This window comes from Salinarimonas sp., assembly GCF_040111675.1.
Taxonomy (GTDB): domain Bacteria; phylum Pseudomonadota; class Alphaproteobacteria; order Rhizobiales; family Beijerinckiaceae; genus Salinarimonas.
Genome location: NZ_CP157794.1, coordinates 3017397 through 3911843, shown reverse-complemented (window position 1 = coordinate 3911843; position 894447 = coordinate 3017397). Strand labels below are relative to the sequence as shown.

The following is an 894447-nucleotide window of genomic DNA, read 5'->3' as shown; positions in this document are numbered from 1 at the left end:
TTCCCACGGAGAGCGTGGCGACGCCCGAGACGCCCTGGCCGATGGTGCAGCCGAGCGCCGTGACGCCGCCGGTGCCCATCAGGAAGCCGCCGAGCACGTGCCGCTTGAGCTCGCGGGCGTCGTCGGGCGCCTCCCAGAAGAACTCGCCGTGGACGCGCGCGGCGAGGAAGGCGCCGGCGAGCACGCCGAGCGTCGCGCCGACGGGGAAGTCGACGGCGATGCCCGTGGAGAGCGCCGCCCAGAGCAGCGTCTCGCCCAGCGGCGCGACGAAGGTGAAGCTCTCGACGCGGCCCTCCTCGAACGGATCGAACCCGACGACGCCCGTGATGGCGAAGCCGAGCACCACCATCGCGCCGATGCCGAGCCCGGTGGCGATCAGCTTCGGCGCGGCGCGCAGCCCGTCATGGGCGAGAGCCAGGGCCCCGAAGGCGCCGGCGACCGCGAGCGCGAAGGCGGTGGCGCCCGCGCCGGTGAGGCCGAAGAGCGTCGGCAGGGTCTGCGCGTCGCGCGGCGCGAGATCGAGGGCGAGCGGGTCGAGGAGCGCGATGCGCGGAACGCCGGTCAGCCCGCGCATGGCCATCAGCGCGGAGAAGCCGAGCACCAGGAAGCCGAGGAGCGCCTTCAGGTCGCCGCCGCCGAGGCGCAGCAGCATGCCGAAGCCGCAGGTCCCCACCAGCGCCATGCCGAGCCCGAAGACGAGCCCGCCGAGAAGCGCGCCCGCCCATTCGAGCCGCGGCCCGACATAGATCGTGCGCGAGAGGTCGAACTCCGAGGCGAGCGTCAGCGCCAGCACGCCGGCGATCGCCACGGCGATGGCGAGCGCCCAGGCCCGCAGGCGGCGGGTGTCCCTGGCGTAGACCGCGTCCTCGATGGCGCCCAGCGTGCAGAAGCGCCCGCGCCGCGCGATGAAGCCGAGCGCCGCCCCGGCGAGGAAGCCGAGAGCGGTGCGCACGAGGTTGGCTTCCAGGAGTTCCGTCATCGACGCGTCCGCCTCCGCCCGCGCGACATGCACGATGGTGAATATTTCACCATCTGCGTGGCGTGAATCAAGCGCCGCGGTTCGGTCGGCGCGCCGATCACGCGCGAGGGGGCGCGATTCCCCTCTCCCTCGCGGCTCCTCGGTGCACACATCTCCTGCAGTCGAGCGTCGGCGACCGCGTGCTCGGGGAGCGGACGAGCGGCGCTCGTCTTTCCTTCCCCTACAGGGAAGGAGAAGGCTCGGCGCCCGTCGCGCAGCTCCGCGACGTCGCTCGTCCTCGGCTGCCGGCGGCGCGGAACGATGCGTGAAGCGACCAGCCGCAGGGGAGAGGGGAGTCCGTCGGCGCTCTACGCCTGGAGGTCGCGCCAATCCAGCAAGGCGCCTGCGCCGCGGGCGACGTGCCGATCGACTCTCCACGAACGGAATTCCCCAAGCCCGGCTCACTCCGTCGCCGGCTTGCCGCGCAGGGTCTTGGTGCGGGCGTGCTTCGTCTTCGAGTCGAGCCGGCGGCGCTTGGAGGCCAGCGTCGGCTTGGTCGGGCGGCGCGGGGGCGGGCGGTAGGCGGCGCGGCGGATCAGGTCGACGAGGCGGGCGATCGCGTCCTCGCGATTGCGCTCCTGCGTGCGGTGGACCTGCGCGGTGATGACGATGACCCCCTCCTTGGTCATGCGGCTTCCCGCCACGGCGGGGAGCCGCGCCTTCACCGGCCCGGGCAGCGAGGGGGAGCCCAGCGCGTCGAAGCGCAGCTGGACGGCGCTCGCGACCTTGTTGACGTTCTGCCCGCCGGGCCCCGAGGCGCGAAGCGCCGTCATCTCGATCTCGTCCTCGTCGAGGGCGATGGTGGGGGTCACCGCGATCATTTGAAATGCGCCGCCTGCGTTCCGATATGAGGGCTGTCGAAAGAGAGGTGTGAGCGCATGATCCGTTTCATCAAGTACGACGGCCGTCAACAGCGCGTCGTGACGGTGCCGCGCTGGGCGATCGGGCTCGGCCTGGTGGCGGCGTTCCTGGTGGGGCTGCTCGCGCTCACGCTCGCCGCCGGCATCGCGCTCGTGGCGATCCCGACCGTGCTGATCGTCGGCGCCGTCGCCGCCTGGATCGGGCGGGGCAAGGCCATCGGCGGGCGCCGCTCCGTCGTGCCGCGGGACGCCGCGCGGGCGCAGGCGGATCCCGTCCGCCGCCGGCCCGGCGAGCGCGAGGAGATCATCGACGTCGAGTACCGCATCGTCGACGAGGACGAGGACGGCCCCCGAGGACCTCGAGAGCCGCGCCGATGAGCGTCGCGCGCGTGCGCCGCGACGCCGACGGCTTCGACGTCGACGCGGAGCTGATCGGGGAGGGGCTGCGGCTCGAGCCCGCCGAGGTCGTCGCCCTCCTGCGGGAGGGCGCGATCACGAGCCGCGTCGAGCGCGGCGAGGGCGAGGACGCGGGCCGCTGGCGGCTGACCTTCTACCACGCGAGCGCCCGCTTCCGGATCGTCGTCGACGAGGAGGGCGTCGTGCTCTCGCGCTCGCGCGTCGCCTTCGAGGACGGGCCGCTGCCCCCGGCCATGCGCCGCCCGGGCTGACCGTCCCGCGAGGGCCGTCATACGCTGTCATCCCGGGCGCCGAACGGCGACCCGGGACCTAGAGACACCGACGCCGATCTCGCAGCCTTCAGGCTGCGTTACGCAAACATCGATGCATTCATCTGTCGCGCGACGCGCGCGCCATGCGCGCTCGACCCGACGTCGCGCGTATGGCTCCCGGGTCCGCTTCGCGGCCCGGGATGACATCGGATCAGCCCTCCTCGCCGCCGGCCCAGGCGAGCGCGCGTTCCAGGCGGTCGTCGCCCCAGAACATCTCGCCGTCTTCCGTCAGGAAGGTCGGCGCGCCGAAGATTCCCTTGGTGCGCGCCTCCTCGGTGATCGCGCGAAGCCGGGTCTTGTTGGGCTCGGCGGTGGCGGCCTTCATCGTCTGATCCGGGTCGAGCCCGACGGAACCGGCCAGCGCCGCGACGGCGGAGGGCTCCTCGATGGAACGGCCCTCGCCGAACTCGGCGTGGAAGACCGCGCGCACGAAGGCGCCGCACCAGTCCTTGTCGGCGCCGTGGAGGGCGACCCGCGTCGCGGCGAGGCCGTTCTGGGGGAACGGGTCCGGCTTGCGGAAGGGCAGGCCGCGGCGCTCGGCCTCCCGGGCGACGTCGCGCCACATGTAGCGGCCCTTGGACGGGTAGAGGTTGAAGGGCGAGGTGTTCCACCCCTGCGCCTGGAAGATCGGCCCGAGCAGGAAGGGACGATAGCGCACGTCGACGCCGGCCGCCTCGGCGAGCGGCTCGATGCGCATGGCCGAGAGGTAGGAATAGGTCGAGGCGAAATCGAACCAGAACTCGAGGACGGGGCGACGGGCCATGGGGAGCGAATCCTCCGCGCGGGATCGAGAGCGAGGGTGAGGTCTGCGCGGCGGAGACGCGAGCGGTTGCGCGCGCCGTCCACCGGATTATAAACGCGCCGTCCCAACCGTCGGCACGATGGCGGCGAAAAAAAGTCCGCCCGCGCTCCGACATCGCTCAGGCCCCGTCCGAAAGCCCCAGCCATGACCGACAAGCGCGTCAACAAGGTCGTCCTCGCCTATTCCGGCGGGCTCGACACCTCCATCATCCTGAAGTGGCTGCAGACGACCTACGGCTGCGAGGTGGTGACCTTCACCGCCGACCTCGGCCAGGGCGAGGAGCTGGAGCCGGCGCGCAAGAAGGCGCAGCTGCTCGGGATCAAGGACGAGAACATCTACATCGAGGACCTGCGCGAGGAATTCGTGCGGGACTACGTGTTCCCGATGTTCCGGGCGAACGCGCTCTACGAGGGCGTCTATCTGCTCGGCACCTCGATCGCCCGGCCGCTGATCGCCAAGCGCCAGATCGAGATCGCCGAGGCCACCGGCGCGGACGCGGTCTGCCACGGCGCCACCGGCAAGGGCAACGACCAGGTCCGCTTCGAGCTCGGCTATTACGCCTTGAAGCCCGACGTCACCGTGATCGCGCCCTGGCGCGAGTGGGACCTGCGCTCGCGCGAGCAGCTGATCGCCTTCGCCGAGGCCCACCAGATCCCCATCGCCAAGGACAAGCGCGGCGAGGCGCCGTTCTCGGTGGACGCCAACCTCCTGCACACCTCCTCCGAGGGCAAGGTGCTGGAGGACCCCGCGCAGGACGTGCCGGACTACGTCTTCTCGCGCACGCTCTCCCCGGAGGAGGCGCCCGACCAGCCGACCGTGATCGCGATCGGCTTCGAGGCGGGCGACGCGGTCTCCATCGACGGCGAGAGGCTGTCGCCGGCGAGCCTGCTCGCGCGCCTCAACGATCTGGGCCGCGACAACGGCATCGGCCGGCTCGACCTCGTCGAGAACCGCTTCGTGGGCATGAAGAGCCGCGGCATGTACGAGACGCCCGGCGGCACGATCCTGCTCACCGCCCACCGCGCCATGGAATCGATCACCCTCGACCGCGGCGCGGCGCATCTCAAGGACGAGCTCGCGCCGAAATACGCCGAATTGATCTACAACGGCTTCTGGTTCTCGCCCGAGCGCGAGATGCTCCAGGCGCTGATCGACAAGAGCCAGGAAAACGTCACCGGCACCGTGCGGCTGAAGCTCTACAAGGGCGGCGTCCACGTGATCGGCCGCGAGAGCCCGTTCTCGCTCTACGACCAGGACCTCGTCACCTTCGAGGAAGGCGCCGTCGCCTACGACCACCGCGACGCGGCCGGCTTCATCAAGCTCAACGCGCTGCGGCTGAGGACGCTGGCGCAGCGGCGCAAGAAGCTGGGGATGTGAGGGGAGAAGCGCGCCGCTCCGGGAGGGGCGGCGCGGGTTCGCAACGAGGCTGGCGCACGTGCGCCGGGCGTGATACGAGGTCGCAATGAGACCGAAGCGCAACCCATCTGCCCGCCCTTCGCACCCCGGCGCGCTCCTGCGGGAGATCGTCCTTCCGGCGCTGGGGCGACCGAAGGCGGAGATCGCGCGTCTCCTCGGCGTCTCGCGGGAGAGCCTCTACCGCATCCTCGACGAGAAGCAGCCCGTGACGCCGACCATGGCGGTGAAGCTCGGCAAGCTCTGCGGCAACGGCCCCCGCCTGTGGATGCGCATGCAGGCGAACGTCGATCTCTGGACGGCGGAGCGCGAGGTCGACGTCAGCGGCATTCCCACGCTGGATCAGGCCTGACCTCACATCCCCTGAAGCCGCCCCTCCGCCAGAGCCATCGCCTGGCCGCGCTCCTCGGGCGTCAACGCGTCGAGGCGCTCGTCGAGCCAGGCGTCCGTCAGTCCCTGCGAGGCGGCCATCAGGTGCCAGGACGCGGCCTCGATCGGGTCCTGCGGGACGCCGCGTCCCTCGGCGTGGAGGCGGGCGAGGCGGTTCTGGGCGATGGCGTTGCCGCGGAACGCGGCTTCGCGGAACCATCGGGCGGCTTCCTCCGGGTTCGGGGCGATGCCCTCGCCGTTGAACAGCGCGATGGCGAACTCGACCATGCCGGAAACGTCGCCGTTGCGGGCGGCGCGGGAGAACCAGGCCGTCGCCGCGATCCGGTCTTCCTCCACCCCGCGGCCCTCCGCCAGCAGCACGCCGTAGCCGTGCTGGGCCGCGGGGAGGTCCGCCTCCGCCGCCTGCCGCATCAGGTCGGCGGCGCGGGCGAGGTCGGCCTCGTCCTCCGAGGCCAGGAGGAGGAGCGCGAGATTGTAGGCGGCGCGCGGATGGCCAGCCTCGGCGGCCTCGTCCAGCAGCCGGCGGCCCTCCGTGACGTCGCGGTCGCGGCCGACGCCCTCGATGGCGTTCATCGCGAGCGCGAACAGCGCGTTCGGGTCGCCCTCGCGGGCCGCGAGCCGATACCAGTCGTTGGCCCGGGCGAGATCCTGCGCGACGCCGTAGCCCTGCGCGTAGAGCTCGCCGAGCAACGTCATCGCGGCGGCGTCCTCGGGATCGCGCTCGAGGCGCTGCGTCGCGCGGTGGAAGGCGGTGAGATAATAGCCGCGCTGGAACGCGCCGTAGGCGAGATCGGCGTCGGGATCGGCGGCTTCGCCGAGGGGCGGGGGCGCGCCGAACGGCGCCGCCTCGAGCCGCTCGGTCTCGACGGGCGCCGTCTCCGCCGGCGCGGCGAGCGCGGGCGCGGAGGTCGCGGGGGTCTCCGTCGCCGTCGCAGGCTCCTGCGCCGCGGCGGCGCTCGCCAGGGCGAGGCCGAGGGTCGCGACCAGCGCGGGCAGCGAGGGCCGGAGCGCGAGGCGGATCACCGGCGCTCCTCCTCCGCGCGCCGGGCGCGCTCGGCGTCGACGCGGTCGAGAACGGCGCGCGCCGCCGCGATCGCTGCGGCGGGGCCCTCCGGGTGGTCGAAGACGGCCGCGCCCAGGCCGACGAACTCGGCGCCGGTCTCGGCCAGGATCTCGACGTCCTCCAGCCGCGGCGCGACGGCGACGCAGGGCGTCTCGAAGATCTCAGCCCACCAGCCGGCGCGCTCCTGCGTGAGCTCGAGCGCCGGCAGCGACCCGTCCGGCCGCGGCTCGCCGAAGACGAGGTAGTCGACGCCGATCTCGCCGGCGGTCATGGCGTCGTGGCGCGTGCGCAGGCCGCCGACGCCGACGACGCGGTCGCTCTCCAGCCGCTCGCGCAGGCTGCGGGCCGTCGCGAGATCGGGGACATGCACGCCGTCGGCGCCGCCGCGGGCTGCGATGCGGGCGATGTCGAGCGCGCCCGCGCCTTCGCCCTCGAGCGCGAGGACGACGGCCGCGCCGTGCTCCTGGGCGACGGGGGCCAGCGCCTTGACGTGGTTGATCAGGCTGCGCTCGTCGCGGGCGGGCAGGCGCAGCTGCACCGCGGCGACGGCGCCCGTCTCCGCCGCCTCGCGCAGGCGCGGCGCGAAGGCGGACGGATCCTCGACGAGCGGCGTGATCAGGTAGAGGAGGGTCGGCGTCACGGGGGCCTCATGCGCTGGACGCGGATCATGCGTGCGGCGGGCGCGGCGCCGGGCGCGGGTGGCGCGGCTTGGCGACCGAGCGCGAGGACGACGGCCGCGCCGTGCTCCTGGGCGACGGGGGCCAGCGCCTTGACGTGGTTGATCAGGCTGCGCTCGTCGCGGGCGGGCAGGCGCAGCTGCACCGCGGCGACGGCGCCCGTCTCCGCCGCCTCGCGCAGGCGCGGCGCGAAGGCGGACGGATCCTCGACGAGCGGCGTGATCAGGTAGAGGAGGGTCGGCGTCACGGGGGCCTCATGCGCTGGACGCGGATCATGCGTGCGGCGGGCGCGGCGCCGGGCGCGGGTGGCGCGGCTTGGCGACGCGCGCCGTGCGCGCTAGGAACGCGTCGGCCTTCGGCCGGCCGGCGCCCTTGCGCTTCTCATGCCGCTCATTTCCGGCATGCGCAAGCTCGGTCCGCCATCGAGGAGAACGGACGACATCGTGACGCGTAAGCTCCCGCCCCGTTTCGCCCCCGTGCTGTTCGCGCTGATCCTGTCGGGCCTGATGTCGTTCATGGTGTCGGGCATCGCCACCGTCGCGGCGGTCGGGCTCGCGCACGGGTTCTTCGCCAAGTGGATCACGTCCTGGCTTCTGGCCTGGGCCGTCGCGTTCCCCGGCGTGTTCGTCCTGGCGCCTCTCGTGCGACGCCTCGTGGAGCGGCTGGTGGACGCGCCCGGCGGTCGCTGACGTCGGCTCATGGCGGCGGCAGGGCGCGCAGCTTCGGCAGGATGTCCGCGCGCCACGCTTCCGCGGCGGCCTCGGCGAGCGGGAACCAGCGCACGTCCGAGGCCTCGTCCACGGCGGCGCGAGCCGTCTCCTGCGCATCGGCCAGGAAGGCGAAGCGCAGGTCGTGGTGCACGTGCGGGCCCTCGCCCTTGCGCGGGTTGGGCGGGATCGGGTGGGTGTCGATGTCGACGAGCGCCCCCTCGCGTCCCGGCCAGGGGCGGATCGAGGAGAGCCCGGTCTCCTCGCGCGCCTCGCGCAGCGCCGTGTCGGCCGGGCGCTCGCCGGGATCGACGTGCCCGCCGGGCTGGAGCCAGCGCCCGAGGAAGCGATGGCGCACGAGCAGCGCGCGCCGCCCGCTCGCATCGAGCACGATCGCGCTCCCGGTGAAATGGCCCGGCCGGGTCGTGCGGGCGAAGGGATCGGCGACCGATCCCGCGAAGGCGATCATCGCCCGTGCGCGCCCCGCCTCGGCGGGATGGGTGTCGGCATAGGCCTCGAGCGCGGCGATGGTGTCGAGGGCGAGGAGGCTCGCGTGCACGGGCGCCTCAGGTCGCGGCCATGACGGAGCGCTCGATCTCCGCGGCGAGGCCCGGATCGAGGTTCAGCCGCGCGGCGAGCATGTCGAGATAGGCGCGCTCCGCCGGCCGGTCGGGGACCATGGCGAGCAGCGAGGCGGCGTAGAGCTCGGCCGCCATCTCCGGCGTCCTGGCGGCGCGCACCACCTTGTCGATGTCGAGCGGCGCGGCGAGCTCGTCCATGACGAAGGCCTTGGCCTCGGCGTCGAGATCGAGGCTCTCGACATGGCCGAAGATCGCCTTCTGCTCGTCGGCATCGATGTGGCCGTCGGCCTTGGCGCCCTGGATCATGGCGACCAGGATGGCGTGGGCGAGCGCCTCCTCGCCGCCCGGTGCGTTCCGCGGCGCGAAGGCGCTGTCGGCGGGCGGGGGCAGGAGCGCCTGCTCGGGCGCGGGCATCATGTGCGTCGGGCCGGGCACGCTCGGCGCCGCGGGCGCGGCGTCGCCGCCCTGCTGGCGGTTCTTCCAGGCGGCGTAGGCGAGGCCCGCCACCGCCGCGACGCCGCCGAGCTTGAGCGCCGTGCCCGCCGTGCGGCCGGCGAACTTGCGGGCCTTCTTGTTGCCGAGAAGCAGCCCCAGCACGCCGCCGGCGAGCGCGCCCTTCATCAGGTCGCCGTTCCCGCCGCCGGTCTTCTGCTGCGCGCCGCCGCCGAGCATCTGCTGCGCCTGCGCCTGCAGCCCGGAAAAGTCGCCCGCCTTGGCGGAGCCGAGGACCTGGTCGAGGAGCTTCTTGGCGTCGAGCATCGGGGAGGGGACCTTCGCGGGAGGGACGTTCCGTGCTGATGTGGGCGCGGGGAAGCGGGGCCGCAAGGCTTCCCGCGGCGTCACGATCTCACCGCAGCCCGTCCTTGTGCTCGATCGGGCCGTTCTCCGTCAGCGCCGCGACGGCCTCGTCGCGGCGGGCCTCCATGGCGGCGCGGTCGCGCGGCTCCTGGATGGCGCGCCGCCCCGACTCCGTCACGAGATCGATGTGCTCGGCGATCACCGCCTTGTGGCCCTCGTCCACGGCGAGCTCGGCGAGCTGCCCCAGCGTCTCCAGCAGGTGCATGATCACCGCCGGCGAATCCGCCGCCGAGCGGCGGATCTGGTGGAAGGCGATGTCGACCAGCCCCTCGAAGGTGGAGATGGGGGAGATCACCCGCACCACGCCGTCCTCGTCCGGGAAGCCGCGCTCGGCCGAGGGCCGGCGCATGATGGTGGCGATGGAGAGGCCCAGCCGGTTGATCGCGGCGATGGCGGTGAAGGCGTCGTTCATGCTGGGCGAGAGGGCGCGCAGCGCGATCTCCACCAGCTGGCGGATGGCGAACTCGAGATCCTGCACCGGCGTGCGCTCCGGCCCGATCACCACCGCCTCGGCGAAGGTCTTCGCGAGCCGTTTCGAGCGCGCGTCCGGCGGCGTCACCCAGGCGTGGACCCCGCCGGGCAGGACGTGGTGGCCCGGCCGGTAGGCGAGCTCGACGACGCAATCCGCCTCCCGGGCGGCGCACACCAGGAGATCGTAGTCGATGGCCTGGATGTAGCCGCCCTCGTCGCCGCGGATCGGGCCGGTGCGGGCATGCTCCTCGATGGAGCGCGGGTGCTGGCGCTCGTGCGGGCCGAGATCCGGCAGGAACTGGTCGACCACCGCATCGAGCCGGTCGCCGACCCGATGGATCAGCGTGTCGGCCACGATGGAGCGGGCGAGGTGGTGGACATAGAACAGGAGCATCGCCACGGAGGCCAGCACCAGCAGGGAGCCGACGGTGATGGCGACCGCCGGCTGATGCGCGTGCGCCTCCTCGCCCACCGGCAGGCCGCGCAGGACGAGGAGCAGGTAGACGATGGTGGCCAGGAACAGGCCGAGCCCGATCTGCGTGCGCCGGTCGCCGATGAAGTTGCGGATCAGCCGGAAGCCGAGCTGGTTCGCGGCGAGCGTCAGCACCACCATGGTGATGGAGATGGCGAGCGTCGCCATCGTGATCATGGACGACAGCAGCGTCGCCAGGAAGGAGGGCGCGTCCCGGGCCGGCGCCTCGAGGCTCGACCAGAACCCGTCGTCGGGCAGGTCGACCCGCAGGAGCACGAGCGCCAGCGCCGCCCCGGCGAGCGCCATCGCGCCGGGGACGAACCACAGGCTGTTCTGCACGGCGTCCCAGACGGTCGCGAGACGCGAGCCGACGGGGCGCAGGAGGGTCTTGCGGCGCATGCCGGGAGAACGGCGGCGCAGGCTTGGGCGTTCCGCCAGGGCGGGCTCATGCGTCGGCGACGACCCTCGACGAGGCCCTCACCCCTCCGCCAGCTCGGCGAGAATCCGCGCCCAGGAGCGGATGCCCTTGTGGAAGCTCGTCAGGTCGTACTTCTCGTTGGGCGAATGCACCCGGTCGTCGTCGAGCCCGAAGCCCACGAGCAGCGAATCGAGCCCGAGCGTGCGCTTGAAGTCGCCGACGATGGGGATCGAGCCGCCCGAGCCGATGATCACCGGCGCGTTCGGCCACTCCGCCGCGAGCGCCGCCTCGGCCTTGGCCAGCGCCGGCATGTCGTAGGACAGGCTGATCGCGCGCGAGCCCTTGTGGCGGACGATCTCGTAGGAGCAATCCGCCGGCACCCGGGCCGCGACATGGCGCTCGAGCGCCGCCGAGACCGCCTCCGGATCCTGGTCGCCGACCAGCCGGAAGGAGATCTTGGCGGAGGCCTCGGCCGGGATCACGGTCTTGGTGCCCTCGCCGGTATAGCCGCCGACGATGCCGTTGACGTCGCAGGTGGGGCGCGACTGGATCATCTCGATGATCATCCGGTCGCGCTCGCCGACGGGCTGCGAGAGACCGATCGGCCCGAGCAGCGTCTCCGGCGTGAGACCGAGCGCCTCCCAGCGGGCGCGCACCTCCGGCGGCGGCTCGGACACGCCGTCGTAGAAGCCCTCCAGCGTCACGCGCCCGGTCGCGTCGTGCAGATCGCCGACGATCCGCGCGAGGATGTGGATCGGGTTCGCGGCCGCCCCGCCGAACAGGCCCGAGTGCAGGTCGCGGTCGGCGGCGCGCACGATCACCTCGTCGTAGGCGAGGCCGCGCAGCGAGGCGGTGACGGCGGGGGTCTGCGGGTCCCATTGCGTGGTGTCGCACACGAGCGCGAGATCGGCGGCGAGCTCGTCCCGGATCGCCTCGACGAAGGCGGGCAGGCCCTTCGAGCCGTTCTCCTCCTCGCCCTCGATCAGGAAGGTGAGCCCGATCGGCAGCGAGCCGGTGACGGCCTTCCAGGCTCGGCAGGCCTCGACGAAGGTCATCACCTGGCCCTTGTCGTCGCAGGCGCCGCGGGCGACGATCACCTCGCGCCCGTCGGGAAGCCGCTTGCGCACGGGCGTGAAGGGCGGGCTCTCCCACAGTTCCACCGGGTCGACCGGCTGGACGTCGTAATGCCCGTAGAACAGGGCGTGCGGCGCGCCCGCCGGCCCCTCGACGCGGCCGACGACGGCGGGATGCGCCCCCGGCACGTCCCGCACCTGCGCCGCGACACCGAGGCTCGCCAGATCCTCCCGGATGAACCGCGCCGCGGCGACGCAATGCTCGGCATAGGCCGGATCGGTGGAGATCGAGGGGATCGCGAGCCAGGTGAAGAGGCGCTCGAGCGAGGCGTCGAGGTTGGAATCGATGTGGGCGAGGATCTCGAGGAGGTGCGGGGAGGGCATGGGGGGCAGGCTTTCCTAGTGTGTCGTCTGGGGAAGACTCGTTCTTTTGGGTATCCGCGGCATTGCACCGTGCTAAACTAACACAATTGGTGTTGCGGGCATGCCACGAATCAGCATCTGGATCAGAGCGCGCCCGGCAGAGCAGGACGCGACTTTTGCAAGCACGTCGAACGAACCTGAGCTCGCGTCCTCCAGGACAACGAAGAGTCCGCAATCGCTTTCAAGCTCGTCCAGAGCTTGTTCATCGAAGGTCTTCCGGCTTATCTCTGTAAGCCAGAGCGTTCTGTGTTCATCTAGAGGAGCAGAGAAGGCGGTGTCCATGGCTAAACCTATTCCGCTGCACCCTCGCATCCGCGAGAGGCAAAAGCCGCAGATCTCGGCGTCGGCGTTGGCGGAGTTCATCATTACGCCGCCGGACCGACAAGACGAAGTTCTGCACGACGCGAGGTTCATGAGGCCGCCGGCTGTGGCCCCATATGGAGATGCGCTTCGAGCGATGCGGGCGTATTGCAATGACCCGCGCCGAGCCCCTTTCCATCTCGATAATGCAATCGGTGCGCTGACAAACCGGAGCCAGTCTCAGGAACTGAAGCCGTCTCTCCGTGACGAAGCCGCCCGCTGTGTCGAAGCCATCACCCTCTTTCAGAACAGTGCAAATCAATTTGGACTGTCAAAGTTACCGATGTTTGAATGTGGACGGCTAGCGCCGCTCTCAATTTCCCGGGTCGCCGTTTCGGTCCAGCCTGACATCCTCGTGGGTGCCTCTCAGCCGGGAAATAATGATCTCGTTGGAGCCGCAGGATTCCGGCCACAGAAGCGCCCCAACCCCAACGAGTGCAAGTTGGAGGCGACGCGAACAGCAAGGCTTGAGTTTAGGCGGGAGGTAGCTCGCTATATGACGGTCCTGCTCAGAATGGCACTGCTCGAAATGGGATTTCGCGCGGACCAGATCGAACCAAAATGGCTATTTGTCTTGGATCTTCGGACCGGTGAAAGAATAGAGCTGCCAAGCGATCGGATCTCTCGCGAGAGGCGGATTAAGGCCGCGTGCGGGCAGATTGAGAGGCTTTGGTCAAGCATTGAGCCGAAACCAGGAGACTTTCAAGGATGATCTACCCTTCAGAAGAGGGATCTGGAGAGGCTGATGCGCTGGGCTTTCGTTTTACAAGATAGCTTGCGCAAAATTGAGACGGGAGGCGTTCATGGACTTCTTCGATCGTGACGGGCGCGCATTGGTCTACTCGCCCGACGGCACACATCTCCATACTTGGGACGGGGATCCCGTCGGCTACTTACATGAAGGCAAGATTTTCGACTTCAGCGGAAAGCACCGCGGGTGGTTCGAGAGTGGTTGGCTTCTGAACAAGTACGGCGAGCGTATTGCCTTCACCAGGGATGCCACTGGCGGGCCTATAATGCCCTTGACCTCGCTGCCGCCGCTGAAGGGGCTTCGGGGACTTCTGCCGCTGAAAGGCTTGCGCGAGCTGCCGCAGCTCAAACCGTTGCCATCGTCCCAATGGGGGCGCGCTTGGTTTTGAGCTACACCGGGCCGAGCACAGTGGCAGGCCGCCGAGCACGACGCTGGGGCGCCCGCCATCGCGGAGGCTGGGTGTACGCGTTCAGCTCTCCGCCCCGCGCAACCGAACCCCCGGCCCACCCCCGTTCGCCGGGATGAACTCCACCCCTGCCTCCTCCAGCGCCCGCCGCAGCGCCACCGCGGTCAGCTCCGTCCCGCTCAGCGGGCCGTCCTGGAGCTCCAGCCGGGCGATGGTGGGGACCGAGACGTTCGAGGCCTCGGCCAGCGTCTTCTGGCTCCAGCGCAGCAGCGCGCGGGCGGCGCGGACCTGGGCCGAGGTGAGGCGGGCGGGCTTGTCGGACGTCATGATTGATTTTTGCTCGTTCGATATTTTTAATATTGACGCACGCCCGGCGTGCGGGTGATATTAAATCCATCATCGGATACCAGCAACGGAGAACCCCAATGGGGGAGAGCATTCCGGGCGACGCGGGCGCGTGCCCGCTCGCGGCCTTGTGCGCGGAAGCGGGCGATCTCATCCGGCGGCGGCGGGTCGCGGAGGAGCGGGAACTGCACGGGGAGAGCCCGCGCGAGCGGATCGCGGCGGAGAGCACCGTCTCCGAGATCACGGCGACGCTGGGCCACATCGCCCGGCGCGCCAGCGACTTCCGCCCCGCCTCGCGCGACGGCGCATTCCTCGCCATCGCGCTGGCGCTGGCCGAGGCGGAGGTCGTCGCCTTCGGGGAGGAGGGACGGCAGGGCCCGGCGCTGCGGCGGCTGACCCGGCTCCTTTTCGCGCTGCGCGCCTATGTCGAGCGCGAGGGGGGCGCGCGGTCGGAGGCGGCCGAGGCGGTGGCGACGTACTGGATGCCGGATGCGATGGACCCGCACCGGGCTCTGGCGGGGTGAACCGTGTCGCCCCCGGCCGGAGCGCCGTCAGGCGCGCAGGGGAAGGGGGCCCAGCGCAGGATGTGCGCCGAAGAGTTACGTCCAGTGTTTTCTGCAAAAGCGTGGCGGTTTGGCGCGCCGGTGGGGTTCGGGGGCGGGGCGAGCGCTGGCTCCTCAATAGCAGGGCGCTCGCCCCGCCCCAGCCGCCGTTAGGCGGCTTCTGCGCGGTCCAGCTGCCGCATCTGTTCCTTCTTGTGCTCGGCCAGGTGGCTCATGTTGAGGTAGCGCGTGCCCTCCAGCCAGTTTTCGTGGATCTCGACCGCCAGCGCGCGGACGAGGCGCAGGCAGGCCGCGTCGTCGGGGAAGATGCGCACCACCGTCGTGCGGCGCTTGATCTCCTGGTTGAAGCGCTCGAGCATGTTCGTGGACTTCAGATGCTTATGGTGCTGGCGCGGCAGCCGGTAGAAGGTCAGCGTCTCCTCGACGTTGTCCTCGACCCACTGCGTCAGCTTCGGGTACTTGTCCTGCCACTTGTTCAGCCAGCGGGCGAGATCCTGGCGGACCTCGGCGAGGTCGCGCCGGTCGTAGAACCAGCGCAGCTCCTGCAGGCAGTCGTCGTCGTGCTTGCGCGGCACGTGGTCGAGAGCGTTACGCAGGAAGTGCACGTAGCAGCGTTGCCAGGCCGCGTCGGTGAGCGTCTCCGTCACCGCGCGCTTGAGCCCCTCGTGATCGTCCGAGACCACGAACTCCACGCCCGACAGCCCCCGCGCCTTCAGCCCGAGCAGGAAGTCCCGCCAGCTCGAGCGGCTCTCCCGGTTGGCGAGCTCGACGCCCAGCACGTTGCGCCGCCCCTCCCCGTCGATCCCGATCGCGACCAGCACGGCCCGGCTCTGGATCCCGATCTCGCGGACCTTCTCGTAGCGCGCGTCCAGGATCAGGTAGGGATAGGCCTCCGTCAGCGGCCGGCGCGCGAACGCCTCCAGCTCCGCGTCCATACGCTTGTTGATCGCGCTGATCGCCGAGGCCGAGAAGGAGTGTCCGCACAGCTCCTCGGTGATCGCCTTGACCTTGCGCGTCGAGACCCCCTGCACGTACATCTGCGCCAGCGCGCCCACCAGCGCCTTCTCCGAGCGCTGGTAGCGCTCGAACAGCTGCGTCGAGAACAGCCCGTGCCGATCCTGCGGCACCCGCAGCTCCAGCGTCCCGACCCGCGTCACCAGCGAGCGCGTGTAGTAGCCCGCACGGTAGCCCCGGCGCCCCTCCGTCCGCTCGCTCTTCTCCGCGTTCAGCACCGCCGTCATCTCCGCCTCCAGCGTCGCCTCCACGATCGCTTGAACCATCCGCGGCAGATAATCCTCGTCCCGCGACAGCAGCGCCTGGACATCCAACGTGACGGACTTACCCTTCTCTCCGGTCATGGCATGCACCCTCCAGGGGTCGGTGACTTCAGACATCACCAGCGTGCCATGACCGCCGATCTTAGCATCGGATTTTTGCAGAAGACACAGTACGCGACCCGCCGAAGGCGCGCTGCATGCCGCCGACCAGGCGGCTGGTCGCGGCCGCGATGAGCGGCTTCCGGCGCGGCGAGTCGCGCTGGGTCCCCTTCCCCTGCGCCGGCTTCGCCGGCTCCGGCCGGGGATGACACGGGTGGCGACGCCGTCATCGCCCCCCCGCACGCCCCCCTTGCGCCAGATCAACGACACCCCCCGCCCGCCGCGCTTCACTTCCCTCATGCGCACGATCTCCCCCTCCCGGGCACCCGCCCTCACCCCCGCCGCCATACCCGCCGCCTATGCGCTGGAGACGGTGCCGCGCTACACGAGCTATCCGACGGCGGCGCAGTTCGGGCCGTTCGTCGACGAGGCGCTCTACCGGCGCTGGCTGGCCGAGCTCGACGGGGAGACGCCGCTGTCGCTCTATGTGCACGTGCCCTATTGCCGGGTGCTGTGCTGGTATTGCGGCTGCCACACCTCGGTGCTGAACGACGACGCCCGCATCGCGCGCTACGCGCGCCGGCTGGAGCAGGAGGCGGAGCGGGTCGCCGCGGCGATGCCGCGCAAGGGGCCGGTGGCGCACCTGCATTTCGGCGGCGGCACGCCCACCATCCTCGCCCCGGCGGATTTCGTGTCGGTGATCGAGCGGCTCGAGGCGAGCTTCCCCTTCGCGCCGGACGCGGAGATCGCGGTGGAGATCGATCCGCGCACGCTCACCGAGGAGATGGCCTCCGCGCTCGCCGGGGCGGGCGTGAACCGCGTCTCGCTCGGCGTGCAGGACGTCGACCCCGAGGTGCAGCGCCTCGTCCACCGGGTGCAGCCCACCGAGCAGGTCGCCGCCGCGGTGGCGCTCCTGCGCGCGAACGGCATCCACCGCATCAACGTCGACCTGATGTACGGCCTGCCGAAGCAGACCGTGGCCCATGTGCGCGCCAGCGTCGCCGCGGTGCTCGCCATGGCGCCCGATCGCGCGGCCGTGTTCGGCTACGCGCACGTGCCGTGGTTCGCCAAGCACCAGGCGGCGATCGACGCGGCGCTCCTCCCCGGCGCCGCCGAGCGTCTGGCACAGGCCGCGGCCGCGGCCGAGGCGTTCGCCGAGGCGGGCTTCGTCGAGGTCGGCTTCGACCATTACGCGCGGCCCGACGACCCGCTCGCGATCGCCGCGCGCGAGGGCACGCTCAAGCGCAATTTCCAGGGCTATACGACCGACACGGCCGAGACGCTGATCGGCTTCGGCGCCTCCGCCATCGGCGCGCTGCCCATGGGCTACGCCCAGAACGAGCCGCATCTCGGCAAGTGGGCCCAGGCCGTCGACGACGGCCGCATCCCCGTCGTGCGCGGCGTGCCCGTCACGCCCGAGGACGCGCTGCGCCGGGCGGCGATCTACGCCCTGATGAGCCGCTTCGACGTCGATTGCGGCGCGCTCGCCGCGGCGCACGGCGTCGACGAGGCGTTCTTCGACGCGGAGCTGGAGCGGCTCGACCCGCTCGTCGCCGACGGGCTGTGCGCCCGCGCGGGCCGGCGCGTCACGGTGCCGCCCCACGCCCGCTTCCACGTCCGCAACGTCGCGGCGCGCCTCGACGCCCATTGGGCGCCGCAGGCGAGCCGGCATTCGCGGGCCGTGTGAGGGAGGGGGCCGGCGTCGTTGGGTTCCCCCCCGTTCGGGTCTGCAACGGCTTGTAACCTGCGGGACAGCGGCTGAGCGCTTTCCTTCCCTGTAGGGGAAGGTGGCTCGGCGAAGCCGAGACGGATGGGGCGCGGCGCGTAGCGACGCGTTCCGCGAAGCGGAACCCCGAACCGTAGCGACCTGCTCGCCGGTCCACTTCGGCTTCGCCGAACGCGCGTGCCGCGCGCCCCATCCGTCACCGCGCTTCGCGCGGCGACACCTTCCCCTACAGGGAAGGAGCGAATATGTCGCCCCGACGTCTGCTCACTGCCCGGGCGCGATCGGGTTCCAGCTCGTCACGCCGCGGAAGAGCTGGCGCACGAAGCTCTGCTCGGCGCCGCCCGTCGGCGTCTCGCGGGAGATGAAGTCGAAGATCACGCCGTCCTCGAGGCCGTAGAGCGCCTTGCGCTCCACCCGCAGCTGGGGCGTGAAGTAGATGGCCGCCACCGTCTGGTCGACGACGTCCTGACGGTTGAAGGCGCCGCGGCGGCGGGTCGTCTGGCTGATGTAGTACCAGGACTGGTTCCCCACCGTGGAGACGGTGGAGGGCGTGCCCATCAGCTCCAGCACCTCCTGCGCGCCCATGCCGGGCGTCACCTGGTCGAGCGCCGCCTGGTCGAGGATGTAGCCGCGCTGGAACTCCTCGGTGATCGGCGCGAGCGACGTGGTGCAGCCGGCCGCGAGGGCCGCGACGCCCGCGAGCGCGGCGAGCCGCAGGACGCCGCGGCGGGTGGGCTGCGAGATCGGGGAGGCTTTCGCGAGACGCATGGGGACGTGTCCGGATGGGCTGCGGCAGGAGGGAGCTTGCGCCGCGCCGGCTGAATGGCTTAACCCCGACCTAGACCCTTTGACAAGGCGGGACAACCCGGGCGAGGCCGATGATCCTACGTTTCTTCAGGCGCGACCCGCGCCGCGAGCTGATCGAGAGCCTCTACACGCGCGTCGCCCAGGCCGCGCGCCAGCCGGGGCTCTATCTCGACGCCGGCGTCCCCGACACCGTCGAGGGACGCTTCGAGTGCCTCGCGCTGCACGTGGTGCTCGTCTTCCGGCGCCTGCGCACGCTGCCGGCGCCGGCCTCCGACGTGAGCCAGGATCTCGCCGACGCCTTCTTCCGCTCGCTCGACCAGTCTCTCCGCGAGATGGGCGTGGGCGACCTCTCGGTGCCCAAGAAGATGAAGACGCTGGCGGAGGCCTTCTACGGCCGCGCCCACGCCTACGACGCGGCCCTCGACGCGCGCGATGCGGACGCGCTCGCCGCCGTGCTCGCCCGCAACGTCACCGGCGGCGAGGAACCCGCGCACCGCCTCGCCGCTTACGCGCTCGAGGCCGAGGACGCGCTGAAGGGGCAGGATCTCGACGGCATCCTCGCCTCCGGCCCGGTCTTCCCGGCGCTCGACGCCGAGCCCGGCGAGGCCCCCTCGGGCGAGACCGCGCCCGATCCGTCGCGTTGAGAGAGGAGAGCCCGACCATGCACGACGACGACACGCTTCCCCTCTCGCGCCTCGTTCCGGTCGACAAGCTTCCGGGCCGGGGCGAGAATGTCCGCGTCGAAGCCACGGAGGAGGAGCGCCGCGCGCTCGCGCAGGCCTTCAAGCTGCCCGCCATCCACACGCTCGTCGGCGAGTATCGCGTCACCGGCGATACGCGGGGCGCGAGCGTGGTCGGCAGGGTGAAGGGCCGCGTGACGCAGACCTGCGTCGTGACGCTCGAGCCCTTCGAGGCCGAGGTGGAGGAGGAGGTCGACGTGGACTACGCGCCCGCGACCGAGCCCGCGGACGAGGAGGAGGCGGAGCTGCGCAAGCTCGATCCGCCCGACGAGATCGTCAACAACCGCATCGATCTCGGCGCGCTCACCGCCGAGTTCCTGGCGCTCGGCCTCGACCCCTATCCGAAGAAGCCCGGCGCCGAGTTCACGCCCGTCGTCGAGGACGGCGAGGAGGGCTCGCCCTTCGACAAGCTCAAGGCGTTGAAAGGTCCCAAGGGCGGAGGCTGAGGCTGAGGGCGGGGGGCGACCCCCGCCCTCCCGCGCCTCACAGGAAGCCGACCAGCGACAGGATCGCGATGACGATCACGACGAGGCCGACGATATAGATGATCGAGTTCATGGGAACGCTCCGTTACGACTGACGCCCCAACCGCCAGCCGAACCCGAGCGTTCCCGAGAGGATCAGGAGAGCTTTCCGCGCTCGCGGATATAGTCCTCGCTCGTGCGCGGCTTCGGCCGCGGCGCCTCGTGCGGATCGAAGCTCTCGTTCACCACCGCCTGGACGCGGCAATCCTCGCACATCTGCAGGACGCGCAGGCGCTCCTCGCCGGCCTCGCCCGAGAACATCCAGTGGCGGCCGCCGAGCTTGTCCATCACCCGCTCGATCGTGGCCTTGGTGCCGAAGGCCTTGCCGCACTCGATGCAGCAGAACGGCTCCTCCTCCTTGATCACGCGCCTGGGCGCGTCCCAAGCGGCGAAGTCGAGGCGGGGCTCCAGCGTGATGACGCCCTCCGGGCAGGTCGCGGCGCACAGGCCGCATTGCACGCACAGGCTCTCGGTGAAGCGCAGCATCGGCCGTTCGGGATTGTCCGAGAGCGCGTCCGCCGGGCAGGCGGAGACACAGGAGAGGCACAGGGTGCAGCCCTCGACGTCGACGACGATGCCGCCGAAGGGCGCGCCCGCCGCGAGCGGCACGACCGGGACGGGGGCGGGGGCGACGCGGTGGAGCTCGCGGAAGGCGATCTCGAGCAGCTGGCGCTTCTTCGGCTGGGCGAGGAACGTCGCCGGGACCGCCGCGCCCGATCCCGCGCGGGCGCGCGCCGCGGCGCGCGCGGCCGCCCCGAGCGCGTCCGGATCGTCGGTCTCGACGACGCCGACGGGCGCCTCGCCGAAGCCGAGCGCGGTCAGGATCGTGTTCACGGTCTCGACGGTTCGGGCGAGGCCGTCGAGCGGGTGCTTCGGCTTCGCGCGGGCGAGGAAGAGCGCGCCCGCCGCGCCGTAGGCGAAGAGCGCGGCGAGGGTCTCCGGCCCGACCTGGGTGATCTCGTTGACCGCGACGGGAATCACCGTCGCCGGCAGCCCGTCGCCGAAGCGCGCGAGCGCGTCGATCAGAGGCTCGCCGTGCTCGACGTCGTGGAACAGGATCACCGCGTCCGCGCCGCCTGCCGCGCGATAGGCGCGCGTCGCGACGCGCAGGCGCGCCACGAGATCGCCGGCGGCGGGCAGCGCGTAGGACGCCGCGCCGGTGGGGCAGGCGGCGGCGCACTGGCCGCAGCCGGCGCAGATCGCGGGGTCGATGGCGACGTGGTCGCCCGCCGGCGCGATGGCGCCCGTCGGGCACAGGTCGAGGCAGCGCGTGCAGCCGACGATCTTCGAGCGCGAATGGGCGCACAGCCCGGCGTCGAAGTTCACGAAGCGCGGCTTGTCGAAGGTGCCGACGAGGTTCGCCGCATCGAAGAGCGCGCGCTCGACGGCGACGGGGTCGCGCGGGTCGGCGCGAAGGTAACCCGGGCGCAGGTCGTGCGCGGGAAACAGCGGCTGGTCGCCCCTGAGGTCGACGATGACGTCGCAGGCGGAGGTCGCGCCGTCGCGGGCGGGGCCGAAGAGAAGCCTCGCCCGCGAGGCGGGGGAGGGGGCGGCGTAGTCGTCGATGGAGAGCTCGAAGGCGCCGAGATGCCCCGTGGCGGTGCGCACCCGTCCCTTCAGCACGGGGAACTCCGCCTTGCGCGGCGGGGCGATGTCGCCCGGCCGCTCCAAGAGCACGGTGACGTCGAGATGGTCGGCGAGGCGCCGCGCCGCCTCGATCGCCGCCTCGTCGCGGCCGAGCACCAGGGCGACGCCCTCGCTCTCCAGCGTGACGATGGCGGCGTCGGTCACGGGCGTGCCCGCCATGGCGAGGAGCGCCGCCATCTTCGGGCCGGCGGCCGCGCCCTCGCTCGACCAGCCGCCGGTCTCGCGCACGTTGGCGAGCGCGTAGGGCGCGCTCGCGCCGGCGGCCTCGGCGGCATCGGCGAAGGCGTCCTCTTCCTGGGTGCAGCCGATCGTCACGGCCGCGCCGGCGGCGAAGGCCGCTTCGAGCCGGCCGATCTCGGCCCGGCAGAGCTGGTTCGCCGTCTCCAGCCGCCCGCCGCAGCCTTTGGCGAGGGCATCGGGGTCGAGCGTCATGGTGCGCTCGCAGGAGCAGGCGAAGACGATGCGGTCGGACGCGGACATGACCCGGGAAACCTCGAAGCGGAGACGCTCTTGCCGTAAATCGGTTTATATTGGAATAGACCCAAAGAAGGGCGTTGAACAGCCGCCCCCCTGAGAGGAAACGCCGCGTGCCGACACTCGCCGCAGCCGCCGCCCCGCTGGACCTGCCGCCTCTCTTCACCGCCGTGCGCCTGCGCGAATCGGGCGACGCCTTCGCCCATGCCTGCCGCATCGCGCCGGAGGCGGGGGCGGGGACCTTCGTCCATGTCGGGCGCTACGATCTCGTGGAATTCGCCGTCGTGCTCGAGCCCGAGGAGCCGCTCGTCTCGGCGCGGCGCGCCTTCTTCGCCGGCATGGCGGCGCTCGCCGACGCGATCGCGGCGCATTGCCCGCCGGAGAAGGCGGTGGTCTTCCGCTGGCCGGACACGATCCTCTACGACGGCGCGCTGATCGGCGGCGGGCGGCTCGGCTGGCCGGAGGATTGCCCGGAGGATTCCGAGCCGGGCTGGCTCGTCTTCGGCGCGCAGCTCATCGCCGCGCGGCTGATGGTCGACGAGGGCGGCCTGAAGCCCGACTCCACCTCGCTCGAGGAGGAGGGCTTCGCCGAGCCGCAGGCGCTGATGGAGAGCTTCGCGCGCCATCTCATGCTCCACGTCGACGCCTGGGCGAATCGCGGCTTCCGAAAGGTCGCCGATCCCTATCTCGCGCGGCTCGAGCGCGGGAAGGCGGGCGAGCGGCGCGGCATCGACGGCAACGGCGATCTCCTCGTCCACCGCCACGGCGTCACCGGCGCGGAGCGCACGCCGCTCCTGCCCGGCCTCGCCGCGCGCGCCTGGTACGACCCGACGCGAAAGGGCCCGCGCCTGTGAAGCTGCCGCGCACCATCCGGCTCGACCCGTCCGATACCTTCGTCTTCGCCAATCCCGCGGAGCCGGGGCGCTGGGCCGTGACGGGCTCGTTCCTGTTCCTCGACGCCGACCCCGACGCCATGACCGGCAAGGAGCGCGCCGCCTTCCGCGCCGGCTTCGCCGACGTCGAGGCGCTCGGCTTCTCGACGCTCGTCGTGGTCACGCCCGCGACGCCGGAGGAGCGCGACGCGGCCGTCGAGGCGCTCGCCCGGCAGATCGCCGTGCGCTTCTCGGCGCCGACGATGGACCACGCCCGCGCCGCGGCGGCGGAGGAGGTGGCCTACGCCGCCTCGCTCTGCGAGGAGCACGCGGAGGGCACGCTGATCGCGCTCCACCGCACGATCCGCGAGGGCCGGCTGGTCGAGCAGTTCCGCACGCTCCGCCACCGCGAGGCCGGCGCGCCGGGCGCCGACCGGCTGCACAGCCACGCCAAGGCGTTCCTCGTCGTCGAGAGCGAGGGTGAGGACGAGCTGGAGGAGCGGGTGGATCTCGTCGACATGATGAAGGGTGAGGGGACATGAGGGAGTTCTGGGTCTCGAGCGGCCACCACCTCACCCGCCGCACGCCGGAGGGCGCGCTCGCGGTGACGGACGAGTTGCTGCTGGCCTATCTCGCCCGCCCCGAGATCCTTCCCCCGGAGGAGGCCTGCGACGCCGAGCGGCGGCTCTACGCCGCCTTGATGCGCGCACCGCGCCGCACGGTCTCGGAGCGCGAAATCGCCGCCTTGGCGGATCCGGACGCGCGGGAGAACTGGGCGTTCTTCGTCTCCTTCCGCGACCGGCTCCTCGCCGCGGGTACGGTGGAGGCCGCCTATGCCGGCATCGTGCGCGACGGCGCCGTCGTGCCGCCGCTCTTCCTCTCGCAGATGGTGCACCTGATCCTGCGCAACGCGCTGGACGGCTGCGAGGACCCCTACACCCTGCGCGCCGCCGAGCTGTTCTTCCGCCCTCAGAAGGTCTCGACCTACGAGGGATCGACGCTGCTCGCCGATCTCGAGCTGATCGAGGAGTTCGAAGGCAAGGGACCGGTCTCGCCCCTCGTCTCCATGCTGGGCAAGTCGATCACGGACGAGCTCGACGTCCTCGACGACGGCAATTCCTGGACCTACTGGAGCCGCTCGGACGCCCACACGATGGCGCTGCCGCTCGGCTCCGCGCCGAAGGCGCGCGAGGGCCTCGCCCGGGCGATCGAGGCCTTCGTCGCCCACATGCACGGCGTCTCTTGCACGGTGACGCCGCTCGAGCGCATCGAGGACCCGTCCTGGCGCTGGTTCGTCGGCCTCGACGCCGAGGCGACCGCGATCGGCAACCGCCTCTGGCGTGGCGAGCCGGTGGGCTACGACGACCAGGCCCGCGTGCTCTGCCTGCTGCGCCTCGACTTCGGCAAGGACGCGCCGGTGGAGCCCCGCGTCAAGGGCGCACCGGTCTACCTGATCCTCGCCATGAACCCGGACAAGGTGGTGCGGACGAAGCCGCAGAACCTGGTGACCGGGCTGCCGCTGGTGGGGAGGGGGTGATGCGGGTCGCGGTCGTCGATCAGGAGGGGGCGAACGCACCCGCGACAGGCTCGCTCGTCGGTTGCGCCAACGGCGGTGACGGCCGCGACCGAACTGCCCTCTCCCTCGCGGCTAGCCGACTCATACGTCTTCCGAGACCGCGGGGCTCCTTCGGATGGTCGCGAGCCACGATGTCCTTCCCTGTAGGGGAAGGTGGATCGCCGCGCAGCGGCGAGACGGATGGGGCACGCCGAAGGCGTGTTCGGCGCAGCCGAAGCGGGCGGCGGTGGGCGTGCCGGAGAGGATGCGCCCGTCCCCGTCCCCGTTTCCGCTTCGCGGAACGCGTCGCTTCGCTCCGCGCCCCATCCGTCTCGGCTTCGCCGAGCCACCTTCCCCTACAGGGAAGGAGAGCCGCGGCTATACGCTTGCGCATTGTCCGGAGGATCGCCCCATGACCCACGTCACCCTCGGCATCGTCGCGCGCCGGCGCGAGACGCAGAACCGCTGGGCGCCGGTCTCGTGGGCGCCCTCCGCCGTGCTGCCGTCGGCGCCGGAGACGCCGGCCTGGACGCGCATCGCCGCGGAGGGGCCGGAGGAGACCTGGTACGTCGGTCCCGCGACGCTCGACCTGCATCCGGGCGAAACGGCGCATTACCGCGACAATCTCGGCTCCGGCCGGCCCTCCGTGTGGGTGGCGCTGCGCAAGCGTGACGAGCGGGTCGAGGTCGCCTCGGTGAGCGTCGACCCCTACGAGGGCGAGGCGCTCGCCGGCGACGAGGCGCTCCTGCTCGAGGCGCTGCCGATGCCCCCGGAGGTGGAGGCGCTCCTCGCCGCCTTCGTCGCCGAGTTCCACGTCGAGCGGGAATTCTTCAAGCGCAAGCGCAAGCCGGCGGACCCGAACGCGCTCGCGCGCCGCCCGCCGCGGGTGCTCGGCCTCGACGAGGACGGGCGCGGGGACCCGGACCGGGAGAACGAGCCGTGAGCGGCGAGGGGTTCCTGTCGCGCTGGTCGCGGCGCAAGCGCGAGGAGGTCCGGGAGGAGGTCCGTGCGGCCGAGGAGCCGGACGAGAACGCCGTCCCCCAGCCGACGCCCGAGGCCGAGCCGGCCGCCGAGCCCGCGCCCGTCGCCGAATCGGCGCAGACCCTCAGCGAGGAGGAGCTCGCCGCCCTGCCGCCGATCGAGACGATCGACGAGACCACCGACATCAGCGGCTACCTGCGCGAGGGCGTGCCGGCCGCGCTGAAGAACGCCGCGCTCCGCCGGGTCTGGGCGACGAGCCCGGCGATCCGCGACTATCTCGATCCCGCCCGCGAATACGCCTACGACTGGAACGTCCCCGGCGGCGTGCCGGGCGACGGGCCCCTCGGCCCGAACTTCGACGCCAAGGCCCTGGCGGACCGGATCTTCGCCCGGCATCAGACCAAAGTCGAAGACCCCGATGAGCGCACCGCGGATGCGCAAGAGGCCCGCGGCGATCCGCCGCAGGGAGGGGAGGGGAACCCCGCCGTAGCGGCCGCCGACCCGGCCGAGGACGAGGGTCCTATGCAACGGACTGTCGGCAGCGCTCGATATGACGTGAGGGAAAGCTCGGCGGCGCATGGTTTTGCCGGCGAAGCGGAGGCCTCCGAGGCGGCGCCCTCGCCGCAGCCGACGCCCGAAAACACCGCTGAACCACGTGTTTTCCGCCCACGACCCCGCCGTCACGGCGGCGCGACTCCCGTCTAAAACGGTTCGCATCTGGCTTGTCGTGTGGCCATAGTCGGGTACTATGGAACCGTTCGAAAGAGGTCGCCCCGACAGAAGGCGGCTGCAACGAGGAAGCGCATGCGGGACGAAGGGCTCGATCTGGCGATCCGCGCCGCGGGTGGCGTCGGCGCGTTGGCGCGCACGCTGGGCATCTCCCAGCCGTCCGTGTCCAACTGGAGCCGGATTCCGGCCGAGCGCGTCCTCGCGGTGGAGACCGCCACCGGCGTTCCGCGGACCCGGCTGCGGCCCGATCTCTACCCCGACGGCGAAGGCGGCGATCAGGTGCAGGACATCGACGAGATCGACCTCCTGCGCGCCCGCGAATACGACCTCCTCGCCCATCTCCTCGGCCGGGCGCCCACCGCCGAGACGCTGGACGCCCTGCGCGGCCTCAAGGGCGATTCGACCCCGCTCGGCATGGCGCATCTCCAGCTCGCCGATGCGGCGGCGCGGATCACGCCCGAGGCGGCGAGCCGCGAGTTCTTCGACCTCTTCATCGGGCTGGGGCGCGGCGAGCTTTTGCCCTACGCCTCGTTCTATCTCACGGGCTTCCTGCACGAGCGCCCGCTCGCGTCGGTGCGCGCCGACCTGAAGTCGCTCGGCCTCGAGCGCGAGGACGGCCTCAAGGACCCGGAGGATCACGTCGCGATCCTGTGCGACGTCATGGCGGGCCTCGCCGGCCGCCGCTTCGACGCGGAGCCGAGCGCCGAGCGCGGCTTCTTCGAGCGGCACCTGAGGCCTTGGGCGCCGCGCTTCTTCGCGGATCTGGAGATCGCTCCCTCGTCGCGGCTCTACAAGGCCGTCGGCGCAGTGGGCCGCACCTTCCTGGAGATCGAGGCGGAAGCCTTCGAGATCGGGGAGTGAGCTGAACGGGCGCGTGCGCGGGCGCGCCGGCTGTAGCGAGGGGCGGTCCGCGCCGCCCGAGGGAACGGGTCCGCCCCCCGACGGGCCCGACGTGGAGGACCGGGAATGCGCAAGACGCAACATGACGAGAGCGCCCGCGAGGCGCTCGATCGGCGTGGCTTCCTGCGGGCCGTCGGCGGAGCCGGCAGCCTCGCGGCGGCCGTCGTCGTCACGCCGCTCGCCGCCGGCGAGGCGCAGGCGGCGGAGAGCGCCGACGAGAAGGTGAAGGCGCGCTACCAGGAAACGGCGCACGTCCAGGCCTTCTATCGCACCAACCGTTACTGAGGAGGCGGGTTCCATGCTCGTCAAGCGCAAGACCGGCGAGGCGCGCCGCGCCCGTCATCCCGCGGTGGTCGCCGGCCTCGTCAACGAGGCCATCGACCGCCGCACCTTCCTGCGCCGCTCCGGCCTCGCCGTCGGCGGCCTCGCCGCCGCGGGCTCGCTGTCGCTCGGCGCCGTGCGCAAGGCCGAGGCCGGCCCGATGCAGGAGGGCGTCGCCGTCGAGACCCGCAAGAACATCTGCACCCACTGCTCGGTTGGCTGCACGGTGATCGCGGAAGTCCAGAACGGCGTGTGGGTCGGCCAGGAGCCGGCCTGGGAGAGCCCGATCAACCGCGGCACCCACTGCGCCAAGGGCGCGTCGGTGCGAGAGCTGGTCCACGGCGACCGCCGCCTGAAGTACCCGATGAAGCTCGTCGGCGGCGAATGGCAGCGCACCACCTGGGAAGAGGCGCTCACCGAGATCTCGGCGAAGCTCGGGACCATCCGCGAGCAGTCTGGCGCGGATTCGGTGTTCTGGCTCGGCTCGGCGAAGTTCTCCAACGAGGGCGCCTATCTCTACCGCAAGCTCGCCGCCTTCTGGGGCACGAACTCGGTCGACCACCAGGCGCGCATCTGCCACTCGACCACGGTGGCCGGCGTCGCCAACACCTGGGGCTACGGCGCCCAGACCAATTCCTACAACGACATCCGCAATTCCAAGACCATGATCATCATGGGCGGGAATCCCGCGGAGGCGCACCCGGTCTCGCTCCAGCACGTGCTTTCGGGCAAGGAGCTGAACCAGGCGAACATGATCGTCATCGATCCGCGCTTCACCCGCACCGCCGCCCACGCCACCGAATACGTCCGCATCCGTCCCGGCACCGACATCCCGGTGATCTGGGGCATGATGTGGCACATCTTCGAGAACGGCTGGGAGGACAAGGACTTCATCGCGCAGCGCGTCTACGGCATGGACGAGGTGCGCAAGGAAGTCGCGAAGTGGACCCCCGAGGAGGTCGAGCGCGTCTCCGGCGTCCCGGGCGAGCAGCTCGAGCGCGTCGCCGAGATGTTCGCGACCCAGAAGCCGTCGACCCTGATCTGGTGCATGGGCGCGACGCAGAAGACGGTGGGCACCGCCAACGTGCGCGCCTACTGCAACCTGCTGCTCGCCACCGGCAACGTCGGCTCCACGGGCACCGGCGCCAACATCTTCCGCGGCCATTGCAACGTGCAGGGCGCGACGGATCTCGGCCTCGACGTCACCTCGCTGCCGCTCTACTACGGCCTCGGCGAGGGCGGCTGGAAGCACTGGGCCCGCGTCTGGGAGGTCGAGTACGACTGGCTGCAGGGCCGCTTCGACGAGGTCCCGGCCAAGGCCGGCCGCGACGGACGCGACCGCAAGACCAACATGGAGACCCCCGGGATCACCACCACCCGCTGGTTCGACGCGGTGATGATGAACCCCGACGACGTCGACCAGCGCGACAACGTCAAGGCGATGATGGTGTTCGGCCACGGCGGCAACACCGTCACCCGCATGCCGGAGGTGGCCGAGGGCTTGAAGCGCCTCGACCTCCTCGTCGTCGCCGACCCGCATCCGACCACCTTCGCGGTGCTGGGCGAGCGGACCGACAACACCTACCTCCTGCCGATCTGCACGCAGTTCGAGTGCTCCGGCTCGCGCACGGCGTCTAACCGCTCGATCCAGTGGGGCGAGAAGGTCGTCGAGCCGATCTTCGAATCGGCGACCGACTACTGGGTGATCCACCAGCTCGCCGAGAAGCTCGGCTTCGCCGACCGGATGTTCAAGAACATCGCCATGGTGGACGGCAAGTTCGGGCCGGAGCCGGAGCCGGAATCGGTGCTCTCGGAGATCAACCGCGGCGGCTGGTCCACCGGCTATTGCGGCCAGAGCCCCGAGCGCCTCAAGGCGCACATGGCCAACCAGGGCGCGTTCGATCTCGTCACCCTGCGTGCGCCCAAGGACGTCGCGGACGTCGGCGGCGACTATTACGGCCTGCCCTGGCCGTGCTGGGGCACGCCGGAGATCCGCCATCCCGGCACGCACATCCTCTACAACACGAACCTTCACGTGAAGGACGGCGGCGGCACCTTCCGCGCCCGCTTCGGCGTGGAGCGCGAGGGCGTCACCCTCCTCTCCGAGGGCTCGTACTCGGTGGGCTCGGAGCTGACGGACGGCTATCCGCAATTCACCTACGGCGTCCTCAAGACGCTGGGGTGGGACGCGGACCTGACGGAGGCCGAGCGCGCCCGGATCGAGGCCCAGGGCGGCGAGAACGCCGACGCGGTCTCCTGGTCGCTCGACCTGTCGGGCGGCATCCAGCGCGTGTGCATGGAGCACGGCGTGATCCCGTTCGGCAACGGCAAGGCCCGGGCCATGGCCTGGAACCTGCCCGATCCGGTGCCGGTCCATCGCGAGCCGATCTACTCGCCGCGCACGGAGCTGGTCGCGCAGTACCCCACCCGCGAGGACTTCCGCCAGCAGCGCGTGCCGAACATCGGCCACACGGTGCAGATGGCGGCGATCGAGAAGAACGTCGCGCGCGACTTCCCGATCATCCTCACCTCCGGGCGCCTCGTGGAATACGAGGGCGGCGGCGAGGAGACGCGCTCGAACAAGTGGCTCGCGGAGCTGCAGCAGGACATGTTCGTCGAGATCAACCCGGCGGACGCGGCCGAGCGCGGCATCGCGGAAGGGCAGTTCGTCTGGGTCTCCGGCCCGGAGAACGGCTCGAAGGCGCGGGTGAAGGCCCTCGTCACCGAACGTGTGGGGCGCGGCGTGGCGTTCATGCCGTTCCACTTCGCCGGCTGGTTCCAGGGCGTCGACCAGCGCGGGAAGTACCCGCAGGGCACGGACCCGATCGTGCTCGGCGAGAGCGTCAACACCGTCACCACCTACGGCTACGACCCCGTGACCGGCATGCAGGAGACCAAGGTCACGCTCTGCCAGATCGCAGCCGCGTGATCGGAGGATATCGACAATGGCTCGGATGAAGTTCCTCTGCGACGCGGACCGGTGCATCGAGTGCAACGCCTGCGTCACCGCCTGCAAGAACGAGCACGAGGTGCCGTGGGGCATCAACCGCCGTCGCGTCGTCACCATCAACGACGGCGCGCCCGGCGAGCGCTCGATCTCCATGGCCTGCATGCATTGCACGGACGCGCCCTGCGCCGCCGTGTGCCCGGTCGACTGCTTCTACACGACGGTGGACGCCGTCGTGCTGCACTCGAAGGACCTGTGCATCGGCTGCGGCTACTGCTTCTACGCCTGCCCGTTCGGCGCGCCGCAATACCCGCGCGTCGGCAATTTCGGCTCGCGCGGCAAGATGGACAAGTGCACCTATTGCGCGGGCGGCCCCGAGGCGGACATCACGATGGCGGAGTACGAGAAGTACGGCGCCAATCGTCTCGCCGAGGGCAAGCTGCCGATCTGCGCGGAGATGTGCTCGACCAAGGCGCTGCTCGCCGGCGACGGCGAGATCATCGCCGAGATCTACCGCGAGCGCGTGGTCACGCGCGGCTACGGCTCGGGCGCCTGGGGCTGGCAGACGGCCTACAAGGAGACGGTCGCGATCTGAGGCGCGGCTCGACGAAGGCGGCGGGGCGAGGCCTCGCCGCCGGACCGCCTCGTATTCACAGGTTCAGGGAAGGACGACCCCATGCTCCGCGCGAGCCTCACCTCAGCCGTTAAGACCGGGCGCGCCGCCCTCGCGGCGATCGCGCTTCTCGGCCTCGCCGCCCTCGCGGCCCCCGAGACGGTCTCGGCGCAAACCGTCAATCCGACCGCCGACGCGGTCACGGAGGAGCAGCTCCTCCAGGCGCTCCAGCCGGGCGGCGAGATCGCCGGGCGCGTCTCGATTCCGGATCAGGCGGCGACGGGCCTGATCAAGCCCGGCGGCCAGGACTGGCGCGCCTTCCACCAGGGCACGATGCTTTGGATCACGGCGATCGCGCTCCTCGGCATGCTCGCCGTCGTCGTCGCCTTCTACGCCGTGCGCGGCAAGATCACGATCGATTCCGGCCTGTCGGGAATCAAGATCCTGCGCTTCAACGGCTTCGAGCGCTTCGTGCACTGGCTCACCGCCGGCTCGTTCCTGGTGCTCGCGCTGACGGGGCTCAACCTCGTCTTCGGTCGTCACGTGCTCCTGCCGCTGTTCGGGCCGGAGACCTTCGCCGCGGCGACGCAGTGGGGCAAGTACGCCCACAATTATCTCGCCTGGCCGTTCATGGCCGGCCTCGTCTTCATGCTCGTCGTCTGGATCAAGGACAACATCCCCAACGGCACGGACGTCGCGTGGCTGAAGGCGGGCGGCGGCCTGTTCTCGAAGGGCGTCCATCCGCCGGCGAAGAAGTTCAACGCCGGCCAGAAGGGGATCTTCTGGTCCGTGATCATCGGCGGCGCGGCGCTCTCCGTCACCGGCGTGTTCCTGCTCTTCCCCTGGCTCGCCGGCGGCTATGCCGACTGGCAGCTGATGCAGATCATCCACGGCATCGTCGCCGCGGTGCTGGTCGCCATCATGGTCGGCCACATCTACATCGGCTCGGTGGGCATGCAGGGCGCCTTCGACGCCATGGGCTCCGGCGAGGTCGACTACAATTGGGCGAAGGAGCACCACTCGCTCTGGGCCGAGGAGGCCCGCCGCAAGCAGGCCGCAGCCGGCGGGCGCGCGACGCCGGCGCCGCAGCCGGCCGAGTGATCGGCTCGTCCACTTGGTTCACGAGGGCGCGGGGGAGACCCCGCGCCCTTTCCTTTTGCGCGCCGAGACCTCCCCGCAGGGGAGAGGGAATTATCGGCGCTCCATGGCCGACGCTCGCGACCGTTCCACAGAGCGCCTTCGCACGCCGAATGCGAATGCCCATCGCCTTCACCCCCGCAGCCGACGAGCGGCGATGCGTTTCTCTCCGGCCCGGACGATGATCTCCCAGTGGTCCGCCTGGACGACGTCCCGGATCCTGCTCGGGCGATACGCCGCGACGTTCTCGCCGCCTGCGTGGCGCAGGCTGTCGTAGAGGATGCCGTCCTCGCCAGCCGCGCGCAGTCCCTCGCCGAAGGACTGCGCCGCGGCGGTGCTCGTGCCGGCGTAGAGATCGGGCCGCTCCGCCGCCTGCCCGCGGATGTCGACGTAAGCGCCCTGGAGCGTCGCCTCGTAGGCGCGGAAGACCCGCGTGAGCGAGGGCTCGCCGCGCGCCGCCGCCTCGCGGCGCAGGTGATGGCCCACCTCCGCCACCGCCGTGCGGATCGCGGCCGCCGCGTACCAGGCCCCGAGGTCGGGGCCGTTGAAGCGGCTGCCGCCCGGCGCGACGTGGAGGAAGGAGGCCATGACGATACTGGCGTTCGGCCGGCCGTAGACCCATTCGTCCCGCGGCAGGCGGGCCACGCGATGTGCGACGAGGCGGTCGTTGGTCCAGCCGACGAGCTCCATCACCGCTTCGAGATCCGCCGCCGTCGCGACACGCTCGAACAGGGCGATCGGCGGAAAGCGCGAAGGGATCAGGCGATGGCTCGGCCTCGGCGCCGGGGCGCGGACATGCGTCATGAGAGGTCGATGTCGCCATCCTCGTAGGGCGTGAAGCCCTCGTCCACGGCGTTGGGCGGCATGTAGATCCCGCCGCGCGCGGCGTCGAGGAAGCGGCGCACGGTCAGGAGCGCGTCCTGCGAGCCGTCGGTGACGAGCGCCATCGGAGGGCGTCCCGCGAAGACCGGCGCGCCGTGCGGCGAACGCAGCCATTGCAGGCCCGCCGCCTCGTCGCCCTCGAGGATCGAGAGCGCCTGGTAGATGCCGAGAAAGGCCGAGATCCGGGTCAGCGTGTCGAGGTCGAGGGTGACGTCCCGGTGCTCGCGCACGGCCTTGGCCCAGCCGTGATAGGTCGAGCGGGACGGCGAGCCCAGCACGCGCAGCCGCTCTTCCTCAGTCATCCGCCAGAGATCCGCCACCGCGAGGAAGGTGCGCAGGCCCGGCCCACTCAGCCGGCGGCGCTCGGCGCTGCTGAACAAAGCCGGGTTCACGAGCTGCGGTCCCGCGGCGGCGGCGGGGCGGCGCTCCGGGCTGGCGTTCGGCATGAAACGCTCCTCTTGTCCTGATCCGAATATGGTCCGAATTCGGACATCCGACAAGACGCCGCCGCGCAAACCCCGTTACATCCGCCCCGCGCCGCGCTAGAACCGTCCTCCCCGACGTCAACGAGGTTCCCCCATGCGCGTGATCGGGCTCGCCGGCTGGAGCGGCGCGGGCAAGACGACGCTTCTCGCCAGGCTCATCCCCGCCCTGGTGGCGCGCGGGGTCGAGGTCTCGACCCTCAAGCACGCGCACCACGCCTTCGATGTCGACCGGCCCGGCAAGGACAGCCACACCCACCGCGAGGCCGGCGCGCGGGAGGTGCTGGTCGCGTCCGCGCGGCGCTTCGCGCTGATGCGCGAATACGGCCCGGGCGAGGAGGAGCCGCCGCTCGGCGCGCTCCTCGCGCGGCTCTCGCCGGTCGACCTCGTGATCGTCGAGGGGTTCAAGGCCTGGCCGCATCCGAAGATCGAGGTGTTCCGCGAAGCGAACGGCAAGCCGCATCTGTACGACACGGCGCCGAACGTGCGCCTCCTCGCGAGCGACGTCCCCGTTCCCGCCGCGCCGGTTCCGGTGATCGCTCTCGACGACGTCGAGGCCATCGCGGACGCCGCCTTGCGCGAGGCGGTCGCGCGCGACACGCTCCTCGCGGAGCTCGCGCGCACGCCTTCGCCGGCGCGGCTCAGGCCGGCGCGCGGCTGAAGGAGACCGGACGATGGCCCAGCTCTCGAACGATTGCTTCGCCTTCGGCGGCGCCCTGATGCGGGTCGACGAGGCGCTCGCGCTCATCGCCGAGCGGATCGCGCCGGTGACGGCGGTGGAGCACGCGCCGCTCGCCGAGGCGGACGGACGCGTGCTCGCGGACGACGTCACGGCGCCGATCCCGCTGCCACCCTTCTTCAACTCGGCCGTCGACGGCTACGCGGTCCGCCACGCCGACCTCACGCCGGGCGGCGAGACGCGCCTTCCCGTCTCCGGGCGGCTGGCGGCGGGCGCGGCTCCGGCCGCCGACGCTGCGGAGCGCGTGGCGCTGCGCATCTTCACCGGCGCGGCCATGCCCGAGGGTTTCGACACGGTCTACATGCAGGAGGACGCCGTGCGCGAGGAGGGCGACGTCGTCCTCCCCGCCGGCCTGAAGCCCGGCGCCAACGCCCGTCCCGCCGGCGAGGATCTCGAGGCCGGCGCGCTCGCCCTGCCGGCGGGCCACCGGCTCACCCCGCGCGACCTCGCGCTCCTCGCCGCGCTGGGCCTTCCCGAGATCCCCGTGCGCGCGCCGTTGACGGTGGGCGTGTTCTCCACGGGCGACGAGCTCGTCGGGCCGGGCCGGGCGCTCGGGCCGGCCAAGCTCTATGACGCCAACCGCTTCATGCTGATTTCGCTCGCGCGCCGCGCCGGCTGCGTCGTGCGCGATCTCGGCATCCTGCCGGACCGGCGCGAGGCGGTCGCGGCCGCGCTGGCCGATGCGGCCGAGCGCGTCGACATGCTGATCACGTCCGGCGGCGTCTCGACCGGGGAGGAGGATCACGTCAAGGCGGCGGTGGAGGCGGCCGGCGCGCTCACCTTCTGGCGGGTGGGCATCAAGCCCGGCCGGCCGGTGGCGCTCGGCGTGGTGAAGGGCAAGGCCTTCATCGGCCTGCCGGGGAACCCGGCGGCGGTGTTCGTGACCTTCGCCATGCTGGCCCGGCCGCTGATCGCGCGGCTTGCGGGGGAGACCTGGCGGCGGCCGGTGTCGTTCCCGGTGCGCGCCGGCTTCGCGTACAAGAAGAAGGAAGGCCGGCGCGAATACGTGCGCTGCGCGCTCGCGCCGGACGGGGCGGGCGGCCTCCTCGCCCGCAAGCACCCCCGCGAGGGCGCGGGGGTGATCACGTCGCTGACGCAGACGGCGGGTCTCGTCGAGCTGCCGGAGGAGGTCACGCGCGTCGCCGAGGGCGACACGGTGGCGTTCCTGCCCTACGCGGCGCTCGTGTGAGACGTCCTGCACCCTGTCTGTCATCCCGGGCCGCGGAGCGGACCCGGGACCCATACCCGCCGACCTGATTTCGCAGCCTTCAGGCTGCGTCACACCGACACGTCGAACCGGTGTGCGACGAGCGCGACATGCGCGCTCGAGGCCGACGTCGAGGATATGGGTCCCGGATCGCCTTCGGCGTCCGGGATGACAGCTCCACGCGAGCCGCGGACCGCTTCAAGTCGTTCAGCTGCGCGAGGAATACCAGTCCGAGCCGACGAGGTTGTGGCCGGGGTCGCCCACGCGGGCGCCGGTCGTCGCATAGGCGTCGGCGGCGGTGGACTGATAGGTGCTCTCGAGCAGGTAGGCCGCGCCGACGGCGACGGCGAGCGCCACGACGAGCGAGGCGACGAAGGCTTTCATCGGGGTTTTCCTCCCAGGATTCCGGTTCTCTATCAATGCCGCGAAACGCGAGCGCTTTCAAGCGTTTGCCACGTCGTCGCCGACGTTCGCGCCAGCGGTCGCGGGAACTCGAACAACAAAAGCGAATTGCCTCGCGAAACGGGCGTTTCACGCCCTCGGAGAGCATTCATGAGTTCCCACGATCCTCGCGATCGCGCCGGCGCTCCGCCGCGCGCGCTCGGCGTCGCACGCCTGTTCGGCGCCCTCGTCCTCGGCGGCTTCGTCGCCGCGCTCGCCGTGCCCCCCGCCGTGGAGGCGACGGGCGCCATCGAGTTCTTCCGCGCCGACAGCCGGGCGACGCAGCCGGGCCGCGCCGAGCCGCCGGGCCTGCTCGGGCGGATCTTCGGCGGCGAGCGTCGCGCCGCGCCTCGCGTCCGGCCTGCGCCGCAGCCGCGCCAGGCGACGCCGCGCCCGGCGGCCGAGCCCCGCCAGGCGCGCCGAATCGTCCCCTCGTCCCGCGGGCGGACCTACTGCGTGCGCATGTGCGACGGCTACTACTTCCCCGTCGGCGATCTCGCCGCGCGGCGCGACCTGCCGCTGCACGACCTCGCCTGCAACGCGGGCTGCCCCGGGGCGCCGACGAAGCTGTTCGTGCTCCCGCCCGGCGCCGAGGAGATCGAGGAGGCCAAGGCCGCAGACGGCATGCGCTACGCCGATCTGCCGATGGCGCAGGCCTACACGACGGCGATCGACGGCACCTGTTCCTGCCAGGGCCCGAACCGCCGCGTCGCCGACCGGCTCGACATCCGCCACGACATGACGCTGCGCCGCGGCGACATCGTCGTCACCAGGGAAGGCCCGCTCGTCTATCGCGGCCGCGACGGACAGCCGGAGGAGCTCGCCGAGTTCCGCCCCTTCGGCGAGGCCGAGATCGCCGGGAGCCTGCGCGCGAAGGCGGACGCGCGGCTCGGCGTGAGCTTCCGCAAGGAGATCGCGCGGGAGTTCCTGGCCGAGACCCGGGCGACGGTGGACATGGCCTCGCGGTGACGTCGCGCCGCGCCGATCCGCCTCACGCCTCGCCATGCTCCGCGAGGAGGCGCTCGGCCTCGGCCACGTCCTCGGGCGTGTTGGCGTTGAAGAACGGATCGAGCGGGGTGGCCGGCCAGGCGGCCAGCGCGACGCCGTGGCGGGCGGTCCAGCGGTCGATCTTGCGCATGTCCTTTACGACGAGCGCGTGGCGCAGGTCCTCGCGCAGATCCACCCGCCAGAGCGCGTTCGTGGGATGGGTGCGCCCGTCGCTCTCGGCGCAGGCGAGCGGCGTCCCCGCCGCCGCGCGGGCGGCGTGCAGGCGCGAGACGAAATCGCGCGGGACGAAGGGCGTGTCCGCCGCGAGCGTCGTGACGTAGGCGATGTCGGGCCGGTTCCGCGCCGCCCAGTCGAGCCCGGCGAGCACGCCCGCGAGCGGGCCCGCGAAGCCCTCGACCGTATCCGCCACGACCGGCAGCCCGGTCTGCGCGAACCGCGCCGGGTCGCCGTTGGCGTTGAGGACGAGCGCGTCGCATTGCGGCGCCAGCCGCTCGATGGCGCGGGCGAGGATGGTCTTGCCGCCGATCGTGCGCAGCGGCTTGTCGCCGCCGCCCATGCGCCGCGCGAGCCCGCCGGCGAGGAGTACGCCGAGCGTGGGGGGATGCGCCTCACTCATCGCCGCCCGCTCCCTCCTTCGATCCCTTGCGCCGGTGCTTCGCGCTCTCGTCGGCCACGTAGGAGAGGTCCTGGTCGTAGACGATCCGCTCCTCGCCCGAGAGCGCGACGAAGCGCTTGCCGCGCGCGCGGCCGATGAGCGTGAGCCCCGTGCGCCGGGCGAGCTCGACGCCCCAGGCGGTGAAGCCGGAGCGCGAGACGAGGATCGGGATGCCCATGCGCACGGTCTTGATCACCATCTCCGAGGTGAGGCGCCCCGTCGTGTAGAAGATCTTGTCGGCGCCGGTCTCGCCGTGGCGGAACATCCAGCCGGCGATCTTGTCGACCGCGTTGTGGCGCCCGACGTCCTCCATGTAGACCAGCGGCTCGTCGCCGCGCGCGAGCACGCAGCCGTGGATCGCCCCCGCTTCCAGGTAGAGCGAGGGCGTCGTGTTGATGGCGTGGGTGAGGCGGTAGAGCCAGGAGGTGCGCAGGCTCGCCTTCGGCAGCACGATGTCGTCGAGCGCCTCCATCAGGTCGCCGAAGGTGGTGCCCTGGGCGCAGCCGGAGGTCTGCGTGCGCTTCTTCAGCTTGTCCTCGAAATTGGTCTCGCGCTCGGTGCGCACCACGACGACCTCGAGATCGTCGTCGTAGTCGACCGCGGTGACGACGTCGTCGGGCTTGAGCATGTTCTGGTTGAGCAGATAGCCGAGCGCCAGGTATTCCGGATAGTCGCCGATCGTCATCATCGTGACGATCTCCTGGGAATTCAGGTAGAGCGTCAGCGCCCGCTCGACGACGACGGCGGTGTCCACGGGCCGGCCGGTCTCGTCGACGCCGGAGACGGTTCGGGTGAGCCGCGGGTCGGCGGGATCCGGGGTGATCCGGGTGGTGGACGTCACATCAGCACTCATGCGCGACCTCACGAAGCCTGGGCGCCGGCGCGGCTGGCCGAGCAGGGCGGTCTCACGATGAGCCTCTCTATCACGGCCGGCGGGCCCTCGAAACGCCGAGGAGCGGCTCGGCCTCACTCTGCGTCGTCGCCATCCGCCGAGCGGTCCTCCTCCACCACGGGCACGGCGTAGGTCCCCGTGAACCAGCGCTGCAGGTCGACGTCGGCGCAGCGCTTCGAGCAGAACGGGCGATACTTCACCACGGCGGTCTTGCCGCAGATCGGGCAGGCGCGACCCGCCATCTCGGCGAGGTCGTCGTTGGCGGGGGCCTCGGTCGTCTTGCGGGGCATCGGGTCTCCTTCTCCGCGCGGCGCTCTCACACCGCGTTCAGCCAGGACAGCCGCACGGGGTAGCCTTCGCCCTCGAGCAGCGCCGCGGTCTCGTAGATGGGAAGCCCGACCACCGCCGGGTAGGACCCGACGAGCTTGATGACGAAGGCGCCGGCCAGCCCCTGGATGGCGTAGCCGCCGGCCTTGCCGCGCCATTCGCCGGAAGCGAGGTAGGAATCGATCTCGTCCCGCGACAGCCTCTTGAAGCGCACGCGGGTCTCGACCACGCGCTCGCGAAAGCCGTCCTTGGGCGTCACCACGCACACGCTGGTATAGACCCGGTGCTGGCGGCCCGAGAGCAGCCGCAGGCAGCCCGCCGCCTCGTCGACGATCTCGGCCTTGGGCAGGATGCGCCGGCCGACCGCCACCACCGTGTCGGCGGAGACGAGATAGGCGCCTTTCAGGCTCTCGTCAGCCCGCGCCGCCCTGAGCGCGCCGCGCGCCTTCTCTTGGGCGAGGCGGCGGGCGAGGTCGCGCGGCTTCTCGAGCTTCAGCGGCGTCTCGTCGACGTCGGCCGGCAGCAATGCGTCCGGCTCGAGCCCGATCTGCTGGAGGAGCTGCAGGCGCCGCGGCGACGCCGAGGCGAGGACGAGCTTCGGCCGCCATTCAGGCTCGCGCGATCCGAACAACGACACGGGTGGTGATCCTCCAGGCATGAGCCCGCGCGAGAGGCGCGGCGGCCGGACGTTAGAGCATCATCCCACCGAGTGGAATCCGGTTGATGGGCGAGATGATGCTCCAAGCAACAGGCCGCGGCGCGGCTTGTGAGCGGCCGCTCGCGTCAGATGTCCGGATCGCCGTCCGGCGCGCGGGCGGCCGCGCGCTCCGCCGCCGCGTGGTGGGCGTGCTCCTTGGCGAGCCGCCGGTAGCGCTGCACGCCGACGGGGATCGCGGCGAGGTAGACGACGACGGCGATCGACAGCATGGCGAAGGGGAAGGACACGACGAGCGCCACCAGCGCCACCGCCCCCACGAAGAGCGGCAGCACCCGCTCGCGCGGGATCCGCTGGCCCAGCGTCTTGCCCGCATAGGTCGGCACGGTGGAGACCATCATGAAGGCGATGGCGACGAGGTAGGCGAGCGCGAAGGGCGCCGCGACCTCCTCGTTCGTCGGCACGCCGAGAAAGTAGAGGTAGATCGGGAGCAGCGCCGAGAGCGCGCCCGCGGGTGCGGGCATGCCCACGAAGAAGTTCTTGCGCCATTCCGGCCGGTGCGGATCGTCGAGGGCGACGTTGAAGCGCGCGAGGCGCAGGCAGGAGGCGATGGCGAAGACGAGCGCCGCCGCCCAGCCGACGCCGCCGGCGTTGTCGAGCGTGAAGGCGAACAGGATCAGCGCCGGCGCGACGCCGAAATTGAGGAAGTCCGAGAGCGAATCGAGCTCGGCCCCGAAGCGCGAGGTGCCCTTCAGGAGCCGCGCCACGCGCCCGTCGAGCGCATCGAGCACGGCGGCGACCAGGATCGCGTAGACGGCGAGCTCGAGCCGGCCCTCGTAGCCGAGGCGAATGGCGGTGAGCCCCAGGCACAAGGCGAGCAGCGTGATCAGGTTCGGCGCGATGACGCGGAACGGCACCGGCTTGAAGCGGCGCCGGCGCGGCTCGTTCGGATCGGGGGCGAAGGGGGCGAAGAAGTCGCTCATGGTCTGGCAACGAGCCGGGCGGGGCGACGGTTCAGCCCGCGCGGAACTGGCGCGGGGGCTCCGACGACTTCAGGTCGGCGAGCACGGTCTCGCCGGCGATGGCGTTCTGGCCGAAGCCGACCAGCGGGCGGGCCGAGAGCGGCAGGTAGACGTCGAGCCGCGAGCCGAAGCGAATGAGCCCGAAGCGCTCGCCCGCCTCGATCTCCTCGCCTTCGCGCACGAAGGAGACGATGCGCCGCGCCACCAGGCCCGCGATCTGCACCACCGCGATCTCGGTCCCGCTCGTCTCGATGACGAGGGAGTTGCGCTCGTTGTCCTCGCTCGCCTTGTCGAGCTCGGCGTTCAGGAACAGGCCCTTGGAATAGACCTGCTGGGTGATGGTGCCCGACACCGGCGCGCGGTTCACGTGGCAGTTGAACACGTTCATGAAGATCGAGATGCGCGTCATCGGCTCGCGCGGCAGGTCGAGATCGTGCGGCGGCACGGCGGTGGTGATCATGCTCACCCGCCCGTCGGCGGGGGAGACGACGAGCCCGTCGCGCAGGGGCGTCGTGCGCGGCGGGTCGCGGAAGAAGTAGGCGACCCACAGCGTGATCACGAGCCCGATCCAGAACAGCGGCTCCCACAGGAAGCCGAGCCCGATCGAGGCCGCGCCCGCGATGGCGATGAAGGGATAGCCCTCGCGGTGGATCGGCACGAAGACCTTGCGGACGGATTCGACGAGGGACATGGGACAGGCTTCCAAAACGATACGGTACGGCTTCAAGCGCATGCGGGATCGCGCGCCCCGGGTCAACTGTCGCGAGGGCGCGCGCGTTCGCAGACGGCGTGGCGCAGAGGCGTTCAGTCGCTCCTCGGCGAGGCAGGATCCCCCGCGACGGGAGCGGGCGCCGGGGCGGGCGCCTCCAGCGGAAGGCCCCGCGCCGCCAGCCGGGGGAAGAGGAGCTGCTGCCCGAGCCCCCGCGCCACCAGGAAGACGAGGAAGGACAGCCACAGCGCCGTATTGCCGAGATCCTGCAGGAGGTAGAGCAGCGCGATGTAGACCGCGAGCGCGGCGAGCATCGTGTTGCGGAGCGCCGCCGTCCAGGTCGCGCCGATGAAGACGCCGTCATGGGCGAAGGCGAGGGCCCCGGCGAGCGGGGTCAGCGCCGCGAAGACGAGATAGAGCCGGGCCGCCTCGCGCACCTCCGGATCCGTGGAGACGAAGTCGATGAAGGCGGCGCCGCCGACATAGAACCCGGCGGAGAGCAGCGCGCCGAAGACGTGCGCCCACAGGACCGCGATTCCCGCCGCCCGGCGGAAGGCGCGCGGGCGCTTCGCCCCGTAGGCCTGGCCACCGATGGCCTCCGCCGCCGTGGCGAAGCCGTCGAGGAAGTAGCCGCCGATCAGGAAGACGTTGAGGAGCACCGCGTTCGCCGCGAGCGTCACGTCGCCCGAGCGCGCGCTCAGCGACTGGAAGCCGATGAAGGCCACCATCAGGGCGATCGTGCGGATCATGATGTCGCCGTTGACGGCGAGCATGCGCTTCAACGCGACGGGATCGAAGAGCGCCGCGCGCCGCGCCCGCAGCGGGTTGTCGCCGAGCCGGACGACGATCGCGAGCCCGAGCGCGAAGCCGATCGTCTCGCCGATCACGGTGCCGAGCGCCGCGCCGGCGACGCCCCATTCGAGGCCCACCACGAGCCAGATCGTCAGCGCCACGTTGGCGAGATTCTGCACGACCTGCGTGAGGAAGCCGAGATCCGTGCGCCCGCGCCCGGTGAGCGTGCCCAGCAGCGCGTAGTTCATCAGGGTGACGGGCGCGGCCCAGATGCGGATGGCGAAATACTCGGCGAAGGCCGCGTCCACGGCGTCCGACGCGCCGATGATCGCGAAGGCGCCCCAGGCGATCGGCACCTGCAGCGCGAGGAGGAGAAGGCCGATGGCGCCGCCCACCGCGAAGGCGCGCGCCAGCGTCTCGGAGACGCCCTGCCGGTCGCGCGCGCCCACCGCCTGCGCGGTGAGGCCGGCCGTGCCCATGCGCAGCGCGCCGAAGGTCCAGAACAGGTAGTCGAACACCGCCGCGCCGAGCGCCACGGCGCCGAGCAGCGCCGCGTCCCCCAGCCGGCCGATCACGGTGGCGTCGACGAGGCCGAGCAGCGGCACCGTGATGTGCGAGAGCATCATCGGCACGGCGATGCGGAACATCCGCCCGTGCGTCACCTCGACCGGCGCGGTCTCCGCATGGGCCATGACGGGCGCGCTCAGCGCAGCGCCGAGAGGAGGCGCGCGACGACGTAGATCGGCACCACCACGACGGCGCCGTAGGCGAGCCAGCGCCCGAGCGTGCCGAAGGCCTCGAAGCCGGTCTCCCAGAGATCGCGCAGAACCTCGATCGCGCCGCTCACGAGCCCCTGCGGCGTGATGCCGACGAGCGACATGAACGCGCCGACGAGCAGCGACAGGAAGATCAGCTTGGTGATCACGGCGGCGGGCGAGCCGCCCAGGATCCGCTGCATCGGCAGCCTCCGGTACCCACGCGCCGAGGCGGGCGCATGCGCGCTTCACATGGCAGGGGAGGGCGGGCTTGGCAAGACGGGGTTCGGCGAGACGGGGCTCGGCGAGACGGGCTCGGCGAGACGACCCCTCCCCGCAGGGGAGGGAGGAGGCCCGAAGGGCCGACGGGTGGGGAGGGCCCGCATCGAGCGCGCCGTCCCCTCCGGGCCGCTGACGCGGCCCACCTCCCCTGCGGGGAGATGGCGGCCGTCGCGTCACTCGATCGGCGCGGAGGCCTTGGCGGTGGCGCCGATCTTCGAGGCGGCGATCACCGCCTGGGTGCGGCTCTCGACGCCGAGCTTCTGGAGGATGGCCGAGACGTGGGCCTTCACGGTGGCTTCCGAGACGCCGAGCTCGTAGGCGATCTGCTTGTTGAGCAGCCCCTCGGACAGCATCATCAGCACGCGCACCTGCTGGGGCGTGAGCGTCGCCATGCGCCGGGCGATCTCGGCGGCCTCGTCGTCGTCGTCGGCCGCGAGGTCGACGTCCGGCGGCGTCCAGCTGTCGCCGGCGAGCACCGCCTGCACGGCGGCGCCGATCTCGGCGGTGTCGAGGCTCTTGGGGATGAAGCCGGAGGCGCCGAAGCCCACCGCGCGGCGGATCACCACCGGATCCTCGTTGGCCGAGACGATGACGACCGGGATGTCCGGATATTGCGCGCGCAGGTAGATGAGGCCCGAATAGCCCTGCACGCCCGGCATGGTGAGGTCGAGCAGGACGATATCGACGTTGGCGTCCTTGGCGAGGGCGGCGGTCAGCTCCTCGAGCCCGCCGGCCTCGACCACCGAGACGTCCGCCAGCACCCCGGTGACGGCCTGGCGCAGGGCGCCGCGGAAGAGCGGGTGATCGTCCGCGATCACGATGGTCGTCTGGCTCGCCTTGTCCACGCTTCCGCCTCCCCAACGCTCGACCGCGCGCGGGACCGTGTGGTCCTGCTACCGTACCGCGAGGGGAAGCCGAATTCGTGCGCCGGCGCAAGAGGGTATGAACACGAAGGACCCGATCGAGGTTCAGATCAGAGCCGCGCCGCCGCGGGCGGGGTCGAGCTCCGGCTCGCGCCGCCCCGTGCCCCGCGCCGCGGGCCCGCCCGCGCGCAGCATCAGCCGCCCCGATCCGGCCTCGGCCCTCATGCGCCCGCCCTCGACGATCACCGCCCCGCGGCGGATCACGGTGGTGGGCCAGCCGCGCACGGTGCGGCCGGCATAGGGCGTGTAGCCCGTGCCGTCGCGGACCGTCTCGTCGGAGAAGGTCACCTGCGCCGCCGGGTCCCAGATCGCGACGTCGGCGTCGTAGCCCGGCAGCAGCGCGCCCTTGTTCGGCAGGTTGTAGATCCGCGCCGGGTTGGTCGCGGTGAGCGCGACGAAGGCGTCGAGGTCGGCGCGGCCGTGCGAGATCATGGCGTCGAACAGGAGCGGCAGGCGCGCCTCGAGCCCCGGCAGCCCGTTCGCCATCTGCTTGAAGGTGCTCTGCGGGCCGTGGGCGAGCTTGCCGGTTTCATCGAAGCGATAGGGCGCGTGGTCGGAGGAGACGGTCTGCAGGTCGCCGAGCGCGAGCGCGCGCCAGAGCGCCTCCTGGTCGGCCTCGGCGCGCGGCGGGGGCGAGCACATCCATTTCGCGCCCTCGAGCCCGGGCCGGTCGAGGTCGGCGGCGGTGAGAAAGAGGTATTGCGGGCAGGTCTCGGCGAAGACCTTCGCCCCCTCGCCGCGCCAGCGCCGGATCACCGCCGCGCCCTCGGCGGTCGAGACGTGGAAGATCATCACCGGCTGGTCGAGGAGCAGCGAGAACCGGATCAGCCGCTCGAAGGCCTCCGTCTCCGACAGGCGCGGATGCGAGAGCGCATGGTGCTTGGGCGCCGTGTGTCCGGCGGCGAGGAGGCGCTTCACCGTCCAGGAGATGATGCCGTGGTTCTCGGCGTGGACGCACACCATCGCGCCCTTGTCCTTGGCCACCGCCATCACGTCGAGGAGCTGCTCGTCCGAGAGGCGGATGCGGTCGTAGGTCATGAAGGCCTTGATCGAGGAATGGCCCTTCTCGATCAGCGCCGGCAGCTGGGCGAGCGCGGCCTCGGTCGGGTCCGCCACGATCATGTGGAAGGCATGGTCGATCACCGCGCCGCGGGCGGCCAGCGCCTCGTAGTCGGCGACGACCTCGGCGAGGTCGAGCCCCACGTGCTGGGCGGCGAAGGCGATGACGCTGGTCGTGCCGCCGAAGGCGGCGGCGCGCGTCGCGCTCTCCCAGGTGTCGGCGTTCATCAGCCCGCCGGCGGAGACCTGCTCGATATGGGTATGGCTGTCGATGCCGCCGGGAACGACGATCTTGCCGGTCGCGTCGATCTCGGCTCTGCCCGGCGGCAGGCCGCGCCCCACCGCCACGATCGTCTCCCCCGCGATGGCGACGTCGGCGACGACGGAGCCCGCGGCCGAGCCGACGAGGCCGTTGCGGATGACGAGATCGGGCGTGTCCGAGCCGGGCGTGATCATGCGAAACCTCCTGTGCGCGCGGCCGCCACTGGACACCGCCCCGGCCGCGGTTTCAATGGGAGGCGAAAGGAAACCGCATGAGCGCCGACGCCCGCATCCTCGTGATCAACCCCAACAGCAACGCGGGCGTGACCGCCGCCATGGCGGAGGCGCTCGCGCCCTTCGCCCGGCCCGACGGCCCGCGCATCGACTGCACGACGCTGGAGGAGGGGCCCTTCGGCATCGAATCGCAGGCCGACATCGAGAGCGTGGTGCTCCCTCTCGCCCGGCTGGTGGCGCGGGAGAAGGCGGCGGCCTACGTCATCGCCTGCTTCTCGGATCCGGGCCTTCAGGTCTGCCGCGAGGCGACCCGCGCGCCGGTCCTCGGCGTGCGCGAGGCCGGCGTGCTCACCGCGCTCGCCCGCGCCGACCGCTTCGGCATCATCGCCATCCAGAACCGCTCGATCCGCCGCCATCTGCGGGCGCTGCGCGAGATCGGCGCCATCGGCAGGCTGGCGGGCGACCGCTCCCTCGACATGTCGGTGGCGGAGACGGCGTCGGGCGAGGCGACCTTCGGGCGGATGCTCGAGATCGGCCGGACCCTGCGCGATACGGACGGCGCCGAGGCGATCGTGCTCGGCTGCACCGGCATGACCCGCCACCGCGCCGCGCTCGAGGCCGAGCTCGGGATCCCCGTCGTCGACCCGACCCAGGCCGCGGTGGCGATGGCGCTGGGGGCCGTGCTGGCGGGGTGAGGACGCCCCGAGCCCTCCCCGCAGGGAAGGGAGGAGGCTCGTAGAGCCGACGGGTGGGGAGGGCCTGCGTCGACCGCACCCGCCCCTCCGGGCCGCATGCGCGGCCCACCTCCCCTGCGGGGAGATGGCGGCGTCGCGCCTTTCGTCTCCCGCTCAGCCCGCCTTCTTCTCGAGCCGGCGCCGGTGCAGCACCGGCTCGGTGTAGCCGGAAGGCTGCACGCGGCCCTCGAAGACGAGGTCGCAGGCGGCCTGGAAGGCCGGGCCGTCGAAGGCGGGGGCCATCGGCTGGTAGAGCGGGTCGCCGTCGTTCTGGCGGTCGACCACCTCGGCCATGCGCTTCATCGTCTCCATCACCTGGTCGCGCGAGACGACCCCGTGATGCAGCCAGTTCGCCAGGTGCTGCGAGGAGATGCGACAGGTGGCGCGGTCCTCCATCAGGCCGACGTCGTGGATGTCGGGCACCTTGGAGCAGCCCACCCCCTGGTCGATCCAGCGCACCACGTAGCCGAGAATCCCTTGAGCGTTGTTCTCGATCTCCGAGCGGACCTCGTCCTCCGACCAGTTCGGCCGGTCGGCGAGCGGGATCGTCAGGATGTCGGCGAGCGTCGCCCGCTCGCGGGAGGCGAGCTCCTTCTGGCGGGCCTTCACGTCGACCTTGTGGTAGTGCGTCGCGTGCAGCGTCGCCGCGGTGGGGGAGGGGACCCAGGCGCAGTTGGCGCCGGCCATCGGGTGGCCGATCTTCTGCTCGAGCATGGCCTGCATGCGGTCGGGCATGGCCCACATGCCCTTGCCGATCTGCGCCTTGCCCGGCAGCCCGCAGGCGAGGCCGACGTCGACGTTGTTGTTCTCGTAGGCCTGGATCCAGGCCGTGCCCTTCATGTCGTTCTTGCGCACGACGGGGCCCGCCTCCATCGAGGTGTGGATCTCGTCGCCGGTGCGGTCGAGGAAGCCCGTGTTGATGAACACCACGCGGTTCTTGGCGGCGCGGATGCACTCCTTGAGGTTCACCGTGGTGCGGCGCTCCTCGTCCATGATGCCGACCTTGAGCGTGTGGCGCTCGAGCCCCAGCGCGTCCTCGACGCGGCCGAAGATCTCGTTCGTGAAGGCGACCTCGTCGGGCCCGTGCATCTTCGGCTTGACGATGTAGACCGAGCCCGCGCGCGAGTTCCCCGGCCCCGTCCCCTTCAGGTCGTGGATCGCGATCGTCGAGGTGATCATCGCGTCGAGCAGGCCCTCGAAGACCTCGTTCCCCTCGCGGTCGAGCACGGCGGGGTTGGTCATCAGGTGGCCGACGTTGCGGATCAGCATCAGCGAGCGGCCGTGGAGCGCGAGCTCGCGGCCCTCCGGATCGGTGTAGACGCGGTCCGGGTCGAGCTTGCGGGTGAAGGACTTTCCGCCCTTGGCCACCTCGGCGGCGAGGTCGCCCTTCATCAGGCCGAGCCAGTTGCGGTAGGCGATCACCTTGTCGGCGGCGTCGACGCAGGCGACCGAATCCTCGCAGTCCATGATGGTCGAGACCGCGGCCTCGAGGATCACGTCGGAGACGCCGGCCTTGTCGGTCTTGCCGATCGGGTGGGCGCGGTCGATCGCGATCTCGGCGTGGAGCGCGTTGTGGCGGATCAGCACGCCGTCCGGCGCGTCCGCCCCGCCGCGATAGCCGGCGAAGCGGCTCGTGTCGTTCAGCCCCGTCTCGGCGCCGCCCTCCAGCGTCACGACGAGCCGGCCGCCCTCGACGCGGTAGCCGGTCGCGGCCGCGTGCGAGCCGTGGGCGAGGGGGGCGATCGTGTCGAGGAAGCCCTTGGCGAAGGCGATGACCCGCGCCCCGCGCTCGGGATCGTAGCCGCCGCCCGCGGGGAGGTCGCCGAGCGCATCGGTGCCGTAGAGCGCGTCGTAGAGCGAGCCGAAGCGGGCGTTGGCGGCATTGAGCGCGTAGCGCGCGTTGGTGATCGGGACGACGAGCTGCGGCCCGGCGATGTCGGCGATCTCGGGGTCGACCTTGGTGGTCTCGACCGCGAAATCCGGACCTTCGGGAAGCAGGTATCCGATCTCGCGCAGGAAGCTCTCGTAGGCGGCGGCGTCGTGCGGCTTGCCCCGGCGCTCGAGATGCCAGGCGTCGATGGCGCTCTGCAGCTCGTCGCGGCGGGCGAGAAGGGCGCGGTTCTTCGGCGTCAGGTCGTGGACGAGGCCGGAGAGGCCTTTCCAGAAGGTTTCCGCAGCGACCCCGGTCCCGGGAAGCGCTTCCTCTTCCACGAAGGCGTGGAGCTCCTTCGCCACCTGAAGCCCGAAGGCGTCGATACGCTGCGTCATGATGCACTCCTCCCGCGCCGTTGATCTCGCGTGCAGTCTAGCAGCTAGCAACGGCGGCGGCGGCGTTCAATCGATGGACGGGCGTTTCACTGTTTCTCAAACGGAAAGAATTGGGGCGTTTCTTGCCGCAGCGTCATCCCGCGAGCGCGCTCGGGCGCATCACCTCGGCGGAGGGGCGCGCCAGGCAGACGCGGTTGCGGCCGGAGCGCTTGGCGGCGTAGAGCGCCGCGTCGGCGGCGCGCAGCACGTCGTCCTCGCAGGCGCCGCGCTCGCCCTCCGCCACGCCGAACGACCCCGTGATGGAGATCGTCTCGCCGCAGATCTCGAAGCTCTCGCGGGCGAGGCGCTCGCGCACGCGCTCGGCGAGCGCCATCGCGCCCTCCTTCCGGGTCGCGGGCAGGAGCAGCACGAATTCCTCGCCGCCGACGCGCCCGAGCACGTCGGCGTCGGCGCGCATGGCGCCGCGCAGGAGGTCGGACACGGCCCGCAGCACGCGATCGCCGGCGGCGTGTCCGTAGACGTCGTTGATGCGCTTGAAGTGGTCGATGTCGACGGCGACCAGCGAGAACGGCCGCTCGTAGCGCTCGGACAGGGCGAGTTCCCGCTTGAGGGCCGCATCGAAGCCGCGGCGGTTGAGCGCCTGGGTCAGCTCGTCGGTATGCGAGAGCCGCCGCAGCTCCTCCTCCAGCGCGCGCCGCTGCTCCATCTCGGCGGCGAGCTCCTCGCGCGAGCATTCCGCCTCGATCAGCGCGTATTTGAGGTCCGTCACGTCGCAGAAGGAGATGACGAAGCCGTCCTCGAGCGGCACGATCGTCACCCGCAGCCAGGTGTCGAGGCGCCGGTGCGAGATGTTGATCTCGAAGCGCTCGGTGGCGCGCTCCTCGATCACGCGCACGCAGCGATCCCAGACCCGGCGCGCCACGAGGCCGGGGAAGAGCGCCTTGAAGGAGCCGTGCACCAGCCGCCAGACCGGATGGCCGGAATATTCGGAGGCCTGCTGGTTCGCCGTCACGATCACCGCGTCGACGATGCGCCCCTGCGGGTCGCGCACGGCGCGCACGCTCATGATGCCGTCCTGCGAGGCCTCGAGCACGGCGGTGAGCAGGTCCTCGCGCGAGCAGCGGGGGGCGACGTAGGTGGCGATACGGTCGCCGCCGCAGGGCGCGCGGCAGGGCAGGATCAGGCGCTCCCAGGTCTTCACCCGCTGGACGGCGAGCGATTCGTGCACCGCGAGCATCGGTCGGCGCTCCTGGCGAACGCGGTCGAGCAGCGTGCGGTAGACCTGCGCCGCCGGATCCGGCATCTCCGAGACGAGCCGCCCGGCCATGTCGAGGCCGTAGGTCGCCGTCACCGCCGGGCCGAATCGCAGGTAGAACCAGTCGTTCTCGCCCCACGGCTCGAGCAGCTCGACGGCGTCGGCGGTCGCGTCGTCGAGACGGTCGAACAGGACGTCGACCGGCGCGCGTCCGTCAGGGGTCGCGAGCTCCTCGAAGGCGGCGAGGACGACGCCGGCTTGCGGCGCCGTCGCATGGTCGCGAATATCGCTCGTGTGGACGGTCGCAGTCATCGAAGGGAATCGGTTCCTCGTGTCTGCCCAAGCCTTAGCCGCAGGACCGATGAGGTCGCGTGAATTGGACCGTTCGAATTGTCTGTAAACGGTCGCTGAGCCGACGATCGCCGCGGCACGCCGCTTGCCGCACCCCTCCGCGAGCCCCCGGCCGCCCCGGCCGCCCGTGCCAGAACGAGACGTCGCCATGCTCCGCCCGTTCACCATCGCAGTCCTCCTCGCCGTCGCCGCGACGCCCGTAGGGCAAGCCTCCGACGCCGGCGCCTTCGCCGTCGCGCCCCGCGCCTGCGGCGGCGACGCCTGGAGCTACGCCATCGCCCGCGACCGCTCGGCGCCGGACGGCCGCTACGCGGTGGGTCCGCAGACCTATTGCGCCGAGGTCGCGCGCGAGGAGGGCTATCCGGTGGGCCCGATCGGCATTGTCGTCGACCCGTTCTCGGACCGGGCGCCGCCGGCCCGGCCCGTGCCGCCGCTCTCGCCCTTCGCGCGATGAACGAGGCGGCTCTCCCCTCTCCCTCGTGGCTAGATGCACACGTCTCGCTAGGCGAAGGCGTTCCGCCAGGCGGTCGCGACCTGAAGCGTAGAGCGCGGACGGTCTCCCCTCGCCCTCGTGGCTGTTCAGACGCTGGAGAAGGTGGACGGGTGTGCCTAGACATAGTGGACGCTTTTGGCATGCGGTCGAGGAGGGCCCCATGCCGCGCGAGCCAGCCCTGTCGAGCACATCCGGACACGGCTCGCGCTGCATCCCGACCCACATCCGCTCCCTTTGGGGGCACCTTCTCCACGGGGAGAAGGACGAGCGGCTGGCGCCGCTCGCTGATCGCGACCAACGGCGCGGGACGATATGTGAATCGAGTAGCCCTCGTGGAGAGGGGAGTCGGTCGGCGCATACCTCGCCCATGCGCCGACGCCCATGCGCCGACGCCCACGCGCCGACGCCCACATCCGCAGCCTCCGAACGCCGGTGCGAATCTCCGGAAAAGCGCCTATCTCCGAGAGGTGACGGCGCGGCGCGCGCGTGCGACGAAAGTTGACCGGGTCGCGGAATTATGTCAGCATTACTGACGTAAACTGCTGGACAAGATCGGGGAAACCGGCGTCGGCGGCTGCGAGGAGGAGTGAGCCATGGACGAGGTACGGATCGACCGCCAGGCCGAGCTGGCCGCCGCCGAGACGGCTGCGGCGCAGGTCGGGACGGCCCTGCGCGACGTGTCGCTCGACGACAAGTACGACCTCTCCAAGGAGCGGGTCTTCCTCACCGGAACGCAGGCCGTCATCCGCATGCTGCTGATGCAGCGCGAGCGCGATCGTCTGGCCGGGCTCGACACCGCGGGCTTCGTCTCGGGCTATCGCGGCTCCCCCATCGGCGGGCTCGACCTCAACCTGTTCCGCGCCAAGAAGCAGCTCCAGGCCGCGAACATCGTCTTCCAGCCGGGGCTCAACGAGGAGCTCGCCGCCACCGCCGTGTGGGGCGCCCAGCAGGCGCAGATGCGCGGCGAGGGCAAGCACGACGGCGTCTTCGGCGTCTGGTACGGCAAGGGCCCGGGCGTCGATCGCTCCGGCGACGTCTTCCGTCATGCCAACATGGCCGGCACCGCGCCCCATGGCGGCGTGCTCGCGCTCATGGGCGACGACCACACGGCCGAGAGCTCGACCGTGGCGCACCAGTCGGAGTTCCATTTCGTCGACGTGATGATGCCGATCCTGAACCCCGCGGGCGTTCAGGAGATCCTCGATTACGGCCTCTACGGCTACGCCATGAGCCGCTTCACCGGCGCGTGGGTGGCCTTCAAGTGCGTGAAGGACAACATCGAGTCGACCGCCTCCGTCGACGCCTCGCTCGGCCGGGTGAAGATCGAGATCCCCGACGATTTCGTCATGCCGCCGGGCGGGCTCTCCATCCGCCCCGGCGACGGCATCCTCGAGCAGGAGGCGCGCCTCCACGACTTCAAGCGCGACGCGATGATGGCCTTCGTGCGCGCCAACAACCTCAACCGGATCGTCCTCTCCGGCGGTCGCACGCCGAAGATCGGCGTGATCACGGTGGGCAAGTCCTATCTCGACGTGCGCCAGGCCATGGATGAGCTCGGCCTCGACGAGGTCAAGGCCAACGACATGGGCCTGCGCCTCTACAAGGTCGCCTGCCCCTGGCCGCTCTCGCAGCGCGAGCTCGTCGCGTTCGCCCGCGGGCTCGACCTGATCATGGTGGTCGAGGAGAAGCGCTCGCTCATCGAGGTCCAGGTCCGCGAGGAGCTCTACGGCACCGCCGACCAGCCGACCTGCATCGGCAAGAAGGACGAGGAGGGCCGCTGGCTCTTCCCCGTGAAGGGCGCGCTCGATTCGAACGAGATCGCCATCGCGCTGGGCGAGCGGCTGCTGCGCTACCATCGCAACGACGATCTCGCCGGGCGCGTCGCGCGGCTGAAGACGGCGCAGGAGGTGCTGGCGCAGACGACCGACGTCGGCTCGCGCACGCCGCATTTCTGCGCCGGCTGCCCGCACAACACCTCGACCGTGGTGCCCGACGGCATGCGCGCCTATGCCGGCATCGGCTGCCATTACATGGTCCAGTGGATGGAGCGCGGCACGCAAGGCTTCACCCAGATGGGCGGCGAGGGCGCGAACTGGATCGGCGAGGCGCCGTTCTCCGAGCGCGGCCACGTCTTCCAGAACCTCGGCGACGGCACCTACAACCATTCGGGCGTTCTCGCCCTGCGCTGGGCCGCCCACACCAAGACCAACATCACCTACAAGATCCTCTACAACGACGCCGTCGCCATGACCGGCGGGCAGCCGCACGAGGGCGCGATCACCGTCGACATGATCGCCCGCCAGGTCCGCGCCGAGGGCGTCGAGCGGATCGCGCTCGTGACGGACGAGCCGGACAAGTATCCCAAGACGGTGAAGTGGCCCGAGGGGATCACCATCCACCACCGCGACGATCTCGACGACGTCCAGCGCCAGCTGGCCGAGGTGGGCGGCGTCTCGGTCCTGATCTACGACCAGACCTGCGCCTCCGAGAAGCGCCGGCGCCGCAAGCGCGGCACCTATCCCGATCCCGACAAGCGCGTGATCATCAACGAGCTCGTCTGCGAGGGCTGCGGGGACTGCTCCGTGCAGTCGAACTGCGTCGCCGTGCAGCCGCTCGAGACCGAGTTCGGCCGCAAGCGGCAGATCGACCAGTCGAACTGCAACAAGGACTTCTCCTGCGTGAAGGGCTTCTGCCCCTCCTTCGTCACGGTGGAGGGCGCCAAGCCCAGGAAGGCGAAGGTCACGGGCTCCGCCGAGGCGCTGCCGGAGGCGGTGCCGGAGCCCGCGATCCCCGCGATCGACCGCACCTGGAACTGCATCGTCACGGGCGTGGGCGGCACCGGCGTCGTGACGATCGGCGCGATCCTCGGCATGGCCGCCCATCTCGAGGGCAAGGGCTGCGGCATGATCGACATGGCCGGCCTCGCCCAGAAGGGCGGCATGGTCTATTCGCACGTGCGCCTCGCCAACACGCCGGAGGAGATCCACGCCATCCGCGTCGCGGCGGGCTCGGCCGATCTCGTGCTCGGCTGCGACCTCGTCGTCACCGGCACGAAGAAGGTGCTCGCCGGCGTCACCGCCGGGCGCACGGCGCTCGTCGTCAACACGGCGGAGGTCTATCCCGGCGACTTCACCCGCAACCCGGATTTCTCGCTCCCGGCCGTGCGCCTGCGCCGCGAGATCGACCGGCACGCGGGCGGCGAGAAGCTCGACTTCCTCGACGCCACCGCCATCGCCACCGCGGTGCTCGGCAACGCCATCGCGGCGAACATGATGATGCTGGGCTACGCCTTCCAGAAGGGCGCGATCCCGCTCGCGGCCGCGGCCATCGAGCGCGCCATCGCGCTCAACGGCGAGGCCGTCCCGATGAACCTCGAGGCCTTCCGCCTCGGCCGGCGCGCGGCGGCGCATCCGGAGGGACTCGCCGAGCTCGTCGCCTCGCTCAAGGCGCCGACCAGGGCGCGCACGCTCTCCGAGACGCTCGACGAGGCCGTGGCCCGGCGCGTGGAGTTCCTCACCGCCTACCAGTCGAAGCGCTACGCCAAGACCTACGAGCGCCTCGTCGCCCGCGTGCGCGAGGCCGAGGCGGACCGCGTCCCGAACTCGGACGCGCTCTCCTGGGCGGTGGCGCGCAACCTGTTCAAGCTCATGGCCTACAAGGACGAGTACGAGGTCGCCCGGCTCTATTCCGACGGCGCGTTCCAGGAGCAGGTGAACCAGACCTTCGAGGGCGAGAACCTGCGCTACACCTTCCACCTCGCCCCGCCGCTCATCGCGCCCAAGGACAAGAAGACCGGCCTGCCGAAGAAGATCACCTTCGGCCCCTGGATGATGAAGGCCTTCGGCCGGCTCGCGAAGCTCAAGGGCCTGCGCGGCACCCCGTTCGACCCGTTCGGCTACACCGCCGAGCGCAAGACGGAGCGCCAGCTGATCCGCGACTACAAGGCCCTGATCGAGGAGATCGTGGCCCGCCTCTCCCCGCAGACGCACGTCACGGCGGTAGGCCTCGCCTCCATCCCGGCCAAGATCCGCGGCTTCGGGCACGTGAAGGAGCGCAACCTGAAGGCCGCGAAGGCGGAGGAGGGGGTTCTGCTCGAGCGGCTGCGGAACCCGCAGGCGGTGGAGATGGCGAAGGCGGCGGAGTAGTAGAACTCCGATCTTTACAGCGCGGGCATGAGAGCCAAGCTCTACAACTTACGGCTTAAAGAGGCTCTCATGCGCGTATGGTGTTCATGGCTTACCGCTCTCGGGGCCGCCTTATCCATTTCGACCATGGCTGAGGCGCGGCCATCGGACTGGCAAGACATCACGTCGGATTTCTGCACGGCGCTGCAGGCATCTGGTTCCTGCTCAACCCTCAAGATGCGTCTCGATACTGAGGACGCGCTTGAGGCGGAGTTTGGGTACGCTGTAAGAGGAAACTCAGGAGACGAGGTTGGTCGCGTTTGCTTGGATGCTCTGATCGCGTTCGAGGGGGCTCCAGCTGACTGCGATCGCGCGTGGGTTCTTTACGGATGTGCAGGAACGGACAGACGTGCGTTGCTGCAAGAGAACCCCTTCACGAATCCGGACGCCGTGCTGTGTAAGTACGAATGACTTGAGGTAGACCGATCGGATCTACCGCCGCGCCGACACGTCCGCCGTCTCCACGCTCACCTCGCGCGGCTCGCCGCCGCGCAGGACCAGCAGCCGCACGGTCTCGCCGACGCCCACCTCGGCGAGCGCGCTGGTGAGGTCCGAGAAGCTCTCCACCGGCTCGCCGTTCACGGCGACGATGATGTCGCCGACCGTGCCGGTCTGCATGTCGACCCCCTGGAGGCCGGCGTCCTCGGCGGGGGAGCCGCGCACGACGCGCAGCACGACGACGCCCTCGATGCCGAGGCGGCGCGCGATGGCGTCCTCGCCGACGATGACGCCGATGCCCGGCGTCGGCACCGTGCCCTCGGTGATCAGCTGCGGCACCACGTCGTTCACCACCGCGATCGGCACGGCGAAGCCGATGCCGGCGGACGCGCCCGACGGCGAGAAGATCGCGGTGTTCACCCCGATCATCCGCCCCGCGGAATCGAGCAGCGGCCCGCCGGAATTGCCGGGATTGATGGCGGCGTCGGTCTGGATCACGTCGGCGATCTCGCGCCCGCGGCCCGTGGGCAGCGTGCGCTGGAGGGCGGAGATGACGCCCGTGGTCAGGGTCTGGTCGAGGCCGAACGGGTTGCCGATGGCGTAGGTCCATTGGCCCACCACGAGATCGTCGGACGAGCCGATGGGCAGCGGCGGCGGGATGCGCGTCGGGCGGGCGAGCTGGAGCACGGCGATGTCGACGTTGGGCGCGCGCCCGACGATGCTGGCGGGCACGATCTCCCCGTCGGCGAGGCGCACCGAGACCTCGTCCGCGCCCGCGACCACGTGGTTGTTGGTGACGACGTGCCCGGCCTGGTCCCAGACGAAGCCCGAGCCGGACTGCACGCCCCCGCCCCGCGGCCCGAGCAGGCTCCGCCCGCCGCCCGAGCGGCCGAACACGTGCACCACGGACGGCGCGGCCTGCTCGAACACGGAGACGGCGTTGATCTCGGTCTCGCCGAGATCCCCCCGCACCGCGATCGCCCGCGGCTCGTCGGCGGCGAAGAAGATCCGCACGAGATAGGGCTCGGCCACGGAGAGCGCGAACAGCACGACGAGCGCGCCGATGGTGAAGCGGAGAAAGCCGGAGGTCACGTCGTCTCCTCGGGGGTGGGATCGCGGGAGACGAACGCGCGGCGCGCGGCTACGGTTCGGGGGGAGGGGGGTGGCGCGGTCGGGTCGACTTGTAATCAGGGCGACGATGCCCCACTATACGCCCTGAATACGAGGCATATGGAGGGGCGTCATGGGGATGCCGGCTGAAGTCGTCAGCGATCTCATCACGAGAGAAGGCATGGTCGAGCCGAGCCGCCTTTCAGCTCGGCTTCACGTGACCAAGCTCGAACTGGCGCGCGCTGCTGGTCTATCCCGCGATGCCGTCTCGAAGACCGCGCGTCTGGAGTCCGCCACGACACAGGCGCGTCTGCGCGACGTGGTGGAGATCATCGCTCGTGTCCAGCCCTGGGCCGGATCGCTGCCGCAGGCGTTCGCGTGGTATCGCGCGCAGCCGTTACCCTCCTTCGGTGACCAGACTGCCGAGGATCTCGTCAAGGCGGGGCGAGCCGAGCATGTGAAGGCATACCTCTCTCGGATCGCCGTCGGCGGCTTCGCGTGATCCGGACGTGAGACTAAGGGGGCTTCTTTCTCGCGCGCACGACCCCGGTTGGGCGTTCGTGCCGACCTCGGGCGAAGGCGCGCGTCGACAAGGGGGGCGTTTCAATAGACGGGGAGTACCGGCCCTCTACCTGGCGCGGGCGCTCGAGACCGCGTGGCTCGAGGCCCAGCAGGGTTTCGCTTTCAAGCCGCAGCCGAAAACGATCTGCGCTTATGAAATCGACTGCGAGGACATCGTGGATCTGACAGACCCCGCCGAGCGTCTCGCCCACGGGGTATCGCCCGCGGATCTCTCCTGCGCTTGGGAAGATGTGGCGTCACGCGGAGGCATCCCGCCCAGTTGGGTCGTCGCCGACCGCCTCCAACGCGCCGGTGCCGCCGGGGCTATCGTACCGAGCTTCGCACCGGGCGTCGCGGACGATGAGTCGAACGTCGTTCTCTGGCGTTGGGGACCCGATTTACCGCACAGAATAAAGGTGGTCGACGACCGTGGTCGGCTTCCCCGGGACGATTCGTCCTGGCGCTGACCCCCCGCCCGGAACCCCCGCCGGCCCCTTCGCGTCCTCCCCCCATGGACGCGCCCGCCTCGCTTCTGCCCGCCCCCGGTCCGCTGCTGCGCCCCGGCGACACCTGCTGGCGCGCGCCGCGCGCGCGGCGGGCGGCGGTGATCCTCGACAACGCCCGCTATTTCGCGCTGGCCAAGCAGGCGATCGCGCAGGCCGAACGTCAGGTGATCGTGCTCGGCTGGGCCTTCGATCCGCGCACCCGGCTCGACCCGCGCCGGGCCGCGCCGGGGGAGCCCGACACGATCGGCGCGGTGCTGAACGCGGCGATCGCCCGCAACCCGGATCTCGACGTGCGCCTCCACATCTGGGACATGGTCTGGCCGATCTCGGTGACGCGCGACCTCTTCCCCCAGCGCGCCGCCCTCTGGCTCGACCCGCGCATCCGCCTCAAGCTCGCCGACGACCTGCCTTTCGGCGCCTGCCACCACCAGAAGCTCCTCGTCGTCGACGACGCGCTCGCCTTCGTCTCGGGCGACGATTTCGCGCCGGACCGCTGGGACACGCGCGCCCATCGCGGGGTGAACCGGCTGCGGGCCGCCTCGACGGGCGAGGCGCATCCCCCGCATCACGGCGTCACGCTGATGCTCGACGCCGACGCCGCTGCGTCCCTGGGCGATCTCGCCCGGCGGCGCTGGGCCGAGGCGACGGGCGAGACCGCCCCCGCGCCCCCGCCGCCGCGGCGCGACCCCTGGCCGGCCTCGGTCGCGCCGGATCTCACCGAGATCCGCGCCGGGATCAGTCGCGCCGCGCCGGGCCATCGCGACCGGCCGGCGGTGCGCGAGGGCGAGCGCCTCGCCCTCGCGGCGATTCGTTCGGCGCGGCGGCTGATCTATCTCGAGAACCAGTATCTCGCCGCGCCCGCCATCGGCGAGGCCCTCGCCGCGCGGCTGGCGGAGCCCGACGGGCCGGAGATCGTCGCGGTGCTCTCGCCGCATTCGCCGAGCTATTTCGACCGCATGGTGATGGATTCCGCCCGCGACGCGCTCGTGGCGCACCTGACCGCCGTCGATCGGCACGGCCGCTTCCGCGCCTACGCGCCCCACGCGCCGGACGGGCGGGCCACCATCGTCCACGCCAAGGTGATGCTGGTCGACGATCGCCTCGTGCGCATCGGCTCGGCCAACCTCAACAATCGCTCGCTCGGCTTCGATACCGAGCTCGACGTCGCGATCGAGGCCGAGCCGGGACTGTCCGCGGAGGCGACCCGCGCGGCGATCGACGCCCTCGCCGACCGGCTGCCGGCGCATTTCCTAGGTGTCGACCCCGCGGCGCTGCGGGCGGCGCGGCTCGCCCATGGCGGCTTGATCCCGGCCATCGAGGCGCTCGACCGCGGGAGACGGCTGTGCCGGCTCGCGCCGCGCGGCGCCGGACCGCTCGGCGCCCTCACCGCGGCCCACCATCTCGGCGACCCGCCCGCGCCGGACGACGCCTGGCGTCCGTGGAAGCGCCGCGCCGGCCCGGCGCGGCTCTCGGCCGGACATTGGCTGGCTCTGGGTGCGCTCGGGGCGCTCGCGGGATGGGGATTGGCGCGGGCGCTCCGCTCGGAGCCGCGGCGCCGTTCGGATCGGCCGATATCGGAGATCGCAGATCGATGTCATCCCGGGCGCCGAACGGCGACCCGGGACCCATAGACACCGACGCTCGTGCCGCGGCCTTCAGGCCGCGTCGCACGCCGTCGACGTTCCGACCCGCGGCGCACCGAGCGCGCGATGCGCGCTCGAGGCCGACGTCGCGGTTCCGGGTCCCGGATCGCCTTCGGCGTCCGGGATGACATCTCTTTTCAACGAGCTCAGAGCGCCGCCACCTGCGAGACCCCGATCAGCAGCGCCAGGCCCACCACCAGCACGAAGGCCCCGGCTAGGAGCTCCAGCGCGCCCATAGCGAGCGCGCCGGCCGTGCCGCGGCCGCCGGCGAGGCCGAGCGCCACGCGCTTCGCCAGGACGGCGATCGTGGCGATGAGCCCCGTCGTCAGCGCGGTGCCGAGCGCCATGGCGAGCGTCGCCGCGATGCCGGCCCAGGCGAGGCCCTGCGACAGGGCGAAGACCAGGACGACGACCGCCCCGGCGCAGGGCCGCAGGCCCGCCGCGACGACGACGCCCGCCTGCTCGCGCAGGCTCGTCATGCGCGAGAGCGTCTGCGGGTCGGGCAGGTGCGCGCAGCCGTCGTCGCAGCCGGGCGGCGCAGCCATCCCGGGCGCGAAGGCCGCGAGCCGCGCCAGCGCTCCGGCCTTGCGCCAGACCACGACGGCGCCCATCAGCGCCACCGCGGCGAAGCTCGCGGTCTCGATCGCGCGCGTCGCGGCGTCCATCTGCCGGGCGGTGGCGGAGAGGAGGAGGCTCGCGCCGAGCACGAGGGTGATGGCGACCACCGCCTGCAGCAGCGCCGCCGCGAGCGAGAGCCCGAAGCCCTTCCAGGCCGCGCGCCCGTCGGCGACGAGGTAGGCCGCGATCACCGCCTTGCCGTGCCCCGGCCCGGCGGCGTGGAAGACGCCGTAGGCGAAGCCGAGGCCCACCAGGGTCGGCAGCGCCGCCCCGCTCTCCTTCAGCGAGGCGACCGCCCCGCGCAGCCCGTCGTAGAACGCGCTCTGGAACGCCGCGAGCGCCGCGCCGAAGCCTCCGGTCGCCGGCGCGGCCTCGGGCACGCCGACGCCGAAGGGCACGGGCCGCGGCGGCGGGGGAGGGGGGAGGAACAGCCAGATCATGAGCGCGCCGAGCCCCGCGACGAGCGCCACAGCCCCGATCGCGAGCGCGATCCGCAGCCACGGGCGGGATGCGGGCGCGGCGAGGGAGGCGGCGCGGAAGGCGGCGGGGGAGCGCGCGTCCATCGTGTCCCTCACGGGCAGGCGACGAGCGCCCGGTTGACGATGTCGACGCCGAGCTCTTCCGGCGCGGTCATCGCCTCGAAAAAGGCCTCGGACAGGTTCTGGAACTGGTCGAGCCGCACCTCGCTCGCCCGGGCGATGTCGAGCGCACAGCCTTCCGGCCCGCCGGCGAGGGTGACGGCGTCCTCGCCGTCCACCATGCGGAAGGAGACGAAGAAGGTCGGGTCGTAGACCTCGAGCACCAAAGCCGTCTCGGCCTCGGCCGGCTCCTCGAGCGGCAGGGTGAAGTGCAGCGTCGCGTTCGCGCCGTCGTGGACGAGGCGGTAGTCCGTCGGCGTCGCGAAGAGCCGCTCGTCGCCGTCGGTCTTGAGGAAGGTGAAATAATCGAAATCGACGAGGGAGGTGGCGTTCAGCTCCGCGAGCTCGGCCAGCTCCTCGGACGAGTAGGCGCCGTCGCCGTTCTCGTCGAGGCCCTGGACGAGGAAGGCGGTGTAGCCCTCGTCGAAGGTCCAGACGTGGTTCACCGCCGTGACGCGCCCCGCCGCGTCGTGGACGATCGCGCTCTTCGTCTCGACCCAGACATGGGGATGCGCCGCCGCGGGACCCGCCGCGAGAAGCGCGGCGGCGAAGGCGGCGGCGAGCAGGGCGGGAAGACGCGTCATCGGCTGGGATCGTCCTCGGGGCGCAGGGGGTAGGCTGCGCCCGCATGGTTGACGAAGGCTTAAGACGAGCCCTGGACCACGAAGGTGGCGAAACGTCGACGGCCCGCCTCAGCGCGGCAGCGTCGACGACCCCATCAGGAACTCGTCGATCGCCTTCGCCGCCTGCCGGCCCTCGCGGATCGCCCACACGACCAGCGACTGGCCGCGGCGCATGTCGCCGGCGACGAAGAGCTTCTCGCTGGAGGTGCGGTAGTCCTTGTCGTCGGCCATGACGTTGCCGCGCCGGTCGAGCGCGACCTGCGTCTCGGCGAGGAGCCCCTCCTTCACCGGCCCGGCGAAGCCGATGGCGAGGAAGACGAGATCCGCCTTGATGGTGAACTCGGTGCCCGGGATCGGCTGGCGCTTCTCGTCGACGCGGGCGCAGCGCACGCCCACGACCTTGCCCTTCTTGCCCTCGATCGAGAGCGTCGCCGCCTGGAACTCGCGCTCGGCGCCCTCGGCCTGCGAGGAGGAGGTGCGATACTTCGTCGGCCAATAGGGCCACACGGTCAGCTTGTCCTCGATCATCGGGGGCTTGGGCCGGATGTCGAGCTGCGTCACCGCGAGCGCGCCCTGGCGGAAGGAGGTGCCGATGCAGTCCGACGCCGTGTCGCCGCCGCCGATGACGACGACGTGCTTGCCGGCGGCCGTCACCTGCTCGACCTCCTCGGGGATGCCCTCGTCGTTCACCCGCTGGTTCGACTGGGTGAGGAAGGGCATGGCGTAGTGCACCCCGTCGAGGTCCTGGCCCGGCAGCTGCGGGTCGCGCGGGTTCTCGGCGCCGCCGGCCATCAGCACGGCGTCGAACTCGTTGTGCAGCGAGGCGAAGGAGCGCGTCTTGCCGATCTCGACGTTGCAGTGGAAGACGACGCCCTCGGCCTCCATCTGCTTCACGCGCCGCTCGATGTGGTGCTTCTCCATCTTGAAGTCGGGGATGCCGTAGCGCAGCAGGCCGCCGGGCTTGGCCTGGCGCTCGAAGACGTGCACCTCGTGCCCGACGCGGGCGAGCTGCTGGGCGGCGGCGAGGCCGGCGGGGCCGGAGCCGATCACCGCGACGCGGCGCCCGGTCAGCGTCTTCGGCGGCTCGGGCTTCACCCAGCCCATGTCCCAGGCCTTGTCCGCGATCGCCTGCTCGATCGTCTTGATGGCGACCGGCTGGTTCTCGAGGTTGAGCGTGCAGGCCTCCTCGCAGGGCGCGGGGCAGATGCGGCCGGTGAATTCCGGGAAGTTGTTGGTGGAATGCAGGTCCTTGGCCGCCGCCTCCCAGTCGCCCTGGTAGACGAGGTCGTTCCAGTCCGGGATCTGGTTGTGGACCGGGCAGCCGTTCGGCCCGTGGCAGAACGGGATGCCGCAATCCATGCAGCGCGCCGCCTGCTTCTTCAGGTCGCCCTCGTCGAGGGGGAGCGTGAACTCCTTGAAGTGGCGCACGCGATCGCCGGCGAGCTCGTACTTCTGCTCGGCGCGATCGTACTCGAGAAAGCCCGTGACCTTACCCATCGTCCCTCGTCCTCGTCACCCGCGCGATCGGCGCCCCGGCCACGCTGTCCTCGTCGATCGGGCCCGCGCGCGGACCGCTTCGTCTCTCGTCATCCTCACACCCGCTCGGGATGCGTCTCGCTCTCGTCCGGCCGGCGACCGCGCCGGATGAGGCGGTCGCCTTCGTAGAGATCGGCGCGCTGGAAGAACGCGTCGTCCAGCTCGGGAATCTCGGCGTATTCCTCCGCCGTGATCTCGTGCGCGTCGATCCTGGCGAGGTCGCTGCGGATCGGGCGCTCATCACCGCTCATCGTGCGCTCCCGCCGCCCGACGCGGGAACGCGCCCGGCGCCACCGTCTCGTGCGCGTTCAACACCTCGAAGCCGATGATCTTGCCGCTCGCATCGAAGTCGATGACGAGACCGGGTCGAACCTCCTCGGAATCGACGATCGCCCCGTCGGCCACGCGCACGAACAGCGCATCCGTCTCCTCGTCGTACTTGGCCTCGAGCCCGGCATCGCGGACGTTTCCGTGCTCGCCGCTGTCCGGCATGTGCTCGCGCAGCACGCCGTCGATCCTGGTCTGCCAGCCGGGCCCGCTCGCCTTGAAGCGCTCCAGAACGTCGGGGCTCAGCCTCAGGCTGACGAGCCGCTTCGTCGGCGCCTTCTGCGGTCCACGGCCTCTCTTGAAGAGCGCGAGCGCTTCCGGCGGCAGGAACTCCTCGGGCGGACGGGCCTTGGCGAAGTCCTCCTCGGTCCACTCGGGATTGTCGTCGTCGAAGACCGGCTCACGGGGCTCACGGGGATCCGACATATCTCCGGTACTCCTTCATATGTGCCCGTCGCAGGCTGATCGCTCGGATCGCTGTCGGGGACATCGTGAAGACGAGGAAGTGCGGCACGCCATCAACCCGTCCTACCGCCCTATACCGCACCTCGCCGTAGTCCCGACGATCATCCAGAAACATGACGTCCAGAATGAAGTCGGACGTCCGCGCCAGCGAGATGCCGTGCTTGGCGACGTTCGCCGCATCTTTCGCCGGATCGAAGACGAACTCCATAACTATATTGTAGCTACAGAGATCGCCGTCAAGACCCTCACTCCGCCGCGGCCGGCATCCGCGCCTTCTCCATCTCCCGCAGCGCCCGGCGGTACTCCACCGGCATCACCTTCACGAACTTCGTCCGGTACGTCGCCCAGTCGTCGAGGATGGCCTTCGCCCGGGTCGAGCCCGTGTACTGGAAGTGATTGGTGATGAGCTGCATCAGGCGCTCCTCGTCCTTGCCGGACATGTTCGCCATCACGTCGATGCGGCCCTTGGTCTCGAGGTCGCCGCCGTGGTGGTGGAGGCGGCGCATCAGGTCCTCCTCCTCCTCGACGGGCTCGAGATCGACCATGGACAGGTTGCAGCGCTTGCCGAAATCGCCGGCCTCGTCGAGCACGTAGGCGATGCCGCCGGACATGCCGGCCGCGAAGTTGCGCCCGGTCTGGCCGATCACCACCACCACGCCGCCGGTCATGTACTCGCAGCCGTGGTCGCCCACGCCCTCGACCACCGCGACCGCGCCCGAGTTGCGCACGGCGAAGCGCTCGCCGGCGACGCCGCGGAAATAGCATTCGCCCGAGATCGCGCCGTAGAGCACCGTGTTGCCGACGATCATCGAGCGCTCGGCCACGGCCTTGGTCTCGGCCGCGGGCTTGATGATCAGCTTGCCGCCCGACAGCCCCTTGCCGACGTAGTCGTTGGCCTCGCCCTCGAGCTCGAGGGTGACGCCGCAGGCGACCCAGGCGCCGAAGCTCTGGCCGGCGGTGCCCTTGAGGCGCACCGTGATCGTGTCGTCCGGCAGGCCCTCGTGGCCGTAGCGCTTGGCCACCTCGCCGGAGAGCATGGCGCCGACCGTGCGGTCGACGTTCTTGACGCCGGCCTCGATCGTCACCGCCTCGCCGCGGGCGAGCGCCGGCTCGGCCTCGGCGATCAGCCGGCGGTCGAGCACCTCGGCGATCGGGTGGACCTGGCGCTCGACGTGGCGGATCGCGACGTCGGAGCCGACGTCGGGCCGTGTCAGCATGCGCGAGAAGTCGATCCCGCGCGCCTTCCAATGGTTCACGCCCTCGCGCTTCGTCAGGAGGTCGGTCTGGCCGACCACCTCCTCGAGCGAGCGGTAGCCCATCTCGGCGAGGAGCTCGCGCACCTCCTCCGCGACGAAGAAGAAGTAGTTCACCACGTGCTCGGGCAGGCCCTTGAAGCGCTTGCGCAGCACCGGGTCCTGCGTCGCGACGCCGACCGGGCAGGTGTTGAGGTGGCACTTGCGCATCATGATGCAGCCCGCCGCGATCAGCGGCGCCGTCGAGAAGCCGAACTCGTCGGCCCCGAGCAGCGCGCCGATCACCACGTCGCGGCCGGTGCGCAGGCCGCCGTCGACCTGCAGCGCCACGCGCCCGCGCAGACGGTTGACGACGAGCGTCTGGTGCGTCTCGGCGAGCCCCATCTCCCAGGGCGAGCCGGCGTGCTTGATCGAGGTCAGCGGCGAGGCGCCGGTGCCGCCCTCGTAGCCCGAGATGGTGATGTGATCGGCGCGCGCCTTGGCGACGCCCGCCGCGACCGTGCCGACGCCGACCTCCGAGACGAGCTTAACCGACACGTCCGCCGCCGGGTTGACGTTCTTCAAGTCGAAGATCAGCTGCGCCAGATCCTCGATGGAGTAGATGTCGTGGTGCGGCGGCGGGGAGATCAGGCCGACGCCCGGCGTCGAGTGCCTCACCTTGGCGATCTTGGCGTCGACCTTGTGGCCGGGCAGCTGGCCGCCTTCGCCGGGCTTGGCGCCCTGCGCGACCTTGATCTGCATCATGTCGGAGTTGACGAGGTATTCCGCCGTCACGCCGAAGCGGCCGGACGCGACCTGCTTGATCGACGAGCGCTTGGAGCGCCCGTCGGCCATCGGCCGGTAGCGCTCGGGCTCCTCGCCGCCCTCGCCGGTGTTGGACTTGCCGCCGAGCTCGTTCATGGCGAGCGCGAGCGTCTCGTGCGCCTCCTTCGAGATCGAGCCGTAGGACATGGCGCCCGTGGAGAAGCGCCTGACGATCTCCACCGCCGGTTCGACCTCCGCGAGCGGAACCGGCGCGCGGCCGGCCTCCTCCGCGGTGCGGATCCGCAGGAGCCCGCGCACGGTCTTGAAGGCGTTCTCCTGCTCGTTCACCAGCCGGGAATATTCGCGATAGCGCTCGTCCGCCTTCATGCGCACGGCGTGCTGGAGCGTCGCCACCGTGTCCGGGTTCCAGGCGTGCGTCTCGCCGCGCAGGCGGAAGGCGTACTCGCCGCCGACGTCGAGCGCGTCGCGGTAGACCGGCGCGTCGCCGAAGGCGTCCTTGTGGCGGATCACCGCCTCCTCGGCGACCTCCGGCAGGCCGACGCCCTCGATCGTGGTGGCCGTGCCGAAGAAGTAGCGCGTCACGAATTCCGAGGAGAGGCCGACCGCGTCGAAGATCTGCGCGCCGCAATAGGACTGATAGGTCGAGATGCCCATCTTCGACATGACCTTGAGCAGGCCCTTGTCGATCGCCTTGATGTAGCGCTGCACGACCTCGGTGGAATCCACCTCCGCCGGCATCTCGTCCATCATCGCCGCCAGCGTGTCGAAGGCGAGATAGGGGTTGATCGCCTCCGCGCCGTAGCCGGCGAGGCAGGCGAAATGGTGCACCTCGCGCGCTTCGCCCGTCTCGACCACGAGGCCGACCGAGGTGCGCAGGCCCTTGCGGATCAGGTAGACGTGCACCGCCGCCGTGGCGAGCAGCGCCGGGATCGGGATGCGGTCGGGCCCCACCTGCCGGTCGGACAGGATGATGATGTTGTAGCCGCCGCGCACGGCCGCCTCGGCGCGGTCGCACAGCCGCTCGAGCGCGCCCTCCATGCCGGCGGAGCCCTGCTCGGCCGGGTAGGTGATGTCGAGGGTCTTCGTGTCGAAGCGGTCCTCGAAATGGCCGATGCAGCGGATCTTCTCGAGATCCTGGTTGGTCAGGATCGGCTGGCGCACCTCGAGGCGCTTGCGCCGCGCGGTGCCCTCGAGGTCGAGGATGTTCGGCCGCGGCCCGATGAAGGACACGAGGCTCATGACGAGCTCCTCGCGGATCGGGTCGATCGGCGGGTTCGTCACCTGGGCGAAGTTCTGCTTGAAATAGGTGTAGAGCAGCTTGGCCTTGTCCGAGAGCGCCGAGATCGGCGTGTCGGCGCCCATCGAGCCCACCGCCTCCTGGCCGGTGACGGCCATGGGCTGCATCAGGAGCTTGAGGTCCTCCTGCGTGTAGCCGAAGGCCTGCTGGCGATCGAGCAGCGACACGTCCGTGCGCGACTGGCGCGGCTGGACGGGATTGAGGTCCTCCAGCACGATCTGCGTGTTCTTCAGCCAGTCGCGATAGGGGTTCGCGGCGGCGAGCTCCTTCTTGATCTCCTCGTCGGCGACGATGCGGCCCTGCTCGAGGTCGATCAGCAGCATGCGCCCGGGCTGCAGGCGCCACTTCTCGACGATCTTCTCCTCCGGGATCGGCAGCACGCCCATCTCGGAGGCGAGCACGACGAGGTCGTCCTCGGTGACGAGGTAGCGCGCCGGGCGAAGGCCGTTGCGGTCGAGCGTCGCGCCGATCTGGCGGCCGTCGGTGAAGGCGATGGCGGCGGGGCCGTCCCACGGCTCCATCAGCGCGGCGTGGTACTCGTAGAAGACGCGCCGATCCTCGTCCATGAGCGGGTTGCCCGCCCAGGCCTCGGGGATGAGCATCATCATGGCGTGGGCGAGCGAGTAGCCGCCGCGCACCAGGAACTCGAGCGCGTTGTCGAAGCAGGCGGTGTCGGACTGGCCCTCGTAGGAGATCGGCCACAGCTTCGAGATGTCGTTGCCGAACAGCTCCGAATCGACGCTCGCCTGCCGGGCCGCCATCCAGTTGACGTTGCCGCGCAGCGTGTTGATCTCGCCGTTGTGCGCGACCATCCGGTAGGGGTGGGCGAGCTGCCAGGTCGGGAAGGTGTTCGTCGCGAAGCGCTGGTGGACGAGGGCGAGCGCGCTCTCGAAGCGCGGGTCGGCCAGATCCTTGAAATACTCGCCCAGCTGCGTGACCAGCACCATGCCCTTGTAGACGATGGTGCGCGCCGACATGCTCACCGGGTAGTAGCCGGCGCAGCGCGCGTCCTCGAGCTGGTAGACGGCGTTCGAGATCACCTTGCGCGCGACGAACAGGCGGCGCTCGAAGGTGGCCTCGTCCTCGTCCTTGGTCTTGCCGACGAAGATCTGGCGGTGCAGCGGCTCGCTCGCCTTGACGTTCTCCGACAAGTCCGAATTGTCGACCGGCACGTCGCGCCAGCCGAGCAGCGCCAGGCCCTCGTCGTGGATCGCCTTCTCGACGATCTCGCAGACGATGCGGTAGCCTTCCGCGTCGCGCGGCATGAACAGCATGCCCACGCCGTACTCGCCCGGCTCGGGGAGCCAGATGCCGAGCTTGGCGCATTCGCCGGCGAAGAAGCGATGCGGGATCTGGGTCAGCATGCCGCAGCCGTCGCCCATCTTCGGGTCGGCGCCGACCGCCCCGCGATGATCGAGGTTGCGCAGGATGTCGAGGCCCATCTCGACGATCCCGTGCGTGCGGCGGTTCTTCATGTCGGCGACGAAGCCGACGCCGCACGAATCCTTCTCGTGCGCGGGGTCGTAGAGGCCGGTGGCCTTGGGCAGGGCGGGATCGCGCACCACGAGGGGCGTGGTCGCGACGGCCTTGGCCGTGTTCGCGGAAAGCCCCTCGCGCTCGCTCGCGCCGAACCCGTGCATCACCGTCTCGCTCATCGTTCGATCCTCGCGCTCGGATCGGGACGCGTCCTCGCGCCCCGTCGCCGACAACCGCCATACGGCGGAACCTCGCCGCCCGGATCGCGACATCGACCGGGCGGACCGCTTTTCAAGGGAGGCGTGGACGCTCGGGGGAGGGGGCGCCCGCACCTCAGGCGGGCGTCCGGCGGCTGGAGATCAGCCGTGGCGCACCCGCATCGCCCGCGTCGTCGCGCGGGCGGTGGGTTTCGTATCTCGATCGCGCGGGGCGCGAGCGTTCATCGTCGTCAGCCTTCGAGGTCGGGAGCGGCGTCGCCGCGGAGACGCGCCGCCCGGATGGGACAGCCCTGCTGTCCTAGTTGGCGCGGAACCTGCCAGATTTCACCGGCGCGCACAAGTGCCTTTTCGGCGCAGCCGAGCACGATCGTTGCCGTGCACGTGCGGAACGGCGCAACAAAAAAAGCGGTACGGGCATCGAATTGCAGCTTCGTGCCGCGGGTACCTCTAAGCGGCGTGGGCGCCCTGCGCCGCGGCGCGGTCGAGCATATTTCGCAGCCGCCGCTGTAGCGGCTCGTCTGCGAAGAGCTTCGTGGTGAAGAAGCGTGGGCGCTTCCCGGCGATCGCGATCGTGCCGGTGGCAAGCGACTTGGAGCCGACCTCCATCGAGCGACCGGCCTCAAGCGGGACGCTCCAACGAACGCGTGGAGCTTCCTCGTCCTTCTTGTCGATCACCAGGAACAGGCGGCGGCTGTTCGCAACAAACCAGCTCTGCTGCTTGTCGGTAGCGAAGAACAGCATCGCCTCGAGCGCTCCACCAGCGGCGCCGTCCTTGTCGGCGACGATCCTCTTGACTTCGGATGCAGTCGCAAAGCGGCGATCGATCACGAAGAAGTCCGTCAGACGAAGATTCAGCATCAATCTTCCTCCCTCGCGTCGTCGGCATCGGCCTTCCCCGACATCGAGGCAACCGCGCGACGGATGGAAAAGGTCCACACGGTCGCAGCCGCCACCGCGCCCAGGATGGTAGGTTGAATGATCCCCATTGCCAACCCAAACCACGCGAACACGGCCGCGCCGATCGGCCAAAAGAGGAGATGTGGCACCGACCTCAGAAGGCCATGTTTGAGCCCGAGGAAGCTCTCCCCTCGCACTACAGCGTAGCAAATGTCGAGCACCACTGCAAAAAAAGCGACGACGAACGTGAGCGCCATGAACGTGAGGGCAAAGCCGTCGGTCGACGTGTCGATCTCCTCGAAGGAGGTAATGTGCCGCCAGAGTGCGTTAACGAGTTCGTTCATGCGTGTGATCCAGACGGCAAGGCAAGCACGGGTGCTTAGCGACGCTGTCGCGGCGGTGCAAGACCGACGTGCGAAGCTGCTCCCTTGACGCCGCTCGTGCGAGCCTGTCCGGTGGCGGCCAGGAGGACGTCCGACCCATGAACTTCGCCAGCGACAACATCGTCGGCGCGAGCCGGCCCGTGCTCGACGCGCTGATCGCCGCGAACGGCGGCGCCGAGCCCGCCTACGGGGCCGACGGCCCGACCCGCGCCGTGGAGCGCCGCCTCGCCGAGATCTTCGAGCGCGACTGCGCCGTCTTCCTCGTGGCCACGGGCACCGGCGCGAACGCGCTCGCCCTCTCCGCGCTCGTCCCGCCCTACGGCTGCGCCGTCTGCCACCGCGAGGCGCACGTCATCGACGACGAATGCGGCGCGCCGGAATTCTTCACCGGCGGCGCGAAGCTCGCGGGGCTGCCCGGCGTCGGCGCCAAGCTCGCGCCGCGCACGCTCGCGGAATGGCTCGCCTCGCTCTCGCCGAGCGTGAAGCAGATGCCGCCGCGCGCGCTCTCGATCTCCCAGGCGACCGAGTGCGGCCTCGTCTACACGCCGGGCGAGGTCGCCGCGCTCGCCGAGATCGCCCACGGCGCGGGGCTGAAGGTCCACATGGACGGGGCGCGCTTCGCCAACGCGCTGGTCTCGCTCGGCGTCTCGCCGGCGGAGATCACCTGGAAGGCGGGCGTCGACGTGCTCACCTTCGGCGCCACCAAGAACGGCTGCCTCGCCGCCGAGGCGCTGATCGTCTTCGATCCGGCGCTGGCCGAGGCGATGCCCTGGCTGCGCAAGCGCTCCGGGCACACGCTCTCCAAGGGGCGGCTGCTCGGCGCGCAGCTCCAGGGCTATCTCGCGAACGACCACTGGCTCGACAACGCGCGCCACGCCAACGCCATGGCCGCGCGGCTCGCCGAGGGCGTGACGGCGCTGCCGGGGGCGCGCCTCGCCTTCGAGCGGCAGGCGAACGAGCTTCTCCCCGTCCTCCCGCGGGAGACGGCGGAGCGGCTGCGGGCGGCGGGGGCGATGTTCCATCCCTGGTCGGAGGCGAGCCTGCCGGAGGGCGAGCGCGTCGCCCCCCACGAGACGTTGGTGCGGCTCGTCACTTCCTTCGCCACGACGGAAGGGGAGATCGACGCCTTCCTCGCCGCCGCGCGGGGGTGATAGTGCGTCGCGCGGAGGGCCGTCATCCCGGACGCCGAGGGCGATCCGGGACCCATACGCTCGACGTCTTCTCGAGCGCGCATGCCGCGCTCGTCGCACCACGGGTCGAAGCATCGAAGCCGCGCGACGCGGCCTGAAGGCCGCGAGACAGGCCGCGGCGGTGATGGGTCCCGGGTCGCCGTTCGGCGCCCGGGATGACGGTGAAGGGCGTGATCGAAAGGCTCCCTTAACCGGGCGTTCACCACACTGTCCCCTGGTGGGGGCACGCACAGGCCCGAAGGGAATCGCAGGCATGGTCTCGCGCGCGGAACGCTCGCTCCTCGGCGATTGGTGGTGGACGATCGACAAGGCGCTGCTCGTCGGCCTCGGCGTGCTGATGACGTCGGGCATGGTCTTCCTGATGGCGGGCGGGCCGCCCGTCGCGCAGCGGCTCGGCCTCGACACGTTCCACTTCGTCAACCGCCAGGCGCTGTTCCTGATCCCGGCGCTGATCGTGATGGCGGGCGTCTCGATGCTCACTCCGCGCCTCGTGCGAAGGCTCGCGCTCGTCACCTATCTCGGCTCGCTGGCGCTGGTGCTCGCCGCGCTCGAGTTCGGGCCGGAGATCAAGGGCGCGCATCGCTGGATCTTCCTCGGGCCGATCGGCCTCCAGCCGTCCGAGTTCCTCAAGCCCGCCTTCGTCGTCCTCGCCGCCTGGGCCTTCTCCGAGCGCGCGCGCTCGGACATGCCGGGCCCGGCGATCGGCATGCTGCTGCTCCCGCTCACCATCGTGCCGCTGATCCTGCAGCCGGATTTCGGGCAGACCATGCTGGTGACGGTGGTCTGGGCGGGCCTGTTCTTCCTCGCCGGCCTGCACTGGATCTGGGTGATCGGGCTCGGCGGCGCGGGCCTCGCCGGCATCGCCGCCGCCTACGAGTTCCTGCCGCACGTGCGCGCGCGCATCGAGCGCTTCCTGTCGGGCGACTCGTCCGAGAGCTTCCAGGTCGAGCAGGCGCTCGCCTCCTTCGAGAGCGGCGGCTGGCTCGGCCGCGGCCCGGGCGAGGGGGTGGTCAAGCGCATCCTGCCCGACGCCCATACGGACTTCATCTTCGCCGCCACCGCCGAGGAGTTCGGCATCGCGGTCTGCCTGCTCGTCGTGTGCGTCTACGCCTTCATCGTGCTGCGCGGTCTGCTGCTGGCCCAGCGCTCGGAGGACGCCTTCTGCCGCATGGCGGTGGCCGGTCTCCTCTTGATGTTCGGGCTCCAGGCCTGCATCAACATGATGGTGAACCTGCATCTTCTCCCGGCCAAGGGCATGACCCTGCCGTTCATCTCCTATGGCGGCTCGTCGCTGATCTCGCTCGCGCTCGCCACCGGCTTCCTGATCGCGCTCACGCGCCGGCGACCCTCGGCCGCGGCGCGGGCGGGCGGCTACGGCCGCGCCTACGAGCCCGGGCTCGCGGAGCGCCCGGCATGAGCGCGGGCGCGCCGCTCGTCCTGATCTCGGCCGGCGGGACGGGCGGGCATCTGTTCCCGGCGGAGGCGCTGGCTCACGTCCTGCGGCGGCTGGGGCTGCGCGTCGTCCTCGTCACCGACGAGCGGGTGGGCGCGCTCGCCGAGAAGTTTCCCGCCGACGAGGTCGTCTCGGTTCCCTCCGCCACGCCTTCGCGGCGCTCGCTCGTCGGGATGATCGAGGCCGCCGGCACGCTCTGGCGCGGGGTGAGCGCCTCGCGCGCGCTGATCCGGCGGCTCCAGCCCGCCGCCGTCGTCGGCTTCGGCGGCTATCCCACCGTGCCGCCCCTCGTCGCCGCCTGGATGCTCGGCGTGCCGCGGGTCGTCCATGAGCAGAACGGCGTCGTCGGCCGCGCCAACAAGTTCCTGGCGCGCCGGGTCTCGATGATCGCCACCGGCTTCCCCGAGGTGCGCGGCCTCCCGCGCGGCGTGCGCGCGCAGATCGTCCACACCGGCAACCCGGTGCGCCAGTCGGTGATCGAGGCGGCGAAGACGCTCTACCCCGCCGCCCTCAAGGGCGCGAAGCTGCGCCTCCTCGTCTTCGGCGGCAGCCAGGGCGCGCGGGTGATGTCCGACGTCGTGCCCGACGCCGTGGCCAAGCTGCCGCCGGAATACCTGCGCCGGCTGGTGATCACGCAGCAGGCCCGCGACGAGGACCAGACGCGCGTCGCCTCCACCTACCGGGCGCTCGAGGCGCAGGCGGAGGTGCGCCCCTTCTTCACCGACCTGCCGCAGCGCATCGCCGACAGCCACCTCGTGGTGGCGCGCTCCGGCGCCTCCACGGTCGCCGAGCTCGCCGCCATCGGCCGGCCCGCGATCCTGGTGCCGCTGCCCGGCGCCCTCGACCAGGACCAGGCGGCCAACGCCCGCACGCTCGCCGATATCGGCGCGGCCCTCATGCTGCCGCAAACCGACTTCACCCCCGAGCGCCTCGCCGAGGAGCTCGTGATGCGTTTCGAGAACCCCGATCTCCTCACCAAGGCCGCGCTCGCGGCCAAAGGCGCGGGGCGCACCGACGCGGCCGAGCGCCTCGCCGCCGCCGTTCTCGGCCTCGCCGGGATCGACCCGGCCCGCCTCGCCGCCCGCAAGCAAGCCTGACCTACGAGACGATACCCCATGAAGCTGCCTCCGAAGCTCGGCCCCATCCATTTCATCGGCATCGGCGGCATCGGCATGTCCGGCATCGCCGAGGTGATGGCCAATCTCGGCTACACGGTCCAGGGCTCGGACGCGGGCGAGAACGCCAACGTCCAGCGCCTGCGGGCGAAGGGCGTCACCGTCCATGTCGGGCACGACGCCGCCAATCTCGGCGAGGCCGAGGTGGTGGTCGTCTCCACCGCCATCCGGCGCGACAATCCCGAGCTGAAGGCGGCCCGCGAGGCGCGGCTCCCCGTCGTGCGCCGCGCCGAGATGCTGGCCGAGCTGATGCGGCTGAAGACCTGCGTCGCGGTGGCCGGCACCCACGGCAAGACCACGACGACCTCCGTCGTCGCCGCGCTCCTCGACGGCGGCGGCTTCGACCCCACCGTGATCAACGGCGGCATCATCAACGCCTACGGGACCAACGCGCGGCTCGGCAAGGGCGACTGGATGGTGGTCGAGGCGGACGAATCGGACGGCACCTTCCTGAAGCTGCCGGCGGACTACGCCATCGTCACCAACATCGACCCGGAGCATCTCGACCATTTCGGCAGCTTCGACGCCATCAAGGCCGCCTTCCGCTCCTTCATCGAGAACATCCCCTTCTACGGCTTCGCCGTGATGTGCATCGACCACCCGACGGTGCAGGATCTGGTGGGGCAGATCGAGGACCGGCGCATCGTCACCTACGGCCAGAACCCGCAGGCCGACGTGCGCCTGCTCGACCTCGATCTCACGGGCGGCAGGAGCCGCTTCAACGTGCTGATCCGCGACCGCAAGACCAACGCGGCCTGCGTCATCGACGACGTGGTGATGCCCATGCCCGGCCTGCACAACGCGCTCAACGCCACCGCGGCTTTGGCGGTGGCGCACGAGCTCGGCGTCTCCGGCGATGCGATCCGCGCGGCGCTCGCCAAGTTCGGCGGCGTGAAGCGGCGCTTCACGCGGGTCGGCGAGTGGAAAGGCGCTGCGATCTTCGACGATTACGGCCACCACCCCGTGGAGATCGCCGCCGTGCTGCAGGCCGCCCGCGCCTCGACCAGGGGCAAGGTGATCGCCGTGGTGCAGCCCCACCGCTACACCCGCCTCCATGCCCTGTTCGACGCCTTCTGCACCTGCTTCAACGATGCCGACGCCGTGCTCGTCGCCCCGGTCTACGCCGCGGGCGAGCAGCCGATCGAGGGCGCGGACCGCGACGCGCTGGTCTCGGGGCTGAAGTCGCGCGGCCACCGCCAGGCGATGGCGCTCGACGGGCCGGAGGATCTCGCCCCGGCCGTCGCGAGGCTCGCCGGGCCCGACGACTTCGTCGTGTGCCTCGGCGCGGGCACGATCACGCAATGGGCGCAGGCGCTGCCGGCCGAGCTCGCGGCGCTGGACGAGAGGGCCGCGTGAGCTTTCCCGACATCACGGCCGACATCCGCGCCGCCGCGCCGGAGCTGCGCGGCAAGCTCCAGGCGAACGCCGACACCGCCCCGCTGACCTGGTTCCGCACCGGCGGTCCGGCGCAGGCGCTGTTCACGCCCGCCGACGAGGCCGATCTCGCCCATCTGCTCGCGGGCCTGCCCGACGAGATCCCGGTCACGGTCGTCGGCCTCGGCTCGAACCTGCTCGTGCGCGACGGCGGTCTGCCGGGCGTCCTGGTGCGCCTCGCCAAGGGCTTTTCCGACATCGCGGTCGACGGCCACCGTGTGAGCGCGGGCGCGGGCGCGGCGGACGTGAAGGTCGCGCGCGCGGCGGCGGAGGCCGGTATCGACGGCCTCGTCTTCCTGCGCGGCGTGCCCGGGGCGATCGGCGGGGCGCTGCGCATGAACGCCGGCGCCTATGGCGGCGAGGTGAAGGACGTGCTCGTCGAGGCGCAAGGCCTCGACCGGCGCGGACGGGCGGTGCGCTACACCAACGCCGAGATGGGCTTCTCCTACCGCCATTGCGGCGCGCCCGACGACGTGATCTTCACCCGCGCCGTGTTCGAGGGCCGCCCGGGCGATCCCGAGACGATCCTCGCGGCGATGAGCGAGGTCACCGACAAGCGCTCGGCGACGCAGCCGGTCAACACCCGCACCGGCGGCTCCACCTTCGCCAATCCCGGCGGCCCCGGCGGCTCGCCCAAGGCATGGGAGCTGATCGACGCCGCCGGCTGCCGCGGCCTCGCCCGCGGCGCGGCGCAGGTCTCGGAGCTGCACTGCAACTTCCTCGTCAACCACGGCGGCGCGACCGCATCCGACATCGAGGGGCTGGGCGAGGAGGTCCGCCGGCGGGTGCGCGAAACGTCCGGCGTCGAGCTGCGCTGGGAGATCCGGCGGATCGGGGTGGCCTGAGCGCGTCCCGGGCGCGCGAGGCTTCTCGTCGCTACAGCACGTCCCGTCCGCCGGCGCCGACGGGGCCCTCGCGGTAGAGCGGCGGGCGGTCCGCGGGCGCGGCCGGCGCCGGGTCGGCCGCGACGGCGCCGGGCGCATCCTCCTCCGCCTCTTCCTCGTCGATCGCCGCGGCTGGCGCCTCCGGCTCGACCGCCGGCGTCGGCGGGGGTGACCGGTCCGGCGCGCGCGGCGGCAAGGGGACGATGACGGCGAGCCGGCCGGGCTCCTCCACATCGTCGAGCGGGGGTGGCGCCTGCGGACGCGCCCGCCGCCCGGGCGCCGCCGGCATCTCCGGGATCTCGACGATCCCCGGAGCCTCTCGGAACGGCTCGACGAACGGCTCGACGAACGGCTCGACATCGGGGTCGTCGAACGGCGCGACGTAGGGATCCTCGAACGGCGCGGCGTATGGCCTCTCGAACGGCTCGACATAGGGCCCCTCGAACGGCTCGACGTAAGGCTCGTCGAACGGCCAGGGCTCCCGGCCGCGGCCGGCGCCCTCCCACGGGAAGGGCCGGTCCGGGAGCCGCGCCAGATGCCGCCCGCTCGCCCAGCCCGGGTAGCCGCGATAGAACACGCGGCACCAGCCGCGGACGCAAACGTCCATGTGCACGATCTCGCCCGCCGGCATGGTGGCGAGGGCGGGGTAGGCGACGCCCGGCCCGGCGCGCAGGTTCAGGTCGGTCGTCGTCTCGACGGGCAGGGCCCGAGCGGCGCCCGCGAGGAGCACGACGAAACCGACGATGGCCGCTCTCGCTGCGAGCACGGCGATCCTCCGTCTCTCCCCACCCGGCCGCATCATACACGAGCGGTCGTCACCGCTCCACCAGGAGCCGCAGCAGCATCTTCAGCGCCGCGCGCTCGCGCGGGGAGAAGCGCCGGAGCACCTCCTCCTCGTGCCGCTCCGCCGCCGCGAGCAGAGGCGCGACGGTGTCCCTCCCGCGCTCGGTCATCCGGATCACGACCCTGCGGCGGTCCGCGGGATCGTCGTTGCGGGTGACGAGGCCGTCGCGCTCCATCTGGTTCAGCATCTTGGTGAGGCGCGGCTGCTCGTAGAGCGTCATCCGCGCGAGCTCGGAGACGATGAGCTCGTCGCGGGAGGCGAGGCAGGCGAGCACGCGCCATTCCGGCACGCGCAGGCCGTGGCCACGCACCACCGCGTGGAACTCGGCGCTGGTGCGGTGGCTCGCCGCCGCCAGCAGGTAGGCGAGGTAGTCGTTGACGAAGCCGGGAGCGAGCGGCGCGCCGTCGTCTTCGTCGGGGGCGGGCCCGGAGGCGAGGGCGTTCGAGGTCGGCATACGCGGTCCTTCGTGGTGGGCGTCCCCTACATGGAGCGCGGCAGGAACAGGGCCATGGCCGGCAGCGCGACCAGCAGCACGACCCGCACGAGGTCCATCGCCACGAACGGCACGAGCCCCTTGAAGATGGCGCCGAGCCGCACCGTCCGCGCCACCGAGCGCACGACGAAGGCGTTCATGCCCACCGGCGGCGTGATGTAGCTGATCTCGGTGACGAGCACCACGAAGATGCCGAACCAGATCAGGTCGAACCCGGCGGCCGCGACCACGGGATAGAAGATCGGCACCGTGAGCACGATCATCGACAGGCTCTCGAGCACGCAGCCCAGCACGACGTAGATCAGCGCGATGGCGACGATGAGGAGGAGCGGGTGCGCGCCGAGGGCGGCGAGGAAGGCCTGCAGGTCGGCCGTCATGCCCGAGAGGTTGACGTAGTTCGAGAACACCAGCGCGCCGAACAGGATGAAGAACATCATCGCGGTCATCTTGGCGGTGTCGAACAGCGTCTGGAACGTCGCCCGCAGGCCGAGCCGCCCGCGCAGCAGCGTCAGCAGGAAGGCGCCCGCCGCGCCGATGCCGGCGGCCTCCGTCACGGTGAAGACGCCGAAATAGATCCCGCCCATCACGAAGGCGAAGAGCAGGAGCGCGCCCGCGACGCCCTTGAGCGCCCGGATGCGATCGCCCAGCGGCAGCTTCTCCTCGACCGGCAGCGTCACGCCGCCGAACACCAGCGTGAGCCGCACCGCCGCCATGTAGCCGACGACGCCGAGGAGGCCCGGGATCACGCCCGCCAGGAAGAGCTTGCCGATGTCCTGCTGGGTGATGATGCCGTAGAAGACCAGGATCACCGAGGGCGGGATCAGGATGCCGAGCGTTCCCCCGGCGGCCACCGAGGCGGTGGCGAGCCCGTCCGGGTAGCCGTATTTCCGCATCGAGGGCAGCGAGATCTTCGTCATCGTCGCGGCGGTGGCGAGCGAGGAGCCGCAGACCGAGGAGAACCCGCCGCAGGCGACGACCGTCGCCATGGCGAGCCCGCCGCGCCAGTGCCTGAGCCAGGCGTTGGCCGCCTTGTAGAGGTCCTCCGCGATGCCCGACTGGACGACGAAATTGCCCATGATCAGGAACAGCGGCAGCACCGAGAGCGAATAGTTGCGCGCGTTGTCGAAATAGGTCTGGCCCAAGAGCGACAGCGAGGGCTCGATGCCGATGATCGAGGCGACGCCGACGAGCCCGACCAGCATCATGGCGAATCCGATCGGGATGCCGACGAGCATCATGCCGAGCAGGAGGAGGATGCCGAACGGCCAGTCCATCGGCGCGGGGTCCTTGTGAAAGCCGGTTCAGCGGCGGCGCACCCGCCCGCCCTCGTCGGCGCGCAGCACGACGAGCGCGAGGACGAGGAGCGCCGAGACGAGGCAGAGCGCGGCTGCGAAATACGCGACCGGCGCCACCGGCCAGCGCAGGTAGACGCTGACCTCGCCGTAGCTCGAGAGCCGCGCCCCCTGGATCCACAGCCGCCAGCCGATCACGGCCAGCGCCCCGATCGTGACGATCCGCACCACGAAGAGCCGGATCGGCTTCGTCCAGGGCGCGAGGCGCTCGGTCAGGAGATCCACGGTCACGTGGCCGTCGTCGAGGCACACGGCGGGGAGACCCGTGAAGATCACCCCGACGAGGAGGAGCTCGGTGAGCTCGCTCGCGCCCGGCAGCGGCGCGTCGAGGAAGTAGCGCCCCACCACGTCGACCACGGTGACGCCCATCATCGCGAAGAGCATCGCCGCCGAGATCACGGCCAGCGCGAGGCGCACGGGGCGCAGCGCCTCGCGCGGGGTCGCGTCCTCCACCGGGTGATCGGCGGCGGGGCGCTCGGCGCTCATCGGCCGGCGGCCGCCTTCTCGATCTCGGCCCGCAGCAGCGCGAGGCCGGCCTCGGCGTCGATGCCGGCGCCGGCGGCCTCGGCGAGCTTCGCCTCGACCACGGGGGCGAGCTTCCGCGAGATCTCCTCGAGCTGCGCGTCGGTGGCGGTGGCGAGCGCGATCTCGCCCTGCATGGCCTCGCGGCCCTCGGCGTCCGCCGCGTCCCAGGCCTGGCCCGCGAGCCGCGCCAGCGCCTCGCCGGAGACGGAGTCGATCGCCGCCTTGTCCTCGTCGGACAGCGCCTCCCACTTGCCCTTGTTCATCACCACGAAGAAGGAGGTGTTGTAGAGGCCGCCGGGGACCTCGAGGCCCTGGTCGAGGATGCCCTGCAGGTTGAAGAACGTCACCGACTCGAAGGGGAAGAGGATGCCGTCGGCGACGCCGCCGGAGAGCAGCTCGTAGGCCTTCGAGGACGGGCTCTGCACCGGCACCGCGCCGAGCGCCGTGGCGACGTCGGAGGCGATGCCGCCGCCGACGCGCATCTTCGCGCCCTCGACGCCCGCGAGCGAGGAGAGGTCGCGCCCGCGGGTGAAGATCTGGCCCGGGCCGTGGGTGAAGACGGCGAGCACCTTCACGTCGTCCTGCTCGCCGGCCTCGGCCAGCATCTGCTCGTAGGCGTTCCAATAGCCGACCGAGATCGCCTCGGCGCTGTCGCCGAGGAACGGCACCTCGGCGAGCACCGTCGTCTTGAAGCGGCCCGGCGTGTAGCCGTGGACGCCGTAGGTGATGTCGGCCACGCCGTTGACGGCGAAGTCGTAATGGGCGGGCGGCGGCCCGAGCGGCGCGTCCAGGATCTGGATGGTGACGCGCCCGTCCGTCGCCTCGGCGACGCGCTCAGCGTAAGGCTTCATCACGTCGGCGACGAGCGGATGGCTCGGCGGCAGCCAGTTCGCCATGCGCAGGGTGGTCTGCGCCGCGGCCGGGCCGGCGAGGACCGCGAGGCCGATCAGGCCGGCGAGAAGGCCGGCGGCGCCGCGGCGCGCGCGCGCCTCGACAGGGACGTCGTGCATGGTCCGTCACTCCCTATGAGCCGGCGGCGGCGTTCTCGCGCCGTCTCGCCGGACGTGTTCCCGACGGGAACTCTAGCATGTCCGCAATGCATGAAAAGGCATTATTTTAATCCTCAAACATTCTTGCGCGGCGGCGTCGTTCATGCCTATCCTGGGCCTCACGAGGGGCGGATCAGAGATTTGACCGTCCGGAAAAGCATGAAACGGCATGCTTCCGAAGCGGAAGCGACAAGCCGTGGGGAACCGGGAGAAGGCGGCTCGATGACCGAGCTCACGCTGATCGTCCGCGAGGCGATCGCCGAGACGCCGCTCGTCAAGGCGATCGTGCTAGGCAGCGCCGACGGCGCGCCGCTGCCGCCGGCGGCGCCCGGCGCGCATGTCCGCGTCGCGCTGCCCGAGGGCGGCGACCGTCCCTATTCGCTCGTCGACCATCCCGATCACCGCGACGGCGGGACCTGGGTGCTCGGCGTGCGGCTCGAGGACCCGAGCGCCGGCGGCTCGCGCTTCATGCACGGCCTCGCCCCCGGCGACCGGGTGACGACGTCGGCGCCCCAGAACAATTTCCCGCTCCACGAGGACGCCCGCCCGGCGCTGCTGATCGCCGGCGGGATCGGCATCACGCCGATCCTCTCCATGGCCGCAGCGCTGGCCCGCGCGGGCCGGGACTTCCGCCTGCACTATGCCGGGCGCGCGCGCGGCCAGCTCGCCTTCCTCGCCCCGCTCGCGCGCATCTGCGGGGACCGCCTCGCCTGCCATTACGACGACGAGCCGGAGACGCGGCTCGACGTCGGGAAGGCCCTCGCCGAGGCGCCGGCGGACGCGGTCGTCTACGTCTGCGGCCCGGAGGGCATGATCGAGGCGGTGAAGGCCGCCGCCGCCGGCATGGGGATCGCGCCCGAGCGGGTGCGCTCCGAGCTGTTCACCAAGGCGCCCGCCGCCGGCGCGGACGATACGGCCTTCGAGGTCGAGCTGAGGTCCACGGGCCAGGTGGTGACGGTCGCGCCCGGCGAGTCGATCATCGACGCGCTGGAGGCCGCGGGGGTCGACGTGCTGTACGATTGCCGCCGCGGCGATTGCGGCATCTGCCAGTGCGACGTGATCGAGGGCGTGCCGGACCACCGGGACGTCATTCTCTCCGACGCCGAGAAGGCGTCGGGCAAGGTGATGCAGATCTGCGTCTCGCGCGCGAAGTCGAGCCGGCTGGTGCTCGACCTCTGACGCGCCGACGAGCGAAGGGAGGGAGCCGATGACGCGATATCGCGGCAATCCGCAGGCGATCCGGGACCTGATCCGGCCGACCGAGGTCCATCGCGACGTCTATATCGACCCGGAGGTGTTCCAGCTCGAGATGGAGCACCTCTTCGCCAACACCTGGGTCTATGTCGGCCACGCGAGCCAGATCCCCAACCCGGGCGATTACGTCACCACCGAGATCGGCCGCCAGCCGGTGCTGATGAGCCGGCATTCGGACGGGACGATCCACGTCCTCTACAATCGCTGCCCGCACAAGGGCGTGAAGGTCGCCTCCGAGGCCTGCGGCAACACCGGCAAGTTCTTCCGCTGCCCCTATCACGCCTGGTCGTTCAAGACCGACGGCTCGCTCCTCGCGATCCCGCTGAAGAAGGGCTACGAGGGCACGCATCTCCAGGAGAAGGAGGCGGTCAAGGGCCTCGCGCCGGTGGGCGGCGTGCACGTCTACCGCGATTTCGTCTTCGCCAGGCTGAACCCGGTCGGGCAGAGCTTCGAGGAATTCTTCGGCGATGCGCTCTCCTCCATCGACAACATGGTCGACCGCTCGCCGGAGGGGAAGCTCGTGCTCGAGGGCGCGCCCTCGCGCTACATGCATCCCTGCAATTGGAAGATGCTGGTTGAGAACCAGACCGACACCTGCCACCCCATGGTCGCGCACGAGAGCTCGGCCGGCACGGCGGTCAGCGTCTGGGAACGCGAGGCCGCCAAGGGCGGCCGGAAGCCGATGGCGGTGGAGGTCTACGCCCCCTTCATGGCGCCCTACGAGTTCTTCGAGAAGATGGGCATCCGGGTCTGGCCGAACGGCCACGGCCATACCGGCGTCACCACCTCGATCCACGCCGACTACTCGGCCGTGCCCGGCTACATGGACCAGATGGTCGCCGCCTACGGCGAGGAGCGGGCCAAGCGCATCCTCGGCGAAAACCGGCACAACACGGTCTACTTCCCCAACATCATGGTGAAGGGGCCGATCCAGACGCTGCGGCTGTTCAAGCCCATCGCCGCCGACAAGACCCTGGTGGAGAGCTACACCTTCCGCCTCGTCGGCGCGCCGGACATGCTGTTCGAGCGCACGCTGATGTACAATCGCCTGATCAACGCGCCGACCTCCATCGTCGGCCACGACGATCTCGAGATGTACGAGCGCGCCCAGCTCGGCCTCCATTCCGACGGGCTCGAATGGGTCAACGTCGAGCGGCTCTACGAGGACGGCGAGGAGCCGGACGCGACCGCCGTCATCAACGGGACGAGCGAGCGCCAGATGCGCAACCAGTTCCAGGCCTGGGCGAAGTTCATGACGATGTCCATGGACGACGCGACGGCCCCGGCGAAGAGCGGAGCGGCGGCATGAGCGCGGTCACGCAAGACGATCTCGTCCGCTTCGTCTATCGCGAGGCGCGGCTCCTCGACGAGATGGAATTCGACCAGTGGCTGGCGCTCTTCACCGAGGACGGCCATTACTGGATGCCCGGCGAATGGCGCCAGACCGATCCGCGGCTGCAGGCCTCGCTGATGTACGAGGACATGCTGCTCCTGCGCATCCGCGTCGAGCGGCTCTCGAACGCGCGCACCTTCAGCCAGAAGCCGCGTTCCCGCTGCCAGCACGTGCTCCAGGTCCCGCAGGTCGACGAGATGGACGAGGCGGCGAACCGCTACCGCACCTACACGCCGTTCCACTACGTGGAGACGCGCGGCGACGAGAAGGAATGGTACGCCGGCTGGGCGCGCCACGAGCTCGCGGTGGTCGACGGGGCGCTGAAGATCAGGCTCAAGCGCGTCGACCTCGTCAATTTCGACGCGCCCTTCGGCAACATCCAGCTGTTCATGTGAGGCCCTCGTGCAGCCCCGCACCGTCCACGCCCGCTTCCTCGACGCCGCCGCGCGCTTTCCCGAGCGCCCGTTCCTGAACGTGCTCCCGGAGACCGCCGCGGCCTACGGCATCGAGGCCGGCGAGATCGCCTATGCCGACGCCCGCGCGCGGGTCGAGGCCTTGCGCGCGGCCTACGCGGCGGCCGGCTGGGGCGCGGGGCATCGGGTGGGGCTGCTCCTGCTCAACCGGCCGGACTTCCTGCTCCACTGGCTCGCGCTCAACGCACTCGGCGCCTCCGTCGTGCCAATCAACCCGGATCTGCGCGCGGCCGAGCAGGAGTACATGATCGGCCATTCCGAGATGGACCTCGCCGTCGCGGTCCCGGCGCGGGCGGGCGAGCTCGTCGCGGCGGCGGAGGCGATCGGGCGCTCGCTGCCGGTGATCGGCCCCGAGGACGCGCCGCCCCGCGCCCCCCGCCCGGCGCTGGCCGATCCCGGCCCCGACGGGAGCCGCGAATGCGCGCTCCTCTACACGTCGGGCACCACGGGCCGGCCGAAGGGCTGCATGCTCTCGAACGACTACTACCTGCTGTGCGGGGACTGGTACGCCGGCATCGGCGGCCTGTGCCGGCTGGAGGCGGGCGTCGAGCGCATGCTCACCCCGCTGCCGCTCTTCCACATGAACGCCATGGCCTGCTCGGTCGTGGTGACGCTCACCATCGGCGGCTGCCTCTCGATCCTCGACCGCTTCCACCCGAAGACCTGGTGGGCGTCGGTGAAGGCGTCCCAGGCGACCGTGATCCACTATCTCGGCGTCATGCCCGCCATGCTGATGGGCGCGCCCGAGAGCCCGGCGGACCGGGAGCACGCGGTGCGCTTCGGCTTCGGCGCCGGCGTCGACAAGCGCCTGCACGCGCCCTTCGAGGCCCGCTTCGGCTTCCCGCTGGTGGAGGCCTGGGCCATGACCGAGACCGGCTGCGCCGCCGCGATCATCGCGAGCGAGGAGCCGCGCAAGATCGGCACGAGCTGCTTCGGCCGGCCGGGGCCGGGGACCGAGGTCAAGATCGTGCGCGAGGACGGGAGCGAGGCCGCGCCGGACGAGCCGGGCGAATTGCTCGTGCGCAGCGCCGGGCCGGACCCGCGGGCGGAATTCTTCTCGGCCTACCTGAAGGACGAGGCCGCGACCTCCGCCGCCTGGGAGGGCGGCTGGTTCCATACCGGCGACGTCGTGATGGCGGACGACGACGGCGACCTGCATTTCGTCGACCGCAAGAAGAACGTCATCCGCCGCTCGGGCGAGAACATCTCCGCCGTCGAGGTGGAGAGCGTGCTCATGCAGCACCCCGCGATCGCCGGCGTCGCGGTGGCGCCGACCCCGGATCCCGTGCGCGGCGACGAGGTCGTCGCCTGCGTCGTCGCCCGCGAGAAGCCCGCCGACGACGCCGCCCGCACGGCGCTCGCCGAGGCGCTCGTCGCCCATTGCCTCTCGCGGCTCGCCTACTACAAGGCGCCGGGCTTCGTCGCCTTCGTCGAGGCCCTGCCGCTGACCTCGACGGAGAAGATCCAGCGCGGGGCCTTGCGCGACCTCGTCGCGGCGGTGGTGGGCTCCGAGACCTGCGTCGACACCCGCGGCCTCAAGAAGCGGCAGGCGGCGTGATGGCCCGCTTCGCGCACCGGAAGCGGCAGGGATACGACGGCGTCGCCGTCGCCGCGCCGGTGAGCGTGCCCTACGAGCGCTATTCCATCGAGAGCGCGCATTGGTGGATCGCCCGGGCGCTGCGGGAGCTGTGCCGCACGGCGGGCATCGAGAAGGGGGAGATCGACGGGCTCTCGGTCTCGAGCTTCACGCTGTTCCCCGACAGCGCGGTGGCGCTGACGCAGCATCTCGGGCTCACCCCGCGCTGGCTCGACCACATCCCGATGGGCGGCGCGAGCGGCGTCGTCGCGCTGCGCCGGGCCGCCCGCGCCGTCCAGGCCGGCGACGCGAGCCTGGTGGCCTGCGTCGCCGGGGACACGAACCACGTCGATTCCTTCCGCCGGCTGCTCTCGAGCTTCTCCCGCTTCGCGCAGGACGCGGCCTACCCTTACGGCTTCGGCGGGCCGAACGCCTCCTTCGCGCTCCTGATGGACGCCTACATGCGCGAATACGGCGCGAGGCGGGAGGATTTCGGCGAGATCGCCGTCTCGCAGCGGGAGAACGCCCTGCGCTACCCGCACGCGCTGATGAAGAGCCCGCTGACGCTGGACGCCTATCTCGCCGCACGGCCGATCGCGGACCCGATCGCGCTCTTCGACTGCGTCATGCCCTGCGCCGGCGCGGAGGCCTTCCTGGTCACGACGCCGGAGATCGCGGAGGCGCTCGGGCTGAAGACCGCGCGCGTGCGCGCCACGATCGAGCGCCACAACGCCTATCCCGACGATCCGATCCAGCTGCGCGGCGGCTGGGCCATGGACGCGGACGAGCTCTACGCGTGCGCGGGAATCGGCCCCGCCGATCTCGACTGCGTCCAGACCTACGACGACTACCCGGTCATCGTGATGATGCAATTCGAGGACCTGAAGCTCTGCGCCAAGGGCGAGGGGCCGGCTTTCGTGCGCGCCAACACCTTCACCTGGGACGGGAGCGTGCCGCACAACACCTCCGGCGGGCAGCTCTCGGTGGGCCAGGCCGGGGCGGCCGGCGGCTATCTCGGGCTCGTCGAGGGGCTGCGGCAGGTCACCGGGCAGGCGCTCGGGGCGCAGGTGGCCGACGCGCGGCGCGCCCTCGTCTCGGGCTTCGGCATGATCAATTTCGACCGCGGCCTGTGCTCCGCGGCGGCGATCCTGGAGGGGGAGGGCGCATGACCGAGCCGCTGCCGCCTCCCCGCAAGAAGAACCCGCAGGTCCCGACCCGCGCGGCGCTCGCGCCCCCGCTCCCCCGCAGCCGCGCGGCCCTCGCTCTCGCAGCGGAAGCCGCGACCGGCCGCTTCCGGCTCCAGACCTGCGCCGAGTGCGGGACGGTCGCCTATCCCCCGCGCGACGCCTGCCCGGCCTGCCTGTCCGTCGATCTCCCCTTCGCCGACATCCCGGACGGTGGGACCGTCCTCGCCGAGACGACGGTGCGGGTCTCGCCGGAGCTCTATTTCCGCCAGCGCCTGCCCTGGCGCGTCGGCACGGTGAGGCTCGACGCCGGCCCGGTCGTCGTCGCGCATCTGCACGGCGACGTCGCCGCGCCGGGCCGCGTGCGCATGGCGCTCAAGCTCGACCGCGTCGGCAACGCCGCCCTCATCGCCCTGCCCGAGAGCGAGACCCCGCACATGCGCGACGATCCCCTCTACCGCGAGCTCGCCGCCAGCCCGCGCCACCGCCGGGTCCTCGTCACCGACGGCCGCGCGCCCTCCGGGCTCGCGCTGGCGCAGTCGCTCCTGAAGGCCGGCGCGGCGCGGGTCTTCGTCGGCATCGCCGAGCGCTGGCGCGGCGTGCCGGAGGAGGCGGCCTACGCGGCGCTGGGCGAGAGGGTCGAGCTCGTCGAGTGCGACGTCACCGACGCGCAGGGCCTGGCGCGTCTTTCGGGCGCGATCGGCGGCAAGGTCGACATCCTGGTCAACAACGCCGAATACGTCCGCCCCGGCTCGATCCTCGCCCGCGGCGACGTCGCGACGCTCGCGCGCGAGATGGACGTCAACGCGCTGGGCCTCGCGCGCCTCGCCCAGGCCTTCGGGCCGGGCATGCGCGCCCGCGGCGCGGACGGGACCAGCAACGCGGTGGCGCTCGTCGACGTGCTTCCGGTCCACGCGCTCGCGAGCTGGCCCGCCTTCGGCGCCTTCTCGGCGACCGCCGCGGCGCGTCTCTCGATCCTGCAGGATCTCCGCGCGGAGCTGCGCGAGGGCGGCGTGCGCGTCCTCTCCGTCTTCGTCGGGCCCACCGAGGATGCCTGGCGCGAGGCCGTCCCGCCGCCGAAGGTGACGCCCGCGCAGATCGCCCGCGCCGTGGTGCAGGCGCTGGAGGAGGGGATCGAGGACACCTTCGTCGGCGACGTCGCCCGGGACGTGGCGGAGCGCTTCCGCAAGAATCCGAAGCTCGCCGAGCGGGAGACGGGCCGATGAGCGATACGCCACTCGTCCCCTTCCTCGCCGCCCTCGCCGCGGGCGAGGTCGAGATCGTCGACCTGACGCATCCGCTCTCGGCGGACTTTCCCGTCATCGTGCTGCCGCCGGAATTCGGCCAGTGCCAGCCGTTCCGCCGCGAGGTCGTCTCCCGCTACGACCATCGCGGGCCGGCCTGGTACTGGAACACGATCACCATGAGCGAGCATGCCGGCACGCATTTCGATGCGCCGGTCCACTGGATCACCGGCCGCGACCTGCCGGGCAACACCGTCGACGCCGTGCCGGCGCGGGACATGATCGCCGAGGCCGCGGTGATCGACGTCTCCGCCGAGAGCGCCGCCGATCCGGATTTCGTCCTCACCCGCGCCCATGTCGAGGCCTGGGAGGCCGAGCACGGGCCGATCCCCGCGCGCGCCTGGGTGCTCCTGCGCACCGACTGGTCGAAGAAGGTCGGCACGCCCGCCTATGTCGGCCTCGCCGCCGACGGCGCGCATTCGCCGGGGCCGGACGCGGGCGCGATCTCCTTCCTCGTCGCGGAGCGCGGCATTCTCGGCTTCGGCACGGAGACGGTGGGCACCGACGCCGGCCAGGCGGCGCATTTCGCGCCGCCCTATCCGGCTCATTCCATCCTCCACGGGGCGGGGCGCTACGGCCTGCAATGCCTCGCCAATCTCGACCGGCTGCCCGCCCGCGGCGCCGTCGTGATCGCCGCGCCGCTCAAGATCGAGGGCGGCTCGGGCAGCCCGCTGCGCGTCCTCGCCCTCGTTCCCCGCAAGAGCGCCGGAGAGGCCCCATGAGCGCGTACACGGCCCTCGTCACCGGCGCGAGCTCCGGCATCGGCGAGGAGATCGCCAAGCGCATGCTCGCCAAGGGCTGGCGGGTGGTGGGCCTCTCGCGCCGCCGTCCGGACTGGACGCACGCGCGCTTCGAGGCGATCCCCGTCGATCTCCTCGACGAGACGCAGGTGCGCGCCGTCGCGACCGAGTTGTCGACCCGCGAGGCCTTCAGCCACGTCGTCCACAATGCCGGGCTCGTCTGGCCGAACCTCGTCGAGGACGTGAAGCCGGAGGAGGTGGCCGGCCTCACCATGCTCCACATCACGGCGCCCCTGATGCTGACGCAGGCGCTGCTCCCGAGGATGCGCGAGGCCGGCTTCGGGCGGATCGTCTTCGTCACCTCCCGCGCCGCCATGGGCGTGCCGACGCGCTCGGCCTATGCCGCGACGAAGGCGGGCGTGCACGGCATGGCGCGGACCTGGGCGCTCGAGCTCGGGCCGGAGGGCATCACCGTCAACGTCGTCGCGCCGGGGCCCGTCCTCACCGACAATTTCTGGGGCATCGTCCCGCAGGGATCGGAGCGCGAGGCGAAGATCGCGGCGCAGCTGCCGGTGCGCCGTCTCGGCACGGTGGAGGACGTCGCTCACGCGGTCGAGTTCTTCGCCGCGCCGGAGGCGGGCTTCGTCACGGGCCAGGTGCTGTTCGTCTGCGGCGGGGGGAGCCTCGGCGGGCTCTCGCTCTGAGCGCACGACAACGAAACAAGACGAGGGGAGCGGACCCATGAAGATCGCAGTCCTGGGCGGCGGCAACGGCTGCTTCGCCGCGGCGGCGGATTTCACGCTGGCGGGCCACGAGGTGGCGCTCTGGAGGCGAGACGCGGCGGCGGTGGCCGCCCATCGCGAGGCGGGGAGCGTGATCGCGGTGAAGGATCACCGCGGCCGTCACGAGGCGCGGATCGCCCTCGTCACCACCGACATGGCGGAGGCGCTTGCGGATGCGAGCCTCGTGCTCTGCCCCGCGCCGGCCTTCGCCCAGGCGGACATCGCCGCGCTCGCCGCGCCTCACCTGAAGAGCGGGCAGGTCGTCTTCTTGCCGCCGGGCACCTTCGGCTCCTACGTCTTCGCCGCCGCCGTCCGCAAGGCCGGCAACCGCGCCGACGTCGCCTATGCCGAGACCGGCACGCTCCCCTGGCTCGCGCGCAAGCACGGCCCGTTCGAGGTCGCGATCACGGTGCGCGCCAAGCGCCTGCCGACGGGCGTGATGCCCCTCGACATGGCGGACGAGGCCCTCGCCGTCCTGGCCGAGGCGTTTCCCGGCGCGATCGAGCCCTGCGGCGACGTCCTCTCCGGCGCGCTGATGAACGCCGGCCCCATCATCCACCCGCCGCTCATCGTGATGAATGCCGGGCCGATCGAGCATTTCGAGCGCTGGGACATCCACAAGGAGGGCACCCAGCCCGCGATCCGCCGCGTCACCGACGCGCTCGACGCCGAGCGTGTCGCGGTGCGCGAGGCGCTGGGCTACGGCGCGCCGCACTTTCCGCTCGCGAACCACTACGCGAAAGACGGCGAGGAGTGGATGTACGGGCGCGGCTCGCACGATCGCCTGACCGATTCCGGCGACTGGCGCGAGACCCTTGTCCTCACGCAGCACCGCTACATGCTGGAGGACACCCGGATGGGCCTGTCCTTCCTGACCTCCGTCGCCCGCCTCGTCGGCGTCGCGACGCCGCTCGCGGACGCCTTTCTCGCGATCGGCGGGGCGATCTGCGGGGAGGATTTCCGCGAGACCGGCCGCACGCTCGGGAGTCTCGGGCTCGGCGACGCCTCGCTGGACGAGATCCGCGCGATCCTGAAGGAGGGCCCGCGATGAGCGAGCGGATCGCCTGCCTCGGCGCGGGGCGGATGGGGCGCGGCATCGCCGTCGTCTTCGCCTATGCCGGCCACGAGGTCGCCCTCGTCGACCTGAAGCCCCGCGAGAGCGCCGACTTCGCGCGCCTCGCCGCGGAGGCCACGGTCGACGTGAGCGGCATCTTCGAGATGCTCGCCCGCATCGGGCTGATGGACGCCGCCCATGTCGAGACCCTCGCCTCGCGGGTCCGCGTCGTCCCGGAGGGCGAGGCCGCGGAGGCGCTCGGCGCGGCGGACGTGGTGTTCGAGGGCGTGCCGGAGGTGGTCGACCTCAAGCGCGAGGCGCTGGCCCGCGCCTCCGCCCTGACGCGGCCCGACGCGATCATCGCGTCGACCACCTCGACCATCCTCGTCGACGACATCTCCGGCGCGGTCGAGCGGCCCGAGCGCTTCCTCAACGCGCATTGGCTCAACCCGGCCTATCTCGTGCCGCTCGTCGAGCTCTCGCCGGGCGAGGCGACCGATCCCGCCGTCACCGAGCGCCTGAAGGCCCTGCTCGAGGGGGTGGGCAAGGTGCCGGTCGTGTGCGCGCCACGGCCGGGCTACATCGTCCCGCGCATCCAGGCGCTGGCCATGAACGAGGCGGCGCGCATGGTCGAGGAGGGCGTCGCCAGCCCCGAGGATCTCGACCGCGCCATCAAGTACGGCTTCGGCTTCCGCTTCGCGGTGCTGGGGCTGATCGAGTTCATCGACTGGGGCGGCGGCGACATCCTCTACTACGCGAGCCGCTACCTGACGCAGGCGCTCGGCGACGAGCGCTACAGGGCCCCCGAGATCGTCGAGCGCAACATGCGCGAGGGCAAGATCGGCATGAAGACCGGCCAGGGCTTTCGCGACTACGCCGGCATGGACGTCAAGGCCTACCAGGCCGAGCGCCTCGCCGAGTTCGCCGCCATGCTCCGCCAGCTCGGCCTCGGCAAGCCGCCGGTCGTGTGACGAAAGAGGACGAGGGGACCACGCCCATGCAGCCCATCCGCATCTGGTACCAGAGCTACGTCGACTACGAGAACGGCGCCGGCTATTGGGACGCGCTGCGCGCGCACCTCGCCGCCATCGTCGATCCCGGCACGACGGTCGAGGTGCACGGCATCACGCCGCACGACAGCTACGCCCATGCGCTGGTCGAGCATCGCTGCGCCCGCGAGGTGATCTGCAACGCCGTGCGGGCCGAGCGGGAGGGCTACGACGCCTTCGTCATCGGCCATTTCCAGGACGCCGGCCTCTACGAGGCGCGCTCGGTGGTGGACATTCCGGTCGTGGCCCTGGGCGAGGCCTCCATGCTGCACGCCTGCACGCTGAGCCAGCGCAGCGGCGTCGTCACCATCAACCGCCGCTACATTCCCTGGTTTCACCATCAGATCGGCAAGTACGGCCTCGAGAAGCGCGTCACCGGCGTGCACGCCATGCAGTTCGAGCCCGGCGAGATCCTGAAGGCGTACGATTCGCGAGAAGGCTTCGAGCGCGTGGTCGATCTCTTCGCCGAGCAGGCGCGCCCGCTCGTCGCCGACGGCGTCGAGGTGCTGATCCCCGGCGGCGGCATCCCGATGCTGCTGTTCTCCCGGATCCGCCGCCACGTGGTCGACGGCGCGCCGGTGATCAACGGCATCCCCATCGTGGTCAAGGCCGCGGAGAACGCCGTCAAGCTGCGCCGCCTCACCGGCCTCGAGGCGAGCCGCGCCGGCGAGTTCGTCAAGCCGCCGGCGGAGATCGTGGAGGAATACATGACGCATCCGAAGGGGTTGTGAGGGGGCGCTCATCTCGCGGGGATGAGATGTCGCGCGGTTCTCGCCACGGACGGAGCGATCGGTACGTAGCTGACGGCCGCGAGGTCGGCCGCCAGGTCGCCCAGGTGAACGTCCAAGGCATCGAGAATGCGCTCGCAGGCTTCGATGACGCGGGCGCGGTTCTTGATCGGATTGCTATGGAACAGCTCGTTCCTGGCATCCTTGATCAGCCGCATCGTATTGTTGAACATCGTTTGGTCCAGCTTGTATCCAAGCTGTTGATCCGAAGAGAACATGCCTCGCGTCAGGCTCCAGTCGGCCCGGGTCATTTCCCAGATATCGCCGAGCGTCGTGCAGTAAAAGAACTCGTCCGTTTTGTCCGGACCGTCGATCAGCTGAATTTTCTCTGCAGCAACGATGTTCTCCAAGGCGCGCCAAACGCTCTTGAGGAACCTAGCGTTGACGGTCTTGCCTCGAATGTGACCGAGAGACGACGGGTCTTTGCCCGCTCGCTGGAAGTCACGTACGATGACCCACCAATCCAGTCGATCGAAGTGGCTGCCGAGATGCTCCGCAAGCGCTGATCTCAGGCTGTTCTCGACGGTGAAAACAAATGGATACATCGAGGACATTTCGTTGATTTTGCGTGCATAGATCCGATGGATGAGGCGCCTCTGTTGCGGCGACGGTACGCCCTGCAGCTTTCTCGTCTCGGCGGCCTCTTTCAACGAATCACGTAGCATGGTGGGATTGAGAATCTTCATGTCTGCCTCGAACTGGTCCAGCTGGGCAGCCGAGGGGATGAATGTGAGGCATTCGCCGTACAGCTCGCGTGTCGAGATATGGCGCTTCAGTATCGACATGATCACCCTTGCGCTTCGAGGGCCATGTCGCTATCTTACACGTACTCGGTCGGTGGCGACACGTTGGTGTTGCGAGCCCATGGGGTCAGCCATGGCACCGGAAGAGTCTAAACAGCTTTCTTCAGGGCGCGGTGATGAGCCGCGCCCGTTTTTCTTTCCAGCGACAGTGACTCGCGCCTGATCCGCAATCGCTCACCGCATCGCGTCCGGCAGCCACAGCGCGATCTGCGGGAAGGCCGTGAGCAGCAGGATCAAGAGGAGCGTGCAGGCGATGTAGGGCGCGGCCGCGCGGGCGACCTGGCCGAGCGTGGTGCCTTTGGGCCCCACCCCCACCATGATGAAGAGCAGGAGCCCGAAGGGCGGGGTCGCGAGGCTCAATTCCAGCGCGAGCAGCATCACGACCCCGAACCAGATCGGGTCGAAGCCCATGATCTGGATCAGCGGCATGAAGACCGGCAGGGTCAGCATCATCATGGAGAGCTGGTCCATGAACATGCCCATCACGACGAGCAGAAGCAGCATCGCGAGCAGCACGAGATAGGGGTTCAGCTCGAAGCCGGTCGCCCAGGAGATGACGCCGGAGGACGCGCCCGAGAAGGCGAGGATCTGCGAGAAGGTGGTCGAGCCGACGATGATCATCAGCATCATCACCGTCACCGCGAGCGAGCCGCGCAGGGACTTGACCAGCGCCTCCCAGCTCAGCCGGCGATAGGCGGCGGCGAGGATCAGCACGGACAGCGCCCCGAAGGCGGCGCTCTCGGTGGGCGTCGCCCAGCCGAGCAGGATCAGCCCGATCACGCAGAAGATCACGAAGCCCATGGGCAGGACGTCGACCGCGAGCGCCCGCAGGATCGTCGCGAGGCCCGCCGGCTCGGCGTCGTAGCCGGGCGCGGCCTTCGGGTCGATGGCGACCTGCAGGCGGATCAGCGCGACGTACATCAGCGCGAGCAGCAGCCCCGGCAAGAGCCCGGCGATCAGCAGCGCGCCGACGTCGATGCGCGCGAGCGAGCCGAGCAGCACCGCGAGCGTCGAGGGCGGGATGATCATCGCGAGCCCCCCCGTCGAGATGATCGGGCCCGTGATCATGTGGGGCTTGTAGCCCCGCTTCGTCATCTCCGGCACCATCAGCGAGCCGAGCATGGCGGTGTTCGCCATGGACGAGCCGGAGAGGGCCGCGAACAGGGTGCCGCCGCCCACCGTCAGGTAGGACAGGCGCGCGCGGATGCCGCCCATGCACTTGTCGAGGGCGTCGAAGACCCGCATCGCGAGGCCGGTGTGGAAGAACAGCTCCCCCATCAGGAGGAAGAGCGGCAGCGGCACCAGCGTGAAGCTCGTCACCGCGTCGGTGGCGTTGGCGATGAACTGGTCGATGCCGACGATCCCGCCCATGAAGACCAGGGCGCCGACGATGTTGACGGTGAAGAAGGCGATGGCCACCGGCATGCCGGTCATCATCAGGGCGAGGATGCCGCCGAGCATCAGCATGCCGGCTTCGTACCAGGTCATGGCGCGCGTCCCCTCAATGCGCCTCGCGCCCGCCGGCGCGGAAGGCGCCGACCGCGAGCAGCCGGACGAACTCGATCGCCATCAAGGCGAAGCCGCCCGACAGCATGGCGTAGGCGATCCAGCCCGGGATGTTGACGGAGCGCATGTCCACGGCCCCGACCCGGTCGAGGGCGATGAGCCCGGCGCGCCAGGCGAGCAGCGCCAGCACCGCGGCGCAGACCGCGAGCACCGCCCGGCCGAGCGGGACGCGCGCCGCGTCCGGCAGCGCGTCGGCGAAGGAATTGATGGCGACGTGGCCGCCGGTGCGCACGAGCCAGGGCCCGCCGGCCATGGTGCAGAACAGCAGCAGGTATTCCACCACCGCGCTCGTCCATTGGAACGGCCGCAGGCCGGCGTTTCGAAGGATGACGTCGGCGGCGACCGACACGGTCATGAAGCCGATCGACGCGCCGGCCAGGATGGCGAGCGCGCGGATCAGGCCGTCGTAGAGGCGGGCGAGGGAGCGCATCGGAGGTCCTGCGGGCGGGGGAGGGGGGCGCGCGCCCGCCGCCGTGGCGGGCGCGCGCGATCCGTCTCAGCGCGTGTAGTACTTCTCGCGCAGGACGTCGTAGCGCTCCGTGCCCGCGGCGCGCATGCGCTCCCAGGCGGAATCGTAGGCCGCGTCCAGATAGCGATCGGCGGCCTCGCCCTCGAGCGCGATCACCGTCTGGCCGGCCTCCTGGACGCTCGCATTGGTCTCGGCGATCTGCTTCTGGAAGGCGTCGTAGGAGATCTGCTCGTAGTCGATCGCCGCCTGACGGACGATCTCCTTGGCCTCGTCGCCGAGCTCGGCCCAGCTGTCGGGGTTCATCACCACGACGAGGTCGGTGTTGTAGAAGCCCGGATCGACGCGATACTTCAGGAAGCGGTCCCAGGACAGATCCTGGATGCCGATGATCGGCCAGCCCGCGCCGTCGAACGTGTTGCGCTCGAGACCGGTATAGACGTCCGGCACCGGCACGGAGACGGGCACGGCGCCGAGCGATTCGAAGAAGGCGTTGTAGATCGGCTGCGAGCGCAGGGTGCGCCCGGAGAGGTCGAGATCGCCGTCGGGCGTGAGCGTCGGCTCCTCGATCGTGTAGACGTAGAACTGCACGCCGCTGTCGATATGGGCGAGGAGCTCGACGCCGAGCTTCTCGGCGAAGGCCTCCTTCATGATGTCGAAGCCGCCGTTCTCGCGGGCCTCCATCGCCGTCACGGTGGAGCCGACGAAGGCGTCCGCCTCCGGCATCCGGCCGAGGTGGAAGCTCGCCGGCCCGTAATGCATGTCGATCACGCCCCGCGCGGTGGCGTCCATCTGCTGGTTCTGCGGGATCGCCTCCGGGCCGCCGCGATAATCGATGCGCACGACGCCGGCGCCGCGCTCGTTCACGAGCTCGACGAAGCCGAGGAAGCTCTGGGTGAAGGCGAGCTGCCGCGGAAAGGCGGTCGCCGCCGTGATCACCTCCTCGGCCTTGGCCGCGACGCTGCCGACCGTCAGCGCGAGGCCGCCCGCAATGGCCCCGAGGAGGGCCCGCCGGGACGTGTCGATGTGGAAGTTCATGCCGTTCCCCTTCGTTGTCGTTACCGCGCGAGGCGCGGGGAGACGCGACGCGCGCCGGCCGTGGCGGAGCCTTCTGGCGGGCGTCCGTCCACGGCGCTCGGGGGCGCGAGCGCGTCCCGTGGGGACCATGAAATGTTTGAACTCTAAAATAATCAAGTCGAATCTCGTGATCCGACGCCCACCCGGGCTGGCGTCGCGCTCGCGAGGCGCGGGTCCGATTTCGGCACGCGACGCGATGCCATCGCCGCGTGCCGCGCCCCGCTCGCCGGTCGACGACAGGCCCCGTCGCGACGGCTGAGGTGCGGCGCGGGTCGTCCTCCCGCCGCGAACGGGCCCGACGATCGAGGCACGCATCGCCGGAGCCGCGATCTCGGCTCGCTCCGGTAGGCCTTCGATGGGCGCAGGGACTTGACGATCTGGGAGCTGGCGATCCCGGGAGGACTCGAACCTCCGACCAACGGTTTAGGAAACCGCTGCTCTGTCCTGCTGAGCTACGGGACCGTCGCCGGGCATGTCTACCACGCGGCGCGGCGCGATTCCACCCGGGCGAAGAGGCCGCTTGACCTTCCCACGGTGGGAAGCTCCATGGACGTGGGGACACGCGCATCACGAGGAGGTTTCCGTGCGGACCTACAGCGTTCCCGACATGAGCTGCGGCGGCTGCGCCAAGGCCATCGCCCGCATCGTCACGAAGCTCGACCCGGCCGCGGAGGTCTCCGCCGACGTCGCCGCAAAGCGGGTCTCCATCGGCTCCCAGGCGTCCGACGCGGACCTGCGCGCCGCGCTCGCCCGCGGCGGGTACCCGGCGACGCCCGTCGCAGCCGACGCGACGGCGTGAGGCGCGCCGCATCGCCTTCGTAAAGCCGCGATCGCAGCGCCGGATCCCGGCTCTTTCCCTTCAGGAGCAACGACGACGATGAAGTCCCTTGTCATCGCCGCGGCGGCCCTCGCCTTCGCGGCGAGCGGCGCGGCGGCCACCCAGGACGCAGCCCACGGCGGTCATGCCGGCCACGGCGCCCACGCGACCCATGCCGCGCCCGCGGCGGTCGCCCTCGACGGGCCGGCGAACGCCCTCTTCCGCGCGGCCAACGAGCGCATGCACCGCGACATGAACGTCCCGCTCACCGGCGACGCCGACGTCGACTTCGTGCGCGGCATGATCCCGCATCACCGCGGCGCCATCGACATGGCCCGCGTGGTCCTCGAGCACGGCGCCGATCCGGAGATCCGCGCCCTCGCCGAGGCGGTGATCCGCGAGCAGGAGCGCGAGATCGCGGAGATGGAAGCCTGGCTGAAGGCTCGCGGTCACTGAGCCGCCGTCACGCGGCGGCGGCGCGCCGTTCCACCTCGACCCACACCCCGTCCTTCGGGCGCAGCGTGATCGAGGGGAACGGCGTCGTGTCGCGGCCCGGCGTCGGCGCGAACCGATAGCGCCGGGCCATGGTGACGAGGAGCAGGATCGCCTCCATCATCGAGAAGCGGTTGCCGATGCACACGCGCGGGCCTCCGCCGAAGGGCATGTAGGCGAAGCGCGGCAGCCGCTCCTCGAGCCCGTCCTCCCAGCGCTCCGGCCGGAACGCCTCCGGCTCGTCGAAGAAGCGCGGGTCGCGGTGGAGCACCCAGGGCGCCATGATCACCGTCGTGCCCTTCGCGATCGTGTAGCCGCCGATCTCCACCTCCTCGGTCGTCTCGCGGCCGATGGCCCAGCCCGGCGGGTAGAGCCGCATCGACTCCTTCACCACGCATTCCGCGAAGGGCAGGCGGCGCAGGTCCTCGACGCCGGCAGGGCGATCGCCGAGCACCGCCTCGATCTCGGCCGCGAGCCGCTCCTGCGCCTGCGGGTGGCGGGCGAGCTCGTACCAGGCCCAGGACAGCACGAGCGCCGTCGTCTCGTGGCCGGCGAGGAGCAGCGTCACCATCTCGTCGCGCAGCTGCCGGTCCGACATGCCGCGCCCCTCCTCGTCGCGGGCCTGCATGTAGAGCGCGAGCAGGTCGCCCGAATCGGCCGGTCGCGCGCGCCGCTCCGCGACGATCCGGTCGATCACCTCCTCCACCACCTTCAGGCCCTTGCGATAGCGGATGTGGCCGGGCAGCGGGACGGCGTCCGGGATCAGCACCGGGCGGGCGTAGCGGGCGGCGATCTCGTTCATCAGGAGCGTGACGGCGTGGTCGATGCGCTCGACCTCCTCCTCGAGCTCCGAATCGAAGAGCGTCTTGGCGGCGATCCGGAGGGTCACGCCCATCATGTCGACATGGACGTCCCGCGCCTCGCCCGGCGTCCAGCGATCGAGCATCTCCTCCGTCATGCGCACCATCACGGCGCCGTAGCCGTCGAGCTTGCGGCCCGCGAAGGCGGGCGCGGCGAGCCGGCGCTGGCGCTGCCAGAGCGCGCCGTTGCTGGTGAGCAGGCCCTCGCCGAAGATGGCGCGGACGTGCCGCCAGAAGAAGTTGTGCTTGATGTAGGAGGCGTGGCTGCGCACCAGGATCGGCTCGATCGCCGCCGGATCGCTCACCAGCACCGTCGGCCAGCCGCCGAGCGCGAGCGAGACGACCCCGCCGTGCTCGCGCGCGCACGTCGTGAAGAAGCCCGGCGCGTCCTTGGCCATGAACGGCAGGTGGCCGACGAGCGGATAGCCGCGCGGGCTCGGCGGCGCGAGCGCCCGATCGGCGGCTGTGACGGCGTCCTGACGCATCGATTCGACCCCCATAAGCGAAACCCAGGGTCAAAATAGATGGACCACCCTCGCGCGTCACGCAACGTCAGCGATGCGCGACGTCCGGCCGATAGCCGCCCGCGAACGCGGCGAGGAACGGCGCGGGCGTGAGCGCGTGCACGGTCTCGCCGGGGTCGGCGGGTCGCGCGGCGCCGTAGCCCGCGTGCGACCAGGGCAGGAGCCGGCCCGCCCACCACAGCAGGGCCGCGCCGTCCCGCGCCACCATCGCCCCGTCGGGAAGGTCGCCGAGCCGCGCGGGCGTGCGCCGCTGCGCTCCCGTCGCGGGATCGATCCGCGCGGCGTGGAGCGCAGCGTCGATATCGGGCGCGCGCAGGGGCGCGTCGGGCGCGAGGCCGTGGCCCGCGCGCCAGGCGGCGGCGAAGCGGGAAAACGCCTCGCGGCGGCATTCCGCGCAGGGGCGGTGCCCGGCCGCGAAGGCGGTGGCCTCGTCGAGAAAGAACAGCTCGGTGTAGGATCCCGGCGCCATCAGCGTCCGGCGGCGTCCGCGAAACGCCGTCAGGCACGCGATCCAGGCCTTGCCGCGCCAGCGCGCGCGCCCGATCCGGCCGTGCGCGTCGTGCAGGCGGCCACGATTGCCCATCAGCGCCCCGCGCTCCGGCGCGGCGACGATCTCGCCGAACGGCGTCACCCGGTTCTGCCGCGGCATTCCCGCTCTCCTCCGGTCCGTCCGGAGGAGAGCGCGGCCGCGCCGGGGATGCAAGCCGACTTTCGGGCGTCGTCCCGGGTCCGCTTCGCGGCCCGGGCCGACGGTCTTCAAAACCCCATCGGCGGCGCGTAGAAGCAGCGCTGCCGGCCGTTGAGGACGCAGCGATAATAGTTCCCGTCCTGGCTGGTGCGGGCCTCGTCGAACGGAACGACGGTGCCGTCGTCGAGCCGGTAGCCGACGTCGGTGACGCTGACCTTGGCGCTCGGATAGGGATTGCAGTCCCGATCGTTGCAGCACCAGGCGTCGTACCAGGAATGCGCGGTCGCCGTGCCGGCGCCCAGCGCGGCGCCGGCGGAAAGGGCCATGGCGGCGAGTATCGTCTTCGTGCGGGTCATTGCGAACGCGAGCCTCTCTCGAGCCCCCGTGCCCCGGATTCGCGGGGTCCGTTCGTTGCGTCGCGCGCCGTCGGCCGCGAGGTCGCCCGTCAACACCACGAGCGGGGCGACGGTTTCGGTGCGGCGGGGCGTGTGCGCCGGGCGCAGATTGCGTTTATGATGGTGCACCGCCTTCCGGTCTGGAGACGCCGTCGATGCCGCTGCGCCGCGCCCTCGCCGCTTTCGCGCTCATGAGCGCGTTTTCCGCCCCTGCGGGGGCGCTCGACTGCGCCGCGCCGGCGATCGCGGATCGGATCGCGGCGATTCCGGCGCGCGGCGAGGTCCTGCTCGAGAGCGGCGTTCTGGCGCGCCTCGCCGGGGTGCGGCTCGCGGACGCAGGACCCGTGGGCGCCGACGCCCGCGCCGAGATGGACGGTCTCGTCGGCGCGCGGATCGCCGTCGCGCTCCTCGACGCCGAGCCCGACCGCTGGGGCCGTCGCGCCGCCGCGATCGCGCTCCCCGCGGACGAGGGCGCGGCGCCGACCCGCGACCTCGCGGCGGATCTCGTGACGCGCGGCCTCGCGCTCGTCGATGCGGGCGCGGCCGACGGGCTCTGCCGCCCGGGGCTGCTCGATCTCGAGGAGGGCGCCCGGCGCGCCGGCCGCGGGCTCTGGGCCGATTCGGCCGAGCGGCCGGTCTCCGCGGGCGACGTCGCGGCGCTGACGGCGCGCGCCGGGCGCTTCACGCTGGTGGAAGGCGTGGTCGCGCGGGTGGGCGAACGCGAGAGGCGCACCTATCTCGACTTCAGCCGGTCGTGGTCGAACGGGTTCACGGCGGTGGTCCCGGACGACGTCTGGACGCGGCTCGTCGCGTCCGGCCTCGACGCCGGCGCGCTGGAGGGTCGACGAATGCGCGTGCGCGGTATAATCGAGGTCTGGCGCGGGCCGGCGTTGACGATCACGGCCGTGGAGATGATCGAGATCCTGTCGAGCAACAGCGCGGAGCCGCGGCGTTCCCTTCCATGACCACCCCGTCGACCCTGAAGCGGCTCGCCGCCGCAGCCCTCGCGGCCTCCCTGCTCGGCGGCTGCTCGATCCTGTTCGGATCGCCGCCCGTCCCGCCGCAGGCGCCGGCGGTGACCGGCGTCGACAGCGAGCACGAGCAGCTCGTGGCGAGCTTCGGCGGCGAGTACGAGGCGCCGCAGGCGCGACGGCTCATCGAGGAGATGACGACGACGCTCGTCGCCGCCACCGAGCGCCCGGACGAGCGCTATCGCGTCACCATTCTCGATACGCCCGCCGTCAACGCCTTCGCCCTGCCCTCGGGGCGGCTCTACGTCACCCGCGGTCTGCTCGCGCTCGCCAACGACAAGTCCGAGCTCGCCGCCGTGATGGCGCACGAGATCGCCCACGTCACCCTGCGCCACGCCGCGGGCCGCGCCGAGCTGGAGGCGCGCTCCGCCCTCGTCAGCCGCGTCGTCTCCGACGTGCTGCGCGACCAGCGCGCCAGCGCCGATATCCGCGAGACGTCGCGCTACGACTTCGCGCGCTTCTCCCGCACGCAGGAGCTCGAGGCGGACGCGGTGAGCGTGCGCACCCTCGCCGGCGCCGGGTTCGACCCGTTCGGCGCCGCGCGCTTCCTCACCGCGCTCGACCGCTACGTGGCGCTCCAGTCCGGCCTCTCCGAGTCGGGCGATCCGACCTCCGCGCGGCTCGCGACCCACCCCTCGACGCCCGAGCGCATCGCCGAGGCCCGCGCCGCCGCCCGCCGCATCGGCGCGCCGGGGCTCGGCGCCGGCGATCGCGCCGCCTACCTCGCGGCGATCGAGGGCGTGGCCTACGGCGACGACCCGCGCGACGGGCTGGTGCGCGGCGCGCGCTACCTCAACGCCCGCCTCGCCATCGGCTTCTCCGCGCCGGACGGCTTCACGCTGGACAATTCCACCCGCGCCGTCCTCGGCTCCTCGCCCGACGGCGAGCGCCGGCTGATGTTCGACGCCGTCGAGGTCGAGGACGGCCAGAGCCTTCCCGACGTCTTGCGCGCCACCTGGACCGACGCCGTCGAGACCGGGGACGTGGAGGAGACCGTCGTCAACGGCCTGCCCGCGGCGGTCGCGACCTCGCAGGGCGACGCCTGGCGCTTCCGCGTCGCCGCCGTGCGCGCGGGCGCGGACGTCTACCGCCTGATCTTCGCGTTTCGCGCCAACGACCCGGGCGCCGAGGCGGCCTTCCAGCGCACCCTCTCCAGCATCCGCCGCATCACGGAGGCCGAGATCGCGGCTCTCTCGCGCCTGCGCGTGCGTATCGTCACGGCCGCCCCCGGCGACACGCTGGAGACGCTCGCCGCGCGCATGCAGACGGACAAGCCGGTGGAGACCTTCCGCACGCTCAACGGTCTGTTCGAGCACACGCGGATCGTGCCGGGGGAGCGCTACAAGGTGATCGCCGGGTAGGAGGGCAGGGCGCCGCCCGCCGCCTCTCACACCCAGCGCCAATGCCCGTCCTGGACCACGAGCACGCGACCCTGCCAGATGTCGAGGTGGGGCGCGCGGGCCCGCGGCGCGTCCGCGAGCAGGGTGAGGAGCGCGCGCGCGACGCCGCCATGGGCCACCATCACCGTGTCGCGGGCGACCTCGGCGGCGACCGGCGCGAGGCGTTCGGCCAGCATCGCGTAGCTCTCGCCGCCCGGCGGCACGTAGCCCCACTTGTCCGCCTCGCGCGCGGCGGCGCCCTCCGGGTCGCGGGCGCGGATCTCGGGCCAGGTGAAGCTCTCCCAGTCTCCGAACGAGATCTCCACGAGGCGCGGGTCGAGGCGGTAGGCGGCGCGGTCGAGGCCGAGCGTCCCGCGCAGGATCTCCATCGTGTCGCGGGTGCGGCGCATGGGGGAGGCGACGAAGTCGAGCTTGCCCGGGTCGCCGCGCACCAGCCCGCGCAGGGTGCGCGCGGCGGCCTCGGCCTGGACGCGGCCGAGCGCGTTCAGCTGCGTGTCGCGCCCGCCCTGCAGGCGGCCTTGCGCGTTCCAGTCCGTCTCGCCGTGGCGGACGAAGTAGAGGACGGGTCCCGCCACGGCTGGCCTCTCGGCTGTCTCAGTCCCGATCGAGCGAGATGTCCGGCGCGTCCGGGTTCTTCATGCCGACGACGTGGTAGCCCGAATCGACGTGGACCGTCTCGCCGGTGATGCCGCGCGCCATGTCGGACAGCAGGAAAGCGGCGGTCTCGCCCACTTCCTCGATCGTCGTGTTCCGGCGCAGCGGTGAGTTGTAAGCGTTCCACTTCAGTATGTAGCGGAAGTCGCCGATCGCGGAGCCCGCGAGCGTCTTGATCGGGCCGGCCGAGAGGGCGTTGACGCGGATGGCGTTGGGTCCGAGATCGGCCGCCATGTAGCGCACCGACGCCTCCAGCGCGGCCTTCGCCACGCCCATGACGTTGTAGTGCGGCATCCACTTCTCGGCGCCGTAATAGGTTAGCGTCAGCAGCGCGCCGCCGTTCGGCATCAGCTTCTCGGCGCGCTGCGCGACCGCCGTGAACGAGTAGCAGGAGATCGCGAGCGAGCGCGTGAAGTTCTCCTCCGACGTGTCGACGTAGCGGCCGATGAGCTCGTCCTTGTCGGAAAAGGCGATGGCGTGAACGACGAAGTCGATGGTCCCGAAGACCTTTTCCGTCTCGGCGAAGACCGCGTCGATGGTGGCGGGATCGGTGACGTCGCAATGCCCGACGAGGGCCGCGTCGAGCTCCTTGGCGAGCGGCTCGACCCGCTTCTTCAAGGCGTCGCCCTGGTAGGTGAAGGCGAGCGAGGCCCCCTGCTGGCGCGCGGCCTTGGCGATTCCCCAGGCGATGGAGCGATTGTTCGCCACGCCCATGATCAATCCGCGCTTACCGGCGAGGATGCCGGAACTGGTCTCGTCCGCCATGAACCACCTGACCTGTCGAACCCGAGTTGGCCGTTGTGCGCCGCCTCTTTAGCCGACCCGGACGCCACAGGAAAGCGCGAATGCGCGATCACGCGCGGGCGTTGCGGGGGTAGGGTGGGTTTTCCCCGGCGGAATCGGGAGATCAGGCCGTCTTCACCCCCCGCACCCGCCGCGCATAGTCCAGAAGCCCCTCGTCCGCCTCCTCCGGCAGGCGGATCTCGAGGACGGCGAGGAGGTCGCCGGTGCCGGTCTTCGTCGGCAGGCCCTTGCCGCGCAGGCGGAAGGCGCGGCCGCCGGAGGACATGGGGGGGACCTTCATGTCGACGGCGCCCGTGAGGGTGGGCACGCGCACGCTCGCGCCGAGCACGGCGTCGGCGAGGTCGACGGGCACGCGCACGCGCAGGTCCGCGCCCTCCTTCGCGAAGCGCTCGTGGGGCGCGATCTCCACCGTGAGGAGCACGTCCCCCGGCTCGCCGAGCGCGCTCGGATGGCCGAGACCGCGCAGGCGGATCGTCTGGCCGTCGGAGACGCCCTTGGGCACCATCACCTCGACCTCGCGGCCGGTGGGCAGGCTCACCCGCTTCGTCGCGCCAGCCGCCATCTCCTCGAGCGTCACCGTCATCGTGGCCGAGACGTCCTCGCCCTTGGCGCTCGCGCGGCGGCCCGCGCCGCCTCCCGGGCCGCGCGCGCCGGAAAAGCCGCCGAAGCCGCCGGGCCCGGCCCCGCCGCCCGCGCCGCGGGCTTCGGCCTGCCGGAAGGCCTCGCCGAAGATCTGCGAGAACAGGTCGTCGGCCGAGCCGCCGCCGGCCCCGCGCGCGCCGCGGGCGAACCCCTCGAAGCCTTCGAACCCGCCGAAGCCGCCCCCTCCCGCGCCGCGCCCGGCGCCGCCGCCGCCGAAGCCCTCGAAGCCGCGAAAGCGCGGCTTGCCCTCGGCGTCGATCTCGCCGCGGTCGAACTGCTTGCGCTTGCCCGCATCGCCCAGGATCTCGTAGGCGGAATTCACCTCGGCGAACTTGGCCCCGGCCTTCGGGTCCTTGTTCTGGTCGGGGTGGTATTCCTTGGCGAGCTTGCGGAAGGCCTTCTTGATATCGGCCTCGCTCGCCTGGCGGGAGACGCCCAGGACGTCGTAGGGGTCGCGCATCGCTCGTTCTCGGTCAGCCGGTTCGTGTGGACGGCGGCGCAGGGGAGGCGCGCGCCGCCGATCGCATTGGATATGGGTGGAGTGTTGCGCCCGCGCAACTGCGCTGCGGCATCACCCGGAGAGGTCCGGCATCAGATCGGCGGGAAGCCCCGCGTCGGCCGCCGGCGCCCCCTCCGCCTCCGCGCCGGTCGTCTCCGAGGCGGGCTCGGCCGCCTCGATCCGCCAGGCGGTCGCGGAGAGGCGGCAGGCTTCGCCCACGAAGCGGGATGGAGGCCGGCCGTCGGGCAGGGTCTCGGCGCGGAAGCGGCGGCAGACGAGATCGTCCCGCACCGTCGGCCCGGCGATGGCCGCCACCGCGCCCGCGGCGCCGCTCTCCGGATCGCGCCAGGCGATCGGCGCACCGGGACCGAGCGGGTCGAGCGCCTCGGCGAGGGCCCCATCGCGGGCGGCGCGCGCCGTGGCGAGGCCGGGCCCGTGCAGCCCGAGCGCCAGATGCTCCGAAGCGGGGAGGGCGCCCGTGGTCAGCGGGTCGCTCGCGGCGAGGAGATCGAGCGGGCTCGCCGTCCCGCAGCCGGCGACGGCGAGCGCGGCCGCGACGCACAGCGCGGCGGCCGCCCCTTCGCCGCGCGGCCGTTTCGCCCTATAACCCGACGCGACACATCCTTGCGGGAGCGGCATCCTCGTCCTCTCGCGACCACCACGAGCGGAGAGTGAATCGTGGACGCGTTAACGGGCGGTGACTTCACCGAGGCGCAGGAGCCCTATGCGCTGTTCGAAGCCTGGTTCGAGGAGGCGAAGGCCTCCGAGCCGAACGACCCGAACGCCATCGCGCTGGCGACGGCGGACGCATCGGGCCTGCCGAACGTGCGCATGGTGCTGCTCAAGGGCTTCGACCCGCGCGGCTTCGTGTTCTACACCAACACCGAATCGAACAAGGGCCGCGAGCTCGAAGCCAATCCTCAGGCGGCGCTCTGCCTGCATTGGAAGAGCCTGCGCCGGCAGGTGCGCGTGCGCGGCGCGGTGGAGCGCGTGAGCGACGAGGAGGCGGACGCCTACTACGCCTCGCGCCCGCGCCAGAGCCGGATCGGCGCCTGGGCGAGCCAGCAGTCGCGCCCGCTCGAGAGCCGGTTCGCGCTGGAGAAGGCGGTGGCCGTCAACGCCGCGAAATACGCGGTCGGCGAGATTCCGCGTCCGCCCCACTGGACGGGCTTCCGCATCCTGCCGCAGACGATCGAGTTCTGGGCCGACCGGCCCTTCCGCCTGCACGACCGCGTGGTCTTCGCCCGCGCGGGGGAGGGCTGGGAGCGCACGCGGCTCTATCCGTGAACGAGAACGGGCGGCGTCCCGCGACGCCGCCCGGCGATGTCGATCGTCTCGCTTCGCCCGAGATCAGCCGCGGCGCACCACCACGGTGGCGCCGACGGGGACGCGCTCGAAGAGGTCGACGATGTCCTCGTTGAGGAGGCGCACGCAGCCCGAGGAGACGGCCTCGCCGATGGACCAGGGCTCGTTGGTGCCGTGGATGCGGAACAGCGTGTCGCGATTGCCTTGGTAGAGGTAGAGCGCGCGGGCGCCGAGCGGGTTGCCGATGCCGCCTTCCATGTAGGCCGGCAGATCCGGCGTGATGCGGCGCATGTTGTCGGTGGGGCTCCAGGCCGGCCACACGCCCTTGCGGCCGACGCGGGCCGCGCCGCGCCAGGAGAAGCCGTTGCGGCCCACCCCGATGCCGTAACGCATCGCCTTGCCGCCCTCCTCGACGAGGTAGAGGAAGCGGGCGTCGATATCGACGACGATGGTGCCGGGCGCCTCGCCGCCCGTGTAGCTCACGCGCTGGCGCATCAGCTCGGGCTTCATCAGGGCGCGGTTGACGAGCGGGATGTCGAAGGGCTCGTCGTCCTTGTAGCCGGTGTACCAGGCGGCCGTGCCGTCCGCGGCCTGGGCCAGGACGGCGGGGGAAATCCATTCGCCGCGGGCGGCGGGCCCCTCGGCGGTCGTGGCGGCGTTGCAGGCGGCGAGGGCGCCGATCAGCAGAACGAGAACGAGACGCGCGAGCATGGGCGATCAAATCCGGCGAACGAGCACGACGCCGCGGGAATCGCGGCTCCGTCATGGTTAACGACTGCTCTTAAGGAACGCTTACCGCACCGCAAGACCGTCCGCGCTCGCGCGCCCTTCGCGGACGGTTTTCCTCGGGCGCTGTGGCCTTATTGCCGCATATAGAGGATGCGGGCCCGGATCGTGCCTTCCAGGCCCCGCAGGTCGGCGAGGAGCTCGCGGCTGTCGTCCGGGACGCCGTCGACCTCGACCACGACGTAGCCGATGGCGCCGTCGGTCTGCAGGTACTGCCCGGCGATGTTGATGCCCCGGTCGGCGAAGCAGCCGATCAGGCGCTGGAGCATGCCCGGCACGTTCTCGTGCACGTGGATGAAGCGCGTGCCGTGGGCGCGGCCCGGGAGCTGCGCCTGCGGGAAGTTCACGGCGCCCACCGTCGCGCCGACATCGGAATACTCGACGAGCTTGCGCGCCACCTCGACGCCGATGCGCTCCTGCGCCTCCACGGTCGAGCCGCCGACATGCGGGGTGAGGATGACGTTGTCGATGCCCTGGAGCGGGCTCTCGAAGCGCTCCTCGTTGGAGCCGGGCTCCTTCGGGAAGACGTCGATCGCCGCCCCGCGCAGGTGGCCGTCCTTCAGGGCCGCGGCGAGCGCCCCGAGATCGACCACGGTGCCGCGGGAATTGTTGATGAGGTAGGCGCCCGCCTTCATGGCGCGGATCTCGCGCTCGCCGATCATGCCGGCGGTCTCCGGCGTCTCGGGGACGTGGAGCGTCACCACGTCGGCGCATTCGAGGAGCTCCTGGAGCGTGTCGACGGGCTCGGTGTTGCCGTGGCGCAGCTTGTCGGTGCGGTCGTAGTAGATCACGCGCATCCCGTAGCTCTCGGCCAGCGTCGAGAGCTGCGAGCCGATATTGCCGTAGCCGACGATGCCGAGGCACTTGCCGCGCACCTCGTGGCTGTCCGCCGCCGACTTGTCCCAGCCGCCGCGATGGGCGGCGTCGGAGCGCGGCACGATCCGGCGCATCAGCATGACGATCTCGGCGAGCGTCAGCTCCGCCACCGAGCGCGTGTTCGAGAAGGGCGCGTTGAAGACCGGCACGCCCCGCCGGCGCGCCGCGTCGAGGTCGACCTGGTTGGTGCCCACCGAGAAGCAGCCGACCGCGACGAGACGGTCGGCGGCGGCGAAGACCTCCTCGGTCAGCTGCGTGCGCGAGCGGATGCCCAGGATGTGGACGCCCTGGAGCGCCTGCTTCAGCGCCTCGCCGTCGAGCGCGGTCTTGAGCCGGGTGATCGAGACGTAGCCCGCCGCCTCCATCAGCGCCACCGCGCTGTCGTTGACGTTCTCGAGGAGCAGGATCTTGATCTTGTCCTTGGACAGGGAGAGCGGGGCGGTCATCGGTCGGTCTCGGAGCGCGAGGGTCGGGGGGAATGCCCGACCGATGTCGCAGTCCTTCGACCTCGAATCAAGCCGCCCCCGCGCATGCGAGACCCCCGCGCATGGCTGGGCCGCGGCGAGCGGGACCGTCAGGCGTCGGCCTTGACGCTCTCGAAGAAGCCGTCGTTGGCGCAGAAGGAGGGCGCGTGCTCCGCGTGATCGTGCTCGGCGAGCCAGGAGCGGCAGGCGCCCTCGTGCTCGCAGCCGGCGCAGCGCCGCGCGGCGTGGGCGAGCGCGAGGCCGTGGCCTTCCGCTGCCAGCGCGTCGGGATCGACGTCGAGGCGCCGCATCATCTCCCCCATCAGCCGGGGACGGTTGGCGGCCTCGCGCAGACCCTCGATCATGCTCTTCATGGCGTCGTCTCCTGTGTGACGAGGCCGAGCATGGGGGGACGGGAGCGGGCGCGCCTTGATCGAGCGCAAGGTCGGGCGGATGGAGGACGGCGATGCGCACGGCTCGGGTGGCGACGCGGACGGCCGACGCTTTCCTTCCCTGTAGGGGAAGGTGTCGCGCCGCGAAGCGGCGTGACGGATGGGCGCGGCGCGCGAGCGACGCGTTCCGCGAAGCGGAAGCCGCCGGCGGCGTCCGGCTCGACCGTCGATTTCGGCTTCGCCGAACGCGCGTGCCGCGCGCCCCATCCGTCTCGGCTTCGCCGAGCCACCTTCCCCTACAGGGAAGGAGAAGGCTCGGCGCCCGCCGAGCAGCTCCGCGACGTCGCTCGTCCTCGGCTGCCGGCGGCGCGGAACGGTGTGTGAATCGGCTACGTCACGTCGTCACTGCGTCTCGATCTCCTTCACCGCGCGGGCGAGGAGGTCGAGCATCTGCTTGCGGATCTCGGCGTCGGGGACGTCCGCGGGCAGGTCGGCGCGGAGCTTGTCGTAGACGTCCTCGTCGCCGGGCTTCTTGAGGTCGGTGGAGACGACGTCGCGGGCGTAGGCGTCGGCGTCGGCGCCGGTCTTCCCGAGCTTCTCCGCCGCCCACAGGCCGATGAGCCGGTCGCGGCGGGACACCGCCTTGAAGCGGAGCTCCTCGTCGTGCGCGAACTTGTTCTCGAAGGCGGATTCGCGGTCGTCGAAGGTGGTCATGGTCCGATCCGGTGCGCGTGATGAGACTTGCGGGCGCGGGGCCCTCTCCCGGTCGGTATATCGCCCCCCGGCGGGGCGCGCCACCCGGCATCCTGCGTAGGAGCGCGCCCCGCGCGCGGACCCTGGCCGGGACGTGCGCGCCTCGCGTTCACCTCGGGATGAAAGGCGCGTTGTGCATCCCCATCTCTTCGGATAGGTTGCCCGCGAACGGGCGGCCCTCATCGCCGCTCGACCGATCCGTCACGCGTATTCTCCCCCCGGCGGATCGTTCGAGAGCCAGGAGCCTCAGGCCTACCCATGGACTTCAACAAACCACGGTACACGCCCATGAATCGCCGCCGTCGGATCTACGAGGGCAAGGCGAAGGTCCTGTTCGAAGGACCCGAGCCCGGGACGCTCATTCAGCACTTCAAGGACGACGCGACCGCCTTCAACGCCAAGAAGCACGAGGTGATCGACGGCAAGGGCGTGCTGAACAACCGCATCAGCGAGTTCGTCTTCAGCCACCTCAACGACATCGGCGTGCCGACGCATTTCATCCGTCGGCTGAACATGCGCGAGCAGCTGATCCGCGAGGTCGAGATCATCCCGCTCGAGGTCGTGGTGCGCAACGTCGCCGCCGGCTCGCTGGCCAAGCGCCTCGGGCTCGAGGAAGGCACGCAGCTGCCGCGCTCGATCATCGAGTTCTACTACAAGAACGACAAGCTCGACGACCCGATGGTGTCGGAGGAGCACATCACCGCCTTCGGCTGGGCGACGCCGCAGGAGATCGACGACATCATGGCGCTCGCCATCCGGGTGAACGACTTCCTGTCGGGGCTCTTCCTCGGCGTCGGCATCCGGCTCGTCGACTTCAAGATCGAGTGCGGGCGCCTTTGGGAGGGCGACCTGATGCGCATCGTCGTCGCCGACGAGATCTCCCCCGATTCGTGCCGGCTGTGGGACATGAAGTCCGCCGAGAAGCTCGACAAGGACCGCTTCCGCAAGGATCTCGGCGGCCTGATCGAGGCCTACACGGAAGTGGCGCGGCGGCTCGGCATCCTGTCGGAGACCGACGGCGTGCCGATGGGCGGCCCGCGGCTGGTGCAGTAGGGCTTCCCTGTCATCCCGGGCGCCGAACGGCGACCCGGGATCCATACCCGCCGCGGCCGGTGTCGCGGCCTTCAGGCCGCGTCGCTCGGCATCGACGCGCCGACCCTCGGAGCGCCGAGCGCGCGATGCGCGCTCGTGGCCGACGTCGCGGGTATGGGTCCCGGATCGGCTTCGCCGTCCGGGATGACAGCGCTTCCCCCCCCCGCAGCTCACGCTCCCGGCGCCTCCGCCTTGATCGCGAGCGCGTGCAGGCCGCGGGCGAACGCCTCGGCGAGCGCGGCGTTCACCAGACGGTGACGCTCGACCCGGCTCTTGCCGGCGAAGGCGTCGGAGACCACCTCTATCCTGAAATGGGTCTCGCCCCCCTCGCGCCAGCCGGCATGGCCGGCGTGGAGGTGGGATTCGTCGACGACGGAGAGGCGGCTCGGGGCGAAGGCCTCAGCGAGCCGCGTCTCGATCAGCGCCTTCATGCCGGGTTCTTCGCCGGTTGCGGGGTCGGTGCTCACGGTTCGTCGTCCTCGTCGTTCGGGAAACCGGTTCTCTGCGTCGCCGCGACGCGTCGTCTCGTCAAGGGCTCGATGGCCCCCTCACGCGGTTCTTTGCCCTTGCCCGCGCGCGGTCATGGCTCATAATCACGGGATCATGGACTTGAACTCGCCCCTGTTCGACCGAATCCGCATCAAGCCGAAGGCCGCCGAGGACGCCAAGCCCACGGACGCGCCGGGCTGCGAGCATCCGGGCTGCACGGGCCAGGGCCTCTACCGCGCGCCCAAGGGCCGGGGGCAGGAGGGCAAGTACTGGCGCTTCTGCATGGACCACGTGCGCGCGTACAACGCGTCGTACAACTATTTCAAGGACATGCCGGAGGAGGCCGTCGCCGCCTACCAGAAGGACTCGATCATCGGCCATCGGCCGACCTGGTCGATGGGCGCCAACGGCGACGCCCGCCAGCGGGCGGCCAAGGGGGCCCGGGCCGGCTTCGCGCGGGACTGGGCCTATCACGACCCGTTCGACGTCCTGCGCGACAACGGCGTCGGCCAGACGCAGCGCGCGCCGGAGCCGCCGAAGAAGCGCTATTCCGGCCCGGTGCGCCAGGCCTTCGACGTGCTCGGCCTCGAGGAGGGCGCGGACGCCGCCACGATCAAGGCGGCCTACAAGGCGCTGGTGAAGCGTTTCCACCCCGACGCGCATGGCGGCGACCGCTCCTACGAGGAGCGCCTGCGCGACATCATCCGCGCCCACGACACGCTCAAGGCCGCCGGCCTGTGCTAGGAGGCGCATCGAGACCCTTTCGGCGCACACGCGTCACACATGGCCCCGGCGTTGCAAGGCGCGACGGCGGGGCGTAACCAGGGCCGCGAGCGCGCGGGGGGTGCGGAAGGCCGCGCCGGCGCGAGACGGGTCCGCGAGGAAGAGGCGTTCATGCAGGCGAAGACCGACAAAGCAGCCGAGACGATGACCGGCACCCCGGACCTGAAGCTGTCCGTGCGCCAGACCTTCGGCATCGACAGCGACCTGGAGGTTCCGGCCTTCTCGCAGGGCGAGGAGCACGTGCCGGAGCTGGATCCGGACTACATCTTCGACCGCGAGACCACGCTCGCCATCATCGCGGGCTTCGCCTTCAACCGCCGCGTGATGGTGACGGGCTATCACGGCACCGGCAAGTCGACCCATATCGAGCAGGTCGCGGCCCGGCTGAACTGGCCCTGCGTGCGCGTCAACCTCGACAGCCACGTCTCCCGCATCGATCTCGTCGGCAAGGACGCGATCGTGCTCAAGGAGGGCAAGCAGATCACGGAGTTCCGGGACGGCATCCTGCCCTGGGCCTACCAGCACAACGTCGCCCTCGTCTTCGACGAGTACGACGCCGGGCGCCCGGACGTGATGTTCGTGATCCAGCGCGTGCTCGAGAGCTCGGGCCGCCTGACGCTGCTCGACCAGAGCCGCGTCATCCGGCCGCATCCGTCGTTCCGCCTGTTCGCGACCGCCAACACGATCGGGCTCGGCGACACGTCGGGGCTCTATCACGGCACCCAGCAGATCAACCAGGCGCAGATGGACCGCTGGTCCATCGTCACCACGCTGAACTATCTCGAGCACGACCGCGAGGTCGAGATCGTGCTCTCGAAGGTGAAGTCCTGGCAGGGCACGGACCAGGGCCGCGACACCGTCAACAAGATGGTGCGCGTCGCCGACCTCACCCGCAACGCTTTCGTCAACGGCGATCTCTCGACCGTGATGAGCCCGCGCACGGTGATCACCTGGGCGGAGAACGCCTCGATCTTCGGCGATGTCGGCTTCGCCTTCCGGCTCACCTTCCTCAACAAGTGCGACGAGCTCGAGCGCAACCTGGTCGCCGAGTTCTACCAGCGCTCGTTCGGCAAGGAGCTGCCGGAGAGCGCGGCCAACGTCGTGCTCACCTGAGGCGATCGCGAGACCAGAGATTCCAGGGACCGGAATGGCCATCTCCAACCGCAAGCCCGGCGAGAAGAAGGAAGCGCCCAACGAGGGCATCAAGCGCTCGGTGGCCGCCTGCCTGCGCGCCATCGCCCGCCAGCCCGAGCTCGAGGTGACCTACGCCTCGGACCGGCCGCTGCTGACCTCCGACCGGGCGCGCCTGCCCGAGCCGCCGCGCAAGGCGTCCTCGCAGGACGTCGCCGTGATGCGCGGGCACGCGGATTCGATGGCGCTGCGCCTCGCCTGCCACGACGCCGCCATGCACCGGCGCCTCACGCCCGAGGGCGCGGCGGCGCGCGCCGTGTTCGACGCGGTGGAGCAGGCGCGGGTGGAATCCATCGGCTCGCGGCGGATGGAGGGCGTCGCCGACAATCTCGACGCCATGCTGGAGGACCGCTACCACCGCGGCGGCAAGTACGAGGAGATCACCGACCGCGCCGACGCGCCCATCGAGGACGCGATCGCGCTGATGGTCCGCGAGCGCCTCACCGGCCGCAAGCCGCCGCACGCCGCCGAGAAGATCGTCGACCTCTGGCGCGACCACATCGAGGGCAAGGCGGGCCAGGATCTCGACCAGCTCCTCTCCACCATCGAGAACCAGCGCGGCTTCGCCCGCGCGGTGCGCGACCTCCTCGTCTCCCTCGACATGGTCGAGCAGAGCGAGATGGAGCCCGAGGAGAGCGAGGAGGAAGAGGAGCAGGAGGGCGAGGACCAGTCCGACGAGAGCCAGGAGGGCGAGACCGAGGAGGACGCGCAGGGCGAGCGCGCCGAGATCGAGATCACCGACGAATCGGCCGAGGACATGGAGGACGGCTCCCAGGAGGCCTCCGACGGCCCCTCCGGCGAGATGCCCGAGGACGCGGAGGAGGCCGACAGCGAGGAGGCGAACGAGAGCTGGCGCCCGCCGCCGCCGCGCGCCAACGAGCCGCGCATGCCGGACTACAAGGCCTACACGACGAAGTTCGACGAGATCGTGCACGCCGAGGACCTGTGCGAGGCGGAGGAGCTCACGCGCCTGCGGGCCTATCTCGACAAGCAGCTGTCGAACCTCCAGGGCGTCGTCGGGCGCCTCGCCAACCGCCTGCAGCGCCGGCTCCTCGCTCAGCAGAACCGCTCCTGGCTGTTCGACATCGAGGAGGGCATCCTCGATCCGGCGCGCCTGCCGCGGGTGATCATGGACCCGATGACGCCGCTCTCCTTCAAGCAGGAGAAGGACACGGAATTCCGCGACACGGTGGTGACGCTGCTCCTCGACAATTCGGGCTCGATGCGCGGGCGGCCGATCACGGTCGCCGCCACCTGCGCGGACATCCTGGCGCGCACGCTGGAGCGCTGCGGGGTGAAGGTCGAGATCCTCGGCTTCACCACGCGCGCCTGGAAGGGCGGGCAGTCCCGCGAGCAATGGCTCGGGGCCGGCAAGCCGCAGAATCCGGGCCGGCTCAACGATCTGCGCCACATCGTCTACAAGTCCGCCGACGAGCCCTGGCGGCGCGCCCGGCGCAATCTCGGCCTGATGATGCGCGAGGGCCTGCTCAAGGAGAACATCGACGGCGAGGCGCTCGACTGGGCGCACAAGCGCCTGCTCGGCCGTCCCGAGCAGCGGCGCATCCTGATGGTGATCTCCGACGGCGCGCCGGTGGACGATTCGACGCTCTCGGTGAACCCCGGCAACTATCTCGAGAAGCACCTGCGCTCCGTGATCGAGGAGATCGAGACGCGCTCGCCGGTCGAGATCATCGCCATCGGCATCGGCCACGACGTGACGCGCTACTATCGCCGCGCCGTGACCATCGTCGACGCCGAGGAGCTCGGCGGCGTGATGACGGAGAAGCTCGCCGAGCTGTTCGAGGACACCGGCGCCGCGCCCGCCGCGCCGGCGCCGCGCCGGGCCGCCGGCGGTCGCCGGGGCCTGCATTGAGGCTCACCCGGCGCGCGCTCCTCGGGGGCGCCGTCACGGCCGCCGTCGGGGCGCTCGCCCCGGCGCCGCGGGCGCGAGCCGATCTGCCCGGCCCGCTGCCGCTCTCGATCCGCACCTACGAGATCGCGCATCTGGGGCCCCGGGGCCTCGTCGATGGTCTCTACGGCCGGCTGCGCTACCGCGCCGGGCTCGAGCTGCAGGCGGGGGCGGAGGAATTCGGCGGCTTGTCGGGTCTCGCGATGGTCGAGAACGGGGCGAGGCTGCTCGCGGTCTCCGACCACGGTTACTGGCTCGCGGCGGACCTGCGGCGCGGCCTCGCGGGCGAGATCGTCGGGATCGGCGACGCCGTGCTCGCGCCGCTGCTGGGCGCCGACGGCGAGCTGCTCTGGCGCACCGGCTTCTACGACGCCGAGGCGCTGACGATCGACGGCGGCATGGCCTATGTCGGATTCGAGCAGCGTCAGGCGGTCCATGCCTACGATCTCGCCGCCGGGATCGCGAGCCCCGGGACGCGTCTCGCCGTGCCGGCCGCGGCGCGCGACGCTCTCGACGCGTGGCCCGGCAACAAGGGGATGGAGACGCTTTTCGTCGCCCGCGCCCCGTCCCCGCTCGCGGGCGCCCTCGTCGCCATCGCCGAGCGGGCGCGCCGCGGCGAGGCGACGCCGACGACAGGTGTCGCGCTCACCGGCCCCGCCGCCGGCGCGACCGTCACGATCGCCCGCTCCGACGCCTTCGAGATCACCGACTGCGCCGTCCTGCCCGGCGGCGACCTGCTGCTGCTCGAGCGTCGCTACGCGCTCACGAGCGGCGTCGCCGCCCGTATCCGCCGGATCGCCGGCGCCGACCTCGCGCCGGGCGCGATCCTCGACGGTCCCACGATCTTCGAGGCGGACTGGACCAACGCCATCGACAACATGGAGGGCCTCGCGGTCCATGCGGGCCCCGGCGGCGAGACGCTGCTGACGATGGTGGCGGACGACAATTACTCGATGCTGCAGCGGACGCTGCTCTTGGAGTTCGCGCTGGTCGAGGGGTGAAGGCTCCCGATGCCTCCGGGGCGACACCTTCATGTCATCCCGGATTGCGAAGCAAGTCCGGGACCCAGATCCTCCAGCGTGTGTTCAGCGTGCGCGGGAGCGCGCGCGTCCCGCGGCCCTCGATGCCGACATCACTTGCGGAGGGACGCGGCGTTGCACGCCGCTCGGGGCAGGGTGGCGGGTCTAGGTCCCGGATCGCCTTCGGCGTCCGGGATGACTCCGGGGCGATACCTCCATGTCATCTTGGATTGCGAAGCAAGTCCGGGACCCAGATCCTCCAGCGTGTGTTCAGCGTGCGCGGGAGCGCGCGCGTCCCGCGGCCCTCGATGCCGACATCGCCTGCGGAGGGACGCGGCGTTGCACGCCGCTCGGGACAGGGTGGCGTGTCTGGGTCCCGGATCGCCTTCGGCGTCCGGGATGACTCCGGGGCGACACCTTCATGTCATCCCGGATTGCGAAGCAAGTCCGGGACCCAGATCCTCCAGCGTGTGTTCAGCGTGCGCGGGAGCGCGCGCGTCCCGCGTCCCTCGATGCGGACATCGCCTGCGGAGGGACGCGGCGTTGCACGCCGTTCGGGACAGGGTGGCGTGTCTGGGTCCCGGATCGCCTTCGGCGTCCGGGATGACTCCGGGGCGATACCTTCATGTCATCCCGGATTGCGAAGCAAGTCCGGGACCCAGATCCTCCAGCGTGTGTTCAGCGTGCGCGGGAGCGCGCGCGTCCCGCGTCCCTCGATGCCGACATCGCCTGCGGAGGGACGCGCGTTGCACGCCGCTCGGGGCAGGGTGGCGGGTATAGGTCCCGGATCGCCTTCGGCGTCCGGGATGACTCCGGGGCGACACCTCCATGTCATCCCGGATTGCGAAGCAAGTCCGGGACCCAGATCCTCCAGCGTGTGTTCAGCGTGCGCGGGAGCGCGCGCGTCCCGCGGCCCTCGATGCCGACATCACTTGCGGAGGGACGCGGCGTTGCACGCCGCTCGGGGCAGGGTGGCGGGTCTAGGTCCCGGATCGCCTTCGGCGTCCGGGATGACTCCGGGGCGACACCTTCATGTCATCCCGGATTGCGAAGCAAGTCCGGGACCCAGATCCTCCAGCGTGTGTTCAGCGTGCGCGGGAGCGCGCGCGTCCCGCGTCCCTCGATGCCGACATCGCCTGCGGAGGGACGCGGCGTTGCACGCCGTTCGGGACAGGGTGGCGGGTATAGGTCCCGGATCGCCTTCGGCGTCCGGGATGACTCCGGGGCGATACCTCCATGTCATCCCGGATTGCGAAGCAAGTCCGGGACCCAGATCCTCCAGCGTGTGTTCAGCGTGCGCGGGAGCGCGCGCGTCCCGCGTCCCTCGATGCCGACATCGCCTGCGGAGGGACGCGGCGTTGCACGCCGCTCGGGGCAGGGTGGCGTGTCTGGGTCCCGGATCGCCTTCGGCGTCCGGGACGACTCCGGGGCGATACCTCCATGTCATCCCGGATTGCGAAGCAAGTCCGGGACCCAGATCCTCCAGCGTGTGTTCAGCGTGCGCGGGAGCGCGCGCGTCCCGCGTCCCTCGATGCCGACATCACTTGCAGAGGGACGCGGCGTTGCACGCCGCTCGGGGCAGGGTGGCGTGTCTGGGTCCCGGATCGCCTTCGGCGTCCGGGATGACTCCGGGGCGATACCTCCATGTCATCCCGGATTGCGAAGCAAGTCCGGGACCCAGATCCTCCAGCGTGTGTTCAGCGTGCGCGGGAGCGCGCGCGTCCCGCGGCCCTCGATGCCGACATCACTTGCAGAGGGACGCGGCGTTGCACGCCGCTCGGGGCAGGGTGGCGGGTCTAGGTCCCGGATCGCCTTCGGCGTCCGGGATGACTCCGGGGCGACACCTTCATGTCATCCCGGATTGCGAAGCAAGTCCGGGACCCAGATCCTCCAGCGTGTGTTCAGCGTGCGCGGGAGCGCGCGCGTCCCGCGGCCCTCGATGCCGACATCACTTGCAGAGGGACGCGGCGTTGCACGCCGCTCGGGGCAGGGTGGCGGGTATAGGTCCCGGATCGCCTTCGGCGTCCGGGATGACTCCGGGGCGACACCTTCATGTCATCCCGGATTGCGAAGCAAGTCCGGGACCCAGATCCTCCAGCGTGTGTTCAGCGTGCGCGGGAGCGCGCGCGTCCCGCGTCCCTCGATGCCGACATCGCCTGCGGAGGGACGCGGCGTTGCACGCCGTTCGGGACAGGGTGGCGTGTCTGGGTCCCGGATCGCCTTCGGCGTCCGGGATGACGGAGAGGATGGCGTTCCGCCGGGGCTTGCGGCGGCCGACGGCCACGCTAGGCTCTGGCCCCATAAACGGCAAAGCGGATTTGATCGCTCGAGCGTAGGATGATTCAACCTTCCTGATCGAGGGAGGATTCGATGCGCCGCCATGAGCTGACCGACGAGGAATGGGCGATCATCCAGCCGCTTCTGCCGAACAAGGTGCGCGGCGTGCCCCGGGTGGACGACAGGCGGGTGATCAACGGGATCGTCTGGCGCTTCCGGACGGGTGCGCCCTGGCGCGACGTGCCCGAGCGCTACGGCCCGCGCACGACGCTCTACAACCGCTTCGTCCGATGGCGGAAAGCAGGCGTCTGGGACCGAATTCTGGACGCCGTCTCAGAGGCTTACGACGGCGACATCGTGATGATCGACAGCTCCTGCGTCCGCGTCCACCAGCACGGGGCCGCGGGAAAAAGGGGGATTCGGAGGCCGCCGGAGATGGTCGCATGGGACGTTCCCGCGGCGGCCTGACGACCAAGATCCACGCCCTCGTCGATGCGGAAGGGCGGCCGGTTCGCCTCCTGCTCACCGCAGGGCAGGCAAACGACGCACCGGCCTGCGAGCAGCTCCTTCCGCTCGTCGCGAAAGACGCCATCCTGATCGCCGACCGCGCCTACGACACGAACGCGATCCGCGCGACGGTGACCGAACGCGGCGCCTGGGCGAACATCCCGCCCCGCGCGATCCGAAAGGGCAGCTTCCCGTTCAGCTCCTGGCTCTACCGCCAGCGAAACCTCGTTGAGCGCTTCTTCAATCGCATCAAGCACTTCCGCGGCCTCGCCACGCGCTACGACCGCTCGCCCGACAACTTCCTCGCCGCGCTCAAGCTCGCCGCGATCCGGATTTGGCTTGCCGCGAAATGAGTCCGCATCCTAGCCTGGGCGCGACGCCACCCCTCCGGATCTCCCGCCATGACCGGTCTCCGTCCCGCCCGCCGCGCGCTCCTGCGCGCCGCGCTTTTCGCCTGCCTCGCCGTCGCGACGCCGGCCCTCGCCGAGCGCCTGCCGGAGGTGGACGCCCTCGTCGCGCCCCTCGTCGGCGTCGATGCGCCCGGCATCGCGGTCCTCGTCGCGCAGGACGGGGAGGTGCTGCACGCGGCGGGATACGGCCTCGCGGACATCGAGGCGGGGACGCCGGTGACCCTCGATACGCTGTTCGACCTCGCCTCGGTGTCGAAGCAGATGACGGCGCTCGCCGCGGCGCTCCTCGTCGCGGAGGGCGCGCTCGATCCGAAGGCGCCGGTGGCGGAGGTGCTGGACGTGCCGCCCGTCGTCCACCAGGGCGCGCGCCGGCCGATCGTGCTCGACGATCTCGTGCGCCATACGAGCGGCCTGCCGGACTACCTCGACGATGCGCCGGGGCTCGATTTCGACGAGGCGACGAGCGATGCGGACGTGCTCGCCTGGCTCGCGGACATGCCCCTCGACGCGGAGCCCGGCGCGACCTTCGCCTATTCGAACACCGGCTATCTCGTCCTCGGCGCGGTGGTCGCGGCGGCGGAGGGCGTCGACAGCCTCGATGCGGCGCTCCAGGCGCGCGTTTTCGGGCCGCTGACGATGATTTCGACGGCCTCGGGCGCCCCCGCCGATCCGGCGCGGCGCGCGGCGGGCTACGCCGGAACGGACGGCGATTTCGAGCCGAGCGCATGGGACACGTCGGTTGAGGGCGACGGCTCGATCTGGACGAGCCTCGCCGATCTCGCCCGCTACGAGGCCGCGCTGGCCGGCGGCGCCCTGATCCCGGACGGGCTCCACGACGCGCTCTTCGCCAACGGCCGCTTCGCCGACGGGGGGCCGCTCGCGGACGAGGACGAGGACGGGGCCGGCTACGGCTGGGGCTGGTCGCTGTACGGCGATCCCGGCCGGGCCGTGGCGGCCCACGGCGGATCCTGGTACGGGACGGCGACCTACTACTATCGCGGCCTCGACACGGGCCTGTCCGTGATCGTGCTGGCCAACGGCGAGGATCTCGACGCGGAGAGCCTCGCGTGGGAGATCGCGGACGCGCTCGAGCGAGCGCGGGGCGCGAGGGGAGAGCGCGGATGAGCGAGAGGATCGGGACGGCCGCGGCGCGCGAGGCCGGCGGGCCGGCGGGCGGCTCGCTGGTGCAGCCGCTCTCCGCCGGCACGCTGGCCGCGATCGTCGGCTTCGCCTCGACTTTCGCGCTCCTGCTGCAGGGCTTCGTCGCCGTCGGCGCGACGCCGGCCCAGGCGGCCTCGGGGCTGCTCGCCGTGTGCGTGGCGAAGGGGCTCCTCGCGATGGGCCTCGCCTGGCGCACGCGGCTGCCGATCTCGATCGCCTGGTCGACGCCGGGCGCGGCGCTGCTCGTCGCGACGGGGGCGTATGCGGGCGGGTTTCCGGTGGCGGTGGGCGCGTTCCTCGCGGCGTCGGGGCTGGTGATTCTCGCAGGCCTGGTGCGGCCCTTCGGGCAGGCGGTGGCGCGCATCCCGATGCCGCTCGCGGCCGCCATGCTGGCGGGCATCCTGCTCGATCTGTGCCTCGCCCCGGCCCGGGCGGTTGCTCTGGAGCCGGCGCTGGCGCTACCGATCGTGATCGTCTGGGCGCTGGCGCTTCGCTTCGCGCGTCCCTACGCCGTGCCGCTCGCGGTCGTCGTGACGGCGACGCTGGTCTTCGCCGCGACGCCGCTGCCGGAGGCCTCCTGGGCGGCGCTCGCCTCGCGGCCGATCCTGGTCGCGCCGTCCTTCTCGCTCGACGCGATGATCGGCCTCGCGCTGCCCTTGTTCCTCGTCACCATGGCCTCGCAGAACGTGCCCGGCCTCGCCGTGCTGCGCGCCAACGGCTACGCGCCGCCGGTCGCGCCGATCTTCGTCGGCACCGGGATCGCGAGCGCGCTCGCCTCCGCCTTCGGCGGGCAGCTCGTCAACCTCGCCGCCATCACGGCGGCGCTCTGCGCCGGCCCGGAGGCGCATCCCGACCCCGCCAGGCGCTGGCTCGCCGCGGCGGCCGCGGGCGCGACCTACGTCGCGTTGGGCCTCTCGGCGGGGATCGCCGCGGCCTTCATCGCCGCCTCGCCCCCGGTCCTGATCCAGGCGGTGGCCGGCCTCGCGCTGCTGACGAGCTTCGCCGGCGCGGTCCAGGCCGCGCTCGCCGACGAGAAGGCGCGGATGGCGGCGCTCGTGTGCTTCGTCACCACCGCCTCGGGGGTCGCCTTCTTCGGCATCGGCGCGCCGTTCTGGGGGCTCCTGGCGGGGGGAGCGATGTGGGGGCTGGCGCGGCGATGAGCGCTCGGGGACGCCTCTCGGGGTGCGAAGAGCTGTCATCCCGGACGGCGAAGCCGATCCGGGACCCATGGCCTCGACGTCGGCTCGAGCGCGCATGCCGCGCTCGTCGCGGGACCTGTCAACGTATGGAGGGCGCGCGACGCGGCCTAAAGGCCGCGAAACCGGCGTCGGCGGGTATGGGTCCCGGGTCGCCGTTCGGCGCCCGGGATGACAATGGAGCGGGGACGCACACAGGTAGACCCGAGACAGCCGATCATTTGACCCCTCAAGCCGTCCCGCGCGCCCCTTCCCCGTCCTCCGCCCGGCGCATCCGCGCGACGAGCGCCCCGTAGGGCACGAGCGCCACGGCGGAGACGGCGAGCTTCACCAGATAGTCCGCCACCGCCAGCGTCTGCCAGGGCAGCGCGATGCAGGCGTCGGGGATGCCGACGGCGCCGAGCATCTGCGTGATGGTCAGCCCCCCGATCACCGGCCCGCAGGCGAAGGCGAGCGAGAAGAAGAGCGCCGTGTCGAGCGCCGAGGCGAGCACCGAGGAGGTCAGCGGCGCGATCCACCAGGCCTTGGCCCGCAGGGCGTTGAAGATCGCCACGTCGAGGAGCTGAGCCGTGAGGAAGGCGACGCCGGAGGCGATGGCGATGCGGGGCGTGGCGAAATAGATCGACAGCGCGACCGCGAGCGCGAAGCCGGCATAGACCACCTTGCGCGCCGCGGCGGGGCCGAAGCGGCGGTTCGCCAAATCCGTCACCAGGAAGGCGAAGGGATAGGTGAAGGCGCCGAAGGTCAGCCAGTCCTGCAGGCCGAAGGCCTGGATCGGGTGCTGGACGAGGATGTTCGAGGCGAGCACCACCAGCGCCATGGCGCCCACGGCGAGAAGGAGCTTCGAGCGGTCGTCGGCTGAGAACGCGGTCATGGTCGAGCTTGATCCTTCAACGGCGAAAGGCGGCCCGATGGGCCGCCCGCCGATGCGTGTCGATGCGATGTGCGAGAGCCCGCGCGCCTCACTCGGCGCCGGCGGCCTCGGCCATCTGCTTCTTCTCGATCTCGCGCTTGACGGTGCGCGCGGTCTGCGAGAGCTCGACGTCCTTCGCCTTGGCGAGGAAGGCGTCGAGCCCGCCGCGATGCTCGACCGTGCGCAGCGCGTTGGCCGAGATGCGCATGCGGACCGAGCGGCCGAGCGCGTCCGACTGCAGCGTCACGTTGACGAGGTTCGGCAGGAAGCGGCGCTTGGTCTTGCGGTTCGAGTGGCTCACGAGGTGACCGGTCAGAACGGCCTTGCCGGTCAGTTCGCAACGGCGCGACATGATCTCATACGTCCTATCGATGGAGGTGCGGCCGCTTGATCTCCCCCACGCTCCCGGGCGCGAGACGCGCACGGATGCGGGGCGACCGGACACCGGTGTCCCTGGAAGGTGCGAGCGTATAGGCCAAAGCCCGGGGGCGCGTCAAGGATAGGAGAGCGTTAACCAGGACGTCGGATGGTCGGGATCGCCTCGTTAACGCCCGATTCGCCATGAAGCTGGACGCCGCACCACGCGGCCGGCTTCGGGGGGCCGGGACAGGGACACGTCATGCGCGCATCGCTCGCCTTTCTCGCGGCCTTCGCCGCGTCCGTCCTCGCCGCCGCCGCGCCCGCGTCGGCCTCCTCCTCGTTCGACGCGACCTACGGCATCTGGCTCGCGGGCTTTCCCGTGGGCGAGGCCGACGTGAACTCGACCTACGACGGGCGGCGCTACCGCATCGACGTCCAGGCCCGCCTCGTCGGGCTGGCCGGCCTGATCACCGACGGCCGCGGCGCCGCCAGCGCCACGGGCCGCGTCAGCGGGGAGCGGGTGGCGCCCGCGTCCTTCGCCGTGAACTCCGCCTCGAGCAAGGCGAGCCGCACCGTGCGCATGGGGCTCTCCGGCGGCAGCGTCTCCGCCGTCGAGATCCTGCCGCCGCTTCCCGAGCATCCCGATCGCGTGCCGGTGCGCGCGAGCCATCGCCGCGGCGTGGTCGACCCCGTGAGCGCCTTCCTCTTCCCCGGGCGCGGGCGCCTCGCCATGGACGATCCCGGCCAGTGCGAGCGCACGATCCCGGTCTTCGACGGGGCCTCGCGCTTCGACATCGTGCTCAGCTACGCGGGCACGCGCCAGCTCGACAAGCCGGGCTATTCCGGCCCCGTCCTGATGTGCGCCGCCCGCTTCCGGGCCATCGCCGGCCATCGCGAGGGCAAGGAGGCGGTGCGCTTCATGGAGGAGAACCGCGACATGGCGGTCTGGCTCGCCCCGGTGGAGGGAAGCCGCACGCTGCTGCCGCTGCGCATCGAGGTGCGCACGCAGATCGGCACCAGCGTGATCGAGGCCCAGCGCGTCTCCATCGACGGCGGCGGCGTGGCGCGGGCCGCTGCGCGCTGAGGGGGGCGGGAGCGGCTCAGGGGCGTTTCTCGACGAAAGGGTTGACGATCCGCAGCACGTCCTCGACGAGAAGCCCGTCGTGCATGTCCTCGGTGTGGAGTTCGGTGCAGCCGCTGACCAAGGCCGCAGACACGATCATCGCGTCGTACACAGAGAAGCCATAGCGCTGGCCGAGCGCTCGCCCGACGTCGTGGATCTCCTCGGTCAGGTCGACGACCGTGCACAGGCGGCGGATCCCGCTCAGGAACAGGCCGGCTTCTTCCCAGGACATGCCCGCCTTCCGGCGAGAGTTCGCCAGGACTTCGTTCAAGACCTGAACACTGACGACTCCTCCGGCCTGCAGCACGCGCTCGGCGATGTCCGCCTTCGGGCCCTCGTCGAGCAGATAGAGGATGAGGTTCGTGTCGAAGAAGACCTCAGCGCGCATTCGCGTCGTTGCGAGTCAGGCGCTCGCTGGCGGGCAAACGACCCCGGAACTTCCGCAGGGAAGCCAGAATCTCCTCGGGACGGGGCTGGCGATCGACGACGAGGCCGTCACCGTCCGCGCGGAGCTCGATCTCGTCGCCTTCCTTGAGCCCGAGCCGCCGAACCACGTCGGCGGGAAGACGGACGGCCAGGGAATTTCCCCATTTCGCGACCTGCATGGCTTCATCCTCGAAGAGCACGGATATACATCCCCATTTGTATATCATACACTCTCGTCCGAAAAGCCTTCGCATCGGCAGATCTGACGCAGCACGGCGAACCGCCGGCCTCCCCCGCTTTCCCCGCTAGGAAAACCCCGCGCCGATCCCATATACAGGGCGTCCGAGAACGGAACGAATCCGGATTCTCCACGGATCAGCGATTCGCCCCCCTTTCGTTCGGCCCCTGTTCCGGAGCGAGCCCGCTCCCGGGGCCGCCCGCGAGCCCGTGTGTCAAGGTCCAGCCCGCGCCCGATGCCCCGCCTCTCCCTTCCGCCGCAGGCCCGCTCGCGCGGGGTGACCGCGGTTCTCGGCCCGACCAACACGGGCAAGACGCATCTCGCCATCGAGCGGATGCTCGGCCATTCCTCGGGCATGATCGGCCTGCCGCTGCGGCTGCTCGCGCGGGAGGTCTACGGCCGCGTGGTGGAGCGCGCCGGCGCGGACGCGGTCGCCCTCGTCACCGGCGAGGAGAAGATCAAGCCGAAGCACCCGCGCTACTGGGTCTGCACCGCGGAGGCGATGCCGCGCGACCTCGACCTCGCCTTCGTGGCGATCGACGAGATCCAGCTCGCCTCCGACCTCGATCGCGGCCACGTCTTCACCGATCGCCTGCTCAACCAGCGCGGCCGGGACGAGACGCTGCTGATCGGCTCGGCGACGATGGAGCCGCTGGTGCGCGCGCTGATCCCGGGCGTCCACGTCACCACGCGCCCGCGGCTGTCGCAGCTCACCTTCGCCGGCTCGAAGAAGCTCTCGCGCCTGCCCGCGCGCTCGGCCATCGTCGCGTTCTCGGCGGAGGAGGTCTACGCCATCGCCGAGCTGATTCGCCGCCAGCGCGGCGGCGCGGCGGTGGTGCTCGGCGCCCTCTCCCCGCGCACGCGCAACGCGCAGGTGGCGCTCTACCAGTCCGGCGACGTCGACTATCTCGTCGCCACCGACGCCATCGGCATGGGGCTCAATCTCGACGTCGACCACGTCGCCTTCGCCGCCGACCGCAAGTTCGACGGCTTCCGCTTCCGCAAGCTCAACCCCGCCGAGATCGGCCAGATCGCCGGGCGCGCCGGGCGCCACCTCAACGACGGCACCTTCGGCACGTCCGGGCGCTGCGACCCGTTCGACCCGGAGCTGGTGGAGGCGGTGGAGGGGCACAAGTTCGAGCCCGCGCGGATCCTGCAATGGCGCAACCCGGATCTCGACTTCCGCTCGCTCGAGGCGCTCCAGCGGGCGCTGGCGGAGGTGCCGCAGGAGCACGGCCTCACCCGCGCGCCCATGGCGGAGGACGTCGCGGCCCTCGAGATCCTGGCGCGGGACGATTCGGTGCGCCACCACGCGACGGGCCGCGCCAACGTCGAGCGGCTCTGGGAGGTCTGCCAGGTCCCGGATTACCGCAAGGTGTCGCCGGCGAGCCACGCCGACCTCGTCTCGGCCATCTATCTGTTCCTGATGCGCGACGGGGCGGTGCCGGACGACTGGTTCCGCCGGCACGTGTCGCTGCTGGATCGGGTCGACGGGGACATCGACACGCTCTCGGCGCGGATCGCGCAAGTACGCACCTGGACCTTCGTCGCCAACCGACCCGACTGGTTGCGCGATCCGGAGCATTGGCAGAGCGTGGCGCGTGGGGTAGAGGACAAGCTGTCGGATGCGCTGCACGAGCGGCTGGCGAGCCGGTTCGTGGACCGGCGGACCAGCGTGCTGATGCGGCGCTTGAGAGAGAACGCGATGCTTGAAGCGGAAATTTCGGCGAGCGGCGACGTGAGCGTCGAGGGCCAGCACGTCGGGCGCCTGTCCGGGTTCGTCTTCGTCCCCGATCCGGACGCCTCCAGCGACGAGGCCAAGACCCTGCGCAACGCGGCGGTCAAGGGCCTCGCCGGCGAGATCGAGGCGCGGGCCGATCGGTTCTCGACGGCGGCGGACACGTCCTTCGTCCTGTCGAACGACGGCACGATCCGCTGGCAGGGCGAGCCGGTGGCGAAGCTCGAGCCGGGTGAGAAGATCTTCGAGCCTCGGGTGCGGCTGATCGCCGACGAGCACCTCACCGGCGGCGCGCTCGAGAAGGTCGAGGGCCGGCTCAAGGCCTGGCTCAAGGCGCACGTGGTGCGCACGCTGGGGCCGTTGCTCGAGCTCGAGGAGCCCGCCGACCTGCAGGGCATCGCGCGGGGCGTCGCCTTCCAGATCGCCGAGTCGCTCGGCGTGCTCGAGCGCTCGCGCGTGCTCCAGGAGGTGCGCTCGCTCGACCAGCAGGCCCGCTCGGCCCTGCGCCAGAAGGGCGTGCGCTTCGGCGCCTACCACCTCTATCTGCCGGCTTTGATGAAGCCCGCCCCGCGCACGCTGGCGGCTCAGCTCTGGGCGCTCAAGAACGGCGGGCTCGACCAGAAGGGCATCGACGAGATCGCGGCGCTGGCCTCCTCCGGGCGCACCTCGATCCCCGTCGACACCGAGGTCGCGAAGGGGCTCTACCGCTCCGCCGGCTTCCGCGTCTGCGGCGGGCGGGCGGTGCGCGTCGACATCCTCGAGCGCCTCGCCGACCTGATCCGCCCCGCCATGGCCTACGTGCCGGGCCAGACCGTCGGCGAGCCGCCGGCGGGCGCGGCCGAGGGCGACGCCTTCGTGGGCACCGTGGCGATGACCTCGCTCGTCGGCTGCGCCGGCGAGGATTTCGCGCAGATCCTGAAGTCGCTCGGCTACGTCTCCGAGGAGCGCGCCGGCCCGGCGATCACCTCGGAAATTCTCAAGCCGATGCCGACGCAGCCGGTCGTTCCGGCCGCACCGGCGGCGCCCGCCGGCGAGGCGCAGGCCGAGGCCGGCGCGACGATCGCCGCGGAGGCCGTCGCCGAGGGCGAGAGCGCCGAGGCCGCGCCGAACGAGCCCGGCGAGACGCCGTCGGACGCGCCGGAGGCGGCGCAGGCGCCGCTCCAGGCGGATGCGGCCGAGCCGGAGGCGCCGGCGGAGGCCGCGGTCGAGGCCGCCGCCGAGGCGGTCGCGCAGCCCGAGACGGCTGCGGAGGAGGCTCCGGCTTCGGAAGAGACGGCTTCGGAGGAGGCTCCGGCTTCGGAGGAGGCTCCGGCGCCGGAGGCGGAGGTCTCTCCCGCCGCCGTCGAGACCGCCTCCGAGCCGGTGGTCGCTGAGCCGCCTGCGGAGGAGGCCGCCGCCGAGCCGTCCGAGACGGCGCCGGCCGAGCCCGAGACGATCGTGGTCTGGCGCCAGGGCCGGCGCGAGGGCCGCAACCGGCAGGCCCGCCACGGCGGACGCCCCGGCCGCGAGGGGCGCGAACGCGGCCCGCGCCGCGAAGGCGGCCCGCGCGGCGAGCGCCCCAAGGCCGCCCAGGGCGAAGGCGCCCCGGCCGAGGCGCGCGAGGAGCGCCGCGGCAGAGGCGGTGGCGAGAAGGGTGGCGGCGAGAAGGGCGGCGGCCGTCCCAAGGGCGGCTTCAAGGGCGGCCAGATGGGCGGCTACCGCTCCGGCGGCGAGCGTCGCGACGGCGGACGCCCGCCCCCGGGCGCCGATCGCCCCCGCCGCGAGAAGCAGCCGGATCCGGATTCGCCCTTCGCCAAGCTCGCCGCCCTGAAGGCGCAGCTCGAGGACAAGAAATGACGCGACAGGTCGCCTGAGCCCGTGCGGGAGGATCGCCAGAGGCTCGACAAGTGGCTCTGGTACGCGCGCTTCGCGCGCACCCGCACGCTCGCGGCGAAGCTGGTCGAATCGGGCCACGTGCGCGTCAACGGCCAGCGGCAGACCAACCCCGCCAAGGGGATCGCGGTGGGCGACGTCCTCACCGTCGCCGCCCCGCACGCCACCAAGGCGGTGCGCGTCCTCGATCTCGGCGAGCGCCGCGGGCCGGCCTCGGAGGCCGAGGCGCTCTACGAGGAGGCGGGCTGAGCGCCGCTCACGCCCGCTCGACCCGCCCCGCATAGCAGCCGCGCTTGGCGTTGTGGACGTGGAGATACGCCGCCGCGGGGCTCGCCAGGAGCCGTGCGATCAGCCCCTCCAGATCCGCGCCTTCGACCACGTCGGCGTCGACGATCATGCCGTCGGCGTCGAAGGCGCGCACGGAGAGGAGGCGCGGCCGCATCACCTCCGGCACCGCGTTCACCCGGTCGTAGGTGTCGCTCGCGCCCTCGCGCACGTAGATGGCGTGGCTCGCGCGGTAGGGCGAGGCCGCCGGCTGGGAGACGTGGTTGAGGAGCAGCACGCTCTCGCCCGGCCGGGCGTGGCGCATCTCGATGCGGTCGGGATAGCTCGTCGGATCGTTCGCCCGCCTGCGGATCACGCCGCGCTCGGCGAGCGCCGCCTCCGAGAGGCCGTAGAGGGGAAGGAAGGGTTCGGGCGAGAGCCCGAGAACGCGGAAGTCCATGGCGGAAGCCTCTCGTGCGGGAAATGGGGCACGGCGCGAGAGCACCACCGCCCCCAGCTCTCCGCCACCCGCTTCCTGCTCACCCCGTCGCGAACAGGTCCCCGCCGCCCTCCTGGGGCTCCTCCCAGGCGTTGGGGTCGCCGGGCCTGGTCTCCACGCCGAGGTCGGGCAATGCGACGATGCGCTGGCCGCGCAGGTCGGCGCGGGTGACGACGTGGCCGCGGCTCTCCATGTACTGCACCAGCCGCCGGGCGCGGCCCGGTGAGCGCGAGCCGCAGGCGCGGGCGATGGCGCCGTCGGGCGGGCAGGGCGCGCCCTCGAAGGCGGCGCGGGCGAGCAGCAGGTAGACGCCCTGGATCTCCTCCGGCAGGTCCGCCGCAGCCGCTTCCGCGCGCGCCCACGTGTCCTCCGGGATCGCCCCGGCCTCGACGCCGGCGCGGGCGACCGAGAGGCGCTTCTTGAAGGCGGCGAGCGTCGGCGCCTCGCCCGGCACGCGCTTGATCCGCAGGCGCACCAGGAAATCCTGGTAGAGCACGGCGATGGAGCGGAAGGCCGCATCCGGGTCGGAGAGGAGGTCGCGCACGATCTCCTCCATGACGGCCTCGCGCTCCTCGGCCGCCAGCGCGACCTCCTCCGCGCTCGGGGGGGCGGCGGCGGCGGGGCGCGAGCGCACGAGCTCGGCGAGAAGGTCGTTGGTGGAGGGCGGCGGCGGGGGAGGGGGGCGCCGCTCCGGCCGGGCCCGCGCCGGCTCGGGCTCGAGCGGCGCGAGAATCAGGTCGCGCGCGTCCTCCGCCGGGGTCTCCGGCAGCGGCATCAGCTTGGGGCTCGTCGAGCGCGCGGCGGTCTCGACCGTCCCGATGCGCACGGCCACCGGCCGGCGCGAGAGCGCGGGGCCCAGCGCCACGAAATGCCCGCGCTGAAGGTCGCGGAAGCTCTCCGCCTGGCGCCGATCCATGCCGAGCAGATCGGCGGCGCGGGCCATGTCGATGTCGAGGAAGGTGCGGCCCATCAGGAAGTTCGAGGCCTCGGCCGCCACGTTCTTGGCGAGCTTGGCGAGGCGTTGCGTGGCGATGACGCCGGCGAGCCCGCGCTTGCGGCCGCGGCACATCAGGTTCGTCATCGCGCCGAGCGAGACCTTGCGCGCCTCGTCCGAGACCTCCCCCGCCGCCATAGGCGCGAAGAGCTGCGCCTCGTCGACGACGACGAGCATCGGGTACCAATGGTCCCGCTCGGCGTCGAACAGGCCGCCCAGGAAGGCGGCGGCGGCGCGCATCTGCTGCTCGGCGTCGAGACCCTCGAGGCTGACCACGACGGAGACCCGGTGCTGGCGCACCCGCGCGGCGACGCGCTGGAGGTCCGCTTCGGAGCGGTCCGCCTCGACCACCACGTGGCCGTACCTGTCGGCGAGGGTGACGAAGTCGCCCTCGGGGTCGATGACGCATTGCTGCACCCAGGGCGCGCTCTGCTCCAGCAGCCGGCGCAGCAGGTGCGACTTGCCGGAGCCGGAATTCCCCTGGACCAGCAGGCGGGTGGCGAGGAGCTCCTCGAGGTCGAGGAGCATGCGCCCGCCGCCGGGAGCCGCGTTCTCGCCCATATCGATGCCGACCGTCATCGCTCCGCCTCTCGCGCCTCCCCCGCTCGTTCGGATGAGCCGGGGCCCTGGTTAGCATGCCGGGCGCGCCGCGCGAGCCCCCGCATCCGGACCCTCCACAGCTTGCGACGCCCTGCCGCCGGACCCATTGTCACGGCTGTGGCGTTCCGAACGTCGGACGAACTCGATCGAGCGAGGAGACGACCATGAGCGATGTCGCATCCGAAAGCCGCCCCTGGAGCTACGAGCAGGTCCAGGAGCTGATCGCGCTGGCGCGCGAGGGCGTGCCGGCCTCCGTGATCAGCATGAAGATGAAGCGCTCCCAGTCCGAGGTGCACGCCAAGCTCTCGGAGCTCGGCCTCTCGGTGCCGCCGGAAGCCTGAGCGCGGGCGCCGGTGCGAAAGGCCGAGGTTTCGGCTATCCTCACGTCCCGACGAGCGGGCGGGAAAGCCCGGGCGAGGTCCGCTCGGGGCCGTGCGCCGCGCTGCGGCCGAGTCCCGTGCGGGCGCCGTCGCCCTCCGGACCGATCGTCGCACGCGCCGCGGGCCGCGCGCGATACGGCTCCGCTCGGGCCTTGCGCGGGGCTTTGCGTCGGGTTACAGCGTCCGGTGTCAACGTCGACCGGACCGGGATTGCGGAATGACCTACGTCGTCACGGAAAACTGCATCAAGTGCAAGTACATGGACTGCGTCGAGGTCTGCCCCGTGGATTGCTTCTACGAGGGCGACAACATGCTCGTCATCCATCCCGACGAGTGTATCGATTGCGGCGTGTGCGAGCCGGAATGCCCGGCCGAGGCGATCAAGCCGGACACGGAGCCGGGTCTCGAGCAGTGGCTCAAGATCAACGCCGATCTCTCCAAGTCCTGGCCCAACATCACCCAGAAGAAGGATGCGCCTGCCGACGCCAAGGAGTACGACGGCATGGCGGGCAAGTACGAGAAGTTCTTCTCGCCCGAGCCCGGCGAGGGTGACTGACGCTGCGGCACGCGCCGCGAGCGGTGATTCGAGACCGGAATCGCGCCCCTCGGCGGGCGCGAGCGGCCGACCGTGGCCGTTCATTGCGATTTTCTTTGATTTATCAGCCGGCTTGTGGTAAGCAAAGGGCCTGCCGTAGACCGCGCCCTGCGCGCTGCCAACTCGCACGTGAAGCCTTAAGCAGAACATGAGAGCAGCACCCGCACCCCTCGCACGGGGACCTTTCCATCGTGTCCCGGCGAGGGCGAGGGGGCGCCTTTCGTCACCGGCCGAAAAATCTTGAAGGGGACGCCGCCGGAACCCATCAGGGTGGGCGGAGTCAAGTCTTTTCGACCGTCGGACCCCTTTCCGACGGCGCTGTCTGTGTCGCGGCCCGCGCCGCGGCGCGCAACAGGGAGCCTTCACCGCATGACGACCCCCAAGAAGACTGGCAAGGCTTTGGCTTTCAAGGCTGGCGAAGCCATCGTCTATCCGGCCCACGGCGTCGGCCAGATCACGGCGATCGAGGAGCAGGAAATCGCCGGCTTCAAGCTCGAGCTCTACGTCGTCAGCTTCGAGAAGGACAAGATGGTCCTGCGCGTTCCGACCGCGAAGGCGGCGACCGTGGGCATGCGCAAGCTCGCCGAGCCGGATCTCGTCAAGAAGGCGCTCGACACCATGTCCGGCCGCGCCCGCGTGAAGCGCACCATGTGGTCGCGCCGCGCGCAGGAATACGAGGCGAAGATCAACTCGGGCGACATCATCGCCATCGCCGAGGTGGTCCGCGACCTCTATCGCTCCGACGCGCAGCCCGAGCAGTCCTATTCCGAGCGCCAGCTCTACGAGGCCGCTCTCGACCGCGTCGTGCGCGAGATCTCGACGGTCAACCGGATCACCGAGACCGAGGCGCTCAAGCTCATCGAGGCGAGCCTCGCCAAGTCCCCCCGCCGCGGCAAGAACGCCGAGGCCGATGCGGCGGAAGCCGCCGAGGGCGACGATCTCCAGGAGGAGGCGGCCTGACCGGCCGTTCCTTCGATCCCCTGAAGAGCCCGGCCTCGCGGCCGGGCTTTTTTCGTCGCGCCGCCCCGAGCCGCCGACCGAGGCCCGCGCATCAGCCGGGCGGCGTCCAGCCCTCGAATCGCTCGCGCAGAGCGACCTTCTGGATCTTGCCGGTCGCGGTGTGGGGGATCTCCTCCACGAACACCACCTCGTCCGGCAGCTGCCATTTGGCGAGGCGGGTGGCGAGATGCGCGAGGATGGCGTCCTTGTCCGGCTCCACCCCCGCCTTCGGCACGACGACCAGGAGCGGGCGCTCTCCCCATTTCGGATGGGGCACGCCGATCGCCGCCGCCTCCGCGACGTGGGGGTGACCCACCGCGTGGTTCTCGAGATCGATGGACGAGATCCACTCGCCGCCGGACTTGATCACGTCCTTCGAGCGGTCGACGACCTGCATGTTGCCGAAGCGGTCGATGGTCGCGACGTCGCCCGTGTCGAAGAAGCCGTCGTGGTCTAGGATCGGCTCCTCGCGGTGGAAATAGGCCTTGGCGATGGCGGGCCCGCGCACCTTCAGACGCCCGAAGGCCTCGCCGTCCCAGGGCAGGGCGCGCCCGTCGTCGTCCTCGATGCGCATCTCGATGCCGAAGAAGGGGTGGCCCGCGCGCTCCTTGACGTCGAGCCAGGCCTCCACGTCGAGGTCGCCGTAATCCGGCTTGAGCGAGCAGACCGTGCCGAGCGGGCTCATCTCGGTCATGCCCCAGGCGTGCAGCACCTCGACCCCGTAGCGCTCGCGGAAGGTGCGCGTCACCGCCCGCGGGCAGGCGGAGCCGCCGATGACGACGCGCTCGAGGTCGGGCAGCTCGAGACCCGTCGCTTCCAGATGCTGGAGGAGCGTGAACCAGACGGTCGGCACGGCGGCGGAGACCGTCACCTTCTCCTCGATCAGGAGCTCGGCCAGCGAGCCGCCGTCGAGCTTCGGGCCTGGGAGGACGAGCGTCGCCCCCGCCATCGGCGCCGAGAAGCCGAACGACCAGCCGTTGGCGTGGAACAGGGGCACGACCGGCATGGCCACGTCCCGCGACGACAGGCCGAGCGCGTCGCGCTGGTTCGCCATCATGGCGTGGAGCACGTTGGAGCGATGCGAATAGAGCACGCCCTTGGGCTCGCCCGTGGTGCCCGACGTGTAGCACAAGCCCGCCGCGGCGGTCTCCTCGAGCGCCGCCCAGGCGAAGTCCTCGTCCACCTCGGCGATCCAGTCCTCGTAGGCGACGGCGTTGCGCAGCCGGGTCCGCGGCATGTGCGCGGCGTCGGTGAGGACGACGTAGCGCTCGATCGAGGGCAGCCGGTCCTGGAGCCGCTCCATCATCGCGACGAAGGTGAGGTCGAGGAACAGCAGCCGATCCTCGGCGTGGCTCGCGATGTAGACGATCTGGTCCTCGAACAGGCGCGGATTGAGCGTGTGGTAGACGGCGCCGATGCCGGTGATGCCGTACCAGGTCTCGAGATGCCGCGCCGTGTTCCAGGCGAGCGTCCCGACGCGGTCTCCCTCACGAATCCCGTCGCGGGCGAGGCGCTTGGCGACCTTGAGCGCGCGCCCGCGCAGCGCGGCATAGCTGGTGCGCACGATCGGCCCCTCGACCGAGCGCGAGACCACCGGCCGGCCGGCGTGCTGGACGGCGGCATGGTCGATGATCTTGTGGATCAGCAGGGGCCAGTCCTGCATCAGGCCGTGCATCGGCGTTCTCCCTCGGGCGCGCCCTGTGGCCGGGCGTTTCGACGAGAGAGAATAGGGCGCAACGCGGCCGGGACGAAAGCCTCGCGTGCGCCGGCCCTCACATCGTCATCGCCTTGGCCTCGTAGCCGCCCTTGTCGAGGGCGGCCGCGATCTCCAGCGTCTCGGCGGTGGTGAGGATGCGGGCGCGGCCGTGGGCGAGATCGACAGCGACGTCGGCCTGCGGGTCGACCTTGCGCACGATCCGCGTCACGGCCGCGACGCAGCCCTCGCACGTCATGCCGTCCACCTGCATCAGGAGCTCGTGGCGTTCGCTCATGTCGGTCCTCCCGGTCTCGTCGGCGCTCGCGTGCGGGGCCAACGCGCGGGATCGCGGGGGCGTTCGCGCCGCGGCTCCGCGGGTGGGCGCGTCGAAATCGATTGAAAGACCGGGGCGTTTTCGGTTTTCTTCGGGGGAAGAAAGTCCGACGGCCTTGCCGGGCGGGCGCGGGCGCGCGACAACGCGAGCGAAACCGGGGCGCAGGCGAGGGGACGAGACGCAGGTGGAACGTCGACGCGCACGCCCGAACGAGCGCCGCCGGTCGCCCGGTTTCGTGGTCGCCGCCGCGATCGCGGCAGCGGGCGGCGGGCTCGTCGCGCTCGCCGGCGCCATCGCCGCCGGGACCGCGCTCGCGAGCGCGCTGGCGCTCACCCTCGGCGCCGTCGGCTGCGTGCTCGCCGGCGCGGGGCTCTGGCTCGCGCGGCGCGGGCAGACGGTGGCGGAGAAGGCCTCCTCCGATCTCGATTTCCTCGCCCGCCGGCTGCTGCGGGTCGAGTCCCGCCTCGCCGAGGCCGAGCGCCGCAAGGGCGGCGACGGCGACCTGCGCGGGGCCGTGGCCGAGGTCTCGGGCGAGATCGCCTTGATCAGCGGCCTCCTGCGCGACCTCGCCGGCACCGTCGCGGCGCACGACCGCGCCCTCTCGGAGCAGGCGGAGCACGAGGAGGCGCGCGAGCCGGCGGCGCTCGGCGCCGCGCCGGGCCCCGGGCCCTCCCGTCGGGAGCCGCCCGCCGAGCCCGAGACCTATCCGGAGCCGGCCTATTCCGGGCCGGCCTATTCCGAGCCGCCGCCTCCCGCGCGGCGGCCGCAGCCGGAACCGCCGCTCGTCGCGATGCCGCGCGCCGCGCCGCCGCGCTTCAGCCCGATCGTCGAGGCGGAGCCGGAGCCTGCGCCCGCCCCCGCGCGCCCGGCATCGCGCTCCCCCGCACCGTTCACGCCCGAGCCCTTCCCGGCCGAGCCCTTCCCGCCCGAGCAGCCGCCCGAGCCGCCGCCGGAGCCCGCGCCCGAGCCCCTGTTCGCCGACGAGCCGGATGCCGCCCCCGCGCCGGATCCGGCGCTCGAGCGCCGCATCCGGGCGATCGCCGGCGCGCTGCGGGACGATCGCATCGAGATCCACCTCCAGCCCGTCGTCTCGCTGCCCCAGCGCAAGACGCGCTTCTACGAGGCTCTGGCGCGGCTGCGGCTCGAGGACGACGAGATCGTGCTGCCGGAGGAGTTCCAGCCGGCGCTGGAGGCGGTCGGCCTCGGCGCCGAGCTCGACGGCAAGGTCGCCGCGCGCGCGGCCGCCATCGCGCGCCATCTGGTGGCGCGCGGCTCGGACGCCTTCGTCACCGTCAACCTCGCGCACGAGTCGCTCGCGGCGCCGGGCTTCCTGCGCGCGCTGGGGCGCATCCTCGACACCTATCCGGACGTGGTGGGGCGGCTCGCCTTCGAGATCGCCCAGCGCTCCTGGCGCATGCTCGACGGCGAGCTCGCGGGCGCGCTCGAGGCGCTGCGGGCGAAGGGCGCGCTCTTCGTGCTCGATCGCGCCAACGACCTGCGGGTCGACCCGTTCGGCCTCGCCGATCGCGGCGTGCGCTACGTCAAGCTGCCGGCCGGCATGCTGCTCGCGCATCTCGACGCGCGCGGGGCGGGGCTCGACGTCGCGGTGGGCGACCTTTCGGCGGTGATGGCGCGGGCGGGCATCAAGCTCGTCGCCGAGGCGGTGGATCGCGAGGAGGACGTGCCGGACCTGATCGACCTCGACATCCCGCTGGCGCAGGGCCTCGTCTTCGGCGCGCCGCGCGCGGTGCGCTCCGACCTGATCGGCGGACCGCCGGGCCGCGGCGGCGGCGGGGCCGAGCCGCCCGCCCGCAGCGCGCCGCCCTCCGGCGAGACCAGCGCCGTCGCCGCCCAGCCGCGCACGCCCGAGCGTCCCGCCGGCGGTCCAGCCGCCCGCAAGCCGACGTCCGAGCGCGAGCCCGAGCCGCCGTTCCCGCCGGTTCCCCCGCGCCCGGAGCCGCGCGTGCCCTACAGGGCGACGCTGCGCCGGGCGGGGTGATCGAAAGCATGTCATCCCGGACGCCGAAGGCGATCCGGGACCCAGAGCCGCCGCCTTGTCCCGAGCGGCGTTCACGCCGCGTCCCTCCCGCGGGATGACTTCATCACCGCGGAGGCGGGACGCGCGCGCTGTCGCGCGCGCCGAACATACGCTGGAGGATCTAGGTCCCGGACTTGCTTGGCAATCCGGGATGACAGACAAATTGTGCTCAGCCGATCGGCCTGCCCGCCCGCGGGTCGTGACGGGCGAGGCGCTCGAGCAGGTAGTCCACCTCCGCCCTGGCCTTGGCCGAGACCGAGCCGCCGGGCTTGCGCAGGGCGCTCGACGCGATGATGCCGCGGCGCTGGAGCACGTACTTGCGCACGGCGAGCCCCGCGCCCGGCTGCTGCTCGTAGCGCATGTAGGGCAGGTGGGCGTCGAACAGGTCGTGCGCCTCGTCGCGCTCGCCCGCCCGGGCCAGCCGCACCACGTCGACCAGCATGTCCGGGAAGGCGTAGCCCGTCATGGCCCCGTCGGCGCCGCGCTCGGTCTCGAAGTCGAGGAACATGCCGCCGTTGCCGCACAGGATAGAGATGTGGCGCATGGAGCCGTCCGCCTCGAAGCCGCGCAGCGTCGTGATCTTCTCGAGCCCCGGCCAGTCCTCGTGCTTGAGCATCACCGCGCTCGGATTGTCCTGCACGATGCGGCGGATGACGCCGGGCGTCATCACCACGCCGATGGAGAGCGGGTAGTCCTGAACGACGAAGGGCACGTCCGCGCCGATCGCCTCCACCGCGTTGGCGTAGTAGGTGACGATCTGGTCGTCGGTCTTCAGCGAGGAGGGCGGCGCGATCATCACGCCGGCGGCGCCCCGGTCCATCACCCCGCGGGCGAGGGAGCGCATGGCGGCGAATCCCGGCGCCGAGACGCCGACCACCACCGGCACGGTGGCCCGGCGGATCACCTGCGAGGCCACCGACAGCGCCTCCTCGGCGTCGAGCTTGGGCGCCTCGCCCATCATGCCGAGCACGGTGATGCCGGTGCAGCCGGCGGACAGGAAGAAATCCGTCATGCGGTCGATCGAGCGCTCGTCGACGCGCCCGTCGTCGTGGAAGGGGGTGGGGGCGATGACGTAGACGCCGCTGGCGGACGCGTCGAGCATGGGCCGGCTCCTGGTTGGCCTGTCGGATGTGCGGAAGCGCGCACGCTAGGCGGGGGGCCGGCCGCGCGCAAGCGCGCGAGCGCGCATGTGCGTCTCGGACATGCGCGACTCGGCCCGCTTGCAGGAAGGCGCCCCGCCGTGGTGTCCTTGCCCGGTTCGTTTTCCTCCGAAAGGCCGAGAAAAAATGTCCCGCATCGTCTTCGTCAACGGCGCGTTCGTTCCCTACGAGGAGGCCAGCATCCCCATCATGGATCGCGGCTTCCTGTTCGGCGACGGCATCTACGAGGTCGCGGCGGTGATCGGCGGTCGGCTCGTCGACGAGGCGGCGCACCTCGCGCGGCTCGACCGCTCGCTGAAGGCGATCGAGATCGCCAACCCCTATTCCACGGCGCAGTGGACCGAGCTGATGAGCGAGCTCGCCCGGCGCAACGACCTCGACCAGGGCCTCGTCTATGTCGAGGTCACCCGCGGCGTCGCCGAGCGCGACTTCCCCTTCCCGCCGGCCGGCACGCCCCCGACGGTGGTGATGTTCACGCAGGCCAAGCAGATCGTCGGCGCCAAGGCGGCGGAGACCGGCGTGGCGGTGATCACCACGCCGGACCTGCGCTGGAAGCGCCGCGACATCAAGTCGGTGGCGCTCCTCGCCCAGGTGCTCGCCAAGCAGGAGGCCGCCCGCGCCGGCGTCGCCGAGGCCTGGATGGTGGAGGACGGATACGTCACCGAGGGCAGCTCGTCGACGGCGTTCATCATCACCAGGGACGATCGCCTGGTGACGCGACCTCTGTCCAACGCCGTCCTGCCCGGCATCACGCGCCTCGCAGTGATGAAGCTCGCCGACGAGATGCAGCTCACCGTGGAGGAGCGGCTGTTCACGGTGGAGGAGGCGCTCGCCGCACGGGAAGCGTTCTACGCGTCCGCCTCGGCCATCGTCATGCCGGTCGTCGCCATCGACGGCACGGCGATCGGGGAGGGGGCGCCCGGCCCGCTGACGAGGCGCCTGCGCGCGCTCTATCTCGACCTCGCCGGGGACGGCGCGCTCGCGAGCCGGTTCGCTTGAGAGCTCGTGCGGGAGGACGCGAGTCCTGCCACCCCTGTCATCCCGGGCCGCGAAGCGGACCCGGGACCTATACCCGCGACGCCGGCTCGAGCGCGCATCGCGCGCTCGCGGCACGAAGCTTGGCATTCGAGGGCGGCGCGACGCGGCCTGCAGGCCGCGACACCGGCGTCGGAGCGTATAGGTCCCGGATCGCCTTCGGCGTCCGGGATGACGGATGATCGGCGCCGGAACCGCGAGCGCGCCCGCGCCGTTCCGCTCGCATCCGCGAGAGGAGGCGAGCATGGCCGACACCACCGCGACCCCGGGCGTTCCGAAAGGCGACCCGCCGAAGAACGAGACCGAGCGGCTGATCGCCTCCGACAAGGTCGAGGGCACGGCGGTCTACAACAAGGCCGGAGAGCATCTCGGCTCGGTCTACAATTTCATGGTGGACAAGTACTCGGGCAAGGTCGCCTACGCCGTGATGTCCTTCGGCGGCTTCCTCGGCATCGGCGAGCGCTACCACCCGCTGCCCTGGTCGAAGCTCGACTTCGACGCCAGATTGGGCGGCTACGTCGTCGACCTCAACCGCAAGGACCTCGAGACGGCGCCCAGCTACGGCCGCGACGAGACGCCCTGGGCCGATCCGGAATACGGGCGCAACGTCTACGGCTATTACGGCGTGCCGTATTATTTCTGACGGGCAGCGGCGGCCGAGACGAAAACGACAGTCCCCGCCCGAGGGCGGGGACACGCGGCAGGGACCTTGGGATGCCGAGCCCGCGCGAGGGGTCCGTTTGCTTGCGGCAAGCGACCGCCTCTCGATCTGCTACGTTAATGAAGCTAGCATCCTCCAGTCTGAATTGCAAGACTGGAGGGCGGATACATGCCGACTGCGCTGGGGTTGGATCTCGGAACGACGTCGATCGGCTTCGCGCTGATCGAGGAGGGGGCGGCGCCGATGATCCGCGCGCTGGGCGTGCGGCTCTACCCCGAAGCGCGCGACGCCGACGGCGCGCCGCTGAACCAGGCGCGGCGCCTCGCGCGCGCGATGCGCAGGCGGCTGCGGCGACGACGGGAGCGCAAGCGCGCGCTCGGAGAGCTGCTCGCCTCGGTCGGTCTCATTCCGTCCTACGGCTCGCCGGAGCGTGCGCGCGTCATGGCGCGGGACCCCTACGACCTGCGCCTGCGCGGGCTCACGGAGCCGCTCGCGCCGCACGACGTGGGTCGCGCGCTCCACCACCTGGCGCAGCGCCGGCATTTCGCCGGCCGCGACGCCGCCGAGCGGGAGGGCGCTTCCGCCGCGCCGCCGGCCGACGAGGTCGCGGCCGCGAGCGCGCGCGAGGAGACGCTCGCCCGCCTCGCCGCGAGCGGGACGACGCTCGGCGCCTTCCTCGCGCGGACTCCGCCGTCCGAACGCCGCCGGGGCGTGCATGCGACACGCGCCGTGGTCGCCGAGGAGCTGGCTCGGCTGCTCGATGCCCAGGTCGCGCACCACGCCTGCCTGCGCGATCCCGCGATCCGCGCAGCGATCGAGGAGACGATCCTCGCGCAGAAGCCGGTTTTCTGGCGCACGGCGACGCTGGGGCGATGCCCGCTCGTGCCCGACGCGCCGCTCTGCCCGCGCGGCTCCTGGATCTCGCAGCAGCGCCGCATGCTGGAGAAGCTCGCCAACCTCGAGGTCGCCGGCGGCAACGCCCGCCCGCTCGACGCCGAGGAGCGCGCGGCCATCCACGCGGCGCTCGCGAGAGCCCCCTCGCTCAGCTGGGCGAAGGTGCGCGCGGCGTTGAAGCCGCTCTATGCGGCGCGCGGCGAGGCGGGGGCCGAGCGGTCGCTGCGGTTCAACCTCGAGATCGGCGGCGAGAAGGCGCTTCTCGGCAACCGGCTCGAGGCGGACCTCGTGCTCGTTCTCGGCGAGGGCTTCGCCGACCGGCCGGACGCCGAGCGCCTGCGCGCGGAGGTGCCGGAGCGGCTGCGTGCCGCCGACACCCGCGCGATCGGGACGCAGCGCATCGTCGTCCTCCCCGACCGTGCGCGAAGGGAGAATCGTGCGGAGGTCGCGCAAGGGGTGGTCGCCGATTTCGGCCTCTCGGAGGACGAGGCGCAGGCGCTCGCCGGGCTCGTCCTGCCGGCCGGCTGGGAGCCGTACTCGACGGCGGCGCTGGAGGCGATCCTGCCGCGTCTCGAGGCGGGCGTGCGGATGGGCGCGCTCCTGATGGGACCCGAGCACGAGCCCTGGCGAGACGCCGCCTTTCCCGATCGCGCCCGTCCGACCGGTGAAGCGCTCGAGCGACTGCCGAGCCCCGCGGATCCGGCCGAGGCCCGACGGCTGGCGGAGCTGCGCAACCCGACCGTGACGCGCACGCTCAACGAGCTGCGCAAGGTGGTCAACAATCTCATCGCCGTCCACGGCAAGCCCGACCGCATCCGCATCGAGGTCGCGCGGGAGGTGGGGCTCTCGAAGCGCGAGCGCGACGAGCGGGCGGACGGCATGCGCCGGCAGGAACGCCGCCGCAGGGAGGCGCACGCCGCGCTGACGGCTGCCGGCATCCCCGACCCGTCGCGAGACGACGTGGAGAAGTGGCTGCTCTGGCAGGAATGCGGCGAGCAATGCCCCTACACCGGCGACCGCATCGGCTTCGACGCCCTGTTCCGCGACGGGCTGTTCCATGTGGAGCATATCGTGCCGCGCTCGCGCTCCTTCGACGATGGCTTGCGCAACAAGACGCTCTGCCGGCGCGACGTCAACGCCGAGAAGGGGCCGCGTACGCCCTTCGAGGCCTTCGGCCACGATCCCGAGCGCTGGGAGGCCATGCGCCGGAGGATCGCCGGAATGGAGGCGGCGAAGGGCAAGCCCGGCATGCCGCGCGGCAAGGTGAAGCGCTTTCTCGCCGAAAACCTGCCCGACGACTTCACGACGCGCCAGCTGAACGACACCGGCTGGGCGGCGCGCGCCGCGCTCGCCCAGCTGAAGCGGCTGTGGCCCGACGAGGGGCCGACGGCGCCCGTGCACGTCGAGGCCGTGACCGGGCGGGTGACGGCGCAGCTGCGGCATCTGTGGGGGCTCGACGCAATTCTCGGGGAGGACGGCAAGAAGACCCGCGCCGACCATCGCCACCACGCGATCGACGCGCTCGTGGTCGCCTGCGCCTCGCCCGGCGCGACGCAGCGCCTCGCGGGCTACTGGACGCAGAAGGAGGACCCGCGCGCCGCGCGCCCGCACCTGCCGCCGCCATGGCCGGAAATCCGCGCCGACGCCGCTTGCGCCGTCGCCGAGATCGTCTGCTCGCACCGGGTGCGCAAGAAGGTCTCCGGGCCGCTGCACGAGCAGACGGTGCTCGGGCGCACGAAGGAGCCGGAGGAGACCCGCGGCGGCGCGACCTATCGGCGCTACGTCACCCGCAAGCGCATCGAGGACCTCTCCCCCGCCCGCCTCGGCGACATCCGCGACGCGGCGGTGCGGGAGGCCGTGCGCGCACACGTGGAGGCGCGCGGCGGCGTGCCTAAGAAGGCGGTCCCGCCCTACCCGCAGCTCGGGGAGGCGGGGCCGGAGATCCGGCGGGTGCGCATCGTCGTCACAGCGCAGCAGCGGATAATGGCGCCTGTGGCGACGGGCTTCGCGAAGAAGGGCTTGAACCATCACGTCGCGGTGTTCCGACGCCCGGATGGCCGCGCCGAGTTCGACGTCGTGAGCCTGTTCGACGCCGCCGGCCGGCTGGCTCGCCGCGAGCCGATCGTGAGGCGGACGCGCGAGGACGGGGCGGCGTTCGTCATGAGCCTCTCCGCAGGCGACACGCTGATGCGTGAAGGGGCGAATGGACCCGAGTACTTCGTCGTCGAGAGCATAGCCGAGAAGGGACAGGTCGAGCTGCGACAGCACAACGACGCGACGAATGCTCGTCCCTTCGCGCCGCGCGTCAACACGATCTTGCGGGAATTCACCAAGGTCTCCGTCGACCCGATCGGTCGCGTGCGCAAGGCGCGGGACTGAGGAGGCGGCGATGACCCTGTCCCGCATTCTAGAGATCGCCACGCCGGGCACGCGGCTGTCGACGGCGCTCGACCAGCTCGTGATCGCCCGCCCTGGCGAGCCGGACGCCCGCGTTCCCATCGAGGACATCGGCGTACTCGTCGTCGACGACGCCCGGGCGAGCTACACCCATGCGGCGCTCGTCGCCTTGCTGGAGGCTGGGGCGACCGTGGTCGCGAGCGGGAGGGACCACCTTCCGCTCGGGCTCCTGCTGCCGCTGGACGCGCACCATGTCCAGACCGAGCGCCACCGCGCCCAGGCGGCGGCGGGCGAGCCCGCCCGCAAGCGCGTCTGGCAGGCGCTGGTTCGCGCCAAGATCGCCCAGCAGGGCGTCGTGCTCGCCCATTTCACCGGGCGGGACGCCGGCCTCGGCGAGATGGCGCGGCGCGTCCGCTCCGGCGATCCGGACAATCTCGAAGCGCAGGCGGCCCAGCGCTACTGGCCGCGCCTCCTGGGTGGCGGCTTTCGCCGCGACCGCGACGCGGAGGGCGCGAACGCGCTCCTGAACTACGGCTATGCGGTCGTGCGCGCGGCCACGGCGCGGGCCGTCGTGGCGACCGGGCTGATTCCCTCGCTCGGCGTATTCCACAAGCGCCGGTCGAACCCGTTCTGCCTCGCCGACGACCTCGTCGAGCCCTGCCGCCCCTACGTCGACTGGCGCGTGCGGCGCATGCTCGACGAGAGCGCGGGCGCGCCGCCGCCGACGCTCGACGACCGGGCGACGCGGGCCGCGCTGCTCTCGGTGCTGAAGGAAACAGTGCAGGTGGGCGCGCGGCGCCTGCCGCTCCTCCTCGCGCTGCACGCGAGCGCCGGCTCCTTGCGCCGCGCCCTCACCGAGGGCGCGCGCACGCTCGACCTGCCCTCGGGGCTTCCGTTCGCCCCGGATGATGCCGAGGAGGAGGCGCCATGAGCGGACGCGGAGACCGGGATCGAGCCTGGCCCTGGGGGTGGCGGACCATGTGGGTGATCGCGATGTTCGACCTGCCGACCGACACGGCGGCGCAGCGCAAGGCCTATGCGCGCTTTCGCAAGGCGCTCCTGAAGGACGGCTTCAGCATGATGCAGTACTCGGTCTACATCCGGCACTGCGCGTCCATCGAGAACGCGGCGACCCACGTCGCCCGCATGGGCGCGCTCACGCCGCCGGAGGGGGAGGTGCGGTTCCTCACCATCACCGACAAGCAGTTCAGCCGAATCCAGACGTTCTTCGGGAAAAAACGCGAGCCCGCCCCGCCTCCGCCGGCCCAGATCGAGCTTTTCTGACGATCGGGACGGCGGAAAACGGAGCAAATTCAGGCGCTTGCCGGCGAGGCAAAGGTAGCAGATCGAGAGACGGCCGCAAACCGCAGCCGGTCATGTGCCGCGCCGCCTACAGCGAGGAAGGTAGCAGATCGAGAGACGGCCGCAAACCGCAGCGTCCGCCGTGACGGCGAGGCTCGGCGCGTTAAGGTAGCAGATCGAGAGACGGCCGCAAACCGCAGCGTCGCCACGGCGATATTCGCCGAGATCGAAAAGGTAGCAGATCGAGAGACGGCCGCAAACCGCAGCACGTGAACTATTTCGTCGACACGCTGGGCCAAGGTAGCAGATCGAGAGACGGCCGCAAACCGCAGCGATCGGCGGCGCGCATCCCCTTCGAGAGCCAAGGTAGCAGATCGAGAGACGGCCGCAAACCGCAGCGGAGGGAGCGAGGTGGGTCGCTTCATAGGAAGGTAGCAGATCGAGAGACGGCCGCAAACCGCAGCGCCCAATGGATCTGGACGCCGAGCGTCGTCAAGGTAGCAGATCGAGAGACGGCCGCAAACCGCAGCGGCCGCCAGCGGGTGATCTCCGGATCGCGGAAGGTAGCAGATCGAGAGACGGCCGCAAACCGCAGCAGGTCGTCATCACGCAGACGCGGCCCGGCCAAGGTAGCAGATCGAGAGACGGCCGCAAACCGCAGCGCTTCCGACAACGCGGCATCATATTGCCTCAAGGTAGCAGATCGAGAGACGGCCGCAAACCGCAGCGACGATGGGGGCGTGAGCGTTCATGCCGAGAAAGGTAGCAGATCGAGAGACGGCCGCAAACCGCAGCGGAACGAACGGCAAGGCCATGTAAGGTAGCAGATCGAGAGACGGCCGCAAACCGCAGCAGCATGGTCGAAGGCGAGCTGGTGGCGAGGAAGGTAGCAGATCGAGAGACGGCCGCAAACCGCAGCAGGTGCGGAACGAGGTCGTCGATTTCGTTCAAGGTAGCAGATCGAGAGACGGCCGCAAACCGCAGCACCGCGCCCGCATCGATCGCGAGGTGAAGGTAGCAGATCGAGAGACGGCCGCAAACCGCAGCCTATCCGGGCAAGGGTCGTCGCGTCCTTGTAAGGTAGCAGATCGAGAGACGGCCGCAAACCGCAGCGCGCTTTCCGTCGCAGCCGCGCCGGCCATAAAGGTAGCAGATCGAGAGACGGCCGCAAACCGCAGCAAGGGCGTGCTCTTCCCCGCCGAATTCGGTAAGGTAGCAGATCGAGAGACGGCCGCAAACCGCAGCGCGAACATCGCCGAAGGCGTCGGCGCCGCGAAGGTAGCAGATCGAGAGACGGCCGCAAACCGCAGCGTGGGGCGCCGAGCTTGAGCGCGCGTTCGAAGGTAGCAGATCGAGAGACGGCCGCAAACCGCAGCAGATCCTCGCCGGCGAAGATCGGGAAATCGAAGGTAGCAGATCGAGAGACGGCCGCAAACCGCAGCGGATCGAGCGCGTCCAGCGGCTTACCGGCGAAGGTAGCAGATCGAGAGACGGCCGCAAACCGCAGCCGGCCGAGCGCGGTGAGGCGCTGCGCCGCAAAGGTAGCAGATCGAGAGACGGCCGCAAACCGCAGCCAGATCCAGGAACAGGCGCTTCTCCAGCTTAAGGTAGCAGATCGAGAGACGGCCGCAAACCGCAGCAGAAGCGCGCGCGGACCGAGGCGTGGTTCCAAGGTAGCAGATCGAGAGACGGCCGCAAACCGCAGCCGAGCCATCGTCTGGAGCATCCTCGCGTCGAAGGTAGCAGATCGAGAGACGGCCGCAAACCGCAGCAGCACGGTCGTCTTCAGGTCCGCGACGTCATTGAAGGTAACCGCGCCCGCCCCGCATTGCCCGCCGCTCCGGCCTCCCCTAATCTCCCGCCCCATTCCACACGGAGGCCCCGCTCATGCGCTTCGCGCTCACCGAGGAAGAGGAGATGATCCGCGACGCCGCGCGGCGGATCGCGGCGGAGCGGCTGGCGCCGAACGCGGAGGCGCTCGATCGCGGGGCGGGGCGCGAGACGCTGCTCGCGAACCTGAAGCTGCTCGCCGAGAACGGCTTCTCGGCGCTGAACGTGACGGCGGAGCACGGCGGCTCGGAGGCCGGCACGGTGGCCTTCGCCCTGGCGATCGAGGAGCTCGGCTACGCCTGCGCCTCCACCGCGGTCTCGACCTCGGTGACCAACATGGTCGGCGAGGTGATCCAGTCCGTCGGCTCGCCCGAGCAGAAGGCGCGCCACCTGCCGCGCCTCGCGGACGGGACCTATCTCGCCGGCGCCTTCTGCCTCACCGAGGCGCAGGCGGGCTCCGACCCCTCCGCCATGCGCACACGGGCGCGCCGCGACGGGGACGGCTGGCGGCTCGACGGGCAGAAGATCTACATCTCCTCGGCCGAATACGCCGGGATCTTCGTCGTCTGGGCGGTGACCGATCCCGACGCGAAGCCCGGCAAGGGCATCTCCTGCTTCCTGGTGGAGGCCGGAACGCCCGGCCTCGTGATCGGGCGCGCCGAGGAGAAGATGGGCCAGCACGGCTCGCCGACCAACGTCGTGCATCTCGAGGAGTGCCGCGTGCCCGCGGACGCGCTGATGGGGCGCGAGAACGACGGCTTCCGCGTCGCGGTCGGCGAGCTCGCCGGGGGGCGGATCGGCGTCGCGGCGCTCTCGCTCGGCATCGCGCGCGCCGCCATGGACGCGGCCAAGGCCTACGCGGTGGAGCGCAGCCAGTTCGGCCAGCGCCTCGCCGACATGCAGGGCCCGCAATGGATGATCGCCGACCGCGAGGTCGACCTCTCCGCCGCCCGGCTCCTGATCCTGGAGGCGGCGCATCTGAAGGACGAGGGCCGGCCCTTCGCCAAGGCGGCCTCGATGGCCAAGCTCTTCGCCTCGGAAGCGGCGCACCGCTGCACCGACACGGCGATCCAGCTCCACGGCGGCGCCGGCTATTGCCGAGACTACCCCGTCGAGCGCCACGCGCGCGACGCGCGCATCACCCGCATCTACGAGGGCACGAGCGAGATCCAGCGCCTGATCATCGCCCGCGAGACCCTGAGGCAGCTCGGATGAGGCCGATCTTCAGCCACGTCATGGTCGGTGCGAACGACCTCGCGCGGATGATCGCCTTCTACGACGCCGCCCTCGCGCCCCTCGGCCTCGTGCGCAGCGTCACCGATCTCGAGCCCGCCGCCTACCCGCCCGGCGCCACCTGGACGCGGCCCGGCGCGAAATGGCCGGAATTCATCGTGCAGCAGCCCTTCGATCGGCGCCCCGCCAGCGTCGGCAACGGCGTGCAGGTCTCCTTCCTCGCGCCCTCCCGCGCGGCGGTCGACGCCGCCTACGCCGCGGCGATCGCCGCCGGCGCCGCGGACGAAGGTCCCCCGGGCGAGCGCCCGCAATATTCGGCCGGCTATTACGGCGCCTATTGCCGGGATCCGGAGGGCAACAAGATCCACTTCGTCCACAGGCCCGGCTTCGAGGCGGCGTTCGACGCCGCGCCGTGAACCTCCTCGGTCACGCTCGCGTCAAACTCTCGTGAGGTCGTCGACGGATCGGCTCCGACGCTGTTAGAGCCATGCGGGGGCGGCGCAGAGGATTTCACGCGAGGATGACCGGTTCGATGAGCACCACCTTCACCCGACGCAGTTTCGTTCTGGGGAGCGCCCTGGCGCTCGGCGGCTGCGTCTCGCAGGCGCGGGTCCCCGTCGAGCCGCTGGCGCCGGCCGTCCCCGGCGACATCTATGCCATGTACGCGGCGCTCCCGGCGGAGGAGTTTCCCATTCCCGCCGTCGACCCGACCATCGTCGAGCCGCAATTCTGGCGACGCGCGGTGCGCGACCCGACGGGCGAGCCCGCGGGGACGATCACCGTCGACACGACGCAGCGCTTCCTGTTCCTCTCGCTCGGGGGCGGCGAGGCGATGCGCTACGGCATCGGCGTCGGCAAGGAGGGCCTCGCCTTCTCCGGCACGGCGACGATCGCCCGCAAGGCCGCCTGGCCGCGCTGGACGCCGACGCGGAACATGATCCGCCGCGAGCCGGAGCGCTACGGCCCCTATGCCGACGGCCTGCCGGGCGGCCTCGAAAACCCGCTCGGGGCGCGCGCGCTCTACCTCTACCAGGGCGGCCGCGACACGCTCTACCGCATCCACGGCACCAACGAGCCCTGGTCCATCGGCAAGGCCGTGTCGTCCGGCTGCATCCGTCTCCTCAACCAGGACATCGTCGACCTGCATCGCCGGGTGCCGACGGGCACGCGCGTCGTCGTGCGCGAGCACCGCGCCGCGGATCTGATCGGCTGATCCGCGCTTCGCCCGTCGCGCCTCTTCCGCTCGCTCTCCGCCCTCGCTAAACCGGGGCGGAGAACGGGAGAACCAGCATGCAGCTCAACCAGCTATCCGCCGCCATCGTCACCGGCGGCGCTTCGGGCCTCGGCGAGGCGACGGCGCGCCGCCTGGCGCAGGCCGGCGTGAAGGTCGCGATCTTCGACCGCGACGCGGAGCGCGGCGAGGCCGTCGCCGGCGAGATCGGCGGCGTCTTCTGCGCCGTCGACGTGACCGACGAGGCCTCGATCGACGCCGGCCTCGAGACGGCCCGCGCGGCGCACGGCGTCGAGCGGCTCCTCGTCAATTGCGCGGGCGTCGCGCCGGGCAAGCGCACGGTCTCGAAGAAGCGCGACACCGGCGAACTCGTCGCCCACGACGTCGCGAGCTTCCGCAAGGCCGTCGAGATCAACCTGATCGGCACCTTCGCCATGATCGCGAAATGCGCGGCCGGCATGGCCGGGCTCGACCCCGTCACGCCCGACGGCGGGCGCGGCGTCGTGGTCAACACGGCCTCCGTGGCGGCGCAGGACGGGCAGATCGGCCAGGCGGCCTACGCCGCCTCCAAGGGCGGCGTCGTCGGGCTGACGCTGCCGGTCGCCCGCGACCTCTCGGGCTACGGCATCCGCGTCGTGACGATCCTGCCGGGCCTGTTCGAGACGCCGATGTTCGCCTCCGTCCCGGAGGAGTACCGCAAGGCGCTCGAGGCCGGCGTGCCGTTCCCCTCGCGCCTCGGCAAGCCCGGCGAATACGCCGCCCTCGTCGCCGCCATCGTCGAGAACGACATGCTCAACGGCGAGACCATCCGCCTCGACGGCGCGCTGCGCATGCAGCCTAAGTAAGGTGGGGAGGGTTGACCAAATCATTGGTCAACCCTATCTTCGACTCCTGAAGGCCGGAGGGCGTCGATGAAGCAGCTGAACCTGTACGAGGCGAAGACGAAGCTCTCTCAGCTCGTCGATGCAGCGGCTCGGGGCGAGCCCGTGATCATCGCCAAGGCGGGGCGGCCTCTGGCCAAGCTCGTTCCCTACGAGGCACCGCGGCAGATCACGTTCGGCACGATGCCGGACATCGAGATCGCCGATGACTTCGACGCGCCGCTTCCGGACGACATTCTCGACGCGTTCGAAGGGCGCGATGCGTGAGAGTTCTGCTCGACACGCATCTGCTGATTTGGGCACTGCGAGACGATGCGGCTCTCCCGAGAAGCGGGAGAAGCGCAATTCTCTCGTCGACCGCCGTGTTCGTCAGCATGGCGTCGTTCTGGGAAATCGCCATCAAGGCGTCGATCGGAAAGCTGAAGCTGGATCTGGACGGCCTGCCAGGGGCGGTGCGGAGAGCCGGCTTCGACGTGCTGCCGATCGACCTCCCTCACGTCCAGCGTGTTCGATCGCTACCCCATTACCACCGTGACCCGTTCGACCGCATGCTCGTCGCGCAAGCCGGGGCCGAGGAACTGCTGCTGCTCACGTCGGACGGGACGCTGCAGGCGTACGGCGGCGATGTCGTGCGGGTCGTCCGATAGACGCTCACCCCGCCGCCAGCCGGTCCATCTCCTGGGCCAGCGTCACGTCGAGCCTCGTGAGGCCGCCGGAATCGTGGGTGGAGAGGGTGACCTCCACCGTCTTGTAGACGTTGAACCATTCGGGATGATGGTCGTGCTTCTCGGCGACGAGCGCCACCTTCGCCATCCAGCCGAAGGCGGAGACAAAGTCGGCGAAGACGAAGCGCTTGTGGATGGCGTCGCGGCCCTCCACCAGGCTCCAGCCGGTGAGGCCGGCGAGCATCTCGTGGCGTTCGGTCTCGGTCAGTCTTTCGGCGGCCATGACGTCCTCCTGCGCGGGCTGCGTGCCTCGCCTGCGAGGTAGGGCGGCGGGGCGCCGCGGGCCAGGGCAGGGGCGCCCGCGAAAAACCGCGCGCGCGCCTCGGATTGGGGGTAGGCAAGCCGCCTGCGAGCGTGTATGACCCGCGCCTCTGTTGACTTCGTGCCGACAGGCCGCGCACCCCGCGGGCCGACGTCGGCGCTCGCCGTGACCGGAGACGAACCATGGCCGTTCCGAAGAGAAAGACGTCGCCGTCCAAGCGCGGCATGCGCCGTTCGGCCGACGCGCTGAAGGCCCCGACCTATGTCGAGGACAAGGACTCGGGCGAGCTGCGCCGCCCGCACCACATCGACCTGAAGACCGGCATGTATCGCGGTCGCCAGGTGCTGACGCCGAAGTCCGAGGACTGAGGCGATCGGCTCATCGCCGCGCGCCTTCGGGCCGCGGACGACGTGAGGAGGCCCGCCTGCGCGGGCCTTTTTTCGTATCGGGGTCAGACGCTGCGGGCGAGGCCGGGCCGGCCCGGGGCGCGCGGCGCCGCGCCGTAGCGCGCCACGCCCTCCGCCGGCTCGGCGCGGCGGCGGTCTCGGTAGTCGGGCATCCGGCGTTCGCAGGCGATCAGCTGGGTGAGGAAGCCCGCATCCGGCCGCCCGGCCGCGCGCGGGGCGGGCGCGCGCGGCTCCAGCGGCACGAGCGCGCGGCATTCGCTTCGATCCGTTAGTGTCTCGTTATGCAACGCCGCAGCCTCCGCGGTGGACAGAGCCCCTTTCTTAGCAAGTCGCGGGCCGGCTTTCACCCTTCGTTAACCCTCCGCCCGCATCGTCGATAGACACGTGCATGACGCAAGCGTTTCACGGCGATGCGGCGCGGCGTCGCCGGTAGGGGGCGGGGTTTCCATGGGATCGCAAGGCGCGCGCGCCGGGATGTCGACGGGGCAGACGGCCGATCGCCGCTCGGGGCGCCGTGAGCGTGGCCCTCTCGATCCGCGCGCCGTCCTCACGTCCATCGGCGAGGTCGTCTACGACTGGGACGTCGCCAGCGACGCCATCGCCTGGAGCGGCAACGCCGCCGACGTCTTCGGCCTGCCCGACATGAGGGCCTTCGCCACCGGCGCCGCCTTCGGCCTCGCCTGCGAGGACAGCGCCGGGCGTACCCGCCACGACGTCGTACTCGATTCGCGGGACACCGACACGGGCGCGGGCGTGCCCTATCGCGCCGCCTACCTGCTGCGGCTTCCCGCGACGTCGCGCGCGACCTGCGCCGTCGACGGCCGCGGGCTGGTGGCGGTGGAGGATACCGGGCGCTGGTATGCCGGCGCCGACGGCCGCCCGGCCTTCGCGCACGGCGCCCTGCGCCTCGGCGCCGCCGGGCGCGACGTCGCCGCTCCGACACGCGCCCGCTCCGACTTCCTCGAGACGCTCGGCGCCGACGTCGCCGCCGCCGTGAAGGCGAAGCGGCCGATGACCATGATGGTCATGGCGGTGGAGGGGCTCGACCGGCTCAACGACGAGCACGGCTTCGCGGTCGCCGACCAGGCGATCGAGGAGGTGATGCGCCGCGCCGTCGTGGTGATGCGCCGGCGCGACGTCTTCGCCCGCTACGCCTCGAACCGCTTCGGCGTCGCGCTCCTGTCCTGCCCGCTGGACCAGGCCGAGATCGCGGCCGAGCGCCTGCGCGCCGGCGTCGAGGGCGCGCCCATCGCGACCCCGCGCGGGCCGGTGACGCTGCGCGTGGCGCTCGGCGCCGCGAGCGCGCCGCAGCACGCGACCGACGCGCCGGGCCTGCTGCGCCGCGCCGAGGACGCGCTCGCGGCGAGCCGCCGCTCGGCCGCCGCCTTCACGATCTATCGCCCGGCTCTGGCGCGCTCGCGCGGCGTGTGCCCCGACGGGCGCGGCGTCGACGTGGTCGCCGCGCTCAACGAGCGGCGCGTCGTCATGGCCCGCCAGCCGATCGTCGAGGCGCAAGGGCGCGCGCCCGCCTTCGCCGAGGCGCTGGCCCGCATCCGCGGCCCGGACGGGCGCATCGTCGGTGCGGGCGAGATCATCCCGCTCGTCGAACGCGCGGGTCTGGTGCCGCTTCTCGACGCGCGCATGCTCGAGCTCGCCGCCGAGCGTCTCGCGACCCACCCGTCCGAGCGGCTGTCGATCAACGTCTCGCCGATGACGCTGGAGACGCCCGACTGGCTGAACGTGCTCGCCGCGACGCTCGGCGCCTATCGCGGCGTCGCCGAACGGCTGATCGTCGAGGTCACCGAGACGGTGGCGGTGCGCGATCCGGAGGCGACCCGCTCCCGGCTCGACGCCATGAAAGCCCTCGGCGTCGCCGTGGCGCTCGACGATTTCGGCGCCGGCCACACCTCCTTCCGCCATCTGCGCGACTTCCCCGTCGACCTCCTCAAGATCGACGGCGCCTTCGTCCAGAACCTCGCCCGTTCCCCCGACGACCGCTTCTTCGTGCGCACCCTCGTCGACCTCGCCCACCATCTCGGCATCCCCACCGTGGCCGAATGGGTCGAGGACGAGGAGACCGCCGCCATGCTCCGCGACTGGGGGGTGGACTACCTGCAGGGGAACCTGACGGGCGCCCCGGCGCTCGCGGCGGGCGAGGCGGGAGAGGGGACGGCGAAGCGGGCGGTGGCGTGAGAAGACAGGCTGGACAAGGCGCTCGCTCGGAGGCATAAAGCGAAGATTGTATAATTCGGTATCTTCGTGCGAGAGCGTCCATGCCCGCTAACAATCGGCCCGTAGCTCTGGGGCGCGTCCTCGATCGGACGGAGCGCATTGATCTTGGAACGGTTAGCGACATCTACAGTGGGGATGTGCAACTCGAAGACAATCAAATTGCTGCGGCGTTTATCAAGAACGTGTCTGGGCCCGAGATCGTCAGCGAGCTGATCGCCGGCGTGCTCGGTTTGGGTTGCGGGCTTCCAATTCCGCAGCCGGTCCTCGGCATAGCGCGCAACGAGCAGATTCGGGACCCCAAGCTGCCGTACGATGCGGATCACTGTCTCGTATTTTGCAGCTTGCAGGTCCCGGGGGCATCTGTCGCCCAGTTGCTTGACGAAAGGGCGAAGGATGCGGTCCTTCCGCTTATCAGGCAATGGTCTGGGCTCGGGGATATGTATGGCTTCGACGCCTGGACTGCGAATATGGATCGGAACGTTGGAAACCTTCTCCTCAGTGGCGATGGGTTCTGGCTGATCGATCATGCCTACAGCTTCACTGGTCCGAACTGGCAGACCGACGAGCTCGACCCGGCCCGGGCGTACGGTCGCTCTCACGAGCGATGGCTGACGGTCGAGCTGCCATTCGACGAGCGAGGGAAGCTTGTCGAGCCAGCGAGACTCGTGCCGTCGCGTTTGAAGGCGTCGGTGAGTGATGTCGTGCAAAGGAGCCGAGCCGACGCTATAGTGGACGCTAGCGAATTGGCGAAGCTCGAGGGTTTCTTGTCCGCTCGAGTGCCGTACATGGGGGACCTGTCGGCAAAAATCCTGGGGCTCCTGGCATGAACGCGATGCTTCAGAAACTGCACTTCCCATCGGATCAGGATCTGATCAAGGGGCGATGCACGCCGGTCCTCTTCACGCCGCGGCCGGGATCTCCGGAACGCTTTGTCGTCGCGGTCGCTGCGTCCGACGGACGCACCTTCGACGTCTGCGCGCCGGAACGCCTCGACGCACTGGAGTGCCTATTCGGGTCCGAGGCCGAGATCGCGCGCATCGCAATCATCGCCGCGGTCGACGGGCTCACACAACATTTGGCGAAGGGTGAGCCTGCGTCTTCGTACGTGCCTTCCGTTTCCGGCATCAGCATGGGAGAGACCCGCGAATTGACCGGCACCTCGATCCCGCAGATGGCGCGTCACCTTTTGAGGAAGACGTCTACCTTTGCCGCGCGCGAAATCGTTCATGAGGTCTCGGCTCCGCCGTCGCCTGAAGAGGCCGTCGCGATCGAGCGCGCCACGGGTCCGGATCGTCTGCCCCGCCTCGTGTTCGAGTATGTTTACGAAAGAAGACCCGGTCTCGCCGAGGCGTTCAGCGACGAGGTCCGCGAACCGAAGCTGAAGCAAAAAGCGAGAAATAGCATCGTCATAGCGTATCGAAGCTCAAATTTAGTGGCAAATTTTGCCTCACTTCAGGCTAGGCGTACTGCGAACTCGCGTAATTTTGTCAAGCGCTTAATGTGGGATCTAAGTCAAGCAAAAAAGGAGCGCGATCGGTTTGAATGTGTTACGGGAGCGGCATTCGATATGCTAATACAATATCAAGATTTAGATGATCCAAATATCACCGAGAGACAATACGAGGAGCTAATTGGGGAAATCGACAGCCTTCGCGAGGAAGCCTTGCGTCAGGATATAGGGCTGGTCTCGAAGACGTCCGTCCGTGCCATCGGCGAGCACATCCTGTCTTTGGAGGCTGCCTAGGAGGCTGTCCAGCTAATTCGTTCTGCGACGCGAGTGCGTTTCGTTCGCGGGACGCGTTCGCCCCGTCTCATCCGGCCGGCCTCGGTCGGTTGTGAGCGGCGACGAGCTTCGCGATGTTGTGAGCGGTGCAGACGAGCGCCCATTCGGCCCTGACGGCGCCGAGGCCGCGCAAGAGGAGCTGGCGCATCCCGCGATCCTGCTTGATCTGCCCGAAGACGGGCTCGACGACCTGCTTGCGCAGCCTGTAGCGGCTGCGCCGCCCGGCGCGGGCGAGCGTCTCGGCCATGGCCCGGGTCAGGGGTGATTTCGAGAGGCGCCGCTCGGTCGCCGGGACCCCGGTGGCGTGCTTGGCGCGGCCGACGGCGACGTAGGCGCGGATGCGGCGCGCCTTCAGGGCGCCGAGGTTCGCCTCCGAGCAGAAGCCGGCGTCCGCCGAGATCTCGCGGGGCTTGGCTCCGAGATTGCGGCGCACGGCGTCCACCAGGGGGACGAGGGCGTCGACGTCGCCCGGATTGCTCTGGAGGCGGTGGGCGACGATCACCTGGTGGGCGGCGTCGACGGCGATCTGGGCGTTGTAGCCCTGGATGAAGCCGTCGCGGGTCGGCTGGATGCGGCTGTCGGGGTCGGTGAAGTTGCGCTGCGCCTTGTCCGGCGGGCCGCCGTCGGGCGCGCGCTTGGGCCGCCCGCGATCCTGCATGCCGCTGGAGGGACCGGGGCCGTCCTCGTCCTCGCCGCCCGCCGGCGCCGCCGCCTCGGCCTCCAGCGCGGCCTTGGCCGCCCGGATCCGCTCCAGCCGGCGCAGCTTGTCCGCCGCCCAGTCCGGCATCTCGTCCCCGCGCCGCTCGCCGTGCGCGGCATCCTCCTCGCGGTCCGCCGTCTCGGCCCGGTCGAGCCAGCCCGCCACCGCATCGGCCAGCGCCGGCTCCGCGCTCTTCATGCGGCCATAGCTCATCGCCTTGTGCCGCGAGGCGTTCGCCTTGATCTTCGTGCCGTCCAGAGCGACGTGCCCGAGCTGCACCAGTCCCGCCGCCCGGCACAGGCGCAGCACCTGCTCGAACAGGCGCCCCAGCGCCTTGAGATGGCGCTTGCGGAAGTCCGCGATCGTGCGGAAGTCCGGCCGCTGCAGGCCCGTCACCGCCATGAAGTCGACCCGCTCCTCGCAGGCTCGCGCCAGCTGGCGCGAGGAGTAGACCCCGCGGCTGTAGCCGTACAGCAGAAGCGCCACCATCATCGCCGGATGATACGGCGGATAGCCTCGCAGCTCGATGTAGGCGCTCAGGATATCCCGCAGATCCAGCCCCTCACGCACCGTCTCGCGCACGAAGTGCGCCGCGTGCCCAGGCGGGACGAAGTCGTGAATGGACGGCGGCAGAAGCCAGCTCTGCTCGACATCCCAGGGGCGAAACGTCTTGCTCGTGCTCATGAAACAAGAGAATCACGACCGGATTCCCACGTCCAGAAAATTACTCGGACAGCCTCCTAGGAGGCTGTCCAGCTAATTCGTTCTGCGACGCGAGTGCGTTTCGTTCGCGGGACGCGTTCGCCCCGTCTCATCCGGCCGGCCTCGGTCGGTTGTGAGCGGCGACGAGCTTCGCGATGTTGTGAGCGGTGCAGACGAGCGCCCATTCGGCCCTGACGGCGCCGAGGCCGCGCAAGAGGAGCTGGCGCATCCCGCGATCCTGCTTGATCTGCCCGAAGACGGGCTCGACGACCTGCTTGCGCAGCCTGTAGCGGCTGCGCCGCCCGGCGCGGGCGAGCGTCTCGGCCATGGCCCGGGTCAGGGGTGATTTCGAGAGGCGCCGCTCGGTCGCCGGGACCCCGGTGGCGTGCTTGGCGCGGCCGACGGCGACGTAGGCGCGGATGCGGCGCGCCTTCAGGGCGCCGAGGTTCGCCTCCGAGCAGAAGCCGGCGTCCGCCGAGATCTCGCGGGGCTTGGCTCCGAGATTGCGGCGCACGGCGTCCACCAGGGGGACGAGGGCGTCGACGTCGCCCGGATTGCTCTGGAGGCGGTGGGCGACGATCACCTGGTGGGCGGCGTCGACGGCGATCTGGGCGTTGTAGCCCTGGATGAAGCCGTCGCGGGTCGGCTGGATGCGGCTGTCGGGGTCGGTGAAGTTGCGCTGCGCCTTGTCCGGCGGGCCGCCGTCGGGCGCGCGCTTGGGCCGCCCGCGATCCTGCATGCCGCTGGAGGGACCGGGGCCGTCCTCGTCCTCGCCGCCCGCCGGCGCCGCCGCCTCGGCCTCCAGCGCGGCCTTGGCCGCCCGGATCCGCTCCAGCCGGCGCAGCTTGTCCGCCGCCCAGTCCGGCATCTCGTCCCCGCGCCGCTCGCCGTGCGCGGCATCCTCCTCGCGGTCCGCCGTCTCGGCCCGGTCGAGCCAGCCCGCCACCGCATCGGCCAGCGCCGGCTCCGCGCTCTTCATGCGGCCATAGCTCATCGCCTTGTGCCGCGAGGCGTTCGCCTTGATCTTCGTGCCGTCCAGAGCGACGTGCCCGAGCTGCACCAGTCCCGCCGCCCGGCACAGGCGCAGCACCTGCTCGAACAGGCGCCCCAGCGCCTTGAGATGGCGCTTGCGGAAGTCCGCGATCGTGCGGAAGTCCGGCCGCTGCAGGCCCGTCACCGCCATGAAGTCGACCCGCTCCTCGCAGGCTCGCGCCAGCTGGCGCGAGGAGTAGACCCCGCGGCTGTAGCCGTACAGCAGAAGCGCCACCATCATCGCCGGATGATACGGCGGATAGCCTCGCAGCTCGATGTAGGCGCTCAGGATATCCCGCAGATCCAGCCCCTCACGCACCGTCTCGCGCACGAAGTGCGCCGCGTGCCCAGGCGGGACGAAGTCGTGAATGGACGGCGGCAGAAGCCAGCTCTGCTCGACATCCCAGGGGCGAAACGTCTTGCTCGTGCTCATGAAACAAGAGAATCACGACCGGATTCCCACGTCCAGAAAATTACTCGGACAGCCTCCTAGGCGCCGCCCCCTTCCCCTCCTCCCGCTTCTCCCCTAGAACCCGGGCAGGAGCGCGCGTCCATGTCCCACAACACCTTCGGCCATCTCTTCCGCGTCACCACCTTCGGCGAGAGCCACGGGCCGGCGCTCGGCTGCGTCGTCGACGGCTGCCCGCCGGGCGTTCCGCTGACGCAGGCCGACATCCAGGCCGAGCTCGACCGGCGCCGGCCGGGGCAGTCGCGCTACACGACGCAGCGCCGCGAGCCGGACGCGGTGAAGATCCTCTCCGGCGTCTTCCAGGACGAGCGGATGGAGGCCCAGGTCACCACCGGCACGCCGATCGCGCTCGTCATCGAGAACGTCGACCAGCGCTCCAAGGATTACGGCGAGATCCGCGACAGCTACCGCCCCGGCCACGCCGATTTCGCCTACGACGTGAAGTACGGCGTGCGCGACTATCGCGGCGGCGGGCGCTCCTCGGCGCGCGAGACGGCGGCGCGGGTCGCGGCCGGTGCCATCGCGCGCAAGGTCGTGCCGGGGATGGTCGTGCGCGGCGCGCTGGTCCGGATCGGCCCGCACGCGATCGACCGCGAGGCCTGGGACTGGGAGGAGGTCTCCCGCAACCCGTTCTTCTGCCCGGACGCGAAGGCCGCCGCGCGCTGGGCGGACTATCTCGACGGCGTGCGCAAGGCGGGCTCCTCGGTGGGCGCCGTGATCGAGATCGTGGCCGAGGGCGTGCCGCCGGGCCTCGGCGCGCCGATCTACGGCAAGCTCGACGCCGAGCTCGCCGGCGCGCTGATGTCCATCAACGCGGTCAAGGGCGTCGAGATCGGCGAGGGCTTCGCCGCCGCCGCCCTCACCGGCGAGGAGAACGCCGACGAGATGCGCCCGGGCAACGACGGCGCGCCGGTGTTCCGCTCCAACAAGGCCGGCGGCGTGCTCGGCGGCATCTCGACGGGCCAGCCGGTGGTCGCCCGCTTCGCGGTGAAGCCCACCTCCTCGATCCTCGCGCCGCGCGCCTCGGTGACGCGGCAGAACCAGGAGACGGAGGTCGTCACCAAGGGCCGGCACGACCCCTGCGTCGGAATTCGCGCAGTCCCGGTCGGCGAGGCCATGGTGGCGTGCGTGATCGCGGACCATTATCTGCGCCATAGAGGGCAGGTCGGCGTCGTCCGCAGCTGGCCTCTCGAGCGTCCTTTCGGCTAAGACGGGCGCGGCCCCCCGCGCGAACAGAGCAGCGACACATGCCCCAATCGGTCACCGACGCCATCGAAGCCTTCGCCCGCGGCGAGATCGTCATCGTCACGGACGACGACGACCGCGAGAACGAGGGCGACCTCATCGTCGCCGCCTCGCTCTGCACGCCGGAGAAGATGGCCTTCATCATCCGCAACACCTGCGGCATCGTCTGCGCGCCGCTCACCCCGGCGGAGGCGAAGCGCCTGCGGCTCGACCCGATGGTGGCCTCGAACGACGCGCCGCTCGGCACGGCCTTCACCGTGTCGGTGGACGTCCGCCACGGGCTCACCACCGGCATCTCGGCCGAGCAGCGCTGCAACACGGTGCGGGCGCTCGCCAACGGCAACATGGGCGCGGAGGACTTCGTGCGCCCGGGCCACGTCTTCCCGCTCGTCGCCAAGGACGGCGGCGTGCTGATGCGCTCGGGCCATACCGAGGCGGCGGTGGACCTGTGCCGCCTCGCCGGCCTGCCCGAGGTCGGCGTGATCTGCGAGCTCGCCAACGACGACGGCACGGTGATGAAGGGCGACCAGATCGTCGCCTTCGCCGAGCAGCACGGCCTCAGGCGCGTTTCCGTCGCCGACATGATCGCCTACCGCCAGAAGCGCGACCGTCTGGTCGAGCGCATCGGCACCTTCCCGGTGACGACCCGCTTCGGCGAGATGACCGGCTACGCCTACACGACGCCCTTCGATTCCGTGCACCATTTCGCCCTCGTCCACGGCCGGATCGGCGACGGCCGCGACGTGCTCGCCCGGCTCCACCGCGCCAACGTCATCTCCGACGTGTTCGAATCGACCGGCGCCGTCGACCGCGCGCTGGAGCGTTTCGCGGCGGAGGGGCGCGGCGTGCTCGTCTACCTGCGCGAGGGCACGGCCGGCGTGCCGCTGACCTCCTATTCCGACGAGGCGAGCCATTCCGAGATCGAGCGCAACAAGGCCTGGCGCGAGGTCGGGCTCGGCGCCCAGATCCTGCGCGACCTCGGCGTCTCCTCGATCCGCAACCTCGCGAGCTCCTCGCGCGCCTATGTCGGGCTCGCGGGCTTCGGCATCGAGCTCACGGAGACGGTGCCGCTGGAGGGTTGAGGGAGAGCCGAGGCGCGGCGCTGATCGCGTGCGGGACCGAGGCCGATATTCTCCTTCCCTGTAGGGGAAGGTGGATCGCCGCGCAGCGGCGAGACGGATGGGGCGCGGCGCGAAGCGACGCGTTCCGCGAAGCGGAAGCCCCGGCATCCGGCGGTCGCGTCCGTCGATTTCGGCTTCGCCGAACGCGCGTGCCGCGCGCCCCATCCGTCACCGCGCTTCGCGCGGCGACACCTTCCCCTACCTACAGGGAAGGAAAAGGCCCGCCCACCGAGCACCCTCCAAACCCGCTGCTTCCGGATCACCCCCGCGCGGCCTGCGCCGTGACGATCCGCTCCGGCGTGATCGGCATGGTGCGGATGCGCAGGCCCGTGGCGTCGAAGACCGCGTTGGCGATGGCCGCGGAGACGCCGCACAGCGCCACCTCGGCGAGGCCCTTCACCCCGAGCGGGTTGAAGATCCGGTCGTCGCTCTCGACGAAGAACGCCTCGAGCTCGCCGACGTCGGCGCAGACCGGGACGAGATAGTCCGACAGGTTGGCGTTCATCACCCGCCCCAGCCGCTCGTCCCAGATCGCCTCCTCGGTCAGCGCCATGCCGATGCCCTGGACCATCCCGCCGATACATTGCGAGCGGGCGAGCTTCGGGTTGACCACGCGCCCGACGTCGTAGCCGCCGACGATCCGGTGGACGCGCACGCTCCCGAGCTCGGGATCGACCCGCACCTCCGCGAAGACCGCGCCGAAGGCCGCGCTCTCGTAGTCCTGCGCCTCCCGCCCGGGCTGCGAGCCGCCCTCCGCGAGGACCGATTCGCGGCCGTGGGCGCGCAGGAGCTCCGTCACCGGCACGCGCCGCTCGCCCGCGACGAGGGCGCCGTCCGCGAGGGCGACGTCCGCGCGCGCGACCCCGCGCAGGGGCGCGTCGGGCCCCTCCGAGGCCAGCGCATGGAGCGCGTCGAGCAGCGAGGCGCACGCGTCGGCGACGGAGTTGCCGAGCGTCGCCATGGTGATCGAGCCGCCATGGGCCGGCGCGCGGGGCATGGCGCTGTCGCCGATCTCGACGCGCACCTGCTCGAGCGGCAGGCCGAGCGCGTCCGCCGCGACCTGGGAGAGCGCGGTGTAGGTGCCCGGCCCCATGTCCGAGGTCGCCGCCTGCACCATCGCCCCGCCATTGGCGTAGAGCGCGACCGAGGCGGACGCCTTCGAGCGGTGGGCCGGGTAGAAGGCGGTGGCCATCCCCGAGCCCGCGACGGTGCGTCCGTCGCGCTTCGCCTCCGGCGTGCGCGGCCGCTCCGCCCAGCCGAACCGCGCGGCGGCCTGCTCGTAGCAGGCGCGCAGGGCCTTGGAGGACCACGGCTTGCCGCTGTCGGGGTCGGCCTCGGCGAAGTTCGCGAGCCGCAGGTCGAGCGGGTCCATGCCGAGGGCGTGGGCGAGCTCGTCCATCGCCGTCTCGAGGAAGAGCTCGCCCGTCACCGCGCCCGGCCCGCGCATGGGCGAGGGCGTGTTCACCGCCATGTCGATGAGCCGGTAGCGCGTCGCCACGTTCTCGCAGGCATAGACCTGCCGCGCCGGGGTGAGCGTCGTCTCGGCGTATTCCTCGTAGGACGAGGTCTGGCCCGTCGCCTCGTGCAGGATCGCGGTGAGCCTGCCCTCGCGCGTGGCGGAGAGCCGCACCCGGCTTTCGGTGTGCGGCCGAAAACCCGTATTGGTGAACAGCGCCCGCCGGGTCAGCGCCAGCCGCACGGGCCGGCCGACCGTCTCGGCGGCGAGCGCGGCGAGGGTGACGTGCGGCCAGGTGCGCAGGCCCGAGCCGAAGGCGCCGCCGACGAAGGGCGAGATCACCCGGATGTCGCCCTCCTCCATGCCGAAGACGTGGGCGATCTCGGCGCGGACGTTGTCGACCCATTGCGACTTGTCATAGAGCGTCAGCCGCCCGTCCTCCCAGGAGGCGATGGTCGCATGCGGCTCGATTGCCGCATGATGCTCGCGGGGCTGCGCATAGGACACGTCGACCGAGACCTCCGCCGCGGCGAAGGCGCCCTCCGGGTCTCCCCGGGAGGTCTCGCCGGGACGCCCGGCCTTCGCCGTCGCCTCGCTCGGCGCGCGGGCGTAGGCAGGGTCGAAGCGCAGATGCGCGGCGGTGGGCGCGTAGTCGACCCGCACCATGTCGGCCGCGGCGCGGGCCTCCTCCTCGCTCTCGGCGACCACCAGCGCGACCGGCTGGCCGTCGAACAGGATCTCGTCGCCCTGGAGCACGTGCAGGCGCTCGCCCGCCTTCGGGTCGACGCCGGGGCGCGGATCGCGCGGGCGCCAGGGCAGGCGGCGCGTGGTCTCGTGCGTCATCACGGCGAGCACGCCCGGCGCGGCCTCGGCGGCGGCCGTGTGGATCGCCGCGATGCGGCCGCTCGGCACGCGGGCCTGGACGATGGCGGCGTGGGCGAGATCGGGCAGGTCGAACTCGGCCGCGTAGATCGCCGCGCCGGTGACCTTGGCGGGACCGTCGACGCGGGAGACGGGGGAGCCGACGACGGTCATGGCAGGCCTCCTGCGTCCGAAAGGGCGCGGGAGACGACCCGCGCGAGAAGGGGGATCTTGGCGGCGTTCTCGGCGATGGGGCGCGCGCCCTCCGTCGCGGCCTCGCCGGCCTCGCGGGCGAGGGCGGCGTCGAGGGTGCGGCCGATGAGGAGGCGCTCGACATGCTCCGCCCGCCAGGGCTTGTGGGCGACGCCGCCGAGCGCGACGCGGGCGTCCTCGATCATGCCGTCGACGTTGGCGAGCGACACGGCGGCCGAGACCAGCGGCCACTCGAACGAGGCGCGGTGGCGCAGCTTCGCGTAGGCCTGGGCGCGCCCGGCGGCGTCGCGCGGCACGAAGATCGCCGAGATCACCTCGCCGGGCTCGAGATCGCTGTCGATCCAGGGCGTCTCGCCGGGCAGCCGGTGCAGGCGCTCGATCGGGATCGAGCGCTCGCCGCCCGGGCCCACCACCAGCGCCTCGGCGTCGAGCGCGAGGAGCGCCACCGCGAGATCGGAGGGGTGCGTCGCCACGCAGGCCTCGCTCGCGCCGAACAGGGCGGCCTGCGCGTCGCGGCCCATCCTGGCGCCGCAGCCGGTCCCCGGCTCGCGCTTGTTGCAGGGCGAGACGCCGTCGCGAAAATAGAGGCAGCGGGTGCGCTGGAGCACGTTGCCGCCGATCGTCGCCATGTTGCGCACCATCGGCGAGGCGGTCTCGTCGAGCGCCGTGGCGACGGCCGGCAGGCGCTCGCGCACATGCGGATGGCCGGCCACCTCGGAGAGCTTGGCGAGCGCGCCGATGCGCAAGCCGTCCAGCGTCGTCGCGATGGTCGAGAAGGGCAGGTCGGTGATGTCGACGACGCCGTCCGGCCGGGCGATGCCGTCCTGCAGGAGCTGGACGAGATCGGTGCCCCCGGCGAGGAAGACCGTGTTCGGCTCGCGCGCGCCGTGGTCGATGGCGGCGGCGACGTCGTGGATCTTGAGGTAGCTGAACGGCTGCATCAGGCGCCTCCCCGGATGGCTCCGCCTGTCGCTCCGGCGGCCGCGCGCACGCGGGAATCGCCTCGCACCTCCGACTCCGGCGGGGCGACGCCAGCGGCCTGGCGCACGGCGGCGACGATGTTCGGATAGGCCCCGCAGCGGCACAGGTTCCCCGAGAGATCGTCGTGGATCGCCGCGTCGTCGCGGGCGCGGCCCTCCGCGATCAGCCCGACGGCGGACATGATCTGCCCGGGCGTGCAATAGCCGCACTGGAAGGCGTCCTGGTCGAGGAAGGCCTGCTGCACCGGGTGGAGCCGCCCGCCCGTCGCGAGGCCCTCGATCGTCGTGACCTCCCGCCCGTCGCAGGCGGCGGCGAGGACGAGGCAGGAGACGACCCGCTGGCCGTCCAGGAGCACCGTGCAGGCCCCGCAGGAGCCGTGGGTGCAGCCCTTCTTCGCGCCGGTGAGGCGCAGCCGGTCGCGCAGGGTGTCGAGCAGGGTCGCGCGCGGGTCGAGGGCGAGGTCGTGCGCCTCGCCGTTGACGGTGAGGCGCAGGGAATAGGCGGGGATCGTCGTCTCGGGCACGCGGGACCTCCGAGGCTGGAGCATGCGGGCTCGTGGCATGCGTCCGGCCAACGCGCGGCGAGGCCGCGTCGTTTCAGGGGCGCGGCGGGCTCGTTTTTATCCGTCTTTCGCCGCCCCAGAATCGACGCATCGGAGAAGAACCCCGCGGCGTCCGGGGCGTAGGCTCCCCGGCGAAGCAGAAGGAGAAGGCCGATGCTGCGCGAGGGCAAGCCGATCGTCTCGTCCACGGCGCCCATCGAGGGGCGCTCCGCCAGGGGGCTGGCGCGACGCATGGCGCCGGACGGCGTCGAGGGCGGGCGCAGCGAACGGGACGGGGCGCCGCCGCGCTCCGGCGGCCTCGCCGCCCTGGGGCGCGCCGTGAAGGCGCTGCTCGCGCCGGCGCGGCCGCCCTGACGGGGCGGCGAGCGGGCTCGCGAAGGCGCTCGGAAGGGGCTCGGCGGTGACAAGCGGGGCTGCGAACCGGAACGCGCCGAGCACGTTGCGCGAGGTATTCGATCCTCTGAATAGGAGCGGAACCATGGCCCAACGCGACAACGCCGCCATCGCCACCAACGTCAACATCGGCACGGGCGTCTGGCTCGTGATCGCTCCGTTCGTCCTCGGCTACGCCGCGCTCGCGGCGCCTCTGTGGAACGACATCGTCTGCGGCGCGCTGATCATCGTGCTCGGCGGCATCCGCCGCTCGAACATCCTGCGCTACGAGGGGCTCAGCTACACGAATGCCGGGATCGGGGCCTGGCTGATCATCGCGCCCTTCGTGCTCGACTACGGCGGGCTCGTGGCCCCGACCTGGAACGACGTCGCCGTCGGCATCCTCGTCCTGATCATGGGCATCTGGAGCGCGTCGGCGTCGCGCAACGCGGCGCATACGCCGGGCGCCGGCGGGCCGCGGACCTGATCGGCCTCTTTCGCAGATGCGAAAAGGGCCCGCCGAAGCGGGCCCTTCCCTGCGAGACGCGCCTTTCGGGCGATCGCATGGCGCGTTCACATGGCGCGTTCACATGGCGCGTTCACATGGCGCCGATCGACCAGAAGAAGGTCTCGCCCGAGGAATCGTCCACGCCGTCGTTGTCGGTGACGACGTAGCCGGTGCCCGCCGCGTCGATGGCGAAGCCCTCGACCTTGTCGACGGTGAAGCCGTTCCACTGCTGGAGATCGGGCACGAAGTCGCGCACGAGCTCCTTCTCCACCATCGGCAGCTCGCCGCCGAGCGGGGCGGGCGTCATCTGGGAGAGCGGCACCCGGTAGAGGCGCTTGACCACGGCGTTCGCGCCGATCTGGTTGTCGCGCTCGACGATGTAGACGAAATCGCCGTGGACGGTGATCTCGGACAGGCCCATCCAGCCCTGCGCCGGGGTCTCGAGCGGGTAGCGCACCGCGCCCCATTCCTCGCTCTCGGTGTCGTAGGAGACGAGCTTCACCGCGCCCTTCGGGTCGTCGGCCCATTCGCGCTGGATCGCGATCCAGAGCGTCGAGCCGACCTTGGTGATCCCCTCCGAGCCGAAGCGCCGCTCGACCTGCGCGAGCTCGGCCGGGAAGGCGATCTCGTCCTGGATCGCGCCCTCGCCGTCGACGTGGTAGAGCGCGTGCGGGATCAGCCGGTCGGAGCGGCCCTCGGAGGCGAGCCAGAACCCGCCCTCGGCGTCGGCGACGATGCCCTCGAGGTCGAGCTTCTGGGCGGCCTGCCCTTCGCGGGTGACGCGGATGACGTCCGTGATCGCGGCCGGCGTCCGCGTCGCGTCGATCACGAAGATCGAGGGCTGCATGCCGAAGAAGCTGTCGTTCACCGCGTAGAGGCGGCCGGCCACCTCCGGGTCGGCGGCGAGGCCCGACAGCGCCGAGAAGCCGATCGGGCGGCCCTCGGCGTCGAGCTCGGAGCGCAGGGTCGGGTAGGACGCCTCGCCCTCCTGGAGGCCGAACAGCATCACGTGCGAGCGCGGACCGCCGTCCTCGCCGAGATCCGCCTCGTTCGCCACAACGAGCAGGTCGCGCTCGGGGATCGCGACCGCGCCCTCGGGCGCGATGCCCGACGGCAGCAGCTGAACCAGCTCCGGCGCGCCGCCGGTGTCGCGGTAGACGCCGACGATCGAGCCGCGCTCGGAGAGCAGGAAGACGTAGGTCTCGTCCCCGAAGGTCGCGATCTCCATGCCCTCGGGCTCGACGCCCTTGTTGCCGGAGCGGTCTTCCGGGTAATGGCCGATGCGCGCGAGGGCGTACTCGAAGTCGAGGCCGGACTCGTGGAGCACCGCGCCGTCCTTGGCGAAGATGGTGAAGCCGCGCGAGCCGCCCTCGTAGTCGCCCTCGTTGGCGGTGACGATGCGGTCCGTGCCGAGCCACTTCACGGCGTCGGGCTCGCGCGGGACGCCGTCCAGCGTGTCGGTGAAGGTCAGCGCGCCCTCCTCCTCGGTGTCGACGCCCGCGAGGTCGACGGCGCCGGCGGAGAAGTGGGAGACCACCGAGCCGTCGGAAGCCAGCACGACGACGTGATTGTTCTCCTGCAGCGAGACCACGATCTCGCCGGCCTCGTTGACGTCGACGAACTCGGGCTCGGGATCGGACGGCGCCACCTCGGCGAGGCCGGTGACGTCGGCCATGATCATGCCCTCGCAGTTCGGGGCGCCGTTCTCGAGGGGGACGATCGCGACGTACCCGGCGGGGAGCTGCGGAATCTCACCGTCGTTCAGGTCCTCGTCGCGCTCGTTCTCGATGGCGATCGCGAGGAAGGAGCCGTCGGGCGCGACCGCGGTCGCGTCGGGCTGGCCGCCGAGATCGCACGAGCGGGTCAGCTCCTGCGTGGCGACGTCGAGGACCGCGAGATGGCCCGAGGGCTCGACGTAGCTCTCCGACGTGTTCACCGCGACGAACGCCGTCTGGCCGAGCGCCGCCACCGAGGTCGGCTCGCCCTCGGTCGGGATCGAGCCGAGCGGCTTCGGGCTCGCGGGATCGGTGATGTCGATCAGGCCCACGGCCTCGAGCGGGCTGTCCGAATAGACGAGCGTCATGCCGTCGCCGGTCGCCGTGATGATCTCGGCCGATGTCTCGGTCAGCGGATCGGCGTCCGCCGGCAGGTTCCCCGGCACCGGGAAGGACGCGATGCGGTCGAAGGTCTGCGCGGCGGCGGGCATCGCCGTCGAGGCGAGCAAAGCCGCGACGAGCGCGCCGGTGAGCGTGCGAGGTGTCATCGTGGTGGTCCCTCCCTGTCCCTGGGGCAAGCTGCGCCATGGGTAGGAGGAGCGTGCGACGGCTGGATGACAGGGGCGAGGGGAGAGCGCCTGCGCCTCTTTCACCCCTTCAAGAGCGCCGCCAGCTCCCGGAACGGGTCCTCGCTCTTGGGCGAATTCGGGTCCTGCCGCAGCGCGTCGTAGAGCTTGGGCACGAGCGCCACCGCCTGGTCGAGGTCCGGGTCGGCGCCGGCCTGGTAGCCGCCCATCAGGCGCAGGTCGCGGGTCTCCTCGAAGCGGGCGATCAGGGCGCAGAACTTGCGCACCAGCGTCTGCTCGTCGGCCCGCCAGACCTGCCGGGCGAGGCGGGAGATCGAGGAGAGCGGGTTCATCGCCGGGTAGCGGCCGCGGTCCGCGATCCAGCGCTCGAGCACGATGTGGCCGTCGAGCGTGCCGCGGATGTTGTCGGCCACCGGGTCGTTGTGGTCGTCGCCGTCGACGAGGACGGAGAACACCCCCGTGATCAGCCCCGAGCCCTCGACGCCCGGCCCGGCGCGCTCGAGCAGGCGCGGCAGGTCGGAGAACACGCTCGGCGGATAGCCGCGCGAGACCGCGGGCTCGCCGGCGGCCAGCGCCACGTCGCGGGCGGCGTGGGCGTAGCGCGTGACGGAATCGCAGATCAGGAGCACGTGCTCGCCGCGGTCCCGGAAATATTCCGCGATCGCCATGGCGGTGTTGGGCGCGAGGCGACGCATCATCGGGCTCTCGTCGCCGGTGGAGACCACCATCACCGCCTTGTCGCGGTTGGCCCCCAGCGTCTCCTCCAGGAACTCGCGCACCTCGCGCCCGCGCTCGCCGACGAGCGCGATCACCACCGTGTCGACCGACTGCGCGGCGGCGAGCATGGAGATCAGCGTCGACTTGCCCACCCCCGAGCCGGCGAAGACGCCGATGCGCTGGCCGGCGCAGAGCGGCGTGAACAGGTCGATCGCCCGTACTCCCGTGCGGAAATGCCGGCCCACGCGCGCCCGGCGCATGGCCGGGGGCGGCTCGCGGAACGGATGGACGACGTCCGCGCCGAGCCGGAGCGCGCCGCGCCCGTCGATCGGACGCGCCAGCGCGTCGACGACGCGGCCCCTCCAGGACGGGTCCGGCTGCAGCGAGACCGGCTCCAGCCGCCAGGCCCGGTCGCCGAGACGCGCGTCGATGGCGCCCTCGAAGGGTTTCACGGTCGCGCCCTGCGCGTCGATGCGCACCACCTCGCCGATCTGCGGCTCGGCCCGGCCGGGGATCAGCACCCGCTCGCCGAGCTTCAGGAAGGGCGAGAGGCCGCCGACCCGGTAGTGCCCCGGCGCGACGGCGGAGACGACCCCGCCCTCGGCGACGAGCGGCGTCTCCCGCGCGGCGCGGGTCACGGCGTCGGCGAGGCGGTCGAGGGCGCCGGCGGGACTCACGGGCCGTCACCCGCCGCGGGCGCCTCGGCCCGGATCGGCACGTCGCCGAGATGGCGCGCGCGCAGGGCTTCGATCGTATCGGCCGAGAACAGGCTGCGCGGATCGGCGGCGAGCCGCTCGGGATCGACGACGACCGGCTCGGCCGCGGGCTCGTCCGCGGCGGGACGCCATTCCTCGCGGGGATCGATCGCCGCCGGCGGCGTGGCGGCCGCATCCATGCGCGGGGCGAGGACCGCCGGCTCGCGCTCGTCCGCCCACAGGCGCACGGAGGCGTCCGCCGGCGTCGTCGGCGGCGCGACCGGCATCGGCGGGGGCGGCGCGTGCGCCGCGGCGTAGGCGGCCCGCGCGATCAATGCGTCCTCGAAGGGCGGCGGCAGCGGCGCGTTCGCGAGGCGGGGCGGGGAGGGCGGCGTGCGGGCGATGCGCAGCGCGTCGCGCACCGCCTCCAGCCGGTCGATCCGCGCCTGGGCGTCCGGCGCCATGGCGAGCGGCGGCAACGGCGAGGTCATCAGGACGACCCGCCCAGCGTGCGGATCGCGCTCGACTGCGCCCGCTCGGCTTCCTCGATGGTGGAGGCGACGCCCTCGAAGGCGCGCGAGACCATGATCAGCCGCGTCATCTCCAGCACCGGATTGACGTTGGCGCCCTCCGTGTAGCCCTGCGCCACGCCGTTGCCGGTGAAGTCGAGCACGGGCTCGGCCGGAATGTCGGGCACGAGGCCGGCATTCTCGAAGCGGGCGAGGCGCGCGGCCTCCGGGATCGCGAACAGCCCCAGCGCCCCGACCTGCACGCCGTTCTGCTCCAGCATGCCGTCGCGCGCCGCGACCGGCGGGCCGCCGTCGGGGTCGAGCTGGATCGGCGCGAGGCCGGCATCGAGCACGCGGTAGCCGGCGACCGTCACGAGCTCGCCGTTCTCGTTCATCGAGAAGCGCCCGTCGCGGGTATAGACCGGCCCGTTCGGCCCCTCGAAGGCGAAGTACGCGTTCCCGTCGACGGCGAAGTCGAGGAGGTTGCCGGTCTGCTGCAGGCCCCCCGCCTGGCGCGAGACGAAGGTCTCGCCGGCCGAGGCGAAGGAGACCGGGTCCTTGCCGGCGCTCGACAGGAGCTGCTCGAAGGTCACCTCGTCGGCGCGGTAGCCGACCGTGTTCATGTTGGCGACGTTGCGGGCGATCGTCTCCATGCGGCGCTCGAGCGCCACCTGGCCGGACAGGGCGACGTAGATGGACGGCTGCATCGGGCTCCCCTCAGCGTCCGATTCGGATGGATTGCAGGCTCATCAAGAGGTCCGAGCCGATCTGGGCGGTGACCGGCTGGCCGATGAGGATCGTGGGCGCGGCGGCGGGCGCCGGCGGGTTCGCGACGTCCCACAGGCTCGCGAAGCGCTCGAGGAACTTGGCCAGCTTCGCCGGATCCTCGAAGTCCGCGAGCTTCAGCCGGTCCTCGATCATCCGCGCCTGCTTGTCGACGTCGGCGCCCTGGATCGCGTCGGGGAGGCCCAACGCCGTGCGCACCACCTGGGCGAGGGCGGGCTCGGCCAGGATCTCGTAGACGTTCTTCAGGTTCGGCGCCTTGCGCTCGAAATAGAGCGCCAGGCGAACGCCCTCGTTCTTGGCGCCCTCGGTCTCCTCCAGCGTCATGCGCACGTACTTGTCGATCGTGCCTTCCTTCACGCGCGAGAACACGGTCGCGGTCTCGCCGTAGCGCTTGAAGTTGAAGGTCTCGACGAAGTCGCGGTAGCGCTTGTCGACGAGCTTCACGGCGAAGGCGTCGCGGGAATCGATCCCCTCCTCCAGCGCCTTCCTCATGAAGCCCTTGGCGTAGGTCATGTCGGAGAGGCCGTGCGCCTTCATGGCGAAGGCGAACAGGCGGTCGTCGCCCAGCAGATCCTCGATCGACGTCACCGTCTCGATGTTCTCCCGGTAATACGCGATCTCGCGCGCCGCCTGCGGCGTCTGCGCCGTGCGCGCGAGCGTGCGCGTCATGTCGCTCGCCACGAGCTTGTAGGACAGAGCCGTCGCCAGCATGCACGCCTCCTCGCCGGGTGCGGGGTCTCGAAGGCGACGATGGCGGGGGAGGCTTGCGCGGGGCTGGAGGGGCGAAGAGACCGGAAAGTGGGTGCGCGATACCACCCTGTCTTTCCGGGACGCGAAGCGGGCCCGGAACCCAGAACCACAGCCGGTCGTCTTGCAGCCCTTGGGCTGCACTGGGAGGCGGGAATGCGCTTGGCGGTGGAGCGAAGAGCGCGCGATGCGCGCTCGAGGACCCGTCTGTGGATCTGGGTCCCGGACTTGCTTCGCAATCCGGGATGACATCCGCGAGTGCGTATTTCCAACGTCGGAGCGAGGGCGGTCAACGTGGCCGAGGCTCTCGCCCCTCACCCTCACCCTCACCCGAACAGCGCGTCGATGTCGTCCTGGCTCACCGCGACGTCGGCGGTCTGGGGGCCGTTGAGGAGGAGGGCTTCCTTGCGGGCCTGCTTGGCCGCGTCCTCGGGGTCGACCTGGCCGGACTGGTCGCGGGCGTTCACCGCCTCGGCGAAGCGCGAGAGGCGCTTCTCCACCTGGCTGAGCTCGTCCACCACCTTGGTGATGCGCTGGCCGGTGATGTCCTGGAAGGAGCAGGCCTCGAAGATCGCCAGCACCTTCTCCTGCACGAAATCGCGGTAGGTCTCGAAATCGTCGTGGGTCGCGCCGAGGATCTCCTCGGCGGCCGCCATGATCGTGTTCGTCGCCGATTGCGTGGCGTTGACCACGTTGCCGAGCTCGTCGTGCGCCACCGGCAGGCGGGCGCGGTAGATCTCGTTGGCGCGCAGCGCGCCGATCTCGCGCTTGATGTTGGTGACGTAGTCCGCCACCGCCTGAAGCTCCCGAACGATGAGGCCGAGATCGATGCCTTCGGGATCGATGTTGTGCCCCCGCGCCTGAGCGCGGGTCTGCCGTGCCGCCGTCGCCGCCATGCTCGCCACCTATTCTGCCGTTCTCGCGTGGCCGGGGCGCCCCGCGCGCGCCTGTCGTTCGCGCGCCGGGCGCTCCTCGTGGATCGGCGGCGTCAGGAGCCGCAGACGGCCTCGATCTTGGACTTGAGGGTCTGCGCGTTGAAGGGCTTGACGATGTAATTGTTCACGCCGGCCTTCTTCGCCGCGATGACGTTTTCCGTCTTCGATTCGGCGGTCACCATGATGAAGGGCGTCACGCGCAGCGTCTCGTCCGAGCGCACGTGGCGCAGCAGCTCGTAGCCCGTCATCGGCTCCATGTTCCAGTCGGAGATCACGAGGCCGTATTTCTTCTGCTTGAGCTTGGCGAGCGCCGCGGTTCCGTCGCTCGCATCGTCGACGTCCTCGAAGCCCAGCTGCTTGAGGAGGTTGCGGATGATGCGGACCATCGTCTGATAATCGTCGACGACGAGAATCGGCATCTTAAGGTCGAGGGCCATGTCCCAAGCTCCGAGTTACGCGACCCGCCGCCTCTCGCGGGCGGCGCTGAAACGGTGATCGAGGCGGCCTCCGCGGAGGGACGCCGATGCTCGCCTTCTACCGCGGCCGGTCTTGAAAAGCGGTTAACCGCGCGCGGCCTCGTGGAGCCGCGTACGACTTAAGTTTTGCGGAACCAAAGTCTCATGGAAGATCGTTGCCCGAGCGCTTTATTGTTGTGGTCCATGGAGAAGGAACCCCCGTCATGGCCGCGAACGCTCTCGCGCAGCGCGAACGGACGTTTCCCGTTCTTTATTTCGAGGACCTGGCGCTCGGCCAGCAGGCCAGCCTGATGCGCACGGTCATGGAGGCCGATCTCGAGCGCTTCGCCGAGATCTCGGGAGACACCAACCCGCTGCACCTGTCCGAGCGCTACGCCCAGGCGACGCGCTTCGGCCAGCGCATCGCCCACGGCATGTTCACGGCGAGCCTGATCTCGGCGATCCTCGGCACGCGCCTGCCGGGGCCGGGCGCCGTCTACCTGTCGCAATCGCTGCAATTCCTCGGGCCCGTGCGCATCGGCGACGTCGTCTCCGCCGTGGTGGAGATCGTCGAGCTCGTGCCCGAGCGCCGGCGCGCCCGCCTTTTCTGCGAGGCGAGCGTCGACAGCCGCCCCGTGCTCGAGGGCGAGGCCTGGGTCGCGGTGCCCTCGCGCAACCGCGCCTGACCGGGGGGAGGCTCCACCTGTCATCCCCTGCGCCGGCGTCGCCGGCTCCGGCCGGGGACGGCACGGAGCGCGAGACGCCTTCGTCCGCCCGGCGCTTGACGCGGCCGCGCGGCTGACGCACTTCCGTGACCATGACCGCCCCGTCCTCGCAGCCCTCCGCCGTCTCGGCCTCCGCCACGCACGTCGCGCCCGCGCCCGACCGGCGTGGCCCCGTCGTCGCCATCGGCAATTTCGACGGCGTCCATCGCGGCCACCAGACGCTGCTGGCCAACGCCCGCGAGCGCGCGACCGCCCGTGGCGTCGCCAGCGCCGTGCTCACCTTCGAGCCGCACCCGCGCGCGTTCTTCCAGCCGGACAGGCCCTTCTTCCGCATCACGCCGCAGGCCGAGAAGACCCGCGTGCTCGAGCGGGTCGGCGTCGAGGCCGTGCACGTGCGCGCCTTCGACGCCGCGCTCGCCGGCATGAGCCCCGACGCCTTCGTCGACGAGCTTCTCGTCGGCGCCCTCGACGCGTCGGGCGTCGTCGTCGGCTACGATTTCCACTTCGGCGCGAAGCGCGCCGGCACGCCCGCCGTGCTGACCGAGCTGTGCGCCGCGCGCGGCATCAGGTGCGACGTGGTGCCGGTCGTCGAGGAGGCGGGCGCGCCGGTTTCCTCCTCGGCCATCCGCACGGCGTTGAGCGACGGCGACATCGCCCGCGCCAACGCGCTTCTCGGCTACCGCTGGTTCGTTCTCGGCGAGGTGCGTCACGGCGACAAGCGCGGGCGCACCCTGGGCTACCCGACGGCGAACATGCGCCTGCCCGAGGGCTGCGGCCTCGCCCACGGAATCTACGCCGTGCGACTGGCGGTCGACGGCATCGTGCGCGACGGAGTCGCGAGCTTCGGGCGCCGGCCGACCTTCGACAACGGCGCGCCCCTGCTCGAGACCTTCGTGTTCGATTTCTCCGGCGACCTCTACGGCAGGACGGTCGGGGTCGAGCTCGCCGGCTTCATCCGCGGCGAGGCGCGATTCGACAGCGCCGAGGCGCTGATCGCGCAGATGGACCGCGACAGCGAGGCCGCCCGGGCGATCCTGGCCGCGCCGGACGCGCTCGCCTCCATGCTCTGAGAAGCCCATCTGCGCTTGCGCCTTCTCGACGCCGCCGATTTCGGCGCGCGTGCATGGTCGCGCGCCGACGGGCGGCGCTGCACGGCCGGCAAAACTTGCCGTCCCCAAAGCCGCGGTTAACCCACCGTTAACCCTAAGGCTCCCAAATCGAGGCGACAGGGAATCTCTCCACCGGCCCCGCGCCCAAACGCCTCGAGCCATGAACGCACACGCACCCATGACCGCCCAGAACGCGATCCGCTTCCGCGGCCGCTCCTTCGTCGCGCTCGTGCTCGCGCCGGAGCTGCCCTTCGACGATTGGCTCTCCCGGCTCGACGCGCTGGCCGAGAAGTCCGCCGGCTTCTTTCTCGGGCGCCCCATCGTGCTCGACCTGAAGGGGCTCTCGGTGAACCGCGACGGGCTGGGCGAGCTCGTCGAGAAGCTCGCCGAGCGCGGCGTGAGCATCATGGGCGTGGAGAACGCCAAGCCCTCGCAGCTCGGCCCCGGCCTGCCGCCGGAGATGCGCGGCGGGCGTCCGGCGAACGACATCGATCCGGTGGCGGAGGCCGAGCGCGCCGCCGCCGCGGCCGCCGCCGCCAGGGAGGCCGCCGAGAAGGCCGCGGCCGAGGCGGCCGAGCGCGGCGCCGAGCGCGACGCGGCGAGCGAAGCCGCCGCCAAGGAGGCGGCCGAGGCGGCCGTCACCGCCGCGAGCGCCGCCGCCGCGGCCGAGGCCGCGCCCGGCCAGGCAGCGCACGGCCTGCCCTCGCTGATCATCGACCAGCCGGTGCGCTCTGGCCAGTCCATCGTCTTCACGGAAGGCGACGTGACCGTGCTCGGCTCGGTGGCCTCGGGCTCCGAGATCGTCGCCGGCGGCTCGATCCACGTCTACGGCGCCTTGCGCGGCCGGGCGCTGGCGGGCGCGACGGGCAATCCCGACGCGCGGATCTTCTGCCGCAAGCTCGAGGCCGAGCTCGTGGCGATCGACGGCCTCTACAAGACGGCCGAGGACATGCAGGCGCAGCTGCGCGGCCAGCCGGCTCAGGTCTGGCTCGAGGGCGACGCCATGAAGATTGCGACGATCGGCTGACGCACGGCCGACGGCGCGGGGGCAATGGACGGAGGTGACGGCGATGGCCAAGGTTCTGGTCGTGACATCGGGTAAGGGAGGCGTCGGCAAGACGACCTCGACCGCAGCGCTCGGGGCGGCTCTCGCCTCGACGGGGAAGAACGTGGTGGTGGTCGACTTCGACGTCGGCCTGCGCAATCTCGATCTGGTGATGGGCGCCGAGCGGCGCGTGGTCTACGACCTGATCAACGTCGTGCAGGGCGACGCGAAGCTCGCCCAGGCGCTGATCCGCGACAAGCGCTGCGAGACGCTGCATCTGCTGCCGGCGTCGCAGACCCGCGACAAGGACAACCTCACCGCCGAGGGCGTCTCCAAGGTCATGGACGACTTGCGCGAGAAGTTCGACTGGGTGATCTGCGACAGCCCCGCCGGCATCGAGCGCGGCGCGACGCTGGCCATGCGCCACGCCGACGAGGCGATCGTGGTGACCAATCCCGAGGTGTCCTCGGTGCGCGATTCGGACCGCATCATCGGCCTCCTCGATTCGAAGACGATCAAGGCGGAGGCCGGCGAGCGGGTGTCGAAGCACCTGCTGCTCACCCGCTACGACCCGCTGCGCGCGGAGCGCGGCGACATGCTGAAGGTGGACGACGTCCTCGAGATCCTCTCGATCCCGCTCCTCGGCATCATCCCCGAGAGCCAGGACGTGCTCCGCGCCTCGAACCTCGGCAGCCCCGTCACCCTCTGCGAGCCGCATTCGGCGCCTGCGCGCGCCTATTTCGACGCGGCCCGCCGATTGGAGGGGGCGCAGCTGCCGGTGGTGGTACCCAGCGAGAAGAAGAGCTTCCTGGGCAAGCTCTTCGGAAGGAGGGCCGCATGAGTCTCTTCAGCCTGTTCTCCCGGCGGTCGTCCGCGCCCGTCGCGCGCGAGCGGCTCCAGGTCCTGCTCGCTCACGAGCGCGCCGTGATCGGCAATTCCGATCTCGTCGCGGTCCTGCGCGAGGAGATCCTGTCCGTCATCGCCAAGCACGTGCCGGTCGAGCGCGACAAGGTGCGGGTGAAGATGGATCGGGGCGAGTCCGTGTCGCTGCTCGAGGTCGACATCGAGCTGCCGGAGATTCCCGCCGGCTTCGGCGAGAGGACGCCCCAGAGCAAGGTCGCCTGACGGCGCGGTCGCCCGCGTCGCGCTCAGTGCTCCTCGAGGTCGCGCGCGAGGCGGGCGACCTCGTCGGCCGTTGCGTGCAGCTCCTCGGCGAGGGCGCGCAGCGCCCGGGCGCGCGCGGGATGGAGCGCCTCGTCGCTCGCCGCGCTCGCGGCGAAGGCGTGCGCTTGCTCGCGCAGGCTCTCCGCCCGGCGGGCCAGACGGCCCGCCTGCGATCGCACGCGCCCCGGCGGGCGATGTGCATCCCCGTTCGCCGGCTCGTCCATTCCCGCGCTTTCGTTTGCACATCTTCGAGATGTGCTTTTTTTTTACTTTTGGTAAGCCTCTTCCGGACGCGATAGATCCGCGTCGCTGCGTCGCAGTCACTTACAAATGTTAGACTTGGAGCGCCGAGACGGTGTGAGCGGGTGTGCGCGCCGCCGAATTCGACCAAAGACGGTCTTTTCGCACGCCGCGCCGGAGGCGACAACGAACGCCCTCGGAAGACCGACCGAAAAAAAGGGCCGCTCCGAGGAGCGGCCCAAGTCTAGGGAGGAAACGCCCAAGGAGGGCATGCGGGAGGACAACGCCAATGCCCTACCGCACTGCACAATATACATTGCGCCGCACAAAAGGCAAGAGCGCGAAGCGCCGGCCCTCCCGCGGTCAACGCAGGACGCCATGCGCACGGCGCATGCGTCGCGGCGTCGCGCAGCCGGGCGTCGCGATCGGGAACGGCAAGTCGATCCGCCATGGCCCGCGCGACCGGGCTTGCCGTCCGCGCTGCGCTTGCTAGAACGAAGCTTCGCGTGCGCTCGGGAGATGACGGCGGCATGGCTCTGATCGATTTCGCTGGCTTCGTGGACGACCTGGCCACCGCCTCGGGGAAGGCCATCCTGCCCTTCTTCCGCACCAGCCTCTCGGCCAGCGACAAGGGCGGCCGCGACGGCCGCTTCGACCCGGTCACCGAAGCCGACAAGGCGGGCGAGTCGGCCATGCGCCACCTGATCAAGCGCGCCTTCCCCGGCCACGGCATCGTCGGCGAGGAATTCGGGGCCGAGAAGGCGGACGCCGAGTACGTCTGGGTGCTCGATCCGATCGACGGCACCCGCGCCTTCATCTCCGGCCTGCCCACCTGGGGTACGCTCATCGGGCTCACCCGCAACGGCAGACCCTGCTACGGGCTGATGCACCAGCCCTTCACGGGCGAGCGCTTCTTCGGCGATTGCGGCAAGGCCTCCTACAAGGGGCCCGGCGGCGAGCGGCGCCTGCGCACGCGCCGCTGCGCGAGCCTCGCCGAGGCCACCCTGTCCTCCACGAGCCCGCGGCTCTTCGCCCAGGGCGCCGAGCGCGCCGCTTTCGAGCGGGTCGAGGGCGCGGCGCGCAACGTGCGATTCGGGTTCGACTGCTACGCCTATTGCATGGTCGCCGCCGGCCACATCGACGTCGTCGTCGAAGCCGGGCTGCAGCCCTACGACATCGTGGCGCTCGTCCCGATCATCGAGGGCGCAGGCGGCGTCGTCACGAGCTGGGACGGCGGCGATCCGGCCCAGGGCGGCGCCATCGTCGCCGCCGGAGACCGGCGCGTGCACGAGGAAACGCTGAAGCTGCTGGCGGGGTGAGACGCCCCGCCGATCCGTCGGCGCGCCGCCCGTTCCATCGTCCCGCACAGAAACGGCGAGGGGCGCGGCCGTTCCCGGCCGCGCCCCCTGTCGTCGTCCCGATCCGTACGCGCTCAGGCGAGGTCGAAGCGGTCGAGGTTCATCACCTTGGTCCAGGCCGCGACGAAGTCGTGCACGAACTTCGACCGGGCGTCGTCGCAGGCGTAGACCTCGGACAGCGCCCGCAGCTGCGAGTTCGAGCCGAAGACGAGGTCCACGCGCGTGCCGGTCCACTTCACCGCGCCGGTGGCGCGATCACGGCCCTCGAAGGCGTTCGCCTCGCCGGCGACGGGCATCCACAGCGTGCCGAAGTCGAGGAGGTTGACGAAGAAGTCGTTCGTCAGCGCTCCCGGGCGGTCCGTGAGGACGCCGTGCCGCGAGCCGTCCCAGTTGGCCCCGAGCGCCCGCAGGCCGCCGACGAGGACGGTCATCTCGGGAGCGGTGAGGGTGAGGAGCTGCGCCTTGTCGACGAGGAGCTCCTCCGGGGAGGCCGTGTAGGTCGCCTTCAGGTAGTTGCGGAAGCCGTCGGCCTCGGGCTCCATCACCGCGAAGGACTCGACGTCCGTCTGCTCCTGCGACGCGTCGGTGCGGCCCGGCGCGAAGGGCACCTCGACCGTGTGACCGGCCGCGCGGGCGGCCTCCTCGACGGCGGCCGAGCCGGCGAGGACGATCAGGTCGGCGAGCGAGACCTTCTTGCCGTCGGTGCGGCCGGCCTCGAAGGACGCCTTGATCCCCTCGAGCGCCGCGAGCACGCCGGCGAGCGCGTCGGGCCGGTTGACCTCCCAGTCCTTCTGCGGCGCGAGGCGGATGCGCGCGCCGTTGGCGCCGCCGCGCTTGTCCGAGCCGCGGAAGCTCGAGGCCGAGGCCCAGGCGGCGAGCACGAGATCGCGCGCCGGCACGCCGGAGGCGAGGATCTGCGCCTTGAGGGCCGCCACGTCGTCGGCGTCGACGAGGGCGTGGTCGACGGCCGGCACCGGGTCCTGCCAGACGAGCACCTCCTCCGGAACTTCCGGGCCGACATAGAGGGCGCGCGGGCCCATGTCGCGGTGGGTCAGCTTGAACCAGGCGCGGGCGAAGGCGTCGGCGAACTCGTCCGGGTTCTGGTGGAAGCGCCGGGAGATCTTCTCGTAGATCGGGTCCATGCGCATGGCCATGTCGGCCGTGGTCATCATCAGCGGGACGGTCTTGCCCGAGCCGTCGACCTCCGGCGCGTGGTCCTTCTCGGCGAGGCCCTTCGCCGCCCACTGCCAGGCGCCGGCGGGGCTCTTCACGAGCTCCCACTCGTAGCCGAACAGGACGTCGAAATACCCCATGTCCCACTTCACCGGGTTCGGGGTCCAGGGACCCTCGATGCCGCTGGTGATCGTATGGACGCCGTGGCCGCTCTCGTAGGAGCTCTTCCAGCCGAGCCCCATCAGCTCGATGTCGGCGGCCTCCGGCTCGCGGGCGAGATGCGCCGCCGGGCCGGCGCCGTGGGACTTGCCGAAGGTGTGGCCGCCGGCGACGAGGGCGACGGTCTCCTCGTCGTTCATCGCCATGCGCGCGAAGGTCTCGCGGATGTCGCGGCCGGACGCGACCGGGTCCGGATTGCCGTTCGGGCCCTCCGGGTTGACGTAGATGAGGCCCATCTGCACGGCGGCGAGCGGCCGCTCGAGCTCACGGTCGCCGGCATAGCGCTTGTCGCCGAGCCACTCGGCCTCGGAGCCCCAGTAGATGTCCTCCTCGGGCTCCCAGATGTCGGCGCGCCCGCCGCCGAAGCCGAAGGTCTTCAGCCCCATGTCCTCCAGCGCGCAATTGCCGGCGAGGATCATCAGGTCGGCCCAGGAGAGCCGGCGGCCGTACTTCTGCTTGATCGGCCACAGCAGCATGCGGGCCTTGTCGAGATTGGTGTTGTCCGGCCAGGAATTGAGCGGCGCGAAGCGCTGCGTGCCCGAGCCGGCGCCGCCGCGGCCGTCGGCGGTGCGGTAGGTGCCGGCCGAGTGCCAGGCCATGCGGATGAACAGCGGGCCGTAATGGCCGTAATCCGCCGGCCACCAGTTTTGCGAGGTCTTCATCAGGGCGTAGATGTCGTTCTTGACCGCCTTGAGGTCGAGCTTCGCGAATTCCGCCGCGTAGTCGAAGGCGCCACCCATCGGGCCGCCCGCCGGCGGGTTCTGGTGGAGCATCTTCAGGTTCAGCTGGTTGGGCCACCAGTCGCGGTTCGTCACCCGCCGCGGCCCGTGCGCCACGGGGCAGCCCCCCGTGGTGAGAGCGCTGATCTCGTCCATGCCTTCCTCCGGTCGTGTCTGCTCGAAGCGGCGCCGTGCCTTGTCGCTCGGGTTCCGCCGATGCGTGAATTCTACCCAGGATCGTAACATGCCCCAGGGCGAACGCGCTAGTCCCTACAGGTTGACTTTGGACCAATTCTATCATCAGGTAAATTCGATTTTTCTGATCGGAGCGATAAGCAGAGATGATGCCGAACGTCACGCTGCGCCAGCTCGCCTATTTCGACGCGCTGGCCAGGCACGGTCATTTCGGACGCGCCGCGGAGGCCTGCGCCGTCTCGCAGCCGGCGCTCTCCATGCAGATCAAGGAGCTGGAGCAGACGCTCGGCGCGGCCCTGTTCGAACGCAGCGGCCGCGCGGTCGGTCTCACCGCCTTCGGGGAGGTCTTCGCCGAGCGCGTGCGGGAGATCCTGCGCTCGGTCGACGAGCTCGGCGCGCTGGCGCGGACGTCGCGGGACGAGCTCGCGGGGCCGCTGCGGATCGGCGTCATCCCCACCGTCGCGCCCTACCTGCTGCCCCGCATCGTCGGGAACCTCACGCAGCTCCATCCGGATCTCGACATCCGCCTGCGCGAATCGATCACCCCGACGCTGATACGCGAGCTGGGGGAGGGGCGTCTCGACGCCGCCCTGGTCGCGCTTCCGGTCTCGGAGCCGAGCTTCGAGGAGGTGGCGCTGTTCACCGAGGCCTTCGTGCTCGTCCGCCCCCTCGCCGATGCCGGCAAGCCCGCGCCCGCGCCGGAGACGCTCGCGAGCATGAAGCTCCTCCTCCTCGAGGAGGGGCATTGCTTCCGCCAGCAGGCCTTGTCCTTCTGCGCCCTCAGCTCCGTGCGCCCGCGCGAGCTGATGGACGCCAGCTCGCTCTCGACGCTCGTGCAGCTCGTCGGCGCGGGGATCGGCGTGACGCTCATCCCGGAGATGGCCGTTTCGGTGGAGACCCGGTCCGCGCCCGTCAGCGTCGTGCGCTTCGAGGAGCCTCAGCCTTCGCGCACCATCGGCATGATCTGGCGCAAGTCGAGCCCCATCGCGCCTCAGCTCGTCCGGGTGTCGCAGGCCGTCGGCCGGCTCGCGCCGGCGCCCGCGTGAGCGCCGCCGAGACGGGTTGGCGCGCCCTCGCGCCCTTACTCCACCCGGAACAGCTCGCTGACCGAATCGCCGTTGTGGATGCGCCGGATCGCCTCGGCCAGCGCCGGCGCCACCGAGATCACGGTGAGCTTCTCGATCCGGTCCTCGTCGCGAATGGGAACGGTGTCCGTGCAGACGATCTCCACCACGCCCTCGATGGCGGCCAGGCGGTGGACCGCGCCCGGAGCGAAGACGCCGTGCGTGCAGGCCAGGCGTACGCTGCGCACGTTCTGCTGCCGCAGGTGGCCGACCACCTCCACCATGGTCGAGCCCTTGGCGATCTCGTCGTCGAGGATGATGACGTCGCGATCCTGCACGTCGCCGACGACGGCGCTGACCCGAACGTCCGTGTCGCTGATTCGCTTCTTCGCCGCGACGGCGAAGCTCGTCCCGAGCACCTTCGCGAGCGCCGCCGCCTCCTTGGCGTTGCCGAGGTCGGGCGAGACGACCACGGTGCGCGACAGGTCCCCGCGCTTGAAATGCTCGCCGAGCTCGTGGAGGGCGTGGAGATGGTCGACCGGGACGCTGAAGAAGCCGTGCACCTGCGGCGAATGCAGCGTCATCGTCAGCACGCGGCTCGCCCCGGCGGTGGCGAGCAGGTCCGCGACGAGGCGCCCGCCCAGCGAGATGCGCGGCGCGTCCTTCTTGTCCGAGCGCGCGTAGGAATAATGCGGGATGACGACGGTGCGCCGCGCCGCCGACGCGCCGCGCGCGGCGTCGAGCATCAGGAGCAGCTCGAGCAGGTTCTCCTGCACCGGCGGGCAGAGCGGCTGGATGAGGAACACGTCCCGCTCGCGGCAGTTCGCCTGCAGCTGCACCTCGAGGCAGTCGTTGGCGAAGCGACGCAGCTCCGAGGGAAGAAGCGGCACGCGCAGCGCGTCGCAAATCGCGCGCGCGAGCCTGCGATGCGCGCTTCCGCTGAAGACCGCGATCTCGCCCACGGCCGGCCCTCCTGCTTCGGACGACCGAACCCTAGCCTTGCGAGGGGCGCCGCGACAAGGGGCTGTTTCGGTCTCGCGCGCACATTCAGCACGCGTGAGGTCTCGCGCATCGTCGCATCGCGCGGCTCTAGACGGTGGAGCCGTCCGCCCCGTCCGTGACCACGACCTCGGCGACGATGCCGAGGCGAGCGAGCTCGCGCAGCACGGTGCGCCGCGCCTCCTCGGGATCGATCCCGTCGCCCGGGGCGATGCGGATCTCGAGTGATCCGGTCCGCGCCGCCTCGGCCCCGTTGGTGCGGAACGAGGCGATCTCGCCCGCGCGCACGCGCTCGTTCAAGGTCTTGTTGACGTCGCCCCAGGATCTCATCCGCACCTCCGCTCTTTCGGCCCCGCTCAGGCAACGGCGAAACCCGGCCGTCGGGTCCCTCGGCGGCTCTCTTCCCTGTGGACGAGGGTGGCGGCGGCGGTCAGCGCTGGCCGGGGCGCAGCTGGTAGAAGATGTGGCGGCCGATCGTGTCGGCGTGGCGCAGGCGGCTCGCCCAGCGCGGGCGGACGTAGTCGGCGTGGTAGTGCGTGGCGTTGCCGACCGCGAAGAGGTAGGTCTCGCCCTCCAGCACCGCCGCCGCGATCCGCTTCGCCCGCTCCCAGGCCGCCGGCTCGGTGACCCGCAGCGACTTGCCCTCGCAGGTGAAGGTGAACTGGCAGGCGAGGTGGCGGTGGCTGTTCTGGAACACCACGCCGCAGATCGTGTCCGGGTAGAGGTCCGACTTCACCCGGTTCAGCACCACCTGCGCGACGGCGGCCTGCCCCTGCTCGGGCTCCGAGCGCGCCTCGAAATAGACCGCCTGCTCGAGGCAGCGGCGCTCGCGCGCGAGATGGGCGGGATCGACGAGGTCGAGGAAGCGCGGCGCGCCGGCCATGATCGCGGCCGGCAGCGACACGGGAGCGGCCGCGACGGAGACCGGCGCCCAGGTACGGGCGGTCGGCGTGGTCGAGGCGAAGGTCGCGGCGCGCGCGACGCCGGGCGTCGCGCCCTCGCGGGCGTCGGCGAGGCCGCGGGCGAGGCCGCGGCCGGTGGAGCCCTGCTCGGACGCGACAGGCGAGAGGGCGGCGGTCGCGATCTCGGTGCGGGTCTCCTCCCGGCGCTCGAACACGCCGGCGGTGGTGACGAGGACCGGCATCGCCTCGCCGTGGGCGAGCCGCTCGGCCGGCAGGCGCGCCGGATCGACGGAGACGAGCGAGAGCGCCGGCGCGGCGAGATCGCCGCCGAGGCGGCTGAGCGAGGGGCGCACGTCGCCCGCGGGATCGGCCTTGGCCGCGCGGTTGACGCGGGCGGGGGCGGTGTCGGGGGCGGGGTCCGGCGCCGGCGCCTTCGCGCCGAGGCGCGGGGCGGCGCCCGCCGGCGCGGCCTCGGACAGGGGGAGGGCGAAGCGCGCCGCGCTCGATTCGAGCGACAGCGCGAGGCGCCCGGCGAGATCGGGCGCCACGGGCGCGATGAGCAGGCCCTCGGCGGTGAGGCGCGCGGCGGGGGAGGGGGTCTCGATGGAGCGCCCGGTCTCGATGTTCACGCCCGCGGTGGCGGTGAAGGAGACGAGCATGCCCGCGCCGAGCGCCCAGGGGGCGACGGTCGCGCAGATCCAGCGCATCCGGACGAACTTGCGGGGGCGGCGGCGCATGCGCACGGCTTCTCACTCCACTTGGGCCGACGCGCCGTGTCGTCGGCATGGGGCAGAGTCGCGCGATCGGGTTGAGGATGGGTTAACCGCGTTTTCGCGAAGCGGGCGGGTGTGGCGCGCCCGTCACGACCCGTGCAGCGGCACGACGGTGCCCGAGGGCGCGCCCGAGGCCCGCACGACGCGCGCCAGCGTCGCGTCCAGCTCGTCGGTCCCGAAGGGCTTGGAGAGCCGCGCGTCGACGAGGCCGCTCGTGTCCTGTGGAAGCTCGGAATAGCCGCTCGCGAGCACGATCGGCAGGCGAGGGCGGCGCGCGCGGATCGCCTCGGCGAGCTGGAGGCCGGTCATGCCGGGCATCGCCTGGTCGGTGAGGACGAGGTCGATCGCGGTGGCGTCCTCGAGGCGCCCGAGCGCCTCGGCGCCCGAGCCCGCCTCGATCACGTCGTGGCCGAGATCCTCGAGCATGGTCGCCGTTCCCATCAGCACCAGCGCGTCGTCGTCGACGACGAGGATGCGCAGCCGCCGCCGGTCCCCCGCCGGCGCGGCGCCGCGGTCCGGCGCGCGCGCCGGCGCAGGGGCGTGCCGCGCGGCGTCCGCGACGGGCAGGAGGATCTCCGCCGTGGTGCCGGCGCCCCTTTCGCTCGACAGCCGGAAACGCCCGCCGGACTGCTCGGCGAGCCCGTGCACCATGGCGAGGCCCAGCCCCGTCCCCTTGCCGACGCCCTTCGTCGTGAAGAACGGCTCCATCGCCCGCTCGAGGGTGCGCTGGTCCATGCCTTCGCCGGTATCGCTGAGGCGCACGCGCACGAACCCGCCGGCGTGTCGACCGTCCTCCGCGGGGAGACGGACCGAATCGACGGCGATGGTGAGCGCGCCCCCCTCCGGCATGGCGTCGCGTGCGTTGACGGCGAGGTTGACGAGGGCGAGCTCCAGCTGGTTCGCGTCGACGAGCGCCTTCGGGACGCCGGCCTCGAAGCGGTTCTCGATGGCGATCTGCGGTCCGATCGAGCGGCGCAGCAGGTCGGTCATGCCGATGACGAGCTCGGGCACGTCCACCGCGTGGGGCTCCAGCACCTGCTTGCGGGCGAAGGCGAGCATGCGCTGCGTCAGCGCGACGCCGCGCTCCGCGCCCTGCACCGCGTTGGCGATGAGGCGCTGCGCGCGCGCGTCGTCCGGAACGCGCTTCTTCAGCAGCGTCAGCGCGCTCAGCACCGCCATCAGCAGGTTGTTGAAGTCGTGCGCGATGCCGCCGGTGAGCTGGCCGAGGCTCTCCATCTTCTGCAGCTGGACGAGCTTCGCCGCGCCCTCGGCGACGCGGGCCTCGAGGTCGGCGTTGAGCCGCGCCAGCGCATCGCGCGCCTCGCGGCGCTCGGTCACGTCGTAGTTGACGCCGCGCATGCGCACGGGCTCGCCGGAGGCGTCGCGCAGCACCTCGCCGCGACCCGCGAGCCAGCGGATCTCCCCGTCGGGGCGTACGATCCGGAACTCCATGTCGAAGGGCGCGCGACCGGCGAGCGCACCGTCGAGACGCTGCTGCACGAGGGCGCGATCGTCGGGATGGAGCGCCTGGATGAAGGCGCTGTAGGACGGCGAGCGGTGTCCCGGCGCGAGCCCGAGCAGCGCGTGCATCGGACCGGTCCAGACCACGTCCCCCGTCGGGATGTGCCATTCCCAGGTGACGATGCCGCCGGCGACCTGCGCCAGGCGCAGGCGCTCCTCGCTCGCGAGCAGCGCCTCCTCGGCGCGCTTGCGCTCGGAGACGTCCTCGAAGGTCGAGACCGCCAGCACGATGGCGCCCTGCGCGTCGCGGATCGGCGCCGCGGAGACCTCGAGATCGGTGAGCGTGCCGTCCCCGCGGCGATAGGCCATGGGCTCGCGGTCGACGACCTCCCCGCTGAGGAGCGCGCGCGCGATCGGGTAGTCCTCCGGCGCGTAGGGCGTGCCGTCCTCGTGCAGCGCGCCGTAGGCCTCGTAGCCGCCGTAATCCCGCGAGGGAATCAGCCGGTGCCCGATGATCTCCTCGCCCCTCGTGTTGTGGAACAGGAGCTCCCCCGAGGGCGCCCGGGCCACAGAGACGCCGATCGTCATCTGCTCCACGACGGCGCGCAGGCGCGCCTCGCTCTCGGCGAGCGAGGCCGCCGCCCGGCGCTCGGCGGTGACGTCGCGGAAGAAGATCGTCAGCCCCTCGGGCGAAGGATAGGCGTTGGCCTCGAAGCGCGTGTCCAGAGGGGCGTAGTACTGCTCGGCGCGGGTGGGCCGTCCGGTCTCCATGGCCTCGCTGTAGGCGCGGAACAGGTCGCCGCCGACCGCCCCGGGAAAGACCTCCCAGATGTTGCGTCCGATGAGGTCGCGTCCCTCGGCGATCTGCGCCTGCGCGCGGGCGTTGAGGTAGACGAAGCGCCAGGCGCGGTCGAGCACCATGACGCTGTCCGTGGTGCTCTCGAGCACGGCCCTGAGCCGCGCCTCCGAGCGGGCGAGCGCCGCCTTGCCCCGGCGCTCGTCGGCGACCGCGGCGAGGACGAGGGTCACCAGGATCGTCGCCGCGGCGAATTGCTGGGCGAAGACGACCCGGCCCTGCGTGGTCGCGGCGATGTCGGCGAACGGCCCGTGGCCGAGCGTCGCCCCGAGCGTGGCGCTGGCCGCGACGATGACGAGCGCGAGCGCCGTGCCGCGGACCTGGAAGGCGAGCGCGGCCCAGATCAGCACCGGATAGATCGCCCAGGTGCGCAGCTGCGGGGCCGGCTCGAGCAGGAACAGCAGATAGGAGACGAGCGCCGTCGCCGCGACGATCGTCGCGAGATGCAGCCAGTCGCGCAGCTCGAGCCGCCGGCTGTCGCCGTCGCTCCAGGCGAGGATCAGGGGGGCGAGCGTCATCGTCCCGACGAAGGCGCCGAACCACCAGAAGGCGAAGGTGGTGAAGGCGAAACCGGCCCCGAGCCCGGTCGACAGCGCCAGCGCGCCGGTCCCGACCCCGGCGGAGATCAGCGCGCCGGCCGCGGCCGCGAAGGCCAGCGCGAGCACGTCCGGCATCGCGGCGAGCTTGCGGTCCAAGGCGACGAAGCGGGTGAGGACGAGCGCCGGCACGGCGGCGGAGGCGGCGTTGCCGAGCGCGATCAGGATCTCGATCGGCAGGGCGTGCGTGGTGCCGACCGTGAGCCCCGCCGCGAGTCGCGCCAGCGCGATCGCCGGCCACAGCCGCACGCCGCCGAGGATCAGTCCCGCCAGCGCCACGCCGGCGGCGGGCCAGACCGGCGAGCCGGCGCCGCCGACCGCGGCCCATTGCAGGCCGAGCACCGCCGTCGCCCAATAGGCGAGCGCGAGCGCCGCCCCCGCGAGGAGGGGGCGGTCGCCCAAGGGCGCCGGTGCCGCCGTCTCGGTCTCGCGTACGTTCACGGCGCGGACCTTATCCGATCCGCGCGGACCGCGCGACCCGTCAGCCGTCGACATAGCCCCGTGCCCGCAAATGCGCCTCGAGCGCCTCCGGAAAGCTCGCCTGGCGCTCGGCGCCGGGCGGGCAGCCTCCGTCCGGCGCCGGATCGGCGGCGCAGACGGTCAGCGGCCAGTCGGCGCCGCGATCGTAGCGCGCGAGCATGCGCGCCCACGCCTCGTCGACGTCGCCGAGCCGCGCCTTGGCGGCGACCCAGGCGGCGAGAAAGCCGTTCTCGCGCCACAGGCTCGGGGTCTCCTCGGCCGCCTCCTCCAGACGGGCGAGATCCTCCTCGAGCGCCGGGCGGAAGCGCGGGTCGTCCGTGACCTCGACGATCTTCTTGCCCGCGAAGCGCTCGATCACGAGGGGCGCGAAGGAGAAGGCGTAGGGTGCGTAGGCGTAGAGGAAGCTCTGGTCGACGCTGGCGAGCTCGTGGATTCCGTCGCCGTCGAGATCCTCGACCGCGTAACCCCGGTCGCCGTCGAGCATCGCGCCGGGGACCACCGCCCAGCCGCCGCCGAGCGGCGTCGCGATCCGGGTCAGCGCGCAGCAATGCGCCCCGCCGGTGAAGGCCGCGACGACGACCTGGCGGTTCTCCGGCGCGCGCGGATCGAGGGGCGCGATCGTCACGAAGGCGCCGCGGGAGAAGGAGGCGGCGTCGCTCAGGTCCATCGAGAACAGCGTCTCCCCGTCGGCCCGGCCTTCGATCACCGGGTAGTAGAGGTCGTAGGCGTCCCGCCGGCTCGAAAGGACCAGCGTCGCGCCGTCGAAAGGCAGGCTCAGCGGCGCCTCGCCGCCGTAGTGCAGCGTCTCGTGGCGGGGGGCGTCGAGGCTGTAGAAGGGCGGGGAGAAGCGCGAGCCGTCGGAGAGGAAGAGGTCGTCCGGCAGCGCCGGCTCGGCGCGGAGCGCGGCCTCGGTCCGGTCCGCGTCCCCGACGGCGACCGGGCCGCCGTAGACCGCGTGCCAGCCGTTGGAGGAGGTCGCGACGTGGATCGCCTCGAATCGCGGGGCGAAGCCGCGGGCGAGGGCGATCGCCTCGGCCGGATCGCGGCGGCTCGCGAGCACGACCCAGAGTTCGTCCTGCCCGAGCGTGCGCTCCGAAAGCAAGGCGCGAGCGGGCGCCAGGGGCGCGACGAGCACGGCGGCGAGAGCCGCCGATCCGGCGAGAGCGAGCGGCAGGCGCATGCGATCCTCCCCCGGTCCGGTCGAGCGCGGGGCCAGGATGGGGCGTCGCGGGCCGCGGAGCAAGCGTGTCAGAGTGCGTCGTCGCCGCTGCCGCGCCCGGGCACGTGCCCGCTCGTCGCCGCCTCCTCGAGACAGGCGACCGCGGTGCGCACGTCGCCATGCGCGTCCGCGAGCAGCAGGAAGGCCTTGAGCAGGAAGACCTCGCGCATGTCGGTCGCGATCGTGTCGAGCCGGTCGGCGAGCGTCGGGAACAGCGTCTCCAGGCCGTCCCGGTCGAGCCCGCCGCGTGCGGCATTGACGTCAGGCGTGTTGGACATGACTTTCTCCCTCCCCGGCGAGCGTCGTGCATGCTCGCCAAAGCCGCCGCGGCGGTCTTGTCGTCGACCGCTTTGCGGACGGCAGCCACGTCGCCGTCCGGCGAAAATGAAGCACAACCGGGGTTGTGCGTCCAGTGCAACCGCGGCTGCATTGTTCGTCAACGAACGATCGAGCCGCGTCTCGGGCTCTCGGCCGAGCCCGGGAGGACACCTATAGCCACCCGATCGGGGCGGCGTCAGGGCGCGGGGATGGTCGCCGTCGGGCAGACGGGATCGGCGTCGGCGCACGCGCGCTGCCGCCGATCATTGCGCCTTGCGTCTGCGCCGCTTCTTCAGGCGGTAGACGAGAACCTGCAGCCCGACCGACAGGGCGAGCCAGCCTGCGACGGCGACGCCGAGCAGCAGGAGCTCGCCCGGCTCAGGCGAGGTCAGCACCTCGGCGAGCTGGGTGCCGAGCAGGGTCAGCATCACGAGCCCCGGCGCCATGCCGAGCGCCGTGCCGACGAGGTAGTCCACGAGCCCGATCCGGCTCGCGCCGACGACGAGGTTGACGAGCGTGAACGGCGCCACGGGGAGCATGCGCAAGGCCGCCACCGCGATCACGCCGCGGTCGGCGAGCGCCTTCGAGATGTCGCGGGCGCGCCGGCCCATGCGCTTCTCCAGCGCCTTCCGCCCCAGTGCGCGGCCGACGAAATACGTCGCCCCGGCGCTGAGGAGGACGCCGGTAGTGGCGATGGCGAGGGCGGGGCCGGGGGCGAACATCATGCCGGTCACCGCGATGAGCACGGTGACCGGAAACACGACGAGCCCGCCCAGGACGAAGGCGGCGATGACGACGAGCGGCGCGAGCGGGCCCGCGCCCAGCGCCTCCAGGCGCCCGACCAGCGCGGACGGATCGGTGTAGTCCGACACGGGCGTGAAGCGCCACAAGGCCACGAGCGCGACGATCGCCGCGCCGAGCAGCACGAGCTTCATCGTCCGCGTCAGCGCCCGCTGCGCCGGCTGGCCGGCGAACATCTCGGCGCCGAAGGCGGGCGTCGCGATGGGCCGCTCGGGATCGGCGAGCTCGCCGATGCGTCGGGCGAGCTCGCCGTCTTCGGTCGGTCCGAGATCGATCGGCGCGAGCCGCCGGCCCTCGCTCGGCAGGGTGTCGAGCGCGGAAAACAGCGAGCCCTCCCGCGCGATCGCCTCGGCGACCTCCTCCGGCGAGACGCCGGCATGCTCGGCGATCAGCCCGTCGCGGATCCGGCGGATCGCGGCGCGCTCGGCCTCCGTTCCGGCCTCGATGGCGAGATCGCACTCGGTGTCGAGGCCCATGGAGCGGTTGTTGAGGTTGGCGGAGCCGATGCGCAGCAGGCGATCGTCGACGATCATCAGCTTGGCGTGGACCATCACGCCCTCTCCCGTCGGATCGTCGGGGAGGGCGGGGAAGGCGAGCCGCACCCGGTCCGCGAAGCCGCTGTCGCGAATGAGCGCCATGAAGCGGCGGCGCCCGGCGTTCATGGCGTGCTCCTCGAGCCAGCTCTGGTGCACGTTGGGCGCGACGATCAGCACCTCCAGCGCGGGAACCTCGGCCAGGCGGCGGATGAGCGCCCGCACCACGCTGTCGCGGGTGAGGAACTGGTTCTCGACGTAGATCGTCCGCTCGGCGGCCGCGACGGAGGCGACGTACAAGGCCTCGACCTCCCGGATCGCCGGCGCGCCGGCGAAGGCGGGGCGGGTGCGGGCGATGCCGACGGCCACGCCCCGGAAGTCCGGCTCCAGGCCCTCCGGCCAGAGGTCGGGCTCGTTCGGCGGCGCACGGCGGCGACGCTCGGGCGCCACCGCCTTGGGCAGCTTCGGCGCCGCCGCGTAGCCGCCCTCCGCCTGGCGCCAGCGCGCCTCGGCGAGCGCGGCGAGAGCGCCGGCCGCCTCGCCGTCGACCATCATCTGCGCGTCGTGGAAGGGCCTGTAGGGCGCGCCGTCGGGGTCGCGCCGGCGGTCGTCGTCGAGAGCGTGCGCGCGCGTGTCCCAGCGGCGGATGGCGAGGTCGAGCCCGCCGCAGAAGGCGAGCGCGCCGTCGACGACGACGAGCTTCTGGTGATGGCTCGCCCCGATCGGCAGCACGTCGTCGAGCCGGGCGCGGATCTGGCGCGGCGTCGACCAGTCGAGCCTCACCTCCGGCAGGAGCTCGCGCTCGAAGCCGTAGAGCAGGGCGTAGTCCCAGAGCAGCAGGTCGATCTTCAGCTTCGGGCGGCGCTCGACCAGCGCCGTGAGGAAGGGCCCGAGCGCCCGCGGCAGCCCGTCGGCGGGCTCGTACGCCTCGCCGACGAGGGGCGTGCGGCTGTCGATGTCCCAGCCGACGACGAGGATGCGCCGGCGCGCCTTCAGCATCGCGGCGCGCATGGCGCCGAAGGCGGCTGCCGCGTCGATCAGCGCCACGGCCCTCTCGGCCCGCGCGATCGTCCACGCCGTCTCGCCCGGCCTGAGAATGCCCCCGCTCATGCACGCCTCGCCGTTTCCGAGCCGTCTCGATAACGCACGGCGCGCTCGGATGCACCAGGGGCGGCGCGGATGGCGACCCCGCCTGGGGAGTTTCCCGACTAGCGCGGGCCCGCTGGCTTGTCGCAACCTTCGGGTCGCGCCGGGAGGCGGCGCGCGGGGAGATTCCAGACATGATCTCGACCATCGTCGTCGCTGTCGACGGATCGGAACACCAGGACGCCGTGCTCGCGCTCGCGGGGGAGATCGCGGCGAAGCAGGGGGCGCGAATCGTCCTCGCGCACGCGCTCCTGCGCGCGGTGCCCTACGGCGAGCTCTACGCGCTCGCCGAGCGGCTCGGCTTCCTCGACCGGGTCAAGGACGAGCTCGATCAGGCCGCCGCGACGCCGGTGATGCCGGCGGCCGCCATGGGCGGGGCCATCCCCGTGATCATGGTCTCGCCCGAGACGCTGGAGCACATGGCGAACGAGGTGGTCGCCTCGGCCCGGGCGAAGCTCGACGGGCTCGGCGTGCCGATCGAGACCCGCATCTCGGACAAGGCGCCGGCGGAGGCGCTCGTCGAGATCGCCACGCAGGAGAAGGCGGACGTGCTGGTGCTCGGCAGCCGCGGCCTCGGGCGCGTCCAGGGCTTCCTCCTCGGCAGCGTCTCGCAGCGCGTGCTGCACGAGGCGCCCTGCGCCTGCCTCGTGGTGAAGTGAGGCGCGCGGTTCAGTCGGTGCCGAGGCTCTCGTCGATGCCGAGCGGACCCTGCACCTCGATCCGGGGGTAGTCCTCCCAGCGCTGCACGACGCCGGGCAGGTTGCGGACGTCCTCCTCGGTGACGCCCTGGACGTAGAGATCGTCGTCGCGGCGCACGAAGCGGGCGAGCGGGAGGGCGAGCTTGCGCTCGCCGAAGCCGAGCACGCCGCCGTGGTCGAACACGACCCAGCGCTCGTGGTCGGGGCCCAGCACGACCTTGTCGATCTCGCCGACGACGTCGCCGGAGGGGGCGCGGATCGCCTCGCCGTCGTCGAAGTCGACGATGGTGAGCGGGCCGCGGCTCTCGTTGGCGGGGGGCGGGAGGCGGTAGTCGTCCCCGAGGATGCCGAGGGCATCCGCGTAGCCGCCGTACTCGACGAAGCCCTCCTCGCGCGGGGGCGGGCGGTCGGGCGGGGAGCCGGCGGCGCCCTGCGAGAGGGCGGGGGCGGCGAGGAGCGCGACGAGGCCGCCGGCGAGGGCGGCTGCGGCGAGCGTGTCGCTGAGGGAATGCGTGCGTTTCATGAATGTTAGACGCGAACGGCCGCCCGGGAGTTCCGGGCGGCCGCCGCGACGCGATGCGCGCGGGGGCGCGTCACATCATCTCGCGGATCACGATCTCGTCCTCGGCGCCGAGGACGCGCATGCCGGACATCTCGTCCGCCATCTCCTCGCCGGCCTCGGCCAGCGCCTCGAGCTCCTCCTCGGTCATGCCGACGAGGACGAGGCTCTCCTCGCCGCGGGCCGCGAAGCGGTCCATCGGGATGGCGACCGTCTCGTCGCCGATGTCGAGGAATCCGCCGACGTCGACGACGATGTAATGCGTGCCTTCGGCGTCGACGACGACGTTCTCGATCTCGCCGATCTCCTCGTCGTTGATGCCGTAGATCTCGATGTCGTCGAGATCGCCGGCCATGCGGAAGACCTGCGAGACCTCGCCGAGGGCGCCGGTCGCCTCGGTCTCCATCGTCTCCGTCTCGGTCATGGTCGCCGTCTGGGCGGTCGCCGGAAGGGTGGCGGCGCCGAGCGCGGTGGCGGCGGCGAGGGCGAGCATGGTGCGGAAAGCCGTCATGAAATGTCTCCTGTCGCAAGGAGGCCGCGCTTCGGGGCGCGGCCGGTTGCGAGGGCAACGTGCGGGGGGCGAATGGGTTTCGTGTCCGCCGCGCCCCGGTCTCGTGCGGCTCACGCGCGATCACGACGCGATCACGTCGGCGTGAGCGCGTAACGCCGCCGCGCTCGATCGCGAAGGGGTAGCGACGCCCGCGGCCAGACACGGGCGTCGAGACCCGTTTCGAGACCAGAGGGACGACAACGCCATGAACTCGAAGACCAAGCTCGCGCTCGCCGGTTCCGTCGCCGCCGCGCTCTCGCTCGCCGCCGCCCCCTCCTTCGCGCAGTCCGCGACGATGGAGAAGTGCTACGGCGTGGCGCTCGCCGGCGAGAACGACTGCGCCGCGGGCCCCGGCACGACCTGTTCCGGCACCTCCACCGTCGACTACCAGGGCAACGCCTGGAAGCTCGTCCCGGCCGGCACCTGCACCGACATCGACACGCCCTTCGGCCCGGGGTCGCTCGAGGAGATCGAGCGCCCGGCGTAAGGCCGCACGACCTGTCGTCCCCGGCCGGGGCAATGCCCGGCCGGGGACGACGAGCCCCCTCGCGAGACGGAGCCCGCCATGACCCGCCTGCCCCGCGACGCCGGAATCGGCTTCAAGGCCCTGCACTACGAGGCGATCCTGGAGGAGCGCCCCGCGCTCGGCTTTCTCGAGGTGCACGCCGAGAACTACATGGGCGCCGGCGGCCCGTCGCACGCCCGCCTCGCGCGGCTGCGCGCGGACTACGCGCTTTCGGTCCACGGCGTCGGGCTCTCGATCGGCGGCGCGGGCCCCCTCGACGAGGCGCATCTCGCCCGGGTGAAGGCCGTGTGCGACCGCTACGAGCCGGAGAGCTTCTCCGAGCACCTCGCCTGGTCGACCCACGAGGGCGCCTATCTCAACGACCTCCTGCCCTTGCCCTATACCGAGGAGACGCTCGCGCGGGTGTGCGCGCATATCGACCAGGTGCAGGAGCGGCTTGGGCGACGCCTGCTGCTGGAGAACCCCTCGACCTATCTCACCTTCGAGGCGTCGACCTGGGAGGAGACCGCCTTCCTCGCCGAGATCGCGCGGCGCACCGGCTGCGGGCTGCTGCTCGACGTCAACAACGTCTTCGTCTCGGCGACGAACCACGGGACGTCGCCGCAGGCCTATCTCGACGCCTTCCCCATTGGCGCCGTCGGCGAGATCCATCTCGGCGGCCACGCCGCGGAGGAGATCGAGGGCGCGCCCTTCCTGATCGACGCGCACGGGACGCCCGTCGCCGACCCGGTCTGGGCCCTGTTCGAGGCGGTGATCGCCCGCACGGGCCCGCTGCCGACGCTGGTCGAATGGGACAACGACGTCCCAGCTTTCCCCGTCCTCCACGCCGAGGCGACGCGGGCGCGCAGCGTCCTGCGCCGGCATGCGGAGCGCCCTCATGCCCGCGCGTCCTGACCTCTTCGAGGCCGAGATCCGCGCGGCGGTGCTCGCGGGCGCGGACGTTCCCGCGGGGCTGACGGCGCGCCATCCTTCGCAGGTGGCGCGGCGTTTCGCCGTCTACCGCAACAACGTCGCGGTCGGCCTCGTCGACGCGCTCGCGACGCGCTTTCCCGTCGTGCTGAGGCTCGTCGGCGAGGCGTTCTTCCGCGCCACGGCCCGCGCCTTCGTGGCGGAGCATCCGCCGCGCTCGCCGGTGCTGACGTTCTACGGCGACGCCTTCCCCGATTTCCTCGCCGCCTTCCCGCCCGCGGCGCGCCTGCCCTACCTCGCCGACGTCGCGCGGCTGGAGGCGGCCCGCACCCATTCCTACCACGCCGCCGACGCCGAGCCGCTCGTGGCGGACGCCCTCGCGGCGATCGCCGAGCGGGATCCGACGACCTGGGGCCTCGCGCTGCACCCGGCCGTGCGCCTCGTCGCCTCGCCGCGTCCGATCGTGAGCCTGTGGGCGATGAACCAGCCCGGGGCCACGCCCGGCCCGCTCGCTTCGCGCGCGCCGGAGACCGCCCTCGTCGCGCGCCCGCGCCTCGAGGTGCGCGTCGCCGCCGCCGAGCCGGGGGAGGGCGCCTTCCTCGCCGCCTGCGCCGCGGGGGCGAGCTATTCCGACGCCGTGGGCGCGGCCCTCGACACCGGGGAGGCCTTCGATCCCGGCCGGGCGCTCGCCCGCGTCCTGGCGCTCGGACTCGCCGCGGGAATCGCCACGGAACCGACCGAACTGACGACTGGAGAGACCGCATGAGAGACGTCACGACCGCCCCCGCCGCTCCGGCCCGATCCGGCGCCGAGTCGGGCCTCGCCGGCCTCGTCCACCGGGCGATCGCGCTGATGGACCGCCTGCCCTGGTCCGTGACGGCTTTGGCGCTGCGGATCTTCCCGGCGGCCGTGTTCTGGCAGTCCGGCCGCACCAAGGTCGAGGGCCTCGCGCTCAAGGATTCGACCTTCTTCCTGTTCGAGCACGAATACGCGCTGCCCGTGATCGACCCGGCGCACGCGGCCTATCTCGCGACCATCGCCGAGCACGTCTTCCCCGTGCTTCTCGTGATCGGGCTCGCCACGCGCTTCTCGGCGCTGGCGCTCCTGATCATGACGGCGGTGATCCAGGTCTTCGTCTATCCCGGCGCGTGGGTGACCCACGGCCTCTGGGCGGCGACCTTCCTCGCGCTGATCGCAAAGGGACCGGGCGTCGCGTCCCTCGACCATCTCCTGCGCAGGCGCTACGGCGCCTGAGGGCGGGCGGCGCCCGGCCTTGCGAAGCGTCAAGGACGGACGGAGAGAACGGACCTAGGCTTCGGGCGTTGCCGGTGTGCTCGCCGGTCCCGCCCGGAGGTCGCCATGTCCGCTGCCGCATCCTTGTACGAGGAGGCGCTCGCCGCCCAGCGCGCGCCGCTCGCCGAGACGCCAGAGCCGCGCGAGCTCGTGCGCTACGCCACGCTGGCCGCGAGCGGGCACAACACCCAGCCCTGGCGCTTCCGCTTGCGGGCCGATCGCATCGACGTCGAGCCGGACCTCTCGCGGCGCACGCCCGTGGTCGATCCCGACGACCATCACCTCTACGCCAGCATCGGCGCGGTGACGGAGGCGCTCGTCCTGTCCGCTCGTGCGCGCGGCATCGCGGCGGAGGCGGCGTACGACGATGCGGGGGAGGGGCGCGTCGTCGTCGACCTGCGACCCGGCGCGACGCCGCCGCGGGACGAGGCGCGGCTCTTCGCGGCCATTCCCGAGCGGCAATGCACCCGCAGCCTCTACGACGGCCGGCCTGCCGCGGTGAACGCCATCGATCGCATGGTCGCGGCGGCGGCGACGCACGGGGTCGAGCTGATCTACGTCTCGCATCCGACGCGGCTCGAGCAGCTCACCGAGCTGATCGTCGCGGGCAACGCCATGCAGATGGACGATTCCGGCTTCGTCGGCGAGCTGAAGTCCTGGCTGCGCTACGCCCCGCGCGACGCGGTCGCGCGCGGGGACGGGCTCTACGGGCCCTGCGCCGGAAACCCGACGCTGCCCGCCTGGCTCGGGCCGCTCGTCCTGCCGCTGGTCTTCCGCAAGAGCCCCGAGACGAAGAAGCTCCTGCGCCAGATCCGCTCCTCCTCCGGCCTCCTCGTCTTCGTCGCCTCCGAGGACACCCGCGCGGGCCACGTCGCCGCGGGCCGCGCCTACCAGCGCGCCGCGCTCCAGGCCACCGCCGACGGCCTGAAGCTCGCCTTCGTCAACCAGACGGTCGAGGTGCCGGCGCAGCGGGCGAAGCTGTGCGAGCTGCTCGGGCTCGGCGACCGCCGGCCGAACCTGGTTCTTCGGGTCGGCCATGCGCCGGCCATGCCGAAATCGCTGCGCCGGCCGGTGGAGGAGGTGGTGCTGGCGGAATGAAGGGCTCACGATTCCGGAAACAGGATCGCCGCGTAGTCCGTTGCTCCGTGCAGCACATGCACGATTTCCACTGCATCCTCGCGAGCACGATAGAAGACGAGATAGTCGCCGACGACGCGCCTTCGAACGCCGCTCCGCTCGTATCGAGGGACGAGCGAAAAGCGGTACGGTAAAGTCCGCGAGGCCGAGGCGCGCCCCCTCGATCTCATCGATCGAAGCAATTGCACGGCTAGGACTGAAAAGCGCCACGTGCCGTGCGATGGCGTCGAGATCTGCGCGGGACGCAGGGGTGAAGACGACGCGTATCACGTGTCGGAGGAGCCGTACTTGGCACGCAGCTCCGCAAAGACGTCTGCAGCGGGAAGCGTATTTCCCGAATCGGCCTCGGCAAGTCCGCGGGCGATGGCGGCGTCCAAGGTCGCTAGCTTGGCCTCCTGCTCCTGGACGAGCCGTATCCCTTCGCGAAGGACGTCGCTCTTCGTCTGGTAGCGGCCCGATCGCACGAGCTGCGCGACGATCTCTTCGAGCCTCGGCTCGAGTTCCATCTCGGTCGGCATCTGCGTCTCCCCGATCAGGGGCCGAATCTACGCTTTCGGACGCTTCGATCAAGCGCCATCACACGCTCCCCACCGTCTTCAACCGCGCCCGCGTGTGGATCTCCGCCTGGCTGATCACCGGCGTCTCGCGGCGGAAGCGCTCGATGATGGAGCGCACGTAGGGCCGGGCCTGGGCGGAGGTGACGAGAACGGGCATCTCGCCCTGGCGGGCGGCGTCCTCGAAGCGGTCGCGCACGGCGTTGACGAACTCGCCGAGCCTGGAGGGCTGCATGGCGAGCTGGCGCTCCTCGCCCTGGCCGACGAGACTCTCCATAAAGGCGCTCTCCCAGGCGGGCGAGAGCGTGACGATGGGCAGGACGCCGTTCGGGCCGGTGTACTGCGCGCAGATCTGGCGCGCGAGGCGCTGGCGCACGTGCTCGACGATCTCGCGCGGCGAGCGCGTGCCGCCCACCACCTCGGAGACGCCCTCGAGGATGGTGCCGAGGTCGCGGATCGAGACGCGCTCGGCGAGCAGCAGCTGGAGCACCCGCTGGATGCCGGTCGCGGTGATCTGCGAGGGCACCATCTCCTTGACGAGGTCGGCGTGCTCCTTGGGCAGGTCGCGCAAGAGCTTCTGCACCTCGGGGTGGGAGAGGAGCTCGGCCATGTTGGCCTTGATCACCTCGGTGAGATGGGTCGAGAGCACGGTGGCGGCGTCCACCACCGTGTAGCCCTTGAGCTGCGCCTGGTCGCGCAGGCCCGCGTCGATCCAGGTGGCGGGCAGGCCGAAGGTCGGCTCCAGCATGTGCTGGCCCGGCAGCTGCACCTGGCCGCCCATCGGGTCGATGGCCATGAACTGGTCGGGATAGACCACGCCGCGGCCCGCCTCGATCTCCTTGACGCGGATGACGTAGGCGTTGGCCTCGAGCTGCACGTTATCGAGGATGCGCACGCTCGGCATCACGAAGCCGAGCTCGGCGGCGAGCTGGCGACGCAGGGCCTTGATCTGCTCGGTCAGCCGGTCGACGCCGTCGCCGGCGCGCCCGTTGACCAGCGGCAGGAGCGCGTAGCCGATCTCGATCTTGACGTCGTCGATCTTCAAGGTCTCGGAAATCGGCGGCTCGCCCGGCGCGACGTCGCCGTCGGCGGCGGCCTCCTTCTGCTTCGCGGCCTCGGCCGCCGCCTCCTCGGCGGCGCGCTCCTTGGCCTTCTTGCCGAAATGCCAGGCCATCGCGCCGGCCGCGACGGCGAGCGACATGAAGGGAATGAAGGGGATGCCCGGCAGAAGGGCGATGGCGCCCATCACGGCCGCGGACATGCCCAGCGCCTTCGGATAATGCGCGAGCTGCTTGCCGAGCGCCTTGTCGGCCGCGCCCTTGACGCCGGCCTTGGAGACGAGGAGGCCCGCCGCGGTCGAGACGATCAGCGCCGGGATCTGCGAGACGAGGCCGTCGCCCACCGTCAGCATCGTGTAGGAATGGGCGGCGTCGCCGAAGGTCATCTGCATCTGCGCGACGCCGATGACGATGCCGCCGATGACGTTGATCAGCGTGATCAGGAGGCCCGCGATGGCGTCGCCGCGCACGAACTTCGAGGCGCCGTCCATGGCGCCGAAGAAGGTCGATTCGTCCTCGAGCTTCTGGCGGCGCGCCTTGGCCTGCGCGTCGTCGATGATGCCGGCCGAGAGATCGGCGTCGATCGCCATCTGCTTGCCGGGCATGGCGTCGAGGGTGAAGCGCGCCGCGACCTCGGCGATGCGGCCCGAGCCCTTGGTGATGACGACGAAGTTGACGAGCACCAGGATGGCGAAGACGACGACGCCGATGACGAAGTTGCCGCCCATCACGAAGCCGCCGAAGGCCTCGATGACGTGGCCCGCCGCGTCCGTGCCCTCGTGGCCGTAGGAGAGGATCAAGCGCGTCGAGGCGAGGTTCAGCGCGAGCCGCAGCATGGTCGCGATGAGCAGCACCGTCGGGAAGGACGAGAATTCCAGCGGCTCCTCGATGAACAGCGCCGTCATCAGGATCAGCACGGAGAAGATGATCGAGACCGCGAGCAGCAGGTCGAGCACGATCGCCGGCAGCGGGAAGACGAGCACCACGAGGATGCCCATGACGCCGAGCGCCAGGAACAGGTCCGTGCGCCGCGTGAGCGCGCCCAGCCCGGACAATCCGCCCGCCCGCGCGCCCGTCGCCTCGCCCGCCGTGGAAGCCCCCGCCTCGCTCATCCGCGCCCTCGCTCCAGATAGGCAAGTCTTGCCGGGCGGATGGTGAACGAAGCGTTAAGACAGCCACGCGAGGCCGCCGGCGAGGAGCGCCACCGCGGCGAGGAGCAGCGTGCCGATCGCGAGCGGCAGGCGCGAGAACGGTCCGACATGGTTCGCGCCGATGCGCCGCGTCGTCACGCTGTAGCGCCGCCAGCCGACGCCGAGCATCAGCAGCGCGACGAAGGCGAGCACGGTCGCGCCGGCGCGGATCAGCCAGTCGGGCTCGATCTCGGAGAACAGGCGCGGGAAGACGACCGCCGCCGCGATCGCCGCCATGGCGGTGCGCCACCAGGCGGCGAGCGTGCGCTCGTTGGCCAGCCGCGTGCGGTCCTCGGCCAGATCGTCGCGGTGGCGGCGCGACGCGTCGGCGTCGTCGCGTGGCGGGGTGGCGTGGTCGGACACCCCGGGGCAACGCGCGAGGCGCGGGGAGGCTCCCTCAGGCCTGCGCGTCGGCCTCGGCGGCGGCGCGCCGGCGGGACGCCTGGTGCTCGGGCGTCTCGTCCTCGCCGAGCGCGTACGCGATCAGGTTCGCCTCGGTCTCGGCCATGGCGGCCTGCGCCTCGAGCTTGCGGCGCATCTGGGCGGATGTCCCGCGGTAGCGCTCCGCCTTGTCGCGGGCGTGGCGGGCGCGCCGGCGGGCGGCGGCGAGATCGGCCTTGGTGTAGGCGCCGTCGATGGGGATCATGGCGCGGCCCTCACTGCGCGGCGATCGCGGGCGCGGCCGCGGTCTCGAGCAGCCGCGCGACGGCGCGGGCGGTGCGGGCGAGGCGGCTCTCCGGCAGCGCGTCGCCGGCGCGCGCCCGAGCCAGGAGCGCGACGAGCCCCGCCTCGTCGGCCGTGGCGCGGCAGCAGGAGGCGGGCAGCGTCGCCGGCTCGCGGCCCGTCTCCGCCGCGAAGGCGCGCACGAGCCCGCCCAGCGCGCCGACGAGGAGGCCCGCCTCCTCCGGCGGCAGCGAGGCTTCCGCCTCGGCGAAGGCGGCGTCGACGCAATCGGCCTCGCGCGTCTCGCGCGCGGCGGCGAGATAGCGGAACACCGCGAGCGCCAGGCGCTCGGGCGCCTCCGGGCACAGATCCGCGACGAGGCGCGCGCCGGCCCCGGCGACGGGGCAGGGCGCCTCGCAGGCGGTCTCGAGCGCGTCCTGCACGAGGATGGGGGCGGTCGGCAGGGCGGCGAGCCCCGTCACGGGACAGGCGCGCCCGGCGGGCGCCTGGATCGGTGGCGTCGTCATGGCGTCGTCTCCAGACCGTCGGGGTCAAGGCCCGCGCTCGAAGCTGATCCGTAGGTTGCCGGATCGGATGATGCAGTCAAGAAAAAAGACGAGTTGGATCAATAGGTTATAATTAGACCAAGTCTAGGCTGGAGCATTCCCCGGCGGTCGCGGCTTGACATGCACGGTCGCGCGCGCGCGTCATCGCGCGGACGGAGAGACACGGGAGGAGACGCGTCGTGACGATCGAGATGGTGCTCAGCGTGATCGCGCGCGACCGGCCGGGCCTGGTGAACCGCCTCGCGGCGGAGATCGTCGCGCAGAGGGGCAACTGGATCGATTCGTCCATGGCCCGCCTCGGCGGCGACTTCGCCGGCATCGTGCGCGTGGCGCTGCCGGAGGAGAACGCCGGCGCGCTCGAGGCGGGGCTCACGCGCCTGGCGGAGGAGGGCGTCACGGTCCTGGCCCGGCGCTCGGAGGGGCCGGCCGTGCCCGCGGGCCAGCGCGCCGTGCTGGAGCTCACCTGCTCGGATCATCCCGGCATCGTGCGCGACATCTCGGACCGCCTCGCCGCGCGCCGCGTGAGCATCGACGAGCTCGAGACGCAGGTCTTCACCGGCTCGATGTCCGGCGAGGCGCTGTTCTCGGCCAAGGCGCGGATCGTCATCCCCGACGGCGTCTCGGCCACCGCCGTGCGCGAGGACCTCGAGCGGATCGGCCTCGACATGATGGCGGAGATCGTGCTGCGCGAGGCGGAGTGAGCGCGGCTTTCCCAAGGTGAATGATCCGTTAACCGATCCGGGCTAGCCTCCGCGCCGGAGGAGACATGCGGGTCGACAGGGAAGGTCTGCGCGAGGGGGATCCGACGCTCGACGCCGAGGCCGTCGAGACGGCGGCCTTCGTCCTCGCGCTGCGCGCCAAGGGCTTCCGCGACAAGACCGTGCTCGGCGCCATGGAGCGCGTGCCGCGCAACCTCTTCGCCCCGCGCCGCTTCGCCGACCTCTCGCGCTCCGACGTCGCCCTGCCGCTGCCCTACGGCCAGACCATGTCGGCCCCCACCACCGTCGCCGCCATGCTGGTGCAGCTGCGGCTCGAGGAGGGGGAGAGCGTCTACGAGGTCGGCACGGGCTCGGGCTACGTCGCGGCGCTTCTCGCGCGCCTCGGCGGGCGGGTGGAGAGCGTCGAGCGCATCGAGGCGCTCGCCGACGCGGCGGCCCTGCGTCTCGGCCAGCTCGACCTCGCCGAGGAGATCGCGCTCGGCGTCGGCGACGGGCTCACCCCCCGGCGCAACCGCGAGCGCTTCGCCAAGATCCTCGTCAACGGCGCCGTCCCCGACTTCCCCGACACGCTCGTCGAGCGCCTCGCCCCCGGCGGACGCCTCGTCGGCGCGCTGACCGTCGACGGCTTCCCCCGCCTCGCCGTGCTGGCCAAGGACGCGGACGGTGCGCCCCACACGCAGGTCGGCGCGGCCGTGCGCATCGCGCCGCTGGTGGTGGGGTAGCAGGCGCGAGGCGCTGGTCAGCCGTCGTCGTAGCGGGGAAACCGGGTCTTCAAGACGTCCACGGTACTGCGCCAGCCAGGAGTCTTCGGCTTGCAGACTGTATTCTGGTTGCCGAAGAAGCCGAGTTCGCGCACCGCCTCGTCCTTCGGCACCGTTTGCAGCCAGCGCACGGGTACGAAGTATTCGCAGAGGTCCGGATCATCGGCGACGTCGCTATGATATTCCGCCTCCTGGAGAACGTCGAGGGCCGGCTTCCCGGCTATCGTGTGGTCACGCGCCGCTTTCTTCGGGCCCGTGACGCGTCCGACCCCGACGTAGCCATGCCCGGGAATGTTGACCCAGATCCGGTCTCCTTCGGAGAGCAAAGAGAGCGTATTGCTGTACCAGGCGCGACCGCCGGCGCAGACGAAGCCGTAGCGAACGGCCTCTTCCCAGTTCCGCGACTCCGCATCGCCGAAATTGACATAGAACTCGCCGTTCCATGGCGCGGAGCCGCCGGTTTCGATGTTCGTCGCGGCGGTGAGCTGCACCTCGCGCGGATCGAGCAGCCACGTGCGGCTCAGCAGCTTCTCAGACCCGTGGCCAAAAACCTCGAAGAAGAGGACGTTCACAGGAACGCCGCGTTCGTTCAGGTAGCCTACGATTCGCTCAGTGCTGGCATCGAGGCTCGAAGCGACGATGATGATCTCATGGGTCGCATTGAGCGAGTCTTCGTCCAGCCGTCTTCCGAAGAATGCCTGGAACTCGGCGGCCAGGCTCAGCCCCGGCTTGAAGCGGCTGAAGATTTCGACGATCTGATCGGGCGTGAGCCGTTCCAGCCAGGATGCGTAATCGAGCGCCTGTGCTACGACCTCTCGAGGCGTGCGGTCACGCTTGATCTCGACGAGAACCAGTGCCCCGTCGGGTGCGATGCACAGAAGGTCTATCCGCCCTCCCAAGCCGGTCTGCTCCTGCCGGCCGATCGGCATCCACTCGTCGGAAAGGATGCGCGGAGCAGCGACGATCATCTGCTCGAGCTCCGCTTCCGACGCCATGCTCGCGCGCGGCACTTCCGATGGCTTGGGTGAGATTGTCCAAAGGGCGTGACGGATCGGCATGTCGAGACTGCTGTTCGATGAAGGCTTCCTCTTGTAGCGCAGGCCTCGGAACCATGAAAGGTCATGACGAACCCTTACCCCCCGCGGTTCGCTCCACCGACGGACGCGAGATCGAGTGTGCTCCATGGCGCCGCGCGGCTTCGAACCGTCGCTCGAACGACGGCGCCACGTTGCCGCTATCCCGATGCCTGGAGCGCGAATTCGCAAGAAGGGTCCGGTCACTACCGGCCGCGCAACGCTTGCTTAACCTGAATGCCTTTTTAATCGGCTGACACACTAGTTCGCGTAAGGTCAGGTGCGTCGATGCGCTTCCCCCAGGCACTCCCTCGCTTTCCCGTTGTGACGAAGGTGGCCGTCGTCGCGCTGGCGGCGGGCGCGCTCGGCGCGTGCAGCGCCGACACGATGCGGTTCGCCGATCCCTTCGGCAACCCGTTCTCCCGGAGCGGGCCGGAGCCCGTCATGACCGCGGCCGCGCCGGGCGGCGCCGCCCCGACCATGGCGGTGGCGAGCGCCCCGCTGCCGGAGCCGACGGTCACCGGCGCCACCAACGCCTCTCTTCCGGCGCAGCCCGCGACCGGCGCGCCGCGCGCCACCGGCCCGGCCGGCTGGAGCGCGCTCGGCGGCACGCCCATCGTGGTGCGCCAGGGCGAGACGCTCGACACGATCGCGGGGCGCTACAACGTGCCCGCCGACGCGCTCTTGCGGGTGAACGGCCTCTCCTCGGCGTCCGAGGTGCAGCCCGGGCGCGCGCTGGTGATCCCGGTCTACAACGCCGTGGGCGCGCAGACCGCCTCCGCCGCCGGCGCGACGCCGCTGCCGGTCCAGTCCGCCGCCGCGCCGATCCCGCCGCGTGCGCCGGGCGCACGGTCGGCGGCGCCGACGCAGACCGCCTCCATCTCCTCGGCCGCTCCGATTCCGCCCGCCGCGCCCGCGCGCCAGGCGGCGATCGCGACGCCCGCCGCGCCGCCGCCGGCCGCTGTCCAGCAAGCCCCCGTCCAGCAGGCCGCGCCGGCGCAGCCTTCGCCCGCGCCATCCGCTCCGACGCAGGTGGCGCGCCTGCCCGACCCGGCCTCGAATCTCGATTTCCGCTGGCCCGCCCGCGGCCGCGTCATCGCCGGCTTCGGCACGGCCGGCAACGAGGGCATCAACATCGCGCTGCCGGAAGGCACGCCGGTGCGCGCCGCCGAGGGCGGCACGGTGGCCTATGCCGGCGAGGAGCTGCGCGGCTACGGCAAGCTCGTCCTCGTGCGCCACGCCGACGGCTACGTCTCCGCCTACGCGCACAATTCGCAGCTCCTGGTGGGCCGCGGCGACGAGGTCCGCCGCGGGCAGGTGATCGCCCATTCCGGGCGCACCGGCAACGTCACCTCGCCCCAGCTTCACTTCGAGATCCGCAAGGGCGCCGACCCCGTCGACCCCATGCCCTACCTGACCAACTGAGGTCCCGACCTGACCGGGCGACGTCGCCTCGAGACCCGTCGACCGCGATCAGCGCCGGCGGAGGGGAGACCCTCCGCCGGTTCTTCGTCTGCGGGGCCCGGCGTGCTCACGCCCGCTCGATCCCGCTCGTCTCCGCGAGGTCAGGCTCGTCCCAGTCCCGGAACGGGCGCATCGCTCCCTCGCTCTCGACATAGGCGAGGTGCGAGACGAGCCGGCGGCCGTCGTAGTGCAGCAGGCGGAAGGCGGCGGGCTCGGCCGCGTAGCCGCCCTCGCCGCCGGGGCGCAGGTCGAGGCCGACCGCGTAGGAGAGGGCGGGGGCGACGTAGCAGGGCCGCCCGCCGAACAGGGTCTCCATGGCGCGGTGATGGTGGCCGCAGAGCAGCGCCAGCACCTGGGGATGGGCGGCGACGATGCATTCGAGCTGCGCCGCGCCCTCCACCAGCCGGATCCGGTCCATGAAGCCGACGCCGCAGCGGAAGGGCGGATGGTGGACCACGATCAGCGTCGGGCGGCCGGGCGCGTCGGTCAGCGTCGCGTCGAGCCAGGCGAGGGTCGCGTCGGAGAGGGCGCCGGCGCTGGTGAGCCGCTGCTGCGAGGCGAGGCCGATCACGCGCAGGGCCGCGAAGTCGCGCACGCTGCACAAGGGTGGCGCCGGGAGGCGCGATTGTCCGTTCAAGGCCTGGAGAAAGCTGGCGAATTCCGCATCGTCGTCGTGGTTTCCAGGAACCGCAACCACAGGGCGCTTGAGCGCGCGCAGCCGCTCCGCGACTCGGGCGTAGGCCTGCGCCTCGCCGTCCTCGGCGACATCGCCGCTGACGACGATCAGATCCGGCCGCGGATCGAGGGCATGCAGCGCCCGGAAAGCCTTGTGCAGCGCAGCATCGGCGTCGAAGCCGGCGCGCGTGGCGCCGCCCGGCGGCGCCGCGTGGAGATCGCTGAGATGGGCAATGAGCATGGACCGGACCGCCGCAGGATACGGCCTCCCCGTCGCAAGAAGCTTGCCACGCTCAATTGTCGCGCCAGCCGTAGAGCCAAGAGTAGCGCTCGGCCAGCCCGCGCGCGCCGAGCCGCTTCATCGTCAGGTCTCGACCGAGCGCCACGACGCCGCCCGCATGATAGATCCGGCCGTTGGCGCGCGCCGTCTTCTGCACGCGCCTCGCCCGCGGCAGCCGCTCCGCGGCGTAGGCGGCGAGCGCGCCGGGGAGGTCGCCGCCCGTCTCGCAGGCATGCGACAGCCTCTGCGCGAGGCAGGCGGCGTCCTCGACGGCGAGGGCCGCGCCCTGGGCGAGGAAGGGCAGCACCGGATGCGCGGCGTCGCCGAGCAGCGCCACGCGCCCGCGCGCCATCCGCTCCGCGGGCCGGTCGAACAGAGACCAGAGCAGCCAGCGCTCGGCCTGGCCGAGCAGCGCGGCGAGGGGAGGGGCCGCCTTGCCGAAGGCGGCGGCGAGCTCGCCCGCATCGCCCGGCGTCGCCCAGCCCTCGACGGGTTCCTCGCGGCGCAGCACGGCGACGATGTTGATCTCGCGTCCCCCCGCGATCGGGTAATGCACCACGTGCGCCCGCCGGCCGAGCCACAGCCCGGTCTCGTCGCCGGCGAGCGCCTTCGGCGCGGCGGCGCGCGGGATGGTGGCGCGCCAGGCGACGTAGCCCTGGTAGTCCGGCGGGATCGCGCCGCGCGGCCCCTCGACGGCGCGCCGCGCCTTCGACCAGACGCCGTCGGCGCCCACCGCGAGGTCCGCGCGCAGGCTCTCGCGCGCGCCGCTCTCGCGGGCGAGGCGCAGGGTCACGCCGGTCTCGTCCGGCTCGAGCGCGCCGACCGCGCGGCCCATCACGAGCCGCACGCCGGGGCGCGCGCGCACGGCGTCGAGCAGGATCGTCTGCAGGTCGGCGCGGTGGATCACGAGGTAGGGCGCGCCGTGGCGCTCGCGCATGTGCGCGCCGAGCGCGATCTCGGCGATCGTCCGCCCCGAGCCGACGGCGCGCACGATCACGCGCCCCGGTTCGGTCGCGCGCTTGGCCAGGGCGGGCCCGAGCCCGAGATCGATGAGGATGCGGCTCGCGTTCGGCGAGAGCTGCAGCCCCGCGCCGACCTCCGAGAAACCCGTGCGCCGCTCGACGAGCGTCACCGGCAGCCCCGCGCGCGAGAGCGCGAGGGCCGCGGTCAGCCCGCCGATGCCGGCGCCGACGACGGCGACCGACGGGGGCGTCATCTCAGCGCGAGGGGCCGGTATGCGCCGAGGCGATGTCGAGCGCGCCGCCGGTCCAGAGGCATTCCGGCGGGTCGGACTGCTCGGTCGTCAGGTCCGCGCGGTAGCGGAACAGCGTCGAGCAATAGGGGCAGATGATCTCGTCCTCCGCCCCCATGTCGAGGAATTCGTGGGGGTGGTCGAAGGGCGGCTTCGCCCCGATGCACATGAATTCCTTCGCGCCGATATGGATGATCGGCACGCCCGCGTCGTTGGCGAAATGGGGGGTCGTCTTCTCGGCCATCTGATGTCCGTCGGTCCCGGGTCCTCGAATGGCGCGGACCATAGTGCGGGGAGAGCGCGAGGGCTAGGAGGCTGTCCGAGTAATTTTCTGGACGTGGGAATCCGGTCGTGATTCTCTTGTTTCATGAGCACGAGCAAGACGTTTCGCCCCTGGGATGTCGAGCAGAGCTGGCTTCTGCCGCCGTCCATTCACGACTTCGTCCCGCCTGGGCACGCGGCGCACTTCGTGCGCGAGACGGTGCGTGAGGGGCTGGATCTGCGGGATATCCTGAGCGCCTACATCGAGCTGCGAGGCTATCCGCCGTATCATCCGGCGATGATGGTGGCGCTTCTGCTGTACGGCTACAGCCGCGGGGTCTACTCCTCGCGCCAGCTGGCGCGAGCCTGCGAGGAGCGGGTCGACTTCATGGCGGTGACGGGCCTGCAGCGGCCGGACTTCCGCACGATCGCGGACTTCCGCAAGCGCCATCTCAAGGCGCTGGGGCGCCTGTTCGAGCAGGTGCTGCGCCTGTGCCGGGCGGCGGGACTGGTGCAGCTCGGGCACGTCGCTCTGGACGGCACGAAGATCAAGGCGAACGCCTCGCGGCACAAGGCGATGAGCTATGGCCGCATGAAGAGCGCGGAGCCGGCGCTGGCCGATGCGGTGGCGGGCTGGCTCGACCGGGCCGAGACGGCGGACCGCGAGGAGGATGCCGCGCACGGCGAGCGGCGCGGGGACGAGATGCCGGACTGGGCGGCGGACAAGCTGCGCCGGCTGGAGCGGATCCGGGCGGCCAAGGCCGCGCTGGAGGCCGAGGCGGCGGCGCCGGCGGGCGGCGAGGACGAGGACGGCCCCGGTCCCTCCAGCGGCATGCAGGATCGCGGGCGGCCCAAGCGCGCGCCCGACGGCGGCCCGCCGGACAAGGCGCAGCGCAACTTCACCGACCCCGACAGCCGCATCCAGCCGACCCGCGACGGCTTCATCCAGGGCTACAACGCCCAGATCGCCGTCGACGCCGCCCACCAGGTGATCGTCGCCCACCGCCTCCAGAGCAATCCGGGCGACGTCGACGCCCTCGTCCCCCTGGTGGACGCCGTGCGCCGCAATCTCGGAGCCAAGCCCCGCGAGATCTCGGCGGACGCCGGCTTCTGCTCGGAGGCGAACCTCGGCGCCCTGAAGGCGCGCCGCATCCGCGCCTACGTCGCCGTCGGCCGCGCCAAGCACGCCACCGGGGTCCCGGCGACCGAGCGGCGCCTCTCGAAATCACCCCTGACCCGGGCCATGGCCGAGACGCTCGCCCGCGCCGGGCGGCGCAGCCGCTACAGGCTGCGCAAGCAGGTCGTCGAGCCCGTCTTCGGGCAGATCAAGCAGGATCGCGGGATGCGCCAGCTCCTCTTGCGCGGCCTCGGCGCCGTCAGGGCCGAATGGGCGCTCGTCTGCACCGCTCACAACATCGCGAAGCTCGTCGCCGCTCACAACCGACCGAGGCCGGCCGGATGAGACGGGGCGAACGCGTCCCGCGAACGAAACGCACTCGCGTCGCAGAACGAATTAGCTGGACAGCCTCCTAGACGTTATGACCGTGGTGCGAGGGGCGGCCCGCCCTTAGCCTTTGCGAGCTTGAGCTTAACGGGGGTTGCTCGGGATCGCCGAGCCGAGCCCCAAGCAAAGGAGGGCGGACCATGGGAGAGGATAGCACCGTCTTCGTCGGTGTCGACGTCGCGAAGGAGAAGCACGCGGTCGCCGTGGCCGAAGGCGGCCGGACCGGCGAGGTGCGCTACCTCGGCGAGATCGAGGCGACGCCGGCGGCGGTCGAGCGCCTGGTGCGCAAGCTTGAGAAGAAATACGGGCGCCTGCACGTCTGCTACGAGGCCGGCCCGACCGGCTACGGGCTGCACCGGCAGATCACCGCGATGGGGCACGTCTGCGAGGTCGTGGCGCCCTCGCTGATCCCCAAGCGTCCCGGCGAGCGGGTGAAGACGAACCGGCGCGATGCGGTCACCTTGGCGCGTCTGCTGCGCGCCGGCGAGTTGACGGGCATCTGGGTGCCCGACGACGTGCACGAGGCGATGCGCGATCTGGTCCGCGCCCGCGAAGCGGCGAGCGAGGACCTGCGCAAGAAGCGCCAGCAGCTGCAATCCTTCCTGCTGCGCCACGGCCGGATCTTCACGGGCCGGAAGCGCTGGAGCGCCGCCCACAGGCGCTGGCTCGCCGCCCAGAAGTTCGAGCATTCCGCCCAGCAGATCGTCTTCCAGGATCACGTCGACGCCGAGCGCGATGCCGGTGAGCGGCTCGAGCGCTTCGATGCCCATATCGAGGAGCTGGTGCCGTCCTGGTCGATGGCGCCGCTGGTCGCCGCCTACCAGGCGATGCGCGGCGTCTCGCTCCTCGTCGCCGCCACCTTCGCCGTCGAGGTCGGGGACGTGCGCCGCTTCGACGACCCGCGCCAGCTCATGGCCTTCCTCGGGCTGGTGCCCTCCGAGCGCTCGACGGGCGAGAGCGTGAAGCGCGGCGCGCTCACGCTCGCCGGCAATCGTCGGGCCAGGCGTGTCCTGGTCGAGGGCGCCTGGAGCTATCGCCACCCGGCGCGCGTCACCGAGACGATCCGAAGGCGTCTGGAGAACCTGCCCAAGGCCGTGCGCGACATCGCCTGGAAGGCGCAGGTCCGCCTGAGCAAGCGCTACCGCCGGATGACGACGGGCGGCAAGAAGGCGCCCGTCGTGACCGCGGCGATCGCCCGCGAGATGGCCGCCTTCCTCTGGGCGATCGGCCGCGAGGTCGAGCCGCGCCAGGCCGCGTGACGGAGGTCGACGATGATGATGACACCGCTCGCTCGGCCGACGACATCGATGTCTCGAGCCCCACCGAGATCGTGACCGCTGACGACAATCGCGGCAGCGAGGCGACGGGACGGCTACGGTGGGGAACTCCCGTATGCTCTATGTGGCCGAGCACCAGCTCGACGCCCGACGCTAGACAGGGATGGCCCGAGACGGATTACGGAAGTGCGGTAACCAACCCGCGGATAAGAGCTTGATCGACCGTCGTCTTCAGGACCGTCCCGTCACCTCGCTGCCGACCGGCAATCTCACCCTGCGCAAAGGCGCGGGCCCGAGCCGCTCGACTACCACCCTTGACCACGGTCATAAGAGAGCATGATCCCACCAAGTGGAATCCGGTTGGTGGAGGAGATCATGCTCCAAACGTGACTCTAGAGCTGTTCCGACCTGATCGCATCAGGTCGGGAACCGCTCCAGGGGCCGTTTCTCCTCGCCGGCGCCGACGGCGAGCCGTGCGCCGGCGGGGCGCCCCTCGCCCTCTTCCGCGTCAGCCTTCCATCACCACCCGCCCGTCCCTCAGGCCGAGCATCAGCCGGCCCGCCTTGAGCGCGAGCGCCTTCTCGCCGAACAGCTCGCGCCGCCAGCCGTGCAGCGCCGGGACGTCGGCGTCGTCGCTCTCGGCGATGGCCTCGAGGTCGTCGACGGTGGCGACGATCTTGGGCGCGACGCCCTCCTCCTCGCACACGGCCTTGAGCAGCACCTTGAGCAAATCGACGGTCGAGCCCGTCTGCCCGCGGCCGCCCCGGCGCTCGGGCATGACGATGGTGGAGGGGTCGCGGTCGAGGCCGTGCTTCACGGCGGCGAGCACGCCTTCGGCCTGACGGGAGCGCTCGAAGCCGTTCGGCAGCGCCCGCAGGCGGCCCATCGCCGTGGCGTCGCGCGGCTGGGAGATCGCGAGCTCGACGACGGCGTCGTCCTTCATCACCCGCTGGCGCGGCACGTCGCGCGTCTGCGCCTCGCGCTCGCGCCAGGCGGCGACCTCGATCAGCACCCCCATCTCGCGCGCCTTGCGCACCCGCCCCGCGAGGCGGCGATAGGCGCTCTCGGGGTCGGAGGCGTAGGTCTCGGGCGATGTGAGGATCGCCATCTCCTCCTCGAGCCAGGAGCGCCGCCCGGTCTCGGCGAGCTTGTCCTCCAGCGCCTCGTAGACCGGGATGAGATGCGTCACGTCCGAGAGCGCGTAAGCGAGCTGCGCCTCCGACAGGGGCCGTCGCGACCAGTCGGTGAAGCGCGAGGACTTGTCGATGCGCGCCTTGGCGAGATCGTTGGCGAGCTGCTCGTAGGACACCGAGTCGCCGTAGCCGCACACCATCGCCGCCACCTGCGTGTCGAACAGAGGCGCGGGGATCAGCCGGCCGAGGATCCAGACGATCTCGAGGTCCTGCCTCGCCGAGTGGAAGACCTTCACGACGTCGGTATTCGCCATCAGGTCGAGGAAGGGCTGAAGGTCGAGGCCCGGCGCCAGCGGATCGACGAGCACGGCCTCCTCCGGGCTCGCCATCTGGATCAGGCAGAGCTTCGGATAGTAGGTGGTCTCGCGCATGAATTCCGTGTCGACGGTGACGAACGGATGCGCGGCGAGACGGGCGCAGGCGGCTGCGAGGTCGGGCGTTTGCGTGATCGGGGTCATGATCCGCTCATAGCGGAGTTTGCGGCGCGACGCCAATGCGGCGCGGCGGCCGATCCGCCCAGGCGCATAGTCCTGCGCCCACGCTCATGGCGACGGCCCACGCCCACGCCCGCCCCCTCCGCACGCCCCTCCGCGCGATTCGCGAGGCCCGCCGCGGGCCGGGGTTGCGGCTAGGAATATACCGGCGATCCGACGGAAATTGCTGCGCTGCCACACATTTCAGCATCCGTATCGTGATTTGCGCACCCCATGTTCTGAGCGAGCGTAATTCTTCGACGTTTCATGGCGAATCCAAGAAGACGCAAGCAATTTCGAGAGATCAGAAACGGCCACGCTGACGCGTCAATCATCCGTCATGGACAGGCGGATTTGCCTTTCGCGACGCAATGCTCTAACTAGTCCGCCATCATCAGGCCGAACGCGTCGCCACCGGCGCGCCTCTTCTACGAGGCGCCTCGGGCCGGAGGCGCGCGTCCGAAATCCGGAGGTGCCATTTGACGGCGAGCCGAGCGCCCGCGACATCCTGCGCGGACACGAGACCGAACGTATTCGACACCATCGCCGTGATCGGCGGCGGTTCCTGGGGCACGGCGCTGGCGCTCACCGCCTGGCGCGCCGGACGGCGCGTCAGGCTGTGGGCGCGCGAGGAGCACGTGGTCGACGCCGTACGCGCGACCCGGCGCAATCCGTTCCTGCCCTCCGCGGACATCCCCGACGACGTCCTCGTCACCAACGACATGGAGGAGGCGCTCGCCGGCGCCGACCTCGCCATCCTGGTCTCGCCCTCGCAGCATCTGCGGGCGGTTGCGCGCCAGGCCGAGCCGGCGCTCGCGCCGGACGCGCCGGTGGTGATCTGCTCCAAGGGCATCGAGCGCGAGACCGGCCTCCTGATGGGCGAGGTGGTCGCCCAGGTGATGCCGAACCGCGAGATGGCGGTGCTCTCCGGCCCCACCTTCGCGGCCGAGGTCGCCGCCGACATGGCGACCGGCGTCACCGTCGCCGCCGCCGAGGACGGCTTCCACGACGGGCATCTCGCCGCGCGCGTCGCGGTCTCGCTCGCGAGCGAATCCTTCCGGCCCTACCTGTCGGACGACGTGCGCGGCGTCGAGATCGGCGGCGCGGCGAAGAACGTCATCGCCATCGCCTGCGGCATCGCCGCGGGGCTCGGCCTCGGCTCCAACGCCCGGGCGATGGTCATCACCCGCGGCCTCGCCGAGATCACCGCCCTCGGCCTCGCCATCGGCGCGCGGCTCGAGACCATGGCCGGCCTCGCCGGCGCGGGCGACCTGATGCTCACCTGCTCCTCGACGCAGTCGCGCAACTTCAGCTACGGCCAGGCGCTCGGCGCCGGCGAGGAGGCGGTGCGCCGCGCCGACGGCCCCGTGGTCGAGGGGGCGGAGAACGCGGCCTCCGTCGTCGCGCTCGCCCGAAAGCTCCGCGTGCCGATGCCGGTCTGCGAGACCGTGCTCGCGATCCTCGACGGCGCGCCGGTCTCGGCCTCGATGAAGGCGCTCATGCTCGCCGACCTCCACCCCGAGGCGGTGGGCGCCGAGCACGACTGGACGACGCCCCATCCCGCCCGGATCGAAGAAGAAGAGGAGCGCCTCTCCGCATGAACGCCCCCGTCAATCCCTCGCCTTCCCTCGTCCTCGCCACCGATCTCGACGGCACCTTCCTCGGCGGCTCGGACGAGCAGCGCGCGGACCTCTACGCCAGCCTCGCGGCGCGCGAGGACGCGATGCTGATCTTCGTCACCGGGCGCGACATCGACTTCATCGCCGAGCTGATCGAGACCCCGGGCATGCCGCGCCCGCACTACGTCATCGGCGACATCGGCACCTCGATCTTCGACGGCGTCTCGCTGACGCCGTGGGAGGAGTTCGAGGTCCCGATCAAGCAGGCCTGGGGCGATGCCGGCGCGCGGGTGCGGGCCATGCTCGCGGAAGAGCCCGGGCTCGCGATCCAGAACACGCCCTTCCGCTACCGGGTCAGCTACGACTACGATCCGGCCCGTCTGAGCCCCGAGAGCGCCGCCAAGGTCGAGGCCGCCGGCTTCGACTGCATCGTCTCCGCGGGGCGCTTCTTCGACGTCCTGCCCAAGGGCGTCAACAAGGGCACGACGCTGGCCCGGCTGGTGCAGACGCTGGGCCTCGACCCGGCCGCCGTGCTCGCCGCCGGCGACACGATGAACGACCTCGCCATGCTGGCCTCCGGCTTCAACGCGGTGGCGGTCGGCAATTCCGAGGAGCCGCTGATGCGGGCCCTGGACGGCGTGCCCACGGTCTACCACTCGCCTCATCCCGGCGCGGCGGGCATCGCCGACGCCATCCGCCATTTCGAGCTGACGGGAGAACACGCATGAGCGGATCGCCCCTCGTCATCGTCTATCACAGGCAGCCTCTCGAGGAGGTCGTGATCGACGGCAAGATCCACTACCGCACGAACAAGAGCCCCAACGGCATCGTGCCCACGCTGAAGAGCTTCTTCAACACGCTGGGCGACGACGCCGGCGCCTGGGTGGCCTGGAAGACCTACGATCCCGAGACCGGCGTCGACTTCGAGCGCCGGGTCACGGTGGAGGACCCCTACGGCGACTACACCGTCTCGCGGCTGCCGCTGACGGCGGAGCAGGTGGAGAGCTTCTACCACGTCACCTCCAAGGAGGCGCTGTGGCCGATCCTGCACTCCTTCCCGGATCGCTACCGCTACGACAACGTGGACTGGGAGACGTTCCGCGAGGTGAACCGCGCCTTCGCCGAGGCCGCGGCCGAGGAGGTCGCGGACGACGGGCTCGTGTGGATCCACGACTACAATCTCTGGCTCGTCCCGCTCTACCTGCGGCGGATCAAGCCGGACGTGAAGATCGCCTTCTTCCACCACACGCCCTTCCCCGGCCCGGACGTGTTCAACGTCCTGCCTTGGCGCAAGGAGATCGTGTCGAGCCTGCTCGCCTGCGACCTCGTCGGCTTCCACCTGCCGCGCTACGCCCGCAACTTCGCCGAGGTGGCGCGCACGCTGGTCGGCGCGGCGATGGGACCGGCGGTGCCGGTCGACCCGGCGCTCGCGACCCCCGGCATGGCGCTCTCCGAGCCGGACGTGCCGGCCCACGTCGTGCACGAGGGCCGCGAGGTCGTGCTCGGCGTCGCGCCGGTGGGCTGCAACGCCCCGCTCGTCGACACGATCCTCGCGACCGACGAGAACGAGGCGCTGCAGCGGCAGCTGCTCGCCGAGCTCGACGGCCGCCGGCTGATCATGACGGTCGGGCGCACCGACTACACCAAGGGCATGATCGAGAGCCTGTGCGCCTACGAGCGCCTGCTCGAGCGCCGGCCCGAGCTGCGCGGGCAGGTGAAGATGCTCGCGACCTCGGTGCGCGCGGCGGCGCAGATGACGGTCTACGAGGAGACCCAGCGCGACATCGAGGCGCTGGTCGGGCGCATCAACGGGCGCTTCTCGACGCTCGACTGGACGCCCGTCGTGCTGTTCGGCGCGGCGATCCCGTTCGACAAGCTCGTCGCGTACTACGCCATCGCGGACGTGTGCCTCACCGCGCCGCTGCGCGACGGGCTCAACCTCGTGGCCAAGGAGTTCGTGGCCTCGAAGGCCGGGCGGCCGGGCGTGCTGATCCTGTCCGAGTTCGCCGGCTGCGCCGTCGAGCTGCCGCAGGCCATGCTGACGAACCCCTATTCCAACCGCTCGCTCGACCACGCCCTCGACACGGCGCTGGCGACGCCCGCCGACGAGGCGGCGGCGGCGATGGCGGCCATGGCCAGGGAGGTCGCGACCTACGACCTCGCCCACTGGGCCGAGGTGGTGCGCGCCCAGTTCGCCACGATCGATCGCGCCGGCGGCGAGACCGTGGTGGAGACCGCGGCGGCCTGACCGCCGGCGGAAGTCACCAATCGGAAAGGACGCGCGCAAAACCTGCGCGCGTCTTCGTTGCGCCCTCGGATTGCGTCGGCATACTGCGAGCCGGGGGGCGAATCACGACGGCGGACCATGCGCGCCCCCGATACGAGGGGGACCACGTCATGCGCGAATGGAGCCTGTCCCGGCGTCGCTTCCTGCAAGGCCTCGGCGGCGCCGGCCTTCTGGCGGCCGCCTATCATCCGCTCGTCTCGAGCGGCCTCTTCCGCATCCCGCGCGCGGTGGCGCAGGAGCTGCCGACCCTGCCGCCCGGCGACGGCCGGCGGGTGGGCATCGTCGGGGCCGGCGTCGCCGGGCTCACCGCGGCCTACGAGCTCGCCAGGGCGGGCTACGACGTCACCATCTACGAGGGCGACGACCGCTATGGCGGGCGCAGCCTCACGGTGCGGCCCTCCGACGAGGGCTACAAGTCCTGGTTCCTGGACACCAACCCCTTCGTCACCGAGGCGTCCTATGTCGACACCGTGCCGGGCGAGGTGAAGGGCGCGGGCGTCGGGCCGCAGCCGGTCGATATCCAGGTCGTGCGCCAAGGCAACGGCTACTTCCCGCTCTGGCTCAATCTCGGGCCCGGGCGCATCCCGACGCACCATACCGGGATCCTGCATTACTGCCGGCTCCTCGGCGTGGAGATGGAGCCCTACATCTTCGTCTCCGAGGCGAACCGCATGCAGGCGGAGGGCTTCAACGGCGGCGCGCCGATCCAGATCCGCCAGTTCCAGTACAACATGCAGGGCTATCTCGGCGAGATGCTCGCCGCGCTCTCCGAGCAGGCGCTGCCGATCGCCGACCCGAACGCGTCGGCGCGGAGCTTGGAGCTGTTCCGCCGCTTCCTCGCCGAATACGGCGATCTCGACGCCTCGGGCGCCTTCACCGTCACCGACCGCGCGGGCTACGTCGTCAATCCGGGCGCGGGCACGAACAGCGGCGAATTGCGCCCGCCCATCGCCATGGAGGACCTGCTCCAGGCCGAGGGCCTGTGGCCCGGCATGCTCAACCAGGACGCCTACGAGTGGCAGACCTCGCTGCTCCAGCCGGTGGGCGGCATGGACATGATCTGGCAGGCCTTCCTCGCCCAGACGATCGACGGCGCGCCGCTGCGCGACCTGGTGCGCCTGTCGAACGAGGTCACCGGCATGAGCTACGACCCCGACGGGCGCGTCGTCCTGAGCGTCGACACGCCCGACGGCCCGATCACGACCGAGCCCTTCGACTACGTGATCTGCACCGCCCAGCCGGCGATCACCGCGGCCATGGCGATCGAGGGCGTGGTCGAGGACGACGCGGTCGCGGCGCTGAAATCGGTGCTCTACATGAACGGCGGCAAGTACGGCTGGCAGGGCCGCACCCGCTTCTGGGAGGCCCAGGACGTCCAGATCTTCGGCGGCATCAGCTGGACCACGCATCTGATCGAGCAGATCTGGTACCCGAGCGAGGGCTACAACGGCCCGACCGGGATGCTCACCGGCGGCTACATCCACGACGTCAACGCGGTGGACGCCGAGGGCTTCGTCTACACGGCGGCGACGGACTACGAGACGCCCTTCCCGCCCTCCGACATTCCCGAGGACCAGAAGAACGCCACCGTCTGGGCCGGGCTCTCCCAGGAGGAGCGCACGAGCCAGGCGCTGATGGGCGGCGAGGCCCTGCACCCGGGCTTCACCGAGAACGTCTATTCGCAGAACGGCCTTTCCATCGCCTGGCAGAACCAGCCCTACCAGATGGGCATCGGGACCTACGACATGCCGGGCTCGCGCCCCGACGCCTACGCCCGGCTGATCCGGCCGATCGACCGCATGGAGCGCGTCTATCTCGCCGGCGACTACGTCAGCTACTGGACCGGCTGGCAGGAGGGCTCGGTGCGCTCCGTCTGGTGGACGCTCGGGCTGATGGCGAAGCACATGGCGGGCGCGCGCTGACGCCGGGCGCCGGGGCGGCTCGCGGCCGTGGAGCCGCCCCCGATCGCGCCGCGCGAGCGCTCTCGACAGGCAAAACCGTTTCTGCTATGCGCACGAAATCACGGTCGAGCCGCGCCGCCGCGCGACGCTGGCGTTCGCCGTACAGGTAACCGTACCCCGATTCGCCAGAGCACACCTCAGCTGAAGGAACACGACGCGTGCAGGTTCTCGTTCGTGACAACAACGTCGATCAGGCTCTCCGCGCCCTCAAGAAGAAGATGCAGCGCGAGGGCATCTTCCGCGAGATGAAGCTGCGCGGCCATTACGAGAAGCCCTCCGAGAAGAAGGCGCGCGAGAAGGCCGAGGCCGTCCGCCGCGCCCGCAAGCTCATCCGCAAGCGGATGCAGCGCGAGGGCCTGCTGCCCTCGAAGGGCAAGGCGCGCTGAGCGAGAGCCGCTGAGACGAACGCCGATCTCGGGCTCGCGCCGCCGCGGGCCTGAAATCGCCGAATTCGGCCGTCACGAGATCGGCGCCCCACGGCCACCGGCGGGGCGCTGATTTGTTTTTCGCGCGACCGCGCGGGGGGAGAGAACGAGGATGAGAGGCATGAACTCGATCGCGACGTCCAGCCGGACGATCTCCGTCGACCCGCGCGGCGCCCGCCTCGGCGTGCTTCTCCTCGCCGGCCTCGCCCTCGCCGGATGCGAGACCGTCGCGAGCCGCGGCCCGGCCCAGCAGGTCGCGGTGCTCGAGCGCCAGGACAGCGCGGTGACGGGAACCAACATCGCCTCCCTCACCGAGGTGATCCGCAACAATCCGGACGACCCGAACGCCTACAACACCCGCGGCGCCGCCTATGCGCGCGCCGGCGACTTCCGCGAGGCGCTCGCGGATTTCGGCCGCGCCATCGAGCTCGATCCGCAGAACGCGCCGGCCTACACCAACCGCGCGCTCGCCCTGCGCCAGACCGGCCGCGACGACGAGGCGCTGTCCGATTTCACCCGGGCGCTGGCCGCGAATCCGAACTACGCGCCGGCCCGGATCGGCCGCGCCAATCTGCTGCGTGCCCGCGGCAACACCACCGCCGCCCTCGCGGACTTGGACGAGGCGCTGCGGGTGAACCCGGAATCGGCCGAGGCGCATCACGCCCGCGGCCTGGTCTACCAGCGGCTCGGCCAGCATCGCGAGGCGGTGCTCGACTTCGACGCCGCGATCGACCGCAACCCCTACGTCGCCGCGCCCTATCACGGCCGCGGCCAGAGCCTCGTCGCGCTCGGCGATTACGAGAAGGCGATCGAGGACCTGAACGCCTCGCTCAACGTCAATTCCCAGAACGCCGACGCCTGGGCCTGGCGCGGCGTGGCGCTGGAGCGCTCCGGGCAGCTGGACGAGGCGCGCGAGAGCTACCGCCGCGCCCTGTCGATCGATTCGTCCAACGCCATCGCCCGCGAAGGCGCCGGGCGCGTGCGCGCGTGACCGCGCTTCCCGAGCCGATCCACGCCGCCTTCCATCGGCAGGCCGAGTCCTGCCGGGGGCTCGGCTCGCCCTTCACCGCCGCGCTCTGCGCGCTTCTCGCCGCGCGTCTCGCGCCGACGGAGAGCGCCTTCGCCCGCCGCATCGCCGGCTGGCCGACGGATCGCGCCGGGGACGACGCGCTTGCGCTGCGGGCCTGCGGCGCGCTGCACGCGCTCGCCCGCTCCGGCGACGCGCCCGGCCTGCGCGCGGCCTATCCGCCGGTCGAGGCCGACGTCGAGACGCTTTGGGCGGCGATCGAGGCCGCGCTCGCCGATCACGACGCGCGCCTGACGGACTGGCTCTCCTCCCCGCCGCAGACCAACGAGCCGAAGCGTTCGGGCGCGCTGCTGGGCGCGCTGGCGATCCTCTCCACCGAGACGGGGCTGCCGATCGACCTCCTCGAGATCGGGGCGAGCGCGGGCCTCAATCTCTCCCTCGACCGCTTCGCCTACGCGCTGGGCGTCGCCGAGCGGCCGGGCGCCCCGGACGTCGCGGTGACGATCCGCTGCGACTGGCGCGGTGCGCCGCCCGATCCGCAGACCCCGCTCGTCGTCGCCCATCGCGCCGGCTGCGACCGCAACCCCCTCGACCCCGGCCGCGCGGAGGATCGCGCGCGGCTCCTCGCCTATGTCTGGGCCGACCAGCAGGACCGGCTCGCCACCACCGCCGCCGCGCTCGAGGCGGCGGCGATCGCGCCCTGGCGCGTCGAGAAGGCGGATGCGGCCGACTGGGTCGAGGCGGCGCTGGCCCGGCGTCCCGTGGCGGGCCGCGTCACCGTGCTGGCCCACACCATCGTCTGGCAATATCTCCCCGACGCGACCAAGGCGCGGATCGAGGCCGCCCTCGCCGCCGCCGGCGCCCGCGCCACGCCCGAGGTCCCGCTCGCCCGCGTCTCGATGGAAGCCGACGACCGCACGGGCAGCGCCGCGCTGACGCTCACGACCTGGCCCGGCGGCGGGACGCGCGCCCTCGGCCGCGCCGATTTCCACGGGCGGTGGGTGGAGTGGGGCTGAGGCTCGGATGTTTCGACGGTGACGCATGGGCGTCATCCCGGGCGCCGAACGGCGACCCGGGACCCAGAACCGCCGTCGTGTCCCGAGCGGCGTATACGCCGCGTCCCTCCACCCTCGATGCGGCGACTTTCGCGGCCGCTTTCGCACGGAGCTCGCGATGCGACCTGAAGGTCGCGACATCGGCGTCGGCGGTCATGGTCCCGGATCGGCTTCGCCGTCCGGGATGACGGGGTTCATGCGCTGATGTCGGATCTTCACCCGACCTCCTTCACCAGGATCTGCAGGTAGTCGCCGAACCCCGCCTGGCGATAGGCCGCCCGCGCGCCCGCATTCGCCGACAGCGCTCCCACCGCGAGGCGCTTGAGCCCCGCCTCCCGGACGCAATCCTCCGCCGCCGCGATCAGCGCCCGCCCGACGCCGCGCCCGCGGGCCTCCTCGACGACGATCAGGTCGGCGATCTGGCCGTAGCGGCGCACGTCTTCGCGAACATAGGGATGCTCCTCGTCGAAGACGAAGACGAGGAGGCCGACGACGATCCCGTCCTCCTCCGCGAGGAGGATGCGGCCCTTGGTGCGCACCACCCGATCCACCGCCGCCGCATAGGCCGCCTCCGCGGCGGCGCGCGTCGTCAACCGGTCGTCGACGAGGGTCGCCTCGTAGGCGTTGAGCGCGTCGATGAGCCCGATGCAGGTCTCGCGGTCGGCGGGGCCCGCGGTGCGGATGGCGAGGGTCATGGCGCCGCCTCGACGGCAGGCGCGCGGGCGTTCTCCTCCCCGTTGCGGGCAGTCGATGCACACCTCTCCGAATCCGAACGAGCGTGAGCGATGCGGCGTTCTTCCTTCCCTGTAGGGGAAGGTGTCGCGCCGCGAAGCGGCGTGACGGATGGGGCGCGGCGCGGAAGCGACGCGTTCCGCGAAGCGGAAGCTCCCGGTAGCGTCAGTCTCGACCGTCCATTTCGGCTTCGCCGAACGCGCGTGCCGCGCGCCCCATCCGTCTCGGCTTCGCCGAGCCACCTTCCCCTACAGGGAAGGAGAAGGTTCGGCGCGCTCGTCGACCCCATCCCGACGGCCCCTCTTCCCATCCGCGAACGGCGGGGGACGATTGGTGAATCGACGAGTCCCGAGGGAGAGGTGAGAACCTCTGCGCGGCGCAGCTCGCACGCAAAGAACCGGGATGCGCTCATCGCCCGTCGCTCGTCAGGTGCTCCGCCGCCCGGCCTTCCTCGACCGCGTCGATCAGCGCCTGCACCTCGGCGAGGCCGCCGTTCTCGAGGAGGCGGGTGTGGCCCTCGCCGTCGAAGGCGACGAAGCGCTTGGGCTCGGAGGCCACCTCGTAGAGCGCCCGGCCCTGGTCGAACGGGGTGATCGGATCGGCGGTCCCGTGCATCAGAAGCACCGGCTCCTCCACCGCGCGGATGCGGGCGGCGGAATCGAACTGGTCGTGCATGAGGAAGCCGACCGGCACGAAGGGATAGCGCACGCGCGCGACGTCGGCCGCCGAGCTGAAGGGCGCGTCGAGCACCGCCGCGCCGACCTCCGCCTCCGCCGCGAGCGCCACGGCGACGCCGGTGCCGAGCGATTCGCCGTAGAGCACGACGCGCTCCGCCGGCGCGTGCCCCCGCGCGAAGGCGTAGGCCGCGCGGGCGTCGGCGATCAGGCCCTCCTCGGTCGGGGAGCCGGTCGAGCCGGAATAGCCGCGATAGGAGGTGATGAGCACGCCGCGCCCGCCCTCGGCCAGCGCCGCCGCGCGGGGCGCCCGCTGGCTGATCGAGCCCGCATTGCCGTGGAAGTAGACGACGAGCGCCCGGCCGGGCTCCGGCGCGCGGAAATAGGCGGTGAGCCGCTCGCCATCCTCCGTCTCGAGGGTGACGTCCGTGAAGCCGGCGAGCCCCGCCTCGGCGGCGGTGGCGACGCCTTGCGGCGCGGGGTATTGCAGCCCGCGCTGCGTCACGTAGAGCACGCCCACGAAGGCGACGTAGACGCCGCCGGCGAGGACGAGGGCGCGCACGAGCCGCTGGAGCATGATCCGCTCTCCGCCCCCGCCCGCCCCGGGTCACATCGACTTGACGATCTCGTCGACCATCTTCTTGGCGTCGCCGAAGAGCATCATCGTGTTGTCGCGGAAGAACAGCTCGTTCTCGACGCCGGCATAGCCCGAGCCCATGCCGCGCTTGAGGAACAGAACCGTGCCCGCCTTCTCCACGTCGAGGATCGGCATGCCGTAGATCGGCGAGGTCTTGTCGGTCTTCGCCGAGGGGTTGGTGACGTCGTTGGCGCCGATGACGAAGGCGACGTCCGCCTGCGCGAACTCGCCGTTGATGTCCTCGAGCTCGAAGACCTCGTCGTAGGGCACCTGCGCCTCGGCGAGCAGCACGTTCATGTGGCCCGGCATGCGGCCCGCGACCGGGTGGATCGCGTACTTCACCTCGACGCCCTCGGCCTTCAGGAGGTCCGCCATCTCGCGCAGCGTGTGCTGCGCCTGGGCCACCGCCATGCCGTAGCCCGGCACGATGATGACCTTGGAGGCGTTCTTCATGATGAAGGCCGCGTCCTCGGCCGAGCCCTGCTTCACCGGCCGCGTCTCCGCCTCGCCCGCGGCGCCGCCGGCGGTCTCGCCGCCGAAGCCGCCGAGGATGACGGAGATGAAGGACCGGTTCATGCCCTTGCACATGATGTAGGACAGGATCGCGCCGGACGAGCCGACGAGCGCGCCGGTGATGATCAGCGCGAGGTTGCCCAGCGTGAAGCCGATGCCCGCGGCCGCCCAGCCCGAATAGGAGTTGAGCATCGAGACGACGACCGGCATGTCCGCGCCGCCGATCGGGATGATCAGCAGCACGCCGAGCGCCAGCGCGATCGCGACCAGCAGCCAGAAGGCCAGCGCCGATTCGGTGCCCATGAAGAGCCCGATCAGGATCACGGCGCCGGCGCCGAGCGCGATGTTGATCACGTGCCGCGAGGGCAGCATGATCGGCTTGCCGGACATGCGCCCGTCGAGCTTGAGGAAGGCGATGATCGAGCCGGTGAAGGTGATCGCGCCGATGGCGGCGCCGAGCGCCATCTCGAACAGGCTCGCGGCCTTGATGGCGCCGGGCGCGCCGATGGCGAAGGCCTGCGGCGCGAAGAGCGCCGCGGCGGCGACGAGCACCGCCGCGAGGCCGACGAGCGAGTGGAAGCCCGCGACGAGCTGCGGCATCGCCGTCATCGGCACGCGCCGCGCGATCAGCGCGCCGATGCCGCCGCCGATGGCGATGCCGACGATGACGAGCAGCCAGCCGCCGATCGCCGGCGGGGCGTAGACCAGCGTCGTGACCACGGCGATGGCCATGCCGACCATGCCGTACATGTTGCCCTGGCGCGACGTCGTCGGGTGCGAGAGCCCCCGCAGCGCCAGGATGAAGAGCACGCCCGAGACGAGGTAGAGCAGGTTCGCGAGATTGTCGCCCATCGCCTCAGCCCTTCTTCTTGTACATGGCGAGCATCCGCGCCGTGACGAGGAAGCCGCCGAAGATGTTCACCGAGGCGAGCACGAGGGCGATGAAGCCGAGCACCGTCGCCCCCCAGGCCGCGCCGGAGGTCGCGACGTCCGCCACCTGGACGCCCACCGCGAGGAGCGCGCCCACCACGATCACCGAGGAGATCGCGTTCGTCACCGACATCAGCGGCGTATGCAGCGCCGGCGTCACCGACCAGACGACGTAGTAGCCGACGAAGATGGCCAGCACGAAGATCGCGAAGCGGAACACGGTGGGGTCCACCGCCCCGCCGGTCGCGGCGGCGACGCCCGTCGCCACCGCGTCGGAGGCGATCATGTCCGCGTAGGACTGCGCCGCCTCGGCGGCCTCGCGGGCGGCCTCGGCCGCGGCCTGCGCGCGCTCGAGAGCCTGCTCGGGTGTGAGAGTAGCCATCAGCCTTCCCCGTTCGTTGTCGTGCGCGCGCCGTCAGGCGGCCTTCGGCTGGAAGTTCGGATGGACGACGGCGCCGTCCTTCGTCAGCAGCGTGGCCTTGACGAGCTCGTCGTCCCAGTTCACGGCGAGCGCCTTCTTCTCCTTGTCCACCATCGTCGTCTCGACGAAGGCGAGGAGGTTCTTGGCGTAGAGGCTCGACGCGGTGGCCGCGAGGCGGCCCGGGACGTTGAGGTGCCCCACGATCTTCACGCCGTCGTGGTCGACGACCTCGCCGGGCTTGGCGAGCTCGCAATTGCCGCCGCGCTCCACCGCGAGATCGACGACGACGGAGCCCGGCTTCATCGATTCGACCATCGCCGCCGTGACGAGGGTCGGCGCGGGCCGGCCCGGGATCAGCGCCGTGGTGATGACGATGTCCTGCTTGGCGATGTGCGAGGCGACGAGCTCGGCCTGCTTGGCCTTGTACCCCGCCGACATCTCCTTGGCGTAGCCGCCGGACGTCTCGGCCTGCTTGAACTCCTCGTCCTCCACCGCGATGAACTTCGCCCCGAGCGATTCGACCTGCTCCTTGGCGGCCGGGCGCACGTCGGTCGCGGTGACGACCGCGCCGAGGCGGCGGGCCGTGGCGATGGCCTGGAGGCCCGCGACGCCCGCGCCCATCACGAAGACGCGCGCCGCCGGCACGGTGCCGGCCGCGGTCATCATCATCGGGAAGGCGCGGCCGTACTCGGCGGAGGCGTCGATCACCGCGCGGTAGCCGGCGAGGTTCGCCTGGGAGGAGAGCACGTCCATCACCTGCGCGCGGGTGATGCGGGGCATCAGCTCCATGGCGAAGGCGGAGAGCTTGCGCTCGGCCATGGCCTGGAGGGCGGCCTCGTTGCCGTAGGGGTCCATCGTCGCGACGACGACGGCGCCCTCCTTGATGGCGGCGAGGCGCTCGCCCTCGGGGCGGCGCACGAGCAGCACCACGTCGGCGTCGCCGGCGGCGCCGGGGGCGTCCGGCGCGATCGTCGCGCCGGCGGCCTCGTAATCCGCGTCGGTGACGCCGGAGCCGGCGCCCGCGCCGGACTGGACGACGACCGTCGCGCCGAGCCCCACGAGCTTCTTCACCGTGTCCGGCGTCGCCGCGACGCGGGCTTCGTTGGCGTCCGTTTCCGTGAGGACGGCGATGCGCATGCCCCTCTCCCCCAATCTCGTTGGTGAGGGCGCGCGCGGACCGGCCCGGTCACGGCCGTCGCGACGCGCCCGCGCGGCCCGTTCAGGACAGGATGAAGACGAGAACCATCAGGACGAAGACGGCGCCCGGCGCGCGCCAGCCGACGCTCGGGAAAATCGCCCCGACGCCGCCCGCGATCATCGACGCGACGACGCCGAGAATGCCCGACAGCCAGGCGTCCTTGATCCCGCCGAGCGCGAGCGCCATGACCCAGCACAGCACGACCGCGGAGGAGATCGCCGTGAAGACGATGAAGCCGTCGTAGGTCTTCTCGTGGGTCTGCCCGTCCATCTCGGGGCTGTAGCCTTCGTTGGGGTGACGCTCGCTCTGCACCATGGTCGCCATCGTCCTGGTCATCCTTCCACGCAAACGACCTCGGCTTTAGCCGATGCCGACGAGACCCGCAATCCATACATCGGGGGAGATCCGCAGGCGGGCGGGTGGCGAGAGCCCGGACATGACTTCGCCGCAGCGCGGCCGTATGCATGGTGCGGCGCGGCGCGAACCGCGCGCCAGCCGTCCTTCGGGAGCCGAGACGAGATGCCGAGCCAGACGCAGACACCGGGTCGCAGCGGGCCGCAGGGCGGCTACAGGGTCTCGACCCGCGTCGCCCCGCGCGCCGACGGGCCGGCGCTGGAGATCGTGGAGACCGTGCCCGACGGCCCGCGCGTCGGCGCGCCGCTGCTGCTTCTGCACGGCGCCTTCGGCGGCGCCTGGATGTGGGCCGAGCACCTGGGGCCCTATCTCGCCCGGCGCGGGCGCGCCTCGCTCGCCGTGTCGCTGCGCGGGCACGGCGGGTCCGAGGGGCGCGAGCGCCTGCGCGAGATCACGCTGGACGACTATCTCGCCGACGCGCGATTCGCCTTCGACCTCCTGCCCCAGGCGCCGGTCGTGGTCGGCCATTCGCTGGGCGGGCTCCTGGCGCAACGGCTCGTCGGGCGGTCGCGGATGCGCGGGCTCGCCCTCGTCTGCTCGCTCCCGCCCGAGGGGCTCGCGCTCGTCAACGCCCGCGCGGCGCTCACCGAGCCCGTCGTGTGGCTCGACGCCTTCGTCGGCGCGACCGCCCCGGAGGCCTCGGCGATGACCGCCGGGGCCCGGCACCTCTTGTTCTCGGAGGGGCTGCCGGCGGCGCGCGTGCGGCGCTACGCCGCGCTGATGACGCCGGAGGCGCCCCGCGCCCTCTCGCAGGCGCACATGCCGGGCCCGGTCCTCTCCGCCTTCCTCACGCGGCTGCCGACCCTCGTTCTCGGCGCGGCGCAGGACCGGCTCGTCTGGCGCTCCTGCACCCTGCGCACCGCGTTCTACCACGCCGCCCGGCACGAGACCCTCGATCAGGCCGGCCACTTCCCCATGCTCGACGTCGGCGCCGAGGCGCTCGGCCGCAAGCTCGTCGCCTGGCTCGAATCGGAAGGGCTCTGACCGGCCGCGCCCGGTTTCGCTTTGCCCGGCGGCGGACTTCCTCTAGGTCGGGTCGAGACCGTTCACCGCGAGACGCCCGAGCGACCCGCCGCCCCGATGAAGAAAGCGCTCGACTACATCTGGCCGGTCGTCGGCCTCCTGGCGGTCGCCTTCTCGTTCTGGCTGCTCGCCCGGGAGCTGCGCGCCATCTCGGCCGAGGACGTGCTGGAGTCGATGGCGCGAATCGGGCCCTGGCAGCTCGTGCTGGCGGCGCTCTCCACGGTCGCGGGCTACGGCATGCTCGCCTGGTACGACCGGATCGCGCTCCTGCACCTGGGCGTGAAGCACATCTCCTGGACCTTCATCACGCTGGCGTCCTTCACCACCTACGCGCTCTCGCACAATATCGGCGCGTCCGTGCTCTCGGGCGCCATGGTGCGCTACCGCGCCTACACCTCGCAGGGGCTCTCCCCGAGCCAGATCGCGGTGCTGGTCGGGATCTGCTCGTTCACCTTCGTGCTGGGCGTCGTCGTGCTGACGGGGCTCGTCCTCGTCTTCGAGCCCTACGTCCTCGCGCGGCTCGCCGATCTCCTGCCGGCGGGGCTGCAGATCGAGCCCGTGGCGCAGGGGATCGGATCGGCGCTGCTGCTGCTCGTGGCGCTCTATCTCCTCGGCTCGCTGCTCGGCCTGCCGCCCCTGCGGATCCGCGCCTTCCGGCTCGACTATCCGCGCCCGGCGGTCACCGCCCGCCAGCTCGCGGCCTCGACGCTCGACCTGCTCTTCACGGCGGCGATCGTCTACTTCCTGCTGCCCTGGGACGCGAACCCCGGCTATTTCGTCGTGCTGGCGGTCTTCCTCGCCTCCTTCTCGGCGGCGCTGATCTCGCACGCGCCGGGCGGGCTCGGCGTGTTCGAGCTCGTCTTCATCACGGCGATGCCAGACATCCCGGACGCCGAGCTGATCGCGGCCCTCGTGCTCTTCCGCGTCTACTACCTCCTCGTCCCCTTCGCCTTCTCGCTCGTGGTCGTCGCCGTGTTCGAGCGCCGCAAGCTGGCCGAGGCGCTGCGCACGCGCGCGAAGCGCCTCGGGCGGAAGGGGCAGGGTCGGGAGAGCGGGTGAGGGGTGGCGTGCGTGGCGCTTCCTACGGTGTCATCCCGGATGCCGAAGGCAGTCCGGGACCCAGACCCTCCGCCGCGTCCCGAGCGGCGCTTGCGCGGCGTCCCTCGGCCTCGACGCTGGCATGACGGGCCCGGGACGCGCGCGCTTTCGCGCACGCTGACCATGCGATGGAGGTTCTGGGTCCCGGACTTGCTTCGCAATCCGGGATGACAGGAGATGACGGAGATTTGCTACTCTTTTCACCGGGCGGCTTTCACGCGGGCGACGCGAAGGATCAATCCTTCCCCGTCGCCGCGCGCAATTCGTCAATGCGCTTCGACGCCTCCGCCTTGTCGAGCTCGGGGTCGTAGAGCTCGGGCTTGTGGGCCTGCTCGGAGAGGGTCTTCAGGTAGGAGGCCTGGGCGCCCGTCATCGGCTCGTGGCCGGTCACCCATTCCTCCGGGTCCTTCTGCTGGTTGCCCGTGGCCGGGGTCTGCTTGGGATTCTCGGGGTTCTCGACCTCGGGCGGGTCCTCGTGCGCGCCGCGGGCGCGATCGTCTGCGGACATGCTCGTCCTCCGTTCCGATATTGTTCTCTCTGCGGGAAATGATCGCCGCGCGCCGAAGTTCCGCCGAGAGGCCGCGCATCGCGGTCGCGCTTTGCGCGCGGGGCCCGCGCCTGCTAGACCGGAGGCCGCACCGCAGGGCCGCCGGACATGACCCGCCTTCTCGTCGTCGACAATTACGACAGCTTCACCTGGAACCTCGTGCACCTGGTGAGCCGCTTCACGCACGACATCGAGGTCGTGCGCAACGACGCGCGCACGGCGGACGACGTGCTCGAGGCCGGCTACGACGCCATCGTGCTCTCGCCCGGGCCCTGCACGCCGAACGAGGCGGGGATCTGCCTCGAGCTGATCGAGAAGGGCGCCGGCCGCACGCCGATCTTCGGCGTCTGCCTCGGCCTGCAGGCGATCGGCCAGGCCTTCGGCGGCGCCGTCGTGCGCGCGCCGCTGCCCATGCACGGCAAGACGAGCCGCGTGCGCCATTCCGGCGAGGGGCTGTTTGCCGGCTGCGTGCAGGATTTCGTCGCGACGCGCTATCATTCCCTCGTGATCGCGCGCGACACCTGCCCGGAGGACCTCGCCGTCACCGCCGAGACCGACGACGGCCAGATCATGGCCGCCTCGCACAGGACGCTCCCGGTGCACGGCGTGCAGTTCCACCCCGAGAGCATCCTCTCGGAGCACGGCGAGACCATCCTCGGGAACTTCCTCGCGATGGCGAAAGCCTGGCGCAACGCCTGAGGCGGAGGGGCGGCGGGACCCGGCGTCCGGGGCGGCGGCGCATCCCGGGATGGAACCCGGACCGTTCCACGGCTTTGTCAGCCCAACCCGTTCCACTCCCCCGCCTGATGAGAAGCGAGGTCTGCATGATCACGCGCCGAACGCTCCTCGGAGCGGCGGCGGCGCTCGCCGTCGCGTCCCCCGCCCGCACGTCCGCCCAGTCCTATTCCCAGGCCTCCTCCTGGTATTCCGGCTACATCCCGGACGAGCCCTACGACATCCCCTTCGTCGATCCGCGCCGGATGCCGGCGCATCTGCGCCTGACGGAGGTCGCCTACGACGGGCCCGAGCGGCCCGGCACCATCATCGTCGACACCGCCGACAAGCACCTCTACCTGATCCGCGAGGGCGGTCGCGCCTATCGCTACGGCATCGGGGTCGGCCGCCAGGGCTTCTCCTGGTCGGGCTCGGCGCGGGTCGGCCGCAAGGCCCGCTGGCCCGGCTGGACGCCCCCCGCCGCCATGCGCCGCCGCCAGCCCGAGCTGCCGCGCCACATGGAAGGCGGCCTCGACAACCCGCTCGGCGCCCGCGCGCTCTACCTCTACCAGGGCGGCCGCGACACGCTCTACCGCATCCACGGCACCAACGAGCCCTGGTCCATCGGCAAGGCCGTGTCCTCGGGCTGCATCCGCATGCTGAACCAGGACGCACTGCACCTCTACGAGCGCGCCCGGACCGGCGCGCGGGTGAAGGTCCGTCAGAACGCCGCCGGCTTCTATGCCGCCGCCCCCGCCGAGGCCCCCCGCCGCGAGGCGATGTCCCGCCGCGGCCTGTTCGGCGCGCTGTTCTGAGCACGTCCGGCTCGCGCGTCGCCGACGAGCGGCGCGCGGGCCGTCAGCCGGCGTGCGACGCCTCCGCCTCCGTCGGCAGGTCGAAGCCGAGGCGGAACATCGTGCGGGCGGCGCGCTCCAGGCTGTCGGGCGCCTCGGCCGAGGCCTCGCGAACGTAGAGGGCGATGGCGCGGCCGCGCCCCACCCGTCGGCCCTCCGGGCCGTCGACCTCCCCTGCGGGGAGGTTTCACTCCCCCGCCCGCGCGAACAGATCCCCCTCCCGCCCGTCCTCGAAGTCCAGCGCCTCGATCCGCCGACCCCGGCGCGCGATCTTCTCCGTCGAGGTGCGGATCCCGGCGACGTCGTCCTGGGCCTGGCGGAAATGCTGGTCGAGGCGGGCGACGCGCTCGTCGAGGCGGCCGATGTCGGCGAGGAGGCGGGCGACCTCGGTCTGGATGATTCGGGCCTCCTCGCGCACGCGGGCGTCGCGGGCGAGCGCCTGGACGACCTGGATGGCGAGCGCCAGCAGGGCAGGGGAGACGATCACCACCCGCGCCCGCTGGGCGCGCTCCACCACCTCGGGGAAATGCTCCTGGAGGTCGGCGTAGAGGCTCTCGGCCGGGACGAACATCAGCGCGACGTCCTGGGTCTCGCCGGGGATCAGGTACTTGCCCGCGATGTCCTGCACGTGCCGGGAGACGTCGGCGCGCACGAGCTTGCCCGCGCGGGCCTTCGCCTCGGGGGTCTGCGCGTCGCGGTAGGCGGCGAAGCTCTCCAGCGGGAACTTGGCGTCGACGACCAGCGCCCGCGGATCGCCGGGGAGCCGCACCAGGCAGTCCGGCCGCGCGCCCGAGGTGAGCGTCGCCTGGAAGGCGAAGGCGCCCGCCGGCAGGCCGTCGCGGACGATGGCCTCCATCCGCCCCTGGCCCCAGGCGCCGCGGGCCTGCTTGTTGGAGAGCACCTTCTCCAGGCCCGAGACCTGGGTCGCGAGCGCGCCGATGGATTTCTGCGCGGCGTCGATCACGGCGAGGCGGGCGGTGAGCTTGGTGAGGCTCTCGGCCTGGGCATGGGCGCCCCGCTCGATGCGCTCGGCCAGCATGCGGGCGAAATCGCCCTGGCGTGCGCCGAACACCTCGGTGAAGGACGTCATTCGCCCGGTCATCTCCGCCTGGCGCCGGGCCATCTCGGCCATGGCTTCGGCGACCTCCGCGCGCTCGCGGCGCAGCCGGCGCACGGAGACGGCGAGATGGAGGAGCAGCCCGAGCGCCGCCGCCCCGGCGGCGAGCGCCAAGGCGGCGGGATCGAGCGCGGCGAGGCGGGCCGTAAAATCGGCGAGGAGCGCGTCCATGACGCGCGAAGCCTCGCACGGAAAGTGCGAACGAAGGCTGAACGCGGTTTCCTGTCATTCCGGGGCGCGAAGGGAGCCCGGAACCCAGAACCACGAACGTCGGCTTGCAGCTGCGGGACCTGAACGCTCCGCGAGCGCGTGCGACGAGCGCGCTGCGCGCGCTCGGGGACATGTCGGCGGATCTGGATCCCGGACTTGGCTGCGCCAATCCGGGAAGACAGGCCCTCGCGCGCGCGACGCATCCCGCGGCCTTCGGAACCGTCGTGGGCGCTTCCTGTTGGCGTCTCGAGGAGAGCCGAACCCCGAGAGCGAGCGAGAGCCCGATGACCGACCCGACGCCGGACGCCACGACCTCCGTCTTCGCCGACGCGAGCGAGCGCCTGCGCGCGCTGGCGCGGATGAAGACGATGGTCTGGCTCGTCGGCATCATCGCGGCGCTGGCCATCGCCTGGACGCTGCGGGAGACCCGGGCGGTGACGATGCCGCTCGCCTTCGCCTTCTTCATCGCCATCGCGGTGTTCCCGGTGAGCGCGGCGGTGAGCGCCCACGTTCCCCATCGGCTGCGCTGGCTCGGCCCGACGGCGGCCATGGCGGTGATCCTGATCGTGCTCGGCGTGTTCCTGGCCGGCCTGTGGGCGGCGGCCGAGCAGGTCGCCGAGCGCCTGCCGGGCTACGCCGACGATGTGAGCGAATGGTGGGGCGCGGCGCAGGACGGGACGGTACCGGGCGACGGCGGCGAGCAGGGCCGGGCCGACGGCGGGGCGCAGGCCGAGGGCGAGGAGCCGCAGAACGGCGGCGGGCTCGCCGGGACGGTGCAGAGCCTCCCCGGTCCCTTCGGCGTCGGCGACGTGCTCGACCGCGTCGCCTCCTACGCCGACACGATCCTCTCCTCCGCAGCCTCGGTGGCGGCGGGCATCGTGCTGATCTTCTTCTTCACCCTCCTGATGCTGATCGAGGCGCCGCGCTGGGGGGAGAAGCTGAAGACTGTCGCGCACGACCACGACGAGGCGGGCTGGGCGCGCTCGGTCACGGCCATCGCCCAGCGCTTCCGCTGGTATCTCGTGGTGCGCACCATCCTCGGCGTCGTCACCGGAACGCTCTACGGGCTGTGGACCTGGGCCTTCGGGCTCGAGTTCGCCCTCGTCTGGGGGCTGCTCGGCTTCCTGCTGAACTACGTGCCGACGCTCGGCTCCCTCGTCGCCGGCACGCTGCCGGTGCTCTTCGCGCTCTTCACCGTGGACATCGGCACGGCGCTGATCATCGCGGCCGGCCTTCTCGTCATCGAGCAGATCATGGGCAACTTCGTCGACCCCCGGCTGCAGGGCAAGCAGCTCTCCCTCTCCCCCCTCGTCGTCCTGTTCTCGCTCCTCGTCTGGGGCTGGATCTGGGGCATCCCCGGCGCGCTGCTGGCCGTCCCGCTGACGGTGCTGATCACCATCGTGTTCGCCCACGTCGCGGGCCTGCGCAAGATCGCCCTCGTCCTCTCCGACGAGACCGACATGGCGGGTCTCGACGAGCACACCAAGCCGCGGTGACCCGGAGCGGGGAGGGCGAAGGAGGGCGAGGGAGGGCGCCGCCCCCGCCTCACCGCGCCCCCACGTCGTTCGCAGGCGCTCTACGCCCGCGCGTCGAGCGCGCCCGACAGGGCGTCATCGCCGCGGGAGACGTGTGCGTCGGCCGGCGCCCGCACGCTCGGCGGGCCGCGACGGCCGCTCGATTCGTCCTTTGAGCATGATCTCGTCCACCAACCGGATTCCACTCGGTGGGATCATGCTCTAGCCCGCCCCCGCCATCTCCGCGAGGATCGCCTCCGCCGCCTTCCGCGGGTCCTCGGCCTGCGTGATCGGACGGCCCACCACCAGATGGTCGGCGCCGGCGGCGAGGGCGTCGGCGGGGCCCATCACCCGCTTCTGGTCGCCCGCGGCGGCGCCGGCGGGGCGGATGCCCGGGGTGACGATCAGGAGGTCCGGCCCGACGATGGCGCGGATGCGGGCCGCCTCCGCCGCCGCGGCGACGAGGCCGTCGACGCCGATCGCCCGCGCCTGCTCGGCGCGGCGCGCGACGACGCTGCCGACGTCGCCCGAGACGCCCGCCTCGGCGAGGTCCGCGTCGTCCCAGGAGGTGAGCACGGTGACCGCGAGGATCTTCAGCCCGCCCTCGCCGCGCCCGGCGACCGCCGCGCGCATGGTCTGCGGATAGGCGTGCACCGTGAGGAGATCGACGCCCATGGCGGCGACCGCGGCGACGCCTTCCTCCACGGTGTTGGCAATGTCGTGGAGCTTGAAGTCGAGGAAGACCTTCTTGCCCGCATCCACCAGCTCGCGGGCGAAGCCCAGGCCGCCGGAGAAGCCGAGCCGGTAGCCGATCTTGTAGAAGCGCCCCGGCTCGCCGATGCGCGCCACCAGCGCGCGGGCCTCCTCCACGGAGGGGAGATCGAGGGCGACGATCAGGCGCTCCTCGAGCGGGATGGCGGGGCGCGTCACGGCAGGCTCTCCTCGTCGGGCTCGATGGTGGGCTGCGCCGCGGCCTTGCCCTTGGCCGGCTTCGGCTCCGGCGTCTTGTCCGCAAAGCGGCACAGGTCGGCGATCACGCAGCGCCAGCATTCGGGCTTGCGCGCCTTGCAGACGTAGCGCCCGTGCAGGATCAGCCAGTGATGGGCGTTGCGCCGGAACTCCTCCGGCACGATCGGGGTCAGCGCCGCCTCGATCGCGTCGGTGGTGCGGCCGTAGGCCAGCGGGATGCGGTGGGAGACGCGGAAGATGTGGGTGTCCACCGCGATGGTCGCCTCGCCGAAGGCGACGTTGACGACGACGGCGGCGGTCTTCTTGCCCACCCCCGGCAGGTTCTCCAGAACCGCGCGGGAGGGCGGCACCGCGCCGCCGTGCTCCTCGACCAGGATCCTCGAGAGCGCGACGACGTTCTTGGCCTTGGCGTTGAACAGCCCGATCGTCTTGATGTGCTCCTTCACGCCCTCCTCGCCGAGCGCCAGCATCGCCGCCGGCGTGTCGGCCACGGCGAAGAGCCGGCGCGTCGCCTTGTTGACGCCGGCGTCCGTCGCCTGGGCCGACAGCACCACGGCGACGAGGAGCGTGAAGGGGTTGGTGTATTCGAGATCCGAACGCGGATCGGGATTGGCGGCGGCCAGCCGGCGGAAGATCTCGTGACGCGTCGCGGCGTCCACCGGCTTCGGCGGTTTCTTCGGCAGCGTGCCGGCGAACTTCGCCGCCGGCTTCGCGGATTTGGCCTTGGCTTTCGCCTTCACCGTTTCCGCGCCGACCTTCTTCGAGGCGGGCTTCGCGGGTGCGGCGTCTTCGCGCGTCTTCGGTGAGTTTTTCGCGGGCACGGGCGCTTCCGAGTTCGACCTCGCGCGTTATACTCTCCGACACGACGACGGCAAGGCGTTCCCCCGATGCCCCATCCGAACGAGACCGACGATCCCGCGCCGCTCTTCTCGGCGGTGATCACGCCCCATCGCTCGCTCGCGCCCTCCGGCGCGCGGCTGGTGGTGGTCTTGTGCTGCCTCGCGGCGGTGGGATCGAGCATCCCCTTCATCGTGCTCGGCGCCTGGCCGGTGGCCGGCTTCCTCGGGCTCGACATCCTGGCGCTCGCCATCGCCTTCAAGGCGAGCTTCCGCTCGGCGAAGAGCGTCGAGGAGGTGATCCTCTCCCCCGTCGACCTGCTCCTGCGCCGCATCTCCCATCGCGGCGAGCGCTCCGAGCGGCGCTTCAACCCGCTCTGGACCAAGCTCGACCGCGAGCACGACGAGGATTACGGCCTGATGGCGCTCGCGCTCGTCTCCCGCGGCGAGCGCGTCGTCATCGCGCGCGAGCTGTCCCCGCCCGAGCGGGAGAGCTTCGCGGAGGCCTTCGGCGAGGCGCTGGCGCGGGTGAAGCGGGGGGTGTGAGGGCGTTGCGCGGCGAGCCTCATCGGACCTCTCAGGTGAGCGCCACGCGTCGGCGCCGGCGGGCGAGGCGCCGGGCCATGCCGAACGTCCAGGCCAGGACGAGGAGCGCGAGCCCGCGCTCGTAGGCGCCGTCGAGGCGCGTCGGAACGAAGAAGAAGATCGGCGCCAGCACGATCCAGAGCCCGGCGATGGCGCCGTCGAACGCGCCCCGGGCGCGGCTCTCCCGCCAGAGACCCGGCGCGAGGCACAGCGTCGTCGCCGCGAACAGCCCGCCGAGCAGGTAGACCAGCTCGAGGTGGAACACCAGGCCCCCCGGCTCACGGTCGCCGTACTCGTCGTGGACGGCGATCACGGCGACGTCCGCCGCGACGAGGGCGAGGAAGACCACGCCCGCCGTCCACAGCCGCCCCTCGCCGGTGCGCGCGAGACCGATCGCGAGAGCGGCGAGGCCGATGGCGAAGGCGACGAGGCCGACATCCTGGATCCAGGACAGCCGCCCCGCCGCGAGGTCCGAGATCGAATCGGCGATCGGGTCGTAGTTCGGCGCCAGCGCCGAGCCGACGAGGTCGGTCACGATCAGGATCGCCGCCCCCGCCGCGGCGACCGCGCCGGTCCAGGCCACCCTCGGCTGGTCGCCGCGTCGCGCTGTCATGCACCCCCCTCGGCTTCGTGTCCCGCCGCCAACGCGCGAGCCGAGCGGAGCGTTTCGCGCGCCGGGGCGCCTGCGCCGTCGTTTTCGGGTGTCGCCCCGCCTCGCGCCCGCCTAGTCTCCGGCGAGACGACACGACGAGGCCGCCATGCTCGAGATCGCCCGCACCATCGCCGCAGAGGACGCCCGGGAAGCTCCCGGGGAGGTCTCCCCCGCGACGCTCTGCGCCGATTACGACGTCGTGCGCCGGATCATCGCCTACATCTCGCAGAACTGGCGCGACCAGCCCACGCTCGACGACATCGCCGATCACGTCGGCCTGTCGACGAGCCACGTGCACCACCTCTTCCGGCGCTGGGCCGGGCTCTCGCCCAAGGCCTTCCTTCAGGCGATCACGCTCGACAACGCCAAGCGGCTGCTCGCCTCCTCGGCGAGCGTGCTCGACGCGACCTACGAGGTCGGGCTCTCGGGGCCCGGGCGGCTGCACGACCTCTTCGTCACGCACGAGGCGATGACGCCGGGGGACTACAAGGCCAAGGGCGCGGGGCTGACCTTGTCCTACGGCTACCACCCGTCCCCCTTCGGCGAGGCGATCGTCGTCGCGACGCCCCGCGGCCTCGCGGGACTGGGCTGGGTCGACGGAGGCGACCGCGACGGCGCGCTCGCGGACATGAGGCGCCGCTGGCCGGCGGCGACCTACGTCGCGGACCAGGAGGCGACCGCGCCCTACGTCGCGCGCGTCTTCGATCCGGAGAGCTGGCGTCCCGACCGGCCCCTCGACGTCGTGCTGATCGGCACGGATTTCGAGGTGCGGGTCTGGCGCACGCTGCTCGGCGTGCCGTTCGGGCGGGCGACGACCTATTCCGCCATCGCCGAGCGGATCGGAAGCCCGAAGGCCGCGCGCGCCGTCGGGGCGGCGGTGGGGCGCAACCCGCTCTCCTTCGTCGTGCCCTGCCACCGCGTGCTCGGCCGCTCGGGCGCGCTCACCGGCTATCACTGGGGCCTCACCCGCAAGCAGGCGATCCTCGGCTGGGAGGCGTGCAGGGGAGCGCAGGAGGGAGCGGGCGAAGGCGCCGAATGACGATCCTCACGCTCCCCCCGCCATCCCCTCCAGCGTGCGCGTGAAGATCTCCCGCACCCGCGCGCGGGTCTCGTCCAGTGTCGCGGCGAGGCGCTTGGCGTCGGGGAGGCCGGCTTCCGCGGCGAGGCGGCGCAGGATCGCGGGGGGCGCCGTCTTCGGGTCGAAGCGGCCCTCGATGGTCAGGCGCTGCCAGTGGAAGACGCGGGAGAACAGCGCCTGGGCGGAGACCAGAGTATCCGCTTCCTCGTCGGCGAAGAAGCCGTCGTCGCCCGCATGCGCCAGGGCGAGGCCGGGGGAGAGGCCGACGAGGCCGGGCTTCTCGTGGGCGCGGGTGAGGACGTAGGTCTGGGCCAGGAAGTCGAGATCGGTCAGCGCGCCGGCGGCGAGCTTCATGTCCCACGGGTCGCCCTCGCCCTTCTCCCGGGCGATGAGCCCGCGCATGGCGAGCACCTCGCGCGCGACGAAGGCGGGGTCGCGCGGCAGCGAGACGACGTCCGTGATGGCGCGGGTCGCGTCCCCCGCGAGCGCGCCGTCGCCGGCCACCACGCGGGCGCGGGTCAGCGCCATGTGCTCCCAGAGTTCCGCGTCCCCGCGCTGGTAGGAGAGGAAGCCGCGGAACTGCGTCGCCACGGGGCCGGAGCGGCCCGAGGGGCGCAGCCTCAAATCCACCTCGTAGAGCGCCCCGCGCCGCGTGGGGGCGGTGAGCGCCGAGACGAGGCGCTGGGTCAGGCGGGTGTAGTAGACGGTGGCGTCGACGGATTTCCGGCCGTCGCTCTCGCGGTTCTCGTGGTCGAAATCGTAGAGGACGACGAGGTCGAGGTCCGAGGTCGCCGTCATCTCCCGCGTGCCGAGCCGCCCGAGCCCCAGCACGGCGAAGCGCCCGCCGGGCACGCGGCCGTAATCGGCGACGAACTCGCGCTCCACCGCCTCGTAGGAGGTCTGCACGATCGCCTGCGCCACGGCCGCATAGGCCTGACCGGCGCGCTCGGGCGAGAACACGCCCGACAGCATCCGCGCGCCGGTGACGAAGGTGGACTGCCGCGTGACGTCGCGGGTGCGGTCGAGGAAGTCCTCGAAGGAGACGGGGCTGCCCAGCGCCTCGCGGACCTGGAGCAGCACCGCGCCCTCGTCGACGACGGGGTCGCCGAAGGCGGGGTCGATGATCGCGTCGAGCACGTGCGGGCTCTTCGCCACCGTCTCGGCGAGGCGCGGGGCGGTGCCGAGGAGATCGGCGAAGAGCGTGAGCAGGCGCTCGTGGTTGGTGAGGATCGTCATCAGCTCGACGGCGGCCTTCATCCGGCCGAACACGGCGTCGAGCCGCTCGAGCGCCCCGTCGGGATCCGCCGTGCCGCCGAGGGCGGCGAGGAGCGCGGGGGTGAGCTCGGTGAGCACCTCGCGGGCGCGGGCCGAGGTGATGGCCGGGCGGCGGCCGAAATGCCAGCCGCGCACGGTCTCCGCCGCCTTCTCGGGGTCGCGAAAGCCCATCTTGCGCAGGGTGCCGAGCGTCTCCGGGTCGATGTCGGCGCCGGTGAAGACGAGGCTGCCCGCATCCGAGGCGAGCTCCGGCCCCTCCTCGAACAGGAGGGCGTAGTGCTTCTGCACCGTGCGCGCGACGTCGGTCAGCGCCGTGCCGAAGGCCTTGGCGCTCTTGTAGCCGCAGAAGCGCGCGAAGCCCTTCAGCGTCGCCTCGTCCGCGGGCAGGCGCTGGGTCTGCTCGTCGGCGACCATCTGGAGCCGATGCTCGATGCCGCGCAGGAAGCGGTAGGCGGCGGCGAGCTCGTCGCGCGCCTCCGCCGTGATCCAGCCCTCGGCCTCGAGCTCGGCGAGCATCTCGAGCGTGCGCCGCCCGCGCAGGCCGGGACGCCTCCCGCCGAAGACGAGCTGCTGCGTCTGGACGAAGAACTCGATCTCGCGGATGCCCCCGCGCCCGAGCTTGATGTCGTGCCCCGCCACCGCGATCTCGGCATGGCCGCGCACGGCGTGGATCTGGCGCTTCATCGCGTGCACGTCGGCGATGGCGGCGAAGTCGAAATACTTGCGCCAGATGAAGGGGGCGAGGTCCTTCAGGAAGCTCTCGCCGAGCGGGACGTCGCCCGCGATCGGGCGCGCCTTGATGAGCGCCGCGCGCTCCCAGTTCTGGCCCACCGTCTCGTAATAGGAATAGGCGGAGGGGAGGGCGACGGCGACGGGGGTTGAGCCCGGGTCCGGCCGCAGGCGGTAGTCGACCCGATGGACATAGCCCTCGCCGGTGCGCTCCTGGAGCATCTTCGCGAGGTTCTGGGCGAAGCGGGCGTAGAAGGGCGGGGCCTCCATCGGATCCGGGAAGGCGGGGCATTCCGGGTCGAAGAAGACGACGAGATCGATGTCGCTCGAATAGTTCAGCTCGCGCCCGCCGTGCTTGCCGAGCGCCAGGATCACGGCGCCGGTGCCCGCCCCGGGATCGTCCGGGTCGGGGATCTCGAGCTTCCGCGCCTGCGCCGCCTCGACGAGGAGCGTGTTCGCCGCCCCGCGCACGGAGGCGTCGGCGAAGTCGGAGAGCGCGGCGACGACCTCGTCGACGCCCCAGACGCCGCCGATATCGGCGAGCGCGACGAGGAGCGCCTGCTCGGCCCGCGCCTTGCGCAAGGCCCGCGCCACGTCGGCCCGCGTCGCCTCGCCGGCGGCGACGGCGCGGAACCGGTTCGCCTGCTCGGAGACGATGCGGGCGAGGCTCTCCTCGGGGGCGGTCAGCACGAGGCGGGCGAGGCGCTCCGGCCGCTCGGCGAGACGCGTCAGGAAGGGCGAGTGCTCGAACAGGAGGCCGACGAGATTGCGCAGCGGCCCGTGTTCCAGATGCGGCACGAGCGCCGCCGCGTCCTCCCGCTCCCGCGCCGCCGCGATCAGGTCGGCGAGACGGGCCTTGGCGATCTTGGCCGAGCAGGTGGGGCAGGCGTCGGAGAGGCGGTCGAGGAGGGGGGCGTGCGTCATGAGGGGCAGATTACAGGGCGCGGCGCGCCGGGGCGAGGGGCGATCCCGCCCATCGGCGCGCCGCCCTCACCGCGTCTCCCCGAACACCTCCTCGAAGGTCGCGCGCATGACGGCGTCGACCTCCGGCATGGTCACCGGCAGGCCGAGATCGACGAGGCTGGTGACGCCGTGCTCGCGCACGCCGCAGGGCACGATGCCCTCGAAATGGGAGAGGTCCGGCTCGACGTTGAGCGAGACGCCGTGGAAGGTCGCCCAGCGCCGCACCCGGATGCCGATGGCGGCGATCTTGTCCTCGACGCCCTCGCCCTTCTCGGGGCGGCGCACCCAGACGCCGACACGGTCCTCGCGGCGCTCGCCGCGCACGTTGAAGGCGCCGAGCGTGCGGATCAGCCAGTCCTCCAGCGCGGCGACGTAGGCGCGCAGGTCCTGCCGGCGCCGCGTGAGGTCGAGCATGACGTAGGCCACCCGCTGGCCGGGGCCATGATAGGTGTACTGCCCGCCGCGCCCGGCGACGTGGACCGGAAAGCGCCCCGGCGCGACGAGGTCGGCCTCCTTCGCCGAGGTGCCGGCCGTGTAGAGCGGCGGATGCTCGACGAGCCAGACCCGCTCGGGCGCGCGCCCCTCCGCGATCGCCGCCGCGCGCGCCTCCATCTCGGCGAGCGCCGCCTCGTAGGCGACGAGCTCCTCGGCGATCACCCATTCCACCGGCGGGGAGCCGGCGGAGGGGAAGAAGCCGCCCGTGGGGGCGGCGCGCGCGTTAACCGCCCGTTCACCATGATCGGCAAGCATCGCGTCGGTCTCTCTCGTGCGGTCGCGGTCGTTCGGGGTCATTCGCTTCATGTCGGGGAGTTCGCGGCGCGTGTCCAGCCTGGAAGGCCTTCATGTCGATCTCACCATCGTGCTCGGGCGCACGCGCATGCCCGTGCACATGCTGCTGCGCATGGGCCGCGGCGCGGTGATCGAGCTCGAATCGTCCGACACGGACATGGTCGAGATCCTCGCCAACGACCACCCCATCGCCCGTGGGCAGGTGATCGTCACCGGCACGCGCATCCAGGTGGAGATCACCGAGATCATCCCCAAGCCCGACAGCATCCGCGACGCCGGCGTGACCATCGGCGACGCGCTCTCCGTCAGCGACGCGCTCGAGGAGGCCGCCGCGCTGACGGCGCGCGAGGCGGGCGCGGAACCGGCCGAATAGGCGGCCATGATTTTTCGCGACGCTCCGGAAAAGCCGCTTGTCCCCCCCGATTCGATCTGATAGATGCTCCGCACCCCGGGGGCAGCGCCCCTGAGATGGCTCCGCGGCCGTGGCGGAATTGGTAGACGCGCTAGCTTGAGGTGCTAGTTCCCGAAAGGGAGTGGAGGTTCAAATCCTCTCGGCCGCACCACACGAGGTGCATGCCACGGAGCCAGACGAGAGACGACCCGCGAGCCGCCCGCAAGGGCGGCTTTCGCGTTTCTCGGCCTCCTCTCGCGCCCTACTCGATCTCTGCCCCGCGCGGCCGCTCGATGCTGCGCCGCAGCTGCAGGCGCAGCATCACGAGCGAGGCGAGGAGCGCCCAGACCGCGCCGACCGTCCAGCCGGCGAGGACGTCGGTGGGCCAGTGCACGCCGAGATACACCCGGCTGAAGCCGACGAGCAGCGTCAGGACCACGGCGAGCCCGACGAGATAGACCCGCAGCCGCCGCCGACGCAGCACGCGCGAGACCAGCGCCGCGAGCGTGAGGTAGACGGTCGCCGACATCATCGAATGGCCGGAGGGGAAGCTCGCCGTGTAGACGATGCTGCCGTGCGGGACGAGCTCCGGGCGCGGGCGGTCGAAGCCGCTCTTGAGCAGCGTCGAGAGCAGGATCCCGCCGCCGATGGCCAGCGCCACGGCGAGCGCGACGCGCGGGGCCTTGGCGACGAGGAGGAAGCCGACCGCGGCGATCGTCAGCAGCGTCAGGACGCCGGTGCCGCCGAGCGCCGTGAAGTCGCGCATCATCTCCTCGAGCCAGCCGGGCCCGAGCGGATCGGAGAGGTCGCCGGGGGTGCGCAGGGCGACGAGGATCGCCTCGTCGACGGCGTGGGTCTCGCCCTCGAGCACCTCGTCGGCGAGCTCGATGAAGGCCCACAGCCCTCCTGCGAGGAGGGCGAGGACGAGGAGGGCGGCGCGGTTCTCGAGCGCCGCCTGGATGAGAAGGCGGGGGCGTTTCATGAGGCGTTGAACGCGCAAGCGCGGCGGATCGATCCCCGCGAGCATCATCCCACCGAGTGGATGCCGGTCGGTGGACGAGATGATGCTCCATAGTGGGCTCACGGCACGACCTCGCGGCTCGCGCTCGGCAGGCGCCAGGCGATCACGACAGCGACGGCGGCGAAGGCGGCGGCGAGGAGGAGGGCGGCGGAGAAGCCGGTCTGGAAGGCGGCCTCGAGCGTGGCGCGGGCGGGATCGCCGGGCGGCGGCAGCGTGCCGAAGCGCGCCTGCGGCCCCGCCGCCGCGCCGGCCTCGGCGAAATAGACCCCGCTCGCGAGCGAGCCGGCGATCGCGACCCCGAACAGCCCGGCGAGCCGGCTCGCGGCGTTGTTGACGCCCGACGCCGCCCCGACGCGGGCCTCGTCGACGGCGTTCATCACGGTGGCGGTGAGCGGCGCCACCGCGAGCGCCATGCCGCAGGACATGACGACGATCGGCGCGACGATCCCCGCCCAGTAGCCGGCGAGGCTCAGCGCCAGCCAGCCCGCGCCGGCGGCCACGAAAGCCGAGCCCAGCGCCAGCGGGATCTTCGGCCCGATCCGGTCGGCGAGCGCGCCCGAGAAACGCGAGCCCACCCCGATGACGAGGCCGATCGGCAGCATGGTGAGCCCGACCATCGTCGCGCTGAGCCCGCGCCGGCTCTGCAGCTCGAACGGGATCAGGAACAAGGCCGTGACGAAGGCCGCGTAGAGGAAGAGCGTGAGCAGGTTCGCGCCCGAGAAGCAGCGGCTCGCGAACAGCGAGAGCGGCATCAGCGGGCTCTTCGCCCGCGCCTCCGCCGCGACGAAGGCGGCGAGCGCGGCGAGGCCGGCGAGGAAGAGGCCCGCCAGCAGCCCGGCCGCGACGTCCGCCTCGGAGGCGAGGGTGAGCGCCAGCGTGACGAGGCCGAAGCCGAGGACGGCCAGCAGCGCGCCCGGCCAGTCGAGCGGGCCCGCCGTCTCGCCCGCGCCGCGATCTCGCGCGCCGCGGTCTTGCGGCATGTGCGCCAGCGCGATCCAGATCGCCAGCGCCGAGAGCGGCAGGTTGATCCAGAACACCGCCCGCCAGGACAGGGCGTCGACGAGGAAGCCGCCGAGCGGCGGCCCGAGCGCCGTGGTGATGGCGGAGGCCCCGGCCCAGATCCCGATCGCCCGCCCGCGGACCTCCTTGGGAAACGAGGCCGCGATGATCGCGAGCGATTGCGGCACGAGCAGCGCCGCCCCCACCCCCTGCGCCAGCCGCGCCGCGATCAGCGCCCCGGACGTCGGCGCGAGCGCGCAGGCGAGTGAGGCGAGGGCGAAGACCGCGATCCCCCAGACGAACACGCGCCGGCGGCCCACCCGATCCCCCAGCGCCCCGCCCACCAGGATCAGCCCGCCGAGCGTCAGCGCATAGCCGTTCACCACCCATTGCAGCGCCGTGAACGACGCCCCGAGATCCGCCTGCAGCGCCGGCAGCGCGACATGCACCACGGTGCCGTCGATGAAGGCCATGGCGGAGGCGATGATGGTGCCGGCGAGGATCCAGGGCCGGGCGCCGGGGCCGATCCCCGCGGGCTCGGTCATGTCACTCAGCCGCCTCCCGCCCCTCCTCGAAGGCCGGCACCAGCGTCATCTGCGGGACCAGCACCAGCCCCTTGTCGGTGATGCGGATCTCGGGGATGACCGAGAGCGGGATCAGGTTGAAGCCCATATAGGGGATGGCGCAGCCGGCCTGCGCCCACGCCTCCTTCAGCCTGCGGGTCTCCTCGGCCACCTCGGTCACGCGCTTGTCGGAGAGGAGGCCCGCCACGGGCAGCGCCACGAAGGCCTTCACGGCGCCGCCTTCGACGACGCACACGCCGCCCTGGGCCTCGCGGATCGTGTCGAGGGCGAGGCGCATGTCGGCCTCGCTCTTGCCCGCGACGATGACGTTGTGGCTGTCGTGGCCCACCGAGGAGGCGACGGCGCCGCTCTTCAGGCCGAAATCCTTCAGGAGCCCGTGCGCCACCCGGCTCTGCGGCCCGGAGAGGCCGTGGCGCTCGATCACCGCGACGAAGCAGAGGTCCTCCCCGCTCGCCGCGACGATCTCCTCCCAGGTCTCGCCGCGGGGAAGCGCCACGCGGGCGTGCTCGACGACGATGCCGGGGAGCGCGGTGCGCAGGGCGTTGGCGATGGCGGGCGTGCGCGGCGGCTTCGGCACGAGGGGCGGGTCGCCGGCGATCTTCACGGTGGAATAGGCCGCCTTCGGGTAGACCCAGCGGTCCGACAGGGCCTCGTCGAGGAGCGGCGTGATCTTGCGGTCCTCGACGACCAGCCGGCCGCCGTACCACGTGTTGCGCACCTCCAGCGCGTCGTTCAGCAGCACCACGTCGGCGCGCCGCCCGCCGCCGAGCGCGCCGATCTCGCCGTCCTGGTGGAAGCGCGTCGCCGGGTGGAGCGAGCCCATGGCCCAGGCCTGCTCGCGGGTCATGCCGGCCTTCCACGCCTGGCGGGTCACCCAGTCGAGGCCGAAATGCATCAGGTCGTCGGCGTCCCGGTCGTCGGTGCACACGCACACGCGCTTGTGGGAGGCGCCGAGCTCGGTGATCGTCCGGATCGCCGCGGGCAGCGAGTGCCACGGCGTCGTCGGTGGGCCGCCGCGCAGGAAGATCCACACGCCGGCGTCGAGCAGGTCGTCGGCGATGTCGCGGTCGATCGCCTCGTGCGTGTCGGTGACGCCGGACGCCGCATAGGCCGCGACGAACTCCCGCCCGTAGATGTGGCCCGAGACCGGGCGCCCGCGCGAGAGCGCCGCGGCGAGGATGGCGTGGGAGCGCGGGTCGCCTTCCGTCACCTGGACGAAGTCCATCTTCTCGCCCAGCGCCACCGCCTCCGGCCAGCGGTCGAACAGCGCGCCGATCTTCTCCGCCGTGAGGTCGCCCCCGGCGGTCTCGAGCTCGGGCGAGGTGGCGGGGACGGTCGAGGGCACGGTCAGGAAGATCGAGAGCGGCGCGGCGCGCGCGTCCTCCAGCATGGCCTCGACGCCGGCCACGTCCATGACGTTGCCGATCTCGTGGCTGTCGCAGAAGATCGTGGTCGTGCCGTTCAAGAGCGCCGCCTCGGCGTAGGCGCAGGCGGTGACCATGGACGATTCGACGTGGATGTGCGGGTCGACGAGCCCCGGCGCCAGGATGCCGCCGTTGGCGTCGTAGACCTCCGAGGGCGCATGCGCGAGCGCCTTGTGCGTGCCGTTGGGCTTGACGGCGGCGACGCGGCCCGCGGCGATCCACAGCTCGCGCTCGGGCAGGATGCGGTCGGTATAGGTGGAGAGCACCCGCGCGCCGGTGACGACCAGATCGGGCGACGCGCGCCCCGAGGCGACGTCGGCGAGCCGGCGGGTGGTTTCGGCGAGAGGCGGGACGCAGAAGCGGGTGAGGCGCGGCGTGGGGGAAGGCATCGGCGAGGGCTCCGGGCGGTGTCGTTGGCCGGAGGGTAGCGCGCGGGGGGAGGGGTGCAAGCGTGGGCGCGATCGCTGTCTTCCCGGGCGCCGAACGGCGACCCGGGACCCATGGACGCCGTCGCCGGCTTCGCGGCCTTCAGGCCGCGTTTCGCGATCCGGGGGCGCCGAGCCGTCGTGCGACGAGCGCGCTGCGCGCACTCGAGCCGACGTCGCGGGTATGGGTCCCGGATCGGCTTCGTCGTCCGGGATGACGGCCTCGCGCGCGGGCGCTTCCTCACGCCTCCAACCCACCCCCTTGACCCCACCCCCGCAATCCCCCACAAGACCCCGCAAGGTATTTCACCCGCCCCGGCCTTGCGCCGGGGCTTTTCGTTTGCGGCCCGGAAAGCGTGGCCGCGAGCGTCGAAGGGGGCCCCTCAGCAGGGGAGCGAGAAGCGATGTCGAACGTGGTCGTCGTGGGCGCCCAGTGGGGCGACGAGGGCAAGGGGAAGATCGTCGACTGGCTGTCGAGCCAGGCGGACGTGGTGGTGCGCTTCCAGGGCGGGCACAATGCCGGCCACACGCTCGTCGTCGGCGAGACGGTCTACAAGCTCTCGCTGCTGCCCTCGGGCGTGGTGCGCAAGGGCACGCTGTCCGTCGTCGGCAACGGCGTCGTGATCGATCCGCACGCGCTCGCGGCCGAGATCGAGCGGCTGCAGGGCCAGGGCGTCGCGATCTCCCGCGACAACCTGCGCATCGCCGACAACGCGACGCTGATCCTCTCCATCCACCGCGAGCTCGACGCTTTGCGCGAATCCGGCGGGCCGGGCACCAAGATCGGCACGACCAAGCGCGGCATCGGCCCCGCCTACGAGGACAAGGCGGGGCGGCGCGCCATCCGCGTCAACGACCTCGCCGATCTCGACGCGCTGCGCCCGAAGATCGAGCGGCTGCTCACGCACCACAACGCGCTGCGCCGCGGCTTCGGGCTCGAGGAATACAAGCTGGAGGCGATCTACGAGGAGCTCGCCAGCGTCGCGCCGAAGGTGCTGCCCTATATCGACACCGTCTGGCGGCTCCTCGACGAGCAGCGCCGGGCGGGCAAGCGCATCCTGTTCGAGGGCGCGCAGGGCGCGCTGCTCGACGTCGACCACGGCACCTATCCGTTCGTCACCTCCTCGAACACGGTGGCGGGTCAGGCGGCGACGGGCTCGGGGCTCGGCCCGAGCGCGGTCGGCTACGTGCTCGGCATCGCCAAGGCCTACACCACCCGCGTCGGCGAGGGCCCGTTCCCGTCGGAGCTGTTCGACGAGGTGGGCGAGCGAATCGGCGAGCGCGGGCGCGAGTTCGGCACGGTGACCGGCCGCAAGCGCCGCTGCGGCTGGTTCGACGCCATGCTGGTGCGCCAGACCGTGCGCACGTCGGGCATCGACGGCATCGCGCTCACCAAGCTCGACGTGCTCGACGGCTTCGAGACGATCAAGGTCTGCGTCGGCTATCGCCTTGATGGCGACACGATCGACCATTTTCCTGCGGCGCAGGACGCGCAGGCGCGAATCGAGCCGATCTACAAGGAATTCGAGGGCTGGTCGGGCTCGACCGCGGGCGCCCGCTCGTGGGCGGACCTGCCGGCCCAGGCCGTGAAATACGTCCGCTTCATCGAGGAGCTGATCGGCGCGCCGGTCGCGCTCCTCTCGACGAGTCCCGAGCGCGACGACACCATCCTGGTGACGAATCCGTTCGAGGCTTGACGGCGCGCTCCGCTTCAGGACAGTCCTTACCTCGATGGCCGATTACTACCCGCTCATCGCACGCGCCGTGCAAGGTCTCGCCGATCCGTCGCCCGCGACGCGGAGCGCGGTCTACGAGCGCGCCCGCGCGGCCCTGATGGACCAGCTGCGCGCGCTCGACCCGCCCCTCTCGCACGAGGACATCGATCGCGAGGGCGCGGCGCTCGACGACGCCATCGCGCGGGTGGAGGCGGACTATGCGCCGCCGCCGGAGCCCGAGGCGTATGCGCAGCCGCAGCCGCAGCCGCAGCCGGCCCAAGAGTCGTCGGTCTACGAGTCGCCGGTCTACGAGACGCCGGTCAACGAGACGCCGACCTATCCCGAGCCGGAGCCGTATCCCGAGCCGGAGCCTTACCCCGAGGCGGAGCCGGTTCACGCTGCGCCCGCGCCGCAGCCCGCCGCGCCCGCGCCGGTGCGTCTCGCCAAGAACGGCTCCGAGACAGCCGCCGGTCGGTCGCCGTTCGGCCTCCCCGAGGGGCGCCGCCGCCCGGCCTACGACGAGCTCGTCGGACCCGAGGCGGATGCCGAGGCCGAGGCCGACATGGCGTCCACGGCCGGGGGCGCCGAGGAGGACGCCTCCGCGGCCGCTCCGGTCGAGGGTCGCAAGCGTCCGCGGATCGACCCGAAGGCGGCCCGGTCCGGATCGTCCGGCGGGCGGGTGCGCATCGCCATCATCGCGGGCGCGCTGGCGCTCGTCATCGGCGCCATCGCGCTCACCGCGCTGTCGCTCGGCGACGAGCCCGCCGAGATCGCCGTCGCCACCGGCGAGCCCGAGACCCCGGCGCCCGCCCCGGTCGAGGCCGGCAAGATCGTCGAGCGGCTCGGGGGCGAGCCCGCGCCCGACGAGAGCGCGGCCGCGCCGGCCGGCGGCTTCACGGCCCCCGAGGCGCCCGCGGCGCTTCCCGACGAGCAGGGCATCGCGGTCGCCCAGCGCGCGGTGCTCTACGAGGAGGACCCGCTCAACCCGCAGGGCCAGCCGCGCGCCGCGGCCGGCCGCGCCGTCTGGCAGCTCGAGCCCGGCGGGCAGGGCGAGCCGGTGGTGCGCGCGACGGTCGAGATCTCCGATCCGCAGCTGCGGCTCGTCATGCTCATCCGCCGCAATCTCGACCCGACGCTGCCCGCCTCGCACACGATCGACATCAGCTTCGAGACCGGCGACCTCGATTCGCGGCGCGTGCGCGACATCGGCCTCCTGCAGATGAAGGACGAGGAGACGATCCGGGGCGCGCCGGTGGCGGGCCTGCCGGTGCCGGTGCGCGACAACCTGTTCCTGATCGGCCTCTCGAACCTGCCGCGCGACATCGAGCGCAACACGACGCTGCTCACCGAGCGCAATTGGATCGACCTGCCGATCCGTTTCGCGTCGGGCCAACGCGCCATCCTCTCCTTCGAGAAGGGCACGTCCGGCGACCGCATCCTCGACGAGGCCTTCGCCACCTGGAGCGAGAGCGCGGTCCGCACCAGCGGGAATTGACGGGGCGCCGCCGTCTTCCCGCATGGGAGGTGGCCGCGACAGCGGCCCGGAGGGGCGGGGCCTGGACCCGCGCAGGCCTCACCCCCCGCGAAGGCCTCACCCCCCCGTGAGCGCTCGCCCCACGAGCAGCCCGCCGACGAGGGCGGCGATCGACAGCGTCACCGAACCGCCGACATAGACCCCCGCGAGCCCGATTGCGCCGCGCTCCCACAGGGCCACCACGTCGAGGGAGAAGGCGGAGAAGGTGGTGAAGCCGCCGAGAACGCCCGTCATCAGGAAGAGCCGCGCGCCCTCCCCCGGCAGCCGCGCCGCGACGTAGGCGGCGAGCACGCCCATGGCGAACGAGCCCGCGACGTTGACGGCGAGCGTGCCCCACGGAAAGGCCGGGCCGAGCATCCGGGTGGCGGCGAGGCCCACGAGCCAGCGCAGGACGCCGCCGAGGCCGGCGCCGAGGAACACGGTGAGGGCGGACACGAAGAGACGCCTCGCGGGTCGGGACAGGTGCCTCTCTCTCGCCTCGCGAAAACCCGCCGTCAACCCGAGCGTGGCAGCGTGCGGCGAGGAGACCCGCGCATGACACCCCATCCGCTTCCCCCGCGCCCGGACCGGCGCGCCGTGCTGGGCGCCGCGCTCGGCGGCGCGACGCTCGCCGCCGCGAGCCCGACCCTCGCCGCCGCGATCACGGCCGAGACCTTCGGCGTGCGCCCCGACGGCTCGGACCAGACGCCGCGCCTGCAGCAGGCGCTCGACGCCGCCGCGGCGGCGGGGCGCCCGCTGGCGCTCGCGCCGGGGGACTACCCGGTCGCCGGCCTGCGCCTCGCCGCGGGGACGAGCCTCGTCGGGCCGCGCTCCGCCCGGCTCGTGCAGATCTCCGGGGCGCCGATGCTGCGGGGGGAAGGGATCGCGGCGGCGCGGATCGTCGGGCTGACGCTGAAGGGGCTCGGCGCCGGGCTCGGCGAGGCGGCGCTCGTGGAGGCCGAGGCGGTCCCGGATCTCGTCGTCGAGGACGTCGCGCTCGAGGACGCGCCGCGCTTCGGCCTGCGGCTCGCGCGCTGCGGCGGCCGGGTCGCGTCCTGCGCCATCCGGCGCGCCGACGTCGCCCTGTTCTCGTCCGACGCGACGGGGCTTCTCGTCACGGGCAACGATATCGCCGACTGCCTCAACAACGGCGTGCTGATCTGGCGCGGGCAGAAGGGTCACGACGGCGCGCAGGTGATCGGCAACCGCATCGCGCGCATCGCCGCCCGCGGCGGCGGCACGGGGGAGCGCGGCAACGGCGTCAACGTCTTCCGGGCCGGCGGCGTCCTCGTCGCCGACAACGTGATCACCGAGTGCGCCTATTCCGCCGTGCGCAACAATGCCGGCGACGGCGTGCAGATCGTCTCGAACCAGGTCCGCGCCGCCGGCGAGACCGCCTTGTTCACCGAGTTCGGCTTCGAGGGCGCGGTGATCGCCTCGAACCTCGTCGACGGCGCGAGCGTCGGCATCGTCGCTGCGAACCTGAACGACGGCGGGCGCATGAGCGTGATCTCCGGCAACATCGTGCGCAACATCGTGCGCGTCACCCCGCCGGAGCCCGGCGATTCCGGGCTCACCTACGCGATCGGCGTCGAGGGCGACGCGGCGGTGACCGGCAACGTGATCGAGAACGCGCCCGACCAGGGCATTCGCGTCGGCTGGGGGCCCTACCTGCGCGACGTCGCGGTGACCGGCAACGTCGTCCGCGAGTGCGGCATCGGCATCGGGGTGAGCGTGGCGGAGGGCGCGGGGCCGGCGCTCGTCGCCTCGAACCTGATCACCGGCGCGCGCCGCGGCGGGATCGTCGGCATGCGCTGGCGCGACGTCGTCGCCGACCTCTCCCGCGAGGCGGCCCGCTTCCCGCACCTGACGGTGACGGGAAACGCGGTGGCGTGAACGCAACCCCTGTCATCCCGGGTCGCGAAGCAAGTCCGGGACCCAGAACCTTCGGCGTTTCTCTCAGCGTGCGCGAAGCGCGCGCGTCCCGCCGCCCGGACGCCGGCATGCACGCCGCGGGACGCGGCGTTGCACGCCGCTCGGGACACCGCGGAGGTTCTGGGTCCCGGGCCCGCTTCGCGACCCGGGATGACACCACCCCTGGTTCAGATCGCCTCGATCGCGGCGAGCGCCGCATCCGCCACCTGCAGCCCCTCGGCGCGGGCCTTCTCGCGGAGCGCGAGGCGGCGCATGCCGGGGAGGCGGGCGCCGTCCTGGCCCTCGATCATCGCGGCGAGCGCCGAGACGCGGGCGAGGGACGCCTCGCCGCCGAGGGCGACCGGGTCGAGGGCGAGGATCAGCTGGCCGGTGCCGGGGGGAGGGCCGTCCGCGTCGAGGAAGGAGGACGCCTCCGCGGCGTAGTTCGCCCCCGTGATACCGGCGGCGAGGAGCTCGACCATGAGCGCCAGCGCCGTGCCCTTGGCGTCGCCGAGCGGCAGCATCGTGCCCGCCAAGGCGGCGGCGGCGTCGGTGGTGGGATTGCCGTCGGCGTCCAGCGCCCAGCCCTCGGGAATGGGCTCGCCCTTCTGCTTCGCCGCGAGGATGTTGCCGCGAGCGACCTTCGAGAGGGAGAGGTCGACCACGATCGGCGCGCGGCCCGGCAGCGGGCAGGCGAAGGCGATCGGGTTCGTGCCGTAGACCGGCAGCTTGCCGCCCCAGGGCGCGATGGCGGCGGGCGTGTTGGCGAAGAGCAGCGCCACGAGCCCCGCCTCGGCCAGAGCCTCGACCGGATGCCCGGCCGCGCCGCAATGGTGCGAGCGGCGAATGGCGGCCGCCGCGACGCCCTGGGCGTGGGCGATCTCGGGCAGCTCGTCCTCGACCAGCGCCAGGGCCGGATAGGCGAAGCCGTGGGCGGCGTCGACGGCGAGCACGCCGGGCTTGGGCCGGGCGGCCGTCGGCGTCGCGTGGCCGTCGACCTTGCCGGCCTTGGCCTGCGCCGCGTAGGTCGGCACGCGCGAGAGGCCGTGGCCTTTCAGCCCGTCGGCCTCCGCCGCCACGAGGGCGCGGGCGACGTGGGCGGCGTTCTCGGGGGAGGTGTTCGCGCGCCGGAGCGCGGCGGCGACCTTGGCTTCCGCTTCGGCGATGGTCAGGACCGGCATGGGATCAGCCCTCCGTCAGCGCGCGGCGGACGGTCTCGGCGGTGACGGCCGAGACGCGCACGTTCGATTCGACGCTGACGCCCGCGATGTGCGGGGTGAGCACCAGGTTCGGGCAGCCGGCGAAAACCGCGCCCTTCTCGGCCGACAGGGGCTCCGTCTCGAACACGTCGAGCGCCGCGCCGCCGAGGCGGCCCTCCTTCAGCGCGGCGGCCAGCGCCGGCTCGTCGACGACGCCGCCGCGGGCGGCGTTGATCAGGATGGCGTCGGGCTTCATCGCGGCGAGGGCGGCGGCGTCGATCAGGTTGCGGGTCGCGTCGGTGAGCGGCACGTGCAGCGAGACGACGTCCGCCTCCGCGAGCAGCGCGTCGAGCGCGCGCTGGGCGACGCTCCCCCAGGGCTGCGACCAGGCGGGATCGCCGGCCGCGACGAACGGGTCGGTGGCGACGACCTTCATCCCGAGGGCCGCGGCGCGCTTGCCGGTCTCCCTGGCGATCGACCCGAAGCCGACGAGGCCCATGGTCTTGCCGTAGACCTCGCGGCCCATCAGCCGGTTGCGCGGCCATTCGCCCGCGATCACCGCGTCGGTCGCGGTGTAGGCGCCGCGCATCAGCATCATGGCCGTGCCGATGACGTATTCCGCGACGCCGATGTCGTTGGCGCCGGTGGCGGGAAAGACCTTCACGCCGCGCGCCTCGCAGGCCGCGACGTCGATGTTGTCGAGCCCGACCCCGAGACGCCCGACGCAGACGAGGCTCTGCGCAGCCTCGAGCACCGCCCCGCGGACCTGGGTGCGGTTGCGCACGACGAGCGCGCGGGCCTGCGCCACGGCGGCGGCGAGGTCGTCCGGCCGGTCGACGAGGCCCGGATCGTAGAGGACGTCGAAACCGGAGAGGGAGGCGGCGATGGCGGCCTCGTCCATGAACTCGCTGATGACGATGTCGGGCATGGTCGTTCTTGTCTCTACGGGGTCAGATGACGAGGAGCGCGGCGGCCGCGATCGCCAGGATGACGAGGGTCGTGCCCGTCACCGTCGCGATGTGCCGCCAGCCGAGGCTGGCGATCGCGGCGAGCGAGGTGCCGAGCCCGAGCGCGCCGATGGCGATGAGCAGCCCCCAGGTCGAGGCGACGATCGCGGCCTCGCGCAGCGGAGCATAGACCGGTTGCAGGGCCGGAAGATAGGCCATCGCCGTGTTGAGAAGGCACAGGCCGAGGAAGACGAAGGCGAAGACCGGGGCGGGGACCTTGGCGTTCTCGGCGTGCCCGCCGGCGCGGGCGAACCACCAGCCGATGATCAGCACGACCGGGAGCAGCAGGAACACCCGAAACAGCTTCACCACGACGGCGGTGTTGCCGGCGGTCTCGGAGACCGCGTAGCCCGCGCCCACCACCTGCGCGACGTCGTGGATGGTCGCGCCGAGCAGCACGCCGGTCGTCAGGTGGTCGAAGCCGAGCACGACCGCGAGCGGCGGGTAGGCGATCATGGCGAGCGTCGAGAGCGCGTTCACCGCCACCACGACGAAGGCGACGTCCGCCTCCTTGCCCTTGTAGTTCGGGAGCACGGTGGTGGTGGCGAGCGCCGCGGAGGCGCCGCAGACCGCGGTCGCGGCGCCGGCGAGCGCGCCGTACTCGCTGCGCTGGCCGAAGGTGCGGGCGAGCGCGAAGCCGGCGAGGATCGTCGCCGCCATGGCGAGGATCACCATCAGCGCGGTGGCGAGGCCGAGCGCGACGATGTCGCCGAGCGCGATGCGCAAGCCCAGCAGCGCCACGGCCCAGCGCAGCAGCTTCTTGACGCAGAAGGTCAGCCCCGGCTGGAAGATCGGCGCGGCGGCTACGCGGTTGAGCGCGATGCCGACGAGGAGCGCCAGCACCATCGCGGGAATGGGGAAGACGAGCGCCACCGCCGGCGCGGCGAGCGTCGCCGCCACCGCGACCGCGGCCGCGAACGCGAAACCGGGCCCGAGCTTGCGCACGGTCCCGGTGATCGAGACGCTCGGCAGGAAGGAGGGGGCGTTCATGCGCGCTCTTCTGGTTCCGGGGCGCCAGCCTGTCGTCCCCGGCCGGAGCGTGCGGAGCACGCGGAGGGGAAGGGGACCCAGCACGGCTTGTTCGCCGCGCAGCGGCGGCCTTCAGCGGCGACCAGCCGCCTGGCCGGCGGCGACGGAGCGCCTTCGGCGCAGGTTTCTTGCGCTGGGTTCCCTTCCCCTCCGGTCGCTGCGCGACCTTCGGCCGGGAACGACAAGGGAGCGGCCGTCGCCGGCCGCCCCTGTGACCCGATCACGCCGAGCGGTACAGCTTCGTCATCACGAACTCGCGGTGGCCGAGCGCCTCCGCGGCCGTGAGGCGGCCGTTGGACGTGCGCACGATCATGTCGATCAGCGCATCGCCCGCCTGCGGGATCGTCATCTCGCGCCGCAGCACGCCCGAGACGTCGACGTCGACGTGCTCCGACATCGTGCGCACGGTGCGCGGGTTCCCCGTGATCTTGATCACCGGGACGATCGGGTTGCCGATGACGTTGCCCTGGCCGGTCGGGAAGGTGTGCACCACGTAGCCCGCCGCCGCCATCAGGGTGACGCACTCGGCCGCGGCCGAGGACGTGTCCATGAAGTAGAGGCCGGGGCCCTTGGCGGGCGCTTCCGCCGGCTCGAGCACGTCGATATAGGTGCACTCGCGGCCGATCTTCTCGAGATTGCCGAGCGCCTTCTCCTCGATCGTGGTCAGGCCGCCGGCGATGTTGCCCTTGGTCGGCTGGCTCTCGGAGAGGTCCGACGTCTTGAAGGGCTCGATCACCTCGTCCATGTAGGCCTGCCAGGTCGCCATGAACTTCTCGGCCACCTCCGGCGTCGCCGCGCGCGCCTTGCACAGATGCTCGGCGCCGGTGATCTCGGAGGTCTCGCCGAACACGCCGGTGAGGCCGAGCGGGATCAGCTTGTCGTACATGTTGCCGACCGTCGGGCAGGAGGCGAGGCCCGTCGTCGTGTCGCTCTCGCCGCACTTGGTCGAGACCCACAGGTCCTTGATCGGGCAGACCTCGCGCTGCAGCTCGGAGGCCCACTGCAGGTAGTCCTTGGCGACCCGCGAGGCCTTGGCGATCGTCATGATGTCGCCGGTGCCCTCGATGCCGAAGCCGGTGACCGGCTTGCCGGTCTTGGCGATGCCGTCGACGACGCGCTGGGTCCAGCCGTCCTCGATGCCGATCACCACCACGGCGGCCACGTTCGGGTTCGAGCCGATGCCGATCAGCGTGCGGAAATGCAGGTCGAGATCCTCGCCGAACTGCAGGCGCCCGTAGGCGTGCGGCAGCGCGAGCGTGCCCTTGATGTTGTTCGCCACCGCCTCGCAGGCGGCGTTGGACAGGTCGTCGAGGGGGAGCAGGACGACGTGGTTGCGCACGCCGACGCGGCCGTTCTCGCGCCGCCAGCCCATGAACTCGAGGTTGGAGTATTGCATGGTCATGGGGTCGTCCTCACCAGCGCTTGGTCTTGACGTTGTGAACGTGGACGTGCTCGCCCTGGCCGACGGGCGCGACGGCCTTGCCGATGTCCTGGCCGTACTTCCACACCGTGTCGCCCTCGGCGATGTCCTTGAGCGCGATCTTGTGGCCGATGGGGACGTCCATCTCGGCGGTCAGGTGGAAGGAGGAATTGTCCTCCGTGACGACGCACAGCATCTCGGTGCCGGCCTTGAGATCCTCCACGACGACGACACCGACGGTGTCCTTCTTGTCGTGAACGAGGAGATGCGGGATCCCCATGGCTTCCTCTTCTCGGATGTGGGATGGGTCCCAGTCTTGTATAAGACATAAGACGCAGGGTCAAGGCGCGTCGCGGCCTCTGCAAGCCGTTGGCGGGGCGCGACTTCCCATCCAGTCTTGCATAAGACAACAGACAGGAAATGGTTTGACAGCCGACCGTCCGCGCGCTCTCCTGACGGTCAACCGTCCCGCCAGCGGACGGATCGACACCGACATCATCGGAGAGGAAACAGCCGCAATGACCCGCACGACCACCACCCTCGCGCTGACGCTCGCGGCCGGCCTCGCCGCAGCCGCGGCCGGCCCGGCCTTCGCCTTCCCCGAGAAGGACGTCGACTACATCATCCCGTTCTCGCCGGGCGGCGAGTCGGACATCGCCGCGCGCCTGCAGCAGCCGGTCTTCGCCGACACGTTCGACCACCAGCTCATCGTCAAGTACCAGGCGGGCGCCGGCGGCGCGCAGGCCTGGTCGCAGCTCAATTCCATGCCGGCCGACGGCCACACGATCATGGGCATCAACCTGCCCCACGTGATCCTGCAGCCGCTGATGAGCTCGCCCGGCTACGAGACGGCGGACCTCACGCCCGTCTACTGGTTCCACTACACGCCGGACGCGATCATCGTGAAGGCGGACAGCCAGTTCCAGACGCTCGAGGACCTGGTGAACTTCGCCAAGGAGAACCCGGGCCTCGTCACCTTCTCGGGCTCGGGCTCGAACTCGGCCAACAGCCTGGCGCAGAGCCGCTTCGACGGTCTCGCCGGCGTCACCACCACCTACGTGCCCTTCTCCGGCACCGGCCCGTCGGTGACGGCGCTGCTCGGCGACCAGGTCTCGGCGCAGTGGGGCTACTCGACGGTGGCGGCCGCCCAGGGCGAGGCGGTGCGCATGCTGGCGGTGGCCGCAGAGGAGCGCCTGCCGCTCTTCCCCGACGTGCCGACCTTCCAGGAGCTCGGCTACGACATGGTGGGCGGCGCCTATCGCGGCGTCGCGGTGCCGAAGGACACGCCGGAGGACGTGCGCCAGCAGGTCTCCGACGCGTTCCAGGCCATGAACAACGAGCCGGCCATGCGCCAGGCCATGGACGACGGCGCCTTCGTCGTGATCGACGTGCCCTACCAGGACGTCGACGCCTTCATGGCCGAGCGCCGCACGGAGATCGAGGCGGCCGCCCAGGCCGCGAACTGACCGCGTCCTCACTCCCGACGGCCCGTCCATGCGGCGGGCGGCGCCACTCCTCGCCGCCCGCCGTTTCCCTTCATCCCGCCGACGCCGCGCGCCCGCGGGCGCGCCGTCGCACGAAAGACGTCCACCCATGGACCTCCTGCCGTACCTCGCGCAGGCGCTGACGCCGTTCAACCTGCTGCTCGCGCTGGGCGGCGTTCTCCTCGGCACGGTGATCGGCGCGCTGCCGGGCCTGTCCGCGACCATGGCTGTCGCGGTGCTCGTGCCCTTCACCTTCGCCATGGCCCCGGCCTCGGGGCTGATCGCGCTCGGCGCGATCTATACCGGCGCGATCTACGGCGGCGCCTTCGCGGCGATCCTGGTCAACACGCCCGGCACGCCGTCCGCCATCGCCACCACCTTCGACGGCTTCCCCATGGCGAAGCGCGGCGACGGCAATCTCGCCGTGACGCTGGCGACGCTCGCCTCGGTGGTCGGCGGCATCGTCGGCGCCCTGGCGCTGCTCTTCCTGTCGCCGCCGCTCTCCAAGGTGGCGCTGGCCTTCGGGCCGCCGGAATATTTCTGGCTCGCCATCTTCGGGCTCACCCTGATCTCGGCGCTCTCGCAGGGCGACACGCTCAAGGGCATCCTCGGCGCGGCCTTCGGGCTCTTCCTCGCCACCGTCGGCGTCGCGGTGGTGGGCGGCGACGTGCGCTACACGCTCGACCAGCCGATGCTGGTCGGCGGTTTCGACGTGATCGCCGCGCTCATCGGCCTCTACTGCATCCCGGTCGTGATCGACCTCGTGGCGCGGCCCGATCCGCATCTCAAGGTCTCGGTGCAGGCCGGCGGCTTTCGTCTCGCCGAGGCCCTGCGCCATTGCGGGCAGAACTGGTTCAACCTGATCCGCTCCTCCGTCGTCGGCACGGTGGTGGGCATCCTGCCCGGCGCCGGCGGTTCCATCGCCTCGCTCGTCTCCTATTCGGAAGCGCGGCGCACGGCGAAGCACCCCGAGCGCTTCGGCAAGGGCGAGCCCGGCGGCATCCTCGCGACGGAGAGCGCCAACAACGCCACCGTCGGGGGCGGCTTCATCCCGACGCTGGTGCTCGGCATCCCCGGCACGCCGCCGGACGCCGTCATCCTCGGCGCGCTCCTCGTCCAGGGCATCCGCACCGGGCCGGGCCTGTTCACCGGCCAGGGCGACATCGTCTTCACCTTCATCTTCGGCTTGCTGATCGCCACGATCCTGATGCTGCCGACGGGCCTCCTCGTCGGGCGCTACGCCTACCAGGCCATCGTCTCGATCCCGAAGGCGGTGCTGGTGCCGACCGTGGCGTTCCTGACCATCATCGGCTCGTTCGCCATCCACAACTCGATGCACGACGTCTACACGATGCTCGGGCTCGGCTTCCTCGGCTGGATCCTGGCGCGGTTCGGCTTCCAGCCCTCGCCGATCGTGCTGGGCGTCATCCTGGGGCCCATCGCCGAGCAGGGCTTCGTCCAGGCCTGGCTCATCGGCAACGCGCAGGGGAACGTCTGGGGGATGTTCTTCGGCCGGCCGATCAGCCTCGCCATCGCGGCGCTGGCGGTGATCACGCTGCTCTACCCCATCGTCATGGACACCCTGAAGGCGCGCCGCGCGCGCCGGGCGGGCGTCGCCCCCACGCCCCGGGAGAGCGTCAATGCCGACTGAAGACACCGCCTCGCGCCCCCGCGGCGACGTCGGCACGATCGTGCTGTGCGTGCTCTTCGTCGCGCTCGGCGTCTGGATGATCGCCGGCAGCCTGGAGATGAGCCCGCTCGGCGCCGTGTTCCCGCGGGTGATCGCCGGGATCATGATCGCGAGCGCGCTCGGCATCCTCGGCCTGCGGGCGCTCGGTCGCACCGGCCCGCCGCCGGTCGTCGAGACCGGCTCGACGCCGCGCCGGCTGCTGCTGGCTCTCGCGCTCGTCGCCTGGGCCGTGCTGATGCCGCGGCTGGGGTTCTTCACCACCTCGATCGCGGGCTTCCTCGCCGTCCTCGCCATCGCGGAGTACGATCGCTGGACGGCGAAGCGCACGGCGGCCTACGTCGCGGCGGCGCTTGCGCTGGTGGGCGGGTTCTACCTGCTGTTCGTCGAGGTTCTGCTCGTCCCCGTGCCGCGGGGGGCGCTGTTCTGAGGGGGGAGGGTGGCCACCCACTGTCGTCCCCGGCTGGAGCGCCGTAGGCGCGGAAGGGAAGGGGATCCAGCGCAAGAATGTTGCGCCGTAGGCGCTCTTCCGCCGCCGTCCAGGCGGCTGGTCGCCGCCTATGGAGCGCCTTCGGCGCGAAGAGTCCTCGCGCTGGGTCCCCTTCCCCTGCGCTCGCTCCGCTCGCTCCGGCTGGGGATGACACGGGCAGGCTGCAACTGCTTGTGTCGTGTCGATTCCTCTATAAGTTAGAGGACCAAGGACCAGGAGAGACGAGGATGGGGCAGCGATGATCGAGCGCGAGGCGGCGCAGGACGCGCTGGGCTATCGCCCGCTCTACCGCCGGGTCCGCGACGTCCTGGTCAAGCGCATCTCCGACGGCGTCTGGCAGGCCGGGGCCGTGATCCCGAGCGAGCCCGAGCTCGCCGCCGACCTCGGCGTCTCGCAGGGCACGGTGCGCAAGGCGCTGGACGCCATGGCCGCCGAGCGGCTGGTGGTGCGCCGGCAGGGGAGGGGGACCTACGTCGCCCGCCACGACGACGCGCGCATCCTGTTCCAGTTCTTCAAGCTCGTGCCCGACGACGGGCCGGCCAAGTTCCCGACGAGCCGGTTTCTCTCGATCGGATCCGGCCGCGCCGATGCGGCCGAGGCGGCGCGGCTCGGGCTCGCGCGCGGCGCGCGCGTGGTGCGGCTCGAGCGGCTGCGCGCGCTGGACGGCGAGGTCTGCGTGCACGAGCGCATCGTGGTGGAGAAGGCCCGCTTTCCGGACCTCGACAAGCGCGATCTGCCGAACAACCTCTACGAGATGTACGCCAACGTCTACGGCATCCCCGTCGCCCGCGCGGTGGAGCGGCTGAAGGCCATCGCCGCCCCGCCGGAGGTCGCCGCCGCGCTCGGCGTCGCGGAGGGCGCGCCGCTGCTCCAGGTCGACCGCGTGGCCGTCGGGCTCGACGGCGCGCCGGTGGAATGGCGGCTGTCGCTGTGCCGGACGGAGAAGGCGCATTACGTGTCGGATCTGCGGTGAGCCCAGCCGCCGGCCGGGAGATCAGTCCGGCTCGAAGGATCCCGTCCGCAGCGGCCCGCGCGGCTCGTACGTGCTCACGATCACGCCCGAGGGCGCGGCCTGCGTGCTCACGAGCGCGAGCTCGCAGGGATCGGCGTCGGCGGCGAACAGGCGTTTTCCCCGGCCCAGCAGGACGGGATACACGAGCAGCACGAGCAGGTCCGCGAGGCCCCGGCCGAGCAGGATCGGCGTCAGCGTCGAGCTTCCCCAGACGACGAGATCGGGCCCCGGCTTCGCCTTGGCCGCGCGGATCCCCGCGAGGACGTCCGCGCCCAGCGCCTCGACGGGCCCCCATGCCAGGCTCTCCGGCCTGTGCGTCGCGACGTATTTCGTCGCGGCGTTGAGGCTGTCCGCCATCGGGTTGCGCGCGACCTGCGGCCAGTACGCGCTCCAGATGTCGTAGGTGCGCCGCCCGAGCAGCAGGTCGAAGGGCGCGGCATGGACGTCGTCGATCGCCTGCCCGACGATCGGGTCGAAATGCGGGACGACCCAGCCGCCATGCACGAAGCCGCCGTCCACATCCTCGTCCGGCCGGCCGGGCGCCTGGATCACGCCGTCGAGCGAGACGTGCTCGATGATCTTGATCTTCCTCACCGAAGGTCCTCCCGCACGCGTCGCGGCGCGATCCGCCGCCGAGACGATAACGCGTCCATCGACGAACCGCATCGCATCGAGCCGTGCATGAAAACGCACACGGGCGGCGAGAGCCTCCCGGCCCCGCCGCCCGCGCGTTCCGTCGGGCCCCCCGGCCCCCGGTGTTCCTGTCCAGGTTTTCTCGTCCCCGTGACCCCTCAGAGCCGGTAGCGGATCTGGTCCGTCCAGAAGCGCTCGAGGCGCGTCAGCGCCGTGTTGAGGCGCGTGAAGTCCTCGTCCGAGATGCCGCCGATCGGGGCGATCGTGCGCGAGTGCTTCTCGTAGAGGGCCTGCACGATGTCGTGCACCTCCTTGCCGCGCTCGGTGAGCGAGATGCGCACCGCGCGGCGGTCGACGCGCGAGCGGGCGTGGTGGAGGTAGCCCATCTCGACGAGCTTCTTGACGTTGTAGGAGACGTTCGAGCCGAGATAGTAGCCGCGGGTGCGCAGCTCGCTCGCGGTCAGCTCCTTGTCGCCGATATTGTAGAGAAGCAGCGCCTGCACCGAGTTGACGTCGTCGCGGCCGCGGCGCTCGAACTCGTCCTTGATCACGTCGAGCAGCCGGCGGTGCAGACGCTCCACGAGGTGCAGGGCCTCGAGATAGGCGGGCTTCACGGCGCCGGCCGTCTCCTCCTGGGACACGGGCTCGACGAGGGTCTTCGCCAGAGTGTTCATCATGCGCCTCACTGTTTTTGTGTAGTGGCCGGCTTCCCGGCTCGTTCATGAGGCGAAACTAGGTTGCTCCGATAAAAACGAGTTTAAACGACAGGATGAACGACAAGTTTCCGCTTTTCGGCCAATCCCAGAAAGATACGCCGATATTCATCCTCAAAGGCTCCAGGCCTTGTGAGATCTAGGCGAGATCTCGTTAACCCTTACTCCTCTTCACCAGATGCGAGGTACGAGATCAGGAGATAGGTAACCATCAGCGCACAATAGACCGCCGCCAGCGTCAGGCTCACCGGCACGACGCCGGGGAAGAACACCGCCAGGATGAGGTGGCTCATCACGGCGAGCAGCCACAGCACGCCGCCCCAGGTGGCGGTGAGCCACAGCCCGACCGCCGCGATCAGGTCGACGATCCCGAAATAGATCACGGTGGCCTGGAAGCCGAGGGAGCGGTCCTGGAACGGCGGGACCACGTCGCCCGCACCGACGATCACGCCCCAGAACGAGAGCCCCTTGGCGATCCACAGGAGCGCCATCAGCCGCATGAACCAGGTGAGCGCGCGGTCCCAGGAGAAGCTGCGCGCGGGCGCGGGCTCGTCGAGCCGCAAAGCCGCGTCGGCGGCGAATTCCGGGGGCGGTTCGGGCGCGCGCGTGACGCGGCGGCGGAAGGGCCACATCAGACGGTGAGCTCCCGGTCGCCGAGCGGGGCGAAATAGGCCTCGACCATCTCCGGCGCGACGTCCTCCAGCCGCGCGGGCTGCCAGTGCGGGGCGTGGTCCTTGTCGATCAGCACCGCGCGCACGCCCTCGTAGAAGTCGTGCCCGTCGAGGATGCGCGAGACGATGCGGAACTCCATGCGCATCGCCTCCTCGAACGACAGGGTCGCGCCGCGGCGCATCTGCTCGAAGGCGAGCTTCTGCGAGGTCGGCGACTTGCCGCGCATCATGCCGAGGATCTCGCCCGCCGGCGCGTCGCCCTCGGTCGCCATGCGCTCGAGCGCGGCGACGATCCCCTCGACCGAGCCCTCGCCGAAGCAGGCGTCGACGGTCGCGGCCCGGGTCTCGATGGGCGCGGGGCCGGGATCGTGGCGGAAGCGGTCGAGCAGCGCGTCGACGTCCTCCCCGGCGAGGAGCCCGGCGCGGATCTCCGGCATGGCGGTGGCGCCCACCGCGTGCGTCGCGAGCCCCATGGCGAGCGCGTCCGCCTGCTTCAGGCGCGCGCCGGTGAGCGCGAGATAGAGACCGGTCTTGCCGGGCAGCCGCGGCAGCGCGTGGCTCGCGCCGACATCGGGGAAGAAGCCGATCCCGACCTCCGGCATGGCGAAGAGGTAGCGCTCGCCCGCCACCCGGTGCGAGCCGTGCAGCGACACGCCGACGCCGCCGCCCATGCAGATGCCGTCGATCAGCGCGACGTAGGGCTTCGGATAGCGCGCGATCAGCGCATTCAGCTCGTATTCCTCGCGCCAGAACGCCTCCGCCTCCGCGCGCCGCCCGGCCTTGCCGGCCTCCACCAGCTTGCGGATGTCGCCCCCCGCGCAGAACGCCTTCTCGCCCGCGCCCTCGACCACGACGCGGGTCACGGCGGGATCGTGGGCCCAGGCGTCGAGGGCGGCGCGCATGGCGCGCACGGCGTCCAGGGTGAGCGCGTTCAAGGCCTCGGGGCGGTTCAGCGTGATCAGCCCGGCGGCGCCGTCGATGCGGCAGAGGGCGTCCGGCGTGTCGGTGGGCGTGTCGGGCGACGTCTGGGTCATGGCGCTCTCCTGTGGCAGACGGGTTTAGGCGGGCGGGGGAGGGGGCGTCAATGCGGGGCGGGGCGGGCACGGCTTTCGCCTACCTGCGACCCGAAATCGCATCTTGTTTCACGGCTAACTTTTCCGTTGACTCGTGCGAAAGCTGTGGCTACGCAATCTCAAATCGCGTTGGGAGATGGCCATGGCTTCTGTCGATATCGCCAGCTTCATTCGGCGCACCGCGCTCGCGGTGGCGCATCGTGCCGATCTCGGTCATCCCGGTGGTGATCTCTCTTGCGCGGATATTCTCGCGGTCTTGTTCGCCGAAAAGTTGCGCTACGACAGCGAGGATCCCTCCTGGCCGGGCAGGGATCGCTTCATCTTGAGCAAAGGGCACGCGGCGATCGCATATTACGCGGCGCTGGCCGCCGTGGGGCTGCTCGATCCGAGTGAGCTCGACTCCTTCGGAGCCTTCCAGTCTCAGCTCAGCGGTCATCCCGCCGTCACGAAGCTGCCCCTGGTCGAGGCGAGTACCGGCCCACTCGGTCATGGCCTTTGCGTAGGCGGGGGCATCGCGCTCGCCGCATCGCTCGGCTCGACCCGCTTCGACTGCTACGTTCTCGCGGGCGACGGCGAGTTGCAGGAGGGCAGCAACTGGGAGGCCCTCATGTTCGCCGCACACCGACGCCTGGATAATCTCGTCCTGATCGTCGACCGCAACCGACTTCAGCACGGCGGACATACGGAGGACATCTGCAGCCTGGGAGACCTGCGCGCGAAGCTGGAGAGTTTTGGCTGGCTCGTCTCCGAGATCGACGGCCACGATCATCTGCAACTCCGTTCAGCACTTTCACGAGACGACCAGCGCGGGCGGCCGTATTGCATTCTCGCCAATACGGTCAAGGGGAAAGGCGTCTCCTTCATGGAGGGGCGAGCCGATTGGCATCATCGTATACCCAACAGCAGCGAACTGTCGCTCGCGATCGCCGAGATTGAGGCCGCTCAGGATGTCTAATCTCTTTGATTGTCGCGTCGCCTTCGCCGAGAAGCTTTGCGAGCGCGCGGAGCTGGACGAGCGCATAGTCGTCGTCGTGAACGACTCGGTGTCGTCCGGCAAGCTGACGGAATTCGGGAGGCGCTTCCCCGAGCGGCTCATCAATGTAGGCATCGCGGAGCAGAATATGGTTGGCGTCGCGGCGGGGCTCGCTCGTACCGGCCTGACGCCGATCGTGTCGGCCGCGTCGTGCTTCCTGACGGGGCGCGCGACCGAGCAGATCAAGGTCGACGTGGCCTACTCCCGAGCCGGGGTAAAGCTCGTCGGGATGAGCCCCGGCGTTTCCTATGGGGCGCTTGGAGCCACGCACCACTCGATCGAGGACGTGTCGTGGATGCGGGCGATCCCCGACCTGCCCATCGCCGTTCCGTCGGACGACGTGGACACGGCTGCCGCCCTGGACGCGGCGCTGTCGCTGGACGGGCCGGTCTTCATTCGGGTGCCGAGAACGCCGCTGCCACGTTTGGTCGAGCTCCGCACGCCGTTCCGCTTCGGCGCCCACCGCGTTTTGCGTGATGGCGCCGATCTCCTCCTGTGCTGCAACGGCGTGCTGACGCACATCGCTTTGATCGCCGCCGAGCGTCTCGCCTTATCTGGCATCGAGACGCGTGTGCTTGAGGTGGGCAGCGTCAGGCCGCTCGATCCGGTCGCGATCTCCCGGAATGCGCATGGCGTTCAGGGAGTCGTCACCATCGAAGAGGGCGTAACCGCTGGCGGCATGGGAAGCGCCGTCGTCTCCGCGCTCGCGCGGCAGACCGCCTGCCGGGCGCTGAGCCTGGGCATCGACGAATTCGCACCCACGGGCAGTCCCGAGCAGATCCTGCGCGCCTGCCGGCTCGACGTCGATGGCCTTCACGCCACGATCCTCGACTGGCTGTCCGCGAGGCATGCGGCGTGACGCCCGAAAACCCAGCCGCCGGGCCCATCCGAAACGTGCTCTGAAATGGATCCCCTCGTCCTCGCCGCGATCCTGTTCGCGGCCTTCCTGCACGCGGCCTGGAACGCGCTCGTCAAGGCGAACGTCGATCGCTTCACGATGATGCTGATGATCGCCGTGGTGCAGACGGCGATCGCCTGCGCGATCGTGCCGTTCGTCCCGCTGCCCGCCGCGGCGGCGTGGCCGTGGCTCCTGCTCACCGCGATCCCGCACACGACCTACAAGGTCTTCCTCGCGCGCGCCTACGACACGGGCGAGCTCGCGCGGGTCTATCCGGTCATGCGCGGGCTCACCCTCGCACTCGTCACCGGCGCGTCGGTGGGGCTGCTCGGCGAGAGCGTGCCGCCGCTGGGGCTCGTGGGCGTCGGCGTGATCGGGGCCGGCGTCGTGATCCTGTCCGGCTCGGGCGCGGGCGCTCTCGCCGGCGCCCGGGCCGCGACGCTCGCGATCACACTCGGCGCGGCGGCGAGCGCGGCGGCCTACACCGTGATCGACGGGATCGGCGTGCGCCTCGCCGGCGAGGTCGCCGCCTTCGCGGCCTGGATGTTCGTGCTCGACGGGCTCGGCATGATCCTTTTCGCCGGCGCGACCCGCGGGCGCCCGGCCTTCGCCGCGATGACGCCGCACTGGCGCGTGGGCCTGCTCGCCGGGTCGATCGCCTTCACCTGCTACTGGATCGCGCTCTGGGCGCTCGCGAACGCGCCGATCGCGCTCGTCGCGGCGCTGCGCGAGACGAGCATCCTCTTCGCCTTGGCCTTGGCGCGCCTGCGTCTCGCCGAGCGGCTCGACCGGGCGAAGCTGTCCGGCGCCGGCGCGGTGCTGGCGGGCATCGTGCTGATCCGGATCGCATGAGGGGTGGGTGGCGACCGAGTGTCGACAGAACGGAAAGAATGCACGTATAAGGCTTTCAAGGCCGACTATTCCAAGGGCAAGGGGTCTCACGCACGCGTGCGGTTCGGCGACCGGGTCACGACCGTCCAGAAGAACCTGACGCCGCTTTCGATCAAGCGCATCTTGAAGCAGCTCGATCTCGACCCTGACGCGCTCGGCGAGCAATGAACGGAGTTTACGATGCTCTTCCGCTATCCCGTGCGCATCATCCAGGAAGACGGCGAGTTCGCCGTCCATATTCGGGACCTCCCGGAGGTCGTCACGGCCGGATACACCCACGCCGAAGCCCTGGAGATGGCGGCCGACGCCATCGAGGTCGCCGTCGCCGGGCGGATCGAGGACGAGATGGATCTGCCGGCGCCCAGTGCGCCGGAGCCCGGCGAGGTTCAGGTCGCCGTTCCGCCTCAGATCGCCGCGAAGGCGGTGGTCTATTTGGCTTGGAGACGGGCGGGCATCTCGAAGTCGGAGCTCGCGCGCCTCGGGCGCAGCGAGACCGAGGCGCGCCGCATCCTCGAGCCGCGCCACGCGACCCGGCTGGACCACTTGGATGAGGCGGCCCGCGCGCTCGGCACGCAGCTCGTCGTAGGGGCGGAGCAGGCCTGACGGGCGGGCTCTCGGCCGCCCGCCCCCGCCATACGCCCCGCCTCGCATCCGTGTCCTTGCGCATGGCGCGGGAACCGGCTCATGCTAGACCTGTTCCAATCGTGTCGTCGGCCGTCATCGTCTTCCCCCGGGCCGGCGTGGAGACGTGTCGCATGTCGAGCCTCACCCCGTTCCAGCGTCCCGGGTTCAGTCCCTCTTCCCGCGCCGAGGAGGCCGGGGCTTCCGCCGCCCACGAGGTGCAAAGCCGCCTGGACCTGCGCCATCGCCCGCGGCGCAACCGCAAGGCCGACTGGTCGCGCCGGCTGGTGCGCGAGAACACGCTGACGGTGGACGACCTGATCTGGCCGCTCTTCCTCATGGAGGGGGAGGGCGTGCGCCAGGACGTGCCCTCGATGCCCGGCGTGGTGCGGCTCTCGGTCGACCAGGCCGTGGGCGAGGCGGAGCGCGCGGCCGCGCTCGGCATCCCGGCGCTGGCCTTGTTCCCCTACACCGACCCGGCGAAGCGCGACGAGCACGGATCGGAGGCGCTCAACCCGGAGAACCTCGTCTGCCGCGCGAGCCGGGCGATCAAGGCGGCCGTGCCCGATCTCGGCCTCGTCACCGACGTCGCGCTCGACCCCTACACCTCCCACGGCCACGACGGGCTTCTCGAAGGCGAGATCATCCTCAACGACGAGACGGTCGAGACGCTGGCGCGCCAGGCGGTGCTGCAGGCGCAGGCGGGCTCGGACGTGATCGCCCCCTCCGACATGATGGATGGGCGCGTCGGCGCCATCCGCGAGGCGCTCGACGCCGCGGGCTTCGCCGAGGTGCAGATCATGGCCTACGCGGCCAAGTACGCCTCCGCCTTCTACGGCCCGTTCCGCGACGCGGTGGGCACGTCGAAGACGCTGCGCGGCGACAAGCGCACCTATCAGATGGACCCGGCCAATTCCCGCGAGGCCCTGCGCGAGGTCGCCCTCGACCTCGAGGAGGGGGCGGACATGGTCATGGTCAAGCCCGGCATGCCCTATCTCGACATCTGCGCCAAGGTGAAGGACGCCTTCGGCGTGCCGACCTTCGCCTACCAGGTGTCGGGCGAGTTCGCGATGATCGAGGCGGCCGCCCGCAACGGCTGGCTCGACGGGGAGCGGGCGATGCTCGAGAGCCTGATGGCGTTCAAGCGCGCGGGCTGCGACGGGGTGCTGACCTATTTCGCGCCGCGCGTCGCCGAGATCCTGCGGAAGGACCGGGGCTGAGCCGACCTTGATCCGCACCCTCGCGATCGCCGCGCTGGCGGCGTTCTTCGTGGCGCTCGCCTCCTGCGGCGGCGCGCCGACGCGCGAACAGGCGCGACTGTGCCGCCTGACCATTCCCCCGCTCAACCCCGAAGGCGCGCGGATCGCGGTCCTGCGCGCGGTCGCGACCGACGAGAACGAGGTGCGGGTCGACTACACGGTGGAGACCGACGGGCGCTCGCGCCAGCGCTGGGTTCTGTGCCGCTTCGCCGCGATCCCGCGCTCGGCGACGACGCCGGATCTGGAGGCGCTTTTCACCGACGAGGGCGAGGTGCCCGGCGCCTCGGTCTACCTGATGGAGCGCTTCTGGCTGGATACGCCGGACGCGCTCGCCGCCGATCCCGGCGGGGCGAGCTGACGGCTCAGCCGGCCTCGAGGCCGAAACGCTCGACCACGCTCGGCTGGATGACGCCGGAGGTGATGGCGAGCAGGATCAGCTTGGTGTCGAGCGTGCCGTCCTCCTCCAGCGCCCGCTCGACGCGGCCCTCGACCCGCGCGAGCGCCGCCTCGCCGTTCGCGTGCGCGAACGGGTCCGGCCCCATGACGCAATAGGCGAGGAGCTCCGCCGCCGGCGGATAGGCGAAGGGCGGCGGCTCGCCCCCGCCCTCCTCGTCCTTCATCAGCGAGACGGCGGCGAGCTTCACCGCTTCCTTGAGCGTCATCGGATGCACGTCGCAGCGCCGCAGCGCCTCGTCGAGCCGCTTGAGGTCCTCGGAGCGCCCGAAGCGGCCGAACAGGCCGATGGAGGAGCCGCGTTTCATGGGGCGTCTCACGGAGCGAGGTCGCGCCCAGGAATCAGCACCTGGGGCGCGCGGTTGCGCAGCTGCCACTCTACGACCATTGGCGATACCTCGTAGCGGTCGGCGACGACCTGCAAGAAATCATCGTTCGCCGTTTTCCCCTCGATCATGTCGAGGATGCCCTCGATCGGGCAAAGGGCCTCCGCGGCGAATGCTCGCTGGAGCTTCTGCTGCGCCGTGGATGCGGAGGTAACGGCAATGATACCGTCCGCCGTTCGGCGGGCGAGGTGGCCGCCGACGAGGCACATGAGTTCGAAGCGCCGCGAACGGGGATGGCGCTTGGCGAGCGAGACCCGGATCTCGTCCGCCATCGGGTCGGCGCGGAATGCGAGTCCCACGGGCGTGCCAGTCGAGTCCTGGGGCTGCGCCGCCGTCTCGGCGACGAGGGGATCGAGGCCGAGCCCTGCCTCCGATCGGAAAGCCTCCGCGATGGCGTAGCCGCGCTCCCACGGCCGATTGGCATGGTTGCCGCGGACCCGCAATGAGCGCGGGCTCGGGGTCGGCATTGAGAACGCGCTCGTCGCCGCGCGCTCGAGGGCGTCGCCGATGCCGGCGCTGGCGTGCTTCAACCCGGCTGCGAACTCGTCAGCCACATGGCGGCCCCAGGCATTTCCAACGGCGATCAGCTCCTTCAGCAGCGCCGGTGGGATGTCGTCCGGATCGTACCCGGCGAGCGCCTCCAGGCGGCGGTGCTGCGTGGCGTCGGAGTCCGTGCGCTCCTCGCGAATCTCCTCCCAGAGCGCCGCGAGCCCGTCCTGCCCATGCCCGATGTCGCGCAGGCGGGCCACCGTCATGTCCACGATGTCGTCGACTGCGCGCTCGAAGGTTTCTGCGGCGACCGCCGCGTCCACCCCATGAAGATAGGCGATCGGCTCGAACGCGCCCCCGAAGGTTGGGCGCGCGTGGACGCCGACGATTTCACCGTCGCTGGCGAAGGCGATGTGCGGCCATACGTAGCCCCCTCCGATCGCCGAGATCTCGTGGCTCATCCGCCAGCCGAGATCGTCGGTCGGCGGCTCCCACCGCAGCCGCCACCAGTTGGAGGCGAGCCAGCTCGCCAGCCGGTAGGCGGAGAGCCTCGTCGTCGGGCGAACCGTCTGAGAAAAGGTGTCGTGCGCCATCAGAAGATCGAGGTCGTCCAGCGCGATGCCGATCTCTGCGACGCAATCACGCTCGCTCGCTTCCTCCGGGCCCGACGGAAGCCAAGCGAGATCGAAGCGCAACGATGCGAGCCGGCCGGAAAAATCGAACGCCATCGGCTCACGTCTCGGACGTGCGCGGAGCCGCGGGTTTGCGCTCACGCCAAAGTCTCAGGATCTCCAGCCGGAACGGATCATGCTCCGGCATCGGATAGCCGTGGTAGGTGCCGGCGTCCGGATTCTCCAGTTGCGCTTCCATCGGGAGCCCCGCCTCCGTCACGGCCCAGATCATCGCCGGAAACGTCCCGCCTGCGCCGGGTGTCGCGCTGATCATGCCACGAAGTGCGCCCGACCTCAAAAGTGCGAGGGCTTCGGCACGCCTCACTATGTTTGCGCCGTCGCACAGGGTCTTTCCCCGGCGCGGCTGCGCGGGCGGATCGAGGCCGAAATCGCCAGGATTTCGCTTGTGCTGAGGATTACCGCCATAAGCGATCCGATCCGCCAGGAGCCGCAGCTCTTCAGCTTCTGGCGGCGTTTCGATGACCTTTCGGTTCGGCGAAAATTTGTTTCTTCGCTGCCTCATCGTTCGACGTCGTCGCGATGGTTGCCAATCGCCGCGAGCTTAGCCCGGAATTGCGGATTGACGCCAGCACCACCGATGTCCTCACACCCGCGCCAGCGCCCGCGCCATGTCCGCCTCGAGCCGCGACCAGGGCGCCATGCGCGCCTGCGCCGCGCGGTAGCTCTCGACGATGCGCGCGGCGAGGTCGGAGGTCTCGGCGAGGGCGTCGATCTCGGCGCGGGCGGCCTCTTCCGCCGCGGCGATCACCTCGGCCGGGAAGCCCTCGAGCCGCACGTCCGCCTCGGACAGCATCGCCCGCAGCGCGACCGCGTTGCGGGAATGCGCGTCGGCGAGCGCGAGCGCGTGCTCGGCCTCGGCCGCCTCCGCCACAACCCGGCGCAGGTCCTCCGGCAGGGCAGCGAGGGCCTCGGAATTGACCAGGAGCTCGCTCGCGCCGTTGGGCTTGTTGAAGCCCGGCGCGTAGTAGAGCGGCGCGACCTGGTGGAGGCCAAGCTCGTAGTCCGTGGCAGGGGCCAGGAACTCCACCGCGTCGACCGTGCCGCGCTCGAGTGCCGTGTAGGTCTCGCCCGCCGGGATCGTCACCGGCGTCGCGCCGAGGCGCTCGTAGACCTTGGCGCCGAGCCCGGCGACCCGCACCCGCAGGCCGGCGATGTCGGAGAGGCTCTCGATCGGCGTGCGGAAGAAGCCGCCCATGCACGGGCCGGTATTGCCGGCGAGGAACGGCTTGACGCCGACCTCGCCGTAGAGTTCGTCCCACAGCGCCTGGCCGCCGTCGAGGGAGAGCCAGGCCTGGTGCTCGATGGGGCCGAGCCCGAAGGGTACGGTGGTGAAGAAGGCGGCGGCCGGGATGCGGCCCTGCCAGTAGAGCGCCGCGGTGTGGCCGGCCTCCACCGTGCCGTTCGAGACGGCGTCGAGGACGGAGAAGGCGGGGACGATCTCGCCGGCCGCGAAGAGCTGCACGACGAGCCGGCCGCCGGCCATGGCGTTGATGCGGTCGACGATGCGCTGGGCGGTGACGCCGGGGCCCGCCTGGCCGCGCGGCCAGGAGGTGACGAGCCGCCAGCGGATCGGCGCGTCCTGCGCGCGGACGATCGCCGGCGCGGCCAGCGCGCCGCCGGCGACGCCGAGGAGGGCGCGGCGGCTGAGGGCGTTACCAGAAGGCATGGAAATGATGCACGGGCCCGTGCCCGCTCCCGATCTCGAGGGTGTCGGCCGCGGCGAGGGCGGCGGAGAGGTAGGCCTTGGCTTCGCGGACGGCGTCGGCGAGCGAGGCGCCTTTCGCCAGCTCCGCGGCGATGGCGGAGGACAGCGTGCAGCCGGTGCCGTGGGTGTTGCGGGTCGCGACCCGCGCGGCGGAGAGGCGGGTGACGCCGTGCTCCTCGACCAGGAGATCGACGCTCTCCGGCCCCGACGCGTGCCCGCCCTTGATCAGCACCGCCTTCGGCCCGAGGGCGAGGATGCGCTCGCCCTGGGCGCGCATGGCGTCCTCGTTCTCCGCGACGCCCTCGTCGAGAAGCGCCGCGGCCTCGGGGAGGTTGGGCGTGACGACGACGGCCCGGGGCAGGAGCACGGTCCGCAGCGTGTCGATGGCGTCGTCGGAGAGGAGCTTGTCGCCCGAGGCGGCGACCATCACCGGGTCGAGCACGACCTTGGTCATCCCGTGCCGGGCGACGCCGGCGGCGACGGCCTCGATCACGGCGGGCTTGGACAGCATGCCGATCTTCACCGCGCCGACCTTCAGGTCGGAGAGGACGCTGTCGATCTGCGCGGCGACGAAATCCGGCGGGACGTCGTGGATGCCCTGGACGCCCTTGGTGTTCTGGGCGGTGAGCGCGGTGATCACGCTCGCGCCGTAGACGCCGCGGGCGGAGAAGGTCTTGAGATCGGCCTGGATGCCGGCCCCGCCGCCCGAATCCGAGCCGGCGATGGTGAGCGCGATGGCGGTCATGCGGTCTCCTCGCGTGGTTGTCAGGCGCCGCGGGCGGCCAGCGCCTCGTCGACGAGGCGGCGCAGGCGTCCGGCGGCGGCGGTGGGGTCGTCGGCGCCGAAGATCGCGGAGATCACCGCGATCCCGTCCGCGCCCGCGCCGATCGTCGAGCGGGCGTTCGCCTCGTCGATGCCGGCGATGGCGCCGAGCGGCATGCCCGGTGCGGCGGCGCGGCCCGCGGCGGCGACCTCGGCGAGGCCGGAAAGCCCGATCGGCGGGTCGGGATTGTCCTTCGAGGTCGTGGCGAAGACGCCGCCGATGCAGCCGTAGTCGACGGGCACGTCGGCGAGCGCGCGGGCATGGGCGGGGGTCTTCAGGGTCCAGCCGATGATGGCATCGGGACCGAGCAGGCGGCGCGCGTCGCGCGGGTCCATGTCGGACTGGCCGAGATGGACGCCGTCGGCCTGCGCCGCCAGCGCGACGTCGACGCGGTCGTTGACGAGGAGCGGCACGCCGGTGCCGGCGAGCGTCGTCCTCAGCGCGCGGGCGAGGTCGACGAGCGTGCGGGTGTCGGCCTGCTTCTCGCGCAGCTGGACCAGCGTCGCCCCGCCGGCGACCGCACGGCCGATGAGATCGACGAGGTCGCGCCCGCGGGCGTCGGGAAGGCCGATGATGGCGTAGAGTCGCAGATCGACCTGGTTCACGAGACCCTCGCATGGCTGACGAGATCCGCCTCGCAGAGCGCGTCGAGCGCGTCGAGATAGGCGGCGGGGAAGGAGCCGGGCCCGACGGCGCGGGCGCCGGCGATTTCGCCGGCGACGCCGAGCACGAGGAGCGCGGCGGCGGCGGCGGTGACGCGGTCGGGCTCGAGCGCGGCGAAGGCGGCGACGAGGGCCGATCCGGCACAGCCCATGGCGGTGACGCGCGCCATCAGCGGATGGCCGTTGCCGATGCGCAGGGACCGAACGCCGTCGGTGACGACGTCGGTCGCGCCGGTCAGCGCCACGACGAGGCCGTCGGCGCGGGCGAGGGCGGCGGCGGTCTCGGGCGTCGGCGCGCGGCCGCCGAGCGCTTCGAGCTCGCCCGGGTTGAGGCGCACGATGGCGGGCCCCTGCGCCAGCAGCTCGCGGGCGACGGCGAGGCGCGGCGGGGACGCCTCGACGAAGACCGGGTCGAGCACCAGAGGGCGCCCCGCCTCCCGCGCGGCGGCGACCGCGACGGGTATGCCGGCGCGCCGCTCGGCGTCGAGCGTGCCGAGATTGACGAGGACGGCGTCGGCGCGCCGCGCGAAGTGCCCCGCTTCCTCGGCGGCGATCGTCAGGGAGGGGATCGCGCCGGCGGCGAGCAGCAGGTTCGCCGTGAAGGCCTGCGCGGCCGCGTTGGTGAGCGCGTGCACGCGCGGGCGGCGGGCGCGGGTCTCGGCGAGGAGACGCGCGGCGTCGGCCGCGAGCGCGGCGGTGCGATGATCGAGGATACGCGAGGAAAGCGCGCCAGTGGGCGCCGTGTCGTCCATGTCTCGTTCCCTCCGCCGGCACGACCCGGATCAGGTTCGATGGGTTGGCGCGGATCGCCTCTCAGCCCGTGCGGGCACCCCGTGAGACCAGTGACCGGCTACGTAACGCGCGCCTCGGGCTTCCGCAAGGGGGCGCGCGGCGTCCGTGCGAGGACGAGGGCGGCGGCGAGCGCCGTCGCGAGGAGGGGCCAGGGCAGGAGATAGGGGCGGGCGGTGACCGCGAAGGCGCCGGCGGCGTCGATGGTCAGCCCGAGGAGGCCGTGGACCAGGAAGCCGACGAGCCCCTCCTGCTCCAGCGTCCCGCGCAGGAGGTCGAGATTGCGGTAGAGAGCGAAGACGCCGAAGGTCGCGGCGAGGACGAGCGCGGTCCCGCCGACGGCCGCGAGCGCGGTGCGCGGCAGGGGGCGCGTCACGCGCAGCCGGCGCAGGAGGAGCGCGCCCGCCGCGCCGCCGAGAAGGCCGCCCGCGGCGAACAGCGCGATCACGAGCGTGGTGCGCGGGGAGAAGGCCTCCCCGCGCTCGAGGATGCGCAGGGCGGCGATCGAGCCGCAGGCGAGGGCGAGGAGGAGGCCCCGCGCGAGCGCCGCGGCGAGCGCGCTCACCCGCGCGCCGCCTCCGCGGCGGCGCGGATCGCCGAGATGTTGGCGGCGTAGGCGCCCGGACCGCCCTTGAACGCGGCGGAGCCGGCGACGAGCACGTTCGCGCCCGCCTGCGCCACGAGGGGCGCGGTCTGCGGCGTCACGCCGCCATCGACCTCGATCTCGATCGGCCGGTCGCCGACCATCTGCTTGATCCGCCGCACCTTCTCGACGACGGGGGCGATGAAGGCCTGCCCGCCGAAGCCGGGGTTCACGGTCATGGCGAGGATGAGGTCGACGTCGTCGAGGAGGGGCGCCACCGCTTCCGCCGGCGTGCCGGGATTGAGCGCGACGCCCGCCTTCCTGCCGAGCCCGCGGATCGCCTGCAGCGAGCGATGCACGTGCGGCCCCGCCTCGACATGGACCGTGATCACGTCCGCGCCGGCCTCGGCGAAGGCGGCGAGATAGGGGTCGGCGGGGGCGATCATCAGGTGGACGTCGAACACCTTCGCGGTGGCCGGCCGGATCGCCTTCACCACGACGGGGCCGAAGGTGAGGTTCGGCACGAAGTGCCCGTCCATCACGTCGATGTGGATCCAGTCGCCCCCAGCCTCGGCGACGGCCGACACCTCGGCGCGCAGGGCGCCGAAATCGGCGGAGAGGATGGAGGGGGCGATGCGGAGGGGGAGCGTGCTCATGCGCGCGGCGCTAGCACGCGGGCGGGGCGGGCGCAACGGCGTAACCGCTCCGAGGCGCCGCGACGCTGCACAGCGCGTTCCAGTTCACTCGCCGGCAAGAAGGCTGGCGAGTTCTGCTCGATCCGAGATGCGGCGGATCGTGCCGCGAAACCGGTCCGCCACTCGCAAGCCATCCGACAGCCTGGCGACGGCCAACACGTGCCCCCGAGCGTCCGTGTCGCGCCACCCGCTCACGGTCCTGCGCTTGCGGCAGCCGCATTCGAGCAGCTCGACAGGTTCGGCAGGTCTGCACCAGTAGAGGCGGCCGCGCGCGATCGTGACGAACGTCGTACTCTCGTCGCTCTCGTAGAAGATCCTGATCTGGTTGGCGTAGCGGGTCCCCGTCGCCTTGTTGCGCCGCTGTGTCCAGAAGGCGGCGACCTCGCTCCACGCGCCGGATACGCAGAGTTCGTGCGGCGTGCATTGATAGCCAAGGAGAAGAGAGCCGTCGCGCAGGCATTTCCTTTCCCAGATGCGTCGCTCTCCTAGCCGGATGTAGTAGGCGCCTTCCATACGATGCGCTCGCAAACTCAAATCGCTGCGTTCTGGCTGCTTCGATCGAGGTACACGCGGCTAAGCGGCACTTCGACGCCACTCGTCGGCGTGGACGGCTCGGTTGCGGGCTTCGGCGGCGATGTCGCGCTGGGTGATTCCAATCTCTCGGACCCCCGGCTCATAGCGCGCCGCCCATGCTCCCTTGTCCCAGTGCGAGACCTCGATCAGCTCACCCGGCTCCACGGACCCGAACTGCTCCCAGGTCGCGCGCAGGCTGATCTCGGACGGCGAGCCCGCGCGGATCCGGCGCGCGTCGCGGAAGACGTCGCGGACCGGGTTCGCGCCGAACATCCTCAGCCGGCGGTAGAGGGCCGGGACGACGGGACCGTAATCCCAGGCCTGGAACGCGGTCTCGACGAGCGGTGCGCCATCGTTGCGGAAGGCGTGCTCGACCTGGGCGAGGTAGAGCAGCTTCTGGAGCTCCAGGTTCGACAGGCTCCAGCCGCTCTTCTCGCACAGGTATTTCGCAGCCGAATCCAGCCGGACGCCCATGACGATGTTCCCCGATGATCAGGCGAGGCGCGCGTACGTCGTCTCGTGAACGCTTCTACACCGGACGCGCGCGCCAGGCAATCCTCATTCCGTACGCTCGGAGAAAAACACCTCTCGGTAGGAGCTGCGCCTACCCCCCCACCCCCACCAACCGCCGCGCGATCGGCTTCACGATCTGCGGCATCATGTAGATCGGGAACTGGGCCAGCGCGAAGAACAGGAAGGTCACGTCCGGGGTCTGGGCGCCCAGCGCGGCGACGAGGAGGCCGATGTTGCGCTGGCCGGTGGCGTAGCCGAGCACGAAGCGGTCGCCGGCGGGGACGGCGCGCAGCGCCAGCATCGTCAGGCCGAAGCCGATGGCGGAGAGGGCGAAGACGCCCGCCAGAATGCCGGCGACGAGGCCCGGCGTCGCGATCATGGCGGCGAGCACGCCGTCCATCGCGGCGATGGCGAAGAGGGCGTAGAACACCACCGCCAGCCCGTCGAAGCTCGCCTTGTTGCGCTGGATGCGCGCCCGCCCGAGCGTCGCGCGCAGCGCGATCGCGGCGAGGATCGCCCCGCCGATCAGCCAGGCGAGGCGCTCGACGAGGATGCCGACGTCGAGCGGCACGGCGGCGCCGGCGACGAACTCGACGAGGGGCGGGGCGATCAGCGGCGCGAGCGTGGTCGTCGTGAGCACGACCGCGATCAGCAGGGTGGGGGGCAGGTTCAGCATCATCGCCACCGCCGGCGAGGACAGGATCGGCGGCGAGGCGGCGTAGAGCGCGAGGCCCAGCGCGAGGCCGGGCCCCAGCGCGTCGCGCCCGACGATCGCGAAGATCGCCAGCACGACGAGCGGCGGCGCGATCAGCAGCCAGCCGCCGGCGAACAGGATCGGCGCCGGCCGGCGCACGAGGGCGCGCAGCGCGTCCAGGTCCACCCGCGCGAAGGTCATCGCCAGGAAGGCGAAGATCGTGACCGCCAGCAGCGGGCGCGCCGCGGCGGCGAATTGCGGCAGCGCGAGCCCGACGAAGATCGAGATGGCGAAGCCCTGCGTGCCGTGACGCCCGATGAAGGCCAGGAGGTCGAGGACGGGACGCACGGGGGCTCCTTCGCGAGGCGGTTTCGCGCGTCCGGGCATGGCGGCGCGCGCGCTTTTGCCTTAACCCGGTCCGGCGGACAAGAACACTGGCGAGGTTGCGACGCCATGCGTGCGGATGTGGTGGTGCTGGGTGCGGGTATCGTCGGCGTCTCGATCGCGCTGCACCTGCAGGCGCGCGGCCGGTCGGTCGCGCTCGTCGACCGCCGCGACGCCGGCGAGGAGACGAGCTACGGCAACGCCGGGCTGATCGAGCGCGCCTCGATCGTGCCCTACGCCTTCCCGCGCGACCCGGCGAAGCTGATCCGCTACGGGCTCAACCGCTCCACCGAGGCGCATTACCACCTCGCCTACCTGCCGCAGATCGCCCCCTGGCTCGCCCGCTACTGGCGCAGCTCCTCGAAGCGCGGCCTCGCCGAGGCGACCCGCGCGATGCTACCCTTGATCGAGCTGTGCGTCACAGAGCACGAGATGCTGATCAAGGAGGCGGGCCTCGCGCCGCTGCTCCGCAAGACCGGCTGGATCAAGGGCTTCCGCTCGCAGCGCACCTTCGACAAGGCCATCGTCGAGGCGCGCGCGACGCAGCCCTTCGGCATCCGCTACGACGTGCTCGACCAGGCCGAGGTGCACGCCCGCGAGCCGCATCTCTCCGACGTGATCATCGGCGGCATCCACTGGCTCGACCCGGCGACGGTGCCCGATCCCGGGGCGGTGGCGAAGGGCTACGCGCGGCTCTTCGTCCAGCGCGGCGGGCGCTTCGTCCACGGCGACGCGCGGACGTTCGCCGTGGAGCGCGGCGGCTTCTCGGTCGCGACCGAGGGCGGGCGGCTCGAGGCGGCGGAGGCGGTGGTGGCGCTCGGGCCGTGGTCGGACGACGTCTACGAGCCGCTGGGCTATGCCATCCCCATGGCGGTGAAGCGCGGCTACCACATGCACTACAAGCCCTCGGGCAACGCCGTGCTCAACCACCCGGTCTTCGACACCGACGCCGGCTTCGTGCTCGCGCCGATGACCCAGGGCGTGCGGATGACGACCGGGGCCGAGTTCGCCGCCCGCGACGCGCCGCCCACACCGGTCCAGGTGGACCGCGCCGAGCCGCTGGCGCGGGCGATCTTCCCGCTCGGCGAGCGGGCGGAGGAGCGCCCCTGGCTCGGCGCGCGGCCCTGCCTGCCGGACATGCGCCCGGTCATCGGCCCGGCGCCGAAGCATCCCGGCCTCTGGTTCGCCTTCGGCCACAACCACCACGGCTTCACGCTGGGCCCCGTCACCGGCCGGCTGCTCGCCGAGCTGATGACGGGGGAAGTGCCGTGCGCGGATCCCTACTGGTTCCGGGCGGACCGGTTCTGAGCCGGCGAAGCCGCGCCCTTTCGCCGCGCCGCCGCTTCGCTTAAGGTCGACGGTCTTGGTCCGCGCGTCCCGGAGCCTTTTCGCGCATGGTCGACATCGCCACCCGCGTCTACAACCACACCTGGAAGATCGACCCGATCGTCCGGTCGGTGCTCGACACCGACTTCTACAAGCTCCTGATGGCGCAGACGATCTGGCGTCGGCACCGCGACGTGCGCGTGACCTTCGGCATCCAGAACCGCACCACCTCCGTGCGCATCGCCGACCTCGTCGACGAGGGCGAGCTGCGCGAGCAGCTGGACCACGTGCGCTCGCTCTCGCTCACCCGCGGCGAGTCCACCTGGCTGCGCGGCAACACCTTCTACGGCGTCAGGCAGATGTTCTCGCCGGACTTCATCGCCTGGCTCGAGAGCTTCCGCTTTCCCGACTACCACCTCGAGAAGCAGGACGGGCAATACGTCCTCACCTTCGAGGGGCCGTGGGTCGAGACCACGATGTGGGAGATCCCGGCGCTCGCGATCCTCAACGAGCTGCGCTCGAAGGGGGTGACGCGCTCCATGGGCAAGTTCGAGCTGCAGGTGCTCTACGCCCGGGCGATGACGCGGGTCTGGGAGAAGATCCAGGCCCTGAAGCAGCTGCCGAACCTCTCGGTGGCCGATTTCGGCACGCGGCGGCGCCACGGCTTCCTCTGGCAGGACTGGTGCGTCCAGGCGATGACCGAGGGGCTCGGGCCCTCCTTCTCCGGCACGTCCAACTGCCTGATCGCGCTGCGCCGCGAGGTCGAGGCGGTGGGCACGAACGCGCACGAATTGCCGATGGTCTACACCGCGCTCGCCGGCGACGACGAGGCGGCGATGGCGCGTGCGCCCTACGAGGTGCTCTCCGACTGGATGCAGGATTACGGCGGCAACCTGCGCATCATCCTGCCCGACACCTACGGCACGACCCAGTTCCTCGCGAACGCGCCGGACTGGGTGGCGTCCTGGACCGGCATCCGCATCGATTCGAAGGAGCCGATCGAGGGCGGCGAGGAGGCGATCCGCTGGTGGGAGGCGCGGGGCCAGAACCCGAAGGAGAAGCTCGCCATCTTCTCCGACGGGCTCGACGTCGAGCCGATCATCCGCATCCACCGGCGCTTCAACGGGCGCATGCGGCTCGGCTTCGGCTGGGGAACGCTGCTCACGAACGACTTCCGCGGACTCGTCGCGGGCGACGCCCTCGACCCGATCTCCATCGTCTGCAAGGTCGTCTCGGTGGACGGCCGCCCGGCGGTGAAGCTCTCCGACAATCCGACCAAGGCGATCGGCCCCTACGAGGAGGTGGAGCGCTACCGCCGGGTGTTCCACACGGAGACGCAGACGGCGCAGCCGGTGCTCGTCTGAGGTTTGCGCTCGGCGACGACGGGCCGCTTCCGGGAGAGCCGCCGCGCAGCGGCGCGCCGCGCGGCGGAGCGCCGCAGTTTCGCCTTGAACCAGGCGCGACATCGATGCGTAGACGCCTCATGATGCGTCGCTCCAGGGAGCCCCGATACGTGACGAGCGTCCTGACCAGGCCGGACCGCGACGTGCGCGCCACCGAGCCGGAGCCGTCTTCCGCGACCGGGCACGCGACGCCGCGCACCGCCCCCGCCTTGGCGCTCGGGGCCGCCTTCCTGATCGCGCTCGCCGTGGCCTGCGCGGCGATCGCGGACCTGTCCCCCCTCACCGTCGCGGTGGCGGGCGTGCTCTACGCCGCCATCGCCGCCGTGATCCTCTCCCGGATCGGCGCCTACCACCCCCACGAGCGCTTCGGGCCGGCGAACGGCATCACGCTGGCGCGCGCCGCGATCAATTGCGTGCTCGCCGGCGCCCTGGTCGATCTCGAGCGCATCGCCTCGCCCGATGCGCCGATCGGCCTCGTCTTCGTGGCGCTCGCCCTGCTCTCGCTCGCGCTCGACGGGTTCGACGGCTATTTCGCGCGCCGGTACCGGGTCGTGTCGCGCTTCGGCGCGCGCTTCGACATGGAGGTGGACGGGCTTCTCCTGGCGCTCCTCGCGCTCGCGGCCTATCGGCTCGACAAGGCCGGCGCCTGGGTGCTGCTGATCGGGGGCACCTACTACCTCTTCCTCGTCGCGCGCCGCGCGCTGCCCTGGCTCGACCGCCCGCTCGCCCCCTCGTTTCGCCGCAAGGCGGTCTGCGTCGTCCAGGGCGCGAGCCTGATCGTCCTGATGCTGCCGAGCGTCGTCCCGCCGCTGAGCCAGGCGGTCGCCGCCGGTGCGCTCGCGGCGCTCGTCTATTCCTTCGGAGTCGACATTGCGGCTTTGTGGCGCGCGCGGCTCAGCGGCGACGCCGCAACCCCAGCAGAACGAGGCCCGGCAGGCTCCCGGCCAGGCTCGTCAGGCCGTACAGGATCGCAATGGCGAGGCCGAGGGACGCGTCGACGCCGGCCAGCGGAAACAGAGCCGCCGCCGCGCCCTCGCGAACGCCCCAGCCGCCGATCGAGACGGGGATGAGCATCGCCGCAAGTACGAGCGGCGCGATGGTGAGCCACGCGAGCGGCGACAGGCCGACGCCGAGGGCGGCGCCGGCGAGCATGAAGACCGCGATGTAGCTCGCCACGATCGCGAGCGAGAGGGCCAGCTGCGGCGCCCAGACACCGCGCTCCCAGAAGACGCGCGCGATGTCGGGCCCGAGATCCGCGAGCGCGGCGCGCAGCGCCTTCGGGCCGAGACGCGCCGCCGCCGCGATGCCTGCGCCGAAGAGCCCGATCGCCACCACCGGCGCGGCGACGACGGTCTCGACCTCCTCCGGCAGGGTGCGCGCGAACAGGACGGGCGCGAGCACGACCCCGAACGCCGCGACAGCGAAGAACACGATCTGACCTGCGGCCCGCTCCAGGATCACGGAGCGCAGAACCGGCCGCCAGCGCGGGGCGCCGGCCTCGTCGCGGTCGCGGTTGCGCGCGGCGCGCAGCGCATCGCCCGCGACGCCCCCGGGCAGGACCTGGTTCAGGAAGGTCGCGACGTAGTACTCGCGCACCGCCGTGCCGAGCGTCAGCGGGACGGACAGCCGCTTCGCGGCGATGCGCCAGCGCACGCCCGACAACGCGATCTGCACCTGCACGAGGAGGACCCCGAGCACGAGCGGGCCCGCCTCCGCGCGCCCGAGCGCGGCGAGGGTCTCGCGCCCGTCGACGACGCGGAACACGAGCGCCAGCAGCAGCGTCAACACGACGAGGCGCAGGGCGATGCGGACCCGGACGTCGGCGATGAGGCGCCGCAGGCGTCCGCCGTCCCGCGCTTTCGCCGCGAGGGCGGGGTCGCTCATTCCGGGATCTTCCGCGATTGAATGAAATGTTTCACTGTGGTACTCGCTTGAACCAATCCGATCGACGGCGCCCCCGCCGTCCGACGGCGACGGACAGACCGCGATGACCCACGTCCTCCACCGCTCCCTCGCTCATACCTATCCCGTCGCGGCCTCCGGCCAAGGGGTCACGATCCGCGACGAGGCGGGGCGCGACTACATCGACGCGAGCGGCGGCGCGGCCGTCTCCTGCCTCGGCCACGGCCATCCCGAGGTCGGGGCGGCGATGAAGGAGCAGATCGACAGGCTCTCCTACGCCCATACCAGCTTCTTCACGACCCAGGTGGCCGAGGAGCTCGCCGATCACCTGATCGCGCACGCGCCGGCGGGGCTGTCGCACGCCTACTTCGTCTCCGGCGGATCGGAGGCGGTCGAGGCCGCGTTGAAGATGGCGCGGCAGTACTTCGTCGAGATCGGCCAGCCGGAACGCCGTCACTTCATCGCGCGCCGGCAGTCCTACCACGGCAACACGCTGGGCGCGCTGGCGGTCGGCGGCAACGAATGGCGCCGGGCGCAGTTCGCGCCGCTGCTGGTCGAGACGCATCACGTCTCGCCGGCCTACGCCTATCGCGGGCTGTGGGCAGGCGAGACGCTCGAGGCCTACGGCGCGCGCCTCGCGGACGAGCTCGAGGAGACGATCCGGCGGCTGGGCCCCGAGACCGTGATCGGCTTCGTCGCCGAGACGGTGGGCGGGGCGACCTCCGGGGCGATCACTCCGCCGCCGGGCTATTTCGAGCGCGTGCGGGCCGTCTGCGACCGCTACGGCGTGCTGCTCGTCCTCGACGAGGTGATGTGCGGCATGGGCCGCACCGGCACGCTCCACGCCGTCGAGCAGGAGGGGATCGTCCCCGACCTGATGACCATCGCCAAGGGCATGGGCGGCGGCTACGCGCCGATCGGCGCGACGCTCGTCTCCGAGAAGATCGTGCGCGCCTTCTCCGCGGGCTCGGGCCTGTTCCAGCACGGGCACACCTATCTCGGCCACGCGGTGGCCTGCGCGGCGGCGCTGACGGTGCAGCGGATCATCCAGCGCGACGGGCTCCTGGCGAACGTACGCGACATGGGCGGCCACTTGATGCGGCGTCTGGAGGAGCGCTTCGGGCAGCACGCCCATGTCGGCGACATCCGCGGGCGCGGGCTATTCCAGGCGATCGAGCTCGTCCAGGACCGCGCCACCAAGGAGCCCTTCGATCCGGCGCTGAAGCTCCACGCCCGCATCAAGCGCGAGGCCATGGCGCGCGGGCTGATGGTCTACCCGATGGGCGGCACCATCGACGGCCGCCGCGGCGACCACGTCCTGCTCGCCCCGCCCTACATCGTCACGCCGCGGGACGTCGACGCCATCGTCGAGCGGCTGGGCGATGCGGTCGAGGCTGCGTTGTCTGGACGACCTTGACACGCGTTCTCGGATAGGTTTTCCTCCTCCGGTGTTGCCGGGGAAGGTGGATGCAACTGGATCGGCGCAGCTGGGTGGAGAAGGCGCAGGAGCACCTCGCCTGCGCCGAGGCGCTGCTCGAGGCGCGGCAGTTCGCCAACGCCTTTTATCTCGCCGGCCTCGCCGTCGAGTGCGGGCTGAAGGCCTGCATCGCCCGGCGCTTCGCCAGCGAGACGTGGCCGGATCGGGACTTCGTGAACCGGATCCACACGCATTCGTTTCCGGCGCTCGTGGCGCTCGCGGACCTCGAGGCGGATCTGCGAGCCGAGTGCGTCCGAAGTACCGATTTCAACGACGCTTGGACGGACGTGTCGGTCTGGAGCGTCTCCTCACGCTACGCGTTGGTCATCCCGGAGGCGCGTGCGCGTGCTATGGTCGATGCCGTCGGGGCGTCCGATTACGGAGTTCTGCCATGGTTGAGCCGCCGGTGATGAAGGAGGCGATCGTAGAGGGGCGCCGCTTGGTCGAGCGCGCCCGTGCGAAGGGACTGCCGATCGCCGTCGCAGGCTGGTTCCGCGTCGGCGAGAACGGGCCGCCCGAGCTCTACGTCGCAACGCCGGACGAGTGGATCTACGGGCCTCGCCCCATCATCCGGCTTCTGCGCGAGACGCTGCAGGAGACGGGGGCGACCTCCTTCGACCTCGCGGATGTGCGCGTCGTCGATGCGTCGACGCATTTCGTCAACGGCGCGATGAACGCCGGCGGCGACCCGACGCGCGAGCGCGTCATCGGCCCGCAGCTCGTGGGCGGGCGCTTCGTCGAGCGCGCCTTCGTCTATGCCTGCGATCCGTCCGCCACGCCGTCTCCGATGCCGCCCGGATCGCGACGCCCCCACGAAGCCGATGCCGCCTGACGCAGGGCCCGTCCCCCGCTCACTCCGTGCACACCGCCCGCGCCACGACGCAGCCTTTCGCCGCGTGCGTGCGGCAGCGGCCGAGCGCCTTGCGCCCCGCCTCGTCCTCGCTGGCGCCCCAATCGGCGCCCCAGCTCCGGTCCGGCGCGACGGCGAGCGCGCCGCAGGCGTTGCGGAACCAGGTGGTGACGACGCAACCCGGGCCGTGGATGCCGCATTCCTTCAGCGCCCGCTTCTCGGCCTCGCCCTGGGTGGAGAAGTCGAGCGACCAGCCATGCGCGTCCGTCTCCTGCGAATAGGCGATGGCGCCGTAGCGCTCCTGCGCGAGCGCCCCGCTCGCCATGGCGATTCCCATCGCGCACGCCGCGCCAGCGATCACGATACGACGCATGCCAGCCCCCCTCGGCTCGTTTCCTGTCGGCCCGTGGCCGCGAGATTAAGCGCGGCCGTCTCACGCGGCAATCGGCTTTCGCGCCTCACGCCTCGTTCTTCTCCGTCGTCTCGATCCGCGAGGCATGCTCCAGCGTCCGATGCACCGGGCACATGTCGGCGATCTCGACGAGGCGCGCGCGCTGGTCCTGCGTGAGGTCGCCGGTCATGGCGATCGCGCGGCGGAAGACGTCGACGCGGCGGTGCGCGCCGGCCTCGGCGTCGTCGCTGTCCGCGGCGTGGACCTTGTCGTGGGTGACGTCGACGACGACGCTCTCCAGCGGCAGCTTCTTGCGCCGCGCGTACATGCGCAGCGTCATCGCCGTGCAGGCGCCGAGCGCCACCGACAGGTACTGGTAGGGCGTCGGGCCGAGGTCGCTGCCGCCGAGGGCGAAGGGCTCGTCCGCGATCAGGTGGAAGCGCCCGTCCACCGAGACGTGCTGCAGCAGCCCGCCGGCGGAATCCTCCGCGACCCGCACCATGCCCTCGTGCTCGCCGACCGGATGCTCGACCACCGGCGGCGGCAGGTAGCGCGAGGCCCAGGCGGCGATGACGGAAGCGGCGTATTCCGCGTCCTCCGGACGCGACAGCAGATGGTCGGCGTCGTCGAGCGAGACGTAGCTCTTGGGGTGCTTGGCGGCGACGAAGATCCGCGTCGCGTTCTCGACGCCGACGATCTGGTCTCGCGGCCCGTGCAGGACGAGGAGCGCCTTGCGCAGGCCGCCCAGCGCCTCCATCAGGGTTTGCTCGCGCACGTCCTCGACGAACTGGCGCGAGATGCGGAAGCTGCGCCCCGCGAGCGACACGGTCGCCGAGCCCTCCCGCTCGATCTCCTCGAGCGAGGAGCCGAGATTGTGGGTGACGTGCGCGGGCTCCGCCGGCGCGCCGATCGTCACCACCGCCTTCGCCTCCGGGATCTTGGCCGCGGCTGCGATCACGGCGGCGCCGCCGAGCGAGTGCCCGATCAGGATCGCGGGCGCGCCGAGGGTCTCGCGCATGTGGTCGGCGGCGCCGACCAGATCTCCGACATTCGTCGAGAAGTTCGTGTTGCCGAACTCGCCCTGCGAGTGCCCGAGCCCGGTGAAGTCGAAGCGCAGCACCGCGATGCCGCAATCCGCCAGGGCCGCCGCGATCCGCCGCGCGGCGGCGAGGTCCTTCGAGCAGGTGAAGCAATGCGCGAACAAGGCGTAGGCGCGCGGGCGGCCGATCGGCCGGTCGAGCCGCGCGGCGAGCGTCTGGCCGTCATGGCCGGGAAACGTGATCTTCTCGATGGGCATGGGGGCTCCAGGATCTCGAAAGCTCGGTCGGGGGAAACTTTTCTGCGGGCGGGGCATTCCAAATCCCATTCGTCCCTTGCGCAATCCGCGTTACCCCGCCATCTGAGCGTCGCGACAGCGCCGGGCCCCTCTGGCGGTGCGGGCGGACACGCCCCGCCGCGATGTCGGAGCTGTTCCCTCGTTCGGGATCAGCGCGACGGGCTCCTCGCGTGCAATCGCGGGTCGGCGGCGGCGGTTCCGGGCGGGGTCACGCCCTCTCGCCAACGGTCCTCTCCCCATGAGCACCACCATCCTTCTTCTGATCGCAGGCCTCGTCCTGCTCGTTCTCGGCGGCGACCTGCTCGTGCGCGGCGCCGTCAAGGTGGCGACGCGGCTCGGCGTCTCGCCCCTCGTCATCGGCCTGACGCTCGTCGGCTTCGGCACCTCGACGCCCGAGCTCGTCACCTCCGTGCAGGCCTCGCTCGCCGGCGCGCCGGGCATCGCCATCGGCAACATCGTCGGCTCGAACATCGCCAACATCCTGCTCATCCTCGGCATATCGGCCGTGATCGCGCCGATCGCGGTCGATGCGCGGGCGCTGCGGCGCGACGGCGTCGTGGCGCTCGGCGTCGCCGTGCTGTTCGCCGCGCTCGCCTTCGTCTGGCCGCTCGACCGCCTCGTCGGCGCGGTCTTCGTGGCCGGCCTCGCGGTCTACATCTGGACCGCGTTCCGCCAGGAGAAGAGCGCCGCGCCCGCCGAGATCGGCCACGGCGCCCTCTACGACAAGGCGGTCGCTACCGAGGGCGTCGACGAGGCGCTCGCGCCGGATCCGGCCGAGCGGGGCGGCAGCCTCGTGTGGCCGCTCCTCCTGGCGATCGCCGGCCTCGCGCTCGTCGTGGGCGGCGGCAAGCTCCTCGTGGACGCGGCGGTGGAGCTGGCGCGCTCCATCGGCGTGTCGGAGACGGTGATCGGGCTGACCATCGTGGCGGTGGGGACCTCGATGCCCGAGCTCGTCACCTCCGTCGTCGCCGCGATCCGGCGCCAGGCGGACGTCGCCTTCGGCAACGTCATCGGCTCGAACATCTACAACATCCTCGGCATCGGCGGCGTCACCGGCCTCGTCGCGCCGGTGACGATCCCCGACGAGATCGCCCGTTTCGACCTGCCGGTGATGGTCGGCGTGACGGTGCTCATGCTGCTCTTCGCCTACACGGCGCGGCGGATCGTGCGCTGGGAAGGCGCGGCGCTGATCGCGGGCTACGGGGCGTATCTCTACCTGATCTGGCCCGCCTGACGACGCTGCGGACGGAGACTCCAGGTAAGCGTTCTAAGTTGACTCTCGGTTGCGTCGCGTCACACGATCCGTGAGGGTGCCGCATCGGGTCGGGGGCGACGATGGACGCGTCGGTGGAGCTGACGAAACCGGGGGCGACGCTGGAGCCCTCCTTCGAGCGCGTCCTCGCGGAGGAGGGCGCCAGCATCGGAAGCGCATCGGCCCCGGCGGCGGCCGCCGGCCCGCACATCGGCGTCGCGATGTCGGGCGGCGGCATCCGCGCGGCCGCGTTCGGCCTGGGCTTCCTGCAGGCGCTGCATGCGCGCGACGTTCTCGCCCGCGTCGACTATCTCTCCGCGGTATCGGGCGGCAGCTATACGGCCGCCGCCTACGTCGCGGGGAAGAAGCGCCTCGGGCGGTTCCCCTTCGAGGCGGGCGGGGAAGGAGAGTTCGCCCCGCAGGACATCGCCGACAGCCCCGCCGTCGAGCGCCTGCGGGACCGATGCCGCTACTTGATGCCGAACGGCCCCTTCGACCTGGTCGTCAGCAGCGCCGTGCTGCTGCGCGGAATCGCCGTCAACCTGGTTCTGGTCGCCACGGCGCTGTTCTTCCTCGCCTCGGTCACCATGCTGGCCTATCCCGACCTGAAGAGCTTGGAGGCGTCCTGGCTCGTTCGCGTCATACCCGACCCGCAGCACCCGGTCCGGGGGCTGGGCGACGGTTTTCTCGCGACCAAGGTCGCGGCGCTCTCGCTCTTCGCCGTCCTGCTCGCCTGGGCTCTGGCGCGAACCGTGGTGGGCTCCGTGCCCCGCGCGCGCGACGGATCCGACGACGAGCCGTCGACGATCTGGGCCCGGATCAGCGGCGTCGCGCTCCTCGCCTTCGCCGTCGCCGTCCTCTCCGACGTCCTCCCCCTCCTCCTCCAGGCGACGCACGCCTGGCTGATCGCTCGCAAGACCGAGGTCGGGGCGGGGGAGGCGCCCTCGCTCAGGGAGCTGGTGGCCTTCCTGAGCGCAGCCACGACCCTGCTCGGCCTGATCGGAAGGTGGCTTCTGGGGGTCGTCCGGGAACGCCAGGGAGAGGAGGCCTGGCGGGCGCGCCTCGCGGCCCTCGGGTCGGGGCTCGTCCTGCTGGCGCTCGCGCTGGCGCTCCCTCTTCTGCTCTTCACGATCTATCTCTGGCTGGTGACGACCGGCCTGGACGGCGCGGCGGCGAAGTGGACCTGGCTGTTCGGCGTCATGACGCGGCTCGACGTCGCCGAGGCGGCGCGCGCTCTGGTCGTCGGCGTCGTTCTCCTCGTGATCGTGCTGACCTGGAGCGCGTGGTTCGGCCGGCCCTCGCAGACGGTGCTGAACAGGGCGTGGTGGAGCGCAGGCGCCGACGAGCGCGACGTGAATTTCTGGCTGCGGCTGCCCGCCGTCCTGCTGGGCGTGTTCCTCCTGGTGGAGGCGGTGTGGCCGGAGCCGATCCTCCCTCCGACGGCGGCGCTGCTGGAGGGGCTGATCGCGCGGTGCGTCAGGGAAGCGGCCGCGATCGAGGGCGACATGGCGCTCCGCTACGGCGCCATCGCCGTCTGGCTGCTGCTGATCGCCGGCGCCTTCGCCGAGAACGCCAACTCCCTGCACGAGCTCTACCGCGCCCGGCTCAAGGACGCCTTCGCCCTGCATTTCGGCGCGGCCGGCCGGCTTTCCGAGCTCGCCGGCACGACGCCGTTCCTGATGGTGAACGCGGCCGTCAACATGCAAGGCTCGAAGCGCAATCATCGCAAGCGCAACGCCGACTTCTTCGTCTTCACGCCCGAGCGGTGCGGCAGCGACGCGACGGGCTATGCGGCGACGACCGAGATGGAGAAGCGCGAGCCGCGCCTCGACCTCGCGAGCATCGTCGCGATTTCGGGTGCGTCGATCTCCTCCGCGATGGGCCGCGCCGGGGACGCGCTCCTGGCGCCGACCCGCGCACTGCTCAACCTGAGGCTCGGCTACTGGCTGCTCAATCCGGCTTGCGTGGGAAGCTGGCGGACGATGCGGGCGGGCCTGCGGGACTGGCAGCTTTCCTTCATTCTCGCGGAGATCTTCGGCTGGCTCGACGAGCGTCGCTCGAAGGTCCACCTCAGCGACGGCGGGCATATCGACAACCTCGGTCTCTACGCCCTGCTGAAGAGGCGGTGCGATCTCATCGTCGTCTGCGACGCCGAGCACGACCCCGGCATGACCTTCGCCTCCCTGGTGGACGTCGAGCGCTTCGCACGCATCGACCTGGGCGTTCGCCTCGAGCTCTCGTGGGCGCGGCTGCGCGAGTCCGCGCGGGCGCGCAAGGCCGCGCGCGGCGGCGGCGATCTCACGGCGCAGGCGCCGCCCGACGGGCACGGCGTCTCCGGCGCCGTGCTGTACCCGGCCGTCACGGGCCGAGGGGGGCGCCCGATCCTGCCGCCGAAGATCGGCCGCATCCTCTACGTGAAGGCGACGGTCACCGGCGACGAGCGGTCCTACATCCTCGACTACGAACGCCGCCACAGGAGCTTTCCGCAGGAATCGACCGGCGACCAGTTCTTCTCCGAGGAGCAGTTCGAGGCCTATCGGGCGCTCGGGTTCCACGCGACGATCCGCGCTCTCGAGAACGCTCCTTCGGAGAAGGCGGAGGAGGAGAGCTTCGAGGCCGTGCGCGCGATGCTGCGCTGAGCGGCGGCGCGCGCGTCACGGCAGGGCGTCGCCGATCATCCGGCACCATTCCGCCGTCTCCTCCTTCGAGGGCTGGTTCAGGTTCCAGAGCATCACGCCCGCCTTGGTGGTTCCCTCGGGGTTCCAGGCCGCGATCTGCGGGACGGCGTCGATCGGCGTGTTCTGGCCCGGATTGGCCGAGTTCGCCACGCCGATCGCCATCTTCTCCGGGCCGACCAGCGCGGCGTACTGGTCGAACAGGCGCTTGGCGCTCTCGAGATCGTTCCAGTAGGCCATGGTCATGACCATCGACAGGTCGTCCTTGACCTTCGGGAGGTAGGCGTCGCGCCAGGGTCCGATGAAGACCGGCGTCGTGATCAGCGCGTCCGGCCCCAGCGCCGCGCGCAGCGCCTTGATCACGGCGACGAAGTCGTCGCCGGGCGGCGCGGCGCCCTCCTGGTCGAGGTCGACGCCGTCGAGGCCCCAATCGTCCATGACGATGCGCTTGACGTTGGCGGCGAACTCCTCCGGCTTCAGGTTGCCCCAGCCGTCGGGGTGGCCCTCCCAGGAATCGGTGCCGTTGATCGACATCAGCACCTTCACGCCACGGGCCTGCAGCGCCTTGGCGCCGGCGCGCATCTCGGCTTCCGAATGCTTGCTCGTCAGGAAGTCGAGGGTGATCGAATCGCCCTGCGGGCTCGGCGCCGTCACCGCGAAGGCGAGGGCGACGACGGTCACCTGCTCCGGAGTCTCCTCCAGCGGCGGGCCTCCCTCCGCATATCCGAGCCAATAGGCGAGAAAAGCCTGCGTCGACATGGTCGCCCCCGTGATCCGCGCCACGCTATACAATCACGAGATCTGCTACCTCACAACTGGCGCTGCGGGTTCCCTTTGGTCGGACGGGCGGCTTCCGTCGCATTCGCGTTCACGCATGCGACAACTCGTCCAAGCTGGCCACCTCGGCCTTTGATCCCGATCAACGCGCCGCCGGCCCCGTCTTGCCATGGTGCCGGGCACGAAAACCAACCCGACGAGCATCCCCCGTCATGGCCGATACGGCGACCCCGAACTCAGCGCAGGACACGGCGCAGCACGCCGACGAGATCGACGAGACCCTCATCGAGGGCCCGCTCTACGCCAAGCGCGAGCAGCTCTACGTCCAGAAGGTCGACGGCACCTTCCGCCGGATCAAGTGGGCGGTGCTGGTGCTGACGCTGGGCGTCTACTACCTCCTGCCCTTCGTGCGCTGGGACCGTGGGCCGAACGCGCCCGACCAGGCGGTGCTGATCGACTTTCCGGCCCGGCGCTTCTACTTCTTCTTCATCGAGATCTGGCCGCAGGAGATCTATTACCTCACCGGCCTCCTGATCCTCGCGGCCTTCGTGCTCTTCCTGATGAACGCGGTGGCGGGGCGCGTCTGGTGCGGCTATCTCTGCCCGCAGACCGTCTGGACCGACCTGTTTCTCGCGGTCGAGCGCTTCTTCGAGGGCGATCGGCGCGAGCGCATCAAGCTCTACAACGGCGGCTGGACCGGGAACCGGGTCGCCCGCACGAGCGGCAAGCATTTCGTCTGGCTGATGATCGCCTGGTGGACCGGCGGCGCCTGGGTGCTCTACTTCGCCGACGCGCCGAAGCTGGTATGGGAGCTCGCGACCCTGCAGGCCCCCGCGGTCGCCTATATCTGGATCGGCATCCTCACCTTCACGACCTACACGCTGGCCGGCTTCATGCGCGAGCAGGTCTGCACCTACATGTGCCCCTGGCCGCGCATCCAGGCGGCGCTGACGGACGAGCACGCGCTCAACGTCACCTACAAGGTCGATCGCGGCGAGCCGCGCGGCTCGCTGAAGAAGGCCAAGGCCCTGCGCGAGCACGGCGTCACCGCCGGCGACTGCATCGACTGCAATCAGTGCGTCGCCGTCTGCCCGACGGGCGTCGACATCCGCGACGGCATGCAGCTCGGCTGCGTCCAGTGCGGCCTGTGCATCGACGCCTGCGACGGCGTCATGGACAAGATCGGCCGTCCGCGGGGGCTGATCGCCTACGATTCCGAGTACAATCTCGAGCGCCGCGAGGCGGGCCTGCCCGAGGAGAAGCCGAAGATCGTGCGCGCCCGCACCATCCTCTACGTGGTGCTCATCGCCGGCATCTCGCTGTTCATGGTCTGGCATCTCGCCGTGCGCTCGAGCCTCGACGTCTCGGCCCTGCACGACCGCAACCCGGTCTACGTGCTGCTCTCCGACGGCTCGATCCGCAACGCCTACACGGTCCGCGTCGCCAACAAGGAGCTCGAGGAGCGCACCTTCACGCTCTCGGTCGAGGGGCTCGAGGGTGTCGCCATGGAGGCGGTGGGCGCGGAGAACCTCGATCCGGACACGCTGTCCGTCACCGTCGGCCCGACCCGCACCCGCGAGCTGCGCGTGCTTCTCACCCGCACTCCCGCGCCGGACGCGCCCGAGAGCCGCGAGATCGCCTTCGTCTTCGAGACGGCGGACGGCTCGGAGGCGGCGGTCGCCCGCGATCACTTCATCCAGCCGGCGCGCTGACGCGCCGGCCTCACACAGGAGCGAAAGAGCCATGTCCTCCCCCGATCGGCTCGTCAGCGATTACGTCCCCGGCGGCCGGCCTCTCACCGGCCGCAAGGTGCTTCTGATCATGGTGGCGTTCTTCGGCGTCATCTTCGTCATGAACGTCTTCCTGCTGAAGGTCGCCTCCACCACCTTCCGCGGCCTCGAGACCGAAAGCGCGTATCGCGCCAGCCAGGGCTTCAACGACACGCTCGCCGCGAGCGCCGCCCAGCGCGAGCGGGCCTGGGCCGTCGACGTGCGCGTCGCGCGCCGGGCGGACGGCGTCGTCGCCGCTTCCTACACGGTCGCGGACAAGGACGGCGCGCCGCTGACGGGGCTTGCAGGCACGGCCCGCCTCGCGGCTCCCGCCGACACGAGCCGCGACGCCGAGGGCGTCGTGGTCGAGACGGGGCCCGGGACCTACGAGGTCCTGTTCGGCGCGGAGCCGACCCCCGGGCGCTGGACGCTCGTCACCGAGCTCTCGCAGGGCGGCGACGTGCTGTTCCGCTCGCGCAATCGCATGCTGGTGGACTGATCCCGTGAGCGTCTCCCCCGCGCTCGCGGCGGGCGTCCCGCCCGCCGGCCGCGTCGACTATTCCGCCTTCGTCGTCAGGGCCGAGGACGGCGCCTGCCGGCTCGACCTCGCGGTGGACGGCGTCACCTGCGCCGCCTGCATCCGCGAGATCGAGGACGGCGTCGCCGGCGCGCCCGGCCTCGAGGCCGCGCGGCTCAACTACACCACCCGCCGCCTCACGCTGCGCCTCGCCGAGGACGCCGATCCGGCCGAGGCGGTGGCGCGGCTGGAGCGGCTCGGCTACCGGGCCTACCCGTTCACCCCCTCGCGCGAGGAGGCGATCGAGAGCGCCGAGACCAAGGATCTGCTCACCCGCCTCGGCGTCGCCGCCTTCGCGACGATGAACATCATGCTCCTGTCGGTCTCGGTCTGGTCCGGCAACGCGAGCGACATCGACCCCGCGACGCGCGACCTCTTCCACTGGATCTCGGCCCTGATCGCGATCCCCGCGGTGGCCTATTCCGGCCAGCCCTTCTTCAGGGCCGCGATCCGCTCGATCCGGTCGGGCGCGCTCGGCATGGACGTGCCGATCTCGCTCGGCGTGCTCTTGGCGGTGGGCGTCTCGCTCTACGAGACCGCGCATTCGGCGACGCACGCCTATTTCGATTCCGCCGTGATGCTGCTCGCCTTCCTGCTCGCCGGACGCGTGCTCGACCAGGCGATGCGCAAGCGCACCCGGGCCGTCGCCGGCAATCTCATCGCGCTGCGCGGCGACACGGCCCGCCGGATCGGCTCCGACGGCGCGATCGTCGAGGTCCCGGTGCTGGCGATCAAGGCCGGCGAGCGCATCGCCGTGCGCCCGGGCGACCGCATCGCCGTCGACGGCGTGGTGGAGGAGGGGGCCTCCGAGGTCGACGCGAGCCTCGTCACCGGCGAGACCGCGCACGATCCCGTGGCGCCCGGCGCCATCGTCCATTCCGGCACGCTGAACGTCTCGGGCGCGCTCGTCGTGCGCGCCACCGCCGCCGCCGAGAGCTCGCTCGTCGCCGAGGTCAACAAGCTCCTCGACGCGGCGCTGCTCGCCAAGTCGAAATACGTGCGCATCGCCGACAAGGCCGCGCGGCTCTACTCGCCCGTGGTGCACGCGACCGCGCTCCTCACCGCCATCGGCTGGATCGCCTGGGGCGCCGACCCGCATTTCGCCATCCTCACCGCGGTCGCGGTGCTGATCATCACCTGCCCCTGCGCGCTCGGCCTCGCCGTGCCGGCGGTGCAGGTCGTCGTCTCGGGCGCCCTGTTCAAGGCCGGCGTGCTGCTCGGGTCCGGCGACGGCGTCGAGCGGATCGCCACCTGCGACACGGTCGTCCTCGACAAGACCGGCACGCTGACGAGCCCCGAGGCGCGCCTCGCCAACCGCGCGGAGGCGCCCGCCGACCTCGTCGCCCTCGCGGCGCGGCTCGCCCAGACCTCCTCGCATCCGCTGGCCAAGGCGCTGGGCCTCGCCCTCTCGCGCGAGGGACTCGACACGCGCCCCCTCGCCGGCGCGCGCGAGGAGCCGGGCCGCGGCGTCGTCGCGATCTTCGACGGCGTCGAGGCGCGGCTCGGGTCCGCCGCCTTCTGCGACGCCGAAGCCGAGGCCGCGCAGGCGCTCGCGGACGACCCGGACGCCACCGCCATCGCCGTCTCGCTGGGCGCGCGCCGCGCCGTGCTCACCCTGCGCCAGACCCTGCGCGAGGACGCCGCCGAGACCGTGGCGCGGCTCGAGCGCATGGGGCTGTCCGTCATGATCGTCTCCGGCGACCGCGAGGGGCCCGTCGCCCGCGCCGCCGCGGCGGTCGGCGTCGCGGACTGGCGCGCCGGCGCGAAGCCCGGCGACAAGACGGCGCTCATCGAGGCGCTGAAAGGGGAGGGGCGGCGGGTGCTGATGGTCGGCGACGGCCTCAACGACGCTCCCGCGCTCGCCGCCGCCCACGCCTCGCTCTCGCCGATCTCGGCCTCGCACCTCACCCAGACCTGCGCCGACGCGCTCGTGCTGGGAGACCGGCTCGGGCCGGTGGCCGACGCCGTGGCGCTCACCCGCCGGGCGCTCGCGGTGATGCGCCAGAACCTCTGGCTCGCGACGCTCTACAACCTGATCGCCGTACCCATCGCGGTCGCCGGCTACGTCACCCCGCTCGTCGCCGCGATCGCCATGTCGGGCTCGTCCATCGTCGTCACCGTGAACGCGCTCCGGGCGCAGGCGCGTCCGCGCAAGGCGGCGACCGGGGCCTCGCCTTCGGCGTCGCCGGCGCGATCCGCCGCCGCCGCCGCGCCCCGCCCCGCTTTCGAGGAGGCCGCCCCGTGAACGTGATCCTCTATCTGCTCCCGATCGCGCTCGCTCTCGGCCTTCTCGGGCTCGCGGCCTTCCTCTGGTCCCTGAAGAAGGGCCAGTACGACGATCTCGAAGGCGCGGCGGTGCGCATCCTCGACGACGACGACCTGCCCGAGGACCAGCGCCCCCGACGCGAGAGGCCGGAGCGCCGGGACGGCTCAGGCGGGGGGCAGGGCTAGGGTGAAGCGCGCGCCCGGCGCGGCGTCGGCGACATCGAGCGTGGCGCCGAGCTGCCTGGCCAGCGCGGCGACGATGCGCATGCCGATGCCGGTCGATTCCGCCGGATCGTAGCCCTCCGGCAGGCCGACGCCGTCGTCCGCCACCGTGATCCGCAACGCGCCCCCGCCGTCGTCGGCGAGGACGAGCCGCACGGTCCCCGTCCGGGGAGGCGGGTAGGCGTATTTCAGCGCGTTGATGAGCATCTCGTTGACGATGAGCGCGGTCGGCACCGCGCGATCGATGGCGAGCGTCGCCGGCCGCGGGGGCCCGTCGAAGGAGAAGCCGATCCGCTCGGGGTCGCCGAGCGCTCGCACCGTGTCCGTCGCGAGGCCTCCGAGCAGGTCCGCGGCGTCGACGCGGTCGTGCCGCCGCGAGGCGTAGAGCCGCTCGTGCACGGCGGCTATCACGCCGATGCGGCGGCTCGCCTCGGCGAGAATCCGCTTCACGCCCGCGTCGACGGCATGGCCCGCCTGGAGCGAGCAGAGCGAGGTGACGAGCTGCAGCGAGTTCTTGACGCGGTGGTTGACCTCCTCGAGCAGCGCCTCCTTGACGGCGAGCGCCTCGGTGAGCTCCTCCTGGAAGCGCTTGCGCTCGGTGATATCGACCACCGCCCCGAGGAAGCGCAGAGGCCGTCGCGCGCCCTCCACCTCGCCGTAGACGACCCGCCCGCGCGACTCGACCCAGCGCGTCTCGCCGTCGGGCCGGACGATCCGGAACTCGAGCGCGTAGGCGCCCGGCTCCTCCGGTCCGCGCACACGCCGCACCGCCTCCGCCACTCGTTCCGCGTCGTCGGGATGGACGAGGGCCTCGAAATCCGCGCGCGTGATCACGACATCCGCGCCGACGCCGAAGATCGCCCGGCAGCGCGGAGACCAGTCGAGCGCGCCGGTGAGGAGATCGCCCGCGAACGTGCCGACCTGCGCCGCCTCCGCGGCGAGGCGCAGGCGCTCGACCGTCCAGCCGTCGTCGACGGCGGTCCGTGCTTCGGAACCCGGCGGGGGATCGGTCGCGGTCATGATCTTTGATTATAGCGCGGCGGATGCGACGGGCAAACGACATTGCGGCGTCAGAGCGGATCGCGGCCGGTCGGATCGGCTTCGAGAGCGGCGATCCCCGCGACAAGGGCGGGCAGCGCCTCGCGAAGGCGGGACGGCTCGACGAGATCATGCTCGAATTCCTTCAGCCGCTCGGGCGTGAGGTCGCAGGCACAGACGATGTCCGCCGGAATGCCGGAGCCGCGCATGGCGGCGGCGACCGTCTGCTCGACGCGCACCCGCGTCGCGGTGTCGACGGGGCCGCGCACGAGAAGGTCGACGTCGGAGTGCGGTCCGAACCCTCCGCGGGCGAGCGAGCCGATGACGGCGATCTCCGCCGTATCGTCCGCGCGAGCGTCGACGCGCGCGAGCACACGCTGCCGGGCGCTGCGCGCGTGCGGCCGCCCGCGCCGCGATCATGCCGTCGAGCGGGGTATCGCCGGTCAGACTGCGTCCGATGCCGTCCATGGCTCGATTCGATGCCGTTCGGGTCCGGCGAACAGGACAGGCCGGGGCCGGTCCTCCCTCGATCGTCCCGCATCACCACAGGAGGAGGCGTCGACCGGTCGCGCCTCAGGGGGAACCCCGACGGGGCGACACGTATTGCCAGGGCGCGGCGAGGCGTGCTAAGTACTTGATAACAAACACAGTTTTGAACCGCTCTAAACTGGAAGCCCGATGATCGTCTGCTCCTGCAACGTGCTTTCGGACGCGCAAGTCAAGGCCTGCATGGCGTCGAACGCCGCCTGCCCGCGCACCCCGGCCCAGGTCTATCGCTGCCTGGGCTGCGCGCCGCGCTGCGGGCGCTGCGCCACGACGATCCGCAAGATCATGAACGCGAGCTTCGCCGAGGCCTCCGCGGCGGCGGTCGAGGGCTGCACCGAGACCTGCGGCGCGGCCTGCATGCACCAGGCGAAGGTCGCGTGAACGCCCGCGCGAGCGGCGAACCCGAGCCCTCTCCCACGCCCGCCTTCCATACGGACTAACCCGAAGGCGCGCCCTCCCGGCATTGCCAAGGGCGGTCAAGTCCGCTAGGTCTCTTTTTGGAATCGTTCTAAACCATTACAGAGACAGAGGCGGTCGAGCCATGAAAGGCGATACCAAGGTCATCGAGTATCTGAACAAGGGGCTGCGCAGCGAGCTGACGGCGGTGAACCAGTACTGGCTCCACTACCGCCTGCTCGACGATTGGGGCTACAAGGACCTCGCCGCCTATTGGCGCAAGGAGTCGATCGAGGAGATGGTGCATGCGGACAAGTTCGTCACGCGCATCATCTTCCTGGAGGGCTTCCCGAACCTCCAGGAGCTCGACCCGCTCCGCATCGGGCAGAACGTGCTCGAGGTGATCGAGGCCGACCTCGCCGCCGAGCTCGAGGCGCGCGCGCTCTATCTCGAGGCCGCCAAGTACTGCGACAGCGTCAACGACCGCGTGTCGAAGAACCTGTTCGAGGAGCTGGCGACCGACGAGGAGGGGCATGTCGACTTCCTCGAGACGCAGCTCGAGCTGATCAAGCAGGTCGGCCTGCAGCTCTACGCGCAGAAGCACATCGGCGGGCTCGAAGGCGACCACTGACCCCGCCGCGCGGGCCCATCGGCCCGCGCCGCCCCCGCGACGAACGCGATCCCGCGAGCCCCGCGCCCGCGGGATTTTTCATGCCCGCGCCTTCCCCATGCCGGCCGGCCGCTCTGCCCGTTCCTTGCGCAAGGGGCACGGATAACGGGCTTGAACAAAAATCTCGCAAGCGGCTATGGACGCCGTGCACGCGAGCGGCTTAAGTGCTGGAACGTGAGAAGAAGAGGCCGGAACCGGCCGGGGAGAGCGGCCGCCGGCGCCCGGAGGCGCCGCGGCGCATGGGACGAGGGTCGTTTCGTCTATGGATTATTTTCTTCAGCAGCTCATCAACGGGCTGACGCTCGGCTCGATCTACGGGCTCATCGCCATCGGCTACACGATGGTCTACGGCATCATCGGCATGATCAACTTCGCCCATGGCGACGTGTTCATGGTCAGCGCCTTCTCGGCGCTGATCGCGTTCCTCGTCATCCTGGCGGTCGGCGTCACGGCGGTGCCGCTGGCGCTGGTCATGGTGCTGATCTTCGCCATGCTGATCTCCTCGCTCTACGGCTGGACCGTGGAGCGGGTGGCCTACAGGCCGTTGCGCGGCTCGTTCCGCCTGGCGCCGCTGATCTCGGCGATCGGCATGTCGATCGTGCTGCAGAACTACATCCAGATCGTCCAGGGCGCGCGCGTGAAGGCGATCCAGCCGGTCTTCACCGGCGGCTTCACGCTGCACGAGGGCGAGCTGTTCGACGTGCGGATCTCGACCATCCAGATCCTGATCATCGTCACCACCATCGTGCTGATGACGATCTTCTCGCTGATCGTGGCCAAGACCTCGCTCGGACGCGCTCAGCGCTCCTGCGAGCAGGACCAGAAGATGGCCGCCCTGCTCGGCATCGACGTCGACCGGACGATCTCGCTGACCTTCGTCATGGGCGCCGCCCTCGCCGCCGTCGCCGGGACGATGTACCTGATGTACTACGGCGTGATCGACTTCTTCATCGGCTTCATCGCCGGCGTGAAGGCCTTCACCGCGGCGGTGCTCGGCGGCATCGGCTCGCTGCCGGGCGCCATGCTCGGCGGGCTCCTGATCGGGCTGATCGAGGCCTTCTGGGCCGGCTATTTCTCGAGCGAGTACAAGGACGTCGCGGTGTTCGGCATTCTCGCGATCGTGCTGATCTTCATGCCGACGGGCCTCCTCGGCAAGCCTGAGGTGGAGAAGGTGTGATGACGGCTCTGTCCAGCAAGGCGGGCCAAGCCGCCACCGCGCCCAAGCCGGGCTTCGACCTCGGCCGCGCCTTCCGGGACGCGCTGTTCTCGGCCCTCATCGCGCTCGGCCTGTTCGGCGTGATCATGGGCCTGAAGACGGAGCAGGAGCCGACGGGCCTGATCCTGACCCAGCACTGGGAGCGCGTCTTCTGGGCGGTCGGCGTCGTCTTCGTCGGCCGCCTCGTCCTGAACCTCACGATCTGGCGCGGGCCCGGCGCGGCCAAGATCGACGACCTCGTGCCGACGGGCCTGAAGCGCTATTCCGGCTTCATCGGCACGGCCATCGGCGCGGCCCTGATCCTCGTCGCGGTGACGCTGCCGTTCCTGCCCGGGGCCGGTCGCTACCACGTCGATCTGGGCACGCTCGTCCTGATGTACGTCATGCTCGGCTGGGGGCTGAACATCGTGGTGGGCCTCGCGGGCCTGCTCGACCTCGGCTACGTGGCCTTCTACGCGGTGGGCGCCTATTCGTACGCGCTGCTGGCCACCTATTTCGATCTCGGCTTCTGGGTCTGCCTGCCGCTCGCCTTCATCCTGGCCTGCTTCTGGGGCGTCATCCTCGGATTTCCGGTCCTGCGGCTGCGCGGCGACTACCTCGCCATCGTGACGCTCGCCTTCGGCGAGATCATCCGCGTGGTGCTGCTGAACTGGTCGGAGTTCACCGGGGGGCCGGACGGCATCGGCCGCATCCCGCGCCCGAGCTTCTTCGGGCTCGAGTTCTCCCGCGGGGAGGGCGGTTTCGCCGACTTCTTCGGGCTCGAGTTCTCGTCGATGCACCGGATCGTCTTCCTCTATTACGTGATCCTGGTGCTCGCCTTCCTGACGCACTTCGTCAGCGTGCGCCTGCGGCGCCTGCCGATCGGGCGCGCCTGGGAGGCCATGCGCGAGGACGAGATCGCCTGCCGTTCGCTCGGGCTGTCGATCGTGCGCACGAAGCTCACGGCCTTCGCCATCGGCGCGGGCTTCGGCGGGCTCGCGGGCGCCTTCTTCGCCACGCGCCAGGGCTTCATCTCGCCGGAGAGCTTCACCTTCATCGAGTCCGCGCTCATCCTCGCGATCGTGGTGCTCGGCGGCATGGGCTCGCAGCTCGGCGTCGCCATCGCGGCGGTGGTGATGATCGGCGGGTTCGAGTATTTCCGCGAGTTCGAGCAGTACCGCATGCTGGTGTTCGGGGCGATGATGGTGCTCATCATGGTCTGGCGTCCGCGCGGTCTGGTCTCGTCGCGCGCCCCCTCGGTGTTCCTGAAGGAACGCAAGAAGGTCGGCGCCGACATGGTATCGCAGGGGCAGGGCTGATGGCTGCGCACGACACGATCCTGCGCATCGATCATCTGACGATGCGCTTCGGCGGCCTGGTGGCCGTCGACGACCTCTCCTTCGAGGCGAGGCGCGGGGAGATCACCGCCTTGATCGGCCCGAACGGGGCCGGCAAGACGACGGTGTTTAACTGCATCACCGGCTTCTACAAGCCCACCGAAGGCCGCATGGCGCTCGCCCACGGCTCGAGCGAGGCTTTCGCTCACGTCGACCCGCTCACCGATTCGCCCCATCAGTCCTGGCACGGCGGCGGACAGGCGCTCTACCTGCTCGAGCGCATGGCCGACCACGACGTGAACGCCAAGGCCAAGGTGGCGCGCACGTTCCAGAACATCCGCCTGTTCGGCGGCATGACGGTGCTCGAGAACCTGATGGTCGCCCAGCATCACTACCTGATGCGGGCCTCCGGCTTCACCTTCCTCGGCCTCGTCGGCGCGCCGCGCTACCGGCACGCGGAGCGCGCGGCGATCGAGCGGGCGAAGGGCTGGCTCGAGCGGATCAACCTGATCCACCGCGCCGACGAGCCGGCGGCGAGCCTGCCCTACGGCGACCAGCGGCGCCTGGAGATCGCACGCGCCATGTGCTCGGATCCCGTGCTGCTGTGCCTCGACGAGCCGGCGGCGGGCCTCAACCCGCGCGAATCGTCCGAGCTGAACGAGCTTCTCCTCGGCATCAAGCGGGAGGGCGAGACCTCGCTCCTCCTGATCGAGCACGACATGAGCGTCGTCATGGAGATTTCCGACCACGTGGTCGTGCTCGACTACGGCAAGAAGATCTCCGACGGCACTCCGGATTTCGTCAAGAACGATCCCAAGGTGATCGCCGCCTATCTCGGCGTCGACGACGAGGAAGTGGAAGCCGTCGAGGCGGAGGTGGGGCAATGAGCGAGGCGATGCTCGACGTCTCCGGCGTCAAGACCTACTACGGCAACATCGTCGCCCTGCGCGGGGTGGACGTGCACGTGAACAAGGGCGAGATCGTCACCCTGATCGGCGCCAACGGCGCCGGCAAGTCGACCCTGATGATGACCATCTTCGGCAAGCCGCAGGCGCGCGAGGGCCGGATCGTCTACATGGGGGAGGACATCACCCGGATGCCCACCCACAAGATCGCGCGGCTCTCCATCGCGCAGTCTCCGGAGGGGCGGCGCATCTTCCCGCGCATGACGGTCTACGAGAACCTGCAGATGGGAGCGTCGATCACCGACGGGACCCACTTCAAGTCCGACCTCGAGAAGGTGTTCGCCTTCTTTCCGCGGCTGAAGGAGCGCATGCACCAGCGCGGCGGCACGCTGTCGGGCGGCGAGCAGCAGATGCTCGCCATCGCCCGCGCCCTGATGAGCCGCCCGAAGCTGCTGCTTCTGGACGAGCCCTCCCTCGGCCTCGCGCCGCTGATCGTGAAGCAGATCTTCTCGAGCCTCGAGGCGCTCAACAGGGACGACGGGCTCACGGTCTTCCTGGTCGAGCAGAACGCCTACCACGCGCTCAAGCTCGCGCATCGCGGCTACGTGATGGTCAACGGGCTGATCACGATGACCGGCGGCGGCCGGGAGCTGCTGGCCAAGGAGGAGGTCCGGGCGGCCTACCTCGAAGGCGGACGGCACTGAGGGAGGGCGCGATGGGCATTCTGTGGGAAAACTCCTTCTGGGTCTTCTTCTTCGTCACGGTCGTGCTCGCGGGCGGCGCGGCCTGGATGTCGGGCCGGGCCATCGCCCGCAGCTGGGAGCCCTACTGGCAGGCGGCGGCGTGGATGCTGCTGCTCGGCGCGGCGGCGCGCTTCATCCACTTCTCGCTGTTCGGGGGCACGCTCCTGTCGCTGCATTACTACGCGGTCGACACCGTCATCCTGATGGGGATCGCGTGGCTCGGTCACCGCGCCACCCTCGCCGGCCTGATGACCCGGCAATACCGGTTCGCCTACGAGACCTCGACGCCGCTGACCTGGCGGCCTCGGGCCCCCGCCGGCGGAAAAATCGACTGACAACGGCAAAGCCAGTCGACAAGCTGCGCAAAATGCGCAGAAATTGCGGCCGCGGCGCGCGCGGCCCCGCCTCCCGGCGATGCGCTCGCCAAGCGTCATCCGCTCCGGGGATGTCTAATCCGAAAGAAGGGAACGTTCCGATGACCAAAAGAATGCTGACAGGTGTGGCGTTCGGCGCGCTCATGGCGGCCTCCGCGCCCGCTTCGGCCGAGATCGTGATCGCTGTCGCCGGCCCGATGACGGGCCAGTACGCCTCCTTCGGCGAGCAGATGAAGAACGGCGCCGAGCTCGCGGTCGAGCAGATCAACGCCGACGGGGGCATCAACGGCGAGATGCTGCGTCTCGTCGTCGGCGACGACGCCTGCGATCCGCGCCAGGCCGTGAACGTCGCCAACCAGTTCGCCGGCGAGGGCGTGGTCTTCGTGGCCGGCCACTTCTGCTCCGGCTCGTCGATCCCGGCCTCCGCGGTCTATTCCGAGGAAGGCATCATCCAGATCTCCCCGGCCTCGACCAACCCGGCGCTGACCGACGATCGTCCGGGCCCGGGCATCTACCGCGTCTGCGGCCGCGACGACAAGCAGGGCGTGGTCGCCGGCGAGTTCCTCGCCACGAACTATCCCGAGGGCGACGTCGCGATCCTCCACGACCGCACCGCCTACGGCCAGGGCCTCGCCGAGGAGACCCGCAAGGCCATGGAGGCCGCGGGCGTCGAGGCGAAGATGTTCGAGGCCTACACGCCCGGCGAGCGCGACTACTCCGCTCTCGTGTCGCGCCTCAACGCCGAGGGCATCAAGGCGGTCTACATCGGCGGCTACCACACCGAGGCCGGCCTGATCCTGCGCCAGATGCGCGAGCAGGGCCTCGAGGCGCAGCTCGTCTCCGGCGACGCGCTCGTCACCGACGAGTTCTGGTCGATCACGGGCGACCTCGGCAACGGCGTGATGATGACCTTCTCGCCCGACCCGCGGAAGTACGAGTCCGCCCAGGAGGCGGTCGCCGCCTTCGAGGCGCGCGGCATCAACCCCGAGGGCTACACGCTCTACACCTACGCCGCGATCGAGGCGTGGCGCGACGCGGTGCTCGAGGCCGGCTCGACGGACTTCGAGGGCGTGGTCGACGCGCTCGACGCCACCACCTTCGACACCGTGCTGGGCGAGATCGACTTCAACGATGTCGGCGACCCCGTCGAGGCGAACTACGTCTGGTACGTCTGGGAAGACGGCACGTATCGCGAGATGTGATCCCGCCGCGGGCCGCGCGCCCGCGACGCGAGACGTTTCGGTCCCCGCGCGGCGCACCCGCGCGGGGGTTTTCGTTTGCGGCCCTCTCGCGGCGACGCGAACCGGCGCGGCTCCCGGCTGTTGTTCCCGCGCCGTCGAGACCGAGCTGCTCGCGAGCGTCGGTTTCGCGCACTGAACGATTGGAGAAAGACGATGATCCGCCCGACTCTCGCCGTTCTCGCGCTCCTCGCCGCCATGGCGGCGGCGCAGGCGCAGGACGACACCGAGCCCTTCATCTGGAGCGACCCCGACACGGGCTGCGCCTATCTCGTCGCGCCCGGCACCGGCATCACCCCGCGCCTGCGCCCTGAGGGCGTGCCCGACTGCCCGGACGCCGACGTGCGGCTCTCCGAGAGCTTCGAGCGCACCCTGCGCGAGAGCGGCGAGGCCTTCGGCCGCGCGCTGCAGGAGCTGGGCCGGGATCTGGAAGGCGCTCGCTGAGGGCGGGGAGGGGGCGCGCCATGGAGCAGAGGCTGAGCATCGTCACGCTCGGGGTCGCGGACGTGGCGCGCTCGCGCGCCTTCTACGAGGGCGGCCTCGGCTGGCGCGTCTCGCCGGCGAGCAACGCGCGCATCGTCTTCATCCAGCTCGGCGGGATGGCGCTGGCGCTCTATCCCTCGGCCGCCCTCTCGGAGGACGCGCACGTCGAGGGCGGCGACGCGCCGGCGTTCCGCGGCTTCACGCTCGCCTACAACGCGCGCGGCGAGGCGGAGGTCGACGCCGTCCTTGCGCAGGCCGTCGCGGCCGGCGCCCGGCTGGCGAAGCCGGCCGCGCGCGCGTTCTGGGGCGGCTATTCCGGCTATTTCGCCGACCCGGACGGCATCCTCTGGGAGGTCGCCCACAACCCCTTCGTCACGATCGAGCCCGACGGGCGGCTGACGCTGCCGTGAGCTGCGCGCCTCACTCCGGCAGGTTGAGCCGGATGTGCAGTTCGCGCAGCTGCTTCGCCGTCACGTCGGAGGGCGCGCCCATGAGCAGGTCCTCCGCCTTCTGGTTCATCGGGAAGAGAACGACCTCGCGCAGGTTCTGCTCGCCGCACAGCAGCATGACGATGCGATCGATGCCCGGCGCGATGCCGCCGTGGGGCGGGGCGCCGAGCGCGAGCGCGCGCAGCATGCCGCCGAACTTGGCCTCCAGCACGTCCTCGCTGTAGCCGGCCAGCCCGAAGGCCTTCTTCATGATCTCGGGGCGGTGGTTACGGATGGCGCCCGAGGAGAGCTCGATGCCGTTGCAGACGATGTCGTACTGCCAGGCGGTGATACCCAGGATCTCGTCGTAGTCCGCCGGGTTGAGCGCGAGGAACTTCTCCATGTCGTAGTTCGGCATGGAGAAGGGGTTGTGCGAGAAGTCGATCTTCTTCTCGTCCTCGTCCCACTCGTACATCGGGAAGTCGGTGATCCAGCAGAAGGCGAACTGGTCGGCGTCGATCAGCCCCAGCTCCTCGCCGATGCGCGTGCGCGCCTTGCCGGCGAGCGCCACGGCCTTGCCCTTGTCGCCGGCGGAGAAGAACACCGCGTCCCCCGCCTTGACGTTCGCCGCCACGGCGATGAGCCCCTGCACCTCGTCGGGGATGAACTTCGCGATCGGCCCCTTGCCGACGAGCGCGCCGTTCTCCTCCTCGAAGATCACGTAGCCGAGCCCGGCCGCGCCCTCGGAGCGGGCCCAGTCGTTGAGCTTGTCGAAGAACGAGCGCGGCTGCGCGCCGGCGCCCGGGGCCGGGATCGCGCGCACCACGCCGCCGTGCTTCACGATGTTCTTGAAGGCGTTGAAGGTCACGTCCTCGCGGGCGAAGAGCTCGGTGACATCGGCGAGGATCAGCGGGTTGCGCAGGTCCGGCTTGTCGATGCCGTATTTCAGCATCGCCTCGGCGTAGGGAATGCGCGGGAAGACCGGCGTGACGCGCCGGCCCTCGGCGAACTCCTCGAAGACGCCGCGCAGCACCGGCTCCACCGCCTGGAACACGTCCTCCTGGGTGACGAAGCTCATCTCGACGTCGAGCTGGTAGAACTCGCCCGGCGAGCGGTCGGCGCGGGCGTCCTCGTCGCGGAAGCAGGGCGCGATCTGGAAGTAGCGGTCGAAGCCCGACATCATGACGAGCTGCTTGAACTGCTGGGGCGCCTGCGGCAGCGCGTAGAACTTGCCGGGATGCAGCCGCGAGGGCACCAGGAAGTCGCGCGCGCCCTCGGGCGAGGAGGCGGTGAGGATCGGCGTCTGGAACTCGAAGAAGCCCTGGTCCTTCATGCGGCGGCGGATGGAGTCGATGATCCGCCCGCGCTTCATGATGTTCTCGTGCAGCTTCTCCCGGCGCAGGTCGAGGAAGCGGTAGCGCAGCCGGATCTCCTCCGGGTAGTCGTGCTCGCCGAAGACGGGCATGGGCAGCTCGGCCGCGGGGCCGAGCACCTCGAGCGCGCCGATGTAGACCTCGACCTGGCCCGTGGGCAGGTCCGCGTTCTCGGTGCCGGCGGGGCGCTTCTTCACCTTGCCGTCGACGCGGATGACCCATTCCGAGCGCACGGTCTCGGCCGTCTTGAAGGCCTCGCTGTCCGGGTCCACCACGATCTGGGTGATGCCGTAATGGTCGCGCAGGTCGATGAACAGGACGCCGCCATGGTCGCGGATGCGGTGGCACCAGCCGGACAGCCGCACGGTCTCGCCCACGTCGCTCTCGCGGAGGCCGGCGCAGGTGTGGGTGCGGTAGCGATGCATCGCAGCGGAGCTGGGGGCGGACATGAGGCGACCTTGGTTGTCTGGAATGACGTCGCGCGCACCATTCATGCGCCGGGGGTGATGTCAAGCGCCGCTCTTCGACCCTCGCGGCGCGCCGCGGTCCCCGTCGGCGACGGGCCCGCCCTCCTCCTTCCAGGCCTTGAAGCCGCCGCCGACATGGGCGACGGGGGAGAGCCCCATCTCGGCCGCGGTCTTCGCCGCGAGCGCCGAGCGCCAGCCGCCGGCGCAGAAGAAGACGAAGCGCTTGTCCTGCGCGAAAACCGGCTTGTGGTAGGGGCTGTCCGGGTCGATCCAGAACTCGAGCATGCCCCGCGGGCAGTGCACGGCGCCGGGCATGCGGCCCTCGCGCTCGAGCTCGCGCGGATCGCGCAGATCGACGAAGACCACGTCCTCGCGCCCGACGAGCGCCATCGCCTCCGTCGGCGGGAGCGTCTCGATCGCGGCGTTCGCCTCCTCGAGCAGCGCCTTGTAGCCCTTCGTGATGGTCTGGGGCATGGTCTCGCGTGAGCCTCCGGTCCGGGTTCGGGGGCGCGAGGGTGGCGCAGGGCGCGCCGGGGCGCAAGGCGGGGAGGCGAGGGCATGGAGGCGGTCGAGGGGTTCACGCGGCTCGATCTCGTCGCGCTCCTGTTCTTCCTCGCGGCCTGGGGCGGCTACCATCTCGCCGTCGAGCGCCTCGGGCCGTCGCGCCGCTCGCTGAACACCCGCATGGCGGAGCATCGCCGCGCGTGGATGCGCCAGCTGCTCGCGCGCGAGAACCGGATCGTCGATTCCACCATCATGGCCTCGCTGCAATCGGGCGCGGCCTTCTTCGCCTCGACCGCGCTGTTCGCCGTCGGCGGCGTGCTGGCGCTGATCCAGGCGACGGAGACCGCGCTCGCCCTGTTCGCGGACCTGCCCTTCGGCGTCGCCACGACCCGACTCGCCTTCGAGGCGAAGGTGTTCGGGCTCGGCGTGATCTTCGTCTACGCCTTCTTCAAGTTCGCCTGGTCCTACCGGCTGTTCAACTACGCCGCGATCCTGCTCGGCGCCGTGCCCCAGGACGCGGCGGCGCCCGAGGCGGAGATCGGCGCGGAGCGCGCGGCCGAGATGACCATCGTCGCCGGTCGCCACTTCAACCGCGGCCAGCGGGCCTTCTTCTTCGCGCTGGGCTATCTCGGCTGGTTCGTCGGCCCGTGGGTCCTGATCGTCGCCACGGCCGCGGTGCTCGTCGTGATGGCCCTGCGCCAGTTCGCCTCCGACGCGCTGCACGCGCTGGACGGGGGATGACGACCCGGACAGATGTCCCCGCCGCGCCCTCTCACCCCCGGCGCATCGCCTCGCTCTCCTCCAGCGCCGCGGCGTCGCGGCCGGCGGTGGCGACGGCGCGGGTCTCGCCGTCGACGATGAAGCGGGCGAGGGCGTCGCGGGCCGACGGGTCGCCCTCGATCTCGACGCGGTCGAACCCCTTCGCGTGGCCGACATAGCGGACGGAGAGGTCGTACTGCTTCGTCCAGAAGAAGGGCGGGTCGTCGTAGGCGGCGACGCGGCCCATCATGGCGAGCGCCGCGGTCTGGCCGAGGCGCTGGGCGACGACCCAGTGCTCGACCCGGATGCGCTCCCCGCCGACCGGGTCGGGGAAGGCGGCGATGTCGCCGGCGGCGTAGACGTCCTCGGCGCTGGTGCGCATCGTCGCATCGACCACGACCCCGTTCTCCACTTCGAGCCCCGCCGCCTCGGCCAAGGCCGTGCGCGGCCGCACGCCGATGCCGACGAGGACGAGATCCGCCGGCAGCCGGGCGCCGTCGTCGAGCACGGCCTCGCCGTTCTCGTAGCCCTCGATCGTGCGCCCGAGCCGGAAGGTCACGCCGTTCTCCTCGTGGAGCGCGCGCAGCATGTCGGAGAAGGCCTCGCCGAACACGCCCGCCATCGGCTTGTCCTGCGGCGCGACGACCGTCACGGCCAAGCCGCGCTTCGTCAGCGCCGCCGCGGCCTCCATGCCGATGAAGCTCGCGCCCATGATCACGACGCGCGCGCCGTCGGAGAGCCGCGAGACGATCCCCTCGGCGTCGCGCAAGGAGCGCAGGAGGCGCACCGCCTCGTGGTCGGCGCCGGGAAATTCGGGCGCGTTCGGCTCGCCGCCGGTGGCGAGGAGGAGCTTCGCGTAGGACAGCGCGCCGCCGTCGGCGAGGGTCACGGTCTTCGCCGCGGTGTCGATCGCGCTCACCCGCGTGGCCAGACGGACGTCGACCCCCTCGAGCCCGCCCTCCGTGGCGATGTCGAGCGCGTCCGCGCTCTTGCCGCCCTGCAGGAAGGCCTTCGACAGCATGGTGCGGTCGTAGGGCGGGTCGGCGTCCTCCGAGAGGATCACCACCGCGCCCGCATAGCCCTCCCGCCGCAGCTGGTCCGCCGCCGCGAAGCCGGCCGCGCCGCCGCCGACGATGACGATGCGGTCCTCCCCGTGCGCGAGCCCCTTGCCCGGATCGGGCGCGATCTCGTCGACGAGGAAGACGCGGTCGTCGCGGATCTCGACCGCGTAGCGCGGAAGGGAATCGAAGGCGGGCGCCTCGAGCGCGCGGCCGGTGCGCAGCGAGAAGCAGGCGTGGTGCCAGGGGCAGCGCACGGTGTCCTCGACCACGAGCCCCTTCGCCAGCGGCCCGCCGAGATGCGTGCACGACGCGCCCACCGCGAGCACCTCCTCGCCGCGCCGGGCGACGAGGACCTTCTCGCCCCGCCATTCGCCGGCGACGGTGGCGCCGTCGGGGAGATCGGCGAGCGGCACGCCGGCCTCGATGTCCATCGTCTGCGGGAAGGCGCCGTGTCGTTCGGTCATCTGTCTCGTCCTCTCGTCGTGTCGCCTCGGCTGGGGACACAACGCGAGAGGAGGCCGAATGGGGCCGCGCCCGATCGCATGCCGCGGACGCTTGCCGGCCCGCCCGCCGCGGCGTAGCGTGCGCCGCGCGGCGAAACGTCGCCGATCGAAGGGGGGAGGGCGCCATGGCGCGTCATGGTCGGATCGCGGCTTTCGCCGCGGCGATGGTTCTGGGGGCGAGCGGCGTGTCCGCGCAGTCCGCGATCGACGGCTCGGATCCGCAGGCGATCCTCGATCTCGCCCGCGGCTTCGGTTCCGCCGCGCTGGAGACGGACCCGGTGGGCGATCCGCTGCTTCAGGGGCGCATCGACGGGAACGTCTACAGCGTCTACTTCTACGGCTGCGAGAAGAACGCCGGCTGCGACACGATCCTGTTCAGCGCCATCTGGGACGTCGAGTCGTCCTCGCTCGACGCCGTGAACGACTTCAACAAGAACGCGATCTTCGGCCGCGCCTATGTCGACGATGAGGGCGACTACGTCGTCGAGATCACCGTCAACCTTGCTCACGGCGTCTCGCGCGCTAACCTCGACGACACGTTCGTGGTCTGGTCGGACCTGATGCGCGAGTTCGCGGACTTCGCCGCCAACAATTGACCGCCGGCGCTCCCGCGCCGGCTCGAGGAGAGACATGCGGCTGACCATCATCGGCGCGACGCGGGGCATCGGGAAGGCGCTTTCCGAGCAGGCCCGGGCCGCGGGACACCACGTCGTCGCGGTGGGCCGGAGCCTCGGCCCGGCCGCGGCCGACAATCTCACTCACGTGCGCGGCTCGATCCTGGAGGAAGGCGTCGCCGAGGAGGCGCTGGAGCGCGCCAACGCCGTCGCCTATTGCCTCGGCGCGGGATCGTACGGCCCCGACGTCGGCAAGCCGGTGACGATCTTCTCGCAGAGCACCGAGCGGCTCCTCGACGCCATGCGCGCGAGGGGCGTCATGCGCATCGGCGTGATCACCGGCGTCGGCTCGGGCGACAGCCGCGGGCACGGCGGCTTTCTCTACGACGCCGTCGCCATGCCCTTCGCGCTCGGCGCGATCTACGCCGACAAGACCCGGCAGGAGGAGCTCCTGCGCGCCTCCGACCGGGACTGGACCGTCATCCGCCCGGTCGTTTTGACCCATGGCCCCTATACCGGGACCTATCGCGTGCTCGAGGATCTCACCGGCTTCAACGGCGGCACGATCAGCCGCGCGGACTGCGCCGATTGCCTCCTGCGGGCGCTCGCCGAGCATCGCTGGTCGCGTCGCGCCGTGGCGATCACGGGCGGGGACGGACGATGAGCCTTTCGATCCGCCCCGCGCGGCCCGGCGACGCGCCGCTGGTCTTCGGCTTCGTGCGCGAGCTCGCCGACTACGAGCGCCTCTCGCACGAGGTCGACGCCACCGAGGCGATGCTGGACGCGTCGCTCTTCGGCGAGCGCCCGCTCGTCTTCTGCGACATCGCCGAATGGGACGGCGAGCCCGTCGGCTTCGCGCTGTGGTTCTACAACTTCTCCACCTTTCGCGGCCGGCACGGCCTCTATCTCGAGGATCTCTACGTCCGGGAGAGCGCGCGCGGCCGCGGCATCGGCAAGGCGCTGCTCGTGCGCCTCGCCGCGCGCTGCCGCGAGGAGGGGCTGGCCCGGCTCGAATGGTGGGTGCTCGACTGGAACGCGCCGTCCATCGCCTTCTACAGGTCGCTCGGCGCGATCCCGATGGACGAATGGACGGTGATGCGGGTGACCGGGGAGGCGCTGGAGCGGCTGGCGGACGCGGCGCCGCGGGAGGGTGCGGCATGAAGCCCGTCGTCCTCGTCGCCGCCGTGGCGCGCAACGGCGTGATCGGCCGCGAGAACCAGCTGGTCTGGCGCCTCAGGAGCGATCTGCGGCGATTTCGCGCGCTCACCATGGGCAAGCCGCTGATCATGGGCCGCAAGACCTTCGAGTCGATCGGCAAGCCCCTGCCGGGGCGCGAGACCGTGGTGCTCACCCGCGACCCGGATTTCGAGGCGCCGGGCGTCCACACCGCCCAGAGCCTCGACACGGCGATGGCGGTCGCCGACACCATCGCCGCGCGCATGGGAGCCGCCGAGATCGTGGTGGCCGGGGGCGGGGAGATCTACGCCCTGGCGCTGCCCTACGCCTCCAAATTGTATCTGACCCGGGTCGAGGCCGAGCCCGAGGGCGACGCCGTGTTTCCGGACTTTGACCGGAACGCGTTTCGTGAGACCTTCCACGAGCCGCATCCGGCCGGTCCGGAGGACGAACACGCCTTCGCCTTCATCGACTTGGAACGGAAAGCGGCGCGCTCGTCCGATTGACTTCGCGCCCGCGAAGCCCCACCTCAGGCTTGGCGGTCGCGGCGTCCGGGAGACTCGGGTCGCGCGGCCGGATACACACGCCAGACAAGTATTTTTCGGTTCTGACGAGAGGGAAAGGCGCACGATGCCTTGGAGCAACCAGAGCGGCGGCCCCTGGGGCCAGCGCGGCGGCGGGTCGGGAGGACCCTGGGGCGGCGGCGGAGGCGGCGGCCCGACGGGCGGCGGCGGCGGCGGCAACCAGCCCGATCTCGAGGAGATCCTGCGCCGCAGCCAGGACCGGCTGCGCAACATCGTTCCCGGCGGCGGCGGCCTCGGCGGCAAGGGGATCGCGCTGATCCTCGTCGCGGTCGTGGCGGTATGGCTGCTCACGGGCTTCTACACGGTCCGCCCGAACGAGGTCGGCCTCAACCTGATCTTCGGCCGCTTCGTCGGCCAGACGGCGCCGGGCCTGAACTACAACCTGCCCTTCCCGATCGGCGAGGTCGTCAAGCCGAACGTCACGCAGGTCAACCGCACCGAGATCGGCTACCGCTCCGTCAGTCCGGGCCAGCAGCGCGACGTCCTCGAGGAATCGCTGATGCTGACCGGCGACGAGAACATCGTCGACATCGACTTCGACGTGCAGTGGCAGATCGACCCGGCCAACGCCGACAATTTCGTCTTCAACATCGCCAACCCCGAGGCGACCATCGACTCGATCGCCCAGTCGTCGATGCGCGAGGTTATCGGCCGCCGCGACATCCAGGCGATCCTCACCACCGAGCAGGGCGAGATCACCGCCGAGGTCCAGGACCTGATGCAGCAGTCGCTGGATCAGTACGGCGCCGGCGTGATCATCCGCGTCGTGCAGCTGCAGGCGGCCGTGCCGCCGGCGCAGGTGCGCGAAGCGTTCCTCGACGTCAACGCCGCCCAGCAGGACCTGGTGCGCCTCCAGAACGAGGCCGAGACCTACGCGAGCCGCGTCGTTCCCGAGGCCCGAGGCGAGGCCGCGCGCATCGTCCAGCAGGCCGAAGGCTATCGCGAGCAGGTCGTGAACCAGGCCGAGGGTCAGGCCGCCCGCTTCAACCAGATCTACGCCGAATACGCCAACGCGCCGCAGATCACGCGCGATCGTCTCTTCCTCGAGACGATGGAGCGGGTGTTCGGCAACACCGACAAGGTGCTGATCGACCAGAACGGCCAGGGCGAAGGCGTCGTGCCCTACCTGCCGCTGCCGGAGGTCCAGCGTCGTCTCGAGTCCCAGGGAGCCACGCGATGAGAAACCCGATCCTGCGCCTCGGCGCGATCATCGTCCTGGTCGTCGCGATCGTCGTCGCCTGGGCAGCCCTGTTCACCGTCCGCGAGACCGAGCAGGCCGTCGTGCTGCGCTTCGGCGCCGTGCGCAACGTCATCACCGAGCCCGGCCTCTACGTGAAGGCGCCCTTCATCGACGTGGTGCTGCCGATCGAGAAGCGGGTCCTGGCGCTCGACCTGCAGCCGCAGACGGTGCTCTCCGCCGACCGGCAGAACCTCGAGGTCGACGCCTTCTCGCGCTACCGCATCACCGACCCGCTGCGGTTCTACCAGGCGGTGAACAACCTCACCAACGCGAACGCCCGCCTGCAGTCGTTCATCAACTCCGCGATGCGTAACGTGCTCGCCAACGCCTCGTTCCCGGAAATCATCCGCACGAACCGCGTCGAGCTGATGGAGCGCATCCAGGACATCGTCGACCGGCAGGCGGCCCAGCTCGGCATCGAGGTCATCGACGTGCGCCTCACCCGCGTCGACCTGCCGACGGCCAACGCCGAGGCGGTGTTCCGCCGCATGCAGACGGAGCGTGAGCGCGAGGCCGCGGACCTGCGCGCCCAGGGCGCACAGCGCGCCGCCTCGATCCGCGCCCGCGCGGACCGCGACGTGACGGTCATCCTCGCCGAGGCGAACCGCACGGCCGAGGAGCTGCGCGGCGCGGGCGACGCCGAGCGCAACCGCGTGCTCGCGGGCTCCTACAGCGTCGATCCGGAGTTCTTCGCCTTCTACCGCTCGATGCTCGCCTACGAGAACGCGCTGACCCGCACCGACATCGCCGATTCGCGCATCGTGCTCTCGCCCGATTCGGAGTTCTTCCGCTTCTTCACCGACCCGTCGGGCCGGCGCCAGGGCGGGCAGAGCACCCTGCCGCCGCCGGCCGGGGCGCAGGAGCCGGCTCCGGGCCCGGTGAGCGCGGCGCCCGCGCCCGCCGCTCCGGGCGAGGACGCCGGCGCCGCGGAGGCCACGGCCTCCGTCCCGCCGCCGATCGAGGCCGAGGAGCCGGCGGCGACGCCGGCCTCCGCGGCCGCCGCCGCGCCGGCGGTGGCGCAGTGATCGGGCGCGCCGCGCGCGCCCGCTCCTTCGCATGACGGATCTCGTCGTCGCCCTCGGCCTCGTCCTCGCGGTCGAGGGCCTTTTGTTCGCGGCGTTCCCCGAGGGCGTGAAGCGCGCCATGATCGCCGCCGCCGAGACCCCCAGCGAGCGCATGCGGATCGTCGGGCTCGTCTCGGCGATCGTCGGGGTGGGGATCGTCTGGCTGATCCGGGGCGGCTGATCGCGCCCTTGACCCCGGATCGGCGCGGGTCGATCTTGGCCCGCATCCGGCGCGACCGCGTTGACGCCATGATCGCGGCCCACGGTCGCGCTCCGAGCGGCCGAGAACGGCCGTCATACGCTGAAAAGAGGGTTCACGATGCACGAGGCCGTGTCGACGCTCGCCCATGGCGCGGGACTGACCAGTCGGGATCGGACGTCGCGTCTGCGGCGCGCCTCCCTCGGGATCGCCGCCGCGGCGGCGCTCGCGCTCGCCCCGTTCTGCGCCGCGCAGGCCCAGACCGCCACCATCGCGCCCGCCCAGCAGATCACGCCGACGCCTTTCCCGAACGCGCCCGAAAGCTTCGCGGATCTCGTCGATCGTGTGATCCCGGCGGTCGTCAACATCCAGGCGGCGACCACGGCGGACGTCGACGAGCGCTTCATGCCGCAATTGCCCCCGGGCACGCCCTTCGAGGACCTGTTCGAGGAATTCTTCAACCGGCGCGGCGAGAACATGCCGCGCATGCCGCGGCGCTCGAACTCGCTCGGCTCGGGCTTCGTCATCGACCCGACGGGCGTGATCGTCACCAACAACCACGTCATCGGCGACGCCGACGAGATCGAGGTCGTGTTCGCCGACGGGACGACCTACGACGCCGAGGTGATCGGCACCGATGCGGCGATCGACCTCGCCGTCATCAAGATCGAGAGCGACGTCGAGCTGCCCTACGTCCCGTTCGGCGATTCCGAGACCATGCGCATCGGCGACTGGGTCGTGGCGATCGGCAACCCCTTCGGCCTGGGCGGCTCGGTGTCCGCCGGCATCGTCTCGGCCCGCGCCCGCGACATCGCGAGCGGCCCCTACGACAACTACATCCAGACCGACGCGGCCATCAACCGCGGCAATTCCGGCGGGCCGCTGTTCAACATGCGCGGCGAGGTCGTCGGCATCAACACGGCGATCCTCTCGCCCACCGGCGGCTCCGTCGGCATCGGCTTCTCCATCCCGACCGCCACCGCGCTGCCGGTGATCGAGCAGCTGCGCGAGTTCGGCGAGACGCGGCGCGGCTGGCTCGGCGTGCGCATCCAGAACATCGACGAGACCACCGCCGACGCGCTGGGCCTCGACGAGGCCCGCGGCGCGCTCGTCGCCGGCGTCGATCCGGAGGGGCCGGCCCAGGCGGCCGGCATCGAGACGGGCGACGTCATCGTCTCGTTCGACGGCAAGGCGGTCGAGTCCTCCCGCGACCTGCCGCGCATCGTCGCCAACACGCCGGTGGGCAAGGAGGTCGACGTCGAGGTCGTCCGCCGCGGCGAGCCCGTGACCATCGACGTCACCATCGCGCGCCTGCGCGAGAGCACCCAGGAGGCGGCCCTCTCCGACCCGTCCGAGCAGGACGCGCCCACGGCGGTGCGCGAGGCGCTCGGGATGGAGCTCTCCGGAATCACCGACGAGCTGCGTGATCGCTACTCCATCGCCGACGACATCGAGGGCGTGGTCGTCACCGACGTCGAGCCGCTCTCGGCCGCCGCCGAGCGGCGGATCAGCGCCGGCGACGTGATCCTCGAGGTCGGCCAGGAGCCCGTGCGCAGCCCCGAGGAGGTCGCCGAGCGCCTCGAGACGCTGCGCGAGGAGGGGCGCCGCTCGGCGCTGCTCCTCGTCTCCGACGCCCAGGGCGAGGTCCGCTTCGTGGCGCTGGCGATGAACGAGGACGACGGCGGCGATCAGGATCGGAACTGACGGGCGGCCGGTCTCTCCCGATCGCCGAGACGACGAGAATCACGCCCGCGACCCGCGTCGCGGGCGTTTTCGCGTCCCCCCTGCCGATTAGCCTTGCAATTTCGAGCTGGCGTCCCCATCTTGGCTTCATCGCGACGTCGCACGAGCGACGCGCGCGCCGCAGCCGGCGCAGAACAGCGCCTGCTTCGCTTCGCCCGCCTGGGCCGGAAGATACCGGAACCGTGGGCCGAGCCGCGGCGTTCGACGAACCCGCTCCGAAATCGAGCAGTGCGCCGCCCTGTCACGCGCCTGTCGCCGAGTTCCGGCACGTTCGCGCCACGTGAGGTGGCCGCGCTCGATTCACGGAGGCCACACAAGAAGAACGAAGACGCCAAGATGATGCAGTTCGAATTTCATCCCCAGATCACCGACCTTCCCGAGGCGGAGGCCGAGGCCTTCACCGTCGCGCGCCTCTACGCCGCCGACGGCGCCGCCAAGCGCGACCTCAGCCATCTGATCGACCGCTCCTATGCCTACCAGTCGCTGCGCGAGCTGCGCTGGCATCTGGCCGAGCGGTTCCAGCTGCCCGTGAAGGGCGTCGAGCTCCGCGCGGCCTGATCCGGCGCGTGAGCGCGAGGCGCTAAAGCACGGAAATCGTGCAACGAACATCCGTGGAAAGCGGCAGGCGAAAGCTTGCCGCTTTTCGATTCGGGCCGTACTCTCGCGCGAGGATCGATCATCAGGGGAGCGCGCGCATGGCCGTCCCGCTCGACGAGGCGCTCAAGCGGCTGGAATCGGCGCTCGGCGTGCTCGAGGCCGCGGTGACGCGGCGGCTCGAGGCGGAGCGCAGCCGCGCCGACCTCGAGACCGAGCTGCAGATCATGCAGGACGACCGCGCCCGCCTCGCGGTCGATCTCGAGAGCGCCAGCCGCCGCGTGGAGGCGCTCGAGGCGACGACCCGCGACGTCGAGGCGCGCGTCGGACGCGCCGCCGCAGCCGTGCGCGCCGTGCTCGAGGAAGCCGGCGCCGCCCCGCATCTCTGAGGCCGCATCTCTCACGCCGTCCCCACCGGAGCCCGCCCGTGCCGCAGATCACCGTCCTCATCGCCGGCAAGACCTACCGCATGGCCTGCGGGGAGGGCGAGGAGGAGCGCCTCGAGGGCCTTGCCGGCATGCTCGACGCCAAGATCACGGAGATGCGCGAGGCCTTCGGCGAGATCGGCGACATGCGCCTGCAGGTGATGGCGGCGCTCACCTTCGCCGACCTGCTCGTCGACGCGCAGGCGCGCATCACGGCGCTCGAGGCCGAGAAAGCCGAGCTCTCGACCCTCCTCGCCGGCGCCGACGAGCGCCGCCAGGCGAGCGACGACCGCGTCTCCGACGCCGTGGTCAAGGCCGCGGACCGGATCGAGCGTCTGGCCCGCGGGCTGGCGATCGGCGGGCCGGGCCAGGAGAGCTAGAGCAGATCGCTTCCTGATGGAATCGCGCGGGGGATTCCCTTCGAGGCCAGTTCGTGATTCACGGTAGAGGCTGGCGGAGGAGGCCAGCCGCCATGACGAAGCCCCTCTCGATGGATCTGAGGCAGCGCGTCCTCGCTGCGGTCGATGCCGGCATGAGCCGCCGGGCCGCGGCGGACCGCTTCGGGATCGCGCCGTCCGCGGCGGTGAAGTGGTTCAACCTTCGGCGCGAGACGGGCTCGGTCGCGCCGCGGGCGCAAGGCGGCGACACGCGGTCCGGGCGGATCGAGGCGCTCGGCCCGGTCATCCTCGCGATGGTGGAGGAGGCGCCGGATCTCACCCTCGTCGAGATCGCCGAGCGGCTCGAGCGCGAGCACGGCGAGCGCTTCGCGCCCTCGACGGTGCACCGCTTCTTCGGCCGCCACGGCCTGACGTTCAAAAAAAGTCCGGCCACGCCAGCGAGCAGGACCGCGCCGACGTCGCCGCGGCCCGCGAGGCCTGGTTCGAGGAGCAGCCCGAGCTCGACCCGGAGCGGCTGATCTTCATCGACGAGACCTGGCTCAACACCAAGATGGCGCGGTTGCGGGGCCGCGCCCCCGAAGGCGAGCGCCTGCGCGCCGGCATCCCTCACGGCCATTGGCGCACCACGACCTTCGTGGCCGGGCTCAGGATCGGCGGGATCGACGCGCCGATGCTGATCGACGGCGCGATCAACGCGGCGAGCTTCCTCGCCTACGTCCAGCAGGTCCTGGTTCCGACGCTGAGCCCCGGCGACGTGGTGATCATGGACAACCTCGCCAGCCACAAGACCCCCGCCGTGCGCGAGGCCATCGAGGCGGCCGGAGCCGAGCTGCGCTTCCTGCCGCCCTACAGCCCGGACTTCAACCCCATCGAGAACGCCTTCGCCAAGCTGAAGGCCCTGCTCAGGAAGGTCGCCGCCCGGACGCGCGACGCCCTCTGGAGCGCCGTCGCCGACGCCATCGAAGCCTTCCCGCCAGAGGAATGCGCGAACTTCTTCACCGCAGCAGGATATGAACCCGAGTGGTGAGAATCTGCTCTAGAGCATCATCCCATCAAGTGGAATCCGGTTGGTGGACGAGATGATGCTCCACTGAGGAACGCTAGAGCGCCGACCTGATCTCATCAGGTCGGGAGACGCTCTAGACCTCGATCGTCATCCCGTCCTGCGCCGCGTCGAGCCCGAGCCGCGCGGCCTCGGCGAGCATCGCCTCGGACATGTGGGTGAGCACGACGCGCTTGGCGCCGAGCGCGGGCAGCTCGGGCGCGAGCGTCTCCCAGCCGAGATGCCCCTCGCCGCCCGCGCCGGGGCGGTAGCACATGACGAAGAAGAGGTCCGCGCCGGCGGCGATGCCGGGCAGCGTGTCCACCCACCCCGTGTCGCCCGAATAGGCGAGGATCCGCCCGTCGCAGGCGAGGCGCAGCGCCGTCGCCGGCGCGCCGCTCTGATGCTCGACGAGGGCGGTGGTCAGCGTCGCGTCGATTTCGGGCACGGGCGTGGTCGCGCCGGGCGCGATCTCGCGGATGTCGAGGCCGTAGCGGCGCTCCGCCTCCCAGGCGCCCGGATACAGCGCCCGCGTGGCGGCCTCCAGCCGCGCCGCGAGGCCGGGCGGTCCGAGCAGGACGAGGGGACGCGTGCGGCCGGCGATCATCTGGTCGAGGATCAGGAAGGGCAGGCCGCCGAAATGATCGCCGTGGAGATGGCTGATCGCGACCGCCGCGATCGCGCCCGGGTCGACGCCAGCGCGCTTCAACGCCACCAGCGACGTCGCGCCGAAATCGAGGCACAGGCTCGCCTCGCCGCGCTCGACGAGGAAGCAGGTGTTGAAGCGCCCGCCCGAGCCGAAGGCGTCCCCGCAGCCGATCACCCGCACCCGCATCCGGACCTCCTATTTGCGCCGCGCCTTCTCCGCCGCCTTCGTCACCGCCGCCTCCAGCTCGCCCGCGAGCGCCGTCGCGACGGGGTCCTCCGGCGGCGTCCCGCGCCGCTCCGCGGCGCGCAGCGCGTCGACATGCGCGGCGATCAGCGCCGGCGGCGCCTTTCCCTCGGCGCGCTCCAGGAGCCGCGCGAGGCTTCCCGCCATCCGGGCGAGGAGCCCGGCCTCGAAAGCCGCCGCCGTGCCCCGCAGCCGGTGCGCCAGCCGGTAGACGCGCGATCGCGCGCCGGCGTTCCCGCGCCCGCCCGCCGAGAGCGCCGCGACGGCGTCGGCGAGGCGCTCGATCTCCTCGCCGAGATGCCCGGCGAAGGCGGCGCGCACCTCCTCCTCCGCGGCCTCGGCCCGGGCGGCCGCCTCGTCCAGCGCCTCGACCGTGTCGCGGTCGAAGGCGAGCGCCTTCGCGCGCAGGCTCTCGGGGACCGGCACGATCTCGCGGCGACGCGGCGCCGGCCCGGTGCGGCCGCCTTTTCCGGCGCCCTTCTCTCGTCCCGGTGCGGGGATGATGCGCATCGCCTCACCCCTCCGGATCGGCCGCGAAGGCCTGCGGGCGGCTGCGGTCGGGCCCGAAATAATGCGGCGTCGCCACGAAGGGGCGCGTGTCGGCGCAGATGGCGAGGAGGCGCTCGTAGAAGGCCCGCGGCGTCGCCGGCTTGACGAGGTAGCCGCTCACCCCCGCGCGCATGGCCTTCATCACCCGCCCGCGCTCGGCGTAGCTCGTCACCATCAGGATCGGCACGAAGGGGCTCGGGCTCGCGGTGCGATCGCGCAGGCGCTTCGTCAGGCCGATGCCGTCGAGGCCGGGCATCTCCCAGTCGGTCACGACGAGATCCGCCGGCGCGGCCTGGATCATGTCGAAGGCGCGGGCCCCGTCGGCCGCCGCGCGCACGCTCTTCGCGCCGAAGGCCTCGAGCCAGGCCACCAGAAGACGCCGGAAGAACGGGTCGTCCTCGGCCACGACGACGGAGAGACGTTCGAAGGCGATGCGCATGCCGGCGGCGTCCGGGAGGGAAGGGGCGTTCTCGAGGGATGGATCTTCGCTCACGGCCCGAACTGCTCGCGCAGGATGCGCTCGTCGAGCCCGTGGCCGGGATCGTGGAGCATGACGAGATCGATGGTGCGGTCGAGAGAGGCCTCGACCTTGGCGACGCGGCGGAACTCGGTGTGGTCGGCCACCGCCGCGACCGGGCGCAGATCCGCCTCCTTCACCTCGATGGTCACCCGCGCGTGGTCCGGCAGCAGCGCCCCGCGCCAGCGCCGCGGGCGGAAGGCCGAGATCGGGGTGAGCGCGAGGAGCGGCGCGTTCAGCGGCAGGATCGGCCCGCCGGTGGAGAAGTTGTAGGCCGTCGACCCGGCGGGCGTCGACACCAGGATGCCGTCGGCGATCAGCTCGGGCATGCGCACCTTGCCGTCCACCGCGATGGACAGCTTGGCGGCCTGGTGGGTCTGGCGCAGCATCGAGACCTCGTTGATCGCCCGCGCCGTGTGGGTCTTGCCCTGCACGTCCACCGCCGTCATCAGCAGCGGATGGATGATCGCCCGCTGCGCGGCGGCGAGGCGCTCCATCAGGCCGTCCTCGCGGTAGTCGTTCATCAGGAAGCCGACGGAGCCGCGGTTCATGCCGTAGATCGGCTTCTCGACCCCCATGAACAGGTGGAGCGTCTGCAGCATCAGCCCGTCGCCGCCGAGCGCGACGACGATGTCCGCATGCTCGGGCGAGACGTTGGGATAGAGCGCGCGCAGGCGCTCCGCCGCCGCCTCGGCTTCGGGATTCTGGCTCGCGACGATGGCGATCGTCTTGTCACGGCTCATCGGAATGCGCCACCTATCGGCCGGGCCCGGGGATTCGCGAGAGGTAGGAATAGCATGGATGAGCCGCTCTTCGTCTACACGACCTTTCCCGACGAGGCCGCCGCGGGCGCGGTCTCCCGCGTTCTCGTCGAGCGCGGGCTCGCCGCCTGCGTCAACCTGATCCCGGGCATGCGCAGCGTCTACGCCTGGCAGGGGGCGATCGAGGAGGCGCACGAGCTGATCGGTCTCGTCAAGACCCGCAAGGGTCTCGCCGAGCAGGTCGCCGCCGCCATCCGCGAGCATCACCCCTACGACACGCCGGTCGTGTTCTTCCTCTCCGTCGGCGCCGACGGCCCGACGACGGAATGGCTGCTCGGCGCGACGGGCGGGTGAGGCGGGCCGCCGATCCTGCTCGCTCACAGGGATGGAGGGTGCTCGGACGCGCGCCGGGGGCGTTCGGCCAGACGGACGGGGCCGAAAACGCGTGCGCTGGACGTAATTTGGGGTTAACGTCTCGCGCACTGTTTCCGAGCGTGGCGGCTTGACAGGATTCGATCGCGCAAGCACTTAACCGTGCAAGGGAAATCCAGAGCGACATTTCAGCCGAACATCTCCAGACATCCAGCTCCAACTTTCGGGAGGCGCGCCGTGGCGATTTCGTTGTCCAAGGGTCAAACCATCTCGCTCGCCAAGGAGAGCGCCGGGCTCTCCAAGGTCCGCATGGGCCTCGGCTGGGATCCGGTGAAGAAGAAGGGCGGCTTCCTCTCCGGCCTCCTCGGCGGCGGCGGCGGGGACATCGACCTCGACGCCTCCTGCCTGATGTTCGACCAGGGCAAGCAGCTGACCGACATCGTCTGGTTCCGCCAGCTCAAGTCGAACGACGGCGCGATCGTCCATTCCGGCGACAACCTCACCGGCGAGGGCGAGGGCGACGACGAGACGATCGCGGTCGATCTCGATCGCCTGCCCGCCGCGGTGCAGACGCTGGTCTTCACCGTCAACTCCTTCCGCGGCCAGAGCTTCAACGAGGTCGAGAACGCCTTCTGCCGCCTCGTCGACGAGCGCGCCGGCAAGGAGATCGCCCGCTACACCCTCACCGAGCAGGGCGCGCATACCGGCGTCGTCATGGCGGTCGTCAGCCGTGCGTCCGGGGAATGGACCATGAAGGCGATCGGCGCGCCCGCCACGGGCCGCACGGCCCAGGATCTTGCGGGCGCGGCGCTCGCTCATATCTGAGTCGGAGGGCGCGCCACGGCGACGCTCGCCGTGGCGCGCCAATTTTCCTTGGCCGACGATCTCGAGGGGGTGAGACCGTGACCGAGCTCACGAAGGGCGCGAACGCGCCGGTGAACGCCAGCCAGCCCGTCGTCCGGGTCCGCTTCACGCCGTCCGGCGCCGTTCCCGAGATCGACGTGTCCGCCTTCCTGCTGCAGGGGACCGGCAAGGTCTCCGGCGACGCGGACATGGTGTTCTACGGCCAGCCCGACGGCCCCGGCCACGCCGTGCGGCTCACCTCCCAGAACGCCCCCGCCGACGGCGGCGCGAAGGAGACCACCTTCGCCGTCGCCTTCGGCTCCATGCCCGCCGGCGTCGAGAAGGTCGCCGTCACCGCCACGATCCACGACGGCGCCCGGCGCAAGCTCTCCTTCGCCCAGGTCGCCGGCCTCGAGATCGCCGTCCTCGACGGCGGGTCGCCGGTCGCGACCTACAGGGTCGAGACCGCCGGCATGAGCGAGACGGCGCTGATCCTCGGCGAGCTCTACCTGCGCAACGGCCAGTGGAAGTTCCGTGCGGTCGGCCAGGGCTTCGCCGGCGGCCTGAAGCCGCTCGCCGAGAGCTTCGGCGTCGTCGTCGACGAGGAGCCCGAGGCCGCGCCGCCCCCGCCGCCCCCGCCGCCTCCTTCCCCTGCGTCACCTCCTCCGCCGCCCTCCACCGCCCGCCCGCCCAGCGTGCCCCGCGTCGGCGCCGGCGCGGCGGAAGAGAAACGCTCTGCTGCACCCGCTGCGGCGTCTATCAACCTCTCGAAGGTGACGCTCACGAAAGAGCGGAAATCCATCGATCTCGCCAAGAAACCCGCCGCAGCCGGCGGCTACGGCGAGGTGCGCATCAACCTGAACTGGAACCGGAATCAGGCCCCGCCCTCCGGCGGCGGCGGCTTCTTCGGCTTCGGCAAGCCCAAGGGCGTCGACCTCGATCTCGGCTGCCTGTTCGAGCTCGCCGACGGCCGCAAGGGCGCCGTCCAGGCGCTGGGCGATTCCTTCGGCTTCTTCGACGGTCCGCCCTTCGTGCAGCTCTCCGCCGACGACCGCACCGGCCAGAGCGCCGACGGCGAATGGCTGCGCATCAACGGCCGCCACTGGGACGAGATCCGCCGCATCCTGGTCTACGCCTTCATCTACGAGGGCGCGCCCAACTGGGCCGCGACCGACGGCGTGGTCACGGTCTACGCCCCCGACCAGCCCCCCGTCGAGGTGCGCCTCGACGAGACCTCGAACATGGGCATGTGCGCCGTCACCCTGCTCGAGAACGTCGGCGGGCAGATGCGCGTGTCACGCGAGGTCAAGTATTTTCAGAATCACATGCCGATGGACCAGGCCTTCAATTGGGGCATGCGCTGGACGCGTGGCTCCAAGTAGAGGCGACACGAGGGAAGGACGACGATCATGGTGCTCGACTGGCTCAAGACCAACGTGGCCAAGGCGCGCGAGGCGCTGCAGACCGAGGTCGGACGCTTCAAGAACCGCGAGTTCATGGAGGCCGTGGTCTCCGGCTGCGCCCTGGTCGCCGCCGCGGACGGGGACATCTCCTCGTCCGAAAAGCAGAAGATGATGAAATACATCGAGAATTCAGACGAGCTGAAGGTCTTCAAGATGGAGGAGGTGATCGCCTTCTTCAAGAAGATCACCGAGAAGTTCGAGTTCGACGCCGAGATCGGCAAGGCCGAGGCGCTCAAGCACGTCGGCAAGCTGCGCGACAAGCCGGACGCGGCCCGCGTCATGGTGCGCGTGTGCATCGCCATCGGCGCCTCCGACGGCGATTTCGACGACAACGAGAAGGCCGTGGTGCGCACCATCGCCCGCGAGCTCTCCCTCGACCCCGCCGACTTCGATCTCTGATCGGGTGAGGACGGGCGCGACGCGTGTCATCCCCGGCCGGCGACGGCCGGGGATCGCGCATCGGCGGCCACCCCCCGCACCCCATTCCCTCCCGCAACTCCCCGGAGCCTCCGCGCGTCCATGAACGAGATCGGTGACTATCAGCTGGCGGTGCTCGCCTTCGGCGCCATCGCCTTCGGCCTCTTCCTGCTCATCAAGGGAGGCGACTGGACGGTGGATGCGGCCGCCTTCATCGCGGAGCGCGCAGGGCTCTCGAAGCTCTTCATCGGGGCGACCATCGTCGCCTTCGGCACCTCGGCGCCCGAGCTGTTCACCTCGGTCAACGCCAACCTCACCGGCTTCCCGGGCATCTCGCTCGGCAACATCGTCGGCTCGAACATCGCCAACGTCCTTCTGATCATCGGCGCCACCGCGGTGGTCTTCGCCCTGCACGGCAAGCCGTCCGAGCTGGTGCGCGACATGGGCATGATGCTGGTCGCGACCGTGATCCTGGTCGCGCTGATGCTCTACGGCATCGTGCCGCGCTGGGCCGGCTTCGGCATGTTCGGGCTTCTCGTCGCCTTCATCGCCTACCAGTACTGGAAGGACGAAGGCGGCGGCGAGGAAGACGAGCACGACGAGGATATCGACGAGAAGGGCATCGACTCGGCCGCCAAGGGCGTCGGTTTCCTGCTCGCGGGCCTCGCCGCGCTCGTGATCGGCTCGGAGATGCTGGTGCAGGGCGCGGTCGCCGCAGGCAGCGCGCTCGGCGTGCCCGAGGCGGTGATCGGCCTCACCGTCATCGCCATCGGCACCTCGCTGCCCGAGCTCTCGACCTGCCTCGCGGCGGCGGTGAAGCGCCAGACCAACATGATCATCGGCAACATCGTCGGCTCGAACCTGTTCAACATCCTCTCGATCATCGGCATTACGGCCATGATCAAGCCGCTCGTGATCGACGAGACGCTGGTCGATCTCGACATGTGGGTGATGGCGGGCGTGACCTTCGCCTTCGCCGCCTGGATGCTGACGGTCTCGAAGATCGGCCGGCCGATGGGCGTCGCCATGCTGGTCGCGTACTTCGCCTTCATCCTGTACTCGTATCAGGATCTCCTGTTCGCCTGATCCGAGGCATGGGCCCGATGCACGGGTCCGATAGACTGGTTCACGAGGCGGCCCGCCCACGGGCCGCGCAACACCGGAAGGAGACGACAATGGGTGTTTCTCTCTCGAAGGGCGGCAACGTATCCCTCTCCAAGGAGGCCCCCGGCCTGACGAACGTCATCGTCGGCCTCGGCTGGGATCCGCGCGCCACCGACGGCGCCGAGTTCGACCTCGACGCGAGCGTCTTCCTGGTCAAGGACGACGGCAAGGTCCGCACCGACCAGGACTTCATCTTCTACAACAACAAGGTCGGCGGCGACGGCTCCGTCGAGCACACCGGCGACAACCGCTCCGGCGAGGGCGAGGGCGACGACGAGCAGGTCAAGGTCGACCTCTCGAAGGTCCCCGCCGACGTCAAGAAGCTCGTCTTCAGCGTGACGATCCACGAGGGCGAGACCCGCAAGCAGAATTTCGGCCAGGTCTCCAACGCCTTCATCCGCGTCGTGAACGCGGCCGGCGGCGCCGAGATCGCCCGCTACGACCTCTCCGAGGACGCCTCCGTCGAGACGGCGATGATCTTCGGCGAGGTCTATCGCCACGGCGACGAGTGGAAGTTCAAGGCCGTCGGCCAGGGCTTCGCCGGCGGGCTCGGCCCGCTCGCCAAGCATCACGGCGTGAACGTGGGCTGATCGCGCCCCTCGCGCGCCGACGCGAGACGGCCGCCCGGTCGGAGCGACCGCGGCGGCCGTTTCGTTTCGTCGCGTGTCGTTCCCCGGCCGGAGCGCGTTTGCGTGCGGAGGGGATGGGGGCTCAGATCGGGGAAACCGGAGACATGAAGCTCTTCGCCTGCACCGCCTGCGGCGCGCCGCTCCAGTTCGAGGACGCGGCCTGCCCGCAATGCGCCGCGCGGCTCGGCTACGATCCCGCGGCCGGGCGGCTGCTCGCCGTCGCGCTCGACGGCGAGGTCTGGCGCGTCCAGGGCGAGCCGGGAGGCCGGGCCTACCTGTTCTGCGCCAACGCCGCCTACGGCGCCTGCACCTGGCTGCTGCCCGCCGAGGGCGCGGGCGAGAGCCGCTTCTGCCACGCCTGCCGGCACAATCACGTCATCCCCGACCTGACGCAGGATTCCAATCTCGGTCGCTGGCGCAAGCTGGAGGCGGCGAAGAAGCGCCTGTTCTACACGCTCCTCGCCCTCGGCCTGCCGCTCACCCGCCGGCCCGAGGACCCGAAGGGCCTCGCCTTCGACTTCCTGGCCGATCCGCCGGCCCCGGGCGCGCCCGGGGTGATGACCGGGCACGACAACGGCCTCGTCACCATCGCCGTCGCCGAGGCGGACGACAGCGAGCGCGAGGCGCGCCGCTCGGCCATGGGCGAGCCCTACCGCACGCTGCTGGGGCACCTGCGTCACGAGGTCGGGCACTATTACTGGACGAAGCTGGTGGAGGAGGCCGGCGCGCTCGACGCCTTCCGCGCCCTGTTCGGCGACGAGCGCACGGATTACGGCGCAGCCCTGCAGCGCCACTATTCCGAAGGGCCGCCGGCGGACTGGGCGACGCGTCAGGTCAGCGCCTATGCCAGCGCGCACGCCTGGGAGGACTGGGCCGAGACCTTCGCACATTACCTGCACATGGTCGACACGCTGGAGACCGCGGGCGCCTTCGGCCTGCGGCTGAAGCCGCGCCACCCGGCGGCGGAGGACCTGTCCACCAGCGTGCCCTTCGACCCGCATCACGAGCCCGAGCTCGCCCGCCTCGTCGACGCCTGGGCCCCGCTGACCTTCGCGGTGAACGCGCTCAACCGCTCCATGGGCCAGCCGGATCTCTACCCCTTCACCCTCGCGCCCGCGGCGATCGAGAAGCTCGCCTTCGTCCACGCCCGCGTTCGCGCCGCGCGCGGGGCGTGACGGGACGAAGCCGGGACGAGCCCGCGGCTCAGCCCTCACCGGCGCCGGATAGGCGCGTCACGTGCCCCATCTTACGCCCCGGCCGGGCCTCGCCCTTGCCGTAGAGCGTGAGCCGCGCCGCCGGATCGGCGAGGAGGTCGCGCCAGGCCTCCACCTCCGCGCCGACGAGGTTCTCCATCGTCACCCGCGGCGCGCGCCGCGTCGTCGGGCCGAGCGGCCAGCCGCAGACGGCGCGCACGTGCTGCTCGAACTGGGAGGTCTGCGCGCCGACATCCGTCCAGTGCCCGGAATTGTGCACCCGCGGCGCCATCTCGTTGACGACGAGCCGCTCCTCCCCGCCCTCGCGCACGAGGAACATCTCCACCGCGAAGACGCCGACATAGTCGAGCGCCTCGCCGATCCGCGCGGCGATGTCGCGCGCGGCGGCCTCGGTGGCGGGCGAGACGGCGGCGGGGACCGTCGTCTGCGCCAGGATGCCGCCCTCGTGACGGTTCGCGCACAGGTCGTAGGCGGCGAGCGTGCCGTCCGCCGCGCGCGCGGCGACGACGGAGACCTCCGCCGCGAAGGGCACGAAACCCTCCAGGATCGCGGGCTTCCCGCCGATGGCGGCGAAGGCGGCGTCCGCATCGTCGCCCTCGCGAATCACGGCCTGGCCCTTGCCGTCGTAGCCGAAGCGGCGGGTCTTCAGCACGGCCGGGCGGCCGATCTCGTCGAGGGCGCGCGCGAGCGAGGCCGCGTCGTCCACCGCGCGAAAGGGCGCGACGGCGATGCCGAGATCGGCGACGAAGCTCTTCTCGGCGAGCCGGTCCTGCGCCGTCGCCAGCGCCTTGGCGCCGGGGCGCAGCGGTGCGTGCGCGGCCACCGCCTCCGCCGCGGCGACGGGGACGTTCTCGAACTCGTAGGTGACGACGGCGCAGCCCTTGGCGAATTCCGCCAGCGCCTCGGTGTCCGCGAAATCCGCCGTCGTGGCGCGGGCGGCGACGTGGAAGGCGGGGCTCCTCGGGTCGTCGTTGAAGACGTGGACGTCGAGGCCGAGCCGCGCGGCCTCCACCGCGATCATGCGGCCGAGCTGGCCGCCGCCGAGGATGCCGATGACGTCTCCGGGGGCGATGCGGGTCATGGTCGGTCCTCCTCGCGGGTTCTCACGCCTCGTCGACGGGGCGCTCGGCCACCGATTCGCTCTGGCGCGCGCGCCAGGCCTCGAGCCGTCCGGCCAGCGCCTCGTCGGTCAGCGCCAGAACGGCCGCCGCCAGCAACGCGGCGTTGACGGCCCCGGCGCGGCCGATGGCGAGCGTGCCGACCGGGATGCCCGCCGGCATCTGCACGATGGAATGCAGGCTGTCGACCCCCGAGAGCGCCTTCGATTCGACCGGCACGCCGAAGACAGGCAGCGGCGTCAGCGCCGCCGCCATGCCCGGCAGGTGCGCCGCGCCGCCCGCCCCGGCGATGACGATCTTGAAGCCCTCCCCCTGGGCGCCCTTGGCGAAGGCGTAGAGCCGATCGGGCGTTCGATGGGCGGAGACGATCCGCGCGTCGTAGGCGACGCCGAGCGCATCGAGCGTCTCGGCCGCGTGCCGCATCGTCGCCCAGTCGGACTGGCTGCCCATGATGATGGCGACGGGAGCGCGTGCGGCGGTGCTGGCGTCGGTCATGGCTTTCCTCTCGCGCGGAACCCTCCGCGCCTCGAGCGCACGCCCTCAGGCGATGATGTCGGGCAGGATCTCGTCCTCGATCCGATGGATTCGGTCCCGGAGCGTGAGCTTGCGCTTCTTCAAGCGCTGGAGTTGCAGGCGGTCGTGCACGGGCGAGGTCTCGAGCGCCTCGATCGCCCGATCGAGGTCGCGATGCTCCTCCTTCAGCCGAGCCAGCTCGGCCATCAGCTCTGCGGTCTCCTCGGCGCCGTCCACCCGTCGTCTCCAGCTCTGCAACGGTTCTCGCGCAGCGCGCGCGCCCTCACCAAGAGCGGCAAAAGCGTCGCCGCGTCAAGCGGCGGAAGCGTGAGCTTTTAACGCTTTCAGGTTGCGGCGCAACAAATGAAAGCTTCGACAGGCGAACAAATGTGTGAGAGCATGGAGCCGTTCGAACCCGAACTTTGGGAAGGGAGACGACGCATGTCGCTGAATAGCCACTTGGCCGAGCTCGAGCGTAAGCACCAGGCTCTCGAGCAGGAGATCCAGAAGGCGGTGACCAGCCCTTCGACGAGCGACACCGAGATCGCTCAGCTCAAGCGCAAGAAGCTCGTCCTCAAGGACGAGATGGCCCGCCTGCGCGGCGCCGAGAAGGAAGCCGCCACGCTGCACTGACGGCCAGGACGAGGGGCGCGTATCGCCCCGACAGCGTCGCCGCCGCTTGGGGAACCAGGCGGCGGTTTTTACTATCTTCGAAACGTGTTCCAAGCCTCTTCGTGCGTACCCGTAGCGACTACGGTATCGATTAGCTCGTTACATACTTTCAGCGAAGCAGTTAACTTATCGACGCTCACTGCACGCAGCTCAGCAGTCGATTCAGGCTCAACATGATCACCAACCAATATGCCTTCCGTGCCCAGACAGATTCCGTATAGGTACATAATTCCCGATGCCAGAGAGCGAAGATCTTCCGCGTCAGAAAATTCAGCGGTTTTTAGAAACGGAGTGCTCCCCTGGCGTGCCCATGCTTCAAATTCTTCATCTGGTATTGGAGCTCCAGTGTATTGATTTAAGATGCGAAGTGCAAAACGTCTAGCATAGATTGAATTTTCGTCGCCTGTAGCGTCTCCACGCAGGATCGAAAGACCAATATTGACTAATTCGATGTCCAGCTCCTTGTTTCTATTAAAATAGTCGAGCCCGCCGACGAATATCGTTGCGAGGGAGCCGAATGCCGCCGCCGCAAAGGCCGTTATGGCGCTACTTGTCGTCGATGCCATGTCTCACTCCCTCAATGAAAGCGCATGACACCAACACTAGCGAGACAAGTCAAAATTGCAAACGTCGGCTAGTTCGCGGGCCCCTACGGATGTCGCCCTACCTCATCCACCAACACCCCATACGCTCCCCGCATCTCCCCCACCTCCGCGATCTTCCCCGCGAACGCCCCCCAATCGTCCCCCTCCGCGATCCGCGCCCAAACCGCCTCCACCTCGTCGATCAGCATCGTCACCGGCGCCTCGCGCGCGAAATACGGATGCGCCAGCGCCTCCTCCCGCCGCGGATGCGGCTTCGCTCCGCGAATCGCCGCGATCGCCTCGGCCCAGTCCGCGCCGGCATAGGCCTCCGCGTGGGGGCTCGCGGCGATGCGGGTCGGGTCGGCGCCGCCGATGAGGTCGAAGAAGGCGCGCTCGAAGGGCAGTCGGGTGCGGGCGAGCGCGCGGTAGAAGAAGGCCGGGGCGTCGACGCCGCTCTCGTCGTCGGGGTCGAGAGCGAGGCGGGCGCGGGTGAGGCGGCCGAGATGGGCGTCGAAGGCTGCGCCGAAGGGCTCGAGCGCGGCGGCGAGCGCCTCCTCGTCGGCGAGGTGGCGCAGGCAATCGGCCAGCCGGCAGAGGTTCCAGTAGAGGGCGGCGGGCTGGCGGCCGAAGGCGTAGAGGCCGGTCTGGTCGAAATAGGCGGCGGTGAAGCCGGGATCGAGTTCCGGCAGGAAGCGCCAGGGGCCGTAATCGAAGCTCTCGCCGGTGATGGTGGTGTTGTCGGTGTTGAGCACGCCGTGGACGAAGCCCGCCTGGAACCACTCGGCGCCCATCTTCGCCACGTCCTCCGTCACGGCGGCGAGGAGGCCCGCCGCCGGGTTCGGATGCGCGGCGGCCCGCGGCTGGTAGGTCTCGATGCAATAGGCGATCAGCTTCTCCAAGGCCGCGCCCTCGTTGTGGAAGGCGAGGCGCTGGAAGGTGCCGATGCGGATGTGGGAATGCGACAGCCGCACCAGCACCGACGAGCGGGTGGGGGAGGGCTCGTCGTTGCGCATCAAGGCCTCGCCGGTCTCGACGAGCGAGAACGATTTCGAGGTGTAGACCCCGAGCGCCTCCAGCATCTCGGTGGCCAGCACCTCGCGCACGCCGCCCTTGAGGGTGAGCCGCCCGTCGCCGAAGCGGGAATAGGGCGTCTGGCCGGATCCCTTGGTGCCGAGATCGAGCAGGCGGCCGTCCTCGGCGTCGCGGATCTGCGCATGGAGGAAGCCGCGGCCGTCGCCGAGGTCCGGGTTGTAGGACTGGAACTGGTGGCCGTGATAGCGCAGGGCCAGCGGCTCGGGGACATTGTCCGGCAGGGGCGCGAAGCGGGCGAGGTGTGCCACCCATTCGGCCTCGTCCAGCGTATCGAGCCCGACGCGGGCGGCCCAGCGCTGGTTGCGGTAGCGCGTCACCGTCGCCGGGAAGGGCGCTGGCGTGACCGGATCGTAGAAGGCCTCGCCGAGGGCGAGATGGCGCGGGTCGGGGCGGTAGGCGGGGGAGACGGGCATGGCCGTATCGTGCCCCGTCGCGAGGGGGCTGCGCAAGGCGTGCGCCGACGCCGCAGGGCTTGCGTCCCGGCCGTCGCGCGCCTATTCGCAGCCGCAGCCGTTCCCGCGAGCCCGTACCGAGGCCGTTTCCATGCCCGATCTCCTGCTCGAGCTCTTCTCCGAGGAAATCCCCGCGCGCATGCAGCGCAAGGCGGGCGAGGACCTGCGCCGGCTCGTCACCGACGCGCTGGTGGAGCGCGGCTTCCTCTACGAGGGCGCCAAGAGCTTCCACGGCCCGCGCCGCATCGCGCTGCACGTGGCGGGGCTGCCCGCGAAGGGCCAGGACGTGCGCGAGGAGCGAAAGGGTCCGCGCGTCGGCGCGCCCGAGAAGGCGGTCGAGGGCTTCCTCAAGAGCGCCGGCCTCGCCTCCCTCGACGAGGCGAGGATCGAGAGCGACCCGAAGAAGGGCGACTTCTACGTGGCACTGATCGAGCGCCCCGGGCGCCCGACGCCGGAGGTGCTGGCCGAGATCCTCCCCGATATCGTCCGCCGCTTTCCCTGGCCGAAATCCATGCGCTGGGGCGCGGCCTCGGCGGAGCCGGGCGCGCTCACCTGGGTGCGGCCGCTGCGCGCCATCGTGTGCATGTTCGGGCCGGAGACCGAGGAGCCGGAGGTGGTGCGCTTCTCCGTCGACGGGCTGGAGAGCGGGGACGTCACTTACGGCCACCGCTTCCACGCGCCGGAGCCCATCCGCGTGCGCCGGCTCGACGACTGGGCGGCCTCGCTCGGCAAGGCCAAGGTCGAGGTCGACGCGGACAAGCGCAAGGACGTCATCCTCCACGACGCCCGCGACCTCGCCTTCGCCCGGGGGCTGGAGCTCGTCGAGGACGAGGCGCTGCTCGAGGAGGTGGCGGGGCTGGTCGAGTGGCCGGTGGTGATGCTCGGCGCCTTCGAGGAGAGCTTCCTCGACATCCCGGCGGAGGCGATCCGCGCCACGATCCGCGCCAACCAGAAGTGCTTCGTGCTGCGCGACCGCGAGACGGGCAAGCTCGCCAATTCCTTCGTGCTCGTCGCCAACATCGAGGCGAGGGACGGCGGCAAGGCCATCGTCGCCGGCAACGAGCGCGTGGTCCGCGCGCGGCTCTCGGACGCGAAGTTCTTCTTCGAGACCGACAAGGCGACCCCGCTCGAGGCGCGGCTGCCCAAGCTCGAGGCGATCGTCTTCCACGACAAGCTCGGCACCGTGGCCGAGCGGGTGGAGCGGGTGGCGGCGCTCGCCCGCTCGCTCGCCGACGTCGCGGGCGCGGATGCGGACAAGGCGGAGCGGGCGGCGCGGCTCTCCAAGGCCGATCTCGTCACCGAGATGGTGGGCGAATTTCCCGAGCTGCAGGGGCTGATGGGCCGCACCTACGCCGCGCTCCAGGGCGAGGACGAGGCCGTAGCCGCCGCGCTCGAGGAGCATTACAAGCCGCTCGGCCCCTCCGACCGCACGCCCACCGCGCCGGTCTCGGTGGCGGTGGCGCTCGCCGACAAGCTCGACCTGCTCACCGGCTTCTGGGCCATCGACGAGAAGCCGACGGGATCGCGCGACCCGTTCGGGCTCAGGCGCGCGGCTTTGGGGGTGATCCGGCTGGTGCTGGAGAACCGGCTGCGGCTGCGGCTCGACCCCGTGCTGCGCATGCATCTCGGCGCGATCCGCCATGCGAGCCCGCAGCTGCGCGAGACCTGGAGCGACCCCGATCTCGCCCGCGAGCGCCCGCGCCTCGCCGCAGACCTCCTCGCCTTCTTCGCCGATCGGCTCAAGGTCCACCTGCGCGAGGAGGGCCTGCAGCACGACCTGATCGACGCGGTCTTCGCACTGGAAGGCCAGGACGACCTCCTGATGATCGTCGAGCGGGTGAACGCGCTCGCCGGCTTCCTCGCCACCGAGGACGGCGCGAACCTGCTCGCCGGCTATCGCCGGGCCGCGAACATCCTGCGCATCGAGGAGAAGAAGGACGGGACGTCCTACGACGCCGCACCGGACGCCGCCCTCGTCGCCGCGCGCGGCGAGCCCGCGGAGAAGGCGCTGCTCTCTGCCCTCGAGAGGGCGCAGAGCGAGGCCTCGGCGGCGATCGCGCGGGAGGATTTCGAGGGCGCCATGCGGGCCCTCTCGCATCTGCGCGCGCCGGTGGACGCCTTCTTCGACGCGGTGACTGTGAACGCCGAGGACCCGGACCTGCGCGCCAACCGCCTGCGGTTGCTCGCCGCCCTGCGGCGCGCCACCCGCGCGGTGGCGGACTTCGACAAGATCCAGGGGTGAACGCTCGCGTCCTCGCCGCTCGCACGGCCACCTGCGCGCGTTAACTCGCGCAGGTCGGCAACCCACGTGAGTATTTGCAAAACGCGCCGGGGCGTCTATGGCTGTGCGCGGTAATGGCACGGTGGTGAGGTGGACGATGACGAAGTGGGTCTACACCTTCGGTGACGGCAAGGCCGAGGGCGAGGCTGGCATGCGCGACCTGCTCGGCGGGAAGGGCGCGAACCTCGCCGAGATGAGCAATCTCGGCCTGCCGGTGCCGCCCGGCTTCACCATCACCACCGGGGTCTGCACGTATTTCTACGACCACGACCGGACCTATCCGCCGGAGCTGGAGGGCGCCGTCGCCGACGCGCTCGCCGAGGTCGGCCGCATCGCCGGGCGCAGCTTCGGGGACGCGAAGAACCCGCTGCTCGTCTCCGTGCGCTCGGGCGCGCGCGCCTCGATGCCGGGCATGATGGACACGGTCCTCAATCTCGGCCTCAACGACGCCACCGTCGACGCGCTGGCCGAGGACGCCGGCGACGCCCGCTTCGCCTACGACAGCTACCGCCGCTTCATCACCATGTATTCCAACGTGGTGCTCGGCCTCGAGCACCACGATTTCGAGGACGCGCTCGAGAGCTACAAGGAGCGCAAGGGCTACGAACTCGACACCGAGCTCTCCGCCGAGGACTGGAAGCAGCTCATCGAGCGCTTCAAGGCCATCGTCGAGGAGAAGCAGGGCGAGCCCTTCCCGCAGGACCCGCACGCCCAGCTCTGGGGCGCGGTGGGCGCCGTGTTCGGCTCCTGGATGAACCCGCGCGCGAGGAAGTACCGCGAGCTGCACGCGATCCCCGCCTCCTGGGGCACGGCGGTGAACATCCAGGCCATGGTCTTCGGCAACATGGGCGACACCTCCGCCACCGGCGTCGCCTTCACGCGAAATCCCTCCACCGGCGAGAAGCGGCTCTACGGCGAGTTCCTGGTCAACGCCCAGGGCGAGGACGTCGTGGCCGGCATTCGCACGCCGCAGGACATCACCGAGGCGGCCAGGCTCGAGGCCGGGGCCGACAAGCCGTCCATGGAGACGGTGATGCCCGAGGCCTATGCCGAGCTCGTCGCCATCTGCGATCGGCTCGAGGCCCATTACCGCGACATGCAGGATCTCGAGTTCACAATCGAGAAGGGCAAGCTCTGGATGCTCCAGACGCGCAACGGCAAGCGCACGGCGCGCGCCGCCCTCAAGATCGCCTGCGACCTCGTCGAGGAAGGCGTCATCTCCGAGCAGGAGGCGGTGGGCCGCGTCGAGCCGCAGGCGCTCGACCAGCTGCTGCACCCCACCATCGATCCGAAGGCCGAGCGCGACCTCCTCGCCACCGGCCTCCCGGCCTCCCCCGGCGCGGCGTCCGGCGAGATCGTCTTCACCTCCGAGGCGGCCGAGGCCGTCAAGAAGGCCGGGCGCAAGTGCATCCTGGTGCGCGTCGAGACCTCGCCGGAGGACATTCACGGCATGCACGCGGCGGAAGCGATCCTCACCACCCGCGGCGGCATGACCTCGCATGCGGCGGTCGTCGCCCGCGGCATGGGCAAGCCCTGCGTGTCCGGCGCCGGCTCGATCCGCGTCGACGCCAAGGCGAAGACGCTCACGGTGGCGGGCCGCACGCTGACCGAGGGCGACGTCGTCACCATCGACGGCGGCGCGGGCCAGGTTCTCGTCGGCGCGGTGGCGATGCTGGAGCCCGAGCTCTCCGGCGACTTCGCCAAGCTGATGGAATGGGCCGACCGCGTGCGCCGCCTCAAGGTGCGCGCCAACGCCGAGACGCCCCTCGACGCCCGCACCGCGCGCAACTTCGGCGCCGAGGGCATCGGGCTGTGCCGGACCGAGCACATGTTCTTCGAGGGCGACCGCATCGTCGCCGTGCGCGAGATGATCCTCGCCGACGACGCGGAGGGCCGCCGGGCGGCGCTCGCCAAGCTCCTGCCGATGCAGCGCGAGGACTTCGTCGAGCTCTTCACAATCATGAAGGGCCTGCCCGTCACGATCCGCCTGCTCGATCCGCCGCTGCACGAGTTCCTGCCGCATACGGACGAGGAGCTCGCGGAGGTCGCCAAGTCCATCGGCGCCTCCCCGGAGAAGCTCAAGCGCCGCGCGGCGGACCTCTCGGAATCGAACCCGATGCTCGGCTTCCGCGGCGTGCGCCTCGCCGTCGCCTATCCCGAGATCGCCGAGATGCAGGCCCGCGCCATCTTCGAGGCGGCGGTCAAGGCGGCGAAGGACACGGGTGCGCCGGTGACGCCGGAGGTGATGGTCCCGCTCGTGATGACCAAGCCCGAGCTCGACCTCGTCAAGGGCCGGATCGACGCCATGGCGAAGGCCGTGATGGACGAGACGGGCGCCTCGTTCGAATACCAGGTCGGCACCATGATCGAGCTGCCCCGGGCGGCCCTGCGTGCGGCCGAGATCGCCGAGGCGGCCGAGTTCTTCTCCTTCGGGACGAACGACCTCACCCAGACCACGCTCGGCATCTCGCGCGACGACGCGGCATCCTTCCTCGGGCCCTACGTGCAGAAGGGGCTGCTCGAGTTCGATCCGTTCGTGACGCTGGACCAGGAGGGCGTCGGCGAGCTCGTGGCGCTCGCCGCCGAGCGCGGCCGCAAGACGCGGCCGGACATCAAGCTCGGCATCTGCGGCGAGCACGGCGGCGATCCGGCCTCGATCCGGTTCTGCGAGCGCCAGGCGCTCGACTACGTCTCCTGCTCGCCCTACCGCGTGCCGATCGCCCGCCTCGCGGCGGCGCAGGCGGCGCTCGCCGGAGAGGCGCGCTCGCTCGCCTGACCGCGACCCGCCGAGGGCGGCCTCAGCCGCCGCCCTCGCGATCGCCGCCCTCGCGCTGCTCCTGCGCCTCCCGGCGCTGCTGGCGCCGCTGGGCCGGCGCGTGCTGCCCGTTCTGCCAGGGCCAGCGCCCTTCGATCTCGACCTCGAGGGCGAAGGACAGGAAGGTTCGGATCAGCACCACGCCGGCCAGCACGATGACGCTGTCGAGCGTCGGCTCGATGGCGACGGTGGCGATGATGTCGGCGGCCACCAGGAACTCGAGGCCGAGCAGGATGGAGCGGCCCAGCCGCGCGCGGTAATCGTGGTAGTCCTCCTCCCCGCCGCCCGCGAGCATGCGCCTCGCGTAGATCGCGGTGGCGACGATGGCGCCGATGACGATGGCGCCGATGCCGGCGAACTCGATGGCGCGGGTGATCACGTGCAGCGCGGTGTCGACCCATTCCGACGTTTGCGCCCCGCGGGTCTCGCCCGGCGCCTGCCCGGTGTCGCCCATCTGCGCCCGCGCCGCGCCGATCGCCACCGCGACCGCGGCGATCCCCGCCAGCGCGAGGCTTCGGACCACGCTCGCTCTCATCCGTGACGCCCCCTCGTCTCGTCCGCTCGCTCTCGTTTAGCGCAAGGCCGGCCCCTTAGGCCAGCACCGCGGGTCCAATGGCCGCGCGCGGCTACGGTTCCGGATCTCACGAGCCGCAGGGCGCGGCGTCGGCGCCGGGCGCCGGCGTCCTGGTCGGCGCGCCTTCCGGCGGCAGCAGCGCGGCGAGAAGCGCGAGCACGGCCGAGAGCGCCGCGATGGCGAGGTAGATCGGCGCGAAGCCGCCCGCCGCCTCGGCGAGCGCGCCGAAGGCCGCGTTGCCCGCCATGCCGCCGAGACCGAGGGCGACGTTGGCGACGCCGAAGACGAGGGTCGCCTGCGCCCCGCTCGCGGTCTTCGCCACGTAGGCCGGGACGAGGCCGAAGATCGGGCAGAAGGCGAGCGCGTAGAGGGTTCCGGCGGCGAGCGCCGAGGGCTGGCTCGGCGCGAGCGCGAGGAGGGCGGCCGCCGCGAGGACGCAGGCGTATGTGACGCCGAGCGCCAGGCGCACGCCGGTGCGGTCCGAGGCCCAGCCGACGACGAAGCCCGAGACCATCCCGATCACGCCGATGACGCCCCAGACCGACGCCGCGAAGGCGACCGGGTATCCGAGCTCCTCGCGCAGGTAGGGCGAAAGGAAGGTCTGGAAGGGCAGGACGCAGACGCCGTTCAGGAAGGAGACGACCCAGACGATCAGGATCCAGGGCGCGAGCAGCGCGCGCAGGCCGGCCTTCGGTAACGTCGAGACGACGCTCGGCGCCGGGGCGGGCTCGCGCGCGAACAGGCCCATGCGCCGAAAGGCGATCGCCCCGGCGAGCGCGAGCGCCGCCGTGCCGAGGCCCACCACGATCCAGACGCCGCGCCAATCATTGTTCAGCACGAAATACGGCACGAGCAGGCTGTTGACGAACACGCCGTAGCTCGTGCCGCTGGATATTAGGCCGAGCGCCTTTCCGCGGTGGCGATACGGGATCGCCCGCGACACGATCTCCACCATCGGCACGTAGACCGAGGCCGCCAGGCCGCCGAGAATGCCGAGGAGAAGCCCGAGCGCCAGCACGTCCGGCGCCGCCGGAACAAGCAGGAGGCATGCGGCGCACAGCGCCACCGAGCCGATCGCGACCTGCGTTCCGCCGATGCGCGCCGCGGCCCAGGCCCCGCCGAGCGCGAAGATCAGGAAGCCCAGCTGCCCCGTGGCGACCGCGAGCCCCGCCGCCTTCAGGTCGAAGCCGAGATCGGCCCGCATGTCGGGCACGAGCTGGGCGAACAGGTAGATGCCGAAGCCGTAGGTCGCGGCGATGAAGCTCGTGAGCAGCGCCGTGAGCAGTGCGGCGGCGACGGCGCCGCGCGCGGCATCGGGGGTGGTCGGGACGGCCATGGCGGGTCTCCTGCGGCGTGCGTCGCCACGCCATCGCAATGCATACCAGTGCCGATAACCTGTCAACCGCATTTTGAAGGGTAAATCACCGGCTCTTGCCTCGACGGAAGCTAGGTGGCAGGATTCCGGAATGAACGACGACGCCCAAGCCCCCCGATCCCTCGATCACCCCGCCGGCGATCCCATGCATGTCGGCGCGAGCGCCGCCGACGCCCTCGTCCTGGACTTCGCCAACAGCGAGACCGGCCACACGCGCCCGGGCAGGCCCGCGCGGGATGCGCTCGGCGACGCCTTCGCCACGCTCGCCTGGCTGCGCGACCACGGCGCCCTCGAGGACGCGCGCTTCCGCGCACTGACCGGTGTCGCCGCCGCCGACCCGGGGGCGGCGGACGTCTTCGAGACGCGTACCCGGCGCCTGCGGGCCGCGATCGTCGGCGTGCTGCGTGCGGCGGTCGACGAGACGGCGCCCGCCGAGGCCGATCTCGCGGCGCTGGGCGCGGCGGCGGATGCGGCGCGCGCCGCCGAGGTTCTCGCCTGGGACCCGCAGGCGGGCCGCGCCGTGCGCCGACCCGCGGTCTCGGACGATCTCGCCGCGGCGCTCTGGCCCGTGGCCCGCGCCGCGGAGGGGCTCGTGAGCGCCGAGCGTCTCGTGCGGGTGAAACGCTGCGCCTCGTCCACCTGCGACTGGTTCTTCCTCGACACGTCCAAGAACCGCTCGCGCCGTTGGTGCCGGATGGAGGTGTGCGGCAACCGCGAGAAGGGCCGCCGACGGATGGGGCGCGCTCGTGCACAGATCGCAACGCAATAGGAGGCTGCGAAGCGTCTAGAACTTTCGGCGTAGACGGCTTTCCCGTCGCATCGAAGAGGCTTGAAGCCCGCGCGTTCCGCCCTTTACTGTACGGGCAGCTTGGCCGGCGGCGGTTCTGAGCCGTTGCGGCATGCGCTCATGCGACCGGAAGGCGCGTCTCACGGTCCGTGGGGCGCGACACGACCCGGGCAGGGGGGAACGCCACTGTACACGTTCCGGACGAGCGATCCGCGACACGCGCCCGAGGCATGCCTCGGTCCGCACGTGTGCGGCTGCGCTCCGGCGCCCCTCCCGATCGGCCGAGCCCGCATCCCCGGCCTCTCGCCGGAAACCATAAGCAATCGGAGAGGAACGCAATGAAGCTGTCTCATCTCGTCTGCTCGGCCGCGGCGCTCGCGCTGACGGCCGGCGTCGCCGCCGCGCAGGAAGACCGCAGCGACTGGCCCTCGAGCTTCACCGTCGGCACCGCCTCGCAGGGCGGCACCTATTTCGCCTACGGGTCCGGCTGGGCCAACCTGGTGGCCGACGAGCTCGGCATCTCCGGCGGCGGCGAGGTCACCGGCGGCCCGATGCAGAACATGGCGCTCGTCCATACCGGCGAGGCCGCCTTCGGCATGACCACGATGGGCCCCGCCCGCGAGTCGCTCGAGGGCTCGAACCCGATCGCGCCGGGCCTGCAGATGGACAACGTCTGCGCCATCTTCCCGATGTACCAGACGCCGTTCTCGATCACGGCGCTCTCGTCCTCCGGGATCAGCTCGATCGACGAGATCCCGGACGGCGCCCGCATCGGCTTCGGCCCGGCGGGCTCGACCTCGGACACCTACTTCCCGCAGATGCTGGAGACGCTCGGCGTGAACTTCGAGCGCCGCAACGGCGGCTGGTCGGATCTCGGCGGGCAGCTCCAGGACGGGCTCCTCGACGTCATCGCCTTCGCGGCCGGCGTGCCGGTCCCGGCGGTGAGCCAGCTCGAGGTCCAGACCGACGTGAACATCATCGAGTTCACCGAGGAGGAGCAGGCTCGGATCATCGAGGCCTTCCCGGTCTCGCAGTTCCAGATCGCGGCGGACACCTACACCACGCTCGAGGAGCCGGCCCGTTCGGTCTCGATGTGGAACTTCGCGATCGCCAATTGCGACCTGCCGGCGAGCTTCGTGAAGGCCGTCGTCGACGTCGTGATGTCGGACAACGAGCGCATGGTGAACATCCACCGCGCCGCCCGCTCCACCACGGTCGACAACTGGGACAAGAACAACGTCCTGCCCTGGCATCCGGGCGCGGCCGAGTGGTTCAACGAGAACGGCGCCTCGATCTCGGACGACATGATCCACGGCGGCTGAGGCGCTATGCGCGCGCGCTGCAGGCGGTAAGATGAAGGGCCGCGCCTCGGCACGCCGGGGTGCGGTCCTTTCGCCTCTCGACGGTCGTCGCCGCGCATGCGACGGGGTCGCGGCGACAAACGGGGGAGGGCGCGGGAACGGCGCCCGGAGGACCACGAGATGACCGAGCGCGCGAAGACGGCGGACGAGGCCCGCGACGACCTGATCGTCGCGGAGGGCGTCGACGAGGAGCCGATCGAGTCGAACCGCCGCCTCTATACCGGCCGGCTCTACTACGTCATCGCGACCCTCGCGACGATCTATGCCGGCTTCCACCTCGCCGCGCTCAACGGCCTGTCGATCTCGGACTGGACCGGGATCCGCATCCCCTTCCTCCCCACCTTCCCTATGGAGACCTGGAACTTCCGCATCGTCCACGTCGCCGGCGCGCTGGCGCTCGGCTTCCTGCTCTTCGCCGGCGGCGCCTTCGCCGAGGAGCGCCGCGGGGAGACCCGGGTGCTCGAATACATGGGCTGGGCGCTGCTGCTGCCGGCCCTGTTCGCGCTCGGCGTCGCGATCTCCTTCGCCGTCCAGATCGCCGGCGGCGTGATGTGGAACGGCCTCGACGCCGGCATCAAGTTCCGCGAGACTTGGCTCTTCGGCGCGCCGCTGCTCTTCGCGACGGTCGGCTGCATCGTGCTCTCGTGGTTCCACAAGCGCGAGCGCGCGCGCTTCACCGCGCTCGACGTGGTGCTCGCCGTCTGCGGCTTCGCGGTGGCCGCCTATCTCATCACCATCTACGGCACGCTGATGCGCAACTCGACCGGCACGCCCTTCGCGCCGATCGGGATCTCGCTCGCGGCGGTGGCCGGCACGCTCTTGATCATGGAGCTCACCCGCCGCGTGGCCGGTCTCGCGCTCGTGATCATCTCGGCCGTGTTCCTGGCCTACGTCTTCGCCGGGCCCTACCTGCCGGGCTTCCTGGAGGCGCCGGCCATCACCTGGCAGCGCTTCTTCTCGCAGGTCTACACCGACGCCGGCATCCTCGGCCCGACGACGGCGGTGTCGTCCACCTACATCATCCTGTTCATCATCTTCGCGGCCTTCCTCCAGGCCTCGAAGGTGGGCGACTACTTCGTCAACTTCGCCTTCGCGGTGGCGGGCCGCGCGCGGGGCGGGCCGGCCAAGGTCGCGATCTTCGCATCCGGCCTGATGGGCATGATCAACGGCACCTCGGCCGGCAACGTCGTGGCGACGGGCTCGCTCACCATCCCGCTGATGAAGAAGGTCGGCTACCACAAGAAGACCGCCGGCGCGGTGGAGGCCGCGGCCTCCACGGGCGGGCAGATCATGCCGCCGATCATGGGCGCCGGCGCCTTCATCATGGCCGAGATCACCGGCATCCCCTACACCGAGATCGCCATCGCCGCCGTGATCCCGGCGATCCTCTACTTCGTCTCGATCTACTTCATGGTGGATTTCGAGGCGGCGAAGCTCGGCATGCGCGGCATGCGCGACGACGAGATCCCGACCTTCCGCTCGATGGTGAAGCGGGTCTACCTCTTCGTCCCGATCATCATCCTGATCGTGGCCCTGTTCATGGGCTATTCGGTGATCCGCGCCGGCACCCTCGCCATCGTCTCGGCGGCCGTGGTGAGCTGGCTCACGCCCAACCGCATGGGGCCGCGCGCTATCGTCAAGGCGCTCGAGCTCGCGGGCGTGATGTCGATCCAGATCATCGCGGTCTGCGCCTGCGCCGGCATCATCGTCGGCGTGATCTCGCTCACCGGGGTGGGCGCGCGCTTCTCGAACCTGCTGCTCGGGCTGGCGGAGGCCTCGCAGCTCCTCGCCATGGTCTTCGCCATGCTGATCTCGATCCTGCTCGGCATGGGCATGCCCACCACGGCGGCCTACGCGGTGGCGGCGTCGGTCGTGGCGCCGGGCCTCGTCGAGCTCGGCATCCCGATGCTGACGGCGCATTTCTTCGTGTTCTACTTCGCCGTCGTCTCGGCGATCACGCCGCCGGTGGCGCTCGCCTCCTACGCGGCGGCGGGCATCTCGGGCGCGAACGCCATGGAGACCTCCGTCGCCTCCTTCAAGATCGGCATCGCGGCCTTCATCGTGCCGTTCATGTTCTTCTACAACAACGCGCTCCTGATGGACGGCACCACGCTCGAGATCGGCCGGGCGCTGGTCACGGCGGTGGTGGGCGTGTTCCTGCTCTCGTCGGCCGTGCAGGGCTGGTTCCTCGGCGGCCGCTCGCCCTGGTACATGCGCGTGCTGCTCGCGGTGGCGGCCCTGTTCATGATCGAGGGCGGCCTCGTGACCGACGCCATCGGGGTGGGCCTCGCGGCGGCGATCTTCTTCGTCCAGAAGACCTTCAGCCCCCGCGCGGACGCCCCGGCGGCCGTACCGGTGCGCGGGGCGGATTGAGGGGGGCGCGAACCCCTGTCATCCCCGGCCGGAGCCGCGTAGCGGCGCAGGGGAAGGGGACCCAGCGCAAGAATGACGCGCTGCAGGCGCACTGCTGCCGCCGACCAGGCGGCTGGTCGCCGCCGCAATGAGCGCCTTCGGCGCGACAAGTCGCGCTGGGTCCCCTTCCCCTGCGCGCCTTCGGCGCTCCGGCCGGGGATGACAGCGGATGGCGCCACCGTCGTCCTGATCGTAGGCATGCGCTCCACGGTAGCGAGGGCGCCGGCGCCCTGACCGGAAAGAGCGTGCGCCTGCTCGCCTGCCCCTCAGAACGGGCTCACCGGGAAGAACCGCAGATAGATCTCCGCATAGGTGCCCTCTTCCCACAGCCGCGCCAGCGCCGCGTCGAAGGCCTGGGCGAGGCGCAGGTCGGCGGGGCGGAAGACGAAGCCGACGCCCTCGCCGAAGAAGCGGCTGTCGAGGAAGGGGCCGGACGCGAAGGTGCAGCATTCCTCCGACGCCCGCCCGCCGATCCACAAAGCGAGCGCCAGCCCGTCGGCGAAGAGGAGGTCGACCGCGCCCTCCCGCAGGGCCTCCTGCGCCGCGCCGAGCGTCTCGAACGCAACCCGCTCGGCCTCCGGCCAGAAGGTCGCGACATAGGCCTCGTGCGCCGTGCCGGAGACGACCGCCACGCGCGCGTCCGCGACGTCGTCGAGCGCGAAATCGGCCGCGTCGGCCCGGGCCACGGCGAGGCGGGCGGGAAAGCGGAAGAAGGGGGCGGTCGCCGCGTGGCGCTCGCGCAGGTCCCCGGTGGTGCGGATCGCGGCGGCGAGCGCGTCGCCGTCGCCGCCATCGAGGGCGGGCAGGAGGCCGGGGAAGGGCCGCACCTGGATGGTGCAGGTCACGCCCGCCTCCGCGCAGGCCGCCCGGGCCAATTCCACCACGAAGCCGGTGGGCGCCCCGTCCGCGCCGATGAAGTGCATGGGCGGGAAGTCCCCGCTCGTCAGGAACCGCACCGTCCGCCCCGGCAGGATCTCGGGCGCCTCCCGCGGCGCCCGCGGATCCCAGAAGTTCGGGATCACCGGCTCGGGCAGGCCGAGATCGGGGGAGGGGGGCGTCGCGGGAGACGGCGTCGCGGGGGAGGGCGTGGTGGGAGAGGGCGCCGCCGGCTCGAGCACGGGCGCGATGGGGGAGGCGGGCGGCTCGACGGGCGGCGCCTCCTGCCCGGCGGCGGGCAGGGCGGCGAGGGCGAGGAGCACGAGCCCGGCGAGGACGCGGCCGGCGGGATGAGGCACGAGGGACGCTCCGGTGGGGACGGCGGCAAGGTGCCCTGTCGCGGGGCGCGGGTCAAAGCGGATTCCAGATCTGTCGCGACTCCGCCGCTCGCCGCTGCTGTTAGGCGCTGCCATCAAGCTACGAGCACTTAAATCGCTTTTATACGAATTTGACCGTGAGACGACATTGTCTTACAAGGCATGACTCATGCTTGACAGACTCAATCGGACACCCTATTCTGAAAAGCAATCCGATGCTACGGCGGTCGGTAGTAGATGGTACATTAATCCATCGAACGGGGCCTCTGGCCCCGTTTTTGTTTTCAAGGCAGGAACTTGATACCGTATCCGTGTATCTTACCGGTGGTTGATCTGTCGTATTTGCTTTGGACGAGGACTGTTGCTACCTGTCTTGCGTATCTGCCAAGGGAGACCGGGTGGCCACGGGTGGAGCGGATGTACATGTGGCTCGGATGGGCTAAGAGGTCAGCTAGCTGAAGTCCGGCGACATTGTCTTGCTTATATCGGAATTTTAGTTTTTGGGACGGAATTCGATAGCATATTTGTTCCGGAGGAAAATAATAGTTCCCTTGAGTTCTTACGGTCTCATAAGCCTCCTGAAGCGCTGCGTCTTTCTTGCCCTTTCGACCCTCTGGCATAATATCTCCAAAACTGTCTTTTCTAACCAAAAAACGGGCAAATTTCTCTACAAGAATCTGCATTAAGTAGTGATAGGGATGCTTCTCTCTCCATCTTTCTCTTTTGGATGCATCCAATTTGTCTATTATTGCCGTGATAACCGTGTAATCGCACTGACGAATAATTTTCATCATCGCGCGGTCGAATAGATCTGCCTTTCTCAAGTCGTTCAAAGCGCCGAAGCTTTCTTTTCGCTGAACGATTTTGCGGCGGTGAAAGATGATCGGATTGTCAGGGTCATGCTCAAAGATCGTGCTTTTGACCCAATTGAATTTCGGGCCGAGGTCATCCCTGGCGGCCTCGAGTGTCATAGCCACGCCAGTGAGGCTCAGATAACGGTGATCATCGTTCTCGACGGCACCCATGTCGTCGGTGCCAACTTCATCAACATACAGCCGATACATCGAAAAGCTCACCTGCTGCCTATCTTCGATTTAGAGTCATAAGCGGAGCAATTTGGCAAGGAAAATCGAAGGCGGCGCTGAAAGATCAATGCAATCATCCGACTCGCCCTCGCGTTGAACACCCTTCGAGCCGGCCTGCCTCACGCGCTTGCGTCCTCCTGAGCGGGCAACCGCTCCAGCCTCTCCTCCAGCTTCCGCACGAAATCCGGCAAGGTCATCCCGATCGCCGTGCAGAACATGCGCAGCTCGATCACGTCGAGGCGGCGCTCGCCGCGTTCGATCTTGCTGATCACCGGCTGGGGAAACGGCAACACCTCCGACAGCTGGGTCTGGGTCAAGGGCACGGCGTTCCGCTCCTCGACCAGAAGCTTCAGCATCTCGGCGTATTCGGCGGTGTGCGTGCTTTTTCGATTCATCGCATTCGGAAGGTGGATGCGATTCTCGAATAGACGAAATTGTAATAGTCTAAAATCGAATAGTGCGCTTTGGCAGCCCCTCGACTCAGAAATTGCTTCCCCTCTCCCTATACACCCGCGCGAATCACCTCGGCCCCGCACGCCCCATGGCGTAGATTTCCGTCGACTGCCTTGCTTGATTGCAATCATAACGAAAAGTGAAGGGGACGGCGAAAATGCAGGGAACGGGGGACGGGGCGCCGGAGGGCGGCGCCGCGAAGGGGGAGGGCTTGCCGCTGGACATCGCCTTTCTCGCCGGACGCGGGATCGCGTCCGGCGATCTGCGCCGGGCGGCGCGGCGGGCGCGGGAGACGGGCGAGCCGGCGGCGACGGCGCTCCTCGCCAACGGCTGGTGCGCGCCGGAGACCTTCTACAGCGCGCTCGCGGACGAGATCGGCGCCGCCTATCTCGGCCGTGTCGCGGTCGCGGCGGGCACGCGGCCGGTCACGGCGCTCGACGTCGGCATGGCGCCGCTCGAGCCCTGTCCCGGCCTGCCGCGCTTCGTCGCCGCCCCGCGCGGGGCGGCGATCGCCGCGCTGCTGGCCCAGGGCCGCGGCGCCGCCGGGACGCTGGCGCTGACGACGCCCGACGCCCTGCGCGAGGCGGTGTTCGCCCGCTGCGGGCCCGAGATCGCGAAGGAGGCCGCCGACGGGCTCGCCCGCACCGCGCCGCATCTCTCCTGCCGCGGCGGGGCGAGCCGCGCGCAGGGCGCGATCGCCCTCGGCGTCGCCGTCGTGGCGCTCGTCGCCGGTCTCGCCGTCGACGGCGCTTTCGCCTGGGCGGCGCTCGCGGCCTCGCTCGTCTTTCTCGCCCTGTCCTGGCTGCGCCTCGCCGCCTGCGCGATCCGCGTGAGCACGAAGCCCCGCCGATCGCCGCCCCGCGCGCCCGATTCCACGCTGCCGACCTATACGCTCCTCGTGCCCCTGCGCGACGAGGCGAAGATGGCCCGGCAGCTCTGCGACAACATCCTGCGGCTCGACTATCCGCGCGAGAAGCTCGACATCAAGCTCCTGGTCGAGGCCGACGATCCCGGCACAGGCGCCGCCCTGCGGGCCCTGCGCCTGCCGTCCTGCTTCGAGATCCTCACCGTTCCGCCCGGCGCGCCGGCGACGAAGCCCCGCGCGCTCAACGCCGCCCTGCCGCTCGCGCGCGACGAGCTCACCGTCGTCTACGACGCGGAGGACGCGCCGGAGCCCGACCAGCTGCGCCTCGCCGCCGCCGCCTTCGCCGCCGCGGGGCCCGACCTCGCCTGCCTGCAGGCGCGGCTGTCCATCCGGGAACGCGCGGACAGCACGCTGACGATCCTGTTCAAGCTCGAATACGCGGCCCTGTTCGACGTGGTGAATCCCGGCCTCCTCGCGCTCGGCCTGCCGATCCCGCTCGGCGGCACCTCCAACCATTTCCGCACCGCGGCCCTGCGCCGCCTCGGCGGCTGGGACGCGTGGAACGTCACCGAGGACGCCGACATGGGCCTGCGCATCGCCGCGCTCGGGATGCGCACGGCCGACCTGCCCTCCACAACCTGGGAGGAGGCGCCGCCCAGGCTCTCCGTGTGGTTGCGCCAGCGCTCCCGCTGGATGAAGGGCTACATGCAGACGATGATCACCCATACCCGCGACCCGCTGGGCGCCGCGCGGCGGCTCGGGCTCGCGCGGCTTTGCGCCACCTGGCTCTTCGTCGGCGGCACGGTGGCCTCGGCGCTGCTCTTCCCGCTGAGCCTCGCGGCCCTCGTCGTGACGATGCTCGGCCTGCCGATCGCGGGGCTCGACCTCACGCCGCTGGAGCACGTCCGCGACCCGGTCGTGCTGGTGGCGGCGACCCTGGCGACGACGACGTTCGGGTTCGGCTTCCTCGGCGCGGTCGCGGTCGTCGTCGAGGGCCTGCGCCGGCGCCGCCGCCTCGACCTGCTCCGGCTCGTGCCGCTGCTCCCGGTCTACTTCTTCGGCGTCAGCGTCGGCGCCTGGCGCGGCCTCTTCGACCTCCTGCACCGCCCCCACCACTGGCACAAGACCGCCCACGGCCTCGCCCCCGCCCCGAAACGACGCCGCGGCGCACGAAAGGGCGATGCGCGAAAGGGCGATGCTCCGGGGAAGATGCCGGCGGAGTAGGGGCTTTCAAATTGAGGTCTAGAACTGTCGGAAGAAATCGCATGAGACAATTCAATGGTGGCGCTCGACGCGGATCACCGTTGCGCGATGCGACGTGACATTCACCGAGACGGATTGATATGACGCTGACTCTCAGACGCTTGACCAGTCGATGTTTCGACGTCCTGTGGGACCAATGGGCGCCGTTCCTCGATGAGAACGAGCTTTTCCGCGAGCATGCCGAGCCACAGCTGCAGCACGCGCGGAGCATCGTGAACGAGAGCCCTCCAGATCCACGATACGGGATCTACGGTCTCGTGCGAGACGGTGGCGAGGGCCCGGTGTACGAGGCCTTTACACATGTCAACCATAAGCTTTCAGGAAGCCCCCACGCGGAGGTGCGTCTCGTTTGGAACACGCTGAGCCCGCGGTACGAGACCGATCTCGACCCCGATCTCCTCGCCGAGTTCACGTACGCGTACATCACGGGGGCGATCCGGCTCGCTCAGTCGGAGCTGAAGGCCGACACCGTGCGAGTCTACCTTGGCAATGCAACAGATCGGCAATATGCTCGTGGCATCGTCGACGGGCTTCGGGCACACCCTATCGGGAGTGTCACTGTTGCCTTGGCCGGGAACTGGATGCATATGTCAGGTGTTACGGGGCTTTCCCTGTGACCGGAATGGGGAGACAGGAAATGCCGTTTGCGCAAGTGCTTCAGGCCGCCTGCCTGGCGTCGGCGAGGGCTTTGGGAGGCGACGTGAAGAAGGTCTCGTGGCTCCTGAGCAATCAGCGCCCCGAGGAGCACGCTCAACGAGAGCGGCGCGCAGCCTGAGACGCTTTCGAGCATTCCTCGAGCCCCGCTTCGGCGGGGCTTTTCATTTCTCGCCTCCTCCCCTCAAATCCGCGACAGCAGCTCGCTCGCCGCGTCCTCGGGGGCCTGCGCCGTGTTGAGCCCCGCGACGAAGCGGCCCTCCTCGTCCATGATGTAGACGATGGCGGTGTGCTCCATCGTGTAGTCGCCGTCGTCGAGCGGGACCTTGCGGGCGAAGGCGCGGTAGGCGGAGACGACGGCGTCCACCGCCTCGGGCGAGCCGGTGAGGCCGACGATGCGGTCGTCGAAGCTGGAGACGTAGCTCCGCATCGCCTCGGGCGTGTCGCGCTCGGGATCGACGGTGACGAAGAGCGCCTTGACGTCCCGGCCCGAGCGCTCCTTCACCGCGTCCAGCGTCTCCGCGATCTCGAACAGCTTCGTCGGGCACACGTCCGGGCAATGGGTGAAGCCGAAGAAGACGAGGTGCGGCTCGCCGAGGAAGTCCTCGTGCGTCACCGGCCGGCCGTCGTGCGCGACGAGGCTGAACGGGCCGCCGACATCGGAGGCGGCGACCTCGCGGCCCTGCGGCGTCAGCGTCAGCACGGCGGCGATGCCGAGCGCGACGAGGCCGAACAGGAAGGCGGCGAGCGGCAGGACGAGGCGGCGGGTGCGGTCGGTCATATCACGAAGCCCTGATGTTTCCGGCCCCGAGATAATCCCTCAGAAGCACCATGCCAATGCGGCGAGTACGACGTCGTTGAAAACGGCCGCCCCCTGGCTCGCCCAGAGCAGCAGCCCCGCCCCCGCGAGCAGGAAAACGGCGCCGCCGACGAGAACGGCCGCGAGCCGCCCCGGCGCGGGCGCGGCGGCGTCTGTCTCGGCCGGAGGCGGGGGCGTGTGGGCGTTCATGGCGAGACGATACCCCGACCTGCGCGAGCAAGCAACCGGAGATCCTTCTAACTAACGAGGATAGTAGATCGCTGCCGTCTCTTCGGTTTTAACAACTGCTAAGTATGCTAATCGCAATGTATCCGCGTGGCACCCTGATTGGAATAAAACGATTTCACCTTGCGACGATTTGGAGGATGACAGTCTAGCACCAAATGGGCATGCTCGCGATTGCGTTCGTTCAGCCGTCGAGAGATCCCTCAGGTCATGACACCCAAAGAGAAGATGTTGCGTCGCCTCCGTGAAATCGCGTCCATTCTCGATTCGGATATCAGCTGGATCGATGCGCAACGACGCCACGTCTTCGTCGAGCAACTGCTGCGCGAACGCGACGAGGGGCTGGACTTCGTCCTTCAGGAGGCGCCCGCCCCGGCGGACCGACGCGACGCCCGTGGCGTGCTCGCGCATCTGCGCAAGGACCCGGCCGACGCGGCGAAGGCGGACGCGCTCGAGGCTTGGATCGCCCGGGCCTGACCGGGCCCGAATCAGGCCGGCTCGGCCGGCCCTTCCGGCGTCTGGCAGACGTCCACCCAGGTCGCCCCCGCGAGCGCGGCCATGCGCTCCGGCGCGATGAAGACGGCGGCGTTGATCGCGCCGGCGGCGGGAACGACCACGTCGAAGCGCTTCAGCGACACGTCGCAATGAACGCGCAGCGGCGTCGCCAAGCCGAACGGGCAGACGCCGCCGACGGGATGACCGGTGAGCGCCGCGACCGTCTCGGCGTCTGGCATCTTCGCCTTGGCGCCGAAGGTCGCCTTGATCTTCCTGTTGTCGAGCCGCGCGTCGCCGGCGGCGACGACGAGAACCGTCCCGTCTCCCACCGCGAGCGTCAGCGTCTTGGCGATGCGCGCGGGCTCCACGCCGTGGGCGGCCGCCGCCTCCGCGACGGTGGCGCTCGACGCCTCGGTGACGATCACGGCGATGTCGGGTGCGCGCTCGGCGAAGAAGGCGCGCACGCTGTCGAGGGACATGGAAGGCTCCGTCCGGAAACGCGCGGGAGAAGCCGCTTAACCCGATCGGCGGGCCGCGGTCCAGCACGGCCACGCTGACGAAGGTCAACCGCCCGCTGGGCGCACGAGCGCATCGTGCGGCGCGGCGCCGCGAGCGCCGCCCGATCACTCCCAGGAGGCCTGTCCATGCGCAGCCCGTTTCCTCTTTGGCGCGAGGAACGTGATCCCCTCGCCACCATCCAGCAAGACATGAACCGCCTGTTCCGGCAGATGGGCGGCGAGATGCCGACCCTCTTCGGCGAGCGCCGCTTCCCGGCCCTCGACATGACCGACAAGGAGGACCGCGTCGAGATCTCGGCGGAGCTCCCCGGGGTCGCGCGCGAGGACGTGAAGGTCGAGGCCGCCGACAACGGCCTGGTCATTCGCGGCGAGAAGAAGAGCGAGCACGAGGAGAAGGGCGAGAACGCCTACGTGCTCGAGCGCAGCTACGGCTCCTTCATGCGGCGTGTGCCGCTGCCCTTCGACCCCGATCCCGACCGGATCGAGGCCGCCTTCCGCGACGGCATCCTCAAGATCACCGTGCCGAAGCCCGAAGAAGCCAAGCGCGAACCGAAAGCGATCGAAATCAAGGAAGGCTGAGAATATTCGGTTTCCGTAGGATTCGTTTCGCCGCCCCGGCGTCGCGCAAGCCGGGGCGGTCGCTCGTTGTCCACACGATTCTCGCGCCTGCGCTGCGAGCGGAAGGGGCATCCGGCGCCCCGTTCTGCCACCAAAAGCAACTAAAGATCAACGGGTTGGTGCGGGTGCGCGGACACCGAGCGCGCTTGCGCCGCAGGCCTCGTCGCGCCTATTGTCTAGCCGGCTCAGTGTCATCGAGCCGTAACGAAGCGTCACGAAAAGGCGCTCACGTCGCGACCCCGGCTAGACCGGCCGGGGCGACGGGGATTTTCACGAACGGGAGACGTCCATGTCCTTCACCCGCACGATCCTGGCCGGCACCTCGGCCATGGCTCTCATGCTCGCGGCCGGCGCCGCGAACGCCCAGGTCGAGGTCCAGTGGTGGCACGCCATGGGCGGCGAGCTCGGCGAGAAGACCGCCGCCATCGCCGAAGGCTTCAACGCGATGCAGGACGAGTACGAGGTCGTCCCGGTCTACCGCGGCAACTACACCGAGACGATGACGGCGGCGATCGCGGCCTTCCGCGCCGGCGAGCAGCCCCACATCGTGCAGGTCTTCGAGGTCGGCACCGCGACCATGATGGCCGCCCGCGGCGCCATCTACCCGGTCTACGAGCTGATGCAGGAGCATTCGGACGGCTTCGACCAGTCGGAGTACCTGCCGTCGGTCGTCGGTTACTACGCCGATCCGGAGGGCAACATGCTCTCCATGCCGTTCAATTCCTCGACGCCGGTGATGTACTACAACAAGGCCGCCTTCGAGGCTGCCGGCCTCGATCCGGAGAGCCCGCCGAAGACCTGGGACGAGGTCGCCGAGGCCTCGCGCAAGATCATCGAGGCGGGCGCCGCCACCTGCGGCTTCACCACCGGCTGGCAGTCCTGGGTGCAGCTCGAGAACTTCTCGGCCTACCACAACGTCCCCTTCGCGACGCTCGACAACGGCTTCAACGGCCTCGAGACCGAGTTCGCCTTCAACAGCGACCTCCATGTCCGTCACATCTCCAACATGAAGGACTGGGCCGACGAGGGCGTGTTCAAGTACGGCGGCCGTCGTTCCGACAGCGCCCCGCTGTTCTACACCGGCGAGTGCGCGATCTACATGAACTCCTCGGCCGCGCAGGCGGGCGTCAACGCCAACACCGACTTCCCGGTCGGCGTGGCGATGCTGCCCTACTACGACGACGTGGCCGGCGCGCCGCAGAACTCGATCATCGGCGGCGCCACGCTGTGGGTGCTCCAGGGCCACGACGAGGCGGAGTACGAGGGCGTCGCGGCGTTCTTCGAGTACCTGTCGCAGCCCGAGGTCCAGGCGCAGTGGCACCAGGAGACCGGGTACCTGCCGATCACCATGGCGGCCTACGAGCTGTCGCAGACGCAGGGCTTCTACGAGGCCAACCCGGGCACCGACGTGTCCGTCCAGCAGATGACGCTGAACGAGCCGACCGGCAGCTCGCGCGGCCTGCGTCTGGGCAACTTCGTCCAGATCCGCGACGTCATCAACGAGGAGCTGGAGCTCGTGTGGTCGGGCGCCAAGACCGTCGAGGAGGCGCTGAACGCGGCCGTCGAGCGCGGCAACGACATGCTCCGCCAGTTCCAGGCCGACAACAGCTGAGGCCTGGACGCCTCTTTCCGGACGCCGCCCTCGGGGCGGCGTCCTCGTTCGTCGGCTAGGCTCTTTCGCGCGAGCCGACGTCTCCCGATCGCGCTGTCGGGGCGCTCGCGACCGGACTCGAGATGCAGAAAAAAGTCACCTTCAAGGGCTTCGCCTTCCCGCTCGCGCTGCTGCTGCCGCAGCTCGTGATCACGGCGATCTTCTTCCTCTGGCCGGCGGGCCAGGCGCTCTACCAGTCGGTGCTGCGCCAGGACGCCTTCGGCCTGCGCACGACCTTCGTGGGGCTGGCGAACTTCACGCGCCTGTTCGACGATCCGCTCTACCTGAACTCCTTTCAGGTGACGGTCGTCTTCTCGCTCGCCGTCACGTTCCTGGGGCTCGCCATCGCGCTCCTGCTCGCGACCATGGCGGACCGGGTGATCAAGGGCGCGTCGGGCTACAAGACGCTGCTGATCCTGCCTTACGCCGTGGCGCCGGCCATCGCCGGCGTGCTGTGGTGGTTTCTGTTCAACCCCTCGATCGGGCTGTTCGCGCACAGCCTGCGCGCGCTCGGCATCGACTGGAACCACCAGATCAACGGCGACCAGGCGCTGATCATGGTGATCATCGCCGCCGTCTGGAAGCAGATCTCCTACAACTTCCTCTTCTTCCTCGCGGGCCTGCAGGCGATCCCGAAATCGCTGATCGAGGCCGCCGCCATCGACGGCGCCGGGCCGGTGAAGCGCTTCTGGACCATCGTCTTCCCGCTGCTCTCGCCGACCGCCTTCTTCCTGCTCGTCGTCAACGTCGTCTACGCCTTCTTCGAGACGTTCGGCGTGGTGCACGCCACCACCTCCGGCGGGCCCGGCCAGGCGACGACGATCCTGGTCTACAAGGTCTATTCCGACGGCTTCGTGGGGCTCGATCTCGGCTCTTCGGCGGCGCAGTCGGTGGTGCTGATGGCGATCGTGATCGTGCTCACCGCGATCCAGTTCCGCTACATCGAACGCCGCGTGCAGTACTGAGGAGCGCCGCATGGTCGAGAACCGCCCCGTCCTGGCGTTCCTGAGGCACCTCGTGCTGGGCCTCGGCGTCTTCATCGTGCTCTTTCCCGTCTGGGTCGCCTTCGTGGCCTCGACGCACGAGGTCACCGCGCTGACCTCCGGCGTCGCCCCGCTCTGGCCGGGCGACAAGCTGTGGGTGAACTACGAGACGATCCTGTCGCGCGGCATGCAGGGCGCGACCGGCACGCCCGTCGGCCTGATGCTTTGGAACTCCTTCGTCATGGCGCTGGCCATCGCGGTGGGGAAGATCTCCATCTCGCTGATCTCCGCCTTCGCGATCGTCTATTTCCGCTTCCCCTTCCGCATGCTCGCCTTCTGGGTGATCTTCGTCACCCTGATGCTGCCGGTCGAGGTGCGCATCCTGCCGACCTTCGAGGTGGTGGCCGATCTCGGGATGCTCAATTCCTACGCCGGGCTCTCGATCCCGCTCATCGCCTCCGCGACGGCGACCTTCCTGTTCCGGCAGTTCTTCCTCACCGTGCCGGACGAGCTGGCGGAAGCGGCGCGCATGGACGGGGCGAGCCCGTTCCGGTTCTTCAAGGACATCCTCGTCCCGCTCTCGCGCACCAACATCGCGGCGATCTTCGTGATCATGTTCATCTACGGCTGGAACCAGTATCTCTGGCCCTTGCTGATCACCACGAACGAGAGCTTCACCACCATCGTCATGGGCATCCAGCGCATGGTGAACGTCTCCGACGCCCAGCCGCAATGGCACCTGGTGATGGCGACCGCCACGCTGGCGCTGCTGCCGCCGGTGGTCGTCGTGCTCGTCATGCAGAGGCTCTTCGTCAAGGGCCTGGTCGAAACCGAGAAGTGAGAGAACGGCAATGGCCGGGATCGGCATCCGCGACGTCGTCAAGCGCTACGGCGACACCAAGGTCATCCACGGCGTCTCGCTCGACGTCGCCGACGGCGAGTTCATCGTCATCGTCGGCCCGTCCGGCTGCGGGAAGTCGACGCTGCTGCGCATGGTCGCCGGGCTCGAGGAGATCACCGGCGGCGAGGTCGAGATCGACGGGCGCGTGGTGAACAGGCTCGAGCCGAAGGACCGGAACATCGCCATGGTGTTCCAGAACTACGCGCTCTACCCGCACATGAGCGTCTACGACAACATGGCCTACGGCCTGAAGATCGCCGGGCTCTCGAAGGAGAAGATCCGCGAGCGCGTCGACACGGCCGCGCAGATGCTCCAGCTCCAGCCCTATCTCGACCGCAAGCCCCGCCAGCTCTCCGGCGGCCAGCGCCAGCGCGTCGCCATGGGGCGCTGCATCGTGCGCGAGCCCGCGGCCTTCCTGTTCGACGAGCCGCTCTCGAATCTCGACGCCAAGCTGCGCGTGCAGATGCGCCTCGAGATCAAGCAGCTGCAGCGCTCGCTGGGCACCACCGCCCTCTACGTCACCCACGACCAGGTCGAGGCGATGACGCTGGCGGACCGGCTCGTCGTGATGAATGCGGGCGTCGCCGAGCAGATCGACACCCCGATGAACGTCTATCAGCACCCGGCCTCGACCTTCGTCGCGGGCTTCATCGGCTCGCCGGCGATGAACTTCATGCCGGGGCGCCTCGGCGCCGACGGCCGGGCGATCACCCTCGACACCGGCGCCCACCTGCGCGCACTGCCCGAGCCGATCGTCGGGCATGCCGGCGAGACACCGGTGACGATCGGGGTGCGCCCCGAGCACCTGACCATCGTCGGCGCGGCCGAGGCGGAGCTGACGTTGCGTGTCGGCGTGGTCGAGACGCTCGGCGCGGACACGCTGGTCCATGGCGGGCTCCTCGACAAGGGCGAGGCGGTCGTGCCGGTGGCGGGCGAGGGCGGCGGCGTCCTCGCGGCGCGGCTCCCCGGGCACGTTCAGGTCCGCGAGGGCGAGGCCTTGCCCCTGCGCGTCAGCGATGGCGCGCTGCACGTGTTCGACCGGCAGACGGGCAAGCGGCTGGCGGACGTTTGACGGCGCGGGGTCGCGTTCTAGAGCAGATTCTCACCACTCGGGTTCATATCCTGCTGCGGTGAAGAAGTTCGCGCATTCCTCTGGCGGGAAGGCTTCGATGGCGTCGGCGACGGCGCTCCAGAGGGCGTCGCGCGTCCGGGCGGCGACCTTCCTGAGCAGGGCCTTCAGCTTGGCGAAGGCGTTCTCGATGGGGTTGAAGTCCGGGCTGTAGGGCGGCAGGAAGCGCAGCTCGGCTCCGGCCGCCTCGATGGCCTCGCGCACGGCGGGGGTCTTGTGGCTGGCGAGGTTGTCCATGATCACCACGTCGCCGGGGCTCAGCGTCGGAACCAGGACCTGCTGGACGTAGGCGAGGAAGCTCGCCGCGTTGATCGCGCCGTCGATCAGCATCGGCGCGTCGATCCCGCCGATCCTGAGCCCGGCCACGAAGGTCGTGGTGCGCCAATGGCCGTGAGGGATGCCGGCGCGCAGGCGCTCGCCTTCGGGGGCGCGGCCCCGCAACCGCGCCATCTTGGTGTTGAGCCAGGTCTCGTCGATGAAGATCAGCCGCTGCGGGTCGAGCTCGGGCTGCTCCTCGAACCAGGCCTCGCGGGCCGCGGCGACGTCGGCGCGGTCCTGCTCGCTGGCGTGGCCGGACTTTTTTTGAACGTCAGGCCGTGGCGGCCGAAGAAGCGGTGCACCGTCGAGGGCGCGAAGCGCTCGCCGTGCTCGCGCTCGAGCCGCTCGGCGATCTCGACGAGGGTGAGATCCGGCGCCTCCTCCACCATCGCGAGGATGACCGGGCCGAGCGCCTCGATCCGCCCGGACCGCGTGTCGCCGCCTTGCGCCCGCGGCGCGACCGAGCCCGTCTCGCGCCGAAGGTTGAACCACTTCACCGCCGCGGACGGCGCGATCCCGAAGCGGTCCGCCGCGGCCCGGCGGCTCATGCCGGCATCGACCGCAGCGAGGACGCGCTGCCTCAGATCCATCGAGAGGGGCTTCGTCATGGCGGCTGGCCTCCTCCGCCAGCCTCTACCGTGAATCACGAACTGGCCTCGAAGGGAATCCCCCGCGCGATTCCATCAGGAAGCGATCTGCTCTAGAGTCGCGCCATGCCCCGCCTGCGTCCCGCCACACGCGCCGATCTGCCCCGCATCCATGCGGTGCGCCACGGCGTCTCCGAGAACCGCCTGCTCGACCCGAACGTCGCGCCCGAGGCGGAGGTGCTCTGGTACATGGACGAGGCCATCTTCCTCGTCGCCGAGGACGAGGCCGGGGAGATCCAGGGCTTCGCCTGCGCGGATGCGCGCAACGGCTACGTCTGGGCGCTGTTCGTCATCGAGGACGCCCACGGCAGCGGCTTCGGCACGGCCCTGCACGACGCGGTGCTCGCCCGCTTCGCCGAGGCGGGATTGCGCCAGGCGTGGCTCACGACCGGCGACGGCACGTCGGCGATGCGCTTCTACGAGCGGCGCGGGTGGCGGGTGACGGGGCGGTCTTTCCGGGGGGACATGGTGATGGTCAGGGCCGTGGAACCGCCTTCTCCATGAACACCCGCTGGTAGGGCGGCTCCCCGCCGCGATGCGTCTCGACGAAGCCGAGGCGCGTGTAGAGCGCGACGTTCTCCGTCATCAGCGCGTTGGTGTAGAGCCGCAGGCGCGCGAGCCCGCGCCGACGCGCCTCGTCCTCGGCGACGGCGACGAGCGCGCGGCCGAGGCCGCGCCCCTGGCGGTCGGGCCGCACGGCAAGCGTGTCGAGGAGGAGCGCCTCCGGCTCCGGCACGATCCGGGCGAGGGCGTCGAGCGCGCCCGTCTCGTCCGCCACGACGACGACCTCGCCCGCCGCGACGTTGGCGGCCCAGTCCTGCAGCATCGGCCCGGGCGGGCGTCCGAGACGGGGGAGGTAGGCGGCGAAGGCGGCGTCGACGAGGGCGGCGACCGCGGGGGCTTCGTCCGGGCCGGCGGGGCGTGGCGCGCTCACCGCCCCTCGCCCCGCGCCGCCGCCTTCAACGCATACAATGCCTCCAGCGCCGCCTTCGGCGTCATCTCGTCCGGGTCGAGCGCCGCCAGCGCCTCGCGCAGCGGGTCGGGCTTCGCCTCGACCTTCGGCGGCGGGGGCGGGGCCGCGCGCACCGGCGCAGCGAACAATGGCAGATCGTCGAGCCTCGCGGCGCGGGGGTGCTCGCGCTCGGTGCGCTCGAGCTCGGCCAGGATCTCGCCCGCCCGGGCGACGACCGGCGCGGGGAGGCCGGCGAGCTTGGCGACCTGGAGGCCGTAGGAGCGGTCGGCCGCGCCCTTCGTCACCTCGTGCAGGAAGATCACCTCGCCCTTGTGCTCGGCGACTTTGAGGGTGAGCGTCTCGATGCGGTCGAAGCGCTCGGTGAGGCGGGTGAGCTCGTGGAAATGGGTGGCGAACAGCGCCCGGCAGCCGTTCGCCTCGTGCAGGTGCTCGATCGCCGCCCAGGCGATGGAGAGCCCGTCGAAGGTGGCGGTGCCCCGCCCGATCTCGTCGAGGATGACGAGGGAGCGCCGCGTCGCCTGGTTCAGGATGGCGGCGGTCTCCACCATCTCGACCATGAAGGTCGAGCGCCCGCGCGCGAGATCGTCGGCGGCGCCGACGCGGGAGAACAGGCGGTCGCACACGCCGATATGCGCCGCCTTCGCCGGGACGAAGGCCCCCATCTGGGCGAGCACGACGACGAGGGCGTTCTGGCGCAGATAGGTCGACTTGCCGCCCATGTTCGGGCCGGTGATCACCGCGATGGCGCCGGCCGCCTCGCCCGAGAGGTCGCAATCGTTGGCGATGAAGGGCCGGCCCTCCCGCGCCAGCGCCGCCTCGACCACCGGGTGGCGCGCGGCCTCCACGGCGAAGGCGAGCCCGTCGTCGACCTTCGGCCGCGTCCAGCCGCGGTCCGCCGCGAGGTCGGCGAGCGCCGCGGCGACGTCGACGCGAGCGAGCGCGTCGCCGGCGGCGAGGATCGCGGGCCGGGCGTCCGCCAGCATCGCGGCGAGGTCGGCGAAGAGGGCGAGCTCGATCGCCACCGCCCGCTGCGAGGCCGAGGCGATGCGGCTCTCCAGCTCGCCGAGCTCCACGGTCGTGAAGCGCATGGCGTCCGACATCGTCTGCCGATGGATGTAGGTCCCTTTCAGGGACCCGCGCAGCAGCTCCTCGCCGAAGGCGGCGGGCACCTCCAGGAAGTAGCCCAGCATCGAGTTGTGCTTGACGCGCAGCGTCCGGCAGCCGGTCTCCTCGGCGTATTTCGCCTGCAGCCCGGCGATGAAGCGGCGCGAATCCGTCTGCAGCGTGCGCGCCTCGTCGAGGGCGGCGTCGATCCCCTCCGCGATGAAGCCGCCGTCGCGCTTCGAGAGCGGCAGGTCGGCGGCCAGCGTCGCGGCGAGGCGGCCCTCCACCGCGGGATCGAGGGCGGCGAGCGTGTCGCGCGCGCCGGCGATCTCGTCGGGCAGGTCGTCGGCGCGCGACAGGATCTCGGCGAGGCCGCGCGCCGCGGCGAGGCCGTCGCGCACGGCGGCGAGGTCGCGCGGGCCGCCGCGCTCCAGCGCGAGCCGCCCCAGCGCGCGGGACATGTCCGGCGCGGCGCCGAGCGTCTCGCGCAGGCGATCGCGCAGGATCGCGTCCTCCACGAGGCGCGCCACCGCGTCCTGCCGCCGCCGGATCGCGCCGATGTCGGTGAGCGGGCCGGAGAGCCGCTCGGCCAGGAGGCGCCCGCCGCCGGGGGTGAGCGTGCGGTCGATGACGGCGAGCAGGGAGCCCGCGCGCTCGCCCGAGAGCGTGCGGGTGAGCTCGAGATTGGCCCGCGTCGCCGCATCGACCACGAGGACCCCCGTCCCGTCCTCCCGCGCCGGCGGGCGCAGGGCCGGGCGCGCGCCGATCTGGGTGCGCTCGACATAGAGGAGCACGGTGCCGGCTGCGGCGATCTCGGCGCGGGTGAAGGCGCCGAAGGCGTCGAGCGTCGCGACGCCGAAGGTCTCCTTCAGCCGCCGCTCGGCCGAGGCCGCGTCGAGCCCGTCGCGCGGCAGCGGGTAGAGCGGCGCGCCGGTCTCGCGCCAGACGGGCGCGAGGTCGCGGTCGTCGTGGAGCGTATCGGGGAGCACGATCTCGCGGGGCTCGAGCCGCGCCAGCGTGGGCCCGAGCCCGCCGCGGGAGGTCTCCACCACGGTGAAGACGCCCGTCGAGATGTCCACCGCCGCGACGCCGTAGACGTAGTCCTCCTCGGTGAGCTTGCGGCGCGCCACCGCGACGAGGAGCGAGGCGCGGGCGGGCTCGAGCAGGCGCTCCTCGGTGATCGTGCCCGGCGTGACGAGCCGCACCACGTCGCGGCGCACGACCGCCTTGGCGCCGCGCTTCTTCGCCTCCGCCGGGTCCTCCATCTGCTCGCAGACGGCGACGCGGTGGCCGAGGCCGATCAGGCGCTGGAGGTAGTCGTCGGCGCGCTCGATCGGCACGCCGCACATCGGGATGTCCTGGCCCAGATGCTTGCCGCGCTTCGTCAGCACGATGCCGAGCGCGCGGGAGGCGATCTCGGCGTCCTCGAAGAACAGCTCGTAGAAATCCCCCATCCGGTAGAACAGCAGGCAGTCCGGGTTCGCCGCCTTGATCTCGACGTACTGCGCCATCATCGGCGTGACCCGATCCTCCGCGCCCGCCGCCTTGCGGGCGGCGGCGGAGGCGGGCGCGGAGCGGAGGAGCGCGGGATCGGCGGTCATGCTCCCGGTTTAGCAGGGGCGGCCCGGGGAGGGGAGGGGCGCGGGTGTGGATAACGGGGAGGGCTCACCCCCGCCGGCGCGTGTCGCGGGGCGTCTCGCCGAAGCGGCGGCGATAGGCCTCCGCGGCGCGGCCGAGATGCCAGAGGCCCAGATCCAGCATCAGGTCGCCGACGGCGCGGGTCTCGGCGGGGTCCTTCAGCCGGGCGTGCAGCGCGTCGAGCCGGCGCTCGCGCACGACCTCGCCGATGGACCGCCCGAGCGTCCTGCGAAAGGCCGCCTGCAACGCCCGCAGGCCGATCCCGGCCTCGGCGCAGAGCGCGGCATTGTCGATCCCCTCCGCGAGATGCACGTCGATGAAGGCGAGCGCCCGGGCCACCGCCCGCGGCGGCGCCTCCGGCACGGGCGCCTCGGCGAGGCCGGCATCGGAGGGCTGGCCGAACAGCAGGGTCGCGAGGGCGGCGTCGAGCACCTCGCCGAGGCGGGGCATCAGCCGCGGCTCCCGCGCGCCGGCCTCGGCCAAGGCCGCCATCCGCTGCATCTGCGCCGCCACCGCCGGGCCGACGCCGCGCTCGAGGTCGAGGGAGGGCGCGAACACGACCGGGCCCTCGGCGCGGTCGAGGAAGCGCGCGGCGGCGCGCTCCACATGGGTGCGGTCGAGCATCAGGATGAGCTGGGCGCAGGAGCCGGACCAGCGCATGGTGACGGGCTCCGTCGGCGACAGGATCGAGGCGGCGCGGCCTGGGGCGGTCTCGGTCGCGCGCCGGCCGCACAGGATCGTCGCCGCCCCCGAGAGCGGCAGCTGCACCAGGAAGAAGCGATCGAGGCAGCCCGGATCGATGGCGACGTCGCCGCCATAGACGACCTGGTTGATCGAGCCCGCGCGGCGCTTGCCGATCGTCACCGGCGCGTTCTCGTGGCGGGCATGGAAGCGCCGCGCGCCGGAGAGCGCGCTCAGGCGATGGGCGCAGAAGATCCGGCCGACCTTCTCGGCGGCCTCGTCGACGTCGCGCGTGTCGACCTTGGCGTAGGCGGCGAGCCGGCTTCCGGCCATGACGCCTCCCTCCCGTTCCGGGATCCCGAGGCGGAGGTTAGCAGGCTCCAGGGCTCGTGTCAGGACACGCGTTTCGCTCGGCGGACAGTCGCTGCGCCCAGCGGATAGACGCGCGCTCCGTTCCGCGCTTCACTGCCCCATGGGAACACGAGGCTCGCGAGGACCGGAACACCGGCCCGGGGCCACGGGAGGAGAGAACATGGACAAGACCCCCGCCAACATGGCCCCCGTCATGACCGGCCCCGGCATCACCAAGGCCGGCACGGGACTGAACGCGGTCGAATGGTCGATCCTCGGCCACACCTACTGGCTCAAGACCGAAGGCCAGAGCTGCTTCTCCTTCGAGACGCTCGACCCGCCGGGCACCTTCGTGCCGCCGCACGTCCACCCGACGCAGGACGAGTTCATCTTCGTGCTCGAGGGCCGCTTCGACCTCTATCTCGACGGCGAGCATCACCAGGCCCATGCCGGCGATCTCGTGTGCATGCCCATGGGCATCCCGCACGGCTACTACAATCTCACGCAGCAGAACGCCCGCGCCCTGTTCTGGGTGAGCCCGGCCCGGCGCCTGCGCGAGCTCTTCGACAACCTCCACAATCTCGGCGACCCCGCCGAGGTGGTGCGCCAGTCGGCCATGCGCGAGGTGCTCTTCCTCAAGCCGGAAGAGATGGCCTTCGACCCGCTGAACATGAAGTGAGGGCGTAGAGCGCCGCGCGGCGGCATCTCCCCGCAGGGGAGGTGGGCCGCGGCGCAGCCGCGGACCGGAGGGGCGGGCCTCGAATCGCCCCACCCGTCGGCCTTCGGCCGCCGACCTCCCCTGCGGGGAGATCTCGCGCCCGCCCGCCACTCGTGAAAACCAGGAGACATCCCATGGCGACACGCAAGCGCGTGTGCGTCGTCGGGGCCGGCGTGTCCGGCCTCGCGGCGGCGAACGCCTTCATGCGGCGCGGCCACGCCGTGACCGTCTTCGAGCGCGCCGGCGATCTCGGCGGCGTCTGGGAGCCCTCACGCTCCTATCCGGGCATCAAGACCCAGAGCCCGAAGGACCTCTACCGCTACACCGGCCGGCCGATGCCGGAGGGCTATCCCGAATGGCCGACGGGGCGGCAGGTCTACGAGTATCTGCGCGGCTTCGCGGAGGAGAACGGCCTCCTGCCGCTGATCCGCTTCGGCCGCACGGTCACCCGTACCGACCGCCATGCGGACGGCGGCTGGAGCGTCGAGACGCGCGACGACGACGGCGCGAGCGAGACGACGGAATGCGACGTCCTCGTCGTGGCTTCGGGCGTGTTCAACGACAAGAACATGCCGACCCACCCGGGCCAGGACGACTTCGTGGCCGAGGGCGGAACGGTGCTGCATTCGTGCGAGTACACCGACCCGGCGCTGGTGCGCGACAAGGACGTCGTGGTGCTCGGCTTCTCGAAATCCGCCACCGACGTCGCGGTCAGCGCGGCGAAGGAGGGCGCGCGCTCGGTCTCGATCGTCTATCGCGAGCCGGTCTGGCGCATTCCCTACCGCTTCGGGAACGTGGTCAACTTCAAGCACATCCTCTACGCCCGCGCCTCCGAGCGGATGTTCCCCTCATGGGGCCTCTCGGCGGCCGGGCGCGCGGCGCACGTGCTCGCCAAGCCCGCGGTGTGGGCCAACTGGCGCGCGCTGGAGACGCTGCTCGACCGGCAATTCGGGCTCTCGAAGCTCGGCATGCGGCCGGACAAGCCCATCGAGGAGACGATCTATTGCGGGCTCCCCGTCGCGACGGAAGGCTTCTTCGAGCTCCTGCACCAGGGGCGGATCACCGCCTATCGCGGCACCTTCGACCATTACGAGGACGGCCACGTCGTCCTCACCGGCGGCGAGCGGCTGCCCGTCGACGTCGCTATCCAGGCGACGGGCTGGAAGCTCGGCGTCTCCTACCTGCCCGAGGCGGTGCTCGACGCGATCCGCGAGCCCGACGGCCAGTTCCGGCTCTACCGTCTGATCGTCAATCCGGACGTGCCGGATCTCGGCTTCGTCGGCTTCAACTCGAGCTTCGCCAGCGTGCTGACGAGCGAGATCGCGGCGGAATGGCTGGTGCGCTTCGTCGACGGCATGCTCGTGCCGCAGCCGACGAAGGAGGCGATGAACGCGGCGATCGAGGAGCATCTGAGGTGGCGCAGGCAGGTGCGGCCCGTGGCGCAGGCCTATGGCGGGCTGTGCGCGGCGCCCTATCATTTCCGGCATCTCGACGAGCTCGTCGGCGACATGGGCTGCCGGGTCCGCGCGCGCAATCCGCTGGCGAACTTCCTGCTGCCGCCGAACGCGGAGGCCTATGGGCGCTATGTCGCGAGCGCGCCGGATTACCGCGCCGCCGCGTGAGGGGCGAACCGGGTGGCCATGGCCGGCGTTGCGGGCGTAAGCTTCACCGCTCGCGGAGGCGGACGGCATGCGCACCCTCGTCGCCTATCACTCGCACAGCGGCCATACCCGCCGGGCCGCCGAGGCGCTCGCGGCGCGGATCGGGGCCGATCTCGCCGAGATCCGCCCCGCCGACGGACGCTTTCGCGGGCTGATCGGGCTCGTTCGTGCGATCATCGCCGCGCGCCGCGCGCAGCCGGCGCCGATCGCGCCGATGGATACGCGGCTCGAAGACTACGACCTCGTCGTCGTCAGCACGCCGATCTGGGCCTCGCACATCAGCCCGCCGGCGCGCGCCTTCCTGATGCAGAACAAGGCGCGTCTGCGCGACTACGCCACGCTCTACACCTGCGCCGGCGCGGGACTGCCGGAAGCCGGCGAGGACATGGCCCGCATCATGGGGCCGTCCCCACGGGCCGTGCTCGACCTCACCCGTCGCGACGAGGGCACGCCCGCCTTCCGCGAGAAGCTCGAGACCTTCGTGCGGGAGATCGGGGCGGGGTGACGAGGCCCACGCCGACCCCTTCTCCTTCCCTGTAGGGGAAGGTGTCTCGGCGAAGCCGAGACGGATGGGGCGCGCGGCACGCGCGTTCGGCGAAGCCGAAATGGACGGTCGATCCGGACGCTACCGGGGGGTCCGCTTCGCGGAACGCGCCTCCGGCGCGGCGCCACCTTCCCCTACAGGGACGGAAAGACGACGCGCCGCTCGCATGTGCGCAGCAGGCCGCATCGACCGTTTTCACGTCACGCGCCGCGCGCCCGCGTCTCCTTCTCCTTCGCCAGCTGCGTCAGCCAGCGCCTGGCCTGGCGCTTGACGTTGGCGGGCGCGGTGCCGCCGTAGCTGACGCGGCTCTTCACCGACTTCTCGACGCCGAGCACCTCGAAGATCGCCTCGGTGATCCGCGGCTCGGCCTCCTGCATCTCGGCGAGCGTGAGCTTCTCGAGCCCCACCCCGCGCTGGGCGGCGAGCCCGACGAGGCGGCCGGTGACGTGATGCGCGTCGCGGAAGGGCAGGCCGAGCACCCGCACCAGCCAGTCGGCGAGGTCGGTGGCGGTGGAGAAGCCGGCGCCGGCCCACTTCTTCATCGCCTTCGTGTCCGGCTCCAGGTCGCGCACCATGCCGGCCATGGCGGCGATGCAGAGCGAGAGCGTCTGGAGCGCGTCGAAGACACCCTCCTTGTCCTCCTGCATGTCCTTCGAATAGGTCAGCGGCAGGCCCTTCATCACGACGAACAGCCCCTGCAGCGCCCCGAGCACGCGCCCGGTCTTGCCGCGCACCAGCTCGGCCGCGTCCGGGTTGCGCTTCTGCGGCATGATCGAGGAGCCCGTCGTGAACTTGTCCGAGAGCTTCACGAACGCGAACTGGGGCGTCATCCACAGCGTGATCTCCTCCGCGAAGCGGGAGAGATGCACCGCGCAGATCGCGGCCGCGGAGAGCGTCTCCAGCGCGAAATCGCGGTCGGAGACGGAATCGAGGGAATTCGCGGTCGGTCGGTCGAAGCCGAGCGCCTTCGCGGTCATGGCGCGGTCGATGGGGAAGGACGTGCCGGCGAGCGCCGCCGCGCCGAGCGGGCACTCGTTGAGGCGCGCCCGCGCGTCGGCGAAGCGGCCGCGGTCGCGCCCGAGCATCTCGACATAGGCCAGGCAATGGTGCCCGAAGGTGACGGGCTGGGCCGATTGCAGATGGGTGAAGCCCGGCATTACCGCCCCGGCGAAGGCTTGCGCCTTCTCCGCCAGCGCCTGCTGGAGATCGGCGAGCTGGGCGTCGAGCGCGTCGATCGTGTCGCGCACCCACAGCCGCATGTCGGTCGCGACCTGGTCGTTGCGCGAGCGCGCGGTGTGGAGACGCCCGGCGGCGGGGCCGATCAGGTCGCGCAGGCGAGACTCCACGTTCATGTGGATGTCCTCCAGCGCCCGCGAGAACGTGAACGTGCCCGCCTCGATCTCACGCAGAATCGACTTGAGCCCGTCGGAGATCGCGCCCACATCCTCTCTCGACAGGATGCCGGTCTCCGCGAGCATGGCCGCATGCGCGAGGGAGCCCCGGATGTCCTGGGCCGCGAGCCGCTTGTCGAAGTCGATGGAGGCGTTGATCTCCTCCATGATCTCGGCCGGGCCGCTCTCGAAACGGCCGCCCCACATCCGATTGCTCACGCGTAACCCCTCGAGTTCGTGATCCGATGACCGACGAGACGCCCGATACCCAGAAGCCCCGCTCGCGCCGCGGCCCCGCCCTGATCGGCGCGGTCGTCGTCGTCGCGGCTGCCGTCGTAGCTTTCGCGCTCGCCTCCCGCAACACCGAAGCGGTCGCCGAGGCCTGCATTCCGGCACAGGAGACGCTCGCGCGCGTCGCGCCCACCGCCACGGGCGAGGTCGCGGCCGTCTCGGTGCACGGCGCGCCCCGGCTCGCGCCGGAGATCGCCTTCGCCGGCCCCGAGGGCGAGCCGCTGACGCTCGCCGACTTCTCCGGCAAGACCGTGCTCGTGAATCTCTGGGCCACCTGGTGCGCGCCCTGCCGCGAGGAGATGCCCGCCCTCGACGCGCTCCAGGCGGAGCTCGGCGGCGAGGCGTTCGAGGTGGTCGCGATCAACGTCGACACCCGCAACATCGACCGCCCCCGCGCCTGGCTCGAGGAGCACGGCGTCGACGACCTCGCCTATTACGCCGAGAACGAGGGCACGCTGATGCAGACCCTCCAGCGCTCGGGCCACGTGGTCGGCCTGCCCACCACGATCCTCATCGGCGAGAACAATTGCGAGCTCGCCGTGCTGAAGGGCCCGGCCGAATGGGCGAGCGAGGACGCGCTGGCGATGATCCGCGCCGCCCTCGGCCGTGATGGGTGACGAGGGCCGAGCGGCGGCGCGGCGTCGCAGGCGCGCGCCGGCGGCGATCGGATCGGCCCGCACGTGCGTAGGCGAGCGCAGGACGGAGGGATCGACCGATGACAGGCGCGGAAATCCTCACGCTCGGCAAGGCCGGGATCTGGCTTCTGCTGCCGCTCGCCTTCGGCATCTGGCAGCTCGTCTCGGTGCGCCGCGAGATCAGGCGCGACCGCGAGAGGTCCAGCTGATCTCGAACAGGCAGGCACGATCGCCGCGGCCCTCGCAGGCCGTCTGACGGGCGCGGGCGTCGCGATGGACGAGGGCGCGGAACAGCGCCTCGAAGGTGCCGGTGTAGAAGGCGCAGCCCGGCTGGCGCAAAGAGAGGCCGCGCACCAGCGCGCAGTCGGTGATGCGCACGAGCGCCGGGTTCGTCGAGAGCACCTCGAAGCGCCCGGAGCCGGCGAAGGTCCAGGAATGCTTCGCCACCGCCTGCAGCAGGACGCGGCTCGCCAGCGGCGCCGGCAGCAGCGTCAGCACCGCGCGCGCGGGCGCCGGGATGCGGTTGGCGAGGAGATAGCGCCCGGTGCGCAGCCCGGCCTCGAAGGCCATGGCGCCGGCGCGGGTCTCGCCGAGCGTCGTGCGCAGCGTCTGGTGGAGGGCGGCGACCTCCGCCTCGTCGACCATCTCGGCGGGCGGCTCGAACACGTAGGCCGACAGGCCGGCCTGGGCGAGGAGCCGGCCGGCCTCGCGCCGGCCGAGCTCCTCGATCATCACCTCGCGCATCTGGATGACGGCGTTGGGGCCGATTCGCGCGGATGCGGCGGCGGGGGGTGCGTCCGGGTTCGAGACGAGGGCCGTGGCGCTCATCGGTGTGGGATCTCCGTTCGAGGGAGGGGAGGGCGCCTCGGAGCGATGTCATCCCGGGCGCCGAAAGGCGACCCGGGACCCATACGCGCCGACGCTGGTTTCGCAGCCTTCAGGCTGTATCGCGCGGCATTCATCCACCGTGATCCGTCGTGCGACGACGTCGAGCGTATGGGTCCCGGATCGGCTTCGCCGTCCGGGATGACGGCCGGGCACGACATGGGATGCCGACGGACTCTCAGGCGTCCTCCTCCATCTGCTGCTTGCCGCCGCCGCAGGCCATCACGGTCTCGCGGGGCGCGTCCGCAACGACGCCCGGCGGCGCCTCGCGCACGTCCGCCCGGGCCGCCTTGGCGACGGCGGCGCGCTCGCGCAGGGCCGCGCTCTGCTTGGCCTGGCGGTGCGCCTTGGCGCGGTCCGCCGCCGCCTGCCACTCGTCCGCCTGGGCGGGCGCGATCTTGCGGGTCTCGTCGAAGTGAAAGTCGACCTTGCCCTTCGACTGCGGCCCCCAGTAGTTGACCTTGCCGAGATCGTAGAAGGTCCGCGCGAAGCCGGCCTTGAGGAAGGCCTTGAGGCAGCCGAGCAGGTAGCGCCGGCGGAAGCCCTTGCCCTTCCACGGGTAATCGAACAGGGCCTTCTTCATGTAGAAGCGGCGGTAATTGTTCATCACCCGGTCGAGCAGCTCGCCGCGCTCCATGGCGTCGGGCTTGATGATCGGGGTGACGAAGTTGTACTTGTCGAAATCGTAGATCTCGACCTTGTCGCCCAGGTCCTGGAAGAGCGGCGTATAGGGCCAGGGCGTGTACATCGACCAATTGGCGAGGTCCGGATCCCAGTCCCGCGCCATGCGGTAGGTCTCCTCCAGCGTCTCGGCCGTCTCGTTCTCGAGGCCGACGATGAACTGCGCCTCGACGAAGATGTCGGCGTCCCGCAGCGACTGGATGGCGCGGCGGTTGTCCTCGATCGTGGTCTCCTTGTTGAAGCGGTCGAGCTTCATCTGCGCCGCCGCCTCGGTGCCGAGCGAGACGTGGACGAGCCCGGCCTGGCGGTAGAACTTCAGGTCGTCGATATCGCGCAGGATGTCGGTGACGCGGGTGTTGATGCCCCACTTGATCTTCTCGGGGAGGCCGCGGTCGATCAGCTCCTGGCAGAAGGCCATGAACTTCTTCTTGTTGATGGTCGGCTCCTCGTCCGCGAGGATGAAGAAGCCCACGTCGTGGTCGCGCACCAGGCTCTCGATCTCGTCGACCACCGCCTTCGGGTCGCGCACCCGGTAGTCGCGCCAGAACTTCCACTGGCTGCAGAAGGTGCAGGTGAAGGGGCAGCCGCGCGCCATGTTCGGGATCGCGACGCGCACGCCGAGCGGGATGTAGATGTATTTCTCCCATTCGAGCAGCGACCAGTCGGGCGAGATCGCGTCGATGTTCTTGACGGTGGGCGCGGCCGGGCTCGCGACGATGTGGTCGCCGTCCCGGAAGGCGAGGCCGCGGATCGAGTTGCGGTCCTGCGGCCAGCGGCCCTGCAGCACGGCGGTGCACAGATCGACGATGATCTCCTCGCCCTCGCCGCGCACGACCACGTCGATCCAGGGCGCCTCGGAGAGCACCTGCTTGTACATGAAGGTGGCGTGGACGCCGCCGATGACCGTCACGATCTCGGGGTTCACCTCCTTGGCGATCTCGAGCGTGCGCTCGGCCTTGTAGATCGAGGGGGTGATGGCGGTGGTCCCGACCATGTCGGGGTTCACCTTCTCGATCTCGGCCCGGATCTCCTCGTCCGAGAGGTGGTTCGTCATGGCGTCGAGGAAGACGACGTCGGTGAAGCCCGCGGCCTTCAGCGATCCCGCGATGTACGCGACCCAGGCGGGCGGCCAGTTGCCGGCGATCTCGGCGCCGCCCGAATGGTAGTTGGGGTGGATCAGCATGATGCGCATGGGGGACCTCCCGACCGTTCTGTCAGGAAAAGCTGACACATCGCACTGTCAGCGCACGTTGATGTGGATCAAGGTGCGGGGTCGTGCGGAGGGGCTTGTGGGTCGGGGCGTCGCGCCGTGGACGCGGCTGTTATCGGAACGAGGACGCAGCCGTGCCGACTGCCGTGACGAAGAAGGGGCAAGTGAGGCTCCCCAAACCCGTTCGCGACCTGCTCGGCCTCGAGCCGGGGACCCCGGTCGTGTTCGAGCGCGCACCGGACGGCAACATCCTCATGAAGCGCGCTGACGGCCAGACGAACATGAGCCGCTTCGCCCGCGCCGTCGGGCAGTACAAGATGACGATGACGACCGAGGAACTGATGGCGCTGACCCGCGGCGAGGACGACGACGCATGACGGCCTCGCCTAACGCGCCCGCTTCTCCCGCCGCAGCCGCACCTGGATGCCGCCGCTCTTCTCCGTCAGCGAGACCTCCTCCAGGAAGCCGATCGAGCCGTCCGGCTTCAGGCCGCGCAGCTGGGCCTTGATCCGCGGGCCGTTGCCGGTCTCCTCGTCGATGTCGAAGAGGTAGTAGGCCGCGCGGTGGGTGATGGTGCCGCCGCGCGAGGAGGCGGAGGGCGCGCCCACCACCGGGACGACCGCCCCGTCGGGGCCGGGGATCGTCGCCACCGAGCCGATATGGTTGTGGCCGTGCAGCACGAGCTCGGCGCCCACCCGTGCGACCATCGCCTCGAACTTCTTCGCGTCGGTGAGGTTGCGGCCGGCCGAGGCGCCGGCGACGTGGGGCGGGTGGTGGATCATCACGACCCGCACCAGCCCCTCCTCGCCGAGCTGCGCGAGGATGCGCTCGGCCGCCTCCATCTGGCGCTTGCCCATACGGCCGCTCGCCACGAAAGGCGCGGTCGGGATCGCCGAGGAGAGCCCGACCAGGGCGACGTGCCCGCGCCGACGCACGTAGGGGAACTTGCCGAGCGCCCCGCCGTCGTCCTCCGTCCAGGGCCCGCACACGGCGAGCAGCCCCGCGAGCGCGCCCTCGATATAGGCGTCGTGGTTTCCGGGCACGAAGCTGACCTTGTCCGGCGGGCCGAGCCCCTCGAGGAACACCCGCGCCGTCGACCATTCCTCGGGGAGGCCGATATTGGCCACATCGCCCGTGCAGGCGATGTGATGCGGCTCCTGGTCGTGCATGTCCGAGACCAGCAGCGCGAGCAGCTCCATGTCGTGCGCCTTGGTGCGCCCGCGGTGCCAGTTGAAATAGCCCGTGAGCCGCTTGTTCAGCAGCTCGCGCAGGCGAGGGCGGGGCAGGGGACCGACATGGGGGTCCGTGAGGTGGGCTATCCGGAACATCGTGAGGTCGAACGTCTCCGCGCGGGGGAGAGTTCGCCCGGACGGGCGCGAAGGTCAACCGCTACGGACGTCGCGGGTGCGCACGACCCGCATCGCGCCCGGCCCGAACGCGCCGACGCCCGCCGCGCGGGGGCACCGCGGGCGGGCGTCGGCGGATACGCGCCCCCTCCCACCGGCGGGCCGGGGTGGCGCCGGCGGCGAGGGCGCGGATGCCGGCCGGCGATCAGCCGGCCATGCGGTCCTCGGCGGTCTCGGGCTCGCGCAGCACGTAGCCACGGCCCCAGACCGTCTCGATGTAGTTCTTGCCCTGGCTCGCGTTGGCGAGCTTCTTGCGCAGCTTGCAGATGAAGACGTCGATGATCTTCAGCTCGGGCTCGTCCATGCCGCCGTAGAGATGATTGAGGAACATCTCCTTGGTCAGCGTGGTGCCCTTGCGCAGAGAGAGGAGCTCCAGCATCTGGTACTCCTTGCCCGTCAGGTGCACCCGGGCGCCCGCGACCTCCACCGTCTTGGTGTCGAGATTGACCACGAGGTCGCCGGTGGTGATCACCGACTGGGCGTGGCCCTTCGAACGCCGGACGATGGCATGGATGCGGGCGACGAGCTCGTCCTTGTGGAAGGGCTTCGTCAGGTAGTCGTCCGCCCCGAAGCCGAGACCGCGCACCTTGTCCTCGATGCCGGCGAGGCCGGAGAGGATCAGGATCGGCGTCTTGACCTTGGCGACCCGGAGCGTCCGGAGCACCTCGTAGCCGGACATGTCCGGCAGGTTCAGATCGAGGAGGATGATGTCGTAATCGTACAGCTTGCCGAGATCGACGCCCTCCTCGCCGAGATCCGTCGTATAGACGTTGAAGTTCTCGGACTTGAGCATCAATTCGATGCTCTGCGCCGTCGCGCTGTCGTCTTCGATGAGAAGTACGCGCATCCTTTCATCCCCAGCCTGGTTGTGGAGCCCTGACGGGGGATCCCGCCTTCTCCCGGACGAACCGGAAGCGCTCCCACCATTTGCGACTCGCGACGCTACGCCCCAATGGTTAACAAACTGATTCTCCCGCGCAAGGGGGCCGCGCAAATATCTTCACGAATCGGCCTAATTCCTTGAGTCAGCGTTCGATTCAGTGCTCCATTCAGCTCACGTCGCGTGTGAAGAAACTGCCGTAAGCGACTCTCGCGACTCGCACTGGCGCCGATCGCCCGGACAGGCTTAATCTCGGCATGTTCCAGTCTTAACGAAGCGGGTAAACAGAAGGTTGACGCCGTTGAACGAACCCTCCGGATCCCCGACACGCCTCGAATCGGCCCTCAAAGCGCTCGAATCGGTCGAGCCGGTCTCGCTCTACGGCCGCGTCGCCGCCGTGCGCGGCCTGCTTGTCGAGATCGCCGGCCCGGTGGCGGCGATGACGCTCGGCGGGCGGCTCGAGATCGAGATCGCCGCGGGCGCGCGGGTGCCCTGCGAGGTGATCGGCTTCTCCGGCGACAAGGCGCTCGCCATGCCTTTCGGCGTGCTGGAGGGCGTGCGCCGGGGTTGCCCCGCCTACGTCCGCGCCGCGGCGGGGGGCGTGCGCCCCTCCTCCGCCTGGCTCGGGCGCGTGGTCGACGCGCTGGGCCGTCCCATCGACGGCAAGGGCCCGCTGCAGACGGGCGAGGTCTTCCAGCCCTTCCGCAACGAGCCGCCGCCGGCCCACGCCCGTCGCCGCGTCGGCCCGCCGCTCGATCTCGGGGTGCGGGCGCTCAACACCTTCCTCACCTGCTGCCAGGGCCAGCGGCTCGGCATCTTCGCGGGCTCGGGCGTCGGCAAGTCGGTGCTGCTCTCGATGCTCGCGCGCAACGCCGCCTCCGACGTCGCGGTGATCGGCCTCGTCGGCGAGCGCGGGCGCGAGGTCCAGGAATTCCTGCAGGACGATCTGGGCGAGGAGGGCCTCGCGCGCTCGGTCGTCGTGGTCGCCACCTCGGACGAGCCGGCGCTGATGCGCCGCAACGCGGCCTACCTCACCCTCGCGCTCTCCGAATATTTCCGCGACGCCGGCCGCTCCGTGCTGTGCATGATCGATTCGGTGACGCGCTTCGCCATGGCCCAGCGCGACATCGGGCTCGCCGCGGGGGAGCCGCCCACCGCCAAGGGCTACACGCCCACCGTCTTCTCCGAGTTGCCGCGGCTGCTCGAGCGCGCCGGGCCCGGCGCCGGCGCGGGCGTCATCACGGGCCTGTTCACCGTGCTGGTCGAGGGCGACGACCACAACGAGCCCGTGGCCGACGCCGTGCGCGGCATCCTCGACGGACACGTGGTGATGGAGCGCGCCATCGCCGAGCGCGGGCGCTACCCGGCGATCAACGTGCTGAAGAGCGTCTCGCGCACCATGCCGCGGTCCTGCGATCCGGCCTACCTGCGGCACGTGCAGCGCGCGCGGCAGGTGATGGCGACCTATGCCGATATGGAGGAATTGATCCGATTGGGCGCGTATCGGCCCGGTTCCTCTCCGGAAGTCGACGAGGCGATCGCGCTCAATCCCGATCTGGAAGGGTTTCTCGGTCAGGGTAAGGAAGAGTCAACCTCCATCGGCGATGGTTACCGCCGTCTCGCGGAGCTGCTCGACGCTCCGCGAGGATAGTCGTCCCCTGGAGAATGCAAGCGATGAAGTCGCGTGAGACGCTCATCCGTTTGAAGCGCTTTCAGCTCGACGAGAAGCGCCGCAAGGTCGCTCAGATCGAGATGATGATGGCGGATTTCGAGCGCATGGCCGCCGAGCTCGAGCGGGAGATCGCGGCCGAGGAGCAGAAGGCCGGCATCTCCGATACCGCGCACTTCGCCTATCCGACCTACGCCAAGGCCGCCGCGCAGCGCCGCGACAACCTGCGCCGCTCGGCCGAGGACCTGAAGGTCCAGCTCGACGACGCGCAAGGACAGCTCGCCGAGGCCTTCGAGGATCTCAAGAAGGTCGAGGTGCTCGACGACCGCGAGCGCGGCGCCGAGCGCTCGGCGGCGAACGCCCGCGAGCAGGCGACCCTCGACGCGGTGGCCCTGTCGCGCGCGGCGCGGCCCTATTGACGCGCCTCACGCGCTCGGATCGATCACCGGCCAGGCGTCGACGCGCGCGTCCCGCGGCAGCATCCCGGCGAGCCGCGGATCGTCGTGGATCTCGACGGCGCGCTTGGTGGCCGTGAAGCCCGAGCGCTGGTAGAAAGCCACCGCGCCCGGATGGTCGAAGGTGCAGGTGTGCACCGTCAGCCGCGCGATCGGCCGTGCGAAGGCCTGCGCGACCGCCGCGTCCATCAGGAACCGCCCCGCCCCGGTCCCGATCGCCTCGGGCACGACGCCGCAATAGGCGATCTCCGCCTCGCCCCCGTCGAAGAACAGCTCGACGAGCCCGATCGCCTCGCCCGCGCGCACCAGCGTGCGCGAGACGAGCCGCGGATCGCGCAACGTCGCCTCCAGCGCGGCGTCGCAGAGCGCGAGCCGGCCCATCCACAGCCAGGGCGCGCCGATGCGGCGGAACAGCGCGCGATAGGGCGCGAGCCGCGTGTCGGTCGCAACGAGCGAGAGATCCGGACGGGGCACGGCGCGCCGCTGCGGCGGCGGCGCGCGCATCTCCAGATAGGTCACGACGTTGGCGAGCTTGCCCGGCGGCAGGTCGGTGTAGCCGTCGAGCCGGCAGGCGAGGGTCTCGGGCGCGGGGGCGTCCATGGGCGCGTGCATGGGGCCGCCTCAGCGCAGGAAGGCGCCGATGCGCCGCACGCCCTCGCGGCATTCCTCGAAGGAGCCGGCGAAGGACAGGCGCAGCCAGTGCGATCCGTCGATCGGGTCGAAATCGACGCCCGGCGTGGCGGCGACGCCGGCCTCGTCCAGCAGGCGGCGGGAGAAATCGAGGCTGTCGTTGGTGAAGCGCGCGACGTTGGCGTAGACGTAGAACGCGCCGTCCGCCGGATGCAGGTCGTCGAGGCCGATGCGGGGCAGCTCGTCCAGCAGCATCGCCCGGGTCCGGGCGTAGCCGGCCTTGACCGCCTCCAGCTCCTCGGTGGCGTCCATCGCCGCCAGCGCCGCGACCTGGGACAGGTAGGGCGCGGAGATGTAGAGGCTCTGCGCCAGCCGCTCGACGACGCGGACGAGGCGCTCGGGCACGACCAGCCAGCCGATGCGCCAGCCGGTCATGCAATAATACTTCGAGAACGAGTTGACGATCACCGCGTCGGGGTCGAAGCGCAGCGCCGTCTCGGCCGGCGCGCCGTAGGTGAGGCCGTGATAGATCTCGTCGGAGACGAACCACAGGCCCTTCTCGCGGCAGACGCGGCCGACATCGGCCAGCGTGGCTGCGTCCATCATCGTGCCCGACGGGTTCGCCGGGCTCATGGCGAGCGCGCCCTCGAGCGGCGCCGCGGCGTGCGCCGCCTCGAGCGCGGCGCCGGTCATGACGTAGCCGCTCGCCTTCTCGAGCGGGATGGTGACCGGCTCGACGCCGAGCGCCTCCAGGATGTTGCGATAGGCCGGGTAGCCCGGCGCGGTGATGGCGACGCGGTCGCCCGGCTCGAACTGGGCGAGGAAGGCCAGCACGAACCCGGCGGACGAGCCCGTCGTCACCACGATGCGCTGCGGCGAGACCTCGACCCCGTAGGCGTCCCGGTAGAGCCGCGCGATCCGCTCGCGCAGGGGCGCGATGCCGAGCGCCTCGGTGTAGCCGATCCGCCCGACGTCGATCGCGGCCTTCGCGGCCTCGCGCGCGGCGCGCGGCGCCGGAGCGGAAGGCTGGCCGACCTCCATGTGGACGACGTGATCGCCGGCGCGCTCCTTGGCGGCGGCGCGGGCGAGCACGTCCATGGCGAGGAAGGGCGCGACCTTCTCGGCGCGCGCCGCGATCGCCGGCGCGAGCGGGGCGCGGCTCGTCTCGTCGTTCATCGGGGGGACCTTTCGGGGGTTGCGCGCGGGTCGCGTCGACGAAACCGTGATTTGACCATCTTCGCCGCTAGCCTGTACCCGTATCAGCGCAGCTCCCGCAAGGCGCAAAGCCGTTCGCCGAGATCACGATGACGACGCCTCCTCGCCGTATCCTCGCCACCCTGGGCGCTCGCCTGTCCCGCGCCGCGCGCCGGACAGCGACGGCGGCGCTCGCCGGCGTCCTCGCCTTCGCGCCGATCCAGGCGGCCGAGGCGCAGGGCCGCGGCATCCCGATCGTGCGCGACGCGGAGATCGAAGCGCTCCTGCGCGACTACGCCCGGCCGATCCTGCGCGCGGCCGGCATCGACGCGAGCGCGACCGACATCGTCCTGATCAACGACCGTTCCTTCAACGCCTTCGTGGCCAACGGCCAGCGGATCTTCCTCAATATCGGCGCGCTGATGACGGCGGAGACGCCCAACGAGATCATCGGCGTCATCGCGCACGAGACCGGCCACATCGCCGGCGGCCATTTGGCGCGGCTGCGCCAGGAGGTGTCGAACGCCAAGCTGATGTCGGTGGTCGGCATGCTGCTCGGCGCCGGCGCCATGGCGGGCGCGGTCCAGGGCGGGCCGAACGTCGGCAATCCGGGGCTCGGGGTGGCGGGCATCTTCTCGGGCTCCCAGGAGATGGTCCGCCGCAACCTCCTCTCCTACCAGCGCTCGGAGGAACAGGCGGCGGATGTCGCGGCCGTCCGCTATCTCACGGCGACCGGGCAGTCCCCCGTTGGCATGATCACGACCTTCCGGCGCTTCGCGGATACGGGCCTCTTCCGCTCTAGCATCGATCCCTACCTGCAGAGCCATCCGCTGCCGGCCGAGCGCATCTCGCAGCTGGAGCGGCTCGCGGCGGAGAGCCCCTATCGCGACCGCAGGGACCCGCCGGCGCTGCAGGCCCGCCACGATCTCGCGCGCGCAAAGCTGTTCGGCTTCGTCGACAGCCCCGAGTCGGTGCTGCGCCGCTATCCGCCCTACGACACGTCCGCGCCGGCGCGCTACGCCCGCGCGGTCGCCGCCCATCGCACCGGCCGCTCGCGCGAGGCGGTGGAGGCGATCGACGGGCTGATCCGCGAGCAGCCCTCGAACCCCTACTTCCACGAGCTGCGCGGGCAGCTCCTGCTCGAGAGCGCGCGCCCGCGCGAGGCCGTCGAGAGCCTGCGCCGCGCCGTGCAGCTCTCCGACGGCGCGCCGACGATCCGCGTGCTCTACGGCCAGACGTTGATCGCGCTCGGCGACGGCGCGAGCCTGGAGGAGGCGGTCCGCCAGCTGGAACGCGCGACGCGCGCCGAGCCCGAATCACCGGACGCCTACCGTCATCTCGCCATGGCTTATGGCCGCACCGGGCAGATCGGTCTCGCCGAGCTCGCCACCGCGGAGTACTACATGGCCGCGGGCGACGTCACCAACGGCCAGACGCAGGCGTTCCGCGCCATGCGCAGCCTCGTGGAAGGCACGCCCGCCTGGCGGCGCGCGCGCGACATCTACGAGTTCGTTCCCGAGAACCGCCGCTGAACCGAAAGCCGCGCAAGCACAGGACCGACAGACCCATGTTCTCGTACCTCAAGACGACCGCCGCCGCCGCCGGCTTCGCCGCCCTTCTCGCCGTCGCCGCGGGCGCAGCGCCGCAGTCTCTCGCGCAGGACGCGACCTTCGACGCCGCCGAGCGCGAGGCCATCGGCGAGATCGTCCGCGAGTACCTGCTCGAGAATCCCGAGATCATGCGCGAGGTCTTCGCCGAGCTCGAGCGCCGCGAGGTCGCCGCGCAGGAGGCCCGCCAGCGCGAGGCGCTCACCGAGTCGGCCGAGCTGCTGTTCCGCTCGCCGGACGACGTGGTGCTGGGCAACCCGGAAGGCGACGTCACCCTGGTCGAGTTCTTCGACTACAATTGCGGCTTCTGCAAGCGCGCGCTCGGCGACGTCATGGCGATGATCGAGAAGGATCCGAACCTGCGCGTCGTGCTCAAGGACTTCCCGGTCCTCGGCCCGGGCTCCCTCGGCGCCGCGCGCGTCGGCATCGCCGCCTTCGAGCAGATGGACGCCGAGGAGGCCGCGCGCTTCCACATGGACGTGCTCAATTCCCGCGGCCAGATCGACGCCGACCGCGCGCTCCAGGTCGCCGAGGAGATGGGCCTCGACATGGCGCGCCTCGACGAGGACATGAAGTCCGAGCGCGTGCGCGAGATCATCACCGCCAACGTCGAGCTCGCCGACAAGCTCGGCCTCACCGGCACGCCGGCCTGGGTGGTCGGCGACGGCGTGATCTTCGGCGCGGTGGGCGAGGAGCGCCTCACCCAGGCGGTGGAGAACACCCGCGCCTGCGGAAGCCCGAGCTGCTGATCGCGCTGTGGGCGGGGGCGGCGGATGCGGCGATCCGCGCCGCTTCCCCCTTTCGTCGCACGCGGCTTCCCGCTATGACGGCGCGTCGGGCGGCGCGGCGGGCGCTCGCCCGTGCGCACGGTCGACGGTGACATGCTCGAGATCCACGTCCTCAACGGTCCCAACCTCAACCTCCTCGGCCGGCGCGAGCCCGCCGTGTACGGCCACGAGACGCTGGCCGACATCGAGGCGCGGCTGCGGGCGAAGGCCGAGGCCGAGGGCGTGGCGCTGACCTTCCTGCAGACGAACGACGAGGGCGCCCTCGTCAGCGCCGTGCAGGAGGCGGGCCTGAAGGGCGCGGGCGTCGTGATCAACGCGGGCGCCTACACCCACACCTCGATCGCCCTGCGGGACGCGATCGCCGGCTCGGGCGCGCTCGCGGTCGAGATCCACCTCTCGAACGTGCACGCCCGCGAGAGCTTCCGCCACCATTCCATGATCGCGCCCGTCTGCAAGGGCGTCATCGCCGGCTTCGGCGCCGCGAGCTACACGCTCGGCTTCGACGCCTGCCTGTCGGCGCTGCGCGCCCGGCCCGACGCCGCCGCGCGCCCCTGAACGAGTAGGAGCACCCTCACCCATGGCCAGGAACAGCCCCTTCGATCCCGAGCTCGTGCGCGAGCTCGCCGGTCTCATCTCCGAGACGGACCTGACCGAGATCGAGGTCGAGAAGGGCGATCTGCGCATCCGCGTCGCGCGCCAGCCGGCGCAGGCCCTCACCGTCGCCGCGCCGCACTACGCGCCGCAAGCCGCGCCGGCGCACGCTCCGGCCGCGCCCGCGCCGGCCGCCGCCATGGCGGCGCCGCCGGCGCCCGCGCCGAAGGCGTCCCCGCGCGAGCATCCCGGCGCCGTCACCTCGCCGATGGTCGGCACCGCCTATCGCCGTCCCTCGCCCGAGGCGAAGCCCTTCGTCGAGGTGGGCTCCCAGGTCGAGGCCGGGCAGCGCGTCCTGCTGATCGAGGCGATGAAGACGTTCAACGACATCGTCGCGCCGCGCGCCGGCACCGTCGTCGAGGTCCTGTTCGAGGACGGGCAGCCGGTGGAGTTCGGCGAGCCCCTGATGATCATCGAATGACGGCCGGGCGCATGTTCGACAAGATCCTCATCGCGAACCGGGGCGAGATCGCGCTGCGCATCCTGCGCGCCGCGAAGGAGCTCGGCATCGCGACCGTCGCGGTGCATTCCACCGCCGACACCGACGCCATGCACGTGCGCCTCGCCGACGAGAGCGTCTGCATCGGCCCGCCGCCCGCGCGCGACAGCTACCTGAACGTCCCGGCGCTGATCTCGGCCTGCGAGATCACCGGCGCCGACGCGATCCACCCCGGCTACGGGTTCCTGTCGGAGAACGCCCGCTTCGCGGAGGTGCTGGCGGACCACAAGATCGCCTTCATCGGGCCCAAGCCCGAGCACATCCGCATCATGGGCGACAAGATCGAGGCGAAGCGCACCGCCAAGCGCCTCGGCATCCCCTGCGTGCCCGGCTCCGAGGGCGGCGTCGACGACGAGGACAGCGCGCGCCGCGTGGCGGCGGAGATCGGCTATCCCGTCTTGATCAAGGCCGCCGCCGGCGGCGGCGGGCGCGGCATGAAGGTCGCGCGCGACGAGGGCGAGCTCGTCCACGCCTTCGTCACCGCCCGCACCGAGGCCAAGGCCGCCTTCGGCGACGACGCGGTCTATATCGAGAAGTACCTCGAGAAGCCCCGCCACATCGAGATCCAGGTCCTCGGCGACGGGCGCGGCAACGCGATCCACCTCGGCGAGCGCGACTGCTCGCTGCAACGCCGCCACCAGAAGGTCTGGGAGGAGGGCCCCTCGCCGGCGCTCAACGCCGAGGAGCGCGCCCGCATCGGCGGGATCGTCGCCAAGGCAATGCAGGAGCTGCACTACGCCGGCGCCGGCACGGTGGAATTCCTGTACGAGAACGGGGAATTCTACTTCATCGAGATGAACACCCGTATCCAGGTGGAGCATCCCGTGACCGAGATGATCACCGGGATCGATCTCGTGAACGAGCAGATCCGCATCGCCGCCGGCAACCCGCTCACGGTCCGCCAGGAGGACGTGCGGATCGAGGGCCACGCGGTGGAGTGCCGCATCAACGCCGAGCATCCCGCGACCTTCCGGCCCTCGCCCGGCACCATCACCTATTTCCACCCGCCGGGCGGGCTCGGCGTGCGCGTCGATTCCGCCGCCTACCAGGGCTATCGCATCCCGCCGCACTACGATTCGCTCGTCGGCAAGCTGATCGTGCACGGCCGCACGCGCAACGAGTGCCTGATGCGCCTTCGCCGCGCCCTCGACGAGTTCGTCGTCGACGGCGTCGACACGACGCTCCCCCTTTTCAGGACGCTCGTTCGGAACCAAGATATCCAGAACGGCCTGTACGACATCCATTGGCTGGAGCACTTTCTCAAGACCGGGGGGCTGGACGAAAGCCCGTGACCCCCGGCGCGCCCACGGGACCCTGATGCACAGCGGCATCGTCCAGATCACGCCGGAGATCGTCCTGCGCGCCTACGCCGCGGGCATCTTTCCCATGGCGGAGAGCGCGGAGGATCCCGGCATCTACTGGGTGGAGCCGCGCGAGCGCGGGATCATCCCGCTCGACGGCTTCCACGTGAACAAGCGCCTCGTCCGCACGGTGCGGGCGGACGTGTTCGAGGTGCGGGTCGACACCGATTTCGAGGGCGTCATCGACGGCTGCGCCGCGCCGGGGCCGGACCGGGAGAAGACCTGGATCAATTCCCGCATCCGGCGCATCTACGGCGACCTGTTCGACCTCGGCTATTGCCACACGGTGGAGGTCTGGGACGGGAACGCGCTCGTCGGCGGGCTCTACGGGGTGAGCCTCGGCGCCGCCTTCTTCGGCGAGAGCATGTTCCACCGCGCCCGCGACGCCTCGAAGGTGGCGCTCGTCCACCTCGTGGCCCGCCTCAAGCGCGGCGGCTACATGCTGCTCGACACGCAATTCGTGACGGAGCACCTCGCGCAGTTCGGCGCGAGCGAGGTCTCGCGGCGCGAGTACAAGCGCCTGCTCGGCGAGGCGCTCGCCTACGAAGCGCGCTGGGACGCCTGGCCCGTGGGCGAGCCCGTCTCGGGCGCGCAGGCGCTCGACATGATCGCCACGAAGCGGCGCATGCCGTGAGGGGAGGGCCGCCTCCGGCGGCCGCGGCCCCTGGACGCTCGGCGCGAGCCGAGACATGCTCTCGGTCGACCCACGTCCCGAGGAAGCCGTCGCATGCCCGCCAGTCCCGCCTCCATCCGCGCCGCGAGCCCCGCCGACGAGCCGGCGCTCGCGCGGCTCTATGCGGCCGCGTTCCCGGAGGAGGACCTTTTTCCGATCGTGAAGGCCCTGTCGGGGCTCGGCGACGTGGTGCTCTCGCTCGTCGCGACCGCCGACGAGCGAGGGGGCGGGCAACCGGAGGGAACGCGGGCGCCGATCCTGGGGCACGTCGCCTTCAGCCGCTGCGGGGTGGACGGGCGCGCGGCGCCGCTGGCGCTGCTCGCGCCGCTCTGCGCGGCGCCGGAGGCCCAGCGCGGCGGGATCGGCTCGGCGCTGGTTCGGGAAGGCTTCCGCCGCCTCGAGGAGGCGGGCGTGCGGCGCGTGCTGGTGCTCGGCGATCCCGGCTATTACGGCCGCTTCGGATTTACGCCCGAGACCGCGATCGCGCCGCCCTACGATCTTCCCGAGGCGTGGCGCGCGGCCTGGCAGGGGGCGTCGCTCGGCGACGGGCCGGCGCCGCCGCCCGGCCGGCTCACCCCGCCCGGGCCGTGGATGCGGCCCGCGCTATGGGGGCCGTGAGCGCGGCCCGAAACGAAAAGCGCCGGCCTTTCGGCCGGCGCTCTCGCGTCTCGTTGGCTCTCGCGGCGCGGATTACGCGACGGCGAGCTTGTCCGCCGAGGACTTGCCGGTGCGGCGGTCGGCGACGATCTCGTAGGAGACCTTCTGGCCCTCGTTGAGGCCGCGCAGGCCCGCGCGCTCGACGGCGGAGATGTGGACGAACACGTCGTTTCCGCCCTCGTCGGGCTGAATGAAGCCGTAGCCCTTGGTCGTGTTGAACCACTTCACGGTGCCGGTCTGCATGACGATTCCTTTCAAGGCATGCTGGTAGGCTCGGGCGTGCGCGACTGGCGCCCGCCCATGGGATATCGATGTCTTGGTAGAGGGGTCGTCAGCCGCGCCGTGAAGCGCTCCTGGCCAAGTCGTCCGGCCGAAAACTCGATGCTGTTCAGATAAGGGGGAAATGGGGCGTTTCCAAGATGGCCGGCGTGGATATTTTCGCGGCTCCGCGCCGGCCCCGCCCACCCCTCAATGATTGTCCCGCGGCACCCCGAACGTCGAGGCGATGCGCTGGTACTTCACCGCGGGCTTCAGCGTCATGCCGTCCGACAGCTGGTCGACCATGGCGCGCTGGATCTCCTGCCAGGGCGTCTGGCTCGCCGGGTGGGGGAAGCCGCCCTTCGCCGCGAGATCGGCGCGGCGGCGCTCCAGCTCCTCGGGCGGGAGCAGGATGTCGGCCGAGCGCTCGTTGAGGTCGATGCGGATGCGATCGCCCGTCTGCAGCAGGGCGAGCCCGCCGCCCGCCGCCGCCTCGGGGGAGGCGTTGAGGATCGAGGGCGAGGCCGAGGTGCCGGACTGGCGCCCGTCGCCGATGCAGGGGAGCGCCCGCACGCCGCGGCGGATCAGCTCGCCCGGCGGCTGCATGTTCACCACCTCCGCCGCGCCGGGATAGCCGATCGGCCCCGCCCCGCGCATGATCAGGATCGCGTCCTCGTCGATGCCGAGCGCCGGGTCGTCGATGCGGGCGTGGTAGTCCTCCGGCCCGTCGAACACGACGGCGCGGCCCTCGAAGGCAAGCGGGTCGTCGGGGCTCTCGAGATAGCGCTGCGCGAATTCCTTCGAGATCACGCTCGTCTTCATGATGGCGCTCTCGAACAGCGTGCCCTTGAGATGGAGGAAGCCCGCCTTCTCGCGCATCGGCCGCTCGTAGGGGCGGATCGTCTCGCGGTCCCAGGAATGCTTGCCGCGGCAATTCTCGCCGATCGTATGGCCGTTGGCGGTGATCGCGCCCTCGTGGATCTTGCCGACGTCGATCAGCTCGGCCAGGACGGCGGGCAGGCCGCCGGCCCGGAAATATTCCTCGCCGAGGAAGCGCCCGGCCGGCTGCATGTCGACGAGGAGCGGGATCTCGAAGCCGACCCTCTCCCAGTCGTCGCAATCGAGCGGCACGCCCACGTGCTTGGCGATGGCGTTGACATGGATCGGCGCGTTGGTCGAGCCGCCGATGGCGGAGCAGGCGACGATCGCGTTCTCGAAGGCCTCGCGGGTGAGGATGTCGGAGGGCTTCAGGTCTTCCCACACCATCTCGACGATGCGCTTGCCCGTCTCGTAGCTGATCTGCCCGCGCTCGCGATAGGGCGCCGGGATCGCCGCCTGGCCGGGCAGCGACATGCCGAGCGCCTCGGCGAGCGCGTTCATGGTCGAGGCCGTGCCCATCGTGTTGCAATGGCCGTTCGAGGGCGCGGAGGAGCCGACGATGTCCATGAATTGCTGGAAGTCGATCTCCCCCGCCGCGTGCCGCTCGCGCGCGGCCCAGATGACGGTGCCCGAGCCCGTGCGCGCCCCGTCCATCCAGCCGTTGAGCATCGGGCCGACGTTGAGCGCGATCGCCGGGATGTCGACGGTCGCCGCCGCCATCAGGCAGGCGGGCGTGGTCTTGTCGCAGCCGGTGAGCAGCACCACGCCGTCGAGCGGGTAGCCGTAGAGCACCTCGACGAGGGAGAGGTAGGCGAGGTTGCGGTCGAGCGCGGCGGTGGGGCGCTTGCCGGTCTCCTGGATCGGGTGGCAGGGGAACTCGAGCGCCAGCCCGCCCGCCGCCGTGATGCCGTCGCGCACGCGCTTGGCGAGCTCGAGGTGGTGACGGTTGCAGGGCGCGAGATCCGAGCCGGTCTGCGCGATGCCGATGATCGGCTTGCCCGAGCGCAGCTCCTCGCCGGTGAGGCCGTAGTTCAGGTAGCGCTCGAGATAGAGCGCCGTCATGCCGGGGTTCTCGGGATTGTCGAACCACAGCCGCGAGCGCAGCTGGCTGGGCGTGATGCGGCGGTCTGCGGGCATGGCGGCGTTGCTCCCTCGTGTTTCCTCGAGAGGGATCATACGCGCGCTTGCGCGCCTGTCGACACGGCGGCGGGCTCCTTCGTGTTCGGGAAATGCAAGCCGGCCAGCGCATCGGCGCGCGGATGCCGGCGCGCGAAGGCGCCCATGAAAAAGGGACCCCCGGTGCGGAGGTCCCCGTCCGTTCCGGCCGCCTCGGCGGCCCGCCTCACGCCTCCGCGAGGCGGCTCTCGTCGACGGCGCGCATGTGGGGCTCGCGCTCGCTCTTGATGTGGTAGATCGCCTCGCCGTCGCGCTCGCCGGGGACGATGCGGATCACCTCGTAGGTGAGGGCCATCTGGTTGGGGTGGATGCGGATCATCTGCCGCTCGTCCGCGACGAGCCGCACCTTGTCGCCCAAAGAGAACCGCGCCTGGTCCAGCATGGTCGTGCCTCCTTCCGTGTTGGGGAGACAACGCCTGAGCTTCGAAGGAGTTCGGAGCTTGGCGGGAAGATTCCTGGAATGGGAACATATGTCGGGCGCCGGCATCGCCCCGCAGAGGGGTGGGCCGCATCGGCAGCCCGGAGGGGAGGGCGCGCGCCCGGCCCTCCCCACCCGTCGGCCTTCGGCCTCCTCCCTCCCCTGCGGGGAGGGGCCGGGCGGCGTGTCATTCCGCCGCCTGACGCGTCGCGCGCTTGCGCGCCGGCTTCTTCTCCGCGGCGGGTTTCTTCTCCCCGGCTCCTGCCTTCTTCCCCACCGCCTTCGTCGGCGTCTTCGTCGGCGTCTTGCCCGCCGTCCCGGCCGCGTCCTCGGTCACGCCGACCGTCTTCATCGGCCGGCGCGCCAGCACCTCCGCCAGGAACCGGCCCGTATGGCTGGCCTTCGCGGCGGCGATCTCTTCCGGCGTGCCCTCGGCGACGATGGTGCCGCCACCGTCGCCGCCCTCGGGGCCGAGGTCGATCACCCAGTCGGCGGTCTTGATGACCTCGAGATTGTGCTCGATGACGACGACGGTGTTGCCCTGGTCGGCGAGCTCGTGCAGCACCTCGAGCAGCTTCGCCACGTCGTGGAAATGCAGGCCCGTGGTCGGCTCGTCGAGGATGTAGAGCGTGCGGCCGGTGGCGCGCTTGGAGAGCTCCTTGGAGAGCTTCACCCGCTGCGCCTCGCCGCCGGACAGCGTGGTCGCCTGCTGGCCGACCTTGACGTAGCCGAGCCCGACGCGCGCGAGCGTCTCCATCTTCTCGCGGATCGAGGGCACCGCCTTGAACAGGTCGCGCGCCTCCTCGACCGTCATGTCGAGCACGTCGGCGATGGACTTGCCGCGATACTTCACCTCCAGCGTCTCGCGATCGTAGCGCTTGCCCTTGCAGACGTCGCAGGTGACGTAGACGTCCGGCAGGAAGTGCATCTCGATCTTGATGACGCCGTCGCCCTGGCAGGCCTCGCAGCGCCCGCCGCGGACGTTGAAGGAGAAGCGGCCGGGAAGGTAGCCGCGGGCCTTGGCGTCCGGCAATTGCGCGAACCACTCGCGGATGGGCGTGAAGGCGCCCGTATAGGTCGCGGGGTTCGAGCGCGGGGTGCGGCCGATGGGCGACTGGTCGATGTCGATGACCTTGTCGAGATGCTCGAGCCCCTCCAGCCGGTCGTGCGGGGCGGGATGCTCCATGGCGCCGTTGAGCTTGCGCGCCACGGACTTGTAGAGCGTGTCGACGACGAGCGTCGACTTGCCGCCGCCGGAGACGCCGGTGACGCAGGTGAAGGTACCGAGCGGAATCTCGACGTCGACGTTCTTGAGGTTGTTGCCCCGTGCGCCGACGACCTTCAGCGCCCGGCTCTTCTGGCCCTTGCGGCGCATCTTCGGCGTCTTCACCGCCATCTCGCCGGTGAGGTACTTGCCGGTGAGCGAGGCGGGGCTCGCCATCACCTGCGCGGGCGTGCCCTTGGCGATGATCTGGCCGCCGTGGATGCCGGCGCCCGGCCCGACGTCGACGACGTAGTCCGCCTGCAGGATGGCGTCCTCGTCGTGCTCGACCACGATCACCGTGTTGCCGAGGTCGCGCAGCCGCTTGAGCGTGCCGAGCAGCCGCTCGTTGTCGCGCTGGTGCAGGCCGATGGAGGGCTCGTCGAGCACGTAGAGCACGCCTGTGAGGCCGGAGCCGATCTGCGAGGCGAGGCGGATGCGCTGGCTCTCGCCGCCGGACAGCGTGCCCGAGGCGCGCGAGAGGGTCAGGTACTCGAGCCCCACGTCGTTGAGGAAGGTCAGCCGCTCGCGGATCTCCTTGAGGATCCGCCCGGCGATCTCCGTCTGCTTCTCGTTGAGCCGCGCCGGCAGCGCCTCGAACCAGCCGTGCGCCTCCTTCACCGAGAGCCGCTTCACGTCGCCGATGTCGCAGGCGGCGATCTTCACCGCGAGCGCCTCGGGCTTGAGCCGCTTGCCGCCGCAGGCGGCGCAGGGCGTCTCGGACATGTAACGCGAGATCTCCTCGCGCGCCCAGTCGCTCTCGGTCTCCTTGTAGCGCCGCTCGAGGTTGGGGATCACGCCCTCGAAGGGCTTCTTCACCTCGTAGGCGCGCAAGCCGTCGTCGTAGGCCATGCGCACGGCCTCGCCGCCCGAACCGTAGAGGATCACCTCCCGCGCCCTCGACGGCAGGTCGCGCCAGGCGACGCTGGTCTTGAAGCCGTAGTGCTTGGCCAGCGCGTCCAGCGTCTGGCCGTAATAGGGCGAGGTCGACTTCGCCCAGGGCGCGATCGCCCCGCGCTTCAGGGTGGCGCTCTCGTCCGGCACGATCAGGTCCGGGTCGATGCGCATCTCGTGGCCGATGCCGTCGCAGGTCGGGCAGGCGCCGAAGGGGTTGTTGAACGAGAACAGCCGCGGCTCGATCTCGGGGATGGTGAAGCCGGAGACCGGGCAGGCGAATTTCTGCGAGAAGGTCATGCGCTTGGGCGCGCCGCTCTCGTCCTTCTCGTCGGCCCATTCGATCACGGCGATTCCGTCGGCGAGCTCGAGCGCGGTCTCGAGGCTCTCGGAGAGCCGCGCGCCGATGTCCTCGCGCACCACGAGCCGGTCCACCACCACGTCGATGTCGTGCTTGAACTTCTTGTCGAGGGCCGGCGCGTCGGGGATCTCGTAATAGGCCCCGTCGATCTTCACGCGCTGGAAGCCCTTCTTCTGCCACTCGGCGAGCTCCTTGCGGTACTCGCCCTTGCGCCCGCGGATCACCGGCGCGAGCAGGTAGAGCCGCGTCTTCTCCGGCAGCGCCAGCACCCGGTCGACCATCTGCGAGACGGTCTGGCTCTCGATCGGCAGCCCCGTGGCGGGCGAGTAGGGCACGCCGACGCGCGCCCAGAGCAGGCGCATGTAGTCGTAGATCTCGGTGACCGTGCCCACCGTCGAGCGCGGGTTCTTCGAGGTGGTCTTCTGCTCGATGGAGATGGCCGGGGAGAGCCCGTCGATCTGGTCGACGTCCGGCTTCTGCATCATCTCGAGGAACTGGCGCGCATAGGCCGAGAGGCTCTCGACGTAGCGCCGCTGGCCCTCGGCGTAGATCGTGTCGAAGGCGAGCGAGGACTTGCCCGAGCCCGACAGCCCCGTGAGCACGACGAGCTTGTCGCGCGGGATCATCAGGTCGACGTTCTTGAGATTGTGCTCGCGCGCCCCGCGGACGGAGATCACGCGGGCGGTGGGATCGCCGGCGCGGGCGCGGTCGAACAGATCGTCGAGATCGGACATGCGGATGAGGCTCGTCGAAAGGAAGACGGACGGGGGCGGGCTCGGGACGCAGAGCACGCCCGCGGACCGCGTCGATATAGTGCGCCGACGCGCGCCCGCCATCGCCCCGGCCGCTCGGCGGCCCTGCGAATCGCGCACGCGACGCCGCACCCTCGGGCGGGCCGCCTCCTGGCTAGAACAAAACCGATACGATCGCAAGTCGGCGCATCCGCCTTCGGCCAGGACCTGCGCCCGATTTTCTCCGGCCGTTCACGCGGACCCGAAGCCGAACTCGCGCGTTGTAGAGCGCGCCGGGGGGCATGAGGAAAAGCCCAATTCACCAAGGAGAGCTTCATGCACACGATTCTCGCCCGCGGCGCCGCCGCGGCCTTCGCCGTGTCCCTCGCCGCGGCCCCGGCCCTCGCCCAGGAGCAGTCGATCGTCGAGCTGGCGTCGGGCAACGACGACCTCTCGACCCTCGTCACCGCCGTGCAGGAGGCCGAGCTGGTCGACACGCTCTCCGGCGAAGGGCCCTACACGGTCTTCGCGCCGACCAACGCCGCCTTCGAGGCGCTGCCCGAGGGCGCGCTCGACAATCTCCTCGCCGACCAGGAGCAGCTGCGCGGCGTGCTGATGTACCACGTCGTCGCCGGCGAGGTGATGGCGAGCGACCTCACGAGCCAGATCGAGGCCGGCGGCGGCCAGGCCGAGATCGAGACCGCCGGCGGCGAGACCCTCACCGCCAGCGTCGAGGGCGGCGAGGTCACGCTCACCGACCAGCAGGGCAACACGGTGACCGTCGCCCAGGCCGACATCGACGCCTCGAACGGCGTCGTCCACGTCATCGACGGCGTGCTGATGCCCGGCATGTGATCGTTCGGGGGGACACCCGAGACGCGAGGGCCGCGGGCGGGAACGCGCGCGGCCCTTCCTTACGCCGCCGGCTCCGCCGCCTCGCCCCTCAGCATGCCGGCGACCGCCTGGAAGGCCGCGACCAGCGCCCGGCGCTCGGCCGCCGGCAGGCGTGCGAGGTCGCCCAGGGCCGCGGGCGGCAGCAGGGGAGGGGCCTCGACCAGCGCCGCCGCGCCGGCCGGCGTGAGGCGCGTGTGCACGATCCGCCGATCGGCGGCATTGCGATAGCGCTCGACGAAACCGCGCTCCTCGAGCTTGTCGAGGATCGAGACCACGGTGCCGGCCGAGAGATCGCAATGGCGCGAGAGCAGGCTCGTCGTCACCTCGCCGCGGGCGCGCACGGCCTGCATCACCACGATTTGCGGGATGGTCAGTCCCGAGACCCGCGAGACCGCCTTGGAGCGCGTGTCGATGGCCTGCGCGATCACGCGGATCGCCTTCATCAGCGCCTCGATGTCGGCGGCCGTGGGATCCGCCTCGGCGAGCCCCGCGAGCGGGGCTGGGGGCGCCGCCGCGCCGGCGGGAACGAAGCGCAGCCGTTCGTCGTTCGTCATGCGAAAACCTCCGGAGATCATTTGACATCAAAACGTTCGAGCTGTAAACATTCGATCTCAAACGAACCCGGAGAGATACCGCGCCCGCTGCCGGCGGGGGCCAAGAGAAAGCGAAACCACGACATGTGCGGAATTTGCGGCGCGCTCAGCTTCGACGGCAGCCCGGCTTCGGCCGACGCCATCACCCGGATGACGGATGCGATGGCGCCCCGCGGGCCCGATTCGGAGGGGGTGGTCGCCCGCGGCCGCGTGGCCTTCGGCCATCGCCGGCTGAAGATCATCGACCTGTCGAACAAGGCCGAGCAGCCGATGGTCGATTCCGAGCTCGGCCTCACCATCGCCTTCAACGGCTGCATCTACAACTATCCGGAGCTGCGTCGCGAGCTCGAGGGGAAGGGCTATCGCTTCTTCTCCACCGGCGACACCGAGGTGATCCTCAAGGCCTACCACGCCTGGGGCCCGGACTGCGTCCAGCGCTTCAACGGCATGTTCGCCTTCGCGATCCACGAGCGCGAGAGCGGCCGCGTGGTGCTCGCGCGCGACCGCTTCGGCATCAAGCCGCTCTATCTCGCCAAGACGGCGAACGGCCTCGTCTTCGCCTCCTCGCTGCCGGCGATCCTCGCCGCCGACGAGAGCGTGGACCGCTCGGTCGATCCGGTGGCGCTGCAATTCTACATGTCCTTCCACGCCGTCGTCCCGGCGCCGTGGACCATGATCAAGGGCGTGCGCAAGCTCCCGCCGGCGACGATCCGCGTCATCGAGGCCGACGGCGCCTCCACCGAGCGGCGCTTCTGGGCGCTCGACTTCACCCGCACGGCCGAGGACGAGGAGCGCTCCTTCGAGGAGTGGCGCGACCTCACGCTCGACGAGCTGCGCAAGGCGGTCGCCCGCCGCATGGTGGCGGACGTGCCGGTGGGCGTGCTCCTCTCCGGCGGCGTCGATTCGAGCCTGATCGTCGGCCTCCTCGCCGAGGCCGGCCAGTCGGGCCTGCGCACCTATTCCATCGGCTTCGAGGAGGCGAACGGCGAGAAGGGCGACGAGTTCGTCTATTCCGACCTCATCGCGAAGCACTACGACACCGACCACACCAAGATCTTCATCCCCTCCACCGACATGCTGGACGCGCTCCCGGCGACGATCCGGGCCATGTCCGAGCCGATGGTCTCCTACGACAATGTCGGTTTCTATCTGCTGTCGCGCGAGGTGGCGAAGCACGTCAAGGTCGTGCAGTCCGGCCAGGGGGCGGACGAGGTCTTCGCCGGCTACCATTGGTACCCGAAGGTGGCGGGCTCCAACGACCCCGTCGGCGACTACGCCGAGGCCTTCTTCGACCGCTCGCACGCCCGGCTGAACGAGCATCTCGCCCCGGGCTGGCGGGTGGACAAGGACGAGGCGCGCGCCTTCGTCGAGGCGCATTTCGCGCAAGCCGGCGCGACCGACCCGGTCGACAAGGCGCTGCGTCTCGATTCCACCATCATGCTGGTGGACGATCCGGTGAAGCGCGTCGACAACATGACCATGGCCTGGGGCCTCGAGGCCCGCGTGCCGTTCCTCGACTACGAGCTCGCCGAGCTCGCCGCGCGCATCCCGTCCCGCCACAAGCTGGCGCACGGCGGCAAGGGCGTGCTCAAGGAGGCCGCGCGCAAGGTCATCCCGGCCGACGTCATCGATCGGCCGAAGGGGTATTTCCCCGTGCCGGCGCTGAAATACATCGAGGGACCGACGCTCGACATGGTGCGCGACACCCTCACCTCGCAGAAGGCGCGCGAGCGCGGCCTGTTCTCGGAGGCCTACCTGCAGCGGCTCTTCGACGACCCCCGCTCGGCGATCACGCCGCTGCGCGGCTCGGAGCTGTGGCAGGTGGCGCTGCTCGAGACCTGGCTGCAGAGCCACGGCCTGTAAAGCGCGGCCGATCCGAATCGCACACCCGTGACGGAAACCGGGGGCAGACCATGACCGACCTGAACCGCACCGACGCCGATCCCGCCCGCGTCGACCCCGCCGCCGTGCTCGCGCGCCCCAACGCCGCGATCGATTGCGGCTGGGGCCGGCTGCTCTTCGGCCAGACCTTCGACGACGTGACCGAGCTCGCCGAGGCCATGCGCGGCGAGCGGCCCGACCGGCGCGACATCGCCGTCTACGTGCGCGACCCGCACGTGGCGCTCGCCGCCGCGCCGCAGGAGATCTTCCTCGACCCGTCCCACACCTACCGGCTCGACCTCGCCTCCTACGAGAAGAGCGAGCGGCCCTATCACGGCTTCACCGTGCGCCGGCTCGACTCCCGCGCGGACGCCGACGCGGTGAACCGCATCTATGCCGGGCGCAGCATGGTGCCGGTGCCGCCGGAATTCTTCTGGGCGCGGCGGGATTCGCGGGCGATCATCCACCTCGTCGCCGAGGACGACGCGTCCGGCGCCATCGTCGGCACGGTGACGGGCGTCGATCACGCCCGCGCCTTCAACGATCCGGAGAGGGGCTCCTCGCTCTGGTGCCTCGCCGTCGACCCGCAGGCCACGGCGCCCGGCGTCGGCGAGGCGCTGGTGCGCGAGCTGGCCGAGCTGTTCAAGGCGCGCGGGGCGGCGTTCATGGACCTCTCGGTCATGCACGACAACGAGCACGCCATCGCGCTCTACGAGAAGCTCGGCTTCGAGCGCCTGCACGTGTTCACCTTGAAGCGCAAGAACCCGATCAACGAGAAGCTCTTCGCCGGCCCCGGCCCGGAGGAGACCCTCAACCCCTACGCCCGCATCATCACCAACGAGGCGCGCCGCCGCGGCATCGACGTCGAGGTGACGGACGCCGAGGGCGGCTTCTTCCGCCTCACCTACGGCGGGCGCTCGGTGCATTGCCGCGAGGCGCTCTGCGAGCTCACCACCGGCGTCGCGGTCTCGATCTGCGACGACAAGGCGGTGACCCGCCGCATCGTCGCGCGCGCCGGCGTCGTCGTACCCGAGCAGATCGAGGCCGGCGGCGACGAGGCCGCCCTCGCGGAGTTCCTGCGGACGCACGGCGCCGTCGTCGTCAAGCCCGCGCGGGGCGAGCAGGGCAGGGGCGTCGCGGTGGGCGTCGAGACCATGGACGACCTGCGCGCCGCGATCGAGGTCGCCAAGGAGCAGTGCGAGCGCGTGCTGATCGAGCAGAAGGTCGCGGGCGAGGACCTGCGCCTCGTCGTCATCGACTACCGCCTGGTCGCCGCCGCCGTGCGCCGGCCCGCGCGCGTCGTCGGCGACGGCGAGCGCACGATCCGCGAGCTGATCGAGCGCCAGAGCCGTCGGCGCATGGCGGCGACGGGGGGCGAGAGCCGCATCCCCCTCGACGGCGAGACCGAGCGCTGCGTCGTCAAGGCGGGCTTCTCCCTCGACGACGTCGCGCCCGACGGGCAGGAGGTGGTCGTGCGCCGCACGGCGAACCTGCACACGGGCGGCACGATCCACGACGTCACCGCCCACGTCCACCCCCGCCTGGTCGAGGCGGCGGTGAAGGCGGCGCGGGCCATCGACATTCCCGTGGTCGGGATCGATTTCATGGTTCCCTCGCCCTACGAGCCGACCTACGCTTTCATCGAGGCGAACGAGCGGCCCGGCCTCGCCAATCACGAGCCGCAGCCGACGGCGGAGCGGTTCGTGGACCTGCTCTTCCCCCTCTCCATCCCGGCCGCCGTGCGGCAGGCCCATTCCTACGAGCGACGAGACTGATGCACCGGCTGACGATCGACACGGCGTACCTGAGGGACAGGCTCGCCGAGCTCCTCGGCATTCCCTCTCCCACCGGCTACACCGATTCGATCGTCCGCCACGTCTGCCGTGAGCTGGAGCGGCTCGGGCTGTCCTACGACATCACCCGCCGCGGCGTGGTGCGCACCAAGCTCACCGGCAAGCGCCACAAGCCGGCGCGTGCGCTGGTCGGGCACGTCGACACGCTCGGCGCGCAGATCATGCAGCTGAAGGCCAACGGCCGGCTCGAGCTCGTGCCCATCGGCAATTGGTCGGCGCGCTTCGCCGAGGGCGCGCGCGCCACGATCTTCTCCGAGAAGGGCACCTATCGCGGCACCATCCTGCCGCTGAAGGCCTCCGGCCACGCCTTCAACGAGGGCGTCGACGAGCTGCCGGTGGGCTGGGACTATGTCGAGCTGCGCGTCGACGCCATGAGCCGCGCCCGCCACGACCTCGTCAAGCTCGGCATCGACGTCGGCGACATCGTCGCCATCGACCCGCAGCCCGAATTCCTCGAGAACGGCTTCATCGTCTCGCGCCATCTCGACGACAAGGCCGGCGTCGCCGCCATGCTCGCCGCCATCAAGGCGCTCACCGAATCCGGGATCGAGCCCGACGTCGACACGTTCTGGCTGTTCACCATCGCCGAGGAGGTTGGTGTCGGCGCCTCCGCCGCGCTCGGCGAGGACGTCGCCGCCATCGTCTCCGTCGACAACGGCGTCTCGGCGCCCGGCCAGAACTCGGACGAGTTCGGCGTCACCATCGCCATGGCCGACCAGACCGGGCCCTTCGACTTCCACCTCACCCGCAAGCTGGTGCGCCTCGCCCGCGACAACGACATCCGCTTCCAGAAGGACGTCTTCCGCTACTACCGCTCGGATTCCGCCGCCGCCCTCGTCGCCGGCCACGACGTGCGCACCGCGCTGATCACCTTCGGCATCGACGCCTCCCACGGCTACGAGCGCATCCACATGCACGCGCTGCGCTCGCTGGCCGAGCTGATGACGGCCTACGTCTCCTCGCCGGTGGAGATCACCCGCGACGTCAACGAGATCCAGCCGGGGCTGCGGGGCTTCACCCACCAGCCGATGTCGCGGGCGGAGCAGAGGGCGGCGGTGCCGCCGGCGGAGGAGAGTGGGGTGTAGGGGGGCGCGACGCCGCCATCTCCCCGAAGGGGAGGTGGGCCGCGTCAGCGGCCCGGAGGGGCGGGCGCGGTCGTTGCGGACGCTCCCCACCCGTCGGCTCTTCGAGCCTCCTCCCTCACCTGCGCCGGTCCCGTCACCCCAGGCCCAGCATCAGCCCGATGTTCTGCACCGCGGCGCCCGACGCGCCCTTGCCGAGATTGTCGAGGCGGGCGACCAGCAGCGCGTGGCGCATGCCCTCGTTCGCGTAGACGCGCAGTTCGAGGGCGTCGGTGCCGTTGAGCGCCTCGGGCTCGATCCGGCTCTCGCCCGCGGTCGGGACGACGCGCACGAGCCCGCCCTCGCCGTAAGAGGCGGCGAGCGCCGCCTCGAGGTCGGAGGCCTTCGGCGATCCCGGCAGCGCGTCGAGGTGGAGCGGCACGGACACCAGCATGCCCTGGCGGAAATTGCCGACGGACGGCACGAAGATCGGCCGGCGGGCGAGCAGCGAATAGCCCTGCACCTCCGGCACGTGCTTGTGCTCGAGGGTGAGGCCGTAGAGCTCGAAGACGGGCGCCGTCCCCGCCTCGTAGGCCTCGATCATCTGGCGCCCGCCGCCGGAATAGCCGGAGACGGCGTTGATCGTGACGGGAAAGTCCCGCGGCACGAGCCCCGCCTCGACGAGGGGGCGCAGGAGCGCGATGGCGCCCGTCGGATAGCAGCCGGGGTTCGAGACGAGCCGCGCCGTCGCGATCGCCTCGGCCTGGCCCGGCGCCATCTCGGCGAAGCCGTAGGTCCAGGCGGGGTCGACCCGGTGGGCGGTGGAGGCGTCGAGGATCTTCGGCGCGCGATCGCCGAGTTCCGCCGCCAGCGCGACGGATTCCTTCGCGGCCGCGTCGGGCAGGCAGAGCACGACGAGATCGACGGACGCCATCATCTCGCGGCGCGCCGCCGGGTCCTTGCGGTGGGCCGGGTCGATCGAGCGCACGACGATCTCGCGCACGTCCGCGAGCTTTTCGCGGATCTCGAGCCCCGTGGTGCCGGCTTCGCCGTCGATGAAGAGCGTGGGTTCGGGCATGGTGGTCGTCCCGTGGTCGGTCAGGAGGAAGGGCGGACACGAAAAAGGCCGCGCAGGGGGCGCGGCCTCGCGGGCGTTCGGCGCGGACGCGCGCGCCTCATCGCCGCCGCGAGGCGGAGATCGGCAGACGTCGGGCGCGGGCGCGGATCGTGATCATGGCCTCTCTCATGCGCCCAGGCGTCGCGCCTGTCAACCGCTCAAGCGTCATCAAGGCCAAGGAGGATGTAGGAAGTTGCCTCCTCGCCGCTCATCTCATTTACATCGCGCCGGACCTGAATCTTGCCGCGTTGCCGCGTATCAACGCCTTTTCCTTGCATCCCTGGAAGCAATGAATCACTAATCCTTCCCGCAATTGCGACACCTTCGTCTTCCAAAAGAAAATACTTCGATTTTAGATTCACAGCTCGCAGATTTCCAACGAAAAATATTAGCTCTGGTTTCTCTTCTGATGCCCTGTCGAGCATGCGCTCGATAACACGGATCGAGTTGAAACTCGCCTCCGCCCTCATTGTCTCCGACGAGCTCGGAATACCAACTTCAAATGCAACGTCAGTTCCCATACGGCGTACACTCTTGACGTATGCTCTGAAAGCGGAAATCTGACTTGGTGAGAGATCAAAAAGTTCTTTTCTTAGTGAATCTAGTTCTCCGGTTGCGCTAATAACGCGTAGCAGGAGAGATATAGCTTTGTCCGAACCAGTGTCGCCAAAAAGGCCAGCATCATCCGCTTCAATTCGAATTCCAAAGGAAGAAGGAAAAACTGCTACTGCATTCAAACGAGTTGCCTTTCGCGTCTCGTTACCCAACACGTCGAATAGGCGCTGCAATGCACTGAGGTATCCTGACAGATTCTGCAGAGGAACATACCGACGATGCTGGTCCCCGTACGGTTTCAAGGTGACATCGAATACGGGACGTCTTGAGATACGTGCCGCCTCAGATACGCTCGTTCTCAGGCTACTCAACAGATCCTGAACGAGCCCATCGTCTCTCCAAAATGGCGTGAATGGACTTTCGAACGCTCTTGGCGCGCGGGATACAACCTCACCGATATCAAATGCAGATTCCTGAAGCACCAGCTCTTTTCCGTCTGCTACCGGAAAATATGAAACAGGCAGGTCTATGGGGTTCACCGCCTTCACATAGACATTGTCCTTCTGATAAACAATTTTATATAGACGCTTTCCTTCTTCTGGATAGCGAAAAATAGTGTGCAAGTCTACTTCTTCATCAATCATTTTCCGTACGCGGAGATCAGAAATCTCAACGAACAACCAATTGTCGCCGTTCTCATCCTCGGGTCCATGAACTGCCGCAAAGACTGTTCCTTTGGAGTTTTTGCAAGTAAAAAGTTGTGGCCCATCATAGTCTACGAGGACCTCAAGGTATTGTAATTTTCCTAGACGTGTGCCGAGGGGGAGGGTCATGGCACGATCCGAAAATACTGATGACGTACGATACCCTTTGCGGGCCACCAGGACCAGTGGCTTTTTACGAGTCCTGGAGTGTTTTTCATCTTTCCGGCATCCCAGGGTATGATCCCGACCGAGATTAGGTGCTTAGCAAAGAAGGGAATTTTTCTGCGTACTTTTTCAGCACCTTCTCGATCGGAAAACGTTGAGACGGAACACCTCTGACAAGGATCTTTGTTCGGGTGCTTCTTCTCCTCGTACGTCGTAAGAAAATGCTCTGGCCGGATCGGGTTCGACGGCACCAAACGGAACAGCTCCTTGGGTCCGTTCACAGCATCACTCGGGGGACACCCCCGAGGAACATAATCTTCGAATGCGATGGCCGCACCAGAGCGTTCAGTTTGGTTCGCTTTCCGCGGAACACCGGCCCTCGCATCAGTAGCTTTATTTCTGCTCATCCCCAGCCCGCTCACGCTGTGCGACTGTCACCCAGCCCCAGAAAAGGCCTACCAATAAGGGTACAAGGCGTCAACGATCAACGCAACGGACCGGGGGGAACCTGAAACGCGCGTGTTCATTTTGCTCTTCTCAGAATTGTGGTGGCAGGAGGAAGCCGATCATGGCCCAGACCGCGAAGAAATCCGACCCGAAGCTCTGGGACAAGGTCAAGCGCGACGTGACCAAGTCCAGCAAGGGCGGGCGGCCCGGGCAATGGTCGGCGCGCAAGGCGCAGATGGCGACGCAGGAATACAAGTCCCGCGGCGGCGGCTACGAGGGCCCGAAGCAGGAGGACACCCACCTCCACAAATGGACCGAGGAGGAATGGGGCACCAAGTCCGGCGAGAAGAGCACCGAGACCGGCGAGCGCTATCTCCCGAAGAAGGCGCGCGAGAACCTCTCCGAGGAGGAGTACGAGCGCACGACGAAGAAGAAGCGGGCGGACACGAAGAAGGGCAAGCAGTTCTCCGGCCAGCCGAAGGACGTGGCGAAGAAGACCGCCCGGCACCGGGATACGGGCAGATCCTCGGGCAAGTCGGAGCCGACCAAGGCCGAGCTCTACGAGAAGGCGAAGAAGCAGGACATCCCCGGCCGCTCGAAGATGTCGAAGCAGGAGCTGATGAAGGCGGTGCGCTGACGATCCGAGCGACTGCGGGTCCGAACGACGCCTATGTCATCCCGGATTGCGAAGCAAGTCCGGGACCCATACCTTCCGTCGTATGTTCAGCGTGCGCGACAGCGCGCGCGTCCCACATCCGAGGTGCCGGCGTCATCGACGGAGGGACGCGGCGTTGCACGCCGCTCGGGATTGGGCGGCGGATCTGGGTCTTGGATCGCCTTCGGCGTCCGGGATGACATCGATTCGCTCCCAGCGTCGGCGCCCCTCACCGCGTCGCCTCGGCCAGGAACTCGACGAGCGCCTGCCGGTCGGCGGGGTCGAGGATGCGCTGCTCGGGCATCTTCGAGCCGGGCGTGTAGGCGGTGGGGCCGTGCTCGAACAGGGCGGCCACCGTCTCCGGCGTCCAGACGATGTCCATCCGCGTCAGCGCGGGCGAATAGTCGTAGCCCTCCGCCGTGGCGATGCGCCGGCCGAAAATGCCCGCGAGCGTCGGCCCGGCGCGCTCGCCCTCGTCCGCCGAGAGCGTGTGGCAGGCGGCGCAGGCGCGGTAGACCTCCGCCCCGCGCGAGCCGGTGAAGCGCGCGAGCGGATCCTTAGCGGCGCCGATCACCGCAGCCCCGATGGGCTCGCCGGTCGCGGCATTCCAGCGCCGGACCACGGCGTCGCCGCCCCCGGTATAGAGGATCTCCCCGTCGGGCGCGTAGGCGAGCGACCAGACCGGCAGGCCGGGGCCCACCAGCGTGAACAGCGTCTCCCGCGCGGCGCGGTCCACGATCGCCACCGAGCCACGGATCGTCGCGGCCGCGACCTGCGCGCCGTCCGGAGAGACGGCGAGGGCGATGATCGGGAGCGGCTGCGTCTCGATCTCCGCCAGAAGCGCGCCCTCGGGCGAGAGCAGCCGCACGACGCCGTCCGCCCCGCCCGCGACGATCTCCCCGTCCGGCGCGATCGCCAGCGCGTTGAGCGGCGTCGGCAGCGTGACGGTGCGGGGCGTGTCGCCCTCCCAGATCCGCAGCGTCGCGTCGTAGCCGGCGCTGACCGGCGTCCCGTCCGGCGCGAACGCGACGGCGTTGACGTTGCCGTCGTGGCCCCGAAGCACACGAGCCTCGCCTTCGTTCAAGGGCATGAGCCGCACGGTTCCGTCCCAGGCGGCGGAGGCGAGGGTCGCGCCGTCGGGCGAGACGGCGAGACCGACGATCGGGGCCTCGTGCGCCGCCTCGACGCGCTCGGGATCGGGCGCGCCCGGGCGCCAGAGCGCGACGCGCCCGTCGGCGCCGCCGGTGGCGATGCGCCCGTCGGGCAGGATTGCGACCGCGTTCACCGGCCCGTCGTGATGGCGCAGCACCTGCGCGGCGGCGTCGGCCGACAGGTCCCAGAGGATGGCGCGGTTGTCGAAGGAGCCGGACACGGCGATCTCGCCCGAGGGCGCGATCGCCAGCGCCCTGACCGGCCCGCCATGGCCGCGCATCTCCGCCTGAGCGGGGCCCGAGAGGGCGAGGATCATCGAAAGCGCGAGCGCGACGAGACGCATGGGGTCAGGACCTCGGGGCGGGGGTGAAGCCGAGCGCGGCGAGCGCCCGCATGGTCTCGGGGGCCGCGAGCGCGGCGAGGAAGGCGGCGACGCCCGGCCGGTCCCGGCGGGTCTCGACGAGGGCGAAGTCGTACTGCTCTTCCGAGAGCGGCAGGAAGCCGAGCCCGTAGGCCTCGGCGACGGGGGCGATGGCGAGGCCCCAATCGGCGCGGCCCTGCGCCACAGCGGCGGCGACGGCGTTGTGGGATCTCGGCTGGTTCCAATACCCGTCCGGCCGCGCCCCGGCGAGGAGCCCATCGAGGAGGATGCGCGTGCCGGCGCCCTGGTTGCGGCCGACCATGAGGCAGGACGGATCGGCCTTCGCCGCCGCGATCGCGGCGCGCGCGTCCCTGCCCTCGAAGCGCGCGTCGCCGCGGCGGAAGACGACGCCCTGCATCCGCCGCCAGCCGGGGACGAGGGTCAGGCCCGGCGCGAGGAAGGGGGTGTTGTAGGTGCCGCTCTTCGGGTCGAGGAGGTGGATCGGGGCGAGGTCGCACTCCCCGCGCTTCGCCGCGGCGAGCCCGCCGAGGCTGCCGACCGCGATCACCCGCGCCGTGAGCCCGGGCAGGCGGGCGATGACGGCGTCGAGGCCGGTGCAATGGCTCCCGGCGATCACGAGATCGGGCACGCGCACCTGCGGCGTGAGCAGCCGCACCGGGACCTCGGCCCCCGCCGGCAGCGCGTCCGCGAGCGCCTCGATGGCGAGGAAGCCGTCGGCCTGGGAGAACGAGGTGACGGAGCCCGAGCCCTTCCCGGTCGGGTAGGCGACGAGCCCGTCCGCGCCCTGGACGAGCGCGCTCATCACGTATTCGGTGCGGCCGAGCTCGGAGGCGATGCGCACCGGCACGCGGGCCGAGACCGTGCCCTCCGCCCGCGGCGGCAGGCCGGCGAGGGCGCGCAGCACGGGCGCGATCATGTCGTGGAAGGTGAACATGGCCGAGGTCGGGAAGCCCGGCAGCACCACCACCGCCTTGCCGTCGCAGACGGCCAGGCAGAGCGGCTTGCCGGGTTTCAGCGCCACCCCGTGGGCGACGATCCCCGGCGCGCCGAGGCGCCCGACGATGCGGTAGGTGAGGTCCCCCGCGCCCTTCGAGGTGCCGCCCGAAAGGACCACCATGTCGCATTCGGCATGCGCCCGCCGGAGCGCCGCCTCGAGCGCCGCCTCGTCGTCGGGGACGGCGCCGTAGGCGACGGGCGCGCCGCCGTTCTCGGCGATCGCCGCGGCGACGACGGGGCCGTTCGAATCGTAGATCTGCGCCGGCCCGAGCGGCGTCCCCGGCGCGACGAGCTCGTCGCCCGTCGAGAGCACGGCGACGCGCGGGCGGTCGAACACGGCGACCTCGGCGATCCCCACCGCCGCGAGCATGCCGATCTCCCGCGCGCCGATCACCGTGCCCGCCCGCAGCAGCGTCTCGCCGCGCGCGATGTCGGAGCCGGCGAAGGCGACGAACTGGCCGGGGTTCGGTGCGCGCCGCACGGCGACGCCCGGACCGCCGGGCGTCTCCACCGGGCCGGTATGCTCGATCATCACCACCGCGTCCGCCCCGCGCGGGATCGGCCCGCCGGTCGCGATCGGCGTCGCGCTTCCGGGCGCGACCGCGATCGTGGGCGCGACGCCGCAGGCGATCACCTCGTCGTTGAGGAGAAGCGTCACCGGTGCGGCCTCGGAGGCGTCCGCGAGGTCGGCGGCGCGCACGGCGAAACCGTCGACGCCGGAACGGTCGAAGGGCGGCGCGTCGACCGCCGCGCGCACGTCCTCCGCCAGCGGCCGGCCCAGCGCCTCCGCGAGAGGGAGGCTCACGCGCCGCAGCGGCGCGGGTCGCAGAGCGGCGGCGAAGCGCGCGGCCGCCTCCTCGCGGGATAGGACGGTCAGGAACTGTGCCTGCGCCCGGGACGGCGCGCGGTCGGTCTTCGTCATGGCAGCATCCACACGGCGATGCTCTCGCCCGCCGCATGGCCCTCGCTTTCGGGCGCGAGCAGGGTGAACGCGTCGGCGCGGGCGAAGGTCGCGAGGGTGAGATCGCCGACGGCGAGCGACGCACAGGCGTCGCCGTCGCGGGCGAGGAGGGCGACCTCGGCGAGGCCGACGCTCGAGGTCAGCGGGGTCGCCAGACGGGCGGGCCGTGGCGGCGGCGGCTCCGCGCCGGCGAGCGCGGCGAGCGCCGGCGGCAGCAGCGCCAGCGCCGCGCCGAGCGCGTCGCTGTCGAGGGCGGGGAGGATCGCGACGGGGACGCCGTCCGCGGTGCGCGCGAGGCGGGTCGTCTCGCCGGGGCGCAGAGCGAGGCCGTCCACGAGAATCTCGACGTCTCCCGAGGTCGTCGCCAGGACGAGATCGGCGTCTTCGAGCACGACCTCGCCGCCGAGCGCCGCTACGAGCCCCGCCAGGGCCGGCAGCCCCTCCAGCCGAACGCGCGGCGTGCAGACCGGCACCGTCGCGACGCCGAGCGCCGCCAGCGCCGCCGCGTCGCAGGCGCGCAGACGACGCCCCGCCGGAATCACCACCTCGCCCGCCCGCGCCTCCGCACCGGCGCGACGCACGTCGGTCCCCGGGGCGACCTCGGCCTGGATCTCGGGGATCGGCCCGTCCGTGAGCGCGTCCGCCGGCAGGACGGCGTCGCAGCCCTCCGGCAGCGGATCGCCGGCCGCGACGAAAGGCGGCGGCGCGAGGCAGGGCGCGGGCGCGTAGGGCGAGGCGCCGACCGTATCCGCCGCGGCGACGGCGAAGCCGGGACGCCGGGCGCGGGGGCGCTCGGGCACGGTCCGGGGCGTCCGCACGTCCTCCGCCAGGACGCGGCCGATCGCCTCGGCCGGGGCGCAGGGCCGCGGCGCGACACAACGCGCGTCGCCGAGCCACAGGGCGAGCGCTTGCGCGAGCGGCGTCAGCGGCCTAGGCGATGGGACGGACGTCACGGCCTCGTTCCTTGCAGCCGGCGCGATCCCGGCGTAAGCGTTTCTACAGACAGGCCGCAGACAAAGCCAGCATGAGCGAAACCCATCTCGACCTGCGCGGGCTCAAGTGCCCGCTCCCGGCGCTCAAGACCCGCAAGGCCCTGTCCAAGGCCGCGCCGGGCGCGGTGCTCGTCGTCTCCTGCACGGACCCGATGGCGGTGATCGACATCCCCCACCTGATCGGCCAGACCGGCGACGCCCTGGAGGGACAGGAGAAGCAGGCCGCCGAGAGCGGCGGCGAGATCCTGGTCTTCCGCATCCGCAAGGCGGGCGGGGCGAGGAGCGGCCCATGAGCGAGCCCCGCATCGCCGCCATCGTCTACGACCGCACCGACCCCGTCGACACGGTGCTCGCCGGCTTCGCCGAGCGCCTCGCGGCACACGGCCGCAGGGTGGCGGGCCTCGTCGACGCGGACCCCGCGCCCGACGCCTGCATCACCCGCGAGATGGCGCTTCGCGACCTCTCGACCGGCGCGGTGACGTCGATCTGCCAGGATCTCGGCGCGAATGCGCGCGGCTGCCGCATCGACCCGCGCGGGCTCGCGGAAGCGGGGGCGCTGCTGCGCGCCGGCCTCGCCGCGCGGCCGGATTGCGTGATCGTCAACAAGTTCGGGAAGATGGAGGCCGACGGGCTCGGCCTCGCCGACGAGATCGGCCATTGCGTGGCCGAGGGCGTGCCCCTCGTCATCGGCGTGCCCCGCCGCTTCCTCGACGCCTGGAACGCCTTCGCCGGCGGGCTGGACACGCCGCTGGCGTGCGACGCCGCCGCGCTCGACGCCTGGTGGACGGACACCGCCGCCGAGCCCGCGGGGCGGTGAGCCAGGCGATCGCTCGATGCAGGCTCTCCCCTCTCCCTCGTGGAGAGAGGCCGGGGGTGAGGGGCGTGCAGGACGATCTCGCCGTCGATGAAGCGCTGCAAGACGCGCGGCGCCTTCTCGGAACCTTCGGAGCGCTGCCCGACGCCCCTCACCCCTAGCCCCTCGCCCTCGTGGCCAGTCGCTTCACACATCGTTCCGCGCCGCTGGCAGCCGAGGACGAGCGACGTCGCGGAGCTGCTCGACGGGCGCCGAGCCTTTCTCCTTCCCTGTAGGGGAAGGTGGCTCGGCGAAGCCGAGACGGATGGGGCGCGCGGCACGCCCGTTCGGCGAAGCCGAAACGGACGGTCGCGCCGGACGCCGCCGTCGGCTTCCGCTTCGCGGAACGCGTCGCTTACGCGCCGCGCCCCATCCGTCACGCCGCCTGCGGCGGCGCGCCACCTTCCCCTACAGGATTCCTCTGCGAAACGGCGGCCTACGCCGCCATGGGCGCTCAGGAGGCGTTTTTTCGAGCGCCGGTTCGCGCGATCCCAGCCCTTCGGGGGCGCCGCGGGTGGCGCAGAGCCCCGTCTCGGGGGCGCCTCGGGCGCCAGAGCGGGCGCCCGAGGCGTGTTTCGGGCGGCGTTCATGCGCCCGCCGGCGCCCGTCGGCGCCGGTTCGGAGGCTCGAGGAGATGCACCGCGCGTTTGAGATTGTAGACCGTCACTGCCGCGACAGCGTCGACGCTCACCGTGCCGAGACGATGACATCGCGCGCGGCCCTGACCGTAGAGACGCTTCACGACGCTGAAGACGCCTTCGACGGGGGCGCGACGGCGGGAGATCAGCTTGTTGAGACGCTCCTTCCAGGGCGGCAGCGGCTTACGGTTGCTCGTGCGCCGGTGCATGATCCGGTCCTTGATGCCGGCACCCGCGAGCCGCTCGCGGCGCGCTTTCTGCGTGTAGCCGCGATCGGCGTAGACCGCCCGCTCGTCCCCGCAGATCAGCGCGTCGGCCGCCTCGCTGTCCGACACGCAATTGGGCGTCACCACGATCCGGCGCACCAGGAGCGACCCTTCGTCGACGCCGATCGACTGCTTGTAGCCGAAATAGGTCTTGTTGTTTTTGCGCGTGAAGGTCGCGTCCGGCGAGTGCGGGCTGCGCGCCGACGCCGCTCCCTTCTCGAAAGGCGGCTTGTTGTGGGCCGCCTCGGTCAGCGTGGCGTCGATCAGCGTGCCCTTCTTGACGATCAGTCCCTTGGTTTCGAGCTGGGCGTTGACCGCCTCGAAGCACGCCTCCAGAAGCCCCACCTCCGCCGCCGCGTGCCGGAAGCGCAGGATCGTCGTCTCGTCGGGCGTGCGCTCGTCCAGCCCGAAGCCGCAGAAGCGGCGGAACGAGAGCCTGTCGAGCAGGGCCGATTCCAGCTGCGGATCGGAGAGCTGATAAAGCGTCTGGAGGTACAACGCCTTGAGCATCGCGAGCGCCGCGTAGGGCGGGCGACCGGTCTGCCCCTTGCGGATCTCCCGCGCCTGCGCTTCCAGCGGGGTCCAGTCGATCAGTGCGTCGATCGCCTCCAACGGCTTGTTCGACCCGAGGCGAGAATCCGTGAAATGGTCGGCGAAGCTGATCTGAGAAGGCGCCATGACGAATCTCCAGAACCCGATCCATCCTCAGTGAATCAGAACGCCCCGCCGCGGCCAAGCCGGAGTTTCGCAGAGGAATCCTACAGGGAAGGAAAGACGAGCGCCGCTCTTCGGCTGCCCTACGGCCCCCACCCGCGCCGCCAGGGATCGGCCAGCGTCGGCACGCCCGCCAGGAAGCGCTGGAAGGCCGGCTCCTGCGTCGCAGCGTGGATCGCGCGGAGCCTGGCGACAGGTTCGGCATCGTCGTCCGCCCGCAGGTCGAGGGGCGGGGCGGCGGGGTCGACGATGCGCACGGCCGCGGAGCGGTTGCCGCGCGCGTCGCCGCCGGCCGCGGCGCCGGCCTCGAGCGCCGCGAGCAGGCGCAGGACGAGCGGGCCCTCGGCGGCGCGGAACGCCTCCGTCACGCGCGCCGCGAGATCCGCGTGCGCCACCCAGTTCGCCGCGACGCACAGGCCCGGCTCCACCACGACGCAGCAGGCGTCCAGATTGTCCGCCCCGGTGAAGGCGGCGGCGCGGCCGGCCGCGTCCATCACCGCGAGCTGGCGGGCGTCGCGCCCGGCGTCGGCCTGCGTGAGCGCGGCGACGACCGTCTCCGGCTCCTCCCCCGCGGCGAGGCGCGCGAGCGCTTGCGGGCCGTAGAGCGGCGAGGTGTAGAGCCCCTGCGTCGCCACGACCCCGACCCCCGCCGCCGCGTGCGGGACGAAGCCGCCGACCACCGGCGTGCCGGTGGCCGTGGCCACGCCGAGCGCGCCGCTTTCGGGGTCTCGCGCGAGGATGGAATAGGTCACGGTGCGTCACCTCCCGGCCGGCCGCGCTTGATCCGCGCGAGCCTATCAGGATAGCGTTCCGCATCAATGGTCGCGTGGCGCAATCATCAGAAGCAATGCCGCGCGGTTACAGGGGGTTGAAATCCGGCCGCAGCAAGGCCGCAACAGACGAAGGGACCGCCCGATGCTCACTCGCCGCACCGGCCTTCTCGCGACGGCCGCCATCGCCGCGACGCTCGCCCTGGCGCCGGCCACGCCGCCGGCCCTCGCCCAGACGCCGCCGGGCGTCCTCGCCGTCGGGCAGATCGCCGAGCCGAAATCGCTCGATCCCGCCGCGGTGACCGCCGTCAACGACTTCCGCATCCTGGTCAACATGTACGACGGGCTGGTGCGCTTCCAGGACGGCTCGCTCGAGGTCGAGCCCTCGCTCGCCGAGAGCTGGGAGATCTCCGAGGACGGCACGGTCTACACGTTCGCCCTGCGCGAGGGCGTGACCTTCCACGACGGCACCCCGCTCGACGCCGAGGCGGTGAAGTTCCACTTCGAGCGCATGCTCGACGAGGAGCATCCCTATCACGACACCGGCCCCTTCCCGCTGTCCTTCTTCTTCTCGGCGATCGACACGGTCGAGGCGGTGGACGAGCGCACGGTGCGCTTCACGCTCAACGAGCCCTACGCGCCCTTCCTGTCGAACCTCGCCTATCCGACGGGGCTGATCGTGTCGCCCACGGCGGTGGCCGAGCACGGCGCCGATTTCGGGCGCAACCCCGTCGGCACCGGCGCCTTCCGGTTCGAGAGCTGGGACGCGAACACCGCCGTGGTGCTCACCCGCAATGAGGAGTACTGGGACGGCGCGCCGCCGCTGGAAGCCGTGATCTTCCGGCCGATCACCGACGCCAACACGCGCGTCGCGGAGATGCTGTCGGGCGGCATCGACGTGATGGTCGAGGTCCCGCCGGACGCGCTGGGCCAGTTCGCCGAGGGCGAGGACTTCCAGGTCTACGAGCAGGCCGGCCCGCACCTGTGGTTCCTCATCCTCAACACCAAGGAGCCGCCCTTCGACGACAAGCGCGTACGCCAGGCGGTGAACTACGCGATCGACAAGCAGGCGCTGGTCGAGAACGTGCTCCAGGGCACGGCCGAGGTCGCGGCGGGGCCAATCCCGCCGGCCTTCGCCTGGGCCTACAACGAGGAGCTCGAGCCCTATCCGCACGATCCGGAGCGCGCCCGCGAATTGCTGGCCGAGGCCGGCGTCGAGGACGCGACGCTGACCTTCTACGTCACCGAGGGCGGCTCGGGCATGCTCGATCCGGTGCCGATGGGCACGGCCATCCAGGCCGACCTCGAGGAGGTGGGGCTCGACGTCGAGATCGAGACCTACGAGTGGAACACCTTCCTCGCGCAGGTGAACCCCGGCCTCGAGGGCAAGGCCGACATGGCGCAGATGGCCTGGATGACGAACGACCCCGACACGCTGCCCTATCTCGCCCTGCGTACCGAGGCCATGCCGGACGAGGGCGGCTTCAATTCGGGCTACTACTCGAACCCGGAGGTGGACGCGCTCCTGGAGCAGGCCCGCACCGCCACCGACCAGGAGGAGCGCGCGCGTCTCTACAGGGAGATGCAGACGATCGTCCAGGAGGACGCGCCCTGGGTGTTCGTGGCGAACTGGAAGCAGAACGCGGTGACCTCCGACGCGGTCGGCGACTTCGCGCTCCAGCCGTCGTTCTTCCTGCTGCTGCACGACGTGACGAAGGAGTGAAGGCACGGCGCTGCCACGTGTCATCCCCGGCCGGAGCGCGCTTGCGCGCGTAGGGGAAGGGGACCCAGCGCGAGAACCTCGCGCCGAAGGCGCACCGTCGCCGCCGTCGAGGCGGCTGGTCGCCGCCATAGGAGCGGCTTCGCCGCAGCTTCCTGCGCTGGGTCCCCTTCCCGGGAACGCCTGTCGGCGTTCCCGCCGGGGATGACACGGTAGCGCCTCGCATCGAGCACCACGCATGCACCTCTACATCGCCAAGCGCCTGGCCGCCCTGGTCCCGATCCTCTTCGGGCTGACCCTCATCGTGTTCTTCATCATGGCGCTGATCCCGGGCGACCCGGCGCTGGCGATCCTGGGCGCCTACGCGACGCCCGAGAACGTGGCGCGTCTCAACGCGCAGCTCGGCCTCGACCAGCCGCTGCCGGTGCAATACCTCACCTGGCTCGGGAACCTGCTCCAGGGCGATCTCGGGCGCTCCTACTCGCTCAACCGCCCGGTCCTCGACGAGGTGCTGGAGCGGTTCTCGGCGACGCTGATCCTCGCCGGCGCGGCGCTCGTGCTGTGCACGATCTTCGGCCTCCTCGCCGGCATCGTCTCGGCGGTGCGCCAATACGGTCTCGCCGACAAGGCGGTGACGCTCCTCGTGCTGGTGGGCATCTCGATGCCGTCCTTCTGGCTCGGGCTCCTGCTGATCCTCGCCTTCGCGGTGGAGCTGCGCTGGCTGCCGGCGTCCGGCATGTACGCGATCTACGGCGGCGGGGACCTGCCCGACCTCCTGCGCCACCTGGTCCTGCCGGCCATGACGCTGGCCGCGGTCGCGACCGGGGTCGTCGCCCGCCTCACCCGCTCGGCGATGCTCGAGGTGCTGCGCCAGGACTACATCCGCACCGCCCGCGCCAAGGGCCTGCCCGAGCGGCGCGTGATCTACCGTCACGCCTTCAAGGCGGCGCTCGTCTCGATCATTCCCGTCATCGGCATCCAGGCGGGCTTCGTGCTCGGCGGGGCGGTCTACATCGAGACCGTGTTCCAGTGGCCCGGCATCGGGCGCATGCTGGTCCAGGCGATCTCGACGCGCGACATCCTGCTCGTCCAGGGCGGGGTGCTGGTGGTGGCGGCGAGCTACGTGCTGATCAACCTTCTCGTCGACGTGCTCCAGAGCCTCGTCGACCCGCGGGTGAAGGCATGAGGCCCGCCCCCGCCGCCGCGCCCGCGGCCGAAAAGCCGCCTCCGGGCAAGCCGAAGGGCCGCTCCTTCCTGCGGCTCCTGCTGCGCAACCGCCTCGCCGGCGTCGGCCTCGTCGTGCTGGCGCTCATCGTCGCGATCGCGATCCTCGCACCCGTCCTGCCGCTGGCGAACCCCAACGAGACCGCGCCGGCCAACCGCCTGCTGCCGCCGCTCTCGGAGGGGCATTGGCTCGGCACCGACGAGCTCGGCCGCGACCTGCTCTCGCGGCTGATCTGGGGCACGCGGCTCTCGCTCTTCATGGGCGTCGCGGCGACCCTGGTGGCCGCCCTCGTCGGCTCGACGATCGGGCTCGTCGCCGGCTATTTCGGCGGCAGGCTCGACAACGCGCTGATGCGCTCGATCGACATGCTGATGGCGTTTCCCTACATCCTGCTGGCGCTCGCCATCGTCGCCGTGCTCGGGCCGGGGCTGCTGAACGCCCTCTACGCGGTCGCCGTCGTCAACATCCCCTTCTTCGCCCGCAACATTCGCGGCGTGACGGTCGGCCTCGCCCACAAGGACTTCGTCGAATCCGCGCGCCTCGCCGGGATGGGCCACGGGCGCATCCTCGTCTCCGAGGTGCTGCCGAACGTCATGCCCGTGATCGTCATCACCATGTCGACCACGGTCGGCTGGATGATCCTGGAGACGGCGGGACTGTCCTTCCTCGGGCTCGGCTCGCAGCCGCCGCAGGCGGATCTCGGCTCGATCCTGGGCGAGGGCCGCAAGGTGATGCTCACCGCGCCGCACGTCACCACGATCGCGGGCGTGACGATCTTCCTCGTCGTGATGAGCATCAACCTCGTCGGCGACGGCGTGCGCGACGCGCTCGATCCGCGGCTCTCCGCCGGGGCGCTCGCCCGTCCGGCGCCGGTGACGCGCATCGCCAGACCCAAGACGAAGGACGCGGCGCGCCCGCCCGAGGGCGCGCCCGCGCTCGCGGTCGAGGACCTCGCCACCCGCTTCGAGGTGGGCGAGCGGATCTACGCCGCGGTGAACGGCGTCTCCTTCGCGATCCGCCGGGGCGAATGCCTCGGGCTCATCGGCGAGTCCGGCTCCGGCAAGTCGGTGACGGCGCTCTCGCTCCTCGGCCTCGTTCCCTCCCCGCCGGGCGTCATCCGCTCGGGACGGGTCTGGCACGGCGGCGAGGACGTGCTGTCGCTGCCGCGCGAGAAGCTGCGCTCCCTGCGCGGGGGCCGCATCTCCTACATCTTCCAGGACCCGCTCACGACGCTCCACCCGCTCTTCACGGTCGGCGACCAGATGGTCGAGGCGATCCGCGCGCACCGCCCCGCCTCGCACGCGGATGCCTGGGCGCAGGCGGTGCGGCTCCTCGAGCGCGTGCGCATCCCCGCCGCCGCGGACCGGGCGAACGCCTTGCCGCACGAGCTCTCCGGGGGCATGCGCCAGCGCGTCGCCATCGCCATGGCGCTCGCCAACGAGCCGGACCTGATCATCGCCGACGAGCCGACGACGGCGCTCGACGTCACGGTCCAGGCGCAGATCCTGGCGCTCCTCGACGAGCTGCGCCGCGAGCACGGGCTCGCGCTCCTGTTCATCACCCACGATTTCGGGGTCGTCTCGCAGCTCTGCGACCGGGTCGCCGTGATGTATGCCGGGAAGATCGTCGAGGAGGGGCCGACCCAGGCCGTGCTCGACACGCCGGCGCACCCTTACACGCGCCGTCTGATCGCCTGCGTGCCGATCCTCGGCTCGGGCAAGCGCCAGCTCGACGCCATTCCCGGCCTGCCCCCGGCGGTGGACCGCCTCCCCGACGGCTGCGCCTTCGCCCCGCGCTGCCCGCGCGCCACGGCCGCCTGCCGCGAGGGCGAGATCCCGCCGATCTCGGTCGCCGACGGGCGCGCGGCGCGCTGCCTCTACGCCCACGAGGTGGTGCGCGAGACGGCGGCGGAAGGGAGCCCGGCATGAGCGCGCCCGTTCTCGAGACCCACGGCCTCGGCAAGACCTTCGGCGGCGGGCGCCGGCTGTTCGGCGCGCGCAAGCCCACCGTCCAGGCGGTGCGGGACGTCTCGCTCGCGGTCGCGCCGGGCGAGACGCTGGGGATCGTCGGCGAATCCGGCTGCGGGAAATCCACCCTCGCGCGCATGCTGGTGGGGCTGATCCCGCCCTCCGCCGGCACGATCGCGCTCGAGGGCAAGCCCATCGGCGAGGCCGCGAAGGCCGGGCCCCGCGCCTTCGGGCGCACGATCCAGTACGTCTTCCAGGATCCCGCGAGCGCGCTCAACCCCCGCAAGACGATCCGCCAGATCCTGGAGGCGCCCCTCGTCCATCTCCTCGACCGCGACGCGCCGGCCCGGGCGATGCGCGTCGAGGAGCTGATGGACATCGTCTCGCTCAGGCCCGAATTCCTCCAGCGCTACCCGCACGAGTTCTCCGGCGGCCAAGCGCAGCGCATCGGCATCGCCCGCGCGCTCGCCGCGGAGCCGCGGATCGTCGTCCTCGACGAGCCGGTCTCGGCGCTGGACGTCTCGGTGCAGGCGCAGGTGCTGAACCTGCTCTCGGATCTGCGCGGGCGGCTCGGCCTCACCTACCTGTTCATCAGCCACGACCTCGCCGTGGTCGAGGCGATCGCCGAGCGGGTGGCGGTGATGTATTTCGGGCGCGTGGTGGAGACGGGGCCGGTGGAGCGCGTCTTCGCCGCCCCGCGCCATCCCTATACGCGCCTCCTGATCGACTCGGCGCCGACCGTCGGCGCCCGGGCCGCCGCCGCCGACGCGCCGCAGGCGGAGCTGCCGGACCCGACCCGCCCGCCGCCGGGCTGCGCCTTCGCCGGGCGCTGCCCGCGCGTGCAGGACGATTGCCGCGCGGCGCCGCCGCCCCTCGTCGATCTCGGAGGGGGCCAGGCGGCGGCGTGCCTGCATCCGCTTCCGGCGGAGAAAACGCGCACTATGGCGGGCTAGAGCAGATTCTCACCACTCGGGTTCATATCCTGCTGCGGTGAAGAAGTTCGCGCATTCCTCTGGCGGGAAGGCTTCGATGGCGTCGGCGACGGCGCTCCAGAGGGCGTCGCGCGTCCGGGCGGCGACCTTCCTGAGCAGGGCCTTCAGCTTGGCGAAGGCGTTCTCGATGGGGTTGAAGTCCGGGCTGTAGGGCGGCAGGAAGCGCAGCTCGGCTCCGGCCGCCTCGATGGCCTCGCGCACGGCGGGGGTCTTGTGGCTGGCGAGGTTGTCCATGATCACCACGTCGCCGGGGCTCAGCGTCGGAACCAGGACCTGCTGGACGTAGGCGAGGAAGCTCGCCGCGTTGATCGCGCCGTCGATCAGCATCGGCGCGTCGATCCCGCCGATCCTGAGCCCGGCCACGAAGGTCGTGGTGCGCCAATGGCCGTGAGGGATGCCGGCGCGCAGGCGCTCGCCTTCGGGGGCGCGGCCCCGCAACCGCGCCATCTTGGTGTTGAGCCAGGTCTCGTCGATGAAGATCAGCCGCTGCGGGTCGAGCTCGGGCTGCTCCTCGAACCAGGCCTCGCGGGCCGCGGCGACGTCGGCGCGGTCCTGCTCGCTGGCGTGGCCGGACTTTTTTTGAACGTCAGGCCGTGGCGGCCGAAGAAGCGGTGCACCGTCGAGGGCGCGAAGCGCTCGCCGTGCTCGCGCTCGAGCCGCTCGGCGATCTCGACGAGGGTGAGATCCGGCGCCTCCTCCACCATCGCGAGGATGACCGGGCCGAGCGCCTCGATCCGCCCGGACCGCGTGTCGCCGCCTTGCGCCCGCGGCGCGACCGAGCCCGTCTCGCGCCGAAGGTTGAACCACTTCACCGCCGCGGACGGCGCGATCCCGAAGCGGTCCGCCGCGGCCCGGCGGCTCATGCCGGCATCGACCGCAGCGAGGACGCGCTGCCTCAGATCCATCGAGAGGGGCTTCGTCATGGCGGCTGGCCTCCTCCGCCAGCCTCTACCGTGAATCACGAACTGGCCTCGAAGGGAATCCCCCGCGCGATTCCATCAGGAAGCGATCTGCTCTAGGGCATCATCCCACCAAGTGGAATCCGGTTGGTGGACGAGATGATGCTCCACTGAGGAACGCTAGAGCAGATTCTCACCACTCGGGTTCATATCCTGCTGCGGTGAAGAAGTTCGCGCATTCCTCTGGCGGGAAGGCTTCGATGGCGTCGGCGACGGCGCTCCAGAGGGCGTCGCGCGTCCGGGCGGCGACCTTCCTGAGCAGGGCCTTCAGCTTGGCGAAGGCGTTCTCGATGGGGTTGAAGTCCGGGCTGTAGGGCGGCAGGAAGCGCAGCTCGGCTCCGGCCGCCTCGATGGCCTCGCGCACGGCGGGGGTCTTGTGGCTGGCGAGGTTGTCCATGATCACCACGTCGCCGGGGCTCAGCGTCGGAACCAGGACCTGCTGGACGTAGGCGAGGAAGCTCGCCGCGTTGATCGCGCCGTCGATCAGCATCGGCGCGTCGATCCCGCCGATCCTGAGCCCGGCCACGAAGGTCGTGGTGCGCCAATGGCCGTGAGGGATGCCGGCGCGCAGGCGCTCGCCTTCGGGGGCGCGGCCCCGCAACCGCGCCATCTTGGTGTTGAGCCAGGTCTCGTCGATGAAGATCAGCCGCTGCGGGTCGAGCTCGGGCTGCTCCTCGAACCAGGCCTCGCGGGCCGCGGCGACGTCGGCGCGGTCCTGCTCGCTGGCGTGGCCGGACTTTTTTTGAACGTCAGGCCGTGGCGGCCGAAGAAGCGGTGCACCGTCGAGGGCGCGAAGCGCTCGCCGTGCTCGCGCTCGAGCCGCTCGGCGATCTCGACGAGGGTGAGATCCGGCGCCTCCTCCACCATCGCGAGGATGACCGGGCCGAGCGCCTCGATCCGCCCGGACCGCGTGTCGCCGCCTTGCGCCCGCGGCGCGACCGAGCCCGTCTCGCGCCGAAGGTTGAACCACTTCACCGCCGCGGACGGCGCGATCCCGAAGCGGTCCGCCGCGGCCCGGCGGCTCATGCCGGCATCGACCGCAGCGAGGACGCGCTGCCTCAGATCCATCGAGAGGGGCTTCGTCATGGCGGCTGGCCTCCTCCGCCAGCCTCTACCGTGAATCACGAACTGGCCTCGAAGGGAATCCCCCGCGCGATTCCATCAGGAAGCGATCTGCTCTAGAGCGCCGACCTGATCTCATCAGGTCGGCGCTCTAGGGCAAGGCCTCGAGCAGCGCGCGAAGGTCGGGCGCGCGTTCCAACGCACGGCCGAGACGCTCCCGCCAGCGCGGGCCGCGCGCGAGGGCGTCGCGATAGGCCTCGGCGAGCTCGTCGGGCCGATCCTCCGCGAGGGCACGCATCAGGAAACGCGCCTGCAGCACGTCCTTGGTGGACTTCGCCGCATCGGGCCCGCCCAGGCGGCGATCCGCCACGATCAGCTTGTGCACGGCGAACCGTTCCGGCCTCGGGATCTGGACGAGGACGCCGCTGCGGTAGAGAACGGCGGCCGGGATCGGCTCGGCGATCAGGTAGCCGAGATAGTGCAGCGCCTGCGCGTCCACCCCGAGCGCGGCGAGCGGGCGGCGGCCCTCCTCGGCGCCGAAGGCCGGCGTCAGGAACTCGACGAGCTGGGCGCCGCGCGCCTGACGCCAGCGCCAGACCCGTCCCGACTTCAGCGCGGGCACGGGGGCGAATTGGAAATCGCGCAGCACCTGGAGCAGAGGCGGCGCGGCGACGTCCTCGAGGGCGAGCGACAGCCGCTCGAAGCTGGCGATGTCGATGTCGTTCGTCTGCGCCGCGGCGTCGACGGCGTAGCGGACGCCGAGCTCGCCCTCGTAGAGCCGGAAGGCGTGCGTGCCTGCGATCGTGCCGCCGAGCCGGAAGACGCCGGACGACGCCATCGCCGCCAGAAGGCTGCCGGCACCGGCGTCCACGCTCATGAAGCCCTCGCCACGCAGGATGCGCACGAGCCGCGTGCGCTCGCGCCGGCGGGCGTCGCGGTCGTCGGCGAGGTCTCGATGCCGTTCGATGCGCGCGCGCAGCTCGGAGGTATCCTCGCCGACATAGCGCTTCAGGACGGAGCCGCCGACCCGGTAGCTGTCGTACCAATAGCCGCGGCCGTTCCGCTCGACGCGCGACGGCGTCCCGCGGAAATCCGCCGCCGCCTCGTCGAGCAGCGAGGCGACGAGATCGCGATAGGCCACATGGGCGAGTGGCGAATGGCGTCGGACGGGGCTCACCGCGCTATGCTCAACAAAAAAGATTTTTGTTGAGCATAGGGGCGCGGGCGTCCCGGATCAACCGATCGCCGCGCTCACACCCGCCCGATGCTGGCGTAGGCGAAGCCCGCCTCGCGGATTTCCTCGGGGCGGTAGACGTTGCGCAGGTCGACGAGCACTGGAGTGGTCATGATGCGCTTGAGCCGCTTCAGGTCGAGGGCGCGGAAGGCGTCCCACTCCGTCACCAGCACGAGCGCATCCGCGCCCTCGGCGCAGGCATAGGCGCTCTCGGCGTACTCGACGCCGTCGAGCACCTTGCGCGCCTGCTCCATGCCCTCGGGATCGTAGGCGACGACGGAAGCGCCGCCGTCCTGGAGCGCGGTGGCGATGGCGATGGAGGGGGCATCGCGCATGTCGTCGGTGTTGGGCTTGAAGGTGAGCCCGAGCAGCGCGATGCGCTTGCCGCGCACCGAGCCGCCGCAGGCGGCGACGACCTTGCGGCCCATGGCGCGCTTGCGCTGGTCGTTCACCGCCGCCACCGTCTCGACGATGCGCACGGGGCACTCGGCGTCCTGCGCGGTCTTGATCAGGGCGAGCGTGTCCTTGGGAAAGCACGAGCCGCCGTAGCCCGGGCCGGCATGCAGGAACTTCGAGCCGATGCGGTTGTCGAGCCCGATGCCCCGGGCGACGTCCTGCACGTTCGCGCCGACCTTCTCGCAGAGATCCGCGATCTCGTTGATGAACGTGATCTTGGTCGCGAGGAAGGCGTTGGCGGCGTACTTGGTCAGCTCGGCCGTGCGCCGGGAGGTGACGAGGATCGGCGCCTGGTTGAGGTAGAGCGGGCGGTAGAGCTCGCGCATGACATCGGCGGCGCGCGCGTCCTCGGCGCCGACGACGATGCGGTCGGGGCGCTTGAAGTCGGAGATCGCCGCACCCTCGCGCAGGAATTCCGGGTTGGAGACGACGGCGAACTCAGCGTCAGGACGCTCCTCGCGGATGATGCGCTCGACCTCGTCGCCGGTGCCGACCGGCACGGTCGACTTGGTGACGATCACCGTGTAGCCGGTCATGGCGCGGGCGATCTCGCGGGCCGCGGCGTGGACGTAGGAGAGATCGGCGTGGCCGTCGCCGCGGCGCGAGGGGGTGCCCACCGCGATGAAGACCGCTTCCGCATCGGCGACGGCGGGCGCCAGGTCCGTCCCGAAGGCGAGCCGGCGCTGCTCGACGTTGCGGCGCACGAGGTCCTCGAGCCCGGGCTCGTAGATCGGCATGCGTCCGGCCTCGAGGGCTTCGATCTTCGCCGGGTCCTTGTCGATGCAGCAGACATCGTGGCCGAAATCGGCGAAGCAGGCCCCGGAGACGAGGCCGACGTAGCCGGAGCCGATCATGGCGACGCGCATGGCGGATTGCCTTTCCTGACGTGGCGCGGGAGCGGGGCGACCAAAGCCCAGCGCATGAGCTGCGTCGTGATTATGGGCCGAGAGCCGTTAAGGCAATCGGAACACGTCGGTCGGCTCCCGAGCCGGCTCACGGTGATGGCTCGCGAATCACGACGCGACGATGACGACGCCCCTCAACGCCGCCCGGCGCGGCCGAGAACGAGCCCGATCCCGGCGGCGACGGCGGCGGTCGCCAGCGCGGTCCCGATCCGGGTCTCGGGCCCGGGCAGCCGCAGGGCCGAGCCCTTCGACTGGCGTGTGAAGGGCCCGCGGACGCGATGCATGGCGCGGCCGGCGGAGCGGTAGAGGTTTCCCTCGGGCGGGATCGCGCGGCGGTCGGCATCGGGACGCATCTGCCCCTCCACGGCGTTGCGGGCGAGATAGCGGTCGGCGAGGCCCGGCGCCAGCGCGTTGCCGATGATCGCGGTGGCGGTGACGCCGCCGAGCCACCAGGAGCGCTCCGGCGCGTGCACGGCGTGGACGATCGCGTCCGCCGCCGCCTCGGGCTCGTAGACCGGGCCGGAGGGCCGCGGCGAGCGCGGCAGGCGCGAGCGGGCCCAGTCGAATTGCGGGGTGTTGACGCCGGGCAGGTGGACCTCGCTCACCGCGATGTCGACGTCGTCGTGCCGCAACTCGGCGCGCAGCGAATCCGAGAAGCCGACGACGGCGTGCTTGGCCGCGCAATAGGCGCTCTGCAGCGGGATTCCGCGATAGGCGAGCGCGGAGCCGACCTGGATGATGATCCCGCGTCCGCGCGGACGCATGGAGCGCAGGGCGGCGAGCGTGCCGTGCACGGCGCCGAGGTAGGTCACCTCCGTGACGCGGCGGTACTCGTCCGGCTGCATCTCGTGGACCGGCGAGAACACGGTGACCATGGCGTCGTTGATCCACACGTCGAGCGGACCGAACGCGCGCTCGAGCGCCTCGGCGGCACGGAACACGGCCTCGGCGTCAGCGACGTCGCAGGGCAGCGGCAGCGCCTCGCCGCCGCGGGCGCGGACCTCGCGGGCGACGTCCTCCAGCGCGCCGCCGTCGCGGGCGATCAGGCCGATCCGCGCGCCCTCGTGGGCGAGGCGGAGCGCGGTCGCGCGCCCGATCCCCGCGGACGCTCCGGTGAGCATCACCACCCGTCCCCGCAGGTCCTGCAATCCGCCGCGCATGCGTCGCTCTCCTCGTCGTCGTGAACCGGCTTCGCTTCCGACAATGAGGAGCGGCGACACCCGTTCCCGGCGATGCGCGACGGCCGTCGCCGAGGGATCCGGGAGTCGCGGTGTTTCACGTTTTTGAGAGACGGATGCGCGGAGCATGATAGCCTCTTCGGTCCCGTGTTCCGCGGCGTAGCGTTGCGGATCGAGGACACACGCCCTACGTGAGTACCATGAAGAAAAACGAAAACACACCGGAGGAACCGCGCAAGCAATGCGCGGCGCTGCCGTTCCGCATCGACGATGCGGGACGTATCGAGGTTCTGCTCGTCACCTCGCGCGAGACGCGCCGCTGGGTGATCCCGAAAGGATGGCCGATCCGCAAGCTGCGCCCGAGCGAGACCGCCGCGCGCGAAGCCTACGAGGAGGCCGGGCTCGCCGGCTCGGTATCGAGGGAGCCCTACGGCGTCTACACCTACGAGAAGCGCCTCAAGTCGCGCGCCTTCGTGCCGTGCGCGGTGGACGTGTTCCTGATGGAGGTCGCCAAGGAGCAGAAGCGCTGGCCCGAGCGCGACGAGCGCGAGCGCCGCTGGTTCGATCCGCAGACCGCGGCCGAGCTCGTGGACGAGCCGGAGCTTTCCGATCTCATCGCCGCGCTGCCGGACCGCCTGGCCGGCGAGGTAACGCCCTGCCGGCGAAAAGCCGTCGGCGGCTGAGCGGGCGCGGGCCTCGGCGCCCGCGCCGCGCGGCGCGCAGGGTCTCAGCCCGGGAAGGCGCGCACGCGCTGCTGCTGCTGCCCGAGCTTCTCGATGCCGAGCCGCATCACGTCGCCGTCCTTGACGAAGCGCGGGGGCTTCATGCCGAGGCCGACGCCGGGCGGCGTGCCGGTGGTGATGACGTCGCCGGGCTCGAGCGCCATGAAGTGGGAGATGTAGGAGACGAGCTGGGCGCAGGAGAAGATCATCGTCGTGGTCGAGCCCGTCTGCATGCGCTCGCCGTTCACGTCGAGGAACATCGACAGCGCCTGCACGTCGCCGACCTCGTCGGGCGTGACGAGCCACGGGCCCAGGGGGCCGAAGGTGGGCGCGCTCTTGCCCTTCATCCACTGCCCGCCGCGCTCCATCTGGAATTCGCGCTCGGAGACGTCGTTGCAGACGCAGTAGCCGGCGACGTAGTCGAGCGCCTCGTTGGCGGCGACGTAGTGCGCGCGCTCGCCGACGACGATCGCGAGCTCCACCTCCCAGTCGGTCTTCTGCGAGCCCTTGGGCAGGACCACGTCGTCGTTCGGGCCGACGATGCAGGACGGCGCCTTCGAGAACAGGATCGGCTCGGCCGGGATCGGCGCGCCGGTCTCCGCGGCGTGATCGGCGTAGTTGAGGCCGACCGCGATGAAGTGCCCGACGTCGCCGACGCAGGGGCCGAGCCGCACGCCTTCGGGCGCTTTCGGCAGGCTCGCCGGATCGAGCTTGGCGATGGCGGCGAGGCTCGCCCGCGACAGGGCCGGACCGGAGAGGTCCGCGATCTCTCCCGACAAGTCCCTTATCGTCCCGTCCGGACCGACGAGCCCAGGGCGCTCCTCGCCCGCCGAACCGTACCGCACCAGCTTCATGCCGACATCCTCCCGCTCGTTCTTTCGCGCGCGAGTGTGGCCGTGCGGGGCCGTGCTGGCAACCGCGCGGGGACGCGCGGGCCGGATTGGCGGGGAGCGCAGTTCTGTTGCCGGCGCGCAACAGACGTATAAATTGTATTGCCCCTCGAGGGGTCGCATGCGCGAGCAAAGCCCGCAGGCGTCCAGGAATTTTTGGACAGGGTCCGAACCAAGCCTCTACAGGACATGAGAAAACCCGTCATGCGAGGCAGCGGCCGCGGCGCGCCCCGCGCCCGCTGCCGTCGCAGCGCGACTCGGTCCTTTTGGTTGCAAGCGGCCGTCGGTCCTGGAAAGATGGTTCACGTGTGAACGACGAATCGACATGCCAGAACACATCCGGGAAACGCCCATGTCCTTCCTTCGACAGGCCCTCGTCCTCGCCTCCGTCTCCGCCGTCGCGCTGGGCGCGGCCGGCTCCGCCGAGGCGAGCTCCTTCTCGCTGCGCTCCGGCCAGAGCGCCCAGGGCCTCGGCATGGCGTTCGCCGGCGCGGCCTCCGGCGGCATCGGGCTCGGCGCCATGGCGTGGAACCCGGCGACGATCACGCTCTTCCCGGGTCGCAACAGCCAGCTGAACGCGACCTACATCCTGCCGCGGGCGGAGTACGAGGTGACGGATCCGGTCACGCTCGCGCCTCTGCCGCTCTTGCCCGGCGTCGTCGCCGGCACGGGCAACATCGGCGGCAACGGCGCCTTCGTTCCGGCCTCCTACACGAACTTCACGGTCGGCGACCTGACCCTCGGCTGGTCGACGGGCGCGCCCTACGGGCTTTCCTCGAAGCCGGAGAGCCAGGACTATCTCGGGCAGGTCTACAACCGCTCCGCGTCGGTTCGGACGCTCAACTTCGCACCGACGATCGGCTGGCGCGTCAACGACTGGCTGGCGCTCGGCGCCGCCGTGCAGATCCAGTATCTCGACATCTCCCTCAAGCGCGCCTCCGGCGTCCAGGCCGGCGCGCCGCCGGTCATCCTGGAGGGCGACGATCTCGCCGTCGGCTTCCGCGTCGGCGCCGTGCTCACCCCCTGGGAGGGTGCGACGATCGGTGTCGGCTATCGCTCGGCCTTCGAGCACGACCTCGAGGGCTCGCTCGCGCGGCCGGGCCAGCCGACGCTGCCGATCAACGCGCGCCTGCACCTGCCGGATTCGATCACGGTCGGCTACTCGCAGGTCCTGAACGATCGCTGGACCGTCCACCTCGGCGGCGAGTGGACGAACTGGAGCGTCTTCGACAACATCCCGGTGAACGTCACCGGCACCCCGATCACGGCGACGACGCTGAACTTCGAGTACGACGACAGCATCTACATCGCCGCCGGCGCCGAGTACGCCTGGAACGACAGGCTGACGCTTCGTGCGGGCCTCGCCTACGAGTGGTCGGCCGTCTCCGATCGTGTGCGCAACGTCATCATCTCCGACAACGACCGTCTCTGGGTGTCCGCTGGTGTCGGCTTCCAGGCCACGCCGCAGCTTCGGATCGACGCCTCCTACTCGCATCTCTTCGTGAAGGACGCGCCGATCGACCTCTCGGCGACGTCGGGCAATCCGTCCTTCGATCCGGCGGTCCCGGTCACCTACCGCGCAGTGGCCGAGCCCTCCATCGACATCGTGTCCGTCTCGCTGACCTATCGCTGGGACCGTCCGTCGAGCCCGGCGCCGACGCAGGGCGTCTTCAAGCCCTGACGTGCGACCCGGGCGACGTCCGCGCGCGACCAAGCCCGCCCTCGACCACGCCCGCGCTTGACCGCGCGGGCGTGCGGCGGCACAAGTCGCCGCCTGTCGAGGAGGGGCCATGCGCGTCGACGAATTCGACTTCGAGCTGCCGGACGATCGCATCGCCCTGCGCCCGGCCGAGCCGCGCGACTCCGCGCGGCTCCTGGTCGTCCGTCCCGGCGAGGGCCTGGAGGATCGCGTCGTGCGGGACCTCCCCGAAATCCTGCGCCCCGGCGACGTCCTCGTCCTCAACGACACCAAGGTCATCCCGGCGCGCCTCCACGCCCGCCGTCGGCGCGGCGAGGCGGTGGCCGGGGTCGAGATCCTGCTGCACAAGCGCGAGGGCGGCCGGCGCTGGCGGGCCTTCGCCCGTCCGGCGAAGAAGCTCGTCGTCGGCGATCCGCTGGTCTTCGGCGACGCGGCGTCCGAGTACGGCATGCTCGAGGCGATCGTCGCGGAGAAAGGGGAGGGCGGCGAGGTCGCGCTCGACTTCGCCCTCGCCGGCCCCGATCTCGACCTCGCCGTCGCCCGCATCGGCGAGATGCCGCTGCCGCCCTACATCGCCGGCCGACGCGCCGCCGACGAGCGGGACCTCGCGGACTACCAGACGATCTACGCCCGAGAGGCCGGGGCCGTCGCCGCGCCCACGGCCGGGCTCCACTTCACAGACGCGCTCTTCCGCCGCCTCGCCGCGCGTGGGATCGACACGCGTTTCGTCACCCTCCACGTCGGCGCGGGCACCTTCCTGCCGGTGAAGGCGCAGGACACGACCGAGCACCGCATGCATTCCGAGTGGGGCACGATCACCGCCGAGACGGCGCAGGCGCTGAACGCCGCCCGGGCCCGGGGCGGGCGCGTCGTCGCGGTCGGCACGACCTCGCTGCGCCTGCTCGAGAGCGCGGTTCGCGAGGACGGGACCATCCCGCCCTTCTCGGGCGATACCGACATCTTCATCACGCCGGGCTACCGCTTCCGCGCGGTCGACGTGCTGATGACGAACTTCCACCTGCCGCGCTCCACCCTGATGATGCTGGTCTCCGCCTTCTCCGGCCTCGACACCATGCGCGCGGCCTACCGCCACGCCATCGAGACCGGCTACCGCTTCTATTCCTTCGGCGATTCGAGCCTGCTGTTCCGCGCCGAGGGCGAGACTGGCCACTACGGGGCAAGGTGATGGTCCAGACAGACCTCTTTGGCCATCCTGTTGCGGATCAAGTCTCACAAGAAGGCGAGTATGTTGTCGCCCTTTGTGATGCGGATCGCGAGGGCCGCATTTCCCGATGTGAGTGGCTGATGCGGCACGTGCCAAGCTACGAAGGAATATTGACGGATGAAGAAGATGCCTTGATGTTGCATGAGCTTATCGATTGCTTCATATTGAGGCAGTATGTTTCATGCATTATTTTGGCAGACTCTATACTTGAGCGGCATCTGCATAACATTTTACTCAGACGGGGTGTGCGCAAGAATGGAGGATTTGGGCAGATCATTAAGGCGCTTGAGAAGATCGACACCCCAATTTCGCCACTTCTCCCTAAAATTTCTCACCTCCACAAAGTGAGGGTGAACTTCTCTCACCAGAAGGATGCGCTTCACCCCTACCGGCTTTTCCGGAGATCTGTTGCCGAGCGTACGCACGTCGCACTCCTGCTGGAACGAGATGCGCGAGACGCCGTGACGCTGGCGTACAATGTCATGATCAGACTTCCTAAGGAATTCGCGACCCTGGTCGAAGCGCTTGGAGGTGAACGGTGAAGCTGCAAGACGCCCTCTATGACGGCTGAAGCTGTGCCCGACCTCTTCGGCCATCCCGCCGCGCCGCCGCCGCCCCGCGACGTCGATCTCGACTACGCGCTCGTCTCCCACGCGAGCGACGACGCGGCGGTGCTGCGCCGCGCCGACTGGGTCGCGCGCCATATCGGTCCGCCGCCGCCGGGGCTCGGCGCCTACGACCTCACCGCCTATCGCGAGCTCGTCTCGGCCTACGTGTCGGGCCGGCACATGAGCTGCGTGCTCCTCGCCAGCAGCGTGATCGAGCGCCATCTCACGCTGATGCACCGGGTCGTGGGGCGGCGCTGGCGCGGCTCGCTCGAGGAGAAGGTCGAGCGCCTGCGCGAGCTCGATACGCCGATCGGCTTTCTGCAGCCGAAGCTGCGCGGCATCGTGGCGGCGCGGCGCAGTCTCGGCGCGGACATCGCCGCATCGGTCCCGGCGCGGACGCGGGAGGACGGGACCGAGGCCTGGGAGCGGCGCCTCGAGCGCGAGGCCGAGGCCGCCCTGCCGGTCGCGATCTTCGTGATGACGCGCCTGCCGGCGCATCTCTGCCGGACGGCCATCGGCCGCGCTACGGCGAAAGGACAGCCATGAGCGAGGAATTCCTCTTCACCGTCGCCGCCCAGGACGGCGCCGCGCGCTCCGGCGAGGTGCGCATGCCCCGCGGCGTGATCCGCACGCCGGCCTTCATGCCGGTGGGAACGGCCGCGACCGTGAAGGCGATGTATCCCGACCAGGTGAAGGCGCTCGGCGCCGACGTCGTGCTCGGCAACACCTATCACCTGATGCTGCGCCCAACCGCCGAGCGTATCGCCAAGCTCGGCGGGCTGCATGCCTTCATGAACTGGCCGTACCCGATCCTCACCGATTCCGGCGGCTTCCAGGTCATGTCGCTCGCGGGGCTGCGCAAGCTCGACCAGGACGGCGTCACCTTCCAGTCCCACATCGACGGATCGACCCACCGGCTGACCCCGGAGCGCTCGATCGAGATCCAGGGCCTGCTCGGCTCCGACATCCAGATGCAGCTCGACGAGTGCGTGAAGCTGCCCAACACCGACGAGGCCGTCGAGAAGGCGATGCGCCTCTCCCTGCGCTGGGCCGAGCGCTGCCGGATCGCCTTCGGCGAGCAGCCGGGCCGGGCGATGTTCGGCATCGTCCAGGGCGGGGCGAACGAGGCGCTTCGCGTCGAGAGCGCGAAGGAGCTCGTGCAGCTCGACCTGAAGGGCTACGCCATCGGCGGCCTCGCGGTCGGCGAGCCGCAGGACGTCATGCTGGCGATGATCGAGACGGTGGAGCCGCACCTGCCCGCGGCGAAGCCGCGCTACCTGATGGGGGTCGGCACGCCCGACGACATCGTCGAGGCCGTGCGCCGGGGCGTCGACATGTTCGACTGCGTGATGCCCACCCGCGCCGGCCGCCACGGGATGGCCTTCACCCGCGCGGGCCGCCTCAACCTGAAGAACGCCAAGTACGCCGAGGACCCGCGTCCGCTCGATCCCGGCTCGAAATGCGAGGCGGCGACCGCCTATTCACGGGCCTACCTGCACCATCTCGTGCGCTCGAACGAGATTCTCGCGATGATGCTGCTCACCTGGAACAATCTCGCCTACTACCAGGACCTGATGGCCGGGCTGCGCCGGGCCATCCGCGAGAAGCGGCTGGAGGATTTCGTCGCCGAGACCAAGGAGGGCTGGGCGAAGGGGGCGGCGGACGATGGGGCGGAGCCGGTCGGGGACGGCGGGGCGGTGGAGTAGGTCGCACGGTCGCTTGCCGCGCGCGGGGCGGTGCGGTATGACATGATCATACCGATGGAGTGCGAGATGACCGTCAAGACGACGTTGAGCTTTACCGAGCGCCACCATCGATTCCTGATGGAGCAGGTCGAGAACGGTGTTTTCGCGACGGCGAGCGCCGGCGTTGCGGCCGCGATCGAGGAGATGATGCGTGCCGAGGAGGAGCGTCGGCTCAGGCTCTCCGCCTATGCGGAGCTCATCCGGGAGCGGGCGGCGACCCCGCTCGACGAGTACGTAGACGAGGAAGACGTCTTCGGACCGGCCTTTGCAGCGATCGAGGCTGCGCGGAAGTGAAGTCGTATCGCGTGCGGTACCACGAGAAGGTCGCGGAGGATCTGAGCGGTATCGCCTTGCGGCTTCTCGATTATGCCGGTCCGAATTCCGCGTTTCGCATCGTGGAGGAACTGCGGAAAGTCGCGCGGGGGCTCCGGCATGTTCCGCACCGTGGATCGATCCGATCGGAGGTGATGCCCGGCCTGCGCGCGATTCCGGCTTCGAACGAGGGCGTGATCGTGTTCACCGTCCTCGACGAGCGACGCGAGGTTTTCATCCACCACATCTCCTACGGCGGGGCAGACTGGCAGGATCGCGTCATCGAACGGCCGTACGGCGATCTGTCAAGCGGGTGACCCGGTCCTCGCGCCCGCAAGGAGATTTCGGTTGCGGCGGGCGAACGGGTCGCTATGTTCCGGGCTCTTTTCGCCCTCCGACGCAACCAGGAAAGCCACGACGCCGCGATGACCAAGACGATCCGGATCTCGCTCGACGCCATGGGCGGCGACCACGGCCCGTCCGTGGTGGTGCCCGGCGCCGCGCTCGCGCTGGAGCGGCACCCGGACATGCGCTTCGTCATGGTCGGCGACGAGGCGCAGGTCGGGCCTATTCTCGATGCCCATCCCAAGCTGAAGGACGCGACCGAGCTGCGCCACGCCGCGGTCTCGGTGAAGATGGACGACAAGCCGAGCCAGGCGCTTCGGGTCGGTCGCTACAAGTCCTCCATGTGGCTCGCGCTCCAGGCGGTGCGCGACGGCGACGCCCAGGCCTGCGTCTCGGCCGGCAATACCGGCGCCCTGATGGCGATGGCGATGTTCTGCCTCAAGACCATGCCGCAGGTGGACCGTCCGGCCATCGCCGCGATCTGGCCGACCGTGAAGGGCGAATCCATCGTGCTCGACGTCGGCGCCTCGATCGGCGCGGACGCGAGCCACTACGTCAATCTCGCGGTGCTCGGCGCGGCCATGGCGCGCATCGTCTTCGACGTGGAGCGCCCGGTGGTGGGCCTGCTCAACGTGGGCCGCGAGGAGATCAAGGGCATCGAGGCCGTGAAGGAGGCCTCGCGCATGCTGCGGGAGGCGGACTTCCCGGGCATGGCCTACCACGGCTTCGTCGAGGGCGACGACATCGGCAAGGGCACGGTGGACGTCGTCGTCACCGAGGGCTTCACCGGCAACATCGCGCTCAAGACCGCCGAGGGCACGGCCAAGCAGCTCGGCGAATACCTGCGCGGCGCGATGAGCCGAACCCTGATGGCGAAGATCGGTTATCTCTTCGCGAGGAGCGCCTTCGACGCGCTCAAGGCGAAGATGGACCCGAGCCGGTCCAACGGCGGCGTCTTCCTCGGGCTCGAGGGCGTCGTGATCAAGAGCCATGGCGGCGCCGACGCCAAGGCCGTGGCCGCGGCGATCGACATCGCTTACGACATGGCCCATTTCGACCTGATGCGCACCATCAGGGACATGCTAGACCAGACGCCGGCGGTTCCGTCGGCGTGAGGATGAGATCGTGACGAAGCTGCGTTCCGTCGTGAGGGGCTGCGGCTCCTACCTTCCCCCGAAGATGGTGCCGAACGCCGAGCTCGAAGGCGTGGTCGAGACGACGGACGAGTGGATCGTCCAGCGCACCGGCATCCGCCAGCGCCATATCGCCGCCGAGGACGAGACGACCTCGGTGCTGGGCATCGCCGCCGCGAAGGCGGCTCTCGCGGATGCGGGGATGACGGCGGACGACATCGATCTCATCGTCTGCGCCACCTCGACGCCCGATCACACCTTTCCCTCGACGGCGACCATGATCCAGGCCGGGCTCGGCATGCATCACGGCGCGGCCTTCGACGTGCAGGCGGTGTGCACGGGCTTCGTCTACGCCGTCTCGATCGCGGACAAGTTCCTGTCGACGGGTTCGGCCCGGCGCGCGCTGGTCGTGGGCGCGGAGACCTTCTCGCGCATTCTCGATTGGTCGGACCGGACCACCTGCGTGCTCTTCGGCGACGGCGCCGGCGCGATCGTGCTCGAGGCGCAGGAGGGCGCGGGCACGAGCGCCGATCGCGGCGTGCTGACGACGCAGCTGCGCTCCGACGGCCGCTACAAGGAGAAGCTCTACGTCTCCGGCGGGCCGGGCTCGACCAAGACCACCGGCCATCTGCGCATGGAGGGCCGCGAGGTCTTCCGCTTCGCCGTCGGCATGGTGACCGACGTGGTGGAGGCGGCCTTCGAGGCGACCGGCACGACCGCGGAGGAGCTCGACTGGTTCGTGCCCCATCAGGCCAACAAGCGCATCATCGACGCGTCCGCCGACAAGCTCGGCATCGCGCGGGAGAAGGTGGTGATCACGGTCGACCGCCACGGCAACACGTCGGCCGCCTCGATTCCGCTCGCGCTCGACGCCGCGGTGAAGGACGGGCGCATCAAGCAGGGCGAGCTCGTCATGCTGGAGGCGATCGGCGGGGGCTTCACCTGGGGATCTGCTCTCATCCGTTGGTAGGAGTGTCGGGGGTTCGGCCCCGTGCGGAGTTGATTCACGGCGCGCCATTGCCTAGCGTTTGCGCGCCGATGCGGCGGTACGAGGGGGCTTGCCATGGCGGGACGGACGGTGACGCGCGCGGATCTGTGCGAGGCGGTGTACCAACGCGTCGGCCTCTCGCGCACGGAATCGGCCGAGCTGGTCGAATCGGTCCTCGCCGAGATCTGCGACTGCCTCGAGCGCGGGGAGACGGTGAAGCTGTCCTCCTTCGGCTCGTTCGTGGTGCGCGAGAAGGGCGAGCGCGTCGGCCGCAACCCGAAGACCGGCGTCGAGGTGCCGATCGAGCCGCGGCGCGTCATGGTGTTCAAGCCGTCCAACGTGCTCAAGGCGCGCATCAACGGCGAGACGGTGAAGGACGGCGAGGACTGAGCGTCGATCGGCGCCGCGCGCCGCGCCACCCCGAAGGAGGGGCGTGATGGACAAGGGACCCCAGGCCTTCCGCACGATCAGCGAGGTCGCGGACGATCTCGACCTGCCCCAGCACGTCCTGCGCTTCTGGGAAACGAAATTCGCCCAGATCAAGCCGCTCAAGCGCGGCGGCGGCCGGCGCTTCTACCGGCCCGAGGACGTCGATCTCCTGCGCGGCATCCGCCACCTGCTCTACGGCGAGGGCTACACGATCAAGGGCGTGCAGCGCCTGCTCAAGAGCCAGGGCGTGCGCTTCGTCGCGGCGGTGGGCCGCGGCGAGGCCAAGGTCGAGCCCTCCCTCACCGGCGAGAGCGCAGGCACGGACGCCGAGCGCGGCGAGGACACGGCGGAGGAGGCCGCCTTCGCCAAGGATCGCGCCGACGACGACGATCGCCTGTCGCTCCTCTCCGACGACGCCGCACGAGCGCTGCGCGGGGCCCTCGACGAGCTCGTCGAGTGCGAGCGGCTCCTCTCCGCCCTCCGGGAGCCGGCCGAGGGCGGATGAGAGGGCTTTTCCGCGCGCGGGCGCCGGTTCGGGCTTGCGTCGGCCGGCGCGAGAGGCTATCTCCCTCCTCACGTCGGAGCGTAGCGCAGCCCGGTTAGCGCACTTGTCTGGGGGACAAGGGGTCGTGGGTTCAAATCCCGCCGCTCCGACCATTTTTCCGCAACATCGATGAGCGTCCGCCGGTGAGGCCGTCTCGCGCCTGTCCGGCTTTCCGCGTACGCCTGCTGATTCGGTTTCGCGCGCGCGGCCGCGACGAGCGGCCTCCAATTGTCGATAGGCGCCACGCCAGCGAATTCGGGTCGATTCCGGACTTGCCTTACGGGCCCGTCCATTAAATAGATGTTTGCGACCGGTAATCGTTTATATCAACGCTAGGTCAGCGGCGTACAAAGGAAATCGATGTCGGCGAGCTATCTTCGCGGGCAGGCTATACCATCGGGCGGAGTATCGTGATGGTGGGCATGACTCCGATGAGACGCAGAGGGCGAGGCCCTGCACGCGCCGGTGATCGCCTTGCTACTTTTGCGAGAGTGCTTTCAGGATACACGCAAAACAGACTCCTGGGTCGAAAAAAGACCGAAGTACACGTTTTTAGTTTGACACGCGAAGATTGCTGCTTCAAATGCTGTCGTAGACGTTTTCGGAAACCCGGCATCCACCCCTGCGCGCGCCGTACCAGCGCGGGTCGGGGCCCGATGGGTCTGAAAGCGTGCACGGCGCACGCGGGCGTTCGGTCGCCCGTCGCGTCGGAGGAAGCCAGTGCGCGGCGTCGCGCCTCACGGGGGAGTAGCCACGATGGGTGATGAGCCGAAGGTGGACACGAAGAAGCATCCGACCGAGATCGACCGCGAGATCGGCCGGCGAATGAAGGCGCGTCGCGCCGAGCTCGGGCTGAACCAGCAGATGCTCGCGCAACAGATCGGCGTGTCTTACCAGCAGGTCCAGAAATACGAGAACGGGACCGACCGTGTCGGCGCGAGACGTCTCTACGCCATCGCCAACGCCTTGCGTTGCGAGATCGGCGAGTTCTTCGATCCGTATCCCGCCCACCTGCGCGAGAGCGGCGCGGCCTACGAGGTGGGGCTCGACGCGCAGCGCCTGCTCGCGACCGACGACGGGCGCGCGCTGGTGCGAGCCTTCCTGTCGATCGACGACACGGCCGTGCGCCGGAAGTTCGTCGAGCTCGCCGGGGCGCTCGCGGACGGGGTTCGGCGTCCGAGCTTCGTGCGGCGCGTGCGCCGGCCTTCGAGCCGCGGCGGCGCCTGATCCGCGCGGCGAGGCGTCGCTCTAACAAATGCGAAGAAAGCCGTTGCCCCATTCGGAACTGCGGCCTATCGTTGGCCGTGCGCCTGTGGGGGCGTACATCGAGAGCACCTCGAAGCCCGTCGACCTCGTGTCGGCGGGCTTTTTTTCTCGCGCGCCCGACTCGGGCCTCCTGAAGGGAATGGCAAGACTTCCGCTGTAGAAAGCCGCGTCGACGGTTCGCGGGCGTCTCGCCGCGCCGCGCCTCGAAAGGGGACGCGGCGGCGCCCGAACGGAGGGCTCATGAGCGCGCAACGACCCGGCCTCGTGCTGGTGATGGACGGCGACTTCGTCCGCAACGGTCCGCATCCGGCCTCGCGGCGGTTCGGCTACACGCAGTTCCTCTTCCGCTACGCCGACGTCTTCGAGGACGTACGCGTGCTCGCACGCGTGAAGGAGGAGGAGGATGCCAAGGCCGAGCGCGCCGACGGGCCGGGGGTCTCCATGCTGTCGCTGGCCTATACCCGGAACATCGGCCTCTTCCTGCGCCAGCTCGTCAAGGTCGCCGGGCTCGCCCGCAAGATCGGGCCCGAGGACGCCGTGATCCTGCGCGTCCCGGGCTTCTTTCCCCTCGTCTTCGGCCTGATGCTGATCGCGCGCCGCACGCCCTATGCGGTCGAGGTGATGGCCGACCCGGCGCTGACCTATTCGAAGAATTCCTACAACGTCCGCGGCCGGGTGCTGCTGAAGCTCGTCATGGTCGCGCTGACGAAGCTCGTCTGCCGCAAGGCGCGCTGGTCGTCCTACGTCACCGCCAAGGCCCTGCAGGACGCCTATCCGCCGGCGCGCGACGCCCTCGCGACGAACTACACGACGCTCAACCTGCCGCGGTCCTTCGTGCGGCAGCAGCCGCGGGAGCGCCGCGATTCGGACACGCTACGGCTCGTGCAGGTCGGCGTCATGCAGAAGCACATCAAGGGCCAGGACATCATGATTCGCGCCGTGGCGCTCCTGAAGGCGGCGGGCGTACCCTGCACGCTCGATTTCGTCGGCGACGGCGAGAACCGCCGCGTCTTCGAGGCCATGGCCGAGGCGCACGGCGTCGCCGACCGGATCGCCTTCGGCGGCTTCGCCTCCTGGGGCGACGAGCTGATGGCGCGCCTCGACGCGGCGGACGTCTTCGTCCTGCCGTCGCGCCAGGAAGGGCTGCCGCGGGCGCTCATCGAGGCCTCGGCGCGCGGGCTCGTCTGCTACGCGAGCGACCTGCCCGGCAATCGCGAGCTCGTCGAGGGCGAGCACGTCGTCAGCCCCAACACGCCCGAGGCCTGGGCGGCCGCGCTCGGCCGCGCCCACGCGCTCCAGGGCGAGGCCTATCGGGCCCTGAGCGCGGCGAGCCTCGCCGTGGCCGAGGCCTACGTCGCCGACGTGGTGCATCCCAAGCGCCTCGCCTTCTATCGCGCCGTCGCCGGCGCCGACGCCTGAGGAGACCGCGATGGCGGACACGGCCGACACCGCGCCGGCGCCGGCCAGGACGCGCCTCGCCCTCGTCTTCGCCTCGCACACGGCGACGCTCTCGCTCGCCGCGGTGCTGAACGCGCTCGTCAGCTGGACCGCCTTCGTCCTGATCACCCGCGCCTTCGGGCTCGAGGCCGCGGGCGTGGCCGGCCTCGCCCAGGCGCTGATCGTGTTCGCCTTCTACTTCACCAATCTCGCCCTGCGCGCCGAGATCCTGCGCGGCCAGCATCCCGAGGAGGAGTATCGCGCGCTGCTCGCCCTGCGCGTCGGCGCCTCGCTCCTCGTGCTCGCGCCGCTCGGCCTCCTCCTCGCCGCGAACGCCGAGGCCTGGCCCTATCTCGGAGCGGCGGCGCTCGTCTTCGTGGTGAAGTTCTTCGAGGCCGTCTTCGACATCCGCATCGGCTACCTGCAGCGCGCGGAGCGCACCGGCCGCATCCTGGCCGAGGCGGCCGTGCGGCTCGCCGTGATCGTCGCCGCGATGACGGCCGCGGCCTATGCGCTCGGCGCGCTCGGGGCGACCGCGGCGGCGACGGCGCTCGCCTTCGTCGGGCTCTTCGCCGTCCTCACCCGCGCCGCCCCGCCGCGGCCGAGCCGCGCGCCGGGGGCGCCGGCCTTCGCCGAGGTCGCGGGGCGCGTTCTGAAGAAGGGCGTCGTCTTCGGCGCGGCCGCCGCCGCGACCGCGGCCTCCGCCTTCGCCGTGCGGCTCGTGGTCGAGCGCATGGGCGGGCTCGAGGCCACGGGCGCCGTCGTCGCCTGCTACCAGTTCGTCGTGCTCGCCGGCATCGTCCAGGCGGCGATGGCGCAGCTCGTCCTGCAGAAGGCCGCGCCCGCCCTCGCCGAGGGCCGCCGCAAGGCCATCTGGCTCGCCTTCGCGCTTCTCGCCGGCCTCGCGCTGGGCCTCGGCGGCGGCGCCTTCTTCCACCTCGCCGGCGCCCCGATCCTCGCCCTCGTCTTCGGTTCGGACATGGTCCCCCATGCCAGCCTCCTGCGCGACCTCTTCCTCGCCCACGCGCTGGTCTTCGCCATGGCGATGACGGGCGCGCTCGTCCATGCCATCGGCGCCAAGGGCGCGCTGCTCGCCGGCGGCGTGGGCTACACGGCGGTGGCGGCGGCCGCGTGCGCCGCCGTCTATCCGACGCTCGGCCTGACGGCCGTGCCGGTGGGCTATGCCGTGGGGGCGGCGGGGGCGCTCGGGTGGTATGCGTGGGTGGTGGTGCGGGGGAGGGGGGCGTGAGCCCTCGTCTCCGCCCGACCGCCCCCGCGCCCTCACGCCCCTGTTGACCTTTCGCGCGGGGCGGGCGTAAGCCAGCCCGTTCGCTCGAAAAAGGAACCCGACCGCGATGATCGATCCGGACGCCCTCGGCTCCGCCAACGCCTGGCCCTTCGAGGAGGCGCGCAAGCTTCTCGCGCGCCTGGAGCGTACGGGCAAGAAAGAGGTCGTGTTCGAGACCGGATACGGGCCGTCCGGACTGCCGCATATCGGCACGTTCGGCGAGGTGGCGCGCACGACCATGGTGCGCAACGCCTTCCGCGCGCTGACCGACGACGCGATCCACACGCGCCTCGTCGCCTTCTCGGACGACATGGACGGCCTGCGCAAGGTGCCCGACAACCTGCCGAACCAGGAGCTCCTGCGCGGCGCCCTCGGCCTGCCGCTGACGAAGGTGCCGGACCCGTTCGGCACGCACGAGAGCTTCGGCCACCACAACAACGCCCGCCTGCGCGCCTTCCTCGACGCCTTCGGCTTCGACTACACCTTCCTGTCCTCGACGGAGTGCTACCGCTCGGGCCGCTTCGACGAGACGCTGCTGCGCGTGCTCGAGCGCTACGAGGCGGTGCTCGCCATCATGCTGCCAACGCTCGGCGAGGAGCGGCGGGCGACCTACTCGCCCTTCCTGCCGATCCACCCGGAGACGGGCGTCGTCATGCAGGTGCCGACCGAGGAGCGCAACGTCGCCGCCGGCACGATCGTCTGGCGCGACCCCGAGACGGGCACGCGCTACGAGACGCCGGTGACCGGCGGGCACGCCAAGCTGCAATGGAAGCCCGACTGGGCCATGCGCTGGGTGGCGCTCGGCGTCGACTACGAGATGGCCGGCAAGGACCTGATCGACTCGGTGAAGGTCTCCGGCGCCATCGCCCGGGCGCTCGGGGCCGAGCCGCCGGAGGGCTTCAACTACGAGCTCTTCCTCGACCAGAACGGCCAGAAGATCTCGAAGTCCAAGGGCAACGGCCTGACCATCGACGAGTGGCTGACCTACGGCACGCCGGAGAGCCTGTCGCTCTACATGTACAACCGCCCGCGCGAGGCGAAGCGGCTGTTCTTCGACGTCATCCCCAAGCACGTCGACGAGTATCTCTCGTTCCTCGAGCGCTACCAGCGCCAGGACGACAAGAACCGGCTCGGCAACCCGGTCTGGCACATCCACGGCGGCGCTCCGCCGGAGCCGGAGACGGTGCAGAGCGAGGGCGGAAACGCGCCGGCGGCGCAGATCACCTTCGGCATGCTGCTCAACCTCGTCGCGGTCGCGAACGCCGAGGAGCCGGGGCTGCTCTGGGCCTTCATCCGCCGCTACGCCCCCACGGCCTCGCCGCAGACGCATCCGCGGCTCGACAGGCTCGTCCACCTCGCGGTGCGCTACTACCGCGACTTCGTGCGCCCGGCGAAGACCTACCGCGCGCCGACGCCCGAGGAGCGCGCCGCGCTCGAGGACCTCGACCGCGCGCTCGCGCCGATGGCGGGCTCGACCGACGCCGCCGCCCTGCAGGACGTGGTCTACGAGGTCGGCCGCACGCATTTCCCCGACACGTCCGGCAAGTCGAAGAGCCCGGACGGGCGCCCGGGCGTCTCCCAGACCTGGTTCTCGACCCTCTACCAGGTGCTGCTCGGCGAGGAGCGCGGCCCCCGCTTCGGGTCGTTCGTCGCGCTCTACGGCGTGGCGGAGACGCGGGCGCTGATCGAGAAGGCGCTGTCGGGTGCGCTGGAGCGCGAGCACGCGGCGTTCCTCGCCGCGCGCGAGGGGTGAGAGCGGACACGAAAAAGGGCGGCCCCGCGGGACCGCCCTTTCGAGATGTCGACACGCCGAATCGAGGGAGGCCGAGGATCACTCCTCCTCCTCGTCCTCCGGTCCCTTGAGGCTCTTGAGCTTGGCGAAGACCGAATCGGCCTCGGCGCGCTCCTCCTCCTCGCGGCGGCGCTGGGCGCCGTAGCCGCCGTACTCCTCTTCCTCCTCGGGAGCCTGATAGTCCGGGCTCGTGGAGACGTCGGCCGGAAGCAGGGTCTGGCCGCCCTCGCCGACGGGCGCGGCCGGGCGGTCCTTGGCGGCGCGCTGGACCTCGAGGTCGAGGTCGATCTGCGAGCACAGGCCGAGCGTGACGGGATCGAGCGGCGAGAGCGAGGCCGAGTTCCAGTGGGTGCGGTCGCGAATCTGCTGGATCGTCGTCTTGGTGGTGCCGACGAGCCGCATGATCTGCGCGTCCTTCAGCTCCGGATGGTTGCGCAGGAGCCAGAGGATCGCGTTCGGCCGGTCCTGCCGGCGCGAGACCGGGGTGTAGCGCGGGCCGCGCTTGGTCTTGATCTCGGGCAGGCGGACCTTCGGAGGCGCGATCTTGAGCCGATGGTTCGGGTCCTTCTGCGCCTTCTCGATCTCCTCGTGGGTGAGCTGGCCCGTGGAGATCGGGTTCGCGCCCTTGATCCCGGCCGCCACCTCGCCGTCGGCGATGCCCTTCACCTCGAGGGGGTGGAGCTTGCAGAAGTCGGCGATCTGATCGAACGTCAGCGACGTGTTCTCGACGAGCCAGACGGCGGTCGCCTTCGGCATCAGTGGAACGGCAGCGGACACGGGACTTCCTCCTGGAAACGAGCGCGGGACCGCGGATCTCTCGCGATGCGCCGGCGCGCGGCAAACCTTCTCCGTGCTCCGACCCGGCTGCGGCCGGAGCGACGACGTACCCGATTGTAAGGGGACGGGTGGAATATAGGCGCTTCGCGCCCGGCGCGCAACGAGGATGCGCCGGGGCGGGGGCGCTATCGCGGCGCGCGCGGGAGGGGGCGGCCGGGCGGGACGATCCTCGCCACGGCTTCGCGCGTGCGCACGCCCGTCATGACATGACCAGCACGATCTTCCCCACATGCGCGCTCGAATCCATCCGCGCATGCGCCTCGCGCACCTGCTCCAGCGGATAGGTCGAATCGATCACCGGCCTGCAGCGGCCCTGGCCGATGAGCGGCACGACCTCGCGGGTGAGCGCGGCGGCGATCTCGGCCTTCTGCGCCACGCTGCGCGGGCGCAGCGTCGAGCCGGTGTGGGTGAGGCGCTTCAGCATCAGGCGACGGAAGTCGACCTCGACCTTCGGGCTCTTCAGGAAGGCGATCTGCACGATCCGGCCCTCCGTCGCGGCGGCCTCGTAATTGCGCGGGATGTAGTCGCCGCCGACCATGTCGAGGATCAAGTCGACGCCGCGCCCGCCGGTGAAGTCCTTGGCGGCGGCGACGAAGTCCTCTTGTCTGTAGTTCACGGCGCGATCGGCGCCGAGCTCGAGGCAGCGCGCGCATTTCTCCGCCGTGCCGGCGGTGACGATCACCCGCGCGCCGAAGGCCTTGGCCAGCTGGATCGCGGTGGTGCCGATGCCCGACGAGCCGCCGTGGACGAGAAGCGTCTCGCCCGCGGCGAGGCGGCCGCGGTCGAACACGTTGGTCCACACCGTGAAGTAGGTCTCCGGGATGGCGCCGGCCTCGACCATCGAGAGCCCGGTGGGCGCGGGCAGCGTGTTGTCCTCGTGCGCGAGGCAATAGTCGGCGTAGCCGCCGCCGGGCACGAGCGCCATCACCGTCTCGCCCTCGGCGTAGCGCGTCGCGCCCGCGCCGCGCGCGACGACTGTGCCGGCGATCTCGAGACCGAGCACGTTCGGCGCGCCGGGGGGAGGGGGGTAGTTCCCCTCGCGCTGGATCACGTCGGGACGGTTGATGCCCGCCGCCGCGACCTTCACCAGGATCTCGCCGGGGCCGGGCGTCGGCACGGGGCGCTCGACCAGGGTCAGCACCTCGGGCCCGCCGCCGCCCTCGGCGATCACGGCGCGCATCGTCTGCGGGATCGGGCTGGCGTCGGGCATGGCGGGCTCCTCTCGGCGACTGTGTGGATCACCCGCGAGGTGACACGCGCGCGGACGCGTTGGCAAGGCGTCCTCCCGCGGCGGAGATCCCGGCCCCGGTTGGCCTCGCGCGCCCGATCGCGCTAGCATGGGACGGAGAGACACACGCCGCCTGGAGGAGACGCGAGATGTCCATCGATCCCTTCGGCGAGGAGCTGCCGCGCCCCCGCCCCGACACGCACGTGATCGGGCAGGACCTCGCCCACCTGTCCATCGAGGAGCTCGACGAGCGGATCAACGCGCTCGAGCAGGAGATCGGACGGCTGCGGGAGGCGAAGGCGAAGAAGCAGGATTCGAAGTCGGCCGCGGACGCCTTCTTCAAGCCCGCGACGTGACGCCGCGGGCGTTTGTGCCGAAATCGTCCAGGACGTGCGAAGGCGCTGCGTTTCGTTAACCGGTCATTAAGCTTTTTGCTTGATGAATGCAGGTGTCCAGTTCTCTGGATGCGAGTGGCTCCTGTCCACTCTGTTTGACGCCTCCCTGTTGACGACTTCAGAGCCGCCCCCGGGCGGCTCTTTTTTGCGGGGTGGCGGAATGCTCAGCGATACGTCGTCAGGCGGTGGGGGCCGATGTCGACCCACATGCGGCGGCTCGGCTTGCGGCAAACATAGTCCCATTCGTGCTCGATGAACGACAGGGCCTGCTCGAGCCGCTTCGCGGCCATCGTCTCCTTGCACCCGACGGAGATGAGGTGGAGTTCCTTGTACCTGCCGCCGTCCTGCGGGGCGCCGAAGCGGCGTGCGAAGCGCTTCATGTCGAGATCCACCGCGATCAGGACGGCCTTGTTGAGCAGCGCCTGAGCCACGACCACGGCGTCCCGGGCACCCGGGGAGCAGACGTCCCCGTGACGAATGACGGTATGGCCGCGCTCCGAGAACGGCCGCGCGACGAGCGCAGGCGCACCCTCGTCGAGAAGCACGGAGATCCGCAGGGCTCCCGTCACGCGACCTCGCCGTAGCCGATAGCCGCGATGACGTCCTCCTCGGTGAGGGTGGGGTACTGCTCCCGGATTTCCGAGACGGCGTAGCCGGCCTCGTGAAAATCCTTTACGGCGCGGACGGGAATTCGGGTTCCGGCGACGACCGGCTGGTTCTGCGCGACGTGGCGCTTGCGCTCGATGCGCCCGACATCGCTGCTCTCGCGCCGGCGCAGGCTTCGCACGGCGCGCTCCATATCGCCGGTCACCACGCGCAGCGGGATCTCCAGCACCCGCTGTCCGGTGCTCGCCTCCTCGAGCGCGTCGTTACCGTCGTGCCTGAAGACGACGCGCCGGCCGAGCACGAAGAGCGTCGTCTTCGCCCAGAGGTCGTCGCCGAGATGGCGCAGGCGCTCCTTCGCGCGCCGGAGCTCGGAGAGCGGCACCTTCGCTTCGTTCCTGAGCGCGGCGATCACCTTGAGGCAGACCAGATCGCGGAAGCTGTAGAGCCGCAGGCCCACCCCCGTCGCGGAGAGATCGATGCTCGGGAGGAAGAACCCGTCGACGGCCCAGTAACGCATCTGGCGCCGGCTCACGCCGGTCAATCGCGTGACCTGCTCCTCGGTAAAGCCGCTGATCACCGTGGAATGCGCGCTCATCGAATGACTCGGTCGTTGTCGCGGCGGTTCCCCAAAAGAAACTGCGACGCCGCCTGATCTCGATCCGAAGTTTCAATGGCGCGCAACCATGGAGAGGCGGCCGTGATTCTCGGCATCGAAACCGTGCTGGATTGTTGCAGCTGGTGCGCTGCCATGCAAGCCGGCGACGACGCCGGAACTCCTGCCACGAGCCAACCTCTTGCCGCAGCCGCCATTCTCCCGCCCGCATCCGATGTCGTTCTCCTCTCGTTAAGGTTAACCGCATCCTAACGCGGCGGGCGTCCGCGTTCGGCGCTAGGTTTGCTCCAACGACTCGGGAACGCCGCGCGCCGTATCGCGCCGGCACAATTCGAGCCAAATTGTTCGTGAGGAGGCGGCACATGAACGCGGACATCACCTTCCGGGAGGCCGGCGATCCGGTCGATTTCGGGCGCACCTTCGTGCATTCCGAGGCCTTCCGCGCCCTGTTCCGCGATGGGATGGCGCTCGTCGAGGACACCGCGGCCTATCTCGACGGGGAGGGGCGCGAGGAATCGCGCACCCTGCCGCGCCAGGCGGCGCTGACCTACGCCAGCGAGAGCATGCGGCTCACCACGCGCCTCATGCAGATCGCCTCCTGGCTGCTCGTCCAGCGCGCCGTCGCCGAGGGCGAGATCACGGCCGAGGAGGCGCTCAAGGAGAAGACCCGCGTGCGCCTCACCCGCCAGGAGAGCGCCAGCCCGGTCTTCGACGCCGAGGCGCTGCCGGAGCGGCTGAAGGATCTCATCGGCCAGAGCGTGCGCATGCACGCCCGCATCGTCCATCTCGACGGCATCCTCTCGGAGGCGGCGGCGGAGCCGACCTATCCCGAGAGCCCCGTCGCCATGCAGCAATGGCTGATCCGCTCCGCCTTCGGCGGCGGCTGATCGCCGCCGCGTCGCGGAGCGCGGCCGTGCGGCGAAAGGTTGCGGGCGACAGCGGCGGGAAGCCGGGTTAACCTCTCGTTCACCATAACAGAGAGGGAGAGGTCGACATGCGTGCATCCGCCATCGTCACGAGCCTCGTCGGGCTCGGTCTCGTCGCCGCCGGCCCGGCCGCCGCCCAGTGCGCCTGGGAGGCGTCCAAGGTTCACACCGCCAAGAGCCACACCGTGGTCGTGGAGGACGACGCGCTCGTCGCCGCCTCGACCACCGAGGCGCCCATCGTCGACATCGGCCAGACGTCGGTGGTCGCGACGCCGCGCCGTCCCGCCCCGCGCGAGCTCATCGTCACGCCGGGCGTCGCCACGGTGGCTGGCATCCGCCCCTCGCCGGTGGAGCCGCCGGCGATCTACGTGATCGAGGATCCGTCGTAAGCGGGCTTCCCCGCCTCAAAGCCGCCGCGTCAGCGCGTAGAGCGCGATCGCGGCGGCGTTCGAGACGTTGAGGCTCTTGATCGCCCCCGCCATGTCGAGCCGGGCGACCACGTCGCACAGCGACCGCGTGCGGGCCCGCAGGCCCTTGCCTTCCGCCCCCAGCACGAGGAGCGCCGGCCGGCGCGCCTCCAGCTCCTCGAAGGTCGCGTCCCCCTCCGAATCGAGCCCGATCCGGGTGAAGCCCCGCTCGCCCAGCCGGTCGAGCGCGTCGCCGAGATTGCGCACGACGACGAAGGGAACGTGCTCCAGCCCGCCCGAGGCCGACTTCGCCAGCACACCCGTCGCCATCGGCGAATGCCGCGCCGTCGTGACGATCGCCGTCACGCCGAAGGCCGCGGCCGTGCGCACGATGGCGCCCACGTTGTGCGGATCGGTGATCTGATCGAGGGCGAGCACCAGCGCGTCGTCGGGGAGCGTGTCGAGCTCGTAGCCGGGGAGGGGATCGGCCTCGGCGTAGAGGCCCTGGTGCACGGCGTCGGGCTCGAGCAGCACGTCGATCTCGCCCGGGCGCACGATCTGCGGCGCGGCCTCGACCTCCGGAAGCTCCTCCGCGAGCCGGCGGGCGGCGTTCTCGGTGGCGAGGAGCCGGCGGATGCGGCGCTTTCCGTTGCGCAGCGCCTCCGCCACCGGATGCCAGCCGTAGAGCACGACGACGTCGCCGAGGTCGGGCCGCGGCCCGCGCGGCCGCGGGCCGCGGGCGCGATTGCGGCCGTGCGGGACGGCGCGGCGCGCGCCGGTGCGCTTGCGGGTCTTCTTCTCGTCGTCGTCGGCCACGGCGCCTCGCGCTCCCGTTCGGATCGTCCGCGAGGCATGCGCCCGGCGCCGGGCCGGGTCAAGGCCGCGGGCCGGCGCGCAGGCGCGGATTTCGCGCGAGAAGCCGGAATTCGGCGTTGACACGCTCGCGCCGGGTCACCATAAGAGCCCCCACGCCACGGCGGCGGCGTCGGAACACCCGACGCGAGCCCGAGCAGCCGGAGCGATCCGGGGGAATGTCCCGAGCGGCAAAGGGGGCGGACTGTAAATCCGCTGGCTTACGCCTTCGTAGGTTCGAGTCCTACTTCCCCCACCATCTCCGACGCGCTAAGCTCCGCCCCGCCCGAGCGGGTGTAGCTCAATGGTAGAGCAGCAGCCTTCCAAGCTGATGACGAGGGTTCGATTCCCTTCACCCGCTCCAGCGGGCGTTTTCCCCTTTTTCGAGCCTGCCGCCGAGCCCTTGGACTCGCGACGTGGTCTGCGCTTTAATCGCCGGATCAATAACGTCGCGTAACAGGGGAAGGCGCGAGATGAAGGCCATCGTCGTCGGAGGCGGCATCGGGGGGCTCACCGCCGCCCTGATGCTGAAGGATCGCGGTCTCGAGGCGGAGATCTACGAGCAATCGTCGGAAATCCGCGAGCTCGGGGTGGGCATCAACACGCTCCCCCACGCCATCAAGGAGCTCAAGAAGCTCGGGCTCCTGCCGCGGCTGGACGCGGTGGGGCTGCGCACCTACGAGCTGATCTACACGAACCGCTTCGGCCAGGAGATCTGGCGCGAGCCGCGCGGCATCGAGGCCGGCTTCGACGTGCCGCAATTCTCCATTCACCGCGGACGCTTGCAGACGGTCGTCCACGAGGCGGTGAGGGAGCGCCTCGGCGCGGGCGCGATCCACACCGGCTGCCGGCTCGGCGCCTACTCCCAGGACGAGGGCGGCGTCACGGCCTGGTTCTTCGACCGCGAAGGCCGGCACGTGAAGACCGCGCGCGGCGACGTGCTGATCGGCGCCGACGGCATCCACTCCTTCGTGCGCGCGAGCCTCTTCCCGCAGGAGGGGCCACCCTCCTGGAACGGCATCCTGCTCTGGCGCGGCGCCACCGAATGGCCGGCCTTCCTCACCGGTCGCTCGATGATCGTGGCGGGCGGCATGAAGGAGAAGCTCGTCGTCTACCCGATCGCGGAAGGCTACCGGCCTGGGCTGAAGCTGATGAACTGGGCGGTGGCCGTGAAGCTCGGCGACGGCTCCTCGCCACCGCCGCGCAAGGAGGACTGGTCGCGTCCGGGCCGGCGCGAGGAGCTGATGCCGCACGTCGCGCGCTTCCGCATGCCCCAGCTCAACGTGCCGGCGCTGATCGAGGCGACGCCGGAATTCTTCGAGTATCCGATGTGCGATCGCGACCCGCTGCCGGCCTGGACGCACGGGCGCGTCACGCTGCTCGGCGACGCCGCGCATCCGATGTATCCGGTCGGGTCGAACGGGGCGAGCCAGGCGATCCTCGACGCGCGCTGCCTCGCGGACCGGCTCGCCGGGGCCGAGCACCCGATGGCGGCGCTTCGCGCCTACGAGGCCGAGCGCCTGCCGAAGACGGCCGAGATCGTGCGCTCCAACCGGCGCGGCGGCCCGGAGGGCGTGATCGACGCGGTCGAGGCGGTGGCGCCGGACGGCTTCGAGGACATCGACGCCGTGCTCTCACACGCCGAGCGCGAGGCGATCGTGAAGGGATACGCCCAGAAGGCCGGCTTCGCGCGCGAGCAGGCCAAGGCCGCTTGATCGAGGCCGCCTCAGCGCGACGCGCCTGGTTTCCGAGCCCGTGCGCGTCCGCCGCGCTCAGGTCGCCGCGGTCCGAGCGGGCGCTGGCGCGGCTGCGGGGGCGTGCTGCAGCCGCTGGCCGGCGACGACGCTGCCGAGAACGAGGCCCATGCCCAGGAGCTGCGGCGCCGTGAGATCCTGGGCGAGCACGAGCCAGCCGAGCAGCACGGCCGTGACCGGGCTCAGCAGGCCGAGCGGCGCGACGGCGCCCGGCTCGAGGCGCGACAGGCCACGGAACCAGACGAGATAGGTCGCCGCTCCGCCGATCAGGCCGAGATAGAGGAAACCGGCGAGATTCGCCGCGCTGGGCACGGGCAGGGCGGGCTCCATCACGAGCGCCACGGGCAGGAGCAGGAGGCCGCCCGCCGCGAGCTGCCAGGCGGTGAGCGTCAGCGGCGGCACCGGCGCGCGCCACAATCGGATGAGCACGGTGCCGGCCGCCATCGACGCGGCGCTCCCGAGCCCGGCCGCGACGCCGACCGGATCGAGCGCCGATTGCGGGGTCAGGACGAGGAGAGCGACGCCGCCGAGGCCCGCGACCGCCGCGAGCACGGCCGTGAGGCGTATCGCCGTCCCGATGAGGAGGCGGGCGAGCGCGATCACCACCAGCGGCTGGACGGCGCCCACGGTCGCCGCGACGCCTCCCGGCAGACGGTAGGCCGCGACGAAGAGCAGGACCCAGAAGACCGAGAAGTTGAGGGCCCCGAGGACGAGGACGCGCCCCCACCAGGCGCCCTCCGGCAAGCGGCGGACGACCAGCAGCAGCAGCAACCCCGCCGGAAGCGCGCGCAGCATCGCCACGGTGATCGGATAGCCGTGGGGCAGGAGCTCTGTGGTGACGAGATAGGTGCTCCCCCAGACCGCCGGCGCGAGGGCCGTCACGAGGATGTCGGTGCGGGCGCTCATGAGGACCTCCGATTTATCTCGACGTCGAGATATGTCAGTTTTGTCTTGACGTCAAGATAATTCTCGTCTGGAGATCCTCGTCATGCAGAGCAAGCCCGACCCCGTCGCTCGCATCCTGGCGCAGTGGCGTCGCGAGCGTCCCGACCTCGACGTCGCGCCGATGGGCCTGATCGGCCGCCTGTCGCGTCTCGCGCGGTTGATCCAGGCCGAGCAGGAGCGGACCTTCGCCCGCTTCGGGCTCAACGGCGCGACCTTCGACGTGCTCGCGACCCTGCGGCGCGCGGGCCCGCCCCACGCGCTGACGCCGTCGCGGCTGATCGACGCGATGATGATCACGTCCGGGACGGCGACGAACCGGATCGACCAGCTGGAGAAGGCGGGGCTCGTCGCGCGCGTGCCGAACCCTCGGGATCGGCGCAGCACCCTCGTCGCGCTCACCGAGGCCGGCCGCGCGCTGGTGGACGAGGCGGTCGCCGCTCACGTGGAGACGCAGGCGCGGCTCGTCGCACCGCTGGCGCCACAGGAGCGCAACGCGCTCGAGGCCGCTCTCGCCGCGGCGCTGGCGCGGCTCGAGCGGCCGGACGAGCGGCAGGATTCTCGGTGAAGCGAACGCGTTGCGCGGAAGGCGAGCGGAGGTCTCGTCTTCCGCGTCCGGCTCGAATCGACGCCGGCGCGACGCGCCTCGTTCGGCCTTACTCAGCCGCCTGCTTCACCCCCTCCGCTTCCGCCTTCAGCTCCGCGCGGGTCTTCGGCTTGGCGCGGATCTTCAGGTCGTCCATGTCGGCGCGGTCGCGCACGGCGTTGCGGAAGATCTGGTCCTGGCCGGGGAGGTATTGCGGCGGGCAGTACTGCTTCGCGCCGTACCAGGCCGAGGCCTTCATGGTGAAGAACGGATCGACCAGGTGCGGGCGCCCGAGCGCCACCAGGTCCGCGCGGCCGGCGGCGAGGATGGTGTTCACCTGGTCCGCCGAGGTGATGTTGCCGACGCACATCGTGGCGACATGCGCCTCGTTGCGGATCTGGTCCGCGAAGGGCGTCTGGAACATGCGCCCGAAGATCGGCCTCGCCTCGTGCACGGTCTGGCCGGTCGAGACGTCGATCAGGTCGACTCCCGCGCGGGCGAAGGCGCGGGAGATCTCGACCGAATCCTCCGGCGTGAGGCCGCCCTCGGCCCAGTCCGTGGCGGAGATGCGTACCGACATCGGCTTCGTCGCCGGCCAGGCGGCGCGCATGGCCTCGAACACCTCGAGCGGGAAGCGCAGGCGGTTCTCGATCGAGCCGCCGTATTCGTCCGTGCGCTTGTTGGTGAGCGGCGAGAGGAAGCTCGCGAGCAGGTAGCCGTGGGCGCAGTGCAGCTCGAGCATGTCGAAGCCCGCGCGCTCGGCCCGCTCCACCGCGGCGACGAAGTCGTCACGGACCTCGTCCATCCCCGCCCGGTCGAGCTCGCGCGGGACGGCGCTGTCGGGAAAGTAGGGGAGCGGCGAGGCCGAGCAGACCTCCCAGCCGCCCTCGTCGAGGGGCCGGTCGATGCCGTCCCACATCAGCTTGGTCGCGCCCTTGCGCCCGGCATGGCCGAGCTGCAGGCAGATCTTCGTCTGCGAGTTGGCATGGACGAAATCGACGATGCGCGTCCAGGCCGCCTCCTGCTCGTCGGTCCAGATGCCGGCGCAGCCGTGGGTGATGCGCGCCTCCGGCGAGACCACCACCATCTCGGTGAACATCAGGCCCGGGCCGCCGATGGCGCGCGAGCCGTAATGGACGAGGTGGAAGTCGGTCGGCATGCCGTCCTTGGCCGAGTACATGCACATCGGCGACATCACGGCGCGGTTCGCCACCACCATGTCGCGCAGCCGGAACGGCTGGAACATCGGCGCCGCCGGGTTCTCGACGTCGACGTCGAAGCCCTGGTCCCGCACCTCGCTGGCGAAGAGCCGGTCGACCTGCTCCACGAACTCGGGAGCGCGAAGGCGCAGGTTGTCGTAGGTGATCGCCTTCGCGCGCGTCATCAGGCCGAAGGAGAACTTCACCGGGTCGAAGTCCCAGAACCGGGCGACGTGCTCGAACCAGACGAGCGAGACGTCCGCCGCGTGCTGGGTCTTCTCGGTCTCCTCGCGGCGCCCGGTCTCGAAATCGGCCAGTGCGGCAGGCACGTCACGCTTCTTCTTGAAGCTCTCGTAGAGGGCGATCGCGTCCTCCATGGCGAGCTTGGTGCCCGAGCCGATGGAGAAATGCGCCGTCGACTTGGCGTCGCCGAGCAGCACGATGTTGTCCTTCACCCAGCGCGTGTTGCGGATCATGGGGAAGTTGCGCCACAGCGAGCGATTGGTGATGACGCCATGCTCGGCGAGGAAGTCGGGGAAGATCCGCACCATCAGGTCGGCGGATTCCTGCTCCGTCATCGAGGCGATGCCGGCGCGCTCGAAGGTCTCCGGGTCGGTCTCGAAGACCCAGGTCGAGCGGCCCTTCTCGTACTGGTAGGCGTGGGCGATGAAGGGGCCCCACTCGGTGTCGCGGAAGACGAAGGTGAAGGCGTCGAGCGGCCTGGTCGAGCCCATCCAGGCGAACTTGTTCGGGCGAAGGTCCACCTTGGGCGCGAAATGCTCGACATGCTTCTCGCGAATGCGCGAGTTGATGCCGTCCGAGGCGACGATCAGGTCGGCGTCCGCGAAACGGCTCTCGTCGTCGATGTCGACCTCGAACTCCAGCGCCACGCCGAGCTCGCGGGCGCGGTCCTGCAGGATCAGCAGCAAGGTGCGGCGCGAGCAGCCGCAGAAGCCGTTGCCGCCGACGCGATGGACGTCGCCCTTGAAATGGATGGCGATGTCGTCCCAGTAGGCGAATTCCTGGGTGATGCGACGGTAGCTCGGCTCGTCGTAGCGCTCGAACGTATCGAGCGTCGCATCCGAGAAGACCACGCCGAATCCGAACGTGTCGTCCGGCCGGTTGCGCTCGTAGACGGTGATCTCGTGCGCGGGGTCCTGCTTCTTCATCAGGATCGCGAAATAGAGGCCGGCGGGGCCTCCCCCGATGATGGCGATCTTCATTGCGCGCTCTCCGCTTCTGTCGGCGGAAATGATTTAAGCTTAAAATAATTCGGCCCGCAACCCGGGTTCCCCCGGACCGTACGTCGCGGGGTCTCACACCCTTTGGGAACCGGGATGGGCGTCTCCGAACAAGCCGCCCGGCCGCAGCGCCAGAAGCGCGGCCAGCGCGAGGAAGACGGCGACGTCGCGATAGGCGCCCGGCAGGAAGGCCGACCACAGGGTCTCGCCGAGCCCGAGCAGCAGGCCGCCCAGCAGAGCGCCCGGCAGCGATCCGATGCCGCCGAGAATCGCCGCGACGAGGGCCTTGAGCCCCAAGAGCAGGCCGCCGCCGAAGGAGATGTTCCCGTAATGCGCCACGACGAACCAGCCGGCGAGGGCGGCGAGCACGCCGGCGAGGGTCGTCGCGGCGACGAGCGTCGCGCGGGCGTCGACGCCCATCAGCGCGGCGGCCTGCGGATCGTCCGAGACCGCGCGCCACGCCCGTCCGAAGCGCGTGCGCGCGACCAGCAGGATCGCGCCGAGCGCGCCGGCGATCGCCAGCGTGATCGCGGCGGCCTGGGTGAGGGTGATCGTCGCGGTGGCGCCGTCGGGATTGGTGGCGAGCACGAGGCCGCGGATGCGGCCGGGCGCGATCCAGAGCTCGGCGCCGCCCTGGGCGAGCCGCAAGCCCTCCGCGAGGACGATCACGAGGCCGAACGAGGCGACGATCATCGCGTAGCCCGGCCGGTGGGCGAGGGGGGCGACGACACTCTCCGCGAGCAGCCGCGCCAACGCGCCGGCGACGAGGGGCGCGAGGACGAGGCCGAGGCCGAGGCCGGCATAGACCGCGCTCTCGCCCACGAGCGGGGTCGCCACGAGGGCGATCCCCACCGCGATGGCCACCGCGTAGCCGCCGACGATGGCGATTTCGCCGAAGGCGAGGAAGACGCGGCCGATCAGGCCGTAGACGAGGCAATAGGCGACGGCGAGGAGACCGTAGAGCGATCCCGTCGTCAGCGCCGCGACCGCGACCTGAACGGCGTGCACGCCGCCATGCGGGAGCGCGAGCCCGTCTCCCGCGAGCGCCGAAGGGCGTGGCGGCGCGAAGATCGCGGCGTCGGCGCCCCGGTCGGTCCAGTAGCGCTCGAGCAGGAACAGTCGCGTCTCCGACAGCGGCGCGCCGTCCTGCGCCACAAAGACGAGGTCGAGCCTCCCGTCGGCGGCGCGATCGTCGGCGAAGCGGCAGGCGATCCGCGCGCGCCGCGAGCGCCCGCCCGGCTCGGTGACCGTGTAGACGACGCTCACGCCCCGCCCGTCGGGATCGCCGATCTCGCGGGCGACGTCGAAGGCGCTGTCCTCCGGATGGAGCGCGACCAGCGCCGTGCGGCAGACGAGCCCCTGCACCGGGTCGCCGGCGGGGACGCAGCCGGCGAGGGTGAGGAACAGGACGAGGACGAGGAGGGGGCGCATCGCGCCCGTCTCCTCACCGGAACGGCGGCTCGTCGAAGCTTCTCAGCTTGCGCGAATGCAGCGAGGTCTTCTGGCCGCGCAGGATGTCGAGGGCGGCGAGCCCGATCATCAGGTGCTCGCCGACCGCCCTCTGGTAGAAGGCCGAGGCTGCGCCGGGGAGCTTGATCTCGCCGTGGAGCGGCTTGTCGGAGACGCAGAGCAGCGTGCCGTAGGGCACGCGCAGGCGGTAGCCCTGGGCGGCGATGGTGCCGCTCTCCATGTCGATGGCGATGGCGCGCGAGAGGTTGAAGCGCCGGCGCTCCTGGCTCCAGCGCAGCTCCCAGTTCCGATCGTCGTTGGTGACGACGGTGCCCGTGCGCAGCCGGCGCTTGAGCATCTCCCCGGCCTCGCCGGTCACCTCCGCCGCCGCCTGCTGCAGCGCGATCTGCACCTCCGCGAGCGCCGGGATCGGCACCTCGGGCGGCACCAGCGCGTCGAGGATGTGGTCCTGGCGCAGGTAGGCGTGGGCGAGCACGTAATCGCCGATGGTCTGCGATTGGCGCAGGCCGCCGCAATGCCCGACCATCAGCCAGCAATGCGGGCGCAGGACGGCGAGGTGATCGCAGATCGTCTTCGCGTTGGACGGCCCGACGCCGATGTTGACCAGCGTCACCCCGTGCCCGTCGGCGCGGGCGAGGTGGTAGGCCGGCATCTGGAAGCGGTGCCAGGGCGAGCGCGCCATCAGCGCCTCGGCGCTCTCGGACGCCGCCGCGTCGCGCTCGACCACGATGCCGCCGGGGAGCGTCAGGCGCGTGTAGGGGCTCCCCTCGCGGGCGAGCTCCGCGAGGCTCCACTGCACGAACTGATCGACGTAGCGATGGTAGTTCGTCAGCAGGATCCAGGGCTGCACCGCCCGCCAGTCGGCGCCGGTGTAGTGCACGAGCCGGCGCAGCGAGTAGTCGACGCGCACGGCGTCGAAGAGAGCGAGCGGGCGCGGCGTGCCGTCGTCGATGTCCCACAGCCCGTCGGCCACCTCGTCGCCGACCTCGGCCAGAGCCGGGGTCGGGAAGTGCTGGGCGAGATCGCTCGCGGTGACGACCCCGTGCGAGAGCTCGTCGCCCCGCTCGAGCACGTAGGGATAGGGGATCTCCTGGTCGGACAGGTCGACCTCCAGCGTCACCCCGTAGTCGGAGACGAGCGGGCGCAGCTGCTCCAGCAGGTAGGCGCTGAAATGCGCGGGATGGGTCAGCGTCGTCTCGTAGAGGCCCGTGACCTGGAGCTTGGCGTAGGCCCGCTCGGTGCGCGGCGGGGCGCCGTCCCCGGAGTGGCGCATGCGCAGGCGCGGGTAGCGGAAGGCCGCGCGCTCCTCGGCCGTCGGCGGCTCGCCGCCGTGGACGAAGCGCGCGACGGCCTCGCGCAGCCGGTCCGCGGCGGCGTCGTACAAGGCCGAGAGGCGCTCGACCGCCTCTTCCGGGGTCGCGCTGATCTGCGGTTTCGGCTCGGGCATCCGTCATCTCCGGCGTTCGGCGGGCGGACCCGCCGCTTGACGCGACGGGCGGGGCTCGCCTTACCTTCGTCCCGATCGCGTCTTCCGTTGTGACCCGACGCGGTGACGGGCGCAAGACGCACGGGACGTTTCGCACGGGAGCGAGGCGCAAGCGGAGGGGTGCATGGGCGAGGGGACGGACGAGGGCGGCGCGCGCCCCGGCGAGGAGCGCGTCGCGCTTCCGGAGCGCTTCGACGCCGGCCTCTACTTCATCGGGCGAATCCGCACGCCCTGGACCCGCCGCGAGGACTGCCCGAAGAACGCGGGCGCGTCCGACGCCCTCGTGACGATCGAGCTCGACCCGCGCTGGCAGGCGGGCCTCGCCGAGCTCGAGACCTGCTCGCACGTGATCGTGCTCTACTGGATGGACCGCGCGCCGCGCGACCTCGTCGTCCAGAAGCCCGCGCATTACGCGCACGGGCGCGGCACCTTCGCCCTGCGCTCGCCCGCGCGGCCGAACCCGATCGCGCTCTCGGTGGCCGAGCTGATCGGCATCGAGGGTGCGCGCCTCACGCTTCGCGGGCTCGACTGCCTCGACGGCACGCCGCTCCTCGACCTGAAGCCCTACTTCGCCAGCGTCGACGCCAAGCCCGAGGCGCACGTCGGTTGGCGCGAGAGCGAGCGGGGCGGCGCTGCGCGCAATTGACAGGTGAGGACGCGGTTTTCTGCGTTCGGTTTAGCAAAAGATAAAAGATTCTCCCGCATGCTTCCTGGAGAAAAGCGGGCTGCTGCTCGAATGCGGCCCCAGCAGGGGGCGACATGACTTCCTCGTCGGGCACCGAGAGCGCACGTCTCGCCGCATTGCGCGCCTTGGCGATCGTCGGCACCGCTCCGGAGCCGCATTTCGACGCGCTGTGCCGCTCGGCCGCGCGCCTGTTCCGGACGCCGATCGCGCTGGTCTCGCTGATGGAGGCGGATCGCCAATGGTTCAAGGCGCGCTGCGGGCTCGACGTCGACGGCACGGCGCGCGACGTCGCCTTCTGCCGCTTCACCATCCTGGGCGACGAGCCGTTCGTGATCGAGGACGCGTGGGCGGACGCGCGCTTTCGCGACAACCCGCTGGTGACGGGCGCGCCCCACATCCGCTTCTACGCCGGCGTGCCGCTCGTTCTCGAGCCCGATGTCAGGGTCGGCAGCCTGTGCGTCATCGACACGGTCCCGCGGCCCTTCGACGAGACGGATCGCGCCGCCCTGCGTGATCTCGGCGCGGCCGTCGTCGCGCAATTGCGCCTGCATCAAGCGCATCTGCGCCAGTCCCAGGACGCCGCGCTGCACGCCGCGCAACAGGCGGCGCTCGCCGAGAGCGAGGCCCGTTACCGCACACTCGCCGAGGCGCTGCCGCACAAGGTGTGGGTCTCGCGCAGCGACGGGACGGCGCTCTACGTCAACGAGCGCATGCGCGCCTATCACGGCGAGGAGGCGGCGACGCTCGACGCGCGGCTCGCCCTGCATCATCCGCGCGACCTCGCGCGCCTGACGCATGCGCGTCGCGAAGGGATCGCCGCCGGGAAGGCGTTCGAGGCGACCGCGCGGCTGCGCCGCCACGACGGCGCCTATCGCTGGCACACGCTGACCATGAGCCCGATCCGCTACGGCGCGGGCGGGGCGGTCGCCGAATGGCTGGGGACGTCGCTCGACATCGACGACCTCGTCAGGGACAAGGAGCGGCTCGTCGAGGCGACGCAGCTCCTGCACCTGGCGCAGGAAGCGGCGGAGGCGGGATCCTTCGAGTGGCGCGTCGCCGACAAGGAGGCGCGGCTCTCGCGCGACAGCCGGCGTCTGCTCGGCCTGCCGCAGGACGGCCCCGATCCGGTTTCCGAAGACGTGTTCTCGCGGCGGGTGGATCCGCGCGATATCGACGCGATCTGGTCGGCGGGGCGGCGATCGGTCGAGACCGGGGCGCCCTATCGCGTGGAGTTCCGCATACCGCTCGACGACGGCTCGACGCGCTGGATCATGGCGGTAGGGCGGCCCGTGCGCGACGCGGAGAGCGGGGCGCCGCGCATCCTCGGCCTCAACATCGACATCACCGAGCGCAAGCTCGCCGAGGAGGCGCTCGAGCGCTCGCAGGCGCTGCTTCGCGAGAGCGAGGAGCGCCTCGCCTTCGCGCTCGAGGCGACGAACGACGGCCTCTGGGACTGGAGCGTCGAGACCGGAACGGTCTGGTTCTCCGAGCGCTGGGCCACCATGCTCGGCTACGAGGCGGACGAGATCGCGCCGCACGTCTCGTCCTGGGAGCGTCTCGTCCATCCCGACGACATGCCGGCCGTCGAGGCCGCCCTCACGGCTAATTTCGAGGGGCGGGTCCCGATCTACGAATGCGAGCATCGCGTGCGCCACAAGGACGGGACCTGGCGCTGGATTCTCGACCGCGGCAAGGTCGTCGCGCGGGCCGACGACGGGCGGCCGCTGCGGATGGTGGGCACGCATACCGACATCACCGCGCGCAAGGAGGCCGAGCGCCGGGCCGAGCGCATGGCCCGTCACGACAGCCTCACCGACCTCGCCAACCGCGCCTGCTTCCGCGAGCGTCTGGACGACGCCCTCGCCCGCGCGCGAGACACCGGCGAGAGCGTGGCGCTGCTGTGCCTGGACCTCGACCGCTTCAAGACCGTCAACGACACGCTGGGCCACCCCGTGGGCGACGCGCTCCTGCGCGCCGTGGCCGGGCGGCTCGCCGGCCAGATCCGCGGCGGCGACCTGATCGCGCGCCTGGGCGGCGACGAGTTCGCGGTGCTCCAGATCGGCGCGGCGCAGCCGGAGGCTGCCCGCAGCCTCGCGCAGCGCCTCGTCGACGCGCTGTCGACGCCCGTTTCGGTCGCGGGCCGCGACCTCTCGGTGGGCCTTAGCGTCGGCGTCGCGCTCTCGCCGCAGGACGGGGTCGATGCGGACGCCTTGTTCAAGAACGCGGATCTCGCGCTCTACCGGGCGAAGGGGGAGGGGCGCTCGACCTTCCGCTTCTTCGAGGCGCAGATGGACGCCGCCGAGCGCTCGCGCCAGGAGCTCGAGATCGACCTGCGCCAGGCGATCGCGCGCGAGGAGCTCGACCTGCACTTCCAGCCGTCGCTCGACGTGACGACGGGCGCCATCACCGGCTTCGAGGCGCTCGCGCGCTGGACGCATCCCGAGCACGGGCCGATCCCGCCCGACCGCTTCATCCCGCTCGCCGAGGACACGAAGCTGATCTCGCCGCTGGGCGACTGGGTGCTGCGCCGCGCTTGCGCCGTCGCCGCGACCTGGCCGGCGCCGACGCGGGTCGCGGTGAACGTCTCCGCCGTGCAGTTCGACCGCGACGACCTGCCGGCCATCGTCGCCGACGCGCTCGCGCGCTCGGGCCTCTCCGCCGATCGGCTCGAGCTCGAGATCACCGAGACGGTGCTGATGCGCGAGAGCGAGGCCGTGGTCGAGACGCTCCACCGGCTGCGCCAGCTCGGCGTGCGCATCGCCCTCGACGATTTCGGCACGGGCTATTCGTCGCTCTCGTACCTGCGCCGCTTCGGCTTCGACCGCATCAAGATCGACCGTTCGTTCATCCGCGAGATGGACCATCCGGACACGGCGGCGATCGTGCGGGCCATGGTCGGGCTCGGCGCGCGGCTCGGCATCGCGATCACAGCGGAGGGGATCGAGACAAAGGCGCAGCTCGCCTGCGTCAAGGCCGAGGGATGCTCGGAGGCGCAGGGCTGGTTGATCGGCCGCCCCGCCCCCGCGGAGGCCGCCCGGGCGCTGCTGGAGGCGCGTCGCCGGGCGGCGTGAGGGGGATCATTCGTAGGTGAAGGTCACCACCTCGCAGACGTTGACCGCCTCGTCCACGATCTCGTCGCCGTCCTCGAACACGGCGCGGAAGTCGAACAGGCACTGGCCGGAGCCATCGTCGATGTCGATGTCGACGGAGTAGCCGCTCGGCAGCACGTCCGCGCCGAGGATGTCTTCCTCCCACGACGTCCGATCGACGTTGGAGGCGTAGAACTCCATCATGGTGTAGCCGGTGTCGTTGACGATCTCGACGACCCGGTTCTGGGCCTGCGCCGTGCCGGACATGGTGACGGCGGACACGGCGAGGAGCGCGAACGCGGCGAAGCCGGCGCGCGCGGTGGCGATGAGCTTGGACTGCACGGAGGTCATCCTGCCTGGACGGCGTCGGAGCGACGCCGCGGCCGAGCTTAGGGCCCGGCCGCGCAGCACAGAAGATCGGTAGATACGCCTATACGGCGACTCAGCTCGCGGCGCGTCCGATCACCGCCTGGGCGGGCTTCCCGGCGAGCTCGGCCAGGTGGTCGAAGCGCGCGCGGTAGGAGCCGACGCCGGCGGTGGAGGAGCGCAGCTCGACGATGAGCCCGTCCATCTCCGCCTCCGGCACCAGGGCCGAGAGCACGTCCCAGCCCTCCCAGCCGGGACGCGGCGCGTAGGACTGGATCTGCCCGCGGCGGCCCGACACGATCTGCGTCGCCTTCGAGATCGTGTCGGAGGGCGCGACGATCTCCACCGCCATCACCGGCTCGAGCAGCACCGATCCGGCCTTGGCCAGCGCCTCCACGACGGCGGCGCGGCCCGCGGCCTGGAAGGCGGCGTCCGACGAGTCGACGCTGTGGAAGCCGCCGTCGGTGAGCGTCACCGCGACGTCGACGACGGGGAAGCCGAGCGGCCCGTGCGCCAGAGCGGTGCGGGCCCCGGCCTCGACGGAGGGGATCCATTGCTTGGGCACCACGCCGCCGGTGATCGTGTCGGAGAAGGCGAAGCCCTCGCCGCGGGGCAGCGGCGCGACGGAGATCGCCACGTCCGCGAACTGACCGTGGCCGCCCGTCTGCTTCTTGTGCCGCGCCCGCGCGGCGACGGCGCTGCGGACCGTCTCGCGATAGGCTACGGCCGGCGGGCTCGCGTCGACGTCGAGGCCGAAGCGGCTCCTCAGCCGCTCCACCGCGAGGCGCAGATGCATCTCGCCCTGGCCGGCGAGGCGCAGTTCGCCCGTCTCGGGGTCCTGGCGCACGACGAGCGAGGGGTCCTCGTCGGCGAGCTTGGCGAGCGAGGTCGCGAGCTTCGCCTCGTCCTTGCGGTCGGCGACGTGGAGGACACGGACGTGGACCGGGTCCGGGGGAACGATCGTCGCGACGGTGGCGGGGCGCTCGCGCCCGGCCTGGAGGCTCTCGCCGGTCTCCACCGCGTCGAGCTTGGCGAAGGCGGCGAGGGCTCCCTCGCCGGCTTCCCCGATGCGGCGGGTGGCCTCGCCGCAGACGGTGGAGATGCCGGCGATGCGCCCGTCCGCGCCGCGGGAGGTGACGACGCCGTCGCCCTCCTTGAAGCGTCCGCGCAGGACGCGCGAGATCGACAGCTTGCCGCCGTGGCTGGTGTGGCGCGTCGCGACCACCTGGGCCAGCGCCGGCCCCTCCTCGGCGACGCCGAGCCGCGCGCGGGTCTCGGCGAGCCGCGGCGCCTCGTGGCGCAGCGCCTTGAGCAGGCGCGTGACGCCGTTGCCGCGCTCGGCCGAGCCGATCAGCACGGGGACGACGTGGCGCTCCCTCAGCTCGCGGGCGAGATCGTCGAAGACGCGGTCGCGCGGCGGCTCGATGTCCGAGAGGAGCTCCTCCATCAGCGCGTCGTCGTAGTCGGCGAGACGCTCCAGCATCTGGAAGCGGGCGTCGCGCACGTCCGGCGGGGCGGCGTCGGCGGCGTCGACCACCGTGCTCGGCGCGTGCTCGCGGTAGATGAAGGCGCGCTCGAGCGCGAGGTCGACGAAGCCGACGGCGATGCCGTCCTTCCAGATCGGGATCTGGCGGAGCAGGAGCGGGGTGCGCGAGGCCTGCTGCAGGAGCGCGAGCGTCTCGCGCACGCGCTGGGCGGCGGCGTCTATCTTGTTGAGGAAGAGGAAGCGCGGAATGTCCGCCTCCTCGAGCTCCCGCAGGATCAGCTCGAGCGCCGGGATCTTGCGCTCGTCGGCCTCGCAGACGACGATCGCCGCGTCGCAGGCGGGGAGCGCGGCGCGCATGTCCTGCGACAGCTCCACCGAGCCCGGGCAGTCGACGAAGGAGAAGCTCTCGCAGAGGAACTCGGCCGAGGCGACGTTCGGCTCGACGCTCATGGCGTGGCCGCGAGCCTCGCGGCTGGCGTCGCCGACGCTGGTGCCCGCGGCGACGGAGCCGGCACGCGGCACGGCGCCGGATCGCTCCAGCAGGCTCTCGAGCAGAGTGGTCTTGCCGGATTGGAAAGGGCCGACGATGGCGACGCAACGTGCCGCGCCGGCGACGGTTTCTCTGTCTGACATGGCTGCGACCTCCCGCGCATTCCGCCCCTTCGCGGACGACGCCTTCTCGCGGGCGCTTGCGTGGCTACCCATGCTCTGCGCGTCGCGGGCGCTTGGCAAGCCCCCCGTCACGCGACTTCGGACGGCGAGCGGCGGGGTTTATGCTCTCTCCGTTGCGATAGCGGGCGAATCAGCGGACGGCGAGGGGCGGCATAGGGAATGATCCGGATCGAGGCGGAGGCGGCGCGGCGGTTCGTCTGCGAGCGCCTGGGGCTCGCGGGCCCGCATTGGCGCGACGCGGCGCCGCTCGAGCGGCTCGGGATGGTGCAGATCGACACGATCCGCATCGCCGGCGGGCGCAATCACGAGCTCGCGCTCGCCGCGCGCGCCGACGTGCCGGTGCGCGCCTTCGACGACGCCGTGGCACGGACGTTCGTCGAGCAGCACTACCCCGTCCACTTCGTGCGCCGGGCCTGGACCCCGGCCTTCATGCGCGGCATGGCGCACCGCGCCGCCCGCTTCCGCATCGGGGATCTCGACGAGGCGGGCCACGGCGCCGTCGAGGCGCGCGTCCTCGCCCGCATCGCCGAGCACGGGCCGACGAAGTCGAGCGATTTCGAGAGCGCGCGCGTGCCGGGCGGCTTCGACACGCTCAAGGCGACGACGGTGGCGCTGGAGCGGCTCTACGGCGCCGGGCGCATCCAGGTCGCCGGCCGCACCCGGGCCTTCGAGCGGCTGTTCGATCTCACCGAGCGGCTCCATCCGGAGCTCGCGTCGCCCGAGCCCGCGCCCCTCTCCGACGTCGAGATCGCCGAGCAGGCCCGCGCCGCACTCGAGGTGCTGCGCCTCGCCACGCCGGACGCGCTCGTCGCGCGGGTGCAGCATCACGTCGGCCCCTGGCGCGCCGACGCCCGGCGCGAGCGCATCCGCGCCGCGGTGGCGGCCGCGCGGGAGGCGATCGGGGCCGTGCCGATCCCTGTCGTGATCGACGGCGAGCCTGTGGAGCATCTCGTCCTCGCGGAGGATCTCGACGCCCTGCGCGCTGCGTCCGAGGGCGATGCGCCGGCCCGCGACGAGCCGATGCGCATCGTCCCGCCCCTGGACAACCTCCTGTTCGACCGCGCCCGCTTCGAGCGCCTGTTCGGCCGGCGCTTCCTGTTCGAGGCCTACAAGCCCAGGCGCGAGCGGGCCTTCTACTTCGCCATGCCGCTGATCCACCGCGCCCGCTTCGCCGGCATCGTCGACCTGCGCCTCGTCGAGGGCCGCAAGCTGCTGGTGGACCGGCTCGAGCTCGCGGGCGACGAGAGCCTCGACGACCTGCGCGCCGCCCTCCACCGCCTCGCCGGCCTCGTCGGCGCCGAGCGCGTCGGCGCGCATCCGCGGATCCCGGCGCCGGTGCGCAAGGCGGTGATCGGCCGGGTGGCTCCCGTCGTGGATTGAGCGCCGCGCCCTGGACGCGAGCCACCGTCATCCTCCGAGAATGCCCGGCAGCCGCAGCCCATGCTCCCGGGCGCAATCGAGCGCCTCCTCGTATCCGGCGTCGGCGTGGCGCATGACGCCTGTGGCGGGGTCGTTCCACAGGACGCGGGCGATCCGCTTCGCCGCCGCCTCGGTGCCGTCGGCGCAGATCACCATGCCGGCATGCTGCGAGAAGCCCATGCCGACCCCGCCGCCGTGATGCAGCGACACCCAGGTCGCGCCGGACGCCGTGTTGAGCAGCGCGTTCAAGAGCGGCCAGTCGGAGACGGCGTCCGAGCCGTCCTTCATCGCCTCGGTCTCGCGGTTGGGCGAGGCGACGGAGCCCGAATCGAGGTGGTCGCGCCCGATGACGACCGGCGCCTTCAGCTCGCCGCTCGCCACCATCTCGTTGAAGGCGAGGCCGAGCTTGTCGCGCATGCCGAGCCCCACCCAGCAGATCCGCGCCGGCAGGCCCTGGAAGGCGATGCGCGCGCGGGCCATGTCGAGCCAATTGTGCAGGTGCGCGTCGCCCGGGGTGAGCTCCTTCACCTTCGCGTCGGTGCGGTGGATGTCCTCCGGGTCGCCCGAGAGCGCGGCCCAGCGGAAGGGGCCGATGCCGCGGCAGAAGAGCGGGCGAATATAGGCCGGCACGAAGCCCGGGAAGGCGAAGGCGTTCTCGAGCCCCTCCTCCTTGGCTACTTGGCGGATGTTGTTGCCGTAATCCAGCGTCGGCACGCCCGCGTTCCAGAAGGCCACCATCGCCTCGACATGCGTGCGCATCGACGCGCGCGCCGCGTGCTCGACGGCGGCGGGGTCGCTCTCGCGCTTCTCGCGCCACTCGGCGAGCGTCCAGCCGGCGGGGAGGTAGCCGTTGATCGGATCGTGCGCCGAGGTCTGGTCGGTGACGATGTCGGGGCGCACGCCCCGGCGCACGAGCTCGGGCACGATCTCGGCGGCGTTGCCGAGGAGGCCCACGGACCTGGCCTCGCCCGCCTTGGTCCAGCGCTCCACCATGGCGAGCGCCTCGTCGAGGCTGTCCGTCCTCTCGTCGAGGTAGCGGGTGCGCAGGCGGACGTCGATGCGGTCCGGGTCGCACTCGACGGCGAGGCAGGAGGCGCCCGCCATCACGGCGGCGAGCGGCTGCGCGCCGCCCATGCCGCCGAGGCCGGCGGTGAGGATCCAGCGGCCCGCCAGGCTCCCGCCGTAATGCTGGCGCCCGGCCTCGGCGAAGGTCTCGTAGGTGCCCTGCACGATCCCCTGCGTGCCGATGTAGATCCAAGAGCCGGCGGTCATCTGGCCGTACATGGCGAGCCCCTTGCGGTCGAGCTCGTTGAAATGGGCCCAGGTCGCCCAATGCGGCACGAGGTTGGAATTCGCGATCAGCACCCGCGGCGCGTCGGCGTGGGTGCGGAAGATCCCGACCGGCTTGCCGGACTGGACGAGCAGCGTCTCGTCGCCCTCGAGATCCGTCAGCGCCGCGACGATGGCGTCGAAATCGCCCCAGCTGCGGGCCGCGCGCCCGATGCCGCCGTAGACGACGAGCTCGTGCGGGTTTTCGGCCACCTCCGGGTCGAGGTTGTTCATCAGCATCCGAAGCGGCGCCTCGGTGAGCCAGCTCCTGGCCGTGAGCTGCGGGCCGCGGGGCGCGCGGACGATGCGGGCGTTGCGGCGCGGATCGGTCATCTCGGTCGTCCTCCCTCTCACAGGTCCGGCAGCACGTCGGTGGCGATCGCCGACGCGAGCGCGCCCGAGGCGACGAGGTCCGTCGCCGCCGCGATGTCGCCGGCCAGGGCGCGGTCGGCCTCGAGCGGCGGCGAGACGGCGCGGATCGCGGCGAGCGCGCGCACGAGCGCCGGGCTCGTCGAGAGCGGCGCGCGCAGCTCCACCCCTTGCGCCGCGCAGAGCGCCTCGATGGCGACGATGCCGTAGAGGTTCCGCGTCATCGCCAGGAGCCGCCGCGCGCCGTGGCAGGCCATCGAGACGTGGTCCTCCTGGTTGGCGGAGGTCGGCGTCGAGTCGATCGAGGCCGGGTGCGCCATCTGCTTGTTCTCGGACATCAGGGCCGCCGAGGTGACCTCGGCGATCATCAGCCCCGAATTCAGCCCCGGCGTGCGGGTGAGGAAGGCGGGCAGCCCATGGGAGAGGGCGGGGTCGACGAGGAGCGCGATCCGCCGCTGCGCGATCGCGCCGAGCTCGGCCACAGCGAGCGCGATCTGGTCGGCGGCGAAGGCCACGGGCTCCGCATGGAAGTTGCCGCCCGAGACGACGCTGTCGTCGGAGAGGACGAGCGGGTTGTCGGTCACCGCGTTCGCCTCGATCTCCAGCGTCGCGGCCGCGTGGCGCAGGAGATCGAGGCAGGCGCCGGCGACCTGCGGCTGGCAGCGGATGCAATAGGGGTCCTGAACCCGCTCGTCGCCCTCGCGATGCGCCTCGCGGATCCCCGAGCCGTCGAGCAGGGTGCGCAGCGCGACGCCGACGTCGATCTGCCCGCGGTGGCCGCGCAGGCGGTGGATCTCCTCGCGGAAGGGCGCCGGCGAGCCCATGGCGGCGTCGGTCGCGAGCGCACCGGTGACGAGCCCCGCCTGCAGGGCGCGGTGGGCGCGGAACAGCCCCGCCAGCGCCAGCGCGGTGGAGACCTGCGTGCCGTTGATCAGCGCGAGCCCCTCCTTCGCCGCGAGCCGCACCGGCTCGAGGCCGGCTCGCCGCAGCGCCTCGCCGCCGGGGAGCCGCTCGCCCGCGAGGACGGCCTCGCCCTCGCCGATCATCACGGCCGCCATGTGGGCGAGCGGCGCGAGGTCGCCGGAGGCGCCGACCGAGCCTTTCTCCGGCACGACCGGGATCACGCCGCGCGCGAGCATGCCCTCGATCAGCCGCACGAGATCGAGGCGAACGCCGGAGGCGCCGCGCCCGAGCGAGATCAGCTTGAGCGCCATGACGAGCCGCACGATTTCCGCCGGCAGCGGCGCGCCTGCGCCGCAGCAATGCGAGCGGATCAGGTTCTCCTGCAGGGTCGCGACGTCGGCGGCGTCGATGCGGATCGCGGCGAGCTTCCCGAAGCCGGTATTGACGCCGTAGACCGGGGCGTCGCCGGCCGCGATCGCGGCGATGCGCGCCGCCGAGCGGGCCATCGGCGCGTCGCAGGCGGGGTCGAGACGTACCGGGATCCCGAAGCGATAGACGTGCTCGAGGATCGCGAGCGGCACGGCGCCGGGTTCGAGCGTGACGGTCATGGCGCGATCTCCCGCCCGGCGACGATGCGGGCGTGCAGCGGGGTGAAGCCGATGCGATAGACGAGCTCGGCCGGGCTCTCGACGTCCCAGATCGCGAGATCCGCCGCCTTCCCGGCCTCGAGCGTGCCGATCTCGTCGAGCAGCCCGAGCGCGCGGGCCGCCTCGCGGGTGGCGCCGGCGAGGCACGCGTCGACGGGCAGCTCGAACAGCGTCGCGGCCATGTTCATCGCGAGGAGGAGCGAGGTCAGCGGCGAGGAGCCGGGATTGCAGTCGGTGGCGACGGCGATCGGCACGCCCGCCGCGCGCAGAGCCGCGACCGGCGGCTTCCTCGTCTCGCGCAGCGTGTAGAAAGCGCCGGGCAGGAGCACCGCCACCGTCCCCGCCCGCGCCATCGCCGCGATGCCGGCCTCGTCGAGATGCTCGAGGTGGTCGGCCGAGAGCGCGCCGTAGGACGCCGCGAGCGCCGCGCCACCGAGGTTCGAGAGCTGCTCGGCGTGGAGCTTCACCGGCAGGCCGAGCGCGCGCGCGGCGTCGAAGACGCGGGCGATCTCGGCGGGCGAGAAGGCGATGCCCTCGCAGAAGCCGTCGACGGCGTCGACGAGGCCCTCCGCGTGCGCCTGGGCGAGGCCGGGCAGCACGACCTCGTCGAGATAGGCGTCGTTGCGGCCCGCGTAGTCCGGCGGCGTCGCGTGCGCCGCCAGCCAGGACGTGACGACCCGCACGCGGCGGCGATCGTCGAGGGCGCGGGCGGCGCGGAGCATGGCGATCTCGCTCGCGCCGCTCAGCCCGTAGCCGGATTTCATCTCGATCGTGGTCACACCCTCGGCGAGCAGCGCGTCGAGCCGGGGGAGGGCGGCGGCGACGAGGCCCTCGACGTCGAGGGCGCGGGTGTCGCGCACGGTCGAGAGGATGCCGCCGCCGGCGCGGGCGATCTCCTCGTAGCTGGCGCCGTCCAGCCGCATGGCGAACTCGCGCGCACGGGTCCCGCCATGGACGATGTGGGTGTGGCAATCGACGAGGCCCGGCGTGATCCAGCGGCCGGCGCAGTCGACGACCTGCGCGCCATCCACGGCCTCGTCGGCGAGCGCGCTTGCCGGGCCGGCGAAGACGATCCGCCCGCTGCGGGCCAGAAGCGCGCCGTCCTCGATCGCGCCGATGCCGGGCAGGCCGGGAGCGAAGGTGGCGAGCCGCGCGTTGCGCCACAGGCGCGGGGCGGCGTCGACGGGGCGTTCGCGCTTGTCGATCATGGTGGCGCTCCTCGTCTTTACATGTATAGACATTTGGCCGATGCTGGCAAGCGCGTTCGAGAACAACGCGGGAGACGGGCATGACGACGACCATCCACGCGCGCGCGGCGCTCACACCGGAGGGTTGGCGCGAGGACGTGCGCATCACGTGCGCCGCCCGGGTCGTCGGATCGATCGAGGTCGGCGCGGCGCCGCAGCCGGGAGACGAACGCTGCGTCGTCGCCGTCCCCGGCACGCCGAACCTGCACAGCCACGCCTTCCAGCGCGCCATGGCCGGCCGCGCCCAGGCGGCAGGCGCGACGGCCGACAGCTTCTGGACATGGCGCGTCGCCATGTACGACCTCGCGCTGAGGATGACGCCCGACGACGTCGAGGCCGTGGCGGCGCGCGCCTACGCGGAGATGCTGGAGGCCGGCTACACTCGCGTCGGCGAGTTCCATTACCTCCACCACGATCGCGACGGCCGCGCCTATGCCGACATCGCCGAGCTGGCGGCGCGGGTTTGCGCCGCGAGCGCGCAGACCGGGATCGGCATGACGCTGCTGCCGGTCTTCTACGCCCATTCCGACTTCGGCGGTGCGCCGCCCGCCCCGGAGCAGCGCCGCTTCGTCTGCGACCGCGACCTGTTCGCGGCGCTGCTGGAGGCCTGCCGCGGCCTCGTCCGCGCGCTCGAAGGCGGCCGGCTCGGCGTCGCGCCGCACAGCCTGCGGGCGGTCTCGGCAGACGAGCTCGCCCACCTCGTCGGACTCGCGGGGGAGGGGCCGATCCACATCCACGTCGCCGAGCAGGTGCGGGAGGTCGAGGCCTGCCTCGCCGCGACCGGCGCGCGACCGGTGGCTTGGCTCCTCGACAACGCCCCCGTCGACGCCCGCTGGTGCCTCGTCCACGCCACGCACATGGACGCGCAGGAGACCGAGCGGCTCGCGCGGTCGGGCGCCGTCGCCGGCCTGTGCCCGGTCACGGAAGCGGATCTCGGCGACGGCGTCTTTCCCGCGCGCGCCTACCGCGCCGCCGGCGGACGGTTCGGGATCGGCACGGACTCGCACGTGCGGATCACGCTCCCCGGCGAGCTGCGGCAGCTGGAATACGCGCAGCGCCTGACGGAGCGCGCCCGCAACGTGCTCGCCCCGCCCGGCGGCTCGACGGGACGGGCCGTGCTCGACGCCGCCGGCGCGGGCGGCGCGGCGGCGCTCGACGTGCGCAACGGGCTCGCGCCGGGCGCGCCGGCGGACGTGGTGGCGCTCGGGGGCGAGGCCACGGGTCGGCTCGCGGAGGACGGGTTCCTCGACGCCTGGATCTTCGCCCGCGGCGTCGCGGTCGACCGGGTGTGGGCGCGCGGGCGTCTCGTCGTGCGCGACGGCCGGCACGTCGCCCGAGACGTCATCGACCGGCGCTTCGCCGCCGCCATGCGCGCGCTCGCCGGATGAGGCGGCGGCTCAGCCGCCGCCGACGCGGCGTCGATCCGCCAGGGCGTATCGGTCGCCCGGATAGGTGAGGCGGTTCACCGTCGCGACCATCGGGCCGGACCAGGTGCGGCGGCGCAGCAGCAGGACAGGCGCCCCGGCGGGGATCCCGAACGCCTCCGCCGCGACCGGATCGGCCCCGGTCGCGGTGACGACGTGCTCGACCTCGGTGAGCGGGGCGTGCGCTTGGATGTGGTCGTGCGCGGTGATCCGGCTGAAATCGTGCTCGAGATAGCCCGGCGCCGCCGCCGGATGGACGAAGCGCTCCTCGACCTGCACCGGCGCGCCGTCCTCGGCGTGAACCACGACCGAGTGGTAGACACGCGCGGGCGCGCCCGGCCCGAAGAGCGGCGTGATCTCCGGCGGCGGGGCGATCTCCTCGAGCGCGATCACGCGGCAGGAATGGATGCCGCCGCGAGCGCGAATCTCGCTGGCGATATCGCGCACCTCCATCACCGGCGAGCGCGGCTGGGGGCGCGCGACGAAGGTGCCGACGCCCTGCACGCGGGTGAGCACGCCGGCGGCCGAGAGCTCCCGCAGCGCGCGGTGCACGGTCATGCGCGAGATCCCGAGCGCCGCGACGAGCTCGTGCTCCGAGGGCAGCCGCGCGTCCGGCGCGAAGGCGCCCGTGGCGATGTTCTCGAGAACGTAGCTCTTCACGCGATCGTAGAGAGGTCCTGCCGCCTCCGGCAGCATCGTGGTGGCGGGCGTCGTGGTCCTGCGCCGGACGGCTCGCCTCACGATCGGGTCCCTTCTGTCATGATTCCACGGCGTCAGTTTCGCTCGGCATGTGCGGACATGTCCAGGCAGGCGATCCCGTGCGCCGAGGGACAGACGGGAGCGGGCCTCGTTCCGGGCTTGCCGCCCGGCGCGCGCGATGCGAGATTTTCCAACGGATCGGAGACCGTGCATCAGAACGCGGCCCGGACCCGCAGCCTCGTTCGCCGCGCCCGCGGCGGACGCGACACGAAAAGCGGAGGAAACGCCAAATGAAAAGCTTTCTCGCAGGCAGCGCCGCCATCGGCGCGCTGGTTCTCGCCGCAGCCGTGACCGTGGCCCCCGCCAACGCCCAGGAAGTGCTCAAATGGGCCCACGTCTACGAGGCGTCCGAGCCCTACCATACCTGTGCGCTGTGGGCCGCCGACGAGTTCGCCGAGCGCACGGACAATCGCTGGAACATCGAGGTCTTCCCGGCCTCGACGCTGGGCAAGGAGGTCGACATCAACGAGGGCCTCTCGCTCGGCACCGTCGACATCATCTATACCGGGCAGCTCTTCGCGGGGCGGTCCTACGGCCCGATCGCCATCGGCGGCGCGCCCTTCATGTTCCGCGACTTCGATCACTGGGACGCCTACCGGAAGTCGGACCTGTTCGACGAGCTCTCGCAGGGCTACGAGGACGCGACGGGCAACCGCATCGTCTCGCTGACCTATTACGGCCGGCGCCACGTCACCTCGAACAAGCCGATCCTGACGCCCGAGGACATGGACGGGCTGAAGATCCGCGTGCCGAACGCGCCGCTCTACACCATGTTTCCCCGCGCGGTGAACGCGAACCCGACACCGATCGCCTTCGCCGAGGTCTATCTCGCGCTCAGCCAGGGCGTCGTCGACGCGCAGGAGAACCCGCTTCCGACGATCCAGGCCAAGCGCTTCTACGAGGTGCAGTCGGACATCAACCTCACCGGCCACATCACCGACGCGCTGCTGTCCATCGTCGGCGGCCCCGCCCGCGACAAGATCGACGACGCCGACGAGGCGATCCTCACCGAGCTGATCGAGGCCGCGGCCGACCGCTGCACGGTGGAGATCATCGAGGCCGAGAACAAGCTCGCCTCGTGGTTCGAGGAGCAGGGCGTGAACGTCAACGAGGTCGATCGCGGGCCCTTCCGCGAGGCGACGGTGGCGCTCCACAACGGCCCGGACGCGACCTGGGACCAGGACACCTACGACCGTCTCCAGGCGATCGGCGCGGACTGATCCCCGCCGGGCGGGGGAGGGCGACGACGCTCTCCCTCGCAACGTCGTTCTCGCGCCCAGAGCGCCCGACGCCGCGTCGGCCCCGACGGCTCCGCCGGGGACGCCGGCGCGGCGCTCCACCTCGCACCCAGCTTCCGGCGGCTCCGATGACCGACCCGAAACCCGACTCCGACAAGTCCGTCGATCAGCTCTTCGAGGAGTGGCGCGAGGAGGAGAGCCACGTCGACCTCTCCGACCTGCGCTGGTCGGACGGGATCGTGTTCGCGATCTTCTGGGCCTTGTTCGCGATCGTCTTCCTGCAGTTCTACACGCGCTACGTCCTCAACGACTCGCTCGGCTGGACGGAGGAGATCGCGCGCTACCTGCTCATCGGCGTCACCTTCGTCGGCGCGGTGACGGCGATGCGCAAGGGCTCGCACATCGCGGTGGAGGCGCTGCTCGTCTTCCTGCCGGCGCGCCCGCGGCACTGGCTGCTGGTCGTCATCGACGGCATCGTCGCGTGCTTCTGCGGCTTCCTCGCCTGGTACGCCTTCCAGCTGGGGCGCCGGGCGCCGGGCATGATCATGTCGATCGACGTGCCCAAGAAGTACATCTACTGGGCGGTCGCCGCGGCCCTCCTCGCCATGACGATCCACGCCGCCCTGCGCTTCTGGCGGCGCCTCTCCCGGCGCGAGCCCGACGCGCCGCACGGCGCGGCCGTCGACTGACGCCGACCTCCCGACGAGCCCCGAGAAGAGGCCACCCGCATGCTGATCGGCATCATGATCGCCGCCCTCGTCGCCATGATCCTGCTCGGCGTGCCGATCGCGGTGGCGCTCGCGGGCTCCTCGCTCCTCTACATCGTGATGGCCGGCTCGATCCCGGAGATCACGGTCATCCACCGCATGGTGAACGGGGTGGACAGCTTCCCGCTGCTCGCGGTGCCGTTCTTCATCATGGCCGGCAACCTGATGAACTCGGCCGGGATCACGAAGCAGATCTTCGCCTTCGCCACCGCGGCGGTGGGCTGGCTCAAGGGCGGGCTCGGCCACGTCAACGTCGCCGCCTCGGTGATCTTCGCCGGCATGTCCGGCACGGCGGTGGCGGATGCCGGCGGGCTCGGCACGATCGAGATCAAGGCCATGCGGGACAACGGCTACGACGCCAAGCTCGCGGTCGGCATCACGGCGGCGTCCTCCACCATCGGGCCGATCGTGCCGCCCTCGCTGCCGCTCGTGATCTACGGCGTCGTCTCGGGGGCCTCGATCAACGCGCTCTTCGTCGCCGGAATCCTGCCGGGCCTGCTGATGGCGCTGTTCCTGTCCGCGGCGGTGACGATCGTCGCCCATCGCCGCGGCATCGGCGCCGACGCGAAGTTCCGGCTCGGGCGCCTCGGCTGGACCTTCCTCGATGCGATCCTGCCCCTGATGACGCCCGCCATCATCATCGGCGGCATGTCCTTCGGCCTGTTCACGCCCACCGAGGCCGCGATCTTCGCCTGCGCCTACGCGCTCGTCCTCTCGGTGGTGATCCATCGGATCATGAACGCGGTCCTGGCGAGCCGCGGCCGCAAGCCGCGCTATTCGGTGCTGACGATGCGCCAGTTCGTGCGCGTGTCCATGGACACGATCGAGACGACGGCGGTGGTGCTCTTCATCGTCGCCGGCGCCTCGATCTTCGGCTGGATCCTGACGACGACCCGCACGACGGAAGCGCTCGGCGCCTTCATCCTCGAGGTCGCGACGAACCCGCTCGTCTTCCTCCTGATGGTCAACGGCTTCCTCCTGATCATCGGCTGCTTCATGGAGACGATCGCCGCGATCACCATCCTCACGCCGGTGCTGCTCCCCGTGGCCGTGCAGCTCGGCATCGACCCGGTGCATTTCGGGATCGTCATGGTGCTCAACCTCATGATCGGGCTCCTCACGCCGCCGGTCGGCATGGTGCTCTACGTGCTGGCCCGGGTCGCCTCGATCTCGTTCGAGGACTGTGTGCGGGCGGTGGCGCCGTTCCTGATCCCGCTCCTCGCGACCCTCGCGCTCATCACCTTCGTGCCGGCGACGACCCTGTGGCTCCCCGAGTTCCTGCGCGCCATGGGCTATCTGTAGCGACCGGCGCGCCCGCGGCGCGGGAGGGCGGGGGCGAGATGGACAGGGCGTATTCCGCGGGCCGGGACGTGTGGCTCGGGCTCGGGCTCGGCTTCGTCGGCGTGGTGATCTTCGGCGGCACGCTGCCCTTCACGCGGCTCGCGGTGGCCGGGCTCGATCCGTGGTTCGTCACGACGGGGCGCGCCGCGCTCGCGGGCCTCGTCGCCCTCGGCGTGCTCGCTGCGACGCGCCGGCGCCTGCCGTCGCCGGCCGTGCTCGGACGCGTCGCGCTCGCCTCGCTCGCCCTCGTCGGCGCCTTCCCCGCGACGATGGCGATCGCCATGACCAGCGTCGAGGCGTCCCATGGCGGGGTCGTGCTCGGCGTGCTGCCGCTGGCGACGGCGATCGCCGGGGCCCTGCTCGGGGGCGAGCGCCTGCCGGCCGGCTTCTGGGCGAGCGCGCTCCTCGGCGCGGCCATCGTGGTCGGCTTCGCCCTGCGCGACGGCGTCTCCGGCCTCGCGGCGGGAGACGCCTATCTCGTGCTTTCGGTGGCGAGCGCGGCGTTCGGCTATGCGGTCTCGGGCGTGCTCGCTCGCACGATGCCGGGCTGGGAGGTCATTTCCTGGGCACTCGTGATCGCCCTGCCGGTGACGATCCCGACGGCCCTCGTCCTCGCGCCCGCGGATCTCGCCGCCGTCCCCGACGCGAGCTGGGTCGGGTTCGCCTACGTCACGCTGATGAGCCAGTATCTCGGCTTCTTCGCCTGGAACGCCGGGCTCCCGCTGGGCGGCGTCGCGCGGGTGGGGCAGGTGCAGCTCCTGCAGATCTTCGTGACCCTCGGCATCGCGGCCTTTCTCAACGACGAGCGCGTCGGCGCGACCACCTGGGCGGCCGCGGCCGCCGTCGTCGCCGTCGTCGTCGCGGCGGCGCGGGCGCGTGGCGGCATGCGCGCGACACGCTGAGCCCGGTCCGCACACGATCGAAACGAAACCGCCGTTGCGGCGACATCGGATTCCTGCGCCACGCAAGCAACGGGACATGCGCCGGGGCCAGTCTCCGCCCCGTCGACACGACGCGTTCGCATGGGGCGGACGGGCGGTCGGCGAACCCGGGACCGGCCGACGGCCGGTCCGCCCCCACAGGAGACCGACCATGACCAAGATCACGCACACCCTCGCCGCCGCGGCCGTCGCTCTCGCCACGAGCTTCTCGCCGGCGCTGGCCTATACGCCGGACGAGGTGACCCTCTACGACCAGCCCCAGCAGCAGGACGGCTTCTTCAAGCCGCAGGCCCGCACGGCGCACGACGTGGACGTCACCGGCTCGATCCGCGCGCCGCTCGCCAGCGGCGGCGCCGATTTCTGGGAGGCCCGCGAGGCGATCCGCAAGAACGCCGAGGACCACAGCTGAGCGAGGCTGCGGCCATGATCCGCGTTTCGGATCTCCGCACCCGACCGGCCGCCGGCCGGTCCCGACCCCGGCGCGCGGCGGGCGCTCCCGCGACCGCCGCGCGCCGGGCGCCGCCATCGCCGGCGCGGCCCGGGCGGGACCGCCGGCGCCGGCGCGCCGGATCACGCCCGCGCCGCGGCGCGCGCGCCGAGCCGCCCGGCCGCGTCGGCCAGCGCGATCTCGTCGGCCTCGGTCGGCGGGTCCCGCGCCGCCGCGGGGTCCGCGCCGGAGCCGACGCGGAAGGCGGCGAGCGCCGTGCGCGTGCGCCGGCCGAAAACCCCGTCCACCGGGCCCGGCGCGAAACCCAGGAAGAGGAGCCGCATCTGCAGCGCGCGCAGACGCAGGTCCGGGGGCGGCCGCGCCCCGCTCGCGTAGTCCGCGAAGGCGGTGGCGAGCTTCACGTCGTAGGCGTTGCGGGCAAAGCCGGGGCCGTTGTAGCCTCGCGCGAACCCCGTCCAGTCCCGCCGGCGCAGAGCCCGGTCGAGGCCGTTCGCGGCGATGAAGGCGGCCATCGCGCCGAGCTGGGCGTCCTCGCCGGCCCGCATGGCTGCGACGAAGGCCACGACGTCGGGATAGCCGGCGACGCCGGCGTTGAAGCCCATCACCTGCCCGAGCCCCCAGGACGCGCTCTCGAGCGCGGCGACGCGATCGAGCGCCTGCGCCGCCGCGAGCCGGTCGTGCTGATGCGCGCCGGGGCGGCCGTAGCCCCCGGGCTTGGGATTCGAGACCTCCGGATGAGAGGACGCGAAGACGCCGCCGGTGCGGCGGTGGAAGACGTGTCGCTCGAACAGGATCACGGGCCGTCGATCGGCCAGGAAGCCGCAGGCCTTCGCCTCCACGCGCATCACAGCCCAGAGCGCCGCCGGTTCCAGCGAGAGCCGCGCGAGCGCGGCCTCGACCCCGGCCGGCGTCAGCGGCGCGGCCTGCGCCGGCGGCTCGGGGCTCGGCGGCTCGGGGCTCGGCGGCTCGGGGACCGCGCGCGGCGCGCCGCCGCAGGGGACGGACGCCGGGCTCGAGCCCGATAAAACGGATCGCAGGGACATGGCGATGGCCTCCTCCGATTGCATGCGGAGGCTAGCGCAGACATGTCGCGAGTGTCAAGAACGAAATGTGAACAGATCAGGTCTTCTTGCGGAACGCGTCGAGGCTGACCACCTGAGCGCCCTGGTCGCCCTGGTCGCCCTGGTCCCCTTGACCCTCGGCGGCGTCGCCGGTCTCCCGCGGATCCGCGGGCGTCTCGGCGCCGTCCGCGGCGGGCGCGCGTTTCCGGCCCTTGGGCGGAGCCTCGTCCGCGCCGCCGTCGGCCGCTTGCGGCGTCGCCTGCGGGCGCTCGGTCTCCTCGCCGTTCGCCTTCGGCGCGATGCGCGGCGTGGGGGAGCGGCGCGGCTCGGTCTCGGCCGGCTCGGAGCCGGCGCCGCGCAGGAGCGGGCGCGCGGGCTCGCCCACCGGCGCCGGGCCGGGCACGGCCGTCGGACCGGCGGCGCCCTCGGGCGCCTCGCGGATCTCGAACTTGAGCCCGAACTGCACGGAGGGATCGAAGAAGCCGGTCAGCGCGTCGAAGGGCACGAGCAGCCGCTCCGGCACCCCGCCGAAGGAGAGGCCCACCTCGAAGGCGTGCTCGGTGATGGCGAGATCCCAGAACTGGTGCTGGAGCACGATCGTCATCGTGTCCGGGTACTTCTCGCGCATGCGGCTGGACAGGCGCACGCCCGGAAACCCGGTCTGGAACGAGACGTAGAAATGATGGTCGCCCGGCAGGCCGTCGCGGGCGGCGTCCGACAGGACCTTGCGTACGACACCCTTCAGCGCGTCCTGCACCAGGAGATCGTAGCGGATGAGATCTGTGGTCATGGGTCGCTCGGGGGGGTGTCGCTCGGGATGCCGATCTCGGCCGGTTGCGCTCTCGTCCTGACGGCGTATGCCGCATCTCGCCCGAAAATGAAAGTGGAGGCTTCTGTTGCCAGGCGCCTCCGGGCCCCGCCTAGAAGTGCTACCCCCTAGGACTTGGATCGGATGTCGCTAGACCGCATTACGCAGCCGCGCGGACGTCCATAGCATAGTTGTCGTTGGCAACTATAATTCGGCCCGATAACGGCGGAACCATGCCGGGCGAAAGGCTGCCTTTTAGACCCCCGTCGATCCTATTTCGCCCCCGCCGGAACCCAGGGCCCGCATATGGGGGAGCCTGGGCTCGGGTGGAGGCGCCGGGTACCGCCCCCGGGTCCGAAGGGCTTATTGCGACAGCCGTTTATCGCCATAGCCGCCTTGCGGCGACAGACTGAATATAGGCGAGGGGGCGGGGGATTCAACAGGGATTTCGGGGAGCGATGGCCCGCATCACTCCGCCGCCAGCACCCCGGTCTCCCCCGTCTCCGCCAGCCACGCCGCCAGATCCGCCCGCGCGCGATCCGTCATCGCCTTCTTCTTCGCCATGGCCTTGGCGGAGCCGCGCAGGCGCTTGCCGTTCTCGGCCTTCGGGAGAGCGCTCTCCAGCGGGGGGAAGAGGCCGAAATTGACGTTCATGGGCTGGAACGAGCGGGGCTTCGCCGGCCCCGTCTCGACGCCCTCGACGCGCTCCTCGTCCTCGTCGGCGACGATGTGGCCGCCGGTGATGTGCGCGATCAGCGCGCCCATGGCGGTCGTCGGCGGGAGGAGGCGAAGCCCGCGCCCCAGCCGCTCGGCGGCGGCGAAGCGCCCGGCCATCAGGCCCACCGCCGCGCTCTCGACGTATCCCTCGCAGCCGGTGATCTGGCCGGCGAAGCGCAGCCGCGGGGCGGCCTTCAGGCGCAGCGTGCCGTCGAGCAGCTTGGGCGAGTCGAGATAGGTGTTGCGGTGCAGGCCGCCGAGGCGGGCGAACTCGGCGTTCTCCAGGCCCGGGATCATGCGGAAGATCTCGGCCTGCGCGCCGTATTTCAGCTTGGTCTGGAAGCCCACCATGTTGAACAGCGTGCCGAGCGCGTTGTCCTGGCGCAGCTGCACCACGGCGTAGGGCTTCTCGTCGGGCTTGTGCGGGTTCGTCAGCCCCACTGGCTTCATCGGCCCGTGGCGCAGCGTCTCGCGCCCGCGCTCGGCCATGACCTCGATGGGCAGGCAGCCGTCGAAATAGGGGGTGTTCGCCTCCCAGTCCTTGAACGAGGTCTTCTCGCCGGCGATCAGCGCGTCGACGAAGGCCTCGTACTGCGCCTTGTCCATCGGGCAGTTGAGATAGTCGGCGCCGGTGCCGCCGGGGCCCGGCTTGTCGTAGCGCGACTGGAACCACGCCACCCCCATGTCCACGCTCTCGCGGTAGACGATGGGGGCGATGGCGTCGAAGAAGGCGAGCGCGCTCTCGCCGGTGAGGCCGCGCACGGCCTCTGCGAGGGCGGGGGAGGTGAGCGGGCCCGTCGCGACGACGACGCTGTCCCAGTCCTCCGGCGGAAGGCCCGCGACCTCGCCGCGCGAGATCGTCACCAGCGGATGCGCCTCGAGCGCGGCGGTCACCGCCTCCGAGAAGCCGTCGCGATCGACGGCGAGGGCGCCGCCCGCCGGCACCTGGTGCCGGTCGCCCGTCGTCATGATGAGCGATCCGAGCCGGCGCATCTCCTGGTGCAGCAGGCCGACCGCGTTGCTCTCCGCGTCGTCCGAGCGGAAGGAGTTCGAGCAGACGAGCTCGGCGAGGCCGTGCGTCTTGTGGGCCTCCGTCATGCGCACGGGGCGCATCTCGTGCAGGACGACGGGCACGCCCGCCTGGGCGATCTGCCAGGCGGCCTCGGACCCGGCGAGGCCGCCGCCGACGACGTGGACGGGCTTGATCTCGGACATGTTCGACATGCCCGCGTAGATGCGGGACCGGCCGCGCCCCGTCAAGGGAGGCGCGCCGTCGTTGCGTCGCGCGCGAGGACGGAGCGGGCGAGCGCCTCGACGCCCTGCGCCGAACGCGCCACGAAGCGGCTGGCGAAGACGCGCGCGGGGATCGGGGCGAGGTCCAGCGCGGTCTCGGCGAAACGCCTCAGGGCGTGGGGATAGGACGGGTCGTCCGCGAACGCGCCCGGTGCGGCGCAATGCGCGAAGAAGCCCTGCGCGAGGCGCGATCCGGCCTCGAGCGGCCGGCCCGGGGGCAGCCGAGCGCCCGCGTCCCGCGCCGCATCGTGCAGCGCGAGGCAGGCGACCCCGAGCAGGAGCCGGCCCTGCCGCGGGGCGCGGCCGGCCGCGATCTCCGCCTGCGCGCCCCGCACGGCGACGAGGGCGCGCACCGCCCAATGCGGGCCGGCGACCCGGTAGGCGAGCCGCTCCGCCAGGACCTCGCGGTTCCCGGCCGGCATCGGGGCGAAGGCGGCGGCGAGCGCCTTCTCGGCCAAGGCCCGGGCGAGGACGCCGCGGGCGAAGGCGTCCGGCGAGAGGCCGTGCCAGCCGTCCGCGTAATTGGCGGCGAGCATGCGCAGCTCCGGGTCCAGGGCGACATAGGCGAAGATCGGTGCGGCGCCGCCCGCGTCGGCGATCCGGCTCGCGCGGCCGCGTAGGGATGGATGATTGCGTGGACGGCGATCGAAGCTCGTCGCTTCGGGCGCGAGGGGGGCGGAAGCCGGGACCGCGGCGACGAGATCCTCCACGGCGCGGCGGATCGCCTCGGGCGCCTGCTCGCGCTGGGCCGCGGGCCGGCGGGGGGCCTGCGGGTCCGCCGCGGCGACGGATTCCGTGGCCGCGCCCGCCGGCGCGGCCCGGCTCGCGGCGTGCGACGGGGCCCGCGTCTCGCAGGCGGGGCGGGGCAGGGGCAGCGAATCGCGAGCCGGCATCTCCATTGCCAGCAATTTAACATTTCGTTCGAAAAAGACGAAAGAGCGCGCGGAGCGCGTCCCGGCAGCGTGCGATCAGGCGCGTGGAACGAAAAACGCCGGCGCGGATCGCTCCGGCCGGCGTTTCGGGCGACGCGAGAGGGCGCGCCGTTCAGACGTTCGCATAGTGGCGGGCGACGCCGGAGATGTCGGCGCGGGAGAGGCCGACGTCGTTGAGCTCGCGATCGGACAGGCGCTGCAGCTCGCGTACGGTCTGGCGATAGCGCTGGTACGCGCGGATGCGGGACAGGACCCAGGTCAGGAACATGGTACTTACTCCGAGGGGATGTGCTGATGCGTCGCGGGCCGCGCGCCCGGCGTCGCCGCCGGCCGTTCGCGCCCCGTGTTGTGCACTGCAATATGGTGAGTCCTGAGCCCGGAGTAGGTGGAAAAACCTGAAATCAGGCATGCGGCGCTTGCATGCCTCCGGCCGATATCCGTCACATTTCGTTTACGGATGCGTTCAGCGGGACGCTTGCCGACCGAAGGTCGCAGGGCTGCGCCGCTGCGCGAGGCTCACAGCGCCCGCTCGAGCACCAGCTCGCCACGCGGCCCCTGGATCGTCAGGCGCGGCCCTTCCGTGTCCCACCGCTGCGCCGCGCGCAGGGCCTCGAGGAATGAGCGCTCCTTGCTCATGGTCGCCGCGTCGCATTCCCGCCGGGTCAACGCGAAGGGCCCGACGGCGAAGCCCTGGTCCCGCAGCGGGTAGGCGGTGGCGGAATAGTTGTTGCAGCCCGAGAAGCCGCGCAGGCGCAGGGTCTCGTCGAGCGTCATGGCCGGACGCTCGCCCTCGAAGGCGCGGCCGTTCAGGCTCGCCGCCTCGAAGGTCACGCCCAGCGGGAACTGCTTCGGCATCATGGGCGGGGGCACCTGCGGCGCCTGCTGCTCGCTCGGGTCCGGCATGCCGAGGCCTTGCGCCGCGGTCTGGGGGGCGGCGGCGACTGCGGCCAGCAGACCGGCTATCAGGCCGAAGGTGGCCGCGAGACGCGACGCTGTCATGGACGAATGCTCCGATCATCGATCACGGCGCGGACCATAAGCAGCCCGGCGGGGCCGCGCAAGAAAATGCGCGCGCGTCGTGATCCGCCCGCCGAGCCCTGCCGTAGACCCTCCTGAAGTTCGGTCATGAGCTTCCTTCCCGCGGCGCTCCCCCTTCCCGCGCGCGCCGCGCACTTCAAGGCCGCCCCTCGCCGGGGCGGCTTTTTTTCCGTGCGGCGTCCGCGTCGCGGCGTCAGCCGAGGCGCGTCTCGAGCCGGGCGAGAAGCGGGTTTTCGGCGCGGAAGAGATAGTCGAGGCTGCGCACCGTCACGTCCGAGGCGCCGGCCTGCGTGAGCGCGTCGACGAGCGGGAAGACCGCCGCCTTCGGCGCATGCAGCACGAGCTCCGGCGCGGTCGGGCCGTAGGGCGCGCGGGCGCCGAGCGCCTCCGCCGCGGCGAGCGCCGCGCCCTCCCGGCCGGGCTCGACCCGCGCGCGGATCTCGCGGGTGGTGCGCGCGGCCTCCTCCGCCGCGATGCGCCCGAGGATGGCGCGCACCGCCTCGCGCGGGCCCTCGCTCCAGGAGGCGCGGAGCGACGCCACGAGGTTCGCCTCCGAGCGCAGCATCACCCCGTCGTCGAGCACCTTGAGCGCGTTCGCGGCGAGCGTCGCCCCGGTCGTGGTGATGTCGACGATGATCTCTGCCGCGCCCGACGCCGGCGCGCCCTCGGTGGCCCCGAGCGATTCGACGATGCGATAGTCGGCGAGCCCGTGCTCGGCGAAGAAGCGCCGCGTCAGGTTCACGTACTTGGTCGCGACCCGCATCTTGCGCCCGTGCCGCACGCGCAGGTCCACGGCGACCTCGTCGAGGTCGCTCATGGTGCGCACGTCGATCCAGGCCTGCGGCGCGGCGACGACGACGTTGGCCTGGCCGAAGCCGAGGGGCGTGAGCAGGCACACGGCGGCGTCGGCGTCGCCGATCTGCTCGCGCACGAGATCCTCGCCGGTGACGCCGAGATGCGCCTGGCCGGTGGCGAGCTGGGTCGTGATCTCGCTCGCGGAGAGGAACTTCACCAAGACCCCGGGCAGGCCGGGAATGACGCCCTGGTAGTCCCGCGCGCCGCGGCTCTGCTGGAAGGCGAGGCCGGCGCGGCCGAAGAAGGCGGCCGCGTTCTCCTGCAGCCGGCCCTTGGAGGGCACGGCGATGACGAGGGGCTCGGTCATGCGCCGTCTCCGTCCATGGCGTCGTCGCGGGCGGGCTCGGCCCCGGCGAGCGCCGCGGCGATGCGGTCGAGCCAGAACGAGCAGCCGATCGCCGGCAGCGGCTCCGGCGCGCCGAGATGGCTGAGCAGCCGGTCGTAGCGCCCGCCGCCGACGATGGGGCGCGGATCGGCGGCGCCGGCGGCGGCTGCCTCGAAGATGAAGCCCGTGTAGTAGTCGAGATTGCGGGCGAAGTCGGCCCGGAACGAGAGCGCGGAGAGCTCGATCCCGCGCGCGGCGAGGAAGCCCGCGCGCTCCTCGAAAAGCGCGAGCGCGCCGTCGAGCGCGAGGCCGGCGTCGCGGGCGAGGCCGCGCAGGCGGCTCGCCGCCTCGTCGGGATCGCCCGAGATCGCGAGATAGGCCTGGAGCACCTGGCGCGCCTCCGCGCCGAGCCCCGCGTCGCGCCGGCCGGCGCGGGCGAGGAAGCGCTCGGCGATGTCGCCGGCCGAGCGCCCGCCGACGGAGGAGATGCCGGCGATGGCGAGCACGTCCTCGACGAAGGCGCGCGCCGCTTGCGGGTCCTGCCCCTCGATCGCGGCGAGGAGGCCCGCATGCTCGACGAGGGCGGGCTCGGGCTCGGCGGCGAGGATCGTCTGCGCGCGGCCGGAGACGACGGCGCGGATCAGCCGGCTCTTCGCCGCCGGCGCGACCTGCAGCGCGTCGACGAGCGCCTCGAGCAGGCCGACGTCGCCGAGCTTCACGCCGGCGGGCGCCACGCCCATCGCGTCGAGCGCCTCCAGCGCCAGCGCCAGCACCTCCGCGTCGGCGGCCGCCACGTCGCGCCGGCCGATCGACTCGATTCCCGCCTGGCGGAACTCGCCGGTCTCCCCGGCGCGCAGCCGGAACACCGGCCCGCGATAGCAATAGGCCCCCGCGACCGCGCCGCGGCGCTCCAGATGCGCCCGGCAGACCGGGATCGTGTATTCGGGCCGCAGGCACAGCTCGGTCCCGTCGGCGTCCGTCGTCACGAACATCCGCCGGCGGATGTCCTCCCCCGACAGGTCGAGAAAGATCTCCGCCGGCTGCAGCACCGGCGGCTCGAGCGGCGCGTAGCCCTCGCGGTCGAAGAGGCCGAGGAGCACGTCCCCGGCGCGGATCTCGGTCTGGTTCATGGTCCCGCTCCCGGCGGGACCTCTAGCAGGCGATCGCGCGCGGGGGAACGGGGGATGTGCGGGGAGGGTGAATGGGGGATGGAGGTGCGGGGCGGCGCGCGCCGCCGAGCTCCCCTCTCCACGAGGGAGAGGGGAATCTGCTCGCAACCTTTCTCACGTTTCGACATCGACCGGTCCGCGTCGCCCGTCACGGTGGCGAGAGCGGCTCCAGCGTCCTGTTGCGGCGGGAATCGAAGACGACGGCGGTCTCGATCTGCTCGACGCCGTCGCGGCTGGTGAACTGGTCGAGGGCGAGATCGCGCAGATGCGCCACGTCGCGCACCACGACATGCGCCACGACGTCGTAGCGTCCCGAGATCAGGAACAGCGAGCGCACCTCGTTGATCGCGGTCACCTCGCTCATGAAGCGCTCGACGACGCCGCGGTCGTGCTTCGTCAACGTGACCAGCACGAGCGCCTCGAGCCCGACGCCGTATGTGGCGAAATCCGGCTCGATCCCCGCATGCCGGATGGCGCCGGCCGCCTCCAGCCGCCTGATGCGCTCGTGCACCGTGGACCCCGCGAGCCCGACCACCCCGGCGATGGTCTTGTTGGGCGTCCGGCCGTCCTTCTGGAGAAGGCGGAGAATCTCGAAATCGGTTCGGTCGAGGGGCGACTGCACGCGGCGTCTCCGGAAATGCTTCGGGTGAAACAGCGCGGACATCGTGCTTCGATCGGCGCCACGCCGCAAGCACCGAAGCTGCTGCGGCCTCCCGCCCTCGGAGCCGCGTCCGTGCCGACCACCTATCCGCTCTTCCTCGCCCTCGTCGTCAGCCTCATCGCCGTTCCCGGCCCCGACATGCTCTACGTCGTCGGGCGCTCGATCACGCGCGGGCGGACGGCGGCCTTCTTCGCCGCCGCCGGGATCGCCGCGGGGTACCTCGTCTTCACCGGGCTGGTGGCCGTCGGCGTGGGTGTGATCTTCGCGCTGGACGAGACCGTGTTCCGGGCCGTGCAGGCCGCTGGGCTCGTCTATCTCGCGTATCTCGCCTGGCGGCTCTTCCGCTCGGACGGCATCGGGGACGGCGAGATCGGAGGTTCGGGAGTCTCGCCCGAAATCTCGCGAGGGGAGGACTTCGTCTTCGGCGTGCTGACGAGCGCGCTCAATCCGAAGGGCATCCTGTTCTACTTCTCCATCCTCCCGCAATTCGTCACGCCTGCGGCCGGGCCGCTGTGGCGCCAGGCGCTGCTGCTCGGGGTGACGACGAGCCTGCTCTGCCTCGCGCTCTACTTCGCCGCCGGCCTGCTGGCGAGCGCCGGCAGCCGACGCTGGGCGACGAGCCCGGAGCGGCGCCGCCTGATCGCGCGCGCCGCCGGCGCGGTGCTCGTCGTGGCGATCGTCCTCGTCGCGACGACCCGCCTTCCCGGCGCGTGACGCCTCACCCCACCCGCACCCCGAGCCGCCCCGCCAGGTCCTGCACGTATTGCCAGGCGGTGCGCCCCGAGCGCGCCCCGCGGGTGGTCGCCCATTCCAGCGCCTCGCGGCGCACGCTCTCGCGATCGGCGGGCAGCGCGAGCGCGTCGCAATAGCCGTGGACCATGGCGAGGTACTCGTCCTGGGAGCACTTGTGGAAGCCGAGCCAGAGGCCGAAGCGATCGGAGAGGGAGACCTTCTCCTCCACCGCCTCGCCGGGGTTGATGGCGGTCGAGCGCTCGTTCTCCATCATGTCGCGGGGCAGGAGATGGCGGCGGTTCGAGGTGGCGTAGAACAGCACGTTCTCGGGCCTGCCCTCGACGCCGCCCTCGAGCGCGGCCTTGAGCGACTTGTAGGAGGTGTCCTCGGCGTCGAAGGAGAGGTCGTCGCAGAAGACGAGGAAGCGGTGCGGGTCGGGGCGCACGAGGCCCATCAGCTCGGGCAGGCTCTCGATGTCCTCGCGGTGGATCTCGACGAGCTTGAGGGGCAGCCGGCCGCCCTCCCGCGTCTCGTTGATCTCGGCGTGCACGGCCTTGACGAGGGAGGACTTGCCCATGCCGCGAGCGCCCCAGAGGAGCGCGTTGTTGGCCGGCAGGCCGTCCGCGAAGCGACGCGTGTTGTCGAGGAGCGTGTCGCGCACCCGGTCGATTCCCCGCAGCAGCGAGAGCGCCACGCGGTTCACCTTCGCCACCGGCGCGAGCCGGGCGCGCTCCGCCCGCCAGACGAAGGCGTCGGCGGCCTCCGGCTCGAAGGGCGCCTGCGGCGGCGGCGCGAGCCGCTCCAGCGCCTCCGCGATGCGGCGGGCGAGGACGGCGATCTCGGCGGGGGAGGGCGTGTCGGCGGTCATCGTCGGGCGGTTTCCGGAGGGGAGGGTCTCGGGTTCCCTTAGCCGATGGCGCGCCGCTCCGGCAAATCAGGCGACCGCGTCCCAGCTCCAGCCGCTCTCCCGCACCACGCCGTGGGCGATGCGCCGGCGCGCTGCGGCCCCGTTCGCGGCCGTCTCGTAGGCGTCGCGCGGGGCGCAGGGCACGCCCGCCTCCGCCAACGGATCGGTGGAGGCGGGACGCGGGGTCTCGCGCGCAGGGCGGGAGCCCGAGACCTCGGCGACTATCGCCCGCAGGGCGGGCTCTGGCAGATCCTCACCGCGGTGGCGGTGGGCAACGGCTTTCTCGTGATCAGCCTCTGCGCACGAGGACGGCCATTCCGGCGATGCCGGACAAAGCGCGGAGGCTGAATTCGGGCGTGAGGTCTGGCATCGCGTTCCGGATCGGCTGCGCTCTCGCGCCGGCCCGGCGCGCGTTCTGGAAGGCGCGGAGGGCGTCGACGGTTCCGCCATCGGCGGGCGGAGGGGCTTGGCTTGGCCGGGTGTACGACCCCATCTGTAGCGGATGACGCTACGCCGATCCTCCGCGGTCCTCGCCGCGCCTCTCCTCGCCGCGGCGCTCCTCGCCACGACGCTCCTCGCCGCGTCCCCCGCCGCGGCGCAGGGGCCCGGCCCGCTGCCGCTGCAATCGCCGTCCGAGCGGATGGTCGAGGACACCAACCGCGCGCTCATGCTGGAGCGCCGCCTCGACGCCATCGAGCAGCGCCAGCGCTTCCAGGAAGGGCAGTTCCGCGAGCGCCTGAACCGGCTCGAGATGTTCCCGCGGGTGATCCCGCCGCCGCCGCCGATCGTGGAGTAGGAGCGGTCGCGAGCGTCGTCAGAGCCAGCTCTCGACGTGCAGGCCTTGGACACGCTCGAATTCGCGGAGGTTATGGGTCACTAGGCATGCGCCGAGCGAGAGCGCGTGGCTCGCGATCAGCAGGTCCATTGCTCCGACCGGTTTGCCGACGCGCTCGAGGCGAACGCGCAGGTCCGCGTAGACGGGCGGAAATCCGAGCGGGTCCAGGTCGGCTATCTTCAGCCTGCGCAGGATTTCGTCTACCGCCGCTGTGAGGCGTGGGGCGTTGCGCTTCGCGGCGCCGAAGCGCAACTCGCACGCCACGAATGGGCTCGTAAAGACGGCATGCTCGCCGACTTCGGCAATTCTCGTACGGACCGGGCTCGTACGAGGATTGCGTATCAGATCGGACAGAACATGCGTGTCGAGCAAGTACTTCACAGCTCGACCTTCCTGGGCGGCGGGTCTGCGATCTCCGGCCAGCCTTCGTCGACTGGCTCCATTTCGTCGAGCCAATCCAGCAGCGTGCCTTGCGGAGCCGGCTCGATGATCAGGGCCGAGCCCTGGCGGCGCACCACTGCTTCCGTGCCCGGCAGCTCGAACTCGCGCGGGATACGGACAGCTTGATTCCGACCATTGCGGAAAAGGCTCACTCGTCGCGCGTCGTTCATCGCTATCTCCGGCCTATGCCGAAAACATAGGCCTTTCGCCGTCCATCTGCAAGGGGTGGTCGGGCTCCGGAACCGGCGGGTCACCAAGGGAGCGTGTGTTCGCCGTGCGACGGCGACGCGGTATCTTTCGGCGGCATCGATGTGGAGGTGGCGATGGTACGTTCCCGCTTGCCTGAGGAACTCACCGAGGAACAAGGCGCTACGTGGGCCGACGAGTTCATGGAGTCGATGAGAGCGCCGGGCGTCGAGAAGGAGAGCTTCTTCGCCGAGCGCCGAGGTCTCGGCCGCGGCGTGGGTCTGGACGAAAACGGTGCTCTCGTGAGGGCCATGAAGCCGGGAGCAATGGACTGACGTTCCCCGCCTAGTCCAGCGCTTCCTGCGGCCCAAACGCAAAAGGGCGGCCCCGCGGGACCGCCCCTCCGCTTGCAGATCGGCGCCTGCCGGCCCGTCAGCCCTTGGCCGCGGCGCGGCCGCCGCCGATCATCTTCTTGAGGTTGTCCCACAGCTCGATCTTCACGCCGTGGCGGCGCATGATGAAGCCCTGCTGCAGGACCGAGAGGAAGTTGTTCCACGCCCAGTAGATCACCAGGCCCGCCGGGAACGAGGCCAGCATGAAGGTGAAGATCACCGGCATCCAGGTGAACACCGCCTTCTGAATCGGGTCCGGCGGCTCCGGGTTCATCTTCATCTGCACGAACATCGTGAAGCCCATCAGGATCGGCCAGATGCCGACCGTCAGCAGCGCCGGCGTGTCGTAGGGCAGGAGCCCGAACAGGTTGAAGAGCGAGGTCGGATCGGGCGCGGCGAGGTCCTGGATCCAGCCGAAGAACGGCGCGTGCCGCATCTCGATCGTGACGAACAGCACCTTGTAGAGCGCGAAGAAGACCGGGATCTGGATCAGCACCGGCCAGCAGCCGGCGACCGGATTGATCCGCTCGCGCTTGTAGAGCTCCATCAGCTCCTGCTGCTGCTTCATCTTGTCGTCCGCGTAGCGGTCGCGGATGGCCATCATTTCCGGCTGGACGGCCTTCATCTTGGCCATCGAGGCGTAGGACTTGTTGGCGAGCGGCAGGAAGAGGATCTTCAGGAACACCGTCACGATCAGGATCGCGACGCCGAAATTGCCCAGCAGCCCGAAGAAGAAGTCGAGCGCGTAGAACATCGGCTTGGTGATGAAGTAGAACCAGCCCCAGTCGATCAACAGGTCGAACTGGCGGATGTCGTAGGCCTCGCCGTAGCCGTCGACGACGTCGACCTCCTTGGCGCCGGCGAAGAGGCGCTTGAGCGAGGTCGCGCTCTCGCCCGCCGCGATGGTGCGCGCCGCGCCCAGCGCGTCCGCCTGGAAGATCGGCGCGCCGCCGTTCCCCTCCGCCGTGAAGCGGCCGGTGAAGGTCGTGTCCTGGTCGGGGACGATGGCGGTGGCCCAGTACTTGTCGGTGATGCCGACCCAGCCGCCGGTCTCCGCCGTCCAGGTCTCGCCGGTGACCGACTGCGACAGCCGATCGGCGTCCTGGACGTCGCCGTAGTCCCATTCCTGCAGGCCTTCCTCGCCGAGCACGCCGATGAAGCCCTCGTGCAGCACGAAATAGCCGAGCACGTTCGGCATGCCGTGGCGCGAGACGAGGCCGTAGGGATAGAGGGTGATGGGCTCGCCGCTCTCGTTGACGACGGTGTCCTCGATCGTGAACAGCGCGTCGCGATCCACCGCGATCGTGCGCTGGAAGGTGAGGCCGGCCTCGTTGGTCCAGGTGAGGGTGACGGGGCTCTCGGGCGTGAGACGCTCCGCATCGGCGGACCACACGGTCTGCGAATCGGGCAGGCCTCCCGGCACCGTGCCGCCGCCGACCCAGCCGAACTCGGCGTAGTAGGGGTTCGCGGTGCCCGTCGGCGAGAGCAGCACGATCGGATCGGAGTTGGGGTCGGGCGTCTCGCGGTAATCCTTGAGGATCAGGTCGTCGAGGCGCGCGCCGCGCAGGTTGATCGAGCCCTCCTTCGAGGGCGTCGAGATCGGGATGCGGGGCGCGGCGGCGACGGCGGCCTCGCGGGTCGCGGGCAGGTTCAGGCCCGGCGCGACGTTCGGCGCGGGCGCGCCCGGCGCCGTGCCGCCGTCGGAGGGCAGCGGCAGGTTCGGCTGCCCCGGCGCGGCGGCGGATTGCTCCGTCTGCTGCTGCGCGGCGAGCTCCGCCTCGCGCTGCGCCTGCGGCGCCGCGTAGAAGTACGTCCAGGCGACGAACACGATCACCGAGAGGACGATCGCCAGGATGAGGTTACGTGAGTCTTCGTCGCGCATGGGACTTTACGAGGTCGCTTCGGAAGGGCCGAGGGAGGAGGGCGCGTCGCCGCGCCGGCTCGTCGATTGCTGTCGGGACGTCCCGCCGCCGCGACGGCGGCCGCGCGGCGCGTCCGCGCGCGGGGGGCGTGCGCCTCCGGGCTTGGTCACCACGTGGAGGGCGCGGACGAAATCGTCAATGAGGGAAGAGTACGCAGCCTCGAGGGCCGGGCGGCGCGCGATGATCACGACGTCCGCGGGAGGCAGCGGCTCGGGAGGGAGATCGCGGGGGAGGGCGGCCTCGCCGGCGGCCATCGCCGCGGCGTCATGCCGCGCGTCGGTACCCTCGGGCGCGGGAGCGCGCGCGAGCGCCTCGCGGGCCGCGTGCCGCAGGCGCCGCTTGATGCGGTTGCGCTCCACCGCGTGGCCCACCTTCTTCGTGACGGTGAAGCCCACCCGCAGGGGGCCCTCGTCGTCGCGCAGCCGGCCCTGGACCGTCATGCGCTCCGAATGGAAACGGCGGCCCGAGGCCGCCGCGACGAACTCCCGTCGTTTCGTCAGGCGACCGACCCGCGGCGCGTCGTCTGTCCCGCGCATCGATCGATCGCCCTCCGAGTCGCGCGTCCGCTCACGCGGACAGGCGCTTGCGGCCCTTGGAACGACGGTTGGCGATGACCTTGCGGCCGCCGACGGTCGCCATGCGCGCGCGAAAGCCGTGACGGCGCTTGCGCACGATCTTGCTGGGTTGATACGTCCTCTTCACGGCCTTCTCTCCGGTCGCTTCTGTCGGGGCGCGGCCGGCCGTGCGAGAAAGCCTCGCGCGACGCCTGCCTCTTGTCGTGGTGCACAGGTGAGCGGCCGCCGCCCTCGGGCCGCGCCGCTCCAGTCGGGCGGCTTATGACGGATGGGACTGCGGAAGTCAACGCGCGGCAGGCCGCTTTCACGCGCGGCGGAGCGTTGCCGCCGCGGCTGCCGCGAAGCCTGCGGCTTCATGGCCCCGCGCCGTCATCCCGCACTGCGACGAAGCCGCTCGACCGGGCCGCGAGGCCGTGCTACGGACCCACGCCAACTCATGGCCGGGGGACGCGCGAACGCGAGGCCCGGCTTGCCCGCCGCGAGGGAGTTGGCCCATGGCCCGAATCATCGAAGACCGACTGACCGAGGGGCTGACCTTCGACGACGTCCTGCTGCGTCCCGCCCACTCGGAGGTGCTGCCCTCCGAGGTCGACATCCGCACCCGGCTCACGGGCCAGATCCGCCTCAACATGCCGATCATCGCCTCCGCCATGGACACGGTGACGGAGGGCCGCATGGCCATCGCCATGGCGCAGATGGGCGGCATCGGCGTCATCCACCGCAACCTCGACGTCGAGGACCAGGCGAAGCAGGTCCGGCTCGTCAAGAAGTACGAATCGGGCATGGTGATGGACCCGATCACCATCCACCCGGACGAGACGCTGGCGGACGCCCTCGAGCTGATGCGGCGCAATTCCATCTCCGGCATCCCGGTGGTGGAGCGCGGGCCGGCCGGCCGCAAGGGCAAGCTCGTCGGCATCCTCACCAATCGCGACGTGCGCTTCGCCGACCGTATGGACCAGCCGGTCTCCGAGCTGATGACCAAGGACCGGCTGATCACGGTTCGCGAGGACGTCTCCCAGGACGAGGCGCGCCGGCTGCTCCACCAGTTCCGGATCGAGAAGCTGCTCGTCGTCGACGACCATTTCCGCTGCACGGGCCTGATCACCGTCAAGGACATCGAGAAGCAGGTCGCCTACCCGAACGCCGCCAAGGACCCGCAGGGGCGCCTCCTCTGCGCCGCCGCCACCACGACGGGCGACGCCGGCTTCGAGCGTTCCGAGGCGCTGGTCGAGGCGGGCTGCGACGTGATCGTGGTCGACACGGCCCACGGCCATTCGGCGGGCGTGCTGAAGTCCGTCTCGCGGGTGAAGACGCTCTCGAACCAGGTCCAGGTCATCGCCGGCAACATCGCCACCTACGACGGCGCCAAGGCGCTGATCGACGCGGGCGCGGACGCGGTGAAGGTCGGCATCGGCCCGGGCTCGATCTGCACGACCCGGATCGTCGCGGGCGTCGGCGTGCCCCAGCTCACCGCCGTCATGGACGCGGTGCGCGCGGCGGATGCGACGAAGACCCCGGTCATCGCCGACGGCGGCATCAAGTTCTCGGGCGATCTCGCCAAGGCGCTCGCCGCGGGCGCCTCCTGCGCGATGGTGGGCTCGCTGCTCGCCGGCACCGACGAGGCGCCGGGCGAGGTCTTCCTCTACCAGGGCCGCTCCTACAAGGCCTATCGCGGCATGGGCTCGGTGGGCGCCATGGCCCGCGGCTCGGCCGACCGCTATTTCCAGCAGGACATCAAGGACCAGATGAAGCTCGTGCCGGAGGGCATCGAGGGCCAGGTTCCCTACAAGGGCCCGGTCGGCGCCGTCCTGCACCAGCTCGCCGGCGGCCTGAAGGCGGCCATGGGCTATACCGGCTGCCGGACGCTGGAGGATTTCGCCACGCGCGCCGAGTTCGTCCGCATCACCAATGCCGGGCTTCGCGAGAGCCACGTCCACGACGTGACCATCACCCGCGAGAGCCCGAACTACCCAGCCCGCACATGAGCGCGGGCGCCGTCTCGGCGGGGGCGCTCCTCGCCCCCGTCCTCGTCCTCGTGGCGATGACCTTCGCGCTCCTGCTCTGGTCGGGGCGCATGCGCTTCGCCGCGGTGGGCCGCGGCGAGGTGAAGATGCGCGACGTGGCTTTGCGCGAGCCGAACTGGCCCCAGCACATCACCAAGGTCGCGAACTGCTTCCAGAACCAGCTGGAGCTGCCGCTCCTGTTCTACGTACTCGTCGCGCTGGTGCTCGCGACGGGGGTGGGGAGCGTCGTCGACCTCGTCCTCGCCTGGGCCTTCGTCGCCGCCCGCCTCGCCCACGCCGCGGTGTTCGTGACCTCGAACGACTTGAGGAAGCGCGGGCCGATCTTCGTGGTCGGCATGGCGGTGCTGGCGCTGCACTGGGGGTGGTTCGCGCTGCGGCTTTACGCGTTGTGATCCGCATCGCGCTTGCGGCGGCGGTCGGGGGGCGCTATGTTGCGTGTCAGACGCAGATGCAGCTTCCGGGACAGGTCATGAGCTGGAGCGGACGCCCGCCGGGCTTCGAGGAGAACGCGGCCTTCGAAGACGAGCCCGCGCTCGCGCCGCGCGTGGCGCTCGTGCTGGAGGACGCGCAGAAGGCCGGTCACCTCAGCCGCCAGCGCGCCGCGCTGACGCTCGACGTCGACCAGGAGCTTCTCGAGGCTCTCAAGCGCAGAACGGGCCTCGACGATCCGGCCGCCGTGATCGAGTTCGCGTTGGCGCACGTGGCGCTCGACTCCGATTTCGTCGTGGCCGCCCGCCGGACCTGGCAAGCGATCGACGACGATCTAGACTTCGGCGATCTCTTCGCGGACGTCTAGCGTGTCCGCATTCGATCTCGATCGGGCGCTTCGATGGGCTGACCGGCGCCGCGGAGGTCGGACGCGCAGGCCGGACGCCGAGCTCCCGTTCCTCCATGTCGGCGCACGCCAGGTCGGGCCCGTCCTGCTCGACACCTGTGTCTCCATCGATCGCATGCGCCGAACGGCGCCGCCCGCGGTCCTGTCGCTCCTTGACGCCGGCACGGTTTTCCATTCGGCGACCGCCCTCCAGGAACTGCTGCACGGTCTCGGCGCGCTCGACCCCGGTGATCCGCGAACGCCCACCGTCGTGGAGCGCGTGCGCACGCAAGTCATCAGCATCGCACGCCACCGCCTCCGCGTCCCCGACGCCGACATCCTCGGTCGCGCGGCGCTCCTCGCCGGCCTCGTCTGCCGCCTGCAGGGCTACGCCCGCGACGACCGGCTGCGCGCCCTGAACGATTGCGTGCTCTTCGTCCAGGCCCTGAAGCATGGCCTCACCGTGCTCACGGCCAATGTCGGCGACTTCGACGTCCTGGCCCAGCTCGAGCCGCGGGGGCGGGTGGCGTTCTATCGGCGTGGGTGAGGGCGTTCCCGCAGGCTCCCCTGAACGCCCCCGCTTGCGGCCACCCCCCGAACCTGCCACATGCAGGCGATGACGCCGCACGCACGCCTGTCCGCCGCGATGGAGGTCCTCGACGACATCCTCGCGCGCCGCCGCCCCGCCGCCGACTCCCTCAAGGATTGGGGCCTCTCCCACCGCTTCGCCGGGTCGAAGGACCGCGCCGGCATCGCCACCATCGTCTACGACGCCCTGCGCCGGCGCGCTTCCGCGGCCTGGATCCTGGGGCAGGCGCCGGGCGAGGAGACCGGCCGGGCGCTGGTGCTCGGCATGCTCGCCCTCCAGCGGTCGATGAGCGTCGAGGAGATCGCTTCGCTGGCCAACGGCGAGCGTTTCGCGCCGGCGCCCCTCTCGGACGACGAGCGCGCCCGCCTCGCGCGGCCGGACCTCTCCGACGCGCCGCCGCACGTCCAGGGCGACTATCCCGAGTGGATCCACGACGAGCTCGCGGGCGTGTTCGGCGAGGACGTCGCCGCCGAGGCCCGGGCGCTCGCCGAGCGCGCGCCCCTCGACATCCGCGTCAACACGCTCCTCGTCACCCGCGAGGAGGCGCAGAACGCGCTCGCCTTCCTCTCGCCGATCGAGACGCCGCATTCCCCGCTCGGCCTGCGCATCGCGCTCGGCGACGACGGGCGCGGGCCCGCGCTCCAGGCCGAGCCCGAGTTCAAGAAGGGCTGGTTCGAGATCCAGGACGAGGGCTCGCAGCTCGCCGCCCTCCTCGCCCATCCGGGCGGGAAGGCGCAGGTGGTGGACCTCTGCGCCGGCGCAGGCGGCAAGACGCTGGCGCTCGCGGCCTTGATGGACAATGCCGGCCAGATCTACGCCACCGACGCCGACGCGCGCCGGCTGGCGCCCATTCACGACCGGCTCGCCCGCTCCGGCGCGCGCAACGTCCAGATCCGCTCGCCGCGGGGCAAGGCCGACGCGGTGGAGGATCTCGACGCCCGCGCCGATCTCGTCCTCGTCGATGCGCCCTGCACCGGCACCGGCACCTGGCGGCGCAACCCGGACGCCAAGTGGCGGCTGCGGCCGGGCTCGCTGGAGCAGCGTCTCGCCGAGCAGGAGCGCGTGCTCGACCGCGCGGCGCGGCTCGTGAAGCCCGGCGGGCGGATCGTCTACGTCACCTGCTCGGTGCTGCCGGCGGAGAACGACGGCGCGATCGCGGGCCTGCTTTCGCGCACGGACGGCTTCGCGCCCGTGCCGGCGGGCGATCTCCTCGCCGCGGCGGGGCTCGAGGCGCTCGCGCCGCATGTCCGCACGACGCGCTTCGGCCTGCAGATGTCGCCGCTGCGGACCGGCGTCGACGGCTTCTACGTCGCGGCCCTCGCCCGCGCGGGCTGAGGGCGGCGTTTCGCGCGGGGCGGGGGCGTTGCGCCCCCCTCGCTCCTGGCGTAACGACGGGCGCACGACCCGCGGGCGGACGCGCCCGGCGCGAGGATGCTTTCATGACCGACGCCCCCATCACCGAGACAGCCGCCGAGGCCAACCACGACAAGATCCTGATCGTCGATTTCGGCTCGCAGGTGACGCAGCTGATCGCGCGGCGGGTGCGCGAGCAGGGCGTCTATTCCGAGATCGTGCCGTTCCAGTCCGCCGCCGAGGCCTTCCGCGCCATGAAGCCGAAGGGCGTCATCCTCTCGGGCGGGCCGGCCTCCGTCCTGGAGGACGTCTCGCCCCGGGCGCCGCAGGAGATCTTCGAGGCCGGCGTGCCGGTGCTCGGCATCTGCTACGGCGAGCAGACGATGGCGGCGCAGCTCGGCGGCGTGGTGGAGGGCGGCCACCACCGGGAGTTCGGCCGCGCCGAGGTCGAGGTCGTGGCGGACAGCCCGCTCTTCGCGGACGTCTGGCAGGTGGGCCAGCGCTACCCGGTGTGGATGAGCCACGGCGACCGCGTCACCAAGCTCCCCGAGGGCTTCTCCATCATCGGCGCCTCCGAGAACGCGCCCTTCGCCGCCGTCGCCGACGAGGCGCGGCGCTTCTACGGCGTGCAGTTCCATCCGGAAGTGGTGCACACGCCGAGCGGCGGGCACCTGCTGCGCAATTTCGTGCGCACCATCGCCGGCTGCACGGGCGACTGGACCATGGCCGCCTTCAAGGAGGAGGCGATCGCCCGCATCCGCGCCCAGGTCGGCTCCGAGCGGGTGATCTGCGGCCTCTCCGGCGGCGTCGATTCCGCCGTCGCGGCGGTGCTGATCCACGAGGCGATCGGCGACCAGCTCACCTGCGTCTTCGTCGACCACGGCCTGATGCGCGCGGGCGAGGCGGCGGAGGTGGTGAGCCTCTTCCGCTACGCCTACAACATCCCCCTCGTGCACGTGGAGGCGCAGGCAACCTTCCTCTCCGCGCTCGCCGGCGTCGACGACCCGGAAGTCAAGCGCAAGACCATCGGGCGCCTCTTCATCGACGTGTTCGAGGCCGAGGCGAAAAAGGTCGGCGGCGCCGCCTTCCTCGCCCAGGGCACGCTCTACCCGGACGTGATCGAGAGCGTCAGCTTCACCGGCGGCCCCTCCGTCACCATCAAGAGCCACCACAACGTGGGCGGGCTGCCCGAGCGCATGAACATGAAGCTCGTCGAGCCCCTGCGCGAGCTGTTCAAGGACGAGGTGCGCCTGCTCGGCCGCGAGCTCGGTCTCCCCGAAGGCTTCGTCGGCCGCCACCCCTTCCCCGGCCCCGGCCTCGCCATCCGCTGCCCCGGCGAGATCACGGGCGAGAAGCTCGACATCCTGCGCAAGGCCGACACGATCTACCTCGAGGAAATCCGCCGCGCCGGCCTCTACGACGACATCTGGCAGGCCTTCGCCGTGCTGCTCCCGGTGCGCACGGTGGGTGTGATGGGCGACTTCCGCACTTACGACTACGTCTGCGCGCTGCGTGCGGTGACGTCGGTGGACGGCATGACGGCGGATTTCTATCCGTTCGACATGGGGTTCATCGGGCGGGTGGCGACGCGGATCATCAACGAGGTGCGGGGGATCAATAGGGTTGTGTATGATGTGACGAGCAAGCCGCCGGGGACGATTGAATGGGAGTGAGGGGAGAGATCCTCCACCTTTTCATTGCATGAGAGGGTTCTTGGAGGTAATCTTTGCTCTCTTTCAGTGCGGTTGGAGATACTAATGCAGCCCTGGCCTTCACTTCCGGAGGACGTGATTGCATGGTTTAAATCCGTTTTTTGGATGCGAACCGTGCCGTAACAGAGCGGCTTGCAAATCTTCCAAACATCCGTGAAACGTCTCTCGACGACGCACTCATTGAAGCACTAATTCCACGCACAGCGCCAACGCTGCTGCCGTCGGGCGCAATCGTTCGGATGGACACTCATAACATTGGAGGGTTGCGAACGATAGGTATGTTCGATGACCTGCGCATCTTTCGCCGGTGGGAAGCTGCTGACATTGCGTTGATCGTATTTGTCTATAGGGGCAGCAATTGCATTGCTAAGAAAGTTGGTCTACTTCAATCGAAGAGGCTGTACCCTGTTTCGTCCGAAGTGGATGAAGACGACCCCTTAAATTTCGCTTATGGTATGAATAGATTTTTGAGTCGAGAGCCAAAACAGGCTATCGGTGCTCTACATTCGCGTTTCGATTTTACTTATAATTGCACTTACGGAGCGCTGAAAAGCGGCGCCGGACAAATCCAAATCATTCGCAAATTGAACGACGATTTTGGTAAGATTTGCTACTATCTTTTCTACAATCCTCCGCAGGTGCCGTTTTCTGTTCAATATCCCTTGCGTAGTCGGATGGTGATTGAAAATATCGATCTGGGCTGTCAGGTTTATGATCCTTCTGTGGTTGACGGGGTCTTGGATAATCTTCCAGAAGGTACATCACCTAGCTTACATACTCTGCAATCTTCAAGCCGACAACAAAATTGGCCACTGGAGGAGTGGGCATCTGATTTGCTTTTGACTTGTCGTGTCGGTCAACAATTTGACGACTCTCGCGATGCAGAAGTGCGGTCATTTCTGCAAAGAAGGTCGGGCCCTATCGGCGCTGCGCTCGCCGTGAGTATCACTCTCGCAGACTGAGGCGGTAAACTGCGACGCATCCGAACCGAACGGAGTCCGCCCATGGATCGCGCGTTTCTGGTAGAGAGCGACTTCGCCGTCGGTCGCGGGGTCGTGGACGCCTTCGTCGCCGACGGTCTCCCCATCGCGGTCGCGGGGTGGTTCAAGCGCGCGGACGGGACGTCCTTCCAGCTTCATGTCGCGACGCCCAACGTGCAGGTTCACGGCCCCCTCGCCGTCATGCGCTTCATGGACGCGGCGCTCGATGCGCTGGCGCCCATCGACATCGCGCCAAGCGAGATCGTCCCGGAAAACACGACGACGAGCTTCGCGGCTACGCTGGGGGATACGCTGCGTGTGACGCACGGCGTCTATCGGATCGGCTGGCGCATCCTGGGAGATGCCGAGATCGAAGCCGGCGTGATCTACGTCTCCCGCCCCCGCGCCGAAGTCGCGCCCTCTCCGACGCCGCCGGTCTTCGACCCGGCCCGGCTCGCAGCGGCTGCGGGGTGACCGGCGGCGGCCGTTGCGACAGGTGCAATCGTTAACGCGGGAGAACCCCTCTCCCGGATGGGAGAGGGGCAGGGGTGAGGGCGTACGGCCTGCCGGTCTCGCACGGCGCTTGCGGCCGCGTCGGGCGTCGCGTGTCGCCGCGAGCCGCATTCCCTCACCCCCGGCCCCTCTCACATCCCGGAGAGGGGAGGCGCTCACCGCCCCAAAAACCCATTCTCCCGCAACCACGCCGTCACGATCCGGCGGATCATCTCCGAGCGGTTCGGCTCGTCCTCCTGCGCCCGCGCGGCGGCGTCGACGGCGGCGGTGACCTCGTCGGGGAAGCGGACGCCGACGCGGGGCGTCACGCCGGTGGCGGGCCGGCCGCGTTTTTTCTGTGGGACAGGATTTGACATCAGCCTTTATTGTGTGCCAGTAAAGGTATCGCCGAGCTGGACCGGTGGACCCGCACCCGAGAAGGACCCGTCCCGATGTCCGACACCATGCATACCGCGCCGCTCGCCGGCGCGCACGATGATTCGCGCGCCGCTCGGGCCGACGGCCTGCTCGATGCGATCGACGAGCTCAACCGCGGGCTCAACCTCATGGTGGCGCTCGAGCTGGCCGTCGAGACCCTCGACGACCCGGTGCGCAACGGGCTCGCGGAGCTGGTCGCCGCCGCCCAGGCGGTCGTCGTCGCCGGCCGCGATCGCGTCGACGCCCTGCGCGGCGAGCTGGTGGGGTGAACCTGCTCCCGCGCCCGCGCGGCGGCGTCGACGGCCACGGTGACCTCGTCGGGGAGGCGGACCCCACCCGCGGCATGGCGGGGGGCTTGGAGGACCGGCGACCGGTCTCTCCTTCCCTGTAGGGGAAGGTGGATCGCCGCGCAGCGGCGAGACGGATGGGGCGCGCGGCACGCGCGTTCGGCGAAGCCGAATTCGACGGGCGAGACCGGGCGCCACGGGGTGCTTCCGCTGCGCGGAACGCGTCGCGTCGCTTCGCGCCGCGCCCCATCCGTCTCGGCTACGCCGAGCCACCTTCCCCTACAGGGAAGGACGGTGTTCGTCCCGCCGTCTCACCGTAACCCGGCCAACGCCTGCGCCACAAGCCGCCGGATCGCCTCCGACCGCGACGGCGCGCCGTCCTGCCCCGCCCGCCAGGCGTCGATCTCGGCGACCTGCTCGGCGGTCAGGCGCACGGGGATCGGATCCGCATAGGCGCTGCCCGGCGGACGGCCGCGCTTTTTTCCTTCTACGGGAATTGACTTCTCGGCCATTTTTCTCGTATACGAAGAAATCGCTCGGACGGGGGACCTCGCTGTGCCCGACACCATGCATACCGCGCCGCTCGCCGGCGCGCACGATGATTCGCGCGCCGCTCGGGCCGACGGCCTGCTCGACGCCATCGACGAGCTCAACCGCGGGCTCAATCTGATTGTGGCGCTCGAGCTGGCCGTCGAGACCCTCGACGACCCGGTGCGCAACGGGCTCGCCGAACTGGTCGCCGCCGCCCAGGCCGTGATCGTCGCCGGCCGCGATCGCGTCGACGCGCTGCGCGGGGAGATGGCGGGGTGAACGTCGCGAAGGCTGCTTGCCGAGAGCCGATGAGCGTGCCTAAGCACTCGACGACGCCTCCGAACCGAACGGAATTCGCCCATGGCTCGCACGTTTCTGGTAGACGCCGACATTCGCGACGGCCGCCGTTTCGTCGATGCGCTCCTTGCCGCCGGCGTGCCGATCGCGGTGGCGGGTTGGTTTCGGATGGCGGAGACGGGTCGGTACAAGCTCCACGTCGCGACGCCGGACGTGCAGGCGCACGGCCGCCTGAACATGTACCACTTCTTCACGGCGGTCCTCCGCGCCCTCGACCTGGAGGACCTCGCCCTCACGGCGCCCGTGGCTGCGAACACGACCACGGACGCCATCGGGGGCGTCGGCGACCAGCTGCGGGTCGAGCACGGAGCGGCGCGGCTCGGCCCGCTCCTGCTGGACGGCCTCGAGATCGAGGACGGGATCGTCTACGAATCCCGCCCCCGCACGGAGGTCGCCCCCTCGCCGACGCCCCCGGTCTTCGACCCCGCCCGCCTCTCGGCCGCAGCGACGGGCTGAGCTCCCCGGCGCTCATCCTTCGAGACGACAGGGACGGTTCATGACGCGCGAGAACCCCTCTCCCGGATGGTGCCGTACTTCCGCCCGATCTCGGACAACGCCGTGCCGAGCCCGACGCCGCTCTTCGGACGCACCGCGGCTTCGCGGATGGCGCGGATCTCGGCTTCCGTGCTGCGATTGTTCTCGGCTGCCCGCCGCGTCAAGGCGCGGTGGGTCTTCTCCGGAAGGTCGTGGATGGTGACGGCGGCCATGGCGGCGACCTCCATGCAAGGCGGCCGCGCTCGTGGCCCGCATGGCGGCGCTGCGACCGCCGGTCGAGCACGAGGCCTTCCTCTCCGACCTGAAGGAGCGCTATAAACGTCGTCGAAACCTCATAGCCCGCCTGCCCTGAGCGAACAGGAGGCCAGCCATGCCCTACCGCCCCATGCACGAGGTCGTGGACGAGGAGGATCTGTGCGCCATCGAGCGGCAGAGGCGCTTTCGCATGGTCGCCGACTTCACCGTGAAGGCCTGGGCCACGATTCCCGGGGTCGAGGCGATCGGCGTGACCGGCGGCACGGCGGGCAAGCTGTGGCGGGAGATGCCCTACTGGCGGCGTCGGCGCGGGCCGCCCTCGCTGCACTCGGTCGACCGGCTCGAGATGGTGCTCTGGCTTTCGCGGACGGACGAGCTCCGGCGGCTCCACCGGGCCTTCAGCCGCGTGCTCAACGATCTCGACGCAAGGGGCGTCCCGCACGAGATGGCCGGGCAATACCTCTTCGGGATCGTCTTCGACGCCGCGAGCGAGGACTATCTCGGCGTCATCTGCACCTACGCCACCTGCCCGAAGGGCAAGCCGGCCTGCGAGGTCCCGGGCTGCGGCGCGGTGCGCTTCCTGCGGCAGTTCGCGGATTACGGCGCCGCGGACGCGCAGGCGGACAAGGCGAAGGCCGCGATCCTCTTTCGCCGCGGCCGGGGCTTCGTCGCCTCCGCCCTCGACCTGCCGCAGACCGCGCCGGACGAGGGCTGGGACGAGAACGACGTCGCCTGACCCCGCGCCCCGCGCAACCCTGATCCGCCGCCCGCCCGGCTTGCCGTCGCGCCGCCGCGGCGGCAGCCTGCCCGGCGTCGCACCGGGTCCCCATGTCGCCAGAATCCGCCCCGTCCTTCCTGCGCGCCGCCGGTCCGGTCGTCGCCGTCGCGTTCGCGCTCGCCTTCCTGTCCTCCTTCGGGCAGACCTATTTCATCGCGCTCTCGAGCCCCGGCATCCGCGCCGCCTTCGACCTGACGCATGCGGGCTTCGGCGCACTCTATTCGGCGGCGACGCTCGCTTCGGGCCTCTTGATGATCTTCGCCGGCGGCGCGCTCGATCGGGTGAGCGTGCGGGCCTATGCCGGCGTCGCGCTCGCCGGACTCGCGGCGGCGGCGCTCGCCATGTCGGTGGTGACGCATCCGGCGCTGCTGCTCGCGACCCTGTTCGGGCTGCGGCTCTTCGGCCAGGGCATGCTGGCGCACGCGGCGATCACCAGCGCGGCGCGGCTGCGGGCGGGCCTGCGCGGGCGCGCGACGGCGCTCGCGAGCTTCGGCATGACGGCGGGGGAGGGGCTTCTGCCCTTCGCCGCGGTCGCCGTGCTCGCCGCTTCCGACTGGCGGGCGCTCTGGCAGATCGCGGCGGCGACCCTCGTCCTCGCCCTCGCCGCGGGCGCGACGCTCGGCCTTCGCGCGCGCGCCGACACGCGCGGCGCACCGGAGCCGGCTGCCGCGGACGCGCCGCCGCCGACGCCGCTGAGCCGCCGGCGCATCTTGGCCGATCCGGGCTTCCTCTCGTTTCTCCCGGCCATCGCCGCCCCGTCCGCCATCGTCACCGGCTTCTTCTTCCACCAGCGCGAGATCGCGGAGGCGAGCGGATGGCCGCTGCCGCTTCTGGCCGCCAGCATCAGCGTCTTCGCCCTGGTCTCCGTGATCGGCAGCCTCGGGGCAGGCGCGCTCGTCGACCGCATCGGGGCGCTGACCGTATGCCGGTTTCACCTGCTGCCGCTCGCCGGCGCGGGGCTCGTGCTCTCGACGATGGACGGCGCGGTCGTCGCGCCGCTCTTCTTCGCGCTGCTGGGCCTGGCCGCCGGGGCCGGCCACGTGGTCTCGGCGGCGGTGCTGGCGGAGCTGTTCGGGACGCGCCAGCTCGGGCGGGTGCGCGCGCTCGGCACGGCGGTGATGGTCGTCGCGTCCGCGACGACGCCGGCCCTCGCGGGCCTCGTCCTCGACGCCGAGGCGAGCCTCGCCTGGCTCGGCCTGCCCGCGGCCGGGTGGGCGCTCGGCGCCTCGGCGCTGAACCTGCGGCTGAGGCGCCGCGCGCCGGCGCTGCCGTGATCAGCGCGGCGGCGCGCCGAAGAGCGCCGCGTCGAGGGTGATCAGCACGAGGCTCGCGACGAGCAGCGCCCAGGCGAGCACGAATCCGCCGGAGAGCCCGACGGGGATCGACAGGAACAGGAGCATCGGCGCGAGCGCCAGCCCCAGCCCGCGCACGAGCGCGGCGAGCGGCTTGCGCCGGAGCGGCGGGACGGGGGCGGGCGACATGTCGGTGAGCGGATGTGACGCCATGATGTTCTATCCCGTACGCGAACGACCTGCGGGCGAGGATCGGCGTCGTCGCCTGAACCGAGCTTGAACGGGACGCCTCGACCGCGCACGCCCACGAGGAAGCCGCCATAGGGTTAACGAAAGCTTTCCGCGGCCGCGCGAATGCTTGCGACCTAGCGCCGCCGCTCGTCGCGCTCGTACACGCCGAATGCCGTGAGATGCGCCTCGGCGCGGCGGGCGGCCTCGGGCGCGGCCGCGCCGCGGCGGCGGGCGACGAGGGCGGCGAGGCATTCCACCGTGGCGAAGGCCGGCGTCATGGCGTGAAAGAAGGAGGGCGTCTCGATGCGTACCGGCACGACCACGTCCGCGCCGCGCGCGATGGGCGACAGCGGATCGTCCGTGACGGCGACCACCGGCGCGCCGCGCTCGCGGGCGAAGGCGAGCGCCTGCCGCACCGTGCGGGTATAGGGCCGCACCGAGACGGCGAGCAACGCGTCCGCCGGCTCGAGGTCGCGCAGCCGGTCGACGCCCGCCCCGCCCGGCGCGTCGACGAGCTCGGTCCGCACGCCCACGAGGCCCATCACGTAGGCCGCCATGTAGGCGACGGCGAAGCTCGAGCGCAGACCCAGGCACTTCACGCGGGTCGCGCCGGCGAGGACGTCGGCGGCCCGCGTGAGGGCGCGGCTCGCCTCGCTGTCGGAGAGCGCGGCGAGATCCTCGCCCATCGCCTGGAGGAAGCCGGCCACGAAGCCGGAATCGTCGGCGGTTTCACGGGCGCCGACGAGCTCCTCCGCGCGCCCCGCGATCCCGGCGGGCGGGCGGCGCAAGGCCTCGCCGTAGAGGCGCCGCAACTCTTCATGGCCCGCGAGATCCAGCCGCTGGGCGAGCCGGGTCAGCGCCGCCGGCGAGACGCCGGCCCGTCGCGCCTGCTCGCGCGTCGACAGCAGCGCCACCTCGTCGGGATGGTTCAGCACGAAGCGCGCCGCGGCCTTGAGCGTCGGCGGCAGATCGTCGAAGCGCTCGCGGAGGAGGGAAGCGAGGGGGCCGTCGTGCATGCGTAGCCCTTAGCCCGGTGAAACAAGCGGTTCAAGCGCTGAAACACGTCGCGGCGTCCGATCGGCCGGGTTGTCCTGGGTCAATGCTCGCGATCGACAGCGGGGTAGGAGAGATCGCGCGCCTCTCTCGTCGGCGGCGCGCGTTGAATCGAGCGATGCAGCGAAGGAGACCGACCATGCGCGTGCTCGTCGTCTACGCCACCACGGAGGGGCAGACCCGCAAGATCGCCGGCCGCATCGCCGCGCGCGTCGCCGAGACCGGGCACACGCCCACCACGGCGGACGCCACGGAAGCCGGCCCCGCCCACGATCCGGCGCTTTTCGACGCGGCGTTCCTCGCCGGATCGCTCCATGCCGGCCGGTATCAGGCGGCGCTCGTCGACTATGCGCGGCGCCATGCCGCAGCCCTGAACGCGCGCCCGAGCGCCTTCGTCTCGGTCTCGCTCTCGGCCGCCGGGGACGATCCGGAGGACTGGTCCGGTCTCGCGCGGTGCGTCGAGGCGTTCGGACGCGAGACGGGCTGGACCGCCATGCGGCTGCACCACGCCGCCGGCGCCTTCCGCTTCACGCGCTACGACTTTCTCAAGCGATGGGCGATGAAGTACATCGCGCATCGGCGGGGACAGGCCGTCGATACGCACGCCGACACCGAGTACACGGATTGGCCGGCGCTCGACGCCTTCGTGGACGAGACCCTCGCGGCGGCCGGGAAAGGCGCGTGAGCGCCCGGCCTTAACCTCGCCTCAACCCTAACGGGGGTTTACTTCGCGCATCTCCCAGGCGTGCGGCCACCCTGCGCCTGTGCCCGGGAGCGTGTGGAGAAGCCGTTCATGCCGTCACCGGGTCCCAGCCTCGACAGCGCTCGCGCGGAGCCACGCGAGGATACCGTCGCGCTGCTCGAGATCCTCGTCGCCCTCAAGGCGCACCTGAAGCTCATCGCCGCCGTGACGCTGATCGCCTTCGCGGCGAGCCTCGCCTACGTCCTGACGACGACGCCGCGCTACCAGGGCGAGGCGCAGATCCTGCTCGAGGACCGCGACACGAGCTTCACCCGGCCCGTCGACGCCGCCGCGGACGACACGGCGCGCGTCATCGACGAGCAGGCGGTGGCGAGCCAGGTGCAGGTGATCCGCTCCCGCGACGTCGCCCGCGAGGCGATCCGCCGTCTCGGGCTCGTCGGCCAGCCCGAGTTCGACCCGGAGGCGCGCCCGATGAACCCGGTCAGCCGGGTGCTCGGCATGATCGGCATCGCCGGCGGCAGCGGGGAAGGCGACACGGCGCGCGAGGACCGGGTGCTCGAGGCCTATTACGACCGGCTCACGGTCTTCGCCGTCGACCGATCGCGCGTGATCACGATCGAGTTCCAGTCCGCGGATCCCGAGCTCGCGGCGCGCGGGGCGAACACGATCGCCGAGGTTTATCTGGAGACGCTGGAGGGCGCGAAGATCGATGCCGCGCGCACGGCCTCGACCTGGCTCGCGCAGAACATCGAGCGCCTGCGCGAGCGGGTCTCGGAGGCCGAGGCGCGGGTCGAGACCTTCCGCTCCGGCACGGGGCTGCTGCTCGGGCGCGACAACGCCACGCTCACGACGCAGCAGCTCGACGACGTCTCCGCACAGCTCGCCGCCGCCCGCTCGACCCAGGCGGAATCGCAGGCGCGGGCCGAGCTCATCCGGGAGCTGATCGAGGCCGGGCGCGCCTTCGAGATCCCGGATGTCGCCAACGACGAGCTGATCCGCGGGCTCATCCAGGAGCGGGTCGCGCTGCGGACCCAGATCGCCAACGAAAGCCGCACGCTGCTGCCCCGCCATCCGCGCATTCTCGCGCTCCAGGCGCAGCTCGAGGACCTCGACGCCCAGGTCCGCGGCGCCGCCGAGCGGCGCGTGCGGGCGCTGGAGAACGAGGCCCGCCTCGCCGCCGCCCGCGTGGGGACGCTGGAGGCCGCCCTCGATCGGCAGATGCAGGTCGCGTCCCGCGCGAACGAGAACGAGGTGCAGCTGCGCGCCCTCGAACGCGAGGCCCGCGCCGAGCGCGAGCAGCTCGAGGTCTTTCTGGCGCGCTATCGCGACGCGGTGGTCCGCGACTCGGAAGAGGCGGCGCTTCCCGATGCGCGCATCGTCTCCCGCGCGGCCGAGCCGCGTTCGCCGATCTGGCCGAAGACGGCGCCGGTCGTGATCCTGTTTACCGTCGGCGCGCTCGTGCTCGTCGTCGGCGCGGTGGCGATGAAGGCGATCGTCTTCGACATGATCCGCCCGGCCATGGCGGCCGCCTCCGGCGAGCCCGCGCCGATGCCGGCCCGTGCCGCCGCGACCGGCCCGGAGGCCCCGCGCGATCCGCCTCCTCCGCCCCCGGGCGGAGGGCGCCCGGCGCCGAAGCCCGCATCGGGCCGCGAGGACAGCGGCTTCGACGTGCCCGCGATCGCTGCGCGGCTGGCGCGGATCGGGCCGGGCGATCGCGGACGACGCATCCTCGTCACGGATCTCGGCGAGGGCGTCGCCGCGGGGCTCGCTCTGCGGCTGGCGGACACGGCGAGCGGGGAGGGGCTCGCGCTCGTGGTCGCGCTCGCGCCCGGCGCCGACGAGACCGTCGGCATGGCAGAGCTCGTCCGCGGCGAGGCCTCCTTCTTCGAGGCGATCGATCGCATGCCGGGTGGGCGCCCGCACCGCATCGCGGCCGGCGCCGAGCCGCTCGACCTCGCGGACGAGGAGACGCGGGACGCGTTCGAGATCGCGCTCTCGGCCTTCGAGCAGACCTACGACTGGACGGTGCTCGTCCACGCCGGTGCGGACGACGCGGCCTTGGCCGCGCTCGCGCCGCGGGTCGACGCGGCTGTCGTGGCGACGCAGGCCGCGCCGGACGATCCCGCGCTGGTCGCGCGCTACGAGGCGCTGAAGGCGTCCGGCGCGCCGGACGTGGTGGTGGCCATCGCCGCGGAGGCGCTCATAGAAGCCGCGTGACGGGGGCGGCCAAGCGCCGCCCGCGCCGGATCGCGGCCGCCACGACGGGCGTCGTCTTCGCCCACCGCTTGAGCCGGGTCGCGCTCCGCGCCAGGCGTGCATAGCCCCGACCCGCGACGGAGACCGGCAGGGCGACATCGTAGAGCTGCTCCAGCGCGTCGCAGAACTGCGATTTGTAGCGGGCCTCGCCGACGCCGAGATCGAAGCTCTCGTAGCCGTCCGCTCGCAGCGCCTCGACGACGCGCATCATCAGCAGGTCGCCGGGGCTGCAGCGGGCGATGTCGGGCCTGGTGTCGAAGGCCGTGATCATGCCGCTGGCGCGCCGGCCGTCGCAGGCGGCGCCGAAGGTCGCCACGATCCGCTCCCCGGCGCGCAGCGACCAGAGCAGGACCGGCGCGGGCATCTCGCCGTCGGGGCGCGTCGCGGCCTCGAGAAAGGCCCGCGCCCGCTCGCAGGCGAAGGGGTCCTCGATGCCGAGATCGCGCATGCGCTTGGTCTTGAGCGCGAAGAACGCCTCGAGCGTCTCGCGCGCGTCCTCGGGCGTCTCCGCCCGGGCGAAGCCGACGGCGCCGATCTCCTCGAGCCAGCGCGCCTTCTTGCGCAGCTTCTTGCGCGTGTCCGCGCTGAGCGCCACCGCCGGCGCGCCGTCGGGACGATCGGCGAGGCTGGTCCAGTAGGCGTCGCTCGGGCTCGGGCGGGCGGCCGGCAGCACGAGCGGGTTCGGCTGCCCGCGCCAGGTCGCCGGCAGGGACTGGAAATCGTAGGCGTCGATGCGCAGGCGTCGCGCGATCTCGGTCAGGTGGCCACGCACGGCCTCGGGCGCGAGATGCGGGCCGGCCTGGGCGCAGAACAGCGGCATGTGGAAGTTGGCGTGCTTTCCCCCGACGGTGGAGGCGATGAGCATCGCCCCGCGCCAGCGCAGCACGAGCGGCAGAAGCAGCACCGCGCGCCGGGAGGGGGCGTCGCGGACGATCGCGACGCGCACGCTCTCGCGTGGGCGCAGGGCGTGCATCGCGTAGGCGCGCTGCCAGTCGAAGCCCTGGTAGGGCGAGGCGAGGCACTGTGCCTCGAGCTGCCGCCAGGCGGCCTCGGCATCCTCGATCCGCGCATGTATCTCGATCACGGCCCGCGGCGACGACATCTCGGCCGATAGCGCCGAGGCCTCGTCCGCGCGCGGGACGGCCGCCACCTTGGTTGCGCTCACGCTGCACCTCGCGAGGGGATCATGTGATCGATCGATTAACGCGACGAGTGTATGAAGCGACACGTTAAACCGAGCCTAAGGGGCGGAGCCGCGGAGACAGCCATGGCGCTGAAAGGGGCGATCATCAGGGCCGGCCTCGCCGGCAGCGACCTGATCCGGGCGCACGCCTGGGCGCGCTTCGCCCGCGGGCGCGGCGTGATCCTCACCTTCCACCACGTGCGCCCCGCGCCGTCGGAGGGCTTCGCGCCGAACCGGCTGCTCGAGATCACGCCGGACTTCCTCGAGACGGTGCTCGAGACCCTCGACGCGCTCGGCTTCGAGATCGTGCCACTCGACGCCGTGCCGGACCGGCTCGCCGGCCCGGAGCCGGAGCGCCCCTTCGCGGTGCTGACCTTCGACGACGGCTATCGCGACAACCGCGATTTCGCCGCCCCGATCCTGGCGCGGCGCGGCGCGCCCTGGACCTTGTTCGTGACCCGCGATTTCGCGGAAGGACGCGGACGCTTCTGGTGGCGCGAGCTGGAGGAGGCGGTGCGGCGGGCGCCGCGCGTGCGCTTCGCCGAGCTCGATCTTCCCGCCGGAACGGATCGCGAGAAAGAGCGCGCCTTCGAGGCCCTGTACTGGCGCCTGCGCGCCGGGCCGGAGCACGCGCTGCGCGAGGCGACGCGCCGGCTGGCCGAGGCCGCGGGCGTCGACGTCGCGGGAGCGGCGCGCGACGCCTGCCTGACCTTTCCCGAGCTGCGCGACCTCGCCCGCGATCCCGCGGTGACGCTTGGCGCGCACACCCTCAGCCATCCCATGCTGGCGAAGGGGGACGAGGCGACGGCGCGCCGCGAGATCGTCGAGAGCCGGGCGGCGCTGGAGGCCGAGATCGGCGCGCCCGTGCGCCATTTCGCCTATCCTGTCGGCGATCCCGGCTCGGCCGGCCAGCGCGAGTTCGCGCTCGCCCGCGAGGCCGGCTTCGTCACCGCCGTCACCACCCGCCCCGGCCATCTCTTCGCGGCGCACGCCGCCCGGCTCCACGCGCTGCCGCGGGTCTCCGTCAACGGCCTCTACCAGAGCGCGGGGGCCCTGCGGGCGCTCTTGTCCGGCCTGCCGTTCCTGGTCTGGAACAAGGGGCGGCGGGTCGCGTCCGGGTAGGAGGAGGCAGCGATGATCAGCGACCCGACTCTCGTCGTCTTCTCCGGGCGTCCCGGCGTGGGCAAGACCACGCTCGCGCGCCCGCTCGCGGCGCGGCTCGGAGCGGCGTACCTGCGCATCGACACGATCGAGCGCGCGCTCGCGCGCTCCGTTCTCGCCATCGATCCGGCGCAGGACGCGGGCTACGTCGCGGCCTATGCGCTCGCCGAGGACAATCTGCGCAACGGGCTCGGCGTCGTCGCCGATTCGGTGAACCCGATCGCGCTCACGCGAGACGCCTTCGCCGCCGTGGCGCAGGCTCTTCGGGTTCCGCTCCTCGAGGTCGAGGTGATCTGCTCCGACGCGGCCGAGCATCGTCGCCGGGTGGAGGGCCGCGCGCCGGATCTGCCCGGCCAGCGCCTGCCGACCTGGGCCGACGTGCGCGCCCGGGACTGGGAGCCGTGGCCGCGCGAGCGGCTTGTGATCGACACGGCGCGGCTCGGCGTCGCGGATGCGTTGGACGTCATCGCCGCGTCCGTGGCGCTCAGGCGCGGTCCGGCTTCTGCATCCACTTGATCACCGGCATCACCGGCAGCACCCAGGCGAGGCCGAGGATCATGTAGACGAGCGCCTGGACCAGCCCGGGAAGCTGCACGATGCGGCTCTCGGCGAGCGCCATGGCCACGGGGCCGTAGACCATCACGAAGACGATGATGACGATCGTGCCGAGGAGCTTGCGGGTGCGCTGGGTCATGGGGCGTCCGGTTCGGGCGGGTGCGGCGTCGCGGGATCTGGCGAGACGGGTCGGAAAGGTCTATGTGCCCGACGGAGCGCCGGATCAAGCGCGCGGACTGACGCGGGCGCGGCGCCGGATCGACGAACGACGAGACGAGAGACGCCATCTCGATGACGACCCTGGCCGCCGGCACGCAGGCGCTTCCCCATCAGACGACCCCCGCCGTGCAGGCGTCCGCCGCCGTGCGCGCCTGGATCTGGACGATCGTCGCCCTCGTCGTGACCATGGTCGCGGTGGGCGGGGCGACGCGGCTCACGGGGTCGGGGCTCTCCATCACCGAGTGGAAGCCCGTCACCGGCGCGATCCCGCCGCTCTCGCACGAGGCCTGGATCGCCGAGTTCGAGAAGTACCGGCAGATCGACCAGTACCGGCTGATGAACGCCGGCATGAGCCTCGCCGAGTTCCAGTTCATCTACTGGTGGGAATGGGGTCATCGCCAGCTCGGGCGGCTGCTCGGCTTCGTGTTCTTCATCCCCCTCGTCTGGTTCTGGCTCAAGGGTGCGGTGAAGACCCCGCTCGCGCTGACGCTGATCGGCATCGGCGCGCTGGGCGGCCTGCAGGCGACGGTGGGCTGGATCATGGTGGCGTCCGGCCTCGAGCCCGGCATGACGGCGGTGGCGCCGATCAAGCTCACCCTCCACCTGACCATCGCGAGCGTCATCCTCGCCGGCCTCGCCTGGGTCGCGACCGGCCTCTCGCCGCGGGAGCGCCCGGCGGTGGCGCCGGCCGTGGCACTGGGGGCGAAGATCCTGTTCGGGCTCCTGTTCTTCCAGATCGCCCTCGGCGGCCTCGTCGCCGGCTCGAAGGCGGGCTTCACCTTCAACACCTGGCCGCTGATGGACGGCGGCTTCGCGCCTCCGCTCGCGACCCTGTTCGCGGTGGACCCGCTCGTCGAGAACTTCGTCGACAATGTCGCGCTCGTGCAGCTGAACCACCGGCTCGTCGCCTACCTGCTGCTCGGCTTCGCGATCTGGCACGCGGTTTCGGCCTGGCGCGCGGGGCCGGGCTCGGCCGCCGGCAAGCGCGCTGTCGCGCTCGCCGGGATGACGGCGGCGCAGGCGGCTTTGGGCATCGTCACGCTGCTCCTCGTCGTGCCGCTCTGGGCCGGCCTCGCCCACCAGGTCTTCGCCATGCTGATCCTGGTGATGGCGGTGGCGCACATGCGGGCGTCGCGCGCGTGAGGCCGCGCGCCGCTCACCCCAGGCGGCGCGCGAGGAAGTCCACCACCGCGTCCGCGAACATGTCGTTCGCGTCGCCCGCCACCATGTGACGGGCCTCCTGCACGTCGACGAACTCGGCGTCCGGCGCCATCTCCAGGAACGAGCGCGCGGCCTCGGGGGTCACGAGCTCGCTCGAGCCGCCGCGCACCAGCAGCGTCGGCACCGCGAGCGTACGCGCCGCATCCTGAAGACGCGCCTCCGCGATCTCCCAGTCCACGTTCACCGAACGCGGGCCGTCGAGGAAGGCGGGGTCCCAGTGCCAGCGCCAGCGTCCGTCCTCGGACATGCGCAGGTTCTTGCGCAGGCCGTCGAGCGAGCGCGGCCGCGGGCGGTGCGGCAGGTAGGCGGCTACCGCGTCCGCCGCCTCCTCGATGGAGGCGAAGCCTTCGCGCGCATGGGCGCGCATGAAGCCCTGGATCTTGTCGACCCCGCGCGGGTCCATCTGCGGCACGATGTCGACGAGGACGAGCCCGCGGAAGGGCGGGCGCTCGCCCTTCGGCGTCGCGCCGAGCGCGAGCAGCGAGGCGATGCCGCCCAGCGACGCGCCGATCGCGACAGGCGCACGCCCGTCGGCCTGCGTCAGCGCGCGCCCGACGACGGCGGCGTCGGCGGCGTAGTCGAGGAAGGTGTAGCCCTCGGCCCGGGCGCTGTCGCCGTGGCCGCGCTGGTCGAGGCACACGGCCCGCCAGCCCTCCGCCGCGAGCCGCGACGCCGCGCCCTCCCAGGCGTGCCGCGTCTGCCCGCCGCCATGCAGCAGCAGCGCCGTGCGCGCGCCCTCGCCGAAGACGCTCCCGACGAGGGCGTTGCCGGCCGCGCCGGTGAACCGAAGCCCGCCCCCGCTCACGGCCGCCCCTCCAGGAAGGCCAGCACGCCGGCCTTGTGGGTCTTGTCTCCCACGGCCAGATTGTGGTCGCGCCCGGGTATGTCGAGCGCCTGCGCCCCGGGGATCAGCGCGGCGAGCGCCGGCCCGGAGCCGGCCACGTCGTCCTTCGTCCCCACCGAGACCAGCACGGGCATGGCGAGCGAGGCCACCTCCTCGCGGGTCAGCGTCTGGCGCGAGCCGCGGATGCAGGCGGCGAGCGCGCCGAGGTCGCTCTTCGTCTGCTCGGCGAAGGCGCGGAACATGCGCTGCATCGGGTCGGTGAGGTCGGCGAGGGAGGGCGCCTCCATGGCGTCCGCGATGCCGAGCGGCAGGCCGACGCCCTCGACGAGATGAATGCCGAGCCCGCCGAGCAGGGCCGAGCGCAAGCGCTCCGGCGCCGTCAGCGCGCAATGCGCCGTGATGCGCGCGCCCATCGAGTAGCCCATCACGTCGGCGCGCGCGATGCCCAGATGGTCCATCAGGTTCAGGACGTCCCGCGCCATGACGGCGGAATGGTACGCCTGCGGCTCGTAGAGCTTCTCGCTCGCCCCGTGGCCGCGATTGTCGAGGAGGACCACGCGCCGCCCGGCATGGGTGAGCGTCTTGGTCCAGAGCGTGTTGACCCAGTTCACCGCGTGATTCGAGGCGAAGCCGTGCACGAGAACGATCGGCTCGCCGGATGCGTCGGGCGTGGTGGGCGCGAGGTCGAGATAGGCGATGTCGACGCCGTCCGATGAGAAATGCTGCATGGTGTCCGGGTGCGCTGCGGGGTGCTCGCAAGGTAGTCCGGTCGCGGGACGAGGGCAATTCGGCAGCGGCGCACGCGGGTCCTGCGCCCCCGCCGGGCCCGGTCTCGTCAGATGATCGCCCCGCGCACCTTGGCCGAGACCCATTCCGACACGATCACGGTGGCGAGGATCGTCGCGAAGATCACCGTCACCTCCGACCAGGCGAGGCGGGCGAGGGAGGATTGCAGCTGCACGCCGATCCCGCCCGCGCCGACGAGGCCGAGAACGGCGGATTCCCGGATGTTGATGTCCCAGCGGAAGACCGAGACGCCGGCGAAGGTGGGCAGGATCTGGGGTACGATGGCGTAGTCGATCACCTGCGCCCCGCGCGCGCCCGTCGCCTTCACCGCCTCGACCTGGCTCTCGTCGATCTCCTCGATCGCCTCGTAGAGCAGCTTGCCGATGAAGCCGATGGAGCGCAGCCCGATGGCGATGATGCCGGCCAGCAGCCCCGGCCCGATGATCGCGACGAGGAGCAGCGCCCAGATCAGGGAGTTGATCGAGCGCGAGGCGACGATGATCAGGAGCGCGATGGGGCGGGCGATCACGAGGCTCGGCGTCGTGTTGCGCGCGGCGAGGAAGGCGATCGGCACCGCGATGACGATGCCGAGCAGCGTGCCCAGCGTCGCAATGTTGAGCGTGTCCCAGAGCGGCGCCCACAGCCGATCGAGATAGGACCAGCGCGGCGGCCAGGCGCGGTCGAGCAGATCCGCCGCCTGGCGCGGCGCGTCCTGGACGAAGAACCAGATCGTGTCCTGCGTCATCACCTGGAAGGCGAAGACGGTGAGCGCGACGAGCGCCAGCCAGCCGGCATAGGCGGCGAATTGCTGCGCCGTCGTGCGGCGCTTCCAGAGGAGGCGGTCGGAGGCGGCGGTGACGGGCATCACTGGATCCGCTTGCGCAGCCAGCTCGAGGAATACTCGGCGGCCATGACGATGACGATGATGAGGATGAGCACGGCGGCGGCGGTGTCGTACTCGTAGCGGTCCATGGCGACGTTCAGCGTCGCCCCGATGCCGCCCGCGCCGACGATGCCGATCACGGCCGATTCGCGGAAGTTGATGTCGAGCCGGTACATCGACAGCCCGACGAGGCGCGGCAGGACCTGGGGCTGGATGCCCCAATTGAGCACCTGCCACCAGGTGGCGCCCGTGGCGCGCATGGCCTCGGCCTGGGTCTCGTCGATGTCCTCGATGTCCTCGGCGAGCAGCTTCGCCATGAAGCCGATCGTGGCGAAGGTCAGCGTCAGGAAGCCCGCGAAGGGGCCGAAGCCGAACATCGCCACGAACAGGATCGCGATGATGATCTCCTGGAAGGAGCGCGAGACGGCGACGATGGCGCGGCAGACCGCGTAGATCGGCAGCGGCGCGATGTTGCGCGCGGCCCCGATGCCGACCGGGATCGACAGGATCACGCCCGCCACGGTGGAGGTGAGCGTCATCGTCAGGCTCTCGACGAAGCCCTTGAGGATGTCCGTCGAGCGGGAGGTGAAGTCGGGCGTCAGGAAGCCTTCGACGAAGCGCCAGCCGCGCTCCAGCCCCTCGGCGACCCGCGACCAGTTCACGTCGACGGTGGAGATGGCGAGCGCGAGATAGACGGCGAAGCCGCCGTAGACGACGAGGCGCAGCCAGCCGCGCTGGATGAAGACCGGCGGGCGCTTCCAGCGGCGCCCGGCGACAGGAGAGCCCGGCGTGGTCATGCCGCGCCCGCCTTGGCGTCTGCGATCTTGGCGCGCGCCTCGAACTCGGCGGCGTCGGCGGCGTCCTGGGCCGTCTCGTCCGCCTCCTTCTGCATCGTGTTCCAGTCTTCCGCGCCGTAGATCTCGGTCAGCGCCGTCTCGTCGAGGCCGTCGGGATGGCCGTCGAACACGACCTCCCCGGCGCGCAGGCCGATGATGCGGTCGACGAACATCTTGGCGAGCAGCACGTCGTGAATGTTGATGATCGCCGGCAGCTGCCGCTCGCGGCAGATCTCGCAGATGAGGCGCATGATCTGGCGCGAGGTCTTCGGGTCGAGCGAGGCGGTGGGCTCGTCGACGAGGAGGAGCTCGGGGTCCTGCTCGAGCGCGCGGGCGATGCCCACCCGCTGGCGCTGGCCGCCGGAGAGCGCGTCGGCGCGCTTGTCGACATGGTCGGAGAGCCCCACGCGCTCGAGCAGCGCGAACGCCTTGTCGACGTCTCCCTGCGGAAAGCGGCGCAGGAACGAGCGCCAGAACGGCACGTAGCCGAGCCGCCCGGAGAGGACGTTCTCCATCACGGTGAGGCGCTCGACCAGCGCGTATTCCTGGAAGATCATGCCGATGCGCCGGCGCACGCGGCGCAGCTCGCCGCGGCCGATGCGGGTGATCTCGCGCTCGCCGAGAAACACCTCGCCGCCGGTCGGCTCCACAAGCCGGTTGACGCAGCGGATCAAGGTCGACTTGCCGGCGCCGGACGGCCCGATCAGGCCCACCACCTGGCCCGACGGGACCTCGAACGAGACGTTCGTCAGGGCCTTGTCGCCGGTCTTGTAGCGCTTGGTCAGGCCCTCTACGCGCAGCATGCCGCATACTCCTCGTCGGATACGGAGAGTGCGCCGCGGCGGGACCGCGGCGCACGGCGACGATCGAACGATCAGTCGCAGGTGTACTGGACGCCGTTCGCCTCGTCGATCTGGCGGATGACCGCCCAATCCTCCTGGAAGGTGATCGGGATGAACTGATCCTCGCCGTTGCGGCCGAACTCCTCGGCGAGCGGCGTGCCCTCCCAATCGTAGGAGAAGAAGGCGTCGCGGATCTGCTGCTGCAGCTCGGGCTTCAGGTTGTAGACCACGCCGTAGCCCGTGGTCGGGAAGGTCTGCGACTGGTAGACTACCTCGAGCTGGTCCTCGGAGACGACGTCGCGGTCGATCATGCGCGCCTTCACCGAGTTCGCGATCGAGGCGGCGATGTAGTCCTTGTTGGCCACGCCGAGGATCGAATTGTCGTGCGCGCCCGAGAAGACCGGCTCGAAATCCTCGCCCGCGACCATGTCGAACTCGCCCTTGAGGATGGCGGAGGGCGCCTTGAAGCCCGAGTTCGAGGTCTCGGAGGTGAAGGCGAGCTGCTTGCCGCGGATGTCCTCGACGTTCTCGATGCCCGAGCCCGGATAGGTGATGATCTCCATCTCGTAGCCGTAGGAGCCGTCCTCGGCCGCCATCATGGCGAACGGGCGGAAGCCGGCGCAGGCGACGGCGAGCGGGTTCGAGCCGGTGTTGAAGCCGGCGATGTGCAGGCGCCCGGCGCGCATGGCCTCGATCTGGGCCGCGTTCGACTGGACGGGGAAGAACTGCACGCTCTTGCCGGTGGCCTGCTCCAGATGGTCGAGGAAGTCGGCCCAGACCTCGGCGTAGACGGCGGGGTCCTCGACGGGCGTGTAGGCGAAGATCAGCGTCGAGGGATCGACGAGCTGCGATTCGTCGCTCGGGATGTCGGCGATCAGGTCGCCGTCGGCGTCGGTGAAGCGGTCGTCGAGGGTGAATTCGGCCTGCGCGGCGCCCGTCGCGACGAGGAGCGCCGCCGCGGCGGCGAGAGTGCGGAACAGCATGCGTAACCTCCGGTGCGGTTCGGCCGCTCACGTGCGCCGTGCGCGCGTCGCGCGACGTCCCGTGCGGCTCTTGGCCCCGGGTACTTTCGATCAATGACAGTCGGGTGACAAGCCGGTGACGGCCGGGGGCGCGGATCGTCGCGCCTCTCCGCAGGCCGGCCCTTGCGCCTCCCCCTGCGCTGCGCTTGCCTTCGCGACCCGTTCGGCTAGAAGCCGGAGCGAGGCCGCGCCTTGGCTCCCCCGCGCGGTCCGGGAGTGACGCCGATGGCCTTCGCCCTGCGCCTCGCGCGCGGCATCGACGCGGTGAACGAGCGGATCGCGCGGCTCGCCGCCTGGCTCGTCGTCGCGGCGGTCCTGATCTCGGCCGGCAACGCGGTCTCGCGCAAGGCCTTCTCGCTGTCCTCGAACGCCTGGCTCGAGCTGCAATGGTACCTGTTCGGGGCCGTGTTCCTGCTCGGCGCATCCTGGACGCTGAAGCGCAACGAGCACGTGCGAATCGACGTGCTGTCCTCGCGCTTCTCCCAGCGCGCCCGCGACAGGCTCGATCTCGCGGGACATGCGCTGTTCCTGATCCCCTTCGCGCTCGTGCACGTGCTGACCGCGGTGCCCTTCTTCCTCCTGTCCTGGCGCACGGGCGAGGTCTCGCCGAACGCCGGCGGGCTGCCGCTGTGGCCGGCGAAGCTCCTCGTGCTGGTCGGCTTCACCATGCTGCTGGCGCAGGGCGTCTCCGAGCTCGTCAAGAAGATCGCGGCGCTGCGCGGGGCGCTCCCCGTGGAGAGCGAGGGCGGCACGCCGGGATCGGGGCTCTCGGCATGAGCGCCTTCCTCGTCGCCAATCTCGCGCCGATCATGTTCGTCTCGCTCGTGGCGTTCATGATCCTGGGCTATCCGATCGCCTTCTCGCTCGCGGCGCTGGGGCTGTTCTTCGGCTTCGTCGGCATCGAGCTCGGCCTGTTCGCGCCGGGCTTCTTCCAGGCCCTGCCGGACCGCGTCTTCGGGGCGATGGCGAACGAGACGCTGCTCGCCATCCCCTTCTTCACCTTCATGGGCCTCGTGCTCGAGCGCTCGCGCATGGCGGAGGACCTGCTCGACACGATGGGCCAGCTCTTCGGCTCGGTGCGCGGCGGGCTCGCCTACGCCGTCGTCTTCGTCGGCGCGCTGCTCGCGGCGACGACCGGGGTCGTGGCCGCGGCCGTGATCTCGATGGGGCTGATCTCGCTGCCGATCATGCTGCGCTACGGCTACGACCGGCGCCTCGCCACGGGCGTCATCGTCGCTTCCAGCACGCTCGCGCAGATCCTGCCGCCCTCCCTCGTGCTGATCGTGCTCGCCGACCAGCTCGGCCGCTCGGTGGGGGATATGTATGCCGGCGCGATGCTGCCGGCCCTGATGCTCACGGGGCTGTTCGCGCTCTACGTCCTCGTCAACACGCTGCTGCGCCCGGCCATGGCGCCGCCGCTGCCGCCGGAGGCGCGCACGCTCGGCAAGGGCGTGACCTCGCTGATCGTCGTCGCGGCGATCGCCGGGGCCGTGGGCTGGGGCGCGACGGTCTGGTTCACGCCCCGCGTCGAGCAGGCGCCCTACGTCTACGGCTCGGCCGCGGGCGTGCTCCTCGCCTTCGCGCTCGCCTACGCCAATCGCCGCCTGAAGCTCGGCTGGATGTCCTATCTCGCCGAGCAGGTGACGCTCGTCCTCGTGCCGCCGCTCGCGCTGATCTTCCTCGTGCTCGGCACGATCTTCGTCGGCCTGGCCACCCCCACCGAGGGCGGGGCGATGGGCGCCGTCGGCGCGCTCGTGCTGGCCGCGCTGAAGGGCCGGCTCTCCGTCACGCTCACCCGCGGCGCCGCGGAGGCGACGCTGCGCCTCTCCGCCTTCGTCATGTTCGTTCTGATCGGCGCGCGGACCTTCTCGCTCACCTTCTACGGCGTCAACGGCCACGTCTGGGTGAAGGACCTGCTGCTCGCGCTGCCGGGCGGGGAGGCGGGCTTCCTGCTCTTCGTCGGCGCGGTGGTGTTCTTCCTCGGCTTCTTCCTCGACTTCTTCGAGATCGTGTTCATCCTGGTGCCGCTCCTCGTCGCGCCGGCGGAGGCGCTCGGCATCGACCTCGTCTGGTTCGGCGTGCTGCTCGCGGTGAACTTCCAGACCTCGTTCCTCACCCCGCCCTTCGGCTTCTCGCTGTTCTACCTGCGCTCGGTGACGCCCGCCGGCGAATACGAGGACACGGTCACGGGCAAGCGCGTCCGCGGGGTCGACACGCTGGAGATCTACCGCGGCGTGATCCCCTTCGTCGCCATCCAGGTCTTGATGATCCTCGTCGTCTATTTCGCCCCGGGGATCGTCACGCACTACCGCTCGGACGCGCCGGTGCTCGACGAGGAACAGGTGCGTGAGCGGCTCGATCGGCTGATCATGCCGGGGCTCGGGGAGAACGGGGGAGGTGGCTTCGGGCCGCCGGGGATGCCGAGCTTCGAGCCGCCGGCGATGCCGAATTTCGACGGGGTTCGATGAGCGCGTCTCCCCTCTCCCAGGGTGCGAAACCAGTGGACGGCATTGTCGTTGATGCGCTATTGTGCGCATATGACGTACGGAGGGTCGAACGTGGCCGAGCGTAAGCGCGACGAGATGTCGATGAACATCACCACGACGGCCCGTTTCGGCGGCGTCGCGACCGCGGCTGCCGTGTCGGTGCCAGAGGCTATCGGTGCCCGTAAAGCTCCGAAGCGCCCAGCGAGACCGGTCGACGGGGTCGATCGGCACGCGTTGCGCGACAAGGTCATGGCGAAGTTCCCGAACATCAGGGCCCGCCTCGCCGAGTGACGTCGCGCGCCGTTGAGCCGAACTGGCTGACAATCGCCGACCTCGTGGCGATCAACGAAGCCGAGGTGGCGGAAACGGGTGAGCCGTTCGCGCTCGTCCGGCCAGACATGCTGGAAAGCGCGCTCGGCAGTCCCGTCAACAGGCGCCTCTACGAGCGAGAGGAGGACGTCCTCGTTCTCGGTGTCTTTCTCCTGCTCGCGATCGCTCGCAATCATCCGTTCGCTCAGGGCAACAAGCGAACCGCCTTTACGGCGTTCAACATTTTCCTCGAACTGAACGGATATGCCTTGGACATCCCGGATCGAGCGATCTGGGGCGACAAGGTCGTCTCCCTGATGCTAGGTGGGACGACGGAGACGGAGTTCATCGCCGAGATCGAGCCATACGTCGTCCCGCTGAGCGGCTGAGCGCCGCCACGATCCGGGCCCGGCGGCGGAAGAGACCTCCCGCCGCGCAGCCCCCACCCCCTCACGCCGTCTTCTCGAACAGCTCCCGCCCGATCAGCATGCGGCGGATCTCGCTCGTCCCGGCGCCGATCTCGTAGAGCTTGGCGTCGCGCAGCAGGCGGCCCGTCGGGTACTCGTTGATGTAGCCGTTGCCGCCGAGCAGCTGGATCGCGTCGAGGGCGATCTGGGTGGCGAGCTCGGCCGCGTAGAGGATGGCGCCGGCGGCGTCCTCGCGGGTGGTCCGGCCGCGGTCGCAGGCCTTGGCGACGGCGTAGACGTAGGCCTTGGCGGCATTCATGCGGACATACATGTCCGCGACCTTGCCCTGGACCAGCTGGAACGTGCCGATCGGCTGGCCGAACTGCTTGCGCTCGTGGACGTAGGGCATCACCACGTCCATCGCCGCCTGCATGATGCCGAGCGGCCCCGCCGCCAGCACCGCGCGCTCGTAATCGAGCCCCGACATCAGCACGTTGACGCCGCGGCCCACCTCGCCGAGCACGTTCTCCTCGGGCACCTCGCACTCCTCGAAGACGAGCTCGCAGGTGTCCGAGCCGCGCATGCCGAGCTTGTCGAGCTTCTGGTGGGTGGAGAAGCCCGCCATCCCCTTCTCGATGAGGAAGGCGGTGATGCCGCGCGGGCCCGCCTCCGGATCGGTCTTGGCGTAGACGACGAGGGTCTCGGCGATGGGGCCGTTCGTGATCCACATCTTGGTGCCGTTGAGCACGAAGCGGTCGCCCTTCTTGTCGGCGCGGGTGCGCATCGAGACCACGTCCGAGCCCGAGCCCGGCTCGGACATCGCGAGCGCGCCGACGTGCTCGCCCGACATCAGCTTGGGGAGATACTTCTCCCTCTGCGCCGCGTTGCCGTTGCGGCCGATCTGGTTGATGCACAAGTTCGAATGGGCGCCGTAGGAGAGCCCCACCGAGGCGGAGGCGCGGGAGATCTCTTCCATCGCCACCACGTGCTCGAGATAGCCGAGCCCGGTGCCGCCGTCCTCCTCCGCGATGGTGATGCCGTGCAGGCCGAGCTCGCCCATGGGGAGCCAGAGGTCGCGGGGGAACTGGTTGGTGGCGTCGATCTCGGCGGCCCGCGGGGCGATCTTGTCCTGCGCGAAGGCGGCGACGGTCTCGCGGATGGCGTCGGCGGTCTCGCCGAGATCGAAGTCGAAGGCGGGTGCGGCGTTGGGGATCATGGGGGCGCTCCTCGCGCGATTGCTGTTTGGCGCGTTATATCAGGAGCGTGGGGCGTGTCACCGGTCGGGTGGTCGCGCCGGCGAGGCAGCGAGGAGAGACCATGGCCGCGGACGACGAGAGCGACGCCCCCAATCGCTGGCCCTGGCCGCCGATGCTCTACGGCGGGGCGATCCTCGCCGCGCTTCTCATCGAGCGCAGCGTGCTCGCCACGAGCCACGGCGGCGGCTTCGCGCTCGCGCTGCTCGGCGGGCTCGCCATCGCCGCGGGGCTGACGCTCGAGCTCGGCACGGCCTGGACCATACGTCGCGCCAAGACCACGATCATGCCCCACCGCGCCGCCTCGCGGCTCGTCACCTGGGGGCCGTTCCGGATCTCGCGCAACCCGATCTATCTCGGCAACACCCTCCTGCTCGTCGGGCTCGGCCTCGTCTTCGACAATCTCTGGCTCGTCGGCCTCGCCTTCCTGGCGGCGGCCGCGACGCGGAAGCTCGCCATCGAGCGCGAGGAACGCCACCTCGCGCGCAAGTTCGGCGCCGAATGGGAGGCCTACGCCGCGCGGGTGCGCCGCTGGGTGTGAGCGACGGGCGCAGCCCGGCCCACCCTCACCCGCCGATATTGTAGGCCGCGAGCGCCGCCATGTTGACGAGGTCGGCGTCGGTCGAGCCGAGCGGCACGATCTGCACGGGCTTGTCGAGGCCGACGATCAGCGGGCCGAGCACCGTGGTGCCGCCGAGCTCCTGGAGCATCTTCGTCGAGATGGCGGCGGAGTGGAAGGCGGGCATGATCAGCACGTTGGCCGGACCCTTCAGCCGCGTGAAGGGGTAGGCGGCGAGGAGGTTGGCGTTGAGCGCCACGTCCGCGCCCATCTCGCCGTCGAATTCGAAATCGACCCGCTTCCTCTCGAGCAGCCGCACCGCGTCCTGCACCTTCTCGGCGCGCTCGGCGCGAGGCTGGCCGAAGGTCGAGAACGAGAGCAGCGCCACCTTCGGCTCGTAGCCGAGGCGCCGGGCGACGCCCGCGGCCTCCACGGCGATCTCGGCGAGCTCCTCCGCCGAGGGCATCTCGTGGATCGCCGTGTCGGCGACGAGCACCGCGCGCCCGCGGGCGAGGCACAGCGAGACGCCGATGACCCGGTGGCCGGGCTTCGGGTCGATGAGGCGGCGCACCTCCTCCATGGCGGTGGAATAGTTGCGCGTCACGCCGGTCACCATGGCGTCGGCGTCGCCGAGCGCCACCATGGCCGCGCCGAAATGGTTGCGGTCCTGGTTGATCAGGCGCTGGCAGTCGCGGAACAGGAAGCCCTTGCGCTGCAGCCGCTCGTAGAGGAACTGCGCGTAGGCCGCGTTCTTCTTCGAGAGCCGCGCGTTGATCACCCGGATGTTGTCGCGCCCCTCGAGCTCGATGCCGGCGAAGGCCGCGGTCTCGTAGATCCGGTCCTCGCGCCCCACCAGGATCGCGGTGCCGAGCCCCTGGTTGGCGAAGGTGGCGGCGGCGCGGATCACCTGCTCCTCCTCGCCCTCGGCGAAGACGACGCGCTTGGGGAACTTGCGCACCCGCTCGAAGATGCGGTTGAGCGTGCCGGCGACGGGGTCCCGCCGGGCCGAGAGCTGGGCGCGGTAGGCGCGGGCGTCGACGATGGGCCGGCGGGCGACGCCGGTGTCCATCGCCGCCTTCGCCACGGCGGGCGGCACGGTGGAGATCAGCCGCGGGTCGAAGGGCACGGGGATGATGTATTCGCGCCCGAAGCGCGGACGCGAGCCCTGGTAGGCGGCGGCGACCTCGTCCGGCACGTCCTCCCGCGCGAGCGCCGCGAGCGCCTCCGCGGCGGCGACCTTCATCTCCATGTTGATCGTCGTCGCCTGCACGTCGAGCGCGCCGCGGAAGATGTAGGGGAAGCCGAGCACGTTGTTGACCTGGTTCGGATAGTCCGACCGGCCGGTGGCGACGATGGCGTCGTCGCGGATGGCGGCGACCTCCTCGGGCGTGATCTCCGGGTCCGGGTTCGCCATGGCGAAGATGATCGGCTGGGGCGCCATGGAGGCGATCATCTCCGGCGTGAAGGCGCCCTTCACCGAGAGGCCGAACACCGCGTCCGCCCCGTTCAGCGCATCCGCCAGCGAGCGCGCGTCGGTGGCGGCGGCGTGGGCCGATTTCCACTGGTTCATGCCGCTCTCGCGGCCGCGATAGATCACGCCCTTGGTGTCGCAGAGGACGACGTTGTTGGGGGCGAACCCCATCGCCTTGAGCAGCTCGACGCAGGCGATGCCGGCCGCGCCCGCGCCGTTGACGACGAGCCGCGTCTCCTTGATGTCGCGCCCGGTGAGGTGGATGGCGTTGATCAGCCCCGCCGCGGCGATGATGGCGGTGCCGTGCTGGTCGTCGTGGAAGACCGGGATGTCCATCAATTCGCGCAGGCGCTCCTCGATGATGAAGCATTCCGGCGCTTTGATGTCCTCGAGGTTGATCCCCCCGAACGACGGCCCGAGATAGCGCACGCAATTGACGAAGGCGTCCGCGTCCTCCGTGTCGATCTCGAGATCGATCGAATCGACGTCGGCGAAGCGCTTGAACAGGACCGCCTTGCCCTCCATCACCGGCTTCGAGGCGAGCGCGCCGAGATTGCCGAGCCCGAGGATCGCCGTCCCGTTCGAGATCACCGCCACCATGTTGGAGCGCGCCGTGAGGTCGAAGGCGCGGCTCGGATCCTCGGCGATCGCCTTCACCGGCACGGCCACGCCCGGCGAATAGGCGAGCGAGAGATCCCGCTGCGTCGCCATCGGCTTCGTCGGCACCACCTCGAGCTTGCCGGGCCGGCCCTGGCTGTGGAAGGCGAGCGCCTCCTGATCGGTGAAGGTGGGACGCGGGCGACGGGGCGGGGTGGTCATGGCGCTTGCGGCTTTTTTGGTGGGCGTGGCGGGGAGCGGGACCTTACGCGGGGGCGGGGAGGGGGGCAAGGTGGGCGTTTGGGGGAGGGATGAACGTGAGAAGGGCCGCCGAGAAGTTCGACGGCCCTTCATCAGGCAGCGCGCTGGACTTAAGCTCCCGTGATCGGAAATTACGTCGGTTGCGCCACCTTCAATCATCACCTCCAATCTGCCACTGCTGCATAAGGTCCACAAGACGCGTTGTCCCGGTCGATTGATCGTGCATGATGAGCAACCTGTCTGGTTCCGACGCGAACCATGCGAACGAGCCCCAGCTCATCGAGGAGATCGTCTTACGGAATGCCGGGCTATCCCGGTCGGCATACGCTGTAAGGAATGCCACATCGCGGCTACCAAGGCCGGCCTTGGTCGCGATCTTCATCAGTGCGTTCCGCCGCGCCTCGGTGATGGCGCCGTCGGTGGCGACGACTTCAGCGAAAACCAGAACGAAACGATCTTGGTCGAGATCGGCCATAACGAGATCGGGAAGATGTTTATCGGCTTCGATCGCTAGACCTAGCTTTGCCAGCAGGGCGTCGTCACGCGCTACCACCTTGTTGCTGCTCTCGCTGATCCAGAGCACCGCCGGGCTCGCCAAGAAGCGAGGCATGAACTGCTCGACAACCGATTTGATGATGACGGAACTCTCCCCGGTGGAAAGCCGTCGCCTCTCGCCGCTCGGAAGATCTACGAAAACGGCTTCTCCAGCCGCGGTGCGCCCTGCTTCTTGTCGAGCGCGAATGCGCGCGAGGGCGGTCGGGCTCAGGCTCCTCTTTCGAAACGCGTCGATGCGCTCGATCAGCTCCTGATCCCCGAGATCCGGATCGAAAAGGGCCGCGAATTGTTGCGTTAACTGGTACTTTGGCATGCCTGAAGTAGTCGGCAGATCCCTGCGGACCGTAACAGCGCCGAGATCAACGAGCCCTTCTCGTAGCGTCTCATCACGGATCGGTTCGCGTGTGTTATCGGCATACCATCTCGTTCCAAAAATCGCTTGCTTTCGCTTAATCAACTCAACATATTTATTTCGGGAAACTTCGTCAAGCTTTTCCGCCTGCTCGGCGGTCATGCGGTAGACGTGGACCGGACCAAGATAGGAGTCCGTGCCTTGCACGGCACCAATGTACAGCCCAGCGAATACTGTGCTAGCCGCGAGCTCTCGCGTACAATAGTTCCGCTTTGGTGTCCCCGGAGGGAAGATCAGCTGCAGCCGCTCTTCGATTTGCGGTCGCGTCAACATCTTCGGCAACGAGTTCACCTTCGGCGCCTTCCCCATAAAGCCGCGCGAGTTCCGCATCGAGCGCAGCCGCGCTATCCCCCCGGAGCACCAATCCGGCGAAACGGGCGAGCTTCCGTGCTGGAGGGAGTGGGAGAGCCTCCAGCTCGTATGCAGACACTGCGACGCTTCCGCTCAAGCACCTGAACGCCCGGTCGGCAGCCGAGCTGTTCAGGAATGCCGCTACAACTTCAGGTGAAATCGCTGGCTTGTCAACGAGCGGTCTCACCATGTTCAAGTGATTTTCGACAACGACTGCGCCCGCCCGAGCCAGAAGGTCCGCCGGGAGCAGCGTCGCCACGAGCCTCCGGTCCTGCTCTTTGGCTGTCGTACGTTGCAGGAGCACGCATTGGCGATGTGTCAGAAGCCAGCGACTTTCGCCGGGTGCTGGGCAAAAGAAGGGCTGGTGACCTCGACGCTTCGATGGAGGTGCGAAAGTTCCATCTGGGCGCACGCATTCGGCCCAAATCAACGGGTAGCACCCCTGGCGCTCCTCCGAGCAAATCTGCTCCTTATGTCGGTTCCAGACGAGTGGGCCGGTGCTTACGGCGTACCCCCAATCGATGAGGCGGGCTTTCATGCGCCCCATGGACTCGACGAGCCTGACGCCATCGCCGGTCCGTGGAATAATCCATGGTGCACCCGGTTTGCCGGCTAGCTCGAGGTCCCCGACTTTCGTGACCGCGCATTCGGTGCCGCTCTTGAAGCGCAGATCAGAGACGGAAACGCGTCGAGAGCGATCTGATTTTTTGTAAATCGAGAGCACGGTTTCCTGAAGGACGGTGTCGAACACACCCTTGCGCGCGGAAACGAAGTCGATGTGGACAACGCGTGCCTCGGAGCGAATGACGCCGCGGAGATTCTTGAAATACTCACCTGCCAAAAAGCTCGCCGGTGACACGTACCCGATCACGCCGCGCTCGTTCGCGATGCGAAGTGCAAGGTCCGTGAAGACGCCGTAGAGGTTCGCATGACCGTAGAGGCTGCGCGCAAATCGCTGACGGTCTCGGCCATCGAGCCGAACGCGGCCATATGGCGGATTGCCAACGACACAGTCGTAGCTGGGCTCGATGTCTGCCTTCTTCAGGCTGTCGACGATAAGGACGCTCTGGCGGCTCGCTTCAGGTAGCCTCGTCGCTCGATACAAAACGAGATCGATGCTGACTTGGCTCAGCCACGCGGCCGTCGGGTCGATCTCCCATCCAGTCAAACGGGCCCGGATGTCGGCGCCCGCTTCGTTGGAGGGTGCTTTCGCCCGCGATGCGATCATTCGCTCGGCACACTGCACGAGAAAGGCCCCGCTGCCGCAAGCCGGGTCAATGATTCGCGCCGTAGCCCAATCGACTCCCGCCACCTGGATCCCATCGAGCAGGCGGGAGACGATCGCGCGCGGAGTGTAGAAAACGCCCGTCGCGCCTCGGTGCGCACTGGGAAGACAGGCCGCGTAGATCGACCCGATCAGCTCGTTGGCCTCTGCGCAGGGGAGCGCTGCACCCACGATTCCGATCGACTCCGCCGACTCCCGAACATGCTGTGGCAGCGGCAAGAGCGGTCCATTGAAATTAGGTTTCCGAAGCCGAAATGCGGGGGCATTGCCGGTTGAATCCTGCCACCAGGATGTCGCCATCCGATAAGCGATTGCCGCCGCGGCCTTTCGGCGCGCCTCGTCCCCGAGCGATGCGACGAAGCGGATGAGCGACGATCGCGCTGCGTCGAGCCGGTCCATTGCCGGCGTTTGGCCTTCCAGGAATCCGCTCGGCGGCAGGAAATTCATCTGTGCACGTTCCGTTCACGTCTCGGACACTTTAGGCCGAAGATTCGCGTCTTGGAAAGCCGCCTTCCGACAAGTCGGCCGATCCGGTGGGGATAAGACTCAACGCGAAGAAAACCGCACCCCCTCACCCCCACCATCCCCCGGCATCAAGAACACCAACCCCTCCGCCTCGAACGCCCCGCGGATCAGCGCCACCGTGCGCGCATAGCCCTTCAGCGGTCCCGGGTCCCGCTCCAGCCGGATCACCGTCGGCAGCGACACCCCCGACGCCCGCGCCAAGTCCTTCTGCTCCCAGCGCAACAGCGCCCTCGCGGCGCGGACCTGTTCGCTGCTGATGCGGGGCTCGGGCACTTTTCTCACCAAGATGACAGTTCAGCTGTTGACTTGAGCTGAGAGTCCAACTATAACCTCGCACACCATCAACCGACAACGAGGAGACCCCCTCATGCCGGAGCGCGCATCCGCGTGTCCGCTCGCGGACCTGTGCCTGGAGGCCGAGCGGCTGGCTCTGGCGCGGCGGGCGGTGGAGGGGCGGGGGCTCGCGTCGGAGGACGGGCGGGTGCGGCGGGCGGCGGATCGGGCGGTGGACGAGATCGCGGTGACGCTCGGCCACATCGCCCAGCGCGCCTCCGACGCCCGGCCGCGCTCCCGGGCGGGGGCGCTCTTCGCCCTCGCCTGCGCGGCGGGGGAGGCGGAGGCGCTCGAGGTCGCGGACGCACCCCCGCCCGGCGCCTGGCGGCGCCTGCGCCGGCATCTGTGGAGCCTGCGCGCCTTCCTGGAGGAGGACGCCGCCGAAGAGTCCGCCGCCGGAGAGTCCGCCGCCGAAGAATCCGCCGGGAACGCCGGCGCGCGCGCCTCCCTGCCCGAAGCCGTCGGCGAGTTCTTCATGCCCCGCCACCGCGACCCGCACGCCCTCGTCCGCGACGCGGTCGAGAACGCGCGCGAGGTTGCATGAGCGCCGCCCGCCGACGCGAAGGTCCTTGGCGCGCGGTTGCGTTCGTGCTATCACCATACCCGGAGTGGGACGGGACGGCTCGCGCCGCCCCGCCCCTTTTTGTCAGCTCCCTAGGGCGAAGCGGAAGACGAGGTGCAAGCTCGTCTTCCGCACCATGCGGAGGCTAACGGACACGCTGATGCGTGGCAGCAGCCACTTCATGCCGTGTCCCTCCTTCGGAACCGGGCGAGGCGTCGCCCACGGCGCCGGAGCCCATCCCCGACACAGGTCGCCTGACCGTTCCTGGCGTTCCGCCCGATCCGGGGCGATCTCACCCCTTTGCGTGCTTCGCGTCAAGATGCATAACCTTTAGTTGTTTCACGGGCGCGCGCCCTGCGACGTCCGATTCTGACTTACCCGCTACGCGCGAGAAGTGGCTCGGGCCGTGGTGATGATATTTATCAGTTGCATTCCCCCGGGGGCTCGGCTAGGATTTCAGTCGCTCGCTCGTGCCCTCCTGGAAGCGCGCGAAGCACCCCCCGCAGGCGCAGGATCGCCCCCCAGCACTGCCCCCTGCGCCTGCGGGCGCGGACCCTGGCCCACCCGACCTCCCGCCGCCGCCCGCGGCGGTCGCGACCGCTCGGAGCGGCGTTGGCAGCCGCTCGCCCCCGTGCGCAGTCGGCCGTGCGGCGCCCTGGCGTGATGCCGTGAGCGGCAAAGCGCCGACCGGCATGCCGAGGCGGCGGACGACAGCGATCGCCCGACGCGCGTCCGGCTCGTCCGTCGCGGCGGGTCCCCGGCCGGGCTCGCCACCCCCCGCTTCTTCTCCCCCAGGCTCGCCACACCCCGCTTCTTCACCCGCGATTCACTTAAGGCCGCGTTCACCGCGGTTACGCGCCGATTCACCGCGAATTTTAGACGAGCTTTCACGCGGTCACTGCAAGCTTTCCTTCAACGATGCAAGCAAGCAGGGGAGCAGGAACCATGGCTCGTCTCGATCTCGGCGCGCAAGACATCGCCGCCCTCGCGCCCAATCTCGACACCGGCGAGGCCTTCTACGAGCTCGGCATGATGCACGCCGTCGGGCGCTCGGTGCCGATGGACCTCGTCGCCGCCCACAAGTGGCTCAACGTCGCCGTCGCCAAGGGCTGCCGCGCCGCGGTGGCGCGCCGCGCCGAATTGTCGGAGGAGATGTCGACGGAGGAGATCGCGGCCGCGCAGCGGGCGGCCCGGCTCTTCCTCGCGGCGCACTGAAGCGGCGCACCGAGGCGGCGCACCGAAGGCGGCGCGCGGGGGGACGCGGGCGCGCCCATCGTCGCGCATCGTCTCGTCCACCCGCCGAATTTCCACCTGGTGGACCGATGCTCCCGGGACCTCCGGAAACGCTTGAGGGCGGCGAGGGCGACGGCTATAAGCCCGCCATCTTCCACCCCCTCACGGAAACGGATTTCCCGACATGGCCCTCGAGCGCACCTTCTCGATCATCAAGCCCGACGCGACCAAGCGCAACCTCACCGGCGCCGTGAACGCCGTGATCGAGGAGGCGGGCCTGCGCATCGTCGCGCAGAAGCGCGTCCTCATGACCCGCGGCCAGGCCGAGACCTTCTACGCGGTCCACAAGGAGCGCCCCTTCTTCGGCGAGCTCGTCGCGTTCATGACCTCCGCGCCGGTCGTCGTGCAGGTGCTCGAGGGCGAGAACGCCGTCGCCAACTACCGCGAGGTGATGGGCGCGACGAACCCGGAGAACGCCGCCGAGGGCACCATCCGCAAGAAGTTCGCCCTCTCGGTGGGCGAGAACTCGGTGCACGGCTCGGATTCGGCCGAGAACGCGCAGATCGAGATCGCCCAGTTCTTCGCGCAGAACGACATCGTCGGCTGACGCGCGCCGCCTCGGCGGCGAACGCGGCCCCGGATCGCCCAGCGGTCCGGGGCCGCGTCGTCTCGCGCGGCGCGTCGGGAACGGACGTGACGAACGCGCCGCGATCGACTACATCGGTCCGGCGACCCCTCGGGGGCCCGTAGCTCGAGAGCTCGTCGGCAGAACGGCGCGCCGAGGCGCGCGGGCTCGCGGAAGACAGCGGCCCAGCCGCGCCTCGTGCCCTAGCTGGAACCGCGTTCACCAGCGGGCGCGGTCGTTCCTGCGAGGATCAGAGCCGCGCCGCGACGGCGTCCGCCACGCGCGCTGCGTTGGCCATGGCGGTCAGCGACGAATTCGTCGCGCCCGAGCTCGGCATGATCGATGCGTCTGCCACGAAAAGGCGCGGTTCGGCGAAGAGCGCGCAGTCCCTGTCCGTGACCGCCGCCGCCGCGCATGTGCCGCAGATCGCGCCCCCGTGAAGGTGCGCCGAGCTCCGGTCCCTCCCGTCGACGTTGTCGCTCGAGGCGATGACGCGCCCGCCGGGGAAGAGGGCGGCGATCTCGGCGAAGGCCGCGCGCACCCGGGCGACGAGCCGCCTGTCGTGGGGGTGGGGCGTGTAGTCGAGAACGTGCTCCGCGCCGTCGATCGCGGTGGGCTCCGGCGGCGCGATCCGCTTCCCCTCCCAGGCGACGGATTCCCCCTTGAAGCTGAGTTTCACGGTCAGCCGCGAGGCGGGCGACAGCAGGTCCGGGTCGGAGCCGGTCGCGGCCCGGATCTTGCGCTCGTGGCGGGCGTCGCCCTCGAAGCCGCGCGCGTCGTAGGCGGAGATCTTTCCGCCCTTGACGAGTCCCGGGACGGACGGCGCGTAGAGTCCTTTCGTCGAGATCGCCGCCATGCGCGCGATCGCCAGCTCCGTCGCGCTGGCGCAGCGCCGAAGGTCGGTCGCGACATAGGCCGTAGCCTCCGTGGTGAAGGTGAAGTCCCGGCCGAGACGGGGATGCGTCAAACCCGAGCGCCGCAGGAGCGCGACCGTTTCGAGAACGCCGCAGGCGAGGACGATCGCGCGTGCGCGCACGCGCGCGACGCCGTCGGCGCGTTCGACGCGGACCTCGAGATCGTCGCCACGCGGCGCGACGGAGAGGACGCGGGCCCCGACCCACAGCGTCGCCCTCGTGGCTCCTTCAGTGGCCCGCCGCGTGTGCCAGACGGGGTTGCGGGCATGGTCGGCCGGGCCGCCGGAGCGCAACGGCGCGAGCGTCACCGGGTCGATCGGAGCCGCGGCCCAGGCATGGCCCCCGAGGCACGTCGCGCCCGCATGGGGCTCCCAGCCGCCGGCGGCGAGGGCCTCGTGGATCGCCCGCTCGGCGCGGCCCACCCGACGACGCGCGGTCCAGCCCTCCGGCAAGCGCGCCCCGGGATTGAGCGCCGGAGCGGCGGAGACGGGCGAGAGCAGCGTCTCGACGAAGTCGTAGAAGGGGTCGAGCGCCGCCCGGTCGATCGGCCAAGGGCGGCTGCGGGCGACGGAACCGCCCTCGCCGGGAAAGGCGAGGGAGGCGAAGTCGATCGGCTCGAAACGGGAGATCTGGCCGTACCAGAGATTGGCGGCGCCGCCCAGCCGCCGGTCAGTCCACCACGGGTCGAGCGTCGTCGCGGTGCGGTCCGACGCCCGCAGGACCACGCGCGCCGCTTCGGCGCCGGTCCCGTTCGCCGGGTCGCCGCCCTCATCGACGACGAGCACCCGCTCCCGCGGAGCCGCGCGGAGCAACCGTGCCAGGGCGGCGCTTCCCGAGAGGCCCGCCCCGACGATCAGCACGCCGACATCGACGCTCATGCCACGGTGCGCTCCGAGGGGCGCTCCGAGCCGCGTGCGCTCGGGTCGCGACGCGGCCCGAGCCGCGGGATCGCGACGCCGCACGCCGCGACGAGCGCGACCAGCGCCAGCGTCATCGCGGCGAGCGCGTCGGCGCCCCCGTCGAGATCGAACCACCGCCCGGCGAGCGCGGCGGCGACCGCGCTCGCCGCCATGGCGAGGACGCCGCGAAGGACGAGGGCCGTGCGCAGGAATTCGTGGCCGAACGTGGCCTGCCATGACGCGACTCCCGCATAGTTCGAGACCGCGATCGCGAGGCCGAGCAGCGCGAAGAAGACGGGGGCCGCCGCCTCGCCGGCGATCCACAGCGCCGCCGCCCCCAGCGCGAGCGCCGGAGCCTGCGCGAGAACGAGCCACGCGGGGCCGATCCGGCGCGCGGCCCAGTGCGCGACAACGCCCCCGGTGACCTGGCCGAGGGCGTAGAGCGTGAGCAGCGGGACCGAGCCGATCGTCGGCGCCAGCCGCGTGTGGAACAGGAGCGCGACGGTGTCGACGGCGAAGGGTACGGCGTAGCCGAGCGTGAGCAGGGCGAAGCGCGGCTCGGCGAGGATGGCCCCGAAGGACGCGCGAATCGGCGCGATCGCGGCCGCGGCCGCGGCCGCCGCCTTCTGCGGCGCGGCGCGCACGAGCGCGATGCAGCCGCAGGCGAGCGTCGCCGCGCCGGCGACGGCGAGGAGGTCGCCCGGCGAGAGGATCGCCGCCGCCGCGACGAGCGCCGGGGCGACGACGAGGATGGAAACCGGATAGCCGAAGGCGACGAGCTGCGCGCCGAAGCCGCCGAGGCGCTCCCGCTCCTCGCTCATCCGCATCTCGACGGCATGAGACAAAACGTGCCGGGCGCCGAGCCGCAGCACGACGAAGGCCAGGGTGAACGCCGCGACGGTCGGGGCGAGCGGCGCCGCGACGAGCGCGAGCCCCGCGGCGAGGAGCCCGACGGCGAGCGCCCGTTCCGCGGGCAGCCGCGCGACGAGCGGGCCGAGCGCGAGATACAGGATCGCCGCCGCCAGCGTCGCCAGGCCGACGGCGCCCGCGAACTCCGAGGCGCCGATCCCGAGCCGGTCCATGGTTGCCGGCCCGACGATCCCCCAGAAGAAGGTCTGCGCCACGGCGCCGAAGCCGACGAAGACGAGAGCGAGCCAGGCTCGCTCGAGGACGAGGGCGCGTTGCGGCATCACGTCAGAACGCCATCGACGGGGCGACGTAGGTCGGGCGAAGCGCCTCGGGGACGTTCGGCCCGGCCAGCACGCGGCAGGCCGTTCGGGGCTCGGTCGCCCCGACGCGGGCGGCGCCGGCGCCGGTGAGGACGAGGCAGCTCGCGAACCCGCGCCGGCGCGCGCCGGCCACGTCGGATTCGAGCTGGTCGCCGATCATCAGGACGCGCTCCGGCGGCACGTCCAGGCCGGCGAGCGCCGCATCGTAGACGGCGCCCTCGGGCTTGCCGAAGTTGACGCAAGGGCCGCCTCCGGCGGCGTAGGCGGCGACGATCGCGGCGAGCCCCGCGACCACGCCGCGCGTCGCGGAGACGGAGAGCGCGTCGGCGCTCGGCGACAACAGCGGCCGGCCCGCGACGCGCGCCCGCTCCAGCCAGCCGCGATGCTCGTCGAGCCCCTCGCCCGGAGCGACGCTGAGGAGCACGACGCAATCCGCCTCGGCGGGGTCGTCGACGCGCGTGCATCCGACGCCGTCGAGCAGGACCTCGTCGCCCGCGTCCGCGACGCAGAACACGCGCACCCCCGCCCTCGCCGCGCGCGCGGCGAGGGCGTCGCGAAGCAGCTCCGCGGAGGAGACGAGGGCGTGATACGACGCGCGACCGACGCCGAAGCGCGTCGCCAGCCGCGCCTCGTTGACGGCGACCGTCTTGCTCGAATTGGTCAGGAGAACGACGCGCTTGCCGTGCGCCATCAGGTCCGCCAGCGCGTCCTGCGCGCCGGGATAGAGCGCGACGCCGTCGTGCAGGACGCCCCACTGGTCGACGAGGAAGACGTCGTAGGCGCCCGCGATCTCGGAGAGCCGGGCGATCGGACGCGGGCCCGAGCCCGCCGCGTGCGGGCGCGCATCCGCCGTCATCACGCGAACTCCGCCCGTTCCAGGTACGCGCGCCAGTCCGCGAGCCGTCCGAAATAGGCGCAGCCGGGACGCTCGTGCAGAACCATGAAGACCGCCATGCGCACCTTCCAGAATTGCGTGAAGACATGAACGAGGCGCAGGAGCGCCGGCTCGGCGCCGACGAGCCCGCGGCGGCGCAGATAGGTCTCGCGCAGGTGCGCGGCCTCTTCGGGCGCGCCCGCGAGGTCGAGAGCGTGCAGCTGCACGAGATCGTAGGCGGGGCTGCGCAATCGCGCCGCCTCCCAGTCGATCAGCACGCACCGCCCGTCTGCGGCGACGATGATGTTTCGCGCGTGAACGTCCCCATGGACGAGGGAGGGGCGCACGAGATCGACCGGCGCCTCCGCGATGGCGGCGAGCCAGCCGCGCGTCGCCGCCTCGAGGGAGGCGACGGAGGCGGGCGCGACCCGGCCGAGCGCATCGGCCTCCGCCGCGAACAGCCCGCCCCAGAACCCGAGCACCTCGTCCGATGCATGGTCAACGCGCCGCAGCGTCCCGAAACCGTGCGCCGGACGCGCGTGGATCACGGCGAGATCCTCCGCGACCCGAGTGAGCAGCGCGCGGCGCGGCGTGGGCGAGACGGACGGATCCCGCAGCACCGTGTCGAGCAGGGGACCGGCCACCTCCTCGAAGACCGCGGCGCGATGCGCCCCGATACGCCCGACGCCGAACAGATGAGGGCGCGCGGGCCGCTCCTTCGGCAGCAGCGGATAGGCGAAGCGCTCGGCGGCGAATTCCTGGCCGTAGAGGGGGTCCTCGAAACGACGGATCCGCACCACCACGGACGAGGGGGGCGCGTCGCCGAGCCGGACGCGGACGACCGTGTTCAGCATGCCCTCGGCGAGTGGCTCGACCGCGCGCACCCGCCAGCGGGGATCGATCCCGGCGAGGAGGCCCGTCAGCTCGTCGGGCGTCGGCGTCATGCGGCGCTCCAGAGCGCCGCGTTGCGGTCGATGCTCGCCATGTCCGTCAGGATCGGCTCGGCGTCCACCGTCTTGAGCCAGACGAGGTCGTCGGCGAGCGGGCTCGATCCGGTCGGATAGCCGTCGACGTCGAGCCCGACGCCCAGCCGCACGTACATGGCCGGCAGGTTGAGGCCCGCGCGGGCGAGGAACTGGATCGAGGTGTAGAAGCGCGAAGCCTGGATCTCGGTCGGATTCGGGATGCTCGCATCGTCGTAGGTGAGGTCGACGCTGACGATGCCGTGAGGCGCGAAACCCGCAGCCGCGATCGTCGCGCGCGCGATGGTCTCGATCTGCGGGTCGCTCGTCGTCGCTTGCGCCGCGGTGATGCCGCTCACGCCGGAGGGGCTGAGATGGGCGTATTCCCAATGCAGGCGCCTGCGGCCCTGCGCGACGACGAGCTCGCCGTTCCGCCACAGCCCGATCCACGTCGCCATGCGCGACGTCAGCCGCTCGGCCGCCGTGAACGAGCCCCATCCCCGATGACGCTCGATCCAGGCCCGAGCCAGGACGGGATCGGTCGTCGGCAGCGAGCCGCGCCCGCCGCTGCCGTGCGTCGCGCGCAGCCAGACGCTGCCGAAGCGTGCGAAGGCCTGCTCCAGATCGGCCGGGCCGCGCAGGAGGATGGTTTCGGGGACCGTGATCCCGGCCGCGACGCACCGGCGCGTGCACTCCCACTTGTCCTCGTAGACGCGAACCGCTTCGACGCGCGGCAAAAACACCGGCGCATCGAGGGCGTCGCGATGTTCCGAGACGATCTCGAGCTCGCGATTCGTATCGGCGGCGTAGACGAGATCGGGCGCGAGGCGCCGCACCAGCCGGACGAGCGCATCGAGATAGCCCGGTTCCGCCGCGCTCGGCAGGAGATGGCGCTCGTCCGCCACCGCGAGATGCAGCCTGTAGGGGTCGGTGTCGGCGCCGAGAATGCGGAAGGCGTCCGGCTCGAGACGCAGCGACTTGCAGAAATTGATGCCGGCGGGATCGCCGGCGCTGAGCACGAGGACGCGGATCACGATGCGCCCTCCTGCCCGTTTCCGCCCTGCCCCAGGCCGGCCTTGGCGAGCAGCGTCGCCTCGCCCGGCGTCGTCGGGCTCGCGACGCGCAGGTCCTCGAGACGGTAGGAGGCGAAGGTCTCGGCGAAGCCGCGCGCGTGCGGGCGCGGCCGCGTCGCGAGATCGGATGCCGCGAAGCGCGCCGCGTCGACGATGCAGGGCGCATCGCGGAACGGAAAGTAGCTGCGCGGCGGCTGCCGGGGATCGATCTCGCCGCCGAGCAGGATCGGCGGACGGGCGCCGGCGATCTCGCACAGGAGCTCGACCCAATCGCGGGCGCCGACCGTCTGCGCCTCGGCGACGTTGTAGATCTCGACGCCCGACCAGCCGACGCGCGCCAGCGCGACGACGATCGCCGCGAGATCGGCGACGTGCAGGAACTGGAGCGGCGCCGCGCCCGCGCCGGGCACGACGATCGGCCGCCCGGTCAGCGCGCGGGCGAACACGAAGGTCTCGCGATCGTTGTCGTTGCCCGGTCCGTAGAGGTAGGGCGGGCGCAGGATCGCGGTCGGGACGCCGTCCTCGGCGGCGAGGTGGATCCGGTCGGCGTCCGACTTCTCCAAGCCGTAGGCGCCCCAGACCGCCGCCCCGCCGATCGGGTCGTCCTCCCGCGGCGCGCGGTCGAGACCATCTGCGTAGACGGCGGCGCTGCCGAGATGGATCCAGCGGCCCACCCGTCCGGCGAGCGCGGTTCGGGCGCGCGCCGCCTGCGGGCCGGTATAGGCGCTCGTGTCGACGACGAGGTCGAAGGCCGGCGCGTCCGGCGCGCCGAGGGCGGCGACCGAGCGCTCGTCGTCGCGATCGAGCACGATCTGCCGCGTATGCGGCACACGCCGGGTGCCGCGATTGGCGAGCGTCACGGCGAAGCCGGCCTCGCGCAAGGCCGGGACGAGCGCCGAGCCGACGAAGCCGGAGCCTCCGAGGACGAGGACGTTCATGACGGCGCGCCCGCGTCGAGGGAGGCTGCGCGGTCGAGCGCAGGCAGGCCGAAGGCCGTCGAGGCGGCGATCGCGGCTTCGCGGATGTCGGCGCGTCTCCCGGCGGCGTCGGGAAGCCAGGCCTCCGGGGGCTCCTCCAGGCTCGGATTGACGAAGAACATCATGGAGATGCGGCTTGCGATCCCGGCGTCCCGGCGCACGCGGTGGCGCAGCGGAGCGATCCGGCCGCCGGTCATCGCCGTCAGGATGCTGCCCGGCATGACGACGAGAGCGTTCGGGTCGCGCGGGGCCGGACGGAAGGCGCCGTCGATCTCCAGCTCGAGGCCCGGCTGGTCGGCCGCGAGCACCGTGAGTAGATGACCGTCCTCGTGCGCATCCTGGAGAAGGTCTCGGCTCTCGCGCGACGGCCGGTAGTAGTTGACCTGCAGATAGGACCATTCGGAGGCCACGAGATCGTCCCCGGACGGAGCGAGATTCGCCTTGAGGTCGGCGAAGAGCGCGTCGACCTTCGGGGTGAGGACGTCCATGGCGCGGCGCAACGCCGCGTGGAGCGGGTTGTCGTCGATCCAGCCGAGATCGGCCGTCCGGCTCCGGTTTCGGGCGACGAGGCCGAACGCTTCGTTGAGATCCGGGCGTTCGGGGTCATCGGAATACTCGGCGCCGAGGTCTCGCCATCCCTCCAGCTGGCCGGGCATCGCGAACCGACGCTTCTCGTCGGAAGAGCGCTCGAAGAAGAGGCGGGCCGCCTCGAAAACATGCTCCATGTGCCCTGCCTCGCTCGCTCGAAGCGCGAGACTCGTCCATCCAGACTCAACCAGAAGCCGTGACGACATGTCCACTCCCGTTGCTCCGCTTGCAATCTGATGTGGCTAAGATGGCGATCGAAGCAGGTCAACCCCCGAGAGATGATTTTCTCCGAAACACCTTTTGATTAGCAAGCTATACATTGGCTTCGGCTCGAAAGCTCGTGCCCTGGCCCCAATGCCACCTCCAGGCCGAAGCTGCGCTGAGCGCCTACCTGGCGGAGAAGCTCGCGCCGCAGCACCGCCGCGACCAGGCGGTCCACGACGTGCTGGCATCGCAAGGGAATCGCCAGGTCGCACGTCGTCGCGTGGAACGGGCGGCCCGTCGGCGAGGTCAACGAGGGATTCGCGGCGGCGGTCAGGGCCGCCGGTCTTCCGCCCGAGGTGACGCCTCACGCGCTGCGCCACACGGCGGCGACCTGGCTCAGGCGCGCCGGGGTGCCGCTCTGGGACGCCGCCGGATACCTGGGCATGTCCGTCGAGGTGCTCGAGCGGGTCTACGGACAACACAGCCCCGACCACCAGGCGGCGGCCGTCGAGGGGATCGCGAAGCGGAAGGCGCGATGATCTTGCGGCCCGGCGGCCCGGCGCTTACAACGATCGCCGGTGCCGTGAACGCCCGTTCTAGGGGGACAGGACGGGGATAGGTGCACCGTGAACGAACGGCGATGCCGGACCACTCGGCCCGGGATCGCGCAGGCCACGAAGCCTCACCCCGCCTCGGGGGCCCGTAGCTCAATGGTTAGAGCCGGCCGCTCATAACGGTCTGGTTGCAGGTTCGAGTCCTGCCGGGCCCACCAGGAACTGCCCCGTCTCTGTCGCCTTCACGTGGAAATTGGGATCGTCTCTTCGCTAGCCGCCGGCCTGCCCCCGAAGCCGCGCGATGGCCTCGACGTAGGCCGCTCGGCGCTCGCGGTGACGCGTCGCCAGCGTCTCCACGAGCTGGGCGCGCAGGACCGGGCTGCGCGCGCTGCGTGCGGCCCCCGCCAGGCGCAGGTGGTGCTCATGGTCGAGGTTGGCGAGGGTCTCGGAGAGGAGCGAGACGAGACGGGCGCAATCGCACCCGTCCGGAACGCGGATGGTCACGGACATTCGGCAGGGCTCTGAATGCGAGAGTGGCGTTTTCGTTGGTGTTTTCGGGCGATCTTCGTCGCCTGCGCGGACGAGTACCGGAATTCCCCGCTGCCCGATCTGACATAGGTCAACACCGCCCGCGCGCGGATCGCCGCACCCTGCTGCTCGGCGCGATTAAGGCGTGTTCGGGATCGAGGGCGCACGTCGTCCTCCGCGCGGTCCCGCGTCAGGGGCGGTCGCGGCCCTCCATCGGCGCGAGATCGGCGAGCAGCGCCGCGCGCTCCTCCGCATCCAGTCCGGCGAGCTCCGCGTCGAGGACGACGTCGAGCATCGTCTCGACCGTGCGTGCGTTGAACAGCGCCCGCAGCGAGATCTCGATCTCGAAGCTCTGGCGCAGACGCGCCGCGACCTGCACGAGGAGCAGGGAATGGCCGCCGAGCGCGAAGAAATCGTCCGTCACGCCGATGTCGGGCGTCCCCAGGACCTCGGACCAGATCGCGGCGATGCGCCGCTCCTCCTCGGTTCGAGGCGCCACACGCGGCTTGTCGGGGCCTTGCGCGGCGTGCGCCGCCAGCGCCCTGCGATCCAGCTTGCCGTTCGGCGAGAGCGGCAGGGCGGCGTGGGAGACGAAGGCCGACGGCACCATCGCCTTCGGCAGGCGGGCCTCGAGACGCCTGATCAGGTCGTCGGGCGAGAGCCCCGCGCCGTCGGGCGAGGTCGGCGCCGGACGGGCGACGAGGTGCGCGACGAGCCGCGGCCCCCCGTCCGGCGCCTCCCCCACGGTCACGGCGGCCTCGGCCACGCCGTCGAGCGCGCGGAGGGCCGCCTCGATCTCGCCGAGCTCGATGCGCATGCCCCGCAGCTTGATCTGCGAGTCGCTGCGCCCGGCATGGACGAGCGATCCGTCGCCGAGGCGGCGGGCGAGGTCGCCGGTGCGGTACATGCGGGAGCCCGCCTCGTCGGCGAACGGATCGGGCAGGAAGCGCTCGGCCGTCAGGCCGGGCCGGCCGAGATAGCCGCGGGCCAGGTTGCGCCCGGCGATGAAGACCTCTCCGGTGGCGCCCGGCGACGCGGGCAGCAGGTTCCGGTCGAGCAGGTAGAGGCGGGTGTTGGCGATCGGTCGGCCGATCGGGACCTCGGTCGACCGCTCGTCGCGCGCGCAATCGTGGGAGCTGACGTCGATCGCCGCCTCGGCAGGGCCGTAGAGGTTGTGCACGCTGGCGCTCAGCCGGCTATGCGCCCGATCGCGATCGGCCCCGGTGAGGGCCTCGCCGCTGCAGATCACGCGGGCCAGGCTGCGGCAGGATTCGATCCCCGGGGTGGCGAGGAACGCCCTGAGCATCGACGGCACGAAGTGGCACAGGGTGACGCCCTCGGCGACGATCAGGTCGCGCAGGTAGTCCGGGTCGCGATGACCGTCGGGCGCCGCGACCACCATCGCCGCGCCCTCGGTCAGCGGCCAGATCAGCTCCCAGACCGAGACGTCGAACGTGTACGGCGTCTTGTGCAGGACGCGGTCGCCGGGGCCGATCGGGTAGGCGGACTGCATCCAGTCGATGCGGTTGCGCAGGCCGTCCCAGGTATTGACGACCGCCTTCGGCCGGCCCGTCGAGCCCGAGGTGAAGATCGCGTAGGCGGCGGCGTCCGGGTCCGGGTCCGGCACGGGCGCATCCCCGGACGGGGAGCGGGCGAGATCGTCGGCGCGCAGCCGGCGCACGCGCGCACCGGCTTGCGAGACGAGGCCGGCGAGCGGATCGGTGGCGAGGACCAGGGCCGCCCCGCTCTCCGCGATCAGGTCGGCCAGCCTCTGCGGCGCGTCCGACGGATCGAGCGGCAGGTAGACCGCGCCGGCCCGCATCGTCGCCAGGACGGCGAGCGGCAGCAGCGGCCCGCGCTCCAGCACGAGGGCGACCACGTCTTCCGGTCCGACGCCCGCCGCGGCGATCTCCTGCGCGAGCGCGCCCGATGCGTCCCAGAGCGCGCCGTAGCACACCCGCCCCTGCTCGCTAATCAGCGCGGTGGCGGCCCTGTCCTGGTCGGCGATCCGGCGCAGAAGAGACCGACGGTCGGTGAACTCGACCCGCGTGGCGTTGACCACCTCCGCCAGGAACCGCTCGTGGGCCTCGTCGACGAGAGCGATCGCGCCCAGCGTCCGGTCGGGGTCGCCGGTGACGGCGGCGATCGCCGCCTCGAAGCGCGTCCCGATCCGGCAGGCCGTTTCGCCGTCGATCCGGCCGGGGTCGTGCACGACGAGGATCTGCTTGGGGGACCCGAGCTGGACACCGACGTTGAGGGCGAAATTGGTCTGGTCGATGAAGCGGTAGTCCCGGACCGCGAGATCGGCGAACCGATCGACCGAGCCGGCGAGGCTGGCGCCTTCCAGGACCAGGATGTGATCGAACAGCGGTTCCTCGGACGGAACGGGCGACAGCGTGCGCAGGTCGGACAGCGCGATGTGGGCGTGGTCGCTCGCCGCCGCGAGGATGTCCGCGACCTCCTCGAGCCAGGGACCGACCCGGCGGTCGGGAGGCAGCGGCACGTTCAGCGGGACGGTGTTGAGGAAGAGCCCCACGGTCGATTCCACGCCGGCCAGATCGGCGGGGCGCCCGGACGCCGTGAGCCCGAACAGGGCGTCGTCGGAATCGGCATGGCGGGCGACGACCAGGGCCCAGGCGGCCGCGAGCACCGCCGCCTCGGTGATGCCGCGTGCATGGGCTGTGCGCCGAACGGCGTCCGCAGCCGCCTCGGCGAGCGGTCGTGCGTGCTCGACCAGAGGCGCCTCGGCCGCTTTCGGCGCCGGGTCGGCGGGGACCATCGGGGTCGGCGACGCGGCCGAGGACAGCGCCGAGCGCCAGAAGTCCAGGTCCTGCGAGCGATCGCGCCGGTCGAGCCAGTCGACGTAGTCCTGGAACGGGCGCGCCGGGCGCAGATCGGCGGGCCGGCCGTCCCGCTCCGCCGCGTAGAGCGCCGCGAGCTCGTCGATCGCCAGCGCCATCGACCATCCGTCCATCAGGACGTGGTGGCGGGTCCAGACCAGCAGATGGTCCTCGTCCGATGCCCGGATCAAGGCGACGCGCATCAGAGGCGCCGAGTCCGGGGCGAAGCGCGTGGCGACGTCCTCCTCGAGGAAAGCCGCCTCCCGCGCCGAGCGCTCGTCGCCCGGAAGGCCAGACCAGTCGACGATCCGGAACGGCAGGGCGACGCGAGCCGCGACCACCTGCAGCGGGCGCTCGAGGCCTTGCGAGACGAACGCCGTCCGCAGGGCCGGGTGCCGCGCGAGCAGGGCCTCGAACGCCCGCTCCAGGGCGGCGGCGTCGAGCGGTCCCAGGAGGCGGCAGGCGAGCTGCCCGACGAAGGCGCCCGCGCCGGCGGCGTCGCTGTAGAGCAGCATCGTCTCCTGCATCGGCGTCAGCCCGTAGATCGCTTCGGCGCCGTCGAATACGGAGGTCATGAGCCCTCGTCGGAGTTCAGGCGGGCGGCCAGGGCGGCGAGGCGTCCCAGGTGATCGGATGCGAGCCGGTCGATGGTGCCGACGTCGTGGAGCGTCGCCGCATGGCTCCAGCGCACCCGGAGGCGGCCGTCGAGGATCTCCGCGTCGATCTCGAGGAGGCAGCGCCGGGGGAGGTCGGGATCGCGTTCGCGACCGGTGGCGCCGTCCTCGACGACGAAGAGCGGATCCGGCGAGGGCGGCGCGTCCGTGCGCCCGAGGAAATTGAGCAGGACGTCCCCGTCCGCGCCGGCATTCGCCCACAATCCGTAGCCGAAACCGTCGTCGGGAACGCGGTCGATCTGCTCCAGCAGGGCGCGCAGGCGGTCGGGCCCGTCGGCTTCGGGAACGCGCAGGACGAGCGGATGGGCGGTCGTGAACCAGCCGACGGTACGCTCGCTGGAGAGCCCCACCAGATCGTCGGCGCGCCCGTGGTGCTCCCGGTCGATGCGCACCACGGAGGCCCCGGACCAGGCGGCGAGCGTCTCGGCCAGCGTGGCCGTCAGCACGGCGTCGAGGCCGCTCGAGAGCGCGCCGGGCGCCAGCCGCGCCAGACGATCGGTCGCCGCCGCGTCGAGGGTGACCGCGACGTGATGGACGTCGCCCTCGCGGTTCGTCCCGTGCTGCCGGTCGCGTGGCAGGGCGGGGACGGCGGCGGCGCTCTGGTTCGCCCAGAACGACGGCGAGAGACGCTCCGGCGGCAGGTCTCGGATCGCCGTCGCCCAGGTGGCGAACGATGCCGGCGCCGCCGGCCACGCGACGGAGCGGCCGCTCTCGAGAGCGCGGTAGGCGATCTCGAGATCCTCCACGACGATCCGCCAGGAGGCGGCGTCGATCGCCAGATGATGCACGACCGCGAGAAGCAGGTCTGCGCCCCCGGCGCCCCTGCGGATCACCGCGAGGCGGGCCTGCCGGCCCGAGGCCGGATCGAGGCCGGCATGGAGACGCTCCCATGCGCCCGCCTCGATGCCGGAATGCGCCGCTTCCGGGACGCGCGCGAGATCGTAGAGCAGCGGCGGGTCGACATGCGCGGGGCCGGGCGTCTGCCGCCAGCCCTCGGGCGTCGCCTCGAAGCGCATCCGCAGCGCGTCGTGCCGGGCGACCACCTCGGCGAAGGCGCGCTCCAGGCGGGCGAGATCCAGCGGCTCCCGCGCGACGACGCGCAGGCTCTGATCGTAGCGGGCGGGAACCGTCCCCGCACGCTCGACGAGCCAGGCCTGCATCGGCGTCAGCGGAGCGGAGCCCGCCGATGCCGCCGGCGCCGTCACGGCCGCGGCGGGCCGGTCGAGCGGGCGACGCGGGGCCGCCGCGAGCAGCCCCGCGATGGTCGGGTGCTTGAGGAGAAGCCGTGGGCTCGCGTCGATGCCCGCCTGGCGCATCCGCGTCGCTGCGCGCAGGGCGAGCAGCGAATCGCCGCCGAGCCGGAAGAAATCGTCGTCGATCCCGATCGCGTCGCGGTCGAGCAGCTCCGCCCAGATCGCGGCGACCGTCCTCTCGGTCCCGTCTCGCGGCGCGCGCGAGACGGCCGAGCCCGCCGCCTGGCCCGGGGCCGGCAGCGCCGAGCGATCCAGCTTGCCGGTCCGGCCGCGCGGCAGGGCCTCGAGCGTGACGAAGGTCTGCGGCCGCATCCAGGCGGGGAGCGCCTGGACGGCCGCGCGGTAGCGCGCGTCGTCTTCCGGTGCGCTCTCGCGCGGGACGACGTAGGCCACGAGGCGTCCGTCGCGGACCGTCGCGGCGGCTGCGCGGACGCACGGGTCCGCCAGGAGGCGCGCCTCGATCTCCTCGAGCTCGATCCGATGGCCGCGCAGCTTGACCTGGTTGTCGGTCCGCCCCTGGTACAGGATCCGTCCCTCGGCGGCCAGCATGCCCCGGTCGCCGACCCGGTAGAGCCGGGCGCCGGGCTCGCGGGCGAAGGGATCGGGCACGAAGCGGGACGCGGTTTGCGCCGGCCCGGCGGCGTAGCCGCGCGCCAGTCCCGGGCCACCGATGCAGATCTCGCCCGGGACCCCCGGCGGAAGCGGCCGAAGGTGGCGATCGACCACCCGCGCCGTGGCGCCGGGAATCGCGACGCCGATGGGGACGGGTCCGTCGCCATCGGCGTCCAGGCGCGCGGCGGTGCACCAGACGGTCGCCTCGGTCGGGCCGTACTCGTTCTCGAGGCGCGTTCCCGGCAGCCGCTCGCGATGACGGCCGATCAAGGCGCGCGGGCAGGGCTCGCCGGCGACGATCACCAGCGAAAGGCCGTCGAGGTCGCCCGGGGCCGCGGCCTCGAGCACCGCGTCGTACAGGCCGGGGAGCATGAGCGTGTGCGTGACCGCGCGCTCGCGGATCAGCCGGGCCAGGGCGCCGGCGTCCTCGGCTTCCTCCTCGGTGGGGAGCACCACGACCCCGCCGGTGGCGAGCGTCCAGTACAGGCCGGCGACAGAGCTGTCGAAGCCCAGCGGCGAGACCACGAGAAACCGCTGCGGATTCTCGCCGTAGTGCCGCGTGCGTGCGGCTGTCGAGGCCGCGAGGCCGCGATGCTCCACCGCGACGGCCTTGGGGGTGCCGGTCGAGCCGCTGGTGAAGAGCAGGTAGGCGAGGTCCCCGGGCGCCCGCGCGGGCAGGTCTCGGCGGGCGGCGTCGACGGGCGGCGGCGCGGCGATCTCGGCGGCCGGATCCGCCGTACGCCGCATCTGCGCGAGACGGGCTTCCGGCAGGTCCGGATCGAAGGGCGTGTAGGGGCGCCCGGCCCGCCACGCGCCGATCATCGCCGCCAGCGCGTCCGGGCCGCGGGGGAGGCGGACGGCGACCGGTCGCTCGTCCGAGCCGCTCGGCGCGTCCAGCGAGGCGGCGACGGCGCCGGCCCGGCGCCAGAGCTCGTCGTAGGTGAGCGCGATCTCGCCCTGGATCACAGCGAGCGACCCGCCGCGATCGGCGACGCAGGCCGCGATCCGCTCCGGGACGAGCGTCGTGGGGCCCGGCAGGTCCGGCCCGTCGCCGAAGGCGAGGAGCTCGTCCCGGCTCGTCGCGTCGAGCCAGTCCAGAGCGTCGACGGGGGACGTCCGGTCGGCGGCGGCGGCGTCCGCGAGCGCCGCGAACAGGCGCGCCAGGCGGCGCGCCTGTGCGTCGTCGCATGCCTCGGCGTCCGCCAGGAGCACGATCCGGCGGGCGACGGCATCGACCCGAAGGACGAGGGGAGGGGCCGCGGGCTCGGGGTCGAGACGCTCGATCGCGGCGTCCCATCCGGCGCGCAGATCGAGCCCGATGGCTGCCCGGGGCGCCGCCGCGTCGCCGAGGCCCGCTTCCATCAGGTGCTGCCAATCGGTCACCCGGCCGAGATCGTCCTCGGCCGCCTGCCGCCAGTCGCCGAACCCGGCCGAGAGGCCGGTGTCGACGCTGACCGGAAGCCATCGCGCCAGCGGGCCGACGGCGCCGTGCAGATCCTCGAGATCCCGGCCGTCGCGGCGGACGGCGACGCATGCCGGCTCGGCGCCGGCGCAGCGGCCGGCGAAGACCAGCGCCACGGCCGCGATCTCGGCGGCCGACGGCGCGTCGCCCGACCAAGCCGCCGGCCAGGGCGCGACGACCGCGTTGCGCGGCCCGCGCCCGTCGATCGCCTCGTTCGAGAAGGCGACCGGGGCGTCGCGGAGATCGGCGGCGCGCCGGCGCCAGAACGCGATTCCGGCGGCGGCGTCCGGATCCTCCGCCAGGCTCGCCGCCCACTCGGCGACGTCCGGATATTGCAGGACCTCCGGCGGATCGCCCGTTTCGGTCAAGCGCTCGGCCAGGAAGACGAGGCTGTCGCCGTCGAGGACGTGGGCGCCGCCGGAGAGGACGAGCCGGGCTGCGTCCTCGGACACGAGGAGCCGCGCCTCGGCGGCCGGCGTGGCGGCCGGATCGACGGGGGCTCGCGAGAGCGCGGCGATGCGCGCGGGAACCGCCCCCGCGTCGAGCTTCTCCACCGAGAAGGGAGCGCGCACCCCGTCCTCGACCACCTGGAGTGGAACCGTCGACCAGCTCGGCGTGCGGCAGGCCGTGCGCAGGATCTCCAGCTCGTCCACGCATCGCGACCAGCGCGCGGCGAGGAGCGCCGTGTCGGTCCCCGTGGCGAGCCGCTTCACCAGCGAGAGGCGCGGCACGGTCGGCTCCGCGGAGCGGCGGAACAGGCTCTCCTGCTGGGGCGACAGCCGATAGCCCTCCGCCTCCGCCTCCGGCGCGGCGGCGTGGGGCGCCGGATCAGCCGTCATGGGGCTCGGCCATCGCCACGAGGACTCTCCGACGGCCCGAATAGGGCTGGCGGCCGTGGGCGATGCTCATGTTGTCGACGAGCAGGATGTCCCCGTCCTCCCACGCGAAGCGCCGCTCCTCGGCATGATAGGCCGCCAGGATCTCGTCCACGACGGACACCGGGATCTCCGAGCCGTCGCCGAAGGTCGTCGCGTAGGGCATGCGGTCCGAGCCGAGCTCGGCTTCGAGCGCGTCGCGATCCGGGCCGGCATAGGCGCTGACGTGGAAGAAGGCCGCGTGGTTGAACCACACCCGCTCGCCGGTCCGCGGATGGCGCCGGATCGCCGGCCGGGTCTGGCGCGTGGCGAGGCGGTCGTCCTCTCCCCATTCGTAGCCGATGCCGTTGGCCGTGCAGAAGGCTTCGACCTCGGCGCGGTCCTCGGTCTGGAAGACCTCCTGCCAAGGCAGGCCGAAACCGTCGTTGTAGCGGCGCACGAGGGTGAAGCCGCTCGCCTCGAAGCGGGCGACGGTCTCCGGCGACAGGCGGTCGAGGACCCGGGCCATGTCGGCGAGCGGCGTCTCGCCGCCCGTCTCCGCCGCGACGTCGCAGGCGAAATAGAGCTTCAGCGGCCACCGCCGCCAATACGTGCCCTCGTTGTGAAGCTCGATGCGCCGGTCCGCCGGATAGCTGGTCGAGGTGTAGAGCTTGCTGCCCAGCGCTTCGCGCGGCGTGGTGCGGTCCTTGTAGTCGAGCAGGCTGTTGTCGCTGCTCGCGGCGACGAAATCGGCGAGCTGGGCGGCCGACTGGCGGTCGAATCCGCGAAACAGCAGCGCCTTGTGCCGGCGCAGCAGATCGGCCACCAGGTCGCGCTGCGTGGCCGACCAGCCGACCAGATCGACGCCGCTCGCCTGCGGGGTGACGAGAGCCGGCCACCAGCCCTCGTCGCCGAGCGGGCGGCAGGCGACGAGGTCGCTCGCGTTGGGCTGCAGGGCGCGACGCCTGAACGCGCCAGGTCCGGTTTTCATGACTCGGTCCCCCGAATGACGGAGCGCGCGGAGCGCCGCGCCGTCGCCAGCCGTCTGCGCTGGTTGTCGGCGAACCGCTCCGTCCGGTTGCTTTTTGCTTCCGTGCGGATGTCATCGCAGAGCGCGAGCATCTCCGCAACCTCGGTATCGGGAGCCGCGACGCTGCGCTCGAGAACGCGCAGGAAGGCCGCCGACAGATCCGCGATCGTGTCCTCGTGGTAGAGCGACCGAGCGAACTCCAGGTGGCCGACGAGGCCGTCGCCCTCCGGCTCCAGCACGAGCGCGATCGGGATTCGCGCCGGTCGATCGGCGAGGCGCAGCGGCGTCACCGCGAGGCCGTCGTCGAGCCGGCGGGGCGCGACATGCGTCAGCAGCGTCATCCAGGCCCTGAACGGCGCCGTACCCGCCGGCAGGCCGAGCGCTTCCTGGACCCGTTCCACCGGAACGGTCCCGTGCGCATGGGCCGCCGCGACGATCCCGGCGCATCGCCGCGCCTGATCGGCGAAGCTCGCCGCGTCCGCGACGGCGATGCGCAGCACCGCCGGGTTGACGAAATAGCCGACCATCCGGTCGGCGCCGGGTTCGCTCCGCCCGGCTAGAGGCGTGCCGAGCACGACGTCGCGCGTCCCGCCCGAGCCGGCCAAGGCGATTCCGAACGCCGTGAGCAGCCAGACGAACGGCGTCGTCTCGGCGGCGGCGGCCGCGGCGCGCACCCGCGACAGGAGGTCGGCCGAGATCGTCGCGGTCACGACGCCGCCGGCATGGGGACGGTCGTCCGGCGGCGCCGTGACGTCGGCCGGCAGCGGCGGCGCGGACGGCAGATCGGCGAGCGCCTCGCGCCAGTAGGCGATGTCGGCGTCGTCGTCCGCCCGGCGCGAGCGGGCGAGGCAGATGTCGGCGAACTGCACCGGATCCGCAGCGATCGGGGGGGCGCCCGCCCGGGCCGCACGGTAGAGCGTCCCGAGATCCTCCAGCAGCAGGCCGATGGACCAGTCGTCCACGACGATGTGGTGCAGGGACAGCAGCAGCGTGTGGCGATCCGGGCCATGCCGCAGCAGACGGGCGCGCCAGGGCGGGTCGGCCGCGAGATCGAAGGGCCGGGCGAAGAAGGCCTCCATCGCCGCGGCGTCGTCCTCGGCCGCCTCCGCGATCGGGAGCCGCCACCCGGTCGGCGGCGGGTCGATCACCTGTCGCGGCGCGCCGTCGACGGCCACGAACCGCGTCCGCAGCGGCTCGTGACGGGCCGCGAGCGCCGCGAGCGCGCCCTGGAGCGCCGGCGCGTCGAGCGCTCCGGCGATGCGATAGGCGGCGTTCACGGCGAAATTCGAGCGCTCCGGCGACATCTGCTCGGCGATCCAGATGCTGCGTTGTCCGGGGAGGATCGGCAGCGGGACCGTCCGGTCCGCGACGGCCGGCGGCTCGTCGCGGTCGGCGGCCCGCGCCCCGGTCGCCGCGCGCAAGCCCGCGAGCGTCGGCGCGGCGAGGAAATCGGCGAGACCGATCTCGACGCCGAGCGACCGGCGGATGCGCGAGAGGATCTGCAGCGCGAGCAGCGACGACCCGCCGAGCTCGAAGAAGTTCTCGTCGTCCCCGCACTGCTCGACGCCGAGGACGTCCCTCCACGCGGCCTCGAGCGGGTCTTCCGGCTCAGGCCCGGGATCGGCGCGGGAGGAGCGGGCGGCCGTCGCGACCTCGCGCGACGTGGCGATGCGCATCCAGCGGTCGCGGCGTGGTCCGTAGGGCGTGGCGGAGACGATGGCGGCGCCCGTGAGGCCGCCCATCGCCGCCCCGATCAGCCGAACGAGCGCGGCGCGCCCGCTGGCGGGGGTCAGGGCATCGTCGCCCGTGCCGCGGTCGTCGAGCACGAACGCGTCGAGATCGGCGGCGAGCCAGGGCCGGCCGAGCCGGCCCTGGGCTTCGGCCGTGGCGTCCAGGACCGCGTTCGCGGCGGCATAGGCGCCGTAGCCGACGCCGCCGAGCCGGGTCGACAGGGACGAGACGAGCAGGCAGAAGCCGTGCTCGATGCCGTCCAGCGCCCGGACGAGCGCGGCCGCGCCCTCGACCTTCGCGGGCCGGTGGCGGGACCACGCCGCGGCCATCGCTCCGGCCAGCGGCCCGAAACCGGAGGGGTCCAGGCTCCCGGCGGCATGAACGACGCCGCCGAGCCGGCCGTGGCGCCGCAGGATCGTGGCGACGGCGTCGGACAGGGTTCCGGGCTTCGCCACGTCTCCGGTGAGGTCGTGGAGGCGCACGCCGGACGGCGCCGTCACCCGCCCTCCGGACCGCGACAGCAGGTAGACGTCGACCGGGTCGTCTCCGGCGAGCGCTGCGACGGCCGCCGCCGCGATGCGGCCGACGCCGCCATGGCCGCCGGTGATCAGCACCGGGCCGGCGATCCGCGCCGCGTCGCGCGCCTCGGGCACGGCCTCCTCGGTCGGCAGCCAGCGCCTCCCCGCGCGATAGGCGACGACCGGCTCGCGGATGCCGGCCGCGAGGTCCGCCGCGAGAAGCGGGGCGGCGCGGACGGGATCGTCGGCGTCGGCGATCAGGCAGGCGACCTCGGGATGCTCCAGCGGCAGGCAGCGCATCGCCCCGAGCCCGACGGCGGCTTGCGGCTCCAGCCGCTCCGTGCCCGTCACGTCGAACAGGCCCGCCGTCAGCCAGCCGACGGCGAGCGCGCGTCCCCGTCCCCGCCCGTCGACGGCGCGGGCCACGGCCACGATCCGCTCCAGCGCGTCGCCTCCCGCTCCCGTCAGCACCAGCCCGGCGACGTCGTCGGCGAACGCGTCGCCGAGCCTCCCGGGCGCGTAGGCTCGCGCCTGCGCGCCCTTCGACGCGAGCGCGGCGACGAGAGGCGCGGCGAGCCCGTCGCCGGCGTCCTCCACGAGCCACGTGCCGGCGAGGGCGCCTGGTCCGGATACGGCGCCCGGTCGAGGGTCGCGCCGCCAGGCCGGGAGCAGGATCTGCGGCAGGACCGGAGCGGGCTCCGGTTCGGCGCGGGGCGCCGCCGGCTCGAGCCAGTGGCGCTCGCGCGCGAACGGGTAGGGGGGAAGATCGACCACCTGCGCGTCGCCGGTGGGGCCCAGCGGCGCCCAGTCCACCTCGGCTCCGGCGGTCCAGGCGCCGCCGACCGCGTGGAGCACGACCTCGACCTCGTCGCGCCGCTCCTGCGGATGCGCCAGCACGGCATGCGCCGACGTTCCCCGCGGCGTCGCCGGGTGCCGCAGGGCGAGCGAGGTCAGGGTCCGGCCCGGCCCGGTCTCGAGCAGCAGCGGCCGGCCGCGCCGCAGCACCGTCTCGAGCCCGTCCGCGAACAGCACCGGCGCGCGGAGCTGGCGGCACCAATAGTCCGGCGCGGTGGCCTCGGCGTCCGTGAGCGGCTTCCCCGTCAGGTTGGAGACGACGGGCAGCCGCGGCGGACGCAGCGCGATCCGCTCGAGCTCGGCGTGGAAGGCCTCGAGCATCGGCTCCATCATCGCCGAATGGAAGGCGTGCGAGGTGGCCAGCGGCCGGCAGGCGTGACCCGCCTCCTCGAGAGCCGCCTCCACCTCGGCGACGTCGGCCGGGGGACCGGAGATCACGGTGACGTCCGGCGCGTTGGAGGCCGCGATCGAGACCGACCCGCGCAGGTGCGTCGACACCGACGCGACGTCGGCCCCCACGGCCACCATCCGCCCCGGGGGCAGGGCCTGCATCAGGGCGCCGCGCCGGGCAACGAGCCGCACCCCGTCGGCGAAGTCGAAGACCCCCGCGATGCAGGCCGCGGCGTATTCCCCGAGGCTGTGGCCGATCACTGTCTCCGGCGCGAGGCCGAAGGCCTGCAGAAGCCGTGCGCAGGCGACGTCCGTGACGAACACCAGCGGCTGCGTCAGCCGCGTCTGCGCGAGATCGGAGCGCGCGCCGTCGAACATCACGCGCCGGACGTCGTCGCCGATCAGCGGATCGAGGATGGCGGCGGCGGCGTCGATCACGTCGCGGTAGGCGGGAAACGCCTCGTAGAGGCCGCGACCCATGCCGGCATGCTGCGCGCCCTGGCCCGGCATCAGGAAGACGCGGGTCGGCGGCGCGTCTGTCGGCGCCGTCGCGGCGCGCGGCGCAGCGCCGGGATCCTCGACGGAGAAGGGCGCCTCCTCGCCCGTCGCGATCCGGACGTGGCGGCTGCGCAGGCCCGCCTGCGTCCGCCGCAGGGTGACGGACAGGTCGTCCGGGTCCGGCCGATCCCGGGCGACGGTCTCCGCGAGATCGCGCAGCCGGCGCTCCAGCGCTTCCGGATCCGCGGCCGCGACGGGGAAGATCCGCGCCCGCGCGAGCGGGCGTCCATATCGCCGGGGACGCTCCGGTGGCGCTTCCAGGACCACGTGGGCGTTGCTGCCGCCGATCCCGAACGAGCTGACCCCCGCCATTCCGCGCCCGGTGATCGGCTGGGGCGTGTCGTGCACGGCGAAGCCTCGGTCCGCGAGGCCGAGCCGCGGGTCGGCGGCGGAGAAGTTCACCTGAGGCGGCAGCACGCCATGCCGCAGCGCCAACGCGGCCTTGATCAGGCCGGCCGCCCCGGCGACCGTGTCGGTATGGCCGATATTCGCCTTCACGGAGCCGAGAGGGCAGGGCGGGGAGCGCGTCGATCCGGCGAACACCGCGGCGAGCGCCGCCACCTCGACCGCATCGCCGAGGGCCGTTCCGGTGCCGTGGGCCTCGACGAAGGAGAGGTCGGCCGGCTCGCAGCCCGCGACCGCCAAAGCTTCAGCGACGGCGCCGATCTGGCCGGCTTCGCTCGGCGCGGTGAAGCCGAGCTTGTCCGCCCCGTCGTTGTTGACCGCCGAGCCCCTGATCACGGCGTGGATCCGATCGCCGCTCGCCAGGGCGTCGTCGAGCCGCCGCAGGGCGAGCATCGCCACACCGTCGCCGAACACGGTGCCGGCGGCGTCCCGGTCGAAGGGACGGCAATGGCCGTCGGGGGATTCGATGCCGTCGGGCTCGTGCAGATAGCCCGCGCGTCCCGGCAGGCGCAGCGAGCAGGCGCCGGCGAGGGCGAGGTCGCTCTCCCCCAGGATCAGGCTCTGGCAGGCGAGGTGGACGCCGACGAGCGCGGTGGAGCAGGCGGTCTGCACCGACACGGCGGCGCCGTTCAGCCCGAGCCTGTAGGCGATCCGCGTCGCGGCGAAATCCTTGTCGTTGCCGACGTAGGACAGGAACTGCCTGGACGGGTCGCCCGCGGCGTGCTCGAGGTCGCGCCAGAAATGCACGTTCGCGCCGGTGCCCGCGTAGACGCTGACCGCGCCGGGCGCGGTCGCCGGCGCGTAGCCCGCGTCGCCGAGCGCGTGATAGGCGCATTCGAGCAGGAGCCGCTGCTGGGGATCGGTGCGGCGCGCCTCCGCGGGCGTCGCGTGGAAGAACGCGGCGTCGAATCGATCCGCGTCCGCGACGAAGCCGGCGACCGGGACGTAGCGCGGGTCGTCGAGCAGCCGGGGCGGCACGCCGTCCGCGAGCATCTCCTCGCGGCCGAACCGGGTCAGGCACTCCTCGCCGGCGAGCAGCCTGTCCCAGAACGTGCGCCGGTCGGGGCAGCCCGGCAAGCGGCAAGCGATGCCGACGATCGCGATCTGCATGGCTGCCCCGTACCTTCGCCCGACGAATCGACATTATTCGGCGACGCCGAGGCGAGCAACCGTCGGGTTCGCCGGGCCGCGGTGATCGAACGCGTCTTCCCGACGGGTGACGACGCGGAATTCTCTGGCTTCGGCAACCTAAAGGCTTCAAAACGGCATCCGGGTGGCGATCCCTTGTTGAGCAACCCCTTTTCGTGTCGAACCGCGGCTTGCGATTCGGGGCGGCAAGACGGCTTGCTTCGCCGGAGGCGACTCGCCCATACTCGCGCCCGTAGCGGAGCGCGGTGAGGTCGGAAGGTACGTATGCTTGGACTCGTGCTGGCGACGAACGTGCCCTACACCCGCTATCACGGTGGCGCCAACCGCTCCAACCGCGCGCTCGCGGAAGCGTTGGCCGCGCGTGGTCACGCCGTTTCCGTAGTGACGCCGGCGCTGTCGAGCCCGCCGGAAGAGACCTATCGGGAGTGGCGCGACCGGCGGATCGCCGACGGCGACGACCTGGTCGCGACCGGTCACGGCGAGCGGTTTCGCAAGTCCGGCGTCGATCTCCATGCGATCGCCGATCAGGCCCACATGGTCGCCGCCCTCACCGAGACGATCGCGCGGGAAAAGCCGGATTGGGTTCTGGTCTCGAGCGAGGATCCGAGCCAGCGGCTGCTCGCCACCGCGCTGGAGGCCGCTCCGGACCGGGTCGTCTATCTCGCGCTCACGCCGCAGCTCTTCCCGTTCGGGCCCGAGAGCCTCTATCCGGGGGAGGAGCGCACGCGACTGGTCCGACGCTGCCGCCTGCGCCTCGCGCTGAGCCGGGCGGCGGCCGATTACGTCGAGCGCTGGGCCGGCGTTCCGACGCAGATCTACGCGCCGCCGCATTTCGGGCCCGGCCCGTTCCCCGACCTGGCCGATCCGGCGGGACCGGCGCTGCTGATCAACGCGAGCGGCATCAAGGGTCTGAGCGTCTTCTGCGGGCTCGCGGCCGCCTTTCCCGAGCGATCGTTCGCCGCGCTTCCGGGCTACGCCACCAGCTCGGCGGACCGTCGGCTGCTGGGCTCTTTGCCCAATGTCGAAATCCGCGCCAACGCGCCGTCGCTCGACGACGTGCTGGCCGGAAGCAGCGTCGTCCTGATGCCGAGCCTGTGGTTCGAGAGCTTCGGCCTGGCGGCGGTCGACGCCATGCTGCGCGGCATCCCGGTCCTCGCCTCCGACCACGGGGCCCTGCCCGAGGCGCTGCTCGGCACGCGGCCGGCCTTGCCGGTCCGCCCCATCGAAGGCTATCGGGACGCGCTCTCCGAGACCCTGCTGCTGGAGCCGATCCTTCCCGATCAGGAGATCGGCCCCTGGCGCGACGCGCTCGCCGACCTCTGGGCGGACCCGGCGCGCTACGAGGCCGAATCGCGGCGTGTGGCCCGGGTGGCGCGCACGTTCGTGGAGGGATTGTCGGTCGAGCCGGTCGAGCGGCTCCTCGCGGCCGAGGCGGCCACGCCCGCTCCCCGCGCGGCCGCGTCGCTCGTCGCATCGCCCGCGGAGCCCGCGGATCGCGAGCCGCGGCCGACGCTGTCGCCCGCACAGAAGGCGGAAGCGCTCCGGCGCATGCGCGCGCGCAGGGGCGACGCGGGACGCGGCGGGCCGAGCCCGATCCCCCGGGTTCCGCGCGAGGGGGATCTGCCGCTGTCGCCGGGCCAGCGGCGCCTCTACTTCCTGCAGCGGCTCGAGCCGGGCAGCCCCGTCTACAACACCGCCTTCGCACTCCGGCTGAAAGGCCGCCTCGACCAGCCGGCCCTCGCGCGGGCTCTCGACGGGCTGCTCGAGCGCCACGAGGCGCTCCGCACCGCCGTGATCGAGGCCGCCGACGGTCCCGTCCTGCGCATCGCCGCAGCCGCGGGCTTCCCGCTGGAGACGCTCCGCGTCCGCTCCGAGGAAGACGCGATGGAGCGCCTGCGCGCGCGCGCGGCGCGGCCGTTCGACCTCTCGCAGGGCCCCGTGGCCCGGGCTCACCTCGCCGAGATCGCCGGCGACGATCGTCTGCTGCTCGTCGTCATCCATCACATCGCCACCGACGCCTGGTCCACGGGCATCCTGGTTCGCGATCTGGCCGCGCTCTACGCGGCCGCGATCGAGGGGCGCGACCTCGCCGCCGACCCCGACGCGGTCGCCTTCGCCGACTATGCGGCCTGGCGGTCCGGCGCCGAGCGCGAAGGCGCCGCGCGGGCGGACGAGGACTACTTCGTGGCCGCGCTGCAGGGCGCGCCGGAGGCGATCAACCTGCCCAGCGACCGGCCGCGACCCGCGGCCCGCAAGCATCTCGGCGACAGTCTCGCCATCGGGTTCGACGCGACGCTGACGGACCGTCTCGGCCGGGTGGCGCGCGACCGGGGGGCCACGCTGTTCATGGCGATGCTCGCGGCCTGGGCGGTCGTCCTGCACCGGCTCGGCGGCGACGACGACATGGTGATCGGAATACCCGTCGCGAACCGGTCCCGGGCCGAGCTCGAGAGGACCGTCGGGTTCTTCGTCGACACGATGCCGCTGCGTGTCGGGATCGCCGGCAATGCCACCTTCGCCGATCTCCTGTCTCACGTGCGAGATCGGGTGATCGAAGGGTTCCAGCATGCCGGCGCCGGCTTCGAGCGGATCGTCGAGAGGCTCGACCCGCCGCGCTCCCGAAGCCACGGACCGCTCGTGCAGACGCTGTTCGGCCTGCACAACGCGCCGGCCGGGACCATAAAGCTGCCGGGCCTCTCGGCCACGCCGGTCCCCATCCACAACGGAACGGCGAAATTCGACCTGAACGTCGAGCTCGCCGAAGTCGACGGGGGGATCGAAGGCTCGGTCGAGTTCGACACGGAGCTGTTCGATCGCGCGACCGTCGCGCGCATGGTCGAGGCGTGGCGCACGATCCTGGAGGAGCTGGCGGCGGACCCCGTGCGCCGCATCGGATCCGTGCCGTTGCTGCCGGCGAGCCGAATCGCGGAGATCCACCGTCGGCTCAACCCGCCGCCGGCCCCGCTCGATCCGGTGGACTCGATCGGCGCGCGCCTCGGGGCCGCGGCGTCCCGCGCGCCGGAGGCGGAAGCCCTGCGGCTCGGGGACGCCGTGATGAGCTATGCCGAGCTCGATCGCAGAACCGAGCGCCTGGCGGGCGGGCTCGCGGCGCGCGGCGTGGGGCCGGACGTGGCGGTCGCCTTCGCGACCGAGCGCGGCTTCGATCGGATCGTCGCCATGCTCGGCATCCTCAGGGCCGGCGGCGCCTGCGTTCCGCTCGAGCTCGGCCTGCCGACCGAGCGCCTCCGGCATGTCCTCGCCAACTCGCGGGCGCCGTTCGTCCTCGCTCACGCCGCCACCCGGGCGCGCGCCGAGACGCTGGGCGCGCCCGTGCTCGACATCGAGGAGATCGCGTCGGGCGAGGCGGCGCCCCTCCCGGGAACCGTTCCCCACGAGGCGACCGCCTACATCCTCTACACGTCGGGATCGACCGGGGTGCCGAAGGGCGTCGCCTACCCGCACGGCGCGGAGCTGAACCTGATGGCGTGGTTCGTCGATCGCCTGCCGTCCCCGGCGCGGTCGTTGCAGTTCGCGTCCATCGGCTTCGACGCGAGCTTCAACGAAAGCCTGTCGGTGCTGATGACCGGTGGAGCGTTGAACCTGCTCACCGAGGCCGAGCGCGCCGACGTCACGCGGGCGGTCGACGTCTATCTCGAGCAGGGGATCGAGCGCGCCGTCGTCTCCGTGGTGCTGCTCAACCTCCTCGCCGAGCGCATCCTCGAGCGGGCGCCGGCGGCGCTCGCGCTGCGCGAGATCATCGCCACGGGCGAGCAGCTCAAGATCACGCCCGCCGTCGAGGCGCTGCTCGCGCGCTGTCCGGGCATCCGGCTGTGGAACGATTACGGCCCCACCGAGAGCAACGTGGTCACCGCGCTCGAGGTCACCGCGCGGGCGGACCACTACGGGGCGCTCCCGCCCATCGGCCGCCCGGTGCGCGCCTCGCGCTGCTACGTGCTGGACCGCTATCTGCATGCGGTGCCGGAAGGGCTGCCGGGCCAGCTGTTCCTGGCCGGAACGGCGCTCGCCCGCGGCTACAACGGCGACCCCGCCCTGACGGCGGCGAGCTTCCCGCCGGACCCCTTCGCCGCCGCGCCGGGCGAGCGGATGTACCGCTCCGGCGACATCGCGAGGCTGCGGGCGGACGGCGCGCTCGAGCTCATCGGGCGCGCCGACGACCAGCTGAAGATCCGGGGTTTCCGGGTCGAGCCGGCGGAGGTCGAGATCGCCTTGCGCGCGCATCCGTCCGTCGGCGACTGCCTCGTCATCGCCCGCGTCTTCCCCGGGGACGACCGGCGCCTGGTCGCCTACGTCGTCGCCGGAAGCGGCCCCCCTCCGGTCGCGGCCACGCTGCGCGCGCATCTGGCGGATCGTCTGCCGGACTACATGGTGCCGGCCCACATCGTCCTCCTGCCTCGCTTCGAGCTGAACACCAACGGCAAGATCGACCGATCGCGCCTGCCGCTGCCGCAGGCGGAGCTCGCCGGCGACGAGGAGCTGCTGGCGCCGCGCACCGAGATCGAGGAGGTCCTGCTCGCGCTCTGGCAGGACGTGCTCGACATCCGCAAGATCGACATCCGCGACGACTTCTTCTCCCTCGGCGGGCATTCGCTGCTCATCATCCGGATCATCGCCCGGCTGCGCGAGCGCCTCGGCGTCGAGCTGCCGCTCGCCACGTTCCTCGACGGGCCGACGATCGAGCAGCTCGCCGTCGCGATCACCGCGCTGATGGCCGATACCGGCGACGAGGATGATCTCGAAGCCCTGCTCGCCGAGATCGAAGGCGCGGCGCCGAGCGTCGACGCGGCCCCGGAGACGCTCGACGCGGACGCTCTGCGCCGGGTTCTGGTCGCCCGTGCGGGGAACGCTCGTCCCGGCCCCGGCGTCGCGGCGATCGGCGTGCCGTCCAGCGATCGTCCGCGCGCGGTGGCCGAATGCCTCGCCTCCTACCTCGAGAACGCGCGGGATCACGGCCACCGGCCGGACGTGGTCGTCTGCGGCGCGCAGCGCGATCCGGCGACCGACGGGTCCTATCGGCAGGCGCTGGCGGGCGTCGCCTGCCGGTTCGACCTCGCCGTGTCCTACGCGGGCGAGGCCGAGACGGCGGCCTTCGTCGGCCGGCTCGCCGAGGCGGCGAAGGTCGACCCGGCCGTCGTCCGCTTCGCGCTCTCCGACAGCGAGGGCGTCGGGTCGCCCTACGGCGTGAACCGCAACGCTCTGCTTTTGCACAATGCGGGCCGCACGTTCGTCAGCGTCGACGACGACACGCGCGCGCAGATGCGTTTCCGCGCGGGGGCGGACGACGCCGTGGCGCTGCGATCGGAGGCCGGCGTCTCCGAGATCCGCATCGTCGGGACCCGCGAGGAGGCGCTCGCCGCGGCGAGCCGGCTCCCTTGCGACTGGCTCGGCCGCCATGCGGATCACCTCGGCGCCGACGCCGCCTCGTTGTTCGCGTCCGATCCGGACCGCCCGCTCGATACGCGCGGCGCACGTGCGGAGGCCTTCGCACGTCTCGCGGCGGGCGACGGGCGGATCGTCACCACCTACCACGGATGGATCGGCGATTCGGGCTGGACGGGCGCGGAGGAGGCGCGCTGGCTGACCGGGCCGTCCTTCGAGCACGCGACGGCCGACGCCGACACCTACGCGCGGGCGCTCGCCGGGCGCGAGGTGTTGCGCGACGTCCCCGCGCCGACGCTCGGACGCGGCGGGGACTTCTTCTGCCTCTCGGCCGGCTTCGACGCCCGGCAGCCCCTCGTCCCCTTCCTTCCGGTGCAGCGCCGCGAGGACGCGCTGTTCGGCTGGCTGTCGATGCTCGTCGACCCGGCGGCCCTCTCCGCCCATCTGCCGGGCATGGTCCTGCACGACCGCCCGACCAGGGGCGGCGAGCAGCCGGTCTCGGACCCGATCGACCTCGCCGCGCTCGTCAGGGCGGCTCTCGGCCGTGAGAGCGGGCTGCCGGAAGGCGCGTCCGAGCGGCTGGAGGCCTTGGGAGCCAGGCTGCGCCGGGCGACCGAGGCGGGAGCGGACGCCTTCGACGGCTGGCTGCGGGACCGGGCGCTGGCGGACGCGACGGCCGAGCTCGACGCCGTCGAGGCGCGGATCGCCGCGTGCCCGCCGCAGAAGGCGTTCTGGGCGCGGGACGCCGAGATCGCGGTGGGGCTCGCCCGGTCGCGGCTCGCGGCGACCGACAGCCATCTGCCGCGCGCGCTCGGCCCCGATCTCGATCGCGCGGGCCGCATCGAGCGGGTTCGGCGGCTTCTGGGGCTCTACGGCGCGCTCATGGAGGCGTGGCCGGCGCTGATGGCGACGGCGGCCGATCTGCGCGAGGCCGGCGTGACGCTCGCCCGACCGGTGCTCCCGACGCGGGTCTCGCCGTGAGCCGCGGCGACGGCTCGCTGTCGGATCGCATCCGGGCCCTGTCCCCGGAGAAGCGCCGGGCCCTGGAGCAGGCGCTCGCCGCGCGGCGGGCGCAGGCGAGCGGGGAGGGGGCGCGCGCCGAGAGCGCTCCCGCGGAGCCCGGCGCGGCCGGGAACGGCCCCGCGGGGCTGTCGAGCGCGCAGCGCCGGATGTGGTATCTCGATCGCCGAGATCCGGGCCGGGCCGCCTACAACGTCCCGCTCGCGGTCCGCCTGCGCGGCCCCGCCGACCCCGATTGCGTCCGTCGGGCGCTCGTCTGGGTGATGGAGCGTCACGACCCGCTGCGCACCCGCTACGGCGAGGCGGGCGGCGACGTCGAGGCCATCGTCGAGCCGCCGGATCCGGACTGGCGCGTCGTCGATCTGTCCGACCGTGCGGAGGCCGACGCGCTCGGCGCCGTCGACGCGCAGGCCGCCGCGGACGGGCTCGCGCCGGTCGATCTCGGCGTCGGGGTGCTGCGCGCGACGCTCTACAAGGTGGCGCCCGACGACTGGATCCTGCATCTCGTCGTGCATCACATCGCGATCGACGGATGGTCGGCCGGCGTGCTGATGCGCGAGCTCGAGCACGCCTTCGATGCCTTCGCCGCGGGCGGCGCGCCAACCCTTCCGCGCCCCGGCGCGCGCTACGCCGACTACGTGCGGGAGGAAGAGGCCGGCCTCGCCGGCGAGCGCGCCGCGGCGGCGACGGCGTTCTGGACCGGCGCTCTCGCCGACGCGCCGGACGGCGTCGCCCTGCCGGCGACCGCGGACGGCGGGCAGGGGGGCGACGCCGTCGGGACCTTGCCCTTCGGGATCGACGAACCGGACTATTCGGCCTTCAAGGCCTTCTGCCGGTCGCAGCGCATCAGCCTGTTCGTCGGCTTCCTGGCGATCCTGAAGCTCGTCCTGTCGCGCTACGCCCGCGCGGCCGATCTGGTGATCGGGACCGAGGCGTCCGCGCGTCCCCGCGCCGAGCACGCGGACCTGATCGGCCTGTTCGTCAACCAGCTCGCCCTGCGGACGGACATGTCCGGCGATCCCGGCCTCGCCGACGCCTGCCGGCGGGTATCCGCCGTCGTGCGCCGGGCCTTCGCCCACCAGGACCTCCCCTTCGATCGGGTGGTGCGCGCGCTCGGGCGCCAGGGCGAGCGCCAGCCCCTGTTCAACGTGGTGCTCAGCCTGCGCACGCAGGAGCGCGCGGGGGGCGCGGACGGAGCGCCTCGCGCGGTGCGCTTCGAGGCGCTCCCCGACGGCGGGCCGAAGACGTTCGCCCCGAAATTCGACCTCGTCTTCTCCATGGTCGACGACGGCGCCCGGCTCGGCGGCGCGATCGAGTACGATCGGCGTCTCTACGCCGACGAGGCGGTCGCCGGGCTCGCGGAGGCCGTCGGCCGCGCCGTCGCATTAGGCCTCGAGGACCCCGCGCGTGCGTTCGGCTCCGTGTCCCTCGGCGGCGACACGATCGAGGCCCTCGAACGCGGCGCCTGGAACGCGACGCGGCGGGCCCTGCCCGGGACGGTCGGGCTGCACCGCTTCTTCGAGGCGGCCCACGACCGCGATCCGGAGCACCCGGCGCTCGTTCACGGCAGTGACGTCTGGAGCCACGCCCGGCTGGAGCGCGCCGCGAATCGCCTCGCGCATCGTCTGGCTGCCGCGGGGGCGGGGCCGGAGCGGGTCGTCGCCTGCTGCCTGTCGCGCGGGCCGTCCCTGATCGCGGCGGCGCTCGGCGTGCTCAAATCGGGCGCGGCGCTGCTCGTCCTCGATCCGGAGCAGGCGTCCCGGCGGTGGGCGAGGATCCTGGACGACGCGCGCCCGGCGGTGATCCTCGCCGACGCAGCCGGCGCGGGCGTCCTGCCGGCGGTGGACGTGCCCGTCCTGAACGTCGACGAGCCCGGCGCGGGCGACGAGACGCGGCCCGCGGTCGACATCGACGGCGCACAGGCCGCCTACGTGATCTACACGTCCGGCTCGACCGGCCGGCCGAAGGGCGTCGTGGGGCATCATCGCGGCCTCACCGCGCTGAGCGACGCTCAGGTCGCGGCCTTCGGCCTGACCCCGCTGGACCGGGTGATGCAGGTGTCCGCCATCACCTTCGACGCGTTCGTCTGGGAGCTGGCCCTCGTGTGGCGAGCGGGGGCGACGCTGGTGCTGCATCCGGACGGCGCTCCACGGCCGGACGCGGGCTTCGTCGACCTGCTGCGCGCGCAACGCGTGAGCATGATGACGATCCCGCCCTCGGTCCTGGACGCGTTGCCGCCCGCGGACCTGCCCGACCTGAAAACGCTCGTCGTGGCCGGTGAGGCGTGTCCCGCCGCGCTGACCCGGCGCTTCGCCGCCGGCCGTTCCATGATCAACGCCTACGGGCCGACCGAGACCACGGTCTGGGCGAGCGCCGAGCCGTGCGCTCCGGGAGCGGCGCCGCCCATCGGCCGTCCGATCGCCAACATGCGCCTTCACGTGGTCGACGAGGCGCTCCACCCGGTCCCGGTCGGGGCGGTCGGCGAGATCGCGCTCGCCGGTCCCGCCGTGACGCGCGGCTATCTCGGCCGGCCCGACCTCACGGCCGAGCGCTTCCGGCCGAACCCGTTCGCGTCCGCGCCGGGCGAGCGGCTCTACCTGACGGGCGACCTCGGCTGCCGGCTGGCGGACGGACGCGTGCGCTATCTCGGCCGCATCGACGACCAGCTGAAGATCCGCGGCTTCCGGGTCGAGCCGGGCGAAGCCCAGGCGGTGATCGCACGCCATCCCGGGGTCGGCCTCGCCGTCGTCCAGGCGCTGGCGCAGGACGGCCGCGACAGGCTCGTCGCCTGGTGGACTCCCGGAGCGGAGCCCGTCGACGAGGCGGCGCTGCGGGCCCATGCCGCGGCGCATCTGCCGAGCTACCTGCGGCCCTCGGCCTACGTCCGGCTCCAGGCGATGCCGCTGACGCCGCACGGCAAGGTCGACCGGCGGGCGTTGCCGCCGCCGGACTGGAGCGCGCGGAGCGCCGCCGGCGCCGGCGAGCCGCCCCGCGACGGTATGGAGCGCCGCCTCGCGGCGGTCTGGGCCGAGGTGCTGGGAATCGACCGCTTCGGGCGCGACGACAATTTCTTCGAGCTCGGCGGCGATTCGATCCTCAGCGTGCGCCTGGTCTCGCGCGCGCGGGCCGCCGGGCTCGCCTTCACCGCCGCGCAGCTGTTCGCGTATCCGACCGTCGCCTCCCTCGCGCCGCTCGTGCAGGGGACGGCGCCGGACGGCGGGGCGGCCGCGGCGAACGAGGACGGCGAGCTGCCGCTCTCCCCGCTGCAGGAGGGATTGCTGTTCCACTGCCTGCGCCGGCCCGACCTGCCGCTCTACGTCCAGCGGTTCCGGCTGCGGGTCTCGGGGCCGCTCGATCCGGACGCGCTGGAGCGCGCCTGGAACCGCCTGATCGCGCGGCATCAGGCGCTGCGCACCCGGATCGTCTGGCGTGGGCGGGAGCGTCCGGTCCAGGCGGTCGAGGCGCACGCACGCCTTCGGGTCCGCCGGCTCGACCTGTCACGCCTCGCCCCGGCAGAGCGCGAGGCCGCGCTGGACCGGCTCGACCGGGAGGAGGGGGATCGCGTCTTCGACCTGGAGAGCGCCCCGCTGCTCCGGTGCGCCGTGGCGCGGCTCGGGGCGGAGAGCTGGGAGGTGTTCTGGGCCTGCCACCACGTCATGGTCGACGGCTGGTCCTTCGCGGTCATCGAGCGCGACCTGTTCGCCTTCTACGCCGCCGAGCGCGACGGCCGGACTCCGCCGGCCTCCGTCGCGCCCGCCTTCGCCGATCACCTCGCCTGGATCGCCCGCCAGGACCATGCGGCGGCGCGAGACTGGTGGCGGCGACGGCTCTCCGGCTTCGAGACGCCCGCCCTGGTGAGCGACGGCGGCGACGGGGCCGTCGGCGCGTCCGACGCCGCGGAGCCCGTCTGGAGCGAGGTCTCCGAGCTTCTCGAGCCCGCCGCCGATCGCCGGCTGCGCGCCTTCGCCTCGTCCCGCGGCCTGACGCTGAACACCGTGGTCCAGGTCGCCTGGGCGCTGGTGCTCTCGCGCCATCTGCGCCGCCGCGACGTGCTGACCGGCATGATCGTCTCCGGCCGTCCGGCGGAGCTGCCCGGCGTCGAGGAGATCGTCGGCCTGTTCATCAACACGCTGCCCTGCCGCTTCGCCCTCGACCCGCACGAAGCGGTCGCCGACGTCCTCGCCGCGGCCCAGCGCGACCTCGCCGAGATGCAGGCCCGGTCGTTCCTGTCGCTGGCCGAGCTGCAGCGCCTCGCCGACGTGCCGGCCGGCGCCGCCCCGTTCGATACGCTCGTCGTGGTGCAGACGCTCCCGCCCGGCGGCGCGCGTCCGGCCGAGCTGTCGGTGACCGCCGACCCGGTGGCGGCGCGAACCGACTATCCCCTGACCGTGATCGTCGAGGCGGCCGGGCGCACCGCCCTGCGCTTCGTGCACGATTCGAGCCGTCTCGGCGCCGCCCGTACCCGGGCGCTGGCCGCGGCTCTCCGCGCGGCGCTCGAGGCGCTGCCCGCGTCCGCCGAGGGGCCGCTCGGAGCCTGGCCGGCCCGTCTCGATGTCGATGCGGAACGCGCCGTCGCCGCGCTGCCGACGCACGGCGCCCGGTGGGCCGACCCGGCCGCCCTCGTCTCGGCCCGCGCCGCCGCGGCTCCCGACGCCGCCGCCCTCGTGCTCGAGGGCGAGACCCGCTCCTACGCGGCGCTGGAGGCGAACGCCAACCGGCTGGCGCACTGGCTGCGCGCAGAGGGCGTCGGGCCCGAGACCGTGGTGGCGCTCCATCTCGATCGCTCCTTCGCCCTCGTCGAGGCGATGCTCGCGGTGATGAAGGCGGGGGGCGCCTTCCTGCCTCTGGGGCTCGAGACGCCGGCCCCTCGGCTCGCCGGCATGCTGGAGGAGGCGCGTCCGCGGCTCGTGCTGACCGCGTCCTCCCTGGCGGGGGCGCTCGCGCCGGCCCTGTCCGCCGACGGCCCCGCCGTCGTGGCCCTCGACGGCCCGTCGCCGCCCTGGGCCGGGGCGCCGGCGAGCCCGCCCGATCCGATCGGCGCCCCGGACGATCCGGTCTACGTCTTCTACACCTCGGGCTCGACGGGGCGCCCCAAGGGCGTGGTGAATACCCGGCGCGGCCTCGCCAACCGCGTCGCGTGGGGCCAGCACGCCTATCCGCTCGGCCCCGACGACCGGGTCATGCAGAAGACGCCCTACACGTTCGACGTCTCGGTGTGGGAATGGCTGTGGCCGCTGACCGTCGGCGCCACGTTGGTGATCGCGCGGCCCGACGGCCACCGCGATCCGTCCTACCTCGCCGCGCTGGCGGAGCGCGAGGGCGTCACGCTGATGCATTTCGTGCCTTCGATGCTGCAGCTCTTCCTGGAGGACCCGGCGCGGGCCGGGCGCTGCCGTTCCCTGCGCCGGATCGTCTGCAGCGGCGAGGCGGTGTCCGGCGCCCTGCGCGACCGCTGCCGCGCGCTCGCCGGCGTCGAGATCCTCAACCTCTACGGCCCGACCGAGGCGGCGATCGAGGTGTCGCACTGGGCATGCGCACCGGGACAGGCCGGGGCTTCCGTGCCCATGGGATGGCCGATCGACGGCGTGGTGCTGCGGGTCGTCGACCCGGACGGCCATCCCTGCCCGCCGGGCGTCCCGGGAGAGTTGCTGATCGGCGGTGTCGCCGTCGCGCGCGGCTACGTCGCCCGACCCGGCCTGACGGCGGAGCGGTTCGTGCCCGACCCGCTCGCCGGGCGCGACGGGGTCACCGAGCCGGGCGCGCGCGTCTACCGGACCGGCGACCTCGCCGCCTGGCGGCCGGACGGCGCCCTCGACTATCTCGGCCGCCTCGACTGGCAGGTGAAGATTCGCGGCCAGCGCGTCGAGCTCGCCGAGATCGAGGCGGTCTTGAGGACCTGCGCCGGCGTGCGCGATTGCGCCGTCGTCTTCCGCAAGGGAGACGGCCGGCTGATCGCCTACGTGGCGGGGCCTGGAGACGATCCCGCCGCGATCGGGGCGCTGAAGGCGCGGGTCGCCGAGCGCCTGCCCGAGGTGATGCGCCCCGGCGAATGGGTGATGCTCGAGGCCCTGCCGCTCACGGCGAGCGGCAAGCTCGACCGCGCCGCCCTACCCGAGCCCGGTGGACGGGCCCGCATCGGCGGCCGCGGCGGGGCGCCCGCCGATCCGCTCTCGCGAGAGGTCGCCGCGATCCTGCTCGACGTGCTGGGAGCGGCCGACGGGGACGCGCACGCGATCGGCGTCCGCGATCACTTCACGGCCGATCTCGGCGGGCATTCGCTGCAGGTGCTGCGCGCGGTCGGACGGCTGGAGCGGCGCTGGCCGGGCAGGGTCGACCTCGCCGGCTTCCTGCGCGATCCGACGGTGGCCGGCGTGACGCGGCTGATCTCCCTCGGCTCCGTCCGCGGGGCCGCGGCGGCCGTCTCCCCGCTGCTCGTGCCGCTCAGGCCGGACGGCGAGGGGCCGCCGCTGTTCCTGATCCATCCCGCCCTGGGCTCGGTGATCTGCTACATCGAGGCAGCCCGGGCGTTTCCCGGCGCCCGTCCGCTCCTCGCGATCCAGGCCCCGGAACTGGCCGGCGCCGGCGAGGCGCCGGGCGAGGACCTCGTCGCCCTCGCCGCGCGCTACCGCGCCGCCGCGCGCGGCGTGCAGCCGGAGGGACGGCTCGCCCTCGCCGGCTACTCGTACGGGGGGCTGGTCGCCTTCGAGATGGCGCGCCAGGAGGCCGCGTCGGGGGTCCCGCCGGCGCTGCTCGCCGTGCTCGACACGCTGGCGCCGCCCGCCGACCCGTCCCGCGATGGGGGGCCGGACGAAGCCGCCCTTCTGGCCGAGCTCGGCACGGTGCTGCAACGCTACGGCGGCGGCGCGCCGACGCTCACGGCCGAGGCCGTGGCCGCGATCCCGGCCGGTGACCGGCTCGCCTTCGTCCGCCGCACCCTGGAGAAGGGCGGCGCGCTCGACGGCCTGGCCGCGGCGCTCGATCTGCAGGCGACCCTCGAGGCGACGCGAAGCGCGGCGCGCGCCCGCGCCTTCTACCGGCCGGGCCCGTACGAAGGCCCCCTCGCGCTCGCGCGCTGCGCCGCGCCGAGCCCCGAGGACGCGGCCGGCGCCGACCCGGCGCAGATCGCCGACGTCGCTTTCGGCTGGACGCGCTGGGTGACGGGGGAGATCGCCGTCGAGACCGTGCCCGGCGACCACGTCGACCTGCTGCGGGGGGCGAACGCGGGGCGGGTGGCCGCGTGGCTGGGCCGGATGGCGAGCCGATAGGCGCGCGACCGACCGAGACGCCGGCCACCGGCCCGCGTCCGATCGGTGAGCCTCAGGCCGGCTTGCCGTTCTTCAGCGCGGCGGCGAGCTCGGGGGACATGGCGAGGTCGAGCTCGGTCTTGCCCGGGCGCAGGAACTCGATCAGCAGCACCACGCGGCGCGTTTTGTCGCGGTTCCAGGCCTCGTGCTCGACCATGTCGTTGAAGGCCATGAACTCGCCGGGAGTCCAATGGTAGGTCTCGCGCCCGACCCGGATGGCGCAATCGTCCGGCACGACGAGCCCGAGATGGCCGACGTAGAGAGCGTGCGAGTATCCGACGTGGGGGGTGATGTGGGCGCCCGGCTGCAGCACGGAGAACCCGGCGCTGCGCAGGCCGGGGATGGTGTCGAGGATCGCGGTCGTCTTCGGGCAGCGCGCGCAATTCTCGTCGAACCGCTCGCCGAGCAGGTAGAAGCCGTAGGCGTCCCAGCCCTTTCCGTAGAGGTGCCGCTCCGGCCAGGGAATCAGCTCGCCCGATTCCAGATCCTCCATCTCGCGAAGGATATCGCGCCAGCCCGCCTCGAGGCGGCGGGCGAACGCGAACTGCGAGGTATCCACGAACATGAGCGTCTCCGGGCGTTGTCCTCTGCGAAGCTAGCTATCACGGCGGCTCCGGGGCTGACCAGCCGCGCATGACACCGTGTCCGGTGAGCAGAAGCTTATCGGGAGATGTTCGCAATAAACAGCTGCAAGTCGGCCCGCCGTGTAGTACGCTGCGTCGCGATCGGGATCAGGGCTTCGAAACGCGTCGGAGCCCGCCCCGTCCTGGCTCGCGCGGCCGGCTGGGGAAGCGCAATTCGATAGGCCGTCGACGTGACGTGGCGGGCCGGAAACAAGGGAGAGCAGGATGGCTGAGGCAGTCCAGACCGCCGCGTCCGCGGCGCACGAGGCGGTCAACGTAGCGAAGGCGCATATCGGCGCGATCGACCCGGCGTCGGAGATCGTCGCCGGCGTGAAGGACCACGCGTCCGTCAAGAAGCTGATGGCCGCGGTCCAGTCCCACGGCACCGCGCTGGTCGAGGCGACCGAGGCGCTGGTCCAGGCCGTCGACTTCGACAAGGTCGCGGCCACCCAGGCCGCCGGCTCCCACGCCGGCAACGCCCATCTCGACAAGGCCAAGCTCGGCCAGGCCACGAGCAACCTGAAGCGGGCCGCGGATCTCAGCGCCGTGGTCGAGGCGGTCCGGGAGCTCGCCGCCGATTCGTCGCTGACGAGCGAGATGAAGGCCGGGTTCAAGGCCAAGGGCCTCGAAGGCGGCTACGACGAGGTGCGCGGCGCGCTCAAGAGCGTCGACGTCGACCAGATCGGCGTGGTGAAGCACCTCGAGGAGATCATCGCCCTCGCCAAGAAGGAGTCGAGCCAGGACACCGAGGCGCTGACGCATCTGCGCGACGAGCTCGAGCAGGTCGACGCCAAGCTGAAGTCCGAGCTCTCGTCGCTGATGACGGCGATCGACGGCTTCCTGGGCAAGCTCGCCGCCTGAGCCCAGCGGCGCGGCCGTCCCGCGCCGGCTCCTCGGCGCCGGCGCGCACGCTCACGCAGGCCGAATCGGTGGGGCGCTCGCCGCCCCGCCGTTTTCCGTAACGCCCCGTCGCGGCGGCCCGTCCCCCGGGCGCCGGGCGGGCGCCGGTCTCCGCAGCAAGAGTCTCCCTTCATGTCCTCCATCGGGAGCGAAAGCCCCGGACGTGCGCCGACCTGCGTCGACTGGTTGCGGGCCCGCGCGCGGACCCGCGGCGACGCGGCGGCCTTCGTCGACATCGACGGCGAGGGGATGCCCGCCGGCGCGCTCACATGGACCGAGGTCGAGCACGGCGCCCGCCGGGTCGCGGCGTGGCTGCGGGGCCGCGGCGTGGTTCCCGGTGACCGCGTGGTCCTGGCCTTCGCCGCAGGCGCCGCCTTCGCCCCGGCCTTGTTCGGCTGCTTCTACGCCGGAGCGGTCGCCGTGCCGTGCGCTCCGCCGCTCAGGGCTCGCGCCGGCGGCCGGGCTCTCGGCGTGCTGACGGCGTCCGGCGCGGCGCTGGCCCTCACCACGAAAGCGCTCGCCGAGCCGCTGAGCCGCGCGCTCGCCGGAGAGGCCGGCGCTCCCGACTGCGTCGCCATCGAGGACGTGCTCGCCGCGGAAGCGGACAACGTCGAGCCGCTCCATCGCCCGCGGGCGGAGGACGTGGCCCTGCTCCAGTACACGTCGGGCTCGACCAGCCGGCCGCGGGGCGTCGCCATCACCCACGCCAACATCGTCGCCAACATGACGATGCTGTGCGACTGGTCCGACGCCGACGAGACGGCGAAGTTCCTGTCCTGGCTGCCGTTGTTCCACGACATGGGTCTGGTGGTCGGCTACCTGATGCCGCTGGCGACCGGCGGAACCAGCCACCTGATCACCCCCGCGGCCTTCGCCAAGAAGCCGGCGGTCTGGCTGCGCGCCGCGTCGGCCGTGCGCGCCACCCACAGCGCGGCGCCGAACTTCGCCTTCGAGCTCTGCGCCCGCCAGATACCGGAGGCCGAGACCGAGGGGCTCGACCTCTCCTCCCTGCACTGGGTGCTGAACGCGGCCGAGACCATCAGGCGCGCCACCAACGACGCCTTCCTGGAGCGCTACGCGCCGCACGGCTTCGATCCCGGCGCGCTGCTGCACTATTACGGCCTCGCCGAGGCGACGGTGTGCGTCACCGGTCATCGGCCCGGGCGGGGTCCCCGTTACCGCGCGCTTTCGGGCGCGGCGCTCTCGCAGGGGCGGGTGGTGGACGCGGGCCCCGACGATTCCGACCGGCGCTGGATCGCGGCGGTCGGCTGGACCGATGCGCTGTCCGCCGTCGCCGTGGTCGACCCGGCCACCGGCGAGCCCCTCGGCGACGATCGCATCGGCGAGATCTGGGCCAGCGGGCCGAGCATGGCGCAGGGCTACTGGGAAGACCCGGAGGCCACCGCCGCCATCTTCGGCTGGCGTCTGCCAGGCGACGACCGGGAGTGGTTCCGCACGGGCGACCTCGGCTTCGCTCGCGATTCGGAGCTGTACATCACCGGGCGGCTGAAGGAGATGATCGTCTCCGCCGGTCGCAACCTCTATCCGGTCGACATCGAGGCGACCGTCCAGGACGTGGATCCGCGCCTCGTCCGCGACCGCGGCGCCGCCTTCGCGATCGATGGCGGGCGCACCGAAGCGGTGGCGATCGTCCAGGAGCTCAGGCGCGAGGGCGATCTCGACGTCGACGCGCTGCTGCGCCGCGCGGTCGGCGCGGTGGCCACGGCGCACGAGGTCGAGGTCGCCGCGTTGGTGCTCATTCGCCAGGGCACGCTGCCGCTGACCAGCAGCGGCAAGGTTCAACGCGCCGAGGCGCGCCGGCGCTGGCAGGCCGGCGAGCTCAAGGCGATCGCCGAGTTCCGGCCGCCGCGGCCGGAGGCAGCGCCGGCGGCGTCCGCCGAGCCGCGGGCTTCGGCGGGCGAGATCGTCGCCGTCCTGTGCGCCGAGCTGGCCGAGGTCCTGGGCCTGCCGGCCGACGAAATCGATCCGCACGAGCCCCTGAGCCATTTCGGTTTCGGCTCGCTCGTCGCCGCGCGGCTCGCCGAGCGCGTCGGCGCCCGCTTCGGCCTCTCCGTCGCGCCGACCCAGTTCTACGATACCCCGACCGTCGCCGCCGCCGCCGCCTGGATCGCCGAGCAGGGCGGAAAGCCGGTCGAGGCGGCGACGCCGACTACCGCGGCGGACCCGCGTGCCGACGACGACGCGATCGCCATCGTCGGCATGGCCTGCCGGATGCCGGGCGCGGGCGATCTCGAGGCGTTCTGGTCGCTCCTGCTCGCCGGCGGCGACGGCATCGGCGAGCCGCCCGCCGAGCGCCGCGAGCTGATCGCGCAATTCGCCGCGGCGCCCGGCGTGCCGACCCGCGCGGGCTATCTCGACGGCGCGGCTCTGTTCGATCCCGGCTTCTTTCGCCTGGGCAAGCGCGAGGCCGATCTGCTCGATCCGCAGCATCGGCTGCTGCTCGAGGCGACGTGGCACGCCCTCGAGCACGCCGGGATCCGGCCCGAGGACCTGCGCGGCCGCGCGGTCGGCGCCTTCGTCGGCATCTCGACGTCCGACTACGCCGAGCTGACCGCCTCCCAGGACAGGGCCGCCGACGCCCATTTCCCGACCGGCAACGCCCACAACATGGCGGCGAACCGGCTGTCGTACCTGTTCGACTGGCGCGGGCCGAGCCTCGGCGTCGACACCGCCTGCTCGTCGTCGCTCGTCGCCGCCCATCTGGCGGTGCAGAGCCTGCGCCGCGGCGAGAGCGAGGCGGCGGTGGTCGGCGGGGTGAACCTGATCCTGTCGGCCCGGCTGACGCGGGCGTTCCATGCCGCCGGCATGCTGTCCGCGGACGGGCGCTGCAAGACCTTCGACGCCGCCGCCGACGGCTACGGGCGCGGCGAGGGCTGCGGGGTCGTCGTGCTCAAGCGCCTCGCCGACGCCCGGCGCGACGGCGATCGCGTCGTCGCGGTGATCCGCGGCTCGGCGCTGAACCAGGACGGGCTCAGCAACGGCATCACGGCGCCGAACGGCCCGGCGCAGAGCGCGGTGATCCGCGCGGCGCTCGCGGACGCGAAGGTGGCGCCGGACGAGATCGGCTACGTCGAGACCCACGGCACCGGCACCGATCTCGGAGATCCGATCGAGCTCTCGGCGCTGGCCGAGGCGCTCGGCGAGACCGAGCGCCGGCCGCTCCTCGGCGCGCTGAAGAGCAATATCGGCCACCTGGAGGCGGCGGCCGGCGTCGCCGGGCTGATCAAGGCGGCGCTGGTCGTCTCGCGCGGCGCCGTGCCGCCGAACCGCAACTACGTGACGCCCAACCCGAAGATCGCCGCCGCGCTGGCGCGGCTCGAGCCCGCGACCACGCACGCCTCCTGGCCGGTGGCGCGATCCCGGCGGATCGCCGGCGTCAGCAGCTTCGGCTTCGGCGGCGCCAACGCGCACATCGTGCTCGAGGCGCCGCCGGCGACGGAGCCCGAGGCGGCGGAGCCGGCCGGGCGCGAGGATTCCGAAGTCGAGCTGCTGGCGATCAGCGCCGGATCCGAGGCCGGGCTGCGGGCGCTCGCCGAGGACTGGCGCCGCGCGATCGGCGCTCGTCCAGACGTCTCGGCCGCCGTCTGGGCCGTGAACGCGGCCCGTCGCCGCGCGGCGCTGCCCTGGCGCCTCGCGGTGACCGGGCGCACGGCGGCCGAGCTGGAGCGGGCGCTGGCCGAGTGGCTCGCGGGACGCGGGGCGGCAGCCTCCGGACGGGTCCCCAAGCAGGGGCCTCGGCGCGTCGGCCTCGCCTTCCTCGAAGCGCGCCCCGGCGGGCCGGCGGAGCGGCTGTCGCGCATGCTCGACGCCGCCGGGCTCTGGCGCGCCTTCGGCCTCGAGCCGTCGGCCGTCGCGGGGCGCGGCGTCGGGGCGTGGGCGGCCGCGGTGATCGGGGGGCTGACGACGCCGGAGGAGGCCCTCCGGGCGGTGGTGGAGGACGGCCGCGGCACGGCGCCGTCCGGCGAGACGGGAGCCGTCGCCGTCCCGGCGGGCGGGCGCGATCCCGAATCGGCGTTGCGCCGGGCGGGATGCGACGCCGTGCTCGCGGTGACCGACGACGGCGATCCGATGGCCCTGGCCAAGGCGATCGGCGCAGCCTGGATCGCGGGGGTCGGCGTCGATCCGAAGCCGGGCGCGGCGGCGCGGCGCGTCCCGTTCGCGGACCTGCCGCTGATGCGGTACGACCGGCGGCCCTGCTGGTACGACGCGCCGGAGGAGGACAGCGGCGGCTGGCTCGGCGCCGCCCTCGGCGCGCTCGGCGCCGCCAAGGCGCCGATCGTCTCGAGCGCCGCAGCGCTCGGCGCGCTCGCGTCCCTCGGCGCCGTGCGCCACGTCGCCCCTTCCGGTCCGCCGCCGCGGCCCGAGCCGGACGCGATCGAGGCCGAGCTGACCGATCTGATCGCCGAGCTCCTGGGGCATCCGGCGAGCGAGATCGACCCGCACGAGCGCTTCGTCGAGATGGGGGCCGACAGCATCGTCCTGACCCGCGCGCTGCGCCGCATCGAGGAGCGCTTCGCGGTCAAGCTGACGGTACGCCAGCTGTTCGAGACGACTCCCGACATCGCGTCGCTGGCCGCCCACCTCGCGGGGCGGGAAGCGGCAGGGGCGACTGCGCCGTCGGCGCCGCCCTCGGCCCCGGAAGCCGCGCCGTCTGCCGCGGCCGGCGCTCCCGACGACCTGAGGGTGCTGCTGGCGCGGACAGACGAGACCCTGCGGTCGCTGATCGCGCAGCAGGAAGAGCTGCGCCGGCGGCTGGACGGCGGCCCGAGCCCGCGGGCGCTCCCGATCGAGGCGCCGCCGAGCCGGGCGCCGGACTCCCTGCCGCTCTGGCGTCCCGCCGCCGAGCCGGCAGGGGGCGCGGCGCGCAGCCGGGCGCTGGAGCGGCTGATCCCGCGCTACACCGAGAAGACCGCCGGCTCCAAGCGTCTCGCGGCGGCGTTCCGTCCGCGCCTGTCGGACAACCGCGCCTCGGCCGGCTTCCGCTTCTCGACCAAGGAGATGGTCTACCCGATCGTCGGCGAGCGGGCGAAGGGCGCCTATCTCTGGGACGTCGACGGCAATCGCTACGTCGACATCTCGATGGGGTTCGGAGCCTACCTCTTCGGCCATGCTCCGGACGCCGTCGGGGCGGCGCTGCGCGAGGAGCTGGAGCGCGGCTTCGCGCTCGGTCCGCAGGCGCGCCTCGCGGGTGAGGTCGCGGACCTGGTCTGCGACCTCACCGGGGCCGAGCGCGTGGCCTTCGCCACGACCGGGACCGAGGCGGTGATGACGGCGTTGCGGCTCGCCCGCACCGTCACCGGCCGGCGCCGGATCGCGGTGTTCGAGGGCGCCTATCACGGCCATTTCGACGGCGTGCTGGCCAGCGCCGGCGCCAACGGGCCGGAGCCGATGGCGCCCGGGGTGACGGACGCCATGGTCGCGGACGTGGTCGTGCTGCCCTACGGCGAACCGGCGGCGCTCGACGCCTTGCGCGCGGTCGGCCCCGAGCTCGCGGCGATCCTGGTCGAGCCCGTCCAGAGCCGCAGGCCCGGCCTGCAGCCCGCCGCGTTCCTCCGGGACCTGCGCGCGATCGCGGACGGCTGCGGCGCCGTGCTGCTGTTCGACGAGATGATCACCGGCTTCCGCATCGCCGCGGGCGGCGCCCAGGCGCATTTCGGCGTGCGCGCGGATCTCGCGACCTACGGCAAGATCCTCGGCGGCGGCCTGCCGATGGGCGCCGTCGCGGGCCGGGCCGAGCTGCTCGATGCGCTCGACGGCGGTCGGTGGGCCTACGGCGACGCATCGTTTCCGGCGGCGGAAACCACCTTCTTCGCGGGCACCTACAACAAGCATCCGCTGGCGATGGCGGCCTCCCGCGCCATGCTCGGACGCATCGCCGAGCTGGGCGAGGGGCTCTATTCCGGGCTGGAGGCCCGCGGCGCCGATCTCGCGAGCCGGCTCGACCGGCTGTTCGCCGAGGCCGGGTCCGAGATGCGCATCGCCCGCTTCGGCTCCCTGTTCCGCTTCACCCACGGCGACAATGCCGACGCGTTCCTCTACGCGCTGCGCGCCCGCGGCGTCTTCGTCTGGGAGGGACGCAACTGCTTCCTGTCGACCGAGCACGCCGCCGCGGAGATCGACGCGATCGAGGCGGCGGTGGCGGGCGCGCTGGAGGATGCGCGCGGCGGCGACACGGCCCCGACGGCGCGCCGGCCGGCGACCGCGGCCCCGCGGGACTTCCCCCTCAGCGCGGCCCAGCGCCAGCTCTGCCTCCTCGCCGAGCTGCGTCCGGGAGCGGAGCGCGCCTATCACGAGAGCGCGGTGCTGGACCTGCCGGAGGCGCCCGACGCCGACCTGCTCGAGCGGGCGCTGCGCGCCGTCGTCGCCCGGCACGAGGCGCTGCGGACGGTGCTCGACGCGGCCGCGGGGTCGCAGCGGGTTCTCGACCCCGTGACGGCCCCCGGCGCCTTCGCCCACCGCCGGATGAGCGCCGACGAGAACGTCGAGCGCGCTCTGGCGGAGACCGTCGACGAGCCGTTCTCCCGCGGCGCGCCGGCGTTCCGCGTGCGCCTGCTCACCCGGGCCGATGGTCGCGCCCTGCTCGTCGTGGTCGCGCATCACGCCATCGCCGACGGCCGATCCCTCGCCATCCTGGTCGAGGATCTCGGGGCGGCCTACGCCGCCCTGCGCTCCGGCGCGGAGCCGGCGCTGCCGCCGGCCTCCGGCTTCGACGCCTTCCTGTCGCGCCAGACCGAGCGTCGGGAGCTGCGCGCGCGCAACCTCGACGCCTGGCTCGCGGCGCTGCGGGCGCCGCCGGTGCTCGACCTGCCGACGGACCGGCCGCGCCCTGCGGTGACGGATCATGCCGGCGCGTCCGTCGCCGCGACGCTTCCGAGCGACCTGGGACAGGCGGTGGCGCGGGTCGCGCGCGCGCTCTCGGCGACCCCCGTCATGGTCTATCTCGCCGCCTGGCTGCTGCTGCTGCACCGCGCGAGCGGGCAATCGGCGCTCGTCACGGGGCTGCCGACGGACGGGCGTCTCGAAGAGGCCGACGCCACCGTGGTCGGCGATTGCGCGCAGATGCTGCCGATCGCCAGCCGGCTCGAGCCGGGCGACACCCTGGCGGACTTCGTCGTGCGGCTGCGCGGCGCCATGCTCGACGCCTACGATCGCCAGGACGTGGATTTCGCCGAGCTGCTGGACCGGCTGGCGCTTCCCGCCGACGGGTCGCGCACGCCCCTGATCGCCGCCGCCTTCAATCTGGATCAGGCCGACGCGGTCCCGGACGGGTTCGGGGCGGGCGCCGCGGTCGTGCAGGCGCCGGTGACCCGGGTCAAGTTCGATCTCGGGCTCAACCTGATGCGGATCGGCGACCGTGTCGACGCGCGGCTCGAATACGCCGCGGACCTGTTCGAGCGCGGCACGGCGGCGCGCTGGCTCGATTTGTACGTCGCGGCGCTGTCGGCGCTCGTCGCGGACCCGTCGCGACGGCCGCAGGACCTGGCGCTCTGGCAGGCGCGGCGGGAGACCGCCGCGGCGCGTCCGGGCGCCGCCACCCTTCCGGCCTGGATCGAGGCGTCCGCGCCGGCCGACGTCGTGCGCCGGATCGAGGCGCGCGCGCGGCGGCTCGCGGCGCGCGGGATCGCGGCGGAAACCGCCGTCGGCATCTGCGTCCAGGCGTCGGACGCGCTGCCGGAGCTGCTGCTGGCCGTCCTGCGGGCCGGGGGCTGCTACGTGCCCCTCGACCCGGACCAGCCGGCGCGCCGTCTGGCGGCGATGGCCGCCGCGGCCCGGTGCAGCCTGATCCTGTGCGACGACACCACGGCGGAAACGGCCCGGCGGATCGGCGCGCCCGTCCTGTCGCTGTCCGCGCTCGACGCCGATCCCGAGCCCTCTGCCGCGCTCCCGCCTCTCCCCGAACCGGCGCAGCTGGCCTACGTCATCCACACGTCGGGCTCGACCGGATCGCCGAAATCGGTCGGCGTGCCGCATGCGGCGCTGGCGGATCTGCTCGGCGCGATGGCGGCCGCACCGGGGCTGGGGCCCCGGGACCGTTTCCTCTCGGTCACTCCGCTCGGCTTCGACATCGCGGCGCTGGAGCTGTTCCTGCCGCTCGTGCGCGGCGCTGCGCTGCGCGTCCTTCCGGCCGGGCTGCGCGCCGACCCGGCGGGGCTCGTCGCCGAGATCGACGCGTTCGGCGCCACGGCCATGCAGGCCACCCCGGCGACCTGGCGCATGCTCCTGGATCACGGCTGGACCCCGCCGGCCGGCTTCGCGGTCCTGTGCGGCGGCGAGGCGCTGCCGCCGGCTCTGGCGCGCAGGCTCGTCGCGGGCGGGGCGCAGCTGTGGAACCTGTACGGTCCGACGGAGACGACGATCTGGTCGATGCGCGCGCGGATCGCGGACCCCGACCTCGTCGATCTCGGGGCGCCGATCGACGGGACCGCGGTCTACCTGGTGGACGCCGCGCTCGATCCCGTGCCCGACGGCGCGGTCGGCGAGGTGGCGATCGGCGGGCGCGGGGTCGCGCGCGGCTACGGCGGGCAGCCGGGCCTGACGGCGGATCGCTTCCGCCCCGATCCGTTCTCGTCGACGCCGGGCGCCCGCATGTACCTGTCGGGCGATCTGGCGCGCGTCGATGCGGACGGGCGGTTGCGCTATCTCGGGCGGCGCGATCATCAGGCCAAGATCCGCGGCCACCGGATCGAGACCGGCGAGGTGGAAGCGGCTCTGGAGCGTCTGGATGCGGTGCGGGCGGCGGCGGTGCTCGCCCGGCCCGCAGCCGACGGGTCGGCCGAGCTGGTCGCCTACCTGGCGCCCGCGCCCGGGCGCAAGCCCACCGTCGAGGAGCTGCGCGAGGCGCTCGCCGAGTGGCTGGCGCCCTACATGGTTCCGGCGCGGTTCCATCTGGTCGAGGCGCTGCCGCTCAACGCCAACGGAAAGGTCGACCGCGCCGCGCTGGCGGCGCTGGCCGCGCCGCAGGTGGCGCGCGGCGCCGGTTTCCGCGCGCCGGTCGGCGCGACCGAGACCGAGATCGCCGCCGTCTGGCGCGCGGTTCTCGGCGTCTCGGACATCGGCGCGGAGGACGGCTTCTTCGAGCTCGGCGGCACCTCCCTGGCGCTCGCCCGGATGCACGACCTGCTGCAACGCCGGCTGGACCGGCGCTTCCCCTTGGCCCTGTGCGTCAGCCGGCCCAGCATACAGGCGCTGGCGGCGGAGCTCGATCGGCGAGACGCGCCGACGACGGTCGCCGCCGTGGCGGCGGCCGGGGAGCGAGGCCAGCGGCGGCGCGCCGCGCTGCGCGCGGCGACACCGATCGCGGACGATACCGAGAAGAACGGAGCGAGGGGGCGATGACGACGATCCAGGTGACGAGCGGCAGCCGGACGCGGCCGATGGCGATCGAGGAGCGCGATACGCTGCCGACCGCAGAGGAATTCCGTCGCGACTACGCGGCCCGGAGCAGGCCGGTGGTGTTTCGCGGCGGCATCCGCGACTGGCCGGCCTTCCGCGACTGGAGCCCGGAGCGGCTCGCGGAGAAGGTCGGCGAGAACGAGATCAACGTTCAGCAGTCCCCGACCGGAATCTTCGGCCTCGACCCGGAGAAGGGCGGGCCGCGATTCGAGGAGATCAAGACGACGCTGGGCGAGTACGTGCGCACGATGATGCACGCGACCGACGGCGACGTCCGGTACTACGTCCAGCGCGTCAACATCCCCGAGAAGCTGCCGAGCCTGATGGAGGACTTCGCGCTGCCCTCCTACGTCGACGCCGCCAAGGTCTACCTGATCAACCTCTGGCTCGGCCCCGCCGGCAACGTGACCACGCTGCATTACGACACGCCGAACAACTTCCTGGCGCAGGTGCGCGGCCGCAAGCGCCTGAAGATGTTCTCGCCCTGGCAGGCCAAGCGGCTCTACCCGTGCCGCAGCAAGGCCTACAACATGAGCCGCGTGAACATCGACGCCCCCGATCTCGAGGCGTTCCCGCGCTTCCGCGACGCCGAGATGCACGAGATCGAGATCGAGGAGGGCGACCTCCTGTTCATCCCGACCTACTGGTGGCATCAGGTCTACAGCGTCACCGCCGGGATCAGCGTCAACATCTGGTGGATTCCGCTGTGGCGGCAGTTGATCGGCCCGCAGCTCTGGGACAACCTCCCGGACATTTCCCGCGAGCTGCTGAACCGCGCCGGACCGCGCTGACGGATCCCTTGCGCCGCACGCGCGACGAGGCTTGGAGGCCCGGACATGGACGAGGACGACGACAAGACGATCTACGCCGTGGTGGTGAACCACGAGGAGCAATACTCGATCTGGCCGACCTACCGGGAGATCCCGCTCGGCTGGACGGCGGTCGGCAAGGAAGGCTCCAAGGCCGATTGCCTGGCCTATATCGAGGAGGTCTGGACCGACATGCGGCCGCTCTCCCTGCGTCGCAAGATGGACGCCTCCCAGTCCTGACGAGGGGTCGCAGCTGACAGCCACCGCATCGTATCCCGCGCCCCCCGGCGCCGCCGGCGGCTGGCTCCTGCCGCCGCGACGCGGCGAGGTTCCGCGCCTGCGCCTGTTCTGCTGGCCCTATGCCGGGCTCGGCGCATCGCTGTTCGTGCCGTGGAGCCGGGCCGCGCCCGAGGGCGTCGGGATCTACGGCATCCAGGCGCCGGGCCGCGAGAGCCGAATCGCCGAGCCGCCGCTGTCCGCCCTGCCGCACATGATCGAGCGGCTGACGGCGGCGCTCGTCGCGGAGCCGGACCTGTTCGAGGCGCCCTACGCCCTTCTCGGCTGCAGCTTCGGGGCGATCGCCGCGTTCGAGCTGGCCCGCGCCCTGCCGCGGGCCGGGCTGCCGGCGCCGACGGCGCTGATCGTCTTCGCGTGCCGGCCGCCGCACCGCGTCCAGCCGGTGGGGCCGTTCTCCGCGCTGAGCGACGACGAGCTCGTCGGGCGGCTGCAGCGCGACTACGGGGGCGTGCCCGACGAGCTGCGGGAGCAGCGCGAGCTGCTGCGCCTGTTCCTGCCGCCGCTACGGGCCGATCTCGCCGCGATGGAGCGCTACGCGCCGCCTCCGGCGAACGCGGCGCTGGCCTGCCCGGTCTTCGCCCGCGGCGGCGCCGACGACGCCCAGGTGCGCGGGGAGGTGCTGGCCGAATGGGTCCGCTGGGGGGCGCCCGGCTCCGACGTGCGCGGCCTCGCCGGCGGGCATTTCCTCGTGCGGGACGATCCGCGCGCGGCGTTGGCCGAGACCCTTCGGACGCTGGGATATCGGCTCTCGTGAGGGCCTGCCCGTGAGACTCGGCTTGCTCAGCCCGCTCTGGCCGCCGAAGGGCGGCGGCGGCGAGGTCTATCTTCAACGCATCGGCATCGCGCTGGCGGAGGACGGGGTCGAGGTCGCGGCCTGCACCGGGACCGCCGCGCCCGAGACGGCGGGAGGCCAGACGCCGCGCGCGGCGCGGACCGACGTCGACCCCGACGATCCGGCCGCGTGCGCCGCCTGGCTTCCCGAGATCGCCGAATGGCTCGCTGCGGCGCGGCCGACGCACCTGATCGTCAACGCCCCGTTCACCCGGGTCAGCCACGGGCACGCCGCCGCCGTCTATGCGCTGGCGCGCGCGCGCGGCTGCCGCATCGCCGCGGTGCATCTGGATCTCGACCGAGGCGTGGTCGAAGGCCTCGCCGAGGCCTACGCCGCCGCGGGGGACTGGGAGGGCGCGGCGAGGATCGGCGAGGCGCGGCTCGGCGCGCTCGCGGCGACGCTCGGCGAGGAGGTGCATGCGGAGATCGGCTCGCCGCTCCATTTCGACGTCGACGGCGTGATCGCCTGCTCGGACTGGTCCGGGCGCTTCGTCGACCCCCTCGCGCGCGCGCCGCGCCTGACCGTGCATCCGCCGATGGGGGAGGCGCTCTCCGGCGCCGCCGAGGCGGCGCCGACGACGGCGGATTTCGGGTTCGTCAACCCGCGTCGGCACAAGGGCGGGCCGACGCTCGCGGAGATCGTCCGCCGGGCGCCCGCGACCTGGCGGTTCCGCGCGCTGCAAGGCGGTCACGGGTCGGCCTTCCGCGATTTCGCGGCGGCCACGGCCGGCGCCGCGGCCGGTCTCGAGCTGATCCGCCGGGTCGACGACATGCGGGCCTTCTACGACGGCATCGGCGCGCTGCTCGTCGCCAGCACCTACGAGGGCTACGGCATGGTCGCCGTGGAGGCGATGCTGCGCGGCACGCCTGTCGTCGCGCGCGACTATCCCGCGATCCGCGAGGCTGTGGGGGAGGGGGAGGACGCGGGCGCGCTGGTGGTGCCGTTCGCCGCCTCCACCGCGGAGTGGCTCGAGGCGCTCGCGGCGATCCGGGCCGAGCCGGACCGCTGGCGCGCGGCGGCGGCGGTGCGGGTACGCGCGCTGGCCGCGCGCGAGGCCGCCGAGATCGCGGCGCTGCGCCGTTTCCTGCGCAACCTGTAGCAGTCCGGAACGCCGGGGACGATACGCCTGTCGGTCGGCAACCGCATCTTAACGCTCGTGGTGTTCTCTAGAGAGACGCGAGCGGCGGCGCCGCCGTGAGGATCGTGCGGAAGCTTGGGGGGACACCGTGGCGCAAACGAGCCGAGCGTCCCCTTCGCTCGCGGGGCCGGTCACCGAGCCGGCGGCGCGCGCCGCCGGGCCGGAGCGCCTGCAGGCCGCGATCCGCATCACGACCCCGGCCTCCTGGCTGATCGGCGCCATCTTCGCCTTCATCACCGTCGCGGTTCTCGTCTGGGGCGTGCTCGGGGTCCTGACCACCCGGGTCGCCGGGATCGGCATCGTCATGGCCGAGGACGGGGACGTCTACGAGCTGCGCAGCGTGGACGCGGGCACCGTCGTCGCGCTCACGGTCGGCGTCGGCGACACCGTCGAGGCGGGGCAGCTCGTCGCGCGGATCGGCCAGCCCGGCGACGATGCGCGCATCGACGCCGCGTCGAAGCGCGTCGAGCGCCTGCAGCAGGGCTACGACCTTCGCCGCGCGCAGGTCGACGCCGATCTCGTCGAGCGGCGACAGGCGACCGAACGGCACGTCGCCGTGCTCGAGGGCAAGAAGCAGACGCTGCAGCAGCGCGTCGGCTATCTCTCGGACCTCCTCGGCACCGTCGAGGAGCAGCGCCGCGAGGGCATCGTCACCGAGGCCAGGCTCCAGGAGGTGCGCACCGCGCTCGCCGACGCCAGGCTGCAGCTCAACGAGAGCGACGTCGAGATCGCGCAGGCGAATCTCGATTATCTGGAGTTCGAGGATCAGCGCCAGGACGACCTCGAGACGATGCGCCGCGACATCGAGGAGGCGAGCACCGACCTGGAGATGCTGCGCCGGACACGGGCGGACCGGTCGCGGATCACCGCGACCCGCTCCGGCCGGGTGATCGGGGTGTCGGCTCAGGTCGGCGACCTGGTGACGCTCGGCGCGCCGGTCGTGCGCGTCGACGCGGAGGGCGACGGCTTGCGCGTGCTCGGCTTCTTCGAGGCGCCGGACGGCAAGAAGATCGGGCCGGGCATGGACGTCTCGGTGTCGCCGAGCACCGCGGAGCCGGCCATCTGGGGCACGATCAACGGCACGGTGAAGCGCGTCTCGCAGCTGCCGGAGACGCTCGGGTCGGTGATCAACCTGCTCGGCAACGAGCAGCTGGCCCAGCAGATCTTCGCCTCCGGCCCTCCGATCCTGGTCGAGGTCGAGATGGCGAGCGACCCGAGCACGCCGAGCGGGCTCGACTGGTCGTCCGGGAGCGGCCCGCCCTACCGCATCACCCACGGCACCATGTCGGCCGTGTCCGTCGTGGTGCGCGAGGAGGCGCCGGCGAACCTGGTGGCCCCGGTGTTCTGGCGCTGGATCGGCCATGGCAGCTGAGCCGAAGCCGGGGCGCGTCTCCACCCCGACCCTCATCCAGATGGACCCGGCCGAATCGGGGGCCGCCGCGCTCGCCGTCGTGCTCGCCCATTACGGTCGCTGGGAGCCGATCGCGAACCTGCGGCAGGAGACCGGCACCTCGCGCGACGGGACGCGCTTCGAGAACCTGATCCGCGGCTCCCGGCGCTACGGGCTCGAGACGGACGGCGGCGACGCCGACGCGACGACGGCGCTGGCGGCGCCGGTTCCGGCGATCGTCACGTGGGAGCAGAATCAGTACGTCGTCCTGGAGGGCGCCAAGGGGGACACGGTCTTCCTCAACGATCCCGCCGGCGGCCGGCGGTCGCTGAGCCGGGAGGAGTTCGAGCGCTCCTACGGCGGCCGGCTCTTGCGGATCGCGCCCGGGCCGGGCTTCGCGAAAGGCGGGCATCCGCCGTCGCTGCTGCGCAGCCTCGCGCGGCTGCTGCCCGGCTCGCGCGACGCCTTCGCCATGGTCGCCCTGTTCGGCGTCATGCTCGTGCTGCCCGGCCTGCTGCTGCCGGCCTTCCTGAAGGGGCTCGTCGACGACGTGCTGACCCGCGGGCTCGCCGGATGGCTGCTGCCGCTCGCGATCGGCCTGGCGCTGGCGACGGTGTTCAACGGGGTGCTCACCTGGCTGCAGCGCTATTTCATCCTGCGCCTGCAGACGAAGCTCGCGATCACCCAGACGGCGCTGCTGATCTGGCACCTCCTGCGCGCCCCGGCGGTGTTCTTCACGCAGCGGCAGGTCGGCGATCTCGTCACGCGGGTCGACGCGTGCAACCGCGTCGCGACCGTGATGGGCAACGATCTGAGCCTGAACGTGGTCAACGCCCTCGTCGTCGTCTTCTACGCCGCGGTGATGGTGTTCCTGAGCTGGCAGCTCACCCTCCTGGCGGTCGGCGCGATGGTGCTCAACTTCGCCGCCATCATCCTCGCGCAGGCGCCGCGGGTCTCGCTCGCGACCGACCTTCAGGGCGTGCAGGCCAAGGCGAACAGCGCGCTTCTGGGCGCCATCGAGGGCATCGAGACCATCAAGGCGACCGGCGTCGAGAGCGACGTCTTCCGGAACTGGGCCATGCACTACGGCCGCGTCGCCAACGCCCAGCAGCAGCTGAACGCGCTCGGCGCCCTGTTGAACACGGTGCCGGAGCTCATCAACAACCTCGTCCTGGCGGCCTTCCTCGGCATCGGCGGCCTGCTCATCATGGACGGCGACCTGACGGTCGGCGGGCTCGTCGCCTTCCAGGCGGTGCTGACCCGCTTCGTCCAGCCGGTGATCGCGCTTGTCATGTTCTCCGGCAAGATCCAGGAGACGGTGGCCGACGTGGTGCGCATCGACGATGCGATGCGCACCGAGCCGGACGCCCTGATGGCCATGGTGGAGAAGCTGCCGCCCGCGGCGCCGAGCGCCGACGGCCGCGCCCCGACCCTGACGGGCGCGCTCGAGCTGCGCGGCATCGCCTTCGCCTACGGACCGCTCGACCCGCCGCTGATCGAGGGCTTCGACCTCGTCCTCGCGCCGGGCGACAGGGTGGCTCTCGTCGGCGGCAGCGGAAGCGGCAAGTCGACCATCGCCCGGCTGGTCACCGGGCTCTACCAGGCGCGCAGCGGACAGATCCTGTTCGACGGCCGGCCGATCGAGGAGATTCCGCGCGACCAGTTCGTCGCGTCGGTGGCCTACATCCAGCAGGACGTGCAGCTGTTCCGCGGCACGATTCGCGACAACATCACCATGTGGGACGACACCATCGCTTCGCAGGACGTCTACCGGGCGGCGGTCGACGCGCAGATCCACGACGTCGTCGCGGCGCGCCCGGGCGGCTACGACAGCGCCGTCGAGGAGGGCGGCTCCAACTTCTCCGGCGGGCAGCGTCAGCGCATCGAGATCGCCCGCGGCCTGGCGCGCAATCCCTCGATCGTCGTGCTCGACGAGGCGACGGCGGCGCTCGATCCGCTCACCGAGCTCAAGATCGACGAGCGGCTGCGGTCCCGCGGCTGCACCTGCCTGATCATCGCCCATCGGCTCAGCACGATCCGCGACGCCGACGAGATCGTGGTCCTCGATCACGGCCGGGTGATCGAGCGCGGCACGCACGACGAGCTGATGGCCGCGGGCGGCCATTACGCGCAGCTGGTGGCCGCGGGATGAGCGACGTCGTGCGCGATAGGCCCGCCGCGGCGGGAACGACCGGCGGAAAGACCCGGGCCGAGACGATCGCCGCGGCGCTCGGCCTGGCGAACGCCACGCGACGGGTCTCCGCCCGCGACGCCTTCGATCTCTCCGATCCCGGCGCCGTGTGCCTGGTGACGCGCGGGACGCTCAACCTCTTCGTCGTCGAGCCGAGCGGGCGCCGCCACGGCTTCGTGCAGGTCGAGGCCGGCGAGCTGGCCTTCGGCCTTTCCGCCCCCGACGACGGGGCGCGTATCGTCGCCGTGCCCGGCTCCGGAACCGATGTGGCGATTGCCGAGCTCGGCTCGCTCGCGGCCGCCTCCGCCGCTGTCTCCGAGGACCTCGCCCCCGCCGTCGCCCGCTGGATCGGTCGTCTGCTCGACGCGCTGCCGATGCAGCCCGCGCCGGGCGCGTGCCGGGTCGTGCAGGCGGGGGAGCGGCTCGGGCCCTGCGCCGCCGGGCAGGTGCTGACCTCCGACGAGCTGGTCTTCGTCCGCGCCGACGGCGGCCCGCTGGCCTATTCGGGTGCGGTCGAGGCGGCGCCGGGCTCGTTCTGGCCCCTCGCCGGAGGCGCCTGGCTGGCCCCGGCAGCCGGCGCGACGGTCGCGATCGCGCCGACGGCGGCCTGGCTGGGCGGGCCATGGACCGCGGATCTCGAACGGTTCCACGGGCTGGCGCTCGCATGGTTCCTGCGCGGCCTCCAGGCGGACCGCGACGACGTCTGGCGTCGGCTCGACGACCGGCGCGGCGCCGACCTGCAGGCCTTCGACGGATCGATCGGCGCGCTCGCCTCGATCGGCGCGGGCGCGACGACGGCGACCGCCGCGGCGCCGGGCGTGCCGCTCGTCGGCGCCGCCTGCCTCGTCGCCCAGGCCGCCGGGATCGAGCTCGCGCTGCCGAAGGGCGATCTTTCGGCCCTCGCCCGGTCCTCGGACCCGCTGGCGACGCTCGCCGAAAGCGGCGGCTTCCACGTCGTTCCGGTCCGTCTCGAGGGCGACTGGTGGCGCCACGACATGGGGCCGCTCCTCGCCTTCGTCGGCCCGGACCGGACCCCGGTCGCGCTCCTGGCGACGAGGCCGGGGCGGTACGAAGCGGTGGATCCCGCCACGATGGGCCGGCGCCGGGTCACCGCGGCGAACGCGGACAAGTTCGCCCGCGACGCCCGCAGCTTCGTGCGTCTGCTGCCGAGCCGCGGCGTCGGCGCCCGGGACGTCCTGGCGAACGGTCTGCACGGCCTCGGCGGCGACTTCAGGCGGCTGGCCGCGGCGATGCTGCTCGCCGGCTGCGTCGCCTTCGCCATGCCGTTGATCATCGAGCAGATCATCGGCAGCGCCGTGCCGGAGGCCGACCGCAGCGAGCTCCTGGTTCTGGTCTGCATGATGGTGGCCGTCGCGCTCGCCGGGGCGGGCTTCTCCGTCGTCCAGAGCCTGGCGCTGCTTCGGATCGAAGGCTGGGCGAGCTCTCGGACCCAGCTCGCGGTTTTCGCCCGGCTCCTGCGATTGCCGACGGACTTCTTCCGCGACTTCACGGCCGGCGACCTGTCGGTCCGCGTGCGCGGCGTGGAGGAGATGCGCCAGCTGCTCAGCGAGAACACGCTCTTCATCATCATGGCGAGCGTGAACGGTGCGTTCTCGCTCGGCATCATGCTGTACTACGAGGTGAAGCTCGGGCTGACCGTGGCCGCCGTGGCGCTCGTGGTCGGCGCGCTGAACTACTCTTTCGGTCGTCGGGTGGTCGCGCTCAACCGCGACCAGCTGAAGATCCGCGGCGAGGTGGAGGCCGACGTCGTCCAGTATCTCGGCGGCGTCACGGAGCTGAGGACCAACGGCGCGGAGCGTCAGGCGTTCTCGCGCTGGTCCGCCAAGTTCTCGGCCGGCCAGGCCAGGACCTTCGAGGCCGGGCTGTTCTCGAATGCGGGCCAGACCACCAACGCCGTGTTCTCGTTCGCCGCCGTGCTGGCGATCGTCGTCGCCATCGGGCTGATCACGGATCAGCTGTTCGCAGCGTTCCGCGTGGAGCTGGACTGGGCCCGCTTGTCGGCGACCGGGCTCGAGGGCGCCATCGACCCGGCCCAGTTCATGGCGTTCTACGCCGCCTTCGGGCAGTTCGCGCTGGCGGTGAACCAGCTGGTGCAGTCGGGGCTCAACCTGACGGCGCTCGTGCCGACCTGGGACCGGCTGCGGCCTCTCGTGGAGACCGAGGAGGAGCACCAGGAGGGCGAGCAGGACCCGGGCGTGCTGCGCGGCGACGTCGACGTGCGCGAGGTGCGGTTCCGCTACGTGCAGGGCCAGCCGCTGGTGCTCCAGGGAGTCAGCCTGTCGGCGAAGGCGGGGCAGTTCGTGGCCGTCGTCGGGCCCTCCGGCGCCGGCAAGTCGTCGCTGATGCGCCTGCTGCTCGGCTTCGACGCCCCCGAGGCCGGGTCCGTCTTCCTCGACGGCCAGGACCTGCGCCGGCTGAACAAGCGGGCCGTGCGGCGCAACTTCGGCGTCGTGCTGCAGACCGTGAAGGTGATGACGGGGACGATCCTCGAGAACATCACGAGCGGCACCGACATGAGCGAGGACGACGCCTGGTGGGCGGCCGAGCAGGTGGGCTTCGCCGACGACATCCGCCGCATGCCGGACGGGCTCCACACCATGCTGAGCGACGGTGGATCGACCCTCTCGGGCGGGCAGTGCCAGCGCCTGATGCTGGCCCGCGCCATCATCCGGCGGCCCCGCATCATGCTGCTCGACGAGGCGACCAGCGCGCTCGACAACGAGGTGCAGTCGATCGTGACCGAGGCGCTCGACAAGCTGAACTGCACCCGGATCGTGATCGCTCACCGGCTGTCGACGATCGCCAACGCCGACCTCATCTACGTCGTCGACGCCGGTCGCGTGGTCGAGCACGGCACCTACGCCGAGCTGATGGCGCTCGACGGCACGTTCGCCGAGCTGGCGCGCCGGCAGCTGACGGAATAGGGGGATCGCTCACGGCCCGTCCGGCCCGACACCGGCTCGCCTCACCCGCGGCGGGCGCCCGTCGTCTCGATGCTGGAGAGGCGTGAAATGGTCGGAGTGGCAGGATTCGAACCTGCGACCCCCTCGTCCCGAACGAGGTGCGCTACCAGGCTGCGCTACACTCCGATCCCCTGGTGTGGGCGGTGATATAGCCGCCCGGATCAGGGGACGCAAGCGCTGTTTCGCCCCTTTCGTCCGATTTCGCCGAGGAAACGTCGCACCCCCGAGAACGGCGAGGTCCGGCGCCTGAAAGGCGTTGCGCAGGGCGCGGCCCCGCACTATGGTCCGGCTCCGCCGGGGGGCGACCCCCGCCGCGATGGGGCGTAGCCAAGCGGTAAGGCAGCGGTTTTTGGTACCGCCATGCGCAGGTTCGAATCCTGCCGCCCCAGCCAGCCGTCCCGTCGTCCGTTTCGGGCTCAGTTTATCGCCCCGACGGGCGCCTCGACGCGGGCGCCCGAACGGCGCTGCTTTTCCAGCTCGGGAAGCCACGTCTGGAAGTCCGCGAAGGTCTGCCGCACGGCCCAGCCGGCCCCGTCCTCCGCGAGCGCGGGTGCGAAGAAATCGGCCAGGTACCAGTCCTGGAGCACGGCAATCTTCGCCGCGAGGTCGGCGGGCGTGCGCACCGGGCCCGCGATCACCTCGCGTGCCGCGTCCTCGACCTCCTGCATGGCCGACGCGAATCCTTCGTTCGCGTCGGGCTCCTGCTCACCCTCCTCGGAGGCGCATACGGACCGCAATCGCGCCAGCGCGAGACGAAAGCGGGTTTCGCTCCTGTTTCGCTCGAGCATTGCGGAAAGGAAGTGGTTCGTCATCCCGGCGCCCTCGTTGCATTCGCCCGTCCGTTGCACAGCCGATTTACATCGGTCGTCGTAACAGTGGGGGTGCACCTCTCGGTTTCATCCCTATTCGCGCGGATTATCAGGAATATTATCTTTCACTTTTCCGCGTTAATTCCAACGAAGGACGGTAAAGCCGAAGCGAAAACGCCGCCATACCCGGCTTGTGGTATCCTCCGATTTCTCGATTCCCCCTTTCACCCAAACCGACCGAAACGGTGATCTTGCCGAATACCATCGGGGCGGGTGCCGCCAGGTGCTCGACAAGTTGCTTGGCAGCGGCGCGCCGCTATCGTTAGCCGGCTGACTGAAGGAAGAGGGCCGACGATGGGGCGAGCGACCGACATCGACCTGGCGCGGATCAAGGAGCGTCTCTACGCTGCTGCCCAGGGGGCGGAGAGCTGGTCGGACACCCTCGCCGAGATCGCGTCCGCCGCACGCGCGGAGCGGGTGACCCTCCACGTTCTCGGTGGCGATGGCGACGTCGTCCAGGACTCGTGGCCGGTCGCTCCCGGCGGAGTGCTCGATTACGTGCGCGACTACGCCGACCGCGACCTGCGCGTCGCACGCGTGCTCGCGGGGCGGCGCGGTGTGATGTCGACCGAGGAGCTGCTGACCGCTGCGGAGATCGCACGCTGTCCGGTCCACCAGGAGTTCTACCGCGCGTGGCCTGAATGCTGGCACTCGCTGATGGCGCCGACCGACTGCGAGACCGTGCTGGTCACGCCGACCTTCCACCGAGGCGCGCGTCACGGCCCGTTCGAAGACGAGCAGCGCCGGGTGATGGCGGACCTCGCCGGCCACGTGGCGCAGGCGGTCGTCCTGCGAAGCCTCGGTGCGGCCGGCGCGGGCGAGAGCCTCGCGCTCGCCTTCGACGCTCTGCCGGAGGCCGTCTTCGTGCTCGACGGCCTGCTGCGCGTCGTCTTCGTGAACCGTCGGGGGCGCGCGCTCCTGGGCGAGGCGCGCCACCTGACCATGATCAACGGGGCGCTCACGCCGGTCGACCCCGCCGCGCGAGCCGGTTTCGACGTCGCGCTCGCCGCAGCATTGCGTGTGGCGCATCGTCAGGCGGCCGATGCCGCAGAGATGCGGGTCGTGCTGCCGGGACCGCGGGGCCGGGTTCTCGTCGCGACGGCGCTCCCGGCGCCGGGGCGCAGCCCGCTCGCCGCCGTCATCCGCGTGCGCGACCCGCTGGACGCCCGGTTGCCGCCGGTGTCGGTCGTCCAGGCCGCGCTCGGGGTTTCCGCCACCGAGGCGCGGGTCGCCCTCGCGCTGGCCAAGGGTTCGACGGCGGAGGACATCGCGCGACTGCATGGCATCTCCGAGCACACGGCGCGCACGCACGTGAGGAACCTGCGCGGCAAGATCGGGGCCGCGCGCCAGACCGAGATCGTCGCCGCAGTGATGCGGCTCGTCGAGTGATCCCGCCGCGCGGGCGCGCTCCAGCGCGAGCGCGCGTCAGGCGGCGAGATCCAGGGCTGCGTGCAGACGCAGCAGCGTGCGCACGGGTGCGGTCGCATTCGTAAGGCGCACGCCGCCGCCTCGATCACGCAGGATCTTGCGCAGGACGAGGAGCAGGCCGAGCGTACGCGGATCGAGGAAGCGCAGATCCGCGAGATCGACCTCGGCGTGGCGGGTACCGGGAAGCGCGCTCCGCAGCACGGCCGTCGCGGCCTCGAGGCCGCCGAGGCGCGGGTCGCCTGCGAGGGCGATGCGCAAGGCGGCGCCCGTCACGATGCAGGACGGCGCATGGAGCGCCTCGCCCCGCACGGGAATCAGCGCATCGAGAAGCCGCAGCGGACCCACCCGCGTGCCGACGATCGCAACGAGTGCGAGCCCGTCATGGGCGTATCGGCGCCAGAGCCGGGGCTCCTCCTTGATGCGCCAGAGCCATTCCAGACCGGCCGCCCTCATTCGGGGCGGCGCTCGACGGACCGCGCCCGCATGGAAGTTGACGACGGCGCCGAGATGGCTGCGCAGCGGAACGGCGAGGGCGTCGCGATTGTGCGCGAGCCACTTCTGTCCTTTGGTCGCGCCCAGCGCGACGACGAGGAAGTCGGCGTCGCTCTCGTTGATCCTGGCGATGATCTCGGGCCGGCTCATCTCCTCGACGCTGCCGCGACCGGGGTCCAGCCAGCCGACGCAGCGCACGCCGAGCCCTCGGTCGTTCAGTCGCGAGGCCGCGGCTTCCGCGACCCCCGCATCGCCGCCGAAGAGGAAGACCCGCAGCGGAGGAGAGGCATCCCGGGAGACGAGGGCGTCGAAGATGTCGGAGCCGGCGACGCGTTCGGGGAGGGGGATTCGCAGGAGCCGCGCGAGCCAGACCAGCGACAGCCCGTCCGCGGGACAGAAGTCGCTCATGCGCAGGGTCTCGCGAAAGTCCGGGTCGGACAAGCTGCTGACGAGGAAATTCAGGTTGGGCGTCGAGAGCAGCGCCCGCTCGGCGGCGGCCGGGCGGGCCAGGCGCGCCAACGCCTCCTCCATGCTGACCGCGTCGACGGGAATGCCGAGGAGGCAGAAGACCTTGCGCTCGAGCGCGTCGACCGGCGCCTGTTCCATGCTCGCTCTCCGTGGCGTCGCGGCTCGCGGGGCGTCGTTCGCGCGCCGCGGCGCGCGGCCGAGAGCCGGCGTTCCGGAAAAACGAAGCCGCGCGAAAGGCTTGCTTGATGAACCTCCCATCATTCATGCCGAAGACGATCCCGGCGAGCAAGCGCAATGCACCTTTATTTCAAGATCCCAAGCCGCTTGAATTCCCGGGTAGAGCAAGTGCGATAGTCGCGATCTGATGTGAAGAAGTGAACCTATGTGATTTGCCGCGTATAGTAGGGTAAACGAAATTCACTTTTCAGATACGATAGTTTTTGAGTTACTGAGGGCGGCTGGGCTTGCCTCCGAAAACGTCTGCGCCCGCTCGACGCTGCGCGCCATCCGGCGCGGAGATCGTCTCGTGCGCGACGACGCGATATCGGGTCGGATCGGGCGCCAGCCGCGACGCGATCTCGCGAGTGTGCCCATGGACGCATTCCTTCACGATCGTCTGGAGCCGCCGCCCGTCGACGACGTCGCGGAACGGTTCTATCTTCCGCACAACGTCGCCGTCGTCGGCGCCGTGACGATCGATTTCGGCCTCGGAGCCGGCACATTCTCGCTCGTCTCCTGGCTCGATCCGAGCGGCGCTGAGCTCGGGGCCGCAGGCGCGCACACGCTCGCCTTCGCGATCTCCGCCGGCCTCGCCGTGGTCCTGGCGCTGGCGTTGATGCGGGGATACGCCGAGACGACGCTTCGCCGCCCGAGCGCCGCGACCCTCACCCACGTCTGGGCCTGGATCGTCGGCTTCCTTGTTCTCAGCTGCACGGTCTTCTTCTTCGCCGGACCCGACGCGGTGTCGCGGACGACGGTCGCCGGCTTCTTCGCGGTCGGCATCGGGGTCGCGGTGCCGGCTCGCCTCGCCGGTCTCGTCGCATTCAACCACGTTCTCGCCCGATCGCGGATCGCCACGCGCCGCGGCATCGTCGTCGACGCCGGCGGGCGCGGAGACCTGGAGCGCGCCCTCGCCGATCTCGCGAGCAACGGCATCGACGCGGTCGCGGTCTACGTGCTGGACGGCGCCGAGCCCGAGGAGATCCTGTCGCAGGCGCACACGATCGCCGCCCGCTGCCGGGACGCCGTGGGGCGGGACCCGGGCTGCGCGGTGTATCTCGCCATCGACTGGTCGGATCTGAGCCGTTATCTGCCCCTGCGCGCGGCGCTGGATCGGGTCGCGACGCCGGTCTACGTGCTCACCGACGGGCAATGCGCGGAGATCCTCCGGGGCAAGCGGGTCGAGACCGGGCGGATTGCGAGCTTCGAGGTCAAGGGCGCGCCGCTCCACCCGCTCGGGCGCGCGCAGAAGCGGATCGTCGATCTCGTGCTGACGATCGCGATCCTGCTCGTGCTCGGCCCGCTGATGGCTCTCGTCGGGCTCGCCATCCGGCTGGAGAGCCCGGGGCCGGCGCTGTTCCGCCAGACGCGCAGGGGCTTCTCGGGCCGGGATTTCCAGATCTTCAAGTTTCGCACGATGACCGTGTGCGAGAATGCCGGGGCGATCGCTCAGGCGACGCCGGACGATCTGCGCGTCACGCGGCTCGGTCGCTTCCTGCGCCGCACGAGCGTGGACGAGCTGCCCCAGCTCTTCAACGTGCTGCGCGGGGAGATGTCGCTCGTCGGCCCGCGGCCGCACGCCCTGGCGCACGACGACTTCTACGGCCGCGTCATCGAGACCTACGCGGCGCGGCACAAGGTGAAGCCGGGCATCACCGGCTGGGCCCAGGTCAACGGCTGCCGCGGGCGCACGCCCGAGGTGCGGGACATGGAAGCGCGGGTCGCGCGCGATCTCTGGTACATCGACAATTGGTCGCTCTGGCTCGACGTGCTGATCCTCCTGCGGACGATCCCGAAGTTTCTCTTCGACAGGAACGCCTATTGACGACTCCATCCGGCCGGCCGAGCGCCGGCGCCGGGCTCGAGGGCGTCGTCGAGTCCTCGGGTCCTCCCATCGGGAGCAACGAGGCGGGGCTCGGCCTGCTTCGACGCGCGGCCCTGCCGGGACTGGCGGGGGCGATCGCAGAGCTGCGCGGAGCCGGCCTCTTCGCCCGTGCCGCGCGCAGCTCGGGCATCGCGGCGGCGGGTCACCTCGGCTCGCAGGGTCTGCGCCTGGCGGCGAACCTCGTCCTCACCCGCCTGCTGTTTCCACACGATTTCGGGCTGATGGCGCTGGTGAGCGTCGTCGTGATCGGCCTCGCCATGGTCTCGGACGTCGGGCTCGGGCCGGCGATCATGGCGTCGCGCCGCGGAGACGACCGGCGCTTTCTCGATACCGCCTGGACGATCCAGATCGCACGCGGCGTGCTGCTCTGGCTGCTCGCCTGCGGCCTCGCCGTCCCGGCGGCGCATTTCTACGGCGAGCCCATGCTCGCCGCCATCCTCCCGGTGGCGGCTCTGTCGCTCCTCGTCGCCGGGTTCAACCCCACGCGCATCGAGAGCGCCAACCGCCATCTCCTGATCGGCCGGGTGACGCTGCTCGATCTCGCGAGCCAGGTGCTCGGCGTCCTGACCATGGTCGCGCTGGCCTTCGCGACGGGGTCGGTGTGGGCGCTGGCGGTGGGCGGCGTCGCGGGAGCGATCGCCAAGCTCGCTCTGACGAGCGCTCTGCTGCCGGGGCCTGCGAACCGGCTGTGCTGGGACCGGGGCGGCGCGCGCGAACTGGTGCGGTTCGGCGCCTGGATCTTTCTCGGGACGATCTGCGGCTTCCTCGCGACGCAGGGCGACAAGCTGTTCCTCGGCAAGTTCCTGACGATGGAGGAACTCGGGGTCTACAACATCGCGGCCTTCCTCGCTGGCGCGCCGCTGATGCTCGGCGGCGCCGTCACCGGGCGCGTCCTCATCCCGCTCTACCGCGACTGCCCGCCCGCGGCCTCGGTCGAAAACTTTCGAAAGCTGCGCCGCATGCGCTGCGCGATCACCGCGACGCTCTGCGGCCTCCTCGCCCTGCTCGCGCTCGGCGGCCCTGCGCTCATCGATCTCCTCTACGACCCTCGCTACGCGGCGGCGGGGCCGATCGTCACCCTGATCGCCATCGTCCTCGTCGTCCAGGCGATCGTGCTGACCTACGATCAAGCCGCTCTGGCGGCGGGCGAGACGCGGCGCTTCTTCCATCTCGTGGCCGTGCGCGCCGTTCTGTTCTCGGGCTTCTTCCTCGCCGGACTGTCGACGGCGGGCCTCTGCGGCGCTCTGCTCGGCCAGCTGCTCGCCACGCTGTGCTTCTATCCCTTCGTGGCGCGCCTCGCGCACCGATACGGCGTGTGGGATCCGTCGCATGACGGGCTGTTCCTCGCGGGCGCGGCGGTCGTCGCGACCACGGCCCTGTGGCTCAACCGCGAGGCCGTCCTCGCGCTCGCCCTGGCCGGGCTCGGATAGGGGGGCGCGCAGATGCCGAACACGTTCGCCTACCTGATGCTCCTGGCCTGGCCGATCGTGACGATCGTCCTGTTCAGGATGTTGTCGCACGAGCGCGCGCTGATCTGGACGCTGCTCGGCGGCTATCTGCTGCTGCCGCCGGTGGCCGCCTTCGACTTGCCGCTGGTTCCGCCGCTCGACAAGACGTCGATCCCCAACCTCGTCGCGGCGACCGCAATCGTCCTCGTCGCCGGCCCGCGCCTGCGGCGATTGCGGCTTTCGCTCGCGGAACGCGTGCTTCTGGCGATCTTCGTCGTGAGCCCGCTCGCGACCGTGATCGGCAATCCCGAAGCGATCTCGCTCGGCTCCGGGAGAGAGCTGCCCGGTCTGAGCTTGCACGACTCGTTCTCGATGATCGCCAATCAGCTGATCTTCCTGATCCCGTATTTCCTCGGTCGCCAGCTTCTCGCGACCCCCGAGGCGCAGCGCGATCTTCTGCTGGCGCTCGCGATCGCCGGGCTCGCATACTCGCTCCCGATGCTGCTGGAGGTGCGACTGAGCCCGCAGCTGAACGTCTGGATCTACGGCTTCTTTCAGCACAGCTTCGAGCAGATGATGCGCGCGGGCGGGTACCGGCCGATCGTCTTCCTGCCTCACGGTCTGCATGTGGCCTTCTTCGCCTTCACGGTTCTGCTAGCCGTGTTGGGGCTCTGGCGGGCCGCAGCCGGCGAGGCGCGCCTCGCCTGGTTCTGCGCCGCGGTCTACGTCGCGGTGGTGCTGGTCCTCTGCAAGAGCTACGCCTCGCTCGCCTACGCCCTCGTGCTGGCGCCGGTGGTGGCCTTCGCCGGCCGAAGACGCCAGCTGACCATCGCCGCGGCGCTCGCCTTGCTCGTCCTTTCCTATCCGCTGCTGCGGGGCGCCGATCTCGTCCCCACCGACTTCGCGGTCGAGCAGGCCGCCCAGCTCAACACCGATCGTGCCGGGTCGCTGCAGTTCCGCTTCGACAACGAGGAGAGCCTCCTCGCCCACGCCGAGGAAAAACCGCTCTTCGGATGGGGCGGCTGGGGGCGCAACCAGCTCTACGACGAGACCGGCCGCATGGTCAGCGTGACCGACGGACGCTGGATCATCGTCATCGGCGTGAGCGGCTGGCTCGGTTTCATCGCCGAGTTCGGGCTGCTCTGCCTCGCGTTGCTGTCATTGCGACGCAGCGCGGGCGCCGTCGCCGCGGCGCGCCTCTCGCCGTTCATCGGCGTGATCGCGCTCATTCAGGCGGCGAACCTCGTCGACCTCATCCCCAATTCGAGCCTGATCCCGCTCACCTGGCTGATCGCGGGGGCCTTGGTGGGATACGCCCGCGCGCTGCGCGCCGCGCCCGTGGCGGCGCTCGACGGCGAAGGCGCGCATGCCGGCTCCTCCCTGCGCGCGCCCGCTGCCCGTTCCCGCGTGCTCGCGCCCGGTCGTCCGTATCCGATCAACTAGTTCAATTGAGGGCGCGGTCAAACTGGTCGAGAAAGTAAACGTATCTCGGCTTGTCGCGTGAGATGTCGGTGATAAACTTTCCAATGAATGAAAGCAAGAATTGTCTGAATTCGGGCTGATCGCTGGCGTTAGCTGGTCGTGTGCGGGCGGGGACTTGCTCATGATCGTCATGAGTCATCGCGGATACTGGAAGTCGGCGATCGAGAAGAATAGCCCGAGGGCGTTCGCGCGCTCGTTCGATCTCGGCTTCGGCACGGAGACCGACCTGCGCGACTGCGACGGCCGTCTCGTGGTCTCGCACGACCCGCCAGGCGAGCATGCGCTCGACGCCGATGCTCTGCTCGAGCTCCACGCCCGCACGGGGCCGCACCTGCCTCTCGCCCTCAACATCAAGGCGGACGGGCTGCAGGATCTGGTCGTGGCCGCCCTGCGCCGGCGCCGCATCGAGACCGCTTTCGTCTTCGACATGTCCGTGCCGGACATGCTGCGCTGGTCGGAGCGCGAGGTGCCGGTCTTCACCCGCCACAGCGATATCGAGCCGGAGCCCGCTCTCTACGCGAACGCGCGGGGCGTTTGGCTCGACGCGTTCCGCGCGGACTGGTGGACTCCCGAGACGATCCGCGGCCATCTCGACCGGGGCAAGCGCGTCTGCGTGGTCTCCCCCGAGCTGCACGGGCGCCCCCATCGGCCGGTCTGGGATCGGCTCGCACGCAGCCCGCTCGCGCGCGCCGACGGGCTGATGCTGTGCACGGATTTCCCCGAAGAGGCATGCGAGGTGTTCGGCTATGGGCATTGAGGCCGTGATCTTCGACATGGACGGCGTCCTGATCGACGCTAAGGAATGGCATTACGAAGCGCTGAATCGGGCGCTCGGGCACTTCGGCTTCGCCATCTCGCGCGCCGACCACCTGTCGACCTTCGACGGGCTGCCGACGCGCCGCAAGCTCGAGATCCTCTCGCAGGAGCGCGGCTTGCCGAGGGGGTTGCACGGCTTCCTCAACGAGCTGAAGCAGCAGTACACGGTCGATCAGGTGTTCCTCAACTGCAAGCCCGTCTTCGTGCACGAATACGCCCTGTCGCATCTCAAGTCCCGCGGCTTCAAGCTCGGCCTCGCCTCGAACTCGATCCGCTCGACGGTCGAGCTGATGCTGCAGAAGAGCGCGCTCGCGGGCTACCTGGACGCGATCCTCAGCAACGAGGACGTCGAGCGGGCGAAGCCCGATCCCGAGATCTACCTGAAGGCCGCCGAGCTTCTCGGTACGCCTCCGGAGCGCTGCCTCGTCGTCGAGGACAACGTCAACGGCATCCGCGCCGCGGAGGCCGCGGGATGCCGGCTCTTGGTCGTGCAGTCCGTCAACGACGTCCAGCTCGACCGCATGCTGGACGCGATCGCGCGAGTCGAGGAGCGCTGCGCATGAAGATCGTCATCCCCATGGCCGGAAGCGACGAGCTCTTTCGCAAGCACGGCTTTCCCTTCGCCAAGCCGCTGATCGAGATCGACGGACGGCCGCTCGTGGAGCACGCCTTCGAGCGCCTTCGCGCCGCCGACGGCGCGCGCGCGATCTTCGTCATCCGCAAGGAGGACGATCTCCGCTTCCATCTGCGGGAGGTGCTCGAGCTGCTCGAGCCCGACGCCGTCGTGATCAGAGCGGACGGAGAGACGGCCGGCGCCGCGTGCAGCGCGCTTCTCGCCATCGAGCATATCGGGCTCGACGAGGAGCTCGTCGTCGCCAATGCCGACCAGATCCTCGCTTTCGATCTGGGCGAGGCGCTCGCGGACTTCCGGTCGCGGGGGCTCGACGCCGGGACCGTGGTGTTCGATTCGGTCCACCCGCGCTGGTCCTACGTCAAGACCGACGAGAGCGGGCTCGTGATCGAGGCAGCCGAGAAGCGCCCCGTCAGCCGCGACGCGACGGCCGGGGTCTACTGGTTCGCCAAGGGGCGCGATTTCGTCGAGGCCGTTCAGGCCATGATCCGCAAGGACGCGAGCGTCCGGGGCGGCTATTTCGTCTGCCCGTGCTTCAACGAGATGATCCTCGCGCACAAGCGCATCGGCGTCTTCCGGATCCGGCGGGATCAATACGTCTCGCTGGCGACGCCGCAAGCGGTCGAGGAATACGAGCAGACGCTGCTGGCGCGGCGACGGAGCCGCGCGGGATGAGGACCTTCCGGCTCTCGGACATGACGAACGGGTGGTTCGTGGGGGACTTCGCCCCAACCGCGCATCGGACGCAGGCCGCGGAGGTCGCCGTCAAGGCGTACCCGGCGGGCGCCTGCGAGGCCCGCCACGTCCACAGACGCGCCACCGAAGTGACTCTCGTTCTGGAGGGGCGGGTGCGCATGGACGGCGTCGAGTACGGGGCCGGCGACGTCCTGGTGCTCGATCCCGGCGAGGCGACGGACTTCGAGGCGCTGACCGCCGCGACCACCGTCGTCGTGAAGACGCCCAGCGTGAAGGGGGACAAGCATCCATGCTGAACATCGTCGTCCCGATGGCCGGGCGCGGGCAGCGCTTCGTCGACGCCGGCTATTCCCGCCCGAAGCCGCTGATTCCGGTCAACGATCGCCCGATGATCGAGCTCGTCATCGCCAACCTGCGGCCGCGGCGTGCGCATCGCTTCCACTTCCTCGTCCAGGCAGAGCATCTGCGCCGACACGATCTCGGCGCGATGCTGCGCGCCTGGGCTCCCGGATGCTCGGTCGTGCCCGTCGACGGCGTCACGGAGGGGGCGGCCTGCACCGTGCTGCTGGCGCGCGCGCTCGTCGACGAGGACGCGCCGTTGATGATCGCGAATTGCGATCAATACGTGGACGTCGACATCGAGAGATATCTCGACGCGCTCGCAGACGCCGACGGGCTGATCATGACCATGTGGGCGGACGATCCGAAATGGTCGTTCGTGCGCAGGGACGGCTCCGGTCGTGTCGCCGAGGTGGTCGAGAAGCGCGTCGTATCGAACGAGGCGACGGTCGGCGTCTACAATTTCCGGAGCGGAGCGGACTTCCTTCGCGCGGCCGACGCGATGATCGCAGCCGACGAGCGGGTGAACGGGGAGTTCTACGTCGCGCCCGTCTACAACAGGCTCATCGCCGCCGGCGCCGACATCCGCTGCTACGACGTGGGATCGGCGGGCGACGGCATGTACGGGATCGGCACGCCGGCCGATCTCGAGGCGTTCTGCAGAGACCCCGCCTCGCTGCGCGCGATCGGTGCGCTTTCCCAGACCGGTGCGGCCTAGCGGCGCCGCGGGAGACGAGCAGGAGAGAGGCGACGATGCGCGACGGCTTCAGGGACAGAGCGGTGCGGAGGGCGATCCGCGAGCTCATCGCCTATGCGGACCGGGCGGGCGACTATTTCCGCACCTATCACGAGCGACCCAAGCGCGCCGGGCAGCTCGGCACGCGCGTGCTCGCCGAATGCCCGCAGGACGACTGCGCCATCGTGATGCAGGGGCCGGTCGACGGCGTCGACGACTTCACGCTCGAGACATTCCGCATCTACGCGCGGCACATGCCCGCCTGCCGCCTCGTCCTGTCGACCTGGAGCGATACGCCCGACGAGATCCTCGACCCGATCCGCGCAGTCGGGGTCGACGTCCTCCTCAACGAGAAGCCGCCGATCCCGGGGTTCGTGAACATCAACATGCAGCTCGTCTCCGCCGCCGCCGGCGTTCGCCATGCCGTGGAGCGGGGCGCGACCTGGATCGTGAAGAGCCGAACCGATCAGCGCTTCTACGATCCGGACCTGATGGCGGTCCTGATCGGTCTCGTGCGGAGCTTTCCGGCCGCAGCCGAGGGACAGCGGCATCGGATCGTCGGTCTCGGCGCCGGGAGCCTGCTGCTCGCGCCTTACCACCTCACGGACCAGACCGTGTTCGGCCACGCCGAGGACATGCTGGTCTACTGGAGCGCGCCGCTGCGCACGCAAGCGCTCCCGGCCGGCTGGCCCCCCACGCTGCCCGAGATATTCGCGCGCGTTCCAACCGGCGAGCTCTGCCGGCACGGCGCCGCCGAGAGCTATCTCGCCAGCTCCTTCCTCGAGCGCACCGGATGGCGGCCGACTTGGACGCTCGAGGATTCCTGGGCGGCCTTCCGCGACTGCTTCCTGGTTCTGGATCCCGGCGCGGGAGACTTCTACTGGCGCAAAGGCCACGCTTGGACGCTGACCGAATACGACCGCACCTACGATCGCGTCACCAACAGGCTCGAGCTCGGCTTTCGCGAATGGCTTCTGCTCCAGAGCGGCCAGCTTCCGATATCCGCAGCCCAGCACTACGCCGCCGCGCTCGACGTGCCCTTCAACGCTCCTCTTCCGGAGGCGGTGGACTCTGCCCCTCGCGCCGCCGAGGCGCTTTCGCGACCAGGACCGGCGGCCGTGCGGGTGCGCGCGTGAGCGGCTTCCCGAAAGCCATGGATCGTCGAGGGAGCAGGATCTCGCCCGCGCCGTGGACCTGCTCCATCGGCGTCCCTCTCAGAGCGGCCCGCCGGCATTGTGGCGGCGAAGCATCGTCCAGCGCGGGTTGGCGTCGCGCAGGTGGCGCAGCGCGCCCCAGGAACCCCACTTCGTCGGCTTGTAGATCGCGACGAACTGCATGAAGACGCCGTTGCCCCCATCGCCGACCGCCTCCCAGCCTTCGATGGCGCGCTCGTAGGCCGTCGCCATCTCGGGCGAAAAGTTGAAGTGCTGGAAGAAGCGCGTCAGCTGGGCGTCCTCGATCCACGGCGGATCACCACCGACGCCGACGACGTGGGTGCCACCCTCGTACATGACCAGCCGCAGGCCGTAGGCGTCGGCCCGGGCGCGGTGGTAGGGCCAGTAGTCCCGAATGTTCTGCTCGATCGTGGCGGTGTCGACGCCGAGGCCGGTGACGGAGCCGTCGGTCAGCTCCTGCAGGCACTGGACGGAGACCTGATCGTACTCGTGGGCGGCGACGTCGTCATCGTAGGCGCCGCCGGTCAGGCCCCGGGCGGTGGCGTCGTTCCGGGCGGCGGCGAGGCTGGCATCGATCCAGCTCTTGACGATGGGAGCCTTGCCGTCCTCGCCGAGCTGGCCCGAGAAGTAGCCGGTGACGGCGTAGACGTCGAAGGACAGGTGCGGGGCCGCGTTGCCCTCGGCGACGGAGAGCGGCGCGTCGAGGAACTCCGTCTCCAGGCCTTTCCAGTTCAGCTGAGCGCCAGCGACGCGTACGATGCGGGAGGTCTGGCCGGAAAAGACGGTCGTCCAGATGTTCATCGTCTGCGCGGTGCGCTCGCCGGCCCATTGCATCCACGCGCCCTCGCCCCAGCCGCGGGCGTCGGCCCGGGCCTGGGCGTACGCCGCCTGCGAGAACGCGAAGTTCCAGACCTCGTTCGAGAATTCGACGTGGGCCTCGAGCCGCGGGTCGAGGTTGTCGCGCACGTAGGTGGCGAACCGGGTGACGAAGTCGTCCGTCGCCTGATGCGGCATGCAGAACCAGCCGTCGCAGAGCATCTCGTTGCACAGCGCGACCATGACCTCGACGGGGACGCCGTTGCCGGCGGCGCGGGACCACGTGTAGCTGGTCAGGGTGTTGCGCTCCGCCCAGGCCGAGGTGGGGGACCAGTTCGTGTGCTGCCAGTCCATGAAGCGCACCATCGGCACGCCGCGAATGCGGTTGAGCCAGTGCGGATTGAAGATCCGGCCGGCGTTGTACTCGATCTCGTTGGCGAGGTTGTAGCAGCGGATGTTGCGCAGATGGTCGCCGCGGGTGATCGCGTCGATGCGAACCGAGCACAGATTGGTGCCGGTGGGTGTGTAGTCGAAGTCGATTTGGCCGGGCGTGCTGGTGTCGAGGTTGGAGCCGCCGGTGACGGTGATCGTGCCCGCGCCCTCGTAGAGCAGGCGGTAGCGCCCGGCCATGACCGGCGCCGCACCGGCGGCGATCTCGGTGAGGAAGACCAGCTCGACGTGCGACAGCTCGGGCGGCATGGACGTGATCCAGCCGTCGGCGTCGAGATAGCCGCCGGCGGCGAGGTCGTCGTGGCCCCAGCCACCGTACTGGCCGGAGATGTGGCCCAGCCACGTGCGCCCGCACTTGATCACGTCGATGAAGGGCTGCTCCTGGCTGTAGTCGTGGACGCCCTCCAGCCCGAGGGCGAGCTGGCCGGGGCGCACGATGTGGACGCCCGAGCGGGGATAGGTGGTGATTGTCTCCCAAGCCAGCTGCTGCAGGCGCGCGGCGAGCGTGGCGTCGAGCGTGAACGGCGTATCCCACTCGTTGGTTACGGTGAGGGGAAGCCCGACCGGCGAGCGCTGCCAGATCGCCGCGTACGTCAGCATCGATAAATAGTACATCCCGGCGTCGTTCACGTGAATGTCGTCGAGAAGGAAGTCGCGGATCGTGGTCGCACCGGGCACGGAGCCGGCGGCGATCTCGTCGTGGAGCCGCGCCATCGCCTGCCCGGCGGGCACGAGGCGCATCTGCTCGCCGCCCGAGGCGCCGCGATTCATGTTGACGTGGTCGACGATCGCCTCCCAGACGATCAGGTCGCTGTCGAGGCGCTCCCGCCACGCGGCCTCGCCGCCGGCCCAGGCGATGTCGTGCCACGTCTCGTAGAGGAACACCCGCGCCGAGGGCTTACCCGCGATGGCGGCGTCGTAGAACAGCCTCGCGTGGCCGTAGGTGTCGTTGTAGGTGATCTGGTCCTGCAGCGGGATCGCCTCGGTGACGATCAGGACGTCGGTCTTGCCCTGGGCCATCAAGGCGCGGCTGTCGACGCCCTCCGCATCCGCGGAATGGCTCCAGGCGTGCGACAGCGAGCCATCGATCTCCTGCCCCTGCACGCTGCCGCCGTCGGGAGCGAGGTTTTGCAGCCACCACGACATCGTGGGGCCGACGAGGCCGTGGCCGACCAGCACGGCGTTCCGCGACGCCGCGGTCGGATCCCCGGTCGCCTGCGGGGCGGCGCCGGCGGCGGCGACCGCGCCCGAAGCCGTCGCGCGCGAAGCCATCGGGGCAGTCAGAAGGCCCGTGATGAACGCGCGGCGGCGAAGGGGCAGTCGGCCGATCGCGCCCGGATCGTCATGTCCGGCCATTCGGTCGCCCCTGCAGATACCGAATTCTGGAAGACGCAGGCGGCCGAGCGTCGCCGGCATCTGGAGCGGGCGTCGTCATGATGATCACTCGCGGAAAGCCAGAGCCGACATGATTGTCTTCTGTTGTTCGTCGCCCAGGTATTCACAATAGCGGGGATGATCGAACAAATGAGCATAGTAGATTTGATATCGGTATCTTAGATGGGCTTGCGGCAACAGGTTTTGATTAAGGTGGATTTTGGCGTCGGCGCTCCTGGAATTGAAATCGTTTATAGCTGCCAGCTGACCATTGAAAGGGCCATACATCTCAACGGAAGATCCGATGATATCATCGAAGTACATGAAAATCCGTGGGAGAAAATGCTCAATACCATTGTTGCGATTCTCGAAAAGATAGAAGCTATCTGAGGTCGAAGAAAGATAGTCCATGTCATTGAAAATTACGCCTATCGGGGCTGGCTTATAGTCTTCGAGGAACGATTTAACCGTGTCGCGCACGTCGCCGATCACAAGTGTTGCATCGGGGACTTTTTCTCGAAGTACGTCCTCGTCCATTTTGTACTGGGACGAACGAAACCAGTAGGGTAAATCTTGCGGCCCCTTCGGATCCGGCATGCCGCGGCCCGTGTCGAAGCCGTAGCACTCCACGGCGACTCCGGTCGCGCGTTTGACCTCGCGGGCGAAGCGGCTCATGAACGCGAGCCCGTTCCCGCCGGCGACACCGAACTCGATCGCCGAGATGGTACCGAGGCCGAGCTTTCGCGCCAGGACAGACGCGTTGAGCATACAATAGGCGTAATGCGGACGCTCCACGGCCTGGCTGTCCAGCAAAAACCACGGATTGTATTTATAAACGTTCTTGGTGCTCTTGACGACAGATCGAAGCGCGGCTCCCAACGTGGATTGTTGAACCTCGGGAGAGAGAAGATAACGACCCAGCCATCTCTTCAAGTGCCCCTCCTGTCTCGCGGGAAAGTCGCGTGACGACGCACGGGAAACCAAAACAGGACGAGGGATGAATTCACATCCGCCGCCTGGTCCGGACGTATTTGTCGAACTCGGTTTCGAGCAGCCACTCGGACATCGTGCGCGCCGGAACCTGGTCTGTCGTCATCAAGTCGTAGCGAAGCGCGAACGCCTCGTTATCGGGCGCGCGACATCCAGCAGGCTCCCGGGTACCCGAGCGGTGGCCCTTCGCATGGAGGTATCGCTCGAGCGCATCCTCCCAGCGCGGCATGGCGCCGAAGCGGCTGGAGATCTTCGAGCCGTCGAGGACGCTGTAGGCCGGCCGCATCGCGACCGTGGGGAAATCTCTGCTTTCGCAGGCCTCCACGTCCGCGGGAATATTCACCAGACGAACGATCTCCCGCGCGAAAGCGTACCAGCTCGCGGAGCCGCTGCCGACCACGTGGTAAACGCCTCCCGGACAGCCCTGAGTTAGCATGCGAAGCACCATCTCGGCGACGTCGGCCGTCGCCGTCGGCGACATCACCTGATCGTCGACGACCTTCAGTCGACCTTTCTCCCGGGCGACCCGAATGATGGTCTCGACGAAGTTTCCGCCTTTCCCGCTGGCGCCGTTCACGCCGAACAGCGACGCCACGCGGACCACGATCGCATTCGGGCAGGCCAGCTGGGCGAAGGTCTCGCCGAGAGCTTTGGACGCGCCGTAGACGTTCACCGGCGAGGTCGGATCGTCTTCGCGGTAGGGACGCCTGTGGAGGACGTCTCCGCCGAAGACGTAATCCGAGCTGAAATGAACGAACCTCGCGCCTTTCGCGGCGCAGATGCGCGCCAGGGCGTCCACGGCGTGGGCATTGACCGCCATGGCGAGGCCGCCGTTCAGCTCCACCTCGTCGGTCTTGTGGTAGCTCGTGCAGTTCACGAGAGCATCGAAGTCGCGATCCTTCAAGACGCGATCCACGTCGCCGGGCACCGCGACATCCAGGGTGTCGCGTCCGATGGGGACGAGGTCGAAGCGGGCGCCCGAGGCTTCGTGCGCGCGGCGCAGGTCGGATCCGAGCTGACCGTTGGCGCCGAGGAGGAGAACTCTCATAGCTCCAGGATCCCTCCGTGCAGCTCGACCTCGCGGATGATCGAATGCCATCGCGCCAGGTCTCGATACCAGTCCAGCGTTATCGTCTGAACGGTCTTGTCGATCGCCCCGGCCTCCAACGCCGCGCAGATTTCCGAGACGCCGTCCTCGGCGGTCATCTCGGCTCGCCAGCCGAGGGCTTCTATTCTGTCGAACGCGACACGGTAGCTGCGGACGTCGGGGTCGCCGTACCAGCAGATGGAGACGTCCGGACCGACCGACTCGGCGACCGTTTCGCCGAGGGCGCCCAGCCGATACGTGCTCCGCTGCGAGCCGACGTTGAAGATCCGTCCGTTGATCCGGGCAGGGTCGACCTCGAGCATGAAGATTTGCGCGCTGGCCGTGTCCTTGACGTGGACCATAGGCCGCCACTGCGTTCCATCGCGCATCAGCGGAAGCTCGCGGGTCTTCCAAGCCCCGTAGGTCATGCCGTTGATCGCGAGGTCGAAGCGCATGCGCGGGCTCAGGCCGTACACCGTGGCCTGCCGAAGAACCACGACGCAGAAGCCGTCGTCCGCCAGCGGAAGCACGCCCTTTTCCGCCATCTCGTTCGCCCGTGCATAGCTCGTCAGGGGATTGGTGGGCGAGTCTTCGTCGGCTACCGTCCCTTCGGCTTGAAAGCCGTAGATGCTGCAGGACGACGGAAGGACGTACCGGCGTACCCCGGCTGCCTTGGCGAGCCGTGCGCTGCGGATCCGAGACGTGCAGTTGATCGCAACCGTAGCCTCTGGAAACAGTTCTCCAGATGGGTCGTTCGAAATGGCGACGAGATCTATGACCGCGTGGACGTCGTCGAAATGTTCGAGGGTGAGCTTCCGCGAGTCTTCCTTGACGATCTCGAGGTCATCGTGAAAAGGCAGCAGGTTTCGGCCGAAGAAGAATCGGTCTACCGCCCTCACTGCGTATCCGCGCTCCAGCAGGAGGGGCACGAGCGTCGTTCCGATGTATCCACCCGCTCCCGTCACCAGGATGCGCGTCTTGGTCCTCTCCATCTCCAGTCCTCCATGCGGAACGATGCCGGAACGCGTCCGTCGGCGTCAGAACGGCGACGCGAGCTGCCGCAGACCGGGCCAGACGCGGTCCTTCTCCGAGAGTGTGAGCGTCGTTTCGGGAAGCGGCCATTCGATCGCGAGATCGCGATCGCTCCAGAGCAGGCCGTCCTCGCTCGCGGGGTGGTAAGGCTTGCTGACCTTGTAGACGACCTCCGTGTTCGCCTCCAAAGTCACGAACCCATGCGCGAAGCCGGCCGGAACGAAGATCTGAGTCCACGCATCGGCGCTGAGGGTGGCGCAGACATGGCGCCCATAGGTCTCGGAGCCTCGGCGCAAGTCGACGGCGACGTCGAAGATCGCGCCGCGGATGACGCGAACGAGCTTGGCTTGCTCGAACGGGGGTCTCTGGAAGTGCAGCCCCCGAAGCGTCCCTGGCGAGCGGGACAGTGAGTGATTGTCTTGCACGAACTGCACGCGGATGCCGGCCTCCTCGAGTGCCGGACCGCTGTAAACCTCTGAGAAAAAACCTCGATGATCGCGAAATATTTTCGGTCTGATGATTTTTACGGCGTCGATCTCGAGCGCCTCGACTTCGATGCTCATGCTCCCCCACCCCGACTATCCAGCCCCAAAAGAGCGCATCATCTATCGACGACGCGTGTGTGCTCTCAAACGGAACACGACCGAGGTCCCGAGTTGAACCCGATTGCAGTAAACGTAACTCTCGGCTTCGTCTCGCAACAAGACGAGGGCACTAAAATACGTCGCAATAATTTTTGACCTCACGAGAAGCAGGCCCTCTACTCGGGCGTCGTCCGTCCGCCATCGCGGCGCCGACGTTCCTGCGGGTGAGCCGTTTTCACTTTCTTCTGTGACCCGATAACGCCGTCTGGGGCCACTCCACGGTTTCGAAACAGGCGGTGAGCGCCTGAACATCGTTCGCACCGCTTGGCCTCCTTGCGCAAAGCGCCGGTCGAAAGCGGAACGTCGCAGCCATGCCAAGGTCTTCGAACTACGTCGTTCGCGCGCTTGTTCGACAAAACGGGCTCTGGAACACTGAGATCGGCGGCAGGAGCCGTGCGCTGATCGCGGCCTGCGCTGCGAGGCGCTGGCGAAGTCGACGGGAGTTGCGATGGACGACGATGGCCGGGGGCTCGCGTCCCACTACGTCAAGCTCTTCAGGCGCCGCTGGTCCCTGTTCGCGGCGGCCGCGCTGCTGACGGCCCTCGTCGGCGCGCTGGCGCTCGCAGTCTACCCGCAGCGTTACGTCTCCTGGGCGGCCGTGACCTACGAAGCGCAGAACGTGCCGGAGGCATTCGAGGTCGAGCCGCAGGGCAGTCCCGAACAGCGCATGCGCGCCGTCCAGCGCCGGGCCGTCACCGACGAGGCGCTTCTCGAGATCGCGGAGGAGCTCGACCTCTCGGCCGAGCGCGGCCCCGATTTCGGGCAGGCGGAGCTCGTGGAGCTGATGGGCGGGCGCCTCGACGTATCGCCGGTCTGGAACGGGCCGCTCGCGGCCGCGAGCGCGACGCAGGTCACCTTCAGGATCTCCTATGCGCACGAGACGCCGGAGACGGCGCTGGCGGTGCTGGACCGCCTCGTCGCGCGCTTCGCGTCCGCGGAGCGCGAGCTGCGCGTCGCGCGCGTCGCCGTGGACGTGGGCATCCTCGAGGAGGAGCACGCGCGGATCGTGCGCGAGCTCGAGGCCGTCGAGGCGGAGATCGCGCGCGCCGCGCGGGCGAACATCGACCGGCTGCCCGAGCGGCTCGAGGCCAACCTGGCCGAGATCGAGCGCCGGGCGTCGATCCTGCACGAGATCGATGCGGAGCTCGTCTCTCTGGAGAACGAGCGTCGTCTGCTCGAGTTCGAGTACGCCGCGCGCCGCGCCACGCCGGAGATCAGCGAGGCGCTGCAGGAGCGGCTCGATGCGCTGGAGGCGGAGCTCGACGAAGCGGCGACGCTCGCCACCGACGATCATCCCCGCGTCCGCGCGCTGCGGGAGCAGATCGCGTCGGCGCGGGCGCGCATGACGGCGGCGACGGCGCGGGATGGCCTCGCCGCGGAGGGAAGCGACGGCGACCTGTCGCCCGAAATCCGGCTCCTCGCCGAGCGCAGCCGCCTGCTGGCGGACCGTCGCGCGCACCTGGAGGCGCAGCGGGCCCGCACGGCCGGGCGCCTCGCGTATCTGGAGGAGAGCGTGGCCGCGATGCCCGACGTGAGCATCATGATGCGCGACGTGGAGCGACGGCGCGATGCGGTTCAGCGTCAGCTGGAGGCCATGGACGAGCGGCTCGGGGCCGCGCAGCTGCGCCTGCGCCTCGAAGGCGATGCGCGTGCGGACCAGATTTCGGTGCTCGTCCCGCCGCTCCTGCCGGACGCGCCCGACGGCCCCTCCATGGCGATCCTCGCGGTGATGGTCGCGCTGGGCGCAGTCGTCGTGGGCGCCGGCGCCGTGCTCGCGCGGGACCTGCTCGACGGCACGGTGCGCGAGATCGGCGATCTCGGGCGCCTGGGGGCCGTTCCCGTGCTCAAGCTGCCGCGCCTCGACACCGCGGGCGCGGCCCGCCGCCGGCGACGCGGGTGGCTCGTCGCGAGCCTCGGGGCGGCGTCGATCGCCGCCGTCGTCGTGCTCGAGGGCGCCGCCCTGGCCGCATACGGGGAGACGGCCCTCCACACGCTCGCGGCGAAGGTGAACGAGCTCTATGGCTGACCCGGCCGACGTGCCGGCGGGGGTGGGGAGACGATGATGCGAGAACTGGTACAGCCGCTTCGCGACGGCCTCCGAGGCCGGACCCGTCCCGGCGTCGGCGGCGCGTCGCGGGCGCTCGCGCCGGACGAGATCGCGGCGCCGCCGCTCGTCGGGCGCGGCACCATCGCGCTCGCGCCGAAGGCGCTGCGCCGGGCGGACGTCTTGGCGGCGGGCGAGGGCAAGCGCCGAGCGCGGGAAATCGACATGCTGCGGACCTACATGCTCCACAAGATGGAGGCGCAGAACGCGTGCAGCCTCGCGGTGATCGGGGCGCAGCGCGGCGTCGGCGCGACCTTCACGGCCGTGAACCTCGCCTGGAGCATGGCGCGCCGGAGGGACCAGCGCATCCTTCTCGTCGACGCCAACCTGCGCAGCCCCGCCCTCTCGAGCCGCTTCTCCCTGTCCACGCATCTCGGGCTCACGCACTATCTCGAGGGCCGCGCGGAGCTGGAGGAATGCGTCTACGAGGTCGAATCCGGCGGAAAATCCCTGCTCGTCATGCCCTGCACGGCCTCGGACGAGGCCGCCGAGCTGCTCGCCTCGCGCCGGATGAACGAGCTTCTCGATCGGTTGCGCAGGAGCCGGCCGGAAGTCGTCGCCGTGCTCGACCTGCCGGCGCTGCTGTGGTGCGACGATGCGCTGGGCGTGCTGCCGAAGCTGGACAGCGCGCTCCTCGTCGTCGCCGCCGGGCGCACGCGGCGCGCCGAGATCGACGCCGTCGCCGGGCTGGTGAGCGAGGACAAGCTCGCCGGCGTCGTTCTCAACGACTACCGCTGAAGCCGGAGCGTCTCATGCCCGCCCTCGTCCGGACGACCCGCACGAACGCCCGCACCCGCCGTCTCGCCGCCGCGCTGATCGCCGCCCTGGCGGCTCTGCTCGTCGCGCCCGCGCAGGCTCAGACCGCGGCCTACCGCCTTCAGCCCGGCGACGTGGTCGAGATCTGGAGCGCGCGCGAGCCGCAGCTCAACCGCGACATCCTGGTGCGGCCCGACGGGCGCATCTCGCTCCCCCTCGCGGGGCATCTCGACGCCGGCGGCCTCACGCTCGAGGAGCTCGAGGCCTCGATCGCCGAGGCGGTCTCGCGCTACTTCAAGCGCGACCTCGATCTCGTCGCCATCCTCAGCCCGCCCGAGGAGCGCGATCCGCCGATGATCTACGTCTCGGGCGACGTGACGAACCCGGGGGCCTATCGCTATCGGCCGGGCATGACCGTTCTCCACGCCGTGAGCGTCGCGGGCGGGTTCCTCCGCCCCGAGATGGGGGAGGGGGGAGACGCCGTGATCGCGCTGCAGCGCGACCTCGACGTCCTACGGCGACAGCGGGCGAGCCTCGCCGCCCAGGAGGCGCGGCTCGAGGCCGAGACGGCGGGCCTCCGCCGGCTCACGTTCGCCGAGAACGCCGGCGATTCCGCTCTCGCCGACGCTCTCGCCCAGGAACAGAGCCTGATGGATCTGCGTCTCAAGCGCCTGCGTGAGGATCTCGACGCCAGCGCGCGCCTGGTCGAGCAGTCGCGCGCGGAGGTGACGACCCTCGAAGCGCAGAAGGCCTCGCTCGAGGAGCAGATCGATCGGATGACCGTGGAGCACGAGCGGGTCCGCTCGCTCGTCGAGCGCGGGCTCGCCGTCGAGACGCGCTCGGTCGAGATGCGCATGCTGCTCTCGGATCTCACGCGAACCCATCTGGAGCTCTCGGCGGCCCTGTCGCGGGCGCGCGCGGCGGTGGCTCAGAACGAGGCCGAACGCGAGGCGATCGGGACGCGCAGGACGCTCGATCTGTCCTCCGACCTGCACGAGGTGCGCCGCCGGCGCGAGGAAACGCAGATCGCCATCGCGGCCGCGGAGCGCAGCCTCGCCCGCATGGGCTCCTCGGCGGCCGCCCGCGCCTCGAACCTGGAGCGGCCGGTGAGCTTCGTCCTGCTGCGCCACGCCGACGGCGCCCAGCGGCAGATCCCGGCGGGCGAGCTCGAGGAGATCTTCCCGGGCGACCTCGTCGACGTGCGCCGCTTCGGCGGCGAGCTGGCGAGCAATTGAGCGGACCCTGCGCCCTACGGCACGGCGCCGGCGCCCCATGACCCGCGGCAGGCGCGTTCTCGAGCCGGCACGGCGTCGCCCGAGCTCGCCGTCAGGGGACAACGCACCCTCTGCCATCTCGTGCACGGGATCGCGGCGCAGCGCGCAGGACGCGTTCAGGCCCTCGGAGCCGGCCGCGATCGTGTCCATGCGCAAGCCGATCGTTGCGGCCAGCGGGTGAACGATCGGGGCGGATCGTGCCGATCCTCAGTCCAGGCCGCGCGCCGCTCGGCGAGGCAAAGGCGTCGTTCGATCTCGTCCAGCACGAGAACGCCGGTGTCGAGGGAGAGCATGCCGCGCGATTGCTGGTGCGCGGTACTGATTGTAGTGAAATCCGTAAAGTAAATGATTTATTACTTACAAACAACAGCCCAGATCCTATAGTGGCTACGATGACGAGGCGATCTCGCAGGAGGGCGCTGTGGCGGCTATCGACATCTGCATATTCGCCAGGAACGAGCGCGGTAACATACGGGCAATTATTGATTGTCTGCGTGCTCAGGACATCTTCGCGAATTCCGACGCAGACGTACGAGTAACGATTCTCGCCAATGGTTGCAGCGACGGCACCGAGGCGGTCGCGACGCAAGCGGTGGCGGATTTTGAGATCGAAGATAATTTCCAGGTTCTCGTCTCTCCAGAAGCAGGGAAATCGCGAGCTTGGAACCGCTTTACGCATGGCGAGAGCCGAGCTGGCAGCGATATTCTCGTTTTTTGCGATGCGGATATCACACTACCGAGTTGCGGAGCTCTTCGAAACCTCTGCGAGCTTCTCGTTTCAAACCCGGAAGCGAAAGTAGCTGTAAGCCGTCCCGTCAAGGATCTCGTTCTCGAGGCGGCTGCCGGAGAGCGGCTCGCGACGGTAGAAAGGTTGATACTGGCCTGCACCGGCACCCTCGACGACCCCAGAAGCTCCCTGTGTGGGCAGTTGTACGCCATCCGAGCGACCTCGGCACGGATGATCCATATGCCGATCGGCCTCCCTGTCGAGGACGGGTTCCTAAGGGCGATGGTGCTCACAGACCTGTTCCAGCGCGATGAAAGACTGGAAGCAATCGTTTCCTCGCCGGACGTGTATCACGTCTACCGATCGGAGCGCTCCGTTCCGGCACTCTTGCGCCATCAGATCCGTATCGTCATCGGGGGCGCGGTCAACTACATCGTGTTCGATCACGTCGCCAACATGCCGAAAGGCGGAGCGGTCGCCGCGCTCAGGGAAGCGTCGAAAGATCCTGCCTGGCTTAAGACCCTGCTGGAGAGCCGCGTCCCGGAATGGCCCTATGGATACGTTCCTTCTCACTTCTTGACGAAGCGCATCCAGCACTTCTTCGCCAAGGACCGAGGGGGATCGGCGTTGAGACGGGCGCTGGCCGTCACTTTCGGCTTCGGCTTCGATGCCGTCGTGTATCTCGGGGCTCAGGTCAAGATGAGCCGCGGCAAAGCCGTAGGTTATTGGTGACACCCGTATCATGGAGCAAGCCGCGCTTCTGGACGCCCGCAACGACATCGCGGATGTCGAGCTCCTTGTCTCCGAGCGCGTGGTCCGAGAATGCGCGCGGAAGAGATCCGGGCGATAGGCCGTCGGGTTGGCCTTGGAGAAAAACGACTTCGGATCGTGACAGGGGCGCCGGTGCGTCGATCGGCAGGGTGCCGCGACGCGCAGCGCCGTGTGCGTGCGCGGGATGCGTCGCCCTCATCGTCCTCGGCTCCAGTCGAGACCGCCTCGCCGTGCGATCCGCGTCGCGGCGATGACCGCGGCGTAGACGGAGAAGCCGATCGGGTCGCGTATCGCGAGGCCGAGCGCCTGCCGCACGCTCACCCGCGGCTTGTCCTCGTTGCGCATCAGCGCCGGATAGCATCGCTCGAACTGCGTCACGCCGCGATCCTGCCTGCGGCGAACCTTGACGAGATGGGCGAAGCCTTCGACCACCGGCCAGGTGTAGGTCGCATCGACTTCGGTCCGCTCGCTCGGCGCGAAGTTGAGGCGCACGAACGTATCGTCCGCGATGATGTCCGGAAACGGCCCCCACCGGGCGCGACCCGCGGCGTTGACCGCGAACACCCCGAAGCCCGGTGCGGGCAGGCGGTAGAAAGGCAGGCGCGCCCAGAACCGGGCATAGGCGCGACTGATCGCGCTCTGCGGCGGCGCGATGAGCGCGCGGCCGCTCGCGTAGGCGGGCTCGGGCCTGTCGAGGGTTCGCGCGAGCCTCTCGAGCAGAGGCGGGCTGACGATCACGTCGGCGTCGAGACACACCCGGATCGGACCGCGGGCGATGCGATCGCCCGCGTTGAGCGCGGCGATCTTGCTCCCGACGGGCAGCTCGATCACCTGGAGCCGCCATCCGCGTGCGTGGGCGGCCTCGCAATGGCCGCGAGCGACGGCCGCGGTGGCGTCTGTGCAGCCGTTCGCGACGACGAGGATGTCGACCGGCGGCTCCGGCGTTGGGTCGCGCGGCGCCGGGTAGGTGGAGGCGAGGAGCGCGTCCAGGCACGCGCCGATGTAGCCGGCCTCGTTGCTGGCCGGGATGACGATGCTCAGCGCAGGCAGCGCCGCGGGCGCGGAGCTCGGCATACGACCTGGTCTCTCGGCGATCTCGTCCATGCGCGTCACTTGTATTCGATCAGGTCGGCACGCCGACCGAAGACCCGGCGCCTCTGAAAGGCGAGCGCGCCGAGCGCTTCGGGCAGCTTGCCGAGCGTCGTGAAGAAAGCCCACTCCCAGGACGTACGCCGACGCGGCCCGGCGCGGAGCGCGAGCCGCACGACCTGAGCCGGATAGGCGAGGAGCGCGAGCAGCGCCGCGGGGCTGGCGACGGCTCCGATCAGCGCCGCCACCGGCAGCGCCGCGCCCCAGGCGAGGGCGCGGCGCGTCTCGGTCGTCCAATGGCGTTCCGGAGGCGCGCCGTGCAGCCAGGCGCCTTGCGCGAAGGCGAACCCGGCGCGTCGGCTGCGCCGCCACCATTGCGCGAAGCGCGTGAGAGCGGCGTCGTGCAAGGTCATCTCTGCGTCGATCCGCCAGATCGTCCAGCCCTCGGATCGCAAGCGCACGCACAGCTCGGGCTCCTCGCCCGCGATCAGGTCGTCTCGGAAGCCGCGAACGTCGCCGAGCGCGCTCGTGCGCGCCAGCATGTCCCCGCCGCAGGCCCGCGCAGGGCCGATCGGCGTGTCCCATTCCCGGTCGCAGAGGCGATTGTAGACGGACGCGGCGGGCTCGCGCTCACGCCGCCGCCCGCAGACGATCCCCGCCCGCGGATGAGCGTCGAGGAAGGCGCGAGCGGTCTCGATCCAGCCGTCGCGCAGGACGCAGTCGCCGTCGACGAATTGGACGTAGGCCGGCGGCTCCGGCCCGAAAGCGGCGAGGCCGGCGTTGCGGGCCCGCGCCGCCGTGAACGGGCGCCCCCGATCGAGCAGGACGACGTCCGCTCCGGCCGCTCGGGCCGCCGCGACGCTCCCGTCCGTCGAGCCCGAATCGACGTACACGATGCGGCGGACGACGCCGCGCAGCGAAGCCAGGCAGGCGACGAGGCGCGCACCTTCGTTTCGGCCGATGACCACCGCGCCGACGTCGCTCGTCGTCATACGCCGCGTTTCGTCCGAAGAGGCCGCCGCCTCGACCGGCAGGGCGGTTCGCGGCTCGGTGGTCGGATCGGCAATCGTCGTGGCGTCCGTCATGGAATGGTCCCCGACCGTTCGCAGGCACGGCGCCGTGCGCCGCACGGTGGGCGCGTCGCCAGGGCGCGCCAGCGCCGGCCGCCGCGGCCTGGACGCCCCGTGCGTGTGGGCTCCACTGCATGCTGCGCCGATCGACGCCGGTGAAGGCGTCGCAAGGCGTATCGCCGCGCAGTGGCTGGGAGCCAGGCGGCGAGAGTCGAATAGCGCATCGCGGCTCGGGTTCCACAGCGGGCGAACGCGACGCTCGCCGCCGATCAGCTCCTCGACGAGATTAGGACGTCGGATGCGGTACTGTCATCATTGCAGGTCTTTACTTCGACGGCCTCGCGTAAAGAACCGTCGAGAATTGTGGATGTCGTGGTCGTCGTGGCGAGGATGCTTTCCCGCCGGCCCTTCAGGACCGCGGGCAGCCATCGACGCCGGCTCGGGACGAGACCTCTCCGGCTCTCCTGGGGCGAGAAGATAAGCCAGGGGCGAGGCGTCGTGGCGGCTGATCGGGCGCACCCTCCTCGCTAAGCTCGCGCGTGATGGTGTCGAGAGACGGGAGGGCTCGTCATGCCGCTCGAATGGACGCGCCGTATTCGCCGCAGCCCCCGCGCGCTCGCCGCGCTCGTTCTGCTGCTCGTGCCGGTCGGCGTCGCGTCGACCCGCCTCGGGGCGCCGAAGCCGCTCGATGCCGCCGCGCTCGCCGCGCTCTACGCCGAGCCCGCGCCGCGACCGAGCGGCGGGCTGGCGGTCTTCCATCTGGGCCACAGCCTGGTCGGGCGCGACATGCCGGCCATGCTGGAGCAGCTCGCCGGCCACGGCCACACTCATGCGAGCCAGCTCGGCTGGGGGACGTCGCTGAAGGAGCATTGGGAGCCGGACCTGCCGATCAACGGCTTCGCGGTGGAGAACGCGCATCCGCGCTATCGCGACGCCGCGGAGGCGCTGGGGAGCGGGGCCTACGACGCCGTGGTGCTCACGGAGATGGTCGAGATCCGAGACGCCATTCGCTATCACGAGAGCTGGCGCTACCTGCGGTCCTGGAGCGAGCGGGCGCTCGCCGGCAACCCGCGGGCGCGCGTCTATCTCTACGAGACCTGGCACCGGCTCGACGATCCCGAGGGCTGGCTCGCGCGGCTCGACCGCGATCGCGCGCGTTATTGGGAGGGCGAGCTCCTCGCCCGCTCCCAGGCCGGCGATCCGTTGGCGAGCCCGATCCGCGTCGTGCCCGCCGGGCAGGTGATGGCGCGCTTCGCCCGCGCTTTGGCGGAGCGAGGCGGGGTGGAGGGCCTCTCGAGCTTTGAAGAGCTGTTCGCGCGCGATGCCGAGGGACGGCTCGACCCGATCCACCTCAACGACCTCGGCGCCTATCTGGTCGCGCTGACCCATTACGCGGCGCTCTACCAGCGCAGCCCCGTCGGCCTGCCGCATCGTCTCGCCCGCGCGGACGGCGCGCCGGCGGACGCCCCGAGCGCGGAGGCGGCGGCGCTGATGCAGGAGATCGTCTGGGAGGTGGTGAGCGCCGACCCGAAGACCGGCGTCGGGCGCGGCGACGCATCGTGAGGCGACGATGAGCGGCGCGGCTACACGGTCCGCGGCTTCGCGGCGCGCCGTGACCGAGCGACGCCGATCGCCTCGCGATGGGGCGGCGGCAAATACCGCTTGATCAGCTCGCTTCGATGGCGGAACACGCTGATGTCGTCGTGCGGGCGCCCGTCGCGGCTCGCGCGCGCGATCAGGTCCGCGAGGGCGTCGCGATCGGCGTCGAGGCTCGCGAGCGTCGACGCGAGCGCCCCGACGTCGCCGCGTGGCACGAGGCGTCCGCCGCCGTGTTCGGCGATGAGGTCCGCGGCGTAGGCGCCCTCGTAGCCGATGATCGGACAGCCCGAGATCAGGGCCTCCACGAGGCAGCGCGGCGATTCGGGGGTCAGGTGGCAGAAGGCGAAGGCGTGTGCGTCGCGCAACGCCTCCAGCACGGCCGCGCGCTCCCTCACGAAGCCGGGGGTCTCCACGCGGTCCGCGAGATCCGCCTGCGCGATGCGGGTGCGCATGGCCTCGAGCTCCGTGCCGTCGCCGAGCCAGGTCGCGCGGAAATCGACGCCGAGATCGCGCAAGCGCGCCAGGGCCTCGACCCAGTCGTACGGCCCCTTCATCGCGTCGGCGCGACCGGCATAGACCAAACGCAGGGGCCCGTCGCGGACCGTAACCCGCTTGCGCAGCAGGCGCGCGGGATCGATATGGTCGCGCACGGACCAATGGATGTCGTGGATGACCTCGGGCTGTCGGCAGAACGGCGCGAAGGCGTTGTAGGTCTCCCGGCCGTGGAACATGCCGAGCCCGGCGCGGCGCACGACCGCCCGCTCCAGCATGGCCATCGGGCGGTGGAAGAGCCTGGTGCGCAGCCTGTGTCTCATCGAGCCGCTCCGGGAGGCGAACCGGGTGACTTCCGACTCGACGCGATCGGTGCATACGGCATAGGCGCGCCCCAGCCGCGAGGCCTCGAGGCACGCAACCGAGCCCCAGTCTCCGAAAAGGCCGCCGATGCCGAAGGCGAGGTAGTCGGCCTCCAGGATCAGCCGGCGGATGCGCCGGCGCGTCGGCCAGAAATGCCGCATGAACTGGTCCGGGCGATAGGCCGTCGGCACGGGCTCGAGGCGAATGTGCTCGGGCGTGTCGAGCGCCTCCATCACGGGGATCCAGGCCGGAGGCGGAGGAGCCTCCACAACCGGCATGATCGCGACGAGGCGGCCGAAATTGTCCGCCCAGCGACGCAGGCCGTTGCAGGCTTGGTCCTCCAGGAAGAGCACGCCGCCCTGCCTATAGAGCGGCACGGACGCGTAGATGAGTAGCCCTTCGGTCTCTGTGGGGCGCTCCGCGAAGCCCTCGGCCGCACCCTCCGGCGCATCCCAAGGTTCGGCGGCATCGATCGTCGTCATCGTTCACGGCTCCAATCCAGGCGGGCGCGCGGCGCGATGCGCGTCGCCGCGGTAGCGGCGGCACGGACCGCAAGCCCGATCGGGACGCGCATCGCGAGGCCGAACGCGCGGTCGGTCCCCGGCGTCGTCGCACGAAGGGCGGCGAGGCGAACGCGGGACGTCCGCGACTGCATCACGGGTCCCTGGCTCGGGTCGCCGGGCGGCGCCGGCCTCGGTTCGGTTGCCCGCGCCGCCTCGGCGAACAAGGCCGCGAGCCGCGCCGCCTGCGCGTCGACGTCGTGGCGCTCGAGGACCCGCGCCCGTCCCGCGCGACCCAGGGCCGCGAGGCGCTCGATGGGGGACGCGGCGAGCGCCCGCAGGGCGTCGGCGAGAGCTTCGGCGTCGCCGGCGGGGACGAGCCAGCCGGTCTCGCCCTCGCGCACGAGCTCGGGCACGCCGGCGATCGCGGTGGCGACGACCGGGCGCGCGGCCGCCATCGCCTCCATCACCACCACCGGAAGGCCTTCGGCGAAGCTCGGGAGCACGAGCGCCGTCGCGCCGGCGAGCTCGGCGCGCACGCCGGCCTCGTCGCGCCAGCCCGCGAGCCTCACGGCGTCCGCGAGCCCGTGCTGCGCGATCGCCCGCTCCACCGCCGCGCGCATCGGCCCGTCGCCGACGAGGACAAGCGTGAGCGCCGGATGGGTCCGCCGGGCGCGCGCCAGCGCCTCGAGAAGAAGCAGCTGGCCCTTCTGCTCGACGAAGCGCCCGATCGCCACCAGCCGTGCGGCGTTCTCCCGCACGGGCGTCGGCGCGGCGAAGGCGTCGGGCTCGATGCCGCAATGAACGACGTGCAGTCGCGGCCAGTCCGTGGCATTCGCCCAGCGGCAGAGCTGGCTGCGCCCGTAGGCGCTGATCGCCACGGTGAAGCGGGCGCGACGCGTCTTCTCGTCGAGCGACAGCGCCTCCGGCCGGTCGAATTCCTCCGGGCCGTGCACGGTGACGCTGAAGCCGGGGCCGCCGAGGGCGTCGCAGAGCATCGCGACCGTGGCGGAATTCGTGCCGAAATGGGCGTGGAGGTGCCCGATCCCGAGCGCCTCGCAGCGCTCCGCGATATGGGCGGCCTCGACGAGGTAGACGAGGTGCTTCGCCCGGGCCTGCGCGGCCGCGCCGACGCGCAGCGCGAGCGCGAGGGCGGAGAGGCCGGCGCGCGGCGCGCGGACGAGGCGGCGCGCCGCGCTCGCCGCGAGCCGCAGGAGGCCGCGCTCGAGCACGGGCTCGGTGCGCTCGTGCTCGGCGATGTCCGCGGGATCCATCAGGGCGGCCCGGTCGCGACGCACCGCGAAGCGGTGGACGACGTGGCCGAGCCGCTCCAGCGCCAGGATCTCGCGACGGATGAAGCTGTGCGAGGGCCGCGGATAGGTGTTGACGAGGTAGGCGATCCTCATCGCGTCGCTTCCCTGCGCAGCGCCGGAGCTCGTCACGAGGACGTCTCCAGCAGCGAGGCCCGCATGGCGCGCCGTCGCGAGATCGCCTCGCGCCGCCCCTCGGGTTCCTCGGAAGCCGGCGACCGCTCTCGCTCCGATGCCCCCGCGATGTGGCCGGCGAGCGCGGCGAGCGTCGGAAAGCGGAAGATGTCGGTGATGCCGAGGCGTTCGGCTCCCAGCGTCGCCTTGATCTCGCGGTGCGCCTGCAGCGCGAGCAGCGAATGGCCGCCGAGCGCGAAGAAGTTGGCCTGCGCGTCGATCTCGGCGACGCCGAGGATGCGCGACCAGATCTCGGCGATCCGCCGCTCGAGATCGCTCTCGGGCGGCGTGGCGACGGCCTCCCCGGGCGTCGGCTCGGCGACGACGGGCCAGGGCAGCCTGGCGCGGTCGATCTTCCTGTTCGGCGTCAGCGGCAAGGCCTCGAGGACGACGAAGCGGGAGGGGACCATGTGAGCCGGAAGCCGCGCCGCCGCATGATCGCGCAGGCTCTCCTCGCGCACCGGCCCGGCGGCCGTGACGTAGGCGACGAGGCGCGTGTCCCCGGCGGCGTGCTCGCGCGGCGTCACGACGGCCTCGCGGATGCCGGGCGCGTCCGCGAGGCAGGCCTCGATCTCGCCGAGCTCGATACGGAAGCCGCGCACCTTCACCTGATGATCGGCCCGGCCGAGGAACGCGAGGCGGCCGTCCTCGCGCCGTCGCACGAGATCGCCGGTCCGGTACATGCGCGCCGGCGCGCCGTCGGCCTCGCGGCCGCCCGCCATGAAGGGATCCGGCGCGAAGCGCTCGGCCGTGAGGTCCGGCCGGCGCCAATAGCCGCGGGTGACGGCCTCTCCCGCGATCCACAGCTCGCCCACGACGCCGATCGGCGTCGGCTCGCCGGCGGAGTCCAGGACGTAGGCGCGCGTGTTGGCGATCGGCGTGCCGATGTCGACCACCGCCTGATCCGGATCGACCGGCCCGGTGAGGGACCAGACCGTCGTTTCCGTGGGGCCGTACATGTTCTCGATCCGCGCCCGGGTGCAACGCCGCAGCTCCGCCACGAGCGCGCCCGGCAGCGCCTCGCCGCCGACGAGCAGATGCCGCACCCGGCCCAGCGCCGCGCGGGCCTCCTCGCTGGCGCACAGCATCCGCGCCATGCTCGGCGTGCACTGCAGGTGCGTGACGTCGTGACGCCGGATCTGCGCCGCGATGGAGAAGTCGTCCGCGGCGGGCGCCCCGCCGCCGTTGGCGCGGCGCAGGACGTCCGCGAGGGGGCGCAGGCCCGCCAGCGCCTGCTCGGTCGGCACGCCGTAATCGACGAGGCATGCGATCTCGTCGACGCCGATGCCCTTCAGCCGCTCGACGCGCCCGAGGCAATCCTCCACGGTGCCGAACAGGCCGGACTCGTCGAAATAGCGGCGGAAGGCGAAGTCGAGGATGGCGTCCATCTCCTCGTCGTCGAGGGCCGCGAGGTCGATCTCGAAGGGGCTCGTCACGCCGGCCGGCTTCTTGAAGGCCGGGAATGCCCAGGCGTAGTTCCTGATCAGCGCGGCCGCGCTGCGCAGGTAGTCCTTCATCGGCCCACGAGCCGCCTCGCGCACGTGGTCGCGATCCTCGCCGACGAGGGTGTGCAGCATCAAGGTGACCGTGTAGCCGGCGGGATCGCGGCCGTAGGCCTCGAGCGCCTCGCGATAGATCGCGATCTTCTCCGCCACCTCGTCGATCGACTGGCCGAGGAGGTGCGTGAGCACGTTGGCGCCGAGCGCGCCGGCCTCGCGCCAGGTGGCGGGATTGCCCGCCGTCGTGACCCAGAGCGGCAACTCCTGCGAGACCGGGCGCGGCTGCGTGACGACCGCGAAGGGCTCGCCCGACCGCGTCGGAAAGGCGACGGGCTCGCCCCGCCACAGGCGCCTGAGCTGCTCGATGGCGGTGAGCATCGCGGCCTTGTTGTCCGGCGGCGCGTTCTCCGGGCGCAGCACGAAGTCGTCCGGCTGCCAGCCCGAGGCGATGGCGAGGCCCGCGCGCCCGTTCGTCAGGTTGTCGATGACGGCCCATTCCTCGGCGATGCGCGCGACGTGGTGCAGCGGCGCGACGCAGCTGCCGGCGCGGACCGCGAGGTTGCGCGTCACCGCCGCCACCGCCGCTCCCGTCACCGCGGGGTTGGGGAACGGCCCGCCGAAGGCGTGGAAGTGCCGCTCGGGCGTCCACACGGCGCAAAAGCCGTTCGCGTCGGCGAATTTCGCACCTTCGAGCAGGAGCTCGTACTTGCGCGGCCCGGCGCCGTCGTCGTTGCCCCAGTAGAACAGGCTGAACTCCATGCGCCGGTCCGAGACCGCGGGGCGCCCGCTCGCCGCCAGCGCACGGTCCTCGTCGCCGATCACCACGACCCGGAAGCCGCGGGCGAGCGTCCAGAACAGCTCGAGCACGGAGATGTCGAAGGACAGGCTCGTCACCGCGAGCCAGGTTCCCGGCGGATCGTGCGGCACACGCGCGTCCATGCCGGCGAAGAAGGCGGCGACGTTGCGGTGCTCCACCATCACGCCCTTGGGGCGGCCGGTCGATCCCGACGTGTAGATCACGTAGGCGAGGTTCGCCGGGCCCGCGCCGTCGGGGACCGGCTCCGCCGGGGCCGCGTCGATCGCGGGGTCGCGGTCGATCTCGAGGGTGCGGGCCTCGTGCGCAGGGAGGGTCGCGGAGACGTCGGAGCGGGTGAGCACGACGGGCGCCGCGCTGTCGGCGAGGAAGAGCGCGATCCGCTCCGAGGGATAGGTGGGATCCAGCGGAACGTAGGCCCCGCCGGCCTTGAGGATGGCGAGCGCGCCGATCACGAGCTCGAGCGAGCGGGGCATGTAGAGCCCCACCAGCGTCTCCGGGCCGACGCCGGCCGCGCGCAGCGCCTGCGCCACGCGGTTCGCGCGGGCCTCGAGCTCGCCATAGGTGAGCTCGGCGTCCTCGAAGACGAGAGCGGTCGCCTCCGGCGTCCGCGCCGCCTGGGCTGCGAAGGCCACGTGAACGCACGAGGCGCGGTCGTGATCCCTGCCCGTATCGTTGAAGCCGGCGAGCACCGCCTCGCGTTCCGCGTCGGGCAGGATCGGCAGGCGATCGATCCCGACGGCGTCGGCCTGTGCGGTCGCGACCGCCTGGAGGAGCCGTTCGAGCCGGGCGGCGAGCCGCGCGAGCGCGGGCTGCGCGATCGCCGCCGGGTCGGCCACCAGCGCGCCGGCCTCGCCCGTTTCGGGCATGATCACGGTGACCGGAACGCCCGGGACGCCGCCGCCGTCGGCCCAATCGACCGCGAGGCCGAGACGCGGGGGCTCGACCGGCGGGATCGCCGGGTCGCGCAGCGGCAGGTCGACGGCGAACGCGCCGGCCGTCTCGGCGCGGGCGCGCTCGGCCGCGAAGGCCTCCGCGGCGGCGGCGAAGGCGGGAGCGCCACCGCCGCCGTCCGCCGGCGCATCGGCGCCGAAGCGCAGCGGGACCCAGGGGCGGACGTATCCGGGTGCGGCAGCGTCGGCCTCGGCCACCGCGCGCCCGCGATAGGCGAGATCGATCGTGGCCTTGCCGGCGAGCCGCGCGGCGAGGACGCCGACGGCCGCCAGCCGTCGGTCCGGAGCGAGGTCGGCGGGGATCGCGAACGCCCGACGCGAGGCCTCGCGCTCCGCGGGCGCGGCGAGGGGCTCGGCTCCCGGCTCGCTCGTCGCCTCCGGCAGGACCGCCGGGTGCGGATCGGCGAGGCGCCGCCGCCAGAAACGCTCCCCGGGCGCGGCCGCGCCGAGCACGTCGGTGACGACCTTCGCCTCGGACGGCTCGAGCGCGGGGAGACCCTCCCCGGGCGTCGCGAGGGCGACGGCCGCGATCGGGGCTCCGCCGACGTCCCGCAGGCGCGAGAGCCGCACGGGCGACGTCGCGGTCGCGACCGTGAGCGCCTCGCCGTCGACGGCGATGACGGTTCCGGGCTCGGCGACGCCACCGCCGCTCTCGGGGGCGATCTCCGCCGCGCCCACGAGGACGAGGCGTCGGCCGACCGCGATCTTCGGGCAGGCGACGGGGTTCCAGTAGGCGCCGTGGTCGAGCGCCCGCACGAGCGCGACGAGCTCGGCGGCGTCGCGACGGAAATCGAGACGCGCGCCCGCCGGCGGGCGCGCGTCGCGCGCGATGTAGCTGCGCCGCGAGAAATCCTGGGGCGTGCGCGAGAGGGCGCCGGTCTCGAGCTGGTCGAGCAGGGGTTCGAACGTCTCGATCGCGGCCGCGTAGCAGCGCATGTTGAGCGTCAGCGCGGTCTCGTCCGGCGCGATCTCGAAGAGCCTCTGCTCGAGCACGTCGCCCGAATCGATCCCCTCCTCGATCAGATGCCAGGTGACGCCGTGCCTGCGCTCTCGGTTGATCAGCGCCCAGACCGGCGCGTTCAGCCCGGCATAGGCCGGCAGCGGCCCGTCGTGGAAGTTGATCGCGCCGCGCTCCGCGAGACGCAGCGCCGCCTCGGGCAGGAGCGAGCGGTTGGCGATGGAGAACAGCCAGTCGACGGAGGTCGGCGGCAGCCGCTCGGCGAGGTCCGCTCCCGGAGCGACGACGGTCGCGCCGGCCGTCTCGGCCCAGGCCGCGATCTCGCGGTTGCGGGTCGCGACGGCCTCGATCCGGTGCCCGTGGGCGCGAATGATCTCCCCGCATTGCACGAGCAGCGACTCCTCGCCGACGAGGATGCACGAGAGGGTCGGCCTGGCGGTGGTCATGGCGCGCTCCGGGAGGGAATCTGAGGGGCGGCGTCGTCGTCTTGCTTCGGACGGGTGCGGGCGGCGGGGCGGAGCATCACGCCGAGCGCGTGCGCCGCGAGGTCGCGCAGGAAGCGTGGCCGCTCGGTCGGGCGCCGCGCGGCGAGCCGCCTGGCTTCCGCGAGCGCTCCTCCCGCGAGGCGCGCGAGCGTCGCCGCGGCGGCGTAGGTCGCCCCGTGGTTCTTCGTGAAGTAGCGCAGGCGCGAATCGAACCAGTAGCGCGGGGTGCGCCGCCAGCTCTTCATGCCGGTCGAAGCCGAGCCGATATGGGCGACCCGGCTTTCGGGGACGTAGATCGTGGGCCAGCCGGCGCGCCCGGCGCGCAGGCACAGATCGGTCTCCTCGTAGTAGAGGAAGTAGCCTTCGTCGAAGAGGCCGATCTCGTCGAGCGCGGCGCGCCGCATGAACAGGCTCGCGCCCGCGAGCCAGTCGACCGGGGCGATTTCACGCGGCAGCGGCAGGGAGACGACGTGCCGCGCCAGCAGCCGCGTCACGGGTCCCGTGCACGCCGCCTCCTCGAGCTCGCTCCACACGGTCGGGAACCGGAAGGCGGTATTGTGCGGCTCCCCGTCCGGGCCGTGGATGTGGCTGCCGGCGAAGCCGACCTGCGGGCGGCTCTCCAGCGCCTCGACGAGGATGCGGATGGCGTCGGGCGCGGGAAAGGCGTCGGAATTGAGCAGGTAGACGTAGTCCGGCCGGCGCCCGTCCGAGAGCCCGGTCCGGATGCCGAAATTGTTTCCCGCGCCGAAGCCGCCGTTGCGGCCGCTCTCGACGACCCGCACGCGGCTCCAGCCGGCCGCCCGGACCGCCCGGACCAGGTGATCGAAGGAGCCGTCGCCGGAATCGTTGTCCACGACGACGATCTCCCCGTCGATCCCCTCCATGGCGCGCACGGCGGCGGCGACGGCCTGCTCCGTCATCGCGGCCGTTCGGTAGTTCAGGACGACGGTGAGAACGAGGGGCGTCGTCATGTCTTCTACTCCGCCGCGGCCGGGAATGCCGCCGCGACGTCCGCGGGATGCGGGCGCTCACGGTCGGAGTCCGCCTGTGCGATGCATGCCCGGATCCGCGCGGCGAGGATGCGCGCATGCGGCTCGAGCACCATGGAATCATGGTCGCCGGGCACCTCGAACACCCGCAGCGCGGGAATCCAGGGCGTCCATTCGTTGTCGTCGAAGACGTATTCGCGCTCGCCGTCGACGAAGCGCCCGCCCGAGACGCGCCAGCGCCGATCGAGGGGCGGGCGGAAGAGCGCGGCGTTCCCGTTCCAGGGCTCCAGCGCGTAGGCCGCGACGGCGCGGCGGAACGCGGCCTCGATCGCGTCGTCGTGGAAGGCATGGGTCTCGCGCTCCGTCGGCTGCGCGAGGGATGCGCGCACGCGACCGAGCTCCCAGGCGGCGCGCCGGCGCACCCATTCCGTGAGGAAGCGCGCGCCGCGCTCGCGCAGCTCCTGCCACTTGATCAGGGCGCGGTCCCGCCGCGTCAGCGACGGGCGCGTCGGCAGGGGCGTGTCGAGCATGATCAGGAGCGAGACGCGCTCGCCCTCGGCCTCGAGCTGTCGGGCGATCTCGTAGGCGGTGATGCCGCCGCCGGAGAAGCCGCCGACGATGTAGGGCCCGTGAGGCTGGGCGAGTCGCATCTCCGTGATCAGGTCGCGGGCGGCTTCGGGAATGGTCTCGTGCGGCGCGGCGCCACCGAGGAGCCCGCGGGCCTGCAGGCCCCAGAACGGCCGGTCCGTGCCGAGCCGCAGCGCGAGGTGGCGCAGGTTCAGCACGTTGCCGAACATGCCCGCGACCATGAAGACCGGCGTCGACGGCCCGCCCCGGCCTTCGTGCATGGCGACGAGATGGGTATGGCGTCGCGGCGCCGACGCGGCCGGGACGGCCTCGCCCGGCTCGCTCGCCGCGTCGCCGCCGACGTGCTCGGCGATCAGCGCGGCGCAGCCCGCGATGGTCGGCGCCTCGAACAGGACGGAGATCGGGAATTCCGCCCTGAAGGCCTTCTTGATCATGACGAACAGCCGCACGGCGACGAGCGAATGGCCGCCGAGGTCGAAGAAGCTGTCCTCGACGCCGATCTGCGCCACCCCGAGCAGCTCCTCCCAGAAGCCGACGAGCGTCCGCTCGATCTCGTTGCGCGGCGCGACGTAGGCGCTGTCGAGGTCCGGGCGGGCGAAGCTCTGGGCCTCGCCCGGCTCCTTGGCGCCCGCGCGGGCGGCTTGACGGACGAGGCCGTCGAGATCGAGGGAGGAGACCACGACCTGCGGCGCTCCCGCCGCGAGAGCGCGGGCGAACGCGTCGGCGCCCTCGTCGGGACGGATGCCCTGCTCGACGGCGGCGGCGAGCTGCTCCTCGCCGGGCGAGAGCCGGCGCTCGGCCTCGCCCGACGTCTCGAAGACCACGTCGCGCGCCTTCGGCGGCTCGCCGACGGCGAGGGTCGCCTCGACCTCGAGTCGCCGGAGCGTGAAGCCCTCGACCTCCATCAGCACGGCGCCGGCGTCGTCGCAGAGCGTCACGTCGAAGGTGGCGAAGCCGCTCTCGGCGCGGTTCCCGGGCCGCGAGCGCGCCCAGCTGAAGACGCGCGCCGGCAGGTCGGCGTGGACGGCCACGCAGCGGTAGGACAGTGGCGCCCACAGGTGGGTCGGGGCGTAGCCGTCGATCAGCTCCATCGCCCAGCCCGTGGCGATGTCGAGGAGTGCGGGATGGAGGCGCCAGCCCCCGCCGAGATCGGCATGGAAGGCCTCGGGCAGGGAAAGCTCGGCGAGGCCCTCTCCCGTGCCGAAGGCCATGGCGCGCAGCACCTGCCAGCGCGGGCCGAAGGCGAGATGATCCTCCTGCGGCGCGCGCAGCGCCTCGGCGCCCGACGCGCGGCGCGCCGGCCCGCAGCGCGCGGCGACCGCGTCGAGGTCGACGCGCTCGCGCGCGGGCGGCGGGGCGAGCGAGAGCCGTCCCTGGGCGTTCGGCGCGAAGGCCGCGCGTCCGTCGACCATGCAGGCGCTGCGCACCTCGAAGCCGATCCCCTCCGCATCGGGCGCGAGCCGGACGCGGACCTCGCCGCGGGCATCGTCGCCGACGACCAGCGGGCGCAGGAAGACGAGATCGGCGATCGCGAACGGTCCGGCGTCGCCGCTCGCGGCGAGGGCCTCGGCCGCCATCTCGAGATAGCTCGTGCCGGGCGCGAGCGCGGCGCCGTCCCGGATGCGGTGGCCGTCGAGCACCCAGCGCTCCCGGGCGTCGTAGGCGGCGCGGAACACGCGTGCGCCGTCCGTCTCGCGCCGCATCTCGTCGAGGAGCGGCGCGCTCACCGGTGCGAAGGGCCCCGGCTCGGATTGCCCGGCGCGCGGCCCGAGCGCGTCCGCGGCCATGCCGATCTCCGACCAGACGCCCCAGTCGATGGCGACGACGCGGGTGCGCCCGCCGCTGCGCGCCTTGGCGAAGGCGTTGAGGTACTCGTTGGCCGCGACGTAATCGACCTGCCCGGCCGGTGCGGTGATGGTGCTCACCGAGGAGAACAGCGCCATCCAGTCGATCGAACCGTCCGGGAAGAGCCGGTCGAGCACCGCCGCGCCATAGATCTTCGGCGTGAACACGTCCTCCACCGCGGAGACCGTCTTGGCGAGGAGCGGCCCGTCGCGCAGCACGCCGGCGGCGTGGATCACCGCGTCGACCGCGCCGAAACGCGCCTTCGCGGTGGCGAGCGCCGCGCGCATCTCCTCCTCGTCGGTCACGTCGGCGGCGAGGACGAGGACCTGCGCGCCGAGCGCTTCGAGCCGCTCCACCGCGCGGATGCGGCGGGCGAGGGGATCGGTTTCGGCGCGCCAGCGCAGCTGCGCCTTCCAGGTCTCGCGCGGCGGCAGCGGCGTGCGCCCGACGAGGACGAGCTTCGCCCGGGCCTCGCGGGCGAGGCTCTCGGCGATCGTGAGGCCGATCCCACCGAGGCCCCCGGTGACGAGCACGACGCCGCCCTCCCGGAGCGGCGGGGTCTCCGCCGGGGCGAGGGGGGCCGGCGCGAAGCCGAGCTCGAGGCGCTTCGCGCCGCGCAGGGCGGCGACGGCGTTGGACGGCTCGGCGAGCATCTCCTCGAGCACGGCCGTGGCGAGCCGCTCCTCCTGCGCCGCCGCATGCGCCCTCGCGGCGCGATCGAGCCCGCGGCGCGCGGGCGCGTCGGGAAGCTCGACGTCGAGCACCGAGCAGCCGACGCCGGGCATCTCGCGCGGGATCACCCGCGCCGGCCCCATCACGGTCGCTTTCTCGGGATAGGGCAGCGGCTCTGCCCGCACCTGCGTCGCCCCGGAGGTGAACACGGCGATATGGCAGGGGCTCAGCCCGTCCGCCGCCGCGAGCGCCTGGGCGAGGAAGAGCAGGCTGTAGAAGCCCTGCTCCTGGTTGCGATGGAGGAAGCTGCTGCCCGGGCGGAACGTCTCACCACGCGTGACCAGCCAGAAATGCGCGATGCGCGTCGGCGCCGCCTCCCGCTCGGCGAGGTCGCGCACGAGGGCGTCGTAGCCCTCTCGGCCGTGCTCCGGAGACACCCGGTACGCGTCCTCGCCGATCCGGGCGAAGGCGTCGCCCGCGCGCACCTCCACGACGCGATGTCCCGCCTGCCGCAGCCGCGCGACGGCGCGGCTCGCGAGACCCGCCTCGTCGGCGAAGACGAGCCAGGTCTCGCGCGGCGCCTCGCCGAGGCCGGTCTCGACGTCGACGGGGCAGGGCGCGAGGCGCGGGCGCCAGACGGGCCGCCAGCCCCAGTCCTCGATGCGCTCCTTGCGCGTGAGCGGCGCGTCCTGCGCCTCCGCCCGCGGCGCTGCGCGCTCGATGAAGTAGCGCTCGCCCTGGAACGCGTAGGTGGGCAGGACCACGCGGTCGCGGCGCGCGCCGCCCCAGATCTGGTCCCAGTCGACCCGCACGCCGCAGGCGGCGAGGCGGGCGACGACGCCGAGGAAATGCGCGTCGTCCGCCGTCGGATCGTCGGGATGGCGCAGGGACGACAGCGCCTGCTGCCCGGCGACTCCGTTCGCCTGAGCGAGCGAGCACAGCGCGCGGCCGGGGCCGACCTCGAGGTAGACGCGCCGCGCGCCGCGCGACAGCGTCGCGATGCCGTCGGCGAACCGCACGGTGTTCCGCAGGTGGCCGACCCAGTAGTCCGGATCGGTGGCCTGCTCGTCGGTGAGCGGCGCGCCCGTGCGGTTGGAGATCACGGGAACGCGCGGCGGCGAGAGGCGCATGCCGCGCAGATGCGCGCGGAAGCGCTCGAGCACCGGCTCGAGCATGCGCGAATGGGCGGCGATGTCGATGGGGATGCGCTGGGCCTCGACGTCGCGCGCCCGCAGCTCGGCCTCGAGCGCGTCCAGCGCCGGTTGCGGCCCGGAGGCGACGCAGGCGCCGGGCGCGTTGACGCTCGCGAGATCGAGGCTCTCGCCGAGCAGCGGCGCGAGGGCCTCGGCGGAGAGGGGCACGCTCAGCATGCCCCCCGCGGGGACGCCGTCGAACAGCGTGCCGCGCAGATGGACGAGATCGATGCAGTCCTCGAAGGACATCACGCCGGCGACGCAAGCGGCCGCGTTCTCGCCCATGCTGTGCCCGATCAGGGCGGACGGCCGCACCCCCCACGACATCCACAGCTGCGCCAGCGCGACCTCGACGATCATGATCAGCGGCAGCTGGACCGAGGGCCGCCTCAGCCGTTCGTCGGCCGCCTCTCGCTCCGCGGGCTCGGGAAGCCACAGCCGGCGAACGTCGTAGTCGAGCTTGGGCTGCAAGACCGCGAGGCCCTTGTCGACCCAGTCCTTGAACACCGGCTCGGTCTCGTAGAGGCCGCGCGCCATGCCGGCGTGTTGCGCGCCGCCGCCGGGGAACATGAACACGACCTCCGGGTCGGCTCCGAGCCGCTCGTGCGTGAAGACGCGGCGCGGCTCGTTGCGCTCCAGAAGGGCCGCGGCCTCCTCGTGGCTCCCCGCCACGAGCACGCGGCTCCTGGCGAAGGCCCGGCGTCCTTCGATCAGCGTGTATGCGACGTCGGCGAGCGGCTGTTCCGGATGCGCCCGCAGATGGGCCGCGAGGGCCTTGGCGTTGGCGTCGAGCGCCGCGCGCGTGCGGCCGGAGACGACGATGGGCTGGAAGGGCCAGTCGGACGGCTCGGACGCCGCGCGCGGCGGCGCCTCCTCCAGCACGGCGAAGGCGTTGGTGCCGCCGACGCCGAGCGAGTTCACGCCCGCCCTGCGCGGGCCGTCCGCGCGGCTCCAGGGCGTGAGGCGATCCGCCACCCGGAACGGGCTCGTCTCGACGTCGATCGCGGGGTTCGGCGCCTCGTAGCCGAGGCTCGGCGGGATGGCGCCATGGTGGAGGGCGAGCGCGGCCTTGATCAGGCTCGCGACGCCCGCCGCCGTGTCGAGATGGCCGATATTGGTCTTCACCGAGCCGATGCGGCAGGCGCCCGCGCGCGCCGCCTCCGGGCCGAAGGCGCTCGTGAGCGCGGCGATCTCGATGGGGTCGCCGAGATACGTCCCGGTGCCGTGGCATTCGACGTATCCGATCGTCTCCGGCGCGACCTCCGCCGCCGCGAGCGCGGCGCTCACCGCACGCGCTTGCCCGTCGACGCTCGGGGCGAGGTATCCCGCCTTGTCGGCGCCGTCGTTGTTGACGGCGGTTCCCTTGATCACGGCGAAGATCGGATCGCCGTCGGCGAGGGCGTCCTCCAGCCGCCGCAGGGCGACGACCGCGACGCCGCTGCCGAACACGGTCCCCTGCGCCCGATGGTCGAAAGCGTGGCAGCGTCCGTCCGGCGAGAGGATCTCGCCCTCCTTGTAGAGGTAGCCGCGCCCGTGCGGCAGCTCGATGGTCACGCCCCCGGAGAGCGCGAGGTCGCAGTCGCCGTCGCGCAGGGCCTTGCAGGCGTAATGCGTCGCGACGAGCGAGGACGAGCAGGCGGTCTGGACCGCGAGGCTCGGGCCCTTCAGGTCGAGCACGTGGCTGACGCGGGTGGCGAGGAAGTCCTTGTCGTTGCCGGTGTGCCGCAGCAGGAACAGCCCGGTCTTCGCGACGAGGTCCGCGTGGGAGCAGACGTTGAAGTAGAAGTAGCTGCCCATGCCGCAGCTGGCGTAGACGCCGACGGCGCCGCCGAACCGCTCCGGCGGGTGGCCGGCGCTCTCCAGCGCCTCCCACGCCGCCTCCAGGAACTGGCGGTGCTGCGGATCGAGGATCGCGGCCTCCTTCGGCCCGAAGCCGAAGAACTCGGCGTCGAAGCGATCGAAGCCGTCGAGGGTGGCCGCGTGCGGGACGTAGCTCGGCCGCGCGATGCGCTCGGGAGACTCGCCCGCCGCGAGGAGCTGGTCTCGCGTCAGCTCGCGGATCGCGCAGACGCCCTCGCGCAGGTTCGTCCAGTATTCGGAGATCGATCGGGCCCCGGGTACGCGGATGGCCATTCCGACGATGGCGATATCGCCGCCGGTTCCGTGGCGTCCAACCATCGAACCTCCCATGTCCGTCACCTTCTACTCGCACCGGCGGCCCGTCGCTCCCCACGGGTGCCGTCGCGCGGCCGAGCGGGCGCGGCGCCGCCCGATCTGCAGCGCGTCCGAAGAAGTCGGCGAGTTGTCTGAAAGTACTCCGCTGCCGATCGTCGAGAGCCGCAACGTGACGGATCGCCTCCCAGAAGACAGCAGAAGAGATTTCGACCCCAGCCCACCGTCGCCCAGAGTTACTAATCCCAGCACGCTCGTGTTCGAATATTCATGCGTCGCTAAGGATCAGGCAAGCCGCCTCGCCGTTTCTTTCCCCTACCCGCCTGGGATGGGCGCGCGCACGACCGGCTCGTGGCTCGCCGCCGCCAGCGGCCTCGCCGCGGCGGCTTCGCCCGGGGGCGTGGACGCGAGCACGGGGGCGGCCCACTCCCGGGCGACCTGGACGACCAGGTGGTCGGCGAGGCGGAGGGCCAGCGCGACCACGGTCAGCGTCGGGTTGGCCTGGCTCGAGGTCGGAAAGACGGCGGCGCTCGCGACGAAGAGATTGTCCATGCCGTGGATGCGGCAGGTCGGGTCGACCACGCTGGTATTCGGGTCGACGCCCATGCGCGTGGTTCCGAGATGGTGCCCTCCGTAAGCGCCGTACCGGGTCATCTCGTGCTCGACGCTGTCGGGGTCGTAGGCGAGCACCCCCGCCCCGCTGTCCGCGAAGTCGCGCTGGAGCAGCGAAAGCGCCGTCGCGACCGTGTGCACGTCCTGCGGCAGGTAGCGCCAGTCGACGCGCAGCATCGGCAGTCCCAGGCGATCCGTGCCGGTCGTCAGGGAGACCCGGCTCGCCGGGTTCGGCGTCTGCTCGGCGTGGAAGTCGATGCAGTAGACGGAGCTGCGTGGCCTGACGACGACGGAGGGAAGCTTGCGGGCCGCGAGCGTGCGGCGGCGCAGCCAGCTCATGACGAACGCGGACGTTCCGGCGGCGTCGCGGACGACGTTTCCCGCATGCGCGAAGCCGAGCGCGGGCCGGGGAGCGGTGTGCTCGACGAGCCGCTTGCGGTACTCGTAGGGCACGAGCCCCTGCGCCAGCCACAGCAGAGAAAGCGCGCCCGTTCGGTGGGCCGGATCCGTGATGCGGGGGTGATGGAGGCGGGCGATGACGTTGCCGACACGGTGCCTGCGCTGGGCATCGGGCGAGAGGGCGAAGCGCCGACGGCAATAGACGCCGCCGTCGGCGAGATCGTAGCCGTGCCAGACCTGTCCCGGTGCGAGAGCGACCTCGCCGATCGTGCCGGCGAGGTGGCACATGTAGAAGCGGCCGACGAGGTCGCGCGCGTTGCCGATGCCGTTCGGGTGCACCCGGCGGCTGGCGAGCAGGAGGCGTGTGACCTCGAGCCCACCGGTCGCGAGCACGACGTGTGCGGCGCGCACCGCCGAGACGCGTCCACTTTCGGTTGCGTATCGCACCCGCCGCACCCGCCGGCCGTCGGCCGCGTCGACCTCCACCTCGGTCACGCTCGCTCCGAGCAGGACCCGAACGTTGGCGGCGCGCTCCAGCAGGGGACCGTAGCGCTGGGCGAAGTCGGTGGGCGGGCTGAAGCGCTCGAGCGTGTCCGTCTGGAATGCGTCGCTGCGGAAGCCGTCGACGATCTCCCGCATCGGGCGCCGGAACGCTGCCGGCGCCGTGTAGGCGTAGGCGCCGGCTTCGCACAGGGCGTTCGCGCGGGCGTAGAAAGGCTCGAGGTCGGCGCGTGCGATGGGCCAGCCGCTGTGCGGCACCCAGTCCCGTTGCTCGAAGTCGATCGGGTCGAAGGGGACGCACCGTCCCCCCCAGATCGTCGTCGAGCCGCCGAAGCGCCGGGCGCGGTAGGTGTGCAGCGGGCTGTGCAGCCGCTCGTCGACGACCTCTCCCCGATAGAGATCCTGCGCGCGGCGATCGAAGGTGCGCCCCCCGGCCTCGAGAACGACCACGTCGATGCTGGTGCCGGCGAGCGCGACCGCGAGCGCGATCCCGGCCGCCCCGGCGCCGACGATACAGATCTGGCACGTTAGATCCGCGTCGTCGGATCGTTCGCAGGCCTCTCCGATCATGACCGCCGCCCCGCGAAGCTGAGCTCGCCGCGCCGTCGGTCGACGGTCACGCTCGGGAGACGACGCTAATGCCAAGGCGCGCGAATCGCCAGAGCGGGAAGCAAAGGTAAGCTCAAGACGTCGGGTGGCTCGATTCTTGCTGTGTAGTTTCGATGGTGAATAAACCAATCGCGTCCGGCTGTCGTGGCGGTCTATCGAGCGCCTCGCCACGACCGGCGAGGAACCGGACGCGTTGCCGCGTCATTCGGTCTCCAGCTCCGCGCAGGCGACCGGCAGGGTCACGTGCGCCGCCACGCCCTCCAGCGATCGGACGCTGTCCGGCAGCGCCAGGTCCTCGGGCACGCCATGGACGTAGATCACGCGGCGCTCCAGAGCGAGCGGGGTGGAGAGCTCCGCCTGCAGCGCCTCTTCGAGCGCCGCCGCCTCCACCGTCGTCTCGAAGGTGGCTCGCCCCTCGTCGGAGGCCGTCGGATAGCTCTCGCTCATCAGGGTCAGGCTGGCGGGATCGTCGGTGAGGGGAACCAGCGTCACGCCGGAGACGGCGCGCGTCTCGATCAGGTCGACGAAGCCGTCGCCGTTCTCGTCCGCCGCGGGGCCGGCGCAGGCGGCCTCCTGCGGATCGCTCTCGGCGTATCCGTGGATGTGGGCGAGATGCATGCCGGGGGTGAGGCCATCGATCGTCATGGAGATCGTCACGGTCCCGCCCTCGCGGGTGATGCGGACGTCGCCGGTCGGGTCCTGGCCGGTCTCGGCGCCGTTCACGGGCTCGAGCGCGCCGACGAGCGCCTCCTCCTGGGCGGTGGCGGGCAGGGCGAGGCAGTAGGGGAGGGCGGCGGCGAAAACGCCGAGAACGGGTGTGCGGGTCATGAGAAATCCTCCACGTGATCGCGAGCGAACGCGAGAGGGGAGGGGGCGTTCCCCGCCGCTCGGACGGGGTCGTCCGATCGCGTCTCGCAGGCCGCGCGCGGCCTGCGTCTCCCGAGCGGAGGGCGCGCACGCGCCCGCGGCCCGGAAGAGCCGCGGGCCGGCGCGGGTCACGCCGCCTGGTCGAGGCGCCAGATCGTCCGGACCTCCTCGGGCAGCGAGTGGCGCACCTTCTCCAGCTGCCCATGCGGCACGTGCCGGGCCAGCGTCTTGAACACGGCGCGGGTCGCGTCCTCCGGATCGGTCGGGCGCACGTCGCTCAGGCCCCTCTGCACGTGCTCCATGAATTCCGCGCGCGAGCGGAACTTCTCGGGCTGCGCCTCGGGCTTGTACTGGTCGTAGTACGCGCCGCGCACCAGAATCGGCAGCTCCGCGCCGAGATGCGCGGCGAGCTCCACGGGGACGCGGTCGCGAAGCGCGCGCAGCACCGAGCCTATCGCGTGCCAGGCGACCTGCTTGTCGGGGCCGAGATCCTCGCAGACCTCGTCGAGCCAGACATGCGTCGTCTGCAGCGTCTTGTCGAACGTGTCGAGACCGGTGGCGCTCATGGTCGGCTCTCCAATTCCGTGTGTGTGTCGTGTCGCCTCGACGGCGACGCCGCGCCCCCGCTGCGGGCCGGGTCGGTGGCGCGGGGCGTCTGGGCCGGCGCGCCGCGGCGGGCGCCGCTTTCCCCCGGACCCGAACAAAGACCCGGGGCGAAAGGGGTTCCTGACCCCGCGCGCCGGCTGCGACGCCGCAGCGGGTCGTACGGCGCAAGCCGCGGAAATGCGGTGCTTTTCGGCCCTCCGTACTAAACCGCATCGGGTCCAGCCGGAGATACGAGCGCGTTTCGAACGGTATTCTGGCGCACGTGTCCAAACTGAGCCGCGCCCGGCGGGCCTGTGCGCCCGCGCCCCGGGCGCACGTATCGGGGAACGAACGATCCATGGTCCACGACCGGGAGCGGCACGCGCGCCGCGCTACGCCGGGACGCGGGCGAGCCGACACGGGGAACGTCGGCGCGCCTCGGTCGTCTTGTGGTGGAGAGCCGGCGCATGCCCGATCCGCGACGGGCCGAGAGCGGGTGGAGGCATGACGACAGACTGGGCGCTACGCTACGAGGGCTTCGAGCCCGCCAAGGAAGGCCTGCGCGAGGTGCTGTGCGCGCTGGGCAACGGCACCATCGTCTCGCGCGCCGCGGCGCCGGACGCCGAGGCCGACGACACGCATTATCCGGGGACCTATCTCGCCGGCGGCTACGACCGGCTGACCTCCCGGGTGGGCGACCGCGCCATCGAGAACGAGGATCTCGTCAACCTGCCGAACTGGCTGCCCCTCGTCCTGCGCGTCGAGGACGGGCCCTGGCTGCGCGCCGGCCGCTACGAACGGCTCGACTACCACCAGGAGCTCCACGTCCGCGAGGGCGTGCTCGCGCGCGCCTTTCGCATCCGCGACGGCGCGGGGCGGGTGACGCGCTGGGAGGAGACGCGGTTCGTCTCGATGCACGACCCGCACCTGTGCGCGCTGTCGGTGACCGTCACGCCGGAGAACTGGTCCGGCCGGCTCGGCGTGCGCGCGGGGCTCGACGGCGGCGTCACCAATTGGGGCGTCAAGCGCTACCGGGCGCTGGAGGGCCGCCATCTGGAGACGCTCGAGACCGATTGCGGCGACGACGGCGTCGTCGCCCTGCGCTCGCGCTTCGTCCAGGCCAGGCGCGAGATCGCGCTCGCCCAGCGCCTCCACGTCGACCCGAGCGGCGGGCGCATCGCCGCCGAGCGCAAGGAGGCGCTGGCCGATTCGGCCTGGCAGGAGCTGGAGATCGAGGTCGAGGCCGGCCGCCCCGTGCGGATCGAGAAGATCGCGGCCTATTTCAATTCGCAGGACCACGCCGTGGCCGAGCCGCTCGCCGAGGCGAAGCGGCGCGTCGCCGACGTGGCCTCCTTCGAGGCGGCGCGCGCCGACCACGTCACCGCCTGGGCGCATCTGTGGGAGCAGTGCGATATCCGGCTGGACAGCGCCGAGAACGGCGGTGCGCAGCTGAAGCTGCGGCTGCACGTCTTCCACCTGCTGCAGACGGCCTCGCCCCATTCCGTCGATCGCGACGTCGGCGTGCCGCCGCGGGGCTGGCACGGCGAGGCCTATCGCGGCCACATCATGTGGGACGAGCTGTTCATCTTCCCCTATCTCACCCTGCGCATGCCGGTCCTGACCCGCGCGCTCCTGCGCTACCGCCACCGCCGGCTCGGCGAGGCGCGCCGCGCGGCGCGCGAGGCGGGCCACGCGGGGGCGATGTTCCCGTGGATGAGCGGCTCGAACGGGCGCGAGGAGACGCAGACCGTCCACCTCAACCCGCTCTCCGGCCGCTGGCTGCCGGACAATTCGTACCGCCAGCGCCATATCGGCGCGGCGATCTGCTACAACATCTGGCAATATCTCGAGGCGACCGACGATCGCGAGTTCCTGCGCGACTACGGCGCGGAGCTGTTCTTCGAGATCGCGCGTTTCTGGTCGAGCCTCGCCGAGCGGCGCGACGACGGCCGCTTCTCGATCCGCGGCGTGATGGGCCCGGACGAGTTCCACGACGGCTATCCCGGCCGGGACGCGACCACCGAGGGCGGGCTCGACGACAACGCCTACACCAACTTCATGGTGGCCTGGCTCCTCACCCGCGCCATCGACATCCTCGACCTCCTGCCCGACGACTATCGCCGGCGGCTGTGCGAGCGGCTGTCGCTCTCCGCGGAGGAGCTGGCGCGCTGGGACGCGATCTCGCGCAACATCGCCATCCCCTTCCACGACGGCGGCATCATCTCGCAGTTCGACGGCTACGGGGACCTGAAGGAGTTCGACTGGCCGCGCTACCGGGAGAAGTATCCGAACCTGCAGCGGCTCGATCGCATCCTGGAGAGCGAGGGCGAGGACCCGAACGCCTACAAGGTCTCCAAGCAGGCCGACGTGCTGATGATCTTCTACCTGTTCAGCCGCGAGGACATCCGCGAGATCTTCGACCGGCTGGGCTACGCCTTCTCCTCGCAGCAAATCTTCGACAACATCAAGTACTATGTCGAGCGCGTCTCCCACGGCTCGACCTTGTCCTTCATCACGCACGCCTGGGTGCTCGCCCGCTCGGACCGCAAGGCGTCCTGGCAGCTCGCGCTCAAGGCGCTCGATTCCGACATCGGCGACGTCCAGGGCGGCACCACGCAGGAGGGCATCCATCTCGGCGCCATGGCCGGCACGGTGGACCTCGTCCAGCGCTGCTACACGGGCATCGCCATGCAGGGCGGCGCCCTCGTCTTCAACCCGCGCCTGCCCGAGGAGGTGACGCGGCTCGAGACGACCGTGCGCTATCGCCGCCAGATCCTCGACGTCTCCATCACGCAGGAGGCGCTCACGGTGGCGAGCCGGACCATGTCCGCGCCGCCGGTGACCATCGCCTATCGCGGGCACATCCGGGACATCAGCCCGGGCCAGTCCTTCACCTTCAAGCTCGTGCGGGAGGCGCGGCCGGATCGCCCGGCGCGCGCCGCCGAGCAGGACCGCGTCGCCGAGAGGCGCGCGCGAGCCGAGCAGAGATAACCAAGGAGATCCCCCATGAGCGAACACGAGCTGGTGCTGCCCCTCTCGGAGCTGACCCGCGGCGAAGGCGCCAAGGTCGGCGGCAAGAATTCCTCGCTGGGCGAGATGATCAGGAACCTCTCGTCCCAGGGCATCCGCGTGCCCGGCGGCTTCGCCACCACGGCGGCCGCCTATTGGCGCTACATCGAGGCGAACGATCTCGGGCCCCCGATCCGCGACGCCATCGGCTCGCTGAAGGAGGATCTCTCGAACCTCCACGCGGTGGGCGAGCGCGTGCGCGGGCTGCTGCTCGACGCGCATTTCCCCGACGACCTGCGCGACGCGGTCCTCGGCGCCTATGCCGAGATGGCGGTCGACGGCAAGAAGGCGAAGGTCGCCGTGCGCTCCTCCGCCACCGCCGAGGACCTGCCGGAGGCGAGCTTCGCCGGCCAGCTCGAGACCTTCCTCAATATCGAGGGCAACAACGCGCTCCTCGACGCCTGCCGGCGCTGCTACGCCTCGCTCTTCACCGACCGCGCCATCAGCTATCGCGAGAATCACGGCTTCGATCACCTGAAGGTCGCGCTGTCGGTGGGCGTCCAGCGCATGGTGCGCTCCGACATCGCCTCCTCGGGCGTGATGTTCTCCATCGACACCGAGACCGGCTTCGACCGCTCCGTGCTCATCACCGGCGCCTGGGGGCTCGGCGAGACCGTGGTGCAGGGCATCGTCGAGCCCGACGAGTTCCAGGTCTTCAAGCCGCTGCTCGACAAGCAGGGCGTCACGCCCATCGTCGAGAAGGCGCGCGGCGCCAAGGGCCGCAAGATGGTGTTCTCCGCGCCCGGCTCGAAGTCCCCGACGCGCACGATCGACACGTCCGAGGACGAGCGCCGGCGCTTCACGCTGAACGACGAGGAGGTGATGCAGCTCGGCCGCTGGGCGGCGACGATCGAGAAGCATTACGGCCAGCCCATGGACATGGAATGGGCCAAGGACGGCGAGACGGGCGAGCTCTTCATCGTCCAGGCGCGGCCCGAGACCGTTCAGTCGCGCCGCGAGGCGGGGCAGCTCAAGTCCTACGCGCTCGAGAGCAAGGGCGAGCTCCTGGTCAAGGGTCTCGCGGTGGGCGACGCCATCGGCGCGGGCAAGGTCTGCAAGCTCGACACGCCCGAGGACATCGAGAAGTTCGAGCCCGGCGCCGTGCTCGTCACCACCATGACCGACCCCGACTGGGTGCCGATCATGAAGAAGGCCGCCGCCATCGTCACCGATCACGGCGGGCGCACCAGCCACGCGGCCATCGTCTCGCGCGAGCTCGGCCTCCCCGCCATCGTCGGCACCGAGATCGGCACCGAGGTGCTGGAGAACGGGACTGAGATCACGGTCTCCTGCGCGGAGGGAGACGAGGGCCGCGTCTATGCCGGCATCGCCGAGTTCTCGGTGGAGGAGACCGACCTCTCCGAGATCCCGGACACCAAGACCAAGGTGATGATCAACCTCGCCAACCCCTCCGCCGCCTTCCGCTGGTGGCGCCTGCCGGCCGACGGCGTGGGGCTCGCGCGCATGGAGTTCATCGTCTCGAACCACATCAAGGTCCATCCGATGGCGCTCGTGCGCTACGACCAGCTGGAGGACAAGGCCGTCCGCAAGGAAATCGACGACCTCACCCGCGGCTATGCCTCCCGCGAGGAGTTCTTCGTCGACACGCTGGCGCGCGGCGTCGCCCGCATCGCGGCGGCGCACTACCCCAATCCGGTCGTGCTGCGCATGAGCGACTTCAAGACCAACGAATACGCCGAGCTGCTGGGCGGGCACGGATTCGAGCCCAAGGAGGAGAACCCGATGATCGGCTGGCGCGGGGCGAGCCGCTACTACCACCCGGACTACCGCGAGGGCTTCGCGCTGGAATGCCGGGCGGTGAAGCGGGCCCGCGACGAGATCGGCATGTCGAACATCGTCATGATGATCCCGTTCTGCCGCACGCCCGAGGAGGCGGACCGGGTGCTGGAGGAGATGGAGAAGAACGGCCTGAAGCGCGGCGAGAACGGGCTCGAGGTCTACGTCATGGCCGAGCTGCCCTCGAACGTGCGCCTCGCCCACCGCTTCGCCGAGCGCTTCGACGGCTTCTCCATCGGCTCGAACGACCTCACCCAGCTCGTGCTCGGCGTCGACCGCGATTCGGACCGGCTCTCGAAGCTCTTCGACGAGCGCCACGAGGCGGTGAAGAGCTTCATCAGCGATCTCCTCGCCGCCGCGAAGAAGTCGGGCACCCACACCGGCATCTGCGGCCAGGCGCCGAGCGATCACCCGGACTTCGCGCGCTTCCTGGTGGAGGAGGGCATCGACACGATCTCGGTGACGCCCGACACCTTCCTGCGGGTGAAGCGCGAGGTGGCGAAGGCGGAGAGCGATCTCGGGCGGTGAGGCCGGCGCGTCCCGTCGTGATCCGGCGCGAGGCGGCGGCGTGAAATCACGCCGCCGCCTCGCTTTTCGGAAGCGTCGCCCTATCCTGTTTACTGGATCGTAGGGATCGCGGGGCGATTCCTCGGCGCGTGCGTCCTCATCCGGATCAGGCCATGCCCGTCGCGCCCGCCCGCGCTCTCGCCCGTCTCGTCACGCTCGCCGCCGCGGCGCTCCTGCTCGCGGGCTGCTCGCTCGCGCCGGACTACTACCCCGCGAAGGGCGACAACGACCCGCATCCGGGGGTGCGGCGCGTCCATTCGCTGCCCGTGCACGGCATCGACGTCTCGCGCTGGCAGGGCGACGTCGACTGGCATCGCGTGCGCCGCGCCGGAACGAAGTTCGCCTTCATCAAGGCGACCGAGGGCGGCGACCACATCGACCCGAAGTTCCGCGAGAACTGGGAGGGCGCGCGCCGCGCCGGCATTCCGCGCGGCGCCTACCACTTCGTCTACTGGTGCCGCCCGGCGCACGAGCAGGCGCAATGGTTCATCGACAACGTGCCGAACGAGCCGGACATGCTGCCGCCCGTGCTCGACATGGAGTGGAACAACCATTCCCGCTCGTGCACGCGGCGCGTGCCGCGAGAGGAGGCGCTCGACAAGACGCGCATCATTCTCGCCATGCTCCACCAGCATTACGGCCGGCTGCCGATCATCTACACCGACATCAACTTCCACCGCGACGTGCTCGAGGGCGAGCGGTTCGACGCCACCTTCTGGCTGCGCTCGGTGGCCGCCGAGCCGCACGAGCGCTACCGCAACCGCCGCTGGACCATCTGGCAATGGACCCAGACCGGCACCGTCCCCGGCGTCCGCGGCGAGGTCGACCGCAACGCCTTCTACGGGACCGAGCGGGAATGGGAGCAGTTCCTGGCGAGCGACTGCGACCCGCGGGACCGGGCGCGGCTGGAGATCTTCGGGTATTGCCGGGACAAGGGGGTGTAGAGGCGGGCTTCGCCCCGCCTCACCCCAGCCCCTTGGTCTCCAGCACCCGGTCGCTCGGGAAGTCGTAGACCTTGCCCGTCTCCTGCCAGGAGGGGAGGGCGAGCTCGAGGATCTTCGGGGCGAGGTCCTCGGGGGTCTTCAGGGTCAGCGGGTCCTCGCCGGGCATGGCGGAGGCGCGCATGCGGGTGCGCAGCGGGCCCGGATTGACCAGCATCACCTTGACCTTGGTGATGTTGCGGATCTCGTCCGCCCAGGTGCGGGCGAGCACCTCGAGGCCGGCCTTGGAGACCGAGTAGGGCCCCCAATAGGCCTTCGCCTTGTGGGCGGCGCCGGAGGTCAGGAAGATCGCCCGGCCGGCGTCGGAGGCCCGCAGCAGCGGATCGAGGGAGCGGATCAGCCGCCAGTTGGCGGTGAGGTTCACGGTCATCACCGCGTCCCAGGTGCCCTGGTCGACCTGGTTGATCGGCGCGAGCTGGCCGAGGAGCCCGGCATTGCCGAGCAGCACGTCGACGCGCCCGTGGCGCTCGTAGAGTGCGGCGCCCAGCCGATCGAGGGCGTCGAGGTCCTTCAGGTCGAGGGGGACCAGCGTGGCGGTGGAGCCGGCCTGGCGGATCTCGTCGTCGAGCTCCTCCAGCGCGCCCTGGGTGCGGGCGATGGCGACGACATGCGCGCCGGCGCGGGCGAATTCCAGCGCCGCCGCGCGGCCGATGCCGCGCGAGGCCCCCGTGACGACGGCGATGCGGCCTTCGAGCGGCTTGTCCATACGCGTGTTCCCCCCGGATCAGGTCAGTCGGCTTCGGCGAGGATCGACAGGCGCTTGGGCGTCTCGATGCCGAGATCGGTCAGGCCCGTCGGGTACTCGCCGGTGAAGCAATGGTCGGTGCATTGCGGGCGCTCCGGGTTGCGCCGCTCGAAGCCGAGCGCCCGGTAGAGCCCGTCAACCGACAGGAAGGCGAGGCTGTCGGCGCCGATATAGGCGCGCATCGCCTCGAGGTCGTGCGTCGCGGCGAGCAGCTTGTCGCGCTCGGGCGTGTCGATGCCGTAGAAGTCCGGGTGCGTGATCGGCGGGCTCGCGATGCGGAAATGCACCTCCCGGGCCCCCGCCTCGCGCATCATCCGCACGATCTTCACGGACGTCGTGCCGCGCACCAGCGAATCGTCGACGAGCACGATGCGCTTGCCGGCGATGACGCCGCGATTGGCGGAATGCTTCATGCGCACGCCGAGCTCGCGCACCGACTGCGTCGGCTGGATGAAGGTGCGGCCGACGTAGTGGTTGCGGATGATGCCCATCTCGAAGGGCACGCCCGAGGCCTGGGCGTAGCCGATCGCCGCCGGCACGCCGGAATCGGGGACGGGCACGATCACGTCGACGTCGGCGGGCGCCTCCGTCGCGAGCTCCGCGCCGAAATTCTTGCGCACCTCGTAGACGCTCTTGCCGTTCACGATGGAATCCGGCCTCGCGAAATAGATGTACTCGAACACGCAGGGGCGCTCTGGCACGGCCGGGAACGGACGCAGGCTCTCGATCCCCTGCTCGGTGATGACGACCACCTCGCCGTTCTCCACGTCGCGCACGAAGCGCGCGCCGATGATGTCGAGCGCGCAGGTCTCGGAGGCGAGGATGTAGCGCCCGTCGAGCTCGCCGATCACCAGCGGGCGGATGCCGTGCGGATCGCGCGCGCCGATGAGCTTCTTGTTGGACAGGCAGACCAGCGCGTAGGCGCCTTCCAGGACGCGCAGGGCGTCGAGAAAGCGCTCGATCAGCCGGGGTTTCCGCGAGCGGGCGAGGAGGTGGAGGATCACCTCGGTGTCGGTGGTCGACTGGCAGATGGCGCCCTCGCGGATCAGCTCGCGGCGCAGGGTCAGCCCGTTCGTCAGGTTGCCGTTGTGCGCCACGGCGAAGCCGCCGGCGTCGAGCTCGGCGAAGAGCGGCTGGACGTTGCGCATCACCGTCTCGCCGGTGGTGGAATAGCGCACGTGGCCGATGGCGTTGCGGCCCACCAGCCGGTCGATGACGTCGCGGCTGGAGAACGAATCGCCCACGAGCCCGAGCTTGCGCTCGGCGTGGAAGCGCGCCCCGTCGAAGGTGACGATGCCCGCCGCCTCCTGCCCGCGATGCTGCAGGGCGTGCAGGCCCAGCGCCGTGATCGCCGCGGCGTCGGGATGGCCGAAGATGCCGAAGACGCCGCATTCCTCGCGCAGCGTGTCGCCGTCGCAGTCGAAATCGTCGTCCGAGTCGTCTTGGGGCAGGTGGTGGGCGTCGGCGGTCATGGCTGATCCTCGATGGCGCGACCGGTACGAAAACGCGTCGCGCCCGCGCACCTGAGATGGGGGCGCGGGTGCGTGAGCAACAGGCCGCCTCAGCTGCGGTCGGGCGCGGCGGCGGGCTCGCCCGGGTCGCCTTCGACCCGCGGCGTGCGGAACTGCTGGAGCACGCCCTCGGGATCCTCGGGCATCATCGCGATCAGCGAATCGCCCGTGGACTGGAGCAGCGCGCGGGTGCGGGCGTCCTCCGCCCAGAGCGGCATCTGGCCCTGCACCAGCCAGGCGAAGAACACCCAGCCGATGACGCAGATCAGGAAGCCGCGCGCCGCGCCGAAGACGAAGCCGAGCGAGCGGTCCAGCGGCCCGATGCGCGAATCGAGGATGAAGTCCGAGACCTTCACCGTGATCAGCGAGACCACGATCAGCGTGATCAGGAAGATCGCGGCGATGGCCGCGACGAGCGCGATCGTGCCGTTGGCGATGTAGTCCTGCGCGATCGGCAGGGCGAGCGGGTGCAGGAACCAGGCGGCCGCGGCCGCCGTCACCCAGGCGACGATGGCGAGGACCTCGCGCGTGAGGCCCCGCACCATGGCGAGGAGGGCCGAGATCAGGACGACGCCGATGACGACCAGGTCGAGGATGGGTACAGGCATGGTCTCGCGGGCCTGAGGGCGAAATGAAGCGTTTTCACGGCGGCGAAGAACGCGTCTTGCGGGGTTCGTATAGCCGACGATTTCACGGACGTCATCCTCGCTCGACGGCGCGGGCGCGCGCCCGGCCGCCGCGGGCGGCGATCGCCGCGACGAGATCGCCGATATGGCCGATCTCGCGGGCGTCGAGGCCGGACGTCTCGGCGCCCTCGCCGCGGGCGGTGGGCGTCACCGCCGAGGAGAAGCCGAGCTTCGCCGCCTCCTTCATGCGCGTCGGCGCCTGCGACACCGGGCGCACCGCGCCCGAGAGGCCGATCTCGCCGAAATAGACCGCGTCCGCCGGCAGCGGCGATCCCGAAAGCGAGGAGACGAGCGCCGCCGCCGCGGCGAGATCCGCCGCGGGCTCGGTGATCTTCAGCCCGCCGGCGATGTTGAGGTAGATGTCGTGCATGCCGAGCTTGAGGCCGGCATGGGCCTCCAGCACGGCGACCACCATCGACAGCCGCGCGGGATCCCAGCCCACCACGGCGCGCCGCGGCGTGCCGAGCGCCGACGGCGCGACGAGCGCCTGCACCTCGACGAGGAGCGGGCGCGTGCCCTCCATGCCGGCGAAGACGGCGGTGCCGGGCGCGGCGACGTCGCGGCCCTCCAGGAACAGGGCGGAGGGATTGCCGACCTCCGCCAGCCCCTTGCCCGTCATCTCGAACACGCCGATCTCGTCGGTGGGGCCGAATCGGTTCTTGTTGGCGCGCAGGATGCGGAAATGGTGCGCCGAATCGCCCTCGAAGGAGACGACGGCGTCCACCATGTGCTCGACCACCCGCGGGCCCGCGATCTGCCCGTCCTTGGTGACGTGGCCGACCAGGATCACCGCCGTGCCCGTCGTCTTGGCGAAGCGGATCAGGGCCTGGGCCGAGGCGCGCACCTGCGTCACCGTGCCCGGCGCCGATTCGACCGTCTCCGTCCACATCGTTTGGATCGAATCGATCACCGCGAGCGCCGGGACGCGGCCCTGCGAGAGGGTGGCGACGATGTCCTCGACGTTGGTCTGCGCGGCGAGCTCGACGGGCGCATCCGCCAGCCCCAGGCGCTCTGCGCGCAGCCGCACCTGGCCGACCGCTTCCTCGCCCGAGATGTAGGCGACGCGCTCGCCGGCCTTGGCCAAAGCGGCCGAGGCCTGCATCAGCAGCGTCGACTTGCCGATGCCGGGATCGCCGCCGATGAGGATGACCGAGCCCTTGACGAAGCCGCCCCCGGTGACGCGGTCGAGCTCGCCGATCCGCGCCGCGGTGCGCGGCGGCTCCTTCGATTCGCCGGCGAGCCCCTCGAGCGCGAAGACGCGGCCCTTGCGGGTGAGCCGCGTCGCGGCGGGGCCGGCCATGGGCGCGGCGTCGCTCGTCTCCTCGACGACCGAGTTCCACTCGCCGCAGGCCTCGCACTTGCCTTTCCAGCGGTTGTAGACCGCGCCGCAATTCTGGCAGATGAAGACGGCGTTGCGCTTGGCCATGTCAGCCGCCCCCGCCGGCGCCGGTCCCGTCGCCGACATGGACGCGGCGGTAGCGCGGCCCGAGCCCGGTGAGGATCTCGTAGCCGATCGTGCCGGCGCGCATGCCCACCTCGTCGATCTCGAGCCCGTCGCCGATCATCACGGCCGTCCCGCCGCGCACGACCGCCGCCGCCGGCGCGTCGGTCACGTCGAGGATGGTGAGGTCCATCGACAGCACCCCGGCGAAGGGGCAGCGCACGCCGCCCACCAGGGCGACGCCCGAGGACGCGCCGGCGGCGATCGTCGCGTCCGTCCCGCCGGCGGCGCGCGGATAGCCGTCGGCGTAGCCCAGCGCGATCGTCGCGAGCCGGCGCGGGCCGGGCGCCGTCCAGGCCGAGCCGTAGCCGGCGCCCGCGCCGGCGGGCACGTCGCGGACCTGGAGGATGACGGCCTCGAGCCGCACGACCGGCCGCATCGGGTTGTCGCGCCCCGGCGTCGGGTTGCCGCCGAAGAGGCTGTAGCCGGGCCGGGCGAGGTCGCAGGGCGGGCCGTCCGGGAGAAAGCCGCCGGAGGAGTTGGCGAAGGACGTCCGCCAGCCGGAAAAAGCCTGCATCAGCGCCCGGAAGGCCTCCGCCTGGCGGGCGTTGACGGGCGCGTCCGGCGCCTCGGCGCTGACGAGATGCGTCATCAAGAGCGCGTCCCCGAGCCCGTCGAAGGCGCCCTCGGACTTCAGCCGCAGCGCCTCGTCGACGGGGAGGCCCAGCCGGTTCATGCCGGTGTCGACGTGCAACGCCGCGGGAAGCGCCGTCCCGCCGCAGGCCTCGACCCATTCGCGCACCTCCGCGGCCGAGCTCAGCACCGGCCGCAGGTTCGCCGCGATCAGCTCCCCCGCGCCGCCCGGCGCGAGTCCGTCGAGCACGAAGATTTCGACGCCGGGCGCGATGTGGCGCAGGCGCCGACCCTCCGAGACCTGCGCCACGAAGAAGGTGCGGCAGCCCGCCTTCATCAGGGCCGGAACGGCGCGCTCGAGGCCCGTGCCGTAGGCGTCCGCCTTCACGACGGCGGCGCAGGCGGCGTCGCGCGAGGCGTCGCGCAGCCGCCGCCAGTTCGCCCCGAGCGCGTCGAGGTCGACGGTCAGCGTCGCGGCGTCGGCGCCGGGCTCGTGCGAAAACTGCATCGTGTCCTCAATCGCCCATCCGCTCGGGCAGCTTGTCCTCGTCGGCGAGGTTGCCGAAGCGGGTGATGTCGGCCTGGAAGGACAGCTGCACCGTCCCGGTCGGGCCGTGACGCTGCTTGCCGATGATCACCTCGGCCTTGCCGTGCGCCGCGTCCATCTCGGCCTGCCACTTGAAGTGCTCCTCCGTGCCCGGCTTCGGCTCCTTCATCTTCAGATAATACTCGTCGCGATAAACGAACATCACCACGTCGGCGTCCTGCTCGATCGAGCCGGATTCGCGCAGGTCCGAGAGCTGCGGGCGCTTGTCGTCGCGCGCCTCGACCTGGCGCGAGAGCTGGGAGAGCGCCACGATCGGCACCGCGAGCTCCTTCGCCAGCGCCTTGAGCCCCGTCGTGATCTCGGTGAGCTCCTGCACGCGGTTCTCGCCCTTCTTGCCGGAGCCGGAGAGAAGCTGGAGATAGTCGACGATGAGGATGTCGAGGCCCCTCTGCCGCTTGAGCCGGCGCGCCCGGGCGGTGAGCTGCGCGATGGAGATGCCGCCGGTCTGGTCGATGTAGAAGGGCATCGCCTGCATCTCGCGGGCGGCGTCGGTGATCCTGTAGAACTCGTCCTCGCGAATGTCGCCGCGGCGGATCTTGTAGGACGGCACGCCGGACTGCTCGGCGATGATGCGGGTGGCGAGCTGCTCGGCGGACATTTCCAGCGAGAAGAAGCCGACGATGCCGCCGTTCACGGTCTCGATCGTGCCGTCGGGCCGTTTCTCGCCCCGGTAGGCCTTGGCGATGTTGAAGCCGATATTGGTCACGAGCGAGGTCTTGCCCATGGCCGGGCGCCCCGCGAGGATCACGAGGTCGGAGGGCTGGAGCCCGCCCATCATCCGGTCGAGGTCGACGAGGCCCGTCGAGATGCCGGACAGCTTTCCCTCGCGCTGGTAGGCCTTCGCCGCCATGTCGATGGCCGCGGTGAGCGCGTCGGTGAAGCGCTGGAAGCCGCCGTCGGTGCGCCCCGTCTCGGCGAGCGCGAAGAGCTTGCGCTCGGCCTCCTCGATCTGCTCGCGCGGGGTCGCCTCCACCGGCGCGTCGAAGGCCGCGTTGACCATGTCCTCGCCGATCGTGATCAGCTGGCGGCGGGTGGCGAGATCGTAGATCGTGCGCCCGTAATCGAGCGCGTTGATGATCGTCGTCGCTTCCGCCGCGAGGCGGGCGAGATATTGCGAGACGGTGAGCCCGCCGAGATCGGCGTCGCCGAGATAGGTCTTGAGCGTGATCGGGGTGGCGACCTTGCCCGCCTTGATGAGGCTCGCCGTGACCTCGTAGATGCGCCGGTGCAGGTCCTCGTGGAAGTGCTCCGGCGCGAGGAAGTCGGAGACGCGGTAATAGGCCTCGTTGTTGACGAGGATCGCGCCGATGAGCGCCTGCTCGGCCTCGACGTTGCTCGGCGCGAGGCGATACTCGCGGTCCGTCTCCTCGAGGCGCGCGACGAGCGCCGTGCCCTGGGCCATGGCCTGTGTGTTCCCGAATCGTTTTCCGTGTCCCCGGCACCCTAGAGCAGCGAATGCGGCCTGGGAACGGCGGGCGTCCGGGCCGACGGCGCGGCCCGCGCAATCCCCGTTCTCCACAGCGCGGGGGAGCGATGCGGCCGGCGCGCTCCGCAAGAGCGGGAAAATGTCAGTTCGGATTGACACTTACGTATGTAAGATTTATTTGACACCTCTGGAACCGTGACAGTAAGGTGCGACAGCCTGTCCCGGGTCGTGCCGGGCGGGCGATTCCGGAAGGAGTGCGCGCATGCAAAGCGACAAGCAGACCCTGGATCTCGACGATCCGGACCGCATCTGGCCCACCGGGCTGACCATTCGGGAATCCGAGGAGCTCCACAAGCACGTCATCGACGGCGCGCGGGTGTTCTTCGTGATCTCGCTGATCGCCCACATCCTCGCCTACGTGTTCACGCCCTGGGGCGGCTGAGGAGGCAATCATGAATCAAGGACGTATCTGGTGCGTGGTGAGCCCGACGGTCGGGCTGCCGCTCTTCCTCGGGGCGGTGGCCGTGATCGCGTTCGTCGTTCACTTCGCCATCCTCAACAACACCACCTGGTTCCCCGCCTACTTCCAGGGCGGCTGACGCGGCGGGCCGGTTCCCCCGCGGCCGCCGTTCCGGGGGCCGGGCTCAGCCCCGGCCTCCGCGGTCGCCGACGGCCGCCAGCATCGTGTCTGGATTTTTCGCATGCGCCGGGCCAGCCCGCGGCGCTGCGATCGCGCGTTCGCCGGCGCTCCGAGCCGGGAGCGCATCGAGCGCACGAAGGAGAGCGCACATGGATTCCGGCTCGACATTGGTCATCGGCGTCTTCCGCACCGAGGAGGCCGCGAGCGCGGCGGATGCGGCGCTGGCGCGGGAAGGGTTCACCGAGCGCCGGGTGATTCGCTCCGACGGCGAGAGCGACGCCGCCCGCGCGGCCGCCGCCGAGGGCTACCTGCCCGGCAGCATGGTGCGGGTCTACGGCGAGCTGCTCGCCGAGGGCGCGACCTTGGCGGTCGTCAGGGCCCCGTTCGGCGAGGGCGGCGCCGCGGAGGTGACGATGCGGTCCGCTGAGGGCTACGAGGCCCCGCCCGCGTCCCCGCCGCCGCGCAATCCCGCGCCCTTCTCCACCGCCTTCGGCATCCCGGTGCTCACGCGCTCGCGCTCGCACACCGAGCTGATGAGCAAGTGGTCCTTCTCCGACTTCCTCGGCCTGCCGATCCTGTCGGGCAAGGCCGCGCCGCTGTCCTCGACCGTCGGCGCGCCGGTCCTCGTCTCGGACGAGCGCGAGCGGGCCAAGACGACGAGCTTCGGCATGCCGATCCTCTCGAACAAACCCGCGCCGCTGTCGTCGGCCGTCGGGATGCCGGTTCTCGTGTCCGAGAAGCGGCCCTGGACGTCCAGCTTCGGCATGCCGATCCTGTCCTCCAACCCGACGCCCCTGTCCTCCTTCCTCGGCCTGCCGGTGCTCACGCGCAAGCAGCGCTGAGCACCGGCGCGCCTGGAGAGGGGCGCTCGCCATCCCCCGGGTGTGAACGACCATGATGCTCCTTCGGCGCCGCCTGGTCCTGTTTCTCGCCGGTCTCGGACCGCGCTGGCTTCCCTTCGCCGACGTCGCCACGCCGGACCTGCCGCTTTCGCGGCTCGTCCGGCTGTCGCTGTTCCAGGTGTCGGTCGGCATGACGCTGGTGCTGCTCGTCGGCACGCTCAACCGCGTCATGATCGTCGAGCTCGGCGTCGCGGCGAGCGTCGTGGCGGTGATGATCGCCCTGCCGGTCCTGTTCGCGCCCTTCCGCGCGCTGATCGGCCACCGATCGGACACGCATCGCTGCGCGCTCGGCTGGCGGCGCGTGCCCTTCGTGTGGAAGGGCACCCTCTATCAGTTCGGCGGCTACGCCATCATGCCCTTCGCGCTGCTCGTGCTCGCGGGGGCGGGCGAGTCGGCGTCCGCGCCGCCCTGGCTCGGGGTCGGCGCGGCGGCGCTCGCCTTCCTGCTCGTCGGCGCGGGGACGCATGTCGTCCAGACCGCCGGCCTCGCGCTCGCCACCGACCTGACGCCGCCGGAATCCCATCCCCGCGTCGTCGGGCTCATGTACGTCATGCTGCTGCTGGGCATGATCGCGAGCGCGCTCCTGTTCGGCGCGGCGCTCCAGGACTTCACGCCGGGCCGGCTCGTCCAGGTGATCCAGGGCGCGGCCATCGGCTGCCTCGTCCTCAACGCCGTCGCCCTGTGGAAGCAGGAGCCGCGCTCCCCGCCGCGGGGCGCCGTGCGCCCGCCGGATGCGAGCTTCGCCGAATCCTGGGCGCGCTTCGCGGCTGGCGGGGCGTCGCTGCGGCGGCTCGTCGTCGTGGGGCTCGGCACCATGGCCTTCGGCATGGCCGACGTGCTGCTCGAGCCCTATGGCGGCCAGGTGCTCGACTGGAGCGTCGGCGCGACGACGACGCTCACCGCCTTCCTGGCGCTCGGCGGCCTCGTCGGCTTCTCCGTGGCCTCCGTCGCGCTGGCGCGGGGCGGCGATCCCTATCGGCTGACGCTGCAGGCGGCTCTGGTGGGCGTGCCGGCCTTCGCCCTCGTCATCCTCGCCGCGCCGCTCGGCCTCTCCTCGTCCTTCGTCGCCGGCAACGTGCTGATCGGCTTCGGCGCGGCGCTCTTCGGCCATGCGACGCTCACCGCCACGATGAACCTCGCGCCGCCGGGCCAGGCGGGCCTCGCGCTCGGCGCCTGGGGCGCGGTTCAGGCGACCGCGGCCGGGATCGCCATGGCGCTCGCCGGAATGATCCGCGACGCGGTGACCTTCGGCGCGCAGGCGCTCGGGCTCGAGACGGGCGCTGCCGCGGGCTATCTCACGGTCTATGCGCTCGAGATCCTGCTCCTGCTCGTGACGATCGCGGCGACCCTGCCGCTCCTGCGCCGATCGCGCGACGCGTCCGCGCCCGCGGCCTCGCTCGGCCGCTCGACGGGGGGCGCGCGATGAGCGTCCGGCCCGTCCTCGTCCATCCCGACCCGATGCTGCGGCGCGCCTGCGACCCGGTGACCGCGGTCGACGCCGACGTCGCGCGGCTGATCGACGACCTGATCGAGACCATGCGCGCGCACGGCGCGATCGGCCTCTCCGCCCCGCAGATCGGCGATCTCCGGCGGGTGGCCGTGCTGGAGGCCGCGGGGGAGGGGGCAGCGGAGGGTGCGGGGCAGGGGAACCCGGCCCGCGTCTTCGTCGACCCGCAGGTCGTCGCCAAGCGCGGCGCCTGGGGTCTCGTCCAGGAGAGCTGCCTCTCGGTGCCGGGCGTGAAAGGCAACGTCCTGCGCGACACGCGGGTGCGCGTGCGCGCCCTCGACCGCGAGGGCGCGCCCTTCGAGGTCGAGCTCGCCGGCATGGACGCGGTCTGCGTCCAGCACGAGATCGATCATCTCGCCGGCGTGCTCTTCGTCGACCGCCTCTCCGTCTTCCGCCGCCTGGCCCTGCGCGCCCGCGGCGCGCTCGCCGGGGAGCGCCGGGCGGCGGCCGTCGCGCGGAGCTGAGACGGCGCTCGCGACGATGTGGTAATCTGATACCTCTATTGCGGTATCTGGATACCGCACCACGCGACCGCTTGCGCAATAACGGTTTCAGGTCCGCGCCTCGCGCCAGAAAGCGCTTGACCCCCGCCCGTTTCGCCCCTAATGAACCGCCACCTGCCGCTGGGCCCCGCCCGGCGGCTTCTCGTTTCGCACGGAGCCTTCCGGCTCCCATCAGGGATACAGCGCGATGAAGACCTTTTCGCTGAAGCCCGCCGACGTCGAGAAGAAGTGGGTCGTGATCGATGCGGACGGGCTCGTCGTGGGCCGCCTCGCCTCGATCGTGGCGATGCGCCTGCGCGGCAAGCACAAGCCGTCGTACACGCCCCACGTCGATTGCGGCGACAACGTCATCGTCATCAATGCCGACAAGGTGAAGTTCACCGGCCGCAAGCGCGAGCAGAAGGTGTACTATCACCACACCGGCCATCCGGGCGGAATCAAGGAGCGCACCGCGCGCTCGATCCTCGAGGGCCGCTTCCCGGAGCGCGTCGTCGAGAAGGCCGTCGAGCGCATGCTCCCGCGCGGCCCGCTCTTCCGCCAGATCATGGGCAACCTGCGTGTCTACGCCGGCGCCGAGCATCCCCACGAGGCGCAGCAGCCCGAGGCGCTCGACGTCGCGGCGATGAACTCCAAGAACGTGAGGATCTGACGATGGCGACCCTGCAGTCCCTCTCCGATCTCGGCCAGGCGAAGGCGACGACCCCGACCGAGGAAGGTCCGGTCCACGTCCAGAAGCTGGACGCCTATGGCCGCGCCTATGCCACCGGCAAGCGCAAGGACGCCATCGCCCGCGTCTGGATCCGCCCCGGCACCGGCAAGATCACCGTGAACGACCGCACGCTCGAGACCTATTTCGCGCGCCCGGTCCTGCGGATGATCCTCAACCAGCCGCTCCAGATCACGAACCGGGTCGACCAGTACGACATCACCGTCACGGTGGTGGGCGGCGGCCTCTCCGGGCAGGCCGGCGCCGTGCGCCACGGCCTCTCGAAGGCGCTGACCCATTACGAGCCGGAGCTGCGCGGCATCCTGAAGAAGAACGGCTTCCTGACGCGCGACGCTCGTACCGTCGAGCGCAAGAAGTACGGCAAGGCCAAGGCCCGCCGCTCGTTCCAGTTCTCGAAGCGCTGATCCTCGGCCGCTTCGCGGGAGCACGAAAACAAGGGAGCCGGCCCTCGCGGGTCGGCTCCCTTTTTTGTCGCGTGGACATGGACGGGCGAGCGGTTCAGACCCCGTCCGCCCCGGCGCCGATGCGGGTGGCCTGGAGCGAGACGTCGATCGTGACGGAGAAGCCCACGGTCGCCTCGTCGGGATAGGTCTCGCCCATGCCGAAGGCGCGCCGGTCGACCACCACCCGGCCCTCGGCCGCGGCGACGCCGCCGTCGAGGTCGAGCGCGAAGGGCAGGTCCACGGGCACCTCCGCCCCGGCCAGGGCGAGGACGCCGCGGGCGACGTAGCCGCTCCCGTCCTCGGCTCTCTCGATCCGCCCGGCGTAACGCGCGGTCGGATGCGCCTCGGCGTGGAAGAAATCCGGCCCGCGCGCCTGTTCCGTCACCGCGCCGACCGTCATGCCCGAGATCGGCACGATCACCTCGACCTCGCCGTGGGCGCCGGTTTCGTCCGGGGCCTCGTCGAACGCGATCGCCGCGCTCCAGCCCTCGAAGCGGCCGGTGACGGGCGAACCCATCTGCGCGACGGTGAAGGTGAGCTCGCCGTCCTCCACGCGCCACGCCGCCGGCGCGTCCGCCGCCGCGGCGAGGGAGGCCGCCTGCGCGTGCGCGGTCGCGCGCTCTCCGTTCTCGGGGATCAGCGCGACCGCGCCGGCCCCGGCGGCGGCGTAGAGGGCGATCGCGCCCGCTGCCGTCGCGAACGCATGACGGCGCCGCGCACGGGCCGGAGCCGGAACCGCGAGCCGCGTCCCGGGCAGCATCCGCCGCAGCGTGGCGTCGCGGTCGACGAGATGGTGCTTGAGCGCGCCCGCGACGTGCAGCGCGAGGGTGGCGATCAGCAATTTCGTGAACAGCGCGTGCACGCTTCCCGCCGCATCCGCGACGGCGTTCGATTGCGGCACGAAGGGCAGGGTCTGGCCGAACGGCCACCAGATCGGCGCGAAGCCGGTGACCGCCGCGTGGTGAATCCAGCCGCTCGCCGGCACGGCGACGAGCGAGACGTAGAGGAGCGTGTGCACGCCCTCGGCCAGCGCCGTCTCGAGCCGCCGTTCCGGATGCAGCGGCGCCGGGCGCGGCTGCGACAGCGCCCAGCCGATGCGGCCGAGCGCCAGGAAGAACACGGCGACGCCGAGCGTCTTGTGCAGCGAGAACAGCCAGGCCTTGGTCGCCAGCGCCTCCGACGTGTCGTAGGGCCATTCGACGGCGACGAGGCCGAGCGGGACGAGCGTCAGGATGAGGAGCGCCGTCGCCCAGTGCAGGGCCTTGCCGACGGCGCCGTAGGTCTCGGCGGTGTTGCGCGCCTGCATGACAGCCTCCTCGTGCGCGAGCGGGGGACGCCCGCGGGGCGCCTGCGAGGCGCGCGCCGCGGGCGGCGAAGCGCTCGGCCTCACTCGGCCTGCATGGCCTCGATCGAGATCCGCACCTCGACCTCGTCGCTGACGAAGGGCGCGAACATGCCCAGCCCGAAATCGCTGCGCACGAGCGTCGTCGTGGCGTCGAAGCCGGCCCAGGGCTTGTTCTCCATCGGATGCTGGCCCACCGCGTTGAGCTTGGCGTCGAGCACGACCGAGCGGGTGACGCCGTTGAGCGTGAGATCGCCGGTGATGAGCGCGGTGTCCTCGCCGGTCACCTCGATGCCGGTGGAGACGAAGCTCACCATCTCGTCCTCGGCGGCGTCGAAGAAGTCGGGCGACATGAAGTGGGCGAAGCGGTCCTCCCAGCCGGTGAGCATCGTGCGCACCGGGAAGGAGACCTCGACGGAGGAGGCGGCGGGGTCGTCCTGGACGAAGTCGATGCGGCCCTCGAAGCCCGAGAACATGCCCCAGGTCGTCGAGTAGCCGAGGTGGTCGTAGGAAAACAGGATCTGGCTGTGGCTCGGATCGAGCACGTAGGTCTCGGCCTGCGCGGCGGCCGGAGCGAGGAGGAGGGCGGCGGAGAGCGCCGCGCCGGACAAGAGGCGCTGGATCGAACGGGTCATGGTCTGATCTCCGGTGGCAGGATGAGCGAGCGCACCATCGAGGCGCTTCGAGACCGGAAGCTAGACCAGTCTGTCATGGGCATGAAGGCACAAAAGGATGCCATGAAACAACGATGATCTTGCGCAAACGCAAAAGCGTGTCGGACGTCGTCACGTCCGGCCGAGACGCCGCGTCGCCACCGCGCCGGCGAGCGCGCCCGCGGCCAGCACCGCGGCCCCCACCGCGAACAGAACGGCGTGCGACCCGCTCTGCGCGAACAGAGCGGAGAGCCCGTAGGCGCCCGCGGCCTGGGCGATGGCGAATCCGATCGTCATCGTGCCGAAGAGCCGCGCCTGGGCCGGGCCGTGGGCGAGCGTCGCGGCGAGGCCGGCGGCGAGCGCCACCATCCCGGGCGTCAGCGCGCCGACGACGAGGGCGGAGATCGCCACCGCGACCGGGCCCGTCGCCACGAGCGGCATCGCGACGAACACCGCCTTGGTCGCCAGCGCGCCGACGAAGGCCGCGCCGAGCCCGATCCGCCCGGCGACGATCCCGCAGAGCGGGCCGCCGACGAGCGCGCCGACGCCGAAGATCGACCAGGCGAGCCCGCCCGCCGCCTCGCCGCGCCCCAATCCGCGGGCGACGAAATCGGACAGGAACAGCGTGTGCGGCACGAAGCCGGCGCCGTCCGAGGCATAGGCGAGGACGAGGAGCGCCATGACGAGCGGCGCGCGCCTGGGCAGCGGCGCGTCGCCGATCGGGGCCGGCGGCGCGGCCGGCCACAGCCGCCAGGCGATCGCCGTGAGCACGAGCGACACCAGCGCCAGCGCGATCCAGGTCGCCGCGAGGCCGGCCTGCGCGAGCGCGGGCAGCAGCGCGCCCGAGACCACGATGCCGATGCCGACGCCGACGAAGACGAGGCCCGAGACCCGGCTCTTCGCCTCGGGCGGAGCGTGGGCGAGCACGGTGGAGGGCCCGAGCACCATCACGAGCCCGCCCGCCACGCCCGCCGTGAACCGAAACACGCCCAGCCACACGGCGCCGTAGGGCAGGGCGCAGGCGCCGAGCGAGATCGCGGCGAGCAGCATCGCGCCGTTGAGAAGCGCCGCGCGCTCCGGCCGCGCCGCGAGGACCTGCGCCAGCGCGGCGCCGACGAGATACCCCGCGAGATTGGCGGAGCCCGCGAAAGCGCCCCCGGCCGCGCTCACCCAGCCGCGCTCGACCAGAAGCGGGAGGAGCGGCGTATAGGCGAAACGGGCGAAGCCGATGCCCACCACCACCGCCAGGAAGGCCGGCAGCCACAGCGGCGCCCGGGATCGTCTCTCGTCGTCGCTCGGCCGCATGCGGCGCTCCCCGGGCTCTTCCTCGGATTGCGCTTAGAGGCTCGGAACGGCCCGGTCCAGCCCCGCCCGCGCACGGCGCGCAGCGCGCTCGGGCCCATCTCTCGGCCCGTCTCTCGGCGCCCCTGGTAAGGGCTTGCCGCGGGGGCGGATGTGTGTTCGAACTTCGCGGGAAGCGCGGCGCTCGCGACGAGGCGCCCTGCGGGAGGCCATCGCTCTTGTCCGGACGCCGGATCGGTCGGAACGCCGCATGACGGTGCCTCAAGCCCTGATCCTCGCGATCATCGCGGTCGCGATGGCGCTCTTCCTGTGGGGGCGCTGGCGGCACGATCTCGTCGCGCTCGCCGCCCTGATCGCGAGCGTGCTGCTGGGCCTCGTCCCGGCGGACGCCGCCTTCTCCGGCTTCGGCCACCCGGCCGTGGTGACGGTCGCCGCCATCCTCGTCCTCAGCCACGGCCTCGCCGCCAGCGGGGCCATCGACCGCCTGGTGCGCCGGGTGGTGCCGGACGCCGCCGGGCCGTGGACCATCGTCCTCACCTTCTGCGCGCTCACGGCGGCGATGTCGTCCTTCATGAACAATGTCGGCGCGCTCGCCCTGATGATGCCCGCGGCGCTCGCCGCCGCCCGCCGCGTGGAGGTGACGCCCGGGCGCGTACTGATGCCGCTCTCCTTCGCCTCGATCCTGGGGGGCATGACCACGCTGATCGGCACGCCGCCGAACCTGATCGTCGCGGGCTTCCGCGGGGACGCCACGGGCACGCCCTTCGGCATGTTCGACTTCGCCCCCGTCGGCGTCGCCGTGGCGGGGGCGGGCGTGCTCTTCGTCGTCGTGGCGAGCCGGTTCCTCGTGCCGGACCGTCCCCGCGCCGCCGGGCAGAACTTCGACATCGGCGCCTACCTCACCGAAGCGCGGGTGCCGCCCAAGAGCCGCGCCATCGGCATGACGCTCAAGGAGGTGGAGGAGACCCTCGCGGCGGCGGAGGCGCAGGTGGTCGGCCTGGTGCGGGACAATTCCCGCATCCCCGCGCCGCAGAACTGGCGCAGCCTGCGCGAGGACGACATCCTCGTCATCGAGGCCGATTCGAAGAACCTGCCGCAGGCCATCGCCAAGCTCGGGCTGACGCTCGAGGAGGACAAGCGCGCCGGCGTCAAGGCGCTCGAGAGCGAGCACACGGTCATGGCCGAGGTCGTGATCCGGCCGGGCTCGCCGCTGATCGGGCGCACGGCGCAGCACCTGAAGCTGCGCTCGCGCCACGCGATCAATCTCCTCGCCATCTCCCGCCAGGGCCGGCGCTCGATCTCGCGCCTGCGGCAGACGCGGCTCGCGCCGGGCGACGTGCTGCTGCTGCAGGGCACGCCGGAGACGCTCTCGGACTTCTCGACCCATTTCGACTGCGTGCCGCTGGCCGAGCGCGCCCTGCGCTTCCCGGCGAAACGCGACGCCTGGCTCGCGGCCGGCATCATGGCGGCGGCGGTGGCCGCCACCGCGTCCTCTCTGCTGCCGGCGTCCATCGCCTTTCCCCTCGCGGCGCTCGCCTTCGTGCTCGCCTCGATCGTGCCGACGCGCGAGATCTACACGGCCGTAGAATGGCCGGTGATCGTTCTCCTGGGCGCGCTGATCCCGGTCGCCGGGGCGGTCGCGACCACCGGCGCGGCGGACATGCTGGCGCGCGCCATGCTGTCCCTGATCGGGGAGGGCAGCCCCGTTCTCGTCTTGATCGGGCTCATGATCATGACCATGTGCCTCACGGACTTCATGAACAATGCCGCGACCGCGACCGTTATGTGTCCGATCGCCATCGGCATCGCCGGCGTCCTGGGCGCCGATCCCGACCCGTTCCTGATGGCGGTCGCGATCGGCTCGTCCTGCGCCTTCCTGACGCCGATCGGGCATCAGAACAACACCCTGATCCTGGGCCCCGGCGGCTTCCGCTTCGGTGATTACTGGAAGCTGGGCCTGCCCTTGGAGATCATCGTCCTGTGCGTGGGAATCCCGATGATCCTCCTCGTTTGGCCGCTCTAGGATCGACCGGGGGATGGACCACGACCGCCGGCGTCGCGCCGGCCGAGACGAACGACGAGGAGACCGCGTGACCGAGACCGCCCGCGACAAGACGCTGCCGCGCCCCCAGGAGCACGGAACCGAGCACGGGACAGACCAGGGGGCCGAGACGGGCTCGGCGCCCTCGATGAAGAAGGCCGCCGCCAAGGCCGCGAACGCCCGCGCCGCGAAGGCGCAGTCGAAGGCGCGCGCGCGCAGCGAGGCCCAGGCCGAGACGAAGCCCAAGCTGTTCGTGCGCCCGGCGCTGCTCAAGGACGTGCGCGCGATCCAGGCGCTGTGCCGGCGCGCCTACCCGACGATGGAGCCCTACGCCCAGGCGCAGCTGCGCGGGCAGATCCAGATGTTCCCGGAAGGGCAGTTCGTCGCCATCTACAAGGACGAGCTCGTCGGCTACGCCGCGACCTTCCTCATCGACGAGAAGACCGCGCTCGCGCCGCACGACTGGAAGACCATCACCGGCAACGGCTTCGCCTCGCGCCACGACGACGACGGCGACATGCTCTACGGCTTCGAGGTGATGGTCGACCCGAAGCATCGCGGCCTGCGCATCGGCCAGCGGCTCTACAACGAGCGCAAGCGCCTCGCCATCGATCTCAAGCTGAAGGGCATCGTCTTCGCCGGCCGCATGCCGGGCTACTCCAAGGCCAAGCGCCGCAAGACGGTGGCGACGCCCGAGGAATATCTCGAGCTCGTGGTCGAGCAGGGCCTGCGCGATCCGGTGATCTCGTTCCAGATGCGCAACGGCTTCGAGCCGCTGCGCGTGCTGCACGACTACCTGCCGATCGACCACGAGAGCCGCGGCAACGCCGTGCATCTCGTCTGGTGGAACCCGGCCGTCGCCCCGGACCCGACGGTGCGGGCCGACAAGCAGCGCCGCCGGCCGCAATCGACCGTGCGCGTCGCGTGCATCCAGTACCAGCAGCGCAAGGTGTCCTCCTTCCAGGAATTCGCCGACCAGGTGGAGTATTTCGTCGATGCGGTGGCCGACTACAAGTCGGACTTCTGCGTCTTCCCGGAGCTGTTCACCCTCCAGCTCCTCTCCATCGAGAACGAGAGCACCCCGCCGGACAGGGCCATCGCCCAGCTGTCCAAGTACACCGAGCGGCTCAAGGAGATGCTCTCGCGGCTCGCGGTGCACTACAACATCAACATCATCGGCGGCTCGCACCCGACGCGGGACGAGGACGGCGACATCATCAACGTCTGCTACGTCTGCCTCCGCGACGGCTCGATCCACGCCCGCGCCAAGATCCACCCGACGCCGAACGAGCGCTATTGGTGGTCCATCGTCGGCGCGGACGAGGCGGATACGATCATGACCGATTGCGGGCCGATCGGCGTGATGATCTGCTACGATTCGGAGTTCCCGGAGCTCGCCCGGCACCTGGTCGACCAGGGCGCGCAGATCCTGTTCGTCCCGTTCTGCACCGACGAGCGCAAGTCCTACCTGCGGGTGCGCTATTGCTGCCAGGCCCGCGCCGTGGAGAACCAGGTCTACGTCGCGCTGGCGGGGAACGTGGGCAACCTGCCCAACGTCGAGAACATGGACATCCAGTACGCGCAGAGCTGCATCCTCACGCCCTGCGACTTCCCCTTCGACCGCGACGGAATCGCCGCCGACACGACGCCGAACTCCGAGATGGTCGCCATCGCCGACCTGAACCTCGACACGCTGCGCCAGTCCCGCGCCAACGGCACGGTGCAGAACCTGCGCGACCGGCGGTTCGATCTCTATTCGGTGCAGTGGCGCAAGGAGAAGGCGCGCTGAGGACGGTGGTCCCGGCGGGGTGCGGCGAACCTTCGGGGTGACGCCCGCACCTCCGCTCGTGCTAAGAATCTCGCGAGTGAGTATGAGGACCCGTCGATGAACGACGTCACCCCCAACGCCGAGGCGGCGCTCGTCGCCCGGCTCGCCGAGCGCCTGGGCGAGGCGCACGTGATCTCCGCCGCGACCGACATCGAGCCGCATCTGATCGAATCGCGCGGGCTCTATCGCGGGCGGGCGCTCGCGGTGGTGCGGCCGAAGGACGTGCTCGAGGTCTCCTGGATCATGGCGCAATGCTCGGCCGCGGGCGTGCCGGTGGTGCCGCAGGGCGGCAATACCGGCCTCGTCGGCGGGGGCGTGCCGCATGGCGGCGTGGTGCTCTCGCTCGCGCGCCTCTCCGCCATCCGCGAGCTCGACGCCGTCAACGCCACGATCACCGTCGAGGCCGGCGTGACGCTCAAGGCGATCCAGGACGCGGCGGACGAGGCCGACCGGCTGTTCCCCCTCTCGCTCGCCTCCGAGGGTACCTGCCAGATCGGCGGCAACCTCGCCACCAATGCCGGCGGCACCGGCGTGCTGCGCTACGGCAACGCTCGCGATCTGGTGCTCGGCCTCGAGGTGGTGCTGGCCGACGGGCGGGTTTGGAACGGGCTCAAGCGCCTGCGCAAGGACAATACCGGCTACGACCTCAAGCACCTCTTCGTCGGCTCGGAGGGCACGCTCGGCATCATCACCGCCGCCGTGCTGAAGCTCTACCCGAAACCGAAGGCGACGGTCACCGCCTTCCTCGGCTGCGAGGGGCCGCAGGCGGCCCTCGCCGTGTTCGAGCGGCTGCGCGAGGAGGCGGGCGACCAGCTGACCGCCTTCGAGTACATGCCCCGCTTCGGGCTCGAGCTCGTGCTCAAGCACGCCGACGGCGTCACCCGTCCGCTCCAGGGCGATCATGCGGCCTACGCCCTCGTCGAGCTCTCCTCGCCGCGCGCCGACGCCGACCTCCCGGGCGTGATCGAGACGGTGCTCGGCGCCGCCATCGAGGACGGGCTCGTCGAGGACGCGACGATCGGCGCGAGCGAGGCGCAGAACGCGGCGCTCTGGAAGCTGCGCGAGATGCTCTCCGAGGTGCAGGGCCGCGAGGGCGGCTCGATCAAGCACGACGTCTCGGTGCCGGTCTCGCGCGTCGCGGACTTCATCGTCGAGGCCTCCGCCGCCTGCGAGGCGGCGATGGAGGGCGTTCGGGTCTGCGCCTTCGGCCATGTCGGCGACGGCAACATCCACTTCAACCTCTCCCAGCCGGTCGGCATGGAGAAGGCCGCCTTCCTCGCCGCGTGGGAGCGCTTCAACCGCATCGTCCACGACATCGTGCACCGCTACGAGGGCTCGATCGCGGCCGAGCACGGGGTGGGGCTGATCAAGCGCGACGAGCTGAAGCTCTACAAGGATCCGGTCGCGCTCGACATGATGCACGCCATCAAGATCGCGCTCGACCCGCTCGACATCCTCAACCCCGGCAAGGTCGTGGCGCTCTCGCCCGAGGCGCCGGCGGCGCTGCCGGGAGGCGGGCGGTGAGCGGGAAGGCCATAGACGTCCTCTCCATCGGCGAGCCGCTGATGGAGCTCGCCGAGACCGAGCGCGGGGGCGAGCGGCTCTACGCGCCGGGCTTCGGCGGGGATTGCTCCAACGCCGCCATCGCCGCCGCGCGCCACGGCGCCCGCGCCGCCATGCTCACCGCGGTCGGCGACGACACGTTCGGCCGCGCCTTCCTCGACCTGTGGGACCGCGAGGGCGTCGACCGCGGCCACGTGCTCTGCCGGGCGGGCGAGCGCACGGGCGTCTACATGATCTCCTACGGCCCCGAGGGCCACGATTTCAGCTATTACCGCCAGGGCTCGGCGGCGAGCCTGATCACCCCCGCCGAGATTCCGGCCGACGCGATCGCACGGGCGCGGATCGTCCACGCGTCGGGCATCAGCCAGGCGATCTCGCCGTCCTGCACCGACGCCGTCTTCGCCGCCATGCGCATGGCGCGGGAGGCGGGCGCGCTCGTCTCCTACGACACGAACCTGCGCCTGCGGCTGTGGCCCCTCGACCGCGCGCGCGCCATCATCCAGGCCGCCGCCGCGATGGCCGACATCGTGCTGCCGGGCCTCGACGACGCCCGCCGCCTCACCGGCCTCGACGCGCCGGAGGCGATCTGCGCCGCCTATCTGCGGCTCGGGGCGACGGTGGTGGCGCTGACGCTCGGCTCCGAGGGCGCGATGATCGCCACGCCCGAGGGGACGCGCACCATCCCCGCCCGCCGGGTGACGGCGGTCGACGCCACCGGCGCCGGCGACGCCTTCGACGGCGCCTTTCTCGCCGAATACCTGCGCACGGGCGACGCGGTCGCGGCCGGGGAATACGCCAACGCCGCGGCGGCTTTGTCCGTCACCGGCTACGGCGCGGTGGGACCCTTGCCCACGCGGGCGGACGTCACGGCCTTCCTTGCGAAAAGCTGAATTCTCCCAGCGGCCTAACATGAGTAAGACTGCGAAGCCTGGCCGCCGTTAACGGTCTCGTGAGGGCTGCGCTGGCACATGTCGTGCGACACACGAACCGCCCACGACGCGTCCGCGCTCCGAGGATCAGGATGGCCCACACGATCAGGCCCACGCAGGTGGAGGTGCGCTTCGACGCCTCCGACATCATCGTCTCGAAGACCGACCTGAAAGGCCGGATCACCTACGCGAACCGCACCTTCTGCGCCATTTCCGGCTACGACGAGGCGGAGGTGATCGGCCAGCCGCACGCCATGATCCGCCATCCGGACATGCCGCGGGCGGTGTTCCGGCTGCTCTGGGACGCGATCCTCGAGGGGCGCGAGATCTTCGCCTACGTGAAGAACATGACCCGGACGGGCGACCATTACTGGGTCTTCGCCCACGTCACCCCCTCGCGCGACGCCGAGCGACGGGTCTGCGGCTTCCACTCGAACCGCCGCGTGCCGAAGCGCGAGGCGCTCGCGGCGGTGACGCCGCTCTATCGCGAGCTCTCCAGCATCGAGGCCGCCCATCGCAACGCCAAGGAGGGGCTCGCCGCCTCCTCGGCGCGCCTGCGCCAGCTGATCGCCGACAAGGGCCAGACCTATGACGAATTCGTCTTCTCTCTCTAAGGCGGCGCTCGGCCTCGCGGCGGCGGGCGTCGGTGCGGCCGGGCTCGCGGCGACCGGCCCGGTCCTCGCCTCGACGACGGCGCTCGGCTTCGGCGCGCTGACGCTCGCGGGGCTCGGCCTCGCCGGCGCGATGCTCTGGCGCACGCGCGCGGCGCTCCAGCGCACCACCGACGTGGTCGCGCGGATCGGGCGCGGCGATTTCGAGGCGCGGCTCGTGCGCGTCCGCGAGGGCGGCGATCTCGGCCGGCTGATGCACCAGGTCAACGACACGACCGACCGCATCGACGCCTTCGTGCGCGAGGCGACGGCGTCCATGGACGCCGTGCGCAACAACGTCTACTACCGCCGCATCCTGCCCGATGGCCTCGACGGATCGCTGCTCGGCGCGGCGCGGATCATCAACGAGGCGACGGAGGTGATCGAGGGCCGCGTCGCCGCCTTCAACGCCTCGACCTCGTCCTTCGAGGCCGCGATCGAGGCGATCGTGCGCACGCTCTCCACCTCGTCGGCCGAGATGAGCCGGATGGCGGCCGAGATGGAGACGGGCGCGGGCGTCACCAACCGGCGCGCCAGCGCCGTCGCCGCCGCCTCGGAGGAGATGGCGATCTCGGTGGAGACGGTCGCCTCCGCGGCGACCGAGCTCTCGGCCTCCGCGCAGGAGGTCGTCGCCGAGGCGCAGCGCTCGGCCGAGCGCGCGCGCCGCGCCGTCGACCGCGCCGGCGAGACCGAGCGGATCGTGCAGGGCCTCTCCGTCGCGGCCGAGCGCATCGGCAAGGTGGTGGAGCTGATCAACGCCATCGCCGACCAGACGAACCTGCTCGCCCTCAACGCCACGATCGAGGCCGCCCGCGCCGGCGCGGCGGGCAAGGGCTTCGCGGTCGTCGCCGCCGAGGTGAAGACGCTCGCCGGCCAGACGGCCAAGGCGACGGAGGAGATCGCGGCGCAGGTCGGCGCGTTGCAGTCCGCCACCTCGGGCGCCGTGGGTGTCATCACCGAGATCGGGCAGCTGATCCAGGAGATCGACGCCGCATCGTCGCAGATCGCCGGCGCCATCGCCTCCCAGACCGACGCCACCGCCGAGATCGCCCGCAACGTCGAGCAGGCCTCGTCCGGCACCCGGGACGTGACGGAGAACATCCACGGCGTCTCGGAGAACGTGCAGGGCGCGCGGGCGTCCGCGAGCGCCGTCTTGGCCGCGGCGGGCGACGTCGACGCGCAGGGACGGCGCCTCGCGGAGGAGGTGCGGACCTTCCTGGTGACCCTCAAGCGCGGGCCGCTGGAGGACCGCGCCGCGGCGTGAGCCCCGGGCTCGCCGCGATGGCGGGCCCGGTCACCCGACGATCTGCGCCACCACGGCCACGCAATCCCCCGGCTTGACCAGTCCCGGGAAATGCCGCGCGGCGAGGATGCCGTCCATCGCCGCGCGGGTCGGGCGCGGCGCGGCCCCGGTGCGGCCGATGGGAGCGATCTCGCAGATCACGTCCCCGGCGCGCACCGGCTCCCCGAGATCGACGCGGAAGGCGATGAGCCCGCCCTCCTCGGCGAAGGCGAAACAGTCGCCCGAGGGCATGTCGAGCCAGCGGGTCTCGCGCCGCTCCACCGTCCCGCGCATCACGCCGGCATGGACCAGAAGGTCGCGCACGCCCTGCCGGGCGATGGCGGCCGTGCGGGCCGAGGCGGTGCCGCCGCCGCCGATCTCGGTCGTGACGAAGGTCTTGCCCATCTCCTCGACGGTGGTGTCGAGCATGCCGACCGCGTCGATCTCGAGCATGGTCATGGAATAGGGCGCGCCGAACGCCTCCACCGCCGCCTTGCAGGCGGCTTCCTGCCGGGCGTCGGGCAGGCGGTGGGCGGCGGCAAAGGGCACGAAGTCCAGCGTCCTGCCCCCCGAATGGACGTCGAGGACGATGTCGGCGAGCGGCACGAGCGCGCGCGTGACGTAGTCCGCGATCTTCTGCGTCGGCGTGCCGTCCGGGCGGCCCGGGAAGGAGCGGTTGAGGTTGCCCTTGTCGATGGGCGAGGTGCGCGTACCCGCCTCGAAGGCGGGAAAGTTCAGGGCCGGCAGGACGATCACGCGACCGGTGACGTCCTCGGGCCGCAGGGTGCGGGCGAGCTCGTAGAGCGCGATCGGCCCCTCGTACTCGTCGCCGTGATTGGCGCCGACGAGAAGGGCTGTCGGGCCCTCCCCGTTGGCGATCGCGCAGATCGGGATCATCACCGAGCCCCAGGCCGAATCGTCGCGGCTGTAGGGCAGGCGCAGATGCCCGTGCTGCACGCCGTCGGCCTGGAGGTCGATCGTCGGCACGACGGGGGAGGGCGGCAGGTCGGCGTGCGCCATGGCCGTCAATCCTTGACGAAGAGCTCGCGGGGCACGTTCGCGAGGCACGCGACCCCGGTCTCGGTGATGACGATGCTCTCGGTGATCTCGAGGCCCATGTCCTCGAGCCACAGGCCCGTCATGAAGTGGAAGGTCATGCCCGGCTGGAGCACGGTCGTGTCGCCCGGCCGCAGGCTCATGGTGCGCTCGCCCCAGTCCGGCGGGTAGGACAGGCCGATCGGATAGCCCGTGCGGTTGTCCTTGACGATGCCGTGCTTCTTCAGCACCGCGAAGAAGGCGTTGGCGATGTCCTCGCAGGTGTTGCCCGGCTTCGCCGCCGCGAGGCCCGCCTCCATGCCTTCCAGCGTCGCCGCTTCCGCGTCGCGGAAGGCCTGGGAGGGCTTGCCCAGGAAGACCGTGCGCGAGAGCGGGCAATGGTAGCGGTTCACGCAGCCGGCGATCTCGAAGAACGTGCCCTCGCCCGTCTTCATCGGCTTGTCGTCCCAGGTGAGGTGCGGCGCCGACGCGTCCGCGCCCGACGGCAGCAGCGGGACGATGGCCGGATAGTCGCCGCCGACCTCGGGCGTGCCGCGGATGCCGGCGTCGTAGATCTCGGCGACGAGGTCGCACTTGCGCATGCCGGGCTCGATCACGTCGAGGATGCGGGCGTGCATCTTCTCCACGATCCGCGCGGCCTGGCGCATGTAGGCGAGCTCCTGCTCGCTCTTGACCGCACGCTGCCAGTTCACCAGGGCGGTGGCGTCGGTGTAGCGCACCTCCGGCAGGCCGAGCATCAGCCGGACATAGGCCTGGGCCGAGAAGTAGTAATTGTCCATCTCGACGCCGATGACGCCCGCGCCCCAGCCGCGCTCCTGCAGGACCGTGCACAGGTAGTCCATCGGATGCCGCTCTGTGGACTGAACGTAGTGGTCGGCATAGCCGACGATGTTCTCGTGCGCGAGATACGTGGTGCGCTTCGCGCCGTTGGCGTCCTGGCCGCGGCCGAACCAGACCGGCTCGCCCTCCGGGCCGACGATCACGCATTGGTGCACGTAGAAGGACCAGCCGTCGTAGCCCGTGAGCCAGGCCATGTTGGACGGGTCGGTCACGATCAGCGCGTCGAGGCCGCGCGCGGACATGGCCTTGCGGGTCTTGGCGAGGCGCGCGGAATATTCGGCGCGGGAGAATTTCAGGTGGGCGTCGGTCATGATCGTCTCTTGTCTCGTTGGCCCGTCGAAGAAGGTCGGGTTTCGAAAGTTGTCCCCGCTCCCGCCTCGGCGACGCGGGCGCGGGCGAAGGCGGCGATGGCGGTGTCCTGCGCGCCGGTGCCGGTGAGATCGCACACGGTGATCGCCTCCGGCCCGGGCCGCCCGGCATGGCGGCCGGTCAGCACGTCTCCGAGCTCGGGGAACGTCGCGTGCTCGGGCACGATCCGCGCCGAGATCGCCCGGCGCAACTCGCCGAGCCGGCGGGTCTGGCCGAGGCTGTCGGCGACGTAGAGCGTCGCGCGGGCGAGGATCTCCGGGTCGAGCTCGCCCTTGCTCTCGGCGTCCGAGCCCATGGCGGTGACGTGCTGCCCGGGCTCCAGCCAGTCGGCGAACAGGATCGGGCTCGTCGCCGGGGTCGTCGTCACCACGATGTCGGCGCCCGAGACGGCGCCGCGGGGCTCCGCCACGGCGCGGGCGGGGACGCCGGTCGCGGCCTCGATGTCGGCGGCGCAGGCGGCGGCCTTCACCGTGTCGCGCGCCCAGACCCGGATCTCGGCGAGATCGCGCACCAGGGCGAGCGCCTGCATCTGGAGCCGCGCCTGCGTCCCCGCGCCGAAAACCGTCGCGACCCGTGCGTCCCGTCGCGCCAGCGCGTCCGCCGCGATTGCGCCGGCGGCCGCGGTGCGCACGTCCGTGAGCCAGCCGTTGTCGAGGAACAGCGCCTCGACGAGGCCGGTCTTCGCCGAGAGCAGCACCATCAGCCCGTTGAGGGAGGGCAGGCCGAGCTGCGGGTTGTCGAAGAAGCCCGGCGAGATCTTCACCGCGAAGCCCTCGAGGCCGGGCACGTAGGCCGTCTTCACGTCCACCTCGCCGTGGACGTCCGGCATCGCCATGGACAGGATCGGCGGCATCACCACGCGCCCGGAGGCGAGCCCCACGAAGGTCCCGCGCACCGCGTCGATCGCCGCGCGGTCGAGGGGCACGAGCGCGCGCAGGTCGCGCTCCCCGACGAGGGTGATCTGCGGCATCAGGCGAGCCTTTCGAGGACGGCGGGATCGGACACGATCCGGGCGTGGAGGGCCGGGTCGATGTTGCGGCCGGACAGGATCGCGACGGTCGGTCCGTGCGGGTGGATCTTCCCCGCGAGGATCGCGCCGGGCCCGACGGCGCCGCCGCCCTCGACGACGACGCCCTCCACCGCGTGGCAGAAGGCGATGCCGGCGGCGATCTCGTCCTCGGTGAGGAGCACCACCTCGTCCATCAGGTCGCGCAGCATGGCGAAGGTGTGCCGGTTCTCGAGCCCGATGCCGCCGCCGAGCGAATCCGCGAGGCTCTCCGCCTCCTCGACCAGCACCGGCCGCCCCGCGGCGAGGCTCGCCTGCATGGCCGCGCCGCGCTCCATGGAGATTCCGACGATACGCGCCGACGGGCGCTGCGCCTTCACCGCCGCCGCGACGCCCGCCGCGAGGCCGCCGCCGGAGAGCGGGATCAGCACCTGCGCGAGATCGGGGACGTCCTCGACGAGCTCGAGCCCGAGCGTGCCCTGGCCGGCGATGACGTCCGGATTGTCGAAGGGCGGGATCTCGACGAGCCCCTCCTCGGCCACCCGCCGGTCCACCTCGCCCTGAGCCTCGTCCTGCGAGGCGCCGTGGATCGCGATCTCGGCCCCGAGCGCGGCGATGGCGTCGAGCTTGTTCTGCGGCACGAGGCGCGACATGGCGACGACGCAGCGCACGCCGACCTCGCGCGCGGCGTGCGCCAGCGCCCGCCCGTGATTGCCGGTGGAGACCGTGACGACGCCGCGCGCGCGCTCGGCGTCCGAGAGGGTCGCGAGCGCGTTCGTCGCCCCGCGCAGCTTGAAGGCGCCGGTGGTCTGCTCGTGCTCGTGCTTGAGCACGACGGGGGCGCCGAGGCGCGCGGCGAGCGCCGGCGAGGGGCGGGCGGGCGTGCGCCGGATGCGGCCCGCCAGAGCCGCGCGGGCGCGCTCGAAATCGGCGAGGCCGGGATGCGGGCTCATGCGAAGGCCGTCGGGTCGGGCAGGGGGAGGGCGGCGAGCCGGGCGTCGACGCGCGGCGTCTCGCCCACGAGCCGCGCGCAGGCCCAGGCGGTGGCGAGGTTCGACGTCACCACCGGCAGGCCGAGAGCGGCCTCCATCTCCGCCGCGAGCGCGGCCGAGCGCAAGGCCGTGCAGGAGACGAACAGCGCTTGCGCCCCCGGTGCGAGCGCCGCGCGGGCCGCCGCGATCAGGGTCGGCCCGTCGAGCCGCGCCATCTGCCGGTCGTCCTCGAGGCCGAGGCAGGAGACGCCCGCGACCGAAAAGCCGCGCCCTTCGAAATAGGGCGCGAGGGACGCCGAGGTCTCGATCGTGTAGGGCGTGAGGATCGCGATACGCCGGGCGCCGTGCGCGCGCAGCGCCTCGACCGCCGCGCGGGTCGGCGTCACCACGGGGACGCCGGGCTTGCCCTCCCGGATCGCGGCCGCGACCGCGTCGTCGCCGATGACGACGGAGGCCGAGGTGCAGGAATAGCAGATCGCGTCGAGCCGCTCCTCCGGCAGCAGCAGGGCCGCGCCCCGGGCGAGATCGGGCTGCATGGCCCGGAGGTTCTCCGGCGTCGTCGGGTTGGCGTAGGCGATCCGCGCGACGTACACGCCGACGTCGGGCGCCGCGACCATGCGGGCGAAATCGGGCTCCGTCGTGTGATCGGTGGCGAGGACGACGAGACCGATGCGCCTTCCCACCGGCTCGGCGTCGAAGCCGAGCGGCAGGTCGAGCGCTCGGGGAACGGGCGCGTCGCTCATGATCCGACCCGCCCGTAGCGCCGCTCGAGCCAGCGCAGCCCGAAGACCGAGATCAGGCTGATGACGAGGAAGAACACGCCCACCATCGTCATCGGCTCGATGTAGCGGTAGTTGAAGTTCGCGATGGAGCGGGCCTGGTTCATCAGTTCGAGGATGGTGATCGCCGAGAGGAGCGGCGTCTCCTTGAACATGGCGATGAAGTAGTTGGCCAGGGCCGGGATCATCGGCGGCACGGCCTGGGGCATGACGATGCGCGTCCAGGTCTGCGCGGGCGTGAGGTTGACGGCCTTGGCCGCCTCCCACTGGCCGCGGGGCACGTTGTCGATGCCCGCGCGATAGACCTCGGCCGTGTAGGTGCCGTAATGCAGGCCGAGCCCGATCACCCCCGCCATCAGCGGCGAGAGCGTGATGCCGATGTCCGGCAGGACGTAGAACAGGACGTAGAGCTGGACGAGAAGCGGCGTGCCGCGGATGAATTCCGCGAAGAACGCCACCGGCTTGCAGACGAGGAGGTTCTTCGAGCGGCGCAGCAGCGCGATGGCGAGGCCCACGATCGCGGCGAGGACGGAGCCGAGCAGCGTCGCGAGGATCGTGATCTTCACGCCCTCCCACAGCGTCGGGATGATGGAGATGGCGAAGGACCAGTCCCAGAGCATGGCGGTCTCCTCCCTCAGGCCCGCACGCCGTCGAGGCCGCGCGTGAGGCGGCGCTCCAGCGCCCTGATCCCGCCCGCGATCGCGAGCGCGAACAGGAAGTAGAGGATCATGATGGTGCCGAAGGGCACGAGCGTGTCGCCGGTCTGGGCGCGCATGACCTGCGCCTGGAAGGTCATGTCCGAGATCGAGATCAGGGAGACGATGGCCGTCGCCTTGAGCAGCTCGATGGCGTTGTTGCCGAAGGTCGGCAGCATCAGCACGACGGCCTGGGGCAGCACCACCCAGCGCAGGGCCTGGAAGCGGGTGAGGTTGAGCGCAACGCAGGCCTCGCGCTGCTCCTTGCCGATGGACTGGACGGCCCCGCGCACCACCTCCGCGCCGTAGGCGCCGACGTTGAGGCCGAGCGCCAGCACGCCCGCCTGCAGCGGGGTGAGCTCGACGCCGAGCAGCGGGAGCACGAAATAGGCCCAGAACAGCTGCACGAAGACCGAGGTGCCGCGGAAGAACTCGATGTAGGCCGTGGCGATCGCCCGCGCCCAGGCGAAGCGCGACAGCCGCCCGAGCCCGGCGATGAAGGCCATGACGAGCGCGAGCGCGCAGCCCATCACGGTGAGCTGCGCCGTGACGAGGGCGCCCTGCAGGATCAGCGTGATGTAGCCGGAATAGTCCATGGCGAGGCGTCTCGACGGGCCGCGGGGGTGGGCGAGAGAGCGGCGCGCCGACGGGCGGCGCGCCGCGGACGACGGATCAGCCGCCCGAGCAGAGCTTCTCGCGGCTCGTGCTCATCGCGGCCGCCGCGGAGAAGCCGTAGGGCTCGATGATCGCGGCGAACTCGCCCGATTCCTTCATCTCCGCGAGGATGCGGTCGTACTCGTCGCGAAGCGCCGTGTCCTGCCGGCGGAAGGCGGCGCCGTCGCAATAGACCGGCGCGTCGGCGATGGGCGCGACCATGGCGAGGTTCTCGTCCTGGGCGCGGGCGAGCAGGTCCGAGATCGACAGCACGGGCAGCGAATAGACGTCGATGCGCCCGTCCTGGAGCATGTTGATGCCGCTCTGGCCGTCGGGCACGACGATGACGCGGTCGCGCGGCACGCCGGATTCGAGCGCGAGGCGCTCCTCGGTGCCGCCGCCCGGCGCGCCGATCGTCGCGGTCGGATGGGCGGCGATGTCGGCGAAGGTCTTCAGGTTGAGCGGGTTGCCCGCCTTCACGGCGAAGGCCTCGGCGTCGCACAGGATCGGCTCGGAATAGGCGACCGCGGCGCAGCGCTCGGGGCGCATGAACAGGCCCGCCGTCACCGCGTCGAAGCGACCGGCCTGCAGGCCCGGGATCATGGCGCCGTACTCGGAGACCGAGGCGGCGACGTCGTCGATGCCCATGCGCTTGAAGATCTCGCGCGCGAGGTCGGGCGCGGCGCCGGAGACCGTGCCGTCCGGGTTGACCGCGGTGTAGGGCGGCTCGTTGGCGATGGCGATGCGGGCGAAGCCCTGGTCGCGCAGCTCCTGGATGCGGGCGTCGTCCTGCGCCGTGGCGGGGCCGGCGAAGGCGGCGGCCGCGCCGATCAGCGCGACGGCGGCCAGCCGGCGGGAGAGGAGGGCGATGGTCATGGTCCTGGTTCCCCTTTCTTCTTGCGTCTCGACGCACTTTCGTCCGGCGCCGCGGATAGGCGGGCCGGCGCTCAAACGCGGTGTCCGGCCGCGATGATCTTGCGCAGGAAGGTCTGCGTGCGCTCCTCCCGCGGGTTGGTGAAGATGTCGGAGGGCGGGCCCTGCTCGATGATGCGGCCGCGGTCGAAGAACATCACCCGGTCGGCGAAGTCGTGCGCGAAGCCCATCTCGTGGGTGACGAGGAGCATGGTCATGTCCGTCTCGCGGGCGAGCCGGTGCATGACGTTGAGCACCTCCTCGACCAGCTCGGGGTCGAGGGCCGACGTGACCTCGTCGAACAGCATGATCTTCGGTTCCAGCGCGAGCGCGCGGGCGATGGCGACGCGCTGCTTCTGGCCGCCGGAGAGCTGGGCGGGCATCGCCTTCGCCTTGTCGGCGAGGCCCACCATGTCGAGCAGCTCCATGGCGCGGCGCTGCGCCGCCTCCTTCGGCACGCCCTTCGTCAGCGTCGGCGCGAGGGTGACGTTGTCGATCACGCACATGTGCGGGAAGAGGTTGAACAGCTGGAAGACCATGCCGATCTTGGCGCGCATCCGGTGCAGGTGCGCGTCGTCCGCCGGCGCGAGCCGGCCGGCCTTCTCCATGTGGAAGAGCTCCTCGCCCTCGACGCGGATGTGCCCGCCGTCGATGGTCTCGAGCGTCATCAGGATGCGCAGGATCGTCGTCTTCCCCGAGCCCGACGGGCCGATGAGCGCGAGCTTCTCCGCCGGCGCGACGCTGAAGGTCAGCTCGTCGAGCACCTTGAAGTCGCCGAAGCTCTTCGAGACGCGGTCGACCTCGATGATGGGAGCGGTCGCGTTGGCCTGGATCACCGGGGCGCCTCGCTATCCTGCGATGAGATGGCGCTCACGGTGACGTCAGGGCAATTTCATGTCAATCGCGAAAATAAAATCAGTACAATATTGCCGCCAACGCATCATTCCTGAGCGATGCGCTCAGATCGCGAGCAGCACGGGCTCGGACCCGGCGTGGATCAGGTGCGCGATCTGGCGCAGGCCGATGCGCAGCTCGTCGGCGTCGGTCGAGCCCAGCGAGATGCGCACCGCCGCCGTGGACGGGCCGTCGCCGATGCGGAAGCTCTGGCCGGGCGCGATGGCCACGCCCTGGGCGCGCGCCTGGCTGACGAAGGCGCTCTCGGAATGGGTCGCCGGCAGCGGCGCCCAGACGTGCAGGCTCTCGGGATGCGCCCGGTAGGCGATCCCCTCCAGCGCCTCCGCCACGATCCGGTGCCGCCCGTGCAGCGCCTCGCGCTGCCACGCGACCAAGGCCGAGGCCGTCCCGTCCGCGACCCAGCGGCTGGCGATCTCGGCCATGATCGGCGTCGCCATCCACATCGTGACGAGATGGCGGTTGGCCGCCGCGGCGACGTAGCGGTCGGGCACGGCGAGATAGCCGATGCGCAGGCCGGGCATCACGGTCTTGGTGAAGGTCGTGACGTAGAGCGTACGCTCCGGGGCGATCTGCGCGAGCGGCGGCGCACGGCGCGCGATCAGCGGCCCGAGGACGTCGTTCTCGACGAGGGCGAGGTCCCGCTTCCGGGCGACGGCGACGAGGGCCGCGCGGCGCGTCTCCCCCATCAGGCTGGCGCAGGGATTGATGACGCTCGGCTGCACGAACGCCGCGCGCAGGTCGTGCTCGGCCGCGGCCTCGTCGAGCGCCTCGGGGATCATGCCCTCGTCGTCGATGGCGATCCCGACGAGCTTTAGCCCGAGATAGGAGGCGAGCGGCGTGAGCGTGTGATGGCCGATCGCCTCGGTCGCGACGGCCGCGCCGGGCGAGGCGACGCTCATCAGCGCGATCGTCTGCGCCGCGGTGGCGCCGTTGGTGACGGTGACGTTGAGCGGCGAGATCGACACGCCGCAGGTCGCGAGCCAGTCGGCCGCGACGGCGCGGTGGCGCGGGAACACGACGTTGGGGCGAAACGAGAGAATGGCGCTCGCCGGCACGTCCTGCGCGAGGCGCGCGAGCGCCTCCTTCATGCGCTCGAGATGCAGCGGCTCGCAGACCGGCTTGAGGATGGAGAGGTCGATCAGCTCGTTCAGCCGCTCGGGCAGGTAGGGGGGCTCCGGCTCGCGGCGCACGGTGCGCACGAAGGTGCCCCGTCCGGTCTCGCCCGCGACGAGCCCGCGCCGGCCGAGCTCCTCGTAGGCGCGGCTCACCGTCTGGACGGCGAGGCCGAGCTCGTCGGCGAGCCTGCGCTGGACGGGAAGCTGCGCGCCCTCCGGCAGCGCGCCCTCGCCGATGGCGCGGGCGATCTGCTCCGCCAGCGAGGCGTAGACGGGACGCTTGAGGGTGGACGGATCCGGGCGCCAGATTGTCATGAGTTTCTTTGTGGGTTAAGTCACGACAATTGGCAACGGAAATCGCGAGACGATGAAGCCGCTGAAGCTCGACGCGATCGACCTGCGCATCCTCGCCGCCGTCCAGCGCAACGGCCGCATCACCAAGCTGGCGCTCGCCGAGGAGGTGGGGCTGTCGCCGACGCCGTGCTGGACCCGGCTCGACCGGCTGGAGAAGGCGGGTATCGTCGCGGGCTACCACGCGCGCGTCTCGCTCAAGGCGCTCGGGCTGCCGGCCGCGACGGTGCTGATGGAGGTCACGCTCGGCGCCCACCGCCAGGCGGATTTCGAGCGCTTCGAGCGCGCGGTGCGGGCCGTGCCGGAGATCGTCGCCTGCTGGTCGGTGGGGGGCGGGGTCGACTACATCCTGCGGGTCGTCGCCCGTGACATCGACGCCTATCAGCGGCTCGTCGACGCCCTGCTCGAGCGCCAGATCGGCATCGATCGCTACTTTACCTACATCGTCACGCGAACGGTGAAGGACGAGCCGGCGGCGCCGCTCGAGGCGCTGACGGGGGAGGAATAGCGGCTTGCGATGCAGTGCGAGCCGCTGGAAGAAAAGCTCGATGATGCCGGCGAGGGGAGCCCGTCGGCGCGCGATGCTTCAGGTCGCGTCTGCGTGCCGCCCCTCGAACGCGAAAAGGCGGGCCCCCGAGGGAGCCCGCCCATGCTCGCATCCACGGAACCGCGGAGCAGCGCCGATCAGGCGCCGTCGCTGAGCTCGATCGTGGCGGCCTCGCGGCCCTTCATCCCGTCGACCACGCCCATGCGGACCGGCTGGCCCTCGATGAGGTCGGGGAGGTTGGCGCGCATCAGAACCGAGCGGTGGACGAATACGTCCTTGCCGCCGTCCTCGGCCACGATGAAGCCGAAGCCCTTGGTCGGGTTGTACCACTTGACGGTGCCCATCAGCTCCGTCGTCGGGCCGGTGTGGCGGGGACCGCCGCCGCCGGCGCCGAAGCCCGGACGGGGCGGGCGGCGGGCGGCGCCGGGGCCGCCGGGACCCGCGCCGAAGCCGCCGGGCGCGCGCGGCGCGGGGGCCTGCGCGGTCGACGTATCGACGGAGATGACCTCGGTCACCTGCGGACCCTTCTGGCCCTGAGCCGTGCGCACCTCGAGCCGGGTGCCCGGCTGCAGGTCGCTGTGGCCGGCGGCCTCGACCGCGCGGATGTGCAGGAAGGCGTCGCCGGAGCCGTCCGCGACCTCGACGAAGCCGAAGCCCTTGTCCGGGTTGAACCACTTCACCACGGCGTCGACGACCGGGCCGCCGACCGGGCGCGGCGCCATCGGAGCGCCGCCGCCGAAGGAGCCGCGTTCCGCGCGCGGCTCGAAATAGTCAGACCGACGCTGACCAAAATCATCATCGAACCCACGACGGCCCGAATCGCGGAACTCTCGACCTCGACCCATGTATTCTCTCGCTCTCGCGCTGCTGCAGCTGACGTTTGACGCCCACCAGATGTTTCGGAACTGAAGCTGATCGCGGCGAAGCGCAATGAGCCGGGTCCGAAAACAGGCACCCCTTTAGACCGGTCTCTTGGCTCTTCTGGCGCTTCGCATGGAATTGCTTTTAAAACGGTCCTAGAGGTGGTTTACTTCCACCTTCCAGGGACAGACTGCCCAAATTCCCAGGCCTTGTAAAGACGCAGGCGCGAAAAAGGCGAAGGCCGTCGCGCTTTTTTCGTACGCGACGCGCCGATTTCACGGCGGGGGATAACAATTGAAGCGATGCCGACCGGCGGCGGCCGTAAAAACCCGCATTCGCCCGGTAGAAAGACGGCGCGGAGACGAGCGCGTCCGCCTCAACGCTCGGGCGGAACGTCCGGCTTGCCGCCGGTGGCCGAGCCCCCGCGCGGGCGCATGATGGTCTCCCCGAGCTCGTCCGCGCGCAGCGCCTCGCGCGGGGTGGGGCGCTCGCCGAGCGGCGGCGCCTCGAGGTCGAAGGCGCCCGTCGCCTCGATCGCGATCGGCTCGGGCTCGTCGGCGGCCGATCCGTCGCCGTCCGCGGCGCGCAGGGCGGCTCGCGGGTCCGCCGGGTAGATCACGAGCGGCATGGCGTCCAGCACGGCGTCGGGCCGAGGCAGGTCCGGCGTGACCGGCGTCTCCACCTCGGCTGCGCGCCCCTCCGCCGCCGGCGGATCGTCGGCACGAGCCGGCAGGGCGAGGCCGGCCGCGAGCGCCGCGGCGGCGAAAAGGGCGAGGCGGGTCGGTCGGATCGGGATCAAGGGCTCCTCCGGGGCGGACGGTCTCCGCTCGCCCGGCCAACGGCCGCGCAACGGCCCGGGTTCCGGCGCGCCCCGGAACGCGCCCCCGCGCCGGGACGTTCCTCCGTCGACGCAGACACAGGAGACGTTCATGCCCCCCCGCACGCAGACGAAGCCTTCGAACGACCGCGCGGCGACGCCGCGCCTGCGCGTCCGCGAGGCCTTCGTCGCCGCTTTCGCGCTCGCCTGCTTCACCGTCGCGACGCCCGGCAAGTCCGCGGTGCTCGCGCAGGTCCAGCCCGGCGAGCCCACCGCAGACGTCCCGCTCGCCGAGCCGTCCCGGCCGGTCGCCGTCGAGATCGCCATGCGCATGGAGGACGGCGCGCTGGTCTGCCGGCCCGATCTCGCGCGCCTGCCGCCGGGCGAGGAGCTGACGCTCCAGCTCGTCAACGCCACCGACGCCGCCGCGGCGTTCGCCGCGCCGGAGCTCTTCGCCTCCGGCAGCGTCGCGAGCACGATCGACGCCCAGTACGATCACGACGCCGCCGCCTTCCTCGTGCCGGCGGACACGACGGGCCAGATCGTGTTCTCCACGGGCGCCGCCGGCACCTACGCGTTCGCCTGCGCGCCCGCCGGAGAGGAGGCGACCGCGCAGGGCGAGTTCGTGGTGGAGGAATGATCCCGACCGGCGGCGCGCCTCAGGCGCCGGTCTCGGCCTTCAGGCCCGCCGCCTCGATTCCCGCGACGGCCGCGATCTCGTCGTTGTCGGAGGTGTCGCCCGAGATGCCGACGGCGCCGACGAGCGCGCCCGCGCCGTCGCGGACGAGCACGCCGCCCGGCACCGGCACCAGCGAGCCGCCGACCACGGTGGAGAGCGCGCCGACGAAATGCGGGCGCTCCTGCGCCATCGCGTTGATGGTGCGCGAGGGCACGCCGAGCGCGATCGCGCCGTAGGCCTTGCCCATGGCGATCTCGCCGCGCTTGAGAGAGGTGCCGTCCTCGGCCTCGAAGGCCTTGAGCGCGCCGCGTGCGTCGTAGACGGCGACCGCGAGCGGCTTGAGGCTGCGCTCGCGTCCCGTCTTCAGCGCCGTCGCCACGATGGTGTGGGCCTGGTCCCGCGTCAGCTCCGCCATGTCGTTCTCCCGTGAGGTCTCGTGTGGAGCGTCCGTCATACGCGATGCGCGCCGCCTGTCACAGGCGGTGCGCCGGCAAAGGCGCTTTTCCGCGACGCGCCGCGGTCGGTGGCGACGGAACTTCGCGGCGCGCGCGGACGTCATGCCCGGAAACGTCGCCGCGTCGGAGCGGCGACCGGCCAAGGAGAATGTTCATGCTGCATCTCGATCCCGTCACCGAGGACGATCTGCGCCGGCTCGACGCGGAGCGAGGCGCGCCCTGCGTGTCGCTGTTCATGCCGACCCAGCCGGCGACGATCCCGGCGCTCCGCGAGGACACGCTCGCCTTCCGGGAGATGCGCACCGAGGTCGTGCGCCGGCTCGAGGAGGCCGGGATCGCCAAGGACGCCATCGCCGACATCGACGAGCGGCTCGACGCCCTCAACGGCGACGGCGAGTTCTGGAAGTGGATGGCGAACGGTCTCGCGGTGTTCGTCAAGCCGGGCATGCTGCGCACCGTGCGCCTGCCCGAGACCGTGCGCCGGCGCGTGGAGATATCGGACCGCTTCCACATCAAGCCGCTGGCGCCCCTGCTGACGCACCGGCACGACGCCTACCTGCTCGAGCTCGAGCAGCGCAACGTGCGCCTCTTCCGGGTGGGCGAGGGCGACATCCGCGAGGTCGAGGACACCGGGCTGCCGAAGGATCTCGACGACTTCATGGAGCACGAGCGCACGCCGGAGAACACGGTGACCTCGGGCATCCAGCAGCACGACCAGAAGAAGATCCGCCAGCGCCAGTTCGCGCACCATTGCGAGCGGAAGATGCGCTCGCTGCTGCAGGGCCAGCGCATCCCGCTCGTGCTCGCCGGGGTGGATACGATCCTCACCTACTACAAGGAGGTGAACTCCTATCCGCACCTGATGGAGGAGGCGATCTCCGGCAACCAGGAGCGGGCCAACCCCGAGGATCTCGCCGAGCGCACCCGCGCCATCGTCGACACGCAGTTCGACGAGGCGCTGAAATCGGCTCTCGCCCGCGTCGAGGAGATGCGCAACGTCACCCGCGGCTCCACCGACATCAGCGAGATCGCCCGCGCCGCCGAGGAGGGCCGCGTCGACACCCTCGTCGTCTCGCTCGACGACGTGATCTACGGCCGGCTCGAGGACGGTGTCGGCTCGTTCGTGCCCGGCGAGGAGGCGAGCGTCTCGACCTACGACGTGCTCGACGAGATCGTCGGGCGCACGGTGAGCACCGGCGGCAAGGTCTACGCCGCCCATGCCGACAGGCTGCCCGAAGGGCTGAAGGCCGCCGCCGTCTTCCGCTACGCGGCCTGATCCGCGGCCCGGCGCGGCGCGGCCGGCGCCGCGCTCAGCCGGTCGCCGCGTCGAACGCGTCGAGGAAGGCGGACAGGTTGCGCGGCAGCGCCTCGCAGAGATAGCCGCCCTCCTGCACCAGCACGGTCGGGAGGGCGGCGCCCGCGATCGTTTCGGCCGCCTGCGCGAAGCCGTCCGTCGTCACCTTCAAGGCCCCGATCGGATCGTCCTGCGAGGCGTCGAGGCCGAGCGCCACGACGAGCGCGCCGGCGCCGAAACGCGCGACCGCCTCCAGTCCCTCTGCGATGGCCGCGAACCAGGGCGAATCGCCCGAGCCGTGGGGGAGGGGGATGTTGCGGTTGGCGCCCTCTCCCGGCCCTTCGCCCCGCTCGTCGGCATAGCCCGCGAAATAGGGGAAGTATCCGGACGGGTCGGCGTGGATCGAGACGGTGAGCACGTCGTCGCGGGCGTAGAAGATCCCCTGCGTGCCGTTGCCGTGATGGACGTCGATGTCGAGGATCGCGACGCGCGCATGGCGCTCGCGCAGGCGCTGGGCGGCGATGGCGCTGTTGTTCAGGTAGCAGAAGCCGCCGGCGGAATCGGCGTAGGCGTGGTGGCCCGGCGGCCGGCACAGCGCGTAGGCGCGCCCGTCCTCGAGCGCGGCGTCGGCGGCGGAGACGGCCACCTGCGCGCCCGCGTGGACGGCGTCCCAGGTCCCGGCGCGAATGGGCGTCGAGGTGTCGGCGGTGTAGTAGCCGATGAGGCCGAGCAGCGCCTCGGGGCGGCGGCTCATCTGCGGACGGGCGAAGTGGCCGGAGAGGATCTCGTCGTCCACCGACGGCAGCTCGTCGCGGCGGCTCCAGGCGTCGCGCAGGAACGCGACGTAGGCCGCATCGTGCACGGCGAGGAGCGGCGCGAGGCCGTGGTCGTGCGGCGCGCGGAGGGCGTGACGGCCGGCGATGGCGTCGCGCAGGATCGGATAGCGCGCGGCCTGCTCGGGATGCGAGACGACGGCGCCCCGCCGGAAGTAGCGGTCGGGGTCGTGGGCGAGCGAACGCTCGTCGTGAAAGGCGCGCATGCGGCTGGGTCGCGTCCTGTGGCGTGACGGATGGGACCGAGCGAGGCCCGGGGCGACCGCCGTCGCGCGCGGCGCGCCGCGGCTCGCGACCCCCGGGAGGAGGCGGCGAGCCGCGAAGCCGTGGCTCAGGACTTCTGAGCGCCCTCGCCACCCTCGGCGGAGGCGAAAGTCTCGGCGATCTGCGCGAGGTTGTCGAGCAGCTTCCGGGACTTGATCTTCGCAGCCGAGACGATCAGGCGCTGCACGCCGTCGTCGGCGAGGATGTCCTGACGGTTGGTCTGGGTCGGCTCTACGTCGTCCGAGAAGGAGAAGAAGAACTCGATCGGCTGGTCGGTCGACAGCGAAACCTGGTGCAGACGCCCGGCGCCGATGCGATCGGTGCCGTTTTCGTATTTCTGGATCTGCTGATAGGTCACGCCGATCTGCTCGCCCAGCTTCTGCTGGCTCATCTTCGCGATGCGACGGGCCAGGCGAATGCGCTGGCCGACGAAACGATCGATGTCGGTGGGGCAACGGGTTGACATGGGCATCCAGTGATCTTGGGTTGAGTGTGCTTTTCTTGATATGCGTTCTCGCCGTGCCTGTAAATCGAAATCGCACAGAAATCGGGGTCGGAGATGTACGAAAGACGGTCCGGTGAGAAGATTAGCGCGGTGTGACAGCGTGTCCGTAGAAATCCTGTAGCGATCCCGATTATGTCGAAAGCGCAGGTGGATACGCGCTTCTGAGCTGCATTCCCTCGTATGCAAGCGCGGTTCGTCCCGCTCAATTCGAGGCAAATTGCCAATCCAGTTTACGAAATTTCGCACGAAATCGGTCGACGGCAGAACACGGCGCCGTCGGCGGCACCGAGCCGGTCCGATTCGGAAAAGCGTCGCTGTTCGAAGGCTTTCGCGGCGTCGGGGGGGCGGCGTGGCCCTTCCGCGCGATCGACGCTTCCGAAGTCGCCCGAAAGTCGCCATGATTCCTGGAATCCACCGGCAGTTGGGATGCCGGCGCCGGCATCCGCTGTGAATGCAATCTCAAGATGTTTCGATGCTGAAGAAACGTCAAGACGCCGAAGCGTGTATTCGCCTCGCGAGCAACGATCGGGGCGGGCTGCATGGCCCGTGAATGCAATCCGAAAGCGGCGGGCTGCGACATCTAGACTTTGGGGAATGCGGGTGCCGCTCACGAACGTTCGCGTTTGCTGCTTAATGCGCGCATGATCGTGGAGCCGGGGCTTCTCACGGCGCCGGCGAGGAGACAGATCGATGGCATTCCTCCGCACGAACGCGCCAGCCCAGGCCCCGGGCTTCCACCGCAGCCGCGTCGGCGCGATCCTGGTCACGGCCGTCCACGACGGCTTCGCGAAGCGCCCCATCGCCGGCTTCGTTCGCAATGCGGACGAGCCCGCCGTCGCGGCGGCCCTGCGCGAAGCCTTCCTGCCCGAGGACGCGGTGCCGATCCCCTTCACCACGCTCGTCCTCGAGACCGAGGAGCGGCTCGTCCTGATCGATACGGGCAACGGCGATGCGGGCGCGCCGACCTCGGGCGCCTGGATGGCGAACTTCCGCGCCGCCGGCTATCGTCCCGAGGACGTCGACACGATCCTCGTCAGCCACTTCCACCCGGATCACGTCAACGGCTTGCGGCTTGTCGACGGCGCGCCGGTGTTCCCGGGCGCCCGCATCCGCGTGCCGCGCGCCGAATGGGACTTCTGGATGGACGACGCCCGCATGGCGGCGGCGCCCGAGGCGCTGGCCGGCGCGTTCCGGAACGCGCGCCGGGTCTTCGGGCCGATGCGCGACGGCACGGAGCCCGCACCGGAGCCCTTCGATCCGGGAGAGGAGCTCGTGCCCGGCGTCACCGCGATCGCCGCCCCCGGCCACACGCCCGGCCACACGGCCTTCCGCATCGTGTCCGAGGGCGAGACGTTGCTGGCCCTCTCCGACGTGACCAACCACCCCGCCTTGTTCGTGCGCCATCCCGACTGGCGGGCTGTGTTCGACATCGACCCCGAGCAGGCCGAGGCCACCCGTCGCCGGCTCCTGGGAGAGGCCGCCGAGACGCGAACCCGCATCGCGCTCTACCACGCCCCGTTTCCGGCGACGGGCCATGTCGCCCGCGACGCAGACGGCTTCGCGTTCGTTCCCGTGCAATGGTCGCACCTCGTCTGAGGCCGGCCGCGATGCCCGGGCGGGTGGCGGGCGCGCCGGTTTGCTTGTAGCAGGTGGGAGCGCACCCATGGCGAGGATCGACCGATTATGACCCGAGTGCTCGAGCCCGATCTGTGCGTCGTCGGCGGCGGTGCGGCCGGGCTGTCCGTCGCGGCCATCGCCGCGTCCTTCGAGGCCTCCGTCGTGCTCGTCGAGAAGGGCGAGATGGGCGGCGAGTGCCTCAACAACGGCTGCGTTCCCTCCAAGTCGGTGATCGCCGCGGCGGCGGCGGCGCAGGCGCGGCGCACGAGCGGGCGCTTCGGCGTCGCGCCGGGCGAGCCGGAAGTGGACTACGCCGCCCTGCGCGAGCACGTCCGCGGCGTGATCGCCGCGATCCGGCCGAACGACACCGTGGAGCGCTACCGCGCCATGGGCGTGACCGTCCTGACGGAGCACGCCCGTTTCCTCGACCGGCGCACGCTCGTAGTCGGGGAGACGCGGGTGCGGCCCCGTCGCATCGTGCTCGCCACCGGCTCGCGGCCGCTCGTGCCGGACATTCCCGGCCTCGCCGACGCCCCCTACCTCACGAACGAGACGGTCTTCGATCTCGCCGAGCGCCCGCGCCGGCTGCTGATCATCGGCGGCGGGCCCGTCGGCATGGAGCTCGCACAGGCGCACCGGCGCCTGGGGGCGGAGGTCGTCGTCCTCTCCGCCAGCGCCGCTCTGGGGCGCCAGGACCGCGAGGTGGCGGAGATCGCGACGGCCGCCCTGCGGGCCGAGGGCGTCGATCTGCGCGAGACCGTCGAGGTCGTCCGCGTCGAGACGGGGGAGGGCGGGGCGCTGCGCGCCGTCATCCGTGCGGGCGAAGGCGCGCCGGAAGAGACGATCGAGGGCTCGCACGTCCTCGTCGCGACGGGCCGGCGTCCGACCGTCGACGGGCTCGACCTGGAGAAGGCGGGTATCGCCTACGACGCCGGCGGCATCCGGGTCGACACGCGCCTGCGCACCTCCAATCGCCGAATCTACGCCATCGGCGACTGCGCCACGGGCGGCACCGGCGACCTGCGCTTCACCCATGCAGCGAGCTACCATGCCGGGCTCGCGGTGCGCGACGCCCTCTTCCGCATTCCCGCGCGGATCGACCTCCAGGCCATTCCCCGCGTCACCTACACCGACCCGGAGATCGCGACCGTCGGGCTTTCCGAGGAGGAGGCCTTCCGTCGGGACCGCAAGGCGCGTATCCTGCGGTGGCCGCTCGCCGAGAACGATCGCGCCCAGGCCGAGCGGCGCACGCACGGCCTGATCAAGGCGATCGTCGCGGGGAACGGCCGCGTGCTCGGCTGCGCCATCGCGGCTCCGCACGCCGGCGAGCTGATCGCGCCGTGGACGCTCGCCGTCGCCAAAGGCTTGAAGGCGCAGGATCTGGCGGGGACCGTCATGGCCTACCCGACCTATTCGGAACTCACCAAGCGCGCCGCGGTGGAGCACCTGCGGCCGCTGTCGCGCAACGCGCTGGTGCGGGCCTGGCTGCGCGTCGCCCGCAGCCTCGGCTAGCGGGCGCGGAGGGCTCATGGACGACGCGACCCTCGTGGAGCCCCGCAGCGCCGTCGCGAATGGCGTGCACGCCGGAGACGGTCCCGCCGTGGGCCGGCGCCGGGTGCATGTGGGCCTGTCGGGGCGCCTCCTCGTCCTCACGGTCGCCTTCGTGATGCTGGCCGAGGTGCTGATCTACGTGCCCTCCGTCGCCAACTTCCAGCGCAACTGGCTCTCCGACCGGCTCGCCGCCGCGCAGATCGCGGCGATGGTGCTCGATGCCGGCGATCCGGGCATGCCCGAACTGCAGGAGAAGCTGCTGGCCGGCGTCGGCGCCGAGCTCGTGGCCGTGCGCGGCGGGGGCACGCGACGGCTTCTCGCGGCCGATCCGACCATGCCGCCCCAGGTGGCCAGGTCCGTCGACCTGCGGGCGCAGTCCTCGTTCGAGGCGATCCGCGCCGCGTTCCAGACCCTGCTCTCGCCCGGCGCCGGCGCCATCCGCGTCGTGGGCGACGGTACCGGGCCGGAGGCGGGCGCGGTGGACTTCGTCGAGATCGTGATCGACCAGAAGCCGCTGCGCGACGCGCTCGTCGCCTTCTCGCGGAACATCCTCGTCCTGTCGCTGATCATCTCCGGCATCACCGCCGGCCTCGTCTATCTCGCGCTCCAGGCCGTGATCGTGCGACCGGTGCGACGGCTGTCGGCCAATCTCGAGCGCTTCTCGGAGGGGCCGGAGGACGCCTCCCGGATCATCCGCCCGTCGCGCCGCCGCGACGAGATCGGCGTCGCCGAGCGCGCGCTCGAGCGTACGGAGCGGGCGCTGGCGGAAGAGCTGCGCTCGAAGCGCCGCCTCGCCGAGCTGGGGCTCGGCGTCGCCAAGATCAATCACGACCTGCGCAACATGCTCGCCTCCGCGCAGCTGATCTCGGACCGGCTGGCCGAGCTGCCGGACCCGACCGTCCAGCGCTTCGCGCCGCGGCTGATCGCGACGCTCCAGCGCGCCATCGACTTCTCCGAGGCGACGCTGGCCTACGGACGCGCGGTGGAGCCGGCGCCGAGCCGCCGCGTGATGCCGCTGCGGGAGCTGCTCCGGGACCTTCAGGGCGTGCCGGGTCTCGCCGCGCCGGACGGGGAGGGCGCGCGCGAGGAGCCGGACGCCGCGCGCCTCGTCCTCGACGTTCCGGAGGACCTGACCATCGACGCCGACCGCGAGCAGCTCTCCCGCGTCTTCGTCAACCTCGCCCGCAACGCCGTGCACGCGATGGCCAAGACGCCGCCGGCAGAGCGGGAGCTGCGCATCACGGCCCGGCGGGACGACGGCGCCTGCGTCGTGCGGGTGAGCGATTCGGGCCCCGGGCTGCCGGCCAAGGCCCGCGAGCACCTGTTCGAGCCGTTCAAGAGCGCGACGCGCGCCTCCGGCGGCACCGGGCTCGGCCTCGCCATCTGCGCCGAGATCGTGCGGCTCCACGGCGGGAGCATCGCGTACGAGCCGGAGGGGCCCGGCGCGAGCTTCCGCATCGTCGTCCCGGATCGGCCCGAGAGTGAGGCCTGACCAGGGTTTCGGGGCCACGTGGCGGTCCTCGGCGCCTCGGGCCGGCGAAAAAAATCGCGAAAGCTGCGAAATCCCGCTTGCCAAGCCCGCCGGTATTTTCTATCTCACCGGCCTCGCAGCGACGCATCGCGATCGCGGCGACGGCAGGCGCCCGTAGCTCAGCTGGATAGAGCACCAGACTACGAATCTGGGGGTCAGAGGTTCGAATCCTTTCGGGCGCGCCACCTTTCCTTCGATAAGGCTCGATCGTACCCGGGAAAGCCGGTCTCCGAATGCGCGACTCGGCCGGCCTCGTCGTCTCGGGCGATCGCGACAGCGGAGCGGCCGCGCCCGCGCGGCGGCGTCCGCCGTGCGTCAGGCCCCTGCGGGCGGCCCCGCCGTAGCGCCGCCGTCTGTCGCCCGAGGCCGGACGTCGAGGGTACCCGCCTCGCCGGCCGGCGCGGTCTCCTTCGGCTCGGGCCGGCGCACGATGGCGCGCATGGCGTAGGCCAGGCGCAGGGCCTGGCTGGCGGATCTGTGGTCGGTCACGACGTCTCGTCCCGTGAGCGCGGTCCTTCGCCGCGCGACGGCGTCTGGATAGGGCGGCTTCGTTTCCTCGCGATTGCGTCGCCGTTTCGCGCCCGCGTCGCGCTCAGGCCGCCTGCCGCGGCAGCCCGATCCAGCGCGGCGTGCGCGCGGCCCAGGCCTCGAAGGCCGGCCCGAAGGCGCTGGCGAGGTCGCGCTCCTCCGGGCGCACGACGAGGAGCGTCATCGCGGCGAAGTAGAGCGCGAGGCCGAACAGGGCGCCGGGGATCGAGTAGAGCGCGAGGCTCGAGAGCGGGATCGCGAAGGCGAGATAGATCGGGTTGCGGCTGTAGGCGAAGGGGCCGCTCGTCACCAGCGTCTGCGGCGCGCCGAAGGACGAGCGCGCCAGCGCGAGGCCCATCTCCCGCTGCAGCCAGGCGACGAGGGCGACGAACACTGCGATCGCCCCGGCGAGCGGCAGCAGCCGCGGCGACAGCGTCACGATCTCGACCGCGAGGCGCGGCGCATGGGCGGCGCTGGCGAGGACGGCGAGCGACCAGCACGCCCAGGCGACGATGGCGCTGCGATGGGGAAACGACATGCGGCGAGCCTCCTCGTTCGTCCGGGGCAGCCTTAGCCCACGATCCTGAACGTCCGGTGCACGCGCGCCGCGTTGCCCGGCGCGCACGGCCGCGCTACGAGATCCGGGCCATGCGTTTTCCCGCTCCCCTCGTCGAAGCCCGCCTGATCCGCCGCTACAAGCGCTTCCTCGCCGACGTCGCCTTCGCCGACGGCAGCGAGGCGACGGCGCACGTCGCCAATCCAGGCTCGATGCTGGGCCTGGCCGAGCCCGGATCGCGGGTCTGGCTCTCGGCCTCGACCAACCCCAAGCGCAAGCTCGCCTGGTCGTGGGAGCTGGTCGAGGCCGCGCCCATGACCGGCGGCGCGGCGCGGCTCGTCGGCGTCAACACGGCGACGCCGAACCGGCTCGTCGCCGAGGCGCTCGCGCAGGGCCGGCTCGCGCCGTTCCGGGACTATGCGCGCGTGCGCCCCGAGGTGGCCTACGGCGAACGCAGCCGGGTCGACTTCCTGCTGGAGGGGGAGGGGCTCCCGCCGCTCTATCTCGAGGTGAAGAACTGCCACCTGATGCGCGAGGACGGCCTCGCCGAGTTCCCGGACTGCACGGCCGCGCGCTCGGCCCGCCATCTCGACGAGCTCGCCGCCATGGTGCAGGCCGGCGCCCGCGCGGCGCTCGTCACCGTGGTGCAGATGGAGGCCGCCCGCTTCCGCCCCGCCGCCGACATCGATCCCGCCTACGCCGCGGCCTTCGCCCGGGCCCGCGCGGCGGGCGTGGAGACACACGCTTTCGTCTGCCGGGTCACGCCGGAGGAGATCGTGGTGGAGGGGGAGATCCCGGTGGTGGCGGATTGAAATGGTCCAGGTGATGGTCTAGATTTTCGCCGTGCTGAAACCGGAGCCGCTCGATGAAGATCTCGGTCACCGCCGCCAAGGCGCAGCTCACGGAACTCGTGCGGCGCGCGGAAGCCGGGGAAGAGGTGGTTCTCACCCGGCACGGCCGTCCCGCTGTCCGGCTCGTTCCCGACGGGCATCGCGCTCCGCCCGAGGTCGCCGAGCGACGGGCTGCCATTCGGCGGATAGCCGCGCTGGCGGCGACCGAGGCGCTTCCCGGACCCGATGCGGCGCGCTCGCAGGATTATCTCTACGACGAGCACGGAGCGCCTCGGTGAGCCGCACGGTTCGGAGGTTCACCGGAGCGCGGCGGTGATCGTCGTCGACACATCCGCGTTGATGGCGATCTTGCTCGGGGAGGCGGATGCGGACGCGTGCGAGGCCGCTCTGGCCGAGGCCGACGCGATCGCCATGGCCGCGCCGACCTTCGTCGAGGCCATGGTCGTCGCCACCGGCCGCGGCATCGGGTCTCGGATGGCGTCACTCGTCGACGTGCTCGGCGTGAAGATCTGGTCGTGCGACGAAGTCGCTGCGAGACGTGCCGCCGAGGCGCATGCGCGTTGGGGGCGGGGCCGGCATCCCGCCAAGCTCAATTACGGCGACACGTTCTCGTACGAGCTCGCCCGCCGGCTCGAGTGCCCTCTGCTCTTCGTCGGCGACGACTTCTCGAAGACGGACGTCCGCTCCGCTCTGGCGGCCTGATCCGCCCTCAAACCCGCTCGAACACGTAGTTCAGCTTCGTCTTTTCGACGATTCGGTACCCCGCCTCGGTGACGAGCTTCACCAGGTCCACCTGCCAGCGGCCGGAGCCGTCCTCGACGATCATCAGGTCCGGCCACAGCGAGCGCGGCGCCTCGCGCAGGAAGGGCTCGAGGATCACGTCCTCCGCGCCCTCGACGTCGAGCTTGATGGCGTCGACGCGCTCGTAGCCTTCCTGGCGCACGAGATCGAGGAGCGTCGTCGCCGGCACCCGGATGGCGCCCGCGCCGCCCGAGCCGACGATCTTCATCGAGGTCTCGCCCGAGTTGGACGGCTCGAGGAAGAGGGTGAGCTCGCCCGGCTTGTCCGCCACGGCGCAGTCGATCGCCTTCACCGTGGCGAAGGGGTTGAGGCGCACGTTGTAGACCAGCCGGTCGAAGACGTCGGGCTGGGGCTCGACGCACAGGATGCGTGCGTCGTGCCCGGCGCGGGCCGCGACGAAGAGCGCGTAGGCGCCGATATTCGCGCCGACGTCGATGAAGACGAAGCCCGGCTTGATGCGCGACTCCAGGATCTCCCGCTCGCGGCCGTCGAAATATTGCGGCGTGAACAGGACGCGCTTTTCGCAGACGTTGTTGTAGGGGTAGAGCCGGAACTTGGCGCCGAGCGTCTCCACGTCCACGGGCCGTCCGGCGAGGCGCCGGACGGCGAGGCGGCGCATGAGGAAGGCGGCGCGCTTGGAGAGCCAGCCGTGGCCGGCGGCGCGGGTGCGCTCCAGGACCCAGCGCACCAGGCCGTCGGGAGAATAGGCGCCGTAGGGCGCGGGCTCGTTCGTCACGGACATGGACCTTATATGCCTCGGCAGGGACCGGCGCCGGGCCGCGGCCTTCCTGCCATCCCGCGCGCCCGGGAGCAAGCGCGCGGCGGCTCGCGAGCCCTTGCGCCGCGCGTCGCCGCGACTATGGTCGGCGCAACAGGACAGGGACGAGATGACGCTCGACAACACCGAACAGCTCGAACGCCGCGCCGGCCACAAGGAGCCGCCGATCCACGGGCCGGAGGCCTTCGCGGCCATGCGCCGCGCCGGGCAGCTGACCGCGCAGGCGCTCGACCTGATGGTCGAGCACGTCAAGCCGGGCGTCACCACGGAGGCGCTCGACAAGATCGCCTTCGAGTTCGCCATGGACCACGGCGCCTATCCCGCGCCGCTGTTCTACCGCGGCTATCCGAAGGCGATCTGCACCTCGATCAACCACGTCGTCTGCCACGGCATTCCCAACGACAAGCCGCTGCGCGAGGGCGACATCGTCAACATCGACATCACGCTCATCGTCGACGGCTGGCACGGCGATTCGAGCCGGATGTTCTTCGTCGGCGCCGTGCCCCGCAAGGCGGAGCGGCTGTGCGACATCACCTACGAGGCCCTGATGCGGGGCATCGCCGCCGTGAAGCCGGGCGCCACCACCAACGCCATCGGCGCGGCGATCCAGGCCTATGCCGAGGGCGAGCGCTGCTCGGTGGTGCGCGACTTCTGCGGCCACGGCCTCGGCCGCGTCTTCCACGACGCGCCGACCATCCTCCACTTCGTCGAGCCCGCCTACGACGTGCCGCTGCAGGCGGGGATGTTCTTCACCATCGAGCCGATGATCAATCTCGGCCGCCCCCACGTGAAGGTGCTGGGCGACGGCTGGACCGCGGTGACCCGCGACCGCTCGCTCTCCGCCCAGTTCGAGCACACGGTGGGCGTGACGGAGACCGGCTGCGAGATCTTCACGCTCTCGCCGGCGGGGTACGACAAGCCGCCCTACGGCGCCTGAGGACGCGACGCCCGTCCCGCACCCCGGGTCCGCACGGAGTTGCACCGGCTCGGCGCGCGGCTTACCTCTCGGCTCATGACCCCCGCGTCCGGCGGCCGGTTCGGCCGCATCGCCCTTACGGTTCTCGGTCTCCTCGCGCTGCTGTTCGCGGGGGCCGTCGGCGCGCGCCTCGAGGCGCATGACCACGCGGCGGGCGCCACCATCGTCGCGGGCGCACATTGTCTCGGCTGTGCGCCCGGCGGAGACGGGCACCCCGATCACGATCGGGGTCCGGGGCAGGAGCGGCATGCCGGTTGCGCCGTCGCCTGCGTTTCCGGCGCGATCGCGCCGGCTGCGCCGACGATCCTCGGCGCGGATCTCACGGCGCTCGCCTGGCCGCGCCCGGCGACCGTGATCGCGAGCCGCAGCACGCGTCCGGAGCCCGAGCCGCCGCGAGGGGCCACGCGCGCCTGAGCCCGCGGCCGGACGGCTGGCGGGCTTCTCGACGCTCGTCCCCCCATCCGGATCCGCTCACATGACCTTCGGTACGTTCCCGGCGCCGCTCACGCGCCGCTCCTTTCTCGTTCGCACGGCCGCATGCGCGGGCGCGCTGGCGCTTCCCGCAGGCCGCGCCCGCGCCGCGGCGACCCGCGAGCTCACCCTCACCCCCGCGCCCGCGAAAGCCGCGCTCGTCGGCCCGCCCTATCCCGAGACCGCGGTCTGGGCCTATGACGGGCGCGTGCCCGGCCCCGAGCTGCGCGTCGCCCAGGGCGATCGCCTGCGCATCGAAGTCGACAACCACCTGCCGGCCCCGACCACGATCCACTGGCACGGCCTGCGGTTGCCCAACGCCATGGACGGCGTCGCGCACGTCACCCAGCCGCCGATCGCACCGGGCGAGCGCTTCGTCTACGCGTTCGACGCGCCCGACGCCGGCACCTTCTGGTACCACCCGCACTATGCCAGCGCCGAGCAGCTGGAGCGCGGCCTTTCGGGGGTGCTCGTCGTGGAGGAGCCGGAGCCGATCCGGGTCGACCGCGACCTCGTCTGGGCGCTGGACGACTGGCGGCTGGATCGCGACGCCGCGATCGTCGAGGATTTCGGCAGCGGCATGGACATGAGCCATGCCGGACGGCTCGGCAACACGGTGACGCTGAACGGGCGCATCCCGGACGCGGTCGCCGTCTCGACCGGCGAGCGCCTGCGGCTGCGGCTCGTCAACGTCGCCAACGCCCGGATCTTCGCGCTTCGCTTCGAGAACCACACGCCGACCGTCGTCGCCCGCGACGGCCATCCCGTGACGCCGCACGAGCCCGCGGAGGGGATCGTGCTCCTCGGCCCCGGCATGCGGGTGGACCTGGTGCTCGATTGCGGCGCCGATCCCGGCGCGCGCGCCTCGGTGGTCGACGTCTTCCCGCGCGATCCCTACCGCCTGCTCGACCTCGCCTACGGCGAGACGCCGCTGCGGGAGAGCCCGCTCGACGCGTCCCTCGTCCTCGCGCCGAACCCCGTGCCGGAGCCCGACCTCGCGGCGGCGCCGACGCACGAGATCGTCTTCGAGGGCGGCATGATGGGCGGCTTTCGCGGCGGCCGGGAGATGATGCGCGCGATGACGAGCCGCGGTCTCGCCTGGGCCGTGAACGGCGTCGCCGACGACGGCGGCCATACGATTTCCCCGCTGCTGACGGTGGAGAGCGGCCGCTCGATCGTGCTCGATCTCGCCAACGAGACCGCGTGGTGGCACCCGATCCATCTGCATGGGCACGCGTTCCGCATCCTCGAGCGGGACGGCGCGCCGGAGCCGCATACGCCGCTCGCCGACACCGCGCTGATGGCGCCGCGCGAGCGCATGCGCATCGCCTTCGTGGCAGAGGGCGCGGGCGACTGGCTGCTGCATTGCCACGTGCTCGAGCACCAGGTCGGCGGCATGTCGGCGATCGTGCGCGTCGTCTGACCGCGCGGGCGAAACGACGACAACGGAGGATGAAACGATGCACACGCAACAGGGATGGGGCGATCACATGAACGGCTGGATGAACGATCACATGGGCGGGTTCTGGGGCTGGGGCATGGGGCTGTGGGGCCTTCTGCTCGTCGTTCTGGTGGTCCTCGTGATCGCCGCCCTCATCAAGTACCTGCGCTCATGAGGCGCGGGATCGCGATCGCGCTCGCGGCGGCGCTCGTCGGCGCCGTCGCGGCCGGGGCTTGGCTCGCGCTCGGCGGGAGGAGCGAGGCCGCGCGGGTGGCGCAGGGGCGGGCGCTCTACGCGGACTATTGCGCGGCCTGCCACGGCGTGGACCTCGAAGGGCAGCCGAACTGGCGCGAGCGCCTCCCGAACGGCCGCCTGCCGGCTCCGCCGCACGACGAGACCGGCCACACCTGGCACCATTCCGACCGGCAGCTGATCGCCATAACCCGGCACGGCCCGGGCGTGCTCTTGCCCGGCTACGAGAGCGACGTGCCCGGCTTCGCTGAGGTGCTCACCGACGCCGAGATCGAGGCCGTGCTCGCCTTCATCAAGAGCACCTGGCCCGAGCGGGAGCGGGAGTTCCAGGAGGAGCGCTCGCGGGCGGATCCGGGCTGACGCCGGGGCGAAAAGCGACGACGAGAAGAAGGACGCCGCCATGACCGATGCTCCTTCCCACCAGGCCGGGGACGGCGGGCCGCCCGTCCGCTCCCCCGGCGGGCCCGTCCGCTCCGGCGGCGGCTCCCGCTCGTGCGGACGGCCATGGCGGCCACGGTGGCCACGACCATGCGGCGATGATCGCGGATTTCCGCCGCCGCTTCTGGGTCACGCTCGTCCTGACCCCGCCGATCCTGCTGCTCTCGCCGATGATCCAGGAGTTCCTGGGTCTCGCGGACGCGCTCGCCTTCCGCGGCTCGGGCCTCGTCCTGTTCGCGCTGTCGACCGTGGTCTTCCTCTACGGCGGCTGGCCGTTCCTGACGGGCTTCGTCTCCGAGATCGCCGAGCGCAAGACCGGGATGATGACCCTCATCTCGCTCGCGATCACGGTGGCCTACGTTTATTCCACCGCGACCGTGTTCGGCCTCGCCGGCGAGCCGTTCTTCTGGGAGCTGGCGACGCTGATCCTCGTCATGCTGCTCGGCCACTGGATCGAGATGCGCTCGGTGATGGGCGCCTCCGCCGCGCTCCAGGCGCTCGTCGCCCTGATGCCGGCGACGGCGGACCGGGTGCGGCCCGACGGGACGACAGAGGCGGTGCCCGTCTCCGACCTGCGGCCGGGCGACCGCGTCCTGGTGCGGCCGGGCGCCAAGGTGCCGACGGACGGCGTCGTCGTCGAGGGCCGCACCAGCCTCGACGAATCCATGCTCACGGGCGAGTCGAAGCCGGTCGAGCGGACCGAGGGCGAGGTGGTGATCGGCGGCGCCGTCAACGGCGAGGGCGCGATCACGATCGAGATCCGCAAGACCGGCGGCGACACCTATCTCGCGCAGGTGGTCGAGATGGTGCGCCGGGCGCAGGAGACGCGCTCGCGCAGCCAGAACCTGGCGGATCGCGGCGCGAACATCCTCACCTACAGCGCCCTGTCGGTCGGTGTCGTCACCCTCGTCGTCTGGCTCGCGGTCGGCGCGGCCACCGAGTTCGCCATCGCGCGGATGGTGACGGTGATGGTGATCGCCTGCCCGCACGCGCTGGGCCTCGCCGTGCCGCTGGTGGTCGCCGTCAGCACGCGGCTGAGCGCGACGAGCGGGCTGCTCATCCGTGACCGGGCGAGCTTCGAGCGGGCGCGCGGGCTCGACGCGGTCGTGTTCGACAAGACCGGCACGCTGACCGAAGGGCGCTTCGGGGTGAGCGACGTCATCCCGCTCGGCGATCTCTCCGCGGACGTGGTTCTGGGCTGGGCCGCCGCGCTGGAGAGCCAGTCCGAGCACCCGATCGCCCGCGGCGTCACGCACTCGGCCGAGGAGCGCGGGCTCTCCGTCGAGCCCGTGCGCGACTTCCGCAACCTGCCGGGGGAGGGGGCGGAGGCCTCCGTCGCCGGGCGCAATGTCAAGGTCGTCGGCCCGGGCTACCTGCGGAGGCAGGGGATCGAGGCCGCGAGCGCCGAGGTCGCGCGCGTGGCCGACGAGGGCAAGACGGTGGTCTACGTGGTCCTCGACGAGGCCGTCGTCGGCGCCGTCGCGCTCGCCGACGTCGTGCGGCCGGAATCCCGCGCGGCGATCGCCAGGCTGAAAGAGATGGGCGTCGCATGCATGATGCTGACCGGCGACTCCCGCGCGGTCGCCGCCAGCGTCTCCGCCGAGCTCGGCCTCGACGACTATTTCGCCGAGGTGCTGCCGGACCAGAAGGCGGAGAAGATCCGCGAGGTCCAGGCCCGGGGCAAGACCGTCGCCATGGTCGGCGACGGGGTGAACGACGCGCCGGCGCTGGTCCAGGCCGATTGCGGCATCGCCATCGGCGCGGGCACCGACGTCGCGGTCCAGTCCGCCGACATCGTGCTGGTGCGCAACGACCCGCGCGACGTCACCGCGATCCTCGCTCTGTCGCGGGCGACCTACCGCAAGATGATCGAGAACTTCGTGCTGGGCGCCGGCTACAACGTCGTCACCATCCCGCTCGCGGCGGGCGTTGCCTATTCCTGGGGCGTGGTGCTCACTCCCGCGGTCGGCGCGGCGCTGATGTCGCTGAGCACCGTCGTCGTCGCGATCAACGCCAAGCTGCTCGAGCGCCGCCGCAAGGACATCGCGGCGCTGGGCCTCGCCGAGAGCCGACCATGACCGGAGGATCGCCCATGCCCAAGGGATTTCTCCCCGCCGTCGCGATCGTGGCCCTCGCGGCTGCGGCGCTCGTCTGGTTCCGTCCCGCGCCGTCCGCCACGGTGGTCGACGTCACCGTGCCCGCGCTGTCGGCCGAGGCCAGGCGCGGCGCGGCCGCGTTCGCGGCGCATTGCGCCGCCTGCCACGGCGCGAACGCGGCGGGCTCGGAAAGCGGTCCGCCGCTGATCCACCCCATCTACGAGCCGAGCCACCACGCCGACGGCGCCTTCCACGTCGCCGTCCGCTCGGGCGTGCGCGCGCATCACTGGGGCTTCGGGAACATGCCGGCGCAGCCGCACGTGAGCGACGCCGAGGTCGCCGACATCGTCGCGTATGTGCGCGAAGTGCAGCGCGCGAACGGCATTCGCTAGGCGGCGGAACGAACCCGCTTCCCGCCGCTTGCGAGGAGGCGCGCCGGACCCGCCGGCGCGTCGTCGAAGAGCTCCCCCGTGGAGCCGAACGAGAAGGAAGACACGCCATGACCAGAACGATGCTCTCGCTCGCCGCCGGCGCCGCACTCCTGGCTGCGGCCGGCGTCGCCCAGGCGCAGACCTCTCAGCAGGGCCAGGCCCAGCCGGGCCAGACGCAGCCGGGCGCCGGCATGCCGATGATGGACGCCGAGCAGATGATGCGGATGATGCAGATGATGCAGCAGGGCCGGCCCGGGATGATGGGGCCCGGAATGATGGGGGACGAGGATCGGCCCGGTCGGGGACCCGGATGGCGGCACGACGGGCGCGACATGATGCGCGGCGGCATGATGAACCGCGGCATGATGGGCCCCGGCCGGGAGCACGGCCCGATGCTGCGGATCATGTTCGCCGTCATGGATGCGAACGGCGACGGCGCGCTGTCGCTCGAGGAGGTGCAGGAGTTCCACGCGCGCATCTTCCGCGCCGTCGACGCCGACGACGACGGCAGCGTGACGCTCTCGGAGATGCGGGGCTTCATGAGCGGCGCCTCCGACGCCGCCGGCGGCGCGCAGTGACCTCGGCTTCGCGCCGATCGGCGCGCGCCGCGTAGGGCCGCCTCAGCCCTGCCCGGCGCGCGCCAGGATCTCCGCCATCGCCACGGGGCGACCCGTGGCGATGGAGTCCTGCGCGGCGAGGCCCATGGCCACCGCCAGAACGCCGTCGCGCAGGGCGACCGCGGGGGCGCCGCCCTCGCGGACCATGGCGTTGAACAGGCGGTGCTGGTGGAAGGTCGAGCCGTGGTGGTCGCCCGCGGCGAGAAGGGCGGGATCGACGGGGACGATCGTGGTCGTCTCGATGCGGGTGGCGCGGTCGGCGATCGCGTATTCGGCCTCCTTGTCGCGCCCGTCCGCCTCGAAGCGGCCCGGGCCCGGCACGCGGGCCTCGAGCGTCGCGCGCTCGCCGATGACGGAGACGCGCTCCTGGAAGCGCGAGCCCTCGGCGAACATGCACAGCTCCAGCATGGCCTTGACGCCGTCGGCGAAGGTCACGGTGACGTAGGCGTGGTCGAGCACGTCCGGCACGCCGTCGGCATAGGACTCGTCGAGGTGGTTGAGCGCCTGCCCGCCGACGGCGTGAACGGAGACCGGCTCGGCCTGGGCGAGAAGCCGCATCAGGTCGAAGAAGTGGCAGCACTTCTCGACGAGCGTGCCGCCGGTCGTGCGGTTGAACCGGTTCCAGTCGCCGACCTTCCGCAGGAAGGGGAAGCGCCGCTCGACGATGGAGATCATCCGCAGCCGCCCGGCGCGGCCGGCGGCGAGGTCCTCGATCAGGGTCGAGACCGCTGGCATGTAGCGATATTCCATCGCCACCCAGATCGGCACGCCCGCCTGCGCGGCGCGCGCCTCGATCCGCGCCGCCTCGCGCAGGTCGACGACGACCGGCTTCTCGGCGAGGATCGGCCGGCCGGCGCCGATCAGGTCCTCGAGAATCGCGGCGTGGGTGTGGTTCGGCGAGGCGAGCACCACGGCATCGAAGGGAACGCCGGCCGCGAGCAGATCCTCGTGGCGGGCGAAGGCGCGGGCCTGCGGCGCCAGCACCTGCGCGGCTTCGCGCATGCCCGCGTCCGGCTCGGCGAAGGCGACGAGCTCGGCGTCGGCGAGGAGGGCGATGTTGCGGATGTGCTCCTGGCCCATCATGCCCGCGCCCACCAGGGCGTAGCGCACGCGCATCGCGCGTCTCCTCCCGATCCCGTTCGCTCGCGGCCCGCACGGTCGCGAGCCGGTTGCGTCCATCTATGACATGTCTTATGTCTTTTACAAGATTGGACGCATGACCGGGTGAACCGCGCGCCCCGACGCGCGGATCCCGGCCGGGAGGACGAGACGCCATGGCTTCGCCGCGCGAGGTCGTCAGAGGCAGGGCTTGCGCCCGCGCCGATTCGAGGCGCGCCGGCAGATGATCCGTCGCGTTCTGCCGCATCTCGACGACGTCGGCGTGACCGCGGGCTCGCTCGCCGCCTGGCGGGCGCTGCGTGCGGCGGGTGTGGTGCGCACGGCCTCCGTCATGGTGCCATGCCCGTGGTATCCCGCCGTCGCCGCCGATTTCAGGGACGAGCCCGGGCAGGACCTCGGCATCCACCTCACCCTCACCTCGGAGTGGAGCGCCTATCGCTGGCGCCCGCTGATCGGCGGGCGGGCCGCCGAAACCGGCGGGCTCCTCGACGCGGAGGGCTTCTTCCACCGCCGTCCCGAAATGGTCGCGGCCAATGCCGATCCGCAGGCGGTCGAGGACGAGATGGCGGCGCAGATCGAGCGGGCGCTCGCCGACGGCATCCGCCCGACGCACCTCGACGCGCATATGGGCACCGCCTTCCTCCCGCCCTTCGTCGGGCGGCTGTGGGCGCTCGCCGACCGCTACCGCATCCCCGCCGTGCTCTGCCGCGACGCCGCCGCCCTGTTCCGGGTCGTGCGCCTGCCCGACGCCGATACGGGGCCGCTCGCCGAGATCGTCGCGGAGGCCGGGCGCCGCGGCGAGCCGGTGCTGAACACCTTCCTCATCGGCTTCACGCCGGACGGCGCCTCGGCTGCGGAGTTCTTCGGGGCCATGCTCGACGGGGTGGGGGAGGGCACGCATTTCCTCGCGCTCCACGCCAACGCGCCGGGAGACATGGCGGGCCTCGCCCCGCAGCTCGCCCCGCACATGGCGTGGCCGCGCGAGGCGGAATACGATCTCTTCCGCGATCCCGATTCCGCCGCGCTGTTCGCCCAGCGGAACATCGCGATCGTGGGCTGGCGCGACCTCGCGCGCCGGGGGAGGGAGGCATGCGCCTGACGATCCGCGCCGTCGCGGCGCTCAACCGCTTTCTCACCGAGCTCGGCGTGGTGATCGCCTCGGGTCTCCTCGTGGTCATGACCTCGGCGGTGATCCTCCAGGTGGTGAGCCGCACCCTGCGGGACCCGATCGGCTGGACGGAGGAGCTCGCGCTCTCCGCCATGGTCTGGGTCGCGTTCCTCGTCGGGCCCTGGGCCTATCGCCAGCACGAGCTCACCCGCATCGACATCGTGATCGAGGCGCTCTCCTTCCGCGCCCGCTCGGCGCTGGGGCTCGTCATCCACCTGTTCGAGGCGGTGCTGATCGTCGGCGCGATCTGGTACTCGTGGCGCTTCTTCCTCGGCGGGCGCTCGGTCCTGCCGCAGCTCACCCGGCTCGTGCGCGACATCTCGGAATGGTTCGTCTCGCCGGAGGTGGCGAGCGCGCTCGTCGTGCAGAACAAGCTCGTCTATGTCGTCCTGCCGCTCGGCTTCGCGGGCTTCCTCCTCGTCAATCTCGAGCACGTCCTGCGCGCGATCATGACCCTCGTCACCGGACGCGAGCACGGCGTCGGGCGCGAGGCGGACGAGACGCACATCCACGCCGGCGTCACCGGCGCGACCCTGCCGGAGCTCGATCACGGCGAGGACGACGACACGACCGATCGCGGAGGGCGCGGCCGATGAACGGGGTGTTCTTCGCCCTCAAGGGGCTGGCCGTCTTCTGGGGCTTCCTGATCCTGCTCGTCATCGGCGTGCCGGTCTTCTTCGCCATGATGGGCGCGGGCGCCTTCCAGCTCTGGCAGCTCGACCGGCTGCCCTTCCTGAGCATGCAGGTGAACCGGATCTTCTCCGGCATCGCCTCCTTCCCGATCATGGCGGTGCCGTTCTTCATCCTCGCCGGCGAGATCATGAATTCCGGCATGGTGACGCGGGCGCTCGTCGACTTCTCGCGCTCGATGCTGGGCCACATCCGCGGCGGCCTCGCGCACGTGAACATCGCCGCCTCCGTGCTCTTCGCCGGGCTCTCCGGCTCGGCGGTGGCGGACACCTCCGCGCTCGGCTCCATGCTGATCCCGGCGATGGAGAAGAACGGCTACTCGCGCAAGTTCGCCGCCGCCATCACGGCCGCGAGCTCGGTCATCGGCCCGGTGATCCCGCCGTCCGGCCTGATGGTGCTCTACGCCTTCGTGATGAATGTCGACGTCGCCAAGATGTTTCTCGGCGGCATCGTCCCGGGGCTCCTTCTCGCCGGCTCGCTGATGGTGGTCACGGCCTTCCTGGCGAAGAAGCACGATTTCCCCGTCGCCAATGCGAAGGCGACCTGGGGCGAGCGCGGGCAGGCGGGGCTGCGGGCGTTCTTCCCGCTGATGACGCCGGTGATCCTGCTCGGCGGCATCCTGTCGGGCTTCTTCACGCCGACGGAAGCCGCGGCCGTGGCAGTGGCTTACGCGCTGATCCTCAATGTCGGCGTGAAGCTCGGATTCAAGCTCGGGCTCCTCAAGGAGGACGGCTTCGGGCTGTCCGGCTTCGGGCGCATCCTCAAGCGCACGGCGATCCAGTCGGGCGTGGTGCTGCTGCTCGTCGGCGTCTCGACGGGCTTCAGCCAGGTCGTCGCCATCGCCGGCATGCCGCGGATGCTGTCGGACCTGCTGTTCTCGATATCGGACAACCCGCTCGTCTTCCTGCTGCTCGTCAACATCTTCCTCTTCATCGTCGGCATGGTGCTCGACGCGGGGCCGGCGATCCTGATCCTGGGCCCGATCCTGCAGCCGGCGGCGCTCGCCTACGGCATCGACCCCGTTCACTTCGCCGTGCTGATGTGCCTCAACGTGACGGTGGGCCTCGCCACGCCGCCGATGGGGCTCGTGCTCTTCGTCGCAACGAGCATATCCGGCGCACGCTTCTCGGAGATCGTGCGCGCGATCATCCCGTTCCTGATCGCGGAGATCGCGGTGATCCTGCTCGTCGCGTACGTTCCCATCCTCACGCTCGGGCTCCCTCGACTCTGGGAGAGCCTGTGAGGCAATCTCGACCGTGGCGGTTCTCGGGGCCGCAAGCGGGAGGACAAGAGCGCCGGCAAGGCGCCCGTCGCATAAGCAAAGGAGAGAAACACATGAAGGCGCTGAAGCACACCCTGGGCGCGCTCGCCGTCGGCACCTGCCTGACGGCCGCCGCGCCCGCCTTCGCCCAGGCCGAGTTCACGCTCGTCGTGCCGCTCGCCACCGGCGAGGACAACTACAATTACAAGGCCATGCAGGCCTTCTCGCAGCACGTCGAGACCAAGTCCGGCGGGCGCATCGACGTCGAGATCTATCCGGGCGGCACGCTGTGCGCCTCGGGCCGCGAGTGCTTCGAGGGCATGCAGGCCGGCCTCGTCGACATCTACCAGTCGAACTTCGGCGAGCCCTCGAACCTGTGGGGCGCCTTCGCGGGCCTCGACCTGCCCTACATGCTGCGCGACGACCAGGTCGCGGAATGCGTGTTCGACGACCAGGAGTTCATGGCCTTCCTGCGCGACGGCATGCTGGAGCAGACCGGCAACGTCCGCCTGATGGTGGTCTCGAATTCCGGCGGCTGGCGCAACTTCGCCACCACCGAGAAGCCGATCCTCGCGCCCGAGGACGTCGAGGGCATGAAGCTGCGCACGATCCCGGCCGAGATCCAGCAGGAGCTGGTGCGCCAGCTCGGCGGCGCGCCCACCGGCATCTCCTGGCCGGAGGTCTACACCTCGCTCGCCACCGGCGTGGTCGAGGGCACGAAGAACGGCATCACCGACATCGTGGTGATGAACTTCCACGAGCACCTCAAGCACATCACGCTGGACGGCCACGCCTACATGGGCGGGACCTGGTTCGTGAACAACGACAAGTTCGCGTCCATGCCGCAGGACCTGCAGGTCATCATGGCCGAGGGCTTCGACATCATCGAGCAGTACCTGCGCGCCTATCCGAAGTACGCCGAGGTCGCGGCCTACGACGCCTTCGTCGAGGCGGGCGGGACGATCCACGCCCTCACCAACGAGCAGAAGGCGGCCTTCCGCGAGGCGACGTCGGGCATGGAGGACTGGTTCACCGCCCAGGGCGACGAGAACCAGGCCTTCCTCGACACCTTCAAGGGCGTGATCGACGAATGCGTCGCCAGCGTCGACTCGCATCTGCAGGCGCAGACCCAGACGCAGTGAGGCGTCCAAAGCCGCGCTCCCCCGCCGCCCGGCGGGGGAGCGTCCTCAGCCGAAGCCGAGCCGCAGCTCGTCCAGCCGCAGCCCGACGATCGGGCGCGCTCCCGCGAGGAGCGCGTAGGGACCGGCGGGGTCGGCCTCCCAGCGCACGCGCCCGACGCCGATCCGCGCCGTAGCCCGCACCGGCGTCGAGACCAGCCGCCCTTCCGCGCGGGCCTGGATCACCCGGAAGGCGATGGGCCATCGCAGCGGCAGGCGCCGCGCGCGGTCCATCCGCAGCCGCGCCAGCAGCGCGCCGCCCCGCGTCGCCTCCGCTTCGGCCCGATCCTCCGTCTCGACGTCGAACCGAAAGGCCGCCTTCTCCTTCGGCACGGCCCAGAGCGCTCGCGCGCCGGCGATGGAGGCGTCCGCGTCGACGTGGATCGCGAGGATCGTCAGCGCCGGCCGCCAGCCGACCCGCACCGGCGCGGCGAGAAGCACCTCCCCGTACGACAAGGTCCCCGCATAGCGCGCGAACAGGCCGACGACGAGGGTGCGCCCGAACAGCGCGATCGGGCGCGTCCCCTTCGGCAGATGGGCCGCGACCGCCGCGACCGGAACGCGTCGCAGGGCGGCGATGGCGACGCCGGTGAGCCGCCAGGGCGGCGGGGGATAAGGGGGATCGGACGGGTCGGTCATGGCGTTCTCGTCGGCGTTCTCCCCAACGCGCGAGGTCTTGCCTCGGGCGCATTCCGCGCCATGCTTCGAGGGGCCCGAGGAGGCCGCGATGCGCCAGCCGTCCATACCCGATGTCGATTTCGCCTTCTCCCGCGTCTCCGTGGGGGAGATCGCGCTGCACGTCGCCTTCGCGGGGCCGGAGGACGGCGAGCCCGTCGTGCTGCTGCACGGCTTTCCCGAATTCTGGTGGGGCTGGCGCCGGCAGATCCCCGGCCTCGTCGCCGCGGGCTGCCGCGTGATCGCGCCCGACCAGCGCGGCTACAATCTCTCCGACAAGCCCCGCGGCGCCTCCAAATACGGCGCGCGGCGGCTCGCGGGGGACGTCGCGGCGCTGATCGCGGCGACCTGCCCCGACGGGCGGGCGCATCTCGTCGGGCACGATTGGGGCGGCGTGGTCGCGTGGGCCGTCGGCACGCTCCATCCCGAGCGGCTGCTGTCGCTCTCCGTCCTCAACGCGCCGAGCCTCGCCGTCACGGCGGACTACGCCCGGCGGCACCCCTCGCAGGCCCTGAAGAGCAGCTATGTCGGCTTCTTCCAGGCGCCCGTCCTGCCGGAAATCGCGCTGTCCGCGCGCAACTACCGCGCCATGCGCCGGGCGCTGGTCGGCTCGGCGAAGCGCGGCGTCTTCACGGCCGCGGATCTCGCCATCTACGCCGACGCCTGGGCGCAGCCGGGCGCGCTCACCGCCATGCTGAACTGGTATCGCGGCCTCACCCGGGCGCCGGCGCGGCTCGAGGGGCGACGCGTGCCCGTGCGCACGCAGGTGCTCTGGGGTGCCCGCGACCGCTTTCTCGAGGTGGGCCTCGCCCGCGAGAGCGTCGCGCTCTGCGACCACGGCCGCCTCGACCTCTTCGATGACGCGACGCACTGGATCCACCTGGAGGAGCCGGAGCAGGTGACGAACCGGCTGGTGGCGTTCTTCAAGGCGGGGTGAGGGGATGCAACGTCTCAAGGCTCCATGAGCGGGACATGGCGGTCCGAACTGGACTTCAGCAGCCTGCGATCGAAACTAACGAAGGCGGAGCAGCGCCAGCTCCTTACAAGATGAAGAGCGTCCGCGAAATCCAACCCGTTCTCGACCAGATCGAGGCACTCGGCCACGCGGTCCGCGTCTTCTATTCTTACGGTCGGAAGGCCAAGGAATGCGCGCAGCGCACCGCATACGGAAGCACGATCATACCCGTAGCCACTGATGAGCACCCAATTGGCTTCCAAAACAACCGTGATCGGCACGAATACCGGCTCACGGGAAACGAGTGCACGCGCTTGAGCCGATTGCGTATGGTCGTCGTCGACCAGGCAACGGACGACGATATTCGTGTCAATCGCGAGCACGTCGTTTCGCCTCCGCGAGGACTGCCTCGTCCATTTCCTCGATCGACTTGGCAGGACCGTCCCAAGGCAGGCAGCCGAAAACATCCTCGAACCGGGTCGCGGAAAACGCAGGCGCCTTGCGGAGAAGGACATCTCCCTCTGGCGTCTCCTCCACGACGAGCCGCGTCCCAGGGGCCCAGTCCAAGCCAGATCTCACCTCCTTGGGAAGGATCACCTGTCCCTTGCTGGAAACGACTGTCGTCGATTGCTTCCGTACAGACATCGGGTTGCTCCCGGTAAGACAGAAGTAAGATAGGTCGATCCAATCCGCCTCGCAAGCCGCGACCCTCCCGCATTTCCCCCCGCCCGCGACTCGCGCTAGAACGCTCGGCCCGTCCCGTTCGCATGAAGAGGTCGCCCGCATGCCGTCCATCTCGACAACCATCGCCTCCGAGCTCGGGGTCGGCGAGAGCCAGGTGGCGGCGGCGGTGAAGCTGCTCGACGAGGGGGCGACGGTGCCGTTCGTCGCGCGCTACCGCAAGGAGGCGACGGGCGGGCTCGACGATGCGCAGCTGCGCACGCTCGAGGAGCGGCTGCGCTACCTGCGTGAGCTGGAGGAGCGGCGCGCCGCGATCCGCGAGTCGATCGCCGAGCAGGGCAAGCTCACCGACGACCTCGCCGCCGCCATCGCCACCGCCGACACCAAGGCGCGGCTGGAAGACCTCTACCTGCCCTACAAGCCCAAGCGCCGCACCAAGGCGCAGATCGCCCGCGAGGCCGGGCTCGGGCCGCTCGCGGAGGCGCTCCTCGCCCATCCCGAGCGCGCGCCGGAGGAGCAGGCGGCGGCCTTCGTCGCGCCGGACGAGGGCGTCGAGGACGTCAAGTCGGCGCTCGAGGGCGCCCGCCACATCCTGGTCGAGCGTTTCGCCGAGGACGCGGACCTGATCGGGCGGCTGCGCGAGGATTTCTGGCGCGACGGGCGTCTGGTCGCCACCGTGCGCGAGGGCAAGGAGCAGGCGGGGGCCAAATTTTCCGACTATTTCGCCTATTCGGGCAAGCTCGCGGAGCTGCCGGCGCACCGGATCCTGGCGATCTTCCGCGGCGAGAAGGAGGACGTGCTCTCGGTCTCCCTCACCGAGATCCCGGACAACGCGCCCGACGGCGCCAAGGACGCCTATCCGGCCAAGATCTGCGCGCGGTTCCGCCTCGCCGATCGCGGCCGGCCGGGCGATGCCTGGCTGCGCCAGGCGGCGAGCTTCGCCTGGCGGACCAAGATCTCGCTGTCCATCGCCCTCGACGCCCGCGCCCGGCTCTGGGCCAAGGCGGAGGAGGATTCGATCAAGATCTTCGCGGCGAACCTGCGCGACCTGCTCCTCGCCGCCCCCGCCGGCGCGCGGGCGACCATGGGGCTGGACCCCGGCTACCGCACCGGCGTCAAGGTCGCGGTCGTCGACGCCACCGGCAAGGTCGTCGCCACCGACACGATCTACCCGCACGAGCCGCAGCGGCGCTGGGACGCGGCGCTCCACACCCTCGAGGCCCTTGTGCGCCGGCACGGCGTCGAGCTGATCGCCATCGGCAACGGCACCGCCTCGCGCGAGACCGACAAGCTCGCCGGCGAGCTGGTGGGGCGGCTCTCCGACCGCAAGGTGACCAAGGTCATGGTCTCGGAGGCCGGCGCCTCGGTCTATTCGGCCTCGGCCTACGCCTCGAAGGAGCTCCCCGAGCTCGACGTCAGCCTGCGCGGCGCGGTCTCGATCGCCCGGCGCCTGCAGGACCCGCTGGCCGAGCTCGTCAAGATCGACCCGAAGAGCATCGGTGTCGGGCAGTACCAGCACGATCTCGCCGAGCACGCCCTCTCCCGCTCGCTCGACGCCGTGGTCGAGGATTGCGTGAACGCGGTGGGCGTCGAGGTGAACACCGCCTCCGCGCCGCTGCTCGCGCGGGTCTCCGGTCTCGGCGAGGGCGTGGCGCGGGCGATCGTCACGCGGCGCGACGAGACGGGGCCGTTCCGCTCGCGCAAGGAGCTGATGAAGGTGCCGGGCCTGGGGCCGAAGACGTTCCAGCTCGCGGCGGGCTTCCTGCGCATCCAGAACGGCGAGGACCCGCTCGACCGCTCGGGCGTCCACCCCGAGGCCTATCCGGTGGTCCGCCGCATCCTGGACTTCACGAAGTCCGACATCGTGCGCTTGATCGGCGACGCGAAGACGTTGAAGGGCCTCGACCCGGCGCGCTTCACGGACGAGAGCTTCGGCCTGCCGACCGTCACCGACATCCTCGGCGAGCTCGAGAAGCCCGGCCGCGACCCGCGCCCGGCCTTCAAGACGGCGACCTTCGCCGAGGGCGTCGAGACGCTCTCCGACCTGCGACCCGGCATGACGCTGGAGGGCGTCGTCACGAACGTCGCCGCCTTCGGCGCCTTCGTCGACATCGGCGTCCACCAGGACGGGCTGGTGCACGTCTCGGCGCTCTCGAACACCTTCGTGAAGGATCCGCGCGCCGTGGTGAAGCCCGGCGACGTGGTGAAGGTGAAGGTGCTCGACGTGGACATTCCGCGAAAGCGCATCTCGCTGACGATGCGCCTCACCGACGAGCCCGGCCAGGCCCGCGCCGGCGCCCGTGCGCGCGGCGACGACCGCCCGCCGAACGAGCGCGGGCCCCGCGGACCCGGTCCCCGCGGCCCGAAGCCGCCCGCCGGCGGCGGGGGCGGAGGCGGCGCGCTGGCCGACGCGCTGCGCCGGGCCCAGTCCCAGACGCGGCGGTGAGGGGAGGGCTGGATGATGGGCGCCGATCGCGACGGGGCTGCACGAGAGCATGCGGCGCGCGCCTTCCCCTCTCCCTCGTGGAGAGGGGCTAGGGGTGAGGGGCGTCGCGCAGGTCTCCAAGCTCGCGGAGCGAGCGCGCACGCAAGGCAGTGCTGCATCCAGAACGGAGACAGTCCTGCACGCCCCTCACCCCCGGCCCCTCTCCGCGAGGGAGAGGGGAGAGCCGGCATCGTCGTCGCGGATCATCACCGATCGCGTGCGGGAGCGTGACCGCCATGCCCCAGCGCTCCCGAATCGCCGTCGCGACGCTCGCCCTCGCCGGGGTCGACGAGACGCTGTGGCCGCGGCTCGCGGGGCTCCTCTCCGAGGAGGAGCGCGCCCGCGCGGCGCGGTTCCATTTCGAGCGCAACCGCCGCGAATACGTCGCCGCGCACGCGTTGAAGCGCGCGCTGCTCTCCGCCGCGACCGGCGACGACCCGCGCGCCTGGCGCTTCGCGGCCGAGGCCGGGGGCAAGCCGTTCGTCGCCGGAGGCCGCGGGCCCCATTTCAACCTCTCGCATTGCGAGGGCCTCGTCGCCTGCGCCGTGAGCCGGGACGTCGCGCTCGGCGTCGACGTCGAGCCGATGGACCGCCGCGCGCCCTTCGAGATCGTCGAGCGCAATTTCGCGGACGCCGAGCGCGACTGGCTCCTCGCGCTGCCCGAGGCCGAGCGAACGCGGGGCTTCTTCGCCCTGTGGACGATGAAGGAGGCCTTCATCAAGGCCACCGGCAAGGGCGTCTCGCAGGGCCTGCGCAGCTTCGCCATCGGCTTCGACCCGCTCGCGGTGAGCTTCCCCGATCCGAGCCTGGCCGAGCCGGGGCCCTGGCGGCTGCGGCACGAGACCATCGCGCCGACGCATCTCCTCGGCCTCGCCTGGCGCGGCGCGGAGGCCGATGTCGGGCTCTTCGAGATCACGGGGGAGGACCTGCCGCAGGCGGACGCCTTGCGCGAATACTTGCGCGATACGTAGGGTTGGCAGCTTCGCCGCTACTTTAGAACGATTCTCGACTGGAAATCCGTTCTTTTCAACGCTTCTAAGCTTACGATTTCTGCTTGACGTCTTGCGAGCGAATGGTCTTTATGCCGCCCGACGCCGCAGCTGCGCTTCGCGCGCCGCCGGCGGACAGGTTCGCTCGCCCGGGCGCCTTTACCGCCCGGATCAGGGAGAGAGACACGCCATGACCGACTTTTCGACCGCTCGCCGCACCCTTCTCGCCGGCACCGTGCTCGCCGCCGGCCTCGTCGGCCTGCCGGCCCTCGCCGTCGCGCAGAGCGGGGAGCTGAACCTCTACTCGTCGCGCCACTACGACACCGACGAGGCGCTCTACGAGGACTTCACCGAGCAGACCGGCATCAAGATCAACCGTATCGAGGCGGGCGCCGACGAGCTGATCGAGCGCATGATCTCCGAGGGCGAGAACTCCCCGGCCGACGTGCTGCTGACGGTCGACGCCGGGCGTCTGGAGCGCGCCCAGCAGGCCGGCCTTTTCCAGCCGGTCGATTCCGAGGTGCTGGAGGAGCGCGTCCCCGACTACCTGCAGGATCCGGAGAACTTCTGGTTCGGCTTCTCGAAGCGCGCCCGCGTGATCATGTACGCCTGCGACCGCGTCGAGAACCCGCCGCAGACCTACGAGGCGCTGGCGGACGACGAGTGGGAGGGCCGCGTGCTCAGCCGCTCCTCCACCAACATCTACAGCCAGTCGCTGACCGGCTCGATCCTCGCCGCGCTCGGTCCCGAGGCGACGGAGGAGTGGGCCCGCGGCCTCGCCGAGAACTTCGCGCGTGAGCCCCGCGGCGGCGACACCGACCAGATCCGCGCCGTGGCGGCGGGCGAGGGCGATCTCGCCATCTCCAACACCTACTATCTCGGCAACCTGATCCGTTCCGAGAACCCCGAGGACCGCGCGGTCGCCGAGCAGATCTGCGTCGTCTTCCCGAACCAGGACGGCCGCGGCACGCACGTCAACATCTCCGGCGGCGGCGTCGCGGCGAACGCCCCGAACCCCGAGGCGGCGAAGCTCTTCCTCGAGTACCTCGCCTCCGATTCGGCGCAGACGTACTTCGCCGAGGGCAACAGCGAGTATCCGGTCGTCGAGGGCGTCGCCGCTCCCGAGTGGATCCAGACGCTCGGCGAGTTCCAGGAGGACGACCTCTCGGCCGAGATTTTCGCCCAGAACAACGCCGAGGCCCTCATGATCATGGATCGGGCCGGCTGGAAGTGATGCGGCGGACCGAGACGGCGACGGCGGGGGCTACCCCGGCCGTCGCCACCGGCCTCATGAAGGAAGGCTTCGCCCTCGCCGGGACCCGGCGGGGGCGAAGCCGTTCGCGCGCCCCCCGCGCGCTCGTCGCGGCCACGGCGCTGGTGGCGGGGCTCGTGCTCCTGCCGATCCTGTCGGTCGCCTCGAGCCTGCTCTCGCCGCGAACCGACGTCATGGCGCATCTCGCCTCGACGATCCTGCCGGACCTCCTGGCGAACACCGGCATCCTGGTGCTGGTGGTCGGGCTCGGCTCGATCTCGATCGGCGTGGTGAGCGCCTGGCTCGTCACCCAGTGCCGCTTCCCGTTCTCGCAGGCCTTCGTCTGGCTGCTTCTGCTGCCGCTCGCCATTCCCGGCTACATCATCGGCTACGCCTACGCCGACTTCCTCGCCTATGCCGGGCCGCTGCAGACGGGCTTGCGGGAGCTCTTCGGCTGGGCGACGCCGCGCGACTATTGGTTTCCTGACGTCTACAATGTCTGGGGCGTGAGCGCGATGCTCACGGCGGTGCTCTACCCCTACGTCTACCTGCTCGCCCGTGCGGCCTTCCTGGAGCAGACGGCGAACGCTTTCGACGCCTCGCGCGCGCTCGGGCACGGGCCCTGGAGCGCCTTCTTCCGCGTGGCCCTGCCGCTCGCCCGCCCCGCCATCGCCGCCGGCGCCGCGCTCGCCCTGATGGAGGCGCTCGCCGATTTCGGCACGATGCAATATTACGGCGTGCGGACCTTCACCACGGCGATCTACCGCACCTGGTTCGGCATGGGCGACCAGACGGCGGCGGCGCAGCTGGCGACGGGGCTCCTCGTCTTCGTGCTCGCGCTCATCGCCCTCGAGCTTCACGCCCGCGGATCGCAACGCTACACCCAGGTGGGGCGCGGCGCCCGCAAGGGACCCGCCTTCCGCCTGCGCGGCTGGCGCGCGGCGCTCGCCTTCGTGGCCTGCGCCATTCCCGTCGTCGTGGGCTTCGTCGCGCCGGTGCTGATCCTCCTGCGGCTGCACCTGATCGGCGGCGACCCGTTCATGAGCGATCGCTTCTGGCGCTACGCCGGCAACTCGCTGATCCTGGCGGGCATGGCGGCCGTGCTCCTCGTCTGCGTCGCGGTGCTGCTGGCCTATGCGACGCGGCTCTCCCAGGGCAAGCCGCTGCGGGCTCTCGTGCGCGTCTCGACCATCGGCTACGCCGTGCCGGGCACCGTGGTGGCGGTCGGCGTGCTCGCGCCGCTCGGCGCCTTCGACAACGCGGTGGACGGCTTCTTCCGCGACGCCTTCGGGATCTCGACCGGGCTCATCCTCTCGGGGACCGTGGTCGCGGTGCTCTTCGCCTACCTGGTGCGCTTCCTCGCCATCGCCTACGGCTCGGTGGAATCGGGCTTCCTGAAGATCCCCCGCACCATGGACGACGCGGCGCGCATGCTCGGCGAGAGGCCCGGCGGCGTGGTGGCGCGGGTGCACGCGCCGCTGCTGCGGGGCTCCCTGCTCACGGCGGCCTTGATCGTCTTCGTCGACGTGCTGAAGGAGCTCCCCGCGACGCTCATCGTGCGGCCCTTCAACTTCGACACCTTGGCCGTGCGCGTCTATCAGCTCGCCTCCGACGAGCGCCTGACCCAGGCGGCGACCGGTGCGCTCGCCATCGTGGCGGTGGGCATCCTGCCGGTGCTGCTGCTCATGCGCATGATGGCCCGTGGCGAGAGCGCGCGCTGAGGGACCCCGGCCGCGGGGGGCGCGTTGCCGGCCCATGGACGCGACCACTCCTCCACACGGCCCGCCCCCGCACGCCCGACCCGCGCGCCTCGGCTTTCCCGTCAAGGTGATGGCGCGCGACGATCTGAAGTCGAACGACAGCCGCCGCGCTGCCTCGGAGCCTCATCTGAAGGTCTCGCTCGACTACGTGAGCGCGATCCTCGACCATTGCGCGCGCCACGACATCCGGATGTACCGGCTCTCGTCGGACCTCGCGCCCTACGCCACGCACCCCGACATGCCGCGCTTCCACGGCATGGTGCGCGAGAGCGCGGCCGAGCTCGCCGCGCTGGGCGCCAAGGCGCGGGCGCTCGACATCCGGCTCTCCTTCCATCCGAGCCAATACGTCGTGATCAACTCGCCCGACCCGAAGCTGGTCGAGAAGAGCGTCTGGGACCTGACGTCCCAGGCCGAGATGCTCGATCTCATGGGCTGCGGACCGGAGGCCGTGCTCGTGCTCCATGTCGGCGGGGCGTACGGCGACCGGCGAACGAGCGCGCTTCGATTCGCGGAGGTGTTCCCCACGCTGCCGGAGCCCGTGCGGCGACGGCTGGCGCTCGAGCACGACGACCTGCGCTTCTCCGCGGCGGACACGCTGATGATTCACGAACGCACGGGCGTGAAGCTGATCTTCGACCATCAGCACTTCTGGTGCCTGAACCCCGAGCGCCTCGCCCTGCGCGACACGCTCGCGCGGATGCTCGCGACCTGGCCCGACGGCGTCGTGCCGAAGGTCCACATGTCGACGCCGCGCACGGAGCTGCGGCAGGTCACCCGGACCGATCCGAAGACCCGCAGGAAGACCGTCTCGAACCTCGCGCCGGTCTGGACCGGCCATGCGGATTTCTGCAACCCCTTCGAGGTCGCGACCTTCCTGCGTCAGGCGGAGGGGCTCGCCTTCGACATGATGCTGGAGGCCAAGGCCAAGGACCTCGCCCTGATCCGCCTGCGCGCCGATCTCGTGCGCTACGCGCCAGACGTCGCGCCGCGCTTCGGGCTGGGGGAGGGGGACGTCGCTCGGCTCGAGGCGGAGGAAGCGGCGGTTCTGGAGGCGGCGTCGGGCGCGCTCTGATCCTATTGCGCCTGCGCGGCCGGCTCGATCGCCGGGGTCGCGGCGGCCGCGGGCTCGACAGGCGCGCCGAGGAGCAGGCGCGCGGCGCCCGAGCGCTGGATCAGCGCCTTGGCGTCGGGCACCAGGGTCACGTCCGAGAGCGGGCCTTCGAAGGCGAAGGTCAGAGCCGAGATCAGGTTGCCCTCGCCCACGGGCGTGACGCTCTCGACCGCGGCCTTGGCGCCGATCGTGCGCTCGGCGAGCGAGATCACGCCCTCGAGCATGCCGGAAAGCTGGCTGCTCTCGAAGGAGGCGGACAGGATCTGCCCGACCCCCTGCTCGACGAGGAGGCGCGCCGAGGCCTCCTGGAAGGGCGTGCGCCCGGAGCGGAGCGTCTGCGTCGCCGTGAGGGGCTGGCGCTCGAAGCGGCGCAGGGCCTCGGCGAGATCGAGCCCGACGAACTCGCCCGGTCCGACGGCGACGTCGACGAAGCCGGCGAGATCGCGCGCGAGCGTCTGCGAGGTGTCTCCCACGCCTGCGAGCGCGACCTCGGCGACCGCTCGTCCCGCGATCCAGGGCGCGCCGAAATCGCGGCCGAGCGCGGCGAGGTCGACCTGCGTCCCCTCGACCTCGAGCTTCATCTCCACCGGGCCGCCCTTGTCGGCGAGGGCGAAGCGGCCCCGCAGCTCGCCGCCGGCGAGCCGAGCGCGGCTCACCGAGGTCTCCACCCGCCCCTTGGCGACGAGAACGCTCATGGCGAGCTCGGAGAGACGCGCCGCGCCGATCTCGGCCGCGGTGGCCGAGAGCCTGAGATCGAGGTCGGCGGCCGTGTGCTGGGACAAGGTGAGGGGCGCATACCGCAGGGACGAGGCGGGATCGGTGGCCTCGATCACCGGCGCGACGTACCGGGTGAGATCGAGGGTCTCGGCGGCGAGCGTGCCGCTGATGGCGATCCGCTCCTCCTGGAACCGCGCGGCGAGGGCGCCGTCGAGGCGGTCGCCGTCCAAGGTCAGCCGCAGGGTGTTGAACGAGAGCGTGCGGCCGGCCCCGTTCGCCTCGCCGTCCAGCGACACCGGCCCGAGCAGCGGGCCGAGCGGAAGGCGCAAGCCGCTCCAGGCGAGGACGTCTCGGGCAGAGCGCGTCTCGAAGGCGACCCTGCCGGTGAGCCAGGGGCTGTCGCGACCGGTGGCGATCGTGCCGGTCACGGTCAGGCGGCCGAGGCGTCCGGAGAGCCGCAGGTCGACGGGGCTGCGCGCCCCGCTCGCGAGCGCCGCTGGCGACAGGCCGGAAAGCGAGATCTGCACGAGCTCGCCCCGGATGCCGGCCGTGCCGATCAGGCTCGCAGCGCCTCCGGGATCCGGCCAGGACAGCGTGACGTCGACGTTGCGCACGACCTCGCGCCGGCTCGTGGCCGCGTCGGTATAGACGAGGGTCGAGCCGAACAGGCCGAAGCTCTCGACCGCCGGCTCGCCGCCTTCCGCGATGCGCGCCTTCAGGCTCCGCACGACCGCGTCCCAGGGCGAGCGGCCGGCTTCGTCGATCGCGATCGAGAGCCGGCTCTGAGAGAGCGAGGCGTCGGTGATCTGGATACGGCCGTAGAGCAGCGGCCCCCAGGCCAGCTGCCCGCGCAGCGCGCCGCCGCGGGCGATCTCGGTTCCGTCCAGGCTCCGCAGCGCGACGTCCTCGAACTTCACCCGGGGCGTCGGCAGGAAGGCGATCGTCGTGCGGCCGGCTTCCGGAAAAGCGATGGCGAGCTCGCGCTCGAGCTGCCGCGCCACCGCCTCGCGCAGCGCGTCCGACGACACCGTCCAGGGCGCCAGCGCCAGCACGAGCCCCGTCAGCCCTGCCGCTACGACGGCGAAGGCGAGGGCTCGCTTAGCGAAGGAGGTCGTCTTGCGCATGCCGGACCGATACTCGAAGGTGGGGCCGCCTGGTGAACGCGCGCCGCGACGCCTTCATAGACGCACCGGGGGCGGTTTCGAAACCCCCTGAGACGAACACCTTGCGCGAAAACGCGGCGATCGTGCGGCATATTCGGGCAGGCTCTCCGGACCGGGGTTCGGAACGCGCTCCGGCGGCCCGTCGTTTGCGCACGATCAAGGCGCGACGCGTCGCCGCGTGCTCCCATCGCGGCGTCCAGGCAGTCACAACGGGAACGGAAGCGTCATGAGTCTCCCCCACAACTTCAAGCGAATCACCCTGCATCTGGCGCGCAGCCACGACCATCCCAACGGCTCCGAGCGTCACGGCTACGACATCGTCGCCCCGCTCGACCCGGAGGGGAAGATCGACCCGGAGGCCTGGCGCTCGCGCCGCGACGTCTGCCGTGTGCGCCGCTTCTGGAACGGCGAGGAAGACCAGGTCGGTCATCTCGTCCACCGCGCCGGCGGCAAGGGCGGCCACAGCTGGATCTTCGACTACGATCCCACGCGCGAGGACGACGACGAGGCCGCCTTCCGGCTCGGGGATCACGTGATGCAGATCGGCGAGTACGTCTCGATCGAGGACGACATGGACGAGATGCACACGTTCCGCGTCGTCTCGGTGATCAACGCCGATTGAGGCGCCCGACGCGCGAGAGACGCGCCAGGGCGAGAGACGCGAGAGGAGACGCCGCATGGCCATCCGCACCGTCACCCTGCCCGACGGGACAGCCGTTCCGGCGCTCGGCCAGGGCACCTGGCGCATGGGCGAGGAGCGCGCGCGCCGAGAGGCCGAGGTCGCCGCCCTGCGGCTCGGCCTCGATCTCGGCATGACCCTGATCGACACGGCGGAGATGTACGGCGAGGGCGGCGCCGAGGAGGTCGTCGGCGCGGCGATCGACGGGCGGCGTAAGGAGGCCTTCGTGGTCTCGAAGGCCTATCCGCACAATGCGGGCCGGGCGGACCTGAAGGCCGCCTGCGCCCGCAGCCTCTCGCGGCTCGGCCTCGAGCGGCTCGATCTCTACCTGCTGCACTGGCGCGGGAGCGTGCCGCTCGCCGAGACGGTGGCGGGCTTCCGCGACCTCCAGGAGGCGGGCAAGATCGCGCGCTGGGGCGTGAGCAATTTCGACCGCGACGACATGGAGGAGCTCTGGGCTCTCGACGGCGGCGCGGGCTGCGCGACCGATCAGGTGCTCTACAACGCGACCGAGCGCGGTCCCGAATACGATCTCCTGCCGGCGCTCCAGAGGCGCGGCGTGCCGCTCATGGCCTACAGCCCCATCGGCCAGGGCGACCTGCCGACGCGCGACCTCACGGACATCGCCGCGAAGCACGGGGCGAGCCCCTATCGGGTCGCTCTCGCCTTCGTCCTCTCCCGCGAGGGCGTCGTCGCGATACCGAAGGCCGCGAACGAAGCGCATCTGCGCGACAATCGCGCGGCCGCGGATCTGGCGCTCGACGCGGACGATCGCGCCGCTCTCGACCGGGCCTTCCCGCCGCCGCGGTCGAGACGACCGCTCTCGATGATCTGAGACCGTTTCGTCACGCCGGCGTCACGAAGGGGGTAGACAAGCCCCACCGGCCTCGCTATCTAGCCGCCATTGCCGGACGGGAACCGAGGCCGAGCCTCCGAGTTTAACCGGCGAGCGGCACGTGATGCCCCTGCTGGGGGATAGTTTAACGGTAGAACCGCGGACTCTGACTCCGCTAGTCCTGGTTCGAATCCAGGTCCCCCAGCCAGTCGCTCCCCAAATCCCCGAAAGTCACACGCTGTCGACGACGCGGAATTCCGCGTCCCGACCACGGGAAGCGGCGACGCTATGGGTCGGCACGAAGACGACGGGCGGCGTCGACGCCGCAGGTGGGGCGAACCGACCACCCCGAACGCCACGGCGGCGGCCGGCGGGATGGGTCAGAACCAGGGCGGCCGGGGTGGGCGCGGACGAATAGGGTCCGAGAGCGATCGTCGCTCACGGCGATCGGCGGGCAAGCTTCTCAGAGAGATCAAAACGCCTCCCGATACCCCGCCAGCCCGACCCGCGCCGCGATCACCCCGAAGGCCTCCCCCGCGAGCGCCTCCGCCAGCGCCGTGCGCAGCTCGTCCACCGAGCCCACGTTCCAGCCCCGTCCGCCGAACGCCCGCGCCGCCGCGGCGTAGTCGGTCGCGCCGAGGCCGACGCCGGCGCGGGCGAGGCCGGCCTGGGCCTGCTTGAGCTCGATGAGGGCGAGCGACTCGTCCTGGAGGACCAGCACCACGACCGGCAGGCGCTCGTCGCGCAGCGTTCCGAGCTCGCCGAGCGTCATCTCGAGGCCGCCGTCGCCGATCACGGCGATCGCGGGGGCGTCGGGGCGGGCGAGGCGGGCGGCCATGGCGAGGGGGAGGGCGGGGCCCATCGTGCACCAGCCGGCGGACTGGATCAGCGAGAGCGGGCGGGGCGCGTTCCACATCTGGGAGAGGAGGATGCGGTGCGCGCCGGAATCGACGCTCACCGTCGCGTCGGCCGGCAGCGCCTCGGCCAGCGTCCGGAACACCGCGTGCGGGGAGAACGCGCGGTCCTGCGGGCCGGCGAAGGCCTCGCGCAGCGCGGCCTTCGCCGCGGCGACCGGCGCGGCGGGCGCGTCGGAGCGGCGGCCGGGGAGGCCCGCGGCGAGCGCCTCGAGGATCGCCGGTATCGGCCCGAGGACACGCGCGTCCACCCGGTGCATGCCGTGATCGACCGGCGCCGCGGAGATCTCGACGACGTGCGCGCCCGCGGCGAAGGGGTCGAGCCAGCCCGGGCGCATCTCGATCGGGTCGTAGCCGACGCACAGGACGAAATCGGCCGCCCGGGCCACCGGCAGCAGCGCCGCGTCGGCCTTGGGTGACAGCCCCGCCGCGCCGAGCGAGAGCGGGTCCTGCTCGTCGATCGGCCCCTTCCCCTTGTAGGTCGTCACCACCGGCGCGCCGGCGGCCCGCGCCAGCGTGACGAGCGCCTCCGCCGCGCCCGCCCGCGCCGCCTCGAAGCCGGCCACGATCAGCGGCCGGTTCGCGTGCGCGAGCCGCTCGCGCAGATCGGCGAGGGCCGGGTCGTCACGGCGCGGCGCGGGGCGGGCGAAGGTCGGCGCGGGGGCGACCGCCGCCTCCGGGGCGGGATCGGGGAGGGCCGCGACGCCCGGCGCGAGGTCGAGATGAACGGGGCCCATCGGCGGGGTCAGCGCCAGCGCGATCGCCCGGCGCACGGTCGCCTGTGCGCTACTCGGCTCGATCTCGAACGAGCCTTTCACGAGCGGGCGCAGCAGCGCGGCCTGATCGACGATCTGGTGGGTGTAGAGCGCGCGGATCGGCCGGTCGACGACGCCCGTGAGCACGATCAGGGGCGTGCGCTCCTGCGCGGCGTCGGCGATGCCGTTGACGGCGTTGGCGAGGCCGGGCCCGATCGTGGTGACGAGGACGCCGGGCCCGTCCGTCAGGACGCCGATCCCCCCGGCCGCGATGGCGCCGGCGGTCTCGTTTCGTACGAGCAGGAACCGCACACCCGCGGCATTCAGGGCGTCGACGAGTGTGACGACCTCGCCGCCGGGCATGCCGAAGGCGTAGCGCGCGCCATGCGCGTGCAGGGTGAGCGCCACGGTGTCGGCGACGCGTCTCATGAGACCTCTCCTGGACAAGACGAGCCCTTCTCGCGCTTCAGCTTAGGGCGAGCGCGGTCGTCGCGCATCCGCTCTCGTGCATTGCGCTCTGCGTCAGCCGCGCGGCGAAGCGGTCCGGCCGCTTCACCCGGCGGCGCGCGGCGAGCACGACGCCGAGCCCGCGCCGGTCCGACGCGCGTGCGGCGAGGGTGCGCAGGAAGACGTCGCGCTGGGCGTGGCTGCCGCCGATCAGCGGCAGGCGGCGCGCCAGAGCCGCGAGCCGAACCGGCGCGAGCGGCGCGACGGAGGCGAGGGCGCGGGCGAGGTCGAGCCCGACCGCGCGCAGCACAGCCGCCTGCTCGCCGTCTCCCGCGGCGCGTTCCTCCAGAGCCGCGAGGCACTCCGCCGCCGCCGTGCGTTCGCCGGCGGCGACGAGGGCGAGGAGCGTGTGCAGGGCGGCGAAGGTCAGCGTCGCGTCCCGCCGGCGCGCCCGCGCGGTACGCGCCACATCCTCCCACCGGTCGCCCACATCGATCCCGTCCTGGCGCAGCCGCCACAGCAGCGAGACGGCGTTCGCCACGTCGCGGAAGTCCTCGCTCGGCGCGGGTCGGATCTCGCGATCGTAGAGCGCCAGCACCACGTCGATCTCGCCGCGCTCCAGGTGGAACAGGGCGAGGTGCCAGGCCATGTGGAAGCCGAAATTGTTGCAGCTCGTCCAGACCGGCCGTGCCGCCTCGATCCAGGAGACCCCTTCGCCGACGCGCCCGTCGGTCTCCATCACGTGCGCCACGGCGTGCAGGCCCCAGGCGTCGGCGGGCTCGGCGGCGACGGCGCGGCGCCCGGCGCGCTCGGCCTCCGCCAGCCGGCCGGCCTCCTCCAGCGCGAAGGCGTGGCAGCCGGCGGCGAAGCCGAAGCCCGGCGCCTCCGGGTCCCAGCCCGCCAGCGCGTGCGTGGAGCCGGCGAGCATGCCCGGCAGGTCCCCCGCCATGAAGCGTAGCGCCTGGGCGATCTTGAAGGGGAGCAGCAGTCCCGGCCGCGTGGCGCAGGTCGCCTCGAGCCGGTCCGCCGCCGCGCGGAAGCGGCCCGCGACCGCGTCCCCCAGCGCCGCCACGAGGGCCGCCTCGTCCGGCGTGCCGCCGCGTTTCGCGGCGAGCGCCGCATCGGCCGCTGCGAGGGCCTTGCGGGCGGGCGCGTCCAGCTCCCGGCGCGCCAGGATCAGGCAGGCGAAGCCCTCGAGCGCCCGGGCCGCGACGCAGCCCGGGTCCGCGGCGAGGGCGGCCTCGAGCGCCGGCGCGGCGCCCGGCCGGTGCGCGGCGACGGCGAAGGTCGCGTCCGCCATGGCGGCGAGCGCGGCGTGATCGTCGCACGAGTGGCGCAGACCGTAATTATCGCTCGGCATGGATCGCTCCGTCATTCGGGTCGGTGCATCGGGGGCGGCGACGGGGGGCGAAGCCGGGGGCGGCCGTGCGGTGAGGCACCGACGAGGACGATCGCGTCAGCGCCTCGACGAGGGCGCGTTCCGCGTCGGCGCGGCTCCCGCAGGCGAACGTCGTCGCTTCGTCCGCTGCTTCGACGAAGCCCGGACCGCGTAGAGACCCGCCCCGGCCGGCGCCGGTCGCCTCGCGGCGGCGAATGTCGGGAGGCGTGAGAAGGCGATCGGCTTGCGCTCGCGAAGCATGGTCACCTCCTGCGTCGGACGCGTCGGGTACGGCGGAGCGGTCAGGGTGCGGTCGCATCCTCTGCGATCTCTCCGAAGACGTCGTCGAGCTCCTCGGCGACCGCGCGCAGGTCCGGGCCGGCCGCGTCGAGATAGGGCGCGAACACCAGGGACGGCGGCGCGTAGGAGAGCGTCGCCGAGCCGTCCGGGTTCTCCGTCAGGTAGAAGCGGATGGGCGCCTCGATCCCGGCGGGGACGCTCGCCTCGAGCATCCGCCGCGCGAAGTCGTTGCGGAAGACGCCGACGACCCGGTTGCCGGGGATCTCGATACCCTGCCCGCGGGCGCCGTCGGAGGCGCTCGCGCGGGTCACGAGGCCCATCTCGTTGGCGCGCACCGCCTCGTCGAGCCGGGCGGAGAGCGCCTCGAAGCCGTGGGGCGTCTCGATCACGACCCAGCCCTCCGGCGCGGTCTGCGGCGTCAGCCGCTCCTGCGCGAGAGCCACGCTCGAGGCCGCCAGCGCGAGGCCGACGGCGAGGACGATCGCGAGCCGCCGGGCGGTGCCGGCGCTCTCGCGCGAGAACATCTCTCGGCTCATGGCGGATCTCCTCACCAGCGCAGCCAGCGATGGCCGGCGATGGCCCCGATCCCGGCGACGCCGAGGATCGCGAGCGTGTACCAGGTCGCGACGAAGAGCGCGCTGTCGTCCTGGCAGTGGAAGGCGTAGAGCGAGGCGCCGGCTGCGGCGCTCGCCAGGCCCGCGACGGCCCCGGCGAGGCGCGGCCGCGTCGGCGCCTCGTGGCGCAGCAGCAGGATCGCCGCCGCGAGCAGCGGGGCGGCCAGCGTCGGGATCGCGGTGAGGCAGACGAGGGCGTTGTCGCCGAGCCAGGCGGCGCCCCAGGTGGCGAGGGGCCGGTGCGCGAGCTCGACGGCGACGAGCGTGGACGCGAGCAGCGGCGCGAACGCGAGCCCGATCGCCCAGCCCTCCAGCCGAGCGCCCGGTCGCGCGAGCCGCCTCGCGGCGCCCAGCGCCGCGAGGCCGAGGCCGACGGTCAGCACGGGCTTGGCGACGAAGGGCGCCGTCGCGAGCGCCGCGGAAAGGTCGGCGCGCGGCCCGAGGAGCGCCGCGAAGAGAGCCGCGGAAACGATGGCCGATACGGCGAGCAGGGCCGTGCCGCCGCGCCTGGCGGGCCGCGCGTCGAGATCGTTCGCCAAGGTCTCGATCAGGGCGTCTGTTCTCATCTCGGATCTCCTCCGGGCAGGGCGGGGCGGCGCTGGGCGGCTGCGGCCGGCGCGATGGCGCATGGGGGTCCTCCCTGTTCGCCCGAACGGACGCTTTCGTTACGACCGCTCCGGCGCGGTATCCTGCGTCCAGGCGATGGCGCGGTCGTCGAACCCGGCTGCGAGGGGCGGCTTCACGAGCTCGAAGCAGGGGGACAGATCGAAGTCGTGCGGGACGAAGAGCGAGTGATGGCGCATCTTGTTTCGCGCGCGACGTCGCCGGCGCTGTCCCGCGCGGTGTCGCGGATCGGGAGGATCGGGTCCCCGATCGACTGGAACGCCTTCGCGATCGGCGTCCCGCGGATCGCGCGCGTCGGCGCGCCGGACGAGCCAGCCGGGACGCACCCGATGGGCCCGGCGACGCGCAGGCGCTTCAGTCGTGGTCCTCGGCCCGGGTACGGGAATATTCGTGCGCGCCGTAGAAGGGCATGGCGCCGGGCCGGGCGATGCTGCCCGTCGCCGAGACGTCGGGAACGATGCCGCGTCGGGACTGGAAGAAGAAATCCTGCTGCTGCGGCTGGTCGTAGAGGGTCACCTCGGGATTGACGTGCTGCGCGGAAGCCGGCGCGGCGATCGCGGCGAAGGCGGTGGCGGCGAGGAACCGGGACAGATGGGTCATGGCTGATCTCCCTGTGTCGGCGGGCGGCGCTGCGCTGCCCCTGTGCCGCTTTTTTCGGGAGAGGGTCGCGTGAAGTTACTCGACAATTCGGCCCAGATCGTCTTGCGGGTCTGCATGTAACGAAATGTCCTGCCGGAGCGAAGACATTGCTTGACGTCCGAATGCGTCGTCACGGCTTCGTGACTAGCCGCGAAAGCTCAGCCCTGCGAGCCTTCGCGGCGGTCGAGCGCGCTTCGGCCGTCGGTCGCCAGGGAGGACCTCATGAAGCGCATTCTGCTCGTCGCCGCCGCCGCAGCTCTCGCCGCCGCGGGCGCTCGCGCCCAGGACGACATGCGGGAGGCGGTGACGCCGCCTCCGGACGTGCAGCGCTTCGAGGCGCTCGCAGCGCTGACGGCCTACGTGGTCGCGCTGCGCGAGGAGTTCGCGACGCGCTGACGCGTCGAAAGCCGCGCTCGACCCGGACTTGCGAGCAGACGCGAGCACGTCCGGAAAGCGGGTGTGCAGCAATAGCCGAGACGAGAACTCGTCATCGTTCCAGCGTCCAGCTGACCATGCGGAGAAAATCGGATGGAAAGACTATCAGTCGAGAGGGTGGCGAAACAGATCCGCTCCTTGCCCCTGTATCTGCAGGCTTGGCTCATCTGGCTGACGGTGACCACGCTCATCATACCGTTGGTCTATATAGAGAGCCCGTTCTTTCAGTCCATGATGATATGCCAGATCGGAAATATCCTGTTCGGCGGATGGCTGATGCTCCGGTATGGCCTCGTCAAGTTGCTCAGCTTGGCCCATATCGTGTTCTGGACGCCGATTCTGGCGAAGTTCCTCTACCATTTCGAAGGCCTGCAGCCGGGGCCGATTTTCCTCGCGGCGACGGTTACCAGCGCAAGCGTTCTCGTCTCCTTGATCTTGGACGCGAGGGACTACCGGGCCTGGCTTCACGGTGACCGGAGATCGGTGGGGCAGTAATCCGTCCGCCCTCAGCGTCGCCGGGGCGTCCCCTCGACGGAGGCCTTGTCGACGATGCGCCGGTAGAGGTGCCAGGTGGCGTGCCCGAGGATCGGCATGGCCACGGTGAGCCCGACGAGGAGCGGCGCGGATGCGACGATCAGGATCGCCGCGACGAGCGCGGCCCAGAGCGCCATCGGCCGCTTGTTGCGCCGCACCGCCTCGACGGACGTCCGCAGGGCCACGCCCGCGCCGACGTCCCGATCGACGAGGAGGGGAAGCGAGATCACCCCCAGCGTGAAGGCGATCGCGGCGAAGACGACGCCGACGGCGTGCCCCACCACGATCATCCCCCAGCCGCGCGGCGTGGTCAGCACGTCGGTCAGGAACGGGAGGAGGCTCTCCGGTCCCTGCGCGCCGTAGAAGGTCTTGTAGATCAGGCCCGCGCAGAGCATCCAGGCTGCGAAGATCGCGGCGAGCAGCGTCGCGGCGAACACGAGGGACACCCCCGCCCGGCCGAGAGCGCCGAGGGCCTCGGGCCAGCTCGGCGCGAGGCCGGCCTCGCGCCGCCGGCTCGCCTCGTAGAGCGGCGCCGCCGCGACAGGCCCCACGAGGGCGAAGCCCGAGACGAGCGGGAAGACGAGGGCGAAGCCGAGATCCGTGAACACGACGAGGCCGAGCACGACGCCGAAGAGCGGATAGAAGAGGCCGACGAAGACGAGATGCGAGGGCATCGCGAGGAAGTCGCGATAGCCTGCGGCGAGCGCGGCACGGACGTCGCCGGAGGTGATCCGTCGAACCGCGGGTCGCGGCGCGGCCGAGGCGACGGAGAGGGAGGCGGCTCGAGGCTCCATGGTCGGTTCCTTCCGTGGCGTCGTGCCCAACCCATAGCAAGGGTACAGGGATTTCGTCTCTGCGTGCAGATGTCGAAGCACGTGTTCGCTACACAGATTCGTGAATGGACGCGGCCATTCGGTGCCGATCCTGAAGCATGGTCGGTGCGTTTATCCCCCGTGAGCCTCTAGCGAACTTAGGTGTTCCGTGAAGAGGTCGGCCTTTTCTTCCAATATGCATAGACGCAAGTCGGGTTTGCGTGATGGAATCTGTAACAGACGCACCCGGCGTCGCGAAGAAGGGGCATGCGAGCGGGCAGGAGGCCCGCTCGGCGAAACCGACAAAGGAGACACGAGATGACGATGTTCACCCGTATCCTCGCGATCGCCGCCCTCGCCGCCGTCATGACGTCGCCCGCCGCGGCGCAGACGCGCAATCCGGAGGTCACGGTCTACGACCAGCCGCAGCAGCAGGACTTCTTCTTCCAGATGCAGCGCCAGGGCATGACCGACCGCCGCTTCTGACGGCGACAAGCCCGAAGGCCCGGCCGGAGATCCCTCCGGCCGGGCCATTTTTTGCGACCCGGAGCTGTCGACTCGACGAGCCATGCGTCGCCACCGAACGGGGCTGGTGGCCGACCTCGTCGCGCCCGGGAGCGCGGGGGCGCGCAACGAGAATGGGCCGCGCGCTCGTCCTCACCAGGCGCTTTGCGCCGTCCCGAGAAGGCGAAGCGACGGCGTGAGCGCGAGCAGCTCCCGCGCATAGGGCGCGCGCGGGCCGGCGAAGAAGGGCTCGCTCTCGCCGGCCTCGACGAGCCGCCCGTCCTTCATCACCGCGATCCGATCGGCCATCTGGCGCACCACGGCGAGGTCGTGGCTGATGAACAGGATCGAGAGCGAGAAGCGCTCCTGCAGGTCCTTGAGCAGATTGAGCACCTGCGCCTGGATCGAGACGTCGAGCGCCGAGGTCGGCTCGTCGCACACCAGCACGTCCGGCCGCGCGAGCAGCGCGCGGGCGATGGCGACGCGCTGGCGCTGGCCGCCGGAGAACTGGTGCGGGTAGCGCTCCGCCGCGTCCTCGGGCAGGCCGACGAGGGCGAGCATGGCGCGTACGAGCCGGGCGCGCGCCGCGGCGTCCGGCTCGATGCGGTAGAGCGAGAGCGGCTCCGCCAGGATGGCGCCGATACGCCGGCGGGAATTCAGCGAGGAATACGGGTCCTGGAACACCATCTGGATCGCGCGCCGCGCCGGGTGGGAGCGTGGCCGCGACCGGCCGGGCGGGAGTACGGCGCCGTCGTGCCGCATCACGCCCGCGCTCGGCTGCACGAGACCCAGGATCGCCTTGGCCAGCGTCGACTTGCCCGAGCCGCTCTCGCCCACGAGCCCCAGCACCGACCCGCGCGGCAGCGCGAGCGACACGTCGGAGACGGCGCGGATGGGCTCGCCCTTGCGGAAGAGGCCCCGGCGCGGGCCGTCGAAGGCGACGCTCAGGCCCTCGACCGCGAGCGCCTCCGCGGCGGGCGGCGTCGCCGCCGCGTCCCGGCGCGCCCGGAGCCAGGCCTCCGCCTCGGCGGCGAGGTCCGCATCGACCGGCGCGGGGGCGCCGCCGACGGCGATCAGCGGAAACCGGTCGAGCCGGCGCTCGAGCCGCGGCACCGAAGCCATCAGGCTCTTCGTATAGTCCGCCCGCGGGGACCCGAGCACCTCGCCCGTGGAGCCGGCCTCGACCACGCGGCCGTGGCGCAGGACCGTCACCCGGTCCGTCACCTGCGCGATGACGCCGATGTCGTGGGTGATCAGCACCATGCCGATGCCGCGCTCGTCTACGAGCCTTCGGATCAGCGCCAGCACCTGCGACTGGACGGCGACGTCGAGCGCGGTCGTCGGCTCGTCGGCGACGACGAGCTGCGGGCTCGTGCACAGCGCGAGCGCGATCACCACGCGCTGGCGCATGCCCCCCGAGAACTGGTGCGGATAGGCCTTCATCCGCCGCTCGGCGTCGCGGATGCCGGTCTCGGCGAGGAGCGAGGCCGCCCGCGCCCGCGCCGCCGTCTCGCCGAGGTCCGGCTCGTGGGCGAGGATCGTCTCGACGAGCTGCGCCTCGACGGTCATCAAGGGGTTGAGGCTCGTCTGCGGGTCCTGGAAGATCATCGAGATGCGCTTGCCGCGCGCGGCATGGCGCGCCGGCGGCGGGAGCGCCAGGAGGTCGGTCTCGCCGAGGCGGATGGCGCCGGCCGCCACGCGCCCGGGCTCGGGCAGGAGCCCCGTGATCGCCGCGGCGATGGTCGACTTGCCGGCGCCGCTCTCGCCGACGAGGCCGTGGATCTCCCCGGGCCCGACGGCGAGATCCACGGCCTCCACGGCGCGGAGCACGCCGCGCCGGCCGGGAAACTCGACCGTGAGGCTCTCGACGTTCAGAAGGTCTTGCGCCAGCATCAGCGCAGCCTCGGATTGAAGACGTCGCGCAGGAAGTCGCCGAGCATGTTGATGGCGACGACGAGCACGACCAGGAAGGCGGTGGGCAGCCACAGGATCCACCACTCGCCCGAGAGCAGGAACTGCATGCCGATGCGGATCAGCGTGCCGAGCGAGGGCGCGTCGGCGGGGAGCCCCACGCCGAGGAAGGAGAGCGTGGCTTCCAGCAGGATCGCCGAGGCGAGATCGACGGTGGCGATGACGAGGAGCGGACCGACCACGTTCGGCAGGATCTCGACGAAGAGGATGCGCGCGGGGTGGACGCCCATGGCGATGGCGGCGTTGACATAGTCCTCGTTCTTCGCCCGCAAGGTCGAGGCGCGGGCGGTGCGGGCGAAGTTCACCCAAAGCGACAGGCCGATGGCGACGATCAGCACCGTCACCCGCGTCTCCTCGTGCGCGTCGCGCGGGAGGATGCCGCGAGCGATACCGTCGATCAGGAGCGCGGTGAGGATCGCCGGCAGCGCCAGCTGCACGTCGGCGACGCGCATCACCACCGCGTCGAAGCGCCCGCCGATCCAGCCGGCCGCGAGGCCGAGCCCGACGCCCAGCACGGCGGCGAAGGCCATCGCGGAGAGGCCGATCACGAGCGAGAGCCGGGCGCCGTAGAGGATGGCCGAGACCATGTCGCGGCCCTGGTCGTCGGTTCCGAGCAGGAAGCGCGGGTCGGCGCCCTCCAGGAACGTGGGCGGGCGCAGAGCATCGATCAGGCTGAAGCTGGCGAGGTCGTACGGATCGGTGGGCGCGATCCAGGGCGCAAAGGCCGCGCCGGCCAGGATCGCGAGTGCGACGAGCGCGGAGGCGATCACCAGCGGGCTGCGGGCGAACAGGTGGAGCGCCTCGGACTCGCGGAGCATCGCGCGCATGTCAGGCCGCTCCCGTGACGCGGATGCGCGGGTCGATCGCCGCGTAGAGCAGGTCGACGAGGAGATTGATCGCGACGAAGACGAAGCCGATCAGCACCAGGTAGACGGCCATGACGGGAATGTCGACGAAGCGGATGGATTCCAGGAAGAGCAGCCCGAGCCCCGGCCACTGGAACACGCTCTCGGTGACGATGGAGAAGGCGATCACGCCGCCGAACTGCAGCGCGACGATGGTGACGACGGGCACCAGCGTGTTGCCCAGCGCGTGGCGATAGTGGATCGAGCGCAGCGGCAACCCACGCGCCATGGCGAAGCGGATGTGGTCGGTGCGCATGACCTCCATCATCTCCGCGCGCACGAGCCGCAGCGTCAGCGTCAGCTGGTAGAGGCCGAGGGTGATCGCGGGCAGGATCAGCGAGCGCCAGCCGTCGAGGGTCAGCAGCGACGTGCGCCAGGGGCCGATCTCGACCGTGCCGCCGCGCCCGAAGGTCGGCAGCCAGCCGAGCTGCACGCCGAACAGGAAGACGAGCAGGATGCCGATGACGAAGGTCGGCACGGAGACGCCGATCAGGGTCCCGATCAGGAGGGCCTGCGTCCCCGCCGAGCGCGGCTTCAGCGCCGCGTAGACGCCGCCGGGCACACCGACGACGAGCGAGATGAGAAGCGCGACGAGGCCGAGCTCGAGCGTCGCGGGGATGCGCTCGGCGATCATCTCTCCCACCGGCTGGCGGGTGCGGTAGGAATAGCCGAAGTCGAACGTCGCGAGATCGCCGACGAAGCGGGCGAACTGGACCGGGACCGGGTCGGTGAGCCCGAGCTCGACCCGCAGCCGCGCCATGTCCTCCGGCGCGGTCTCGACGCCCGTCATCTGCGAGACCGGGTCGCCGACGAAGCGGAACAGCGCGAAGGCCAGCGCCGCCACCGCGAGCATGACGAACAGGGACTGGACGAGCCGGCGGGCGATGAAGGGGATCATCGCCGAGCGCTCTCGCGCGCGCGCCGCGCCGAGCCGTCTCCTTCCCCTACAGGGAAGGAGCGGAAAGGCGCCGTGGACGGCCGGGATGCGGGCAAGTCAGTTCACCGTCACCCAGCGCAGCATGAAGAAGTTGTCCGGCCGCTGCACCAGCCCGACGCTGTCCTTCGCCGCCCAGATCAGCGGCTCGACGTAGAGCGGCACGTAGGCGACCTCGGCCTGGAGGATGGCGGAGACCTCGTCGAGCATGGCCTGGCGCGCGGCCGGGTCGAGCTCGCGCTGGATCTGCGGCAGGAGCTCGTCGACGCGCGGGTTGGAATAGCCGCCGAAGTTCCACGAGCCGACGCGGGTCTCCTCGTTCGGCGTCGCCGCGAGGAAGCGGATCGGGTGCTCGGCGTCGAAGGTGCCGGGCGACCAGCCGAGCAGGTACATGTCGAAATTGTCGGCCCGCAACTCCTCCCAGTAGTTCCGCACCGGCATGGCGGTGAGCTCGGCGTCGATCCCGACCCGCGCCAGCATCGAGGCGACGGCGCGGCACACCGCCTCGTCGTTGATGTAGCGGTCGTTCGGGCACATCAGGCCGAAGGAGAAGCCGTCGGGATAGCCCGCCTCGGCGAGGAGCGCGCGGGCGCCGGCCTCGTCGAAATGGAGCGGCGCGTCGTTCGCCTCCGAATAGCCGCTCAGGCCCGCCGGCAGGAGCTGGCTCGCGGGCGCCGACTTGCCGCGCATGATGACGCGGTCGATCGTGTCGACGTCGACGGCGAGCGCCACCGCCCGGCGCACGCGCGCGTCGAGGAAGGGGTTCGGCGCGCCGGCGTCGGCGCCGTAGTTCAGCGTCTGGCGGTCGTGGCCGAAGCCCAGCATGATCACGCGTGTCTCGAGCCCTTCGAGAACCTGGAAGCCCTCGCGCCCCTCGACCTGGGCGACGTCTTGCAGCGGGATCGGCGAGATCATGTCGATCTCGCCCGAGAGCAGCGCGGCGAGCCCCGTCGCCGGGTTGCCGATCGGCGTGTAGATCGCCTCCGTCACATTGTGCTCGGCCTCGTCCCACCAGCCGTCGAACGGCGCGAGCCGGGTCTCGATGCCGGGGTCGCGGGAGACGAGCCGGAAGGGGCCCGTGCCGTTGGCGTCGCGGGTGGCGACGTTCTCCGCGTCGCGGGCGGGGCGGGTCGCCTCGTTCGCCTCGGCCCAGCCGCGATCCATGATCAGGAAGTTCGCGATCGAATCCGGGAAGAGCGGGTTCGGCGCGTTGGTGACGAAGTCGATGGCGAAATCGTCGACGACCTGCACCTCGGAGACCGGCGCGAACCAGGAACGCACGTCGCTCTCCTCGGAGGCGGCGCGCTCGTAGGAGAACAGCACGTCGTCGGCGGTGAAGTCCGCGCCGTCGTGGAAGGTCACGCCCTCGCGCAGGGTGAAGCGCCAGCCGTCCTCGCCTTCGAGCGGCGCCCAGGAGGTCGCGAGCGAGGGCTCGATCGCCATCTCGGCGTTGCGGCGCACCAGCCCCTCGTAGACGTTGTTGAGGAAGGACGTCACCGGCGCCGCGTTCACCGCATGCGGGTCCATCGTCTGCGGGTCGGTGGCGCTCGACCAGCGGAAGGTCTCGGCCGAGGCCGGGACGGCGAGAGCGATGCCGCCCACGAGCGCGGCGACTTGCAGATTGGGACGCATCATGGGGAGCTCCACCTGTAATTCACGTGCGTGCACGTGATTTCTTTATTTCTACATAGCGTGCACCATTTCCACCGCTGCGGCAATCGGCGCCGGTCCCGCTCGCGACATCGTGTTCGGCCCGGGCGAGCCGCGAGCCCGGCCGGGCACACCCTCCGGCCGGGTCGCTCGTCTCGAATGCCCGCAGCGTTACTCGCCTGCCGAAATCCTCGGCTGAGCGGAGGAGGATTGGTAGACGACAGCCGAAGGCGCGCGCCTCGATCGCCGCCGGAAAGGCCGTCAGCCCTCCGCCGGCGCCCCGTCGCGCAGCCGGATCAGGCCCGCGTCCGTCAGCACGTCAGCGTCGGGGTCGAAGGCGTCGAGCGCGAAGGCGAAGGTGGTGTCGTGCACCACCGGCTCGCCGGACGCGTCGGTGACGGTGACGAAGCCGAGGTCGCGCCCGTCCGCGATGCGGCGGGTGTCGAGAGCGGAAGCCTTTCCGGGCCGCCAGGCGAAGCGCACGCCGCGGTGCTCCACGACGCCCTGCTCGGCGATATGGGCGAGCGCCACCGCGGCCTGGCCCTGCGGCCCGCGGGCGACGACCACGTGGGCCATGGCCGGCATGCCCTCGGGCGGCTGGCCGAGGAAGAGGCCCAGGGGCGCGTCGCGGGTGTCGTAGCCGGCATAGGGGTTGGCGCCGTAGCGGCGGGCGCTCGGGTCGTTCGGCACGAGCACCGGCCCCTCGGGATGCGCGGTGCGGAACTCGGAAAACGGCGCGACGCGCGAGGGCAGCATGTCGAGCTCGGTTCCCGCATAGTCGCCGGCGATCGCCTCTCCGGTGAATTGCTGCCACCAGCTCTCGGTTTCGCGGTCGTACATGACGAGGTCGGAATGGCGCAGCTTGCCCGTCGTGCCGAATTCCAGCGTGCGGCCGTCGACGGCGCGGTCGAACACGACGGCGGCGTTGCACAGCGGGCAATAGGTCACCGCCACTGGCGCGCCGTCGATCTCGTCGTTGACGATCTCGTGCCACATCAGCACACGCAGTGGATAGGCGCGCGCATTCTCGCCGAGCGGAAAGACGATCACCGGCTCGCGGTCGGGGATGTCGACGGCGCTCGCCGGCTCGAACACGGGATCGTCGATCGAGGGGATGCCGTCCTTGGGCGGGCCGCCCGAGACGATCTCGTCGAATGGGACGGTCGCCTGCGTGAAGTCGGTCGCCCAGCCCTCCTGCGCCCAGCGGGCGGGATCGGCGGCGGCCGGCGCTGCGAGCGCGAACGGGACGGCGAGGGCGGCGAAGGCCGCGGCGCGGAACGGGAGCATGGGGATCTCCGGGCTCGAGAGTGTCTATCGGTGGCGCTCTGGACAGCGCGGCTGGCGTCGGAGCGAGGCCGCGCCGTCTGCGATCTCCGGGAAAGCCACCTCGTCGACGTGTTCGACCGGGACCTCCGTCGGTGCGTCGGTGCTCATCTCGTTCTCCTTCGGGCTCGGCGGGCGCGCACGGTGGGGAGGCACGGTGAAACGCTACTTCGCTGCGCCGGACGCCTTCGTTACATCGACCCCCTGCGGTCCCGACGCCGCCGGCTCCGGGCGCGATCGTTCCCCCTTTTTTGTCCGCTCCCGAAGGCCTCGCTCATGGGCGCGGCGTCCCCGCGTCCGCCTCTTCCAGCGCCAGCGCACCGAGCTCGGCGAGCGCTAGGCCCGGCGAGCGCGAGGCCCGGTGCAGCCGAGCGGGGCCGGGACGGGCGGGCGCCGACCGCGCGCACGTGCCGGGGAAGCCAGCGCTCGGGTTCTGCCGGCGCGGCATCGCGCAGCCCTCACCATCCCGTGAGCCGCGCCGCCAGGAACCGACCCTCTCGCCGGTCCGTTCGCCGCTCGAACCGCTCGAAAGCCGCGCATCCGAACGGAAGGGAACGAGCATGGCCGCGTTTCGCCCATCGTCCATCGGCCCCGCATTCTTCCTCGCAGCCGCCCTCGCCACCGGCCCCGGCATCGCGCAGGAGCCGGCCGCCGTCGTCGAGATGACGAACGATCTCGAGTTCGTCCCGGAGAGCGTCACGATCCGAGCCGGCGAGACGGTGGAGTGGCGCAACGTCGGGACCGCCGCGCACACCGTCACCGCCGACCCCGACGAGGCCGCCGACCCGGATCACGTCGTCCTTCCCGAGGGAGCGGAAACCTTCAACTCCGGCGTGATCACCGGCGGCGGGAGCTTCACGCACACCTTCGAGGCGCCCGGACGCTACGCCTATTTCTGCATCCCCCACGAGCGCACCGGCATGCTGGGCGAGGTGATCGTCGAGGAATGAGCATGACCCGCCTCCGCTTCGCGCTGTCGCTCGGCGGCGCCCTCGCCCTCGGGCCCGGCGCGGCCGTGCTGCTGCCGGCGATCGCGCCGGCCCAGGAGACGGGCGAGGGCGAGCGCGACTCCGACTCCGCCGTCGCCGCCACCGTCGGCATGGGCGATCTGCGCTACGATCCCGAGCGCGTGACCATCACGGTCGGCGAGACCATCGAATGGCGCAATTCCTCGCAGGTGGTGCATACCGTGACGGCCGACCCGGAGAAGGCGGCCCTCGACGACAGCGTGCGCCTCCCAGAGGGGGCGGAGCCCTTCGGTTCCGGCGACCTCGAGCCCGGCGACACGTTCCGGCGCACCTTCGAGACGCCCGGGCGCTACACCTATTTCTGCATCCCCCACGAGCGGGCCGACATGATCGGCGAGATCGTCGTCGAGGCGGCGCCGGAGGGATCGGGACCGAAGCAGGCCGACGCCGCCGAGGCGGCCGAGGAGGCCGGCGCGGCGAGCGCCGACGGCGAGGAAAGCCGGTCGGCCGAGCAGGACGACGCGGAGGGCGCCGCCACGGAGCAGGCCGCAAGCGAGAGCGCCGAGGACGGTACCGAACAGGACGGGGCCGCCGAGGACGAGACGCGCCGCACCGCCGTCGCCCGCGGCGAATACCTGGTCACCGCCGGGGGATGCGAATCCTGCCACACGGCGGACGAGGGACGCTTCGCCGGCGGCGCGCGGCTCGAGACGCCCTTCGGCGTCTTCCACCCGCCGAACCTCACGCCCGACCCCGAGACCGGCCTCGGGCGCTGGAGCGAGGACGATTTCGTCACCGCCATGAAGCAGGGCGTCTCGCCGCAGGGGCATCCCTACTACCCGGTCTTCCCCTACGCCTGGTTCACACGCATCTACGCCTTCGACCTGCGGGACATCTGGGCCTATCTCCAGACCGTCGGGCCGGTGGAGAACGCCACCCCGCCGCACGCGCTGCGCTTCCCCTTCGGCGAGCGGGAATTCGTCCACGGCTGGCGGGCGCTCGATTTCGAGCGTGGGCCGGCGCCGGCGGACCCGGCGCGCTCGGCGTCCTGGAACAGGGGCTCCTACCTCGTCAACGCGCTCGCCCATTGCGGCGCCTGCCACACGACGAAGACCGCCTTCGGGACCTGGCGCGACGAGATGCATCTCGCCGGCTCGACCGGGATCCCGGGCGCCGTGACCGTCGCGCCCAACATCACGCCCGACGAGGAGACCGGCATCGGGTCGTGGACGAAGGGCGAGATCGTCGAGCTTCTGCGGACCGGGGTCGATCCGGACGGGAACTTCCTGCGGGGCGAGATGGCGAAGGTGATCGCCGAGACGACGAGCCGGCTCGACGCCGCCGATCGCGAGGCGATCGCGGACTATCTCCTCTCGATCCCCCCGGTCTCGCACAGGCCGGGGGAGGGGGACGCCCCGGAGCGGCGCGCGGAGGCGGGCGATGAGTGATCCGAACGTGCGCCCGCCCGACGCGCGGCGCGGCCCCGGCCTGCTCGCCTGGCTCGGCCTCGCCCTTCTCGCCACGGGACGCCGGGGACCGGCGACGGCGCCCCCGCCCAACCGTCCGCTGCGGACGCGGGGAGCACGCAGGCCCCGCCCGCCCCGCGCCTCCTGGGGCGCCATCCTCGCCGGCGCGGTCCTCGCCGGCGCGCTGCTGCTTCTGCTCGGCTGTCTCGGCGCCGGGCTCGTCCTCCTCACGCGCGGGGAGGGAGGACCCTGGCTGTTCGGCTCGCCGGCCCTGACGGGCGCCGGCGCGCTCCTCGCGCAGGCGCTCGCCCTCGGCCTGGGCGGCTGGGTCGCGGCGCGCTGGGCGGCGGCTGCGCGGATCGTTGACGGCGTGCTGCACGGCGCGCTCGCCTGGGCGCTGGTCTCCGCCGTGATCGCCGGCCTCGTCCTCGCCGCCGCCGACCGCGCGGGCGACCGCGCCACCCTGATCGCGTCTGCGGGCATCGCCGGTGCGGCCGAGATCGCCGCCGGCGCCACGAACGCCCTCGGCCGCGTCGCCGCCGCGTCCGTCGACGGCGTGGACGTCCCCGTCTCGCCCGCGGCGGCGACGAGCGAGGCGGCCGATCTCGCTCGGCAGGCGGTGCGCGCGCCCGAGGAGACGCTCGACGACCTCGCCCGTGCCCTCGCCGCCGCCCTCGACGTCGTCGCCGACCCCGAGCCGACGGCCCCGCGCGGCGTCCTCCCCGGCGCCGCCGGCCCGATTCCCGACGATACGGTGCTGACGGAGCTGATCGCCCAGCAGACCGGCGCGCCGCCGCTGCGCGCCGTCGAGGGCGTCGCCGAATGGCGCGCGGCCGCCGCGCCGGCCGAGCGCTCGCTCCCCGAGGTCATCGAGGCGCGCGTGCAGCACCTGCGCGAGCGGGCGCGCGCCGCCGCGGCGCGGGCGGCCGAGCCGATGCTGCGCGCCGCCGCGATCGGGGCGCTCTCGGGCGGCGTCCTCCTCCTCGTCGGAGCGCTGGCGGCCGTGGTCGGCGGCGCGCTCGCCGGGCGGCGCTGAGCGTGACGGGCCCGAGGCGGCCGGTCGCAATCGCGTGAACGAGGCGCACCTCGGGGAACGCGCGCCGGTGCGAAGTCTTGACCCAGCGTCACGATGAAGCGGAAAGGAGCCGCCCATGAAAGCCGCCATCCTCTCCGGCGCCACCGCTGCCGCGCTCGTCCTCGGCGTCGGTCTCGCCACCGCACAAGAAGAGGCTCCCTTCGGAGACGAGGCGAGCGTCGGATATGCCGAGCAGCTCTACGCGGCGATGGAGGAGCTTTGTCTCGCCGGCGAGAACGCCATCGACACGATGCCGTATCCCGGTTCGGACCCGCACGGGGCCATGCTCGAGACCTTTCACACCACCCTGGAGCTGGAGGGGCATACGGGCCACCTCTCGGTGAAGCGCAACTACGCGCCGGCCTCTCGCGAAGAGGTGCAGGGCGCGCGCGACGAGCATCTCGCCTCGATCACGGTGATGTACCAGCGCGAGGACGGCTACGACCCGGACAACATGAACTGGTTCTGGGTCAAGTACCTGCCGGACGGCTCGCTGGACCGGAACCCGCAGGGCATGGCGCTCGCGGGGCGCGTCGCCAAGGGGGCGGACCAGGGCTGCATCGCCTGCCACGGCGCCGCGCCGGGCGGCGACTATCTCTACACGACCGACTTCGTGCGCTGACCGGGCGTCGGTCCCGCGCGTCCCGCCGCGTCGCGTCCGGCGGGGCGCGGCGCTCCCGGACGAGTCGATCTCGTCTGTCGCCGGGCGCGAGGCGCCGCCGCGATCACGCCCGCCCCACGCTGATGTGACGGCCGCCCCCGGTGAAACGGCCGGCGGCGCGGGCCATAAAGCCCGGCGACAGACCGGAGAAAGCCCATGACCGACATCCGCCCCCTCGTCCCCCGCGAGCCCGTTCCCGCCCTGGCGCTGCCCCTCGCCGGCGGCGGGCGCTTCGACATCGCGACGGAGACGCCCGAGACTTTCACCCTGCTCGTCTTCTACCGCGGCCTGCACTGCCCGCTCTGCAAGACCCAGCTGCGCGAGCTGGAGCGCCAGATCGGCGCCTTCGCCGAGCGCGGCGTCGTCGCCATCTCCTCGGACGACGCGGAGCGCGGCGAGCGGACCAAGGCCGAGTGGGGCCTCTCCGACCTGCGGGTCGCCTACGGGCTCGACCTCGAGACCGCGCGGCGCTGGGGGCTCTACGTCTCCTCCGGGCGCGGGCCGACGTCGCTCGGGATCGAGGAGCCCGCCCTGTTCAGCGAGCCGGCGCTCTATCTCGTGCGCGCCGACGGCACCCTCTATTTCGGCACCGTGCAGACCATGCCCTTCGCCCGCCCGCACCTGTCCAACGTGCTCGGCGCCGTCGACTTCGTGCTCGCCAAGGGCTACCCGGCCCGGGGCGAGGTGACGAGCCTGCCGAAGGCGGCCGAGTGATCGCCCGTCCGTGACCTGGAGGAGGATGGCATGGCCCTGAACGAGAAGCAGCGCGCGCTGGCGGAGGGGAACCGGACGGATTTCTCCGACCTGCGCGCCGTCTACCTGAACTGCACGCTCAAGCCGGGCCCGCAGCCCTCGCACACGGCGCTGCTGCTCGGCACGTCGGCTGAGATCATGCGCAAGAACGGCGTCACGGTCGACGAGATCCGCCCCGTCGACCACGCCATCGCCTTCGGCGTCTACCCGGACATGACCGAGCACGGCCGGGAGCGGGACGACTGGCCCGCTTTGTGGGCGCGCATCGCGGGCGCGCACATCCTCGTCGTCGGCACGCCGATCTGGCTCGGCGAGGAATCCTCGGTGTGCCGGCTCGTGATCGAGCGGCTCTACGCGATGTCGGGCGAGCTCAACGACAAGGGCCAGTCCACGTTCTACGGCAAGGTCGGCGGCGCCGTCGTCACCGGCAACGAGGACGGGATCAAGCACTGCTCGATGTCGATCCTCTATGCGCTGAGCCACCTCGGCTACGCGATCCCGCCGCAGGCCGATTGCGGCTGGATCGGGGAGGCGGGGCCGGGCCCGAGCTACGGCGACGACGGGGCGGGGTTCGACAACGACTTCACCCAGCGCAACACCACGATCATGACCTGGAACCTGATGCATCTCGCCCGCATGCTGACGGATGCCGGCGGCCTGCCGAACCACGGCAACGACCGTCGCGCCTGGAAGGCCGGCTGCCGGTTCGACTTCGAGAACCCCGAGCACCGGGCCTGAGAACGAAAGCGACGGCCATCTCCACTCGCGGCGGCTCGAGCGGGGAGCGGAGCCTGCGTCACTCGCCGGCGCGGGTCCGCTGCGCATAGGCCGAGGCGTGCGCCCGTGGCTCGATCGGTTCAGGTCGTCGCTGCGTTCGTGATCGGTCATGCCGGGTCTCCGCGCGGCGCGAAGCGCGTTTCCTCCTGGGAGGGAAGCTTGTCGTCGTTGCGGTCGGCTGCTATGTTGGCCCGTCAACAACAAGCGCCGAACCAGGCGCGTGCGAGCCCGAACGGGCCCGAGCGGGAGGAAATCTCATGCGACGCATCGCCATCGCGGCGATCGCGGCCGGCGCCGCCTTGTGCGCCGCTGCCGCGTCCGCCACCGAGCTCAAGCTCGCCCATTTCATGTCGCCGCAGCATCCGATGGACCGGCACGTGATGACGCCGCTGGCCGAGGAGATCGCGGCGAAGACCAACGGCGCGCTCACCATCAAGGTCTACCCCGCCGGCGAGCTCGGCGCGGGGCCGAACCAGCAGTATCGACGCGCGGTCACCGGCATCGCCGACATCGCCTTCAACCTGCCGCAATACACGCCGGCGCAGTTCCAGCGCTCGGTGATGCTGCACGTGCCGGGCCTCTTCGCCGATCCGGAGAGCGCGACGGCCACGATCTGGGACAACATCGACGCGCTGGAGGGCGACTTCGAGCAGGTCGAGCTCCTCGCCTTCTGGACCAACAACCCGGCGATCCTGTTCACGCGCGAGACGCCGGTGCGCTCGCTGGAGGATGTCTCCGGGCTCAAGGTGCGCATCCCAGATCCGGTCACCGCGGCGATCGTCGAGGCCTGGGGCGGCATCCCGGTCTCGCTGCCGGCGACCGAGGTCTACAACGCCATGAGCACGGGCGTCGTCGACGCCGTGATGATCGACGCCTCGGCGGTGGGCTCCTACAATCTCCACGAGGTCGCCGAGTACGTGACCACGAACGTCCCGGGCGCGCTCTCGACCTTCACCCTGATCATGAACAAGGGCGCCCATGAGAAGCTCTCCGACGAGCAGCGCGCCGCCTTGGACGATCTCACCGGGCGCGATCTCTCGCTGCGCGCGGCGGCGGCCTTCAAGGCGGCGGGCGATCGCGGAATCGCCATGCTGCGCGAGGCGAACGTCGAGCTGATCGCGCTCGCGCCGGAGGCCCGCGCGGCCTTCGTCGAGGCGATGGCGGCGCCGGTCGCGGCCGAGCTGAAGACGCAGGGCGAGGCCGTCGGCATCGACGGCGAGGCCTTCCTCGCGCGCTTCGCGGCGGCGAACTGAGGCGGCCGAGGGCGAAGGGCGCAAGCATGGACCCGGTCTCGGATCGGCCGTCTCGCGGGGGAACGCGGCTCGAGCGATGGGCGGCGGCGGCGATCGCCGTCGTCGGCGGCGTCGGCGTCCTCGCGCTGATGCTGCTCACGGTGGCCGACGCGCTGCTGCGCTCCTTCGCCAACGCGCCGATCCTCGGCGCCAACGACCTCACCCAGGTGATCCTCGCCGTCGTGGTCGCCGCCTCCGTGCCGCTGTGCATCGCGAGCGACCGGGCGGTGGCGATCACGGCGCTGATCGACCGGATGCCGCGGGCGGCGGGCGGGGCCCTGCGCCGCGCCGGCTACGCGGCCTCCGCCGCGGCGCTCGCCTATCTCGCCTGGCGCTGCTTCGTGAACGGCGGCGAAGCGGCGATGTTCGGCGAGACCACGATGCTGCTGCGCATCCCCTACGGCCCGTTCTACTACGCGCTCGCCGCCGGCTTCGGCCTCTCCGCCGTCCTGTTCGCGGCGGGCGCCCTGCGCGGGAGGCTGGCGCCGTGAGCGCGGCGGCGGTCGGCGTCCTCGGCTTTCTCGGCCTGTTCGCGCTGATGGGGCTCGGCGTGCCGGTGGGCGTCGCCATGCTGATCGCGGGGCTCGCCGGGCTCGTTGCGCTCACGGACCCGATCTCGGCGGCCTACACGCTTTCGGGCCAGGCCTTCGCCACGGCCTCGCATTACGAGCTCACCGTGCTGCCGCTCTTCATCCTGATGGGCAATCTCGCCTCGGCGGCGGGCCTGTCGAAGGACCTCTACGACGCCGCCTATCGCTGGCTCGGCGGGCGCAAGGGGGGGCTCGCGGGGGCGACCATCGTCGGCTGCGCCGGGTTCGCGGCGCTCTCGGGCTCCTCCATCGCCTCCGCGGTGACGATGGGGCGCGTCGCCTACCCGAACATGCGCCGCTACGGCTACGGCCAGCGGCTCTCCACCGGCGCCATCGCGGCGGGGGGCACGCTCGGCATCCTGATCCCGCCCTCCACCGGCTTCGTGCTCTACGCGATCCTCACCGAGCAGTCGATCGGGCGGCTGTTCATGGCCGGCGTGCTGCCGGGGCTGCTGCTCACCGCGCTCTTCCTCGTGACCATCGCCGTCGTGGTGCGCCTGCGCCCGGAGGAGGGGCCGTCTGGCCCGGCTTCCACCTGGGGCGAGCGCCTCGCCTCGCTCGGGCGCGCGACCGGCATCGTCGGCATCATCCTGGTGACGATCGGAGGCATCTACACGGGCGTGTTCACGCCGGTGGAGGCGTCGGGCGTCGGCGCCTTCCTCGCGGCAATCATGCTGACGATCCGCGGCGGCCTCACCCCCGGCACGATCGCCGCCTGCCTCCTCGATACGCTGCGCACGACGGGGATGTGCTTCCTCATCCTGATCGGCGCCAACGTCTTCGCCCCCTTCGTCGCGCTCTCGGGCCTGCCCGGCATCGTGGCGAACGGCTTCGTCTCGGCCGAGCTCGGGCCCTACACGGCGATCCTCATCATCGTCGCGCTCTACGCCGTGCTCGGCATGGTGATCGAGGGGCTGTCGCTGATGGTGATCACCCTGCCGATCACCTTCCCCGTCGTGGTCGGGCTCGGCTTCGACCCGATCTGGTTCGGCGTGATCATGGTGATCGTGCTCGAGATGGGCCTGATCAGCCCGCCGGTGGGCGTCAATTGCTTCGTCGTCTCGACCATCGCGCAGGACGCCAAGCTCGAGACGATCTTCGCCGGCGTGATGCCCTTCTGGGGCGCGATGCTCGTGTGCATCGCCCTCCTCGTCCTCTTCCCCGAGATCGCGCTCACGCTGCCGAACGCGATGTTCGCGACGCCCTGACGGATCCCATGCGCTTCTTCTCGTACCGACACCGCCCCGTCCATCTCGGCCCCTATCCGCTGGAGCGCCTCGCCCGGCAGGACGAAGCGCCCGACCTCTCGCGCCTGCCGCCCCACGAGACGCTCGACTGCGACGCCTCCGGCGACGCGGCCACGATCTCCGGCGCGATCGGGCTGTTCATCGGCATGCTCGACGCGATCCGCGAGGGCGCGGTCGCCGCGACGAAGGCGCCGATCCCGGACGACGCCCGAGAGCGCGCGAACAACCTGAAGGCCGCCGGCTACTTCTTCGACGCGAGCCAGATGGGGATCTGCCGCCTGCCGCCGGAGGCGCTGCTTTCCGAGCCCACCCGCAACCCCGCCCTCGACGCCCTCGTCGCGCGCATCGAGAGCGGCCAGACCAAGACCTTCTCGTCGGGCATCGACGTGATCATGGCCGACGTGAAGGAGGCCGCCGCGACCCCGCCGGGGCCGATCGACCACCACACCCACGCCATCGTCGTCCTCGTCGAGGACCCGCGCGAGCCCGATCCGGCGGAGCCGGGCGCCACCTGGATCGCGGGGACGACGCGGGCGCGCTCGGCCGTGCGCGCGGCGGAGGCCGCGGTGGTGCTGGCCAACTACCTGCGCCTCCTCGGCCATCCGGCGCGGGCGCACACCGCGACCTCCTCCGACGTCGACCTCGAGCGCCTCGGCGTCGCGGCGGGGCTGAACGAGATCGGCCCGGACGGGCGCGCGGCGAACCCCTATGTCGGGCGCGGCTACGCGCTCGCCGCGATCACGACGACGCTCGACCTCGCCACCGACCGGCCGCTGGCGCCCCGCGGCCTCGCGGCGCGGCTCGCGTCGCACGGGCCGGCCTGGTGGGCGGGGAGGGGCACGCTCAAGAGCGCCCGCGACCGGCTGCCCTTCGCGCGGCGCCGCTTCAAGGACGGCGCCTTCCCCTTCGAGCGCATCGCGACGCGGGAGAAGCCCACCACCTTCATCGACGAGCCGCGCGTGCCGCGCTTCCCCAAGCGCGCCGACTTCTTCGCGCGGGCCCTGTTCGGGGACATGGGCAAGGCGGTGCAGGAGAAGGCGAAGAACGGCTTCTACGTCCTGCGCAACCCGCTCGGCTATTGCTCGCGCCGGGCGCTCGGCGCGCTGCTCCTGCTCCAGCAGGGCGAGGCCCATCGCGCGCCCGCGCCGGAGGCGCAGGACCCTCAGGCGAACGCCGACGCGGTGAAGGCCGCGCTCTACTTCCTCGGCGCGGACGCGGTGGGGATCTCGCGCTGCCCGGACTGGGCCTATTATTCCCACGACGCCGCCGGCGAGCCGGTGACGCCCTATCACGCAGAGGCGATCTCCATCCTGGTCGACCAGGGCCACGAGACGATGGACGGCACCACCGGCGACGACTGGATCTCCGCCGCCCAGTCCATGCGCGCCTATCTGCGCACCTCGCTGATCGGCGGCATCGTCGCCGAGCAGATCCGGCGGCTGGGCTATTCGGCCCGGGTGCACTCGGTGCTCGACGGCGACGTGCTCCAGCCGCCGCTCCTGCTGCTCTCGGGGCTCGGCGAGGTGAGCCGGATCGGCGAGGTGATCCTCAACCCCTATCTCGGCCCGCGGCTGAAGTCCGGCGCGATCACCACCGACATGCCGCTCGCGCACGACCGGCCGATCGACTTCGGCCTGCAGTCCTTCTGCGGGAGCTGCAACAAGTGCGCCCGCGAATGCCCGTCCGGCGCCATCACCGCCGGGCCGAAGCTGATGTACAACGGCTACGAGATCTGGAAGTCCGACGCGGAGAAATGCGCCCGCTACCGCATCACCAACGACGCGGGCTCGATGTGCGGGCGCTGCATGAAGACCTGCCCGTGGAACCTCGAGGGCCTGTTCCAGCAGGCGCCCTTCCGCTGGCTCGCCATGAAGGCGCCGTTCCTGGCGAAGGCGCTGGCGAAGCTCGACGACGCCGTCGGCAACGGCCGCCAGAACAAGGTGAAGAAATGGTGGTGGGACATCGACATGGACCCCGCCACCATGAGCTACATCCCCGCCGCGCAGACGAACAGACGCGAGCTCCAGACCTCGCTCGATCTGCGCTACGAGGACCAGACCCTCGCCGTCTACCCCGCCGACGCCATGCCGCCGCCCTATCCGGTGCCCTATCCGATGGACCGCGAGGCCGGCATCGCGCGGTATCGCGCGCTGCTCACGCCCGGAATCTACAAGCAGAAGCTCCTCGCCGGGGAGACGGACGGGCTCGCGCCGCCCTTCCGCATGCCCGACGGCCCGCCGCCGGTGATCGCCACCATCCTCTCCGCGCGCGTCGAGGAGACGGCGGATACCGCGCGCTTCGAGCTCGTCGCGCCGGACGGGGCGGAGCTGCCGCCCTTCGAGCCGGGCGCCCATGTCGACGTCGTCATCGCGCCGGAATATTTGCGGCAATACTCGCTCGCCGGCGACCCGGCCGACCGCTCGCGCTGGGTCCTCGGCGTCCTGAAGGAGGCCGAGGGCAAGGGGGCCTCCAAGCTGATGCACCGCGCCTTCCGGCCGGGGCGGCGGGTCTTCGTCTCGCCGCCGCGCAACCATTTCCCGCTCGTCGAGGACGCGACGCGCACGCTGCTCTTCGCCGGCGGCATCGGCGTCACGCCGATGATCCCGATGGCGCACCGGCTCCACGCGCTCGGCCGCGACTTCGCGCTGCACTATTCCTGCCCGAGCCGCGACCGCGCCCCCTTCGCGAAGGACCTCGCCGCCGCGCCCTTCGGCGACCGGGTGACGCTCCACTGCTCGCAGGAGGGGACCCGCGCCGATCTCGCCGCGCTCACGGCGGGATACGAGCCCGGGATGCATCTCTACGCCTGCGGGCCGGTCCGCTACATGGACGCGGTGCTCGACGCCGCGCAGGCGAACGGCTGGCCGGAGGAGGCGCTCCACCGCGAGTACTTCGCGGTGCCCGAGGAGCCGGACCGGCCGAGCTTCCCCTTCCGGCTGGTCCTGGCGAAGAGCGGCCGCAGCGTCGACGTCGCCGCCGACGAGAGCGCGACGGACGCGCTCGCACGCATCGGCGTGCATGTCGAGACCAAGTGCTCGAGCGGCATCTGCGGGGTCTGCGCGGCGGGCCTCGTCGCGGGCGCGGTCGACCACCGCGACTTCGTCCTCTCCGCCAAGGAGCGCGAGCGCAAGGTGATCCTGTGCTGCTCGCGCGCGGCGGAGGCCGACGGGGAAATGGCGGTCGACCTGTAGGGTTCGCCGTCGCCCGCGCGCCTCAGTCGAACATGTCCGGCTCGTCTTCCACGAGCTGGTTCCAGATCGTCTGGAAATGCAGCCAGCCGATATACTCGCTTCCGACGTGCTCCCGGCTGTAACGGGCGCGGTCGGCGGGAATGCGGATCGGCTGGATTCCGGAGGCCGCGACGTCGAGCTGCTGCTGGCAGCACCGCTCCAGCGCGATGAACCAGAACGCGGCCGACTCGATGCTGTGCCGGCTGGCCGTCAGCAGGCCGTGGTTCTGGTGGAGCGCGGCCTTGACGCCCTTGAACGCCTTGGCGACGTCCGAGCCGGCATGGTTCTCCACCGCCACCTGGCCGCCCTGCTCGCCGATGACGACGTGATCCTCGAAGAAGGCGCAGGCGTCCTGGGTGATCGGGTCGATCGGCCGGCCGGTCGCGCACCAGGCGGTGCCGTAGGTGGTGTGCGCGTGGCACATGGCGATGATGTCGGGATGCTCCTCGTGCACGTTGGCGTGCAGAACGAAGCCCGCGCGGTTCACCGCGTACCGGCCCTCGATCACCCTGCCGGCGTGGTCGACCAGGATCAGGTTCGACAGCTTCACCTTGGCGAAATGGACGCACATCGGGTTCGTCCAGTAGAGCTCCGGCCGCTCGGGGTCGCGCACCGTCAGGTGCCCGGCGAAGCCGTAGTCGAAGCCCTGCCGGGCGAAGGCGCGGCAGGCGGCCACGAGCCGTTCCTTGCGGTGGCGCCGCTCCTCCTCCACGGTGTCGAATTCCGGCAGGTCCGGGAAGATCAGGCCCGGCTGCTCGGGCTGGTAGATCGAGACGCGGTTTCCGAGGTCGAGCATGGGGGCTTTCCTACGATGAACGGATGTCGGCGAACGGCGGCGGCGGTGCCGCGGTCCTGATCCGGGTAGAGTGGGAAAAGCGGCGAGACCGATCAACGCAACATCGGCAATAAGAGTTATCGCCGCCATGCGAGCGGCCTCTGCGGGATCGGTGCGATGCGGGACGACAGGTTGGTGGAGATGCGGGTGTTCCAGGCGTTGGTCGCGACCGGCGGCTTCGGCGCCGCGGCCAACGCTCTCGGGGTGAGCCAGCCCTTCGTCAGCCAGACGATCCAGCGTCTCGAGGCGCGGCTCGGCACGAAGCTCCTGCACCGCACGACCCGAGGTCATCGCCTCACGGAAGAGGGCGAGCGCTACCTCGATGCCGCACGACGGGTGATCGACGCCGTGGAAGCGGCCGAGGCCGATTGGCAGCGCAGCGAAGCCCAGGTCGAAGGGCTCCTGCGCGTGTCGGCCCCCATCGCCTTCGGGCTCGACCGGATCACGCCGCTGATGCCCGATTATCTGCGCCGGCATCCCAACGTCTCGCTCGACCTGCGTCTCACCGATGACGTCGAGAACCTGATCGACGACCGGATCGACGTCGCGGTGCGCATGGGAAAGCCGACCGACTCGAGCCTGATGCACCGTCGGCTCTGCGGCTTGCAGCGGATCGTCGTCGCCACGCCCGAGCTCGTGGCCCGCTTCGGCACGCCCGAGCGCCCCGCCGATCTCGCGCGCCTGCCCTGCGTCGCCTGGGACGGCAGCCGGGAGCACCTCAATCGCTGGAAGTTCGTCGAGGACGGCGAGGTGGTCACCTTCCACGCCGAAAGCCGGTTCAGAAGCAATCAGGGCATGTCGCTCTACCAGATGTGCCTCGGCGGGTTCGGCGTCATGCGCATCGCCGAGCATCTCGCGCGTCCCGCCATCGCCGACGGCCGCCTCGTGCAGCTTCTGCCCGATCACCACGCGGTCGACGACACGGAGATCTACGCGCTGTTCCTGCCGGATCGGCGCATGGCGCCGCGCATCCGCAGCTTCGTCGATTTCATGGTGGAGGCGTTCCGTGCGCCGGACTGGGAGGCCGTCGGGCGTGGGGCCGAGCCCGAGCCGTAGCCGTTCTCGTGGCCCGCGCCCCGCTTCGAGGCGGGACGCGGGCGGTCTTCGACGCAGGCGCGGCCGCGCCGCGCGTCATGCCGCCTTGCGCTTGCGCGCGCGCATCAGCAGCGGGCTCGCCGCCACGAGCCCCGCCGCGATCCAGAACACGATGGCCGCCGGCGTCTCGAACAGAATCGCCCAGTCGCCGGCGCTGATCGACAAGGCCCGTCGCAGGTTGCTCTCGAGCAGCGCGCCCAGCACGAGGCCGAGGATCACCGGCGCGAGGCTGAAGCCGAGCTTGCGCAGGAGATAGCCGAAGAAGCCGAGAAGCAGCATCAGGAAGAGGTCGAAGGTCGCGCCGTAGAGCGAGAACACGCCGACGAACGTGAGCATCACCACGAGCGGCACGAGGTAGGCCGTGTCGATGGAGAGCAGCCGCGCGAAGATGCCCACCAGCGGCAGGTTGAGCACGAGGAGCGCGATGTTGCCCATGTACATCGAGGCGATGAGCCCCCAGGCGACTTCCGGCCGCTGCTCGAACATCAGCGGGCCGGGCGTCACGTTGAACAGGAGCAGCGCGCCGAGCAGGATCGCGGTCGTCCCCGAGCCGGGGATGCCGAGCGTCAGCATCGGCACCATGGCGCCGGCGGCGGCCGCGTTGTTGGCCGTCTCCGGCGCGACGAGGCCGCGCGGATCGCCATGGCCGAACCGGGCGTCGTCGCCCTGCGCCAGGCGCTTCTCGACGCCGTAGGCGACGGCGGACGCGATCGAGGCGCCCGTGCCGGGCAGCACGCCGACGAAGAAGCCGATCACCGCCGAGCGCGCCATGGTCCAGCGGTAGCCGACGATCTCGCGCACGCGCGCGCCGACCTTGTCGCGTTGCGCCTTGATGGTGGAGGCGACCGGCGTCCAGCTCTCGAGCAGCAGCAGCGCCTCCGAGATGGCGAACAGCCCGATGACGACGATGAGGAATTCCATCCCGTCGAAGAGGTTGGGGATGCCCATGGTGAAGCGCATCACGCCGGTGGCGGAATCGATGCCGATCGTGGCGAGCATCAGTCCGATGACGACGCCGATGATGGTCTTCAACGGCCGCGCCCCGACCAGCGTCGCGAGGCAGGAGAAGGCGAAGACCATCAAGGCCACGTAGTCGCCCGGCCCGAAGCCCACCGCGATTCGCCCGAGGAACGGCGCGAACACGGTCATCATGACGAGCGCCGCCGTGCCGCCCACGAAGGAGGCGAGCGCGGAGAGCGCCAGCGCCCGGCCGGCCTCGCCGCCCTTCGCCATGGGGTGGCCGTCGAGGGTCGTCATCACGGCGGAGGCGTCGCCGGGGACGTTGAGCAGGATCGAGGAGATGCGCCCGCCGTACTCGGCGCCGTAATAGACGCCGGCGAGGAGGATCAGCGCGCTCTCCGCGGGCAGGCCCAGCGAATAGGCGAGGGGGAGGAGGATGGCGACGCCGTTGATCGGGCCGATGCCGGGCAGCGCCCCGACCAGCGTGCCGAAGAAGCAGCCGGCGATCAGGAGCCCGAGATTGAGGGGGGTCAGCGCGACCGCGAAGCCCTCCGCGAGGCCGGCGAGGATGTCCATGGCGGATCAGCTCCGGAAGATGTCGCCGAAGGGGACGTTGAGGCCGAGCGCCTCGGCGATGCCGAAATAGCCGACGACGGCGAGCGCGACGCCGTAGAGCGCGGCCTTCGTCGCGGGCATGCCGAACAGGCGCGCCATCGCGAAGGTCATGAGCGCCGTCGAGATCATGAAGCCGAGGGGCACGAACAAAGCCGCGTAGACGCCCATGACGACCGCCCCGGCGCCCACGCGGAAGGCCTGGTCGCGGCTGGCGAACCAGCGCACGCGGTCGGGCCGCGCGACGAGCAGCGCGCCCGTCGTCGCCAGCACGGCGGCGAGCAGCAAGGGGAAAGCGGTCGGGCCCAGCGGCTCGTACTGGAACGGGACCCGGATGGTCCGGGCGTCGAGGGCGTAGAGGCCCGCGACGCCCGTGAGGACCGCGCCGAAGGCGCGGTCCCAGAGCGTGGTGGCGCTCATTGGATGAGGCCGGCTTCCCGGGCGAGGTCGCGGAAGGCGGAGACCTGGCTCTTCACGTAGGCGTCGAACTCCGCGCCGGCCATGTTGAACTCGAACAGGCCCTGCTCGGCGCGGATCTCGGCGAAGCGCGGGTCGCCGTAGAGCTCCTCGAAGCGGGCGACCCACCAGTCGTAGGCCTCGTCGGAGACCTCCTGGCCCATGTAGTAGCCGCGGAAGATCGTCCAGACGACGTCGTAGCCCTCCTCGCGCGCCGTCGGGAAGTCCGCGAAGGGCTCCGGCAGGCGCTCCTCGGCGAGCACGGCGAGGATGCGCATCGTGCCGGCGCCGAGCTCGCCCGCCATCTCCGAGACGTCGCCGGTATAGACGTCGATCTGGCCGCCGAGGAGGGCTGCCTTGGAGGCGCCGCCGCCCTCGTAGGCGACGTAGCGCAGGTTGCGCGGGTCGACGCCGATGGTGCGCATCAGGAGCGCGGCCTTCATCCAGTCCTGGCTGCCGATCGAGCCGCCGGCGCCCAGCACGATGCCCGACGGGTCGGCCTTCGCCGCGTCCATCAGCTCGCCGAGCGTCTGGTAGGGGCTGTCCTCGCGCACGATGACCGCGCCGAAATCGGCGCCCGCAGAGGCGAGCCAGCGGGCGTCGTTCTCGTCGAAGTCCGCGCCGAACTTGCCCTGGGCGATGTTGAGCGCCGAGCCCGAGGAGAGCGCGACGATGACGTTGGGGTCGTCGATGCGGTTGGAGTTCATGTGGGCGTAGGCGACCGCGCCGATGCCGCCGGGCATGAAGGTGACCTCCATGGGCGAGGGCAGGGCGGGCTCCAGCGCGCGCTGCGCGACGCGGCAGGTGAGGTCGAAGCCGCCGCCGGGATTGGCGGGGGCGATGCATTCGGGGCGCTCGGGCTCGAAAGCGGCGGCCGGCATGGCGAAGCCGGCGAGGACGAGCGCGCAGAGCGCCGTCGTCAGGCTCTTCATCGGGTTTCCTCCGGTTCGGCGCGCGTCTCGCGCGCGTTCTCGTTCGAGCGCGCCGTCCGTCCCGGGCGGCTGGCGTTCCGCCCCGATGGCCACGCTCCATGGTGACAATATCCCACGAAGCTGTCATTCACCTGTCATCGGTCCCCGTGGCCGATGACGGGTGAGGGGCAGCGTCGAGGGAGCGCCGACGGGCGATGCGCATCCTGATCGTCGAGGACGCACGCAAGATCGCCGAGGCGGCGGCCGCGCCGCTGCACCGCGACGGCTTCGCGGTCGACATCGTCGAGACCGGCCAGGCCGCCGACGAGGCGCTCGCGCTGCAGGCGTTCGACCTCGTCATCCTCGACCTCGGCCTGCCCGACGTCGACGGGACCGCGCTCATCGTCCGCTGGCGGGCGCGCGGCACGGCGACGCCGATCCTCGTCCTCACCGCCCGAACCGCCGTCGAGGCGCGCGTCTCGGCGCTGGACCGCGGCGCGGACGACTACCTGATCAAGCCCTTCGAGGCGGACGAGCTCGCGGCGCGCTGCCGGGCGCTGCTGCGCCGCGCCCGCGGCGAGGCCCACGACGTGCTGCGCGCCGGCGCGCTCGTGCTCGACCGGGTGCGCAAGAGCGTCAGCGTCGCGGGGGTGGGCATCGAGCTGCCGAACCGCGAGTTCCGGCTGCTCGACGTGCTGCTCACGGCGCAGGGGCGCGTGCTCTCCAAGGAGGAGATCGCCGGCAAGCTCTACGGCTTCGACGACGCCGCCGGCCCCAACGCCATCGAGGTCTACGTGGCGCGCCTGCGCAAGCGTCTGGAAGGCTCGGGGATCACGATCCGCACCCTGCGCGGCCTCGGCTACACCGTCCAGGAGGACGCGTCGTGATCGAGGCGCGCGGCTCCCTCGTCCGCCGGCTGGTGATCGGGCTCGCGCTCGTCTTCGCCGCGAGCGCCGTGGCGCTGGGCGTCGGCGCCGCGAGCTGGGGCCGGCGCGCCGCCGATGCGGCCTACGACCAGGTGCTCGCCGGCGCGGCGCTCTCCATCGCGGAGACGATCGCCTTCGTCGAGGGCCGGGTCGTGGTCGACGTGCCGCTCGCCGCCTTCGACATGCTGGCGCTCGCCCGCGACGACCGGGTGTTCTACCAGGTCGTCGCGCCCGACGGCGCGCTCGTGACCGGCTACGCCGACCTGCCCGCCATCGCCGAGGAGGGCCTCTCCGCCGCAGCCGCCTTCGGGGACAGGATCTACCGCGGGGAGACCGTGCGCATCGCCACGGTCGGCCGCCTCATCGCCGACCCGGGCCTGCAGGGCTGGGCGCGCGTCTCCGTCGGGCAGACCCGCGGCGCGCGCGAGGCGCTGGCCCGGGACGTGGCGCTCGGCGCGATCCTGCCCCTCGTGGGCTTCGCGATGGTCGCGCTCGTCCTCGCCGGTGCGAGCGTGATCGCGGCCCTGCGGCCGCTCAGGCGGCTCGAGCGCGATCTCGCCGCGCGCGGCGCCACCGATCTGCGCCCGCTGTCCGGCGAGGTGCCGGGCGAGATCGCCCGCCTCGTCGCCGGCTTCAACACCTTCGTCGGCCGATTCGCCGGCCAGCTCGACGCCATGCGCGCCTTCATCTCGGACGCCGCGCACCAGATGCGCACGCCCCTCGCCACGATGAAGGCGGAGATCGCCCTCCAGCGCGAGCGGGCCGGCGGCGCGGAGACGCTCGAGGCCCTCGCCGCGCTCGAGGCCCAGGTCGACGGGGCGAGCGCGCGCGTCGATCAGCTCCTCGCCCACGCCTTCGTCTCGAACCGGTCCCAGCTCCTGGCGCTCGAGCTCTGCGACCTCGCCCGCCTCGTCCCGGACGCGTTGCGCGAGATCTCCCCGCTCGTCCTCGCCCGCGGAGCCGACATCGTGTTCGACGGCACCGAGGCGCCCGTGCCCGTGCTCGGGGACGCCGTCCTCCTGCGCGAGGCTCTGCGCAACCTCGTGGTCAACGCGCTCGAGCACGCGGCGCGTCCCGGAAGGCCGGTGCGCATCCGCGTCGCCGTCGAGACCGCCGCGGACGGGGCGCGGCTGATCCGGGTCGAGGACGACGGGCCGGGCATCCCGTTCGCCCGCCGCGCGCAGGTCCTGGAGCGCTTCAACCGCCCGGGCGGCGGCGGGCTCGGCCTCGCCATCGTCGACCGCGTCGCCCGCGCCCATGGCGGCGCGCTGGCGCTGGAGGACGGCGCGGCCGGCGGGCTCGCCGCCGTCGTCCGCCTGCCGGCGGCGCCCGGCGCGGCGCGGCGTCCGGGAAATCCGCGGCGGGCGGCGACCCTCGCCCTCGCCGCCTGTCTCGCCGGGCTCGCGGCCGTCGCGCCGGAGCCGCTCGGCGCCCAGACCATCGTCGAGGAGTTTCCGGCCCGCGCGGCGCCGGCCCGCGCGCTGCGCATCCATTCCGCCACCGATCTCGACGCCATGCGCCCGGTGGTGCGCGCCTTCCAGGAGCGCCATCCGGCGGTCGCGATCACCTTCGTCGACATGAACACCAACGATCTCTACGAGGCCGCCCTCGCGGCCGCCGAGGGATCGGCCCCGGCGGCGGACGTGATCGTCTCCTCCGCCATGGACCTGCAGCTGAAGCTCGCCAACGACGGGCTCGCCGCGCGCCATGTCGGCCCGATCGCGGCCGGCCTTCCGGACTGGGCGCGCTGGCGCGACGAGGTCTTCGCCTTCACCTACGAGCCGGCGGTGATCGTCTACAATCCCCGCCTCCTCGCGCCGGCGGAGGCTCCGCGCACGCGCTTCGACCTGGTGCGGCTCCTGCGCGACGAGCCGGAGCGCTTTCGCGAGGCCGTCGTCACCTACGACATCGTCGACAGCGGCGTGGGCTACCTGATGGCCTCGCAGGACGCCGCGCAGGCCGGCACGTTCGCCAACCTCGTCGCGAGCTTCGGGCGCATCGACGCGGACCTCGTCTGCTGCACCTCGATCATGCTCGAAGGCCTCGCTGCGGGGCGTTGGGCGATCGGCTACAATCTGCTCGGCTCCTACGCGCAGGAGGCGATCGAGCGCGGCGCCGAGCTCGCGATCGTGCTGCCCGAGGACGTCACCCTCGCCGTCTCGCGCACGGCGCTGGTCTCCGCCCACGCGCCGAACCCGCAGGACGCCGCCCGCTTCCTCGACTTCCTGATCTCCGTCGAGGGCCAGGCGGTGCTCGCCGAGGAGAGCCGGATGTTCGTCGTGCATCCGGCGATCCGCGGCCCGCGCTCGCGCACGGGGCTCGAGGCCCGTCTCGCCGGGCCGATGCGCCCGATCCGGCTCACCCCGTCGCTGCTCGCCTATCTCGACGGGCAGAAGAAGCCGCGGTTCCTGGCGGAGTGGAGCGCGCTGATCGGGTACGAGCCGGGGGAGAGGGCGCCGTGAGCCGGGCGCGCCGTGAGCCGGTCAGCGTCCCTCCTCGGGCAGCACGCTCGCCACGATCGAGGCGTCCAGCGCCTCGTAGGCGGCGAGGTCGATCAGCTCGTAGAGCTCCGCGCGGGTGAGCATCTCGTCCAGGAGCCCCCGCGTCGTGCCCTCCGCGGCGAGAGCCGCGTAGAGCCGCGCCTGCGCCTTGGCCGCCATGCGCAGCGAGGAGACCGGCCAGATCGCCATGCGGTAGCCCATCGCCTCCAGCTCGGCCGCCGTCAGCGCCGGCGTGCGGCCGAACTCGGTCATGTTGGCGAGGAGCGGCGTGCCGGGCATCGCGCGGGCGAAGGCGGCGAGCATGTCCGCGCTCGTCAGCGCCTCGGGGAAAATCGCGTCGGCGCCGGCCTCGACGTAGAGCCGCGCGCGGGCCACGGCGCCGTCCAGCCCTTCGCTCGCGGCGGCGTCGGTGCGCGCGACGATCACGAGGTCGCGCCGGGCGCGGGCCGCGGCGGCGATCTTGGCGGCGGCGTCGCGCGGATCGGCGAGGCGCTTGTCGTTGAGGTGGCCGCATTTCTTCGGCAGGATCTGGTCCTCGATCTGCACCGCCGCGGCGCCGGCATCCTCCAGCGTGCGCGCCGCGTGCATGACGTTGAGCGCCTCGCCGAAGCCGGTGTCGATGTCGACCAGGACCGGCAGGTCCGCGGCGCGCACGATCGTGCGCGTGAAGAAGGCGACCTCGTCCAGCGTGATCATGCCGAGATCGGGAATGCCCATGGAGGCCGTCATGGCCGCGCCCGACAGGTAGAGCGCCTCGAAGCCGGCCCGCTTCGCCTGCAGCGCCGCGAGCCCGTCGTGCGCGCCGGGCATGACGAGAATCCTGTTCTGGGCGAGGCGCTCCCTGAGGCGGGCGCCCGGCGCGCGCATCGATCGATCGGGGACGAGGTAGGGCATGGCGAGCTCCGGTATGCCGCGGTGCGATCGCGGTAGCATGGCAGCGCGGCCCCCGTCGATTTCCCTCGCGGGCGATGACGGCGACGACACGAGGCCGCCTGAGGCGCAAGCCGCCCGCGCGTCGAGCTCGGCTCGCCGCGCGGGCGCGGCGTCAAGGGCCGCGTTCGCCGATGTCCCAGAACAGCCCGGTCATCAGGTCGAGCGCCGAGCGGCAGGTCTCCAGCACCACGTGCTCGTTCGGCGCATGCTGCGAGCATCCCGGATAGGAGTGCGGCACCCAGACGGTGGGCAGGCCGAGAACCTCGGTGAAGCTGTCGTTGGGGAGCGAGCCGGCCAGGTTCGGCTGGATCACGGGCGGCCGCCCCGTGGTCTCGGCGATCGACGCGGCCACGCGCGCGACCCAGGGGTGATCCGGGTCGAGCCGGGTCGCCTTGAAGAAGACCCGGTCGGCGGGGGTGATCTCGACGTCGGCGAACCCGTTGGCGTCGAGATGGCGCCGGAGCGCCGGCAGGATGTCGTCCGGGTCCGTGCCCACCACGTAGCGCAGCTGGCAGGTGGCGCGCGCGTGCCCCGAGATCGCGTTGACCGGCGCCTCCGGGACGCCGCTCTTCATGGCGAGGACGGCGAAGGAATTCCAGCCGAAGACGCGCTCGGCCGGCGTCAGCCCCTCCTCGCCCCAATCCGCGTCGATCGGCGGATCGCGCTCGCCGAGCGGGCAGCGCGCGATCGCCTCGCGGATCTTCGGCGTCAGGCTGTCGGGGCGCCATTCCGGAATGCGGATCTGGCCCCGCGCGTCGACGATGCAGGCGATGGCGTGGGCGAGGCGGGTCGCCGGGTCCTTGATGAGGCCGCCCCAATTGCCGGAATGGTGCGCGCCGTCCCGGTAGTGGACGGAGAGATCGAAGTTCACGCCGCCGCGGCTGCCCATGAAAAGCGTGGGCATGTCCGGCTGGATCCGCGGCCCGTCGGAGGCGATCAGCACGTCCGCCCGCAGGAGGTCCTTCTGGTCGGCGAAGAACTGCGCGAGCCCGGCCGAGCCGGTCTCCTCCGACATCTCGATGACGACCTTGAGGTTGAAGCCGAGACGCCCGCGCGCCTTCAGGATCTCGCGGAGCGCGGCGAGATTGATCAGGTGCTGGCTCTTGTTGTCCGCCGTGCCGCGGCCGTAGGCGCGGTCGCCCTCGACGACGAGGCGGAACGGCGCGAGGCCCTCGCGCCACTGGTCGGCCTGCGCGCGGATGACGTCGCCATGCCCGTAGGTCAGGACGGTCTCGTAGCCGGGATCCTCGATGCGCACGCCCACCAGGAACGGCCCGCCGCGGGGGTCGGTATTGGCGACGATCCGCGTCTCGCAGCCCAGCGCCTTCAGGAGCGGCTCCATCTGCTCCACGAGATAGCGCATCAGCTCGGGCTTGCGATCCGGAACCTGGCTCTCCGTCTCATAGGCGACCAGCCGCGCGAGCTCGTCGAGAAAGGCGCCGGTCTCGAAGTAGTCGCGAATGCCGGCGAGGGCGGTCTCGCGCGTGGTCATGTGGGATGGTCCTCTCGGTCTCGTTCGGCGACGGCGTCGCCCCAGGGCGACAGGGGCTCGGTGGCGCCGGCATTGACGTCGCGGGTGCGCGACACGCCGGCCGGGCAGGCGAACGCGAAGGGATAGGGCGTCCGCTTCGTCGTCTGTACGGGAAAGCGCGCCCGCAGGCTCGCGAGCGTCGCCTCCGGCATCGCCTCGTCGGCGACGACCGGCGGACCGCCGCTGAAATCGAAGCGCGGCGCGTGGAAGGCGGCGTCGAGGTCGAGGCCCTCCTCGACCATGAAGAGCGCGAGCTGCGCCACGGCGGGCAGGATCTTGCGGCCGCCCGAGGCGCCGATGGCGAAGCGGGTCTCGCCGATCTCGCCGATCACCGGGCAGACGTTCATCAGGCAGCGTCGGCCGGGCGCCAGCGCGTTCGGCCGCCCGGGCTCGGGGTCGAACCACATGATGCCGTTGTTGAGCAGAAGCCCGGTCGAGGGCGAGACCACGCGCGCGCCGAAGATCGACAGCAGCGTCTGGGTCATCGCGACCATGTTGCCGTGCCGGTCGACGATGGAGAAATGCGTGGTGCAGCCCGGCGCCTGCGGGCTCTCGTTGTCGCCCATCGTCGACAGCCGCTCCGCATAGGCCTCGCCGAGCGCCGCGGCGAGGCGCGCCGTGCGCTCGCCCGGCGCGAGCGCCCGCCGGGCGCCGGCGTCGCCGAGGCGCCGGATCGTGCCGGCGAGGGTCGGGCCGGCGGTGAGGCCCGGCACGGCGAAGAGGCGGCCTGCGCCGGCCTCGATCTCGAGCGGGTCCTCGAAGCCGGCGCGATAGGCCGCGAGGTCGGCGTGCGCGAGGCTGCCGCCCTTGTCGCGCACGTCGCGGGCGAGCGCCTCGCCGACCGCGCCCTCGTAGAGCTCGCGACGGCCGCCGCGGGCGAGCGCATCGAGCGTGTCCGCCATGCGCGCAAAGGGGATGCGCTGCTCGGAGATCGCCGTCCAGGGCGCGATGGTCGGCCAGCGGCCGTCCTCGAGGAAGAGGGCGGCGGCGTCCGGGTCGCGGGCGAGGGAGCGCGTCGCGCTCGCGATGATCAAGGCCGCGTACCAGTCGACGTCGAGGCCGTCCCGGGCGAAGCCGATCGCCGGCTCCAGCAGCTCGCGCCAGGGCATCCGGCCCCAGCGCTCGTGCGCGAGGCCGATCCCGTCGACGAGACCCGGAACGGCGACCGCCGTCGCGCCCTCGACGTTGCGGTCGTCCACGACCGCCCGCCACGGGAAGAGATCTGAGGAGCGGCCGTCGCCCGAGAGCGGATAATCGGCGGGATCGAGCCCGGCGGGCGAGCGCATGCCGTACCAGACCGGCACCGCGCGCTGCTCGTCCGCGCGCCAGACCATCATGGCGCCGCCGCCCGCCGGGCCGCTCATCCACGGTTCGAGCACGCCCATGGCGAAGGAGACGGCGACCGCGGCGTCGACGGCGTCGCCGCCCTCGGCGAGGACCGCGGCTCCCGCCTCGGCGGCGTGGACGTGCTGGGCGGCGACGACGCCGTGCCTGGAGAGGGTCGCGGGCTTCACCACCCGCTGGCTGCGCGAGAAGCTGCTCATGTGGGCTCCGATCAGAGGCCGCGAAGCTTACGCGACCCGGCGCGCATCGTCGCCGGGAAGATGCCGTGCGAAATGGCCTGTCCGGTTTGCGAGCGAGGGCGGAGCCTCGTTCCGGCGCCCGATCGGCTCGCCCTCCGGCCCGCTGCGCGACGGTGCCGGCTGCTCCGACTTGAACAACCGGTCCCGATTGAGTCACGATGTCGCGGCATTCTCGGCTGCAGACGCACGACGGATGGCGGGGGCGCTCCTCGAGGGAGAGCGCGATGGACGGCTTCGACTGGCGCAGGGCGGGTCTCGGCAGGGCGACCTCCGGCCTCCGGGTGCGAACCATGTCGCTCGCGGGCGCGGGCGTGCTCGTCGCGAGCGTCGCCGCCTTCGGCGCGATCCGCACCGCGCTCGCCCCCGAGCCACCGCTGCCCGAGCCGCCCTCGGCCGCACCGCCCGCCTGGGAGGCGGCGACGGCCGGCACGGCCATCGCCGAGGGGAGGCTCGTCCTCGCACAGCTCGACCCGCAGCCGGAGGCGCCCGCCGAAACCGCACCCGCGCCGACCCTCGCCGAGATCGTCGATCTGCCGATCCGGCGGGTCACGACGACGCGCATCGTGCTCGGCGCCGAGGAGGAGGTCGCGCCGTCGTCGGGCGAGGGGGCGACGCCTGCGGCGGAGCCGATCGCCGCACCCGAGCCCCACGCCGCGCCGTCGCCGGCGCCGGATCTCGACGCGCTGCTCGCCCAGGAGCCGTCCGCCCTCTACCCGGCCCCGGAGGCGACGGTGCCCGTCCGCTACGCATCGCTGCCGGAAGCGTCCGCCCCGGGACGCTTCGACCTGCATCCGCCGCCGCTGCCTCTTCTCGCCCGCCTCCCGGCGCCGCCGCCGCCGATCGAGACGAGCGCGACCCCTGCGCCGGAAACGAACGCGCAGGACGAGACGTCGGCGCTCGCGGTCGCCGCTCCCGACGCCGCCGAGCCGCTCGCGACGCCGCCGGATTCGGAAGAGGCACTCGTCGCGGCGCCCACGCTACCTCCCCCGCGCCCCCCGAGCCTCCCTGCGCCGGAGCCGCGGCCCACGCCCGAACCGGTCGCGCCGGCGACGGCCGCGCAGGATCAGGCGACGCCGGCCCGCGAGCGGACGCTCGGCTCGCTCCTGCGCGCGGTGCTCGGCGTCGGCGGCATGCCCGGCGTCACGGAAGCGGCGGACGGCGTGACGCCGACCGGCTGCCTTCCGGAGCCGCTGCGCGACATTCTCGTGGACGTCGCGCGCACGTTCGGCGAGGTGACGCTCGTCTCGACGCAGACGCTCAACACCGGCAACCATTATGTCGGCAGCGCGCGCCATCGCTTCCATCAGGACTGCGAGGCGGTGGACTTCCGCGTCGAGGGCGACCCCCGGGAGGTCGTGCGCTGGCTCCGGGGGCGGCCGAACGTCGGCGGCGTCGCGAGCTACCGGAACGGCGTGATCCACGTCGATCTCGACCGGGCCGTCGCCGCGCGGCTGCGGCGCGAGGAGGCCGCCGCCCGCTGAGGCGCGCGGGGCCTTCGCAGCCGAGCAGCTGCTGAGCCGGCGGGGTGAGCGCCGCCATCAGGTCCTGCTTCTGCGGATCGAACGGCGCGACGAGGGGGCGAACGAGGCGCAGAGCGCGAGAAACGCGAGGATGCCGGGCCGGTCAGCGCCTCGAACGTCGACCGAAGAGATCCCGAGCCCGGTCGAGCCGCTCGGCCACCTCCCGGAGATCCCGCCCCTCGTGGAGGTCGGCCCCGGGCATGTCCTCCAGGCCGGGTGAGAGGCGGGCCCGGCGGCGTCAGGAGCCCCCTTCGCGCTCGAGCTCGCGGGCGGCCTCGATGGACGTGCGCGCCTCCTCCAGGTCGCCGTCGTCGAGCGCGGGGGCGGCCTGGCGCGCGGCGGCGTCGGGGTCGCGGCAGAGGACGGCGAGCACCGGGTAATGGTCCGAGCCGAAATCGGGCAGGACCTCGAACGCCTCCAGCGCGAACGCGTCCTGCGCCAGCACCTGGTCGAGCGGCCAGGTGACGAGACGGCTGCCGGTCATGAAGGTCGGCCGCCAGCCTCGCCCGACGCGCGGGTCGAGCAGCGCCCCGATGCGCAACGCGCGCCGCATCGTGCGCTCCCAGGGCACGGCGTTGAAGTCGCCGGCGAGGATCGCCGGGGCGTCGCCGTCGCGCACGGCGAGGGCCGTCGCCAGGATATGGGCGTCGCGCATCGTGGTCGGCTGCGACCAGGCCAGCGGCGGCCGCGGGTGCATGCCGTAGAAGCGCACCGTCTCGCCGGTCTGGAGCGAGAGCCCGGTGTCCAGCGTGGGCGTGCCGGATCCGAACAGGTAGGCGAAGCGCGGCTCGACGAGCGGCAGGCGCGAGAAGACGTGCATGCCGAACGCGGCGTCCTCCGGGATCGACTGAGCGCTGTATGCGTAAGCCTCGTCGAGCGGCCGCAGCGCCTCGTTCCAGAAGGCGTCCGTCTCCATGACGAGGAGGACGTCCGGATCGGTCTCGGCGACGAGAGCGAGGAAGGGGTCCGCGTTCTCGTGGCTCTCCTGCACGTTGGCGATCATGATCCGCAGCCGTGCCGGCGCCGGGCATTCCGCGGTCGCGACCATCGCCTCGTCCATGAAGGCGGGATAGGGATGGAGCCGATAGACATGGTAGGCGATGCCGGCGATGCCGAGCGCGATCGCGGTCCACACGGCGGCGCCGCGGCGCGGGGCCAGGAGCGGATAGACCAGGACCAGGATCGCGAGCGCGACGAGGATCTGCACGCGGGCGAAGTCGAGCGAGCGGATCCACCAGACGTTCGTCTCGACGAGCGGGAGCAGCGACGCGCCCGCCGCCAGCAGCAGCAGCGGCAGCACGATCCAGTGGGCGACGACGCGGCGCCAGGTGGCGCCCGCCGCCGCGCGGTCGGGCGACCCCTTCGCGGGCATGGGCGACCTCCTCGCGTTCCCCCCTCGCGAATGACGCGAGCCGCGCATAGGTTCCGCGCTGACGCGGGCCCGGCAGGCGTCGGTTGTCGCGCGGACGGCGCCGCAGCGGCGCGCTACCGGCGCGCGGGCTAGAAACCACCAGAAAGGATCGGAGTATTTCGCACTGCAATACGGGTCGTCCCGCCGTTCGTTCGTGCCGAACGCCGATATGTCGTTTCAACCTTGATCTCTTTCGCTGTCGAGAACAAGATACCCTCAAGAACAAGCGCCCCGAAGCGGGCTGGGGAACCCGGGAGGAACGCGATGACGTCGCATTTCGCGACGCGTCCTCGCTCGTTTCCATGCCGAGACAGCAGCCGCGCGCAATCGAGCGCCGCGGGCGCGCGCCGACGAACGAGAGGGTCGAGATCGCATGGCATCCGTCGACATTCGTGAGGTCCGCAAGAGCTTCGGGACGACGCAGGTCATCCACGGCGTGACGATCGACATCGAGGACGGCGAGTTCGTCATCCTCGTCGGGCCGTCCGGATGCGGGAAGTCCACCCTGCTGCGCATGGTCGCCGGGCTCGAGAACATCTCCGGCGGGGAGATCGCCATCGACAAGCGGGTGGTCAACCACGTCCCGCCCAAAGAGCGCGACATCGCGATGGTGTTCCAGAACTACGCGCTCTATCCGCACATGACGGTCGCGCAGAACATGGCGTTCTCGCTGAAGCTGCGCGGCGCCCCGCGCTCCGAGATGGACACGCGCGTCAAGCGCGCCGCCGAGATCCTCGGCCTCACCAAGCTCCTCGACCGCTTTCCGCGCCAGCTCTCCGGCGGCCAGCGCCAGCGCGTGGCCATGGGGCGCGCCATCGTGCGCGACCCGCAGGTCTTCCTGTTCGACGAGCCGCTCTCCAACCTCGACGCCAAGCTGCGCGTGCAGATGCGCACCGAGATCAAGGAGCTGCACCAGCGCCTGACGACGACGACCGTCTACGTCACGCACGACCAGATCGAGGCCATGACCATGGCCGACAAGATCGTCGTCATGCACGACGGCATCGTCGAGCAGATCGGCGCGCCCCTCGATCTCTACGACCGGCCCGACAACATGTTCGTCGCGGGCTTCATCGGCTCGCCGGCCATGAACTTCATCGCGGGCCGCATCGAATCGGACGGCTTCCACGCGGCCGCAGGCGCGGTGCTGCCGCTGGCGAACGGGCCCGCGGCCTCGTCCGGGCGCGGCGCCGTCTACGGCGTGCGGCCGGAGCACTTCATCCTGTCCGACAACGGCATTCCGGTGGAGGTCGTCGTCATCGAGCCCACCGGCTCCGAGATGCAGGTCGTCGCCCGCCTCGGCGACCAGGAGATCACGGCGGTGTTCCGCGAGCGGGTGAAGGCCCGCCCCGGCGAGACGATCCGCATCGAGCCGGACCCGGCTCTGGTTCATCTCTTCGACGAAGGCAGCGGCCAGCGCCTCGTCTGACGGGACGACGCGCGCGACGGATCCGGGACGTCCGCGCGCGCCGCGACTGCTCAACGATCCATCCCGGAGACGGAGGAACGCCTGACATGTCGATCTCAAGACGCGACCTTCTTCTCGGCGCGACGGGCCTCGCGGGCGCGGGACTCGTCGGCGGCGGCGGCCTCGGCGGCGTTCGGCCCGCCTTCGCGCAGGCGGCCGAGCCGACCTACACGCCCGAGGCCGGCGCCTCCCTGCGCGTTCTGCGCTGGGCGCCCTTCGTCAAGGGCGACGAGGACCAGTGGATCGAGAACACCCGCAAGTTCACCGAGGCGACCGGCGTCGACGTGCGCATCGACAAGGAGAGCTGGGAGGACATTCGCCCGAAGGCCGCGGTGGCGGCCAATATCGGCTCGGGCCCGGACATCATGCTCGTGTGGTTCGACGATCCGCACCAGTACCCCGATAAGCTCCTGCCGGTGACGGACCTCGCCAACTATCTGGGCGACAAGTACGGCGGCTGGTACGACGGCCTGCGCGGCTACGCCGAGCGCGGCGACCAGTTCGTGGCGCTGCCGCTCGCGGCCATCGGCAACGGCATCATCTACCGCGACAGCATCGTCAGGCAGGCGGGCTTCAGCGAGTTCCCGCAGGACACGGACGGATTCCTCGAGCTCGCCAAGGCGCTCAAGGGCAACGACCTGCCGCCCATGGGCTTCGCGCTCGGCAAGGCGGTCGGCGACGGCAACAACTTCGCCCATTGGTTGGTCTGGTCGCACGGCGGCAAGATGGTCGACGAGAGCGGCAAGGTCGTCATCAACTCGCCCGAGACGATGAAGGCGCTCGAATACGCCCGCGAGCTCTATCAGCAGATGATCCCGGGCACCGAGGCCTGGCTCGACATCAACAACAACCGCGTCTTCCTGGCGGGCGAGATCGGCGTCACCGCCAACGGCGTGTCGCTCTACTACTCGGCCAAGAACGACCCGAACATGGCCGAGATGGCGGCCGACATGCGCTCGACCAACCTGCCGGTCGGCCCGGTCGGGCGCCCGATGGAGCTGTGCCAGACCACGTCCTGCGTGATCTTCCAGCACACGCCCTACCCGGAAGCGGCGAAGGCGTATCTCAAGTTCATGTACGAGGCCGAGCAGATGAACGCCTGGATCACGGCGTCGTCCGCCTATTGCTGCCAGCCGCTGAAGGCCTTCGCCGACAACCCGGTCTGGACCTCGGACCCGCTGCACGCGCCCTACGCCAAGGCGTCCGCCACGCTCGTCCCCAACGGCTACGCCGGCCCGCTCGGCTACGCCTCGGCGGCGGTCATGGCCGACTACGTCATGGTCGACATGGTGGCCGAGGCCGCGACCGGCCAGCGCTCGCCGCAGGAGGCGATGGAGCGCGCCGAGCAGCGCGCCAATCGCTACTACCGCATCTGACGCGATCCGAGCGCGCGCCCGTCGCGGGCGCGCGCTCATCCCCTCCCGACGCGAGCCGAGAGACCATGGCCGACACCGCCGCGAAAGCGAACCAGCTCTACATGGCGCCGCCGAGAAAGCGCAGACGCGCGCTGCTCGAGAGCCGCGGCTTCATCGCCGCCCTGTTCATGCTGCCCGCGGCGGCCTTCCTCTTGATCTTCCTCACCTATCCGCTGGCGCTCGGGGTCTGGCTCGGCTTCACCGATACGCGGATCGGGCGCGCGGGCGAGTTCATCGGGCTGTGGAACTACGAGCTCCTGTGGACCGACCACGTCTTCTGGCTCTCGGTCTTCAACACCATCCTCTACACGGTCGTGGCCTCGATCCTGAAGTTCGCGCTCGGCCTGTGGCTGGCGCTGATCCTGAACGAGCACCTGCCGTTCAAGGCCCTGTTCCGCGCCGTGCTGCTGCTGCCATGGGTCGTGCCGACCGTGCTCTCGGCCATCGCCTTCTGGTGGATCTACGATACGCAGTTCTCGATCATCTCCTGGTCGCTGATCAAGCTCGGCATCCTCGACCAACCGATCAACTTCCTCGGCGACGTCGAGAACGCGCGCGCCTCGGTCATCGCGGCCAACGTCTGGCGCGGCATCCCCTTCGTGGCCATCACGCTGCTCGCCGGCCTGCAGACGATCTCGCCCTCCCTGCACGAGGCGGCGACCCTCGACGGCGCCACCTCCTGGCAGCGCTTCCGCTACATCACGCTCCCCATGCTCTCGCCGCTCATCGCCGTGGTGATGACGTTCTCGGTGCTGTTCACCTTCACCGACTTCCAGCTGATCTACGTGCTCACCCGCGGCGGGCCGCTCAACGCCACGCACCTGATGGCGACGCTCTCCTTCCAGCGCGCCATACCCGGCGGCCAGCTCGGCGAGGGCGCGGCCATCGCCGTGGCGATGATCCCCTTCCTGCTCGCCGCCATCCTGTTCAGCTATTTCGGCCTCCAGCGCCGCAAATGGCAGCAGGGCGGCACCGACTGATCCCATTCGAGGAGGACGAGAGCGCCATGGGCGTCGTCACCAACGCCACACCGCGGGACCAGGGCTCGCCGGACGAGAGCGTCGGCATGAGCTATCTCGACCGCCTGCCGCGGCGGGTGGTCGTGGTCTACCTGCCGCTCGCGGTGTTCGTCTTCGTGCTGCTGTTCCCGTTCTACTGGATGGCGGTGACGGCGCTGAAGCCGAACATCGAGCTGACCGACTACGAGACCTACTCGCCGTTCTGGCCCGTGCAGCCCACGCTCGAGCACATCCGCTACCTCCTGTTCGAGACGTCCTATCCGGGCTGGCTCTGGAACACGATGCTGGTCGCCTTCGGGTCGACCTTCCTGTCGCTGATCGCCTCCGTCTTCGCCGCCTACGCCATCGAGCGCGTGCGCTTCAAGGGCGCGCGGGTCACGGGCCTGTCGATCTTCCTCGCCTATCTCGTGCCGCCCTCGATCCTGTTCATCCCGCTCGCGCTGATGGTCTTCCGCTTCGGCATCTACGATTCGAAGCTCGCGCTGATCCTCACCTACCCGACCTTCCTGATCCCGTTCTGCACCTGGCTGCTGATGGGCTATTTCCGCTCGATCCCCTACGAGCTCGAGGAATGCGCCCTCGTCGACGGGGCGACGCGCTGGCAGATCCTCACCCAGATCATGCTGCCGCTCGCCGTGCCGGGGCTGATCTCGGCGGGCATCTTCGCCTTCACCCTGTCGTGGAACGAGTTCATCTACGCGCTCACCTTCATCCAGTCCTCCGAGAACAAGACCGTGCCCGTCGGCGTCCTCACCGAGCTCGTACGTGGCGACGTCTACGAATGGGGAGCCTTGATGGCGGGGGCGCTGCTCGGCTCGCTGCCGGTGGTGCTGCTCTATTCTTTCTTCGTCGACTACTACGTCTCCTCCATGACCGGCGCGGTGAAGGAATGAGCCGGGGGATCGCGCGCGTCGGCGTCGTCGGGCTCGGCGCCATGGGGCTGCCGATGGCGTCGCGGCTCGCATCGGGCGGCTTCGCCGTCGCGGGCTTCGACCTGCGCGAGGCCGCGCGGGCCGCGCTGGCGCAGGCGGGCGGCGAGGCGGCGGGCAGCGCCGCCGCGGCGGCGGAGGGCGCCGACGCGCTGATCCTCATGGTGGTGAACGCCGCCCAGGCCGAGGCCGCCCTCGACGCGGCCCTCGACGCGCTCGCCCCCGACGCCCTCGTCCTCCTGATGGCGACCTGCGCGCCCGCCGACGCCGCGCGGATCGGCGCGCGCGTCACGGAGAGCGGCCGCACCGTCCTCGATGCGCCGGTTTCCGGTGGCGTGAAAGGCGCGCAGAGCGGGACGCTGACGATCATGGCGGCGGGGGAGGGGGCCGCGTTCGCGCGCGCCCGCCCGCTGCTGGAGCGGCTCGGCGACAAGATCTTCCATGTCGGCGAGCGGGCCGGGCAGGGGGCGATGGTCAAGACCGTCAACCAGCTCCTGTGCGGCGTCCACATCGCCGCCTGCGCCGAGGCGCTCTCGCTCGGCGAGAAGGCGGGGCTCGACAGCGGGCAGCTGCTCGAGATCCTCTCGGGCTCGGCGGCCTCGTCCTGGATGCTGCGCGACCGCGGCCCGCGCATGCTGGAGGACGACCCGAGCGTCGCGAGCGCGGTGGACATCTTCGTCAAGGATCTCGGCCTCGTGCTCGATGCGGGGCGTGAGGCCCGCGCGGCGCTGCCGCTCGCGGCGAGCGCGTTGCAGATGTTCCTGGCGGCCTCCGGCCAAGGCCACGGCGGCGCCGACGACAGCCAGGTGCTGCGCGCCTATCGCGCGCTGAACGCACCGAAAACCTGATTCCGGGCGCCCACGTCCGGCTTCTCTCGAGGAGATTTCACATGACGGACACGCGTGATCGGATCGGCTTCATCGGGGTCGGCCTGATGGGGCACGGCATGGCCAGGAACCTGCTGGAGAAGGGCTGGCCGCTCACCGTCGTCGCCCACCGCAACCGCGCGCCCGTGGAGGATCTCGTCTCCCGGGGCGCGCGGGAGGCGCGGAGCGTGGCGGATCTGGCGAAGGCCTCCGACATCGTGCATCTGTGCGTCACGGCCTCGCCGCAGGTCGAAGCCCTGGTGCGCGGCCCCGGCGGCCTGAAGGAGAACCTCGCGCCGGGCTCGGTCGTGATCGACACCTCGACCTCCGACCCGAGCTCCACCCTCGCGCTCGCGGCCGAGCTCGCCGAGGCGGGGATCATCCTCGTCGACGCGCCCCTCGGCCGGACGCCGAAGGAGGCCTTCGCGGGAACGCTCGACTGCATGGTCGGATGCGACGCGCAGACCTTCCGGCGAATTGAGCCGGTGATCGGCGCCTGGGCCGGCAAGATCGTCCATGTCGGCGGGACCGGCGACGGCCACAAGATGAAGCTCGTCAACAACTTCCTCTCCATGGGCTACGCCGCGCTCTATTCCGAGGCGCTCGTCCTCGCCCAGAAGGTCGGCATCCCGCCGGCGCGGTTCGACAGCGTCGTCCGCGGCGGGCGCATGGACAGCGGCTTCTACCAGACCTTCATGAAATGGGTGCTGGAGCGCGACCCGGACGCCCACCGCTTCAGCCTCTCCAACGGGCTCAAGGACACGCGCTACATCGAGGCGATGGCGGACTCCGTCGGCATGGCGAACCCGATCGGCAACGCCGTGAAGAACGCCTTCGCCATGGCCGTCGCGCAGGGGAGGGGAGACGACTACGTGCCCATGCTCTCCGACGTCGTCGCCGAGCTGAACGGGACGCGGCTCGACTGATCCGCGCGGCCCGGGACTTCTGCCCTCGACCGGAGCGGATCGCACGATCCGGCGGCCTCGCGCGTTTGCGATCGGGCGCGGCCGTCGCGCCGGGACGGGGAGGGCGCCGCCAGGCATGCGCACGGGATGGCTTCAGCACCGCAAGCGACACGCGAGCGTCCGGCCGCTCGTGCGCGCGGGCGGGCCGCGGCGGGCGCTGCCGCGGCTCCTCGCCGTGCTCGCGACGCTCGCGCTCCTGCATGTCGGCGCGATGATGGCGCTCGAGGGTCTCGGCGCCTTCGAGGCCGTCTGGCTGACGCTGACGACCCTCACCACGGTCGGCTACGGCGATCTGTCGGCGCGCACGCCGCAAGGGCGGCTCGCCACGATGCTGCTCGTGTTCCTGGGCGGCATCTGGATCGCGTTCCAGTCGGCCGCCACGTATTTCGAGCTGCGCGGGGACCGGCGCGAGCGCAAGCGCGTCGGCCGCTGGAGGTGGGACATGCGCGATCACATCCTCGTCCTCAATGTCGAGTTCGAGAACGCCCCGGCCTTTCTCGCGGGGCTCGTCGCCGAGTTCCGCGCGAGCCGGCGCTTCCACGACCGCGTCGTGGAGCTCGTCTCCCCGCGCTTCGCGACCGGGCTGCCGGAGGCGCTCTCCGAGCGCGGGGTCGTGCATGTCGCGGGCGAGCCCTGGAGCCGGAGCGCGCTCGAGGCCGCGGACGCGCAGGACGCCGAGGTGATCGTCGTCCTCGCCCTCGACGACGGCGACGCGGCCTCGGACGGGCGCACCTTCGACATCGTGGACCGCCTGCGGGAGATGGGCGCCGGCGGGCGCATCATCGCCGAATGCGTCGACGACGCGAACCGGCCGCGCATGGTGCGCGCCGGGGCCGACGTGGTGGTGCGGCCCCTGCGCGGCTATCCCGAGATGATCGTGCGGGCGCTGGCGGCGCCCGGCGCCGAGGCGATCCTCGAGGACCTGTTCACCAGCCGTGGCGACGAGTGCTGGCGCTACGACGTCGAGGTGAGCGGGCGCCCCTGGCGGGAGATCGTCCGCCTCCTGACCGACGAGGATATCGGCGTGCCGATCGCCTACCGCGCCGCGGTCGACGGGCGGATGGTGATCAATCCGCCGCCCAAGTCCCGCGTCGAGGCCGACAAGCTCTTCGTGCTCGTGCGCGAGGGCAATGCCCGCTCCGACGCCGAGATCGCGGCGCTGCTGAGGCGCTGACGCCGTGGCGAGACACCGACACGCTCTGCGCGAAGTCGGGGATCGTCGGGGGCGCAAAGGCGTTATCATCCTCTTAGCCGCCTAAGGGAGCTTCGCAGATGACCACCGCCCTCGACCTCCTCGCCGGTATCGCTCTGCTCGTCTTCGCGACGCGCATGGTGAAGACGGCGGTACTGCGGGGGTTCGGCGGTCGTTTGCGCGAGGCTCTGGCCCGCGCGACCTCCGGCCCGCTGCGCGCGGCCGCGACGGGTCTCGGTCTCGCCACCGCGCTGCAGAGCGCGTCCGCCACGGCCGTCCTCGCCGCCTCCTTCGCCGACAGGGGCTTCCTCGCGCTCGCCGCGGCGCTCGCCCTGATGCTGGGCGCCGACGTCGGCTCGACGGTGGCTGTGCAGATCCTCTCCCTGAAGCCGGTCTGGCTCGGGCCGCTCCTCATCGCGATCGGCGTGCCGGTCTTCGTCGTGGCGACCCGGCCGGCCCTGCGGCAGCTCGGCCGGGTGGCGCTCGGGATCGGGCTCGTCGTGCTCGCGCTCGGCATGATCGGCGCGGCGAGCGCGCCTTTGCGGGACTCCATCGCGCTGCAGGCGCTGCTCGCGGGCGCGGAGGCGCAGCCGATCCTCGCCTTCGCGGTGGGTCTCGGGCTCGCCGTGATCGCCCAGTCGAGCCTCGCCGCGGTGCTCACCGCGATGGCCTTCGCGGCCGCGGGGGCCGCGCCCCTCTCCGTCGTTCTCGCGGTCGTGCTCGGCGCGAACGTCGGCTCGGCGCTGGTGCCCTTCGGGCTCGCGCCGCGCACCGGCCCGGCCGGGCGGCGGCTGCTGATCGGGAACCTCGCCTTCCGCGCGCTCGGGGCCGGCGCCGCCCTCGCGCTCCTCGCCTACGACGTCCTGCCGCTCGGCTGGCTCGGCGCCGACGCCGCGCGGGCGACGGCCAACGCGCACACCCTGTTCAATCTCACGCTCGCGGTCCTCTTCCTGCCGCTGACCCGCCCCGCGGCGGCGCTCCTCGCGCGCCTCGTCCGCGAGGAGCCCGCCATCGCGACCATCCCCCCGGTCGACGCGCTGTCCGAGGCCCCGGCCGACGCCGATCCCGACGTCGCCCTCGCGGCGGCCGCGCGCGAGACCATGCGCCTCGCCGACACGGTGGAGGTGATGCTGCGCGAGAGCATCGCCGCGCTCGCCGATCCGGACGAGCGCCGGCGGGACGCCGTACGCAGGCTCGACGACGCCATCGACCGCCGCTACGAGGAGATCAAGCTCTTCCTGATCCGGCTCGAGCGCGGCCGGCTCGACGAGGCGCAGGCGCGGCGCGCCATGGCGCTGATCTCGCATGCGACCAATCTCGAGCATGCGGGCGACATCATCGACAAGGGCCTGATGCGGCTCGCCTCCCGCCGCCACCGCCGCGGCCTCGCCATCCCGGAGGCCGACTGGACCGAGATCCGCGCCCTGCACGAGCGGGCGCTCGGCCAGATGCGCCTCTCCGGCGGGCTCCTCGTCGCGGAGGATCCCGCGGTCGCGACCGCCCTCGTGCGCGAGAAGGACGCCTTCCGCGAGGCCGAGCGCATCGCCACCGAGCGGCACCTGCGCCGGCTGCGCGCCGAGCCGCCGGCGAGCGTCGAGGCGAGCGCGCTGCATCTCGACATCCTGCGCGATCTCAAGCGCATCGTCGCCCACCTCACGGCGGTCGCCTATCCGGTGCTGGAGGCCCGCGGCGGGCTTCGCGACACGCGCCTCGTCGAGCCGCCGCCTCGCGGGCCGGCGCCGCAGGCCGTGGCGTGAGACGCGGTGAAACGAAGCGGGCGGCCGCCGCGTTGGCGGGGCATAGGCAGCCAGTCACAAGAGGAGCCGTCCCATGCGCATCGCCGCCCACATCAAGACGTCTGTCGCCGCCCTCGCCCTCGCGGCCTTCGCCGTCGCGCCCGCGACGGCCCAGGACATGGATCTCACCGACGAGATGATCATGGAGCGCGACCCCGTCGCCGAGGAGATGATCGGCGAGGGCTATGTCGGCGCCGAGCGCGCCTGGGTGCGCCCCTCGGAGGTCGTCGCCATGCTGCGCGAGCGCGGCTACACGAACATCCGCGAGTTCGACGTCGAGTTCAATCAGTACGAGGTCGAGGCGATGAGCCCGGTCGGCGAGGACGTCGAGATGGACATCAATCCCTACACGGGCGAGATCGTGAAGGTCGAGCGCAACTGGTTCTGACGGATGCGCCCGCGCGCCGGGGTCACCCCGGCGCGCGCCCCCGGATCGTGATCTTGGAGGACGGTCGGATCGTCGAGGACACCGGCCCGCGCCGGCGTCAATCGCGCACGCCCATCTCCTCGGCCGTGAGGGGCGCGGCCTCGAGCACGCTCTCCTCGCGCGCCGTCCCGCCGGTATAGGGCACGGCGACGTCTGCGAACGGGTCGCGCGTCGCCGAGACGACGACCGCCTCGAGCGCGCCCTCCATCGTGAACAGCACGTCGTGCACGTAGCCGAGCGTCTCGCCGTCGAGCGGGGCGTGCATGCCGAGCATCAGGTCCTCCAGCAGGAAGACGTCCGAGCCCGTGAGAACGGCGTCGAGATCGTTCTCGGCGATGGCGGTCACCTCGTTCGAGACCGTGTCGGCGGTCAGCGTCGGCTCCTCGAAGATCGCGTACATCTGCAGGCCCTCCTCGTCGATCGGGGAGCGCACCAGGCCCTCGGCGGGCAGGGGCTCGAGCACCGAGAACGGGACCGAGAGCATGGTCTCGTCGAACTCGAGGAACTCGTCGAGCTCGACCACCACCGCGAGGGCGTATCCGTCGACGCCGACGAGGATGTCCTCGACGTCGCCGATATCCTCGTCGCCGGGGCCGAGGACGTCGGCGCCGAGCAGCTCCATGGCGCTCCAGAGATCGCGGTCGACGGGATCGAAATCGAGCCGCGAGAGCGGGATCAGCACGGCGTCCTCGATCGCCCGGCCCGCGGCGGGGCTCACGTCGATGGCCTGAGCCTGTGCCGCGCCCGCCGCCACGCCTGCGGCGGCGAGGCCGATGATGAGGCTGCGCATGGTCCTCTCCTGTCGTTCTGCTTGTCGGATCCTCCTTCCTCAACCGTGGCCGAGGCGGGGCGGTTCCGCTTCGGGCGCGGGCCATTGGCGCGACTCGGAGCCGCGACGATCGGAAATCGAGCGCTCCGGCGGCGCCCGCTCTCCCCTTTCCTTCCTTTCCTACAGGGAAGACGAAGGGTCGGCGTGCTCGTCGAACCGTTCCCGACCGGCACTGTCTCGGCACGCTGCGGTGCGGGACGATGTGCGAATCGACGAGCCCTGGTGGAGAGTGGCCGGGGGTGACGGGCGTCGAGAACGATTTCGGCGGCGATGACGGGCTGCCTCCGTCTCCCCGGTCGTGAGGTATCGCGAGCCGCTGCGGAACGTACTGGTGGTCGCGCGGCATCGACGGCACGAAAATCCTGCGCGCCCCTCACCCCTAGCCCCTCTCCACGAGGGCGAGGGGAACCACCGTGCGCTCTGCATCGGGCGGCGCGCGTCCGGGGTGACGCGGTCCGCGGCCTTCTGTATGCGGGATGGACGAGCCGCGAGGAAGGGAGGGCCATGACCGTGAGCGAGACCGACGAGATCCTGCATTCCGTCGAGGGCGGCGTCGCCCGGATCGTGTTCAACCGGGCGCAGGCCCGCAACGCGCTCACCTTCGCCATGTACGAGCGGCTCTGCGCATTGTGCGAGAGCTGCGAGGCGGATCCGGAGGTCAGGGTCGTCGTCATCGCAGGCGCCGGCGGAAAAGCCTTCGCGGCCGGCACCGACATCGCCGCCTTCCGCGACGTGCGCACGGCGGAGGACGCGCTCGCCTACGAGGCGCGGATCGAGCGGGTCGTCGGGCGGCTGGAGGGACTCTCCAAGCCGACAATCGCCATGATCGCCGGCGCCTGCACGGGAGGCGGCGCGGCGATCGCGGCCGCGTGCGACCTGCGCGTCGCCGAAGCCGGCGCGAAGATCGGCTTTCCGATCGCGCGGACGCTGGGCAATTGCCTGTCGGTGAAGAATCTCGCCCGGCTGGCCTCGCTCGTCGGCGCGCAGACGGTGAAGGAGATGATCTTCACCGCCCGCCTGCTCTCCGCCGAGGAGGCGCTGGCGAAGGGCTTCCTCACCGAGGTCGCGCCGGACGCCGCCGCGCTCGAGGCGCGCGTCGCCGCGCTCGCCGAGACGATCGCCGGCCACGCGCCGCTGACGCTCTCCGCGACCAAGCGCGGCCTCGCGATGCTCTCGGCCGACATGCCCTCGGGGGCCGGGGACGATCTCGTCGTCGCCTGCTACACGAGCGCGGATTTCCGCGAAGGCATGGAGGCCTTCCTGGCCAAGCGTCCGCCGCGCTGGCAGGGACGCTGATCGGGGTCGACCGACGCCGAGGGCGGCTCAGCGCTCGGTGATGCCGAGCTGGGCCGGGATGCCGCGGCCGCCCTCGTAGTGCCCGATCCAGATGTCGTACTGGCCGGATAGCGGGTTCGAGAAGGTGAGCTGCGGATCGAGGTTGCCGCCGCTGTCGTCGTCGCAATACCAGGCGCCGCTCGGGTCGTTGACGACCACGATCGTGTCCGCGTTCGAGCGCACGAAGAAGGTCAGCGCGAAGCCGCCGCCGGCATTGTAGTTGAGCCGCACGTCCGGCGCGTCGGCCATGGAGCCGCCGCAGCTGCTGACCGACGAGGCCGGCCTCGTTCCGCCGGCGCGCACGCGCACCCAATAGGGATCGGGCGCGAAGCCCGCGTTGAGGTTCACCGTGCCGAAGGCGGGACGGCGATTGTAGTTCTGCGCGTCGGACGGGATCGCGGCGGCGAGGACGGCCGCCGCGGCGAACCCGGCGAAGACGGTGCGAAGCATGGAACGAGCCCCCTGTTTTTCGTGGCGGAGGCCGACTGCGTCGCGAACGCCCAAGCTTCCGTCGACTCCGTTATAAACTTACCCAGCGGGAGCGTGGAATACAGGAAAAGCCTGAGCCCGTCCGCGCGCGACGGCGCGCGGCTTGCGGCGGCGCGCCGATCGGACTAGGTCCGGTGCACCACGCGCCTCGAGGACGCCCGCATGACCATCGATCGGCTGAACCTGCATTTTCCCGCCGCCGAGTACGAGGCGCGCCTCGCCGCCACGATCGCGGCCATGGAGCGCGAGGGGCTCTCGGCGCTGCTGATGTTCCGGCAGGAGAGCATGTACTGGCTCACGGGCTACGACACGTTCGGCTACGTGCACTTCCAGTGCATGGTGCTCACCGCCGACGGCCGGCTCGTGCTCCTCACCCGCTCCGCCGACCGGCTGCAGGCGCGCTTCACCTCGCGCGTCGAGGACGTGCGGATCTGGGTCGACCGCGAGGGGTCCGAGCCCGAGCGCGAGCTCGCCGCGATCCTCGCCGAGCTCGGGCTCGCGGGCAAGACGCTCGGCGTCGAGTACGAGGCCTACGGGCTCACCGCCGCCAAGGGCAAGCGGCTCGAGGCGGCGCTGGCCGATAGCTGGAGGCTGGCCGACGCGTCCTTCCTGATCACCCGCCTGCGGGCGGTGAAGAGCGCCGCCGAGCTCGCCTACGTGCGCCGCGCGGCGGAGCTCGGCGACGCGGCCCTCGCGGCGGCCGAGGCGCGGGCCGGGGCGGGCGTGTTCGAGGGCGACATCCTCGCCGACATGCACGGCGCCATCGCCCGGGGCGGCGGCGACGACCCGGCGAACGAGTTCATCATCGGCTCGGGGCCGGGCGCCCTGATGTGCCGCTACTTCAGCGGCCGGCGCACGCTCTCGGAGAACGACCTCCTCACGCTGGAATTCGCCGGCGTCTACCGGCACTACCACGCCGCCCTGATGCGCACCTTCGTGATCGGGACGCTCGATCCGCGCATCGAGGCGATGCATCGGGCCGCAATCGACGCGCTGCTCGCGGCGGAGGACGCGCTGCGCCCGGGCCGGCCCATCGGCGCGGCGTTCGACGCGCATGCCCGGGTCCTCGACGAGGCGGGGCTCGGCCATACCCGGCTCAACGCCTGCGGCTACTCGCTGGGGACCACCTTCGCGCCGAACTGGATGGACTGGCCGATGCTCTACACGGGCCAGAGCTACGAGGCGCGGCCGGGCAACGTGTTCTTCGCGCACATGATCCTGTTCGATGCCGAGGCCGGCCTCGCCATGTCGCTGGCGCGCACCTGCGTCGTCACCGAGAGGGGGGCGGAGCCCCTGTCGAGCGCCTCGCTCGACCTCGTCAGGCGCTGAGGCCGGGGCGGCGCACGAGCTGGCAGCCGGAGATGCGCCACGTGCCGTCCGGCTGCTGCTCGAGCGAATAGAGCGCCGTCCAGGTGACGCCCGCCTCGTCGACGACGGTCACCTCCTGCACCGGCCCGCCCGGCGTCTCGCGAAGGGTCCCGAAGCTGTAGTCGCGCGGCCGGTAGACCGGGCGGTAGCCCTGGCGGACCATGCCCATGAACATCTCGGCGCTGGGGAAGATCCGCTGGATGCCGGGCGAGGCGTAGGAATAGGCCCGCGCGCCGTCGTCGGCGCGGAAGGCGTCGATCTGGCTCTCGATGACGGAGCGGATCGCTCCCTCGTCCGCCTGCGCGGGCGCAGGCTGCAGGAGGGCGGCGGCGAGAAGGCAGGCCAGTCCGGCGAGAAGGGCGCGCATGGTCGTGTCCTCCGATGCGGGTCACCGGGAAGGAGCTAGGCCGCGGGAGCTGCGCGGCAAGTCACGCGGCCGAAAGCCGGGCCAGCGCCCCCTCCGCCGCGGCCCGGCCGGTGGCGAAGCAGCCCTGCAGCAGGTAGCCGCCCGTGGGCGCGTGCCAGTCGAGCATCTCCCCGGCGACGAAGATTCCCGGCATGGCGCGCAGCATGAGCCGATCGTCGAGCCCCTCGGCGCGCACGCCGCCGCGGCTGGAGATCGCCCAGTCCAGCGGGCGCAGGCCGGCGACCGGCAGCGGGCAGTCCTTGGCCAGCGCCGCGAGCGCGTCCGCCCCAGGCGGGAGGGGCCCGCCGCCGCTCTCGCGCATGAGCCCGATCGCGACCAGCGCGAGCCCGGCCCGGCGCAGGCGCTCGGTCGTGGTGCGGCTCTTCGGGGAGGCGGCGATCTTCGCGGCGAGCGCCTCGGCCGCGAGGTCCGGCCGCAGGTCGAGGCGCAGCGTCGCCGCGCCGCGCGCCTCCAGCGCCTCGCCGATCGCCGCCGAGCGGGCGTAGATCCCCGTGCCCTCGAGGCCGTGGCGGGTGGCGACCGCCTCGGTGATCGCGCCGGGATCGGGCGGCTCGTCGACGCCGATGGCGACGCGCTTCAGGGGCGCGCCCGCGAAGCGCTCCCGAAAGACGTCGCTCCAGGCGATCTCGACGCCGGCATTCATCGGGGCGAGCGAGGCGAGGGGAATCCCGCGGGCGGCGAGGAGATCGGTCCAGGCGCCGTCGGAGCCGAGCCGCGGCCAGGAGGCGCCGCCGAGCGCGAGGATGGTGGCGTCCGTCGCGAGGCGCTGCTCGCCCTCCGGCGTCTCGAGGAGGAGCGCGCCGTCCTCGGCGAAGCCGGTGAAGCGGGCTCGCGTGAGGAGCGTGACGCCCTGCGCCGCGAGCCGCGCCAGCCAGGCGCGCAGGAGCGGGCTCGCCTTGAAGCTCTTCGGGAAGACCCGGCCCGACGAGCCGACGAAGGTCGGCTCGCCCAGCCCCTCCGCCCAGGCGCGCAGGTCCCCGGGGCCGTAGGCGCGGATCGCGTCCGCGACGAGGCCGTCGGCGCTGCCGCCGTAGCGCGGCAGGAAACGATCGAGCGGCTCGGAATGGGTGAGGTTGAGCCCGCCACGCCCGGCGAGCAAAAACTTGCGCGCCGGGGTCGGCATCCGCTCGACCAGAATCACCGCGAGCCCCTCCTCGCCCGCGAGCCGCTCCGCCGCGGCGAGGCCGGCGGGGCCGGCGCCGACGATGGCGACGGTGCGGGGATGCGCGGGGGAAGGCATCGGCTGGAGGCTCGTGTCGGAATGGGGACGGGACGCGTAGCGCATCGGCGCGGGTCTGTCATGCCGCCCGCCTTGATTTCGCCCCCGCGCAGCGTCATCCAGAGCCGGTCGCGTCACAGGCCCGCCTCGCAATGAAGCCCCTTCTCGCCGCCGCTCTCGCGCTTCTCGTCTCCGCCTGCGCCCTGATCCCGCAGGCGCGCGGGCCCGTCACGATCGAGACCGGGCACGCCGCCGCCATGGCGCGGATGGTCTCGGACTATCGAGGCGCGCGGGGGCTGTCCGCGGTGCGCGTCGATCCGAGCCTGATGGCGGCCGCGGAGGAGCAGGCGCGGCGCATCGCGGCGCGCGACGACGTGAACCACGGCAATTTCGCGGGCCGCATTCACCGCAACGGCGTCGACGCCTACACCGCCTTCGAGAACCTCGCCGCCGGCGACCCGACCCCGCGCGCCGCACTCGCCACCTGGCAGGCCTCGCCCGCGCACCAGCGCTCGCTGGTCAAACCCGAGGCGACGCGGATCGGATACGTGCGCGCGCTGGCGCCGGAGACCCGCCACCGCTATTTCGACGTCCTGGTCCTGGCCTCCGATTGAGCCCGGCCTCCGATTGAGCCCGGCCTCGGATCGAGCCCGGGCGCGGGTCACTCCTGCGCCGGCTCGGGGGTCATCCAGCCCATCGCCGCGCCATGCGGATCGGTGAGCATCGCGATCCGCCCCACGCCGGGAACGTCGAAGGGCTCGCGCAGGATGGTCGCCCCGCGCGCCCGCGCCGCCTCGATCGCGGAATCCACGTCGTCCACGGCGATGTAGACCATCCAGCTCTCGGGCGCCTCGGGGCCGAGCTGCTCCGTGGCGTCGAAGATGCCGCCGGCGTTCTTGCCGCCGGCCTTCGCGACCGAATAGGTGGTGCCGTCGGGCATCGGCATGTCGTCGAAGGTCCAGCCCAGCGTCTCGCCATAGAAGCGTTTCGCCGATGCCGGATCGCGGGTCATCAGCTCGTTCCAGTAGAATTGGCCGTGAGGGGTCATCGGATCGTGCTCCGCTCGTTGCGAAAGCCCCCCTGCGGAGCCTAGGCCGGCGGACGTCCCCGCGACATCCGGACGCGTCCGGAGGCGATGCCGCAGGCCTCTCCCCGCGCGCGGCGAGAACGCCTAGATTACGCTCATGGCACTCGTCCTCGGCCTTCTCGCCGTCCTCTTCCTGGCTGCGATCTTCCTGCCGCAATGGTGGGTGCGCACCGTCATGCGCCGCCATGCCGTCGAGCGCGACGACTTTCCCGGCACCGGCGGCGAGCTCGCGCGCCACCTTCTCGATCTCGCCCGGCTCGGCCACGTGCGCGTCGAGCTGGCGCAGCCGGGCGGCGACCATTACGACCCCGTCGAGAAGGTCGTGCGCCTCTCGCCGGACAATCACGACGGCCGCTCCATCACGGCGGTCGCGGTCGCCGCGCACGAGGCCTCTCACGCCATGCAGGACGCCGACGGCGACACGCTGCTCGCAACCCGCGTCAAGCTCGCCGGCTCGATCCGCGCCGTCGAGGTCTCCGCGGCGATCGTGCTCGCCTTGACGCCCCTCGTCGCTGTGCTGGTGAAGTCGCCGGTCCTCGTCGTGCTCCAGATCGGCGTCGTCGTGGCGCTCCTCGGCTCGCGGGTGCTGGTGCACGTGCTGACGCTTCCCGTCGAGCTCGACGCGAGCTTCAAGCGCGCGCTGCCGATCCTGGAGAAGGGCGGGTTCCTCGCGGAGGCGGACCTGCCGAAGGCCAAGAGCGTGCTGCGCGTCGCCGCCATGACCTACGTCGCCTCGGCGCTGGTCTCGCTCCTCGACATCGCCCGGCTCCTGCGCGTGCTGCGCTTCTGACGGCGTCGCCTCAGGCGGGGCGCTCCAGCACGATCTGGCGGACGTCGGTGTTGCGGGTGGCGAAGCCGACCTCGCAATAGGCGAGGTAATAGATCCACAGCCGGCGGAAGCGCGCGTCGAAGCCGAGCCGCGCGATCTCCGGCCAGGCGGCCTCGAAGCGCGCGCGCCAGTCCCGCAGCGTGCGGGCGTAGTCCTCCGCGAAGCGCCGGTCCGAGACGACGCGGAAGCCGTGCCGGGCCGCCAGGGCGTCCACCACGCTGTCGGAGGGCAGCATCCCTCCGGGAAAGACGTGGCGGCGAATGAAGTCGACCTGGCCGCGATAGGCCTCGTAGCGCGCGTCCCGGATGGTGATGAGCTGCAGCCCCGCTCGCCCGCCGGGGCGCAGCCGCGCCTTCATGGTCTCGAAGAAGGCGTCCCAATAGGGCTCGCCGACGGCCTCGAACATCTCGATCGAGACGATGCGGTCGTAGGTCCCCGCGATGTCGCGATAATCCTCGAAGCGCAGGTCGATGCGCTCGCCGAGCCCCGCCTCGGCGATCGTGCGCGCGGCGTGGGCGTGCTGGGCGCGCGAGATGGTCAGCGCCGTCACCCGGCAGCCGAGCTCCTTCGCGGCGTAGAGCGCGAACGAGCCCCAGCCGCAGCCGATCTCGAGCACCCGCTCGCCCGGCTGGATTCCCGTCGCCTCGGCGAGAAGGCGGTGCTTCTCGGCCTGCGCCTCCTCCAGCGTCCCCGCGCCCGTGGCGTAGACCGCGCTGGAATAGGTCATGCTCGGGTCGAGCCAGGCGGCGTAGAAGGCCTCGCCCAGATCGTAATGGTCGGCGATGTTGCGCTTGGCGCCTTCGCGGGTGTTGCGTCGCAGGGCCTCGCGCAGGCGGCGCAGGAGACGCAGCGGCCAGGGCTCGTCGACGACGCGCTCGCCTTCGGGCCGATTGATCGCGAACAGCGTCAGGAGCGCGCCGAGATCGGGGGTGTCGATGATCCCGTCGCAATAGGCCTCGGCGAAGCCGATCTCGCCGCGCAGGAAGACGCGTCTCGCGAAGGACGCGTCGCTTATCGTCATCTGCGCCTCCGGCCCCGGCCGCGCCCCGCCGAAGGCGAGACGCCGCCCGTCCGGCGCGAGGATCGTCAGGCGGCCGGTCTCGATGCGCAGCCCGACGGCGAGGAGCCGGCGCAGCAGGAAAGGCAGCCCGCGGGTCGCGGCGGGAAAGGTCTCGCTTGTGACGATAGGGTCGGGGCGCAACGCGAACAGGCTCCTCGAGGGAGAGCCGAGTGCGCTTCAGGACGCCGCGCCGCCCGGCTCGGAACGGGGCCTTCTCGCATGCCGCGGATGCGGCATGATCCGCAAGCCCTTCGCCCACAGCCGCGCCGCCTCGTAGTGGATCGCGGCGACGACCTTCGCCGTCATCAGCGGCGTTCGGGCGAGCGTCGCGAGCAGACCATGCGTCGTGAGAGCCCGGCGACGCCCCTTGAAGAGCGCGGTGAGGATCGGCCCCGCCGCGTCCCGCTCGACGATGGTCACCCGCGCCTCGTCCCCAGGCGCCGGAAGCCCAAAGCGGTAGGTCTGCGCCATGTCGAGGAAGGGCGAGACGTGGAAGGCCTTCGCCGCCTCCGGCCGCTCCCCGCCGCCGGGGAGGACGTAGCAATGCCGCTCGCCGAAGGTGTTGCGCACCTCGGCGATGACCCCCGCGAGCCGCCCGTTCGCATCGAAGCCGTAGAACAGGCTCAGCGGGTTGAAGGCGTAGCCGAGGAGGCGGGGATAGGCGAGGAGCCGCACCCGTACGGCCTCGATCCCGTGCGCGGCGAAGGTCTCGCGCGCCCAGGCGGCGAGCGGCCGCGCGTCGCGCGCGCCGTGGTCGGCGGGGCGGAAGGAGACGAGATTGACGCGCCCGACGGAGAAGAGCGGCGAAAGGCGGTCCGCCTCCTCCAGGCGGTCGAGGTCGATGGAGAGGGTGAAGACGCGATAGCGGAAGCGGTGCGCGCGGGGCTTGAGCCGGGCGTGCATCACGTCGCCCACGTAGAGGCAGGCGGGCGCGTCGCGCTCGTCCGCCGCCGCGCTCACGCCGCCGCGTCCTTCAGGCCACGGGGCGCCACCCGCCAGGGCGCCGCCGCGCCGAGCGCCTCGGCGACGGCGAGGCCCGAATGCAGGCCGTCCTCGTGGAAGCCGTACTTCGTCCACGCGCCGCAGAACCAGATCCGGTCCGCCCCCTGCAGCCCCGCGAGCGCCGCCTGCGCGGCGATCGCCGCCTGGTCGAATTGCGGATGCGCATAGGAGGCCTGCGCGAAGATCGTCTCCTCACGCGGCGGGCGCGGCGGGTTGAGCGAGACGAAGAGCGGGCGCGAGGGGTCGAGGCCCTGGAGCGCGTTCATCCAGTAGGTGACGCAGACCGCGTCGCGATCGCGCTTGATCACGTTCCAGGCGGCCCAGGCGCTCCTCGAACGCGGCATCAAGGACGCATCGCGGTGGAGGTAGACGACGTTGTCGCGATAGCGGATGGCGGAGAGCATGGCCCGCTCCGCCGGCGTCGGGGCGGCGAGGAGGCGGAGCGCCTGGTCGCAATGGCAAGCGAGGACGACCTCGTCGTAGTGTGCGCTCTCGCCCGTCGCGGTCTCGACCAGCACGCCCTCCGCCCCGCGGGAGACGCGCGTCACCGGCGTGGAGAGCCGCAGCCGGTCGCGATAGGCGTCCGTCATCGCCGCGACATAGCGGCGGCTGCCGCCCGTCACCGTGCGCCAGGTCGGCCGGTCGAGCCGCATCAGGCGGTGGTTCTCGAAGAAGGACAGGAAGGAGGCGGCCGGGAAGGCGAGGATGTCGCCCGGCGGCATCGACCAGATCGCCGAGCCCATGGCGACCACGTAATCCTCCCGGAAGCGCCGCGAATAGCGCTCGTGCTCCAGGTAGTCGCCGAGCGAGAGCCCCTCGAGCCGCCCCGCGCGCAGGTCCGCCGATCCGCGCCGGTTGAAGCGCACGATGTCGCGGATCACGCGCAGGTGGACCGGGGAGGGGATGCCGGCGCGAACCGGAAGAAGCCCGCCGAGCGCATCCGCCGCCCGCGACGTCCAGGCGAGCTCGACTCCGGCCTGCGCGTCCCACTCGGAGACCGAGAAGCTCATGTCCGACTGCTGTGTCTCGACGCCGAGATGGGCGAAGAGCCGCGTCAGGTTCGGGTAGTTCGGCTCGTTGTAGACGATGAAGCCGGTGTCGACGGAGAGTGCGGCGCCGTCGTAGTCGATGTCGAGCGTCGCGGCATGGCCGCCGGGGCGCGCGTCCGCCTCGTAGACCGTGACGTCGTGCCCCGAGGCGACGCTCAGCGCCCAGGCGGCGCCGTTGCCCGCGATGCCGGAGCCGATCACGGCGATGGTCCTGCCCGCCCCTCCGCTACGTACACCCAAGATTCCGCCTCACGCCGCAGCCTGCTTCATTCGCGCGAGGGCGTCGAGCGCCCGTCGGCGACCCTCGTCGTGCGCGACGACGGGGAGCGGATAGGTCTCGCCGAGCGTCACGCCCGCTCTCTCTAGCACGTTCCGAGGCGCTTCCCAGGGCTTGTGCACGAATGTCGCAGGCACGTCGGCGAGCTCCGGGACCCAGCGGCGCACGTAGTCGCCCTTCGGATCGAACTTCTCGCCCTGCGCCACGGGATTGAAGATGCGATAGTAGGGCGAGGCGTCGGCGCCAGAGCCCGCCACCCATTGCCAGGAGGCGGAATTGTTGGCGGGATCGGCGTCGCACAGCGTGTCCCAGAACCAGTCCTCGCCGTGCCGCCAATCGACGAGCAGGTGCTTGACCAGGAACGAGGCGACGACCATCCGCACGCGATTGTGCATGAAGCCGGTGCGCCAGAGCTGGCGCATGCCGGCGTCGACGAAGGGGTAGCCCGTGCGGCCCCGTTGCCAGGCGGCGAGCGCGGATGCGTCCTCGCGCCAGGGGAAGGCGTCGAAGCTCTTCGTCAGGTTCGTGCGCGCCATGTCCGGCTCGGCGTAGAGCAGCTGGTGCGAGAAGTCGCGCCAGCCGAGCTCCGAGCGGAGCATGTCGTAATCCTCCGGCGGGATCCGCCCCGCGTCGCGCGCGTGCAGCGCCGCGTGCACGATCTGCCGGGGCGAGAGGTCGCCGAAGCGCAGATGCGCCGAGAGCATGGAGGTGGTCTCGAGATCGGGCCGATTGCGCGAGCCGACATAGCCCGAGAGCGCGCCGTCGAGGAAGGCTTCGAGGCGCGCGCGCGCGCCGCCTTCGCCGCGGGTCCAGGTCTCGCGCAGGCCGGACGCCCAGTCCGGCGCGCTCGGCTCGAGGTCGAGATCGGCGAGGCGCACGGCCGCCCCGCGCAGGGCGGCGGTCCAGGCGCCCTTCTCGACCCGGTTCGGCGCGGGGAGCGGCGCGGGCGGCGGGTCGTAGTGCAGGGTGGCGTTCTTGTAGGGCGTGAAGACGCGGTAGAGCCCGCCGGTCTTCGTCGTCACCTCGCCCGGCTCGTAGAGGAGGCGCGCCTTGCAGCTCCTCGCCTCGACGCCGGCCTCCTTGAGCGTGCGCTTGACGTCCGCGTCGATCTCCCGCTCGGCCCCGTAGCGCCGGTTCCAGACCACGTGGGCGGCTTTCGTCTCGGCCGCGACGCGCGGGATCACGTCGCGCGCCGCGCCGCGCAGGATCAGAAGCTCGCCGCCGATCCGGGCGAGGCTCTCGGAGAGCTCCGCCAGCGAGCCGTGCAGGAACCAGCGCGCGGCGCCGCCGAGCGGGCGCACCTCCGGGCTCTCCTCGTCGAACAGGTAGAGGCACAGGACCGGCGCACCGGTCTCGACCGCATGCGTCAGCGCCGGATTGTCGGCGATGCGAAGATCCTCGCGAAACCAGACGAGCGCGGGCCCGGACACGTCACACCTCCCTCGGGACTCGATGGCGCCCTTGATACGGAGCTTCGCCGGGAGATTGAACCGGAGGAGGCGCGAGGCGCCGCGCGACTTGGGGCCGCAGCGGGAAGAGGAGGGCTACGGCGCAGCTCGGGTGCTCTCACATGCACGCAGCACATGATCCGCAGCGGTCGCGCTTTCGGGAATCGAGGTGGTGGCTCCGGCGGTAGGATTCGAACCTACGACCAACGGATTAACAGTCCGCTGCGCTACCGCTGCGCCACGCCGGAATGGGCCACCTCGGGGGGGGGAGCGCTGGGCGCCTCCTCCGCCGGTGGAGAGCGATATATCGGCCCGGCTCGGTCGATGCAAGCCCCGGAAGTCGGAAAAGCCGACGAAATGTCCCGGAGCCGTCCGTGAATCGCAAGGCCGGGATCGCCATGCGAAAAGCCCCGGATCGCGGCGCGGTCCGGGGCGTTGCGGCGTCCTTTCGCGTGGCGCTTCAGCCGAGGCGGCCTGCCACGGCGTCCAGCGCGGCCTGCGCCTTCGCTCCGTCCGGGCCGCCGGCCTGGGCCATGTCGCGGCGTCCGCCGCCGCCCTTGCCGCCCAGCGCCTCGGAGGCCGCGCGCACCAGCTCGACCGCGTCGTAGCGCTCCGTCAGGTCGGGCGTGACGCCGACGACGACGCCGGCCTTCCCGTCCTCGGAGACGCCCACGATGGTGACGATCCCCGAGCCGATTCGGCGCTTGCCCTCGTCGACCAGACCCTTCAGGTCCTTGGGCGCGACGCCCTCGACCGCGCGCGCCATCAGCTTGACGCCGGCGATCTCGCGCACGTCGTCCGCTCCCCCGCCGCCGGATGCGCCGCCCATGGCGAGCTTCTTGCGCGCCTCGGCGAGATCGCGCTCGAGCTTGCGGCGCTCCTCGACGAGGGCCGCGATTCGGCCGGGCGCCTCGTCGACCGTGGTCTTGAGCAGGCCCGCAATCGTGTGGAGCGCCTTCGATTCCTCGGCGAGGTGCCGGCGCGCGGCCTCGCCGGTGAGCGCCTCGATGCGGCGCACGCCGGCCGCGACCGCGCTCTCGCCGACGATCGAGACCATCCCGATCTCGCCCGTGCGCGCGACGTGCGTGCCGCCGCACAGCTCGATCGAGTAGGGCTTGCCGGCGAGCGGGCCGTCGACATTGGTGCCCATCGACACGACGCGGACCTCCTCGCCGTACTTCTCGCCGAAGAGCGCACGGGCGCCGGACGCGATCGCCTCGTCCACGGCCATCAGCTTGGTGACGACGGGCTGGTTCTGAAGGACGAGGGCGTTGGTCAGGCTCTCCACCCGGCCGAGCTCCTCCTCGGTGATGGGCTTCTGGTGCGAGATGTCGAAGCGCAGGCGATCGGGCGCGACGAGCGAGCCCTTCTGGGCGACGTGCTCGCCCAGCACCTGGCGCAGCGCCTCGTGCAGCAAGTGCGTCGCCGAATGGTGGGCGCGGATCGTGGCGCGCCGGGCGTGATCGACGGTGAACTCGGCCGGATGGCCGACGACCAGGTGCCCGTCCTCGACGGTGACGTGATGGACCCACAGGTCGCCGAGCTTCTTCTCGACGTTGGTCACGCGCGCCCTGAAGCCGGCGCCGACGATCGTGCCGGTGTCGCCCACCTGGCCGCCGCTCTCGGCGTAGAACGGCGTCTGGTTGGCGACGAGGAGGCCCGTGTCGCCCACCGCGATCGTGTCGACCCGCTTGCCGTCGCGCACGAGGGCGGCGACGACGCCCTCGGCCTTCTCGGTCTCGTAGCCGAGGAACTCGGTGGCGCCGGCCTCGTCGCGGATCGCGTACCAGACGGTCTCCGTCGCCGCCTCGCCGGAACCGGCCCAGGCGGCGCGCGCCTTCTCGCGCTGGCGCTCCATGGCCTCGTTGAAGGCCGCCGTATCGACGCCGATGCCGCGCGCGCGCAGGGCGTCCTGCGTCAGGTCGAGCGGGAAGCCGTAGGTGTCGTAGAGCGTGAAGGCCGTCTCGCCGGAGAGCTCGTCGCCGTGGGCGAGCGCCTTCGTCTCGTCGTCGAGGATGGCGAGCCCGCGCTCGAGCGTCTTGCGGAAGCGCGTCTCCTCGAGCTCCAGCGTCTCGCGGATCAAGGGCTCGGCCCGGTTCAGCTCGGGATAGGCCTCGCCCATCTCGCGCACCAGGGCGTGGACGAGACGGTGCATCAGGGGCTCGCGCGCGCCGAGCAGCTGGGCGTGGCGCATGGCGCGGCGCATGATCCGACGCAGCACGTAGCCGCGCCCCTCGTTCGAGGGCAGCACGCCGTCGGCGACGAGGAAGGAGGCGGCGCGCAGGTGGTCGGCGATGACCCGGTGCGACGCCTTCTGCGGACCCTTGGCGTCGACGTTCGTCAGGGTCTCGACCGCGCCCGTGAGCAGGCGCATCGTGTCGATCTCGTAATTGTCGTGCGTGCCCTGCATCACGGCCGCGATGCGCTCGAGGCCCATGCCCGTGTCGATGGAGGGCCGCGGCAGGTTCACCCGCTCCTCGGGCGAGATCTGCTCGAACTGCATGAAGACGAGGTTCCAGATCTCGATGAACCGGTCCCCGTCCTCGTCGGGCGAGCCGGGCGGGCCGCCGGGAATGTGCGGGCCGTGATCGAAGAAGATCTCGGAGCAGGGGCCGCAGGGGCCGGTGTCGCCCATCTGCCAGAAATTGTCGGAGGTCGGGATGCGGATGATGCGGTCGTCGGAGAGACCGGCGATCTTGCGCCACAGCACGGCCGCCTCCTCGTCCTCGGAATAGACCGTGACCAGCAGGCGCTCGGCGGGGAGGTCGAACTCCTTGGTGACGAGGTTCCAGGCGAGCTCGATCGCCCGGTCCTTGAAATAGTCGCCGAAGGAGAAGTTGCCGAGCATCTCGAAGAAGGTGTGGTGCCGGGCCGTGTAACCGACGTTGTCGAGGTCGTTGTGCTTGCCGCCGGCGCGCACGACCTTCTGCGCGGTGGTCGCGGTCGTGTAGGGCCGCTTCTCGACGCCTGTGAACAGGTTCTTGAACTGCACCATGCCGGCGTTGGTGAACATGAGGGTCGGGTCGTTGCGCGGCACGAGCGGCGACGAGGCGACGACCTCGTGCCCGTTCTTGGCGAAGTAGTTCAGGAAAGCCGACCGGATCTGGTTGACGCCGCTCATGGAGACACTCTGCGAAAGGGAGGCGGACGTGACGCCGCCGAAGCGTTGCGCGTTATTAGAGTTGGGGAGGGGACTTGTCGAGGGAAAGGGCGCGTGCGCGCAGCTTGGTCGGGATCGCCGCGCTCCCGGGTCGCCTGTCTGCGCTCGCTCGTCTTCGCGCCGCCACGGGAGCGACGCTGCGCATCATGGGTCCGGCGCGCGCGGCGTCGCTCCGGTGTGCGGCGCGACGTAGCCGATGATGGCCGGCGAGACCGGCACGCGCTCGAAGCCCGCCTCCACGAGCGCCTGCTGCGCCGCCTCCGTGCGCGGGATCGAGACGACGCGCCCGCCGATCCAGAAGGCCGCGACGTCGGCGTCGATGGGGACGCCGATGCGGGAGAGGACGATCGCGGGATCGGTCTCGGTCCGCTCCAGCCCGCGGGCGATCTCGTCGATCTGCTCGCCCCGGCGCAGCAGCAGCGCGCGATTGTCGCGCACCACCTCGTCGATGGCGGAGAGCCGCTCGTTGGTGCGGGCGAGCTCGACGGCGAACGCGTCGAGCCGCTCGTCACGCGCGGCCCCGGCCGCCTCGAGCCGCTCCAGTCGCCTGCCGGTCTCGGCGAACCGGTCGCCCGACCGCGCCTCGGCCGCGGTGAAGCGGTTGTTCAGATGCGCCTCGGCCGCGGCGAAGCGCTCGTCCAGGCGAGCCTCTGTCCACGAGCGCAGGGCGTCGAAGTCGGCGCCGACGCCCACGAACCGGGCGTCCACCTCGTCGGACCGCGCCACCCCGTCGAACCGGGCGTCGATCTCGTCGAACCGGGCGTCCATCTCCTCCGACAGCGCCACGCCGTCGAAGCGCGCGTCCACGCCCTCGAAGCGCGCGTCCACGCCATCGAAGCGCGCGTCCACGTCGTCGAAGCGCGCGTCCACGTCGTCGAAGCGCGCGTCCACGTCGTCGAAGCGCGCGTCCACGTCGTCGAAGCGCGCGTCCAATCCGTCGAAGCGCTCGCCGTTCGCGGCGTCGGTGCGGTCGGCGCGCTGCTCCAGCCGCTCCAGATGGGCGTTGATCCGAAGCAGTTCCCCCTTGATCTCCCCGATGTCGCGGGACATGGCGAACCCGAACGGGACGATGAGCGTGATGAGGAGCGGCACGCCGACGGCCGTCACCCATCTCAGCGTCTGCTCCAGGACCCGCATCGCCACCCCCGGCAATCTTCCTTTGCGTCGGATGATTAACACACCCTCGCGCGACCGGCAAGAACAAACCGGGGCCTAAACCGTCAGCCGGTCGCCCAGCTCCGCGAGCCGCTCCACCCCCGCATTGGCGAAGGCGACGCGCAGATGCGTCTCCTGGCCCGGCCCGAAGAAGCTGCCCGGCAGCATCAGCACGCCACGCTCCGCCGCGATGCGCTGCGCCGCCTCGACGGCGGGCGCGCCGGCGAAGGGGTGGCGGACATAGGCGAAATAGGGCCCGATCGAGGAGATCTCCCAGCCCGGCAGCGGCGCGAGCGCGTCGGCGAAGGCGCGGGCGCGGTCCGCGAGCGTGTCGCGGGCGGCGGTGCGCCAGTCGCGCAGGCCCTCGATCGCCCAGGCGACGGCCGCCTGGCCGGCGCGGGCCGGGCAGATCTGGATCGTGTCGAGCAGCTTCGCCACCTCGGCGATCACGGCCTCGCCGCCGACGAGCGCGCCGAGCCGATGGCCGGGGACGGCGTAGCTCTTCGAGAAGGAGTAGAGCTGGACGACGTTGTCCCGCCAGGCGTCGCCCGCGAAGAGCCCGTGCGGCGCGCCGGCGCCGTCGGGGAGGAAGTCGCGATAGGTCTCGTCGAGGACGAGCCAGAGCCCGCGCCGGCGGGCGAGATCGGCGAAGGCGGCGATCGTCTCGGGCGGGTAGGTCGCGCCGGTGGGGTTGTTGGGCGTCACCAGCACGATGGCGCGCACCGTCTCGTCGAGGAGCGCCTCGGCGTCCTCTGCGCGCGGGACGAAGCCGTCCTCGGCGCGGCAGGGGAGGGGGCGCGCCGCGACGCCGAGCATGGTCAGCGCCATCTCGTGGTTGAAATACCACGGCGTCGGCAGCATCACCGCCTCCCCCGGCGCCGCCGCGAGCAGCATGGCCGCGACGAAGGCCGCGTTGCAGCCCGCCGTGATCGCGACCTCGCTTGGCCCGACCCGTCCGCCGTAGAGCTCCGACACGTCCGCGGCGAGCGCGGCGCGCAGGGCCTCGTCGCCGAGGATCGGCCCGTAGCGCGCGGCCTCCGCCGAGCCCGCCGCCTGCGCCAGCCGCTCGAGCAGCGCCGGATGCGGCGCGCCGCCGGGGGCGGCCTGGGAGAGGTCGATCAGCGGGCCGCGCTTGCCGTCGTAGGCGCGCGCCCAGGCCTGCGCGGCGGGGATCGGCGGGGCCTGGAGGGCGGCGACGTTGGGGTTCAGGCGGGGCGGCATGCGGGCTCGGGTCCTTGCGTGGCGCGCGAGCTTACGCGGAGGCCCCCGCTGCGCGATAGGCCCTCACCGCTCGAAGCGCGTGGACAGCACCACCGACGTCTGCGTCCGCTCGACGCCCTCCAGCGCCCCGATCCGGTCGATCACCGCGTCGAGATCGGCGACGCTCGCGGCGGCCACCTCGGCGATCATGTCGAAGGCGCCGGAGACCGAGAGCAGGCGGCGCAATTCCGGCATGGCGGCGAGCGCCTTCGTCACCGCCGGCGCGGCCTTGGGGCTCGCGACGATCATCACGTGGGCGCGCACGAGGCCGGCCTCGTAATCCGCCGCGAGGCGGGCGGTGTAGCCGACGACGATGCCCGCGCGCTCCAGACGCTCGATGCGGCTCTGCGCGGTGGTGCGGGAGACCCCGAGCCGCCGCGCGATCTCGGCGACGGGCGCGCGGGCGTTCTCGCGCAGCAGGGCGATGAGGGCGCGGTCCTTCTCGGTCGTCGTCGAATCGTCGATCGGCATCGTCGGATCGCCATATCGGGGGCTGCGGAGCGCGCGAAGCGTAGCGTCGTTTCCGGAAGCGCGGAAGCGTAGACTTCCCGTCCCAGGAACAGCCCCCGCGAGGAAGAGCCCATGAAGGACATCGTCGTCGTCGGCGCCGGCAAGATCGGCCGCATCGTCGCCCGCATGCTGGCCGAGACCGGAGACTACCGCGTCACCCTCGCCGACCGCGACGAGACGGCGCTCGCCCGGGCCGTGCAGGGCTCCCCCGTCGAGGCCGCGCGCGCCGACATCGGCGATGCGGCGGCGCTCGGCGACCTCCTCGCGGGCCGCTTCGCCGTGATCTCGGCGGCGCCCTTCCACCTGACAGGCGCCGTCGCCGAGGCCGCGGCCGCGGCCGGCGTGCACTATCTCGACCTCACCGAGGACGTCGCGACGACGCGGCGCGTGAAGCAGCTCGCGGACGGCGCGGCCACCGCCTTCATCCCGCAATGCGGCCTCGCGCCGGGCTTCGTCTCCATCGTCGCGCACGATCTCGCTTCCGGCTTCGAGAGCCTCGACGAGGTGAAGCTGCGGGTCGGCGCGCTGCCGCAATTCCCGACCAACGCGCTCAACTACAATCTCACCTGGTCGACCGACGGGGTGATCAACGAGTACATCGAGCCCTGCGAGGCGATCCGCGACGGCCGGCTCGTCCAGGCGGCGGCGCTCGAGGAGCGCGAGGAATTCTCGCTGGACGGCGTGCGCTACGAGGCGTTCAACACCTCGGGCGGCCTCGGCACGCTGTGCGAGACCTACCAGGGGCGGGTGCGCGCGCTCAACTACCGCTCGATCCGCTATCCCGGGCACCGCGCCATCATGAAGGCGCTCCTCGACGACCTGCGCCTGCGCGAGCGCCGCGAGGTGCTCAAGGACATTCTCGAGCAGTCCGTGCCGACCACGATGCAGGACGTCGTCATCGTCTTCGTCACGGTGTCGGGGCGCAAGGAGGGGCTCCTCACCCAGGAGACCTTCGCCAAGAAGATCTACGCCGAGCGCGTGAACGGCCACGTGCGCTCCGCGATCCAGATCACCACGGCGTCGGGCGTCTGCGCCGTGCTCGACCTCCTCGCCGAGGGGCGCCTGAAGCAGGCCGGCTTCGTGCGCCAGGAGGACGTGCGCCTCGCGGACTTCCTGGAGAACCGCTTCGGCCGCGCCTACGCCCGCGGCGAGGACGCCCGCGCCGCCGCGTGAGGCGCCCCCCGCGCTCCTGCCCAGACGGGTCTGGCGGGTTTTCCGGGTTTGGCGCGCCGTACCTTTCGCGCTCTACTCTCCTCCTGACGAAGGAGGGGACGGAGCTTGGACGAGCGCGTGACGGAAGGCCTCTTCGCGCCGGGGGACTGGCGCCGCGAGATCCACGAGGCGTTCGGCGCCTTCCGCGTGCGGCAGGTCGCCTACGTGCCGGACGCCGGCCATGCGAGCCTGATCACGGCCTGCCACGCCGACCCCGCGATCACCGCGATCCCGCTCACCACGGAGGAGGAGGGCGTCGGCGTGATCGCCGGCGCGCATCTCGGCGGGGAGCGCGGCGCGCTGCTGATGCAGTCGAGCGGGGTCGGAAACTGCCTCAACACCTTCTCGCTCGTGAGGAATTGCGGCTTCCCCGTGCTGATCCTCGTCACGATGCGGGGCGAATGGGGCGAGTTCAATCCCTGGCAGGTGCCGATGGGGCAGGCCACGGCGGAGACGCTGCGGCTCGGCGGCTTCGTCGTGCACCGCGTCGATGCACCCGCCGACATCGGTCCCGCCATCCGCGCCGCGGCGTCGATGACCTATGACGGCGGCACGTCGACGGCACTTCTGCTTTCGCAGAAGCTCATCGGTTCCAAGGCCTTCTGAGGAGCGGTGCAGACGATGGACGAAGATTTCCGCCTCGACCGCCGCGCCCTCGTCGCCGATCTCCTCGCGGATCGGCCGGACGATCTCCTCGTCGTGACGAGCCTCGGCTCGCCGACCTACGACGTCGCCGCTGCGGGCGACCATCCGCTGAACTTCTATCTTTGGGGCGCCATGGGCAGCGCCGCGACGGTCGGGCTCGGCCTCGCGCTGGCGCGGCCGGAGAACCGCGTCCTCGTCTTCGCCGGCGACGGCGAGCTCCTGATGGCGCTCGGCGCGCTGGCCACCATCGGCGTGCAGAAGCCCGTGAATCTCGCCGTCGCCGTCCTCGACAATGCCCGCTACGGCGAGACCGGCGGCCAGCCGAGCCATACCGGGCTCGGCGTCGACGTGCCCGCCGTGGCGCGGGCCTGCGGATTCGCCGAGGCGCGCGGCTTCGCCGCCCCGCTCGACGCCGCGGCGGCGCGCGCCTGGCTGCGGGAGGCGCCGGGGCCGATCCTCGGCAGCTTCGGCATCGACGCCGCCGAGCGCCCGCGCGTGATGCCCTCGCGCGACGGCCACCACCTGCGCTCGCGCTTCCGCGCCGCGCTGCTCGGCTCGGCGGCGGGATGAGCGCAGCGATGCGCGCGTCTTGGGCGCGCCTTGGGCGAGTCTTGGGCTTGACCCTCGGGAAAGGCCCGGACACGCTGACCGTCACCGGGAGCGGCGCGCGGAAGACGCCGCCCCATCCAGAGAAGGGCGGCCGCGAGGCCGCCCGGGGGACAAAAAGGGGAACGACAATGAAGAACCTGTTCGCGTCCGTCGTCTTCGTCGGCGCCTCGGTCGGCCTCGCCGCCACGGCGAGCGCCCAGACCACCTGGGACATGCCCACGCCCTATCCGGACGGCAATTACCTGACCCAGAACGTGCGCGCCTTCGCCGAGGAGGTGAAGGAGCTCTCCGGCGGCAAGCTCGAGATCACCGTCCACTCCGGCGCCTCGCTGTTCAAGATGCCGGAGATCAAGCGCGCGGTGCGCACCGGCCAGGCGCAGATCGGCGAGATCCTGCTCTCGGCCTACGGCAACGAGAACCCGATCTTCGAGGTCGACGGCGTGCCGTTTCTCGCCGCGGGCTACGACAACGCCGAGAAGCTCTGGCTCGCCCAGGAGCCGATCCTCGAGGAGGTTCTCGCCGAGGAGGGCCTGATGCCGCTCTTCACCGGCGTCTGGCCGGGGCAGGGGCTCTACAACCAGGAGGAGATCGAGGGCCTCGACGCGATGGAGGGCGTGAAGTTCCGCGCCTACAACGCGGCGACCTCGCGCCTCGCCGAGCTGATGGGCGCCGTGCCGACGACGGTGCAATACGCCGAAGTGCCGCAGGCCTTCTCGACCGGCGTCGTCAGCTCGATGCTGACCTCGGCGACGACCGGCGTCGACGTGAAGGCCTGGGACTTCCTCGAGGTGTTCTACACGACCGACGCCATGCATCCGAAGAACCTCGTCTTCGTCAACAAGGACGCCTTCGACGCGCTCGAGCCGGACGTGCAGGAGGCCGTGCTCACCGCCGCCGAGAACGCCGAGCAGCGCGTCTGGGCGAAGGCGCGCGAGGAGGGCCAGGCCGCGGTCGACGAGCTCGCCGCCAACGGCATGACGGTCGCCGCGCCGGGCGAGGCGCTGATGACCGAGCTTCAGGGCATCGGCGCGCAGATGACCGAGGAGTGGATCGAGAAGGCCGGCGAGCGCGGCCAGCGTCTCGTCGACGCCTACAACGCGCTCTGAGCGGGCTCTCCCGAGGGGCGCGCCGCTCGTCCGCGACCGGCGCGCCCCGCTTCCTACCGCGGGGAGACCCCTGATGCGCATGCTCCGCCGGGCGCTCGATCTCGCCTACAAGGCCTGCGGCGTCCTCGCGGCGATCGCGCTCGCGATGATCGCCGTCCTGATGCTGGCCCAGATCGTCGGGCGCTTCTTCGACGTGCTCGTGCCCGGCGTGAACGAGGCCTCGGCCTTCCTGCTCGCGGCGACGAGCTTCCTCGCGCTCGCCTATTCCTTTCGCGCCGGGACGCATATCCGCGTCTCCCTGTTCCTGCATTACCTCCCGGCCAAGGCGCGGCGCGTCGTCGACCTGATCGGCGTCGCGCTGGGCGTCGCGCTGATGGGCTACTTCTCCTGGTACACGTGGCGGCTCGTGGCGGATTCGATGCGCTTCAACGAGGTCTCCGACGGGCTCCTCGCCATCCCGCTCGCGATCCCGCAGGGCGCGATGCTGCTCGGCCTCGTGATGCTGACGATCGCGCTCGTCGAGGAATTCTTCCACATCCTCGCGGGCGGGACGCCCTCCTTCGAGGAGAGCCGCGACGTGGTCGGCGCCGCCGACGAGCGCTTCGCGGACGAAGTGTAGGGGCGCCGCGCACATGGACCTCCTGATCCAGTCGATCGTCCTCGTCGGCGTCCTGTTCCTGCTGCTCGGCGGCGGCTTCTGGGTGGCCATGGCGCTCGCCGCCGTCGGCCTCGTCGCGCTCGAGATGTTCTCCAGCGCGCCGCCGGGGCTGATCATGTCGACCAGCGTCTGGGGCGCCACCGCGACCTGGACGCTCGCCTCGCTCCCGCTCTTCGTCTGGATGGGCGAGATCCTGTTCCGCACGAAGCTGTCGGAGGACATGTTCCGCGGGCTGGCGCCCTGGCTCGGGCGCCTGCCGGGGCGGCTCATCCACGTCAACATCCTCGGCTGCGCCGTCTTCGCGGCGGTGAGCGGCTCGTCCGCGGCCACCGCCATGACGGTCGGCAAGATGGCGATCCCCGAGCTGCTTCGACGGGGCTACGACGAGCGCTTCGTCATCGGCTCGCTCGCGGGCTCGGGCACGCTCGGCCTCCTGATCCCGCCCTCGATCATCCTCATCGTCTACGGCGTCTCGGCCGAGGTCTCGATCGTCCAGCTCTTCATCGCCGGCATCCTGCCCGGCGTGATGGTGGCCGGCCTGTTCATGACCTATGCCGGCATCTGGGCCCTGATGCGCCCGGGCAAGGTGCCCGCCAACGACTTCAAGCTCACCTTCTGGGAGAAGGTGAAGGCCTCGCGGCGGCTGATCCCGGTGCTCCTCCTCATCGGCTTCGTCATCGGCTCGATCTACCAGGGCTGGGCGACGGCGACCGAGGCCGCCGCCTTCGGCGTCTTCGGCTCGCTGGTGCTCTCCGCCGCGACCGGCTCGCTCACCTGGAAGAGCTTCTCCGAGAGCCTGATGGGGGCGACGCGCACCTCGTGCATGATCGTCTTCATCATCGCCGGCGCCGCCTTTCTCTCGGTGGCGATGGGCTATACCGGCATCCCGCGCACGCTGGCGCAGCTCATCCGCGACTTCGACCTCTCGCCCTACTGGCTCCTCGTCGCGCTCACCGTGCTCTTCGTCATCCTCGGCTGCTTCCTCGACGGGATCTCGGTCGTGGTGCTGACCACGGCCGTGATCCTGCCGATGGTCGAGGCCGCCGGCATCGACCTGCTCTGGTTCGGCATCTACGTCGTGCTCGTCGTCGAGATGAGCCAGATCACGCCGCCGGTGGGCTTCAACCTGTTCGTGCTGCAGGGGCTGACCGGGCGCGACATCCTCTACGTCGCCCGCGCGGCCCTGCCGTTCTTCCTCCTGATGGTGGTCGCGGTGGGGCTGCTGATGGCCTTCCCCGAGATCGCCACCTGGCTGCCGGCCCAGGCCACCGCCCGGCCGTGAGGAGAAAACGTTGAGCGAGCTGCGCGCGCCCTGGCGAATCGGCGTCGACGTCGGCGGCACCTTCACGGATCTCGCGCTGATCGACGCCGCCGGGCGATCCCTCGTCCTCAAGGTGCCCTCGGTGCCGGCGGACCCGGCGCAGGGCGTCCTCGACGCGGTGGAGAAGGCGGCGGCCGGGCTCGGGATCGGCGTGGAGGCGCTCCTCGCCGGCTGCCGGCTCTTCGTCCACGGCTCGACGGTGGCGACGAACACCGTGCTCGAGGGCAAGGGCGCCAGGGTCGGCCTCCTGGTCACCCACGGCTTCCGCGACAGTCTCGAGATCCGCCGCGGCCTGCGGAAGAACCCCTGGGACCACCGCACGCCCTTCTCGCCCGTGATGGTCCCGCGCTATCTCCGCCGGCCCGTGCGCGGGCGCCTCGACCCGGACGGCCGCGAGATCGCGCCCCTCGACGAAGGCGACGTGCGCGCCGCCTGCGCGCTCTTCCGCGAGGAGGGCGTCGAGGCGGTGGCGATCAGCCTGTTCAACGCCTATGCCGACGGGCGGCACGAGCGGGAGGCGGCGGCGATCGTGCGTGCCGAATGGGGCGGCGACTGGGTGTCGCTCTCCTCCGAGGTCGCGCCGACGATCGGCGAATACGCCCGCACCTCGACCACCGTCACCAATGCCGCCGTCGCGCCCCGTGTCGTCACGTATCTGCGCGGCCTCGCGGCGGCCTTGCGCGCGCGCGGCCTGCCGGGCGCGCTGCTGGTGAGCCAGAGCAACGGCGGGGTCGTCTCGGTGGACCAGGTCGCGGCGCGGCCGGTGAACCTCGTCCTCTCCGGCCCGGCGGCGGGCGTCGGGGCGCTCGGGCTCGCGGCGCAGGCGCTCGGCGACGCCGACCTGATCTCGATGGAGATCGGCGGCACCTCCTGCGACGTGGCGCTGATGAACGCGGGCCGGGTCGCGACCAGCGACGACCTCGACATCGCCGGCTATCGCCTCTCCGTCCCCTCGGTCGAGATCCACACGGTCGGCGCCGGCGGGGGCACGATCGCGGGCGTCGACGCCGCCGGCATGCTCTACGCCGGCCCGAAGGGCGCCGGCGCGCGGCCGGGACCTGCCTGCTACGGCTTCGGGGGCGAGGAGCCCACCGTCACCGACGCACAGCTCGTGCTCGGGCGTCTCGCGCCGGGCGCCTATGCCGGTGGCTCCGTGACCCTCGATGCCGAGCGCGCCCGCGAGGCGATCCGCACGCGCCTCGCCGCGCCGCTCGGGCTCTCGGTGGAGGAGGCGGCGGCGGGCGTGATCCGCCTCGTCGAGCAGCACCTGCTCCACGCCGTCGAGCGCATCTCGGTCCAGCGCGGCTTCGACCCGCGGCGCTTCACCCTCGTTCCCGCCGGCGGCGCGGGGCCGCTGCACGGGCCGAGCGTCGCCGCGCGGCTCGGCGCACGGCGCGTCTACGTGCCGCGCGAGGCGGGGGCCTTCTGCGCGCTCGGGCTGCTTCAGTCCGACGTGCGGCAGGATTTCACCCAGGTCTTCATGCGCCCCCTCGCCGAGGACGCGATGCGCGACGCGCAGGCGGGCTTCGCCGCGCTGGAGGCCCGCGCCCGGGAGGCGCTCGCCGCGGAGGGCTTCTCGGGCGACGGCGTCGCGCTCACCCGGGCCCTCGACCTGCGCTACGCCGGTCAGCAATGGGACGTGCGGGTCGACCTGCCGGACGGCGCGGGCCTGGACGAGGCGGCCATCCGCGGCCTGTTCGAGGCGGAATACGATCGCCAGTTCGGCCACGTCCAGCCGGGCGGCGCGATCCGGATCACGGCGCTCCGCGTGGCCGGCTTCGGGCTGATCGAGGCCGCGGCCCCCGCCGCCGCGGCGCGAGGGGAGGGGACGCCGCAGCCCGTCGGAACGCGCCCGGTCTGGTTCGAGGAGGGCTGGCGCGAGGCGGCGGTCTACGACGGCGCGGCGCTCGCGCCGGGGCACGCCATCGAGGGCCCCGTCATCGTCGCCGAGGGCACGATGACCGCCATCGCCCGGCCGGGCGACGTGCTGGAGGTCGATGCCGCCGGGAATCTCGTGATCACCCTCGCAGAGGCTGCCGCGGCCCCGACGGGGGAGGGCGCCGGCATCGACCCGGTCACCCTCGCGCTGGTGCAGAACCGGCTCGACCACGTCGCCCAGCAGATGGGCCGGGTCATGGTGCGCACGGCGAGGAGCCCCATCTTCTCGCAGGCCCACGACTTCTCCTGCTTCCTCGCCGGCGCCGACGGCGCGGTGGTGAGCCAGGCCGACGGCATCCCGATCCATACCGGCGGCGGCGGCTTCGCCACCCGCGCCATCCTCGCGGCCCGCGGGAAGGCGATCGCCGAGGGCGACGTCTACCTCCTGAACGACCCCTACGCCGCCGGCGGCAACCATCTGCCCGATTGGGTGATCGCCCGCCCGGTCTTCGCCGGGGGGCGGCTCCTCGCCTTCGCCTGCAACCGCGCGCACCAATCCGACATCGGCGGCGGCGCGGCGGGCACCTACAATCCACAAGCGACCGAGATCTTCCACGAGGGCCTGCGGCTCCCGGTGATGACGCTCGTCGAGCGGGGCCGCGTGCGCGAGGACCTCTGGGCGCTCTTGAAGCTCAACTGCCGCACGCCGGACCTCCTCGACGGCGACCTGCGCGCCATGCTGGGCTCGACGCGCATCGGCGCCGAGCGCATCGCGGCTTTGGCCGCGGAGCTCGACCCCGAGCGCGCCCGCGCCGCCTTCGCCGGCATCCTCGACCATGCCGCGGCGCGCTTCCGGGCCGCGATCGCGAGCCTGCCGGACGGCGTCTATCGTGCCGAGGACCGCTCGGACACAGCCTGCTTCGGCGAGGCCGACATCCGTACGCGGGTGACGCTGACCGTCTCCGGCGAGACGATGACGGTCGACTTCACCGGCACCGACCCGCAGATCGCCGGCTTCAAGAACTCCTCGCTGGCGAACACGCATTCGGCCGTCTACACGGCGCTCTATTCCTTCTTTGAGGCGGATCTGCCCCGCAACGAAGGCTCGTTCCGCTCGGTGCGGATCGTTGCGCCGGAGGGCACGCACGTGAACGCGCGGGCGCCCGCGCCGATGACGATGTGCACGGTCTTCCCGGCGCACGACATCATCCACGCGGTGTGGAAGGCGCTCGCCCAGGCCGACCCCTCCCGCGCCTGCGCCGGCTGGGCGCGCAACGTCTTCGGCGTGACCTCGGGCACGGCGGAGGGGGCGCGCGAGCCCTTCGTGATGTACCACAACAACCTCGCCGCGGGCGGCGGCGCGATCCCCGGCCGCGACGGGTTCGAGCAGATCGGGCATCTGTGCACGCTGGGCGGCCTCTCGATCCCCGATCTCGAGGTGTACGAGCGGATTTACCCGGTGCGCTTCCTGCGCCAGGAATTCCGCTGCGATTCCGGCGGCGCCGGCGCCTTCCGCGGCGGGACGGGGGTGGACTACGCCGTCGAGGTCCGGGTGCCGGCGCGCTACTCGTTCCGCGGCGAGGGCCTGCGCACGCCCTCCGGCTACGGCGTCGACGGCGGCGGATATGGTACGGCGGGTACGATGACGCTCTTTCCCGCCGACGGCGCAGCGCCCATCGCCGCGCCGCAATACGGCCTGATGGACCTTCCCGCGCTCCGCTACGAGGCCTCCTCCCCCGGCGGCGGCGGCCTCGGCGACCCGCGAACCCGCGACCCGGCGCGGGTGCTGCGCGACGTGCGCGACGGCAAGGTGAGCCGCGAGGCAGCGCGGCAGGTGTATGCGGTGGCGCTGACGCCCGACGGCACGGGCGTGGACACGGCGGCGACGCGGGCTCTGCGCGGGGGGTAATGCAGCGTCGCTCGAGGAATGGGGCTCCTCTGCAACGTCCAGCCCTGCATCGCTTCGGCTACGCCGAACGCGTCGCTTCGCTCCGCGCCCCATCCGTCTCGCCGCTGCGCGGCGATCCACCTTCCCCTACAGGGAAGGACGAGCGCCGCGACGGCCGTTCGACCTTTCGAGCAGCGTCTCGCTCTGGAGCCGGCCACGGTCCTCCTTCCCTGTAGGGGAAGGTGTCTCGGCGAAGCCGAGACGGATGGGGCGCGCCGGAGGCGCGTTCGGCGCAGCCGAAACGGTGCGAAACTGGACGGTGCAGGACGGCCCTCTTCCGCTGGGCGGAGCACGCCTGTCGGCAAGCCTCATCCGCCCCGCCGCCGCGCCCGCTCCGCCGCGCTCGCGTCCTCGTCCACCCGCCCGGTCGCGTCCGCCACCACGCCGTAGTCCCGCAGCGCGCCGTCCACGGAGACGATCCCGTTCCTCACGTCCCACGCCACCTCGGCGAGAGGCCGCTCCAGCGGGTCGCCGACGCCGCCGCCGCCGGGCATCTCCAGGATCAGCCGGTCGCCGGCGGGGACGGTCTGGCGGCCTTTCGGGCGCAGCTCCAGACCCTCCGAGGTGCGCACGCGCCCGAGCCCGCCCGGGCCGCCGCCCTGGCGCCCGCGCGCCGGGTGCTTGCAGCGGTCGAACATGGCGGAGACCGCGAAGGGCGCGCCCTCCAGATGCTCGATCTCCATCACCTGGCCCGTCCCGCCGCGATACCGTCCCGCGCCGCCCGAATCCGTGCGGTATTCCTTGCGCCAAACGACGAGCGGCGCGATCGTCTCGTTGATCTCGACCGGGGTGTTGCGCACGCCCGACGGGAAGGCGGTGGCGGAGAGGCCGTCCTTGGCCGCGCGCGCGCCGGTGCCGCCGGTGTGGAAGATGTTCATGGCGAAGGGCCGCGCGTCCCCGTAATCGGCGTCGACGACGCCGTGCCCGCCGAGCAGCATCGGGTTCCACAGGCTCGACGTCCCCTCCGCCGGGACGCCGCCCGCCATCGCCTGCTCGAGGCAGCCGAGCACGACGTCGGGCAGCATCTGCCCGATCACATGGCGCGCGGCGACCGCGCAGGGGTGGGGCGCGTTGAGGATCGAGCCCTTCGGCGCGGTGACGCGCACGGGCGCGAGCGAGCCGGCATTGTTCGGCACCTGCCCGCCGATCACGCAGCGCACGCCGAAGGAGGCGTAGGCGTCGGTATAGGTCTCCGGCACGTTGATGCCGTGGATCGAGACGGGGGACGTGCCGGCGAAATCGACGTCGACGCCGCTCTGCGAGATCGTCAGCGCGCAGACGAGGTCGATCTCCTTCTCGTATCCGTCGATGCGCATGGCGTTGCGATAGGTGCCGAACGGCAGCTTGCGGATCTCCGCCAGCATCGCCTCGCGGGACCGGCTCACCACGTGCTCGGCGATGGCGTCGAGGGAGGCGAGGTCGAACTCGCGCATCATGGCGACGAGCCGGCGCGCGCCGGTCTCGTTGCAGGCGGCGAGCGAATAGAGATCGCCCTCCACCTGCACCGGCTCGCGGACGTTGGCGCGCACGATGGCGAGGAGCGACTGGTTCATCGTCCCGCGCTCGGCGAGCGGCATGATCGGCAGGTAGATCCCCTCCTCGTAGACCTGCCGCCCGTCCGGCCCGAAGCCGATCCCGCCGACGTCGACGACGTGGCTCGTCGAGGCGAACAGCGCCACCGGCTCGCCGTCGAGGAAGGTCGGCGTGACGACGGTGAAGTCGTGCAGGTGGCCGGTGCCGAGCCAGGGGTCGTTCGTCACGAAGACGTCGCCCTCGCGCATCGCCTCGAGCGGATAGCGCTCGAGGAAGAAGCCGACCGAGGCCGCCATGGCGTTGACGTGGCCGGGCGTGCCGGTCACCGCCTGGGCCAGCATGCGGCCCTTCGCGTCGAAGACGCCGGCCGACAGGTCGCCCGCCTCGCGCACGGAGGTGGAGAAGGCGGTGCGGATCAGCGTCTGGGCCTGCTCCTCGACGATGGCGAGGAGGCGGTTCCACATGATCTGCGAACGGATCTGCTCGAGCGCGGCGCTCATGCGAAGCTCCCCTTGCGGGTCAGGACGATGTGGCCGGCGGCGCTCACCGTCGCGTCGAAGGCGGGGGAGACGACGGTCGTCGTCTGCGCCTCGGCGATCAGCGCCGGGCCGGGGACGCGCATGCCGGGCGCCAGCGCCGCGCGGTCGTGGAGCGCCGCCTCGATGGCGCGGCCGAGGCCGGGATCGAAGACCGCGCGCCGGCCGATCGGCTCGGGCGCCGCGGCGGCGGCGGGCGGCGCTCCGGCGGGGGAGGGCGGCGCCTGCGCCGTCTCGACGGTCAGCGTCCAGGACAGGATCTCGACGTCGAGATTGGGGATCGTGCGCCCGTAGAGCGCGACGTAGGCCGCCTCGAAGGCGGCGTGCAGCGTCGCGCGGTCCTCGGGCGTCAGCGCCCGCACGGGGAGCGCCACGCTGATCTCGTGGCCCTGGCCGGCATAGCGCATGAAGGCCTGGCGGGTCTCGACGAGCGCGGCCTCCGGCGCGCCGCGGCGCACGACCTCGGCGGCCTCCGCCTGCATGCCCGAGACGATCTCGTCGGCGAGGCCCGCGTCGAAGGCGGAGAGCCGCATGAAGCGCGAGCGCACCACCTCGTAGGCGATGGGCGCCTGCAGGAAGCCGATGGCCGAGCCCACGCCCGCGCCGGTGGGCACCACCACGGCCTCGCAGCCGAGCTTCTCGGCGAGGCGCGCGGCGTGGAGCGGCGCCGCGCCGCCGAAGGCGATCATCGTGCGCCGGGCGACGTCCTTGCCCCATTCGATGGCGTGCACGCGCGCGGCGTTGGCCATGTTCTCGTCGACGATCTCGCACACGCCGAAGGCCGCGAGCGCCGGCTCGAGCGCGAGCGGGCCGCCGACGTGATCCGCCAGCGCCCGCGCGGCCGCCTCCGCGTCGAGCGTCACCGCGCCGCCCGCGAAGCCCTCCGGGTCGATGCGGCCCATGGCGAGGTCGGCGTCGGTGACGGTCGGGCGCTCCCCGCCGCGGCCGTAGCAGGCGGGGCCCGGCTCCGAGCCGGCGCTCTCCGGCCCGACCGCGATGCGGTTCAGCGCGTCGACGGAGGCGATGGAGCCGCCGCCGGCGCCGATCTCCACCATCTCGATGACGGGGATGCGCACCGGCAGCCCGCTGCCACGCTTGAAGCGGTAGACGCGGTCGACCTCGAAGGTGCGGCTCTTCAGCGGCGCCCCGTCGTCCACGAGGCAGATCTTGGCGGTGGTCCCCCCCATGTCGAAGGAGAGCACCTCGGGCAGGCCCATCTCCGCCGCGAGCCGGCTCGCGAGGATCGCGCCGCCGGCCGGCCCGCTCTCGACGAGGCGGATCGGAAAGCGCGCGGCCGTGTCGAGCGTGGTGAGCCCGCCGCCGGAAGTCATCAGGAAGAAGGGGCAGTCGAAGCCCTGCGCGGCGAGCTCGGCCTCGAGCCGGTGCAGGTAGCGCGCCATCAAGGGCTGGACGTAGGCGTTGGCGCAGGTGGTCGACTGGCGCTCGTACTCGCGGATCTCCGGGCAGACCGCGCTCGACAGGCTGATCGCGACGTCGGGCAGCGCCTCGGCGAGGATCTCGGCCACCCGCTCCTCGTGCGCCGGCGCCGCGTAGGCGTGGATGAGCCCGATGGCGATGCTCTCGACCCCCTCGGCCCGGAGCGTGGGGACGAGCGCGCGCACGCTGTCCTCGTGGAGCGGGACGAGCACGTCGCCCGCCGCCGTGACGCGCTCGCGGACCGGCAGGCGCAGATGTCGGGGCACGAGGGGCTTCGGGCGGTCGACGTTCACGTCGTACTGCTCGAAGCGGTTCTCGTAGGCCATCTCGACCGAGTCGCGGAACCCCTCGGTCACGACGAGCGCCGTCCGCGCGCCCTTGCGCTCGATCAGCGCGTTGGTGGCGAGCGTCGTGCCGTGGATCACGAGGCCGATATCCGCGGGCGCGAGCCCCGCCTCCTCGAGGACGCGACCGATGCCCGTCATCACGCCCTCTTCCGGCGCGCGCGGCGTGGTCAGCGCCTTCGTGGTGACGGTGCGTCCGGCGTGCTCCAGCGCCACGTCCGTGAAGGTGCCGCCGATATCGACCGCGAGCCGTGCGCCGGCGCCCCGACCTGCCATGTCCGTCCTCCGCGAGAGCCGCCGGTTCGGTGGCCGAGTGAGAGGCTAGCCGCGGCGCGTCGCGGGGGACAAGCGAGGCCGCGCGCATCCGGATCGGGGAAATCTGAAGGGGAGGGGCTGCTGTCGACGTCGCATTGCGCCGATCTTAACCCGAGCGCCCGCATGATGATGACGGAGATCCGCCCGGAGACCCGTGATGACGCTCGCCCTGATGTCCCTCGTCCCGCTCCTGAGCCTCGCCTTGATCGCCGGCGCGCTCGTCGCCCTGCGCGGCGCGACCGGCGCGGCCCGGGCGCTGCTGATCGCCGGCTTCGCCCTCTTCGTCGTCGCCTGGGCGCCGCTCCTCGTCGGCATGGCCCTCGATCCCGACGGCTCCGTCATCGGCAACGCCCTCGGCCTCGGCCTGCTCGCCTGGGGCGGCAGCGCGTTGGCGCTCGCCGTTCTGCTGGCGGGGTTGGTGACGCGCTGGGCGCGGGGGTAGGCCTCAGGCGTACAAGTCTCCCCGCGTCAGCGGCACCTCCGCCGGCCCCCGTACGCGCTTTGAGGCGAGCGTCTGGTTCACGTAGGCGCCGCCGCGGGCGAAGGCCATGGAGCAGCCGGCCAGGTAGAGCGACCACATCCGTGTCTTTTCCGGGCCGACCAGCGCCTCCGCCTCGGCGCGGCGGGCCTCCAGCCGCTCCCACCAAGAGTACGTCGTCCGCCGGTAGTGCTCGCGCCAGCCCTCAACGTCGTGGACCTCGAAGCCGGCGCGCTCGAGGTTTGCGATCGACATGCCCAGATGATCGAGCTCGCCGCCGGGAAAGATGTAGCGCACCAGCGCACGGTATTCCGGCGTCATCCTCGCGAAGCGCTTTTCGCTCTTCTTCGCGCGCCGGGCTATGCAATGGTGCAGGTACAGCCCGCCCGGGCGCAGCAACCGGTTCATCGCGGCGAAATAAGCGGGGTGGTTGGAAATGCCGACATGCTCGAACATGCCGATGGAGGCGATCTTGTCGAACGGCCCCTCCATGTCGCGGTAGTCATTCAGGTGGAAGGTCGCACGATCCGCGAGTCCCTCCGCCTCGGCCCGCTCGCGGGCGAGGGCGAGCTGCTCCTCGGCCAGCGTCACGCCGTGAGCCTCCACGCCGTAATGGCGCGCGGCATGCCGCACCAGCGCGCCCCAGCCGCAGCCGATGTCGAGAAAGCGCTCGCCGGACTTCAGCCGCAGCTTGCGGCAGATCATGTCGAGCTTGTCGCGCTGCGCCCGATCGATGTCCGCGTGGTCCTCGACGAAGTAGCCGCACGTATAGACCATCGCCTCGTCGAGGAAGAGGCGATAGAAGTCGTTGGAGACGTCGTAGTGATACGCCACGTTGGCCTTGTTGGTGCGCGCCGTCCCGTCGCGGGCGAGCTCGTCGCCGCGCACCCGGTCGAGCACGCTCGGCGGGCCGCGGTCGACGAAGGCGAAGCGCCGCGCCACCGCGAGCGCCTTGCCGGCCGGGATCTCGCGCAGCATGCGCCCGATCTTGCCCTGCGGGCGCGCGGCGGCGAGGTCGAAGATCGTGCCGTTCTCGAGCGTGAGTCGCCCGTCGACGTGGAGCTTGACCAGCGTGTCGAGCCGTGGGCGGCGGATCAGGGCGGCGACGACGCCCTCGTCGGCCAGCGCGATCGCCATCGCGTCCCGCGGCCAGTCCGCCGGCACGCGCGAGCCGTCCCAGAGCCGGAAGCCCACCGCGAGGCCGAGCGCCCCGCGCGCCTCTTCGAGCAGGTCGGCGAGGGCGTCGCGGCGCTTGCGGGCGGGCTCGGCAGGAGGTGCGGTCATGCGGAGGTCCTTTCCCCGGCGGTCGCCGAGCGCTCACTCGGTGGGATGATGCTGTAGAGCATGCGTGCGCGCCGCGGAAGCGTTCACCCCGTCGAAAGCCGACGCGCCGCGCCTGCGTCTTGCGCTGGCGACGGCTGCTCGCTACCTTTCGGAGCGAGCGATGTCGATGAAGAAAAACGCACAGGCTTCAGGGTAATCAGTCATGACAACGTAAGTCGTGCGTCGTTTTCAAGTCGAAGGTGCGGTCATAACGAAAGTTAAACATGGGTCGGGCTGGAGACGAAAGCGGGGGTGACGCCCCCACATTCGCATCGGCGAGCGGCGTCGAGCCCGTGTCTGCTCCCGCTTACCCGCGCGGCTCCGGGGCCGCCGTGGCGCGCGTCCGATCGCACGACTGGAAGGCGAGCTCGCTCGGCGCGCCCGAGACCTGGCCCGCAGCCGCGCGCGTCCACGCGCAGAGCGTCCTCGACAACCCCTTTCCGATGGTTTTCCTGCTCGGCGCGGACCACGTCGTCGCCGCCTACAACGACGCCTACCTGCGCCTCCTCGGAGCGAAGCCGGAGGCGCTCGGCCGCCCCGTCGCCGCGGTCTGGTCCGAGCTCGAGGATGAGATCGCGCCGCTTCTCGACCGCGCCCTCGCGGGCGAGGCCTGTCGCTTCGAGAATGCCCGCTTCTCGCTGCATCGCGGGCCGGAGCCGGAGGACGCGCATTTCGACTACGCCTTCAGCCCGGCGCGGGACGAGGAGGGGCGCATCGTCGGCGTCCTCGTCGTCGCCGTCGAGATCACGGAGCGGATGCGCGCCGATGCGGCGCTCGCGGAGGTCCGCACCGAGGAGGCCCGGCAGCGCCTTTTCCTGGAAACGCTGCTCGACGCCGCCGAGGCCCGTATCGCGGTGCTGCAGGGCCCCGAGCTGCGCTTCACCCTGGTGAATCCGGCCTACCAGGGCCTGCGCCCCGATACGCCGATGCTCGGGCGCGGCTACGAGGAGATCTTTCCCGAAGCCCGGGAGGCGGCCGCGCTGCTGCGGCGGGTCCTCGCCACCGGCGAGCGGGAGATCCGCACCGGTTACCATGCCCCGATTCCCGGCGAGCCCGACGCGCGCTGGGACCACCAGATCACCCGGCTGCCGGCGTCGGGCGAGCCGGGCTCGCTCCTCGTCCTGACCTGGGACGCGACGGCGCATTGGCGCGCACAGCGCGACCTGCGCCGCTCGGAGGCGCGCTTCCGCAGCTTCGCCGACGGCCTGCCGCTGCTGGTCTGGGTGCACGACGCGGCCGGCGGGCACGACTTCGTCAACGAGACTTTCCGCCGCTTCTTCGGCTTCTCGCCGGCGGAGCGGAGCGACATCGACTGGCGCGACGTCGTCCATCCCGATGATTACGACGCCTATGTCGAGACCTTCCTGGCGCGCTTCGCCGCCCGCGAGCCCTTTCGCGCGCAGGCGCGGGTGCGGCGGGCCGACGGGGCGTGGCGCTGGATCGAATCCTGGGGCGAGCCGCGCTTCTCCGAGGACGGCGCCTTCGAGCGCTATATCGGCGCGAGCGCCGACGCGACCGAGCGCGTCGAGGCCGAGCGGCATCGCGACCTGCTCATGGCCGAGCTCGATCACCGCGTCAAGAACACGCTGGCCGTGGTCCAGGGCATCGCGCAGCACACGTTCCGCAACGGTGTCGTCGGCGAGCCGGCGCTGGAGGCCTTCAAGGGCCGTCTGCGCGCGCTCGCTGGCGCGCACGACCTCCTCACCCGCGAGAGCTGGGCGCAGGCGGATCTCGCCGCCGTCGCGGCGAAGGCGCTGGCCTTCGGTGGCGCGCGCGAGCGGGTGCGCATCGACGGGCCGCCGGTGCGCGTGACGCCGAAGCAGGCCGTCACGATGGGCATGGCGCTGCACGAGCTCGCCACCAACGCGCTCAAGCACGGTGCGCTCTCGCGCCCGCGGGGGCGCGTCTGCGTCGTCTGGCGCGTCTCGTCGGGTCACGATTGCCGACGGCTCGTCCTGGAGTGGCGGGAGACGGACGGCCCGCCCGCGGCCCCGCCCGCGCGGCGCGGCTTCGGCCTGCGCATGATCGAGCGCGCGCTCGCCGCCGATCTCGGCGGAACGGTCACGCTCGACTTCGCGCGGGAGGGCCTCGTCTGCCGGCTCGACGCGCCGCTGCCCACGGAGGCGCGACGTCAGGCGGCGCCCGCGCTCGACGCGTAGGGCAGGAGGCGCACGCCCCGCGCGACGTAGAGCGGGTGGCGCGGCGCCCCCGATCTCGTCGGCCCGAGATGCCACAGCCGCGCACCGGCGGCGGCGAGCAGCGCCGTCGTCTCGGCGGCGCGCACCGGGTCGGCATGGACGCCCCAGGCGCAGACCACGTCACCGCCTTCCGCAGCGAGCGCGGCGAGATGGGCGTCGTTCTCCGGGCCGACGGGATCGGGATGGGCGCGCAGCGCCTTCGGGTCGCGGGCGCGCAGGGCGTAGAGGTTCGCAACCACGATCCGGCCGCGGCCGAATCCGCGCGCCAGCGCCCGCACGCGCCGGATCGTGGCGTCGTCGCGCTCCGCGTCGGCGGTGGAGGGGTTGAGCATGACGAAGGCGATCGGCGCGCCCGGCCCCTCCGCCGGCCGCTCGAGCCGGTAGCGCCAGGTTCCGCAAGGCGAGACGATCGCGGTCATTGCCCCGACAGGTTCGCGCGCGGAACCCAGCCCTCGTAGCCCTCGATGCGGATCTTCTGCCAGCCCTCGCGGGCATAGGGAAGCAAGGCGATGCCGCAGGCGCGGGGGCCGAGCTCGGCCATCACCCGCGAGCCGTGGGACGGCCAGGCCCGCAGGGGCAGGCGCTCGCCTTGCCCGACCCCGGCCACGCAGTAGAGCGCCGGCGAGACCATCGAGATGTAGCGGGCGTGAACCCAGCCGGCATAATGCCCGTCCTCGACCGGGCACCAGGTCCCCCGGCAGTCGCCGCGCACCATGACGCCGCAGGTGCCGTAGGCGAGGCGCGTGAGGATCTGATGGCCGACGCCCGGGCCGGCGCGCATGTTCAGCGGATCGTCGGCGCGCACGTTGACGACGCAATGCTCCTCGCCCGGCACGACGTCCGCCGTCGGCGCGCGCTCGGCCCGCGCCTCGACGCAGGCGAGGCCCAGCACGGCGAGTGCGAGGACGCCGACACGGGCGAGCGCCGCGAGGCCGGCGGCGCGGAGCGGGGAGGGCGAGGGCAGAGTCGGGGGCAGGATCGTCATGGCGCGGTCCTCGGGGCTCGGGAGCACGAAACGTCTATCGGCACGAAACGTCTGTCGGTGGATCCGCTCATGCGGTTCAGCCACGACATCTAGCGGCCCGAAGCTGAGCGGAGCCTGAACGCCCCCCGAATCCGTCGGTTTCGCGGCGCATGCCGATTCGATTCGGGAATGCGGCGATTCTCCGGCCGTAACGGCCGCGCTTCATCCGTTGATTCACATAGGCTCCAGGCGCTTGCCGGACGCGCCTGCGACGGCGCCTGCGCGGGACGGGGCCCGGAAAGGCCCTGTGGCGGCCCGGCCACTCGACCGCCGGCTCTTGTGGATGCAGCGCCGGCGAAATTTCGCCCCCGCACCCTGCGCCGCCGCGTCGCGGGGCCGAAAAAGCGTTCGGCCGGAACGGCTTACCGAAAGCTCCTGAAGATATCCACAATCTTAACAGGCCACACCATATCTAGGGCTGGGGATGACCCCGAGCACTAGGTGTTGACGCGCGCCCCGGCTGGTGACAGCTTTTCGTCATCCGACGAGACGAGCGGCGGCGGGCCAGGAAGGCCCCGGCCGAGCCCTTCCAGAACGGAGCGCAGCGCCAACCCGACGCAGCCGCCGACAGGCGACCTGCGAACGGCCGCGCGCGTTCCCGACCAGGGGCCGGCACGGCTCGTCGGACGAGGAGGGGCGGCCCGTGCGGGGCCGTCCGGGGCTGAAACCCCGGCCGCGCTGCGGCGGGACCAGATTCAGGGACTTGGGGACGATGCGGATCGAGCGGCGATACACGAGTGCGGGGCGCGACCCCTACTCCGGCATCACCTTCCGGAAGGCGACGAGCGAGATCCGCAATCCGGACGGCTCCGTCGTGTTCCGGCTGGAGAACATCGACGTGCCGGAGGCCTGGTCGCAGGTCGCCTGCGACGTCCTCGCGCAGAAGTACTTCCGCAAGGCGGGCGTGCCCGCGCGCCTGAAGAGGGTCGAGGAGAACGACGTTCCCTCCTTCCTGTGGCGCTCCGTCGCCGACGAGGCGGCGCTCGCCGATCTCCCGGAGGAGGAGCGTTCCGGCTCGGAGGTCTCCTCCCGCCAGGTCTTCGACCGGCTCGCGGGCTGCTGGACCTATTGGGGCTGGAAGGGCGGCTACTTCACCGCCGAGGAGGACGCGAGCGCCTTCTTCGACGAGCTGCGCTATATGCTCGCCATGCAGATGGTGGCGCCGAACTCGCCGCAATGGTTCAACACCGGCCTGCATTGGGCCTACGGCATCGACGGCCCGAGCCAGGGGCACTTCTACGTCGACTACAAGACCGGCGAGCTCGTGAAGTCCGCCTCGGCCTACGAGCACCCGCAGCCGCACGCCTGCTTCATCCAGTCCGTCGAGGACGACCTCGTCAACGAGGGCGGCATCATGGACCTGTGGGTGCGCGAGGCGCGCCTGTTCAAGTACGGCTCCGGCACGGGCTCCAACTTCTCGCGGCTGCGCGGGGAGGGCGAGCGGCTGTCGGGCGGCGGCAAGTCGTCGGGCCTGATGTCCTTCCTCAAGATCGGCGACCGCGCGGCGGGCGCCATCAAGTCGGGCGGCACCACGCGCCGCGCGGCCAAGATGGTCGTCGTCGACATCGACCATCCCGACATCGAGGCCTATATCGACTGGAAGGTGAAGGAGGAGCAGAAGGTCGCGGCCCTCGTCACCGGCTCCAAGCTGAACTCGAAGCACCTCAAGGCGGTGCTCAAGGCCTGCGTCAATTGCGAGGTCGATGGCGGCGACGACGAGGCCTGCTTCGATCCCGAGAGGAACCCCGCCCTCAAGCGCGAGATCAAGGCCGCGCGCCGGGCGATGGTGCCCGACAGCTACATCAAGCGCGTGATCCAGTTCGCGCGCCAGGGCTACACCGACATCGAGTTCCCGATCTACGACACGGACTGGGATTCGGAGGCCTACCTCACCGTCTCCGGCCAGAACTCGAACAACTCGGTGTCGATCACCGACGACTTCCTGCGCGCCGTCGAGCAGGACGGCGACTGGAGCCTGACCTGGCGCCAGAACGGCAAGGTGAAGAAGACGGTCAAGGCCGCCGAGCTGTGGGAGAAGATCGGCTACGCCGCCTGGGCCTCCGCCGATCCGGGCCTGCACTTCAACACCACCATGAACGACTGGCACACCTGCCCGGCGTCGGGGAAGATCCGCGGCTCGAACCCGTGCTCCGAGTACATGTTCCTCGACGACACGGCCTGCAATCTCGCCTCGGCCAACCTGCTGCAATTCTACCACCGCGAGGCGAAGACCTTCGACGTCGCGGGCTACGAGCATCTCTGCCGGCTGTGGACGATGGTGCTCGAGATCTCGGTCACGATGGCGCAGTTCCCGAGCCGCGAGATCGCCGAGCTCTCCTACCGCTACCGCACGCTCGGGCTGGGCTACGCCAATATCGGCGGCCTGCTCATGACCATGGGCCTGCCCTACGATTCGGACGAGGGCCGGGCGCTCTGCGGCGCGCTCACCGCGATCATGACGGGCGTCGCCTACGCCACCTCGGCCGAGATGGCCTCCGAACTCGGGCCCTTCCCGGGCTACGAGACGAACACCGCGCACATGCTGCGCGTCATGCGCAACCATCGCCGCGCGGCCCACGGCGAGACCTCCGGCTACGAGGGGCTCTCCACCACCCCCGTGCCGCTCGATCACGCCTCGTGCCCGCAGCCCGATCTGGTGGCCCGCGCCCGCGCGGCCTGGGACCGCGCCCTGGCGCTCGGCGAGGAGCACGGCTACCGCAACGCCCAGGCGACCGTGATCGCGCCCACCGGCACGATCGGCCTCGTCATGGATTGCGACACGACCGGCATCGAGCCCGATTTCGCGCTCGTCAAGTTCAAGAAGCTCGCCGGCGGCGGCTACTTCAAGATCATCAACCGCGCGGTGCCCGACGCGCTGCGCACGCTCGGCTACCGCGAGCACGAGATCGCCGAGATCGAGGTCTACGCGCTCGGCCACGGCTCGATCGCGCAGGCCCCGGCCATCAACCCGCAGAGCCTCAAGGCGAAGGGCTTCACCGACGAGAAGATCGCGGCCCTCGAGGCGGGGATGAAGTCGGCCTTCGACATCAAGTTCGTCTTCAACAAGTGGACGCTCGGCGAGGACTTCCTCACCGGCGCCCTGAAGGTCCCGGCCGAGAAGCTCACCGACCCGTCCTTCGATCTCCTCGCCCATCTCGGCTTCTCGAGGAAGGACGTCGAGGCCGCGAACATCCACGTCTGCGGGGCGATGACGCTGGAGGGGGCGCCGCACCTGAAGGTCGAGCACTACCCGGTCTTCGATTGCGCCAATCCGTGCGGGCGCGTCGGCAGGCGCTACCTTTCGGTGGAGAGCCACATCCGCATGATGGCCGCGGCGCAGCCCTTCATCTCGGGGGCGATCTCCAAGACCATCAACATGCCCAACGACGCCACGGTCGAGGACTGCAAGAGCGCCTACATGCTCTCCTGGCGCCTGGCGCTGAAGGCGAACGCCCTCTACCGCGACGGCTCGAAGCTTTCCCAGCCGCTCAATTCCGCCCTCATCGAGGACGAGGCGGAGGAGGAGGACGCCGCCGATGCGGTGGAGGCGCTGCTCGCGCAGGCGGCCCCCGCCCGCGCGGCCGAGGTCGCCGAGAAGATCGTCGAGCGGGTGATCGAGCGCGTCGAGCGCGTGCGCGAGCGCGAGAAGATGCCCGGCCGCCGCAAGGGCTACACCCAGAAGGCGGTGGTGGGCGGCCACAAGGTGTATCTGCGCACCGGCGAGTACGACGACGGGCGGCTCGGCGAGATCTTCATCGACATGCACAAGGAGGGCGCGGCCTTCCGGGCGATGATGAACAACTTCGCCATCGCCATCTCGCTCGGCCTCCAGTACGGCGTGCCGCTCGAGGAATACGTGGAGGCCTTCACCTTCACCCGCTTCGAGCCCTCGGGCTTCGTCACCGGCAACGAGTCGATCAAGAACGCGACCTCGATCCTGGACTACGTCTTCCGCGAGCTCGCGATCTCCTATCTCGGCCGCTACGACCTCGCCCATGTCGACCCGAGCGAGATCGGCCACGACGTGCTCGGCAAGGGCGAGGACCAGTCCCGCGCCCCCGCCACCCAGCCGAGCCCGGCCGCCTTCGTCTCCCGCGGTTTCACCCGCGGCAAGACCGACAAGCTGATGCTCATCCCCGGCGGGGCCGGGGGCGCGGTGCCCCAGCCGCTCGTGACGGCGCTCGCCCGCGAGGCGGGCATGCCGACGGCCGGCGGTGCGCGCACGGCGACGGCGCTCAAGGCGGAGCCGGTGGTCGAGCGGGAGATGCAGGCGGGCGCCGCCGCCCCCACCGCCTCGGTCGCCGACCGGCGGGCGGAGGCGCGGATGAAGGGCTACGAGGGCGAGGCCTGCCCGGAATGCGCGAACTTCACGCTGGTGCGGAACGGGACGTGCCTGAAGTGCGACACCTGCGGGGGGACGACGGGGTGTTCTTGATGTGAGGTGATTGCCCCGGGCGCGCGAGCGCCCGGGGCTTTCATATAGCCGAGTACGAAGGGTGACCTTTATGGGAGAAGGCCAGGCAGGCTCCTGGCCTTTCCTGCTGGCGGCGACGAGATTCCCCTCCCTTCAGGGAGGGGCGACCCGCGGAGCGGGTCGGGGAGGGCCGTTTGCAGCGGCGCCCGCCGTCTCCCCAGCCACCCTGCCGGCGTGCACGCTGCGGACGTGCCAGGCTAGACGGCGGGGCGCACGCGGAGGGGCCGAGAGCGCGAGACCTGCGCCGAAGGCGCGCCGCATGCCGCCGCCCAGGCGGCTGGTCGCCGCCGCATCCGTGGCTTCGCCGCGACGTCGGGCGCCCTCAGGCCGGGGCGGCGGCCTGGCGTCGAGGGTGCGGGTCGGCGGCGGCGTCGGCGCGGACCCAGTCGCGCACGGTCTCGAGCTTGTTCTGCAGATGCGCGCGGAGCGTCTGGGCGAGGCCGGGGCCGTCGCGCTGCTCGAGACGGGCGAGGATCTCCTCGTGCTCCGCCACCGCCCGGCTCCAGCGCGCCTCCGTCATGTTGGCGACGTAGCGCGCCCGCCGGATGCGGATCGCCAGCGAGCGGTATTGCGCGATCAGCGTGCCGTTGCGCGAGGCCTGGAGAATGGCCTCGTGGATCTGCTGGTTGAGGGCGAAATAGGCGGTCAGCTCGCGGCGCTCGTAATGGCCGACCATGGCCTCGTGCAGCCGCCGGATCTCGGCGATCTCGGCGTCCGTGACGTTCCGGCAGGCGAGCTCTCCCGACAGCGCCTCGAGCGCGCCCATGACGGGAAACACCTCCTCCAGGTCCTCCAGCGTGATCCGCGTCACCCAGGCGCCGCGATTGGGCTCGAGCGTGACGAGGCCTTCCTTGGCGAGCACCTTCAGCGCCTCGCGCATCGGCGTGCGCGAGACGTTGTACTGCCCGCACAGCTCCCGTTCCGGCACCTTGGTGCCGGGCGGGAGCGTCCCGTCCACGATGAGCTGCTGGAGGCTTTGCGCGAGCTCCTCGTGCAGCGACGTTCGCTTGATCGCCTGAACGGTGGTCAGAACCGTCATCGAGCCGCCCCTTCGTCCAGCGCCATCTCCAGCAGTCGCGCGACGTGGACCGCGTCGCGGCCGGCGCCGTCGGCGATCTGGTGCCGGCAGGACGTCCCGTCCGCCACCACGATCGTGCCCGGATCGGCGGCGCGCACCGCCGGGAGGAGATCCAATTCGCCCATTTGCAGCGAAACGTCCAGGGTGTCGGCGCCGTATCCGAAAGATCCCGCCATTCCGCAGCAGCTCGTCTCCACCGTCTCGATCGCCGTGTCCGGCAGGAGGTCGAGCGTCTTGCGGATCGCGGGCACGACGTTCATCGCCTTCTGATGGCAGTGCCCGTGCAGCAGGACGCGCGGCGCCGGCGACTTCAGCGGCAGCGCGAGCCGGCCCGCGTCGCTCTCGCGGGCGAGATATTCCTCGAGCATCAGCGCCTGCGCGGCGAGCGCGCGGCTCTCCTCGCCCGGAAGCAGGGCGGGGATCTCGTCGCGCAGGGTGAGCAGGCAGCTCGGCTCCAGCCCGACGATCGGCCGCCCGGCCTCGACATGCGGCCGCAGCGCGGCCAGCAGGCGCTTCGCCTCCGCGCGCGCCCGGTCCACCAGGCCGACGGAGAGATAGGTGCGCCCGCAGCAGAGCGGACGGCGCGATCCGGGCTCCGCCGCGACGCCCGTGCGCCGCCCCGCGGCCGCGAGCACGCGGGCCGCGGCGCGCAGGTTCTGCGGCTCGAAATAGCGGTTGAAGGTGTCGGCGAGGAGCACGACGTCGGCCTCGCCCGCCGCCGCGCCGAGCTCCCCGTCGCGGAAGGGGCGCGACGACCAGCGCGGCAGCTTGCGCCGCGCCGAGAAGCCGGTCGGCCCCTCCAGAAGGCGCGCGAGGCCGGGCACCGCGTCCCGGGCGTTGAAGGCGAACGGCATCCGCGAGGCGAGGCGGGCGTAGACCGGAAGGTAGCCCACGAGCCGGTCGTGCAGGCTCAGGCCGTGCGTCGCGGCGCGGGCCGCGAGCACCTCGATCTTCATCTTGGCCATGTCGACGCCCGTCGGGCATTCGCGCTTGCAGCCCTTGCAGGAGACGCACAGCTTCATCGTCTCCATCATCGCGTCGGAGGCGAAGGCGTCGGGCCCGAGCTGGCCGGAGAGGGCGAGCCGCAGGCTGTTGGCGCGCCCGCGGGTGACGTCGCGCTCGTTGCGGGTGGCGCGGTAGGACGGGCACATCACGCCGCCCTTCAGCTTGCGGCAGGCGCCGTTGTTGTTGCACATCTCGACGGCGCCCTGGAAGCCGCCGCCGGCGCCGGGATAGGCCGACCAGTCGAAGGCGGTGGCGACCGGTCCCACGGCATAGCCCGGCGGGTAGCGGAACAGCGTCCGGTCGTCCATCTTCGGCGCATGCACGATCTTGCCCGGGTTGAGCCGCCCACCCGGGTCGAAGGCCTGCTTCACCGTCTCGAAGACCGTGGTCACCTCGCGGCCGAACATCCGCTCGTGGAACTCGGAGCGGACGATGCCGTCGCCGTGCTCGCCGGAATGCGAGCCCTTGTATTCGGCCACGAGCGCGAACGCCTCCTCGGCGATGCGGCGCATGCGCCGCACGTCGGCCTCCTGCTTGAGGTTCAGCACCGGGCGCACGTGCAGGCAGCCGACCGAGGCGTGCGCGTACCAGGTGCCGTGGGTGCCGTGGCGCTCGAACACCTCGGTGAGGCGCCTCGTGTACTCGGCGAGGTCCTCGAGCGCCACCGCGCAATCCTCGACGAAGGAGACGGGCTTACGCTCCTCCTTCATCGACATCATGATGTTGAGGCCCGACTTGCGCACCTCGGCGATCTGCGCCTGGAGAGGCTGGTCGAGCACCTCCACGACGCCGCCCCAGCGCGCGCCGGCGCCGCCCCACGAGAAGCCGAGCTCGGCCATCGTCTCCTCGAGCGCGGCGAGCCTGCGGGCGTTCTCGGCGGCGTCGCCCTCGTCGAACTCGACGAGCAGCACCGCGGCGGGCTCGCCGCGCACGAATCGATCGACGGTCGCGCGGAACATCGGGATCTCGCGCGAGAGCCCGATCATCGTGCTGTCGACCAGCTCGACCGAGAGCGGCGCGAGCGCGACGAGGTGTCGGGCGGCGTCCATCGCGCTGTAGAAGGTCGGGAAGTGGCAGACGCCGAGGACCTTCTCCCCGACGAGCGGCGAGAGCTTCAGCTCGATCGCCGTGAAGTAGGCGAGCGTCCCCTCCGAGCCGACGAGGAGGTGGGCGAGGTTGACCGGCCGCGCCGAGGGCACGAGGGCGTCGAGGTTGTAGCCGCCGACCCGGCGGGTGAGCTTCGGGAAGCGCTCCTCGATCAGCCGGGCGTGCCGCGAACCGAGATCCAGCATGTCGGCCGCGAGCGCGCTCGCGCGGTCGTCGCCGCGCCGCGGCGGCGTCTCCAGCGCGCCGAATCGCGCGAGCGAGCCGTCCTCCAGGAAGGCCTCGATCGAGATCACGTTGTCGCGCATCGTGCCGTAGCGCAGCGAGCGGCCGCCGCAGGAATTGTTCGCCGCCATCCCGCCGATCGTGGCGCGGGAGGCCGTCGAGACGTCGACCGGAAACCAGAGCCCGTGCGGCTTGAGCGCCCGGTTCAGCTCGTCGAGCACGATGCCGGGCTCGACCACGCAGCGGCGGCCGGCGACGTCGAGCTCGAGGATGCGGTTGAAGTGCTTCGAATTGTCGACGACGAGGCCGGCATTGACGGTCTGCCCGCATTGCGAGGTGCCGCCGCCGCGGGCGGTGAGGGGGATCCCTTCCCGGCGGGCCGCCTCGAGGGCGAGGCCGACGTCGTCGCGGCCGCGCGGCACGGCGACCCCGGCCGGCACGATCTGGTAGAACGAGGCGTCCGTGGCGTAGCGGCCGCGCGAGAAGCGATCGACCAGAACCTCGCCCGAGAACCCGTTCTTCAGCGCTTCGTCCAGCATCGCCGGCTCTTCCTTCCTTCTTGTCCGCTTCGCGGAACGCGTCCGCAGAGCGCTCGCCCGCGATGGGCCTTGACGCCGCGACAGAGCGTCGCGTATTCATAATGCAAAATTATTCATGCTGCCGACATCTGTCCAGAGGGATCGGCGGCGACGCTGAGGGAGGACGACCGATGGCGCGCCAAGCCGGCCGGCATTTTCTGCAGATCCCCGGACCGAGCGCCGTTCCGGACCGCATCCTGCGCGCGATCTCGGCGCAGACCATCGATCATCGCGGTCCGGCCTTCGCCGAGGTCGGCCGGCAGGCGCTCTCGGGCATGCAGAGCGTGTTCAAGACGAAGAACCCGGTGATCATCTACCCGGCCTCGGGCACCGGCGCGTGGGAGGCGGCCCTCGTCAACACGATGTCCGAGGGCGACCGGGTGCTGATGTACGAGACCGGCCACTTCGCGACGATGTGGATGAAGATGGCCCGCAAGCTCGGCCTCGAGCCGGAGTTCATCGAGGGGGACTGGCGGGGCGGCGCCGATCCCGAGCGGATCGAGGCCCGCCTCTCCGCCGACCGCGAGCACGCGATCAAGGCCGTGTGCGTCGTCCACAACGAGACCTCCACCGGCTCGGTCTCGCCGATCGCGGAGGTGCGGCGCGCCATCGACGCCGCCGGCCATCCGGCGCTCCTGATGGTGGACACGATCTCCGGCCTCGCCTCCATCGATTTCCGCTTCGACGAATGGGGCGTCGACGTCGCGGTCTCGGGCTCGCAGAAGGGGCTGATGCTGCCGCCGGGCCTGTCCTTCAACGCGGTGAGCGAGACGGCGCTCGAGGCGTCGCGGTCCGCGCGCCTGCGCCGGTCCTACTGGGACTGGGAGGACATGCTCGGCCCCAACGCCAACGGCTACTTTCCCTACACGCCGGCGACGAACCTGCTCTACGGCCTCGTCGAGGCCGTCGCCATGCTGCACGAGGAAGGCCTCGACCACGTCTTCGCCCGCCACGCGCGGCACGGCGCGGCCACCCGCGCCGCGGTGCGCGCCTGGGGCCTCGAGGTCCTGTGCCGGCGCCAGGGGCAGGAAAGCGGCGTCCTGACCGCGGCCGTGATGCCCGACGGGCACAGCGCCGATGCGTTCCGCGCCACCGTGCTGCGCCACTTCGACGTCTCGCTCGGCAACGGGCTCTCGAAGGTCGCCGACCGGGTGTTCCGCATCGGGCATCTCGGCGACTTCAACGACGCGATGCTGCTCGGGACCTTGTCCGCGATCGAGATGGGCCTCGGCAAGGCCGGGGTGCCGCATCGCGGCGGGGGCGTCGACGCCGCCATGGCGGCGCTCGACGGACGACAGGAGGCGCCCGCCGTCTCCTGATCCGACCCGCGCGGCGGCCGCGAGCCGACGAAGATCGGCGTCGCCGCGCCCGAAGAAGACCATTGAAAGGGAGGAAGACCATGTTGAACGCCATCAAGGCGGCGGGCCTCGCCGCGACCGGGATCGCCGCGCTCGCCGTCGGCGCCGCGCAGGCGCAGGACTATCCCTCGAGCCCGATCGAGGTGATCCACGAATACGGCCCGGGCGGCGGCACCGACCGCTTCATCCGCGCCATCGGCGAGCCCTTCGAGACGATCACCGGGGCGGCGCTGGTGCCGATCTCGATCCAGGGCGGCGGCGGCATTCCCGCCTACGCGAACTTCCAGCAGCGGCCGGCGGACGGCTACACGCTCCTCGCCATCAGCCCCGACCAGGTGATCAACCACGCGCTCGGGCGCATCGACATGGGCGAGCTGATGCCGCTCGCGCGCGTCCAGTACGATCAGGGCCTGTTCCTCGTTCCCGCCGACAGCCCCTTCGAGACGATCGAGGAGCTGATCGAGGCGGCCAAGGCCGATCCGGGCTCGCTCAAGGTCGGCATCACCGGCTCCGCCGGGTTCGACGACACGGTGATCGGGCTCTGGAACCTCGAGACCGGCGCCGAGCTCACGAGCGTGCCGTTCGGCTCGGCCGAGATGGTCTCGAACACGCTCGGCGGCCAGGTCGACCTGATGCACGAGGAGTACGGCCCGGCGCGGGGGCTGATCGAGTCCGGCGACCTGCGCCCGCTCGTGGTCTTCTCCGAGGAGCGCTTGCCGGTGCTGCCCGACGTGCCGACCGCCGTCGAGCTCGGCTTCGACGTCACCCTCGGCCGCTGGCGCGCCCTCGCCATGCACGACACCGCGGATCCGGCCCAGGCGGCCGTGCTGTTCGACGCGATCGCCGAGGCCGCGCAGACGGAGAGCTACAAGAAGTTCGAGGAGGACAGCGCCCTCCAGTACCGCTCCGTCGTGCTCGGCCCGGAGGAGTTCCAGGCCTTCATCGACAAGGAGATCGCCGTCTACACCGACGTGCTCGAGCAGCTCGGCTACGTCCAGTAAGCCCGCGACGACGGCGCGCCGGTCGGCCGGTCCCGGCCGGCCGGCGAGCCGTCCTTCTGCGATCGGGAGTTCGGCATGGCTCGAAGGCTCACGGATCTCACCTTCTCCGTCCTGGTGTTCGGGGGCTCGATCTGGTTCTGGCTGATGGCGGACGGGTTTCCGCGATCCCCACGCTACGCGGGCATCGACACGGATTTCTGGCCGAAGATCGTCTTCGCCGCCCTGACGATCGTCTCCGGCCTGCTCGTGGTGCGCACCGTGCTCGACCTCAGGGCGACGGCCGGCGGGTCGCGTGCCGGGCCGGCTTCGTCCAAGGAAGCCCAGCCCAGGTCGACGGCCTGGCGGGTCGTCGCCATGGGCGCGCTCATCCTCGGCTATTACCTGGCCTTTCGCTACACCGGCTTCGCCATCGCGACGCTGCTGTTCCTGTGGGCGGCGGGGCTCGTGATGCGCTTCGGGAACGTGAAGGCGCTGGTCCTGTTCTCGCCGATCTTCACCGTCGCGCTGGTCGTCGTCTTCTCGCGGTTCCTGTCGCTGCCGCTGCCGCGCGGCGTCGGCCCATTCTACGAGCTCAACCGGCTTTTCTACTGAGCGCGCCCCGGGGGAGGAAGCGGTGCTGGAAGCTTACGTCGACGCCCTGGCCTACATGGCCGGGAATCCGATCACCTTCGTCCTGATCGCGGCGAGCGTGGTCTGGGGCATCGCCTTCGGCGCCGTTCCCGGCCTCACCGGGATCGTCGGCGTGGCGTTGCTGATCCCGTTCACGTTCCTGTTCGACCCGACCGAGGGGCTGCTTCTGCTGGCGGGCGTCTACGTCGGCTCCACATTCGGCGGCTCGATCTCGGCGATCCTGTTCAACACGCCCGGCAGCCCCGAGGCGGCCTGCACCGCTCTCGACGGCTACCCGATGGCCAAGCGCGGAGAGGCGGGCAAGGCGCTCGGGATCGCGCTCGCCTCCTCGGCCATCGGCGGCGTCTTCGGCACCATCGTCCTGATGCTGCTCGCGCCCCCCATGGCGCAGCTCGCCCTGCAGTTCGGCCCGGCCGAATACTTCGCGCTCGCCGTGCTCGGCATCACGGCGATCGCCTCCATCGGCTCCGGGTCCATCCTCAAGGGGCTCGTCGCGGGGCTGCTCGGGCTGGCCGTGGCGACCGTCGGGCTCGATCCGATCACCGGCATGCCGCGCTACACCTTCGGCAGCTCGGAGCTGCTCACCGGCATCGGCTTCGTGCCGGCGATCATCGGCGTCTTCGCGCTGGCCGAGGTGCTTCAGCGCGTCAGCGAGAGCGACCGCAGCGCCGACGCCATCACGAACGTCTCGACCAAGCTGCCTTCCCTAGCGGAGTTCATGGCCACGCGCTACACGCTGCTGCGCTCCTCCGCGCTCGGCTCGTTCATCGGCGCGCTCCCCGGCGTCGGCGCGACCACCGCGGCCTTCATCAGCTACAGCGAGGCGGTGAGATGGTCGAGGCGGCCCGAGCGCTTCGGCACCGGCGAGCCCGAGGGCATCGCCGCCCCGGAATCGGCCAACAACGCCGCCGTCGGCGGCTCCATGATCCCGCTGCTCGCCCTCGGCATCCCGGGCAGCGCGACGACCGCGGTGATGCTTGGCGGCCTCACCATCCACGGCATCGTGCCGGGGCCGCTGCTGATGCAGCAGAACCCGATCCTGGTGTTCTCCGTGTTCATCGGCATGATGCTCGCGAACCTGCTGATGCTCGTCATCGGCATCCGCGCGGCGCGCTATTTCGCGCTCGTCCTGCGGGCGCCCTACGCGCTCGTCGGACCCGCGATCGTCGTGATGTGCATGACCGGCGTCTACGCCATCAACAGCAACGTCGCCGACATCGCGATCATGCTGGCGTTCGGCGTCGTCGGCTTCGGGCTGCGCAGGCTCGGCTACCCGATCGCCTGCTTCATCATCGGCCTCGTCCTCGGCCCGATCGCCGAGGTGAGCCTGCGGCAGGGCCTGATCCTGTCCGACCGCGACTTCGTCGAGATCCTCACCCGGCCGATCGCGGGCACGCTCCTGCTGCTCAGCGTGCTCTCGCTCCTCTACGGGATCTACGGGCAGTACCGCCGCAAGAACGGCGGGCAGGGGCTCGGCTCGGCAAACCCGGCGCCGCCCGCTGCGAAGGTCCGCGCGGGCGGGGAGGGGACCTGAGCGAAGCGCCCGCGGCCCCGGCGTTCTCGACGCCGGGGCCGCGCGGGCTCGCCGTCATGCGGCGGCTTGCTCCAGCGACCAGTGCGTCCGGCCCTCCGACAGGAGCGGCACGAGCTCCCCGTGCTCGGGCACCTCCAGGGCGCGCATCACGGGGCGGGCCCGCTCGGCGTAGGTGACGCGGCGCTCGGACGGGGCTCGGCCGTAGAAGGCCGGCCCGTTCAGGGACGCGAAGCCCTCGAAGCGGTCGAGCGCGTTCTCCTCCGCGAAGACCTGGATGTAGGCCTCGATCGCCACGGGGGCGCTGAACACCCCGGCGCAGCCGCAGGCCGATTCCTTGTCGTGGCGCAGATGCGGGGCGGTGTCGGTGCCCAGGAAGAACTGGCTCTCCCCGCTCGTCGCCGCCTCGCGCAGCGCGAGGCGGTGCTCCTCGCGCTTGAGGATCGGCAGGCAGAACATGTGCGGGCGCAAGCCCCCGGCGAAGAGAGCGTTGCGGTTGTACATCAGGTGCTGCGGCGTGATCGTCGCGCCCATGCGCTCGGGATGCGCCCGCACGAAGGCCACCGCCTCGCGCGTCGTCACGTGCTCCATGACGACGCGCAGCTTCGGAAAGCGCGCGAGCGTCGGCGCCATGACCTCGTCCAGGAAGCGCTGCTCGCGGTCGAACATGTCGACGTGCGGCCCCACCACCTCGCCGTGGGTGAGGAGGGGAACGCCCGCTTCCTCCATCGCCGCGAGCACGCGGTCGAGCTTGCGGATGTCGGTCACGCCGTGGGCGGAATTGGTGGTGGCGTTGGCGGGATAGAGCTTCGCCGCCGTGAAGACGCCCTCCACGTGCCCGCGCACCAGGTCCGACGGATCGGTGTCGTCGGTCAGGTAGCAGGTCATCAGAGGGGTGAAGTCGCAGCCCTCGGGGACGGCGGCGCGGATGCGCTCGCGATAGGCCGCGGCCATGGCCGCGTTCGTCACCGGCGGGGAGAGGTTCGGCATCACGATCGCCGCATGCACGGCCCGCGCGGTATAGGGGACGACCGTGCGCAGCATCGCGCCGTCGCGGAAATGCACGTGCATGTCGGCCGGCTGCCGGATGGTGATCGTGCGCATGGCTTCTCCTGTCGTTACCGTCTCGCTCGCCCGCGCACGGCCCCCGCCGTCCATCGCTGCGCTCTCCGGGCCTCTCTAGCGCCTCCGCACGGCCGGGGCCAGAGCGCGGCGTGCGCGGACGGGACGGAGCCACCGGCGCCGTGCTCGTTCTCGCGGAGAGATCGGTCGAGGGGGAGATGCGGCCCGGGAAGCGCGCGCGCAAGGGGCCCGCGTCGTGTTCCCCGTCGGCGGGACCGCGTCGCCCTGCGCGGCCCTCCGCCCTCACCCGGCGTCCGCGAGAAGGGCGATGCCCGCGGCCAGCGCGAGCGCAGCGAGGACGAGGCCGCTCGTCGACCACGACACGAGGAGCGGCTCGAGCCGCGCGAGCCGGTCCTGCGCCCGGTCGAGGAGGCGCCTGCCTTCGAGGCGCAGGCCGTGGCTGCGCATCTGCGAGCGGCGGCGGACCGCCCCGACCGCCGCTGCGGCCGCGCGTTCGAGCAGCCCGGCGAGATCGCCTTCCGGGATCGGCGCGCGGCCCGGCCGCAGTCGCGGGAGCGCCGCCAGAAGCGCGATGGCCCCGGCGAGGAGGACGGGCCAGCCCCCCGACCACAGGTTCTTCGGCTCGAGCGCGTAGCCGAGCGGACGCTCGGCGAACGGCGGGAATCCGATCCAGGGCAGGACGAGCGCGCAGACGGCGAGCGCCGCGAAGGGGCCGAACCGGAGCGCACGCTCCGCGGGGCGCGCGGCCTGCGCGGGCTGCGTGGCGAGGACGCGCCAAGCGTGCAGGAGCAGCAGCGCCGTCGTCGCCGCCGAGATCGTCACGAGGAACGCGACCAGGCCCGAGAGCGGCGCCTTCAGCGCGATCTTGGCGAGGGCGCCGCCGAGCGCCGGCAGGCCCGCGATCGAGAGCGCGACGAGCGCGACGAGCCCCAGCGTCGCGCGCCGGACGAGGCCCGCGCTCGCCGCGATCACGCCCACCGAGAGGAACAGGGCGCCCTTGGCGAGCCCGTGATGCGCCGCGTAGAGCGCCGCGTTGCCGAGCGCCGGCGCGCCCGAAGCCGCGGAGGCCGCGAGCGCGCCGAGAAGGAGGCTCATCTGGCTGACGGTCGAATAGGCGAGGATCGCCTTCGGATTCGTCTGCGCGAGCCCGGCGACGACCGCGAGGAAGGCGCCGGCGAGCCCCGCGCCGACGAGGAGGCTCCAGAGCGTGGTCGCGAGCGCCTCGAGCGGCACGAGGAGCATGACGCCGAACAATCCGGCCTTGACGATCGCGCCGGAGAGCACGGCCGAGGCCGGCGTCGGCGCGGCCGGATGGGCCAGCGGCAGCCAGACGTGCAGCGGGACGAGGCCGGCCTTGATCCCGAAGCCGAGGAGGAGGCACGCGCTCGCGAGATCGCCGGCCGGCATGGTCGCGAGGGCCGCGCGCACCGCCGCGACATCGAGGCTCTCCGCGCCGGCTGCGCCGATGATCAGGCCGGCGAGGATCGCCGCCTCGCCGAGCACCGCCAGCGCGAGATAGAGCCGGCCCGCGCGCAGGGCGCGGGCGTTCGCCTCGTGCACGATGAGGATGTAGGCGGCGAGCGAGACCGCGGCGAACGAGACGTAGAAGGTCGCGACGTCGCGGGCCAGGAAGACGCCGAGATTGCCGGCGAGGGTGAGGCACCAGAAGCCGGTGAAGGTGGCGGGCTTGTGCGTGCCGCGCATGTAGCCGAGGGCGTAGACGCCGGCGAGCGTCCAAAGCGCCGCGACGATTCCGAGCAGGAGGGCTGCGGCCGGATCGAGCGCGAGGACGACGCCGAGCAGGAGGTCGGGGGCGCGGGTCTCGACGCCGTGCGGTGCGCCGAAGGCGGCGATCAGCGCAGGCAGCGGCGCGAGGGGCAGGAGGACGAGCGCGCGCGGGCGCATCGCCGGCAGGGACGCGAGCGCCCCGAGCAGGAGCGGCCAGGCGAGCGCGAGGAATGGGAGGAGCGGGCCCTCGATCATGGCGCATACTCCCGCTCGACGATCAGCGTCGTCCAGGCGAGCGGCGAGATCGGCGACGCCGCCAGCAGCCCGACCGCGAGCGCGGCGAGCGCCGTCGCGACGGGAGGCGCGATCAGGCCGAGCGGGCGCTCGAGCGCGCGCGTGTCCGGCCCACGCGCGGGAAGCGTCTCCGGCGCGGGCAGGAACCACATGCGGTAGAGCAGCGGCAAAAAATAGGAGGCGTTGAGCAGCGAGGAGGCGACGAGCACGCCGACGACCCACGGCTGCCCCGCCTGCAGCGCGCCGATGCCGAGGTACCATTTCGAGACGAACCCGGCGATCGGGGGCACGCCGATCATGCCGAGCGCGCCGATCGAGAAGGCGCTCGCCGTCCAGGGCATGCGCGGGCCGATGCCGGCGAGCTCGTCGACGCGGTGGATGTGCGCCCGCTCGGCGAAGGCCCCGGCGCAGAAGAAAAGCGTCACCTTCATCAGCCCCTGATGGACGAGGTGGACGAGCCCGCCGATCGTGGCCAGCGGTCCGGCGAGCGCGACCCCGAGCACGATGTAGGAGACCTGGCTCACCGTCGAGAAGGCGAGGCGGCGCTTGATGTCGACCTGCTGCAGCGCCCGAGCCGATCCGTAGAGGATGGTCAGCGCGGCGACGAAGGCGAGCGGCGTCGCGAGCCCCAGCGCCGCGACCCGCTCGATCCCGTAGACGTCGTGAACGACGCGCGCGAGGCCGAAGGCGCCGGCCTTCACCACGGCGACGGCGTGGAGCAGCGCCGAGACGGGCGCCGGCGCCGCCATCGCCGCCGGCAGCCAGCCATGCAGCGGCACGAGCGCCGCCTTGACGCCGATGCCCACGACGAAGAGCGCGAAGACGAGGCGCAGCGTCGTCTCGTCCACGGCCTCGAGCGCCGCGGGCTGCGCGAAGGCGATCGGCCCCACCGCGCTCTCCAGCCAGACGATGGCGGCGAGCAGCGCGGCGCTGCCCGGCATCGTGTAGGCGAGATAGCGCCGGCCCGCGGAGAGAGAGGCCGCGTCGCCCTTGTGCACGACGAGCGGCCAGGTCGAGAGGGTGAGGAGCTCGTAGAAGACGAAGAACGTCACCAGGGTCCCGGAGAAGGCGATCCCCGTCGTCGCGGCGACGCACAGCGAGAAGAAGCCGAAGAAGCGCGACAGGTCCCGCGTCCCGTCGAAATAGGCGATGGCGTAGATCGTCGTGAGCAGCCACAGGGCCGCCGAGAGCGTGACGAAGAGGAGCGCCAGCGCGTCGACGCGCAGGACGAGGGCGAGGCCGGGCGCCAGCAGAAAGCGCGTCTCGTGGAGCGTCCCGGCGCCGACCTCCGCCAGCATGAAGCCGACGAGGGCGATCTTCAGGACCGCGCCGCCGAGATTGAGCCCGTTGCGCCAGCCGGTCTGGTCCTTCGCCAAGAAGAAGGTGACGAGCGCCGGGACGAGCGAGGTCGCGATGATGAGGACCGGGAGGAGCCCGTTCATTCGAGCCCCTCCACGGCCGCGCCGGGGCGGCCGATGGCGAGGAGCGCCGTCGGCCAGACGGAGGCGAAGCCGAGCGCGACGGCGAGCGCTGCGAGGAGGAGCGGGATCGCCTCGCGGGCGGCGGACGGCGGCGGGCCGGCCGGCTCCGTCTTTTCCGGGTCCTCCTTCGCGAGCAGCCTTCCGAGCACCGGAAAGAGGTAGAGCGCCGCGAGAAGCCCGCCGCCGAGCATGACGAGCGCCCAGGCTCCCTGGCCGGAGGCGAAGGCGGCGACGAGCAGCAGATACTTGGCGATGAAGCCGCCGCTCGGCGGCAGGCCCATGAGGGTCACGGCGGCGAGCCCGAGGGCGAAGGCCGTCATCGGCATCGCCCGGGCGAGGCCGGACAGGCCTGCGATCCGATCGTGGCCGAGCCGCGCCAGGACGAGACCGGCGGCGAGGAACATCGCCGCCTTGGCGAGCGCGTGCGAGACGCCGTGCAGCATCGCCCCGCTCCAGGCGCCGGCGGCCCAGGGCTGTGTTCCGAGCGCGCCGCCCGCGAGGGGGAACAGGAGAAAGAGGTAGCCGATCTGGGCGATCGTGGAATAGGCGACGAGGAGCTTGAGCCGCTCCTGGCGCAGGGCGAGCACGGAGCCGTAGAGGATCGCCGCGGCCCCGAGCCCGCCGAGAAGCGGCCCGAGCGCGGGCGTCGCGATCGCGGGCAGCGCCTCGAGCCACAGCCGCGCCAGCACGACGAACGACGCCTTCGGCACGAGCGCCGAGAGGATCGCCGAGGCCGGGGCGGGCGCGCCGGCATGCGCCGGCGGAAGCCAGGCGTGCAGGGGGAAGAGCGCCGTCTTGGCGCACAGGCCCGCCGTCATCAGGGCGCCGGCGACGAGCATGGTCGCGCTCTCGGTGGCGCGGGTCGCGGTGAGCGCGATGTCGAGCGTGCCGGCCTCGGAATAGAGCAGGATCGCGCCGGCGAGGTAGAGCAGCGAGCCGGTCAGCGCGAACCAGGCGTATCGGATCGCCGCGGCGAGGGTCTCGGGCTTGCCCTCCAGCGCGACGAGGGCGATCGCCGCGAGGCCGAGCAGCTCGAGCGCGACGTAGAGGTTGAAGAGGTCCCCCGAGAGGAAGACCGCGTTGAGCGCGCCCCAGGCGAGATGCGCCAGCGCGACGAAGGCGTAGCCCCGCCGCGTCTCGCGCAGGCGCGCGACGAGGCCGCCGCGGGCGATCGCCAGCGCCGCCGCCATGACGGCGAGCGTCGTCGCGACGAAGGTCGCCGCCAGCCCGTCGGCGACGAGCGCGATGCCGAGCGGCGGCGCGAAGCCGCCGACGGCGATGCGCGCGGGCCCGGTCTCGACGATCCCGGCGATCAGCGCCGCCGCGACGAGCGCCATGGCGGGGCCGGTGACGACGATCACGTCGCCCGCGCGCCGTCCCAGCACGAGCGCGGCGAGGGCGCCGGCGAGCGGCAGCGCCACGGCGAGCGCCGCGGCGAGGGCGGCCGTGTCGAGCGGCTCGGTCATGACGCCTCGGGCCGCCCCGCCGCGTCGCCGTCCGGCGGCGGGGTCTCCTCGGGCAGTCCCGCCCGGCCGGTGAGCGCGGCGTAGCGCCCGGCGAGCGCCGTGATCAGCGCCGTGGCGGAGAAGGCCACCACGATGCCGGTGATGATCAGCGCCTGCGGGACGGGGTCCGGGGCGAGCCCCGGCGCGGTCCCGGTCGCGCCGAAGACGATGAAGAGGCCCGAGCCCATGACGTTGAAGCCGACCAACCGGCGCAGCGGATGGCGTCGGGCCACGAGTCCGTAGAGCCCGAGCCCGACGAGGGCCGCGCCGACGAGGGCGTAGAGCGTGGCGTTCGGTGCGAGATCCGGGCTCACGACGCGCCTCCGGAGGGCGGGCGCGCGGGAGGCCCGAGGACGAGGAGCGCCAGCGTCGCGGCGATCGAGACCGTGAGCGCCGTCTCGACGACGAGGACGAGGGTCCCGGCGACGCCCTCCGGGAAGGCGAGGAAGGTCCCGCCGAGCGCGCCGACGACGCCGAGCCCCAGGAACACGGCCGGGCCGAGCGCCAGGGCGAGGCGCACCGGCAGGCGCGACACCGCCGGCGGCTCGACGAGACCCGCCATGGCCGCGAGCAGGTAGACCGCGGCGAGGATCGTGCCGCCCTGGAAGGCGCCGCCGGGCGCGTAGGCGCCGGCATGGACCACGTAGACGCCGATGACGATGCCGAGCGAGGGCACGAGCCGCGCGAAGCTCGCCATCACGCCGCCGGGACGGGCGTGCTGGCGCAGGCCCGGAAGCCCGCCCCAGTCCCGCTCGACGCTCGCCGCCCAGACGCCGACCAGCGCGGCGAGGAGGACGATCGATTCGATCAGCGTGTCGTAGCCGCGGAAGACGATCAGCACGGCGGTGACCGGGTTCTCGACCCCGCTCGCCGCGAGGCTCCGCGCGACCTCGGGCCCGAGCCCCGGCCGCTCCGCCGGGAGCGCGAGGACCGCCGCCGCGATCGCCCCCGCGACGGCCGTGGCGCCGAGCGCCGCGAACCGCTTTCCGAGGAGCGGTGTCGGCGCCGGGTCGACCGCGCCGATCCGCGCCAGCCGGGCGACGGCGCCGACGAGCAGCACACCCGTCAGCCCCGCGCCGATCGCGGCCTCGGCGAGGGCGACGTCGATCGCCCCGAGCCGGACCCAGGCGAGGGCGGCGAGGAGGCCGTAGACGACGAAGGCGACGACGCCGCCGAACAGGTCGCGCCCGGCGACCGCCGCGATCGCCGTCGCCAGGAGAAGCAGGCCGAGCGCGAGGTCGAAGGCGAGACCCGCGAGGGACCCGACGGCGCCCGTCATCGCTCCCCCCGCGGGCGACGGCGCGGCAGGGCCGCGCGGGCGACGAGCTGGGCCGCCGTTCCCGCCGCGAGAAGCGCGAGCGCCCAGACCGCGAGCACCTTCAGCGCCGGCAGGACCCCGCCGAGCTGCGGCATGACGCCGAGCGCGACGAAGCCGAGCCCGAGATTGTCCGCCTTCGTCAGCGCGTGCAGGCGCGTGTGCAGGTCGGGAAAGCGCAGGAGCCCCACGGTTCCCGCGACGAAGAAGCCGACGCCGATCGTGACCGCGACGACGCTGAAGAGGTCGAGCGCGCTCACGGTCCGGCGGCCTCCGAACGCTCGCCGATCTCGGCCTCCTCCTCCTCGGGATCGCCGAGGCCGTCCATGCTCGCGCTCTTCACGAAGGCGACGGTGGCGAAGGCCGCGAGCAGGGCGAGGACGAGGGCGACGTCGACCGCCGCCGTCTCGCCGGTCGCGGCCGCGAGGAGGAGGGTCACGGCGACGCCGCCGGTGCCGACGAGCTGGGCGCCCATCATCCGGTCCGCCGGGCTCGGCCCGCGCAGCACGCGCACGAAGGCGCCGGCCACGGTGAGCAGCAGGATCGCCGCGAGGGCGAGGAAGGCCGCGCTCATGCGCGCCGCTCCCCGTCGGCGCGCAGGGCGGCCGCGAGGCGCGCCTCTTCCGCCCGCGCGGCGCCGCAGACGTCCCCGCGCACGTCGAGGCAATGGACGAGGATCGCATCGCCCTCGCTGCCGGCGCTCAGCGTGCCGGGCAGGAGCGAGAGCTCGGTCTCGAAGGCGACGCGCGCGCCGCCGTCGGGCAGGCCCGTCGGCAGGACGCGCCAGCCGGGCGCGAGCGGCATGCGCGGATGCAGCGCCCGCCAGGCGACGTCGACGCCGCCGGCGACCGATCGCCCGAGAAAGCCCGCGAGGAACCGCGCCGTCGCGACGGGCGCCGGGCGCCGGCCCCCGCGCGGGAGCATCCGCAGGCTCACGATCGCGCCGGCGAGGATCGCGACGAGCGCGAGATGAGGCTTCCCGGCGCCCCCGGTCAGCACGAGCCAGAGCCCCGCGAACAGGGCCGAGCGCTCGAGAAACGCACGCATCCCATCTCCCCGTATCCGTTCGCGCCGAGCCCGCGCCGAACCCGCACCCTCGCGACGGTAGCCGACGCCCCGACGCCCCGGCAACAGGAACCGTTCAGGGCCTGCGCAGGGTCTGCGTGTCGAGGTCGACCGTCGTCGCGAGATCCTGGACGCTGTCGTGCAGGAGCTGCAGCAGATAGTCCGGATTGTGCACGTAGCCGCCGGGGTCCTTCGCCGCGACCTGGTAATTGTAGGCCGCCTCGAGCAGGCGCGGCGTCCAGCTCTGGTAGCGGTTGGGCATGACGGCCTCCTCCGGGGCGATCGCGCCGTCGCCGTCGGGATCGGCGAAGAAGTAGGGGAAGCGGTCCACGTAGACGATGGGCGTGCCCGCCACCTCCGCGGCATAGGCGCGGATCCCGCGATAGAGGAGCGCGTGCAGGCCGAGGATCTCCGCGCGCACGCCGCCCGAGACGTCGCCGTCGCCGTCGTAGTCCGTCCGGCCGAGCCGGATCGCGCGGATGTCGCTCGCGCCGTCGTGGCAGGTCGCGCACGAGGCGGTGTCGACGCGCGTCGTGTGCGGCGAATGGCACTCGACGCAGGTGCGGACGCCCGGCGCGTGCTCGAAGCGTCCCGCATAGGCGCGATCGGGATAGTGGAAGCCGCCGCGCACCTGCGCGCCGCGGATGACGGCCGCCGCCACGCCGTAATGTACGTTGACGAAGCGCAGGTCCGCGGACACGGCGTCCGCGTCGAGGCCCGCCGTCGCCGCCGCGACCGTGTCGCCGGAGGCGCGCCCCTGATGGCAGACGGTGCAGGTGGCGGAGGCGCCGAGCCCCTCCACGACGACGCCCGACGGGAAGGGCACGGCGTCGAGCGCGTGCGCCTCGCTGACGTGGCAGACGGCGCAGCCCACGGGCGCGTTGATCGCCGCCGGGCCCTCGACCGAGCCGGCCGGGCCGCCGTCGGCGCCGAGATAGTCGAGGAAGCCCGGCTGCGAATGGCAGGCCGCGCAGGTGGCGGGCACCGCGCCGTCCTCGTTCCAGTGCGTGAAGGAGGGCGAATGGTAGTCCGCGTGCGGCGAGGCGAGCCACGCCTCGACGATGGCCGCGAGCTGGTCGAGCTCCGTCGACGCCGCCGGCGGGGACACGAGCGCGACGCCCAGCGTCGCGGCGAGCATGGTGCGGATGATCCTGCGCGGCATGGGGCCTCCGGGCGTGCCTGAATCGCCCGGGCGGCCGTGCCGCCGGCGACGTGCGACACAGTGCGTCGACGGCGCCGCCGCCCGCAAGATCGCGCGGCTCCGGATCTCGCGCCGGCGCCGGCCGGGTGCGCGAAATACCGGGCAAGTCGGGCGACTACGGATCGTCACCCTGAGAACCTGCGTGTATTCTCAGATAAGAATGTATCACCGAAAGGAGCATCCCGTGACAGCACACCCGATTCGCACCCTCGCCGTGGCGCTCGCGCTGGCCGTCGCCCCCGCCGTCGCCCCCGCCGCGCTGGCGCAGGACGCGAAGCCCCCGCTCGTCACGGTGGTGACCGCGGAACACCCGCAGACGCAGCTGATGGCGATGGTCCTGACGATGCAGGCCGTCGAGCAGGGGCACGCGGTCGACATGCTGCTGTGCGGCCCCGCCGGCGACATCGCCCTCGCCGACGCGCCCGACAGCGCCACCGCCGGCCAGCCGCCCCGCGGCGCGAGCCCGCAGGGCCTGATGCAGGCCATCATGCAGGCGGGCGCGACGGTGCGCGTGTGCGCCGTCTACCTGCCCGGGAAGGACCTCGGCCCCGAGGCGCTGCTGGAGGGCGTCGGCGTCGCCCAGCCGCCCGCGCAGGCGGCCGCCATGCTGCGCCCCGACGCGGTCGTCTGGTCGTTCTGACGCCGAGGCGCCCCCGAAACGAGAGGCGCCGCCCCGAAGGGCGGCGCCGTCGTCGTCCGGCCCGGCTCACTGCCCGGGCGTCATCTTGTGGATCATGCCCTCGTCCACCGCGGCGTAGAGGCTGCCGTCCGGCCCCAGCACCACCGAGCGGAAGCGGCCCGCGTCCATGGGCAGCGTCATCTCGGTGACGTCCACCACCGACGTGCCCTCCTCGTCGAGCTCGATCACGTCGATGCGCTGGCCGATCGGCGTGCCGCCGAAGCCGATGCCCATGATGCCGACCACCATGGCGTTCTCCCAGTCGCCCCAGGCCTCGCCCTCGAGGAAGGCGGCCGAGGAGGTGCCCTGGGACCAGCCGTTGTTCTCCCAGATCGGGGGCATCGCGTCCGGATAGGTCTCGAAGTCGGTCATCGGCATGAAGGCGGCGCGCTCGAAGCGGTTCATCCCCTCCATCTGGTTGGGCATGTAGCCGCAATAGCCGTCCGGGCACTCGCCCCGCCCGGCCATCTCGTCCCGCGGGTCCCAGCCGCCGTTGCCGCCGTTGACGAGAACGGTGATCTCGTCCGAATGCCAGGGGCCGTGCTCCGCGATGATGGCGGCGCCCGTCACCGGATGGAAGGCGATGCCCTGCACGTTGCGGTGGCCGTAGGTGTAGGTGCGCGGATCGAAGCCCTCCGGCGGGGAATTGCCCGGCGCGGCCGCGCCGTCGGTGTCGATGCGCAGCACCTTCGAGCCCATCAGGGTGGGGCTCTGCGGGATCTCGGGGTTGTGGTTGTCGCCCGTCGTCACCCACAGGAAACCGTCCGGCCCGAAGCGGATGCGCCCGCCGTTGTGCGCGCCCGGCGCGCCGAACGGGTGGTCCGTCGGCGCCACCTTGTAGGGGATGTCGTCGACGATGTCCGTGCGCTCCGAGACGTCGGTGAAGTCCTCGTTCACGACGAGCCGCATCACCCGGTTCGTCTGCGGGTCGGACATCTCGGAGGCGGAGAACACGTAGATGCGCCGGTTCTCGGCGAAATCCGGGTCCACCGCGACGCCGAGCATCCCGGCCTGGCCCTCGCAGAACAGGTCGTCGGCCATGGAGGCGTAGCCCTGCGCGTCGTCCATGCCGAGGAGCTTGTTCACCGCGCCGTCCGGCATGCGCACGGACAGCCCCTCGCAGATCTCGGTGAAGAACATCGTGCCGTCGTCCAGGAACGCCATGTCCCAGGGGGTCTGGAGATTGTCGAGCACGACCTCGTGCTGCAGGCTCGTCGTGTTCATCCCCGCCTGCGCCAGCGCCGCCGGCGCGGCGGCGAGGAGCGCGGCGAGCGCGGTGGCGGTGGCTGCGGCGGCCGCGGTGTGGCGTCGATGGAGCATGTCGGTCCCTCCCGTTTTCCGTTCGTTGACCTCCCCCGCGAGCGACGCTCCGACGCCCGCCTCGCGGCGAAGACAAGCAAGTAGGGCGCAACTCCGCGGCGGAAACCGGGCGGGACGAAAGGGGAAGGTCGCACGGGGGATTGCGGGGCGGCGCACCGGGGGGAACCCCTCTCCCGAACGGGAGAGGGGCAGGGGTGAGGGCGTCCGGCGTCCCGGACGCGCACGCCGGCGCCGCGTCATCGACGGCGAGCCGAACCGCCCACCGTCCCGCCCTCACCCCCGGCCCCTCTCCCGCACGGGAGAGGGGAGGGTGGGCGGAGGGGCGCCGTCCCGTCCGGCCAGCCTGCCGGCGTGCTCGCTGCGGTCCGAGGGGACCTTTCGGCTTCGCCCTCCTCCACTGCGTTCCGGCCGCTCCGCGGTGACCTCTGCTGCGCGCGCCGGCGCGTGCGGAGGCACGACGGCTCCGGGGGGATGACGGTCGCCCGACCCACCAGGGGGATGGGACCGGAAAGCGAGGGCGCGGCGGCCCGCGACGGCGCCCCACCGCAAACGTTCCTGTTCCCCTGGAGAGTCGGGCGCCGCATTGTTTCCCCGGAGCCACGCTGGCAGGACAAGACGGCGGGGTGCCGAGGGTTGTCATTCCCGGCCGGAGCGCGCTTGCGCGCGGAGGGGAAGGGAACCCAGCGCAGAATGCTGCGCCGAAGGCGCTCCTTCGGCCGCCGACCAGGCGGCTAGTCGCCGCCGACGGCCGCGGCTTCGCCGCGACGAGTCGTGCTCACGTCCCCTTCCCCTGCGCGCCTGACGGCGCTCCGGCCGGGGATGACACGGGGGAGGGGGCGCCGTCCCGTGCGGAAGCACGACGGCTCCGGGGGGATGACGGGCGGCACCAAGACGCCTTGACCAAGCTCAATTGCAACGGACACGCGAGCGAAGGACATCTGCCTGTGGAAAAACCGAGCGTTTGCCTGCCGACTGTTGCGCGAACGGGAGACCTTCTCCCAAGTAGTGAGGCGCGCCGATTCGCGCGCTCCCGGACCCCACAGTGATGGGTCTTCAAGAGTCGGGATAACCACGTAGCAACCCGAGGTGAATATGTACTACAAGGTCTATAAAGACGCAGCGAACGAGTGGCGGTGGACCCTCTACGCTGCAAACTATCGGAAGATCGCCAACTCGGGCGAAGGATACACCAACAAGGCCGACTGCCTCGCGGCGATCGAGCTGGTGAAGAAGTCCGGCTCGGCTCCCATCCAGGAGTGATCCGAGCCGGACTTCGTCAGTGCAGACTTGGGGCGGCAAAAGCCGCCCTCTTTTTTTGCCCAGGAATTGCCCAGGCAAAATGAGGGAAGCACAAACCGAGAAGAGTTGCAAAGATTGCAACCAACTCTGCGCCGTCGGCGAATCGATAGGGGCGATTTCTCTATCGCTTAAGGCGTTGCCGCCGCAGCCTCTTTCGCCGGTCGTCGGCAAACGTCCTCGTCAAGTGAACGAATCGAACAGTGCTGTGGACAGCTGTGGAGTAAGTTGACGCGACAGAGGGTGGAGGCAGGCCTGCCGCCCGGCCGCCGCTGCACCGCCGTCCTGTGCGGCGAGCGTGCCGGCGTGCTCGCTCCGGTCAAGGGCTACGCCCTCCTCCACTGCGTTCCGGCCGCTCCGCGGTGACCTCCGCTGCGCGCGCCGGCCCGTGCAAGGCACGACGGCTCCGGGGGGATGACGGGTGTCCGACCCACCAGGGGGATGGTGGAGGGGAGTGCGCGGCGGCCGATGGCGTGCGCCCTGAAAACCTCCTGTTCCCCTGGAGAGTCGGGCGCCGCCGTGTTCCCCCGGAGCCGTCGTATCGCCGCGAATGGTGAGACACACCTGCCGCGAGCGCTCACATACGAGTTAATGCTCGATTGACAAACTTTTCGAGCATAAGAGATTGTCCATTCTGTCTGAATGAGGTTGATATGGGCTACTGGGACGCGCGAGATGCCTCGAAAGAAAACCTTAGGATGTTTACGGCGCCCAACGCATGGCTCCGGTATGCTGACGAGCGGTCGAGTGAGGATCCGGACCACATCCTCCAGCGGGGGTGTTCGATGGCGCTCGAAGCGGCTCTGTTAAATGCTCTCAACGCTACTAATTTGGTTATGCTGACCGGTGCCGGTTCCTCATTCTGCGTTCGGAATGAAGTTGCAGGTAAGCGAAAAGATATGGCGGCACCAAGCCTAGTAGATTTATGGAAAGTAGCTAAAGATTCGATTGGTGACAAATCATTCAAAAAGGTTCTTGAGATAATTCCTGGAGGCGATCAGCTTAAGGAAAAAGAAATTGAGCTTCTTTTGACGAAATGTAAACTATATCTAGAGTTACATGGGGAGAAAGGGGCCGGTTTTCAAGAAGTGCTAGACTTTGTCTCCTGTGCGGAGCGAGCCATTCTAAGGTCAGTTGATTTCATTGATGAAGAAAGTACATTGACAGCGCATCAGAGTCTTATACGCAAGCTAGGTCGCCGAGGTGCTCGCAAGCATAGGGCAAAAATCTTCACAACCAACTATGATCTTGCTTTTGAATATGCAGCAAGAAAGCAGGTATTTAGTATTATTGATGGGTTCTCAACGGCGGCCCCGCCTGCGTATGATAGGACCAATTTCGATTTAGATTTTGTACGGAGATCGGATGGCGACGAATTTCCTGATTTCATCGAAAATGTCCTGCATCTGTATAAGCTACACGGTTCCGTAGATTGGCGCCGCCGCGGAAGCGAGATATACCGTTCCCGCGAGACTGATGGGGATCCAGTTCTAATCTATCCGAGAAACTCAAAGTTTCAAGAGTCTTTCGAGCCACCTTACCTCGATCTCATGGCATCTTTCCAGACTGCACTCAGAAGGCCAGATACCGCTCTCCTCGTCTCGGGCTTCAGCTTCAGCGACTCGCATATCGCGCACCCTGTTCTTGCCGCTCTGGAAAGCAATTTGAGGTTTCGAATAATAGTGTGCGATGTTTCGTTTGTGCCCTGGGGGAAGCTGGATGATGCTACGATGGAGGTTTTCCACGAAGCGCAAGAAAATGACTTCTTCCATAAAATACTTGCCTTAGCTCAATTGGGAGATCATCGAATTACGCTGATTAATGGCCGATTTGAAGATTTTATCGATGCTATTCCAGATTTGATGGCTCAGACTGAGCGCGAAGAGCTTGCCGGCCGGATCGCGACAATGAAGGTTTTATCATGACACAAAGAACCCTTGTTCGAAGTCTGACCGATCCTGGCTTCTATGTGGGGACTGTGACAGGCGCGACCGCGGGTAGCGCTGTCGTTAATTTGCCGCATGCAGCGGCTCGCACCGAGCGTCGCGGCCTATCTCGCGGTACCGTAGGTGACTTCGTCTTTGTGGATTGCGAGGATGCCCGTATCCTGGGGCGTATCGTGGAGGTTAAGGTCCCCGATCGCGAGCGCCTTGCCCTAGAGCCAAAAATTGGTTCTGCCCCCGATTCCAATCCGATAGGGCTGATACAGCTGCTCGCAACGGTGCGGGTCTCGACGCGAAAATTACGGCGAGGTGTCGCAAGTTTTCCTAAGGTCGGCGACGCAGTATTTCTCGCCGACCCATCGACCGTAAGCCAGTTGTTTCGTTCTGCAACACACGATGACGGCGGCCTCAATTTCATCGTTGGAGAGCTCGATACCGCGTTCGGGTCAGAAATATCTCTCTCGGCGGAGAAACTCTTTGGACGCCACTGTGGGGTACTAGGGGCCACAGGAGGCGGTAAGAGTTGGACCGTAGCCAGTCTCATTGAGCAGGTTGCGGCTGCCGGTGGCCGTGCATTCCTTTTCGACCCGACGGGCGAATTCGGATCTGTAGCGGGCATCAAAAGGCACCTTGCATTTGGAAGGGCGGAGAACGGCGAGACGCTTGTTTACTTTCCGTACACATCGATGACGGAGAGCGATCTGTTCGCTCTGGTCAATCCTTCGGGACAGAGCCAAGGTCCGCGGCTTCGCGATGCGGTCCAGAGCTTAAAATTGGTTTCGGCGATGAGAGGGCAGGAAAGGCCCGGGCTACTTGTAGATAATGGCTTGATTTACAAAAGAGGGCAGCCGAGAAAGCCGTTCTTAGATGCCCTTATCGAATATGGGAAAGAGGTAAATTTATCTGCTTGTCGCTTTGATATTGAGAAGTTGTCTGATCAAATCGCGAATGAATGTGTCCGTACTGGTGCGCCCGGTAAGTGGGGTGGTGATGATCAGCAAATGCTCAGTTACTGCGAGACTATGATAGCGAGAATTCGTACGCAGACAAATTCGGCTGAAATGCAATGTCTTTTTGGACGTGAAGGAGAGCCTCTTGCGAAAATGTTGCGCGAATTTGTTTCGTCACAAGAGAGTGGAGTGATAAGGATCTCTTTTAAACATGTGAGTTTTGAGCATAATACACGCGAATTACTAATGAATATTATCGGAAGATACTTGTTAAATTGTGCTCGTAATAGGGTTATGTCAGACAAGCCGGTGCTGGTTTTTCTTGATGAGGCGCATCAATTCATAGGGAGAATTATCGGTGATACATATGGAAACGTCTCCCTGGACGCGTTCGGCTTGATCGCCAAAGAGGGGCGGAAGTACGGCCTCAACGTCATCCTCGCGACCCAAAGACCTCGAGATATTCCAGCCGACGTTCTTAGTCAGCTCGGCACGCTAATCGTGCATCGCCTGACCAACGAGGGTGATCGTTCAATAGTTGAGAAGGCGTGCGGAGATCTTGACCGAGAGGCTGCACGCTTCATTCCAACTTTGGGCCCGGGAGAAGCGATCATCATTGGGCCGGATGTTCCAGCCCCGTTGCCGGTGAAAATACGGGAACCTTCAAAGCCACCTCAGTCGGATGGGCCGCGTTTTGCGCGGCACTGGGGTGTCCTCACCCCACCACAATCATCACAGCCCGCTCCACCTCCGCCAGCTTCTCATCTTCCACGCGAGACACCCGAGATATCATTCTCTCCAGACGACGTGCCCGCTCCCCCGCCGGCGTCACCGGAGGCGTCGGGCTGAAGAGCATCGTGGGCTCGAGGTCGAAGGCGGCGGCGATGCGTTCGGCTCGGTTGAAGGAGGGGGCGGTCTTGCCGCGCTCGATCTTGCTGACCCCGTTGGCGGACAGGCCGACGCGCTCGCCGAGCTGGGCTTGCGACCAGCCGCGCGCCTTGCGCACCGCGCGCACGTTCGCGCCGAAGATCTGCTTGAGTCGCAACGCATTGCCCTCCGGGGGCGAAGCTGCGCAACGACCGGGCTTGGCGGAAGAGACGGAAAGCTGTAAGAAGGGGCGGATTGGAGCTTTCAGGGCGAATGTCCGTCGCCCGCCGACCCGGGAGCCCCCCATGCCCACCCTCCTCGCCGCCCTCGACCTCGCCGCCACCCTCACCACCATCGCGGTCCTCGTCGTCCTCCTCGCCCCGCTGCCGTGGCTCCTCGCGTGGTATCGGCCCTCGCGCGTCAGGGCGCGGCGGCTATCCAGCATGCGCCATGTGGTGGGGCGGGCCGTGCGGGCCGAGCGGGCGTGGGAGCGCTACTGGGCCGAGCGGGCGGGCTCGGCCGTGGCGCCGCCGCCGCGGCCCGGCGGCGGGGTCTATGGCGACGGCCGGCCCCTCGACATCCGCGCCATCGCCGTCCAGGCGCTCGCCGACGACGCGGAGCGCCGGCGTCGCCGCGCCGCGCGGGCGGGGTAGGGGGCGTCCTTCCCTGTAGGGGAAGGTGGATCGGCGCCGCAGGCGACGAGACGGATGGGGCGCGGCGCGGCAGCGACGCGTTCGGCGAAGCCGAAGCGCACCGGCAGGAGCGGACGCCGCCGGGCTTCCGCTCCGCGGAACGCGCCTGCGGCGCGCCCCATCCGTCACCGCGCTTCGCGCGGCGCCACCTTCCCCTACAGGGAAGGAGGGGGCAGGAACGCCTCGTCCACCGGCACCCTCAGCCCGTTGGCGAGACGGTTGGTCTCGTTGGCCTTGGCGGCGACGGCGAGCGCCTCGAGGATCATGGCGTCGTCGGCGCCCTTGGCGCGGGCGGCGGCGGTGTGGCTGTAGGTGCAGTATTCGCACCCGTTGGTGGCGGAGACGGCGAGGTAGATCAGCTCCTTCGTCAGCGGGTCGAGGGCGCCGGGCGCCATCACCGCCTTCACCCCCTCCCAGGTCCGCCGCAGCAGCTCGGGATCGTGCGCCAGCGCCCGCCAGAAATTGTTGACGAAATCGGACTTGCGGGTGGCGCGGATGTCGTCGAACACCGCGCGCGCCGCGGGCGCGGCGTCCGCGTCGGAGACGAGGGGGAGGAGCGGGGGCAGGGCGCTGGACATGGGTGTGGCCTCTCGGGTGGGATTCGCGAGAGGCCATGATGGACGCCGCCGGGGGAGCGACGGAAGAGGGCGCGCGGGGGGCGCCCCTTCCCCGCCCTCAGGCCGCGCGCAGGCGGCGGACGAAATCGCCGACCCGGGCGGCGAGGGCGTCGGCCTGGGCGCGCATGCGGCTCGCGGCCTCGCGGGCCTCCACCGCCGCGCCGCCCGCCTCGCCCGCCGCGGCGGACATGGCGGCGACGTTCTCGGCGACGGCGTCGGTGCCGGAGGCGGCGGAGGCGACCTTGTGGGCGATCTCGCCGGTGGCGCCGGCCTGCTGGTCGACGGCGGCTGCGATGGCCGCGGAGATCGTGTCGATCTCGCGCACCACCACGCCGATCTCGCCGACCGCGCCGACGGCGCGGGACGTCGTCTCCTGGATGGCGGCGATCTGGGCCGAGATTTCCTCGGTGGCCTTGGCCGTCTGGTCGGCGAGGGACTTCACCTCCGCCGCCACCACCGCGAAGCCCTTGCCGGCGGCGCCGGCGCGGGCGGCCTCGATGGTGGCGTTGAGCGCGAGCAGGTTCGTCTGCTCCGCGATCTCGGCGATGAGGCGCGTCACGCCCTCGATGCGCGTCGCCGCCTGGCTGAGCTCGGAGACGGTCTCGCCCGTGCGCTCCGCCGTGCGCGAGGCCTCCGAGGAGACCGCCGCGGCGCGCCGCACTTGGCCCGTGACCTCGGCGAGCGAGGCGGCGAGCTCCTCGGTGGCGGCGGCGACGCTCGCCATGACGGCGCGGCTCTCCTCGGTGCCCTCCGCCGCCGAGGCGGAGCGGGCGGCGGTGACCTCCACCGAGGAGGCGAGCGCCCCGCTCGCGCTCTCGGATTGCTGGGCGGCCTCCGCCAGGGCCGCCGCGGCGCGGTCGACGGCCTCCTCCAGCGTCCCGGCGATCTCGTCGAGGCTCGCGCGGCGGCGCGCGTCGGCGTCGGCGCGCTCGGCCTCCTGCGCCGCGCGCAGGCGCTCCATCTCGATGGCGTTGGTCTTGAACACGTCGAGCGCGCCGGCGAGCCGGCCGATCTCGAGATTAAGCAACGCTTATTCAACTTAGCGGACATTCACCGCATCGCAAGTTGTGAAGAATCGCGGAGCCGAGTCGTGGTCGCGCGGGGGCTCGCGCCGGCCGATGGCCTGCGCGATGCGTGGACCTCGGTGGTGGATCTCAGTCGACCGTCGCGAGGCGACGCACGGCCGGGCCGGCGCGGAAGCCGTTGGCGGGGAGAGCGGCGCCGTCGCGGCTGAAGCCCAGCGCGACGCCCGCGGCGGGGATGGCGACGAGGCCTGTCGGCCCACCCGCCCGCACGCTCGCCGACGCGACGCGCACGGCCGGGGCCGGGGCCGCCACGGGGGCGAGGCTGCGCGCGGCGAAGAGGGCGCGCAGCGCGTCGCGCTCGGTCTCCGGCAGGGCGGGGGCGGCGCTGCGCTGGCGCCGCTCGGCGCTCGCCGTGGTGGCCGGCGTCGGCGGCGCGCCGTTGCGCAGGCCGAGCGCGCTGGCGACGGCGGCGAAGGGCGCCTCGGCGGACGCGGTGCGGACCGGGGGCGTCGGCGCGAAGGCGGCGGCGACGGCCGGCGCCTGCGCCGAAGCGGGCGGAACCGCAGCGGCGGCGACGACGGAGGGCGCGCGGTCGAAGCGCGGCGGCGGAACCGGGGCGAGCGCGACCTGCACGGGCGCGGCCTCGGCCGGCGCCGTCTCGCCGCCGACCGGGCGGCCGTCGGGGCCGGCGGTCCAGACGAGGCGCGGACCGTCCTCGCGCGCCGGCAGCTGCGCCACGGTCCCGGCGCCGCCGAACTCGGCCGGTCGCGGAGCGGGGAGGGCGGCGACGACGGTCGTCTGCTCGCTCGCGGGCGTGAACGAGGCCTCGGTCGCCGTCTCCGCGGCAGCCTCGGCGAGGGCGGCGATGGCGCTGCGCTCGCCCTGCGACGGCGCGGGCGCGTCGGCCGGGCGTGCCGGCGGCAGCGGCGCGGGCGTGGCGGCGGCGATGGCGACGGGCGGCGTCGGAGCGGCCGCGGGCGCCGACGTGGGCGCCGGTGCGGCGGCGACGGCCCGCGGCGCCGGCTCGGGCTGCGCGACCGGAGCGGGGGCGGGAGCGCTCGGCTGATGGAGCAGCGCATAGCGCTGGTCGATCTCGGAGACGTTGGTCGGAAGCGCGGCGTAGGCCTCGTCGGCGTTCGCCTCGCCCTCGTCGTCGCCGAACAGCGCGCTCCACAGGCTGCGCGTGCCGCCGGTGCGGAGCCCGGCGACCTGCCGACCCGCCTCGCCGGCGACGACGCCGCCCGCCGCGAGGATCTCGCGACGGGCCTGGTCGTAGCGGGCGAGCGGACGGTTGTCGGAGGGCAGGTGCACCGTCTTCCCGTCCGGGAACAGGTTCGAGAGCTGCGAGCGCGTCATGCGCGGCCAGTGCCGCACGGAGCCGACGTCGATGTGGACGAAGGGCGTGTTGGCGCGCGGGTAAAAGCCCACGCCGCCGCGCTGCAGGCGCATGCCGATCTCGCGCAGGCGGGAGGCCGAGACGTCGGGCAGGTAGAAGTCGGTCGCCTTGCCCTCGATGTGCTGGCTCGAGCGCGCCACGCCGCGGGAGCGCTGGCGCAGCATCTCGTTGGTGCGCGGCGAGCGATAGGCGGAGACCACGTGCAGCGGCTGGCTGGAGCGCGCCGAGCGGTGCACCTCCCACAGCGTGTCGTAGAGGCGCGGATCCATCTCGCGCGCCTCGTCGCGCCGCCAGTCGCGCATGATCCAGTTGAGCTGCTTCAACGCGTCCCGGTCGTAGCGCCCGTTGCGGCGGAAGGTGACCGTCAGCCGCTCGCCGGTATGCATCTGCCGGACGGAAAGGGTGCGGGTGTCGCCGTTGGCGATGGCGTCCTGGGTTCCCTGGGTGCCCGCGACGAGCGTGCCGAGGGCGACGAGCGCGCAGGCGAGACCCTGAAAAAGGCCCTTGGACAGGCGCTTGCGGAGCCGGATGGGGCGCTGAACGGTCAAGAGCGTCTCGTCTCTCTGGTTCGGCGGCTCGGGGAAACCGCGTGTGGCTGTCGGGAGATGCGTCGGGCGGGGGCGCGTCGTCCAGATGTTTCGAGCAAAGCCGTTAACGGCTCGTGAACCAAGCCAGCGAGGTGGCCCGGTCCGGGAAAGCCAGTACGCCGGCTAGGCGTGGATTGCGGCGGCGATGCGGCAGAGTGGTGGCGCCGCCCTCTTTCCACCACGCCCGTGTCCTCACGGCCACATCGCCGGTCACGGATCGAGCCCGAGCGCCTCCCTGGTGAGCGTGTCGAAGCCGTAGATGTCCTCGTGCGGCACGATCCGGCCGGTCTCGTCGGCCTCGAGCGTGAAATAGGCGAGGTGCACCGGCACCGGCTCGTCGAGATGCACGTAGCGCTCGCGCGGGCCGATCAGGGCGCGCAACCGCGCCTCCGGCCAGCCCTGCTCCGCGAGCAGGAAGTCGGCGAGCTCGAAGGGGTCCTCCACGCGCACGCAACCGTAGGAATAGGCGCGGCGCAGCGTGTTGAACAACCCGCGGCTCGGCGTGTCGTGCAGGTAGACGTGGTGACCGTTGGGGAACATGAACTTGATGTGCCCCAGCGCGTTGCGCGGGCCCGGCGGCTGGCGAACCGTGATGTTGCCGCCGTTCTGGATCACGTCGAAGCCGCGGGCGGCGGCGTAGTTCGGGTCGGCGCGCAGGCCCGGCAGGAACTCCTTGCGCATGATGGTCGGCGGCACCGTCCATGTCGGCGAGACGACGACGTATTCCATCACGTCGGAGAAGATCGGCGTCTCCTGCCCGGGCTTGCCGACGATGACGCGCGCCTCGTGCACGGTCTCGCCGTCGTCGAGGAGCTCCATCCGGTAGGCGGGGACGTTGACGAACACGGCGCGCGCGCCGAGCTCCTGCGGGAGCCAGCGCCAGCGCTCCATGTTGGCGATCAGGTCGCCCTCGCGCCGCGCCGGATCGACGGAGGCGAGCGCCGCGATGGTCTGGTTGCCGACGATGCCGTCCACCGCGAGGCCGTGCTCGCGCTGGAAGTCCTCCACCGCCCCGGCGAGGGCGACGTCGTAGACCCGCGCGTCGTCGGCCTCGGGCGGCTCCATGCCGAAGCGGGCGCGCAGCAGCGGCACGCGCTCGTCGCGCATGCCGACCTTCAGCACGCGGCCCGGAGGCACGCGCACCATCGGCTCCGGCGTCTGGCCCGCCGCGCGCAGCGCCGCGAGCGCGTCGCGCAGATCCGCGTAGCCCGCGTGACGCGGCTGGTAGCCGGCGAGCCGGGCTGCCGGATCGTCGGCCGTCGCGAGGGTGGCGAGCACGGCGTCGGCGGCGGGGACGTCGAGGGTCGGCGTGATCAGCGCGTGCAGGCGGGAGGGCTGGAGGCGCCCGCCGCGGGCGTGCTGGGCGTAGCGCACGAGCGCCGCGGAGAGGCCGATCTCGGCCTGCGCCACGGCGGCTGCGTCGATCTCGGGGCCGGCCGGCAGGGCGGGCACGGGATAGGCGGCGGGATCGAGGCCCTCCGCGGCCGCGTCCCGCAGGATCGCGACGAGCGCGCGGGCGGCGTCCGTCCAGGCGACCGCGCCGTTGGAGAGGTCGAGCCAGAGCGGCGCGTTCTCCCGCGCGGCGTAGAAGGCCTGGAAGGCCGCGAGATCCTCCGCGCCGTGGCGCAGGGCGAGATCGTCGGCGGCGAGCCCGGCGAGACGGCCCGCCAGCATCGGGCCGACGAGCGCCTCCGCGCCGATCGTGCGCGGTAGGGGGATCTCGGGAATCGAGCCCGTCTCCGGCACGTACCGCCGGTATTCCGGCATCGCGTCGAGCGGAGAGATCCGCTCGCCGTCCGGCGCGGGCGCGGGGACGACCGCCGCCGGGCGCAGGCCGAGCTCGGCCTCGCTCGCCATCGCCGGCGGCGCGGCGGCGTCGAGCGCGGCGAGGCGCTCCGCCCCGTCGACGGGCGACGCGGCGAGGGCGGGCGCACCGGCCACGAGCGCGAGCAGCGCGCAGGCGTGAGCGGCGCGGCGGAGGCGGGCGAGCGGGATGGGCTGCGACGTCATGGGAGGAGCTTGCCCTTGTTAACATTTGTTCTCAATCGCCACGGGGCGGGCGGGAGCATTTTCCTCGCCCGTGTTGCGCCCGCGCCGCAAGATGCACCGCTTCGGGACGCGCCTCAGGCGGCCTCGTCCTCGAGGCCGTATTCCTTGAGCTTGCGGTAGAGCGTCGAGCGCCCGATGCCCAACCGGCGCGAGACCTCGGACATGTGCCCGCGATAGTGCTTGAGCGCGAAGCGGATGATCTCGCCCTCGAGCTCCTCCAGCGTGCGGGCCTGGCCCTCCTCGTCGACGAGGGAGAGGGCGTTCGGGTCCTTCACCTCCACGCGCACCACCTCGCGGACGGGCGCGTGCGCCGTGCCGGTCTCGGCGAAGACCGGGGCCGGGGGGATGCGCACGTCGTAGCCGTCCATCTGGGCGGCGATCTGCGGGAACTCGTCGACGCCGAGCTGGTCGCCGTCGCAGAGCACCACCGCGCGGAAGATGGCGTTCTCGAGCTGGCGCACGTTGCCCGGCCAGTCGTAGCGCGCGAGCAGGTCCATCGCGGCGGGCGAGACGCCGCGCACGCGCTTGCCTTCCTCCGCCGCCGTGCGCGCCACGAAGGAGCGCACGAGGTCGGGGATGTCCTCGCGGCGCGCGCGCAGCGGCGGCAGGGTCATCGGGAAGACGTTGAGGCGGTAGTACAGGTCCTCGCGGAACTTGCCCTGCTTGACGAGGTCGAGCAGGCTCTTGTTCGTCGCCGAGACCAGCCGGATGTCGACGCGCACGGAGCGCTTGCCGCCGACGGGGTCGACCTCGCCCTCCTGGATGGCGCGAAGCAGCTTCACCTGCGCGTCGAGGGGCAATTCGCCGATCTCGTCGAGGAACAGCGTGCCGCCGTTCGCCTCGACGAACTTGCCGACATGGCGGTCGGTCGCGCCGGTGAAGGCGCCCTTCTCGTGGCCGAACAGGGTCGATTCGACGAGGCTGTCGGGAATCGCGCCGCAATTCACCGTGACGAACGGCTTGCCGCGCCGGTCGCCCGAGCCCTGGATGGCGCGGGCGAGCACCTCCTTGCCGACGCCCGATTCGCCCTCGATCAGGACCGGGATGTTCGACTTGGCGGCGCGTTCCGCGAGGCGGATCACGCGCAGCATGTCGGGCGAGCGCGAGGCGAGGTCCTTGAAGGTGAGCGTGCCCTCGGCCCGGCGCTTCATGCGCCGGATCTCGTCTTCCAGCTGGTCGACCCGCATGGCGTTGGCGAGAGACACCTGCAGGCGCTCGGCGCCCACGGGCTTCACCACGAAGTCGAGCGCGCCCGCGCGCATGGCCTGCACCACGGTCTCGATCGAGCCGTGGCCGGTCTGCACGATCACGGGCGTGTCGAGACCCGCCTCGCGCATCTTCGCGAGCAGCCCCATGCCGTCGAGGTCCGGCATGACGAGGTCGAGCACGACGGCCGCGATCTCCGGATCGCCCTCGAGCGCGGCGTGCGCCTCCGCCCCGCTCTCGGCGACGCGGGCCTCGTAGCCGAATCGGCGCACCATTGCCTCGAGCAGGCGGCGCTGTACGGGATCGTCGTCCACGATCAGGATCGTCGAGGTCATTCTGGCATCCGGCGTGCGGGGGATGTGTCGTTTCGGGTCAGACTGGACGGATCCGGTGAACGGGGTGTTAACGGGGGACGACGCGGCTGTGGACGAGGCCCGCGGCCCATGCGGCGCGCCGCCCGGTTGCGCGTTTCGTCCGCGCGGCCAAAATGGCCGTCCCGTTTCGATCGTGCCCCCATGAAGGATAGACATCGTATGAGAAGCGCTTCCTCCGCCCTGTCCGTCGCCATCCTCCGCGCCACGAAAGGCGGCGCGAAGGGCGCCTCCGCCGGGCAGGCGGCCGATCTCGGGCGGCTGCCCGAATGGAACCTCGCCGATCTCTATCCCGGCATGGACGCGCCCGAGGTCTCCGCCGACCTCGCGAAGGCGCAAGGAGAGTGCGCCGCCTTCGCCGAAGCCTATCGCGGCAAGCTCGCCGAGATCGCGGCGGGGGAGGGCGCCGCGCAGGCGCTCCACGACGTCATCGTGCGCTACGAGGCGATCGAGGACCTGATCGGGCGGCTGATGTCCTATGCCGGGCTCGTCTATTCCGGGGACACCACCGACCCGAAGCGGGCCAAGTTCTACGGCGACACGCAGGAGCGCCTCACCGACGCCACCTCGCGGCTCCTGTTCTTCACCCTCGAGCTCAACCGCCTCGACGACGCCCGGGTCGACGCGCTGGTCGCGCAGGCGCCGCTGTCGCGCTACCGGCCCTGGATCGAGGACCTGCGCAAGGACAAGCCCTTCCAGCTCGAGGACCGGATCGAGGAGCTCTTCCACGAGAAGGCGACCACCGGGCGCGCCGCCTGGAACCGGCTGTTCGACGAGACGATCGCCTCCCTGCGCTTCACCGTGCGCGGCGAGGAGCTCGCCATCGAGCCGACGCTCAACAAGCTCCAGGACCCGGACGAGACCGTGCGCCGCGACGCGGCGATGGCGCTCTCGGAGACCTTCCGCGAGAACCTGCGCACCTTCACGCTGATCACCAACACGCTCGCCAAGGACAAGGAGATCTCGGACCGCTGGCGCGGCTTCGGGGACGTCGCCGATTCGCGCCATCTGGCGAACCGGGTCGAGCGCGAGGTGGTGGAGGCCATGGTCTCGGCCGTGCGCGAGGCCTATCCGCTTCTGTCGCACCGCTACTACACGCTCAAGGCGAAGTGGTTCGGCAGGAAGACGCTCGAGTTCTGGGACCGCAACGCGCCCCTGCCGAAGGTCGAGCAGCGCACCATTCGCTGGGAGGACGCCCGCACGACCGTGCTCGACGCCTATGCCGGCTTCTCGCCGAAGATGGCGGACATCGCGCGGCGCTTCTTCGACGAGCGCTGGATCGACGCGCCGACCCGCGCGGGCAAGGCGCCGGGCGCCTTCGCGCATCCCACCGTGCCCTCGGCGCACCCCTACATCCTGCTCAACTACCAGGGCAAGCCGCGGGACGTGATGACGCTGGCCCACGAGCTCGGCCACGGCGTCCACCAGGTGCTCGCCGCCCCCCAGGGCGCGCTGATGGCGCCGACCCCGCTCACCCTCGCCGAGACGGCGAGCGTCTTCGGCGAGATGCTCACCTTCCGCCGCCTGCTCGACCAGACGCGCGAGCCCGCCCAGCGCAAGGCCATGCTCGCCGCCAAGGTCGAGGACATGATCAACACGGTGGTGCGCCAGATCGCGTTCTATTCCTTCGAGCGCAAGGTCCACCTCGCGCGACGCGAGGGCGAATTGACGAGCGAGGACCTCAACGCCGCCTGGATGTCGGTGCAGGCCGAATCGCTCGGGCCGGCGATCCGCATCTCCGAGCCCTACGAGACCTTCTGGACCTACATCCCCCACTTCATCCACTCGCCCTTCTACGTCTACGCCTACGCCTTCGGCGACTGCCTGGTGAACTCCCTCTACGGCGTCTATCGCAACGCCGAGGAGGGCTTCGTCGAGCGCTATTTCGAGATGCTCGCCGCCGGCGGCACCAAGCACCATTCCGAGCTCCTCGCCCCCTTCGGGCTCGACGCCTCGGAGCCGGATTTCTGGAAGGTGGGGCTGTCGGTGATCGAGGGGCTGATCTCGGAATTGGAGGCGATGGAGGAGGGGTGATCTGGGGGGAGGGGCGCTGACGACGCGCGCGCCGCCGCCATCTCCCGGCAGGGGAGGTGGGCCGGGGAGCGGCCCCGGAGGGGATAGGGACGGACGCCATCGAACGCGCCACGCGCGACGGAACTCCCCTCTCTCTCGTGGAGAGGGGAGACCGTCGCGCCCCGGCGCCGGCCGCCCGGCGTGGATGCGCGACGGGCGCACGTCGGTCACCGCGCCCCCTGCGGCGCTCGGCCTCTCCCGGCGGAGGTGGCGCGGGCGCGCGCGCGCCATACATCTCCTCTCATGGAAGACCGCAAGGACACGCGCCCGCCCATGAGCGATCCCGAAGACCGCGACCGCGAAGGCAACAGATTCTCCGCCCGCGCCGCGCGCTATGCGCGGGTGGGCGCCAACATGGGCGGCGTCGCCGCGCGGATGGCGGGGTCGCGCGTGTTCGGGCGCGAGGATACGGCGAACGCCGCCGCGCTCGCGCAGGCTCTGGGCGGGCTCAAGGGCCCGATCATGAAGGTGGCGCAGCTCCTCGCCACCATTCCCGACGTGGTGCCGCCGGAATACGCCGCCGAGCTGCAAAAGCTCCAGGCCGAGGCGCCCCCCATGGGCGCGGCCTTCGTCAAGCGGCGTATGCAGGCCGAGCTCGGCCAGGGCTGGCGCGCGCGCTTCGGCGAGTTCGACCTGAAGCCGGCCGCGGCGGCCTCCCTCGGCCAGGTCCACAAGGCGACGACGCTCGAGGGCGCGCCCGTCGCCTGCAAGCTGCAATATCCGGACATGCAATCCGCCGTGGAGGCGGACCTGCGCCAGCTCGACTTCGCCTTCGCGCTCCACCGGCGCATGGACCCGGCCATCGACACCCGCGAGATCAAGGCCGAGATCGCCGAGCGCGTGCGCGAGGAGCTGGACTATCGCCGCGAGGCGAAGCACGCCAAGCTCTACGCCGCCGTCCTGGGCGGCGTCGACGAGGTGCGCGTGCCCGAGGTGGTCGCCGACCTCTCCACCAAGCGGCTGCTGACGCTGAGCTGGCTCGAGGGCCGCAAGATCCTCGAATACAAGGAGCGCGAGGTCGAGATCCGCAACCGGCTGGCCATCTCGATGTTCAAGGCCTGGTGGCACCCGTTCTCGTCGGCGGCGATGATCCACGGCGATCCGCATCTGGGCAACTACACCGTCTTCGAGGAGGACGGCGAGCCGGGCGGCATCAACCTGCTGGACTACGGCTGCGTGCGCATCTTCCACCCGAAATTCGTCGGCGGGGTGGTGGATCTCTATCGCGGCCTGCAGGAGGACGACCGCGCCCGGATGGTCCACGCCTACGAGACCTGGGGCTTCAAGAATCTCAATTCCGAGTTGATCGACATCCTCAACATCTGGGCGCGCTTCATCTACGGCCCGCTGCTCGAGGACCGCACGCGCACCATCGCCGACGGCGTCTCGCCGGGCGCCTACGGCCGGCGCGAGGCCTTCGAGGTGCACAAGGCGCTCAAGGAGAAGGGCCCGGTGACTGTGCCGCGCGAGTTCGTGTTCATGGACCGCGCCGCCATCGGGCTCGGCGCCGTGTACCTCCACCTGCGCTCGGAGCTGAACTATCACCGCCTGTTCGAGGCGGAGATCGCGCGCTTCGACCTCGACGCGCTCGCCGCGCGCCAGCGCGAGGCGCTCGAATCGGCCGGCCTGGAGCCTCCCGCCGGGTGAGCGGAAACGGCGGCCATTTGCCCCTTGCATCGGCGCGCGCGACGCTGATATGAGGATGGTCCGCGGCGGGAACGCCGCGGTGAGGCCTCGTGGCGGAGTGGTTACGCAGAGGACTGCAAATCCTTGCACCCCGGTTCGATTCCGGGCGAGGCCTCCAAACTTCCAATGGCTCGAAGCCGTGTCCGCGAGGGCGCGGCTTTTTCGTTGCGCGCGTCGCCGATCGCCTGAACGCGTCGACGGCGACGCGCCGGGCGTTCGCCTCAAACCCTGATCCCGCGCCCCAGCGTCGCCCCCTCGGAACGCGGCCGTGCCTCGTCCGTTCGCTCCCGACACGCTCACCCGAGCCTCGAGGAGCGACGAACTTGACGAGACCCACACGCCTCATCCCGCCCATCGCCGCCGCGGCGCTGCTCGCCGCCGCGCCCGCGCTCGCCCAGTCCCTCGCCCAGACCGGCGACGACGCGACCCTGAACGTGTTCGGCGACGTGGCGCCGCTCAACGACGCCCAGACCACCAACCAGGGCCCGCACGGCGAGGTGCGGATCGCGACGCTCGGCGATAGGCTGGAGATCGCGGTCTACGCCCGCGGGCTCGAGCCCGGCATGCACCGCGTCCACGTCCACGGCTTCACCGGCGACGACCCGCAGGCCGCGCGCTGCCCGACGCCGGCGGCGGACATCAACGACGACGGCTGGGTCGATCTCGCCGAGGCGCGGCTCGTCACCGGCGAGGCGCTGATCCCGATCACGACCGACACCGTCTCCCTCACCTACGACGAGGATTGGTACCCGGAAGCCGGCACCTGGGGCGTCCTCGACTTCGAGACGCGGGTGATGACGGAGGAGCTGCGCACGGCCGTGCGCGAGCGCCATGGAACTCCGCTCGCCCTCACGCGTCGCGTCGTCCTGATCCACGGCGTCTCGCCGGAGACCGAGCTACCGGTGACGGTCTACGCGCCGCAGGGGTCGAGCGCGCACGCGGCGACGCCCGTCGCCTGCGCGATGCTGATTCCCGAGACCGAGCGGCCCGTCTGATCGGCCGGCCGCGCCCGACGAGAGAGCCACACGAGACGAGGAGGACGGCATGAGCGCCCACGGACTCGAGGTGTTCGACAAGACCATCCAGACGACGGACGTCTGGCTCAAGGAGATCGGCGAGGACATGGGCGGCGACCGCCAGGCCGCCTACCACGCGCTCTCGGCGGTGCTGCGCACGGTGCGCGACCGCATGCCCATGGAGCTCGCCGCCCATCTCGGCGCGCAGCTGCCGATGCTGGTCCGGGGCATGTATTACGACCAATGGCGCCCGGCGGAGCAGCCGCACAAGGAGCGCTCGGCCGCCGAGTTCCTGGGCGAGGTCGCGGACAATCTCGGCCCGATGAAGCCGGTCGACGTCGAGGCCGCGACCCGCGCCGTCTTCGCCGCGCTCGCGCGCCACGTCACCGAGGGCCAGGTCACCAAGGTCCGCGACGCCATGCCCGCCGAGGTCCGCGCCCTGTGGGAGGGCATCGAGCCGCGGTGACCTGCGGCGCGCCCGGGCGGGCTCGGCCCGGCGGGCTCGCCACGCTTGCCTTTTGCGAGCCGATCCACCAAAAGCCTCACGGTTTCCGACGCGATTTCCACGAGGCTTCGATGATCGACTTCGCCCGCGTGCGCCGCATGATGGTGGACCACCAGCTGCGCACCTACGACATCACCGATCTCGGCGTCCTCACGGCGATGAACGAGGTCCCGCGCGAGGTCTTCGCGCCGTCGAACGCGCAGGAGCTCGCCTATTCCGACCAGAGCCTGCCGGTGGCCGCCGGCGAGGCCGGGCAGCGCTACCTCCTGCCGCCGATGATCTTCGGGCGCATCCTCCAGAACCTGCAGCTGCGCGCCGGCGAGCGCGCCCTCGTCGTCGCGAGCGGGCTCGGCTACGAGGCCGTGATCATGAGCCGTCTCGGCGCCGCCGTGACCGTCGTGGAGCCCGACGAGGCGATCGCCGCCACGATCCGCGAGAAGCTCGCCGCGCAGGGCGCCGGCGAGGTCGAGGTCGTCGTCGGGCCGATGGAGGCGGGCAGCCCGGACAAGGCGCCCTTCGACGTCGTCTACGTCAACGGCGCCGTGCAGAAGCGCCCGCAGGCGCTGCTCGAGCAGCTGAAGGAAGAGGGCCGCCTGGGCGTGATCGTGGGTGACGGCAGCCGCACCAGCCGCGCCACCCTGTTCGTCCGCTCGGGCGACGTGTTCGGCTCGCGCGCCATCTTCGACGCCGCCGCGCCTCTGCTGCCCCCCTTCCGGGAGGAGCCCGGCTTCGTCTTCTGAGCCGGGCGCGGACGCTGCGCGAATCGTGGTTTTGCGGCAACGGCCCGCGAGGAAATGCTCGAAAGGCGACGCATCGCCATTGCCCAGGCGGCGTCCCGACGTATTCTGCCGCCGCACGAAGCAACAAGTCCGCTCTCGTCGCCGCCTGCGCGCCGCCCCGCGGCGCCGCTCGGCGGAGCCAGCTCAGGGAAGTCTCGATGTCGCGCGTGAGGGTCTCCGGTAGGAACGCAGCGCTGGCCGCGGTCGCCTTCGCCTTCGCCGCGTCGGTGGCGCCCGGAGCCGTGACGCGCGCGGCGGCGGAAACGCTCGAATCGGCGCTGTCGCGCGCCTACATCGCCTCGCCGCTCATCAATGGAGAGCGCGCCGGCGTCCGCGCCGCCGACGAGCGCGTGCCGCAGGCCCTGTCGGGATACCGTCCGCGCATCAGCGCCAGCGCCGACATCGGTCGTTCCTGGTCGGAGAGCGAGAATCGCTTCGGCAACACCGTGCAGAGCGCTCTCACGCCGCGCGGCATCGGTTTGACCATCAACCAGACGATCTACAACGGCGGGCGCACCGCCGCCGGTGTTCGCCAGGCCGAAAGCCAGGTCTTCGCCGCCCGCCAGAACCTCGAGGCCTCGGTGCAGGACATCCTGTTCCAGGCCGCGCAGGCCTATATGAACGTGCTGCGCGACACGGCGATCATCAACCTGCAGCGCAACAACCTCGACGTCTTGGCCGAGCAGCTGCGCCAGACCCAGGATCGCTTCGACGTCGGCGAGGTGACGCGCACGGACGTCGCCCAGTCCGAGGCGCGGGTGGCCGCAGCGCGCTCGCAGGTGAGCCTCGCCGAGGCCAACCTGCGCTCCTCGATCGCGGTCTATCGCCGGATCGTCGGCGTCGATCCGCGCCAGCTCGCGCCCGGGAACGTGCCGGAGCGGCTGATTCCGGGCACGGTCGACGCGGCGGTCTCCATCGCGCTCGCGGACAATCCCAACATCACCGCGGCCCGGCACGCGCTCGACGCGGCCCAGGCTACCGTGCGGCGTGTCGAGGGCGAGCTGCTGCCGACGCTCGGAGTTCAGGGCTCTGTCAGCCATCGCTACGACAATTCGCAGAGCGGCGACCGCGCGACCTCCGCCTCCGTGGTCGCGCGGCTTGACGTGCCGCTCTACCAGGGTGGCGAGGTGTCCTCGCGCGTGCGTGAGGCCAAGGAGATCGCCCAGCAGCGCCGGTTCGAGGTCGAGTTCGTGCGCGATCAGGTCCGTGCCTCCGTGATCGCCGCCTGGGGGCAGTTCGAGGCGTCGACGGCGCAGATTCAGGCGGCCCAGGCGCAGGTCTCCGCCGCCGAGACGGCGCTCACCGGCGTGCGCGAGGAGGCCCGCGTCGGCCAGCGCACCACGCTCGACGTGCTCAACGCGCAGCAGGAGCTGCTCAACGCGCGCGTGAACCTGATCACGGCCCAGCGCGACCGGGTGGTCGCCGGCTACGCGGTTCTTCAGGCCATGGGCCGGCTGACGCCCGTCACGCTGTCGCTGAACACGCGCATCTACGATCCCTCTGTGCATTTCGAGCAGGTGGACGGGCTCTGGTACGGGACGCAGACTCCGTCCGGGCAGTGAGCGAAAGCGGGTGTGGGCGAGGGTCTCGGCACCTTTGCCTCGATACGTGAAGGCGCGTTAAGCTTTCGTTGACCATAACGGCCGATTCTCGGCCGCGACGGGAACCCGCGATCGACGAGTGCGCGCATGAGCTCCGCCAGCCAGAAGTCTCAAGAGCCCACGATGGAGGAGATTCTCGCCTCCATCCGGCGCATCATCGCCGACGATCAGGCTCCGGCTCCGGAGGCCGACGAGGAGGACGACGAGCCGGAAGCCCCGGCTTCGGGAAAGAATTCCCAGTCGGCCGTCGACGACATGTTCGATTCCTTCGACGAGGAGCCGGACCCGGAACCCGAACCGGAGCCCGAGCCCGAGCCCGAGCCCGAGCCCGAGCCCGAGCCCGAGGAGGACGAGGTGCTCGATCTCGGCGAGGTCGCCGAGCCGGTCGCGCGGGCGCCGCGCGAGCCGTCGCCGCTCGACCTCGAGCACGAGGACATCGACTTCCGCGACGCCGCGTTCGACCCCGACCCGCTGCCGGAGCCTAAGCCCGAGCCCGAGCCCGAGCCGATCTACATGGAGGAGCCGGAGGAGGAGGTCGCCTTCGAGGAGCCGGCTCCCTACGTCCCGCCGATCCCGGAGCCGCCGCCGCGGCGGCGCCTCGAGGAGGATCGCCTCCTGTCGGACACCGCCGACGCAGCGGTGAGCGGCTCCTTCAACATGCTCGCGCACGCGGTCCTGTCCAACCAGGGCCGCACCCTGGACGACCTCGTCAAGGAGATGCTGCGCCCGATGCTGAAGGAGTGGCTCGACGACAACCTGCCGACCATCGTCGAGCGCCTCGTCCGCGCCGAGATCGAGCGCGTATCGCGCGGCCGCTGACCGGCGCGCGAGCCATCCCAGCCCGTTGACTTGCGCGCCGGGCTCCGGTTGATAGCCGGAGCCTTCGGGCGCGCGTGCGCATTTCCGCTGTTTCGAGACACGATCGGCCGACTTCGATGATGGACAAGACGTTCGACCACCGCGCCGTCGAGGCGCGCATCGCCGGGATCTGGGAGAAGGCCGACGCCTTCCGCGCCGGGCGCCCCGAGCGTGTGGGCGCGGACCCCTTCACGATCGTGATCCCGCCGCCGAACGTCACCGGCTCGCTGCATATGGGCCACGCGCTCAACAACACGCTCCAGGACGTGCTCTGCCGCTTCGAGCGCATGCGCGGGCGCGACGTGCTCTGGCAGCCGGGCATGGACCACGCCGGCATCGCGACGCAGATGGTCGTCGAGCGCAAGCTCGCCGCCGAGGGCCGTCCCTCGCGCCGGGAGATGGGCCGCGAGGCCTTCCTCGAAGAGGTCTGGTCCTGGAAGGAGGAATCGGGCGGCAAGATCGTCAACCAGCTGAAGCGGCTGGGCGCCTCCTGCGACTGGTCGCGCGAGCGCTTCACCATGGACGAGGGGCTGTCGAAGGCGGTGCTGAAGGTCTTCGTCGACCTCTACCGCCAGGGCCTGCTCTACAAGGACAAGCGCCTGGTCAACTGGGACCCGAAGTTCCAGACGGCGATCTCCGACCTCGAGGTGCAGCAGGTGGAGACGAAGGGCCATCTCTGGCACTTCCGCTACCCGATCGAGGGGCAGGCAGGGCGCTTCATCACGGTCGCGACCACGCGCCCCGAGACCATGCTCGGCGACACGGCGGTCGCCGTCCATCCCGAGGACGAGCGCTACGCCGATCTCGTCGGCACGTTCGCGATCCTGCCGCTGGTCGGCCGGCGCATCCCGATCGTCGCCGACGCGTATTCCGACCCGGAGAAGGGCTCGGGCGCGGTGAAGATCACCCCCGCGCACGACTTCAACGACTTCGAGGTCGGCAAGCGGCATGACCTTCGTCTCGTCAACATCTTCGACCGCGCGGCTCACGTCGCGCTCGAGGACAACGAGGATTTTCTGGCGGACGCCGCGCCCGAGCCCGAGACGATGGCGCTGCACGGCCTCGACCGCTTCGCGGCGCGGGCGCGCGTCGTCGAGATGATGGAGGCGCGCGGCCTCCTCGCCGAGATCGTCGCCAACGTCCATGCCGTCCCGCACGGCGACCGCTCCGGCGTCGTCGTCGAGCCCTATCTGACGGACCAGTGGTTCGTGAACGTGAAGCCGCTCGCCGAGCGCGCGCTCGCGGCGGTGAAGGACGGGCGCACGCGCTTCGTGCCGGAAACCTGGGAGAAGACGTATTTCCAGTGGCTCGAGAACATCGAGCCGTGGTGCGTCTCGCGCCAGCTCTGGTGGGGTCACCAGATCCCGGCCTGGTACGACGAGGAGGGGAACGTCTTCGTCGCCTCCGACGAGGCGGAGGCACAGGCGCAGGCCCGCGACAAGCACGGCCGCGACGTCGCGCTCGTGCGTGACGAGGACGTGCTCGACACCTGGTTCTCCTCCGCGCTCTGGCCGTTCTCGACGCTCGGCTGGCCGGACGAGACGCCGGAGCTGCGTCGCTACTACCCGACGAACACCCTCGTCACCGGCTTCGACATCATCTTCTTCTGGGTCGCCCGGATGATGATGGCGGGACTTCACTTCATGGACGAGGTGCCCTTCGACACGGTCTACATCCACGCCCTCGTCCGCGACGAGAAGGGCGCCAAGATGTCGAAGTCGAAGGGCAACGTCATCGACCCGCTCGACCTGATCGAGCAGTACGGCGCCGACGCCCTGCGCTTCACGCTGACCGCCATGGCGGCGCAGGGGCGCGACATCAAGCTCGCGGTCTCCCGCGTCGAGGGCTACCGCAACTTCTCGACCAAGATCTGGAACGCCGCGCGCTTCGCCGAGATGAACGGCTGCGCGCGCACGGCCGGCTACGATCCGACGGCGGCCAAGGAGACCCTCAACCGCTGGGCGCTCTCCGAATGCGCCCGCGCCTTCGCCGAGGTGACCGCCGCGATCGAGGCCTACCGCTTCAACGATGCGGCCGCCGCCGCCTATCGCTTCACCTGGAACGTCTTCTGCGACTGGTATCTCGAGCTCTCGAAGCCCGTGCTCCAGGGCGAGGACGGGCCGGCCAAGGACGAGACCCGCGCCACCGCCGCCTTCCTGATCGACCAGGTCTGCAAGCTGCTCCACCCGTTCATGCCCTTCATCACCGAGGAGCTCTGGGCGGCGAAGGGCGAGGTCGGCCCCGCGCGGGACGAGCCGGTGCTGGCGCTCGCCGCGTGGCCGGACCATTCGGCCCTCCTCGACGCGGCGGCGGAGGCCGAGATCGGCTGGGTGGTCGACCTCGTCTCCGAGATCCGCTCCGCGCGCTCCGAGACCGGCGTCGCCGGCGGCGCGCAGATCCCGCTCCTGCTGCTCTCGCCCTCAGCCGAGGTGCAGGCGCGGGCGCAGGCCTGGTCCGACATGATCCGCCGCCTCGCCCGCGTCTCCGAGATCACCGCCGCCGAGACCGCGCCCAAGGCGAGCGCGCTCCTCGTCGTGCGGGGCGAGAGCGCGGCGCTCCCCCTCGAGGGCGTCGTCGACATCGAGGCCGAGCGCGCCCGCCTCCTCAAGGAGGACGGCAAGCTCGAGACCGACGAGACCAAGGCAAAGGCCAAGCTCTCCAACGAGGCCTTCCTGAAGAACGCCAAGGAGGAGGTCGTCGAGGAGATGCGCGAGCGGCTGGAGGCGGTGCGGGCCCGTCGGGCGAAGATCGCCGAGGCGTTGCGGCGGCTGGGGGGGTAAAGCCCTGTCATCCCGGATTGCGAAGCAAGTCCGGGACCCAGATCCACCATCGGTTCATTCAGCGTGCGCGAAAGCGCGCGCGTCCCGCGGCCTTCATGCCGTCATCACCGATGGCGGGACGCGGCGTTGCACGCCGCTGAGGAAAGCGCGGCGGCTCTGGGTCCCGGATCGCCTTCGGCGTCCGGGATGACATCCGTTAGCGCCCCCGCATCTGCGCCCAGATCAGCGCCACGAACACCGCGTCGAGCGCGGTGACGCCCATCAGCGCCCAGAGCAGCGCCGTCGGCCCGGCGGCGTCGAGCAGCCACGCGGCGGCGAGCGGCGCGAGCGCGGCGACGAGAAGCTGGGGGAGGGCGAGGCGGCCCATCAGGGCGGCGTAGCCGTGCGGGCCGAAGAGGGCGAGGGGCAGCGTGCCCTTGACGATGGAGCGGATGCCGATCCCCGCGCCGTACGAGATCAGCGCCAGCGGCAGGATCGCCGCGCCCGACGCCAGGATCGTCACGCCCGTGAAGGTCAGGAGCGCCGAGGCCGCGGCCGTCCAGATCGGGTGGTAGCGCCGGCCGATGGCGGCCTCCAGCACCCGCGCGCCGACCTGGCTCGGGCCCACCATCGCCGCGAGGCCGACCGCGGCGGCGAGCGCGAGGTCGCGGGTCTGCAGGAGCGTGATCAGGTGCACCGAGACGATGGCGGTCGCGAGCCCGCTGACCGTGAGGGCGGCCGAGAGGGTGAGGCGCAGCAGGCGGTCGTCGCCTGACGATCGAGCGGGCTTCGCGCCCGGGGTCGGCGCGCCGGCCGCGGCGGTCGTCGCGACGGGCGCCGGCGCCGGCCGGCGGGGGAGGAGCGCGAGGTAGAGCGGGGTCACCACGAGGACGTGGATCGCCGCATAGGCGAAGCAGGCGCCGCGCCAGCCGAAGGTCTCGACGAAGTAGGCCGAGAGCGGCCATCCCACCGTGGAGGCGAAGCCGCCGAACAGGGTGAGCGTGGTGATGGCGGAGCGCGCCGTGGAGCCGTAGAGCCGCCCCAGCGTCGCGAAGGCGGCGTCGTAGAGGCCGGCGCCCATGCCGAGCCCGATCACCAGCCAGGCGGCGAGATAGGCGATCCGGCTCTCCGCCAGCCCGAGCGCGAGGAGCCCCGCGGCCATGGTCAGCGCCGAGCCGACGAGCACCGGCCGGCCGCCGGTCGCCTCCACCATACGCCCGACCCGCGGCGAGACCAGGCTCGCCGCGACGAGGCCCAGCGTCAGCCCGCCGACGACGAAGGTCTTGGGCCACCCGGTCTCGGCCGCGATCACGGGGGCGAGCACGGTCAGGAGGTAGAAGGTCGAGCCCCAGGCGAGGATCTGGGTGATCCCCAGGACCGTGATCACCACGGGGCGGGAGGGCCTCGTCGGGGCGTCGGCCGGGGTCTCGCGGTCGAGGGCAGCGTCGGCGGCGGGCGGAGGGGTCAAGCGGCGGCTCCGCAGCAGGAGCGGGCGGGCGTCCTCGCCGGGGCTGCGGCGGGAGCGCAGCAGCCGACGTCGAGATCGCTCGTGCACACGCCGGTCTGCGGCAGCACCAGCGAGACCCGGTCCGCCTCCGCCCACGCGCCGGCGAGGGCGGCGACCACCGAGCGAACCTGCTCGTAGCCGGTCATCATCAGGAAGGTCGGCGCGCGGCCGTAGCTCTTCGCCCCGACGATGAAGAAGCCGGGCTCCGGGTGGGCGAGGGCGGCGTGGCCGTGCGGGGCGACGCTGCCGCAGGCGTGCAGGTTCGGGTCGATCTCCGCGGCGAGCGGGCGGGCGCATTCGAGCACCGGGTCGACGTCGATGCGCAGCTCGCGCGCGAGGCCGAGATCCGGCCGCTGGCCGGTGAGGGCGACGATCCGGTCGACCGGGCCGACCGTGCGGCCCGCCCCGTCGGCGACGACGAGCGCGCCGTCCGCGTCTTCCGAGATCGCGGCCGCGACGAAGCCGGTCTCGAGCCGCACCCCGCCGCCGGCGACGAGCGCCTGCAGCCGGGCGCCGAGGGCGCCGCGGGCCGGGAGCTCGTCCTCCTCGCCGCCGCCGAAGGCGCGGATCGGCCGCGCGCCGCGCACGGCCCAGACGACCGCGCCTTCGCCCGTCTCCTCCGCGAGGCGGGCGAGGTCGATGACGGCGTTAGCCGCCGAGTGGCCCGCGCCGACGACGAGCGTGCGCGCGCCGGCGTAGGGCGCGCGCTCGCGGCCGAGGACGTCCGGAATGCGGGTGGCGATGCGCGAGGCCGCCTCCGCCTCGCCGAGCGCGGGCACGCCCGCGCCGCCGAGCGGGTTCGGCGTCGCCCAGGTGCCGGTGGCGTCGATCACGGCCCGGGCGGCGAGTCGGCTGCGCCGGCCGTCCGCATGGACGACGTCGACGAGGAACGGCGTCCCGGCGCGCCCGGGGCTCTTCACCTTGTCCCGGCCGGCGCGACTGATCGCGACGGCCCGCGCGCCGGTCTCGACGCGTCCGTGGGCGGCGAGCGCCTGAGCCAGCAGCTCCAGGTAGCGCTCGGCGAGCTCGGCGCCGGTGGGCAGGGCGTCGGGCTCCGGCGGCGTCCAGCCGGCGCGCGCGAGCAGGCGCGCCGCGGCCGGATCGACGTCGTAGCGCCAGGGCGAGAACAGGCGCACGTGCCCCCAGTCCCGGGCATGGGCGCCGACCGCGGCGCCGGCCTCGAGGACGACGAAGGGCAGCCCGCGCTCGGCGCAATGCGCCGCTGCGGCGAGGCCGACGGGGCCGGCGCCGAGGATGGCGACGGGGAGATCGACGAGAGCGGGACTGGACGGCGCGGGCATGAGGGGCTCCTACGGTGGACGATAGTTCCAGAAATTTGGAAATAGGGGAGCGCGAAAAAGCGCTACACCGCCTCCTCGCGCGCGCTCCGGACGGGGCGGGGCGCGCAGCTCGAATCGACGCAGCACTCCTCCGACAGGAAGGCGACGAGCCCGTTCATCACGGGGTAGTTCGCCCGGCAGATCAGGCTCGTGCCCTGGCGCTCCTGCGTCACCAGCGCGACGCCGACGAGCGTGCGCAGGTGATGCGAGAGCGTCGAGGCCGGCACGCCGACGCGCTCCTGCAGCGCGCCGACCGCGAGCCCGGCCTCGCCGGCGCGCACCAGGGCGCGGTAGATGGCGAGCCGCGTGGGGTTGCCGAGCGCCTCGAGGCGCTTGGCGATGACGATCGTGGTGTCCATGGCGGCAGGGTGGCGCGGGGCGGGATCGTTGTCAACGGTATTTCTAGGAAAACCGAAATAGCGACGCATGCCGTCGTGCGGCGCCGCGCGCTGGTCGGTGGGTCAGCTCTTCTTGACGATCTTGGCCAGCTGCTTGAGCTGCGCCACCGCGTCCGCCAGCTCGTTCAGGGCGATGGTGCGCTGGCCGGCCTTGATCGCGGTTTGGCAATCGTCCAGCTGCTGCTTGACGATGTTCTCGATGATCGCGGCGATCTGGGCCTTGGTCATGCGCTCCTCTCCTGGGCGTTGAGGTCTGCGCCGCGGTTAGGGCAAGTGGCGGCGCGCGTCAACGCGGGTGAGCAGGCACGGCCCCTGTCGCTTCCCGTTCCGCCGGCGAAGCACGGCTCGCCGTCACTCGCCATAGAACCGATCGATCACGCGCAGCGGAAAGCGCATGTCGGCGAGCGTCGCGTGCAGGCGCGGCTCGATGGCGTCGAGGCTTTCCGAGACCGGGCCGACGGAGGCGAGCGAGAGGCCGGAGACGGTCAGGTGGAATCGATCGCCGACGAAGGCGCCGCCGACGGGACGCGGCTGCGCTTCGCCCTCGCCCTGCGAGAGCGCGAGCAGGGCGTCGAGGAAGGGACCGGTGACGAAGTCGCGCGCGGCCTGCGGGTTCTCGGCGCGCACCTCGAAGGCCTCCTCGAAGCCGGCATGGGGGATCTCGACCTTCTCGAGCCCCTTGAACCGGCTGTCGAAGAACCCGAACACGGCGTTGAGCACCCGCCCCACGTCGCGGCGGATGACGATCACCCCCGGCGCCGGGCGCGGCACGGAGAAGGTGGCGATCACGCCGGAAAAGACGGTCACCCGCTTCGTGCGGCTCCTGCCTTTGCTGTCGGTGTCGCGCTCGGTCTTGGAGAGGCTCGCCTCGCAGGCGGTGAAGTCGACGCCGCGATAATGGCCGGCGAGCCCGTCCGAGAACCCGGCGCGCTCGTACTGGGAGACGAGGCCGGCGTCCCGGAAGGCGCCGATGTCCGGCCGCTCGGCGGCCTTCGGATCGAAGCGCATGCCGAGAAAATCGGCGACGCGCGGCATGATCTCGGCCGTCACCCGCTCGGAGAACGCGTCCTGCCCGAAGCTGAACACGAGGATCGTCGCCGCCAGGGCGCCGAAGGCGACGAAGGCCGAGATCACCGCGGCGATCTCCCACCCGGGCGCGAACAGCCAGGCCGCGGCGAGCGCAACGACCGTGACGCCGCCGACGACGCGGAGCCGGTTCTTGCGCTTGGCGAGGATCGCGCGGCGCTTCTTCTCCAGCGGCCCGAGCCGCGGGACGATCTCGCGGGCGAAGACCTCGGCGAAGCCCTCCTCCCAGGGGTGCTGCTCGGTGAAGGTCGGCGTCACGGCTCTGCTCCCTCGGTCTCGCGATCAGGCTGCGCGATTCGCACGCGCCGGTCACGCGGCGTCGACATCGGCGCTCGCGCCGACCAGCCGGTCGACGAGGCGCTGCGGTAGGCTGAGGTCGGCGAGGAGCGCGTGGAGGTGCGGCTCGAGCCCGGAGACGCTCTCGCCCAGCGCGCCGGGCTCCAGGAACGGCGCGTTGCGGCGGATGGCGAGATAGAACGCCTCGCCCTGGAAGGCCGCGGTGACGGCGGGCTCTCCCTTCCAGCGCGCCTCCTCCGCCGCCAGCGCGACGAGGCCGTGCAGGAGCGAGGCCGGCAGCCAGGCGCGGGCCGCGTCGGGATCGCCGGCGCGCAGCTCGAACAGGCGCTCGAACGTCGGCAGGCCTGTCTCGACGCGCCGGAGGCCGCCGCCGCCATAGCGCCCGAAGGCGGCGGCGAGCGCGTTCAGCGGCCCGCCGTGCTCCGGCGCGATCACGATCGGCGTCGGCGCGGGCGTCTCGGTGGAGACGCGCAGCAGCAACCCGCGGAACAGGACCCTCTTGCCCTTGCCGCCGCGCCGCCGAACCCGCGCCTCCACGAGCGCGACGTCGAGATCGCGGTGGCGTCCGGCGACGCTGTCGCTGAGGGTGAGCTCGCCCTTCGGCAGGAGGCCGAGCCGCTCGAAGGGCTCGACGTCCGGCGCGCCCTTCGCCTCGCGGTCGTAGGCGAGGCCGTAGAGCCGGGCGGCGCGCGGCATGACGAGGTTTCTCAGCCGGTCGGAATAGGCCGCCTGGCCCAGGAAATGGCTCGCGACGATGGCGAAGGCGGTGAGGGCCGGCACGAAGCCGAAGGCGATGACGCGCCCGTCCCCGGGCGGGATCGCGGCGACGGCGAAGACGAACGCGGCGAGCCCGATCGCGACGCTCGCGGCGATGCGACGGTTGCGCGTCCGCCGCAACGCCTGCCGTTCGGCCTCGACCTCGCCGAGCTCGGGCGCGATCTCGGCGTCGTAGATCGCGGAAAAGCCGGCTTCCCAGGGGGCGGTCTCGGTGAAGCGCGGGATCATGGCGGGCTCTCCTCTGCCGGCGAACGGGTGCGGTGGTTTCGTCGGGGAGAGGGCCCGTGAGGTTCATTCTCGCTGCAGTGCATCATCCTCGGCGCTCTCCCGCGCGGCGAACCGGCCGTCGCGCTGCTGTGCCTGGACAGAAAGCAATCAAAGGAGTATGAATATGAATCGTGCAACTGCTGCCGGAGTTGGCTGATGGTGTCTATACAACGTGCGGGCATGCTTATTGACTCGTGATTGCGTAAATGCCTGATTGTGCGCCGCACCATCACTCCAACAGAGAGCCGCACGATGAACCTGACATTTCCCAAAGGCCACGTGCCGCGTTACGAGAATTTCGAGTTGACGGGTCTCCTCGACGAGACCATGCGCGAAGGGGCCGAGCGCTGCCCCTTCGCGGTTCCCGCCGACCGAAAGGCGGCCCTGACGAAGCGGATCGTCGCCACCGGCGTGCGCGACGTGGTCTTCGGCTCCGCCCCTACGGACCCGGACCTGATGGCCGAGATCCTCGCCGACCTGGAACGGGACGGCGACGCCGACGGCGTCCAGCTGGCGTTCATCCTGCTGCTCAATTGCTGGGAGCCGCTGTACGAGCGTTTCACGCGCTTCCCCGATCACCTCAAGGACCGGGTATGCATCAGCTTCGGCATGGTGGATCACCGGTCCGAGGAGCGCCTGTTCGAGCGTGCCTGCGAGAAGTTCCGATCGATCGGCTTCCGGCACTTCCGCGTGAGCCTTCTGAACAATTTCTCGTCGGGCGTCGACGAGAAGGCCTACGCGAGGATCGTCGACCAGATCGACCGGTCGGTGGCGATCGGGATCCGCACCGTCCGGATCAACGATTCGCTCGGGGTCTGCTACCCGGAGACGATGGCGGTGCTCGCCGCCAACCTGGTTCACGCGTATCCCGACCTGAGCTTCTGCGTCCATGCGCACGACGACAAGGGCCTCGGCCTGCAGAACGCCCTCACCTCGATCTATCACGGCTTCGATCTGATCGAAGGCGGCTTCGCCGGCTTCGGCAATCGTTCGGGCCTGCCCGCGATCGAGGTTCTCCTGAGAATATTCGAGGAGAAGAACATCACGATCCGCGGCCTCGCGCTCGATCACGAGACCGTTCGGGAGACGGCGTACGCCGCCGAGGACACGTTCCTCGTCGTCCCGAACGTCTACCGGCCCGTCTCGGGGCGAATCGTCAACTGGGAGAACCTCGGGGTGGCGAACATCCCGGACTACCTCGGGTCGGAACGGCGCGCCCGCAAGTTCCTGACCGACGTGGGAACGCACGACGAGACGCTCCGGGACATCCTGCGCAGAGCCGGAATCGCGACCCAGGAGAAGGCCAATGCGCTCGAGCCGCTTCGCGCCGCCCTGCTGGCCGAGATGGCGGAGACCTATGCGGCGAAGCGCACCGCCTACGAGGAGCTGATCGCGAACATCGTATCCCTCTACGACGAGGACGTGCTCTTCGAGGAGGCCGCCATCGCGCGGGCGCGTGAGCTCGCGCTCTGACCTTCGTCTCTGGACGGCGGATCGGCGGGGCATCCCGCCGGTCCGCATTTGGGGGCGTGAATCACGAGAATGAAAGAGAACGATAGATGATCGAGATCGTCGCGCCCATTTTCGCAGTCATCCTCGCCGGCTATCTGTTCGCGCTCTGGCGGGGCGTCGACAAGGCCGGGACGCGGCTGCTGAACGAATACGTGCTCTACGGGGCGCTGCCGGCGCTGCTGTTCGTCGCCGTGGCGCGGGCCGATCCGGCGGAACTGCAGCAATGGAGCTTCATGGGGGCGACGCTCGCCGGGATCGGCGCCGCCTTCGTGCTCGGGCTCCTCGCCGCTCGCGCGGCAGGCGCCGCCATGCCGAGGGCGACGATTCCCGCCATGGCCGCGTCGTACGGAACCACCGGCTACATGGGCGTCCCGATCCTGATCACGGCGCTGGGGACGGGGGCGGCGGTGCCGGCGGCCATCGCGACGATCCTGCACAACGTGCCGGTCATCATGACCGTCATCCTGATCAACGATCTGCTCGCACGCCGTGACGGGCCCGGCGGGGCGGGCGGCGCGATCGGCGGCGCGCTCAAGGCGACGCTGACGAATCCCCTCACGGTCGCCGTCGCGGCCGGCGTCGTCGTCAGCGTATCCGGTGTCGAGCTTCCCCGCTCGCTGGCGCTCTTCGCCGACTTCCTCGGAGCCGCCGCCGGTCCCACCGCGTTGTTCGCGCTCGGGCTGGGGCTCGCTCAGCTGGACGCCTCCGCGCTGCTCGACAGACGCCGGATCGCGACGATCCTGCCCCTCATCGGCATCAAGATCGTCATCCAGCCTCTGGTTACCTTCGTCGTCGCGGTCTGGGTGCTCGGCATGAGCACGAGCGATCCCTGGTTCGTGGCGGCGCTGATCATGGCCGCGCAGCCGATCGGGGCGGGCGTGTTCGTGTTCGCCTCGAAGTATCAGCATTTCGAGGACGAGACGTCCGTGGCGATCATCGCCTCCCTGCTCGTCGCGCTCGTCACGCTTCCGATCCTGCTGGCGGTCTACGCGGCCTGACGCGTCCCCGAAACGAAAACGGGGCCCCGCGGGGCCCCGTCCGTGATCCGATCCGCTCAGATCGCCTCGTTGTAGAGCTTCTCGACGTATTCCCAGTTCACCAGGTGGTCGAGGAAGGCCTTGAGGTAGTCGGGGCGGCGGTTGCGGTAGTCGATGTAGTAGGAGTGCTCCCACACGTCGCAGCCGAGGATCGGCGTGGCGCCGTGGACGAGGGGGTTCTCGCCGTTGGGCGTCTTCATGATGGCGAGCTTGCCGTCCTTGACGGCGAGCCAGGCCCAGCCGGAGCCGAACTGGCCGACGCCCGCCGCGGTGAAGTCGGCCTTCATCTTGTCCACGCCGCCGAGGTCCTCGACGATCTTCTTCTCGAGCGCGCCGGGGATCGGGCCGCCGCCGTTGGGCTTCATCCAGTGCCAGAAATGCAGGTGGTTGTAGTGCTGGCCGGCATTGTTGAACAGCGCCTGGTTCGTGCCGTAGGAGCCCTTGACGACCTCCTCGACGGACTTGCCGGCGAGCTCGGAGCCCTCGAGCAGCTCGTTGCCTTTGGTGACGTAGGCGTTGTGATGCTTGTCGTGATGGAATTCCAGCGTCTCGGCCGACATGTAGGGAGAGAGCGCGTCGTAGGCGTAGGGCAGCGGGGGGAGCTCGAAAGACATGGGGTTACCTCCTTGACCTGGGATCTCGGAGCGCGCTCGTGCGCGCGGCGCCTCAGAACTAAGCCTCGTACGTCGCCGCGGCAACCGGGCGCGGGGGCCCGCGGCACGTGAGGAAACGCGTCAGCGGGGTTTTTCGGCGAATTTTCCTCCGGCGAATGCGCGGCAGGATGGCGTCGAGATAACCTTGGTTGATTGGCAAGGGCGCAGGCAGCCCTTACCGTGGCGCGGCGTTCGACGGTCACGCGTATCGAAGGTGGGTTCATGTTCGCAGCTCTCTACGGCCTCGCCGCCGTCATGGTCCTGGCCGGCGCCTGGGCGGTTTTCGCGGGATGGGAGCTCCTGCTGCTCGAGCGCGGCTGGTCGATGCTGATCGCCGGCGCGACCCTCGCGACGGGCGGCCTCGTGCTCGGCGGCGTCGCGGCCGTGGCGCAGGCGTTGGCGAAGCGGCTCGACGCACTGGGCGAAGCCGTGCGCGCCGCGGCGCGGACGCAGGCGCCCGCCTTCCCCAAGCGTCCGACGCCGGCCGAGGCGACCGGCGCGCCAGTGGCGCGGGCCGAGCCCGTGCCGCCGCCGCCGGCGCGGGAGATCGAGCCCAAGGTGCCCCAGAAGATACCGCCGCAGGAACCCGTCGCCCCCGCCGGGCCGGCGCCGGTCGCGGCTCTCGGCATCGGCGGGGTGGCGGCGGAGGCGGTGGCGCCCGGCGCGACGCGGCCGGCGCCGGAGCCCGAAGGCGGCCTGCCCCCGCTCGATCTGGGCACGTCGGAGCCGGAGCCGGAAGAGAGAGGCCGGGTCGGCGAGGAGCCGGTCGAGGCGGATCTCGGCGAGCGGGATCGCGGCGAGGAGGAGCGCGCCGAGGAGGAGCGAGCCGAGGAGGAGCGCGCCGAGACGGAGCGCGCGACCCCGGTGTCGGACGCCGTGCGCGCCGGCGAGGCGGCGCAGCCGGCGCCCGAGCCCGAGCCCGAGGACGTCGCGACGTCTCCCGCGCCGGAGCCGGTTCCCGGGGCGGCGGCCGCCGCGGGCCCCGGCATCGAGGAGCCGGTCGTCGGCCGGCGCGAGCGCGGCCGCATCGAGGCCGAGGCGCAGGCGCTCAGCCGTCGCCTCGAGGAGAGCGCCGCCGCGTTCGGTGTCCCGGCCCAGCCGCAGGCGGCGCCCGCGCCGGACGCTCGGGAGGAGGAGGCGGCGGGCGAGGAGGTCGACCGCCTCGCCGCGGCGCTCTCCGAGCCGGCGCCTCCGCGCGAGCCGGGCCGCGCGCTCGCGGAGGTGGCCGAAGAGACCGAAGCCGAGGCCGCCCCCGCGAATGCGCCCGAGGCGGAGGACGCCGCCCTGGGCGAGAGCCCCGCCGAGCCCGCGGCCGAGGCGCCCGGGGCGCCGGTCGTCGTGGGCACCCACGTCTCCGGCGCGAACCGCTACGTGATGTATTCCGACGGCTCGATCGAGGCGGAAACACCCGAAGGCCGCCTCCTGTTCGGCTCGATCGACGAGCTGAAGGGCTACATCGCGTCCGCCGGCCAGGACCCCACCGGCGCGAGCCAGACGGAGCCGCGGTAGGTGGTCACTCCGAGAGGAGGCGCAGGAGCATGCGCCGACGGTGCTCCTGTCCCTCGAGGAAGACGCCGACCAGGATCACGAGTGCGCGTGGCTCGTCGATCGTGAAATAGTAGATCGCCCGGTCCATCGTCACGTGCCGCAGACCGGGCGAGACGTCATCGTCGCGCTGCCCACGAAACGGGTGCGCTGCCAGCGCATGCGCGCGCATTCGAATATCCAGGACGCGCTGCGTGGCGCGCAGCCGTGCGTCGGCGCTTGTTTCCCCGAAGCTCCGATAGCTCGCGTGCAGGTGGCGATAAATCAGGCGAAAGTCCCTCGACGCGCCACGCGCGACGCGGAGCTCAAAGGTCATCGTCGCGATGTTCTTTGGCAATCATGGCGAGGATCATGGCATCCATCTCCTCGCCGGTGACGAACTCGCCCTCCAGGCGGGGGAGGAGCACGCGCCGCAGCGCTTCGCGCTCCATTTCCTCGTCCTCGATCCGCTCGCGGAAGACTTTCAAGCTCTCCTGGACGACGGCGCTCACGCTGCCGAACCTGCCGGATTCGACCAGGTTCCGGACGAAGGCGTACTGGTCGTCGGTGAGCGAGATCGAGGGCTTCACGGTCATGGATCTGCTGCGCTCCCGGAGTGGCTCCAGGGACAAGGTAGCACCCGGTGGCACTCGCCGCAAATCGCGCGATCGCCGAGCGCCCCTCACTTCACCAGCGCCAGCACGTCCTTGAACGCCGGGTCGTCGCCCCGCTCGGCCCACTCGAACAGCGCCATCTCGCTGGTGACCGAGTGCCCGCCGGCGTGGAGCAGGCGCGCGGTGGCGGCGTGGACGCTCTCCTCGGCGCGGCTCGCCACCGCGTCGGCCACGACGAAGACCGCATAGCCGCGGTCGATCAGGTCGAGCGCCGTCTGGAGGACGCAGACATGCGCCTCGGTCCCGACGAGCACGACCTGGTCGCGCCCGCGCGCCCGGTTGGCGTCCAGCCAGCCGGCGATCTCCGCATCGGCGGCGGCGCTGAAGGCGATCTTCTCGAAGACCGGGGCGTCGTTCGGCATCGCCGCGCGGATCGCCCCCGAGAGCGGCCCGATGCCCTTGGGATAATGCTCGCTCGCCGCCACCGGAACGCCGAGCCGCGCCGCCGCGCGCGTGACGATCGCCGCGCGCGCGAGCGCCGCCTGGCCCCGCGGGATCGCGGCGAGGAGGCGCTCCTGCAGGTCGATCACCAGGAGCTGCGCGCGGTCGCGCCGCATCAGCATGGGCCGTGCTCGCGCATCAGGCCACGGCGCGGATGACGCGGCCCACCTTGTCGATCAGCTCGCCGATCTCGTCCTCGGTGATGATGAGCGGCGGGGTCAGCGCGATCGTGTCGGCGGTGATGCGGATCACCGCGTCGTGCTCGCGGAAGGCCTGGTCCATCGCCGCGAAGGCGCGCTTGCCGACGCCGTCCGCGTGCGGGGCGAGGTCGATGGCGCCGACGAGGCCCACCGCGCGGATGTCGAGCACGTTCGGCAGGTCCTCGAGCGACATCATCGCGTCGATCCAGACCGGCTCCAGCGCGCGGGCGCGGGCGAACAGGTCCTCCTCGCGGTAGATGTCGAGGGTCGCGATCGCCGCGGCGCAGGCCAGCGGGTGCCCGGAATAGGTGTAGCCGTGGAACAGCTCGATGACGTGCTCCGGCCCCTTCATGAAGGCGTCGTGCAGGCCCTTGCGCACGATGACGCCGCCCATGGGCACCGTGCCGGAGTTCACCGCCTTGGCGAAGGTGATCATGTCGGGCACGACCCCGTAGCGCTCGGCGGCGAAGGCGAAGCCCAAGCGCCCGAAGCCGGAGATCACCTCGTCGAAGATCAGGAGGATGCCGTGCTTGTCGCAGATCTCGCGCAGGCGCTTGAGGTAGCCCTTCGGCGGCGGCAGCACGCCGGTCGAGCCCGCCATCGGCTCGACCACCACCGCCGCGACAGTGGAGGCGTCGTGCAGGGCGACGATGCGCTCGAGGTCGTCCGCGAGATGCGCGCCCCATTCGGGCTCGCCCCTGGTGAAGGCCTGGTGCTCGCGGGAATAGGTGTGGGGCAGGTGGTCGACGCCGGCCAGCAGCGTGCCGAAGAACTTGCGGTTCGCCACGATGCCGCCCACCGAGATGCCGCCGAAGCCGACCCCGTGATAGCCGCGCTCGCGGCCGATGAGCCGGGTCTTCTGGCCCTGGCCGGAGACGTTCCAGTAGGCCAGCGCGATCTTCAGCGCGGTGTCGATCGCCTCCGAGCCGGAATTGGTGAAGAACACGTGGTCGAGGTCGCCCGGCGCCAGCTGCGCGATGCGCGAGGCGGCGGCGAAGCCCTGGGCGTGGCCGAACTGGAAGGCCGGCGAATAGTCGAGCTCCGCGGCCTGACGCTGGATGGCGGAGACGATCTCGTCGCGATTGTGGCCGGCGTTGCAACACCACAGGCCGGCGATGCCGTCGATCACCTGGCGGCCGTCGGGCGTGTGGTAATGCATGCCCTTGGCGCCCGAGATCATGCGCGGGGCCGCCTTGAAGGCGCGGTTCGCCGTGAAGGGCATCCACCAGGATGAGAGGTCGTTGGGCGCGTGCACGTCGTTCGCCGCCCGCATCGTCGTCCCCGTATCCATGAGCCGTCCTTCCCTCGTCGTCGCCGATCCGCGCGTGTCGCGCCCGCACGGATGCTAGCAGCGTCCGCGCGGGAAAGGAAAGCCGTGCGAGCGCGCGTTCGGGAATGCGATCCTGATCCCCGCCGCTCAGCCGCGGAAGGCGCTCTCCTCGAGGAACGCCGCCTCCTCGGGCGTCGTCTCCCGGCCGAGGATCGCGTTGCGGTGCGGGAAGCGGCCGAAGCGGGCGACGATGTCGCGATGGTGGCGCGCCCACTTCACTCCGTCCTCGTCCCCGGCCTCCTCGCTGAGCGCCACCGCGCGCTCCTGCATGGCGAGGTCCTCGGCGTGCTGGAAGGGCAGGAAGAAGAAGCGGCACATCGGCGGCGGGAAGGCCTTGTGGTGCCCGCGCTCGATCGCCCGCTCGGCGACGAGCAGCGCCGCCGCGTCCGTGCGGTAGACGTCCTTGGTGCCGCGGAACATGTTGCGCGGAAACTGATCGAGCAGGATGAGCAGAGCGAGCGATCCCTGCGGGGTGAGCTCCCACTCGTCGAGCCGGCCGGAGGCGGCCGCCTGGTGCGTCTCCCCGAAGCGCTCGCGGATCTCGCCGTCGAGGGCCTCGTCCTTCGAGAACCACTTCTCCGGGCCGGCGGCCTCCCAGAAATCGACGATCTCCCGGTCGGTGGCGAGCGCGCTCATCGGATCCTCCGCGTGGTGGCGTCGCGGGAGGGGATAGCACGCCCGTCCCGCTTTCGTCTCACGCCCGAGCCCTTTTTCGCGGAAGCCCTTGCGCCCGCCGCCATCCCCGCTACAAGCGTGCGCGGCGTGCAGCGATGTTGCGCGGCCGGACGGGCCTGCGCAACGAAACGCCGGCGGCACGCGGGGCGAGCCCCGAGAGGATGGAAGATCGATGGGGGTGCGCCCCCCGGGTGAGAAGGGAAACGACCATGCGCGTCTATTACGATCGCGACGCCGACATCAACCTGATCAAGGGCAAGAAGGTCGCCGTCGTCGGCTATGGCAGCCAGGGCCACGCCCATGCGCTGAACATGAAGGATTCGGGCGTCGCCGAGGTCGCGATCGGCCTGCGCGAGGGCTCCGCCTCCGCCCGCAAGGCCGAGGCCGCCGGCCTCAAGGTCATGAGCGTCGCCGACGCGGCGCGCTGGGCCGACGTCGTCATGATGCTCACGCCCGACGAGCTGCAGGCGGACATCTACAAGGACCACCTCGAGGCCAACATGAAGCAGGGCGCCGCCCTTATGTTCGCCCACGGCCTCAACGTCCACTTCAACCTGATCACGCCCCGCGCCGATCTCGACGTCCTGATGGTCGCGCCCAAGGGCCCGGGCCACACCGTGCGCTCCGAGTACCAGCGTGGCGGCGGCGTGCCGTGCCTCGTGGCCATCGCTCAGGACGCCTCGGGCAATGCGCACGATCTCGGCCTCTCCTACGCCTCCGCCATCGGCGGCGGGCGCGCCGGCATCATCGAGACGACCTTCCGCGAGGAGTGCGAGACCGACCTGTTCGGCGAGCAGGTCGTGCTCTGCGGCGGCCTCGTCGAGCTGATCCGCGCCGGCTTCGAGACGCTGACCGAGGCGGGCTACTCGCCGGAGATGGCCTATTTCGAGTGCCTCCACGAGGTGAAGCTGATCGTCGACCTCATCTACGAGGGCGGCATCGCCAACATGAACTACTCGATCTCCAACACGGCCGAGTACGGCGAGTACGTCACCGGCCCGCGCATCATCACGCCCGAGACCAAGGCCGAGATGAAGCGCGTGCTCGACGACATCCAGACCGGCAAGTTCACCCGCGACTGGATGCTCGAGAACAAGGTCGCCCAGACCTCCTTCAAGGCCATCCGCGCGCGCAACGCCGCCCATCCGATCGAGGACGTCGGCGCGCGCCTGCGCGACATGATGCCCTGGATCAAGGAGAAGGCGCTGGTCGACAAGGACAAGAACTGAGCCTTCCGGGCGCGGCGGTCGCCGCCGCGCCCGTCATGACGCGCGCGTTCGGGGATGCTATGGTGAGCGCATCCATTGCGAGCACGGCGCGCCCATGAACATCCTCTCGATCCAGTCCCACGTCGCCTACGGCCATGTCGGCAACGCCTCGGCCGTCTTCCCCATGCAGCGCCTCGGCTGCGAGGTCTGGCCGATCCACACGGTCCAGTTCTCGAATCATACCGGCTACGGCGCCTGGAAGGGCCGCGTCTTCGACGGGCCGGCCATCGAGGAGCTGGTGGAGGGCATCGCCGAGCGCGGCGTGCTGCCGTCCTGCGACGGCGTGCTCTCCGGCTACATGGGCTCCTCCGACATCGGCACGGCCGTCCTGTCGGCCGTCGCGCGGGTGCGAACGGCGAACCCGGACGCGCTCTATTGCTGCGATCCCGTCATCGGCGATGTCGGCCGCGGCGTCTTCGTGCGCCCGGGCATCCCGGAATTCATGCGCGACCACGCCGTGCCGGCGGCGGACATCGTCACGCCGAACCAGTTCGAGCTCGACTTTCTCGCCGGCCGCGACACGAAGACGCTCGCCGACGCCAAGGCCGCGGTCGGCGCCGTGCAGGAGCGCGGGCCGCGGGTCGTGCTCGTCACCTCGCTTCACGTCGAGGACACGCCCGACGGCTGCATCGACCTGCTGGCGGGGGAGGGCGGGCGCTTCTGGCGGCTGCGCACGCCGATGCTCTCGGTCTCGGTCAACGGCGCGGGGGATGCGATCGCGGCGCTCTTCTTCGTCCATTACGCCCGCTCCGGCTCGGCCGAGACGGCGCTCGCGGAAGCGGGGGCTGCGATCTACGGCCTGCTCAAGCGCACGCAGGACGCCGGCTCGCGCGAGATCCTCACGGTGGCGGCGCAGGACGAGTTCGTGAACCCGACGCGGCGCTTCCCCGTCGAGGCGGTTTGAGGGCGCCGGAACCGGAGCGGCGCGCTCCCGTTGGCGCGGGGACACGGTTCACCCCGCGCAACCGGGAGCGATTTCCATGACCCTCACCCTCTCGCGCCTGCACCATGTCGGCATGATCGTCAGCGACCTCGACGTCGCCATGGCCTTCTACGACAAGCTGCTCGGCATGAAGCCGACGCAGCGCGCCGACATCGACAAGTCCGCCGGTCTCGCCCGCCAGTTCCAGGTGGAGCGGACGGTGGCGCGCGTCGCCTTCTACGAGGTCTCCGGCGGGGTCGCCGTCGAGCTGATCGAGGTGCGCGAGCCGCCCGAGGCCAAGGTGCAGCCCCAGGCCTACGTTCCGGGCTCCAAGCACGTCTGCTTCCTCGTCGAGGACGTCGACGCCACCTACGAGGCGATGAAGGCGGAGGGCTACGTCTTCCACGGCGAGCCCTGCCATTTCGGCGACGAGACGCCGGAGCTGAAGGGCATGAAGTTCGCCTACTTCCGCGATCCCGACGGCAACATCGTCGAGATCATCGAGGACCCGAACAAGAAGGGCCTCCTCGCCAAGGCTGCGCAGACCGTCGGCCTGGGGTAGGATCGCAGCCATGCGGCTGCGGATCGCCACCTTCAACGTCGAGAACCTCGTCTCGCGCAACGCCTACGGCCCGAAGGCGCGGCCGCAGACGGGGCCGGCGCTGTCGCTGTTCGACTTCGCCGACCCGGAGATGCGCGATCACATCCAGGCGGCCACCGCCGTGGCGCTCGAGGACGACGAGCGCCAGGCCACCGCGCTCGCCATCGCCGAGACCCGCGCCGACATTCTCTGCCTGCAGGAGGTGGACGGGCTCGGCGTGCTCGCGCCCTTCCTGTCGAACTACGTCCACGCCGTGTCGGACATCCGCTACGGCCACATGCGGCTGATGCCGGGCAACGACCCGCGCGGCATCGACGTCGCCTTCGCCGCGCGCAAGGACCTCTTCGCCGACGAGAAGCAGGTGCGCGCGCGCTCCTGGAAGGACGCCACCTTCGCGGAGCTGGGGGTCTACGATCCCGAGCTGAAGGACATGGGCATCCCCGAGGACGCGAAGGTGTTCAACCGGGATTGCCTGGAGGTTTCCCTAGAGTTCGGCGAGGCTTCGCTGACGCTCTTCATCTGCCATCTGAAGTCCACCGGCTACGGCCCGCGCGGCGCCTCTCCGGCCCTGCGCGCCGCCGAATCGCGCGCCGTGCGCGCCATCGTCGAGCGGCGCTTCGGCGAGGCCTGGCGCGAGGCGCCCTGGATCGTCGCCGGCGATCTCAACGCCTCGCCGCTGGCGATCCTGCCCGGCGGGGAGGTCCGCCGCGCGGAGCGCAGCGGCGTCGAGCCGCTCCTCGAGGACTTCGCCGTCGATCCTTGCGCCGGACTGCCGGAGACCGAGCGCTGGACCTACTACCACCGCGAAACGTCCGAGGGCCGCGTCGTCGCCGACCAGCACGTCCAGATCGACCACGTCCTGCTCTCGCCGGCCCTCGCCGAGGCGAATTCCGCCCCCCGCGTCGAGATCCTGCGCCGCGGGCTGCCCTACCGCGTGCCCCTCGACCCCGCCCATCCCGACCGCTCGATCGGCTGGCTCGCGAGCCGCGCCGACCGCTATCCGCGCATCGGCTGGGACCGGCCGCGGGCGAGCGATCATTGCCCGCTCGTCGTCGAGATCGATTTGCCTGAACGCGCCGGCTGAGCCACAAAGACGCCCGTCCGCAAGGCCACGAAGGAAGCCCCGATGCCCCGCCGCTACGCCGTCCTCGACGTCTTCACCGAGACCGCCCTCGAAGGCAACCCGCTCGCCGTCGTGCTCGACGCGGACGGCCTCGACACGGCCGCGATGCAGCGCATCGCCCGCGAGTTCAACCTCTCCGAGACGGTCTTCGTGCTGCCGCCGGAGAGCGATCGTCATCGCGCGCAGCTGCGCATCTTCACGCCGGTCCTGGAGCTGCCCTTCGCCGGGCATCCCACCGTCGGCTCGGCCGTGTTGCTCGCGCTGGAGCACGGCTCCGGCGGCGCCGACGCGCAGGCTTTCGGGCTCGAGGAAAAGGTCGGGGTCGTTCCCTGCGTCGCCGAGACCCGTGGCCCTCGCGAGGGTCGCGCCCGCTTTCACCTGCCGAAGCTGCCGGTGCCGTTCGGGGAGGGCAAGAGCTCGGCCGATTGCGCCATGGCGCTCGGGCTCGATCCGGAGGACATCGGCTTCGACCGCCACCTCCCGAGCCGCCACACGGCGGGCGTACCCTACGACCTCGTGCCGGTGCGCTCCGTCGAGGCGCTGGCGCGGATCAAGCCCGGCGCCCAGTTCGAGGCGGTGTTCGGCGACAGCACGCATCCGGCCGCCTACGTCTACACCCGCGCGCCGTTCGGCGCGGGCCTCGCCTTCCGCGCCCGGATGGTGGGCATGGGGCTCGGCGCCGGCGTGATGGAGGACCCCGCCACCGGCTCCGCCGCGGCCGCCTTCGCCGGCGCGCTCATGGAGCACGAGCCGATGGGGGAGGGCACGCACGACGTGCTCATCGAGCAGGGCGTCGAGATGGGCCGGCGCAGCGTCATCTCGCTCCAGCTCGTCATCGAGAACGGCGCCCTCGCCTCCGCCGAGATCGGCGGCGGCGCGGTCGTGGTGGCGCGCGGCGAGTTCCACGTATGAGACACCCCGTGTCCACCTCTGTTTTTCTACGCGGCGCATTTTTGCGCGGCGAGATGGCGTGCGGGTTCGTATTCGGCTCGATCTCGCCAGGCATGCCAGAGGATGCGGATCCAGGCGCGTGCCAGGATACGGACGGCGTGGGGGTGACTGCATCCGCGCTGCCTGGCCCGCATGTAGACGTCGGCGGCCCAGGGGGAGGCATGGCGGGAGTTGTCGGCGAAGCAGGTGAGGGCGGCGCGCAGACGGTGATTGCAGGCCCATCGGAAGACGACGCCCCTGCTTTTTCCGGAGGCGTGGGTGACGGGGCAGACGCCGGCCTCCGCGGCGAGCTGGTCTGCGGTCTGGAAGCGCGCGCGGTCGTCGCCGATCTCGGCGAGGATCTGGGCGGCGTTGATGCGGCCGGCGCGCGGGAAGGACATGACGATGCGGCCGTCGGGCAGCTCGGCGACGTCGTGCTCGATGCGGGCGGTGAGGTCGCGGATCGCGGCGACGATGCGCTCGAGGGCGACGACGAGGGCGCGCACGATCTCGCCCTTGGCCTCGCTCTCGTCCCGGCCGGCGAGGCCGATCGGCGCGGCGCGCAGGCGGGCGAGGAGCTCGGCGGCGCTGCGGCGGCCGCTGTAGCGGGCCTGGGCCATGAAGGCGGCCATGCGCTTCTCGCCGAGTCGTGCGGCGCTCTCGGGCGTGGGGTAGCGGGCGAGGAAGGCGAGGGCGACGGGGCTGTCGACGTCGGCGAAGATCGCGGCGGCGCCCGGCCAGAAGCTTTCGAGCAGGCTGCGCAGCTGGTTTGCGAGGCCGACGCGCGTGGCGACGAGGTCGTCGCGCCCGCGCACGAGGGCGCGCAGCGCCTTGACCGCGTCGGAGGCCTGGCGCAGCGGGGCGAAGCGATGCCCGTCGGTGCGCAGGATATCGGCGAGCATGTAGGCGTCACCCGTATCGGACTTGCCGCCGGCGGCGCGATAGCGCGGACGGCAGGCCTTCACGACGTTCGGGTGGATCGGCACGACCGGATGGCCGGCGGCGACGAGCGTGTCGACGACGAGGCCGGACGGGCGCTCGATCGCCACCGGCATCTCGCCGACGGGCGCGATGCGCGCGAGCGCGGCCACGAGCTTGGCGAGGCCGGCGGCGGTGTGCGGGACGTCGAGGCGTGCGCGGACCGCACCCGTCTCGTCGAGGACGCAGGCCGCATGGCCCGCGCCGCCCCAGTCGAAACCAACAGTGAAAGGCATAGGCGACGTCTCCCGGTTCGGTGTACCCTCACCCGAGCCGGGAGGTCGTGCGGATCGCTCATTGGAAGGCGCTCCGGCTGGCAGGCTCAGGCGCTACACCCCGTGGTCCGTCCGGTCCTCCCGGCACCTGCCGCGCGGCGGGTCTCATACGGGCCCTCGAAGGGCAAGCGACGCCGGCCGTCGCGGCAGGCGCTCGGGCTGGCGAATACTACGCCGCTCCGCGGCTCCGCATCCGCCAGCCCGAAGGTGCACCAATGAGCGACGGGCCGATTCTGGCCGACGTGGCGCGGATCGACGCGCGCTACGATCCGCACGTCGTCTGGGAGTGGCGCGAGGCGAACCGGGAGGCGATCGCGGCGCATTGGGAGCGGCGCCGCGCCGAGAAGCCGCGCCTGTTCAACGGCCGCGTGCTGATGGCGCGCGCCCCGCAGGTCTCGGATGGCGTCTATGCGGCGACCTACTTCCCGGTCGATTACGCGACGCTGCTCCACTTCAAGGCCGAGGGATTCCCGGACCCGAGCGTCGTCAACGGCTTCGCCCTCGCGGCTTTGCGGTCGCGCGACGGCGCCTATCTCGTCGGCGAGATGGGCGCGCACACGGCGAATGCCGGGCGGCTCTACTTTCCCGGCGGCACGCCGGACATGGAGGACGTGCGCCCCGACGGATCGGTCGATCTCGCCGGCTCGGCGCTGCGGGAGCTGGAAGAAGAGACCGGGATCGCGCCGCACGAGGTCGAGGCGACCGGCTGGACGATCGTGCGCATCGGCGGCTTCTGCGCGCTGTTGCGGCACGTCCAGGCCTTCGGCGACGCCGAGCCGCTGGCCGCGCGCATCCGCGCGACGCTGGCCGCGCAGCAGGAGCCCGAGCTCGCCGACATCCACGTCGTGCGCCGCGCCGACGCGCTCGACCCGGCGCGCACGCCGCCCTTCATGCCGCTGTTCCTGGAGCGCGCCTTCGCGGATCAGGCGGGATAGCCGTAGCGCGTCTTCACCGCCCGCAGCTCGGCGCGCGCGGCCGCGTCGTTCCCGGCGCGGCAGGTCGCGGCCGGGCCGGCGAGGTCGCGCGTGGCGTCGCGGTAGACGGTGGGGCCGACGAAGCCGGTCTCCTTGTCCCGGTCGAGCAGGTCGCGGAAGGCGCGGATCTCCCGGGCGCAGGCGCCGGACCCCGGCAGGTCGAGGCTCGCCGCGGCTACCGCCGGGCCGGACGCGGAGGCCGTCGGGCCACCGGTCTGGGTGCAGGCGGCCAGCAGCAGGGCCGCCGCGGCTGCCGCGAGGAGGGGCTTGAAGGAGGCGGTTGCGAAGGGCCTGCGAGCGGTCACGGCGACGTCTCCCGTCTGCGAATCGGGTTCGTACGCGCGAGCCTAGCACAGCCGCTCGCGGATGCCGGAGCCTCGCCGCGCCGGGGCGCGAGGCGGCGTCGCGCCTTCGGCCTTGCCCTGAGCCGCGCCTGCGGGTACAAGACGAGCGTTCCCGCCGCTCCGTGCGGCGCAGTTCGATACGAGGAGAGAGCCTTGGCCGTGGCCGGCTCCCATCGCAGCGCCTTCCTTGCCGCGCCGGCTCTCGGCGGCGGCGCGCTTCTTCTCGGCCTCCTGCTCCTTATCAGCCCCTGAGGGCCGTCCGGGCGCGCGCCTGGGCCTTCAGGGGAGATCGAGACCCGAGCCGGCGCTCGCGAGAGAGCGCCCGATGCACGATCCCGATAGGAAGCAGACCATGTCCACCGATTCCAACCGCGTCCTGATCTTCGACACCACCCTGCGCGACGGCGAGCAGTGCCCCGGCGCGACCATGACCCTCGAGGAGAAGCTCGAGGTCGCAGAACTGCTCGACACGATGGGCGTCGACATCATCGAGGCGGGCTTCCCCATCGCCTCGATCGGCGATTTCGAGGCCGTGTCCGAGATCTCCCGGCGCGTGAAGCGCGCCGTCGTCGCCGGGCTCTCGCGCGCCAACCCCAAGGACATCGAGCGCGCCGGCGAGGCCGTGCGCCACGCCGTGCGCCCGCGCATCCACACCTTCATCTCCACCTCGCCCGTCCACATGAAGTACAAGCTCCAGAAGGAGCCGGACGCGGTGCTGGCGCTGGTCATCGACCAGGTGACGCGCGCGAGGAACCTCGTCGAGGACGTCGAGTGGTCCGCCGAGGACGGCACGCGCACGGAGATGGACTTCCTGTGCCGCTGCGTCGAGGCCGCGATCAAGGCCGGCGCGACGACGATCAACATCCCCGACACCGTCGGCTACACCACGCCGGACGAGTACCGCGCCCTGTTCGAGACCGTGCGCAACCGCGTGCCGAATTCCGACAAGGCGATCTTCTCGGTCCATTGCCACAACGATCTCGGCATGGCGGTGGCGAACTCGCTCGCGGGCGTCGTCGGCGGCGCGCGGCAGGTCGAGTGCACGATCAACGGCATCGGCGAGCGGGCCGGCAACGCGGCGCTGGAGGAGATCGTCATGGCGATCAAGACCCGCGGCGACGCCTATCCCTACGAGACCGGCATCGACACGACCATGCTGACCCGCGCCTCGAAGGTGGTGGCCAACGCGACCTCCTTCCCGGTGCAGTACAACAAGGCCATCGTCGGCCGCAACGCCTTCGCGCACGAGAGCGGCATCCACCAGGACGGCATGCTCAAGCACACCCAGACCTACGAGATCATGACGCCCGAGTCCGTCGGCGTCACCAAGACCTCGCTGGTCATGGGCAAGCATTCGGGCCGCAACGCCTTCCGCACCAAGCTGGCGGAGCTCGGCTACAAGGTCTCCGACAACGAGCTGCAGGACGCCTTCGAGCGCTTCAAGGCGCTGGCCGACCGCAAGAAGCACGTCTACGACGAGGACATCGAGGCGCTGGTCGACGAGCGTCTCGCGACGGCGCACGATCGCATCAAGCTCGTCTCGCTCTCGGTGATCGCCGGCACCCGCGGCCCGCAGCGCGCCACCCTCAAGCTCGAGATGGAGGGCCGCGTCGTCACCGAGGAGGCCGACGGCAACGGGCCGGTCGACGCCGTCTTCAACGCGATCCACGCGCTCGCGCCCCACGAGGCGACCCTCGAGCTCTACCAGGTCCACGCGGTGACCGAGGGCACCGACGCCCAGGCCGAGGTCTCGGTACGGCTCAATTCCGGCGGCCGCACGGTCACCGGCCGCGGCGCCGACCCGGACACGCTGGTGGCCTCCGCCAAGGCCTATCTCGCCGCCCTCAACAAGCTGATGGCGCGGGGCGCGGGGCTCCACGCCCAGCACGCCGCGGCGGAGTGAGGATCCTCGGGGAACCCCTCTCCCGGATCGGCTGGGGAGTTTCCCGCCCCCGCGGCGTTCGAGGCTGAAGGCGAGCGGCTTGCGCCGCTCGCCCTTTTTTCTGTTTGGGGGTTCGGCAGGGGCGCTGAGCCCTTTCCTTTCCTGTAGGGGAAGGTGTCGCCGCGCGACAGCGCGGTGACGGATGGGGCGCGCGGCACGCGCGTTCGGCGAAGCCGAAACAGCACGGTGGAGCGTGACGGCCGCCGGTAAGCTTCCGCTGCGCGGAACGCGTCGCTCGCGCGCCGCGCCCCATCCGTCTCGGCTTCGCCGAGCCACCTTCCCCTACAGGGAAGGAAAATCAGCGCTTGCGAACGAGGAGATCTGACGCGGCTTCGCCGGAGAGGCGTCGCGTCACATCTCCCCCTCGTAGCGGTGCCGCTTCCCGCGCCAGTCCTCCACCGTCTCCCCCTCCAGATATCCCGGCCCGATCGGGCTCTTGCCCGCGCCTCCCGGAATGTCGAGGACGTAGGTCGGCTGGCACAGGCCCGAGACACGCCCGCGCAGCGCCCGCATCAAGGCCTGGCCCTCGGCGATGGTGAGCCGGAAGCGGCTCGTGCCCGGCGCGAGGTCCGGGTGATGCAGGTAGTAGGGCTTCACCCGCGCCTCGACGAAGCCGCGCATCAGGGCGGCGAGCGTCTCGACGTCGTCGTTGACGCCGCGCAGGAGAACGCTCTGCGAGACCATGGCGATCCCGGCATCGACGAGCCGCGCGCAGGCGGCGCGGGCAGCCTCCGTCAGTTCGCGCGGATGGTTGGCGTGGAGCGCGACGTAGACCGTCTTGCCGCAGGCCTTCAGCGCCGCGATCAGCGCGGCGTCGACGTGCCCGGGATCGACCGCCGGCACCCGGGTGTGCAGCCGCACCACTTTCACGTGGTCGATCGCCGCGAGCCGGCGCATCAAGGCCTCCAGCCGGCGCGGCGCCAGCACCAGCGGGTCGCCGCCGGTGAGGATCACCTCCCAGATCTCCGGCCGGCTCGCGAGATAGGCGATCGCGCGGTCGAGATCCGCCTCCGGCAGGAGGCCGCCATGCGCCGGCCCGACGCTCTCGCGGCGAAAGCAGAAGCGGCAATAGACCGGGCAGACGGTGACCGCCTTCAAGAGCGCGCGGTCCGGATAGCGATGGACGACCCCGGGGACGGGGGAATGCGCCTCGTCGCCGATGGGATCGGCCATCTCCTCCGGGCGCGTCTCCAGCTCGGCCTCGTGGGGCACGAACTGGCGGGCGATCGGGTCGTGCGGGTCGGCGGGGTCGATCAGGGCCGCCATCTCCGGCGTGATCGCGATGGCGTAGCGCTCGGAGACGGCGTCGAGCCCGGCGCGCGCCGCCTCGGGCGCGAGGTCGGCGGCGACGAGATCCTCGACCCGGCGGAGCGTGCGCGCGCTCATGTCGTCTCCCACGGATCGGCGACCGGCGCCCACAGCACGTCCTCGATCCGCCGCGCGCCGGTGGCGAGCACGCAGAGCCGGTCGAAGCCGAGGGCGCAGCCCGACGCCTCCGGCATCCGGGCGAGCGCCGCGAGGAAATCCTCGTCGAGCGGATAGCGCTCGCCGTAGACCCGCGCCTTCTCATCCATCTCGATGGCGAAACGCCGGCGCTGCTCGGCCGGATCGGTCAGCTCCCCGAAGCCGTTGGCGAGCTCGACGCCGCAGGCGTAGAGCTCGAAGCGCTCGGCCGCGCGCGGGTCGCGGGCGCTCGCGCGGGCGAGGGCGGCCTCGCAGACCGGGTACTCGGCGAGCACGGTCGGCCGCCCGGTCCCGAGCCGCGGCTCGATACGCTCGACCAGGACCTTGGAGAACACGTCGGCCCACGTGTCGTCCTCGGCGATGCGCAGCCCGGCGGCGCGCGCCTGCGCGGCGAGGGCGTCGCGATCGGAGCCGCCGGCCGCGTCCACCGTCGCCAGCAGGCCGATCCCGGCGAAGCGCTCGAACGCCTCCGCCACCGTGACCACTTCCGGCTCCGCGCGCGGATCGCAGTCGATCCCGCGCCAGGAGAACAGCCGCGCTCCGGTCGCGTCCGCGGCGGCGGCGAGGAGGGCGGCGCAATCGGAAAAGAGCGTCTCGTAGGGCGCGTCGGCGCGATACCATTCCAGCATCGTGAACTCGGGATGGTGCAGCGGCCCGCGCTCGCGGTTGCGCCAGACGCGGGCGAGGGTGAAGAGCTTGCGCTCCCCCGCCGCGAGCAGCTTCTTGCAGGCGAATTCGGGCGAGGTGTGCAGGTAGACCGGCGCGCTCTCCCCGGCGGGGCCGGCGAGCCGCGTCTCGAAGGCGTGGAGATGCGCCTCGTTGCCGGGCGAGACCTGCAGGGACGCGGTCTCGACCTCGATGAAGCCGTCGCGGGAGAAATGCGCGCGCACGGCCGCGGTCACCGCGCCGCGGCCCAGGAGGAAGGGCCTGCGGTCGGCGTGACGGGCCGGATCCCAGAACGGGGAGGGGGCGTTCACCGTCGACCATCTCCGTGAGGTTCGGCCCCGTGCCGGACGAAAGCCGCGGGGGACCGTGCCGCCGGCTCACTAGACCCGGCGCGCCTCGTGGGTTAATGCGCTCCCCGAGCGGGTTCAAGCCCGGCGACATCATTCGGCCGCGGGACGCGGCGCACACGAAGTGGAAGAGACATGGCCAAGGTCATCGCGAGCTCCCTGCGCAAGGGCAACGTCGTCGACGTGGACGGCAAGCTCTACGTGGTCCTCACCGCCCAGAACATCCATCCCGGCAAGGGCACGCCGGTCACCCAGCTCGACATGCGCCGCATCTCGGACGGCACCAAGGTGTCCGAGCGCTACCGCACCACCGAGCAGGTGGAGAAGGCGACCGTCGAGGATCGCGACCACCAGTTCCTCTACGAGGACGGCGAGGGCTTCCACTTCATGAACCCGGAGACGTTCGACCAGGTCACCATGTCGCGCGACGACATCGGCGATCAGGCCGCCTATCTCCAGGAGGGCATGACGGTCTCGCTGAAGCTGCACGAGGGCGTCGCCATCGCCATCGAGCTGCCCCAGCGCGTCGTCTTCGAGGTCGTCGAGACCGAGCCGGTGGTGAAGGGGCAGACGGCCTCGTCGTCCTACAAGCCGGCCATGCTCAACAACGGCGTGCGCACCATGGTGCCGCCGCATATCTCCGCCGGCACGCGCATCGTGGTGATGACCGAGGACGGCTCCTACGTCGAGCGCGCCAAGGACTGAGCGCGCGCCGCTCAGTCCGGCGGCGGGCTCTCACGGAGGGTCTGCGCGACGCAGCCGTCGACGACGGCGTCGAAGCGCGCCTGATCCTCCGGGGTGGCGGGCCCGCGTGCGGCCAGGTCCGTCAGGCCCCGCGCCTCGAGCTCGCCCAGCGCGCAATCGCAATAGCGGGCGCAGAAATCCGCGCCGTTGCCGGACGCCTCGCAGGCCGCGCGGCATTGGCCGGCGAGCTGCCCCGCGCGCGGATCGAGGGCGAGCGCGACCGGGTAGAGCGCCCCCATCAGGATCGGCTGGTGCAGGAGGTAGATCACCAGGCTCCAGCGCCCCATCCAGACGAGCCCGCGCCCGATCCGCCCCTCCGCCCGCATCGCCGCCACCCGCTCGCGCAGGCGCGTGCCCATCATGACGCGCCCGAGCGCCACGCCCGCGAGCACGGCGGCGAGCCAGGGGAAGACCGGCTCGAAATCGTTGGTGTCGGGCGGCGTCTCGAAGAAGCCGATCCAGGCGAGCCAGCGGGTGTCGAAGGCGGGGTCCGCGTACAGGATCGGCGCCCCGAGCACGGCCGCGGCGGCGAGCGCGGAGAGCGCCGGGTGGAGCCGCAGGAAGGGGAGGGCGAGCACGCTCCCCACCGCGATCATGTGCAGGATGCCGAAGAAGATGAAGCTCGCCGGAAAGACGAGCCAGGTGGCGAGCGTGATCAGCGCGGCGGCGCCCGCGACCTTGGCGAGCCGGCGCAGGAAGGCGCGGGGCTCGAGACCCGCGTCGTGGGCGAGGACGAGGCTCACGCCCACGAGGATCAGGAAGGAGGCGGCGATGGCGCGGGCGAAATTGCGCCAGAACGGGTCGAAGGGGATCTCGACCGCGGTGAAGCCGTAGAACCAGAGGTCCCAGGCGAAGTGGTAGACGATCATGGCGAGGAGGGCGACGCCGCGCGCCGCGTCCACCGCCGCGAAACGCCTCTTGCCCGCGCTGCGGGTCTCGCCCGCTCCGACGACCTTCATGCCCTCTCCTTGCGTCCTGGCGTCGCATGAGGACGCCGCATTGTCGCCCGATTCTTGACCGGCCACCCCGCGCACGGGCGCGAAAGCGCCCCGGGACAGTCGAATCGGGCTCTGCACATCGCCGCACAAGTCTATGGGATCGCTTCTGATTTTATTAGACTTGCAACGAGCTGCGGTTTTGCCGATCTTTCGGGCTTTCGTTCCCGAAATAGAGTGTTATCCTGTTTTTAAGAATCAGGCGGCGTGGTTCGATCGGTGTAGTGCATGTCTGACGAATTCGACCAGGGATCGGCGGACGCGCGAGGCGTGAATGTCGATCGCAAGCCGGCCGGCGACGAGGTCGCGGCCGTTTCCTCCCAGGGGTCCAGCGCGTCCCAGGTCTCTCCTGCTGCGCGCCCGGCGGACGGCGCTGGCGAACGTCCGGTCGAGCTCATCGAGATCGCGGGCGTGATCAAGTGGTTCGACGTGGCCAAGGGCTTCGGGTTCATCGTCCCGGACAACGGCTTGCCGGACGTTCTGCTCCACGTCACCTGCCTCAGGCGCGACGGCTACCAGACCGCGGCGGAGGGCGCGCGGATCGTCGTCGAGGCCGTGCAGCGGCCGCGGGGCTTCCAGGCCTTCCGCATCCTCTCCCTCGACGAGAGTTCCGCCGTCCACCCCTCCGAGCTGCCGATGGCGCGCACCCACGTCACGGTGACGCCGACGAGCGGGCTCGAGCGCGCCGTGTGCAAGTGGTTCAACCGCCTGCGCGGCTTCGGTTTCCTCACCCGCGGCGACGGCACGCCGGACATCTTCGTCCACATGGAGACGCTCCGGCGCTACGGCATCGCCGAGCTCAAGCCCGGCGAGGAGGTCTACGTGCGCTACGGCGACGGGCCGAAAGGCCTGATGGCGGCCGAGGTGCGCATGGTGGACAGCGCGCTGCCGTCCTCGCACTGACGGACCTCTCCGCGTGACGCGTTCCCCCGCTCTCACCCCCGCGCGCGGTCTCGCGGCCGCACTCGTCGCGCTCTGCGCGCTCGTCCTCGTCGGCCTCGCGACCGCCTCGGCGCAGGAGCTGCAGCCGCTCGCCGTCGTCACCGACGAGGGCCGGCATGAATTCCAGGTGGAGCTCGCGGCGACGCCGGAGGAGCGCTCGCGCGGGCTGATGTTCCGCCGCTCCATGCCCGCGGAGCAGGGCATGCTGTTCGATTTCGGCCGGGTGCAGCCCGTCTCGATGTGGATGCGCAACACCTACATCCCCCTCGACATGCTGTTCATCTCGGAGACCGGCGAGATCGTGCGCATCGCCGCGGACACCGAGCCCTTGTCGGAGCGCACCATCTCCTCCGGCCAGCCGGTGCTCTCGGTGCTCGAGCTCAACGCCGGCACCGCGCGCCGCCTCGGCATCGCGGCGGGCGACCGGGTGGAGCATCCGCTCTTCGCCGAATGAGGCGCGGCGCTCACCGCTCGAGGATGGCGATGAGGTTGTCGTCGAACGGCAGGGCGTGGCGCCAGCGGATTCGCACGGTGAACCCGACGTCCTCGGCCAGGCGGCGCAGCGAGGCGGGATCGAAGTAGTTGACGTGGTCCGGCAGCCGGAAGCCGCACCAGCGCCTGCCCATGACGCGCCGGTTGACGCTGCCGTAGTTCGGCACCTTCACGGCCGCGAGCCCGCCGGGTCGCATCTTGGCGTGGAGCGCGGCGAGCACCTCGCGAGCCTGCCAATCGTGCTCGAGATACGAGCGCAGCAGCGCCGCGGCGAAAAAGCCGTCCGGGAAGGCGGCGATGCCCTCCAGCGCCGAGGCGTGGACCACGTGACCGCCCCGTTCCCTCGCGTAGGCGTCGGCCTGGGCGGCCAGCGCCTTGGAGATCTCGACGCCGTACGGTGTGAAGCGCGGCGCGAAGCGCGCGAGGTTGGAGCCCGTGCCGCAGCCCAGATCGAGCGCCGGCCCGCTCGGCGCCGCGCGATCGAGCAGATCCACGCCTTCGGTTCGCGGAAACAGATGCAGCCGCCAGCGGGTCTTGCGGTCGAGCCAATGAAGCACGGGCTGCTTGGTCTTGCGCCGCGCTCCCTCGCGCGCGAACTGCGCTTCCCACGCGAGCGTCTCGACGAGCGCCTCGGTTTCGGGGACCACGGCGAGGTGCGGGAAGCCGCAGCCCCGGCACGCGACCACGTCCCAGCCGTCCCGGCCGTAGGGCAGCGGCGACGCGCCGGCGTTCTCCTCCCGACAGATCGGGCAGGGCCTGCGGCGGGTCGCGACGGCGCCGTCCGGCGCGGCGGGATCGAGTGAAGCGGACATGGCCGGCAGCCTAGCCGTTCGCATCCGTAGCGCAACCCGTTCCCTGCCGCGGCCGGCGACAAATCGCTTGCGCCGCGCGACCCGAAATTCTATCTCGACGGGAGCGCCGGCATGTCGGGGCGTAGCGCAGCCTGGTAGCGCATCTGCTTTGGGAGCAGAGGGTCGCTGGTTCGAATCCGGCCGCCCCGACCAGTCCGGCCCTGTTCGTGCCGAGCGTACACACGGGAGAGGTTCGAGAGGCCGCCATGACCGCACGCATCTTCAAGCCTTCGCGCGGCGCCACCTCCTCGGGCAAGGCGCGCACCAAGCGCTGGGTGCTGCGCTTCGACCCGGAGAGCCCGCGCCAGATCGAGCCCCTGATGGGCTGGACGACGTCCACCGACACGCGCCAGCAGGTGCAGCTGACCTTCGACACCAAGGAGCAGGCCATCGCCTACGCCGAGCGCGAGGGCATCGCCTACATCGTGGACGAACCGGAGGAGCCGACCCGCAAGGTCATCTCCTATTCCGACAATTTCAAGCACAACCGCGTCACGCCCTGGACGCATTGAGCGCGGGCGCGGCCGGTTTGCGCCCCGCCGCCCCCGCTGCTATCCCTTGCCCCCGACGGCCCCGTAGCTCAGCTGGATAGAGCAAGTGCCTTCTAAGCACTAGGTCCCTGGTTCGAGCCCAGGCGGGGTCGCCAATGACAGCGAACAGCTGCGGCTCTACCCGATGGGATGGTGTCGGTCGGTTCGTCCCGATGACGGACCGGGTCACGAGTGCGCGTCACCGCGAGGGGACGGTCATCGCGCGGTGAGCGCCTGTGTCGCGTTTCTCCAAGACGCCGGCCCGCGCGCGTGGGAGCGTCGCTGCCCGACCCCTGGGAGAGGCGACGATGAAGCTGAAATACACGATTCTCTACGTCGACGATGTCGAGGCGACCCTCGTCTTCTACGAGCGGGCCTTTGGGCTCGAGCGGGGCATGCTGCACCCCTCGGGGGATTACGGCGAGCTCGCCACCGGCGCGACGACGCTGTCGTTCTCCTCGCGTCGGTTGATGCGCGAGCTGGGCAAGGCGCCCGCCGCGCCGGACGCGAAAGCGCCCACCTTCGAGATCGCCTTCGAAACGGGCGACGTCCCGGCCGCCTACGCCCGCGCGGTCGCGGCCGGGGCCCGTCCGGTTCAGGAGCCGCGCGAGGAGCCCTGGGGACAAACCACGTCCTATGTCGCGGACGCGGACGGCTACCTCGTCGAGATCTGCTCGCCGGTGACGCCTCAGGCGTAACCGACCTCCGCGAGCTGCGCGGCGAGCCGCGCATCGCGCGCGAGGCGCCACGGAGACGCGCCGAACCAGCGGACGAGCTCGCGCGTCATATGCGCCTGATCGCAATAGCCCTCGTCCGCCGCGATGTCCGCCAGCGGCTCGCCGGCGATCGCCCGCCGGGCGGCACGGCGGGCGCGCGCGAGGCGGCGCCAGAAATCGGGGCCTCGGCTCGTCTCGCGCAACGTCACGCGCTGCAGCGTGCGGGCGCGGACGCCAGCGCGTCCGGCGGCGTCGGTGACGCTGCGCGCCTGCGCGAGATGCGCGAGCGCGTCGGCCAGGACCTGCGAGCGAAAGGCGAATTCGGGTAGCCGGTCCAGGAGCAGCGCCTCGTCGTTCCCTGCGGCCGCTGCGGCCGCCGAGAGCGCGGTGGCGTCGATGCGCGCGCCGGGCAGGAGCCGGAAGCCGTGATAGGCGGCGCCCGCCGCGATGCGCACGGGCGTGGGCCCGTCCATCAGCGCGGAGACGCGCGGGCGCACCCGGCCGTCCCGGTCGCGCACGAGGATCAGGTCGACGCATCCGTCCGGGAGGATCGTCGCGACCTCGGCGCGCTGCGCGGGGTGGCTCCAGCGGGCGATGATCATGCCTCCTCCCGGGCGGTTGCTCCCTGTCGGGCGGCGATGATATAGCCGGCGCGACCCGACCTCCAGCCGGCTTGGAAGAGACATGTCCGTCGACACCGACACCGTGAGGCGCATCGCGCGCCTGGCCCGCATCGCCGTGACCGACGCGGACGTGCCGCACCTCCAGGGCGAGCTCAACGCGATCCTCGCCTTCGTCGAGCAGCTCTCCGAGGTGGACGTCCGCGACGTCGAGCCGATGACCTCGGTGACGCCGATGCGCATCAAGACCCGCGAGGACGGCGTCACCGACGGCGACAAGGCCGACGCCATCGTCGCCAACGCGCCTGCGACCGAGGACCATTTCTTCATGGTCCCCAAGGTGGTCGAGTAGACCCCGGAGCACGCCCGCCCGCCCGCGCCGCCGCACACCGAGAGCATTTCCGTGACCGATCTCACCGACCTCACCCTCGCCGAGGCCCGCGACGGGCTCGCCAAGAAGACGTTCTCGGCGCGCGAGCTGACGCAGGCCCATCTCGACGCGATGGAGAAGGCCCGCGCCCTCAACGCCTACGTCCTCGAGACGCCCGAGAAGGCGCTCGCGATGGCGGACGCCTCCGACGCCCGCCTCGCCGAGGGCGAGGCCGGCCCGCTCGAGGGCCTGCCCATCGGCGTCAAGGACCTGTTCTGCACCGAGGGCGTGCGCTCGACGGCCTGCTCCAAGATCCTCGACGACTTCACGCCGGCCTACGACTCTACGGTGACCGCCAATCTGTGGCGGGCCGGCGCGGTGATGCTCGGCAAGATCAATTGCGACGAGTTCGCCATGGGCTCGTCGAACGAGACGAGCGCCTTCGGCCCGGTGGTCTCGCCCTGGCGGCGTTCCGGCTCGGACGCGCAGCTCGTCCCCGGCGGCTCCTCCGGCGGCTCGGCCGCAGCGGTGTCGGCGCGGATCGCGCTCGCGGCGACGGCGACCGACACCGGCGGCTCGATCCGACAGCCGGCGGCCTTCACGGGGACGGTCGGCATCAAGCCGACCTACGGGCGCTGCTCGCGCTGGGGCATCGTCGCCTTCGCCTCGTCGCTGGACCAGGCCGGCCCGATCGCCAAGACCGTGCGCGATTCGGCGATGATGCTCAAAGCCATGGCCGGCCCCGACGCCAAGGACACGACCTGCGCCGACATGCCCGTGCCCGACTACGAGGCCGCCGTCGGCCGCGGCGTGCGGGGGCTCAAGATCGGCATTCCGAAGGAATACCGCGTCCCCGGCATGCCGGCCGAGATCGAGGCGCTCTGGGAGCAGGGCCAGGCCTGGCTGCGCGAGGCCGGCGCCGAGACCGTCGAGATCTCGCTGCCGCACACCAAGTACGCCCTGCCGGCCTACTACATCGTGGCGCCGGCGGAGGCCTCCTCCAACCTCGCGCGCTACGACGGCGTGCGCTACGGCCTGCGCGTCCCCGGCCGCGACATCGTCGACATGTACGAGAACACCCGCGCAGAGGGCTTCGGCCGCGAGGTCAAGCGCCGCGTCATGATCGGCACCTACGTGCTCTCGGCCGGCTATTACGACGCCTATTATCTGCGCGCCCAGAAGATCCGCACCCTGATCAAGCGCGACTTCGAGGAGGCCTACGCGAACGGCGTCGACGCCATCCTCACCCCCGCGACGCCGTCCGCCGCCTTCGGCATCGGCGAGAAGGGCTCGGGCGACCCGGTCGAGATGTATCTCAACGACGTCTTCACGGTGACGGTGAACATGGCCGGCCTGCCCGGCATCTCCGTTCCCGCCGGCTTCGACGCGCAGGGCCTGCCCCTCGGACTCCAGCTCATCGGCCGCGCCTTCGACGAGGAGACGCTCTTCGCCGCCGGCCAGGTGATCGAGGACGCCGCCGGCCGCGTGACCTACCCGCAGCCCTGGTGGGGGTGAGGCGCTGGGCGCCCCGCTCGTCGTGACCATCGCCGAGGCGGTCGCCACCGTCTTCTGGCTCGGCCATGTGGAAACGTTTCGCGTGGCGCTGGCGGTTGGCGTGACGGCGCCCGCGCTGTGGGCTGCTCGGACGCTGCCGGCCTGGGCCCGCGCGGCGTCGTTTCTCGCCATCCTCCTCGCCGGTCTCTGGGCGAGCGCGGTCTGGGCCGGCGCGACGGGGCTCGTCGACGACGGGACCATCGTCATCGACGAGGTCGCGGGCGCGGCCTTCCTGCTCTTCCTGCTCGTGACGCGCCGTGCGCCCGTCGCCGCGGCGCTCCTCGCCGTCTACGTCGCGCTCGACCGGCTGAAGCCGTGGCCCATCGGGCTGACGGAAGAGATCCCCGGCGCGCTCGGGGTGATGGTCGACGATCTGGCGGCGGCGCTGCCGGTGGCGGTCGCGGCCCTGGCGGCGCGGCCGCTGCTGCGGCGGCTCGGCTGATGGCCTCGCGCCGTTCGGTCTGCTAGGGAGCGCACGCGTTCTCGCGAAAGTTCCGCGCAGGAGATGTCGCCTTGGAAACCCCCTCCGTCCCGCTCGCGATCTGGCTGATGGCCGCCTTCGACCCGATCCTGATCCTCGTCGCGGGCTATCTCGGCTGGAAAGCGGACCAGCTCGGCAAGCTGTTCATCGCCGCCATGGCCGCGCTCGTCGTCGCCGTGCTGGCCGCGTGGGCGATCACGGCGATGGGGCTGCCCTGGATCGCGCCCATCGGCGACGACCATCCCTCGCTCCTGCCGGTACGCACGCTCGGCGCCCTCGTCTGGGCGAGCGCCGCCTACGGCGTGAGGCGGATGTCGCAGCGGGCGTGACGGCGTCCCGCGACGATCGCCGCGGGACGGTATTCAGCAGCCGTCACTGCGGCGTGATCGGCTCCGCCGGGGCGACGGGCGTGTCGGCCTGCGGGTCGATCGGCACGGGCTCGCCCGCCGTCGCGGGCTCCTCGACCGTGCCGGTGACCGGCACGTCGGTCGCCCGGTAGCCGTCCATCAGGAAGAAGCCGAGCACCACGGCGATCACGACGATCAGCCCGATCGCCCAGGCCCAGGCCGCGCCGGAGCGGCGGGCGGGGCGGGCCATCCGGTCGTCGCGCGGGGGCTCGCCGCCATAGGTGCGGTCAGTCCGGTTCAGCGCCGGATCGACCGGGCGCGGCTCGACCCGCGGGTCGCTCGGGCCGGCGCCGCGCAGGGTGTCGTCGCCGCGCACCTCGCCGGGGCGGGTCCCGAACGGGTCGGTGGTGGAGGGCGTGGGGTCGACCGAACGGTCTTCGCCGGCATGCGGCGTGCGGGGATCGTTCGGGTCGCGGCCTTGGTTCGTCGCCATCGTGGCCTCCTTTCGGCTCGAGCGGCGCGCATTTCGCATAACGCCGGGCGGGCGCGGCGGTTCGCGGAGCCGGATTCGCGCGGCCGCGGCGCGGCGGCGACTTGAAGCGCGCGCGAGAGAGCGCTAACCCGTGGTGCGACGCACACGAGGATCGAGAGCCGATGAACGCCCCCGTCGACCCGAAGAAGCTCATCAAAGGCGCCACCGGCGACTGGGAGGTCGTCATCGGCATGGAGATCCACGCCCAGGTGAATTCCCAGGCGAAGCTGTTCTCCGGCGCCTCCACCGGTTTCGGCGCGGAGCCGAACTCGCACGTGTCCCTCGTCGACGCGGCGATGCCCGGCATGCTGCCGGTGATCAATCTCGAATGCGTCCGCCAGGCCGTGCGCACGGGGCTCGGTCTGAAGGCGCAGATCAACCTGCGTTCGATCTTCGACCGGAAGAACTACTTCTACCCGGACCTGCCGCAGGGCTACCAGATCTCGCAGTACAAGCACCCGATCGTGGGCGAGGGCGAGGTGATCGTCGACATGCTCGACGGCACCTCCTTCACGGTGGGCGTCGAGCGCCTGCACCTGGAGCAGGACGCCGGCAAGTCGATCCACGACCTGCACCCGACCATGTCCTTCGTCGACCTCAACCGCTCGGGCGTCGCGCTCATGGAGATCGTGTCGAAGCCCGACATGCGCTCCTCCGAGGAGGCCAAGGCCTACGTCTCCAAGCTGCGCACCATCCTGCGCTATCTCGGCACATGCGACGGCGACATGGAGAAGGGCAACCTGCGCGCCGACGTGAACGTCTCCGTGCGCCGCCCCGGCGAGGGGCTCGGCACGCGCTGCGAGATCAAGAACGTCAACTCGATCCGCTTCATCGGCCAGGCCATCGAGTACGAGGCGCGCCGGCAGATCGGCATCCTCGAGGACGGCGGCACGATCGACCAGGAGACGCGGCTGTTCGACCCCAACAAGGGCGAGACGCGCTCGATGCGCTCCAAGGAGGAGGCGCACGACTATCGCTACTTCCCCGATCCGGACCTGCTGCCGCTCGAATTCGACCAGGACTTCGTCGACGCCCTGGCGACGCACCTGCCGGAGCTGCCCGACGAGAAGAAGGCGCGCTTCGTCGCCGATTACGGCCTCTCCGCCTACGATGCGGGCGTCCTCGTCGCCGACCGCGAGCAGGCGGACTATTTCGAGGCGGTGGCCAGGGGCCGCGACGGCAAGGCGGCGGCGAACTGGGTGATCAACGAGCTGTTCGGGCGCCTCAACAAGGAGGGCCTCGACATCGAGCGCTCGCCGGTCTCCGCCGACCAGCTCGGCGAGATCGTCGATCTCATCGCGGACAAGACCATTTCCGGCAAGATCGCCAAGGACCTGTTCGAGATCGTCTGGGCCGAGGGCGGCTCGCCCAAGCGCCTCGTCGAGGAGCGCGGCATGAAGCAGGTCACCGACACCGGCGCCATCGAGGCGGCGGTGGACCAGGTGATCGCGGCGAACCCCGACAAGGTCGAGCAGGCGAAGGCCAAGCCGACGCTCGCCGGCTGGTTCGTCGGGCAGGTGATGAAGGCGACCGGCGGCAAGGCCAACCCCCAGGCCGTCAACGCCATCGTCAAAGAGAAGCTCGGCATCGAATGACGCCGCGCGTCCGCCCCGTTCGCGCCGAGGATGTCGAGGCAGTGCGCGCGGCGCTCGTCGCCAGCTGGCACGCGACCTACGATCGGTTCCACGGGGCGGCGAAAGTCACCGAGATCACCGACCAGTGGCATTCGCTGGCCGCGCTCTCGCGTCAGGTCGACCAGCCGGGTGGCGTCTTCCTGATGGCGGAAGGGGAGGGCGGCGCCGTGCTCGGCTCCACCTTCGCCCACGTCGACGATGCGGGCGAGGCCTGCCTGCGCCGGCTCTACGTGGCGCCCGGCGCCGAGGGAACCGGGCTCGGTCGGCGGCTTCTCGACGAGACGCTCGCGCGCCTCGCCGAGCGTGACGTCTGGCTCGAGGTCGAGCCGCGCAACGAGGGCGCCATCCGGTTCTATCTGCGCGAGGGCTTCGTCCTCGATCGCCCGGCGGGGAGCTGCGGCGGGCGTGACGATCTCCAGGCGGTCGTCATGCGCCGCCCGTCGCGCGCGATCGCCCGCGCCGCATTGGACGCCGACGCGCAGGACCTGTTCGGCCTGATCACCCTCGCCTTCGCCGAGTATCCCGGCTGCTACGTCGATCCGCACGACGACTATCCCGAGCTCGTCCGCCCCGCGACGAGCGCCGCCGAGAAGGGCGCGCTCCTCTGGGTCGTCGAGGACGCGCGCGGGCGCGTGCGCGGCTGCATCGGCCTCAAGGCCTCGCACGAGGGCGTGGGCGAGCTGAAGACGCTCTACGTGCGCCCCGACCAGCGCCGGAAGGGGCTCGGCGCCTGTCTCGTGGGCCTGGTCGAGGAGACGGCCCGCGCCCGCGGCGACCGCCGGCTGATCCTGTGGTCGGACACCCGCTTCACCACCGCCCACCGCCTCTACGAGCGCCTCGGCTTCGCGCGAGACGGGGAGGAGAGGGCGCTGGGCGACGTGTCGGGCTCGTGGGAATATCCCTACGCGAAAGAGCTGTAGTTCGGACATCGGCGCTCCGTGCGCCGGCATTCGGCACATGCCGGGCATCGGGAGCCTGTCCTTTGCCAGCCGGAAGGAGAAGGCTCCGAGCCCTCGCGAAGCCGCCCGCTTCCTCCCGCCCGGCCCTTGCGCTACCCTCGCGCTCCGTACCCGCGAGGAGTCGCATCTCCCATGACCTCCGCACCCCGGTGGCTACTCTCGCTCGCCGGCGAGCCCACCTACCCGTGAGCGATCTCATCATCCGCGAGGCGCGCGAGGGCGATCTCGAGCCGATCGTGCGCCTCCACGCCGAGGACACGCTCGGCGGGCACGGCGACGTCTGGTCGGAGGAGACGCGCGGCGCCTACGCCGCCGCCTTTCAGCGGATCGTCACCAGCGAGGACCACGCGCTCTTCGTGGCCGAGCGCGGGGCTGAGGTGGTGGGGACCTTCCAGGTCTCCGCCATCCCCTGCCTGACCGGGCGCGGCGCGACCCGGGTGAAGCTCGAGGCCGTGCAGGTGCGGGCCGACCAGCGCTCGCGCGGGATCGGCGCGGCCCTGATCGCCGCGGCGGAGGACTGGGCCCGCTCCCGCGGCGCGGCCTTCGTCGAGCTGACCTCGAACGTCGCGCGCACCGGGTCCCACCGGTTCTACGCCCGGCTCGGCTACGCCCAGAGCCATCTCGGCTTCAAGAAGCCGCTCCGGGCGTAGGCGGCGAGCGACGGGGGCCGGCGCCTCTCAGGCCTCCTCCAGCTCCGCGAAGGCGCGCACCCACATCGCGCACACGCCGGAGCGGACGATGTCGTCGGCCCCGAACTCGACGATCGGCACCGGCAGCTCCTTCTCGCGGATCATGGCGATCACCTGGGCGAGGCCCGACGTCTCCTTGAGGTCGCACTGGCTGACGTCGCCGTTGACGACCGCGGTGCAGTCCTCCCCGAGACGGGTGAGGAAGGTCTTCATCTCGAGCAGCGTCGCGTTCTGCGCCTCGTCGAGCAGGATGAAGGCGTCCGACCAGGAGCGCCCGCGCATCACCTCGAAGGGCACCATCTCGATGTCCCCGTTCTTGACCGCGATGTCGAAGGCGCCCCGGCCGATCCGCTCGCGGATGGTCTCGACCACGGGCGCGGCCCAGGGCGCGAACTTCTCCTCCAGCGTGCCGGGAAAGAAGCCGAGCGAGCGGCCGGCGGGGACGTTGGGACGGGTGAGGATGATGCGGCCGATCCGCCTCTGGCGGTAGAGATCGGCGGCGTGCGCCGCGGCGATCCAGGTCTTGCCGGTGCCGGCGGGGCCGAGAACGATGGTCTGGGGATGGGTCTTGAGGGCGGCGATGTAGGCCGCCTGCGTCGCGTTGAGGGGCTTGATGGGAGCGAGGGTGCGCTCGTGGTCGAACTTTCCGCCGAGAACACCGCCATGCAGCTCGACGATCTCACCGGCTTCGAAGGAGCGACGGGTGCGGCGCTTCTGCTTGTCGTAACGCTTGCTCACGAGCCTGTCTCCCTTGCGGCGACGCGGGACCACCACCCCGGGCGCCGCGTCGAAGCGTCCGGAGCGTAGGGCGTGGAGGGGGATGGAAGGCGGGGGAACGGGCCGGCGACCAGGGACGAGCCGGCTTCTCTCGGAGAGAGCCGCGATCGCGTTCAGGAAGGTCGGCGCGACGCTTCACACGATCCTCGTCGGTTCGAGGGACCCGCTTCGAAAAGCAAGGTGACCGATTCGTATGACAGTTTAGTTCACGCGGCCGGCGGCTGGCGAGTCCGGCACGCTTGTCGCGCGACGGCTCGCACAGCACCGCTGGGGATAATGCACGTCGCGCCCGCGCCATTCCGCCGCGCCCGCGGATCGCGAAAGCGCCGCCGCCCGTTGGCCCGGGAACACGTCCGCGTGTGCGGACGCTCCCCCGACGAACCTGAGGAGATCATCCGATGGATTGGGCGAACTTCCTGGAAGCGCAGAACGTCATGACGATCGGCGCGTTCCTTCTGATCGCGATCGGCCTGTTCGCGTTCTTCCTGCGCCGCAAGTCGAACCGCGAGGCGGCGTCGAACGCCTTCTCCGGCGACCCGAACCGCTCGGCGCTCGCCAGCAAGGCCGAGCGCACCAAGCGCCCGACCGGCGTCGACGAGCGCTCACACGAAGCGGCGCGGCATCCGGAACGGTAGCAGCATCTGCACCCACCTCTTCGTAAATTGCGGCATCGACAGGCTCTCGTGCATGGCCCGCACGTCCTCGCCGAGGAGGCGGGTCGCGATCTCGGAGCGGGTGTAGAAGGGCGTGTCCTCGAAGGTCTTGAGCACTTTCGGCGCGCCGCCCGCGTCGGCGCGGGTCTCGCGCGGCATCCGCCAGATCGTCCCCGGCGGCAGCGGCGCGAGCGGCGGCGTGTCGACGTCGCGCACGGAGCCGTCGCGGCCGATGTCCAGCGCCAGCACCTGTCGCGAGCCGTCGAGGCGGATCACGTCGTAGAGGACGCAGGCTCCCCGCGAGGTCGGCGCCCGCGACCAGTTCCACCAGTCGAAGTCCGCCTCCAGCGGGCGCGCGCCGAAATTCATGTCGAAATAGGCGTCGCCCGAAAAGCTCACATTCGGATGCTCGAGCGTCACCTGCGCTCGCGAGGCCGGCGCGATCGGCCACCACATGTGCCGTCCGCCGGCGTCGAGCGCGAAGATCTGCGGCGTCTCGCCCGACGGCGTCAGCCGCACGGAGCCCTTGATGCGCCCCGGCACGGGCATCGTCCGCTCGTCGAACTCGACGACGAGGGCGTCGCCCTCCCAGCGCATCTGCGAGGGGCCGATGGCGAGCGAGGTCGCGTCGCGGGAGAGCGCGTCGCGGCGGCGCTCGGTGAGCGCCCAGCGCTTGTGGCCGTGGCCGTAGAGCACGACGTTCATCGCCGGGAAGGCGTGCGGGTCCGCCGGGCCTTTCCGCCGCGCCCAGGCGTAGTACGGGGAAAAGACGTTGCCGATGAAGGCGATGATGGTGAGCCCGAGCTTGCCGTCGTCGCTCAGGACGTCGACGTACCACCAGCAATACCCGTCGTCCGGGACCGTGCGGTCGAAGCGGAATCGCGGGAGATCAGATGCGCGGCCGTCCATCCCGACAGCGCCGCCATCGGCACGCCCGCCCCCGGATGCACGCTCCCCCCCGCCAGGTAGAGCCCCGGCAGCTTCGTGCGCGCGCCCGGCCGCTCGAAGCTCGCGTTCCAGCCGTGGCTCGCCCGGCCGTAGAGCGCGCCCCCGGTCCCCGGGAAGAGCCGCTCGAAGGCCGCCGGCGTCGTCGTGCGCATCGTCTCGGGGCTGCGTTCCACCGACAGGCCCAGCCGGGACAGATGCCGAAAGGTCGCCGTCTCGCATGTGGCGATCTCCTCTGTGCTGAAGGGACGCGCGTCGCCCACCGGCGGCGCGTTGACGATCATGAACAGCCGCTCCGGCGCGTCCGCATCCCCGTCCGCGCCGTCCGCGCGCCGGCCCTCGTCGTCGCGATCCTGGGCGCAGACGTAGATCGTGGGCTCCTCGGGCAGCCGGCCGCGCTTGAAGATCGCGTCGAACTCCGCCGGATAGTCGCGCGAGAAGAAGACGTTGTGCCGCGAGAGCGGGAAGCCCTGCGTCGGCGCGTTGAGCGAGAAGGTCAGCGCCGAGAGCGACCGGTCCTCGCGGGAGGCCGCCGGCACGGCGCGGGCGGCCTCGCGGCCGAGAATGCCGCCCGCGATCGCGCCCGAATCGGCGTTCGCCACCACCGCCGTCGCGGGCAGGCGCTCGCCGTCCAGGGTGGCGACGCCGACGACGCGGCCGTTTTCGACGAGCACCTCCCGCGCCTCACGGCCGAACAGGAAGGTCGCGCCCTTCTCCTCCGCGAGCGCGTGCAGCGCGCGGGCGAGGTTCTGCATGCCGCCCTCGACCATCCACACGCCCGCCTGCTCGACATGGGCGATCAGCATCAGCGTCGCGGGCGCGAGATAGGGCGAGGAGCCGCAATAGGTGGCGTAGCGGCCGAAGAGCTGGGCGAGGCGCGGATCGCGGAAGAAGCCGTCCAGCGCCGGCATCAGCGTGGTGAAGGGGCGGATCGCGAGGAGGCGGTGCGCGCCGAACATGCCCTGGCTCGCCATCAGCTTCGGCAGCGAGGGCTCGGCCGCGCGGATGAAGCTCTCGTCGAGCATCCGGAAGACCTCCTCGGAGGCCCTGCAGAACTCCCGGAAGCCCCGCGCCTCGCGGGCGCCGGCGAAGGCGCCGATCGCGTCGGCGGAGCGCGCGACGTCGGCGAACAGGTCGAGGCGCGCCCCGCCGTCCCAGGCGTGGCGTGCGAGGATATCGGCCCGGGTCAGCCGCACGCGCTCGTCGAGCCGCGCGCCCGCGGCCTCGAAGATCGCGTCGAACACGCCGCGCAGGGTGAAGACGGTGGGACCCGAATCCACGGCCGCGCCGTTCACCAGGACCTGGCGCATCTTGCCGCCGGGCGTCGGCTGCCGCTCGAGCACGGTCACCTTGCGCCCCGACGCGGCGATCAGCAGCGCCGAGACCAGCCCGGCGATGCCGGCGCCGATCACCACGATCTCGTCCGTTCGAGGGGGTCCGCTATTCACCGAAGCATCCTGACCGTTGACACGCTCGCAAGCTATGTCAGTCTAGGTTGACAGTCTATACCGACAAAACCGGTTGACAACGCCGACGGATCAGCAACTGGGAGGCTCTCCGATGAATCCCCGAACCGACGCCGGAACCCGGATCGAGGCGACACTCGACGCGGCTCTCGCGCATGCGGGCGGGGAGGGCGCGCCGCCGCTCCTCGCCGCGGCGATGCGCTACGCGGTGTTCCCGGGCGGGGCGCGCATCCGCCCGCGGCTCGCGCTCGGCGTCGCCGCCGCCTGCGGGAACGACTCGCCCGCGCTCGCGGAGGCCGCCGCGGCGGCGATCGAGCTCCTGCACTGCGCCTCCCTCGTCCACGACGATCTCCCCTGCTTCGACGACGCCGCGACCCGGCGCGGCAAGCTCGCCGTCCATTGCGCATACGGCGAGCCGCTCGCCGTGCTCGCCGGCGACGGGCTGATCGTGCTCGCCTTCGAGACTCTGGCCCGCGCCGGCCTCGCGAAGCCGCGGCGGCTCGCGCCGCTCGTCTCCACGATCGCCGCCTCGACCGGCATGCCCACCGGCATCGTGGCGGGACAGGCCTGGGAGAGCGAGCCCCAGATCGACCTCTCGCGCTATCACCGCGCCAAGACCGGCGCGCTCTTCTCCGCCGCGACCCGCGCCGGCGCCCTCGCGGCCGGCGGCGATCCGGATGCGTGGCGCCCGCTCGGCGAATATCTGGGCGAGGCCTACCAGGTCGCCGACGACCTGCACGACATCGCCTCGAGCGCCGACGAGATCGGCAAGCCCACCGGCCAGGACGCCGCTCACGGCCGCGCCAGCGCCGCGGCGCTGCTCGGCGTCGAGGGCGCCATCGACCGGCTGGAGGAGCTCGTCGCCGACGCCATCGCCTCGATCCCGCCCTGCGCCGGCGCGTCCGAGCTCAAGGCCGTGATCCGCGCCGCCTCCGCACGCTTCGTGCCGAAGAGCCTCGCCCGCGTCGCCGCCTGAGGCGTCGGAGCCGACGAGACGCCTCACCACCGGACGAGGGCCGATGCGCCTGCCCGATTTCGTGCTCGCGATTCGCGACCGGCTCCTCGCCGCGCCGCGGTTCCAGGCCTTCGCCGAGCGTTTCCCGCTGTTCCGCCCGGTGGCCCGGCGGCGCGCAGAGGACCTGTTCGACATCGTCGCGGGCTTCGTCTACTCGCAGACGCTCCTCGCCTGCCTGCGGCTCGACCTGTTGGAGACGCTCCGGGGAAAGCCGCTCACGGTCGCCGAGATCGCCGCGCGCACCGACCTGCCGGAGGAGGGCGCCAGGCGCCTGCTCGAGGCGGCCGCCGCCATCGGCCTGCTGCAGCCCCGCGCCAAGGGCCGCTGGGGCCTCGGCCGTCACGGCGCGGCGCTCCTCGGCAATCCCGCCATCGCGCCGATGGCGCTGCACCACCCGCTCCTCTACGAGGACCTCGCCGACCCGGTCGCCTGCCTGCGGCGCGGTCCCGGCGGCGGAGCTCTGGCGCGTTACTGGGCCTATGCCCGCGCCGCCGAGCCGGGCGCCCTCGCCGACGACGCCATCGCCCCCTACACCGACCTGATGGCGGCCTCCCAGCCCATGGTCGCCCGCCAGATCCTCGACGCCTACGACGTCTCGCGGCACGAGCGGCTGATGGACGTCGGCGGCGGCGCCGGCGCCTTCCTGCGCGAGGCCGCCGCCCGCGCGCCCAAGACCGCGCTCGTCCTGTTCGATCTGCCCGCCGTCGCGCGGGCGGCCGAGGCGCGCTTCGCCGCCTGGGGCCTCGCCGGACGGGTGAAGGCCGTCGGCGGCAGCGTCTTCGCCGATTCGCTGCCGCTGGGCGCCGATGCGATCTCTCTCGTGCGAATCCTGCACGATCACGACGATGCGGAAGCGCTCGCCATCCTGAAGGCCGCGCGCGCCGCCCTGCCGGACGGGGGCACGCTCCTCGTCGGCGAGCCCATGTCGCACACGCCCGGCGCACGGGCGGTCACGCAGGCCTATTTCGGCCTCTATCTCTACGCCATGGGCTCCGGCCGGCCCCGCACGCCCGCTGAAATCGCCGATCTCGTCGCACGCGCCGGCTTCTCCGGCTCGCGCTTCGTGCGCACCCGCATGCCGCTCGTCGCCAGCCTCGTCGTGGCGACAGCGTGAGCACCACGCGGGGGTCCGCATTAGCCGCATCGGGTGTTAGTTTAGATTGACATCAGTGACTGTCAGCCTAGATTTACATGCACAACGAATAGGCTCGGAACAGGGAGGGCCGCCGTGACCGTCACAAGAGCCGTCGTCCTTCACGAGCCGGAGCGCCTGAGCGTCGAGACCGTCGCGCTGGACGCGCCGGGCCCCGAGGACGTCGTCGTCGAGATCGCCTATTCCGGCATCTCCACCGGCACCGAGCGGCTGCTCTATACCGGCCGCATGCCCGCCTTCCCCGGCATGGGCTACCCGCTCGTCCCCGGCTACGAATCGGTCGGGCGGGTGATCGAGGCCGGGCCGCACAGCGGGCTCTCGGTGGGGCAGGGCGTCTACGTCCCCGGCGCGCGCTGCTACGGCGAGATCCGGGGCCTGTTCGGCGGCGCCGCGGCGCGGCTCGTCAGCCCCGGCGCGCGGCTCACGCCTCTCCCGGACGCCTTCCTCGAGCGGCCCGAAGGTCTCGCCCAGGGCACGCTGCTGGCGCTCGCGGCCACGGCCTGGCACGCGGTCGAGATCGCCGACGCGGCTCCGGACCTGATCGTCGGCCACGGCGCCCTCGGGCGCCTCATCGCCCGCATCGCGGTGATGAAGGGTCATGCCCCGACCGTATGGGAGACCAATCCCGTGCGGGCGGAGGGCGCCGTCGGCTACACGGTCGGCCATCCCGCCGACGACGAGACGCGCGGCTACGGCGTCATCGTCGACGTCAGCGGCGACGGCGATCTGCTCGACACGCTGATCTCGCGCCTCGCCCCCCGCGGCGAGGTCGTGCTCGCCGGCTTCTACTCGAAGCCGCTCTCCTTCTCGTTTCCCCCGGCCTTCATGAGGGAGGCGCGCATCCGCGTCGCCGCCGAATGGCAGCGTGCGGATCTCGACGCCACGGTCGACGCCGTGGCCTCGGGAGCGCTCTCGCTCGACGGCCTGATCACCCACCGCGAGGGGGCCGAGGACGCGGCGCGGGCCTACCGCACCGCGTTCGAGGACGCCTCGTGCCTGAAGATGATCCTGGACTGGAGGCGCACCGCATGAACGCCGTCACCCCCGTCGAGAAGAGCCTGCCCGAGAAGAAAGAGACGCAGATCATCGCGATCTACGGCAAGGGCGGCATCGGCAAGAGCTTCACGCTCGCCAATCTCAGCTACATGATGGCCCAGCAGGGCAAGCGCGTGCTCCTCATCGGCTGCGACCCCAAGAGCGACACGACCTCGCTGCTCTTCGGGGGCAAGGCCTGCCCGACCATCATCGAGACCTCCTCGAAGAAGAAGCTCGCCGGCGAGGACATCACCGTCTCCGACGTCTGCTTCAAGCGCGACGGCGTCTTCGCCATGGAGCTCGGCGGGCCGGAGGTCGGCCGCGGCTGCGGCGGGCGCGGCATCATCCACGGCTTCGAGCTGCTCGAGAAGCTCGGCTTCCACGATTGGGGCTTCGACTACGTCCTGCTCGACTTCCTGGGCGACGTGGTCTGCGGCGGCTTCGGCCTGCCGATCGCCCGCGACATGTGCCAGAAGGTCATCGTCGTCGGCTCGAACGACCTGCAGTCGCTCTACGTCGCCAACAACGTCTGCTCGGCGGTGGAATATTTCCGCAAGCTCGGCGGAAACGTCGGCGTCGCCGGCCTCGTGATCAACAAGGACGACGGCACCGGCGAGGCGCAGGCCTTCGCCGAGGCGGTGGGCATTCCCGTGCTGGCGGCCATCCCGGCCCACGAGGACATCCGCCGCAAGAGCGCCAACTACGAGATCATCGGCCGGCCCGGCGGCGAATGGGCGCCCCTGTTCGAGCAGCTGGGCCTCGCGGTCGCCGAGGCGCCGCCGCTGCAGCCGGCGCCGCTCTCGCCGGAGGGCCTGCTCGACCTGTTCAAGTCCGAGGACGTCGGCCGCGGCGTCGTGCTCGAGCCCGCCTCCTACGAGGACATGTGCGGCGTCGACGCCGTGACCCGGCCCTCGCTCGAAATCGTCTACGACAGCTGAGCGGGGGAGCGGCATGACCACGATCACCGAGACCCCGCGGCGAACGACGACGCTGATCGCGACCGTCGACCGGCCGGCTCCGAAGCCGCAGCCGGCGGCGCGTCCGGACGGGATCGAGGCGGCCGGATCGGGCTGCCACGGCGGCGCCGAGACGATGCGCGCCGCCGCCCGCGCCGCCGGCCTGAACGAGACGCTCGAGCAGTACGCTGCCGACTATCCGAAGGGGCCGCACGACCAGCCGCAATCCATGTGCCCGGCCTTCGGCTCGCTGCGGGTGGGCCTGCGCATGCGCCGCACGGCGACGATCCTCTCGGGCTCGGCCTGCTGCGTCTACGGGCTCACCTTCACCTCGCACTTCTACGGGGCGAAGCGCACGGTCGGTTACGTGCCGTTCAACTCGGAGACGCTCGTCACCGGCAAGCTCTTCGAGGACATCCGCGACGCCGTGCACGACATGGCGGACCCCGCGCTCTACGACACGATCGTCGTCACCAACCTGTGCGTCCCGACCGCGTCGGGCGTGCCGCTGCGGCTCCTGCCGGACACGATCAACGGCGTGCGCATCATCGGCATCGACGTGCCGGGCTTCGGCGTGCCGACCCACGCCGAGGCCAAGGACGTCCTCGCCGGCGCGATGCTGAAGTTCGCCCGCTCCGAGGCCGAGACCGGGCCGGTCCAGGCGCCGCGCGGCGGCCGCTCCGAGCGCCCCACCGTGACGCTGCTCGGCGAGATGTTTCCCGCCGACCCGATGTCGATCGACGCGCTGCTCGCGCCGATGGGCCTCGCGGCCGGGCCGGTCGTGCCGACGCGGGAATGGCGCGAGCTCTACGCCGCGCTCGACTGCGTGGCTGTCGCCGCGATCCACCCGTTCTACACGGCCTCCATCCGCGAGCTCGAGGCGGCGGGCCGGCCCGTCGTCGGCTCGGCGCCCGTCGGCCGCGACGGGACCGCCGCCTGGCTCGAGGCGGTGGGCAAGGCCGCCGGCGTCGCGCCCGAGCTGATCGAGGCGGCGAAGGCCCAGGCGCTCGGCGCCATCGAGGCGGCGCTCGCCGCGAAGCCGATCGCCGGCAAGATCACGCTGTCGGGCTATGAGGGCTCCGAGCTCCTGGTGGCGCGCCTCCTGATCGAGAGCGGGGCGGAGGTGCCTTACGTCGGCACCGCCTGCCCGCGCACCCGCTGGTCCGAGGCCGACCGCGCCTGGCTCGAGGCGCGCGGCGTCACCGTGCGCTACCGCGCCTCGCTCGAGGACGATCTGGCGGCGATGGACTACCACCGCCCCGACCTCGCGGTGGGCACCACGCCCGTCGTGCAGAAGGCGAAGGCGCAGGGCATCCCCTCCCTCTACTTCACCAACCTGATCTCGGCGCGCCCGCTGATGGGCGCCGCCGGCGCGGGCTCCCTCGCCCAGGTCGTCAACGCCGCCATCGCCGGCAAGAGCCGCATGGACGGGATGAAGGCCTTCTTCGAGGGCGTGGGGGAGGGCGACGCCGCCGGAATTTGGGAGGGCGAGCCGATCTCGCGCCCGAATTACCGCGACCGCTACCGCAAGCAGCGCGAGGCGCTCGAGCGCCAGCGCGCCAAGGCCCAGACCCCGACGGGAGACATGATCTGATGCTCGTCCTCGATCACGATCGCGCCGGCGGATACTGGGGCTCCGTCTACGTCTTCACCGCGGTGAAGGGCCTGCAATGCGTCATCGACGGCCCGGTGGGCTGCGAGAACCTGCCGGTCACCGCGGTGCTGCACTATACCGACGCGCTGCCGCCGCACGAATTGCCGGTCGTCGTCACCGGCCTCGCGGAGGAGGAGCTCGGCCAGACCGGCACCGAGGGCGCGATGCGCCGCGCCCACCAGACGCTCGACCCGGACCTGCCCGCCGTGGTCGTCACCGGCTCCATCGCCGAGATGATCGGCGGCGGCGTCACGCCCGAGGGCACCAACATCAAGCGCTTCCTGCCGCGCACGATCGACGAGGATCAGTGGCAGAGCGCCAACCGCGCCATGCTCTGGCTGTGGCGCGAGTTCGGCCCGAAGAAGGTCAAGCCCGCCAAGCCCGTGGGGGAGGGCGAGAAGCCCAAGGTCAACATCGTCGGGCCGATCTACGGCACCTTCAACACCTGGTCGGACCTCGCCGAGATCCGCCGGCTGATCGAGGGGATCGGGGCGGAGGTCCACATGACCTTCCCGCTCGGCTCCCACGTCGCCGACATTCCCAAGCTCGGCGAGGCGCAGGTGAACGTGTGCCTGCACCGCGAATACGGCCGGCTGCTCTGCGAGGCGCTCGACCGGCCGTGGCTGATGGCGCCCATCGGGCTCACCGCCACGACGGCCTTCCTGCGGGCGCTCGGCGCCGAGCTCGGCCTCGACCCGGAGCCCTTCATCGCCCGCGAGAAGCACACCACGATCAAGCCGATCTGGGATCTCTGGCGCTCGGTGACGCAGGACTTCTTCGCCACCGCGTCCTTCGCGATCGTGGCGAACGAGACCTACGCCCGCGGCATCCGCCGCTTCCTCGAGGACGACATGGGCCTGCCCTGCGCCTTCGCGGTGGAGCGCAAGCCGGGGGGCAAGACCGACAACGAGGAGGTGCGCCGGCTCTGCCACGAGAAGCCGCCCCTCGTGATGCTCGGCTCCTACAATGAGCGCATGTACCTCGCCGAGAAGGGCGGCCGCGCCGCCTTCATCCCGGCGAGCTTCCCGGGCGCCATCGTGCGGCGGCACACAGGCACGCCGTTCATGGGCTACGCGGGCGCGACCTACCTCGTGCAGGAGGTCTGCAACGCGTTGTTCGACGCGCTCTTCCACATCCTGCCCCTCGGCTCGGATCTCGACCGGGTGGAGGCGACGCCCTCGCGGCTCGAGCGACCGCTGCCGTGGTCGCGCGAGGCGAAGCAGACGCTCGACCGGGTGGTCGAGGACTATCCCGTCCTGGTGCGGATTTCCGCCGCCAAGCGCCTGCGCGACGCGGCCGAGCGCGACGCCCGTCGCGCCGGCGAGGACGAGGTCACCACGGAACGGCTGATGCGGGCCCGCGCGGCCCTCGGCGAAGGAGAATTCGCATGAATTTCCCGGCGATCGACCCCAATGGCGCGCTCGAGCACGAGCTCGGCGGCGCGCGCATCGCGGGCCTCTCGAGCGCGCCCGAGGCGGCGCGTCGCGAGATCCTCGCCGCCCGCAAGGGCGACGCGCTGGAGTACCGGCTGATCCTGGCCGGGCTCCTTCCCGTCTTCCTCGTCATCGAGGTCGCCTCGCGCCTGGCGCCCCGCCGGCGTGGGCCCGACGCGCCGACGGCGAGGCGCGGCTCCGTGTGGGAGGAGGCGAAGGCCGCCGCCTGCCGGGCCGTCCCGTTGGCCTTCATGGGCTAGCCGACGATTTCCCATTCCGCCGACGTCTTCCGACGCCGACGGAGGCCTGCCGCGGGGGAGACCCGCGGCGTCCGAGACCGCGGGACTGATCGCGGTCTAAGCCGAAGACTCATGACCAGGAGGTAAGAATGGCAGAGTCGACGACACCCGTCAGGGGCACGCTCACGGGCCTCACGGAAGGCGAAGCGAAGGAATTCCACTCGATTTTCATGTCGAGCTTCATCGCCTTCACCGTGATCGCCCTGATCGCCCACATCCTCGCCTGGATGTGGCGCCCCTGGCTTCCCGGTGACGAGGGCTATGCCGCGCTTCAGGGCGCGACCGAGTTCCTCACCACCATCACCCCGATGATCGGGTAAGGAGGTCCATCATGTGGCGAGTTTGGCTGCTGTTCGATCCGCGTCGGACGCTGATCGCGCTGTTCACGTTCCTCTTCACCCTGGCTCTGCTGATCCACTTCATCCTGCTGTCGACCGACCGGTTCAACTGGCTCGAGGGTCCGTCGGCTGCGGTGATCACGGTTCCGCAGAACTCGGCGATGCCCGGCTGACGCCGGGCGTGAGCCACGCTCGATAGAGCCTCCGCGGACGGGACGGGCGCGCCGCGCGCCCCCGCCCCGTTCGCTTTACCGCTTCGCGGCCGCGGAGCGGCGCGTCACGCTCGAACGCTCCCACGATGGGGGATTGCACATGTCCATGCTCAGCTTCGAGAAGAAGTACCGCGTTCGCGGCGGGACCCTGATCGGGGGAGATCTCTTCGACTTTTGGGTCGGCCCGTTCTACGTGGGCTTCTTCGGCGTCACCACGATATTCTTCTCCGTTCTCGGCACCGGCCTGATCGTCTACGGCGCCGCGATCGGTCCCACCTGGAACATCTGGCAGATCTCGATCGATCCGCCGGACCTCAGCTACGGCCTCGGCTTCGCGCCCCTCAAGGAGGGGGGGCTGTGGCAGCTCATCACCATCTGCGCGCTCGGGGCCTTCGGCTCCTGGGTCGGGCGCCAGGCCGAGATCTCGCGCAAGCTCGGCATGGGCTATCACGTGCCCGTGGCGTTCTCCGTCGCCGTCTTCGCCTATTTCTCCCTCGTCGTCATCCGCCCGGTGCTGCTCGGCGCCTGGGGTCACGGATTCCCTTACGGAATTTTCAGCCATCTCGATTGGGTGTCGAACGTCGGCTATCAATACCTGCACTTCCACTACAACCCGGCGCACATGATCGCGGTGACGTTCTTCTTCACCACGACCTTCGCGCTGTCGCTGCACGGCGGCCTCGTGCTCTCCGCCGCCAACCCCCCGAAGAACGACAAGGTGGTGAAGACCGCCGAGCACGAGAACACGTATTTCCGCGACATCATCGGCTGGTCGATCGGGACGCTCGGCATCCACCGGCTCGGCCTCTTCCTGGCGCTGTCCGCCGGGTTCTGGAGCGCGGTGTGCATCATCATCAGCGGCCCCTTCTGGAGCCGTGGCTGGCCGGAATGGTGGGGCTGGTGGCTCGACCTTCCGATCTGGTCGTAAGGGGAGGTCAGCATCATGGCCGACTATCAGAACATCTTCACGCAGGTCCAGGTGCGCGGGCCGGCCTATGCGGGCGTCCCGATCGCCCGCGGGCCCTGGGTGCGCTCGGGCAAGCCCGGCTTCGTCCACGTGCTCGGGCGCATCGGCGACGCGCAGGTCGGACCGGTCTATCTCGGCTGGCTCGGTCTCGCCTCCATCCTGTGCGGCTTCATCGCCATCGAGATCATCGGGCTCAACATGTGGGCCTCGGTGAACTGGGACCCGATCGAGTTCGTCCGCCAGCTGCCCTGGCTCGCGCTCGAGCCGCCGCCGCCGGCCTACGGCCTGTCGCTGCCGCCGCTCAACGAGGGCGGATGGTGGCTGCTCGCGGGCTTCTTCCTCACGGCCTCCATCCTGCTGTGGTGGCTGCGGGTCTACCGGCGCGCGCGCATGCTCGGCATGGGCACGCACATCGCCTGGGCCTTCGCCGCGGCGATCTGGCTCTACCTCGTCCTCGGCTTCATCCGCCCCATCCTGATGGGCTCCTGGGGCGAGGCGGTGCCCTTCGGAATCTTCCCGCACCTGGACTGGACGG

824 protein-coding genes, 14 tRNA genes, 1 other RNA gene, 3 pseudogenes, 1 CRISPR repeat array and 1 riboswitch (2 of these 844 running past the window's edge) are annotated in these 894447 nt (G+C 71.4%); of the genes and pseudogenes, 447 read left to right on the top strand and 395 right to left on the bottom strand.

Annotated features, from left to right (window positions below; genetic code table 11):
• Window positions 1-979 carry the 5' portion of a YeeE/YedE family protein gene (locus ABL310_RS18195; protein WP_349368414.1) on the bottom strand. 68 nt of this gene lie to the left of the window's left edge, so the window shows 979 of its 1047 coding nt (coding positions 1-979); it begins with the start codon at window positions 977-979; its stop codon lies off the left edge, out of view.
• 440 nt (window positions 980-1419) lie between these two features.
• Complete coding sequence (gene arfB, locus ABL310_RS18190; RefSeq protein WP_349368413.1) at window positions 1420-1839, bottom strand: alternative ribosome rescue aminoacyl-tRNA hydrolase ArfB; 420 nt, start codon at window positions 1837-1839, stop codon at window positions 1420-1422.
• Between the two features lie 57 nt (window positions 1840-1896).
• Here arfB and ABL310_RS18185 point away from each other — a divergent pair, with 57 nt between their 5' ends.
• Together ABL310_RS18185 and ABL310_RS18180 are read left to right on the top strand one after the other, a co-directional pair.
• Window positions 1897-2256, top strand: a complete 360-nt coding sequence (locus ABL310_RS18185) for a hypothetical protein (protein WP_349368412.1) — start codon at window positions 1897-1899, stop codon at window positions 2254-2256.
• Complete coding sequence (locus ABL310_RS18180) at window positions 2253-2546, top strand: DUF6522 family protein (RefSeq protein ID WP_349368411.1); 294 nt, start codon at window positions 2253-2255, stop codon at window positions 2544-2546. Before ABL310_RS18185 ends, ABL310_RS18180 begins: the two co-directional genes overlap by 4 nt.
• A 211-nt stretch (window positions 2547-2757) precedes the next feature.
• On the opposite strand, the gene ABL310_RS18175 is transcribed toward ABL310_RS18180, so the two are convergent.
• Window positions 2758-3369 (bottom strand): 2-hydroxychromene-2-carboxylate isomerase, encoded by a 612-nt coding sequence (locus ABL310_RS18175; protein ID WP_349368410.1) that lies wholly within the window; start codon window positions 3367-3369, stop codon window positions 2758-2760.
• A gap of 183 nt (window positions 3370-3552) precedes the next feature.
• On the opposite strand from ABL310_RS18175, the gene ABL310_RS18170 reads away from it, so the two are divergent.
• The gene (locus ABL310_RS18170; RefSeq protein ID WP_349368409.1) at window positions 3553-4785 is read left to right on the top strand and encodes an argininosuccinate synthase; all 1233 of its coding nucleotides are present in this window, start codon (window positions 3553-3555) and stop codon (window positions 4783-4785) included.
• Between the two features lie 85 nt (window positions 4786-4870).
• Entirely contained in the window at window positions 4871-5173 is a 303-nt protein-coding gene (locus ABL310_RS18165; RefSeq protein ID WP_349368408.1) for a HigA family addiction module antitoxin, read from the top strand.
• Between the two features lie 2 nt (window positions 5174-5175).
• Here ABL310_RS18165 and ABL310_RS18160 read toward each other — a convergent pair whose 3' ends face one another.
• From ABL310_RS18160 to ABL310_RS18150, 3 genes are read right to left on the bottom strand one after another with little or no spacing between them, the layout of a single operon-like run.
• Window positions 5176-6234, bottom strand: a complete 1059-nt coding sequence (locus tag ABL310_RS18160; RefSeq protein ID WP_349368407.1) for a tetratricopeptide repeat protein — start codon at window positions 6232-6234, stop codon at window positions 5176-5178.
• Window positions 6231-6914, bottom strand: a complete 684-nt coding sequence (locus ABL310_RS18155) for a thiamine phosphate synthase (RefSeq protein WP_349368406.1) — start codon at window positions 6912-6914, stop codon at window positions 6231-6233. The genes ABL310_RS18160 and ABL310_RS18155 overlap by 4 nt, the downstream gene beginning before the upstream one ends.
• A complete protein-coding gene (locus tag ABL310_RS18150) occupies window positions 6911-7198 on the bottom strand; it encodes a hypothetical protein (protein WP_349368405.1) in 288 nt (95 codons plus the stop codon). The genes ABL310_RS18155 and ABL310_RS18150 overlap by 4 nt, the downstream gene beginning before the upstream one ends.
• Before the next feature lie 196 nt (window positions 7199-7394).
• Here ABL310_RS18150 and ABL310_RS18145 point away from each other — a divergent pair, with 196 nt between their 5' ends.
• Window positions 7395-7640, top strand: a complete 246-nt coding sequence (locus ABL310_RS18145) for a DUF2798 domain-containing protein (RefSeq protein WP_349368404.1) — start codon at window positions 7395-7397, stop codon at window positions 7638-7640.
• Window positions 7641-7647: 7 nt separating this feature from the next.
• Here ABL310_RS18145 and ABL310_RS18140 read toward each other — a convergent pair whose 3' ends face one another.
• The 5 genes from ABL310_RS18140 to ABL310_RS18120 form a co-directional block, all read right to left on the bottom strand.
• Entirely contained in the window at window positions 7648-8217 is a 570-nt protein-coding gene (locus ABL310_RS18140; protein ID WP_349368403.1) for an NUDIX hydrolase, read from the bottom strand.
• 7 nt (window positions 8218-8224) lie between these two features.
• Window positions 8225-8998, bottom strand: coding sequence for a tellurite resistance TerB family protein (locus ABL310_RS18135; protein ID WP_349368402.1), 774 nt, complete (start codon window positions 8996-8998; stop codon window positions 8225-8227).
• A gap of 88 nt (window positions 8999-9086) precedes the next feature.
• Window positions 9087-10439 carry a DUF2254 domain-containing protein gene (locus ABL310_RS18130; protein WP_349368401.1) on the bottom strand — a complete coding sequence of 451 codons (1353 nt, stop codon included), beginning with the start codon at window positions 10437-10439 and terminating at the stop codon, window positions 9087-9089.
• A gap of 78 nt (window positions 10440-10517) precedes the next feature.
• Window positions 10518-11915 carry a M20/M25/M40 family metallo-hydrolase gene (locus ABL310_RS18125; RefSeq protein ID WP_349368400.1) on the bottom strand — a complete coding sequence of 466 codons (1398 nt, stop codon included), beginning with the start codon at window positions 11913-11915 and terminating at the stop codon, window positions 10518-10520.
• A 72-nt stretch (window positions 11916-11987) separates the two neighbouring features.
• The gene (locus ABL310_RS18120) at window positions 11988-12236 is read right to left on the bottom strand and encodes a hypothetical protein (RefSeq protein WP_349368399.1); all 249 of its coding nucleotides are present in this window, start codon (window positions 12234-12236) and stop codon (window positions 11988-11990) included.
• A gap of 881 nt (window positions 12237-13117) precedes the next feature.
• On the opposite strand from ABL310_RS18120, the gene ABL310_RS18115 reads away from it, so the two are divergent.
• Window positions 13118-13453 carry a 4-fold beta flower protein gene (locus tag ABL310_RS18115; protein WP_349368398.1) on the top strand — a complete coding sequence of 112 codons (336 nt, stop codon included), beginning with the start codon at window positions 13118-13120 and terminating at the stop codon, window positions 13451-13453.
• Between the two features lie 81 nt (window positions 13454-13534).
• On the opposite strand, the gene ABL310_RS18110 is transcribed toward ABL310_RS18115, so the two are convergent.
• Window positions 13535-13798, bottom strand: a complete 264-nt coding sequence (locus ABL310_RS18110) for a helix-turn-helix transcriptional regulator (RefSeq protein ID WP_349368397.1) — start codon at window positions 13796-13798, stop codon at window positions 13535-13537.
• 98 nt (window positions 13799-13896) lie between these two features.
• On the opposite strand from ABL310_RS18110, the gene ABL310_RS18105 reads away from it, so the two are divergent.
• A complete protein-coding gene (locus ABL310_RS18105; RefSeq protein WP_349368396.1) occupies window positions 13897-14340 on the top strand; it encodes a hypothetical protein in 444 nt (147 codons plus the stop codon).
• A 188-nt stretch (window positions 14341-14528) separates the two neighbouring features.
• Here ABL310_RS18105 and ABL310_RS18100 read toward each other — a convergent pair whose 3' ends face one another.
• A complete protein-coding gene (locus ABL310_RS18100; protein WP_349367334.1) occupies window positions 14529-15737 on the bottom strand; it encodes an IS256 family transposase in 1209 nt (402 codons plus the stop codon).
• A gap of 316 nt (window positions 15738-16053) precedes the next feature.
• Here ABL310_RS18100 and hemN point away from each other — a divergent pair, with 316 nt between their 5' ends.
• Complete coding sequence (hemN, locus tag ABL310_RS18095) at window positions 16054-17442, top strand: oxygen-independent coproporphyrinogen III oxidase (RefSeq protein WP_349368395.1); 1389 nt, start codon at window positions 16054-16056, stop codon at window positions 17440-17442.
• Window positions 17443-17745: 303 nt separating this feature from the next.
• On the opposite strand, the gene ABL310_RS18090 is transcribed toward hemN, so the two are convergent.
• Complete coding sequence (locus ABL310_RS18090; RefSeq protein ID WP_349368394.1) at window positions 17746-18249, bottom strand: outer membrane protein assembly factor BamE; 504 nt, start codon at window positions 18247-18249, stop codon at window positions 17746-17748.
• A gap of 110 nt (window positions 18250-18359) precedes the next feature.
• Between ABL310_RS18090 and ABL310_RS18085 the strand changes: the two genes are divergently transcribed.
• Both ABL310_RS18085 and ABL310_RS18080 read left to right on the top strand, forming a co-directional pair.
• On the top strand, window positions 18360-18932 hold the full coding sequence (locus tag ABL310_RS18085) for a ubiquinol-cytochrome C chaperone family protein (protein WP_349368393.1): 573 nt from the start codon (window positions 18360-18362) through the stop codon (window positions 18930-18932).
• Between the two features lie 17 nt (window positions 18933-18949).
• The gene (locus tag ABL310_RS18080) at window positions 18950-19474 is read left to right on the top strand and encodes a YceD family protein (RefSeq protein ID WP_349368392.1); all 525 of its coding nucleotides are present in this window, start codon (window positions 18950-18952) and stop codon (window positions 19472-19474) included.
• A gap of 174 nt (window positions 19475-19648) precedes the next feature.
• On the opposite strand, the gene ABL310_RS18075 is transcribed toward ABL310_RS18080, so the two are convergent.
• Window positions 19649-21679, bottom strand: a complete 2031-nt coding sequence (locus tag ABL310_RS18075; protein WP_349368391.1) for a 4Fe-4S binding protein — start codon at window positions 21677-21679, stop codon at window positions 19649-19651.
• A gap of 107 nt (window positions 21680-21786) precedes the next feature.
• On the opposite strand from ABL310_RS18075, the gene ABL310_RS18070 reads away from it, so the two are divergent.
• From ABL310_RS18070 to ABL310_RS18025, 10 genes are all read left to right on the top strand, one after another.
• Window positions 21787-22527, top strand: coding sequence for a biotin/lipoate--protein ligase family protein (locus ABL310_RS18070; protein ID WP_349368390.1), 741 nt, complete (start codon window positions 21787-21789; stop codon window positions 22525-22527).
• The gene (locus tag ABL310_RS18065) at window positions 22524-23087 is read left to right on the top strand and encodes a DUF6505 family protein (protein ID WP_349368389.1); all 564 of its coding nucleotides are present in this window, start codon (window positions 22524-22526) and stop codon (window positions 23085-23087) included. Before ABL310_RS18070 ends, ABL310_RS18065 begins: the two co-directional genes overlap by 4 nt.
• Window positions 23084-24082: a DUF6352 family protein gene (locus ABL310_RS18060; RefSeq protein ID WP_349368388.1), complete on the top strand. Its 999-nt coding sequence runs from the start codon at window positions 23084-23086 to the stop codon at window positions 24080-24082. The genes ABL310_RS18065 and ABL310_RS18060 overlap by 4 nt, the downstream gene beginning before the upstream one ends.
• A 430-nt stretch (window positions 24083-24512) precedes the next feature.
• Window positions 24513-25043 carry a DUF3305 domain-containing protein gene (locus ABL310_RS18055; RefSeq protein ID WP_349368387.1) on the top strand — a complete coding sequence of 177 codons (531 nt, stop codon included), beginning with the start codon at window positions 24513-24515 and terminating at the stop codon, window positions 25041-25043.
• The gene (locus tag ABL310_RS18050) at window positions 25040-25786 is read left to right on the top strand and encodes a DUF3306 domain-containing protein (RefSeq protein WP_349368386.1); all 747 of its coding nucleotides are present in this window, start codon (window positions 25040-25042) and stop codon (window positions 25784-25786) included. Before ABL310_RS18055 ends, ABL310_RS18050 begins: the two co-directional genes overlap by 4 nt.
• Window positions 25787-25885: 99 nt before the next feature.
• On the top strand, window positions 25886-26671 hold the full coding sequence (locus tag ABL310_RS18045) for a Cro/CI family transcriptional regulator (protein WP_349368385.1): 786 nt from the start codon (window positions 25886-25888) through the stop codon (window positions 26669-26671).
• Between the two features lie 105 nt (window positions 26672-26776).
• Complete coding sequence (locus ABL310_RS18040; RefSeq protein ID WP_349368384.1) at window positions 26777-26995, top strand: formate dehydrogenase; 219 nt, start codon at window positions 26777-26779, stop codon at window positions 26993-26995.
• 13 nt (window positions 26996-27008) lie between these two features.
• Window positions 27009-29960 carry a formate dehydrogenase subunit alpha gene (locus tag ABL310_RS18035; RefSeq protein ID WP_349368383.1) on the top strand — a complete coding sequence of 984 codons (2952 nt, stop codon included), beginning with the start codon at window positions 27009-27011 and terminating at the stop codon, window positions 29958-29960.
• A 16-nt stretch (window positions 29961-29976) separates the two neighbouring features.
• On the top strand, window positions 29977-30573 hold the full coding sequence (fdh3B, locus tag ABL310_RS18030) for a formate dehydrogenase FDH3 subunit beta (RefSeq protein ID WP_349368382.1): 597 nt from the start codon (window positions 29977-29979) through the stop codon (window positions 30571-30573).
• Between the two features lie 81 nt (window positions 30574-30654).
• Complete coding sequence (locus ABL310_RS18025) at window positions 30655-31692, top strand: formate dehydrogenase subunit gamma (RefSeq protein ID WP_349368381.1); 1038 nt, start codon at window positions 30655-30657, stop codon at window positions 31690-31692.
• A gap of 168 nt (window positions 31693-31860) precedes the next feature.
• Here the strand turns inward: ABL310_RS18025 and ABL310_RS18020 are convergent, their stop codons facing one another.
• Window positions 31861-32532, bottom strand: a complete 672-nt coding sequence (locus tag ABL310_RS18020) for an RES family NAD+ phosphorylase (protein WP_349368380.1) — start codon at window positions 32530-32532, stop codon at window positions 31861-31863.
• Window positions 32529-33056: an MbcA/ParS/Xre antitoxin family protein gene (locus ABL310_RS18015; protein WP_349368379.1), complete on the bottom strand. Its 528-nt coding sequence runs from the start codon at window positions 33054-33056 to the stop codon at window positions 32529-32531. The genes ABL310_RS18020 and ABL310_RS18015 overlap by 4 nt, the downstream gene beginning before the upstream one ends.
• Before the next feature lie 133 nt (window positions 33057-33189).
• Between ABL310_RS18015 and mobB the strand changes: the two genes are divergently transcribed.
• A complete protein-coding gene (gene mobB / locus ABL310_RS18010) occupies window positions 33190-33753 on the top strand; it encodes a molybdopterin-guanine dinucleotide biosynthesis protein B (protein WP_349368378.1) in 564 nt (187 codons plus the stop codon).
• A 13-nt stretch (window positions 33754-33766) separates the two neighbouring features.
• On the top strand, window positions 33767-35020 hold the full coding sequence (gene glp, locus ABL310_RS18005; protein ID WP_349368377.1) for a gephyrin-like molybdotransferase Glp: 1254 nt from the start codon (window positions 33767-33769) through the stop codon (window positions 35018-35020).
• A 225-nt stretch (window positions 35021-35245) separates the two neighbouring features.
• On the opposite strand, the gene ABL310_RS18000 is transcribed toward glp, so the two are convergent.
• Window positions 35246-35422 (bottom strand): hypothetical protein, encoded by a 177-nt coding sequence (locus ABL310_RS18000; RefSeq protein ID WP_349368376.1) that lies wholly within the window; start codon window positions 35420-35422, stop codon window positions 35246-35248.
• Window positions 35423-35590: 168 nt separating this feature from the next.
• Between ABL310_RS18000 and ABL310_RS17995 the strand changes: the two genes are divergently transcribed.
• On the top strand, window positions 35591-36448 hold the full coding sequence (locus ABL310_RS17995; RefSeq protein ID WP_349368375.1) for a DUF2865 domain-containing protein: 858 nt from the start codon (window positions 35591-35593) through the stop codon (window positions 36446-36448).
• 22 nt (window positions 36449-36470) lie between these two features.
• Here ABL310_RS17995 and mobA read toward each other — a convergent pair whose 3' ends face one another.
• The 10 genes from mobA to hydA form a co-directional block, all read right to left on the bottom strand.
• A complete protein-coding gene (mobA, locus tag ABL310_RS17990) occupies window positions 36471-37103 on the bottom strand; it encodes a molybdenum cofactor guanylyltransferase MobA (RefSeq protein ID WP_349368374.1) in 633 nt (210 codons plus the stop codon).
• Window positions 37096-37995: a formate dehydrogenase accessory sulfurtransferase FdhD gene (locus tag ABL310_RS17985; RefSeq protein ID WP_349368373.1), complete on the bottom strand. Its 900-nt coding sequence runs from the start codon at window positions 37993-37995 to the stop codon at window positions 37096-37098. The genes mobA and ABL310_RS17985 overlap by 8 nt, the downstream gene beginning before the upstream one ends.
• A 113-nt stretch (window positions 37996-38108) precedes the next feature.
• Entirely contained in the window at window positions 38109-38324 is a 216-nt protein-coding gene (locus ABL310_RS17980) for a DNA gyrase inhibitor YacG (RefSeq protein ID WP_374730342.1), read from the bottom strand.
• A 26-nt stretch (window positions 38325-38350) separates the two neighbouring features.
• Entirely contained in the window at window positions 38351-39019 is a 669-nt protein-coding gene (locus ABL310_RS17975) for a Maf-like protein (protein ID WP_374730341.1), read from the bottom strand.
• A gap of 125 nt (window positions 39020-39144) precedes the next feature.
• A complete protein-coding gene (locus ABL310_RS17970) occupies window positions 39145-39999 on the bottom strand; it encodes a phosphatidylcholine/phosphatidylserine synthase (RefSeq protein ID WP_349368371.1) in 855 nt (284 codons plus the stop codon).
• Window positions 40000-40030: 31 nt separating this feature from the next.
• Complete coding sequence (locus ABL310_RS17965) at window positions 40031-40771, bottom strand: phosphatidylserine decarboxylase (protein WP_349368370.1); 741 nt, start codon at window positions 40769-40771, stop codon at window positions 40031-40033.
• A gap of 71 nt (window positions 40772-40842) precedes the next feature.
• The gene (locus ABL310_RS17960; RefSeq protein ID WP_349368369.1) at window positions 40843-42231 is read right to left on the bottom strand and encodes an MATE family efflux transporter; all 1389 of its coding nucleotides are present in this window, start codon (window positions 42229-42231) and stop codon (window positions 40843-40845) included.
• Between the two features lie 11 nt (window positions 42232-42242).
• On the bottom strand, window positions 42243-42497 hold the full coding sequence (locus ABL310_RS17955) for a DUF6460 domain-containing protein (RefSeq protein WP_349368368.1): 255 nt from the start codon (window positions 42495-42497) through the stop codon (window positions 42243-42245).
• Window positions 42498-42749: 252 nt separating this feature from the next.
• Complete coding sequence (locus ABL310_RS17950; protein ID WP_349368367.1) at window positions 42750-43421, bottom strand: response regulator transcription factor; 672 nt, start codon at window positions 43419-43421, stop codon at window positions 42750-42752.
• Between the two features lie 123 nt (window positions 43422-43544).
• Window positions 43545-45014: a dihydropyrimidinase gene (hydA, locus tag ABL310_RS17945; protein ID WP_349368366.1), complete on the bottom strand. Its 1470-nt coding sequence runs from the start codon at window positions 45012-45014 to the stop codon at window positions 43545-43547.
• Between the two features lie 77 nt (window positions 45015-45091).
• On the opposite strand from hydA, the gene ABL310_RS17940 reads away from it, so the two are divergent.
• Window positions 45092-45748, top strand: a complete 657-nt coding sequence (locus ABL310_RS17940) for an aspartate/glutamate racemase family protein (RefSeq protein ID WP_349368365.1) — start codon at window positions 45092-45094, stop codon at window positions 45746-45748.
• 153 nt (window positions 45749-45901) lie between these two features.
• On the opposite strand, the gene ABL310_RS17935 is transcribed toward ABL310_RS17940, so the two are convergent.
• Together ABL310_RS17935 and ABL310_RS17930 are read right to left on the bottom strand one after the other, a co-directional pair.
• Window positions 45902-48055, bottom strand: a complete 2154-nt coding sequence (locus ABL310_RS17935; protein ID WP_349368364.1) for a malate synthase G — start codon at window positions 48053-48055, stop codon at window positions 45902-45904.
• Window positions 48056-48188: 133 nt separating this feature from the next.
• Window positions 48189-49622 (bottom strand): diguanylate cyclase, encoded by a 1434-nt coding sequence (locus ABL310_RS17930; protein ID WP_349368363.1) that lies wholly within the window; start codon window positions 49620-49622, stop codon window positions 48189-48191.
• 187 nt (window positions 49623-49809) lie between these two features.
• Between ABL310_RS17930 and ABL310_RS17925 the strand changes: the two genes are divergently transcribed.
• A complete protein-coding gene (locus tag ABL310_RS17925; protein WP_349368362.1) occupies window positions 49810-50115 on the top strand; it encodes a hypothetical protein in 306 nt (101 codons plus the stop codon).
• Window positions 50116-50747: 632 nt separating this feature from the next.
• On the top strand, window positions 50748-54299 hold the full coding sequence (locus ABL310_RS17920; protein WP_349368361.1) for an indolepyruvate ferredoxin oxidoreductase family protein: 3552 nt from the start codon (window positions 50748-50750) through the stop codon (window positions 54297-54299).
• Between the two features lie 471 nt (window positions 54300-54770).
• On the opposite strand, the gene ABL310_RS17915 is transcribed toward ABL310_RS17920, so the two are convergent.
• Complete coding sequence (locus ABL310_RS17915) at window positions 54771-55868, bottom strand: trypsin-like peptidase domain-containing protein (protein WP_349368360.1); 1098 nt, start codon at window positions 55866-55868, stop codon at window positions 54771-54773.
• 199 nt (window positions 55869-56067) lie between these two features.
• Between ABL310_RS17915 and ABL310_RS17910 the strand changes: the two genes are divergently transcribed.
• Genes ABL310_RS17910 through ABL310_RS17900 form a run of 3 tightly spaced genes read left to right on the top strand, consistent with a single transcriptional unit; the run spans window position 56068 to window position 58584 of the window.
• Complete coding sequence (locus ABL310_RS17910) at window positions 56068-56388, top strand: XRE family transcriptional regulator (RefSeq protein WP_349368359.1); 321 nt, start codon at window positions 56068-56070, stop codon at window positions 56386-56388.
• A gap of 7 nt (window positions 56389-56395) precedes the next feature.
• Window positions 56396-56914, top strand: coding sequence for an RES domain-containing protein (locus tag ABL310_RS17905; RefSeq protein WP_349368358.1), 519 nt, complete (start codon window positions 56396-56398; stop codon window positions 56912-56914).
• A 44-nt stretch (window positions 56915-56958) separates the two neighbouring features.
• Window positions 56959-58584: a phospholipase D-like domain-containing protein gene (locus tag ABL310_RS17900; protein WP_349368357.1), complete on the top strand. Its 1626-nt coding sequence runs from the start codon at window positions 56959-56961 to the stop codon at window positions 58582-58584.
• A 158-nt stretch (window positions 58585-58742) separates the two neighbouring features.
• Here the strand turns inward: ABL310_RS17900 and ABL310_RS17895 are convergent, their stop codons facing one another.
• The 10 genes and pseudogenes from ABL310_RS17895 to ABL310_RS17850 all read right to left on the bottom strand — a co-directional run bounded on the left by ABL310_RS17895 (window position 58743) and on the right by ABL310_RS17850 (window position 69053).
• Window positions 58743-59777, bottom strand: coding sequence for a nickel transporter (locus ABL310_RS17895; protein ID WP_349368356.1), 1035 nt, complete (start codon window positions 59775-59777; stop codon window positions 58743-58745).
• A gap of 8 nt (window positions 59778-59785) precedes the next feature.
• On the bottom strand, window positions 59786-60436 hold the full coding sequence (locus tag ABL310_RS17890; RefSeq protein ID WP_349368355.1) for a DUF1007 family protein: 651 nt from the start codon (window positions 60434-60436) through the stop codon (window positions 59786-59788).
• Window positions 60437-60544: 108 nt separating this feature from the next.
• On the bottom strand, window positions 60545-61972 hold the full coding sequence (locus tag ABL310_RS17885) for a glutamate synthase subunit beta (protein ID WP_349368354.1): 1428 nt from the start codon (window positions 61970-61972) through the stop codon (window positions 60545-60547).
• Between the two features lie 95 nt (window positions 61973-62067).
• Complete coding sequence (locus ABL310_RS17880; RefSeq protein ID WP_349368353.1) at window positions 62068-62262, bottom strand: hypothetical protein; 195 nt, start codon at window positions 62260-62262, stop codon at window positions 62068-62070.
• Complete coding sequence (locus ABL310_RS17875; RefSeq protein ID WP_349372089.1) at window positions 62252-62503, bottom strand: DUF2283 domain-containing protein; 252 nt, start codon at window positions 62501-62503, stop codon at window positions 62252-62254. Before ABL310_RS17875 ends, ABL310_RS17880 begins: the two co-directional genes overlap by 11 nt.
• A 3-nt stretch (window positions 62504-62506) precedes the next feature.
• Window positions 62507-62764: pseudogene (locus ABL310_RS17870) on the bottom strand (BrnA antitoxin family protein); the annotation flags it as partial.
• A complete protein-coding gene (locus ABL310_RS17865; protein ID WP_349368352.1) occupies window positions 62748-63011 on the bottom strand; it encodes a BrnT family toxin in 264 nt (87 codons plus the stop codon). The gene ABL310_RS17865 and the pseudogene ABL310_RS17870, both read right to left, overlap by 17 nt.
• 37 nt (window positions 63012-63048) lie before the next feature.
• Window positions 63049-67773 carry a glutamate synthase large subunit gene (gene gltB, locus ABL310_RS17860; RefSeq protein ID WP_374730340.1) on the bottom strand — a complete coding sequence of 1575 codons (4725 nt, stop codon included), beginning with the start codon at window positions 67771-67773 and terminating at the stop codon, window positions 63049-63051.
• A gap of 486 nt (window positions 67774-68259) precedes the next feature.
• Window positions 68260-68670 carry a hypothetical protein gene (locus ABL310_RS17855; RefSeq protein WP_349368351.1) on the bottom strand — a complete coding sequence of 137 codons (411 nt, stop codon included), beginning with the start codon at window positions 68668-68670 and terminating at the stop codon, window positions 68260-68262.
• Window positions 68670-69053 (bottom strand): hypothetical protein, encoded by a 384-nt coding sequence (locus ABL310_RS17850; RefSeq protein ID WP_349368350.1) that lies wholly within the window; start codon window positions 69051-69053, stop codon window positions 68670-68672. The genes ABL310_RS17855 and ABL310_RS17850 overlap by 1 nt, the downstream gene beginning before the upstream one ends.
• A 137-nt stretch (window positions 69054-69190) precedes the next feature.
• Between ABL310_RS17850 and ABL310_RS17845 the strand changes: the two genes are divergently transcribed.
• The 5 genes from ABL310_RS17845 to murB all read left to right on the top strand — a co-directional run bounded on the left by ABL310_RS17845 (window position 69191) and on the right by murB (window position 75189).
• Window positions 69191-70243 carry a low specificity L-threonine aldolase gene (locus ABL310_RS17845; protein WP_349368349.1) on the top strand — a complete coding sequence of 351 codons (1053 nt, stop codon included), beginning with the start codon at window positions 69191-69193 and terminating at the stop codon, window positions 70241-70243.
• A 292-nt stretch (window positions 70244-70535) separates the two neighbouring features.
• On the top strand, window positions 70536-71699 hold the full coding sequence (locus ABL310_RS17840) for a putative peptidoglycan glycosyltransferase FtsW (protein ID WP_349368348.1): 1164 nt from the start codon (window positions 70536-70538) through the stop codon (window positions 71697-71699).
• Complete coding sequence (murG, locus tag ABL310_RS17835) at window positions 71696-72832, top strand: undecaprenyldiphospho-muramoylpentapeptide beta-N-acetylglucosaminyltransferase (RefSeq protein ID WP_349368347.1); 1137 nt, start codon at window positions 71696-71698, stop codon at window positions 72830-72832. Before ABL310_RS17840 ends, murG begins: the two co-directional genes overlap by 4 nt.
• Before the next feature lie 18 nt (window positions 72833-72850).
• Window positions 72851-74266, top strand: coding sequence for a UDP-N-acetylmuramate--L-alanine ligase (murC, locus tag ABL310_RS17830; protein WP_349368346.1), 1416 nt, complete (start codon window positions 72851-72853; stop codon window positions 74264-74266).
• Entirely contained in the window at window positions 74263-75189 is a 927-nt protein-coding gene (gene murB, locus ABL310_RS17825; RefSeq protein WP_349368345.1) for a UDP-N-acetylmuramate dehydrogenase, read from the top strand. The genes murC and murB overlap by 4 nt, the downstream gene beginning before the upstream one ends.
• Window positions 75190-75220: 31 nt before the next feature.
• Here murB and ABL310_RS17820 read toward each other — a convergent pair whose 3' ends face one another.
• The 5 genes from ABL310_RS17820 to ABL310_RS17800 are packed head-to-tail and all read right to left on the bottom strand — an operon-like array spanning window position 75221 to window position 79452.
• The gene (locus ABL310_RS17820; protein ID WP_349368344.1) at window positions 75221-75994 is read right to left on the bottom strand and encodes an SH3 domain-containing protein; all 774 of its coding nucleotides are present in this window, start codon (window positions 75992-75994) and stop codon (window positions 75221-75223) included.
• A gap of 49 nt (window positions 75995-76043) precedes the next feature.
• Window positions 76044-76526 (bottom strand): MarR family transcriptional regulator, encoded by a 483-nt coding sequence (locus ABL310_RS17815; protein WP_349368343.1) that lies wholly within the window; start codon window positions 76524-76526, stop codon window positions 76044-76046.
• A 26-nt stretch (window positions 76527-76552) separates the two neighbouring features.
• The gene (locus ABL310_RS17810; RefSeq protein ID WP_349368342.1) at window positions 76553-77839 is read right to left on the bottom strand and encodes a TRAP transporter large permease; all 1287 of its coding nucleotides are present in this window, start codon (window positions 77837-77839) and stop codon (window positions 76553-76555) included.
• A 27-nt stretch (window positions 77840-77866) separates the two neighbouring features.
• Window positions 77867-78403, bottom strand: coding sequence for a TRAP transporter small permease (locus ABL310_RS17805; RefSeq protein ID WP_349368341.1), 537 nt, complete (start codon window positions 78401-78403; stop codon window positions 77867-77869).
• The gene (locus ABL310_RS17800) at window positions 78400-79452 is read right to left on the bottom strand and encodes a TRAP transporter substrate-binding protein (protein ID WP_349368340.1); all 1053 of its coding nucleotides are present in this window, start codon (window positions 79450-79452) and stop codon (window positions 78400-78402) included. Before ABL310_RS17800 ends, ABL310_RS17805 begins: the two co-directional genes overlap by 4 nt.
• Window positions 79453-79713: 261 nt before the next feature.
• Between ABL310_RS17800 and ABL310_RS17795 the strand changes: the two genes are divergently transcribed.
• From ABL310_RS17795 to ABL310_RS17745, 11 genes are read left to right on the top strand one after another with little or no spacing between them, the layout of a single operon-like run.
• Entirely contained in the window at window positions 79714-80670 is a 957-nt protein-coding gene (locus ABL310_RS17795; protein ID WP_349368339.1) for a PDR/VanB family oxidoreductase, read from the top strand.
• Window positions 80671-80698: 28 nt separating this feature from the next.
• Entirely contained in the window at window positions 80699-82054 is a 1356-nt protein-coding gene (locus ABL310_RS17790) for an aromatic ring-hydroxylating dioxygenase subunit alpha (RefSeq protein ID WP_349368338.1), read from the top strand.
• Complete coding sequence (locus tag ABL310_RS17785) at window positions 82051-82533, top strand: aromatic-ring-hydroxylating dioxygenase subunit beta (RefSeq protein ID WP_349368337.1); 483 nt, start codon at window positions 82051-82053, stop codon at window positions 82531-82533. The genes ABL310_RS17790 and ABL310_RS17785 overlap by 4 nt, the downstream gene beginning before the upstream one ends.
• A 7-nt stretch (window positions 82534-82540) precedes the next feature.
• Window positions 82541-84169, top strand: coding sequence for an AMP-binding protein (locus ABL310_RS17780; protein WP_349368336.1), 1629 nt, complete (start codon window positions 82541-82543; stop codon window positions 84167-84169).
• Window positions 84169-85356: a thiolase family protein gene (locus ABL310_RS17775; protein WP_349368335.1), complete on the top strand. Its 1188-nt coding sequence runs from the start codon at window positions 84169-84171 to the stop codon at window positions 85354-85356. The genes ABL310_RS17780 and ABL310_RS17775 overlap by 1 nt, the downstream gene beginning before the upstream one ends.
• Window positions 85353-86597: an SDR family NAD(P)-dependent oxidoreductase gene (locus tag ABL310_RS17770; RefSeq protein WP_349368334.1), complete on the top strand. Its 1245-nt coding sequence runs from the start codon at window positions 85353-85355 to the stop codon at window positions 86595-86597. The genes ABL310_RS17775 and ABL310_RS17770 overlap by 4 nt, the downstream gene beginning before the upstream one ends.
• The gene (locus ABL310_RS17765; RefSeq protein ID WP_349368333.1) at window positions 86594-87397 is read left to right on the top strand and encodes a cyclase family protein; all 804 of its coding nucleotides are present in this window, start codon (window positions 86594-86596) and stop codon (window positions 87395-87397) included. The genes ABL310_RS17770 and ABL310_RS17765 overlap by 4 nt, the downstream gene beginning before the upstream one ends.
• Window positions 87394-88119, top strand: a complete 726-nt coding sequence (locus ABL310_RS17760; RefSeq protein WP_349368332.1) for an SDR family oxidoreductase — start codon at window positions 87394-87396, stop codon at window positions 88117-88119. The genes ABL310_RS17765 and ABL310_RS17760 overlap by 4 nt, the downstream gene beginning before the upstream one ends.
• A 37-nt stretch (window positions 88120-88156) precedes the next feature.
• Complete coding sequence (locus ABL310_RS17755; protein WP_349368331.1) at window positions 88157-89248, top strand: NAD/NADP octopine/nopaline dehydrogenase family protein; 1092 nt, start codon at window positions 88157-88159, stop codon at window positions 89246-89248.
• Window positions 89245-90222, top strand: coding sequence for a 3-hydroxybutyryl-CoA dehydrogenase (locus tag ABL310_RS17750; RefSeq protein ID WP_349368330.1), 978 nt, complete (start codon window positions 89245-89247; stop codon window positions 90220-90222). Before ABL310_RS17755 ends, ABL310_RS17750 begins: the two co-directional genes overlap by 4 nt.
• A 26-nt stretch (window positions 90223-90248) precedes the next feature.
• Entirely contained in the window at window positions 90249-91031 is a 783-nt protein-coding gene (locus ABL310_RS17745; RefSeq protein ID WP_349368329.1) for an aspartate/glutamate racemase family protein, read from the top strand.
• 8 nt (window positions 91032-91039) lie between these two features.
• On the opposite strand, the gene ABL310_RS17740 is transcribed toward ABL310_RS17745, so the two are convergent.
• From ABL310_RS17740 to ABL310_RS17720, 5 genes are all read right to left on the bottom strand, one after another.
• Window positions 91040-91873: a hypothetical protein gene (locus ABL310_RS17740; RefSeq protein ID WP_349368328.1), complete on the bottom strand. Its 834-nt coding sequence runs from the start codon at window positions 91871-91873 to the stop codon at window positions 91040-91042.
• Window positions 91874-92065: 192 nt separating this feature from the next.
• Window positions 92066-93379: a TRAP transporter large permease gene (locus ABL310_RS17735; RefSeq protein WP_349368327.1), complete on the bottom strand. Its 1314-nt coding sequence runs from the start codon at window positions 93377-93379 to the stop codon at window positions 92066-92068.
• 13 nt (window positions 93380-93392) lie between these two features.
• Window positions 93393-93887, bottom strand: coding sequence for a TRAP transporter small permease (locus ABL310_RS17730; RefSeq protein WP_349368326.1), 495 nt, complete (start codon window positions 93885-93887; stop codon window positions 93393-93395).
• Between the two features lie 66 nt (window positions 93888-93953).
• Complete coding sequence (dctP, locus tag ABL310_RS17725) at window positions 93954-94961, bottom strand: TRAP transporter substrate-binding protein DctP (protein ID WP_349368325.1); 1008 nt, start codon at window positions 94959-94961, stop codon at window positions 93954-93956.
• Between the two features lie 424 nt (window positions 94962-95385).
• Window positions 95386-95462: transfer RNA gene (locus tag ABL310_RS17720), tRNA-Arg, on the bottom strand.
• A 121-nt stretch (window positions 95463-95583) separates the two neighbouring features.
• Between ABL310_RS17720 and ABL310_RS17715 the strand changes: the two genes are divergently transcribed.
• Both ABL310_RS17715 and ABL310_RS17710 read left to right on the top strand, forming a co-directional pair.
• On the top strand, window positions 95584-95799 hold the full coding sequence (locus ABL310_RS17715; protein ID WP_349368324.1) for a heavy-metal-associated domain-containing protein: 216 nt from the start codon (window positions 95584-95586) through the stop codon (window positions 95797-95799).
• A 78-nt stretch (window positions 95800-95877) separates the two neighbouring features.
• On the top strand, window positions 95878-96273 hold the full coding sequence (locus ABL310_RS17710) for a DUF305 domain-containing protein (protein WP_349368323.1): 396 nt from the start codon (window positions 95878-95880) through the stop codon (window positions 96271-96273).
• A gap of 7 nt (window positions 96274-96280) precedes the next feature.
• On the opposite strand, the gene ABL310_RS17705 is transcribed toward ABL310_RS17710, so the two are convergent.
• The 3 genes from ABL310_RS17705 to ABL310_RS17695 all read right to left on the bottom strand — a co-directional run bounded on the left by ABL310_RS17705 (window position 96281) and on the right by ABL310_RS17695 (window position 98737).
• A complete protein-coding gene (locus ABL310_RS17705; protein ID WP_349368322.1) occupies window positions 96281-97654 on the bottom strand; it encodes a cytochrome P450 in 1374 nt (457 codons plus the stop codon).
• 67 nt (window positions 97655-97721) lie between these two features.
• Entirely contained in the window at window positions 97722-98342 is a 621-nt protein-coding gene (locus ABL310_RS17700) for a hypothetical protein (protein ID WP_349368321.1), read from the bottom strand.
• A 107-nt stretch (window positions 98343-98449) separates the two neighbouring features.
• On the bottom strand, window positions 98450-98737 hold the full coding sequence (locus ABL310_RS17695) for a hypothetical protein (protein WP_349368320.1): 288 nt from the start codon (window positions 98735-98737) through the stop codon (window positions 98450-98452).
• 194 nt (window positions 98738-98931) lie between these two features.
• On the opposite strand from ABL310_RS17695, the gene ABL310_RS17690 reads away from it, so the two are divergent.
• Entirely contained in the window at window positions 98932-99741 is an 810-nt protein-coding gene (locus ABL310_RS17690; RefSeq protein WP_349368319.1) for a DNA-binding protein, read from the top strand.
• Window positions 99738-101168 carry a M48 family metalloprotease gene (locus ABL310_RS17685; protein WP_349368318.1) on the top strand — a complete coding sequence of 477 codons (1431 nt, stop codon included), beginning with the start codon at window positions 99738-99740 and terminating at the stop codon, window positions 101166-101168. Before ABL310_RS17690 ends, ABL310_RS17685 begins: the two co-directional genes overlap by 4 nt.
• Window positions 101169-101194: 26 nt before the next feature.
• Here the strand turns inward: ABL310_RS17685 and ABL310_RS17680 are convergent, their stop codons facing one another.
• The 4 genes from ABL310_RS17680 to ABL310_RS17665 all read right to left on the bottom strand — a co-directional run bounded on the left by ABL310_RS17680 (window position 101195) and on the right by ABL310_RS17665 (window position 104445).
• On the bottom strand, window positions 101195-101782 hold the full coding sequence (locus tag ABL310_RS17680) for a histidine phosphatase family protein (RefSeq protein WP_349368317.1): 588 nt from the start codon (window positions 101780-101782) through the stop codon (window positions 101195-101197).
• A 19-nt stretch (window positions 101783-101801) separates the two neighbouring features.
• Window positions 101802-102626 (bottom strand): enoyl-ACP reductase FabI, encoded by an 825-nt coding sequence (gene fabI, locus ABL310_RS17675; RefSeq protein ID WP_349368316.1) that lies wholly within the window; start codon window positions 102624-102626, stop codon window positions 101802-101804.
• A gap of 142 nt (window positions 102627-102768) precedes the next feature.
• A complete protein-coding gene (locus ABL310_RS17670) occupies window positions 102769-103767 on the bottom strand; it encodes a DnaJ C-terminal domain-containing protein (RefSeq protein ID WP_349368315.1) in 999 nt (332 codons plus the stop codon).
• A gap of 111 nt (window positions 103768-103878) precedes the next feature.
• Window positions 103879-104445, bottom strand: a complete 567-nt coding sequence (locus ABL310_RS17665; protein ID WP_349368314.1) for an RT0821/Lpp0805 family surface protein — start codon at window positions 104443-104445, stop codon at window positions 103879-103881.
• Between the two features lie 39 nt (window positions 104446-104484).
• Here ABL310_RS17665 and pdxH point away from each other — a divergent pair, with 39 nt between their 5' ends.
• Window positions 104485-105093, top strand: coding sequence for a pyridoxamine 5'-phosphate oxidase (gene pdxH / locus ABL310_RS17660; protein ID WP_349368313.1), 609 nt, complete (start codon window positions 104485-104487; stop codon window positions 105091-105093).
• 63 nt (window positions 105094-105156) lie between these two features.
• On the opposite strand, the gene ABL310_RS17655 is transcribed toward pdxH, so the two are convergent.
• The 4 genes from ABL310_RS17655 to ABL310_RS17640 all read right to left on the bottom strand — a co-directional run bounded on the left by ABL310_RS17655 (window position 105157) and on the right by ABL310_RS17640 (window position 108343).
• Complete coding sequence (locus ABL310_RS17655) at window positions 105157-105822, bottom strand: L,D-transpeptidase (RefSeq protein WP_349368312.1); 666 nt, start codon at window positions 105820-105822, stop codon at window positions 105157-105159.
• A gap of 149 nt (window positions 105823-105971) precedes the next feature.
• Window positions 105972-107219, bottom strand: coding sequence for a phosphoglycerate dehydrogenase (serA, locus tag ABL310_RS17650; protein WP_349368311.1), 1248 nt, complete (start codon window positions 107217-107219; stop codon window positions 105972-105974).
• A 128-nt stretch (window positions 107220-107347) separates the two neighbouring features.
• Entirely contained in the window at window positions 107348-107611 is a 264-nt protein-coding gene (locus ABL310_RS17645) for a DUF6455 family protein (protein WP_349368310.1), read from the bottom strand.
• A 420-nt stretch (window positions 107612-108031) separates the two neighbouring features.
• Window positions 108032-108343 carry a DUF1476 domain-containing protein gene (locus ABL310_RS17640; RefSeq protein WP_349368309.1) on the bottom strand — a complete coding sequence of 104 codons (312 nt, stop codon included), beginning with the start codon at window positions 108341-108343 and terminating at the stop codon, window positions 108032-108034.
• A gap of 297 nt (window positions 108344-108640) precedes the next feature.
• Between ABL310_RS17640 and purC the strand changes: the two genes are divergently transcribed.
• Window positions 108641-109435, top strand: coding sequence for a phosphoribosylaminoimidazolesuccinocarboxamide synthase (gene purC, locus ABL310_RS17635; protein ID WP_349368308.1), 795 nt, complete (start codon window positions 108641-108643; stop codon window positions 109433-109435).
• 209 nt (window positions 109436-109644) lie between these two features.
• On the opposite strand, the gene ABL310_RS17630 is transcribed toward purC, so the two are convergent.
• Complete coding sequence (locus ABL310_RS17630; protein ID WP_349372088.1) at window positions 109645-109905, bottom strand: BolA family protein; 261 nt, start codon at window positions 109903-109905, stop codon at window positions 109645-109647.
• A 172-nt stretch (window positions 109906-110077) separates the two neighbouring features.
• On the opposite strand from ABL310_RS17630, the gene ABL310_RS17625 reads away from it, so the two are divergent.
• The 7 genes from ABL310_RS17625 to ABL310_RS17595 all read left to right on the top strand — a co-directional run bounded on the left by ABL310_RS17625 (window position 110078) and on the right by ABL310_RS17595 (window position 120380).
• On the top strand, window positions 110078-110707 hold the full coding sequence (locus ABL310_RS17625) for a J domain-containing protein (RefSeq protein ID WP_349372087.1): 630 nt from the start codon (window positions 110078-110080) through the stop codon (window positions 110705-110707).
• Window positions 110708-110857: 150 nt separating this feature from the next.
• Window positions 110858-111859 carry a cobaltochelatase subunit CobS gene (cobS, locus tag ABL310_RS17620; RefSeq protein WP_349368307.1) on the top strand — a complete coding sequence of 334 codons (1002 nt, stop codon included), beginning with the start codon at window positions 110858-110860 and terminating at the stop codon, window positions 111857-111859.
• Between the two features lie 34 nt (window positions 111860-111893).
• Window positions 111894-113810 carry a cobaltochelatase subunit CobT gene (cobT, locus tag ABL310_RS17615; protein ID WP_349368306.1) on the top strand — a complete coding sequence of 639 codons (1917 nt, stop codon included), beginning with the start codon at window positions 111894-111896 and terminating at the stop codon, window positions 113808-113810.
• Window positions 113807-114847 carry an esterase-like activity of phytase family protein gene (locus ABL310_RS17610; protein ID WP_349368305.1) on the top strand — a complete coding sequence of 347 codons (1041 nt, stop codon included), beginning with the start codon at window positions 113807-113809 and terminating at the stop codon, window positions 114845-114847. Before cobT ends, ABL310_RS17610 begins: the two co-directional genes overlap by 4 nt.
• A gap of 2388 nt (window positions 114848-117235) precedes the next feature.
• A protein-coding gene (locus ABL310_RS17605; protein WP_349368304.1) for an IS5 family transposase occupies window positions 117236-118002 on the top strand; the annotation gives its coding sequence in 2 pieces (ribosomal slippage) (window positions 117236-117545 and window positions 117545-118002; 768 coding nt in all).
• Window positions 118003-118050: 48 nt separating this feature from the next.
• Window positions 118051-119184, top strand: a complete 1134-nt coding sequence (locus tag ABL310_RS17600; RefSeq protein ID WP_349368303.1) for a serine hydrolase domain-containing protein — start codon at window positions 118051-118053, stop codon at window positions 119182-119184.
• Entirely contained in the window at window positions 119181-120380 is a 1200-nt protein-coding gene (locus ABL310_RS17595) for a benzoate/H(+) symporter BenE family transporter (RefSeq protein ID WP_349368302.1), read from the top strand. The genes ABL310_RS17600 and ABL310_RS17595 overlap by 4 nt, the downstream gene beginning before the upstream one ends.
• Window positions 120381-120645: 265 nt before the next feature.
• Here ABL310_RS17595 and ABL310_RS17590 read toward each other — a convergent pair whose 3' ends face one another.
• Both ABL310_RS17590 and rpmB read right to left on the bottom strand, forming a co-directional pair.
• Window positions 120646-121290, bottom strand: a complete 645-nt coding sequence (locus tag ABL310_RS17590) for a queuosine precursor transporter (protein WP_349368301.1) — start codon at window positions 121288-121290, stop codon at window positions 120646-120648.
• A gap of 88 nt (window positions 121291-121378) precedes the next feature.
• Window positions 121379-121681, bottom strand: coding sequence for a 50S ribosomal protein L28 (rpmB, locus tag ABL310_RS17585; RefSeq protein ID WP_349368300.1), 303 nt, complete (start codon window positions 121679-121681; stop codon window positions 121379-121381).
• A gap of 267 nt (window positions 121682-121948) precedes the next feature.
• Here rpmB and ABL310_RS17580 point away from each other — a divergent pair, with 267 nt between their 5' ends.
• Window positions 121949-122773, top strand: a complete 825-nt coding sequence (locus ABL310_RS17580) for a DUF3108 domain-containing protein (RefSeq protein WP_349368299.1) — start codon at window positions 121949-121951, stop codon at window positions 122771-122773.
• A gap of 16 nt (window positions 122774-122789) precedes the next feature.
• On the opposite strand, the gene ABL310_RS17575 is transcribed toward ABL310_RS17580, so the two are convergent.
• Entirely contained in the window at window positions 122790-123200 is a 411-nt protein-coding gene (locus ABL310_RS17575; protein WP_349368298.1) for a PIN domain-containing protein, read from the bottom strand.
• A complete protein-coding gene (locus ABL310_RS17570; RefSeq protein WP_374730412.1) occupies window positions 123190-123417 on the bottom strand; it encodes an AbrB/MazE/SpoVT family DNA-binding domain-containing protein in 228 nt (75 codons plus the stop codon). Before ABL310_RS17570 ends, ABL310_RS17575 begins: the two co-directional genes overlap by 11 nt.
• A gap of 294 nt (window positions 123418-123711) precedes the next feature.
• On the opposite strand from ABL310_RS17570, the gene ABL310_RS17565 reads away from it, so the two are divergent.
• Together ABL310_RS17565 and ABL310_RS17560 are read left to right on the top strand one after the other, a co-directional pair.
• On the top strand, window positions 123712-127050 hold the full coding sequence (locus ABL310_RS17565) for a helicase-related protein (RefSeq protein ID WP_349368296.1): 3339 nt from the start codon (window positions 123712-123714) through the stop codon (window positions 127048-127050).
• A gap of 21 nt (window positions 127051-127071) precedes the next feature.
• Window positions 127072-127335 (top strand): RNA-binding S4 domain-containing protein, encoded by a 264-nt coding sequence (locus ABL310_RS17560; protein ID WP_349368295.1) that lies wholly within the window; start codon window positions 127072-127074, stop codon window positions 127333-127335.
• Between the two features lie 7 nt (window positions 127336-127342).
• Here ABL310_RS17560 and ABL310_RS17555 read toward each other — a convergent pair whose 3' ends face one another.
• Window positions 127343-127810, bottom strand: coding sequence for a DUF1203 domain-containing protein (locus ABL310_RS17555; RefSeq protein ID WP_349368294.1), 468 nt, complete (start codon window positions 127808-127810; stop codon window positions 127343-127345).
• A 79-nt stretch (window positions 127811-127889) separates the two neighbouring features.
• The gene (locus ABL310_RS17550) at window positions 127890-129422 is read right to left on the bottom strand and encodes an ATP-binding protein (protein WP_349368293.1); all 1533 of its coding nucleotides are present in this window, start codon (window positions 129420-129422) and stop codon (window positions 127890-127892) included.
• A gap of 185 nt (window positions 129423-129607) precedes the next feature.
• Here ABL310_RS17550 and ABL310_RS17545 point away from each other — a divergent pair, with 185 nt between their 5' ends.
• From ABL310_RS17545 to ABL310_RS17535, 3 genes are all read left to right on the top strand, one after another.
• Window positions 129608-129784 (top strand): hypothetical protein, encoded by a 177-nt coding sequence (locus tag ABL310_RS17545; RefSeq protein ID WP_349368292.1) that lies wholly within the window; start codon window positions 129608-129610, stop codon window positions 129782-129784.
• A gap of 256 nt (window positions 129785-130040) precedes the next feature.
• Window positions 130041-130379 carry a ferredoxin FdxA gene (gene fdxA / locus ABL310_RS17540; protein ID WP_349368291.1) on the top strand — a complete coding sequence of 113 codons (339 nt, stop codon included), beginning with the start codon at window positions 130041-130043 and terminating at the stop codon, window positions 130377-130379.
• Window positions 130380-130787: 408 nt separating this feature from the next.
• Window positions 130788-131378 carry a CarD family transcriptional regulator gene (locus ABL310_RS17535; protein ID WP_349368290.1) on the top strand — a complete coding sequence of 197 codons (591 nt, stop codon included), beginning with the start codon at window positions 130788-130790 and terminating at the stop codon, window positions 131376-131378.
• 91 nt (window positions 131379-131469) lie between these two features.
• Here the strand turns inward: ABL310_RS17535 and ABL310_RS17530 are convergent, their stop codons facing one another.
• Complete coding sequence (locus tag ABL310_RS17530) at window positions 131470-133092, bottom strand: long-chain-fatty-acid--CoA ligase (protein WP_349368289.1); 1623 nt, start codon at window positions 133090-133092, stop codon at window positions 131470-131472.
• A 97-nt stretch (window positions 133093-133189) separates the two neighbouring features.
• On the bottom strand, window positions 133190-133408 hold the full coding sequence (locus ABL310_RS17525; RefSeq protein WP_349368288.1) for a heavy-metal-associated domain-containing protein: 219 nt from the start codon (window positions 133406-133408) through the stop codon (window positions 133190-133192).
• A 223-nt stretch (window positions 133409-133631) separates the two neighbouring features.
• Here ABL310_RS17525 and ABL310_RS17520 point away from each other — a divergent pair, with 223 nt between their 5' ends.
• Window positions 133632-135446 carry an EAL domain-containing protein gene (locus tag ABL310_RS17520; protein ID WP_349368287.1) on the top strand — a complete coding sequence of 605 codons (1815 nt, stop codon included), beginning with the start codon at window positions 133632-133634 and terminating at the stop codon, window positions 135444-135446.
• A 208-nt stretch (window positions 135447-135654) separates the two neighbouring features.
• Here the strand turns inward: ABL310_RS17520 and ABL310_RS17515 are convergent, their stop codons facing one another.
• Window positions 135655-136587 (bottom strand): dihydrodipicolinate synthase family protein, encoded by a 933-nt coding sequence (locus tag ABL310_RS17515; RefSeq protein ID WP_349368286.1) that lies wholly within the window; start codon window positions 136585-136587, stop codon window positions 135655-135657.
• Window positions 136588-136771: 184 nt separating this feature from the next.
• On the opposite strand from ABL310_RS17515, the gene ABL310_RS17510 reads away from it, so the two are divergent.
• From ABL310_RS17510 to ABL310_RS17460, 11 genes are all read left to right on the top strand, one after another.
• Window positions 136772-137644, top strand: a complete 873-nt coding sequence (locus ABL310_RS17510) for a D-amino-acid transaminase (RefSeq protein ID WP_349368285.1) — start codon at window positions 136772-136774, stop codon at window positions 137642-137644.
• Between the two features lie 280 nt (window positions 137645-137924).
• Window positions 137925-138323 (top strand): PRC-barrel domain-containing protein, encoded by a 399-nt coding sequence (locus tag ABL310_RS17505; RefSeq protein WP_349368284.1) that lies wholly within the window; start codon window positions 137925-137927, stop codon window positions 138321-138323.
• Between the two features lie 186 nt (window positions 138324-138509).
• Window positions 138510-141614 (top strand): type II CRISPR RNA-guided endonuclease Cas9, encoded by a 3105-nt coding sequence (gene cas9 / locus ABL310_RS17500; RefSeq protein ID WP_349368283.1) that lies wholly within the window; start codon window positions 138510-138512, stop codon window positions 141612-141614.
• A gap of 10 nt (window positions 141615-141624) precedes the next feature.
• Window positions 141625-142563: a type II CRISPR-associated endonuclease Cas1 gene (gene cas1, locus ABL310_RS17495; protein WP_349368282.1), complete on the top strand. Its 939-nt coding sequence runs from the start codon at window positions 141625-141627 to the stop codon at window positions 142561-142563.
• Window positions 142560-142916 carry a CRISPR-associated endonuclease Cas2 gene (cas2, locus tag ABL310_RS17490; RefSeq protein ID WP_349368281.1) on the top strand — a complete coding sequence of 119 codons (357 nt, stop codon included), beginning with the start codon at window positions 142560-142562 and terminating at the stop codon, window positions 142914-142916. Before cas1 ends, cas2 begins: the two co-directional genes overlap by 4 nt.
• Before the next feature lie 51 nt (window positions 142917-142967).
• Window positions 142968-144706: direct repeats of the CRISPR family, unit length 36 nt; unit sequence AAGGTAGCAGATCGAGAGACGGCCGCAAACCGCAGC.
• A 115-nt stretch (window positions 144707-144821) separates the two neighbouring features.
• Window positions 144822-145979 (top strand): acyl-CoA dehydrogenase family protein, encoded by a 1158-nt coding sequence (locus ABL310_RS17485; protein ID WP_349368280.1) that lies wholly within the window; start codon window positions 144822-144824, stop codon window positions 145977-145979.
• 5 nt (window positions 145980-145984) lie between these two features.
• Complete coding sequence (locus ABL310_RS17480; RefSeq protein WP_349372086.1) at window positions 145985-146413, top strand: VOC family protein; 429 nt, start codon at window positions 145985-145987, stop codon at window positions 146411-146413.
• A gap of 116 nt (window positions 146414-146529) precedes the next feature.
• Entirely contained in the window at window positions 146530-147210 is a 681-nt protein-coding gene (locus tag ABL310_RS17475; RefSeq protein ID WP_349368279.1) for a L,D-transpeptidase, read from the top strand.
• A 77-nt stretch (window positions 147211-147287) separates the two neighbouring features.
• Complete coding sequence (locus tag ABL310_RS17470; RefSeq protein ID WP_349368278.1) at window positions 147288-148073, top strand: SDR family NAD(P)-dependent oxidoreductase; 786 nt, start codon at window positions 147288-147290, stop codon at window positions 148071-148073.
• Between the two features lie 66 nt (window positions 148074-148139).
• The gene (locus ABL310_RS17465; protein WP_349368277.1) at window positions 148140-148376 is read left to right on the top strand and encodes a type II toxin-antitoxin system prevent-host-death family antitoxin; all 237 of its coding nucleotides are present in this window, start codon (window positions 148140-148142) and stop codon (window positions 148374-148376) included.
• Window positions 148373-148756: a type II toxin-antitoxin system VapC family toxin gene (locus ABL310_RS17460; RefSeq protein ID WP_349368276.1), complete on the top strand. Its 384-nt coding sequence runs from the start codon at window positions 148373-148375 to the stop codon at window positions 148754-148756. The genes ABL310_RS17465 and ABL310_RS17460 overlap by 4 nt, the downstream gene beginning before the upstream one ends.
• A 4-nt stretch (window positions 148757-148760) precedes the next feature.
• Here the strand turns inward: ABL310_RS17460 and ABL310_RS17455 are convergent, their stop codons facing one another.
• A complete protein-coding gene (locus ABL310_RS17455; protein WP_349368275.1) occupies window positions 148761-149057 on the bottom strand; it encodes a 4a-hydroxytetrahydrobiopterin dehydratase in 297 nt (98 codons plus the stop codon).
• Window positions 149058-149278: 221 nt separating this feature from the next.
• Between ABL310_RS17455 and rpmF the strand changes: the two genes are divergently transcribed.
• Window positions 149279-149464 (top strand): 50S ribosomal protein L32, encoded by a 186-nt coding sequence (rpmF, locus tag ABL310_RS17450; RefSeq protein ID WP_188912426.1) that lies wholly within the window; start codon window positions 149279-149281, stop codon window positions 149462-149464.
• An 83-nt stretch (window positions 149465-149547) separates the two neighbouring features.
• Here rpmF and ABL310_RS17445 read toward each other — a convergent pair whose 3' ends face one another.
• Window positions 149548-149745 (bottom strand): hypothetical protein, encoded by a 198-nt coding sequence (locus tag ABL310_RS17445; protein ID WP_349368274.1) that lies wholly within the window; start codon window positions 149743-149745, stop codon window positions 149548-149550.
• A 232-nt stretch (window positions 149746-149977) separates the two neighbouring features.
• Here ABL310_RS17445 and ABL310_RS17440 point away from each other — a divergent pair, with 232 nt between their 5' ends.
• The 3 genes from ABL310_RS17440 to ABL310_RS17430 all read left to right on the top strand — a co-directional run bounded on the left by ABL310_RS17440 (window position 149978) and on the right by ABL310_RS17430 (window position 153479).
• On the top strand, window positions 149978-151696 hold the full coding sequence (locus ABL310_RS17440; RefSeq protein WP_349368273.1) for a GGDEF domain-containing phosphodiesterase: 1719 nt from the start codon (window positions 149978-149980) through the stop codon (window positions 151694-151696).
• Window positions 151697-151776: 80 nt separating this feature from the next.
• Entirely contained in the window at window positions 151777-152562 is a 786-nt protein-coding gene (locus ABL310_RS17435; protein WP_349368272.1) for a HipA family kinase, read from the top strand.
• Window positions 152559-153479 carry a hypothetical protein gene (locus tag ABL310_RS17430; RefSeq protein ID WP_349368271.1) on the top strand — a complete coding sequence of 307 codons (921 nt, stop codon included), beginning with the start codon at window positions 152559-152561 and terminating at the stop codon, window positions 153477-153479. The genes ABL310_RS17435 and ABL310_RS17430 overlap by 4 nt, the downstream gene beginning before the upstream one ends.
• 67 nt (window positions 153480-153546) lie before the next feature.
• Here the strand turns inward: ABL310_RS17430 and ABL310_RS17425 are convergent, their stop codons facing one another.
• Window positions 153547-154902 carry an IS1182 family transposase gene (locus ABL310_RS17425; protein ID WP_349368221.1) on the bottom strand — a complete coding sequence of 452 codons (1356 nt, stop codon included), beginning with the start codon at window positions 154900-154902 and terminating at the stop codon, window positions 153547-153549.
• 127 nt (window positions 154903-155029) lie between these two features.
• Window positions 155030-156385, bottom strand: coding sequence for an IS1182 family transposase (locus ABL310_RS17420; protein ID WP_349368221.1), 1356 nt, complete (start codon window positions 156383-156385; stop codon window positions 155030-155032).
• Window positions 156386-156505: 120 nt separating this feature from the next.
• Here ABL310_RS17420 and aroC point away from each other — a divergent pair, with 120 nt between their 5' ends.
• Window positions 156506-157630 carry a chorismate synthase gene (gene aroC / locus ABL310_RS17415; protein WP_349368270.1) on the top strand — a complete coding sequence of 375 codons (1125 nt, stop codon included), beginning with the start codon at window positions 156506-156508 and terminating at the stop codon, window positions 157628-157630.
• A gap of 38 nt (window positions 157631-157668) precedes the next feature.
• Entirely contained in the window at window positions 157669-158748 is a 1080-nt protein-coding gene (ribB, locus tag ABL310_RS17410) for a 3,4-dihydroxy-2-butanone-4-phosphate synthase (RefSeq protein WP_349368269.1), read from the top strand.
• A gap of 298 nt (window positions 158749-159046) precedes the next feature.
• Here the strand turns inward: ribB and ABL310_RS17405 are convergent, their stop codons facing one another.
• The 3 genes from ABL310_RS17405 to ABL310_RS17395 are packed head-to-tail and all read right to left on the bottom strand — an operon-like array spanning window position 159047 to window position 162845.
• Window positions 159047-161278, bottom strand: a complete 2232-nt coding sequence (locus tag ABL310_RS17405) for a xanthine dehydrogenase family protein molybdopterin-binding subunit (RefSeq protein WP_349368268.1) — start codon at window positions 161276-161278, stop codon at window positions 159047-159049.
• The gene (locus tag ABL310_RS17400; RefSeq protein ID WP_349368267.1) at window positions 161275-162258 is read right to left on the bottom strand and encodes a xanthine dehydrogenase family protein subunit M; all 984 of its coding nucleotides are present in this window, start codon (window positions 162256-162258) and stop codon (window positions 161275-161277) included. Before ABL310_RS17400 ends, ABL310_RS17405 begins: the two co-directional genes overlap by 4 nt.
• Window positions 162258-162845: a (2Fe-2S)-binding protein gene (locus ABL310_RS17395; protein ID WP_374730339.1), complete on the bottom strand. Its 588-nt coding sequence runs from the start codon at window positions 162843-162845 to the stop codon at window positions 162258-162260. Before ABL310_RS17395 ends, ABL310_RS17400 begins: the two co-directional genes overlap by 1 nt.
• Before the next feature lie 168 nt (window positions 162846-163013).
• Between ABL310_RS17395 and ABL310_RS17390 the strand changes: the two genes are divergently transcribed.
• Both ABL310_RS17390 and ABL310_RS17385 read left to right on the top strand, forming a co-directional pair.
• Window positions 163014-163214, top strand: coding sequence for a hypothetical protein (locus tag ABL310_RS17390; RefSeq protein ID WP_349368265.1), 201 nt, complete (start codon window positions 163014-163016; stop codon window positions 163212-163214).
• 124 nt (window positions 163215-163338) lie between these two features.
• The gene (locus ABL310_RS17385; protein WP_349368264.1) at window positions 163339-163719 is read left to right on the top strand and encodes an SPW repeat protein; all 381 of its coding nucleotides are present in this window, start codon (window positions 163339-163341) and stop codon (window positions 163717-163719) included.
• 112 nt (window positions 163720-163831) lie between these two features.
• On the opposite strand, the gene ABL310_RS17380 is transcribed toward ABL310_RS17385, so the two are convergent.
• From ABL310_RS17380 to ABL310_RS17350, 7 genes are all read right to left on the bottom strand, one after another.
• On the bottom strand, window positions 163832-166003 hold the full coding sequence (locus tag ABL310_RS17380; protein WP_349368263.1) for an esterase-like activity of phytase family protein: 2172 nt from the start codon (window positions 166001-166003) through the stop codon (window positions 163832-163834).
• A gap of 101 nt (window positions 166004-166104) precedes the next feature.
• Window positions 166105-167436 (bottom strand): flagellar protein export ATPase FliI, encoded by a 1332-nt coding sequence (gene fliI, locus ABL310_RS17375; RefSeq protein ID WP_349368262.1) that lies wholly within the window; start codon window positions 167434-167436, stop codon window positions 166105-166107.
• Complete coding sequence (locus tag ABL310_RS17370) at window positions 167433-167945, bottom strand: hypothetical protein (protein ID WP_349368261.1); 513 nt, start codon at window positions 167943-167945, stop codon at window positions 167433-167435. The genes fliI (ABL310_RS17375) and ABL310_RS17370 overlap by 4 nt, the downstream gene beginning before the upstream one ends.
• On the bottom strand, window positions 167945-168670 hold the full coding sequence (gene flgF / locus ABL310_RS17365) for a flagellar basal-body rod protein FlgF (protein ID WP_349368260.1): 726 nt from the start codon (window positions 168668-168670) through the stop codon (window positions 167945-167947). The genes ABL310_RS17370 and flgF overlap by 1 nt, the downstream gene beginning before the upstream one ends.
• A 10-nt stretch (window positions 168671-168680) precedes the next feature.
• Window positions 168681-169460 carry a DUF1217 domain-containing protein gene (locus ABL310_RS17360; RefSeq protein ID WP_349368259.1) on the bottom strand — a complete coding sequence of 260 codons (780 nt, stop codon included), beginning with the start codon at window positions 169458-169460 and terminating at the stop codon, window positions 168681-168683.
• 362 nt (window positions 169461-169822) lie between these two features.
• On the bottom strand, window positions 169823-170392 hold the full coding sequence (locus ABL310_RS17355) for a protein phosphatase CheZ (RefSeq protein WP_349368258.1): 570 nt from the start codon (window positions 170390-170392) through the stop codon (window positions 169823-169825).
• A gap of 92 nt (window positions 170393-170484) precedes the next feature.
• On the bottom strand, window positions 170485-170868 hold the full coding sequence (locus tag ABL310_RS17350; protein ID WP_349368257.1) for a response regulator: 384 nt from the start codon (window positions 170866-170868) through the stop codon (window positions 170485-170487).
• Window positions 170869-171110: 242 nt separating this feature from the next.
• On the opposite strand from ABL310_RS17350, the gene ABL310_RS17345 reads away from it, so the two are divergent.
• The 5 genes from ABL310_RS17345 to minE all read left to right on the top strand — a co-directional run bounded on the left by ABL310_RS17345 (window position 171111) and on the right by minE (window position 174890).
• The gene (locus tag ABL310_RS17345) at window positions 171111-171572 is read left to right on the top strand and encodes a MaoC family dehydratase (RefSeq protein ID WP_349368256.1); all 462 of its coding nucleotides are present in this window, start codon (window positions 171111-171113) and stop codon (window positions 171570-171572) included.
• Window positions 171573-171703: 131 nt separating this feature from the next.
• Window positions 171704-172681 carry a bifunctional riboflavin kinase/FAD synthetase gene (locus ABL310_RS17340; RefSeq protein WP_349372085.1) on the top strand — a complete coding sequence of 326 codons (978 nt, stop codon included), beginning with the start codon at window positions 171704-171706 and terminating at the stop codon, window positions 172679-172681.
• A 217-nt stretch (window positions 172682-172898) separates the two neighbouring features.
• A complete protein-coding gene (minC, locus tag ABL310_RS17335) occupies window positions 172899-173747 on the top strand; it encodes a septum site-determining protein MinC (protein ID WP_349368255.1) in 849 nt (282 codons plus the stop codon).
• Between the two features lie 43 nt (window positions 173748-173790).
• Entirely contained in the window at window positions 173791-174606 is an 816-nt protein-coding gene (minD, locus tag ABL310_RS17330; RefSeq protein WP_349368254.1) for a septum site-determining protein MinD, read from the top strand.
• The gene (gene minE / locus ABL310_RS17325) at window positions 174603-174890 is read left to right on the top strand and encodes a cell division topological specificity factor MinE (protein ID WP_349368253.1); all 288 of its coding nucleotides are present in this window, start codon (window positions 174603-174605) and stop codon (window positions 174888-174890) included. The genes minD and minE overlap by 4 nt, the downstream gene beginning before the upstream one ends.
• Before the next feature lie 23 nt (window positions 174891-174913).
• Here the strand turns inward: minE and ABL310_RS17320 are convergent, their stop codons facing one another.
• Window positions 174914-175153 (bottom strand): hypothetical protein, encoded by a 240-nt coding sequence (locus tag ABL310_RS17320; protein ID WP_349368252.1) that lies wholly within the window; start codon window positions 175151-175153, stop codon window positions 174914-174916.
• A 546-nt stretch (window positions 175154-175699) separates the two neighbouring features.
• On the opposite strand from ABL310_RS17320, the gene hisN reads away from it, so the two are divergent.
• Window positions 175700-176488 carry a histidinol-phosphatase gene (hisN, locus tag ABL310_RS17315; RefSeq protein WP_349368251.1) on the top strand — a complete coding sequence of 263 codons (789 nt, stop codon included), beginning with the start codon at window positions 175700-175702 and terminating at the stop codon, window positions 176486-176488.
• 113 nt (window positions 176489-176601) lie between these two features.
• On the opposite strand, the gene katG is transcribed toward hisN, so the two are convergent.
• Window positions 176602-178794, bottom strand: a complete 2193-nt coding sequence (katG, locus tag ABL310_RS17310) for a catalase/peroxidase HPI (RefSeq protein ID WP_349368250.1) — start codon at window positions 178792-178794, stop codon at window positions 176602-176604.
• A 188-nt stretch (window positions 178795-178982) separates the two neighbouring features.
• Here katG and ABL310_RS17305 point away from each other — a divergent pair, with 188 nt between their 5' ends.
• Window positions 178983-179879, top strand: a complete 897-nt coding sequence (locus tag ABL310_RS17305; protein WP_349372084.1) for a LysR substrate-binding domain-containing protein — start codon at window positions 178983-178985, stop codon at window positions 179877-179879.
• A gap of 35 nt (window positions 179880-179914) precedes the next feature.
• Here ABL310_RS17305 and ABL310_RS17300 read toward each other — a convergent pair whose 3' ends face one another.
• The 7 genes from ABL310_RS17300 to ABL310_RS17270 form a co-directional block, all read right to left on the bottom strand.
• Complete coding sequence (locus ABL310_RS17300) at window positions 179915-180859, bottom strand: ribose-phosphate pyrophosphokinase (protein ID WP_349368249.1); 945 nt, start codon at window positions 180857-180859, stop codon at window positions 179915-179917.
• 127 nt (window positions 180860-180986) lie between these two features.
• A complete protein-coding gene (locus ABL310_RS17295; RefSeq protein ID WP_349368248.1) occupies window positions 180987-181226 on the bottom strand; it encodes a hypothetical protein in 240 nt (79 codons plus the stop codon).
• A 100-nt stretch (window positions 181227-181326) separates the two neighbouring features.
• The gene (locus ABL310_RS17290) at window positions 181327-182535 is read right to left on the bottom strand and encodes a cell wall hydrolase (RefSeq protein WP_349368247.1); all 1209 of its coding nucleotides are present in this window, start codon (window positions 182533-182535) and stop codon (window positions 181327-181329) included.
• Window positions 182536-182658: 123 nt separating this feature from the next.
• Window positions 182659-185925: a PAS domain S-box protein gene (locus tag ABL310_RS17285; RefSeq protein WP_349368246.1), complete on the bottom strand. Its 3267-nt coding sequence runs from the start codon at window positions 185923-185925 to the stop codon at window positions 182659-182661.
• A 40-nt stretch (window positions 185926-185965) separates the two neighbouring features.
• Window positions 185966-187144: a hypothetical protein gene (locus tag ABL310_RS17280; protein WP_349368245.1), complete on the bottom strand. Its 1179-nt coding sequence runs from the start codon at window positions 187142-187144 to the stop codon at window positions 185966-185968.
• Between the two features lie 68 nt (window positions 187145-187212).
• A complete protein-coding gene (locus ABL310_RS17275) occupies window positions 187213-187461 on the bottom strand; it encodes a hypothetical protein (RefSeq protein ID WP_349368244.1) in 249 nt (82 codons plus the stop codon).
• A gap of 303 nt (window positions 187462-187764) precedes the next feature.
• A complete protein-coding gene (locus ABL310_RS17270; RefSeq protein ID WP_349368243.1) occupies window positions 187765-189945 on the bottom strand; it encodes a VTT domain-containing protein in 2181 nt (726 codons plus the stop codon).
• 170 nt (window positions 189946-190115) lie between these two features.
• Here ABL310_RS17270 and ABL310_RS17265 point away from each other — a divergent pair, with 170 nt between their 5' ends.
• Window positions 190116-190640 carry a universal stress protein gene (locus ABL310_RS17265; RefSeq protein ID WP_349368242.1) on the top strand — a complete coding sequence of 175 codons (525 nt, stop codon included), beginning with the start codon at window positions 190116-190118 and terminating at the stop codon, window positions 190638-190640.
• A 10-nt stretch (window positions 190641-190650) separates the two neighbouring features.
• Here the strand turns inward: ABL310_RS17265 and ABL310_RS17260 are convergent, their stop codons facing one another.
• Complete coding sequence (locus ABL310_RS17260; RefSeq protein ID WP_349368241.1) at window positions 190651-191202, bottom strand: hypothetical protein; 552 nt, start codon at window positions 191200-191202, stop codon at window positions 190651-190653.
• 70 nt (window positions 191203-191272) lie between these two features.
• The gene (locus ABL310_RS17255) at window positions 191273-191749 is read right to left on the bottom strand and encodes a PRC-barrel domain-containing protein (RefSeq protein ID WP_349368240.1); all 477 of its coding nucleotides are present in this window, start codon (window positions 191747-191749) and stop codon (window positions 191273-191275) included.
• 244 nt (window positions 191750-191993) lie between these two features.
• Here ABL310_RS17255 and ABL310_RS17250 point away from each other — a divergent pair, with 244 nt between their 5' ends.
• The 5 genes from ABL310_RS17250 to ABL310_RS17230 all read left to right on the top strand — a co-directional run bounded on the left by ABL310_RS17250 (window position 191994) and on the right by ABL310_RS17230 (window position 195614).
• Entirely contained in the window at window positions 191994-192275 is a 282-nt protein-coding gene (locus ABL310_RS17250; RefSeq protein ID WP_349368239.1) for a DUF2282 domain-containing protein, read from the top strand.
• A 78-nt stretch (window positions 192276-192353) separates the two neighbouring features.
• Window positions 192354-193208: a DUF692 domain-containing protein gene (locus tag ABL310_RS17245; protein ID WP_349368238.1), complete on the top strand. Its 855-nt coding sequence runs from the start codon at window positions 192354-192356 to the stop codon at window positions 193206-193208.
• Window positions 193192-193989 carry a DNA-binding domain-containing protein gene (locus tag ABL310_RS17240; protein WP_349368237.1) on the top strand — a complete coding sequence of 266 codons (798 nt, stop codon included), beginning with the start codon at window positions 193192-193194 and terminating at the stop codon, window positions 193987-193989. Before ABL310_RS17245 ends, ABL310_RS17240 begins: the two co-directional genes overlap by 17 nt.
• Window positions 193986-194477, top strand: a complete 492-nt coding sequence (locus ABL310_RS17235; RefSeq protein WP_349368236.1) for a DoxX family protein — start codon at window positions 193986-193988, stop codon at window positions 194475-194477. The genes ABL310_RS17240 and ABL310_RS17235 overlap by 4 nt, the downstream gene beginning before the upstream one ends.
• A gap of 105 nt (window positions 194478-194582) precedes the next feature.
• Entirely contained in the window at window positions 194583-195614 is a 1032-nt protein-coding gene (locus ABL310_RS17230) for an Acg family FMN-binding oxidoreductase (RefSeq protein ID WP_349368235.1), read from the top strand.
• Between the two features lie 5 nt (window positions 195615-195619).
• On the opposite strand, the gene ABL310_RS17225 is transcribed toward ABL310_RS17230, so the two are convergent.
• The 6 genes from ABL310_RS17225 to ABL310_RS17200 all read right to left on the bottom strand — a co-directional run bounded on the left by ABL310_RS17225 (window position 195620) and on the right by ABL310_RS17200 (window position 199645).
• Window positions 195620-195823, bottom strand: a complete 204-nt coding sequence (locus ABL310_RS17225; protein WP_349368234.1) for a type II toxin-antitoxin system RelE/ParE family toxin — start codon at window positions 195821-195823, stop codon at window positions 195620-195622.
• Between the two features lie 96 nt (window positions 195824-195919).
• Entirely contained in the window at window positions 195920-196171 is a 252-nt protein-coding gene (locus ABL310_RS17220; RefSeq protein WP_349368233.1) for a type II toxin-antitoxin system ParD family antitoxin, read from the bottom strand.
• Between the two features lie 58 nt (window positions 196172-196229).
• Window positions 196230-198377: a flagellar biosynthesis protein FlhA gene (gene flhA / locus ABL310_RS17215; RefSeq protein WP_349368232.1), complete on the bottom strand. Its 2148-nt coding sequence runs from the start codon at window positions 198375-198377 to the stop codon at window positions 196230-196232.
• Between the two features lie 54 nt (window positions 198378-198431).
• Window positions 198432-198818 carry a DUF202 domain-containing protein gene (locus ABL310_RS17210; protein ID WP_349368231.1) on the bottom strand — a complete coding sequence of 129 codons (387 nt, stop codon included), beginning with the start codon at window positions 198816-198818 and terminating at the stop codon, window positions 198432-198434.
• 34 nt (window positions 198819-198852) lie between these two features.
• A complete protein-coding gene (locus ABL310_RS17205) occupies window positions 198853-199101 on the bottom strand; it encodes a hypothetical protein (protein ID WP_349368230.1) in 249 nt (82 codons plus the stop codon).
• 10 nt (window positions 199102-199111) lie between these two features.
• Window positions 199112-199645 (bottom strand): hypothetical protein, encoded by a 534-nt coding sequence (locus ABL310_RS17200; RefSeq protein ID WP_349368229.1) that lies wholly within the window; start codon window positions 199643-199645, stop codon window positions 199112-199114.
• A gap of 218 nt (window positions 199646-199863) precedes the next feature.
• Here ABL310_RS17200 and ABL310_RS17195 point away from each other — a divergent pair, with 218 nt between their 5' ends.
• Both ABL310_RS17195 and ABL310_RS17190 read left to right on the top strand, forming a co-directional pair.
• Window positions 199864-200385: an ACT domain-containing protein gene (locus ABL310_RS17195; protein ID WP_349368228.1), complete on the top strand. Its 522-nt coding sequence runs from the start codon at window positions 199864-199866 to the stop codon at window positions 200383-200385.
• Between the two features lie 65 nt (window positions 200386-200450).
• A complete protein-coding gene (locus ABL310_RS17190; RefSeq protein WP_349368227.1) occupies window positions 200451-201125 on the top strand; it encodes a protein-L-isoaspartate O-methyltransferase in 675 nt (224 codons plus the stop codon).
• Window positions 201126-201142: 17 nt separating this feature from the next.
• On the opposite strand, the gene ABL310_RS17185 is transcribed toward ABL310_RS17190, so the two are convergent.
• On the bottom strand, window positions 201143-202222 hold the full coding sequence (locus tag ABL310_RS17185) for an endonuclease NucS domain-containing protein (RefSeq protein WP_349368226.1): 1080 nt from the start codon (window positions 202220-202222) through the stop codon (window positions 201143-201145).
• A 303-nt stretch (window positions 202223-202525) separates the two neighbouring features.
• Here ABL310_RS17185 and ABL310_RS17180 point away from each other — a divergent pair, with 303 nt between their 5' ends.
• Window positions 202526-203662 (top strand): M23 family metallopeptidase, encoded by a 1137-nt coding sequence (locus tag ABL310_RS17180; RefSeq protein WP_349368225.1) that lies wholly within the window; start codon window positions 202526-202528, stop codon window positions 203660-203662.
• Between the two features lie 106 nt (window positions 203663-203768).
• On the opposite strand, the gene ABL310_RS17175 is transcribed toward ABL310_RS17180, so the two are convergent.
• The 3 genes from ABL310_RS17175 to ABL310_RS17165 are packed head-to-tail and all read right to left on the bottom strand — an operon-like array spanning window position 203769 to window position 206152.
• On the bottom strand, window positions 203769-204617 hold the full coding sequence (locus ABL310_RS17175; RefSeq protein WP_349368224.1) for a phosphodiesterase: 849 nt from the start codon (window positions 204615-204617) through the stop codon (window positions 203769-203771).
• Window positions 204618-204669: 52 nt separating this feature from the next.
• Complete coding sequence (locus ABL310_RS17170) at window positions 204670-205872, bottom strand: FAD-dependent oxidoreductase (RefSeq protein WP_349368223.1); 1203 nt, start codon at window positions 205870-205872, stop codon at window positions 204670-204672.
• A gap of 1 nt (window position 205873) precedes the next feature.
• A complete protein-coding gene (locus ABL310_RS17165; protein WP_349368222.1) occupies window positions 205874-206152 on the bottom strand; it encodes a zinc-finger domain-containing protein in 279 nt (92 codons plus the stop codon).
• 123 nt (window positions 206153-206275) lie between these two features.
• On the opposite strand from ABL310_RS17165, the gene ABL310_RS17160 reads away from it, so the two are divergent.
• Both ABL310_RS17160 and ABL310_RS17155 read left to right on the top strand, forming a co-directional pair.
• Window positions 206276-207631 carry an IS1182 family transposase gene (locus tag ABL310_RS17160; protein ID WP_349368221.1) on the top strand — a complete coding sequence of 452 codons (1356 nt, stop codon included), beginning with the start codon at window positions 206276-206278 and terminating at the stop codon, window positions 207629-207631.
• Window positions 207632-207813: 182 nt separating this feature from the next.
• A complete protein-coding gene (locus ABL310_RS17155) occupies window positions 207814-208932 on the top strand; it encodes an IS110 family transposase (protein WP_349368220.1) in 1119 nt (372 codons plus the stop codon).
• Between the two features lie 526 nt (window positions 208933-209458).
• Here ABL310_RS17155 and rnd read toward each other — a convergent pair.
• Complete coding sequence (gene rnd / locus ABL310_RS17150; protein ID WP_349368219.1) at window positions 209459-210601, bottom strand: ribonuclease D; 1143 nt, start codon at window positions 210599-210601, stop codon at window positions 209459-209461.
• A 563-nt stretch (window positions 210602-211164) separates the two neighbouring features.
• Between rnd and ABL310_RS17145 the strand changes: the two genes are divergently transcribed.
• The 7 genes from ABL310_RS17145 to ABL310_RS17115 all read left to right on the top strand — a co-directional run bounded on the left by ABL310_RS17145 (window position 211165) and on the right by ABL310_RS17115 (window position 218951).
• The gene (locus ABL310_RS17145) at window positions 211165-212217 is read left to right on the top strand and encodes an NAD(P)H-dependent glycerol-3-phosphate dehydrogenase (RefSeq protein ID WP_349368218.1); all 1053 of its coding nucleotides are present in this window, start codon (window positions 211165-211167) and stop codon (window positions 212215-212217) included.
• Entirely contained in the window at window positions 212214-212963 is a 750-nt protein-coding gene (locus ABL310_RS17140) for an HAD-IIB family hydrolase (RefSeq protein WP_349368217.1), read from the top strand. The genes ABL310_RS17145 and ABL310_RS17140 overlap by 4 nt, the downstream gene beginning before the upstream one ends.
• Window positions 212960-214483, top strand: coding sequence for a glucosylglycerol-phosphate synthase (gene ggpS / locus ABL310_RS17135; RefSeq protein ID WP_349368216.1), 1524 nt, complete (start codon window positions 212960-212962; stop codon window positions 214481-214483). Before ABL310_RS17140 ends, ggpS begins: the two co-directional genes overlap by 4 nt.
• A gap of 149 nt (window positions 214484-214632) precedes the next feature.
• Window positions 214633-216444, top strand: a complete 1812-nt coding sequence (locus ABL310_RS17130) for an FAD-dependent oxidoreductase (protein ID WP_349368215.1) — start codon at window positions 214633-214635, stop codon at window positions 216442-216444.
• Between the two features lie 197 nt (window positions 216445-216641).
• Entirely contained in the window at window positions 216642-216869 is a 228-nt protein-coding gene (gene rpsU / locus ABL310_RS17125) for a 30S ribosomal protein S21 (RefSeq protein WP_349368214.1), read from the top strand.
• A gap of 160 nt (window positions 216870-217029) precedes the next feature.
• Entirely contained in the window at window positions 217030-217899 is an 870-nt protein-coding gene (locus ABL310_RS17120; RefSeq protein ID WP_349368213.1) for a tetratricopeptide repeat protein, read from the top strand.
• Complete coding sequence (locus ABL310_RS17115; RefSeq protein WP_349368212.1) at window positions 217896-218951, top strand: DUF2332 family protein; 1056 nt, start codon at window positions 217896-217898, stop codon at window positions 218949-218951. Before ABL310_RS17120 ends, ABL310_RS17115 begins: the two co-directional genes overlap by 4 nt.
• 254 nt (window positions 218952-219205) lie before the next feature.
• Here ABL310_RS17115 and ABL310_RS17110 read toward each other — a convergent pair whose 3' ends face one another.
• From ABL310_RS17110 to ABL310_RS17085, 6 genes are all read right to left on the bottom strand, one after another.
• On the bottom strand, window positions 219206-219685 hold the full coding sequence (locus ABL310_RS17110) for a GNAT family N-acetyltransferase (protein WP_349368211.1): 480 nt from the start codon (window positions 219683-219685) through the stop codon (window positions 219206-219208).
• A 445-nt stretch (window positions 219686-220130) separates the two neighbouring features.
• Complete coding sequence (locus ABL310_RS17105) at window positions 220131-220973, bottom strand: alpha/beta hydrolase (RefSeq protein WP_349368210.1); 843 nt, start codon at window positions 220971-220973, stop codon at window positions 220131-220133.
• Between the two features lie 30 nt (window positions 220974-221003).
• Window positions 221004-222398, bottom strand: a complete 1395-nt coding sequence (locus tag ABL310_RS17100; protein WP_349368209.1) for an NAD(P)(+) transhydrogenase (Re/Si-specific) subunit beta — start codon at window positions 222396-222398, stop codon at window positions 221004-221006.
• A 4-nt stretch (window positions 222399-222402) separates the two neighbouring features.
• Window positions 222403-222858, bottom strand: coding sequence for a proton-translocating transhydrogenase family protein (locus tag ABL310_RS17095; protein ID WP_349368208.1), 456 nt, complete (start codon window positions 222856-222858; stop codon window positions 222403-222405).
• A 33-nt stretch (window positions 222859-222891) separates the two neighbouring features.
• On the bottom strand, window positions 222892-224034 hold the full coding sequence (locus ABL310_RS17090; protein ID WP_349368207.1) for a Re/Si-specific NAD(P)(+) transhydrogenase subunit alpha: 1143 nt from the start codon (window positions 224032-224034) through the stop codon (window positions 222892-222894).
• A gap of 82 nt (window positions 224035-224116) precedes the next feature.
• Window positions 224117-224419, bottom strand: coding sequence for an aa3-type cytochrome c oxidase subunit IV (locus tag ABL310_RS17085; RefSeq protein ID WP_374730338.1), 303 nt, complete (start codon window positions 224417-224419; stop codon window positions 224117-224119).
• Window positions 224420-224614: 195 nt separating this feature from the next.
• Here ABL310_RS17085 and ABL310_RS17080 point away from each other — a divergent pair, with 195 nt between their 5' ends.
• On the top strand, window positions 224615-225493 hold the full coding sequence (locus ABL310_RS17080; RefSeq protein WP_349368206.1) for an alpha/beta hydrolase: 879 nt from the start codon (window positions 224615-224617) through the stop codon (window positions 225491-225493).
• Between the two features lie 96 nt (window positions 225494-225589).
• Window positions 225590-226591: a lysylphosphatidylglycerol synthase domain-containing protein gene (locus tag ABL310_RS17075; protein WP_349368205.1), complete on the top strand. Its 1002-nt coding sequence runs from the start codon at window positions 225590-225592 to the stop codon at window positions 226589-226591.
• A 274-nt stretch (window positions 226592-226865) separates the two neighbouring features.
• Here the strand turns inward: ABL310_RS17075 and ABL310_RS17070 are convergent, their stop codons facing one another.
• Window positions 226866-227138: a DUF3072 domain-containing protein gene (locus ABL310_RS17070; RefSeq protein ID WP_349368204.1), complete on the bottom strand. Its 273-nt coding sequence runs from the start codon at window positions 227136-227138 to the stop codon at window positions 226866-226868.
• 147 nt (window positions 227139-227285) lie between these two features.
• Between ABL310_RS17070 and ABL310_RS17065 the strand changes: the two genes are divergently transcribed.
• Both ABL310_RS17065 and ABL310_RS17060 read left to right on the top strand, forming a co-directional pair.
• The gene (locus tag ABL310_RS17065; RefSeq protein ID WP_349368203.1) at window positions 227286-227876 is read left to right on the top strand and encodes an aminodeoxychorismate/anthranilate synthase component II; all 591 of its coding nucleotides are present in this window, start codon (window positions 227286-227288) and stop codon (window positions 227874-227876) included.
• A gap of 125 nt (window positions 227877-228001) precedes the next feature.
• Window positions 228002-228706 (top strand): L,D-transpeptidase, encoded by a 705-nt coding sequence (locus ABL310_RS17060; protein ID WP_349368202.1) that lies wholly within the window; start codon window positions 228002-228004, stop codon window positions 228704-228706.
• Window positions 228707-228749: 43 nt separating this feature from the next.
• Here the strand turns inward: ABL310_RS17060 and ABL310_RS17055 are convergent, their stop codons facing one another.
• Both ABL310_RS17055 and ABL310_RS17050 read right to left on the bottom strand, forming a co-directional pair.
• Window positions 228750-228890 (bottom strand): hypothetical protein, encoded by a 141-nt coding sequence (locus ABL310_RS17055; RefSeq protein ID WP_349368201.1) that lies wholly within the window; start codon window positions 228888-228890, stop codon window positions 228750-228752.
• A 42-nt stretch (window positions 228891-228932) separates the two neighbouring features.
• A complete protein-coding gene (locus ABL310_RS17050) occupies window positions 228933-230033 on the bottom strand; it encodes a DNA recombination protein RmuC (protein ID WP_349368200.1) in 1101 nt (366 codons plus the stop codon).
• A 323-nt stretch (window positions 230034-230356) separates the two neighbouring features.
• On the opposite strand from ABL310_RS17050, the gene ABL310_RS17045 reads away from it, so the two are divergent.
• Window positions 230357-231568 (top strand): AI-2E family transporter, encoded by a 1212-nt coding sequence (locus ABL310_RS17045; RefSeq protein ID WP_349368199.1) that lies wholly within the window; start codon window positions 230357-230359, stop codon window positions 231566-231568.
• Window positions 231569-231808: 240 nt separating this feature from the next.
• Here ABL310_RS17045 and pyrF read toward each other — a convergent pair whose 3' ends face one another.
• A complete protein-coding gene (pyrF, locus tag ABL310_RS17040) occupies window positions 231809-232516 on the bottom strand; it encodes an orotidine-5'-phosphate decarboxylase (protein WP_374730337.1) in 708 nt (235 codons plus the stop codon).
• The gene (gene nth / locus ABL310_RS17035; protein WP_374730336.1) at window positions 232513-233376 is read right to left on the bottom strand and encodes an endonuclease III; all 864 of its coding nucleotides are present in this window, start codon (window positions 233374-233376) and stop codon (window positions 232513-232515) included. Before nth ends, pyrF begins: the two co-directional genes overlap by 4 nt.
• Before the next feature lie 66 nt (window positions 233377-233442).
• Between nth and ABL310_RS17030 the strand changes: the two genes are divergently transcribed.
• Window positions 233443-233937 (top strand): DUF2244 domain-containing protein, encoded by a 495-nt coding sequence (locus ABL310_RS17030; protein WP_349368198.1) that lies wholly within the window; start codon window positions 233443-233445, stop codon window positions 233935-233937.
• 31 nt (window positions 233938-233968) lie between these two features.
• Here the strand turns inward: ABL310_RS17030 and ABL310_RS17025 are convergent, their stop codons facing one another.
• Window positions 233969-234589 (bottom strand): DUF998 domain-containing protein, encoded by a 621-nt coding sequence (locus ABL310_RS17025; RefSeq protein WP_349368197.1) that lies wholly within the window; start codon window positions 234587-234589, stop codon window positions 233969-233971.
• A gap of 145 nt (window positions 234590-234734) precedes the next feature.
• Here ABL310_RS17025 and ABL310_RS17020 point away from each other — a divergent pair, with 145 nt between their 5' ends.
• Window positions 234735-235667: a bifunctional helix-turn-helix domain-containing protein/methylated-DNA--[protein]-cysteine S-methyltransferase gene (locus tag ABL310_RS17020; RefSeq protein WP_349368196.1), complete on the top strand. Its 933-nt coding sequence runs from the start codon at window positions 234735-234737 to the stop codon at window positions 235665-235667.
• 6 nt (window positions 235668-235673) lie between these two features.
• On the opposite strand, the gene ABL310_RS17015 is transcribed toward ABL310_RS17020, so the two are convergent.
• Both ABL310_RS17015 and lipB read right to left on the bottom strand, forming a co-directional pair.
• Window positions 235674-238634 carry a bifunctional [glutamine synthetase] adenylyltransferase/[glutamine synthetase]-adenylyl-L-tyrosine phosphorylase gene (locus ABL310_RS17015; protein ID WP_349368195.1) on the bottom strand — a complete coding sequence of 987 codons (2961 nt, stop codon included), beginning with the start codon at window positions 238632-238634 and terminating at the stop codon, window positions 235674-235676.
• 66 nt (window positions 238635-238700) lie between these two features.
• Entirely contained in the window at window positions 238701-239423 is a 723-nt protein-coding gene (gene lipB, locus ABL310_RS17010) for a lipoyl(octanoyl) transferase LipB (RefSeq protein ID WP_349368194.1), read from the bottom strand.
• Between the two features lie 70 nt (window positions 239424-239493).
• Between lipB and ABL310_RS17005 the strand changes: the two genes are divergently transcribed.
• Both ABL310_RS17005 and ABL310_RS17000 read left to right on the top strand, forming a co-directional pair.
• Window positions 239494-239835: a FliM/FliN family flagellar motor switch protein gene (locus ABL310_RS17005; RefSeq protein ID WP_349368193.1), complete on the top strand. Its 342-nt coding sequence runs from the start codon at window positions 239494-239496 to the stop codon at window positions 239833-239835.
• 103 nt (window positions 239836-239938) lie between these two features.
• Window positions 239939-240025 (top strand) — tRNA-Leu (locus ABL310_RS17000).
• A gap of 90 nt (window positions 240026-240115) precedes the next feature.
• Here ABL310_RS17000 and ABL310_RS16995 read toward each other — a convergent pair.
• From ABL310_RS16995 to ABL310_RS16985, 3 genes are all read right to left on the bottom strand, one after another.
• Window positions 240116-240835, bottom strand: coding sequence for a phosphatase PAP2 family protein (locus tag ABL310_RS16995; RefSeq protein WP_349368192.1), 720 nt, complete (start codon window positions 240833-240835; stop codon window positions 240116-240118).
• Between the two features lie 98 nt (window positions 240836-240933).
• Complete coding sequence (locus ABL310_RS16990) at window positions 240934-242418, bottom strand: MFS transporter (protein WP_349368191.1); 1485 nt, start codon at window positions 242416-242418, stop codon at window positions 240934-240936.
• Window position 242419: 1 nt separating this feature from the next.
• Window positions 242420-244270 carry an adenine deaminase C-terminal domain-containing protein gene (locus ABL310_RS16985; RefSeq protein ID WP_349368190.1) on the bottom strand — a complete coding sequence of 617 codons (1851 nt, stop codon included), beginning with the start codon at window positions 244268-244270 and terminating at the stop codon, window positions 242420-242422.
• A 440-nt stretch (window positions 244271-244710) separates the two neighbouring features.
• On the opposite strand from ABL310_RS16985, the gene ABL310_RS16980 reads away from it, so the two are divergent.
• Window positions 244711-246003 (top strand): adenylosuccinate synthase, encoded by a 1293-nt coding sequence (locus ABL310_RS16980; RefSeq protein WP_349368189.1) that lies wholly within the window; start codon window positions 244711-244713, stop codon window positions 246001-246003.
• A 34-nt stretch (window positions 246004-246037) separates the two neighbouring features.
• On the top strand, window positions 246038-247516 hold the full coding sequence (locus ABL310_RS16975; protein ID WP_349368188.1) for a histidine kinase: 1479 nt from the start codon (window positions 246038-246040) through the stop codon (window positions 247514-247516).
• A gap of 96 nt (window positions 247517-247612) precedes the next feature.
• On the opposite strand, the gene crcB is transcribed toward ABL310_RS16975, so the two are convergent.
• Window positions 247613-247990 (bottom strand): fluoride efflux transporter CrcB, encoded by a 378-nt coding sequence (gene crcB / locus ABL310_RS16970; RefSeq protein WP_349368187.1) that lies wholly within the window; start codon window positions 247988-247990, stop codon window positions 247613-247615.
• Window positions 247991-248089: 99 nt separating this feature from the next.
• Between crcB and ABL310_RS16965 the strand changes: the two genes are divergently transcribed.
• On the top strand, window positions 248090-249430 hold the full coding sequence (locus ABL310_RS16965; protein WP_349368186.1) for a TIGR03808 family TAT-translocated repetitive protein: 1341 nt from the start codon (window positions 248090-248092) through the stop codon (window positions 249428-249430).
• 206 nt (window positions 249431-249636) lie between these two features.
• On the opposite strand, the gene ABL310_RS16960 is transcribed toward ABL310_RS16965, so the two are convergent.
• The 5 genes from ABL310_RS16960 to ABL310_RS16940 all read right to left on the bottom strand — a co-directional run bounded on the left by ABL310_RS16960 (window position 249637) and on the right by ABL310_RS16940 (window position 254383).
• On the bottom strand, window positions 249637-250629 hold the full coding sequence (locus tag ABL310_RS16960; RefSeq protein WP_349368185.1) for an Ldh family oxidoreductase: 993 nt from the start codon (window positions 250627-250629) through the stop codon (window positions 249637-249639).
• A 4-nt stretch (window positions 250630-250633) separates the two neighbouring features.
• The gene (locus ABL310_RS16955; RefSeq protein WP_349368184.1) at window positions 250634-251575 is read right to left on the bottom strand and encodes a hydroxyacid dehydrogenase; all 942 of its coding nucleotides are present in this window, start codon (window positions 251573-251575) and stop codon (window positions 250634-250636) included.
• A 22-nt stretch (window positions 251576-251597) separates the two neighbouring features.
• Window positions 251598-252644, bottom strand: coding sequence for a putative sulfate exporter family transporter (locus ABL310_RS16950; protein WP_349368183.1), 1047 nt, complete (start codon window positions 252642-252644; stop codon window positions 251598-251600).
• A gap of 259 nt (window positions 252645-252903) precedes the next feature.
• On the bottom strand, window positions 252904-254085 hold the full coding sequence (locus tag ABL310_RS16945; protein WP_349368182.1) for a UxaA family hydrolase: 1182 nt from the start codon (window positions 254083-254085) through the stop codon (window positions 252904-252906).
• Window positions 254086-254095: 10 nt separating this feature from the next.
• Entirely contained in the window at window positions 254096-254383 is a 288-nt protein-coding gene (locus ABL310_RS16940; RefSeq protein ID WP_349368181.1) for a UxaA family hydrolase, read from the bottom strand.
• Window positions 254384-254621: 238 nt separating this feature from the next.
• Between ABL310_RS16940 and ABL310_RS16935 the strand changes: the two genes are divergently transcribed.
• The 4 genes from ABL310_RS16935 (at window position 254622) to ABL310_RS16920 (ending at window position 258737) form a co-directional block, all read left to right on the top strand.
• Entirely contained in the window at window positions 254622-255569 is a 948-nt protein-coding gene (locus ABL310_RS16935) for a tripartite tricarboxylate transporter substrate binding protein (RefSeq protein WP_349368180.1), read from the top strand.
• Window positions 255570-255696: 127 nt separating this feature from the next.
• A complete protein-coding gene (locus ABL310_RS16930) occupies window positions 255697-257238 on the top strand; it encodes a tripartite tricarboxylate transporter permease (protein ID WP_349368179.1) in 1542 nt (513 codons plus the stop codon).
• On the top strand, window positions 257228-257704 hold the full coding sequence (locus tag ABL310_RS16925; RefSeq protein WP_349368178.1) for a tripartite tricarboxylate transporter TctB family protein: 477 nt from the start codon (window positions 257228-257230) through the stop codon (window positions 257702-257704). Before ABL310_RS16930 ends, ABL310_RS16925 begins: the two co-directional genes overlap by 11 nt.
• Before the next feature lie 298 nt (window positions 257705-258002).
• Window positions 258003-258737 (top strand): GntR family transcriptional regulator, encoded by a 735-nt coding sequence (locus ABL310_RS16920; protein ID WP_349368177.1) that lies wholly within the window; start codon window positions 258003-258005, stop codon window positions 258735-258737.
• A 21-nt stretch (window positions 258738-258758) separates the two neighbouring features.
• On the opposite strand, the gene ABL310_RS16915 is transcribed toward ABL310_RS16920, so the two are convergent.
• The 4 genes from ABL310_RS16915 to ABL310_RS16900 form a co-directional block, all read right to left on the bottom strand.
• Window positions 258759-259370 (bottom strand): dihydrofolate reductase family protein, encoded by a 612-nt coding sequence (locus ABL310_RS16915; RefSeq protein WP_349368176.1) that lies wholly within the window; start codon window positions 259368-259370, stop codon window positions 258759-258761.
• Between the two features lie 197 nt (window positions 259371-259567).
• A complete protein-coding gene (gene ldtR, locus ABL310_RS16910; RefSeq protein ID WP_374730335.1) occupies window positions 259568-260086 on the bottom strand; it encodes a transcriptional regulator LdtR in 519 nt (172 codons plus the stop codon).
• 197 nt (window positions 260087-260283) lie between these two features.
• The gene (locus ABL310_RS16905; RefSeq protein ID WP_349368175.1) at window positions 260284-260754 is read right to left on the bottom strand and encodes a DUF6163 family protein; all 471 of its coding nucleotides are present in this window, start codon (window positions 260752-260754) and stop codon (window positions 260284-260286) included.
• Window positions 260754-261827 carry an enoyl-CoA hydratase/isomerase family protein gene (locus tag ABL310_RS16900; RefSeq protein WP_349368174.1) on the bottom strand — a complete coding sequence of 358 codons (1074 nt, stop codon included), beginning with the start codon at window positions 261825-261827 and terminating at the stop codon, window positions 260754-260756. The genes ABL310_RS16905 and ABL310_RS16900 overlap by 1 nt, the downstream gene beginning before the upstream one ends.
• 181 nt (window positions 261828-262008) lie before the next feature.
• On the opposite strand from ABL310_RS16900, the gene ABL310_RS16895 reads away from it, so the two are divergent.
• The 7 genes from ABL310_RS16895 (at window position 262009) to ABL310_RS16865 (ending at window position 266926) form a co-directional block, all read left to right on the top strand.
• Window positions 262009-262821 (top strand): transketolase, encoded by an 813-nt coding sequence (locus ABL310_RS16895; protein WP_349368173.1) that lies wholly within the window; start codon window positions 262009-262011, stop codon window positions 262819-262821.
• Window positions 262814-263758 (top strand): transketolase C-terminal domain-containing protein, encoded by a 945-nt coding sequence (locus tag ABL310_RS16890; RefSeq protein WP_349368172.1) that lies wholly within the window; start codon window positions 262814-262816, stop codon window positions 263756-263758. Before ABL310_RS16895 ends, ABL310_RS16890 begins: the two co-directional genes overlap by 8 nt.
• A 45-nt stretch (window positions 263759-263803) precedes the next feature.
• Window positions 263804-264649, top strand: a complete 846-nt coding sequence (locus tag ABL310_RS16885; protein WP_349368171.1) for an EamA family transporter — start codon at window positions 263804-263806, stop codon at window positions 264647-264649.
• Between the two features lie 18 nt (window positions 264650-264667).
• Window positions 264668-264856, top strand: a complete 189-nt coding sequence (locus ABL310_RS16880; protein ID WP_349368170.1) for a hypothetical protein — start codon at window positions 264668-264670, stop codon at window positions 264854-264856.
• Window positions 264857-264868: 12 nt separating this feature from the next.
• A complete protein-coding gene (locus ABL310_RS16875) occupies window positions 264869-265291 on the top strand; it encodes a type II toxin-antitoxin system HicB family antitoxin (protein ID WP_349368169.1) in 423 nt (140 codons plus the stop codon).
• A gap of 152 nt (window positions 265292-265443) precedes the next feature.
• Entirely contained in the window at window positions 265444-266529 is a 1086-nt protein-coding gene (hemB, locus tag ABL310_RS16870) for a porphobilinogen synthase (protein WP_349368168.1), read from the top strand.
• 7 nt (window positions 266530-266536) lie between these two features.
• Window positions 266537-266926, top strand: coding sequence for a hypothetical protein (locus tag ABL310_RS16865; protein WP_349368167.1), 390 nt, complete (start codon window positions 266537-266539; stop codon window positions 266924-266926).
• 4 nt (window positions 266927-266930) lie between these two features.
• Here the strand turns inward: ABL310_RS16865 and ABL310_RS16860 are convergent, their stop codons facing one another.
• The 12 genes from ABL310_RS16860 to ABL310_RS16805 form a co-directional block, all read right to left on the bottom strand.
• Complete coding sequence (locus ABL310_RS16860) at window positions 266931-267329, bottom strand: hypothetical protein (RefSeq protein ID WP_349368166.1); 399 nt, start codon at window positions 267327-267329, stop codon at window positions 266931-266933.
• Between the two features lie 8 nt (window positions 267330-267337).
• On the bottom strand, window positions 267338-268624 hold the full coding sequence (locus ABL310_RS16855; RefSeq protein WP_349368165.1) for a hypothetical protein: 1287 nt from the start codon (window positions 268622-268624) through the stop codon (window positions 267338-267340).
• A gap of 4 nt (window positions 268625-268628) precedes the next feature.
• Window positions 268629-269090 carry a hypothetical protein gene (locus ABL310_RS16850; RefSeq protein WP_349368164.1) on the bottom strand — a complete coding sequence of 154 codons (462 nt, stop codon included), beginning with the start codon at window positions 269088-269090 and terminating at the stop codon, window positions 268629-268631.
• An 81-nt stretch (window positions 269091-269171) separates the two neighbouring features.
• The gene (locus tag ABL310_RS16845) at window positions 269172-270254 is read right to left on the bottom strand and encodes a TRAP transporter substrate-binding protein (protein ID WP_349368163.1); all 1083 of its coding nucleotides are present in this window, start codon (window positions 270252-270254) and stop codon (window positions 269172-269174) included.
• Window positions 270241-271038, bottom strand: coding sequence for a bifunctional hydroxymethylpyrimidine kinase/phosphomethylpyrimidine kinase (gene thiD / locus ABL310_RS16840; protein WP_349368162.1), 798 nt, complete (start codon window positions 271036-271038; stop codon window positions 270241-270243). The genes ABL310_RS16845 and thiD overlap by 14 nt, the downstream gene beginning before the upstream one ends.
• A gap of 20 nt (window positions 271039-271058) precedes the next feature.
• On the bottom strand, window positions 271059-271721 hold the full coding sequence (gene thiE, locus ABL310_RS16835; protein ID WP_349368161.1) for a thiamine phosphate synthase: 663 nt from the start codon (window positions 271719-271721) through the stop codon (window positions 271059-271061).
• Window positions 271718-272530 carry a hydroxyethylthiazole kinase gene (locus ABL310_RS16830; protein ID WP_349368160.1) on the bottom strand — a complete coding sequence of 271 codons (813 nt, stop codon included), beginning with the start codon at window positions 272528-272530 and terminating at the stop codon, window positions 271718-271720. Before ABL310_RS16830 ends, thiE begins: the two co-directional genes overlap by 4 nt.
• Window positions 272520-272622, bottom strand: a riboswitch (TPP riboswitch). Its footprint overlaps the gene before it by 11 nt.
• 6 nt (window positions 272623-272628) lie before the next feature.
• Window positions 272629-273132, bottom strand: a complete 504-nt coding sequence (locus ABL310_RS16825) for a hypothetical protein (RefSeq protein ID WP_349368159.1) — start codon at window positions 273130-273132, stop codon at window positions 272629-272631.
• Complete coding sequence (gene rpe / locus ABL310_RS16820; protein WP_349368158.1) at window positions 273129-273806, bottom strand: ribulose-phosphate 3-epimerase; 678 nt, start codon at window positions 273804-273806, stop codon at window positions 273129-273131. The genes ABL310_RS16825 and rpe overlap by 4 nt, the downstream gene beginning before the upstream one ends.
• A gap of 84 nt (window positions 273807-273890) precedes the next feature.
• Window positions 273891-274358, bottom strand: a complete 468-nt coding sequence (locus ABL310_RS16815; protein ID WP_349368157.1) for a hypothetical protein — start codon at window positions 274356-274358, stop codon at window positions 273891-273893.
• A gap of 60 nt (window positions 274359-274418) precedes the next feature.
• Window positions 274419-274892, bottom strand: coding sequence for a Panacea domain-containing protein (locus tag ABL310_RS16810; protein WP_349368156.1), 474 nt, complete (start codon window positions 274890-274892; stop codon window positions 274419-274421).
• Between the two features lie 130 nt (window positions 274893-275022).
• On the bottom strand, window positions 275023-275973 hold the full coding sequence (locus ABL310_RS16805; RefSeq protein ID WP_349368155.1) for a hypothetical protein: 951 nt from the start codon (window positions 275971-275973) through the stop codon (window positions 275023-275025).
• Window positions 275974-276078: 105 nt separating this feature from the next.
• Between ABL310_RS16805 and ABL310_RS16800 the strand changes: the two genes are divergently transcribed.
• The 3 genes and pseudogenes from ABL310_RS16800 to ABL310_RS16790 all read left to right on the top strand — a co-directional run.
• Window positions 276079-277317, top strand: a complete 1239-nt coding sequence (locus ABL310_RS16800; protein WP_349368154.1) for an FAD-binding oxidoreductase — start codon at window positions 276079-276081, stop codon at window positions 277315-277317.
• A gap of 86 nt (window positions 277318-277403) precedes the next feature.
• Window positions 277404-278699, top strand: a complete 1296-nt coding sequence (pncB, locus tag ABL310_RS16795; RefSeq protein ID WP_349368153.1) for a nicotinate phosphoribosyltransferase — start codon at window positions 277404-277406, stop codon at window positions 278697-278699.
• A 104-nt stretch (window positions 278700-278803) separates the two neighbouring features.
• Window positions 278804-279568 (top strand): annotated as a pseudogene (locus ABL310_RS16790) (CDP-alcohol phosphatidyltransferase family protein); the annotation flags it as partial.
• 64 nt (window positions 279569-279632) lie between these two features.
• On the opposite strand, the gene ABL310_RS16785 reads toward ABL310_RS16790, so the two are convergent.
• On the bottom strand, window positions 279633-280622 hold the full coding sequence (locus ABL310_RS16785) for a lysylphosphatidylglycerol synthase transmembrane domain-containing protein (RefSeq protein WP_349368152.1): 990 nt from the start codon (window positions 280620-280622) through the stop codon (window positions 279633-279635).
• A gap of 103 nt (window positions 280623-280725) precedes the next feature.
• Here ABL310_RS16785 and ABL310_RS16780 point away from each other — a divergent pair, with 103 nt between their 5' ends.
• From ABL310_RS16780 to ABL310_RS16770, 3 genes are read left to right on the top strand one after another with little or no spacing between them, the layout of a single operon-like run.
• Window positions 280726-282057 carry an aspartate aminotransferase family protein gene (locus tag ABL310_RS16780; RefSeq protein WP_349368151.1) on the top strand — a complete coding sequence of 444 codons (1332 nt, stop codon included), beginning with the start codon at window positions 280726-280728 and terminating at the stop codon, window positions 282055-282057.
• 50 nt (window positions 282058-282107) lie between these two features.
• On the top strand, window positions 282108-282527 hold the full coding sequence (locus ABL310_RS16775; protein WP_349368150.1) for a hypothetical protein: 420 nt from the start codon (window positions 282108-282110) through the stop codon (window positions 282525-282527).
• On the top strand, window positions 282509-282949 hold the full coding sequence (locus ABL310_RS16770; RefSeq protein ID WP_349368149.1) for a hypothetical protein: 441 nt from the start codon (window positions 282509-282511) through the stop codon (window positions 282947-282949). Before ABL310_RS16775 ends, ABL310_RS16770 begins: the two co-directional genes overlap by 19 nt.
• A 19-nt stretch (window positions 282950-282968) precedes the next feature.
• Here the strand turns inward: ABL310_RS16770 and ABL310_RS16765 are convergent, their stop codons facing one another.
• Together ABL310_RS16765 and ABL310_RS16760 are read right to left on the bottom strand one after the other, a co-directional pair.
• Window positions 282969-283340 carry a DUF4189 domain-containing protein gene (locus ABL310_RS16765; RefSeq protein WP_349368148.1) on the bottom strand — a complete coding sequence of 124 codons (372 nt, stop codon included), beginning with the start codon at window positions 283338-283340 and terminating at the stop codon, window positions 282969-282971.
• Window positions 283341-283425: 85 nt separating this feature from the next.
• Entirely contained in the window at window positions 283426-284655 is a 1230-nt protein-coding gene (locus ABL310_RS16760; RefSeq protein ID WP_349368147.1) for a bifunctional alpha/beta hydrolase/OsmC family protein, read from the bottom strand.
• 277 nt (window positions 284656-284932) lie between these two features.
• Between ABL310_RS16760 and ABL310_RS16755 the strand changes: the two genes are divergently transcribed.
• Both ABL310_RS16755 and ABL310_RS16750 read left to right on the top strand, forming a co-directional pair.
• Window positions 284933-285928, top strand: coding sequence for a calcium/sodium antiporter (locus ABL310_RS16755; protein ID WP_349368146.1), 996 nt, complete (start codon window positions 284933-284935; stop codon window positions 285926-285928).
• A 113-nt stretch (window positions 285929-286041) separates the two neighbouring features.
• Entirely contained in the window at window positions 286042-288585 is a 2544-nt protein-coding gene (locus ABL310_RS16750) for a patatin-like phospholipase family protein (RefSeq protein ID WP_349368145.1), read from the top strand.
• A gap of 15 nt (window positions 288586-288600) precedes the next feature.
• On the opposite strand, the gene ABL310_RS16745 is transcribed toward ABL310_RS16750, so the two are convergent.
• Window positions 288601-289380 carry a glycosyl hydrolase family 18 protein gene (locus ABL310_RS16745; protein ID WP_349368144.1) on the bottom strand — a complete coding sequence of 260 codons (780 nt, stop codon included), beginning with the start codon at window positions 289378-289380 and terminating at the stop codon, window positions 288601-288603.
• Between the two features lie 230 nt (window positions 289381-289610).
• On the opposite strand from ABL310_RS16745, the gene ccoG reads away from it, so the two are divergent.
• From ccoG to ccoS, 4 genes are read left to right on the top strand one after another with little or no spacing between them, the layout of a single operon-like run.
• Window positions 289611-291110 carry a cytochrome c oxidase accessory protein CcoG gene (gene ccoG / locus ABL310_RS16740; RefSeq protein WP_349368143.1) on the top strand — a complete coding sequence of 500 codons (1500 nt, stop codon included), beginning with the start codon at window positions 289611-289613 and terminating at the stop codon, window positions 291108-291110.
• A gap of 31 nt (window positions 291111-291141) precedes the next feature.
• Window positions 291142-291666: a FixH family protein gene (locus ABL310_RS16735; RefSeq protein WP_349368142.1), complete on the top strand. Its 525-nt coding sequence runs from the start codon at window positions 291142-291144 to the stop codon at window positions 291664-291666.
• A gap of 4 nt (window positions 291667-291670) precedes the next feature.
• Window positions 291671-293989 carry a heavy metal translocating P-type ATPase gene (locus ABL310_RS16730; protein ID WP_349368141.1) on the top strand — a complete coding sequence of 773 codons (2319 nt, stop codon included), beginning with the start codon at window positions 291671-291673 and terminating at the stop codon, window positions 293987-293989.
• Window positions 293986-294195 (top strand): cbb3-type cytochrome oxidase assembly protein CcoS, encoded by a 210-nt coding sequence (gene ccoS / locus ABL310_RS16725; RefSeq protein ID WP_349368140.1) that lies wholly within the window; start codon window positions 293986-293988, stop codon window positions 294193-294195. The genes ABL310_RS16730 and ccoS overlap by 4 nt, the downstream gene beginning before the upstream one ends.
• On the opposite strand, the gene ABL310_RS16720 is transcribed toward ccoS, so the two are convergent.
• A complete protein-coding gene (locus ABL310_RS16720; protein WP_349368139.1) occupies window positions 294175-295251 on the bottom strand; it encodes a histidine kinase dimerization/phosphoacceptor domain -containing protein in 1077 nt (358 codons plus the stop codon). The two genes, ccoS and ABL310_RS16720, sit on opposite strands and share 21 nt — an antisense overlap.
• Before the next feature lie 50 nt (window positions 295252-295301).
• Entirely contained in the window at window positions 295302-295643 is a 342-nt protein-coding gene (locus tag ABL310_RS16715; RefSeq protein ID WP_349368138.1) for a nucleotidyltransferase domain-containing protein, read from the bottom strand.
• 304 nt (window positions 295644-295947) lie between these two features.
• On the opposite strand from ABL310_RS16715, the gene ABL310_RS16710 reads away from it, so the two are divergent.
• The 10 genes from ABL310_RS16710 (at window position 295948) to ABL310_RS16665 (ending at window position 303566) form a co-directional block, all read left to right on the top strand.
• Window positions 295948-296196 carry a (2Fe-2S)-binding protein gene (locus tag ABL310_RS16710; protein WP_349368137.1) on the top strand — a complete coding sequence of 83 codons (249 nt, stop codon included), beginning with the start codon at window positions 295948-295950 and terminating at the stop codon, window positions 296194-296196.
• A gap of 160 nt (window positions 296197-296356) precedes the next feature.
• Complete coding sequence (bfr, locus tag ABL310_RS16705; protein WP_349368136.1) at window positions 296357-296842, top strand: bacterioferritin; 486 nt, start codon at window positions 296357-296359, stop codon at window positions 296840-296842.
• Between the two features lie 301 nt (window positions 296843-297143).
• Window positions 297144-298058 carry a branched-chain amino acid ABC transporter permease LivH gene (locus ABL310_RS16700; RefSeq protein WP_349368135.1) on the top strand — a complete coding sequence of 305 codons (915 nt, stop codon included), beginning with the start codon at window positions 297144-297146 and terminating at the stop codon, window positions 298056-298058.
• Entirely contained in the window at window positions 298058-299395 is a 1338-nt protein-coding gene (gene livM, locus ABL310_RS16695) for a high-affinity branched-chain amino acid ABC transporter permease LivM (protein ID WP_349368134.1), read from the top strand. The genes ABL310_RS16700 and livM overlap by 1 nt, the downstream gene beginning before the upstream one ends.
• Complete coding sequence (locus ABL310_RS16690) at window positions 299395-300300, top strand: ABC transporter ATP-binding protein (RefSeq protein WP_349368133.1); 906 nt, start codon at window positions 299395-299397, stop codon at window positions 300298-300300. The genes livM and ABL310_RS16690 overlap by 1 nt, the downstream gene beginning before the upstream one ends.
• A complete protein-coding gene (locus ABL310_RS16685) occupies window positions 300297-301022 on the top strand; it encodes an ABC transporter ATP-binding protein (RefSeq protein WP_349368132.1) in 726 nt (241 codons plus the stop codon). Before ABL310_RS16690 ends, ABL310_RS16685 begins: the two co-directional genes overlap by 4 nt.
• 11 nt (window positions 301023-301033) lie before the next feature.
• Window positions 301034-301396, top strand: coding sequence for a DUF6867 family protein (locus tag ABL310_RS16680; protein ID WP_349368131.1), 363 nt, complete (start codon window positions 301034-301036; stop codon window positions 301394-301396).
• A 140-nt stretch (window positions 301397-301536) separates the two neighbouring features.
• Window positions 301537-302637 carry a branched-chain amino acid ABC transporter substrate-binding protein gene (locus ABL310_RS16675; protein WP_349368130.1) on the top strand — a complete coding sequence of 367 codons (1101 nt, stop codon included), beginning with the start codon at window positions 301537-301539 and terminating at the stop codon, window positions 302635-302637.
• Between the two features lie 192 nt (window positions 302638-302829).
• Window positions 302830-303117 (top strand): hypothetical protein, encoded by a 288-nt coding sequence (locus ABL310_RS16670; RefSeq protein WP_349368129.1) that lies wholly within the window; start codon window positions 302830-302832, stop codon window positions 303115-303117.
• Window positions 303118-303137: 20 nt separating this feature from the next.
• Window positions 303138-303566: a VOC family protein gene (locus tag ABL310_RS16665; RefSeq protein WP_349368128.1), complete on the top strand. Its 429-nt coding sequence runs from the start codon at window positions 303138-303140 to the stop codon at window positions 303564-303566.
• A 10-nt stretch (window positions 303567-303576) separates the two neighbouring features.
• On the opposite strand, the gene aspS is transcribed toward ABL310_RS16665, so the two are convergent.
• Window positions 303577-305382 carry an aspartate--tRNA ligase gene (aspS, locus tag ABL310_RS16660; RefSeq protein ID WP_349372079.1) on the bottom strand — a complete coding sequence of 602 codons (1806 nt, stop codon included), beginning with the start codon at window positions 305380-305382 and terminating at the stop codon, window positions 303577-303579.
• Between the two features lie 84 nt (window positions 305383-305466).
• Window positions 305467-305898: a rhodanese-like domain-containing protein gene (locus tag ABL310_RS16655; RefSeq protein WP_349368127.1), complete on the bottom strand. Its 432-nt coding sequence runs from the start codon at window positions 305896-305898 to the stop codon at window positions 305467-305469.
• Between the two features lie 84 nt (window positions 305899-305982).
• On the opposite strand from ABL310_RS16655, the gene ABL310_RS16650 reads away from it, so the two are divergent.
• The gene (locus ABL310_RS16650) at window positions 305983-306669 is read left to right on the top strand and encodes a DUF599 family protein (RefSeq protein WP_349368126.1); all 687 of its coding nucleotides are present in this window, start codon (window positions 305983-305985) and stop codon (window positions 306667-306669) included.
• A 31-nt stretch (window positions 306670-306700) separates the two neighbouring features.
• Here ABL310_RS16650 and ABL310_RS16645 read toward each other — a convergent pair whose 3' ends face one another.
• Window positions 306701-308212, bottom strand: a complete 1512-nt coding sequence (locus ABL310_RS16645; protein WP_349368125.1) for an FAD-dependent oxidoreductase — start codon at window positions 308210-308212, stop codon at window positions 306701-306703.
• Between the two features lie 164 nt (window positions 308213-308376).
• Here ABL310_RS16645 and ABL310_RS16640 point away from each other — a divergent pair, with 164 nt between their 5' ends.
• The 12 genes from ABL310_RS16640 to ABL310_RS16585 all read left to right on the top strand — a co-directional run bounded on the left by ABL310_RS16640 (window position 308377) and on the right by ABL310_RS16585 (window position 317315).
• Entirely contained in the window at window positions 308377-308847 is a 471-nt protein-coding gene (locus tag ABL310_RS16640) for a YbjN domain-containing protein (RefSeq protein ID WP_349368124.1), read from the top strand.
• Window positions 308848-308881: 34 nt separating this feature from the next.
• Window positions 308882-309529, top strand: a complete 648-nt coding sequence (locus ABL310_RS16635; protein WP_349368123.1) for an NAD(P)H-binding protein — start codon at window positions 308882-308884, stop codon at window positions 309527-309529.
• Window positions 309526-310026 (top strand): GNAT family N-acetyltransferase, encoded by a 501-nt coding sequence (locus tag ABL310_RS16630; RefSeq protein WP_349368122.1) that lies wholly within the window; start codon window positions 309526-309528, stop codon window positions 310024-310026. Before ABL310_RS16635 ends, ABL310_RS16630 begins: the two co-directional genes overlap by 4 nt.
• A complete protein-coding gene (locus ABL310_RS16625) occupies window positions 310023-310547 on the top strand; it encodes a dihydrofolate reductase (protein ID WP_349368121.1) in 525 nt (174 codons plus the stop codon). Before ABL310_RS16630 ends, ABL310_RS16625 begins: the two co-directional genes overlap by 4 nt.
• Window positions 310548-310671: 124 nt before the next feature.
• Window positions 310672-311805: an FtsH protease activity modulator HflK gene (gene hflK, locus ABL310_RS16620; protein ID WP_349368120.1), complete on the top strand. Its 1134-nt coding sequence runs from the start codon at window positions 310672-310674 to the stop codon at window positions 311803-311805.
• Window positions 311802-312890, top strand: coding sequence for a protease modulator HflC (locus ABL310_RS16615; RefSeq protein WP_349368119.1), 1089 nt, complete (start codon window positions 311802-311804; stop codon window positions 312888-312890). Before hflK ends, ABL310_RS16615 begins: the two co-directional genes overlap by 4 nt.
• 31 nt (window positions 312891-312921) lie before the next feature.
• Window positions 312922-313110 (top strand): DUF2065 domain-containing protein, encoded by a 189-nt coding sequence (locus tag ABL310_RS16610; RefSeq protein WP_349368118.1) that lies wholly within the window; start codon window positions 312922-312924, stop codon window positions 313108-313110.
• Window positions 313111-313248: 138 nt separating this feature from the next.
• A complete protein-coding gene (locus ABL310_RS16605) occupies window positions 313249-314832 on the top strand; it encodes a DegQ family serine endoprotease (RefSeq protein ID WP_349368117.1) in 1584 nt (527 codons plus the stop codon).
• A gap of 375 nt (window positions 314833-315207) precedes the next feature.
• Window positions 315208-315429, top strand: a complete 222-nt coding sequence (locus tag ABL310_RS16600) for a hypothetical protein (RefSeq protein WP_349368116.1) — start codon at window positions 315208-315210, stop codon at window positions 315427-315429.
• A 137-nt stretch (window positions 315430-315566) separates the two neighbouring features.
• Entirely contained in the window at window positions 315567-315854 is a 288-nt protein-coding gene (locus ABL310_RS16595) for a DUF4164 family protein (RefSeq protein WP_349368115.1), read from the top strand.
• Window positions 315855-315892: 38 nt separating this feature from the next.
• Complete coding sequence (locus ABL310_RS16590) at window positions 315893-316270, top strand: cell division protein ZapA (protein WP_349368114.1); 378 nt, start codon at window positions 315893-315895, stop codon at window positions 316268-316270.
• A 92-nt stretch (window positions 316271-316362) separates the two neighbouring features.
• A protein-coding gene (locus ABL310_RS16585; RefSeq protein WP_349368113.1) for an IS630 family transposase occupies window positions 316363-317315 on the top strand; the annotation gives its coding sequence in 2 pieces (ribosomal slippage) (window positions 316363-316705 and window positions 316705-317315; 954 coding nt in all).
• A 112-nt stretch (window positions 317316-317427) separates the two neighbouring features.
• Here ABL310_RS16585 and ABL310_RS16580 read toward each other — a convergent pair.
• The 4 genes from ABL310_RS16580 to ABL310_RS16565 are packed head-to-tail and all read right to left on the bottom strand — an operon-like array spanning window position 317428 to window position 320031.
• A complete protein-coding gene (locus ABL310_RS16580) occupies window positions 317428-318165 on the bottom strand; it encodes an MBL fold metallo-hydrolase (RefSeq protein WP_349368112.1) in 738 nt (245 codons plus the stop codon).
• A gap of 9 nt (window positions 318166-318174) precedes the next feature.
• Window positions 318175-318732: an Hpt domain-containing protein gene (locus ABL310_RS16575; RefSeq protein ID WP_349368111.1), complete on the bottom strand. Its 558-nt coding sequence runs from the start codon at window positions 318730-318732 to the stop codon at window positions 318175-318177.
• A gap of 4 nt (window positions 318733-318736) precedes the next feature.
• Window positions 318737-319264, bottom strand: a complete 528-nt coding sequence (locus ABL310_RS16570) for a response regulator (RefSeq protein ID WP_349368110.1) — start codon at window positions 319262-319264, stop codon at window positions 318737-318739.
• Window positions 319261-320031, bottom strand: coding sequence for an NAD kinase (locus ABL310_RS16565; RefSeq protein ID WP_349368109.1), 771 nt, complete (start codon window positions 320029-320031; stop codon window positions 319261-319263). The genes ABL310_RS16570 and ABL310_RS16565 overlap by 4 nt, the downstream gene beginning before the upstream one ends.
• A gap of 54 nt (window positions 320032-320085) precedes the next feature.
• Between ABL310_RS16565 and cutA the strand changes: the two genes are divergently transcribed.
• The 7 genes from cutA to ABL310_RS16530 all read left to right on the top strand — a co-directional run bounded on the left by cutA (window position 320086) and on the right by ABL310_RS16530 (window position 326112).
• Window positions 320086-320403: a divalent-cation tolerance protein CutA gene (cutA, locus tag ABL310_RS16560; RefSeq protein WP_349368108.1), complete on the top strand. Its 318-nt coding sequence runs from the start codon at window positions 320086-320088 to the stop codon at window positions 320401-320403.
• A gap of 255 nt (window positions 320404-320658) precedes the next feature.
• Window positions 320659-321246 carry a TerD family protein gene (locus ABL310_RS16555; RefSeq protein WP_349368107.1) on the top strand — a complete coding sequence of 196 codons (588 nt, stop codon included), beginning with the start codon at window positions 320659-320661 and terminating at the stop codon, window positions 321244-321246.
• Window positions 321247-321323: 77 nt separating this feature from the next.
• On the top strand, window positions 321324-322646 hold the full coding sequence (locus tag ABL310_RS16550) for a TerD family protein (RefSeq protein WP_349368106.1): 1323 nt from the start codon (window positions 321324-321326) through the stop codon (window positions 322644-322646).
• Window positions 322647-322673: 27 nt separating this feature from the next.
• Window positions 322674-323126: a tellurite resistance TerB family protein gene (locus tag ABL310_RS16545; RefSeq protein WP_349368105.1), complete on the top strand. Its 453-nt coding sequence runs from the start codon at window positions 322674-322676 to the stop codon at window positions 323124-323126.
• Window positions 323127-323246: 120 nt separating this feature from the next.
• Complete coding sequence (locus ABL310_RS16540; RefSeq protein ID WP_349368104.1) at window positions 323247-324230, top strand: calcium/sodium antiporter; 984 nt, start codon at window positions 323247-323249, stop codon at window positions 324228-324230.
• A gap of 89 nt (window positions 324231-324319) precedes the next feature.
• Window positions 324320-324898, top strand: a complete 579-nt coding sequence (locus ABL310_RS16535) for a TerD family protein (RefSeq protein WP_349368103.1) — start codon at window positions 324320-324322, stop codon at window positions 324896-324898.
• A 143-nt stretch (window positions 324899-325041) separates the two neighbouring features.
• On the top strand, window positions 325042-326112 hold the full coding sequence (locus ABL310_RS16530; protein WP_349368102.1) for a putative zinc-binding metallopeptidase: 1071 nt from the start codon (window positions 325042-325044) through the stop codon (window positions 326110-326112).
• 28 nt (window positions 326113-326140) lie between these two features.
• Here ABL310_RS16530 and ABL310_RS16525 read toward each other — a convergent pair whose 3' ends face one another.
• From ABL310_RS16525 to ABL310_RS16515, 3 genes are read right to left on the bottom strand one after another with little or no spacing between them, the layout of a single operon-like run.
• Window positions 326141-327232 (bottom strand): 5-(carboxyamino)imidazole ribonucleotide synthase, encoded by a 1092-nt coding sequence (locus ABL310_RS16525; RefSeq protein ID WP_349368101.1) that lies wholly within the window; start codon window positions 327230-327232, stop codon window positions 326141-326143.
• Window positions 327233-327254: 22 nt separating this feature from the next.
• Entirely contained in the window at window positions 327255-327764 is a 510-nt protein-coding gene (gene purE / locus ABL310_RS16520) for a 5-(carboxyamino)imidazole ribonucleotide mutase (RefSeq protein WP_349368100.1), read from the bottom strand.
• Window positions 327765-327809: 45 nt separating this feature from the next.
• A complete protein-coding gene (locus ABL310_RS16515) occupies window positions 327810-327989 on the bottom strand; it encodes a DUF465 domain-containing protein (protein WP_349372078.1) in 180 nt (59 codons plus the stop codon).
• A 234-nt stretch (window positions 327990-328223) separates the two neighbouring features.
• Here ABL310_RS16515 and ABL310_RS16510 point away from each other — a divergent pair, with 234 nt between their 5' ends.
• A complete protein-coding gene (locus ABL310_RS16510; protein ID WP_349368099.1) occupies window positions 328224-328415 on the top strand; it encodes a DUF465 domain-containing protein in 192 nt (63 codons plus the stop codon).
• 71 nt (window positions 328416-328486) lie between these two features.
• On the opposite strand, the gene ABL310_RS16505 is transcribed toward ABL310_RS16510, so the two are convergent.
• Both ABL310_RS16505 and ABL310_RS16500 read right to left on the bottom strand, forming a co-directional pair.
• Window positions 328487-329020: a hypothetical protein gene (locus ABL310_RS16505; RefSeq protein ID WP_349368098.1), complete on the bottom strand. Its 534-nt coding sequence runs from the start codon at window positions 329018-329020 to the stop codon at window positions 328487-328489.
• An 83-nt stretch (window positions 329021-329103) separates the two neighbouring features.
• A complete protein-coding gene (locus tag ABL310_RS16500; RefSeq protein WP_349368097.1) occupies window positions 329104-330543 on the bottom strand; it encodes a protein adenylyltransferase SelO family protein in 1440 nt (479 codons plus the stop codon).
• Between the two features lie 130 nt (window positions 330544-330673).
• On the opposite strand from ABL310_RS16500, the gene glyS reads away from it, so the two are divergent.
• The gene (gene glyS, locus ABL310_RS16495) at window positions 330674-332824 is read left to right on the top strand and encodes a glycine--tRNA ligase subunit beta (protein WP_349368096.1); all 2151 of its coding nucleotides are present in this window, start codon (window positions 330674-330676) and stop codon (window positions 332822-332824) included.
• A 136-nt stretch (window positions 332825-332960) separates the two neighbouring features.
• Window positions 332961-335639, top strand: a complete 2679-nt coding sequence (ppdK, locus tag ABL310_RS16490; RefSeq protein ID WP_349368095.1) for a pyruvate, phosphate dikinase — start codon at window positions 332961-332963, stop codon at window positions 335637-335639.
• 22 nt (window positions 335640-335661) lie between these two features.
• On the opposite strand, the gene ABL310_RS16485 is transcribed toward ppdK, so the two are convergent.
• The gene (locus ABL310_RS16485) at window positions 335662-336201 is read right to left on the bottom strand and encodes a DUF1622 domain-containing protein (RefSeq protein ID WP_349368094.1); all 540 of its coding nucleotides are present in this window, start codon (window positions 336199-336201) and stop codon (window positions 335662-335664) included.
• A 118-nt stretch (window positions 336202-336319) separates the two neighbouring features.
• Window positions 336320-337588 (bottom strand): MFS transporter, encoded by a 1269-nt coding sequence (locus tag ABL310_RS16480; protein WP_349368093.1) that lies wholly within the window; start codon window positions 337586-337588, stop codon window positions 336320-336322.
• Window positions 337589-337718: 130 nt separating this feature from the next.
• Here ABL310_RS16480 and ABL310_RS16475 point away from each other — a divergent pair, with 130 nt between their 5' ends.
• From ABL310_RS16475 to ABL310_RS16465, 3 genes are all read left to right on the top strand, one after another.
• Window positions 337719-338396, top strand: coding sequence for a CGNR zinc finger domain-containing protein (locus tag ABL310_RS16475; RefSeq protein ID WP_349368092.1), 678 nt, complete (start codon window positions 337719-337721; stop codon window positions 338394-338396).
• Window positions 338397-338752: 356 nt separating this feature from the next.
• Window positions 338753-339736: a TAXI family TRAP transporter solute-binding subunit gene (locus tag ABL310_RS16470; RefSeq protein ID WP_349368091.1), complete on the top strand. Its 984-nt coding sequence runs from the start codon at window positions 338753-338755 to the stop codon at window positions 339734-339736.
• A 159-nt stretch (window positions 339737-339895) separates the two neighbouring features.
• Window positions 339896-342148, top strand: a complete 2253-nt coding sequence (locus ABL310_RS16465) for a TRAP transporter permease (protein WP_349368090.1) — start codon at window positions 339896-339898, stop codon at window positions 342146-342148.
• A gap of 305 nt (window positions 342149-342453) precedes the next feature.
• On the opposite strand, the gene ABL310_RS16460 is transcribed toward ABL310_RS16465, so the two are convergent.
• The 3 genes from ABL310_RS16460 to ABL310_RS16450 form a co-directional block, all read right to left on the bottom strand.
• On the bottom strand, window positions 342454-343422 hold the full coding sequence (locus ABL310_RS16460; RefSeq protein ID WP_349368089.1) for a transporter substrate-binding domain-containing protein: 969 nt from the start codon (window positions 343420-343422) through the stop codon (window positions 342454-342456).
• Between the two features lie 302 nt (window positions 343423-343724).
• Window positions 343725-344516: a DUF3800 domain-containing protein gene (locus tag ABL310_RS16455; RefSeq protein ID WP_349368088.1), complete on the bottom strand. Its 792-nt coding sequence runs from the start codon at window positions 344514-344516 to the stop codon at window positions 343725-343727.
• A gap of 128 nt (window positions 344517-344644) precedes the next feature.
• On the bottom strand, window positions 344645-344881 hold the full coding sequence (locus ABL310_RS16450) for a helix-turn-helix transcriptional regulator (RefSeq protein ID WP_349368087.1): 237 nt from the start codon (window positions 344879-344881) through the stop codon (window positions 344645-344647).
• A 254-nt stretch (window positions 344882-345135) separates the two neighbouring features.
• Between ABL310_RS16450 and ABL310_RS16445 the strand changes: the two genes are divergently transcribed.
• The gene (locus ABL310_RS16445; RefSeq protein WP_349368086.1) at window positions 345136-347067 is read left to right on the top strand and encodes a glycosyltransferase family 2 protein; all 1932 of its coding nucleotides are present in this window, start codon (window positions 345136-345138) and stop codon (window positions 347065-347067) included.
• Window positions 347068-347186: 119 nt separating this feature from the next.
• Entirely contained in the window at window positions 347187-347723 is a 537-nt protein-coding gene (locus ABL310_RS16440) for a hypothetical protein (RefSeq protein WP_349368085.1), read from the top strand.
• Window positions 347724-347944: 221 nt separating this feature from the next.
• Here ABL310_RS16440 and ABL310_RS16435 read toward each other — a convergent pair whose 3' ends face one another.
• Window positions 347945-348541 (bottom strand): SCO family protein, encoded by a 597-nt coding sequence (locus ABL310_RS16435; RefSeq protein WP_349368084.1) that lies wholly within the window; start codon window positions 348539-348541, stop codon window positions 347945-347947.
• A 39-nt stretch (window positions 348542-348580) separates the two neighbouring features.
• Window positions 348581-348769: a hypothetical protein gene (locus ABL310_RS16430; protein ID WP_349368083.1), complete on the bottom strand. Its 189-nt coding sequence runs from the start codon at window positions 348767-348769 to the stop codon at window positions 348581-348583.
• Window positions 348770-349015: 246 nt separating this feature from the next.
• Here ABL310_RS16430 and ABL310_RS16425 point away from each other — a divergent pair, with 246 nt between their 5' ends.
• Window positions 349016-349282, top strand: a complete 267-nt coding sequence (locus tag ABL310_RS16425; protein ID WP_349368082.1) for a hypothetical protein — start codon at window positions 349016-349018, stop codon at window positions 349280-349282.
• Between the two features lie 11 nt (window positions 349283-349293).
• Here ABL310_RS16425 and ABL310_RS16420 read toward each other — a convergent pair whose 3' ends face one another.
• A complete protein-coding gene (locus ABL310_RS16420; RefSeq protein ID WP_349368081.1) occupies window positions 349294-349779 on the bottom strand; it encodes a YbaK/EbsC family protein in 486 nt (161 codons plus the stop codon).
• A gap of 165 nt (window positions 349780-349944) precedes the next feature.
• Here ABL310_RS16420 and ABL310_RS16415 point away from each other — a divergent pair, with 165 nt between their 5' ends.
• From ABL310_RS16415 to ABL310_RS16395, 5 genes are all read left to right on the top strand, one after another.
• The gene (locus tag ABL310_RS16415) at window positions 349945-350397 is read left to right on the top strand and encodes an Hsp20/alpha crystallin family protein (RefSeq protein WP_349368080.1); all 453 of its coding nucleotides are present in this window, start codon (window positions 349945-349947) and stop codon (window positions 350395-350397) included.
• Window positions 350398-350725: 328 nt separating this feature from the next.
• Window positions 350726-352048 carry a sn-glycerol-3-phosphate ABC transporter substrate-binding protein UgpB gene (gene ugpB, locus ABL310_RS16410; protein ID WP_349368079.1) on the top strand — a complete coding sequence of 441 codons (1323 nt, stop codon included), beginning with the start codon at window positions 350726-350728 and terminating at the stop codon, window positions 352046-352048.
• 122 nt (window positions 352049-352170) lie between these two features.
• Window positions 352171-353052: a sn-glycerol-3-phosphate ABC transporter permease UgpA gene (ugpA, locus tag ABL310_RS16405; RefSeq protein ID WP_349368078.1), complete on the top strand. Its 882-nt coding sequence runs from the start codon at window positions 352171-352173 to the stop codon at window positions 353050-353052.
• Between the two features lie 10 nt (window positions 353053-353062).
• Window positions 353063-353911: a sn-glycerol-3-phosphate ABC transporter permease UgpE gene (ugpE, locus tag ABL310_RS16400; protein ID WP_349368077.1), complete on the top strand. Its 849-nt coding sequence runs from the start codon at window positions 353063-353065 to the stop codon at window positions 353909-353911.
• Between the two features lie 10 nt (window positions 353912-353921).
• Complete coding sequence (locus ABL310_RS16395; protein ID WP_349368076.1) at window positions 353922-355043, top strand: sn-glycerol-3-phosphate import ATP-binding protein UgpC; 1122 nt, start codon at window positions 353922-353924, stop codon at window positions 355041-355043.
• A gap of 30 nt (window positions 355044-355073) precedes the next feature.
• Here ABL310_RS16395 and ABL310_RS16390 read toward each other — a convergent pair.
• Window positions 355074-356026, bottom strand: a protein-coding gene (locus ABL310_RS16390; protein WP_349368028.1) for an IS630 family transposase whose coding sequence is annotated in 2 segments (ribosomal slippage) — window positions 355074-355684 and window positions 355684-356026 — 954 coding nt in all. Because the reading frame shifts where the segments join, the coding sequence is not laid out codon by codon here.
• Window positions 356027-356131: 105 nt separating this feature from the next.
• Here ABL310_RS16390 and ABL310_RS16385 point away from each other — a divergent pair.
• Window positions 356132-356569: a GNAT family N-acetyltransferase gene (locus ABL310_RS16385; RefSeq protein ID WP_349368075.1), complete on the top strand. Its 438-nt coding sequence runs from the start codon at window positions 356132-356134 to the stop codon at window positions 356567-356569.
• On the opposite strand, the gene ABL310_RS16380 is transcribed toward ABL310_RS16385, so the two are convergent.
• The 3 genes from ABL310_RS16380 to ABL310_RS16370 form a co-directional block, all read right to left on the bottom strand.
• Window positions 356541-356999, bottom strand: a complete 459-nt coding sequence (locus ABL310_RS16380; protein WP_349368074.1) for a GNAT family N-acetyltransferase — start codon at window positions 356997-356999, stop codon at window positions 356541-356543. The genes ABL310_RS16385 and ABL310_RS16380 overlap by 29 nt on opposite strands.
• A complete protein-coding gene (mutS, locus tag ABL310_RS16375; RefSeq protein WP_374730334.1) occupies window positions 356996-359743 on the bottom strand; it encodes a DNA mismatch repair protein MutS in 2748 nt (915 codons plus the stop codon). The genes ABL310_RS16380 and mutS overlap by 4 nt, the downstream gene beginning before the upstream one ends.
• A 64-nt stretch (window positions 359744-359807) precedes the next feature.
• Window positions 359808-360794 carry an AraC family transcriptional regulator gene (locus ABL310_RS16370; protein ID WP_349368073.1) on the bottom strand — a complete coding sequence of 329 codons (987 nt, stop codon included), beginning with the start codon at window positions 360792-360794 and terminating at the stop codon, window positions 359808-359810.
• A 199-nt stretch (window positions 360795-360993) separates the two neighbouring features.
• Between ABL310_RS16370 and ABL310_RS16365 the strand changes: the two genes are divergently transcribed.
• The 3 genes from ABL310_RS16365 to ABL310_RS16355 all read left to right on the top strand — a co-directional run bounded on the left by ABL310_RS16365 (window position 360994) and on the right by ABL310_RS16355 (window position 363696).
• Complete coding sequence (locus ABL310_RS16365; protein ID WP_374730333.1) at window positions 360994-361491, top strand: cupin domain-containing protein; 498 nt, start codon at window positions 360994-360996, stop codon at window positions 361489-361491.
• A 173-nt stretch (window positions 361492-361664) separates the two neighbouring features.
• Complete coding sequence (locus tag ABL310_RS16360; protein ID WP_349368072.1) at window positions 361665-363152, top strand: NAD(P)/FAD-dependent oxidoreductase; 1488 nt, start codon at window positions 361665-361667, stop codon at window positions 363150-363152.
• A gap of 67 nt (window positions 363153-363219) precedes the next feature.
• Window positions 363220-363696, top strand: coding sequence for a flavodoxin (locus ABL310_RS16355; protein WP_349368071.1), 477 nt, complete (start codon window positions 363220-363222; stop codon window positions 363694-363696).
• A 239-nt stretch (window positions 363697-363935) separates the two neighbouring features.
• Here ABL310_RS16355 and argH read toward each other — a convergent pair whose 3' ends face one another.
• On the bottom strand, window positions 363936-365345 hold the full coding sequence (gene argH, locus ABL310_RS16350; RefSeq protein WP_349368070.1) for an argininosuccinate lyase: 1410 nt from the start codon (window positions 365343-365345) through the stop codon (window positions 363936-363938).
• Window positions 365346-365371: 26 nt separating this feature from the next.
• Here argH and ABL310_RS16345 point away from each other — a divergent pair, with 26 nt between their 5' ends.
• Together ABL310_RS16345 and ABL310_RS16340 are read left to right on the top strand one after the other, a co-directional pair.
• Window positions 365372-366034 (top strand): TlpA disulfide reductase family protein, encoded by a 663-nt coding sequence (locus tag ABL310_RS16345; protein WP_349368069.1) that lies wholly within the window; start codon window positions 365372-365374, stop codon window positions 366032-366034.
• A 98-nt stretch (window positions 366035-366132) separates the two neighbouring features.
• Window positions 366133-366261, top strand: a complete 129-nt coding sequence (locus ABL310_RS16340; protein ID WP_349368068.1) for a hypothetical protein — start codon at window positions 366133-366135, stop codon at window positions 366259-366261.
• Here ABL310_RS16340 and bchJ read toward each other — a convergent pair.
• Complete coding sequence (gene bchJ / locus ABL310_RS16335) at window positions 366233-366880, bottom strand: bacteriochlorophyll 4-vinyl reductase (protein ID WP_349368067.1); 648 nt, start codon at window positions 366878-366880, stop codon at window positions 366233-366235. The genes ABL310_RS16340 and bchJ overlap by 29 nt on opposite strands.
• A gap of 235 nt (window positions 366881-367115) precedes the next feature.
• Window positions 367116-368810 (bottom strand): magnesium-protoporphyrin IX monomethyl ester anaerobic oxidative cyclase, encoded by a 1695-nt coding sequence (bchE, locus tag ABL310_RS16330; protein WP_349368066.1) that lies wholly within the window; start codon window positions 368808-368810, stop codon window positions 367116-367118.
• Between the two features lie 182 nt (window positions 368811-368992).
• Here bchE and ABL310_RS16325 point away from each other — a divergent pair, with 182 nt between their 5' ends.
• On the top strand, window positions 368993-369205 hold the full coding sequence (locus ABL310_RS16325) for an AbrB/MazE/SpoVT family DNA-binding domain-containing protein (protein ID WP_374730332.1): 213 nt from the start codon (window positions 368993-368995) through the stop codon (window positions 369203-369205).
• 9 nt (window positions 369206-369214) lie between these two features.
• Here the strand turns inward: ABL310_RS16325 and ABL310_RS16320 are convergent, their stop codons facing one another.
• Both ABL310_RS16320 and ctrA read right to left on the bottom strand, forming a co-directional pair.
• Window positions 369215-370156, bottom strand: a complete 942-nt coding sequence (locus ABL310_RS16320) for a metallophosphoesterase (protein ID WP_349368064.1) — start codon at window positions 370154-370156, stop codon at window positions 369215-369217.
• 223 nt (window positions 370157-370379) lie between these two features.
• Window positions 370380-371081, bottom strand: coding sequence for a response regulator transcription factor CtrA (ctrA, locus tag ABL310_RS16315; protein WP_349368063.1), 702 nt, complete (start codon window positions 371079-371081; stop codon window positions 370380-370382).
• A gap of 334 nt (window positions 371082-371415) precedes the next feature.
• Here ctrA and fliI (ABL310_RS16310) point away from each other — a divergent pair, with 334 nt between their 5' ends.
• Both fliI (ABL310_RS16310) and fliJ read left to right on the top strand, forming a co-directional pair.
• The gene (gene fliI / locus ABL310_RS16310; RefSeq protein WP_349368062.1) at window positions 371416-372765 is read left to right on the top strand and encodes a flagellar protein export ATPase FliI; all 1350 of its coding nucleotides are present in this window, start codon (window positions 371416-371418) and stop codon (window positions 372763-372765) included.
• A 23-nt stretch (window positions 372766-372788) separates the two neighbouring features.
• A complete protein-coding gene (gene fliJ, locus ABL310_RS16305; protein WP_349368061.1) occupies window positions 372789-373202 on the top strand; it encodes a flagellar export protein FliJ in 414 nt (137 codons plus the stop codon).
• A 6-nt stretch (window positions 373203-373208) separates the two neighbouring features.
• Here fliJ and ABL310_RS16300 read toward each other — a convergent pair whose 3' ends face one another.
• Window positions 373209-373850 carry a GNAT family N-acetyltransferase gene (locus ABL310_RS16300; RefSeq protein ID WP_349368060.1) on the bottom strand — a complete coding sequence of 214 codons (642 nt, stop codon included), beginning with the start codon at window positions 373848-373850 and terminating at the stop codon, window positions 373209-373211.
• Between the two features lie 9 nt (window positions 373851-373859).
• Window positions 373860-375044, bottom strand: a complete 1185-nt coding sequence (locus ABL310_RS16295) for an aminotransferase class I/II-fold pyridoxal phosphate-dependent enzyme (RefSeq protein ID WP_349368059.1) — start codon at window positions 375042-375044, stop codon at window positions 373860-373862.
• A gap of 128 nt (window positions 375045-375172) precedes the next feature.
• Here ABL310_RS16295 and ABL310_RS16290 point away from each other — a divergent pair, with 128 nt between their 5' ends.
• The 7 genes from ABL310_RS16290 to ABL310_RS16260 all read left to right on the top strand — a co-directional run bounded on the left by ABL310_RS16290 (window position 375173) and on the right by ABL310_RS16260 (window position 381259).
• Window positions 375173-376594 carry a M48 family metalloprotease gene (locus ABL310_RS16290; protein ID WP_349368058.1) on the top strand — a complete coding sequence of 474 codons (1422 nt, stop codon included), beginning with the start codon at window positions 375173-375175 and terminating at the stop codon, window positions 376592-376594.
• Between the two features lie 35 nt (window positions 376595-376629).
• Window positions 376630-377418 (top strand): DsbA family protein, encoded by a 789-nt coding sequence (locus tag ABL310_RS16285; protein WP_349368057.1) that lies wholly within the window; start codon window positions 376630-376632, stop codon window positions 377416-377418.
• 132 nt (window positions 377419-377550) lie between these two features.
• Complete coding sequence (aroQ, locus tag ABL310_RS16280; RefSeq protein ID WP_349368056.1) at window positions 377551-378012, top strand: type II 3-dehydroquinate dehydratase; 462 nt, start codon at window positions 377551-377553, stop codon at window positions 378010-378012.
• A 22-nt stretch (window positions 378013-378034) separates the two neighbouring features.
• Entirely contained in the window at window positions 378035-378529 is a 495-nt protein-coding gene (gene accB / locus ABL310_RS16275; RefSeq protein ID WP_349368055.1) for an acetyl-CoA carboxylase biotin carboxyl carrier protein, read from the top strand.
• An 11-nt stretch (window positions 378530-378540) separates the two neighbouring features.
• Window positions 378541-379899, top strand: coding sequence for an acetyl-CoA carboxylase biotin carboxylase subunit (gene accC, locus ABL310_RS16270; RefSeq protein WP_349368054.1), 1359 nt, complete (start codon window positions 378541-378543; stop codon window positions 379897-379899).
• 25 nt (window positions 379900-379924) lie between these two features.
• Complete coding sequence (gene aat, locus ABL310_RS16265; RefSeq protein WP_349368053.1) at window positions 379925-380602, top strand: leucyl/phenylalanyl-tRNA--protein transferase; 678 nt, start codon at window positions 379925-379927, stop codon at window positions 380600-380602.
• Between the two features lie 93 nt (window positions 380603-380695).
• Complete coding sequence (locus tag ABL310_RS16260; RefSeq protein WP_349368052.1) at window positions 380696-381259, top strand: GNAT family N-acetyltransferase; 564 nt, start codon at window positions 380696-380698, stop codon at window positions 381257-381259.
• Between the two features lie 72 nt (window positions 381260-381331).
• Here ABL310_RS16260 and ABL310_RS16255 read toward each other — a convergent pair whose 3' ends face one another.
• The 4 genes from ABL310_RS16255 to uvrA all read right to left on the bottom strand — a co-directional run bounded on the left by ABL310_RS16255 (window position 381332) and on the right by uvrA (window position 387279).
• Window positions 381332-381541: a cold-shock protein gene (locus tag ABL310_RS16255; protein ID WP_349368051.1), complete on the bottom strand. Its 210-nt coding sequence runs from the start codon at window positions 381539-381541 to the stop codon at window positions 381332-381334.
• A gap of 225 nt (window positions 381542-381766) precedes the next feature.
• Window positions 381767-383572, bottom strand: a complete 1806-nt coding sequence (locus ABL310_RS16250; RefSeq protein ID WP_349368050.1) for an IlvD/Edd family dehydratase — start codon at window positions 383570-383572, stop codon at window positions 381767-381769.
• Window positions 383573-383777: 205 nt separating this feature from the next.
• Window positions 383778-383993: a hypothetical protein gene (locus ABL310_RS16245; protein ID WP_349368049.1), complete on the bottom strand. Its 216-nt coding sequence runs from the start codon at window positions 383991-383993 to the stop codon at window positions 383778-383780.
• A gap of 223 nt (window positions 383994-384216) precedes the next feature.
• A complete protein-coding gene (gene uvrA / locus ABL310_RS16240) occupies window positions 384217-387279 on the bottom strand; it encodes an excinuclease ABC subunit UvrA (RefSeq protein ID WP_349368048.1) in 3063 nt (1020 codons plus the stop codon).
• 333 nt (window positions 387280-387612) lie between these two features.
• Here uvrA and ABL310_RS16235 point away from each other — a divergent pair, with 333 nt between their 5' ends.
• Window positions 387613-388131 carry a fasciclin domain-containing protein gene (locus ABL310_RS16235; protein WP_349368047.1) on the top strand — a complete coding sequence of 173 codons (519 nt, stop codon included), beginning with the start codon at window positions 387613-387615 and terminating at the stop codon, window positions 388129-388131.
• 59 nt (window positions 388132-388190) lie between these two features.
• Here ABL310_RS16235 and ABL310_RS16230 read toward each other — a convergent pair whose 3' ends face one another.
• On the bottom strand, window positions 388191-388724 hold the full coding sequence (locus ABL310_RS16230; protein ID WP_349368046.1) for a MarR family transcriptional regulator: 534 nt from the start codon (window positions 388722-388724) through the stop codon (window positions 388191-388193).
• 123 nt (window positions 388725-388847) lie between these two features.
• Between ABL310_RS16230 and ABL310_RS16225 the strand changes: the two genes are divergently transcribed.
• Genes ABL310_RS16225 through ABL310_RS16215 form a run of 3 tightly spaced genes read left to right on the top strand, consistent with a single transcriptional unit; the run spans window position 388848 to window position 393582 of the window.
• On the top strand, window positions 388848-390626 hold the full coding sequence (locus ABL310_RS16225; protein WP_349368045.1) for an N-acetylglutaminylglutamine amidotransferase: 1779 nt from the start codon (window positions 388848-388850) through the stop codon (window positions 390624-390626).
• A 50-nt stretch (window positions 390627-390676) separates the two neighbouring features.
• The gene (gene ngg / locus ABL310_RS16220; RefSeq protein WP_349368044.1) at window positions 390677-392419 is read left to right on the top strand and encodes an N-acetylglutaminylglutamine synthetase; all 1743 of its coding nucleotides are present in this window, start codon (window positions 390677-390679) and stop codon (window positions 392417-392419) included.
• Entirely contained in the window at window positions 392419-393582 is a 1164-nt protein-coding gene (locus ABL310_RS16215; protein WP_349368043.1) for an osmoprotectant NAGGN system M42 family peptidase, read from the top strand. The genes ngg and ABL310_RS16215 overlap by 1 nt, the downstream gene beginning before the upstream one ends.
• A 133-nt stretch (window positions 393583-393715) precedes the next feature.
• On the opposite strand, the gene argC is transcribed toward ABL310_RS16215, so the two are convergent.
• Window positions 393716-394636, bottom strand: a complete 921-nt coding sequence (gene argC / locus ABL310_RS16210; RefSeq protein ID WP_349368042.1) for an N-acetyl-gamma-glutamyl-phosphate reductase — start codon at window positions 394634-394636, stop codon at window positions 393716-393718.
• 197 nt (window positions 394637-394833) lie between these two features.
• Window positions 394834-396063, bottom strand: coding sequence for a DUF6575 domain-containing protein (locus tag ABL310_RS16205; RefSeq protein ID WP_349368041.1), 1230 nt, complete (start codon window positions 396061-396063; stop codon window positions 394834-394836).
• A 604-nt stretch (window positions 396064-396667) separates the two neighbouring features.
• Between ABL310_RS16205 and ABL310_RS16200 the strand changes: the two genes are divergently transcribed.
• Window positions 396668-397183, top strand: coding sequence for a hypothetical protein (locus ABL310_RS16200; protein WP_349368040.1), 516 nt, complete (start codon window positions 396668-396670; stop codon window positions 397181-397183).
• Between the two features lie 247 nt (window positions 397184-397430).
• Here ABL310_RS16200 and ABL310_RS16195 read toward each other — a convergent pair whose 3' ends face one another.
• The 3 genes from ABL310_RS16195 to ABL310_RS16185 are packed head-to-tail and all read right to left on the bottom strand — an operon-like array spanning window position 397431 to window position 401645.
• Window positions 397431-398696, bottom strand: coding sequence for a c-type cytochrome (locus ABL310_RS16195; protein ID WP_349368039.1), 1266 nt, complete (start codon window positions 398694-398696; stop codon window positions 397431-397433).
• Window positions 398697-398700: 4 nt separating this feature from the next.
• Window positions 398701-400653 (bottom strand): molybdopterin biosynthesis protein, encoded by a 1953-nt coding sequence (locus tag ABL310_RS16190; protein ID WP_349368038.1) that lies wholly within the window; start codon window positions 400651-400653, stop codon window positions 398701-398703.
• Window positions 400650-401645: a hypothetical protein gene (locus ABL310_RS16185; protein ID WP_349368037.1), complete on the bottom strand. Its 996-nt coding sequence runs from the start codon at window positions 401643-401645 to the stop codon at window positions 400650-400652. The genes ABL310_RS16190 and ABL310_RS16185 overlap by 4 nt, the downstream gene beginning before the upstream one ends.
• Window positions 401646-401716: 71 nt before the next feature.
• Between ABL310_RS16185 and ABL310_RS16180 the strand changes: the two genes are divergently transcribed.
• Together ABL310_RS16180 and ABL310_RS16175 are read left to right on the top strand one after the other, a co-directional pair.
• Complete coding sequence (locus ABL310_RS16180) at window positions 401717-401977, top strand: sulfurtransferase TusA family protein (protein ID WP_349368036.1); 261 nt, start codon at window positions 401717-401719, stop codon at window positions 401975-401977.
• Window positions 401974-402501 (top strand): DUF2478 domain-containing protein, encoded by a 528-nt coding sequence (locus tag ABL310_RS16175; RefSeq protein WP_349368035.1) that lies wholly within the window; start codon window positions 401974-401976, stop codon window positions 402499-402501. The genes ABL310_RS16180 and ABL310_RS16175 overlap by 4 nt, the downstream gene beginning before the upstream one ends.
• A 622-nt stretch (window positions 402502-403123) precedes the next feature.
• On the opposite strand, the gene ABL310_RS16170 is transcribed toward ABL310_RS16175, so the two are convergent.
• A complete protein-coding gene (locus tag ABL310_RS16170) occupies window positions 403124-404119 on the bottom strand; it encodes an IS5 family transposase (protein ID WP_349368034.1) in 996 nt (331 codons plus the stop codon).
• Between the two features lie 119 nt (window positions 404120-404238).
• The gene (locus ABL310_RS16165; RefSeq protein ID WP_349368033.1) at window positions 404239-404907 is read right to left on the bottom strand and encodes a DUF1028 domain-containing protein; all 669 of its coding nucleotides are present in this window, start codon (window positions 404905-404907) and stop codon (window positions 404239-404241) included.
• A 163-nt stretch (window positions 404908-405070) separates the two neighbouring features.
• Here ABL310_RS16165 and ABL310_RS16160 point away from each other — a divergent pair, with 163 nt between their 5' ends.
• The 4 genes from ABL310_RS16160 to ABL310_RS16145 all read left to right on the top strand — a co-directional run bounded on the left by ABL310_RS16160 (window position 405071) and on the right by ABL310_RS16145 (window position 410790).
• On the top strand, window positions 405071-406648 hold the full coding sequence (locus ABL310_RS16160; RefSeq protein WP_349368032.1) for an ABC transporter substrate-binding protein: 1578 nt from the start codon (window positions 405071-405073) through the stop codon (window positions 406646-406648).
• 235 nt (window positions 406649-406883) lie between these two features.
• Window positions 406884-407831 (top strand): ABC transporter permease, encoded by a 948-nt coding sequence (locus tag ABL310_RS16155; protein WP_349368031.1) that lies wholly within the window; start codon window positions 406884-406886, stop codon window positions 407829-407831.
• Entirely contained in the window at window positions 407828-409798 is a 1971-nt protein-coding gene (locus ABL310_RS16150; RefSeq protein WP_349368030.1) for a dipeptide/oligopeptide/nickel ABC transporter permease/ATP-binding protein, read from the top strand. The genes ABL310_RS16155 and ABL310_RS16150 overlap by 4 nt, the downstream gene beginning before the upstream one ends.
• Complete coding sequence (locus ABL310_RS16145; protein ID WP_349368029.1) at window positions 409795-410790, top strand: oligopeptide/dipeptide ABC transporter ATP-binding protein; 996 nt, start codon at window positions 409795-409797, stop codon at window positions 410788-410790. Before ABL310_RS16150 ends, ABL310_RS16145 begins: the two co-directional genes overlap by 4 nt.
• A gap of 9 nt (window positions 410791-410799) precedes the next feature.
• On the opposite strand, the gene ABL310_RS16140 is transcribed toward ABL310_RS16145, so the two are convergent.
• From ABL310_RS16140 to ABL310_RS16120, 5 genes are all read right to left on the bottom strand, one after another.
• A protein-coding gene (locus ABL310_RS16140) for an IS630 family transposase (RefSeq protein ID WP_349368028.1) occupies window positions 410800-411752 on the bottom strand; the annotation gives its coding sequence in 2 pieces (ribosomal slippage) (window positions 410800-411410 and window positions 411410-411752; 954 coding nt in all).
• A 169-nt stretch (window positions 411753-411921) separates the two neighbouring features.
• Window positions 411922-412874, bottom strand: a protein-coding gene (locus ABL310_RS16135) for an IS630 family transposase (RefSeq protein WP_349368028.1) whose coding sequence is annotated in 2 segments (ribosomal slippage) — window positions 411922-412532 and window positions 412532-412874 — 954 coding nt in all. Because the reading frame shifts where the segments join, the coding sequence is not laid out codon by codon here.
• A gap of 127 nt (window positions 412875-413001) precedes the next feature.
• A complete protein-coding gene (locus ABL310_RS16130; protein ID WP_349368027.1) occupies window positions 413002-414027 on the bottom strand; it encodes a GSU2403 family nucleotidyltransferase fold protein in 1026 nt (341 codons plus the stop codon).
• A gap of 74 nt (window positions 414028-414101) precedes the next feature.
• Entirely contained in the window at window positions 414102-415406 is a 1305-nt protein-coding gene (locus ABL310_RS16125) for a UDP-glucose/GDP-mannose dehydrogenase family protein (protein ID WP_349368026.1), read from the bottom strand.
• 173 nt (window positions 415407-415579) lie between these two features.
• The gene (locus tag ABL310_RS16120; protein ID WP_349368025.1) at window positions 415580-416605 is read right to left on the bottom strand and encodes an SDR family oxidoreductase; all 1026 of its coding nucleotides are present in this window, start codon (window positions 416603-416605) and stop codon (window positions 415580-415582) included.
• A 218-nt stretch (window positions 416606-416823) separates the two neighbouring features.
• Here ABL310_RS16120 and ABL310_RS16115 point away from each other — a divergent pair, with 218 nt between their 5' ends.
• On the top strand, window positions 416824-417306 hold the full coding sequence (locus tag ABL310_RS16115) for an NUDIX hydrolase (RefSeq protein ID WP_349368024.1): 483 nt from the start codon (window positions 416824-416826) through the stop codon (window positions 417304-417306).
• 44 nt (window positions 417307-417350) lie between these two features.
• Here the strand turns inward: ABL310_RS16115 and ABL310_RS16110 are convergent, their stop codons facing one another.
• Window positions 417351-418199 carry a fumarylacetoacetate hydrolase family protein gene (locus tag ABL310_RS16110; RefSeq protein WP_349368023.1) on the bottom strand — a complete coding sequence of 283 codons (849 nt, stop codon included), beginning with the start codon at window positions 418197-418199 and terminating at the stop codon, window positions 417351-417353.
• A 388-nt stretch (window positions 418200-418587) separates the two neighbouring features.
• On the opposite strand from ABL310_RS16110, the gene ABL310_RS16105 reads away from it, so the two are divergent.
• The 16 genes from ABL310_RS16105 (at window position 418588) to ABL310_RS16030 (ending at window position 433007) form a co-directional block, all read left to right on the top strand.
• Window positions 418588-419916 (top strand): outer membrane protein transport protein, encoded by a 1329-nt coding sequence (locus ABL310_RS16105; protein ID WP_349368022.1) that lies wholly within the window; start codon window positions 418588-418590, stop codon window positions 419914-419916.
• Window positions 419917-420025: 109 nt separating this feature from the next.
• Complete coding sequence (gene queA / locus ABL310_RS16100) at window positions 420026-421120, top strand: tRNA preQ1(34) S-adenosylmethionine ribosyltransferase-isomerase QueA (RefSeq protein ID WP_349368021.1); 1095 nt, start codon at window positions 420026-420028, stop codon at window positions 421118-421120.
• Window positions 421120-421701 (top strand): hypothetical protein, encoded by a 582-nt coding sequence (locus ABL310_RS16095; RefSeq protein ID WP_349368020.1) that lies wholly within the window; start codon window positions 421120-421122, stop codon window positions 421699-421701. Before queA ends, ABL310_RS16095 begins: the two co-directional genes overlap by 1 nt.
• An 18-nt stretch (window positions 421702-421719) precedes the next feature.
• Window positions 421720-422313, top strand: coding sequence for a hypothetical protein (locus tag ABL310_RS16090; protein WP_349368019.1), 594 nt, complete (start codon window positions 421720-421722; stop codon window positions 422311-422313).
• Window positions 422310-423473: a tRNA guanosine(34) transglycosylase Tgt gene (tgt, locus tag ABL310_RS16085; protein WP_349368018.1), complete on the top strand. Its 1164-nt coding sequence runs from the start codon at window positions 422310-422312 to the stop codon at window positions 423471-423473. Before ABL310_RS16090 ends, tgt begins: the two co-directional genes overlap by 4 nt.
• Window positions 423474-423539: 66 nt before the next feature.
• Window positions 423540-423806: a hypothetical protein gene (locus ABL310_RS16080; RefSeq protein WP_349368017.1), complete on the top strand. Its 267-nt coding sequence runs from the start codon at window positions 423540-423542 to the stop codon at window positions 423804-423806.
• A gap of 11 nt (window positions 423807-423817) precedes the next feature.
• Window positions 423818-424141, top strand: a complete 324-nt coding sequence (locus tag ABL310_RS16075; RefSeq protein ID WP_349368016.1) for a type II toxin-antitoxin system RelE/ParE family toxin — start codon at window positions 423818-423820, stop codon at window positions 424139-424141.
• A gap of 108 nt (window positions 424142-424249) precedes the next feature.
• Window positions 424250-425284 (top strand): phosphate acyltransferase PlsX, encoded by a 1035-nt coding sequence (gene plsX, locus ABL310_RS16070; protein WP_349368015.1) that lies wholly within the window; start codon window positions 424250-424252, stop codon window positions 425282-425284.
• Between the two features lie 10 nt (window positions 425285-425294).
• Window positions 425295-426272, top strand: coding sequence for a beta-ketoacyl-ACP synthase III (locus ABL310_RS16065; protein WP_349368014.1), 978 nt, complete (start codon window positions 425295-425297; stop codon window positions 426270-426272).
• A 93-nt stretch (window positions 426273-426365) separates the two neighbouring features.
• Window positions 426366-426680: an integration host factor subunit alpha gene (locus tag ABL310_RS16060; RefSeq protein WP_349368013.1), complete on the top strand. Its 315-nt coding sequence runs from the start codon at window positions 426366-426368 to the stop codon at window positions 426678-426680.
• 46 nt (window positions 426681-426726) lie between these two features.
• On the top strand, window positions 426727-427224 hold the full coding sequence (locus ABL310_RS16055; RefSeq protein ID WP_349368012.1) for a MerR family transcriptional regulator: 498 nt from the start codon (window positions 426727-426729) through the stop codon (window positions 427222-427224).
• A gap of 74 nt (window positions 427225-427298) precedes the next feature.
• Window positions 427299-427376: transfer RNA gene (locus ABL310_RS16050), tRNA-Pro, on the top strand.
• Between the two features lie 643 nt (window positions 427377-428019).
• Entirely contained in the window at window positions 428020-428490 is a 471-nt protein-coding gene (locus ABL310_RS16045) for a helix-turn-helix transcriptional regulator (protein WP_349368011.1), read from the top strand.
• Between the two features lie 279 nt (window positions 428491-428769).
• A complete protein-coding gene (locus ABL310_RS16040) occupies window positions 428770-429948 on the top strand; it encodes a glycosyltransferase (protein WP_349368010.1) in 1179 nt (392 codons plus the stop codon).
• 10 nt (window positions 429949-429958) lie between these two features.
• On the top strand, window positions 429959-431215 hold the full coding sequence (locus ABL310_RS16035) for a hypothetical protein (RefSeq protein WP_349368009.1): 1257 nt from the start codon (window positions 429959-429961) through the stop codon (window positions 431213-431215).
• 106 nt (window positions 431216-431321) lie between these two features.
• Window positions 431322-433007, top strand: a complete 1686-nt coding sequence (locus ABL310_RS16030; RefSeq protein WP_349368008.1) for a lysine--tRNA ligase — start codon at window positions 431322-431324, stop codon at window positions 433005-433007.
• Between the two features lie 78 nt (window positions 433008-433085).
• Here the strand turns inward: ABL310_RS16030 and ABL310_RS16025 are convergent, their stop codons facing one another.
• Window positions 433086-433802: a cell cycle transcriptional regulator TrcR gene (locus ABL310_RS16025; protein ID WP_349372075.1), complete on the bottom strand. Its 717-nt coding sequence runs from the start codon at window positions 433800-433802 to the stop codon at window positions 433086-433088.
• Window positions 433803-434082: 280 nt separating this feature from the next.
• Window positions 434083-435093 carry an NAD(P)H-quinone oxidoreductase gene (locus ABL310_RS16020; protein WP_349368007.1) on the bottom strand — a complete coding sequence of 337 codons (1011 nt, stop codon included), beginning with the start codon at window positions 435091-435093 and terminating at the stop codon, window positions 434083-434085.
• Between the two features lie 167 nt (window positions 435094-435260).
• Here ABL310_RS16020 and ABL310_RS16015 point away from each other — a divergent pair, with 167 nt between their 5' ends.
• Entirely contained in the window at window positions 435261-435467 is a 207-nt protein-coding gene (locus ABL310_RS16015) for a DUF1192 domain-containing protein (RefSeq protein ID WP_349368006.1), read from the top strand.
• Window positions 435468-435670: 203 nt separating this feature from the next.
• Here ABL310_RS16015 and ABL310_RS16010 read toward each other — a convergent pair whose 3' ends face one another.
• Together ABL310_RS16010 and ABL310_RS16005 are read right to left on the bottom strand one after the other, a co-directional pair.
• Window positions 435671-436051 (bottom strand): DUF5615 family PIN-like protein, encoded by a 381-nt coding sequence (locus tag ABL310_RS16010; RefSeq protein WP_349368005.1) that lies wholly within the window; start codon window positions 436049-436051, stop codon window positions 435671-435673.
• 20 nt (window positions 436052-436071) lie between these two features.
• Entirely contained in the window at window positions 436072-436707 is a 636-nt protein-coding gene (locus ABL310_RS16005) for a DUF433 domain-containing protein (protein ID WP_349368004.1), read from the bottom strand.
• Between the two features lie 380 nt (window positions 436708-437087).
• Between ABL310_RS16005 and ABL310_RS16000 the strand changes: the two genes are divergently transcribed.
• Entirely contained in the window at window positions 437088-437612 is a 525-nt protein-coding gene (locus ABL310_RS16000) for a DUF1465 family protein (RefSeq protein ID WP_349368003.1), read from the top strand.
• Window positions 437613-437719: 107 nt separating this feature from the next.
• Window positions 437720-438040 carry a hypothetical protein gene (locus tag ABL310_RS15995; protein WP_349368002.1) on the top strand — a complete coding sequence of 107 codons (321 nt, stop codon included), beginning with the start codon at window positions 437720-437722 and terminating at the stop codon, window positions 438038-438040.
• A gap of 15 nt (window positions 438041-438055) precedes the next feature.
• On the opposite strand, the gene rlmB is transcribed toward ABL310_RS15995, so the two are convergent.
• Window positions 438056-438874 carry a 23S rRNA (guanosine(2251)-2'-O)-methyltransferase RlmB gene (gene rlmB / locus ABL310_RS15990; RefSeq protein ID WP_349368001.1) on the bottom strand — a complete coding sequence of 273 codons (819 nt, stop codon included), beginning with the start codon at window positions 438872-438874 and terminating at the stop codon, window positions 438056-438058.
• A gap of 209 nt (window positions 438875-439083) precedes the next feature.
• Between rlmB and ABL310_RS15985 the strand changes: the two genes are divergently transcribed.
• From ABL310_RS15985 to ABL310_RS15975, 3 genes are all read left to right on the top strand, one after another.
• Window positions 439084-439169, top strand: a tRNA-Tyr gene (locus tag ABL310_RS15985).
• Between the two features lie 31 nt (window positions 439170-439200).
• Window positions 439201-439274 (top strand) — tRNA-Gly (locus tag ABL310_RS15980).
• 109 nt (window positions 439275-439383) lie between these two features.
• Window positions 439384-440625 (top strand): flavin-dependent oxidoreductase, encoded by a 1242-nt coding sequence (locus tag ABL310_RS15975; protein ID WP_349368000.1) that lies wholly within the window; start codon window positions 439384-439386, stop codon window positions 440623-440625.
• Window positions 440626-440682: 57 nt separating this feature from the next.
• Here the strand turns inward: ABL310_RS15975 and ABL310_RS15970 are convergent, their stop codons facing one another.
• Window positions 440683-441570 (bottom strand): EamA family transporter, encoded by an 888-nt coding sequence (locus ABL310_RS15970; RefSeq protein ID WP_349367999.1) that lies wholly within the window; start codon window positions 441568-441570, stop codon window positions 440683-440685.
• Window positions 441571-441652: 82 nt separating this feature from the next.
• Here ABL310_RS15970 and ABL310_RS15965 point away from each other — a divergent pair, with 82 nt between their 5' ends.
• A complete protein-coding gene (locus ABL310_RS15965) occupies window positions 441653-442174 on the top strand; it encodes a MarR family transcriptional regulator (protein ID WP_349367998.1) in 522 nt (173 codons plus the stop codon).
• Window positions 442175-442262: 88 nt separating this feature from the next.
• On the opposite strand, the gene ABL310_RS15960 is transcribed toward ABL310_RS15965, so the two are convergent.
• The 3 genes from ABL310_RS15960 to ABL310_RS15950 form a co-directional block, all read right to left on the bottom strand.
• A complete protein-coding gene (locus ABL310_RS15960; protein WP_349367997.1) occupies window positions 442263-444614 on the bottom strand; it encodes a bifunctional salicylyl-CoA 5-hydroxylase/oxidoreductase in 2352 nt (783 codons plus the stop codon).
• Between the two features lie 93 nt (window positions 444615-444707).
• Window positions 444708-446063 carry a branched-chain amino acid ABC transporter permease gene (locus tag ABL310_RS15955; RefSeq protein ID WP_349367996.1) on the bottom strand — a complete coding sequence of 452 codons (1356 nt, stop codon included), beginning with the start codon at window positions 446061-446063 and terminating at the stop codon, window positions 444708-444710.
• Between the two features lie 13 nt (window positions 446064-446076).
• Window positions 446077-447549: an AMP nucleosidase gene (locus ABL310_RS15950; RefSeq protein ID WP_349367995.1), complete on the bottom strand. Its 1473-nt coding sequence runs from the start codon at window positions 447547-447549 to the stop codon at window positions 446077-446079.
• A gap of 163 nt (window positions 447550-447712) precedes the next feature.
• On the opposite strand from ABL310_RS15950, the gene tsaA reads away from it, so the two are divergent.
• Together tsaA and ABL310_RS15940 are read left to right on the top strand one after the other, a co-directional pair.
• Window positions 447713-448234: a tRNA (N6-threonylcarbamoyladenosine(37)-N6)-methyltransferase TrmO gene (gene tsaA / locus ABL310_RS15945; RefSeq protein ID WP_349367994.1), complete on the top strand. Its 522-nt coding sequence runs from the start codon at window positions 447713-447715 to the stop codon at window positions 448232-448234.
• Window positions 448235-448347: 113 nt separating this feature from the next.
• Window positions 448348-451344 carry an EAL domain-containing protein gene (locus ABL310_RS15940; protein WP_349367993.1) on the top strand — a complete coding sequence of 999 codons (2997 nt, stop codon included), beginning with the start codon at window positions 448348-448350 and terminating at the stop codon, window positions 451342-451344.
• 6 nt (window positions 451345-451350) lie between these two features.
• Here the strand turns inward: ABL310_RS15940 and ABL310_RS15935 are convergent, their stop codons facing one another.
• Complete coding sequence (locus ABL310_RS15935) at window positions 451351-451704, bottom strand: hypothetical protein (RefSeq protein WP_349367992.1); 354 nt, start codon at window positions 451702-451704, stop codon at window positions 451351-451353.
• 100 nt (window positions 451705-451804) lie between these two features.
• A complete protein-coding gene (locus ABL310_RS15930) occupies window positions 451805-453847 on the bottom strand; it encodes an elongation factor G (RefSeq protein ID WP_349367991.1) in 2043 nt (680 codons plus the stop codon).
• A gap of 198 nt (window positions 453848-454045) precedes the next feature.
• On the opposite strand from ABL310_RS15930, the gene ABL310_RS15925 reads away from it, so the two are divergent.
• Window positions 454046-455266, top strand: coding sequence for a DNA glycosylase AlkZ-like family protein (locus tag ABL310_RS15925; protein ID WP_349367990.1), 1221 nt, complete (start codon window positions 454046-454048; stop codon window positions 455264-455266).
• A 27-nt stretch (window positions 455267-455293) separates the two neighbouring features.
• Here ABL310_RS15925 and hutU read toward each other — a convergent pair whose 3' ends face one another.
• The 3 genes from hutU to hutI are packed head-to-tail and all read right to left on the bottom strand — an operon-like array spanning window position 455294 to window position 459761.
• Entirely contained in the window at window positions 455294-456967 is a 1674-nt protein-coding gene (hutU, locus tag ABL310_RS15920; protein WP_349367989.1) for a urocanate hydratase, read from the bottom strand.
• Window positions 456968-456984: 17 nt separating this feature from the next.
• Window positions 456985-458514: a histidine ammonia-lyase gene (gene hutH, locus ABL310_RS15915; RefSeq protein WP_349367988.1), complete on the bottom strand. Its 1530-nt coding sequence runs from the start codon at window positions 458512-458514 to the stop codon at window positions 456985-456987.
• Window positions 458511-459761 carry an imidazolonepropionase gene (hutI, locus tag ABL310_RS15910; protein WP_349367987.1) on the bottom strand — a complete coding sequence of 417 codons (1251 nt, stop codon included), beginning with the start codon at window positions 459759-459761 and terminating at the stop codon, window positions 458511-458513. The genes hutH and hutI overlap by 4 nt, the downstream gene beginning before the upstream one ends.
• A gap of 80 nt (window positions 459762-459841) precedes the next feature.
• Here hutI and ABL310_RS15905 point away from each other — a divergent pair, with 80 nt between their 5' ends.
• On the top strand, window positions 459842-461188 hold the full coding sequence (locus ABL310_RS15905) for a formimidoylglutamate deiminase (protein ID WP_349367986.1): 1347 nt from the start codon (window positions 459842-459844) through the stop codon (window positions 461186-461188).
• A gap of 9 nt (window positions 461189-461197) precedes the next feature.
• Here ABL310_RS15905 and hutC read toward each other — a convergent pair whose 3' ends face one another.
• Window positions 461198-461965: a histidine utilization repressor gene (hutC, locus tag ABL310_RS15900; protein WP_349367985.1), complete on the bottom strand. Its 768-nt coding sequence runs from the start codon at window positions 461963-461965 to the stop codon at window positions 461198-461200.
• Between the two features lie 248 nt (window positions 461966-462213).
• Between hutC and ABL310_RS15895 the strand changes: the two genes are divergently transcribed.
• The 5 genes from ABL310_RS15895 (at window position 462214) to ABL310_RS15875 (ending at window position 466679) form a co-directional block, all read left to right on the top strand.
• A complete protein-coding gene (locus ABL310_RS15895; RefSeq protein ID WP_349367984.1) occupies window positions 462214-463203 on the top strand; it encodes a sialic acid TRAP transporter substrate-binding protein SiaP in 990 nt (329 codons plus the stop codon).
• A 146-nt stretch (window positions 463204-463349) separates the two neighbouring features.
• Window positions 463350-463910: a TRAP transporter small permease gene (locus ABL310_RS15890; RefSeq protein WP_349367983.1), complete on the top strand. Its 561-nt coding sequence runs from the start codon at window positions 463350-463352 to the stop codon at window positions 463908-463910.
• Window positions 463911-463949: 39 nt separating this feature from the next.
• A complete protein-coding gene (locus ABL310_RS15885; protein WP_349367982.1) occupies window positions 463950-465290 on the top strand; it encodes a TRAP transporter large permease in 1341 nt (446 codons plus the stop codon).
• A 38-nt stretch (window positions 465291-465328) separates the two neighbouring features.
• Window positions 465329-466231 carry a DMT family transporter gene (locus tag ABL310_RS15880; RefSeq protein WP_349367981.1) on the top strand — a complete coding sequence of 301 codons (903 nt, stop codon included), beginning with the start codon at window positions 465329-465331 and terminating at the stop codon, window positions 466229-466231.
• A gap of 190 nt (window positions 466232-466421) precedes the next feature.
• Window positions 466422-466679, top strand: a complete 258-nt coding sequence (locus ABL310_RS15875; RefSeq protein ID WP_349367980.1) for a hypothetical protein — start codon at window positions 466422-466424, stop codon at window positions 466677-466679.
• Between the two features lie 161 nt (window positions 466680-466840).
• Here the strand turns inward: ABL310_RS15875 and ABL310_RS15870 are convergent, their stop codons facing one another.
• From ABL310_RS15870 to ABL310_RS15825, 10 genes are all read right to left on the bottom strand, one after another.
• The gene (locus ABL310_RS15870) at window positions 466841-467761 is read right to left on the bottom strand and encodes an N-acetylmuramidase domain-containing protein (protein WP_349367979.1); all 921 of its coding nucleotides are present in this window, start codon (window positions 467759-467761) and stop codon (window positions 466841-466843) included.
• A 76-nt stretch (window positions 467762-467837) separates the two neighbouring features.
• Entirely contained in the window at window positions 467838-468569 is a 732-nt protein-coding gene (locus ABL310_RS15865) for a ClpXP protease specificity-enhancing factor SspB (RefSeq protein ID WP_349367978.1), read from the bottom strand.
• 92 nt (window positions 468570-468661) lie between these two features.
• Window positions 468662-469031, bottom strand: a transfer-messenger RNA (tmRNA) gene (ssrA, locus tag ABL310_RS15860).
• A 24-nt stretch (window positions 469032-469055) separates the two neighbouring features.
• Window positions 469056-470519 (bottom strand): methylenetetrahydrofolate--tRNA-(uracil(54)-C(5))-methyltransferase (FADH(2)-oxidizing) TrmFO, encoded by a 1464-nt coding sequence (trmFO, locus tag ABL310_RS15855; RefSeq protein ID WP_349372074.1) that lies wholly within the window; start codon window positions 470517-470519, stop codon window positions 469056-469058.
• A gap of 41 nt (window positions 470520-470560) precedes the next feature.
• Window positions 470561-471490: a hypothetical protein gene (locus tag ABL310_RS15850; protein WP_349367977.1), complete on the bottom strand. Its 930-nt coding sequence runs from the start codon at window positions 471488-471490 to the stop codon at window positions 470561-470563.
• A gap of 151 nt (window positions 471491-471641) precedes the next feature.
• Complete coding sequence (locus tag ABL310_RS15845) at window positions 471642-471797, bottom strand: DUF1127 domain-containing protein (RefSeq protein WP_349367976.1); 156 nt, start codon at window positions 471795-471797, stop codon at window positions 471642-471644.
• Between the two features lie 248 nt (window positions 471798-472045).
• Window positions 472046-472528, bottom strand: coding sequence for an META domain-containing protein (locus tag ABL310_RS15840; protein WP_349367975.1), 483 nt, complete (start codon window positions 472526-472528; stop codon window positions 472046-472048).
• A 232-nt stretch (window positions 472529-472760) separates the two neighbouring features.
• On the bottom strand, window positions 472761-473729 hold the full coding sequence (hisG, locus tag ABL310_RS15835; protein WP_349367974.1) for an ATP phosphoribosyltransferase: 969 nt from the start codon (window positions 473727-473729) through the stop codon (window positions 472761-472763).
• Complete coding sequence (locus ABL310_RS15830) at window positions 473726-474877, bottom strand: ATP phosphoribosyltransferase regulatory subunit (RefSeq protein ID WP_349367973.1); 1152 nt, start codon at window positions 474875-474877, stop codon at window positions 473726-473728. The genes hisG and ABL310_RS15830 overlap by 4 nt, the downstream gene beginning before the upstream one ends.
• Window positions 474878-475064: 187 nt before the next feature.
• Window positions 475065-475538 carry an Lrp/AsnC family transcriptional regulator gene (locus tag ABL310_RS15825; protein ID WP_349367972.1) on the bottom strand — a complete coding sequence of 158 codons (474 nt, stop codon included), beginning with the start codon at window positions 475536-475538 and terminating at the stop codon, window positions 475065-475067.
• A gap of 111 nt (window positions 475539-475649) precedes the next feature.
• Between ABL310_RS15825 and ABL310_RS15820 the strand changes: the two genes are divergently transcribed.
• On the top strand, window positions 475650-476291 hold the full coding sequence (locus ABL310_RS15820) for a LysE family translocator (RefSeq protein ID WP_349367971.1): 642 nt from the start codon (window positions 475650-475652) through the stop codon (window positions 476289-476291).
• Window positions 476292-476295: 4 nt separating this feature from the next.
• Here the strand turns inward: ABL310_RS15820 and ABL310_RS15815 are convergent, their stop codons facing one another.
• Window positions 476296-477177: an ATP-binding protein gene (locus ABL310_RS15815; protein WP_349367970.1), complete on the bottom strand. Its 882-nt coding sequence runs from the start codon at window positions 477175-477177 to the stop codon at window positions 476296-476298.
• Between the two features lie 541 nt (window positions 477178-477718).
• Between ABL310_RS15815 and ABL310_RS15810 the strand changes: the two genes are divergently transcribed.
• Window positions 477719-478012, top strand: a complete 294-nt coding sequence (locus ABL310_RS15810; RefSeq protein ID WP_349367969.1) for a hypothetical protein — start codon at window positions 477719-477721, stop codon at window positions 478010-478012.
• Window positions 478013-478030: 18 nt separating this feature from the next.
• Here the strand turns inward: ABL310_RS15810 and ABL310_RS15805 are convergent, their stop codons facing one another.
• Window positions 478031-478432 carry a PIN domain-containing protein gene (locus ABL310_RS15805; protein ID WP_349367968.1) on the bottom strand — a complete coding sequence of 134 codons (402 nt, stop codon included), beginning with the start codon at window positions 478430-478432 and terminating at the stop codon, window positions 478031-478033.
• On the bottom strand, window positions 478429-478662 hold the full coding sequence (locus tag ABL310_RS15800; protein WP_349367967.1) for an AbrB/MazE/SpoVT family DNA-binding domain-containing protein: 234 nt from the start codon (window positions 478660-478662) through the stop codon (window positions 478429-478431). Before ABL310_RS15800 ends, ABL310_RS15805 begins: the two co-directional genes overlap by 4 nt.
• A gap of 153 nt (window positions 478663-478815) precedes the next feature.
• Here ABL310_RS15800 and ABL310_RS15795 point away from each other — a divergent pair, with 153 nt between their 5' ends.
• Complete coding sequence (locus ABL310_RS15795) at window positions 478816-479013, top strand: hypothetical protein (protein ID WP_349367966.1); 198 nt, start codon at window positions 478816-478818, stop codon at window positions 479011-479013.
• Window positions 479014-479110: 97 nt separating this feature from the next.
• Here the strand turns inward: ABL310_RS15795 and yidC are convergent, their stop codons facing one another.
• The 3 genes from yidC to rpmH are packed head-to-tail and all read right to left on the bottom strand — an operon-like array spanning window position 479111 to window position 481694.
• Window positions 479111-480952: a membrane protein insertase YidC gene (yidC, locus tag ABL310_RS15790; protein WP_349367965.1), complete on the bottom strand. Its 1842-nt coding sequence runs from the start codon at window positions 480950-480952 to the stop codon at window positions 479111-479113.
• A gap of 6 nt (window positions 480953-480958) precedes the next feature.
• Complete coding sequence (gene rnpA, locus ABL310_RS15785; RefSeq protein WP_349367964.1) at window positions 480959-481528, bottom strand: ribonuclease P protein component; 570 nt, start codon at window positions 481526-481528, stop codon at window positions 480959-480961.
• 31 nt (window positions 481529-481559) lie between these two features.
• The gene (gene rpmH, locus ABL310_RS15780; RefSeq protein ID WP_188909907.1) at window positions 481560-481694 is read right to left on the bottom strand and encodes a 50S ribosomal protein L34; all 135 of its coding nucleotides are present in this window, start codon (window positions 481692-481694) and stop codon (window positions 481560-481562) included.
• 367 nt (window positions 481695-482061) lie between these two features.
• On the opposite strand from rpmH, the gene guaB reads away from it, so the two are divergent.
• The 8 genes from guaB (at window position 482062) to ABL310_RS15740 (ending at window position 489516) form a co-directional block, all read left to right on the top strand.
• Window positions 482062-483555, top strand: a complete 1494-nt coding sequence (guaB, locus tag ABL310_RS15775; protein WP_349367963.1) for an IMP dehydrogenase — start codon at window positions 482062-482064, stop codon at window positions 483553-483555.
• Complete coding sequence (locus tag ABL310_RS15770) at window positions 483552-483986, top strand: MAPEG family protein (protein WP_349367962.1); 435 nt, start codon at window positions 483552-483554, stop codon at window positions 483984-483986. Before guaB ends, ABL310_RS15770 begins: the two co-directional genes overlap by 4 nt.
• Window positions 483983-484390 carry a hypothetical protein gene (locus tag ABL310_RS15765; RefSeq protein WP_349367961.1) on the top strand — a complete coding sequence of 136 codons (408 nt, stop codon included), beginning with the start codon at window positions 483983-483985 and terminating at the stop codon, window positions 484388-484390. Before ABL310_RS15770 ends, ABL310_RS15765 begins: the two co-directional genes overlap by 4 nt.
• Before the next feature lies 1 nt (window position 484391).
• Complete coding sequence (locus ABL310_RS15760) at window positions 484392-484955, top strand: type II toxin-antitoxin system VapC family toxin (protein WP_349367960.1); 564 nt, start codon at window positions 484392-484394, stop codon at window positions 484953-484955.
• Window positions 484956-485024: 69 nt separating this feature from the next.
• Window positions 485025-486332, top strand: a complete 1308-nt coding sequence (locus tag ABL310_RS15755; RefSeq protein ID WP_349372073.1) for an RsmB/NOP family class I SAM-dependent RNA methyltransferase — start codon at window positions 485025-485027, stop codon at window positions 486330-486332.
• 104 nt (window positions 486333-486436) lie between these two features.
• The gene (guaA, locus tag ABL310_RS15750; RefSeq protein ID WP_349367959.1) at window positions 486437-488023 is read left to right on the top strand and encodes a glutamine-hydrolyzing GMP synthase; all 1587 of its coding nucleotides are present in this window, start codon (window positions 486437-486439) and stop codon (window positions 488021-488023) included.
• Window positions 488024-488340: 317 nt separating this feature from the next.
• Complete coding sequence (locus ABL310_RS15745) at window positions 488341-489024, top strand: hypothetical protein (RefSeq protein ID WP_349367958.1); 684 nt, start codon at window positions 488341-488343, stop codon at window positions 489022-489024.
• Window positions 489025-489066: 42 nt separating this feature from the next.
• Entirely contained in the window at window positions 489067-489516 is a 450-nt protein-coding gene (locus tag ABL310_RS15740; protein ID WP_349367957.1) for a hypothetical protein, read from the top strand.
• Between the two features lie 194 nt (window positions 489517-489710).
• Here ABL310_RS15740 and ABL310_RS15735 read toward each other — a convergent pair whose 3' ends face one another.
• Window positions 489711-489863: a ribbon-helix-helix protein, CopG family gene (locus ABL310_RS15735; RefSeq protein WP_349367956.1), complete on the bottom strand. Its 153-nt coding sequence runs from the start codon at window positions 489861-489863 to the stop codon at window positions 489711-489713.
• A 123-nt stretch (window positions 489864-489986) separates the two neighbouring features.
• Between ABL310_RS15735 and ABL310_RS15730 the strand changes: the two genes are divergently transcribed.
• Window positions 489987-490241, top strand: coding sequence for a hypothetical protein (locus ABL310_RS15730; RefSeq protein WP_349367955.1), 255 nt, complete (start codon window positions 489987-489989; stop codon window positions 490239-490241).
• 329 nt (window positions 490242-490570) lie between these two features.
• On the opposite strand, the gene ABL310_RS15725 is transcribed toward ABL310_RS15730, so the two are convergent.
• Window positions 490571-490771: a ribbon-helix-helix protein, CopG family gene (locus ABL310_RS15725; RefSeq protein WP_349367954.1), complete on the bottom strand. Its 201-nt coding sequence runs from the start codon at window positions 490769-490771 to the stop codon at window positions 490571-490573.
• A 43-nt stretch (window positions 490772-490814) separates the two neighbouring features.
• Here ABL310_RS15725 and ABL310_RS15720 point away from each other — a divergent pair, with 43 nt between their 5' ends.
• Both ABL310_RS15720 and ABL310_RS15715 read left to right on the top strand, forming a co-directional pair.
• Window positions 490815-491069, top strand: coding sequence for a hypothetical protein (locus ABL310_RS15720; RefSeq protein ID WP_349367953.1), 255 nt, complete (start codon window positions 490815-490817; stop codon window positions 491067-491069).
• A gap of 81 nt (window positions 491070-491150) precedes the next feature.
• Window positions 491151-491603 (top strand): hypothetical protein, encoded by a 453-nt coding sequence (locus ABL310_RS15715; protein WP_349367952.1) that lies wholly within the window; start codon window positions 491151-491153, stop codon window positions 491601-491603.
• Between the two features lie 38 nt (window positions 491604-491641).
• Here ABL310_RS15715 and ABL310_RS15710 read toward each other — a convergent pair whose 3' ends face one another.
• Window positions 491642-491854 carry a plasmid stabilization protein gene (locus tag ABL310_RS15710; protein ID WP_349367951.1) on the bottom strand — a complete coding sequence of 71 codons (213 nt, stop codon included), beginning with the start codon at window positions 491852-491854 and terminating at the stop codon, window positions 491642-491644.
• A 158-nt stretch (window positions 491855-492012) separates the two neighbouring features.
• Between ABL310_RS15710 and ABL310_RS15705 the strand changes: the two genes are divergently transcribed.
• Together ABL310_RS15705 and ABL310_RS15700 are read left to right on the top strand one after the other, a co-directional pair.
• Window positions 492013-492633 carry a hypothetical protein gene (locus ABL310_RS15705; RefSeq protein ID WP_349367950.1) on the top strand — a complete coding sequence of 207 codons (621 nt, stop codon included), beginning with the start codon at window positions 492013-492015 and terminating at the stop codon, window positions 492631-492633.
• 92 nt (window positions 492634-492725) lie between these two features.
• Window positions 492726-493949, top strand: a complete 1224-nt coding sequence (locus ABL310_RS15700) for an MFS transporter (RefSeq protein WP_349367949.1) — start codon at window positions 492726-492728, stop codon at window positions 493947-493949.
• Here the strand turns inward: ABL310_RS15700 and ABL310_RS15695 are convergent, their stop codons facing one another.
• Window positions 493950-494180, bottom strand: coding sequence for a hypothetical protein (locus ABL310_RS15695; RefSeq protein WP_349367948.1), 231 nt, complete (start codon window positions 494178-494180; stop codon window positions 493950-493952).
• A 152-nt stretch (window positions 494181-494332) separates the two neighbouring features.
• Window positions 494333-495214, bottom strand: a complete 882-nt coding sequence (locus ABL310_RS15690) for a MurR/RpiR family transcriptional regulator (RefSeq protein ID WP_349367947.1) — start codon at window positions 495212-495214, stop codon at window positions 494333-494335.
• Between the two features lie 176 nt (window positions 495215-495390).
• On the opposite strand from ABL310_RS15690, the gene ABL310_RS15685 reads away from it, so the two are divergent.
• Both ABL310_RS15685 and ABL310_RS15680 read left to right on the top strand, forming a co-directional pair.
• Window positions 495391-495936, top strand: coding sequence for a flavodoxin domain-containing protein (locus ABL310_RS15685; RefSeq protein ID WP_349367946.1), 546 nt, complete (start codon window positions 495391-495393; stop codon window positions 495934-495936).
• 108 nt (window positions 495937-496044) lie between these two features.
• Window positions 496045-498171, top strand: coding sequence for a GumC family protein (locus ABL310_RS15680; protein WP_349367945.1), 2127 nt, complete (start codon window positions 496045-496047; stop codon window positions 498169-498171).
• Here the strand turns inward: ABL310_RS15680 and ABL310_RS15675 are convergent.
• A complete protein-coding gene (locus ABL310_RS15675) occupies window positions 498155-499375 on the bottom strand; it encodes a GNAT family N-acetyltransferase (RefSeq protein WP_349367944.1) in 1221 nt (406 codons plus the stop codon). The genes ABL310_RS15680 and ABL310_RS15675 overlap by 17 nt on opposite strands.
• 102 nt (window positions 499376-499477) lie before the next feature.
• Between ABL310_RS15675 and ABL310_RS15670 the strand changes: the two genes are divergently transcribed.
• Together ABL310_RS15670 and ABL310_RS15665 are read left to right on the top strand one after the other, a co-directional pair.
• Entirely contained in the window at window positions 499478-500515 is a 1038-nt protein-coding gene (locus tag ABL310_RS15670) for a polysaccharide deacetylase family protein (protein WP_349367943.1), read from the top strand.
• A gap of 12 nt (window positions 500516-500527) precedes the next feature.
• Window positions 500528-501070, top strand: a complete 543-nt coding sequence (locus ABL310_RS15665) for an AAA family ATPase (RefSeq protein WP_349367942.1) — start codon at window positions 500528-500530, stop codon at window positions 501068-501070.
• Here ABL310_RS15665 and ABL310_RS15660 read toward each other — a convergent pair.
• The gene (locus ABL310_RS15660) at window positions 501039-501248 is read right to left on the bottom strand and encodes a DUF2842 domain-containing protein (RefSeq protein ID WP_349367941.1); all 210 of its coding nucleotides are present in this window, start codon (window positions 501246-501248) and stop codon (window positions 501039-501041) included. The genes ABL310_RS15665 and ABL310_RS15660 overlap by 32 nt on opposite strands.
• A 152-nt stretch (window positions 501249-501400) precedes the next feature.
• On the opposite strand from ABL310_RS15660, the gene ABL310_RS15655 reads away from it, so the two are divergent.
• Entirely contained in the window at window positions 501401-502471 is a 1071-nt protein-coding gene (locus tag ABL310_RS15655) for a COX15/CtaA family protein (protein ID WP_349367940.1), read from the top strand.
• Window positions 502472-502484: 13 nt separating this feature from the next.
• Here the strand turns inward: ABL310_RS15655 and ABL310_RS15650 are convergent, their stop codons facing one another.
• From ABL310_RS15650 to phnD, 6 genes are all read right to left on the bottom strand, one after another.
• On the bottom strand, window positions 502485-503354 hold the full coding sequence (locus tag ABL310_RS15650) for an alpha/beta hydrolase (protein ID WP_349367939.1): 870 nt from the start codon (window positions 503352-503354) through the stop codon (window positions 502485-502487).
• Complete coding sequence (locus ABL310_RS15645; RefSeq protein ID WP_349367938.1) at window positions 503351-504121, bottom strand: alpha/beta fold hydrolase; 771 nt, start codon at window positions 504119-504121, stop codon at window positions 503351-503353. The genes ABL310_RS15650 and ABL310_RS15645 overlap by 4 nt, the downstream gene beginning before the upstream one ends.
• A 107-nt stretch (window positions 504122-504228) precedes the next feature.
• On the bottom strand, window positions 504229-505044 hold the full coding sequence (phnE, locus tag ABL310_RS15640) for a phosphonate ABC transporter, permease protein PhnE (protein ID WP_349367937.1): 816 nt from the start codon (window positions 505042-505044) through the stop codon (window positions 504229-504231).
• Window positions 505044-505859, bottom strand: a complete 816-nt coding sequence (phnE, locus tag ABL310_RS15635; protein ID WP_349367936.1) for a phosphonate ABC transporter, permease protein PhnE — start codon at window positions 505857-505859, stop codon at window positions 505044-505046. The genes phnE (ABL310_RS15640) and phnE (ABL310_RS15635) overlap by 1 nt, the downstream gene beginning before the upstream one ends.
• Window positions 505856-506701 carry a phosphonate ABC transporter ATP-binding protein gene (phnC, locus tag ABL310_RS15630; RefSeq protein WP_349367935.1) on the bottom strand — a complete coding sequence of 282 codons (846 nt, stop codon included), beginning with the start codon at window positions 506699-506701 and terminating at the stop codon, window positions 505856-505858. The genes phnE (ABL310_RS15635) and phnC overlap by 4 nt, the downstream gene beginning before the upstream one ends.
• A gap of 71 nt (window positions 506702-506772) precedes the next feature.
• Entirely contained in the window at window positions 506773-507723 is a 951-nt protein-coding gene (gene phnD, locus ABL310_RS15625) for a phosphate/phosphite/phosphonate ABC transporter substrate-binding protein (protein ID WP_349367934.1), read from the bottom strand.
• A gap of 264 nt (window positions 507724-507987) precedes the next feature.
• Here phnD and ABL310_RS15620 point away from each other — a divergent pair, with 264 nt between their 5' ends.
• From ABL310_RS15620 to ABL310_RS15605, 4 genes are all read left to right on the top strand, one after another.
• Window positions 507988-508539, top strand: a complete 552-nt coding sequence (locus ABL310_RS15620; protein WP_349367933.1) for a TRAP transporter small permease subunit — start codon at window positions 507988-507990, stop codon at window positions 508537-508539.
• The gene (locus ABL310_RS15615; RefSeq protein ID WP_349367932.1) at window positions 508536-510230 is read left to right on the top strand and encodes a TRAP transporter large permease subunit; all 1695 of its coding nucleotides are present in this window, start codon (window positions 508536-508538) and stop codon (window positions 510228-510230) included. The genes ABL310_RS15620 and ABL310_RS15615 overlap by 4 nt, the downstream gene beginning before the upstream one ends.
• Before the next feature lie 90 nt (window positions 510231-510320).
• Window positions 510321-510539 (top strand): hypothetical protein, encoded by a 219-nt coding sequence (locus ABL310_RS15610; RefSeq protein ID WP_349367931.1) that lies wholly within the window; start codon window positions 510321-510323, stop codon window positions 510537-510539.
• Window positions 510536-510946 carry a type II toxin-antitoxin system death-on-curing family toxin gene (locus tag ABL310_RS15605; RefSeq protein ID WP_349367930.1) on the top strand — a complete coding sequence of 137 codons (411 nt, stop codon included), beginning with the start codon at window positions 510536-510538 and terminating at the stop codon, window positions 510944-510946. Before ABL310_RS15610 ends, ABL310_RS15605 begins: the two co-directional genes overlap by 4 nt.
• A 61-nt stretch (window positions 510947-511007) precedes the next feature.
• Here the strand turns inward: ABL310_RS15605 and ABL310_RS15600 are convergent, their stop codons facing one another.
• Window positions 511008-512180, bottom strand: a complete 1173-nt coding sequence (locus ABL310_RS15600; RefSeq protein ID WP_349367929.1) for an isovaleryl-CoA dehydrogenase — start codon at window positions 512178-512180, stop codon at window positions 511008-511010.
• A gap of 101 nt (window positions 512181-512281) precedes the next feature.
• Here ABL310_RS15600 and ABL310_RS15595 point away from each other — a divergent pair, with 101 nt between their 5' ends.
• Window positions 512282-512758, top strand: coding sequence for an isoprenylcysteine carboxylmethyltransferase family protein (locus tag ABL310_RS15595; protein WP_349367928.1), 477 nt, complete (start codon window positions 512282-512284; stop codon window positions 512756-512758).
• Window positions 512759-512783: 25 nt separating this feature from the next.
• Here the strand turns inward: ABL310_RS15595 and ABL310_RS15590 are convergent, their stop codons facing one another.
• The 4 genes from ABL310_RS15590 to ABL310_RS15575 all read right to left on the bottom strand — a co-directional run bounded on the left by ABL310_RS15590 (window position 512784) and on the right by ABL310_RS15575 (window position 518506).
• On the bottom strand, window positions 512784-515066 hold the full coding sequence (locus ABL310_RS15590) for an NADP-dependent malic enzyme (RefSeq protein WP_349367927.1): 2283 nt from the start codon (window positions 515064-515066) through the stop codon (window positions 512784-512786).
• 190 nt (window positions 515067-515256) lie between these two features.
• Window positions 515257-516345, bottom strand: a complete 1089-nt coding sequence (locus tag ABL310_RS15585) for a BsuBI/PstI family type II restriction endonuclease (protein ID WP_349372072.1) — start codon at window positions 516343-516345, stop codon at window positions 515257-515259.
• Entirely contained in the window at window positions 516251-518155 is a 1905-nt protein-coding gene (locus ABL310_RS15580; RefSeq protein WP_349367926.1) for an Eco57I restriction-modification methylase domain-containing protein, read from the bottom strand. The genes ABL310_RS15585 and ABL310_RS15580 overlap by 95 nt, the downstream gene beginning before the upstream one ends.
• A 99-nt stretch (window positions 518156-518254) precedes the next feature.
• Window positions 518255-518506 carry a helix-turn-helix transcriptional regulator gene (locus ABL310_RS15575; RefSeq protein ID WP_349367925.1) on the bottom strand — a complete coding sequence of 84 codons (252 nt, stop codon included), beginning with the start codon at window positions 518504-518506 and terminating at the stop codon, window positions 518255-518257.
• Between the two features lie 94 nt (window positions 518507-518600).
• Here ABL310_RS15575 and ABL310_RS15570 point away from each other — a divergent pair, with 94 nt between their 5' ends.
• From ABL310_RS15570 to ndk, 3 genes are all read left to right on the top strand, one after another.
• A complete protein-coding gene (locus ABL310_RS15570; protein WP_349367924.1) occupies window positions 518601-519110 on the top strand; it encodes a hypothetical protein in 510 nt (169 codons plus the stop codon).
• Window positions 519111-520073: 963 nt separating this feature from the next.
• Complete coding sequence (locus tag ABL310_RS15565; protein ID WP_349367923.1) at window positions 520074-520343, top strand: sel1 repeat family protein; 270 nt, start codon at window positions 520074-520076, stop codon at window positions 520341-520343.
• A gap of 202 nt (window positions 520344-520545) precedes the next feature.
• Window positions 520546-520968: a nucleoside-diphosphate kinase gene (gene ndk / locus ABL310_RS15560; RefSeq protein ID WP_349367922.1), complete on the top strand. Its 423-nt coding sequence runs from the start codon at window positions 520546-520548 to the stop codon at window positions 520966-520968.
• Between the two features lie 268 nt (window positions 520969-521236).
• Here the strand turns inward: ndk and ABL310_RS15555 are convergent, their stop codons facing one another.
• Genes ABL310_RS15555 through ABL310_RS15525 form a run of 7 tightly spaced genes read right to left on the bottom strand, consistent with a single transcriptional unit; the run spans window position 521237 to window position 528708 of the window.
• Window positions 521237-522778 carry a GMC oxidoreductase gene (locus ABL310_RS15555; protein WP_349367921.1) on the bottom strand — a complete coding sequence of 514 codons (1542 nt, stop codon included), beginning with the start codon at window positions 522776-522778 and terminating at the stop codon, window positions 521237-521239.
• Window positions 522775-523989, bottom strand: coding sequence for a hypothetical protein (locus tag ABL310_RS15550; protein ID WP_349367920.1), 1215 nt, complete (start codon window positions 523987-523989; stop codon window positions 522775-522777). The genes ABL310_RS15555 and ABL310_RS15550 overlap by 4 nt, the downstream gene beginning before the upstream one ends.
• Before the next feature lie 4 nt (window positions 523990-523993).
• Window positions 523994-524884 carry a TIGR01459 family HAD-type hydrolase gene (locus ABL310_RS15545; protein ID WP_349367919.1) on the bottom strand — a complete coding sequence of 297 codons (891 nt, stop codon included), beginning with the start codon at window positions 524882-524884 and terminating at the stop codon, window positions 523994-523996.
• Complete coding sequence (locus tag ABL310_RS15540) at window positions 524884-525846, bottom strand: aminoglycoside phosphotransferase family protein (protein ID WP_349367918.1); 963 nt, start codon at window positions 525844-525846, stop codon at window positions 524884-524886. The genes ABL310_RS15545 and ABL310_RS15540 overlap by 1 nt, the downstream gene beginning before the upstream one ends.
• Window positions 525843-526898, bottom strand: coding sequence for a hypothetical protein (locus tag ABL310_RS15535; RefSeq protein ID WP_349367917.1), 1056 nt, complete (start codon window positions 526896-526898; stop codon window positions 525843-525845). Before ABL310_RS15535 ends, ABL310_RS15540 begins: the two co-directional genes overlap by 4 nt.
• A complete protein-coding gene (locus ABL310_RS15530) occupies window positions 526895-527875 on the bottom strand; it encodes an NAD-dependent epimerase/dehydratase family protein (protein ID WP_349367916.1) in 981 nt (326 codons plus the stop codon). The genes ABL310_RS15535 and ABL310_RS15530 overlap by 4 nt, the downstream gene beginning before the upstream one ends.
• The gene (locus ABL310_RS15525; RefSeq protein ID WP_349372071.1) at window positions 527872-528708 is read right to left on the bottom strand and encodes a 2OG-Fe(II) oxygenase family protein; all 837 of its coding nucleotides are present in this window, start codon (window positions 528706-528708) and stop codon (window positions 527872-527874) included. The genes ABL310_RS15530 and ABL310_RS15525 overlap by 4 nt, the downstream gene beginning before the upstream one ends.
• A 255-nt stretch (window positions 528709-528963) precedes the next feature.
• Here ABL310_RS15525 and ABL310_RS15520 point away from each other — a divergent pair, with 255 nt between their 5' ends.
• Window positions 528964-529245 (top strand): tyrosine-type recombinase/integrase, encoded by a 282-nt coding sequence (locus tag ABL310_RS15520; RefSeq protein WP_349372070.1) that lies wholly within the window; start codon window positions 528964-528966, stop codon window positions 529243-529245.
• 157 nt (window positions 529246-529402) lie between these two features.
• Window positions 529403-529478, top strand: a tRNA-Ile gene (locus ABL310_RS15515).
• A 52-nt stretch (window positions 529479-529530) separates the two neighbouring features.
• Here ABL310_RS15515 and ABL310_RS15510 read toward each other — a convergent pair.
• The 5 genes from ABL310_RS15510 to ABL310_RS15490 form a co-directional block, all read right to left on the bottom strand.
• Complete coding sequence (locus ABL310_RS15510) at window positions 529531-529770, bottom strand: hypothetical protein (RefSeq protein WP_349367915.1); 240 nt, start codon at window positions 529768-529770, stop codon at window positions 529531-529533.
• Between the two features lie 208 nt (window positions 529771-529978).
• Complete coding sequence (locus ABL310_RS15505; protein ID WP_349367914.1) at window positions 529979-533203, bottom strand: amino acid adenylation domain-containing protein; 3225 nt, start codon at window positions 533201-533203, stop codon at window positions 529979-529981.
• The gene (locus tag ABL310_RS15500) at window positions 533200-537468 is read right to left on the bottom strand and encodes an amino acid adenylation domain-containing protein (protein ID WP_349367913.1); all 4269 of its coding nucleotides are present in this window, start codon (window positions 537466-537468) and stop codon (window positions 533200-533202) included. Before ABL310_RS15500 ends, ABL310_RS15505 begins: the two co-directional genes overlap by 4 nt.
• Complete coding sequence (locus ABL310_RS15495; RefSeq protein WP_349367912.1) at window positions 537458-538474, bottom strand: TauD/TfdA family dioxygenase; 1017 nt, start codon at window positions 538472-538474, stop codon at window positions 537458-537460. Before ABL310_RS15495 ends, ABL310_RS15500 begins: the two co-directional genes overlap by 11 nt.
• A complete protein-coding gene (locus ABL310_RS15490; RefSeq protein WP_349367911.1) occupies window positions 538471-544080 on the bottom strand; it encodes an SDR family NAD(P)-dependent oxidoreductase in 5610 nt (1869 codons plus the stop codon). Before ABL310_RS15490 ends, ABL310_RS15495 begins: the two co-directional genes overlap by 4 nt.
• A gap of 303 nt (window positions 544081-544383) precedes the next feature.
• On the opposite strand from ABL310_RS15490, the gene ABL310_RS15485 reads away from it, so the two are divergent.
• Together ABL310_RS15485 and ABL310_RS15480 are read left to right on the top strand one after the other, a co-directional pair.
• Complete coding sequence (locus ABL310_RS15485) at window positions 544384-550497, top strand: amino acid adenylation domain-containing protein (protein WP_349367910.1); 6114 nt, start codon at window positions 544384-544386, stop codon at window positions 550495-550497.
• Window positions 550494-557801, top strand: a complete 7308-nt coding sequence (locus ABL310_RS15480; protein ID WP_349367909.1) for an amino acid adenylation domain-containing protein — start codon at window positions 550494-550496, stop codon at window positions 557799-557801. The genes ABL310_RS15485 and ABL310_RS15480 overlap by 4 nt, the downstream gene beginning before the upstream one ends.
• Window positions 557802-557853: 52 nt before the next feature.
• Here ABL310_RS15480 and ABL310_RS15475 read toward each other — a convergent pair whose 3' ends face one another.
• Complete coding sequence (locus ABL310_RS15475; protein WP_349367908.1) at window positions 557854-558405, bottom strand: aspartyl/asparaginyl beta-hydroxylase domain-containing protein; 552 nt, start codon at window positions 558403-558405, stop codon at window positions 557854-557856.
• Between the two features lie 283 nt (window positions 558406-558688).
• Here ABL310_RS15475 and ABL310_RS15470 point away from each other — a divergent pair, with 283 nt between their 5' ends.
• From ABL310_RS15470 to ABL310_RS15430, 9 genes are all read left to right on the top strand, one after another.
• Window positions 558689-559324 carry a hypothetical protein gene (locus ABL310_RS15470; RefSeq protein ID WP_349367907.1) on the top strand — a complete coding sequence of 212 codons (636 nt, stop codon included), beginning with the start codon at window positions 558689-558691 and terminating at the stop codon, window positions 559322-559324.
• A gap of 171 nt (window positions 559325-559495) precedes the next feature.
• Window positions 559496-568720, top strand: a complete 9225-nt coding sequence (locus ABL310_RS15465) for an amino acid adenylation domain-containing protein (protein WP_349367906.1) — start codon at window positions 559496-559498, stop codon at window positions 568718-568720.
• Window positions 568717-569568, top strand: coding sequence for a cupin-like domain-containing protein (locus tag ABL310_RS15460; protein ID WP_349367905.1), 852 nt, complete (start codon window positions 568717-568719; stop codon window positions 569566-569568). The genes ABL310_RS15465 and ABL310_RS15460 overlap by 4 nt, the downstream gene beginning before the upstream one ends.
• 45 nt (window positions 569569-569613) lie before the next feature.
• Window positions 569614-569826: an MbtH family NRPS accessory protein gene (locus tag ABL310_RS15455; protein WP_349367904.1), complete on the top strand. Its 213-nt coding sequence runs from the start codon at window positions 569614-569616 to the stop codon at window positions 569824-569826.
• Window positions 569744-570637 carry a thioesterase domain-containing protein gene (locus ABL310_RS15450; RefSeq protein WP_349372069.1) on the top strand — a complete coding sequence of 298 codons (894 nt, stop codon included), beginning with the start codon at window positions 569744-569746 and terminating at the stop codon, window positions 570635-570637. Before ABL310_RS15455 ends, ABL310_RS15450 begins: the two co-directional genes overlap by 83 nt.
• A 10-nt stretch (window positions 570638-570647) precedes the next feature.
• The gene (locus ABL310_RS15445) at window positions 570648-571814 is read left to right on the top strand and encodes a glycosyltransferase family 4 protein (RefSeq protein WP_349367903.1); all 1167 of its coding nucleotides are present in this window, start codon (window positions 570648-570650) and stop codon (window positions 571812-571814) included.
• A gap of 127 nt (window positions 571815-571941) precedes the next feature.
• Complete coding sequence (locus ABL310_RS15440; RefSeq protein WP_349367902.1) at window positions 571942-573225, top strand: NHLP bacteriocin system secretion protein; 1284 nt, start codon at window positions 571942-571944, stop codon at window positions 573223-573225.
• Window positions 573215-575395: an NHLP family bacteriocin export ABC transporter peptidase/permease/ATPase subunit gene (locus tag ABL310_RS15435; protein WP_349367901.1), complete on the top strand. Its 2181-nt coding sequence runs from the start codon at window positions 573215-573217 to the stop codon at window positions 575393-575395. The genes ABL310_RS15440 and ABL310_RS15435 overlap by 11 nt, the downstream gene beginning before the upstream one ends.
• Window positions 575392-578379, top strand: a complete 2988-nt coding sequence (locus ABL310_RS15430) for an NHLP bacteriocin export ABC transporter permease/ATPase subunit (RefSeq protein ID WP_349367900.1) — start codon at window positions 575392-575394, stop codon at window positions 578377-578379. The genes ABL310_RS15435 and ABL310_RS15430 overlap by 4 nt, the downstream gene beginning before the upstream one ends.
• A gap of 88 nt (window positions 578380-578467) precedes the next feature.
• Here ABL310_RS15430 and ABL310_RS15425 read toward each other — a convergent pair.
• Window positions 578468-578544, bottom strand: a tRNA-Pro gene (locus ABL310_RS15425).
• Window positions 578545-578735: 191 nt separating this feature from the next.
• Between ABL310_RS15425 and ABL310_RS15420 the strand changes: the two genes are divergently transcribed.
• Window positions 578736-578810: transfer RNA gene (locus ABL310_RS15420), tRNA-Gln, on the top strand.
• 24 nt (window positions 578811-578834) lie between these two features.
• On the opposite strand, the gene ABL310_RS15415 is transcribed toward ABL310_RS15420, so the two are convergent.
• Window positions 578835-579230 (bottom strand): hypothetical protein, encoded by a 396-nt coding sequence (locus ABL310_RS15415; protein ID WP_349367899.1) that lies wholly within the window; start codon window positions 579228-579230, stop codon window positions 578835-578837.
• A gap of 351 nt (window positions 579231-579581) precedes the next feature.
• On the opposite strand from ABL310_RS15415, the gene ABL310_RS15410 reads away from it, so the two are divergent.
• A complete protein-coding gene (locus tag ABL310_RS15410) occupies window positions 579582-580676 on the top strand; it encodes a helix-turn-helix transcriptional regulator (protein WP_349367898.1) in 1095 nt (364 codons plus the stop codon).
• A gap of 36 nt (window positions 580677-580712) precedes the next feature.
• On the opposite strand, the gene ABL310_RS15405 is transcribed toward ABL310_RS15410, so the two are convergent.
• Entirely contained in the window at window positions 580713-581813 is a 1101-nt protein-coding gene (locus tag ABL310_RS15405) for a WecB/TagA/CpsF family glycosyltransferase (protein WP_349367897.1), read from the bottom strand.
• 454 nt (window positions 581814-582267) lie between these two features.
• Between ABL310_RS15405 and ABL310_RS15400 the strand changes: the two genes are divergently transcribed.
• The 9 genes from ABL310_RS15400 (at window position 582268) to ABL310_RS15360 (ending at window position 591063) form a co-directional block, all read left to right on the top strand.
• Window positions 582268-583719 carry an exopolysaccharide biosynthesis polyprenyl glycosylphosphotransferase gene (locus ABL310_RS15400; RefSeq protein ID WP_349367896.1) on the top strand — a complete coding sequence of 484 codons (1452 nt, stop codon included), beginning with the start codon at window positions 582268-582270 and terminating at the stop codon, window positions 583717-583719.
• Window positions 583716-585209, top strand: a complete 1494-nt coding sequence (locus ABL310_RS15395; RefSeq protein ID WP_349367895.1) for an oligosaccharide flippase family protein — start codon at window positions 583716-583718, stop codon at window positions 585207-585209. The genes ABL310_RS15400 and ABL310_RS15395 overlap by 4 nt, the downstream gene beginning before the upstream one ends.
• A gap of 12 nt (window positions 585210-585221) precedes the next feature.
• The gene (locus ABL310_RS15390; RefSeq protein ID WP_349367894.1) at window positions 585222-586670 is read left to right on the top strand and encodes a hypothetical protein; all 1449 of its coding nucleotides are present in this window, start codon (window positions 585222-585224) and stop codon (window positions 586668-586670) included.
• Window positions 586671-586830: 160 nt separating this feature from the next.
• Window positions 586831-587466 carry a hypothetical protein gene (locus ABL310_RS15385; RefSeq protein ID WP_349367893.1) on the top strand — a complete coding sequence of 212 codons (636 nt, stop codon included), beginning with the start codon at window positions 586831-586833 and terminating at the stop codon, window positions 587464-587466.
• Window positions 587456-588088 (top strand): HAD family phosphatase, encoded by a 633-nt coding sequence (locus ABL310_RS15380; protein ID WP_349367892.1) that lies wholly within the window; start codon window positions 587456-587458, stop codon window positions 588086-588088. Before ABL310_RS15385 ends, ABL310_RS15380 begins: the two co-directional genes overlap by 11 nt.
• Window positions 588085-588831, top strand: coding sequence for a glycosyltransferase family 2 protein (locus ABL310_RS15375; RefSeq protein ID WP_349367891.1), 747 nt, complete (start codon window positions 588085-588087; stop codon window positions 588829-588831). Before ABL310_RS15380 ends, ABL310_RS15375 begins: the two co-directional genes overlap by 4 nt.
• The gene (locus tag ABL310_RS15370) at window positions 588828-589148 is read left to right on the top strand and encodes a hypothetical protein (RefSeq protein WP_349367890.1); all 321 of its coding nucleotides are present in this window, start codon (window positions 588828-588830) and stop codon (window positions 589146-589148) included. Before ABL310_RS15375 ends, ABL310_RS15370 begins: the two co-directional genes overlap by 4 nt.
• A complete protein-coding gene (locus ABL310_RS15365; protein ID WP_349367889.1) occupies window positions 589142-589909 on the top strand; it encodes a glycosyltransferase family 2 protein in 768 nt (255 codons plus the stop codon). The genes ABL310_RS15370 and ABL310_RS15365 overlap by 7 nt, the downstream gene beginning before the upstream one ends.
• 35 nt (window positions 589910-589944) lie before the next feature.
• The gene (locus ABL310_RS15360) at window positions 589945-591063 is read left to right on the top strand and encodes a WavE lipopolysaccharide synthesis family protein (protein WP_349367888.1); all 1119 of its coding nucleotides are present in this window, start codon (window positions 589945-589947) and stop codon (window positions 591061-591063) included.
• A gap of 78 nt (window positions 591064-591141) precedes the next feature.
• Here the strand turns inward: ABL310_RS15360 and ABL310_RS15355 are convergent, their stop codons facing one another.
• The 5 genes from ABL310_RS15355 to rfbC all read right to left on the bottom strand — a co-directional run bounded on the left by ABL310_RS15355 (window position 591142) and on the right by rfbC (window position 597414).
• A complete protein-coding gene (locus ABL310_RS15355; protein WP_349367887.1) occupies window positions 591142-593640 on the bottom strand; it encodes a hypothetical protein in 2499 nt (832 codons plus the stop codon).
• A 168-nt stretch (window positions 593641-593808) separates the two neighbouring features.
• The gene (locus tag ABL310_RS15350) at window positions 593809-594675 is read right to left on the bottom strand and encodes a hypothetical protein (RefSeq protein WP_349367886.1); all 867 of its coding nucleotides are present in this window, start codon (window positions 594673-594675) and stop codon (window positions 593809-593811) included.
• A 70-nt stretch (window positions 594676-594745) separates the two neighbouring features.
• Window positions 594746-595780, bottom strand: coding sequence for a dTDP-4-dehydrorhamnose reductase (gene rfbD, locus ABL310_RS15345; RefSeq protein ID WP_349367885.1), 1035 nt, complete (start codon window positions 595778-595780; stop codon window positions 594746-594748).
• Complete coding sequence (locus ABL310_RS15340) at window positions 595777-596811, bottom strand: SDR family oxidoreductase (protein WP_349367884.1); 1035 nt, start codon at window positions 596809-596811, stop codon at window positions 595777-595779. The genes rfbD and ABL310_RS15340 overlap by 4 nt, the downstream gene beginning before the upstream one ends.
• A gap of 45 nt (window positions 596812-596856) precedes the next feature.
• Window positions 596857-597414 carry a dTDP-4-dehydrorhamnose 3,5-epimerase gene (gene rfbC, locus ABL310_RS15335; protein WP_349367883.1) on the bottom strand — a complete coding sequence of 186 codons (558 nt, stop codon included), beginning with the start codon at window positions 597412-597414 and terminating at the stop codon, window positions 596857-596859.
• 529 nt (window positions 597415-597943) lie between these two features.
• Here rfbC and ABL310_RS15330 point away from each other — a divergent pair.
• The 4 genes from ABL310_RS15330 to ABL310_RS15315 all read left to right on the top strand — a co-directional run bounded on the left by ABL310_RS15330 (window position 597944) and on the right by ABL310_RS15315 (window position 603088).
• Complete coding sequence (locus tag ABL310_RS15330) at window positions 597944-599521, top strand: hypothetical protein (RefSeq protein ID WP_349367882.1); 1578 nt, start codon at window positions 597944-597946, stop codon at window positions 599519-599521.
• 36 nt (window positions 599522-599557) lie between these two features.
• Entirely contained in the window at window positions 599558-600337 is a 780-nt protein-coding gene (locus tag ABL310_RS15325) for a CpsD/CapB family tyrosine-protein kinase (RefSeq protein ID WP_349367881.1), read from the top strand.
• Window positions 600338-600351: 14 nt separating this feature from the next.
• Entirely contained in the window at window positions 600352-601590 is a 1239-nt protein-coding gene (locus ABL310_RS15320; protein ID WP_349367880.1) for a polysaccharide biosynthesis/export family protein, read from the top strand.
• Window positions 601591-602050: 460 nt separating this feature from the next.
• Window positions 602051-603088, top strand: coding sequence for a glycosyltransferase family A protein (locus ABL310_RS15315; protein ID WP_349367879.1), 1038 nt, complete (start codon window positions 602051-602053; stop codon window positions 603086-603088).
• Between the two features lie 234 nt (window positions 603089-603322).
• Here ABL310_RS15315 and ABL310_RS15310 read toward each other — a convergent pair whose 3' ends face one another.
• Both ABL310_RS15310 and ABL310_RS15305 read right to left on the bottom strand, forming a co-directional pair.
• Window positions 603323-604231, bottom strand: a complete 909-nt coding sequence (locus tag ABL310_RS15310; protein ID WP_349367878.1) for a glycosyltransferase — start codon at window positions 604229-604231, stop codon at window positions 603323-603325.
• A 5-nt stretch (window positions 604232-604236) separates the two neighbouring features.
• Window positions 604237-605208, bottom strand: coding sequence for a glycosyltransferase (locus ABL310_RS15305; protein WP_349367877.1), 972 nt, complete (start codon window positions 605206-605208; stop codon window positions 604237-604239).
• Between the two features lie 648 nt (window positions 605209-605856).
• Here ABL310_RS15305 and ABL310_RS15300 point away from each other — a divergent pair.
• Window positions 605857-606849, top strand: a complete 993-nt coding sequence (locus ABL310_RS15300; protein WP_349367876.1) for a hypothetical protein — start codon at window positions 605857-605859, stop codon at window positions 606847-606849.
• Window positions 606850-606869: 20 nt separating this feature from the next.
• On the opposite strand, the gene ABL310_RS15295 is transcribed toward ABL310_RS15300, so the two are convergent.
• The 8 genes from ABL310_RS15295 to ABL310_RS15260 all read right to left on the bottom strand — a co-directional run bounded on the left by ABL310_RS15295 (window position 606870) and on the right by ABL310_RS15260 (window position 625446).
• Window positions 606870-608222, bottom strand: coding sequence for a glycosyltransferase (locus ABL310_RS15295; RefSeq protein WP_349367875.1), 1353 nt, complete (start codon window positions 608220-608222; stop codon window positions 606870-606872).
• A complete protein-coding gene (locus tag ABL310_RS15290) occupies window positions 608219-609646 on the bottom strand; it encodes a glycosyltransferase family 4 protein (RefSeq protein WP_349367874.1) in 1428 nt (475 codons plus the stop codon). Before ABL310_RS15290 ends, ABL310_RS15295 begins: the two co-directional genes overlap by 4 nt.
• Window positions 609647-609678: 32 nt before the next feature.
• A complete protein-coding gene (locus ABL310_RS15285) occupies window positions 609679-614394 on the bottom strand; it encodes a MupA/Atu3671 family FMN-dependent luciferase-like monooxygenase (protein ID WP_349367873.1) in 4716 nt (1571 codons plus the stop codon).
• Window positions 614391-615404, bottom strand: a complete 1014-nt coding sequence (locus ABL310_RS15280; protein WP_349367872.1) for a glycosyltransferase family 2 protein — start codon at window positions 615402-615404, stop codon at window positions 614391-614393. The genes ABL310_RS15285 and ABL310_RS15280 overlap by 4 nt, the downstream gene beginning before the upstream one ends.
• A 5-nt stretch (window positions 615405-615409) precedes the next feature.
• Window positions 615410-621898 carry an SDR family NAD(P)-dependent oxidoreductase gene (locus ABL310_RS15275; RefSeq protein ID WP_349367871.1) on the bottom strand — a complete coding sequence of 2163 codons (6489 nt, stop codon included), beginning with the start codon at window positions 621896-621898 and terminating at the stop codon, window positions 615410-615412.
• Window positions 621899-622207: 309 nt separating this feature from the next.
• Window positions 622208-623974, bottom strand: a complete 1767-nt coding sequence (locus ABL310_RS15270; RefSeq protein WP_349367870.1) for a GMC family oxidoreductase — start codon at window positions 623972-623974, stop codon at window positions 622208-622210.
• A gap of 240 nt (window positions 623975-624214) precedes the next feature.
• Window positions 624215-624841 carry a hypothetical protein gene (locus ABL310_RS15265; protein WP_349367869.1) on the bottom strand — a complete coding sequence of 209 codons (627 nt, stop codon included), beginning with the start codon at window positions 624839-624841 and terminating at the stop codon, window positions 624215-624217.
• Between the two features lie 167 nt (window positions 624842-625008).
• Window positions 625009-625446, bottom strand: coding sequence for a DUF2267 domain-containing protein (locus ABL310_RS15260; protein WP_349367868.1), 438 nt, complete (start codon window positions 625444-625446; stop codon window positions 625009-625011).
• Window positions 625447-625969: 523 nt separating this feature from the next.
• Here ABL310_RS15260 and ABL310_RS15255 point away from each other — a divergent pair.
• The 3 genes from ABL310_RS15255 to ABL310_RS15245 all read left to right on the top strand — a co-directional run bounded on the left by ABL310_RS15255 (window position 625970) and on the right by ABL310_RS15245 (window position 631842).
• Window positions 625970-628456 carry a glycosyl hydrolase family 65 protein gene (locus ABL310_RS15255; RefSeq protein ID WP_349367867.1) on the top strand — a complete coding sequence of 829 codons (2487 nt, stop codon included), beginning with the start codon at window positions 625970-625972 and terminating at the stop codon, window positions 628454-628456.
• Between the two features lie 15 nt (window positions 628457-628471).
• Entirely contained in the window at window positions 628472-630859 is a 2388-nt protein-coding gene (gene ppsA / locus ABL310_RS15250; RefSeq protein ID WP_349367866.1) for a phosphoenolpyruvate synthase, read from the top strand.
• 152 nt (window positions 630860-631011) lie between these two features.
• The gene (locus ABL310_RS15245) at window positions 631012-631842 is read left to right on the top strand and encodes a GH25 family lysozyme (protein ID WP_349367865.1); all 831 of its coding nucleotides are present in this window, start codon (window positions 631012-631014) and stop codon (window positions 631840-631842) included.
• A 19-nt stretch (window positions 631843-631861) separates the two neighbouring features.
• Here ABL310_RS15245 and ABL310_RS15240 read toward each other — a convergent pair whose 3' ends face one another.
• The 6 genes from ABL310_RS15240 to ABL310_RS15215 all read right to left on the bottom strand — a co-directional run bounded on the left by ABL310_RS15240 (window position 631862) and on the right by ABL310_RS15215 (window position 638924).
• Entirely contained in the window at window positions 631862-632605 is a 744-nt protein-coding gene (locus ABL310_RS15240; RefSeq protein ID WP_349367864.1) for an SDR family NAD(P)-dependent oxidoreductase, read from the bottom strand.
• A 23-nt stretch (window positions 632606-632628) separates the two neighbouring features.
• Window positions 632629-634116, bottom strand: coding sequence for an amidophosphoribosyltransferase (gene purF, locus ABL310_RS15235; RefSeq protein WP_349367863.1), 1488 nt, complete (start codon window positions 634114-634116; stop codon window positions 632629-632631).
• A gap of 89 nt (window positions 634117-634205) precedes the next feature.
• Window positions 634206-634763: a CvpA family protein gene (locus ABL310_RS15230; RefSeq protein WP_349367862.1), complete on the bottom strand. Its 558-nt coding sequence runs from the start codon at window positions 634761-634763 to the stop codon at window positions 634206-634208.
• A 91-nt stretch (window positions 634764-634854) separates the two neighbouring features.
• Window positions 634855-636267, bottom strand: coding sequence for a DNA repair protein RadA (gene radA, locus ABL310_RS15225; protein ID WP_349367861.1), 1413 nt, complete (start codon window positions 636265-636267; stop codon window positions 634855-634857).
• 1 nt (window position 636268) lies between these two features.
• Window positions 636269-637423 carry an alanine racemase gene (gene alr / locus ABL310_RS15220; RefSeq protein WP_349367860.1) on the bottom strand — a complete coding sequence of 385 codons (1155 nt, stop codon included), beginning with the start codon at window positions 637421-637423 and terminating at the stop codon, window positions 636269-636271.
• 7 nt (window positions 637424-637430) lie between these two features.
• The gene (locus tag ABL310_RS15215) at window positions 637431-638924 is read right to left on the bottom strand and encodes a replicative DNA helicase (protein ID WP_349367859.1); all 1494 of its coding nucleotides are present in this window, start codon (window positions 638922-638924) and stop codon (window positions 637431-637433) included.
• Between the two features lie 286 nt (window positions 638925-639210).
• Between ABL310_RS15215 and ABL310_RS15210 the strand changes: the two genes are divergently transcribed.
• The 7 genes from ABL310_RS15210 to rpsI all read left to right on the top strand — a co-directional run bounded on the left by ABL310_RS15210 (window position 639211) and on the right by rpsI (window position 643631).
• Window positions 639211-639390 (top strand): light-harvesting protein, encoded by a 180-nt coding sequence (locus ABL310_RS15210; RefSeq protein WP_349367858.1) that lies wholly within the window; start codon window positions 639211-639213, stop codon window positions 639388-639390.
• Window positions 639391-639400: 10 nt separating this feature from the next.
• Window positions 639401-639547, top strand: coding sequence for a light-harvesting protein (locus tag ABL310_RS15205; protein ID WP_349367857.1), 147 nt, complete (start codon window positions 639401-639403; stop codon window positions 639545-639547).
• A gap of 190 nt (window positions 639548-639737) precedes the next feature.
• Window positions 639738-640430: a hypothetical protein gene (locus ABL310_RS15200; RefSeq protein ID WP_349367856.1), complete on the top strand. Its 693-nt coding sequence runs from the start codon at window positions 639738-639740 to the stop codon at window positions 640428-640430.
• Window positions 640431-640482: 52 nt separating this feature from the next.
• Window positions 640483-641916, top strand: coding sequence for a PucC family protein (locus ABL310_RS15195; protein ID WP_349367855.1), 1434 nt, complete (start codon window positions 640483-640485; stop codon window positions 641914-641916).
• On the top strand, window positions 641913-642461 hold the full coding sequence (gene def / locus ABL310_RS15190; RefSeq protein ID WP_349367854.1) for a peptide deformylase: 549 nt from the start codon (window positions 641913-641915) through the stop codon (window positions 642459-642461). Before ABL310_RS15195 ends, def begins: the two co-directional genes overlap by 4 nt.
• A gap of 226 nt (window positions 642462-642687) precedes the next feature.
• Window positions 642688-643149 (top strand): 50S ribosomal protein L13, encoded by a 462-nt coding sequence (gene rplM, locus ABL310_RS15185; RefSeq protein WP_349367853.1) that lies wholly within the window; start codon window positions 642688-642690, stop codon window positions 643147-643149.
• A 2-nt stretch (window positions 643150-643151) separates the two neighbouring features.
• Complete coding sequence (gene rpsI / locus ABL310_RS15180; RefSeq protein ID WP_349367852.1) at window positions 643152-643631, top strand: 30S ribosomal protein S9; 480 nt, start codon at window positions 643152-643154, stop codon at window positions 643629-643631.
• 94 nt (window positions 643632-643725) lie between these two features.
• Here the strand turns inward: rpsI and ABL310_RS15175 are convergent, their stop codons facing one another.
• The 3 genes from ABL310_RS15175 to ABL310_RS15165 form a co-directional block, all read right to left on the bottom strand.
• Entirely contained in the window at window positions 643726-644976 is a 1251-nt protein-coding gene (locus tag ABL310_RS15175; RefSeq protein WP_349367851.1) for a cytochrome b/b6 domain-containing protein, read from the bottom strand.
• An 80-nt stretch (window positions 644977-645056) separates the two neighbouring features.
• Window positions 645057-645647: a YceI family protein gene (locus tag ABL310_RS15170; RefSeq protein ID WP_349367850.1), complete on the bottom strand. Its 591-nt coding sequence runs from the start codon at window positions 645645-645647 to the stop codon at window positions 645057-645059.
• A 150-nt stretch (window positions 645648-645797) separates the two neighbouring features.
• Window positions 645798-646970: a YbfB/YjiJ family MFS transporter gene (locus tag ABL310_RS15165; RefSeq protein ID WP_349367849.1), complete on the bottom strand. Its 1173-nt coding sequence runs from the start codon at window positions 646968-646970 to the stop codon at window positions 645798-645800.
• 247 nt (window positions 646971-647217) lie between these two features.
• On the opposite strand from ABL310_RS15165, the gene ABL310_RS15160 reads away from it, so the two are divergent.
• The 6 genes from ABL310_RS15160 (at window position 647218) to ABL310_RS15135 (ending at window position 655242) form a co-directional block, all read left to right on the top strand.
• Window positions 647218-648990 (top strand): SLC13 family permease, encoded by a 1773-nt coding sequence (locus ABL310_RS15160; RefSeq protein ID WP_349367848.1) that lies wholly within the window; start codon window positions 647218-647220, stop codon window positions 648988-648990.
• A 67-nt stretch (window positions 648991-649057) separates the two neighbouring features.
• On the top strand, window positions 649058-650797 hold the full coding sequence (locus ABL310_RS15155) for a bifunctional GNAT family N-acetyltransferase/carbon-nitrogen hydrolase family protein (protein ID WP_349367847.1): 1740 nt from the start codon (window positions 649058-649060) through the stop codon (window positions 650795-650797).
• A gap of 96 nt (window positions 650798-650893) precedes the next feature.
• Window positions 650894-652360 carry an FAD-binding oxidoreductase gene (locus tag ABL310_RS15150; protein ID WP_349367846.1) on the top strand — a complete coding sequence of 489 codons (1467 nt, stop codon included), beginning with the start codon at window positions 650894-650896 and terminating at the stop codon, window positions 652358-652360.
• Window positions 652357-653289 carry a sugar kinase gene (locus ABL310_RS15145; RefSeq protein WP_349367845.1) on the top strand — a complete coding sequence of 311 codons (933 nt, stop codon included), beginning with the start codon at window positions 652357-652359 and terminating at the stop codon, window positions 653287-653289. The genes ABL310_RS15150 and ABL310_RS15145 overlap by 4 nt, the downstream gene beginning before the upstream one ends.
• Window positions 653290-653420: 131 nt before the next feature.
• Window positions 653421-653942 (top strand): PAS domain-containing protein, encoded by a 522-nt coding sequence (locus ABL310_RS15140; RefSeq protein WP_349367844.1) that lies wholly within the window; start codon window positions 653421-653423, stop codon window positions 653940-653942.
• Window positions 653917-655242, top strand: coding sequence for a methyl-accepting chemotaxis protein (locus ABL310_RS15135; protein ID WP_349367843.1), 1326 nt, complete (start codon window positions 653917-653919; stop codon window positions 655240-655242). The genes ABL310_RS15140 and ABL310_RS15135 overlap by 26 nt, the downstream gene beginning before the upstream one ends.
• Window positions 655243-655272: 30 nt before the next feature.
• On the opposite strand, the gene doeB is transcribed toward ABL310_RS15135, so the two are convergent.
• The 10 genes from doeB to ABL310_RS15085 all read right to left on the bottom strand — a co-directional run bounded on the left by doeB (window position 655273) and on the right by ABL310_RS15085 (window position 664908).
• Complete coding sequence (gene doeB / locus ABL310_RS15130) at window positions 655273-656280, bottom strand: N(2)-acetyl-L-2,4-diaminobutanoate deacetylase DoeB (protein WP_349367842.1); 1008 nt, start codon at window positions 656278-656280, stop codon at window positions 655273-655275.
• 5 nt (window positions 656281-656285) lie between these two features.
• Window positions 656286-657467, bottom strand: a complete 1182-nt coding sequence (gene doeA, locus ABL310_RS15125; protein ID WP_349367841.1) for an ectoine hydrolase DoeA — start codon at window positions 657465-657467, stop codon at window positions 656286-656288.
• On the bottom strand, window positions 657464-658495 hold the full coding sequence (locus ABL310_RS15120) for a cyclodeaminase (RefSeq protein WP_349367840.1): 1032 nt from the start codon (window positions 658493-658495) through the stop codon (window positions 657464-657466). The genes doeA and ABL310_RS15120 overlap by 4 nt, the downstream gene beginning before the upstream one ends.
• Window positions 658495-659484 (bottom strand): hydroxyectoine utilization dehydratase EutB, encoded by a 990-nt coding sequence (eutB, locus tag ABL310_RS15115; RefSeq protein ID WP_349367839.1) that lies wholly within the window; start codon window positions 659482-659484, stop codon window positions 658495-658497. Before eutB ends, ABL310_RS15120 begins: the two co-directional genes overlap by 1 nt.
• The gene (gene eutA, locus ABL310_RS15110; RefSeq protein WP_349367838.1) at window positions 659481-660266 is read right to left on the bottom strand and encodes an ectoine utilization protein EutA; all 786 of its coding nucleotides are present in this window, start codon (window positions 660264-660266) and stop codon (window positions 659481-659483) included. Before eutA ends, eutB begins: the two co-directional genes overlap by 4 nt.
• Window positions 660263-660922: an ectoine/hydroxyectoine ABC transporter permease subunit EhuD gene (gene ehuD, locus ABL310_RS15105; RefSeq protein WP_349367837.1), complete on the bottom strand. Its 660-nt coding sequence runs from the start codon at window positions 660920-660922 to the stop codon at window positions 660263-660265. The genes eutA and ehuD overlap by 4 nt, the downstream gene beginning before the upstream one ends.
• Before the next feature lie 14 nt (window positions 660923-660936).
• The gene (gene ehuC, locus ABL310_RS15100; protein ID WP_349367836.1) at window positions 660937-661593 is read right to left on the bottom strand and encodes an ectoine/hydroxyectoine ABC transporter permease subunit EhuC; all 657 of its coding nucleotides are present in this window, start codon (window positions 661591-661593) and stop codon (window positions 660937-660939) included.
• Between the two features lie 76 nt (window positions 661594-661669).
• A complete protein-coding gene (gene ehuB / locus ABL310_RS15095; RefSeq protein ID WP_349367835.1) occupies window positions 661670-662527 on the bottom strand; it encodes an ectoine/hydroxyectoine ABC transporter substrate-binding protein EhuB in 858 nt (285 codons plus the stop codon).
• Window positions 662528-662598: 71 nt separating this feature from the next.
• On the bottom strand, window positions 662599-663396 hold the full coding sequence (gene ehuA, locus ABL310_RS15090; RefSeq protein WP_349372068.1) for an ectoine/hydroxyectoine ABC transporter ATP-binding protein EhuA: 798 nt from the start codon (window positions 663394-663396) through the stop codon (window positions 662599-662601).
• A gap of 126 nt (window positions 663397-663522) precedes the next feature.
• The gene (locus ABL310_RS15085) at window positions 663523-664908 is read right to left on the bottom strand and encodes a PLP-dependent aminotransferase family protein (protein ID WP_349367834.1); all 1386 of its coding nucleotides are present in this window, start codon (window positions 664906-664908) and stop codon (window positions 663523-663525) included.
• A 52-nt stretch (window positions 664909-664960) separates the two neighbouring features.
• On the opposite strand from ABL310_RS15085, the gene ABL310_RS15080 reads away from it, so the two are divergent.
• Window positions 664961-665452, top strand: coding sequence for an Lrp/AsnC family transcriptional regulator (locus tag ABL310_RS15080; protein WP_349367833.1), 492 nt, complete (start codon window positions 664961-664963; stop codon window positions 665450-665452).
• Between the two features lie 176 nt (window positions 665453-665628).
• Here ABL310_RS15080 and ABL310_RS15075 read toward each other — a convergent pair whose 3' ends face one another.
• Together ABL310_RS15075 and ABL310_RS15070 are read right to left on the bottom strand one after the other, a co-directional pair.
• Window positions 665629-666336, bottom strand: coding sequence for a cold shock domain-containing protein (locus tag ABL310_RS15075; RefSeq protein WP_349367832.1), 708 nt, complete (start codon window positions 666334-666336; stop codon window positions 665629-665631).
• 392 nt (window positions 666337-666728) lie between these two features.
• The gene (locus tag ABL310_RS15070) at window positions 666729-667151 is read right to left on the bottom strand and encodes a hypothetical protein (protein ID WP_349367831.1); all 423 of its coding nucleotides are present in this window, start codon (window positions 667149-667151) and stop codon (window positions 666729-666731) included.
• Window positions 667152-667281: 130 nt separating this feature from the next.
• On the opposite strand from ABL310_RS15070, the gene ABL310_RS15065 reads away from it, so the two are divergent.
• Window positions 667282-667809, top strand: coding sequence for a hypothetical protein (locus ABL310_RS15065; protein WP_349367830.1), 528 nt, complete (start codon window positions 667282-667284; stop codon window positions 667807-667809).
• 19 nt (window positions 667810-667828) lie between these two features.
• Here the strand turns inward: ABL310_RS15065 and ABL310_RS15060 are convergent, their stop codons facing one another.
• On the bottom strand, window positions 667829-668263 hold the full coding sequence (locus ABL310_RS15060) for a heme-binding protein (protein WP_349367829.1): 435 nt from the start codon (window positions 668261-668263) through the stop codon (window positions 667829-667831).
• Window positions 668264-668457: 194 nt separating this feature from the next.
• On the opposite strand from ABL310_RS15060, the gene ABL310_RS15055 reads away from it, so the two are divergent.
• Entirely contained in the window at window positions 668458-669579 is a 1122-nt protein-coding gene (locus tag ABL310_RS15055; RefSeq protein WP_349367828.1) for a hypothetical protein, read from the top strand.
• 34 nt (window positions 669580-669613) lie between these two features.
• On the opposite strand, the gene ABL310_RS15050 is transcribed toward ABL310_RS15055, so the two are convergent.
• Both ABL310_RS15050 and ABL310_RS15045 read right to left on the bottom strand, forming a co-directional pair.
• Window positions 669614-670636, bottom strand: coding sequence for a histone deacetylase family protein (locus ABL310_RS15050; protein ID WP_349367827.1), 1023 nt, complete (start codon window positions 670634-670636; stop codon window positions 669614-669616).
• 125 nt (window positions 670637-670761) lie between these two features.
• Window positions 670762-671166 (bottom strand): helix-turn-helix transcriptional regulator, encoded by a 405-nt coding sequence (locus ABL310_RS15045; protein ID WP_349367826.1) that lies wholly within the window; start codon window positions 671164-671166, stop codon window positions 670762-670764.
• Between the two features lie 723 nt (window positions 671167-671889).
• On the opposite strand from ABL310_RS15045, the gene ABL310_RS15040 reads away from it, so the two are divergent.
• From ABL310_RS15040 to ABL310_RS15025, 4 genes are all read left to right on the top strand, one after another.
• A complete protein-coding gene (locus ABL310_RS15040) occupies window positions 671890-672795 on the top strand; it encodes an MBL fold metallo-hydrolase (RefSeq protein ID WP_349367825.1) in 906 nt (301 codons plus the stop codon).
• Between the two features lie 87 nt (window positions 672796-672882).
• The gene (locus tag ABL310_RS15035; RefSeq protein ID WP_349367824.1) at window positions 672883-674328 is read left to right on the top strand and encodes an FAD-dependent oxidoreductase; all 1446 of its coding nucleotides are present in this window, start codon (window positions 672883-672885) and stop codon (window positions 674326-674328) included.
• A 16-nt stretch (window positions 674329-674344) separates the two neighbouring features.
• Window positions 674345-675859, top strand: coding sequence for a HAMP domain-containing sensor histidine kinase (locus ABL310_RS15030; protein WP_349367823.1), 1515 nt, complete (start codon window positions 674345-674347; stop codon window positions 675857-675859).
• Between the two features lie 147 nt (window positions 675860-676006).
• Window positions 676007-676083 (top strand) — tRNA-Arg (locus ABL310_RS15025).
• Between the two features lie 130 nt (window positions 676084-676213).
• Here the strand turns inward: ABL310_RS15025 and ABL310_RS15020 are convergent.
• Both ABL310_RS15020 and ABL310_RS15015 read right to left on the bottom strand, forming a co-directional pair.
• Complete coding sequence (locus ABL310_RS15020) at window positions 676214-676387, bottom strand: hypothetical protein (protein WP_349367822.1); 174 nt, start codon at window positions 676385-676387, stop codon at window positions 676214-676216.
• Window positions 676388-676490: 103 nt separating this feature from the next.
• Entirely contained in the window at window positions 676491-676964 is a 474-nt protein-coding gene (locus tag ABL310_RS15015) for an isoprenylcysteine carboxylmethyltransferase family protein (RefSeq protein WP_349367821.1), read from the bottom strand.
• 110 nt (window positions 676965-677074) lie between these two features.
• Here ABL310_RS15015 and sfsA point away from each other — a divergent pair, with 110 nt between their 5' ends.
• Genes sfsA through ABL310_RS15000 form a run of 3 tightly spaced genes read left to right on the top strand, consistent with a single transcriptional unit; the run spans window position 677075 to window position 678535 of the window.
• On the top strand, window positions 677075-677794 hold the full coding sequence (gene sfsA, locus ABL310_RS15010) for a DNA/RNA nuclease SfsA (RefSeq protein ID WP_349367820.1): 720 nt from the start codon (window positions 677075-677077) through the stop codon (window positions 677792-677794).
• A gap of 53 nt (window positions 677795-677847) precedes the next feature.
• Window positions 677848-678111, top strand: coding sequence for a type II toxin-antitoxin system prevent-host-death family antitoxin (locus ABL310_RS15005; RefSeq protein WP_349367819.1), 264 nt, complete (start codon window positions 677848-677850; stop codon window positions 678109-678111).
• Window positions 678112-678145: 34 nt separating this feature from the next.
• Complete coding sequence (locus ABL310_RS15000) at window positions 678146-678535, top strand: type II toxin-antitoxin system VapC family toxin (RefSeq protein ID WP_349367818.1); 390 nt, start codon at window positions 678146-678148, stop codon at window positions 678533-678535.
• Window positions 678536-678542: 7 nt separating this feature from the next.
• On the opposite strand, the gene ABL310_RS14995 is transcribed toward ABL310_RS15000, so the two are convergent.
• A complete protein-coding gene (locus ABL310_RS14995) occupies window positions 678543-679376 on the bottom strand; it encodes an FkbM family methyltransferase (protein WP_349367817.1) in 834 nt (277 codons plus the stop codon).
• Window positions 679377-679521: 145 nt separating this feature from the next.
• Here ABL310_RS14995 and map point away from each other — a divergent pair, with 145 nt between their 5' ends.
• The 8 genes from map to ABL310_RS14955 all read left to right on the top strand — a co-directional run bounded on the left by map (window position 679522) and on the right by ABL310_RS14955 (window position 686095).
• Entirely contained in the window at window positions 679522-680349 is an 828-nt protein-coding gene (gene map / locus ABL310_RS14990; RefSeq protein WP_349367816.1) for a type I methionyl aminopeptidase, read from the top strand.
• 75 nt (window positions 680350-680424) lie between these two features.
• Window positions 680425-680802, top strand: coding sequence for a hypothetical protein (locus ABL310_RS14985; RefSeq protein WP_349367815.1), 378 nt, complete (start codon window positions 680425-680427; stop codon window positions 680800-680802).
• 61 nt (window positions 680803-680863) lie between these two features.
• Window positions 680864-682282, top strand: coding sequence for a multicopper oxidase family protein (locus ABL310_RS14980; RefSeq protein ID WP_349367814.1), 1419 nt, complete (start codon window positions 680864-680866; stop codon window positions 682280-682282).
• Window positions 682283-682319: 37 nt separating this feature from the next.
• Window positions 682320-682475, top strand: a complete 156-nt coding sequence (locus ABL310_RS14975; RefSeq protein ID WP_349367813.1) for a hypothetical protein — start codon at window positions 682320-682322, stop codon at window positions 682473-682475.
• Window positions 682472-682912, top strand: a complete 441-nt coding sequence (locus tag ABL310_RS14970; RefSeq protein ID WP_349367812.1) for a cytochrome c — start codon at window positions 682472-682474, stop codon at window positions 682910-682912. Before ABL310_RS14975 ends, ABL310_RS14970 begins: the two co-directional genes overlap by 4 nt.
• A 176-nt stretch (window positions 682913-683088) precedes the next feature.
• On the top strand, window positions 683089-685068 hold the full coding sequence (locus ABL310_RS14965) for a heavy metal translocating P-type ATPase (protein ID WP_349367811.1): 1980 nt from the start codon (window positions 683089-683091) through the stop codon (window positions 685066-685068).
• Between the two features lie 14 nt (window positions 685069-685082).
• Window positions 685083-685478, top strand: a complete 396-nt coding sequence (locus tag ABL310_RS14960; protein WP_349367810.1) for a c-type cytochrome — start codon at window positions 685083-685085, stop codon at window positions 685476-685478.
• A 107-nt stretch (window positions 685479-685585) separates the two neighbouring features.
• A complete protein-coding gene (locus ABL310_RS14955) occupies window positions 685586-686095 on the top strand; it encodes an EF-hand domain-containing protein (protein WP_349367809.1) in 510 nt (169 codons plus the stop codon).
• 42 nt (window positions 686096-686137) lie between these two features.
• Here ABL310_RS14955 and ABL310_RS14950 read toward each other — a convergent pair whose 3' ends face one another.
• Window positions 686138-687250, bottom strand: a complete 1113-nt coding sequence (locus ABL310_RS14950; protein ID WP_349367808.1) for a Gfo/Idh/MocA family oxidoreductase — start codon at window positions 687248-687250, stop codon at window positions 686138-686140.
• 226 nt (window positions 687251-687476) lie between these two features.
• On the opposite strand from ABL310_RS14950, the gene ABL310_RS14945 reads away from it, so the two are divergent.
• The 4 genes from ABL310_RS14945 (at window position 687477) to dctP (ABL310_RS14930) (ending at window position 691514) form a co-directional block, all read left to right on the top strand.
• The gene (locus ABL310_RS14945; RefSeq protein WP_349367807.1) at window positions 687477-688352 is read left to right on the top strand and encodes a ChbG/HpnK family deacetylase; all 876 of its coding nucleotides are present in this window, start codon (window positions 687477-687479) and stop codon (window positions 688350-688352) included.
• Window positions 688343-689017 carry a TRAP transporter small permease subunit gene (locus ABL310_RS14940; protein WP_349367806.1) on the top strand — a complete coding sequence of 225 codons (675 nt, stop codon included), beginning with the start codon at window positions 688343-688345 and terminating at the stop codon, window positions 689015-689017. Before ABL310_RS14945 ends, ABL310_RS14940 begins: the two co-directional genes overlap by 10 nt.
• Complete coding sequence (locus tag ABL310_RS14935; RefSeq protein WP_349367805.1) at window positions 689014-690354, top strand: TRAP transporter large permease; 1341 nt, start codon at window positions 689014-689016, stop codon at window positions 690352-690354. Before ABL310_RS14940 ends, ABL310_RS14935 begins: the two co-directional genes overlap by 4 nt.
• A gap of 92 nt (window positions 690355-690446) precedes the next feature.
• On the top strand, window positions 690447-691514 hold the full coding sequence (gene dctP / locus ABL310_RS14930) for a TRAP transporter substrate-binding protein DctP (protein WP_349367804.1): 1068 nt from the start codon (window positions 690447-690449) through the stop codon (window positions 691512-691514).
• A gap of 45 nt (window positions 691515-691559) precedes the next feature.
• Here the strand turns inward: dctP (ABL310_RS14930) and ABL310_RS14925 are convergent, their stop codons facing one another.
• The gene (locus ABL310_RS14925; RefSeq protein WP_349367803.1) at window positions 691560-692189 is read right to left on the bottom strand and encodes an acetoacetate decarboxylase family protein; all 630 of its coding nucleotides are present in this window, start codon (window positions 692187-692189) and stop codon (window positions 691560-691562) included.
• An 88-nt stretch (window positions 692190-692277) separates the two neighbouring features.
• Between ABL310_RS14925 and ABL310_RS14920 the strand changes: the two genes are divergently transcribed.
• Window positions 692278-693162: an alpha/beta hydrolase gene (locus ABL310_RS14920; protein WP_349367802.1), complete on the top strand. Its 885-nt coding sequence runs from the start codon at window positions 692278-692280 to the stop codon at window positions 693160-693162.
• Between the two features lie 14 nt (window positions 693163-693176).
• Here the strand turns inward: ABL310_RS14920 and ABL310_RS14915 are convergent, their stop codons facing one another.
• Window positions 693177-693563, bottom strand: coding sequence for a type II toxin-antitoxin system VapC family toxin (locus tag ABL310_RS14915; protein ID WP_349367801.1), 387 nt, complete (start codon window positions 693561-693563; stop codon window positions 693177-693179).
• Window positions 693550-693825 (bottom strand): AbrB/MazE/SpoVT family DNA-binding domain-containing protein, encoded by a 276-nt coding sequence (locus ABL310_RS14910; RefSeq protein ID WP_349367800.1) that lies wholly within the window; start codon window positions 693823-693825, stop codon window positions 693550-693552. The genes ABL310_RS14915 and ABL310_RS14910 overlap by 14 nt, the downstream gene beginning before the upstream one ends.
• A gap of 139 nt (window positions 693826-693964) precedes the next feature.
• On the opposite strand from ABL310_RS14910, the gene ABL310_RS14905 reads away from it, so the two are divergent.
• The 5 genes from ABL310_RS14905 to uvsE all read left to right on the top strand — a co-directional run bounded on the left by ABL310_RS14905 (window position 693965) and on the right by uvsE (window position 701419).
• Window positions 693965-696307 (top strand): Tex family protein, encoded by a 2343-nt coding sequence (locus ABL310_RS14905; protein WP_349367799.1) that lies wholly within the window; start codon window positions 693965-693967, stop codon window positions 696305-696307.
• 275 nt (window positions 696308-696582) lie between these two features.
• Complete coding sequence (locus tag ABL310_RS14900) at window positions 696583-697317, top strand: 4'-phosphopantetheinyl transferase superfamily protein (protein WP_349367798.1); 735 nt, start codon at window positions 696583-696585, stop codon at window positions 697315-697317.
• A gap of 208 nt (window positions 697318-697525) precedes the next feature.
• Complete coding sequence (locus tag ABL310_RS14895) at window positions 697526-698569, top strand: Fe(3+) ABC transporter substrate-binding protein (protein ID WP_349367797.1); 1044 nt, start codon at window positions 697526-697528, stop codon at window positions 698567-698569.
• Complete coding sequence (locus ABL310_RS14890; protein WP_349367796.1) at window positions 698569-700308, top strand: iron ABC transporter permease; 1740 nt, start codon at window positions 698569-698571, stop codon at window positions 700306-700308. Before ABL310_RS14895 ends, ABL310_RS14890 begins: the two co-directional genes overlap by 1 nt.
• Before the next feature lie 34 nt (window positions 700309-700342).
• Entirely contained in the window at window positions 700343-701419 is a 1077-nt protein-coding gene (gene uvsE / locus ABL310_RS14885; protein ID WP_349367795.1) for a UV DNA damage repair endonuclease UvsE, read from the top strand.
• Window positions 701420-701421: 2 nt separating this feature from the next.
• Here the strand turns inward: uvsE and ABL310_RS14880 are convergent, their stop codons facing one another.
• Complete coding sequence (locus ABL310_RS14880; protein ID WP_349367794.1) at window positions 701422-703299, bottom strand: AsmA family protein; 1878 nt, start codon at window positions 703297-703299, stop codon at window positions 701422-701424.
• A gap of 265 nt (window positions 703300-703564) precedes the next feature.
• On the opposite strand from ABL310_RS14880, the gene ABL310_RS14875 reads away from it, so the two are divergent.
• From ABL310_RS14875 to ABL310_RS14865, 3 genes are all read left to right on the top strand, one after another.
• A complete protein-coding gene (locus ABL310_RS14875; protein WP_349367793.1) occupies window positions 703565-703960 on the top strand; it encodes a hypothetical protein in 396 nt (131 codons plus the stop codon).
• Window positions 703961-704015: 55 nt separating this feature from the next.
• Window positions 704016-704852: an aldo/keto reductase gene (locus ABL310_RS14870; RefSeq protein WP_349367792.1), complete on the top strand. Its 837-nt coding sequence runs from the start codon at window positions 704016-704018 to the stop codon at window positions 704850-704852.
• A gap of 134 nt (window positions 704853-704986) precedes the next feature.
• A tRNA-Gln gene (locus ABL310_RS14865) sits at window positions 704987-705060 on the top strand.
• 264 nt (window positions 705061-705324) lie between these two features.
• Here ABL310_RS14865 and ABL310_RS14860 read toward each other — a convergent pair.
• From ABL310_RS14860 to ABL310_RS14835, 6 genes are all read right to left on the bottom strand, one after another.
• A complete protein-coding gene (locus ABL310_RS14860; RefSeq protein ID WP_349367791.1) occupies window positions 705325-706950 on the bottom strand; it encodes a thiamine pyrophosphate-binding protein in 1626 nt (541 codons plus the stop codon).
• 37 nt (window positions 706951-706987) lie between these two features.
• On the bottom strand, window positions 706988-708328 hold the full coding sequence (locus ABL310_RS14855) for a tetratricopeptide repeat protein (protein ID WP_349367790.1): 1341 nt from the start codon (window positions 708326-708328) through the stop codon (window positions 706988-706990).
• A gap of 320 nt (window positions 708329-708648) precedes the next feature.
• Entirely contained in the window at window positions 708649-709182 is a 534-nt protein-coding gene (locus ABL310_RS14850) for a DUF302 domain-containing protein (protein ID WP_349367789.1), read from the bottom strand.
• An 11-nt stretch (window positions 709183-709193) separates the two neighbouring features.
• Window positions 709194-709826, bottom strand: a complete 633-nt coding sequence (locus tag ABL310_RS14845; protein WP_349367788.1) for an NrsF family protein — start codon at window positions 709824-709826, stop codon at window positions 709194-709196.
• 99 nt (window positions 709827-709925) lie between these two features.
• Window positions 709926-710063, bottom strand: a complete 138-nt coding sequence (locus tag ABL310_RS14840; RefSeq protein ID WP_349367787.1) for a hypothetical protein — start codon at window positions 710061-710063, stop codon at window positions 709926-709928.
• Between the two features lie 175 nt (window positions 710064-710238).
• Entirely contained in the window at window positions 710239-710484 is a 246-nt protein-coding gene (locus ABL310_RS14835) for a hypothetical protein (RefSeq protein WP_349367786.1), read from the bottom strand.
• 261 nt (window positions 710485-710745) lie between these two features.
• On the opposite strand from ABL310_RS14835, the gene ABL310_RS14830 reads away from it, so the two are divergent.
• The gene (locus tag ABL310_RS14830; protein ID WP_349367785.1) at window positions 710746-710919 is read left to right on the top strand and encodes a hypothetical protein; all 174 of its coding nucleotides are present in this window, start codon (window positions 710746-710748) and stop codon (window positions 710917-710919) included.
• Window positions 710920-711075: 156 nt separating this feature from the next.
• A complete protein-coding gene (locus ABL310_RS14825; RefSeq protein ID WP_349367784.1) occupies window positions 711076-711453 on the top strand; it encodes a hypothetical protein in 378 nt (125 codons plus the stop codon).
• A gap of 11 nt (window positions 711454-711464) precedes the next feature.
• Here ABL310_RS14825 and ABL310_RS14820 read toward each other — a convergent pair whose 3' ends face one another.
• Entirely contained in the window at window positions 711465-712286 is an 822-nt protein-coding gene (locus ABL310_RS14820; RefSeq protein WP_349367783.1) for a DUF2189 domain-containing protein, read from the bottom strand.
• Window positions 712287-712622: 336 nt separating this feature from the next.
• Here ABL310_RS14820 and ABL310_RS14815 point away from each other — a divergent pair, with 336 nt between their 5' ends.
• Window positions 712623-712790, top strand: coding sequence for a hypothetical protein (locus ABL310_RS14815; RefSeq protein ID WP_349367782.1), 168 nt, complete (start codon window positions 712623-712625; stop codon window positions 712788-712790).
• A 171-nt stretch (window positions 712791-712961) separates the two neighbouring features.
• Here the strand turns inward: ABL310_RS14815 and ABL310_RS14810 are convergent, their stop codons facing one another.
• The 5 genes from ABL310_RS14810 to ABL310_RS14790 all read right to left on the bottom strand — a co-directional run bounded on the left by ABL310_RS14810 (window position 712962) and on the right by ABL310_RS14790 (window position 719555).
• Window positions 712962-714701 carry an ABC transporter ATP-binding protein gene (locus tag ABL310_RS14810; protein ID WP_349367781.1) on the bottom strand — a complete coding sequence of 580 codons (1740 nt, stop codon included), beginning with the start codon at window positions 714699-714701 and terminating at the stop codon, window positions 712962-712964.
• Window positions 714701-715606 carry an ABC transporter permease gene (locus tag ABL310_RS14805; RefSeq protein ID WP_349367780.1) on the bottom strand — a complete coding sequence of 302 codons (906 nt, stop codon included), beginning with the start codon at window positions 715604-715606 and terminating at the stop codon, window positions 714701-714703. Before ABL310_RS14805 ends, ABL310_RS14810 begins: the two co-directional genes overlap by 1 nt.
• Before the next feature lies 1 nt (window position 715607).
• Window positions 715608-716582 carry an ABC transporter permease gene (locus ABL310_RS14800; protein ID WP_349367779.1) on the bottom strand — a complete coding sequence of 325 codons (975 nt, stop codon included), beginning with the start codon at window positions 716580-716582 and terminating at the stop codon, window positions 715608-715610.
• 96 nt (window positions 716583-716678) lie between these two features.
• A complete protein-coding gene (locus tag ABL310_RS14795) occupies window positions 716679-718253 on the bottom strand; it encodes an ABC transporter substrate-binding protein (protein ID WP_349367778.1) in 1575 nt (524 codons plus the stop codon).
• Between the two features lie 276 nt (window positions 718254-718529).
• Window positions 718530-719555, bottom strand: coding sequence for a DUF3179 domain-containing protein (locus ABL310_RS14790; protein WP_349367777.1), 1026 nt, complete (start codon window positions 719553-719555; stop codon window positions 718530-718532).
• Window positions 719556-720151: 596 nt separating this feature from the next.
• Between ABL310_RS14790 and ABL310_RS14785 the strand changes: the two genes are divergently transcribed.
• The 10 genes from ABL310_RS14785 to ABL310_RS14740 all read left to right on the top strand — a co-directional run bounded on the left by ABL310_RS14785 (window position 720152) and on the right by ABL310_RS14740 (window position 731611).
• Entirely contained in the window at window positions 720152-720541 is a 390-nt protein-coding gene (locus ABL310_RS14785; protein WP_349367776.1) for a plastocyanin/azurin family copper-binding protein, read from the top strand.
• 2 nt (window positions 720542-720543) lie between these two features.
• Complete coding sequence (locus tag ABL310_RS14780) at window positions 720544-722007, top strand: plastocyanin/azurin family copper-binding protein (protein ID WP_349367775.1); 1464 nt, start codon at window positions 720544-720546, stop codon at window positions 722005-722007.
• A complete protein-coding gene (locus tag ABL310_RS14775) occupies window positions 722000-723061 on the top strand; it encodes a hypothetical protein (protein ID WP_349367774.1) in 1062 nt (353 codons plus the stop codon). The genes ABL310_RS14780 and ABL310_RS14775 overlap by 8 nt, the downstream gene beginning before the upstream one ends.
• A 115-nt stretch (window positions 723062-723176) precedes the next feature.
• On the top strand, window positions 723177-723722 hold the full coding sequence (locus ABL310_RS14770) for a cytochrome P460 family protein (RefSeq protein ID WP_349367773.1): 546 nt from the start codon (window positions 723177-723179) through the stop codon (window positions 723720-723722).
• Between the two features lie 195 nt (window positions 723723-723917).
• Window positions 723918-724475 carry a peroxiredoxin-like family protein gene (locus ABL310_RS14765; protein WP_349367772.1) on the top strand — a complete coding sequence of 186 codons (558 nt, stop codon included), beginning with the start codon at window positions 723918-723920 and terminating at the stop codon, window positions 724473-724475.
• 30 nt (window positions 724476-724505) lie between these two features.
• Window positions 724506-725252, top strand: coding sequence for an NAD(P)H-dependent oxidoreductase (locus tag ABL310_RS14760; protein WP_349367771.1), 747 nt, complete (start codon window positions 724506-724508; stop codon window positions 725250-725252).
• Window positions 725253-725548: 296 nt separating this feature from the next.
• A complete protein-coding gene (locus ABL310_RS14755) occupies window positions 725549-726544 on the top strand; it encodes a TRAP transporter substrate-binding protein (RefSeq protein ID WP_349367770.1) in 996 nt (331 codons plus the stop codon).
• 26 nt (window positions 726545-726570) lie between these two features.
• On the top strand, window positions 726571-727074 hold the full coding sequence (locus ABL310_RS14750) for a TRAP transporter small permease (protein ID WP_349367769.1): 504 nt from the start codon (window positions 726571-726573) through the stop codon (window positions 727072-727074).
• Window positions 727071-728381, top strand: a complete 1311-nt coding sequence (locus ABL310_RS14745) for a TRAP transporter large permease (protein ID WP_349367768.1) — start codon at window positions 727071-727073, stop codon at window positions 728379-728381. Before ABL310_RS14750 ends, ABL310_RS14745 begins: the two co-directional genes overlap by 4 nt.
• Window positions 728382-728389: 8 nt before the next feature.
• Window positions 728390-731611: a 4Fe-4S double cluster binding domain-containing protein gene (locus tag ABL310_RS14740; protein ID WP_349367767.1), complete on the top strand. Its 3222-nt coding sequence runs from the start codon at window positions 728390-728392 to the stop codon at window positions 731609-731611.
• A 22-nt stretch (window positions 731612-731633) separates the two neighbouring features.
• Here ABL310_RS14740 and ABL310_RS14735 read toward each other — a convergent pair whose 3' ends face one another.
• Entirely contained in the window at window positions 731634-732446 is an 813-nt protein-coding gene (locus ABL310_RS14735) for a class II aldolase/adducin family protein (protein ID WP_349367766.1), read from the bottom strand.
• Between the two features lie 156 nt (window positions 732447-732602).
• Between ABL310_RS14735 and ABL310_RS14730 the strand changes: the two genes are divergently transcribed.
• On the top strand, window positions 732603-733541 hold the full coding sequence (locus tag ABL310_RS14730) for a LysR family transcriptional regulator (RefSeq protein ID WP_349367765.1): 939 nt from the start codon (window positions 732603-732605) through the stop codon (window positions 733539-733541).
• 75 nt (window positions 733542-733616) lie between these two features.
• On the opposite strand, the gene ABL310_RS14725 is transcribed toward ABL310_RS14730, so the two are convergent.
• From ABL310_RS14725 to ABL310_RS14715, 3 genes are read right to left on the bottom strand one after another with little or no spacing between them, the layout of a single operon-like run.
• Window positions 733617-735116: a tripartite tricarboxylate transporter permease gene (locus ABL310_RS14725; RefSeq protein WP_349367764.1), complete on the bottom strand. Its 1500-nt coding sequence runs from the start codon at window positions 735114-735116 to the stop codon at window positions 733617-733619.
• Window positions 735117-735122: 6 nt separating this feature from the next.
• Entirely contained in the window at window positions 735123-735572 is a 450-nt protein-coding gene (locus ABL310_RS14720) for a tripartite tricarboxylate transporter TctB family protein (RefSeq protein ID WP_349367763.1), read from the bottom strand.
• Window positions 735569-736540, bottom strand: coding sequence for a tripartite tricarboxylate transporter substrate-binding protein (locus tag ABL310_RS14715; protein ID WP_349367762.1), 972 nt, complete (start codon window positions 736538-736540; stop codon window positions 735569-735571). Before ABL310_RS14715 ends, ABL310_RS14720 begins: the two co-directional genes overlap by 4 nt.
• Before the next feature lie 194 nt (window positions 736541-736734).
• Here ABL310_RS14715 and ABL310_RS14710 point away from each other — a divergent pair, with 194 nt between their 5' ends.
• Both ABL310_RS14710 and ABL310_RS14705 read left to right on the top strand, forming a co-directional pair.
• The gene (locus ABL310_RS14710) at window positions 736735-737406 is read left to right on the top strand and encodes a response regulator transcription factor (protein ID WP_349367761.1); all 672 of its coding nucleotides are present in this window, start codon (window positions 736735-736737) and stop codon (window positions 737404-737406) included.
• Window positions 737403-739907, top strand: a complete 2505-nt coding sequence (locus tag ABL310_RS14705; protein ID WP_349367760.1) for an extracellular solute-binding protein — start codon at window positions 737403-737405, stop codon at window positions 739905-739907. The genes ABL310_RS14710 and ABL310_RS14705 overlap by 4 nt, the downstream gene beginning before the upstream one ends.
• A 21-nt stretch (window positions 739908-739928) precedes the next feature.
• On the opposite strand, the gene prpB is transcribed toward ABL310_RS14705, so the two are convergent.
• The 3 genes from prpB to ABL310_RS14690 all read right to left on the bottom strand — a co-directional run bounded on the left by prpB (window position 739929) and on the right by ABL310_RS14690 (window position 743954).
• Window positions 739929-740840, bottom strand: coding sequence for a methylisocitrate lyase (prpB, locus tag ABL310_RS14700; RefSeq protein ID WP_349367759.1), 912 nt, complete (start codon window positions 740838-740840; stop codon window positions 739929-739931).
• Between the two features lie 151 nt (window positions 740841-740991).
• Complete coding sequence (locus ABL310_RS14695; protein ID WP_349367758.1) at window positions 740992-742371, bottom strand: M20 family metallopeptidase; 1380 nt, start codon at window positions 742369-742371, stop codon at window positions 740992-740994.
• On the bottom strand, window positions 742368-743954 hold the full coding sequence (locus ABL310_RS14690) for a gamma-glutamyltransferase (protein ID WP_349367757.1): 1587 nt from the start codon (window positions 743952-743954) through the stop codon (window positions 742368-742370). The genes ABL310_RS14695 and ABL310_RS14690 overlap by 4 nt, the downstream gene beginning before the upstream one ends.
• 263 nt (window positions 743955-744217) lie before the next feature.
• Here ABL310_RS14690 and ABL310_RS14685 point away from each other — a divergent pair, with 263 nt between their 5' ends.
• Window positions 744218-745474: a hypothetical protein gene (locus tag ABL310_RS14685; protein WP_349367756.1), complete on the top strand. Its 1257-nt coding sequence runs from the start codon at window positions 744218-744220 to the stop codon at window positions 745472-745474.
• A 277-nt stretch (window positions 745475-745751) separates the two neighbouring features.
• Here the strand turns inward: ABL310_RS14685 and ABL310_RS14680 are convergent, their stop codons facing one another.
• Window positions 745752-746885 (bottom strand): endonuclease/exonuclease/phosphatase family protein, encoded by a 1134-nt coding sequence (locus ABL310_RS14680; protein WP_349367755.1) that lies wholly within the window; start codon window positions 746883-746885, stop codon window positions 745752-745754.
• A 412-nt stretch (window positions 746886-747297) separates the two neighbouring features.
• Between ABL310_RS14680 and ABL310_RS14675 the strand changes: the two genes are divergently transcribed.
• The 9 genes from ABL310_RS14675 to ABL310_RS14635 all read left to right on the top strand — a co-directional run bounded on the left by ABL310_RS14675 (window position 747298) and on the right by ABL310_RS14635 (window position 756962).
• A complete protein-coding gene (locus tag ABL310_RS14675; RefSeq protein ID WP_349367754.1) occupies window positions 747298-748353 on the top strand; it encodes a sn-glycerol-3-phosphate ABC transporter ATP-binding protein UgpC in 1056 nt (351 codons plus the stop codon).
• 86 nt (window positions 748354-748439) lie between these two features.
• Window positions 748440-749768 carry an ABC transporter substrate-binding protein gene (locus ABL310_RS14670; RefSeq protein WP_349367753.1) on the top strand — a complete coding sequence of 443 codons (1329 nt, stop codon included), beginning with the start codon at window positions 748440-748442 and terminating at the stop codon, window positions 749766-749768.
• A 101-nt stretch (window positions 749769-749869) separates the two neighbouring features.
• A complete protein-coding gene (locus ABL310_RS14665; RefSeq protein WP_349372067.1) occupies window positions 749870-750787 on the top strand; it encodes a sugar ABC transporter permease in 918 nt (305 codons plus the stop codon).
• A gap of 26 nt (window positions 750788-750813) precedes the next feature.
• Entirely contained in the window at window positions 750814-751719 is a 906-nt protein-coding gene (locus ABL310_RS14660) for a carbohydrate ABC transporter permease (RefSeq protein ID WP_349367752.1), read from the top strand.
• The gene (locus tag ABL310_RS14655; protein WP_349367751.1) at window positions 751716-752603 is read left to right on the top strand and encodes an NAD(P)-dependent oxidoreductase; all 888 of its coding nucleotides are present in this window, start codon (window positions 751716-751718) and stop codon (window positions 752601-752603) included. Before ABL310_RS14660 ends, ABL310_RS14655 begins: the two co-directional genes overlap by 4 nt.
• A 41-nt stretch (window positions 752604-752644) precedes the next feature.
• Entirely contained in the window at window positions 752645-753547 is a 903-nt protein-coding gene (locus tag ABL310_RS14650; protein WP_349367750.1) for an NAD(P)-dependent oxidoreductase, read from the top strand.
• A 115-nt stretch (window positions 753548-753662) separates the two neighbouring features.
• Window positions 753663-754760, top strand: a complete 1098-nt coding sequence (locus ABL310_RS14645) for an ion channel (RefSeq protein WP_349367749.1) — start codon at window positions 753663-753665, stop codon at window positions 754758-754760.
• Window positions 754761-754858: 98 nt separating this feature from the next.
• The gene (locus ABL310_RS14640; RefSeq protein WP_349367748.1) at window positions 754859-756535 is read left to right on the top strand and encodes a Na/Pi cotransporter family protein; all 1677 of its coding nucleotides are present in this window, start codon (window positions 754859-754861) and stop codon (window positions 756533-756535) included.
• 73 nt (window positions 756536-756608) lie between these two features.
• Window positions 756609-756962 (top strand): PepSY domain-containing protein, encoded by a 354-nt coding sequence (locus ABL310_RS14635; protein WP_349367747.1) that lies wholly within the window; start codon window positions 756609-756611, stop codon window positions 756960-756962.
• A gap of 97 nt (window positions 756963-757059) precedes the next feature.
• On the opposite strand, the gene ABL310_RS14630 is transcribed toward ABL310_RS14635, so the two are convergent.
• Complete coding sequence (locus ABL310_RS14630; RefSeq protein ID WP_349367746.1) at window positions 757060-757791, bottom strand: hypothetical protein; 732 nt, start codon at window positions 757789-757791, stop codon at window positions 757060-757062.
• 543 nt (window positions 757792-758334) lie between these two features.
• Here ABL310_RS14630 and ABL310_RS14625 point away from each other — a divergent pair.
• Window positions 758335-759126 carry an enoyl-CoA hydratase gene (locus tag ABL310_RS14625; RefSeq protein WP_349367745.1) on the top strand — a complete coding sequence of 264 codons (792 nt, stop codon included), beginning with the start codon at window positions 758335-758337 and terminating at the stop codon, window positions 759124-759126.
• Window positions 759127-759153: 27 nt separating this feature from the next.
• On the opposite strand, the gene ABL310_RS14620 is transcribed toward ABL310_RS14625, so the two are convergent.
• The gene (locus ABL310_RS14620) at window positions 759154-759615 is read right to left on the bottom strand and encodes a hypothetical protein (protein ID WP_349367744.1); all 462 of its coding nucleotides are present in this window, start codon (window positions 759613-759615) and stop codon (window positions 759154-759156) included.
• Window positions 759616-759831: 216 nt separating this feature from the next.
• Between ABL310_RS14620 and ABL310_RS14615 the strand changes: the two genes are divergently transcribed.
• Window positions 759832-760983, top strand: coding sequence for a Xaa-Pro peptidase family protein (locus ABL310_RS14615; RefSeq protein ID WP_349372066.1), 1152 nt, complete (start codon window positions 759832-759834; stop codon window positions 760981-760983).
• On the opposite strand, the gene ABL310_RS14610 is transcribed toward ABL310_RS14615, so the two are convergent.
• Together ABL310_RS14610 and ABL310_RS14605 are read right to left on the bottom strand one after the other, a co-directional pair.
• Entirely contained in the window at window positions 760973-761389 is a 417-nt protein-coding gene (locus tag ABL310_RS14610) for a DUF4864 domain-containing protein (protein WP_349367743.1), read from the bottom strand. The genes ABL310_RS14615 and ABL310_RS14610 overlap by 11 nt on opposite strands.
• A 61-nt stretch (window positions 761390-761450) precedes the next feature.
• Window positions 761451-762689: a TIGR03862 family flavoprotein gene (locus ABL310_RS14605; protein ID WP_349367742.1), complete on the bottom strand. Its 1239-nt coding sequence runs from the start codon at window positions 762687-762689 to the stop codon at window positions 761451-761453.
• A gap of 131 nt (window positions 762690-762820) precedes the next feature.
• Between ABL310_RS14605 and ABL310_RS14600 the strand changes: the two genes are divergently transcribed.
• Window positions 762821-763282 (top strand): CAP domain-containing protein, encoded by a 462-nt coding sequence (locus tag ABL310_RS14600; RefSeq protein WP_349367741.1) that lies wholly within the window; start codon window positions 762821-762823, stop codon window positions 763280-763282.
• Window positions 763283-763329: 47 nt separating this feature from the next.
• On the opposite strand, the gene ABL310_RS14595 is transcribed toward ABL310_RS14600, so the two are convergent.
• The gene (locus ABL310_RS14595; protein ID WP_349367740.1) at window positions 763330-763716 is read right to left on the bottom strand and encodes a VOC family protein; all 387 of its coding nucleotides are present in this window, start codon (window positions 763714-763716) and stop codon (window positions 763330-763332) included.
• 136 nt (window positions 763717-763852) lie between these two features.
• Between ABL310_RS14595 and ABL310_RS14590 the strand changes: the two genes are divergently transcribed.
• Window positions 763853-764545 (top strand): zinc metallopeptidase, encoded by a 693-nt coding sequence (locus tag ABL310_RS14590; RefSeq protein ID WP_349367739.1) that lies wholly within the window; start codon window positions 763853-763855, stop codon window positions 764543-764545.
• A 10-nt stretch (window positions 764546-764555) separates the two neighbouring features.
• Here the strand turns inward: ABL310_RS14590 and ABL310_RS14585 are convergent, their stop codons facing one another.
• The 9 genes from ABL310_RS14585 to ABL310_RS14545 form a co-directional block, all read right to left on the bottom strand.
• A complete protein-coding gene (locus ABL310_RS14585; protein WP_349367738.1) occupies window positions 764556-765785 on the bottom strand; it encodes a cyclopropane-fatty-acyl-phospholipid synthase family protein in 1230 nt (409 codons plus the stop codon).
• Between the two features lie 36 nt (window positions 765786-765821).
• Complete coding sequence (locus ABL310_RS14580; RefSeq protein ID WP_349367737.1) at window positions 765822-766604, bottom strand: DUF1365 domain-containing protein; 783 nt, start codon at window positions 766602-766604, stop codon at window positions 765822-765824.
• Window positions 766601-767902 (bottom strand): FAD-dependent oxidoreductase, encoded by a 1302-nt coding sequence (locus tag ABL310_RS14575; protein ID WP_349372065.1) that lies wholly within the window; start codon window positions 767900-767902, stop codon window positions 766601-766603. The genes ABL310_RS14580 and ABL310_RS14575 overlap by 4 nt, the downstream gene beginning before the upstream one ends.
• A 42-nt stretch (window positions 767903-767944) precedes the next feature.
• On the bottom strand, window positions 767945-769402 hold the full coding sequence (locus ABL310_RS14570) for a deoxyribodipyrimidine photo-lyase (protein ID WP_349367736.1): 1458 nt from the start codon (window positions 769400-769402) through the stop codon (window positions 767945-767947).
• 191 nt (window positions 769403-769593) lie between these two features.
• Window positions 769594-769668 (bottom strand) — tRNA-Asn (locus ABL310_RS14565).
• 212 nt (window positions 769669-769880) lie between these two features.
• On the bottom strand, window positions 769881-772541 hold the full coding sequence (alaS, locus tag ABL310_RS14560) for an alanine--tRNA ligase (protein WP_349367735.1): 2661 nt from the start codon (window positions 772539-772541) through the stop codon (window positions 769881-769883).
• Window positions 772542-772724: 183 nt separating this feature from the next.
• Window positions 772725-773723: a hypothetical protein gene (locus ABL310_RS14555; RefSeq protein WP_349367734.1), complete on the bottom strand. Its 999-nt coding sequence runs from the start codon at window positions 773721-773723 to the stop codon at window positions 772725-772727.
• Between the two features lie 69 nt (window positions 773724-773792).
• A complete protein-coding gene (locus ABL310_RS14550) occupies window positions 773793-774956 on the bottom strand; it encodes an aminotransferase (protein ID WP_349367733.1) in 1164 nt (387 codons plus the stop codon).
• A 63-nt stretch (window positions 774957-775019) separates the two neighbouring features.
• A complete protein-coding gene (locus ABL310_RS14545; RefSeq protein ID WP_349367732.1) occupies window positions 775020-775466 on the bottom strand; it encodes an Lrp/AsnC family transcriptional regulator in 447 nt (148 codons plus the stop codon).
• Window positions 775467-775577: 111 nt separating this feature from the next.
• On the opposite strand from ABL310_RS14545, the gene ABL310_RS14540 reads away from it, so the two are divergent.
• The 7 genes from ABL310_RS14540 to ABL310_RS14510 all read left to right on the top strand — a co-directional run bounded on the left by ABL310_RS14540 (window position 775578) and on the right by ABL310_RS14510 (window position 784843).
• Window positions 775578-776678 carry a saccharopine dehydrogenase NADP-binding domain-containing protein gene (locus tag ABL310_RS14540; protein ID WP_349367731.1) on the top strand — a complete coding sequence of 367 codons (1101 nt, stop codon included), beginning with the start codon at window positions 775578-775580 and terminating at the stop codon, window positions 776676-776678.
• Between the two features lie 105 nt (window positions 776679-776783).
• Window positions 776784-777323 carry a phosphonopyruvate decarboxylase gene (locus ABL310_RS14535; protein ID WP_349367730.1) on the top strand — a complete coding sequence of 180 codons (540 nt, stop codon included), beginning with the start codon at window positions 776784-776786 and terminating at the stop codon, window positions 777321-777323.
• Window positions 777324-777338: 15 nt separating this feature from the next.
• Entirely contained in the window at window positions 777339-777932 is a 594-nt protein-coding gene (locus ABL310_RS14530; protein WP_349367729.1) for a thiamine pyrophosphate-dependent enzyme, read from the top strand.
• Between the two features lie 167 nt (window positions 777933-778099).
• Window positions 778100-779077 carry a TRAP transporter substrate-binding protein gene (locus ABL310_RS14525; protein ID WP_349367728.1) on the top strand — a complete coding sequence of 326 codons (978 nt, stop codon included), beginning with the start codon at window positions 778100-778102 and terminating at the stop codon, window positions 779075-779077.
• A 73-nt stretch (window positions 779078-779150) separates the two neighbouring features.
• On the top strand, window positions 779151-779696 hold the full coding sequence (locus tag ABL310_RS14520) for a TRAP transporter small permease (protein WP_349367727.1): 546 nt from the start codon (window positions 779151-779153) through the stop codon (window positions 779694-779696).
• A gap of 13 nt (window positions 779697-779709) precedes the next feature.
• Window positions 779710-781017, top strand: coding sequence for a TRAP transporter large permease subunit (locus ABL310_RS14515; protein WP_349367726.1), 1308 nt, complete (start codon window positions 779710-779712; stop codon window positions 781015-781017).
• Between the two features lie 10 nt (window positions 781018-781027).
• Window positions 781028-784843: a hydantoinase B/oxoprolinase family protein gene (locus ABL310_RS14510; RefSeq protein ID WP_349367725.1), complete on the top strand. Its 3816-nt coding sequence runs from the start codon at window positions 781028-781030 to the stop codon at window positions 784841-784843.
• Window positions 784844-785190: 347 nt separating this feature from the next.
• Here the strand turns inward: ABL310_RS14510 and ABL310_RS14505 are convergent, their stop codons facing one another.
• Window positions 785191-786915, bottom strand: coding sequence for a hydantoinase B/oxoprolinase family protein (locus ABL310_RS14505; protein WP_349367724.1), 1725 nt, complete (start codon window positions 786913-786915; stop codon window positions 785191-785193).
• Entirely contained in the window at window positions 786912-789008 is a 2097-nt protein-coding gene (locus ABL310_RS14500) for a hydantoinase/oxoprolinase family protein (protein WP_349367723.1), read from the bottom strand. Before ABL310_RS14500 ends, ABL310_RS14505 begins: the two co-directional genes overlap by 4 nt.
• Before the next feature lie 196 nt (window positions 789009-789204).
• On the opposite strand from ABL310_RS14500, the gene ABL310_RS14495 reads away from it, so the two are divergent.
• On the top strand, window positions 789205-789489 hold the full coding sequence (locus ABL310_RS14495) for a hypothetical protein (protein WP_349367722.1): 285 nt from the start codon (window positions 789205-789207) through the stop codon (window positions 789487-789489).
• Between the two features lie 3 nt (window positions 789490-789492).
• Here the strand turns inward: ABL310_RS14495 and ABL310_RS14490 are convergent, their stop codons facing one another.
• Window positions 789493-790809: a cyclopropane-fatty-acyl-phospholipid synthase family protein gene (locus tag ABL310_RS14490; RefSeq protein WP_349367721.1), complete on the bottom strand. Its 1317-nt coding sequence runs from the start codon at window positions 790807-790809 to the stop codon at window positions 789493-789495.
• A 371-nt stretch (window positions 790810-791180) separates the two neighbouring features.
• On the opposite strand from ABL310_RS14490, the gene ABL310_RS14485 reads away from it, so the two are divergent.
• On the top strand, window positions 791181-793007 hold the full coding sequence (locus tag ABL310_RS14485; protein ID WP_349367720.1) for a PAS domain-containing protein: 1827 nt from the start codon (window positions 791181-791183) through the stop codon (window positions 793005-793007).
• Here the strand turns inward: ABL310_RS14485 and ABL310_RS14480 are convergent.
• Both ABL310_RS14480 and ABL310_RS14475 read right to left on the bottom strand, forming a co-directional pair.
• Window positions 792980-793465, bottom strand: coding sequence for a DUF1643 domain-containing protein (locus tag ABL310_RS14480; protein WP_349367719.1), 486 nt, complete (start codon window positions 793463-793465; stop codon window positions 792980-792982). The genes ABL310_RS14485 and ABL310_RS14480 overlap by 28 nt on opposite strands.
• Window positions 793462-794031 carry an SH3 domain-containing protein gene (locus tag ABL310_RS14475; protein WP_349367718.1) on the bottom strand — a complete coding sequence of 190 codons (570 nt, stop codon included), beginning with the start codon at window positions 794029-794031 and terminating at the stop codon, window positions 793462-793464. Before ABL310_RS14475 ends, ABL310_RS14480 begins: the two co-directional genes overlap by 4 nt.
• A 751-nt stretch (window positions 794032-794782) precedes the next feature.
• On the opposite strand from ABL310_RS14475, the gene ABL310_RS14470 reads away from it, so the two are divergent.
• Complete coding sequence (locus ABL310_RS14470; RefSeq protein WP_349367717.1) at window positions 794783-798505, top strand: vitamin B12-dependent ribonucleotide reductase; 3723 nt, start codon at window positions 794783-794785, stop codon at window positions 798503-798505.
• Between the two features lie 361 nt (window positions 798506-798866).
• On the opposite strand, the gene ABL310_RS14465 is transcribed toward ABL310_RS14470, so the two are convergent.
• On the bottom strand, window positions 798867-799583 hold the full coding sequence (locus ABL310_RS14465) for a GntR family transcriptional regulator (protein WP_349367716.1): 717 nt from the start codon (window positions 799581-799583) through the stop codon (window positions 798867-798869).
• Complete coding sequence (locus ABL310_RS14460) at window positions 799580-802495, bottom strand: FAD-linked oxidase C-terminal domain-containing protein (RefSeq protein WP_349367715.1); 2916 nt, start codon at window positions 802493-802495, stop codon at window positions 799580-799582. The genes ABL310_RS14465 and ABL310_RS14460 overlap by 4 nt, the downstream gene beginning before the upstream one ends.
• Window positions 802496-802665: 170 nt before the next feature.
• On the opposite strand from ABL310_RS14460, the gene ABL310_RS14455 reads away from it, so the two are divergent.
• The 4 genes from ABL310_RS14455 to ABL310_RS14440 all read left to right on the top strand — a co-directional run bounded on the left by ABL310_RS14455 (window position 802666) and on the right by ABL310_RS14440 (window position 807057).
• Window positions 802666-803853: an aminotransferase class V-fold PLP-dependent enzyme gene (locus ABL310_RS14455; RefSeq protein WP_349367714.1), complete on the top strand. Its 1188-nt coding sequence runs from the start codon at window positions 802666-802668 to the stop codon at window positions 803851-803853.
• Between the two features lie 80 nt (window positions 803854-803933).
• Window positions 803934-804893, top strand: coding sequence for a tripartite tricarboxylate transporter substrate binding protein (locus tag ABL310_RS14450; protein WP_349367713.1), 960 nt, complete (start codon window positions 803934-803936; stop codon window positions 804891-804893).
• A gap of 75 nt (window positions 804894-804968) precedes the next feature.
• Window positions 804969-805484 (top strand): tripartite tricarboxylate transporter TctB family protein, encoded by a 516-nt coding sequence (locus ABL310_RS14445; protein ID WP_349367712.1) that lies wholly within the window; start codon window positions 804969-804971, stop codon window positions 805482-805484.
• Window positions 805485-805506: 22 nt separating this feature from the next.
• Window positions 805507-807057, top strand: a complete 1551-nt coding sequence (locus tag ABL310_RS14440) for a tripartite tricarboxylate transporter permease (RefSeq protein WP_349367711.1) — start codon at window positions 805507-805509, stop codon at window positions 807055-807057.
• Between the two features lie 54 nt (window positions 807058-807111).
• On the opposite strand, the gene pyrC is transcribed toward ABL310_RS14440, so the two are convergent.
• From pyrC to ABL310_RS14390, 10 genes are all read right to left on the bottom strand, one after another.
• Complete coding sequence (gene pyrC, locus ABL310_RS14435) at window positions 807112-808158, bottom strand: dihydroorotase (protein WP_349367710.1); 1047 nt, start codon at window positions 808156-808158, stop codon at window positions 807112-807114.
• A gap of 261 nt (window positions 808159-808419) precedes the next feature.
• The gene (locus ABL310_RS14430; protein WP_349367709.1) at window positions 808420-810120 is read right to left on the bottom strand and encodes a complex I subunit 5 family protein; all 1701 of its coding nucleotides are present in this window, start codon (window positions 810118-810120) and stop codon (window positions 808420-808422) included.
• Window positions 810117-811601: a proton-conducting transporter membrane subunit gene (locus ABL310_RS14425; RefSeq protein ID WP_349367708.1), complete on the bottom strand. Its 1485-nt coding sequence runs from the start codon at window positions 811599-811601 to the stop codon at window positions 810117-810119. The genes ABL310_RS14430 and ABL310_RS14425 overlap by 4 nt, the downstream gene beginning before the upstream one ends.
• Window positions 811598-813106, bottom strand: a complete 1509-nt coding sequence (locus tag ABL310_RS14420; protein WP_349367707.1) for a proton-conducting transporter membrane subunit — start codon at window positions 813104-813106, stop codon at window positions 811598-811600. The genes ABL310_RS14425 and ABL310_RS14420 overlap by 4 nt, the downstream gene beginning before the upstream one ends.
• Window positions 813103-813459 carry an NADH-quinone oxidoreductase subunit K gene (locus ABL310_RS14415; protein ID WP_349367706.1) on the bottom strand — a complete coding sequence of 119 codons (357 nt, stop codon included), beginning with the start codon at window positions 813457-813459 and terminating at the stop codon, window positions 813103-813105. The genes ABL310_RS14420 and ABL310_RS14415 overlap by 4 nt, the downstream gene beginning before the upstream one ends.
• The gene (locus ABL310_RS14410; protein WP_349367705.1) at window positions 813456-814424 is read right to left on the bottom strand and encodes a hydrogenase subunit MbhD domain-containing protein; all 969 of its coding nucleotides are present in this window, start codon (window positions 814422-814424) and stop codon (window positions 813456-813458) included. The genes ABL310_RS14415 and ABL310_RS14410 overlap by 4 nt, the downstream gene beginning before the upstream one ends.
• Window positions 814421-814720, bottom strand: coding sequence for a monovalent cation/H(+) antiporter subunit G (locus ABL310_RS14405; RefSeq protein ID WP_349367704.1), 300 nt, complete (start codon window positions 814718-814720; stop codon window positions 814421-814423). Before ABL310_RS14405 ends, ABL310_RS14410 begins: the two co-directional genes overlap by 4 nt.
• A complete protein-coding gene (locus ABL310_RS14400) occupies window positions 814717-815034 on the bottom strand; it encodes a monovalent cation/H+ antiporter complex subunit F (RefSeq protein ID WP_349367703.1) in 318 nt (105 codons plus the stop codon). The genes ABL310_RS14405 and ABL310_RS14400 overlap by 4 nt, the downstream gene beginning before the upstream one ends.
• A complete protein-coding gene (locus ABL310_RS14395) occupies window positions 815031-815507 on the bottom strand; it encodes a Na+/H+ antiporter subunit E (RefSeq protein ID WP_349367702.1) in 477 nt (158 codons plus the stop codon). Before ABL310_RS14395 ends, ABL310_RS14400 begins: the two co-directional genes overlap by 4 nt.
• A 94-nt stretch (window positions 815508-815601) precedes the next feature.
• A complete protein-coding gene (locus ABL310_RS14390) occupies window positions 815602-816687 on the bottom strand; it encodes a polyheme membrane-associated cytochrome C (RefSeq protein ID WP_349367701.1) in 1086 nt (361 codons plus the stop codon).
• A gap of 223 nt (window positions 816688-816910) precedes the next feature.
• On the opposite strand from ABL310_RS14390, the gene ABL310_RS14385 reads away from it, so the two are divergent.
• Complete coding sequence (locus ABL310_RS14385; protein WP_349367700.1) at window positions 816911-817366, top strand: hypothetical protein; 456 nt, start codon at window positions 816911-816913, stop codon at window positions 817364-817366.
• A gap of 66 nt (window positions 817367-817432) precedes the next feature.
• Here the strand turns inward: ABL310_RS14385 and ABL310_RS14380 are convergent, their stop codons facing one another.
• A complete protein-coding gene (locus ABL310_RS14380) occupies window positions 817433-818725 on the bottom strand; it encodes a PQQ-dependent sugar dehydrogenase (protein ID WP_349367699.1) in 1293 nt (430 codons plus the stop codon).
• A 1092-nt stretch (window positions 818726-819817) separates the two neighbouring features.
• On the opposite strand from ABL310_RS14380, the gene ABL310_RS14375 reads away from it, so the two are divergent.
• The 3 genes from ABL310_RS14375 (at window position 819818) to ABL310_RS14365 (ending at window position 823763) form a co-directional block, all read left to right on the top strand.
• Window positions 819818-819985 carry a DUF1508 domain-containing protein gene (locus tag ABL310_RS14375; RefSeq protein ID WP_349367698.1) on the top strand — a complete coding sequence of 56 codons (168 nt, stop codon included), beginning with the start codon at window positions 819818-819820 and terminating at the stop codon, window positions 819983-819985.
• An 821-nt stretch (window positions 819986-820806) separates the two neighbouring features.
• A complete protein-coding gene (locus ABL310_RS14370; RefSeq protein WP_349367697.1) occupies window positions 820807-821946 on the top strand; it encodes an SIR2 family protein in 1140 nt (379 codons plus the stop codon).
• Window positions 821943-823763: an ATP-binding protein gene (locus ABL310_RS14365; RefSeq protein ID WP_349367696.1), complete on the top strand. Its 1821-nt coding sequence runs from the start codon at window positions 821943-821945 to the stop codon at window positions 823761-823763. The genes ABL310_RS14370 and ABL310_RS14365 overlap by 4 nt, the downstream gene beginning before the upstream one ends.
• 10 nt (window positions 823764-823773) lie before the next feature.
• On the opposite strand, the pseudogene ABL310_RS24915 reads toward ABL310_RS14365, so the two are convergent.
• A pseudogene (locus tag ABL310_RS24915) lies at window positions 823774-824088 on the bottom strand (helix-turn-helix domain-containing protein); the annotation flags it as partial.
• Between ABL310_RS24915 and ABL310_RS14360 the strand changes: the two are divergent.
• A complete protein-coding gene (locus ABL310_RS14360) occupies window positions 824087-824434 on the top strand; it encodes a hypothetical protein (protein ID WP_349367695.1) in 348 nt (115 codons plus the stop codon). The pseudogene ABL310_RS24915 and the gene ABL310_RS14360 overlap by 2 nt on opposite strands.
• A gap of 194 nt (window positions 824435-824628) precedes the next feature.
• Here the strand turns inward: ABL310_RS14360 and ABL310_RS14355 are convergent, their stop codons facing one another.
• The 5 genes from ABL310_RS14355 to ABL310_RS14335 form a co-directional block, all read right to left on the bottom strand.
• Window positions 824629-825051, bottom strand: coding sequence for a carboxymuconolactone decarboxylase family protein (locus ABL310_RS14355; RefSeq protein ID WP_349367694.1), 423 nt, complete (start codon window positions 825049-825051; stop codon window positions 824629-824631).
• Between the two features lie 97 nt (window positions 825052-825148).
• Window positions 825149-826117 (bottom strand): methyl-accepting chemotaxis protein, encoded by a 969-nt coding sequence (locus tag ABL310_RS14350; protein ID WP_349367693.1) that lies wholly within the window; start codon window positions 826115-826117, stop codon window positions 825149-825151.
• A gap of 127 nt (window positions 826118-826244) precedes the next feature.
• A complete protein-coding gene (locus ABL310_RS14345) occupies window positions 826245-828059 on the bottom strand; it encodes a DUF882 domain-containing protein (RefSeq protein WP_349367692.1) in 1815 nt (604 codons plus the stop codon).
• Between the two features lie 249 nt (window positions 828060-828308).
• Window positions 828309-830108: a L,D-transpeptidase family protein gene (locus tag ABL310_RS14340; RefSeq protein WP_349367691.1), complete on the bottom strand. Its 1800-nt coding sequence runs from the start codon at window positions 830106-830108 to the stop codon at window positions 828309-828311.
• Between the two features lie 113 nt (window positions 830109-830221).
• Window positions 830222-831688 (bottom strand): sigma-54 dependent transcriptional regulator, encoded by a 1467-nt coding sequence (locus ABL310_RS14335; protein ID WP_349367690.1) that lies wholly within the window; start codon window positions 831686-831688, stop codon window positions 830222-830224.
• A 198-nt stretch (window positions 831689-831886) separates the two neighbouring features.
• Between ABL310_RS14335 and ABL310_RS14330 the strand changes: the two genes are divergently transcribed.
• From ABL310_RS14330 to ABL310_RS14290, 9 genes are all read left to right on the top strand, one after another.
• On the top strand, window positions 831887-833758 hold the full coding sequence (locus tag ABL310_RS14330) for a M3 family oligoendopeptidase (protein WP_349367689.1): 1872 nt from the start codon (window positions 831887-831889) through the stop codon (window positions 833756-833758).
• 312 nt (window positions 833759-834070) lie between these two features.
• Window positions 834071-835444, top strand: a complete 1374-nt coding sequence (locus tag ABL310_RS14325; RefSeq protein WP_349367688.1) for an AarF/ABC1/UbiB kinase family protein — start codon at window positions 834071-834073, stop codon at window positions 835442-835444.
• Between the two features lie 83 nt (window positions 835445-835527).
• Window positions 835528-835601, top strand: a tRNA-Cys gene (locus tag ABL310_RS14320).
• Between the two features lie 205 nt (window positions 835602-835806).
• On the top strand, window positions 835807-836478 hold the full coding sequence (locus ABL310_RS14315) for a hypothetical protein (protein WP_349367687.1): 672 nt from the start codon (window positions 835807-835809) through the stop codon (window positions 836476-836478).
• 49 nt (window positions 836479-836527) lie between these two features.
• Window positions 836528-836965: a DUF2267 domain-containing protein gene (locus ABL310_RS14310; RefSeq protein WP_349367686.1), complete on the top strand. Its 438-nt coding sequence runs from the start codon at window positions 836528-836530 to the stop codon at window positions 836963-836965.
• Between the two features lie 110 nt (window positions 836966-837075).
• Window positions 837076-837744 carry a protein-L-isoaspartate O-methyltransferase gene (locus ABL310_RS14305; protein ID WP_349367685.1) on the top strand — a complete coding sequence of 223 codons (669 nt, stop codon included), beginning with the start codon at window positions 837076-837078 and terminating at the stop codon, window positions 837742-837744.
• Window positions 837745-837941: 197 nt separating this feature from the next.
• Window positions 837942-839345, top strand: coding sequence for a TolC family outer membrane protein (locus ABL310_RS14300; protein ID WP_349367684.1), 1404 nt, complete (start codon window positions 837942-837944; stop codon window positions 839343-839345).
• Between the two features lie 162 nt (window positions 839346-839507).
• Window positions 839508-840203 (top strand): PopZ family protein, encoded by a 696-nt coding sequence (locus ABL310_RS14295; protein WP_374730411.1) that lies wholly within the window; start codon window positions 839508-839510, stop codon window positions 840201-840203.
• Window positions 840204-840319: 116 nt separating this feature from the next.
• Window positions 840320-843022, top strand: a complete 2703-nt coding sequence (locus tag ABL310_RS14290) for a valine--tRNA ligase (RefSeq protein ID WP_349367682.1) — start codon at window positions 840320-840322, stop codon at window positions 843020-843022.
• 196 nt (window positions 843023-843218) lie between these two features.
• Here the strand turns inward: ABL310_RS14290 and ABL310_RS14285 are convergent, their stop codons facing one another.
• The 6 genes from ABL310_RS14285 to ABL310_RS14260 all read right to left on the bottom strand — a co-directional run bounded on the left by ABL310_RS14285 (window position 843219) and on the right by ABL310_RS14260 (window position 848634).
• Complete coding sequence (locus ABL310_RS14285; protein WP_349367681.1) at window positions 843219-844469, bottom strand: MFS transporter; 1251 nt, start codon at window positions 844467-844469, stop codon at window positions 843219-843221.
• Window positions 844466-845809, bottom strand: coding sequence for an FAD-dependent oxidoreductase (locus ABL310_RS14280; protein ID WP_349367680.1), 1344 nt, complete (start codon window positions 845807-845809; stop codon window positions 844466-844468). Before ABL310_RS14280 ends, ABL310_RS14285 begins: the two co-directional genes overlap by 4 nt.
• A gap of 62 nt (window positions 845810-845871) precedes the next feature.
• The gene (locus ABL310_RS14275; RefSeq protein WP_349367679.1) at window positions 845872-846207 is read right to left on the bottom strand and encodes a metalloregulator ArsR/SmtB family transcription factor; all 336 of its coding nucleotides are present in this window, start codon (window positions 846205-846207) and stop codon (window positions 845872-845874) included.
• A gap of 102 nt (window positions 846208-846309) precedes the next feature.
• On the bottom strand, window positions 846310-846474 hold the full coding sequence (locus tag ABL310_RS14270) for a hypothetical protein (RefSeq protein ID WP_349367678.1): 165 nt from the start codon (window positions 846472-846474) through the stop codon (window positions 846310-846312).
• Between the two features lie 123 nt (window positions 846475-846597).
• The gene (locus ABL310_RS14265) at window positions 846598-847590 is read right to left on the bottom strand and encodes a DUF3137 domain-containing protein (RefSeq protein ID WP_349367677.1); all 993 of its coding nucleotides are present in this window, start codon (window positions 847588-847590) and stop codon (window positions 846598-846600) included.
• A 51-nt stretch (window positions 847591-847641) separates the two neighbouring features.
• Entirely contained in the window at window positions 847642-848634 is a 993-nt protein-coding gene (locus ABL310_RS14260; RefSeq protein WP_349367676.1) for a DUF3137 domain-containing protein, read from the bottom strand.
• 291 nt (window positions 848635-848925) lie between these two features.
• Between ABL310_RS14260 and ABL310_RS14255 the strand changes: the two genes are divergently transcribed.
• Together ABL310_RS14255 and ABL310_RS14250 are read left to right on the top strand one after the other, a co-directional pair.
• Window positions 848926-850146, top strand: a complete 1221-nt coding sequence (locus ABL310_RS14255) for a hypothetical protein (protein WP_349367675.1) — start codon at window positions 848926-848928, stop codon at window positions 850144-850146.
• Window positions 850147-850232: 86 nt separating this feature from the next.
• Window positions 850233-851183, top strand: coding sequence for an AEC family transporter (locus ABL310_RS14250; protein ID WP_349367674.1), 951 nt, complete (start codon window positions 850233-850235; stop codon window positions 851181-851183).
• A gap of 56 nt (window positions 851184-851239) precedes the next feature.
• Here the strand turns inward: ABL310_RS14250 and ABL310_RS14245 are convergent, their stop codons facing one another.
• Window positions 851240-851836 (bottom strand): superoxide dismutase, encoded by a 597-nt coding sequence (locus ABL310_RS14245; RefSeq protein ID WP_349367673.1) that lies wholly within the window; start codon window positions 851834-851836, stop codon window positions 851240-851242.
• A 261-nt stretch (window positions 851837-852097) separates the two neighbouring features.
• Between ABL310_RS14245 and ABL310_RS14240 the strand changes: the two genes are divergently transcribed.
• Window positions 852098-853384: a hypothetical protein gene (locus ABL310_RS14240; RefSeq protein ID WP_349367672.1), complete on the top strand. Its 1287-nt coding sequence runs from the start codon at window positions 852098-852100 to the stop codon at window positions 853382-853384.
• 4 nt (window positions 853385-853388) lie between these two features.
• Here ABL310_RS14240 and ABL310_RS14235 read toward each other — a convergent pair whose 3' ends face one another.
• From ABL310_RS14235 to ABL310_RS14215, 5 genes are all read right to left on the bottom strand, one after another.
• The gene (locus ABL310_RS14235) at window positions 853389-853736 is read right to left on the bottom strand and encodes a type II toxin-antitoxin system RelE/ParE family toxin (protein ID WP_349367671.1); all 348 of its coding nucleotides are present in this window, start codon (window positions 853734-853736) and stop codon (window positions 853389-853391) included.
• Entirely contained in the window at window positions 853726-853995 is a 270-nt protein-coding gene (locus ABL310_RS14230; protein WP_349367670.1) for a type II toxin-antitoxin system ParD family antitoxin, read from the bottom strand. The genes ABL310_RS14235 and ABL310_RS14230 overlap by 11 nt, the downstream gene beginning before the upstream one ends.
• Before the next feature lie 86 nt (window positions 853996-854081).
• On the bottom strand, window positions 854082-854636 hold the full coding sequence (locus ABL310_RS14225; protein WP_349367669.1) for an isochorismatase family protein: 555 nt from the start codon (window positions 854634-854636) through the stop codon (window positions 854082-854084).
• Between the two features lie 16 nt (window positions 854637-854652).
• Window positions 854653-856005, bottom strand: a complete 1353-nt coding sequence (locus ABL310_RS14220) for an aspartate aminotransferase family protein (protein WP_349367668.1) — start codon at window positions 856003-856005, stop codon at window positions 854653-854655.
• Between the two features lie 126 nt (window positions 856006-856131).
• A complete protein-coding gene (locus ABL310_RS14215) occupies window positions 856132-856680 on the bottom strand; it encodes a DUF924 family protein (protein ID WP_349367667.1) in 549 nt (182 codons plus the stop codon).
• Window positions 856681-856928: 248 nt separating this feature from the next.
• Here ABL310_RS14215 and ilvC point away from each other — a divergent pair, with 248 nt between their 5' ends.
• The 5 genes from ilvC (at window position 856929) to ABL310_RS14190 (ending at window position 861545) form a co-directional block, all read left to right on the top strand.
• Window positions 856929-857948 (top strand): ketol-acid reductoisomerase, encoded by a 1020-nt coding sequence (gene ilvC, locus ABL310_RS14210; protein ID WP_349367666.1) that lies wholly within the window; start codon window positions 856929-856931, stop codon window positions 857946-857948.
• A gap of 94 nt (window positions 857949-858042) precedes the next feature.
• Window positions 858043-858891, top strand: coding sequence for a pyridoxal kinase PdxY (gene pdxY, locus ABL310_RS14205; RefSeq protein ID WP_349367665.1), 849 nt, complete (start codon window positions 858043-858045; stop codon window positions 858889-858891).
• A gap of 76 nt (window positions 858892-858967) precedes the next feature.
• Window positions 858968-859471 (top strand): VOC family protein, encoded by a 504-nt coding sequence (locus ABL310_RS14200; protein ID WP_349367664.1) that lies wholly within the window; start codon window positions 858968-858970, stop codon window positions 859469-859471.
• A gap of 10 nt (window positions 859472-859481) precedes the next feature.
• Complete coding sequence (locus ABL310_RS14195) at window positions 859482-860594, top strand: endonuclease/exonuclease/phosphatase family protein (protein WP_349367663.1); 1113 nt, start codon at window positions 859482-859484, stop codon at window positions 860592-860594.
• A 42-nt stretch (window positions 860595-860636) separates the two neighbouring features.
• The gene (locus ABL310_RS14190) at window positions 860637-861545 is read left to right on the top strand and encodes a PhzF family phenazine biosynthesis protein (RefSeq protein WP_349367662.1); all 909 of its coding nucleotides are present in this window, start codon (window positions 860637-860639) and stop codon (window positions 861543-861545) included.
• Window positions 861546-861571: 26 nt separating this feature from the next.
• Here the strand turns inward: ABL310_RS14190 and ABL310_RS14185 are convergent, their stop codons facing one another.
• Window positions 861572-862777, bottom strand: coding sequence for an IS110 family transposase (locus tag ABL310_RS14185; protein ID WP_349367535.1), 1206 nt, complete (start codon window positions 862775-862777; stop codon window positions 861572-861574).
• Between the two features lie 254 nt (window positions 862778-863031).
• Here ABL310_RS14185 and ABL310_RS14180 point away from each other — a divergent pair, with 254 nt between their 5' ends.
• A complete protein-coding gene (locus ABL310_RS14180; protein ID WP_349367661.1) occupies window positions 863032-863751 on the top strand; it encodes an NUDIX hydrolase in 720 nt (239 codons plus the stop codon).
• On the opposite strand, the gene ABL310_RS14175 is transcribed toward ABL310_RS14180, so the two are convergent.
• Window positions 863739-864095, bottom strand: a complete 357-nt coding sequence (locus tag ABL310_RS14175) for a hypothetical protein (protein WP_349367660.1) — start codon at window positions 864093-864095, stop codon at window positions 863739-863741. The genes ABL310_RS14180 and ABL310_RS14175 overlap by 13 nt on opposite strands.
• Window positions 864096-864486: 391 nt before the next feature.
• On the opposite strand from ABL310_RS14175, the gene ABL310_RS14170 reads away from it, so the two are divergent.
• On the top strand, window positions 864487-866037 hold the full coding sequence (locus tag ABL310_RS14170; RefSeq protein WP_349367659.1) for a 2-isopropylmalate synthase: 1551 nt from the start codon (window positions 864487-864489) through the stop codon (window positions 866035-866037).
• A gap of 390 nt (window positions 866038-866427) precedes the next feature.
• On the opposite strand, the gene ABL310_RS14165 is transcribed toward ABL310_RS14170, so the two are convergent.
• A complete protein-coding gene (locus ABL310_RS14165) occupies window positions 866428-867462 on the bottom strand; it encodes a lysine-2,3-aminomutase-like protein (protein WP_349367658.1) in 1035 nt (344 codons plus the stop codon).
• Window positions 867459-868517, bottom strand: a complete 1059-nt coding sequence (gene epmA, locus ABL310_RS14160; protein WP_349367657.1) for an EF-P lysine aminoacylase EpmA — start codon at window positions 868515-868517, stop codon at window positions 867459-867461. The genes ABL310_RS14165 and epmA overlap by 4 nt, the downstream gene beginning before the upstream one ends.
• A gap of 171 nt (window positions 868518-868688) precedes the next feature.
• Here epmA and efp point away from each other — a divergent pair, with 171 nt between their 5' ends.
• Complete coding sequence (efp, locus tag ABL310_RS14155) at window positions 868689-869258, top strand: elongation factor P (protein ID WP_349367656.1); 570 nt, start codon at window positions 868689-868691, stop codon at window positions 869256-869258.
• Window positions 869259-869269: 11 nt separating this feature from the next.
• Here the strand turns inward: efp and ABL310_RS14150 are convergent, their stop codons facing one another.
• On the bottom strand, window positions 869270-870256 hold the full coding sequence (locus ABL310_RS14150; RefSeq protein ID WP_349367655.1) for a heparan-alpha-glucosaminide N-acetyltransferase: 987 nt from the start codon (window positions 870254-870256) through the stop codon (window positions 869270-869272).
• 264 nt (window positions 870257-870520) lie between these two features.
• Here ABL310_RS14150 and ABL310_RS14145 point away from each other — a divergent pair, with 264 nt between their 5' ends.
• Both ABL310_RS14145 and ABL310_RS14140 read left to right on the top strand, forming a co-directional pair.
• Window positions 870521-871195, top strand: a complete 675-nt coding sequence (locus tag ABL310_RS14145) for a cold-shock protein (protein WP_349367654.1) — start codon at window positions 870521-870523, stop codon at window positions 871193-871195.
• A gap of 13 nt (window positions 871196-871208) precedes the next feature.
• Window positions 871209-871688, top strand: coding sequence for a DUF192 domain-containing protein (locus tag ABL310_RS14140; RefSeq protein WP_349367653.1), 480 nt, complete (start codon window positions 871209-871211; stop codon window positions 871686-871688).
• A 10-nt stretch (window positions 871689-871698) separates the two neighbouring features.
• Here ABL310_RS14140 and ABL310_RS14135 read toward each other — a convergent pair whose 3' ends face one another.
• Complete coding sequence (locus ABL310_RS14135; protein ID WP_349367652.1) at window positions 871699-872538, bottom strand: class I SAM-dependent methyltransferase; 840 nt, start codon at window positions 872536-872538, stop codon at window positions 871699-871701.
• A gap of 115 nt (window positions 872539-872653) precedes the next feature.
• Here ABL310_RS14135 and ABL310_RS14130 point away from each other — a divergent pair.
• From ABL310_RS14130 to ABL310_RS14115, 4 genes are all read left to right on the top strand, one after another.
• A tRNA-Pro gene (locus ABL310_RS14130) sits at window positions 872654-872730 on the top strand.
• A gap of 53 nt (window positions 872731-872783) precedes the next feature.
• The gene (locus ABL310_RS14125) at window positions 872784-873089 is read left to right on the top strand and encodes an ETC complex I subunit (protein ID WP_349367651.1); all 306 of its coding nucleotides are present in this window, start codon (window positions 872784-872786) and stop codon (window positions 873087-873089) included.
• A 57-nt stretch (window positions 873090-873146) separates the two neighbouring features.
• Window positions 873147-873223: transfer RNA gene (locus ABL310_RS14120), tRNA-Arg, on the top strand.
• Between the two features lie 192 nt (window positions 873224-873415).
• Window positions 873416-873805 (top strand): VOC family protein, encoded by a 390-nt coding sequence (locus ABL310_RS14115; RefSeq protein WP_349367650.1) that lies wholly within the window; start codon window positions 873416-873418, stop codon window positions 873803-873805.
• On the opposite strand, the gene ABL310_RS14110 is transcribed toward ABL310_RS14115, so the two are convergent.
• On the bottom strand, window positions 873796-874425 hold the full coding sequence (locus tag ABL310_RS14110; protein WP_349367649.1) for a helix-turn-helix domain-containing protein: 630 nt from the start codon (window positions 874423-874425) through the stop codon (window positions 873796-873798). The two genes, ABL310_RS14115 and ABL310_RS14110, sit on opposite strands and share 10 nt — an antisense overlap.
• 82 nt (window positions 874426-874507) lie before the next feature.
• On the opposite strand from ABL310_RS14110, the gene gatC reads away from it, so the two are divergent.
• The 4 genes from gatC (at window position 874508) to ABL310_RS14090 (ending at window position 877177) form a co-directional block, all read left to right on the top strand.
• Window positions 874508-874795, top strand: coding sequence for an Asp-tRNA(Asn)/Glu-tRNA(Gln) amidotransferase subunit GatC (gene gatC / locus ABL310_RS14105; protein ID WP_349367648.1), 288 nt, complete (start codon window positions 874508-874510; stop codon window positions 874793-874795).
• A gap of 51 nt (window positions 874796-874846) precedes the next feature.
• Window positions 874847-876328, top strand: a complete 1482-nt coding sequence (gene gatA / locus ABL310_RS14100; RefSeq protein WP_349367647.1) for an Asp-tRNA(Asn)/Glu-tRNA(Gln) amidotransferase subunit GatA — start codon at window positions 874847-874849, stop codon at window positions 876326-876328.
• A gap of 22 nt (window positions 876329-876350) precedes the next feature.
• Entirely contained in the window at window positions 876351-876809 is a 459-nt protein-coding gene (locus tag ABL310_RS14095; RefSeq protein ID WP_349367646.1) for a phosphatidylglycerophosphatase A, read from the top strand.
• Window positions 876810-876880: 71 nt separating this feature from the next.
• Window positions 876881-877177: a hypothetical protein gene (locus ABL310_RS14090; protein WP_374730331.1), complete on the top strand. Its 297-nt coding sequence runs from the start codon at window positions 876881-876883 to the stop codon at window positions 877175-877177.
• A 43-nt stretch (window positions 877178-877220) separates the two neighbouring features.
• Here the strand turns inward: ABL310_RS14090 and ABL310_RS14085 are convergent, their stop codons facing one another.
• Complete coding sequence (locus tag ABL310_RS14085; protein ID WP_349367645.1) at window positions 877221-877688, bottom strand: hypothetical protein; 468 nt, start codon at window positions 877686-877688, stop codon at window positions 877221-877223.
• 161 nt (window positions 877689-877849) lie between these two features.
• On the opposite strand from ABL310_RS14085, the gene gatB reads away from it, so the two are divergent.
• The 3 genes from gatB (at window position 877850) to ABL310_RS14070 (ending at window position 880970) form a co-directional block, all read left to right on the top strand.
• The gene (gatB, locus tag ABL310_RS14080; protein ID WP_349367644.1) at window positions 877850-879322 is read left to right on the top strand and encodes an Asp-tRNA(Asn)/Glu-tRNA(Gln) amidotransferase subunit GatB; all 1473 of its coding nucleotides are present in this window, start codon (window positions 877850-877852) and stop codon (window positions 879320-879322) included.
• Window positions 879319-880281, top strand: coding sequence for a GNAT family N-acetyltransferase (locus ABL310_RS14075; RefSeq protein WP_349367643.1), 963 nt, complete (start codon window positions 879319-879321; stop codon window positions 880279-880281). The genes gatB and ABL310_RS14075 overlap by 4 nt, the downstream gene beginning before the upstream one ends.
• Before the next feature lie 224 nt (window positions 880282-880505).
• Window positions 880506-880970: a GNAT family N-acetyltransferase gene (locus ABL310_RS14070; RefSeq protein ID WP_349367642.1), complete on the top strand. Its 465-nt coding sequence runs from the start codon at window positions 880506-880508 to the stop codon at window positions 880968-880970.
• A 27-nt stretch (window positions 880971-880997) separates the two neighbouring features.
• On the opposite strand, the gene ABL310_RS14065 is transcribed toward ABL310_RS14070, so the two are convergent.
• Entirely contained in the window at window positions 880998-881687 is a 690-nt protein-coding gene (locus ABL310_RS14065; RefSeq protein WP_349372063.1) for a PhoH family protein, read from the bottom strand.
• Between the two features lie 497 nt (window positions 881688-882184).
• Between ABL310_RS14065 and ABL310_RS14060 the strand changes: the two genes are divergently transcribed.
• Window positions 882185-882421, top strand: a complete 237-nt coding sequence (locus ABL310_RS14060) for a hypothetical protein (RefSeq protein ID WP_349367641.1) — start codon at window positions 882185-882187, stop codon at window positions 882419-882421.
• Here ABL310_RS14060 and ABL310_RS14055 read toward each other — a convergent pair.
• Window positions 882389-883348 (bottom strand): carotenoid 1,2-hydratase, encoded by a 960-nt coding sequence (locus ABL310_RS14055; protein ID WP_349367640.1) that lies wholly within the window; start codon window positions 883346-883348, stop codon window positions 882389-882391. The two genes, ABL310_RS14060 and ABL310_RS14055, sit on opposite strands and share 33 nt — an antisense overlap.
• Window positions 883258-884832, bottom strand: coding sequence for a 1-hydroxycarotenoid 3,4-desaturase CrtD (gene crtD, locus ABL310_RS14050; protein ID WP_349367639.1), 1575 nt, complete (start codon window positions 884830-884832; stop codon window positions 883258-883260). The genes ABL310_RS14055 and crtD overlap by 91 nt, the downstream gene beginning before the upstream one ends.
• 112 nt (window positions 884833-884944) lie before the next feature.
• On the opposite strand from crtD, the gene ABL310_RS14045 reads away from it, so the two are divergent.
• The 11 genes from ABL310_RS14045 to pufM all read left to right on the top strand — a co-directional run.
• The gene (locus ABL310_RS14045; protein WP_349367638.1) at window positions 884945-885826 is read left to right on the top strand and encodes a polyprenyl synthetase family protein; all 882 of its coding nucleotides are present in this window, start codon (window positions 884945-884947) and stop codon (window positions 885824-885826) included.
• Between the two features lie 43 nt (window positions 885827-885869).
• A complete protein-coding gene (locus ABL310_RS14040; protein WP_349367637.1) occupies window positions 885870-886979 on the top strand; it encodes a methyltransferase in 1110 nt (369 codons plus the stop codon).
• Window positions 886980-887093: 114 nt separating this feature from the next.
• The gene (gene bchC, locus ABL310_RS14035; RefSeq protein ID WP_349367636.1) at window positions 887094-888050 is read left to right on the top strand and encodes a chlorophyll synthesis pathway protein BchC; all 957 of its coding nucleotides are present in this window, start codon (window positions 887094-887096) and stop codon (window positions 888048-888050) included.
• Window positions 888047-888991, top strand: a complete 945-nt coding sequence (locus tag ABL310_RS14030; protein ID WP_349367635.1) for a chlorophyllide a reductase iron protein subunit X — start codon at window positions 888047-888049, stop codon at window positions 888989-888991. The genes bchC and ABL310_RS14030 overlap by 4 nt, the downstream gene beginning before the upstream one ends.
• Before the next feature lie 13 nt (window positions 888992-889004).
• Window positions 889005-890603: a chlorophyllide a reductase subunit Y gene (gene bchY, locus ABL310_RS14025; RefSeq protein ID WP_349367634.1), complete on the top strand. Its 1599-nt coding sequence runs from the start codon at window positions 889005-889007 to the stop codon at window positions 890601-890603.
• The gene (bchZ, locus tag ABL310_RS14020) at window positions 890603-892054 is read left to right on the top strand and encodes a chlorophyllide a reductase subunit Z (protein WP_349367633.1); all 1452 of its coding nucleotides are present in this window, start codon (window positions 890603-890605) and stop codon (window positions 892052-892054) included. The genes bchY and bchZ overlap by 1 nt, the downstream gene beginning before the upstream one ends.
• Window positions 892051-892356, top strand: coding sequence for a hypothetical protein (locus tag ABL310_RS14015; protein ID WP_349367632.1), 306 nt, complete (start codon window positions 892051-892053; stop codon window positions 892354-892356). The genes bchZ and ABL310_RS14015 overlap by 4 nt, the downstream gene beginning before the upstream one ends.
• A 128-nt stretch (window positions 892357-892484) precedes the next feature.
• On the top strand, window positions 892485-892715 hold the full coding sequence (gene pufB, locus ABL310_RS14010) for a light-harvesting antenna LH1, beta subunit (RefSeq protein ID WP_349367631.1): 231 nt from the start codon (window positions 892485-892487) through the stop codon (window positions 892713-892715).
• A gap of 11 nt (window positions 892716-892726) precedes the next feature.
• Window positions 892727-892906: a light-harvesting antenna LH1, alpha subunit gene (gene pufA, locus ABL310_RS14005; RefSeq protein WP_349367630.1), complete on the top strand. Its 180-nt coding sequence runs from the start codon at window positions 892727-892729 to the stop codon at window positions 892904-892906.
• 139 nt (window positions 892907-893045) lie between these two features.
• Window positions 893046-893873 carry a photosynthetic reaction center subunit L gene (gene pufL, locus ABL310_RS14000; protein ID WP_349367629.1) on the top strand — a complete coding sequence of 276 codons (828 nt, stop codon included), beginning with the start codon at window positions 893046-893048 and terminating at the stop codon, window positions 893871-893873.
• Window positions 893874-893888: 15 nt separating this feature from the next.
• Window positions 893889-894447: the 5' portion of a photosynthetic reaction center subunit M gene (pufM, locus tag ABL310_RS13995; protein ID WP_349367628.1), read on the top strand. 419 nt of this gene lie beyond the right edge of the window; the window shows 559 of its 978 coding nt (coding positions 1-559); the start codon lies at window positions 893889-893891; the stop codon falls past the right edge of the window.

What these genes read in the sequence shown, in the direction of transcription:
- ABL310_RS17170 (WP_349368223.1), bottom strand. Translation starts at nt 205,872, where the DNA reads ATGACGCCCCCGTCGGTCGCCGTCGTCGGCGCCGGCATCGGCGGGCTG.
- ABL310_RS14595 (WP_349367740.1), bottom strand. Translation starts at nt 763,716, where the DNA reads ATGACCCCTCACGGCCAATTCTACTGGAACGAGCTGATGACCCGCGAT.
- ABL310_RS15485 (WP_349367910.1), top strand. Translation starts at nt 544,384, where the DNA reads ATGCTTGGACTCGTGCTGGCGACGAACGTGCCCTACACCCGCTATCAC.
- ABL310_RS15165 (WP_349367849.1), bottom strand. Translation starts at nt 646,970, where the DNA reads ATGCGGCCGAGCGACGACGAGAGACGATCCCGGGCGCCGCTGTGGCTG.
- ABL310_RS16475 (WP_349368092.1), top strand. Translation starts at nt 337,719, where the DNA reads ATGAACGACGACGCCCAAGCCCCCCGATCCCTCGATCACCCCGCCGGC.
- rnd (WP_349368219.1), bottom strand. Translation starts at nt 210,601, where the DNA reads ATGACCCCGATCACGCAAACGCCCGACCTCGCAGCCGCCTGCGCCCGT.
- ABL310_RS15975 (WP_349368000.1), top strand. Translation starts at nt 439,384, where the DNA reads ATGAAGGCCATCGTCGTCGGAGGCGGCATCGGGGGGCTCACCGCCGCC.
- ABL310_RS15490 (WP_349367911.1), bottom strand. Translation starts at nt 544,080, where the DNA reads ATGCAGATCGCGATCGTCGGCATCGCTTGCCGCTTGCCGGGCTGCCCC.
- ABL310_RS16115 (WP_349368024.1), top strand. Translation starts at nt 416,824, where the DNA reads ATGAAGAAAAACGAAAACACACCGGAGGAACCGCGCAAGCAATGCGCG.
- bfr (WP_349368136.1), top strand. Translation starts at nt 296,357, where the DNA reads ATGAAAGGCGATACCAAGGTCATCGAGTATCTGAACAAGGGGCTGCGC.
- fdh3B (WP_349368382.1), top strand. Translation starts at nt 29,977, where the DNA reads ATGGCTCGGATGAAGTTCCTCTGCGACGCGGACCGGTGCATCGAGTGC.
- ABL310_RS14220 (WP_349367668.1), bottom strand. Translation starts at nt 856,005, where the DNA reads ATGGATACGGGGACGACGATGCGGGCGGCGAACGACGTGCACGCGCCC.
- ABL310_RS16445 (WP_349368086.1), top strand. Translation starts at nt 345,136, where the DNA reads ATGCAGGGAACGGGGGACGGGGCGCCGGAGGGCGGCGCCGCGAAGGGG.
- ABL310_RS16665 (WP_349368128.1), top strand. Translation starts at nt 303,138, where the DNA reads ATGGAGCAGAGGCTGAGCATCGTCACGCTCGGGGTCGCGGACGTGGCG.
- ABL310_RS17600 (WP_349368303.1), top strand. Translation starts at nt 118,051, where the DNA reads ATGACCGGTCTCCGTCCCGCCCGCCGCGCGCTCCTGCGCGCCGCGCTT.
- ABL310_RS17105 (WP_349368210.1), bottom strand. Translation starts at nt 220,973, where the DNA reads ATGCTCCAGCGGCTCGTGCGCGCCCTCGTCCTCGCCGGCGGCGTCTAC.
- ABL310_RS15300 (WP_349367876.1), top strand. Translation starts at nt 605,857, where the DNA reads ATGCCGCTCGAATGGACGCGCCGTATTCGCCGCAGCCCCCGCGCGCTC.
- ABL310_RS14295 (WP_374730411.1), top strand. Translation starts at nt 839,508, where the DNA reads ATGGAGGAGATTCTCGCCTCCATCCGGCGCATCATCGCCGACGATCAG.
- glp (WP_349368377.1), top strand. Translation starts at nt 33,767, where the DNA reads ATGGCCCAGCTCTCGAACGATTGCTTCGCCTTCGGCGGCGCCCTGATG.
- ABL310_RS17080 (WP_349368206.1), top strand. Translation starts at nt 224,615, where the DNA reads ATGCCGAGCCAGACGCAGACACCGGGTCGCAGCGGGCCGCAGGGCGGC.
- katG (WP_349368250.1), bottom strand. Translation starts at nt 178,794, where the DNA reads ATGGACGAGATCAGCGCTCTCACCACGGGGGGCTGCCCCGTGGCGCAC.
- ABL310_RS15580 (WP_349367926.1), bottom strand. Translation starts at nt 518,155, where the DNA reads ATGAATTTCCTGCCGCCGAGCGGATTCCTGGAAGGCCAAACGCCGGCA.
- ABL310_RS16850 (WP_349368164.1), bottom strand. Translation starts at nt 269,090, where the DNA reads ATGAGGCAGCGAAGAAACAAATTTTCGCCGAACCGAAAGGTCATCGAA.
- ABL310_RS14735 (WP_349367766.1), bottom strand. Translation starts at nt 732,446, where the DNA reads ATGCTCGACCTCGGAAACCGCGTCTCGATCTACCAGCCCGAGCAGCCG.
- ABL310_RS18055 (WP_349368387.1), top strand. Translation starts at nt 24,513, where the DNA reads ATGACCCACGTCACCCTCGGCATCGTCGCGCGCCGGCGCGAGACGCAG.
- pufL (WP_349367629.1), top strand. Translation starts at nt 893,046, where the DNA reads ATGTCCATGCTCAGCTTCGAGAAGAAGTACCGCGTTCGCGGCGGGACC.
- ABL310_RS15840 (WP_349367975.1), bottom strand. Translation starts at nt 472,528, where the DNA reads ATGACAGCGTCGCGTCTCGCGGCCACCTTCGGCCTGATAGCCGGTCTG.
- ABL310_RS15925 (WP_349367990.1), top strand. Translation starts at nt 454,046, where the DNA reads ATGATCCGGATCGAGGCGGAGGCGGCGCGGCGGTTCGTCTGCGAGCGC.
- ABL310_RS16105 (WP_349368022.1), top strand. Translation starts at nt 418,588, where the DNA reads ATGTCCTTCCTTCGACAGGCCCTCGTCCTCGCCTCCGTCTCCGCCGTC.
- ABL310_RS16470 (WP_349368091.1), top strand. Translation starts at nt 338,753, where the DNA reads ATGAAGCTGTCTCATCTCGTCTGCTCGGCCGCGGCGCTCGCGCTGACG.
- ABL310_RS15865 (WP_349367978.1), bottom strand. Translation starts at nt 468,569, where the DNA reads ATGACCACAGATCTCATCCGCTACGATCTCCTGGTGCAGGACGCGCTG.
- hutH (WP_349367988.1), bottom strand. Translation starts at nt 458,514, where the DNA reads ATGACCGTCACGCTCGAACCCGGCGCCGTGCCGCTCGCGATCCTCGAG.
- ABL310_RS16385 (WP_349368075.1), top strand. Translation starts at nt 356,132, where the DNA reads ATGCCCCGCCTGCGTCCCGCCACACGCGCCGATCTGCCCCGCATCCAT.
- ABL310_RS17965 (WP_349368370.1), bottom strand. Translation starts at nt 40,771, where the DNA reads ATGCGCTTGAAGCCGTACCGTATCGTTTTGGAAGCCTGTCCCATGTCC.
- ABL310_RS17245 (WP_349368238.1), top strand. Translation starts at nt 192,354, where the DNA reads ATGACCCGCCTGCCCCGCGACGCCGGAATCGGCTTCAAGGCCCTGCAC.
- ABL310_RS15330 (WP_349367882.1), top strand. Translation starts at nt 597,944, where the DNA reads ATGGACGACGATGGCCGGGGGCTCGCGTCCCACTACGTCAAGCTCTTC.
- ABL310_RS15930 (WP_349367991.1), bottom strand. Translation starts at nt 453,847, where the DNA reads ATGTCAGACAGAGAAACCGTCGCCGGCGCGGCACGTTGCGTCGCCATC.
- hydA (WP_349368366.1), bottom strand. Translation starts at nt 45,014, where the DNA reads ATGATCACGCCCGGCTCGGACACGCCCGATCTCGTCATCCGCAACGGC.
- flhA (WP_349368232.1), bottom strand. Translation starts at nt 198,377, where the DNA reads ATGAGCGAGGCGGGGGCTTCCACGGCGGGCGAGGCGACGGGCGCGCGG.
- ABL310_RS17405 (WP_349368268.1), bottom strand. Translation starts at nt 161,278, where the DNA reads ATGACCGTCGTCGGCTCCCCCGTCTCCCGCGTCGACGGTCCCGCCAAG.
- tgt (WP_349368018.1), top strand. Translation starts at nt 422,310, where the DNA reads ATGAGCGAGGAATTCCTCTTCACCGTCGCCGCCCAGGACGGCGCCGCG.
- ABL310_RS18075 (WP_349368391.1), bottom strand. Translation starts at nt 21,679, where the DNA reads ATGTCCGCGTCCGACCGCATCGTCTTCGCCTGCTCCTGCGAGCGCACC.
- ABL310_RS17240 (WP_349368237.1), top strand. Translation starts at nt 193,192, where the DNA reads ATGCCCGCGCGTCCTGACCTCTTCGAGGCCGAGATCCGCGCGGCGGTG.
- ABL310_RS17575 (WP_349368298.1), bottom strand. Translation starts at nt 123,200, where the DNA reads ATGCGCGCTGAGGTCTTCTTCGACACGAACCTCATCCTCTATCTGCTC.
- ABL310_RS16980 (WP_349368189.1), top strand. Translation starts at nt 244,711, where the DNA reads ATGTCGAACGTGGTCGTCGTGGGCGCCCAGTGGGGCGACGAGGGCAAG.
- ABL310_RS14975 (WP_349367813.1), top strand. Translation starts at nt 682,320, where the DNA reads ATGCACACGCAACAGGGATGGGGCGATCACATGAACGGCTGGATGAAC.
- ABL310_RS14880 (WP_349367794.1), bottom strand. Translation starts at nt 703,299, where the DNA reads ATGCGCAAGACGACCTCCTTCGCTAAGCGAGCCCTCGCCTTCGCCGTC.
- ABL310_RS15695 (WP_349367948.1), bottom strand. Translation starts at nt 494,180, where the DNA reads ATGGCGTCACATCCGCTCACCGACATGTCGCCCGCCCCCGTCCCGCCG.
- ABL310_RS18125 (WP_349368400.1), bottom strand. Translation starts at nt 11,915, where the DNA reads ATGCCCTCCCCGCACCTCCTCGAGATCCTCGCCCACATCGATTCCAAC.
- ABL310_RS17935 (WP_349368364.1), bottom strand. Translation starts at nt 48,055, where the DNA reads ATGACGCAGCGTATCGACGCCTTCGGGCTTCAGGTGGCGAAGGAGCTC.
- ABL310_RS15375 (WP_349367891.1), top strand. Translation starts at nt 588,085, where the DNA reads ATGAAGATCGTCATCCCCATGGCCGGAAGCGACGAGCTCTTTCGCAAG.
- ABL310_RS14310 (WP_349367686.1), top strand. Translation starts at nt 836,528, where the DNA reads ATGAGCGCCCACGGACTCGAGGTGTTCGACAAGACCATCCAGACGACG.
- ABL310_RS16155 (WP_349368031.1), top strand. Translation starts at nt 406,884, where the DNA reads ATGCACCTCTACATCGCCAAGCGCCTGGCCGCCCTGGTCCCGATCCTC.
- ABL310_RS14305 (WP_349367685.1), top strand. Translation starts at nt 837,076, where the DNA reads ATGATCGACTTCGCCCGCGTGCGCCGCATGATGGTGGACCACCAGCTG.
- ABL310_RS15365 (WP_349367889.1), top strand. Translation starts at nt 589,142, where the DNA reads ATGCTGAACATCGTCGTCCCGATGGCCGGGCGCGGGCAGCGCTTCGTC.
- ABL310_RS17130 (WP_349368215.1), top strand. Translation starts at nt 214,633, where the DNA reads ATGCGCGAATGGAGCCTGTCCCGGCGTCGCTTCCTGCAAGGCCTCGGC.
- ABL310_RS14670 (WP_349367753.1), top strand. Translation starts at nt 748,440, where the DNA reads ATGTCGATCTCAAGACGCGACCTTCTTCTCGGCGCGACGGGCCTCGCG.
- ABL310_RS14410 (WP_349367705.1), bottom strand. Translation starts at nt 814,424, where the DNA reads ATGACGGGCGCCGTCGGGTCCCTCGCGGGTCTCGCCTTCGACCTCGCG.
- ABL310_RS16015 (WP_349368006.1), top strand. Translation starts at nt 435,261, where the DNA reads ATGTCCATCGATCCCTTCGGCGAGGAGCTGCCGCGCCCCCGCCCCGAC.
- ABL310_RS17165 (WP_349368222.1), bottom strand. Translation starts at nt 206,152, where the DNA reads ATGGCCGAGAAGACGACCCCCCATTTCGCCAACGACGCGGGCGTGCCG.
- ABL310_RS15360 (WP_349367888.1), top strand. Translation starts at nt 589,945, where the DNA reads ATGCGCGACGGCTTCAGGGACAGAGCGGTGCGGAGGGCGATCCGCGAG.
- ABL310_RS15410 (WP_349367898.1), top strand. Translation starts at nt 579,582, where the DNA reads ATGGGGCGAGCGACCGACATCGACCTGGCGCGGATCAAGGAGCGTCTC.
- def (WP_349367854.1), top strand. Translation starts at nt 641,913, where the DNA reads ATGAGCGTCCGGCCCGTCCTCGTCCATCCCGACCCGATGCTGCGGCGC.
- ABL310_RS16630 (WP_349368122.1), top strand. Translation starts at nt 309,526, where the DNA reads ATGAGCCTTTCGATCCGCCCCGCGCGGCCCGGCGACGCGCCGCTGGTC.
- ABL310_RS15055 (WP_349367828.1), top strand. Translation starts at nt 668,458, where the DNA reads ATGCTGCATCTCGATCCCGTCACCGAGGACGATCTGCGCCGGCTCGAC.
- ABL310_RS17270 (WP_349368243.1), bottom strand. Translation starts at nt 189,945, where the DNA reads ATGAGCGGGGGCATTCTCAGGCCGGGCGAGACGGCGTGGACGATCGCG.
- ABL310_RS17100 (WP_349368209.1), bottom strand. Translation starts at nt 222,398, where the DNA reads ATGGGCGACAATCTCGCGAACCTGCTCTACCTCGTCTCGGGCGTGCTC.
- pufA (WP_349367630.1), top strand. Translation starts at nt 892,727, where the DNA reads ATGTGGCGAGTTTGGCTGCTGTTCGATCCGCGTCGGACGCTGATCGCG.
- ABL310_RS15770 (WP_349367962.1), top strand. Translation starts at nt 483,552, where the DNA reads ATGAGCGCGGGCGCCGTCTCGGCGGGGGCGCTCCTCGCCCCCGTCCTC.
- uvrA (WP_349368048.1), bottom strand. Translation starts at nt 387,279, where the DNA reads ATGTCCGATCTCGACGATCTGTTCGACCGCGCCCGCGCCGGCGATCCC.
- ABL310_RS15845 (WP_349367976.1), bottom strand. Translation starts at nt 471,797, where the DNA reads ATGTTCCTGACCTGGGTCCTGTCCCGCATCCGCGCGTACCAGCGCTAT.
- ABL310_RS15880 (WP_349367981.1), top strand. Translation starts at nt 465,329, where the DNA reads ATGGACAGGGCGTATTCCGCGGGCCGGGACGTGTGGCTCGGGCTCGGG.
- ABL310_RS14135 (WP_349367652.1), bottom strand. Translation starts at nt 872,538, where the DNA reads ATGTCCGCTTCACTCGATCCCGCCGCGCCGGACGGCGCCGTCGCGACC.
- ABL310_RS16120 (WP_349368025.1), bottom strand. Translation starts at nt 416,605, where the DNA reads ATGCGCGGCGGATTGCAGGACCTGCGGGGACGGGTGGTGATGCTCACC.
- ABL310_RS14760 (WP_349367771.1), top strand. Translation starts at nt 724,506, where the DNA reads ATGGCCCTGAACGAGAAGCAGCGCGCGCTGGCGGAGGGGAACCGGACG.
- ABL310_RS15040 (WP_349367825.1), top strand. Translation starts at nt 671,890, where the DNA reads ATGGCATTCCTCCGCACGAACGCGCCAGCCCAGGCCCCGGGCTTCCAC.
- ABL310_RS16755 (WP_349368146.1), top strand. Translation starts at nt 284,933, where the DNA reads ATGAGCACCACCATCCTTCTTCTGATCGCAGGCCTCGTCCTGCTCGTT.
- ABL310_RS15435 (WP_349367901.1), top strand. Translation starts at nt 573,215, where the DNA reads ATGGCAGCTGAGCCGAAGCCGGGGCGCGTCTCCACCCCGACCCTCATC.
- ABL310_RS16080 (WP_349368017.1), top strand. Translation starts at nt 423,540, where the DNA reads ATGACCGTCAAGACGACGTTGAGCTTTACCGAGCGCCACCATCGATTC.
- ABL310_RS17265 (WP_349368242.1), top strand. Translation starts at nt 190,116, where the DNA reads ATGATCTCGACCATCGTCGTCGCTGTCGACGGATCGGAACACCAGGAC.
- minD (WP_349368254.1), top strand. Translation starts at nt 173,791, where the DNA reads ATGGCCAAGGTTCTGGTCGTGACATCGGGTAAGGGAGGCGTCGGCAAG.
- ABL310_RS17785 (WP_349368337.1), top strand. Translation starts at nt 82,051, where the DNA reads ATGAGCGCGGTCACGCAAGACGATCTCGTCCGCTTCGTCTATCGCGAG.
- ABL310_RS15700 (WP_349367949.1), top strand. Translation starts at nt 492,726, where the DNA reads ATGTCGCCAGAATCCGCCCCGTCCTTCCTGCGCGCCGCCGGTCCGGTC.
- ABL310_RS14830 (WP_349367785.1), top strand. Translation starts at nt 710,746, where the DNA reads ATGAAGCGCATTCTGCTCGTCGCCGCCGCCGCAGCTCTCGCCGCCGCG.
- ABL310_RS17350 (WP_349368257.1), bottom strand. Translation starts at nt 170,868, where the DNA reads ATGGCCCTCGACCTTAAGATGCCGATTCTCGTCGTCGACGATTATCAG.
- ABL310_RS14290 (WP_349367682.1), top strand. Translation starts at nt 840,320, where the DNA reads ATGATGGACAAGACGTTCGACCACCGCGCCGTCGAGGCGCGCATCGCC.
- ABL310_RS17765 (WP_349368333.1), top strand. Translation starts at nt 86,594, where the DNA reads ATGAGCGATACGCCACTCGTCCCCTTCCTCGCCGCCCTCGCCGCGGGC.
- ABL310_RS16575 (WP_349368111.1), bottom strand. Translation starts at nt 318,732, where the DNA reads ATGCGCATCATCCCCGCACCGGGACGAGAGAAGGGCGCCGGAAAAGGC.
- ABL310_RS15230 (WP_349367862.1), bottom strand. Translation starts at nt 634,763, where the DNA reads ATGCCTGTACCCATCCTCGACCTGGTCGTCATCGGCGTCGTCCTGATC.
- ABL310_RS14235 (WP_349367671.1), bottom strand. Translation starts at nt 853,736, where the DNA reads ATGACCTTTGAGCTCCGCGTCGCGCGTGGCGCGTCGAGGGACTTTCGC.
- ABL310_RS14280 (WP_349367680.1), bottom strand. Translation starts at nt 845,809, where the DNA reads ATGCCCGCGCCGTCCAGTCCCGCTCTCGTCGATCTCCCCGTCGCCATC.
- ABL310_RS14725 (WP_349367764.1), bottom strand. Translation starts at nt 735,116, where the DNA reads ATGGACATCCTCGCCGGCCTCGCGGAGGGCTTCGCGGTCGCGCTGACC.
- ABL310_RS14145 (WP_349367654.1), top strand. Translation starts at nt 870,521, where the DNA reads ATGTCTGACGAATTCGACCAGGGATCGGCGGACGCGCGAGGCGTGAAT.
- ABL310_RS14170 (WP_349367659.1), top strand. Translation starts at nt 864,487, where the DNA reads ATGTCCACCGATTCCAACCGCGTCCTGATCTTCGACACCACCCTGCGC.
- ABL310_RS17290 (WP_349368247.1), bottom strand. Translation starts at nt 182,535, where the DNA reads ATGCGCCGCCGCCCCCGCAAGTTCGTCCGGATGCGCTGGATCTGCGCG.
- phnC (WP_349367935.1), bottom strand. Translation starts at nt 506,701, where the DNA reads ATGCTGCGCGTAGAGGGCCTGACCAAGCGCTACAAGACCGGCGACAAG.
- ABL310_RS15740 (WP_349367957.1), top strand. Translation starts at nt 489,067, where the DNA reads ATGGATCGCGCGTTTCTGGTAGAGAGCGACTTCGCCGTCGGTCGCGGG.
- ccoG (WP_349368143.1), top strand. Translation starts at nt 289,611, where the DNA reads ATGGCCGATACGGCGACCCCGAACTCAGCGCAGGACACGGCGCAGCAC.
- ABL310_RS15665 (WP_349367942.1), top strand. Translation starts at nt 500,528, where the DNA reads ATGATCAGCGACCCGACTCTCGTCGTCTTCTCCGGGCGTCCCGGCGTG.
- ABL310_RS18000 (WP_349368376.1), bottom strand. Translation starts at nt 35,422, where the DNA reads ATGAAAGCCTTCGTCGCCTCGCTCGTCGTGGCGCTCGCCGTCGCCGTC.
- ABL310_RS15245 (WP_349367865.1), top strand. Translation starts at nt 631,012, where the DNA reads ATGCCCGTCGCGCCCGCCCGCGCTCTCGCCCGTCTCGTCACGCTCGCC.
- ABL310_RS17530 (WP_349368289.1), bottom strand. Translation starts at nt 133,092, where the DNA reads ATGCACGGCCTGATGCAGGACTGGCCCCTGCTGATCCACAAGATCATC.
- ABL310_RS15875 (WP_349367980.1), top strand. Translation starts at nt 466,422, where the DNA reads ATGACCAAGATCACGCACACCCTCGCCGCCGCGGCCGTCGCTCTCGCC.
- ABL310_RS15550 (WP_349367920.1), bottom strand. Translation starts at nt 523,989, where the DNA reads ATGCCGCAACGCGCCCTCGTCCTCGAGCGAGCCTGGCTCGCTCTCGTC.
- ABL310_RS15495 (WP_349367912.1), bottom strand. Translation starts at nt 538,474, where the DNA reads ATGAAAACCGGACCTGGCGCGTTCAGGCGTCGCGCCCTGCAGCCCAAC.
- ABL310_RS16640 (WP_349368124.1), top strand. Translation starts at nt 308,377, where the DNA reads ATGGCGCGTCATGGTCGGATCGCGGCTTTCGCCGCGGCGATGGTTCTG.
- ABL310_RS16610 (WP_349368118.1), top strand. Translation starts at nt 312,922, where the DNA reads ATGACGGATCTCGTCGTCGCCCTCGGCCTCGTCCTCGCGGTCGAGGGC.
- rpe (WP_349368158.1), bottom strand. Translation starts at nt 273,806, where the DNA reads ATGAGCACGCTCCCCCTCCGCATCGCCCCCTCCATCCTCTCCGCCGAT.
- bchZ (WP_349367633.1), top strand. Translation starts at nt 890,603, where the DNA reads ATGCTCGTCCTCGATCACGATCGCGCCGGCGGATACTGGGGCTCCGTC.
- ABL310_RS17535 (WP_349368290.1), top strand. Translation starts at nt 130,788, where the DNA reads ATGACGACCCCCAAGAAGACTGGCAAGGCTTTGGCTTTCAAGGCTGGC.
- ABL310_RS16720 (WP_349368139.1), bottom strand. Translation starts at nt 295,251, where the DNA reads ATGACCGCGACCGATCCCCCGCCGGGTTCCGAAGCACGGACCGCCGTC.
- ABL310_RS16525 (WP_349368101.1), bottom strand. Translation starts at nt 327,232, where the DNA reads ATGACCCGCATCGCCCCCGGAGACGTCATCGGCATCCTCGGCGGCGGC.
- ABL310_RS14660 (WP_349367752.1), top strand. Translation starts at nt 750,814, where the DNA reads ATGGGCGTCGTCACCAACGCCACACCGCGGGACCAGGGCTCGCCGGAC.
- ABL310_RS15685 (WP_349367946.1), top strand. Translation starts at nt 495,391, where the DNA reads ATGCGCGTGCTCGTCGTCTACGCCACCACGGAGGGGCAGACCCGCAAG.
- ABL310_RS15205 (WP_349367857.1), top strand. Translation starts at nt 639,401, where the DNA reads ATGAATCAAGGACGTATCTGGTGCGTGGTGAGCCCGACGGTCGGGCTG.
- ABL310_RS18080 (WP_349368392.1), top strand. Translation starts at nt 18,950, where the DNA reads ATGCACGACGACGACACGCTTCCCCTCTCGCGCCTCGTTCCGGTCGAC.
- rnpA (WP_349367964.1), bottom strand. Translation starts at nt 481,528, where the DNA reads ATGCGCGGGACAGACGACGCGCCGCGGGTCGGTCGCCTGACGAAACGA.
- ABL310_RS16355 (WP_349368071.1), top strand. Translation starts at nt 363,220, where the DNA reads ATGCGCACCCTCGTCGCCTATCACTCGCACAGCGGCCATACCCGCCGG.
- ABL310_RS17815 (WP_349368343.1), bottom strand. Translation starts at nt 76,526, where the DNA reads ATGCCGACCTCGAACGCCCTCGCCTCCGGGCCCGCCCCCGACGAAGAC.
- ABL310_RS16765 (WP_349368148.1), bottom strand. Translation starts at nt 283,340, where the DNA reads ATGCGTCGTATCGTGATCGCTGGCGCGGCGTGCGCGATGGGAATCGCC.
- ABL310_RS14115 (WP_349367650.1), top strand. Translation starts at nt 873,416, where the DNA reads ATGAAGCTGAAATACACGATTCTCTACGTCGACGATGTCGAGGCGACC.
- ABL310_RS14850 (WP_349367789.1), bottom strand. Translation starts at nt 709,182, where the DNA reads ATGAGCCGAGAGATGTTCTCGCGCGAGAGCGCCGGCACCGCCCGGCGG.
- ABL310_RS14455 (WP_349367714.1), top strand. Translation starts at nt 802,666, where the DNA reads ATGGCGCGCCAAGCCGGCCGGCATTTTCTGCAGATCCCCGGACCGAGC.
- ABL310_RS17645 (WP_349368310.1), bottom strand. Translation starts at nt 107,611, where the DNA reads ATGAAGAGCATGATCGAGGGTCTGCGCGAGGCCGCCAACCGTCCCCGG.
- ABL310_RS17485 (WP_349368280.1), top strand. Translation starts at nt 144,822, where the DNA reads ATGCGCTTCGCGCTCACCGAGGAAGAGGAGATGATCCGCGACGCCGCG.
- ABL310_RS14055 (WP_349367640.1), bottom strand. Translation starts at nt 883,348, where the DNA reads ATGGACGGCCGCGCATCTGATCTCCCGCGATTCCGCTTCGACCGCACG.
- ABL310_RS14675 (WP_349367754.1), top strand. Translation starts at nt 747,298, where the DNA reads ATGGCATCCGTCGACATTCGTGAGGTCCGCAAGAGCTTCGGGACGACG.
- ABL310_RS14230 (WP_349367670.1), bottom strand. Translation starts at nt 853,995, where the DNA reads ATGACCGTGAAGCCCTCGATCTCGCTCACCGACGACCAGTACGCCTTC.
- ABL310_RS14890 (WP_349367796.1), top strand. Translation starts at nt 698,569, where the DNA reads ATGCGGCGGACCGAGACGGCGACGGCGGGGGCTACCCCGGCCGTCGCC.
- ABL310_RS14525 (WP_349367728.1), top strand. Translation starts at nt 778,100, where the DNA reads ATGAAGAACCTGTTCGCGTCCGTCGTCTTCGTCGGCGCCTCGGTCGGC.
- ABL310_RS14200 (WP_349367664.1), top strand. Translation starts at nt 858,968, where the DNA reads ATGACCCTCACCCTCTCGCGCCTGCACCATGTCGGCATGATCGTCAGC.
- fdxA (WP_349368291.1), top strand. Translation starts at nt 130,041, where the DNA reads ATGACCTACGTCGTCACGGAAAACTGCATCAAGTGCAAGTACATGGAC.
- ABL310_RS16540 (WP_349368104.1), top strand. Translation starts at nt 323,247, where the DNA reads ATGAACGAGATCGGTGACTATCAGCTGGCGGTGCTCGCCTTCGGCGCC.
- ABL310_RS15800 (WP_349367967.1), bottom strand. Translation starts at nt 478,662, where the DNA reads ATGAACGACGCGCGACGAGTGAGCCTTTTCCGCAATGGTCGGAATCAA.
- map (WP_349367816.1), top strand. Translation starts at nt 679,522, where the DNA reads ATGACGCTCGACAACACCGAACAGCTCGAACGCCGCGCCGGCCACAAG.
- ABL310_RS14950 (WP_349367808.1), bottom strand. Translation starts at nt 687,250, where the DNA reads ATGCGCGTGCGCTACGCCCTGGTGGGCGCGGGCATGATGGGCCAGGAG.
- ABL310_RS15965 (WP_349367998.1), top strand. Translation starts at nt 441,653, where the DNA reads ATGCAGAGCAAGCCCGACCCCGTCGCTCGCATCCTGGCGCAGTGGCGT.
- ABL310_RS14040 (WP_349367637.1), top strand. Translation starts at nt 885,870, where the DNA reads ATGCGCCTGCCCGATTTCGTGCTCGCGATTCGCGACCGGCTCCTCGCC.
- ABL310_RS15200 (WP_349367856.1), top strand. Translation starts at nt 639,738, where the DNA reads ATGGATTCCGGCTCGACATTGGTCATCGGCGTCTTCCGCACCGAGGAG.
- ABL310_RS17910 (WP_349368359.1), top strand. Translation starts at nt 56,068, where the DNA reads ATGGTCGAGCCGAGCCGCCTTTCAGCTCGGCTTCACGTGACCAAGCTC.
- ABL310_RS17380 (WP_349368263.1), bottom strand. Translation starts at nt 166,003, where the DNA reads ATGACACCTCGCACGCTCACCGGCGCGCTCGTCGCGGCTTTGCTCGCC.
- ABL310_RS17755 (WP_349368331.1), top strand. Translation starts at nt 88,157, where the DNA reads ATGAAGATCGCAGTCCTGGGCGGCGGCAACGGCTGCTTCGCCGCGGCG.
- ABL310_RS14775 (WP_349367774.1), top strand. Translation starts at nt 722,000, where the DNA reads ATGAGTGATCCGAACGTGCGCCCGCCCGACGCGCGGCGCGGCCCCGGC.
- ABL310_RS16040 (WP_349368010.1), top strand. Translation starts at nt 428,770, where the DNA reads ATGAGCGCGCAACGACCCGGCCTCGTGCTGGTGATGGACGGCGACTTC.
- ABL310_RS14720 (WP_349367763.1), bottom strand. Translation starts at nt 735,572, where the DNA reads ATGAGCGCCACCACGCTCTGGGACCGCGCCTTCGGCGCGGTCCTCACG.
- ABL310_RS14795 (WP_349367778.1), bottom strand. Translation starts at nt 718,253, where the DNA reads ATGATGCGTCCCAATCTGCAAGTCGCCGCGCTCGTGGGCGGCATCGCT.
- ABL310_RS17700 (WP_349368321.1), bottom strand. Translation starts at nt 98,342, where the DNA reads ATGCCGCGGCAGAACCGGGTGACGCCGTTCGGCGAGATCGTCGCCGCG.
- ABL310_RS17955 (WP_349368368.1), bottom strand. Translation starts at nt 42,497, where the DNA reads ATGCAGCGGATCCTGGGCGGCTCGCCCGCCGCCGTGATCACCAAGCTG.
- ABL310_RS14490 (WP_349367721.1), bottom strand. Translation starts at nt 790,809, where the DNA reads ATGACCGCACCTCCTGCCGAGCCCGCCCGCAAGCGCCGCGACGCCCTC.
- ABL310_RS17960 (WP_349368369.1), bottom strand. Translation starts at nt 42,231, where the DNA reads ATGGCCCATGCGGAGACCGCGCCGGTCGAGGTGACGCACGGGCGGATG.
- ABL310_RS15850 (WP_349367977.1), bottom strand. Translation starts at nt 471,490, where the DNA reads ATGCCGGCTCGCGATTCGCTGCCCCTGCCCCGCCCCGCCTGCGAGACG.
- ABL310_RS16545 (WP_349368105.1), top strand. Translation starts at nt 322,674, where the DNA reads ATGGTGCTCGACTGGCTCAAGACCAACGTGGCCAAGGCGCGCGAGGCG.
- ABL310_RS16450 (WP_349368087.1), bottom strand. Translation starts at nt 344,881, where the DNA reads ATGCTGAAGCTTCTGGTCGAGGAGCGGAACGCCGTGCCCTTGACCCAG.
- ABL310_RS15310 (WP_349367878.1), bottom strand. Translation starts at nt 604,231, where the DNA reads ATGGACGAGATCGCCGAGAGACCAGGTCGTATGCCGAGCTCCGCGCCC.
- ABL310_RS16945 (WP_349368182.1), bottom strand. Translation starts at nt 254,085, where the DNA reads ATGACCATGCAATACTCCAACCTCGAGTTCATGGGCTGGCGGCGCGAG.
- ABL310_RS16420 (WP_349368081.1), bottom strand. Translation starts at nt 349,779, where the DNA reads ATGTCCCTCGACAGCGTGCGCGCCTTCTTCGCCGAGCGCGCACCCGAC.
- ABL310_RS14500 (WP_349367723.1), bottom strand. Translation starts at nt 789,008, where the DNA reads ATGGCAGGTCGGGGCGCCGGCGCACGGCTCGCGGTCGATATCGGCGGC.
- ABL310_RS16845 (WP_349368163.1), bottom strand. Translation starts at nt 270,254, where the DNA reads ATGCCTTCTGGTAACGCCCTCAGCCGCCGCGCCCTCCTCGGCGTCGCC.
- ABL310_RS15645 (WP_349367938.1), bottom strand. Translation starts at nt 504,121, where the DNA reads ATGCAGCATTTCTCATCGGACGGCGTCGACATCGCCTATCTCGACCTC.
- ABL310_RS16605 (WP_349368117.1), top strand. Translation starts at nt 313,249, where the DNA reads ATGCACGAGGCCGTGTCGACGCTCGCCCATGGCGCGGGACTGACCAGT.
- ABL310_RS15950 (WP_349367995.1), bottom strand. Translation starts at nt 447,549, where the DNA reads ATGCCCGAGCCGAAACCGCAGATCAGCGCGACCCCGGAAGAGGCGGTC.
- ABL310_RS14225 (WP_349367669.1), bottom strand. Translation starts at nt 854,636, where the DNA reads ATGCTGATGCGGCGCGACCGCGCGCAGCTCCTGGTGATCGACCTGCAG.
- ABL310_RS14665 (WP_349372067.1), top strand. Translation starts at nt 749,870, where the DNA reads ATGGCGCCGCCGAGAAAGCGCAGACGCGCGCTGCTCGAGAGCCGCGGC.
- ABL310_RS14685 (WP_349367756.1), top strand. Translation starts at nt 744,218, where the DNA reads ATGGACGGCTTCGACTGGCGCAGGGCGGGTCTCGGCAGGGCGACCTCC.
- ABL310_RS17505 (WP_349368284.1), top strand. Translation starts at nt 137,925, where the DNA reads ATGGCCGACACCACCGCGACCCCGGGCGTTCCGAAAGGCGACCCGCCG.
- ABL310_RS16005 (WP_349368004.1), bottom strand. Translation starts at nt 436,707, where the DNA reads ATGAGCGCGCATTCCACGGTGATCAGCGGCTTTACCGAGGAGCAGGTC.
- ABL310_RS16625 (WP_349368121.1), top strand. Translation starts at nt 310,023, where the DNA reads ATGAAGCCCGTCGTCCTCGTCGCCGCCGTGGCGCGCAACGGCGTGATC.
- rpmB (WP_349368300.1), bottom strand. Translation starts at nt 121,681, where the DNA reads ATGTCGCGCCGTTGCGAACTGACCGGCAAGGCCGTTCTGACCGGTCAC.
- ABL310_RS17180 (WP_349368225.1), top strand. Translation starts at nt 202,526, where the DNA reads ATGCGCTTCCCCCAGGCACTCCCTCGCTTTCCCGTTGTGACGAAGGTG.
- ABL310_RS18170 (WP_349368409.1), top strand. Translation starts at nt 3,553, where the DNA reads ATGACCGACAAGCGCGTCAACAAGGTCGTCCTCGCCTATTCCGGCGGG.
- bchJ (WP_349368067.1), bottom strand. Translation starts at nt 366,880, where the DNA reads ATGAGCGCCACGGCCCTCGTCTCGAACCCGGACGCACCCCCCGCCGCC.
- ABL310_RS14835 (WP_349367786.1), bottom strand. Translation starts at nt 710,484, where the DNA reads ATGACCCATCTGTCCCGGTTCCTCGCCGCCACCGCCTTCGCCGCGATC.
- ABL310_RS16255 (WP_349368051.1), bottom strand. Translation starts at nt 381,541, where the DNA reads ATGCAGACCGGCACCGTGAAGTGGTTCAACACGACCAAGGGCTACGGC.
- hisG (WP_349367974.1), bottom strand. Translation starts at nt 473,729, where the DNA reads ATGACCGAGCCCCTCGTCATCGCCGTGCCCTCCAAGGGCCGGCTGCAG.
- ABL310_RS16855 (WP_349368165.1), bottom strand. Translation starts at nt 268,624, where the DNA reads ATGGCGTTCGATTTTTCCGGCCGGCTCGCATCGTTGCGCTTCGATCTC.
- ABL310_RS16250 (WP_349368050.1), bottom strand. Translation starts at nt 383,572, where the DNA reads ATGCCCGCAGACCGCCGCATCACGCCCAGCCAGCTGCGCTCGCGGCTG.
- ABL310_RS15385 (WP_349367893.1), top strand. Translation starts at nt 586,831, where the DNA reads ATGATCGTCATGAGTCATCGCGGATACTGGAAGTCGGCGATCGAGAAG.
- ABL310_RS17565 (WP_349368296.1), top strand. Translation starts at nt 123,712, where the DNA reads ATGCCCCGCCTCTCCCTTCCGCCGCAGGCCCGCTCGCGCGGGGTGACC.
- ABL310_RS17395 (WP_374730339.1), bottom strand. Translation starts at nt 162,845, where the DNA reads ATGCTCCAGCCTCGGAGGTCCCGCGTGCCCGAGACGACGATCCCCGCC.
- ABL310_RS16225 (WP_349368045.1), top strand. Translation starts at nt 388,848, where the DNA reads ATGTGCGGAATTTGCGGCGCGCTCAGCTTCGACGGCAGCCCGGCTTCG.
- pyrC (WP_349367710.1), bottom strand. Translation starts at nt 808,158, where the DNA reads ATGCGCACGATCACCATCCGGCAGCCGGCCGACATGCACGTGCATTTC.
- ABL310_RS17020 (WP_349368196.1), top strand. Translation starts at nt 234,735, where the DNA reads ATGCTCGAGATCGCCCGCACCATCGCCGCAGAGGACGCCCGGGAAGCT.
- ABL310_RS15995 (WP_349368002.1), top strand. Translation starts at nt 437,720, where the DNA reads ATGCGTGCATCCGCCATCGTCACGAGCCTCGTCGGGCTCGGTCTCGTC.
- ABL310_RS15870 (WP_349367979.1), bottom strand. Translation starts at nt 467,761, where the DNA reads ATGTCCCTGCGATCCGTTTTATCGGGCTCGAGCCCGGCGTCCGTCCCC.
- ABL310_RS15460 (WP_349367905.1), top strand. Translation starts at nt 568,717, where the DNA reads ATGACGACGATCCAGGTGACGAGCGGCAGCCGGACGCGGCCGATGGCG.
- ABL310_RS15585 (WP_349372072.1), bottom strand. Translation starts at nt 516,345, where the DNA reads ATGTTGACGCGACCGCAAATCGAAGAGCGGCTGCAGCTGATCTTCCCT.
- dctP (WP_349368325.1), bottom strand. Translation starts at nt 94,961, where the DNA reads ATGAACTTCCACATCGACACGTCCCGGCGGGCCCTCCTCGGGGCCATT.
- ABL310_RS14765 (WP_349367772.1), top strand. Translation starts at nt 723,918, where the DNA reads ATGACCGACATCCGCCCCCTCGTCCCCCGCGAGCCCGTTCCCGCCCTG.
- ppdK (WP_349368095.1), top strand. Translation starts at nt 332,961, where the DNA reads ATGACGAAGTGGGTCTACACCTTCGGTGACGGCAAGGCCGAGGGCGAG.
- ABL310_RS16295 (WP_349368059.1), bottom strand. Translation starts at nt 375,044, where the DNA reads ATGAACGACGAGACGAGCCGCGCCCCGCTCGCGCCGGCGATCGCGGCG.
- ABL310_RS15590 (WP_349367927.1), bottom strand. Translation starts at nt 515,066, where the DNA reads ATGACCACCCCGCCCCGTCGCCCGCGTCCCACCTTCACCGATCAGGAG.
- ABL310_RS14750 (WP_349367769.1), top strand. Translation starts at nt 726,571, where the DNA reads ATGGACCCGGTCTCGGATCGGCCGTCTCGCGGGGGAACGCGGCTCGAG.
- cas9 (WP_349368283.1), top strand. Translation starts at nt 138,510, where the DNA reads ATGCCGACTGCGCTGGGGTTGGATCTCGGAACGACGTCGATCGGCTTC.
- ABL310_RS15085 (WP_349367834.1), bottom strand. Translation starts at nt 664,908, where the DNA reads ATGACAATCTGGCGCCCGGATCCGTCCACCCTCAAGCGTCCCGTCTAC.
- ABL310_RS14625 (WP_349367745.1), top strand. Translation starts at nt 758,335, where the DNA reads ATGACCGTGAGCGAGACCGACGAGATCCTGCATTCCGTCGAGGGCGGC.
- ABL310_RS16340 (WP_349368068.1), top strand. Translation starts at nt 366,133, where the DNA reads ATGACAGGCGCGGAAATCCTCACGCTCGGCAAGGCCGGGATCTGGCTT.
- ABL310_RS16160 (WP_349368032.1), top strand. Translation starts at nt 405,071, where the DNA reads ATGCTCACTCGCCGCACCGGCCTTCTCGCGACGGCCGCCATCGCCGCG.
- ABL310_RS16230 (WP_349368046.1), bottom strand. Translation starts at nt 388,724, where the DNA reads ATGACGAACGACGAACGGCTGCGCTTCGTTCCCGCCGGCGCGGCGGCG.
- ehuB (WP_349367835.1), bottom strand. Translation starts at nt 662,527, where the DNA reads ATGACCATCGCCCTCCTCTCCCGCCGGCTGGCCGCCGTCGCGCTGATC.
- ABL310_RS17110 (WP_349368211.1), bottom strand. Translation starts at nt 219,685, where the DNA reads ATGACCCTCGCCATCCGCACCGCGGGCCCCGCCGACCGCGAGACCTGC.
- ABL310_RS17455 (WP_349368275.1), bottom strand. Translation starts at nt 149,057, where the DNA reads ATGGCCGCCGAAAGACTGACCGAGACCGAACGCCACGAGATGCTCGCC.
- ABL310_RS14460 (WP_349367715.1), bottom strand. Translation starts at nt 802,495, where the DNA reads ATGCTGGACGAAGCGCTGAAGAACGGGTTCTCGGGCGAGGTTCTGGTC.
- rfbC (WP_349367883.1), bottom strand. Translation starts at nt 597,414, where the DNA reads ATGAGCATCGAAGTCGAGGCGCTCGAGATCGACGCCGTAAAAATCATC.
- ABL310_RS14955 (WP_349367809.1), top strand. Translation starts at nt 685,586, where the DNA reads ATGACCAGAACGATGCTCTCGCTCGCCGCCGGCGCCGCACTCCTGGCT.
- ABL310_RS14505 (WP_349367724.1), bottom strand. Translation starts at nt 786,915, where the DNA reads ATGAGCGCCGCGCTCGAGCAGATCCGTTCGCAGATCATGTGGAACCGC.
- ABL310_RS15215 (WP_349367859.1), bottom strand. Translation starts at nt 638,924, where the DNA reads ATGGCCCAGGGCACGGCGCTCGTCGCGCGCCTCGAGGAGACGGACCGC.
- ABL310_RS16345 (WP_349368069.1), top strand. Translation starts at nt 365,372, where the DNA reads ATGACCGACGAGACGCCCGATACCCAGAAGCCCCGCTCGCGCCGCGGC.
- ABL310_RS16895 (WP_349368173.1), top strand. Translation starts at nt 262,009, where the DNA reads ATGGCTTCTGTCGATATCGCCAGCTTCATTCGGCGCACCGCGCTCGCG.
- ABL310_RS14165 (WP_349367658.1), bottom strand. Translation starts at nt 867,462, where the DNA reads ATGAGCGCGCGCACGCTCCGCCGGGTCGAGGATCTCGTCGCCGCCGAC.
- lipB (WP_349368194.1), bottom strand. Translation starts at nt 239,423, where the DNA reads ATGCTTGCCGATCATGGTGAACGGGCGGTTAACGCGCGCGCCGCCCCC.
- hemB (WP_349368168.1), top strand. Translation starts at nt 265,444, where the DNA reads ATGTCGAGCCTCACCCCGTTCCAGCGTCCCGGGTTCAGTCCCTCTTCC.
- ABL310_RS14820 (WP_349367783.1), bottom strand. Translation starts at nt 712,286, where the DNA reads ATGGAGCCTCGAGCCGCCTCCCTCTCCGTCGCCTCGGCCGCGCCGCGA.
- ABL310_RS14545 (WP_349367732.1), bottom strand. Translation starts at nt 775,466, where the DNA reads ATGCCGATCGACGATTCGACGACGACCGAGAAGGACCGCGCCCTCATC.
- ABL310_RS14400 (WP_349367703.1), bottom strand. Translation starts at nt 815,034, where the DNA reads ATGAGCGCGGCCTTCCTCGCCCTCGCGGCGATCCTGCTGCTCACCGTG.
- ABL310_RS17995 (WP_349368375.1), top strand. Translation starts at nt 35,591, where the DNA reads ATGAGTTCCCACGATCCTCGCGATCGCGCCGGCGCTCCGCCGCGCGCG.
- ABL310_RS17550 (WP_349368293.1), bottom strand. Translation starts at nt 129,422, where the DNA reads ATGACGGTCGGCATCGATATGGGCGAGAACGCGGCTCCCGGCGGCGGG.
- ABL310_RS15885 (WP_349367982.1), top strand. Translation starts at nt 463,950, where the DNA reads ATGCTGATCGGCATCATGATCGCCGCCCTCGTCGCCATGATCCTGCTC.
- ABL310_RS14110 (WP_349367649.1), bottom strand. Translation starts at nt 874,425, where the DNA reads ATGATCATCGCCCGCTGGAGCCACCCCGCGCAGCGCGCCGAGGTCGCG.
- ABL310_RS14590 (WP_349367739.1), top strand. Translation starts at nt 763,853, where the DNA reads ATGGCACTCGTCCTCGGCCTTCTCGCCGTCCTCTTCCTGGCTGCGATC.
- ABL310_RS17665 (WP_349368314.1), bottom strand. Translation starts at nt 104,445, where the DNA reads ATGCCGCTCCCGCAAGGATGTGTCGCGTCGGGTTATAGGGCGAAACGG.
- ABL310_RS15150 (WP_349367846.1), top strand. Translation starts at nt 650,894, where the DNA reads ATGAACGACGTCACCCCCAACGCCGAGGCGGCGCTCGTCGCCCGGCTC.
- ABL310_RS17200 (WP_349368229.1), bottom strand. Translation starts at nt 199,645, where the DNA reads ATGACGACGCCACCGATCCAGGCGCCCGCCGGGCGCGCCTGTCCCGTG.
- ABL310_RS17895 (WP_349368356.1), bottom strand. Translation starts at nt 59,777, where the DNA reads ATGGACGCGCGCTCCCCCGCCGCCTTCCGCGCCGCCTCCCTCGCCGCG.
- pufB (WP_349367631.1), top strand. Translation starts at nt 892,485, where the DNA reads ATGGCAGAGTCGACGACACCCGTCAGGGGCACGCTCACGGGCCTCACG.
- ABL310_RS15195 (WP_349367855.1), top strand. Translation starts at nt 640,483, where the DNA reads ATGATGCTCCTTCGGCGCCGCCTGGTCCTGTTTCTCGCCGGTCTCGGA.
- ABL310_RS16645 (WP_349368125.1), bottom strand. Translation starts at nt 308,212, where the DNA reads ATGACCGAACGACACGGCGCCTTCCCGCAGACGATGGACATCGAGGCC.
- ABL310_RS16055 (WP_349368012.1), top strand. Translation starts at nt 426,727, where the DNA reads ATGGACAAGGGACCCCAGGCCTTCCGCACGATCAGCGAGGTCGCGGAC.
- ABL310_RS14190 (WP_349367662.1), top strand. Translation starts at nt 860,637, where the DNA reads ATGCCCCGCCGCTACGCCGTCCTCGACGTCTTCACCGAGACCGCCCTC.
- ABL310_RS16710 (WP_349368137.1), top strand. Translation starts at nt 295,948, where the DNA reads ATGATCGTCTGCTCCTGCAACGTGCTTTCGGACGCGCAAGTCAAGGCC.
- ABL310_RS15175 (WP_349367851.1), bottom strand. Translation starts at nt 644,976, where the DNA reads ATGCAGGCGCGCAACACCGCCGAGACCTACGGCGCCGTCGGCAAGGCC.
- ABL310_RS17360 (WP_349368259.1), bottom strand. Translation starts at nt 169,460, where the DNA reads ATGCTGGCGACGGCTCTGTCCTACAAGCTCGTGGCGAGCGACATGACG.
- ABL310_RS14395 (WP_349367702.1), bottom strand. Translation starts at nt 815,507, where the DNA reads ATGCGTGCGTTTCTCGAGCGCTCGGCCCTGTTCGCGGGGCTCTGGCTC.
- ABL310_RS15905 (WP_349367986.1), top strand. Translation starts at nt 459,842, where the DNA reads ATGACGACGACCATCCACGCGCGCGCGGCGCTCACACCGGAGGGTTGG.
- ABL310_RS14695 (WP_349367758.1), bottom strand. Translation starts at nt 742,371, where the DNA reads ATGACCACGCGCGAGACCGCCCTCGCCGGCATTCGCGACTACTTCGAG.
- ABL310_RS16440 (WP_349368085.1), top strand. Translation starts at nt 347,187, where the DNA reads ATGACGCTGACTCTCAGACGCTTGACCAGTCGATGTTTCGACGTCCTG.
- ABL310_RS17440 (WP_349368273.1), top strand. Translation starts at nt 149,978, where the DNA reads ATGTCGACGGGGCAGACGGCCGATCGCCGCTCGGGGCGCCGTGAGCGT.
- ABL310_RS17370 (WP_349368261.1), bottom strand. Translation starts at nt 167,945, where the DNA reads ATGACCTCGCCGTTGCCGCCGCTCGCCATGGCGCCGGACGCCCAGGCG.
- ABL310_RS15475 (WP_349367908.1), bottom strand. Translation starts at nt 558,405, where the DNA reads ATGTTCGTGGATACCTCGCAGTTCGCGTTCGCCCGCCGCCTCGAGGCG.
- ABL310_RS14540 (WP_349367731.1), top strand. Translation starts at nt 775,578, where the DNA reads ATGAAGGACATCGTCGTCGTCGGCGCCGGCAAGATCGGCCGCATCGTC.
- ABL310_RS15170 (WP_349367850.1), bottom strand. Translation starts at nt 645,647, where the DNA reads ATGACCCGTTCGATCCAGCGCCTCTTGTCCGGCGCGGCGCTCTCCGCC.
- ABL310_RS16975 (WP_349368188.1), top strand. Translation starts at nt 246,038, where the DNA reads ATGGCCGATTACTACCCGCTCATCGCACGCGCCGTGCAAGGTCTCGCC.
- ABL310_RS15470 (WP_349367907.1), top strand. Translation starts at nt 558,689, where the DNA reads ATGGCTGAGGCAGTCCAGACCGCCGCGTCCGCGGCGCACGAGGCGGTC.
- ABL310_RS17085 (WP_374730338.1), bottom strand. Translation starts at nt 224,419, where the DNA reads ATGGCGACCATGGTGCAGAGCGAGCGTCACCCCAACGAAGGCTACAGC.
- ABL310_RS14635 (WP_349367747.1), top strand. Translation starts at nt 756,609, where the DNA reads ATGCGCATCGCCGCCCACATCAAGACGTCTGTCGCCGCCCTCGCCCTC.
- ABL310_RS16430 (WP_349368083.1), bottom strand. Translation starts at nt 348,769, where the DNA reads ATGAACGCCCACACGCCCCCGCCTCCGGCCGAGACAGACGCCGCCGCG.
- ABL310_RS15075 (WP_349367832.1), bottom strand. Translation starts at nt 666,336, where the DNA reads ATGGGTCGAGGTCGAGAGTTCCGCGATTCGGGCCGTCGTGGGTTCGAT.
- ctrA (WP_349368063.1), bottom strand. Translation starts at nt 371,081, where the DNA reads ATGCGCGTACTTCTCATCGAAGACGACAGCGCGACGGCGCAGAGCATC.
- ABL310_RS14920 (WP_349367802.1), top strand. Translation starts at nt 692,278, where the DNA reads ATGCGCCAGCCGTCCATACCCGATGTCGATTTCGCCTTCTCCCGCGTC.
- ABL310_RS17630 (WP_349372088.1), bottom strand. Translation starts at nt 109,905, where the DNA reads ATGAAGGCGCTGATCGAGACGCGGCTCGCTGAGGCCTTCGCCCCGAGC.
- phnE (WP_349367937.1), bottom strand. Translation starts at nt 505,044, where the DNA reads ATGCCCGTCACCGCCGCCTCCGACCGCCTCCTCTGGAAGCGCCGCACG.
- uvsE (WP_349367795.1), top strand. Translation starts at nt 700,343, where the DNA reads ATGGACGCGACCACTCCTCCACACGGCCCGCCCCCGCACGCCCGACCC.
- ABL310_RS14800 (WP_349367779.1), bottom strand. Translation starts at nt 716,582, where the DNA reads ATGATCCCCTTCATCGCCCGCCGGCTCGTCCAGTCCCTGTTCGTCATG.
- ABL310_RS14075 (WP_349367643.1), top strand. Translation starts at nt 879,319, where the DNA reads ATGACGCCGCGCGTCCGCCCCGTTCGCGCCGAGGATGTCGAGGCAGTG.
- hemN (WP_349368395.1), top strand. Translation starts at nt 16,054, where the DNA reads ATGCGCACGATCTCCCCCTCCCGGGCACCCGCCCTCACCCCCGCCGCC.
- ABL310_RS16465 (WP_349368090.1), top strand. Translation starts at nt 339,896, where the DNA reads ATGACCGAGCGCGCGAAGACGGCGGACGAGGCCCGCGACGACCTGATC.
- ABL310_RS16095 (WP_349368020.1), top strand. Translation starts at nt 421,120, where the DNA reads ATGGTCCAGACAGACCTCTTTGGCCATCCTGTTGCGGATCAAGTCTCA.
- fabI (WP_349368316.1), bottom strand. Translation starts at nt 102,626, where the DNA reads ATGGCGGACGAGACCAGTTCCGGCATCCTCGCCGGTAAGCGCGGATTG.
- serA (WP_349368311.1), bottom strand. Translation starts at nt 107,219, where the DNA reads ATGACCGCCCCGCTCTCCCTGTCCAAGGACAAGATCAAGATCCTGCTC.
- ABL310_RS16875 (WP_349368169.1), top strand. Translation starts at nt 264,869, where the DNA reads ATGCTCTTCCGCTATCCCGTGCGCATCATCCAGGAAGACGGCGAGTTC.
- ABL310_RS17515 (WP_349368286.1), bottom strand. Translation starts at nt 136,587, where the DNA reads ATGCTCGACGCGTCCGCCAGCGGCGTCTACGTCATCGCCCCCACCCCC.
- ABL310_RS17890 (WP_349368355.1), bottom strand. Translation starts at nt 60,436, where the DNA reads ATGACGCGTCTTCCCGCCCTGCTCGCCGCCGCCTTCGCCGCCGCGCTT.
- ABL310_RS14365 (WP_349367696.1), top strand. Translation starts at nt 821,943, where the DNA reads ATGACACAAAGAACCCTTGTTCGAAGTCTGACCGATCCTGGCTTCTAT.
- ABL310_RS16990 (WP_349368191.1), bottom strand. Translation starts at nt 242,418, where the DNA reads ATGACCGAGCCCGCGGGGATCGGCCCCGGCGCCCGGCCCTGGATCCTC.
- ABL310_RS15955 (WP_349367996.1), bottom strand. Translation starts at nt 446,063, where the DNA reads ATGCGCCCCCTCCTCGTCCTCGTCCTGTTCCTCACCCTCGCCGGCTGC.
- ABL310_RS17120 (WP_349368213.1), top strand. Translation starts at nt 217,030, where the DNA reads ATGAACTCGATCGCGACGTCCAGCCGGACGATCTCCGTCGACCCGCGC.
- ABL310_RS17470 (WP_349368278.1), top strand. Translation starts at nt 147,288, where the DNA reads ATGCAGCTCAACCAGCTATCCGCCGCCATCGTCACCGGCGGCGCTTCG.
- ABL310_RS18130 (WP_349368401.1), bottom strand. Translation starts at nt 10,439, where the DNA reads ATGCGCCGCAAGACCCTCCTGCGCCCCGTCGGCTCGCGTCTCGCGACC.
- arfB (WP_349368413.1), bottom strand. Translation starts at nt 1,839, where the DNA reads ATGATCGCGGTGACCCCCACCATCGCCCTCGACGAGGACGAGATCGAG.
- hutU (WP_349367989.1), bottom strand. Translation starts at nt 456,967, where the DNA reads ATGACCGATCCGCGCCGCAACGCCCGCATCGTCCGCGCGCCCCGCGGC.
- gatB (WP_349367644.1), top strand. Translation starts at nt 877,850, where the DNA reads ATGAACGCCCCCGTCGACCCGAAGAAGCTCATCAAAGGCGCCACCGGC.
- ABL310_RS15065 (WP_349367830.1), top strand. Translation starts at nt 667,282, where the DNA reads ATGCCCCCCCGCACGCAGACGAAGCCTTCGAACGACCGCGCGGCGACG.
- ABL310_RS16600 (WP_349368116.1), top strand. Translation starts at nt 315,208, where the DNA reads ATGATGCAGTTCGAATTTCATCCCCAGATCACCGACCTTCCCGAGGCG.
- ABL310_RS15730 (WP_349367955.1), top strand. Translation starts at nt 489,987, where the DNA reads ATGTCCGACACCATGCATACCGCGCCGCTCGCCGGCGCGCACGATGAT.
- ABL310_RS15005 (WP_349367819.1), top strand. Translation starts at nt 677,848, where the DNA reads ATGAAGATCTCGGTCACCGCCGCCAAGGCGCAGCTCACGGAACTCGTG.
- ABL310_RS14030 (WP_349367635.1), top strand. Translation starts at nt 888,047, where the DNA reads ATGAACGCCGTCACCCCCGTCGAGAAGAGCCTGCCCGAGAAGAAAGAG.
- hflK (WP_349368120.1), top strand. Translation starts at nt 310,672, where the DNA reads ATGCCTTGGAGCAACCAGAGCGGCGGCCCCTGGGGCCAGCGCGGCGGC.
- ABL310_RS15960 (WP_349367997.1), bottom strand. Translation starts at nt 444,614, where the DNA reads ATGAAGATCGCCATCATCGGGGGAGGCCCCGCCGGCCTCTATTTCGCG.
- doeB (WP_349367842.1), bottom strand. Translation starts at nt 656,280, where the DNA reads ATGGCGCACGCCGACCTGCCGCCCTCCCCCGTCGTGCCGACGATCGAC.
- ribB (WP_349368269.1), top strand. Translation starts at nt 157,669, where the DNA reads ATGCCCCAATCGGTCACCGACGCCATCGAAGCCTTCGCCCGCGGCGAG.
- ABL310_RS16515 (WP_349372078.1), bottom strand. Translation starts at nt 327,989, where the DNA reads ATGGCCGAGCTGGCTCGGCTGAAGGAGGAGCATCGCGACCTCGATCGG.
- ABL310_RS14690 (WP_349367757.1), bottom strand. Translation starts at nt 743,954, where the DNA reads ATGAGCAGCTTCTCGCGCAGCCAGCGGGTGGTGAAGCCCGCGACCCTC.
- ABL310_RS16060 (WP_349368013.1), top strand. Translation starts at nt 426,366, where the DNA reads ATGGCGGGACGGACGGTGACGCGCGCGGATCTGTGCGAGGCGGTGTAC.
- ABL310_RS16735 (WP_349368142.1), top strand. Translation starts at nt 291,142, where the DNA reads ATGTCCTCCCCCGATCGGCTCGTCAGCGATTACGTCCCCGGCGGCCGG.
- ABL310_RS16690 (WP_349368133.1), top strand. Translation starts at nt 299,395, where the DNA reads ATGGCTGCGCACGACACGATCCTGCGCATCGATCATCTGACGATGCGC.
- ABL310_RS14730 (WP_349367765.1), top strand. Translation starts at nt 732,603, where the DNA reads ATGCGGGACGACAGGTTGGTGGAGATGCGGGTGTTCCAGGCGTTGGTC.
- ABL310_RS16685 (WP_349368132.1), top strand. Translation starts at nt 300,297, where the DNA reads ATGAGCGAGGCGATGCTCGACGTCTCCGGCGTCAAGACCTACTACGGC.
- ABL310_RS17355 (WP_349368258.1), bottom strand. Translation starts at nt 170,392, where the DNA reads ATGGCGGCGACGGCGGCACGGCAGACCCGCGCTCAGGCGCGGGGGCAC.
- ABL310_RS17070 (WP_349368204.1), bottom strand. Translation starts at nt 227,138, where the DNA reads ATGTCCGCAGACGATCGCGCCCGCGGCGCGCACGAGGACCCGCCCGAG.
- ABL310_RS15680 (WP_349367945.1), top strand. Translation starts at nt 496,045, where the DNA reads ATGCCGTCACCGGGTCCCAGCCTCGACAGCGCTCGCGCGGAGCCACGC.
- ABL310_RS15320 (WP_349367880.1), top strand. Translation starts at nt 600,352, where the DNA reads ATGCCCGCCCTCGTCCGGACGACCCGCACGAACGCCCGCACCCGCCGT.
- ABL310_RS16965 (WP_349368186.1), top strand. Translation starts at nt 248,090, where the DNA reads ATGACACCCCATCCGCTTCCCCCGCGCCCGGACCGGCGCGCCGTGCTG.
- ABL310_RS14060 (WP_349367641.1), top strand. Translation starts at nt 882,185, where the DNA reads ATGGATTGGGCGAACTTCCTGGAAGCGCAGAACGTCATGACGATCGGC.
- ABL310_RS16435 (WP_349368084.1), bottom strand. Translation starts at nt 348,541, where the DNA reads ATGACCGACCGCACCCGCCGCCTCGTCCTGCCGCTCGCCGCCTTCCTG.
- ABL310_RS14640 (WP_349367748.1), top strand. Translation starts at nt 754,859, where the DNA reads ATGACCACCGCCCTCGACCTCCTCGCCGGTATCGCTCTGCTCGTCTTC.
- ABL310_RS16985 (WP_349368190.1), bottom strand. Translation starts at nt 244,270, where the DNA reads ATGCCTTCCCCCACGCCGCGCCTCACCCGCTTCTGCGTCCCGCCTCTC.
- ugpE (WP_349368077.1), top strand. Translation starts at nt 353,063, where the DNA reads ATGGTCGAGAACCGCCCCGTCCTGGCGTTCCTGAGGCACCTCGTGCTG.
- efp (WP_349367656.1), top strand. Translation starts at nt 868,689, where the DNA reads ATGGCCAAGGTCATCGCGAGCTCCCTGCGCAAGGGCAACGTCGTCGAC.
- ABL310_RS16890 (WP_349368172.1), top strand. Translation starts at nt 262,814, where the DNA reads ATGTCTAATCTCTTTGATTGTCGCGTCGCCTTCGCCGAGAAGCTTTGC.
- ABL310_RS17190 (WP_349368227.1), top strand. Translation starts at nt 200,451, where the DNA reads ATGCGGGTCGACAGGGAAGGTCTGCGCGAGGGGGATCCGACGCTCGAC.
- ABL310_RS17770 (WP_349368334.1), top strand. Translation starts at nt 85,353, where the DNA reads ATGACCGAGCCGCTGCCGCCTCCCCGCAAGAAGAACCCGCAGGTCCCG.
- ABL310_RS18105 (WP_349368396.1), top strand. Translation starts at nt 13,897, where the DNA reads ATGGGGGAGAGCATTCCGGGCGACGCGGGCGCGTGCCCGCTCGCGGCC.
- tsaA (WP_349367994.1), top strand. Translation starts at nt 447,713, where the DNA reads ATGGGCGAGGGGACGGACGAGGGCGGCGCGCGCCCCGGCGAGGAGCGC.
- ABL310_RS16045 (WP_349368011.1), top strand. Translation starts at nt 428,020, where the DNA reads ATGGGTGATGAGCCGAAGGTGGACACGAAGAAGCATCCGACCGAGATC.
- ABL310_RS16200 (WP_349368040.1), top strand. Translation starts at nt 396,668, where the DNA reads ATGGCCCAGACCGCGAAGAAATCCGACCCGAAGCTCTGGGACAAGGTC.
- cas1 (WP_349368282.1), top strand. Translation starts at nt 141,625, where the DNA reads ATGACCCTGTCCCGCATTCTAGAGATCGCCACGCCGGGCACGCGGCTG.
- ABL310_RS17810 (WP_349368342.1), bottom strand. Translation starts at nt 77,839, where the DNA reads ATGGACTGGCCGTTCGGCATCCTCCTCCTGCTCGGCATGATGCTCGTC.
- ABL310_RS14610 (WP_349367743.1), bottom strand. Translation starts at nt 761,389, where the DNA reads ATGCGCGCCCTTCTCGCCGGACTGGCCTGCCTTCTCGCCGCCGCCCTC.
- ABL310_RS17845 (WP_349368349.1), top strand. Translation starts at nt 69,191, where the DNA reads ATGAACTTCGCCAGCGACAACATCGTCGGCGCGAGCCGGCCCGTGCTC.
- mutS (WP_374730334.1), bottom strand. Translation starts at nt 359,743, where the DNA reads ATGACCGCCGATCCCGCGCTCCTCCGCTCCGCGCCCGCCTCCGCCGCC.
- gatC (WP_349367648.1), top strand. Translation starts at nt 874,508, where the DNA reads ATGTCCGTCGACACCGACACCGTGAGGCGCATCGCGCGCCTGGCCCGC.
- ABL310_RS14965 (WP_349367811.1), top strand. Translation starts at nt 683,089, where the DNA reads ATGATCGCGGATTTCCGCCGCCGCTTCTGGGTCACGCTCGTCCTGACC.
- ABL310_RS15565 (WP_349367923.1), top strand. Translation starts at nt 520,074, where the DNA reads ATGGCTCGTCTCGATCTCGGCGCGCAAGACATCGCCGCCCTCGCGCCC.
- ABL310_RS16995 (WP_349368192.1), bottom strand. Translation starts at nt 240,835, where the DNA reads ATGAAACGCCCCCGCCTTCTCATCCAGGCGGCGCTCGAGAACCGCGCC.
- ABL310_RS15600 (WP_349367929.1), bottom strand. Translation starts at nt 512,180, where the DNA reads ATGATCCCCAACGCCGCACCCGCCTTCGACTTCGATCTCGGCGAGACC.
- ABL310_RS16565 (WP_349368109.1), bottom strand. Translation starts at nt 320,031, where the DNA reads ATGAGCCGTGACAAGACGATCGCCATCGTCGCGAGCCAGAATCCCGAA.
- ABL310_RS14465 (WP_349367716.1), bottom strand. Translation starts at nt 799,583, where the DNA reads ATGACGGTTCTGACCACCGTTCAGGCGATCAAGCGAACGTCGCTGCAC.
- ABL310_RS14450 (WP_349367713.1), top strand. Translation starts at nt 803,934, where the DNA reads ATGTTGAACGCCATCAAGGCGGCGGGCCTCGCCGCGACCGGGATCGCC.
- ABL310_RS17655 (WP_349368312.1), bottom strand. Translation starts at nt 105,822, where the DNA reads ATGCTCGCGCGTCTCGTTCTCGTTCTGCTGATCGGCGCCCTCGCCGCC.
- ABL310_RS18110 (WP_349368397.1), bottom strand. Translation starts at nt 13,798, where the DNA reads ATGACGTCCGACAAGCCCGCCCGCCTCACCTCGGCCCAGGTCCGCGCC.
- ABL310_RS14215 (WP_349367667.1), bottom strand. Translation starts at nt 856,680, where the DNA reads ATGAGCGCGCTCGCCACCGACCGGGAGATCGTCGATTTCTGGGAGGCC.
- ABL310_RS14995 (WP_349367817.1), bottom strand. Translation starts at nt 679,376, where the DNA reads ATGTCCGTGACGAACGAGCCCGCGCCCTACGGCGCCTATTCTCCCGAC.
- ABL310_RS17340 (WP_349372085.1), top strand. Translation starts at nt 171,704, where the DNA reads ATGACCGCCCCGTCCTCGCAGCCCTCCGCCGTCTCGGCCTCCGCCACG.
- aat (WP_349368053.1), top strand. Translation starts at nt 379,925, where the DNA reads ATGCACAGCGGCATCGTCCAGATCACGCCGGAGATCGTCCTGCGCGCC.
- ldtR (WP_374730335.1), bottom strand. Translation starts at nt 260,086, where the DNA reads ATGATGAACACTCTGGCGAAGACCCTCGTCGAGCCCGTGTCCCAGGAG.
- ABL310_RS17590 (WP_349368301.1), bottom strand. Translation starts at nt 121,290, where the DNA reads ATGACCGCGTTCTCAGCCGACGACCGCTCGAAGCTCCTTCTCGCCGTG.
- ABL310_RS14240 (WP_349367672.1), top strand. Translation starts at nt 852,098, where the DNA reads ATGTTCGCAGCTCTCTACGGCCTCGCCGCCGTCATGGTCCTGGCCGGC.
- ABL310_RS15970 (WP_349367999.1), bottom strand. Translation starts at nt 441,570, where the DNA reads ATGAGCGCCCGCACCGACATCCTCGTGACGGCCCTCGCGCCGGCGGTC.
- ABL310_RS17225 (WP_349368234.1), bottom strand. Translation starts at nt 195,823, where the DNA reads ATGAGATCGAGGGGGCGCGCCTCGGCCTCGCGGACTTTACCGTACCGC.
- ABL310_RS16090 (WP_349368019.1), top strand. Translation starts at nt 421,720, where the DNA reads ATGACGGCTGAAGCTGTGCCCGACCTCTTCGGCCATCCCGCCGCGCCG.
- ABL310_RS14330 (WP_349367689.1), top strand. Translation starts at nt 831,887, where the DNA reads ATGAGAAGCGCTTCCTCCGCCCTGTCCGTCGCCATCCTCCGCGCCACG.
- rpsI (WP_349367852.1), top strand. Translation starts at nt 643,152, where the DNA reads ATGGCGACCCTGCAGTCCCTCTCCGATCTCGGCCAGGCGAAGGCGACG.
- ABL310_RS18180 (WP_349368411.1), top strand. Translation starts at nt 2,253, where the DNA reads ATGAGCGTCGCGCGCGTGCGCCGCGACGCCGACGGCTTCGACGTCGAC.
- ABL310_RS14935 (WP_349367805.1), top strand. Translation starts at nt 689,014, where the DNA reads ATGAACGGGGTGTTCTTCGCCCTCAAGGGGCTGGCCGTCTTCTGGGGC.
- ABL310_RS14355 (WP_349367694.1), bottom strand. Translation starts at nt 825,051, where the DNA reads ATGTCCAGCGCCCTGCCCCCGCTCCTCCCCCTCGTCTCCGACGCGGAC.
- purE (WP_349368100.1), bottom strand. Translation starts at nt 327,764, where the DNA reads ATGACCGACGCCAGCACCGCCGCACGCGCTCCCGTCGCCATCATCATG.
- ABL310_RS14195 (WP_349367663.1), top strand. Translation starts at nt 859,482, where the DNA reads ATGCGGCTGCGGATCGCCACCTTCAACGTCGAGAACCTCGTCTCGCGC.
- ABL310_RS14445 (WP_349367712.1), top strand. Translation starts at nt 804,969, where the DNA reads ATGGCTCGAAGGCTCACGGATCTCACCTTCTCCGTCCTGGTGTTCGGG.
- hisN (WP_349368251.1), top strand. Translation starts at nt 175,700, where the DNA reads ATGGCTCTGATCGATTTCGCTGGCTTCGTGGACGACCTGGCCACCGCC.
- cutA (WP_349368108.1), top strand. Translation starts at nt 320,086, where the DNA reads ATGGATGAGCCGCTCTTCGTCTACACGACCTTTCCCGACGAGGCCGCC.
- ABL310_RS15615 (WP_349367932.1), top strand. Translation starts at nt 508,536, where the DNA reads ATGAGCGCCTTCCTCGTCGCCAATCTCGCGCCGATCATGTTCGTCTCG.
- ABL310_RS15525 (WP_349372071.1), bottom strand. Translation starts at nt 528,708, where the DNA reads ATGTCGTCACGGCTTCTGGTTGAGTCTGGATGGACGAGTCTCGCGCTT.
- ABL310_RS16885 (WP_349368171.1), top strand. Translation starts at nt 263,804, where the DNA reads ATGGATCCCCTCGTCCTCGCCGCGATCCTGTTCGCGGCCTTCCTGCAC.
- ABL310_RS15940 (WP_349367993.1), top strand. Translation starts at nt 448,348, where the DNA reads ATGACTTCCTCGTCGGGCACCGAGAGCGCACGTCTCGCCGCATTGCGC.
- ABL310_RS14245 (WP_349367673.1), bottom strand. Translation starts at nt 851,836, where the DNA reads ATGTCTTTCGAGCTCCCCCCGCTGCCCTACGCCTACGACGCGCTCTCT.
- ABL310_RS17065 (WP_349368203.1), top strand. Translation starts at nt 227,286, where the DNA reads ATGACCCGCCTTCTCGTCGTCGACAATTACGACAGCTTCACCTGGAAC.
- ABL310_RS15355 (WP_349367887.1), bottom strand. Translation starts at nt 593,640, where the DNA reads ATGGCTTCGCGCGCGACGGCTTCGGGCGCGGTCGCCGCCGCCGGCGCC.
- ABL310_RS18020 (WP_349368380.1), bottom strand. Translation starts at nt 32,532, where the DNA reads ATGACGCATGTCCGCGCCCCGGCGCCGAGGCCGAGCCATCGCCTGATC.
- trmFO (WP_349372074.1), bottom strand. Translation starts at nt 470,519, where the DNA reads ATGTCCGAGATCAAGCCCGTCCACGTCGTCGGCGGCGGCCTCGCCGGG.
- ABL310_RS18120 (WP_349368399.1), bottom strand. Translation starts at nt 12,236, where the DNA reads ATGGACACCGCCTTCTCTGCTCCTCTAGATGAACACAGAACGCTCTGG.
- ABL310_RS17235 (WP_349368236.1), top strand. Translation starts at nt 193,986, where the DNA reads ATGAGAGACGTCACGACCGCCCCCGCCGCTCCGGCCCGATCCGGCGCC.
- ABL310_RS14085 (WP_349367645.1), bottom strand. Translation starts at nt 877,688, where the DNA reads ATGGCGACGAACCAAGGCCGCGACCCGAACGATCCCCGCACGCCGCAT.
- ABL310_RS16190 (WP_349368038.1), bottom strand. Translation starts at nt 400,653, where the DNA reads ATGACGAAGACCGACCGCGCGCCGTCCCGGGCGCAGGCACAGTTCCTG.
- ABL310_RS16860 (WP_349368166.1), bottom strand. Translation starts at nt 267,329, where the DNA reads ATGAAACGCGGCTCCTCCATCGGCCTGTTCGGCCGCTTCGGGCGCTCC.
- ABL310_RS14550 (WP_349367733.1), bottom strand. Translation starts at nt 774,956, where the DNA reads ATGCCGCCCCGCCTGAACCCCAACGTCGCCGCCCTCCAGGCCCCGCCG.
- ABL310_RS14605 (WP_349367742.1), bottom strand. Translation starts at nt 762,689, where the DNA reads ATGCCTTCCCCCGCGCATCCCCGCACCGTCGCCATCGTCGGCGCCGGC.
- ABL310_RS17390 (WP_349368265.1), top strand. Translation starts at nt 163,014, where the DNA reads ATGCTGCGCGAGGGCAAGCCGATCGTCTCGTCCACGGCGCCCATCGAG.
- ABL310_RS16170 (WP_349368034.1), bottom strand. Translation starts at nt 404,119, where the DNA reads ATGGCGCCTTCTCAGATCAGCTTCGCCGACCATTTCACGGATTCTCGC.
- ABL310_RS16920 (WP_349368177.1), top strand. Translation starts at nt 258,003, where the DNA reads ATGATCGAGCGCGAGGCGGCGCAGGACGCGCTGGGCTATCGCCCGCTC.
- ABL310_RS18185 (WP_349368412.1), top strand. Translation starts at nt 1,897, where the DNA reads ATGATCCGTTTCATCAAGTACGACGGCCGTCAACAGCGCGTCGTGACG.
- ABL310_RS17745 (WP_349368329.1), top strand. Translation starts at nt 90,249, where the DNA reads ATGCAGCCCATCCGCATCTGGTACCAGAGCTACGTCGACTACGAGAAC.
- ABL310_RS17975 (WP_374730341.1), bottom strand. Translation starts at nt 39,019, where the DNA reads ATGCCTGGAGGATCACCACCCGTGTCGTTGTTCGGATCGCGCGAGCCT.
- ABL310_RS16425 (WP_349368082.1), top strand. Translation starts at nt 349,016, where the DNA reads ATGACACCCAAAGAGAAGATGTTGCGTCGCCTCCGTGAAATCGCGTCC.
- aspS (WP_349372079.1), bottom strand. Translation starts at nt 305,382, where the DNA reads ATGCATCGCTACCGCACCCACACCTGCGCCGGCCTCCGCGAGAGCGAC.
- ABL310_RS16810 (WP_349368156.1), bottom strand. Translation starts at nt 274,892, where the DNA reads ATGGGCGTCCGGCTGGATTCGGCTGCGAAATACCTGTGCGAGAAGAGC.
- ABL310_RS16655 (WP_349368127.1), bottom strand. Translation starts at nt 305,898, where the DNA reads ATGCCCCAGACCATCACGAAGGGCTACAAGGCGCTGCTCGAGGAGGCG.
- pdxY (WP_349367665.1), top strand. Translation starts at nt 858,043, where the DNA reads ATGAACATCCTCTCGATCCAGTCCCACGTCGCCTACGGCCATGTCGGC.
- ABL310_RS17435 (WP_349368272.1), top strand. Translation starts at nt 151,777, where the DNA reads ATGCCCGCTAACAATCGGCCCGTAGCTCTGGGGCGCGTCCTCGATCGG.
- ABL310_RS17795 (WP_349368339.1), top strand. Translation starts at nt 79,714, where the DNA reads ATGACCGAGCTCACGCTGATCGTCCGCGAGGCGATCGCCGAGACGCCG.
- ABL310_RS14375 (WP_349367698.1), top strand. Translation starts at nt 819,818, where the DNA reads ATGTACTACAAGGTCTATAAAGACGCAGCGAACGAGTGGCGGTGGACC.
- ABL310_RS14530 (WP_349367729.1), top strand. Translation starts at nt 777,339, where the DNA reads ATGGACGAAGATTTCCGCCTCGACCGCCGCGCCCTCGTCGCCGATCTC.
- ABL310_RS18085 (WP_349368393.1), top strand. Translation starts at nt 18,360, where the DNA reads ATGATCCTACGTTTCTTCAGGCGCGACCCGCGCCGCGAGCTGATCGAG.
- ABL310_RS15305 (WP_349367877.1), bottom strand. Translation starts at nt 605,208, where the DNA reads ATGACGACGAGCGACGTCGGCGCGGTGGTCATCGGCCGAAACGAAGGT.
- ABL310_RS17705 (WP_349368322.1), bottom strand. Translation starts at nt 97,654, where the DNA reads ATGCGTCAGGACGCCGTCACAGCCGCCGATCGGGCGCTCGCGCCGCCG.
- dctP (WP_349367804.1), top strand. Translation starts at nt 690,447, where the DNA reads ATGAAGGCGCTGAAGCACACCCTGGGCGCGCTCGCCGTCGGCACCTGC.
- ABL310_RS16770 (WP_349368149.1), top strand. Translation starts at nt 282,509, where the DNA reads ATGGTTGAGCCGCCGGTGATGAAGGAGGCGATCGTAGAGGGGCGCCGC.
- ABL310_RS14495 (WP_349367722.1), top strand. Translation starts at nt 789,205, where the DNA reads ATGACGCTCGCCCTGATGTCCCTCGTCCCGCTCCTGAGCCTCGCCTTG.
- ABL310_RS16800 (WP_349368154.1), top strand. Translation starts at nt 276,079, where the DNA reads ATGCGTGCGGATGTGGTGGTGCTGGGTGCGGGTATCGTCGGCGTCTCG.
- ABL310_RS15815 (WP_349367970.1), bottom strand. Translation starts at nt 477,177, where the DNA reads ATGACCGCCGACACGCCCTCCCCCGCCGAGATCGCCGTCCTCGCCCGC.
- ABL310_RS16020 (WP_349368007.1), bottom strand. Translation starts at nt 435,093, where the DNA reads ATGCCCGACGCCAGCCCGATCCCGCAGACGATGCGCGCCGTGATCGCC.
- ABL310_RS17690 (WP_349368319.1), top strand. Translation starts at nt 98,932, where the DNA reads ATGCCGCTGCGCCGCGCCCTCGCCGCTTTCGCGCTCATGAGCGCGTTT.
- ABL310_RS17640 (WP_349368309.1), bottom strand. Translation starts at nt 108,343, where the DNA reads ATGACCACCTTCGACGACCGCGAATCCGCCTTCGAGAACAAGTTCGCG.
- ABL310_RS14185 (WP_349367535.1), bottom strand. Translation starts at nt 862,777, where the DNA reads ATGCCTTTCACTGTTGGTTTCGACTGGGGCGGCGCGGGCCATGCGGCC.
- ABL310_RS16530 (WP_349368102.1), top strand. Translation starts at nt 325,042, where the DNA reads ATGAAGCTCTTCGCCTGCACCGCCTGCGGCGCGCCGCTCCAGTTCGAG.
- ABL310_RS15715 (WP_349367952.1), top strand. Translation starts at nt 491,151, where the DNA reads ATGGCTCGCACGTTTCTGGTAGACGCCGACATTCGCGACGGCCGCCGT.
- ABL310_RS17345 (WP_349368256.1), top strand. Translation starts at nt 171,111, where the DNA reads ATGGCCGCGAACGCTCTCGCGCAGCGCGAACGGACGTTTCCCGTTCTT.
- ABL310_RS16215 (WP_349368043.1), top strand. Translation starts at nt 392,419, where the DNA reads ATGCACCGGCTGACGATCGACACGGCGTACCTGAGGGACAGGCTCGCC.
- ABL310_RS16285 (WP_349368057.1), top strand. Translation starts at nt 376,630, where the DNA reads ATGTTCTCGTACCTCAAGACGACCGCCGCCGCCGCCGGCTTCGCCGCC.
- ABL310_RS15035 (WP_349367824.1), top strand. Translation starts at nt 672,883, where the DNA reads ATGACCCGAGTGCTCGAGCCCGATCTGTGCGTCGTCGGCGGCGGTGCG.
- ABL310_RS14905 (WP_349367799.1), top strand. Translation starts at nt 693,965, where the DNA reads ATGCCGTCCATCTCGACAACCATCGCCTCCGAGCTCGGGGTCGGCGAG.
- ilvC (WP_349367666.1), top strand. Translation starts at nt 856,929, where the DNA reads ATGCGCGTCTATTACGATCGCGACGCCGACATCAACCTGATCAAGGGC.
- ABL310_RS14480 (WP_349367719.1), bottom strand. Translation starts at nt 793,465, where the DNA reads ATGACCGCGATCGTCTCGCCTTGCGGAACCTGGCGCTACCGGCTCGAG.
- ABL310_RS14180 (WP_349367661.1), top strand. Translation starts at nt 863,032, where the DNA reads ATGAGCGACGGGCCGATTCTGGCCGACGTGGCGCGGATCGACGCGCGC.
- yidC (WP_349367965.1), bottom strand. Translation starts at nt 480,952, where the DNA reads ATGCGCGACGAAGACTCACGTAACCTCATCCTGGCGATCGTCCTCTCG.
- ABL310_RS17425 (WP_349368221.1), bottom strand. Translation starts at nt 154,902, where the DNA reads ATGAGCACGAGCAAGACGTTTCGCCCCTGGGATGTCGAGCAGAGCTGG.
- ABL310_RS14860 (WP_349367791.1), bottom strand. Translation starts at nt 706,950, where the DNA reads ATGAGACGCGTCGCCGACACCGTGGCGCTCACCCTGCACGCGCATGGC.
- ABL310_RS14420 (WP_349367707.1), bottom strand. Translation starts at nt 813,106, where the DNA reads ATGACCGAGCCGCTCGACACGGCCGCCCTCGCCGCGGCGCTCGCCGTG.
- ABL310_RS17885 (WP_349368354.1), bottom strand. Translation starts at nt 61,972, where the DNA reads ATGGGTAAGGTCACGGGCTTTCTCGAGTACGATCGCGCCGAGCAGAAG.
- ABL310_RS14255 (WP_349367675.1), top strand. Translation starts at nt 848,926, where the DNA reads ATGAACCTGACATTTCCCAAAGGCCACGTGCCGCGTTACGAGAATTTC.
- ABL310_RS17025 (WP_349368197.1), bottom strand. Translation starts at nt 234,589, where the DNA reads ATGACAGCGCGACGCGGCGACCAGCCGAGGGTGGCCTGGACCGGCGCG.
- ABL310_RS17880 (WP_349368353.1), bottom strand. Translation starts at nt 62,262, where the DNA reads ATGAGCGGTGATGAGCGCCCGATCCGCAGCGACCTCGCCAGGATCGAC.
- ABL310_RS17685 (WP_349368318.1), top strand. Translation starts at nt 99,738, where the DNA reads ATGACCACCCCGTCGACCCTGAAGCGGCTCGCCGCCGCAGCCCTCGCG.
- ABL310_RS15280 (WP_349367872.1), bottom strand. Translation starts at nt 615,404, where the DNA reads ATGACGACGCCCCTCGTTCTCACCGTCGTCCTGAACTACCGAACGGCC.
- ABL310_RS14475 (WP_349367718.1), bottom strand. Translation starts at nt 794,031, where the DNA reads ATGACGATCCTGCCCCCGACTCTGCCCTCGCCCTCCCCGCTCCGCGCC.
- ABL310_RS14125 (WP_349367651.1), top strand. Translation starts at nt 872,784, where the DNA reads ATGACCGCACGCATCTTCAAGCCTTCGCGCGGCGCCACCTCCTCGGGC.
- ABL310_RS16370 (WP_349368073.1), bottom strand. Translation starts at nt 360,794, where the DNA reads ATGGCCGGAAGCCGGCTCGCCGCCTACGCCAAGGTCGACACGCGCGAC.
- ABL310_RS14960 (WP_349367810.1), top strand. Translation starts at nt 685,083, where the DNA reads ATGCCCAAGGGATTTCTCCCCGCCGTCGCGATCGTGGCCCTCGCGGCT.
- glyS (WP_349368096.1), top strand. Translation starts at nt 330,674, where the DNA reads ATGCCCGATCTCCTGCTCGAGCTCTTCTCCGAGGAAATCCCCGCGCGC.
- ABL310_RS17060 (WP_349368202.1), top strand. Translation starts at nt 228,002, where the DNA reads ATGATCACGCGCCGAACGCTCCTCGGAGCGGCGGCGGCGCTCGCCGTC.
- ABL310_RS14770 (WP_349367773.1), top strand. Translation starts at nt 723,177, where the DNA reads ATGAAAGCCGCCATCCTCTCCGGCGCCACCGCTGCCGCGCTCGTCCTC.
- sfsA (WP_349367820.1), top strand. Translation starts at nt 677,075, where the DNA reads ATGCGTTTTCCCGCTCCCCTCGTCGAAGCCCGCCTGATCCGCCGCTAC.
- ABL310_RS17985 (WP_349368373.1), bottom strand. Translation starts at nt 37,995, where the DNA reads ATGAGTGCTGATGTGACGTCCACCACCCGGATCACCCCGGATCCCGCC.
- ABL310_RS15400 (WP_349367896.1), top strand. Translation starts at nt 582,268, where the DNA reads ATGGACGCATTCCTTCACGATCGTCTGGAGCCGCCGCCCGTCGACGAC.
- ABL310_RS15210 (WP_349367858.1), top strand. Translation starts at nt 639,211, where the DNA reads ATGCAAAGCGACAAGCAGACCCTGGATCTCGACGATCCGGACCGCATC.
- ABL310_RS15120 (WP_349367840.1), bottom strand. Translation starts at nt 658,495, where the DNA reads ATGCCGCAGATCACCCTCGTCGGGGAGCGCGACCTGCGCGCGCTCGTG.
- ABL310_RS15060 (WP_349367829.1), bottom strand. Translation starts at nt 668,263, where the DNA reads ATGGCGGAGCTGACGCGGGACCAGGCCCACACCATCGTGGCGACGGCG.
- ABL310_RS17205 (WP_349368230.1), bottom strand. Translation starts at nt 199,101, where the DNA reads ATGATCCCCATCGACGGCGCCTACACCAAGGCCGATCTCGCCGCCGCC.
- ABL310_RS17160 (WP_349368221.1), top strand. Translation starts at nt 206,276, where the DNA reads ATGAGCACGAGCAAGACGTTTCGCCCCTGGGATGTCGAGCAGAGCTGG.
- ABL310_RS17045 (WP_349368199.1), top strand. Translation starts at nt 230,357, where the DNA reads ATGACCGACCCGACGCCGGACGCCACGACCTCCGTCTTCGCCGACGCG.
- ABL310_RS18100 (WP_349367334.1), bottom strand. Translation starts at nt 15,737, where the DNA reads ATGACCGGAGAGAAGGGTAAGTCCGTCACGTTGGATGTCCAGGCGCTG.
- ABL310_RS14340 (WP_349367691.1), bottom strand. Translation starts at nt 830,108, where the DNA reads ATGACGTCGCAGCCCATCCCGCTCGCCCGCCTCCGCCGCGCCGCTCAC.
- purF (WP_349367863.1), bottom strand. Translation starts at nt 634,116, where the DNA reads ATGACCGCCGACGCCCACCACCTGCCCCAAGACGACTCGGACGACGAT.
- alaS (WP_349367735.1), bottom strand. Translation starts at nt 772,541, where the DNA reads ATGAGCGGCGTCAACCAGATCCGGTCGGCTTTCCTGAACTACTTCGCC.
- ABL310_RS18175 (WP_349368410.1), bottom strand. Translation starts at nt 3,369, where the DNA reads ATGGCCCGTCGCCCCGTCCTCGAGTTCTGGTTCGATTTCGCCTCGACC.
- ABL310_RS15275 (WP_349367871.1), bottom strand. Translation starts at nt 621,898, where the DNA reads ATGGTTGGACGCCACGGAACCGGCGGCGATATCGCCATCGTCGGAATG.
- ABL310_RS14620 (WP_349367744.1), bottom strand. Translation starts at nt 759,615, where the DNA reads ATGCTTCGCACCGTCTTCGCCGGGTTCGCCGCGGCGGCCGTCCTCGCC.
- ugpA (WP_349368078.1), top strand. Translation starts at nt 352,171, where the DNA reads ATGCAGAAAAAAGTCACCTTCAAGGGCTTCGCCTTCCCGCTCGCGCTG.
- ABL310_RS16925 (WP_349368178.1), top strand. Translation starts at nt 257,228, where the DNA reads ATGCCGACTGAAGACACCGCCTCGCGCCCCCGCGGCGACGTCGGCACG.
- ABL310_RS17250 (WP_349368239.1), top strand. Translation starts at nt 191,994, where the DNA reads ATGAACTCGAAGACCAAGCTCGCGCTCGCCGGTTCCGTCGCCGCCGCG.
- ABL310_RS15080 (WP_349367833.1), top strand. Translation starts at nt 664,961, where the DNA reads ATGAAGCCGCTGAAGCTCGACGCGATCGACCTGCGCATCCTCGCCGCC.
- ABL310_RS15620 (WP_349367933.1), top strand. Translation starts at nt 507,988, where the DNA reads ATGGCCTTCGCCCTGCGCCTCGCGCGCGGCATCGACGCGGTGAACGAG.
- ABL310_RS14150 (WP_349367655.1), bottom strand. Translation starts at nt 870,256, where the DNA reads ATGAAGGTCGTCGGAGCGGGCGAGACCCGCAGCGCGGGCAAGAGGCGT.
- ppsA (WP_349367866.1), top strand. Translation starts at nt 628,472, where the DNA reads ATGAGCGAACACGAGCTGGTGCTGCCCCTCTCGGAGCTGACCCGCGGC.
- ABL310_RS14325 (WP_349367688.1), top strand. Translation starts at nt 834,071, where the DNA reads ATGAGCGATCCCGAAGACCGCGACCGCGAAGGCAACAGATTCTCCGCC.
- ABL310_RS16145 (WP_349368029.1), top strand. Translation starts at nt 409,795, where the DNA reads ATGAGCGCGCCCGTTCTCGAGACCCACGGCCTCGGCAAGACCTTCGGC.
- ABL310_RS14430 (WP_349367709.1), bottom strand. Translation starts at nt 810,120, where the DNA reads ATGATCGAGGGCCCGCTCCTCCCATTCCTCGCGCTCGCCTGGCCGCTC.
- ABL310_RS14390 (WP_349367701.1), bottom strand. Translation starts at nt 816,687, where the DNA reads ATGCCGCGCAGGATCATCCGCACCATGCTCGCCGCGACGCTGGGCGTC.
- rfbD (WP_349367885.1), bottom strand. Translation starts at nt 595,780, where the DNA reads ATGAGAGTTCTCCTCCTCGGCGCCAACGGTCAGCTCGGATCCGACCTG.
- ABL310_RS14425 (WP_349367708.1), bottom strand. Translation starts at nt 811,601, where the DNA reads ATGAACGGGCTCCTCCCGGTCCTCATCATCGCGACCTCGCTCGTCCCG.
- ABL310_RS16150 (WP_349368030.1), top strand. Translation starts at nt 407,828, where the DNA reads ATGAGGCCCGCCCCCGCCGCCGCGCCCGCGGCCGAAAAGCCGCCTCCG.
- ABL310_RS15745 (WP_349367958.1), top strand. Translation starts at nt 488,341, where the DNA reads ATGTTCGATGACCTGCGCATCTTTCGCCGGTGGGAAGCTGCTGACATT.
- ABL310_RS15725 (WP_349367954.1), bottom strand. Translation starts at nt 490,771, where the DNA reads ATGGCCGAGAAGTCAATTCCCGTAGAAGGAAAAAAGCGCGGCCGTCCG.
- ABL310_RS14940 (WP_349367806.1), top strand. Translation starts at nt 688,343, where the DNA reads ATGCGCCTGACGATCCGCGCCGTCGCGGCGCTCAACCGCTTTCTCACC.
- ABL310_RS15545 (WP_349367919.1), bottom strand. Translation starts at nt 524,884, where the DNA reads ATGACGGCGGATGCGCGCCCGCACGCGGCGGGCTCGGGCCCGCGTCCG.
- ABL310_RS16320 (WP_349368064.1), bottom strand. Translation starts at nt 370,156, where the DNA reads ATGTTCCGGATAGCCCACCTCACGGACCCCCATGTCGGTCCCCTGCCC.
- ABL310_RS16785 (WP_349368152.1), bottom strand. Translation starts at nt 280,622, where the DNA reads ATGAGCGACCCCGCCCTCGCGGCGAAAGCGCGGGACGGCGGACGCCTG.
- ABL310_RS16125 (WP_349368026.1), bottom strand. Translation starts at nt 415,406, where the DNA reads ATGCGCGTCGCCATGATCGGCTCCGGCTACGTCGGCCTCGTCTCCGGG.
- ABL310_RS16955 (WP_349368184.1), bottom strand. Translation starts at nt 251,575, where the DNA reads ATGCCCGACATCGTCATCAGCGAGTTCATGGACGAGGCCGCCATCGCC.
- ABL310_RS16940 (WP_349368181.1), bottom strand. Translation starts at nt 254,383, where the DNA reads ATGGGGATCCCGCATCTCCTCGTTCACGACAAGAAGGACACCGTCGGT.
- ABL310_RS14740 (WP_349367767.1), top strand. Translation starts at nt 728,390, where the DNA reads ATGCGCTTCTTCTCGTACCGACACCGCCCCGTCCATCTCGGCCCCTAT.
- ABL310_RS16670 (WP_349368129.1), top strand. Translation starts at nt 302,830, where the DNA reads ATGATCCGCCCGACTCTCGCCGTTCTCGCGCTCCTCGCCGCCATGGCG.
- ABL310_RS16775 (WP_349368150.1), top strand. Translation starts at nt 282,108, where the DNA reads ATGCAACTGGATCGGCGCAGCTGGGTGGAGAAGGCGCAGGAGCACCTC.
- ABL310_RS15670 (WP_349367943.1), top strand. Translation starts at nt 499,478, where the DNA reads ATGGCGCTGAAAGGGGCGATCATCAGGGCCGGCCTCGCCGGCAGCGAC.
- ABL310_RS16180 (WP_349368036.1), top strand. Translation starts at nt 401,717, where the DNA reads ATGAGCGAAACCCATCTCGACCTGCGCGGGCTCAAGTGCCCGCTCCCG.
- ABL310_RS15160 (WP_349367848.1), top strand. Translation starts at nt 647,218, where the DNA reads ATGACGGTGCCTCAAGCCCTGATCCTCGCGATCATCGCGGTCGCGATG.
- ngg (WP_349368044.1), top strand. Translation starts at nt 390,677, where the DNA reads ATGACCGACCTGAACCGCACCGACGCCGATCCCGCCCGCGTCGACCCC.
- ABL310_RS17920 (WP_349368361.1), top strand. Translation starts at nt 50,748, where the DNA reads ATGGACGAGGTACGGATCGACCGCCAGGCCGAGCTGGCCGCCGCCGAG.
- ABL310_RS15015 (WP_349367821.1), bottom strand. Translation starts at nt 676,964, where the DNA reads ATGTCGTTTCCCCATCGCAGCGCCATCGTCGCCTGGGCGTGCTGGTCG.
- ABL310_RS17140 (WP_349368217.1), top strand. Translation starts at nt 212,214, where the DNA reads ATGAACGCCCCCGTCAATCCCTCGCCTTCCCTCGTCCTCGCCACCGAT.
- ABL310_RS17295 (WP_349368248.1), bottom strand. Translation starts at nt 181,226, where the DNA reads ATGAGATCCTGGGGCGACGTCAACAAGACCTTGAACGAGCGCGTGCGC.
- ABL310_RS15795 (WP_349367966.1), top strand. Translation starts at nt 478,816, where the DNA reads ATGGTACGTTCCCGCTTGCCTGAGGAACTCACCGAGGAACAAGGCGCT.
- purC (WP_349368308.1), top strand. Translation starts at nt 108,641, where the DNA reads ATGGACTTCAACAAACCACGGTACACGCCCATGAATCGCCGCCGTCGG.
- ABL310_RS14300 (WP_349367684.1), top strand. Translation starts at nt 837,942, where the DNA reads ATGTCGCGCGTGAGGGTCTCCGGTAGGAACGCAGCGCTGGCCGCGGTC.
- ABL310_RS15255 (WP_349367867.1), top strand. Translation starts at nt 625,970, where the DNA reads ATGACGACAGACTGGGCGCTACGCTACGAGGGCTTCGAGCCCGCCAAG.
- ABL310_RS14360 (WP_349367695.1), top strand. Translation starts at nt 824,087, where the DNA reads ATGCCCACCCTCCTCGCCGCCCTCGACCTCGCCGCCACCCTCACCACC.
- ABL310_RS14370 (WP_349367697.1), top strand. Translation starts at nt 820,807, where the DNA reads ATGGCGCTCGAAGCGGCTCTGTTAAATGCTCTCAACGCTACTAATTTG.
- ABL310_RS14250 (WP_349367674.1), top strand. Translation starts at nt 850,233, where the DNA reads ATGATCGAGATCGTCGCGCCCATTTTCGCAGTCATCCTCGCCGGCTAT.
- ABL310_RS15415 (WP_349367899.1), bottom strand. Translation starts at nt 579,230, where the DNA reads ATGACGAACCACTTCCTTTCCGCAATGCTCGAGCGAAACAGGAGCGAA.
- ABL310_RS17385 (WP_349368264.1), top strand. Translation starts at nt 163,339, where the DNA reads ATGGCCCAACGCGACAACGCCGCCATCGCCACCAACGTCAACATCGGC.
- ABL310_RS14520 (WP_349367727.1), top strand. Translation starts at nt 779,151, where the DNA reads ATGCGCATGCTCCGCCGGGCGCTCGATCTCGCCTACAAGGCCTGCGGC.
- ABL310_RS15240 (WP_349367864.1), bottom strand. Translation starts at nt 632,605, where the DNA reads ATGGACAAGCCGCTCGAAGGCCGCATCGCCGTCGTCACGGGGGCCTCG.
- minE (WP_349368253.1), top strand. Translation starts at nt 174,603, where the DNA reads ATGAGTCTCTTCAGCCTGTTCTCCCGGCGGTCGTCCGCGCCCGTCGCG.
- ABL310_RS14335 (WP_349367690.1), bottom strand. Translation starts at nt 831,688, where the DNA reads ATGACCTCGACGATCCTGATCGTGGACGACGATCCCGTACAGCGCCGC.
- ABL310_RS16300 (WP_349368060.1), bottom strand. Translation starts at nt 373,850, where the DNA reads ATGCACGCGCCCATGGACGCCCCCGCGCCCGAGACCCTCGCCTGCCGG.
- bchE (WP_349368066.1), bottom strand. Translation starts at nt 368,810, where the DNA reads ATGCGCATCATGCTGATCCACCCCAACTACCATTCGGGCGGCGCCGAG.
- ABL310_RS14715 (WP_349367762.1), bottom strand. Translation starts at nt 736,540, where the DNA reads ATGAAGAGCCTGACGACGGCGCTCTGCGCGCTCGTCCTCGCCGGCTTC.
- ABL310_RS16395 (WP_349368076.1), top strand. Translation starts at nt 353,922, where the DNA reads ATGGCCGGGATCGGCATCCGCGACGTCGTCAAGCGCTACGGCGACACC.
- livM (WP_349368134.1), top strand. Translation starts at nt 298,058, where the DNA reads ATGACGGCTCTGTCCAGCAAGGCGGGCCAAGCCGCCACCGCGCCCAAG.
- ABL310_RS17305 (WP_349372084.1), top strand. Translation starts at nt 178,983, where the DNA reads ATGCCGAACGTCACGCTGCGCCAGCTCGCCTATTTCGACGCGCTGGCC.
- ABL310_RS17510 (WP_349368285.1), top strand. Translation starts at nt 136,772, where the DNA reads ATGTCCCGCATCGTCTTCGTCAACGGCGCGTTCGTTCCCTACGAGGAG.
- ABL310_RS14515 (WP_349367726.1), top strand. Translation starts at nt 779,710, where the DNA reads ATGGACCTCCTGATCCAGTCGATCGTCCTCGTCGGCGTCCTGTTCCTG.
- ABL310_RS14790 (WP_349367777.1), bottom strand. Translation starts at nt 719,555, where the DNA reads ATGCTCCCGTTCCGCGCCGCGGCCTTCGCCGCCCTCGCCGTCCCGTTC.
- ABL310_RS18060 (WP_349368388.1), top strand. Translation starts at nt 23,084, where the DNA reads ATGAGGGAGTTCTGGGTCTCGAGCGGCCACCACCTCACCCGCCGCACG.
- ABL310_RS17095 (WP_349368208.1), bottom strand. Translation starts at nt 222,858, where the DNA reads ATGGCTACTCTCACACCCGAGCAGGCTCTCGAGCGCGCGCAGGCCGCG.
- ABL310_RS15430 (WP_349367900.1), top strand. Translation starts at nt 575,392, where the DNA reads ATGAGCGACGTCGTGCGCGATAGGCCCGCCGCGGCGGGAACGACCGGC.
- ABL310_RS17280 (WP_349368245.1), bottom strand. Translation starts at nt 187,144, where the DNA reads ATGCGCCTGCCGCTCGCTCTCGCCGGATCGGCGGCTCTCGCCGCCGTG.
- ABL310_RS14925 (WP_349367803.1), bottom strand. Translation starts at nt 692,189, where the DNA reads ATGACCGACCCGTCCGATCCCCCTTATCCCCCGCCGCCCTGGCGGCTC.
- ABL310_RS16535 (WP_349368103.1), top strand. Translation starts at nt 324,320, where the DNA reads ATGGGTGTTTCTCTCTCGAAGGGCGGCAACGTATCCCTCTCCAAGGAG.
- ABL310_RS17155 (WP_349368220.1), top strand. Translation starts at nt 207,814, where the DNA reads ATGGGAGAGGATAGCACCGTCTTCGTCGGTGTCGACGTCGCGAAGGAG.
- ABL310_RS15030 (WP_349367823.1), top strand. Translation starts at nt 674,345, where the DNA reads ATGGACGACGCGACCCTCGTGGAGCCCCGCAGCGCCGTCGCGAATGGC.
- ABL310_RS15595 (WP_349367928.1), top strand. Translation starts at nt 512,282, where the DNA reads ATGGCCGCGGACGACGAGAGCGACGCCCCCAATCGCTGGCCCTGGCCG.
- ABL310_RS17420 (WP_349368221.1), bottom strand. Translation starts at nt 156,385, where the DNA reads ATGAGCACGAGCAAGACGTTTCGCCCCTGGGATGTCGAGCAGAGCTGG.
- accB (WP_349368055.1), top strand. Translation starts at nt 378,035, where the DNA reads ATGGCCAGGAACAGCCCCTTCGATCCCGAGCTCGTGCGCGAGCTCGCC.
- ABL310_RS14780 (WP_349367775.1), top strand. Translation starts at nt 720,544, where the DNA reads ATGACCCGCCTCCGCTTCGCGCTGTCGCTCGGCGGCGCCCTCGCCCTC.
- ABL310_RS14680 (WP_349367755.1), bottom strand. Translation starts at nt 746,885, where the DNA reads ATGCCCGCGAAGGGGTCGCCCGACCGCGCGGCGGCGGGCGCCACCTGG.
- ABL310_RS14470 (WP_349367717.1), top strand. Translation starts at nt 794,783, where the DNA reads ATGCGGATCGAGCGGCGATACACGAGTGCGGGGCGCGACCCCTACTCC.
- ABL310_RS17090 (WP_349368207.1), bottom strand. Translation starts at nt 224,034, where the DNA reads ATGCGCATCGCCGTCCTCACGGAAACGGACGCCAACGAAGCCCGCGTC.
- ABL310_RS15135 (WP_349367843.1), top strand. Translation starts at nt 653,917, where the DNA reads ATGACGAATTCGTCTTCTCTCTCTAAGGCGGCGCTCGGCCTCGCGGCG.
- aroC (WP_349368270.1), top strand. Translation starts at nt 156,506, where the DNA reads ATGTCCCACAACACCTTCGGCCATCTCTTCCGCGTCACCACCTTCGGC.
- ABL310_RS16480 (WP_349368093.1), bottom strand. Translation starts at nt 337,588, where the DNA reads ATGGCCGTCCCGACCACCCCCGATGCCGCGCGCGGCGCCGTCGCCGCC.
- mobB (WP_349368378.1), top strand. Translation starts at nt 33,190, where the DNA reads ATGCGCGTGATCGGGCTCGCCGGCTGGAGCGGCGCGGGCAAGACGACG.
- ABL310_RS17015 (WP_349368195.1), bottom strand. Translation starts at nt 238,634, where the DNA reads ATGACGCACGCCCCCCTCCTCGACCGCCTCTCCGACGCCTGCCCCACC.
- ABL310_RS14380 (WP_349367699.1), bottom strand. Translation starts at nt 818,725, where the DNA reads ATGCTCCATCGACGCCACACCGCGGCCGCCGCAGCCACCGCCACCGCG.
- minC (WP_349368255.1), top strand. Translation starts at nt 172,899, where the DNA reads ATGACCGCCCAGAACGCGATCCGCTTCCGCGGCCGCTCCTTCGTCGCG.
- ABL310_RS16950 (WP_349368183.1), bottom strand. Translation starts at nt 252,644, where the DNA reads ATGAACGCCCCCTCCTTCCTGCCGAGCGTCTCGATCACCGGGACCGTG.
- ABL310_RS18090 (WP_349368394.1), bottom strand. Translation starts at nt 18,249, where the DNA reads ATGCGTCTCGCGAAAGCCTCCCCGATCTCGCAGCCCACCCGCCGCGGC.
- cobT (WP_349368306.1), top strand. Translation starts at nt 111,894, where the DNA reads ATGGCCATCTCCAACCGCAAGCCCGGCGAGAAGAAGGAAGCGCCCAAC.
- eutB (WP_349367839.1), bottom strand. Translation starts at nt 659,484, where the DNA reads ATGAGCCCGCATCCCGGCCTCGCCGATTTCGAGCGCGCCCGCGCGGCT.
- ABL310_RS17570 (WP_374730412.1), bottom strand. Translation starts at nt 123,417, where the DNA reads ATGCAGGTCGCGAAATGGGGAAATTCCCTGGCCGTCCGTCTTCCCGCC.
- ABL310_RS15270 (WP_349367870.1), bottom strand. Translation starts at nt 623,974, where the DNA reads ATGATCGGAGAGGCCTGCGAACGATCCGACGACGCGGATCTAACGTGC.
- ABL310_RS16615 (WP_349368119.1), top strand. Translation starts at nt 311,802, where the DNA reads ATGAGAAACCCGATCCTGCGCCTCGGCGCGATCATCGTCCTGGTCGTC.
- ABL310_RS17230 (WP_349368235.1), top strand. Translation starts at nt 194,583, where the DNA reads ATGTCCGCTGCCGCATCCTTGTACGAGGAGGCGCTCGCCGCCCAGCGC.
- ABL310_RS15540 (WP_349367918.1), bottom strand. Translation starts at nt 525,846, where the DNA reads ATGACGCCGACGCCCGACGAGCTGACGGGCCTCCTCGCCGGGATCGAT.
- cas2 (WP_349368281.1), top strand. Translation starts at nt 142,560, where the DNA reads ATGAGCGGACGCGGAGACCGGGATCGAGCCTGGCCCTGGGGGTGGCGG.
- ABL310_RS16505 (WP_349368098.1), bottom strand. Translation starts at nt 329,020, where the DNA reads ATGGCATCGACGACAAGTAGCGCCATAACGGCCTTTGCGGCGGCGGCA.
- ABL310_RS14650 (WP_349367750.1), top strand. Translation starts at nt 752,645, where the DNA reads ATGACGGACACGCGTGATCGGATCGGCTTCATCGGGGTCGGCCTGATG.
- mobA (WP_349368374.1), bottom strand. Translation starts at nt 37,103, where the DNA reads ATGAGTGAGGCGCATCCCCCCACGCTCGGCGTACTCCTCGCCGGCGGG.
- ABL310_RS16900 (WP_349368174.1), bottom strand. Translation starts at nt 261,827, where the DNA reads ATGACCCAGACGTCGCCCGACACGCCCACCGACACGCCGGACGCCCTC.
- ABL310_RS15295 (WP_349367875.1), bottom strand. Translation starts at nt 608,222, where the DNA reads ATGACGACGATCGATGCCGCCGAACCTTGGGATGCGCCGGAGGGTGCG.
- argC (WP_349368042.1), bottom strand. Translation starts at nt 394,636, where the DNA reads ATGCCCGAACCCACGCTCTTCATCGACGGCGAAGCCGGCACCACGGGG.
- ABL310_RS14985 (WP_349367815.1), top strand. Translation starts at nt 680,425, where the DNA reads ATGACCCCCGCGTCCGGCGGCCGGTTCGGCCGCATCGCCCTTACGGTT.
- ABL310_RS17260 (WP_349368241.1), bottom strand. Translation starts at nt 191,202, where the DNA reads ATGAAACGCACGCATTCCCTCAGCGACACGCTCGCCGCAGCCGCCCTC.
- ABL310_RS18165 (WP_349368408.1), top strand. Translation starts at nt 4,871, where the DNA reads ATGAGACCGAAGCGCAACCCATCTGCCCGCCCTTCGCACCCCGGCGCG.
- ABL310_RS15390 (WP_349367894.1), top strand. Translation starts at nt 585,222, where the DNA reads ATGCCGAACACGTTCGCCTACCTGATGCTCCTGGCCTGGCCGATCGTG.
- ABL310_RS17800 (WP_349368340.1), bottom strand. Translation starts at nt 79,452, where the DNA reads ATGCACGACGTCCCTGTCGAGGCGCGCGCGCGCCGCGGCGCCGCCGGC.
- ABL310_RS16000 (WP_349368003.1), top strand. Translation starts at nt 437,088, where the DNA reads ATGAACGCGGACATCACCTTCCGGGAGGCCGGCGATCCGGTCGATTTC.
- ABL310_RS14755 (WP_349367770.1), top strand. Translation starts at nt 725,549, where the DNA reads ATGCGACGCATCGCCATCGCGGCGATCGCGGCCGGCGCCGCCTTGTGC.
- rplM (WP_349367853.1), top strand. Translation starts at nt 642,688, where the DNA reads ATGAAGACCTTTTCGCTGAAGCCCGCCGACGTCGAGAAGAAGTGGGTC.
- ndk (WP_349367922.1), top strand. Translation starts at nt 520,546, where the DNA reads ATGGCCCTCGAGCGCACCTTCTCGATCATCAAGCCCGACGCGACCAAG.
- ABL310_RS15325 (WP_349367881.1), top strand. Translation starts at nt 599,558, where the DNA reads ATGCGAGAACTGGTACAGCCGCTTCGCGACGGCCTCCGAGGCCGGACC.
- ABL310_RS16500 (WP_349368097.1), bottom strand. Translation starts at nt 330,543, where the DNA reads ATGCCCGTCTCCCCCGCCTACCGCCCCGACCCGCGCCATCTCGCCCTC.
- aroQ (WP_349368056.1), top strand. Translation starts at nt 377,551, where the DNA reads ATGCTCGAGATCCACGTCCTCAACGGTCCCAACCTCAACCTCCTCGGC.
- ABL310_RS14970 (WP_349367812.1), top strand. Translation starts at nt 682,472, where the DNA reads ATGAGGCGCGGGATCGCGATCGCGCTCGCGGCGGCGCTCGTCGGCGCC.
- ABL310_RS14270 (WP_349367678.1), bottom strand. Translation starts at nt 846,474, where the DNA reads ATGACCAAGGCCCAGATCGCCGCGATCATCGAGAACATCGTCAAGCAG.
- ABL310_RS14855 (WP_349367790.1), bottom strand. Translation starts at nt 708,328, where the DNA reads ATGCCGAGCGATAATTACGGTCTGCGCCACTCGTGCGACGATCACGCC.
- ABL310_RS17175 (WP_349368224.1), bottom strand. Translation starts at nt 204,617, where the DNA reads ATGCTCATTGCCCATCTCAGCGATCTCCACGCGGCGCCGCCGGGCGGC.
- guaB (WP_349367963.1), top strand. Translation starts at nt 482,062, where the DNA reads ATGGCCCGAATCATCGAAGACCGACTGACCGAGGGGCTGACCTTCGAC.
- ABL310_RS15290 (WP_349367874.1), bottom strand. Translation starts at nt 609,646, where the DNA reads ATGAGGATCGCCTACCTCGTCAACACCTATCCGCGGCCCTCGCACAGC.
- ABL310_RS17750 (WP_349368330.1), top strand. Translation starts at nt 89,245, where the DNA reads ATGAGCGAGCGGATCGCCTGCCTCGGCGCGGGGCGGATGGGGCGCGGC.
- ABL310_RS16195 (WP_349368039.1), bottom strand. Translation starts at nt 398,696, where the DNA reads ATGCGTCTCGTCGCGCTCGCGCTTTCGATGATCCTCGCCCTCTCGGGC.
- ABL310_RS17275 (WP_349368244.1), bottom strand. Translation starts at nt 187,461, where the DNA reads ATGTCCAACACGCCTGACGTCAATGCCGCACGCGGCGGGCTCGACCGG.
- ABL310_RS16675 (WP_349368130.1), top strand. Translation starts at nt 301,537, where the DNA reads ATGACCAAAAGAATGCTGACAGGTGTGGCGTTCGGCGCGCTCATGGCG.
- ABL310_RS14645 (WP_349367749.1), top strand. Translation starts at nt 753,663, where the DNA reads ATGCGCACGGGATGGCTTCAGCACCGCAAGCGACACGCGAGCGTCCGG.
- ABL310_RS16245 (WP_349368049.1), bottom strand. Translation starts at nt 383,993, where the DNA reads ATGCTGGACCAGGCGCGGTTCTCTTTGGGCGACAAGGTGCGGCTCGTC.
- ABL310_RS16205 (WP_349368041.1), bottom strand. Translation starts at nt 396,063, where the DNA reads ATGACCCTCCCCCTCGGCACACGTCTAGGAAAATTACAATACCTTGAG.
- ABL310_RS16905 (WP_349368175.1), bottom strand. Translation starts at nt 260,754, where the DNA reads ATGTGGCCCTTCCGCCGCCGCGTCACGCGCGCGCCCGAACCGCCCCCG.
- ABL310_RS15050 (WP_349367827.1), bottom strand. Translation starts at nt 670,636, where the DNA reads ATGCGCGCCTTTCACGACGAGCGTTCGCTCGCCCACGACCCCGACCGC.
- ABL310_RS14840 (WP_349367787.1), bottom strand. Translation starts at nt 710,063, where the DNA reads ATGCGCCATCACTCGCTCTTCGTCCCGCACGACTTCGATCTGTCCCCC.
- ABL310_RS16175 (WP_349368035.1), top strand. Translation starts at nt 401,974, where the DNA reads ATGAGCGAGCCCCGCATCGCCGCCATCGTCTACGACCGCACCGACCCC.
- ABL310_RS17670 (WP_349368315.1), bottom strand. Translation starts at nt 103,767, where the DNA reads ATGCGCGACCCCTACGACGTCCTGGGCGTCTCCCGCCAGGCGAGCGAG.
- ABL310_RS15895 (WP_349367984.1), top strand. Translation starts at nt 462,214, where the DNA reads ATGAAAAGCTTTCTCGCAGGCAGCGCCGCCATCGGCGCGCTGGTTCTC.
- ABL310_RS14260 (WP_349367676.1), bottom strand. Translation starts at nt 848,634, where the DNA reads ATGATCCCGCGCTTCACCGAGACCGCCCCCTGGGAAGCCGGCTTTTCC.
- ABL310_RS16030 (WP_349368008.1), top strand. Translation starts at nt 431,322, where the DNA reads ATGATCGATCCGGACGCCCTCGGCTCCGCCAACGCCTGGCCCTTCGAG.
- ABL310_RS16760 (WP_349368147.1), bottom strand. Translation starts at nt 284,655, where the DNA reads ATGCCCATCGAGAAGATCACGTTTCCCGGCCATGACGGCCAGACGCTC.
- ABL310_RS17465 (WP_349368277.1), top strand. Translation starts at nt 148,140, where the DNA reads ATGAAGCAGCTGAACCTGTACGAGGCGAAGACGAAGCTCTCTCAGCTC.
- plsX (WP_349368015.1), top strand. Translation starts at nt 424,250, where the DNA reads ATGACCAAGACGATCCGGATCTCGCTCGACGCCATGGGCGGCGACCAC.
- ABL310_RS15530 (WP_349367916.1), bottom strand. Translation starts at nt 527,875, where the DNA reads ATGAACGTCCTCGTCCTCGGAGGCTCCGGCTTCGTCGGCTCGGCGCTC.
- ABL310_RS15705 (WP_349367950.1), top strand. Translation starts at nt 492,013, where the DNA reads ATGCCCTACCGCCCCATGCACGAGGTCGTGGACGAGGAGGATCTGTGC.
- ABL310_RS16235 (WP_349368047.1), top strand. Translation starts at nt 387,613, where the DNA reads ATGCACACGATTCTCGCCCGCGGCGCCGCCGCGGCCTTCGCCGTGTCC.
- ABL310_RS17805 (WP_349368341.1), bottom strand. Translation starts at nt 78,403, where the DNA reads ATGAGCGCCGAGCGCCCCGCCGCCGATCACCCGGTGGAGGACGCGACC.
- ABL310_RS14655 (WP_349367751.1), top strand. Translation starts at nt 751,716, where the DNA reads ATGAGCCGGGGGATCGCGCGCGTCGGCGTCGTCGGGCTCGGCGCCATG.
- ABL310_RS17475 (WP_349368279.1), top strand. Translation starts at nt 146,530, where the DNA reads ATGAGCACCACCTTCACCCGACGCAGTTTCGTTCTGGGGAGCGCCCTG.
- ABL310_RS18135 (WP_349368402.1), bottom strand. Translation starts at nt 8,998, where the DNA reads ATGCTCGACGCCAAGAAGCTCCTCGACCAGGTCCTCGGCTCCGCCAAG.
- ABL310_RS15380 (WP_349367892.1), top strand. Translation starts at nt 587,456, where the DNA reads ATGGGCATTGAGGCCGTGATCTTCGACATGGACGGCGTCCTGATCGAC.
- ABL310_RS16815 (WP_349368157.1), bottom strand. Translation starts at nt 274,358, where the DNA reads ATGGAAGGCGCCTACTACATCCGGCTAGGAGAGCGACGCATCTGGGAA.
- ABL310_RS15510 (WP_349367915.1), bottom strand. Translation starts at nt 529,770, where the DNA reads ATGTCCGTGACCATCCGCGTTCCGGACGGGTGCGATTGCGCCCGTCTC.
- ABL310_RS15710 (WP_349367951.1), bottom strand. Translation starts at nt 491,854, where the DNA reads ATGGCCGCCGTCACCATCCACGACCTTCCGGAGAAGACCCACCGCGCC.
- ABL310_RS14810 (WP_349367781.1), bottom strand. Translation starts at nt 714,701, where the DNA reads ATGCTGGCGCAAGACCTTCTGAACGTCGAGAGCCTCACGGTCGAGTTT.
- ABL310_RS16360 (WP_349368072.1), top strand. Translation starts at nt 361,665, where the DNA reads ATGGCGACACGCAAGCGCGTGTGCGTCGTCGGGGCCGGCGTGTCCGGC.
- ABL310_RS15810 (WP_349367969.1), top strand. Translation starts at nt 477,719, where the DNA reads ATGACGCTACGCCGATCCTCCGCGGTCCTCGCCGCGCCTCTCCTCGCC.
- ABL310_RS16680 (WP_349368131.1), top strand. Translation starts at nt 301,034, where the DNA reads ATGGGCATTCTGTGGGAAAACTCCTTCTGGGTCTTCTTCTTCGTCACG.
- ABL310_RS17580 (WP_349368299.1), top strand. Translation starts at nt 121,949, where the DNA reads ATGCGCGCATCGCTCGCCTTTCTCGCGGCCTTCGCCGCGTCCGTCCTC.
- ABL310_RS15340 (WP_349367884.1), bottom strand. Translation starts at nt 596,811, where the DNA reads ATGGAGAGGACCAAGACGCGCATCCTGGTGACGGGAGCGGGTGGATAC.
- ABL310_RS16930 (WP_349368179.1), top strand. Translation starts at nt 255,697, where the DNA reads ATGGACCTCCTGCCGTACCTCGCGCAGGCGCTGACGCCGTTCAACCTG.
- ABL310_RS17970 (WP_349368371.1), bottom strand. Translation starts at nt 39,999, where the DNA reads ATGAGCGACTTCTTCGCCCCCTTCGCCCCCGATCCGAACGAGCCGCGC.
- ABL310_RS18015 (WP_349368379.1), bottom strand. Translation starts at nt 33,056, where the DNA reads ATGCCGAACGCCAGCCCGGAGCGCCGCCCCGCCGCCGCCGCGGGACCG.
- ABL310_RS17595 (WP_349368302.1), top strand. Translation starts at nt 119,181, where the DNA reads ATGAGCGAGAGGATCGGGACGGCCGCGGCGCGCGAGGCCGGCGGGCCG.
- ABL310_RS18035 (WP_349368383.1), top strand. Translation starts at nt 27,009, where the DNA reads ATGCTCGTCAAGCGCAAGACCGGCGAGGCGCGCCGCGCCCGTCATCCC.
- ABL310_RS15755 (WP_349372073.1), top strand. Translation starts at nt 485,025, where the DNA reads ATGACGCCGCACGCACGCCTGTCCGCCGCGATGGAGGTCCTCGACGAC.
- ABL310_RS14815 (WP_349367782.1), top strand. Translation starts at nt 712,623, where the DNA reads ATGACGATGTTCACCCGTATCCTCGCGATCGCCGCCCTCGCCGCCGTC.
- ABL310_RS15505 (WP_349367914.1), bottom strand. Translation starts at nt 533,203, where the DNA reads ATGACCTCCGTATTCGACGGCGCCGAAGCGATCTACGGGCTGACGCCG.
- ABL310_RS17855 (WP_349368351.1), bottom strand. Translation starts at nt 68,670, where the DNA reads ATGCTGAATCTTCGTCTGACGGACTTCTTCGTGATCGATCGCCGCTTT.
- ABL310_RS14015 (WP_349367632.1), top strand. Translation starts at nt 892,051, where the DNA reads ATGAATTTCCCGGCGATCGACCCCAATGGCGCGCTCGAGCACGAGCTC.
- cobS (WP_349368307.1), top strand. Translation starts at nt 110,858, where the DNA reads ATGCAGGCGAAGACCGACAAAGCAGCCGAGACGATGACCGGCACCCCG.
- ABL310_RS17775 (WP_349368335.1), top strand. Translation starts at nt 84,169, where the DNA reads ATGGCCCGCTTCGCGCACCGGAAGCGGCAGGGATACGACGGCGTCGCC.
- ABL310_RS17030 (WP_349368198.1), top strand. Translation starts at nt 233,443, where the DNA reads ATGCCCCATCCGAACGAGACCGACGATCCCGCGCCGCTCTTCTCGGCG.
- ABL310_RS17185 (WP_349368226.1), bottom strand. Translation starts at nt 202,222, where the DNA reads ATGCCGATCCGTCACGCCCTTTGGACAATCTCACCCAAGCCATCGGAA.
- ABL310_RS15500 (WP_349367913.1), bottom strand. Translation starts at nt 537,468, where the DNA reads ATGACGGCTGATCCGGCGCCCCACGCCGCCGCGCCGGAGGCGGAGGCG.
- gltB (WP_374730340.1), bottom strand. Translation starts at nt 67,773, where the DNA reads ATGAGCGAGACGGTGATGCACGGGTTCGGCGCGAGCGAGCGCGAGGGG.
- doeA (WP_349367841.1), bottom strand. Translation starts at nt 657,467, where the DNA reads ATGACCGACGCCCACCTGAAATTCTCCCGCGCCGAATATTCCGCGCGC.
- ABL310_RS15265 (WP_349367869.1), bottom strand. Translation starts at nt 624,841, where the DNA reads ATGACCCGCACACCCGTTCTCGGCGTTTTCGCCGCCGCCCTCCCCTAC.
- ABL310_RS14910 (WP_349367800.1), bottom strand. Translation starts at nt 693,825, where the DNA reads ATGTCTGTACGGAAGCAATCGACGACAGTCGTTTCCAGCAAGGGACAG.
- ABL310_RS16935 (WP_349368180.1), top strand. Translation starts at nt 254,622, where the DNA reads ATGACCCGCACGACCACCACCCTCGCGCTGACGCTCGCGGCCGGCCTC.
- ABL310_RS17840 (WP_349368348.1), top strand. Translation starts at nt 70,536, where the DNA reads ATGGTCTCGCGCGCGGAACGCTCGCTCCTCGGCGATTGGTGGTGGACG.
- queA (WP_349368021.1), top strand. Translation starts at nt 420,026, where the DNA reads ATGCGCGTCGACGAATTCGACTTCGAGCTGCCGGACGATCGCATCGCC.
- radA (WP_349367861.1), bottom strand. Translation starts at nt 636,267, where the DNA reads ATGGCCAAGCGCAACGCCGTCTTCATCTGCCAGAATTGCGGCGCGGTC.
- ABL310_RS14710 (WP_349367761.1), top strand. Translation starts at nt 736,735, where the DNA reads ATGCGCATCCTGATCGTCGAGGACGCACGCAAGATCGCCGAGGCGGCG.
- ABL310_RS15570 (WP_349367924.1), top strand. Translation starts at nt 518,601, where the DNA reads ATGCCGGAGCGCGCATCCGCGTGTCCGCTCGCGGACCTGTGCCTGGAG.
- ABL310_RS17320 (WP_349368252.1), bottom strand. Translation starts at nt 175,153, where the DNA reads ATGGACGAGCCGGCGAACGGGGATGCACATCGCCCGCCGGGGCGCGTG.
- ABL310_RS15890 (WP_349367983.1), top strand. Translation starts at nt 463,350, where the DNA reads ATGACCGACCCGAAACCCGACTCCGACAAGTCCGTCGATCAGCTCTTC.
- ABL310_RS17790 (WP_349368338.1), top strand. Translation starts at nt 80,699, where the DNA reads ATGACGCGATATCGCGGCAATCCGCAGGCGATCCGGGACCTGATCCGG.
- flgF (WP_349368260.1), bottom strand. Translation starts at nt 168,670, where the DNA reads ATGCAGCCGTCCATCTACGTCGCCCTGTCCGGCCAGGTGGCGCTCGAG.
- ABL310_RS16830 (WP_349368160.1), bottom strand. Translation starts at nt 272,530, where the DNA reads ATGGACGACACGGCGCCCACTGGCGCGCTTTCCTCGCGTATCCTCGAT.
- ABL310_RS16365 (WP_374730333.1), top strand. Translation starts at nt 360,994, where the DNA reads ATGGACAAGACCCCCGCCAACATGGCCCCCGTCATGACCGGCCCCGGC.
- ABL310_RS16780 (WP_349368151.1), top strand. Translation starts at nt 280,726, where the DNA reads ATGACCCACGTCCTCCACCGCTCCCTCGCTCATACCTATCCCGTCGCG.
- ABL310_RS14785 (WP_349367776.1), top strand. Translation starts at nt 720,152, where the DNA reads ATGGCCGCGTTTCGCCCATCGTCCATCGGCCCCGCATTCTTCCTCGCA.
- murC (WP_349368346.1), top strand. Translation starts at nt 72,851, where the DNA reads ATGAAGCTGCCTCCGAAGCTCGGCCCCATCCATTTCATCGGCATCGGC.
- ABL310_RS15655 (WP_349367940.1), top strand. Translation starts at nt 501,401, where the DNA reads ATGACGACCCTGGCCGCCGGCACGCAGGCGCTTCCCCATCAGACGACC.
- ABL310_RS17865 (WP_349368352.1), bottom strand. Translation starts at nt 63,011, where the DNA reads ATGGAGTTCGTCTTCGATCCGGCGAAAGATGCGGCGAACGTCGCCAAG.
- ABL310_RS17710 (WP_349368323.1), top strand. Translation starts at nt 95,878, where the DNA reads ATGAAGTCCCTTGTCATCGCCGCGGCGGCCCTCGCCTTCGCGGCGAGC.
- bchY (WP_349367634.1), top strand. Translation starts at nt 889,005, where the DNA reads ATGACCACGATCACCGAGACCCCGCGGCGAACGACGACGCTGATCGCG.
- ABL310_RS17850 (WP_349368350.1), bottom strand. Translation starts at nt 69,053, where the DNA reads ATGAACGAACTCGTTAACGCACTCTGGCGGCACATTACCTCCTTCGAG.
- ABL310_RS17930 (WP_349368363.1), bottom strand. Translation starts at nt 49,622, where the DNA reads ATGACTGCGACCGTCCACACGAGCGATATTCGCGACCATGCGACGGCG.
- ABL310_RS16035 (WP_349368009.1), top strand. Translation starts at nt 429,959, where the DNA reads ATGGCGGACACGGCCGACACCGCGCCGGCGCCGGCCAGGACGCGCCTC.
- ABL310_RS17730 (WP_349368326.1), bottom strand. Translation starts at nt 93,887, where the DNA reads ATGCGCTCCCTCGCCCGCCTCTACGACGGCCTGATCCGCGCGCTCGCC.
- ABL310_RS16580 (WP_349368112.1), bottom strand. Translation starts at nt 318,165, where the DNA reads ATGCGGGTGCGGGTGATCGGCTGCGGGGACGCCTTCGGCTCGGGCGGG.
- ABL310_RS17740 (WP_349368328.1), bottom strand. Translation starts at nt 91,873, where the DNA reads ATGTCGATACTGAAGCGCCATATCTCGACACGCGAGCTGTACGGCGAA.
- ABL310_RS15830 (WP_349367973.1), bottom strand. Translation starts at nt 474,877, where the DNA reads ATGAACCAGACCGAGATCCGCGCCGGGGACGTGCTCCTCGGCCTCTTC.
- alr (WP_349367860.1), bottom strand. Translation starts at nt 637,423, where the DNA reads ATGCAGTTTTCGCACGAGCCCGGCGCCGACGCCGCGACGCTGACCGTC.
- ABL310_RS16650 (WP_349368126.1), top strand. Translation starts at nt 305,983, where the DNA reads ATGGAGGCGGTCGAGGGGTTCACGCGGCTCGATCTCGTCGCGCTCCTG.
- ABL310_RS14845 (WP_349367788.1), bottom strand. Translation starts at nt 709,826, where the DNA reads ATGAGAACAGACGCCCTGATCGAGACCTTGGCGAACGATCTCGACGCG.
- ABL310_RS16510 (WP_349368099.1), top strand. Translation starts at nt 328,224, where the DNA reads ATGTCGCTGAATAGCCACTTGGCCGAGCTCGAGCGTAAGCACCAGGCT.
- ABL310_RS17545 (WP_349368292.1), top strand. Translation starts at nt 129,608, where the DNA reads ATGAGCGATGTCGCATCCGAAAGCCGCCCCTGGAGCTACGAGCAGGTC.
- ABL310_RS17940 (WP_349368365.1), top strand. Translation starts at nt 45,092, where the DNA reads ATGAGCGCCGACGCCCGCATCCTCGTGATCAACCCCAACAGCAACGCG.
- ABL310_RS16700 (WP_349368135.1), top strand. Translation starts at nt 297,144, where the DNA reads ATGGATTATTTTCTTCAGCAGCTCATCAACGGGCTGACGCTCGGCTCG.
- ABL310_RS16635 (WP_349368123.1), top strand. Translation starts at nt 308,882, where the DNA reads ATGCGGCTGACCATCATCGGCGCGACGCGGGGCATCGGGAAGGCGCTT.
- ABL310_RS16025 (WP_349372075.1), bottom strand. Translation starts at nt 433,802, where the DNA reads ATGCCGAAGGCGACCGCCGTCTGGCTCGTCGAGAACACGTCGCTGACG.
- pncB (WP_349368153.1), top strand. Translation starts at nt 277,404, where the DNA reads ATGGTCGACATCGCCACCCGCGTCTACAACCACACCTGGAAGATCGAC.
- ehuD (WP_349367837.1), bottom strand. Translation starts at nt 660,922, where the DNA reads ATGCTCTGGGACTGGTCCTTCGCCATCTCCATCATCCCGACGCTGTGG.
- rpmF (WP_188912426.1), top strand. Translation starts at nt 149,279, where the DNA reads ATGGCCGTTCCGAAGAGAAAGACGTCGCCGTCCAAGCGCGGCATGCGC.
- ABL310_RS16595 (WP_349368115.1), top strand. Translation starts at nt 315,567, where the DNA reads ATGGCCGTCCCGCTCGACGAGGCGCTCAAGCGGCTGGAATCGGCGCTC.
- ABL310_RS16110 (WP_349368023.1), bottom strand. Translation starts at nt 418,199, where the DNA reads ATGAAGCTGGTGCGGTACGGTTCGGCGGGCGAGGAGCGCCCTGGGCTC.
- ABL310_RS15465 (WP_349367906.1), top strand. Translation starts at nt 559,496, where the DNA reads ATGTCCTCCATCGGGAGCGAAAGCCCCGGACGTGCGCCGACCTGCGTC.
- ABL310_RS17555 (WP_349368294.1), bottom strand. Translation starts at nt 127,810, where the DNA reads ATGGACTTCCGCGTTCTCGGGCTCTCGCCCGAACCCTTCCTTCCCCTC.
- ABL310_RS16745 (WP_349368144.1), bottom strand. Translation starts at nt 289,380, where the DNA reads ATGTCGACGCAGGCTTTTCTCGCCTATTGGCTCGGATATGCGGAGGGA.
- ABL310_RS17255 (WP_349368240.1), bottom strand. Translation starts at nt 191,749, where the DNA reads ATGACGGCTTTCCGCACCATGCTCGCCCTCGCCGCCGCCACCGCGCTC.
- ABL310_RS14875 (WP_349367793.1), top strand. Translation starts at nt 703,565, where the DNA reads ATGAGTCTCCCCCACAACTTCAAGCGAATCACCCTGCATCTGGCGCGC.
- prpB (WP_349367759.1), bottom strand. Translation starts at nt 740,840, where the DNA reads ATGCCCTACCTCGTCCCCGATCGATCGATGCGCGCGCCGGGCGCCCGC.
- ABL310_RS15370 (WP_349367890.1), top strand. Translation starts at nt 588,828, where the DNA reads ATGAGGACCTTCCGGCTCTCGGACATGACGAACGGGTGGTTCGTGGGG.
- ABL310_RS15455 (WP_349367904.1), top strand. Translation starts at nt 569,614, where the DNA reads ATGGACGAGGACGACGACAAGACGATCTACGCCGTGGTGGTGAACCAC.
- ABL310_RS17400 (WP_349368267.1), bottom strand. Translation starts at nt 162,258, where the DNA reads ATGCAGCCGTTCAGCTACCTCAAGATCCACGACGTCGCCGCCGCCATC.
- ABL310_RS15405 (WP_349367897.1), bottom strand. Translation starts at nt 581,813, where the DNA reads ATGGAACAGGCGCCGGTCGACGCGCTCGAGCGCAAGGTCTTCTGCCTC.
- phnD (WP_349367934.1), bottom strand. Translation starts at nt 507,723, where the DNA reads ATGCTGTTCCGCACTCTCGCCGCCGCGGCGGCGCTCCTCGTCGCGACG.
- ABL310_RS18025 (WP_349368381.1), top strand. Translation starts at nt 30,655, where the DNA reads ATGCTCCGCGCGAGCCTCACCTCAGCCGTTAAGACCGGGCGCGCCGCC.
- ABL310_RS14805 (WP_349367780.1), bottom strand. Translation starts at nt 715,606, where the DNA reads ATGCGCGCGATGCTCCGCGAGTCCGAGGCGCTCCACCTGTTCGCCCGC.
- ABL310_RS17220 (WP_349368233.1), bottom strand. Translation starts at nt 196,171, where the DNA reads ATGCCGACCGAGATGGAACTCGAGCCGAGGCTCGAAGAGATCGTCGCG.
- ABL310_RS15260 (WP_349367868.1), bottom strand. Translation starts at nt 625,446, where the DNA reads ATGAGCGCCACCGGTCTCGACACGTTCGACAAGACGCTGCAGACGACG.
- ABL310_RS14275 (WP_349367679.1), bottom strand. Translation starts at nt 846,207, where the DNA reads ATGGACACCACGATCGTCATCGCCAAGCGCCTCGAGGCGCTCGGCAAC.
- ABL310_RS18115 (WP_349368398.1), top strand. Translation starts at nt 13,118, where the DNA reads ATGGACTTCTTCGATCGTGACGGGCGCGCATTGGTCTACTCGCCCGAC.
- hutI (WP_349367987.1), bottom strand. Translation starts at nt 459,761, where the DNA reads ATGATCGACAAGCGCGAACGCCCCGTCGACGCCGCCCCGCGCCTGTGG.
- thiD (WP_349368162.1), bottom strand. Translation starts at nt 271,038, where the DNA reads ATGACCGCCATCGCGCTCACCATCGCCGGCTCGGATTCGGGCGGCGGG.
- ugpB (WP_349368079.1), top strand. Translation starts at nt 350,726, where the DNA reads ATGTCCTTCACCCGCACGATCCTGGCCGGCACCTCGGCCATGGCTCTC.
- ABL310_RS17980 (WP_374730342.1), bottom strand. Translation starts at nt 38,324, where the DNA reads ATGCCCCGCAAGACGACCGAGGCCCCCGCCAACGACGACCTCGCCGAG.
- guaA (WP_349367959.1), top strand. Translation starts at nt 486,437, where the DNA reads ATGACCGACGCCCCCATCACCGAGACAGCCGCCGAGGCCAACCACGAC.
- ABL310_RS14945 (WP_349367807.1), top strand. Translation starts at nt 687,477, where the DNA reads ATGATCCGTCGCGTTCTGCCGCATCTCGACGACGTCGGCGTGACCGCG.
- ABL310_RS18045 (WP_349368385.1), top strand. Translation starts at nt 25,886, where the DNA reads ATGCGGGACGAAGGGCTCGATCTGGCGATCCGCGCCGCGGGTGGCGTC.
- ABL310_RS15045 (WP_349367826.1), bottom strand. Translation starts at nt 671,166, where the DNA reads ATGCCCATGTCAACCCGTTGCCCCACCGACATCGATCGTTTCGTCGGC.
- ABL310_RS15140 (WP_349367844.1), top strand. Translation starts at nt 653,421, where the DNA reads ATGGCCCACACGATCAGGCCCACGCAGGTGGAGGTGCGCTTCGACGCC.
- ABL310_RS17050 (WP_349368200.1), bottom strand. Translation starts at nt 230,033, where the DNA reads ATGGACGCGCTCCTCGCCGATTTTACGGCCCGCCTCGCCGCGCTCGAT.
- ABL310_RS17925 (WP_349368362.1), top strand. Translation starts at nt 49,810, where the DNA reads ATGCTCCGCCCGTTCACCATCGCAGTCCTCCTCGCCGTCGCCGCGACG.
- ehuC (WP_349367836.1), bottom strand. Translation starts at nt 661,593, where the DNA reads ATGGACTATTCCGGCTACATCACGCTGATCCTGCAGGGCGCCCTCGTC.
- ABL310_RS17075 (WP_349368205.1), top strand. Translation starts at nt 225,590, where the DNA reads ATGAAGAAAGCGCTCGACTACATCTGGCCGGTCGTCGGCCTCCTGGCG.
- ABL310_RS15660 (WP_349367941.1), bottom strand. Translation starts at nt 501,248, where the DNA reads ATGACCCAGCGCACCCGCAAGCTCCTCGGCACGATCGTCATCATCGTC.
- ABL310_RS15285 (WP_349367873.1), bottom strand. Translation starts at nt 614,394, where the DNA reads ATGACCACCGCCAGGCCGACCCTCTCGTGCATCCTCGTCGGCGAGGAG.
- ABL310_RS17875 (WP_349372089.1), bottom strand. Translation starts at nt 62,503, where the DNA reads ATGCCGGACAGCGGCGAGCACGGAAACGTCCGCGATGCCGGGCTCGAG.
- ABL310_RS17735 (WP_349368327.1), bottom strand. Translation starts at nt 93,379, where the DNA reads ATGACCTGGTACGAAGCCGGCATGCTGATGCTCGGCGGCATCCTCGCC.
- murG (WP_349368347.1), top strand. Translation starts at nt 71,696, where the DNA reads ATGAGCGCGGGCGCGCCGCTCGTCCTGATCTCGGCCGGCGGGACGGGC.
- ABL310_RS17625 (WP_349372087.1), top strand. Translation starts at nt 110,078, where the DNA reads ATGGACTTGAACTCGCCCCTGTTCGACCGAATCCGCATCAAGCCGAAG.
- ABL310_RS15555 (WP_349367921.1), bottom strand. Translation starts at nt 522,778, where the DNA reads ATGAGCGTCGATGTCGGCGTGCTGATCGTCGGGGCGGGCCTCTCGGGA.
- ABL310_RS17900 (WP_349368357.1), top strand. Translation starts at nt 56,959, where the DNA reads ATGGACGCGCCCGCCTCGCTTCTGCCCGCCCCCGGTCCGCTGCTGCGC.
- ggpS (WP_349368216.1), top strand. Translation starts at nt 212,960, where the DNA reads ATGAGCGGATCGCCCCTCGTCATCGTCTATCACAGGCAGCCTCTCGAG.
- eutA (WP_349367838.1), bottom strand. Translation starts at nt 660,266, where the DNA reads ATGAGCGACGCGCCCGTTCCCCGAGCGCTCGACCTGCCGCTCGGCTTC.
- ABL310_RS14600 (WP_349367741.1), top strand. Translation starts at nt 762,821, where the DNA reads ATGAAGCCCCTTCTCGCCGCCGCTCTCGCGCTTCTCGTCTCCGCCTGC.
- fliJ (WP_349368061.1), top strand. Translation starts at nt 372,789, where the DNA reads ATGAAGTCGCGTGAGACGCTCATCCGTTTGAAGCGCTTTCAGCTCGAC.
- ABL310_RS15690 (WP_349367947.1), bottom strand. Translation starts at nt 495,214, where the DNA reads ATGCACGACGGCCCCCTCGCTTCCCTCCTCCGCGAGCGCTTCGACGAT.
- ABL310_RS16960 (WP_349368185.1), bottom strand. Translation starts at nt 250,629, where the DNA reads ATGCCGGTCCTGACCATCGCCGAAGCGGAAGCCAAGGTCGCCGCCGCG.
- ABL310_RS17430 (WP_349368271.1), top strand. Translation starts at nt 152,559, where the DNA reads ATGAACGCGATGCTTCAGAAACTGCACTTCCCATCGGATCAGGATCTG.
- accC (WP_349368054.1), top strand. Translation starts at nt 378,541, where the DNA reads ATGTTCGACAAGATCCTCATCGCGAACCGGGGCGAGATCGCGCTGCGC.
- ABL310_RS14895 (WP_349367797.1), top strand. Translation starts at nt 697,526, where the DNA reads ATGACCGACTTTTCGACCGCTCGCCGCACCCTTCTCGCCGGCACCGTG.
- phnE (WP_349367936.1), bottom strand. Translation starts at nt 505,859, where the DNA reads ATGACCACGCCGGGCTCTCCTGTCGCCGGGCGCCGCTGGAAGCGCCCG.
- ABL310_RS16260 (WP_349368052.1), top strand. Translation starts at nt 380,696, where the DNA reads ATGCCCGCCAGTCCCGCCTCCATCCGCGCCGCGAGCCCCGCCGACGAG.
- ABL310_RS14870 (WP_349367792.1), top strand. Translation starts at nt 704,016, where the DNA reads ATGGCCATCCGCACCGTCACCCTGCCCGACGGGACAGCCGTTCCGGCG.
- ABL310_RS16290 (WP_349368058.1), top strand. Translation starts at nt 375,173, where the DNA reads ATGACGACGCCTCCTCGCCGTATCCTCGCCACCCTGGGCGCTCGCCTG.
- ABL310_RS14045 (WP_349367638.1), top strand. Translation starts at nt 884,945, where the DNA reads ATGAATCCCCGAACCGACGCCGGAACCCGGATCGAGGCGACACTCGAC.
- ABL310_RS18040 (WP_349368384.1), top strand. Translation starts at nt 26,777, where the DNA reads ATGCGCAAGACGCAACATGACGAGAGCGCCCGCGAGGCGCTCGATCGG.
- ABL310_RS17760 (WP_349368332.1), top strand. Translation starts at nt 87,394, where the DNA reads ATGAGCGCGTACACGGCCCTCGTCACCGGCGCGAGCTCCGGCATCGGC.
- ABL310_RS17525 (WP_349368288.1), bottom strand. Translation starts at nt 133,408, where the DNA reads ATGAGCGAACGCCACGAGCTCCTGATGCAGGTGGACGGCATGACGTGC.
- ABL310_RS14980 (WP_349367814.1), top strand. Translation starts at nt 680,864, where the DNA reads ATGACCTTCGGTACGTTCCCGGCGCCGCTCACGCGCCGCTCCTTTCTC.
- ABL310_RS14630 (WP_349367746.1), bottom strand. Translation starts at nt 757,791, where the DNA reads ATGCGCAGCCTCATCATCGGCCTCGCCGCCGCAGGCGTGGCGGCGGGC.
- ABL310_RS16415 (WP_349368080.1), top strand. Translation starts at nt 349,945, where the DNA reads ATGCGCAGCCCGTTTCCTCTTTGGCGCGAGGAACGTGATCCCCTCGCC.
- ABL310_RS17695 (WP_349368320.1), bottom strand. Translation starts at nt 98,737, where the DNA reads ATGACCCGCACGAAGACGATACTCGCCGCCATGGCCCTTTCCGCCGGC.
- ABL310_RS14900 (WP_349367798.1), top strand. Translation starts at nt 696,583, where the DNA reads ATGCCCCAGCGCTCCCGAATCGCCGTCGCGACGCTCGCCCTCGCCGGG.